The sequence below is a fragment of the Bacillus sp. FMQ74 genome, from assembly GCF_001875785.1.
Lineage (GTDB): Bacteria > Bacillota > Bacilli > Bacillales > Bacillaceae > Bacillus > Bacillus stercoris.
In genome coordinates this window covers 57,672-828,291 of sequence record NZ_MOEO01000001.1, presented here as the reverse complement: position 1 = coordinate 828,291, position 770,620 = coordinate 57,672, and the positions used below count along the sequence as shown (strand labels likewise).

Here is a 770,620-nt window from a genome sequence, read left to right as displayed (position 1 = left end):
CCGGAAAATCAATGGAGATGGGAAATCTTGATTGGAGACCCGGGTTTAGCGAGAGAAAATGATCCATTTCCCGAGAATATCCGGCGAGTATCAAAATAAACTCATGCTGTTTGTCTTCCATATGCTTTACAAGTGTGTCGATCGCTTCTTTCCCAAAGTCCTTTTCGCCGCCTCTTGCCAGCGAGTAGGCTTCGTCTATAAACAAAATGCCGCCTAATGACTTTTTGATTAGATCTCTCGTCTTTTGGGCGGTGTGTCCAATATATTCCCCGACCAGATCAGCCCGCTCCGCTTCTATTAAGTGGCCTTTTGACAGGACATTCATTTCAAAAAACAGCTTGCCGATCAGCCGTGCAACCGTCGTTTTTCCCGTTCCCGGATTTCCTTTAAACATCATGTGCAGCGCTTGTTTTCCCACCTTTAAGCCTTGCTCCGCGCGTTTTTGGTTCACAAAAATCCAAGCGTATATTTCCTTGATGTTGCGTTTCATTTCCTCCATCCCAACTAATGCGCTCATCTCTTTTTCAATTTCCTTCAAAATGCCGTGCTTTGCTTCGTTTTTTTGCAATGCAGCCTGATATTCCGCCTCTGCCTCAGCATTCGTCAGCACCTGCTTTTGCCCGTTCAGAATAATGTTGATCTGTCCGTTGTTTTTATAAGTCACAGCGCGCTCCAACATCTTCACCTCTCTGTTCTCTCTATATGATATTCAAGCGGATGCCGATTGTGACAAACGCCTATCATGTGTCGAATCAATTGCTTTTTTCGGGAACGATAAGGAATCCTGCGCTTTCCCGAGAAATACTTTATTTCTTATTGTATTCACGGACATGGGGTGGACAAACCATGAGATTTTGTTTTTAATCATTTTATTAGAGTAATATCTACTTTTCTCCCTTCACGTTGAGAAACATTGATAATCCTTTTTTCATTCAAACGTACTGTTTTTGTGCAAAGCATATCACCCGCCCTAAGATACCTGCAAAGGTGTTTTCTTTCTTGACCCAACCCTTCCTTTTTTCAAAATGAACAGCGCTTTTCTCATATCTAAATGCATGTTTTTAAAATGAAAGCAAAGCTTAAAACCAGCAGGAATCAGTGCAGATAGAATCGAACCCATAATACTCACAAACATCTGACATATGCACATATTTCATTTCAGACCGTATCTGTTGTCGCTTCATGTTGAATTGTGCGCTTTCCCGAGAAATAATTTCCGGATGTTGAAGGGCTATTTCCTCATTTTTCAGATAAATGATAATCGTACAAGCAGAAGCCGTGTTTTTTCATATCCTGTAATGAGGTGATGAAGAATGGTTAAAATTTTTATTGATCCTGGCCATGGCGGGTCTGATCCTGGCGCAACAGGAAATGGCCTTCAAGAAAAAACGTTAACCCTGCAAATCGCTTTTGCCTTACGTACGATATTGACTAATGAATATGAAGGTATTTCTTTGCTGCTGAGCCGGACAAGCGACCAATATGTCAGCTTAAACGATCGAACATCTGCCGCAAATAACTGGGGAGCAGATTTCTTTTTGTCTATTCACATTAATTCCGGGGGTGGCACAGGTTTTGAAAGTTATATTTATCCAAGTGTGGGTGCCCCAACAACGTCTTATCAATCGATCATTCACTCTGAAGTAATACAAGCTGTCGATTTTGCCGATCGCGGCAAAAAAACAGCCAACTTCCACGTCCTAAGGGAGTCGGCCATGCCAGCCTTATTGACCGAAAACGGCTTCCTTGATACCGTTGCCGATGCAAACAAGCTGAAAACGAGCAGCTTTATTCAAAGCTTAGCGAGAGGACATGCAAACGGGCTGGAGCAAGCCTTTAACCTTAAAAAGACTTCCAGCTCAGGGTTATATAAGGTTCAAATCGGTGCATTTAAAGTCAAAGCGAATGCGGACTCGCTGGCAAGGAGCGCAGAAGTTAAAGGGTTTGACTCGATTGTCCTTTTAAAGGATGGCTTATACAAAGTGCAGATTGGCGCATTTTCATCCAAAGACAATGCGGACACTCTCGCTGCCAGAGCGAGAAATGCCGGCTTTGACGCTATTGTGATTCTAGAATCATAGTCGAGACGGAGACAAGCTTCTCATAAAAAAACCCGGCTCCTCATCACGAGAAACCGGGTTTTTTTATACGAGAATATCAACAACAAACTGTGACCATGTTTCCAGACGGTTATAGATATCACTCTGTTTTAATTCAGAAACTTTCATCCATTTACCAGCAATTTGTTCTTTCTCTTTCACTTCCACTTGTGCGCCGGGCTTTAATTGAAGCGCAGATAGAATACCGATATGCACTTTACCGACATTGTTTTCATCATCATTGATCAATCCCAGTGTGACAATCGCCTGTTTATCTTCTTCATTTATTTGCAGTTCTTCCTCAAGCTCACGGTCTGTGTTCAGTTTTAAGACTTCAGCAAATGAAGCTGCCCCTTCGATAGCGTTCATATGGCCTCCAAAGCCGAGAGAAAGTTTGTTGTGCAGACGTGATTCACCGCCGCCGGCCAGCCGCTCGTAAAGGAAGACTTCATCTTCGCGCTTAATGACAACATAAGGTATCGGCTGCTTGAAACGCGGATCTTCTTCCGCGTCTCCCCTTCTCATTTCACGATAGGCCGCTTCGAGCTGAGCCATGATTTCTACTACTCTGCTATCTTCACTGTTCACGCCTTGGAAGGTTAAGCTTTCTTTCTTAAACACATCATCACGCGGGGCGACTAAGATCATTTCATCCATTTTTCCCATGGGTACTGCGTCCTCCTCATTTAACCTTCAAGCCGAAAAGAGCAGATATTATATCTGCTCTTTTTCATCTTCAAAATAAAAGTCATCATCTTTGAGCGGCTCAACTGTCGCTTTTTTATAACCGTTCCCCTTCATAGAGAAGAAGTCATGCGATTTTGTTTTTGTATTTAATCCGTTTAAAACGATCGGATTAATGTCTTCCTCTTCGAAGTATGGATCAAATCCAAGGTTCATCAGCGCTTTATTTGCATTATACCGGATGAATTTCTTTACATCGTGTGAGAGTCCGACTTGATCGTACAAGTCCTCTGTATACTCAAGCTCATTTTCATATAACTCATTCAGAAGGTCGATTGCAAATTCACGAAGCTCTGCTTTTTTCTCTTCTGTCTGTTTATTATAAATTTCCTGAGCAAGGAGACCGACATACACGCCGTGAATCGCTTCATCACGAAGAATCAGGTTAATGATCTCACCGCTTTGCATCAGTTTTCCTTGTCCGTAGAAATATAACGGATAATAGAAGCCGCTGTAGAAAAGGAAGCTTTCCAAATAGACGGAAGCAACCATCGCTTTGAACAGTGATATTTCATCATCTTTTTGGATGGCTTTGTAAAGTCCGACAATGATTTGCGCTTTTTTCTGCAAATATTTATTTTGTTTGACCCATTCGAATACTTCATTGATCGTTTCAGTCGGTGCAAGGGTCATGAAGATATTTGAGTACGATTTCGCATGGACAGCGTTCTCCATCATCGCCATAAAGTTCAGCACCGCTTTCCGCTGGTGGCCGTCTACGTGTTCAGCCACGATCGGCATCCCCGTATTCCCCTGCTCTGTATCAAGAAGCGTAAGTCCGGCAAGTACCTTCATATAAGTGTCCTGCTCATTTTTTCCGAGGTACTTCCATGTGAGGAGATCGCCGTTTAAAGCAATCTCTTCCGGAAGCCAGAACTGTTTCACGTTTTGGTTATAGAACATTTGGGTAAAATCGTCTTCATGCTTTGACCAGTTTGCTGCGTCATAAATTTTTGTCACTATAAACTCTCCTTTAATCAAACAACACAAGAAAGGCAGCTGTCTTGCCCAGTATCTTTCGTTCTTGCATAGTAAATGGTTTTAATTCCTCTATGATGTGCATACAGATCGATTCGGTTTAAATCACGGGTCGTCATTGTGTCTTTTAAGAACAATGTGAAGCTGATGCCCTGATCAATGTGCTGCTGGATAGTCGCGATCATATCCACAACCTTGAACATGTCCATATCGTAGGCTTCTTTATAGAAGAACCAATTATTAGATGCAAGCCCAGGCATTGGGTAGTACGTTTTTGAGTTGCCGTATGTTCTTTCTTCAATTCGTTCCATAATCGGCATAACAGACGCCGTACTTGATTGCACGTATGAGATAGAGCCTGTTGGCGCAATGCATAATCTGTAGCTGTGATACATACCGTGTTCAGCGACAAATGCTTTTAGCTGTTTCCAGTCCTCTGTCGTCGGGATATGCATACCTTCAAACAGATTGGCGATTTTTTCGTATTTCGGCGAGAAATCAGTTGAAACGTATTTGTCGAAGTATTCACCCGTCGCATAGGTTGAGCCTTCATATTGATCAAACGTTTCGCCTTTCTCTTTTGCGATTTCCGCAGAACGCTGGATGGAGTAGAAGTTCACCATCATAAAGAACGTGTTTGCAAAGTCACGCGCTTCCGGGCTTTCATACGCAATGCCGTTTTGCGCAAGGTAACCATGAAGGTTCATAGCGCCTAGACCGATTGATTTCATCGCTTTGTTTGCACGTCTTACAGCAGGCGCATTACGGATGTCAGTCGTTTCAGACACATGTGTTAAAGAGTCTGTCGCAAGCTTGACTGTTTTTTCGATTGATTTATGCTCCATAACATTGAGAATGTTAAGTGAGCCTAGGTTGCAGGAAATATCCAAACCGATTTCATCTTCTTCATCATAGTCTGTGTATGAAGAAACTTGAGATGCCTGCAGCACTTCAGAGCAAAGGTTAGAAAATTTGACCTTGGAAATATGGTTATTCGCATGCACTTTGTTCACGTTATCTTGGAACATGATGTATGGATAGCCTGATTCAGAACGAAGCATCGCCAGTTTTTCAAGCAGTTTCCGCGGGTTGATTTTTTCCTTTTTGACCCGAGGGTTGTCGACAAATTTGTCGTACATTTCGTTCATGTCCATCTCATCCATGTGCTGGCCGTACTCTTTATAAATCGTGTGCGGATAGAACACATAAGCCGCTTTGTCCTCACGTGCAAGCTCAACGAACTTATCCGGAATGACAACACCGATAGAAAGCGTTTTGACACGCACATCTTCATCCGCAGAAATCTTTTTCGTATCAAGAAAATCATTGATATCGCGGTGGAAAATGTTTAAGTACGCCGCGCCGGATCCTTGTCTTTGTCCCATTTGATCAGCATAACGGAACGCGTTATCAAGAAGCTTCATGACACCTACAACGCCTTTTGTGGCATTTTCAACATCTTTAATGGCTTCACCTTTCGCGCGAAGCTTGGACAGGTTAAGAGAAACCCCGCCGCCCAGTTTAGAAAGCTGCATGGAGATATCGATCGCTCTTGAAATGTCGTTTAAGGAATCATTGACTTCCAGCAAGAAGCAGCTGACAAGTTCTCCGCGGCGTTTTCTGCCGGCATTCAAAAATGTCGGTGTGCTCGGCTGATATTCCTGATTGATCATCAGGTTCACATATTCTTTTGCTTTCTCAGTGTCGCCATTTGCGAAGAACAGCGCAACTATCGAGATCCGGTCCTCATAACGCTCGAGGATTTTTTTCTTGTCATTCGTTTTCAAAGCATAGTCATTATAGAATTTAAACGCACTCATGAAGGAAGGAAAACGAAACTTCTTAGCGTAAGCTGTCTTAAACACTTCTTTAATGTCTTCAAAAGAATAAAGGCTTAAGAATTCCTCTTCGTAGTATTGGTTTTCAATCAAATAATCCAGCTTCTCTTTTAAATCGTGAAAGAAAACTGTGTTTTGATTGATATAGTCTACAAAATAGCTATGTACAGCCTCTTTATCCTTATCAAACTGGAATTTTCCATCTTTTTGGATCATGATTTCGTTATTTAACTGGATCCATTTTGGCACTTGATTTTGTGACAACTCTTTCTACCTCCTGAGTAAACAATTCAACGTCTTTAGATGTGCCGCTGAGTTCAAATTTGTGCAAGATCGGCACCTGATATTGTCTAGAAATGGTATCGGCGCTTTTTGCAAAGTTATCGCCCCATACTTTATTGCCGCTCGCAGCGACTCCTAGTAAGAGATGGGCGTATTTTTCGAGAAATGATTGTGTTGATGCCGGTACCTGGCCGAAGTTTGTCGTGTAGGTGACCAAAACAAACGGAGTGTCCACGTGGTCTATTTCGTCCACCTTGCGTATTTGCTGAAAGCCTATTTTATTCACAAACCGCTGAACATTCCCTGTTTTCGAATCAAATATGATTTGTACCACGTTTTATCACGACCTATCAAAAAATATGAATCTCTCATCACTAACACTATATATAGTATACTACCCTCTAACAAAAACACAATATATAGATTCGTTTTTATGAAAAATTCATATTTTGATCAAATCAGGCAAATTGGCAGACTCATTAGGGCCCAAAAAAGAGAGCAGAACGAGAATCATCTCTCGTCCTACTCGGGGTGTCGTTTTTTAGCCGATGTTTATCATAACATGAAAAAAAACTGCTTAGTAGTCTAGATTTTTTTTTCTTAAGCTATCACAGCATTTTTCGCTCTCTACTGTTTCTTCTATTTCAACATCCGCGCCGATCTCTTCTAAAACCGCCTTCAAAGCAGTGATAATTGACGCTTCTCGGATTAATTCTTTTCCGTTCACAATGATACTTGTTCCGTATTCATAGCAAGAATCATCTTCGCAAATTTCTTCCCAATGATTCACGATCACTTTATGCTTCATTTTTTCACCCTCTGTTTGATCTGTGTCTGTATTTAGTTTAGCGGCTGGCATCCGCTTTGTAAATTCGAATGCTTGTGAATTTTATTCAAGCTCATCATCCGCGTATTCTTTCTTCAGCTTTACCTCATTGCGGGACTCATTATACTCATAAATTTTGATATAGCCGTCCTCCATTACGCCAAAATGATTATGTTCAAGCGGAAACGAGGTTGGCTGAGGCGTTTCATAGTCTGAATTGCCGCTGTCTGTTTCAATGATGGTATCTTGATTCCCGCACGCCCCGAACAGTAAAAAAACAGCTATCCACACAAGGGCGATCCTGATTCGTCTCAGTTCTGCTTCACTTTCAAACAAGGTCGCGTCACTCCCAAAGTTCATATTTATACATAATATACCATTTTTTCTTTAGTATGTTGTTCTCATAAAAAAAGACCGTGCCTTGGCATGGTCAGCTTACACAAAAAAGTTTGCAGTAAAAGTGGATTTACATGTTAAAAATGGCTGCCGAGAATCCCCCGGCAGCCTCCCTATGTCTTAACATGGCATTTTTTTGATCTATTCGAGTTCAAGCTGGACGTTTTTTTGCGGCGCAAACGTTGAGATCGCATGTTTATATATAAGCTGCTGCTTACCTTCCGATTCCAGCAATACAGTAAAATTATCAAAGCCTTTTACCTGGCCCCGCAACTGAAAGCCGTTCAGCAAAAAAACAGTGACATACGTATTTTCTTTCCGGATTTGATTCAAAAACTGATCCTGAATATTAATCGGTTTCATGTTTCGTCCTCCTTGATTCTCTATATCATACAGTTTCGATTAAAGTTCGAGTTTTCCTGCTATATGTGTGAAAATTTCCTTTTTTTTCAGCTCCATATCAACTGGCGGTGTCATATCGAACCATGTAACTTGCATTTTGTTGCGAAACCACGTCAGCTGGCGTTTCGCATACCGTCTTGAGTTCTGCTTTAGTTGTTCAACAGCATCAGAAAGTGTCACAAAACCGTCAAAATATGCATACAGCTCTTTATAGCCTATCGCCTGTATCGATTGACAGTCTCTCACATTCTTGTCGTATAAGCGCTTCACTTCCGGAAGAAGGCCTGCCTCCATCATCATATCGACCCGCCGATTAATTCTTTCGTAAAGCGTGTCTCTATCCATTGTCAGCCCGATTAACACTGCATTGTACAGAAGTTCTCGTTTTTGTTCCTTCAAATGCTGCGACATCGTTTTTCCGGATGTATGTAAAATTTCCAGCGCGCGAATGACTCTTCTTATATTATTGGGATGAATCGCAGCTGCCGCCTCGGGATCTGCTGCAGCAAGTTTGGCATGAAGAAAATCAGCGCCTTCCCGTTCAGCAGCGATTTGCATGCTCTCTCGAAACGCAGGATCATTTGCCTCTTCCGTAAATGTATAATCGTAAAGCACAGATTGTATATAAAGCCCTGTACCGCCGACAATCATCGGAAGCTTTCCTCTATTTGCAATCTCGCTGATTTTATTTCTTACTAAGCTTTGATAATCGGCGGTAGAGAAGGAGTCTTGGGGTTCTAAAATGTCAATCAGATGATGAGGAACTCCCTCCATCTCCTGTTCGGTAATTTTAGCTGTTCCAATATCCATCCCTTTATAAATCTGCATTGAATCTCCGCTGATAATTTCTGCGTTTAAGGATTTGGCTAGCTGAATACTTAAATTGGTTTTCCCCACTGCCGTCGGTCCGACTAAAATGACAACGGGCTGCTTCGTATTATTCAATATGTATCACTCTCTTTTATAAATCTCCCCCCATTATAGCATTCAACATGGACAACCACCTATCCATTTTGCCCTTTTTTTGCATCGGTAAACATTCTTCTACCAGCCGAGCGGCTCATTGCCGACAATTTCCCTCGTCCTTCCTTTCAGGGTATGACGATGCGTTTTTCTTTCGTCATCTCTGGGAGCATAAACAACCCCTCCATACTGGATCTCAATCGGCTTGTTATAGGCCAGATACGTCGTTTCTTCAATTTCATGATAATGTGTGCCATCTGCTAAAGGAATCGCCGGCCCTGAGATTCCGTAATACCGATGAAAATGGCCGTTTTCAAATGAAGTGATGCCGGTATAGTAATGTGTATGCTGATCAGTATTTGATCCGTTTGCCGGCTGAGTAAACCCTTCAATCAGATGATAATGGCCCTGTTCCCTCGATGTTTTGACATGATAAGCATGTACGTGGGGCGGCGCTTTCGACCAGTCAGACTGATACAGGCCCAATGTGTTCACATCCTCTTTTTTCCTTGATTCGCCCAATCAAATCCGGGCAGGCTGAATACACTGCATCATCTACACTTTATTACAGGAGGAAAGAAAACATGAACGAGTTAGAGAATTTCAGTCCTGAAGATACAAGAATATTTGGAAGACCTTTCGGATTCGGGAGACCATTTGGATTTGGAAGACCTTTCGGATTCGGTTACGGGTTTGGAAGACCCGGATTTGGCTATGGATTCGGGTTTGGCCGGCCATTCGGATTTTTTGGAGGTCCGTTTATCGGCGGCCTTGCAGGCGGGCTTATAGGAAGCGCTTTATTTAATCCTTATTTGTATGGCGGATACCCCTATTATCCGTATGCCCCGTTCCCTTATTATTATTAATCGCAAAAGACCCCTTAAAAAGGGGTCTTTTTAAGTGTGTAAAAATGAATCTCTTGACTCATACATAGGCATACACTAATATTTTTCTAGCTGAAGTTCTTTTCTAATCTAAAAATATAGTGAGGAGAATTTAAGATGTTAATAGGATATATATTCCTCACGATTGCCATATGTTCGGAATCGATAGGAGCAGCCATGCTGAAAGTATCTGATGGCTTCAAAAAGTGGAAGCCGAGTGCCTTGGTCGTCATTGGCTATTCCCTCGCCTTTTATATGCTGTCACTGACGTTAAACCATATTCCTCTAAGCCTCTCCTATGCGACTTGGAGCGGGGCGGGAACGGTGCTGACGACAGTAATCGGAGTGAAATGGTTCAAGGAAGAACTGAATGCGAAAGGGCTTTTCGGGATTCTTTTATTAATATCAGGGGTTGTATTACTTAACTGGCAGTAAAGGAGTGAGGATGATGAAAGGATTGCTTTATTTGGCTCTCGCCATTTTATCTGAAGTTTTTGGGAGCACGATGCTGAAGCTTTCAGAAGGATTTACACAAGCCTGGCCCATTGCCGGAGTCGTAGCCGGATTTCTTTCCGCTTTTACTTTTCTAAGCTTTTCTTTAAAAACAATTGACTTATCAAGCGCGTACGCAACATGGTCGGGCGTTGGTACCGCGCTTACAGCCATTGTCGGGTTTTTGCTTTTTGGCGAAACCATCAGTTTGAAGGGGATATTCGGTCTCACGCTTGTCATTGCGGGCGTGGTCGTGCTAAATCAGTCGAAAGCCCACGCTGAAGATAAAAAACAGACGGTCTGTGAGTAACCGTCTGTTTTCATTATTCTCCACCCACTTTTACAGAGGCTTCAAGCCGCAGCTCGACATTCCCTTGAATCGCGCGCGAAATCATGCATGACGACTCCGCTTTTTCACAAAGCTTGTGCGCCAATGCAATATCGTCTTGTGAAGCATCATGTTTAAGCACAACAGAGGGACGGTGAATGATCTTTTTGTATGTAAAGACTCCTTTTGTGACGTCGACAATACCTTCTGACTCCATCTGCAAGTCTTCTTTTTCCAGCCCGCTTCTCTCCATCATCGCTGCAAGTGTAATAATGTAACAGGTCGCTGCCGCACCGAGGAGCATTTCATCAGGGTTGGTCCCTTCTCCCGGTCCATCCATTTCTTTAGGGATGGAAATCGATGTGATCAGGTTACCGCTTTCGATCGTACCGACATCATTGCGTTTACCCGGCCAGTTCGCTTTTAAATAAAAATGATGATCTGCCATTGTTTTACCTCCTTTTTCATCCTATTTCAGTCTACTGATCTTCTCGTATTTTGTCTCCTGATCTGCTTGTTACGAATACTCTTTTTCCAGGACACCTTTGATCGCACTGACATAAGCATAAAATTCACTATTCTTTGTGTATTTCCTATTTTTATAATAAAAATCATCAAAAAATGCTTCTCTCTGCTCGCGGCTGATTTCCAGCTGTATACTTAGCCCCGTTTCTCCTTGGTTGTTAATGTTTTCGGCATTCAATCCAGCGAGACCGCTTTTAGACGACGCTAACTCAGCGGAAAAACCTCTCCGCTCAAGAGCTCTCACAATCATTTTCGCCCGCTTTCGGTCCGTTCCCCCTACAAGGGTATTCTTGTTCTCCCCTTTATATCCATGAAAAGCCACAACATATTGATGCTCCTTGATTTTCTTTTTAGCTAATGGCTCATCAAAATTGGTGCTTGTAATATGGAGCGTTTGGTTATCATGGGACTTCAACCCTTCAAACAGGTATGTAGAGTATTCATGATTGAAATACCGAACAAGCTCACTTACTCCGCCTTCAATTCTTCCGCCATGCGGAGACATAATTAAGACTTTGCTTCCTTTTTTCTCATTATATGAAATATCGTAATCGGCTGGGCTCTCATTCTCTGCCAAGCTGCTGAAATTTGAATATGTATCTGGCTGATTTGATGGTTCAGGTTCTAATGAGTAATGAACATATCTCAAGAACAAGACAATGGCTAAGACTAATATGACATTTAGTAAAAATCTTCTCATGTTTAACTCCTTTCATAAGAATGGCACGGTTCATTATATGAGGTTTAGCCAATAGGTTTTATCTTACCATTGTATACACGATATCATCAGTGAAAAAGTTCCCGGTTTCAAAAAATCAATTGATTGTCACGGTTATTAGCGGTTCATTTCAAATAAGAGTGAAAAAAGGTTGAGAGGAAAGACAAAAAAGGTAGGAACAACCTCACTTGGCAAATAAATGTATAGAGGTTTAAGGAGGGTTTTCGTAACAGGCTGTCCGCTTGCTGAGACGGACAGCCTGTTACTGGCCTGCAAAATAAAGTTTTTTCTTATTTGTTCTCACGAAGTCACAGGAGAGGATAGAGTCCAACAAAAATGTTCTGATCTGTTGTTTCGAAAAACAAAATGCTTTGATTTTCGTTTTGCTTTTCTGCCTTACAATAATCGTTCTTTTACTAATTGTTCCGTCTTTCTTCATATATATAATGCTGATTGGCATTTGGCTTTCCAAAGATCGGTGCAAGTAGAAATTCATCAGCTGCTCTCCCCTTCCCAGTTTGATATGATCACATTATAATACGAACAAACGTTCCTTTTCAATCCCCAATGATTTCCTCAACCCCTGCAGCCATCGTATCTAATGCGAATGATTCATAAAAACAAACTCTTATCCGCCTCTTATAAAGGACAAACAAACTTACCAAACCTATCATCTGTTCATAGAGTATACAGAGAACTTTATAGTAGGAGGAAAATACATGTTTGGGTACTCTATGGTACAAATGGTGAGAGCAAATGCTCATAAGCTAGATTGGCCGTTACGGGAAACCGTATTGCAGCTTTACAAGCCCTTCAAATGGACTCCTTGCTTCTTGCATAATTTTTTCGAAACCAAGTTGAAAAACAGAAAAAGAATGTCAGTCATTATTGAATTTGAGGAAGGCTGTCACGAGACCGGCTTTCAAATGGCTGGAGAGGTGCTGCAAAAAGAAAAACGCAGTAAGCTAAAAAGCCGCTTCAACAAAATCAACTGCTGCAGCGCGGAGGTTACCCCCTCAGCATTACATTCTCTTCTTTCTGAATGCAGCAATATCCGTAAGGTGTATTTAAACCGCGAAGTCAAAGCGCTTTTAGACACGGCAACCGAAGCAAGCCATGCGAGGGAAGTCGTCCGAAACGGGCAAACCCTGACAGGAAAAGGAATTACTGTCGCAGTTGTCGATACAGGAATCTACCCGCATCCTGATCTAGAAGGCAGAGTTATCGGGTTCGTGGACATGGTCAATCAAAAAACAGAGCCATATGATGATAATGGTCATGGCACACATTGTGCAGGTGATGTCGCAAGCAGCGGCGCATCCTCTTCCGGAAAATACCGCGGACCTGCACCGGAAGCCAATCTCATCGGCGTAAAGGTATTAAACAAGCAGGGTTCAGGAACGTTAGCAGATATTATAGAGGGTGTCGAGTGGTGTATTCAATACAATGAGGACAACCCTGATGAACCGATTGATATTATGAGTATGTCGCTCGGGGGCGATGCCCTTAGATATGATCATGAACAGGAAGATCCGTTAGTCAGAGCGGTTGAAGAAGCGTGGAACGCAGGGATTGTCGTCTGTGTCGCTGCCGGAAACTCAGGCCCTGATTCGCAGACCATTGCAAGCCCGGGCGTGAGCGAAAAGGTGATTACAGTAGGTGCGCTTGATGATAACGATACTGCAAGCAGCGATGATGATACGGTCGCTTCCTTCTCAAGCCGCGGTCCAACAGTATACGGGAAAGAAAAGCCCGATATTTTAGCGCCGGGTGTTAATATTATTTCCCTTCGCTCTCCGAATTCTTATATTGATAAGCTCCAAAAGTCAAGCCGTGTAGGATCTCAGTACTTCACAATGTCAGGAACCTCGATGGCAACACCAATTTGCGCAGGAATCGCAGCTTTAATTCTCCAGCAAAACCCGGATCTTACCCCTGATGAAGTAAAAGAGCTTTTGAAAAACGGCACGGACAAATGGAAAGATGAAGATCCGAATGTGTACGGAGCGGGCGCTGTCAACGCGGAAAATTCCGTTCCCGGCCAATAAACAGCATCAAAAAGCCGGCAATTCTCTCTCAGCAGAACTGCCGGTTTTTTTGTTTGAATATTTATAATCATAAGGTAAAATAATGGGAAATAGATGAAGGAAGTGAAGAAAGTGCCATATTATATCTGCAACACATGCGGTGTGCAGCATGCACAGACTGTGAAGCCGCCCAGCTCGTGTCTGATTTGTGAGGATGAAAGACAGTATATTCATCCTGATGGACAAACTTGGACAACTCTTGAAGACATGCGTGAGAAAGGAAACCTTCAAAACATCCTCAAAAAGGAAGAAGACCATCTATACAGCATCAAAACTGAACCAGAGTTTGCGATCGGACAAACAGCTCATCTGATCCAGCATAAGGACTGTAATGTGCTGTGGGATTGCATTTCATATTTTGACCAAAGGACAATTGACCAAATTAACGAATTAGGCGGTATTCAAGCCATCGCTTTATCTCATCCACATTATTACTCTACTCAGGTTGAGTGGGCTGAAGCGTTTCAGGCACCGATCTACATCCATGAAGATGACAAAAAATGGGTGACAAGGCCAAGCAAGCACATTCACTTCTGGTCAGGGGAAACGCTCAGCATAAAGCCGGGACTGGACCTTTACCGACTGGGCGGACATTTTAAAGGCGGTGCTGTTCTTCATTGGATCAACGGCAATAAAGGGAACGGGTGTCTATTGACTGGAGATATCATTACGGTTGCAGCGGATCGAAACTGGGTCAGCTTTATGTACAGCTATCCAAATCTCATTCCCCTTCCCGCCTCCAAGGTTGAAGAAATAGCAGCCAAAGTGAAATCGCTTCAATTCAACCGGCTTTACAATGCTTTTTCTAAAGTTGTCAAAGAAAATGCCGGCGAAGCGGTCCAGCGTTCTGCCATACGTTATATCAAGGCTTTAAACAGCGAATTGTTTCATACATAAGGGGTGAGGCGGCTCTTTTCTGTGTAAATGATGCAGCAATTGGGAATAGTATCGTGTAGATCAAAAGGAGGAATATTGATGGCACACACGAATACACAGCTCTCTCAATGGCTGGAATCAAAAGTCGGCCAGACGCTTGATATTAGAAAAGGTGAATTGACCCATGATGAAGAAATATCAGACTTGGATCAGATTGTTCTCCACCTTCAAAAAGTGGCTATACGCAGTACGAATCACCCTGATGACTATGTAGCGAAAGAAGAGCTCGTTTTAGAAGGCGAAGGAACAACCTTCACTGAGGACGGAAACGTGCCGCTTCCGCAAAATGCCTATGAGATTCCTTTATTAGGTGATATTCATATTCACCAAGAAAACGAAGGATTGAAGGTCGTAACAGATCGTGCAGTATATACAATTGATATCCAGCACAGCTGACACTCACTTTCATCAAATAATGCAGCTTAGCGCCTTTGAGCTTTCTGTCAAAGGCGCTGCTTTACATCAAGCTATCCAGTAATGCTTAGGATAAATAGATGACACTTTATTGAACCGATTTTTTTCAGCTTTATCATTATTCCTTCTCTTCTTTCTCGCGTGTATCTTCCACGCAAATTGACTCTACATGCTGCATAATGACCCGCTCGATTCTGTCTTTATTCACTCGTACAGGGTCAAGCATCGCATGTAAAGCCAAGCCGTCAACAAGCGCGTAAAGCCTCTCAGCTTCAATGTTTTTATCAGCATTCTGCTTCAGTAAATCGGATTCATCTAAATAGGCAATCAGATTCCGCATGCCGCTGAAAATCCCGTCATGATTCGCATCAAACATATCCTTCTTATGTCTGGCGTAAGCAGTAAAAGCAAACCAAACCTCCATCTCTCTTATCGTTTCTTCATTCGTTGGGACAATTTCAAGCAAAATGTGCAACACTTTTTCCTTAGGGAGCAAATCTTTCATTGCAATATCCTTAATTCGAGCCATCACCTTTTCTTGAACAAGTTTCATTGCAAAAGCTAGCAGTTCATCCTGTGTAGTGAAATAATGGCGCAGCGCACCTAGTGACAATCCTGCTTCCTTTGCAATGTTCCTAGCTGATGCTCCCTCCATCCCCCGTTCTAAAATGACGCGCCACGTTGCTTCTGCAATTTGTTTTCTTCTTTTCTCATGGTCAATTTGTTTTGGCATAGCTTTATTGTAACAAGAAAAAAATGAGAGGGCAATTTTTATAATACAGTTGTGTTACAAAAACAAAGGTGGTAACATATTATTTAAATAATACAACTGTACTGAAAAGAGGGGAATGGATTGAACGGTATCGCATGGATGATTGTTTTCTGTGAAATTGCGTTTTGGGTTGTCATTGTTTTGGGGCTTGCTGTACGCTACCTATTCAAACGACATACATTAGGACTGCTATTCCTTGCCTTAACTCCAGTTATCGATTTGATCTTATTAGCGGCAACTGGTGTGGACCTTTACCGCGGAGCCTCAGCGACCGCAGCACATGGGATTGCAGCTGTTTACATCGGTATATCGATCGCTTATGGGAAACAAATGATTCAATGGGCAGATGAAAAATTTCAATATTATGTAACAAAAAAAGGCGCAAAACCTATGAAACGTTTTGGAATGGATCATGCCAAGCACGGTGCGAAAGGGTGGCTAAGACATGTGCTGGCCTACTTAATTGGTGCGGGACTATTGGCAGGGATGATTTATTTTATCAATGACTCTGCCCGAACCGAGGCATTGAGCGGCATTCTTAAACTGTGGACTGTCATTATAGGCATTGACTTTCTCATTACAGCCAGCTATTTTATTTGGCCAAAAAAAGAGAAAGCTTCGGCGAATCTCAGGAGTTAACATGATGAAAAAGGCCCTTCCCCAGTGGAAAGGACCTTTTTTGGTTTTGTTAAAATATGCTATACTATTTTCGTCGGAAAACAGACTTATAGATATTTTGGGTTCATTCAAGGATAACGGTTTGTATGAGTAAGCAGGTGAAGGGAGTGTCATACTTGTGCCAAAAAGAACAGAACGAGCACTCTAAGGATTTTAACCTGAAATCAAAATTAATCGGAATTGTATCTGTCATTTTTATCGTGGCTATTGCACTTGCAGTCATCTTCGGCGGCTTTTTCTTCGGGATGAAAGGATTATTCTCCATACTTGGCATCACATACGCTTCCAATCAAACATTAGCTTTATTTATTTTAGCATGCTTTGCTGTAGGCGTGATCATAGACCCACTCACAAAGATGATCTCTATCATTTTGGCAAAAGCACTTTCATTGAAAAAGACTGCACTTTTTGCTTTTATACTGTACTTTATCAGCAATCTTATAACGATCTGTTTTGCAGATTACTTTATGCAGTCTATTTATATTCCAGATGTCTTGCTTGTTGTGATATCAGCTTTGATGGGTTTCATTGAACTTGCTTTTGATAACCAGCCAAATAGAGAAGCCGCTTAAAAATGCCGATGGCAGATATGGGGAATTCATAACTCCTTATATTTTGACATCACCAGTTATAAAACGGAAAAAAATAAAACTCCCTGTTCACACGAACAGGGAGCAAAACACAATGTTGTACTTTAAATTCTGCATTCTAAAATGATTCTTACATTCGGATCATCAAGTTCATCCAAAAAGACAATTATCTTTGGACCACATGCCATGTGTTTCCACCCCCCTCATCCAAAATATACATTATTTCAAATTACCTGTAAATGTAAATTTCGTTATGTAGATGGATATTCCTGAGAAGTATAATGGGTTAACACTGATCGCACGTTTACAACCGTTTCCTATAATATGACACTCCAATTGATATCGCAAAACTTCATCAGGGGTTGATGCAAGATGTATTTTAATAAGGATGTTCCATCGCAACTACTGCGGATGAATGTGAGGTACAAATGTTAATAGTTTGCTGAAATCCACTGGTACACCTTTAGACAAAATATTCATTTCTTCTTTTTTAGACTTAAAACTATGTCGAAAGTTATTGTTTCGCATACCTTTTTCTATCTCTACTAAAGGAGGTGACATCATGGGATTCTACGGTGGATATTCTGGTGGATACTCTGGCGGCGGATATTCAGGCGGAAGCAGCTTCGTACTGATCGTAGTGTTGTTCATCTTGTTGATCATTGTTGGTGCTTCATTCCTTTACTAATCTCAGAGTATCCAAAGTCTTTTTGACTCACCTCCCTGTACGGCAGACGCCATAAGAAGTTTTTATGGCGTTTTGCCATGTGATTGTTGCCGAAACATGCCGACAAAGTTTCTAAACGGAGCAAATATTCAGTCTAAACTGCCACCGCACTAAAGCCGTTAACCGCCAATTGTCTATCTTGAGATTTACCGGAAGCAGTTTACAGAGAACATAAAAAAGCACCTTTATAAGGCGCTCTATTTTTTAAATTCATTTAAAAAGTGCATTCTACATTCATTAACATTACGCGAGTAATACTTTTGATTGGCGATAGAAGGTAATAAAATAAGCAAAATTATAATGCAATTTAAAACAATTGATCCAGTATGAAGCAATGTTCTCACATAGTAAAAGAGTAACTTAGGTGAAGCAAATTTACAAATAAAGATATAAATAACGACCAGCACAGAGCTCCTAAACCATGAGTTGTCGATAATAAATGTGAAAACCATGTCGCAATATAGTTACGCTTGTTTTCGTCAGTAATTTTCGATAATTCATTTTGCCATTCGAATTCCAACCTGTAGTATTGTTTGGCCTTGTATTTTCTATATTCACTTCGTTTGTTGAAATGATACCACTTTCCCCATGGTCTAAGAGACAGTTCGTCACCATTTATAAACTCCCTCTCCGAGAGACCTAACAACCAATCATAAGCAAAATAAACTTGATAGATGAGGTAGCCAATTACTACGCCAATAACCGCTGTACTAAAAATAAAGCTAATACTTTTCACTGGATCATTAACAGGTACGCCTTTAGAAATATAGCAAATGGCCATAAACTCATCAGTAAAAAAACATCCTGGTATACCCCATCTGATCAGATATTTAGTTTCAAAATTGATGTCATCTCTCCCCCACCTTATTATCGGTAAAAGGAGAGGATAAAGGAACAATTCGCAGAATTTGTCGAACTATTTGCGAAACTTACTCTCCTTAATCACGAAATTACTTTCACGATTGAAAATTTAGTACATAGTTTTATTAGTAGCAAAAATTAAAGGCCCCCCTCATTAGCAGTGCCGCTCCTCAATTTATTACTTATATACTCCATGACTGAAAACAAAATGGTGTGCCGTTATCATGCCATGTTTGTGCCAAAAATTATTTTACTTTTAACTAAACCGCTAAATTGGGATTTTTAATAACTTAAATAATTCATTCAAAGCTTGATCTAAACTCATTTAATTCTCCTTCTCATTTATTATCCCTATTTAATTCCATCAATTTATAATCTCCCCCTCAACGCATATGCCGCAGCCGCATTTCAGGCAGCTGGCACCTGAGCAGATTTTTTTATCTAACTCGCTCTAATCACATTCAGGGCATCTGTAGTCGATCATAAAACAAGTTCACAAATAATTAACATTTATTTACAAGGGAAATAATTACTTTCGTAGAAGTCTTATATTGTAACAGAAAAAATTTAAAAAGGAGTGTTTAAAATGAAATTGAAAAAAGTGTTAACTGGTTCAGCTTTATCACTTGCTTTACTTGTTTCAGCAGCTCCTGCATTTGCAACCACTTCTTCGACCACAAACACAACTACCGAGGCAAACGCACTAAAAACTTGTATAGTAAAACAATTCGGACCTTATAATTCAAGAAATGAAATACCCAACGTCTATGATGACGGCGTTTATAAGTGGTATCTAAAAGGTGTTACCTCATGGAGTGGAATTTGGTATGGAAATTATGAACGTTGTTACTAATATATAGGGGGTCTCCCTCTTTTTTACGCCAGCCTTCTTTCAGTTCAAATCCAATAAATATGCCACTTCTCGAATTCTCGCAATCCCTTCATCCCCCTATCCCCAGCAGGACTGCAATCGCAAAGAATAAAACTCCCCATCAAGAAGCCAGCCATTAGTTTTATCACACTTTACAGATATTTGCCTGAAAGAACCCAAATAACTTTCTAAAAATGAATCTGTACCCCGCTTTGAGAAGTGAAATTCATCACAAGTATATCACCAAATCTCCTTTGCTCGCTCCATAGCATATGGGGATGAACAAATAGTTCGCCTGCTTAAAGTAGTTTTATTACGGTCACAAAATCAAAAAAAGCATTGATCAATTCCGAAGAAATATCTCAATGCTTGAAATGCATGGGCAAAATATGGGCAAAGGGTATATTCCCCTTCGCCACCCCCCTACATCACGCGTTTGAACATCTTTTCCATCTCATAAGTGGAATGGTGTATGATGATCGGGCGGCCGTGCGGGCAAGTAAATGGGTCTGATGTGCTTCGGAGGTCGTCCAGAAGCGCTTTGATTTCGTCGTTTCTGAGGTGGCGATTTGCTTTGATGGAGCCTTTGCAGCTCATCATAATCGCCGCTTCCTCACGGAGTTTTTTAATATCAATATGTTTGGAGTCGAGCACCTGCTGAATGATTTCTTCTATCAGCTCGGCTTCTTCTCCCTTTGGAAACCAGGCCGGGTGGCAGCGGACGATGTAGCTGTTTGACCCAAATGACTCTAAAAAGACACCAACACTTTCGAGCTCTTGTTTGTGCTGTTCGATAATCAAAGCCTCGTTTGTGGAGTAGTGGAACGTCAGCGGTACAATCATATCCTGGACCTCAGGCTCAACCTCCCCCACTTTTTCACGGAAGTACTCGTATTTAATACGTTCTTGGGCGGCGTGCTGGTCGATAATATACAGGCCATTTTCATTTTGTGCCAATATATAAGTCCCGTGCATCTGGCCGATCGGGTACATAATCGGAACCCGCTCGGACGTTGCCTGTGGCTGATCCTCATGGTATTCCTGCTCATATGTTTCAGTCTGTTCTTCTGAAACATCGGACACCTCAAGGGTTTGTTCCTGATCAACGATAGGTTGAGCATCAAATTGAATAGGAGGCAATTCTTCCTCCGCGTCAACCTCCTCTTTCACGACTGAGCTGAGCTTCATTGGTGAATAAGATGGCGCAGTCGGTTTTTTCGGAACTTTTCTTTCCGCAGGTTTTTCATCAAAGGTTATGAACTGCTGCTCATTTTTGATGGCAGGTGCTGATTTTTTCGGGAGCTGGGCACTCGGAATCAGCTGCTGCTGTTTAAACACATCTTTAATTCCGTCACGTATTAAGTCATGAAGCTCTGTTTCCTTGCTGAGTCGGACCTCAAGCTTCGATGGATGCACGTTGACATCGACTAAAATCGGGTCCATCGTAATTTCTATAAAGGTGATTGGATGACGTCCGATCGGCAGAAGCGTATGATATCCTTCATGAACCGCTTTGACGAGCGGGAAATTTTTAATGTAACGGCCATTGACCACCGACGACATATAGTTTCTCGACGCCCGTGTAATCTCTGGGAGGGCAATATATCCCTTTACTTCAAAATCCAAAGAGCTTACATGCAGCGGAAGCATTTTTTTGGCGACAGCAGTTCCGTAAATCGCTGCCAGTACATGGCGAACATCCCCGTTTCCGTTCGTTTGAAGCAGGTTTTTCCCATGATGGCGCAGGCGGATCGATACCTCTGGATGCGCCAGAGCAATACGGTTAACCACGTCTGTAATGTTTCCAAGCTCTGTATGAACGGTTTTCATATATTTCAAACGGGCGGGTGTGTTAAAAAACAAGTTGGAAACGACAATTTCAGTTCCCTTCCTGCTTGAGGACCGCGATTCGGAAATGATGTTTCCTCCTTGAAGGACGAGCTTCGTCCCAGCTCCTTCACCAGTGCTTGTCGTAATCTCCAGATGAGAAACTGACGCGATACTCGGCAGGGCCTCTCCCCTAAAACCAAGCGTTCTCACCCTGAATAAATCATTTTCATCTTTTATTTTACTCGTTGCGTGGCGGCGGAAAGCACGTTTGCAATCTTCATTCTCCATTCCTTCGCCGTTATCCAAAACCCGAATGGATGCAAGTCCTGCTTCCTCAATATCGATTTCAATGACTGTGCTGTCAGCGTCGATCGCATTTTCCACCAATTCCTTGACGACTGAGGCGGGCCGTTCCACAACCTCGCCCGCCGCTATTTTATTTGAAAGCTCATCTGACAGCTGGATGACTTTTGCCACATTCATCACCCCGTTTTAATGTAATTTCTTTTGCAGCTTGTACATTTCATTCATCGCTTCAAGCGGTGTCATATCCAGTATATTAAGTGATTTGAAGGCATCGAGCACCTGCTTTTCTTTTTTAGAAAGCTTTGGTGTTTCAGCCAGCTTTTCCGCCTCGGCAAAAAAGGACAGCTGTGCCGGTTCTTCTTTCACCTGGAGTTTCTGCACGGGCACCTCCGGTTTGTTTCCTGACTGCTCCAGCTCTTTTAAAATATCTTGAGCGCGCGCAATGAGATCTTCAGGCAGCTCAGCAAGCTGAGCTACATGGATACCATAGCTTTTATCAGCGGCACCTTCTTTTATTTGATGAAGAAAGACAACCGTTCCATTATATTCTTCAGCGCGAACATGAACATTTTTCAGCTGAGGCAGCTTGTCCTCCAGAACGGTCAGCTCGTGATAGTGTGTGCTGAACAGCGTCTTGGCGCCGATATGATCGTGAACATACTCAATAATCGCCTGTGCCAGCGCCATGCCGTCATAAGTGGACGTGCCCCGCCCGATTTCATCGAACAGAATGAGGCTGTTTTTCGTCGCATTGACAATCGCATTTTTCGCTTCAAGCATTTCTACCATAAATGTACTTTGTCCGGAAATCAAATCATCTGCAGCGCCGATTCGCGTAAAAATTTGATCAAAGATCGGAAGCACCGCTTTTTTCGCGGGTACAAAGCAGCCGATTTGCGCCATAATGGAAATGAGCGCGATTTGTCTCATATACGTGCTTTTCCCTGACATGTTTGGACCTGTAATGAGAAGCATTTGTCTGTTATCGCCCATCATACAGTTGTTCGGGACATATTCCTGGCTGTCCATGACTTTTTCAACAACCGGGTGTCTGCCTTCAATCACTTCGACTTCATCTTTAGAGAACTCCGGTTTCGTGTAGTGGCGATTTTCACTGATTGTCGCAAAGCATTGCAGCGCGTCCAGCTCACTCATCTGTTTTGCAAGCTGCTGAAGCCGCGGAATATACTGCTTCACTTTCTCGCGCAGCTCGGTAAACAGCTCGTACTCAAGCTCACAGATGTTATTTTCCGCTTCTAAAATGAGCGCTTCTTTTTCTTTTAATTCTGGTGTAATGTAGCGCTCTGCATTCGTTAACGTCTGCTTCCGCTCATAACGCCCTTCCTCAAGCAAATGCAAATTTGCTTTTGTCACTTCAATGTAATAACCGAAAACTTTATTAAAGCCCACCTTTAAAGAGCGAATGCCTGTGTATTCCCGCTCCTGCTGTTCCAGGCGGGCAATCCAGTCTTTTCCGTTTCTGCTTGCATCACGGTATTCATCAAGCTTTTGATTGTAACCGTCTTTTATCAAGTTCCCTTCTTTTAACGATAAAGGAGGGTTTTCGTACAGCGCTTCTTCCAGCAGTTCAAGTACATCTCCGCAAGGGTCAATACGCTCTGAACGTTCCTTGGCCTTGTCATGAGCAAGTGAAGCAACCAGCTGTTTGATGCCAGGCACTTGCTTTAACGATTCCTTCAGCTGAATCAAATCCCGGGCATTAACATTTCCGAATGCCACGCGGCCGGCAAGACGTTCTAAGTCATATACTTCTTTTAATCGTTCACGCAGATCTTCCCGTTCAAAGAAATGGGACATCAATGTTTCCACCATTTCTTGACGCTCTTCGATTTGATTGACTCTGATAAGCGGCCGGTCAATCCACTGTTTAAGAAGCCGGCCTCCCATTGCCGTTTTTGTTTCATCCAGCAGCCATAGAAGGGAGCCTTTTTTATTTTTCGAACGGATCGTTTCGGTCAGCTCCAGATTACGCTTTGAGTACAAGTCAATTTTCATCGCTTCCTCAAGCTCATACACCTGCAAGGGCTGAAGATGATCAAGGCTGCGCTTTTGGGTTCTTTTCAAATACGTATATAAGCGCATAAACGTTTTTGTTATATCTTCATTATTTAAGTGCTCAATGATCGTTACGTGTTCGTCTGTTTCTCCGTCTTCAATTGAGATCGTTGCACCGCACCGCTCTCTCAGCTGTGCCACTGTATCGGCATCCAAGCTTCCTGAAACCACGATTTCCCGTGCGCCGACTGAATAAATTTCTGATATGACGTCTTCAAGTCGTTCAATCAAAACAGCCAAATTTTCTCCCGTTGTTAAATCGGAAAGCGCAAGTCCGTATCCATTCGAGCAGGCTGAAACAGATGCAATAAAGTTATTTTCCGATTCATGGATGCCTTTGCCGTCCATTACAGTTCCGGGCGTAATAAGCTGAACCACTTCTCTTTTTACAACACCCTTTGCGGCCTTCGGATCTTCCGTCTGTTCACAGATCGCCACTTTGTATCCTTTTTTAATAAGCTGTTCAATATACGCGGAAGCAGAATGATACGGCACACCGCACATCGGTATTTTTTCTGCCGCACCGCCGTCTCTGCTCGTTAACGTAATTTCCAGCTCTTGTGACGCTTTTTTAGCGTCCTCAAAAAACATTTCGTAAAAATCACCCAGTCGAAAAAATAAAAAGGCATCCTGGTGCTCTGCCTTAATTTTTAAATATTGCTGTATCATAGGCGTATAACCGGCCATTGTTTAATCCCTCACTATGTATCTTCGTTTCTATTTACCAGCCTTCATTATAACATAAACAAAAAGTGATAAAAGAATGATATATCAATATAAAAAAGAGACTTGGGGGTACTGTCTCCCCTAGTCCCTTTTTTATTCTTCAGGATCTCCCACTAAAAATTCCGGGTTGATGTCTTCAAGCTCTTCATCAAGCTCATCTTCCCAATCTTCCTCGTCTTCCTCTTCCCAGTCAGGATTGACCTCAACAACTACCTTTGTTTCCCCTACCACTTCCGCTAAAAATTCTCTTTCTGCCTGCACAACGATTTTATTTCCATTCGGCGAAATGGTCACTTCAAGGCAGTTTGGCTGCTGAAGCACTTTGGCAATCACTTCATGCTCATCATCTAAGTAATTATTGTCTCTGTATCTGAGTTTAATGACATCTACATATTTTACCCGTTCTGTGACAACCTCTGTCTTTGTGTTGTCCGCGTAAGAGTACCATACGTTTATATCATAATACCCTTCAATTTCTACCGTTTTTCCAATTTTTTCAGCGTCATACTTGTGGTTAATAATCCAACCACCCAAAATGCTGCTCGGTTTTTTCTCAGGCGAGATGGTGTTGGTGCATTGGGTGAATTTCCGGCCTTTCGCTACTACTGCCTTCGTAATAATTTCCCTGTATTCAGACATTCCGGCATGCCTCCTTGTTCTTCTTCGTGTTATCTTATGCTGGGCATTTGTCTAGTGTGCATTTTTATAAATAAAATATAAAAATACAAAGTTTCTGTTCCATTGTATGCAGGTGTGCCTAGAAACTTTACTTATAAGTGCGATAAAGTTTACTCGCGGCCGAGCACAGAAAAACCAATTGAATATTTAGTACATAGATTATTTAGTTCATTTATAACCAAATAAATGATAAAAAAACACGGGCCTGTAAAGGCACCGTGTTTAGAGAGAACAGCTGTTATTTGAATGCTTCACCTTAGAACCGGTTTCCCCTTTAAGCAGGTCGCCTCCGGTTGACGTGATGATTTCATTTGTGACTTGGTTGGAAATGGTGTGTGCAACGAGCTGCAGTAGGTCATTTACCTCCATCTGCGAGTCTCTGAATTCCTGGATAACAGGAATCTCTTCAAGCTCTTCTTGCAGCGCGTCAATTTTTGCTTCTACTTGTTTGAGCGCTTCATGCTTTTCATAATGCTTCAGATTGACAGCCTGCTTTTGCAAGGCTTTAATCTGATTAACGATTGCAGACACTTTGTCATTCTCATTGATTTGCGCTTCAGCTCGTTTGAAAAAATCAACCTCTTCTGTTTCAGAGATCATTTTTGCAAGGTTCCGTGCCTGCTGCACAATGTCTTTTTTTGAGTAGAGTGTCATCTTATTTCACCTCGATTGCTTCTCCTACCATTTCTCCATCAAGCGACCATGTTTTCGCTTGCTGGATTTTCACGCGGACGATTTTGCCGATGGCTTCCTTCGGTCCTTTGAAATTGACAAGCTTGCTTTTTTCAGTATAGCCGGCAAGAATATCAGGGTTATTTTTGCTTTCACCCTCAACTAATACTTCGACAACCTTGCCTTCGTATTCCTTCATTTTTTTAGCAGAAATTTCATTCACCAGTGCGTTTAGACGCTGCAGGCGCTCTTTTTTCACACGCATCGGTACATTATCTTTCATCTTAGCAGCCGGAGTGCCCTCACGCGGAGAGTAAATGAACGTATAGGCGCTGTCAAACTCCACCTCACGATATAAAGAAAGCGTTTCTTCAAACTGCTCGTCCGTTTCGTTCGGAAATCCGACGATAATGTCCGTTGTCAAAGAAGCGTTCGGCATTGCTTCTTTAATTTTTCGAACCAGCTCCATGTAACGCTCTCTGTCATATTTGCGGGCCATCAGCTTCAGAACTTCTGAGCTTCCTGATTGAACCGGAAGATGAATGTGATCAAGCAGATTTCCGCCTTTCGCCAGCACTTCAATGAGGCGATCGTCAAAGTCGCGCGGATGACTCGTTGTAAAGCGGATTCTCGGGATATCGATTTTTCTCAGTTCATCCATCAAATCACCAAGTCCGTACGTCATATCTTCAAAGTCTTTTCCATACGCGTTTACGTTTTGGCCTAACAGTGTAATTTCCTTATAGCCTTCACTTGCGAGCCTTCTCACTTCCTGAATGATATCCTCAGGGCGGCGGCTTCTTTCTTTTCCGCGTGTGTAAGGCACAATGCAATACGTACAGAATTTGTCACAGCCGTACATAATATTGACCCAGCCCTTAATTTTTCCGTTCCGGACTTTCGGAAGGTTTTCAATAACGTCTCCTTCCTTGGACCAAACTTCTACGACCATTTCTTTTGAAAGGTATGCTTCTGACAAAAGCTCCGGCAGGCGATGAATGTTATGGGTTCCGAAAATCATATCGACAAACGGATGTTTTTTCAAAATCCGGTTCACGACTGATTCCTCTTGAGACATACAGCCGCACACGCCTAAAATCAGATCCGGGTTGTTTTTTTTCAGTGCTTTTAAATGCCCGAGCTCACCAAACACCTTGTTTTCGGCATTTTCACGGATCGCGCATGTGTTTAACAAAATGACATTGGCATCGTCAACAGAGTTTGTCGCTTCGTAACCGAGCGCCATAAAGATCCCTGCCATAACCTCTGTATCGTGTTCATTCATTTGGCAGCCGTACGTACGGATATAAAACTTTCTTCCGTCTCCCAAGCCTTTAAATTGTTCAGAAATTTTAAAGTCATTATGATAAGTAACGGCTTCCTTGCCTCGTTTTTTCGCGTCTTTTAAGGAAGGCGGAATGTAAACAGCTTCAAAGTACTTGCTGTAATCCTTCTCGGATTTTTTGTCCGATGGATTCACTTGTCCGCTCTCTAATTTTTGTTTTTCATTCATGTCATATTTTCTCCTTTCAAACCAAACTTCCACCCTTCAGTATAAAGGTTATTGAAGCTCTGCACAACTGGCAACCTATCATTGTACACTCATTGAGAATAATAATCAATAAGGAATCAAAAGAGGAAGAGTTTACTCTTCCTCCTACAATAGCTGGAGCTCCTTTGCCGTCTTTTCGATGACATCAAGTGCCTGATCCAGTTCATCTTTGGTATGCTCAGCTGTTATAATCGTGCGAATTCTGGCTTTTCCCTTTGCTACAGTCGGAAAAACGATGCTTTGGGCAAAAACGCCTCGAGAAAGGAGCTGATCAGAAAATTGCTTTGCCACACCTTCATCACCTATTAAAATAGGAAGAATCGGCGTTTCACTCTTCGTGAGAGTCAGACCCATTTTTACAAGCATTGCTTTAAAATAAGCGGTATTCTCCCACAAGCGCTCCATATGCTCCGGCTCTTCCAGCAAGACATCGATCGCTTCCATACACGCGGCAGTGACAGCAGGCGGATGGGATGTGCTGAATAAAAAAGGACGGCCTTTATGGCGCAAATAATCGATCAGCACCTTTGAACCTGCAGCATAGCCGCCGAGCACTCCGATTGCCTTGCTTAGTGTTCCGACCTGAATATGGACTCTGCCGTCCAGACCGAAGTGATTCACCGTTCCTCTGCCGTTTTCGCCAAGCACTCCGGATGCATGGGCGTCATCCACCATCACAAATGCGTCATATTTCTCAGCGAGCTCTACAATATCAGGCAAAGGAGCTATGTTGCCATCCATGGAAAATACGCCGTCTGTCACAATCAGACGCATCCGATAATTCATTGACTTTCTCAGCACCCGCTCTAAATCACTCATATCGACGTGCTGATACACCTTTTTATCCGCCTTTGTCAGTCGAATTCCGTCAATAATAGAGGCATGGTTCAGCTCATCTGAGATGACAATATCCTCTTTTGAAAGAATACTTGAAAGTACGCCTTGGTTCGTTGTGAAGCCTGATTGGAATACAAGTGCCGCCTCCGTTTTTTTAAAGGCTGCCAGCTTTTTCTCAAGTTCTTGATGCATGGTAAATGTACCGGCAATCGTTCTCACTGATCCGGTGCCGGCTCCATACTGCTGTACGGCCTCCTGTGCGGCGTTGATGAGTCTAGGATGTGAAGTAAAACCGAGGTAATTATTAGAAGAAAGCTGAATGACTTTTTGATGATTCACTGTGACAGATGGGCCCTGCATAGATTCAAGCTGTTTTATGTCTTGCCATGTATGGTTTTCTTTCATTCTATCAAGCTCTGCTTTTAAAAACTCAAATTCCTTGGTCATGTTTATCCCCCTTTTATGGAATTAAAATTACTTTTCCGCACTGGCCGCTTCTCATCAGTTCGAAACCTTTTTCAAACTCCTCTAACGGAAACTGATGGGTAATAACAGGTGATAGATTGAGCACGTTTGAACTGATCAGTTGAGACACCTGGCGCCAGGTTGAAAACATTTTTCTTCCTGTGATTCCTTGGATCGTAAGCCCTTTAAATACCACTTTATTCGTTAAATCAATTGTCACCGGATGTTCCGGCAAGCTCAGAATATGAAACCTCCCGCCATTCGCAGCCATCGCAAGACCTTGGGCAATCGCTGAGGGATGGCCGGACATCTCACAAACAAGATCTGCGCCTTCTCCATTAGTTAAAGCGCTTACAATTTTGAGCGGGTCTTCTTTTTCAATAGAAACAGTACAAGTCGCTCCCATTTGTTTGGCAAGACTCAGCCTGTATTCATTCTTATCGATTGCTATCACCTGAGAAGCTCCTGCTGCTTTTGCAACCGCAACAGCCATAAGACCAATCGGTCCGCATCCAATCACTGCAGTCGTTCCTCCTGCAGGCTGGCTCTCGAGTACGGTATGAACTGCATTTCCTAAAGGCTCTTGAATAGAAGCAATCGACGGGTCCATATCAGCAGGATTTCTCCAGATGTTATCAGCGGGAACTTTTACATATTCCGCAAAACAGCCTGCCGTGTCCACTCCAATAATAGCAGTATTGGTACAAACATGAGATTTTCCTGTTACACAAGGGACACATTCACCGCAGACAATGTGTGTTTCCGCCGACACATACTCTCCTACTTTTACACCGCTGACATTCTCTCCCACAGCTTCAACAATTCCGCTGAACTCATGACCGAAAACATAGGGTGTTTTGATTCTCTGACGTGCCCATTGATCCCAATTATAAATGTGCACATCCGTGCCGCATATGGAAGCAGCTTTCACTTTTATGAGGACTTCATGTTTATCAATCTCAGGAATAGGAACTTCAGTCAGCACAGCACCGAACGCCCCGTCCTTTTTCATTAGAGCTTTCATCTTTCCACTCTGCATGTACAATCCTCCTTGAAAAATTCTTGTTACATTCGGATTGTACCATGATATGTAATAAGCGTAAACAGCACTGTCTTTTTCAGAAGGACAAAAGTATCTGTCTTGAAAAATGGGCGGAATTTTTTTTGAACCGTTTTAGCTCATTTCTGATTTTGCATATTAGCCCATTATATGCCAAAAATACTATCGGGAGAAAATATCACAATAAATGAAAAACAACCTGTTTGCATTACGCAAACAGGTTGAGAATGCTTTATTTGTTTTTAGCGAGGCTCCACGATTAATTTAATCGCTGTTCTTTCTTCCCCATCAATTTGAATATCTGTAAAAGCCGGAATACAAATCAAATCAACGCCGCTAGGCGCCACAAATCCCCTGGCAATCGCCACAGCTTTTACAGCCTGGTTTAATGCACCCGCTCCGATCGCTTGAATCTCGGCGGCTCCTCGCTCTCTCAACACGCCTGCAAGCGCACCTGCCACTGAATTTGGACTCGATTTTGCTGAAACTTTTAAGATTTCCATTTCTGCTCCCCCTTAGTTTTACAATGGATAAGTGAGTGTTCATTAGAACAATCATTATTAGATGTTGCTATCCAAAAAGCCATCCCCACAATGCTTTTCAAAAATAGCGGGCTACCTTCCATTTTTACTATATTCACTAAGGAGTTGCTATATTCCTGCTTTTCTTTTTAATATTTTTATAAAATAACCTATGTTCAATTATTCAAAGAACATGTGATCATCATTGATTAAAATACGCTCGATTTTCACGGCTTTTTTCGTTTGATCATCTATGTCAATGACAACTCCGCTGAGCGTTGTTTTCCCTTCAGCGACAGTAAACCGGACTGGAAGGTTCGTTTTGAATCGTTTAATAATCGTCTCTCTGTCCATTCCCAGTATACCGTCATATGGGCCAGTCATTCCTACATCAGTAATATATGCCGTTCCCTTCGGCAAAATGCGGTTATCCGCTGTCTGCACGTGTGTATGAGTTCCTACAACAGCTGATGCCCGTCCATCCGTGTACCAGCCAAGCGCGAGCTTTTCACTTGTCGCTTCGGCATGAAAGTCGATAAAAATGTACGGTGTTCTTTTCGCAGCTTCAGCAATCAATTCATCCGCTTTTAAAAACGGGTCATCAAGCGGCGGTAAAAACGTACGTCCCTGCAAATTCATAACTGCAAGTTCTTTGCCGTTTGCTTTCACATATGTGATCCCTTTCCCCGGTGTTCCTTCAGGAAAGTTTGCCGGGCGAACCAAATTCGGAACCTCATCTATAAAATCAAAAATTTCTTTTTTGTCCCATGTGTGGTTCCCCATTGTGATTACATCTGCGCCGGACTGGATTAAGCTGTGATAAATTTTTTCCGTCAGGCCTTTTCCATGTGCGGCGTTTTCACCATTAATAATGGTAAAGTGAGGCTTATATTTTGTTTTTAACTTTGGTACATATTCTTTGACCATGTCACGGCCCGGTGAACCGACAACATCTCCGATAAATAAAATTCTCATTTTGTAAATCCTTTCTTCTTGAAAATTCCTTAGCCGTCAAAAAAATAAAGTGATGCTTAGCGCATCACTTTATTTTGCATACTCTACGGCACGAGTTTCTCTGATTACAGTCACCTTAATATGACCTGGATAATCGAGCTCGTCCTCAATTCGCTTGCGGATATCTCGCGCCAGTCGATGAGCTTCAAGATCATTAATTGAATCCGGCTTCACCATAATGCGCACTTCGCGTCCAGCCTGAATGGCAAATGATTTTTCAACACCTTCGTAGGACTCAGAAATTTCTTCGAGTTTTTCAAGTCTTCGAATATAATTCTCGAGCGTCTCACTTCTCGCGCCAGGCCTTGCAGCGGAAAGCGCATCTGCTGCAGCGACTAGCACAGCGATAATGGAAGTCGGCTCCTCATCCCCGTGGTGTGATGCAATACTGTTAATCACGACTGGGTGCTCTTTATATTTGGTCGCAAGCTCTACCCCGATTTCAACGTGGCTTCCTTCTACTTCATGGTCAATTGCTTTACCGATGTCGTGAAGAAGACCCGCACGTTTGGCAAGCTTTGCGTCTTCACCAAGCTCCGATGCCATTAGACCGGCCAAGAATGCGACTTCCATAGAATGCTTAAGCACATTTTGACCGTAGCTTGTACGGAACTTTAAGCGGCCGAGGATCTTGATGAGATCTGGGTGGAGGCCGTGAACACCAACCTCAAATGTTGTCTGTTCACCCATCTCACGAATATAGTCATCGACCTCGCGACGAGATTTTTCAACCATTTCTTCAATCCGTGCCGGATGAATTCGGCCATCCTGAACGAGTTTATCAAGAGCAATTCTGGCTGTCTCACGTCTGATCGGATCAAATCCGGAAAGAATGACAGCTTCAGGTGTATCATCAATAATCAGGTCAATTCCTGTCAGCGTTTCAAGCGTACGAATGTTACGCCCTTCTCGTCCGATGATACGTCCTTTCATCTCATCATTTGGAAGATTGACAACTGATACCGTTGTTTCGGCAACGTGGTCCGCTGCGCAGCGCTGTAAGGCGAGTGAAAGAATGTTTTTCGCTTTCTTATCCGCCTCTTCTTTCGCACGGTTTTCAGTTTCTTTTGTCATGATGGCGATATCATGTGAAAGCTCGTTTTCAACCCGCTCAAGAATGATTTGCTTTGCTTCATCACGAGTCAGACTCGAAATTCGTTCCAACTCTGACTGCTGCATACGAATCATCTCATCCACTTTGCTTTCCATCTCTTCAATATGTTGTTGTCGTTCATTCAGAGAATGATCTTTCTTCTCCAACATCGCTTCCCGTTTATCAATTCCCTCATGTTTGCGATCAAGGTTTTCCTCCTTTTGGAGTAAACGGTTTTCTTGTTTTTGAAGCTCATTTCGTCTTTCACGAACTTCCTGTTCAGCATCTATTCGAAGTTTGTGGATTTCATCCTTTGCTTCAAGCAGAGCTTCTTTTTTCAGTGCTTCAGCATCACGCTTTGCATCTTCAAGAATTTGCTCGGCTGCACCGCGTGCGCCCGCAATTTTCGCTTCGGCAATGGTTTTACGAACAAAGTAGCCAACAACTAAACCGAGTAGAATCAGCAAAATGGAGATGAGAACCATCATAATTGGGGTCATACTTTCACCTCCTCTTGCTATGAACTTGGTTGTTGCTTAAATAAGTGTCGGCATGTACATTGTCTAGTTTTCTCAACATACAGAACCTTCACAGGGAATGAGTATGTTCATCGCCCTTGTCAAGTTTAAATGGTTTAACAATCATGTTAAAAAAACAAATGTTACAACTTCATTGTAAATGTGTCGGAAATACTTGTCAAGCTTGCCATCTTAACGTTTGCAGACCCGACGTCTTTTCCCGTGCCGAATGCAATTCATCCAAAAAAAGATCACGGATCATTCTTGATTCAGAAGCTGATATATTTTATTGTTCACTTGGCCTAATTTAGCGTTATTTTGAATGTTTGAGAACAAAATAACAATGGTTTGCCCAGATTTGCTAAAGCTGTTCAAGATATTGAAGCCCGGCATAACGCCATGGTTTGAATAGCTTCCGGGAGCAACATAAAATCCCATGCCGTATGTGGAGCTGCTCCCTGGCGTAAACATCTTTTCATAGCTTTTTTGTGAATACAGTTTTCCGTCTATCAGCGCTTGGTCAAATTTGTACATATCTATAGCGCTCATATAAATATCGCCGGCTCCATACAGCTGAGATAGATCAGGTATATACGGTGTAACCGTTCTGCTGCCCTTTACCTTGTACCCGACGGCAGGATAAGGTTCTTTTTCATATGTTTTGTAAAAGCCTGCATGCGTCATTCCCGCCGGTTTAAAAATATGATTCTTTATGTACTTTTCATAGGGCTCACCGCTTACTTCAGCAATGATATAAGCGAGAACAGAATAGTTGGAATCCTTGTAGTCCCATACGCCCGGCTGACGTTTGATTCCCTGAAGTTCTATGTCTTTTATTAAATCGTCCGGGGTAATGGCGCCGTTTCCTTCAATATGTCCGTTTATCCCCGATGTATGTGTAAGCAGATTCTTCAAAGTAATCGTTTGTCCGTTAGGAAAATGAGGTAAATACGTGCTTACCGGATCACTTGTCTGAAGTTTCCCCTTTTCCTCAAGCTGCAAAATAGCGGTTGCAATCAGCGCTTTTTGTGACGAACCGACGTAAAAAGACGTCAATGGATTATTTTGAATGTGATGTTCACGGTCTGCATAGCCAAAACCTTTATTTGTTACGATTTCTCCATTTCTGACAATCATAGCGGTTCCGCTGAAACCGATCTCTTTTAAATAATTGCTGATGTTTTGATTTCGGTCTACTGTTTTGATTTGTTCCTCTGATTTTTTGGCAGTTTTCTTTTTGACCTCTTTTTTCTGATCGGTATTTGAAACCGCTGCAGTTTCTTGAGATGGCTCGTTTTCTTCACTATTCCGATGAAGCGCATTCCAAATCGTAATGCAAACCATCACTGCTAAAAGACCAAGCAAAAGTTTTCCTCTTTTATTTAGTTTTCTCCGTCTGCGTTTCGCAGTTCTTCTGCGGGTTGGGCTCGTCATTCATTTTTTCCTCCCAAAATAAATTCCATTTTGCACACGTTTTGTTAGACGAATAAAGCCCTAAAAAAGTTGTCAAAAAAAGCAATATTTTTATCATTTTTTTTGCAAAATACAAAAAAGCTGAGTTTTTCACTCAGCCTTTTGTATCATTTGAAACTTATTTTATTTTTATTCTTCAAATTCGAGTTCTTCTTGTGTCTCTTCAGCTTGCTGCTGCACTACTCCGTTATTATCCAAGCCGTAATGTTCGCGAATTTGCTCCTGGATCATCAGCATGATATCTTTATTTTCTTTCAGGAATTGTTTTGCATTTTCACGGCCTTGGCCAAGACGCTCTTCTTCATAAGAGTACCATGAACCGCTTTTTTGCACGATATCAAGTTCAGTTCCTAGATCAATGATTTCTCCTTCTTTTGAAATGCCTTCTCCGTACATAATGTCAACCTCGGCTGTACGGAACGGCGGAGCCACCTTGTTTTTCACGACTTTGATTTTCGTTTTGTTCCCCATTACGTCATTGCCTTGTTTCAGCTGTTCAGCACGGCGCACTTCTAGACGCACGGAAGAATAGAATTTCAGTGCACGGCCGCCAGGAGTTGTTTCCGGGTTCCCGAACATAACGCCGACTTTTTCACGAATTTGGTTAATGAAAATCGCGATTGTCTTCGATTTGTTAATTGCCCCTGAAAGCTTACGAAGCGCTTGAGACATTAAGCGTGCCTGTAGACCGACATGCGAATCTCCCATGTCGCCTTCAATTTCCGCTTTCGGAACGAGAGCGGCTACAGAGTCGACAACAACAATGTCAACTGCCCCGCTTCGAACTAATGCTTCCGCAATTTCAAGCGCCTGCTCGCCTGTGTCAGGCTGAGACAGTAAAAGCTCTTCAATGTTAACACCGAGCTTTTGCGCGTATACCGGATCTAACGCATGCTCCGCATCGATAAACGCGGCTTGTCCGCCCTGCTGCTGAACTTCAGCAATCGCATGAAGCGCCACAGTTGTTTTACCTGAGCTTTCAGGACCGTATACTTCAATAATCCGTCCGCGCGGATATCCGCCAATTCCCAGTGCTGTATCAAGGGCGAGGGAGCCGCTTGGGACAGTAGAAATTCTTGTATCTGTCTTTTCTCCCAGTTTCATAATGGAACCTTTGCCGAACTGTTTTTCTATTTGTTTAAGAGCCATATCTAAGGCTGCCTGACGATCACTCATTCTATTTTTTCCTCCTTTATGTTACCACTACATATACTATACCCTGTTTGAAGGGATTTGCCAAGAAAAAAGCGAACGCATATTCGGATTTTTTCTTGGCGTGATTCCTATCAAAATATCATAATGTATCAGAGAAATCATGTTTTCTTAGGAGGATAATGTGCTGAAAATATTATTTTTGCTCTAAAAGCTTTAAGATTAAATGGCAGCCGTATTTAGCTCCGCGTTTTCTGATTCCCGTTCTGGAGCCCGCAAAGTGAAACTCGTGAACCTCTTCTTTACCATTTGCGGAAATGCCGATAAACACATGCCCAGGCTCATGCCCTTCTTGAGCATCAGGTCCTGCTACACCAGTAAAGCTAATGCCGATATCGCTGCCAGTGAGTTTTTGAACACCCTTAGCCAGTTCGGATGCGCACTCCTTGCTGACCGCTCCAAAACTGTCTAATGTGTCCTTCTTGACACCAAGCACATTCTGCTTCACGTCGTTTGTATAGCAAACGACGCCCCCGGCAAATATTTTTGAGGCACCGCTATGATCCGTCAGCCATTCAGAAAACAGCCCGCCGGTAAAGCTTTCTGCCGCAGAGATTGTAATGCCTTTTTCCTTACATGCTTTAGATAGCTCTTTTACAAGAGAAGTATCATCGTACCCATAGAAAAATTCACCGACACGCTCTAAGATAACGGCCTCTGTTTCTTTTAACAGACGCTCTGTTTCCTTTTCATCGGCGTGTTTGGCTGTCAGACGCAGCGTCACCTCTCCATCAGCAGCCAAAGGAGCGATTGTCGGGTTGGTTTGTGCATCAATAATATCTTCCAAATCGGCTTCAAGCTGAGATTCGCCGATACCGAAAAAGCGAAGAACGGTGGACACAATTTTTTCATTTGAACCCATCTTTTTCAGCAGAAGAGGCTTTGCCTCGTTTTCAAACATTGGACGCAATTCGCTCGGCGGCCCAGGAAGAAGCATATAGAAGCGCGATTCATGCTCTATGAGCATTCCCGGGGCCATTCCAAAGTGATTCGCCAGCACGTCAGAGCCTTCGAGCACAAGCGCCTGTTTTCGGTTATTAGGTGACATCGTGCGTTTTGTTCGCTTGAAATAATCCTCAATGGATTTGAATGCCTCATCATTTAACACAAGCGGACGCCCTAGCGTATTTGCAATCGTTTCTTTCGTCAGGTCATCTTTTGTGGGTCCAAGACCTCCTGAAAAAATAATGAAATCAGAGCGTTCTTCAGCAATGCGGATGACCTGCTTCAGCCGTTCTGGATTATCTCCGACCGCTGTATGATAAAATACGTTCACTCCGATTTCAGCGAGCTGTTTGCTGATAAATTGAGCATTTGTATTGGCGATCTGTCCAAGCAGCAGCTCTGAACCGACGGCAATAATTTCTGCTTTTTTTGGAAATTCCATGACGAAGTCCTTCTTTCTTAATTAGATGTTTTTAACGCTTCCCAGTTTTTAGAGAAATATTCCCAGCCTGAGACGACAGTAAAGAAGACGGCTACCCACAGCGCCAAGTCAGCAAACGGGAATGACACAAGTTCAAATGGAAGATTATGAAGAAGCAATGCGGATACCGCAATAATCTGTGCCCATGTTTTGATTTTACCAAGCATGTTAGCAGCTACGACTTCTCCTGTTCCGGCTAAGACAAGCCTTAAACCCGTTACAGCAAACTCCCTGCTGATAATCACAATGACCATCCAAGCTGGAGCGAGATCAAATTGAACAAGAATAATTAACGCTGCGGATACAAGCAGCTTGTCTGCAAGCGGATCAAGAAATTTCCCGAAGTTTGTTACGAGGTTCAGTTTTCGGGCATAATATCCGTCAACCCAATCTGTTGTAGATGCAATAATAAATAGAATGGCCCCCGCCAAGTGTGCGATCGGGATCGATTCGTCTCCAATTTCGAGCCTGCCCCAGTCAAACGGCGCCAGCATGATAATCATGAAGATTGGGATTAATGCGATTCTAGCTAGTGTGATTTTATTTGGTAAGTTAAACATAAAGCCCCTCCAATTTCATACTCGGACGTGAAGAAAAGTCATCTGGTAATTAAGATGACTTTTCTTCCTTTTTATTTACAATCTTTATGGTTTGTGCCATCACTTTTTTCGGATCAAGTTCATATGAAAGAACCTTGCCGTTGATTTTTATTTTCAGATTAGGTGCATAACCTGTGCGGATTTCAACTTGTTTCTGATCAGTTATGTCTTTTTTATAGGTTTCGTCTTTTTTCAGCGTTCCTTCTTTTAAAGAGCTGCTGTTTTCATCGCGCACCCGAATCCAAGAGCTGTCCGACGCCTTCAATTCAAGCTCGATGTTATCAGCGCCGGACACTTCATAAGTCGTTAACGACCCTTCAGTGCCAGCAGCTTTAACCTCCAGCTTATCACTGTCATTTTCTTTTTTCTTATCTTCGTTTTCTTTCGTTTCTTTTTTAGTGTCTGTCTCTTTTTCAGAGCTGTTATTTTGATTCTCCTTCAGCGTTGAATCTTTAGGGATTTCGTACTTGCTCTCACTTTGCGTAATTGCTTTTTCTGATGCCGCATTGTGATCATCACTGTTTTTGTGATTCGCAAATTGAATGATCGCGTACACAATTGCAATCACGACAATCACGCCGAGAATGACTAGTATCGTTGGCAGCAGCTCCAGCGCCTTAGATGCTGGCTTTGGCATTTCCTTTTGAAGATTCATGCCGGAGATTTTTTCAGACACATCGTCATGATACGTATTCGGGATATCTTTTTTATGCTCCTCAAACAGCTGATCCGCATCAAGCCCAACGGCTTCTGCATATTGCTTGATGAATGCCCGAACATAAAACTTCCCCGGAATAATGTCATAGTTTCCTTCCTCCAAGGCGGTTAAATACCTTTTTTGAATCTTTGTTGCCGCTTGGAGATCATCCAATGACATTGCTTTTTCCTCTCTGGCTTCTTTGAGCCGGATTCCTAGTTCAGTCACAACAAACACCTTCCAATTTTAAAAATCAAAGCTTGAAAACCCGGATTGATCAAACATTTGGGGTTCCTCGGCATGTTCATATGTAATAACCTCATCAGGGTCATTTCTCAGTTCAATAATATAATCAAAGTCATCTAGTGTATACTCTGTATTTTGAACGAATATGTCCGGATGCTCCACCACTTTGGTTGCCGGAAGCCGCATAATTTCTCGGACCAGCTGGAGATGGCGTTCCGATCCTCTTCGTGTTGACACAATTCCGTCAACGATAAAGACATTTTCAGTGCTGTATTCTTCGGCAATCAGCTGGCTTCTTATCGTCTGCTTCAGCAAGGTTGAGGACACAAACAGCCACCTTTTGCTTGCACACACACTGGAGGCCACAATCGATTCCGTTTTTCCGACACGCGGCATTCCTCTGATTCCGATTAATTTATGGCCTTCTTTTTTGAACAATTCGGCCATAAAATCGACTAATAAGCCAAGCTCGTCCCGTTCAAAGCGGAACGTTTTCTTATCATCGGCATCCCGTTGAATATAACGGCCGTGGCGTACGGCAAGACGGTCGCGAAGCCTCGGTTCTCTAAGCTTCGTTACTTTAATTGTTTCCATCGTTTTTAAGATTGATTCTAATCGTTTAATTTGATCTATATGGCGGCACCTGAGGAGCATTCCCCTTCTAGAAAGATCGACGCCGTTTATCGTTACGATGTTAATAGAAAGCATCCCAAGAAGAGATGAAATATCCCCGAGCAGTCCGGGGCGGTTCACTTGAATTTCATATTCAAAATACCATTCGAGCTTTGCCAAATGATATACCCCCTTCATTGTGGCAAAATTTTACCTTCCTTTATCATAAAGCATTTTTCTCTAATTAGAAAGAAGAATGTTGCTGTGATGAAGAAAACATAAAAAAGAGAGGAAAAATCCCTCTCTTCCTAGTGAGTGCTGTTATTTTCAACAAGCTTAACCATCATATTGGCAATGGCGTGCTGTTCATCTTTTGATGCTACACTCCAAAGATCTGCCAGCACTTTTTCCTGCTCGTTCTTAGATTCCACTTCATTAGCCAAGTAGCTGCCGATTTCTGTCGCAAGATCTGTAATAGTATCCTGGCTCATACCTTTATCTTGCGCATAGTTCAGACGGTCGCCAAGGAAGTTTTTCCAGCTATCCCAGTTTTCTAATACTGACATGCTTGTTTCCTCCATTTCATGTGAAGTTACAAGATTATTGTGTCCTTCGCAAAAGAAACTATACACCGAATATTTTCGGATCAGCAGTGCCAGCCGCCATTCACCGACAGAATTTGGCCGGTGATATATGATGCTTTTTCAGACAGGAGAAAAGCTGTTGCATCAGCAATTTCCTGTGGCCGGGCCAGCCGGCCGATCGGGATCTCATCAGCGATCTCTTCTTTTTCAGACGGAGTGAATTGATTCATCATATTTGTATCAACCGCGCCTGGCGCTACCGCGTTTACCCTGATTCCGCTTGGCGCCAGCTCCTTAGCCAGTCCTTTTACAAACGAATGCTGAGCTCCCTTTGCCATGCTGTACAGCACTTCACAGGATGCCCCAGTCTCTCCCCAAATCGAGCTGACAGCCACAATTGCTCCCGATTTATTCCGAATCATGCCTGGAAGAAGGTTTCGGGTCAGCATATACGGACTCGCCACATGGAGCTGAACCATTTCCTGGACTGTTACGTTATCCACATCCGTAATCAGTCCAAAATGGCTTCTTCCGCTGTTTAAAACAATCGCATCAATCGGCTGAACAATTGAACTTGTCAGCTGATCTGCCCCTTCTGGCTCGGACAGATCGGCTTGCAATATCTCCGCGTGCACCCCAAACATCTCTCTAAGTTTTTCAGCAAGCTCCGCTGCCGCGTTTTGATTTGTATTGTAATGAAGCAGCAGATTGTATCCCTTAGCCGCAAGGGTTTCGCTGATGCTTTTGCCAATGCCGCCGCTTGCTCCGGTGATTAGTGCTGTTTTGTTCATCCTCTTTCCCTCTTTCCGCACAAAAACACCCCTCACACTGGAGGGATGTTTTGTTTATGATTTAGGAACAACCTTGCATACAGTCAGTCTGTCTGCAGCAATTTCCTCTTGTATAACTTTCTGCACATCCTCGATAGTAATCTGCTCGAGTACCGTTACAACGTCAAACAGGCTCATATCCAAAAATGCATATCGGGTAAATTGATTGGCGATGTATTCAGGGGAATTCAGCGCTTTTAAGAATGTACCGATCTTTTTCTTTCTGGCCAATTCAATCTTTTCAGCGGTAATCAATTCGCCCGCGCGCAAAAGCATGCTTGAAACGTCTTCAGCCAATTGATCAGGATCAGGCGTATCTCCACCGATCGCTGCAAAACCGAACCCATATTCAGCAGTAAAATCAAAGCTGAACGTTTCGTCAATATATCCTTTTTCATAAAGTGATTCATACTGGGCAGAGCTTTTGCCGAAAAGAGCTTCAAGCAATAAGTTCATAGAAAGTTCATGCTTTAACAGCTCTTTGCCTAATCTAAACGGGTTCTTTGATTTTAGCCCTACAAGGCATTTCGGTCCCTGCACGTTCATTTTGATCTCTTTTTCTTTTCGGAAAACCGCTTCTTGCTCTTTCACTTCTTCACGTTTGATTTCCGGCTGATCGGTATACGGCTTTTTCTCCTGATTTTCTCTTACCTGAGAAATGATCGCTTCAGGATCTACTGGGCCGACAATGAATAGGAGCATGTTGCTCGGGTGATAAAACGTTTCATAGCATTCATAAAGAAGATCTTTTGTAATATGTGAAATGCTTTCCACTGTTCCCGCTATATCAATTCTGACAGGATGCTCTTTGTACATGTTTTCAATGACTCCGAAGTAAAGCCTCCAATCAGGGTTATCATCGTACATGTTAATCTCCTGCCCGATAATCCCTTTTTCTTTTTCAACCGTTTTTTCAGTGAAATATGGGTCCTGCACGAAATCGATGAGCGTCTCTAAATTGCGTTCAACATTTGATGTGCTTGAGAAAAGATAAGCCGTTCTTGTAAATGACGTAAACGCATTGGCAGAAGCACCCTGTTTGCTGAAATCTTGAAAAACATCTCCGTCCGCTTTTTCAAACAGCTTGTGCTCAAGAAAATGGGCGATCCCGTCCGGCACGTGAACCATCTCATTTTTATCTAAAGGGACAAACCGGTTATCTATTGAGCCGTACTTTGTTGTAAAGACCGCATATGTCTTGTTGAAGCCTTTTTTCGGCAAAACGTATACGTCAAGGCCGTTGGACATTTTTTCATGATACAGCGTCTCCTGAAGCTGTTCATATTCGATTGGTTTGATCAAGATGCTCCCTCCGTCCCTTTTAAGAAATAAGTCGTATCAAGCTGAATCTTTTCGCCGGCTTTTATGATATTCTCTTTTGTGACATTCTCAATATTGGCAAGAAAGTCTTCGATAGGAATCTCGACTTGAGCAGCGGCCTGCTGATATAAAAATTCAGTTAAACCATAAGCAGTATCAATCGTTTCCAGCACTTGATTTCGGATGACGGCCTTTGTCTGTGCAATGTCCTGCTCACTGAAATCGCCGTTTTTCATTGCCTGAAATTGCTCCGCAATAATCGAAACAGCCTGTTCGTAATTTTTCACTTCAATGCCTGACATCACCATTAACAAGCCTTTAAAACTTTCTATACGCGAAGCGGCGTAGTAAGCAAGACTGGCTTTTTCCCGAACGTTAATGAAAAGTTTAGAGTGAGAGAATCCGCCGAACAATCCGTTAAACACTTGTAAAGCAGGATAGTCCTGATCTGTATAAGTGATGCCGGTGCGGTAGCCGATATTCAGCTTTCCTTGTTTGACATCTTCCTCATCAATCACTTCTTTTGGCTGAACTTTTTCATCAGCCCGATTGTTTTCAATCATGCCAAGAGTGCGCTCTTCCGTTTGGAAATATTTATTAATGGCCGTTTGCACCTGCTTACTGTCCACATCACCAACAATATAAAGATCAAGCTGGTCTTTTTGGATAGCGCTTTGGTATGTTTCGTATAATTGCTCTGCCGTAATGTCATCGACATCGTCGATTACACCATTGACATGGAGCGCGTAAGGCTCATTTTTGCACATTTCCTGTATCAGCCTTAAATTCGAGTAGCGCATTTTATCATCATAGACGGCTTGAATTCTTTGCTTAAGCGTCCGTTTTTCTTGAGCCACATATTGTGGCTGAAAAGCGCCCCCCTCTAAAGCAGGTGAAAAGACGATTTCTGCGAGAAGCTGAAGCCCTTTCTCAAGAAGCGGTGTTTGGTCTTTTAAATATTTTTCATTCGGGATTTCAAGCCTGAACGTAATGACGTGCCGCTCTCCTTTTTTCGTAAGATCCGCCGATACTGACGTGCCATACAGCTCATCCAAATAGGAACGCAATTCTGCTGTTTTCGGATGGCTTTTCGTTCCGCGAAGAAGCACATGCGGAAGAAGCGCTCTTTTGGTGACTTGATCCTTTGTCAGCGGCGCAAGCATCTTAAAAATAAGCGAGACAGTTTTAAATTTTTCTGTTTCTACAATGTGTGCGGTTAAACCGCCGTGCTTAGTTTTGAGTTCATTAACATATGACATATGGAACCTCCTTCGTTCATTTCTTCATTAGTATGTATTATGACCAATTTTAAGCATACGCAGAAACACTCTTTCATGTAATTATAGCAACTGTAGGATTTATAAGGAAACAATAACCTCCGCATACGGTATAGTAAGTTCTTTTTCAATCTCGACGATGGTTTGAATGACAGGGCGCGCAAAAAAAGACGGTTGGCTAGACCGTCCCTAAGTTTTTCTCTTCTTCTTCACTTTTTTTAGCATCTACAGTAAAGAGCACTAAGAATAAAGAAACAATGCTGCAAAACGCCGAGAGTATGAAAATAATCCAGTTTGCATTTGACATTAATGCAGCAAAAACAGGTGGGCCGAGAGCTACTCCTATAAAGCGCATGCTATTGTAGAAGGAGGAAATGGTTCCGCATTGTTCACTTTCAATTCCTTCGGTTATCAATGCATCTAAAGCAGGAAGAGCCATTCCAATCCCAATCCCGCCAAAGCTTAAAAAGACAAATAAAAAATAAAAACTGTGGTTCCACCACAAGGCAATAAACGACAGGGTTAACAGAATCATTCCTGTCACAACGCAAAATTTCATTCGGCCTTTATCTTTACCGATCTTTTTGCCAGCTATAAAAGAACTGGTTGACAAAAACAAAAGTGGGATTGCCAGTAATCCGCCTTTAGCTACTCCGTCAATGGCATACTTGTTCTCCAGCGTATCTGACAAATAAAATAATACGCCAAATAACAAAAACATAATGACACACCCGATAATGAAGACCGTATAAAGCCAGCGCCCATCTTGCTTAAAGATTTTCTTCACGCTCTTGATAAACTCAGAAACCGCAGGCGCATCTTCATCTTCTTCAGGCTTGGCCACTAAAAACAATACGAGCAAAAAGCTGATCAAACAGAAAAACGGAATAAACCAAAACGGTACAAACCAGTACCAGGAAGCCAGTAATGCGCCAAGTATGGGACTCAGTACCTTCCCTGACGTATTAGCGGTTTCAATATCCCCAAGTCCAGCGCTGACCTTTTCATCGTCTCCTTCAAACAGGTCACCGATAAACGGCATGACGATAGGAGCAGCACCTGCAGAACCGATGCCTTGAAGAACCCGCCCCGCCAAGATCATAGCATAAGGATTTTTCATGTAGGTTGAGGCAAAAGCAGCCACCACTCCACCTAATCCTGCAATGAGGAGACATGGAAGCAATATTTTTTTTCTCCCGAAACGATCCGACAAATATCCGGCAATCGGAATGCAAATAATTGCCACTACTGAATATACAGTAATGATTAACGACACTTGAAATGAAGTCACCGACAGCTTTTTTTCCATCATCGGAAGAACAGGAATCAGCATGGAGTTCCCGAGTGTCATCACAAGCGGGACGGAAGACAATGCAATAATATTTTTCATTCCATTTTTCTTTCTCAACATTTTCACCCATTCACTTTCTTGTCATCTCTTATATATTGCGTTAACCGGAATGAAAGTATGTACAAAGAAACATGAATCAGTGCAAATAAAAAAACAGACACACAAGCGTCCGTTTTTAGAATCGTTTACGCAAAACATGAAATCTGAATTTATCCGCTCTGAAATAATTTAACGAGTAAAGCACCGGTTTATCGTGCTGATCGTAATGGGTTTGTTTTAAAAGTAAAAGTGCTGTTTCCGGATCGCATTCCAGCACTGGAGAAATGGTATCGTGATAGCCGATCGGTTCTATATCAGTTACTGCATAACTGATTACAGAGCCTGAATTTTTCTCAAGCAGGTCAAACATAGATTCTTGCTGATGAGAAAAAGAATTCGGCAAAATATTCATCGGAATTTTGTCTATACAATATACAATCGGCTGTCCGTCAGCTGTTCTAACACGTTCAAGGTAAAAAAGTTCTTGCCCTTCTGCCAAATGAAATCTCTTCGTATCATCCTCAGACGGCATAAGTACTTGTGATGACAGAAAAATCGTGCCAGGGGTCATATTTGCCTGTTCTATCATCTTCGTTACACTGTTCAGCTGTTCAATGCCCGAAAGAAATAACGGCTTAGAATGGACAAAAGTGCCTACACCATGCCTTCTGATAATCACATGCTCTTCTTCCAGTATCCGCAAGGCTTCTCTTAGCGTCGCTCTGCTGACACCTAGCTTTTTGGAAAGCTCAAATTCAGAAGGCAGCTTTTCCTTCTCAGTGTAGATCCCATTTTTTATATCCTCTTTAATTCGTTCAATTACTTTCAAATACAAGTGCCGATTATCAGCTTTTGTAGACATGTTTCCCCTCCGTAAACCACTTTCGATAAAAATTATTGAACAATTGGGACAACTATATCATGTTTTGTCGAAAAAATAAATAGAAAGGTTATCAGTTTACATAATGTTATTATTGATAACTAAAGGAAAATGGAACTCCCTTCATTAAGAAGAGAGCTCATCATATTTCTCTTTTGATAATAAGACTTCCCTAGGTTTGCTGCCTTCATACGGCCCGACAACGCCGCGTTCCTCCATTGCGTCAATCAGGCGCGCCGCTCTCGTATAACCGATTCTGAATCTTCTTTGCAGCATTGAAACAGATGCCGTCTGCATGCCGACGATTAATTCAACAGCTTCATCATAAAGTTCATCAGTAACCTCGGAATGAGTTTCCGTTGTCTCCTCAGGAATCATTTCTTCTTGATATTGCGCTTTCTGCTGCGTAATCACATGGTCGACGACCTTCTCCACTTCGTCATCCGACAAAAACGCTCCTTGCACACGGACAGGTTTGTTAGCCCCTACAGGTAAAAATAACATATCGCCGCGGCCGAGAAGCTTCTCAGCGCCTCCCATGTCAAGAATGGTCCTTGAATCCGTCTGTGAAGATACGCTGAACGCGATTCGTGACGGAATGTTCGCTTTGATCACCCCTGTGATTACATCCACCGAAGGCCGCTGCGTCGCAATAATGAGATGGATGCCGGCAGCCCGCGCCATTTGGGACAATCTCGTAATCGAATCTTCCACATCAGACGAAGCGACCATCATGAGATCGGCAAGCTCGTCCACAATGACAACAATATAAGGAAGCTCCGGCTGTTTCGCTCCTTCTTCATTGTTGGCGCGTTTTATATAATCATTGTATCCTTCAATATTTCGTGTACCCGTATGAGAAAATAATTCGTACCGCCGCTCCATTTCATTGACAACCTTTTTCAAAGCCTGCGATGCTTTTTTCGGATCGGTTACAACCGGAGCAAGCAGATGCGGAATCCCATTGTAGACATTCAGCTCTACCATTTTAGGATCGATCATCATCATTTTCACTTCATGCGGTTTTGCGCGCATTAAAATACTTGTAATAATGCCGTTGACACAGACACTTTTTCCGCTTCCGGTTGCGCCTGCGACCAAAAGGTGGGGCATCTTATTTAACTCAGCCAATACAGCTTCACCTGAAATATTGCGGCCAAGTCCAATTAACAGCTTCGCGTCCGGTCTGTCATTTAATTTAGACTCCAACACTTCCTTCAGCGAAACCATTGCCACTTCTGCGTTTGGAACCTCAATTCCGATTGCTGATTTGCCTGGTATAGGCGCTTCGATCCTGATATCCTTCGCAGCAAGCGCCAGCGCTAAATCATCGCTTAAATTGACAATTTTGCTAACCTTCACTCCGACATCAGGATACACTTCGTATTTTGTTACGGCCGGCCCGAGATGAACCTGTGTGACTTTCGCTTTTACGCCAAAGCTTTGGAAGGTCCGTTCAAGCTTTCTCGCATTTTCATAAATATTCTTTTTATCAGCCTGCTGGCCGGTATGCTTTGGATCTGCCAGTAAATCCAGTGACGGCATCTCGTAATCCTTATTTTCAAGCTCCGTAAAGGTCATAGGAGGAGCAGAAACAGTTTCCTGATCACCTGTCTCTGGTTGGATGTCCTGAAGCGGCTCCGATACAGGTTCGGTGCGCTTTTCTATAACTGGAGACTCATCCTCTTCATTACGATCAGAAAAGCTTGAGATAATTGGTTCTGAATGGACAAGAGGCGATTCTGTCTCAGAATCCCCCTCTTCATCAGAAGGCTCCGGTTCCATTTGCTGTTTTTTGCGGACCGGTTTTTGTTTTTTGCTAGGCGCTTTTGTTTTTTTCGATGACTGCATATTTGATTTGACGGATTTCATATCATCAATAAATGCCAACCATTGTTCTTTTATAAAGCGTCCAATCGGGCTCATCCACTTTTTCAGCGTTTCTTGCAGTGAGCGTCCTGTGACTAAAATCATTCCTATCAAAATCATGACAATCGCCATGATCTGAGAACCAGTTGATGCAAACAAAAAGTGTGAAGCTGCAAACAGCAGCGCACCGATCATCCCTCCGCCTAAATCAGGTGAAGCAGAGCTGCCATTCATGTCCATCAAAAACAATTCCCACGTATTTCGGACCACGCTTGCGGACTCAATAGTCCCTTTGTGCGTCAAATTTTTAAACAGCTGCACGTGAGAAAGCAGCAATATGCTTGCGATGATACAGTACAACCCCGCCTTTCGTCTCGTTAATAGGCTTGGGGTTTTCTTCTTCCAAAACAACGAGACTCCCAACACCAATAAACCTAACAAGCATAAAATAAACCACTCTCCGGCAAAAAAGCGGAACAAATAGATAAACGTTTGCCCGACTACCCCCAGCTGCAAGATTGCGATAATTGAAATGGCTATACACAGCAGTCCGTTGAGTTCGTATTTTATATTGAGCTGTTTCGCCTGTTTTTTTCTTGATTTTCGTTTTTTCTTTGCCACACTCATCACCTTACTGCGTTAAAAAATGTAAGTTCATACATAATGAAGAAAGCAGCCGTTTACAGGCTGCGTTTTTTCTGTAGGATTCCCCTATTATAGCATATTTTGCCCTTAAAAAAGGGTTGGATTCTTATACGTTTAATTTCAGCTTTTGTCCCGGTGAAATGTCCGGATGCAGAAAATGCATTGGGTTTGTGCTCATAATTTGAATGACTTCCGCTTCATTTCCTTTCATTTCGACCAGAAGCGGTACACCTTTATATTCAATTTGCTCATGTGCGCTCGTTTCTTGGTTCTGTTCTGCAAACACAATTTCCTGCGGCATCACGGTATACAGAATCATTGAATCATCCGTCCTTCTTCTTTCCTCGCTGCCTCTATGAGCTCATTCAGTTTATTGATTGCCTGTCCGACACCGCCTGCGTGATCAATCAATCCGTATTCAACTGCATCCTTACCAACTACATTTGTTCCGATGTCGCGTGTTAAGTTTCCTTTTGAAAACATTAGCTCTTTAAACTTCTCTTCAGTTATATTGGAATGGCTTGTGACAAATTTAACAACTCTTTCTTGCATCTTATCCAGGTATTCAAACGTTTGCGGCACCCCGATGACCAGACCGGTGAGCCTAACGGGGTGAATCGTCATCGTTGCTGTTTCGGCGATATAGCTGTAATCACAGGATACAGCAATCGGAACGCCGATGGAATGACCCCCGCCAAGCACGATAGAAACGGTCGGTTTCGATAAAGATGCCAGCATTTCCGCAATTGCCAGACCGGCTTCAACATCTCCTCCGACAGTATTTAATATAATTAGAAGGCCTTCAATTTTAGGATTTTGTTCAATTGCCACAATCTGTGGGATGACATGCTCATATTTTGTTGTTTTGTTTTGCGGAGGAAGCTGAACATGGCCTTCTATTTGTCCGATTATAGTCAGACAATGAATATTTGTATCTTGGGGCAGCTGTGGAAGTGTCGTTTCACCAAGCTGCTGTATTTTATTCATAATGCTGTCTTTCGCATCATTTTTTTCAGAGCGCTCTTCTTCTGTGTTTTCCATACGATGATCCATCTCGCTTTCACCCTTTCCGAGTTTCTCTTTGTATTATGAACAAAGATACTCAATTCAATCCCGGCTTAAAGGGCAAAAAAAATAAAGACCGGAGCTGCTCCGGTCTTTATTCAGTCATTATACTTCCATAATAATTGGGATGATCATCGGTTTACGTTTCGTTTTTTCATAAAGGAATTGGTTCAAAGCATCCCGCATTGCCTGCTTCAGCGTTGACCATTCAACATTTGATGTTTCAGTCGCTTCTGTCACGATGGAACGAACAAGCTCTGTAGCCTGTACGATTAGACCTTCAGACTCTCTTACATAAACAAAACCGCGAGTGATAATTTCTGGTCCTGATACAAGATGTTTCTTTTGTTTATCAAGTGTAATGACAACGATTAAGATTCCGTCCTGTGAAAGCAAGCGGCGGTCTCTCAATACGATATTGCCGATATCACCGACACCTAACCCATCAATTAAAATATTGCCGTAAGGAACTTTATCCCCGATTTTTACGTTTTGGCCGCGGAACTCAACGACGTCTCCTTTTTCAATTAAGAAGATGTCACTGCGCTTCATGCCGGTTTCTTCAGCGATTTTTGAATGGGCTTTTTGCATTCTGTATTCGCCGTTTACAGGAATTAAATATTTTGGTTTAAGCAGATTGATCATCAGCTTTAACTCTTCTTGTGAGCCGTGGCCTGATACATGAACACGCTTTTGGGCAAAGATGACTTGTGCACCGGCTCTCGCAAGTAGGTCCACTGTTTTAGAATAAATAAGTTCCTGCCCGGGAATTGGAGTTGACGCAATGACAACCGTATCCCCTTCTTCAATGTTCAGCTGTTTGTGAGCTTTGTTTGCCATTCTTGTAAGGGCAGCTAATGGTTCACCTTGGCTTCCGGCTGTAATAATGGCCACTTCGCGCTTCGGATATTTCTTGACATCCTGTACAGAAATAAATAATTCATCATCTGCTTCAATGTATCCTAACTTTCTTGCCAGCTGCAGGACAGATTGAAGATTTTTTCCGGCTACGGCAATCTTTCTGCCATTTTGAGCCGCTGCATGAATGACTTGCTGAATCCGGTTAATATTGGATGCAAAAACAGCAATAATCACCCGGTTCTCTGAATTATACAGCGCATCCGAAATTTCTCCGCTGACAGCCGCTTCCGAAGGGGTATATCCCGGACGTTCCGCATTTGCACTGTCGGAAAGCAGGGCGAGCACGCCGCTATTGCCGATCTTGGCGATCTCGCCAATGTCGCACGTCTGATTAAGTGCAGGTGTTTGGTCAAATTTGAAGTCTCCCGTGCATACAATAGATCCAAGTGATGTTTTAAAGCTCACACCTACAGAATCAGGGATGCTGTGAATCGTTCTAAAGAACGATACTTTTGTCGATTCAAATGTAATGACAGATTTGGAGTGAATTTCTCTTAAATCAGTTTTTCGGTTATGTCCATATTGTTTTAATTTCTCTCTTAACAGCGCAAGCGTCAGCTTTGTTCCGTACACTGGAACGGACAGCTTGTTTAATAAGTAAAAAACGCCGCCGATATTTTCATCGTGCCCGTGCGTTAAAAAGATTGCCTTGACGCGATCAGCCCGTTCAATCAAATATGATATGTCAGGAATCACCACATCAATACCGAGCATTTCATTTTCTGGATGCATAAGGCCGGCATCAACGACAAATATGTCTGAGTCAATTTCGATGACATAAAGGTTCTTCCCAATCTCTCCGACACCGCCAAGGGCGATAATTCTAACGTTTTCTGTATTTTTCTTTTTCAAAATCTATATCCTCCTAGTCTCATACCCGTCCATCATCACTTGTTCCTATTATAACTGAAAGTAAATTTAGAAAACAAGATAAAGCAGAAGGTTTTGGGAAAACCAATATGTAAAAGAAACGGTCAAACTCAGCTGAATGTGAGAATGACCGCGTTTGTTTCACTGTATGAAATTTTCTTACAGTTCGCTGATCGTGCTGCTTAAGCTCAGACGTTCATCCTCGGTTAACGGGACAAGAGGCAGACGTACTGAACCGACATCAAGACCTCTCAGCTGAAGCGCTGTTTTGACTGGAGCAGGGTTAGGCGCTTTAAACAGTTCCTTCATAATCGGCAGCAGTTTCTGATGGATCAGTGCCGCATTAGCTGTTTGCCCATTCGTATAATTTTTGATCATTTGCTGCATATCAGTGCCTGCAATATGGCTCGCCACTGACACAACTCCTCTTCCTCCAACTGAAAGAATTGGAAGCGTCAGAGCGTCATCCCCTGAATAGACATAGAAGTCTTCAGGCGTTTCAGCAATAATTTTTGTAATCGCTTCGAGGTCTCCGCTCGCTTCTTTAATCGCAACAACATTCGGAATGTCTGCCGCCAAACGGATCGTCGTTTCAGGAGCCAGAGAAGCAACCGTACGGCCCGGAACATTATAAAGCATAACCGGAAGTGATGTCTCTGCCGCAATTGCTTTAAAATGCTGGTACATTCCTTCTTGAGAAGGTTTATTGTAGTACGGCGTAACAAGCATAACAGCGTCCACGCCTGCTTCCTCAGCTTTTTTTGTCAGCTTAATGGAATCTTTCGTATTGTTGCTTCCAGTACCGGCGATAACCGGCACCCGTCCGTTTACTTCTTTTACCGTATATTCAAAAAGCGCAATTTTTTCTTCAGTTGAAAGGGTCGGAGATTCTCCAGTTGTTCCCGCTACTACTAAAGAATCCGTTCCGTTTTTCAACAAGTAATCAATCAGTGTAGACAGTTTTTGAAAGTCTACGTTCCCTTTATTGTCAAAGGGTGTAATCATCGCTGTAGACACATTTCCGAAATTCATTTTATTCACCTCATCATGATTCAATCACATTTACTTGGAAAGTTCAAACACTTCATGCAAAGCGTTTACAGCAGGTACCATATCCGCTTCATGGACGAGCACCCAAATCGTCGTATGGCTGTCAGCCGACTGAAGGATCGGAATTTCTTTTTCTGAAAGAGCCGATACAATTTTGGACGTAACACCCGGAACACCCATAATGCCCGCGCCGACAGCCGATACCTTCGCGCAGTTTCTCGTTACCATTGGATCATAGCCCATATCCATTAAAATACGCTGAGCTGTTTCTGTTTTATTTCCGGCTACCGTATAAACGATTTCACTAGGTGTAATGTTAAAGAAATCGACACTGATTCCCGCGTTCGCCATTGCCTTGAACACTTCAGTCTGAACATTATACTGGCCGATTTTTGAAGGCACTTTGAACTGCGTGACATCTTTGACATGGGCGATTCCCGTAATCAGCCTTTCAAAAACATCACTGCCGACCTTGGAAGAGTGATGTGATGTCACCAATGTACCTTTATCCTTCGAATAAGTCGAACGGACGCGGATCGGAACCTTGGCCTGCATCGCGATTTCCACAGCACGCGGATGAATGACCTTGGCCCCCTGATACGCCAGGTTGCAGATTTCCGTATACGTCACGACAGGAAGCGGTTTCGCATTTTCCACAACTCTTGGGTCTGCAGTCATTACGCCTTCTACATCGGTGAAAATATCGATGTATTCCGCATCAACAGCTGCTCCGAGTGCGGCTGCAGACGTATCACTGCCCCCTCTGCCGATTGTTGTTGTATCACCTTTTTCAGTTGCGCCCTGGAAGCCTGCGACGACTACCGCATCATGATTGGCGAGCACACCGAATAAACGCTCCGGTCTCATTTCAATGATTTTCGCATTGGTATGCTGATCATTTGTTAAAAAGCCAGCCTGAGCTCCTGTCAGCGCAGCTGCTTTCACACCGTTATCAAGCAGCATGCTTGTAAATACGACAGAGGAAATGGTCTCTCCGCAAGATAAGAGCAAATCCTGCTCCCTTGGCGAAATCGCTGACTGATCGCCGTAAAGCAGCCCGAGCAAAGAATCTGTTGCATACGGGTCTCCTTTTCGGCCCATCGCTGAAACGACAACGACAACCTTATATCCTTCACTGATTGCTTCTTTAATATGCTCTAAAGCCAGTTTGCGGCCTTTATCATCCTTTACTGATGTTCCGCCGAACTTTTGAACAATTATCTTCACTGTTTTCACTCCAAATTATTCGGACGTAACAGAAGAGAGCAGGCTGATAGTGCCTTACTCTCTTCTATTCGTCTTTAGGAAATTCTCTCTTTTATACGAGGTTTAGTTTTTTCAGGCTTTCTGCAATTTGAACAGAGTTCCATGCCGCGCCTTTTAATAGGTTATCAGAAACAACCCATAAATGAAAACCGTTTGCTCTGTCCAAGTCTTTGCGGATGCGGCCTACAAACACATCGTTTTTACCGACAGCATCAGCAGGCATCGGATAAAGCTGCTGGCTCGGGTCATCCTGAAGTGTCACGCCCGGAGCTTCTTTTAATAGATTTTTAATATCTTCAACTGTAGCGTCATCACGGTCAATTTCGATGTAGACAGACTCTGAGTGCCCAGTTTGAATTGGCAGTCTCACACATGTAGCCGCTACTTGAAGGTCAGGCATGTGCATGATTTTTTTCGTTTCATTGATCATTTTCATTTCTTCAAACGTATATCCGTTATCCTGGAATTTATCAATTTGCGGAATCGCGTTGAAGGCGATTTGATAGTGTTTTTTGTCACCTTTTACAGGCATGATCTCAGGCTCTATTTCTTCTTTATTTAAAATTGCCTGTGTTTGGCTGTAAAGCTCTTTTACAGCTTCATTACCCGCTCCTGATACTGCCTGGTAAGTTGATACGATGACTTTGTTTAAGCCGTATGCTTTGCGGATTGGTTCAAGAGCCGCAACCATTTGGATTGTAGAGCAGTTTGGATTGGCAATAATGCCGTTGTGTTCATGCAAGTCTGCCTCATTCACTTCTGGCACAACAAGCGGTGTGTTTTCGTCCATGCGGAACGCGCTCGTATTATCTATAACAATAGCGCCGCGTTTTACAGCTTCTGGTGCCAATGCTTGTGATACGCTTCCGCCGGCGCTGAACAAAGCAATATTTACCCCTTCAAAGCTCTCAGGAGAAGCTTCCTGAACAGTCAGCTCTTGGCCTTTATACGTGACTTTTGTCCCCGCAGAGCGTTTTGAAGATAGCAATGTAAGTGTGTCCATTTCAAAGTTTCTGTCTTCAAGTGTTTTAAGCATTTGTTGTCCCACAGCCCCTGTCGCTCCGACAACAGCTACGTGTAAACCTCTTCCCATCTGTAAAACTCCTTCCGCCAATCAGCTTCATTGAATTGATTTGACTATGATTTTACGTTTTATTTTACCATAGAATATGCGGGTGATGACCGAATTTTTTAGTTTGGGAAAGATTTTCTGTAAATTTAGTCATTTCCCTGATAATTCTCAACGAGAACCGGCTGAAGCTGCTGGTGCAATAGTGCCTTTTCAATCGTTTGCGGAAGCAGATCCATTTTGGCTACCATTGAATTCGGTTTTTTAAATGGATCGTCTTGCCCGAATGGAATAAAAAAGATATTTTTTGTTGACATGAGCCTCATTAAATTTGTTCCGTTTAAACCGAGTGCATCATTTGTCGAGATGCCCAAAACGACTGGCCGATTGTTTCGGATTGTCGCTTTTGCCGCCATCAGCACCGGGCTGTCCGTCATGGCATTTGCCAGCTTGCTCATTGAATTGCCTGTTAAAGGGGCAATGACCATGCAGTCAAGGGGCAGCTTCGGCCCAAGGGGTTCTGCCTTTACAATCGAATCAATGGCCTCATATCCAGTCAGGTCTTCAATTTTTTTAACCCATTCTGCACCCTCTCCAAATCGGGTATTTGTGGATTTTACGTTAAATGTGACAACCGGACGAACTTCAGCTCCTTCGTTGACCAACGCCTCAATTTGCGGAAAAACCGCTTCATATGTGCAATGCGACCCGGTCAGCCCAAACCCGATTCTTTTTCCTTTTAATGACGACATCCTTATTTCCCCTCCTCAGCTCGTATTTCAGCCAAAAGCTTGCTCAAGACGTTTGCAAGGATCTGCCCAGCTGTTTTAGGAGCGACAATCCCTGGAAGGCCAGGCGCAAGAAGTGCTTTAATCCCCTGTTTTTCGGCATATTTAAAATCCGTTCCCCCGGGACGTGAGGCCAGATCCAATATTAAGGTTTTTGGTGTCATGCTAGAAAGTACAGCTTGATTTAAAATCATACTCGGTATGGTATTAATACAAATATCTATATCTTTTACATGCTCTTTCAGCTCATCGGTATGAAAAGGAACGAGCCCCATTTCAGTAATACGTGCCAGATGCGCTGAGCTTCTTGCCCCCACTTTTACATTCGCCCCAAGCGCGGCAAATGTCCGGGCAATCGTCATCCCGGTGCGCCCGAGACCGAGAACGGCCACCTGAGATCCGTGTATCGTATAATCCGTGTGCTGAATAGCCAGCATAATCGTTCCTTCTACTGTCGGAATAGAGTTGTATATCGCAATGTCATCCCGCTCAAACAGCTTAACAAGTTTTCTTTTTGCCTGAGCTGCAATGTTTTCTAAATAGGCATTAGAAATTCCTGAGAAAATGACACAATGTGCAGGCGTTTTGTCGAGATGGTCCTGTTTTAACACAACCTCTTCATTCGAAAATACAGTCGATACGATACCTTCTCCTGTTGTCGCGGATACTGGAAGAATGATGCTGTCTATTTGCTGAAAAGGAATTTCATCAATATTGCATTTTACTGCCCCGGTAAAACCGTGATCCAATTGGTCAAAACCGACAAGATAGATGTCAGCCTGCTGTTCAGTGAGCTTTCTTATAATTTCGAGCTGTCTTGCGTCACCGCCGATAACTGCAATTTTCAATCCGGTTAACATTCTAAACGTTCACCTTCTTTGTATATACTGGATCTCTAGTTGTTAAGCTCCCCTTCATCTTATGATCAAAAGGAAATACCGGTGAATATAAAAGATGCGCTTTTTCCATATAAAAAAACACCGGCTCCGGCAGCCGATGTTTCAGATGTTTTCTATAGAGCCCGCTTCACAGTCAATTGGGCTATTTACTCTTGTCGAGGAGGCATTTCCTCAGGTACGTCTAATATAATCATATCTGAACCGATCTTTTGAATATGATGCCATGGGACACGAATGTCATGACCTTGCTTTCTCAAACCAAACCACTTAACTGTGGGAATGAGGAGTGCTGTAATCTGTCCATCCTGTTCATTGATTTCTAGATCGGTCTGGCCGAGCACCCCGAGCCGTTCAGCTCTTTTGATGTCTACAATTTCCTTTCCTGATAATTCACTGAGCCGCATGTCTGTCACCCCCTTGTACTATGTATGATGAAAGGGATTAAAAAATGCCTGCCCCATTATGGGGCAGGCTTTCCTTTTTAAGACGGCATATTGCCGGAAGGGCTGATCAGTGCTAATGCATAGTCTTCGGTGAACAATTGTCTGGCAAGGCCGTTGACACGCTCTAAGTTCACGGCATTTAACTCATTGATGATTTCATCTAATGTTTTATGTTTGCCGAGCAGCAGTTCATTTTTTCCGTTTCGGCTCATTTTGCTGTTTGTGCTTTCTAAGCTCAGCATTAAGCTTCCCTTCATTTGCTCTTTGCTGTTTTCCAGTTCTTTCGAGGTAATGCCGTCACGTTTTAATGTGGCAAGGGTTTCTTGAATTGTTTCCGACAGCTGCTGAAGCTGATTTGCACCCGTTCCGCCGTAAATCGTTAGCATTCCGCTGTCCTCATATGAGCTGTGATAGCTGTAAACAGAATAAGCAAGTCCTTTATCTTCACGGACATCTTGGAACAGCCGGCTGCTCATGCTGCCTCCGAGCACATTGTTGAGGACGATTAAATCATAAATACGTTCATGGCCAACCTCTAAGCCTTTAAACCCGAGGCACAAATGAGCCTGCTCTGTTTCTTTTTTCCTCGTCAGTTTTTCCGTGTGGAACTCAGGCTTCTCAAGTCCTGTCGCTTTGCCTTTCGCCTCGTATGACCCGAACCATTTTTCTACATCTTTGATAAAACTGTCAGATATATTGCCCGCTACCGAAATCACCACTCGGTCCGGTGTATAATAATCATGCATGTATTGTCTGAGAGAGTCACCGTTAAAGGAAGCAAGCGTTTCTTCCGTGCCAAGAATTGGGTAGCCTAAAGAATGATTGCCGTAAGTGGCTTTGCTCAGTAAATCATGTACAATGTCGTCCGGCGCATCTTCGTACATTTTAATTTCTTCATATACTACATTTTTCTCTTTTTTCAGCTCGTTTTCATCAAACGTTGAATGAAAGAACATATCTGCTAATACGTCCAGCGCGTAATTCGCATGCTCGTCAAGCACCTTTGCATAGTAGCAGGTATATTCCTTTGAAGTAAACGCATTGACTTGACCGCCAATACGATCAAAAGATTCTGCTATCTCACGTGCAGATTTTGTGCTCGTCCCTTTAAAGAACATGTGCTCTAAAAAGTGAGAAATTCCGTTTATCTCCGGCGTTTCATGTCTCGACCCTGTGCCGATCCATACGCCGATCGCAACAGAACGGACTGTCGGGTTATTTTCCAGCACAACTCTTACACCATTTTGACACGTATATCGTTTAATCAAATTTGTTCCTCCTATTCAAAGACAAGCTGCCTTCATCTGTTACTTCAATAGTCTTGTTTCATCCATTAGTTCAGTGACTGTTCCAAGTGCGTATCCTTTGTCTTTTATCTTTGTAATCAGCGCTTCAAGGCTTTCCGCCGTAGGGTCAGTCGGATGCATTAAGATCATGGCACCATTATGTATCTTGCTTAACACTCTTGTCTGTAGTACCGACGGGGCCGGCTTTTGCCAATCGATTGTATCAACTGTCCACATAACTGTTCCCATCTGTTTCTCAGCTGCAATATCGATAACCGCTTTTCTAAAACTTCCGCTCGGCGGAGCGAACCACTTTGGCTTAACGCCGATTGTTTGTTCTATTTGCTCATTTGTCTTGTCGAGCTGCTCGGAAATTCTTCCTGTAGTCAGTTTGCTCATATCCGGATGATTGTATGAATGATTTCCGATTTCATGTCCGTCTTTTGCAATCTTCTTAGCGAGCTGTTCATTGTTTCTCACCCAATTGCCTTCTAAAAAGAACGTAGCCTTGACCTGATGCTTATGCAGGATAGGGAGCATTTTTTCCAAATACTCATTTCCCCATGCCACATTGATTAAAAAAGCTATCATCGGTTTATCAGGATTTCCTTTATAAATAGGTTCAGGCTGAAGTGACTCAAGATGAACGCTTGGTTTTACTTGGCTGTACACCAGGTCATTTTCTCGAAACTCGCCATGCTTTTTCATTTTTTTATATGATTGTTCAATATTGACCTTTAATCCATTGTAGCCTGGAATGCTTTTCCACACTTTATCGATTCTTGCATTCTGGGGCTTAACTTCGTACTCCGGCGCTTTTTGAAGCAATTCTTCATATAACGGGTCTTTTGACGCCGTGACAGTCACCGTATCTTTTTTCATTGCCCCTATATAATCAAGTGCATGCGGATTTTCCATCATCTCAAATGAGACAAAAAAAAGAAATAAAAAAACGGCAAACGGTACAAATTTTTTGTACATGTTCTGTCCCCCCTCACCTCACATTATGAAGGAGAAGGACAAGGTAGAACCCGCCTGCTTTTGAAAAGCCTCAAAATAAAGAAGCCGGGTCTCCCAGGCTCCTTTTATGTTTTCATTTAAGATTGTTGTTCTTCTTTTTCTTTCTCTTCACGGAGCACCGCTTTGCGAGACAAATTCACTCGTCCTTGTTTGTCAATTTCAGTGACCTTAACAAGAATCTCGTCTCCAATCTTCACAACATCTTCAACTTTCCCTACGCGTTCAAGCGCAAGCTCTGAAATGTGTACCAAACCGTCTTTTCCGCTGAAAATTTCAACGAAAGCACCGAATTTTTCAATCCGTTTCACTTTACCTAGGTAAAGCTGGCCGACTTCAACCTCTCTGACAAGGTCTTCAATGATTTTTTTCGCTTTTTGGTTGCCGCTTTCATCTGTAGAAGAAATGAAGATTGTGCCGTCCTGCTCAATATCAATTTTAACACCGGTTTCTTCGATGATCTTATTGATTTGTTTTCCGCTTGGTCCGATGACATCGCGGATTTTATCAGGATTAATGGTCATTGTTAAGATCTTAGGCGCATATTGAGAAAGCTCTTTTCTTGATTCGCTTAATGTTGCAAGCATGCTTTTGAGGATTTCCATTCTGCCCTTTTTCGCCTGCTGAAGCGCTTCTTCAAGAATCTCTCTGGAAAGGCCTTCAATTTTAATGTCCATTTGCAGAGCCGTTACGCCTTTTTCAGTTCCCGCCACTTTAAAGTCCATATCTCCGAGCGCGTCTTCCATGCCTTGAATGTCAGTCAAAACCGTGTAATGTTCGCCTGATTTAACAAGACCCATCGCAATACCAGCAACCGGCGCTTTAATCGGTACACCGGCATCCATCATTGCAAGTGTGCTTGCGCAAATGCTTGCTTGAGACGTAGAACCGTTTGATTCAAGCACTTCTGAAACAAGACGGACAGTATAAGGGAAGTCTTTTTCAGACGGAATAACTGGCTCAAGCGCACGCTCACCCAGTGCTCCGTGTCCGATTTCACGACGTCCCGGTCCGCGCATCGGTCCTGTTTCCCCAACGCTGAATTGCGGGAAGTTGTAGTGATGCATAAACCGTTTCGACTCTTCGACACCTAAGCCGTCAAGGATTTGTACGTCTCCCAGAGCACCTAGCGTACATACGCTGAGGGCCTGAGTTTGTCCCCTTGTAAATAGACCTGAACCGTGCGTTCTTGGCAAGAGGCCAACCTCTGAAGAAAGCGGGCGGATTTGATCGACACCGCGGCCGTCCGGTCTTACTTTCTCTTCAGTAATCAGGCGGCGAACTTCATTTTTCACCAGCTTGGATAAAATCTGCTTCACTTGTTTGATTGTATCTTCATCATGCTCTTCATCCTCGAATTTTGCCACAACTGCGCTCTTCACTTCGTTAATGGCATCTTCACGAGCATGCTTTTCATGAACTTGGATAGCTTTCAGCAGATCCTCTTCTGCTAAAGCTTTTACTTTTGCGCTAAGCTCTTCATCAATTTCAAAGAGCTTAATTTCTGATTTCTCTTTGCCGACTGCCGCAACAATTTCTTCTTGGAATGCAATCAGGCGTTTAATCTCTTCATGGCCGAACATAATGGCTTCAAGCATGATTTCCTCAGGAACTTCGTCCGCTCCCGCTTCTACCATGTTAATGGCATCTTTTGTGCCGGCAACGACAAGATTGATGTCGCTTTTTTCAAGCTGATCAACTGTTGGGTTAATGATAAATTGATCATCAATGCGTCCGACAGTAACCCCTGCAATCGGTCCTTCAAACGGAATATCCGATACAGAAAGTGCAAGAGATGAACCGAACATGGCAGCCATTTCTGAAGAGCAGTTTTGGTCAACACTCATGACAATGCTGATGACTTGAACTTCATTACGGAATCCATCGGCAAACAAAGGACGGATCGGACGGTCAATTAAACGGCTGGCAAGAACCGCTTTTTCACTTGGACGTCCTTCTCTTTTAATAAAGCCGCCCGGAATTTTCCCTACCGCATATAATCTTTCTTCATAGTTTACAGTAAGAGGGAAGAAATCAAGCGGTTTTGGTTCTTTTGAAGCGGTTGCTGTACTAAGTACTGCTGTATCACCGTAGCGGATCATCACAGCACCATTTGCCTGTTTGGCAAGCTGGCCGGTTTCAACAATAAGCGTTCTTCCGGCCCAATCTATGGTAAAGACGTGTTTTTCTTGTCCCATACGATTACGAACTCCTCTCTTCGTTGTGTGAAATAATCAATTACTCCTATTATGAACGAAATGAATTGAACATATCAATGTCAAAGTAGTATGTAAAAGGATTTCAATGATTTGTTATAAGAAATTTCGCTTTAATACGATAAAAAAGCGGGAATCCTCCCGCTTTTTACGATTATCGACGTAAGCCTAGTTTGTTAATTAACTCACGGTAACGAGTTACGTCTTTATTACGCAGATACGTAAGAAGATTACGACGCTTACCTACCATTTTAAGAAGACCGCGACGTGAGTGGTGGTCTTTCTTGTGAGTACGTAAATGCTCGTTCAAGTTGTTAATTGAGTCAGTTAGGATAGCGATCTGAACTTCTGGAGATCCAGTATCAGATTCGTGTGTTTTGAACTCGTTGATGAGTTGGTTTTTACGCTCTTGAGTAATTGCCATCCTGTTTCACCTCCAAATCATATTTAGCCCCAGTCACCTAGCAACCGTCGGTGACTTCGGATTGCCAAGCAATGGTTTTAAGACTACGAAAACTATCATACTAAAAATCGTGCCTATATGCAAATATTTTAGAATAAAATTTGCGTACGTTGCAAGTTATTTCCGCAAATTGCTGAAATAACGGATGGCTTCCTGCTTATCTTTCTCAATTTGCTCTGTTAATTCTTTGATGCCATTGAATTTCCGCTCGCTCCGAATCCGTTTGTACCATTCGATTTTTATAGCGGCTCCATATACCTCTTGATCGAAATCAAACAGATTGACCTCAATGGAAGGCTGTTCAGGGCGCTTTTCATAAAACGTCGGCTTATAGCCGATATTGCAAACGCCATTGTAGACTTCGCCGTTCACTTCCGCTTTTACGGCATATACACCCGTTGGCGGAACGATATAGCTGTTATTTAAACCGACATTTGCTGTCGGAAACCCGATGGTCCGCCCTCTTTTATCACCATGAATCACAATTCCTTTTATAAAATAAGGCTGTCCAAGCAAGACATTCGCCAATTCAACATCTCCGTTTTGAAGCGCGGTACGGATATACGAAGAACTGATTTTTTTATCCTGCTCCGTTAATTTTTCTACCATGGTGCACTCAGCTTTTCCGTCTAAATCAGCCGGCATGGTCTCCATTGTACCCTTGCCGTATTTGCCGTACGTAAAGTCAAAGCCTGCCACTGCGTGCTGCACATTAAGGCCGATAATATACTGGTCTATAAACTGCTTGGGAGAAAGAGAAGCAAACACTTCATTAAATTTAACGACATACAGAATTTCTGTACCTAATTGTTCAATTTGGTTTATTTTATCTTCAAGAGGCGTAATTAGATCCTTTGGCTCCTTATCCCTGCCCAACACGTGAGAAGGATGAGGATGAAAGGTCATCACAGCCAATGTCAGGCCTTTTTCTTCAGCTATTTGCTTCGCTGTGCCGATTACCTTCTGATGTCCAAGATGAACGCCGTCAAAATAACCTAACGCCATCACTGATTTTGCCTGCTCCTCTTTCATTAAATGATGAGGATGTGTAATATGTATCGTCTTCACAGAACGGTCACCTTTTTTCTATTGTTCGCTTTTTTGCATCAATACTTTTGCCGGCTTTAACAGCCCTTTTTTTGCAGGATGGGGGAAATAAATCGCCAAACAGCTTCCAGCTTCAGTAAAGACAGCAATGCGGTCTTCGCTCGTCATTTCAGAAAACTGCTCGGGCGTCTCAAGCAAAGCCCCATTTTCTACTTTCTTAGCTAATGTATCACTTATGATCCATTTCGGCAAATGATTGAGCGCACGTTCAATAGGAACTGTATGCTCTCCCACAGTTCCGGACTGGACCTGTGCTTCCAGTTCTTCAAAGGTAAAGCATTCGTCTAGAGAAAAATCTCCGGATGACGTACGGATTAAATGAGACATATGAGCCGGATATCCGAGCTTTTCGCCGATCATGACCGCCAGCGTCCTTACATAGGTCCCTTTGGAGCATGTCACTGTAAACCGGAAGCTTGCGGTTTCTCCATTATGTTTAATCTCTGTTGTCAGGGCAATGTCTTCAATGGTAATCATACGTTTCGGACGTTCTACTTCAATCCCTGCTCTTGCGTATTCGTATAGTTTTTTGCCGTTTACTTTTACAGCGGAATACATGGGCGGAATTTGTTCTTGTTTACCCTTTAAACTGTTTAAAACCTTTTCTACATCGGCTTTATCAATGTCGTGATTGACAGGCTTTGTTTCCACGATTTCTCCGGTTTGATCCTCTGTTGTGGTTGAAAAGCCAAGCGTTATTTCCGCATCATATGTTTTAGATTTTTCAGTTAAGTATTCGACTATTTTTGTCGCCCTTCCCACACAAATCGGAAGTACGCCTGACACTTCTGGATCGAGCGTTCCCGTATGCCCTACTTTTTTTGTTTTTAACAGTTTTCGGATCTTCATGACACAGTCGTGCGATGTCATACCAACTGGTTTATGTAAAAGGAGAACTCCGTTAACCATTTGTCTTTCACTCCTTCTATTGAGCTTTTCTCTTTAAAACGCAGAAAAGAGGACAGACGATATACGCCTATCCTCTCCATTTTTATTCAGATGGTTTCTCTGAATGTATTTCGTGAATCAGTGTTTCGATACGATTTCCGTAGTCGATTGATTCATCGAACTCAAATTCAATTTCAGGCGTTTTACGAAGTCTGATGCGGCTGCCGATTTCGGATCGGATAAATCCTTTTGCCTTTTCCAGCCCTTTCAGCGCTTCCTCCCGTTTTTTCTCGTCACCGAGAACCGAGATATACACCTTTGCAATTTGCAAATCACCTGATACCCGTACATCCGTTACTGTCAGAAAACCAATTCTCGGATCTTTCAGCTTGCGGCTGATAATATCACCGAGTTCTTTTTTCATTTGCTCGCCGACACGGTTTGCTCTCATACTCAATTCAATCACCTCTAAGTTAAAACCATTCTGTCCTAGTGATCGTCCGTTCAATTTCAGGAAAAGAATCGATAAACGCTAGGACGCGCTGCAGCTCTTTTTCTGTTTGAACGCGAGAGGAAGAAACAGCGGCGATTCCAAAGCTGGTTCTTTGCCAGGTGTCCTGATAGCCAATCTCCGAAATCGAAACATTGAACTTGTTTTGAACCCTGGTTAAAATCCGCTTCAGAACGGCGCGCTTTTCTTTTAGCGATCCTGCATCATAAATGATGCATTCACACTCCGCAAATCCGATCACGTTCTTTCAATTTCTTGCATGACAAACGCTTCAAGAATGTCACCTTCGCGAATGTCATTGTATTTCTTAATTGTAATACCACATTCATAGCCTTGTGAAACTTCTTTCACATCGTCTTTAAAGCGTTTCAGAACATCTACTTCGCCTTCGAAGATGACGACGCCGTCACGAATTAAACGGAGGCCGCTGTCGCGCGTAATGGTTCCTTCAGTAACATATCCGCCGGCAATTGTACCAATTTTAGATACTTTGAATGTTTGGCGCACTTCTACTTGACCAATTACTTTTTCTTCATATTCAGGATCAAGCATACCTTTCATGGCAGCTTCAATCTCGTCGATTACTTTGTAAATGATACGGTGAAGTCGAATATCTACATTTTCAGCTTCAGCCGTACTCTTAGCATTTCCGTCCGGTCTCACATTAAACCCGATAACAATTGCATTGGAAGCAGATGCCAAGATAATGTCAGATTCAGTAATCGCACCAACGCCTGTATGGATGATTTTCACTTTAACGCCCTCTACTTCAATTTTTTGAAGTGCAGCCGTTAAAGCTTCAGCAGATCCTTGAACGTCAGCTTTTACGATGAGATTGATGTCTTTTACATCACCTTGTTTAATTTGCTCGAATAAGTCATCAAGACTGAGCTTCGCTTTATCGCTGCGCTGCTCTTCAAGCTGTTTCGAAGCACGGGCTTCACCGACAGAACGAGCTGTTTTTTCATCCTTAAAGACAAGGAATTGGTCTCCCGCTTGAGGGACATCATTCAAACCGGTAATTTCAACCGGAGTAGACGGACCGGCAGTTTTCACACGGCGGCCAATGTCGTTGACCATCGCACGGACACGGCCAAATGTATTGCCGACTACGATCGGATCACCGACATGCAGTGTTCCAGTCTGTACGAGCAACGTCGCGACTGACCCTCTGCCTTTATCGAGTTCAGCTTCAATAACCGTCCCTTTTGCCTGACGGTTCGGATTCGCTTTCAGTTCCTCTACCTCACTGACAAGCAAAATCATTTCAACGAGCTCATCAATGCCTTTTCCAGTTAATGCGGAAAGCGGCACAAAAATGGTTTCTCCGCCCCAAGCTTCAGGGACAAGTCCGTATTCCGTCAGTTCTTGCATCACACGGTCAGGGTTTGCGGATTCTTTATCAATTTTATTCACGGCAACGATGATTGGAACCTCTGCTGCTTTTGCATGGTTAATCGCTTCTACTGTTTGCGGCATTACACCGTCATCGGCAGCTACGACGAGAATCGTAATATCCGTTACTTCTGCACCGCGTGCACGCATAGTTGTAAATGCGGCGTGGCCCGGTGTATCCAAGAACGTGATTTTCTTGCCGTTCTCTTCAATTTGATAAGCGCCGATATGCTGAGTGATTCCGCCTGCTTCTCCTTCAACAACCTTTGTTTTACGGATGCTGTCAAGAAGCGTCGTTTTCCCATGGTCAACGTGGCCCATGATTGTTACAACAGGTGGACGAATTTCAAGATCCTCTTCATTATCAGGCTCTTCGTATTTTTCCAGCTCTGTTTCTTCAAGCACAATGACCTCTTCTGTTTCAACACCATATTCTGATGCAATGAGTTCGATTGTGTCTTTATCAAGCTCTTGGTTAATGGTTGCCATTACGCCAAGAAGCATCAGCTTTTTAATGATTTCTGAAGGCTCTTTGCCAAGCTCTTCAGCAAGTGCGCCAACTGTTAAAGTGCCAGAGAATGTAATTTTCTCAGGAAGCTCTTTTTTCGGTTTTACAGGCTTTTGCTGATGTTGGTTTTTATTGTTGTGGTTGCGTTTATTTTTTTTGTTGTTGTTATTCTTCTTGTTTTTGTTAAATTGATTATTCTGCACGTCATTCTTCTTTCCGTCTCGAATTTTATTTGGTTGATTTCCAGCTGATTGCTGATTAACCCCTTGTGGCTGTTTGTTTTTGTTCGTTTCTGCTGGCTTTTGAGATTTAGCGGCTGCGCCGCCTTTTTTATATTTGGCATCAAGCTTTTTAATGGCCTTTTCTTCAAGCATGGCCATGTGATTATTCACTTCTAAATCCATGTTTTTCAGTGCGGTCAAAATTTCCTTACTTGAAACATTTAACGCTTTTGCATATTCGTATACTCTCATTTTAGCCATTCGTTCACCCCCAAAAATATTAATCGAGCAAGCTGATTAGCTTATTCGCAAAACCTTGGTCAGTGACGGCGACAACGACACGGGCTTCTTTACCGATAGAGCGTCCAAGAACCGCGCGACTCTCGACTTTTTTATAAGGGACTTTATAATAATTGCACTTGTCGGTTACTTTTTTTGCTGTGTTAGATGATGCATCCTCTGTAAGCAGGACAAGCTTTGCACGCGCATTCCTGATTTCTTTTATCACCAAGTCTTCGCCTGACACGACCTTACGAGCTCGATTGGCCAGACCCAGCAAGGGAAACCATTCCATTCCAGACATTTTATTTTTTCACCTTTTCCGCCAGTTCCAGCAATTCATCGAAAATCTGGTCATCGATTTGTGATTGAAATTGATTTTGCAAAGTGTTTTTCTTTTTTGCTGCTAAGATGCACTCTTTATCCAGCGTTAAATAAGCACCCCGCCCGTTCTTTTTGCCGGTCGGGTCTACTGAGATATCGCCTTCTTTCGACCGTACAACTCGGATCAGTTCCTTTTTAGGCTTCATTTCACCAGTCACTACACATTTGCGTAATGGGATCTTTTTGTGTTTATTCACCTAAAGTCACCTCTTATTCATCCGATTCAGCAGTTTCAGGCTCTGTAAAGAGCGGCTCATCGTCTTCTTCAAGTTCTCTCGGATAGATTCCAAGTTCTCTTGCGTCTGTTTCGCTCTTAATATCAATCTTCCAGCCTGTCAGTTTAGCAGCTAAGCGTGCGTTTTGTCCTCTTTTGCCAATCGCCAAAGACAGCTGGTAATCAGGAACAATAACAGTTGTCGCTTTTTCTTCTTCATTAACGATGACATCAAGCACTTTGGAAGGGCTGAGCGCATTCGCGACAAATTCTACAGGATCACTGGACCAGTTGACAATGTCAATTTTTTCACCTTTTAATTCATTGACGATTGCTTGCACACGCTGGCCTTTAGGGCCTACGCATGAACCGACAGGATCCACATCAGGATCATCTGTGCGAACAGAAATTTTTGAACGGTCGCCGGCTTCTCTGGCAACAGATTTTAGCTCGACAGTTCCATCATAAATTTCAGGAACTTCAATTTCAAACAAACGCTTTAACAGGCCTGGATGTGTTCTTGAAACGTAGATCTGCGGGCCCTTCGTTGTTTTTTCTACTTTTGTGATATATACCTTAATGCGGTCATGAGGCTTGTAGCTTTCATTCGGCATTTGCTCATTAACCGGCAGCAAGGCTTCTATTTTGCCTAAAGACACATAGATAAATTTATTGTCAAGACGCTGGACGATACCTGTCATGATGTCTTCTTCACGGTCGATAAATTCAGAATAAATCACACCGCGCTCAGCTTCGCGCACACGCTGTGTGACGACCTGCTTCGCTGTTTGAGCAGCTATGCGCCCGAAATCCTTAGGAGTTACTTCGATTTCGACGACATCGCCGACCATATATTCCGGATGGATGCCCTGCGCTTCTTCAATAGAAATCTCTAATCTCTGGTCGTATACTTCGTCAACGACATCTTTTCTTGCAAATACACGGATGGAGCCAGTTTCACGGTTTAGATCCACCCGTACATTTTGCGCTTGATTAAAATTCCGCTTATAAGCAGAAATTAACGCAGCTTCGATTGCTTCAATGATAATTTCTTTACTGATGCCTTTTTCTTTTTCAAGAATCGTGAGAGCATCTAATAATTCACTGCTCATTTAACGGTCTCCCCCCTTAAAACATTTGTATTCATTAGAATGTAACAGCTAATCTTGCATTAGCTATCTTTTCATACGGAATATTGATCCGTTTCTTTCTTGTTTTGATCGTGATCTCAACTGTCACTGTTTGTCCATCAAATTCAGCCAGTTCACCTTCAAACACTTTTACGCCTTCAATAGGCTCGTACGTCTTAATGTATACATTTTTCCCAAGTGATTTTTCGAAATCGGCTTTTTTCTTTAGCGGACGCTCAGCTCCGGGAGATGAGACTTCAAGAAAGTAATTTTGGCTGATTGGGTCTGCCTCATCAAGCTTTTCGCTTAAAGCTTCGCTTACTTTGGCACATTCCTCAATATCCACACCGTCATCGGAATCAATAAACACGCGAAGGAACCAGCTTTGGCCCTCTTTGACAAATTCAATGTCAACGAGTTCCAGCTGAAGGCTGTCTACGATTGGCTGAGCCATTTCTTGAACGGTGTCAGTCACTTTTTTGCTCATGTTCTTCCTCCTTGTGCTGTCGATCTCATATTCGTCTCGTCACTCTGCATAAAAACCCTGCTTCAAAAGAGCAGGGGCTAAAAAGTAAACGATGAACATGTCGAGACAAAATTCTCTTGTTCAATACAAAAGAGCGGGTTTCCCCACTCTTTGCCTCGGTAATCGTTAGCATTTCCAATAAAACTATACCATAACCATATTTTTATTGCAAATGGATATACGCTTACCTTCATACCTAAGCAAGTGACAGAAACTCTAATATTACGATGACACTTTTTGCGCTTATGTATGCATAGAAGCAGAATTTCCGAGAAATTCTGCTTTCCATGTTAAAACAGTGACAATTGGTTTTGATCAGGCAGTGACTCCAGACAGCCATGGCGATCTAAATACTCTAAAATCGTTTTTGATACTTTCCCTCTCTTTTGCAAATCTTCTTTTGAGAGGAATTCGCCTTCTTCGCGAGCTTTTACAATGTTCAAAGCAGCGTTCGTCCCTAATCCTGGAATAGAGTTAAACGGCGGTATAAGACTGTTGCCGTCAATAATAAACTCTGTTGCGCTGGAGCGATATAAATCGACTTTTTGGAATGAATAGCCTCTCTCACACATCTCAAGCGCTAATTCTAAAACAGTCAGAAGGTTCTTTTCCTTCGGTGAAGCATCAAGTCCTTTAGAGTTTATATCCTCCATTACCGCTCTGATTGCTGTAGAGCCCTTGATCATTGTATCGATATCAAAGTCATCTGCACGAACGGTAAAATAAGCCGCATAATACAAAAGAGCATGATGCACTTTAAAGTAAGCAATGCGGACTGCCATTAATACATATGCCGCGGCGTGAGCTTTCGGGAACATGTATTTAATCTTTTTACAAGAATCAATATACCAGTCTGGGACATTGTTATTTTTCATTTCTTCTTCCCATTCAGGCGTTAATCCTTTTCCTTTACGCACAAATTCCATGATTTTAAAGGCAAGGGACGGCTCAAGGCCTTGATAGATTAAATAAACCATAATGTCATCACGACAGCCGATAACCTCACTCAGCTCACAAATATTATTGTGGATGAGCTCCTGCGCATTGCCTAGCCATACATCAGTTCCGTGAGACAAGCCTGAAATCTGAACGAGCTCTGAAAAAGTTGTCGGCTTTGTATCTTCAAGCATCTGCCGGACAAATCGGGTTCCGAACTCAGGAATTCCAAGAGTGCCCGTTTTACAGCCAATCTGTTCTTCCGTCACACCTAGTGATTCGGTTCCCTGGAAGATCTTCATCACTTCAGGATCATCCGTCGGAATTGTTTTTGGATCTATTCCGCTTAAGTCTTGAAGCATCCGAATGACAGTCGGATCATCGTGTCCGAGAATATCCAGTTTTAACAGGTTGTCATGGATGGAGTGGAAATCAAAATGAGTCGTTTTCCACTCTGAACCTGTGGCATCTGCCGGGAACTGAATCGGTGAAAAATCATAAATATCCATATAATCCGGAACTACGATAATACCGCCTGGGTGCTGTCCAGTTGTACGTTTTACACCTGTGCATCCCTGTACGAGCCTATCTATTTCGGCACCGCGCATATGAAGATTATTGTCTCCGGCATAGCCTTTTACATAACCGTAGGCTGTTTTTTCTGCCACCGTGCCTATTGTACCCGCACGATATACATTGTCTTCTCCGAACAGTACTTTTGTGTAATTGTGTGCTTGCGGCTGATATTCTCCCGAGAAGTTCAAATCGATATCAGGTACTTTGTCCCCTTTAAATCCTAAGAACGTTTCAAATGGAATATCATGACCGTCTTTTTTCAAAGGTGTTCCGCAATGAGGACATGTTTTGTCAGGCAGGTCAAAACCAGAACCGACAGAACCGTCATTAAAGAACTCAGAATGCTGGCACTCAGGACAAACATAGTGCGGCGGCAGCGGGTTTACCTCAGTAATCTCAGTAAGTGTCGCAACTAATGAAGATCCTACGGAACCACGGGAACCAACGAGATACCCGTCATCTAGTGAACGTTTTACAAGTTTGTGAGAGATCAAGTAAATAACAGCAAAGCCGTGGCCAATGATACTCTTTAATTCTTTTTCAATCCGTGCTTCGACAATTTCAGGCAGCTCTTCCCCGTAAATGCTTCTTGCACGCTGATAGCTCATTTCTCTGATCTCTTCATCGGCGCCTTCGATTTTCGGCGTATATAAATCATCTTTAATCGGCTTGATGTCATCAACTAAAGAAGCAACCTTTTGGGTATTGGTGACTACGATTTCCCTCGCTTTTTCTTCGCCTAAGAAAGAAAAAGCTTCAAGCATTTCGTCTGTCGTTCTGAAATGCACTTTTGGCAGTTCGTGCCTGTTCAGCGGATTTGCCCCGCCTTGTGAGGATATTAAAATCTTTCTGTAGATTTTATCCTCATCATTCAAGTAATGAACATTTCCTGTAGCAACAACCGGTTTATTAAGCTTTTCCCCCAGCTTCGTGATATTCGCAATAATTTCTTTCAGCGCTTTTTCATCGCGGACCAGTTCAAGCTCCAGCAAGTGACGGTACACTTCAGGCGGCTGAACCTCAAGATAATCATAGAATGACGCGATATCTTCCACCTCTTCAGGCGATTTTTGCATCATTCCCTCAAAAACCTCTCCCCTGTCACAGGCTGAACCGATCAGAAGCCCTTCCCTGTATTTCTCAAGCTGAGATCTCGGAATACGGGGCACTCTGTAAAAATAATGAATATGAGAAAGTGACACAAGCTTAAATAAATTTTTGAGTCCCGTGCTGTTCACAGCAAGCAATGTGGCATGATACGGCCTTGATCTTTGATAAGCATTGGACTGACCCATATTTTCATTCAGCTCATCATGATATTGAATGCCTTTTTCAGCTGCGTCTTTCAACATTTTAAGAAGCAAATAAGCAGTCGCCTCAGTATCATAGATCGCACGGTGGTGCTGTGTGAGTTCGATATCGAACTTTTTACACAGTGTGTTCAACCGGTGGTTTTTAAATTCCGGATAGAGAAAACGGCCAAGTTCAAGTGTATCAATGACCGGGTTTTTAGCTTTATCGACTTCAAGGAGCTTTTTGTAGGCTACATTTAAGAATCCCATATCAAAGCTTGCATTATGAGCGACAAGGATATCATCGCCAATCCATTCCCTAAAATCTCTTATAACATCTATGACATCCGGTGCGTCGCGTAGCATATCATCGGTGATGCCTGTCAGCTCTATGATTGTGGCTGAAAGCGGACGATGCGGGTTCGCAAACGCCTCAAATTTATCAATAATTTCCCCGCCTTTTACTTTTACTGCAGCCAGCTCAATAATGGTGTCGTATACAGCAGACAATCCTGTCGTTTCAACGTCAAAAACAACATATGTTTCTTCTTCGAGCAGACGATGTGCAGCGTTATAAGCAATTGGCACACCATCATCCACGAGATTCGCTTCCATCCCGTAAATCATTTTAATTCCATGCTTTTTGGCCGCAGAATACGCATCAGGGAAGGATTGAACGACAGCATGGTCAGTCAAAGCGATGGCCTCATGCCCCCATTTTTTCGCCTGTTCGACAAGCTTTCCGATACCCGTAACAGCATCCATTTGGCTCATTGGGGAATGCAGATGCAATTCCACTCTTTTTTCTCCTTCAGGTGCTGAATCTTCACGGGTTTTTGCTTTTATTTCGTTTACGTCATTTGCGATCATGACAAGGTCTCTGACAAATGTATCATTTTGAATGCTTCCGCGTGCTTTTACCCACATTCCTTTTTTCAGAGACTTCATCAATGCCGCATCTTCTTTTTCACGTGCAAACATTTTGATTAAAATACTATTTGTATAGTCTGTAATTTTAAAGATGCACAGCGTGCGTCCGCTCTTCAGCTCGCGCGTCTCCACATCAAACACATAACCTTGGACCGTAATTCTCCGTTCCTCGTCCATGATGCTGTCAAGTGTCCGGATTTCCTCGTTATCTTTAATTTGATAACCGATAACAAGAGGACCAGATGGAGCTTGGTCTTCATCACTTTCTTTATCTTTCTTCTCCATTTCAATTAAGGCCTGCATAGCCCGCTCTTGGTCTTCTGCAAGCTTTTGCTCCCGAAACTTTTGAACTTCCTGCTCGGATACAAATATTTCAGCATCAAGCTGAAGATCCGGAAAGCCAAATTGACGGTAGCCTGCTTGAATCATGGAACTGTATTTGTTCTTTAGCGCAGCCGCTTCTGTATCCGTTTTGGTTTTGACAATCAGTTTATTGCCCTTCAGCTTCGGTTTTTGCTGGTTTAAAAGACTGATAATCGGCGGCGAAATGCCCTGCAGTTCTTCAATGCAGCGTGACCAGTAGTCTTGAACGATACTTTCACTGATCTCGGCATCCTGAACTTCAATTGAAGATGTCACTTTTGCTATGTGGGCAAACGACTGGGTCAGCCTCGTTGTTAATGTGTCATATATTTGAAAAGGCAGCAAAGATTTAAATTGAAAATGAAAATGCCAAGACTTAGAAGCTTTGTGTATTGTCAGCTTTTTAATCTCGCCATCTTCAAAGTATGTCATGAAGGTATCATCTGTCATATTAATCTGCTGCAGAAGAATTTGAAACTGCCTTCTGTTTACTGATAACTGTTCCATTAAGACAGTATCCCCCCTAAAAACATCATAAGTGAAGGTACCTCAGGCAATGAGGTACCTTCTATTATTTCTATTTTAACATGTTTTTTGTTAAATCGTTATGGTGATTACTGCTTGCTGATAAATGCGGATAATTCGTCAACTGAAATCTCAGTTGACTCACCTGTTTGGCGGATTTTCACTTCGACAATGCCTTCGTCAGCCCGTTTTCCGACAGTGATGCGGATTGGAAGGCCGATTAGATCTGAATCAGCGAATTTTACGCCGGCACGCTCAGCACGGTCGTCATAGAGCACTTCATAGCCTTCAGCTTTTAAATCGGCATACAGCTTTTCAGAAAGCTCTCTTTGCCCATCGTTTTTCATGTTCAAAGCAAGAATATGAAGATCGTATGGTGCAACGCTTTTTGGCCATATTAAGCCTTTTTCGTCGTGATGCTGTTCAGCAATAGCAGAAAGCGTTCTTGACACGCCGATTCCGTAACAGCCCATCAGCATTGGCTGAGCGCGTCCATTTTCATCTAAATATGTCGCATTCATCGCTTCTGAATAGCGTGTTCCAAGCTTAAAGACTTGTCCGACCTCGATCCCCTCAGCAAAACGGATCGTTCCTTTACCGTCTGGTGAAGGGTCGCCTTCCTTAATAAAACGAAGATCAGCAAATTCTTTAATTTGCGCGTCACGATTCACATTGACATTTTTATAATGATGATCTCCTTCATTTGCTCCGGCAACAGCATTAATCATTGTCTTCACAGCTTGATCGGCATATACTTCCACATCCTGATGAATACCTATAGGTCCAACAAACCCTGGTTCTGTTCCGAGCTGCTGAATGACCTCTTCATGTGTGGCAAGCTCTACAACTTCTGCATGGAGCAAGTTTTTCACTTTAATATCGTTAACCTCATGGTCCCCTCTAACAAGCACTAGGACAAAACGGTCATCGGCTTTAAACAATACTGACTTAATGCATGTTTCAGCAGAAACCTGTAAGAACGCAGTCAGTTCTTCAATTGTTTTCACATTAGGCGTATGAACCTTCTCTAGAGCTTTAGGCTCTTCATTTGAAGGGACTTCCTGGAAAAGAACTTCAGCCATTTCGATATTAGCCGCGTACTGTGATTCATCAGAATACGCAATCGTATCCTCTCCGATCGCAGAAAGCGCCATAAATTCGTGCGTATCCTTTCCTCCCATTGCGCCTGAATCAGCAATAACAGGTCTTACATTAATTCCGCAGCGGGCAAAAATATTAGAATAGGCCTCGTACATTTTTTGATACGTTTCATCCAGGCTCTCTGCAGATGCATGGAATGAGTACGCATCCTTCATAATGAATTCGCGGCCTCTTAACAAACCGAAGCGAGGACGTTTTTCATCTCTGAACTTAGACTGAATTTGATACAGAGTCAGAGGGAGACGCTTATAAGATTTAACCTCATCGCGAACAAGCGAAGTGATAACTTCTTCATGCGTTGCCCCTAAAGCAAATTCACGGCCATGACGGTCTTTTAGTCTCATCAGTTCGGGACCATACGTATACCATCTGCCTGATTCCTGCCATGTCTCAGCCTGCTGCAATGCGGGCATGAGCATTTCTACGGCATCAATTTTCTCCATTTCTTCTCGAACAATCTGCTGAATGTTTTGAATCACCTTATACGCAAGAGGCATATAGCTGTATACCCCGCTCGTATTTTGTCTGATAAATCCTGCTCTCAGAAGAAGCTGATGACTTTTTGCTTCGGCATCAGCTGGAACTTCACGGAGCGTAGGAATAAGCGTCAAGCTTTGTCTCATTTCTTCGCACCTCTGATTGATTTACTTTTCGTTTACAAAAACAGCCGCTGGATATCGTTCCATGTGACGACCAGCATAAGAAGCATTAAGAAAGCTACTCCGATAAACACAACAAATGCTTCTTTTTCCCTGTTAATCGGTTTGCCCCGAATCGCTTCAATAAATAGAAATAACAGTCTTCCTCCGTCAAGTGCCGGAATCGGAAGCAAGTTGACAATCCCAAGGTTAATGCTTAAAAACGCAGCAAACTGAAATAAGTTCACGATCCCTGTTTTCGCCACTTGGTCTGTCATATCATATATGCCGACAGGACCTGACAGCATATCAAGTTTAAATTGGCCTGTTACTAATTTGCTCAGGTTGGTTAAAATGGCTTTGGTGACATCAACGGTTGATGTCGCGCCATAAGCCACCGCTGAAAGTACGCCTTTTTCAGTCGGCGCATAGGAGCCGAAACGTCCGATTGTTTTTTTGTTCTCATCTTTAACAGCTTCCGGAGTCACTGAAATATGAAGCGTTTTGTTATCTCTTTTTACTGCAACGTCCATTTCTTTTTCCGGGTTTTCTTTTACAGCAGAGACAATGTCAGTCCAAGACCTCATTTTTTCCCCGTTGATGCTTTGGATGTAATCCCCTTCTTTTAGCCCTGCTTCGGCCGCCCGTCCATTGTCTGTCAGCTGTCCGAGCATAGGCTCATTTGACGGTACACCTTGAATCAGCCCAAGCATCACTAAAATGACGTAAGCTAAAATAAAGTTCATAATCGGTCCTGCAGCAATTGCTTTGATCCGCTGCCACACAGGTTTGGAACCAAATTGGCGATTATACGGCGCAATCTGCACTTCTTCTCCGTCTACAATGAAAAAGGATGTTTCGCTGACCATAAAGCTGGAAAGTTCGTCCTCTTTCCCTTGTTCATACCCGGTAATCTTCATGTCATGCTCTAAATCCGCAGTTTCCACTTCAATGACTAAAGCATCCGGATATTTTTCCTTTTGATTGATGATGACTTTCTCAACTTGATCTTCTTTATTAAACAGAAGCCCGACCGTGTATCCGGGTTTCACCTCAATCATTTCCGGATCTTCGCCGGCCATACGAACAAATCCGCCGACCGGAAGCAGCCTGATCGTATAAACTGTTTCATTTTTTTTGAAAGAAAAAATCTTTGGACCGAAGCCGATCGCAAATTCACGGCAGAGAATTCCCGCTCTTTGGGCTAGCAATAAATGGCCCAGTTCATGGAAGAAAACGAGCGTTCCGAAAATAATGATAAACGCTATAACTGTATTCACGAACATACCACCTTATGTGAGTATTGAATTGACGTATCCCCGGGTATCTTTGTCCACTTCTTGAATGTCCGCCAGGCTCGGTTTTTTCATTAATTGATGGCGGGTTAGTGCCTTTTCGATACAGTCTTCAATAGCCAAAAACGGTATCTTGCCGGCTAAAAAGGCAGCGACAGCTACTTCATTTGCCGCATTTAGCACTGTCGGCATTGTTCCTCCTATTTTACCTGATTCAAAAGCAAATTGTAAGCATCGGAACCTGCCAAAATCAGCTTTCTCAAAATGAAGGCTGCCGATTTCCCATAATTCAAGCCTTTTCGCATCTGGTAATGGCAACCGGTCAGGATATGTGAGCGCATATTGAATGGGGACTCTCATATCCGGAGTTCCAAGCTGTGCGATTACACTTTTATCATGAAACTCAACCATTGAATGGATGATGCTCTCCTTATGTAAAACCACATCAATTTGTTCATAAGGTATATCGAAAAGCCAGTGTGCCTCGATCACCTCTAATCCCTTATTCATCATTGTAGCCGAATCAATTGTAATTTTTGCACCCATTGACCAGTTTGGATGTTTTAATGCATCTTCAACTGTTACTGATTCGAGCTCCTCCCGCGTCTTGTCCCGAAAACTTCCGCCGGATGCCGTAATGATGAGGCGTTCAATGTTTTTAGCCTGTTCGCCTTGAAGGGCTTGAAAAATGGCTGAATGCTCACTGTCAACAGGCAGCAGCGGAACATCATATTTCTTGGCATGTGCTTTTACTATATGCCCTGCAGTGACAAGAGTTTCCTTATTTGCAAGCGCAATTGTTTTTTTCTGTTCAATTGCCTTTAACGTCGGGATAAGACCGACGCTTCCGAGCAAAGCGTTGACAACAATGTCAACCTCCTCCATCACTGCTGCTTCTATCAGTCCTTCTTCTCCCAGCCCGATTTGGCATTCAAAAGAAAAAGACATTTGTTTTAATTTATGATATGTATCCAGATCACCGACAGAGACAAACTTCGGCTGAAAGGCCTCAATCATCGGAACGGCCTTATCAATATTTCTGCCAAACGACATAGATACCAGCTGAAATTGATCTTGATGCGCACGCAGTACGTCAAGAGTTTGTTCGCCGATTGATCCTGTTGCTCCTAAAAGACAAATATTTTTCAAAGTTGCCACTACTCCTATTCTTATTGCTGCATGATCAGTCTCATATTCATATTAGACTTTTTTATGAAAAAAGGGCAAGCAGAAAGTACAAGAAAGGCATGACAAACAAGAAACTGTCAAAACGGTCTAATATACCGCCATGCCCGGGAAGAATATTCCCAGAATCCTTTACATCGTAATGTCTCTTCAACGCGGATTCCACTAAATCTCCCAGTTGTCCAAAAACAGACAAAAACAGCGTGATCAGCAGCAGATAGATATACGGGATCGGAAGTTGTGCCACAAGCTGAAAAATCGTCGCCAATACAAGTGCGATGACAATTCCGCCTGCAAACCCTTCCACTGTTTTATTCGGACTGATTTCAGGCCACAGTTTTCGCTTCCCAAGCGCTTTACCGACAAAATATGCACCGGAATCAGTGGACCAAATGACAACACACGCATAAAAAATGTATGTTAATCCGTATTGGTCAAGATTTCTGATTTCGATAAAATAATGAAAACACATTCCGATGTAGATTGCGGCAAGCGTAATAAACCCGACTTCATCAAAAGTAAAGGTGTTCTTGACCAACACTGTGTAAGTCAGCAATAGCAATACCGCAAACAAAGCGATTTCCATTTTGGAAATTCCGTCCGCTTCGAAAAACGAATACTGGCTTGGCAATAAGAACATCCACAATAATAAAAGACCGATCAAACCCGGCAGTGAAATCATCTTCAGCTTTTTCATCCGTAAAAGTTCAAAAAGCGCCACACTGCCCATAGCATAAATTAATATGGTGAACGGCAATTTCCCGACAATAACCAAAAATAAAAATACAATTGCTGCCAGAACACCTGTCAAAATTCTTTGTTTCATGTCCACCATCCTCTAAATTCCGCCAAACCTCCGGCCTCTCTGCTGAAACTCTCCTAACGCCTGTAAGAAGTGATCTTCTTTGAAATCAGGCCACAAGACGTCAGTAAAGACAAATTCACTGTAGGCCACCTGCCATAGCATAAAGTTACTCAGTCTTATCTCGCCGCTCGTTCGAATTAAAAGTTCAGGATCCTGCAAAGATTCAGTCATTAAATAAGTAGAAAAAAGCGATTCATCAATGTCTTCAATATTCAAAGAGCCTTCCTTCACTTTTTCCGCGAGTGATTTTGCAGCAGTGACAATTTCAGTACGGCCTCCATAGTTAAGAGCAAAATTAAGGATCATTCCATCATTTTGCGCCGTATCCTGAACAGCCTTTTCAATCGCACGCAATGTATGCGCCGGCAAAGCCGTTTCATCCCCAATGATCCGAACCTGTACATTTTCCTCAACAAGCTCTGGAAGATACGTATTCAAAAATTCTTCCGGAAGCTTCATCAAAAAATCGACTTCCATTTTCGGTCTTTTCCAGTTTTCTGTTGAAAATGCATACAATGTCAGCACTTTGACACCTAATTCGTTTGCGAGCTTCGTTGTCCTTTTTACCACCTTCATCCCTTCATGGTGGCCTGCAATTCTGGGAAGAGAGCGTTTTTTAGCCCAACGGCCATTTCCATCCATGATAATGGCGATGTGTTCGGGAATTTCTCCCTTAAGTATGTCTTCTTTTGTATAACGTTCTAAGTTGGAAGCCGCAGTTTGCTGATTCTTCCAATTTTTGAGTATGTTGAGCATGAGATTCCTCCGTCACCCAAAAAGGTTACATTCCCTGCTGATAATCAATGTAATCAACAGTATTAACAAAAAAACCCCCTGTAAACATGAGAGGGTCTTTTCACTATTATCTATTGTACATAGTTTTTCATTAAACTTCCATGATTTCTTTTTCTTTGTCTTTTGTGACACTGTCAATTTTTGACACATATTCATCTGTCAGTTTTTGAACGTCTTCAGTGGAAGCACGCAGTTCATCCTCAGTAATGTCTCCGTTCTTCTCAAGCTTTTTGAGATCATCGTTAGCATCACGGCGAACGTTACGGACAGCTACTTTTGCTTCTTCAGCATATTTTTTTACAACTTTCACTAATTCTTTCCGTCTCTCTTCTGTTAGTGCCGGAATTGCGATTCGAATCATATTGCCGTCACTTGTTGGTGTAAGACCCAAGTCAGCTTTTAAAATCGCTTTTTCGATATCCCCGATTGCTGATTTGTCGTATGGCGTGATAACGAGCATACGAGCTTCAGGCACGTTAATAGAAGACAACTGATTTAAAGGTGTCTGTGCCCCGTAATATTCAACCGTTACTTTATCTAATAAAGATGGATTTGCACGGCCTGCGCGTACAGTAGCCAATTCGCGCTGATAAGCAGCAATTGCTTTTTCCATTTTTTCTTTTGTTTGAGTTAATACTTCTTTTGACACGTTATTTCCCCCTCACGATCGTTCCGATTGATTCACCGATAACGGCACGTTTGATATTTCCTTCTTCCATAATAGAAAAGACGATAAGCGGAATGTCATTATCCATGCATAAAGATGATGCTGTTGAATCCATGACTTCCAGGCCGTCTTTAAGAACGTCAAGATAAGAAAGTGATTCATACTTAACAGCTGATTCATCTTTTCTAGGATCAGCATTATACACACCGTCAACATTATTTTTAGCCATCAAAATAACGTCTGCCTCAATTTCAGCAGCCCGCAGTGCAGCTGTCGTATCAGTTGAGAAATATGGGTTCCCTGTGCCCGCGGCGAAAATAACGACACGTTTTTTCTCTAAGTGGCGTATCGCTTTTCTTCTTATGTACGGTTCAGCAACTTGTCTCATTTCAATGGATGTTTGCACTCTGGACTGGATTCCGAGTGTCTCCAAGCTGTCTTGAAGAGCAAGCGAATTCATTACTGTCGCCAGCATTCCCATATAGTCAGCAGTCGCGCGGTCCATTCCCAGGTCACTTCCTGTTTTTCCGCGCCATAGGTTGCCGCCGCCTACTACAACAGCCACTTCGACTTCAAGCTCAGCGATTTCTTTCACTTGCTTTGCAATGGATTGAATGACAGTTGGGTTAATTCCATTTCCCTGCTCTCCTGCCAATGCTTCCCCGCTAAGCTTTAATACGATACGTTTGTATTTTGGTTTTTCCATGATAACCTCCAAGTGTAAACATTGCCGTTTTCTATTATGCAAGAGAAAAAAAGGTTTGTAAATATAGTTTTAAAAATAGGGAACACAAAATGTGTCCCCTATACTGCCTGAAAAGTCGCGACTTAGCCGCGAAATCTTTTCACCATTATTTTTTCACTTGGTTCATTACTTCTTCAGCAAAGTTTTCTTGACGTTTTTCGATGCCTTCTCCAACTTCATAGCGGACAAAAGTTTGAACAGTAGCGTTTTTCGCTGCAACAACTTGTTTCACTTTTTCATCTGGGTTTTTAACGAACGCTTGGTCTAATAGACAAATTTCCTCGAAGAATTTGTTCAGACGGCCTTCAACCATTTTCGCTACGATGTTTTCAGGTTTACCTTCTTGGAGGGCTTGCTGAGTTAAGATTTGACGCTCATGATTTGTTTCTTCTTCAGATACTTGATCACGAGAAATGTAACGAGGGTTAACTGCAGCAACGTGCATTGCGATATCTTTCGCAGTTTCTTCATCAGTTGTACCGTTCAGAACAGTTAATACGCCGATGCGGCCGCCCATGTGAAGGTAAGCACCGAAAGCAGAGCTGTCGTCTTTTGTAAGAACTGTAAAGCGGCGAAGAGTGATTTTCTCACCGATTTTAGCAACTGCGCTTGTGATGTACTCTTCAACAGTTGAACCATTTTCCATTTTTTGGCCCATTGCTTCTTCAACATCTGCTGGCGTGTTTGCAAGAAGGTGGTCAGCTAAAGTGTTAAGAAGCTCTTTGAAGCCTTCGTTTTTCGCAACGAAATCAGTTTCAGAGTTTACTTCTAGGATAACACCTTTGTTGCCGTCAGTTTTAATAAGAGTAGAACCTTCTGCTGCGATACGGTCAGCTTTTTTCGCTGCTTTTGCAATCCCTTTTTCTCTTAAAAGGTCAATTGCTTTGTCCATATCTCCGTCAGTTTCAGTTAACGCTTTTTTACAATCCATCATGCCCGCGCCAGTTTTTTCACGCAGTTCTTTTACTTGCTGTGCAGTAATTGCCATTTGTATTCCTCCTTATATGTTTAAACAAGAGTATGTATATTACACATTTTTCTTGAAAAAAGGTGATAAAAGGCAGTCCCTCTTATCACCTTTTGAATAGGTTACGCAGTTGTTGTTTCTGTTTCTGGTGCAGTTTCTTCAGCAACTTCCGCTTCTTCTTCACCTTGCTTTGCTTCTAAGATTGCATCTGCCATTTTAGAAGTTAGAAGTTTAACAGCGCGGATAGCGTCATCGTTCGCTGGAATAACAACATCGATTTCATCTGGATCACAGTTAGTATCTACGATACCGATGATAGGGATGTTTAATTTGCGAGCTTCCGCAACAGCGATGCGCTCTTTGCGAGGATCGATGATGAATAATGCATCAGGAAGATCCTTCATATCTTTAATTCCGCCTAGGAATTTTTCAAGACGCTCTAATTCTTTTTTCAATTGAACGACTTCTTTTTTAGGAAGTACATCAAACGTACCGTTTTCTTGCATTTTTTCAATGTCTTTAAGACGTTTAATACGTTTTTGGATTGTTTCAAAGTTTGTTAATGTACCGCCCAACCAGCGTTGGTTGACATAGTACATGCCAGAGCGTTGAGCTTCTTCTTTAACAGAATCTTGAGCTTGTTTTTTTGTTCCGACGAAAAGAATTTTTCCGCCTTCAGCAGCAAGATTTTTAGTGAAGTTGTAAGCTTCCTCTACTTTTTTGACTGTTTTTTGAAGGTCAATGATGTAGATTCCGTTACGCTCCGTGAAAATGTAACGCTTCATTTTTGGGTTCCAACGGCGTGTTTGGTGACCGAAGTGAACACCAGCTTCAAGCAATTGCTTCATAGAAATGACTGACATGTTATTTCCTCCTAATATAATGGTTTTTTTCCTCCGCTTAGGTCATTTTTGTGCAGAACTGCCGCCTGCAGCACCCTCTGCATAAATCGTTAAGCGTGTGTATTTAACACCAAGACATAATATAACACAGCTTTATCCGACAATCAAGAATCCTTTACACCTTTGGAGCGAAATTTTAAAAATAGCTCGATTTCTGTCTTTCCGCTCTTCAGTTTCTGAGCAATTTGACTTGCCGAATATCCCTGTTCATATAATTCTATGACCTGGTCTTCAAATGATGGGACATCACTGTTTACGATCTCTTCCCGACGGTCAACCTCAGTAATCAGACCTTCAATATGTTCAGGAAGGTTCTCTATTTCTTGAACTGCATCCCGCTCTGGATGTTTTTCAGAGTGGTGAAGATCTGTCTTTTGGGATTCTGCGTCAGATTGACTTGAAGATGAAGCGGTATTTTCTATCAGTTTCTCATTTTCTTCTTTTAATTCAAGCAGAAATGCCGCCAAGGTGTTTTCCGTCTCTTCAAGTATCTGTTTTTGCTGTTTTTCTGTTTCTTTCACTGAAGCGAGCCTCGTATACAGGATAATGACAGCGTACAGAAGAACGCCGTGGAGCGTAAAGCTTAAAAGCCATAATAGTGTTGACATGTTTTTCACTCGCTAACCATGAAATTCATTATTGTATCACTTTTTCCAGCAGATTCTTTAATTTAAATAATGCCTTTGAATGGATCTGAGATATGCGGGACGTAGAAAGATTTAATACTTGTCCGATTTCTGTCAGTGTCAACTCCTCTTTGTAGAACAAACTGACAACCAGCTGTTCTTTTTCAGAGAGTTCGTGAATTTTTTCCGCAAGCTGTGCAATCAGTTCATCTTTCATAATCTTTTCTTCAGGCGGAACATTTTTGTCATCTCTAATCATGACTTGAATGTTTTCCCCGTCATCTTGATCATGGAGCTTTTCATCAATTGACAGCAGATTTGCAAAAAAACCTTCATTCATTGTTGACACTACATCCTGTACCGTCATTCCGAGTTCCTCTGCAATTTCCGCGGGCGATACATTCCGAAGATAACGCTGTTCAAGCTTTTCAATTGCTGCTTCAACCTTCTTTGTTTTTTCACGTGAGGTTCTGGGCAGCCAATCTTCTTTACGAAGCCCGTCTATGATTGCGCCGCGAATTCTAAACGAGGCGTAGGTATCAAATTTTAAGTCCCGGCTGGGGTCAAATTTTTCAAGGGCATCATATAAACCAAGCATACCAAGGCTCATAAGATCGTCTTTATGCACTGATTTCGGCAGTCCGACAGAAATTCTGCCTACATGATATGTGACAAGCGGCATGTAACGGCGCATTAAGTCGTCACCGGCTTTAGGATCTTTCCACTCTTTCCAGCGCGTCCAAAGCACCTGATCTTCATAATTCAAGGATTGCATTGTTATCCCCCTAATACCTTAATTAAATCGTTTTTTCACCTTGTTTAACAGTTCGAATATGCAGCATGCAGGACTTCGGTTCAAATTCTATCGTCCGGCCGCTTGAGCCGCCCGTATCTTCACTAATAATAGGAATATTAAATAAAGACAGCTGTTCTTTTATCGCTAATACATTTCTCGGTCCGATCTTCATCAAATCATTTGTCGATTTAAATTTAAACATCTCTGATCCGCCGGCCAGCTTTGCTTTTAATGCAAATTTCCGGCATCCCGCTTCTATCAGCATATCAATGGTGGTCTTTACGGCGGTGTCAGCGTACTTAGCCCTGTTGAGCTCTGCAGTTTTTGATAACGTCGAATCCGGCAGCATGACATGAACAAGACCCGCCGTTTGCTTTTCTTTATCATAAAGCACCAGCCCCACACATGATCCCAAACCAGAGGTCCGAATGGTATCCGGGAAGCGGGCGATCTTCACGTCAGCAATCCCAACCTTTATCACAACAGCCTCAGTTGTACTCATAATGATGCACCTAAGGCGACAAAGAGCTTTTCAAATGAATCATAGTCCGGCAGCATAAACATATGCGCTTTCAGCTCTTGCTGATGGCTCTGGTCAAAAATTGACGTGTCGACCACAATGGCGTGTTCTCCAACCTGACTGAGCTCCATCAGCCCTTCGCTGATCACAGCTCCGAACATGTCCAATGAAACTTCAGGAACACTTGGATAAAGCTGGAGTTTAGTCAAATCTGCCAAAGCTGTTAAATATGATCCCGCTAAAATATTGCCCAGTTCATGCAAAGCGGATGAGCTCATATGATCTTCACCTAAGTCCTCTATATCAAAATCGGGGTTTCCAATCAGCTCTCTGATAAATTGCTCCGCCTGAAAAAAAGGCATTATAAAGAACATCGAACCCGTTAAATCGCCTTCCATTCTTAAAAAGATGCTGGCAACCGGGACATCAGCACCGCCTAAAAAATCGACAAGCTCATCAAAAGACAGCAGCTTTGCAAATGGGACTTCCATATCTATCTTTCTATTTAACAGCTGGGCCATTGCAGAGGCGGAGTGGCCGGCGCCTATATTGCCGACTTCCCGCAAAATGTCCATCTGCTCTTCTTTGATTCCATTAAAAATACTCATGTCATAACCCCTTTAAGATTAAGCTTGATCGGGCACAGCGGACTGAGAAGATTCTTTATCCAAAACCGCGTTCGCATCAATAATATTTAAGAGTCTGTTCTCTTGTTTCACAATCTGTTCGATCGACACATCCGTATCTTTCTGAACGCCTTCTGGAGCGGATTCTATTTCACTTTCGTGTACGGTAATCACATCATTCGCTTCATCCACAATCCAGCCGACTTCAATATCACGATAAGCAATAATGATAATTCGTGTTTCATCGGTAATTTCATACTCTGGCAAATTCAGGCGCTTTCTTAAATCAATAACCGGAGTTACCACCCCGCGCAAATTGATTACCCCGCAAATATATGGTTCGACGCCAGGTACCCTCGTTGGCTTTTGCCATTTTTCAATTGATTTCACCTGAGTGACGGAAATGGCATATTCTTTTCCATTTACCATAAAGACAATCATTTTTTCGCCTGTTTTAATTTCTGCAGTCATGTGAGACACCTCCTCGAATGGTTAAATAATCAGTGCATTACAATCAATAATGAGCGCTACTTCTCCGTCTCCTAAAATAGTAGCTCCGGAAATTGCAAAGACGTTTGTTAAATAATCTCCGAGTGATTTAAGCACAACTTCCTGCTGGCCAATAAAGGAGTCCACCACAAATGCAGTAGGTTTGTCGCCTTTTTTCACGACAATGATATGGAGCTGTTCCGCATCTTTTCTTGTATCTTCTATTTTAAACTCTTCTTTTAAATAAACGACAGGGACAATATGTCCTCTAAAGTCAATCACTTCACGGTCATGCGTTTGCAAAATGTCTTTTCTGTCAATGACTGCTGTTTCAATGATTGAAGAAATCGGAATGGCAAATGTCTCTTCTTCCAACTTAATCAGCAGAACTGAAATAATAGATAAGGTAAGCGGCAGCTGGATACTGAATAGAGAGCCTTGACCCTCGACTGATTTCACACTGACTGAACCGCCAAGAGACTCCAGTTTGTTTTTTACAACGTCAAGTCCGACACCGCGGCCGGAAATATCAGAAATTTGATCAGCAGTTGAGAACCCCGGAGCAAAAATCAATTCGTAAATTTCGTTGTCTTCTAAGGTTTCAGCTTCTTTTTCCGTTATGACTCCGCGCTCAAGCGCTTTTTCCAGAATTTTTTTGCGATTAAGGCCTGCACCGTCATCCTCTACTTCGATAAAGACATGGTTACCGCTGTGATAAGCTTTAAGCACAACTTTTCCTGATTCCGGTTTTCCCTTTTGCAAACGCGTTTCCGGCGCCTCGATACCATGGTCAATGCTGTTTCTGATCAAGTGAACGAGAGGATCTCCGATTTCATCAATCACTGTACGATCCAGTTCAGTTTCCGCGCCGATGATTGAGAGTTCAATTTTTTTATTCAGCTCTTTCTGAAGCTGGCGAATCATTCTCGGGAATCTGTTAAAAACGGTTTCAACTGGGACCATTCTCATATTCAGAATAATTGATTGCAAATCTCCGGAAATTCTCGTCATCCGTTCAACCGTTTCAGTCAGTTCATTGTGCTCAAGCTCTTTCGCAATCTGCTCAAGACGTCCGCGATCAATGACAAGCTCTTCAAATAAGTTCATTAAAGAATCAAGCCTGTCAATGTTGACACGAATTGTTTTGGATCCGCCGGCTGAGTGCTTCGCCTGTTCATCGTTTTTAGCAGGCTGCTTTTGTTTCTCCTGCTTCGCAGGCACAGCTGCTGCTGGTGAATCTTCTTGCTTAGATTCCTCAGGCTTTTCAGCTGATGTTAAAGGAGCCCCTTGAATGACTTCAACATGCTCAATTTCCGACACGCCATTGATTAATTGTTCAATGTCTTCCGCTGATTGATGTGTTAAGAAACAAACTTGAAAGTCAGTTCCAAAATCTTCTGTTTCAAGCACTTCAGCACTTGGAATTGTTTTGGCTACTTCCCCGACTTCATTTAGTTTTTCAAACACCATATAGACACGAACTGCTTTTAACATACAGTTTTCGTTCAGAGAAATCTTGATTTCATATCGTTTGAAGCCTTGCTCCGCCGCTTCTTGTATAACTGTACGTTCAAATTCATCATATTCCCAATCAGATGCTGAACTCGGTGCTTCTGCAGGTTCCGCGGATGCAGCAGATTCATTGCGTGCGCCATTTACATCAAGCTTGGCACTCACTTCTGAGATATCTCTTTTACCATCCCCGCCATCAATAATAGACTGAACCATAGCTTCCAGGTGATCCAGAGCTTCAAACAAAATATCCAGCCATTCTGAGGTAACTGCCATGTCACCGTTTCGGATTGCATCCAGCACGTTTTCAAGCAGGTGGGTAAGATGTGCTAAATCTGTGTAGCCCATCGTTGCGCTCATTCCTTTTAATGTATGGGCAGCCCTGAATATATCATGTACGAGCTGAAGGTCAGTCGGGTCTTTCTCTAAAAGGAGAAGCTTTTCATTACATGTTTGTAAATGTTCTTTACTCTCATCAATAAAGACATCTAAATACTGATTCATATCCATTTGAATCACACCCTCTCTTTTTTCACACAGCTTGTGATGGATGCTGCGATATCTTCCACATGTTTAATCTCATGAATGAGACCCGCTTTAACAGCAGCTTTTGGCATCCCGTATACGACACAAGATTCTTCAGATTCCGCAATGGCTTTCACATTGCCGGCTGTCAGCATATCCTTTAGCCCTGCAGTGCCGTCACTGCCCATTCCGGTCATGATAACCGCTACTTTTTCATAATCTGTCAGTTTACCGACAGAACGGAATAAATAATCAGCAGATGGTTTATGACGGCTCGGGGTATCGAGATTATCAAGCACAATCTGGAGTCCTCCGCTGCTTTTAATAACGGAAATGTTTTTTCCACCCGGTGCTATGTAAACACAGCCGTTAAGAGCTGCTTCACCATCTTTTGCTTCCTTCACCTGAATGTCAGATAAATGATTCAGCCGATCAGCTAAAGAAGCTGTAAATCCTTCAGGCATGTGCTGAACGACAACCACTGGTGCATTCAAGTCTTTAGGAAGCTTCGGTATCACCTTTTGTAACGCCCTTGGACCGCCTGTTGATGTGCCGATACACACAATTTGTCTGCCTGTGCCGGGTTTCGGTTTGCTCAATTCAGGCTTAACAGCTCGCACAATAGGTTCGGGCCGAACCGTTTGGGAAACAGGACGGTTCCGCTTGCCGGAAAGTCCAGCCGCAACGACACGTTCAACTAATTGTTCTTTAATTTTGTACAAATCTAAAGATATTGAGCCTGATGGCTTTGTGATAAAGTCAAAGGCACCAATCTCCAAACAATTAATTGTGCACTCTTTACCTTTTTCGGTCTGGCTCGATACCATGATGACTGGCAAGTTATAAATCTCAATAATTTTGCGGAGCGTATCTGTTCCATTCATGACCGGCATTTCAACATCAAGTGTAATAACATCCGGTTTTAATAATTCAATCTTCTTAAGCGCTTCTTCTCCGTTTCTGGCAGTTCCGATTACTTCTATCTGCTTTTCCTCGGTCAGAAAATCACTTATCATTTTTCTCATGAAAGCTGAATCATCAACTACAAGCACACGAATCAAATTAAGCCCTCCTCATTAAAAAAGAAGATAATTTCTCAATAAATGTCTGTTTGTCTTCTTTGTGTCTCGTTTCTTCTCTTTCAAACAAGGCGTCCGCTAAAAGGCGGACTGACCGGCTGGCTTTTGCCTGAGGGCTTTTTATGAAAAAAGGAACCTGTTCGACAACCGCTTTGCTCACGATCAGATCGTCAGGAATGGAACCGGCAAACTGAACCTGAACATCCAAAAACATCTGAATTGTGCGGGAAAGGCGGGCAAAAGCGTCAAGCCCTTCTTTTTGGTCACGGCACCGATTGACAACCACCTTCATCGAAAGCTTACTTCCTGTCAAAACCAAGTGCTTGACAGCACTGTATGCGTCCATGATGGCCGTCGGTTCGGTAGTTGTTATGATCAAAATATCTTCTGCTGATAAAATAAAAGGCAGTTGATCTTTTGATAAGCCTGCTCCCATGTCAAACAGCACATAATCGAACTGGCTTAATGCATGAGAAAGTTCATTGGCAAAAAACGTCCATTTTCTCTGATCCAGTTGAAACATCACATCCAGCCCGGTTCCCCCTGATATATACCGCAAACCCTTGGGGCCAACGGATAATGACTGCAACAACGGCTTCCGATCGGTTAAAACATCGATTATCGTGGCAGACGATGAATTTCCCATTAATATATCAATGTTCCCCATCCCAATATCAAGGTCGATGAGAAGCACCTTTTTACCTTTATCCTGCAGCGCAAGTGCCATATTTAAGGTAATATTAGATTTTCCGACACCGCCCTTGCCGCTGATGACAGCAAGCGTCTTCGCTTTTTGTGAATAAACCATTGGCAGAACACGCTGACGCTTTTCCATTTTCGCCCGTAAAGTTGCTGCTTGGTCATATCGGTTCATCTGCACAGCATCCTTACAAAATCAACTGGAGATACAGTCTGTATATCCTCAGGCACATTCTGGCCGTTTGTCATAAATCCGACACCTATTTTTGATTCTGCCAGTATATTAAACACAGAACCTAAGGAAGTCGTTTCATCTATTTTCGTAAAAATAAACTGATTGACAGGGACGGATGAAAACCGTTTGACAATATGCTTCATATCTTCATATTTTGCAGTCGCGGATAAAACAAGAAATGACTGAATGCTGCTCTCAAAAGGAATCGTTTCTTTCAGTTCATCAATGTATTGCTGGTCCTTGAAGTTTCTTCCGGCTGTATCAACAAACACATGATCATACTCAGAAAATAACTCCTTCGCCTGCTCAAATTCTTCTTTTGTATAGCAAACTTCCATAGGAGCCTGCAGCAGCTCAGCGTATGTTTTCAACTGTTCAACAGCTGCAATTCGATACGTATCTGTTGTAATAAAAGCGATTTTTTTCTGTTTTTCAAGCATAGATATGGCTGCGAGTTTAGCCAGTGTAGTTGTTTTACCAGCCCCTGTGGAACCAAAGAGAACGATATACTTTGAATGGATTGGTTCCTGCCACTTGTCTGCTGAGGGCAGCGTATCGCATAGTATTTCCTGAAGTTTGCCGACCACATTTTCTTCATTAAGGCCGCCTGCTTCCACAGAGAAGCGAAGCAATTTTTTCAGAGTGCTCGTTTTCGTTGACTCTTTAATCCCCGTTTCTTGCAAAAGCTTCTCTGCTTTTCGCAGTGGCTCAGGAAGTACAGATTGATATGCTGAAAAATCACCTTGCTCCTGTTGCGCCGGAATTTGAGGGGATGTCCTCTCCTCTATTTTCGGACTGCTGACCGGAGTTTTTAATGTTTGTTTCGGTTCAGCTGCCTTCTGAGGCGTTTTTTTCTCAAGAAAGTCCTGGTCCAATACGGCGATCACTTCAACAGCAGGCTTGTTGATTAGGCCAAACCATTTTCGCTTTTTAATTTTTTTCGAATTTAATATGACCGCTTCATTACCTAACTCTTTTCTGATGAGAAGTGCCGCTTCTTGCATTGAAGCAGCAGTAAATTTTTTTATTTTCATTAAATATCCACCACTCCAATGCTTTGTACCTCAACATTCGCCTCAAGTTCGTTATAAGAGAGTACCGGAAGATCAGGGAAGTATCGTTCCAGAAGCTGTTTCACATACATTCTGACAGGCGGCGAGCATAGAAGAATCGCGGTTTCCTGACGTAATGACAGCTGTTCAGCTTCTTTAGCGACAGAACGCACTATGCTTTCTGAAATATCTGGTTCGAGCGATAAATAATTCCCGTGTTCCGTTTGCTGCACACCATCTGCTATAGCCTTCTCTACCCGCCCCGAGCAAGTAACAACCTTCAACACTTCATTATCTTTGGCAAACTGGGCTGTAATTTGTTTAGCAAGTGCTTGTCTTGTATACTCTGTCAAAAGATCAGAATCTGTTGTTAATTTCCCATAGTCAGCAAGTGTTTCAAAGATCGTTACTAAGTTTCGAATTGAAACTTTTTCTTTTAAAAGCTTAGCAAGCACCTTCTGAATATCACCGACAGACAATGGATTTGGCGTAACCTCTTCAACCAGGACTGGATACGATTCTTTCAAGTGATCAATCAGCTGCTTTGTCTCCTGCCTTCCGATCAATTCATGAGCATGCTGCTTTATTTTCTCCGTAATATGCGTTGAAACGACTGATGCAGGATCAACTACTGTATAACCAAGCATGTCGGCTTCATCCTTTACCGCTTCGCTAATCCATTTGGCCGGCAGTCCGAATGAAGGTTCCACTGTTTCAATCCCTTCAATCATATCGTCTTCAGGTGTAGGCGACATTGCTAAATAATGATCAAGCAACAGCTCGCCTTTCGCTACTTCGTTTCCTTTAATTTTCAATCGGTATTCATTAGGCTGTAACGCTATATTATCTCTGATCCGCACGACAGGAATGACAAGCCCGAGTTCCAAAGCCAACTGACGGCGTATCATAACAATGCGGTCTAATAAATCACCGCCTTGATTGGCATCAGCAAGCGGTATCAGTCCATAGCCAAACTCGAATTCTATCGGATCTATATGCAGAAGCTGAACAACGCTTTCAGGACTTTTAAGCTCGTCAACCTCAGCCTCTTCCTCAAGAATCTCATCCACTTCTTCTTTTTCCTTACCAGATTTAGATAGCGTATAAGCGCCAAAAGCAAGCAACCCCGCAAGCGGCCCCGTCAGAAAAATGCCGATCGGAGTAAAAATACCTAAAAGTATGATCGTAGCTGCGGCGACGTATAAAAGTTTTGGATACGCAAACAGCTGGCCTGTAATGTCATGCCCTAAGTTTCCTTCAGAGGCAGCTCTTGTAACCACAATACCCGTAGCTGTAGAAATTAACAGTGCCGGGATTTGCGAAACAATTCCATCCCCTACAGTCAGCATCGTAAAGTGTGAAGCAGCCTCTTGAATGGACATACCCTGCTGAAGCATTCCGATCACGATTCCGAAAATAATATTGATCATCACTATGATGATTCCGGCAATGGCGTCACCTTTTACAAATTTACTGGCACCGTCCATTGCTCCATAAAAGTCTGCTTCTCTTGCTACTTTTTCGCGGCGATGCTTCGCTTCCTGTTCGGTAATCATCCCTGCGTTTAAATCAGCATCAATACTCATCTGCTTCCCAGGCATTGCGTCCAGCGTAAACCTTGCTGCAACCTCAGAAACACGTTCAGCACCTTTTGTAATGACGATGAACTGAATAATAATCAAGATGATAAATACAACGAGTCCAACTAATACATTTCCACCGACAACGAAATTCCCGAATGTCTCGACGACTTTCCCTCCCTCACCGTGTGAAAGAATTGAACGGGTAGTTGAGACATTCAAGCCCAAACGAAATAGGGTTAAAAGCAGCAGCAGTGACGGAAAAATCGAAAACTGAAGCGCTTCCTGCATATTCATTGTGGTGAGAAGCACGATCAATGCAAGAGAAATATTAATAATGATCAAAATACTTAACAGCCATGGAGGAAATGGAATCACCAGCATCGCCACAATGAGGACAACACTTATTAAAACGGATAAATCTCTTGTTGACATGCTGTTTTTTCTCTCCTTTTAAATCGAAAAATTCAATATACTTTTTGTTTTGTTTTATATACGTAAGCCAGAATTTCTGCCAAGACTTTAAAAAATTCTTCCGGCACTGCCTGGTCAATTTCCACCTGATCATATAACGCACGGGCTAGCGGTCTGTTTTCTACCATCATGACATCATGCTCTTTAGCAATTTTCCTGATTTTTAACGCCAGGTGGTCAACACCTTTTGCAACAATATAAGGAGCGTCCATTTTTTCTTCGTCATATTTCAGGGCAATCGCATAGTGAGTCGGGTTTGTGATGATGACATCTGCTTTTGGAACTTCCTGCATCATCCGCCTCATCGCCATTTCCCGCTGTCTTTGTTTAATTTTAGACTTAATAATCGGGTCACCTTCAGATTTTTTGTACTCGTCTTTTATATCTTGTTTTGACATTTTGATATTTTTCTCATAATCAAATCTCTGATATAAATAGTCAAGACCAGCAAGAATTAATAAAGCACCTGCACCGCTCAGTCCCATCCACAAAGTGAGTTTTGAAACGAAAGAAAGTGCCTCTTCAGGTGTCAGGAGAGGAAGGCGGAGAATTTCTCCATAATGCAGCCAAAGCACAGCGAATGCCGCAAAACCGACAACTGCGATTTTCAAAATTGATTTAATCAACTCTACAATCGCTCTCATACTGTATATTCGTTTAAAGCCTTTGATCGGATCGAGTTTTTCAAGCTTAGGCTGTATCACTTCAGCAGAAAACAAGAATCCAACCTGCATATAGTTGCTTACGACCCCTGCAACAAGAGCAACAAGCAAGATCGGTGCAAGTATCATGCCCGTATCCTTTAATAAGCTGACAAACAAGGTATGCACATTTGATTCTGAGAGCTTCATTGTGAGCGATTCGGTATAAAATGTTTCTATAAATGACAGCAGTCTGTCTCTCATATACGGGCCAATTGCTATAAGCGAAAGGAATATGACAAGTAAAGAAATGGCGGTATTGACATCCGAACTTTTGGCTACCTGTCCTTTTTTTCTCGTATCCTTTCGTTTTTTCGGAGTGGCTTTTTCAGTCTTCTCCCCGGCAAAAAACTGCAGGTCAATTCTAAGCTTCATTAAGAAACACCGACCAATGCTAAAAGATTCCGCATCGTTTCAATCGTTAAACTGAAAACATTCCGCACAACGACGAAGATAACGGACATACATACAATGAGCATGATGAAACTGACAGCGATCTTTAAAGGCAGACCGACCACAAATACATTTAATTGCGGAACAGTTCGAGCCACGATACCTAATGCTAAATCAACTAGAAACAAACTGGCCACAACCGGCGCTGACATTTGAAAAGCGATAATAAACATCGCATTAAAGCTTTTCGCGATAAAATAAGCAAACTTTTCATCGCCGAAATTCGGAAATGCCTGATCAACTGAAATATACTGAAAGCTGTAGTAAATACCGTCCAGCAGCAAATGGTGGGCATTGACACTCAGCATAAACAAAAGTGCCATCGTATAAATAAACTGGCCAATCAACGGACTTTGCGCACCGGTTTGCGGATCAATAACGTTTGCTATTGAAAATCCCATTTGAAAATCAATAAACGAGCCGGCAATCTGTACTGCGGCAATCATCATATAAGCGATTAAGCCGAGACATAGGCCAACCAAAGCCTCTTTAAACGCCAAGAGCATATATTGCTCATCTATCTCCAAAGAGGGCGGTTTATCAATGGTGCTGAAACAAATAACCGCCAGAAAAAAAGCAAATCCTATGCGGTGAACAGCTGGGACATTTCGATGTCCGAATAGCGGAATCGTTACAAAAAAAGCAGAGATTCTAATAAAAACCAATAAAAAAGCAGGAAATAAGTCAATAATTGAATTCATCTCTGCATTACCCTGCAAAACGATTTAGATTAGAAAACAGCTCTGTTGTAAATGAAAGAATCGTCGACAGCATCCACGGACCAAAAAAAATGAGAGCCAGAAGAACCGCCACGATTTTCGGAATAAACGCCAAAGTCTGTTCCTGGATTTGAGTTGTCGCCTGAAATATGCTGACAATTAAACCGACCAGTAAAGCAATGGCCAATAATGGCCCGCTGATCATCAGTGTTACGTATACGGCTTTTTCCGCCATAGAAATTACAAATTCTGAACTCACGTTTAGCACCTACCCTAAAAGCTCTGAAGCAAAGATTTCACAATTAAATACCAGCCGTCTACCAAAACAAAAAGTAATATTTTAAAGGGCAGAGAAATCATAACTGGAGGGAGCATCATCATTCCCATTGACATCAAGACGCTCGCCACTACCATATCTATAATTAAAAACGGGATAAAAATCATAAATCCTATTTGAAATGCAGTTTTAAGCTCTGATATGGCAAAAGCCGGAACCATTGTTGTTAGCGGAATATCCTTTAATGATTCAGGTTTATCCATTTTTGCGTAATTCATAAATAGCGCCAAATCCTTCTGCCTTGTGTGTTTACTCATAAATTCTTTAATCGGTTCCTCAGCTTTCGTATACGCTTCATCCAAGCTGATTTTGTTGTCCATCAATGGGGTCAGCGCTTCTTTATTAATTTCTGAAAAAGTAGGAGCCATAATAAAAAATGTTAAAAACAGCGCAAGCCCGATAAGAACCTGGTTTGGGGGCATAGATTGCGTCGCAAGTGAAGTTCTGACAAATGACAGAACGATGACGATGCGAGTAAAGCAAGTCATAAGAATCAATATTCCAGGCGCCACTGAAAATACAGTTAACAATAATAGTAATTTAACAGTTGAACTTACGTTTTCCGGATCGCTTGAACTGAAAATATTTATAAACTCATTCATGATGACGTGGGCCTTTCTTCTTTCCTTCAGAACGGTTTTGTTTTAACTCTTCAAGTTGCTCTTTTAATGCTTTTGAAAATGAAGGCAGTTTTTGCTGCGGCTGATGCTCAGAACTCTTAAGCGGCTTCACAAACTTTTGCCACTCTATTTTGCTTGACATTGCCTCTTCATGCTGACTGAGAATGACTTCAATCTCTTTTTCATCCTCAATTTCTTTCAGCAGCTGGATCGTCTCTCCTACACCGACGACGAGCACACTTTTTCCGACCTTGATCAATTGTATGGATCTGTTCTGGCCGACCGATGTACCGCCAATATTTTCAACATATTGAAAAGGTTTGAGGAGCCGATTTCTTTTGTTCAGGAGCTTAACCAGCCCGTAAATCAGCACGATAACAAACAGTAAAGCGAAAATCATCTTTACAAAATCAAAAGCTGAGACAGAAGGAGCCGCCGCTCCCTCCGTCTCATCAGCAGTTTTTGTTGTTTTTTCTTCCTTTTGCTCTGACTTATCTGCAGTTTTATCATCTTTCTTTTGAAACCATTCGTTTACAGTTGAATTATCAGAGTCTGCCGCAGCAGCAGCAATCGGATGTACACTGAATAAAACGAAAAAACAAATAAAAGCGATGAAATATTGACTCTTTTTCAACAATCGTACACCCTTTAACTTAATGTTTTGTTGATTGCTTCAAGCACACGGTCAGCCTGGAAAGGTTTCACAATGAAATCCTTAGCGCCGGCCTGAATGGCATCAATAACCATTGATTGCTGTCCCATAGCAGAACACATAATGATTCTTGCCTGTGAATCAATTTGTTTAATTTCTTTTAATGCTGTAATCCCATCCATTTCAGGCATCGTGATATCCATCGTAACAAGGTCAGGAGAATGCTCTTTATATTTCTCTACTGCTTGTGCTCCATTTTCAGCTTCCGCTACTACTTCAAAACCGTTTTTAACCAAAATATCTTTAATCATCATTCGCATAAATGCTGCGTCATCTACAATTAAAATTCTATGTGCCATAATTTATCTCTCTCCTTGTGTTTCGTTATTTTAAATTATTAATGCGCTCTGCCTGGCTTAAAATGTCAGTGACTCTTACGCCGAAGTTTTCTTCAATGACAACAACCTCGCCTTTGGCAACGATACGCTGATTAACTAAAATATCTACCGGCTCACCAGCTAATTTATCAAGCTCAATAATACTACCTGCAGAAAGCTCTAAAATCTCTTTGACACTTCTCTTTGTTCTGCCGAGCTCAACAGTAATTGAAAGCGGGATATCCAAAAGCATATCCAGATTATTAATAGGGGCTTGTGTCGCCTCGTTTGGATCAAACGCAGAAAATTCCACCGGTGAAACCTGGACTGGCGCTGCTTTTTTTGCTGTTCCCTGCCTTTTTGGCGGCTGCGGCTGCTGTTGCTTCGGTTCAATACGCGGCTCTGGCATCACAGGCTCTTTCGGCTGCTCGTATGTAACATCAGGCTGCGCCGTTGCTGCTTCCTCTGTACTTCCTGAATTCATAAGGCTTGAAATTAAATCTTTCGCAAATGTCAATGGGTAAAGCTGCATAATACTGGAGTCTATTAATTCCCCGACCTTTAAATTGAAAGAAACTTTCACCAGCATTTCATCATCAGGAATACGGTCTGTTCCCTTTTCTTCAGTTACATCGAGCAATTCAACCCGAGGCGGTGAAATATCAATTTTTTTACTGAATACAGTAGACATTGATGTGGCTGCCGATCCCATCATTTGGTTCATTGCTTCTTGAACCGCACTTAAATGGATTTCCCCCAGTGAAGGGTCCGCACCTTTTCCGTCTCCCCCGATCATTAAATCAGCAATGATCGCCGCGTCACTTTGTTCCACGACTAACAGATTGCTGCCACTGAAGCCCTCAGTATAATTCACTTCAATCGCAACATACGGTTCAGGAAACGCATCGCTGATTTTACTTCTTGGGATAACCGTTACGCTCGGAGTCGTAATATCGACCTTTTGATTTAAAAGTGTTGACAGTGCTGTCGCAGAACTGCCGAATGAAATATTACCGATTTCACCGATCGCATCACGCTCCATTTCCGATAAGTCATCTACTTCCGGAACCTCTGGCTCATCAAGCGTGCTGCCAGTACCGTTAAGAAGCGCGTCAATCTCATCTTGAGATAATCTATTATTCTCCATCTTGTTCACCTCTTATGTCGTGATCTAAAATTTGCACTGCCTGTTTTCGATTCACCCGGCCGGCTTGTCCTAAAAATTTCGGCTTATCTCCGACCAATACAGTAAGAGGATCCGTGACTGATTTGTCCAAAGTTATGCAGTCTCCGACTTCTAAACTTAAAAACTCTTCTATTGTCAGTTCAGATGTGCCGAGCTCGGCCACGACAGGTATTTGTGCTGTCATGATACGTTTTTCAAGCGACTTTGTTTCCTCAGGCTTTGGCTCATTTCGGTCTGATTGCATCCAATAGTGGACTGATAGCTTCGGTATGAGCGGCTCGAGGACGATATGCGGGATACAGAGATTAATGACACCGCTGATTTCACCGATTTGAGTATTAAGTGAGATCACCACGACTGTTTCATTAGGAGACACCATCTGAACGAATTGCGGATTCACTTCAAACTCAGTCATTTCCGGTTCAATATCAGCAATTGACTGCCAAGCTTCTTTATAATTACCCAGTGCATTTTCAAATAAATTAGAAATGATTTTTGTTTCAATTTCTGTCAAGCTGTCAACCTTGTTATGACTGATTCCAATACCGCCCATGACTCGGTCCATCATCGTATAAGCTATCGTGGGGTTAACCTCCATCATAATTCTGCCTTCCATCGGATGGACATCAAATAGATTCAGAATCGTCATGTTTGGGATCGATCTGATAAATTCCTCATACGGGACCTGGTCAACAGAACTGACAGATATGTGAATATAGGTTCTGAGCTGAGCAGAAAAATGAGTGGTAAGAAGTCTTGCAAAATTGTCATGAATTCTCGTTAAACTGCGGATCTGATCCTTAGAAAACCGCAGCGCACGTTTGAAATCATAAACCTTGACTTTCTTCTCTTTTTCTTCTTTTTTCAGCTCTTCAGCGTCCATTTCACCAGTTGATATTGCAGAAAGCAGTGCATCTATTTCATTTTGGGAAAGAACTTCTCCTGACATTTTCCTCACCTCCGTATTCTGTCAAATTATGCTTTATTGCAGATTAAAGGAGGTAATATACACTTTTTCTACTTTTCCTTCTTGGAGGTAGCTATTTATTTTATCTTTTAGTTCCTTCTTAAAGGTTTCTTTTCCCTTGTCTCCCTCAATCTGATCAGCATTCGTATCAGCCAGCAGTGATATAACAGCGTCTTTCACTTGGAAATCACGTTTCTCAAGTTCTTCTTTTGATTTATCAGAATCAGTTTCAAGTTTAATAGCAAGACGGATAATGTTATCAGACTTTAAATTTGTTGTGATCTCTTCTACATCAACAGAAGATGAAACAATTTCATCAATACTCTTTTTCGCTTCACTTTTTTCGGACTTTCCGCCTAACACAAAATAAGCCGTTGCCCCGAGAGCACCAATTACGATAAGAATAATTAGTAAGATGATCATTAACTTTTTCTTCATTCCGGTTCCTCTATTCCTTGATCCATTGAAAATATTTGTATGTTTCGGTAGAAAGATGCGATTTTTTCCAGAACAGCTTCTTCATCTTCTTTTACTACAAACTTCTTACCGTTTGACAGAGTGATTGTAGTATCCGGAAAGCATTCAATCTGTTCAATAAATAGCGCATTCAGTGTAAAAGGCTGCCCATTCAAACGGGTTACTTTAATCATAAAACAGCGGAGAAGCGATTACTCGCCTCCCCTCCCTCCTTAACGTTTAAGGTTAACCAGTTCTTGAAGGATTTCATCAGATGTTGTAATAATTTTTGAGTTTGATTGGAATCCGCGCTGGGCTACGATCATTTCAGTAAACTCGTCAGTTAAATCAACGTTGGACATTTCGAGAAATCCTACTTTAAGGGAACCTGTACCGCCATCACCGGGCTGGTTCGCTGCACTGGCCGTACCAGAGTTTAAAGATTCACGGTATAAGTTGCTCCCGATTTTATCCAAGCCGTCACTGTTGGCAAAAGTCACAATCCCGATTTGTCCGCCGTCTTGTGGTTGACCGCCGGCATCAACGATCGATACCTTACCATCAGAACCGATAGTGAAGCTTTGTGCATCAGTAGGAATTTTAATGGTTCCGCCATTCATATTTAACACATGGTAGCCATCACCTGTAACCAATGTTCCGGTGTTATCTAAATAGAAGTTTCCAGCTCTTGTATAAGCTGTTCCGGCGCCTGTATCAATTCGAAAATAGCCATCGCCATCGATTGCTAAATCAAGTGTTCTTCCTGTGCTTTGTGTCGCGCTTGTTGAATGAATTGTATCAATTGTGCCAGATGATGAACCTAAACCGATTTGTTTAGAGTTCGTACCGCCAATAGTTGCACCGGCCGCAGAACCGCCGGCAATTGTTTGGCTTACCATATCTTTAAAGGTCACACGGCTCTTTTTGAATCCTACTGTATTCACGTTTGCAATGTTGTTACCGATTACGTCAAGCTTTGTTTGAAAGTTTTTCATACCGCTGATTCCAGAATAAAGTGAACGTAACATAATGTATTCCCCCAGATTTTTTTATTTAGATGATTGTCCCACAGACATGACATTCGCAGGACTGATCTCGGTCCCATCATCAAGAACGAGATAATAATTTCCTTTAGAATGTTTAACAGAGCTTACTGTGCCTGTTTTATCTGTTGCACTTTTACCATCAGTCCAAGATACTTCTTTGCCCATCCAGTCTAGGTACGTGGTAAACGGATCTTGGTTTTCGACGAATTGAGTCATTGTCGTATTCAGATTCATCATTTGCTCCAAGCTTGAAAAAGTCGCCATCTGACTAATAAATTCTTTATCGTCAACCGGGTTGAGCGGATCTTGGTTTTGAACTTGAGTCATTAATATTTTTAAAAACTCATCTTTCCCCAAGCTGCTGTTGTTCGTCGACACGGTATTCGTTTTTTCAGGCAGTTTATATTCTGAACTTATAGAAGTCATTCTTCCTCCTCCATTTCAACCATCGACACTTCATCGAGCAGATCGCTAAAATCATTTGATTGCTTTTTCTGTCTTTGCTGTCTCTGCCCCTCTTGCTGCTGTTTCTGTTCATCAGCAAGCTGCCCGTATATCGGCTGATCCCCGCTTTGGACCGGAAGAGTAAAACGGTCTATTTGGACGGCCATATTCGGCAATGATTGCTTCAGCTGTGGAAGATGCTGTTCAAGCAATTCTTTTGCTGATTGGCTAGATGCAATGATTTTACTCTGAAACATTCCATTTTCATTTGTCAGCTTGATTGTGACAAATCCTAAATGTTCAGGGTTCAACCGAATGGTGAAGCTTCCCGTTGATCTGCCGAAAGGCGTATATTTCATCTGCTTCCACGCATTGATCACTTGATCAGCCACCGTTTTTGTTTCAGCATTTGGTATATCAGATGACATCTGCTGCAGATCAAGTGTTTGAATTCCTCCTATGCTCCGATACCCTGAAAACAGCATTTGGAGTCCTGATTTACTATCTACAGGCTGAATACTTCCAGAAACATCCGATGCACTTTTGCTGGGTGAACTCTGCGAAAGCGGTGTGAGAACACGCTTCCCAAAGTCTTGTGATGATTCGGATGATTTCGATAACAAGAAAGCTTTCAGCTGGCTTTCAGCTAAACTCCATTCTTTGGTCCCTTTTTGAGGGAGCATAGACATTTGATCCATTAAGCTTTGAAAACTTTTCAGCTCTGACGCTGTCATCGAATAAAGTTTTGAACTCGACTCATCTTTGGTGAACATTTGCTGTTTAAGATCCTGAATTAGTTGTTGAGATACACCTTTTTTTTCTAATGCAGAAAGAAATTGATCCCCATTTTGGTAAATGGCATGAGCTTCATTGCCATTCCCTCGATCAGTCAGCTTATTCCCTTCTACAAGCTGGCTAATGAACATCTGGATATAGATAAGTTCTTTAGCAGCCTCCGATACTTCATTTTCCTGAGTTGATTGCTCTGTATCAGTCTTCAGTGGTCCATTAATGTCAGGAGCAGAATCATTGGCACTCAGAGCCGTTTTAGCTTCGGAAAAGATTTTCTCCGTTTCTGTGAGCAATCGATCCATCCCGCCTGACATTTTTGATTCAACTGCTTGCAAAAGTTTTTGCAACATTTGCAAAGCATTCGCATCCAATTGCTTCCCTGTCAGTTTGCTTAATGTTTGCAAAAGACCCGCATTTTGTTTGTCTTGATCTTCAGGACTTGCATTTAGCCATTCACCGATCTTCTTAAGCGCATCTTCTAAAAGCTGACCTCCGGAATTAGGAGTTCCCTTTCCTTCTTCTGAGAGTTCCTTCAAACCTGCCTCAGATAAAAGCCAGTTTTGAAAAACACCCGGGCTACTTTTCATGCTTTTAGCGGCAGAACCCGTGGTGGTTTGCAGCAAAGGTCCCGATAATTCAAGCAGCTTCACCTTTAATTCCCCCTATTCTTGGCTGGCACCAATTTTTTCTGTATAGGTTGCTGCTTGCTCAGGAGTCATTTTCGCCAATATGTCAGCAAGCTGCTTTTTGCTTAGGCCATTCAATATTTTCAGTGCTTCTTGCTCCTTTAATTGGGCAATAATTTTCGCAGCCTTTCCGCTGTCCATGCTTTTGTATACACTGATCACTTTGTCATTTTTAGAAGAAGCTTTCGAGTCTGATGTTCCCTCAGTATGATCTTCAGATGACTTTTTTTGGTTCTCCGCCGTCTTTTCAAGTGAACGGATCTTTTGATTGAGCCTATCGATTTCCGATTTGCTTGTTTCTAAATCTTTATTCAATATACTGATTTCACTTTTTTGATCCTTAATGGTCTTTTCCAGAGCTGCCGTATTACCGCTACCCTTACTTGATGCTGTGTCTTTTTTATTTTCGGTTTCAGGAACCAATTCTTTAAGAACCGGCGTTTTTGCCGCAGCATCCTGGATCGGCTTTAACACATTGACACCAGCAGCCCAAAGAACAATCCCCCCTGCGATTAGAAGAAACATCAGCGGGAGGATAATGATAAGCAAAACCGAACGGAACTTACCTGATTCTTTCTTTTTGCCGGACATTACATTCGCTCCTAATGGCCTTGAATCATAAACTGCTTAATCGAAATATCGTCCATTTCTTTCATTTCTGCAGCTTTGTCTTCAAGAGCAAACATTTTAAACTGTTTTTCACGCATTTTTTCAAACTTTTTCACTTCAATATTTTTCTCTGTCAAAATTTCTTGTTTTTGATTCATTTGATTTCTTTTCATAATGACAAGCTTTTGATAGTGATAAATCGTATTATCAAGATTTGAGACAAATTGTTGGTAGTGTCTCATTTCCTGTACACTCATGCCGCTTTTTAATTTCTTTTCCTTATTTTGTTCTAGTAATTCTTTTTTGCTCATACTCTCATATAATTTTTCAGCAACGTTTTCAAATTCAGAAACTGATTGCTGATAATCGGATAAGGATTGGTCTTTTTCATTTTCTTTCAGTTCCAGCAGCTTTTGGAATCTAAATTGATAAGCCACGTTTATTCCTCATTTCCTGTCAAACTAGTTAATGAAGCAATGCTTTCTTCCAATGATGCCGGTTCATCTGTTCCCTGCTTTAAAAATTGAATAAGCTGCGGATAAAATTGTATCGCTTCATCAATTTCTCTTGAGGAGCCTCTTTTGTAAGCTCCGATATTAATGAGATCTTCCGAATTTTCATATGTCGATAAAAGTTCGCGGAATTTATTAGCCGCATCCAGGTGCTGTCTTGTCGATATGTTTGACATCACCCTGCTGATGCTTTTTAGGACATTCACTGCCGGAAACTGGCCTTTATTGGCAAGCGCCCTGTCCAACACGATATGTCCGTCTAAAATTCCGCGTACGGTATCGGCAATTGGCTCATTCATGTCATCGCCGTCTACCAGCACTGTATAAAATGCCGTAATGGTTCCGTGCTCGTTTGCACCTGTTCGCTCTAATAAACGAGGTAAAATAGCGAACACAGAGGGTGTATATCCTTTTGTCGTCGGTGGTTCTCCAGCAGCTAAACCAATCTCACGCTGCGCCATCGCCACCCTTGTAACAGAATCCATCATAAACATGACATTTTGGCCTTTATCTCGAAAATACTCGGCAATTGCAGTCGCTGTATATGCCGCTTTCAATCTCATTAATGCTGGCTGGTCTGAGGTGGCAACAACTACAATCGATCGTTTCAGCCCCTCTTTCCCAAGATCTTTTTCAATAAACTCCCGGACCTCTCGTCCGCGTTCTCCGACAAGTGCAATGACGTTTAAGTCAGCCTCTGTCTGCTTGGCGATCATTCCCATTAATGTGCTCTTTCCGACGCCGCTTCCGGCAAAAATTCCAATCCGCTGGCCTTTACCGACTGTCAGCAAACTGTCAATGGATCTGACGCCAACACCCATCTTTTCACGGATAGGCGGCCGTTTCATCGGGTTGGGCGGTGATTGCTCCGTCGATACAGGCGAAAGCCCTTTCGGCAAAAGTTTTCCGTCAAGCGGTTCTCCAAAAGCATCGATGACCTGCCCGATCAGTCCAGATCCAACTTTAACCCGAAGAGATTCCCCAGTAGCTTCTACAATGCTGCCTGGTGCAATACTCGCAGCCTCTAAATAAGGCATAAGCAAAATGTTTTCTTCTTGGAAGCCGACTACCTCAGCTTTAATGACTTTCCCAGATTGTCCTTTTGCATAGATCAGGCACACGTCGCCAATTGAGCTTGCAGGACCTTTTGATTCAATCATCAGGCCGATGACCCGCTTGACTTTTCCGTACCGTTTATACGAGTCTGTCATTTCTATACAATCTATCAGACTCTGTGTCTTCATTCAGCTGCACCCGCTTCCAGCGCTGTCAGAAGTTTATCTTTCAATTGCATCAATTGTGTGTCAACACTCGCATCTACCCTGCCAAAAGGAGTTTCAATATAACAGGTTCCTTTTTGAGCTTTTTCATCAGCATATATGCCAAGCCGGCATTCTTTATAAAGAAGCTGCTGGATTTCATCTTTTTGCTGAAAGATTGTCTCATAGTAATATGGATCAACATAAATTGATATATCGTCATATTCCTTCACTTCGTTTACAACCTGTTGTACAAGCAGGAGGAAAGCCTCTTTATCATCAGATTTTTGCTGCCAAACTTTTTTTGCCAATGCAACGGCAAGCTCAACGATTTCTTCATTAGCGTCTTCAAGCTTGTCCTCAACAGCTTTTCTTGACATTTCAGTAATTCTGTTCGCTTGGCCGATCAGCTCGGCATACTGTTGCATTGCCTCAGCTTTGCCCAATGCTACTCCTTGTTCAAAGCCCTCGGCTTTTGCTTCCTCAATCAGCTTCTGTTTTTCAGCCGCCCAATCATTTTTCTCCTGCTCAATTTGACGGCGAGTATTTTCTATATGACTGTTCGCCTGCTCAGAAATCCGGTCAGCTTCCTCTTTCACTCGGGCCATAAGCGCCTCCGGGTTCTCTTCAGCCTGCAAAAGGTGGGAATGATCAATACGCACCTCTTGTATAGAAAGTTTTCTTTTTTCCTTTTGTGGAGAAAAAGATGATTCTTGTTTAATGATATTAGACAATAATATCATCCCCTCCGCCTCTTGCTATCACAATTTCACCGGCTTCTTCAAGCTTTCTGACGATGCTTACAATTCTCGATTGAGCTTCTTCTACGTCTTTCAAGCGTACAGGGCCCATAAATTCCATTTCTTCTTTGAAGGTTTCAACCATACGCTGTGACATATTGCTGAATACAATTTCTTTGACTTCCTCGCTTGCAACCTTTAATGAAAGGAGCAAATCGTCGTTCTCAACATCGCGAATGACTCTCTGAATAGCACGGTTATCAAGTGTGACAATATCTTCGAAGACAAACATCCGCTTTTTAATCTCTTCAGCAAGATCAGGATCCTGAATTTCCAATGAATCCAAGATCGTCTTCTCTGTCCCTCTGTCTACTCCGTTTAACACTTCCACAACAGCTTCAATTCCGCCTGTTTGTGTATAATCCTGAGTAAATGCAGAAGATAATTTTTGTTCCAGAATCCGTTCTACCTCATTAATAATTTCTGGTGACGTTCTATCCATGACTGCAATTCTTCTCGCAACCTCAGCCTGAACTTCAGGATTCAGCTCCGATAAAATTTGCCCGGCCTGCACAGGATCTAAATAAGACAAGATTAAAGCCATCGTCTGAGGATGCTCTTGCTGGATAAAATTCAAAATTTGTTCAGGCTCCGCTTTTCTGGCGAAGTCAAATGGTTTCACCTGCAAAGAAGACGTCAGCCTGTTTAGAATGTTTTCCGCTTTATCCTCTCCAAGCGCCTTTTCGAGAACTTGTCTTGCATAGCTTAAACCGCCTTGAGAAATGTAATCTTGTGCAATGGCTATATTGTGAAATTCTTCTATGATTTCATCCTTTTTTTGATGATCGACGCTTCGAACACCTGATATTTCCAGCGTAAGCCTTTCAATTTCTTCATCGGTTAAGTGCTTATAAACAGAAGCTGACACATCTAATCCCAAGGAAATCATGAGAATGGCTGCTTTTTGTTTTCCTGTAAGCTTATCTTGATCACGTCTCGCCATTTCTAATTCCTCCTAATCCTCGGCCAGCCAGCTTCTCAGCAGTTTTGCAAAATCTTCCGGCTTGTCTTTCGCCATCTTTTCAAGCTGTTTTCGTCTGACTGTTTCCGCTGTTTCATTTTCCTCTTCGTTGATATCAGGTAAATTGATTGGTTCTTGAGGAACCTCATACTCATATTCCTCGAATTCATCCTCTTGCGCCCGTTTCTTTCTGATAAGCATAATGATCAGAACAATAATCGCAGCGATTAAAACACCGCCTGTGATATATGCCCACAGCGGGATACCTGAGGATTTTTCCGTATTTGTATCCAAATTGACTTTTCCGTCAAATGGCTGAACGGAGACAACAATCTTATTATTGATATCAGCATCAGATAAATTCTGGTTTTGCGTTTCATCTTTATCTAAAGATGTTCTGACTACTGTTGAAAGGATTTTTTGTATATCATCCTGTCTTTCAGTTGATAGTGACGCTGTGTTTTTGGCATCAGGCGGCTCTACCATTACTTGAATCCCTAAATCTCTGACCTTATAAGGACTTTCAGCGATTTCTTTATGGATTCGGTTAACCTCGTAATTGATTTTGTTGCTATTTTTTTCGTAGTTCCCGCTTTCGGCATTTTCACCATCAGCCTTATAATTTGTTACATCATCCTCGCCGGTTCCGGCAGTTCCGCCGTTGGCTGCACCGTCGCCCTGATATGTTTCAGATACCTTTTCCGCGCTGACTGCAATGCCTTCCATGTTCTCTTTATCCACAGGTTCGACAATGTCTTCCGTACGATTTTCTTTTGTGAAATCGATGTCTGCTGTAACAGAGACAACGACTTTATCTTGGCCCATCATCGTACCTAGCAGTGACTGAACATGTTTTTGAATGTCTTTTTCAACTTGAGACTTAATTCCTTGCTGAGAAGAATAACTATCCGCATAAGACCCTGCATCGCTGTCGGATTTGTCGTAGTATGTAGAATTTTGGTCCATGATGACGATATTATCTTCTTTTAGATTCGGCACGCTTTTAGATACCAGATGATACAATCCGTTGATCTGGCTTTGATCAAGTGTATAACCCGGTTGAATCTGCAGAACGATCGAAGCAGAAGCTGCAGATTGCTCTTCACCGACAAACACAGCGTCTTTCGGGAGATTAATCATTACTTTTGAGTTTTTAATGCCGTCCATTTCATTGATCAAGTTTGACAGTTCTGTCTGTGTCGCTTTCACTTTTACCATATCAAACTCATTGTCTGTCAAACCAAAGCCGGCATTCTGCCCAAAAAACGAGTAATCAATTGATCCCGTTTTAGGAAGTCCTTCTGCAGCCAGCTGCACTTTCAAAGAATCAACCTGATCCTCCGGAACGCTAATCACTGTACCGCCACTCGAAAGTTCGTTTGGTACTTTTTTCGCATCCAATTCTTCTTTGATTTTTCCTGCTTCTTCGGCAGATAAATCTTTGTAAAGCGGAGCCATCTTTGTACTGGAAGCAAAAACACTAATAATAATTCCAATAATAATAATTGCCGCTAACACACTAACCATTAAAATCTTTTGTAATTTAGATCTATTTTTCCAAAACTCACTCGTTTTGTTTTTCATTTGCATTAGAGTACGATTCATGTTAACCCCCGGTCATTCCACTCTTTCTCTAAATCGTCAGACCCCCTACATTTGCATTCTCATAATCTCCTGATAAGCTTCCACAGCTTTATTGCGGAACTCTGTTGCTGCAGTTAGAGAGATGCTAGCTTTTTGAGCGGCGATCATGACCTCATCAAGATTTACATCTTTTCCTGCAGCCAAGGCATTAGTCATGTTGTCAGAAGCTACTTGGGACTCATTTAACGAACTAATAGAGTTTTTTAAAAGCTCCGAAAAGCTTGTTTGATTTGAAGAATCTGTTTTTTGGCTATTGTTTACTTGATTTGTTGCATTTTGAGTGTTTTGAGTATTTTGAACCTGAAAAGGAGAAATTGCATTAATCACATTCATTCACCTACTTTCCGATTTCTAATGCCTTCATCAGCATTCCCTTTGTGGCATTCATCGCAGTGACATTCGCCTCATATGATCTGGTGCTGCTGACAAGGTCAACCATTTCCTTTAATGGATCTACATTAGGCTTTTGTACATATCCTTCAGCGTTTGCATCAGGATCTGTCGGATCATAGACAAGATTAAAATCCGATTTATCCTCCGTAATTTTTGAAACCTTCACACCGTTCCCAGCATGACCGCTTCCGCTCATTTGAGAATTAAGAATGGAAGAGAACGATTCACCTTTTGACTGAAGGGAGACCATTTTTCTTCTGTAAGGCACCCACTCTCCATTCACCTGCTTAGCTCTTGTCGTATCCATATTTGCTAAGTTAGATGATACAACGTCCATTCTGACTCGCTGAGCTGTTAAAGCTGATGCTGAAACATTTAAGCTCTGAAAAGCTGTCATCATTTTCCTCCTGTTAATACGGTCTTCAGCGAATTAAATTTACCGTTCATTCTTTCAACCAACGCTTGATAGTTGATTTGATTTTGCGCCAATTCTGTCATTTCTTTGTCAACATCGACATTGTTTCCATTTTGCTGATACGATGTATCTCCGCTCGCAACAATTGAATAATTCGAATCAGTATCAGAAAAATCAACATGACGATAGTCTGTTTTTATCGCATCAAGACGTGAGGATTCTTGATCTAATAAATTTTGGAAAGAGACTTTTTTCGCCTTATAGTTCGGTGTATCTATATTGGCGATATTATTAGTTATGACTTTTTGCTTAATATCCGCTCTGCTCAAGGCATTTTCGAGATTTTGTATCGTTCCAGAAAATAAGCTCAAATCCACTTACCTCCATTTCAGTTTTTTTCACCCTCAATATCCTTGTCGAGAATTGTAAAACTATATGCTTATTGTAAGAAATAACAGGCATAAAGTCTATGAAGTTCGTGTAAAAAAATGTCCTCACAATTATCTATTTTACAACTAGGTATAAAGTCCTAGATTGTTAGAACTACATTTCCCGCCTTGATATAAGCCTGAAAATAGCAGAATTTCTGTTTTTTCTCCTTTCTTTTCGTCATTTTTGAAACTTTTTGAAGAAATATGCAAGATTTATTAAAATTATTACATAGAAAGACTTTCAACCCAGGAAATAAAGCTTATTGATTTCCTTTATTTGAAATAAAAAAAGAACCCCTTTAAGGGGTTCTTTTTTTGATTAATGAGATTTTAGATTTTCTAATTCGATTAGGAATTTGTTATTTAGCACTTTGATATAAGTACCTTTCATTCCTAATGATCTTGACTCAATGACACCGGCGCTCTCCAGCTTTCTGAGTGCGTTCACAATAACCGAACGGGTAATGCCGACGCGGTCAGCGATTTTACTTGCAACGAGAAGACCTTCGTTTCCGTCAAGCTCCTCAAAAATGTGCTCAATTGCTTCAAGCTCACTGTAAGAAAGCGAGCTGATAGCCATTTGTACGACAGCTTTGCTTCTTGCTTCCTCTTCAATTTCTTCTGCTTTTTCTCTTAGGATTTCCATTCCGACAACTGTTGCGCCGTATTCAGCTAGAATTAAGTCATCATCATTGAATTGATCCTGTAAACGTGAAAGAATGAGTGTTCCTAATCTTTCCCCGCCTCCGATGATCGGCACAATTGTAGTTAAACCAGCTTGGAACAAGTCTCTGTTCTCAACAGGGAAAGCAGTATATTCACTATTAATATCCAAGTTAGAAGATGTTTCAGGGACATTAAACAGATTTTTCGTATATTCTTCAGGGAATTGACGATCCTCAAGCATTTTTTTCATACGATCATTTTCAATTTGCTGGTTAATAGAATACCCAAGGAGTTTCCCTCTGCGGCTTACAACGAAAATATTGGAATCAATTACATCCCGCAGCGTTTCCGCCATTTCCTTGAAGTTTACCGGTTTCCCTGCCGCAGCTTGCAGCATGGAGTTAATAATTCTTGTTTTTTGTAATAAAGCCATGATAAATAATCCTCCTAAACATTCCTCATATTAAATTTTTCACAATATAAATTGACTTAAATCTTTGTTTTTGGCTATCGTTCCGAGCTTTTCTTCGACATACTGTGGTGTAATCGTTATTTTCTCCATCGTTACATCAGGAGCTTCGAACGACAAATCTTCTAATAGGCGTTCAAGTATTGTATGAAGGCGTCTCGCACCGATATTATCTGTGTCCTGGTTCACATGATAAGCAACTTCAGCAATCTTATGAATAGCTTCGTCAGAAAATTCAAGAGATATACCTTCAGTCTGCAATAATGCCTGATATTGTTTCAAGAGCGCATTATCCGGCTCAACCAAAATTCTCACGAAGTCATCCACCGTGAGTTTGTTCAGTTCTACACGAATTGGGAAACGCCCCTGCAGTTCAGGAATCAAATCAGATGGTTTGGCCATATGAAACGCTCCTGCTGCAATAAATAATACATGATCTGTTTTTACAGAACCATATTTTGTGACAACTGTAGAACCCTCAACAATCGGCAGGATATCCCGCTGAACGCCTTCTCTTGAAACATCGGCAGAAGAAGATGCACCGCCGTTTTTTGCGATTTTATCAATCTCATCGATAAAGATAATCCCGCTCTCTTCTGCTCTCTGAACAGCTTCCTGGCTGACTTCATCCATATCGATGAGTTTGCTAGCTTCTTCATTCGTCAGGACTTTTCTTGCTTCTCTGACTGTCATTTTGCGCCGTTTCTTTTTCTTTGGCATTAATCCGCTCAGCGCATCCTGCATGTTCATGCCCATCTGCTCCATACCCGAGCCCTGCAGCATGTCAAACATAGAAGGCTGCTGTTCTTCGACTTCTACTGTTACATAGTAGTCTTCGAGCTCTCCTAAAGCCAGCTGATGTGCCATTCGTTTTCTTTTTTCTTCAATATTTGCTTCTTCCTGGCTCTCCGTCTCATCTTCACCATTCGGCTGGCTGCCGCCAAAAAACATTTCAAACGGATTTTTAACGCCTGATTGTTTTTTCTTCCCGGGAACTAACAGACGAACAATGCGTTTGTTTGCATTTTCTTCTGCTTGTTCCTTTACTTCGTTCATTTTCTCTTCTTTTATAAGCCGAACAGAAGTCTCCACAAGATCTCTGACCATTGATTCAACATCTCTGCCTACATAGCCAACTTCAGTAAATTTAGTTGCTTCAATTTTGATAAATGGCGCACCTGAAAGCTTAGCGATTCGTCTGGCAATTTCAGTTTTCCCAACGCCGGTAGGCCCCATCATTAAAATGTTTTTTGGAACGACCTCGTCCTTCAGCTTTTCATCCAGAAGACTTCTTCTATAGCGGTTTCTTAATGCCACGGCGACAGCTTTTTTCGCGTTTTGCTGACCGACAATATATTGGTCTAACCGATCTACAATCTGTCTAGGAGTTAACGGTTTTTTTTCCATGCGCCTCAAGTCCTTTCTATTCAAGCTCTTCCAGTATGATTTGATCGTTCGTGTAAACACAAATTTCGCCTGCTGTTTCTAACGCGGCTCTGGCAATCTCACTTGCGGACATACTTTCACCGGCATGCTTTTTCAAGGCTCTTCCGGCTGCCAAAGCGTAATTGCCTCCTGATCCAATTGCGAGAATGCCGTCATCTGGTTCGATCACTTCGCCTGTTCCCGATACGAGAAGCAAAGTATCCTGATTCATCACAATCAGCATGGCTTCAAGCTTTCTAAGCACTTTATCGCTGCGCCATTCCTTCGCAAGCTCAACAGCCGCCCGTTTTAAGTTGCCGTTATATTCTTCAAGCTTAGCTTCAAACTTTTCGAATAAAGTGAAAGCGTCTGCAACAGATCCCGCAAAGCCAGCAAGAACCTTGCCGTTAAACAGTTTTCTCACTTTTCGTGCCGTGTGTTTCATGACAACAGCCTGACCAAACGTTACTTGGCCGTCTCCAGACATAGCGCTTCGTCCTTTATGTTGTACGGCAAATATTGTGGTCGCATGAAAAGATGACATAAAGGGCCTCCTTTAATTTTTCTTAAAAGCTCTTGGATGGTGGGACATATATGTGTTTCTCAACATTTCCTTCGAAACGTGCGTGTATATCTGTGTCGAAGACAGATTGGAATGCCCGAGCAGTTCTTGAACGCTTCTCAAATCCGCTCCTTCATTTAACAGATGAGTGGCGAACGTATGTCGAAGCATATGCGGATGGATATGTAAAGTGCCGGACGCTTTTTGAACAAGCCTGCTTAAAATATGTCTGATGCCACGGGCTGTAAGCGGTCCGCCTCTTTGATTTACGAATAATAGATCATGAGGTTCTTTTGCCTTCATCAGCAAGCACTGTCTTCCGCTATTCATGTATACCTTCAACGCTTCGCGGGCATAAGACCCAAAGGGGATATAGCGCTGCTTCTTGCCTTTACCGTGAACAAGTACAGTGTCCATAAATAAATCAACGTCATTAACAGTTATGGAACAGCATTCACTGACCCTCATTCCGGTGGCATAGAGCAGCTCTAACAGCGCTTGATCCCTCATTCCGGCCGGCTGGCTTATATCAGAAACTTCAAACAGCTCCTCAAGCTCTTTTTGATATAGAAACTTCGGTATCCGTTTCTCTTGTTTCGGCAGATGAACAAGCTGAAACGGATTTTCATCAACAAGCTTTTCCCTCATCAGAAACTTATAAAAGCTTCTTAATGCAGATATCTTTTTGCTTATTGTTCTTCTCGATAAACCTTTTTCATAGGCTTCTGTCAAAAAAATCCTAGTATCTTGATATGCAGCTTCTTCAAATCCATTTATACCTTGAACGCGCAGGAAAGTCTCGAATTCTTCAATTGAATCCACATAATTCACAATAGTATATTGTGAATAATTTTTTTCAATTTGTAAATATTCAACGAATAACTTTACGAAATTCTTAACATTCTCCATGCCTAATACCTCCCCAGGAAGGCTTTTAAATGGTATCACAAATCGCGTTCAGGTTGCAATCAATACCTATATTGTTTTCGAAATTGTTTGAATTGTTTCAATTGCACGATTCGCGTATTGTTCATTTCGTTCTTTTTTATTTTTAATTTTAACAGGCAGTTCTTTTAAAAGCCCAAAGTTTGCATTCATCGGCTGGAAGTTCTTCTGGTTTGTTGTTGTAATATAATGAGCCATACTGCCAATTGCCGTTTCCTGAGGGAAAATAACAAGCTCTTCTCCCAATACAAGCTTCGCCGCATTAATGCCTGCTACCAGTCCTGAGGCGGCTGATTCCACATATCCTTCTACTCCCGTCATTTGGCCTGCAAAGAACAGGTCACTGCGGTTTTTAAATTGATAAGTCGGCTTTAACAGGCTAGGAGAGTTAATAAATGTATTTCTGTGCATTACGCCATATCTGACGATTTCTACATTTTCAAGCCCTGGAATCAATTTGAGGACTTCCTTTTGATCTCCCCATTTTAAATGTGTCTGGAATCCTACAATATTATAAAGTGTGCCCGCAGCATCATCCTGTCTGAGCTGAACGACGGCATAAGGACGTTTTCCTGTAACAGGATGCTCTAGCCCAACCGGTTTCATCGGACCGAAAAGCATTGTTTTCTTACCGCGTTTTGCCATGACTTCAATCGGCATGCAGCCTTCAAAGAAAATCTCTTTTTCAAATTCTTTCAACGGGACTGTTTCTGCTGATGTTAAAGCTTCATGGAAACGATCAAACTCTTCTTCTGTCATAGGGCAGTTCAAATATGCTGCTTCACCTTTATCATAGCGGGATTTCAAGTACACTTTATCCATATCAAGGCTGTCTTTTTCTACAATTGGCGCCGCTGCGTCATAAAAATATAAATAGTCCTCTCCAGTCAGCTCCTTCAGCTGACCAGACAGCAATTCAGATGTTAACGGTCCCGTTGCGATAATGGTAGGACCTTCAGGAATCTCAGTCACTTCTTCATTAATAACGGTTACGTTTGGATGATTTTTTACCCGATTTGTCACACTTGCGGCAAATTCATGACGGTCTACTGCAAGAGCCCCCCCGGCAGGCACCGAACATTCGTCAGCAGCCGCGATGATGGCTGAATCAAGCGCACGCATTTCTTCCTTTAATACACCGACAGCGTTAGCGAGTGTATTAGAGCGAAGAGAGTTGCTGCAGACTAGCTCGGCAAATTTATCAGTATGGTGCGCAGGGGTTTGTTTCACAGGCCGCATTTCATACAATTTGACTTGAATCCCGCGTTTGGCAAGCTGCCATGCTGCTTCACTTCCTGCGAGTCCAGCTCCGATTACATTCACTGTTTGTTGGTTCATCTTTCACATCTCCTAGTTTATTATTCAAGGCCTTCTTTTAACACACAAAGAAGGTGAGCAAGACCCTGCTCACCGCTACTTCTGTGGTTCTTCCTTATAATCGCATTCCACGCATTGGACTTGTATGCCTTTTTTGAGTTTTTTCTCGACGAGCATTTTTCCGCATTTCGGGCATTTTCGTTCAATTGGTTTGTCCCAGGATACGAATTCACAGTCCGGATAACGGTCACAGCCGTAAAACACCCGTTTCTTTTTCGATTTTCGCTCAACAATGTTTCCTTCTCCGCAGCTCGGGCACTTCACGCCGATTTGTTTCACAATCGGTTTCGTGTTCCGGCAGTCAGGGAAGTTGGAGCAAGCTAAGAATTTGCCGTACCGTCCCATTTTATATACCATCGGAGAACTGCACAATTCACAATCCTCTCCAGCATATTCTGGTTCGATTTCAACTTCCTTCATTTCTGATTCGGCTTTTTTGACGCGTTTTTCAAAATCGGTGTAGAAATTATCAATAATCTTGACCCATTCGGTATTTCCTTCTTCAACATGATCAAGATCTCTCTCCATTTTAGCTGTAAACTCAACGTTAATGATCTCCGGGAAAAACTCCATAATCAAGTCGAGAACGATCTGACCTAATTCAGTCGGAACAAAGCGTTTATTATCCAAAGCCACGTAGCCGCGCCGCTGAATAGTATCAAGCGTCGGAGCATATGTGGATGGACGGCCTATACCGAGTTCTTCAAGCGTTTTCACAAGCCGTGCCTCAGTATACCTCGGAGGCGGCTGGGTAAAATGCTGCTCCGGTTCTATATCTTTTGATAATACAGTATCGCCTTCTTTTAAGTCAGGCAGCATCCGGTCTTTTTCTTCCATTTGGTCGTCTTTTCCTTCAACATACACCTTCATAAACCCGGAAAACTTGACTTTACTTCCATTTGCACGAAATGTCAAACCATTGTTTGTCAAGTCGACACTCATTGTATCTAGAACAGCCGGCGCCATTTGGCTGGCAACAAAACGCTCCCAAATTAATTTATACAGTCTCATTTGGTCTCTGCCGAGAACTGCTTTTAATTCACTTGGTTTTCTGAGAACTGATGTCGGACGAATTGCTTCGTGGGCATCCTGAGCATTTTCATTCTTTTTCGCAGGCTTCCGTTTTCCGCCTAGGAACTCTTTTCCATATGTCTGATCAATAAAAGCAGCAGCTTCATCAACTGCCGTATTTGAAATACGGGTTGAATCCGTTCTCATATACGTGATCAGACCAACAGTTCCTTCTCTTCCTAGGTCAATTCCTTCATATAATTGCTGTGCAATCATCATCGTTTTCTTCGCTCTGAAATTGAGCTTGCGAGCTGCTTCCTGCTGCAGGGTTGAAGTGGTAAAAGGCAAAGCAGGATTACGTTTGCGTTCTTTTTTGGTTACTTTTTCGACTGTATATTTATTCCCTTTGAGCTGTGAAAGAATCTCTTTTACATCAGCTTCACTATTTAAAGGAAGTTTTTTGCCGTTTTTTCCGAAAAAGCTCGCTTCAAAGGTTTCCTGACCTTTTAAGAACGTACCGTCAATTGTCCAATATTCCTCAGGCTTAAAGTCGTTAATCTCTTTTTCACGGTCAATAATCAAACGGAGGGCAACGGATTGCACGCGTCCTGCGCTAAGACCTTTTTTGACTTTTTTCCATAGGATCGGACTGATTTTATATCCGACAAGCCTGTCTAAAATACGTCTCGCTTGCTGCGCATCCACTAAATCCATATTGATCATGCGTGGATGCTTAAACGATTCCTTAATAGCGTCTTTTGTAATTTCGTTAAACACCACACGGCAGTCTGAATTGAGATCTAAATCAAGGCTGTGTGCCAAGTGCCATGCAATCGCTTCCCCTTCTCTGTCGGGGTCGGCCGCGAGATACACTTTTTTGGCTTTTTTTGCAGCCGTTTTCAGCTCTTTTAATACAGGACCTTTACCTCGAATGGTAATATATTTCGGTTCGAAATTCTGTTCTATGTCAACTCCCATTTGACTTTTTGGAAGATCCCGGACATGTCCCATTGATGCTTTTACTTTATATTTTTTACCTAAGTAACGTTCAATCGTTTTCGCCTTAGCGGGCGATTCCACGATGACTAGATAATCAGACATTTTCATCCCCCTCAAGAGGTGTTCTCTCTCTTTTCAAGATATTTCAATTTTATTTTTGCAGCTGTCTTTATTTGGCTTTCAACATTTCATTCTTTATCATGAACGTCATTCATTAAATAGAAAACAATATGCAACTTTAAATCCTCACTATTATTAAATATTACAATGCCGTTTGTCAAACGATAATTCAAAAGGGTTCCGTATATTGAACGTTTCTCTCGGGAAGCTCCTCGAAAATATCCTCTGCTGACCATATGGCTTTAGCCCCCTGCTGGATCAGTTTTATAGGACCTCCGGCGTAAGGGTCAAATAATGAACCGGGTACGGCAAACACTTCTCTACCTTGCTCCAATGCTTGATAGGCAGTTATCAGCGAACCGCTTTTTTCCTTGCCCTGTACGACAATAACGCCTTCACTCAGTCCGCTGATGATACGGTTTCTCATTGGGAAATGCCATTTTTGGGGGTTGGTTTCAGGTGGGTGCTCTGACAGAAGGATATGGTGTTTAGCCATGTGATCTGCTAACTGAAGGTTTTCCCGGGGATAAATGTGTTGAAATCCGCCTGCAATGACGCCAATTGTCCGCCCCTTCGCCTTAATACTTGCAGCATGGGACATTCCGTCTATCCCAGACGCCAGTCCGCTGACAATCACCCAATCTTTACGACAGAGCTCTTCTGTAAGATGATTGACAACTTGTTTCCCGTAAGCTGTTGGATTTCTTGTCCCTACAATTCCAATTTTTCTTCCTTTCGAAAGAAGAGTCATATCACCCTTTGCAAACAGAACGGCGGGGGGATCATAAATGGTTTTAAGCCAGAAAGGATATTGCTTTGAAGAGATAGGAATGGTGTTAATGCCTTGCTCACGATAAGCAACAAGTACGCGCCGGAGCTTTGGATAAAGTTCTTCTATTTTCTTTTTTAATGCAGCTGCTTTCATTTTATCACGAGTAACCGTTTGTAACACCGGTGATGTCAGCGACATAGACGGATCGGCTTTCCACCATTTTAATAGAAGGGATGGGGATAATAATTGATTGATTCTGCAAATCGTTAAGCAGGCAGCGGCCTGATCCAATAGATTGACCTCCTTTTGACAGAAAAAGCAGGAACAGCCTTAACGGCTGTCCCTTTTTTATTAATGCGTTTTACAAGTTTCGAACAAGTTCTTCTCTTTCAGCACCTTAATTAAGGTTTCACCCATGACAGAAGGTGTCTCTGCAACTTCGATTCCGCATGCATTAAGGGTTTTGATTTTTTCATCAGCTGTCCCTTTTCCGCCGGAAATAATGGCGCCTGCATGCCCCATGCGCTTCCCAGGAGGTGCCGTCTTACCGCCGATAAAACCGACTACCGGTTTTGTCATGTTGGCTTTTACCCACTCTGCCGCTTCCTCTTCGGCAGTACCGCCGATTTCGCCAATCATGATGACAGCGTGTGTGTCAGGATCTTCGTTAAACGCTTTTAAAACGTCAATAAAGTTTGTTCCATTTACAGGGTCGCCGCCGATTCCAACAGCTGTAGACTGTCCTACACCCGCTTCTGAGAGCTGGTGCACCGCTTCGTATGTTAATGTTCCTGAACGTGATACAACGCCTACATGACCCTTTTTATGGATGTATCCGGGCATAATGCCGATTTTACATTCTTCAGGCGTAATGACACCCGGGCAGTTCGGCCCTATCAGTCTCGTTTTCTTGCCTTCCATGAAACGTTTGACCTTCACCATATCCAAAACCGGAATGTGTTCTGTGATACAAATCACGAGATCAAGCTCTGCATCTACCGCTTCCATAATCGCATCAGCTGCAAACGGTGCAGGCACATATATAACAGACGCGTTAGCGCCGGTCGTTTGAACTGCTTCAGCCACTGTATTAAATACAGGAACACCTTCCGCTTCAGTTCCGCCTTTTCCAGGTGTTACACCGCCTACGATATTTGTGCCGTATTCGAGCATCTGCTTCGTATGAAATAAAGCGGTAGAACCTGTAATCCCTTGTACAATAACTCTTGTATCTTTATTAATAAAAACACTCATTATATGGTCCCCTGCCTTTCATTCTTTCTTAAACTAAGGATACGATTTTCTGCGCGCCGTCAGCCATTGATTCCGCAGATGTAATGTTTAATCCTGATTCACTAAGGATTTTCTTCCCTAGATCCACGTTTGTGCCTTCAAGACGGACGACAAGCGGCAATGTCAAACCAACTTGTCTAGTCGCTTCAACAACCCCTTCTGCGATGACATCACATTTCATAATGCCGCCGAAAATGTTGACAAAAATCCCTTTAACGTTTTGATCAGAAAGAATGATTTTAAATGCTTCCGTGACTTTTTCCGCGGTTGCACCGCCGCCCACATCAAGGAAGTTGGCCGGTTCTCCACCGTAATGCTTGATAATATCCATTGTGGACATTGCAAGTCCCGCGCCGTTTACCATACAGCCGATATTTCCATCAAGGGAAATGTAGCTTAGGTCATATTTGGACGCTTCGATTTCTTTCGGATCTTCTTCATCCAAATCTCTGTATTCCATAATGTCCTTTTGTCTGTACAACGCATTGCTGTCAAAATTCAATTTTGCATCAAGCGCCATTACATTTCCGTCCCCGGTAACAACAAGCGGGTTGATTTCGGCGATTGAGCAGTCTTTTTCAACAAACGCTTTATATAGTCCAAGCATAAATTTAGCAGCTTTCCCCACAAGCTCTTTTGGAATATTAATAGCGAATGCAATTTCTCTGGCTTGATAGCCTTGAAGGCCGACAGCCGGATCAATGACAGCTTTTTTGATTTTTTCCGGTGTTTTCTCCGCAACTTCTTCAATTTCCGTTCCGCCTTCTTCAGAAGCCATCAGAACGATTCTGGAAGTAGCGCGGTCAAGCACAAGACCCACGTAATATTCTTTTTTAATATCGCAGCCTTCTTCAATAAGTAAGCGTTTTATTACTTGGCCGTCCGGACCCGTCTGATGTGTAACTAGGGTCTTCCCTAATAGTTCTTCGGCATACGCTTTTACTTCGTCTAATGATTTTGCTATTTTTACCCCACCAGCTTTGCCTCGACCGCCAGCATGAATTTGAGCCTTTACGACATAAACCGAGCTGGATAAGCTCTTTGCACTCTCAACTGCTTCTTCTGCTGTAAAAGCCACTTTACCTTCAGGAACAGATACCCCATATTTTCTGAGGACTTCTTTTCCCTGGTACTCATGGATATTCATTTCCCATCCTCCTAACTTATGTAACAAAACTAAAATAGACTGCGCTTTCATTCTATAATAATACTGGAAGAATTGTCTACAGTTCGGTGCAAAATCTTTTAATCCTTCTAAACATTCAAACTTTTACTTTATTAAAAACATAAATTTTCAAACAGAGGATGGGGAATATTTTAGCTATTTTTTGTTTTTCACGCTTTCGTCCAATCTGTAAATGAATGAAAAAATCTCGGCTACCGTTTCATAAAGAGCCTCAGGGATTTGATCATCTACCGTCAAATGGCGCATTAATTCGACAAGGGTCCGATCTTCTTGAATCGGGACCCCTGCCTTTTTCGCTTCTTTAATAATGTTGTCGGCTACATGGCCCTTTCCTGTGGCAAGCACTCTCGGCGCCTTGTCTTTTTGTTCGTCATAATGAAGAGCCACAGCTTTTCTGATCGGTGTCTGCTCTTTCATATTTTCACATCCACTTCTTGATCACTGATACTTGTTATATATTGATCGATTGAAGCCTTTTCTTCGGTGTGAACCCTTTTTTTCGCGTTTACCCCTGAAAGACTGTATCCCATTTCTTTTAACCCCTGTTTAAGCGTGGGAACCATCGGATCGATCGCAGCCTGCAGCTCGAAATCAGTCTCTATTGTAATGGTCATGACTTTTTGCTGTATCAAGCAATCAACGACGGTTTCTTTTAATGTATCAAGCTGCAGCAAAAATAAAAGGCGGCAATGGGAAGGATCAAGCTTGCCATCCGCTTCTTTCTTTCCTTTAAACAGAACAGTCATGTCATGAATTCCTGACTTCGAAAACATCGGAAATGACAGTACAATTTGGCTGTATGACGGATGGTCCTGCTGCATGAAAAGCTGGCCATTTAATTTATGAAAAAGCTGATCGGCTTCTTGCTTGATTGGTTCGGCTATCTCATGCGATGCTCTTACGGCATGAAGAGCCAGCTTGATGGACTGCATTTCGTCAGATGTGTCTGCGCTTCCTTGTTCAAACGCTTTAATGAACGCAAGCTCGTCCCTTGCGCCGATTGCCGTTTTCACTTTGGATAAGAAGGAAAGAACATCTGCCTTTTCCGCCAAATGAGGTGCTGTCTGCTGAACAGCCTTTAAAAAAACTTCGGCTTCCTGATCTGTGATTGGTGCCGCCTGTAAAAGTGCTGAAGCTGCAAGTGACTTACTATCACCCGTTGAAGCAGCCGCTTTAATCCAATTTGCTGCTTCTTTCACAATTTGGAGACTGTTTTTTTCAGCAGACTCCGTCAGCTTTGCCAGCAGCTGGCGGGCTTCTTTGATTGGAATGTCCGAGGCTGTTTTAACAGGCTCTCCTTGTAAATTTCTCTGTTCTACTAGATGATTTGCAACCGGCGGGCTGGCCTTTTCGGGGGAGCCTGCTGGTGTGCTAAGTTCCCTGTTTCCAGCTGTATTGGCGGAAGAGGGTGTTTTCATAGTCTCCGTTAAAGAAATAAGCTTATCGATCAGCCGTTCTGCATGGACATCAATTTCACTATTTAAAAGCGCCGTAACTGCTCCCTTTAGCTTTGAAATCATTTGGCTCTGCTGAGGGTTTTGTTCGATTGCCTGGACCAGCTGGGATATATGCTGATGCAACGGAACAGGCGATTTCACAGCATGAACACCATTCAAAACCTCGGAGTGAATGGGGAGATCGCGCTTTAAAGCGAAGAGAACCGTTTCAATCGCTTTTTTGGTGTCTTGCGACGGCAGCGTGTCCATCCAGCGGACAGCCGTTTTAATATCATTTTCTGTTACGGGTGTTTTGCTCTTCAGCATCGCTCCTGTCATCATGAGAGCTGCATTTGACGGCTTCACTGAAATGGCATTTAAAAGCTTGCCAGCTGCATCCTGAATGGTTTTAGGATTTTGCTCAAAGCTTTGAACGACCTGAAGACGTCCTGTCTGTTCTGCCGTTTTTTCATAGGAAAACCAATAGTATGCTTGAGGACGAAGCTGGGTTTCTAGTTTTCCCTGAACAGTTTGATTGCCGACTTGGATCAGGGCATGCTGATCTCCTAGTAAACGAAGCACTTTTCCCAAGAGGAGACGTTTCTCCCCGTTTAGCGCTTCGTTTACATTTGATGTTTCCTGCGGGACTGCTGTACGCCCAAAAAGGTGCTGCAGCGCCTTTTGCACATCATTTCGTATGTTCATTTTAAAAAGGTGCCTCCTTGTCCATTGATTTATCTGAAAGATTGAACAGGAGCGAAAGTTTTGCGGTGCAATTCAGTTGGGCCGTATGCAGCGAGAGCTTCCAAATGTTCTTTTGTTCCATAGCCTTTATTTTTTTCAAAGCCATACATAGGGTACGTTTCGGCATAAGCGCTCATCATTCGGTCTCTCGTCACTTTTGCGATACATGCACCTGCCGCAATAGACACACTTTTGGCATCTCCTTTTATAATTGACGACTGAGCCATGTCGAGCGGCAGTGTCATTGCGTCAACAAGCAAATAATCAGGTGTATCCGGCAAATCCTGTATCGCTTTAACCATTGCCATTTTAGAAGCTTCATATATATTGATTTCATCAATGACAGCAGCTTCTACAATTCCTATCCCGACCGCCAGTGCTTCTTTCATAATAAGCTCGTAAAATTCCTCACGTTTTTTCTCTGAAAGCTTTTTGGAGTCTGTCAGCCCAAGTATTTCACATTCCTCTGGCAGGATGACTGCACTGGCGACAACTGGTCCTGCCAATGGCCCCCGGCCGACCTCGTCAACACCTGCAATTAAACGGAATCCTTTGTTTCTTGCCAGTCTTTCATAGGAAGTCATATTCACCCATTGTTCTTTTAGCGCTTTTTCTTTCGCTTGCTTTTTAAGCCATTGCTCTACAAGCGTTTGAACGCTTTTTCTCGGGTCATTTTCACACTGGGCAATAAATGGGTCTTGTGCATCCTTCACTTCCTGCAAACGGTCTTTAATGTCCTTTACGGTTAATGTGTTCACTTTCTCTTCTCCCTTACTGTATGTATCGGTTCGGCCAAGAAAAAATAAAGACCCGCATTTCTGCGCGCCTTTACATCGTCGGCTGTTCAAATGACAGCCTGCCGAACTTTTCAGTGCGAATATCGCGAATGATGACTTCAGTCGTCTTATCGTAGTTAATGAGCCCACCGCTCATGAGACAGCCGCGTTTTTCACCTATTGCATCAAACAGCTCGGCAATGTCCTCCGGGATCTCATCAAGGCCGTAGCGCTCTTTAAGCCGTTCTGGATAATGTTCTTCAAGAAAACGAAGACCGAACACGGCTACATCCTGCAAATTGATAATCGAGTCTTTAATAGCCCCGGTGACTGCCAGTCTCAAGCCGACAAGCTCATCCTCAAATTTAGGCCACAAAATCCCCGGTGTATCTAATAACTCTAATTCTTTCCCAACTTTGACCCACTGTTGAGATGTCGTAATACCAGGTCTGTCTCCCGTTTTTGCTATGTTTTTCTTTGCAAGCCGGTTAATGAGCGTTGATTTTCCGACATTTGGAATACCGATAATCAAAGCGCGAATCGCTCTCGGCTTCACACCTTTCGCCCGCATCCGGTCAAATTTTTCTTGGAGGATCTCTTTTGATGCAGGCACAATTTGATTTAACCCTTGCCCATTTACAGAATTAATGGACAGAGAGCGGATCCCCTGGTTCTCAAAGTGCTCTTTCCATTGCTGTGTAACTGCCGCATCTGCTTTGTCAGCCTTGTTTAACAGCATAATTCGCGGCTTATTTTTTAGAATATCTTCAATCATTGGGTTTCTTGATGACATTGGGATTCTGGCATCTACCAATTCATATACGATATCGATTAATTTTAATTTTTCGGTTACTTCCCTTCTTGCCTTTGCCATATGGCCCGGGAACCATTGAATTGTCATGTGACACGAACACCGCCTTTATCTCTTCAGTATGCCTGATTCATTGTTGTCCTTTATGTATTTTACGATGCCTGTCCGGCATTTTCAAATTCTGTATAAAAAAAGAGCTTGTTACAGGTAACAAGCTCTTTTCGTTCGTTATCATTATCGTCTGATCTCTTTAATACGAGCCGCTTTTCCGCGAAGTTCACGCAGGTAGTAAAGTTTAGCACGGCGTACTTTACCGTAACGTACAACTTCGATTTTCGCGATTTTTGGTGTGTGTACAGGGAAAGTACGTTCAACGCCAACACCGTAAGAAATCTTACGAACTGTGAACGTTTCGCTGATTCCACCACCACGACGCTTAATCACAACACCTTCAAAGATCTGGATACGCTCACGGTTACCCTCAACAACTTTAACGTGTACACGTAAAGTGTCACCAGGACGGAACGCAGGAAGATCAGTACGAAGTTGTTCTTTTGTGATATCTTCAATTAGTTTTTGCATCGTTTTCAACTCCTTCCAACAGATGCTCTTGGCCACAAAAACCGGCACAGCGGAACATCGTTTTCAAGCTTGCAGCGGATAAGCCCGCTTAAGCCACAAGTAGTATCTTATCACAATTTCATAGCCTATGCAATAAAATCTATTCTTTTTCCCATTCAGAAATCCACTTTCGTTGCTGCTCTGTAAGCGGGTAGTCTTTTAAAAGATCCGGACGTCTTAGGTAGGTTCTTCTGATCGATTCTTTATTCCGCCATTCTTTAATTTTCGCATGGTTTCCTGACAAGAGTGTTTCAGGCACTTTTAAACCTTTGTAATCTGCCGGTCTTGTATAATGCGGGTGCTCTAAGAGTCCGGTGCTGAATGAATCCTCAATATGGGAAGCCTCTTTACCCAGCACACCCGGAAGCAGTCTGACCACACTATCTGCGATCATCATTGCAGGGAGCTCACCGCCCGTCAGTACAAAGTCGCCAATTGATATTTCATCCGTTACCAAATGCTCGCGGATGCGTTCATCATAGCCTTCATAGTGGCCGCAAATGAACAGTAAATGCTCTTCCTTTGCTAATTGTTCGGCTTTTTTTTGGGTAAAACGCTCACCTTGCGGGCATACGAGGATAATACGCGGAGCAGCGGCTGCCTTTGATGTCAGGTCCTCGACCGCGTCAAAAACAGGCTGAGGCTTGAGAACCATACCTGCACCGCCGCCATAAGGATAATCATCAACAGTATTGTGCTTGTTATCTGAGTACTCCCGGAAATTTACGACTTGAAACTGCACCGCATCTTTTTCCTGGGCTTTTAGAAGAATCGATGAGCCGAGAACACCTTCAAACATTTCTGGAAACAGCGTCAAAAAGTCGATTTTCATTCGTCTATTAACCCTTCCATGAGTTCAATCTCAATTTTCTTTTCGCTGACATCGATATGTTTAACCACTGATTCAATGTAAGGAATGAGTGCGTCTTTTTTCCCTTTTCGTCCGATGACCCAAACGTCATTAGCTCCAGGCGTCAAAATTTCTTTGACCTTTCCGATGAGTTCGCCTTCTTCAGTAAATACTTCACACCCAATGATTTCGTGAAAATAAAATTCACCCTCATTCAGCTCTCCTAAATCTTCTTCAGGCACTTTAATGATTGCGTTTTTCAGCTCTTCTACTTCATTTAGGCTTTGTCTTTCTTTAAACTGCAGCAGATGAAATTGCTTATGCAGTCTATGCGTGTTTACCGTTACTTCCACTGGTTCGTTACGGCCGTCCATAAACAAATACAGCGTGTTTCCCGGCTTGTATCTTTCTTCGGCAAAATCTGTTTTCGAAATCACCCGCACTTCGCCTTTGATTCCGTGAGTATTTACGATTTTGCCTACATTAAACCATCGCTTTGTCATATGATCACCTCTGGCGAATTTCAATTACTTTTCCGTCTTTTATGACGATGGTGTTCGCTGCTGTTTTTTCATGCCAGTCATCCCCGGCTTCAATCGTCAGCAGGGCATCGACTTCCTTTTCTCTCAACTCACTGCCAAGCGGCAATGTATGTACTTGAGCAATTTGAAAATCGATGATCTTTATATCATCTTTTCGCTTTTCTATTGCCTTTTTAAATTGTTCAATCATATCAGGGTTTTGCTGTTCTTTCTCGTGTTTTCTAAGCTGAAAATAGAGCTGGCTGCATTCTCGTTCAAGCATTTGTTTCTTTTCGGCAAAAGAAGCTAAAAGCTGTTCTTTGCTGCGCTCGGTTAAGACTTGCATAACGGCTACACGGTGAATAATTTGCATCGCACCAAGCTCCCCGCTTTTAAAACTTTTTCTCGCTGGCTTTTCTATTTTGCCTAAGCTTCTATCAGTTTACCCTTTTTTTGCGTGTAAAAAAAGGGGAGGTGCCGGCCCTCTCCCTTTTAGTCAAATATCTCAAATTGAACTTTCTTAGAAGACTGTGCGCCAGCTGCAAATACAGCTGTTCGAATCGCTTTTGCAGTCCGGCCTTGCTTTCCGATAACTTTACCGGTATCTGACTTATGGACAGATAAGCGCAGCGCAATCTTTTGATCGGTTTCTTCTCTTATGACGCGAATGTCATCTGGATGATCAACAAGCGGCGTCACAATTCGGACAATCAAATCTTCCAAGTGTTGATCAGTCATTACTTGCCTTGTTTAGCGTTGTGGAATTTTTCCATGATTCCTTGGCTAGAGAACAAGTTGCGAACTGTATCAGATGGTTTCGCTCCAGTTTGAAGCCATTTAAGAGCAAGCTCTTCGTCAATTTTTACTTCCGCTGGTTTTGCAACCGGATTGTAAGTTCCGACTGTTTCAATGAAACGGCCGTCACGTGGTGAACGAGAATCTGCTACAACAATACGATAGAAAGGAGATTTTTTTGCTCCCATACGTTTTAAACGAATTTTTACTGCCATTTTACTAGCACCTCCGAAAATATTTCAACAAGATAGTATATTAACAATGATAAAAGTGTTTGTAAAGTGTTTTTTCTTAACAATGGTTTTATCATGTATAACCAATTACATAAAAGGTAGCTTAAACCCTTTTTTCTTGCCTTTTGACATGTTTGTCATCTGCTTCATCATTTTTTTCATTTCGTCAAACTGCTTAAGCAGACGGTTGACTTCCTGTACGGATGTCCCGCTTCCTTTTGCAATCCGCTTCCGCCGGCTGGCATTGATGATATCCGGCTGTTCTTTTTCAAGAACAGTCATTGATTTGATGATGGCTTCCACATGATTCAGCTGTTTTTCATCAACTTGGATGTTTTTCAGGCCTTTCATTTTACCTGCACCCGGCATCATTTGCAGAAGTTCATCAAGCGGTCCCATGTTTCTGACTTGCCCGAGCTGCTCCAGAAAATCGTCCAATGTGAAGCTCATCGTTCTCATTTTTTGTTCGAGCTCTTTGGCTTTGTCTTCATCAACACTGGCCTGTGCTTTTTCAATCAATGTCAGCACGTCGCCCATGCCGAGAATCCTTGATGCCATGCGTTCAGGATGGAACGGCTCTAACGCATCAAGCTTTTCGCCCATACCTGCGAATTTAATCGGCGTGTTTGTGACAGCGCGAATAGAAAGCGCAGCCCCGCCGCGTGTGTCTCCATCCAGTTTAGTTAACACAACACCGGTTAAACCGAGCTGTTCATTAAAGCTTTTGGCAACATTCACAGCGTCCTGACCGGTCATTGAATCGACAACCAGGAAGATTTCTTCCGGATTCGCGATTTCTTTGACGTTGGTCAGTTCATCCATCAGTTCATGGTCGATATGCAAGCGGCCTGCCGTATCCAAAATGACATAGTCATAATGCTCTTCCTTGGCTTTCTCAATCGCTTGTTTCGCTATTTCTACAGGACTGACCTGATCACCAAGAGAGAAAACAGGCATATCTAGCTGTTTGCCGAGCGTTTCCAGCTGCTTAATTGCGGCTGGGCGGTAAATATCAGCAGCAACCAGCATCGGTTTGCGATTATGCTTTTTGCGCAGCAGATTCGCAAGCTTACCGCTTGTTGTCGTTTTACCGGCACCTTGGAGACCGACCATCATAATAACAGTCGGCGGCCTTTTTGCGACGGCGATTTTGCTCTCTTCGCCGCCCATCAGCTCAGTCAGTTCCTCTTTAACAACTTTAATGACCTGCTGGCCGGGCGTCAGACTTTTCATGACGTCTTGGCCTACAGCGCGTTCACTTACTTTTTTGACAAAATCCTTGACTACTTTAAAGTTAACGTCAGCCTCAAGCAGCGCAAGACGAACCTCACGCATCATATCTTTAACATCTTGTTCGCTGACTTTCCCTTTTCCGCGGATTTTAGAAATCGTCTGCTGCAGTCGGTCGGCTAATCCTTCAAATGCCATAGTTTGCCGCCTCCTAATCTAATTTCTCAAGCGCTTCAATCAGAGCTGTAATTTCTTCCTCTTCTTTTGAACCGGAAGCAAGCTCCTTCAGCTTATTAAACATCTCTTTACGCTCCTGAAACTTTTTCAAAAGGAGCAGCTTTTCTTCATATTGTTCAAGCATCGCTTCTGTTCGTTTGATGTTATCATAAACAGCTTGTCTTGAAACCTCATATTCTTCGGCTATTTCGCCTAGGGAGAAATCGTCCAAATAATAAAGCGACATATAGCTCTTCTGTTTTGACGTCAACAACGACTGATAAAAATCAAACAGATAATTCATTCTCGTTGTCTTTTCGAGTGACATTTGAGCTCTCCCCTTTGTTAAGTCAAATCCCTTTACGATAACTTAGTTTACACGGTTTTATTGACACTGTCAAGTTTTTATCTTGTCAAAGCGACGATTAACTTTTTTTCCAAAATACGCTAAATATTATCTATTTAGGTCGGAAACATAACACAAAATAGCTTCAGGAACAACTGATGCAAACGGAACATTTAAGGTTTCAGATTTGAGACAGCTGCTAGGTACTGCATGTATTACACATCTATTTCCGTTCATTACAAGACATCATCCCCATTCAAAGTTTTGAGGAGATTCAAGACTGGTATCCTCAAATGAGAAGATAAAAAAGGCCCCAAGATGTAGGGGCCTTTTTCTTAATCGTCGGCTTTTTCCACTAAATCTGAAAAGAGCCCGTACACATACGATTCTGGATCAAATTCCTGGAGGTCATCAACTTTTTCTCCTAACCCGACTAGTTTAACCGGGATGTGAAGCTCGTTGCGAATCGCAAGGACGATACCGCCTTTTGCCGTACCATCAAGCTTCGTTAAAGCAATGCCGGTAACATTTGTTGCTTTAGAGAACTCTTTTGCCTGGGCCATTGCATTTTGGCCAGTTGTGGCATCAAGGGCAAGCAGCACCTCATGCGGCGCTTCAGGAACCTCTCTTTCGATAACACGTTTCACTTTTTCAAGCTCTTTCATGAGATTGACTTTGTTTTGGAGACGACCTGCCGTATCACAAATTAATACATCGGCATTTCTTGCTTTTGCAGCATGAACAGCATCGTAGATGACAGCCGCCGGATCGCTTCCGGCAGTCTGCTTAATGACAGGCACTCCTGTACGCTCTCCCCATACTTCCAGCTGTTCAATGGCTCCCGCTCTAAAAGTGTCTCCGGCAGCAAGCACGACAGATTTTCCTTCTTGTTTCATTTTATGAGCAAGCTTTCCGATCGTTGTCGTTTTCCCAACGCCGTTTACACCTACCAGAAGGATTACGTTTAAACGCCCATCCTGGATGTTCAGCTCTGAAATTTGCTCATCTCCGCTGTTATAAATCTCGACCAGTTTCTCAGAAATGACTGACTGGACTTCCTTCGGATCTTGGATATTTCTGCGTTTGACTTCTTTTTTTAGTTCATCTATCAATTCCATAACGGTTGTAAAACCAACATCCGCGCTGATAAGAACCTCTTCAAGCTCTTCGAAGAAATCCTCATCCACTTTACGGTAACGGGATACAAGATCATTCACTTTGTCTTGAAAGGAGTTTCTTGTTTTTTCAAGGCCATCCTTAAACTTTTCAGATACGGAATCTGTCTGTTTTGTGATTTTCTCTTTTAATTTTTTAAAAAAGCTCATCTTTTAACCTCTTTCCTCGTTACTGAACGAATTCTTTTGTTTCTTCCAGCTTAACTGAGATTACCTTGGAAACACCGGACTCCTGCATGGTTACGCCGTATAGGACATCCGCTTCCTCCATCGTCCCTTTTCTGTGGGTAATCACAATAAACTGGGTATCTCTGCTGTATCTTTTTAAATACTGTGCAAACCGGAACACATTCGCTTCGTCAAGCGCAGCCTCTACTTCGTCAAGGACGCAAAACGGCACTGGACGAACCTTTAAAATTGAGAATAAGAGCGCTATAGCCGTAAGCGCACGCTCTCCGCCTGACAGGAGGTTTAAGTTTTGCAGCTTTTTCCCCGGCGGCTGTGCGATAATCTCAACTCCTGAGTGAAGCAGATCGTTAGGATCGGTGAGCCTCAATTCAGCTCGCCCCCCTCCAAATAAGGAGCGGAAGACTTGATCAAAGTGTGAGCGGATTTGGACGAAGGTGTCGTTAAAGCGCTTCGTCATTTCTTCATCCATTTCTTCAATCACTTGGAACAGGGTATTTTTCGCTTCTGTTAAATCTTCTTTTTGTTCCGACAAAAACTTGTACCGTTCGTTGACCCTCTCAAACTCATCTATGCTTCCGAGGTTCACGGTACCAAGCTCTTCAATTGCGAGTTTAATCAGCTTCACGCGCTTTCTGGCTTCCTCTGGATCAGTTTCAAGCTGATATTTCTCTTTTGCCCCCTCAAAGGACAAGCTGTATTCCTCTCGCAAGTACTGGAGTAAATTATCAAGCTCTACTTCCATTCGCCCAAGTTTGACTTCCTCATCTTTTAAGAGTGTTGTTTTTTGTTTATACAGGCGTTTCATTTCTTTCAGCTCACGCTCATACGTATCAAGTCCATGCTGAAGCTTGATGCGCTGATCGCGCCTTAACGCAATCAGTTCGATCGTTTTCGTTTTGTCATTCAATTTATGTTTTGCGGCTTCTTCCAGCTTTTCTTCGCCGCTGGTGCTTGATGACATCTCTGACGTTAAGAAGCTTAAGTCTTCTTTTGCTTCTTTTAACGCAAGCTCAGTTTCTGTGAGCTCTTTCTTTAATCTGGCAAGGTTGTCCTCTTCCCCCTTGCATTCCTGCTCTTTTTTGGCCGCTGCAATCTTCAGCTCAGTCAGCTCGTTGGAGAGAGACTCTTTCGTTGAGGATTGCGATTGTTTTTGTTTTGTCAGTCTGTCTATGTCCTCTTCAAGATGCTTCATCTTTTCAGATACAGCAGAGAGCTCTTCTTCAAGCTTGTGTTTGCGCGCTTTTTTCTCTTCATCGCTTTCTGACAGAGCAGATTTTTCTTGATCATAGAGCTCTAAATGGGTATTAATATTTTTCTCGGCAACTTGAAGTTCGTACAGCTGGCCCTTCACATCCTGCTGCTTTAACCTTAAGCTTTCTCCGTTTTCTCTTAAGTCAGCCAGGTTTTTCTCCATATCCTGAATGGAGTGCTTAAGGGTTTTGACCTCTTGTTCAAGCAGAGCTGTTTTCTCTTCCATTTCAGCGAGCCGTTTCGTCACATCTTCTAGCTCCCGGCTTCTTCCGAGGAGGGAGTTATTTTTCTTTTTAACCGCGCCGCCCGTCATTGAGCCACCAGGGTTCACAACATCTCCCTCAAGGGTTACGATGCGGTACCGGTGCCCGAGAAGCTTTGCAAGCTCGTTTGCACCCTTTAAATCCTCTGTGATCAGCACGGTCCCAAGAAGGTTCTGGATGACGCTTCGATATGCAGGATCAAATGTGACAAGTTCACTGGCAATCCCGAGAAATGATGAGTGCCGAGCGGCTGTTTCCGCATCACGGCTTTGAAGCTGGCGGTCTCTAATAACAGAAAGAGGCAAAAACGTCGCCCGGCCGAAGGAATTCTGCTTTAAATATTGAATCGCTTTGCGGGCAGACTGTTCATCGTCAGTCACGACGTGTTGAGCAGAAGCGCCGAGCGCTATTTCAATGGCCGTTTCATACTTCTGTTCTGTCGAGATCAGCTCAAGAACCGCTCCGCGAATTCCGCCAAGGCGCTCTTTCGCTTTCAGCACTTCTTTAACACCTTGATAAAAGCCGGAAAAATCCCCCTGCATCGCCTCAAGCATGTCCTTTTTCGCTCTCGCTTGCTGAACGTATTGATATGCCTGATACAGAGCGGATTCATTTTTTTCGTATTGGCGCTTTTTCTGCTCATATTTTGTCTGCATATCACGATATGCACCAACTTGGCTGTGAATCTCCTGCTCAATTCGGGCAAATTCCGTTTCACATGCGGCTTTTCGCGCAGAAATATCACGCCGTTCCTGCAGGTGCTTTTCATTGTTGTCCGCGAGTCTCTGCAATGTGACAGCAGATTGGGACATCTGATCATCTAAAAGCTGGAGCTCGTTGCGAATCGAAGCCTGGCTGTTTAACAGCTCAAAGTAATCACTTTTCAGCTGCTCGATTTTCTCTTCGACATTTTCGTTGTGAAGACTTAGAGCCTGCTGTTTTTCTTTCACTTGAACTCTTAACTGTTTCACCTCTGCTTGAAGCGTTTCGAAGACAGCTTCCTGCTTCGCAAGCTCTTCTTTCAGCACCGTTTCTTTTTGATGGAACTGAACGATGGCTTCTTCAAGCTGTTCTTGGTTTTGCACAGCGTTTTTCTTTCGTTCTTTCAGGACTTCTTTACGGCCCTCAAGCTTTTCCAGCTCTTCACTTGTTACCAGTAAAACTTGCTGGAGCTCATCTACTGATTCATCAAGCGCTTGAATTTTGTCCCGCGTATCCTCAATATTTGCTTCTTTCGCAGAAATAGCAGACGATTCAGCGAGCTCTTCTTCTTTTGCAATCTGCACTTTCTCTTTAAGAGTTGACCATTTACCATGCAGCTCTTCAATATCATAGGCAGTCAGCGCAATTTCAACATGCTCCAGTTCTTTCTTTTTCTCAAGGTAATCTTTCGCTATTGAAGCTTGAATTTTAAGAGGTTCAACCTGTCCTTCAAGCTCATGTAATATATCTTCTACCCGATTTAGATTGTCCTGTGTTTCAAACAGTTTATTTTCTGCTTTTTTCTTTCTTGTTTTATATTTAAGCACCCCGGCCGCTTCTTCAAAGATACTGCGGCGATCCTCTGCTTTGCTGCTTAAAATCTCTTCCACTTTCCCTTGGCTGATAATAGAAAATGCTTCTTTACCAAGGCCAGAGTCCATAAATAAATCAATAATATCTTTTAAGCGGCACGGCTGATTGTTAATCAGAAACTCACTTTCGCCTGATCTGTACACACGTCTTGTGACACTAACCTCGTGGAAGTCAATTGGCAAGAAATGATCGTCATTATCAAGAGTAAGCGTAACTTCAGCTAGATTTAATCGCTTTCTTGAATCACTGCCGGCAAAAATAATGTCTTCCATTTTTCCGCCGCGAAGAGAGCGTGCCGATTGTTCGCCGAGAACCCAGCGAATGGCATCCGTGATGTTGCTTTTTCCGCTTCCGTTCGGCCCGACAACCGCTGTCACGCCTTTCACGAAGTCTACGGAAATCCGTTCTGCAAATGATTTAAATCCTATAACGTCTAAACGTTTGAGGAACATAGCGATCCTCCTTATGTAATAAGTATTTCAATTCTATCATAAACATTGGTGAAATAAGACGGCATACATACTGAAATCCCCCTGAATCATAAGGGGGATTTTATTGTTTCGTATGGTGTTTTTGCAATTTAGCTAAAGCTTCCTGAGCAGCGTGCTGTTCGGCTTCTTTCTTTGAACGGCCGTTTCCGACTCCGAGTGGTTCACCTTTTAGAGATACGATGGCTTCAAATTCACGGTTGTGCGCAGGTCCTTTTTCGTTGGAGATTTTATACTCCAGAGAGCCTTTGCCGTCTCGCTGCACGTATTCTTGCAGCTGGCTTTTGAAATCCATCACATGAGAAAAAGCACCATCGTTAATTTTAGGGAACACATAAACTTTTAAGAAACTTTCGACCGGCTCTAATCCTTGGTCAAGATACAAGGCTCCGATAAATGCCTCAAAAACATCCGCCAATAGAGCAGGACGCTTTCTTCCACCCGTCATTTCCTCACCTTTCCCCAACAGGACAAGGTCGCCGAATGACAGTTCGTGAGCCAATGAAACGAGAGACGGTTCGCAAACGATTGCGGCTCTCAATTTCGTCAAATCTCCTTCACTCATAGCCGGGTATTTGGCAAATAAGAATCTGGAGATCGTCAGTTCCAAAACAGCGTCACCTAAAAATTCAAGCCTTTCATTATCTTCATACGGCTTTTTCCGATGCTCATTCACATAAGATGAATGTGTAAATGCTTGATACAAAAGCTTTTCATTTTGAAAGTGAACCGAAATCCGTTCTTGAAACTCTTTAAATTGTTCTACTTTTTTATAGAACTTTTTTTTATCTTTATAATGTGAGTGTTTTGACATAGTAACCTCCATAGGCACATCAGGTTCACCGCGCTTCTCTGACTAAACCGGATACAGCGCGCGTAAAAGCGGCATGCTGTAATAACTGCACGAATAAAGGGCTAAAGCCCCGCGTTTCGGCGGGACTTTTAGCATCAGCTTATTGCTGGTTTTGTATGTAGTTCACAGCGTCGCCGACTGTTGCAATCTTTTCAGCATCTTCGTCAGAAATTTCCATATCAAACTCGTCTTCAAGTTCCATAACAAGCTCAACTACATCTAGGGAATCAGCACCTAAGTCTTCCTTGAAAGAAGCTTCAAGTTTGACGTCTGCTTCATCAACGCCAAGGCGATCTACGATGATTTTCGTTACACGCTCTAATGTGTCTGCCATAGCAATTCACCTCCCCTCAAGTATTATAGTGGATTCGTTTTTAAAAAACTAGAGAAACTATGATGAAATTTTCGAGAAAAAACTTACATCACCATTCCGCCGTCAATATGAAGTGTTTGGCCTGTCATGTAACGGGCTCCCTCTGAAGCAAGGAACGTGACAACACTGCTGACATCGCCGGGTTCGCCAAAGCGCGCGAGCGGAATTTGTTTCAGCATTTCATCTTGAACGTCTTTTGCAAGTTTATCTGTCATATCGGTTGAAATAAATCCTGGCGCTATCGCATTTACCGTAATATTTCGGCTGGCAAGCTCTTTAGCAGAAGATTTTGTTAAACCGATGACGCCGGCTTTTGCAGCCACGTAGTTGGCTTGTCCAGGGTTTCCGCTGACGCCTACGATAGACGATACGTTAATAATCCGGCCTGAACGCTGTTTCATCATTTGTCTTGTAACAGCTTTTGTGCAGTTGAAAACACCCTTCAGGTTAATGTTAATGACATCATCCCATTCGTCTTCTTTCATTCTCATGATGAGATTGTCTCTTGTAATTCCCGCATTATTAACCAAAATATCAATCGCAGAAAAAACAGACAGCGTTTCTTTTATCATGTTTTGTACATCTTCGGGATTTGATACATCCGCTTTGACAGCAATTGCTTTTCTGCCCATTGATTTGATTTCATCAACCACTTCATTTGCTTTCGCTTCATTGCCGGAGTAGTTCACGACAACATTCGCGCCGCTTTTTGCCAGGTCAAGGGCGATTGAGCGGCCAATTCCGCGGGATGCGCCAGTGACAATAGCCGTTTTATCATTAAGCATTATCATTCTCCTCCTTAAGCGTTTGAATTGCCAGCTCGATCGTTTCCGGATCTGATACAGCAATTGTTTTTAACCGTCTGTTTACTTTTTTCACAAGGCCAGAAAGCACTTTTCCGGGACCGATTTCCACAAAAGTGGTAACACCCTCTGCAATCAGCTTGTTAATGCTTTCCTCAAAACGAACAGGAGAGTAAAGCTGCTCAATGAGTTTTTCTTTGATTTCTGCTTTTTCAGTCATCACGTCAGCAGAAACATTTGAGATGACCGGAACGTAAGCGTCTTTTATGTCACAGGCATCCAATACCTCTTTCAGCTTTTCAGCAGCCGGTTTCATCAGTTCGGAATGGAACGGACCGCTTACTTCAAGCGGAATCGCGCGTTTTGCACCATTCTCTTTTGCCAGTTCAGATGCAAGCTCAACCCCTTTAGCTGTTCCGGAAATAACAATTTGTCCAGGACAGTTGAGATTCGCAAGCTGTACAAGGTTGCCTTCCTTCGTGACTTTATCAGTTACTTGCTTTAATGCTTCAGCATCCATGCCGAGAATCGCAGCCATTGCTCCTTCGCCAGCCGGTACCGCTTCATTCATAAACTCTCCGCGTTTTCTGACTGTGTAAACAGCATCTTTGAAAGACAGGGCGCCAGCCGCAACCAGTGCAGAATATTCACCAAGGCTGTGCCCTGCTGTGAAATCAGGTGTAATGCCAGATTCTTTAAATTTCTCAAGAACTGCAATGCTTGTCGTAAGCAAAGCAGGCTGCGCATTGTATGTAAGTGTTAATTCTTCAGCAGCACCCTCAAAAATAAGCGAGCTGAGTTTTGTTTCTAACGTTTCATCGGCTTCATCAAACAGACGCTTTGCAGCAGGCACCTGCTCATAAAGCTCTTTTCCCATGCCGATAAATTGTGAACCCTGACCCGGGAATAAAAATGCAATCTTACTCATGATGTAAAAACCTCCAGACTACTCATCTGTTTTTTCTTCTTTCACTTCTTCCTGAATGAGTTCAGCCACATTTTGGCTGACCATCTCTCTTGCTTGCCGAATCGCATGAAATACTGCATTAGAATCTGATGAGCCGTGCGCCTTGATCACAGGGGCTTTTAAGCCAAAAAGACTTGCTCCGCCATAATTCGAGTACTCCATTTTCATTTTCATTTCTTTCAACTTTGGCTTCAGCACTGCTGCTGCAAGCTTGGATGTGAAAGTAGACGTCATTACTTCTCTCATCATTTTAAAAATAGACAACGCAGAGCCTTCCAGCGTTTTGAGTGTAACATTCCCGGTAAAGCCGTCTGTTACTACAACATCCGCCACATCATCTAATAGGTCTCGCGCTTCCACGTTTCCGATAAAATTGATGTTCTCTGTTTCTTTTAACATTTGAAACGTTTGTTTCGTCAGTTCGTTTCCTTTTTTATCTTCTGTTCCGACATTTAAAAGCCCGACTCTCGGTGAAGAGACACCGCGCACTTGCTGAGAATAAACAGAGCCCATGATGGCGTATTGAACGAGGTGCTCCGGTTTGGCATCGACATTGGCGCCCACATCAAGGAGAAGAAATCCGTCTCCAGAAACGGTCGGAAGTGTCGGGGCAAGCGCCGGACGGTCAATTCCTTTAATTCTTCCGACGATAAAGAGACCTGCTGTCATTAACGCACCGGTATTTCCTGCTGAAATGCAGGCGTCAGCTCTGTTTTCCGCAACCTCCTGCGCCATAAGAACCATAGATGAATTCTTTTTTCTTCGCACGGCGCGGACCGGTTCATCCGTAGGCTCAATCACTTCATCTGCGTGCAGCACCGTGATACGATCTGATGTTGTTGTTAAATGTGATTCTATCGTTGTTTTGTCACCGACAAGTGTGATATGGAGATCATCAAATGCCTCTATACCTTTTATAACTCCGTCAATAACAGCTTTGGGAGCGTGGTCTCCTCCCATTGCATCTACAGCTATTCTCATGCATGCTCCACCTTTATGAATGTTTTGAACGATACATGTCAAAGCGTCCAGAAAAAACAATTTCTTCGCCAACGTAGCTGTTCACTTCGACAACCGTTCTTCCTTTTTCTTTTTCGACAGCCGTTACTTTCGCTTTCGCTACGACGCGTTCTCCCTGCTTTACCTGTCTTGTAAAGCGGATGTCTGCACTTGCAGTCAGCGCCAGCTCGTCATCAATGACTGCAACGGCCAAAGAATTCGCCTGTGCAAATAAATGGTGTCCTCTCGCAATCTGATTCCGGCTGAACACATGCTCCTGTTTTATTTCTAAAATGGATATCGCCTGATCATCCAGCTCAAGGTCAATAATTTCTCCGATAACTTCATCAAGTGACAGGGACTTTACTTCGTCCTCAAGTGTTTTCTCTGCCACGTTCTTAATTCTTTCTCTCAGCTCCGGTATGGAAAGCTCTAAGCGGTCCAAACGTATCGTCTGGATGCTCACCCCGAATTTACCAGCTAATTCTTCATCTGTAATAAAAGGGGTTGCTTGAATCGTCTGCTGAAGTAATTCCTGGCGTTCTCTCTTATTCCTTCTCATATCTAAACACCATCCGGACAATTAAGACTAGGTACTAATAGTAGTATATAATTTCATAGATTGGAATGCAACGATTGTTTCTGGCTGAACACCAAAAACTTCTGATGCTCAGCTTAATTTTTCCCCGTCCATTACTCCGCTCTTCAGCAATTGCTCTCTTAACACAGCGTATTCCGGCTCCTTCCAGAACGCGTCGGAAGCCACAAGATTCGCAGCATCCTGCCTTGCCGTTTCAAGCGCTCTGTAATCATGAACCATGTCCGCCACCTTGAATTCCGGCATTCCGCTTTGTTTTTTCCCAAAGAAATCACCGGGGCCTCTCAGTTCCAGATCCTTTTCAGACAGCTCGAACCCGTCATTGGTCTCCGACATGATCCTCATCCGTTCTTTCCCTGTTTCTGATTTTGGATCAGCCATCAGAATACAGAAAGATTGATGTTCACCCCGTCCGACACGGCCGCGCAGCTGGTGAAGCTGTGACAGCCCGAAACGGTCGGCGTCATAAATCACCATAATCGTTGCATTCGGAACATTCACGCCGACCTCAACGACAGTGGTGGATACGAGAATTTGACAGTGATTGGCGCTGAATTCTCTCATGACCTGGTCTTTTTCATCTGAATGCAGCTTTCCGTGCATAAGGCCGACGTTCCATTTCCCCCGAAAAATATCAGAAAGCATATTGTACACGTCAATGGCGTTTTGCACATCAAGCTTGTCTGATTCTTCAATCAGCGGACAGATGATATAAGCCTGTCTGCCTTGCTTTAATTCTTTTTCGACAAATGCCAAAATGCGATCCAGCATGTCATGTTTTACCCAATAGGTTTCGATTTGCTTTCTTCCAGCCGGCATCTCATCGATGACTGATACGTCCATTTCACCGAACACTGTGATCGCTAACGTTCTTGGAATCGGAGTGGCTGTCATAAAGAGAACATCGGGATCCTGCCCTTTGTTCCGAAGCTTTTTGCGCTGCTCAACCCCAAAACGATGCTGTTCATCTGTAATAACAAGACTCAGCGCCTTAAACTCCACCTCATCTTGGATTAAAGCGTGGGTTCCTACAAGAATATCAATCTCTCCCGCCGCAAGACGTTCAAGCAATTCTTTTCGCCGCTTCCCTTTAACGGAGCTTGTCAAAAGAGCCACGCTGACATCCCATTTTTCAAATAGTGAAACAAGCGAATCAGCATGCTGTTCGGCCAGAATTTCTGTCGGCACCATGAGCGCTCCTTGGTATCCGGATAAGATCGCGGCATACAGCGCAATTGCAGCGACTGCTGTTTTTCCTGATCCAACGTCCCCTTGAAGAAGACGGTTCATTCTGTATGGAGAAGACATGTCTGCTGTTATTTCGCGAAGAACGCGTGACTGGGCATTTGTGAGGGGAAACGGGAGGCTTTTGATAAATCTCATGAGTTCTTCGTTTGAAAAACGCTGCCGTATCCCTTGTGTCTGCTCTCTTTCCGCCTTTCGGAACGCCTGCATTTTCAACTGAAACAGCAAAAATTCTTCGTAAACAAACCGTCGTCTGGCAAGCTTTAATGCTTCCCTTGTTTCAGGCTGGTGCATTGCTTTTAACGCCTGATAATAGTCAGGCAGTTTATAGCTTTTTCTTAGCTTTTCCGGAAGAGGATCAGGAAGTGATTCTGCATATTGGGTCAGCGCCTGCTGAATAAAACGCCTCATCATTTTGACGGTAACATTTTCTTTCACAGAATACACTGGTTCAATGCTTTTATCTTCTTGATGCGGCCCGTTTTTCAACTCCTGAACAGAGATCGTTTGGCGGTGCTTGTCCCATTTACCTGAGACCGTCACAACAGAACCGAGCGAAAGCTTCTTCTTCAAGTAAGGCCTGTTAAAACATACGGCTGTGATTAAATAGTGGCCGACCAGAAGCCTGAATGTCAGCCTGTTTCGTTTTTTTCCGTAATAGGTAAGAGAAGGCTCTGAATGAACCTTCCCTTCGACTGTCACTCTTTCATCATGCTTTACTTCTTCTAAATCCCTCAGCTCGTAGTCATCATAACGATAAGGGAAATAATTCAGAAGATCAGAAATGTCATAAATTCCGAGTTCGTGTAATGTTTTTTCTGTTTCCGGCCCAATACCCTTAATGTTAGCTATACTAGTTTGCTGATGTTGTTTCACGTGAACCTAGCGCTCCTCCGAAAATTTTTTTCTCCAACTCTCTTCCAGTCGGTGTTGCCGCTAAACCGCCCTGGCCTGTTTCTCTAAGTGCTGTTGGCATCGTTTGGCCTATTTTATACATGGCATCGATAACCTCATCACATGGAATACGGCTAGTAATGCCCGCCAATGCCATATCAGCGGCAATCATCGCATTTGACGCGCCCATCGCATTTCGTTTCACGCAGGGCACCTCAACAAGCCCCGCCACAGGGTCGCATACGAGGCCTAGCATATTTTTTAATGTAATGGCCATGGCCTCGGCGCTTTGTTCGGGGGTTCCTCCTGCCATTTCAACAATGGCCGCAGCCGCCATGCCTGAAGCTGATCCAACCTCTGCCTGACATCCTCCGGCAGCACCGGAAATACTTGCGTTATTGGCCACGACAAATCCGAAAGCTCCGGCCGTAAACAAAAAGCGGATCATTTGTTCTCTCGTTGGATTCAGCTTTTCTTTTACAGCAAATAACGTGCCAGGCACCACACCGGCAGAACCTGCAGTCGGTGTCGCACAGATGGTTCCCATAGCTGCATTTACTTCATTCGTTGCAACGGCTTTCGATACAGCATCTAAAATTAGCGGGCCAGACAGGCTTTTTCCTGATCGAATATAAGCCTGTAATTTAACAGCGTCTCCGCCTGTTAAGCCCGTTTGGCTCGTCACTCCCTCGAGTCCTTTCTGAACCGCCGCTTCCATAACAGACAGGTTATGATCCATCTGCTGAAAAATATCCTCTTTTGTTTTTTCTGTTACTTCCATCTCTTGAGCTATCATCACATCAGAGATCAATATTTGTTTTTCTTTAGTAATCTCGATTAATTCCTTTACATTACGAAACATAACTGGCTCCTCCTGACCCTTTCGCTAGTCAGCAATCTTTGTCACTTGAATAATATTCGGCAGTTTTGACAGCTCGTCGAGAATATGGTCGTCAATATTTTGATCGACCTCTATTGTCATCAGCGCAAGCTGGCCGATATCTTTCCGGGCTACTTCCATATGTCCTACGTTGATTGAAAATTTCGCCAGAACATTGGCAACACCGGCAATGGTGCCAAATTTGTCATTATGAACAACTAATATGGCCGGATGATTTCCTGAGAGCCGGAGTTCAAAACCATTCAATTCTGTGATTTCGATCTTTCCTCCGCCAATCGAAATACCCGTCAGCTCAAGCTCTCCCTTTTCATCAGAAATGGTGATTTTGGCTGTGTTCGGATGGACCGGAACTGCGTCTTCAACCCGAAACTCTATATGAATTCCTTTATCTTCTGCAATTTGTATAGCGGTTTTAATCCGTTCGTCGAACGTATCAAAATCAAGCAATCCGCCGATAATAGCGACATCTGTGCCGTGGCCCTTATACGTTTCCGCAAAAGACCCGTAAAAAGATACAGTGATGCGCTCAGGCTCTCTGCCAAATAAACTTCTGGCCACTCTCCCGATTCTGGCAGCTCCCGCTGTATGAGAGCTGGACGGACCGATCATAACCGGACCGATAATATCAAAAACGCTTCTGTATTTCATGCTATTCCTCCTTATGAACCAGAGCTTATTAGCGCTTTGCTTCTAGACTAATTGATCAGATATAAAATGGCAAGCGGGCGCGTTACAGCGCTGCCGCATTTAAAAGCAGACATAAGAATAGAAGGGCAAATTGCCCTTCTATTCTGCAGAAACTATATACGAATACAGCGGCTGTTTCCCATTGTGGATCTCAACCTCAATCTCCTCGTACTTATCACTGAGAAACGCTTCAAGCTGCTCGGCTTCTTCCTGAGACGCATCCTCACCATATAGAATGGTCACGATTTCATCGTCTTCTCCGATCATTTCTGACACCAGCATTTTCGCGGCTGACAGCTGATTTTCAGAAGTGCCGATAATCGTTCCATTCAGAATGCCCATAAAGTCGCCTTTTTTAATATCTTTACCGTCAATATGAGTATCTCTGACTGAATACGTCACCTGTCCGCTTTTTACTTGCTGAATGGCGCTGAGCATATTGGCCTCGTTCGCTTCAGCTTCTTGATCCGGGTTAAAAGCCAGCAGGGCTGACATCCCTTGTGGAACCGTTTTGGCCGGAATGACTAAAACCTGTTCATTCATTACGCTGGCCGCTTGGTTAGCAGCCATAATAATGTTAGAGTTATTCGGCAGGATAAACACTGTTTCTGCATTTACAGACTTCACGGCTTCGACGATATCCTCAGTGCTCGGGTTCATCGTCTGACCGCCTTCAATCACAACAGAAGCGCCGATGCTTTTGAATAGGTCTGAAATCCCTTCTCCCATCGCCACAGTCACAATGCCATACTGCTGTTTTGCCGGCGTTTTTTCGTTGCCGGCGGGCTTGCTTTCTTGACTGATGATAGAGGTATGCTGTTCTCTCATATTTTCTATTTTTATTTTGATCAATTCACCGTAATGCTGGGCGTAGTTTAACACGTTCCCCGGCTCTTCAGCATGAATATGAACCTTCGCCAGCGATTCATCCGCAATCACGAGCAGAGAATCACCGAACTGGCTGAGGTCTTGTCTGAACGTACCTTCGTCGAATTCTCTTTTTGCCTGATCAAGCCTCACCATCACTTCGGTACAGAATCCAAATTCAATATCTTCGGTATTCATCATGCTTTGGGCGCTCTTGTGATGCTCTGCGTTGACCATGTCGTCAAGTGACGGAAGAACTGCTTTCTGAGGTACAGCTTCACCTTTTAATGAAGCAAGGAAACCTTCATACACACAAAGCAGACCTTTCCCCCCGCTGTCGACAACTCCTACTTCCTTTAGAACAGGAAGCAATTCAGGGGTGCGGTTTAAAGACGCCTCTGCTTCTTCTGTCACTGCAGTCATCAGCGCAGTGATATCGGTTTCTTTTTCTGCTAAGGTCATCGCTTTTTTCGCAGCGTCTTTTGCAACTGTTAAAATGGTGCCCTCTACAGGTTTCATGACAGCTTTATACGCCATGTCTACACCTGCTTGCAGTGCAGCTGCAAATTCCAGCGCATTAATTTCTTTTTTCGTTTCAATGCTTTTGCTGAATCCGCGGAACAATTGGGACAGGATGACTCCTGAATTTCCGCGCGCTCCCATGAGCAGTCCTTTAGATAACGCGGAGCCCACCTTCCCGATATCATCCGTATCCATTTGTTCAACTTCTCTTGCTCCGGAAGTCATCGACAGGTTCATATTTGTTCCCGTATCACCGTCCGGCACAGGGAACACGTTAAGCGCATCAACTGCACTGGCGTTTTGAGACAGATTCTGCGCTCCCGCAAGAATCATCTCGGCAAAGGTTCTGCCGTCTAATGTTCTGATAGACAATCCTACTCCTCCTAACTACGGGTTCGTCACTCGTACGCCTTGGACATAAATATTGACAGAGTCCACTGCCAGTCCGATGGTTTGATTTACTGTGTACTTTACTTTTGTTTGGACATTATGTGCCACTTCAGAAATTTTCGTGCCGTAGCTGACAATGATATACATGTCGATATGTATCTGTTCTCCTTCTTGGCGAACTTGGACACCCCTGCTGAAATTCTCTTTCCGAAGGATTTCAGTCAGTCCGTCTTTAATCTGGTTTTTAGAAGCCATGCCGACTATGCCATAGCAATCAACCGCCGCGCCTCCTGCAACCATTGCGATGACTTCATTAGATATATCAATCTGCCCGTACTTCGTTCTTAATTCAATGGACACACTAGTTCCTCCTTCGAATGCATAGAGTTACAGCTATTCTACTATATGGTTTCCATTATGAAAAGACCAGGCAATAATTGCTGGCCGTACCTCTACATATACTATAGCGCTGCTGTTTCCGCAAGATGTCAAGTGAATTTTCTTGAAAGATGATGAAACAATAGTTGCAAACGTTTTTTAGCTGTGGTAAATTATTTAAAGTATCCATATCGAAAGCATCTAAGATCATATGAATGTTAAAAAGTAGATGTTTTGTGCAAGTGAGGAGGGAAACAAATGGCACGTAAATGCGTTATCACAGGTAAAAAAACAACAGCTGGGAATAACCGTTCTCACGCAATGAACGCTTCTAAGCGCACTTGGGGCGCGAATCTTCAAAAGGTTCGTATCCTTGTGAACGGAAAACCTAAAAAAGTATATGTATCTGCTCGAGCTTTGAAATCCGGTAAAGTTGAGCGTGTATAACAAAATGAACGCCTGCCTCGATATGTGGCAGGCGTTTTTATGTGGTGAAAGAGGGCTTTGAACCCCTGGGCATTAATCTTTTCTAAATGAGCCCAGCATCGCCCGGACAATTCCTCCTAAAAACTTCGGCAATTTAATGGTGTAAAATTTCATTTTTTGTCCCCTCCTATAACGTCCCGTAACCGCCTTGTTCATTGTTTTCAGCAAATGAATGAAAGCACATGCTTAATCCGTGCTTCTTATCATTATTAATATGCCTTTTGCAAACGAAAAAGTACCTCGTGAATGAATGAGTTCGTTACTAATACATAGTGTTGAACCGAGCGTAATATGACAATTATTTAGAGGATATTTAAAACCGGTCAGGGTCAGCTCATGTATTTCTTCGGAAAACGGTATGAAGGAGATATATCGCTTATTTTCATCCTTCTCAATATCATATTCACCAGGAGGGAACATTTGAATATGATTTTGTTTGTCTATCAGCCTAATTTTTATGTTCGTTTTTACACCTCTAAACAAAAGCTGAATGTTTCCTAAAAAATGATCAGCTCTGCCGCCTGTAATGCCGAAAATCTGAATGATATCCGGATGCTTTTCCAGCGCCCAATCAAGGGCGAGGTCTAAATCTGTTTGATCTTTTTCTGCTTGATACACATGAAGGGCGGGAGCGGCTTTTTCTATCCGCCGTCGTTCTTGCTCTGTTATGCTGTCAAAATCTCCGAAGGCTTCAACAGGAATGATCCCGGCATCTAAAAGAGTGACGGTGCCTTGGTCAACACCGATCCAAAGCGTGTGTTCATCCGCATAGCCGGTTAGATCGGGAATGAGATTTTTCGGGCCTCCCGCAACGATATTAATTGTTTTCATCTCTGATTCCTTTCTCTGCATACAGGAAAAAGAGCTTAGGCTATTGTATGCCCAGCTCTTTTCTAAAGCTGCTTATTTACTTCCTCTGATTTCAGAAATTGCTTTTTTGCGGTCAGACTGGCCATAAACAGCTGAACCGGCTACGAGTAAATTCGCGCCCGCTTCAATGACTAGCGGAGCGGTTTCTTTGTTGACGCCGCCGTCTACTTCAATTAACAGATCTTTTTTTCCTTTTTCATCCGCCATTCGCTTAACCTCTTTTATTTTAGGAAGGACTGAATGAATAAATTTCTGTCCGCCGAATCCTGGGTTCACCGTCATTAATAGAACAAGGTCGAGATCATCGAAAACATGCTCGATGACTTGTACAGGAGTATGCGGGTTTAGAACAACACCGGCCTTCACTCCTTGCTCTTTAATAAGCTGGATTGTACGGTGCAGGTGCGGACATGCCTCAGCATGTACAGACAGGATATCTGCGCCCGCTTTCGCAAAAGCCGGAATATAGCGATCGGGCTCTTCTATCATTAAATGAACATCAAGCGGCAGATCCGTTACCGGCCGGACCGCTTCTACAATCAGCGGACCGATTGTGATATTCGGGACAAAATGGCCGTCCATAACATCAATATGAATATAATCAGCTCCGCCTTTTTCTACATCTTTAATCTCATTGCCTAAAGAAGCAAAATCAGCGGAAAGAATAGATGGTGCAACCTTTATCATTATGCTAATACCTCGGCTTTCTGTCTTTAATCTCCGTCATAAATTCAACATAATGGTCATAGCGGTACTGCTTTATTTCCCCGTCTTCAACAGCTTGTTTCACCGCACATTTCGGCTCTTTTAGATGTAAACAGCCTCTAAATTTGCATGAAGCGCTTTTTTCTCTGATATCTGGGAAGGTATAGCCCAGCTCTTCTTCCTCAATGTCTATAAATTCAAGCGAGCTGAATCCTGGCGTATCCGCAACCAAGCCTCCAGACGTGTGTATCAGCTCCACGTGGCGGGTTGTGTGTTTCCCGCGGCCCAAATGCTCGGAAATCTCGTTTGTTCTCAATCCGAGCTCGGGACTGATCGCGTTGAGAAGCGAGGATTTTCCAACACCGGATTGACCGGCAAATACCGTTGTTTTATCCTGAAAATGCGGGATGATGTCCGCTAAACTGTCTTGGTTCTTAGAGGAGGTAAGATACACGTTATAACCAATATTCCGATAGTCTTCTGCATAGGCTTGTATCGTATCTTCTGTATCTTGATCATCAACCAGATCCATTTTAGTAATGCATATGATCGGCTGAATATCATTGGCTTCGACGAGAGCCAGGAAGCGGTCGAGCAATGCCGTGCTGAAAGAAGGCTGAACCGCTGAGAAAACAAGGACCGCTTGATCAACATTGCAAATTGGCGGCCTGATAAGCTCATTGGTTCTCTCTTTAATTTCCATCAGATATCCTTCTTTGTCATTTTCAGCTTGATATACAACGTAATCACCGACGAGAGGGGTAATTTTATTTTTTCTGAAAATGCCTCTCCCTCTGCATTGTATTACTTTATCTGAATCCTCTGATTCATCCAGTACATAGTAAAAGCCGCTTAGCGCCTTAATAATTTTGCCCTCAGGCATATTTTCCCTCCTTGTTATTCATCTTTTGGATACTCAATGGTTTTGTAGCTGACAACTTTATTGTTTACCATTACTTGATAGTACCCTTTTTGGCCGGGTTCAATCTTTAGTTCGATCGTTCGTTCAGTCTGCTCTTTTATCTTAAATTCTTCGTAAGTGTCAGAGATGCTGTGATCCGCATCGTCAACCGCGATTTGCACTTGAAGTTCGTCCCCTTCATTTTCTGGTTCATAGGGGATCTTGACCTTTTCTTTCACTGTTTTCGCAGGTTTTTTCTCAGGTCCTAGAGAGAATGTCACTTCCACTTCATTTCCCGGCTTTACTGCCGTACCTGCTGCTGGTTTTTGTTTGACAACCTGTCCTTCTGGAACATCATCTGAATATGCTTCTTTTTCTACAAGCTTCAATCCGTTGTCTTCCAGATATCCAGACGCCGCTTCTTTACTGTAGGTTTTCAAGTCTCTAAGCGTAATGTCTTCGGGGCCGATACTTACTGTGAGTTTGACTTGATCTTCACTCGGGACAAGCTCAGTCCCTGCTGAAGGATTTTGGTCAATGACAGTGCCCGCGTTTTTCTCGTCATTCACTTCATTTACCGTTACATGTTTAAACCCTTGGTCCTTCAGCGCTTTTTTTGCCTGGTCGACCGTTTGGCCTGTCACATCACCGATCTCCGTTTTTGCTTTTCCGGTGCTCTTATAAAGGGTGACCGTGGCGCCTTCTTTGACTGTGGTTTCCGCTTTGGGATCCGTTTTTACCATCAGGCCCTCTTCAATTTTTTCATCTGAGATTTCCAACACCTCAGAATCAACTTGTAAACCTTCTTTTTCCAAGAGGCCTGCGGCTTTTTCGTATTCCATTCCGGAGACATCAGGTATTTTGACATCCTTAGGCATAAAAAGCGACGGAAAAACAGTGACAGCAAGAATTCCAGCCGTGATAAAAACGAGGCATATCGTGAGCAAAACCCACGGCCACTTTTTTCTTTTGCCGTTTTTCTTTGTTTTATTTTCTTGTCCGCTTGTCGATTCAGCTTCTTTTTCGCCAGCAGCTTTAGCGAGTTGTTCATCTTTAATGATCGGTATCGCTTTTGTCATCTCTTCGTCTTCTTGAATCGTAAATCTCTTTTCATTGAGTCTGTCAGCATCAAAAGCGGTTTTTATGTCAGCTTCCATGTCTTCAGCCGTTTCGTAGCGATGAAAAGGGTCTTTGGCCGTTGCCTTTAGTATGATATTTTCAACGCTTTGGGGAACTGACGGGTTCCACCTTCTTGCCGAAGGAGTTTCCGCTTGAAGATGCTTCAAGGCGATGCTGACTGCTGACTCTCCATCAAACGGAATACGGCCCGTTAAAAGCTCAAATAGGACGATTCCAAGCGCATAAATATCCGATTTTTTTGTCGCTAAGCCGCCCCGGGCCTGTTCAGGTGATAAGTAGTGGACTGAGCCTAGGACAGAATTGGTATGGGTAATTGTGGTCGAACTTAGTGCCGTCGCAATTCCAAAATCCGTTACTTTGATATTTCCCATGTGGTCAATCAAAATGTTATGCGGCTTGATATCTCTGTGAACAATCTGGTTTTGATGGGCATGAGCGATGGCTGAGACAATTTGCTCCATGATGTTCAGCGCTTCTTTAGGGTGAAGCGGCCCATTTGCTGTTATGTATTCTTTAAGCGTCATGCCTTCAACGTATTCCATGACAATATAATAAATATCATCTTCCTCGCCCAAGTCGTAAATGCTGACAATATTCGGGTGATCGAGGCTTGATGCGGATTGGGCTTCTCTGCGGAAACGCCTGATAAATTCATTGTCATTTACATAGTCAAACCGCAGGATTTTGATTGCGACTTCACGGTCTAGAATGATATCCTCAGCTAAATACACGTTGGCCATTCCCCCGCCGCCTATGACGCGGAGAATTTGGTAACGCCCGCTGATCCGCTTGCCGATTAGCACTGATCTTCACCCTCTTCAACATGTAAAGCAAGCTCAAGCAAAACTGCTGTAATGTTGTCTTCTCCGCCATTCTGATTGGCTTTGTCCACAAGCAGGTTTACTTTTTCCTGAGGAGCTGAATCGCTTTGCAGGATGTCTTTTAACTCAGTGCCTTCCACTTTATTCGTCAGTCCGTCAGAACACAAAAGCAGTTTGTCTCCGGGTTCGATGTCAAAGGAACGTGTGTCGATGCTGACTGACTGGTCTGTTCCAAGCGCCTTCGTCAACACATTTTTTCGCGGATGATGTTCAGCGTCTTCTCTGGAAATCTCTCCGGTACGAACCAGTTCATTTACAAGCGAATGGTCTTCTGTCACTTGAATGAAATCATCGTCCTGAAGCAAATAGCATCTGCTGTCACCGATATGGGCAACAGAAACCGTTTTCCCCGTAAATAGCGCACATACAATCGTCGTCCCCATGCCTTGGCATTCTTCGTGGGCTTGAGCGTGATCGTATATTTTGCTGTTTACTGAAAGAATCTGTTCAATGAGCCATTTTTCACACTCCGAGGGCGCTTGTGGAATCGTCTCTGCTTCATTCCATTTCTCCCCCATGGCTTTCACAGCCATCTTGCTCGCAACATCTCCAGCAAGATGGCCGCCCATGCCATCAGCGACAACCGCTAATACAAATTCATCTTTCCCCTTGAATATCCCCGCATCATCTTCATTATGCTGGCGGATTTTTCCTGTATCTGTTTTTAAGGCTGTTAACAACCCTCATCACCTCGTCTCGTCTTGACGCTCCTTCGCGCGAAGCTGACCGCAGGCTGCGTCAATATCATGTCCTTGCTCTCTTCGGATTGTGACATTTACTCCACGGGATTTCAATGTTTTTTCAAAAGCGAAAATCTGATCACGCGGTGTGCGCACATAATCCCGTTCAGGCACGTAGTTTACCGGAATCAAGTTCACATGGCATTTGACTCCTTCCAGCAAGTCGGCAAGCTCTTCGGCGTGTTCCACCTGGTCGTTTACGCCTCCAAACAGACCGTATTCAAAGCTGATACGGCGTCCCGTTTTATTAATATAATATTTAACAGCTTCCATGAGATCAGGCAGTTTATATGCTCTGTTAATCGGCATCAAACGGCTTCTGATTTCTGTGTTCGGCGCGTGCAGAGAAATTGCAAAGTTAATCTGCATTTGCTGATCAGCAAATTCGTAAATTTTGGGGATGATTCCGCTCGTAGAGACCGTAATATGGCGAGCACCGATATTCAGGCCCTTGTCATGGTTAATGATTTTCAAGAAAGCGAGCATTTCGTTAAAGTTATCAAAAGGTTCACCGATCCCCATGATCACGACAGAGCTGACACGTTCATCCGTTTCATCAAGAGCTTTTTGCACTTTAACTACTTGAGCGACAATTTCACCCGCTTCAAGGTTTCGTTTTAAGCCTCCAAGCGTTGACGCGCAGAATGTGCAGCCAATACGGCATCCGACTTGTGTCGTTACACATACAGAATTGCCATACTCGTGTCTCATTAAAACGGTTTCGATGGTATAACCGTCATGAAGCTCAAACAAAAACTTCATCGTACCGTCTTGAGAGGTTTGTTTAACAGCCGTTTTCAGCGTTGTTAACACAAAGTGAGTGTTTAATTTCTCACGCAGATCCTTTGACAGGTTTGTCATTTCTTCAAAAGATGATACGCGTTTTTCATATAGCCATTCAAAGATCTGGGCTGCACGGAACGGTTTCTCTCCGTTGTCTGTCAGCCATTGTTTGATTTCATCTAATTCAAAAGAATAAATAGACGGACGCTCTGTCCGCAATTCTTTTCTTACTTTTGTTTTATTAAGTTCTGCCATTGCTTATCCCTTCTTTCTCATGCTGCAAATAAAGAAACCATCTGTTCCGAAATAATGAGGAAGGATTTGCAGCCTTCCATCCCGAACAAAGGGTCTCGCCTTTTCGGGCAGCCGCTTTTCAAGAGACAAATCGGGTTCAAAATCAGGATGTTCTTGTATAAACGCATGTATTACTTCATCATTTTCTGTCCGGTCCATTGTACACGTACTGTAGACAAGAGTGCCACCTTTTTTTACTAATGGTGCGATTTCCCTCAGGATCGACAGCTGGATTTCAGCTAGACGCGCGCTGTCATCAGGCTTTTTCGTGTATTTCATGTCCGGCTTTCTTCTGATAACGCCGAAACCAGAGCACGGGGCATCAACCAATATCCGGTCAAACTGTTCGTTTTCAAACGTTTCCCCTGCTTTTCTTGCATCCATTGTCTCCGCATGAATGATTGTCAGGCCAAGACGGTCTGCCGCTTCTTTGATCAGCTTCACTTTATGTTTGTGAAGATCAAGCGACGTAACGCTCCCCTTGTTCTTCATTAATTCTGCGATATGAGCCGACTTGCCGCCAGGAGCCGCACACGCGTCAAGCACTGTTTCATCAGGCTTAGGATCAAGGGCGCGGGCGACGAGCATGGAGCTCTCATCCTGGATGGATACTTCGCCGTTTTGGAAGAAATGAGTTCCGGCAATTGATCCCTTTAAGAGCTTCACAGCATCTTCAGCGAGATCGCCTTTTTCAACTTCGATTCCCTCAGCAGCCATCCGATCAAGCAGCTCAGCTCTGTCTGCTTTCATTTGATTAACACGCAGCGTCTGCTTCGGCGGAATGAGGTGGATACGGCAAATCTTTTCGGCCGCGTCAAACCCATACGCATCCGCCCACTCTTTCACAAGCCATTCCGGATGGCTTGTTTCTGTCGCCAGCCGGCGTACAGGATCTTCGATGGCGTCAAAGGATGGAACACCTTCGCGCTGGATAGAACGAAGCACGCCATTGACAAAAGAAGCAATGCCCTTGTGTCCGCGGATTTTAGCAATCTCAACCGCTTCATGGATGGCTGCCCTATCTGGAATCTTCTCCAAATATTCCATTTGATATAAGGATAGGCGAAGAAGCTGAATCACCCACGGCTTTACCTTTTGAGGCTTATTGATAAACGGTTTAAGCATATAATCAAGCGCGATTTTGTTTTGTAATGTACCATAGACAAGTTCAGTCAAAAGCCCTCTGTCCTGATCACTCAGTTCATTTGATTTAATGACCGATTTCAGCAGCAGGTTGCTGTATGCCTGGTTTTGTTCTAATTTGATCAGCGCTTCAAGGGCGATGTCACGAACACTAGTTTTTTTCATTATTTACTCCTAACACGTCTCCGGCTTCAACATGAGCGCCCCGCACAAAGTCCTCGCCTTTCATGCGTTTTTTGCCGGCCGGCTGAAGTTCAGTTAATAACAGGGCCGTATCATTACCTGTGGCAACGATAATCCCTTCCTTTTCAACTGCAACGACTGTGCCGGGCTCAGCTGTTGTTGGTGCTGGTGTTTTTTTCGACGCCCACACTTTCAAGTTTTGTCCGTTTAGAGTTGTATAAGCAACAGGCCATGGATTTAATCCGCGGATCTGGTTGTAAAGCTCTTCGCCCGTTCTGGACCAGTCGAGCAGTTCTTGCTCTCTTTTGATATTAGGCGCGTACGTCGCTTTCTCTTCATCCTGCTTTTCGGGTGATATGCTGCCGGCAATGACGTTTGGAACTGTTTCAGACAAGAGCTTCGCCCCAGCCGCGCTTAATTTATCGTGCAGCGTTCCGACATTATCGGTTTCTTCAATGTCCACTTCCACTTTTGAGATCATGTCCCCGGCATCCAATTTTTCTACCATATACATAATGGTAACCCCGGTTTTCTTCTTTCCCTGCAAAATAGAGTAATGGATCGGAGCCCCTCCGCGCAGTTCCGGCAAAAGAGACGCGTGAACGTTAATGCAGCCGTATTTCGGGCTGTCGAGAAGCTCCTTAGGCAAAATTTGTCCGAATGCCGCCGTTACAATAAGGTCAGGCTTTAATGCCAGCACTTTTTCAATTTCTTCTTTCAATCTGACTTTTTCCGGCTGGAGAACCGGGATGCCGTAACGCAATGCCTCTTCCTTGACCGGAGGAGGTGTCATCACTTTTTTTCTGCCTTTCGGACGGTCCGGCTGTGTGACGACCCCCACTACTTCATATCCGTCCTCAATCAGGGTTCTTAAAACAGGAACTGAAAAATCCGGCGTCCCCATAAATACGATTCTCGTCATCAAATCATCCTTCCATATCCGCTAGTTCATCTTCTGTATAGTATTTGCTTATTTTAGATGTAAACAGCACACCGTCTAAGTGGTCCATCTCGTGCTGCACGGCTCTCGCTAAAAAGCCTCGCGCTTCCAGAATGAACGGTTTTCCCTGACGGTTAAACGCACGCACTTTGACATAATCAGCACGTGTGACATCACCATAGACGCCAGGAAAGCTCAGGCATCCTTCAATTCCGGTTTGCTCACCGCTTTTCTCTAAAATTTCGGGATTAACGAGATCAATTCTGCCTCTGTCATCCCCGATATCTACGACAGCCACTCTTTTTAAGATACCGATTTGCGGCGCTGCCAGTCCGACACCATCCATTTCAAGCATGGTGTCGTACATATCATCAAGCAGTTTTCTTAGCTTTTTATCAAAAACAGTCACGCTTTCCGTCGGTGTTTCCAAAACCTCCGCTGGATGTGTGACGACTTTTTTTACTGCCAATTTGTTACCCTCCAAGACGTGAGATCTTACATCATCATATAAGGATTCATATCAATTGAAATCATTACATGCTTTTGTTCAATTTCGCGTTTATAATGTTCCAGTATCTTCTTCAATAAAGCGGATAACTGGGTTTCCTGTTTGTATTTTATCACGCATTGATAGCGATATCTATCTTTGATCCTGGCTATCGGCGACGCGCTTGGCCCGAGGATTTTCGTGTCAGCTCCGCAGTTTGCTTTCAAAAAATGAGCGATTTTTTCAGCTGTAACCGCCGCTTTCGCCACTTCCTCATGAGAAACCGTCACAAGAGCCAAATAGTAGTAGGGCGGATAGGATTGCTCTCTCCTGTGTGCCATTTCATGCTGATAGAACGTTTCATAATCGTGTGTCTTCGTCAACTGGATACTGTAGTGAGACGGTGTATACGTTTGAATGATGACATGACCGGGCTTTTCATGCCTGCCTGCCCGGCCGCTGACTTGCGTTAACAGCTGAAATGTTTTTTCAGCCGATCTGAAATCAGGAATATGAAGTGTTGTATCGGCACTTAACACTCCGACAAGCGTGACATTCGGAAAATCAAGCCCTTTCGCGATCATTTGCGTTCCGAGAAGAATATCCGCTTTTCCTTCTCCGAAAGCTGACAGTAGTTTTTCATGGGCGCCTTTCCTTGATGTCGTGTCAACATCCATCCGAATCACTCTTGCATTTGGCAGCACTTTTGTCAGCTCTTCCTCCACTCGCTGTGTTCCCGTTCCGAAAAAGCGGATATGCTCGCTTGCGCATTCAGGACAAGTATGCGGAACAGGCTCTTCATGTCCGCAATAATGACATTTCAGCCTTTGACCGTAACGATGATACGTCATAGAGATGTCGCAGTGCGGACATTGCGGGACATAGCCGCAATCCCTGCACATCACAAAGGAAGAATAGCCTCTTTTATTTAAAAACAGTACCGCCTGCTCACCCTTGGCAATTGTTTCTTCAAGCTTTTCCATCAATTCAACAGAAAACATCGAGCGATTGCCGCTTCGAAGCTCCTCTCTCATATCGACAAGCGAAACCTCAGGCATCACCCGATGGTTAACACGGTGCTTCAGTGAAAGAAGCTCGTATACGCCCTTTTGCGCTCTAGCATATGACTCTAATGTCGGCGTAGCACTCCCTAATACAACCGGGCAGCTGTGATGCTCAGCCCGCTTGATTGCCACCTCTTTCGCATGATAGCGTGGCATTTCTTCCTGTTTATAAGAAGACTCGTGCTCTTCATCGATGATAATCATTCCGAGATTTTCAAACGGAGCAAAAATTGCGGATCTGGCACCGACGACAAGTCGCACTTCCTTCCGGTGGATTTTACGCCACTCGTCATATTTTTCTCCAGTGGATAAACCGCTGTGCATGACTGCCACCTGGGAGCCGAAACGGCCCTTGAAGCGGTTGACCATTTGCGGCGTCAGCGAGATTTCCGGTACGAGGACGATGGCTTCTTTTCCTTTCGCCAGTACTTTTTCAATTGATTGCAGATAAATTTCCGTTTTTCCGCTTCCTGTCACGCCGTGAAGAAGGAACACTTTATGCTCATCGCTGTCCAATGTCTCACGTATAGGCTCAAAGGCAGCCCTCTGTTCGTCTGTCAGCGGCAGCGGCTCTGTTTTTTTGAACATTTTGTCCTGATAGGGATCTCTGTAGACCTCTTCATAGCTTTCCTTCAAAAGCCCTTTTTGGATAAGGGTTTTGATGGTCGCAGAGCTCGCGTCCGTTCTTTTGCACAAGTCCGCCGCAGGGATTTTCACACCTTCTGGCTCAGAAATGAAAAAGTGAAGAATCGCCTGCTGCTTGGCTGCTTGACGGGACAATCCCTCAGCCTGCTTAGCAAGCTCTTCTTTACTCGCATTTGCCTGAATATGCCTCACCATTTTTTTATTTGTTTTTTGCGCGACTTTATAGGTCACGTCTATGCTCCCTTTTTGAACATGCTTTTGAATCAGTTTCAACGTATTATGATCGGGTATATCTGAATACAGCAGCGTCTTTGTTTCAGAAAACAGCCGCTCCACTTGCGGCGGAAGCTCAGCTCCGTTTGCAATTTTTAATTCTTTTTCATATTTTGCCTTTAATGCGGCAGGCAGCATTGCTTGAAGTGCCGTTATTTTAAAAGACAGCGTTTTGTCGGACAGCCATGATGACAGATCCATAAGCTCCTCTGTCAGAACAGGTGTAAGATCTAATAAATCCTCTACTTCCTTGACAGATTTCCCCGATAGGTCAGATGCTTCTTTGACTGCTGTTACAAACCCCTGAATCTTACGGGGGCCAAACGGAACAATGACCCGCATTCCCGTTTTGATCATGCCCTTGAGATGGTCTGGGATTTTGTAATCAAAAGGCCTGTCTATATTTTTGGTGCTGACATCCACGATGACCTCTGCAAAATTCATGTTCGTTCTCCGGTTTGTTTTGAGAGGGCTGCGATCTCCTGAAGAATTTCAAACGAAACATCGAGCTTAGACATGATCGGAAGTTCGCGCTTATGCCCGTCTTTGAAAAAGATTGTCACGATATTCGTATCAGCACCAAAACCGGCCCCATTTGCTTTCACATCATTTGCCACAATCATATCAAGATTTTTGGCAGCGAGCTTTTTACGGGCATAGTGTTCAACATCTTGTGTTTCAGCTGCAAATCCGATCAACAGCTGCTCCTGCTTTTTCTCGCCCAATTCTTTTAAAATATCGACTGTTCTTTTCAGTTCTAAGGTCATACCGCCGTCTTGTTTTTTCATTTTATGGTCAAAAACTGTTTTTGGCGTAAAATCGGCTACCGCAGCTGTTTTGATGACAATATCGCTTGCTTCATACACAGAGAGCACAGCTTCGCGCATATCCGCTGCCGATTGAACAGGGATAAACTCAGCAAGGCCTTTAGGCTGATCAAGTGAAACAGGCCCAGAGATTAAGGTTACCCGTGCACCGAGCCGGACTGCAGCCTCCGCTAATGCGTAGCCCATTTTGCCCGTCGATTTATTGGTAAAAAACCGGACAGGATCAACCGCTTCCCGTGTTGGACCGGCTGTAATGACCACACGTTTGCCTTCTAAAGGGACGGATGTTTCATCAGCAAAATGTTTTTCGGCCAGCTTTACGATGTTTTCAGGCTCTTCCAATCTGCCTTTTCCGACGTAACCGCATGCTAAATAGCCCTCACTTGGCTCAATAAAACGATAACCGTCCTGATAAAGAACAGAAATATTTCGTTTGACTGCCGGGTGGTCATACATGTGAACATTCATCGCCGGCGCGATCCAAACGGGAGCCGTCGCTGCCAACAATGTTGTCGTCAGCATATCATCAGCGATGCCGTTTGCCAGTTTTCCAATCACATTAGCCGTAGCCGGCGCTACGATAATCAAATCGGCCCAGTCTGCGGCATCAATATGAGAAATGACGCTTGGATTTTGTTCTTTAAATGTATCTGTATAGACTTCGTGGCGGCTCAATGCCTGAAATGTCAGCGGTGAAACGAATCGGCAAGCTGATTCAGTCATAATCACTTTGACATTCGCTCCTGCCTGAACCAGCTTGCTCGTTAACGCACAGGCTTTATAAACAGCGATGCCTCCGCTCACGCAAAGTAACACATTTCGATTGTTAAGCAATGAATTCTCCCCCTCTGCACTTTACAAAACCGCACGGAAAAAAATAACAACCTACATGATATAGGTTGCTACTTGTGCTACTATTCGCGGTCTTCCTTTTCAAACGAAAGCAGGCCTGCATCAATTTCTTCTAAAGCTTTGCCTACATATTTGTGTGAAATCGTATGTTCAATCATTTGGTCTTTTTTGATTTGCATTTCACGGGCGCGTCTCGCAGAAACAGTCACGAGCGTATATTTTGAATCTAATTTATTCATTAAAGAATCAATTGACGGATCTAACATTGATTATTCAACCTCCAGCATTTTCTTATATCTTGGTGCAACGCGTTCACGCTTCAAATGTTCAGCAAGAACGATTGCTTTGATTTTATCGCAAGCCGTTTCGACATTATCGTTTTCAACGACATAGTCATAAGCATCCATCATTTCGATCTCAGCTTTTGCGGCTTTCATTCGATTTTCAATCAGAGCGTCTGTTTCTGTGCCTCGTGTCACGATTCTGTTCTTCAGTTCAGAAAGGCTTGGAGGCGCAAGGAAAATAAACAGGCCTTCCGGGAAAGCATTTCTCACTTGAAGAGCCCCTTGAACTTCAATTTCTAAAAAGACGTCTTTTCCATCTTGAAGCGTCTGTTCAACATAATCGACAGGCGTGCCGTAATAATTGCCGACATACTCTGCCCATTCAAGCAGCTTGTTGTCCGCAATCATTTGCTCGAATTCGTCTCTTGTTTTGAAAAAATAATCGACTCCGTTCACTTCGCCCTCTCTTGGACTTCTTGTGGTTACTGAAATCGAATATTCAAATTTTGTGTCTTCCTGCGAAAAGATCGCTTGTCGAACCGTTCCTTTACCAACTCCTGAGGGACCTGAGAGAACGATTAATAACCCTCTTTCTTTCATGCGGCAATTACCCCTGCCCTTCATCCATAATTTCTTCTTTAACAGAAAGTCTGTGTGCAACTGTCTCAGGCTGGACGGCAGATAAGATAATGTGATCACTATCCATGACGACAACTGCACGGGTTCTTCGTCCGTATGTAGCGTCAATTAGCATTCCGCGGTCTCTTGCATCCTGGATCATCCGTTTGATTGGCGCAGACTCCGGGCTGACAATCGAAATCATCCGATTGGCGGAGATGATATTGCCAAATCCGATATTAATCAGTTTAATCGTCATCTTCTACGTTCCCCCTGTAAAATAGACGTCTCTAGTTTAGCCTAGTAAGACCGTCTGTAAACAATACGCACAGTCACTATTCTATATTTTGCACTTGTTCTTTTATTTTTTCAATAGAACTTTTCATTTCAACGACAAGCTTTGTGATCTGATGATCATTTGCTTTTGAGCCGATCGTATTTGCTTCCCGATTGAGCTCCTGAACGAGAAAGTCGAGTTTGCGCCCGACAGCTCCGCCACTAGCTAATATATCACGAAACTGGGCGAAGTGGCTCTTCAGCCTGGTAATCTCTTCAGTAATATCAGAGCGGTCTGCAAAAATAGCGCATTCTGTTACAAGCCGGCTCTCGTCTAATACATCTTCAGTCCATTCTTTGATTCTGGCGTACAGCCGTTCCCGGTAACGAGATACGACATCTGCAGCAAGCAATTCAGTCTCTCTCACCAGCTCTTCAAGCTGATCAATATGCATCAGGCAGTCTTTCGCTAAGAGCAGCCCCTCTTTTTCACGCATTTCACAGAGACCTTTTACTGCTTCCTCTGCAGCATCGGTGATCAACGCCTCCAGCTTGTCATTTTGCGTCTGTTCTTCATGAACCTGGACGACGTGATCAAGCTTAAAGAAATCCATTACATCGGGCTCTGCAGACAATTGATACCGCTTCTTCATATCTCTCGCAGCTGCGACAAACTCATCGAGCAGCGGCCAATCAATCTCAAGCTTTTTCTCAACAAGCATATCACTGTCAACAGATACAAAAAGCTCAATTCTTCCGCGCTGGATATGCTGCAGAATGGTCTGTTTCAGCTTATCTTCAAAATATAGCAAAGGCCTTGGCAAACGAGCGTTCACTTCTTTAAATCTGTAGTTCACAGATTTAAGTTCTACGCTTACAGAGAGATCATCTTGTGTTTTGCTTGCACTGCCGAAGCCTGTCATACTTCGTATCATTTTAAAACACCCAATTCTTCCCTGTTCTCATAATAAAAGGGCAATAGACATGCTATTACCCCTTAGATTATATCATATGGATTTATTTTTTTCTTGTTAAAAGTGACCCCGCCAGCAAAAAAGTAGGGATGGCGGACATACCGATGACGAGCATCCAGTCTCCCGGCGTGATGGCTACAGTATGGAAAATCGGCTGAAGCGGCGGATAGTAGATCACTACAAGCATCAGCAAAATGGATGACAATACCGCACCGATTAAATACAGGTTTTGAAACGGATTTCGGGAGAAAACAGAAGTCTCGCTTCGGCAGTCAAAAACATGAATAAGCTGGGCCAGCACCAATGTTGCAAATGCGATCGTCTGGGCATAAGCCAAATTTTCCGGGTTGCGGTGGTACACAATGATAAATGCTAAAATAGTGGCAGCTCCGATTAAAAATCCTCTGGAGACGACCTTCCACCCTAGCTTGCGGGCAAATACCCCTTCTTTCGGATGACGGGGCTTGCGCTTCATTACGTCTCCTTCCGGCTGATCCATACCGAGCGCCATTGCCGGCAATCCGTCCGTCACCAAGTTGACCCACAAAATCTGAATCGGAACGAGCGGCAAAGGAAGGGCGAGCAGCATAGCAAACAGCATGACAAGGATTTCTCCGACATTAGAAGCCAACAGGTATCTAATAAACTTTCTGATATTTTCGTAGATGTTCCTGCCTTCTTTTATCGCTGATTTAATCGTCGCAAAATTATCATCCACGAGCACAAGAGATGACGCTTCTTTAGCCACATCTGTCCCGGTAATGCCCATAGAGACGCCGATATCAGCTTGTTTAATGGCAGGGGCATCATTGACGCCGTCTCCCGTCATCGCCACGATATGCCCGTTCTCCTGATAGGCTTTTACGATTTTCAGCTTATGCTCAGGAGAAACGCGGGCAAATACATACACATCCTCCACTACATTAGAAAGCTCTTCTTGAGAAAGTTCATTCAGCATTTTCCCGTCCATGATTTTGCCGCTTTTCGGAAGGAGGCGCAGATCTTTCGCTATCGCTTTAGCGGTCTCCACATGATCACCTGTAATCATGACGGTCTTAATTCCCGCTTCACGGCATTCTTTAATCGCCTGTCTGACTTCCGGCCGCGGCGGGTCAATGATACCTGAAAGTCCAAGCATGGTCAGATCTTTTTCCGCCTGCTCCATTGACGGTGTTTCGCCTGCTTTTATCGGCCTGTAGGCGACCGCTATCGTTCTGAGCGCCTGAGATGCCAAATGTCTTAATACCGCCTCTGTTTCTGCTTTTCTTTCATTTGAAAAAAGAGCGGCTGAGCCGTCATAATAAATACGTGAAGATCGCTGCATCAGTACATCCGGTGCACCTTTTGTAATGATATAACGCTTTCTGTCCTGATCCTCTACGATGACAGTCATCATTTTCCGTGCAGAATCAAACGGAAATTCTTCAATCACCCTGTAGTTTGATTCAACAAACTCCTTTGAAAAACCGCCTTTTCTTGCCGCGGTGAGCAGCGCTCCCTCTGTCGGATCTCCGTCAAGGACATATTCACCGTCTCTTTTCTCAATATTGGAGTTGTTACAGAGCGCTCCGAACAGAAGCATCTGCTGAAGCGGCTTATGTTCATTGATACTGACCTCTTTTTCGTTCAGTGTGAAGCTTCCTTTCGGTTCATACCCGGCCCCTGTCACTCTCCATGTTTTCCCTCCGGACCAGACATGTGTCACCGTCATTTTGTTTTGGGTCATTGTCCCTGTTTTATCTGAACAAATGATAGACGCACACCCAAGCGTTTCAACAGCAGGAAGCTTTCTAACAATGGATTTTTGTTTAATCATCCGCTGTACACCAAGCGACAGCGCCACTGTGACAATCGCCGGCAGCCCCTCTGGAATGGCGGCTACCGCTAATGAGACACCCGCTAAAAACATGCTGTACAGATCATGACCCTGAATAACACCGACAGCAACAACAAGAACGGTCAGAAGCAATGCAACAACAATCAAAATCTTCCCAAGCTGCTCCAGTCTTCTTTGCAGCGGGGTTGACAACGTCCCAGCCGATTCAAGCATGTCAGCAATTTTCCCCATTGCCGTATTCATCCCTGTCCCGACGACAACCCCGACACCGCTGCCGCGGGTCACAATCGTTCCCATAAATGCCATATTGGTAATATCGCCGAGTGAAACATCCGGTTTTTTCAGTTTATCAGCGTGCTTCACAACCGGGATTGATTCCCCGGTCAGCGCTGATTCTTCTATTTCAAGGCTTCTCGCTTCAACGATTCGAACGTCTGCGCCAATCCTGTCCCCGCTCGTAAATTTCACAATATCCCCCGGCACAAGTTCCTTAGAAGGAATCTTTGTCCAGCTTCCTTCCCTCAGTGCCATGACATGCGGTGTTGAAAGCTCTTTTAATGCCTGAAGAGATTGCTCAGCACGCCTTTCTTGAAAGAAACCGAGTATGCCATTCACAAACACAATCGCAATAATCGCAACCGCATCTACATATTCACCAAGAAATCCTGAGATTAACGTTGCCGCCAGAAGCACAAGCACCATAAAATCTTTGAACTGCGCGAAAAACAAAAGAAGCGCTGAAGTTTTTTTCCCTTCTTGCAGCTCGTTTGGCCCATGCTTGTCAAGGCGTTTTTTCACTTCTTTTTCTGTTAATCCTTGTTTCATGGACGTATTGGTTGCCTCTAGTAAATCTGTTTGTCCCATTTCATGAAACTTCATTCCGCTCGTCCACTCCCCTGCTCTCTTATAGAGATATCACTCTATAAGCATGCTTATTCTGACTCGTCCCATTTCATGCTATAATTATCGAATGCAGGAAGAATGAGAGGGTGTATTGCATATGTCGTTTGATGGCATGTTTACATACGGAATGACACACGAACTTAACGAGAAAATAATGGGCGGACGAATTACAAAAGTCCATCAGCCATATAAGCACGATGTGATTTTCCACATCCGTGCCAAGGGGAAAAACCAAAAACTATTATTATCGGCACATCCAAGCTATTCACGGGTGCATATCACGACACAAGCTTATGAAAATCCAAGTGAACCACCAATGTTTTGCATGCTGCTGAGAAAGCATATCGAAGGCGGATTCATTGAGAAAATTGAACAAGCGGGCTTAGACCGCATTATGATTTTTCATATCAAAAGCCGAAACGAAATTGGCGATGAAACCGTACGAAAGCTTTATGTAGAAATTATGGGCCGCCACAGCAATATCATTTTGACTGACGCAGCAGAAAATGTGATTATCGACGGACTTAAACATTTATCACCGTCAATGAACAGCTACCGTACAGTACTGCCCGGCCAAGATTATAAGCTTCCGCCTGCTCAGGACAAAATATCGCCTCTTGAGGCGTCAGAAGATGATATTTTGCGTCACCTCAGCTTTCAAGAAGGAAGGCTTGATAAACAAATTGTCGACCACTTTTCAGGCGTGTCTCCGCTTTTTGCCAAAGAAGCGGTTCACAGAGCTGGCCTTGCTAACAAAGTCACACTGCCAAAAGCGTTGCTGGCACTGTTTGCCGAAGTAAAGGAGCACCGTTTCATTCCCAATATTACGACTGTAAACGGAAAGGAATATTTTTATCTGCTGGAGCTGACTCATCTAAAAGGCGAAGCACGCCGTTTTGATTCATTAAGCGACCTGCTCGACCGTTTTTATTTCGGAAAAGCTGAACGAGACCGAGTCAAACAGCAGGCTCAGGATCTTGAGCGTTTTGTTGTGAACGAACGGAAGAAGAATGCCAACAAAATCAAAAAATTAGAGAAAACCCTGGAGTATTCGGAAAACGCGAAGGAATTTCAGCTTTACGGGGAGCTTTTAACAGCTAATTTATATATGTTGAAAAAAGGTGATAAACAGGCTGAGGTCATCAATTATTATGATGAAGAAAGCCCGACAATCACGATTCCTTTAAACCCGAACAAAACACCTTCCGAAAATGCCCAGGCCTATTTCACGAAGTATCAGAAAGCGAAAAATTCGGTCGCGGTTGTCGAGGAGCAAATCAGGCTGGCACAGGAAGAGATCGAATACTTTGACCAGCTGATTCAGCAGCTTTCGTCCGCTTCTCCCCGGGATATCAGCGAAATCAGGGAAGAGCTTGTAGAGGGCAAATATTTACGCCCTAAGCAGCAAAAAGGCCAGAAAAAGCCAAAAACGCACAACCCGGTGTTAGAAACATACGAATCCTCCTCAGGACTGACGATTTTAGTGGGGAAGAACAATCGCCAAAATGAATATTTAACGACAAGAGCGGCAGCCAGAGATGATATTTGGCTTCACACGAAGGACATTCCTGGCTCCCACGTTGTGATCAGAAGCAGCGAACCGGATGAGCAAACAATCATTGAAGCCGCGACAATTGCAGCTTATTTTTCAAAAGCTAAAGATTCAAGCTCCGTGCCTGTAGATTATACAAAAATCAGGCATGTCAAAAAACCGAACGGCGCGAAACCCGGTTTCGTCACCTATGACAGCCAGCATACCGTCTTTGTCACACCAGATGCTGATACTGTCATCAAGCTGAAAAAAAGCTGAGCCGCATAAAGAAAAGCCAGAGCATTTGTATGCTCTGGCTTATTTCTTTCTTCTCACTTGATAAAGCCTATCCACTTCAGCAACAAAATCGCCGTCAATCAGCTTTTCCACGTTTTCAGCAAGCACTTTTGTGTGCTTTGGACTGGCTCCGCTTGTAGAAACAGACACAGTGACATGCCCTCTTTTTACGATTTTCGGCATATATACATTGCCAAGCTCAGCGTCACTGACACAATTGACAAGCTGAAAAGGCGAAGCAGATTGGGCAATTTCTTTGTTCACTGCCGCATCATCCGTCGCGGCAATAATGAAAAAAGCATTGAGATAATCTTCTTTTTCGATCGTCCGTTTTTTCCATTTGATGCGTCGATCTTCTGCCATTTGCTTGATTTCCGGTTCAACATCCGGACTGACAAGCGTTATATCAGCTCCTTCAGAAATCACCGTTTTCAGTCTTCTGAGAGCGATGCTGCCGCCCCCCGCAATGACAACCTTCTTCTTTTCCAGGCTAATGTGCAGCGGAAGCATATGAACCTCCATCAAAATCAAATTGTCCCTCAGGATTTGCCGCAGTTTCTCTCACACGGTTTAAAAATGCGTTCTTCACATGCGGGTGGAAACCGATATAAGAAGAGAGGTAGACATTCGGATTATGAGCTTTTAATTTCTGAACCTCTCGTTCGATTTCATTCATCAGCATACCCGTAAAGAGCAAATACGGAACGATAAAGGTTGTTATGCCGTCATCTTTTTCAAGTTCTGAAAAAACCTCTTTGTAATTCGGGCCGCATGCTGTCAAAAAGCACGGAATGACTTCCTTGACTGGAACAATTTCCTGAAGAAGATTAGCAATACCGGTCACGTCTCTTTTGACATCTGGATCTGAACTTCCCCTTCCGATGAGCACCACTCTGGCATTTTCATATGGAACGCCTATGTCTTTCATTCGGTGATATACAGCCTTGACTACTTCTTCGTCAATCCCGATTGGCTTTCCGTATGAAATATGGACTGACGGATATCGGGATGCAGCACGCGCAATTTCTTCCGGAATATCATGTTTTGCATGCGCAGCTGTTAAAAGAAGCAGAGGCACCACTGCGATATGAGTGGCGCCTTGCTTCACACATGCTTCAAATCCTGTCTCAATTGTCGGCTCCTGAAGCTCTAAAAAGCTGATTTTTTGTACTGGCACAGAGATGTGTGCCTTACACCCTTCCAAAAAGGCTGCGGCTTCTTGCTGAGCTTTTTTGACCCGGCTGCCGTGGCCGACATATAAAATCGCTTGTTTCATTTTACAACGCCTCGCTTAAATCTTGTTTTTTCAGTTCAGATTCAAACCATTCCAGCTTATAGTGATAATTTACAACATTTCCAATGACAATTAAACTCGGATTTGTAATGTTTTCTTTTATCACCGTTTCTGAAAGGGTGTCAACTGTACAAAAAACAGATTTTTGCTTGTCCGTTGTTCCCCAATGAATAAAGGCTGCCGGCGTAGAACCGTCCCGGCCGTTTTCAAGGAGTTTTCTTTCAATCTGCTGCACGTTTTTGATACCCATATAGATGACAAGTGTATCAATTCCTGTAGCCAGCGCTTTCCACTTTTCCTCAAAATCTTCATCACTTTTATAATGACCCGTTACAAATGCGACGTTAGAGCCCGCATCCCGATGAGTAACAGGAATCCCGGCATAAGCGGCTGCCGCGATTCCTGACGTAATGCCGGGGATGATTTCAAACGGTATCCCATTTTCAGAGAGGCATTCCGCTTCTTCCCCTCCCCTGCCGAACACAAAAGGGTCACCGCCTTTCAGTCTGACAACCATTTTCCCTTTTTGCGCATACTTCACAAGAAAGCGATTGATGGTTTCCTGCTTCATCGTATGAAAATCTGGAAGCTTCCCGCAGTAGATCAGGTCTGCTTGCTCTTTGGCATATTGTAAAATCTCTTTACTTACTAATCTGTCATATAAGATGACATCAGCTTTTTCAATGGCTTTCAGCGCTTTAATCGTCAGCAGATCAGGGTCACCGGGACCCGCTCCTACAATATATACTTTTCCCATCGTATTTCCCCCGATCTATTCGAGTTCTTCCAGAACATTCGCTGTGATGTTGTTCTCGCTTGCATTCCGGCATCTGAGAAGAACGCAGCAGATCATATTCAGCTCAATTTTTGTTTGACAAACTCGATCAGCTGATTTTTACACGCTTCACGGTCATGCTGTCCTGAATCAAGAACGAGCTCTGGCGCTTCGGGTTCTTCATAAGGAGAATCAATTCCTGTAAAAAACGGAATCTCTCCGTTTCTTGCTTTTTTGTAGAGCCCTTTCGGATCCCTTTGTTCACAAATATCAAGGTCGCATTTAATGTATACTTCATTGAATTCGCCAGCTTCCACAAGCTCGCGAACCTGTTGTCTGTCCTCGCGGAAAGGAGAGATAAAAGCAGTAATGACAATGGTTCCCTGCTGAACAAAAAGTTTTGCCACCTCTCCGATTCGGCGGATGTTTTCTTTTCGGTCTTCATCAGAAAAACCAAGATCCTTATTTAAGCCGTGACGGATATTATCCCCGTCCAGCACAATGACTTGGTAGCCTTGCTCAAACAATTCTCTCGCAGCGGCGTTGGCAATGGTTGATTTACCTGAGCCGCTTAACCCTGTCAGCCAGAGAATGGAGCTTTTATGCTTGTTTTTTTGCTGGTACTCTTCTTTTGTGATAGAGGCTTCATGCCATACAATATCGCGATTTGTCACTGCCAATCCTCCTTAAGATACGCCTACTTCTTCTTTTTTCTTCATCCCTTTGATTAACACTTCTACGACTTCTTTTCGGCTGAATTCAGCAGGAGGCAGCACACCGTCTCTCAGCATACCTCTTACCTTAGTGCCTGATAAAATGACGTGATGCTCTCTGCCATGAGGGCATGTTTTCGCTGTTCCCATATTTCCGCATTTTTTACAGAAGAAGCTGTGCTCGAATTTAAGCGGTGTAATCCCGAGTTCTTCAGGTTTAAATGTGTCAAACAGCTCCTGTGCTTCGTATGTTCCGTAATAGTCGCCTACACCTGCATGGTCACGGCCGACGATGAAATGTGTGCATCCGTAGTTCTTTCTGACAAGCGCGTGAAAAATTGCTTCTCTCGGGCCTGCATAACGCATTGCCGCCAAGAAGACACCAAGGAACACGCGATCTTTCGGGTAATAATGATCAAGAAGAACTTGGTAGCTTTCCATCCGTACATCAGCTGGGATGTCATCGGATTTTGTTTCGCCTACTAACGGATTCAAGAACAAGCCGTCTACTGTTTCAAGAGCCGTTTTTTGAATGTATTCATGCGCTCTGTGAACAGGGTTTCTTGTTTGGAAGCCGACAATCGTTTCCCAGCCTTTTTCAGCAAACTGGCGTCTTGTTTCTGCCGGTTCAAATGTAAACTCAGGGAACTGTTTTGAAGCTTTTTTAATCAACGTGATCGGTCCGCCGACATATGTATTGCCGCGGCTGAACAGTTTTTTAACACCGGGATGCTCCTGCTCATCCGTTTTGTACACATTGATAGCTTCTTTTTGTTTGTCGGGCACATACAGGTCTTCGATTTGGATAACGCCGTATGTGTCTCCTTCATACGTTAACTTTACCGTTTCACCAACTGACAATTCCGCTGCTTTTTGCGAATCGACCGGAAGTGTGATTGGAAGAGACCAGACAACGCCGGAAGAAAGACGCATGTTTTCGACAACAGATTCGTAATCTTTTTCATTAAAGAAACCTTCAATCGGGCTGTATGCGCCGATACCGATCAATTCCAAATCCGCGAAAGAAATTAAATCAAGTTCAATTTCTTTTTGAATGCTGCTCACATCATATGATTCATTTACTCTGTTTACTAATGTTCCTCCATGTGGTGCTAAGCTCATAACATCCATCTCCTCCTAGTTAACTTATAAAATTACTCAGATTAATATTCAGATTCCCCCGCCTTGTTCGTGGACTGAGCGTCTCTCTTTACGAATGGCCTTTGTCAGGCTGACGGCACCGCCCGCCGCTAAAAGCACACTTACCATGATAAAGATCGAATAATAATCCGCTTTTAAAAACAAGGATACAAGCAGATAAGAAATCGATAAAGATAAAAACGGCGATACGATCCATACCTTCAGCATCGTTTGAACAACTTGTTTATGGAACACGTTCGGACCGTTTTTTGCCATGCCTATTCCGATAATAGACGATGACGTGACTTGCGCCAAGGGCACCGGCATCCCAAATACAGAACTGATAATTACGAGTCCCGCTCCTGTGCCGGATAAGAGAATGCCTTCTCCTTTTGAAAATCTCGTAATTTTCTTCCCGTTTGTTTCTAACACACGCCTGCCTAATAACAGTGCGCCAAGCGCAACAAAAGCTCCTCCGTACAAGGTTCCTTTTACGACATCAAGCACACCGGCAGCCACTAACGGGCCAACGGCATTCGCCACGTTATTCATGCCGGCAGAGAATGCTTCGAAAAATCCGGCAACTAACAAAACAATGCCGAGGATTTTTTGCTTTTTAGAAGATTTTACTTCAATCTTAAAATAACGAAACAGCTTAGATACGAAATAAGTGAAGCCAAAAGCGAACAGCGGGACAAAAACCCAAAATGTCACAATGATCAGAAGATTATTCACAAACAATACTTTATAAGCCACTCCCACGCCGACAACCGCGCCGACTGTTACTTCACTTGTCGATAAAGGAATGCCGAGCAGATTAGCCGTAAAGAGCGACAGCGCAGCAGCTCCAATAATGATGCAAACAATCGTCAGTGTAATCGTCTGTTCAGGGATAATGCCAGAGCTGATTGTTTTTACGACCTCGCCTCCGCCAATGACCGCCCCAGCCAAGACACCGACTGCGCATAGGATCAAAGCGTAGGTTTTCTTTTTGATGGCTCCAGAGCCGTAAGCAACTCCCATCGAAGCTGCAGCGCCGCTTGCACCAATATTCATCGCGAAAAACAAGCTAAATAAAATAGCGGCTAGTTCCATTTTGCAGCTCCTTATTCATGCAGTCCGCATTCTGTTTTCGCCATACCATTCCATCTGCCTGAACGCAGATCCTCTGCGGTAAAAGCGGGAGCAGTACAAGGCGCACAGCCAATACTTGGGTATCCTTGGTCATGAAGCGGATTGTAGTCCAGTTCATTCCGTGATGTGTATCTCCAAATGTCTTTCCAAGTCCAATGGATAAGCGGGCAAACTTTTACTGACTTGAATTTTTCATCTTTGTTTAAGAAATTCGTGTTGGCACGGCTTGGCCCTTGATCACGGCGCAGACCGGAAAGCCAGGCTGGATGTCCTGAAAGCGCCTCTTTTAAAGGAACAACCTTTCTGAGATAGCAGCACTGATTCGGCTCTCTTTCCCACAGTTTGTCACCATATTCTTCGGCTTGTTCCTCAAGGGTGAGGTCTGGTTTTTTCAGAATGATATTAAGACCCGGATAACGCTCTTTCACTCGTTCAATTGTTTCATAGGTCTCTTTAAAATGAAGTCCTGTATCAAGAAACACAATCTCTGCGTCTTTTTTCACTTTATAAATTAAGTCAATCAGAACGATTCCCTCAATTCCGAAACTGCAGGCATAAACAAGCTGGTTGCCGTAATGGCCGTATGCCCACTTTAAAACTGAAAGCGCTCCTTTATAAGGATCGTCTTCCGGAAATGTAATCGTTGGTTCTTCCCAATTATCATACGTTAACATTTCTTCTTTCCTCCTTTCGGAGACAAACAAACAGTAGCTTCCTGCCGGTTGTCTTTTCCCTATTGTAATGTGATTCTTGGCTGGTGATATCTCAAACAGCCTTTTTGCCTCTTAAAATAAAAAACTTTCAATCCGGCGGAAAGAAAGACAGGAACAGCATGTAGCCCTTATCTTTCAAAATGGAATTCATTTTGCTGGAAGTAGCACCTTACAAACTATGCAGGTTGCCGGGCTTCATAGGTCCAGTCCCTCAGCCGCTCTTGATAAGTTTTTCAGATTTGTAGTAAATTTTAGCACAATTCTAACATAAGTCAACCCGACTTTTTTGATAGGATTAATAAAAAAACAGGCCTCACAGCCTGTTTTCAAGCATATCAAGGCTTTTAAGCCCCTATGCATCAGCAAAAAAGAATTTTTAATTTTTAAACCAATCTTTTGACTCGGGATTTCGTTTCCATGTTTGCAGCTTTTTTAGATCATTTGAATGAATATTTCCGTTCTCAAGCGCGACCTCTGTGAGCGTATCATAATCAGTTAATGAGTAGTATGGCAGTTCTGCCTTTGCGAAGGCTTCTTCCGCTTTAGGAAGTCCGTACGTAAAGATCGAGACGACACCAAGCACCTCACAGCCGGCCGCTTGTAAAGCTGCACAAGCTTCAAGCACGCTGCCTCCTGTGGAGATTAAGTCTTCAATAACGACCGTTTTTTGCCCTTTCTGCACAGCTCCCTCAATCTGATTGCCTTTTCCGTGCGCTTTCGGCTTGCTCCTCACATAACACATCGGAAGATTCAAACGGTCAGCCGCTAGAGCAGCATGAGGAATACCCGCGGTTGCTGTTCCCGCAATCATTTCAGCTTCGGGAAAATGCTCTTTGACAAGCTTGCTGATGCCTGAGGCGACATCATTTCTGACCTCTGGGAAAGATAGTGTAAGGCGGTTGTCACAGTAGATTGGTGATAAAATGCCGCTTGCCCATGTGAACGGCTCGTTCGGACGTAAAAATACAGCTTGGATGTCTAATAGATGTTTGGCGATGATTTGTTTCAAGATTTGATTCCCTCCCATTCAAGTCTGACAGCCTTATAGGCTTTTACCGGATCTTCCGCTTTTGTAATCGAGCGTCCTACTACAATCGCTGATGAGCCTTTTTCTCTTGCAATTGCAGGTGTCGCTATGCGGACTTGGTCATTCGCAGCGTCCTCTGACATTCTGATCCCTGGAGTGACAGTCAGAAATGAAGGCGACACCGCTTGGTAAATGGCTTTTGCTTCATGAACAGAGCAGACCACTCCATCCAGTCCGCTTTCTTCCGCCTGTTTGCTGTAGTGCACAACCGTATCGATCAGAGACTTTTCGATCAGCAGTTCATCCTTCATGATTTGTTCAGATGTGCTTGTCAGCTGGGTTACCGCAATAAGTGACGGACGTTTTTTCCCCGCCGGCGTACCTTCTTCTAAGCCTTCAAGAGCTGCTTGCATCATTTTTTTGCCCCCGGCCGCATGAACATTGACGAGGTCTACACCGAGACTGGCAAGACGTTTCATCGCCTTGTTTACAGTGGTCGGAATGTCATGAAGCTTTAGATCCAAAAACAGCTCGCAGTTTCTTTCTTTTAGCTGTTTCACGATAGATGGCCCTTCTTGATAAAAAAGCTCCATTCCAACCTTTACAAATAACGGTTCTTGCTGAAAAGGCGCTAAGAACGCAAGTGTTTCTTCAGCTGATGCAAAATCAAGCGCGATGATGGGCAGGTTGTTTTTCATGATTCCAGCTCCTTCCGATGCATTCTTCAATTGATTGATAGCCATATTGGCGCAAAACAGATGGAAGCTGTTCAATAATCTCTGGACATGCAAAAGGATTCACAAAGTTTGCTGTTCCGACAGCGACCGCGCTTGCTCCAGCGAGAAGAAATTCCAGGGCATCTTCAGCAGTCTGCACGCCTCCCATTCCGATAATCGGGATGTTGACCGCCTGGCTGACTTCATACACCATGCGAATGGCAACCGGCTTCACAGCAGGGCCGGAAAGTCCCCCTGTTTTATTCGCTAATATCGGTTTGCCGGTTTTTAAATCGAGTCTCATGCCAATTAGTGTGTTGATCATCGTGAGACCGTCCGCTCCCGCTTCCTCGATCGCTAACGCAATTTCTGTGATATTAGCCACGTTCGGGGAAAGCTTCACATAAACGGGCACATTTGAAACCTCTTTCACGGCTTTTGTCAAATTGGCAGCCATTTCAGGGTTCGTGCCAAAAGCGATTCCGCCTGTTTTCACATTCGGGCAGGAAATATTCAATTCAAGTGCATGAACATTAGACGCTTTGCTGATATGCTCTGCAACTTCCACATAATCCTCGACTTGAGAACCTGCGACATTGGCAATAATCGGCGTATCAAACTGCTCAAGCCACGGCAGCTCATGATGCAAAACACTATCCAGCCCCGGATTTTGGAGACCGATCGCATTAAGCATCCCAGCACCAGTCTCGGCTACCCGCGGGGTCGGATTCCCGAAGCGAGGCTCCTTTGTCGTAGCCTTAATCATGATGGCTCCAAGACAAGACAAATCATAAAAGCGTGAAAATTCTTTTCCAAAACCGAAGCAGCCTGATGCAGGAATGATTGGATTTTTCAAGTCAAGTCCCGGCAATTTCACCTCTAGCATTACAGCGCCACCTCCTGAGCTTTAAATACAGGCCCGTCGAGACATACTTTTACATAAGATGTCTCACCTTCGTTTGTATGGCACACGCACGCGAAGCATGCGCCGATTCCGCAGCCCATTCGTTCCTCCATGGACAGATATACTTCTTTATGGGCATATTCCTGTTTTAGCGCCTTGAGCATCGGTGTCGGCCCGCAGCTGAGAAGGATATCAAACTCTAGATGTTTTTGTTTAATCACATCTGTGACAAATCCTGTTTCCCCGTAGCTTCCGTCAGCTGTTGCCACATACGTGTCTCCATACTGCCGGCATTCTTTCTCGTAAAAAACATCCTTTGCCGATTGGAATCCTAAAACGTGGATGACATTTACCCCTTTTTCATACAAGCGTTTCGACAGCTCTTGGAGAGGCGGCACACCAACACCGCCTCCTACCAGCAAAGCCGTCTTTCCGGGTTGGACTTCATTGACAGGAAAGCCATTTCCCAAAGGCCCGAGGACATCCACAAGCTCTCCCTGCTGTTTCAGAGACAATAGTCTTGTACCTTCCCCATCTACTCGATAAATGATGGTGACTTCACTTTTTTCAAAATTGACGTCGGCGATGCTGATTGGCCTCCTCAAAAGAGGCGTAACCGCTTCGCTCACTTTAAGATGTAGGAACTGCCCCGGGGTTGTAAACCCTTGGACAAGCTCCCCTTTCAGAACCATTTGATACACCCGGTCTGCAATTTGCTGGTTAGAACATACTGTCAAATACGCTTTTTTCATATAGTGACTGCCGCCTCCTGATTTGTGTTGACTGCCGGCATTTGATCAGCGCGGAATGTCATGCTTTCGAGCACTCGCAATATCGCCTCTGCCGTATCTAACGATGTTAAGCAGGCAACACCATTTTCTACTGATTCACGTCTGATTCTAAATCCGTCTCTTGCCGGCTGCTTTCCTTTTGTCAGCGTATTGATGACAAACTGTGCTTCACCGTTTCTGATGACATCAAGCAGGTTCGGACCATCCTGGCCGATTTTTCCGACGACCTTCGCTGGAATAGAAGCTTCTTTCAGGTAGCCTGCCGTTCCTTCCGTCGCTAAAATGTTGTAGCCGATCGCGTGGAACCGCTTAGCAATGGCAAGCCCTTCTTCTTTGTCCTTATCAGCTACTGTTAAAAGCACGGAACCGTAGTTCGGGATTTGAATACCTGAAGCAATCATGGCTTTATAGAGCGCCTTTTCAAGGGTCGAATCTTTCCCCATGACTTCACCTGTTGATTTCATTTCAGGCCCTAACGTAATGTCCACTCTTCTCAGCTTGGCGAAGGAGAAGACCGGAGCTTTTACAAATACACCTTGCTGCTCAGGCTGAAGGCCCTCTGTATAACCAAACGCAGCCAACTTTTGCCCGAGAATGATTTTTGTTGCGAGATTCGCCATTGGGATACCCGTAATTTTGCTTAAGAACGGTACAGTTCTGCTTGATCTAGGGTTCACTTCGAGAACGTACACCTCGCCTTGTGATAAGACGAATTGAATATTGAGCAAACCGACAATGTTCAGCCCTTTAGCAAGTGCGATCGTGTATTGTTCAATTTTTTTCTTAATGTCCTCAGTGAGAGATTGAGGTGGATAAACAGCGATCGAGTCTCCGGAGTGAACACCCGCACGTTCAATGTGCTCCATAATTCCTGGAATGACGACTGTTTCACCGTCAGATACTGCATCTACTTCAATTTCTTTCCCAGTCAAATATCTGTCAATTAATACAGGGTGCTGCGGATTGATTTTGACTGCGTTTTTCATGTAATGAAGCAGTTCTTCTTCATGATACACAATCTCCATCGCCCGGCCGCCAAGTACATAGGAAGGGCGTACCAGTACCGGGTAACCGATATCACTTGCGATGCTTACCGCCTGATCAACTGATGTCGCTGTTTTGCCAAGCGGCTGCGGAACACCAAGTTCTCCAAGCGCTTGTTCAAATTTATCCCGGTCTTCCGCACGGTCTAAATCTTCTAATGAAGTTCCAAGGATTTTCACTCCGCGCGCAGAAAGCTCGTCAGCAAGGTTAATCGCAGTTTGTCCGCCAAATTGTACGACAACGCCCATTGGCTGTTCGAGGTCAATGATGTGCATAACATCTTCAATCGTAAGCGGTTCAAAATACAGCTTGTCTGAGATGCTGAAGTCTGTTGAAACGGTTTCCGGGTTGTTATTGACAATAATAGCTTCATAGCCTGCTTGTTTAATTGCCCATACAGAGTGAACAGTCGCATAGTCGAACTCGACACCCTGACCGATTCGAATTGGACCCGAACCAAGCACCATCACACTTTTCTTATCTGTAACGACAGATTCATTTTCTTCTTCATATGTGCTATAGAAGTATGGTGTTTCTGACTCAAATTCCGCCGCGCACGTATCTACCATTTTGAATACCGGCGCAATCCCCGCTTGTTTTCTCAAACTGTAAAGTTCGGATTCTTTCATTTTCCACTCGCGGCTGATGTACTGATCAGAGAAGCCGAGTTCTTTTGCCCGTCTCAGCACATCTGTATCGCCCGCATTCGCCTTCAAATCTTTTTCAAACTGTACGATTCCGAACAGCTTATGCAAGAAGAAAACATCGATAGCGGAAAATTCATGGAGGTCTTCTACCGTGTAACCTCTTCTGTACGCTTCAGCTAAGTAGAATAAGCGTTCATCACCGGCCTTTTTAATTCGCTTTTCAAGAAGTTCATTTGAAATGTCAGCGGCGTCCTTCAATTCAAGGTGATACACATCAGCTTCCAGTGAACGCACAGCCTTCAGCAATGACTCTTCAAGCGTGCGGCCGATCGCCATGACCTCACCAGTCGCTTTCATTTGCGTGCCGAGCTTTCTGTTTGCTGATTCAAATTTATCAAACGGCCAGCGCGGAATTTTGGATACGACATAGTCAAGAGCAGGTTCAAATGCTGCATATGTTTTTCCTGTTACAGGGTTCATCATTTCATCTAATGAAAGGCCGACTGCAATTTTAGCGGCGAGCTTTGCTATCGGGTATCCCGTTGCTTTTGATGCAAGGGCAGATGAACGGCTGACACGCGGATTTACTTCAATAATGTAATATTGGAAGCTGTCTGGGTCTAAAGCGAGCTGCACGTTACAACCGCCTTCGATTCCAAGCGCGCGAATCAGTTTTAACGATACATTCCGCAAGAGCTGATATTCGCGATCGCTGAGCGTTTGGCTCGGCGCGACAACAATACTGTCTCCAGTATGGATTCCAACTGGATCAATGTTTTCCATGTTACAAACGACAATGGCGTGATCCTGGCTGTCTCTCATGACTTCATACTCGATTTCTTTATAGCCAGCGATGCTTTTTTCAAGCAGACATTGGTGTACCGGGCTTAGTTTCAAGCCGTTCTCAACAATTTCTTTTAGCTCTGTTTCATTCGAGCAGATGCCTCCGCCTGTTCCGCCTAATGTATATGCCGGGCGGACAATGACAGGGAATCCAATTTGGCTGACGAATTTTTGCGCTTCTTCGAGGGAGTGGATAATCTCACTTTCAGGCACCGGTTCATTCAGTTCATTCATTAATGTTCTGAACAAGTCACGGTCTTCAGCTTGCTGAATCGCAGACAGTTTCGTGCCAAGCACTTCGACGCCGCATTCTGCCAAAACGCCTCTTTCAGAAAGCTCAACCGCAAGATTCAAACCGGTTTGGCCTCCGAGTGTTGGAAGAATGGCATCCGGGCGCTCTTTTCTGATGATTCGTGTCAGGAATTCAGGTGTGAGCGGTTCGATGTAAACCCGGTCAGCCATTTCTGTATCTGTCATGATCGTGGCAGGGTTTGAGTTGACAAGGATGACTTCATAGCCTTCTTCTTTTAAAGCAAGACAGGCTTGTGTTCCCGCATAGTCAAATTCTGCTGCTTGGCCGATGATGATCGGTCCAGATCCAATTACTAAAATTTTGTTAATGTCTACGCGTTTTGGCATACCGCTTCCCCTTCTTTCTCTGTTGTTTCGATCATTTCGATGAATCTGTCAAATAGATGGTTGGCATCCTCAGGACCAGGTGAGGCTTCGGGATGATATTGAACCGTAAATGCCGGCAATGTTTTATGCTTCAGCCCTTCAATCGTATCGTCGTTAATTGCGATATGCGTCACTTCAAGTTCTGTTTCACTGATAGATGAAACTGTATAACCATGGTTTTGAGATGTTAAGGCAACTTTCCCTGTAGCCAGCTCTTTTACCGGGTGGTTTGAGCCTCTGTGGCCGAATTTCATTTTTTCAGTATTCGCCCCGCACGCCAGCGCGAATAATTGGTGGCCGAGACATATTCCGAATAAAGGCACTTTTCCGAGAACACCTTTAATCATTTCAATCGCTTCAGGCACATCCTTCGGGTCTCCAGGTCCGTTAGAAAGCATGATGCCGTCCGGTTTCAGTTGAAGCACTTCTTCCGCTGTAATGTTGTAAGGCACAACGATGACGTCACATTTCCGTTTGTTGAGCTCCCTTAGAATCCCGTGCTTCATGCCGAAGTCAACCAAGACAATGCGTTTGCCTCTTCCCGGGCTCGGATATGCTGTTTTGGCTGATACTTGGGATACTTGATTTCTTGGCAATTCCGTTTCGTTCAGTCTTTTCAGCACAGCTTCGATGTCTTCATCAGATGAAGCGAATGTTCCTTTTAGCGCGCCTGCCGTGCGGATCATTCTTGTCAGTTTCCTTGTATCAATCCCCTGAAGTCCGGGAATGTTTTTCATTTTTAAATACTCGTCTAATGTGTATGCTGAACGCCAGTTGGAAGGCAGTTCACATAATTCTTTGATGATCAGCCCTTTGACAAAAGGGGTAATGGATTCAAAATCATCACGGTTAATGCCGTAATTTCCGATAAGCGGGTATGTCAATGTTACGATCTGCCCGCAGTAAGAAGGGTCAGATAAAATTTCCTGATAGCCTGTCATCCCAGTATTAAAAACGACTTCTCCCATGTTGTGTTCTAAGCTCCCGAAGGCTTCCCCTTCGAATACCGCTCCGTTTTCCAGTACTAATCGTCTCTTCATTTGACAAGTCTCCCTTCTTCATAAGCAAGCTTCCCTGCCGCAATTGTAGCGACCGGCCAGCCGGTGCAGCTGATGCCATTGAATGGTGTATTTTTTCCTTTTGATAAAAATGTCTCTTTGTCTATAACTGCTTCTTTTTCTAAATCAATTAATGTAATGTCAGCAACTTGCCCCGTTTGTAATGTTCCATATGGGAGACCGAACGCTTCGCATGGCTTGATTGTCATGTAGTCAATCAGCTGCTTCAGTGACCAGCTGCCATTTTTGACAAAGTGTGTGTAAAGAAGCGGGAATGCAGTTTCTAAGCCGACAATTCCGAATGGCGCCAGCTTCATTTCTGTGTTTTTCTCTTCTTCCGTATGCGGTGCATGGTCTGTTGCGATAAAATCAATTGTTCCGTCTAAAAGACCTTCAATCAAAGCAGCTCTGTCTTCTGCGCTGCGGAGCGGAGGATTCATTTTAAAGTTTGTGTCCAGCCCCGGGATGTCCTCATCACAAAGCAGCAAATGATGCGGCGACACTTCTGCTGTCACTCTGATCCCCGCTTTTTTCGCATCGCGTACAACCCTGACAGATTCTTTCGTGCTAATATGGCATACATGATAATGACAGTTTGCCGCCTCAGCCAGCAGCACATCGCGGGCAATATGAACCGATTCACACACAGAAGGTATGCCGTTAAGCCCGTTCGCTTTAGCAAATGTCCCCTCATGTACGCTTCCTCCGTAAATTAAGGAGTTGTCCTCGCAATGTGCAACAATCGCTTTGTCAATTGCGGCTGCCCGCTTCATCGCTTCATACATCATGCCTGCTGTCTGTATCCCAACGCCGTCATCCGTAAAGGCAAATGCCCCGGCTTCTTTTAACGCTTCAAAGTTGGTCATTTCATCGCCGATTTGCCTGATCGTAATGGATGCATATGGAAGAACTCTGACACATGATGTTTCTTTAATTCTGTTTTGCACCCATTCCATCTGCTCCTTTGTATCAGGAACCGGCCGCGTATTCGGCATTGCTGCTACTGTTGTATAGCCGCCGCGTGCCGCTGCTTTCGCCCCGGTTTCAATTGTTTCTTTTTTCTCTCCGCCCGGCTCTCTGAAATGGACGTGGAGATCAACAAACCCAGGTGAAACGAGCAAACCTTTTGCATCAATTACAGTTTCATTATCCGTTGCATTAAGCTTGCCGATTGCAGTAATGGTTTCTCCAGTCACTCGGATATCCGCTTCTGTTTTTTCACCATTTTCGTTAAGTATCCAGCCGTTTTTAATGAGATATGACATACGCTGCTTCTCCTCTTTTCACATTGGTTTGTAAGGCACGCTGTATCACTGCCATTCTGATAAATACGCCATTTTGCATTTGCTTGAAGATTCTTGATTTTTCGCTTTCTACTAAGCTGTCATCAATCTCCACTCCTCTGTTTACCGGAGCAGGATGCATGATGATCGCGTGCTGCTTCATACGCTCAGCACGTTCTACGGTCAAGCCGTATTTGTTTAAATAGCCTTCCTGGCTGACAGCGGACTGATGCCGTTCATTTTGAATGCGCAGCAGCATGACAACATCGGAAGACTCAACTGCTTCATCCATTGAGACATATGTGCCGAATGTATTTTCTTCATCCTGCCATTCCGAAGGGCCGGAAAACAGGACCCGGGCACCCAATCTTGTCAACACTTCCGCATTTGACCTTGCCACTCTGCTATGCTTGATGTCGCCGTGAATGGAGACGGTAAGCCCTTTAAACGTATTGAACTCTTCATAAATCGTCATTAAATCAAGCAGTGATTGTGTCGGATGCTGGCCGCATCCGTCTCCCGCATTCAGAATCGGGATGTTCACCTGGCTGACAAGCTCTTGATAATACTCATCTTCACTGTGCCTGATGACGCACACGTCCACACCGATTGATTCGAGCGTCCGGATCGTGTCGTATAAAGTTTCGCCTTTTTGTACGCTTGTGCTTGTTCCATCAAGGTTCAGCACATTCATGCCCAGCTTTTTTTCTGCGACCTCAAAGCTGAACCGCGTTCTCGTGCTCGGTTCGAAAAACAGGTTTGCTGCAAACTTTCCTGTCAGCTGATTGTCTGTTTTTCCGTTTTTGAGGTCTTGTGCTGTTTGAAGCAAATCTTTGATTTCCTCAGTGCTGAGTTCACTCATCGTCGTTACATGCTTCATGTTCTTTCCCCTCTCATTTCAACTTAAGGCTGAAAAAAACCCCGGGTCTAGGATAGACTCGGGGTATGGTTAAATAGAGGGCAGCATTGAAGCTTCCTTCTCTTCATAACCCTTCCAAGCCTCTCTGGACTTTCATTAAAAGGTTTTAAATATGATGTTGTTCAGCTGTGTCTGCCTGCTCTTCCTTCGCTTCTGGAAGAATCAGGTTTAAGATGACACCGACAATTGCGGCAAGCGCCATCCCTGACACTTGGAATCCGCCCTGAGACACTTGGATAAATGCGCCTCCTACACCGATCACTAGGATCACCGATGTGATAATGAGGTTTCGGTTATTTTCATAATCAATTTTGTTGTCAATCAGCATTCTCAGGCCGCTTGAAGCAATGATTCCGAACAGCAGGAAGGAGACGCCTCCCATGACCGCTGACGGCACTGAACTGATCAGCGCTGAAATTTTGCCGATAAAGCCGAAGCAAAGGGCAATCACTGCCGCGCCTCCGATGACAAAGACGCTGAATACTCTTGTGATGGCCAGCACGCCAATGTTTTCTCCGTAAGTCGTCGTCGGCGGGCCGCCGATCAGAGAAGCAAGGATTGTCGCCACGCTGTCACCCATAATGGAGCGATGCAGTCCCGGCTTTTTAATGAAATCTTGTCCAACAACCTTACTCAGCACCATTTGGTGGCCGATATGCTCTGACATTGTCACAAACGCGACCGGTACCATTGCGGCCGCGATGCCGAGTGTTACTGACGGCGAATAGTCTTTGAACGGGATGATAAATTCAGGCACTGCGAACCATTTCGCGTCAAGCACCGGCTGGAAGTTGACAATCCCTTGAGTAAGGGCGAACAGGTATCCGCCGATGATTCCAATCAAAACCGGTATCAGGCTTAAGAATCCTCGCAAGAAAATCGCGCAAATAATCGTGATGGCCAGCGTAACGCCTGCGACACTGAAGTGCTTTAAGCTGTAGACCAATTCACTCGCATTCGGATCAGCATACATCGCCATGTTTACCGCAGTGCTTGCAAGTCCCAGCCCGATGACGATAATAACAGGTCCTACGACTACAGGCGGGAGAATCTTCATCAGCCATCCTGTGCCAAGCTGCCTGATCAATAAGGCAATCAGCCCGTATACCAGCCCTGCAAGAAACGCCCCGACCATTGCCGCTCCCGGCCCGCCGGTCGCTTTTACCAGTATGATCGGTGAAATAAAGGCGAAGGATGAACCGAGATACGCCGGAATTTGCCCTTTCGTAATAAGAAGGTACGCCAGTGTTCCGATGCCGCTTGTCACCAACGCCACAGCAGGACTCATTCCGACGAGCTTCGGAACCAAAATAGTTGAGCCAAACATGGCAAACAAATGCTGAAGGCTGAATGAAACCCAAGAGAAAGGTGTCGGGATATCCCTGACCCCTAAATTTACTTTTTTCTTACTCATGATGATTTCCCCCTGATTGTTGACTTTCATTTTAGGTTGACTCAATGGCTGTATAAAAAAACCTCTTTGCTATTTTTACGCAAAGAGGCATACAAAGACCTGCCGAATACATTTTGGGCCTTTGTTGTGCACCTCTTTGCAACCTCTCTGGATTGCCCTTAAAAAGGTGATCTATTATTCATTTTCATAAATGGCGACGAGATCGTTTTGATCTACCTCATCAAGCTGGACCATAACCTTTTCAGCCTTTGATGTCGGGATGTTTTTCCCGATATAATCCGCTCGGATCGGCAGCTCCCGGTGTCCCCTGTCAACAAGCACAGCCAACTGAATAGAGGAAGGTCTGCCTACATCAACAAGCGCATCCATACCTGCTCTGACTGTTCTTCCGGTATACAGGACATCATCAACGAGAATGACTTTTTGATCTGTGATATCTACCGGAATATCTGCACCTTTAACAAGCGGTTCTTCGTTGCTCGTTTTTTTAGAAAGATCGTCTCTGTAAAGAGTAATATCAATTTCACCGACTGTAACAGGATTTCCTTCAATCTGTTCAATTCGTTCCGCAAGGCGTTTTGCCAGGTAAATCCCTCTTGTCTTAATGCCGACAAGAATGCAGTTATTCATTCCTTTATTGCGTTCGATCATTTCGTGCGCAATCCTAGTCAGGGCCCGTCTGATTGCCTGTTCGTCGAGAATGACAGCTTTTTGATTCAATTTGTGACACCTCACAGTTTATATAGAAGAAAAAAACCCTCCTGCCAGAGCATAGAGGGTTTTTAGGACAAGGTGCGCACTATACACGCATCCCGTCTATCCGTTATCCTTCTCAGCCTCTCTGGACTGTTTTAAAGAATCTATTCAGCTTTGTTCATTATTTCAGAAAATAAACACTCTGTCAACCGTTTTTTCTGAGGTTTTCGATTAATTTTGCCATATCCTCAGGTAGCGGCGCTTCAAATTCGACATATTCTCCTGTTCGCGGATGGTCAAAACCTAAAACGCCCGCGTGAAGCGCCTGGCCGTTAAAGTCGATTGTTTTTCTCGGACCATATTTCGGGTCTCCCGCTAATGGGAATCCGATATATTTCATATGAACACGAATTTGATGGGTTCTCCCTGTTTCAAGCTGGCATTCCACTAACGTAAAGTCCTGAAAACGCTCAAGTACATGAAAATGAGTGACAGCGTTTTTGCCATCACGTGTCACAGTCATGCTTTGACGGTCTTTTTTATCCCGTCCAATCGGCGCGTCAATTGTGCCGTCATCATGAGAGATAAGCCCGTGGACAACAGCCGTATACTTTCGCGTGACCGTTTTGTTGACCAATTGGTTTACAAGTGACTCGTGTGCCATATCATTTTTCGCCACCATTAATAAGCCGGACGTGTCCTTATCGATTCTGTGAACAATCCCCGGACGCATCACACCATTTATTCCGGAAAGGTCTGTGCAATGAGCCATAAGGCCGTTTACAAGTGTGCCCGTAAGATGACCGGGTGCTGGGTGCACAACCATTCCGCGAGGTTTGTTGACGACCAGCACATCCTGGTCCTCATAATAAATATCCAGATCCATAGGCTCTGCCAGGACGTCGAGCGCTTCCGGTTCGGGTACAGTGACGGTCACCTGATCACCCGGCTGAATTTTATAATTCGCTTTCACCGCGCTTCCGTTCACGACAACCTGTCCGTCTTTTACCCATTGCTGAACCTGGGTTCTTGACCAATCATTCTCAGTCGATGCCAAAAATTTATCAATCCGCTCACTTTTTTGTTCTTCTGAAGCGGTTATATCAATTTGATTCATGCTATTGCTCCTTTTTCTTTTTCCCGCTGTCCAACAGCATTTGTATAAATAAAAGCATTACGCCGACACATAGTGAAGAGTCTGCGATGTTAAATATCGGGTAATTGTAATTGACAATAATAACATGGATAAAATCCACAACTTCCTGTCTGACAGCCCGATCGATAAAGTTGCCGATGGCACCGCCAAGCATAAGCCCGAGGGCAACGCCAAGAAGCCTTTGTCCTTTTGTATAACGCTGTATGTAATAAACAATACCAATAATAACAGCGGTTGTTATGAGGTAGAAAAACCACATCTGACCCGCTAATATCCCCCATGCAGCACCCGTATTGCGATGGGAGGTGATATAGAATACCTGATCAATGATCGGAATGCTTTGGCCAAGTTCCATGTTCTTAACAACTAGCCATTTTGTCAATTGATCGGCTGCAATAATAAGTAGTGCAATCATATAATACAGCACAAACGTTCCTCCAGTTTACGGTTACTTTAATCCATTATGCATTTTATCAATAAAAAGCACTGGAGTAAAGAAATATCAGGCATATTAACCGGCCAGACACTGTTATTCATACAGTGCCTGACCATATTCGATATCCGTTGATTTCCATATCGGAAGCGTTTTTTTCTCAAATTGGACAGAATAAAGAAAATCGTTTGCTGTTCGGGCCGTCGGCAGCACTGCCAGCTTTGCAAGAGGAATAGGAGCCCCGGTTTCTTCACAGTATCCGAATGTGCCGTTTTCGATTTTGGACAATGCAAGGAGAACGTCTTGAAGCTCTTCTTTAATATGATAGATCAGAGTTGCTTTTTGTTTTTGATTGATTGCTGCTTGCGGGCTTGTAGAAACCTGAAAGCAAGAATACTCAAATAATCTCGACTGTAATTCTTCTTTCATCAGAAGAAGTTCCGTATAAATTGCGGTCAGTTGATCATTCATTCTTCACAACTCCTGCTCTTAACGTAGTACCTTTATTGTTGCCTATGAATGATGATCTAAAGCCCATAAGATTTTTCCTGCCGTTCTAAAGGATGTCACTCTTGGCACAAAAAAAGCCCGGCTTTTACGCCCGGGCTCTTTTGCATTATTTTTGATAGTATTTTTCAACGATTTCAGCGTTGCGTAATGAAAGTGTAGGATATTTCGGATTTGCACCTACATCTTTTGAAATCACACGTGATCTCTCACACATTTCGCCTTCCGCTTTCTCGACAGCGATTTTACCCGTCGGAAAGCTTTGCGCATCGTTCGGCGCTTCATGTTCTTCACTGATTGTCAGTTCTGACACAATAAACAGTTGAGAAAGATTTTCTTTAATGGAAGCCAAGAGCTCTTTATTTTCTTTATTTGGATACAATTTCAGGTTAGCTTCCAATGATTTACCGATAATTTTTTCATTCCGCGCAGTTTCTAATGCTTTTAGCACGTCATCACGAAGAGCCATAAAGCGGTCAAATTTCTCTTCAGTCGCTTCACTGTTTGGAACTGCGATTGTTTCCGGCATATCTGTCAGCTGAACGCTCTGCTCTTCAACAAATGTTAAATGCGACCATAATTCGTCAGCCGTATGTGGAAGGATAGGCGCTGAAAGCTTCACTAATGCAAGAAGCGTTTCATAGAATACTGTCTGCATGCTGCGTCTATCCGGATGATCCGCATGCTCGATGTAGACAATATCCTTTGCAAAATCGAGATAAAATGAGCTTAATTCGATTGTGCAGAAATTATGGATGCTGTGATACACAACCGCAAATTCGTACTCATCATACGCTTTTTTCACTTTATCAATCAGTTTGTTCAGCTTAATCAGCATATACTGATCCACTTCACGAAGATCTTCCACAGCCACCGCATTTGTTTTTGGATCAAAATCGAAAAGGTTGCCGTGAAGGAAACGGAACGTGTTGCGGATTTTACGATATACTTCCGCAACCTGCTTCAGAATGGCGTCAGACACGCGAACGTCCGCCTGATAATCCACTGAAGATACCCATAATCTTAAGATGTCGGCACCAAGCTGTTTCATGACTTTAGCCGGAACAACAACGTTACCGATTGATTTACTCATCTTGCGTCCTTCGCCATCCAGTGCGAAACCATGGCTAAGCACACCTTTATACGGCGCCTTCCCTGTTACGGCTACTGCTGTAGAAAGAGAAGAGTTAAACCAGCCGCGATATTGGTCAGATCCCTCTAGGTATAGATCAGCCGGGCGTACGAGGTCATCACGTTCTTCAAGCACTGCTTGATGTGAAGAGCCTGAATCAAACCAAACATCCATAATATCCTGTTCTTTTGTAAATGTGCCGTTCGGGCTGCCAGGATGCGTAAAGCCTTCCGGAAGAAGATCCTTTGCTTCTTTTTCAAACCAAATATTTGATCCGTGCTGTCTGAACAATTCAGAAACATGTTCAATGGTTTCATCCGTAATAATTGGTTCTCCATTTTCGGCATAAAATACCGGAATCGGCACGCCCCACGCACGCTGTCTGGAAATACACCAGTCTCCGCGGTCACGAACCATGTTGTGCAAACGCTGCTCGCCCCATTCAGGAACCCATTTGGTTTCTTTAATAGCATCCAGAAGGTCTGATCTGAAATCTTTAATAGATGCAAACCATTGCGCTGTCGCTCTGAAAATGGTTGGTTTTTTTGTTCTCCAATCGTGCGGATAAGAGTGAGTAATGAATTCAAGCTTCACAAGTGCGCCTTTTTCATCAAGCTGCTGTGTGATCGCTTTGTTTGCATCATCATAGAACATGCCTTCAAAGCCAGGAGCTTCGCTTGTCATTACACCTTTTTCATCGACCGGGCAAAGCACATCTAAGCCGTATTTTTGGCCGATGATAAAGTCATCTTCCCCATGTCCTGGCGCTGTATGAACACAGCCTGTTCCGGCATCAGTTGTTACGTGTTCACCAAGCATAACGAGAGAATCTCTGCCATATAGCGGGTGTTCAGCGATAATGTTCTCAAGGTCTTTCCCTTTGACCGTTCTTGTCACTTCATACTGATCAAACCCGCATGCCGACGCAACATTTTCGACTAGAGCACTTGCTACGACAAAGCGGTCTTCACCTACTGCAATCACGCTGTACTCAAGATCAGGGTGCACTGAGATCCCGAGGTTCGCCGGAATTGTCCAAGGCGTTGTTGTCCAGATGATGATGCGCTCACCGTTTTCAAGAACGCCTTTTCCGTCTTTTACACCAAAAGCGACGTAAATAGATGCTGAACGTTTGTCTTGATATTCGATCTCGGCTTCTGCCAGAGCAGACTCACTTGAAGGTGACCAGTTAACCGGTTTAAGACCTTTGTAAATGTAGCCTCGTTTTGCCATCTCACCAAATACTCGGATTTGCTGCGCTTCATATTCCGGTTTTAATGTTACATATGGGTTTTCCCAATCGCCGCGGACGCCAAGACGTTTGAATTGCTCACGCTGTCCCTCGATTTGTTTCCAAGCGTACTCTTCGCACAGTTTGCGGAATTCCGCTACTGACATTTCTTTACGGTTGACTTTTTTGTTTTTTGTCAGAGCTGTTTCAATTGGCAATCCGTGTGTATCCCAGCCTGGTACATACGGTGCGTTGTAGCCGCTCATTGATTTATAGCGGACAATGAAGTCTTTCAAAATCTTGTTAAGCGCATGGCCCATATGGATGTCGCCGTTTGCATACGGAGGTCCGTCATGTAAAACAAATTTCGGGCGGTCTTTCGTCCGTTCCTGCACAAGACGATAGATATCCTCTTCCTCCCATTTCTTTTGAATGTCAGGCTCACGGTTTGGCAAATTTCCACGCATCGGGAAATCTGTTTTTGGCATTAAGAGCGTGTCTTTAAAATCCATTTTCATTCCTCCACTGCATTTTTTCAGAAAATAAAAAAAGCCCTCTCATCCCATAAGGGACGAGAAAGCTTATCTCGCGGTACCACCCTTTTAGAAAAAGCCAGCATACGCTTTTTCCTCTTGAGCATCGTAACGTGATGAACGTCCTAACCTACTGTGAGTTCAGAAAGGAAACTTAAGGGCTGATCTACATGATTCCGGCCATCCCGGACTCTCACCATCTCCGGGTCGCTATGAAGGCCTGAAGGAAACATGACTGTCCCTTTCAACCGTTTTTTCATCTGAATTTATGAACGTATTATATTCGACAAGCTAAGAAAATGTCAAGATAATCAGAGAATTTATTCCTTTTCCTCAAATACAGCGTCGACTTCATACTCAAGGAGATGATCCCAATCGTCATTTTTCAGAAGATCGAGCTGGGCCTCAATCAGCATTTGGAAACGTGTTCTGAACACTTTAGACTGTTTTTTCAGCTCTTCGATTTCCATGGCGATTTTTCTTGATTTTGATAACGATTCGTTGATAATGCGATCAGCATTTTTCTCCGCTTCCCGTACGATCAGCTTTGCCTCTTTTTGAGAATTGCGTTTTACGTCTTCAGCTGCTTCTTGGGCAACTAAAATCGATTTATTCAATGTTTCTTCAATATTGGCAAAGTGTCCGATTCTTTCATCAAGCTCATTGACTTTTGCTTCTAGTTCCGTTTTCTTACGGAGAACAATTTCGTAATCTTTTCTGACTTGCGCTAGAAATTCATTTACTTCATCTTCATCATATCCGCGAAAACTTTTTGTAAACGTCTTGTTGTGAATATCATTTGGCGTTAATGGCATGATGCCACCTCCATTTTTACATTTCAGTACGGTTATCTAGTTCACATTATAAAACAAATTTCGCACAGATGGAGAAAAAAACTGAAAAACCGACTATTTTTGTCGTTCAAACGTAACTCTCCATTTGTCTTTTTTGGTTTTTCCTTCGATTTTGGTTAAACTGCAGCGACCAAAGCCTCTGATAGACAGCATGTCCCCTTCTGCCACTATGTAGGAAGGATCTTCAACTACCTTCCAGTTCACTTTTACAAGCCCGTTTTTCACAAGTGTCTGTGATTTCTGGCGGGATTGCCTGCTCATAGAGGCGCAGACAGCGTCAAGCCTTAAAGAAGAAACCGTGTCATCTCTTATTTCGACATCAATAGCCGGAATGTTAAGGTCTGACAAGCCAATTTTCTCAAGGCTGACTGTCGCTTTGCCTGCTTGAGTCAGCTGTGCGGCCACAAAATCAGCGGTATCGGCTGATACAATCAATTGCACAGCTGATTCAGAAAACACGATGTCACCGAATTTTTGCCGCTTCAATCCTATGCCCATTAATGCACCAAGCAGAGAACGGTGATCTACTGAGACAAACTTGTCAGCATAACGGACGTTAAACGCCTGCAATTCAAAATCCGATTCTTCTGGTGTAATGTATTCTGGATACAGAATCGCCCGTTTCCGTTCCGCTCTGTCATAGCCGCCGGAAAAAGCAAGCCCGACGTCTGTCTGTCCCGTAACAGCAGTGAGGATGACCTGCTCTCGAGGGTCTAAAAAGTCGGTCAGCTTCATTCTGTACTGCTCCTGGACAATTCTTTTCCATTCGAGCGCCTGATCAATAAAGGCCCGCTCGTCTTTTCTGAAGTGCTGATATATATCGCTCATCGTCTTTCCCTTCTATGTAAAGAGGCTTGGCTGCTGCCAAGCCCCTATCAAACTGTCACATTAAAACGCAATCATGCGATAAAGTCCCCACAAGCCGGTTGTCGCAAACCGAAGCACAAGGATTGCTACGATTGGTGAAATATCCAGCATTGCAATCGGAGGGATAATTTTTCTGAATGGTTCGAGATATGGTTCACAAATCGATGCTAAAAAACGCCCGACTGCTGTTTCCCTCGTACTCGGCACCCATGACATAAAAATGTATATGATCAGGGCAAATGAGTATATTGTGATTAATAAGCTTAAAACCGAAAAAACTTGATAAAGGATCATCTCGCTTTACCACCTCTGATGTTCGTCTTCAGATATGAGCTCAGAAATTGTGCCTGATACATCTACGTTGTCAGGCGTGCAGAGAAAAATATCTGAGCCGATTCTTTGAATATCTCCGCCGATGGCATAAACGGTTCCGCTTAAAAAGTCAACAATCCGCTTCGCCTGGTCATGCTGTATCCGCTGAAGATTGACGACAACTGCCCGCCGGTTCTTCAAATGGTCGGCTATTTCCTGCGCCTCCGCATAAACGCGCGGCTCACTCAACACCACTTTAGAGGATTTCTGAACACTTTGCAAGCTCACTACATTCTGTTTGCCTGCAGGTTTATTCCCCGTATAAGCCGGCTTTTCTTTTTGCTCATGCTCCTCATGAGATTCCCGCTCTGTCTCAATATATTCATATTCGTATTCTTCATCTTCCATTGAGAAAAAGTTTTTCAGTTTATTTTTCATACTCATTGCTGTACACCCCCTGTTTCATTTCCGACTAACGATGAGCCGATTCTAATATAAGTAGCTCCTTCTTCAATTGCAATTTCAAAATCATTTGACATGCCCATCGACAGTTCAGTACACGGAGCGTTCGGCTGCTTCAGTTTCTGAACCTGGTCACGGAGTTCTCTCAGCGACCTGAAACAGCTTCTGATCTGATCTTGATCATCAGTCAGCGGAGCCATTGTCATCAGTCCGGCCACTTGGATATGTTCGAAACCGGAAAGCTCCTGTATGAATGGAATGACTTCTTCTTTTTTCATGCCGTGTTTAGAAGGCTCAAGAGAGGTATTGACCTGCACAAAGCATCGGACAGTACCTTCAGCCCGTTTTTCAATTTCTTTCGCTAATGAGAGACGGTCTAGGGAATGGATATAAGAAACCGCATTGACGACAGATTTTGCTTTTCTTGATTGCAGACTGCCGATAAAATGCCATTCCGGATCCCCTTTAATCAATTCCTGTTTGCGGAGCAATTCCGCATCCCGATTCTCTCCGAGGCAGGTGATGCCAGCATCTACTGCCTCCTGTGCTCTTTCAGGTGATACATATTTTGTGACTGCAATAACCGTAACTTCATCGGAGCTGCGGCCCGATCTGTTACATGCTTCGTTTATTCGTTCGTTTATATGTCGTAAATTATCAACAACACGCAAGATCTTTATGCCTCCTTCATTCCGATAAAGGACATCATCCGTCCAGTTTTCCCCTGATCGCGGCGGTGAGAATAGAAAAGAGACGGCTCGCTTTCCGTGCATAAACCGCTGACAGAAATTTGTTCATTTGCCAAACCGCTGTCCATCAGTATGAGGCGGTTCAGCTCTTTCAAATCAAGCTGATATTGTGCCAATGCCGTCTGATTAACAGCACGGTCTGCTGAAACCGGCAATGCCCGGACAGCATCCATGACACGGTCGTCTACCGTATAGCATGCTCCGCTGATAGACGGGCCAATAACAGCCTGAATATCTGAAGGATTTGAACCTTCCTTCTCAGTCCATTGCTTCACCATTTCTCTGCCAATCTGTTTGACAGTGCCTTTCCACCCGGCATGGGCAACTCCGACAAGTGATTTAACCGGATCATAAAAGAAAAGAGGCACACAATCAGCAAAGCATAATGCTAAGAATACATTTTTTTCATTTGTATAGAGCCCGTCCGTTGCTTTTAGCGCTGTGTGATACTCACGGGCGCCTTTTCCCCTATCCCTCTGCGTCACTTTGTAAACGCGATTATCATGTGTCTGATCAGCGAATACCCAAGACTGCAAATCAGTATTAAACATATCGGCAATATATTCACGATTTTTAACTACATCTGCATCTTTGTCATGAACGTGCAATCCTGTATTTAACGATTCAAAAGGCTTTTGGCTGACACCGCCGTTTTTTGTCGTAAATCCGGCAATGACCTCTTTGTTGTTTTGATTCGTTTGAGCCCAGTCTTGTATCATGAGTGTCGAGGGTGTGGTAAGACTGAATGGGTGATATGTATTCATGATGATCCAACCTTTCGACAAACATTTAAAAAAGCGGAATTTCCCACTTATTTTACCACATCTTACTGCATTCGTTGAGCGCCGATTTGCATATTTCTAAATGAAATGTGCCGGAAGAATCGAGGCTTCCGGCATTTGCCAATCTGCGGCAGACAAACAGGTTTATGCATGCGGTTCACTTAATCGGACCAAGATTACATCTTCCCCGATTTTTACTATATTTCGCCATGGAATGACCAATTCCTCTTCTTTTCCAAAAAATCCGAGAACTTTCCCATTTCCTCCGAGTATGATCGCCTGAATTTTTCCAGTAGTCACATTAATATCAATATCACCAATACTCCCCAGCTTTTTTCCGTTTGAGACATTTACGACATCCTTCACCTGAAATTCTGAAATGCTGATCATTCCATCACGTCCTTTTTCCGTCCTTTTGTTCAAGTATATGAACGGGCAGGCTGAACCTTGTCAGCAAGAAGAAATTTTCATGTCACTGTTCTTTTTTCCTGCTGCACCAGTTGATGATAAAATCGAGGATAATTTTTGTATACTCTACCAGCTGCTCCGTCGATACTTTCTCGTTCACGGAGTGTGCATTGTGCAGATCGCCAGGACCGTATATCACGCATGGAATACCGGCATCATACAGCCATCCGCCATCTGTAACTGATTGAGAAACGTCAATAATTGGACTCTCCCGTTTCACTTTCTCATGAGAGGCAGTAAGCGCTAAGACGCCTGGGTGGCCAGGGTCAACTTCCAATGCCGGAAAAATTTCTCCTCTGTCTTCAATCATAGATGAGCCTCCCCACTTAAATACAGGGCGGTTTTCCCTGAGCCAAATATCACTGTCACTCAGCCGATTGACGTAATCTTCTATTTCCGCTGCCACTTGGTCATGGGTTTCATTCGGATAAAAATGGACTGTGATCCACAGCCGGCATTCGTCCGCTATAAAAGCCGCATGTCTGCCGCCTTCTATAACAGCCGGGTTAATTGTATTTGTGCCAGGTTTAAAGCCGGGATAACTTTTCATAATGGACCAGTGGCGCTCAAGTTCACCGAGCCCCGCAATGATTTTCGCCATTTTTTCAATTGCGCTTGCTCCGAATGTTCCTCCGCCTGCGTGAATCATATTCCGTCTCGTTCCATCATGAAATGTTTGACTGCTTTTGATTTCGATCCAGCCTGTAATGACACCGCCTTGGCCTTGAATATGCATATCGCTCGTATCCGCGACAATTGCAAAATCAGCGTGGTAGCCCCTCTTGCAGCATTCAAGCGTGCCGGCTTCTCCAACTTCCTCCCCGATAACCGATTGCAGAATCAGATCACCGGGAAGTTCAATGCCTGCTTCACGAATCAATTTGACAGCAAACAGCACACACGCCATTCCGCCCTTCATATCGGAAGCGCCTCGCCCGATTAAGAGACCGTTTTTTTCAATTGGATGAAATGGATCATGCTCCCATTCTTCATCCTCTTTTACCTCTGCCACATCTACATGACCATTGATGATCAGGCTATGATATTCTGCTGAACCTGTTCCCTTTAGCTTGCCTACAACATTGGGATCTCCAGGGTACACATCCCATTTGTCGATCGAGAATCCTAATTCATTTAAAAATCCCGAAATCCATGACTGAATCCCCTCTGTATTTCTTGCAGGCGGAGCAGGTGTTTGATAAGAAATCAGCGTTTTTGCCAGCTGAACAAGCTCCTCCTTTTGTTCTTCCACTTTTTTGAGCAAAAAGTCTATTTGTTGATCCAATCTAATCCGCTCCTATTCTTCAAAAATAAAAAGCCGCTTCAAATGTTATGAAACGGCTCAATAAAAACAAACAGAGTCCTTTGCACTCTGTTTATTCACCGCTTCCCTCCGCTGGCATGATCCAGATCAGGTCAAAAGGGTTGAGACAAAGTCTCTCTCAGCTTCGCAAAGCACCCCTAGGATGAATCTATATATGTTTGTCAGGCATTCGTTATCGGCTCAGCTCTTGTTAAAAACGGCCGATCCTGATTCCATAATACATGGATTGGCGTATCAAAAAAAGCGGAAAGTATTTGATCAGTAAGCATTTCCTTTATTTCTCCGGATCCAAAGACCTCTCCCTGTTTTAATAAAAGAGCTTTATCAAAGACAGGCAAAATTTCTTCAGCATGATGAGTCACATAAAGGATAGATGGTGCATTTTCTTTGTTTGCAATGTATGTAATCGTATCTAACAGCTTTTCCCGGGCAATAAAATCCAGCCCTGTGACTGGTTCGTCCAGTATCAGCAGCTCCGGATCGGCCATTAGTGCTCTAGCAATCAACGCTCTTTGTTTTTCCCCTTGGGAAAGGGTTTCATAGCGGCGATCGGCATATTCAATTGCTCCCAAGTCCTCTAACAAACCAATCGCTTTTTCCCTGGTTTCCTTACTTGGCGTTTCATATAATCCAATCGAAGCGTAAGTTCCGCTCAAAGCAATTTCAAAGGCTGAATCTGCCGGATACAATTTTTGCTGAAGAGCTGCTGAGACGAGGCCAATTTTACGTCTGAGTTTTTCCCCAAGCTCCGTTTTGCCAAATTCATGGCCAAGCACCTGCATCTCGCCTGATGTTGGAAAATAATATGAGCAAAGCATATTTAACAGCGCTGTCTTCCCGGCGCCATTTAGGCCGTAAAGCACCCAATTTTCCTTTTCTTCCACCTTCCAATGAATATCTCTCAGTATCCATTTCCCATTCCGTTTTAGTGAGACATTGTCAAGCTGCAAAATCATCGTGGTCCTCCTCTTTATTACCTTTTATAATTATTTTAATTTTCATAAAACTTTGTACGAACTAGGATACCTTACTTTTTTCAAAACGTAAACCATCCGTAATCAATAGAAAAGCCTTTAAAACAACATCGTTTTAAAGGCTTTTCATTATTGATGAATATTTTTATTCATTTGTTTGATTGCCGCTTTTTCAAGTCTGGACACCTGCGCTTGGGAAATTCCGATTTCCTCTGCGACTTCCATTTGGGTTTTTCCTTGGAAGAATCGTTTTCTCAAAATCATTTTTTCCCTATCGTTGAGCCTTCTCATGCCTTCTTTTAAAGCCAGCTCTTCAATCCATTGTGAATCTGTATTGCGCTCATCACTGATTTGGTCCATCACATAAATCGGGTCTCCGCCGTCGTTATAGATCGGTTCAAATAGAGAAACCGGATCCTGAATGGCATCAAGCGCAAATACAATTTCCTCATGCGGTACTTCAAGAACTTTTGCGATGTCTTCTGCAGTCGGCTCCTTGCTTGTCTCACTGATTAACCGCTCTCTTACCTGAAGCGCTTTGTAAGCGATGTCCCGGAGTGATCTTGAGACACGGATCGGGTTATTATCGCGTAAATATCTGCGGATCTCTCCGATAATCATAGGTACAGCGTATGTTGAAAACTTAACATTGTGGCTTAGGTCAAAATTATCAATGGATTTCATTAGTCCGATGCAGCCGACTTGAAATAAGTCATCAACATACTCCCCTCTGTTATTAAATCGTTGAATGACACTTAAGACAAGACGCAAGTTCCCATTTACAAGCTTTTCTCTTGCTGAATCATCGCCTTCATCCTGTAACTGTCTAAACAGCTTTCTCATCTCTTCATTCTTGAGTACTGGTAATTTGGAGGTATCCACCCCGCAGATTTCGACTTTATTTCTCGACACTTTTTTCCCTCCCTACAGGAGCTGCTGTTGTACAACGTTAAGTATCTCCTTGGGTGGGAAAAATATGCACTGCACTCAGGCCGAAAAACTGTCGAAATCAGGAAATCCCTGTAAAATCAAGGGGTTCTAACCATAAAATTTTTTACACCATTTTGTTGAACTCTTTTCTCAATCTTTTTATAATTCTTTTCTCAAGCCGTGAAATATAGGACTGTGAAATCCCCATCATATCCGCTACATCCTTTTGGGTTTTTTCTTCTTCACCGACAAGCCCAAACCGCAGCTCCATAATTTGCTTTTCTCTCTCATTAAGCTGTTCAAGCGCTTTTTTCAAAAGCTTTTTATCTACGTTAGCTTCTATGTCTTTAGTGATGATGTCATCGTCAGTGCCGAGCACATCAGAAAGCAAAAGCTCATTGCCGTCCCAATCAATATTAAGCGGTTCATCAAAGGAAACCTCTGAACGGATTTTGTTATTTCTCCTCAGATACATCAGAATTTCATTTTCTATACAGCGGGAGGCATAGGTCGCCAGCTTAATTTTCTTTTCTGGATTGAATGTATTCACAGCTTTGATTAATCCAATGGTACCGATGCTGATTAAATCCTCTATATTAATTCCCGTATTTTCAAATTTACGGGCGATATAAACGACCAGGCGTAAATTGCGTTCAATTAAAATGGCGCGTGCCGCCTGATCGCCGTTTGGGAGCTTCATTAACAACACCTGCTCCTCATCTTTAGACAATGGAGGCGGCAGGGCTTCACTCCCGCCTATGTAATAGACTTCATCGCTTTTCAGCCCAAGTTTCATCAGCAGCTTATACCAGAGGTGCGTCAACCGTAACTTTAGTTTTTTCATCTTCCTCTCCCTTCTAAATGTACCGCCGTTTGAGTATGATAAGTAACGGACATTTGCGAGCATTATGAAACGTGTTTGACAGCCTTGCCCGAAAGCATTTTCGGATGAATAATCGCATCAAACTCTCCATCTGCCGAAAGCTTTGTTGTGCTGATACCGATTAAGCATTTATCTGCAGAAATCATTTCTTCTTTTGTCATAATCGTTACGTGATCCGGTTTAACGCATAATAAAAATTGATTTTGCTGACCAACTCCCCTGTATGGAATCAACCTCATTTTATCTAAAAAGCGAAATGAATCATCAAGCTGTTCGATAGCTTCCAGCGGGTCTGTGTTTCGAATGATCATCGTTTCGGCTGCTCCGAAAATCGGCTCCAATTTATCAACGTAAATGATCATAACCGGTGTTTTTGTAAGAGGATCGTACAGCTGATTGCCGGAATCAATCAGTCCTCTGACATGAAGTGTTTGGTTGCCCAAATCGGCCTGCACGCTGACTCGTTCCTCGTATTGAATGTTTTTTGTTTCAATATCTTCGATTCTTCTTTTAGAAAAAAACCATAATGCTGGAAAGCCAGCAACAATAAACAACCAGCTGATCGGGTCTCCAAACCCTGTTTGATTGGTAATCATGACACCGTTTCGAACAATAGAATTTGACTGCAGCAAAGAATGAGCTCCGATAATTCCTCCCCCCATTAAAAAAGTGGCAAAATAAAAGGAAAACAAATTTTGAAAGAAAAAGCGAAATCTTTTAAAGCCAAATGTCACCATCACAATCACAACCGAAAAAGCTAGCTTCCCAGCCGGATGGTCAACAATCGGCGAAAAAGGAGTAAACATCAAAAGGACAATACTTGAACCGATGAACGCCCCGCCTATCAGTCTTCTTTTTTTCACATGCCGTTTTAAAATAAATGCCGTGAGCAAAAGCAAAAGTGCATCAAAACAAAAGTTTAACAGCCAAATGACATCTAAATAGATTTTCACATCTGACTCCTTTCTTTCTTGCCCTTACGCTGTTCCTCTTCTTGCTTCATAAGTATAAAGCAAGCTCTGTGGGAAAGTCTGTCAATTAATGTTGAGAGGAAAATACAATTTTTCAGGGAAATCTGCTTAATTTGTCGAGAAAGTGTAATGAGAGGATAAAAAAAAGCTGCCAGTGACGGCAGCTTTTTTCCACTTACTTTTCTGTATTGATATTAAGTTTTCCATTCGCAGTTTTTCTAGTTTCATTTCCATAATCATCTCGTACGATCACTTCTACTTTTGCTCCAGTTGCTTTAATAGAAGAAGTGGCTGTCCAATAGCCTTCATATCTCCCCGGAGAAATTTCTCTTAACGGGAGCTCGGTGGCGTTTTGCACACTCGCTCTTGCATTTGTCAGCGGCATACGAATGATAAACGTTGCATCCAAATCCTCAGCGCTTGAGAAAGCGATTTTCACAGATTCACCGGCTTTTAAGTTTTTATCCTCTCCCGGAATCAAGCCGGTAATGACAGGCTTTTCAAAGTTGACATCAATGACTGTCTTTTTCGTCGTTTTGTTGCCTGCTAAGTCTGTAGCAATCACCTTGATTTCATTTCTTCCATTCTCCAAAAGAATACGGGCTGAGTATGAACCATCAGCTACTGTTGCTTTTTTGCCATTCACCTTGACGTCTTTCAGATTGTCATCGGATACAGCCCCTTTGACAGTAAGCGTTTCTTTATTTGTTTTCTCGCCATCCTTTGGATTGTCCAGTGTTAATTCAGGCTTTTCTTGATCAAGCGTGACCGTGATCGGGCTGGAGGCATCCGTTGTTCCGTTATCTGTTGATGCAGTTGCCGTGAGCTTATTTTCACCCTTGCTGAGTGTGATGCCTGTCTGGAACGTGCCGTCCGCGGCAGTTTTTGTTTCTCCTGCTTCTTTCTCTTCATTATAAATGTGTACCGTTGTACCAGGTGAAGCTTTTCCTTTTACAGTGACGTTCTCCTTATTTGTGTATGACTTGTCTGTCGGTGAAGTAATCTCAGGTACAGCAGCTTCGTAATCAACTAATGCGCGAATCATATAGTTGCCGTCTGCTTCGTCACCCGGCTCCCATTTCCCACCTATATACTGCCAATTGCGGCCGGAATTCTTGCCGGTTTCATCCATTGCCAGTCCAGGTGAATACGGGTCAGGTTTCGACTGGATATATACGAGATAAAAGTCTTTATCGACCATAATCCCTTTTGAACTGAGATCTACCTTAGTCCACTCGCCATTGCGAAGAGCTTCAGCGTTAAATGGCCCGGCAATTTTCTTGCCCGGTGCTCCGTCTTTTCCTGTAGCATCGTATACCTCAACCTTAAACTCTGTACCGCCTGGATCTGGGAACTCTGTATCCCAGAATCTAAACAGCCCTCCTGTAAGCATGCCTTTGTCCTTGCCGTCAGCCAGCGTCATTTTTACCGCCCATCCGTTACCGGCAGCAAAATAAGAATTGGCATTCTCGGCTGTCCCGTCATCATATGCAATTTCACCTGGGTAACCGACGAAAGGCTTCAATGCAGTTTCTTTTGTAACATTACCTTTTAACTCAACGGAAAATTCATCGCTGTAATAACCCGGCGCAGCGACTTTAATCGTATAAGCGCCTTCATAAGCCTCGAGCGTATATTCACCTTTGTCGTTCGTCGTAGCCGGTTCAACCGCAGCATCCTCTACAACATAAATGGAAGCGCCTTTTACCGGCTCTTTTGTCGTTTTATTGATAACCGTACCTTTTAATGTGCCCTTCTTCATTTCTTCTAACGTAAAATTAGCTTGTGTCGTCTGGTCCGCCTGCAAAGAAACTTTTTGTGTTTTCGATTGATAACCGTATGCTTCTGCGATAAGCGTATAGTCTCCCGCTTTGTGCGTCAGCGTGTACCGCCCTGTGGATTGATCTGAATATGTTGATTTTCCTGTTTCCACTACACTGACTTGTGCCCTGAGCGGCAAAACTTGAGGCTGTATAGCTTTACTGTCGGTTTTTACAGCTGTCTTTTGAGACGGCTTAGCTTTTTTCGGATTTACTGCCTTTTTCTTTTGTTTTCCAGACGGCTTTTCGACGCCCAGCTTATTCTTTTTGGCTGTTTTCCCGGCTGATTTGTCTGAAAGCGCTACATCATCAATGTACCAGCCCTCTTTGTTAATACTTTCATCTGATTGTAGGTTAAACATCACTTGAATGTTTTGACCTTTATAAGCCGATAAATCAATTTCTTCCTCCGTCCAGCTTGATGTCTTTCCATTATACACACCAGCCTGCTCCCAATTCTTTTCACCCTCAGGCAAAACAAAAACGTAGCCGTAATCAAAGTCATCCTCTAAATTGTGCCAGCTTTTAAATTGAAGAAACAGACTTCCTGAATCAGGCACTTTAACAGGAGGCATAACAAGGTTCATGTTTGCTGAGTTGGCATAATTACCCGTCAGATTTGTTCCATATACTTTTTCTCCGGATGCTGCTGTATTTGGGCCAGTTGACGGAACGCCCCATTCCCAGTTATTATTTGTTCCGCTTGCAATCCAGCCGCCGGCTGCAGTTTCAAAATCCTGCTTATATCCCACCGTGATGCTTGGTTTCACTGTTATATCATATATGTCAGACAAAACCATATGTCCGCCAAAATCCTGAATGATCCACTTATAGCTTAGTTTAGTTCCTTTTATATCTGGGATCTCTGCCTGATACGTTCCTTTTAGATGATCACCACTGATTCGTTTAGCCGTTACCTCTGTCCATTCACCTTGATCAAGCTTGTAGGACAGTTTTACAGATGTCACACTCACATTGTCTTCAGCTGTTATAGTCAGCGGCAGGCTGCCCCCTTCATACGCTTCTGTCGCTTTCTCATGCTGGAAGACAGGAGGCTCTTGATCATCCCCCTCTACAGAAACTTGTCCTTCTGCTTTGCCTAACCCATCTGTGACAGCGGATACAGCATCAAAAGCGTTCACCAAACCATGGCCATATCCGTTATTCGGAGAATCAGGGAATGTTGAATCCGTCAGCGGTTCAGCCGTGCTGGTTAATATATCCTCCATCTCATCGACAGAAAGTGAGGCATCCGCCTGTTTCAGCAGTGCAGCAACAGCGGATACATGCGGCCCTGCCATTGATGTGCCGTCCCATCCGTCCTCATATGTCTGACCGGGAACGGATGAACGAATATTTACGCCCGGTGCAGAAATTTCCGGCTTTATTTCATCATATGGAGATGGCCCTTGTAGAGAAAAGTCAGCGAGCTTTTTATTGATATCAGTCGCTCCAGTTGCAAACGATTCCGGATAGTTTGCAGGGTTTGCGATAGACCCAGGCCCGCCAGGAATAAAGAGATCTGTATTCCCCGCAGAAAACTCAGGGAAAATGTCGGCCGCACGCCAGGCATTGACCATGTCTCTATACCATTCATCAAGTCCTGAGCCTCCGCCCCATGAGTTATTGACAACATCAGGAGCCATTTCCGGGTGAGGGTTGCCCTCTGCGTCCTTTGGTGCTAAAACCCATTCACCAGCTTCCAAAATGTCAGCATCAGTGCCGCCATCTTCCGAGAACGCTTTAACAGCGATCCATTTTGCGCCAGGCGCTACACCGATTTGATTTTTTCCATCGGGCTCAGCTCCCACCATCGTACCTGTCACATGAGTTCCATGAGCCAAATCATCATAAGGGCTTGCCCCGTCTGCTACAGCATCATACCAGTTCATTTCATTTTCAGGCTCATCGGGATTTTCCGGGTTATATCCGCGATATTTCTCTTTTAATGCCGGATGATTCCATTCCACACCGGTATCAATGGACGCAACAACTGTACCAGTTCCATCGTATCCAAGCGCCCAGGCTTTTGGAGCATCGATTTGGTCTACATTCCATTCCACACCGTTAGTTGCTTTAACAGCTTTTTGCGCTTTTTTCATATTAAATGGGGAGGATGACTTAAAAAGCTGCCGTTTCTCATTAGGAAGCACCTTTTCCACTTCGGGAAACTGCGCCACTTTTTCCATAACCTCTTTTGAGGCATGAACAGCAATCCCGTTCACCACATAATAAGAATGAATCTGGTCTGCATTTCCTTTATCTTTCTGGGTGTTCAAGTATGTTAGGACGTCTTGCTGGGATTCATCAGCTGTGACTTTTAAAGATGACACTACGGCAGAACGCTTTTGATATTCCGTTTTAGCGGCAGACAGCTTCTTCGATTTCGCTTTTTTAACAGCCGCTTTTGCCGCTTTTTCTAAGTCGGCCTGATCTTTAAATTTAATCAGAAAGGTCGTTTTGTCTTTCTTCTTAAAGCTTTTCTTTAATGAACCTGAGATCTTGTTTTGAATGGATTCCGCAGATTGAAGCTCCTTTTTAACAGAAGTTGAGGTGACTTTGCTGCTTGCCCCGGCTGCTCCCGGAAACAGCAGTGAACTAATGACAACCGTACTTAAAACAGAGCTGATGAGTCTGTTCTTCGTTTTTTTCCTCATTTTCATCCCCCTTTTTCAACATGCTTTGTAAAAAATATGTCGTCCCTCCTTTTAAAAATGAATGGTTTGTCAGAACATCGCTGTATGTTAACTGTAGACAATCTGAATTACAGATATTGTCGTTTCATGTCAGTTAATTTCCATATATATGAAAATGATAAAATTGTCACGAAAATAAACAGGTCTATTCATCTATTTTGTTACTAAACGAAGGATGTAATAGGGAAAAAGACTATATAAGAAGAAAGTTTGAAGAGAAAAACAAAAAAGGACAAAATCGAAAACGATTTTGCCCTTTACATTAGCCGCGTTTATTACGGTTTCTTAAGAATGTCGGGATGTCAAGCGTATCATCAGCCGGCTGTGAAGTATGACGGCTTACTGTGTTCTGCTGCTGAGGCTCCTCACGTTTTGGCTCACGCTTTGGAACACTTTGATTGTGTGTTTTGATGCTTTGATTTAAGCTTGGACGCTGAGGCTTCGTCACGTCCTTTTCTTGTTCAATAAAGCCAGTTGCAATCACTGTCACCACAATCTCATCTTTTAGATTTTCATTAATAACAGAACCGAAAATCATGTTTACGTCTTGATCAGACGCCGAAGCGACAATGTCTGCTGCTTCCTGAACTTCATATAGGCTGAGGTTTGTTCCCCCAGTGATGTTCATGAGAACGCCTTGCGCACCGTCAATGGCCGCTTCAAGAAGCGGGCTGGAAATGGCTTTTTTCGCTGCCTCTGCCGCACGGTTTTCCCCGGTAGCAATACCGATACCCATCAAAGCAGATCCTTTGTTTGACATGATTGTTTTCACATCAGCAAAGTCAAGGTTGATAAGTCCAGGTGTAGCAATCAAGTCAGAAATACCTTGGACCCCTTGGCGGAGTACGTTATCCGCTTCACGGAATGCTTCAAGCATCGGTGTGTTTTTATCAACAATTTCAAGGATACGGTCGTTCGGGATCACAATCAGTGTATCCACCGCTTCTTTCATTGCCGAGATTCCGCCTGCAGCCTGAAGCTGTCTTTTGCGTCCTTCGAAGGTAAACGGTCTTGTCACAACTCCGACTGTTAATGCGCCTAAGTCTTTCGCGATTTGTGCGATAACCGGTGCGGCACCTGTTCCTGTTCCGCCGCCCATACCAGCTGTCACGAATACCATGTCAGCGCCTTTTAACGCTTCTTCAATCTGCTCTTTGCTTTCTTCAGCGGCTTTTTTTCCGACTTCCGGATTCGCACCTGCTCCCAATCCTCTAGTCAGCTTTGCGCCGATTTGCATTTTCACTTCTGCTTTTGACAGGTTAAGAGCTTGAGCGTCCGTATTTACCGCGATGTACTCTACTCCTTGCACTTCATTTTCAATCATTCGGTTAACGGCGTTGTTACCGCCGCCTCCTACTCCGATTACTTTAATTGATGCTAAGCCGTCTATGTTTGTTTCGAACTCCAACATGCTAAATCCTCCTAATCTGCCGAATGACTATCTATCTATTCCCAAAACATGCTTAATAGTTTTTTCATTTTGCTCTGTTTATTATGTTCGGCTTGTGTTTTTTGTTTTCCTTTTGGCCGCTGCTGCACCTCATTTTGATGATGATGCTGCTCTTGTTCCTCAGATGATGAGACTGCGATTTCCTGTATCGCTTCTTCAGGCATCTTAAAGCCTATTTTTCTGCCTTGGATTCTTGCATTCCGGCAGGCGAATTGGATCAGGCCTACTCCCGTCATATATTGAGGATCTCTTACACCGATATAATTCGGGCTTGCCACCCTGACGTTATTTTGCAGCACATCCTGTGCCAAAGACATGACACCCGGCATTGCTGCTTGTCCTCCTGTCAGCACGAAGCCTCCCGGCAGATCGGTAATTCCCATAATGCGAAGCTCTTCTGAAACAATTTCAAGAATTTCTTCTACTCTCGCTTCAATGATATTCGCTGCTTCTTGCTGTGTAAATGTTTGTTTTTGATTGGTGCCTATTACGGTTACCTCAAATACTTCATCCTCCGAGGCTTCGTCATAGTAGGCATGTCCAAATTGTTTTTTTACGCGTTCTGCTTCTTCTGTTGACGTTCTCAATCCGATGGAGATATCTTTGGTGATATTTTCGCCTCCGAGAGGAATGACACGGGTAGAAGTGAGATGTCCGTTCTGGAATACGGCAATGGTTGTTGACCCTCCCCCTATATCAATGAGAGCCACACCAAGGTTTTTCTCGTCCTTTGATAATGCAGCAGAACCGGCTGCCAGCGGCTGAAGACAAATATCAGTTATTTCAATACCAGCTCTTTCAACACAGCGGAGTAAATTATGTAAGATTGTTTTTGAACCGGTGATCAAGGTGCCCTCTACTTCTAAACGCACACCCAGCATTTTTTTCGGGTCGGTGATTTCATCTCTTCCATCTACGATAAACTGTTTAGGAATGACATCGACAATCAGCTGTTCGTGCGGTACTGAAACAACCTGTGCCGCCTCCATGACACGGCGTACATCTTCAACCTGAATTTCTTTATTTTCACTGGAGACTGCTACAACACCGTTTGTATCTAGAATATTGATATAATTTCCATTAACGCCGACAATAGCTTTTCTAAGCGGAAAACCTACCATTCTTTCAGCTTGGTCAAACGCTTTTCTTATAGAATGAACGGTCTCATCTATATCAACGATTGAGCCTTTTTTCAACCCTTCAGACGGTACATTTCCCACACCGATAATATTAAGGGAATCATCTGTCATTTCTCCGACGATCACTTTTGTATTGGACGTACCGATGTCAAGACTGACGTAAAGTTCATTGTTGTTCATTCTATGGCACCTCCTCACATTTCGATCATTTCTATTCTATTATTTGCGGAACAACAATACAATGAATGTGGCTTTACAAGTGTGTAACAAAAAATAACAACAGAATATTTTTATGTGCTATTCACATTTTATGTTTATTGAAAATATTCGTTATATCCTATGTATATCCTCTTTTATATCACATTTTTTTTATTTTTTTTAGAAAGAGTCCACTTTGTTAGTAGATTTCTTCTGATAACGGCTATATTCTGAAATAATCTGACTCCAAAAGCGAATATACCTGCTAAATACAAGTCTACACCAAGATGGACTCCCAGAAAAGCTAAACTTATTGCCAATATAATATTAAAAAAGAAACCGGAAACAAATACCATTTCATCATATGTACCTTGTAAATGCGCCCTGATTCCGCCGATTAATGTATCAAGTGCGGCAAGCACCGCAAGCGATAAATAGTTTGAGTATTCACTCGGTATCGTTAAGTTTGTCATCAGTCCAATCGCTATTCCGAGCACCAGTCCCAACACGGGCAGCCACATGACAATTCTCCTCCTTTTCAGTCTTTAAGCAGTTTCAGCTGTTGTACGTCCAATGGTCTGTCATATGCTTTTAATGTTAGTTTGCTTTCAGATTTACCGGCTTTTAATGCTAAATTTTCAGATGCAAAAAGATCCTCAAGGCCTGACCCCTTCACTCTGCTGTACAACATGTCCGGATCTTTGGCAAGCACTTTTACTGTTAAAGGATAATCGTCAAGAGCGTACCCGTCTATTTTTGTTGTGCCGTTGATATCTCTGATGACTGTATGATTCACAACTCTTCGCTCGTTAATCGAGATATGCTCTGCACCGAAGGAGTTGAGTTCATTCATAAGCTTTTTCAGCAAATCCGGAGGCGGATTTTCAATCGGCTCTCCTGTTAAGCTTTCAGAAAAAAGCGGGGAAATGGTGATGACAATTCCGCTACCTGTTATATCGGTCATGCCGGCTGTTTTTTTTAAGGTTTGCAAGGTATTATTGAGCGCGGTTTCTTTTGTCATTTCTTTCGTTTGCGAATAGCTATTCAGCAGTTTATCATATTTGTTTATTTCAGCCAGCAGCTTTTCCTGCTTCTTCTGCTCTGATGTCAGCTCTTCCCTAATGTCCCACATATCTCTTGTATCCCGGACTTGAGGATACTTTAACGAATTAAACTGAACAGATATCATCAGGCCGAAGATGACCATAAGCACACTGATGCTTATGAAGGAACGCTTTATTTTCAATCTGTTTCACCCGCTTTTTCAGTCATTCCTTCGTTTTTAGAATCGGTTTCATTTGTACGTTTTTCTCTTTTTCTGCCGAAACAGAAATATGATCCAGTGACAGCTGATCGATCAGGCCTCCTGCGATATTTAACGAAGGCAGCAGGACATCCGGATCTCCAATAGCAGATATCGTAAACGGAGCGGGATGCTGCACCCCGTCTACCGTTACAACGGGACCATTGCACTTAATATAAGAATCATGCGTCAACCGCTGTCCATTTACGGCGACGGCAGCTGCGCCCGAGATATAGAGTTCGTTTACCACTTGGAAGATATGGCTTTCGTGAACGATGTAACTGTTCACATTCTCCCCTTTCGGTATGTATGACGCATCTTCCAATGTCACCTCAACGCCTTCTCCCTGCACACCGACTTCCCCAATATACATCCTGTATTTTTCTGTATCTTCAAGGACGTTATAGTATTCCGTCTTCTCTTTCTTCAGCTTATTTTCCGCCTGGCGGACTTTGTTTTGTTTTTGGTATAATTCTTTTTCAAGCTTCCTATTTTCTTTCTCTTGTTTCAGAAGCTCATCTCTCAGTGCATATTCTTTTTTCCACTCTTCCGTCTCAGCCGCGCTTTTGTTGTTTTCTTTTGTCATTTGAAAAGAAAATGAAATCAAAAAGCCTGCGATAAGCATAATCAAAGAAAGAAGGACTGCTGATTTGCCCCTCAATTTCCATCTTCCTTTTTGCCAGCTTTATCGTTTTTTCCGAACTCTTCAAAATAGGTGGCAACTTCTAAATGAATAATTCCTTTTTTATTGCTGCTAAGCTGTGAAATGATAGAAGGATACGTCTTCATTCGCTCTGCAAAGGTTTTAATAGACGCGGTGACAACATAACCGTCGTTCATGTACAACTTAATACGGTTTTCATCCATTTTTACAGGCGTATAATAAATTTCTGAAATCGATTGTTTTAGAGAATTTGACAACTCATCAAGCTGCTTGGCCATTTGAGAGCGTTTCTTCGCGTTTGTCCAATTCACCAATATCGGCCCGGCATCATCCGGTGTTACTTCATTTGGCAGAACTGAGCCGTTTTCAAGCACTTCATAGTACACATCGTCTTTTTCCAAATAAGCAATCGCTTTATATTCTTCGATTGCAATGTTGATTTTATTAGGAAGCGATTTGCTGATCTCCGCTTTTTTTACTAATTTATTTTGCTGAATCTTCTTTTCTGTTTTTTGCTTGTCCAAACTCCAAAACTCAGTATCTCCGCTGTTAATATCGGAAAGGTCGATAATTTCCTTTTTAGATACATTTTCATTCCCAGTAACAGAAATTGTTGATACTTTACTGATTGGCGTTTGCAGGTACACAATGATCAGCACCATAATAAAAAAGAGCATAATAAATGAAATGAGACGGCGGTTTGCCTTCTGTTTCCTCTGTTCTTTTATTTTAGGGATACGCTCTTCAATGTTAACGATTTTTTCTCGGTCTTGACCCGGGTTCATTGCCTGTTCACCTCATTCAAATGAAACAGCTGTTAAAAGTCTGTCTATTCCAAAACAAACGGCATACTATGATGCCGTTTGTCGTTTGCTTACAGTATATCATATGAACAGCTTCAGTCAGAACTTGAATCAGCGATTTCCGCCGATGATTTCAACCTCTGTGTGCATATCAATCTCGTATTTTTCACGGATTGTCTTTTTCACATGGTCAATAAGATCAAGTACATCTTTTGCTGATGCTCCTCCCGCATTGACGATAAAGTTTCCGTGCATCTCCGATATCTTTGCACCGCCGATTTGATATCCTTTCAAGCCTGCTTTTTCAACAAGGTTCCCGGCATGATTCGGAAGCGGATTTCTAAAGATGCTTCCCGCACATGGGCTTGAATACGGCTGTGTATTTTTTCTATAGTCTTTATTGCTTTGCATTTGCTGAACGATTGATTCCTTATCCTTCTGCTCCAGCTTCAAAACAGCTTCAAGGCAAACGCCCGGGCGTTTTTTTTGCAATACAGATGTCCTGTAGCTGAAATCCATCTGCTCATTTGTCAGCCACTCAATCGTACCGTCTTCAAATAAAATGTGCGCTTTGACGAGGATCTCGCTCATATCAGAACCGTGAGCGCCGGCATTCATATAAACCGCGCCGCCGACTGATCCTGGAATACCGGCAGCAAATTCCAAACCAGACAGACCTTTTTTGCTCAATGATGTAGCAAGGCGGACCACTGAATAACCGCCTCCGACTGTTACTTGTTCCCCTTCAAGCTCCAAGTGGTCAAGACCCGCGCCCAGTTTGATCACTACGCCTCTTATTCCTTCGTCTAAAACAAGAAGGTTTGATCCGCGTCCGATGACTGTCCACTTCACATCATATTTTTTAATCACGTCCATGATGTCTTTAACAGCATCTACACTGCTTGGAATGACCAATACATCCGCAGGTCCGCCGATTTTCATTGTTGTATGATTCGCGAGCGGTTCATTTGCAAGAACCTTGCCGACTTCGCGTTCTTTTAATTCCTGTATCACTTTCTCCATCGTAAACCTCCGCATTCCATTTGCTTTTCTATTATTTTTTCAATTCCTCGAGTACGCTGTATAGACGGGCAGCCGCGTCAGGAACACCGAGTGACTTTGTTCGTTCGCTCATTTCCTTTAACGTTTGCTCATTCAGTACAACCCGGTCTAGCGCTTCAATCAGCTTCTCCCCGCTGAGCTCTGTTTCTTTCAGTACAATCGCCGCATCATGCTGGGCGAGAGATCTCGCATTGACCTCCTGGTGGTTCGCTGTCACGTACGGACTCGGGATCAGAACACTTGGAATTCCAAGTGCAGTAATTTCGGCAATCGTAGTCGCACCGGCTCTGGCCACAATGACATCAATGGCCTTTAAATACTCCGGCATTTGATGAAGAAACGGCTTTGTGACCATATTATCAGCTGCACCCTTGCTTTTCAGCTCATTCATTACTTTTTCATAGTGAACTTCACCGGTTATATACAGCACTTGGTAGTCTCTTGTTTTCAGCGCATCCTGCATGTCAATGACAGCGCGGTTAATCGGTGCAGCGCCTCGGCTTCCGCCGAAAATTAAGACCGTTTTTTTCTCTTTAGAAAGCCCAAATTCAGCCATTGATCGGCCCGTCTCTATTGAGACGACTTCAGAGGCTCTCGGGTTTCCCGTAAATACAACTTTCTCGCTAGGAAAATGTGATTTCGCTTCTTCAAAACAAATCGCTACTTTATTAACATATTTTGAAAGAAACTTATTCGTGATGCCCGGCAGGCTGTTTTGTTCATGGACAATAGTCGGAATTCCCATTTTCGCAGCGGCATAGACAACCGGCCCGCATACATAACCGCCCGTTCCAATTACGGCATCGGGCTTAAATTCCGCTAAATATGATTTGCTCTTTTTGACGCCCTTTAGAAAACGCATCACGGTCTTGACGTTTTCAAATGACAGCTTTCTTTTAAATCCTGTAATTTCAATTGACCGAAACGGTATATTCTCCCGCTCAACAATTTTTTTCTCCAGCCCGTTTTCTGTTCCGATATATAAAAATTCCACATTAGGATGACGTCTTTGCACTTCTTTAATAAAAGCAAGCGCAGGATAAATATGTCCTCCTGTACCGCCTCCGCTTATTGCAATTCGCATATCTTTTCCCCCAGTCTAAGTTTCTCTATAACATAACGATAACCCTGTTTTGTTGGACAGGGTTATCGCATCAATTGTTTCCTAGCTTCCTGTTAGACAGGGCGCTTGGCAAAACATTCGTTAATACCTCGAGTAGCGGCTTACATTCAGCAGCACCCCGACTGCCATCAGCATCAGAGTCAATGAAGAGCCTCCGTAGCTCAGAAACGGGAGCGTGATGCCTGTTACCGGAATCAGGCCTGTGACTACGCCGATATTGATCATGACTTGAATGGCAATCATTGAAATAATACCGACTGCGACAAAGCTTCCGTACAGATCAGGCGCACCAAGCGCAATTCTGATTCCTCTCCAAAGCAGGACGCTGAAGAGGAGCAAAATAAGTGTTCCCCCGATAAAGCCCAGCTCCTCTGACAAGATGGCGAAAATAAAGTCTGTTTGCGGCTCAGGCAGATAAAAGAACTTCTGTCTGCTTTGTCCGAGCCCCATTCCGAACAATCCACCGGGCCCTACTGCATAAAGCGATTGAATGATCTGAAAGCCGCTTCCGAGCGGATCTTCCCATGGATTTAAGTATGAGGTAATCCGCTTAATCCGATATGGAGCCGATAGTACGAGCCCGACAAATCCGCTAAGGCCGATCAGCCCGAGAAAGACGAAATGGGCGATCCGCGCGCCGGCTACAAAAATCATGACAATACAAGTTCCGACCATTACTGTCCCCGTTCCAAGGTCAGGCTGGCACATAATAATCAAAAATGCTGAAAACACGATACCAAGTGCAGGGACGAACCCCCGTCTGAACGATGTGATGTTTTTTTGTTTTTCAGAGAGAAATTTAGCAAGGAATGCAATCATCGCAAGCTTCATAAACTCTGAAGGCTGTATGCTGAATGCTCCGACTCCGATCCAGCTTCTTGAACCGTTCCGCACCATTCCGACGCCCGGTATCAAAACAAGCACCAGAAGGAAAAAGCAGATAACCATCAGCAATTTGGACCATGTCCTCCAAGTCCAATAATCGACATTCATGATAAAAAACATAGCAATGACGCCGATCCCCGCAAACAAAAGCTGCCGTTTCGCGAAAAAGAATGAGTCGTCAAATTTATAATCCGCCCATACCGCACTCGCACTGTACACCATAATTAATCCGATTGTTAATAATAATAACGTAATGATGACCAATAACAAATCAGGCGATGTTTTTTTAGTAGTCAAAGCAATCGACACCCCAAGCTTAAAGTCATTAGGGCTGCCGATTTACTTCAAGACAAGCCCTTACTTAAGCATATGCACGGCATCTATAAACATGTCACCGCGTTCTTCAAATGTTTTGAATTGATCCCAGCTCGCACACGCGGGTGACAGCAGGATGACATCTCCTTCATTTGAGATCGCAAACGCCGCAGATACTGCTTGTTCAACATTATCGACACGTTTGACATGTTGTATTCCCAGCTCATTGCCGAGTTTCTCGAGTTTTGGCGCCGTCTGGCCAAATGTAAGCACTGCTTTGACATGCTTCATATAAGGTTTCAAGTCATCAAAACCATTTCCGCGATCCAGTCCGCCCGCAAGCAGAATGACCGGCTTATCGAAAGCTGAAAGCGCCTTGCTTGTCGCCAAAATGTTTGTTGCTTTACTGTCGTTATAAAATTTGCGGCCATTCACTGTTGTCACATATTGGAGGCGGTGCTTCACGCCAGTAAAGCTTGTCAGCACCTTTTTAACCGCCTCATTGGACGCACCTGCCGTTTTCACAACTGCAATCGCTGCTAAAATGTTCTCCAGGTTATGAGCGCCGGGCAGCACAACCTCTTCCAGAGGAAGAATGGCTTCGCCGTTAAACATAATCATACTGCCTTTTACATATGCGCCCTGTTCAAGCGTTTTGCTGACTGAAAATGGGACGATTTCGGCTTTTCCGGCTTCAGCAAGACGCACAACCGTGTCATCATCTTGGTTGACAATGGCTTTATCTGAAGCAGTCTGATGAAGATACACTTTCTGTTTCGCTTTTTCATAGTTTTCTCGCGTATGGTGATAATCTAGATGGGCGTCAAATACATTTAAAATCAGGCTGATTTCCGGTCTGAAAGCGTGTGTTCCCATCAGCTGAAACGAAGACAGTTCAGTAACGATCCATTCATCCCCATCAGCATGATAGGCAACCTCACTTGCGACTGTGCCGATGTTTCCGGCAATCAGTGCTTTTTGTGAGTCAGCTTTGAGCATTTCGTAAATCAGCGTTGTCGTGGTTGTTTTGCCGTTCGATCCGGTAATTCCGATAAACTTGGCGTTTGTCAGGTAGTAAGCGAGCTCAATTTCCGTCCAGACCGGAATGCCTCTTTTCTCTGCTTCCTGAACCATAATGTTTTCATAAGGAATTCCCGGGTTTTTGATCAGAATTGTGATTTTATGCTGATCGAACAGAGAAACTGAATGCTCTCCGCAAACCACTTCGATTCCTTTTTCAGAGAGCTTTTGTGCCGGTTCGTTTTCTTCAAAAGGCTTTTGGTCATTGACTGCAACATAACTGCCTTTTTCATGAAGAATGGAGGCCGCCGCATACCCGCTTTTCGCAAGCCCAAGGATTAAAAAATGCTGATTCTGTAAAAATTGATCATTTTCCACTTATAACCACACCTCGATGTAAATTCCTAAAACGGCAAGCAACAGTCCCGCAGCCCAAAACGTCACGACTACTCTCCATTCAGACCAGCCGACAAGCTCGTAATGGTGATGAAGCGGACTCATTTTGAAAATTCGTTTACCTGTCGTTTTAAAGCTGATAACCTGCAGAATAACGGATAATGTCTCGATAACGAATACACCGCCGATGATAACCAGCAGGATCTCTAATTTCGTTAAAATGGCAATGGTAACGATGGCTCCTCCCAATGCAAGCGATCCCGTATCTCCCATAAAAACTTTGGCCGGATGAGCATTAAATACAAGGAAGCCCAGAACTGCGCCGACAACGGCCACTGAGAAAATCGCTACGTCATATTGAGACTGATTCCATGCCAGAATGGCAAAGGCGCCAAAGGCAATCGCCGCAGTACCGGATAATAAGCCGTCAAGGCCGTCAGTCAGGTTAACTGCATTTGATCCGCCGACAAGCATAAAGAGCACCAGAATAAAGTAAGCCCAGCCTAGATCAAATGATAAGTCAGTTCCAGGAACGCGAATATCTGTCGCAAAATTGTAGTAATGGTACACAGCATAAAATACAACTGCAATAATAATCTGGCCGATCAGCTTTTGCTTTGATGTCAATCCAAGGTTTCGCTTCATGACAACCTTGATGTAATCATCTAAAAAGCCAAGCAATCCATAGCCGAGCGTCACAAACAGAAGCAGCACCATTTCGGGGCTTATTTCTGAAAACTTCTGTGTCATCACAATTGTTGTCACTATGATAGAAAGTATAATCATAACCCCGCCCATTGTCGGTGTCCCTGATTTTTTCTGATGTGATTTCGGTCCTTCTTCTCTAATACTCTGGCCGAATTTTAATCTTCTTAAAAACGGAATAAGAATCGGAGAGAGCAGAACACTAATTAAAAAACCCATTAAAATTGTAAACAGAATGACTTGCTCAAGCATTGTCCTTTTCTCCTCCTGTTTCTTTCAAACGACATACGTAGTTATCATATTCATGATTTTTTTCCATATGAAAAATCTTTTCAAGCTCCATTATTCAATAACATCTCTTTCCTATGAATTCGTCTTATTCTTATTGAGTTCAACAATAGCTCTCGCCGCTACTTCAGCATCATCAAAATCGAAAGTTTCATTTCCGATCTGCTGATAGGTTTCATGTCCTTTTCCTGCAATGAGGACAACATCGCCTTTTTTGGCATTGGCAATCGCGAAAAAGATCGCTTGCTCCCGGTTTGCAATACTGTGATAGTATGCGTTCTCTACTCCAGCTTCCATATCTCTTAAAATCGCGCGAGGATCTTCGCTTCTCGGGTTATCTGAAGTGAAAATCGGCTCGTCAGCCAGCTCCACAGCAATTTTAGCCATTTTCGGGCGTTTCGTCTTATCTCTGTCTCCTCCGCAGCCGACAACGACAAATAGCTTACCTTCCGTCATGTCTCTGCATGTCTCCAGCACATTTTCAAGGCTGTCAGGTGTGTGCGCGTAGTCTACAATGACAGGAAACTCCTGCTGCTGATTGACCAATTCAAAACGTCCTCTTACACCACGCAATTCTTCAACAGCCTCAGTGATGATTTCAAATGGTATGCCTGCTGCAATGCATGTCGCAACAGCGGCCAGCACGTTATACACATTAAATTGTCCGACGAGAGACATCGTGATGTGCTTCGTGCCTTTGTTTGTCACGAGATCAAAGCTTGTGCCCTGCGCAGTGATATTGATGTTCTTCGCCATCACGTCAGCATTGTTTTTAATGCCGTATGTAGAGATATGCGCTGCTGTTACCTTTTCAAAATAAGCGCTCGCCTCATCGTCAGCATTCAGTACGGCACGCTTTGGATGTTCATGGTTGAAAGCCCCGCCAAGTTGCGAAAAGAGCAGGCTTTTTGCATGCCGGTACTCATCCATCGTTTTATGATAGTCCAGATGGTCCTGCGTTAAATTCGTAAACACGGCAATATCATAATCACAGCCGTGAACGCGTCCTAAAGACAAAGCGTGGGAAGAAACTTCCATGATAGCAGTGTCGACGTGCTTGTCATTCATTTTCTTAAACGTTTTCTGCAGCGTGACGCTTTCCGGAGTCGTGTTTTTCACTGGAAGTGTTTCGTCTCCGATTTTCATGTACATTGTACCGATCAAGCCTGTGCGTTTTCCCGCTTTTTTCAAGATCTCATCGACCATATGGGTCGTTGATGTTTTGCCGTTTGTCCCCGTTATCCCGATCAGCTGGAGCTTCTTCGTCGGCTGTCCGTAAAACGCATCAGACAAAACGCTGAGCGCGCGAAGGGACTGCCGGACAATAATAACAGGAACATCCACATCGACCTCTCGTTCTGCCACAATAGCCGCTGCGCCGTTTTCTACTGCTTTTTGCGCAAAATCGTGGCCATCCACCGTATACCCTTTTACACATACAAAAAGACTCCCTTTCTTTACTTCTCTGGAGTCCATCTCAATTGAAGTTATTTCAGGGTCTTGTGAGTCGTTTACAGAAGGTTCGGTTGTTAAGTATGTAAGCAGCTTTGTAAGTTTCATCGTATCAAACCTCTCAACATTCTAATTCGTTCTTTTTATCATTGAAGTCACATCAAAGGATGTGGTAATGATTTTAAGCATACAGTTCATATTTTAGCGTAAATAAAAGGATACATCCAGCTAATCTTGAAAGATATCAGCATTTTTTCTGCAATAAAAGAATAGGCAGCCCGAATCAATCGGCTGCCTCCTTTTCATCTTCTTCAGTCAAATACACGCGTATCTTCGAACCCTCTTTTACTTTCGTTCCGGCAGCTGGCGATTGTTTAACGATTTTGCTTCCTTTCCCGGAAGCATCTACATTGAGATTCACCAATAGCGACTCAAGATCTGAGACAGACATCCCTACAACATTCGGAACTTCTATTGTTTTTGTGTCGTTCCATTGGTATTTTTTCTCGATTTGATTTTTCCGGGGCTTTACACCAAGTTCCGGCAGGCTGTCTCTCATAATACTCCCGACAATAGGCGCTGCAACCGTTCCGCCAAACTGAATTGTGCCTTTCGGGTTATCCACCGCAACGTAGACAACTAGACTCGGATCATCGGCGGGCGCGAAACCGATAAATGATACAATATGGTTGTTTTCAAGGTATTTTCCATCTTTAACCTTTTGTGCCGTTCCTGTTTTTCCTCCGACACGATATCCTTCCACAAATGCATTGCGGCCGGTGCCTTCTGCGACAACGCTTTCTAGAGCATAGCGGATTTGTTTGGATGTTTCTTCAGAAATGACTTGTTTCTTTGCGATTGGTGATTGTTTTTTGACCGTTTTCTTCGTAACAGGATCGATCCATTCCTTCGCGATATAAGGTGTGTAGAGCGTACCTCCGTTTACAGCGGCAGATACGGCTGCAACCTGCTGAATCGGCGTGACAGATACTCCCTGTCCGAAAGCCGTAGTTGCTTGCTCCACCGGGCCCACTCTGTCAAGCGGGAATAAGATGCCTGTTCCCTCGCCTTGAAGATCAATCCCCGTTTTTTGTCCAAAACCAAAGTCTTTGATATATTTGAAAAGCTTTTCCTTTCCTAAGCGCTCGCCCAATTCAACAAACCCCGGGTTGCAGGAGTTCTGCACAACTTCTAGATACGTCTGCAGCCCATGCCCGCCTCTTTTCCAGCACCGCAGTCTCGCTCCGTCCACTTCCGCATGACCCTTATCATAAAATTGATCCCGTTTCAAATTAACTTTTTGCTCTTCAAGGGCTGCTGCAAGCGTAATGATTTTAAAGGTAGATCCCGGTTCATACGTGCTCCATACCGGCAGATTTCGGTTGTAGACGGACGGATCGACTGATTGATAATCAGCTGGGTCAAAGTCAGGCCTGCTAGCCATCCCCAGGATTTCTCCGTTTTTCGGATTCATGGCTACGGCAATCATGCCATCCGGATGATATTTGGCCTCAGCGTTATCAAGCTCTCTTTCCATTATCGTCTGAACCTTTGAATCAACTGTCAGCTTCATATCAAGCCCATCCTTAGGCGGCGTATAGTCGTCCGCTTCATCAGGCATCTTCTTCCCCTTGGCATCTGTATAAAACTTAACAGAACCTTTTTCTCCTTTTAGATCATCATCGTAATAGGCTTCCAGTCCAAGGAGCCCTTGGTTGTCAATTCCTGCAAATCCAAGCACATGAGATAAAAAGCTGCCGAACGGGTAATGACGGATACTGTCCTCCGCAACATACACACCTTTTAAATCAAGCGCTTTGATTTCCTTCGCCTTCTCATTTGAAATTTTTCTCCCTTCAGGAGTGATCTTTTCGATTGACGCTTTTTTTGTCACATGTTTATAGACTTTTTCTTCTGACATGTTGAGCACCGCCGCTAGCTGCTTGCTCGTTTTCATCGGATTCTGAACTTGGCGCGGCACGACGAATACGGTCGGCGCACTTTTGTTTGTTGCGAGCTTCACACCGTTCCGATCCAGAATCTCGCCTCTCTCCGGTTCAAACGGCAAGTTACGGCTCCAGGAATCTTTCGCCAGCGAAGTCAGTTTTTCGCCCATCACAAACTGAACATACCCCAGCCTTGTATCAATGATCAGAAACACGATCACGCCAAAAAGCAAAACAAATAATAAACGTTTTCTAACCGTTACATTCGAGACGCGCAAGAGACCGTTCACTCCTTATTTAGGCTTGTTTCATTTTATGCCTGAAATTGGACAGGTAGAACGATGCTCCTCTGAAGGCATAAAAAAAGAAAGCCTGCATAACGCAAGCTTTCTTTTTAATCAGGATTTTTAAACTTAACCTTGATCACGGTTTTGTCTTTTATTTCTTTGTCTTTCTTAACGCTTTGGCTGACAGCATAGCCTTGGCCGTTTACTTCAATATGAATTCCCGCGAGCTCGCCGTATTGAAGAACCTCTCTTCTCGACCACCCTGTCATATCAGGCATTTTGATTTTGCCGCCCGTTTTCAGGAAAACCTTCTGATTGGTCAGAACTTCCTCATCCGCTGCCGGGTACTGTTCTTTTACAGCGACATCACTGCCGATGACAATCGGTGTGAGATTCTCTTCTTTTGCTTTCTTTTGAGCAGCAGTTACGGTTTGATCTGTTAAATCAGGCATCTTCTGCGCTTTTGTTTCTTCCTTATCTGAGTCAGATTTTTCAGTTGGTTCTATGTTTAGGTAGTGCAGGCTGTTTTTCATTGTTGGGTTGAAGATTTCAGAAACTGGTTCTGAACTGCTCTGTCCTGCTTTTAACTTCGGCTGCTGTACAGCAACATAAATTAAAAGCTCAGGATCATCTTTTGGAGCCATACCCATAAACGAAAAGATATAGTTATCTGTACCGTCTAAATATCCGCCTTTACCGGCTATTTGCGCAGTACCTGTTTTCCCGGCAACATCAAAACCTTCGATTTTATATGCTTGCCCTGTTCCGATCTTCGATGTAACGACTTCTCCCAATATATCCCGCACCTTTTTCGCAGTGCTTGCAGAAATTGGAGTTCCGGCTGATTCCGGCTTATTTTGATAAATAGTTTTATCTTTATCGGGATCAACGATATGGTCAATCACATAAGGTTTCATCATTTTGCCGTCATTCGCAATTGCCGTTGCGGCCTGAAGCTGCTGAATTGGTGTGACCGCAGACGCTTGGCCGTATGCGGTTGACGCCTTATCAAATTCATATTTAAAGTTGATTTTACTGGAGACTTCTCCGGGCAAATCAATACCTGTTTTCTGGTAAAAATTGAATTTGTGTAAATATTGATTGAGGCGGTCATATCCCAGCTTTTCTTTCGCCAGTTTCGCAAATGCAACATTTGACGATCTTAGGACGCCGTCATGATATGTTGTTGGCCCCCAGCCAACGCCTCCATTATGGTCCCTAACAGGTGCTCCGCCAACTTCAAATGTTCCTGACTTATATTGTTCGTTCGCATTAAACACGTTTTCCTGCATCGCAGCAGCGAGTGTAAAGATCTTCATCGTTGATCCGGGTTCATACGCATATGAAATCAAATCATTATAGTAGTTTGTCACATCGCGCTTGTTCGGATCAAAGCTTGGGCGCTGTCCCATAGCAAGCACTTTGCCCGTTTTCGGATCAACGACTGCGGCCATGATTTTTTTCGGATTATACTTTTGCGCCACTTTTGTCATGCTGTCTTCCAAAAAGGTTTGAATTTTCTGGTCAATGGTTAAATATACATTGTCACCATTTTTTGGCGCGGTAATTTTGTTTTTGCTGTTTGGGAGCTCCCAGCCGGATTTGTCGCTTTCATATGTCACATATCCGTCCCGCTCCTTCAAATACTTATCCAGCACTTTTTCTAATCCCATCGCGCCGGAAATTTCATTTGTGTCCTGATCAACCTCGGCATAGCCGATTAGATTAGATGCAAATACACCGTTTGGATAGTAGCGTTTTGTATCACGTAAAAATGAAATACCTGGGAGTTTCATTTTTTCAATTTTTTGCTTTTGTGAATACGTAATATCCCGGCCCGCTGAGCCAAATTCGACTTGTTTTGCATCTTTATTTAAGATATCAAGGATATCAGCTTTATCCATGTTTATCACTTTAGACAGCACTTCCGCCGTTTTTTCTTTGTTTACGACATGCTGAGGATGCTTGACATCAGTGGTCATTTTTTTATCGAGAATCGCAATCAGCTTATACGTTGCGGTGTCCTCAGCAATCACTTTTCCGTTTCGGTCTAAAATCGAGCCGCGGCTTGCCTCGATGGTCCGTTTCTTTTCATGCTGCTCTGTCGCTTTTGTCGCAAGCACTTCACCGTCCGCTTTTCCGGTTATTTGAATATATGCCATTCTCCCTAGGATGACAAAGAAAAAGAGAGCGAAACAAATACTTAGAATCGCTGCTCCTCTATTCATAAATTTATTCTTTTTTGGCATTTGAATCATTCCTGTATGTTTTTCACTTTTTTATCTTTTAAATTCAAGCCGTTCTTTTTCGCAATGTCCATAATACGCTGCGGTTTGCTTAAATCAGCAACGCTTTTTTCGAGGTCACCAATTTGCTTATTTTCGGATGAAATTTGCTCCTCAAGCTTTTGCACCTCAATATTGGTTTGATATGCCGCATATGCCTTCGATACGATCAAAAGCGATACGCTGAGCACCGCCGCAGCAAAGAGGACAAGAAGCACTTTTTCTCCGAGAGTAATGGAAGCCCTTTTTTTGACAATCACTTTTTTCTCAGGACTGATTGCATGCCGCTGCTGTTTCTCTGGTTGGTAAGCTAAATTGCTCATAGGCTGATGACCTCCTTTTAATTTTACATTCGCGTTTCGTTATTTTCTTTTTTCAGCAATCCGAAGCTTGGCAGAACGGGCCCGGTTGTTCTCTTCAAGCTCTTCTTGAGATGCCGTAATCGGTTTTCGTGTGATGAGCTTCAGCTCCGGCTCAAACTCTTCCGGTATAACAGGAAGACCCGGAGGAAGTTCCGGAAGCGACGACTTTTCTTTAAAAGTGGTTTTGCAAATTCTGTCTTCTAGCGAGTGGAAGGTAATGACTGATACCCTGCCCCCTGGCTTCAGAACCTCAATTGCCTGCTCCAAAGCTTCTTCAAACACCCTAAGTTCATCGTTCACGGCAATTCTGATTGCCTGAAACACGCGTTTAGCGGGATGTCCCCCGCTCCTTCTCGCTGGAGCGGGAATCGCGTCTTTTATTAGATCGACCAGTTGGCCCGTAGTTTGAATAGGAGACTTCATTCTTGCCTCCTCAATTTTTCTGGCGATTTGTTTACTGAACTTCTCTTCTCCGTATTTAAAGAAAATACGGACGAGATCCTCATAGCGCCACTCATTAACGACTTCTTTCGCCGTAAGCGTAGCCGACTGGTCCATCCTCATGTCCAACGGTGCGTCATGATGGTAACTGAATCCGCGCTCCGGTGTATCCAGCTGCGGAGAGGACACCCCTAAATCAAATAAAATACCGTCTACTTCTCTAATACCTTGTTCATTCAAACATTCTTTTAAATACCTGAAATTGCTTTTAATCAGAATAAGCTGCCCTTTATAATCGGACAACGCTTCTTTCGCATGCTGTAATGCCATATCATCTTGGTCAAAAGCGATTAAACGCCCTTTCTCGGATAACTGCTGCAATAAATATGTACTGTGCCCAGCTCCGCCGAGTGTGCAGTCTACATATGTACCGTCCGGTTTAATATTGAGTCCGTCTACGGTTTCACGAAGAAGTACTGTCTTGTGTTGAAACATTTTGTGTTGGTCCCACCTTTTATCAGGATGAATTGAAATTGTTTTTAGAGTGTTATACACGAAGAATCATTATATATCAAACCCAATCATGTTTTCAGCAATTTCAGCAAATGAATCTTCTTGCTCTTCTGTGTATTGTTCCCAAATTACTTTACTCCACAATTCAATTCGATTAGAAACCCCGATAACAACACATTCTTTTTCCAGTTTGGCGTAATTCAATAGAGATGATGCGATATTTACCCTGCCTTGCTTGTCCAGTTCGCATTCAGTCGCCCCTGAAAAGAAGAAACGGGTAAACGCGCGGGCATCTTTCTTTGTGAGAGGAAGAGCTTTTAGTTTTTCTTCAATTTGTTTCCATTCGTGCATAGGGTAGCCGAAGAGACATTGGTCGAGTCCTCTAGTCAGCACAAATTGCTCACCTAGGCCTTCTCTGAATTTAGCGGGTACGATCATGCGGCCTTTCGCATCGATGGTATGCTGATATTCACCCATAAACATGATCTCTTGCCCCACTTTCTCTCCTTAACTCACCACTATTCACCACTTCGCTCCACAACTTCATTTTACACTGTTTACCCATAAAAAAAAACCCTGAACTATTCAGGGTTCTTTAAAACTTTATTTCAAAGTTTGACAACTTGATGTTGATTTTGAAAAGAAAATGGCAGATTCTTGAATGTCGTGAAGAATTTTGGACCGTACCTGTTCAAATAATACATGATATTCCAAATCCGTTCTTGCGGCGCAAGAAGCGGCTTAATGCTATTTTGAATTCTCTCATAATCCTTCAAGACGTAGCCCTCTTTTTCCTCAATTCGCTTCGTCACCGTGCGCTCTAAGAATTGAAGCTGATCCTGAATAAAAGCGGCATTTTTCAGGAGTAAAGGTTCCATGCTTTGATCAACCTTTAACGCCTCCTGCCGGACCGTTTTGTGAATCGCTTCAATTTGGCTTCTCGCTTGATCCATCACCGCCGTAAACTCTTCCGGAATCTGGCGCTCGAAGTATGTCTCTCTTTGATTCTCCGTTCCGCGCTCAATCGCGTCTTGTAACGAGATATTCCGTTCAGACAGTTTTTTCTCAATATGCCGCTCAAGTATCGTAATGTTCAGCCTTGGCATGACAGGAGGCATTTTGAAGCCCATCACCGCAAAAGCCTGTTTGAGTTCACCCCAATAGTTAATTTCTCCAGGCCCTGCAATAAATGCTAAAGTCGGAATGAGAAATTCCTGCATTAATGGTCTCGTTACAACATTGTTGCTGAAGCGCTCTGGATGTTCTTCCATATGTGTATGAAGTTCATCCATCGTCCATCCTAGGTCAAGCTCTTTGATGACAAATCGCCCGTTATCTTTTTCAATTAAGAAACGCTCTTCTTCATATTCATAAAACAGATTCGCCTGCTCTTTTCCGGACTCGATAATCGGTTTGTAGCCTGCTTGACGCATGAAGGCCTGCTGATCTGATACAGCGCGGGCGAGTTCATCATTTTCTCGAAGAATCTTTTGGAACATGGCCGTTTCCAGCTTTTTAATCCCAGGATCTCCAGAATTTAATAAAACTAAGCCCTCCTCTTGGAACAGATCCGCGATCAGCAGCTCAAAGAAGTCAGTAAACGTAACAGATTCTCGTAAACATCGTTTCACATTGTCAAGAAGTAAATTCGTGTGGTCTGTTTCTTCAAAAGCGGCAAACACATCATCTATCCACGCGGCACACTTTTCCTGGTCAAGCGTTGTGCTCGCTGCTGATGACTTCTTCCAATAAGACTGAGACAGCTTTTTTTTCATAGGACCATTCTCTTCAGAAATATGAACAAAATTAATCTCATCCAAATCGTGGTCTTCTCCGGCCACCCAGAAGATCGGTATGACAGGCACTTGCAGTTCCTTTTCTTGTTGCTTTGCTAAAACAATGATTGAAATGATTTTATGTATGGTGTAAAGCGGTCCTGTTAAAAGTCCTGCCTGCTGTCCGCCGACTACAGCGGCACTTGAAGGGTCCTTCAGCTTCTCAATAGCAGACTGCATCGCACTTGAACCGAATTTATTATGGTAAGAGGATAAGTACGCCACCAATTCCTCTCTTGCGAAAAACCGGGAAGATAAGTCTTGCAGTCTTTCGCGCCACATGCCCTTATGATGAATGCTGTAATCAAAAAAAGAAGACATTTCTTCTTTGCCATCTATATAGTGCTGTACAAACACATTCTGATTTTTGATGGAAAGTTCAGTTAGCTGCATCTTCTAGAACTTCCTTTCTCCAATAAATAGTTAGTTATCCGAAATGAGTATAGCATGTTACCGAAAAAGCTCAAAAGACTTTGTTTGTATTTCGCTCCAATGCTTTGATGCTGCCGTATAAAAACGCTAGATGGACGGCATCAATTCCGTGAAGACTTGCTTCCTTCAATAAGTATCCGATGATGGCGTCAGCTTCCGTCTGCCGGCCTTCAATGACGTCAACCAGCATTGAAGAGCGATTTTCTTTCGTTAGTCTGCAAACGGTCTGAACCCGTTCCCAAGCCTCTTCTTCGTTTTCAAGCCTTAAAATGCGGCATGCCTCCTGAAATACCAGCTTCATAAAAGCCAGATAAGCTGGCGTTGTCAGCAGGTCTCCATTTTTCACCTGCAATAACGCAGTTAAAGGATTAATACACGCATTTACAATCAGCTTACCCGTCAGCAGACGGTACCAATCCGTCTCATAACAAATCGGAAAATCCGAGTGGTTATGCTGGAACAAGATGTTCAGCCGATCTGGTTCAGCATCGAACGCGCTCCATTTTATCGCACCTAGGCCTGTATGATCAACAGCTGTATCCGATTTTCTTACAGCTCCGTGCTCAACGATTCCAACATAAATGGAGTGGCCAACGTGCCAGTCTTTTAAGTTGTGGATATGGCCCATGCCGTTTTGCAAAAATAATATATTCGTTTTCCCGATCCGTTCAAGCGACGGAAAAACAGACTGAAGCTGATGCTGCTTCACTGTCACGACAAGCAGGTCGAAATCCGAATTGATATGCGTGTCTGCACTGCAATCAGCGCTAAATTCCTCCCCGCCTTTATAAAGCCAGATCCCTTCAGACTGAATGGCCGCAGCCTGTTCCTGCCGCCTCGTCACAACAGTCACATCGTGATCAAGTGACAAATAATAGGCGCATAAAAGACCGACGGAGCCTCCGCCGATAATTCCAATTTTCATGATGTCACACCCAATTTAGCATTTACATATTATCATAGCAGAAGTAAGCAGAAATTACTTCTCAAAGATCCCATGTGCTTAAAATTAAAGTTTAAATATTTGGATTTTTTAAATAAAGCGTTTACAATATATGTAGAAACAACAAAGGGGGAGATTGGTTTGACAAAGGTAGAACGTCTGCTTATCAACTATAAAACGCTGGAAGAATTCAAGAAATTCAAAGAATACGGCATTCAGGAGCTTTCAATGCTTGAAGATCTTCAGGATAATATTATTGAAAATGACAGCACCTCGCCTTTTTACGGGATTTATTTTGGCGATAAACTTGTAGCACGAATGAGTCTGTATCAAGTTAACGGCAAATCGAATCCCTATTTTGACAACCGCCAGGATTATTTGGAGCTGTGGAAGCTTGAGGTTCTTCCGGGCTACCAGAACAGGGGATACGGGAGAGCCTTGGTTGAATTTGCAAAATCATTCAAAATGCCGATCCGGACAAATCCGAGAATGAAATCAGCGGAATTTTGGAATAAAATGAACTTTAAAACTGTTAAGTATGATATGGCGCGGGACAAAGGGGAAAACCCGCTCATCTGGCATCCTGATATGGATCACGAAATGACACCGGGAGAGTCTGCATAGAAATCAAAACAACCGGCCTATTCTTACTATAGGGCCGGTTCATTTCAGGCGTTTCATTATGTTTCTTGAGCCGCTTTTTTCATTCTTCCGTCTTCCTTCGAAACAACCATTTTTCTGGCCCGATCCATGATATCGATCAGTGCCTTGTAATCCTCTTCTGTCATCTCTAGCTGATTCCGCAATGTCTGATTTTCACTCCGCAAATCCTCAAGCTCTTTTTGCAGCGATTGGATTTGCTCCTTCAATTTTTCCCTTTCAAGCTGAAATTCTTGTGCAGACGGTGCTTCTTTGAATTGTTCGAGAAATTGAATGACATCCTGAATGGACAAATCTCGTTTTCCTTCTGACGATGCCGAGGCAGTCTGCTTCATGGAATTCGGCATATTGACCGAATGAACGCCGATTTGCTTTCTCAGTTCTTTCCTTTGCTTTTTTGCAAGCTCTATACCTGACTGGTATTGTTTTCTCACATACGAGTTCCACCTGAAACCACAGGCTGCCGCGGTTCTGGTCAGCGCCCTTCCTACCTCTTCAAAGGCGGAAAGCTGTGTTCCTCCCTCTCGAATATGACGAAGCACCACTTCTGCCAGCAGCAAATCCTCATCCTGAGTCCAAGCATCTTGTCTTGTAATGGTCAAATTCAATCTCCCTCCATGTCAGCTTATTTATCTCATACATATGCCGGTAATAGATTAGATAGACTATTTGCACTCACAAATTTTCCGCAAGCTGACAGGAAGAGAAAAAGAAAAAGCGCAGGGCTTTCACCCCGCGCTTTTCTTATTAGTTACTTTTTACATTTATGTCTTTGCCGTTGTATGATCCGCATGCTTTGCATACACGGTGAGACAACTTCATCTCTCCGCATGACGGACATTCTGTCATACCAGGTACATTAAGTTTGAAATGTGTACGGCGCAATCTTTTCTTCATTTTAGAAGTTCTTCTAAAAGGTACAGCCATTATTCCCACCTCCTTAAAGAGTTAAGATTCATCATCTTGTTTTAAGAGCTTTTCGAGGGCTGCAAGTCTCGGATCAACTTGTTTCTTCTTGTCTTCTTCCGAAATGACTTGCCAATCCTTTCCTTCTTGAGGAGCAGCTCCTTTTTCTTGTTCAGATTCACAAAAGATTTGCATAGGGATTTCTAAAAGAATTTCTTCTTTCACGATCGGAGTTAAGTCGATAGTATCGTCCTCAACAATGTGAACGTCATCATCTTCTATATCATCCGTGTGATGAAATATAAACAGTTCTTTTGTTGAAATTTCAAATGGATACGGGACATCAACGAGTGTTCTTGAGCATGGCAAAATCATTTCGCCTGAAATTGTAAAATCAAACGAAACCTGTTTGGATTTGATATCCGCTCTGCCCTTCACCCGGACGGGAGAAATGCGGCGAATGTCAGAATTCAGCTTTGTCAGCTCATTTAACTCAACTGTTTCATCAAATTCAAAACTTTGTTTTGGCATTTGATGCAGCTGATAAATCGTCCATTTCATTTGTATCACCTCAGGAAAGCAACAAACATGATTATAGCTTTTAAGATTGTTTTTGTCAATATTTTTTCTTTACAGCATAATGCTGGCATCCAAGTATCGTTGACAGCGGAATATGCTATGCATACACTTAAAACAAAAATAAGGCGTAAGAGTTTTCATTTGCAAATGTACCATACGTTTTTAAACATAGCAAGAAAGGCGGAAAAAATATGAAAGCTGTCGGATTGGTGGTTGAATATAATCCCTTTCATAACGGTCACCTTTATCATGCCCAAACAGCAAAGCGGCAAACCGGATGCGACACGGCTGTCGCGGTGATGAGCGGGCATTTTTTACAGCGTGGGGAACCGGCTGTTGTGTCAAAATGGACCCGAACAAAAATGGCGCTGCAAAGCGGAGTTGATCTTGTTATTGAGCTGCCTTATCTTTATGCCGTGCAAAAAGCGGACATTTTTGCACGCGGCAGTGTTTCCATCCTGAACGAACTTGAATGTGAGGCGCTGTTTTTCGGGAGTGAAAATGGGGATATCAAGCCGTTTTTAGAAACAGCACAGCTTATTGATGAGCATAAACATACATTTGATGACCGAATTAAAGAAGAACTTAAAACGGGGACGAGTTACCCAACAGCGGCGGCTAGCGCCTTCAGCTCCATTTTGCATACCGAAAGCGCACTTGACTTGTCAAAACCAAATAACATTTTGGGATACCAGTATGTGACTTCGATTCTAACCGGGGGATATCCTATGAAACCTTATACCACGGCACGCATCTCTTCGGACTATCATGATGCCAATCTCCCTGAAGGCGAAAGCCATATCGCAAGCGCCACAAGCATCAGAAAAGCGATGACTGGTCAGAATCTCGAAGCCTGCCTTCGTTTTCTCCCTTCGGCATCTGCGCGGGAATTAGCAGCTTACCGCAAATCTTTCGGATTGTGGCATACACCTGAGAGCTACTTTTCTTACTTAAAATACAGCCTTTCAACTGTAACAGCACAGGAATTACAGCAAATATACGAGGTGAAGGAAGGTTTAGAGCACAGAATTCTTCGTTCGATCAGAAAAGCCAGCTCCTATCAGGAATATATGGAGCTGCTGAAAACGAAACGTTATACATGGACAAGGCTCCAGCGGATGAATACGCATATTTTAACCAGAACAAAAAAAAAGGATATAAAAAAGCTTCTTGACGACGATAAGGTGCCGTATATCAGGCTTCTCGGCATGACAAAAAAAGGACAGGCTTATTTATCCGAAAAGAAAAAAGCGCTATCTGTTCCGCTTGTCAGCAAACTGTCCTCTTTCTCCCATCCAGCTCTCGATCTGGACATAAAAGCAAGCAGAATTTACAGCCTGCCGATAGAAGAGCCGCTGAGAACCGAGTTTGACCTGCAGGAATACGGACATGCACCGATTCGCTATGACGAGGATGAACAACACTTTTTAAATGTATAGAAAAAAAAGCACCTGAGAATCAGGTGCTTTTCGCTTTCAGCTTATTCAAATAATCAATCGCATCCTGCATGGTATCAACAGGCACAATCTTCATATCTGAATCAATATCTTTTGCTGTTTTCACAGCATTTTTATAATCGGAATTGCTGGCACCGTTTTGATTTGGCGCGAAGAAAATGTCCTTTCCGGCTTTGTCTGCGGCGACGACTTTTTGATCAATTCCGCCAATCGGGCCTACTTTTCCGTCAACATCAATGGTACCTGTTCCCGCAATATCATAACCTTTTGTTTCGTCTGTTTTTGTCAGCTGATTATAGATTTCAAGAGACATCATTAACCCGGCCGAAGGGCCGCCGATATTCTCGATTTCAAAATCAATATCCGGCTCCACTTTGACGTTTCTGTCCGTATAGAGTGAAACACCGATCCCAGCCCGTTGCGGCTCATCAGGAAATTGTTTTAACGTAAGAGTGACACGCTTTTCTTTTTCTTCTCTTTCGATCTTTAACGTAACTTTATCTCCCGCGTTTTTGCTGCTGATATAATCAATCAGCTTTTCAGCAGACTGATAGTTTTTGCCGTCTGCACTGATGATTTTATCACCGACTTCTATTTTCCCTTTTGCGGGCATGTTTTCTACAACTGAGCTTGCATATATGCCGTTAAAGGAGTAGCTGACTTTTTTTCCTGCTTCTTTATAGGCGGCTATAACCGCGTTTTCTTGCGAGCTTTTCATCATTTGGAGCTGCCTTTTCATGTACTCCTTATCTGACTCGCCTTTTTCCTTAATGCTCTCATCAGGAACAATTTCATAATAAGGGTGCATCTTTGCCCACACATATGTAAACGGATTAGCCGGTCCCACTTTGACAGTCATTAAGGACAGGCTTCCTTTTTCCGGGTAGCCTCCCTCCACTTTTATCAATGGAGCAAGCTCTGTCGCTTCTCCCGGCTTTGTAATATAGTATGGAAGTTTTATAAATGATAAAGCGGCGATCAGTATGAGGATGACGAGCATCCAGCTAAAATGTTTTTTACGTAGCAAATTATGAGCCCTCCCAATTCTCTATTTCTTTTCTTATCTTGCTGATCATTCGGTTTGTCGCCTCTTCGCCTGCCGATATCATTTCTTCAATATTGGCAAACGAGCTTGAGCTGTATGTTTCAAGAGAAGGGCGAATCATGATATCTGCGGCAATCGTTTGATGCCGCACCAATTCATTTTGCAGTATATCCATACTTTGCATAATCACATCAAAAATATGCACTGCTGTTTCAGTTTTTCGAACCCTGGAAACATCCGAAGCGATGATAATATCAGCTCCCATGTCTTTTACAACAGAAACCGGGATTCGATCGACGACCGCGCCGTCTACAAGAAGGCGTCCGTCCAGTCTCTGCGGAATAAAGATACCCGGTATGCTGATGCTAGCCCTCACTGCATCTGACACTGATCCTTTGCGGAACACAATCTTTTCTCCCGTCTGTAAATCACACGCAACAATGCCCAGCGGAATATGGAGCTCTTCAATCGGTTTTCCGAATGTATAAGCATGCACAAGCTGTCTGACGCGGTCACCTTTTAAAAAACCGAGCTTCGGCACCGTATAATCAGCATAAAGCCTTCGTTTAAAGGCTTTGGCTACTTTTTTCATCGTTGCCACGTCATGGCCGGCGGCATAAAAACTGCCCACCAAAGCGCCCATGCTGCTTCCTGCAATCATATCCACATGAATTTGATGCTTATGTAAACTGGAAAGCACACCGAGATGAGCAAGCCCTCTGGCCCCTCCCGATCCTAACGCTAACCCGATTTTAGGTTTGGCCAAAGCGTTAACCTCCTGCCTGAATTCCCTGTATACCGAATTCTATGGTCTAAACTGAACCCCTATGCTCGTATATTAGTACAAAGAATCAAGAGGACAGGTACTGCTTGGCCGTTTCATGTCATACATTATTTTATCATGATATACATGTCATTGGGCATTTTTAGCATCGGGGAGGTAAGAATGAACTTGTCGAAGATCAATACACTTTTGATTGCCTCGTTTTTTCTTTTTTTAACAGCGACTGTCATCTCACATCCACAGGCCTCATTCGAAGCCTCTAAAACCGGGCTTTCTATGTGGTGGGAGGTTGTGTTTCCGTCATTGCTGCCATTTTTTATTCTGTCCGAACTCTTAATCGGCTTTGGCATTGTACGGTTTGTCGGTGTTCTGCTTGAGCCTTTTATGCGGCCGATCTTTCGCGTGCCGGGTGTCGGCGGCTTCGTTCTTGCTATGGGAATGGCATCAGGAAACCCAGCGGGAGCAAAACTCACTGCCCGTCTGCGGCAGGAAAAACAAATTTCAAGAGTAGAGGCAGAACGGCTTGCGTCGTTTACCAATTCTTCAAACCCGCTCTTTATTTTCGGCGCTGTTGCTGTCGGTTTCTTTCAAAACGCGTCACTAGGCATTTTATTGGCTTCTGCACACTATTTGGGGAATCTGGCTGTCGGTTTAACGATGCGTTCCTACGGCCGTAAGGAAGAGCAGCATCTCAGAAGAAAGAAAACGATACCCTTTCCATCGATCAAAGATGCGTTACACGCTCTTCATACCGCCAGACTTGCGGAAAAACGGCCCTTGGGCAAAATTTTAGGCGACGCCGTGACGTCTTCTGTTCAAACGCTTCTTATGGTGGGCGGCTTTATTATTTTATTTTCTGTCTTCAATCGGCTGTTGTCCGTGGTTCAGCTGACTGATGTTTTGTCTGTTTTCACAAAAGGCGCGCTGACTTTGTTTCAGCTTCCGGCTCAATTGGACATTCCGCTTTTATCGGGGATGTTTGAAATTACGTTAGGCAGCAAGCTTGTCAGCGAGACAGATGTTTCTCTTCTGCAAAAAGCAATTATCGTCAGCTTTATTCTCGGGTTTAGCGGCTTTTCCGTACAAGCTCAAGTAGCAGGTATTTTATCGGAAACCGACATTAGATTTAAACCATTCTTTATCGCACGTTTGCTGCAGGGCGTTTATGCCGCTGTCTTCGTCATGCTTTTATGGAAACCGCTTTACACGGCATGGCATGATCCTTATCAGTATGTATTTAAATCTTTTAACAGCAGTGACATGCCAGCTGCATTTATAAACGGCTGGAATCTGCTTGTGCAGATCGGACCTGCAGTCACACTATGCGCGCTGTTTACGTACATTATCATTTTTTCTTACAGACTGACAAACGGCACAAAAAAAGGATGAGTCAATCCCCTCATCCTTGTCTGAATTTTTGCTGAAGCGCAAACTCTACTTCCGGCGGTACAAATTCTGATACCGAGCCGTTGTATCTCGCCACTTCTTTTACGATGCTTGAACTTAAAAACGAATACTGATTGTTTGTCATCATGAAAAATGTCTCGATGGATTCATCAAGCACACGGTTTACTGACGTTCCCTGCATCTCGTATTCAAAATCTGATACAGCTCTCAAGCCCCTTAATATCGCTTTGGCATTTTTTCTTTTTGCATAATCAATTAACAGTCCTTGTGATGTTTCAACTGTTATGTTCGGAATGTCTTTTGTCACTTCTCTCAGAAGCTCACACCGTTCCTCCACACTGAACAAAGGCTTTTTTGAAGAATTATTCAGCACACATACATACACTTGTTCAAAAATATGCGCCCCGCGTTTGATGATGTCCAGATGCCCGTAGGTCACCGGATCAAAACTGCCGGGACAGACAGCTATACTCGCCACCTCACTACCCCCTCTTTTTATAAATCGCCACACCTGTAAGCCCATAGGTTTCTTTTCTTGTCATCACAAGATCTCCTACGGTTTTGGGAAGCTCGACCTCTCTGTCATGCTCAGCGACGATAAAGCCGTCTTCCTCCAGCATTTGATATTCGTCAATCAAAGTTAAAAGTGCTTTCAGCCTTTGTTCCTTATACGGCGGATCGAGAAAAATGCCGCGAAAGCCAGTTTCTCTCTTTGCAGCAGCGTGCAAAGCACGTTCCGCATCATTGCGGTATACCTGTGCATGTTTTGTAAGCTCCAGCGTTTTCAAATTAGATTTTACCGTTTGAATCGCTTTAAAATCACGGTCAACGAATATACAATGCTCAAACCCACGTGAAAGCGCTTCGATTCCAAGACCTCCGCTCCCTGCGAATAAATCTAATCCCCTGCCCCCATCAAAATAAGGGCCGATCATATTGAAAATGGATTCCTTCACTTTGTCGGTTGTCGGTCTTGTTGATGTTCCCGGCACAGCCTTTAATGAACGGCCTTTTTTTGATCCAGAAATTACTCTCATGTTCCACACCACTTTTTCTAAAAGCTATTTTGTTTCTTTATTCGGCCGGACGCCGCTATGTACATAGAAAAAAATCAATCCTATCTTAACATAAAGCATTCTCCCAAACAATGAACGCTAATCTTGATAAACAGGTGTATAGGCAGCATGATCCTTGTCCATACTATAAGCAACAGCATCTAGAGGATGTTGTTGCCAACCGCGGAGAAGACTTACGTTTCCCCATAAGTTCTTCCTCCGGTTTCTCCTCTCCCTTTGCCTTCTCCTTAACATATTAAGGAATAGAAGGACCCCGCAGATGCCTGCGGGGATTTTTTTATTGCTATATGCCGATTTTATAATCGTATTCTTTTGCCTTATCAAGCTTTGACTCGAATTCCAATTTTAAAAACGGTTTATAAGAAGGCTCTACTTTTTTCACAAATGAGTAAGACGCAATCTTGTCCATTGTTTTTTCAATTTGGTCCATATCACAGTACAGTACGACATATTTTAATCGTTTTGATACATAGTGCACATTCCCGAACTTCCTCAGCATTTTGCTTTGCTTTAGGGAGTGCAGATACACAACCATGCCCTGGCGCCTATTCTCCAATACAATCACCTGCCTGATTTCTTTTATATGTAAAAGACGAGACGGCCAGTCTCGTCAGGACACTTTACATCCGCAGCTTCCGCCCGAACCGCAGCCGCCTCCGCATGAAGACAAACCATCAAAATAAGGGTTCCCAGTCGGAACTTTCACATGCTCCGAAACAGCTGTCCCAATCTCGACGCTGACCTCATCAAGAATGGACTGGAGCTCATTTTCAGCTCTCTTGAAGTCAGCCACCTTATCGTTCAGGTCCAGCTCACGTTTGATCTCCCTCATTTTCCGGGATATTTCTCTATAGTCAGGATGATATTTGCCAAAACGCTGTACATCCTCATACTGCTCTTTTATTTTGATAAAAGAACGAATAATCCGACCTGCCTCTTCATCTTCCTGGAGACGCTTGTAACAATTGCGGTAGTTCTCAGCCGTCTCCGACTGCAGAATCATCTCGGCAAGCTGCTGAGCTTCACTTTGAAGCCGCACGGATTCCATCGTCGCATACATAACATGCACCTCCAGTTGTTAGTTTACCATGAAACCAGCCAATTGGAAAATGCTTAACCATAGCCGAAAACAAACTCCGTATGGACGCACGAAAAAGACCCTTTCCCGGGCCTTTTAATCTTTTGTCCGCATCGCTTGGAACATTTGTATCATCATTTGCGCCATTTGAATCCCGTTTGTAAACTGATTCACCCGATGCGGAATGGTTTTTTCATAAAAATTCATCATCTCAAGCTGAAAGGAGGACAGATCATCCGGTTTTCTCGAAAGCCTGCGGTACCAAATCGGCTGTTCTCTGATGAATCGTTTCCGTTCTTCGTTTGCGAAAATATATTCCTGCACCTCTTTGCGCATATGAGATCCCCTTTTTTAATCCTTTCGAAAAGAAAAAGGATGCTGTCCAGAGCCTGGCTGCGATTGCTTCTGGCTGTTCCCGGAAAATGTATTAAGAAGGCTTTGCAACGATGAGATCGACTGGCTCATTTTATTGATTTGTTCGTTCATTTGATTGACATCCATCTTTTTCACCGCTGTCACCATTTTCGTGACAAAATCATTTTTTTGCGGTGTTTCAGACACAGCCTCAGCAGCTTCCTCCGGTTCCCGATACGGATCCCAAATCGGGTCGCTTTCCCCGAAGAGGACCCAATTTTCATATACGTCCTGCCAGCTTCTTTGTTCTTTGCGCACTTCTTTTATCAGCTTGGGATGCTTTTTGACGAATTGTTTAAAGTCATTGATTGAATGATTGGCATGTTGATTCGCCACAATCCTCACCCCCTCCGAAAATCGTTACCTACTACAATGTATCGTTTTGTCGGGCATTGTGTTCGCCTATATTCATTCACAAATGAATTTTCAAGCTGTCCCCTATACACTGTTGAAAAGCCTTAAGAAGAAGGGGGAATCGGCTCCTCAGCAGCAAGAAAAGTAACATATTAAACCGGATGTGTTTACACATCCCTTAGCGCAAGACCAGCTTGAGTAAAAATAGAAAAAGCCCGGAACCATTCGTCCGCGGCTTTCATTACCATCGCTTAATAAAATTTTGGGTGTAATACTTTCGGTCTACTCCGACACCAAGATGCGTATAATCTGAATTCAGAAGCGCTTTTCGATGGCCTTCGCTATTCAGCCACCCTTCTACAGCGGCCGGACCGTCCACATAATTGTATGCGATATTTTCTCCCGCTTGCTGAAAGTCAACATGCCCTTCTTCTAAGCGGTCTTTCAGTGAGCCGTATTTCTTAGAAACATGGGAGAAATAATTATTTTCCTTCATATCCTCGCTATGCCCAAAGGCGACTTCCGCCGTCGGCTGATCCCACTCAAGCTTCGCAAGTCCATGTTTAACGCGTATGACATTCGTCAAATCAAGTATTTGCTTTTCGCTCGTTGTTTGGATCTTTTTCCACTTGTCATCTGAGACGGCTTTCGGTTTAATTAATTCCCCGCGGTACACTACCTCATAAGGTCTTTGCTTTACAAAGGTCTGCGCATCAAACGCCCTGATGCTGGATAGCTTCCCCTCAAATTTGTCCATATACAGCTGGACATACATCTTTCCTACCTTTACAGTCGGTCTTGTATTGATATCTTCTTCAGAAAATTCAAACCGATAGGAATTTCCTTTATACTCTACATTCACAAATGGTGCCACCTGGGTGGTCTTGAATACTTCGCCGGTCGATTCTCCAATCTTGAAAGGCTTGGCGTTAATATCATTCCCAGCCGCGAATAATGTGACCACTTTATTGTTTAATACCCCGATTTGGATATATTGGTCCTTACCTTGATTGTATACCCACCAATCGTAATCATAAGCTGAAGGGTCAATACGTTCAGGTTCCCCAAGCTTTTTCGTTACTTCATCGGCGGACTTGCCCATGAAGGACAATAATCCTGAAGTCGGCATATGTATTCGTTTGCCGCTTTGTGCTTCCTCATTTGACACCTGAGGCTCGCTGTCATTTGATTTCTTTTCAGGAACAGATCCATATTGAATAAACAGAACATAAGTTCCGCAAATAATCAAGAGGATAACCATCGCTCTCAATATATTTTTCAATCTATCACCCCCGTGGCGATTCACAATGTCTTGCCTTACAACCCATTACAATACAGCCTATTTAACATGTCAAAGATTTATGTGTTAATGAAAAAAGCCTTCTTCTCGATTTTCACCTTCGGAAATATCCGATAAGGCGCTGCCGGCACGTTCATTTGTTTGCTCAGATAAAGAAAGATCACCAAGCGTGACAATTCCAGTCAGTTTTTTATTTTTTGTAACCGGTATCCTTCTGAGCTGATGCGATGCCATCAAATGAAGAACCTCATCAACTGAAGCATCTTCCTCCACACTGACAGGTTTTTCGGTCATCGCGTCAGTGATTTTTTGCGAGTTCGGTTTTTTGATGGCGATTCCTCTTAACACGAGATCACGGTCGGTCACGATGCCGACCAGTGTTTCCCCATCCTCATCAACTACTGGAATTGCTCCTACATTCGCGTCCTTCATCTTTACTGCAGCTTCATATACATTATCTAATACCGTGCAATATTGCAAGTCGGCTGTCATCAGATCTTTTATTTTTGTCATCCGTTTAACCTCCTTTAGTCTAGTGCTATTGTCGTCAAAATTTAATTTTTGCATACTTTCAAAAGAAGAAGATTCATTGAAAGTTTAACGCTTTCATACTATGATTGTCAGGAAAGGTAATTTTTATAAGGAGGGGTCGGTGTTGAAGTTTACTGAAAGCGGACTTGAAGGGGTTAAGGCTGAACTCAGCTTGCTAGACGACTTAATGGAAAGCAAAGGTCTCATCAGAGCTGGTCAATGGGATTACGAGAGAGTCACCTATGACAAGAAGTTTTCGACGATTGAGGGCACGTTTTACCTGCGGATACAAGGAATTGCGGCAGAGGGTGATGTCGGAAGCGGACACGCGGTGATTCAATTAATGTCCCCTCTCCTAGGCAAGCATTACTACCCGCACGGAGTAGAATATGGAGAAACGGAAGAGTTTCCCGTACAGGTTGTGACAAAAAGCAAGGCACTGATTCAGGACATATCCGACATGTTAAAAACAGTTCAAATGTAACGAAAAGGTACAGCATATTCCGCTGTACCTTTTATGATATCGTCTGCTGAATATACGGCGGCTCCTCCTGCCCGTCCTTTTCCCTTTCTTTCTTCACCCATTGGAAAAAAATAATCGCCAAAAAAGTACCGTACACAATTTCCTGAATGATTTTCATCATGACGGCTCCGAGCTGCTGATCCTCCAACAAAGGCAGTGTATTCAACATCTCAGGTCCTGTTAATGGGACCTGCCCCATCATATCCGCAGGCACGCAAAGACTCATTGTCTCGGCCCACGCAGACGGATCTGTATAGGTAGCGTATAACGGTGCACCGCTGAACATGATCAAGGCGCAAGCAGGTGTGAGCAGCATACCGTCCGCCATAATATATCCCAGCTTCATCAAGCCGCTGAGCTGACGTAGACGCTCCACCTTATGAACAAGCGGCCACCACATGAAGAATGCAAGCACAAAGATAAGCCAAGTGATTAATGTATGGTAAAACGGATCGGTTTTGACAGTATCAAATATAAGCGGTACATGATATAAAGAAAAGATGCCATTAAACAAAAGCAAAGCAATTAAGGGCTTCGTGAAAAAGGAAAAAACCGGTTTGATGGCAGGCCTGAAAATGATTTTCTCCCAGAGCCATGCAGGAATTCCAGCGATCAATAGCGGAGGTACAACCAAATACAGGACAGCCATCTGTACCATATGCGCGCTAAACATAATATGTCCAAGCAAATCAACAGGGCTTCCCTCGGCCGCATATAAAAACAGCATCGCCGACAGAAAACACACCATCTCTTTACCAGTTATTCGATTCGGTTTTGAAAACATTCGCCTGTAAAAATAGAGATAAATCGCCGTAATGCCTAACAGGATACAAAAAAGATAAGGGCTCCACATGGCGCGAAACCCAAATATCTCTAACTGATTCATTTCTTTCACCTCCGGCGGCTGTTCAAATTACCACCATATAATTGTGACAAACGCAAGCACAGTGATAAACGCGACAAACACCCCTGAATACAAAAACAATGCCGGCGCCTCATGCCCTTTTTGATTCATATGCATGAAATAATACAGCTGAAAGATGACTTGAATTGCAGCTAGCAAAATAATGAAAGGAATCGTAAACCAGCTTGCGACACCATCTGTTGCCACAGTCAGAAATGCAACAATCGTAAGACCGATCATTAAACCAAAAGACAAAACCTGATATTTCATCTCCTGGGCGTGCTTTTTTTTCTTAAATTCAAGGTCGTTGTTGATATGCCCTCTGCTTTTTTTACCGACCATGTTTATCCCACCATCCCCATTAAATATACAACGGTAAAGATGAAGACCCACACGACATCAATAAAGTGCCAATAAAGGCTGGCAACGTAAAACTTAGGCGCCGTATACAGGTTCAGCCCTCTCTTGGCATTGCGAATCATAAGCGTGCTGATCCACATCAGCCCAAATGCCACGTGGGCGCCGTGTGTACCGACAAGCGTGTAAAACGCAGAGCCGAGCGCAGAGCTTGTAATAGTAAAGCCAAATTCATGGGTGTAGTGCTTAAACTCATAGATTTCCAGTCCTAAAAAGCCCGCCCCCAATAAAACCGTAATTCCCAGCCAAAGCTGCATCTTGCCGAAGGAAAAGTTCTTCATGTGGTACATCGCGTATACACTCGTTAAACTGCTCGTTAATAACAGCATTGTCGCAATGAATACAAGTGCCACATCGAACATTTCGGTTGTAGGCGGATCACTGGCATTTGAATTCCGAAGCGCAAGAAACGTGGCGAAGAGAGACGCAAACAGAACAGTCTCTCCGCCAAGAAAAAGCCAAAAGCCTAGAAATTTATTTTTCCCTTCCAGTGTTACTTTTTCGGGAGAAGCTGGAAAGGTTTCTGCGGTGAATTTTTCTTGAATTTGCATTATGCCTTCACCCCTTTATCATCGTTCGGCAGTTCCTCTTTATGAATATGATAGCCGTGATCATCAATTACTGAACGAAGCAGCATCGTAATAAATGTGATGCCTAGCCCGATAAAGATCACCGGCAGACCCCAAGCGTAATCACTTCTGTACAGCAGCCCGAACGCTGCAACAAAAAGGCCGAAGGAAATGATGAGCGGCAGGATTGAGCCGTTTGGCATATGAATATCATCAACCGGTTCCGCCGGCGTCATTGATTTGTGTCCTGCCTGCTTCTCGATCCAAAGCGGATCAAGTCCTCTGACAAAAGGAAGCTGTTTAAAGTTATACTCCGGCGGCGGCGAAGAAACAGCCCATTCAAGCGTACGTCCATCATGCCATGGATCAGCGCCTACATATTCGCCTTTTACCGATGTCCAAATGACATTGACCAGCAGAAGAATAACAGCTGCCGCCATAAAAAACGCCCCGATTGTACTGATCAAGTTGCCGGTTTCAAGACCCTGGCCTGGCAAAAACGTATAAACCCGGCGCGGCATTCCCATTAAGCCGACAAAATGCTGAATGAAAAACGTGAGGTGAAAGCCGATAAAAAACAATACAAATGAAATTTTCCCCATCGTCTCGTGCAGAATTTTACCGAACATTTTCGGCCACCAGAAATGAACACCAGCTAATAGGCCGAATACCACGCCACCAATGATGACGTAGTGGAAGTGCGCCACCACAAAATACGTATCATGGAACTGATAATCAGCAGCGGCCGCTGCCAGCATGACTCCCGTCACACCGCCGAGCACAAAGGACGGAATAAATGAGACAGCATACAGCATAGCGGTCGTATACTTCACATTTCCTCCCCAAATCGTCAAAAGCCAGTTAAAAATCTTAATCCCCGTCGGAATCGCGATAGCCATTGTGGCAACCGCAAAAATTGCATTTGCAATCGGGCCGAGACCAGTCGTGAACATGTGGTGCACCCATACCATAAAGCCCAGAAAGCCAATGAGCACGATTGCAAAAACCATTGAAGAATAGCCAAACAAACGCTTTCTGGCAAACACAGGGATGACCTCAGAAAAAATACCGAATGCAGGTAAAATTAGGATATAAACCTCCGGGTGGCCGAAGATCCAAAATAAATGCTCCCAAATGACCGTATTCCCGCCAAGCTCGGGATTAAAGAAATTGGTTCCGAACAGCCGATCCAGCATCATAAGAGCCAATCCAACCGTAAGCGGCGGAAAGGCAAACAAAATCAATGCCGAGGCCACAAATGTCGTCCATGTAAACAAAGGCAGTCTCATGTACGTCATACCCGGTGCCCTCATATTGATAATCGTGGCCAAAAAGTTAATCCCGGCTATCAGCGTCCCGAGCCCCGATATTTGGAGTCCGAGGACGAAAAAGTCTATGCCGTGCCCTTTTGAATGAAGCGAAAGGGAGGCATATGACGTCCAGCCCGCATCTGGCGCTCCGCCCAAAAACCAGCTTAGATTTAAGAAAATGCCTCCGAAAAAGAAGAGCCAAAAACCAAGCGCATTTAAAAATGGAAACGAAACGTCCCGAGCCCCGATCTGTAAAGGCACAACCGCATTCATCAAGGCAAATAAGAGCGGCATCGCAGCCAGAAAGATCATCGTCGTTCCGTGCATAGTCATTACTTCATTGTACGCTTGAGCACTGAGAAACGCATTTTCCGGCTTTGCTAGCTGAATTCTGATAAACATCGCTTCAATTCCCCCGACAAGAAAGAAGAATCCTCCTGCCGCTAAATAAAGAATCGCGATTTTTTTATGGTCCACCGTCGTCAAATAATCCCAAAGCATAGATCCGCGCGTCCGCTTTTCTGTAAGCGCATTCAACATATGTGACCTCCCCCAATATCTCCCTTTCTTCCCTACTTGCTTTCCGCTTTTAAGCCTTTTAAGTATTCATAAAGCGCATCTGTTTCACTGTCTGAGAGCTTTGGATATGTTCCTGTCATTTTGTTCCCCGGCTTTATGCTGTCAGGGTCCTTCAGCCAGGCCTTCACATTTTCTTTGTTGGCCTCTTTCACCCCTGCCACTTTTGTCCTTTCACCGAAAGTCGCCAAGTTGGGTGCCGTTCTAGCGGCTTCTGCACGCTTATCATTCGGCTCTACCGCATGGCAGCTCAGGCAGTTTTTCTCTTTAAACAGTTCTTCACCCTGCTTAGCCAAATCGCTCTCTGCTGTAGATTTATAGTTTTTCATTTCTTTTGTCCAGCCCTGAAATTCCTTTGCAGACATTGTCTTTACTTTAAAATCCATCAGCGCATGTGAAGGGCCGCAAAGCTCTGCACACTTTCCAAAAAACATATCTCCTGCCTCTTTGCTTCGTTTTGAATCAAATGTCAGGAAGAACTTATTTTCATTATCCGTATTCGTATCAAGTTTTCCTCCAACTGAAGGAATCCAGAAGGAATGTTTGACATCAGAAGCTTTTAAATTAAAATATACACGCTGGTCTGTCGGCACAATCAGCTCTTGGCTTGTGATGATGCCGTAATCAGGGTACTCAAACTCCCACCAGTATAAATTTGCCCGGACATTGACTACAAGAGCATCCTCAGCTTTGCGGCCTTTCTTATCCATTGGTGATGTGTCTGCTAGCTCCAGCGTATATAATACAACAGGGATCACAAGAATAATGAGCAGCAAAATCGGGATCACAGTCCATGTGATTTCTAAAAATTTATTCCCCTCTACCTGTTTCGGTATCGTGTTCTCACCGACCCGTGATCTTCTGAATCTCACAATCACATAAAAGAAGATAACAGATACTACTGCAACAACAACCACCATAATTAATGTGCTGAGCACTGTAAGGTCATACTGTTTATCAGCCACCTCGCCAGCAGGCTTGAGCGTGGATAAAAAAGGTTTTCCACATCCGCTTAATAGAAGCGGCACTAAGGCTAATAATAAAATAAGACGCCAATGCTTTACCATTTCACCCAACCCCTTTTCTGGTCAATACAAAGGCGGAAAGCAGATCAAAAGCCATCGCCTCCAGCCTATCACCAATAAAGCACTTACATTTCCTCTTCTCTTAAATTATGAGTTTTTTTACTCAAAATGCCATCTATGTATAAAAGTAAAGCCGCCTGATTAAACAAGAGGTCAAGGCGGCATTTACTAGTTGTCATCGTTTATTTTGAAGCGATAAAACAAGCATCATATCTATTTTTTAGAAAAGCGTCAAGACAACCATGGCAACGAAATAGATTGTCATGTAGTTAAGCGAGTAAACGAACATCTGCGTTGCCCACTTCATAATATTCTTGGAGCGGAATCCCATTAATCCAAGAATCAGCCAGCCGATATTTAACAGCAAACCGAGGATGACAATTGGAAGCCCTAGGCTGCCAAGGAAAAACGGAAGCGGCATCAGGCACGCAACCCACACAATAATTTGTCTTTTTGTCACTTCAAATCCGTATACGACAGGAAGCATCGGAATATTTGCAGCTCTGTAATCCTCAGTTTTCTTAATAGCCAATGCTAAGAAGTGAGGAATCTGCCAAATAAATAAAATCATGAATAACACCCATGCTACGACACCGATATTCCCTTCCACTGCCGTCCATCCAATAAGCGGCGGCACTGCACCTGAAACGCTTCCTACTACTGTGTTAATCGTATAGCGGCGTTTCGTCCACATTGTGTACAATACAACATACGTAAAGACTCCGATAAAACCGATAACAGCAGCCATGACAGTTGTCATCAGCAGCATGATCAATCCTAAAGCAACCAGCAAAATTCCAGACCATAACGCCTGACTCGGCTGAATTTTACCCGTAACCGTCGGTCTTACTTTCGTACGCTCCATAAGATGGTCAATGTCCCGGTCATACCAGTTATTGATCGCACAGGAGCCCGCAATAATCAGTGAAGACCCGATTAACGTAAGAAGAACGGTATTTATATTGCCTAAAAAACTCAAACCGGAAATATGTAGTGCAAGCCACATTCCAGTGAAAGTCGTGATGAGGTTAGAATTGACGATCCCTATTTTAATAAGGGACAGAAAATCTTTCCATGCCGTTGTTTCTTCAATTTGTCCGTCTATAGCTGTATCATTTAAGATTCTGGAGTTAGCCATAACGTAAACCTCCCTTACAAACCTAACGCAGGAAAATAAAATAACCTGCAACTCTATCATACAAGATAACATCTTGTAAAAAAACATCCTATTAAATATTAAACGACAAACAGGAATTTATTTGTGAACTTTTTATGAATTTTACCAAAGATGCAGGCAATCACCAAATCGGCATTGCGTTTACCTTATTTCTATCAGACCCGGCATGAATAATCAAGTGTACATTTTCCAGAAGCCGTTATTCTATTATATTTTTGTGAACAAAAGGCTCTGGGAATTGCCACAAAACACATATTCGCTTACACTTGGAACGTATATAAAATTGCAGCAGTATGTTGAGAAGGTGAATATTGTATGAATAAAGCATTAAAAGCTCTCGGTGTTCTGACGACATTTGTCATGCTAATTGTTTTAATCGGGGGTGCTCTCGTTACAAAAACAGGTTCCGGCCAAGGATGCGGCAGACAGTGGCCGCTGTGTCACGGCCGTTTTTTCCCTGAACTGAATCCGGCCTCAATTATTGAATGGAGCCACCGATTCGCAAGCGGGATCTCTATTATCCTTGTGTTAAGCCTTGCGTTTTGGTCATGGAGAAAAATCACGCCGATTTTCCGTGAAACAACGTTTCTCGCGATCATGTCAATTATCTTTTTATTTCTACAAGCATTGCTTGGCGCATTGGCTGTCGTATTCGGTTCGAACGCGCTGATAATGGCACTTCACTTTGGCATCTCATTAATTTCTTTTGCTTCAGTGCTTATTTTAACATTGCTCATATTTGAAGCTGATAAATCAGTCAGAAAACTGGTTAAGCCGCTTCAAATCGGCAAAAAGATGCAATTTCACATGATAGGAATTTTAATATATTCCTATATCGTTGTGTATACAGGCGCATATGTAAGGCACACTGAATCAAGTCTGGCATGTCCTAATGTGCCGCTATGCAGCCCGCTGAACAATGGACTTCCGACCCAATTCCATGAATGGGTGCAAATGGGCCACAGAGCAGCAGCCTTACTATTATTTGTATGGATTATTGTTGCCGCTGTTCACGCTATCACTTCCTATAAAGATCAAAAACAGATCTTTTGGGGATGGATCTCGTGTCTTATTTTCATCACATTACAAGCACTGTCCGGTATTATGATCGTATACACTGAACTGGCACTGGGCTTTGCACTTGCCCACTCGTTCTTTATTGCCTGTCTGTTTGGCGTTCTATGCTACTTCTTATTATTGATTGCTCGCTTCCGTTATGAATCCAGACAGTCATAAGGACTCTAGACCAAAGTCTTAACGGCTTTGGTCTTTTTCATGTCTTGTTTTGGCGCTTAATTGTTTCAATGGCCAGCCTTCGTATTAGTATCGCTTCATGAAAATAAACCCTTTTGGCCATGGATAATCAGATAGAGCCTATAGTAATATTCATGGCATACTACAAAGTATCTAAAAGATCGCCGGTATAAAAGCCTGTTTTATTTTTAAAAGGAAATGGCTTGTGACAGTACTACTGTATAATCTTTGAACGCCGCTTACATCTCTTCTAAAACAGTTTCACTCCGCATTTTCTATAAAAAACAAGAGTGTATATCAAATGATATACACTCTTTGTTTATTACGCTTTTTCAATTTCAAGGAGCAGATCTCCCGTTTGGATCGGCTCGCCATTTTTCACATGAACCTGCTTGATTGTTCCTGAGAAAGGGGCTTGAACCGTTGTTTCCATTTTCATCGCTTCATTAATCATCAAATGATCACCTTTATTGACTTTTGTACCTGCTTCAGCCAATACCTTAATAACGGTTCCAGGCATGGAAGCTGCGATGTGGCTTGGATTTGTCCGGTCTGCTTTCAGCCTTTCCTGAACGGAAGACTTAATGCTTTCATCTTTAATGACTACTTCACGCGGCTGCCCGTTCAGTTCGAAATAAACGACGCGAGTGGCGTCAGGCTGAGGCTCACCGATTGAAATCAGCTTAACAATCAGCGTTTTACCGCGCTCAATTTCAACTTCTATCTCTTCACCTAATGTCATGCCGTAGAAGAATGTCGGTGTATCTAAAACCGAGATGTCTCCGTAGCTTTCTGTCGTTTTCACATAATCAGTGAAAACTTTAGGGTAAAGGGCATACGCCACAGCGTCCTGATCTGAAATTTCCAAGTTATGCTGCTCTTTAAACTCCTGTTTGATCGCTTCAAATGACACCGGCTCAAGCAGTTCGCCCGGTCTGACTGTAATCGGCTCCTGCCCTTTTAAGATCAGCTTTTGCAGTTTTTCCGGGAATCCGCCATGAGGCTGGCCGATATTCCCTTTGAAAAGCTCCACAACAGAATCAGGGAAATCTAATGATTCGCCTTTTTCGTAAACGTCTTTTTCAGTTAGGTTGTTTTGCACCATATAGAGAGCCATATCTCCGACTACTTTTGAAGAAGGCGTTACCTTGACGATGTCACCGAACATATCGTTCACGCGTCTGTACATTTCCTTGACTTCATTCCAGCGGTCGCCAAGGCCTACTCCCTTGGCCTGCTGCTGCAGGTTGCTGTATTGGCCCCCTGGCATCTCGTGCTCATAAATTTCAGTATGCGGGGACTTCATTCCGCTTTCAAATTCACTATAATATTTACGCACTGACTCCCAATATTGGGACAGCAATTCAACGCCTTGGACATTCATTTCCGGACGGCGGTCGTTGCCTTCCATCGCATGATAAAATCCGCTCGCGCTAGGCTGTGACGTTAATCCCGCCATTGAGCTGACCGCCACATCTATGATATCAACACCGGCTTCTACAGCTTTCGCATACATATATATACCGTTGCCGCTCGTATCATGTGTATGAAGGTGAACCGGAATGTCGATCGTTTCTTTCAACGCAGAAACGAGTTCATATGCAGCCTGCGGTTTTAACAGCCCTGCCATATCTTTAATCCCGAGAATATGTGCACCGGCCGCCTCAAGCTCCTTCGCCATCGAAGTATAATAATCAAGGTCGTACTTCGTCCGGTTCTTGTCAAGGATATCTCCCGTGTAACAAATCGCAGCTTCTGCCACTTTGCCGGTATCCCGAACGGCATCAATGGCTAACGTCATCCCTTTTACCCAGTTTAAGCTGTCGAAAATACGAAACACATCAATACCGGATTGAGCTGATTGCTTCACAAATTCTTTAATCACATTATCCGGATAATTCGTATAGCCGACCGCATTTGATGAGCGAAGCAGCATCTGGAATAAGGTATTCGGCACTTCTTCGCGAAGATCCTCCAAACGTTTCCATGGATCCTCTTTCAGGAATCGATAGGCTACATCGAAGGTCGCGCCTCCCCACATTTCCATACTGAACAGTTCAGGCCATAATGCAGCCGTTGGATTTGCGATTTTTTTCAAATCATGCGATCTGATTCTAGTTGCCAATAACGATTGGTGGGCATCCCTGAATGTCGTATCTGTTAAAAGGACAGATTTCTGCTCCTTAACCCAATTTGCAAGCCCTTCTGCACCTTTTTCATCGAGAATTTGCTTTGTTCCTCTGGCAGGCTGCTGATCAGCGTCTACCTTTACGATTAACGGTTTGTCAAACGCCGGTTTTTCTTTTTTCCCGATTCCGGGGAAGCCGTTCACTGTCACATTGCCGATGTAAGTGAGCATTTTTGTTCCGCGGTCTTTTTGTTTAGGAAAAATAAATAATTCAGGCGTTGTGTCAATAAAAGACGTATCATATTGCCCTGTCAGGAACTTCTCATGTTTTGCAACGTTCTCAAGGAACGGAATGTTTGTTTTTATGCCTCTGATTCTAAACTCCTGAAGGTTTCGCACCATTTTGGCAGCTGCCTGTTCAAACGTTAAAGCCCAAGTTGAAAGCTTAACGAGAAGTGAATCATAGTATGGTGTGATCACGGCGCCCTGGAAGCTGTTTCCGGTATCAAGACGGACACCAAAACCGCCGCCTGAACGGTAAGCCATGATTTTTCCTGTATCAGGCATGAAATCATTTTGCGGATCCTCAGTCGTAACCCGTGACTGAATGGCATAGCCGATTGTAAAAATGTCCTTTTGCTCAGGAATATTTACTTTTTTGCTGTGAAGGCTGTGCCCTTGGGCAACAAGAATTTGTGTTTGAACAATATCGACACCAGTAATCATTTCTGTTATCGTGTGTTCAACTTGTACGCGAGGATTTACTTCAATAAAGTAGAACTCGTTGTTTGCAACAAGGAATTCGACCGTACCCGCATTTATATAGTTTACATTTTTCGCAAGCGCAACAGCCGCCTCACAAATTTGATCCCTTAATTCAGGTGACAGCGAAACACTCGGCGCCACTTCAATGACCTTTTGGTGGCGTCGTTGAACGGAACAATCCCTTTCAAAAAGATGGACGACATTGCCCTGTTTGTCTCCAATGACCTGAACCTCAATATGTTTCGGATTCTCAATTAATTTTTCTACATAAACTTCATCATTGCCAAAGGCTGCTTTCGCCTCTGATTTTGCACGCTCATATGCTTCTTTGACTTCACTTTCAGATCTGACAATCCGCATACCGCGGCCGCCGCCGCCAAGCGAAGCTTTAATGATAATTGGATAACCGTTAGCTTGTCCAAATTGTTCAACGGCTTCAAGCGTTTCTGCAGGACCGTCGCTTCCGGGAATCACGGGGATTCCGGCTTTTTCTGCCTGCTCACGCGCTTTTACCTTGTCACCAAACATATCGAGATGCTCGGATTTTGGACCAATGAATACGATGCCTTCTTCTTCACATCGTCTCGCAAAATGAATATTTTCAGATAAGAAACCGTATCCCGGATGAATTGCATCGACTTTGTTTCTTTTCGCAATATCAATGATTCCTTCAATATCCAGGTAAGCATCTATCGGTTTTTTCCCTTCACCGACTAAGTATGCTTCATCCGCCTTGTACCGATGGTAGGAACCGGAATCTTCTTTTGAATAGACCGCAACTGTACGAATATTCAACTCGGTACACGCTCGGAATATTCGGATTGCAATTTCTCCCCTGTTTGCTACTAATACTTTTTGTATCGATTGCTGAGACAAACTTTTTTCCCCCTTACCCGAATGGAATATAATCTATCATAGCGGAATATCCTTCCCCTGTACACACTTGTTTTTTACAGATAAACAGTTTTTTTGAGCTGTTTCTTTTTCATTCCCTTCGGCGCCAAGGGCTCTCTCTTTTTCTTATTCTCTGAATATTTCACAAACATGCTGATATTCGCTAATATCCCCATGCTTGCCAGCAGCAGCACTAAAGAAGAGCCCCCGTAACTAATAAATGGCAGCGTAACCCCTGTAATCGGAATTAATCCGCTGACACCGCCAAGGTTAATAAACGATTGGATGGCAATCATGCTTGAAATGCCGATCGCTAAAAGACTTCCAAACGGGTCCTCGCATTTTCTGGCTATATAAAAACCTTTAATAACGACAAAACCCAATAGGAAAATCACAAACAAAACCCCAAAAATGCCGAGCTCTTCAGCAATGACAGCCATAATAAAGTCAGTGTGTGATTCAGGCAGATATCCGTATTTTTGGATACTTTCACCGAGCCCCAGACCGAAAATGCCGCCTGAGCCGATCGCATAATAAGAATTGATCACTTGCAAACCTGATGAGTTTGCATACTTAAATGGGTCTTCAAGACTCTCAAAACGCGCTAAACGGCCTTCAGTTAAAATTTTATCCTGATTCAAATAGATAATCGGGCTGACTAAAATCAAAACAATTCCGCCCAGTATCACAAGCCTCATCAGTGTCTTTCCGCTGAATCCGGAGCACAAGATCATGCACGTCGCAATCAGCCCTATAATCATGGCTGTACCGAAATCTGGCTGCATGGCAATTAACCCGCAAATCACAAGCGTCATGACTACCGGAGGAGCTACACCCGTTAATAGATGGTCAATATAGCTTTGTTTTTTGGCATATACGGCTGCAAGGTATAAAATCACGACCAGTTTCACAAACTCCCCCGGCTGGACACTCATTCCGCCGATTTTAAACCAGCTCTGCGCGTTTCCGGCAACATGCCCGAAAACAAACAGTGAGATAAGCGCAAGAACAGAAACAAGCAGTATCCCCTTCTGAAACTTTTGATGGGCCAATGCCTTGTATGGAAACAAAGCCATGAGAATAAATAGAGCGCCACCTGCAATTAAAGCAAACAGCTGCCGCATGAAGAAAAAATTACTGCTTACTCCGTATCGAGAGACAGCCGTAATCATGCTTGAGCTGTATACCATCACCAAACCGAATCCGCACAGTAAAACAATTGCGAATATCAGTGAGTAATCATAAGATTTTAGCATTTTTTTTAACATAACATCCTCTTCCCTGCATCTAACTTTCATTTTCTATGGTTTTTATGTATTTATATTTTTTATTTTACTACAATTTATCAAACGAGACGAAGAATCTCTATACGTTTCGGAAGGAATGTGTAAAAAAAGACCGTCTTTGATGAGATGAGCGAAAAATAGCGGTTATAAAAAAACCCAAACTGTTAATAAGTTTGAGTTTTATCATTTATTTAGCTGTAAACGCGTCATGCAAAGCAGACAATTCGCGCTCCAATGTGTATAAAAGGTCTTTACCGTCTTTTTCATCAACCAATCCCAGGCGGACAGCAAAATCGATTTCCCTCGAAAGCCCGAACATTTGAGTATCTAAGACCTCTTCATATAGAGGACATTGAGGCATCGTTAAGTTATCCATTTGTACTCGGATCAGCTTCAAAATCTTCTCAGCGTCAACTTTTAAGAGTTCAAAAGCTTTTTGCCGATGGTCAACTATCATCTCTGAAGCCAAAAGTATCCCTCCGTTCCCCAGGCGAGTACCTAATTCTTCTATTTATCATAAAGGGTATCAACAGAAAATGCAAGAGGATTTAAGCATATGACATAAATTAAAAAATACTCAGCCTGTACATCTCAGACATTATTTCCAAAAGCTTTACACCTGCAATGCTGTTCCCTTTTTCGTCTAATGCCGGGCCGAATATGCCGATCCCAAAATCGTAAGGCGAAATACCCATAATCCCGCCGGATACGCCGCTTTTCGCAGGGATTCCGACCTTAATTGCGAATTCCCCGCTTGCATTGTACATTCCGCACGTCACCATAAATGTTTTGCAAATTCTTGCGACATCTTTTGAGATGACTTGCTCCCCAGTCTCAGGATTTCTGCCGTTCAATGCAAATACAGATCCGATTTTCGCTAAATCCAAGCTGCTCATCTCAATCGCGCATTGCTTCGTGTATAAATCCATTACTGCTTCTACATCATCCTCAAAAATGCCGTACTGCTTCATATAATAACACATTGCCCGATTAATCATTGAAGTGCTGTATTCGGATTCAGCCACTTCTCGGCAGTATGTAATCTCTTGGTTGTTTGTCAGCCTTCTAATAAAAGAAAGCAAATAATCAAGTCTCTCTTTCACCGTTCTTCCTCTAATCAGACTTGTCACTACCAATGCCCCGGCATTAATCATAGGGTTTAACGGCTTGCTCGGATTTACTGTTTCCAGCTTGATAATTGAATTAAACGGATCACCGGTCGGCTCCTGTCCAACATAACTGAAGACCTTATCTTTGCCGTATTCCATTAGCACCAAAGCAAGTACAAGGACTTTCGATATACTCTGAAGCGTAAATGTTTTTTCTACGTCACCTGCTGACAGACAAACATTATTGGAATAATAAATCGCCACTGACAGATCGTGTTTATCAGCTTTTGCCAAGGCGGGAATATAACTGGCTACCTCCCCCTTGTCCGTTACTTTTTTCGCCTTTTTCACTAAGGCTTCAAGCTCATCATTATGCCGGCATACCATGCAAACACCCTCGTTCCCTCAGCATTTCAATACACATAATTTGTACACAAAGTGACAATTCATGCGAAAACTTTTATAATTTTGAGAGAAGGGGGTCATATTATGAGCGTTATCCAAGTAAAAGGCAATGTTACATATCCGATTACCATTGATCCAAGCGTATGGATTTTTGATGATCGCAAATTTTTGTTTGACCACAAAGGGGACAGTCAAGACACATTACAATCTATCGGGGATGAATCCGACCTTGATTCAGAACGCGTCATCAGAGAGGGCCGGATTGCGCCGCCGACTTTAAAGACCGAAAAACAATACGAGAAGCAAAAACTGATGAACGGCAGTTTTGCAATGAGACTTGGGACTGTGCTGAAAAATGCCGAGCCAAACAGCTCTGCGACACAATGTGTATTTGTCACAAGTTCAGGAAAGGCCGCTGTCTCTCTGGAAACAGCTTTGAACAGTATTGTCCATTTCAGTGAGGCAGGCAAGCCGATTCAAGAAGGCGGCCCCGTGCATATTTACTTTGAAGACCCGGTTGATCATAAACAGCCGATAACCGATTTAAAAGAAATCGAAATCATTTAATGTTACAGCAAGTCAGCGGCAAGCTGGGCGAGACCTGATCTCTCACCTTTTAACAGTTTCACGCTGCCTGAGATGGGTTGTCCTTTAAACCGCTCAACCACATAGGCCAAACCATTGTTCAGACTGTCTAAATATGGGTGATCAATTTGTTCAGGATCGCCCATTAAGACTATTTTACTGCCCTCACCGACTCTCGTTAGCAATGTTTTTACCTCATGCCTGGTCAAATTTTGCGCTTCATCAATGATAATAAATTGATCTGGTATGCTTCTCCCTCTGATATAAGTCAGCGCCTCTACCTGAATTGAGCCAATTCCCGCCAAAATAGCCTCCAGCTCTCCTGGTTTTTTCGCATTGAACAGAAACTCTAAGTTGTCAAAAATCGGCTGCATCCAAGGCTTTAGCTTTTCCTCTTTTTCGCCTGGCAAATACCCGATGTCTTTGCCAACAGGAACAATTGGCCTTGCGACGACCAGCTTTTTATATATCCCCAAGTCTTCTGTCTGTAATAGCCCTGCCGCCAAGGCTAAGAGCGTCTTGCCGGTTCCCGCTTTTCCGATCAGGGTAACCAGCGGAATATCTTCCCGCAGCAAAAGCTCTAACGCCATTGTCTGCTGTACATTTTTCGGCCTGATTCCCCATATATGTTCATCATCAAATACGAGTCTTTTTAATACCGTTCCGGTTTTGTCTGCAATTCCGACTGCCGAGGAGGATCCTCCCAGCTCATCCTTCATTAAAGCAAATTGATTCGGATAAAACGCATGCTGCTTCACATCGTTTACTGAAATTTGATTTTTCCCGTAAAAAGAGCTGAACAGCTGCTGGCTGATATATATATCTTTATAGCCGCTGTACATTTCATCATTGTCCACAACCCTGTCATTTAAGAAATCTTCAGCAAGAAGTCCGATTGCGTCCGCTTTAACCCTAACAAGTACGTCCTTGCTGACGAGGATAACCGGCCTGCCATTTTCTTTGGTTTCTTCCTCTAGGCTTAGGTTTTTCGCAACAGCTAATATGCGATTATCGTTCGTCTTTTCAATAAAGATCTCTTGCAGCTGGTGAAACGAACGATGATTCAGTTCAATTCTCAGTGTGCCGCCGGTGTCAAGCGGTACATGCTCATGCAGCCTGCCTTTTTGCCTTAGCGCATCGATCAGCTTAGATACGTGCCTCGCATTCCTCCCAACTTCGTCCATATACCGTTTTTTTGAATCAACCTCTTCTAATACGACAGCAGGGATGACAACCTCGTTTTCTTCAAAAGAAAATATCGCGTTAGGATCCTGTAATAACACATTCGTATCTAACACATAAATTTTACTCAAGTCTCAGCCTCCTGATATAAGGGTCAAAGTTCTTCCTGCTTCTCTTTTGATGAAAAAGGTGAATGCCTGCTAAAATATATGTTTTTGTGCATAAAGATAGAAGGTTAATTCAACAATAAAATTAATGAAAGTATTTCAAGGAGGGAACCCGCAAGTGCGAATTCTTTTCATTATCATACAGCTGACGCTTATCCTGTCCGCTTGTGCCTATCAACAAGGAAAACAGGACCAGAATGTTGAAAAAGAATCAACAAGACAGCAGGAGACTAAACCGATTCACGTAAAGGACACAACTCAGGAAACAAAAGACAATGGAACAAGAGCTGATATAGCCAAGCACCTGGTCAGTGTTGCTGAAAAAAACCCTGACGTCAAGGATGCAACAGCTGTTGTGCTGGGAGGTTATGCTGTTGTTGGGATTGATGTCGATGACACTTTGGATAGAAGCAAAGTGGAAACCATCAAATACTCTGTAGCACAGGCTCTAAAAAATGATCGATATGGCGCCAACGCAGTTGTTATTGCAGATCCCGATACGGTCAGCCGCCTGCGTGAAATGAGCAGAGAAATCAGTGAGGGCCATCCGGTAACAGGCATACTGGATGAATTAGCTGCGATTGTCGGCAGAGTGCTTCCCGAAGTGCCTAACGATGTGATTGACAATGAAGACGAGCCGCAAACAAAGCAGCAAAATGATCAATTAAATAGAAAACAGCAGCAGGAAATGGAGAAGGAACAAAATGATCAATCAGATCATCATATGAAAAAGAACAACAATGATTAAGCTATAGCCTTGCGCTTTAGCTTTTTCTTATTTTGGACAGCTTCTAATCCGTGCTATAATACATGTTAGTGAAAGAGGTGATATGATGAGGGTCAAATGTTCTATTTGCGATAAAATTGAAACAATTGATGATGATACCCTGATCGCGAAACGGCTTCGAAACCGCCCGATCCATACATATATGTGCCAGGAATGCCACGATCGGATTGCCAAAAAAACAGAAGAACGGCTAAAAACGGGAAAATTTACTTTTCACCCGGGACAGCAGAAAAAAGAAAAAGTAAAAAAATAAAGCGGCCGCTTAACATACAGAACAAAAAAAGACTCAGCTTTCAGCTGAGTCTTTTATGATTTTGCAGACTGTCCCTTTTTCGACTGATACAGCCGAATTTTGTAAATGATTAAAATCAGCGCAGCGACGACCAATCCTTCTGCCACGGGCAAAAACACTCCTAAAAAAGTCAAAACAGTGCAGCCTAAAGCAAGAAATACATACACCACCGCTGATTTTAATACAGGAAGCCGTTTAGCAAATCCAAGCTTAAATACAATAACGGCCAACACAAAAATCGTGCCGTACAGCAGCCACATGCCTGCCGCAGGCTGCCGGTCTACTTGATATAGAGCGGCGAAGAACGACAGGCGTTCGCTTACGTCATTCAAAAAGATTCCCTCCCCTGTAAACGTACGGGTTCTATCTTTTCAAATTCTGCACGAGATTAAGACAATCCTGCTGTTTTTTTCTTTTTAGCCGCTTTTTCACGTTCGTTTTTATTGAGGATTTTCTTTCTTAAACGGATGGATTCAGGTGTTACTTCACAATATTCATCTTCGTTTAAGTACTCTAGAGACTCCTCAAGAGACATGATGCGCGCTTTTTTAATTGTCGTTGTCTGATCCTTTGTCGCAGAGCGGACGTTTGTTTGCTGTTTCATTTTGCTGACGTTAACAACAAGGTCATTGTCACGGTTATGCTCTCCAACGATCATTCCTTCGTATACTTCAGTTCCCGGCTCAACGAAGATGACACCGCGGTCTTCAATTCCTTGAATACCATAAGATGTCGCTTTTCCGTTTTCCATCGACACAAGCACACCTTGACGGCGTCCTCCGACTTGGCCCGCCTGCATCGGCTGGTAACTGTCAAACGTATGGTTCAGAATACCGAATCCGCGTGTTAATGATAGGAACTCAGTAGAGTAACCGATCAATCCGCGGGAAGGAACTGTAAAGATGAGACGGACTTGGCCGTTTCCATTATTGATCATATCAACCATTTCACCTTTGCGTGCTCCCATTGATTCCATGACAGAGCCAGTATGCTCTTCAGGTACATCAATTTGCACACGTTCAACAGGCTCACAGCGTACGCCGTCGATTTCTTTGATGATAACTTCAGGTTTTGACACTTGAAGCTCATAGCCCTCACGGCGCATATTTTCAATTAAAATTGACAAGTGCAGCTCACCGCGTCCGGAGACAACCCAAGCATCAGGAGAAGCTGTTGGCTCTACACGCAAGCTCACATCCGTCTGTAGCTGTGATTGAAGACGCTCTTCGATTTTACGAGCCGTTACATATTTGCCTTCACGGCCTGCAAACGGACTGTTATTCACGACAAATGTCATTTGAAGTGTCGGCTCATCAATGCGAAGTACTGGAAGCGGATCTTGATGGTCTACAGGACATACCGTTTCACCAACGTTGATATCTTCCATCCCGGATACCGCAACGAGGTCTCCCGCTTTTGCTTCTTCAATTTCCACACGCTTTAAGCCTTGGAAACCAAAAATCTTTGTTACACGGAATGACTTAGCCGTTCCGTCAAGCTTCATAAGAGAAACCTGCTGTCCGACTTTCATCGTGCCGCGGAATACGCGTCCGATTCCGATACGGCCTACATAGTCGTTGTAGTCAAGAAGGGCAACTTGGAATTGAAGCGGCTCCTCTGCATTATCAACAGGTGCCGGAACATGCTTAATAATCGTTTCATATAAAGCTTCCATGTTTTCATCCTGTTGTTTCGGATCAAGACTCGCTGTTCCATTAATCGCGGAAGCATATACTACTGGGAACTCGAGCTGCTCTTCATTGGCATCAAGCTCAATGAACAGATCAAGAACTTCATCGATTACTTCCTCAGGACGGGCAAAGTCACGGTCAATTTTGTTTACAACAACAACCGGATTCAGGTTTTGCTCAAGAGCTTTTTTCAGAACGAACCGAGTTTGAGGCATACAGCCTTCATATGCGTCAACGACAAGCACTACGCCGTCAACCATTTTCATAATCCGTTCTACTTCTCCCCCAAAGTCTGCGTGTCCAGGGGTGTCCAAAATATTGATACGTGTATCTTTATAGTTAATCGCAGTATTTTTCGCCAAAATTGTAATGCCGCGTTCGCGTTCAAGATCATTAGAGTCCATTGCGCGTTCAGCAACCTGTTCGTTGGCACGGAACGTACCAGCCTGATGTAAAAGCTGATCGACTAAAGTCGTTTTCCCATGGTCAACGTGGGCAATAATCGCGATGTTGCGAAGATCATTTCGAAGTTTCACTTTTTCATCTCCTAAAAAAATTAGATAACTTTCATATTATACCACACATCCTCTTTAAAAGCGTCACGTTTTTCAGTAAACTTAATATAAGACCTAAAAGGGGATGGAAAATATGAAAAAAACGAATTGGCTTTTACTATTATTTGCATTTGCAGCAGTTTTCAGCATTATGCTGATCGGCGTCTTTATCGCTGAAAAAAGCGCCATTGGCATTATCGCCAGCATTGTACTTGTTTGCGCCGTTATGGGCGGCGGATTTACATTGAAAAAGAAAATGCGCGAACAGGGCTTGCTTGATTAAAAGCATTGCCCCGCCGGCGACATTGTAATCAAAAAACACCGCAAAGAAAGCGGTGTTTTTCATTTCTTTAAGCCTTATCTCCTCTGTTTCTTAGTCAGGAAGATGCAAATCATCCTTCATACATCGACAATCGTTCTAACGATCACACGTGCAGCCCTCAAAAAGTAGTTCGGCAACGATACACATAAAATACCATAGCGCCTATTTCTCCACCGGTAATCACTCCCTATAATGGAATTTGTAGCACAATTCATAAAAGGGAGAGAAGAAACATGAAGAACACATTTGTAAAAAAAGCGATGCTAACGACTGCCGCAATGACCTCAGCTGCTCTATTAACGTTCGGTCCTGATGCAGCCAGCGCAAAAACACCGGATGATCACACTGATGTTTATGTTCAGCATCAGACAGTCACAAACGAAGATATCAATGCATTTATTGATATTCTAAATCAATGTATATACGAACAAGACGGTGTATATTATTTCGACAGCGAAAAAGCTGTCGAGTTAGGAATGACAAAAGAAGAGGCTCAAGTCATCGCAAAATTGTGGGAATCGACATCAGAATTTTTCAGCATTGTTTCACAATGTGTGTATCTCGAGGATGGAGATTATAAATTCGATACAGAAAAAGCAGTTGAACTTGGCTTCACAGAAAAAGAAGCACTTGCACTTGAACAATTTTTCTCCGCTGTTTCCTTAAAGATTCACATTCTTCAAGCAGCCATTGTGCTGCGAGATGATGTATACAGCTATGATAAAGATGCAGCGGTACAAGCAGGTGCAACGCCGCTGCAAGCTGACGTTTATGAAAAACTCTTCAGTGCCCTGTCACAAGAACAGCTTGCCGCTATCTACGATATGATTCATCCCCAGGCTTAATCTAAAAAAGCGCTTGTCAGACGGACAAGCGCTTTGCTTTATATCAGCAGTTTGATGATCAGCATCACGGCAAACGCCGCTCCAAACCAGCAGGCAGCTTTTATGATCAGTAAACCATAGTACCTCTGTTTAAAACGCATTTCTTCTTCCGGCAGAAAAGCCTCCTCAACAGCCTGCTCACTTTCCAATTCAAATGGCTCAGCCATCGTGTCATACATGTCTCTGCAGTTGCTGCATATTTTTAAATGCTCTTCTATAATGTGTTCCGTTTCTCTTTTACAATCACCTTCAAGATACAGAGGAAGCAGGTCTCTTACTAGAAAGCAGGTCATATCCGCTCCTCCTCTCTCCTTTTCGTCATGTTTTTCTTCAGCTCTAATCTAGCCCGGTGCAATGTGGTTTTCACCTTAGAAAGACTCCATCCTAATATCTCAGCGATTTCTTCATAAGAAAGCTCTTGGAATTCTCTTAAAATCAAAACCGATTGATGATGATCTTTTAACTTCAGGAGCTCCTGCCGCAGCGTTTCGCTTTTTACCGTTCGTGACAGATACTGTTCAGGCTGCTCATAAGTTGTTTGCGTTAACCCTTCATTTTTGCTGATATCAGTATATTGGTATTTGACATCCCTGCGGTACCAATTGATAAAGGTGTGATGGGCAATGGTGTAGAGCCATGTTCTGATGGAAGAATGCCCCCTAAACGAGGCCAGACCGTTAAGAGCTTTCACAAACGTGTCTTGCGCTAAGTCCTTGGCTGTTTCAAGGTGATGAGTCCTTCTGAATAAATAATTTAAAATTTCTTGATAATACTGCCGATACAAGTCCTCAATGGAATCCCTATGCTTCATTAAAAGTAAAACCACACCGTCATCCAAATGGCCAATAAAATGAAACAGATATACATGGAAGACAGGTATACTTTCATGTATCTGATTTGGCTTTCTTCTTCAGCACCGGGACTTCTCTTTAAACAAGTTTTACTCTTTAAGTCTTCCGCATTCTTTTGAAATAGGGGCTCATGCTGTTTCATCCATTCCATTGATTCATCCTCTAGCTCTCCATCTTTATACAGGTCGTATAAGTCTAAATAAACGGACTCTTTTTCTTTATGATTCATAAAGACTTTTCACCTCTTGTGTTTCTCCATCCACTACATAGGCATCATGGCGATTTGAACCAAACGGCTGAATAATGATCAGCCATGCATAATGCCGTTCATCCCCTCTTTGAACGATAATCGGACGCATACGCTTTTTGTAAATGACATCCTGATAGGAAGAAGCTACTTTTTCATAAGCCAATGTTCCATTACGATACGTATAGGGGAATGGCTGATGAGGTGTATCGCTGTATACATAAACGTTTAGCTGACCTTGATCTTCAAAAAACTCATATACTTTAGAAGAATCAGTATACATTACCAGGTCACTTTTCCTGCTTTTTTTCTTCATTTCTGATACATCAGCATCGAAGACTGTTAATACCTGCCGCTGCAGCCGGCTGTTAGTCAGTGAAATTTCCTTTTTCATAGGAATCGAGAGACTGTGTAAACTACCGGATTCTCCATCAAACTCCAATACAATTCCATCTTTTGTTTCAACACGCACCATGCTTCCGAGCAGGCTGTCGCTTTCAATATCAGTGATCTGATAAGGCTGTTTTGATATGTTCAGCGCTGTAAACATTTGTTCCACTTTGTCGTGGATGTCTTGTTCTGTTATATGAACATGCAATAGAGAGTCAAGCTGATAAATCGAAGGATCTTCACTAAAACCCATTAAGGTTTCCTTTTCCCAATAAAATACCGCGCCATCATCAGCATGATCTTTTTTATGAAGTCGGTTTTTCAGGTAAATACGCACGACTGTCTGGCCGTCCTCATTTGATACCTTTGTTTCGATATGATCCTTATGTAACACACGTCCGTGTCGCTCAAGAAAAGAGATGGACTTCCGCTTGTACTCCTGATTCGTTAGTTTTTTCCCATGCGCTTTTTGTAAGTATTCATAATTACGAATCAGCTGCGATACTTCATCTACCTCAGCTTTATAACTCTTGCTTTCAAATGAGTAGAAATAATGCACATCCATGTTCGTATCGTGCAAATAAAGTGTTTCATCCGTAGGAAAAAATGACTTTAGTATCTGTTCCGCTTTTTCTGATGAAATGTGCTCCTCGACATAATTGAATGAATCATGGACATTTATCGGTTTTGATACAATGAAAGCAGCCGTTCCTATGTTAAATATCGGATTTAAAAGAAGGACAAAAAACACCATGACAGCCATCGTCAGCCACTTATTCACACGCACATAAACCTTCCCTGACTTTTGGAACAGATGATAGCTCATCAAAAATCCCGCCATTGTCAAATAAATCGTATATGGCATTACTGCACCATAATCTTTTGAGATTTGATTGGGATATGGCGCAAGCAGCAAGACAAGCAGTCCGATAATCAACGTATAAAATAAACCTAGCAAGATCTTATTCGTTCTCCAATACAGCTTGAAAAACACTACATTCAACACAATGGGAAGAGTGATGATGAAAAACAGGAACACGAATGCAATCGGCTCCATCCCATCCGGGTATTCCTTCCAATACGAAAAGAAACTAAAAATCATTTGTACGATCGGCAAACTGACAACGGCCAGGTCGAACGTATAAAACATACCCTTTCCGCCATGATCACGAGGCATCAGCATGTAGTGAAAAGCCGTTAGCAGCACATAACCGTATAACAAAAAATGCACCAACGGCCTCAGTTCATTGCCGTCCTCTCTCATGTAAGCGCTGGTGAAATTTGTTGATTCCACCTGGTGAATGAGTTCAACAGACACACCTGCCAGCAGCACAATCCGCAATATAACACCTGCTAAGAACACCGTGCGGTACCGGTTGATTTTGGGGTGATGCACCAATAGATATAAGCCCGCCAGAACAACAATTGACCATTGAATCAGCAAGGTGCTTTGTCTGCTTAATATAAAATAACGTTCGAAATGCAATACATAATGGCTGAATAACTCCAACACGAACAACAATCCTTTACTTCTTATTAAGGCCTCATTCGGTTAGACAGCGAGCTTTTCAAAAAGTTTCAATAAAAAAAACAAAAATATCTCATCTTCCCCTTGATATGTAAAAAACAGAACTCTTGGATGAACCATCACATGACACTTGACTCATCTTGATATTATTCAACAAAAACAAACACAGGACAATACTATCAATTTTGTCTAGTTATGTTAGTTTTTGTTGAGTATTCCAGAATGCTAGTTTAATATAACAATATAAAGATTTTTCAGTATTTTCAAAAAGGGGGATTCATTGTGGGTTTAGGTAAGAAATTGTCTGTTGCTGTCGCTGCTTCGTTTATGAGTTTGTCCATCAGCCTTCCTGGTGTTCAGGCTGCTGAAGGTCATCAGCTTAAAGAGAATCAAACAAATTTCCTCTCCAAAAACGCAATTGCTCAATCAGAACTATCTGCACCAAATGACAAGGCTGTCAAACAATTTTTGAAAAAGAACAGCAACATTTTTAAAGGTGATCCTGCCAAAAGGCTGAAGCTTGTTGAAAGCACGACTGATGCTCTTGGGTACAAGCACTTCCGGTATGCGCCTGTCGTTAACGGAGTGCCGATTAAAGATTCGCAAGTGATCGTTCACGTCGATAAATCCGACAATGTCTATGCGGTCAATGGAGAATTACACAATCAATCTGCTGCAAAAACAGAAAACAGACAAAAAGTCTCCTCTGAAAAAGCGCTGGCACTTGCTTTCAAAGCTATCGGCAAATCACCAGATGCTGTCTCTAACGGAGCGGCCAAAAACAGCGATAAAGCTGAATTAAAAGCTGTAGAAACAAAGGACGGCAGCTATCGTCTTGCTTACGACGTGACGATTCGCTATGTCGAGCCTGAACCTGCAAACTGGGAAGTCTTAGTTGACGCCGAAACAGGCAGCATTTTAAAACAGCAAAATAAAGTAGAACATGCCGCCGCCACCGGAAGCGGAACAACTCTAAAGGGCGCAACTGTTCCTTTGAACATCTCTTATGAAAGCGGAAAATACGTTCTAAGAGATCTTTCAAAACCAACAGGCACCCAAATCATCACATATGACTTACAAAACAGACAAAGCCGCCTTCCGGGCACGCTTGTCTCAAGCACAACGAAAACATTTACATCTTCATCACAGCGGGCAGCCGTTGACGCACACTATAACCTCGGAAAAGTGTACGATTATTTTTATTCAAACTTTAAACGAAACAGCTATGATAACAAAGGCAGTAAAATCGTTTCTTCCGTTCATTATGGCACTAAGTACAACAATGCTGCCTGGATAGGAGACCAAATGATTTACGGTGACGGCGATGGTTCATTCTTCTCTCCGCTTTCCGGCTCATTAGATGTGACTGCACATGAAATGACTCATGGCGTCACTCAAGAAACGGCCAACTTGATTTATGAAAATCAGCCGGGAGCATTAAACGAATCATTCTCTGACGTATTCGGTTACTTTAACGATACAGAAGACTGGGACATCGGTGAAGACATTACAGTCAGCCAGCCTGCTCTCCGCAGCCTGTCCAATCCGACAAAATACGATCAGCCTGACAATTACGCAGATTATCAAAACCTTCCAAACACAGATGAAGGCGATTACGGCGGCGTACACACAAACAGCGGAATCCCAAACAAAGCCGCTTACAACACAATTACAAAGCTTGGTGTATCTAAATCACAGCAAATCTATTACCGTGCGTTAACAACGTACCTCACGCCTTCTTCAACGTTCAAAGATGCCAAGGCAGCTCTCATTCAGTCTGCCCGTGACCTTTACGGCTCAACTGATGCCGCTAAAGTTGAAGCAGCCTGGAATGCTGTTGGATTGTAATATTAGGAAAAGCCTGAGATCCCTCAGGCTTTTTTTGTTACATGTATTCATTTCTCTCTTCAGCATGAAAGGATGATGTTAAAAGATCAGAAACCGCTTCTGATTTGCAAAAAAACAGCCGCAAGTGAGCAGCACAGGGAAAACGGTAGTCGATCTTCCCTGATTCAACGCGCAAATTTGATAGAGAAATTCTTCTAACGACACTTGTTATGTGAAGGATTGCACGTCCAGAAAAGAGCAAAAACATTGACAAAAAAATTATTTATGCTAAAATTTACTATTAATATATTTGTGTGTATAATAAGATTCTCCTGGCCAGGGGAATCTTATTTTTTTGTGGGAGGATCATTTCATGAGGAAAAATGAGTCCAGCTTAACGTCTTTGGTTTCAGCTTTTGCCCGTGCATATCACAGCCGATATGACACCCCTCTTATTTTTGATGATTTTATGGCAAAAGAACTCATTAATGAAAAAGAGTTTACAAATATCAGTGAAAATATGATTCAAGGAATATCGTTTTTCAACAAAGAGATCGCCGAACGTCTTCAAAACCCTGAAAAAATATTAAAATGGGTTGTACAAATTCAGTTGTCGCCCACGCCCCTGGCACGTGCATCTTATTGTGAAAAAGTTTTGCACAACGAATTAATGCTGGGAGCAAAACAGTATGTCATTCTTGGAGCAGGACTGGATACTTTCTGTTTTCGGCATCCAGAATTAGAAAACAGCTTACAGGTTTTCGAAGTGGATCATCCAGCTACACAGCAATTCAAAAAAAATAAGCTAAAGGATGCAAACCTGGCAATTCCGAGTCATCTTCATTTTGTTCCTATGGATTTTAGCAACACGTTTTCATATGAGCCTCTCATAGAAAACGGATTTGAGAATACAAAAACATTTTTCAGTCTTCTAGGAGTGACTTATTATTTAACGCATGAAGAAATTGCGAGCCTCATCAGCAATTTATTTTCTCATGTCCCGCCTGGAAGCTCTATTGTTTTTGATTATGCGGACGAAACACTCTTTACAGCAAAAGGAACGTCGAATCGAGTGGAACATATGGTGAAAATGGCTGCCGCAGGCGGAGAACCGATGAAATCATGTTTCGCTTATCAGGAAATTGAACACCTGTTAGCATCATTTGGTTTACTGATCTATGAACATCTATCACCAGACGACATTAATGACCATTTCTTCGGCAATCGAAAAGACAATTTGTCAGCGTTTGAAACGATTCATTATATTCATGCGGTAAAAAAATAATTTTAAAATCAATAAAAGCCTCTCAATGCTTGAGAGGCTTTTGGTGGTACCCGCATGCAGCTTATGCTAAAGGCTTCACTAGGATCATAAATGATTTGCCTTTCTCATCTTTTTCAGTTTTTAGCTGTTCAAAGCCGCATTGGCTTAAAAACAGAATCCATTCCCTGCGCTCCATGGGAACTCCCGCAAACATCGCTTTATGTTTCGCTCTAAGCAATTTGCTGATCTGTTCAATGATCATCTTCGCATGTCCCTTTTTTTCTTCAGCCGGGTCAATCAGGACCGTTCCGAGCCACGGCTTACCGTTTGAAGGAGACCATTCGAGATGATAGCTGACAGCAACAGGCAGACCGTCTTTTTCCCATACAAGCCATGACCCGTTGTACATGGAGTAGGAAATGATATAGTCTTCTGCATTTTTATCTCCAAACTCCTCCTCTTTCCATACAGGATGAGCCTCCGCGAGCTTTTCTAACAAGCTGAGATCATCCTGCTCAAATGGCCTACTTCCCAGCATGAAGATACTCTTCAAATATCGTTTTATGTATAGATGGGTTTCCGGCTAGCACACTGTGGTTTTCTAAAAAGGTAAACGCCGCTCCTTCAATGGTCGTATAAATGCCACCTACTTCATTTAACAGCACACAGCCCGCTGCATAATCCCATGGCGCAAGCCGCATTGTGATGTAAGCATCTATTCTTCCTGCTGCAACATTTGCCAGCTCTAAAGCGGCAGAACCGTAGGAGCGTGTGCCTCTGACTCTTTTCACAAGTGGCGCTAACACACTTTGATCAATTCTTCTGTTTTCCGTTACCCATGTTGCATTAATGGCAAGAATCGCTTCTTCAATGACGGTTTCTTTTAAAGGAGCCAGCTTTGTTTCATTCATGTAAGCTCCTCTGCCGCTAAATGCGTGATACAGCTCATCGTGCACCACATCATAAATTAAACCGATTTTTCCTTCACCGTTTTCAAAAATCCCAATTGAAATCGCAAAATTTCTTTGCTGATGCACAAAATTCATCGTCCCGTCAATCGGGTCGATAATCCAGACGACTCCCTCCAGTGAGTGGAGTTTGTCTCCTTGTCCTTCTTCACCGAGTATGCGGTGCCCCGGAAACGTTTCTTGAATTCGATCAATGAAAAACTTTTCGGTTTCTTTGTCAATGTTGGTGACTAAATCATTCGGATTTGATTTCGTTTCAATTGTCAGGCTTTCATGCATAGATTGTTTAATTCTCGCGCCTGCTTCTCTTATCCATTTCTTTGCTATCTCATCAATTTCCGTCCAATTTGTCATTCGTGCGTACCTCTCTTCTATGTAGACCTTTTATTTTATAGGATACTGATAACGGCGGTGAAAAAGCAAGGAAAATGAAAAATATCCCTTCTCATGTAAAAACGAACCATTCATGCGGTTCGTTTTCACTATCGCTTTTTACCCGTTAAGACGAATCCATTCTTTTCTAAGTCGCTCAAGTTTGTTTTTGCTTTGTTCAATCTGCTCTTCATTTTCTTTCTGCATTGCTTCATATAGGGTTGCCAATTCATAATCAACCTCTAGTCTCCAGACAGCAACACGATTGTTTTTCTCTTCCTTAAATCCCTCTTTTACAACTTGCCTCATTGTCTTTCGCCCCTTCCAGAGATCATTTGTTTGTAAAAAAGCATCCCATTTTGCCATTCAACAATGATTACTTCTTATATCGTATGATTGTTCTATTTACGCGCAACATGATTCTGAAAATTGTGTGTTTACCTATTCGTTTATTACCACATTTCCCCTTGTTTCAAACGGCCTCAATCTTTTTGAAGCTCGTATGAACTGTGATAAAATATGTATACTTAGCATGAAGGAGGAAAATCATGACACAAATGCGTTTCACTGAAGAAGACTTTAATACATTTACAATAGAAGGCTTAGACGCGCGCATGGAGGTATTAAAAGAGACGGTCCGCCCCAAGCTTACAGCTCTGGGCGAACATTTTGCCCCGACTTTAGCAGCATTAACCGGAGATGAAATGTTTCCGCATGTGGCAAAGCACGCAAGAAGATCCGTCAATCCCCCTGCTGACAGCTGGGTGGCGTTCGCAAACAGCAAAAGAGGCTATAAAAAACTGCCGCATTTCCAGATTGGTTTATGGGAAAGCCATGTCTTTGTGTGGTTCGCGATTATTTATGAATCCCCTATCAAAGAAGAATACGGCAAATTGCTTGAAGCGAATCAGGAAACCATTACGAAAAATATCCCTGACAGCTTCGTTTGGTCCGCAGATCACACAAAACCGGGAGTACATAAACAGTCTGAAATGGACAAGGAGCAGCTGAAGACTCTATTTGAGCGTTTGCAGACTGTAAAGAAAGCCGAGCTGTTATGCGGCATCCAGCTTCAAAAAGAAGAAGTGCTGAATATGAATAACCAAGAATTCCTTCAGCGTATCGACGATGCCTTTAAGCAGCTTGCTTTTCTGTACCGTCTCACCCAAAAAGTATCACAAGCATAAAAAAGAGCCGGGATACCCCCCGGCTCTTTTTTCTACATCTTAATCTTCGCCTGATCAGATTCTCTCGCCTGTTTGACCGTGCGATAAGGAGAATATGTACTTTGTTCCTCAAACTCGCCGCATAGCTTTTTTTCCTCGGCCTTCCCCGGCACAATTTCCTTGAAACGGCGGTAAGCTTTAAGCAGCTCTTCGCGGTCTGCCCCTTTTTCATATGCAAGCTCAACCTGCTGGAAAAATGCAATCACATCCACTGCTTCTTCGGTTGTCCAGTCTTCATTCATCGGATATTGGTACTCCATTTTCTTCACTCCTTATAGAATTACTTCCCTTAAGAGAAAGCATCTTCATTAGATCATAAATTGTTCTTTACATTCTTTCAAGTTCATAATATAATTCATTTGTTTTACGTCTAAAAAACGGTTGAGAAACTGATTTTAATACACACTATTATGCATAGGTATGATTACAAAGGTGGGAAAACAATTGTCGCAACATGAAACACCCTTATATACAGGACTGAAAAACCATGCAAGCAGACAGCCTGTTCAATTCCACATTCCCGGCCATAAAAAAGGGGCAGGAATGGACCCAGAATTCAGACAATTTATCGGTGAAAACGCGTTAAGCATAGATTTAATTAATATTGAACCATTAGACGATCTGCACGCGCCAAAAGGCATTATTAAACAAGCACAGGATCTTGCTGCTGAAGCATTTGGCGCGGATCACACATTTTTTTCTGTTCAAGGAACAAGCGGCGCCATTATGACAATGGTAATGGCTGTTTGCGGACCTGGCGATAAAATTATTATTCCAAGAAATGTTCATAAATCAATTATGACAGCTATTGTATTTTCCGGAGCAGTTCCAATTTTTATTCATCCTGAAATTGACAATGAATTGGGCATCTCCCACGGCATTACACTTGAATCTGCTAAACGGGCGCTTACCGAACATCCGGATGCAAAAGGGCTTCTCGTCATCAACCCGACATATTTTGGGGTTGCAGCCGACTTAAAAAGCATCGTAGAACTCGCTCATTCGTTTGATGTGCCAGTGCTTGTGGATGAAGCACACGGCGTTCACATTCACTTTCACGACGAATTGCCGCTATCGGCCATGCAGGCAGGAGCTGATATCGCAGCGACAAGTGTACACAAGCTGGGCGGATCACTCACGCAAAGTTCGATTTTAAACATGAGAGAGGGCCTTGTATCTAAAGACCGAGTGCAATCCATCTTGAGCATGCTGACAACGACGTCAACTTCTTACTTGCTTCTCGCTTCTTTGGATGTTGCCAGAAAACGCCTTGCAACAGAAGGCCGCAAACTTGCTGAGGAGACACTCAAGCTTGCCAATCAGACGAGAGATCGCCTCAACCAGATTGAAGGCATTTATTGTGTCGGTTCTGAAATTCTTGGTTCGAAAGCAGCTTACAGCTATGATCCGACAAAATTGATTATCTCTGTTAAAAATCTTGGCCTGACAGGACATGATGTTGAAAAATGGCTTCGTGAATCCTTTAATATCGAGGTTGAGCTTTCCGATCTGTACAATATTTTGTGTATTTTCACTCCTGGTGACAGCCAAAATGATGCAGACAGGCTTGTAGAGGCTTTAACAGACATAGCACAGCAAATGTCAGAACAAGATGTAACACATCAGCAAACTGAGGTATTGCTTCCGGAAATACCTTTATTGGCAATGACTCCGCGTGATGCTTTCTATGCAAATACGGAAGTCATCCCATTGAAAGAAGCATCCGGACGAATTATCGCTGAATTTGTCATGGTATATCCGCCTGGTATTCCAATCTTCATTCCAGGAGAAATTATTACAGAAGAAAACATCAGCTACATTTTTAAAAACCTTGACGCAGGCCTCCCTGTTCAAGGACCCGAGGACTCGACTTTACATATGATCCGGGTCATCAAAGAGCAAAAAGCAATTCAATAAAAAATAAAAGCATGCGGCTTAAAGCCGCATGCTTTTATTACTCTTCATCAACAGGACATTGGCATTGTCCGCAGCATGTTCCGTATAATGTTGTCACTTTCTCATCTTCAAAGTAATGAATGGCTTCGTTGCAATCTTGACAAACAATCGTTCCCATCTCTTATTCCCCATTTCTTTGAAATTTGAAAACGCTTAATTTCTTTTGTTGTTATTATATTAATATGACACATTTAAAATGTCAACAATGAACTGTATAACACATTTTATTTTAATTCATCATATACATCGTGTTTTTTCATTTTTATCATACAATTTCTTATTCATACAGCAGCTTTATCCCATATATATGCCGCAACACATAAGGTAATTTCACGTTTTCTTGAACTTTCATTAATGAATGCAGCAATAAATTCAATATACCCTCAGGTTGCTATTTTAAACGATTGATATAATATGTAATCTCACTTTAAAAACGGTTTCAATTATATAACAATTAGGTAACAAGAAGCAGTTTAAGCCGCCTCTCGTGATAAACTAAAGCTAGTTAACTACTGTTTATACAGAGGAGAAGATAGATGCGATATCGCGCGGTATTCCCCATGCTGATAATAGTATTTGCTTTATCGGGCTGTACGCTTTCCACCATCAATCCGATGAAAAAAAGCCGGATTGACAGCATTCATCATACACAAATCCTGTTTTTTTCTGATGAGAACCAAATAGACCAGGAAGCGCCTTATTACGACGCACTGCTTGATTTAGAAAAAGATTATCCCGAGCAATTAGATAAAATGAAGGTCTATGATAAAAAAGAAGGCTGGGAAGATGAGATTGAAACTGTCCCTACCCTTATGGTTGTTGATCAGCGCCATGTCGTGGTGAAAATCGAGGGATGTGTGAAAAAGAAAGAAGACATCATTAAACCATTACAGCACGTGCTGTCAAAATAAAAAAACAGCCCCGCTTTGAGCGAGGGCTGTTTTTGATATGAAAATTATTTTACGATGTGAATCGGACTTCCGATTGCCACTTCAGCTGCTTCCATTGTGATTTCGCCCAATGTTGGGTGAGCGTGAATTGTCATCGCGATATCTTCAGCAGTCATGCCGCCTTCAATCGCTAAGCTTAATTCAGAAATCATATCAGAAGCACTTGCTCCGGCGATTTGCGCACCGATCACAAGACCGTCCTCTTTACGAGTGATCAGCTTCATGAAGCCGTCTGTTTCGTTAAGAGAAAGCGCGCGGCCGTTTGCTGCAAATGGGAATTTAGCAGCCACAATGTCAAGACCTTCTTCTTTCGCCTGTGCTTCAGTGTAACCAACTGATGCAAGTTCAGGCTCAGAGAAAACAACCGCAGGAATACCAAGGTAATCGATTTCTGCAGGCTCTCCAGCGATAGCTTCTGCAGCGATTTTACCTTCGTAAGATGCTTTATGAGCAAGCGGCGGTCCTTCGATGATATCACCGATTGCATAAATGTTAGGTACGTTTGTGCGGCACTGTTTGTCAGTTTTCACGACTCCGCGGTCCGTCATTTCAATACCGACTTGCTCAAGACCAAGCTCATCAGTGTTTGGACGACGTCCTACTGTAATCAATACGTAATCAGCATCAACCGTTTTTTCTTCGCCTTTTACTTCGAAAGTAACTGTTACGCCGTCTGGTCTTTCTTCAACGCCTTTAGCCATCGCATTTGTATGGATTTCAACGTTTCCTTTTTTCTTCAGTCTGCGTGTAACAAGAGAACTCATTTGTTTTTCGAAGCCAGGAAGAATTTCATCTCCGCCTTCAAGAATAACAAGCTCAGTACCGAAGTTAGCATACGCAGTTCCAAGCTCAGTACCGATGTATCCGCCACCGATAACAACAAGCTTTTTAGGAATTTCTTTAAGAGCCAAAGCGCCTGTTGAATTCAGGACACGCTCACTATATTTGAAGTTTGGCAATTCGATAGGCCGAGAACCAGTAGCAATGATTGCGTTTTTGAACGTGTATGTTTGAGCAGAGTTCTCATCCATCACACGAACTGAATTGCTGTCTACAAAGTAAGCTTCACCTTTTACAACATCTACTTTGTTGCCTTTAAGAAGACCTGCTACACCGCCAGTAAGTTTGTTGACAACAGAAGCTTTCCATTCTTGAACTTTTGTGAAATCAACTGTTACGTTCTCAGCAGTGATTCCCATGTCATCAGAATGCTTTGCATTCTCATAACGGTGACCTGCGTTGATCAGCGCTTTTGAAGGGATACATCCAACGTTCAGACAAACGCCTCCAAGAGTTGCTTTTTCAACGACTGTTACTTTTTGTCCAAGCTGTGCAGCACGGATGGCAGCTACATAGCCGCCAGGTCCCGCACCAATTACAAGAGTATCTGTTTCAATAGGGAAATCTCCTACTACCATAACATTACGCCTCCATTAAAATTAATTGTGGATCGTTCAGTAAACGCTTGATGTGATTTAATGCATTTTGCGCAGTTGCTCCGTCGATCATACGGTGGTCGAAGCTGAGAGAAAGAGCTAAGACTGGAGCTGCTACGATTTCGCCATCACGAACAATCGCTTTTTCTGCAATGCGTCCGATACCAAGAATCGCAACTTCTGGATGGTTGATAACCGGAGTGAACCATTGTCCGCCGGCAGAACCGATGTTTGTAATTGTGCAAGATGCGCCTTTCATTTCAGCTGGAGCAAGCTTGCCTTCACGAGCTTTTGTTGCAAGGCCATTGATTTCATCAGAAATTTCAAAGACAGATTTACGATCTGCATTTTTCACAACCGGTACAAGCAAGCCTTTTTCAGTGTCAGCAGCGATACCGATGTTGAAGTAATGTTTTTGGATGACTTCATCTGTTTTATCGTCAATTGACGTGTTTAAAACAGGGAATTTTTTCAGTGCAGATGTAAGAGCTTTTACAACGTAAGGCAAGTAAGTCAGCTTGATTCCTTGATCAGCAGCAACTTGTTTGAACTGTTTACGATGTGCAACAAGGTTTGTTACGTCCACTTCGTCCATTAACGTTACGTGAGGAGCAGTGTGTTTAGAGTTAACCATCGCTTTCGCAATTGCTTTACGGATACCGCTCATTTTTTCGCGTGTTTCTGGGAATTCGCCCTCAGGAGCTGGTGCAGCAGCCGGTTTAGCAGCTGTTTCTTGCGGTGCAGCCGTTTCTTGCGGTGCAGCTTCTTGCGCTCCTCCGTTTACAAAGCTGTCGATATCCTCTTTGACAACACGTCCGTTGTTGCCTGAACCAGTAACCTTACGGATGTCTACGCCTTTTTCACGAGCATATTTACGTACAGAAGGCATAGCGATTACGCGTTTGTTCGGGTCAACTTCAGCTTGGTCCTGCTGTCCTGCGCCAGTAGCTTTTGCAGGCTCTTGAGCTTGCTCTTCTTTCGCAACGTCTTGTCCAGCTTCTGCAGTTGACTGAACTTGTGCTTCAGTTTTCGCTTCGTCAGACTCATCGCTGCCTTTAAATTGAAGATCTTCGTAACCAGGTGCATCAAACGTAATGATCGTTTGTCCAACAGTTGCAACCGTTCCCTCTTCAACTTTTAATTCTAATACTTTTCCTTTAACAGGTGAAGGGATTTCTACTACTGCTTTATCATTTTGGACTTCAGCCAGTACATCATCTTCGTCTACCTCGTCGTTAGGCTTGACAAACCATTTTACGATTTCGCCTTCGTGGATACCTTCCCCGATATCTGGAAGTTTAAATTCAAATGCCACAGTTCTCGACCTCCTAGTTTGATTAAGCAATTTTAAAGTTTACATCGTAAGCATTGAAAACAGATATATAATAGAGGGAAAACATTCATCTTCCCTCTTGATTATGCAGTTTGATTAAAATTCAAGTACTTTTCTTGCTGTTTCAAGAACGTCTTTATGGTTTGGAAGCCATACGCTCTCAGCTTGAGAGAAAGGAAATACTGTATCAGGCGCGGCCACGCGAAGTACAGGTGCTTCCAAGCTCAGGATCGCACGGTCATTAATTTCTGCTACTACGTTTGCAGCAATACCGGCTTGTTTTTGTGCCTCTTGAACGACAATCGCGCGTCCTGTTTTTTCTACAGAAGCGATAATTGTATCGATATCAAGTGGGCTTACTGTACGAAGGTCGACAACTTCAGCAGAAATGCCGTCTTTTTCAAGCTCCTCAGCAGCTTTTAATGATTCATGAACCATTGCGCCGTAAGTGATGATTGAAAGATCAGTACCTTCACGTTTCACGTCAGCTTTTCCAAGCTCAATTGTGTATTCTTCCTCAGGAACTTCCTGACGGAAAGAACGATAAAGCTTCATGTGCTCTAAGAAGACAACAGGGTCATTGTCTCTGATCGCAGAAATTAAAAGTCCTTTGGCATCGTAAGGAGTTGATGGAATAACAACTTTGATACCAGGCTGTTGTGCAACAAGACCTTCCAAGCTGTCAGCGTGAAGTTCAGGCGTATGAACACCGCCGCCGAATGGGGAACGAATTGTTACAGGTGAAGTCCAGCGTCCGCCAGAACGGTAGCGCATACGAGCCATTTGGCCAGAAACTGAATCCATTACTTCGTAAACAAATCCGAAGAATTGGATTTCCATTACCGGACGGAAGCCGTTTAAGCCTAAACCAAGGGCAAGACCGCCGATACCAGATTCAGCAAGTGGCGTGTCAAACACACGGTCTTCACCGAATTCTTTTTGCAATCCTTCTGTCGCACGGAATACGCCGCCGTTTACACCAACGTCTTCTCCGAAAACTAAGACATTTTCGTCATTTTTCAGTTCTGTGCGTAACGCATCCGTGATTGCTTGAATCATTGTCATTTGCGCCATGGCTTACTTCGACTCCTTCTGTGTATAAATTTCAAATTGCTCCTCAAGGTTGTGAGGCATTTTTTCGTACATGATTTTCATTAAATCAGTTACTTTTTGCTTCGGTTCAGCATCAGCTTTTTTGATCGCTTGCTTAATTTCTTCTTTCGCATCCTCAATTACTTTTGCTTCTTCTTCTTCAGACCATAAGCCTTTGTTTTCAAGGAACGCACGGAAGCGTACAAGCGGATCTTTTTGCTCCCACTCATTTTCGATTTCTTTTGTACGATATTTAGTAGGATCGTCACCAGCCATTGTGTGCGGGCCATAACGGAATGTAAGTGTTTCAATTAGTGTCGGACCTTCGCCGTTGATTGCGCGCTCGCGTGCTTCGGCAGTTGCTGCGTATACAGCAAGCGGATCCATTCCGTCTACTTGTACGCCAACAATACCGGCAGCTACAGCTTTTTGTGCAATTGTTTCAGCTGCAGATTGTTTTTCAACAGGAGTTGAAATCGCGTAACGGTTGTTTTGTACCACGAAGATTGCAGGTGCTTTATAAGCGCCGGCAAAGTTAATTCCTTCGTAGAAGTCCCCTTGAGAAGCTCCGCCGTCACCAGTGTAAGTGATTGCAACAGCTTTTTTACCGCGTTTTTTAAGACCTAGCGCAACACCGGCAGTTTGAATGTATTGAGCACCGATAATGATTTGTGGAGAAAGGGCATTCACATCATCAGGCATTTGGTTTCCTCTGAAATGTCCGCGAGAGAAAAGAAACGCTTGATATAATGGAAGGCCGTGCCAAATTAACTGAGGCACATCACGGTATCCAGGAAGAACAAAGTCTTCTTTTTCAAGCGCGAAATGCGTTGCAATCTGAGAAGCTTCTTGACCCGCAGTAGGAGCGTAAAATCCGAGACGTCCTTGACGGTTTAATGAGATAGAGCGCTGATCAAGCACACGCGTAAATACCATGCGGCGCATTAGCTCTTTTAATTGATCATCAGTTAAATCAGGCATCGCCGCTTCATTCACGACTTCTCCCTTTTCATTTAAAATTTGGAACGTTTCGAACTGCTTTTTAATGGCATCAAATTGCTTCTTACTGTCAACGATAGCTTTTTTCGTTTTTGCAGCCATACTAAGTCACCTCTTCCTTTCTTTTAAACAGTCATTAGACGTGCATTCCTTTTATACATACAAACTTAGGGTACCCTAAAGTATCAGCAGTAAGTCGTATATATTTTAGCCGATCCCCAGTTTGCCAAAACCTTTTATGTAGGATAGTTACACTCTGCTTTGAACTGTATTATTTCGAAGTTGTAAAAAACTAATACAACACCGCTTAACATGGATTAGTTTACACCAAATAAAGAAGAGTCGTCAATCGTTTTCATCGCTGATTTTCAATAAATGTATTCGCTTTACATTTTCATTGAAAAAACAGATGTCAACTGCACCCAAAACTGTACTAGTATACCTCACTATGCTGTACTACAATAGAAATGAAAATTTTGAACAAAATCTACATCGCATTTATTTTAAAAAAAGAGCTGATCGAGTCAGCTCTTTTTCACATGATAGCCTGCAGCATCATATAAATCTTCACGGGCTTTATTATATTTTTGCGTTTGCACATTAAATTCTCCGTTATATTTATGGATCTTTTCATAAGCAGCATTGACTTTATCGATCTGCTGATCCAGATCATCTCTTGTCAAGTCTTTGTCTTTTAGCTGCATATACAGCTTTTTATTAAGCTTAAGCGCTTTTTGATACTCTTCATACATGGAGTCATATGATGTATACCTTTTCTCCATGTGGTTTGCTGCGGCATCGGCCTTTTCTTTTATGTCTTTTTCCTTAATATGTTCTGCTGACGTTTTCGCTTCCTCAAATTCCGATTCCGATTTTTTCATGCTGTCATTTTCAAGCTTCAGATGTTCTTCGCGCTTGCTGACATTTTCAAGCGCCTCATTAGATAAAGCTACAATTTTTTTATAATCATCCATATTGAGCTTCATAACACTATCGTAAAGCTGATTTTCTTTAGCCTCTAACTCTTTGAGTGTTTTTTGTTCTTCTTGAAACGGTTTTTCCGACTCCGCGGCTTTTTCTAATGAATGATGGAGTGAATCAACCGGATCCTGTTCCATGCATCCTGTTAATATCAGTAGCATAGAACAAAAAGCTCCAATCATTATTACAGGCCGCCGTTTTATTGCGTCTATCACGTTGAATCCCCCAATCTTGACAATTTCTACTATAGAATCCATGGGGACATTTGGCAATAGCTGTGCTGTATAAAAGCTTACTGAAATTAAATCAAAAAGTGAAAAATCAGGACAGATGACCATACAACTTTTTAGTTTTTACATAGGTTATAGTAGACGCTATGCCTACTTCATAAGGCTCTGGCGTAATTAAAAGAGGAGGTTATGTAATATGTATGGATATGGTTTCGGCGGAGGCTGCTGCGGTTATGGTGGTTACGGATATGGTGGCTACGGATATGGCTATGGCCGCACCTTTGCGCTAATCGTTGTTTTATTCATTCTGTTAATCATTGTCGGAGCTGCTTATTTAGGCGGAGGCTGTTGCTAACCACACAGCATGAACTTGACCAGCCATATACGGCTGGTCATTCGTTTCGTTGCACCTTTGTGAAGAAATCCGATATAATTTACATATTAAGCTTTAGGAGTGAAGTTTCTTGATTACTATGGAAAACATCGTACGTGACGGCCATCCAGCCCTCAGAGAGACTGCAGAACCAGTTGAGCTGCCTCCAACTGATGCAGAAAAACAGCAGCTGGCCGACATGATCGAATTTGTTAAAAACAGCCAAAATCCGGAATTAGCCGAAAAATACAAGCTGCGCCCTGGCGTAGGACTCGCAGCTCCTCAAATTAATATCAAAAAACGAATGATCGCCGTTCATGCGGAAGATGCTTCCGGTAAGTTATACAGTTATGCACTGTTTAACCCTAAGATCGTCAGCCATTCAGTTGAAAAAAGCTACTTAACAAGCGGCGAGGGCTGCCTGTCTGTGGATGAGGCGATTCCCGGTTATGTTCCCCGCTATGCTCGCATCAGAGTAAAAGGAACAACACTTGAAGGCGAAAACATTGATATTCGTTTAAAAGGATTTCCGGCTATTGTGTTTCAGCATGAGATCGATCATTTGAACGGCGTTATGTTCTATGATCATATTGATAAGGAAAATCCTTTTAAAGAACCTGAAAATGCAATCGCAATTGAGCGCTAAAAGAAAAAACGGCTGGCACAATGCCAGCCATTTCTTTATTTTAAAAGGCCCAATTCTTTGGCAGCGTATGCAATTCCATCCTCGTCCACCGGCTTTGTTACAAAGTCCGCGATTTCCTTCAATTCAGGAACAGCATTTCCCATAGCTACGCCTGTTCCAACATATTCAATCATTTGAAGATCATTTAATCCGTCGCCGAAAGCATATGTATCTCCGACATCAAACGGAAGACGCTCGATGACTTTTTTGATCCCTTCTGCCTTCGAACCTCCGTGAGGCAAAACATCAGTCGATAGCTCATGCCAACGCACTAGATCAAACTCAGGAAAAGCGGCATAAGCTTTTTCTTCTTCATCCTGACAGAATAAAAGAAGCTGAAAAATTTCTTTTCCTTCATAAAAAAGGTCATCGGTCTCCGGATAATCGGTTTTAAGGCTGCCGATTCCCTCGAGAACATGAGGGTGATCCGCAACAGTGGCTTTCATGGTGTCCTCAGCCATAAACACAACAGGATGCTTGTCTTCTCCCGCCTGTTTTAATAATCGTCTGATTGCATCTTCAGGCAGCGGATTTTTATAAATGACTTGATTTTCAAAGACAACATACTGTCCATTGTAGGAAATAAATGAGTTGATGCCCAGCTCCTCCAAAATCGGCTTAACCATAAATGGCGACCGGCCGCTGGCAATAAACACATGATGCCCTTGGCGCTGCAGCTCCGCCACGGTTTTTCTCGTACTTTCCGGTATATTCTTATCATGATCATATAACGTGCCGTCAATATCAAAAAAGATTAATTTTGAATCCATCGCAACTTCCCCTTTATCGTCTAGTTCTGCAATTCCCACCCTCATCATACAAAAAGTTTGTCATTCAGCAAACAATTTCGTTCAAAAATCATATTAAATTCCATTAATAACCACGAAAAGTCTTCCTCAATCTCCGTATACTATTAGTATAAAAGAACTCTGGGACAAATTTTTTATTAAAGGAGGGACTGGCTAATGCTGCGTAAATTAAGAAAGAAACTCAGAAGACAATGGAACGGAATGCTCCGCAAGAAAGCCATTGCCTGACAAGGGATCTTTCACTTTTGAGAGGTCCTTATTTTGCTCAAGGCTTTCCTTATATTCCGTTTTCGAATATAATAGAATGAGCGAGTCTAACATACGGCATTTAAGGAGAGATTTGGAATGATTTATAAGGTATTTTATCAAAAAAAGGCTGACGAAGTACCTGTTCGGGAAAAGACAGATTCACTTTATATTGAAGGCGTATCTGAGCGTGACGTCAGAACAAAGCTGAAAGAAAAGAAATTTAATATTGAGTTTATTACACCTGTTGATGGTGCATTCTTAGAATATGAACAACAGAGCGAAAATTTTAAAGTATTGGAGTTATGAGCGGTATGAAATTTGTAAAAAATGATCAGACTGCTGTTTTCGCCCTCGGAGGTTTGGGCGAAATCGGTAAAAATACGTACGCGGTGCAATTCCAAGATGAAATTGTGCTGATTGATGCGGGGATCAAGTTTCCCGAGGACGAACTGCTCGGAATTGACTACGTCATCCCTGATTATACGTATTTAGTCAAAAACGAAGATAAAATTAAAGGGCTTTTTATCACCCACGGTCACGAAGACCACATCGGCGGTATTCCATACCTGCTCAGACAAGTGAATATTCCTGTATACGGCGGAAAACTCGCGATCGGCTTACTTCGGAATAAACTTGAAGAGCATGGATTATTAAGACAAACGAAACTAAACATTATCGGCGAGGATGATATCGTAAAGTTCCGCAAAACGGCCGTGTCATTCTTCAGAACGACACACAGTATTCCGGATTCCTACGGCATTGTTGTAAAAACGCCTCCTGGAAACATCGTACATACTGGGGATTTCAAATTCGACTTTACTCCAGTCGGAGAGCCGGCAAACTTAACGAAAATGGCCGAAATCGGAAAAGAAGGCGTTTTGTGCCTTCTTTCAGACAGCACAAACAGTGAAAACCCGGAGTTCACCATGTCTGAGCGCCGTGTAGGAGAAAGCATCCATGACATTTTCCGCAAGGTGGACGGCCGAATTATCTTCGCTACCTTTGCGTCGAATATTCACCGCTTGCAGCAGGTAATTGAAGCTGCTGTACAAAACGGAAGAAAAGTTGCCGTATTTGGACGCAGTATGGAATCGGCTATAGAAATTGGACAGACACTCGGTTATATTAACTGTCCTAAAAATACGTTTATTGAGCATAACGAAATCAATCGTATGCCTGCTAATAAAGTAACGATTTTATGTACAGGAAGCCAAGGGGAACCAATGGCGGCGTTATCAAGAATTGCAAATGGCACACACCGCCAAATTTCAATCAATCCTGGGGATACAGTCGTATTTTCTTCGTCCCCTATCCCAGGCAACACAATCAGTGTGAGTCGGACGATCAACCAGCTATATCGTGCGGGTGCTGAGGTTATTCACGGCCCTCTTAACGATATCCATACATCTGGTCACGGCGGACAGGAAGAACAGAAGCTGATGCTTCGTTTAATCAAGCCTAAATTCTTCATGCCGATTCACGGTGAGTACAGAATGCAAAAGATGCATGTCAAGCTTGCAACAGATTGCGGCATCCCAGAGGAAAACTGCTTTATCATGGATAACGGTGAAGTATTAGCGCTTAAAGGCGATGAGGCCTCGGTTGCAGGAAAAATCCCGTCCGGTTCAGTATACATTGACGGAAGCGGTATCGGTGATATCGGCAATATCGTACTTCGTGATCGCAGAATTCTCTCTGAAGAAGGTCTAGTCATCGTTGTTGTCAGCATTGATATGGATGACTTCAAGATTTCAGCGGGTCCTGATTTGATTTCCAGAGGATTTGTGTACATGAGAGAATCTGGCGACTTGATCAACGACGCTCAAGAGCTCATTTCAAATCACTTACAAAAAGTAATGGAACGAAAAACGACACAATGGTCTGAAATCAAAAACGAGATTACAGACACTCTTGCACCTTTCTTGTACGAAAAAACAAAGCGCCGTCCGATGATCCTGCCGATCATTATGGAGGTTTAAAAAAAGATGCACTCACTTAGGGAGTGCATCTTTTTTATTGCAGTGATATATGTTGAAATGATTTTACATCAAATAATCCTATTGTCGTCATTTTGATATCAGGAATAACAGGCAAAGCTAAAAACGACAATGTCAAAAATGGATTAAATCCGCCTGTGAAACCGACTAACGACAATTGATCATGCAGCGTCAGCAAGCTTTGATTCACTTGCTCCGCGGATTGGTCGGATAATAACCCTGCAATCGGCAACGGTACTGAATGGAGCTCTTCCCCATTTTTTATAATCGTTAATCCTCCGCCAATTTCCTGCAGCTTATTAACTGCCGCCGCGATATCCTCATCATTCGTTCCGACGGCAATAATATTATGGGAGTCGTGTGAAATGGTTGTGGCGATCGCTCCGCTCTTGAATCCAAATCCTTTCACAACACCGAGCCCGATTTCTTTTAATCCTTTATGCCGCTCAACAACTGCAATCTTTAACAAATCGAGCTCAGTGTCAGGCTCAAAGACGCGGGCGCCAGAAGCCGGAACATGCACTAATCGTGTTTCAAGCTGGTTTGGAATGATTTGAATGACATTGATCTGCTGCTCTGAATCAATTGGCATATGAAAATCCTGTTTGTTAAGAGGAGCAGCAAGCTTAACAGAGTCAAGCAGCGCCGGTTCTGATACTGCAGCTGAAGCATGCTCTTGAAGGACTGCTTTGCTGTCTTCAGCAACAGTCTGTCCTTTTATCATCGTCCTTGTGACAGTGACATTTTCCAGATCAGATACAAAGAGCAAATCGGCATCAAAACCCGGGGCAATCGCTCCCTTTGTATCTAGTCCGTAGCATTCGGCTGCATTGAGGCTTCCTAATTGATAGGCTATAAACGGATCAAGTCCGGCTTGAATCGCCATTTTCACCTGATGATTCACACTTCCCTCTGACAACAAATCATCCACATGCTTATCATCTGTACAGAAAAAGAAACGGCGTGCATTCTTTTCATTCACCGCCGGCAGCACATTGAGAGTGTTTTTTGCGACTGATCCTTCACGCATCATGACATACATGCCCCTTCTGATACGATCAAGAGCTTCTTCCTTCGATGTTACTTCATGATCGTTTGAAACAAATGCGGTTCTATAAATGTTAATGAGGTCTGTTGATAAACCGGCTAAATGACCGTCTATGCGTTTTCCTGCAACACGTGCATCGAGCAGTTTCTGAACCATATCTTCTTCAGCCTGCTGAACCGACACATAATCCATAACTTCAGCCAGCCCTAATACTTCTTCTTCTTCATAAAAAGGCTTGAGATCGGCAGCTTTGAGAATTGCGCCTGATCGCTCAAAACTTGCGGCAGGCACACTGGAAGGAAGCATAAAATGAATGTTCAACGATGTATGCCGAGCTTGTTCAAGCATAAATGCAATCCCTTTTTCCCCAGACACATTCGCAATCTCATGCGGGTCTGTAACAACGGTCGTCACGCCATGCGGCAATACTGCTTTAGCAAACTCTATCGGCGTAACCATTGATGACTCAATATGTACATGTCCATCAATAAAACCCGGAACAATCATTTGTCCCTCTGCATCAATGATATTTTCACCTTCATAGTCGCCAAGGCCTACAATAACTCCGTCTGTAATCGCAATATCTTCATATATCCACTCTTGATTATATACGTCCATAATTTTTCCATTCTTAATGACGATATCAGCTTTTTGTCTTCGGGCTGAAGCATTCAGCCTATTGACTAGCGCTTCTTTATTCAAATAGGCCCCTCCTCTTTTTTATTATATGGTACAATATGCTATCGGAACGCCTATGCTTAGTCAATAAAATGTTAAGAAATTGACGCTCGGTTCATTAAAATTGTTATATTCTGATAATATTAAAAAGCCGCCCTCTGAGGACGGCTTTTTTTACTGCTATTTTGTATGAAGAACTCTTTTTTCGAAACGGGAGATGTCTGTGACTGATCCAATAACAATAAGTATATCTTCTTGGTGGATAACCTCGGTTGCAAGCGGTGATACGATGACTTCCTTGCCCCTTTTAATGGCTACAATGTTAATACCGTATTTTGCACGAATATCCAAATCAAGAAGTGTATTTCCAGCTAGGCGGCTGTTAGCTACGATTTCAACAAGACTATGCTCTTCAGACAGCTCCAAATAGTCAAGTACATTGTTGGACACGATATTATGTGCAATTCGTTTTGCCATATCGCGTTCCGGGTGGACAATGTGATCCGCACCGATTTTAGACAGCACTTTTTCGTGATAATCGTTTTGTGCTTTAACTGTAATTGTATGAACGCCAAGTTCTTTCAGAATGAGTGTTGTTAAAATACTCGCTTGAATATTTTCCCCGATGGCTACAATCACGTGGTCAAAATTTCGCAGGCCTAAATTTTTCAGGACAGATTCGTCTGTTGAATCACCGATAACGGCGTGAGATGCTATCTTGGCATACTCGTTGACTTTATCTTCATCGATATCCATTGCCATAACCTCGACGCCTTCTTCGCTTAATGCTTTGCAAATACTGCCGCCAAAACGGCCCAGCCCAATTACCGCAAATTCTTTTTTCATAGTGGTGCTCCTTTATATGACATCATATTGATCAAATTTTATCATAATCTTTTGTCACAGTGTTATCCTTTTGGCAGCGAATTCATATGCTGCTTAAGCTTTTCAGTAAACTCAGGCGACAAATACAGCTCCGCTCCGCGTTCAATTTCAATCTGATAGTGCTGAGGCGGAGCAGTTTCCGCTTCTTTTTGGAGGACGAGAAAGGTTAAGCAGTCTGTATAGTGCCTTCCGCCTGCTTCAACGTCCACAAATGCCGGCCGATACGTAAGTGATTCAACGCCCTCCCTTTTATATGAGCAGAATAAGGGATCCGATATAAAACGCCTTCTGTTGTTCCTCCGTCTTCCAGCATAACCGCTCTTGAGCCGTCTTCCCTTTTTAACGTGAAGCGAGTTGTGTATCCTTTTAAAACAGCTCTTCCCACTGGATCTTGAAAATAGTGTCTGACTCCCGCCTTTTGAAAGCGGGCATGATCCATGCATGATCCATAGGCAAAATAATAAACGGGATTTTTCGATTTGCTGATCATCTGATGTTCTTTCCAGTCGCCAATGCTTATTTTCGTAAAACCGGCACACTCATCTTTGTTCATAAAATAAATAAGCGCATTTTTAATCCCGACATCCGTTTCTACAAACACCATTTGTTTATGATATCCTTGAAAAAATTGATCAAGCTTATGTATACACAATTCATCTGCTTCATATACTTCGCCATATATATAGCCTTCATCATTTAAAACGGCTGTGGGCCCCTCTTTTGCAGCAAACATACTTCCCTTTGTTCTGGCCTGCTCATTGATACATGCCGATTGTGCCAGCAAATGATGGTTTTTTTCATGCTTTCTTAGTGTCCCGTATACAAACAGAAGCGAGTTCATTTTATTTTTCTCCTCTCAGCTGTCTGATTTTAAAGGCAAAACCACTTGAAAGACGCTGCCTTTTCCAGCTTCGCTTTCGATTTTCAATTCCCCGTCATGTTCCTTCAAGATTCTCAAACAAATGGGAAGTCCCAATCCGGTACCCTTTTCTTTTGTGGAATAAAAAGGTTTGCCAATCTGCTTCAGCTTTTCCTGCGGCATACCGCTTCCTTCATCCTTTACGCTTATCACTGCATGAGAGGCAGTTTTTGCAGTTGAAATGGTTACGACACCGCCCTGTGGCATTGCCTCAATTCCGTTTTTAATGATATTGATAAAGACCTGCTTTAGCTGATTTTCGTCCCCGTTAATCATACAGCCATCTGTCTCTTTGAAATTTTTCTCTATGACGATATTGGACAAAATAGCATTGGTATCAAGCAATGTCGTGACTTGTTTCAATATCTCATTGAGCTGGTGCGTTTTGAATGTGATCGCCTGCGGTTTTGCAAGCAACAGCAGCTCGCTGAGAACTAAATCGATTCTTTTAATCTCTGAAAAGATGATGTCAAAATAGTCTTTTCTGTCCGGATATTGTGTTTTCATAATCTGGAGGAAACCGCTGACAGATGTTAAAGGGTTTCTGACCTCATGCGCAATACCGGCGGCAAGTTCACTTGTGATTGATAGTTTCTGGGATTCCCTCGCCAGCCGTTCATTAATCTCAATGAGCTCATCTTCAGCCTCTTTCCGCTCAGTGATATCTGACATTGTACCCAGGCTGCCTGTAAATTGGTCATCCCGGTCATAGTAAAGTTTATAATGAACTTCTCCCCAAAAAATCGTGCCGTTCTTTGTAACGTATTTTGCCGTAAACATGCCAGATGACGCTTTGTTTTGGATTTGCGTGTTAATGTGGTCCGCTACGTGCTTTTCTTTTATGAAGTAGTCATTATACATCGTTCCCATACATTCACTGATTGAAAAGCCGGTTATTGATGCCCACGCTTGGTTTAAATATGTAATTTCGCCTTTTGCATTCGTTTGAAATACGATTTCCTGCAAATTATCCATGATACGGTTTTTTTCTTCAGAAAGCTGTTTATACTTCCATTCGTTATCCTTCATTTTCTTAACCAGCTGCTGTTTCTCATCAATATAATAAGCCAGCATCCAGACACTCACCAGCGTGACTGCAGTATACACAATATCAACAGGCCAATTAATCGGGTTTTTGCCTATAAAATAAAATAAATAATCCCAAAACATTATAAAAATCATTGCCAAAATGATGGAAATGATACGAGCTTGATATTTTCTCATATGACCACCTGCCGCTTGTGTTTCTCTACTTATTGTACCATTCTTCGACAAATAATTGAGTAAAATATGTAAAGTATCCCAAATCATTCATTACCAAATATTCTTGATGTTTTATCTTAGGCGGCGGTAATCAAAAATTGGCACGCAAAAAAAGGCGGAGATGATATCGCTCCGCCTTTTTCAACATAATTTTATTCTTTTAAAGCGGCTTTAATTTCTTCAAGAAGCAGCTGTGCACCTTCAGGACTTAGCGTAATTTTACCGTTGCCGTATTCTTTATTTTCTGAAGTGATTTCTCCAGTCATTAAACAAACGCCATGAGGTTTGTACTTTTTCAAGATAATTTTATCTCCGTCAACAAAAAACTCAATGCTGTCTTTTATGGCAATATCCAGTGCCCGTCTTAACTCTATCGGCATAACAATGCGGCCTAATTCATCTACTTTTCTCACAACACCTATTGATTTCATAAAAACCCTTCTTCCTTTAAATGTTTCTTTTCTCATGTAATGTTTAAGGATGTACCTCAATATATCGTAGACGAATGAAACTCAAAAAAAGTTTCCCGCTTTCTATAAGAATCACAAGATATTTTTTCCATAAAACCGAAAAATGTATTACTTCTGTTACACAGCTCCTTGATTTTTTACAAAAACATTTCTTTACCGACACACACCCCCAAAAATCGCAGTATTTCTGAGAAACTTTAAATGTAGAATCATATTAAATTAGGATAGAGATTGGGTGAAAACATGTTTCAATCAACTGAAATCGGGATTGACTTAGGAACAGCTAATATACTTGTTTACAGCAAAAATAAAGGGATTATCCTAAATGAACCATCTGTTGTCGCAGTGGATACAACGACAAAGGCAGTTCTTGCAATCGGAGCTGACGCCAAAAACATGATCGGTAAAACACCGGGGAAAATTGTCGCTGTCAGACCGATGAAAGATGGCGTGATCGCAGACTATGATATGACAACTGATCTGCTAAAGCACATTATGAAAAAAGCCGCAAAAAGCATCGGCATGTCATTCAGAAAGCCGAACGTAGTCGTTTGCACACCGTCAGGCTCAACAGCGGTAGAACGCCGTGCCATCAGTGATGCGGTGAAAAATTGCGGCGCAAAAAACGTTCATTTAATCGAAGAGCCAGTAGCAGCCGCCATCGGAGCGGATTTACCGGTTGATGAGCCGGTTGCCAATGTGGTCGTAGATATCGGCGGAGGGACGACAGAGGTCGCTATCATTTCCTTCGGTGGCGTTGTTTCCTGCCATTCTATCAGGATCGGCGGAGACCAGCTTGATGAGGATATCGTTTCTTTCGTCCGGAAAAAATACAATTTGCTGATCGGCGAACGCACAGCTGAGCAGGTAAAAATGGAAATCGGCCATGCTCTGATTGAACATATACCTGAGGCAATGGAAATTCGGGGACGCGACCTCGTGACAGGCCTTCCAAAAACCATTATGCTTCAATCCAACGAAATTCAAGATGCAATGCGTGAATCCCTCCTGCATATTCTTGAAGCCATCAGAGCGACGCTCGAGGACTGCCCGCCAGAATTAAGCGGAGATATTGTCGACCGCGGCGTTATTTTAACAGGAGGCGGCGCGCTTCTTAATGGAATTAAAGAATGGCTTACAGAAGAGATTGTCGTGCCTGTACACGTGGCGCAAAACCCGCTTGAATCTGTAGCAATCGGCACAGGCCGTTCTTTAGAAGTGATTGATAAGCTGCAAAAGGCAATTAAATAGTCTTTCCCTGCATAAATCTTACACGCGGCAAATTTCTTGCTTCTTTTTTCCTCACTTCCTTCATATTGTGGGAAATGGAGAAACGTTAAGGAGGAAACAGATGCTAAGAGATTTAGGAAGAAGAGTAGCGATAGCAGCCATTTTAAGCGGAATTATTCTTGGAGGCATGAGCATTTCTTTGGCAAATATGCCCCATTCGCCTGAAGGCGGCACTGTAAAACTGAATCATCCATAGTATTGAAAAACCCAAGACGTGTCGTTTTGGGTTTTTCACTTTGGTCTCCTTCTTTCCTTTATAGGATCATATTTGATATGATGAGAAAAAAGCTTGAGGAGGAATGGTTCATGGATTCATTTTCACAGAAATTAAATACATATGCACTACTGGCAGTAGAAGTCGGTGTAAATGTCCAAAAAGGCCAATATGTAGTCGTAAACGCTTCAACAGACGTCCGGGATTTTGTGCGCTTAATTGTAAAACACGCATATGAAAAGGGTGCAAAAAACGTCACAGTGAATTGGCAGGATGACGAAGTAGCCAAATTAAAATACGAACTTGCGCCGTTTGAGGCATTTGAAGAATATCCTGAATGGGAAGCAAAAGGCAGAGAAGAGCTTGCCAAAAATGGAGCTGCTTTCATTTCTGTTGTGTCGTCAAACCCAGACTTGCTAAAGGGTGTAGATTCCAAACGGATTGCAGCATTCCAAAAAGCAGCAGGCAAAGCATTACATACATACAGACAATATATTCAATCAGACAAAGTCAGCTGGACTGTCGTAGGTGCGGCATCAGAGGGCTGGGCTCAGAAAGTGTTTCCTGGCAAATCAAAGGAGGAAGCCATTCGCCTTCTGTGGGAAGAAATTTTTAAAGCGACGCGCGTAAACGAAGACAATCCAGTTCAGGCATGGATCAATCATGACCAAAATCTTCATGAAAAAGTTGATCATTTGAACGAGAGACATTACGCTGCCTTACATTATCAAGCAGAAGGAACTGATTTAACAATTAAGCTGCCTAGAAAGCATGTTTGGGCAGGTGCAGGAAGCGTGAATGAAAGCGGCCATGAATTTATGGCTAATATGCCGACAGAAGAAGTATTCACGCTGCCTCAAAAAGACGGGGTTGACGGAGTAGTATCAAGCACAAAACCATTAAGCTACGGCGGAAATATTATTGAAAATTTCACCCTCACGTTTAAAAATGGCCGTATAGTCGACATTAAAGCTGAAAAAGGTGAGGACATTTTAAAAGAACTGGTGGAAACAGATGAAGGTTCTCACTATTTAGGTGAAGTGGCACTTGTTCCTTACGATTCGCCTATATCACAATCAAACATTCTTTTCTATAACACGTTGTTTGATGAAAACGCGTCAAATCATTTGGCGATCGGAAGCGCCTATGCCTTTAATATTGAAGGCGGAAAGCAGATGTCTCGTGAAGAGCTTGTCAAAGAAGGCTTAAATGAAAGCATTACACACGTAGACTTTATGATCGGTGCAAAGGATATGAATATTGACGGAATTACTGATGATGGAAAAAGAGAACCTATTTTCCGAAACGGAAATTGGGCTTTTTAAATAAAAAAGGAGGCTTTTCCGCCTCCTTTTTTTATTTTTCTGCTTCATACATTTGCAGATTCGCATAAACGGTTTCTAATACGGGTGCCGCGAGAGATAAACGTTTTGCTTTTTCAAGCAAAAATCCATGCAGGTGGTCGCCTTCAGTCGTTTGGCCGTTTTCCATATCCCGAAGCATGGAGGACTTCATATGATAAGACATGCTTGTCATCGTACGAAAGCTCTCTTCCTCAAGATCCGGATCAGCCGGAACACCTTCTTTACGTAAAACAGCGCCAATCTCCCCAATTAGAGTTTGGGCCGTGTGACGTCCGGCTTCTGTGTCGAGGATCGGGCCAAGCGGTCGTTGAAATAACGTTGTAATCCCCGCTTGCGCTGCAATAAAGAGATACTTTTTCCAAATGTCCTTCTCGATATGCCCGCTAGTGATGACTTCAGCCTTTACGCCTGAAAATGCCTCTTCAAGCGCTCTTATTCGCTCCGTACGCTCGCCGTTCCATTCTCCAAATACAAAACGATGCGATGCACTCGTATGATGAATTTCTCCTTTGCTGTCTAAAGCACTTTCTATAAAACACAGCCCGCCCAGCACCTGTTCTTTTGAAAATGCCGCAAATAGCTGCTCATAGTGGCGGTACCCGTTTAAGAAAGGGATAATGACAGATTCCAGATGGATAAACGGTTTGACATCGTTTATCACCTGATCAAGCGAGTATGCTTTAGAAGCAATGATAACGATATCAAATTGCCCTGTTTCTCCGGCACTGATTAGTTCGGGCTGAAATGTTACATTCCCTTTTTCACTATGGATGACAAGCCCGGTTTTTTTAAGCTGCTCAGCTCTTTTTTGGCGCACGAGAAATGTCACATCATTTCCTTTCTCCGAAAGCCGTGCGCCAATATATCCACCTACTCCACCTGCTCCGACAACTAAAAATTTCATGTTGTGATCTCCTTTCATATTTAGGTATCAAAAAAAGCAGAGAGATCTCTGCTTTTTTATTCCGCGTATAGTTCAGCTAATTTTTTCTGCACATCAGCATTTTCAAGGAACTCGTCATAGCTCATTTGCTTATCAACGATGCCGTTAGGTGTAATTTCTATAATTCTGTTGGCAATGGTCTGCACAAACTGATGGTCATGGGAAGTAAACAGCATAGCGCCTTTAAAGCTGATTAAGCCGTTATTAAGCGCTGTAATGGATTCTAAGTCTAAATGGTTGGTCGGCTCATCCAAAATTAAAATATTGGCGCCAGAAAGCATCGCTTTTGACAGCATACAGCGGACCTTTTCTCCCCCGGAAAGTACATTTGCTTTTTTGTGGACTTCTTCTCCAGAGAACAGCATGCGTCCTAAGAACCCGCGTAAAAAGCTCTCACTTTGGTCGTGCGGAGAATATTGGCGAAGCCAATCTACAAGGTTCAGATCACTGCCTTCGAAATATTCGCTGTTGTCTTTTGGAAAATACGCTTGAGATGTGGTAACACCCCATTTAAACGTTCCGCTGTCAGCTTCCATTTCCCCGGAAATGATTTTAAACAGTGTAGTAACAGCAAGTTCGTTCCGGCCAGTGAAAGCAATTTTATCTTCTCGGTTCATAATGAAGCTGACATTGTCAAGCACCTTTACACCATCGATTGTTTTTGTTAAGCCTTCCACGCGAAGAACATCATTTCCGATTTCCCGTTCCGGCGTGAAGTTAACATAAGGATAGCGGCGGGAAGACGGTTTAATATCATCCAGCGTGATTTTTTCGAGAAGTTTCTTTCTTGATGTAGCCTGCTTAGATTTAGACGCATTGGCGCTGAATCGAGCGACAAACTCTTGAAGCTGTTTAATCTGCTCTTCTTTTTTCTTGTTCGCTTCTTGAGAAAGCTTTAACGCCAGCTGGCTTGACTCGTACCAGAAATCATAGTTTCCGACATAGATTTGAATTTTATTAAAATCAAGGTCAGCAATGTGCGTACACACTTTATTTAAGAAGTGACGGTCATGGGATACGACAATAACTGTATTTTCAAAGTTAATGAGAAACTCTTCAAGCCACTGGATTGCCTGAAGGTCCAAGTGGTTCGTCGGCTCATCGAGCAGCAGAACATCCGGCTTGCCGAATAATGCCTGTGCCAAGAGAACTTTCACCTTCTCCGAACCGCCAAGATCGGCCATCTTCTTTGTGTGCAGATCTTCTGAGATACCAAGGCCTTTTAACAGAATCGCAGCTTCACTTTCCGCTTCCCATCCGTTCAGTTCCGCAAATTCACCTTCTAGCTCAGCAGCACGAATCCCATCCTCATCTGAGAAATCAGGCTTCATGTAAATAGCGTCTTTCTCCTGCATGACTTCATACAAGCGTTTGTGACCCATGATGACCACTTTCAGCACTTCATACTCTTCGTACTCAAAATGGTTCTGCTTCAAGACGGCAAGACGCTCGCCAGGACTCATATGCACATCGCCTGTCTGAGGCTCGATTTCGCCTGACAGCACCTTTAGAAACGTTGATTTACCGGCACCGTTTGCACCAATTAACCCATAGCAGTTGCCTGGGGTAAATTTAATATTAACATCTTCAAATAACTTACGATCCGCAAACCGCAAGCTTACATTATTTACAGCAATCATTTATTATCCTCCATCATGTCTATCATCATTAAAAGTATACCATGAATGCAAGGCAAGAGAAATGATTCCCTGTTAAAACAGAGAGAAAACACTTATACACCCAAACCAGCCAGCTGTGTTACAATTAAAGAGAGAGAATGCATCCGCCTGGAAAATTACACACTCTCATGGAGGAACACGTTGAGGCTTTTAACACTTACTGAATATTGCTTATTAATCTTTTTTACGGGCTTTTACCTTGCCGTAACAGGCTTTACCGCCAAGGATATCGGCTTATACATAGGCATAGCGCTTATTTATATATTTTCGCACATTTTTTCTAAACGACTTTTAGAAAAGCGCGGAAAAGAGAACAAACAGGTTCACCTTTTCTTCAGTGTGCTGGCCATTATCGGTTCAGTGTTCATCACAGTTTTATGCATTGCATTGGTCGCTTCTTTTTCAAAATAAAAACGCCTGCTGTCCAAAGGCCAGCAAGGCGTTTTTATTTTGTTTGACGCATTTCGTTAAACGGGAAAAAGACAAATTTCGATGTGCCAACAATTCGATCTTCCGCAATCAGTCCCAATCCATTTCGGCTGTCCATAGAATTCAGCCGGTTATCTCCCATGACAAAATATTTGCCTTTCGGAACCTTAACCGGTCCAAAGTCTCCTGTCAGACTGACACCAAGTTTTTCTGCTTCCTTCTTATTTTTAGACAAGTAAGGCTCGGCTACTTTTTTTCCGTTTATATAAAGCGTGTCATCCTTCATTTGAACGGTTTCTCCAGGTTTTCCGATCAATCTTTTTACATAATGGATTTTAGAAGTTTCACCGTTGATAATAACGATATCTCCGCGCTTCAGCTCGCCGATATAGTTGACTGTTTTATTCACAAACAGCCTTTCTCCGTCATGTAATGTGGGATACATAGATGAACCTTCAACTAAATACGGTTCAAACAAAAAGTGACGGATCAGGAGAGCCAGCAGAACAGCGATGACAATCGCTTTACCCCATTCCAAGTACGTATTGGTTTTTTTCTTCGCCGTTTTCTCAGTATTCGTATTTTTTTCCTCGGTCAAAGTGTTTCCTCCTAGACGATTGCTATGTCAGTTGTTTCTCTTCTTTTACTTTATCATAAAAAAGAATAAATTACATAACTTAACCCGCTCTCTGCCTGTCGGATAAGAAAAAGCGTCCTTTCGAATCAAGGACGCTTTTTTTCTTATTTCTCTGTAACAGGTTTTTTGACAATACCGAGGATAATTGCCATCACGACAGCACCGATCACGATACTTAATAGGTAAAGCAACGGATGGTTGGTAATGAAAGCTACGAATACTCCTCCATGAGGCGCCGGAAGCGTTACACGGAAGAATTCAGTTAATCCGCCGGCAACAGCTGCACCGATTACAGCAGCTGGAATGACGCGAAGCGGATCAGCCGCAGCAAACGGGATCGCTCCCTCTGTTACGAAAGCAGCACCCATGAAGTAGCATGTAATACCAGCTTCACGGTCACGCTGAGTGAATTTGTTTCGGAAAATGGTTGTAGCAAGTGCGATACCAAGCGGAGGAACCATACCGCCGGCCATGATTGCCGCATGAGGCGCATAGTTGCCTGCATCGATCATCGCGATACCGAACGTAAAGGCTGCTTTATTAAGCGGACCGCCCATATCGATCGCCATCATACCGCCCAAGATAATACCCATCAATACTAGGTTTCCAGTACCAAGGCTTTCAAGCCAGTTTGTTAAGAAATTCATAAATGCTGCTACAGGTGTATTGATGACAAATTGCATTAATATGCCAGTGATAAAAATACCGAACAGCGGGTAAATCAGAACAGGTTTTAATCCATCAAGTGACTGAGGGATAAAGGTAAATACTTTTTTCAGTAAAATCACGACATAACCGGCAAGGAATCCGGCAATTAATCCGCCTAAGAATCCCGCATTCGCTTGAGTCGCCATAAATCCGCCGACCATACCAGGCGCAAAACCAGGACGGTCTGCAATACTCATTGCGATAAATCCAGCAAGAACTGCCACAATTAATCCTAATGCGTTGTCACCGCCGATAAACTTAAGAGCTGCGGCAAACGCGTTGTAAGTAGGATCTTTCGGATCAGCAGAATGAATTCCCCAGAAGAATGAAATCGCAACGAGGATACCGCCGCCGACTACGAACGGAAGCATGTTGCTGACACCGCTCATCAGGTGCTTATAAAACGCGTTTCCGATTCCACTTCCAGACTTGCCTCTCGCTTCACCTTCATCGTTTGAAGCTGAAGAACCGCCGCTGCCTTGATAAATCGGGGCATCTTGGTTCATCGCTTTTTCGATTAGCTCCTGAGGGCGTCTGATACCCGCCGTTACAGGAACTTGAAGTACGCGCTTACCTTTAAAGCGTTCCATTTCAACCTGCTTGTCCGCTGCGACAATGATTGCAGGCGCATCTTCGATTTCTTGAGCAGTCAGCTTGTGCTTAATGCCGCTTGAACCATTTGTTTCGACCTTAATGTCCACACCAAGCTCTTTCGCTTTTTCTTTAAGGGCATCCGCAGCCATGAATGTATGGGCAATACCTGTCGGGCATGCAGTAACCGCTAAAATTTTTCCTTTTCCGGCAGGTGCAGGTGCCGCTTCTTCTTCCTCTTCCTCTTCGTCATCATCTTTATCGTGCTGATTAATAATGTCGATGATGGCATCTTCTGACTCAGCTTCAAGGAGCTGCTTGCGGATTTCTTCACGCATTAACAGCGTTGAAAGTCTTGACAATGCTTCAAGGTGAGTATTGTTTGCGCCTTCAGTCGCCGCAATCATGAAGACTAAGTGAGCCGGCTGGCCGTCTAATGATTCATAATCGACACCGTCTTTAGAACGTCCGAACGCGATCGCCGGGTTGATAACGCTTGCCGTTTTCGCATGAGGGATAGCGATTCCTTCACCAATACCCGTTGAGCTTTGGCTTTCGCGGTTTAAAATGGCTTCTTTATAGGCTTGTCGGTCATTTAACTTACCAGCCTTATCAAGAACAGTGACCATTTCGTCAATAACATTTTCTTTTTCTTTGCTCTCAATATCAAGCTTTATCGTATGCTTTGTTAAAAGCTCAGTTATTTTCACTTGTGTTTCCTCCTCTATAGACGTGTGACCTTAACTTCAGGAAGAAGCTGCTGGACAAATTCTTCTGTTCCAAGTTCTTCAGAGAACGCGGTAGCACTGCCTGAAGTAACCCCTAAGCGGAATGCTTCTTCAAGCGGCAGCTGTTTGGAAATTCCGGCAAGGAAACCTGCGACAACGGAATCCCCTGCTCCGACTGAGTTTACCAATTTCCCCTTTGGCACGTTAGCAAAATAAACAGCTTCGTTCGTAAACAGAAGCGCTCCGTCTCCGGCCATTGATACGATTACATGTTCAGCGCCTTGTTCTACAAGCTTTTTCCCATAAGGAACGGCTTCCTCAACAGATGTAATGGTCGTGCCGAACATTTCTCCAAGCTCATGATGGTTTGGCTTCATCAAAAATGGTTTCATTTCTGTTGCTTTCAAAAGAGCCTCGCCTGAGATATCCAGAACAACTCGTGCGTTCTGCTGTTTGCAGGCCTCTGCGATTTTTTCATACGTATCGTGAGGCAATGAAGATGGAATGCTTCCTGCAAGAACGACGATATCTCCCTCTTCTAAAGATTGGAACTGTTCTAAAAAGGCTTTGAAATCTTCATCCGAAATTGTCGGTCCCTGCCCGTTAATTTCAGTTTCATCACCAGTTTTCAGCTTTACATTGATACGGGTATCCCCTTTTACTTCAGAAAAAGCTGTTTCCAGGTTTTCTTCCCGTAAAAATGTTTTGATATATTCTCCGGTAAATCCGCCGACGAATCCGAGCGCTTTAGACGGTACATGGTGTCTTTTCAGCAGTCTCGATACGTTGATGCCTTTGCCCCCTGGATACTTGGTATCATACGAAGAACGGTTCAGGCCTCCTACAGTAAAATCTTCAACGTGAACAATATAATCGACAGATGGATTAAGTGTTACAGTGTAAATCATGGTTTCACTACCTTTACGACAGTTTTTTCTTGGTAATTATCGAATGTAAGCTCTTCAGCGTCAGTCGTAATGATTGTTGCGTCGCCTATTCCGGCGAATGCCGAAAATGAAATTTCTCCGAACTTCGAAGGGTCTGCTAAGACGTAAGCGTGTTTTGCCTGTTTGATCGCTTTCTGTTTTAAAAGGGCCTCATCAGGGTCCGGCGTTGTGAATCCAGCCTCTGTATGAACACCGTTTGTCCCCAGAAAACTCTTGTCGAACCTGTACTGGTCCATGGCAATCAGTGAAGCGCCTCCAATAATCGCGCCCGTTCTCTGCTTTACGTATCCTCCAAGCAGATAAAAAGAAATTTCTTTCCTTATTAATGCATCGATATGCATCACCCCGTTTGTGACAACGACAATATCTTTGGTCTTATCCATAAAATCAATCATGTGCAATGTCGTCGTGCCTGCATCAAGGTAAATGCAATCCCCTTCTTCTAAAAGAGAAGCAGCTTTTTCAGCAATCTTCAATTTGTCATGAAGGTTTTTGGATGATTTTTCAAGCATATCGGGTTCAAGTCTGATATCGGAAAGCTTGGCCGCTCCCCCATGAACACGCTTTAAAAAACCACGTTCTTCAAGTGTCGATAAATCTCTTCTGATTGTTGATTCAGAAGCATTTGTCAGATTTATGAGCTCTTGAATCTTTACCACATCATGCTTTTCTATTTGATCAATAATTAATTGATGCCGTTCAGGAGTTAGCATGCTTCACCTCCTAATGAAAACGTATTCATTTTGAATACAATTTCATTGTAAACGCTATTTTCAGTTTAGGCAACTAAAATCATTCAAATTCATTCAATAACTATCAAAATCTTTCACGTTTATCCATATTAACGTATGTCTATAGGGTTTGTAAACTGTAAATTCGACAAAAATAAGGACAATTGTACGACATTTTCTTCTTATTTTAATGAAAAAAGTCTTTTATATTCATAGTAGAAATCACTAAACATAAAAAAACCTCATGCATGTTGCATGAGGCTACTCATAACGCAGCGCTTCAATCGGATCAAGCTTTGCGGCTTTATTTGCAGGAAGCATGCCGAAAATAACACCAATGAGCATACTGAACAGCACGCCCCCGCATACAACCTGCCAGGATATGAGTGACGGCCAGCCCGCAATGGCTGAAACAAGCGCGGCCCCTCCGTACCCAATACCAATCCCGATCAGGCCGCCAATCAGCGTCAATACGACTGACTCAATTAAAAACTGAGTCAGGATCTGTCCCCTCGTCGCACCGAGTGATTTTCTGATTCCGATTTCCCGCGTCCGTTCTGTGACTGATACAAGCATAATATTCATGACACCGATTCCGCCGACCAATAGAGAGATGCCCGCAATTGAGCCGATAATCGTTGTCATAATTGCCGTTACTTTGCCAATTCCGGCCGCAATCTCTTCCATGTTCATCACTTGATACGAATCCTCTGTGCCATGATTGTCATTTACCAGCTGTGCCGCTTCTTTCCCAGCCGATTTTATATCGTCTGCTGATTCAACCTGCAATGATACGTTACTGAAATCACTTGTACCAAAAGAGGATTTCATCATATTAAATGGCACATACATTTCACTTAAATCGATAGAAAGCAAACCTGTTTCTTTTTTCAGCACGCCGATAATTTCAACGGGCTGTCCGTTTATCCAGACAACTTCACCTAAAGGGGAGGTTTTATCAAACAGCTCTTTAGCCATCTTTTGAGAGATGATTCCGACTCTATTCCCCGCGAGAAAGTCATTGTCTGTAAAGGTTCTGCCGCTTTCAATTTCTAAAGAATTGACATTCATGTATCCATCATTTATTCCGTTAACCGTAGCATCGGTTTCTTCTTCATGATAACGCGCTGTCATACTTTCAGAAGTCGAGGCAACGACTTGTTTAATGCCTTCTATCCCTTTTAAACCTTTAATATCGTTTTCTGTAAACGTAGATTCAGCTGCAGCGTTCGGATTGCTTGCAAGCTCTTCGTCGCTCGGCATATAGTACAGCTCCACGGTATTTCCCGGTCCGCTGATCGACTGCTTCAGCATTTGCTCACCGCCCTGCCCTACCGCAACGACAACGATGACAGAGCCTACACCAATGATAATGCCGAGCATTGTTAAGATCGAACGCATTTTATGGGCAAGGACAGAGCTTAGAGCCATTCTGATGTTTTCTAACAGGCTCATTCCCCCACACTCCTTTGGCCGGAGCTCGCAGGAACAATATTTCCGTCACGCACCATAACGATCCGGTTCGTGCAATCTGCAACTTCGGGCTCGTGTGTAACAAGAACGATTGTCGTTCCTTCGGCATTTAAAGCTGTAAACTGATCCATAATCGCTACGCTTGTTTTCGTATCCAGCGCGCCGGTCGGTTCATCAGCTAAAATCAATTTCGGCTCATTCACGATCGCCCTCGCAATCGCCACCCGCTGCTTTTGCCCGCCCGACAGCTCATTGGGCATGTGGAGCATTCGATCGGCTAATCCGACCTTTTCCAATGCTCTCTCAGCCCGTTCTTGACGTTCTTTTTTGCCTATCCCGGAATAAATCATCGGCAGCTCAACATTTTTTTTTGCGTTCAGCCGCGGAAGAAGCTGAAATTGCTGAAATACAAAACCGATTGACCGGTTACGGACTGCCGCCAGTTCTTTATCTTTATATGAAGAAATGTCTTCGCCGTCCAATTTATACGTACCTGAAGTCGGTCGGTCAAGGCAGCCGATAATATTCATGATCGTCGATTTCCCTGATCCTGACGGTCCCATAATCGAGACATATTCCCCTTGATGAATGTCCAAATGAATAGAATGGAGAACATCAAATGTTTCTCTGCCGATCTGGTAGCTTTTTCGCACATTAGAAAGCTGAATCATTTAAGATTTCACTTCCATTCCATCAGTCACCTGATCAGATGGATTCAAAATGACTTGATCATCTTGAGAAAGCCCCTCTTTAATTTCTGTCAGATCATCTGTCACTTCGCCGATTTTGACATCAACTCGCTTTGCTTTTCCGTCTTTTGCTGTATACACATAATATTGGTCATCTGCTTTTTTGACTGCCTTTGAAGGAAGTGTATTTGCTTTTCGCTTATCAGTTTCAATATTCATGATAAATTTAAAGCCTGGCTTTCCTTCAGGAAGATTTCCTTTTATTTTCACTTGAAGAGGGTATTGGACTGCCTGTTCTGTTCCTTGTGCCGCAGCGCTTTCCTGCTGATCAGGAACAAGTCCGACTGCGGAAACCGTGCCTTTCCATGTTTTATCCTGTATTACATCTGAAGTGAGTGTGACCTTCTGGCCTTTTTTAACTTTCAATGTATCGTATTCAGACAATTTCCCTGAGACGACGAGGTCTTTGGGGTTGCCGATATGTATGACAGGCTCTTGAATATCTGACTTTTTGGATGCCGCTTCTTGGTTGACAGAAATAACGGTGCCTTCAATTTCACTTTTTACTTCTAAATCTGACACCCGGTTGGCAAGTGACTGCAGCTGAAGCTCGGTTTGTTTTAATTCGATCTCAGCTGTTTTTTTCTGCATTTGAAGCTCTGTCCGTTCAGATTCGATTTGTTTTTCTGCTTGTTTCTTTCCTACCTGTTTTACCAGTTCTTTTTCTTTATTATCTAACGCTTTTATCTTTTCTTGAATTTGGTCAATTTGAAGCTGGTTCGATTCAGCCGTTAACTGATTCTGTTCTTTTTCAAGGCTCAACTGCTCATTTGTATAGGTAACTAAAGGTGTGCCCTTTTTAACCTTATCGCCTTCCTTTACTTTAATGTCTTCTAATGTCCCTTTATCCGCTTCATAAAAGACATACTGTTCATTTGAAAATTTTAGTGTGCCGGGAACCATTACCTTTGACGAGATTTCTTTTTCTTCAAGGCTCCCCGTCTGTATCTTCTGGCCGGCGCTGCCGCTTGTTGGAGCGGCAGACCGGTATACATTTATTCCAATAAAAAGAGCGACTATAACGGCGATGCCAATTCCGATCCAGACTTTTTTCATGAACTTATGCACCCGCCACAGAATTGATTAAACCTGAAAAGAGCGAAAATACAACTAAAATTCCGAATAGAATGATTGCTGAAATCCACCCGGCTTTTTTGGAGATGCCTCCCGTTTTGTGAAGTCCGATTGCTAATAATACAAAGCTCCAGATGCTGAAAATTTCAAAGGTATTTAACACGCTGGCAAGAGCCCCGTCAGATGGGATAATCCCTGCCAGTGACGTCGTGCTGTAAAGAGGATTCACGTCAGTCGTAAAAGCAACGATTCCGTTCACCAATAATCCGAGACTGCTAATTAAAGAGACAAACAAACCGAGAGAAAGCATTTTTTTGTATGTCGTAACACCGCCTGATGCTTTTACACAGAGCCAATAAATAAGAGGGGCAATAAATAATGCTGCGATACCTCCGATAATAGCGCCTGCCATTCCGCCAAATTTGGTTATTGTTGCGACAGTCTCCATTTGTTCAGCTGATAGCCCTTGCGTATCCTGGCTTTTCAAAAGCTCACTATAATCCGTACCGAGTGATTGCAGCACGGCACCGACGATGATAATTGCTGCGACAATCAAAAGCGGTCCCCATACAGCCGGCCTTTCTCTAATTCTTTCAAATTGAACGGATGGACTTGTGATCACTCCGAAAAGTGAAGGCTTTTCAGCCGCCGTTCCGCTGTTTTTTTCTACATTCGTTTCCATTTCAAAACCTCCTTGAGAATATCTAACAAATAGTACGGGAAGGGTATCAAAAAGTTTCATGTTTTTCTAATAAATTTCCAAAAGCCTTCAATTTATACTGAAGGCTTTTCATATTATTCTATCACTGTGCTGTATTGCGCTTTCACAAGTCCGGCATAAACGCCTTCTTTAGCGAGCAGCTGCTCATGGTTTCCTTCTTCTATTTTCTTGCCGTGATCAAGAACAATGATGCGGTCGGCATCGCGGATCGTAGACAATCTGTGAGCAATCATCACTGCTGTACGCCCTTTCAGAAGCGTTTTTAGGGCATGCTGAATTTTCACTTCCGTCTCTGTATCAATGCTTGCCGTTGCTTCGTCAAGGATGATAATAGCCGGATCGGCGAGCAATGCTCTTGCAAAGGAAATGAGCTGACGCTGACCAGCAGACAGTACGCTGCCCCTTTCCTCCACCTCTGTTGCATATCCTTCTGCTAAATCGGAAATAAACTCATCCGCTCCAACCGCTTGGGATGCTTTCATCACCTCTTCATCCGAAGCATTTGGCCTTCCAAAACGGATATTTTCCATGATGGTCCCGGAGAAAATAAATGTATCTTGCAGGACAATGCTGATTTGAGAGCGCAGACTGTCAATGGAGAGATCCTTAATCGGTATACCGTCTATTTTAATGGTGCCTCCGGTCGCATCATAAAAACGGCTGATTAAATTGGCAATCGTCGTCTTTCCGCTCCCTGTATGCCCGACAAGCGCAAGCGTCGAGCCCGCAGGAATAGAGAAGGAAACGGCATGAAGGGCTTTTCGTTTTTCATCATACGAAAATTCAACCTCTTCAAAGCTGATCTCCCCATTTATCTTTTCATTATGAATGGCATTCGGCTTCTCTTTGACATTTGGCTGTTCGTCCAGAAACTCAAAAATCCGTTCTGATGATGCCATTCCCATTAACAGCTGATTATAGACTTGGCCCAGTCTCGAAATAGGTTCCCAAAACATCCCCAAATAGAAAGCGAAAGAAACGAAGACGCCAATCGTAATGGTTTCATTCATAATGAGTGTGGCGCCATACCAAATCAAGACAGCCGTCCCAATCGCGTTCGTCATTTCCACCAGCGGACGGAACATGGCATTTTTTTTAGTTGCTTCCCGCCATGATTGGTAATTCTCCTGATTGACACCGTCAAAATACGCCATGTTTTCTTCTTCCTGCGTAAATGCCTGTGTGACCCGGATGCCTTGAATGCTTTCGTTTAGATGAGAGTTGAGCTTCGATTGCTTTAGCCGTACCGTTTGCCAAGATCGGCGTATTTTTTTTCTAAGACTTGTTGAAATAAAAAACATAATCGGCAATGTCACCATGATGGCTATAGTCAGCTCAGGGCTCAGCGTAAACAAAATAATAATCACGCCGGCCAGGAGAAGCAAGTCGGTCAATAAATTAATGACTCCGCTTGTAAAGAGCTCCTGAAGAGAGTTAATATCATTCATGATCCTGACTAAGATCGATCCCGCCGACCGCTGATCAAAAAATCGATGGGATAAGCGCTGCACATGGGTAAATAAATGCTGTCGCAAATCGTAAATGACATGCTGGCCAAGCTGATTCATCCACCTGATTCTTAACACATTGGCGGCGTAATTAAGGACATATAAACCGCTAATAATAAAAATGAGCTGAATCAGCAGCTCCGAGTTTCTCCCTGTAATCGCTTGATCAAGAACATAAACGCCGATCAGAATGGGGATCACAAGCTTTACAGCAGTGCCAATCAATACGGTGAGAAAAGAAAGCGGCAAAATTGTTTTTCGATATGGTTTGACATAGCTCAGCAGCCGCCACATTTGAGCCCAGTTAAACGGCTTTTCAATGATTTCATCTGAAGAGTAATAGAAACGCTCTAAAATCCCCTGTTTTTTCGCTTGTTTCATTTGGCCCCTCCCTATCCGACCTCATGCGGCTCATTAATCATTTTGACATCACGGTATTGCAAATCGTAAATCTTTTTATAGTAGCCGCCTTTTTCAAGAAGCTCATGATGTGTTCCCCTTTCACGAATGCGTCCTTTATTAAAAACGAGAATTTCATCGGCGTGTTTCAGTGAAGAAATGCGGTGTGCGACGATAAAGGTTGTGCGGTTTTTCATGACTTCTTTTAAGGCAAGCTGTATGCTGTGCTCCGTTTGCATATCTACTGCACTTGTGGCATCATCCAATATTAAAATGCTTGGGTTCAAGCAGATGGCTCTCGCAATGGCAATACGCTGTTTCTGTCCGCCGGAAAGCCCCATTCCCCTCTCTCCCAGCATGGTGTCATACCCATCAGGAAGCTCCATAATAAAGTTATGAGCCTGCGCCCTTTTTGCTGCTTCGATGATATCTTCCATTGAGGCACCCGGCCGCCCATACGAAATATTTGATCGGATCGTGGATGAAAACAGGAAGGATTCTTGAAGTACGACTCCGATATTGGAGCGAAGCGTTTTTAACGAATAATCTGTGATGGGTTTGTGATCAATGGTAATCGTTCCGCTAACAGGGCTGTAAAATCTGGTCAGAAGCTGTGTCACTGAACTTTTGCCTGAACCTGTCGGGCCCAACATTCCGATTACCTTCCCGCTGTTTGCCTCAAAGCTTACATTGCACAGCGCGTTTGTTTGTTCTTTTCCGTATGCAAGAGAAACATTTTTGAAATGGACATCTCCGGTTAATTTTTGTTTACATACAGCAAGAGGATGATCTGTAATGTCTTCTTCTTTTTCCAGAATTTCGAGCAGGCGTTCACCTGACGCTTTTGCTTGAGAGAACATATTAATTACAAAGCCTAAGTTCATAATCGGCCACATCATATAATTGACAAGGCTGAAGAAAGCAACAAGTTCACCGGGATTGAGCTGATTTTGCATAACCAAGTATCCGCCATATGAGAGGAGAGCTACAATACAAATGTTACCGATGAACTCCATTAAAGGGAAATACGCAGACCAGATGGATGATGTTTGTAAATATTGTGCTCTGTATTCCGCATTAGCTTTATTGAAAATACTGATTTGATAATCTTCTCTGGAAAGAGATTTAACCGTATTGATGCCGCTGATATTTTCCTGCACTTTTGTATTGAGCTTTGCAAACGATTTGCGGATGCCTCTGAAGGCAGGATGGACTCTTTTGTCAAACCGATATACCGCAACAGCGAGAAATGGCAGAACAGCTATTGTCACGAGCGTGAGGGGAACAGAATAGTAAAGCATAACCGACAGGCTGATGGCGACCAGCAGGCCGAAGCGAATGAGCTCAGCGAGGCCGTATGATAAGAAAAAACGAAGCCCTTCAACATCAGCTGTCAATCTGGACATCAAATCACCTGTTTTCGCGTTATCATAATAAGAAAAAGAAAGCCGCTGCAGTTTTTCATACAGGCTATTTCTCAGTCGATAAACGGATTTGATTCCAAACATATCACCTAAATATTGGTGAAAAAAGGTAGCGGTTCCTTTCAAGGCCATTACCGCAATAAATCCCAAGCTGACCCATGCCGCAAGCTGATACTGCCTTCCCAGTACGATTTCATCAATCGTAATTTGCAGGATAATCGGATAAACGACAGTAACCGCAGTCATCAAAAGCATGGCTAGTAGCGACCACAAAAACACTTTTCGGTACGGCCAATAATACATTTTTAATCTTTTAAATGTCTCCATATCCAGCACCTTTCCAACATTTATCATCTTTACTATATCGATACCCGAAATAAAATTCTATTATTTTTTAAAAATTCAGTCTAATTATGGAGTGAGTCTCTTACTTTATAGGGAGTAATATATGTAGAATAAACGCTTACAGAAAATCATTGTATGCAAGGGATACTTAAGGATATGCCAATGAAATACAGAAAAACCGGATGACTGAAATGCCGTCCGGTTTTCATCCCCCGCTGACCGGCGGTATGATGGCCACCGTGTCACCTGAAGATACAGAGGTATTTTCTTTTACATAGCTTTCGTTAACGGCAATCATAGCCGTATCAATGGATTCAAGACCATATTGTTCTTTTAGGCACGCTTTTATTTCATCTATGGTTGCTTGTTCCATATCTATTTCTAATGCTTGTGTGCCAGCCTGTTCAGCAAGCCCCGCAAATAAAAGTATTTTAATCATGCTGCTCTCCCTCACTTAGGTCTGGTTTTCCATTCGGATAAGCTGTTGTTTCAAGCTGATCGCCGATCCATTGCTCACCGTCTTCCCAAATTTCTTTTTTCCAAATCGGCACAATCTGTTTAATTCGTTCGATCGCATACTCATTGGCTTCATATGCGGCTTTTCGATGGGGAGAAGATACAGCAATTACTACCGCTGCTTCACCGATATCCAACACACCTATACGGTGCGTGATCGCCGCTGAGGCGCCTTCCCATTTTTCTTCGATTTCAGCTCCGATTTGAGCAAGCATTTGCACGGCCATCGGTTCATATGCCTCATATTCAAGCCGAACCGTTCTTTTTCCGTTTGTCCATTCCCGAACCGTGCCAATAAATGTGGTAATTGCCCCTGCTTCCCGTTTCTCCACCTTTTTAATGATGTCTTCAGTATTAATAGGTGTTTTCGTAATCTCAAACCGTTCCATTATGCAGATTCCCCCTTCAGCTGTGAAAGCACAAAATCCACGGCAACCGGATCATCCGCATGAAAAACGGGCAATCCCTGATGCTCTGTCATATGCTCTTTTTGTCTATAAATGATGGCGATTATATTTACTGCCTGCAGCGCTTCCAGATCTTCCTTTTCACTTAGGATGACCACTTTAGGATAAGGGGCTTTTTTAAAGCCTTCAATCAGAAGACAGTCTGTTTCGAGAAATTGATATAACTCGATCAGCCGTGCCAAATCCCAATTGCGGCGGACTGTCAGCTGTAACACACCAGCACCTTCTACCGCTGTCACATCAGCACCTGCCGCCTTGTAACGGTCCGTGTCTTTTCCTTCCGTGAACGTTTGCGGTTCACCGCCGTGACCATGATGCTTCAGGCAGCCCAAATGAACCCCCTGTTCAGAGGCTTTTTCAAGAATACGCTCGATAAACGTTGTTTTCCCGCTGTTTTGAAATCCTACAACTTGGACGATCGGGAAAGGACGGACCAAGGCCACTCACTTCCATTCTCTTCTCTGATGAGCAGCACTTGAACCGTTCTGCCAGATTCGTAGCCTCTCGTCCCGCCCGGGAGGATAATGAAAGCATTGGCTTCTGCTAGTGACGTGACAGAGCTCGACTTATCTAATCCGACGGGTGTCGCCAACAGCTTCCCTTCCTGATGGTGCACAAGCGCACGAACAAATCGGGTAAACGGGTTCGGCTTCGGAAAATCTTTGGTTAAAACAGCTTCCGCACAAATCGAATGCGGTGTTTCATTAAGCAGCCATGTCTGGATCATTGGCTTGACAAACAGTTCAAAACCGACATAGCATGCCGATGGGTTACCTGAGAGGCCAAACAGCAGCATATCGTTTGCATGCGCCACCGTTGTCACGCTGCCCGGGCGCATGGCAACTTTATTAAACAGCACGTCTGCTCCAAGTTTTTCATAGATCGCAGGCAAAAAGTCAAAATCACCGACTGACACACCGCCAGTTGTGATCAGGAAATCCACCTTTTTCATCGCTTCTTTCACTGCAGCAAAACTTTTATCCAGCTCATCAGAGATTTTCCCTAAATAAAGCGGTGTTGCGCCTGCTTCTATCACTTGTGCATATACCATACTCGCATTGCTGTTGCGGATTTTCCCCGGTTCCAGCGGATCACTGACATTCAGCAATTCGGTACCGGTTGCGATAATCCCGACAACAGGCTTTCTCACCACAGGCACCGAAGCGTATCCGAAGGTTGCCAATAGAGCAGTCACTCCTGGTGTCACCCGGGTGCCCTTTCTTAGTAAAACACTCCCTTTTTGAGCGTCCTCACCTGTTTTCGAAATATTATCGCCCGTCTGAAAGCGGCGCTTTAAAGACATAAATGACTTCCCATTCTCCTCAAAGGTTTGAGTCAGTTCAATCATGACGACTGCATCTGCCCCTTCAGGGATTTGCGCGCCAGTCATAATCCGCACGGCCTGAAACGGGCCAAGTTCTTTTTCAGATACTGCCCCCGCTCCAATATGGTCAATGACTTCAAACCGAACTGGGTTTTCACGTGAAGCTTCTGCCGTATCGCACGCTCTGACAGCAAAACCGTCGTATGGCGAACGGTCAAACGCAGGTACGTGGTGATCCGCAGTTATATCTTCGGCTAAAAATCGATGAAGACTGTCTTCAAGCTCCACCCATTCTGTTTCACCTTGTTTTTGAAAATGGCAGACACGCCGAACTGCCTCGTCTACCGGTATCGGTGTTCTTTTCTCCAGCATTCTGACCCCTCCTGTTGTTACAATCCAATCACTCTTGCCAACACGGAATTGGCTTCTTTCACATCATTTGTTCCATGCACCAGTGCCCGTCCGTCATTGAAAATGACAATTCTGTAATCCTCGTAAAAAATATGCAGCAAAAACGAATTAGCCTCGACCTTGCCGATTTTTTTCAGCCGCTTAACGAGTCCCTGTTTCGGGATTCTTTTTAATGATTCCGACCTTACCTGTACTGTATCACGGCCGCATAGTACAGCGGCTTTCGGTGTGTTCAAATCCTGAAGATAGGGATAAACCGCATTTGCTCCGCAAGACGGGCAATCCTCTTGGCGTACATGATCAACGTTAATCTTCATATGCGAATTGTTCCAGACATCAAATGTCACAAAACCACGCTGTATTGCTTCTATTTGGCCTGTTAACAGCTTTAATGCCTCAGCTTGCTGATATGCTGAAACGATATGCACAGCCGGCGGAATAATGCCGGCAGTATCACACGTCGCCCCGCCGACTGGAATTTGCTCAAACAAACAAGACAGGCAAGGGGTTTCTCCGGGAATGACCGTCATGAACATTCCTTGGCTGCTTACACAGGCACCATAGATCCACGGTGTCTTTGTTTTCTGGGCAAGATCGTTTATCAGCATACGGGTTTCAAAATTATCTGTCGCGTCGATCACGACATCTGCTTTTTCAATCAGCGGCTCTAGCGTTTCGGCTGTTCCTTCGGTAACATATGCCTCAATATGTATGTCGCTGTTAATCGCTGATAGATGCTCTTTGGCAGCTATGGCTTTCGGCATGCGGAGTTTGGCATCGCTTTCTGTATAAAGCTGCTGTCTTTGAAGATTGCTCCACTCCACATAGTCACGGTCAATAATGGTAACAGTACCGATTCCCGCTCTCGAAAGCCCTTCAGCGCTTGCAGTGCCGAGCGCTCCCGCTCCGACAACCAGCACATGGCTGTCTGCCAGCCTTTTCTGGCCCTCTTCCCCAATTTGCTTAAATCTGATCTGCCGTGAATAACGTTCCTCCATCAAACCTGTTCTCCTTATCTTTTATGTCATCTTATCATGTTATTGCTCCGTCAGTCCCGTCTGAAGGAGTTCAACTTTTCGTCCAAGCAGCTAAAATCATCGCGTGTATTAATATTGATAAACTCTGCCGGGTTTGCTCCAATATCTTCAGCCTGTACGTAACAAACCGAAATTCTGCCTAATAAATCTGATATTCTCAACCTGTTCTCAGAAAGTTGATCGTATAGAACCGGCATGATACGTTTGTGGTAAATCGCAATCAACGGCTGTACTTGTCCGTCTGAAATCGGGACTACTGCGTCCGTACCGACAGTCATCAGACGTTTGAGCTCCAGCATCGTCCTTCTTTGTATCAGCGGTGTGTCGCAGGAAAGAACAGTATAAAGATCACCGTCTGTCTTTTTAAAAGCGGTATATATACCAGCCAATGGCCCCATGCCTTGAAATGGCTCAGCATCTTGATACACTTCATTTTCACCGTTTTCTTGAAATCTATCAATAAATTCGGGACGGCTGATGATAACCGTATGTTCTCCAAGTCCCTTTTTTGCGCATTCGTAAAGCATTCTGCCCTTCCATTTGACAAACGCTTTCGGTTCTCCAAATCGCCGCGAGGCTCCCCCTGCCAGCAGTACGTTTACATGGTTCATGTCATCTCACCTCTAGTTCGTTAAAAGCATAGCAAAAGCAAAGGCTCAACGCTACTGCTTGTCTGTTTATTAAAGAGGAATAGCTGTTCAGTATTTGCATATTGTAGTGTTAACATCATGAGGGAGATGGTTCGAATGAAAAGATCAGGTCCTTTTTTCCACGACGTGTCTCAGGAGAACCTTTATTTAAAATCCGAGCTTTCAAGGTGCCATAAGCTGATTTCTGAACTTGAAGCAAGCTACTTTCATCAGAAAAATAACAAACTGCTCAAAGAAAATAACGATATGAAAGAAAAACTCCAGCAGTTGTCTGCCGAATTAAAACAAATGTCAACAAAAGAAAAACATGCCTCCCACACCAGCCAAACTCTGCACCAAATAAGAGCTGAACTGCTTGATAAAATCGTTGTTTTGCAGGAGCTTCTATCTGCTGAAACCTATAAACGCAGAACCGAAATCGAAGAAAAACATAAGCTTCATATTGCTAAAATCAAAATTGAAGAAGAAAATAAAAATCTTCATAAACGTATCAGCCAACTTCAGGCCTCTATTGAGCAGGAGCAGAATGCACTGCTTCAGGCAAAACAGCAAGCCGAATTGATAAAAGCTGAAAACGGGCGTCTAAAAGAGCAAATGGTAGAAAAAGAATATCAGCTACAACATATTAAAATAGAAGTTGATCATATGAAAGATCGAATCGTAGAAACGAAAGAAAGACTGCTAGACATCGAAAAAACGAAAGAAAAATTATTTCACGAAACTATTATATCGTATAAACGGCAGCTTGATGAAAGCGATGCCTGGATTGCTTCTCATTTTGCCGATATTGATGGCGGCACGAAACAAAAAGAAAAAACGGAAGAAGCTCCAGCGGTCTACGCCCAGCCAAATCATGTAGAAACCATCCTTGAAGATGTCACAAAACAGATACATGTGCTTCAAAAACAGCTTGCCCGCGCCCAATCATCAGACCAGGCAATGAGCCAAACAATCGAAGGGCTGAAAAACAGAGCCGCTGAAGAAAAGCCATATCAAAAGTGGGTGTATAAACTTAATCTTGAAAAAGAAAACAAACCTTCACAGAAAAAAACCAAATAAAAAACTGCTTGAGCAATGCCAAGCAGTTTTTCTGTATATTTATTCATTTGCTGATTCAGCTGATTCTGCAGTTTCGATTTCACCTTCTAAAATGTACTGGCCGCGATACGGCTTTTTCACTTCCGGGTACATTTTAATTAAGCTTTGCATAAACGTTGTCATATTAGGGATTTCAAGACCGCTTTCTTTTTCAATCTCTTTTTGAAGCTCAGAGCTTTTAATCGCCGCGTTATGGCGTTTTAATGTTTTAATGGCAGCTTCACGCAGCTTAGCTGCTTTTGATCCCGGTCTTGCCGTTCCTCTTCTTCTTCGTGTTGTTCCGTCTGGTATACCGGCAGGAAGAGAGGAAATAGATTGAAGCTGAGGCTGCACAGACTGCTGCTGTGATTGCGGCTGATAGCTTCTGATTTCCTGAGCCGCAAGCTCAGCGAGAACAGGCAGAGAGTCAGGCTTTTTTTCAGAACGGAAATCCTTTTTGATTTCGGAAGGGCTTCCATTTCTGTCCAGCTCTCTTAATTTTGCATATATTTTATCACGTTCAATTTGATATTCACGAATGACTTTCACTTCAGCTTCATTTAATTGTTCTAACCGCAAGCGCAAAGCTTCTCTTTCATTAAACATTCCTCAATGTACCCCCTATCAAAATTAACATCTTTAATTAAGATATTAGATTACAAAAGTAATTTTATCAACTATTATTTTAGCATTTTACTATTATATTTACTCTATGAAAAATTCCTTATTTTCTGAAAAAGTTTTATTTTTCAAAAGAGTCCTTTATTCTCAAGGGATCAAGGGGCTTTCTAGTTTATTTGGTATAATGTTGAAAATATATATTTTACTTACTCCTTTAAAGAAATTTAGTGTAATATCTACAATTTTCGAGTTATGAGATATGTGATTTATCTAAAATTGAGGAAAAACATCAAAAATTAGCTGTTTTTTTAGCGTGTTAATAAAACAAATCATCATTTCTTATTCCCAAATCTGGAAAAATAAGCTTCTTACTCTTCTTTCATTGCTTTTTTGCACAAATAAAAACCTGATGAGATCAGGTTTTTAGGAAAAACTATTCAGATACTTGCTCCGTTTCAGCCAGAACGCGGTTCACACGTTTCTCTAGCATTTTCATACCGCTCCCGCCGGCTTGGAAGTGACGGAGTTGTCCTGTTTTATCAAACACATAATACGCAGGTACATATTCATTTTCAAATGCATCGGTTAAAGCATGGTCACTGTCAACAAAAATCGGCTGAATGATATCGTGTTCCTCAGCTGTTTCTTTAATTTTACCAAGGTCAAGATCATCTTCGGAACGGGGCATATGCACAGCTACAACATTCAGTTGACCTTTATATTTATCACGAAATTCATTCACTTGCGGCATTGCTTCTTTGCACAAGTGACAGCTGATGGACCAGAAATGAATAAGCGTCGGTTTTTCCCCGATCAATTGCTCTCTCGTCACTTCACCATTTAACCAAGCTTTTTCTCCCGCCAATTCAGGCATTGGCTGACGTAATTTCATTGCATTTCCCTCCTATTAAACAGAAAGGTCTAACGAATACGCTAGACCCTTTTTCGTTCTTAGATTTACAGTGTTTTTTGGCCTGGTTTCCAGTTAGCCGGACAAAGTCCGCCAGTCTGCAGCGCCTGAAGAACACGAAGCGTTTCATCAACATCACGCCCAATGTTATTATGGAAAACAGTTTGATATTGAAGTTCCCCTTCAGGATTAATAATAAACAATCCGCGTAAAGCCACACCTTCTTCTTCGATTAAAACGCCATACTCACGGGATACCTCATGGTTTGTATCAGCAGCAAGCGAATATTTCAGCTGGCCAAGACCGTTTTCTTTGCGGTCTGTATTGATCCAAGCTAAATGAGTATGGATCGTATCAGTTGAAACCCCGATGACTTCTGCATCAAGATCTTCGAACTCGTCATAGCGGTCAGACATTGCTGTAATTTCTGTCGGACAAACAAAAGTGAAGTCCATTGGATAGAAGAACAACACCGTCCATTTGTCGTTTTTCATGTTTTCCTCAAGACTTACTTTGCCAAATTCTTTGCTTGCAAGGACTGCTTCCATTTCAAAACGAGGAGCTTGTTTACCTACCATACGTTCTGCCATATGTATCCCTCCAATTTATTGTTTTGCTTAAACGTCGAAATTTCATGAAAATAAAGGTTTATTAACCATATTTTGTTATATTGCAGCACCATTATATAAAAGCGGATTTCTTGAGTCAATTTTTAACAAATCATGTATGTCTTTGGCTTCGACATTTTTGAATAAAACGTTTAACATGGTCATGTACAGGGTATCTAGTTTCAATGTGCAGCAATCAATTCAGAAAAGGAGCTCAACATGGACTTTATGAATCAATATGATTGGGCGGGACTTATTACAAATGCCGGTGTTCTGCTCATTAAACTCGCTATTATGATATTGCTCTATTTTATCGTTCGATCATTAGGCATAAAAATCATTAAACATCTATTTGCAAAATTCGAGGAACAGAATAGTTTGTCTATCGGACGTGCACATACGCTCCGAAGCCTGACTCTTAACATATTTGCCTATACATTGATTTTTATATTCTTCGTCATGGTTCTTGATTTGTTTCATTACGATCCAAGCGCTCTTTTAGCGGGGGCAGGAATCGTCGGCCTGGCTGTCGGATTTGGCGCCCAAGGGCTTGTCAGTGACATCGTGACAGGTTTTTTTATTTTGCTTGAGAAACAATTGGATGTTGGAGATTATATTACGGTTTCTACCTTTGACGGAATTGTCGAACAGGTTGGCTTAAGAACAACTCAAATCCGCAGCTTTGACGGAACACTGCATTACATCCCCAACAGAAATATTACAAACGTGAGCAATCATTCACGGGGAACCATGCAGGCACTTGTTGACATTAAAGTGCCGGCTGAAAGAAACATTGATGAAATGATTCACATTTTACAGCAAGTATGTGATGAAACGGCAGCCGCTCTTCCGCAAATAAAAGAAGGCCCAAATGTCATCGGGATTCAAGAACTGGGGACTTCTGAAATTGTGATCAGAGTCATTGCGAAAACAGAAAATATGGAACAGTGGCGAGTCGAGCGAGTGCTTAAAAAGGAAATAAAAACCGCGCTTGACCGCGCTTTTCCTAAAGAAACTGAATAATAAAAGAACCGAAGCTCTTTGCTTCGGTTTTTATGTTACTGAATTCTGCTTTCAACTTCGCTGCAAATTTCTTCAGCTGTCATCCCAGAAGCTGTAATGACAGGTGCTTGTGTTACCGTATCGGCTATCCCTTGTACATTATTATCAAGGCCTGTTACGACACAGCAGTCACAGCCTTGTGCATCGGCAGGGCTTTTCATCATTACAACGTCATATCCTTTTTCTTTTAAAGCAGCTTCTACATCTGATAACGATTGTTCAATTCCAATTTTTTTAGCCATTATTGAACACCTCCGTTTACTAGAGTGCTCATTTTATGGAATTTTATTCTTTCATTTGTACTTAATTGGCATAAACAGAAAAATAACCGGTCATGACATTAACCGCTGTTTCTATTGCATTTTCATCGGGGTTCAGTTTAGCGTGATGAAGCCCGTGTTCAGAATCAGCGCCGAGCCAGAACATAAAGCCGGGATATTTTTTCAGCATGTAGCCAAAGTCCTCTCCGGTCATTGCTTCTTTTGCTTCTATTACTGTTGCCAGTTGATGTTCAGCAACAAAAGACATAAATTCTTCTGTCAGTCCGCTCGTATTGTAAACTTGGTGATATACAGACGGATAAGTCACTTTTCCTTTGCAGCGGAATCCGATTTCGATTCCTTTCACTACATCTTCAATCCGTTCCTTCACCTGTTTCATCGATTCTTCAGAAAGCGTGCGGATCGTGCCTTCCAGGTGGGCCGTTTCGGCAATGATATTTTGTGCCGAGCCTCCGGTAATGGTACCAACTGTAATAACAGCGCTGTCTAGCGGATCTGTGTTTCTAGAGATGATCGTTTGCAGCTGGGTGACAAGTGTACTTGCCGCTACAACCATATCCTCAGCCAAGTGCGGATATGCCGCATGTCCGCCTTTGCCTTCCAGGTCGATGACAAGCTCTGATGTATTCGCAAATAGAAGGCCGCTTTTTGTCGCAATGGTGCCTACTGGAAGCTCTGGAGCAATATGAAGCGCAGTGATGAACTCAGGCTGCCACTTTTTTAATATATCGCTCTCAAGCATTGGTTCCGCACCGCCAGGCCCTTCCTCTGCCGGCTGAAACAGAAAAAGCAAATCATGTTTGACTGGATGGTGAACAAAATGATCAATAATGCCGAGTGCAATCGTCATATGCAAATCGTGACCGCAGGCGTGCATGTAGCCGTGATGCTCTGATGCGAATGGAAGACCGGTTTGCTCTTCTATAGAAAGTGCATCTATATCCGCTCTGTACGCCAGCATTTTTTCCGGCGCCGTCCCGTTCACCTTTACAAAAAGCCCTGTTCGCCATTTTTCAATTTCAATTCTGTCTTGCGGATATTGTTCTAAGACATGTAATAAATACTGCTGGGTTTTGAATTCCTGAAACCCAAGCTCCGGTATCCGGTGCAGATCTCTGCGGATTACGATGAGCTCCTCTTTCCTCATTTTTCATTCCTCCTGACTATACGAATAAGGCGTGGATAATATATCCACGCCTTTTTTATCAAACTTTTCCTTACAGCTGGCGTAATTCCTGCTTGATTTCAGTTTTGCCTTTTGTTTTCTCATCAATGTCTTTGATTTTCTTAGCTGGTGTGCCTGCTACAACAGTATATGGCTCAACGTCGTTTACCACGATCGCTCCCGCAGCAACAACCGCTCCTTTACCTACTGTTACGCCTTCAAGCACAACAGCATTTGCGCCGATGACAACATAATCTTCAATCACAACCGGTTTAGCGGATGGCGGCTCAATAACACCCGCAAGTACAGATCCAGCACCGATATGGCAGTTTTTCCCGACAGTAGCTCGTCCGCCAAGCACAACGTTCATATCAATCATTGTGCCTTCGCCGATGACTGAACCGATATTAATAGAAGCACCCATCATGATGACTGCGTTATCACCGATTTCAACTTGGTCGCGGATGATCGCGCCAGGCTCGATACGCGCTTTGATATTTTTAAGATCAAGCATTGGGATCGCAGAATTGCGGCGGTCATTTTCAACCACATAGTCTTCGATTTTGCTTTGGTTTTCTTCAATTGCTGTTTGGATTTCGCTCCACTCACCGAAAACGACACCAGTGTTTCCGTTGATAAAAGCTTTCGCAGATTCGCCGAAATTGATTCCTTCCAGCTCACCTTTCACGTAAACCTTTACAGGTGTAGATTTTGTACTATTTTGAATAAATGAAATAATTTCATTTGCGTCCATCATTTTCATATGTATAGTCCTCCTCCTGATTTTCTACCTCATTACTGTATCAAAGGAAAGATACAAAGACAAGAAAAAAAGGAACAGCCGCTTCAGCAGTTCCCAGTGGGCGATCAGACAGCGCACCCGCTTTTCTTTGCGAATTGTCTCCCGAAGTTTATTAATTCTTCCTCTTCTTCACCTTCTGGATTATTTTCGATTTTTACCGAAGGGAGCACAATGTTTCCACCACGTTCTTTTATTTTTGCCTCGAGCGTATCAACTGCTCCGCAGAAAAATTCATATGCTGTATCACCGGAACCGAATACAGCGCATGTTTTGCCGGAAAAATCAATCTCATCCATGTCTTCAGCCAGATCTAAAAATTCATCAGGCAGATCTCCATCTCCCCACGTATAGGTTCCCATCATAATATGGTCATAACCGTTAAACAGCTGGGCATCATCAACATCCATTGCTTCGAAACGGTCCACTTCTGCTTCCGCCTCCTGAAGCCCCTTCTCAATCAAATCTGCCATTGCTTCAGTGTTGCCTGACATTGTTGCATAAACGAGCAAAATCTTCGTCAATTCTTTATTCCTCCTCTAATGAATCATTGCAGAAACTTCGTAGGGCTGGACAAATTTGCATTCATACAAGCCTGCACAAAAGAAATTCTCTTTCTGATTGGCCACTCTCCATCCATGCCCCTTAATGGTATCGAACCATTTTAACGACTGGGCTTCGAGATCAGCCTGGTAAATTCTTGAAAAACCGTTTTCATCTTGTGTTGTAGTGACATATATAATTCCATCATCCTCTGAAAGATCAAGAAATGATTCTTCTTTTCTAATCATACTGGATTGTATGGTGAATTCTTCATCAGTCAAAAGATTCCGTACAGTGACAGCTCCGTGCTTTCCTTTCACAGAACCCATCGCCGCCACCAGCCAATTTTCATTGAACACGAGCATGGATGCCGTCATCCGTTTTTTTTCTTTTTTGACCATTCGGACAGTGTCATACTTAATGTCATAAGCCCAAATGCCTCCAAAATATTCGTGTATTTGCGTGCCGATGAAAAGATTGTCCCCATGCAGGCATAACGACCGGATAACAGGAGGATTAACACATTCAGCAAAAGGTTTGGCTACGCGCCATGAGACACCAAAATCATCCGATACATAGATACAATGCTTGCCGTGGGCGCAGACAAATCCGTTGTTTCTGCCGGTAATCGCCCACACTGTTGCATTTGTCGGAAAGCTCGACATCGTCCAGGTTTTCCCTTCATCAGCTGAACGAATGACCGTTCCCTTTTCACCGACGCCAAATAAGTAAGGCCCTATGTAACTGATGCAGTGTATCTTACTTTTTAAACGAAAAAGCTTTCTCCAGCCCTGCTCCAAAGAATAATGAAAAATGCCTTCTCTTTGTACCGCCACAAAATATCCAGAAAACGCCGATGCCGTGACAGCAGTTGCTCCTTTATGAAACATGGCTGGTTTCCTTGTTCATATAATCTGCCCATGCAAGAAAACCTCTCGCAAACGCTCGGCAGCTTTCCACATCTTCATCTGTTTCAGGGGCTAATTCGATTTTTAGTGTTTCCTGGTAAACAGCAGCTCCCGACTCTTGCAGCATGGCACTGAACAAATTCACCGCTTCGCAAAACTTGGGATAAGAATAATCCCCAGATCCGAAGCAGGCTGTTTTTAAACCATTAAGCTGAAGCTGTTTGACCTCTTCGAAAAAATCTTCCGCTTCGTAGGGCAAATCGCCGTCCCCCCATGTATAGGTGCCAATCAGTACATAATCATAGGATGTTAAAGCAGACACATCCGCATCGTCTATCTCGACACAATCGATATCCAACTCATATTCCTGAAGAGTTTCTTTTATTATGAAGGCAATGTCTTCTGTATTTCCTGACATGCTGGCATATGTAATCAAGGCTTTAGCCATGTTATCACCTCATTAATTGATAATGATTTTCAATATCATATGTATCACTTTAAATGATAACGATTCTCACTGTCAACATATAAATAAAAAAAGACAGCACATCGCTGTCTTTAAAATGGATTTTCCTGATCCAGCATATCCTTTATTACTTGTACAAAAGCTTGAACTTGTTTCAGTTCAAAGGCAGGCTCATAACCTAATAACCATGTATCCCGACCGATCGGATGCCCTTTCATGTCTAACAGAGGCATTTTATTCACTTTATCCTCATTTTGAAGGGTAACAGACGGCAAAATGGCATAACCGATTCCGTGCAGCGCCATCTGTTTGCACGTTTCAATCTGATCAACCAATATCGTCTGTTTTGGTGACGTTTTAAATTTTTGGTGCCACCAGTGCTGAATTTCCTGAAAATAAGTGCTGTCACTTTTAAACTGGATAAACGGCCGTTCTGTATGGGCAATATCTTCGATGCAGGAAATTTCAGTATCTACTAAATACAGATGATCTGTCATTAAGTAATCTTTACGGCCCTTCCACTCAGGGTTGCCTCTTATTATGCCGATATGAACCTGATCCTCATACAAGCTTTTCAGCATTTCGCTGCTCCACCCGGTTATGAGCGAGATCTTTGCATTCGGATACTTTTCAACATACGTCTTCAGGACTTTAGGGAGCCAATGCTGACCGATTATGGAGGCGACGGCAAGCTTCAATGTGCCGTGAATTTCACCTTCAAGCTCATCAATATTTTCTCTTATTCTTTCCTGCTCTAATGTTACATCATTCGCAAACTGAATGATTTTCTCCCCGGCCGGCGTTACCGTTAATCCTTTTTGGGATCTTAAAAAGATTTTTGTGCCCCACGCCTTTTCAATGGTTTGTAAGCGCTGAGATAAAGCCGGCTGTGATACGAAAAGCCGTTCCGCCGCCTTTCTCATATTTAATTCCTCAGCTAAAACTACGAGCATATGAAGCTCTTGAAGCTGCATGTCGTCCTCCTTTTTATTATCAATAAGTTTTTCTTATCTCCCATTCTAATAAAACCTTAGTTTCTGATTCAAGCCCTATTCTCATTTAAATTATGTATACGCTTTCTTTTTTTGCTCTGCCAATATAATAAAAATAGGCCGTAAAGCCTACTTGTTCAATGAGCGTATGTGCTTATTCAATTCCTTTAAAACGACTCTTCTCGTGAAAATTCCTTCAAACACCTGCTCGTCATTTTCAACACAAACAAATCCGTTATTAATGACCATGCCGAATCCCTTCATAATCGGATCATTGATATGAAGGCGGGGGATATCAGTCAGCATGACTTCCTCAACAGTAATTTGGTCAAGCTTTTCAAACTCAATTCTTTCAAGTCCAAAAATACTGTTCATGATCATATTTGTCCCAATTAATCCATGTAAACGATAAGAAGGATCCAGAACCGGGATGGCTGTGTATCCGGTTTTTGTCAGTACTAATAATGCGTGCTCAAGGTTATTTCCGACTTGCACGTGCGCTACTTTGTCCGCCTCAATCATAAATTGTCCGACTGTTGCCTCAAGAAGCTGATCTGATTGTAAGCTTATCATGTTTTCGACCCCTTTTCATTTTCATCATCAATACATTCCCTATATTGCAATAATATAAACTTTATCAGTATTTGTCGAAAAGTTTCCTTTCAATAAAAAAGATACTCTTTGTGGAGTATCAATTATAGGGTGTTCCATTAATTTTCAAATCGAAATCGGTCGTATAGCGTTACAAGTTTTTTGTAGGTGGTTCCGTCAACGTTTTTGGTCCCTGTCTCTATATCGTTGATCTCACTGCTTAATAGCTCGATGGCATACTCATGGTTGATCAGGATATTCAGCAGAAGTTTTTGTTCTTCTTCTGTAAATCGTTCACCGATAAGACTCATTCGCAATCAGGCCCCCTGTTTTATACTGAATACCTCTGAAAGCAAGACAACTTACTTTCAGCTCTACCGCTAGAATAAGTAATCAGAAAACAAACGTCAACCGCATAATTCGACATTCCCCTTGTCATTTCAGCCAGAATTATTTTGTGAAACGATTTGCATAGCTGAATGCAGTGTATGAATCAGGCTTTATTTTGGCCTCAATCCCCATGGAAGTGATACGTCCTGTCATTTCTTGGATCAGATCTTTTGTAAGCCCTTTTTTCCCAATATCCAAGTGGACTTCAAAGGTAAGATCCGCTCCCTCACCGGCAAAGGGCAGGAGCAGATCGGTAATATCCATTAAGTGTCCATCAAGAATATGAGCGGCCGTTTCTTGGCTGTACGCCGTTTCTAACGAAATCTTTTCCCGAAGGCTATGTATGGGTCTGTTAACTGTATGATTTTTCAAGCAGCCCCAAGCTCCCTTGCCTGTACGATGCAAATGCAATGCGGTAATAAACTTTGTGTAATCACGGTAAACCTGTGAATCGGTTCCGATCGATAACACATAAGAAGAACGGGGATCCTTTTGAACAAAGGATTTAAGCCGTTCCATCACATCTTGAAAGGTCATCTGTGCTTCTGAAAGATTATAAAACAGAAAAGAATCAGCCATCACGACACTCCTTTTCAAGGATTTACAACCATGAAACAAGTATGTTCCTTACCTTTTATTTCGATTACATTTGCAAAGGCGGAAGCTTACTTCCCCCTATTTCAGGAATCTTACTGAAGAAGTTCAAAAATTTCGATTGAAACCATGTCGATATTATCAAACGGATATGTGTTAGGTTTTTCACCCTTTTGGAAAACCGTCAGTTCAAACGTTTGATTTTTTTCGAAATATTTAACACTGCATATTTTCTCACCATTCACTTCGAAATAACGCTGCATTGGCTCGTTAGCCGCTTCCGCTGTTTCTTGCAGACTTTGCAGCCGTGTGATGATACCCATTAATTGTGACATTCTAAAAAAAGACTCCTTTCAAAAAGCAACTTCAAATCAACAAGTATTTATTATAATACAAGTTCTATTGAGCATCATACCATAAAGTCGGACAGGATGGCATTTTCACTGTCGAATTTAAGTAAAGAAAAAAAATGAAAAAAACGATTTTTCTTTAGTTTGAGGCTTTTTTTGAATGTCATGCACACAATTATGATTTTTTTCGAATTCTTACAGCATTAACAATGCCTTTTTGCAACTTTGTCAAAACCTTCTTTTATGGTGAAATTCCACGCGGCCATACCTCACGGCAGTCATACTGGATAGAAGTTATAAAACAATTTGAATGAAATACGTAATCATTCCAGCGTGAATTTTCCGCCTAGCCTGGTGCACCAGTGTCAGAGATATTCGGCACTGAATGTACCTTTCAGTGTTAACCGTTTACCACTAGTTAGGTTTATTGTTTCAGTGGATTGTCCTATGCTTTGACAAATAAAAAAACTTGGCGGGGGTAGCGCCAAGTTTTTTCGGATCTTGATCTGATAGAGGGGTTGGGGAACAGAGAGTAGCTTCTCTCTATAATTAAATGATAATGATTCTCAGTATCAATGTCAAACGTTTTTTTATATTTTTTTCAATTCATAAAAAAACGGCCTTTCAGCCGTTAAATCAGTCCGTCTTGCTCATATAAATAAGAATAAGACAAGTCTATAAATAAATACATTTGATCATCCATCGGATATGAAAACGTTCTAATCATTTCACCTGTTTCCAAATCACTATACAGATCACTGAAAAAACCTTTTCTGAGATTTCTCATTCGCATAATGTTCTCCAAAAAATAAGGACGCCAGCTCCAGTTTTTCTCCGCATATTCCGGCTGATAAATCCATTCTCCATCTTGCTTAAACACATTTCCCGTCAGCTGATCGCCTTCCTCATCACACATGTAAATTCTAAAGCTGCAATCTGTCAGCTCTTCCGCCAGCTTCTTAATAAAATCATCATCAGAAGACAAATTGTTTTTTCTCAAAGAGGTCACAGCCTGATGCACTCGTTTGTAAAACTGTTCGGAATGCTCATAGACGGTTTCCAGCTTCTTTTTCTCATGTGTGATAAATTGGTGAAATTCAGTTTTAAGTCTCTGTTTCAATACATCTCTCTCTAGAAACGTTTCAGATGGAGACACTAAGTAATAGCCCTGAAAATAGCGGCCTCCGTTTCTCCAGGCGTACTGAAGCTGGAAGTTCGCCTCAATGTCTTCATACAACAGCGCTGCCCCGATTTTTCTTGCTAATAAAGAGATGCTGTACAGCACATGCTCATATGACGGTGATGGCTGTGATACTTTCAGCGCCTGCAAATCGATTTTTAACAGATCTGGTGAGAGCAGCGCGATTCTGTCCAAGTTGCTGCTTTCTTTTCCGATATTGTCAACTGCGATTTTAATTCCGTATGTACGATAGTATGCAAGCATATGGTAGAGCTGCTCAATATCCCCTTCAAAATTGTGCTCTGTAATTTCAAGCACAAAACGGTGGAGTTCGATTCCCTTTGCTTCATATTCTTTCAGAAGCTCCAGAAAGCTTTCCCCATGATCCAGCATCAGCAGATTGGCATCCTGATTCATAAAAATCAGCAGATCAGAATCGGCCTCTAAAAAGCGGTCAAGAGCCTGGCGGATAATTCTGTTATCAACCTCTAATTTATATTCTTCGGGTATCCCCGCGTCTAAAAAGAAGGGCCCGAGACTTTGGATTTCTGAATCTGCCAAAATTCGTCCAAGCACTTCATATCCGACGATCTTCTGTTCCTCGGCACTGAAAATCGCCTGGTAATATGGAAGGACATCATCAATGTTCGTTAAAATATCAAGTGGATCCAACATGTTATCACCTGCTTCTCTATCTTTGTCTGATTATACCACATTGAATCCAAAGATTAATATTCTTTAAAACGGATAAGGATTCAGCCATTGTCCCCCGTCCATTGTGATGCAATCCCCGTTTATATAGGATGCTTCATCAGAAAGCAAAAACGCTGCCAAAGCGGCGATTTCTTCCGGTGTGCCCAGCCGGCCGAGCGGCACACTGTTCATAGTGCGGGCCATCGCTTTTTCCGATTCAAATAGTTTCTCCGCACCGCCTGTTCGTTCAATCGGGCCGGGAGCTATCGCGTTTGTGCGGATGCCGTATTTACTCCCCCACTCAACGGCCAGCGTTCTTGTCAGTGACAATGCCCCCGCTTTGGCTGCAGCGGAATGAACGACCCCCGCTCCCGCTCCCCAAGCGTACGTGGCTGCCATATTTAAAATGACACCCTGCTGCTTCTGGTCAATCCAATGCCTTGCCGCAGCTTGGCTGCAAAAAAATGTACCGTTTAAAACAATTTCAATAACGGCTTTCCACCCATTGGGCGTCAGCTTTTCTGCCGGACAAATAAAATTACCGGCCGCATTGTTAATCAGCGCATCAAGCCGGCCAAAGACTTTTACCGCTTCTGTAATCATGTCTGAAGCGGCGGAATGAGAACGGACATCCATTTGAAAACAAGCGACCTGCCCCTCAAAGGTCTCAATTTCTTTTTTTGTTTCTTCAAGTGCTTCATGGTTCCTGCCTGTCACCATAACGTGCCAACCTAATTCAGCTTGTTTTTTTGCCATCGCTTTTCCCATGCCGCTTGACCCGCCGGTAATAATAACCGTCTTTTTTTCCATGTTTCTCCCTCCTGTTGTGAATGAGTATTCATTCAATATCATTCTATCATTATACCCCTGCCTCTGTCAGTACATGCTGATATGAGATTTTTATCAGATACAGATGATATAATAGAAAAACTCTATTAAAGGTTGGTTTGAAATGCAAAAGATGTCCAGAAGACAATTTCTCAAAGGAATGTTCGGTGCTCTTGCTGTCGGGGCTTTAACGGCCGGCGGAGGCTATGGGTATGCCAGATATTTGGAGCCGCATATGATTGAGACAACCGAACACACAATAAAAAGCTCTCTTATCCCGCACGGATTTGACGGTTTTAAAATCGTGCAGTTCAGTGATACACACTTGAGTGATTACTTTACACTCGAAGATTTAAAAACAGTCATTCTTACAATTAATGAATCAAAACCTGATCTCATTGTTTTTACAGGTGATATCATCGATAATCCTGATACGTATCAGAACCACCAGGCAGTCATTCCATTGTTGAGAAAGCTTAATGCCCCCTTCGGCAAGCTTTGTATTTACGGCAATCATGATCACGGAGGCTATGGAACTGCCGTTTACAAAAGCCTGATGTCGGCTGGCGGTTTCACGGTATACCGGAATGGCTATCAAACATTGTCACTCGCAGATGGCAGCAAAATCGAGATTGCTTCGCTTGATGACTTAATGCTGGGAAACCCAGATTATGAAGGCACCCTTTCAAGGCTGAGCGACAGACTTTTTTCCATTCTTCTCGTCCATGAACCTGATGCGGCCTTGAAAACAACAGATTATCCCGTGAACCTTCAGCTTTCCGGCCATACACACGGCGGCCAGATTCAGCTGCCATTTTACGGACCGATTATTACGCCTCCATATGGAAAAGTCTACACAGAGGGAATGTATCAAACGGGCAGCACTCATATTTACGTAAACCGGGGCCTCGGGATGACCAGGCTGCCTTTGCGGTTTCTGGCCAAGCCTGAAATCACTGTCTTCACTTTAAAAAGCACAAATTAATGTAGCAGGATGGGCTCCTCATCAATACTTATAAGTAAAAAAGGAGATGAGGAAACTGCTTACGTACCAGGTGAAGCAAGGTGATACACTGAACAGCATCGCGGCTGATTTCAGAATCAGCACGGCTGCATTACTCCAGGCTAATCCGTCACTGCAGGCAGGGCTCACAGCGGGACAGTCCATAGTCATCCCCGGACTGCCGGACCCTTATACAATTCCGTATCATATCGCAGTCTCAATCGGAGCGAAGACCCTTACGCTGTTCCAAAATAATCGGGTAATGAAAACCTATCCTATCGCCGTTGGCAAAATACTTACGCAAACGCCGACTGGCGAGTTTTACATTATTAACCGCCAGCGCAATCCCGGCGGCCCATTTGGGGCTTATTGGCTAAGCCTTTCAAAGCAGCATTACGGAATACACGGAACGAATAATCCCGCTTCGATTGGCAAGGCTGTTTCTAAAGGCTGCATTCGCATGCATAACAAAGACGTGATTGAACTGGCTTCAATTGTGCCAAACGGAACAAGAGTCACGATTAACCGGTAATGTTTTCTTATTTGTTTCAAAAACAGGCGGTTTATAATATGATAAAGTGGGACCTTTAGGGTAAGGAGCGTTTTTATGGATATATTTAAAAATCGTAATTTTGTTCGCCTATTTTTCGCAGCACTCGCTTCTCAAATGGGCACGACAGTAGGCAACATGGCCTTTGCTTTTTTCTTGCTGGACCGCTTCAGCAGCCAGCCTTCATATACGACCTTGGCGGAGCTGATGTATTCTCTTCCGACCATTTTTGTATTTCTGATCGTCGGAGTCGTCGCGGACCGGTTCGACAGAAAAAAGGTAGCAGAAAACTGTGATTGGATCAGAGCAGGCCTGACTGTCGTTCTTTTTTTCACTTTATTTACCGGTAATATTCCTTTTGTTTTTTGTATCTTATTTGTCAGAAGCGCTGTAACAAAGTTTTTCTTTCCGGCAGAAAACAGTTTGGTACAAGCCATTCTGCCGAAGGAGCATTATGCGAAAGCTGCAGGGCTTAACCAGATGCTTTTTAGCATTTTTATGGTGTTCGGAGTCGGAATTGGCGCTTTTATGTACAAGACAATCGGGATTGAAGGCGCCATTATTCTTGATTTTGTCAGCTTCATCATTTCCGGGCTGCTGATCCGCAGCTGCCGGATTCCAAAAGAAGCCCGACAGCCAAACGGCGCATTCAGCTGGAGAAAGACTTCTGTTAAAGATTCAATAAATGACTTTAGAGAAGGCATTCTCTATATTTTAAAAAATAAATTGCTGGCATCTCTTATTTTCGGCTTCTTCATTTTTGGGTTTGTCAACGGAGGATTCGCCGTATTGCCAATGTTTACAATGAAATACGGATTGGCGCCTGACCGCTATGAGTGGCATACGTCTGTATTTACGATCGCACTCGGGTTTGGGCTGCTTGCAGGAAGTGTAATCGGCACGATTATCTCTAAAAAAGTGAAGCCCCACTTTTTAATGTCGATACCGATTTTCATTGCAGGTTTGCTGATCTTCGTCCTTGGCTACACAAATATTTTATGGGTTTATTACGCGGCAGCTTTTGCACTGGGAATGTGCATCGGACCGATCAACATTGCAATCGGAGGGTGGATGCCAAAAATAGTCCATCCAAAACTGATGGGACGTGTAAGCGGAATGCAGGACCCTTTTATGATGTTTGCACAGTCTTTGACACTCGGCTTAGTTGCGCTGTTATTCCCTAAGTTCGTTTCAAACATTGATTATCTTTATTACGGCATGGGTGTTATCATCCTGATCGTTTTTATTTTTTATTTTATTGCACTGCCAAAATACAGTGCCCAAGCTGTGGAAGTGAATGTTCAGGAAGCATTTCAAGAACAGCCGAAAAAGAAAGCAAGATCTGTATAATGCAGGTTAAAAATGCGCTTTTTTTCTCAGGAAAAAGCGCATTTTTACATTCAATATTTGCATTTCAACTTTAAAAAAGTATAATCTAATCATATAGAAATTGATAAGAGCAAAGGAGAGAAATAATGGACGACCATGCATATACGAAAGATCTGCAGCCAACCGTAGAAAATCTTTCAAAAGCAGTTTACACTGTGAACCGCCATGCAAAAACCGCCCCCAACCCTAAATACCTATATCTGCTGAAAAAACGTGCTTTGCAAAAGCTCGTCAAAGAAGGTAAAGGAAAGAAAATAGGGCTTCATTTTTCAAAAAATCCAAGGTTCAGCCAACAGCAATCGGACGTGCTTATCTCAATCGGAGACTACTATTTTCACATGCCTCCAACTAAAGAAGACTTCGAACATCTTCCGCATTTAGGTACACTTAATCAATCGTACCGAAATCCTAAAGCTCAAATGTCTTTAACAAAAGCGAAACACCTATTGCAAGAATATGTCGGCATGAAAGAAAAGCCGCTAGTGCCAAATCGCCAGCAGCCAGCTTATCACAAACCTGTCTTTAAAAAGCTTGGCGAGAGTTACTTTTAAAATAAAAACAGCCGTGCCTCTTCAGGGCACCGGCTGTTTTTATTTATTCGATAACATACGTATCCACTTTTTTAATCAAATCACTGATTTCAGGCTTGCTGATTTGTTCATCTGCGCCTACAACTTCGCCGCGGTGACGCAAATCATCTGTAATTAACGATGAGAAAATCATAACCGGCACATCTGAGCTTTTCGGATTTTCCTTCAGCAGCTTCGTGAGCCTGTGTCCGTCCATTTTTGGCATTTCAATATCAGTGATGATCATATCAATCTGTTCTGATAAATCAGTTTCGTTTTCAGCAAGGTTCATAATATAGTCATATGCTTCTTTTCCGTTTTCAAACGAAGCGATATTGTTGTACCCTGCTTCTTTTAATTCATCCTGCAAGAGGCGCATCAAAAGCGGTGAGTCCTCTACAATGATAAGCTTTTTTTCAGTTCTTCTTTCATCGAAACCCTCGGTATGCATATTGTACGTTTCCACACCTGAATCTGATTCGATGTCATAAATAATTTTTTCATAATCAGGCAAAAAGATCATCAGGTCTTCGAGTTTAATAATCCCGGTAAGGTGCCGCTCCATTCCTTGATTTAACGATGTCGGCTTTTCAATCGCTTCCCACGATACTCTGTGAATTTGAGACACAGAGCCGACATGGAAAACAATTTTCCGTTTATTAAATTCCGTTACGATATATTTCTCATCTTTTGATCCTTCAGGCTCTACTCCAAAAAACGAGAAAAGGCTGATCACTGGAAGGATTTCTCCTCTGAGTTTAATCATTCCTTCTACATGCTGATGGGAGTGAGGCACTGATGTCACCTCGACAGGCTGAATAATTTCTCTTACTTTCATGACGTTAATTCCGAAAGCATTTTCACCCACGCCAAACTTCACAATTTCTAATTCATTTGTACCAGAATCCAATAAAATTTCGTATTGTTGTAACGACAATTCAATCCCTCGCTATTCGCATTCAGTATTGTACTGTATATATCGGCGTAATTTATAAAAAGTGAATGGCGACTCTTCAAAATCGATTCCAAGAGTAACAAGCCGCGTTCTTCAAAAAAGAAACTTTTTTCCTAATAACCATTGACTTTCCAACTAACAGTGATAAAATAGTCAAGGATTTTTCCAAAGAAGGGTGTAAATAATGGGTACCTTAGTAATATTTAAAGAAAATGAAATGACTGTTTTAGAAGATATCAGTGAAGAAACTTACCTGAATATGAAGAAAGAATCAGCTGACCTTCAAGAAGAGCATCCCCCGTATCTGATTTGGCACGAAGACCTTCATTTTGATTATGGCTATTAATGAAATTGGCACATATAAACAATAATAGAACATGATACAATAAAGACAATCAAATCGCTGGTTGTCTTCTTTTTTTCTGAAAAGAAAGGTATGTTTAGAAAAAAGGCGCATACAATCGAAATATATCAGTTAAAAAGGTGACAAATGATCAGCTAGTGGTAAAATAGGATAAACTCATTATATTTGTTAAGGTGATGAATTATGGAACATTTGCTGAATCCGAAAGCAAGAGAGATCGAAATTTCAGGAATACGCAAATTCTCGAATCTTGTAGCCCAACACGAAGACGTCATTTCGCTTACAATCGGCCAGCCTGATTTTTTTACGCCGCATCATGTGAAAGCTGCCGCAAAAAAAGCCATTGATGAAAACGTGACGTCATATACACCGAATGCCGGCTACCTGGAGCTGAGACAAGCTGTGCAGCTTTATATGAAGAAAAAAGCGGATTTCAACTATGATGCTGAATCTGAAATTATCATCACAACAGGTGCAAGCCAAGCCATTGATGCTGCATTCCGGACGATTTTGTCTCCTGGTGATGAAGTGATTATGCCAGGGCCTATTTATCCAGGCTATGAACCTATTATCAATTTATGCGGGGCCAAGCCTGTCATTGTTGATACTACGTCACACGGCTTTAAGCTTACTGCCCGGCTGATTGAAGATGCTCTGACACCTAACACTAAGTGTGTCGTGCTTCCTTATCCGTCAAATCCTACCGGCGTGACGTTATCTGAAGAAGAGCTGAAAAGTATCGCAGCTCTTTTAAAAGGCAGAAATGTCTTCGTATTGTCTGATGAAATATACAGTGAATTAACATATGACAGACCGCATTACTCCATCGCAACCTATTTGCGGGATCAAACGATTGTCATTAACGGCTTGTCAAAATCACACAGCATGACCGGTTGGAGAATTGGATTTTTATTCGCACCGAAAGACATTGCAAAGCACATTTTAAAGGTTCATCAATACAATGTGTCATGTGCCTCATCCATTTCTCAAAAAGCCGCGCTCGAAGCTGTCACAAACGGTTTTGACGATGCACTAATTATGAGAGAACAATACAAAAAACGTCTGGATTATGTATATGACCGTCTTGTTTCCATGGGAATTGACGTTGTTAAACCGTCCGGTGCGTTTTATATCTTCCCTTCTATTAAATCATTTGGAATGACTTCATTTGATTTTAGTATGGCTCTTTTGGAAGACGCTGGCGTGGCACTCGTGCCAGGCAGCTCGTTCTCAACATATGGTGAAGGATATGTAAGGCTGTCTTTTGCATGCTCAATGGACACGCTGAGAGAAGGCTTGGATCGTTTAGAACTATTTGTATTAAAAAAACGGGAATCAATGCAGACGATAAACAACGGCGTTTAAGCCGTTGTTTTTATTTTTTTGGAAATGAAATTTTAAATGCTGTGCCTTTTTCAGGATGGCTGTCCACATGTATGACTCCCTGATGGTTTTCAATGATATTAAATGTCACCATCAATCCAAGCCCCGTACCTTTTTCTTTTGTTGTTAAAAATGGTTCTCCAATCCGGTTTAGCACTTTTTCGGGTATACCCTCACCTTCGTCTTTGACAGTGACATGAACAGAATGCTCATCCTCGGTGATGATAATGTCTACTGTTCCCCCATCAGGCATTGATTCAACTGCATTTTTAATTAAATTAATGAATACCTGCTTTAATTGGTTTTGATCCCCATTTATATAAATGCTGTCTTTTTCATAGCTGGTTCTGATAAAAATGCCATTTAAATTTGCCTGTGTTTCTAACAGGGCTGAGACCTCACCAATTAATTTTTTCAAGTTCAAATATTCTTTGACAGCATTTTGCTGAGGTTTCGCAAGCATGAGCAGTTCACTGAGTATTAATTCAATACGGCTGAGTTCAGAAAACACAATATCAAAGTAATGCTCGTTTCCTTCCATTGTCGGCTTCATCAGCTGCAAAAATCCTTTGATCGCTGTAAGCGGGTTGCGGATCTCGTGCGCGATTCCCGCCGCGAGCTGCCCTGCGATTGATAATTTTTCCGATTTCAGCATCAATTCTTCTGTTTGCTTTCTCTCTGAGATGTCCCGAAGAATGACTTGGACGGCCGCTTCACCAAAAAAGGTCGTCGGAATGCAGACCATCTCCGTATAGATGACCCTGTTCTGAAAGGTGAACCAGGATTGCTTGACAATTTCTGATTCTGTTTTTTGCTCGGCAATGTTTTGGATTCTCTCTTTTACATCCTCGTGATCGCAAGGATGCAGCTGATCGTATATGTTTTTGCCAATTAAATCCTCATAAGTAGCCGCTTCAAACAGGGAAATTCCCGATTCATTCATAAACACCCATTTTCCATTGTGAATCACAGCAATGGTGTCAATTGAATTTTGAATCAGCAGCTGATATCGTTCACGGCTTTTTTGCAGGATAGTTTGGAATTTTTTTCTTGAAGAGATATCGATCAGCAGCAGCAGCTCAGCCTGCTGGTTTTTGTAGACGGTCGGGGATGCTTTCACTTCTAAATGAACAGGTGTGCCATCAAGCCTTTTCCACGTCTGTTCAATCATTCCGACTTCCATTCCTTTTTGCATTCGTATAATCCTGTTTTTCACGATATCATGATATTCTTCTTCAATAAATTCATAGGACCATTTGCCAATAATAGCATCCTTGCTTTTTGCTCCCAGCATTGAAAGCATCGCGCTGTTTACATAGACGATCTTGCCTTTGACACTGATGCATAGCGGACTCGGGAGATTTTCAACCAACCGTTCATAATCATCCGTTATATATGTAGTCGATTCCGGGCTTGCAGGCTCGATTTCATGTTTTTCGCAGTTTAAAGATTGATGGCCTGTTTCTTCTTCAAGAACTTTCATTTTCAAAATGATTTCCCGATCTGTCCGCTCAGCTCTTGTCGTAACAATTTCTACCGCTGCCTCCACCCACACAATCGTATGATCTTTTTTAATAAAACGAAAGGTGCACGGCATCAGATGATGTTCATTATAAAAATAGCTTTCAACTAAAAATTGGTCTTCCTCATGCAAAAACGTTTTGAGGAATGATCCGATCATCTCTCCTTGGAGATAGCCCAAATGCAGTTTGGAGTTGGCAGATATATAAATGATGCGTCCATTAGAGGCCAAGACTGCATGAATATCGGTTTTCGTTTGAAATGGTTTAACATGCTGCGTATCCTGTTCCACAGAATCCCTCCTTTGCATGATCATCGTGTTTCGACATATACAGATTGACTTTTACCTAGTATGATTCGCTAGAAAATGAGTATTCTCCTTCTATTCTTATGGTGAACGTCAATTTTTGAATAAAAGAAAGGGCACACAATCTTTTCGTTGTGCACCCTGTTTTTTATTTTTTACTGTGTTTTTTTTCGAGCTCTGCGTAGGCGTGGATAGCTCTTTTGGCAATGAGTTTGTTGATCGGGTCGTGGTCGTTCGCTACAGAAGGCACAACAACACTAAATGCCACTTTGGGATTTTCAGATGGATAATAGCCGACAAATGTTAGATTGTACGTGCTATTTCCCCACCAATTACGATTTGTTCCGTAATAAAATGTTTGAGCAGTTCCTGTTTTTCCGGAAACATCCTCTGCAAATGTATTTCTAGCTGTACCTGAAGTGGTAACTAATTTCATCCCAGTCTTTACCTGCTGAATGTCACTTTCTGAGTTGTTAATTTTATTGAGAATGTTTGGCTTTCTTTGTTCAATGGTCTTCCCAAGGCCCTTTTTATTGCTAGGCTCATGAACACTTGTAACAATTCTTGGCTGAATACGGTATCCGCCATTGGCAATGGATGAGATGTACTGCGCCATTTGAAGCGGTGTGTAAGTATCGTATTGACCGATTGCCAAGTCTAGTATTAACCCTCCCACCGCATCAGGTGTAGTTTGCATGCCGGCTGATTCCTGCGGCAGATCGATACCTGTCTTTACTCCCAGGCCAAACTGGCTGTAGTAATTTCTCATTTTGTTCAAATCTTTCTGATCAGCAGGAAGAGGTCCATGCGGCTTGTATGTAACACCGGCAATATGCATGGCGACATTAAACATGTATACGTTTGAGCTTTTTTGCAGTGCGGTTAATTCGTTAATCGTTCCCATATTCATATAGGACTTCTTAGGCTTGTTACCGCTTCCTGCAAAATAAAGAGGTGTATCCACAAAATATTTATAATGCGGAATTCCGTCCTGATAGCCGGCTAGCACGGTGGCGCCCTTCACTGCTGAGCCCATTTCATATTGGGTGGTAAATGCCCCTATCGCATAATCTTCAATTTTGTTGGTTTTTAAATCTATCTTTTTCCCTGCCATCGATAAAATATCACCGTTATTCGGGTCCATCATTACGGCAAAAGCTCTGTCCAGCATGTAATTTCCGCGTGCGCGGCTGTTTCTCACTTCTTCTTCAATGATCTTTTCTACCTTTGCCTGAAGCTCCATGTCAAAGGAAAGCTGAAGATCGTATCCTCTGCTGCCTTTATCAATGGTTTTTTGGCTGACAACATTTCCTTTATTGTCTTCTACATATTCCACTTTTTCTTTATGCGAATTTAAGTAATCTTCATATTGATACTCTAAATAACTTTTTCCCACCCTGTCATTATTCGCATAGCCTCTTGTTAAATAGAAATCTTTCCGGTCGCTCAGCAGGCCCTGATCAGGTGTCGTGACGCCTCCAAAAACGGAATATAGGGTTTTGTCATAAGGATATTTTCGTGTCCAATCGTTTACAATGTCGATTCCCGGAAGCTCTTCTAAATGCTCAGAAACAATTGAAATTTCATCATATGTTAAGTCATTTTTGGGTCTCTGCGAGGAGTTTTTCTTCTCATCAAGCAGCGCTCCGTTTTTTCCATTGCTATTGCTTTTATTTGGATTCATTGCCTTTACGATTTGAGGTTCGTAAGCATTTCCGCTTGAGAACCTTGTATATATCGCAGCCGTTTCCATTTCTTCGTCATCTTGCTGAATAGCCTTCAATTCTTGATCCGGAACACGCTCTAGTTGAAGCTTGTAAGCCTGGTCTCCTTTCAGATTGCTTTCTGATTCCTTAAGCAGAGCGGCGGCTTTTTTCGGATGAGCTGCGATCCAGTAATCACGAAGATCCCTTTCCTTCAAAAATTCGGTATCGATATGAATAAAAGAAGCAAGCCGCTTCGCTGTTTTGATCTTATCTTCGGTTTTTGTGCTAGATGTTGATACATACACAATTTCCGGAACGCTCTGGTTGTCGACAGCAACTTTCTGGTTTCTGTCGTACATCTTCCCGCGAGGCGCAGGATAGTAAGCTGTTTTTGCATTTGATTTCTCAGCGTCTTCTTCATGCTGTTCGCCTTCAACAATTTGAACAACCCCGAGCTTAAAAATTAATGCAGTGAATAGAACAAAGACAGCTAGGAAAAAAAGGTTCATTCTGATTGCTCTGTTTCCTTTGCTCTTTTTCTTTGGTTCACGTCCTATTTCAGTCACTTCTGGTTACCCCTCTCAAATCATTCAATATATTTACATATACTGAGATTAATTGTAACACCTTTGTAATAGTTGTTACAGCGAAAAGGAGTAAAAAAAAGCTGTCAACATAAAAACACATTAAAATATAACTAACGATTCAAAAAAAAGGAAGATATGTAACAGTTCGATAAAACCATAAATGCCGCTGATTTCTTTATTCTTAGCGATTCAGCGGATTTACTTTACGAAAATGACAATCTCTATTTGTCAAAGGAAAGTGTTGGAGTCTTTATGACAAAAAAGCTATGTTATGATTTTTTTGTAGAAACAAACAACTCTAGGAGGTTACGAACTAATGAAGAAAGCATTTGTTTTATCTGCTGCCGCTGCGGTTGGATTATTCACATTCGGAGGCGTACAGCAAGCATCAGCGAAAGAACTCTCCTGCCAGTCTGTGGTAACAGTAAAAACGGGGAACACAGTACAAAACATGTCACTTAACGATGCAGTGAAAAAACTGCATATTAACACAAATATCAAAACGTTAAACGCTGCAAACGAAAAAGAGATTAAGCAGCTGCTTCAAAAACATGCGAAGCAATCTAACATGAAGGTTCAGGATGTTCAAAAGACAGAAACGGCAAAACCGGCGCAAAAGACTACTGAAAAAGCAGCTGCTGATCAAAACACTGCTTCTAAAGCACCCGCAACTGCTGAAAAAACAAACACAACAACATCTTCACCTGCATCTGTAAGTGCATATGAGAAAAAAGTTGTTGAGCTTACAAATGCAGAAAGACAAAAACAAGGCTTAAAACCGCTTCAAATTGATGAAACGTTAAGCAAATCCGCACGCGCAAAATCTCAGGATATGAAAGACAAAAACTACTTTGATCACCAAAGCCCAACTTACGGCTCACCGTTTGATATGATGAAATCTTTCGGAATCAGCTACAAAACAGCAGGTGAAAACATTGCGAAGGGCCAAAAGACACCTGAAGAAGTAGTAAAAGCCTGGATGAACAGTGAAGGACACAGAAAAAATATTCTAAACCCTAACTTTACTCACATCGGTGTTGGCTACGTTGAGTCTGGAAGCATCTGGACACAACAATTCATCGGTAAATAATAAAAAATTCCCTGTACGATACAGGTAATCTTCAGCTTGCAGAAAAAACCATGTTTTTTCTGCAAGCTTTTTTGCTGTATTCATATTTTTGATGCAAAATAGAAAAAGCCGCCAGCCAAGCAAGGATAGGATGCGGCATGTTTCTTTACATTCTGGAACCAGATTGTAGGGGGAATTTGTTCACTCACAATCCGTTTTGTTTTCCACCTTTAATAGCAAATATGCCTTTGATAGAATTGACCTTTTTTGCAATAAAGGAAAAATTTTCAGTCTGAGCAATATAGGCTTCGTCGGAGATCAGTTTTTTGTGAGGAACAGAGAAAGACATCATTCTTTAAAGCCTTTCTTTGATTTTATGATAGGGAAATAGAGGCTGTCCAAGGTGCAAAGGGTGGCCTCTATTCTATTATTTGGTTAATCTTAACTTTCCTATTTTGTTACATTCTAATGCAAACCATACTGTCCCATCATTATCGCATCCAATTCCATGAGGCTCAGCATGAGGTGTGATGATTGTATATTCTTCAATTTTGTGATCACTTGTCAGCCTTCCGATTTTATTTCCCCCCCATTCGGTAAACCATAAATCAGATTTTCGCCCCGCAGCGATAGCGTGAGGACGTGCATTTGGTGTTGGAATATCATATTCAGTTATGTCACCTGAAACCGTAATCCTACCTATCTTATTACCCATGATTTCTACAAACCACAGTTCATCATCATGCCCTTTTGTAATACCAACTGGTCCTGCTCCCGGTGTCGGAATTGGAAACTCCGTTACCTCCCCTGATTCAGTTATTTTGCCGATAGCATTATTCTGGTTTTCAGTGAACCAAAGCGAATGATCTGAACCCAATGTAATAAAAGAAGGGTATGATCCTTCATTAGGCAGTTCATATTCATAAATCTTGCCCTCTGCCGTCAATTTTCCTATACGATTTCCATTCATCTCAGTAAACCAGATATCGCCGTTTCGACCTTCCGTAATCCCATACGGGGCTGAATGTTGATGCGGTAATGCATATTCTATAAATTGCCCTTTTTCTGTCAGTTTTCCTATCTTATTAGCTCTATTTTCTGTAAACCAGATATCACCTTTTGAAGACACCGTTAAACACATGACTCCCGCATCAGGTGTCGGAATCGTATACGCTTGAATTTGGCCCTTCTTATCAATACAGCTTATTTTGTTAGCTTTATGTTGAGTAAACCATACTTTTCCTTCGTGTGAAATGGCTATCCCGTATGGGCCAGAATCAGAATGTAAAATACTTATTTCTTGCTGTTCAAGCTTCATATTAATTCCCTCCTTCAATATAATCTGCAAAAAAGCCTCCTATTCTCACTGTTCTGAGATAGGAGGCAATGCTTACGTTCATATCTAAATAGCCGCTTTAGTCATAAATAAAAACATTACACCATAATCTCATCTCAGACAATAAACAAAACAAATAAGCGTTCAAATCATCGCAAAAATAGTTCTTAATTTGCATGTATTGGATAAGCTATTGATTCTTTCTTAAGGGGTCGGATTATAGAATCATGCTCTTATTTTCACCCTGCTCAGTTTTCCAAGTGGTATTTTTCTGTTTTACCACCTGGAGCCCAGAAAAAGGCTGTCGAGATTTTCACGACAGCCTGATGGTTGCCTGCAGGATACAGGCAGTATTTTTAATTCACCCAAAGCTTATATATACTCTGTGTTCCGCTGTTTTCTTCACCTTGTGCAGCTAGCTTGTCATATAAGGATTTGGCGAGCGATAAGCCTGGCATTTCTTCTCCCATTAGTTCTGCTTCCTCTAGCGCAATTCCCATATCTTTAATAAAATGCTTCACATAAAATCCTGGTTCAAAGTTGCCTTGCAGCATACGGGGAGCAAGATTTGACAATGACCAGCTTCCGGCTGCGCCCGTTGTGATGCTTTTCAGGACATTTTCCGGCTCTAGGCCTGATTTTTGAGCATAAGCCATCGCTTCAGCAACGCCGATCATCCCAGCTGCAATTGCAATCTGATTGCACATCTTGGTATGCTGTCCGCTTCCAGCCGGTCCTTGATACTGAATATTCTCTCCCATTAAAGAGAAAATCGGCATGCAGGCTTCAAAAGCTTCTTTTTCTCCACCGACCATAATCGCCAGTGTTCCGTTTTGTGCACCGACGTCTCCACCGGAAACAGGAGCATCTAAAGCGAACAATGCTTTTTCTTTGGCAGCTTCAGCAATCTTCTTCGCAAGCGAAGGCTTAGATGTCGTCATATCAATAAGATATGCGCCTTCTTTTGCGTTTTCAATAATTCCGCTGCTTCCGAAATACACTTCTTCAACATCACTGGGATAGCCGACCATTGTAATGATAACGTCCGCTTCTTTTGAAAGATCTTTGACCGTTTCTTTCCATACCGCGCCTTTTTGCAGTATGCTGTCTGCTTTTTCTTTTGTCCGGGTGTACACCAAAACAGGATGGCCGTCATTGAGAATATGTGACGCCATGCTTTTTCCCATCACTCCAAGGCCGATAAAACCAATTGTTTTCTTCAATGTCATTCCTCCCAGATGTTTCGTTTTGATTTTAGTTAAAATTTATCATTTTTCCTTCATTTTCTAGACTACCATATCTATTCATCATATAGTAGACTCTTAAAATAAAAAAATTCCCAAAACAAATCATGTTTTGGGAATGTAATTGGATTACAATGTGAATTTCGCAATTGTGTTCATAAGCTCTTGGCTTGCATGTTTTAACGTGTCTGTTGAGTGTTTGACTTTATCAAGAGTGATCAGCTGTTCATCAGTTGATGCGTTCACTTCCTCTGCTGCGGCAGCTGATTCCTGTGATATGGCTGAAATGCTTTGAATCGCTTCAGAAATCGCGAGCTGTTCTTCACTCATTCTTTGAATTTCTGCGTAAATGTGATCAATGCCTTGCACCAGTGACTGCATTTCCGCAGTTATCGTGTTTAATACCTCTCCAGTCTCGTGAATGGCACTATTTTGTTCATCATTCATTCTGCTTGCCTCAACCATTGCATGAGAGGCCTCTTTTGTCTCAAGCTGGATAAGCTTCACAGTCTCACTGATATGCTTTGTAGAGAGGGCTGATTGCTCAGCTAGCTTCCTCACTTCATCGGCTACAACGGCAAAACCGCGGCCGCTTTCTCCCGCTCTGGCTGCCTCAATGCTGGCATTTAAGGCAAGCAAGTTGGTTTGATCAGATATGTTTGAAATCGCTGTAACGACTTCTTCAATATTCTTAGTTTGATTTTCTAAATCCAGCAGCATCGTCTCAACCTTTTTTGTTTCCATGTTGGCTTCATTTGACTTCATCAGCAGCTGGCCGAGCGCGTCAAGTCCTTTATAGCTTGCATCCTCGGACGATTTTGAGCGTTCTTTTATTCCGCCTGCCTCCTCAGCGATTTGTCTGATTTTCATTGACAGGCTTTCTGATTTTTCATTAATGGTTTCAACTTCAGAAGCTTGTTCTGATGCCCCTGCAGCTACTTCTTCAATCGCTTTTGCAATTTGTCCGCTTGTTTCATTTGTTTCTGCAGAGACAGCCGTTAATTGCTCAGTGGTATCAGATACTCTCCCTGAAGAGATCCTCACTTGCTCAACCATTTCCTTCATATTTTCAACCATCAGATTGAAGTCCCTTGTTAAAATACCGACTTCATCCTTGGATTTTGATTCCGCGTGCACTGTTAAATCGCCTGCGGAAACGGCTTTCGTTTTTGCGATCAGCTGCTGTATCGGGCCTGTTATCGTTTTGGCCAGGAAGTAGCTGAGAATAATTGTAATGATAAGTGCAATCAATGATATCCAAAGATTTGCCCGATTCATTTTATCTGAAATCCACATTAATTGATCGGTATCAAATTGCGTTCCGACCTTCCAGCCCGTTTCACCAATCGTTTGATACACAACCATTTTCCCATTCACATCCTGTATCCCTTTTTTCTCGGATGCAATGGTTTTCAGTGTTTGATCCTTTGATATATTTTTTCCTTGATTTGACGGATGGGCTAAAAGATTGCCGCTCGCATCAGCTAAAAAAGCAAATCCATTGTAAGGCACCTTTTGTTTATTGACCATACTCTGGATAGCAGAGAGTTTCAAGTCATAGCTGGCAACCCCTATCACTTTTTGCCCATTTAAGATCGCTTTCGATGCAGTAACAATCATGTCTCCTGTCACGACATCTTTATAAGGTTCCGTCCAAACAACTTGATCCGGGGCTTCAGCTGCAAGCTTATACCAGGGTCTTGACGTTGGATCATAATCCTCAGCGAAATCCGCTTTTGGATATGTAAACATTTCTTTTTTTGCGGTGCCTATGTAAGCCATCGCAACATAATCATCATTATCTTTGATTTGCTTAATGTCATCGTTAAACAGCCGAGCAGCTTCTTTACTTGGTTTCGTTACAAATGTATGCGTTAATTCCCCATTAGCCAGCCTTGATAACGAAATGGCATAACTCTTTAATTGCAATTCAATATTTTGTTCAAGTGACTGCGTCACGTTTTGAGTTGTATTTTTCCCATCCTCTGTAATCATCGGTTTTAGCGTCAAATAAGAAGACAGCATTAAAAGAACAACTGTGACGATTAACATAATCGAAACAAAAACAGCAATCTTCATGTGAAGTTTTTTAAACAAACCAATCCCCTCCTAATTTCTATATCGGCCCTTTCGTTTGAAAAATGAATAATCAAAAAATAAATTATAAGAATATCGGAATATATTTACTGAAAATTCAATCTTCGTTATAATAAAACAACATAAGGAGAGTGATGATCATACTGAAACAAATATATGTGCATAACGGAAGAAAATTTGAAGCTCTAACCATCAGAAACTACGATGAGACTGACATCAAGGGGCTGATTTCTCTTCAAAGAGAATGTTTCCCTCCCCCGTTTCCCCAAGAATTGCTGTGGTCTGAGGGCCAGCTTGACAGTCATATCAAAACCTTTCCGGAAGGCGCTCTATGTGCGCTCAGCAATGGCAGAATTATCGGTTCCATGACGGCTCTTATTGTACAATTTGAGCCTCAATCTCCTGACCATACTTGGGCGCAAGCAACAGACAACGGATCAATTAAGAATCATAACCCTCATGGAAATACTTTATATGTAGTGGATATTTCTGTTTCTCCACATTATCGAAAGCTTGGAATCGGAAAATGGCTGATGAATACGATGTATGAGCTAACTGTTGATAAAAGGCTGGAGCGCCTTCTCGGCGGCGGACGCATTCCTTTATATCATAAATACGCACACGAGATCAGCGCTGTTCAGTACGTTGAAGATGTGATGGAAGGCAGGAAAAACGACCCTGTGCTGTCCTTTCTCCTCCGTTGCGGGCGTTCACCTATTCGTGTAGTCAACAATTATTTAGAGGATACAGAATCATTGAATTACGGCGTTTTGATGGAATGGAAAAATCCTTTCTATAAAAAAGCGAGCTGTTCATCACAACAGCCCGGTTAAGTGAAATATTCGATTTTCGCATTAGGGAAATAAGCATCAATATAGGATTCAAGCGCTTCTCGAAGTGCGTGCTCTTCATCTTTCTGATATATATATTTTCCGATCCCGTAACGGCCCCATTTATAACGGCGCTTTTCCTCATCTAATTCGAGCTTCGTCTTCGGATAATTCTTCTCTATCACTCGTTTGGCCGGTTTTGTAAAACGGTGCTGAATTAATTCAAACGTTATATCATGTCTAACGTCCTGCGGCAAAGCAGCATCAAGCTTTTCAAATAGATGTCTGTATCCATCTTCCCAACCTTCATGAATATAAATCGGAGCAACAATAAAGCCTAGCGGGTATCCTGCTTTTGCAACTTTTACAGCCGCTTCTATCCGCTTATCAAGAGGTGAGGTTCCCGGCTCAAAGTTTTTAATCACATAGTCGGCATTAATACTGAACCTGAATCTCGTTTTCCCGTTGTGCTTTGCATCTAATAGGTGATCGACATGATGAAATTTGGTTACAAATCTAAGCTTTCCGAGATCACTTTGACCAAAATGTTCAATGGCGCGTTTCAGCGTGTGTGTCAGATGATCAATTCCTACGATATCTGAGGTACATGAGGCTTCGAACCTTGTGAACTCTGGCGCGCGCTCTTTCATATACTTATCCGCCTGATCCAAAATCTCTTCGACGTTTACATAAGTTCTGATATAAGGCTTTGATCCCATGGTTGTTTGCAGGTAGCAATAATGACAGTGCCCCATGCAGCCTGTTGCAAACGGGATGGCATATTCAGCTGAGGGTTTGGATGAATCAAACTTTAATGTTTTACGGACACCGATAACTAAAGTTGATTTCGCATTGCGATATTGCTGAAGATGATTTTTCCCAGGAATATTACGCACCTGATTGTGGGATGTCGTTTCTCTAATTTCAATGCCCATTTTCTCAAACTTATCTTGTAATTCTTGAGCCAGCGGATATTCCAGCGCTCTTGGTTCTATATACACAAGCTGCGGAACAAATGGGTTCTGCATGATGCCACATCCTTTTCCTTTACTAATGTTACTTTTCTCACCAGATGGAAAGGATATGAGTTGTAATGATTTCCTTGTTACTCATACGGATCAATATCAAATAATTCTTTGTAAAGTGATTTAGCTTCTTCATAGCTTGCAAACACAGCGTCGTCCTCTGCAAACGGATGGTAGGTTTCATAAATAAACAGAGAGAGCTCGCCTTCATGGTATGGATGGTGCACAATTTCGGCTTCCTTGATGTGAGCAACATTGGCGGCGTGCGGATTTCTGTAGATCACGTAAACAGTATCTCCTGCGTTAAATTGGTTTGACATACTATCCCTCCTAGCCATGTTATTGTGTCCTTCTATACCCTTACTTATGAAAAAAACCAGACAGGCCGGAGGCCGTCTGGTTTTTGTACATTACTTAAATGTTTCTTTTACGAACGCAACAACTTCTTCTGTCGTGCTCATAGATAAGATTTTCTCTTTGAATGACTCAGCTTCTTGTTTAGACAATTTGCTGATTTGTGTTCTTGCCGGAAGGATAGACGTTGCGCTCATTGAGAACTCATCTAAGCCTAAGCCGAGAAGGATTGGAATCGCAATCTCGTCTCCTGCCATTTCTCCGCACATGCCAACCCATTTGCCTTCTTTATGTGCCGCTTCAATTACAAGTGTAATCAGGCGAAGGATTGCCGGGTTGTATGGCTGATACAGGTAAGATACACGTTCATTCATACGGTCAGCTGCCATTGTGTATTGGATCAAATCGTTTGTTCCGATACTGAAGAAATCAACCTCTTTAGCAAACTGATCAGCGATGACTGCAGTTGACGGAATTTCAACCATCATACCGACTTCAATATCATCAGATACAGCGTGTCCCGCTTTTACGAGCTTTTCTTTCTCTTCAAGCAGGATCGCTTTTGCTTCTTTGAATTCGTTAACTGTCGCAATCATAGGGAACATGATTTTCAAGTTTCCGTATGTACTTGCACGAAGCAGCGCGCGAAGCTGTGTTCTGAAGATTTCTTGCTCTTCCAGGCAAAGACGAATCGCTCTGTATCCCAAGAACGGGTTCATTTCTTTAGGAAGCTGCAGGTAAGGAAGCTCTTTGTCTCCGCCGATATCAAGTGTCCGCACGACAACTGATTTTCCTTCCATACGCTCAAGAACCGTTTTGTAAGCATCAAACTGCTCATCTTCTGTAGGCAGCTGATCTCTTCCCATGTAAAGGAATTCTGTACGGTAAAGGCCAACTGCTTCGCCTCCGTTTTCAAGAACACCTTTTACATCATCAGGAGTACCGATGTTCGCTGCAAGCTCTACATGATGTCCGTCTTTTGAGACAGTCGGTTCATTGACAAGCTTCGCCCATTCAGCCTTTTGAGCTAAATAAGCATTATGTTTTTCTTCATACTCTTTTACAGTTTCCGCAGATGGGTCAATAATGACATCGCCATTGATACCGTCAACGATAACAGTCACGCCGTTTTGGATCGTGCCTGTAGCCGCTTTCGTTCCAACAACTGCTGGAATCTCAAGAGAACGCGCCATGATGGCGGAGTGAGATGTGCGTCCGCCGATATCAGTTGTGAATCCTTTTACGAACTCACGGTTTAATTGAGCTGTGTCAGACGGTGTTAAGTCTTCAGCTACAATAATAACCTCTTCTGAGATCATGCTTGGGTTTGGAATTTCGACACCAAGCAGGTGGCCGGTTACGCGTTTTGTTACATCGCGGATATCTGCCGCACGCTCTTTCATATATTCGTTGTCCATCGACTCAAACATGGTAACGAACATAGAAGACGTTTCTTTTAAAGCGAATTCAGCGTTCACTGAATCAGCGCTGATTTTTTCTTTCACAGGGTTCAGAAGCTCAGGGTCACTGAGAACTAAAAGGTGAGCAGAAAAAATATCAGCTTTATCCTGACCTAGTTCTTTCAAAGCGTGCTCTTTGATTTTTTCGAGCTCTTCTTTTGAACGTGCAATCGCTTCATCAAAACGGCTTACTTCCGCTTCAGAATCAGAGATGTTTTTCTTTTCAACCGTTAAATCTGGCTCTTCAAGCCGGTACGCTTTTGCAATCGCGATGCCGGCTGAAGCGCCAATCCCTTTTAATTCTTGCATTACTCGCCGAGTCCTTCGCTTTTCATTGTTTCTTCTAAAGCGTTAAGAGCATCGTTTTCGTCAGCTCCGGAAGCAGAGATTGTGATCTCAGCGCCTTTAGCGATACCTAAAGACATAACACCCATGATAGATTTAAGGTTAACTGTTTTGCCGTTATATTCTAAATTAACGTCAGCGTCGTATTTGCTAGCAGTTTGTACAAGAACTGTCGCAGGACGAGCGTGGATTCCAGAATCTGCAGTTACTTTAAATGTTTTTTGTGCCATTTTTATCATTCTCCTTTTAACTTAAAGCTTTATTACTTCACAATATTATATCATACAACCGTACTTGTCATCTGACAAGCACGGCGTACTAACACCCTTATTTTTCAATCTTCACAATTTCTTCTTGTTCTCTGTTGACTGAACCGCTGGCTTTAATGCTGACTGTTTCTCCTTCAGCAAGGTTTGTAAATACAATCGGTGTCATGAGAGATGGTACATTCGGTTTGACTGCGTCCAGATCAACTTCAAGAAGTTTTTGTCCAGGCTCAACGCGGTCTCCTTCTGATACGAAAGACGTAAATCCTTCGCCCTTCAGGCTGACGGTATCAATACCAAAGTGGATTAAAATTTCTCTTCCGCCGTCGGATTGCAGGCCGATCGCATGTTTTGTCGGGAACACATTTAGAATTTTTCCTCGAACCGGTGATACGACAATTCCTTCAGAAGGGAGAATCGCAAAACCGTCACCCATCATTTTTCCTGAGAAGACTTGGTCAGGAACATCTGTAATCGGGTGAATTTCCCCGGCAATCGGAGAAACGAAAACCTCCTCGCCGATTTCATTTTGCAGCGGTTCTGCAATCACTTCCTCAACCTGCTGGCCTACTTCCTCTTGAGCAGATGTTTTAGGTTCAGGTCTAGGCTTGCGTCCCGCAATAATGTCTTGCATTTGTGTTTTTAACCCGTCAGAACGCGGTCCGAAAATAGCCTGAATATTATTGCCGACTTCCAGCACTCCAGAAGCGCCAAGCTGTTTCAGACGGTCTTTATCAACCTTTTTCTGATCGTTTACAGTCACACGGAGACGAGTGATACAAGCATCAAGGTGTTTGATGTTTTCTTGGTCACCCATTGCCTGCAGGATCTCATAAGGAAGATCTCCTGCTTCACCTGTTTTCCCAGGTGCTGCTGTTTCTTCCGCAGCATCCTCGCGTCCAGGTGTTTTCAGATTAAATTTGCGGATGGCAAATCGGAATCCGAAGTAGTAAATGACCGCTAACCCTAAGCCGACAGGGATGACAAGCCACCATGCCGTCCGGTTCGGTAAAATACCGAATAGGAAGTAATCAATTAAACCTCCGGAGAATGTCATACCAATCTTAACATTCAACAGCTGCATGACCATGAATGAAAGCCCCGCAAACACACAGTGAATCGCAAACAGGACTGGTGCAACGAATAAGAATGAAAATTCCAATGGCTCTGTAATCCCCGTTAAGAAGGATGTCAAGGCCGCTGAACCCATAATACCTGCAACGAGTTTTTTGTTTTGCGGTTTTGCTTCATGATAAATGGCAAGCGCCGCAGCAGGCAGACCGAACATCATGAATGGATATTTACCTGTCATGAACGTACCTGCTGTTAACTGTACGCCGTCTTTAATCTGCGCCATAAAGATACGCTGATCCCCGCGGATGATTTCTCCTGCTGCACTCTTATAGCTGAAGAATTCATACCAGAACGGCGAATAAAAAATGTGGTGCAATCCGAATGGGATAAGCGAACGTTCAATCACCCCGAAGATAAATGCAGCAAGGGTTGGATTCGCTTCCACTAATCCTGTTGAAAAGGCATTCAATCCATGCTGGATCGGAGGCCAGATCACTAACATAATAAGACCCAGAATCAGTGCAGAAATTGACGTAACAATTGGAACGAAACGTTTACCCGCAAAGAAACCAAGGTATTGCGGCAGTTCAATTGTGTAAAATCTGTTAAACAATAATGCAGCTAACACACCGACGATAATACCGCCGAACACCCCTGTCGCCAGGGTAGGAATACCTAGCATGTTTACATATGCAGGATGGTTTTCCGTAAAGAACTTGGCTCTTTCAATTGAATCGGAAGGAATGGTTCCGTTTGCAAGAAGAACCGCACTCATGGATACATTCATTACAAGATAACCGATAATTGCTGCAATCCCTGCAACTCCATCACCATTGGCAAGCCCGATGGCTACACCTACTGCGAAAAGAAGCGGAAGGTTATCGAAAACAATCTGCCCAGCGCTTTCCATCACACCTGCTACAAGCTGAACATTGTCATTGCTCAAGAAATGCAGGACCTGAATCATGTCCTTATTTTGCATCGCATTCCCTATCGCAAGTAAAATACCTGCAGCCGGAAGGATCGCAACTGGAAGCATAAGCGCACGCCCAATTTTTTGAAGAACGCCGAATAATGCTTTAAACATAAGAATTGACCTCCTCTTTTTACTAGTCTGACCTTACAGCTAAAAATCATGACAACGAATTCACAGGCGTAAGTCTTCCAGTTTAACCGTTTACATTTGCCCTTTTACACAACAAAAAGGCATGAGCAAAATTGGGTGCGCAAAAGAACGAGAATGAACTTCCCGTTTTTTTCCCTCAATCACTCATGCCTGATCGAATCAGTAACACGTTATAAGGATAAACTGAATTATGAAATTTTATTGGTTAATCGGTACAGATGAAGCGTCAGATAAACCGCTTCCGCCTCATGAACTGGTTTCTTCAATGTTTGCTGCAAGATTTTAATCAATTTCCAAGCTGTATTGTAGCATAGCGGATATTCATTTTTCAATAACAACATTAATTTTTCTGGTTCTTTAGTCGGTTCTTCTTTTTTAATTCTTTCTATTGTAAATCTGATATGCCGAATCAGCCGCAAATAGTTGACACTTTCCTTATTTACTTTCATTTGAAATGAGTCTTCAATCACCTCGACAAGCTGCGCCATGAGCTGAGAGTGCTGATTGACCTCAGACAGCGGGCGGTTTGTCAACGCTGAATGGATATGCAGAGCGATAAAACCAATCTCCCCTTCTGGAAGACAGATTCCCGCCTTTTCATTGATCATATCTATGACTTCTTTGGCTATTTGGTACTCCTCTGGGTATAGTGACTGAGTCTCCATTAAAAATGGATTTTTCATATCAAATCCCTGTTGCTGCCTTTTGATCGCAAATGCGATATGGTCTGTCAGCGCAATGTGAATATGTTCATTTAATGAGTGATTAGTCCTATTGCTGATGTGATAGATGACATCGTTTGAAATATCAACGAGCTTTTCATCAACATAGTCAAGGAGCTTTTTAAACTGCTTTTGTTCCTTCTCGTCTTTTAAAATGAACATTTTATCGTAGCCTTTATCTTCAATGACATCATCTTGTTTTTTTCCGAAACCAATACCTTTTCCGATTAAAACGACTTCGCTGTATTTATGATGAGAAGCAATTAATACATTATTATTCAGTACCTTTTTCACTGTGAAGGACCCATTCACGATCCTCAGCTCCTTTGTCATTCAATACCTCATATCGTACATAACGAACGGAATGCACGTCAAACCTTTTTTCGATGCTTTCACTAAACAGTCGATCTTTCGATGAGACGATAATCCAAAACTTTCCTTTCAATCGGCTTCCCTTGAATTCTTTTTTCCAGCATCGCAAATGCCTGCTTTCCCATTTCCTTTGTCTGAATATCGATCGTTGTGATTCCAAGCGCTTGGCTGATTTCGTGGTTATCAACGCTTAAGATCGCAAGCTCATCCGGTACTGATACCTGCTGGTTCTTTGCTTCAAGAAAAAGCCCTGCTGACACTTGATCATTGGCAACAAAAATAGCCGTCGGCTTTTCCTTCCACGTTTTCCATTTATAAAAAAGCGCCTTCCCATCATTGATTGTAATCGCTTTCTCAACTACCCAGTCTTCACGAAATGCCTCGCCGATCTCTTCCAATGCTTCTTTATAGGCTGTGATTCGAAAATGGCTGTTCATGCCTTTTTTTCTTGCCAAACAGATAGCTATTTTTTTGTGCCCTTTGGCAATTAAATAGTCCAAGCCGTTCCGGAATGCTTCTTGGTGAGGAATGCTGATGGTTGGGAAATGGCCAATATCTGAATTCTGGCATAGCAATATCGGGCCCTCCCATTCCATGAGTTTCTCATCAGCAAGTGCCTTTGAACAAAAAATCAGGCCGTCAACCTGTCGCTGCTTTAATTGAGACAGCGCAAAGATTTCTTTTTGGACCTCATAGTTTGTTTGAAATAAAGAGAGGTGAATCCCGGATTCCGCGGCTGCGTCAGCTATTCCTGCAATCAGCTCTGCAAAATATGGCAGACTAACCGTCGGCAAGACAACACCAATCATGTTTGAAAATCCTTTCGACAAATGTACAGCGTGAATATTTCTCGTGTACTCCAATGCCTCCATCGCTTCAAGCACTCTTTTTCTTTTGTCTTCACTAACGTACGGATGATTGTTTATCACCCGGGAAACCGTTGTAACGGAGACACCTGCTTTTTCTGCAATGTCTTTAATATTAGCCATAGATTCCCTTCTTTCTAAATCCCTTGATCTGGAATGCGTTTCATACAATATGATAGGAACGTACCAGACATATTTTATGTTTTTTGCTGAAAGGAGAAGATCACATGGGTTTTTTCATTTTAATTGGATTATGTCTCACTGTTCTCGGCGGCAGCTGTCTTGCTGTAAAACCTCTCAACCAAAAACATGAAATTAAACCATTTCGAACTTTTGATGATTTTTTTATTTAATGCAGATAAAAAAGGACGATGTCTAGAACAAAGTCCTTTTTTACTTCCTGTTACGGCAGTATGATTAATTCCTTCGGATATTGTGTCAGAGCAACTGCCCCGTCCTTAGTTACATGAACGTCATCCTCAATGCGCACGCCGCCGATTTCAGGCACATAAATCCCCGGTTCGATCGTGTAGACCATGCCTTCCTGCAGCAGTGTATCGTTGGCTTGGCTCATAGATGGGTACTCATGGACAGAAATCCCGAGCCCGTGTCCAAGCCGGTGAGGAAAATAATCTCCGTATCCCGCTTTTTCAATGATACCGCGCGCAGTTAAGTCAAGGTCACCGATTCTGACACCGGGCTTGCTTGCCTCAATCGCGGCTTTTTCCGCTTGAAGCACAGTCTCGTAAATCGCCTCCTGCTTCGGATTGATGGTTTTGTATGCAAATGTTCTTGTAATATCAGAGCAGTAGCCATCAAGGATTACACCCAGATCAAATAAAACAAAATCACCTTTCTTCAAAGTGGCTGTACCAGGGTTTCCGTGAGGCTGGCCTGATTTTTCTCCGAATAAAACCATTGTCGAAAAAGACATGCCTTGAATTCCTTTTTTCTTCAGCTCATACTCAATTTGAGCGAGCACTTCCACTTCACTAATGCCCTCTCGCAAAGCAGCTGTACCGACTTCAACACCGTAATCCGCAAGCTTTGCCGCCTCTTTCAGCAAACGAATTTCATTGTCGTCTTTAATCAGGCGAAACTGGTTGAGTGTTTCTTCTGCTGATACGAATTTAGCCCCGCCCGTCGAATGCTTCAGCTGTTCTGCGCGTGATAGCGAGATGGAATCCTTTTCTACCGCAAGCGTATGTATGCTGATATTTCGCTTTTTCAAGGCTTTCTCTATCAGCTCCCACGGATTTTCGTGATCCGCATAACCAATAATTTCATAATTCCAGCCTGCGTTGCGGGCCTGTCCTGCTTCCATTCCTGGACAAATAAAGAAAGGCTCCTCTTCTTGAAAAATAAATAACCCCATTAATCTTTCATGCGGCTCTGTGTAAAAACCGGTTAAGTAAAAAACATTTTCTTTCGTATGAATAAATGCGGCAGTATGCCCCGCTTCCTTCAGCCATGAAGAGACGCGTTGTATTCTATTCACTTCTTGTTCCTCCCCGCCATTTGCAATGCATTGTTCTATCCTCCATTGTATCAGGTTTTACAAATGTTTGCCTTTCACAACGCCTTCATTTTCCGATGCATTTTATTTCCTGCTTCTCTTCCTGTATACTGACAGTAACGTTCAATCGCAGGGGGTTGTTCCGTTTGCTGATGAATTTTTTCAGACGAAAAGCAGTTATGCTCTTAACGGTTTTTGGAATTTCCGCTCCTTTTATCGGGATGAAGATGGTGGGCTTTTATTATTACAGCTCAATTATAGGCTGTGCAGCGGGTTTCCTTTGCTGCATCCTCGCTCTCATCCTGGTTACGAAAAGATCTGCTAAAGACAAAAATGAAGGGAAAGCTTGATACATAAAAACCAGCAGCCTGATGGGGCTGCTGATTTTATTTTAGGAGTCTTAATCCGTTTAGTATGACCAAAATCGTACTTCCCTCATGACCAATCACGCCAAATGGCAATTCCATCACCTGCAAAAAGTTTGCACAAATCAGCAGGCAGATTACAGCTAGAGAAAACACGATATTTTGTTTGATGATCCTGTTCATTTTCCGCGACAAGCGGCACATGTTTACGAGCTTTTTCAAGTCGTTTTTCATGAGGACCATATCAGCGGTCTCAAGTGCTACATCTGTTCCGCCGCCCATCGCAATGCCGACATCCGCCGCTTTGAGCGCCGGCGCATCATTGATTCCGTCACCAACCATCGCAATCGTTCCGAATTCTTCTTTTAATCGTTTGATTTCATTCACTTTTTGGTCAGGCAGGCATTCTGCCGCAACAGTTGTCATGCCGGCTTCCTTGGCAATCGCTTGAGCCGTGTCCTTGTGATCTCCTGTCAGCATGGCCGTTTTAATCCCAAGTCGGTTTAGTTCTTCCATGACCTCTTTTGCTTCAGGCCTGATTTGGTCCTTCAGTGCAATACAGCCCGCTATTTGATCATCCTTTTTCACAAATACAATCGTTTGGCCGCTTTGAATGATATCTGATGCTGTCTGTTTCATAAATTGTGCTGCCATTTCCTCGCCGATAAAACCTGCTTTACCGACCTTCCATTTCGCGCCCGACACTTCTGCCATAACGCCAAACCCCGATGTTTCTTCTATAGATATGTAGCCAGACTGATTCACGCCGCGGCTTTCAGCGTACGCCGTTATGGCTTGGGCGAGCGGATGGCTTGATTGCGTTTCGATGGCATAGACAGCCTCAAGAACTTCCGCTTCACTGAATCCTTCTGCTATTCTAATCGTCTCAACGGCAGGCTGGCCTTTAGTTACAGTACCGGTCTTATCAAAGGCGATCATTTGCACAGAGCCCAGCTGTTCAAGAAAGACGCTTCCTTTCACAAGCATGCCGTTGCGGGCGCCATTTGAAATCAGGGACAGCGCAGCCGGCATAATAGAGGCGACAAGCGCACAAGGTGACGCGACAACCATAAACACCATTGCGCGGTAAAAGGTTTCACTCCAGCTCCAGCCCAGCGCAAAGTGCGGGATGAATAACAGGAGCCCCACCGCAATTAACACACCTTTCACATAAGCATTTTCAAATCGTTCGATGAAAGCCTGTGCGGGTGATACACTGTTTTGCGCTGATTCAACCAGTTTGATAATTTTTCTGAATAACGAATCTTCGTTTGCTTTCGTAACACGAACAGTCAAGGATCCATTGCGATTCACCGTTCCTGTGAATACAGCGTCGCCTGTGTTTTTTTCTACAGGCATTGATTCACCTGTTAATGCCGACTCGTCAAGGCTTGTCGAGCCCGATTCAATGATACCGTCTGCCGCTACACGTTCTCCAGGTTTAATCACAATCAGATCACCGGCCTGCAAGTCTGAAACCGGAACTCTTTTGGTTTCATCATCGACCAGCAATGTTGCTTCTTCAGGCTCAAGCTGCATTAAAGACGTTAAATCTCTGCTGCTTTTATTCATTGTGTAGGTTTCTAAAGCTCCGCTTAAGGAAAAAATAAATATTAAAATAGCGCCCTCTGCCCAGTATCCAATCAAGGCAGAGCCAATGGCAGCGAAAATCATTAAAAGTTCTACATTCAGCGTTTTGGATTTGAGCGTTTCTTCGATTCCTTCCTTTGCTTTAGCAAATCCGCCAATCACAAAAGCCAGCAAGAAAAGTGTTATGGATAATGCTTGATGGCCGGATAAGAGCCAGCCAGCCAAAATAAGAGCGCCTGATCCAAGTGCTGCAATAAGCTCTGCGTGCTGCGCCCAGTTTTTTTCTCTCTTGTCTGTTTTTAATGGCTCTTGCGGATCGCGTTGAACGATAACTTGTTCATTCATATCAAATTCTCCTCTCTAATTGAGAACGTAAATCATCTTCATTTCCTTTATAAAAAACAAAATCGCCGCCCAAAAGGCAGCTTTATCGTCAGTTATTTCTTGATGTCTTCCTTTATTATAGCACGCAAGAAGAGAATTTCAATTATAATTATTTTAATTTCTTTTTGATAATAATTATCATTAATGTTTATTCACTTCTTCTCTATATGAAAAAAGCTGAGAGTCTATGCTCTCAGCTATTCTTCCGTCCATTCCTTCAGTTGTTCCGCCGTCATCGGGCCAATTTTTGTTTTTTCAATTTCTCCCTTTTCATTCAGCAAAAATGATGTTGGAATCGTGATGATATGATACTCCTTCATCAATTCCCCTTTTGAGTCAAGGACAATCGGAAACGTCAGCTTGTTTGCTTTAATAAAGTCTTCAACGACTTGCTGATTTTGTTCCGAATTCACTAAATTCACCGTTACCAGCTTTACACTGTCGGATGGATGGGCATCATAAAACGATTGAAACTGGGGAAGCTCCTTTTTGCAGGGCGGACACCATGATGTCCAAAAATGGAGAATTGTTTTTTGCCCTTTATTCGGAATCGAGATGTCCTCCCCTTCTATCGTTTTCATAAGAAAAACAGCGGGAACAGCAGGCTGTTTTTCCTCAGCCTGTGCCACACCTGGAAACCATGCAATCAACCCTAATAACATAATGTATATAGTAAGCAAGCGCTTCGTCAACATGGAATCTTCCTTTCATGCTTTTCAATTAGCTTGCCCCTGCAGTTCCTATATCATCCTTCAATTCGCGGCGTTCTGGTCCCTCCCGTAAGGAATACGGATACCTTCAATGCTTTGCAGATCGTGGCATAGTGCAGGCTCGTCAAAAGAATCATGCCAGTGTTCATTCCTAGGATAATCCCGAGCATTTGCAGATTCTCCATTGATCCCAGTACATACATCATACTCAGCGCAACAATATGGCTCCATACATTGTGATAAAAAGCCTCTTTCACAAAGCCCATCCCTATTAAGCACGCCTGCAGCGGCATGACAAACAGATGAAAGAGAAAGTAAGGCCACAACAGCTGCAAGTAATACTGCGCTTCAGGAGAGTGAAAAAACAAATGCGTGAGAGGTCCCGCAAACTGGAACATGATCCAGACAGCCGGTATACCGTAACCTAATGTAATGAAAATCGACTGCTTCAGCCTTTTTAACACGATGTCATACTGAGAAAGTGCATAAGCTTCCGAAATACTCGGTATCATGACGACCATTAACGAATGGGCAATAAAAGCAGGGAACGACCCTATCGTCACAGCCACTCCTGCCAGCATTCCGTATTGATCGATCGCCGCTGTCCCGGCAACGCCCGCAGCCAAAAGAGCTCCTTTTACTAAAAAGGGTTCAATTGCATTGACAACCGCATGAAAAATGCGCAGTCCTGTTGTAGGAATTGAAACAGCAAGCAGTCTTTTCCTTACATCCTTTCCGCGCAAATGAATGTGCTGCTGGCCGGATAACGCCCGCCTTGCCATGATAAATTGTGAATATAAATAAACAAGCACGACAACATCACTCACGACTAGAACAAACAAGGAAATCAGCACAGCCATGTCCAATTCAAATGAGTACCATTGAAAAAAGAGGAATAAGCACAAGAGCTGGATGATTTTTTTCAGCACATTGGCAATTGCGATCTTCCCCATTTTCTGCACACCCATAAAGTAGCCCCTGGCGATTGAAGTAAAGGCGACAACAGGAATTAAGCCGATGACAATCCCTTTAATAAACGGGTGGTATGTATCAAATACCGGAATAAACGGAAGCGCAATACTAGCGGCGGCAGTAGAAAAAGCAGTAAAAATGGCTGTCATTCTGAAAGCGTGCCTCAGCATGCTTTCATGAAGCTTAGGATTTGACTCGGCAATGAATTTAGAAATGGATATCGGCAGTTCCAGGCTCGCGATGACAATAATTAAAAAGATCGTGGGCAAAATACTCATGTAAAGCCCCATCCCATGCTCGCCAAGCTCCCGCGCCAAAATCATATTTACGACAAATTCAAGGCATTCAGCGAAAAAGGCGGCAATGGATAAAAGAATGATCCCTTTCACAAATCGATTCATGATGTCTCTCCTTGTCTCTTGTACTACCAACATCATATGAGACAAGTTCAAAAATTATTTTATTTTTACTCTTTATATGAAAAAAAGCACAGCTGAGACAAATTGTCTCTTCTATGCTTAGACGGCAAAAACGTGTCTGCCGATTTTTTCTACGATTTTTCTTGAACGAATCCAATTATCTGACGCTGTTTTCGGATTATAAAAGAATATGGCATCTGTTTCTCTATTTTTTGAGGACAGCGCTTCTTCGGCAGCTTCAATCGATTCTTTATCAGGCTTTTGGTTAATGCTCCCGTTTGCGACCGGTTCAAAGGCGTTTTTCTGATAAATAACTCCTCTTATCGTATCTGGAAAACCTTTTTTCTCCGTCCTGTTCAGTACAACGCTTGCTACAGCGACCTTGCCTTTATATGATTCTCCTTTGGCCTCTGCGTGAACGAGACGGGACAGCAACTCTTTTTCAGACTGTGTATATGTTTCTTTCTCATCATTTGTTTTGTCCGGTTTATCTTTCTCTTTCTTTTCAGTGTGTGCTGATAGCTTAATCGGTTTTATTTTCTTGTCCTTATCAGCAGACAGTGAAGGGAAAGATTCATTCGTATTTCGATCTATATGTGTAAGCCATTTCGCTTCTTCATGTTTTGTCTTCTTTGCGCTCAGTAGTGAAGCTTGTGTATGCTCAATTTTGGCTGCAGGCATGAAACAAAGAAGAAAAACAGCCAGAGCAGTGAATTTCGTTGTCATACAATTTCCTCCTTAAAGTGCTCAAAAAAACACTTCATTACCTTAACAAGAGATCCATTCATTTTCACGGAAAAAGATTTTCCAACTCTCCCAAGGAGGTATCAGGATGGAATAAAGAGGATGACTCACTGCTTACTGGCAGAAAAACAGCCTGGAATTATATAAATATTGTAAAATAAAAGCATATTTATCCATCTTTGACACTTTACATTTTATTTACACCTGTTACAGACGGATGTAATAAAAGGCCTGTATTCTGTCATATATGATAAAAAGGCTTCTCACATATGAGAAACCTTCAGCTTCTTGGCTGTTCTAAGTATTGAAATATGACATCTCCGCCTTGCTGGGCAATTCCTCGGAAATGTTTAAAATCATCTTGTTTAGATAACACAGCCCTGAAATCAAGGAAATGCTCTTTCTGGACTCTCAGTTCGTTTATGGCGCCGGTGCGCAGCTGTTCAATCATTTCTGTGATCTCTTCGGGACGCAACGAAAATTCCCCCTTTTCTTTCTATTGACGAAAATCAATATATCATCTTTATAGCGACAGGACAATTCATAAGGGAGATAAAACTCCTTATCGCTTTACTTCTCAATGAAAATACTGCAAAATACTTTCAAAAGGCATTATTATGTTTAAAGGAGAGGAAGCTTGTGAAAATCGCTAAGGTTGGAAATGTCATTGAATTTAAAAACGGATTAACCGGTGTTGTTGAAAAAGTAAATGAGAATTCTGTTATCGTTGATGTGACGATCATGGATAACTATCGGGATCTTGAGTTAGATTCATTGACAGTTGTTAATCATAAAAATTATAAGATCATCAGAGACTCCTATTAAAACCTCCTTATTTCCACATTGATTCGAAAAAAACTGCAAGACGGACAATTAAACACCTTACATATGAAATTCACTTTCTCAAAAGCTGCCGGCCGGCAGCTTTTTTACGTAAAAAACACCGATCATGAAACGGCGTTTTTGTCTATTTCCGTTATTTCTATATAGAACTCGCTGACGGCCCCTGGTTCGTACAGATTGGTCAATGACGTTGAATAATTTGTCATTTCACCCCGGAAAGCAAGATCTCGTTCCGGAACCTCGACATTAAACGTTTTTTCATACAACAGGACGGCGATATCATGGTAAGTCTCACTCGTAACGTTTAGGGTACATGCAATTTTGCGCTTCGGCTCGTTTTCTTCTTGATATGCAGCTATTTCTAACGTTACATTGTTTAACCGCAGTGTCTTCATTTCTTATCAGCTCCTTTATGGTTCATGCATCTTAGCATACCTTAGCGAACGTTCACAATAAATCTGTTCTGATCGTTATTTTCACCATTTCTTTAGAAAAGACACCTTCACAAACATACGTTCGTTAATTTATAATAAAACAGACGAGCTGCCATCCAGCATCCCGTCTTTTCATTAGAAAGCGGCGAGTGGAATTCCCCCGGATTCACTCGTCTTTTTTTACATAATCGGGGTGTGAAGAACGAGTAACTAAGATGCTTTTAAAAACAAAAAATAGACGTGCTGTTACACACGTCTAGGTTAGGACATCTTGTACCATTACCGATTATCAATCGTCTCCGGATACAAATCATGGTTCATCATTCGGTATTCGGCCATTTTCTCATATTTCGTGCCAGGTTTTCCATAGTTTGTGTACGGGTCAATGGAAATTCCGCCTCTTGGCGTGAATTTGCCCCAATGTAGCGCGGGTCCATTAATTCAATCATGTCATTCATGATGATATTCATGCAGTCCTCGTGGAAGAAAAGTCAGGTTAAAGTCTTGCCCCACAAGTGTTTTCTGATGTTTTTAATGTTGTTGTAATTCGTGCGTGCCCCAATCTTTCCTGAACGATCCTTGGGTTAAAATTTAGAATCCCAATTAAAAAGGTAGCATGTGTATGTCTTAAATCATGGCAGCGAAGTTTAGGTGAATTCAATGCATCTCTTGTTACATTAAATGATCTCCTATAATTATTAGGATGTACCCAGTTCCCTGTTTTAGAACATACAACGCCCCCGTTACTTTAAGTACATTTATTCACAAGGTAATCTTTTTTACAGGTCATTTAGTGGTAGCCCCAGGAAAATGCGAATTTACAACGTTAAGCAAATTCAAATATAAAAAAGTCGAATTCCCTGTCCTTTAAGGAAAACGACTTTTTTATACGACTTCTTCAAGTAAATCCCCATTAACCTTTTTTGGGGACTATTTGTAATCTCTGCGCAGGGAAATTATACCTGTGCTAGCCCGCCATCTACGAACAATTCAACACCCGTCAAGTAACTGCTTTCGTCTGAAGCAAGGAAAGATACAGCGTTTGCTACTTCTTCAGGTGTCCCAACTTTTCCAGCTGGAACAGTATTTCTGCTATTTTCCAGTGCCTCTTCAAGTGCATCACCAAAAAGCTCATCGTAGGCAGGTGTAAGAATACCTCCTGGACTAACCACATTTACACGGATTTCAGTACCTTTTAGGTCAAGAATCCAGTTGCGAACTAGTGCTCTTAATGCTGCTTTAGATGCTCCATATACACTAAACGCTGGGTTGCCAATTGATCCAGCAGTAGAGCCCGTTACAATAATAGAACCTACTTTGTCTGGGAATAGTGATAATGCTTTTTGAACAGTAAAGATGGTTCCTTTAACGTTAATGTCGAACGTTCTATCAACCTGCTCTTCAGTAATTTCACCTAATGGAAGGAAGTTGCCGATGCCTGCATTAGCAAAAAGAATGTCCAACCTACCTTTTTCCTGCTTTATAATGTCATATAGTTTGTCTAAGTCTTCAAGCTTAGAAATATCACCTTGAACACCGGTTACGTTCTTGCCAATTTGGTTAACAGCTTTATCAAGTTCGTTTTGTCTACGTCCCGTGATATAAACATATGCACCTTCGTTTACAAATTTTTGTGCTGTAGCAAGACCAATCCCACTTGTTCCACCCGTTACAAGCGCTATTTTACCTTCAAATTTACCCATACTTAACACTCCTTTAGAATTAATTTTATTTTATGTCTAGTACCTTTAAGTACTTGAAGAACAACTTACAAGATATAGTATCCTTCAGTAAGCACGTTATCGGAAGTACCCACTTTTTTGTGATATAGTAACTAAAAAGTAATAAATGTGGAATGGAGAGCTTTAGACATGAAAAAAAAATTTAGTTGTGGGTTTGAAGTGACAAAGGAAGTTATTGGAGGAAAATGGAAAGGCCTTGTATTATACTTTTTAATGAATGGACCAAAGAGAACGAGTGAATTAAAGCGCATTATCCCAAATATAACTCAGAAAATGCTGATTCAAACACTTAGAGAGCTTGAAGCCAGTGGACTTGTGAGCAGAAAGATGTATAATCAAGTACCGCCGAAGGTTGAATATTCATCCACTGAACTTGGAGAATCTCTTAAACCTATCTTGCAGGAGCTCTGTCAATGGGGAGGCCATTATGCGGAGCAAGAGTATGCAGAAGGTGAATATGAAATTGTACAACCAGAACAACTAAGTTAGGATTGATGTAGCTGCTGAAGTAAATGCTAAACAACTTCAATACCATCACCTAACAGATGAAGAACAGTCAGAAATAAATGAGATATTCAATTTTGAAAGTGAGGTTCTAATAAGATGTGTCATGGACTATATTCAGGAGAACTTTGATGAAATTCAAAAAAGAGCTGTTTCAAATGTTAAAGAGAAGGTTCAGAAACTTAGCCAAAAAATAAATGAAGATATTGATAATAATATTTAATGCCTATGATCTCTAGATAGGCATTTTTTCTTTCGGATAAAAAAAGAAAAGACGTACAAATTGTACGCCTTAATCTGCTTCTGTACTATCAATTTTTCACTGCATAAAAGTCACAGTTCAGGTTGCACCTCAGGTCACACTTTTTAATACAATTCCCATGAGTAGAGCCATTTTCAGGTGTGACTTTTCCCACTTTTAGTGTGACCGGGTCACACTTTTATTGAGCTTAGTGCGGGTCACACTTCGCTGTGACCAGGTCACATTTCCGCTGAAAATTAACGCTGAATGTTCGGATTTTACTGTGACTCCACTTCGTTTCACACTCCGTATCACACAACGGAATAATTAACGATTATCAATCGTCTCCGGATACAAATCATGATTCATCATGCGGTACTCGGCCATTTTCTCATATTTCGTGCCAGGTTTTCCATAGTTTGTGTACGGGTCAATGGAAATTCCGCCTCTTGGCGTGAATTTGCCCCATACTTCGATGTAGCGCGGATCCATTAATTCAATCAAGTCATTCATAATGATGTTCATGCAGTCCTCGTGGAAGTCACCATGGTTTCTGAAACTGAATAGATACAGCTTTAATGATTTGCTTTCAACCATTTTTTCATCAGGAATGTAGCTGATGTAGATTGTTGCAAAGTCAGGCTGTCCTGTTTTTGGACATAAAGATGTGAATTCAGGACAATTGAATTTTACAAAGTAATCACGGTTTACGTGTTTATTCGGGAAGGATTCCAGCACGTCCGGCGCATATTCGAACAAATAATTTGTACCTTGGTTGCCTAGCAGTGTTACACCTTCTAATTCTGATTCTTTTCTTGTCGTCATGTTCATCTTCCTTTCTATTATACTCCGCGTTTGTTGCCCCATAACAGGGTGTGCAGCTGCGGGAGCACTCTGACGAGATTCAGCTCTGCATCGACAGCTACCTTATCAACGAGCGCTTCATATTTTCCAAGCAAATGTGCAACCAGTGACTGGTCATCTGTCGTATGCACGTCATCATTGCCGACTTGTAAATAAAACGGAATCCCGGGGTACCGCTTGTGCACCGTTTTGGCAAATTCCAGATCTTCATCATTAAAGATAACAACCTTCAAGCTGACAGCATGCTGTCTATCATTCTCTTGAAGTGAAGTTAAAATGTGGTCAAGCTTTTGAAAGTTCGTCACCATTTTTGAGCTTGGCGGTTTTGGAGAAATTGTCAGGTCATCAATCAGCGTAAACCAATCCTGATAAACGGTCCCTTGAGTTTCAAGCGCTGCACGGATGTTATTTTCCTTCAGCAGTTCAATAAAAGCATCCAGCTGTTTTAACAGGGCTGGGTTACCGCCTGAGATCGTCACATGAGAAAACGCGTCTCCTCCAATGTCCTTAAGCTCTGCAAAAATCTCCTCTGCCGTCATCCAGCGAATATCTTTTTTAGCAGATCCGTCCCAAGTGAAGGCGGAGTCACACCAGCTGCAGGAATAATCACAGCCGGCTGTCCGGACGAACATCGTTTTCTGTCCGATCACCATGCCTTCTCCTTGAATCGTCGGGCCGAAAATTTCTAATACAGGAATTCCTTTAGCCATTCAAACCACCCTTTTTCGGACGGTAGACACAGTAGCTTGTCGGTGTTTCACGGACAAACACCTGTACACAGGCCGGCTTATTCTCCAAAGTGTCTAAATAAGCCTGTACGTTGTCATAAATCGTTTTCGCCACAACTTCAGTTGTCGGCAGCGAATACCGGTCGTCCTGAGAAAAATCTTCATGATCATTTAATAGCGTATGGTCATAGTTTCCATGCACCAGTTTTTTGAGCACGCTGAAATTGACAAGGAAGCCGGAGTCGTCAAGTTCGTCGCCGGCAACGGTTATATTTACGGTATACGTATGCCCGTGAATCCTGCTGCACGCTCCCGCACTTTCCCGAGGGATAAAATGAGCGGCTGAGATGTGCATGTCCTTATTCAGTTCAAACGAATAAGGATGCTGGGCCTGCGGATAAATTTGAGATAACAATTTATGCACGCTCTCCTTTCATCACCATATATTCTTCATAACCTTTTGAACGAAGATGGCATGCCGGACATTCGCCGCAGCCGTCTGCGATGATGCCGTTATAGCATGTCAGCGTGTTGTTTTTCACAAAATCCAGCGCGCCAAGCTCATCTGCAAGCTTCCATGTTTCCGCCTTATTGAGCCACATGAGAGGCGTATGGATCACAAACGGCTTCTCCATCGCCAGATTTACCGTTACATTGCAAGATTTCACGAATTCGTCACGACAGTCAGGATAACCGCTGAAGTCTGTCTCGCAAACTCCTGTAATGATGTGGCGCGCGCCAATTTGGTATGCCAGGATAGACGCAAAGGATAAGAATACCAAATTGCGGCCTGGGACGAATGTGGATGGCAGTTCGCCGTCTTTTGCTTCTATCTCAATATCATTTCTAGTCAGGGCATTCGGTGCAAGCTGGTTTAAAAGTGACATATCAAGCAAATGATTTTTCACACCAAGCTTTTCCGCAATGGATTTAGCCACTTCAATTTCCTGCGAATGTCGCTGATTATAATGAAAAGTCACCGTTTCGACTTCTTCGAATTCTTTTAAAGCCCACAGTAAGCATGTGGTGCTGTCTTGACCGCCGCTAAATACGACAATTGCTTTTTCTTTTTTCATGATTCCTCTCCTTCTCCGCAATAAAAACGTCGGCGAGAGACATCGCTACAGCTGATTCACGCAAAAAAACACCTTTTCGGAAGGTGCTCTAGAAAAACATAAAAAAGGCCGTATCCAAGGATACAGCTCGTCCTTAGTTTTTTATAGAGGGTGTAGCTAGAACCTCTCCCGCATACCGCACGGATTTTCTTCAATTTTTTCACTTCTGCTATCTTACCATAATGTTGTTTTTCTTGACAATAAAAAAGTCAGTCCACCTCTTCAAGATCTATTGTAACGGTTCGCTTCATTATATATAGTTATAAACTGTGCCGCCTAGGAGCCTTTTTACAAATCAAAGCGCCTATGAAGGCCAGACTCACATAGCCAAACAAGGGATAAATCGTTGAAATGAGCTTGCCGTACCCTATCTGGCTCGTGATATAAGCCGTGATCATAATGGCCGCAAAGATATATTTGCTTTTCACTGGAAGAAAGCTTTGCACTTGTTTTTCTAATCCATATAGATTACCGATAACTGATGTGAACACTTCTCCGAAAATAATCAGTAAATAAATCAAATGGACAGATCGTGCAAAGAGATAAACCACTTGCGCCATCGGTATATCATACAAAAATACATCCGGAAGAGTCGACAAAGACAGAAAACTCGCGGACAGCACAATCGTCAGCATCGTGCCTCCGATTAAAGCGCCTTTTTTTATCACTTTCTCCGAGGACATTTCATTCGCCAGCGGAACCAGAACCGCTTGGGCAAGCGATAAATTCAAAGCCCCGTAAGAAAAGGCTGATAACAGCCAATCCCAGCGATGCGGCCAGACCCACTGAGCTGCGTTTCGTGATTCGTTGAATATAAAAGAGTCGGCCACCACAATCATTGAAAAGATGATTAAAAGGGGAACAACAAACACATTGACACCGAAAATGCCTTTTACTCCTCTAGTCATCACAATTAAGCTCAGACCGATTGTAATGAGCATCCCAATCTGAGCGGACATCCCCAATTGTTCCTCAAAAAGTGCTCCTGCTCCTGAGAGCATAACAGATGTAACTCCGAGAAGAACAAACAGCATAAATACATTGATAATCCGCCCAGCCGTCGCCCCGAACAAAAAGATGTTCATTTCTTGATATGACTTGGCATTGATTCGCTTTGAAATGATCATCAGCTTGGCGCCCAGTAACGTAAACATTCCGCCGCTGACGAGAATACCGAATAAACCGAACCAGCCGAACTTAAGAAAAAACTCAACAATTTCTCTGCCAGTCGCAAATCCAGCTCCGACTACTGTGCCGACATACACAAAAGCAAGCTGACTTGCAGACCCTTTTGATTGTTCCATTTCTCCCCTCCGAACGATCCGCAGTTTTGTCCATAGATGCCTTTTTATAACCTATGAGACAAGTTCCTTGAAAAGACGAAGAAAACATGTTTTACTTTGTAACAAATTAAAAAATTTTTGTGCAAAAGACTTGAAAGTCAAAGATGGTCAGAGTATACTATTAATCAAAGTTGGTCAAACAAACCGGCCTTTTTTAAAAAACAATTGGTCAAAGATAGTCAAAAAGTTAAGTTGCTTTGAGCATATTGTTTTAAATGCCGTTGAGTTTGCCATATACTAATAGTCAAAGAAGGTCAAATCAGACCTTTTTATTCACTTTCATTGGTCAAAGAAGATCAAATTATTAAGGAGGTTTTGGCAAATGCGTTGTCAACATTGTCATCAAAACGAGGCGACGATTCGCCTTAACATGCAAATAAATTCCGTTCATAAACAGATGGTTCTATGTGAAACTTGTTATAACGAACTGACCCGTAAACCTTCAATGAGTATGGGTCCTCAATCTTTCGGATTTCCTTTTGAACAGGCATTCCAGCCGAAAGAACAGAGCGCAGCAAAACAAAGCGGAAAAAAAGGGCTGCTTGATGAGCTGGCTCAAAATATTACAAACGGTGCTAAAGCCGGTCTCATTGATCCAGTCATCGGCCGTGATGATGAAGTGGCGAGAGTGATCGAAATTCTAAACCGCCGCAACAAAAACAATCCGGTTCTTATTGGGGAGCCGGGTGTAGGGAAAACTGCCATCGCTGAAGGACTCGCTTTAAAAATTGCTGAAGGCGATGTTCCAAACAAACTGAAAAACAAAGAGCTATACTTGCTTGATGTTGCATCCCTTGTTGCAAATACAGGGATCAGAGGCCAATTTGAGGAGAGAATGAAACAGCTGATCACTGAGCTGAAGGAACGAAAAAATGTCATTCTGTTCATTGATGAAATTCACCTTCTCGTCGGCGCAGGCTCTGCAGAAGGATCAATGGACGCCGGCAATATTCTCAAACCGGCCCTAGCCAGAGGCGAACTGCAAGTCATTGGGGCGACAACACTGAAAGAATACCGTCAAATCGAAAAAGATGCTGCGCTGGAAAGACGTTTTCAGCCTGTCATGGTGCAGGAGCCTTCAATTGAACAAGCTATCCTCATTCTGCAAGGGATTAAAGACAAATACGAGGCGTACCATGGCGTGACCTTCAGTGATGAAGCAATCAAAGCATGTGTCACTTTATCATCCCGCTACATTCAGGACAGACACCTGCCGGATAAAGCAATTGATTTATTAGATGAAGCAGGTTCAAAAGCCAACCTGTTAATTGATGAACTGAATGATGAGGATGCGGCTGAACGCTTAACTGCAATTGAAGCAGAAAAAACCAAAGCACTTGAAGAAGAAAATTACGAACTGGCGGCAAAACTCCGTGATGAAGAACTCGCATTGGAGAAAAAACTGAACAGCTCCTCCGCTCAAACTGCTGTTACTGTGGAAGCTGAACACATTCAGGAAATTGTTGAACAAAAAACAGGTATTCCTGTCGGCAAACTGCAGGCAGACGAACAAACGAAAATGAAGGAGCTTGAAGCAAAACTTCATGAACGCGTGATCGGACAAGAAGCGGCTGTTCAAAAAGTGGCAAAAGCGGTAAGACGAAGCCGCGCCGGATTAAAATCCAAAAACAGACCAGTCGGCTCCTTCCTCTTTGTCGGTCCTACCGGCGTAGGGAAAACAGAGCTCTCTAAAACACTGGCGGATGAATTGTTCGGCACAAAAGACGCTATTATCCGTCTCGATATGAGCGAATACATGGAAAAACACGCCGTATCTAAAATTATCGGTTCACCGCCTGGATATGTCGGCCATGAGGAAGCTGGACAATTAACTGAAAAAGTGCGCCGCAATCCTTACAGCATTGTGTTGCTGGATGAGATTGAAAAAGCACACCCAGACGTTCAGCACATGTTCCTGCAAATTATGGAAGATGGCCGTCTGACAGACAGCCAAGGCAGAACCGTAAGCTTTAAAGACACTGTAATCATCATGACAAGTAATGCGGGTGCTGGCGAGAAACAAACGAAAGTTGGTTTCCAATCAGATGACAGTGTCATCGAAGAACAAACATTGATTGATTCACTGAGCATGTTCTTTAAACCCGAGTTCCTCAACCGTTTTGACAGCATTATTGAGTTCCGCTCATTGGAAAAAGAACATCTGGTCAAAATCGTCAGCCTTCTTCTTGGAGAACTTGAAGAAACATTGGCTGAACGGGGCATCAGCTTGCATGTAACAGATGAAGCGAAAGAAAAAATCGCTGAGCTGGGCTACCACCCTTCATTCGGTGCACGTCCGCTTAGAAGAACCATCCAAGAATGGGTTGAGGATGAAATGACTGATCTGCTGCTTGATAACAGCGAGATCACAAGTTTTCACGTCATTTTAGAAGATGATAAAATCAAAGTGCAAGCGAAATAACAATTAGCGGTTTCCTTTTAGGAAGCCGCTTTTTTATGCATTCATACTCTTGACTGAGTAAATACCGTCCCTTCCCCTGAAGCGCTGCTTCCTTTCATCCTTTACACTTTTTTTAAGGAGGGATGGAACACGTTTATATACAGTGAATATGTATTTCTACTATTATATGAATACCATCTGAAGGACAGCTTGCAAACAAACTGCCAATTTCATTAAACCCCTGGGCTTTTCAATTTTGAAAAGTCCGTTTTTGTTTATTTCTCCCTTCTATTCCTCTTCCTTGAATATTTCATGAACAAATTCACAATGTCCCTAAAGTTCCGGGCGCCAAAACCGATATTAACCATAGACAAGCTAGTAAAAAAGGATTTGGTGAAAAATATGGATAAAACTTCGTTAATCGGTATTATTCTTGCTTTTGTGGCATTGAGTGTGGGAATGGTTCTGAAAGGCGTCAGCTTCAACGCGCTTGCAAACCCCGCCGCCATTTTAATTATTATCGCCGGGACAATCTCAGCAGTCGTTATTGCGTTCCCAACAAAAGAAATTAAAAAAGTGCCTGCGCTGTTTCGAGTGTTATTTAAGGAAAATAAACAGCTCACAATAGAGGAACTCATTCCTATGTTCTCTGAATGGGCTCAGCTTGCACGCCGCGAAGGTCTGCTTGCTTTAGAAGCAAGCATTGAGGATGTAGATGATGCTTTCTTGAAAAACGGGCTCAGCATGGCTGTTGACGGGCAAAGCGCGGAATTTATCAGAGATATCATGACAGAGGAAGTCGAAGCAATGGAGGACAGGCACCAAGCCGGAGCCGCTATCTTTACACAAGCGGGAACGTACGCGCCGACACTTGGAGTACTCGGCGCTGTAATCGGGCTAATTGCCGCCCTCTCTCATATGGATAACACAGATGAGCTTGGGCACGCCATCAGTGCTGCCTTTGTTGCCACACTTCTCGGTATCTTCACAGGGTATGTGTTATGGCATCCTTTCGCAAATAAATTAAAGCGAAAATCAAAACAAGAAGTAAAACTGCGTGAAGTCATGATTGAAGGTGTGTTATCCGTTTTAGAAGGACAGGCACCGAAAGTCATCGAACAAAAGCTTTTAATGTATCTTCCTGCGAAGGACCGCTTGAAATTTGCAGAACAAGGAGAGGCGCAAAATGGCGAGAAAAAAGAAGAAGAAGCATGAGGACGAGCACGTTGATGAATCATGGCTCGTGCCTTACGCCGACATCCTTACTCTTCTCCTGGCATTGTTTATTGTGCTGTACGCGAGCAGCTCAATTGACGCAGCTAAGTTTCAAATGCTTTCAAAATCATTTAATGAAGTCTTTACAGGAGGCACCGGTGTACTGGACTACTCCAGTGTCACTCCTCCTGAAAACGAGTCAGACGGCATCGATGAAGTGAAAAAGGAAAAAGAAGAGAAAGAGAAAAACAAGAAAGAAAAAGAAAAAGCAGCTGATCAAGAAGAACTTGAAAATGTGAAGAGCCAGGTGGAAAAGTTCATCAAAGATAAAAAGCTGGAACATCAGCTGGAGACGAAGATGACTAGTGAAGGCCTTCTGATTACGATTAAAGACAGCATCTTCTTTGATTCTGGAAAAGCGACCATCCGTAAGGAAGATGTGCCGCTTGCAAAAGAGATTTCAAATCTTCTTGTGATTAACCCGCCAAGAAATATCATTATCAGCGGACATACTGATAATATGCCAATTAAAAATTCTGAATTCCAATCAAACTGGCATTTAAGCGTCATGAGAGCGGTAAACTTTATGGGGCTTTTGATTGAAAACCCCAAGCTCGATGCAAAAGTGTTCAGTGCCAAGGGTTATGGCGAGTATAAACCGGTGGCTTCCAACAAAACTGCGGAAGGCCGAAGCAAAAACCGGCGGGTTGAAGTTCTTATTTTGCCGAGAGGCGCAGCGGAAACAAATGAAAAATAGCAAAAAAGGAAGCCTTGTGACATATCAGGCTTCCTTTTTTTACTTATTATGAAACTGTTTTGCGTTTAATCCTACTCTTTTTAACATTTCAGTGCACATCTCTACCTCTTCTTCGCTTAATACGCTGATCATTTCATCAATTTCAGCAGCGTGACCAGGGAAAATATCGTTCAAAAGACCGATGCCTTTTTCAGTAATTTGTGCAAATGTCACCCGTCTGTCTGTAGGAGACGCTTTCCGAATAAGAAGTTCTTTTTGCTCCAGCTTATCTACAACGTATGTGATGCTCCCGCTAGCCAATAGAATTTTATCCCCTATCTGCTGCAGCGGCTGATCGCCTTTATGGTACAAAAGCTCTAGTACAGCAAATTCAGTCGGATTCAGCCCGTGCTTATGAATATGCTTATTCATATGATCGTTAATAGACCGATACGCACGCGACAGCACGATAAATAACTTCAGTGATTTTTCTGTCATATCTCAATCATCCTTTTAGAAACCGTTACAGAGAAACATTAATAAACAAAGACCAAAATGTCAATAAAAATCTTTCCAATATTTCTCTTCTTTTTTAAAATGTAAGCTGCCCAACATCTTTTTCTAATTTTTTTGGTTATTTTTTCTTATTAAAGAAGAAGAAACAATGATATAATACCTCTAATCAGGTGTATGTTGGAGCGATGCAAATTGAAAATACTAAAAGGCGCCTGCGGGAGAGTCAAACTTTATATCATACTGGTCGTGATTCCGGCAATCGTCATCAGCTTTTTCGTATATGAAAAAGAAAAAGATACAATAGCTGCAGAACATAAGCAAGAAGCAAGTGTCCTGCTAAACCTTCACCGCAATAAAATCAATTATTTAATCGGAGAAACGATGGCACGAATGACCTCCTTGTCCATCGCCATTGACAGACCGGTTGATATAAAGAAAATGCAGTCGATTTTGGAAAAGACCTTTGATTCAGAGCCGAGATTTTCCGGCCTCTATTTTCTAAATGCCAAAGGAGACGTTACCGCAAGCACAACCGAATTAAAAACGAAAGTAAACCTGGCCGACAGATCTTTTTTTACAAAAGCAAAAGAAACAAAAAAGACAGTCATTTCAGATAGTTATTCGAGCAGAATTACAGGTCAGCCCATTTTTACAATTTGTGTCCCTGTTTTGGACTCAAAACAAAATGTGACAGATTATCTTGTCGCAGCTATTCAAATTGATTATTTGAAAAATCTCATTAACTTGCTAAGCCCTGATGTTTATATTGAAGTCGTGAACCAAGACGGGAAAATGATTTTTGCGAGCGGACAGGCCTCCCATGTAAAAGATCAGAAACCTGTCAGCGGATATCTGGATGATATCAGCTGGAATATGAAAGTATATCCGAACCCGGTCACAATAGAAGAATTGACGAAAAGTCTCGTGCTTCCGCTTTCATGCAGTATTGTGCTGCTGAATATCCTTTTTATTCTCGTACTGTATTATTTACTGAAGCGTCAGACCCAACTGGAGCGCTCAGAAAATGAGGCGCAAAAATTAGAGCTGATCGGGACGCTTGCTGCCAGCACAGCCCATGAAATCCGTAACCCTCTCACCGGGATAAGCGGCTTTATTCAGCTGTTGCAAAAGAAATATAAAGGTGAGGAAGATCAGCTTTACTTCTCCATTATCGAACAGGAGATCAAGCGCATCAATCAAATTGTGAGTGAGTTTCTCGTTCTCGGCAAGCCGACAGCTGAAAAATGGGAGCTGAACTCGCTTCAGGACATTATCGGAGAAATTATGCCGATCATCTATTCTGAGGGCAATCTATACAATGTTGAAGTCGAATTACAGCATTTAACCGAGCAGCCCTTACTCGTAAAATGTACAAAAGATCATATTAAACAAGTGATTTTAAATGTGGCAAAAAATGGACTCGAGTCAATGCCTGAAGGAGGCAAACTGACGATCTCCCTGGGAGCTTTAGATAAAAAAGCCATAATCAAAGTTGTGGATAACGGTGAAGGGATTTCTCAGGAAATGCTGGATCACATCTTCCTTCCCTTTGTTACTTCTAAAGAAAAAGGAACCGGTCTCGGCCTTGTCGTTTGTAAACGGATCGTGCTGATGTACGGAGGCTCTATTCATATTGAAAGTGAAGTGCGAAGAGGCACAGAGGTGACGATTACCCTCCCCGTGTCCGCTTCATAACCCCCTGACCTTGTCAGGAGGTTTTTTTTATCTTCGTGACCGGGCATTTCCATTCGACTTGCCTGCTGGACTGCCGAAAAAAAGGATTTTGATGAAACGCAGCAGCATTTTCAGAAGCAAAAAAAACATAAAAAATACTAAAAAACCCTTTATGCCTTCTGTGGCATCTAAAAACTCCATATTCCCTCTCCCCGTCACTTTTTGCTGAATCTCAATCGCAAATACGATAACAATGATAACTGTAACAGTATAGATAAAGGACAAGGCGGTCATACTCCATTTAGAAAGCCATGTAAACACAGCATGAGTAAAGCCGAAAAAAAATATGCCAAAAATGCCGATCACCCAAAAATGCATGTCTTTGTCAGTTAAATGAATGCCAAGTATTCCGCATAAAGAAATAAAAGCATCATGAAATTGATTGACCATTTCAGTAATGAGAATCGCCAGTTCTTTCATTAGTTCCCTCTTTCATATGAATTTTTCCAGAAAAAAAGAGCGCTTCTGAAAAGCTCTCTCTCTTTATATATGCATCTGATAGGCCGCTATTTATTTGCATCATATGCTGGCATAACATCTCTGCGGGGCCACAAGCCTAATTTCTTTACAAGACCTTGAATCCCTTGGGAATGTTCGTTTTCTTGCATAAGCTGGTGATATTCATTTATTAAACAATCCAGCTCCTGACTGTGCCTGATCGTGTCATGCCCTGTAAATCCCTGCTTTCTAGCGGCATCTATCATTAACTTTCTTTTTTCATCAATAGACACCAACAATCTTTCTTGTTCAGAAGAACCGCCCATTCACTTCACCCCTCGCCGCTAAGAAATAGGAAACAAGTTTGATTGGGTTATTGTGCATTATTACAGATTATACTTTATTTGTAAACATATTTTCATTAAATAAGTTAATTTTTCAGGTATAATAGATATATTGATAGGATTAGAAGAACAATACCCAGATGAAGAATATATTAAACACGCCGCCAGGCAGGAGGTATGCCCAATGAAGAAAAAGAAAGCAATAATGCTCGGAGCGGCAGGCGGAAAAGCGATTTTAAAGAGGAAAAACCGAAAAAAGTGTATCCAGCACATGACTACTTTTTTTCAGATGCTTCGCGATTGGCGAAATGGCGATTACCCTCGTTCACAGGTGAAAACACTTTTGCTGCTAACTGCTGCCATCTTGTATATCGTCATGCCGCTCGATATCATTCCAGACGTTATACTAGGTCTTGGTTTTATTGACGATGCAGTTGTTTTAGGTTTCATATGGACGCTAATTAAAAAAGAACTGTCACAGTATGAGCAGTGGCGTTTGCAATAAATATAAAAAGCCCCGTTCGGTGAACGGGGCTTTTTCATGCTTATTGATTCACGCTGTCTTTTTCATAAATCGGCACCCAGCCTTCAGTAGTGACAAAAATTCTCACCGCGACAACTTTGCGGTCCTCCTGAAGCGTGAAGTAATGACGGATATTCTCAGGCACGGAGATTAAATCTCCAGGGTTTAAACGGACATCAAAAAACGTGCCGTCCTTGCCTTGAATGACAAAAATACCGTGTCCGCTTACGATAAAACGAACCTCATCGTCTGTATGGTGATGCTCTCTTTTAAAATTTTCAAGCAGTTCATCAAGTTTCGGGTTGCTGTCTGACAATGAAATAACATCCTGTGCTTTGTAGCCGCGGCGGGTTGAGATGTCTTTAATCTCAGTTTCAAAGGTATCAAGAATTTGCTGTTTTTCTTCTTCTGTCAAATCATATTTCTCTGAGAGGTGTTCCGGAAGCTTCGCGATATCCCATTGCTCATAAATAACCTCTTGACCGTCCAGAAAGCTTGCTACTTCCTCTTGATGTTCAATCGTTGTATTTTCCTCATCATGAATTCGAATTGTAGCCATTTCAATTCCTCCTTTTATTTAACCAGCTGATGCTGAAGGGTTTTCAATTTTAAATGGTAGCTGAACAAAAATTCAAATGCTTCAAGCACTCTTTTTGCTTCAAATGCTGTTCTCCCCCATGCGGTAATACCGTGATTGCGGATCAGAACAGCTCCTGAATCTTCTGAAACTTCTTCCTCAAACAGCGCCGCGAGCGTCGGAATATGAGCCGGATTTTCAATGATCGGAATGGTCACTTCTGCATTCTCTTCCCACAAGCCGAGTGCTTTTATAATTTCCTGGCCTCTGAATGTGATTTTCTTTTGGTCTCCGTATATCTCTGAAATCACATTATTGTTTACCGTATGGACATGCAGGCAGCATCCGGCATTGGTTTTATTGTACAAATGTGTATGCAAAAGCGTTTCCGCTGACGGTTTCAGAGAATGCCCGCTTTCAGCGGGCTCTCCGTTTTGGTCGACCAAAAGAAAATCTTCATCCGTCTCTTTGCGTTTATCTTTTCCGCTTGCAGTGACGAGAAATGTTAAAGGCTCATCAGTAACCTTAATGGATAGATTGCCGCTAGTCGCCGGAAACCAATCTCTCTCTGCCAATTCCCGTTTTACTTCAGCGAGCTCTCGCCACCGTTCTTGTTTTGCAGCCATTCCTGTACCTCCGTAACATTCTCAATTTCTTTTCTTATCTCATAAAAATCTTGATACGGGAGATGATTGAGGTTTTGCTCCCGGCATTCGTTTAATAAATAATCCCTTGCAAAGCATAAGTCAGATAGCTTTGCTGCCTCCACATCTGTAACCGAATCACCGATCATGATGATATATTGGTTTGGTTCAGAAAGTTCATTGATGACCGACGGCTTACAGCACCCGCATTGATTGCTGCATGTTCCCTTGCAAGAATATGGCCAGTCAATATGAATATGGTCATTGTCAAATGACGCATGATTGCAATAAACGCGGTCTTTCTCCACAATGCCTTCAAGCAAAGGATATACAAAAAAGTCCATTCCTCCGCTTATGACATAAAACGGAAGCTCATGCTCATTGATAAACGCTACAAATTCCCGAAAGCCTTCCCTGATTTTTGCATCTTCCAATACAAAACTTGTAATCTCTTGTTTTAAACGGCTGGGCAGAAGGCCGAACATCCGCCCGACACCTTCCTTGATCGACAGCTTTTTGGAAAGTACGCCGTCTTTTAATGCCACCCACTCCGGCGGAGCGAATGTTTTCATGATATTTATAATGTTGTCGTTCATCGTGATGGTTCCGTCAAAATCACATATAATCAAAGGTTTTCGAGTCGTCATACGGCTTCAGCCTTTCCCCATTTGTCTAGCGCAAGCTTAAGATCCTTGCATTGTTCGGCTTTTTCATCAATCGGCTGGGCTTCTAAGACCGCATCAATAATGGCTCTGAACGCACGCCCCCCGCCTTGTGCACCGTTCGGATGACCATGTACGCCTCCTCCGGCGTTAATAATATGATCTATGCCAAAATCACGCATTAATAGCGGAACCATGCCAGGGTGAATGCCTGCTGACGGAACGGCAAATGTTTGGTTAAAAGCATCCTCTCTCACACATTCCTCATGAATGGCCAGCGCATCAGCTCTTGGAAGCGCAACCGAACCATATGGAGACGGAAAGAGGCTGAAGTCAGCACCGCAATACCGGTTTAATTTCCCGAGTAAAAGTGCATGAGAAAAACCGTAAAACGGAGAAGACGTAAGCGCCCCGCTGACCGCTGGATGCGCCATAATCGGAATTGCGATTTCGGGATCTTCCGCAAGGCTCTGCATAACGTCCAAGCCGTAAGCGAAGACATTAAACAAAAGCGCATCAGCCCCCAATTCGGCAGCACGTCTCGCTTTGTCTTTCAGATCAGCCGTGCGTCCAGTCAAATTCACCGCATACAGCGTTTTATGTCCGGTTTGCTCATACGTCTCTTTTAATATTTGCTTTCCTTCTAAAATTCTTGTTTCAAAAGGCGCTAGACCTGTCTCAAAGAAAATTTCATCGTCTTTAATCAAGTCAACTCCGCCAAGCGCCTGCTGTCGAAGCTGTTCTTTAATATCACTTAGGTCTCTTCCGATTACACCTTTAAATATGCTCATTAACAGCGGTCTTTCAAACTCTCCCAGCAGCTTCCGGATGCCGTATACGCCAAACTTTGGTCCCGGCAGTACACGCTTAAATGCTTCAGAGAAGTGAAGATCGATTAATTTGATTTTTCCGTCCAAGGACAGCTTGCCAAACACTGTTGTCAGCAAAGCCGGAATATCCTGAGAGAAATTGATTTCAGGATAGGCAATTGTGATGACGGCTTGTTTTTCTGATACAGAAGATCCCTCTCTCTCCTCAACATTTATCACCCGCCCCTTGTGCTTTTGCATTTGCTCCTGCTTTACAAGGGGGAGATCAGTCCAGGAGCCTACTGTCAATCCTGTTGCAATTTGTTCTGCTTTCTTCTCTGTATCAGCTCCCGGTTCTGTTAGGAGATATGTTGCTAATAACTCACTCATGCCAGAGCTCCTTTCATTTTCATCCATATCAAAAAACCTCTTCAAACTGCAATCGCGTCTGAAGAGGTTTCGTTTCTCGTCCGAATCTTATCTCTCAGCCGCTAGCTGCAAGAATTAGCACCGTGCTTTATAAGTCGGTTGCCGGGCTTCTTCGGGCTCGTCCCTCTGCCTGCTCTTGATAAGAAAATATAGATTTTATAAATTATTTTGAATTATCCCATCGTTATAGGGTCTTGTCAATGGTTTTTTGGGTAAACAGGTTTAGTTTGCCAATTCGATAAGCGGCTTCCTTGAGCCTTTCTTCACTTGTTAAAAGTCCGACTCTGACGTAGCCCTCTCCGTATTCACCGAAGCCGTTTCCAGCCGCAACCGCCACATTCGCTTTTTCCAGCAAAAGGTCTGAGAACTGCTCAGAAGTATAGCCTTCAGGTACAGGCAGCCATGCAAAAAATGACCCTGCCGGAGCTGTCACATCCCAGCCAATTTCACGGCATGCAGCAATCCAAGCGTTTCGCCTGCTCTCATATCGGGCATTTTGCTCTGCCACACATCTCTGATCAGCTAACAGTGCCTCTGCTGCAGCCTCCTGAGTCGCTCTGAAAAGACTGACAAACATATGGTCTTGATAAAGATTGATTGCTTCAATGACCGAAGCGTTTCCGACGGCAAAGCCAACCCGCCATCCTGCCATGTTATACGTTTTTGACAGCGTGTAAATTTCAATTCCAATATCCTTTGCACCTTCAGTCTGCAAGAAGCTTAAAGGCTTACAGCCGTCAAACCCTACAGCGCCGTAAGCAAAATCATGAACGACGCAGATCCCGTTTTCTTTTGCAAAGCTCACGGTTTCTTCAAAAAATTCAGAAGTAGCAACAGCCCCAGTCGGATTATTCGGATAATTTAAATACATCAATTTCGCCTGTTCTCTCACCTCAGCGGGGATGCTGCTGTAATCGGGAAGAAATGCCCTGTCCTTTACGAGCGGCATCATTTCCATCTTCGCTTTCGCGAGTGTGACACCAGACCAGTAATCAGGGTAGCCCGGATCGGGAACTAAAATCGTATCACCGGGATTCAACAAGCATTGCGGGAGCTCGACAAGACCGGCTTTTCCGCCGAATAATACAGCGACTTCGGTTTCAGGATCCAGATCGATGCTGTACTCTCTTTTGTAAAATGCAGCAGCCGCTGACTTCAGGCTGTATGAGCCGCGAAAAGACGAATATTTATGATTCTCAGGATCAGCAACAGCTCGTTTCATCTCCTCGACGATATGTTCCGGAGTCGGCTGATCTGGATTTCCCTGTCCTAGATTGATAACGTCATGTCCCTCTGCGAGCTTTCGGTTCACTTTCTGCACCAGGGAAGCGAAGAATTGTTTAGGCAATTTCTTCAATACATGAGACTGTTCAAATTTCATCTATTCTCACCTTCTAAAAAAATCTTGAAATGATAGTCCATCATCATATATGGTTAAATGAAAAAAGTAAAGAAAAATTTGGGGTGTTAAAATGATGAAATGGACGATATCTTGTCTTCAATTTGATATTTCATATGGTAAATCTTCGGAAAATATAAAAAAGGCTGAATTTTTGATCGAAGAAGAAAGCAAACATGCTGATGTTCTTGTTCTGCCTGAATTATGGACGACCGGATATGATCTGGCCAATCTTGATCAACTCGCTGATGAAGACGGCCGCATTGCTCAGAGCTGGCTGAAGAAAACGGCAAAAAAACATGGAGTCCATATTATCGCCGGATCGGTCGCTGTCAGAAAGGATTCTGATGTTTATAATACAATGTACATCGCGGATAAGGAAGGACAAATCATTAAAGAATACAGAAAAGCACATCTTTTTCAGCTGATGGATGAGCATCTGTATTTATCAGCCGGTTCCGAAGATGGATGCTTTGAGCTTGATGGCGTCAAAAGCGCAGGATTGATCTGCTACGATATCCGTTTTCCGGAGTGGATCAGAAAACATACAACAAAAGGTGCCAACGTGCTGTTTATTTCCGCGGAATGGCCTCTCCCCCGCCTTGATCATTGGAAAAGCCTGCTTATTGCCCGTGCCATTGAAAATCAATGCTTTGTCGCGGCCTGCAATTGCACCGGTTCAAATCCGGATAATGAATTTGCAGGACATAGCCTGATTATTGATCCATGGGGGCGTGTACTTGCTGAAGGCAGCCGTGAAGAAGGCATAGTCCGTGCGGAAATTGACCTTCATAAAAGCGTCGAGGTGCGTGAGAGCATCCCTGTTTTCGACGATATCAGAAAAGATTTATATTAAAAAATGTATTGACAACTAACTAAATTACCTGTTACCATGTTCATCAACTGATAAATTAGAATTGTCTAACAAGTGAATATATTCTCTTATCGAGAGTTGGGCGAGGGATTTGGCCTTTTGACCCCAACAGCAACCGACCGTAATTCCATTGTGAAATGGGGCGCATCTTTTTCGCGCCGAGACGCTTGTCTCTTAAGGCACGGTGCTAATTCCATTCAGATCTGATCTGAGAGATAAGAGAGGCGGACATAGATGTTAAGCCTCCTTCTCTCTCAGAAGGAGGCTTTTTTACGCCATTAAGCTGGAAACATATCAAGTGATTACATAAATTGGAGGTTATGATGATGGCAGTCACAAAAACACCTTTATACGAAACGTTAAATGAAAGTTCCGCTGTGGCATTGGCTGTGAAGCTTGGCTTATTTCCAAGCAAAAGCACCCTGACATGCCAGGAGATCGGCGACGGCAACTTAAATTACGTTTTTCATATTTATGATCAAGAACATGACAAAGCATTAATCATTAAACAGGCGGTTCCTTATGCAAAAGTGGTGGGAGAAAGCTGGCCGCTCACAATCGATCGTGCAAGAATCGAAAGCAGCGCTCTCATCCGTCAGGGCGAGCATGTACCTCACCTGGTTCCAAGAGTGTTTTACTCTGATACGGAAATGGCGGTTACCGTCATGGAGGATCTCTCTCACCTGAAAATCGCAAGAAAAGGACTCATTGAGGGTGAAAATTATCCCCACCTGTCACGGCACATCGGTGAATTTTTAGGAAAAACACTTTTCTACTCATCAGATTACGCTCTTGAACCTAAGGTGAAAAAACAGCTTGTTAAACAGTTTACAAACCCTGAGCTATGCGACATTACGGAAAAACTTGTTTTTACAGACCCTTTCTTCGATCATGACACAAATGATTTTGAAGAAGAGCTTCGTCCTTTTGTCAAGAAGCTTTGGAATAATGACAACGTCAAAATCGAAGCCGCAAAGCTGAAAAAGTCATTTTTAACGTCTGCAGAAACATTGATTCATGGTGATTTGCATACAGGGAGTATTTTCGCAAGTGAGTATGAAACAAAGGTGATTGATCCTGAATTTGCTTTTTACGGACCGATTGGCTTTGATGTAGGACAATTTATCGCCAACTTATTTTTGAACGCACTCAGCCGTGACAGAGCTGACAGAGAGCCGTTATATGAACATGTCAACCAGGTCTGGGAAACGTTTAAAGAGACGTTTAGTGCAGCCTGGAAGAAGGACAGTCTGGATGTTTACGCCGACATCGACGGTTATCTCACTGATACGCTCAGCCATATTTTTGAAGAAGCAATCGGATTTGCGGGCTGTGAACTGATACGCCGCACGATCGGCCTTGCCCATGTGGCTGACCTGGATACAATCGTGCCGTTTGATAAACGAATCGGCAGAAAACGGCTGGCACTCGAAACCGGCACAGCCTTTATCGAAAAACGTTCAGAATTCAAAACAATCACGGATGTGATTGAATTATTTAAGTTACTTGTAAAGGAATGATCCATTCATGACCCATTCATTTGCTGTTCCGCGTTCTGTTGAATGGAAAGAAACAGCTATTACCATTTTAAATCAGCAAAAGCTTCCTGATGAGACGGAATATTTGGAGCTGACGACGAAAGAGGATGTATTCGATGCGATTGTCACGCTCAAGGTAAGGGGTGCTCCGGCGATCGGCATTACGGCTGCCTTCGGTCTGGCGCTTGCTGCCAAAGACATTGAAACAGAGAATGTCACAGAATTCCGGCACAGGCTGAAAGACATCAAACAATATTTAAACAGCTCACGACCTACAGCCATTAACTTGTCATGGGCGCTTGAAAGACTGAGTCATTCGGTCGAAAACGCGATTTCCGTAAATGAAGCAAAAACAAACCTTGTCCATGAAGCAATTCAGATTCAGGTCGAGGATGAGGAAACGTGCCGGTTGATCGGCCAAAACGCACTGCAGCTTTTCAAAAAAGGCGACAGGATCATGACGATCTGCAATGCCGGCTCAATCGCAACAAGCCGCTATGGAACGGCGCTAGCTCCGTTTTACTTAGCCAAACAAAAAGATTTGGGATTGCACATTTATGCCTGCGAAACAAGGCCTGTCCTGCAAGGTTCACGCCTTACTGCTTGGGAGCTGATGCAGGGAGGCATTGATGTCACGCTGATCACAGACAGCATGGCCGCCCATACGATGAAGGAAAAACAAATTTCCGCTGTTATCGTGGGAGCTGACCGAATTGCAAAGAACGGTGATACGGCAAATAAAATCGGCACATATGGCCTTGCTATTTTAGCAAACGCCTTTGATATTCCGTTTTTTGTCGCCGCACCTTTATCTACATTTGATACGAAGGTCAAATGCGGCGCTGATATCCCGATAGAGGAGCGGGATCCCGACGAAGTCAGACAGATTTCCGGAGTACGGACCGCTCCATCAGATGTGCCTGTCTTTAATCCCGCTTTTGACATTACACCTCATGATCTCATTTCAGGAATCATCACAGAAAAAGGGATTATGACCGGTAATTATGCAGAAGAGATTGAACAGTTGTTTAAAGGCGAAAAAGTGCATTAAAAAACCGCTGGACTTTGCTCATTTGGAGCTGAGTCAGCGGTTTTTTTGTTTCTTTTTGTTAACATTGATGATTTCATCTTTTTGAGCGCTTGATAAGATATGCAGTTTCACAAACAGTTTGGCAAAAACGGCAATTTTCTCAGAGCGGCTCGGCTTCAATTGCTTTGTCCTCCTTTTTCATCAGACCAACTTTTTTAACTTAATAAAATGATATGTCGGCAGTGAAAAAAGGGAACGTGCCATATGTTTTATTTTTCATTATAGGAGATTTGCTCGATGTTCAGCAAAAATGCTTTGATATCAGTTTTGCTTCCGGCGTAGCCTGTTAACGCACTGTTTTTGCCAATCACTCTGTGACACGGAACAAAAATCGGCAGGTCGTTACGTTTATTAGCCTGTCCGACAGCGCGCACCGCCTTCGGACTCCCGACCGCAGCGGCAATATCAGCATAGCTTCGGGATTCACCATATGGGATCCTCTCCAGCGCCTCCCACACTTTTTTCTGAAAAGGTGTGCCCTTTTGGCTGAGCGGCAGGGAGAATGTTTTTCTTTCTCCGGCGAAATATTCATGAAGCTGTTTTTTCGCTTCTGCAAGAAGAGGTGTTTCCTTGTGTTCTGTCTTCTGAACGGTTTCTTTCCAATCCATCCAATCTTCCTGACTGAGAAATAGACGGGTGATCCGGCCCTCCTCTTCGGCAATGATAAATTCACCGAGCGGCGTTTCGGCTATCGTATAGTAATTCATTCATCATTCCTTCTTTCTTCAGCATTCTGTCTGACGGGAAGCGTAATATGAAAAACGGTGCCTTTCCCTTCTTCACTTTCGACCATAATCTCGCCTTGATGTTCTTCAATAATTTTATAGCTTACCATAAGCCCAAGTCCAGTTCCCCGTTCCTTTGTCGTATAAAATGGTTCACCAAGGCGCTTTAATTTATCTTCTGTCATTCCGATTCCCTCGTCTTTTAAGGAGATGAGAACATGATCTTGATCCAGTACCCTTATCGTCACAAAAATGTTTCCGCCGTCAGGCATCACTTCGATGGCGTTTTTTAATATGTTGATAAAAACCTGTTTCAGCTGATTCGGTTCACAGTAGATCGGGGGAATGTCGTCCATTAAATCAAGCTGCATTTGTACATTGCTGAGATTGGCTTGCGCGTTTAGAAGGTCTATCGTGTCTCTCATAATTTGGGTAACATGTTTTTCCTCATACATAATGGCCTGGGGCTTGGCTAAAATCAAGAATTCGGTGATGATGGATTCGATGCGCTTTAGTTCTGAGGTGATCACATTGAAGTAAAGGGCGTAGTCTCCCTCGACACTTCCTTTCAGGAGCTGAATGAAGCCTTTAAGAGCAGTCATCGGATTTCTGATTTCATGAGCAATGCCGGCTGCGAGTTCGCCGACAACATGAAGGGTATCTGATTTGCGCAGGCGTTCCTCCAATTCTTTTCGCTCTGTAACGTCTTTAAAGATAGCCAAGTTCATATTTTGAATAATATTCCGTTTAAATGAGAATTCGAGTTTTCGATTGTCACTGCTGCTTAGCAAAAATGGAATTTCGTTGTCCATTTCATCAAAATTAATCTGCCTTGCCGGTGATGCCAGATTTTCTATTTCATAAGCAGAAATAATATCTAGCAGGCTGTGCTGTTTGATCTCTTCATGTGACAGGCCCAAAATATGGCTTGCTAACGGGTTGGCGTCGATGATCCTGTATTGATTGTCGAACAATACATTGCCGTCCATTGAGCCGTTGAACACTTTTCTGAATTTCAGCTCACTTTCCCGAAGCTCCTTTTCCATCCGCTTTCTGTCGCTGACATTTCTTAAGATCGTCAAATGCTGGTTTTCAAGTATTGTCCGCTTTGAAGTGAATTCGAGCTCTTTGAACTGTCCATTCCCCATTTGAAACAGCAGCTCTTCTCTGATCTCTCCGTATTTTGCATATTTCCTTTTCGTTATGCTGTATTTCTGCTGCGAGTCGACGAGAAAATCACACAGCTTTCTTTTCAAAAGCAAATTCATCGGCAGCTCAAAGATTTTGCAGGCTGATTGATTCGCCTTAACGATTCTTCCGTCATTCGACCAAATGATTATGGCGTCCATCGCATTTTCAAAGATTTCTCTGAATCGCTCCTCACTTTTAAAGAGCTGAAGCTCCATAGACCGCTTCTCTGTGATATCCCTCATAATGGACATATAAAAACCGCTGATGATGTTTGATGTAATCGTGAATTCAAATAGCTTTTGGACTCCTGAACGAAGCTTTACAGGCAGCTCCCCCTTCGCTTTTCCCTTGCGGTTGAGCGCCTTCCAGATATTGTCGAAATCTTTTCTTGAGCCGCTGTCTATAAACTCATACAACGATAAATGAGACAGCTCATTATGATTGATTTCAAAGCTTTTACAAAAGGACAAATTGGCATCAATAAAACCGCCATCTTTATCAAACAGGACGATTCCGTCAACTGCTCTGTCAAACAAGTCCTTAAAAAGCTGTTCATTCATAGAGAATTCCCGCTCAAGAATCTTCTTAGAAGATATGTCCCTCATGACAACAAAAAAGAAATCCTCGCCAATGCCTCTTTTGGCCAGAAACTCTATGTATTTTGTCGCCCCGCAATCAAGCCTGATCGGGACCTCCTTCCACAGAAAGCCTTTTTTAAAAAACTTCTTTACGGCAAGATTCAGTTCATCCTTTGGGATTGAAAACAAAAAATCCAACACAGAACGCTTTTTTAAATCTTCCGAATCAACCTGAAGCATCCTTTCTGTTGCTTCATTCGCTTGAACGATTCGCATTTCGTTATCACAAATAAAAATAGCATCGAGCGTATTGTTGACAATCACTTGATGCTGATTCAATTCCTTTTTCAGTCGCGCGTTTTCTTCTTTGAGGCGATTCAATTCCTCTCGCAGCTCCGAGTTTGTCTGGACATCAAGAGTTTCCATGCATGTACACTCCTTCTTCAAAACCTATCCCTCAATATTTCTACAAAATGCGGGAACTTCCTTCATTTGCCCTATAAATTTCAGAAAATTTCAGCGCCATTACATTCCGAAGACATTTTCTACGATCCTTACCGCCACTTTACATCGTCCTAACAATCAGCATTTTTTTAGATTCCTTTTTCATCTTTTATTTTAAAATATGTACCAGCAGGGAATAATCTCTTAGTGACTTGATGAAAGAGAAGGTGATGCTATGAGTAAATCGCGGGACAGTTATTTCGATAACGCAAAATTTTTATTGATATTCCTCGTTGTATTCGGTCATATTCTTCGTTCCTTTATTAATGATAATCACTTTATGCTCTACCTCTACAAGTTCATTTACACATTCCATATGCCTGCATTTATTCTTGTATCCGGTTATTTCGCGAAAGGCTTTAAACGGGCGGGATATGTAAAAAAGCTGGCGGCCAAGCTGATTATTCCGTATTTGATTTTCCAAATCATTTATTCCGTCTTTTATTACATTATGCAAGATGAAAGCATGGCAAATGTGAACCCGATAGATCCGCAATGGTCGTTATGGTTTCTTGTAAGCTTATTCTTTTGGAACCTGCTTCTATATCCTTTTTCAAAGCTTTCAAAGCTGGGGGCGCTGTTTGTCAGTTGCGGAATCGCCGTGCTGATCGGTTATCTGGACTTTGTCAGCAGCACGCTGAGTTTGTCACGGACATTCGTATTCTTACCGATGTTCCTTGTCGGTTTTTATTTAAATAAACATCATTTTGATTTATTGAGATCAAAACGAGGCAAACAAATTGCGCTCGGAGTGCTTGCCGCCGTATTCGTCATCTGCTGGGGCATCGATTTTGACTATTCATTTCTGTTTGGTTCAAAACCGTATTCTTCATTTGGAGACGTTACCCTGGTAAGCGGACTATCCCGAATCGGCTGGTATGTACTCGCCTTTGCGGCAACCTTTAGCTTTTTAGCGCTTGTTCCGCAAAAACGGTATTTCTTTACCAAATGGGGAACCCGGACATTTTACGTGTATTTGCTTCACGGGTTTATTATTAAAACGCTGCGGCAGGTCGGTCTTGAGGATTGGCTTACTGACTATCAAAGCTTAGTGATCCTCTTGCTTTTAACAGGAGCACTGACATCAGTACTCTCCAGCAACTTTGTTAAGACAGTCGCTCAGCCTTTCATTGAGCTTAGGATGACCAGCTTATTGCAATTTGTCAGAGGAACGGGTAAAAATGCTTATTTAAAATAGAAAAGCACCTCTTAAGCGGGACACCGCCTAAGAGGTCTTTTTTATTTCTGTTTTTTATTATTGTTTTTTTCATTTTTCTTTTCAGGCTTTGTGACTTCCAGCGTTTCGATGATCTTTCCGGCATTGTAATCCCCAAATTCACTTGAGAATTCTTCCTCCAGCACCTTCTTATTCATAGGCTTTTTATGATTTTGCATATCTCTGCTATGACGGTGTTTCTTCACAATCACATGCCTCCCTGCTGACCCTGTTTGGAATTGCGGTTTGCCCCTCTAAAATTGGGGTCGTCATGATATTGTGTCTTATATGAATTTGGGTCCATGCTCTCGGTAGGTGTATTGTTATTTTTAATGGCTTCATTTACTTCGGCTTTACGCTTCATTCGAATCCCCCTCGCCAGTTTTCACACATTTCGGCTAAAGATGCAGGAGCATTAAACTGCACCTGTCGAAGTTAGGTTGTCCAACTGAACAGGAGGCACACATCTTTTTTTTGGCAATCAAAAAACACCGCTAAATTGGCGGTGTTTTGTCTATCCGATAATCACTCTTTCCTTCGGATAGTGATAATTCGCTTCAATTTCCTTTCTGCCGATCAGATACAGGAAGGTCAGGATGCCGATTCGCCCGATAAACATGACAATCATAATGACGCATTTTCCAACACTGCTCAAATCAGCCGTAATTCCAAGTGACAGACCGGTTGTACCGAATGCCGAGCACACTTCAAACAAAAGCTCCAGCAGGGAATGCTTTTCTGTAATGGTCAGAATGAGTGTCGCGCCAAAAACAAGCAGGATCGCCATCATCGTGACAACAAGCGACTTCATCAGGTCAGCAGGGTGCAGCTCCCGTTTGAATACCTTTACGGACTTATTACCGCGGGCAAAATGAAACAGCGCAAGAAGGTTCAAAGCAAAAGTCGTTGTCCGTATGCCTCCCCCGACTGAACTTGGCGACGCTCCGATAAACATCAGCGCACAAATAAAAAAGAGTGTGGAATCTGATAATTGGCTGATATCGATTGTTGCAAGTCCCCCGCTTCGGGTTGCCGTTGATTGAAACAGGGACAGAAACAAAATATCATGCCATGATTTTCCTGCGAACGCATGATTTGCTTCCAGGGCATAGATGCCTATGGCTCCAAACAAGACAAGTGAGCCGAACGTAATCGTTGTGATCTTCGTAAAAAGCGTAAACGGATAACGGCGATGCTTTGAAAACAGGAAATCCTTTACTTCAACCAGTACAGGAAATCCAATCGCTCCAAATATAATTAAAAGCATTGTAATGAACTGCACAAAGTAATCATGACGAAATGGAACCATCGAATTACCGGTAATATCAAATCCGCCATTTGTCGTTGCGCTGATACTGGCAAAAAACCCATGTAAATAAGCTTCCTGAAAGGAATCATAGTAGGTTAAGAAATAAGTGCCGAGTATAAGCCCGCCAAAAAATTCAATCCACAAGATCAAAAAAAGAACCTGCTTCATCAGATTGACAATCCCGGAAAACTGGGATTGGTTTTGGTCAACCATAATCAATTTCCGTTCTTTCAGCCCGATTCGTTTTCCCATGATCAGCCAAATGAACGTTCCGAGCGTCATAATTCCGATTCCGCCAAATTGCAGAACAAATGCCAATATAAAAATACCTGTTGTACTGAATGTATCAGCTGTATCAACGACCGTCAGCCCTGTTACGCTGACTGAGCTGACGGCCGTAAACAGCGCATCAATGAACGTCCAGTCCGCCCCCGGTTTATGGCCCGCCGGCAAACTCAGCAATATTACGGCCACAGTAACTGCAAGAAAATAATATAATGCGATCAGCTGGGCCGGTGACAGGGCCTGTATCAATTTTCCAAACTTTAATTTCATGTAAAATCCTTCTGCCTCTCTTTTTAAGTACGGTAATTATTCTAAAGATATTAGGTGCATTTTTAAAGGCTTTTACGTAACATTTTCTTAACTTGCTTATTTTTTTATGATTTTAATCAATGGATAAAATAAAAAAACCTCTGAGAATTTCCCCAGAGGAACAATGTGTTTGTATTACTTAGCTTCCAGCCGTCTGATACGCTCATCTAAATCAGGGTGAGTAGAGAAAAGTGAAGAGCGTTTCTTGCCATTGATCTTTAACGTTTGGACAGCTGTCTGATCGTCTTCCATGATTCTGGAAGAGTAGCCTTTAAGCGTCCGAAGCGCATGAATCATCTTATCCTTGCCGGCAAGATCCGCTCCTCCCCTGTCAGCATGGAATTCACGATGGCGTGAATACGCAAACACAACCAGGCTGCCAAGTATCGAAAAGACAATCTGAAAAACAATCATTGCAATAAAATGAACGATCGGCGCTAGATCTTCTTTGACAAAACGGCTTGCAATCCAAGCTGCGATGCGCGATAGAAAGACGACAAAGGTATTGACGATACCTTGTAAAAGCGTCATTGTTACCATATCACCATTAGCGATATGCGCGACTTCGTGGGCTAGCACTCCTTCCACCGCCGCATCATCCATTTGCTCCAGCAGCCCAGACGATACTGCGACAAGAGAACGGCGTTTAGACGGTCCAGTCGCAAACGCATTTACTTCAGGTGAACGGTAAATCCCGACTTCCGGCATTTTCGTTAACCCTGCAGAACGGCTTAATCTATGGACACGATCAACCAATTGCTGTTCCTCGTAGCTGAGCGAGTGTTTTTTCGGATTCAGCACTCTGACGCCCATCATCGTCTTTGCCATCCATCTGGACATCGCAAGAGACGTAAAGGAACCGACAAAGCCAACGACTAAACTGAACACAAGAAGCGCCATTGGATCGATTCCGCCATCAGCTGTAAAGTATGTCCCCACTCCAGTAACAGAGCTCAAAATAGACAAAACAATCCCGATTGTTGTAAGCACCAAAATATTCGTTAAAATAAACAGAAAAATTCTTTTCGCCATAACAACCTCCGTTATTTTAAGTTCAAAAGAACCTGTATATTTAAATTATAAAACATCCATTTGAAAATGCAAGGAATTCGACGTATGATGTTAATGTAATTTGCTGACGCTTCAATTTTGAACTTATACATAAACCGATATCCGCGTCAAATTGTTTAAAGAGGTGAACAATGAACATTTTTAAACTTTCTCGAACCGATATGGTGCGGCTGCTCTATTCCCTAAAAGGACAAGGAGAACATAGCCCGCTCGACATTCTCGTCCAATCAGCGAACATGTCAGCAGAAAAAACAGCCAATCATCTTGAAATTCCTGAATTTCTTACAAGATACGAACGAAAAAAACAGAAAAAAGAATACGGCCTCTCTACAAATGAAATCGTAGAGCTTGGCAACTTATGCGAACTGACTTCATTAAAGTCAACCGCGATTCAAAACTGGGTAAAGCGGGATATCAAGGATCTGATCGGACACCCTGAGCTGGGCAAAAAATACTCAGTTGAACAGGCAGTTATTCTTTTAATTGTACGTGATTTAAAATCCATTTATGACTTTGAACACATACGGGCTATTTTAAAAGTGGCCTTTAACACAATCTCAGACAGATCTGATGATGTCATTAGCCCGATTGCTTATTATGAAAGCTGTGCATACGTGCTTGATGCCGTTCATCACCAAGATACTCCTTCTATGAAAGAATCAAATCTGCAGGTGATCGTCGAACAGGAGACAGAACGTCTCCGCTACCGTTTTGAAGAACTGAATGACGGCCAATGGCTTAAAATCCGACAGATTATCGCCATTACAGTCCTCTCCATTTTGACGTTCCATATTCAGGCAACCGCACATAAAATGACAGCAGACATTTTATAGTCTGCGCACCCCCGGCTCAAAGGCCGGGGGTTTATTTTTTCTCCACAACAATTGCCAGCATAAATAATCCTCGTATATTTCAAACTAAATACGCGTTAAGAATTTCTTTATAGAAAAAGGAGATGAAAAAGATGGCGAGCAGAAATAAACTCGTTGTTCCAGGGGTGGAGCAGGCACTAGACCAATTTAAACTCGAAGTGGCTCAAGAATTCGGTGTGAACCTTGGTTCTGATACAGTTGCACGCGCTAACGGCTCTGTAGGCGGAGAAATGACAAAGCGGCTGGTACAGCAAGCACAATCTCAGTTAAACGGCACAACTAAATAAATTCAGGTCTTTATTCGCCGGGGGCACTCGGCGAATCTTCATTTTGAGCTGAATTATTATTACTGCTGTAGCCGTTTGGATTACGGCGGTCTGAAGCGTTATCCCTTTTGGACGAAGAACGATTCTTGCCATGTTCACCATTGTTCCAATCCCTGTGGTATTGGCTTTGACCTTTGTCAGCGCTGTTATTTTCATTTCCTTTATCTTGAGGATCTTGTATTGGGGTTTGCTCATCGTCCCCATCTTTTTCGGTATTTGTGTTTTCATCTGATTCCTTTACATTTTTATCTTTATCAATTTCATCAGTCTGGTCAGCTGCTTTATCTTCTTTCTGGTCTCCGGAATCCGCATCATTCAGCTGTTCATTATCTCCTTGCTTGCTGTCCTGGGAGTCGGTTTGATCGGTGTTTTCACCCTCATTTTCTTCACTCTTTTGATCCTCTTCCCCGGATGGTTTGCTGGAGTCATCTTTTAAATCTTTATTGTTATTCTTTTCATTTGATTTGATGTAGCTGCCTGTTGAAACGCCTTCTTTCTTCGCTTTTTCCCTCGTTTGCATATCTGACTCGAGAGACTCCATGCGGTATGTCGTTTTATATTTTTCAGTCACATCGTTCAGCTGTTTTTTCACAGCTTTTTTATATGTATTGTCTTCTGTATTTTCATAAACAGTGGAAATCAATATTTCTTTCGATTTCTTTACATACCCGTGCTCACTGCAGTCGGTTATAATATCGTCAATCACCTTTTTAAAATCAGTCTTCTCCCAATCATCTATATCATTCACGACCTTCTTTCCCTCATCGTTTAGAGGCGTCAGTTCAATCACTTCATAATCGCTGTTTAACGCCATTTCGACGCTTGGATTGATATCGATTGTCATATACGCATAGGCTTTATTGTTGGAAAAAACGGGGAGAATTATAAAAATAAAAAGCATAATAGCAGTCATCGTAAAAATCCCCATTTTGAAAGGGCGCAGTTTAAAAAAATCAAAAAAGCTGGCCCTTCTGCCCATGCGTGTTTCACTCGGAAGCATGATTTCCTCTCCGATTTCATAGCTGTGGCGATCATTTTTGGCTTTTAAAAATTGTCCGTCAGGGGTCAGCAACGTGACGAATTTTTTATTTTTCTCTACTATAATCCCTCTTCTCATGAGTGCAGCACCCCTTTAAGATAATCTTTTAAATAAATATAATCACCCGTAATGATAATACACATCGCAATAATATATTTTCTGTTTCTCTCAATCGTTTTTCGGCTTACAGAGACAAGCTGCTCCAGCTGTTTCACTGGAAGCTGCTTCTTTGTATACAGAATAGCGGCCAATTCTTCGTGTTCAACAAGCGTCATTGCCACCTTTATGGCGTTTTGCCTTGCATCCGTGTGCTTTGGAGAATTTTCAAGCAGTTCTTTAAACGACAAACCATAATCCTTGAGCTGCTTTTGAAAATAGAGGATTTCCTCCCGCCTCTGCTCCTGTTCAATCTGACGGCGGTATTCATCGATGGAAAGCTCGGCTTCAATCAGGCTTTGTGATGACTCCTGATCGTCTCCCTCCTGTAAATCGATATTTATATTTTGTGCGCTTCTGGCTTCTTTTCTAATGAAATCAATGACTTTTCTTTTTATAATAAGCTCAGCAAATGCGAGCAGAGAATTTCCTTTTTCAGGTGAATATTTTTCAATAGCTTCATTAAACGCGATCAGTCCAATACTGAACTCATCGTCTTTTTCATCTATATATCGTTTACAAACGGATGAAACCGTCTTTGCGATAAATGGCTTATATTGCTGTATTAATTCATTTTGCAGATCTTTATTGCCTTTTTGTATACTCTCAACAGCTTTTTCAAGCGTTTGCTTCTTTTTTCCCAATTTAAACAAAAGGCTAAGCACTGGTTTCACCTCAGTTCCTCCCTATAACTACTCATTAATGATAGCTAATTTGATAGGGATTCGCAAAGGAGAAAAAGAAATATTGATTTCCAATGTCTCAATTATGACAAACCATTCTGACGTCCTATACATGATTTCGTGCCTTTCTAAAGAATTAAGGGGGTTTTATGCGTGTTTTTTGTAACAAAGCTGTTATAAAAATGTTATTTTATTTCGCCCATGAAAACGCTTCAAACACGAAAAGACTCTGCCTTTAATCAGAGTCTTTCAGATTACGCCCGTTCCCGGGTGCTGTTTTTTTGTTCGTTTTGTGTGCCCTCCGGCTGTTTTTTCCCACCTGACATAAACCAGCCGCTAACTGCAATTGCCGCTAAGACACCCCAGAATATCAGCTTCCATGTTCCAGAATGGATAAAGTGTTCAGAAACAACCGCTATGTCATGATGGGCAAGCGTATATAAAGCAAGCTTCACTCCCACCCAGCCGACAATCACAAAGGCTGCTGTTTCTAGGCTTGGACGTTCCTTTAATAACTTTACAAACATTGAAGCCGCAAATCGCATGATCACCAGTCCGATGATACCACCGGCCAAAATGACGATAAATTGCCCTCCGTCAAGTCCGCCGATCTTCGGTAGTGATGTCCCAGGGAGCGTAACCGCCAGTGCTACTGCTGCTAAGATAGAATCAACAGCAAACGCGATATCTGCCAGTTCTACTTTTAAAACAGTCGGCCAAAAACCGCTTTTCTTCGTCTCTTTATGCGTGTCTTCTTTCTTAAATACATATCTTTTCAATAAGTGGCTTGCTGAGATATACAGCAAATAGATCGCGCCAATCGCTTGAACCTGCCATACGTTGACCAAGAAAGAAATTGCAAATAAAGAGCCAAATCGCAGTACAAAAGCCCCTGCCAACCCGTAAAACAACGCTTTTTTTCTTTTTTCCTCCGGCAAATGTTTTACCATTACCGCCATAACCAGTGCGTTATCGGCGGCTAAAATCCCTTCCAGCCCGATCAAGACGAGAAGAACCCAACCATACTCTAATATTAATGCTGCATCCATAAATGATACCCTCCCAAAAAAGTTGTTTTCTTTCTCTTCATCCGATCTTATGCCGGCCGGACCATGCAAAAAAGACCTTTGCCGACATAAGGCAAAGGTCTTGCTAGACATGAATTCAAGCATGCCAACAAAGCCGATGGATACAATCCATGAAATGACGACTTTGTTTCCGGAACATATTCCGGACGCTACTCCCCTTTGGGATTTCAAGAAATATCATTTTATATGTCAATGATATGCGCAGCGCGGTGATTTGTCAACGTTTATTTTTTAAAAATACTGATAAATGTTCGGAGTGCATGCGTTTCTTCCTCTTTTTCATCAATAAGTAGAGCAGGAACAGCGCCAAAATCGCTATCCCGATCGGAAGCATATATTGATCAAGAATAGAGCCGACTTCCTTCCAATTTTCACCGAGCTTCAAACCGAGATAAACATATACAAATGTAATCGGAAGCATAGCGATGAATGTATAAAGCGAAAACACCCAAACATTCATTTTTGCAATGCCGCACGGTATGGAGATCAATGTCCTGATGCCAGGCAAGAAACGGCCGCTGAAGGCGACAAAGCCCCCATGTTTTTTAAAAAATTCATCCGACTTATCAAGCGCTTCAGGCTTAATAAAGAGGTACTTCCCAAAACGTTCAAGAAACGGCCTTCCTCCGTACCTGCCTATCCAATACAGCGTAAGCGGACCGGCCACTCCTCCAAGCGCCCCTGCCAAAACAGCGCCGGCAAGCGTCATATCGCCTTTCGATACCCAGTAGCCCGCAAGAGGCAGGACGATTTCGGCGGGGATAAACTCAATACTGAGCGCTAGAAATATTCCAAAATAAGATAAGCTTTTAAATGCTTCTATCCATGACATAACCAGCTCTTCGATAGCCTTCAACTCCCCTTTTCGCTATTTATGTATTTTACATTTTGTTTTTTCGGAAAACGTCAACATGATTTTAACACATTTTTCACGGTCAGCTGAACTAAAAATAGCTCTCACTCGAATTTCTATCATCTTGAAGGCTGAAAGTCTGGGGTTAAACAGCCGATAATAAAGAGAGTCAACAAGACTGGAACATCAGACACGGGAGGAATCTCCATTTGGAAATACACGTTACGTATAATACGACACTCATATATTTATCTATTCTTATTGCCTGTGCCGCCTCGTACATTTCCCTTGAACTGTCAAGGAAAGTCACCATCAATACGGGTTTAAAAAGTAAAGTTTGGCTGATTGGCGGCTCACTTATTATGGGATTCGGGATTTGGTCAATGCATTTTGTAGGGATGATGGCCGTCCATTTGGAGATGGAGATGGAATATGAATTCATGCCTTTAATGGCATCCATTGGTGCATCTGTTTCCGGATCATTTGTGTCATTATATTTTGTCAGCCGGAACATTCTTACATATTACAGACTGCTTACCGGATCAGTTGTGCTTGGCGCATCTATTGCTTCTATGCACTATATCGGAATGTCTGCCATTTCCCGGGTAATGATTATATATGAACCGATTCTTTTTACAGTTTCAATTATCATTGCGATTGCAGCATCTTTCGTCTCGTTAAAAATATTCTTTGACTTGGCCGTAAAAAAACATTCTGATCATCTTATGTACTATAAAGTCATCAGTTCAATTGTAATGGGTTTAGGGATTTCTGGCATGCATTATACAGGGATGCTTGCCGCAACTTTCCATGAGGACATGGCTCCTCCCGGAAGCCATATGGAAGTACATACGTTTCATTGGTCAATTTTTGTTACTTTAATTATTTTTTGTATACAAACGTTATTATTATTCAGCTCCCATGCAGACCGAAAGTTTATGAAACAAAGCGAACGCATAAAGGATAACGAACAGAGATTTCAATCTTTAATCAACCACAATATTGACGCCATCTTTATTTTGTCATTAGAAGGCGACATAATATCATCAAATCACGCTGGTGAGGAAATGATCAGCAAATTTGGATTCAGCATGCATGACTGGAGAAATTATACATCACAGAAGATTAAGCGCCTTTTTGAGCAAGTTAAAAAAAATAAACAAGCGATGAACAGTGATAGCGATCTGATTACTGAAAAAGGCCAGTTTCACTTAAATATTACGCTCATACCTGTTGAGGTCAATCAAGAGCTTGACAGCATTTATGTTATTTGCAAAGACATGACGAAGCAGTACAGGGCAGAGAAAGAAATCCATAGAATGGCTCATTATGATTCGCTTACAGACTTACCTAACAGAAGGCATGCTATCTCTCACCTAACTGAGACGCTGAATCGCGAGCATACCTTACACTATAACACCGTTGTATTCTTTCTGGACTTAAACCGTTTTAAAGTGATTAACGATGCATTAGGGCATAATGTCGGTGATCAATTGCTTCAGCTTGCAGCTAAGCGCCTGTCATCTGTAGTTCCTGATAACGGATTTATCGCCCGTCTTGGCGGCGATGAATTTATTTTTATATTGACAGACGCCAATACAGGAACAGGCGAAGCAGATGTTTTAGCAAGAAAAATTATCCAAAAATTCGAAAAACCTTTTAAAATCCAAGAGCACACTTTAGTCACATCAGTCAGTATCGGGATTGCGATATCTCCAAAAGACGGGACGGATGGCCTTGAATTGATGAAAAAGGCTGATATGGCGATGTATGCCGCTAAAGATCCAAACAAAAGCAAATACAGGTACTTTTCTTTTTCAATCGGCAACAAAGAAGCCGTCAAGCTGAATCAAGAGATCGTACTTAGAGAAGCAATTGAAAACAATAGATTTGTCTTATATTATCAGCCGCAATTCAGTGCAAAAAATCAAAAAATGACAGGTGCAGAAGCATTAATACGCCTTGTCACACCCGACGGGCAGCTGTGTCCGCCCGGAGAATTCATCGGTGTCGCAGAAGAAACGGGCCTTATTATTGATATCGGAAAGTGGATAATAGATGAAGCATGCAAACAGGCAAGGGTTTGGCATGACAAAGGCTATGATCTTTCTGTAGCCATCAATATTTCCGCCAAACAGTTTCAATCCGAAGATCTGATTCCCCTCATCAAGGATACGCTGAATAAATACCAGCTTCCTCCGCACCTTCTTGAAGTGGAAGTGACAGAAAGCATGACAATGGACAATCTTGATCACTCCAAAAAGGTTTTGTCATCGCTAACGGAATTAGGAATCAGAATCAGTATTGACGACTTCGGTACTGGCCACAGCTCGCTTAGCTATTTGAAAGACTTTCCGATTCACAGGCTGAAAATTGACAAATCATTTATTGACGATATTCAAACCCATCGTAAATCAGAACAAATTACCGGGGCTATTATTGCCATGGGCCATCAGCTTTCTTTGCAGGTGATTGCCGAAGGTGTTGAAAATTCAGCACAAAAGCAGCTCCTTTATGAAAAAGGCTGCGACCATTTGCAGGGATTCTTTTTCAGCAGGCCAATTCCGCCGGAACAACTCGAACAATTCATTATTGAACAGCCGCCGCAATAACAGCACCGGCTGTTTTTTCACCCATAAGTTACTACACATGAATCGCCCCCCTCCTCTTCACACTAAAGAAAAAAAGGGGTTTATCGATATGCATACAATGTGGAAGGGATCGATCAGTTTCGGATTAGTAAACATCCCCATCAAGCTATATGCGGCCACAGAAGATAAAGATATTAAGCTGCGCAGCCTCCATAAAGAGGATCACGCACCAATTAAATACGAGAAAATTTGCACGAATTGCGAAAAAACACTTAGCCCTGATGAAATTGTCAAAGGATATGAATATGTAAAAGGAAAATATGTAGTGCTGACGGACGAAGATTTAAAAAGCTTAAAGCAGGAGCATGAGGAGAAAGCGGTTGAGATTGTTGACTTTGTTCAGCTTCAGGAAATTGATCCGATTTATTTTAACCGCTCCTACTTCGTCGGCCCCGGAGATAACGGGACGAAAGCCTATACCCTGCTGCGTGAGGCGCTGCGTTCAACCGGAAAGATCGGTATCGCCAATATGACAATCAGGTCAAAGCAGCAGCTGGCGATTCTCCGCGTTTATGAAAATTGTATCGTCATGGAGTCTATCCATTATCCGGATGAGGTCAGAAGCGCCGCTCATGTCCCAGGTGTACCTGATCAATCGAATGTAAACGAAAAGGAACTGCAAACCGCTATCACATTAATAAATGAACTGACTGCTGAGTTTGAACCTGAAAAATATGAGGACACGTACCGGCAGGCGCTGCTGCAAAGAGTCAACGACAAGCTTGAAAATAAAGAGACAGCCGTCACTCCTGATAAAGCGCCACCTCGAGAAGATGTCATTGACCTGGTAAGCGCACTGCAAGCAAGCATCGACCGAACCAGAAGACCGAACCCGGAGACACCGGCTGCCGCACCTGCACAAGCCGCTGAACCGAAAGGAGCCGGAGATAAAAAACGGAAAACGACTAGAAAAAAAGCCTCCGGCACGTCATAGTCCATGGCGTTAACCATGCAGCCGGTCCTTACTTCGTCACCGCCAATCGGAGAAGAATGGCGTTACGAAGTAAAATATGACGGGTACCGATGTATTCTTCGCATCCATTCTTCAGGTGTGACCTTAACCAGCAGAAATGGTGTGGAGCTCAACACCTTCCCTGAAATCACACAATTCGCCAAAACCGTCTTTCAGCATATGGAAAAAGAACTTCCGCTGACACTTGATGGAGAAATCGTATGTTTGGTGAATCCTTGTCGTGCAGATTTTGAACATCTTCAAGTACGGGGACGTTTAAAAAGGCCAGACAAGATTCAGGAATCGGCAAACGCGAGGCCGTGCTGCTTTCTCGCCTTTGATTTATTAGAGAGAAGCGGAGAAGATCTAACGCTTCTTTCGTATCTGGACCGCAAAAAATCGCTGTATGACCTCTTGTCCGCAGCAAAGCTTCCTGCGTCTCCAGATCCTTACGCAAAGGAAACCATCCAATATATCCCCTGTTACGATCATTTTGATCGCCTTTGGGAAATGGTAATGAAATATGACGGAGAAGGAATTGTAGCGAAGAAAACAAATAGCAAATGGCTTGAAAAGAAGCGGTCATCCGATTGGCTCAAATATAAAAACTTTAAACAAGCTTATGTTTGCATAACAGGCTTCAACCCTAACAATGGGTTTCTGACGGTGTCCGTATTAAAAAACGGAATCATGACACCGATTGCCTCTGTCTCGCACGGAATGCGTGATGAGGAAAAAAGCGCGATAAGAGAGATTATGGAACAGCACGGGCATCAAACACCTTCTGGCGAATTTACGCTTGAACCTTCTATATGTGCAGCTGTTCAATACTTAACGATTCTCCAAGGCACACTAAGAGAGGTATCGTTTGTTGGCTTCGAATTCCAAATGGACTGGACCGAATGCACGTATGCGCAAGTCATACGCCACTCCAAACCGGTTCACCCAGAGCTTCAGTTCACAAGCCTGGATAAAATCATATTTGAAAAGAATAAAAAAACAAAAGAAGATTTTATTCAGTATATGATTGAAGTCAGTGACTACCTGTTTCCATTTCTGAAAAACCGTGCTGTCACCGTCATTCGCTATCCGCATGGATCTAGGAGCGAATCATTTTTCCAAAAAAACAAGCCGGACTATGCGCCGGATTTTGTTCAATCCTTCTATGACGGAAGCCATGAGCATATTGTCTGTGAGGATATGTCTACGTTGTTATGGCTTTGCAACCAGCTTGCTTTGGAGTTTCACGTTCCTTTTCAAACCATTAAAAGCAGGCGTCCGGCTGAGATTGTCGTTGATTTAGACCCGCCTTCGCGAGATGACTTTATTATGGCCGTTCAGGCTGCAAATGAACTGAAGCGGCTGTTTGACTCCTTTGGCATTACTTCGTACCCGAAGCTATCCGGCAACAAAGGCATCCAGCTTTATATTCCCTTGTCTCCTGAGGCTTTCACGTATGAAGAAACACGCCAATTTACACAGCTGATTGCCGAGTACTGCACCAATGCATTTCCCGAGCTATTTACCACTGAACGCCTGATTAAAAACAGGCACGGCAAATTGTATCTTGATTATTTGCAGCATGCAGAAGGAAAAACGATTATCTGTCCCTATTCGACGAGAGGAAATGAGCTTGGGACTGTCGCGGCACCGCTTTACTGGAATGAAGTGAAATCATCTTTAACACCCGCTTTGTTTACAATTGATACCGTCATTGATCGGATTAAGAAGAAGGGCTGCCCATTTTTTGATTTTTACCGCAACCCGCAAGACGAACCTCTTAGCGCTATTTTACATCAGTTGAAAAAAAAGAGCTGACTAATGAAGTCAGCTCTTTTTTTTCAACTGTACTTTTTCTCTAATCGCTCTTTTTCCTGGCGCTGAAGCGGGCTCAGCGGCTCATTATACAAATCGATATCAATCGCGTATTTCGGGCGTCTTTTCACTTCGGAAAAAATCGTCCCGATATACTCTCCGATGATCCCAATTCCCATCAATTGCAGCCCGCCCAAAAACCAAATTGAAATGATGAGAGACGCCCAGCCTGCATTCGTATGGCCGAGCAGCTTTTGAATAAACGCGCCAATCCCTGCCACAGCGCTGAGAAAAAATAAAACAAACCCTAAAAGCGTAAAGAATCGAATTGGTGCGACACTGAATGAAGTAATCCCGTTAAAAGCGAAGGATAGCATCTTTTTCAGCGGATATTTCGTTTTGCCGGCAAAGCGTTCCTTGCGGTCATACAAAACTTCGGCCGATTTAAAGCCGATCATAGGGACAATACCTCTTAAAAACAGATTCGCTTCCGGATAACGCTCAAGCTCTTCAAGGGACCTTTTATTCATTAAACGAAAATCAGCATGATTATAAATTAATTTAATCCCAAGCTTATTCATGAGACGATAAAATCCTAACGCGGTCGTGCGTTTGAAAAAGGTATCGGTTTTTCTGCTCCGGCGGACACCGTAAACGATCTCGCAGCCCTCATGATATTTCAGTATAAAATCCCGGATCACAGAGATGTCGTCCTGAAGATCAGCATCAATCGAAATGACACAGTCTGACCTATTCTTCGCTTTATGGAGTCCGGCTAAAAGCGCTTTTTGGTGGCCGACATTGCAGGCTAATTTTAGACCGGTAACCTTCTTGTTTCTTATGCTCTCCATGGCAATCAAAGCCCAAGTGCGGTCTTTGCTGCCATCATCGACGAATAGAATTTTACTGTCTTCAGCAATTAATTTCTCTTCAATTAAATCGTCTACAACCTCTGTCAGCTGACGGCTTGTTTCTTGAAACACTTCCTCTTCATTGAAACACGGGACGACGATGGTTAATACTGGCTGTGGCTGTTTCAATCGATATCCTCCTTATCTTGTTTCATATAAATAAATGCGCCAAGCGGAATCCTTATGGTCAAACGTCTTGACAAGCGCGAGATGATTTTGTTCAGCATTCATGATCGGAACTGAAGATAAAATGTACCGTCCGCCCATTTTTTTAAATACCTCTGTATTTAATTGAAGATTGTTGATCGTTTTCTTCGAGTTCTTTTTGAAATCGTATCGTTTACCGAGTTCATCGACAAAAAGGTAGCAGCGGCTGCCCCACTCATCAAAATATTGTTTCAGCCGAGCGTTTTTTTCCAGCTCTTTTTCAATGATTTTCCTAAATTCATATTTATAAGAGAGCGGATACAGATTGTTATACGTATCTAACGTATAAAACCCGTTATATTGGGCGATAGACGGATGCAGGCCGATGCTCGCCACCCTGTACGAATCTTGCGGGCGTCCGATAAATTCTTTAATCTCTTTGAATTGCTCGGATGCATAAAACTCCCTGAATGTCGGCGCGTTGTAATGAACACCATACGTATACTCTTCATTAAAAGGCGCCAGCACCATCAGCTGTGCAGCGACCGCGGCGTACACAAGCCATTTCCATCCTTTCCCCATCCGCCAAATAAGATATAAAGCAAGCGCAAAGCTCACGTATATAACAAGCGGTCGCAGAAAATGAAAACGGGCAAAATTAAATTCTGCTAAAAAGGCAAATTTCTGCTTAGGCACTGCCCAAATTTTGTTGAACCAAAACGCATACCATAATGACAATCCGTAATTAAGTACACATAAAAACAGATAAACATTTTCTGGCTTTGTCCGATTTCGTTTGAACAGCAGAGCAGCAAATACGAGCAGCAGAATCGGGAGGATGACAACGGTATGAACGGTCATCACATGATTATGGCCATAGACAAAGTTTTTTACGGATAGCCGAAGAGAATGCCAAACGTCATGCCTGGATGAGATAAATTCGATACGATGCATCGGTGCATGCTCAAACAGCATCGAATAGACAAGCCGATATTCAACGAAAAGATAGATACTCGTCATAAATGCAATACTGCCTAAGAAAATCAGATTCCATCTTCTTTTTGTAATGGCATCATACAGCCAAAAACACGCCATTCCTGCCAGGAAAAAGAAGAAGCCTAAAACAAAGCTTGAATATAAAGGAAGCAGTCCGAGCGTCAGCCATTCTCTCCATGAGATATCCCCTTTTCGGATATTTAAAAAAGCCCACAGTGCCAAAGGATACCCAAGCGTACTCAGCATCCCCGAAGGCCAGAAAGGTGTTAAGGCAAATGCAAGCGATACGCCAATTCGGATGAAAGCCGCTTTTGGTTCAGGGATCACATGTTTCTTCAGCAGCACATACATTCCAAAAAAAGCGACAACTCTTGTAACCGTCTGGCTTATTGCATAGGCGGTCATGGAAGAAAAGAAAGCATGGAGCCAAACAATTCCGCTCCACTCGGTGCCAAAGGCATCCCGGGGCAGCCCGTTAATGATTTGCGGAATGGCAGCGTCAACCTTGCCGACGATTTCTCCGCTATCGGCCAGAACCTTGTACCAAGCGATGTTGGAATCTAAATTATCGTGGACCCGGATATGGGCATCTTCCTTTAAAATAAAAAGCGGGGATACATACAATAAAAGAAGAAATAATGCGATCCAGAGATAATATGTTTCTTTTTTTTGTTGTCTCATCAACCGTAACATTGCTTACACATCCATTTGTTATTCTGACTCCGTCGGCATGTTCTGCCTCATGTGTCAAAATTTATTATCCCTTTTCCCTTCCAAATCATTCATCATATGACAATCCGTTTTTCAGCCTGTCTCTACCCATTAATTCCCGCTATCCATAGGGCTTGCTCACTTACTATACTGATATGAGGGAGGGGATATATTTTGTTTACAATCTTACTTTCATTGGCCATACTCGTATTTGTGCCATTTCTATATAAAGCGAACCGCAATACAAAAGATGTGAAGGTTAACACCATTTCAATCGACCAAAAAGACGGCCTTCCAGCCAGAAAAAAATTAAATATCCTTCATTTATCAGATCTTCACTTGGAAAACATTTCAGTCTCACCTGAGGAGCTGTATCATTTAACAAAAGATCAGCCTGTGGACATCATTGCTCTTACCGGGGATTTTCTTGATCGGAAACGTAATATTCCGAAGCTGGCAGCTTATTTGAATGCCTTGCAAAAGCTGAAGCCTGCATATGGAATGTACGCGGTGTTCGGTAACCACGATTATGTATTGAAAGAAGAGGACTTTCAGAGGCTGAAGCGTGTTTTAGAGGAAAACGACTGTATCACGCTTCAAAATGAACATGTTCGAATCGATACGGCTGCAGGGCCAATCAATATAATTGGCATTGATGATTACAGTACGAATCGCAGTAATATTACCGGCTCTTATCAAAGTCTGGAAAACGGCTATCATCTTGTACTAACACATGATCCAAATATTATTCTGGATATGAAAGATGTTCATTATGATTACCTGCTGTCAGGCCATTTTCACGGCGGGCAAATCCACTGGCCAAAACCGTATCATTTGGTGAAAATGGGCAAACTCGTGCGCATGAACATGATTAAAGGTCTTCATTATCATCACGATAAGCCATTTTATATCAGTGAAGGCTTGGGACAAACTGGCGTAAATATCCGTGTCGGAAGCCGCCCTGAAGTGACATTTCATCAGATTTAAGCAAAAAAGACTGTGCTGACCGTGGCATCAGTCTTTTTTTTGATAGGTTTTCTGCAGCTTTTCTTTTGAGATAAACAAATAGGATGAATTCGGTAAATGCCGCAAGCTCACAGGCTTTGAAGTCAAATATAAAATCGGCACATGGGACATTTTTTTAAAGCATCTGTAAAAAGGGTTCACCGGGGTAATCACATCAAAGCCGAGCCTTTTCACACCTCTGTCAAGCATCGTAATCCCAATGATCCCTTTGATTTTCTCGCTTTTTTTATGATTGTTGATATAGTCAAGAAGAAGCGGCATTGATTGATATACTTTCTGATAAATAATGATTCCTTTTCTGACCGTACTCTCAATGCTTTGCAGTTCTCTTATCAGTTTAATATTGTGCAGATGGATTTTAACGAGCACATCATTTTTTCTAATATGCGTTCCGTCGCTCAGCACGACATGATGTCCTTTATACTTCGTCAGCCTGACTCGAAAAACGCTTTTTTGCTCTTTGTCAATCAAGCTTAGCCTTGAAAAAAAGAAATAAATTGGGTCAACCATTCTCCAAATGGAAAGGAAACAGGTTTTCATCTCTTCACCTTCCTTATGATCAAAAACACCCTTATATTTTGTGAGCGTTCTCCCCAAAATATAGTTGCCATATTTTTTTGGGAGGACTGTCATGAAAAACATTCTTATTTTTCCTTTTTTAAGCATTTCCACCGGCCATCATCATGTCGCTGATGCATTGCAGGCTGAATTGGAGTCTCAGGGGCTTGCAGCTGAGAACATTGATATCTTTTCACATGCGTATAGGCGGTTAGAAAAACTGTCCTCCGTGGCTTATTTAAAATGGATTCAATATTTTCCGAAAACGTACAGCGGCATTTACAGGCTACTCGCCTGCGGAGAATATCAGCATGACAAACGATATTCCATGTACGAATGGCTGTTCACACAACAAATGAGGCACATCCTCCAAGAAAAACAGCCTGATATCGCCTTCTGCACACATGCGCTGCCTTCTTATCTGCTGGACCGGCTAAAGCCTGAATATCCAGATCTGACGGTTGTGAATGTATACACTGATTTTTTCGTGAATCAATTATGGGGACGGAAGAATATTGATTACCATTTTGTTCCGAGCATGGAAGTAAAGAATCAGCTCATATCAGAGGGGATCGATCAGAACAACATATACTTGACCGGCATTCCAGTTCACCGAATGTTTGAAATGGAATCAGCAGATACCTTGCAGCACCATCCGCCATATACCATCATCATCACAGGGGGCAGTATGGGGGTTGGGGGAATGTTAAAATGGGTGCAGAAACTGTCGCCAGGCGGAAAGATCTTATACAAAATATTATGCGGCAGAAACGAAAAGCTCTACTGCTATGTCAAAAGTTTACACCACCCTTTAATTGAGGCGATTCCTTACCTTCACAGCAAAGCAGAGATGAACCGTTTGTACGAACAGGCGACAGGCATCATGACAAAACCCGGAGGCGTGACCATCAGTGAATGCTTACAGAAGCAGCTCCCCGTATTTATTTATCATGCACTGCCGGGCCAGGAGGAAATGAATTTGAACCTTTTAAATGAAAGGAAGCTTGTCATAGATATAAGAAACTGGGATGTACAAAAAGCAGAAGAGCGTTTTGCGGTATTTTTTCAATCAAATGAACAGATGAAGAAATATAAAACAAACGTCAATGGATATCTTGGTGAAATGTCTGACAGGAAGATTGAAGATGTTTTAAAAAGAATCCTATAAAACAAAAAAACACTCTCCAGAAAGAGAGTGTAGAGTCGTTAACGAAACAGCAAATGCTGACTGTGTATGCCTGCTTTCTTGAGCAGGACGATCAGCTGGTCCTGTTCATCAGGCGAAAGGCCTGAAAACGCTCTCGCAATACGCAGTGCATGAATCGGATAAATTTTATCCAAATACTCATTTCCCTTGTCAGTTAAATGTGCGTAAACGGAGCGTTTATCTTTCGGGTCCTGCTCCCTTACTAAAAACCCGTTTCTTTCTAGTTTGTCAATAACATATGTGACGTTTCCGCTTACAAGCAGAAGTCTCGACCCAATTTGCTGTAATTTTTGCGGGCCTCTTGTGTACAGGAGCTCCAGTACAGCAAATTCAGTGGGATTAAAACCGTGCTCTTTGCTATCACGGATACTATGTTCGGACACACTTTTGAAAGCCCTTGCAAAAACTCTGTACAAATTCATCGCACGCTCAACTTCTTCTTCGTTAAACGATAATCTCATCATATCTACCTCGTATATAGGATTTTTATAAAAAAATAATGAAAACCCTTACATATAATAAGAGTTCAGTCCCTTACTATACGTATTCGCTATAATTCGAGAAATTCCTTCTAAAAGTAAAAAAATCCTTATACATTATCTTGTATAAGGATAATTTCTGTGATTTGTAATGCTTCGAAAGAAATAAGCATATTCTTTCCGAAGCTCAGAAATCGTCATTTTGTTCATGACCTCTTTATTATAAACTCCAATTTGATAGAGTTTTTCAGAATAATGGCTTCGTTCTTTTTCTAAAGCGGATTTCAATAAATTACTCATAGCGTCCTCCTTCATTTTGAGGTATCCTATACAAAAGATACTCTATTTAAATGAACGTGGTATGAATCTAATGTAAAGAATTTATGTTTACGAAGATTTACGGTACCGTCCGTTTTGAACGGATCTTAATAATTGAAAAGCCTGTTCTCCGGCAAGCTGCATAAACGTCTCCAGCATTTCATCACGCTTGATATCCAACTCGATAATTTCTTTTGCCAGTGAGACCGCTTTTTCTTCCTCCATGATTATCCTTCCTCCTCGTTTGTTCGTTACATAAAGGATAAAACGCGCTTGTGTGTTACGCATTATTCTTGTTAATTTTTCTTCCGCATTTTTTCAAAAATCTTCTATTTGATGTTAGAAAATATGACAAGCGTCAGGTTTTTTCTCTTTGTTTTTTATATACTATTATCAAAAGACATCCAGGGGTGGAAAAATGACCACAGAAGATCATTCTTATAAAGACAAAAAAGTGATTTCAATCGGAATTGTGAGTGAATTGACAGGATTGTCCGTAAGACAGATCAGGTATTATGAGGAACGAAAGCTCATTTACCCGCAGCGTTCTTCAAGGGGGACAAGAAAATACTCCTTTGCCGATGTGGAGCGGCTGATGGATATCGCCAATAAGCGTGAAGACGGTGTACAGACGGCAGAGATTTTAAAGGATATGCGCAAAAAAGAACAGATGTTAAAAAACGATCCGCAAGTGCGGAAAAAAATGCTGGAGGGGCAGCTTAATGCTCACTTTCGGTACAAAAACCGTTAAATGATAAAAGTCCGGCTCGCAGTTGAGACGGACTTTTTATGTTTATAATGAGTGTATGAATGCAGTGGCAATGCCAAAGTAGATTAATAAAGATAAAATATCGTTTAACGTTGTAATCAGCGGTCCAGAAGCAATCGCCGGGTCTACTTTCAGTTTGTGCAAAATAATAGGGATAATCGTTCCTGACATCGTGCCGATGATTAAGGTTAAGAACAGTGAAGAGGCGACTACAAATCCCAAAAGCGCATTCCCCTGCCATATGATGGAGACAATCGCGATTAGCACAGAACAAACCGCTCCGATAAAAATACTTGTTCTGAACTCCCGGAAGATCAGTCGCACAATCGTTTTTTTGTTCATTTCTTCTTTAGACAAGCCTCTGATGACAACCGCGAGAGATTGTGTTCCCGTATTTCCTGTCATCCCTGACACCATCGGCATGAAAAACGCAAGCGCGACAACCTGCTTCAGCGCATCCTCAAAATAGCTGATAATGCTTCCTGAAATCAGCCCGATAAACAAGAGTAAAATCAGCCATGGCAGGCGCCGGTATGCCGCCACGTAAGCTTTTGTGTCAAAGGTGATATCTTTACCGGAAGCGGCAAATTTTTCGTAATCCTCATCAGCTTCCCGAATAACGACGTCGATAATATCATCGACCGTTACGATGCCGACAAGCACGTTGTTTTCTTCTACCACCGGTATTGCCAAGAAATCGTAACGTTCAATCAGGCGGGCAACTTCTTCCTGATCCTGAAGAGCATCTGCTGATATGACGCGGGTAAACATTAAATCCTGCACCTTTTCTTCAGGTTCGCCCAGGATCAAATCGCGGTAGGAAAGAACCCCAACCAGCTGTTTGCTTTCATTAATAACATATAAGTAGTTGATTGATTCAGCGATTTCAGCGAAGCTTTTCAGTTTGACGACCGCGTCTTTTACCGTGTAATGCTGAGGAATCCACACATACCGGTTTGTCATCATGCGTCCCGCTGAATCAGCCGGATAATTCATCAAGAGCTGTACAGCTTTTGACTCTGCCGCTTCCATGCTGGACAAAAGCTGCTCCTTCAGTTCTTCGTCCATTTCTTCAAGCAATTGAGCGAGGTCATCGTTGTCCATTTTGTTCATCGCCAGTGTTGCTTTTGTTTTTCCGACTTTATTTAAGACGACAAGCTGAAATTCGCGTTCCAGCTCCCCGATCATATCAGTGATATCGTCTACAGTTAAATAAGATAAATAGCGGGCGCGGTGTTTTTCCGGCATTTCTTTAAAAATAAATGCCATGTCATAGGGCTGAAGCTCATCAATAACACTTCTGAAATCCCTGATTTTCCCGTCTCGCAATAAAATAATGATGCGTAAAATGAGTTCGTCATAAGTCATGTTTTGAACCATCGGACTCGTACCTCCTCTACGGAGACGTGCCGGCCTCGCCAGAAGGTGCGGCAGTTCGTCTCCTCATCGTGTAATCAATTGCCTTGTTGTCATAGTATATGGGTACTTCTTCAGATTGACTCGAATGGGGAGAATCCATACTCCGCACCTCCTTTGATTGGTTTCGTTTTAAAGGCATAAAAAAAGCCTTCAGGATTGAAGGTGAAAGAAGCACGTCAAAAAAAGCGTGCGGGCGCCTTCAATCGTAGAGCTTTAGCACTGTATGGCATAGGACAATCATCCAGCTGCATTAAAAATCACCTTATGTCGATGATTTCTGTTGACCCATTGGCGTCTTTGGACATTTTTGGGCAGCAGCGTATCTCCATACAGGAGCCTCACCTAACGAAGTTCCTAATTGAATTGACACACTGAGATTACAGAAAAAAACAAGCTGTGTCAACTCAAAAAAGTAATAAATGCGCTTACATCACAATTACGGAACAAAACAAGGGCCTAAGCCCTTATTCTGTTGTTTGTGTCTCGTCATCTTCAGAAAGCAAATGATACGTTTCATGAAGAAATAAGGCATACTCTCCTTCCTTCGTCGGATGAGGGACATATTCAGCCTGATTGATGTATTGCTCCTCTTTCTTTTCCATGCGTTTCGCCTCCTTTTCTACTTAGATTGTCCAAAAAAGGGTTTCTTATCATGAAAACCCCCCCTGCAGCGGGGGTTTGAATAGTCATCTATCTCAGTTTTGATCATGCGGCCATCTTTTGCGGAAATTTCAAATTCTGTCTCAGTTCCTTGTTTCGTTTGGATTTCAATTTCATAGATGTAAGCACCGTCATCTTCGTCAAGCTTACTTTCTGTTACGGTTCCATAATATGTGTCCTTTGTCCAAATGTGATCATCCTCTCCTGTCCCTATATGAAAAAAATGATTTCGTTGTTTACAAAATGATTCTTATCATCTATTATGATGTCAAAATAAAAAATTGTATACGGTAAGCACTAGGGGTGCTGTTTTGGCTGAGATAAAACGCGTGAGAAACGCGTTTTGATCCCTTATGACCCGATCTGGATAATACTAGCGTGGGGAAGTGCAGGTTGACCGAATGGTGTATTTTTTTGTGCGCTTAATCGATCTATGACTGCATATTCCCTTAGGATATGCAGTTTTTTATTTTATCCAAAAAACAGGAGGCTTTTAGAAATGGAGCATATTTGCGGTACAAGCAGAATCGCCGGTTTTCGCTTCTCTTTATATCCGATGACGGATGATTTTATCAGTGTGATCAAGTCTGCGCTGAAAAAAACAGATACATCCAATGTTTGGACGAAAACCGACCATATCAGCACGGTGTTACGCGGATCGATTGATCATGTATTCGATGCTGCAAAAGCCATTTACCTTTATGCAGCAAACAGCGAAAAACACATCGTCATGAGCGGCACGTTTTCCATTGGGTGCCCGGGCGACACCCAGGGAGATACATATCTTTTCACAGACGATAAGCGTGCCAATGAAGATGCTGTCCGAGGCTTGAACGCGGAAGCGCCGTGCCAATTTGCGCTTTATCCAATGAATGAGCCGGATTATATGGGATTGATTATGAAGGCTGTCGACATCGCAAAAGCCCAAGGCACTTTTGTACAGGGTGTCCATTACGCGAGCGAGCTTGACGGGGATGCGCATGACGTATTCAGCACATTGGAAGCCGTTTTCCGCATGGCTGAGCAGCAAACAAACCACATCACCATGACTGTGAATCTTTCGGCTAACAGTCCATCAAGAAAAAACAGAAAGCAGGGATAACATGAAAAGCTGGAAAGTAAAAGAAATTGTCATCATGTCCGTTATCAGTATCGTATTTGCCGTTGTTTATTTATTATTTACACACTTCGGAAACGTGCTTGCAGGTATGTTTGGGCCAATCGCCTATGAACCGATTTACGGCATTTGGTTTATCGTTTCGGTCATCGCCGCATACATGATTCGAAAACCGGGTGCGGCGCTCGTTTCTGAAATCATTGCCGCTCTCGTTGAGTGCCTGCTGGGAAATCCGTCTGGCCCGATGGTCATCGTCATCGGCATTGTTCAAGGACTCGGGGCTGAGGCTGTATTCCTTGCAACACGCTGGAAAGCATACTCTCTCCCTGTCCTTATGCTGGCCGGTATGGGGTCTTCAGTAGCCAGCTTTATCTATGATCTCTTTGTTTCTGGCTATGCAGCCTATTCACCGGGTTATCTGCTCATTATGCTTGTGATCCGCCTCATTTCCGGCGCGCTTTTGGCGGGGCTTCTCGGAAAAGCTGTCAGCGACTCTCTCGCTTATACAGGTGTGTTAAACGGAATGGCACTCGGAAAGGAACTGAAAAAGAAACGGAAGCGGGCGTCAGAACATGCAAGCCTTTGATGAGCTTCTGACAGTTGACCAGCTCAGCTTCTCTTATGAAGAAGACGAGAAACCGGTTTTTCAAAACATTTCGTTTGAGCTTGAAAAAGGAGAATGTGTTTTATTGCTAGGACCGAGCGGGTGCGGTAAAAGCTCGCTCACCCTTTGTTTAAACGGTCTATATCCGGAGGCTTGCGACGGCATTCAGTCCGGACATGTATTTCTATTTCAAAAGCCGGTCACAAACGCTGAAACCTCCGAAACGTTTGCTCAGCATGCCGGGGTCGTTTTTCAGGATCCTGATCAGCAGTTCTGCATGCTGACGGTGGAGGACGAAATCGCTTTCGGGCTCGAAAATCAGCAGATTCCAAAAGAAGAAATGACAGAGAGAATCAATGCCGTATTAGAAAAATTACGTATTCCCCATTTAAAAGAAAAAACGATATCCACCCTTTCAGGAGGACAGAAGCAGAAAGTGGCTCTCGCCTGTATTTTGGCGATGGAGCCTGAGCTTATTATTTTAGATGAGCCGACTTCTCTTTTAGACCCTTTCTCAGCGCGGGAATTCGTTCAATTGATGAAAGACCTTCAGCGGGAAAAAGGTTTCAGCCTCCTCGTCATTGAGCATCAGCTTGATGAATGGGCGCCTTGGATTGAGAGAACGATCGTGCTCGATAAATCAGGGCAAAAAGCGCTGGATGGTCTGACGAAAGATCTATTTCAGCACGAAGCGGAGACAATAAAGAAATTGGGCGTCGCAATTCCAAAGGTCTGTCATCTGCAGGAAAAGATGAGTATGCCGTTTACTTTATCAAAAGAAATGCTGTTCAAAGAGCCCTTTCCTGCCGGGCGTGCTGAAAAGAAGGAAACTCCTTCTGGAAAGAGTGTGCTCGAAGTCCGCAGCCTTTCGTTCGCGAGAGGACAACAAACGATTTTCGAAGACATCAGCTTTTCATTGCGCGAAGGCTCTTTGACGGCGCTTGTCGGCCCGAACGGCACTGGAAAATCGACGCTCTTATCTGTTCTGGCCCGTCTTATGAAACCGCAAAGCGGCAAAATTCTTCTATTTGATCAGCCGCTGCAGAAATATAAAGAAAAAGAATTGCGAAAACGAATGGGTTTTGTTTTTCAAAACCCTGAACATCAATTCGTCACCGATACGGTGTATGATGAGCTGCTGTTCGGCCAGAAGGTAAATGCTGAAACTGAGAAAAAAGCGCAACACCTGCTGTATCGTTTCGATCTTGCGCATTTGGCTGATCATCATCCGTTTGCGATCAGCCAAGGGCAAAAACGGCGACTGAGCGTTGCTACCATGCTCATGCATGACGTAAAGATTTTATTATTAGACGAACCAACCTTTGGCCAGGACGCCCGCACCGCGGCTGAATGTATGGAAATGATTCAGCGCATTAAGGCAGAGGGAACCGCCGTCCTCATGATTACACACGATATGGAGCTAGTCTCTTCGTATGCTGACAGTGTGCTTGTGCTTCATGATACGGGCTTGGCCTTTGACGGATCTCCAGCGCAGTTGTTTTCTCTAGAAACAGGGCTTGTCCAAAAAGCAAAGCTCACCCTTCCCCTTCTATATGAATGGATGGCATATCAAGGGGAGGTGCGCGATGAAGCAGCCGTTACAACTCATTAATCCAACGGTAAAAGCGGCGGCGGTTTTTTGTTGTGTCGTCATGCTGTCGTTTATTTACAATCCTTACACTCCGGCATGTTTTTATATCATCATCGTCGCGGGCGTTTTACTGGCGGCCGGAATCCCATTGAAAAAATGGTTGTTGTTTACGATTCCGTTTTTGATTTTAGCATTCGGATGCGTGTGGACAGCCGCAGTTTTTGGAAAGGTGCCGACAACACCGGATAATTTTTTGTTTCAAGCAGGCCCTATCTCCATTAACAGCGATAATGTGTCTGTCGGCATCTCTCTCGGGTTTCGTATTTTGTGCTTTTCCGCCTTATCGATGATGTTTGTTTTTACGACCGATCCGATTTTATTTATGCTGAGCCTTGTCCAGCAGTGCAGGCTCTCACCAAAGCTCGCGTACGGTGTCATTGCAGGCTTTCGCTTTCTTCCGCTGTTAAAGGATGAAGTCCAGCTGATTCAGCAGGCTCATAAAATCAGAGGAGGAGCGGCGGAGAGCGGCTTCATTAATAAAATCAGCGCGTTAAAACGCTATACCATACCGCTATTGGCAAGCGCCATCAGAAAAGCGGAACGGACAGCGCTTGCGATGGAATCGAAAGGTTTTACAGGAAGCAGAAACAGGACATATTACAGGACATTAAGCGTGAACCGGCGCGACTGGGTGTTCTTTTGCCTCGTCCTCTTATTATTCGCGGGATCTTTTCTCGTATCTTTATGTTTCGCATCATAAAAAAATCCGCTATCACAGATAGCGGATTTTTTTATTGATGATAGTTTAATGCTTGAGCAAGATTGGTTTTAATGGTAATATTCGAAAAATCAATTCCCAGCTGTACAGCGGTTTGCGCAATTTCAGGCCTGATTCCTGACAGGGTTGACCGGACACCGATCAGATTGAGCGCCTCAATCAATTTAAAAATCTGGTGCGCCACCATCGTATCCACTACCACAACACCCGACAGATCGATTAACAGATGCTCCACGCGTCTTTTTGCACAAGCTTGAAGCGTGTTTTCCAGAATAAACTTGGCCCGTTCGGTATCAATGTCACCGACAAGCGGCAGCAGAGCTGTTGATTTGCTCAGGGTAATGACAGGTGAGCTTAATTCCAATATCATTTCTCTCTGGGCGTTTAATTGCTGCTTAGCATTCATTTCAGCGTGATCAACGAATGTATAAATGGTGAAATCAAATACTTTTACAATCAAATCAGCCCATTTTTGCTTCTCACCCGGTTCAAACGCTGACTCATTTTCTTCTGCGAACTTCTCAAAATACTTCGTATATAATCTCCGGTTTCTCATAAACTCCCGAATGACATACTGAACCGGTGTGTCGAGATGTTTTTGATCGTTCGTCAGCTCAATGACCCATTCTTGAAATTCTTCAAGAAATTGTTTTTCCGGTAAAACATACATGTAATTCAGATGCCGGTAAAATTCTCTGTCCTGCTCTTTTAATTCTTCTGTTACTGTTGCATTATGTAGGGCGTAAAGCGAATTCGGATCACTTTCCTCCATCGTTTCAATCCATTCCTCGGCCATTTGTTCCACATGCTCTGAAAAAAATGCATATAATTTTTCATTCAGTTTCATGACACTGCTCCTTTCCCCAACACTATTATAACTTGACTTACAGTTGAATCCCAGTCATACATGCCGAAGCCATCCAATATTTTGAAGATTACTAATTCTTTGGTGTGTATCCTATTTTTTCAAAATGCTTCAAATGGCTCTGTCCGATCGGTTGTTTTTTTCATATAATATGAGGCAACACCCTTGAATCCACTTGAAAGCATAAAAAAGGAGGGCTTTTTTATGAATGGTGAAATCCGCTTGATCCCGTACGTGACAAATGAGCAGATCATGGATGTAAACGAGCTTCCTGAGGGCATTAAAGTGATTAAGGCGCCAGAAATGTGGGCAAAAGGGGTAAAAGGCAAAAATATTAAAGTTGCTGTATTGGACACGGGCTGCGACACAAGCCACCCTGATTTAAAAAATCAAATCATCGGCGGAAAGAACTTTACGGATGACGATGGCGGCAAGGAAGATGCGATTTCTGACTACAACGGACACGGCACACACGTCGCCGGAACGATTGCAGCTAATGATTCAAACGGAGGCATTGCCGGAGTCGCGCCTGAGGCAAGCCTATTGATTGTGAAGGTTCTTGGCGGCGAGAACGGCAGCGGACAATACGAATGGATCATCAACGGCATTAACTACGCGGTGGAACAGAAAGTCGATATCATCTCAATGTCCCTTGGCGGACCAAGTGATGTGCCTGAGCTGGAAGAAGCCGTGAAAAACGCGGTCAAAAACGGAGTGCTTGTCGTGTGTGCAGCAGGAAATGAGGGGGACGGCGACGAACGCACTGAAGAGCTTTCCTACCCTGCGGCTTATAATGAAGTGATTGCAGTTGGATCTGTTTCTGTAGCACGAGAATTATCAGAATTTTCTAACGCGAATAAAGAGATTGACCTTGTGGCACCAGGTGAAAACATCTTATCCACCCTTCCCAACAAGAAGTACGGTAAGCTTACCGGCACTTCAATGGCTGCCCCTCATGTCAGCGGTGCGCTTGCTTTAATCAAAAGCTATGAAGAAGAATCATTTCAAAGAAAGCTTTCAGAATCTGAGGTTTTCGCACAGCTAATCCGCAGGACACTTCCTCTTGATATTGCAAAAACGCTGGCAGGCAATGGATTCCTGTATTTAACAGCTCCTGATGAGCTCGCAGAAAAAGCAGAGCAATCACATTTGTTGACCCTATAAAATTATTTTTCTTAAATAATATGCACCACATCATGTAAATAAAAATTTCAAATTCTATGTTGACAATGAATTTGAATTACTGTTAAGATTACCAACAAATGATTCAACTTTTCAAAAAATTAATAACATTTTCTCTTATCGAGAGTTGGGCGAGGGATTGGCCTTTTGACCCCAACAGCAACCGACCGTAATACCATTGTGAAATGGGGCGCACTGCTTTTCGCGCCGAGACTGATGTCTCATAAGGCACGGTGCTAATTCCATCAGATTGTATCTGAGAGATGAGAGAGGCAGTGTTTTACGTAGAAAAGCCTCTTTCTCTCATGGGAAAGAGGCTTTTTGTTGTGAGAAAACCTCTTAGCAGCCTGTATCCGCGGGTTAAAGAGAGTGTTTTACATATAAAGGAGGAGAAACAATGACAACCATCAAAACATCGAATTTAGGATTTCCGAGAATCGGACTGAACCGGGAATGGAAAAAAGCACTTGAAGCGTATTGGAAAGGCAGTACTGATAAAGATACGTTTTTGAAGCAAATTGACGAACTATTTTTATCCGCAGTAAAAACACAAATTGACCAGCAGATTGATGTTGTGCCTGTTTCTGATTTCACACAGTATGACCATGTACTCGACACAGCCGTCAGCTTCAACTGGATCCCGAAACGATTCAGACATTTGACTGACGCTACCGATACATACTTTGCTATCGCCCGCGGAATCAAAGACGCTGTATCTAGTGAAATGACAAAATGGTTTAATACAAATTACCATTACATCGTTCCGGAATATGACGAGAGCATTGAGTTCCGTCTGACAAGAAATAAACAGCTCGAAGATTATCGCCGTATCAAAGAGGTATACGGTGTTGAAACAAAGCCTGTGATTGTCGGTCCTTATACATTTGTTACACTTGCTAAAGGCTATGAACCGTCTGAAGCAAAAGCGATCCAAAAACGCCTTGTGCCATTATATGTACAGCTTTTGAAAGAGCTTGAAGAAGAAGGCGTAAAATGGGTTCAAATCGATGAGCCAGCGCTCGTTACCGCCTCTAGTGAAGATGTCCGCGGTGCAAAAGAATTATTTGAAAGCATTACAAGTGAACTTTCATCCTTGAATGTGCTTTTGCAGACGTATTTTGATTCAGTTGATGCTTATGAAGAGCTGATCACCTACCCTGTTCAGGGAATTGGCCTTGATTTCGTTCACGATAAAGGGAGAAACCTGGAACAGCTCAAAACACATGGCTTTCCGACAGACAAAGTGCTGGCAGCCGGCGTTATCGACGGACGCAATATTTGGAAAGCAGATCTTGAAGAGCGTCTCGATGCCGTTCTTGATATTCTCAGCGTTGCAAAAGTTGATGAACTGTGGATTCAGCCTTCCAGCAGCCTGCTGCATGTTCCAGTAGCGAAACACCCCGATGAGCACTTGGAAACAGATCTATTGAACGGATTATCCTACGCAAAAGAAAAGCTGGCCGAGCTGACAGCATTGAAAGAAGGATTAGTATCAGGAAAAGCGGCGATCAGCGAAGAGATTCAGCAGACTAAGGCTGATATCCAGGCGCTTAAACAGTTTGCAACAGGCGCCAATTCTGAACAAAAGAAAGAGCTTGAGCAATTAACCGATAAAGACTTCAAGCGCCCGCTTCCGTTTGAAGAACGTTTAGCCCTGCAAAATGAATCTCTCGGCCTGCCGCTTTTACCGACGACAACGATCGGCAGCTTCCCTCAGTCTGCTGAAGTGCGAAGCGCGCGCCAAAAATGGCGGAAAGCTGAGTGGTCCGATGAACAGTATCAAAACTTTATCAATGCCGAAACAAAAAGATGGATTGATATTCAAGAAGAATTGGAGCTTGATGTCCTTGTTCACGGCGAATTTGAACGGACAGACATGGTCGAATACTTCGGTGAAAAGCTGGCCGGTTTCGCCTTCACTAAATATGCCTGGGTTCAATCATACGGTTCACGCTGTGTCCGCCCGCCAGTCATTTACGGAGATGTTGAATTTATTGAACCGATGACAGTGAAAGACACAGTTTATGCACAGTCATTGACTTCCAAGCATGTGAAAGGAATGCTGACGGGACCTGTTACAATCTTAAACTGGTCTTTCCCTCGAAACGACATTTCGAGAAAAGAAATCGCCTTCCAAATCGGGCTTGCCCTTCGCAAAGAAGTTAAAGCGCTTGAAGACGCAGGCATCCAAATCATTCAGGTTGATGAACCAGCGCTGCGTGAAGGCCTTCCATTGAAAACCCGCGATTGGGATGAGTATTTGATTTGGGCGGCAGAAGCATTCAGATTAACCACTTCTTCCGTGAAAAACGAGACACAGATTCATACACATATGTGCTACAGCAACTTCGAAGATATCGTTGATACGATCAATGATCTTGATGCCGATGTGATTACAATCGAACATAGCAGAAGCCACGGAGGATTTTTAGATTACTTAAAAGACCACCCGTATTTGAAAGGGCTTGGCCTTGGTGTATATGACATTCACAGCCCTCGTGTGCCGTCAACTGAAGAAATGTACAATATTATCGTTGATGCGCTTGCCGTCTGTCCGACTGACCGCTTCTGGGTAAATCCGGACTGCGGATTGAAAACAAGACAGCAGGAAGAAACGGTTGCCGCATTGAAAAACATGGTTGAGGCTGCAAAACAGGCAAGAGCACAGCAGACACAGCTAGTATAATTTGAAAAAACCATCTGCCAAATGCAGATGGTTTTTTTCTATAATACAGCCACAATCGGTTTCTTATTTTAGCAAATCCCCCAAATACTTTGTTTATTTTGCACTTTTTTAAGAATGTTCTTTGCATTCTTTTCGGCTATACTAATAACACTCTATTGACAGGAGGGATTGGGATGAATCATGAAACGTTCTTAAAACGGGCTGTCACTCTCGCATGTGAAGGAGTGAATGCAGGAATCGGCGGGCCTTTTGGAGCCGTTATCGTGAAAGACGGAGCCATTATTGCAGAGGGCCAGAACAACGTCACAACAAGCAATGATCCGACTGCCCACGCGGAAGTTACAGCTATTCGGAACGCCTGCAAGGTCTTAGGAGCATACCAGCTTGATGACTGCATTTTGTATACGAGCTGTGAACCATGCCCAATGTGCTTGGGCGCCATCTACTGGGCCCGGCCGAAAGCCGTTTTCTATGCAGCGGAGCATACAGACGCTGCCGAAGCCGGGTTTGATGATTCATTCATTTATGAAGAAATTGATAAACCCGCTGAAGAAAGAACAATTCCCTTTTATCAAGTGACTCTGACAGAGCATTTATCCCCGTTTCAAGTATGGCGGAATTTAGCCAATAAGAAAGAATATTAAAAGGATCAGGCATGTACGGCCTGATTCTTTGTTATTTCTCCTAGTAGCCGCTATGCCCTGTGCAAATCCAAAACAGCAGTCATATACGCGCAATTCAGCACGGCTGACATCGCACCAGCCGCCCGCTTCACCTGTAACTTTTCAGGCTTCAAACGCTGTGATCGCTTCTCTGACATTTTATCAATAATCTGTGCCCACCCCTATCCCGTTCCGCGTCAATTCATCATGCATAAGTCTGAATCCATTTATAAGACATGTTTCAGACCTCGAAAAAATCACACCCACTCCACACAAAAAAACATCCTGAGAGTCTCAGGATGCCGGTTATTATTTTAATTCTAGTTTCACATCAACATTTCCTCTAGTTGCCTTGGAATAAGGGCAGAATTCATGAGCGGCGTTGACAAGCTCTTGTGCCTTTTCCCGGTCTAAATCTTTCGTGTTCACAACAAGTGTGACACCGATTTTAAAGCCGCCGTCGCTCTCATCCTTCATGAGGCTGACCTGCCCTTCAATCTCCGAATCAATTTCAATATTTTGCTCTTTGGCCACATGTTCGAGCGCGCCGCCGAAGCATGCAGCGTACCCTGCCGCAAAGAGCTGTTCCGGATTGGTGCCAGTTTGTCCTTCTTTTTTCGCGTTTGGCATCACAATATCAAAATCAAGAACACCGTCATCTGATGTAATATGTCCTGCCCGTCCGCCTCGCGCGGTTACTTTTGCTGTAAATAATGCCATTTGTATTCAGCCTCCTTATTTATATCTAGTTGTTATATTTCCCTTTCTGATCTTTTTAAACATGCTATGTTTGCCGAGAATAGGAAAAGTGAAGTTTTTCAGATACAATAGAATCGAATGACAAAAAGAGTTGGTGAACAAAATGGAAAATAAATTTGATCATATGAAATTGGAGAATCAGCTTTGTTTTTTGCTATATGCGAGTTCGCGGGAAATGACAAAGCAATACAAGCCGCTGCTTGATAAGCTGAATATAACATACCCTCAATATTTGGCTTTGCTTTTGTTATGGGAACACGAAACGCTTACTGTCAAAAAAATGGGCGAACAGCTGTATTTAGATTCAGGAACGCTCACTCCGATGCTTAAACGAATGGAACAACAGGGTTTGATTACGAGAAAAAGATCTGAAGAGGATGAGCGGTCCGTGTTGATCAGCCTGACAGAGGATGGAGCGTTATTAAAGGATAAAGCGGTTGACATTCCAGAGACGATTCTAGGGCTCTCAAAACTATCTGGAGAAGATCTCAATCAGTTAAAGTCCGCTCTATACACATTGCTGGAAACACTTCATCAAAAAAATTGAGGATGCCTTGTACAAGGCATCCTCTTTTTATTTATTCAGCAACTTCAAGCGTCACATCAATATTTCCGGAGGTTGCTTTTGAATACGGGCAGACGCCGTGCGCTTTTTTCACAAGCGTCTCCAATTCTGACGCACTGACTCCTTCTCCTTTTACCTGCAGCGTCACACCCAGCTTGTAGCCCTGGTCCGCTTCATCCTTTAACAGGCTAACATTCGCTGTAACCTCTGTCTCTACTTTTACCCGTTCAGTTCTTGCGACAAGCTGCAGGGCGCTGTCAAAGCAAGCTGCATAACCTGCTGCAAACAGCTGCTCTGGATTTGTCGCTTTTTCTAATTTCTTGGCTCTCGGTGTCCCCGGCATTGCGACATCAAGTTCAAGAACGCGGTCTGATGAAATGACCTTTCCTTCTCTTCCTCCTACCGCTGAAACAGTTGCTGTAAATAATGGCTGACTCATTTTTCATCCCCCAATGTATTTTATACAATTGAATTGTACACAATTAAATTTGGCGTGTCAACTTTTCACATTTAAAAAAGCTTATCTCGTAATGAGATAAGCTTTTTCATTGAACATTGCCCCGCTATTCACGGATTTGCCCAGTACCTTTAATGATGTATTTAGTAGAAGTCAGTGCAGGAAGCCCCATTGGCCCTCTTGCATGAAGCTTTTGCGTGCTGATGCCGATTTCGGCTCCGTAGCCGAATTCAAAGCCATCAGTAAAACGGGTTGACGCGTTATGGTAGACAGCGGCAGCATCGACAGCCGTTTGAAAATAAGCCGCATTTTTGTCATTTTCAGTTAATATCGCTTCAGAATGATTGGTGCCGTATTGTTGGATATGCTTCACAGCTTCTTGGACGTTCTCAACCGTCTTTACGCTGAGGACAGGCGCTAAAAATTCGGTTTCCCAATCTTCTTTTGATGCTTGTTTGCTTGAAGGGTGAAGTTCACATACAAGTTCATCACCGCGAATTTCAACTCCCGCGTTTTCCAGCTGAGTCAGCAATTCTTTCCCGTGCTGTCTTGCCCATGCCTTGTGAATCAGCAATGATTCAATCGCGTTGCATACGGAAGGACGCTGCGTTTTGGCATTTACGACGACCTTTTCTGCCATTTGCGGTTTAGCCGTTTCGTCAATGAATATGTGGCAGTTTCCCGCTCCCGTTTCTAATACAGGAACTGTTGATTCTCTTACAACGAGATCAATCAGTTTCTTGCCACCGCGCGGAATCAATACGTCTAAGCCATCATTTAACGTAAAAAGCTCTTTTGCTGTCTCTCTGCTCGTATCCTCAATCAGCTGCACAGCGTGAATCGGAAGCGCTGATTGCTCAAGTGCTCTGTGAATGACACTGACGAGCGCTTTGTTGCTGTGGATGGCTGAGGAGCTCCCCCGCAGAACAACCGCGTTCCCTGTCTTCAGGCAAAGGGTAGCCGCATCAACTGTGACATTTGGCCTCGCCTCATAAATCATTCCTACGACACCGAGCGGCACACGGATTTTTTCAATAAACAGGCCGTTTTCTTTTTCAATCGTTTCAAGAGAGTCGCCGACCGGGTCCGCTAAGCCGATTAAGAGCTCCACCGCGTCCGCGATATCGCGTATACGTTTCTCATCCAGCGTGAGACGGTCAATGATGTCCGGTGTTAAACCATTCTCTTTTCCGTTCTCAATGTCTTTTGCATTCTCCGCCAAGAGAAAATCCAGTTCTTTACGGAGTCCGTTTGCAATGAGACTGAGCGCCTCATCCTTCTCAACTGTTGTTTTCATGATCATTTCGGCTGCTGCTTCTTTCGCCTGCTTCGCTTTTACAGAAACTTCACTCATTTTTCCGCCTCCTAGTCTTTTACATTGACCCAGTCATTCCTATGAATAACCTCAAACGTTTTCTCAAAATCAAGTTCGTCACTTCGTTTGCCTTTGGCCTCCATAATCTCCTCGGAGGAGTAATGAGTTTGGCCTTTGCCGATCACGCCGCCCGGTCCCCTGACTTCCACAACCGCCCCTTTCGGAAAGCTTCCGTTCACGCCCACAACGCCAGCGGGCAGCAGACTGCTTCCGTTATGGATCATCGCCTCTTCGGCACCCGCATCAATGATAATTTCTCCAGATATCGGAGAGTGGAACTGAATCCACTGCCTCGTGTTGTTGACCGAAGATAGTTCTTTGTCTCCGATATAAGTGCCATCTCCCCTCCCGTCCAAAATGTCCGCAAGTTTTTGCGCCCCGCTGCCTGTTCCAATGAACACTTTCACTCCCAGAGACAGAGCGGTTTGTGCAGCTAACAGCTTTGATTTCATTCCGCCGGTGCCGACCTTTGATCCGGCTGAACCTGCATATCCAAGCAATTCAGGCGTGATCTCCGGCAAATAATCAAATCGTTTCGCCTCAGGATTTTCATTCGGATTGGCATCATACAGTCCGTTGATGTCAGTGAGAATCATAAGCTGGTCTGCGTGAATCAATCCGCTGACTAACGCAGAAAGCATATCATTATCTCCGAAAGTCAATTCTTCAACAGATGTAGAATCGTTCTCGTTGATAATCGGAATGACGCCCCGTTCTAATAATTCCATTATCGTAGCATACGCGTTTCGATATCGTTCTCTTTTCGAAAAATCATTTCTCGTTAAAAGGATTTGTCCCGGAGTCAATGAGTATTGTTTAAATTGATTCATATATTGCTGCATTAACAGTGTTTGTCCGACCGCGGCCGCCGCCTGTTTACCTTTGATGGTAACGGGGCGGGACGGATAACCGAGGCTTGAAAACCCCGCCGCTACGGCTCCCGAGGTAATCAGAATCATTTCATGTCCCGCTTTTTTTAACACGGAAATGGCCTGAACATGCTCTCTGATTTTTGCTTCATCAATGCTCCCTTTGCTATTCGTGAGCGAACTGCTTCCTATTTTCACTACTATTCTTTGCTTTTTCATTTATTCTCCTCCGCGGCTCTTCTACAATAAAAAAACCCATTTCATCCTGATTCATAAGGACGAAATGGGTTTCCGTGGTACCACCTTGATTGAACGCGCTTGTGCACGCTCCGCTCTCCTGTAACGCCAGGTTATGCGCCTAGGTTTTCCCCCTAAGACTCCAAGGCAGGTTCGGCAGGTTTCATGCGGCAAAATGTTTCAGCGAGTCATTTTGCTCTCTGTCACAGAAAGGTCTGCTTACTAATCCTCATCAACGCTCAATGATTTTTTTATATTATGCAAAGAAAAGAGACACTTGTCAAGGTTTTTTGTGATCAAAAATAGCCCGCATTGCGCGGGCATCTTTCGGTCTAGTTAAAGACGATTGTTTTATTTTCATGAACGATGACGCGGTCTTCCAAATGCCATTTCACAGCACGGGCAAGCACGCTGCGCTCAATTGTTCTTCCGATGTTTTTCAACGCTTCCGTATTATCGCGGTGGTCCACGCGCTCAATATCCTGTTCAATGATCGGCCCTTCATCAAGATCGTTTGTCACATAGTGAGATGTCGCACCGATCAGTTTCACGCCGCGCTCGTAGGCCCGTTTGTACGGATTCGCACCGATAAAAGCAGGCAGGAATGAATGGTGGATATTGATGATGCGATTCGGATGAGCCGAAACAAAATCAGGAGTTAGAATCTGCATATAGCGTGCGAGCACGATCACATCAATATCGTACTGCTCCAGCAGTTCAAGCTGCTTCTTTTCGACTTCCGCTCTGATGTCTTTGTTCGCTTTCATATAGTGGAATGGAATGTTCAAGCGCTCAACCAGCTCTCTCGCTTCCTCATGGTTACTGATGACAACAGCGATCTCCGCCATAAGGTTGCCGGTTTGCCATTCCCAAATCAGCTCATGCAGGCAGTGAAGCTCCTTTGAGACAAAAATGGCGACGCGCTTCAGCTCGCTTGCCAATGTTAAGCTCCATGTCATGTCGAATTTTTCCGCAACAGAGGCAAACGCCGCTTGAAGGGATTCTTTTTTCTCACGAATGCCCGCACAGTCGAATTCGATTCTCAGGAAGAACCGCCCGCCTTCAGGGTCTGTCGTATATTGATTTGATTCTATAATATTGGCTCCGTGTTCAAATAAAAACGCGGAAACCGCGGAGACGATACCCGGCTGATCGGGGCAGCTGACCAAGAGACGCCCTTTATCCTCATTTCCGTCACGGTAATCGTCCAACCGCTGAGTCATATATGATTTCATGAATAATCCCTCTTATCTTTGTAAGTCTAAACTATTTATCCATTATACTGAAGATTTGATAAAAATCAATTTATGACAAAATTTTTAAACCTACTGCTGAGCATAAAATCAACGCGATAAAGAAGATCCGTTTGGCGTCTTTCTGCTCCTTGTAAAAGAGGATGCCGACAAGCGCCCCGCCGGCGGTGCCAATCCCTGTCCAGACCGCGTAAGCCGTCCCCATCGGAATGGTTTCCATTGCGTACGACAGCAAGGAAAATGAAGCAGCAAAACCAACAATGATTAACAGCACCCATTTCACGCTTTTTTCTTTCGCATATTGATTCATAAGGGCCACACCGGCCATTTCTAAACAGCCCGCGCACAGTAAACTGATCCAGTGCAGCATTATGCCCCGCCTCCTTTTTCCTCTGTCTCATCCTGTGTCACAAGCTTCAATCCGATGACACCGATTAAGAGCACGCCAATTAACAATAGCTTCGGCCATCCAACCGGTTCATGAAACAGAACGATTTCACTAAGTACCGTTCCCGCTGTGCCGAGCCCGGTAAAGACGGCATACACGGTACCAACAGGCAGACTGTGAGTTGCTTTTATTAGAAGATAAAAGCTGAATATGATGCCGATGGCAGTGCCGCTCCATGTTAAGGCTGAGTCAGCGTGCTTTAAGCCTATCACCCAAACAACCTCGAAAACAGCGGCAAGCACGACCAATCCCCATTTCATTTTGATTCATTCCTTTCTATCTATTAAGATTCTCCGAAAACAAAAAAACCCCGGACAGTCGTCTCACATGAGATTGACTCTCCCGGGCTTTTTTCCCTCCGTGTGCATACGCGCTTCTATTTACGCGTATGTGTTTTCTCTCGGACCAGTCCATGTCAATTGACATGCGGAACCCTAGAAAACTTTACATGATATCATGATACTAAACTCAGCTTTATCTTTCAATTGTAAGATTTTCTTTCATAAACAGCGATCGGTTTATTCCATTTTCTGATCGTTTTGCTGTAATGCATGCCGATTTTCTCCGCTACCCGTATGGACGCTTTGTTACCCGGATCAATCAAAGCCGCGATTTTGCCGAACTGCCGCTCGTTAAAGCCATAGTCCAGACAGGCCCGAGCCGCTTCTTGCGCATAGCCGTTCCCCCAGTGGCGGCGGGCAAACATATAGCCAATTTCCATTACTGTTTGATTTTCGATCTGCTGGGGTACGATGCCGCATTGTCCCAAAAAATCCCCCGTCCGCTTATCTTCGGCGACCCACAGACTAACGCCGTACCCTTTTTCATTTCGTTTGTTCCAATTGATCCACTCGCGGGTTTGCCTCTTATCTTTTAAACCGGAATAATATTTCATGACGTCAGGATCATTAAAAAGCAGCCGAAACAAAGTGGTTTGATCCCGATCTTCCATACAGCGCAAACGAATTCGATCGGTCACAAGCTTCGTTTTAGCGTTCATATTTCGCCACATCCTGCTTCCATTCTTTTTTGAGAGCTTCAATATGTGCTTGATGATAGCGGCTATGATCTGCCATATGCCAAATCCCCCACCGTACGGTCGCGGTGTCACCTTCGAAAGAAAGCGGCTGATGTAAATCATCTTCAGTTAAAGTGAAGCATACCGATTTCAGCTCGTTAACCACATGCTGATGTCTTTTCAGAAGTTCATCTAATCCGGGTTGATTCTTCGATTCAGGCAGCTGTCCGTTTTGATCTGTCATCGGGCCGTATGCCTGTTCAATATGATCCGGTATTCGATCTCCCTTGATCCGCCAGACCCATCTGATATCAACATTTCCGATATGGTGCAAAAGCTGAGCCGTGCTGTTTTTTGTTTGGCAGCGCCCCTTATAGTAAAGTTCACTGTGTGTCATGTGTCCGATAGAAGCCAGACGGAGACTGTTTTCTTCCACTGCGGAATACAGCAGACTGACCGTTGGTGCCATATCGTTTCTTATGGATAAGTCCTTCATGTTCAGTTCCCCTCCTAACTAGGTACATTTGACACCAAACAAAAATTCCCTTTAAAAAAGAAAAAAGCTCTCATTACAATAGAGAGCCATCTTAATTGTTATTTCCCGGTTTATATAAATAAGGATCATGCCGCGGTTCATTGGAGGTATTTAAATCAAGGGATATATCGCCGCGCGCATTCATCGTGCCGAGGGTAATCGAAGACAGCAGTTTCGGGTTGTACCCTTTTTCCTCGAGCTTCTCAAACAGCCAGGATCGGTTTTTTTGGAGATATTTCAAATTATGATCAAGGATTTCGCCGTCCAGTATGAGCGGAATCGGGATAAAATTCCGCTCAGCTTCCATATTCAAATCCCGCACCTGCACCGCTCTCGCTTCCTCTTTTGGGATGACGCTTACTTCCCCCGTTTCTTCAATGATAGCAAGATCAATGTCAGCCGGATCGGCATAGCCCTTTTCCCTCAGCTTTCCGAGCAGTTCATTAACAGTCAGCCTTTCTTTACGAAGGCCACGTTCATCAATATCCCCGTTTCGGATTAAGACAGTTGGACTCACGACCAGGAGCCATCGCCATTTATTAGATAAAGAGAGCTTGCTCATTATGAGATAAAGCACCAAAAAAGCGCCCGCATAATAAATTGACATCGGCAACTTGGATGTAAGGATCGGCTCACTGATGATGGTTCCGATTGCGAAGGTCAAAAGCAGATCAAAATTGTTCATTTGTGACACAGCTTTTTTACCGGCAAGCCGAAACAAAATATATGCAATCGAAAATACGATAACTGGCTTCAGTAAAAATACCCATACCATCCATAACACCGGTCTTTACCTCCATCTGCTGGTCATATTGAGCCTATTGTGCCCCGAGGCAGACCCTCTATGCATAAACCCTTTTGTCCTGTGTCTAAATAGGCGAACGTGCACATCACCTGCACATAACATAATAGAAAGTGACACCGATTGGAGGCGCAATATGAAAAATCAGAAGACGAATTCCCATTGGCCCTACGATCTGCTATCGGCTCCCCAGCCCGCGGGCTATCAGCAGCAGCAAACACTTGACAGGCTGGTCGGTTTAGAGCTAAGGATGGAGCAACTAATCAGAGCGATTGAGGTAAACAATGAATTGCTGAGAACAATGCAAGAACAGCAAAACCGTGTATGCACAAACGGCGGCGGCGGGTCAGTGATTGTCCGGATGTAGAAACCGGTGCTGTTCCGCCTTCTTCTCTCTCAGTAAAAAACTCTTCTCTGAAAGGAGAAGAGTTTCATGTTTGTGTTTAAACGGACTGTGCCAAACTTAATTGCGGGCCGAATAGCTCGTAATGGATAGACTCCGGCGCTGATCCGAGCTCTGATACAAGCTTATGCATTGCCGTAATAAACGACGATGAACCGCAAATATAGTAATCCGCATCTGTGTTGGCAATCAGTTCTTTGAGGAATTGCTGATCAATCTGTCCTTCATGAAATTGAAGATCACCTGCACGGTCTTCCTCTGTCGGCTCGCGATACACAAATGCTGTTTTAACAGCAGAATGTTTTGCGGCTTCTTCTACCTCATGGCGCAATGCGTGATATTCACTGTTTTTCGCCGCATGAATGAACAGAATTTGCCGTTCAGGTTGTTTAGAAACAGATGTTTTCAACATGCTGATCATTGGTGTAATGCCAACTCCGGCACTGATCAAAACGAGATCTTTTTGTGATGCAGGATCTAAAACAAAGTCCCCTGCCGGCGCGCTGATCTCTATTGAATCTCCCTCCTGAAGCCCATCATGTAGATAGGAAGACACGACACCATCTTTTTTTACTGAAATTCGATAATAGTCTTTTCCCGGCATATCAGACAGGCTGTACTGGCGGATATGCGTATATTCGGAATCAGGAATCCGAACTTTTAGGCTGATGTACTGCCCCGCTTGGAATTCAGGTAACGGCTTGCCGTCTTCTGCTTTCAAATAGAAGGACGTAATTTCTTTGCTTTCCCGCTCTTTTTTCGCGATGACGAAGGGCTTATACTCTTTCCAGCCGCCTGCTTGCTCTTCCGCCTGTTCATACATTTCTTTTTCAATTCCGATGAACGCGTCAGCAATTACTCCGTACGCTTTCTCCCATGCCTGCATAATGTCAGGGGTTGCAGCATCTCCCAATACATCTTTAATGGCAATCAGCAAATATTTACCGACGATCGGGTAGTGTTCAGGCTTAATTCCAATACTGCGGTGCTTGTGGCCGATTTGTTTGACAACCGGAATAATATTTCCTAACTGATCAATATTTGCCGCTGCTGCAATAACGGCATTTGCCAATGCAGTTCGCTGTGTTTTTTTCTTTTGGTTTGTCTGGTTAAAAATGTTCAAAAGCTCTGGATGGTCTTGAAACATCCGATCGTAAAAACGGCCAGTGATTGTTTCTCCATGCTGTTGCAGTACGGGTACAGTGCTTTTAATAATTTCGATTGTTTTGTTATCTAACATTGTATAAACAATCCTTTCGAAAAGATGTATTTATAATATATCTTTAAAATACATGATCTTACGAATAAAAGATATATTTAAAATGAATCTTTAATAAAGTTGTCACAAAATTATCAATTTAACGTGACATTTGTTGCTTTTTTATAGAATCCCCTAGCAAAAATAGACTAGCCATTGTAATAATCACCATTGAAAAGTACAAAAAAACCCAAAACAACTTATGTTTTGGGTTTAACGTTCACCAAGGCTTATCAGTTCCGAGCGCATTTGCAAGCGCCTGGCTGTGTTTCTTGCGGTTCTTTCGTTCATTAGCGCGCTGTACAGCTGTATTATGCAGCATGATTTCTTCTTCTGTTTCCGGTACAACTCTCGGTACAGGCACCGGCTTGCCATTCGAATCTAATGCCACAAATGTCAAAAAGGACGTGGCAGCGAGTTCCCGTTCGCCAGTCATCAAATGCTCCTTAATAACTTTCACAAATACTTCCATGGAAGATGTGCCGACCCATGTCACATATGACTCTAGGCAGACAGAATCCTTTTGCCCGATCGGTTTTAAAAAATCTACAGAATCCATTGAAGCTGTTACGGTTTCACGTCTGCAATGGCGCGCTGCCGAAATAGAGGCAATATCGTCGATGTAGCTCATTAATTTTCCGCCAAACAGCGTATTATGGTTGTTCGTATCAAGCGGGAACACCCTGCTGGTTTTTACAACCTTTGACTCTTTACAAAATCTTGTTTCCGGTGTTTCCATACCTTTCTCCCCTTTGATGTCTGATCTTTTAGCTAAATGCACTTATATTCTCCTATTAAACAATATTCTCTTCCATTTGTCTAAAATTTAAAATGGTTTAATGATTTTCATGATGAGGGAATAATAAATGTATTCTTCACACTTTAGGAGGAAAAACAAATGGACGTATCCATCCCGAAATCTCAGCACAAAACGGTATGCCGAACGGAATACGGCACACTTCAGAAAGTGATTTTATGCAGACCTGAGCACATGACCATAAAAGATGTCATAAACGAAACACAAAAACATTTTGAAGATGACAATATTCATGTGAAAACCGCCAACGATCAGCACAGCCGCTTAGTGGAGGCACTTAGGTCACACAACGTTGAGGTCATCCTTTTGCCCGTTCGCGACGGACTCCCTGAACAGGTTTTTACTAGGGATATAGGGTTTGTTATCGGAGAAAAAGCCTTTCTGTCGAGTATGACTGAACCGATTCGCCAAGGAGAAGAAGCCGTTATAAAAGATTTTTTTCACAGCCAAGGCATCTCTTACACCCGTATGCTTGATACAAGCATTGAAGGCGGAGATGTCATTATCGATGATGATATCGTATATGTCGGAATCAGCCAGCGCACCGACATTTCAGCCATCGGCCAGCTGGAAGAGGCACTTCCTGAGTATACAATCGTTCCAGTGAAGCTGCATGAAAAATTTTTGCATTTGGACTGTGTTTTTAACATTGTATCTGAAAGCGAAGCGTTAATTTATCCTCAAGCCCTTGAGCCAGAGGCAGCTGATATGCTGGCAAAACGTTATGATCTTATTGAGGTGCCTGAGGACGAACAATTTACGCTTGGCACCAACGTCCTTTCAATCGGGAGAAAAACGATCATCAGCCTCCCTGGCAACCGCCATGTCAATCAAGAGCTATCGAAAAGAGGCTATCACATTATCGAAATCGACCTGTCAGAAATTATCAAATCAGGCGGCTCCTTCAGGTGCTGTACAATGCCGCTGATTCGCGGTGAATGAAGAATCTTCCCCTTTTTCATGTTTTGAACAGCTTATTTTATCAAGATACGTTAATATAGAGGTGACATCATTTTTAAGGGGGAAATCGCATGGCAAAATACATAGGATATGTCGGAACATATACAAAAGGCGGAAGCGAAGGAATTTATTCATTTGAGCTTGATACTGAGAAAAAAGCACTCAGCGAGCCAAAACTTGCCGCTAAGCTTGGCAACCCGACATATGTGACGCCGAATAAAAACAACACCATCCTTTATTCCATCGAAAAAGCAGACAGCCAAGGCGGAGTTGCTGCCTATCAAATCAATAAAAACAGCGGCGAATTGACATTTCTGAATCATCAGTTAATTGATGGCCCTTCTCCATGCCACGTAAGCGTTGATGATCAAAATCAATTCGTACTGACTGCCAATTATCACAGCGGGAAGGTACACGCTTTTCCGGTTCAGGAAGACGGCAGCTTGCAATCACCTGCTTCTGAAGTCGCTCACACAGGAAAAGGTCCGCACGAAAGACAAGAAAAACCGCATACACACTACGCAGGGTTCACACCTGAACACAATTATGTCGTAGCGGTTGATTTAGGTACAGATAAGCTGTACACCTATAAGCTGAAAGACGGCGTATTGGCTGAATCCGGAAGCCATTCCTTCGCTCCCGGTACAGGACCACGCCATATCGCTTTTCATCCGAAAGAAAAATACGCTTATGTCATGACAGAATTAAGCAATGAAGTGATTGCGCTTGAATACAATCCGACAGCCGGTGAATTTAGAGAAATCCAGGTCGTTTCTGCCATCCCTGATGATTTTACGGATAACAACAGCCAGGGAAGTGCAATTCATGTCACACAGGACGGACGCTTTGTTTACGTCGCAAACCGCGGCCACGACAGTATCGCCGTATTTGAAGTGAATCAATATTCAGGAGAGCTGGCTTTCATAGAAAGAGTTTCGACAGAAGGAAACTGGCCTCGTGACTTTGTACTTGATCCAACGGAAGGGTTCCTCGTTGCCTCAAATGAAGAAACAGGCAACCTTGTCCTGTTTGAAAGAGACAAAGAAACAGGCCGATTGACACTGCTCCCGTCAACTGTTTCTGTCCCTTACCCGGTTTGCGTAAAGTTTTTACATCAAGTATAAACAAATGGAGTGGCTCTAGTAAAAAGAAGCCACTCTTTTTGTTTATCTCACTTTTTCTTTCGTTTCAGCATTTCGATATAAATGGCAAGCGACAAAGCGGCCGGGTTCGATTTCTTGAAGCTGAGGACGGGATTCCCCGCATTCAGGCATCGCCTCCGGACAACGGGTCCGAAACACGCAGCCGCTCGGCGGATTGACTGGGCTCGGCAGCTCCCCTTTCAAGAGAATACGCTCACGCTTGTCCTCCAATTCGGGATCCGGGATCGGAATTGAGGATAAAAGCGCCTTTGTATAAGGATGAAGCGGTTCACGATACAAAGTGCCGCTCTCTGTAATTTCCATCATGTGCCCTAAGTACATGACACCGATCCTGTCACTGATATGCTTCACCATCGAAAGATCGTGGGCAATAAATAAAAATGTAAGCCCTTTTTCTTTTTGAAGCCGCTTCAGCAGATTGACCACCTGCGCTTGAACCGAGACATCAAGAGCAGAAATCGGTTCGTCCGCCACGATAAATTCAGGATTCAGCGACAGTGCTCTTGCAATCCCGATTCTCTGCCTTTGCCCGCCGCTGAATTCATGCGGATAACGGCTGCCAAAATCGGGGTGAAGCCCAACTGCCTCAAGAAGCTCGTCCACGACGAGAAGCCGCGCTTTATGGGTATTGTAGAGATTGTGAATCTCCATCGGCTCCAAAATAATTTCTCGAACGGTCATGCGCGGGTTCAATGAAGCATAAGGATCCTGAAAAATCATCTGCAGTTTGCGGTTGAAGGCAAACTGCTCTTTTTCACTTAGGGCATGAAGATTTGTGCTGCGGTATATCACACTTCCTTCTGTTGGCTGATAGAGGCGCATCAGCACTCTCCCCAAGGTTGATTTCCCGCACCCAGATTCCCCGACTAGCCCGAACGTTTCTCCTTCACGAATCTGAAAGGTAACCCCGTCGACTGCTTTGACTGTCCGTTTTTTCCCTGCGTCAAAATGCATTTTTAGCTTGCTGACCTCTAACAAAGGCAGTGGCGTCATTTGTCTCCCTCCTTATTCTGAAAAACAGCGGCGCACCGCACAAAGTTCTTTTTCATAGATTGTCTCTTTTAATGTAAGGATTTCGATTGATTTTCCCGTCTTTGGAGAATGAAGCATTTTCCCTCCGCCAATAGAGAGACCGACGTGATGAATCCCTCCTTTTCCTTCCTCATAAGCAAAAAACAGCAGGTCACCAGCTTTCATATCATCAAGCGGGACATCTTCCCCCGCCTTAGCCTGATCTCCCGCATCACGGGGGATGCTATATCCATTCGCTTTAAATATACTGTACATAAATCCGGAGCAATCAAACCCAAATCCACTGATCCCTCCCCACAGGTAGGGAAGTCCAAGAAAAAACGCACCCGTTTCAATGATGTCTTCAGCAGTCCCTTTCTGTTCACTGACAGGCACTGCATCACTTTGCTTCACAAACCTTTCCCCAAAAACGGTCGAAACCTTAAAATATCCGTTTTCTTCTGCAATGAGGGGGAGAACTGTCAAAAAGCTCAATTCGATCTCCTTTTCTCCATTGCTTTTGTACAAAAAGGCAGCAGGTTTGCTGATCATCACATCGTGTTGTGAATGGAAGGGCGTAGATTTTTCCAGCTGGTTCTTTTTCATCCAGCCCGGGTATCCGCGCGGATCCTTTCGGGATGGCTGGCTAGGCACGATCACAGAAACCCATTCCCCCTGTTCCGCTGTCACAAGTACCTTTTCGCCAAAGAGAACCTGAGTTTGGATTACATTGTCTGTACATAATCCAAGCCGTTCATCATACGTCATGCGCTCCAGCCAGTCTCTGATCCTTACAGTCGGTTGAAGCATGAATTGATCAGACAGACGCGGTGAATCAGGCGCTGTCCAGATGTTGGCCACTGCTGATATGACGGTGTGCATCATTGCTCTTTTTCCCCTTTCAAAAGCGCAGCCCCGGTGATTCCGAGACCCGGTCTGCCAGACATCGAAATCGTGCTGCCGCTGTATGTTATACCGCCTTTGATGACATCTGTTTTCAGCATCAGCGGCGCGTCAAAATCAAAGCGTGTGATGTTTCTTTTGCTTGCCGCAAAATGCGCCGCGGCCGTAATGCCCAACTTTGTTTCAATCATGCTGCCGACCATGCACTCCACCCCGCAGGCCTCCGCTATGGCATTGATTTTCTCTGCTCCGCTGATGCCGCCCGCTTTCATCAATTTAATATTGATCAAGTCTGCGCTTCGGGTTTGCAGAACTTCGAATGCCTGCCGCGGTGTAAAAACACTTTCATCAGCCATAATTGGCGTATCTGTCTCATCTGTCACCTTTTTAAGCCCTGTGAGATCATCTTTATGAACAGGCTGCTCGACAAGCTCAATGCCTAAACCCGCATCCTCCATTTTTCGAATCGCAGTTACAGCCTCCTTCGGCGTCCATCCCTGATTAGCGTCTAAACGCAGTTTCACGGCTGATCCGACACGTTTTCTGATTTCCTGGATACGTGCGATATCTGTTGCGATATCATCTTTTCCGACCTTTATTTTCAGCGTTTGAAAGCCTTGTTTGAGATAATTCTCAGCATCCGCTGCCATCTCTTCAGGTGAGTTGACACTGACAGTATAATCTGTTTCCAGCACATCTCGGTATCCGCCAAGCAATTGATAAAGCGGCAGTCCGCACATCTGCGCCCAGCCGTCGTATAACGCCATTTCCACAGCAGCCTTCGCGCTCATATTTCCTGTAAGAAGATGCTGGATGTCGTGCAGAATAGCCTCACAGCCCGACAGGCTTTTTCCAAGCAATGCTGGCTTCAACACATGGTGAATGGCACTTTCAATGCTGTCCATGCTGTCACCTGTAATCACGACCGTCGGCGGCGCTTCTCCCCATCCGATTGCGCCGCTGTCATAAGTGATCCTGACAATGACTGATTCAGCCGTATACACAGTGCGAAGCGCGGTTTTAAACGGCTTTGTCAGCGGGACGGCGATTCGGCTTGTTTCGATTCGAATGATTTTCATGTCTTCAGCGCCCCTTCTGAAACACCCGCCTCTATTACAACTGTTTTTTCTGCTGTATTCATAGCAGCTTTCGCACCGACCGGAACGGCAATACTTGGGGAGCAGTGGCCGATTTTAAATCCTCTCAGAGCAGGTTTGCCGGATGTTATAATATAGTCTTCCAGCACCTGCTCAAGCGAGAGAGACTTCTCTCTCTTCACCGGGACACAATTGTGAAAATCACAAACTAGAATTCCTGCCGCGTCCGTCAGCTTCCCCGCCATTTTAAGCTGATTTAGCATCCGGTCGATTTGGTAAGGCTCCTCGTCAATATCTTCAATAAACAGAAGCTTTCCTCTCGTATCAATTTCAAATGGCGTGCCCAGTGTAGACGTCAGCAAAGACAGATTTCCCCCGACAAGCTCACCTTCCGCTTTACCGGGAACAAGCACGGTCAGAGGAGAAAGCTCTTCAGTATAGGTACATTCCGTCTCCTGGAAGAGCTGCTTATACGACGCTTTTGTCAGCGGGTGAACGTCGTCAAGGCCAATATCCGAGCTAAGCATCGGGCCGTGGAAAGTGACAAGACCTGTGTTTTGATGAATGGCAGTATGTAAAAACGTAATATCGCTGTATCCCCAAAAGATTTTAGGGTGTTTGCTGATCAAGCTGAAATCAATGCCCGCGGCGATACGTCCTGTCCCAAACCCCCCGCATGCGCAAAGCACTGCTTTTACCTCCTCGTCTCTGAACATCTCATGGAGATCCGCCAGCCGCTCATCATCCTGTCCCGCTAAATAACCGTGCTGGTTTTTCAGTGCCTTGCCCAACTTCACCTGAAGACCGAGCTCTTCTAAAAATAAAAGCGCGGTGTCAAGCTTTTTTGGATCCGGCGGACTTGCGGGCGCGATCACTCCGACTGTATCACCCTTTTTCAGCGCTTTCGGCTTGTGATTCAACGAAAACACTCCTTTCATTTGCTCTGCACCCTACGTATACGTGCAAGAAAGAGAAAAAATACCGCTCCTTCGCATAAAGAAGCAGTATTTCCACAATCACCGCCATCAGTTTTTATCGGCCCATTTTAAATCGATATAGCCGACAGGGTGACGGACAATTCCCTTTACTTGTTCGTTTTGCAGGTGAACCTGATTATAAAAATAAACCGGAATGATCGGCGCTTCATTGATGAGAAGCTTTTCAGCTTGATGCATAAGAGAGAAACGTGTTTTTTCATCGGCTTCATTTTTCGCTTTTTGGATCAGTTGATCGTATTCTTTATTGGCCCATCCTGTGCGGTTCATCGAATTTCCTGCTTGGAAGGCTTCCAGAAAACTGATAGGGTCCGCATAATCAGGCAAAAATGAGCTTTGAGAGAATTGGAATTTCAATGCTTTTTGATCCTCTAAAAATACGTTCCATTCCATATTGGCCAGCTTCACATCGACTCCAAGGGTATTTTTCAATTTTTGCTGGATTGCCTCGGCAATCTTTTTATGCTCCGGCTTTGTGCTGTAAGTAAGCGTTATCGCAGGAAGCGTATTATAGTTTTCTTCCTTCATGCCTTTTTCGAGCAGCTGCTTCGCTTTGCTTTCGTTAGGCGTGATCAGGTCTCCGCCCGCCCCCCGGAAATCTTTTCCGTCAGGCTGGGTAAATCCAGGCGACACAAAGGCGCGCGCCGGTTTTTCATTATTTTTCGTGACGTACTTTACAATTTCATCTTGATCCACAGCCATCGCAAAGGCTTTTCTGATGTTTTCATTTTGGAATGGCTCCATGTTCACATTAAACCGATAGAAATAGAGACCCGCCTGGTCAACAATATTGACGTTATCCTGATCCATCAGCTGGTCGCTTAACTCTGCAGGGACATAAGCGGTATCAAGTTCCCCTGATTGAAACATCTGATAATCTGTATTTCTGTCACTGACCATCGCCCATTTCACCTTATCAAGCTTCACGGTATCCTTATCCCAATACGTGTCGCTTTTCTCCATAGTGATGCTGTCATCATGCTTCCATTCCGCCAGCTTAAACGGACCGTTCCCAACAAAAGTATCCGCCTCAGCGAACCACTTGGGATTGTCTTTATCGACCTTTTCGTTTACTGGAAAATACGCTGGATTGGAGACGACGCTGAGAAAATATTTTTGCGGTGCTTCCAGCGTAACTTCAAGGGTTCGATCATCCTTTGCCGTCACCTTCACATCATCTTTTTTTCCTTTCCCGCTGTTATACGCTTCGCCGCCTTCAATAAAATAGCCTAGAAATGCCGATGAAGCGCCTTTTTTCGGATCAAGCATCCGCTTCCACGCATATTCGAAGTCTCTGGCTGTTACCGGATCTCCGTTTGTCCATTTCGCATTTTCTCGAATCGTAAATGTATAGGTTTTTTTATCTTTTGATACAGACCACTTCTCCGCCATTGCCGGCTCGGGCTCATGATCTTTGCCAAGACGCGTCAGCCCCTCCATGATGTTATTTAACGGCTGCCATGACACATTGTTGAAACCGATCGGCGGATCAAAAGAAGTCGGTTCATTCTCGTTATTTAAATAAAGAACCTTTTCTCCGCTGGTTTTTGCCTTATCATGACTGCCTTCTTTTCCGGCCTGTTCATTTGCTGTGCATCCCATCAGCGCAAACGAAAGTCCTAATGCAAGGCTCATACCCCATAGCTTTTTCACTCGTTTCATCCTCTTCCCCCTTTTCATGTTCAACCCTTCGCATCTCCTGACAGCACCGCATGCTCTGCTCGTTGATCCTGCAGCCAGCAGTTGACAGTATGCGAGTCAGATCTGATCGTCTGGCCCGGGTATACCCTGTCACACACAACCATCCTGTTCGGACAGCGGGCGGCAAACGGGCAGCCCGGCGGAGGCGAAAATAAATCCGGCGGCGTTCCGTCAATCGGGATCAGCTCAGCTCCATCTAAATCCAGCCGCGGGACAGAGCCCAGCAGGCCTTTTGTATATGGATGCTGCGGCTGATAAAAAATATCTTTTCTTGTGCCGATTTCCGCCATTTTCCCGGCATACATGACTGCGACTCTGTCAGCTACCTGGGCAACGACCCCTAAATCGTGCGTAATCAGAATGACAGACACATTCGTTTTTCTCTGAATCTCTTTAAACAGCTCTAAAATCTGGGCCTGAATGGTTACATCCAGGGCGGTGGTCGGTTCATCCGCAATTAAGATGTCAGGCTCGCAAATCAGCGCCATCGCAATGACAATCCGCTGTCTCATGCCGCCGCTGAATTGATGGGGATATTGCTTTAGGCGCTCTTCGGGATCTGGAATACCGACCAATGACAGCATGGAAAGCACCTCTTTTCGCGCCGATTTTTTGCCCATTTTTTTGTGGCGTAATAGCGCTTCCCCCAGCTGGTCGCCGACAGTCAGCGTCGGGTTTAACGCCGTCATCGGGTCTTGAAAAATCATAGAAATGTCGGCTCCCCTTATGCTTCTCATTTCTTTGTCAGAGAGATGGCAAAGGTCTTTGTTTTTAAATAGAATGCTGCCGTCTGTCACCTTCGCCGAATAAGGCGGAAGCAGGCCCATGATGCTTTGGGAGGTAACGCTTTTGCCGCAGCCGGATTCGCCGACGATCGCAAAGGTTTCTCCTTTGTACAAATCAAAGCTCACCCCTCGAACCGCCTGAACCGTCCCGCCGTAAGTCGTAAAAGACACGTGCAGATTTTTGACTGACAGAACTTTTTCCATACAGCTACCTCCTCAGCTTAGGGTCGAGCGCATCCTGCAATCCGTCCCCCAGCACATTAAACGCATACATCGTCAGGGATATGAAGAAGGCCGGAAAAAACAGGCGCCACCAATGGCCAGACAAAATTGTAGGCAGGCCGTCATTCGCCATCACACCCCAGCTTGCAAACGGGGCCTGTATGCCGAGGCCGAGAAAGCTTAAAAACGATTCTGCGAATATAGCGGCAGGTACGGTTAATGTCATTTGTACGATGATCGCTCCCATTGTATTCGGCAGCAAATTCTTCCGTATGATGCGAAATGTTTTCGCGCCAAAGGTTTTCGAGGCGAGCACATATTCATAATTTTTAATCTGAAGCACCTGACCTCTTACAATTCTCGCCATGCCGACCCATCCGGTCACAGTCAGCGCCACTATAATAGTGCCCAGTCCCGGCCCCATGAGCACCATTAGCAAAATGACAACAAGCAGGTACGGCAGCCCGTACAGCACTTCGATAATCCGCATCATAATGCTGTCAATCCTGCCGCCTTTATAGCCGGCAACGCCTCCGTAAATGACACCGATCACAAAATCAATCAGCGCTGCCATCACGCCGACAAATAACGAAATTCTCGCTCCATACCATGTTCGGGTAAACACATCCCGGCCGAGTTCATCGGTGCCGAACCAATGATCGGCTGAGGGCGGAAGGTTTTGTTCGGTCAGCGATTGGCGTACGACACTATGAGGCGATATAAAGGGCCCGATAACTGCCATGACAAAAAGAAATAAAAGAATAAAGAGTCCAGCCATCGCTAATTTATTTTTCTTCAGCCTCCTCCAGGCATCCTGCGTATATGACAAACTCGGCCGTTTGACCGATTCGGCTTCTCGATTTTTTTCCTGATTCGAGACAAACCATTCATCTGGCACCTGAATGTGCTGCTCTGGCTGGCGCTCATCCGTTTGTACAGGGAGATTCACACGCTTCACCCTTTCTTATGCAGTTTAATGCGCGGGTCTAAGAGACCGTAGGCCAAATCGACCAAAAACAGCATGATGATCAGAATAACGCTGTAAAAAACGGTCGTTCCCATAATCACGGGATAGTCCCGCTGATTAATGCTTTCCACAAAATATTTTCCCATTCCCGGAATGGCAAAGATTTTTTCAATGACAAAGCTTCCTGTTAAGATGCTGGCAACGAGTGTGCCCAGAACGGTAATGACGGGCATGAGAGCATTTCTGAGTGCGTGTTTTACGATAATTTTGAGCGGAGAAAGCCCTTTTGCTTTTGCTGTGCGGATGTAATCCTGCGTCAGGACTTCGACCATGCTTGACCGTGTCAGCCTGGCAATAATCGCCATTGGCCCTACAGCAAGCGCTGCGGTCGGAAGCACCATATGGATCGGGCTCGTCCATGTGGCAGCGGGAAATAGTTTGAGATTGACTGCAAATTGCTGGATAAGCAATGTTGCCAGAATAAAATTCGGGATGGAGATGCCAAGTACCGCAAGACTCATCGCAGCGTAGTCCAAAAAGCCATTACGGCGGAGCGCAGCGATTACGCCCAGCACCAGCCCAGAAATCACAGCAATGACAATCGCCGTCATTCCAAGCTCAAAGGAAACGGGAAATCCACGTTCCAGCATGTCATTTACGCTGTCGGATGGTTTTTTTATTGAAGGTCCAAAATCGAACGTAATAATGGATTTTAGGTAGATGATGTATTGGAAAATGAGAGGATCGTCTAAGTGATAGTAGGCTTCGAGATTTTTTTGAACGGCTTCATTTGTGCCTCTCTCCTCGTTAAAAGGAGATCCGGGAATGACCTTCATGAGAACAAAAGTCAGGGTGGTAATCACCAAAATCGTAGCTGCCATTGCCCAAAAACGCTTTATCATGTATCGCGCCAAAGCCTAAAACACCCCTTTAGCAGAATGATGTCCGCATCGCAAGCTCAGTCATGACAAGCATCGCCTGATAGGCTTCAAGCATGTCCTTCGCCTGAAATTGAACGGTTGTGGTTCCCGTCTTGATTTCCGTTCCCGGCATCAGATTCGCCCATTCTGCCTGGCCGTAATTGGCGAATTCAATGCTCAGAACCGGCCTGTCAGGCGGTGTAAGCGGTTTGACTTTGTCCTTGTTTTGCAGGGCAAATGCGGTTTTTTCTGTCAACAGCCGTCCGGCTTTCGCAGGGGACAAGCACTTCACTGCGGATCTTGAAATGGTTTGTTTGACTGCGGCTGTCGTCACGTTCGGGATAAGCTCTTCAGCTTCCTTCGCCGCCCGGTCATCCCCGGCTACCATTAATACAGGGACATCATAATAACCGGCAACGTATGCATTTAACCCAAGCTCACCGACAGGCCGATCGTTTATGTAAAAATGACGGACCCCGAAAATCATGCTGTGTGACATGACACCGGGAGTCGAGGCTCTCGCATGATAACCGAGGAACAAAGCGCCTGTAAACGTATCATCCAATCCCTCAACCATTGAAAATGGTTTGACGTCACCGGAAATCAAATCTGCTTCAGGGTGAAGCTTTTCAACCATCAGATTATTCATCTTCGAATGACTGTCATTGACCAGCACCTCGGTACACCCGCTGTTAAACGCTTCGGCAATACAGTAGTTTGCTTCTTCAGTCATAATGAGCCGCCCGCGTTCATAATTACGCTTGCCGGAATCCACAAAGGTATCGTCCGGAAGACCCGAAATACCTTCCATATCTACTGATAGGTACAATTTCATAACGCTCCTCCTTTTTTACTAAATTATGAATATTCCAACAAATTATATTAAAAAAAGAGGAAAAATGCAATATAACTGGGGAAAATCACGACCATTCAGTGATAAAAAAAGAATCCTCTTGCAAGGATTCATGTCTGTTTCTCTGTCTGTTCTGTAAGCAGTTCATATTTTTTCAGCGTTCTTTCAAACACTCGATCAAAAACGTCCGGCACAGAGGCGCGTATCACCTCAGCTCCCTCTCCCGTTATTCCGCCTTTCGTTGCAACACGTTCCAGCGTCTCCTCGAAAGACATATTTTTTTCGATCAGCAGCTTGCCAGTTCCGTATAGTGAATGAATCAGAAAATCAAAGGCTTCTTCTTTGGACAGGCTGCTGTTTCTGACGGCAGACAGTGCCAGTTCTTCAAAGATTGCAGCTATGAATCCCGGTGCCGAGCTCGTTAAATTGCTGGCCGCATCAACATTCGATTCTTTGATTTCTCGTACACGGCTGAAAACCGATAACAATTCATTCAGATGCTCTTTCTTCTCCGCAGCCAGTGCTTCACTGTGAACGACAAGTGAAATGCCGGCTTCTGCTTCGGACGTAATGGCAGGAATAACACGTGAGATACCCGCTTCTGTTTCTGCCTCCAAAAGACGCAGCGGCACACCGGCAGCTATGGATACGATGTGAGTATTTCTGTTCACATACGGGTGCAGACGGCGCATTGTTTCGATGACATGGAGCGGCGGGACGCATATCAAAATCAATTGGCATGTATTTGCCCAATTCTCCAGCGAATCAGCCGATACGTTTGGATAATCTGACATGAGTGCCTGCAGCCGCTCCCCCTTCGTTCTTGTTTCAATAAATAGCTCATTCTCTTTTATTTGTCTATGCTTCAACAGCTGTCTGGCGATCATATCCGCCATGCTGCCATATCCAATCAATCCAATCAATCCAATCTGTTCCATCGACTCAGCCCTTTCGTATACAATATGAAGTGTACCTTTTTCCGCACTTTTTCACAATTTCCCATAATCTTTTCATTTTTATCCCACAGTTTTTGTTTATGATAAACTCAAGTCATAAACCTATCATAAATAAAGAGAAATGTGAAAATAGAGAAACGGAGTGAACATGATGGATAACTATCGTGATGAAAACAGAACGGAAGGTAATGAGAATGAGGTCTTTTTAACAAAAGAGAACGATCAGAGCACCTCCTACTCAGCCCGCAATGTCATTCATGATCAGGAGAAGAAAAAACGAGGGTTCGGATGGTTCAGGCCGTTGCTTGGCGGAGTGATCGGCGGCAGTCTCGCCCTTGGCATTTACACGTTTACACCGCTTGGCGACCATGATTCTCAGGACACTGCAAAACAATCATCCAGCCAGCAGCAAACGCAATCTGTTACTGCTAAAAGCACGTCCTCTGAAACTAAAAAAAGCTCATCAAGCTCAAGCAGCTCATCTGCATTTAAGAGCGAGGACTCTTCTAAAATCTCAGATATGGTAGAAGACCTTTCACCAGCAATAGTCGGTATTACAAATCTTCAGGCACAATCAAACAGCTCTTTGTTCGGCTCTAGTTCTTCTGATTCCAGCGAAGATACGGAAAGCGGTTCAGGGTCTGGTGTCATTTTCAAAAAAGAGAATGGCAAGGCTTATATCATTACAAATAACCACGTCGTAGAAGGAGCATCTTCACTGAAGGTTTCTTTATATGACGGCACTGAAGTGACAGCAAAGCTGGTAGGCAGTGACTCGTTAACTGATTTAGCTGTCCTCCAAATCAGTGATGATCATGTCACAAAAGTGGCAAACTTCGGTAATTCATCTGATCTCAGAACAGGCGAGACCGTTATTGCGATTGGGGATCCGCTCGGAAAAGACCTGTCCCGCACCGTAACACAAGGGATTGTAAGCGGCGTGGACAGAACGGTGTCAATGTCTACTTCAGCCGGCGAAACGAGCATTAACGTCATTCAGACAGACGCAGCAATTAACCCAGGTAACAGCGGCGGTCCTTTGTTAAATACAGACGGCAAAATTGTCGGCATTAACAGTATGAAAATCAGTGAGGATGATGTTGAGGGTATCGGATTTGCCATTCCAAGCAATGACGTAAAACCGATTGCTGAAGAATTGCTGTCGAAAGGGCAAATTGAACGTCCATATATCGGTGTCAGCATGCTTGATCTAGAACAAGTACCGCAAAACTACCAAGAAGGCACACTCGGCCTGTTCGGCAGCCAGCTGAATAAAGGTGTTTACATCCGTGAGGTCGCTTCAGGCTCTCCTGCTGAAAAGGCTGGATTAAAAGCGGAGGATATTATCATCGGCCTAAAAGGTAAAGAAACCGATACAGGCAGTGAATTGCGCAATATCTTATATAAAGACACAAAGGTCGGTGATACCGTTGAAGTGAAAATTCTCAGAAACGGCAAAGAAATGACGAAAAAAATTAAACTCGATCAAAAAGAAGAGAAAACTTCGTAAGAGATAAAGCCTCAGGCTGCAAAATTCGGCCTGAGGCTTTTTAAGAGACAAAAGACCTAACTGCTCTATGAAACTTTCTGGCGAGATATCCGTATATCATACAGATTGACATCATTCGCATCAAGATGCTAGAAACATCGTTTGCTAGGAGGAATGAACATGAAAACCGCGGGATTGAGTATGATATGCGCAGGATTAGCTTTTCTTTTGCTGAGCTTTCTTCTCTCTGAATCGACGTTGGCATGGGGAGTTGTACTGGGTGCCAGTATTCTATTAAACGTCACTGGTACGGCAGTGATCCTGCGTTTCTTAAAAGCCCCCCAATATAATAGCTGACATGCGGCAAAGCCTAAGACGAAAACTGTTAGGCTTTGCCGTTTTTCTTTCAGCGTGAGTGAACCGCAGTGCAAGCCCGCAATCTCTACTGCCTTCTTTTATTCCATATATCTATTCGCATTTTTCACTTTGATCGACAGAACGTAAAAACCCCTGTCCGTTAAGACAGAGGTTTTGAGGTTATGACATGTGCTGGTCTCTATAGAGTCTTTTATTTTCAATTCCGTACGATTTCTGTACGATGTAAAGCGGCCTGTCTTTGGCTTCATCATAGATTCTGCCGATGTATTCACCAATCATGCCCAGTATCAGAAGCACAATGCCGCTGAACAGGAGCTGGATGACGATAAGAGATGACCAGCCGGTAATCGTGCTGTCGGTGAACAGCTTCAAATACAGTACGATAAACATATACAGAAATCCTGCGCCTGACATTAAGACCCCGACATAGCTTGCCAGCTTCAGCGGTTTATGTGAAAATGTCGTGATGCCGTCCATTGACAGCTTCAGCATTTTCTTGAGCGGGTACTTTGTTTCTCCGGCGAGCCTTTCATCACGTACATACTCGACCGCTGTCTGTTTAAAGCCCAACCAGCTGACAAGCCCTCTTACAAATGGATTTTTTTCTTTTAATCTCTTCATTTCATCACAGACTTTTCTGTCCATCAGGCGAAAATCCCCCGTATCAAGCGGAATTTCAATATCTGTCATACTGCTGAGAAGCCGGTAAAACATAGCTGCAGTCTGTTTTTTGAAAAAGGTTTCCCCTTTTCGTTTTGTCCGCACGGCGTATACAACCTCATAGCCTTCCTTCCACTTTTCAATCATGTCTAAAATCAGTTCAGGAGGGTCCTGCAAATCGGCGTCAATGACGGCGATGGCATTCCCCTGTGCATAATCCATACCCGCTGTAATGGCGATCTGGTGCCCAAAATTCCTTGAAAAGTCTATAATCTTCACTCTCGGATCGATCAGGCTGTACTCTCTTAAAATCTCAATACTGCGATCTTTGCTGCCATCATTGACGAAAAGCAGCTCGTAGTTTTCCTTCGTTTGATCCATGACCTCTTTTAAGCGCTGGTAGGTTTCATGAATGACAAGCTCTTCGTTATACACAGGTACAACAATTGAATATTGAATATGTCTGCTCATGTTTTTTCCTCCTATTCATCAGCATGCAGTTCGTATAATGTTGCTGACTGATTCATTCCGCCAGGTCCGCCGCCCATTTTGCCGTTTTCGCCTGAAGCCTTGCTGTTGCTTGATGTATCAGCTGAATCAGTATCTTCTGTTTGTTGATCAGAACTTGATTGCCATTGATCTGATGATACTTCTTTTCCATTTTTCTCAACCCATTCAACAATGTCATTGTTTCCGCCTCTTCCTCTTCCAGATGCCAAGAAGTATTTCACTTTTCCTTCTTTTACAAGCTTTTTGAATTGAGTCAGCGTGATAGCCGGGTCAGAACCGCTGAATCCGCCAATAGCCATGACAGCTTTTTTCGTTTTAATCATATATGGCGCCGCTGTGTTCGAATCGGTTGTGGCGAATAGGTATTCAGCTCCGGAGTTATTCTCCTCTAAATATTTGATCAGTTTTTCATTTACAGCCGCATCAGACATTCCCATGCCTTTTCCGCTCATTGTTGCGAGCTGAGGGCCTGTCTCAGGCTGTGAACTGTTGCCACCGTACAATAGCGGTGTGCTTGCCCAATACATCGGCATCACCAGCAATGCGAGAAGAGCTGCAAGCGAAATATAATAACTGATCGGTTTTTGGCGCTGTTTGAACAGCAGCAAAGCAGCTGACAACACGCCGATAACACCTACACCGATGCTCCAGCCTGCACCGATTTGATCGTTGTAGTTTCTGAGAATAAACAATTCAAATCCAGTTGTCGCAATAATTGCTCCCGGCAGAAGCCATGATTTCCAGCCTGTCTGATTGCGATACAGATGAACAAGGGCAACCCACCCTGCACCGACAAATGCCGCAATCGGCGGTGCCAGCATGATGAGATAATAATGATGGAAAAATTCTGCGACACTGAAGAATCCGGCAATCGGTACAAGCCACGCAACCCAGAACACCGTTTCCTTCTGCTCTGCAGATAATCTTCTTTCTCTCGCGCCAGCGATCAGTAAGCCTGCGATTCCAAATATCACAAATGGCAGAAGCCAGCTGATTTGATCAGATAACTCTTGTTGGAAAAGCCTGAGTGGACCAGGTGTTCCCGTTCCAAACATTCCTGAACCTGATTGCATTTTTGAGCCGGTTCCTGTACCGCCTTTCCCTCCGTCTCCGCCAGGTCCCCCTTGGCCGCCATCTCCGCCGCTTGGCATTTGGCCATTGGATGGAGGTGCCGTCATATTGCCATTTGAGGATTTATCATCACTTGATGACTGATTAGGCGGTGCTTGAGTGTTACCAGAAGAAGACATTTCTTTTGAAGCGTCTTTGTTTGGCGCACCCTGGCCGTTGCCGGAATTTTGGCCTGTCAGCCGCTGGATTCCGTTATAGCCAAAAGCTAATTCCAACACAGAGTTGGTTTGGCTGCTTCCGATATAAGGCCGCTTGCTTGCAGGGATATTGTCGACAATGAGCGGCCACGATAATGAAACGGCTGCTAACACGGCTAACGCACTTACCAGCGAAATGATTTTTTTCTTCATCGTGGCGTTTGCCGCAATCAAATAGAACAATAGGAAGGCCGGTAAAATCATGTAGGCCTGCAGCATTTTTGTATTGAAACCTACTCCAACAACGAAAAACGCCGCTAACAGCCAGATCAGCTTTCCTTTTCTGATCGCTTTAAAGAGAAGCCATGTAGCCATCAATAAGAAAAATACCAGTAATGCATCAACATTGTTTGTACGCGCTACAGCTACAGCAATCGGTGTACACGCCATAACAAATGAGGCAATGCGCGCCGCCGTTTTTCCGAATGTCGGCTTTATCAGCAAGTACATAAGAAAGACTGAACCTACGCCTGCCAATGCCTGAGGCAGGATGACGCTCCACCCGTGCATACCGAATATTAGTGCGCTGATTGTTTGGATTTGGTATGTAACAGGCGGTTTATCCACTGTTATAAAGCCGGCAGCATCGAACGAAGCATAAAAGAAATTATGAAAGCTTTGCATCATACTTGTAACTGCCGCGGTGTAATATGGATTCACCGTGTCGTCCTTCCAAATGTTATAGATATTTAAGAATGCAGATACGAGCAAAATGAGGATGAGGACGATATCCAGCTCGCGTTTTTTCTTTTCCACTTATTTTTCACTCCTTTTTGTCTAACTTCGAAATAGTGTAGCAAGCAAATATGAATAAACTATTAATAAACAAAGACAATATTTTTGCCGAGGCCATTTCACGCCAATCATCCTATATACAGCTGGTTTCAAGCCATTTCTCCCAACCGTAATCTGCTATTTCCTTCCCAATGGGCGGCGATGCTGTTTTACCAAAATAAAAAAGCCCTCCGGCGGCGCCGGAAGGCAAATGAATCACAATTTATTTGATTGGTTTCAATTTCGCTTCAATTTCAGCTCTTCGATGCTCAAGATACGGCGGAAGAGCAATCGTTTGGCCAAGCTCATCAAGATTTTCATCTACCATAAAGCCCGGTCCGTCTGTTGATAACTCGAACAAAATGCCGTTCGGTTCTCTGAAATACAGCGCCTTGAAATAGTAGCGCTCAACAATGCCAGAATTGCTAAAGCCTTCCCGGCTGATGATCTGATGCCACCCGGCAAGTTCTTCTTCATCTCTTACCCGAAATGCGACGTGGTGAACACTTCCTTTGCCTTGGCGCTCGCGCGGAAGATCGTTTCTTTCTATTAAATGGATTTCCGTTGCCGCACCGCCTTCTCCTGATTCCAAAATAACAGCGGTTCCTTGTCCTTCAACTGGTTCACGGCTGATTTCTGTAAATCCAAGAATATTCGTCAGTACGTGTAAGGTTGGTTCAGCATATGGCACAGTCAGTTCAACCGGCCCTAACCCGCGAAACGAAAATTCTTCCGGAAGGCCGCTCTGTTTAACAGGCAGGCCATATCCTTTTCCTTTCTCATCAGCAGTCAGCACAAGTCGCTGCCCTTCATGATCTTGGAATGCCAATATGTCACGTCCGGCTCTTTTTGAGATGCCGCTGTGCGCCACTTCGTGCTCTTCAAAACGTTCTTTCCAGTAATACAGGGCTTCTGTACTTGGGACGCGCAATCCAATAGAAGAAATACTGTTTGTTCCCGCATGAAATGGGGCAATGCGGGGAATCTCGAAAAACGTCAGCTCAGTTCCCGGATTTGCCACTTCATCTCCGTAGAACAGATGGTACATTGTCGGTTCATCCTGGTTGACGGATTTTTTGACGAGCTTTAATCCTAATACTTTCTTATAGAAATCCAAGTTTTTTTGTGCGTCGGCCGTTAATGCCGATACATGGTGAATGCCGTTGACTTTCATTTGCTGTCCCTCCAGGTCATTTTATCTCGATTTCGAGATATTATATCATAGTTATCTATTTATTGTTCTAATAACAAGGTATTTTATTCGCAAGGGAAAGTCAACATATCAGCTTCACCGAAGGTTCGTTCATATTCTGAATTCTCCCTCTCCTTCGATCCGCCTAAAATTCTTCTGCATAAAACACGAACTTTATAAAAAGAAATAATGTGATTCATTCGTTTATAGATTATTAAAAGAGACGTTCCCACAGTTTTTTAGCTGTACAAAAAGCAAATATCGAAAATCAGAAAATTTATTTTATTTCGTTTTTCTAAAATAGGGTTTACAATATGAAAAAATAGATTCTTCATCATGAAGCTTCAACATCATAGGAGGTTAAGGACATGCATACTGAAGACAACGGTTTGAAAAAAGAGATAGGCCTCTTGTTTGCCCTTACTCTTGTCATCGGAACCATTATCGGTTCTGGTGTTTTTATGAAGCCCGGCGCTGTGCTTGCTTATTCAGGTGATTCAAAAACCGCGCTTTTCGCATGGCTGTTAGGCGGGATTTTAACGTTGGCGGGCGGTTTGACAATCGCAGAAATCGGAACGCAGATTCCAAAAACCGGCGGGCTTTATACGTACCTTGAAGAAGTGTATGGCGAATTTTGGGGATTTTTGTGCGGCTGGGTGCAGATTATCATTTACGGTCCGGCGATTATTGGCGCGCTGGGTTTATATTTTGGCTCTTTAATGGCGAATCTTTTCGGCTGGGGATCTGGATTGTCAAAAGTAATCGGAATTATAGCAGTTCTCTTTTTATGCGTCATTAATATAATCGGTACAAAATACGGCGGCTTTGTCCAAACGCTGACAACGATCGGTAAACTGATTCCGATTGCATGCATCATCATCTTTGGCCTTTGGAAAGGTGATCAGCACATCTTCACAGCAGTAAACGAAAGTATTTCCGATATGAACTTCGGAGCGGCCATTTTGGCTACACTATTTGCGTACGACGGATGGATTCTTCTGGCCGCTCTCGGCGGAGAAATGAAAAATCCCGAAAAGCTGCTGCCACGCGCAATGACGGGCGGATTATTAATCGTAACAGCCATCTATATTTTTATTAACTTTGCATTGCTTCACATCCTGTCTGCGAACGAAATTGTCACACTTGGTGAAAATGCGACAAGCACTGCTGCCACCATGCTGTTCGGTTCAATTGGCGGAAAGCTGATCAGTGTCGGAATTATCGTCAGCATCTTTGGGTGTTTAAATGGAAAAGTACTTTCTTTCCCGCGTGTTTCATTTGCAATGGCGGAACGCAAACAGCTTCCATTTGCTGATAAGCTTTCACATGTACACCCGACATTCCGCACACCATGGATCGCGATTTCCTTCCAGATTGCTGTGGCTTTGATTATGATGCTGATCAGCAACCCTGATAAGCTCTCTGAAATCTCGATTTTCATGATCTATATTTTTTATGTGATGGCCTTTTTTGCGGTGTTTATTCTCCGTAAGCGAACAAAGGGAGAAAAGCGCGCCTACAGTGTTCCGCTTTATCCATTCATGCCGATTTTGGCCATCGCAGGCTCCTTCTTTGTGTTAGGCAGCACACTCATTACAGATACAATGAGCTGCGGATTATCCATCCTCATCGGCCTTGCCGGACTGCCTGTTTATTACTGGATGAAAAAACGAAAAGCAAGCTGATAAAACGGTTCCCTTGTTTAGGGAACCGTTTTTTGGTGAAACAGAAGATAAAAGTTGACAGGAAAAACACAACTTTTGATATACTTTTTACGTTAAGCAGAAAGATTTTGCAAACTTGGGTCGTTTTTTTGAATCGAAGTAGGTCAAAATAAGGGGACATGATTTGCAGAAAAAGTCAAGCCGTGTTTTTTTCGACTTTACCTGTTTTTTTTCGACAAAAGGCTATATAATAATTTGATGTGTGCATTGTCTCATTCAAACTATGGAGGGTTTTTAATGATAAGAAGAAAAAAAGATAAGTTCTCACTCCTTTTAACAGAAATTGCAAAGAACATAGACGAAACTGCCGAATATTTTGTGAACTTTAAGGTCACAAACCAAACGACGCTTAAAGAATTCGCAGATACGTTAAAGGAATATGAAACAAAAGGTGACAATCATGTTCATGTCATGATTAAAGAGCTTAACAAAGCGTTCATCACTCCTATTGAACGCGAAGATATCCTTCAGCTGACAAACAGCCTGGATGATGTGCTTGACGGAATCGAACATTTCTCTGCCATGATGGAGATTTTCTCAATTACCTCATCTGACGAGCATATCGATAAATTCAGCGGATACATCAGAGAATGTGCGAAAGAAATTTTAATTACAATTGAACTGCTGGCAGAAAACCGATTAAAGGATATTCAGCCTCACGCTATCAAAATTAAAGAGTATGAGCACAGCTGTGACAACCTGCACAGAAAATCATTAAAGAATCTTTTCGGAAATGAAACAGATCCGATTAAAGTTATTCAATATCGTGAAATTTATGAAACGCTTGAAGAAATTGCCGACTCTTGCCAAAGTGTTGCCAATAATCTTGAAACCATCATTATGAAAAACGCGTAACGAGGGGTAAAAATGGATATTCTATTCATATTAACAATACTAATAGTCATTTGTGCTCTGGCGTTTGATTTCATCAATGGGTTTCATGATACGGCGAACGCTATTGCGACTTCGGTATCAACAAAAGCGCTGAAACCGCGCCATGCCATTATCATGGCGGCTGTGATGAATTTTATCGGAGCAATGACATTTACAGGTGTTGCCAAAACCATTACGAAAGACATTGTAGATCCTTATACACTGGAAAATGGCTCTGTCGTGATTCTGGCCGCGCTAGTGGCTGCGATTGCCTGGAACCTTATCACTTGGTACTACGGCATCCCAAGCAGCTCATCCCATGCCATCATCGGAGCTATTGCCGGTGCAGCCGTTGCGGCAGCCGGATTTACTGCGTTAAATTATAAAGGCTTTATTAAAATCATTGAAGCATTGATCTTTTCACCGATTATCGCTTTTGTCCTTGGTTTTATTTTATACAGTATCGTCAAGCTGATTTTCAAAGACAGCAATTTGGCGAAAACAAACAAGCAGTTCCGCAGAGTGCAGATTGTAACAGCTGCCCTGCAATCGTATACGCACGGAACAAACGATGCGCAAAAAGCAATGGGAATTATCACAATGGCTCTCATCACAGCGAATTTACATACTTCTTCTAACGATATTCCTACCTGGGTGCAATTCGCCTGCGCGACAGCCATGGGTCTTGGAACATCAATCGGCGGCTGGAAAATCATCAAAACCGTTGGCGGAAAGATTATGAAAATTCGCCCGGTAAACGGGGTTTCCGCTGACTTAACCGGGGCAGCCATTATTTTCGGCGCTACATTTATTCATTTGCCGGTCAGTACAACCCACGTCATTTCTTCATCAATTCTTGGCGTCGGTGCGTCACACCGGGTAAAAGGCGTAAACTGGGGTACGGCCAAGCGAATGCTCATTACATGGGTCATTACGCTTCCGATTTCAGCGACACTTGGTGCCATCGCCTACTTTATTTTAAATATGATTTTTTAATGTCACACCGCTTCTGTCAAAGGAGCGGTTTTTTTGATGGAAGAGGAAAACCATCCGGATCTCTCGAATACAATAAGCAGAACCTATTTCAGATGTGAGGGATTCGAGTATGGTTTTATTCTTTCAGATCATGGTCTGGTGCATTGTGGCTGGACTGGGGTTATACGTGTATGCCACGTGGCGTTTCGAAGCGAAGGTCAAAGAAAAAATGTCCGCCATCCGGAAAACATGGTATTTGCTGTTTGTTTTGGGCGCTATGGTATACTGGACATATGAGCCCACCTCCCTATTTACCCACTGGGAACGGTATCTCATTGTCGCAGTCAGCTTTGCTTTGATTGATGCTTTCATTTTCTTAAGTGCATACGTCAAAAAACTGGCTGGCAGCGAGCTTGAAACAGACACAAGAGAAATTCTTGAAGAAAACAACGAAATGCTCCACATGTATCTCAATCGGCTGAAAACATACCAATACCTATTGAAAAACGAACCGATCCATGTTTATTATGGAAGTATAGATGCTTATGCTGAAGGCATTGATAAGCTGCTGAAAACCTATGCTGATAAAATGAACTTAACGGCTTCTCTTTGCCAATATTCGAAACAGGCTGATAAAGACCGGTTAACCGAGCATATGGATGATCCGGCAGATGTACAAACACGGCTCGATCGAAAGGATGTTTATTACGACCAATACGGAAAAATGGTTCTCATCCCTTTTACCATCGAGACAAAGAACTATGTCATCAAGCTGACGTCTGACAGCATTGTCACGGAATTTGATTATTTGCTATTTACGTCATTAACGAGCATATATGATTTGGTGCTGCCAATTGAGGAGGAAGGTGAAGGATAATGGAACGTGCGTTTCAAAACGGATGCGAGCCCAGAGCGGCCAAACCGTTTAAAATCCTGAAAAAACGTTCAACCACCAGTGTCGCAAGCTATCAAGTCAGTCCGCACACAGCAAGAATCTTCAAAGAAAATGAACGGCTGATTGACGAGTATAAACGAAAAAAAGCATGATCACACTAAAAGGACAAGGGAAAACAGCTCTTGTCCTTATTCCTTTTCTTAAAGGGTTACATATAATAAATACAAACAGAGGATAATGTCAGGTGATACAGTGAAAAAATTGGTGAGGCGTGTGAAGTTTGTTGATTACGGTAAGTTTGGGCTTTCCGGGTACTCGCTTCGGGTGAGGGAGCGCAGTGCGGGTATTTTAAAAAAGTTGAAGAAGAAAAAATAAATCCCGGAACAGCTCCGGGATTTTTATGGTCTGTAATCAGCTTAATTGCGCTGCGATCTTGGCTTTCGTCGCAGGCCCGTAAATACCGTCAGCAGTCAGACCGTTAACCGACTGAAAACGCGCGACTGCGTCAGCTGTTTTCGGGCCGTAAATGCCGTCAATTCCGTTGTTAACAGCGCCTTTATCAGGGTAAAAATACAGAGCCGCAAGTGCTCGTTGCACCTGAAAGACGTGTTCTCCTGAGGTATAAGGTGTTGTCAATTGAATGATACCATCAGGGAGCGGATAGAGCTCTGGTTCTTCAGCTGACGATGGAGCACTTACAATTAATACTTGACCAACCTTAATAAGATTCGGGTCTTCGATATTATTCCACTCTTGCAGCTGAGCAACCGTAACACCGAATGCTCTCGCTATCGATGTGAGTGTGTCACCTTGTTTCACGACGTAAGTTTGGCTGCCGCCTCCCCCAATTCCTGCTTTGAACGAATCCCACGTACCTAACAATTTTCGCGGACATTCCTTCCCTGACCAATACTTATGAGGGACGACATTGGCAAGACTGATATTATGTTCAGCCATTAATGTTTTGATGAGCCATTGGGCATTTGCTGTTGCTTTTGCAAAATCTCCATCAGCATTTTCGCAAATTTCAATTCCGATAGAGGCCCGGTTGCCGCTGCCATTTCCGTCTCCCGCATGCCAGCCGTTTTCATTCAAAGGCAGATGCTGATAAATTTCTGTATCATCAACTGTAAAATGCCAGCTTGTCGTCGTATCAGGATTTTTCAAATAGCGGGCATGAGCGGCAGCATCCGCTCCTACTGCAGTATTCGCTGTATTGTGCACCGTAATGTAAAGCGGCGTCATTGCGTAGCCTGGACGGTTATTTGCACCGACCGGAATAAAGTCTTGGATAATGTTAACCATTTTCATCTCTCCTTATTTCGTTAGATTATTGTCTCTTAACAAGTCGCGCTGCTTTTTCCCTTTTTCTGTTACATAGTTGTTTTTGAACCAAGCGGCAAGTGTCGTTCCAATTGTAAAGGCAATGGAACCGGCTGAATAAAGAGCGTCAGCGAGCTGATTGACCTGCTCCTCCTGAATGTCCAATGGTGATTTGCCGAGCATCAACATGGTCTGGTTGATTAAAGCAATTAAAAGAAGCACCGTCCTGATGACCGTGCCTTTGTCAAACGTCTTCATGAAAATCCCCCTTTAATGCTGCAGCAGGCTGTACATAATGGCGATGGCTCCGCCAATGATGCCTGTAGACACTGCTGTAATGATGGCACCTGTGATGGTGCGTTTAATCCACGTTGTGTTTTCTTCAATTTTGTTTAATTTTTCGTTCAGCGTCATGATTTGCTGGTCTTGACGGTCAGACACGCGTTCTAATGCGGAAACCCTCTGCTCAAGTGCTTTGTGCTCGCCTTTCATGTCTGCTAAATCCTGCTGAAACACATTCACATCTGCCTCTTGCTGCATTACTCACTCCTCCTTCACATGCAGATCACCTCCCTTCCGAGAGCCAAAACTGTTATGAAACAGCGGTTCCTTTTACCGAAAGAGTACCGCCGGTGATACTGACGATCTCCATGATGATCTCCTTAAACCCTTTAATATCAAAGGCCCACGCCTCAGCTTTTCCTAATGTATTGGAGGCAGTGGTAGCATCATCAGTTTTCACGCCTCTGATCGGCAGTTTCTGTCCTGACACCGATTTGCCCCAAAATTTGACTTCGCTCATTTCTGCTGTGCCATAGACTTCAACCAGTAAATGCGCGGTACCGTCCACAGGTAAAGCAGCCCCCTCACCGGCGGACTCTGCATTTTCATGAAAGACAAAGTCAAATGTTTTGCGAGCCTCGACTTTCAGCCGTCCATCGTGTGTTTGATTCTCCGCAAAGTCAATATGCAAAGGCGTTTTTCCACTGACACGCACATCCATCTCACCCGCACCGACTGATTGGTATAATACAAACTCAGATTGCTGAAGATTCCCGTTCACATAGCGGAAACGGTAATAGCGTTTAGAAAGATATACCCAGTCCGTCGCTGTCAGGACACCTGCTGCGACATCAACTGCTACTGTCGTTGTCCAAACATTGTTATTGTCACTTTCTTCTATAAAGAGCGTACCTTCACGATCTGCATACGCCCAGCCTTTCACTTTCGAAATCAGAACTGCACCAAGCCTGTCCTGCCCGAGCTGACTGTATGCCTCAGTCGCCTTTAAGGAAGCATTTGTTAAAATCTCCGCTACACCCGACAAATTCGAAACAGGTGTCACAAAATCATTTTTTCCTCCTCGATAGGGCTTTACAGCTCCGGCTTTTCCAGTCTTGTCGAGAGGAAACTCATATTGATACTTCACCATCTTCATCCTCCTTTGATCTAAAACAGGCAAAATAAAAAAGCCTTTACATGGCTTTACCGATAATTTCTTTATACTGGTCAGCTGTGATCAACTTTTTGTTCACACCCTCTGCGAGATCCTCAATTGAACAGTCTTCATATGCTAAGGCCTGTTTCACCATATCCGTTGTCGCCCACTCATAATAGAGGGCAAGCACCCAATAATTCATTCAGAGTTATCTCCTTTCAAAGAAAGTAGTGAAAGCTTTATACCTGCCAGCTCGCTTCCCAACGTTTTGTTCAGCTCTTCAAGCTGCTTACGTGCCAGCTTTTCCTGCGACAACTCCTGAGCGAGAAGCTCTACCTGATCAGGCGGCTCATACGGCGGATTTTTTTGCAGCTCTTCCCACCAGGATTCGAGTTCTTTTTGGGTTGGGATGGGGGCACGCAGGTTCCACTCAGCTATATAAGATCCATTCCCGTCATTTTGAACGATAAAATCTTTTGTTGGATCTGCACTGGGATATTTATACATGATTGTTTCTGCGATCATCGTTTTTCCTCCCTTATATTATAGGATAGTTAAGTCCTCCTAGTTCTTGAATGTCTAAAAAATTGTATGCCTCGTTATAATCGGATACACCTCTTCTATCATCACCGCTATAATTGCAATAACAATAGATCTCTATATAGTCACCTTTGTTCATTGGAACGGTTACATTACCATTTAATCCAAGGTACATTTCATTTTGCTTATCAACAAAGTCCCCTCTCTTATGGTCAATTGGTTTATACAGTGATCCATTTAGATAGAGTTTCAGATGAAAATTGATGTAAGCCGGTGTATTTATCATATACAGTCCAACTCCTACCAAAAACATTCCATCATTAGGAGCAACGAATCTACTATTTTTTATGTCAAAAGCATTGTGACTATCTATTCTTTTGCGGTTAAATTGAATTTTTGTGTGGGCTGCTTTATCCAAATACTGTATGCCTGTGGTTCCTATATTTGCGTGAGCAAATCCAGAAATTTTCTGCCATGCCGTCCAGCCTGAATCTGCCCACCAATGGCGGATCCAAGAACCTGTGTTAGTAAAATAGGAGCTAGATTCATTTCCAGTTCCATAAAAGTATTGAGAAAATCTATAATTACTGTGTTTTTCATTTTTTACAATTCCATAGGTAAGCGGGTATCCTGTAGTGTTGTTAGCTCCTATGTCCATGAAAGTGATCCCAGCTGGATAATCATTTCCGCTTGTTCTCGCATCTTGGATTACATTAGATCCTGTTAAAACAGTTAATTTTTGATTTGTATAATTTGTATCAACATAGTTTTTAGCATCAGATAAGACTTTATCTGCTTTAGCCTGAGCGCTGGTTTCAGTTTCAACCTTGTTCCATCCTTGCCATGCAACAGTACTTCCATCATAATAATTCGTAAAAACGTTGTTTCTGTAATCGGTAGCTAAGACCCAACCAAACATACCTTTCCCCTCAGTTGATTGGCTAGTCAAATGAAATACTCCTCTTATTGAAAATGGGGATGGAGCGTTTACAGCTTTTCCATGTGCATAAAATGTGCCCATACCTCTACCTTGATCAATTATTTTTTGAAGAATGTCCTCTCCTTCGTTTGCTGCAATGGACACCCCTCCTATATCACTTGTTATTTTAGTAAGCTGAGCTCCATTCCATTTACTTCTCTCAACAGATGTAATGTGTATTGCTGAGTCCTTAGCATGATTAGATACCTTTGCCTCTGCTCCAGCTGTTGTCTCTAATTCAACCCAATCTGACCAGATTCCTCCTGAGATCGTCTTTCGATACGTTTTATTTGTATTGTCAAAAGCGATAATTTGCCCGTAATTTCCAGTCGCATTAATTGTCCATAAGCCCCTGACTGAAGTGCCGGGACCGTTTAGTGTATTTGGTGCAGAAGCAAAATGAACCAATCCAGTGTTCTGTGGAACAATTTTATGAAAATCATCTGTTTCGCTTAAGTATAGTTTTCCTTGACCGTTGTCTGCAGTAATTTTAAAAAGCTGGCTGTTATTCCACTTGTCTTTTTCTGCTTGTGTGACATGTATGTCTGAAATGTCTGCATGAGCGTTCACTTTTGTTTGAGCGCCCTCTGTCGTCTCCAATTCAACCCAATTTGACCAGATACCGTTTAAGAGAGTTTTACGAAAAGTTTTATTATCATTTGTCACCACAATTACATGACCATATAACTTATTGTCACAGCAAGTCCAAAATCCTCTCCCTGAGCCGCCTGGTGAATTTCGAGGCGAACCAGTATAAGAAAAATAAGTCAATGTAGGATAGTTCATCAGTTCCGTATGGAAATCACTCGCGATATTGAACATAGGTTGGCCATCATCTTTCGTAATCTTTGATAATTGCCCCCCATTCCATTTCTCTCGCTCTTCCTCTGTAACATGCCGCACCTGATCTTGCTCATGCTTCTCAAAATCCTTCTTAGCCGCCTGCTGCACATTGTCCACGTTCCCCAGCCCGATTTGCGCCTTTGTTGTGTTGTGGGGGTTGTTCATGTCGTTTTTGTGAGCGGCCAGGTCGGTGTGGGCGTCTTTTATTCCTTTTTCCCAGCGGTTGACGTCATCTTCGTTGATCGGGTCGTCCGGAAGCCAGTCTGTTTTTTCTTCGTATGCCATGTTTACACCACCTCAAAAGTAAATCTGAAATCAAGTGTTCTGTTTTCGCTGACGTCCAGGTCAGTCTTTCTCTCTGTAATGACGTTGCCCAGCTCGTCAAAAATTTGTACCGTTTCAATATGCTTGATGTCTTCCTCACGTTTTGTCAGAACGGTGACTGTCGCACCGTCAATGGCGAGCTCTACTATTTCTGTTTTTTGGCCGTTGAGCAGCACGTGATCGATTCTGCTTTTTAGATCAGCCGCTGTGCGTTCTCTGTATATGGTTGAAATCAAGTTAAAACCACCTCATTGTTGTTAAGAGTGACAGAATAACCGACCTTGAGCTCACTGGCTGTTCGGTATCTGCGGTGATTCAGGATGACTGTATCTTTGATTTGCAGCGTCTCGTTCAATCCGCCTCTGAGCGTATACGCCAAATGAGCGGGCTTCATGTTTTCTATCGCTTCGATCAGCTCATTCATGTGCTGAAGGTCATCAACATTGATATCGACGTTAAAGCGGTATTCACCGGGAAGCAGACGGACCTGTGCAGACGGGTTTTTTAAGAAACGGTTCACCGCCTGCTCAATGGCCCTGTATGTGATTGGCGGGATGTTTGACATTTTGGAAATTAGCCGCAATCGTCTGATCTCATCGGTGTCACCTGATTCCCGGGGCACATTTAAAATCTTTTCCCAGCGGCTGAGCCCCCAAGTCGCCGTCGGCACGAATAGCTGATCCGTCAGATCAAATATGCTGCTATTCTGTTTATCAAACTCAGGCGCTTCCGCTTTCAGCAGCTCAGCCATTTCTTTAAGACTGGTGAGAAACGGCGGCAGATAAGCTCTCATGTCATCTTGTTTGCTCAATAATCTTCACCTGCCTAAGCTTAGGAATTTCCACGTCGCTCAGCACCAGATTTTCAGACGTGCCGTTAATTTGAATATTGGAGTAGTCACTGACTGACGGTGAATTATAGACGATATTGTTAATTTGAGAAAGACGGATGACGTTGTCTTCAAACGCCATTTTCTTAAAGAGATTTAAAACGCCTTCCTCAATTTCCGACTTCACTTCATCAATTGAGTGATTGATCTCAGGCAGCACTTCAGCAGAAATCTCAACTTCCTTCCAGACCGCGCTTTCCACTGTGACAACGGCTCCGATTGGCGCCTGTCCCTCCCCCTGTCCTGGTTCAGGATCAATATAATCTTTCACTTTTTGAATTAAAATAGGAGAAGCAGGCTCAAGATTCGCATTCGTGACGACAATTTTGACCGTGCCGTCACCGTTCCAAAGCGGGAAGATCTTTGCCTTTCCCACACCGTCCACTTCTTCAGCCCACTCCTTATAATGCATTTTATTGGCACTGACGGCCTCACGCCGAACCCTTGTAAAATACCGTTCCCGCAAGCTGTCATCTCCTTCTTCCTCGCGTCCCGGAATCAGGATTTCTTTGACAATGGCCGTTTCTAAACCGGGAATGGTATCCAATGATAATAAATTGCGTCCGGTCAGATTAGCATTTCCCGCTTCACCAGGTGTTTCACAGATGAGCGTCCCGTCTGCCGTATATTGAAAATAAAGATTATCCACGTAAAAGCGGGAGCCGACAGGAATGGTAACTCCAGATGTAAACTCTCCCGCTCTGACCGCCTTTGTCGCGGCTGTCCGTTCAATTCCCGCTTCCGCTGCACGCCTGTCTAAAAATTCGCCTTGAGCGGTATCAGAGAAGACTAGCTCAAGCACAGTATCCAGCCATATATAAGACTTCGCAAGCTCGGCCGCCGCCGGGGCTAACGCATTATAAATGACGCTGCCTTCTCTTGTGTCAATATCTGCGGAAATGCTGTTCAGCATACGCTCCATAATATTTTCAAAGGTCTGATCTTCAAACATCTTCGCCAATCACCTCCTCAACTTCAAGCGTCCCTTCATCCGTCTCCACCACAAAGGACACATGAAACGCGTCGCCTTGTTTTTCAATCTCAAAATCTGTTACAGCCGATATCCGGTCATCATAAACCAGCGCCTCTTCTATCAGTCTCGGGATCTCCATCTTTTTATAGGCATCAGTCGTCTCATGATCTGTCAGTACGTCCTGAAGCTCGTTTCCGACATTATGGCTGTATATGGAATACGCATAGCGTTCTGTCTGTAAGGCGATATACACGAACTGCCTGATCGCTTCAAGCCCGGTAATCAGCTCATTCGTAATTCTTCCGTTTTCAAAATCTATTTTGTACGTTTGCGAGGTTTCAATGACTTCACTCTCATCTTCAAAATCCTCAAACTCCACTTCTGGTGTCAGGGCCATGATGCCCACTCCTTTTTACAAGCTAAATAAAAACCCCTTCGATCGAAGCGGTTTGTCTATACTTTGTCTAAAATAAAAAACGATTGACCGCCAGTCAGAGCCGCGGTCATGACGCGATCCCCCAGCTCGAGTGCATCGTCTCCTCCGGACTGCATTCGTTTTGGGATAATGATGGCGTCTTCCGGTATGATCAGTTTGCTGTTTTCTTTTAATTTGATTTCCACAGGAGAAACCGAAACAACTTCAGCCGGGAGCAGTTCCACCGGAGACTCAGCATCAACTGCGCCAACAGCCAAATGTTTTATAGCCTCACTTAATCTCATCAGGATACTCCTTCTGGCATCGTATTCTTTTCGACAACATCGATCGTCATCGTATGTTTCGTTCCTTTAAATTCATGCCGGTCCGTATCTACCCAATAGGTTTTCTTGATGCCGGCCTCCGGAATAGAAATATAGACGGGCAAGCCGCTCTGCACTTCCGGGATGCCCACTGCCTGAATATTTTTCAGTTCTTTTTTCACGCCCTTTTTTTCAGCTAGGCGTACATCTGCCCGCTGCTGAAGCTGTGCCTGGTTGATGTCATCTGTAACCGTTTCTGTATATTGAAGCACACCGTATTTATTTAAGCCTGAACTGTCCTTGGCAGAGGCTTTATATGTCTTATTGTCCTTCTGCCGGCGAAGCACCACCCGAGTAGCAGTGTCGTTTATAGAAGTGCTGTATTGGTAGCCCGTAATATTGACGCCCGTTTCAAGCACCCATACCTCTGACGGATCTGGCCACGCGCGCAGGCCGAGCTTTCCTTTTTCCGAATACAGCTGGTAATGTCTCCCTGTCTGGCTTTTCGTCTGTTTCAGCGCTTTTAATATGATGTCATACAATGTTGTATCATTTTTAATGACAAGACTTTTGATCGTATGGCCTGTGTTCGCGATCGAGGCTGTCGGTATCTGAAAATCATTGGCAATCCTTCTGATGATCTGGTCGGCCCGCTGATTGGAAAACACGTACATATCCTGGTTTTTGACCAGGTACTGAAGCATGTCATATGCGCTGAAGGCAAGCGTATGCTCGTCCGGGGTTCTTGCAAAAACAATGCCCCGAAAAAGCTCTTTTCCCTTCCATTTAAACAAGACCGTATCTCCTTCTGAGACACTGTAATACGTCTGGTCGCCCTGCTTGGTGACGATGGTCGCCTCAATAGAGCGCGGCGCCTGATAACGATGGCCTTCAAGCGATACGCTTTCTGCAACCAGCTCAAGCCACTCTGTGTCTTTAATCACGAACAGTTCTATCATCATACATCACCTGTTTCATTGCGGTATCTTTAACTTTTGGCCGGGAAATATCCAGTGGCCCGGCTGCCTGATGTTCCGTTTGCTTCGTTTGATCATTGCTGTTTTATTGGCGTTCCAAATTTTGCGCCATTGGGTGCTGTTCCCGTAAAACCTGCCTGCTATGTCCCATAGCGTGTCTCCCTTTTTCACTGTGTACGTCTTCGGCGCAGCCTTCGACGGACGTTTTGCCTTTGTTTTTTTCTTCTGCTTGATTTTCCGCGGGGAAGCGGTTTTGTATTCTTTTAGTACAATATCAAAATCGCGATCTCCTATTTCATTGTCTCCTTCACTGTATTTAAGGCTTTCAATACTGCATGTCATATTGATTTTTGTACCCGTAATTAAAAATTGGACAGACTTTTTCGCCTTCATCCATTTTTCAATTTTCGCAATGGCATTTTCCGGAGACGGGAGATTTTGATATTCAGCTATTGGCGTATATTTTTTTGGAAAAAAAGAAGAAAATGAAATTTCTTTTGCTCCGGGTTCGTCAATAAACGTTAGTTCACCCAATCCTGTTATCTTTACTGAGTCATTTTGTACACTATTCGCAATGTCAATCGCTTCAGGAAGAACAGGGAATCGCAGCTTTTCCTTCCCCTGGGATATCCAAAATTCATAGACAGACTTAGTCAAAAGCCACGACCCCCTTTGTTCCGATGTGAATGTCTCTTTGTAATTCATCAAGCAATGCCTGCTTGATTTTCGCTACCAGGCCGTCAGCATCTTGCCCATTATGGAAATGCTGATCGCCGTTAAACTCAATTTTTATTTCTTTCGTTCCGGCTGTTTGTATCGATTGCCGTGTACCGGATGTAACAGCTGAAACCTGTCCTGAAGAAAGCTCAGATTGCTGAGATTGAGACGGATCTGTCACTTCCATTCCCAGAGCTTGCGCAGCTCTCTGAAGGAGGTAGCGGCCGCGAATGCCTCGCTCCTCCGGAATGATCCATTCCCGCTTGTTTCCTTCTCCGACACGTGCAATTTGTTCTTTCGTAATCAGCCCGCCGTTTGCGTACCTGACATACGGTCCGCCATGATTCAAGCTTTTAATACCCGGCACATTGTTGATTGATCCATATCTGCTTTTAATGTAGCCGATCGCAGCAGCTGCGTTATGAATCGGGTTTTTAATGTTACCCATACCCGGTGCTTTATGGTCATTAAAGGTGCTTGGGATTGTCTGCATCAGCCCTTGTGACGGATGCCCAGCTTTTGCGTTGCTGTCCCACAGGTTGATTGCATTCGGATTGCCTCCGGATTCATGCTGCGCAATCGTCAATAGTCCCGGAAGCCAGCTCATCGGTGTCTTGGTGGCCATGAGAGCAGCCATAATCCATTGTTTTACGTTCCCGCCCATGGCTCCCATTCCGGAATAGGCAGCCGCCAGTGATCCGGCTTGTTTTTCAGCATATTTCTTTACATCTACTGAGCCAAGGCCTTTGACAACACCAATTGAAGCAAAACGCCCCAAGCTCATCATGACACGGGAAGGTGAATGGATATCTAGCTCCTCACGGAAAGCCTGCTCCACTCTCTTCGCCATATCCTTTGCAGCTTGCTTCACTTCATTGGATTTAGCATTCATGCCTGTCACAAAATTTCCGATCAAACCGGAGCCCCAGCTGTTCGATGTGTCTTTTGACCGCAGGAACGGTTTGTCAACATGTGTACTCACATACTGTGCTGTCCCTGTTTGGGTTGAGTTTTGTCCTTGTGCAAAGCCTTTGACCGTTCCTGTGCCCCATGAAGACGCTTTGTTCACAGTGGCTTGGTACGGCGTTTTAACTTTTGATTGCAAAAAGCCGTCTGTGCCGGTTGCTGTACCGTTTTGGCCCTTGGCATACCCGCTTACCATTTGCTTACCGTAATTTGGTGAAGCAGAAATCATTTGTGTAAATGGCGTATTGATGTTTTTCTTTTTCCAGTCTTCCATTTTGACAGGTTGGTTGCTGATGCCTTTACCAAAGCCTTCTGAAAATTGCTGTCCGAGTGTGGACGCTTGGCCTGTAAGATTTGCAGTGTCCATTGCTGGAGAAGCAGATCCTGATAACGGACTGGCAGCTGCTCCTCCTGAAGCAGATACCGGACTTCCACCGGAAGACGAAGCGGCGCCCATGTCGTCTACAACTTGCATACCCAGCTTAGACGCTGCTTGTGAAAGAAGCATCTTCCCCCGGCCTCGGTTGTTATCAACTGGGATAACGAATTCCTTGCCGGCTTCACCGATCCAAGAGATGGTTGGTTTGGTGATGTAGCCGCCTGTGGCATTTTTATCCGGATCCTTACCTTTATTCGGATCTCCGCCGCCGGTTACAAAATTAATCACTTTACTAGCTACGCCGCCAGCTTTATCCCAGATTTTCTTCACCCAGCCGAACGCTTTAGAAAAAGCATCTGAAATCGCTTCTCCAACCTTTGTAAGAGGTTCTTGAATATTCTTTTTAAACCAGCCGCTCAGACCTTTCCAAATGTTCTTAACGGTGTCTATCGCTTTTTTGAAAGCATCAGAAATTCCCTTGCCTACATCTAAGACTGTATTTTTAACCGGGTTCCAAACTGTATCCATAAACCATCCCGATACCGTACTGAAAACACTCTTAATCTTATTCCAAGCACCGGTCATTTTATCCCAGATTGTAGTTGCCGCTCCTATTACAGCAGATTTGACTGGCCCCCACACATTACTCATAAACCATGAAGCAACTGTACTGAACACATTTTTAATTGTCGTCCATGCATTTACGATTTTAGACCATATTGCTGTTGCTACACCCACAACTGCTGATGAAACCGGCGTCCAGACATTGTCCATAAACCATGTTGATACAGTACTGAAAATCGTTTGGATCGTTGTCCAAGCATTCACGATGTTGGACCATATGCTTGTTGCTACACCCACAACTGCAGTTGACACTGGCGTCCAGACATTATCCATAAACCATGTGGATACAGTTCCCCAAGTATCCTGAATGGCTGACCAGGCATTTTGCGCACCCTCTGTAATGCTGTTCCATGTATCTTCTAGAGCGCCGGCATCAATTGCCTTACCTAAACTTTCACCGCCGAAAGTACCGGCAATGCCTCCTACAACACCGCCAATAGCTGTCCCGACTCCTGGCACAACGCTTCCTATAGCCGCTCCGGCAGCTGCACCGGCTAAACCTCCGCCAGCTGAGCCTACCTTTTCACCAGCATTATCCTTATTGATACCGGCTAAGTCAGTAAGGGACAGCATTTCGCCTAATCCCGGTATTCCTTTTGCGGCTCCTTTTAAGCCCTTCAGTCCGCCTTTTAAGCCTTTTGATTCACCCAATGTTTTCAGAAGGCCTGAAAAACCTTTGCCTGATGCTCCTTTAGCAGATTTAGGTGTATTCACAGGATTTGTTTTATCCCCTTTTGTTGATGAACCGTTTCTATTTTTGACTTTTTTGCTTTTGCCTGTACTGATTCCAGCACAGCAGCAGCCGCAAGCCCCGCCCCATTTGCCGCCTGACTTTTTCGATTTAGAACCTGAAGATTTTTGGTTCATAGAAGGTTTTTTAGTGCGGTTTGAATTGTTAGACGTTGAGTTCTTTGTATTGGTTTTTGAAACTTTTTGTTTGCCTTTGCTTCCGCTGGATTTGCCGCCAAGCAGTCCTCCAAAATCCAGATTCCCCAGTTTTTCAGCAATGCCTTTTATAATCTTTTCAAAAAACTCTCCCACTTTTTCAATGATTTTGTCAGGGCTGAATTTCTCGAATTTCTTGGCGATTTTTGAAACAATGTTATCAACAAATTTTTCTGCTTTATTAGCGATTTTATCCGGGTTCAGGAAATTAAATTTCTCTGAAATTTTGTCAACAATATTTGTTACAAAGTCTTCTGCTTTAGTGATAATGGCGTCTGGACTGAATTTACTTACGACATCATCTACTTTTTTCATAAAGGAATCTGTAAACTTATCAAGCTCGTTAAAAATGGTTTCCGGGCTGAATTTACTTACGACATCGTCCACTTTTTTCATAAAGGAATCTGTAAACTTGTCAAGCTCGTTAAAAATGGTTTCCGGGCTGAATTTGCTTACGATATCATCTACTTTTTTCATGAAGGAATCTGTAAACTTATCAAGCTGCTTAAAAATAGCTTCAGGACTGAATTTGCTTACGATATCATCCACTTTTTTCATAAAGGAATCTGCAAACTTGTCAAGCTGCTTAAAAATAGCTTCAGGACTGAATTTACTTGCGATATCATTCACTTTTTTCATAAAGGAATCTGTAAACTTGTCAAGCTGCTTAAAAATAGCTTCAGGACTGAATTTACTTGCGATATCATCCACTTTTTTCATAAAGGAATCTGTAAACTTGTCAAGCTGCTTAAAAATAGCTTCAGGACTGAATTTACTTGCAATTGCATCCACTTTACTCATAAACGATGTTGTGAATTTATCCAGCTGTGCCAGAATCGTTTCTGGACTGAACTTTGTTGCAATTGCATCCACTTTACTCATAAATGATGTTGTGAACTTGTCAAGCTGTGCCAGAATTGTTTCTGGACTGAACTTTGTCGCAATTGCATCCACCTTACTCATAAATGATGTTGTGAATTTATCCAGCTGTGCCAGAATCGTTTCTGGACTGAACTTTGTTGCAATTGCATCTACCTTGCTCATAAATGATGTTGTGAACTTGTCAAGCTGTGCCAGAATTGTTTTTGGACTGAACTTTGTCGCAATTGCATCCACCTTACTCATAAATGATGTTGTGAACTTGTCAAGCTGTGCCAGAATTGTTTCTGGACTGAACTTTGTCGCAATTGCATCCACCTTACTCATGAACGATGTTGTGAACTTATCCAGCTGTGCCAGAATTGTTTCCGGGCTGAATTTTGTGGCGACCTCATCCACCTTATTCATGAACGATGTTGTAAATTTATCCAGTTCTGTTAAGATTGTTTCCGGGCTGAATTTTGTGGCGATTTCATCCACTTTTTCCATGAATGATGCAGCAAATTTGTCCAGTGCTGTCAAAATCGTTTCTGGATCAAACATGCTCGCAATATCTCCTGTATTTCCTCCTGCTGAAGGCGCTCCTTTTTCGGAGAGACCTGAGCTTCCCATGCTGTCAATTCTTTTCTGCAATGAATCCAGCTTATTTGACACCTTGTCATTAATAGCGAGCTCCAGTCTGTTGTCTTTTCCTGTTAAGGCATCAATACCAGCAGAAATACGACCGACTGTTTTCATGACGTGATCAATCACGCGTATCGTAACAGAGTAACCATTTTTAAGTGCAGTTTCCATATAGCGCTGTATTTTTTGCACAGCCGGCAACACTTGATCTTCTGCACTCAGCATAATCGTAAAGCCTTTAAAACCTGCAACGAGCTCTCTTAATCGTTCAAACTTTTCGGTTGCTTGGTCACTAGCATCTATTTTAATAGATACAGAGGACGGCAATCCCTGCAATTGAACATTAACCTGTTGAATGACACTGCTGGCTTTATCCTCAGCTGAAATGGAGATCATTTGGGCGCCAAGCTTTTTCTTTAATGATTTTTGTATGTGATCAATTGTCCTTAATACAGTTTTGCTTTCTTTTCGTATATCAATAGCGCTTTTTCGGTGCACCATTTTTCTATATTTTTCAAGCGCTCTAAACCCATTCTGTATCTTTCTTAGCTTTTTGCTTACCCGGTCTTCCATGTCAAATCTTGCTGTCAGCTTTGCCAATTACGATGCCCCTCCTTTCTTTGCTTGTTTTTCAAGGAGATCGAGCTTATAGCCGATCAGTCCATACAACAGCGCTTTGTAGTTTCTGGGCGCTTCGTAGAGCGCTAATAAATCTGATGGGGAATAGTGAAGCTCGTGCATCGCATAGTAGAGATACACGGCTTCTTTATGCCCATCCTTGATTAGTTTTTTACTTCTTCTTCTAGATCCTCTAATTCATCTTCAAACCCATTAATCTCAATCGCTTTGTTTAACCAGTTCGCATACTCGCCTCCAACTGATAGGACGCGTTTTGCAACTTCTACCGGGTCGGCCGTTTTGTAAGCTTCTCGAAGCTCTTTTGAACGGAAGTCCGGATAAACGGTTGATTCAACTGCGATTCGGGCATAAAAACGCTGGCTGTCTAAATCTTTAACACGGCCTCTGCCTTTGACATTTTTATACGTTGTTGTTTCTTTCTCCAATTCATCAATACGCTCCGTTGTGATCGCTTTAAAAATAAATGGCACGATGTTCCCTTTTTTATCAACAAAACGCTTTGAGATCGGCACTTTGATTTCCTCAGCTTCAATTGTTTTTCCCGGCATAAAAAAGGAAAGATCATATACGTTTTCGTTCTTCTCGCTCATGTAAAAAACTCCCTTGTCTATTGTTTGGTTTCATCTTGTAAAAAAACAGACCTTTCTGAGAAAGGTCTGCGTTTGGGCTGATTCAGCTTTTATTAAAACGTTTCAGATAGCTTTTCAGGGACGTCGAAGTCTTCGAATGTAAATGGAACTTCTTCCTCTAACGCTTCTGAATCGACATCAAGGCTTGCGATTTTGGCAGAGTCAAAGTTGACGTCGTACAGCGTGACTCGCTCTGTGCCCCGGCCGGAGGATTGATCATCCAGCACGGCTTGGAGTGTGAAATAAGGGTCGCTGCCTTTTTTGACATAGTCCATCATCAATAGCACGAATTTTGATGTGACTTTGTAGAACGTCGCGGTCCCTGTTCCATTTGCCCCTGTTGTTTTATGGCCTGTCATGCGGCGGCCCATAATGTTGACTTCAGACTTGTTTTTCTCAACGTTTGCTTCAAATGTTTTGATGTGCGCCATTTCCTCACCATCGAGAAATAAGCGGCCTTCTTTTCCTGAGATTGTGTTTTGTGCTTTTAATGCCATATTAGTTTACCTCCACATTAAAGTAGAATTTTTCTGCTGCGTCGACAGGCTGAACAGCCAGGTCAATCAAGAAGCCGTCACGATCTTCATTCATTGAAATTGTGATATCTTCATCGGAATCAAAGCCAGTGATGCCGCCCGCATCCTGAAGCGTTGTCATGTATTGCGTGATCATCGTTTTTACATACTGCAGTCCGTCTTCAGATGCCGGGATATCGCTTCCGCTGCCTTTTCTTGATTTAATTAAGGCTTTCAGCTCGCGTGTTAAATCATTATTCACAGCATCCAGGACACGAACGATTTTGTTTTTCGCAAATTTCTTGTTTTTCTCAGCTGTGAACGTCACGAGTGAGTTAATATCCTTTTCTACACTGACGGATTTATCGCGGGCGTCGAATGTGAATAAAAATTCACCTTTGCCCAGACGTTCAACAATCGTATCGTGGTCAAGGCGGTGTAACACATCAACGGCGCCTTCGTACTCTACAAATGTGAGTGATTGGTTAAAGGTTGCTCCTGCACTCGCCCCAGCTACCCAAGCTGTTGCTTTGTCCGGTGTAACTTCCGTGCCATCTTCAAGCAGCACACCCTCTGTTACGTTGATGATGCCTTCATAATCACCGGCATAATTGGCTGTGACGCCTTGCACTTTTTGTCCTTGGCCGTCGCGCAGGCGTTTAATGAAAGCAGCAAACGTCGCCTTCAACTGGTCACCTTCTGCAACAGGCAGCGCAATCACATCAAAGCTCTCCGTTTCAGCCGCGGCTAAGAAATCTGTATAGTCGGAGTTGACAGGGGCTTTATCCGTACCGCCGGATAAACGGATGCCCGCGGATGCATTCAGCGTCTCAGCTGCAGTGTCTCCTTCTGATCCAGTGAGAGGAATCGTTGAAGAAAGATCGCCTGTTCCGGTAAAAGTGACATAGCCGTTAGCTGTTAATTCTTCAGCCTTTTTGACAGTCTGTTTATCAACCTCTGATTCGTCCATATATGTTGTCACATCGAAAGAATCAGCATCCAGCACATTTTGATTGATGCGGATGATAATGTCATTTCCTTTTGTTCCGCCATATACCGCAGTCGCTTTAACGCCTTCAGCAATATCAGCAGACGCTCGGACGCCTTCGGTTAGACGGTACATCAATACCGTTTTCGCATTTTTCTTCGCTTCACGCAGCAGCAATAAAGACGGGTCATCAATGCTGAGGCCCACTTTTTTGTTTAGGTCTTCCACGCTGGAAATGGAGACGAACGTTTTCGCTTCGCCCCAGCTTGATGCAACCGGAAGTGCGACTGTTCCCCGTTCACTGAGTGATACCCGCTCCTGTGCCGTCGTTTTAAAGTTAAAATAAATGCCTGCACGTTCTTTTTCTTTGCCTGTTGTAAATGTTCCGCCATTCATGATGACATGACCTCCTTGGTTAGAAATGTTTGAATCAATTGGTTGGCTTCTGATTTCGTCATACGTGGTTGATCCACGCCAAATAAAGCCCCCTGAAGAATATCCGGCTTAACGCCGAACAGTTCCTTCGCGTGCTTAATCAAATCCGCTGTATCAAATAGAGCTTCCCGGCTCTTTGTATGTACAGCCTTCTTCTGTTGTTTGTCCTTTGACACCGTTTATTTCACCCCGCTGTTCATGTCGATATCCTGTAAGGCAGGCTGTTCTGTTTTGTGATAATAATATCGGCTGCTCCACCTGATCACCATGACCGCCTCGCCCCTGTCTCCTACCCTTGTCTCGATTCGGGAGATGCGAACCATATCCCCCGTTTTCTCGCCGGATTCACTCAGCAGCGGAACCATATTTCTCGCTTCTCTGATGGCATCAGCGAGCCTGTCCGCTTCATCCAGCGCCTGAACGGAGTCATGATGAAACAGCTTCACATTGAGACTGTAGGTTTTTTTAAATGTGGAGACCGTATCTGTTTCCTCGAAAACAGATGGCGATGGGACGTATAACGACGGCACCTGAAAGTGATCAGGAAGCTCGCGTTCATAAATGGGAACAGACCACTGGCTGTACAAAAATGCCATGATCGATCCTGTTTCACTGTTCATCCGGCTCCTCCTTTACAGCTTCTTCAGCCACTGGCGCAGTTTGCTTTCCAGCGATTTTTCAAACAGCTGTTCATATAAAAGCAGCGCATGATCCCAGTAGCCCGTGCCCGAGATCCATTTTCTCTTGAGCGCCATTCCCGTTGAAGCCGCGGGATCATAAATAAACCGTGAGCCTTGAAAATGCCCCGGCACCCATCTCACATCTTGTTTTGACGTCCAATGGCCGTCATTCAGAAATGAAGCGTAATCAAGCTGTGTCCCCACCTCAAGCGAAAGACCGCCGCTTTGCACAATCCAGAGATTGTCCTTTGCGCCTTTCTCAAAGGAACTGAGCAGTTTTTCTGTATCAATCGTTTGTGTGCTGATGAGTTCAGATTGGACGATCTCCAGAAAATCTTGCCCGCACTCCTCAAGCCACCGGGACGCCTGTCTGGAAAAACCGCCTGAAGCCGCTTCTTTTAATGCCGTGTTCAGCTGTTTCAATCCCGCTATTTTCATAGGCTTTCATCCCTGACTGCGACGACCTCCCAATGATGATGTCTGATCCTTTTCGGCAGCTTTAGTATATATTTATGATTCTCCCAAATGATTTTATCGTTCACGCGGATGTCCGCTGACAACGGAAAATGGACGAGAAAGCTATGATATACAGTTTGATCCGGCTCCTCCTGAATCAGCTGCTGCGTTTTTTCGGTAAAATAACAAGGGACATCTTGTTCATCGGGTGTGTCCGGATATGAAATCACCGGCTGCAGCCTGTCTGCCGGAATCCCAAATCGGCCTGCAGACGGCGCTTGGGCTGCTTCATGATAAATGTCGCAACGGTGAATGAGCATCTGCTTGTAGCTCATAAAGATCTCACCTTCAGTCTGGAGGATTCAGGGACGTAGCCCGGTATGATAAACTCCTCGAGCAAATGATATACCTCTGGCCGCTGAATACCGCCTTCTCCGGAAACCGTGTAGGAATAATCCCCCATTTTCTCAGACTGATAGCTTGATGAAGCAGATTCATCGCTATTGACAAGCGCAAAATACTGGGCAAGCTTTACTAAAGCCAACTTCGCCTTACCGGGCAACGGATCATACAAGCTGTCTTCAAAGCGGTGCCCCGTGATGAAAGCCGCTTCTGCCTCCGCCTCGATGATATCCTGCGCCAGCAGTTCCTCCGGCCTGTTTTTCACACGATCATAGACCGAATAGGAGGCTACGTCAGTCGGTTCAATGAGCATGAGCTGACCACCTCGTTTCTATTATTCTTTTACGTTAATTAATTTCGCACAGGCATCCTCTTCCTCGAACTTGCTGTCGAGCTTAGCCGTTAAGACAATAATGAATTTACGGGAGCGGATGTCTTTGTCGACTTCAATTCGGATATTGCGGGAGAAGCCGAGAATGATATTTTTCGGATGTGTGAGAATGATATCAGAAGCGTCATATTGAGCGTCTCCTTCACCGACTGTGTACGGCTGAATATTGGATACCCCTTTGACCGGCACGCCGAATGCTGTTGACAAGCCGCCCTGAACAGCCTGGTCCCCAAGGTTTGTCTGGCGGTCTGCCACGCGGTCCTTCCATTCAACTTCTAAGCCGTGAGACGTATAGAATCTGAATTCCTGAGGGATGCGCAAATATTTTGGCGGAACTGCCTTTAAGCCTTTCTTGAATGTCGCTCTGGACAGTTCTTCACCGTTCATGTCAACGATATGGGAAACCGCCTGTTTGCGGATGCCGTCCAGCTGTGCCAGATACGGATCAGCTGATGCTGTATCGCCGTTAACGATCAGCTCTTCAATATCAACGGCTGCGCGCTCTGCTAAAATTTGCATGATTGTCTGCTGCAGGCCGTCTTTTTCAATATTGTTTTCAAGTGTGTCATACGTAATGTTGATTTCCGCAATGACTTCCTTTGTGTTCAGCTGGACCGTGCTTGTCGTAGGAACTGTCAGCTCGTCGTTTGACAATGCTTTTCCTTCTTGCGCAGCCCGCAGAATACGCTGGCCGAAGCCGATTTTCTCAAATTTTTGCGAGTCGTTTTCCATTTGAATCACACGGGATTCACTAAAGATGGTCGGCGTGTTTTGCACCATGCGGATAAAAGCCGATGCTTGCGCAGGGTTCATAAGCCCGCCGCTTTTTAAAGCAGAAAGCGACATTTCCGCTTTCCGAATGATCTCTTGATTTCTCAATTGATTTCCTCCTCCTTGACTGGTTTTACAGCAGTCCGCTCCAGATTGATTTTTTGACTTGCTCTGTATTGCCGCCCGTATCGTCCGCTGTCTGCTTAGACGCGCCTCGCGCTTTTTCCAAAGCCTCGATGCGCTCGATCAGCGGGGCAAGCATGTCTTCAACGAGCTTTTTCAGACGCTCGTCATCACCCGTCTGCTCCGGCTTTTCCTCCGTGTCTGTGTTTTTTTCAATCCGCTCAAGCCGTTTGAGCAGAGGGTAAAGCGCATGCTCGAATGATTCTTTCATGTCTTCTTTTCTCATTTCTTCAGTCTCCTTCCCTGTTTTGTCAGCAAGCATTTGCTTGAATACACTGAAGAATCCCGCTTTTTCAACCGGTTCTTCCTCATACACATCTGCAGTGCCCGCCATGCTGTAGCCGGTGATGATTCCAGCCTTGATCTGTTCCCACACCTCGTCTGACGCTCTTGTCACGAGCACCCATGAGCCCTTTGTAATCCGCTTTGACCCGATCATAAAATCATCGGGCGCCACATAGGACTCGACCACGACGCCGGTTCCGCCCTCAAAGCTGTGATTGATATCAATCTCCCGTGCTTCCGCGAGAAAACCGTGCGCCGCTTTTTCAATTTCCTCGGCGGTCATAAAATCACCGTGGGCATCAGGAACATCAGGCTCATACACGATTCCGTACACGAGCTTTTGTTCATCCTGCTCACTTTTTGTAAACAGCCGAACCTTTTTTTCAAATGACGGAGGCCCGGCTGACTTCGTAAAGAAAAATTCAGTCTGGTTAGCCGCCTTGTCCACATAACTGACAAAGCTGATCTTGGCATTCCTTAATTCGCGCGCCACCTGCTTGATTCACCTCCCTTCAGGACGTTTTGATAGCTTCAATGCTTTCTTTCAGCTCCTGCATAAGCGCAGACAGGTTTGTCTTTTCCGCATCCTGTCCTGCAGGCCGTTTATAAATGTCCTCCGGCCACTCCTCAAGTGTTTTGCCAAGCACCCGTCCGGCAAGGTCGCGTAAATCATTCGGCGAGACCGCTCCTGCTGTAATAAAAGGACCGAGCACCTTCGCAATCTCAAGCGGATCACGAAAGTCCGGTCCTTTTAATGTCAGCCTGACGTCATGGATATTCAGCTCCGGCAAAAGCAGCGTATTCAGTTTATTCACGAGCGTTTTTCGCTCCGGCTGAAAGACCTGCTCCTCCGTAATTTTTCTCGCCGTATCAGCTGTCGCCCGGTTGTATTCCTGGGCCTCGCCTGTATACAGCGGCGGGAGGCGGAACGCCGAACGCAGCTTATTTCTGCTTTTTTCATCGTATTCAAGAAACAGGGCGTCGTTTTGGAGAATTTCCGCCAAGGATTTGATTTCCACGGAAACCGGCGTAATATCCTCGCCACCGTGAAGATCCTTCTCTTTTGCGATACCTTCCGCTTCAATCAAGAGAAATTTATGGGCGTTTTCAACGCCTTCAAGATCGTTCATGTATTCCTGCAGCTCCCGGTAAGAAGCTTCAGACAGCATCCCGTTTTCCACTGTGATGGCAGCAGGGACGTGACGCCCCTGCTTAAAATACATAAAATTGAGTTCTTCTGCTTTTCGGGCTCCGTATAAATTAACAATATTGCCGATCCAGCGGGGCACACCGTATACGCCGCTTCCGATTTTGAGGTGAATGGCTTCATTTGCTTGATACTTCTCTGCCAATGTGTTTACATATTCACCAGTGCGCATATCCATTTTTCGCGGATCGCCGTATTCTTTAAAAAATACTTTCTTTCCATTGATCATCTGCACGTATTTTCGGAAGCATTTTTGCCTTTTGATCCTTTTCATTTTCCCGTTTTCTTCATATACAAATGAGACCTCAACAGGCTCGCCGGCTCCACATACACGCATATATTTCACATCTAAATATTCGATGCCGGCCGGTTTTCCCGCCCCGTCGCGAAGCACTTCCATAAAGCCGTTGCCTGTTTTTTCTCTGTCTTCGATGGCATATCCTAAAATCATTTCGGCTGATTCATCAAAGTGAAGACATTTATAAAAGGCTTCGAGTCTGGCCCAGTCTTTTTCCGCTCTTTTCTTTTTTGCCTGATCGACATCACTCGCGTTGACATCAAATGTGTACTCAACATCAAATCCAAAACCCGTAATATTCACTCTGTACGCATCAATGCATTGCTGAAGAATGGTCGAGTATTCGGCAATGGTTTTGAGCTCGAGGATATTATAGGGCGGAGCGATAATGTCCTCTCCGTACAGCTCAGAAAAGTCATCTTCGTAGATTTGCTTTGTCTGAGGAGCGGCGGCATTGGCTTTGAATACAGTTGCTCTGACTGTTTGATTGTGCATGATTTATGACCTCCTCCTTTCCCGGTTCGGCCGGATTCGTTTGTGTGCTGTCTCTTTCATATCAGCAACCTCATAATCATCAAGCGCATACCAAATGGCAGAAAGTGTATGCGGGTCAATCGTGAATTCATCCTCTATCAGAGCCCCGTTTTTATCTTTAGCATACGTCAGCGTTTTGAGCTCATAGATGACATTTTCACAGCGGTCCGAACAGAAGATTTTTTTGAACCGTTTTACCTTTTTGGTATATTGAAGCCTGGAGCCGGGAAATTTTCTGGCTCCAACCATCCGAAAGCCCTGCTGGCGGAAATATTGGATGCTTTTCGGCTCAGCCGAATCGGCTTTGATCAATTCCTGTGTATCGATAAACTCACGGAGCTCCTCAGCCGTCCTGTCATCTGTCATTTTGTTTTGATAATACTCCCAATAAATGTAGAGGTATTTTTTTTCAGGATCGACAGCAAGCCGGACGACGGCATTATAGGATTCCTCGAATCCAAAATCCATGCCTGTACGAAAAATTGGCTTGCTGATGGCTGCGATACATTTTTTTACTTGATCATGCGGGAGTACCTCGAACTGCGGCAGCACCCTGATCCCGTTGACGCCGAATCGTCCTTTGCGGGCAATCCGGTACAGGTCGGGATCATACTCTTTGAGTCCGTCAAGCTGTTTCACATAGCTTTCCGGGAGAAAAAGATTGTCGTTAGCGGTGGAATGATGGTAATACGTATCTCCCTTCACAATCGTCCGCTTTTCGTAAAGCTCGCTGTCATCAAGCACAAACCGTTTATTGCGTTCATCCCGAAAAAAATGCCGGTACGTCCAATTGGAGGTGCCGACGGGATTGGTGGTACAGATCATATGAAGCTTTAGCTCAGGATGGCGAAGACGTCCGATTAATTCCTTGAACCCCTCATACTTCACCTCTGAGCACTCTTCAATCCATATTAATGAAATGTTATGAACCGATTTTAATTTTGCCGGATTGTCCATTCCTTTGAACATGATCCGGCTGCCATTGTGAAATCGCAGCTGCAGCGGGGAAGAAAGAGATGCCACAGCCTTTCTGAGACCGAGCTCTTCGATCACCTCTTGAAACAAGGCGAAGGTCGAATCCCGGTGGGTATCGAACACCTCCCGGATCACAAGGGCGGTCCGTTTTTCCTTCAGCAGCTTTAGCACGATTTTCAATGCGGTATGATAGCTTTTGGATGAGCCGTAGCCGCCGACAAGAAATTGGTACGTCTGCTCCCAATTGAACACGTAATCTTCGAAATGAGGATTGATTTCTTTTACAATCATGACTTGCCCTCTTTTCGTTTGATCATAATTTCAATCGGCTCTTGGCTGTCATCTGTTTTCTCCGCTTTTTGTTTGGCAAGCTTCAATTTCTCTTTTTCAATTTTTTGTTTAAATTGATCCGGAAACAAATCAAAATATAGGGACAGCTTCTCAAGCGCCTTCATTTTATCTGCAAGCTTGATGGCAATGCCTTCTTTGCCAAGCTTTGCTTCCGTCACAATGGTGCCGTCAACGAGCCCGGAGTCTTTGACATCGACAAAGCTGATTTCCTTCATAATCGGGTTATCATCTTCATCAAACAGCGGACCCGATTTCCCGACAGCCTGGATCTCTTTTTTTCCAAAGGTCACATAGTCCGTAATATCCGCAAACGCGATCTTGATATAAACCTGCAGCACATCCATCGCTTCAATAAACATCTCATTGACCATTTCTTTTTTTATGCGTCTGATTTCAGCAGCGACCTTTTCGTTTTTTAAGAGCCGGCTGCCCGTCACATGAGCGCTGTCCGGAGAATAGCCCGCTTTGATTGCTGACTGTGTGGCATTGAAGCTTTTGACGTAATACAGGCAAAACAGCCGCTGGCGTTCATTTAATTCATCGTTGTCTATAGGAAGCTGTATTTGTTCGTTACTGGACTCAGAAAACAGGGCCTCTTTCCATTTGTCTTGTTTTTTCCAAATGCCGATTGTTTTCGCGGAAACACCAATTGTATCCGCGATCGCCCGATTAGTGATGTTTCCTTGATGTTGTTGATAGATTGCTAATGCTTGTTCGCGAAGTTTTGTTTTCATGCTACGGCATCACCGCCACCTCCAGCATGGATGTTTATTCATAAAAGCGGCTGATTATCCCAGCCGCTTATGTGTCATGCTCTATTCACTTATAGGTGGCAAACGTATGACAAGCTTTCAGGCAAGTGATCGATTCAATTCTTCCTGCTGTCTTTGCATCTTTAAAATCGCCCGTTTGATCGTCGTTTGCACTGTCGATTTTTTCACGCCGAGAAGATCAGCGATCCGTTCATAAGAAAAACATTCTACCTTATGCAGCAAAAACATTTCCTTTTCTCTGTCCGTTAACAGGGCTAATGCTGCCCGAATTCTCTCTCTGTCTTCTTCTGATACCTGTCCGTCCGGCTCAAACATCATAGCGCTGGAAAATGATTCGATGATTCTCGGATCTTTGATCATCAGCCGCTGGTACGCATCACGCCGGTCAATTGCCCGTCTGATGCCGGGCTGCCTTCCTTTTTCAAGCCATTCTGTTACATATTCAAGATCAGTAATCATATTTCTGATGATTTTTTTATCCTTCAGCTCTTCAGCTGAGAGTACGGATTCATCTGCTTCAGCGAGCGGTTTATATTGTGTTCTTGTTTGTTTGAGCGTGCGTTTATATTCAAATAGCAAGTCTTGCATTCTATGATCCTCCTCATTTTTGGCAATAAAAAACGGACACCAATCAACGCACAAATGCTGTGCAGTTGATCAGTGTCCGCAGGCTTTCCGTCTTGGACGTATTCTGTTTTCGCTTTAATTTAATTTGTAGCCGATTTCAAATTCCACACGGGCAAGGTCGCCCTTTCTTGTTTCAACGAGCGTTTTCCCATGCTCCGGCGCTTCTGTAATCCATGCTTCTTGCTTGATCCCGTCCACAATAATGACACGGATTTTTCCGCCTTCCAGCTGGCTCTCCAGCGTGATGGAATCAATATGCAGCAATTTTTTAGGATGCATCATGTTTCTTTTCCTCCCTTTTTCGGTGCAGCGCTTGCTTCGGCTTTTTCTAACAGCTGAACGATGCGCTCCTTTGAATGAACAGAATTTCCCTTCAGAAAATCAAGTGCTGCTTTAGACGCTTCCAGCAATTCAGGCGCAGCGGCCATCAAAGCGGCATTGCTTATTTGCGAATAAGAGCTGAGGTCAAATACAGCGGCAATCAGCCGCCCGTTTGAATACGGAAATCTTTCTTTTTCTTCTTCACTGTAAGCTGAATAAATATAGATCGGTTTTGTATCCCCGCACGGGACAGCACGCCACGGCGCAGGGCTTTTCTCTGTCTGTTTTGTTTTTTCCAACACTTTCACTTCCCGTCGTCCTTATACCATTGTTCAATGTTTTTTTCTGTTCGCTTTGCCCGAAACAGCAAAGCGATCAGGGCCGTCAGCTGTTTAATCACGGACATTCAGCCTCTCTTTTCCCGCTGTCAGCATTCGCTCCAGCTTTTGAATGACAGGCGTTAAATCAGTACCGGACCGGCAGTTCGGACATGGATGAAAAACGACTCCAATCCCTGTATGCTCCACAATGACTTTCTTTGTTTGACAAAGCTTGCACATTATCTGACGCCCTCCAATCTATGGTTCAGCTCGTAGGCTGCCCCTTTGATAATCACTAAATAGTCACTGCACATTTCGTAGATTCTCGTGCCGAGCGCTTCATCGATCCGTACAAGTGCTTCAATTGTCAGCTCGCTCGAAAGCAAAATCGGTTTATGATTTAAGTAGCGGTAGTTGAGTACCGAATACATTTGCTCTAATTGCCAATCTGTAGCGCGGGGTTTGCCGTTAACCGGTTTAAACAGATCATCTATGAACAGCACATCCGCTTGCTTCATCCGGTTCAGCTTTGCTTCTAATAGGTCAAAGTCATTTTTCAGATCGATAAAGCCCTCCACAAACGGAAAATAAATGACAGGCACATAGCAAGTTCTCATTAATTCATTGGCAGCGGCGGTCAAAAGGTGCGTTTTTCCTGATCCGGGCTGTCCTAGAAGGGCAATGCTATTTTTCCGGCAATCCTTGATTTGTTCATAATCGGCAACATACTCTTTTGTACACTCAAATGCATCTTTTATGGCCTGCGGCTTTCCCTCCGTGCGGAATTCCTTGAAACCCAGCTGTCTGAAAGCGTGGGTAATCTCACTTGCCCCCAGCAGCCGCTTCACTTTTCGTTCTGCCATGCAGCTGCACATCGTCCAGACTTCCAGGCCATTCTGCCTGACGAGATAACCTCCCTGATCCTTGCAGCGCAGGCAATCATACCTGCTTGCGTCTGATTCGGCCGGTTTGTCCGCCAGTAATGGACGTCTCCCTCTTCTCAGCTCGTCCAAAATCTGTTCGATTGTTCGTTTTGTCATGTTTTTTCATCCTCTCATGCTGAATTGCGGCATTTTTTTTGGCTTGCTGCGCGTTAAATCGGTCTTCAATGAATTTCGAGCAGTAGCGAAAAGCCTTGATTGTTTCTGAAGCGGAAGTCCGCCGGTTTTCAAAAGCTTGAAAGCATTCCTCAAGCCATTTGATTGTTTGTGTGACAGGAACGCCGATGGCAACAATGCGGGCGATGGCTTGATAATCTCTTGAGGAAGGATACACGGTGCGTCCTTCTTGAGCCGACCGTAATTGTGCAAACCGCTTCGCAATGTGATCCACTGCCTCATCAGCAGCAGTATATGTGTTTGTTTTATCTTTATCTGTACGGTCGCTTGTGTCCGGTGTCTGCGGCGAAAATGGCCGTTCTTTTATACTCCGGTGTACAGTTTTGTCCGATCTGAAGGTGAATTTTTTGGAATGCTTGACCGAAATCATCAGTCCGTATGGCGCACGGACGGCCTTTATGTACTTATGGGTTTCGAGAAGCTCCAGCCACCTTCTGACAGTTTTTTCACTTACACCGAAGACTGCCGCCATTTCTCTCGCTTTTAACGGCTTATGGCCGAGTACGATGCCCCAGCTTACGCCGTCTTTTTCGATTTCTTTTGTTGTTGAGCTGATAAACCAGAGAAACAGCCATAGCGCTGGTCCAATTTTGTCATAATGTTCTGAATTCAATAACCCTGAATACGTAGGAAAAGGATAGCTTTTATCGTTTTTCATTGCACGCTGCGTCTCCTTTTAACATCATGTAGGCTTGAAACTGCTCTTGCGTTTCAAACTGGAACACCGGAAGGCCGCAAGCCGTAAACGAAATGGTGCCGCCGGATTGTCCGAGATGGCGCTGATCTATGGGATTTTCACTAAAAACAATTTGGATTGGATACATGTGATCACTCTCCTGATTTGTTTTCGATACATTTCGTATCAACTGTTACCAAGTATAAACGATACAATCTGTATCATCAAGTTATTTTTGATACTTTTTTTATCATAACTTTATTTTGATACATATTGTATCTATAATCATAAGTAACTTAGGGAGTTTAAAAAAGAGAGGTCATAGTATGATAGGCGGCAGATTGAAGAGTCTCAGAGGGAAAAGGACACAGGAAGAAATCGCATCTCACATCGGTGTGTCACGGGCACGATATTCCCACTATGAAAACGGGCGAAGCGAACCTGATTACGATACACTCCAAAAGCTGGCTGATTACTTTCAAGTAACGACTGATTACTTATTAACGGGTAAAGACAAAAAATCCGACGACGATATGTTCTCAGATCCGGACCTGCAGCTTGCGTACCGCGATATGCAGGATTTTTCCCCAGAAAGCAAACAGCAGGCCATCGAATTTATCAACTATTTAAAAGAAAAAGAGAAAAACCGCAAACCGAAAAATAAATAAATCGTTCTCTGTTCTCTAAAACATATAAAAAATAGACCGATATAAAGAAAAAAGTGTTTATTTTTTAAAGAAAAGGGAAAGATTTCTACACTACTTTCCAGTCCTATACGGGCTTTTCTTTCTCGCTAAAAACAGAACACACGTTCGAAAGGGAGTATTCAATTGGGCGATTACTTATCACATCTGGAGGAATACGTTAAAAATTTGTACAGCCGTCTGGGCATCACATCCCCTCATCACATTGACATGCTGAAAATCGCAAAGGACCTGGATATTTGGGTGCATTTTGAGGATATGGGGAGCATGATGGTAAAATACGACGGCATGTACAGTATCGTATTGAACCAAAAAAAGTCACGGGAAGAGCAATGGGAGGATTTTGGCCATGAGCTATGCCACGTGTTAAAGCATGCAGGCAATCACTTTCAGATGAACAAGCTCTTCAGAGAACTACAGGAATTTCAGGCGAATCAATTTATGTACCACTTCTGTGTGCCAACCTTTATGCTGTTGCAGATGGAACTGCCGCAATGGAGAAGCCAGGCACTCGCCACAATTGCGGCGGTATTCCGGGTAACAAAGGAATTTGCTGAAAAAAGGCTTGACATGTTTGAACGGCGTAAAGCAGGTATTCAATTTCAGAAGCGGCTCGCTTATTTATTATCTCACAAGCGGCCAAATGCGTACGAGGAAAGCGATCAGCAGCACTTGCAAGTCGCAGAGGAAAAAGCATTCTATCATGTCGGCAAAAACATCTGATCCAAAAGGGCTGGGGACATTTATCCTCAGCCCGGCAGAGATATTAATATTTTGACATCGGTGGGATTGTATTCTGCAGCCACATTGGCGCCGGTTTAAGATGAGGCGCAGATGCGAACGCAATCGGAGCCGGGATATACCTGAATTCACCCCGGCCGTCGAAGGCTTCCCCATGTGCCCATCTTCCTTGTGAGCTTTCATCCCCCCTGGAAAAGTTAAACAGGTCATAGGAGACTTCCTGCTTTTCGAGCTCACGCGGAAACGTCGTCGGGACGACAATATCCCGTTCTCTTTCCTCCAGCTCTTTAATGGCCGCATACCACATATTTTGATGATAAGTATCCCTTGCAATCAAAAATGACAGCATATCTCTTACCCCTGGATCATCTGTCATGGCATAAAGCCGCGTCACCTGAAGGCGTCCTTGGGCCTCCGCATTTAAGTTAGCGCGAAAATCGGCCAGCAGATTTCCGCTTGAGATAATGTATTTTGCATTCCACGGATAGCCCTCACTATCGGATGCCATCGCACCCAATCCGGACACAATCGCGTGCTGAGGATTCATCCCTGACATTACTGCTGCAATAGCGGGATTGCTTTTATAAGCATCCTCCTGTACATCTGCGGGTGCATTGTCCAGAAGTCTGGAAATCATCGTTGCAAGCATTTCTACGTGCCCAATCTCTTCGGTCCCCACATCATATAACAAATCTTTATACTTAGCGTCCGCCCTGCAGTTAAACCCTTGAAACAAATACTGCATCATGACGCTAATTTCACCGAATTGGCCGCCGAGTACCTCTTGAAGTTTTTTCGCATAAACCGGATCGGGATGAGCTGGCTTTGCTTGATATTGAAGCTCTTTTATATGATAAAACATGAATCATTCCTCCCTACACTTTCGCACAACCCCAGCGTATGAAGGAATAGGCCGACCGTGCAGGTCCCGTCTAGTTTTATTTATAAAAGCCAAGCTTGACGGCTTCCACATATCGATCAAACAAATCGTTTTGTATGTAGCTTTTATCACGGCACCCAAAATTGCAGAACAGCGCGTTTCTTTGTGCAGTGCTCACCTCCAATTGCAGCCCCATTTCTCTTTTCGTCCGATTGACAATATTGTTTGGATGTACACCTGCCAGCCGGTCTTTCTCACTAGTGAGTTCGGCGCTGAAACCCGCTTCATTCAGACGTTCACAAATGAGCTTGGCTTTTTTGCGATCCGCCCCGCCGACCAATGTATGCGGAATGTTTGGATCATCATACCCGTGAAACGCTAATGCGTAATCATGGGCATTCACTTTTTCTAAAGCCAACGGCTCATCAAAACGAATGCTAGTGAGATGCAAGGAACGATTGTTTCGCTGTTTTACACCCTCAAACAAATAAATGGAACATCGATCGGAAAATGCCCGCACCAGTTCACTGACGCCAGGCTCAATTCTGCCGCCGTGGGGACCGAGGACGATAAGTTCACTTCCGTTTTTTTCCTCATAAATAATCCGGTACTCCGATTCAGAAGCAGAAAGGGCCGCAAAGCTGTCATACCTATCTTTCATTTTGAACGCCCTCCTTTTCCAGTCAGCATCAGTTTACTCTACTCATCTATGAATGAAAACCTTTTTATAGTATGATTTGATAGAATACGGACAGGAGGTATATGATGGGATTTATTGATGGATTACTCGGCAATGCGTCAACACTGTCAACGGCTGCTGTGAAAGAAGAGCTTGCACATATTTTACTTGAGGGTGAGAAGGTTGAAGCCGCGTTTAAGCTAGTTCGCGATTTGATTGTCTTTACTGACAAGCGGCTTATTCTTGTAGATAAGCAGGGAATCACAGGCAAGAAAACGGAGTTTCAATCAATTCCGTACAAAAGCATTTCCAGATTCAGCGTGGAAACTGCCGGCCGCTTTGATCTCGATTCAGAGCTGAAAATTTGGATCTCTGGCGCGGAACTTCCCGCCGTCTCAAAGCAGTTTAAAAAAGATGAAAGCATTTATGATATTCAAAAGGTGCTTGCCGCAGTTTGTATGTAAGATGAAAGACGGAAGCTTCACAGCTTCCGTCTTTCATTACAGCTTTTCCTCCAGCTTCACTTTCGTCTTCGGACCGTAAATCCCATCAGCCGTTAATCCGCTGACAGACTGAAAACGTTTGACTGCATTTGCTGTTTTCGGGCCATATACGCCGTCAATGCCGTGATTTTTCGCTCCTTTATCAGGATAAAAATAAAGGGCGGCTAAAGCGTCTTGCACCTGCTTCACTTTTGTCCCTTTCGTCAGCGGGCTTGTCACTTTAATAACCCCGGATGGGAGTGGATATGAGGATGCGGCATGACTTATAGAAGCAGATGCCGTCTGAGGCAGTTTGATCACTTGTCCGACTTTAATGTAATTCGGGTCAGTGATATGATTTATGCTTTGCAGCGTTTTCACACTGACTCCGTGTGATGCGGCAATCCCTGACAGTGTATCGCCTTTTTTCACATGATATTCAGACGCCGAAGAAGTGACTGCTGCCTTTTTCGCTGATACGCTCCCGTTTAATTCCTTTTCAATCGCCGCCTTCACTTGATCCCAGCGCCCCTCTGATAAAATGCGGTGCGGGCAGTACTTTCCGTTCCAGTCCTGATGCTTTCTCACCCGATCGATTCCCCAGCCGCGCTCCTTTAAAAGCTGTGCGACAAATGAAATCGCTAAGGCTTCAGCTGCCTCATACTTTGGACCTCCCGATTTGCTGTAACAAATCTCAACGCCAATTGATTTGCGGTTCCCCGGACCGTTTGTGCCGTCACCTGTGTGCCAGGCGTTTCGATCAAGCGGCAGACCTTGAATGACCTCTTTATCATCGACCGCAAAGTGAAAGCTTGTCGAGCTTGTGTTCCCGATCATATAGCTGATTTCATTGGCCGCTGACGCATCGTTTGCCGTGTTGTGGATGGTAATGTATTCAGCCGACATTGCGTTCGGACACTTCAATGCGTATTTCGCCTCAGAAACCAAATTTTTCTTTACTGGAATGCTCACCTATCATCTCTCCTTTTCTTTTTTCATAAATAGGTGGCATTCGTAGGACGAAAAGCTCATATCATCTATCACCGCTATATGGTTAAATGTGTTAAACTGAAGTTCAATGGAGGGTCTGAATATGCATACATACTTAATGCTCACAATGAGAACGGAGAAATTTAATCAGGAGCATGTGGCTGGGCACTATGAGTTTCTGGACCGCTTACAGGCAGAAAAGCGCTTAAAAATGTTTGGGCCATTTAGCGACGCCACAGGCGGAGCGTATGTCATCGAAGCAGGTTCGCTGGAAGAGGCAGCGGAAATCGGGCATGCAGATCCGCTGGTGGCAAGCGGATCTTCTGAGCTGACGATAAAAGAATGGAAGCTGAAATAAAAAAGACCCCCTAAGGGTCTTTTTTATGCATCATGTTTGATTGCGTGCTGCAATATGAAATGTTTTCTCCTCTGTGTTTGCTGTGTCACCTGCATGAACCATCACCTGAGTAAAACTGAACCCGACCGCAACGAGCAACAAACCTGACATCCATTTAGATTTCATATAAACAATCTCCTCTCTGGATTTGTTTTTGTGCGTGCACCATTTTCTCGTAAAATGACAGTGCTTTTTCCGGCTGTCCGTTTTCTATATAGAATTGGGCAGCATCATGCGCCAGCTCTTCAATATAAGGATACAGCATATGTTCTTCAAGAAATTGAAAGGTATGTGAGACTGATTCTGTGTCAATGTTTTTTCCGTATAACGCATGTAAAAATTGAAAAAGCTCCACAAATAATTCATCACTGTATTGACGGGCGATTTCCAATCCTTCATGATATTTTTTATGCGCTTCGGCATCATTTTTTTGTTTATACAGAACTTGTGTTAAAGAGTAGATAGAATGCGGAAGATTATCGAACTTTTCCGACTTGCAAATAGAAACAGATTTCTCAAAGTATTCGGCTGCCTTTTGCAGTTCACCCATTTTCTCATAGCAGTTTCCGAGATTATATAGGGCAGAACTGATCAGGCGGGGATTGCCTTCTTTCTTTGCAAGATCTAAAGCCAGTTCTAAGTGGGGCAATGCTCTTTCTGGATACTGCATATCATCATAATTACCTGCAATAACGAATTCACATTGGATTCTGCGGACGGTGTACGTTTCATACATTTGGTATGTTTCTAATGCCTGAACAGCGTAGCTCATCGAAACATAGGTTTGTTTTAAATTGTAAAAAATCTCAGCCATTTTAAAAGCAAACTCGGCTTTCTCAATATCATCCGAGACGAGGGCAAGATTCTTTTCTGCCCGTTTATAATACATCATGGCACTGACAAACATCTTCTGCTTAAATTCATACATTCCTCGAAAAAAATTAAAGTAATATTCGAGAAGCCCTGTCAGCTTGTACTGATTCCCTTCGATGTCTTCTAATAATTCTGAAAACTCCAGCTGCGACGTGTCCTCTCCAAAAGGCTTAATGTAATCCAGCATGACACGATGCCTGAACTCCATTAAAGAATAATACAGCAGCAAATCTTGGTCTTCTTCCATATCCTCAATTTCTCTTTCTACTTCGAGCTTGACCCGTTCGGCTTCAGCGACGTGGAACTGCCGGATATGAGTATACCATTCATTAATTTTAAGCCCGACATAAGAGGACGGAATCGTCTGCTTCATCCTCAATTAATCCCCCCTTTTGAGTTACCCGAGATATGTCATATTTTATCATATTTACAAGAAAAAGAAGAACGCAAAATAACCGCAATTGTCGAATTTCGGCTAACCGCAACAAAAAGAATAAATGGAGAACTTCCACACACAGTAATTTGTTTCATCCCACAGCATATTACTTGTGAATTCGTAACCGTTGATATAGGATTTCATTGCACCATTTATTTTTACATATGGAGGAGATCATAATGAGCCAATCCAATCAAATTGTCAGCCATTTTTTATCCCATCGAAACGTGACCAATGAGCTTGCTGAAAAAATCAGCCAAGACCATTACAGCTACAAACCGGCAGAAACATCAATGTCAGCGGAAGAATTGGTCAAACACATTCTTACGTCTTTCCACTTGTTCGCAAATGTCATTAAAGAAGGCAATGCTTCACCTTTTCAAAACAAGCAGGAAGAAACAGAAACCGATCTCAATGTTCTGGCAAAAACATATACGGACAAAACGGTCGCTATCCTTGAACAGCTGACTGAAGAACAGCTGGACAGAGAAATTGATCTGACATCCGCTTTCGGCAGAAAAGTCACAGGCCGCGCGCTGCTTCAGCTTGCAATGGAACATGAAATTCACCATAAAGGCAACCTGTTCGTTTATGTGCGGGAAATGGGCCATACAGAGCTTCCTTTCTATCAGCAGCGCATGTAGCGTACACGAAAAAAAGATACCTGTTAAAAGGTATCTTTTTTTGTGCTTCCGCCTCACTTCCCGGTTTCGACCAGACACTCATTATAGGGCAAATGAATAAAGATATGGAGCATACCAAAATTTCAAGAAGCTAACGTACAAAAATTCAAAAAATTTAATTGATTAACGTGATCTAATCATATATAATCTGATAAAAATAGTCGGGTTTTCAGGAGGCCTTTATCATGAGTGTAAGCATCATATTAATGGGTTTGTTTGTCGGAGCCTTAGTCGGATTGACGGGTGTGGGCGGAGCCGCCTTATTGACTCCCCTTTTAATTGTGCTTGGAATTAACCCTTCCATCGCGGTCGGTACGGATCTTGTATATAACTCGATCACAAAGCTGTTTGGCGTTGCCTCCCATTGGCGGCAGAAAACGATTAACTTTCAATTGGTAAAATACTTAGCCATCGGCAGTATTCCGAGTGCTTCGCTAGCCATTGGCATCTTGCATTTGTTCCCCGCCTTCCACCAGCATCAGGAAGAAATTATTAAGCACGCTCTAGGATATGTGTTAACGCTGGTTGCCATTTCAATCATCGTTCGTTTGTTTTTGGATAGAAAGCTTCGTCCCAACCGCTGGCAGCTGATGCCGCTTGAAAATAAGCGGGCGCTGACGATTCTTATTGGTGTTGTGTTTGGGTTTATCGTCGGCTTAACATCAATCGGTTCCGGCTCATTATTTGCAATCGCCATGATTTACTTATTTAACATGAAAGCGTCTCAGATTGTCGGAACTGATATCGCGCATGCTTTTCTTCTCGTAACTGCAGCAGGCATTTTGAACGCAAGCTTTGGGAGTGTGGATTACATGCTGGCAGCTAATTTGCTCCTTGGGTCAATTCCCGGCGTGCTGATCGGAAGCCATCTTTCGCCTCGATTCTCCCCGCGTCCGCTGCAATTTATTATGGCGTCCATCATTTTAATCAGCGGTTTAAAATTGATTTAATGAAGAAGGCTATCCTCTTAAAGGATAGCCTTCTCTTATTATAGCGTCACACCCGATTTGAAAATGGCGAGTTCTCTGAAATCATTTTTTTCATGGTTCACAAGCTGACCGCTTGCCACCTCAATCATATAGTGGATAAACTCCCGCAGCACACACTCCTCATGAACATTATCCTCCGCTAAAAGGCCTGCGTTAAAATCAATCCAATGCGGCTTCGTCTCATACAGCTCGGTGTTTGTCGCTACCTTTACGGTCGGGACAAAGGTGCCAAACGGCGTGCCTCTCCCCGTTGTAAAGAGGACAATTTGGCAGCCGGCCGCCGCCAATGCGGAGGAAGCGATCAAATCATTGCCCGGCGCGCTCAAAAGCGTCAGCCCTTTTGTCTTGAGCACTTCCCCGTATTTCAAGACATCCGTGACAGGAGAAATCCCCGCTTTTTGCGTACAGCCCAGCGACTTATCCTCAAGTGTAGAAATGCCGCCCGCTTTGTTGCCCGGTGAAGGATTTTCATACACCGGCTGATCATGTTTGATAAAATATTGCTTAAAGTCGTTGATTAATTGAACTACCTTATGAAACACTTCTTCATTGGCAGCCCGCTGCATCAGGATGGTTTCCGCACCGAACATTTCCGGAACTTCCGTCAGCACCGTGCTCCCTCCCTGTGCAATGAGATAATCTGAAAAACGGCCAAGCAGCGGGTTTGCGGTTATGCCGGAAAAACCATCCGAACCTCCGCATTTCAGTCCTATCTTTAGTTCGGACAGCGGAATGTCTTCTCTCGTATCCCCTTTGGCCGCTTCATGTATTTCCTTCAACAAAGCAACGCCTGCCTCCATTTCATCGGTCACCGACTGGGATTCGAGGAACTTCACCCGATTCAGGTTTACATCTAGGAGTGCTTCCTTCATTTTTGCCAGTTCATTGTTCTCACACCCTAGCCCTAGCACCAAGACGCCGCCGGCATTTGGATGGCGAATGGCGTTCAGCAGGATTTGCTTCGTATTTTCGTGATCATCGCCAAGCTGCGAGCATCCGTATTGATGTTTCAACACGAGTACGTTATCAAATGGAGCGATATCCCCCGTTTCTCTGACAAAACGCTGCAGCATTTTTTCTGCTATCCCATTGACGCAGCCGACAGTTGGCACAATCCACAATTCATTGCGTACACCCGCATCACCGTTTTCTCTTCTAAAACCTTTAAACGTCCGGTTCTCATTAGAATACGGATTTTCATCAAATCTCGGTGTATAGCTGTATGATTGGATATCAGACAGGTTTGTTTTTGTATTATGGACATGAATATGCTCTCCGATGGATATATCTTGTGATGCATGCCCGATTGGAAACCCGTATTTGATGATGCTGTCGTTTTCTTTGATAGACTGCAATGCAATCTTGTGGCCTCTTTTTATATCATCCTTCACTTCAATCGACACGCCGTCCGTATGCAGCCGCTCTCCCTTTTGGATATCCCGCAGAGCAAGAAGGACATTATCTTGCTTATGAATCTTTATAAACGGCTTCAACGTACCTCTCCCCTTTGTATGCAGTATTGTTCAAGAGCCCGCTGAATGCCCAGCTCATGAATATGATTCAAGTAATCAGCGACTCTCTCAGTCAGCTTCGGTATCTCGTTGAGATCTGTCCCCCACAGCTGCTGTTCGCCTAACACTCTTGATGCAATCCGAAGCATATCTCCATTCTCCTGGCTCCAAACCTCTTTGAAAAATTGAAGAACAGCCGGATCATCCTGCAATCTCTCGTATCCCTGATAAAAATACAGAAGAGCGCTGAAAGAAAACACCAAGCGTTCAGGGAGCTGTCTCTTTTGTTCAGCATATTCCTGAAGAGTAGGCAGGTTTCTCGTTTTGAATTTGGAAACGGAGTTCAATGCAATGCTTTCCAGGTAATGCTTAATATACGGGTTTTTAAAACGGTTCAGCACATCGTCAGCATACTGAGAAAGACCTTCCATTTTTAAAACAGGAAGAATTTCGTCATCGATCAGCTCTCTTATAAACCGCCCCACTTCCGGATGCTCAACAGCATCCCGAACAGTTTTTAAGCCGTATAACAAAGCCACTGGCGTCATTGCTGTATGAGCGCCATTTAAAATTCTTACTTTTTTTGTCCGATATGGGGTGAGGTCGCTGACGATTTTTGTATTGAGCCCTGCAGCCGCAAAGGGAATTTCTTTTCCAATCCAATCCGGCCCCTCAATAACCCATAAATAATACTGTTCTCCCACAACTATCAGTTCATCTTGATAGCCCAGTTCTGTTGTGATCTCATCAATGCTGTCGACCGGAAAACCCGGGACAATCCGGTCTACTAAACTATTACAAAACGTATTGGCCTCATGAATCCACTGTGTAAATCCTTCCTCCAGCTTCCACAGATCTGCATAATGAAGAACCGTTTCCTGCAGCTTTTCACCGTTATTCTCGATCAGTTCACATGGGATCAAGACACACCCTTTTGTCTGATCTCCTTTAAAAGCCTGATAGCGGAAGTAGAGAAATGCAGTTAATTTCCCAGGGAATGTTTTTGGCGGCCTATCCTCTAAACGATCTTTTTCATCACATACGATCCCGGCCTCCGTCGTGTTGGAGATGATAAACCGCAGCCTTTCGCTTGATGCCAATTCCTTGTATGCCTCATAATCAGAAAACAGGTCAATTCCCCGGCTGATTGAGTTGATAATCATATGCTCGTTTACCGCTTCTCCGTCTTTCATTCCCTGTAAAAAAAGCGTATATAGCCCATCTTGCTGATTTAATCTTTTGATTTTTTCTGAGCCTCTTGGCTGGACAACTGCCACGCTCCCATTAAAATCAGTGTGTTGATTCAATTGATCAATCTGCCAATCGACAAATCCCCGAAGAAAGTTTCCTTCTCCGAATTGGAGAATTTTTTCTGGATACTGAGTATAGTGATCGTACACATGTTTATTCAGCTTCTGCACCCTTATTGCCTCCCTCTCCTTTTATGCACACGTTAACATTTTTCTGTGTTAAAGAATGCCCGCTGAAAAACGGGGCATCACGTCGTCAATCGTCTGACTGAATCACGCACTATGAATTCTGTGTTTTCCAAGATTTTTTCCGCCTTTGTTTCTGGCTCGCTGATCAGCGATAATAGTTTTTGCGCGCCGAGCACGCTGATTTTCTCCACTGGGCGCTTTACTGTTGAAAGCCTTGGCGTGATGTATTGTGAAAACCCAATATCATCAAACCCGATCACCGAAATATCATCAGGGACGCGCAGGCCCTTTGCGAATATCGCATTCATCGCTCCGATTGCCATGTCATCATTCGAACAAAAGACACCGGTTGGAGGATTCGCCAGCGCCAGCAGCCGCTCCATCGCTTGAAAGCCGCTCTCCATATCGTACTGTCCTTTGACACTGTATTCATGCTTGATCGGAATATGATGTTGAATCAGTGCGGATAAGTAGCCTTCCTTTCGCTGCTGGGCAGATTTAAAACCTTCCTTTCCCTCGATGATGGCGATGTTTTGATGTCCGTTCTTAATAAAGTATTCTACAGCTTCCTGGGAGCCCTCCTTGTCATTGGATAAAATATTCGTGATGGTGCGGTCATCAATGTCACGATTCAGCACGACAAGCGGAATGTTTTTTTCTCGTATATGGTAAATGAAAGAATTATCAATATCACTTTGGCTCATTAAAATGATGCCGTCATACCTCATAGGTGTAACGGAGTCATAGTTTTTCAGATCATCAATGCCGCGCACATAGAGATTGTAATCCTCACTTATGGCTTGATTGACGCCTTTGATTGTGTCTGCAAAGAAGCTGTGTGAGGTACCGTTTGTGATGCTTGTAAAGAAAAGCCCGATCGTATGTGACTTTTGCATCGCCAGGCTTTTCGCATTTACATTTGGTGTATAGTTGAGCTTCTCTGCGAGCTCTAATATTTTTTTCTTCGTATGGTCTTTGATGTAAGGGCTGTTGTTGAGTGCTCTGGAAACGGTTGTGTGGGATACGTTTGCGAGTTTTGCGATATCTTTTATGGTTACCATCTAATTCCCTTCCTTATCATACCGGCTGCGATTATTTACTGTATATTGTATCATCAAACATACCGCCTCTCCCACTATATTTCCAGATTAATAAGACACCGGATTCTCAGCTTCTGTTCCTGTTGGTTTGCCGATGATCGGACGGACAAAACGAATCACAGCGAGTGACGCGAAGACAGCTAATCCTCCGGCAAGCAAAAACGCTCCAGAAAACGTGCCCGTTTGGTCAACAATAAAACCGGTTAAAGCCGGGCCGATAATTCCTGCCGTGTTGGCGAGGAAATGCATGAAGCCGCCAACAGAACCGACATTGTTTTGATCAACCACATCTTGAATCACAGCCCAATAGATAGCACCTGTTAAATATAGAAAAAATACTGACAAAGCGACCAGTGTGACAGCGCCCGCAGTCGTTCCCACTACCCCCGCAAAACCAATCAGGACAGCCGATGAAAACAAACACGTGACAAGCACAACCTTGCGCGAGAACAGCACGCCTTTTCGAGACGTTTTTTTGTACACATAGTCAGAAACAAATCCTCCTGCCGCAAGCCCGATAAAGCCTAAAACCCACGGTATGACTGTGATAACACTCATCGATTCAACACTTAAGCCCCGCTCTTCGACAAGATAGCTTGGAAACCACGTCAAAAAGAAGAAGAGGATGTAGTTGTAAGCGAAAAAAGCGAACGCCGTGAACAGGACCGTTTTTTGCTTCAGGTAAAAGGTGAGCGGCATTTTTTCTCCAGAAGACGTTTCTGCTTTGATTGCCGGTGCTTCCTTCACCGTCTCTGACGGCTTTTCTTTGACAAACTTGAACCAAAGCACTGCCCATATCAAACCAATGATCATAATGAGAACGAAGGATAGCTTCCAGCTGAACACCACTGCAATCATGCCGACAATCGGACCGGAAATGGCTCCTCCGAGCGGCGTGCCGCTGTTGGTTACACCGATAACGGACGCCCGCTGGGTCGGCGGGAACCAGTTATTCACCATCTTGTTGATGGTCGCAGACAGCGGGCCTTCTCCCATTCCAAAGAGGATACGGATAATCAGCAGGCTGACAAAACCAAAAGCGAGGGCGACTGCTCCGCTAAACAGCGACCAAACGACCATCGCGACAAATAGGGTCAGTTTTGCCCCGTAGCGGTCGGATGCCACGCCCCCAAGAAAGTTAAAAATGGCATAACCAACCGAAAAACTGCTGAAAATCAAGCCCATTTGCGTAGCTGACAATGTGAGATCATCCTGAATAAAAGGAGCTGCAATGGAAAGCGCCGAGCGATCCAGGTAATTAATCACCCCTGCCAGGAACAAAAAAAGGATAATAGGAAGCTTATCTTTTGAAAACATCTCAACCTCACCCCTATGTTGGTTCAGTTTCTGTTGCGCCGCTTTCGCTACACACCTGAATAAGCCATAAATCCTCCATCGACAGGAACGGTGATTCCGGTGACAAAACCCGAATAGGATTCATCCGCCAGCCAAAGAAGCGTGCCGAGCAGGTCCTCCGGTTTCCCGAAGCGCTTCATCGGTGTTCCCGCGATAATTTTGTGAGATCGGCTGGTGAACGTTCCGTCTCGATTGATCAGCAGATCATGATTTTGTTTTGTCAGAAAAAAGCCTGGGGCAATTGCATTGACCCGCAGCCCAGTTTCGGCAAAATGAACGGCCATCCACATCGTAAAGTTATTGATGGACGCCTTGGCAGCACTGTATGCCGGAACCTTCGTCATAGGTGAATAAGCACTCATGGAAGAAAGATTGATAATCGCCGGTGAATCCGCCTTCAGCAACTCTTTTCCAAATACTTGCGAGGCCAGAAACGCGCCGGTGAAGTTGGTGGAGAATACAGTTAGAAAGCCCCTCTCATCCATATCAAAAAAGGATTGGCCTTCTCCCGCTTCTTCGTATGTCTCCACATCAGTTATCGCGTCAGGATGATTGCCGCCAGCCCCGTTAATTAACAGATCAACAGCGCCGAATCGGCCGAGGATGTCTTTCTTTGCCCGCTCCAGTGACTCCCTGTCCAGCACATCCGCTGCAACAGCGCACGCTGTGCCGCCCGCCGCCGTTATTTCCTTCACGACCGCCTGGCCCTTTTCAGCCGTCCGATTCAATATCGCCACCTTCATGCCATGACGGGCTAGCTCCCTGGCCATCGCAGAGCAAAGCACACCGCTGCCGCCAGTGATGACAACTGTTTTACCAGCAAGGTTCTCATGCAGCGGGATCATATGTCCACCTCTTTTTTTGCCATTGCTTCATAGGCGTCCCACAGCCCGTTCAAATACATGATGCCGAGTGCCCGATCGTATAAGCCATATCCCGGGCGGCATTGCTCGCCCCAAAGATGGCGACCATGATCCGGTCTGACATATCCCTCATAATCCTGCTTATGCAGTTCTTCCATCACGCCTTGAATGTTGATCGAACCATCCTTTGTTAAATGAGATGTTTCAATAAAATCGCCATTCTCATAAATTTTCACATTGCGAATATGTGAAAACGGAGCGATGCCGGCATACGTCTTAGCGATCTCCACCATGTCGTTAGCAGGATTGGCTCCCATTGAACCTGTACAAAGGGTGATGCAATTAGACGGTGAATCTGATATCGCCCGCAGTTTCTTATAGCTTGCCTCTCCTGTGATAATGCGCGGCAGTCCAAAAATCGGCCACGGCGGGTCATCCGGATGAATGGCCATTTGAACACCATGGGCCTCAGCAACAGGAAGAATTTCCTGCAAAAAGAATGATAAATTGTCCCATAGCTTTTCTTCATCGACCGTTCTGTAGGCAGCAAAAAGCTCTTTGATCCGAGCCAATTTTTCGGGCTCCCACCCCGGCAGTGTCATGTCAGATGCTTGCTCCACCGTCCGAATCAGCTCTTGGGGCTCAAGGCTTTCCACCTTGGCCTTTTCAAAAAACAGAGCGGTTGATCCATCTTCCAGCGGCCGGAACATGTCCGTGCGTGTCCAATCAAAAACCGGCATAAAATTATAGCAGATCACTTTCACGCCAAATCCGGCAAGGTTCCGGATCGTTTGTTTGTAGTTTTCAATATACCGGCCGCGTTCTTCGTTCCCGAGTTTTATCGCTTCGTGAACATTCACGCTCTCTACAACTTCAGCATGAAAACCATAGGATTGAATATATTCGGTCTCGGCTCTGATTTCTTCAATTTCCCACACGTCGCCGACAGGCTTTTGATGAAGAGCCCAAACGATGCCTTTGACACCGGGAATTTGTTTCACGTGTTCAAGTGTGACTGTATCGTTGCCTCGGCCATACCATCGGAATGTCATATTCATGCTTGCACCTCCGGATTCAGTCATTTAATCAAACGTGATGACGGCTTTCCGCACCTGATCTGGATGCTCCTTAATAAACTGAAATGCGTGATGGGCGTCATCCACTGAAAATGTATGGGTCACAAGCCCGTTATGCGCTAACCGTCCTTTATTCAAAAGCTCTACCACCTTGGGAAACTGATTGGTCTGCAATCTCGATCCAGTTATCGTAACTTCTTTTTTTGTAATCGGCAGCTGAGAAATTTGTGCCGCTCTTTCATCAAATCCAAGCACAACCACATGTCCCGCCGGTGAAACGGCCTCAATTGAAAGCGCAAAAGTCTCCGGCAGGCAAACAGCATCAATGACCACATTTGCTCCCTCATGCCCAGTCCATTCAAGGACCCGCTCGGCAACATTTTCTGCTTGGACATTGACAACAGCATCGGCGCCGTTTTCTTTCGCAAACGCCAGCCGCTCGTTGTTCAAGTCAGTCATCATGACAGCAGCGCCCGCAAGCTTTGCCATTTTTAACACACAGATCCCAATGGGCCCCGCTCCTTGGATCAGGACAGTATCACCTTTTTCCACCTGGCCTCTCCACACTGCCTGGGCCCCTATCGTATAAGGCTCGGCCATGACCGCTTCCTCCCAAGGCAAGTCCTTTGCGACCGCGTGAAGCTGCCTTTCTGGAAGCACAATATATTCCCGCATGCCTCCGTCCTCATGTACGCCAAACACAGAGAGCTTGGCACAAACATTCGGCCGCCCTTTGCGGCAGGCATAGCAAGTTCCGCAATAAGAAATCGGCTCAATTACCACATGGTCACCAGTTTTTAAGCTCTGTACATTCGCACCAACTGCCTCCACTTGTCCCGTTACCTCGTGTCCGATGACTCTCGGGAGGGTAGCGAGCGGATTCGTTCCATGATAAATGTGCATGTCTGAACCGCAAATGCCGACTCGCTTGACTTTCACGAGCACTTCATCATCCTTTGAAAGAACTGGCTTCTTCACCTCCGCTGTCACCAGATCATACGCTTTTCGCACTTGAACCGCTTTCATTTTACTCACCTGCTTTTTAAGAATTCATATACGCTCCGAGCGATAGAAATTCCGTTTTTCTTATTTCTTTCTTCATGCAGCTGCTCGATCTCGCCGGGCACATACACTCTTTCGAATCCAACAGCCGGAGGGGACTGCTGCAGTTCATGAAGCATGGCATCCATCTCCTCTAAAAACGTATCCCGGTCGGTAAAAAAGGAAGGATTGATCGCGCAAACGTAATGCCCCAGCTTTCTTTTTTGATCAAGGCCGCTGTACATTTTCGCAATATGAGGGCCAAAAGCCGCGCCAGCAAGCAATCCGGAAAACACATCCACCACAATCGATAGTCCATAGCCTTTCGGGCCGCCGAATGTTGAAAGTGAGACGACCTTGTCAGGATCAGTTACTGCTTCTCCGTTTTCATCGACTCCCCATCCTTCAGGAATTTCCTTGTCCTCTTCACGTGCCTGCAGAATCTTCCCGAAAGCCACTTTGGATGTCGCCATATCGAGGATAAACGGTTTTTTATGCTTAGCCGGAACACCGTAAGCAATCGGATTTGTCCCTAAAAAAGGAGTCCTCCCCCCAAACGGGACAACGATACTGTCTGTATGCGTCATTGCCATTCCGATCAGCTTTTCGTCAGCCGCTTTTTGCACAAAATAGCTTAGCGCTCCGCAATGGCTGCTGTTTACGGCCGTGACCATGCCGATTCCGTTTTTCTTCGCCATGTCAATTGCGTGGTCCATCGCCATGTCGCAATTCACATGACCGAAACCATCGTCCCCGTCAAGCACCCCGGTCACAGGCCCCGTCTCTTTAAAAACAGGCTGTGCCTCAGGATTGATCCCTCCCGCTAAAAGCCTGTTCACATAGTGTTCTGTGCGCAGCACGCCATGCGAATGTACATTGCGCAAATCAGCGTGCACGAGGACATCTGCTACTTTTTCAGCATCTCGTTCATTCAAATGGGCGCCGGCCAACTTTTGCTGAACGAGTCCCTTTGCTTCTTCAGCTGCAATTGTTATCGTTTTCAAACAAGTGCCTCCTTCCTTTTCAGTTTTTTGGGCACTCCCCTAGCGAAACCCCTACAAACATATTTTATTTACAAATTATTTTAAATATTCTTTATATTATATTGTCAGCTCTTTTGATGAAGATCCTGAACGATCTGAGCATGCTGCTGGTCTGTTAGTTTATAAAGAAAGCCGATAATGATCATCGCTAATACCAAAGCAATGGCCGGATACAGAAGAAGCAGCGCTTTGATGCCAATCAGCGCCTGTGCTGTCTGGACTGCATTCGGCACATAGCCGATAATCCCTAAACCGATCCCCGAGAGAAAGCCAGACAAAGACTGAGCAAGCTTTCTGGAGAAATTGAAAAGTGAATATGTCGTTGCTTCCTTCCGTTCACCGGATTTCCATTCGCCATAGTCGATAATATCGGAGACAAGAGCCCACGTGATGCCATTTGGGATACTGATTCCGATAAAGGCGATACTGGCGAGAATTGTAAACACATAAACGTTAGATGGGAGCATAAAGTTGATCAGATCCGCGGCCACACTGATGCCGAAGCCGATCATTGCCGTTCGCTTCTTTCCAAACATCTTGACGAGCTTTGGAAGGAATACGACGCCCAAAAAGGAAGAACCGATAATTATGAAGTTCATATAAGCCATTAATTCAACATTGCCTAGGTTATATTGTGCGAAATAGACTAGCATGGCGGATTTTATGTTGTATGCGGAAATTGAAAAAATCGTCATCAGGACAAGGGTTAACAGCGGTTTATTTGTAATAAATGTTTTGACGACAGATGAAAATGTTAATTTTTCTTTGGGGGCTTCCGATATGACAACGCGCTCTTTGCAATTGCGGTAGCAAATATAAAACCAAAGCACACCGAGTAATGCGAACAAGCCCATGACCACAGGGTAGCCGACCTTCGGATTATCAAACTTTACGAGCAGCGGCATTACGGCCACACTTGTGATAAACAAGGCGCCAAGTGATCCGATTTGGCGGAACGTCGAAATGGAGGTCCGGTCCTCAGAATTTTGAGTCATTGCTGCTCCTAATGAGCCATACGGAATATTCACAAACGAATAGCCGATGCCCCAAATCATATAGGATGCATATGCATAAATCAGTTTCCCGGTCGTTGATACATTTGGAGACAGAAAAATAAGAACAGTAAGCACCGCGAGCACGATGCTGCCGATTAATAAATAAGGCCTGAATTTCCCCCGTTTGCCGATGTTTTTCCGATAATCGATTGATGAGCCGACAATTGGATCTGTTATCGCCGCAAACAGCTTGCTGACTAAAAAAATGCCGCCGGCCATCGCAGCTGGAATTCCCGCTACATCAGTGAAATACTTCAATAAATAAATCTGGCCGAGATCAAACATAAAACCGTTGCCAAAATCACCAAAACCATAGGAAATTTTCTCTTTCAATGAAAGCCTTTTTTCCGTTTCGACCGACACAACCTTATTTGCCAGTTCAGTTCGCATGTTCCACCTCTGTGTCTTAAGAATTTTCGGGCAGTGGTCCGCTCAGCGATGCTGAGCGGACACTTTGTTACACGTTTGCTTTCTCTTCTTGAAATTGAAAATAGTGTTTCGCATTGTCATAGCAAATACCCTGAACGATGTTTCCCAGAAGCTCCATATCGCACGGCACTTCTCCGTTTTCCACCCATTCCCCAATCAAATTGCAGACGATTCGCCTGAAATATTCGTGGCGCGTATACGAAAGAAAGCTTCTGGAATCGGTGAGCATGCCGATAAAACGGCTGAAAAGGCCAATATTTGATAACGCTTTCATTTGGTCTAGCATCCCGTCTTTTGTATCGTTAAACCACCAGGCTGTGCCAAATTGTATTTTTCCCGGGGTAATACCATCCTGAAAACTGTTGATCATGCTGGCGATGACATAGTTATCATTGGGATTCAGTGAATATAAAATCGTTTTCGGCAGCTGGTTCTTCATCTCAACTGAGTTCAGCAGCTTGTATAAAGGCTTCGCAATTTCTTCATCGTTCATAGAATCATAGCCTGTATCGGGACCGAGCCTTTTCATCATTTTTGTATTCGTGTTTCTTAAAGCGTTGATATGAAACTGCATCGCCCAATCGAGCTCCGCATACAAACCGCAAAGAAACTGAAGCGTATATGTCTTAAATTTCTTCTCATCTTCATTAGAAACCTCTGTTCCTTGTAATCTGTCAGAAAAAATCCGTCCAGCTTCTTCTTTTGTCGTTTCGGCAAATACCATTGAATCTATCGCGTGATCAGACACTCTGCCCCCGGCTGAATGGAAGAATCGCACTCGTTTTTCCAAAGCTTTTAAAAACTCATCATAGGTTGTAATGGATATGGCGGCGGCATCTTCGAGTGCCTGCACCCAATCGGGAAAGCCTTCACGATTGATCTCAAGTCCTTTATCCGGCCGAAATCCAGGCAGCACGCTGACAGGAAAATCTTTGTCTTCTCTTAATAGTAGATGGTATTCAAGAGAATCGACAGGGTCATCCGTTGTGCACACAACCTTTACATTTGATTTCACGATTAAATCCCTTGCCCCGAAGCCTTCCCCTTGGAGCAGTTCATTTGTCCGTTTCCATATAGCCGGCCCGGACTTCTCGTTTAAAATCTCATAAATGCCAAAAAAACGCTGCAATTCTAAGTGGGTCCAGTTGTAGAGCGGATTTCCGATCGCCATCGGCACGGTTTTCGCCCAAGCCATAAATTTCTCCTCATCAGACGCATCTCCAGTGATGTATGTCTCCTCAATTCCATTGGCTCTCATGATGCGCCATTTATAATGGTCACCATACAGCCAGGCTTCCGTGATGTTTTGAAATGTTTTATTTTCATAGATTTCTTTTGGGCTTAAGTGGCAGTGGTAATCAATAATCGGCATGTCTTTCGCATACTTGTGATAGAGGCTGACAGCGGTTTCATTTTTCAATAAAAAGTTTTCGCCCATGAAGGGTTCCATGTCCTCACCGTCTTTCATTCTATTTCAAAATGTTAACGTTAACATTTTGATTTGTTTTTATTTTACCTTTATATTCCTCTGGGATCAATCTCTTTTTTGAAAATGAAATGTTAACGCTGTCATAAACATAAAAAAAGACATTGCCAGAAAGCACTCGGAAAGGAACGCTTTTGGCAATGTCAGATTCATTAAAAGGATTAGTAAGCCAGGCTGAAAAGTCCTTTAATGTGTGTTAAGTAGCGTACGTTACTTGCTTCTTTCATCAAGGAAGCAGGAAGACCTTTAAGCGGTGTAGAATTAGCACCAATGATGGCAACCGCGTCTTTGCGTCCAAGGCTTGCAAGTGTACCAGAGTTTACTGGCTTGAATGTTTCAAGAGTTTTGCCTTCCAGGTAAGCGAATAGGTTGTAACCAATCAGCTCACCCATTTGCCATGCGATTTGTGCAGTTGGCGGGTATGGACGGCCGTCTGGTCCGAAATAAACGGCGCTGTCTCCAGCAACGAATACATCTTCATGAGATGTAGATTGCAGGAAGTCATTTACAGTCGCGCGTCCGCGATTCACTTCTAGTCCTGATTCACCGACTAATGGGTTACCTTGTACGCCGCCAGTCCAAACAAATGTGTTGGCAACAACTTTAGATCCGTCTTTCAGATCAATTACGTTTCCTTCTACATTTGTAACAGGGAGACCTGTTAAGAACTCAACGCCACGTTTTTCAAGGCTTGCAGTCGCACGTTCGATAAGATCATCCGGAAGAACAGGAAGGATTTTCGGACCAGCTTCAACAAGTTTCAATTTGATTTCTTTATGGTCTACGCCGTATTTTTTCGCAAGGTTCGGCATGATGTCAGCAAGCTCACCAACAAGCTCAACACCTGTTAAGCCGCCTCCGCCGATAAGGATTGTTGCGTCTGCTTCGTTTTTCGTTTTAGAGTACTCGCGCACACGATCTTCAACATGCTGGAAGACTTTGTTCGCATCAGCAGCAGATTTCAATACCATGCTGTTTTCTTCAAGACCTGGGATGCCGAAGTAAGCTGTTACAGAACCAAGACCTACTACAAGCGCATCGTAAGTTAATGTAGAACCGTCAGCAAGCGCAACTTCTTTTTTATCAACAGAGAAAGAGCTTACTTCCGCGATTTTAAGATCAATGTCTTTGCCTTTGAAAAGTTTTTCTAATGGCATTGCAACCGCTTTTTCAGACACGTTGCCTGCAGCAAGGCGGTGTAATTCCGTAATGATTTGGTGAGTAGGGTATTTGTTTACCACTGTCACGCGTGCTTGTTCTTTTGTGTAATGTTTGCGAACTGTTAGAGCAGAAAGAACTCCGCCATAACCAGCGCCTAAAATGACAATATGTTTTGACATCGTATATCCTCCGTCCTTTATATCAATTTGAATCTGAGATTATTTTTGGTTTTCGCGTTCGTTCATGACTTCAAGGTAGCTGTTAGCAAAACGGAACAGCTTTTGAGCTTGAGGATCTTTCAGCATGCGAAGAAGGCCGAAAAGTCCAATTGTTTCGTTGCTTGCTTCCGCGCGGTCTTTTGCTTCAATCGCAGTCGCAGCTACTTCTTTCGCTGTTTCTTTTACAGGCTCGAGAATTTCAGTGATCGCACCGACTGTGTCGTTTTTTAACACTTCGTCAGTCGCTACAGACTGAGCGAAATCATAAGACTTCGTTAAAATATTCACTAACTCAGTCAGCTTCGGAAGCTGGTCAACTAAAACAGTCAATGATTCTTGAACTTCTGGCTTTAATAGCTGATCAATAAGATCTTGCTGGCTTTGGCTGACAGACGCATTTGTTTGATCGATTGTTTCTGGCATATCCAATTCTCCTTTACTATAAGCAGTTTGCTGATTTGTTTGGAAAGGGTAGTGCCTCTCCCTGTCTCACGCTTTTAAGGCATAAGAATAAGGATTGTGAATTCGTGCACAATCATTTACAAAAATAAATGTTTACTACCCAGTTTTTCATCTTGCCATATTCAGTATTATTTTTATCAAAAAATAAACAATTGAATAAGTCAAAATCCTTTACTCTCTCTGAAAATAGCAAACACAAAAAACTCCAATTCGATTACCTTCTATATGATAACACTTTTTGAACAAAATTTGAACGTGAATTGCTTCGATTATGAAATTAATTTATATGGAGCTCATGTCATAACGTTTCTGTGACACTAGTTATTGACAATCCAGCAATTTCTCCCCTTCACTTTACCCATATTTCCAATAGAGGCTCTCTTTTTCCTGTGATCGGATCATTCACCGACAACGCTGCCTGCTTTATCTGTTTGACCGCTTCCTCCCGCTCATCCGGCTTTCCCGTCTTCATATCATACTGAATGCCTCCTGGATAGGCGCCAAGGACAGTAAAATCGGGACTTGAGCTTAGCTTTTTATGGCCGACTCCGGCTGGAATCACGACTGCATCGCCCTTTTTGAAAGGAATGGCAGCCCCTTTTTCTCCCCCGAACTGAATGACAGCCTCCCCCCTAACTGCAATCAGGACTTCATGCGTATTGCTGTGATAATGATGGTATGGAAAAACACTTCCTAACCAGCTGTTTGACCAGCCATGCAGGGTGACGATCCGCTCTGCCTGGCTGGTATCCTTAAGCGCGTTTTGATATACGACAAGCGGATAATCAGGGTGATTCGGAATCCTGCCGTCATCCGGAAAGAAATATGTCTGTGTCTTCGCTTCCATCAATTTCACCTCCCTTTTTTTCTTCCACACATAGCGATTCGCAAAACATGATGTTTTTCTCACGATTCCATTGATCTGCATGATACCGAATAGTATAGTATAAAAAAATAATGCCAGAATGAGGGATACCATGAAAGCTATTGTTATCGGAATATTGGCTTCACTCTTTTTCGCCGTTACCTTTATATTAAACAGAGCGATGGAGTTATCTGGGGGCAGCTGGCTCTGGAGCTCTTCGCTGCGCTTTATTTTTATGGTGCCGTTTTTATGTGTGATTGTCATCATGAGAGGGACATTCACGCCTCTCCTACAAGAGATGCGGAAAAAGCCGTTCTTTTGGCTCAAATGGAGCTTTGTCGGCTTCGTGCTTTTTTACGCTCCGATCACATTTGCGGCTGCATACGGTCCGGGATGGCTTATAGCCGGCACCTGGCAAATAACAATTGTAGCCGGTGTGCTCTTGTCTCCTTTGTTCTATGTCAAACAAGATATGCCGGGCGGTCCGCAGCTCGTTCGGCAAAAGATTCCCCTGGTTTCACTTGGCACTTCCGTGATTATCCTGATTGGAGCGGCTCTGATTCAGCTTCAGCATGCGGAATCGCTTTCAGGGAAGATGCTGCTTTTCAGTGTGCTGCCGGTTGTCATTGCGGCTTTTGCCTATCCGTTAGGAAACAGGAGAATGCTCGAAGAATACGGAGGCCGGCTTGATACATTTCAGCGCGTGCTTGGAATGACATTGGCAAGCCTTCCGTTCTGGCTTCTATTAGCAGCTTACGGCTGGTGGTCAGACGGCCTGCCGACAGCGGGTCAAACCGTTCAATCCTTTATCGTTGCCGTCTGCTCAGGCATCATTGCGACGGTTTTATTTTTCTGGGCCACTGATATGGTAAGAGACAATCCGCAAAAACTCGCAGCCGTTGAAGCCACTCAATCCGGTGAAGTGATTTTCGCGCTGCTTGGTGAAATTGTTCTTCTGTCAGGCGTTTTCCCATCTCTATTATCATTTGCCGGTTTGTTCATTATTATAGCTGGGATGGTGTTACACACCTTCGCTTCACAGCCGAGAAAACCGAAAAAGAAAGCACAGTCAAACCTGACCGCGTAGCATTTGCAGGAGAATGGGTGAAAACCTGTTCTCCTTTATCTTTGCTACCAAAAGGCATCTATTTCACGGTATAGTTAAATATAATATCTGCCTACTTATTAGTTGAAAGGTGATTATTGTAATGGAAGTAAACGATCAAACACAAAACATACCAGCCATCTCCTTCAGATCAGTCAGAAAAAGCTATAAACAAGATGGACAAACCTATGATGTACTGCAGGATGTCACCGGAGACATTCAACAGGGGGCAATCGTAGCCGTTTTAGGCCCTTCCGGCTCAGGCAAAAGCACCCTCCTTTCCTTGTGTAATTTAATGAGAACGCCTGACAGCGGCGAAGTCAACATATATGGAAAGGAAGTCAGAGAATGGAATGTCAATGAGCTGAGGCGAACGGCAGCCCTCGCGTTTCAATCGGCTCCTGTGCTCGACGGGACAGTGCGTGACAATCTAAGTCTGGTCCAAAGGCTGCATCAATCCCAGCTGTACTCTCCAGAAAAGCTGGCTTCTCTCGCAGGGCTGCCGCCAGAACTGTTAGACAGAAGTGCCAGGGACTTATCGGGCGGACAGCGGCAAAGACTGTCACTGGCCAGAACGCTCTCAAATCCTTCCTCCATTCTATTGTTGGACGAAATCACGTCGGCCTTGGACCCGGTTTCTGCTCTTGAGATTGAAGAACTGATCAAACATCAACATCGAGAGAAAAGGTGGACAGTCATGTGGGTCACTCATAATATGGAGCAGGCAAAACGAGTAGCCGATACCATTTGGTTTATGGCGGATGGCCGGCTGCTTGAAATCGCTGAAACTGAAACATTTTTCTCCTCTCCGCAGCATGAAACAGCGAAAGAATTTTTGAAGGGAGGGACCCGGTAATGGATTACCTTTCTCTCTCTTTAACGATGATCTTTGTATTGATCGCCTTATTTTTATCAAAATCCTTTAAAGCCGGGGTAGAAAAAGACATGATCATTGCCACCATCCGGGCCGCGGTGCAGCTGCTTATCATCGGTTATGTTCTGTCGCTGATTTTTCGCGGAGACCACCCTGTTTTTATCCTGCTGATGGTGCTGTTAATGCTCGCGGTGGCGGCGCAAAATGTCATCAAACGAAAGAAAAATACAATCGGTTCGTTTTGGAGGGTGTTTGCCGCATTAGCAATCGTAGAAATTGTGACGCAGGGAATTCTGTTGTCTCTTCATATCATTCCGCTTACGGCACGATATGTCATTCCGATCAGCGGGATGGTCATCGGAAATTCGATGGTGCTCTCGAGTTTGTTTCTAAACCGGCTTAACTCAGAAGTCGGCGTTCGCAAAGAAGAAATTCAATTAATATTGTCACTTGGCGGCACACCGAAGCAATCCATACAGCGCATTCTTACTTCAGCGATGAAAATGAGTATGATCCCGACGCTCGAAAGCCAGAAAACACTGGGGCTTGTCCAGCTTCCCGGGATGATGACAGGCCAGATTCTAGCCGGAGCGGACCCGATTCAGGCAGTCCGCTTTCAGCTCTTAATCGTGTTTACAACGATGGCCTCAGCCGCGCTGACTTGTGTAATCTTAAGCGTGCTGACATACCCGTCATTATTCACCGTTCATCAGCAGCTAAAGGAGAATGAATGACAGACAAAAGCCGCTTTTCCCTTGGAAAGCGGCTTTTTGTACTTGTTATTCCTTTTCTTCATAATATTTGGCCAGCTCAATAATCATCGCGCCCATCCGCTCAATTTCAGGCGTAAGCAGTCTAGTGATGCCTTCTTCCCGCAGCGCCTCAGCAGTCACTTTTCCGACAGCAGCTGCGATGGTGCGCTCTTCGAATACCTTCTTCACTTCATTGATATAACCTCGCCCCTTAGCAAAATCAAACAGGGAACGAACCTGAATGGCCGTTGTAAAACAAACAGCGTCGACCTCATTTTTCATCAGCTCCCCGCATAACTGCTCCACCGTTTCCTCCTCTGGCGGAATGTGCTGATAAGGAAGAATCGGCAGGACAGACGCGCCCTTTTCTTCAAGAAATGCGATGAGGGCCGGCGCTTTTTCTCCATGAAGCTGCACCATGACTTTTTTCCCTGAAAAGTCGTGAGGCTCCAAGGAACGGATTAAGCCTCTTGTTGTCCCATCTTCATCCGAAGCTTCCGGTGTGATCCCAAGCTTTTTCAGCGCAGACAGGGTTTTGTATCCCCGGCATGCCGCTTTTGCCTGGCGAATCACCTGCAGAAACTCTTCTTTCAGACCGATTTTCTCTGCCATATCGACAAGAGTCTCAGTGCCAATGCCTGTCGTGAAAATGACCCAGTCAGCTTTTTCCTCCACAAACGTCCGCAAATCCGGCTCTACCTGCTTCTCTGCTAAGTAAACCGTGCCTTGGAGAGGCCTGATGACAGGTATTCCGCCCTGTTTTTCAATGATTGTACTGATTTCTTCCGTTTTTCGGGAGCCCCCGATTGCCACGCGCTTTCCATGTAACCCTTTTCCCATACCCGTTTCCTCTCCTCTTTGTATAGGCTTTTTATGTATACAAGCTTAATAAAGTTATTTTGGCGCAAACCAAGGGAGAAATCAAGATAAACCCAAACCTCTAAAATCCATTGAATACGCCGGAAGCTTGCTGTAAGATAAACAACAGACACGTTTTGTAACGGAGGATCGACATGGAAACAAAAAAAGAAGAATATGAAACAAAAGGCTATGATACATCGATCGTTTACGAGTTCAATGAATACCCGGATGTCCGCAGCGGACGCTGTGACAATTGTGATTACACACTGTTCAAAAGCTCTGTAAAAGGCGGAAAATTTCTTAGAGAATGCCGGAGATGCGGGATGAAAAAAAATATCTAAACAAAAAACCGAAATCGGATTGATGATTTCGGTTTTTGTCATTTACTGTGGGACAGCGGAGTTTTTCATAAATGCTTCAATCGCAGCAGCCGCACGCTCCGCCCCGCCTGCTTCTTTGACATCCTGTTGCATATTCTTAACGCGGCTGAGCAGCTCTTGATCACCGGATACAGCCTGAACCGCTTCCTGCAGGCTGGAAACCGTCACTTCCTCTTTCGGCAAATAAACGCCGAGGCCTAAATCATCGACACGCTTTGCGGTGAGCTCCTGCTCATACATTTGCGGAATGACGACTAGCGGCACACCAGCATCCATTGCTTCCATCGTACTGTTCATTCCCCCATGCGAGATGAACAAATCAGCTTTCTCTAATACCTCAAGCTGGGGCACGCTTTGTCGAATGGTAAAGTTAGCAGGAATATCTTCCAAGCTTTCTGGATCAATCGTTTTCCCAACAGACATGATCACTTGCCATGAAGAATTCCGAAATGCCTCAATGCACATCTTGTAAAATTCCGGCCAGGCGTTAAAGGCCGTTCCCAATGAAATCAGCATAAGCGGGCGATCGCCCTTTTTAATTTCCAAATTTTCTTGTTCCGTCCGTTTTCCAAGAGATGGTCCGACAAAACAGAAACGGTCATCGAACGTCTCATGCTGTATTTGAAAAGATTTCGGCATAAAGACAATATTCAAGGTCTCCGGCACAGCTAATTGTTCAAAAGAAACAGCCGGCAACTGCTCTTTTTCCAAGTAGGCTTTGAATTCAGCCTCTGCTTCTTTTATTTTTTTCAGCATGTCTTCATTTCCTAACTGAAAGGATTCATTTTGGGCATATGACGAACAGAGCTTAATGGCCGGAACATTAAACTTGTCAGCAAACAATTTTCCAGCCAGCGCGACAAAATCATAAATGACCAGATCAGGCTGATCATCCTTATATAACTCCTCAAGCTGCGGCAGAATGCTGAGTGATTCTTTCAGAAGACTGAGGGGCGCGTCATTCTTTTCCATCATCTCCCTGATTTGCTTAGGATCAATATTCAAGGATGTATGATAGATCAATGCTTCTCCACCCGCTTGCTCAACAGCGGGCGCAAACTCCTCAGTCGTCGCGTATGTGACACGATGCCCTTTCTCACAAAGCTTTTCTACTAAAGCAAGCGTAGGGTTGACATGACCGTACGCCGGGATATTGATCATCGAGATATGGTACTTTTTCATGAATCTCCAGTCTCCTTATCTATTACATTTTCACACGGAAGCTCTTTAATCCGTATATCACGCTGTTTTCAATAGGAGTGATACTGACGCACTCCATATGAGGAAAAGCAGAAATCAAAGACGTTAACGCGATATTTGCTTCAAGACGGGCAAGCGGGGCCCCAAGGCAAAAATGGATGCCATGACCAAACGCAATATGCGGATTGGGATGGCGGCGGATATCAAACATGTGCGGTCTGTCAAACTTTGCTTCATCACGATTTGCCGATGCCACAAACGCCAAAACCATATCACCTTCTTTCATCAGGTGCCCCCCGATCTCCGTATCCCGCTTGGCAATGCGCCTCAAAACCGGGGCGGGCGCTCTGAAACGCAGGGCTTCCTCCACTGCCTGAGGCATCAGTTCAGGATGGCGGCGCAGTTCCTCGTAAACGCCTGGCGTTTCTAATATGCTGTACATCGCATTTGAAATCAGGTTTGTAGTGGTTTCATTTCCGGCCACCAGCAGCAGCGTGCAAAACGGAATCAGCTCTTCACCGGACAGCTTCTCGCCTGTTTCCTCCGCTTCCACTAAAATAGAAATAATATCCTGTGCCGGTTTGTTTCGCTTTTCTTCTATGATGCCGGCAAAAAACGCGGCCAGTTCTTCCTCACACTTATCTCGTTCTTCCAAAAAGGCTTTTTCCGCTTCTTCACTTTTATCCTTCGGTGTGCTGACCAGAAGATCAGACCATGCTTTAAACTGATCCATATGCTCTGAAGGCACTCCCAGCAGCTCAGATATCACAATAACCGGAAGCGGGTATGAAAAATCGTGAACAAGGTCAAACTCACTACGCTCCTGTAAATTTTGAATCAGTTCATCTGTGATTTCCTGAATTCTCGGTTCCCATTGCTTCATCACGCGCGGGGTGAAGGCTTTATTCACGACTGAACGGATTTTTGTATGCCTCGGCGGGTCCATGTTAATGATGGAATTTCCAATAGAGCTTGTCTGCTGCGGCATGTAACTGGAAAACAGCTCTTTATCTCCAATAACTTTTTTGACATCATCATAAAGAAAAACGCTCCACACTTGGTTTTCTTCATCAAAGGAAACAGGCGCATCTTTTCTCATCGATTCGTACCATGGAAACGGATGATAAGCATCCTGTTTGTTTTTCCCATTGAGCAGCGCTCGCTGTAAGGCTTGCCGGCGGTTTAACACATTCATGTATAGTCACTCCCCTTGAAAGAATTTAGCAATTGATATGCCACTTCACCTCCCGCTTTCGTAAAAGAGAGGGACTACCACATATAATCAAATTAATAACAGCAGGCAGGCGATCACGATGTTCGATGCAGGCATCATATATTCCCCCTCGAATTTCGTTCATCTTACCATAATCTTTCAATTTTTTTCTATTCTGCGCTGCTGTTTTGGCTCACAACGTGACCTTAGGCATAAGCACGCAAATCCAATATGCATTCAATTGCACCGCTCCGCTCAAAAAACATCTCTGTTATCAACCAAATGCACTAACTCCAAAAATGACTTTCCCATTATGTAAAATAAACTGGTTCTATGATTAAATAGAAGGTAAAAGGTGAAGGAGAGAACAACGTGGCAGCACAGACTGATTTCAAAAAACAAGTTGTCGGCATCCTACTTTCACTTGCATTCGTACTGTTTGTGTTCTCTTTTTCTGAGAGACATGAAAAACCGCTTGTTGAGGGAAAAAAACAGGAAAACTGGCATACTGTCGTCGACAAAGCCTCTGTCAAAATTTATGGCAGCCGATTAGTTGAAGAAAACAAATTAAAGCAAAAACTCGGCCATAAACAAGCCGATTCTATTTTGACCCTTCTGAAACTCGCCAACGAAAAACACATTACATTATAAAAAAGAAAGAGCCCGGAGGCTCTTTCTTTTTTAGTCAAATATTGTTTTCTTGTCCGGATGGCGCAAAAAGTCAAACAGCATGCTAAGCTGTGAGGGTGTGTTTCGTTTTGGAGAAAGCGGCGGGAGTCTGTCTTCCGGAAAAAAAGCGGCATGATTCGTCTCAATCCCTGTTTTCCCCTGCCCGCCCGTCATGCTGCATGCGATGAAGATTTTATAATAGTGATAAGGCTGAGGAGGATGAGAGTGTTTTTGGCTGTCCAGCACGGCCAGCAATCGAGACGGCTCAGTATCGTACCCCGACTCTTCTTTGATTTCCTTGACCACGTTTTCAGCTGGCGATAAACCAATCTCGCAAAATCCACCCGGCAGCGACCACAGCTCATCGTGCTTCTCCCGGACAAGCAAAATCTGATTCTCTCGGAATACTGCGCCGCGCACATCCGCTTTCGGTGTCGGATAGCCGCTCTCCCCATTCCATAAATCAGTGATAACTTCAATGTCCGTCTGTGAGTAATCCGCCATCATTTCTGCGCTGAGCTTCATTAGCTCTTCGTACCTCTCCCTGTCGTACACATCCTTGGAAAAAGCAAGCCCCGCCTGTGCGATCGCCCGAATCCGCTGTGCCCGTTCCAGCCATTTGGTTTGCACTTTTATCACTCATCCTTTCAAGTCAAGTTTCGCTATAAAAATGCACGTTTTCCACAGATGAAAAACGTGCAACTGTAAATTAGCTTCTAATCTAACTTCACCAAGTAATCAATATCGTCCTTTACTCTCTCTTCTGTATTACTGCTATTTGTATCAGCTAAAAACGGATTATATACCAGTGTGTAATGTTTCTGTTCTCCTTTAGGGATGACATAACTGAGTACACCTGTAACCTTTTTCCCCGATACTAGTGTTCCTCCCATAAGGATTCTGCCCTTCTCTTCTATAGAAAAAACAGGCCGCACTGATTGATCATTCTTGTCTCTTAAATCAAACCCGGTAAAATTGTAGCTTATTGAATCTTTTCCTGTGTTTTCCATCGTAACTTCTATAATAAGCCGTTCCTCATCATCTTTTATTGTTTTTGTCTCCTCATTTACAGCTCCGCCAACATTCATATATTCACCTTTTTGCACTCTATCAACTTTATTCACTGTAAAATTCGTATGTCCTGCTTTAAATGTTTCTCCTATTTTATGTATTTTATCATCCTTTTTAGCCTGCGGTACATTACCTTCTTTCAATTCCTTATCAAGTTCCTTTTCAAGCTCTTCTTGTGATTTTTTCTCTTTCGGTTTTTCCTTCTCTGATGCATCGCTCGATTGGCTGCACGCAGAAAGCGCTAACCCGATCGTCAAGACAAATAATAGTAATAAGACTTTTTTCATGATTGTTCCCCCATCTAAAGTAATCGATTTCTATTATAATCAGATTTTTCCTTTTCTTAATAGGTAAGAAAGTAACAATTATTCCTATCTCATTCATCACAATCTTACTTCTTCCTAGTTTTTGAATATTTTTTACTAGTCCATTAGACCTTTTCATCAAAAAAACCCGAGCTGGCTGAAGCCGGCTCGGGCGGGAGGTCAATCTCGCTTATTCATTCCTCTTTTCTCTCGGGGTTCCTGATGATGTTTTTGGTGCTCGGGAGGCTGTGTCGTTCGTTCCAGCTCCTTTGTATCTTGTCCCATTCCTTTTAAAAAGGAAAAGAGCAGTGTAATTGATTTGTTGATTTCCGGGTCTTTGAGCGAGCGGATGATATCAAAATAACCTGTCTTTTCTTCGCTGTTTTTCTGCTCTACTGCGCTTGCCAAACCCGCATTCACTTTCAAAATGAGAGGCTCCAGCTGCTTCACGTCCAGCATGCCGAGCGTCCCAAACAGAAGCAATAGATTTTTCAGCGTGTTGGCCGTTTCCTCTGTATCTGCTTTTTTCACCAGGATATCAAGAACTTTATCCCCTTGGCCAAAAAGGCCGCGGAGCAACGGCAGGACACCGCGCTCGTTCATATGGCCCAGCATATGCAAGGTTTCGAGAATCGCTTCTTTGTGATCAACTAGAGCATCTTCAATTTCCCGCAAATCACGCTTTCGCTGCTCCTCTTCGGTTACCTCGATTTTTTGGATTCGTTTAATCGCTTTAGCCATTATACCCAATCCCCCTTTTCACTGCGTCGCCAGGGAAAATATAATCCTTCCGCTCCCATTTCTTTTGAACCTGCACACCGATTTGCGGCTGCGGATTGCCGTTGCGGTGATTGATCTTAGGCAGCGGGTTGATTCCATCGTGCTTCAAAATTTCCATCTTTGCTGAGGTTTCTTTGTAAGCTGGCGTATCCGTATCTTTATCGGCATGGCTGCCTGTTAACAGGTTGATCGCCGCTTCCCCTGAATCGTTCATTGGCAGATACACTTCCTTCCCTTTGACACGATCAGTAATCACACACTTCACTTTAACATTGCCAAAAGGCGATGTGAGTCTGACGAGGGTTCCGTCCTGAATCCCTCGTTCTGCCGCAAGCTCAGGCGAAATTTCTAAGAACACTTCCGGTGTTTTCTCCGAAATCCCTTTCGATTTGTAGGTCAGGTTTCCTTCATGAAAATGCTCCAAGAGCCGTCCATTGTTGACGTGGATGTTATACTCCTCACCGAACTCCTCAGGCTCTGTCCACTGAACGGGGTAAAGAATGGCTTTTCCATCCGGGAAAGGGAAGCGATCCGTAAAGAGTAAAGGCGAATCCTTTCCATCTGCGCTTACAGGCCATTGAAGGGACTTATAGCCTTCAAGACGTTCATAAGTGACACCGGCATAAATCGGCGACAGCTTGGCTGCTTCTTCCATAATGTCTGCAGGGTGCTCATAGTGCCAGCCGGCGCCAAGCTTATTGGCTACTTCCATAATAATCTGCCAGTCAGGCTTTGATTCGCCCAGCGGTTCAAACACCTGATACAGCCGCTGAATCCGGCGTTCTGTGTTTGTAAAGGTTCCTTCTTTTTCAAGGCTCGGGCTCGCAGGAAGAACCACATCAGCAAACTCGGCTGTACGTGAAAGGAAAATGTCCTGCACCACAAAGAAATCAAGCTTTTCATATGCGGCGTGCACATGATTGATGTTGGAGTCGACAAGACCCATTTCTTCTCCTTTTACATACATCGCTTTCAGCTGGCCGGAATGGATTTTTTCGATCATTTCGTGGTTGGTCATGCCCGGCTCCTTCGGCAGCGGCACCCCCCACACCCGTTCGTATTTCTGGCGGACTTGTTCGTCCGTCACTTTTTCATAGCCCGGCAGTCTGTCAGGCATGCTTCCGAAGTCACTTGCTCCCTGCACATTGTTATGGCCGCGCAATGGGTAAGAACCTGCTCCCGGTTTTCCGTAGTTTCCTGTCACAAGCAGCAGATTAGAGATCGCCGTGCTCGTGTCGCTTCCCCCAATATGCTGTGTCACGCCCATCGCCCACAATGCGCACACACTGTCAGCTTGCCCAATCATCTCGGCCATCTGGATAAGGGTCTCTTGATTGATCCCGGTTTTCTCCTCGGCATATTCAAGTGTGTATGGCGCCAGGCTTTTTACATATTCATCCCGTCCGTTCACTCTTTCCTGCAAAAAGCGCTCATCAGCTTTGCCGTTTTCAATTAAATATTTGGCGATCGCATTCAGCCAGACAATATCTGAACCGGCACGCGGCTGGACAAATAAATCAGAACGCTCTGCCATTTCGTGTTTTCTGATATCGGCTACGATCACTTTCTGCCCTCTCAGCTTATGGGCACGTTTAATGCGAGTGGATAAGACTGGATGCGACTCAGACGTGTTCGAACCGATAATCAAAACAAGGTCAGCTTGCGCGATATCTGTAATTGATCCTGAATCACCACCATAGCCGACTGTCCGGAACAGGCCGGCAGTCGCAGGGGATTGGCAATAGCGCGAGCAGTTGTCCACATTGTTTGTGCCAATGACTCCTCTGGCCAGCTTTTGCATGAGATAGGATTCCTCGTTCGTACATTTAGACGATGTAATAAAAGCAAGTGAATCCGGTCCAAACGCTTCTTTCAATTCCGTGAACTTGCTGGCGATCAGCGATAACGCCTCCTCCCACTCTGCTTCACGAAAATGGTCGCCTTCCCGGATCAGCGGCTTTGTCAGGCGTTCCTCGCTGTTGACGAAATCCCAGCCGAACTTTCCTTTCACACAAGTAGAAATGCCGTTGGCCGGCGCTTCCTCTTGCGGCTCGACTTTCAGAATGTCTCTGTCCTTTGTCCAGACATCAAAGCTGCAGCCGACGCCGCAATAGGTGCAGACGGTTTTCGTTTTTTTGATTCGTTCATCACGCATAGCGGATTCCATATCAGAAATAGCGAGAATTGAGCCGTAGCCTGTTTCTACGCCTTTCGTGATCTCGATCATCGGACGAAGTGTTTCATTATCGATGCCTGTTAAATATCCGGCTTCCCCCTCCATTCCTTTTTCCATCATCGCATTGCATGGGCAGACGGTTGAACAATGGCCGCATGACACACATGACGACTCATTGATCGGCACATCGTTATCCCAAATGACGCGCGGGCGTTTCCGCTCCCAGTCAATGGTCAGTGTTTCAGTGACCTGAACATCCTGGCACGCTTCAACACAGCGTCCGCACAAAATACATTGATCTGGATCATATCGATAAAACGGATGGGATTCATCCTTATGGTAAGGCTTGTGATCAAACGGAATGCTTTGGTGATTGATTTTCATTTCCTTCACCGTATTATGTATTTCGCATCCCCCATTGTTGTAATCGCAAACTGTGCAATAAAGTTCATGATTATATAAAATCTTGTCCATTCCGATTACCTGCGCTTTTTTTACGTCAGGTGAGAGCGTATCAATGACATCCCCATCCTTTAATTCAGCGGAGCACGACCTCTTCAGCTCACCATTGATGCTGACGATGCACGTATCACATGTTTCAATCGGCCCTAAGCTTGGATGATAGCAAACTTGCGGCACTTCAATCGAGCTGTTATTCAAAAGCTGCAGCACCGTCTGTTCCTCAGACGCTTCCATTTCAACGCCGTTTATTGTGATTTTTTTCTTGCCAGCCATCTCCATTCCCCTTTCTTGCTTTATATACCGAATTACCTATTTCAGTTCCCTTATAACAACGCAATAAAACATACAAAGCGCACTCACATGTTTTGTTGCATAAACACGGGGAAACGGAATGGTAGATGAATAAGGAGGGATTAGCATGAAAAAGACAATGTCTGCTATTACCGCGGCGGCAGCAGTAACAAGCTGTTTTACCGGCTTTGGAGCTGCATCCTTTTCAGCGCCGGCAAAGGCCGCAGCTCAAACAAATACACTCTATGAAAATACAAACCAATCAGCCGCTGAGCTTGTCAAAAACCTTTACAACACCGCCTACAAAGGAGAAATGCCTCAGCAGGCGCAAGGCCTTACCATTAACAAAAGCACAAAAGGCGATGTCCATGCTGCGTTTGGGGAACCGGAAAGACCAGTCGGGGGAGACAATCGATTTGATTTATATCACTGGAATATGGGGCAGCCGGGCTACGGATTTTCCTATCATAAAGACATGACAATTTCAGAAATCCGCTATTTTGGAACCGGTGTGGAACGGCATCTGAATTTAGGCGGTGTTACGCCGGAAGTGCTGCAGAAGCAATTAGGCCCAGCGAATCGAGTGTTGACCGTCCCGTTTACCGATGAAATCGACTATGTATATGATACAGGCCGCTATGAACTTCATTTTGTAATAGGCACGGATCAGACAGCCGACCATGTAAACCTAAAAGCAAAATAAACACCCTACGCGGCTAATTCAGCCGCTTTTTTAGTGGACAAATAAAAGATCTATTTCTTACAATACAGGGAGATGAAGAAGAGACGGGGTATCAATTCGCAATGAAGCGAAATCGATGGATATATGCAGCTTTCACCATACTAATCATTGGGCTCGGGCTTGGATCCAGAGCATTCGCCTGTGTTCTTCCTGATACCATCAATACTTATCTGGGAGACTCGCTGTGGGCTGCCATGATCTATACGGGATGCGGGTTTCTATTTCTGAAACTGAAGACAATGATAACAAGCATTATCAGTCTTTCTTTCTGTTTTGTCATTGAATGCAGCCAGCTCTATCATGCCGGATGGATCGACCAGATTAGGGATACTTCTCTTGGCGGACTTGTACTGGGTTACGGGTTTTTATGGAGCGATATCGAAGCATATACGATCGGAATTGCCGCCTGTGCCGCCATAGAACTGCTGGTTTTGGGAATCAAAAAGCGCCGCTGTATGTGACGCTTTTTTTTTCATGTAGAAAACAGCCCGCATTGAGAAAGAATGGTCTTCGCATCCAAGCCCGTGGCCTCGCTTATCGTCATGTGATGTTGATTCATAAATGACTGAACGGCATGATAGCCAACTGCATAACCCGCAAAAGCCGATAAACCTACAGGTTCAAAGCCTTTGTCTTTAGCAATTGGATCACCAAACATATAACGGCTGACTTCCGAAAATCCTTTCACATCCAGCACCTCATTAATCACATCAATGGAATATTGCAAATCCTCATGATCAAAACAAGTTACCCAAGGGCCCAATCGTTCTGTGCCAAATAGCTCGCGGGCGAATGATTCAGCCAATCCTTCAATCACAAGATAATCCCCGACACTCACAGAGCCATGATCAAAATCAATATACGAAAACCGCAAATTATGATGAAACTCATGAGCAATAATTGAAGGAATCCTTGGCAGGTTATAACTGTTCGGATTAATCCATACATGAATAAAGCCCGGTATCCCGCCAAATCCGCAGTAGCCTTTTTGCAGCTGAAGCTTATTTGGATGAGCGATATAAAGGCCGAATTTGATCTCCTCTGCATTCACCCGCAGCTGTTCGCGCTCAGTAAAAAGGATGCATTGCCGAAGTGCAGATTCCGCTGTCTCTGGAGCATGTGATTCCTTCAGTATTCGCAGTGCTTTCTGCCCGATTTCAACATCACAGACATCCAAATAGCCAAGCATTTTCGCAGCCATAATCACATCATAGCCGTTTGGCTCCTTCGCTTTCAGCGGAACATGGATGGCGACCCACATCTTTTCAAACGGCCTCATCATCGTATACCGAAATTCATCCTTTCTTTTTTGTTCTTCCATTGAAAACAGCTTTTCGTATTGCTCAAAGGTCTTTTCCATGACAAGATTCATCCTGATCCCTCCTTGTCAAAAACATACGGTATGCCGCAGCGTAAGGGTCAACAGGAGAAATTAAGCCATTTTTCACTGTAAAATCATACAACCCCGCCGATAGGTAAGGCATAGGAGGTGGAACCATTGGATATTCCTGCTTTATCGATTGCGATGCATCAAGCATCCCTTGCCCAGAATGTAAATATCGCTTTAACGAAAAAAATGCTGGATACCGCCCAGCAAAATGCCGATCAAACCTTAAAGATGATTCAGCATCCGACTCTCGGACAAACCATTGATGTAAAAGTTTAACCTCACACCAAAGGCGGCCAAGAACTCCATCCTCCCGGCCGCCTTTATTGTTCACAAAAAAGCATGCATATTTTGATTGTTCCTCCGTATGATTTATTGTTTGCCATATTAAGGAGGTCATAAAGGATATGAAAAGACTGTTTACGAAGGCTTCATTGGTGTTATTCGCAGTAGTATTTGTTTTTGCCGTCAAAGGTGCACCCGCAAAGGCGGAAACCCATGCCTACGATGGAAAAAGCCCTTATTATAATGATTGTGCGTCCAGCGGCTCTACAAAAAAATCCTCAAACTTAGTGAATGCCAGCAATCAAGTCATTGGAGTAGTCGAGCTTAAATTCAGCAGTACATGTAAAACGGCTTGGGCAAAAATCACGATGAATAATACATTGACGTCAGGCTTTGAAGCAAATGCGGAGATTACCCGGAACACGGACGGAAAGAGATATAACTGTGATTCTGCAGGCGGCAACGGAAAAGCGGTCGCCGGCCAAAAATCTTGTTATACACCGATGGTATATGATTTAGATCCAAGGACTTCTTACGCTTTCGGCAAGTATTCAGGGCCGAACTTGAATGTTTGGGCCACCACAGGCTCTTATTAAATAGAAAAAAGGCTGTCCGTACGGGCAGCCTTTTCCTACTAATTTGCTTCTCTTTGTTTTTTAACCTCTTCAAGCTGAGAAACTGTCACCAATTGATAACCTTGATCGGTGAGCTTTTTCATAATTTCATCGGCCGCATCAGCAGAGGTGCGGTAAATATCGTGAATCAAGATGGTTCTTCCATCTCCCGCCTGATTCATGACACGGTCAACGATTGTTTTTTTGTTACGGTCTTTCCAATCTTCCGGGTCAACGTCCCATAACGCGACATCCATTTTCATTTGACTCCGCAGTTCATCATTAATGCCGCCGTATGGGGGTCTTACAAGCGTCGGGCGGTACCCGCTTATTTTTTCAATGATGTCTTGCGTGTCATTGATCTGCTTTAGCGCTTCTTTCACTGGAAGCCTTGTGAGAAGCGGGTGGCTCCATGAATGGTTCCCCACCTCATTTCCTTCTTTCAGCATTCTGATTAGCGTTTCCGGATAATATTGAACCCTGCTCCCCAAAACAAAAAACGTGGCATGACCCTTATATTTCTTCAAGGAATCCAGAATCTGATTTGTTGTCGCAGGATTCGGCCCGTCATCGAAAGTAAGTGCAATGACTTTTTGATTTGGATCAACCGTTTCCTCTTTGGGTAAAGAAATCACTTCATGCTTTGGCTTTTGTTCTTTGATTTTATTTTTATTTTTTGCTTTATCAATATATTGTTCTTTCAGAATGTCTTTCAAAAGACTTTTCTTAATGGCAATCGATTGCTCTCCAAGATAGCCTGCTGCAACCTGATATGTATCAAAGTAAAGTTCGATATAATCTTCCTTGATGGCAAACCGGCTGAAGTTTTCTTTTTTCGGAGCCGTCCCTTCCTTTAACAGCGCATCGTCCGCTGCAATGTCCTTATTCTTTTTCAGCTCGTGATAAGCGATTAACGAAAGCTTATGTAAGTAGTCAGCGTCCTCTTTGAAAATATCATCAATGGAAAGAAACGCTTGTTTACTAAAATCATAGTTAAACGTTTTTTTCACGGTTTGACCGTGTGCGCCCCCGATATATTTATATTCATTAAATACAATCGCCACTGTCTGTTTGGCATAATGGACAATTTTATAATCAACATTTAATTCGTTGCGTTTTGTCGTATGCTCTTGGTCAACATTTTTTGTTTCCTTTTGAAATTGTTGAACCTCTTTTTCTGCGAATCTTTTTAATACCGAATCCATTTTTTTATTTTTGAAAACGGGATAGTTTACCGCGTAATTAAACGTTTTCCCGTCATTGACAAGCGTTGCGATCTCAACATTCCCATACTGAGAATCAGTTCTTACTTTATTCATGACCGTTTCTTTTTTCAACGAATGATTATGGAAAAAGCCGATAAGGCCCACCACAATTACAACTGCTATTAATACATGAAACCATTTGATTCTTTTTACCAACAACAAAAACTCCTTCTTTCGTAGCCATTTCGATTTATTCTTCATCAGTTAGAACTGTATCTATTTAGAAATACTATTGTAATATTTCAGTAACATTTATTTCACATTTGTAATACTATGAGATTTAGAAGTTCATGTCAATCCTTTTTAAGGAATTTCCTCATAAAATAAACCGGGTTTCATGAATGTACATACACCCAACTTAAGCATCAAGAATATGGTAAAAGGAATAAAAAAAGCTAGGGAGGTTTTCCTCTTGGATTATCCTTTGAATGAACAGCTATTTGAACAAATGACACCTTATGATGAGAGACAGCCTTATTTTTATCCGCGTCCGAGACCGCCATTTTATCCGCCTTATTATTACCCAAGACCGTACTATCCGTTTTATCCGCGTCCGCCTTACTATTACCCGCGCCCACGTCCTTACTACCCTTGGTACGGTTACGGTGGGGGCTATGGCGGAGGATTCGGCGGCGGTTACGGATATTAAGCGTTCTTTGCCAAAATGGGGGCAGTCCAGCTCCCCATTTTTTTATTAAAAATGACAATATCATGACAAATATAGGAAACAATTGTGATTCCATAGCCCTCTTGTTACGATAACTAAAGCATGCAGTTTTGGGGGAGGCGTCTATTTTTTGGGGAATACAAGAGATTCGGCAGCCATATCTGAAACGAAATACATAAAAGCTTCGAACCGGGTAACCATTTACGATTTTATCAAACTTGCAAAACCCGGCATTATCATATCAAACTCGATAGCAGCCTTTGGCGGATTTTGGATCGCGTTTGCAAGCGCAGGAAAACAATTAACCGGAATGGCTTTTTTGATGACAATGGTGACAGCAATGTTGGGAACCGCGTTTGTGATGGCCTCCGGCACTGTCTATAACAACTATTTTGATCGGCATATGGATGCAAAAATGGCACGCACTCGCAGCAGGGCCTCGGTCACCGGGAAAATGCCGCCAGCCATGATCCTAACATATGGCACTGTGTTAGGAATCGCAGGTCTAGCCATGCTTTATTACCTCAATCCATTAACAGCCCTTCTTGGACTGGCTGCCTTTATTTTTTATGCGATCATCTATACAGTATGGGTGAAGCGAACGTCTGTGTGGAGCACTTTTGTCGGGAGCTTTCCTGGAGCTGCGCCGCCATTGATGGGGTATTGTGCCGTAACCGGAGATTTCAGTTTGACAGCAGTTCTGTTGTACACGATTATGTTTTTGTGGCAGCCCCCGCATTTCTGGGCGATTGGGATAAGACGCAAAGAGGAATATCGTGCGGCTGGCGTTCCGCTTTTGCCAGTAGTCAAAGGCAATCATGTAACAAAAATAAAAATGATGCAATATATTGCCGTTCTGGTGCCGATCACGCTATTATTTCCTTTTTCTCTCGGCACCGGCCATATGAGCCCATTTTATTTCTTAGCCGCCTTGGTTCTTGGAGGCATATGGATCAAAAAAAGCATCAAGGGATTCAAAACAGACGATGACGTGAAGTGGGCGAAGGATATGTTTGTCTACTCGCTCATTTATTTTTGTTTGCTGTTCGTAATTATGATGATCGATTCATTTGTGATGTTTCTGATCAGATGATACAAAAAGAGCCACACATTAATGTGACTCTTTTTTGTTTGGAAAAACAGCCTCTAATAGAAATGTCACAGCAAAAAACACTGCCATGCAAATCAAAAATCGTATAATCTCACTCAAAATCCAGCTATCAGCTATGCGCATACCATCGGTTTCTCGGAGGGTTGCGCATACTGAAAAAATCATGAGTATGTTTTTTAGAGTTTCTTTGTTCATGAAATACCATCGCTTTCTTGATAGGATGACTTAAAAGCAAATAAATCATAGGTAAGTCAGCCGAATATAAAACATGTCGCATCGTTGCATGTTGATGTTTTTGCAACCAATTGCAAAGTTCAGCAAAACAGATGAAAACCGTTCAGTGATTAAACAGATCTTTTGCGACAGACGAAGCGGCGGAAAGGCCGAACCGTCTGCTTCAGTACTTTCTCCTAATAAAAAAACGAACATGTGAAAATTCAGTAACAATAAACCCACAAGCGAAAAGACTGCCGTCCCCCTTGCCTACTATCGGGTGTCGCTAAAGTTCATAAATAAAATCGCTAAGAAACACATATGATTCTCCAATCCATAAACCCGAACGCTTTTTCCATCATCAGGTATTATAATCCAAACACAAATAAAAAAATAGACTTACGTTTGAGTTGCGTGAAAGAGAAATTGCGAGAATAACCCATACGGTGGTAATATATTGTTTGATTTTCCCATATTTAGATTTGGAGGTCACACAAAAGTGAAGGGAATATTTTTAGTTGTTCAGCTTGGATTTTCTATTATGGTATTTCTGTTTTTAGCTGCTGTTAATTGGTATCAAGGAAGCGAGCTTGTTTCAGATCGATTTGATTGGAACTATACTGCTAAACTCTCAAAGCTGTTAAATGGAATTGATGCCGTCAGCAGCCAGAAACAAATTTCACAGCTTGATTTTTTCATCTACTCCGCAAAACACTATCCTGTAATGAGTACGTTAATGATCATCACTTTCTTATATGTTCTGGCCGCTCTGTTTTTACTTATATACTCAGTCAAACGCAACAAGCAAGAGATTCATTTGGACTGCTGAGCCAATGAGATTCATGTTAATAATCCCTTAGGTTTTCGGAACTTCTTGCTCAATCTTACGTATATTCTAATAGGAGGGATCAAATGATGAAAGAATATGAATTCGTAAGAGTTGAGCTGAGTACGATGAGAAGAAGGCCTAAAGAAGACTACCAGCAAATCATCCATGATTATGCAAAAAGAGGCTGGAGATTCGTTCAGATTTTCGCTCCAAGTATAGATGGGTATGGGGCAGCTGCTTATTTTGAAATCATATTTGAAAGAGATGCGGAAAAAGCTTAATCGATATGACTAAGCTTTTTTGTTTCCCCTATATCTGCAGTCTATACAATTTCTGCAAATGCGGCATTACATGATTTGGCTAAATCTTGTGGCGCCAACTTTAGCTGCATACCGATTTTCCCTGCACTGACAATGATAAAATCAAGCGTTTCTGCAGATGCATCAATATAGGTCGGGAACAATTTTTTCATGCCAATTGGCGAGCAGCCGCCGCGAAGATAGCCAGTTACCGCTAATAGCTCCTTCATTGCAATCATCTCTATTTTCTTTTCCCCTGTCACTTTTGCTGCCTTTTTTACATCTAACTCTTCTGCTACAGGTACAACAAAGACATAATATTGATTAGTTCCTGCTGCTGCCACCAATGTTTTATATACATACTCCAAAGGATAACCGATTTTCTCCGAAACAGAGATGCCATCTGCCGGCTGGCCGTCTGTTTTATACCCTAATAACTCATAAGAGATGTTCTGCTGTTCTATCAGACGAACCGCATTTGTTTTTGCCAATTTTTTCGCCATCGTTTTCACCCACTATCAAAATAAATATAATCTTCTTTCTTGCAGTTAATATGTAAATTCTATCATCCTAACCTGCATTTTCAAGGTTACTAGCATTGAATCAATGAAGGGACAAATTGATTATCTTGGACGCCTATAGCTCATTATTAATCAACATGAAACAAAACAGGAATGAACGAATGACACCCACATACAATTTGTATGAATGTTAAAATAAGGAGTGGTTGCTTTGTATCATTACTTGTATGGTCCTGCGTTAATTCCTTACTTTTCACATACTCATACTCCTCAAAGAAGTCCAGACTTTTCAGAAAGACAGCGAAGAAGAGAAATCACATTGACTGTAGACGGCATTATCCCCCCATCTTCCTCCGAGGATCTCGGCGACGGCTTTTATTCTTACGCATGGACGAACCAGCAGGTCATCAATCCAGGTGAATACCTAGTTTGTCATCTAGAAGGCAGGGATATCAACGTGCTAAATGGCGGGTTCACTCCGCGGGATACTGCTCCATTGTATGCGGTAGCAAGCTTTCCAAGACGAAGAAACCAATGGGTCATTATCATTCATAATCCTGTTCAAACCCAAAGAGCACTATCGCTTTATTTGATTGCGAAAAGGTAGCACAACATGTTTTCAGAAATCCTGCATTCAGCACAGAAAAACGGGTAGGAATACTTTGACATCGGCGTTTTCCTACCCATTTTGGTCTGAGCAAACTCTTAGTTTTCAATAAAAACAATTCTTTCAATCCCCCTCAAGTTCTTCTATCTCTACTGCCAACGTACCAGAGAAAATTGTTATATGTTATCATTATTCCCAGTAAAAAGAAAAGAGGGTTTGTTATATGGTTCTCCTTGAAACGAATCGATTACGATTACAAGCGATTGATATTCCCCTTCTTGACGCCGCGTCCAAACAAGATCATCAGGCGATCAAAGACTTAGGTTATGAAACAAATGGTGAATGGCCAAATTCTGATTTTTTTGAAGCGATACCTTATTTTCGTGAGATTTTAGTGAAAAACAATGGAACAAAAGGATTTGATTCATGGATTATTGTAAAGAAGGACAGTCATGAAATTGTTGGAGGAACTGGATTTTTAGGTGACCCAGACGAGAAAGGCATGATTGAAATGGGTTTTGCGACAAATAAAAGTCATCGCCGCAAAGGTTATTGTGTGGAAGCTGCCCAAGAACTAATAAACTGGGCATTAAGCCAAGAAGCAGTGAACCTGATTACCGCAAGATGTGAACATGATAATCTAGGATCACAAAAAACTTTGGAGAAGCTAGGGTTCACATTGGATCATAAATCAGCGGATTATATGCATTGGATATATGTTACAAAGTAGAGTCCTAATACAAAAGCAGGCTTTGGGCCTGCTTTTGTTGGATTATTTACCTCTGTGCTTCTTTTTCGCTTTTTGCTTTTTGAGCATATACCTCTGCTCTTTTACATGTTCTCGTTGTTCTTTCGTTATTTGTTTTTTCTTTTGCTTTCTTGCATCAAGCTCTAGTTTTATTGCCTCTTGCGCTTTTGAAGTTACTCCGGCATTTTTCACTTCTTTGGAAACCTGACGCTGTAATCTTTTTGGATTGATCTTTTTTTGACGTCTGCCTTGTAAACGAACTCCTTCCTGCTCTGTTTGGGCCATCATATTCAGGAGTTGGTTATGAACAAACGCTAGTACTTCAGAATCCTTCGGCTCTTTGCCAAAAAGATGACGAAAGGCTCTTAGCTTTCCATTGTTCACAGTTTCAACAACGCCTACCCAAAACTGACCATCATAGTAAACCGTTAATTTCATAACGATTCCCTCCTCATAAAAAATACGAAAGAATGATGGACATCCCGAGGAGGGGAAGGTTACTGACATGATCAATCATGCATCCGGACTACCAACCGAATCGTGTTTTTTCATTCTTTACCATATACAGAAAATAGTGTAACACTTCTTCTCCGACTATTAAACTCTTACTTGATTTAAATCATCGCTGGAGAATAGGAGTCTTCACTCGCAAATTTATTTCTCAAGCCCTGCCATGTTACAGATGGGAGACGATACATTCGGCATACCCTTCGAGTTTAAATTCTCCAAAACCATGAGGCAGCAACATATGATCTCCTTTTTTGAAAGGATAGACATACTCACCGGAGATCATACGGCCCTCCCCTTCAATCACACTGATAAGAAGGAATGGTTTTTGCTGCTTTAAGCTTGCGGATCCTGATAAGTTCCATTTCCCCACCGAAAAGTAAGCGCATTCAACGAATGTCGTTGTAAGCAAATCTTCAATTTGTTCATGGTGAACTGTTTGCCGTTCTGGAATAGACGGGACCCCTATCACTTCGATGCTCTTTTCCAGATGAAGCTCGCGCAGCTTGCCTTCTGCATCTTTTCGGTCATAATCATATAATCTGTAGGTTGTGTCTGAGTTCTGCTGCGTCTCTAAAGCCAGAATACCTTTTCCAATCGCATGAACAGTACCGCTTGGCACATAGAAAAAATCCCCCGGCTTTACCTTTACTCGGCGCAAGAGCTCATCCCATTCTCCACGCTCTATCATGGTAATTAGTTCTTCCTTTGTTTTTGCATTGTGGCCGTAAATAATCTCTGCATCTTTTTCGCAATCAATAATGTACCAGCATTCAGTTTTTCCAAGCTCACCGTTTTCATGTATTTTGGCATATTCATCATTCGGATGCACCTGAACAGATAAGTCCTGATCAGCATCTAATATTTTTGTTAGAAGAGGGAAACGGTCCCCTTCAAGCTGTCCGAATAAATGTCTGTGATGTTCCCATAATTCGCTGAGCGTGAACCCCTTATACATTCCGTTTTGAACAACGCTTTGACCATTTTGATGCGCGGCAAAAGCCCAGCACTCCCCTGTTCGTTGTGACGGAATGGTATAGCCAAAATCAGCTAAAGCGGTCCCGCCCCAAATTCTTTCTTTGAAAACAGGCTTGAAAAATAACGGTTCAGTCGTCATGAAAATCCCCCGCTTTATTCGATTTCTTCTAGCAGCTTGTATGCTTCTTCTGTTGTTTGCACGGAGAGCAGCCGCTCCCTATAATTGTCATCCATTAGCTTTCGAGATAGCATCTGCAGTATTTTGAGATGCTGGTTCCCCCCGCTCTCTTTCGGTACAGCAATCATAAAGATTAATTTAGCTTCTGATCCATCCAGGCTATTCCAATCAACGCCTGATCGTTTGATCCCAAAGGCAACACTCGGCTCCCTGACCGCCTCAGACTTTCCGTGCGGAATCGCGATATTCATGCCAATCGCCGTTGTTCCCTGTTGTTCACGCTTCAAAATGGCTTGTTTAAACCCGCTCTCTGAAAGCAGCGCACCTCTGCGGGACAATTTCTGAATCAATTCATCTATGATGTCATCCCTCGTTTCCCCCAATAAATTTGGTTCAATTAATTCTGGCCTGATAATATCAGTCAGTTTTTTGATTTCCGCTATCTCAGCTTTTTGGCTTTGAATTGGCTGCTTTATTTCATTTGCTGCCGCAGCTTCACTTGGCGCGGAGGGCGGTGCAATTTCACTGAGCACAGGAGACGCCGTAATATCCTTTTTTAGTACATTAACGAACAGAGCAGTGACAAGAGATCCTGCAATCACAGCAATAAAAAACATCAAAACATGATCAACTGCGCCAAGCACTGCAACGATAGGTCCGCCGTGCGCCACTCTGTCTCCCACATTGCCAATCATGGCTATCACAGAACCTGTCATAGAACCTGCCATAATACTTGGAATGACGCGCAGAGGGTCCTGCGCCGCAAATGGAATCGCTCCTTCAGTAATGCCAAAGAGCCCCATCGTAAATGCCGCTTTCCCCATTTCTCTTTGGGATGTCTCAAATTTTCTTTTTCCTAAAAACGTCGCAATGCCAAGGCCAATCGGCGGGATACAAATGGCGACAGCAATTGGTCCCATAATTTCATAATTTCCTTCTCCAATCATTGCCGATCCGAACAGAAATGCGACCTTATTTACGGGACCGCCCATATCAAATGAGATCATCGCACCTAAAATCAACGCCAGAAGGATCGAGCTCGACCCTTTCATTCCCGCCAGCCAAACCGTTAATGAGGCGAAAATTTGAGCTACAGGCGCACCGATCAAAAATACAAACGCTAAACCTACAATCAGAGATGCAAATACCGGAATAATAATAATCGGCATAATCGGTTGGATGGCTTTTGGTACTTTTACTTTTTTTATCCATAGTGCAGCATATCCGGCCAAAAATCCGGCAATGATTCCCCCAAGGAATCCGGCGCCGCTTGCGCTGTCATAAAAACTGCCAGTCGCCGCAATATAACCGCCGATCATCCCTGGCACAAGACCCGGTTTATCAGCGATGCTATAGGCGATATAGCCGGCTAAAATCGGAATCATAAATGAAAATGAAGCACTGCCGATCTGTTCAATCGTTTTCCAGAAGGAGTCATCCGGAATAACTAAGCCTTTAGGTGTTTTCTCCCCTCCAAGCGTTAATGCAACCGCTATCAATAATCCGCCGACGACAATGAAAGGAACCATAAATGAAACGCCGTTCATTAAATGACGGTAAATAGGATTTTGCTTCTTCTCCTGATGATTGCCGGATTCCGATTTTGCAGCGGAACGATAGACCGGTATATCCCCGTTAAGAGCTTTTTGAATCAATTCTTCCGGTTTGCGGATGCCGTCCTGTACCCCGACAGACAGCAGTTTTTTGCCTATAAACCGGTCTTTGTTCACCGAGCGGTCTGCAGCAATAATGATTGCGTCCGCTTCGCGAATTTCCTCTTCGGTTAGCTTATTTTCGACACCAATTCCCCCCTGGGTCTCAACTTTGATGCTAACGCCCATTCTGTCAGCAGCTTTTTGCAGATTTTCCGCTGCCATATACGTATGGGCGATTCCGTTCGGACAAGATGTAATCGCTAACAGTTTCATAGGAATCCTCCTTTAAAGTGTGAATGATAAGATCTTGTCTCAACTGTATACCGAAATCAGCACGTAAAAATCGCTTTTTTTACCATAGGTTCCGGAAATAAAGGCATTTTTCCCTATAACAAAAAAAGCAAGGAATAATCCCTGCTTTTTAATAATCCAAATGAGATAAAAATGACATGACATTGGTTTCTTTCGTCAGCTTCTGGACAAAGGCCGGCTGCTCGCTAAGATATGAAAGCTCGCTAAACAGCTGCTTTGTCATGGTTTGATCCTCGTGTTTGACAGCCAGCATAAAGACAAGCGAAACTTTATCATTTCCCCATTCAAGCGGCTCTTTTAATGTGGCAATCGCAATTGCTGATTGTTTAATATATTTAGCGTTCGCATGAGGAATGGCAATGCCTGACCCAATGTTTGTCGCCGACATTTTTTCCCTCATCACCGCATGAACCGCATAGTCCTTTTCAACATAGCCTTTCTCAAACAAAGCTGTCGCCAGCTGTTCAATTAACTTGTAGCGATGCTCCGCCTCCTGCTGCAAAAAAACCAAAAAAGGAGTCGTATTATTCAGCATCTGAAACGTTTTTTGTTTTTGGCGGTGTGATTCGCCCAGCTGACGTATAAATGCACTTAATTTCTTCTCTTCGCCAGGCTCTAAAAGCGGAGACACAACAATATGGGGAACCGTTATATTCTCCAGCGCAATGGTGGATATGACAAGATCGATATCCTCATGCTTTTTGATATAATCCTTTAAATCGGCCTTTGCAATACAGGCCATTACGGCGATTTGATGATATTTCCGTTCAATTTTCGTCCGCAGCAATTGTGACATCCCAATTCCCATGTGGCAGACGATGATCGCCTTTTTATGTGTTTCGCTGCTGCACTGCATCCGTTCGATCGCTGCCTGGAAATGCAGTGTCAAATATGCTGCCTCTTCCTCAGGAATATGAAGATCAAATGTTTGATTGATGTCTTCCAAAACATCAATGATAAGATGAAACAAATAAGGGTACATCTTTTTGATGTCATTCAGCATAGGATTTGATACTGAAAGATCGTAGCTCAGCCGCTGTAATACTGTATTGAGATGAATGTTCAAACCATTGATCAAATCCATGTCTTTGTGAAAATCCATCATTTTCAGCTCTGAAACACGATTGATTAAATGCCCTACAACCTTAGGAAGCACAGCATTTTCAAAGTTTTCTTCTTTCTGTAATGGATAACGAACCTTACCGCCCAATATATGTAATGTTAAATACACGGCTTCTTCTTCTGGAAAACGGATTGCAAAAACCGGTTCGAGCCGTTGTAAACAAGCAAATGTCCATTGATATTCTTTCTTCTTTTTTACTGCCGCCATTTCTTTTGGGGACAATGAAATCGGCTGCTTCATTTTGATCCGGCGGACCATTAATAATGTATGCAGCAGCAAACTCTCAAACGTTTCATCTGTGAAATAGAGAGAATGCTTTTTTTGTAATGATTTGATTTCTTTCGCCACAAAGTCTACTTCATAATGTAAAAACTTACTTTTAATAAATTGGCTCGTAAACTCTGTATTGTGAATCAAATCAGATATTCTTGCCAATGCTTTTCTTTTATTTCTTTCGTTCCCTTCAACCTTTAATCCAAGCCGCTGCCTAGAAACCAGCGTGAGATCAAAACGCTTCAGCCACTCTTCTACTGCGTATAAATCCTTTTTAACGGAAGATCGATTGACAAAATGCCGAGCGGCAATTTCTTTTGCGGAAACAGGCTTCGGATTCATTAATAAGTCATAAGCAATTTGCAGCATTCTTTCTTCATCGCTTCGCTGCCTGGAAGAAAAATGATCAGTATGTAATTGTTGGCTTAGCCGGGTCCTTTCCTGTTCTTCTATATGTAAATAAACGCCCAACCCTGGTTTTCGAATAAGCTGTGCATGAGAATGCTCATTGAGATAATCCTCGATCACTTTCAAATCATTCCGGATTGTTTTTTCAGAACACTGTACCCTATCTGCGAAATCTTGCACAACTAAATAGTCATCAGGTTCAGATAACAACAGATACAAAATCTCTTTTTGTCTTGTATTTATGTATTCCATCTGTTTTTCTATCCTTCCTGTCAGTATCCGCTTGAGCAAATTGATAGTATAAGTATACTATATAAGAAACCGTTTACATTATAAAATAAAATCATAGAGACAAAAGTTTCGTTTTTTACCGAAGCTTCCGGAAAAAAGCGAATTTTATATTCTTTGAGTTTGTTATGTAATGTATTTTTTATCGTTATTCAGCAGAAATTCATAAAAATACTCCAATTCTTCACCTATTTAGAACGAAGATTTTCTAATGTATGAGTACGAAAGTAGAACATGATGAAGAAAAGTGATTTGGTATCTTCGGGGATAAAGTGCAGGTAACAAAATTCCCACACGCTCAACAAACTAATAACCATCAAATGTGTGCTATTAACATTTTAAGGATGGCCATTCTCTCTCAGCAATTTTCCATCATAAATACAAACTCTGTGCAGGGCACACAATATTCTTAGCTCAAATCAGTTGATCGTTCACATATTATTAACATTTATTTACAAGGAAAATAATTACTTTTGCTGAATTGTTATAGTGCAAGACAAAAAACTTTAAAGGAGTGTTTCAAAATGAATTTCAAAAAAACTGTTGTTTATGCTTTATCGATTTCTGCGTTAGCTCTGTCGGTCAGTGGGGTAGCTTCAGCTCATGAAATAAACTCCACACCTACTGAAGTAAAGAACATTTCTATTTCACCTACACATGTTATCAAGATTCAAGACTATAATTTACCTCTAAAAGTTGGAGAAACCTATTCTGTTAAAAATAATTCAGCTACTCGTTATTGGACTGATAACCAAAAAGTTGCTGAAGTCGATCAAAATGGTTTAGTGACAGCTAAATCAAAAGGGAAAGCCACGATTACTTTGTTTAAAGGTACTGCAGTATTCGGAAAAGTATATGTAACAGTTTATTAATCTCTTATCCGCCAGATTTTCTGGATGCAAAACATGCATGAATAAATAAAATAAGGTCCCCCTCTAAAAAGAGAAGGGACCCTTATTTTATTTCAATTGGGCTTCAAGTTTAGATTTAGTTTTGGGAATAATCATACATTGGTGTATATTGTGTTTCATTAGCTTAGCCCCGAATAAATCCACCTTCTGAATGAATAATTTGTCCAGTTATCCATTCAGCCTCATCACTTGCAAGAAAAGCAATAATTCGTGCTGCATCATCTGGTGTGCCAATACGCCCCATTGGAAATTTAGGTGAAAGAAAGTTTCTTATTTCATCTGTCATCCATGTAGAATCTGTTGGACCTGGGTTTACAGCGTTAACAGTGATGCCCAATGGTGCAAGTTCTTGTGATAACGACCTAGTAAAGGCAGAAATAGCTCCTTTAGTAGCTGCATACGCTAACTCCCCAGGCAAAGGACCTAAATCCTGCCCTGATGTCATATTGATGATTCTTCCTGATATTAAATTAGATTTTTTAAACCGACGGGCGAATTCAACACAAAGAAGAAAATTTGATCTCATATTAACTGCATAATGATCATTAAGTGATTTAGCATCTAACGATACATAATTATCACTTGCGGAATGAGCTGCATTATTAATAAGGATGGAAGGATATCCTAATTTATCTGAAATTTTTTCATGTATTGTGAATGCAGCATGTGCATCTGATAAATCAATTTTCATTGCCTCACAACGGACACCCATATGTAAAATTTCTTGTTGAAATTCTTCTATCCAGGCCGCATCAGAATTCCAGTGAGTAAAGAAGATATGTATACCCTGTGAGGCTAACTTACGACAAATAGCCGTACCAATATCCCCTTGACTGCTTGCTCCTGTAATTAGTGCAATTTTTTCTTGAGAATGACTCATTATTTTAACCTCCAATTTATACGGAGTATCTCTATTATTATGGTAACAAGTTATCCAAAGAATATAATCCATTAAATCAAACAGAGCTGACATTGAATACATTTCAAAATCAGCTCAAAAAAACATTTTCGTCTCAAAAAATATTAAATAGAAAAAAATAAGAGTTGGACAACAATTTACTACTTAATCACAAGTGGCCGATTCTAAGTCATTGAATGTCTCTTTTTAAAGAGCCTTTCAATCATTCACATTGCTTTTCATTAACCATTCTACTTCCGTTAATTCTTGTTTTTGAACGTCTATTGTGTGTTTTTTCGTGAAATGGGTTTTCACAGCTTCTTCGTTTTCCCAAATCTCCCAAAGCATTATTTTACGTTCTGATGGCTCAAGCGGATAAGCATGGAATGTAATACACCCCTCTTCTTTTTTCGTTTCTTCCTCAAGTTTTTTGAATTCCTTCATTATCTCATTAAGGTCTTTATCACTGATGATTTTTAAGCATGCCGTTATGTAATGCATCGAAATTCCCCCTCCCATCATTTTATAGCTTTTCATTATAACATTTTTTGAAAAATAAAAATAACTGCGACATTAAGACAGCGATTGATTTCATTGAAAGGTTAATGATGTAGTTAATGATAAGATTGACGATATGATATATGGCGTAACGACTTAGTAGGGTGCTGAGTGGGATTATTCACAGCTCCCAACCTAAACTAAACTTACAAAAACAATTTTATCAGTCTTATGCGTACTATCTTATTCAAAAAACATGGGATTTCCCTCTAGCACCCCCAAATATTCACAATAGTCTATTGGTTTTCTAAAAAGAAACAGGTGTAATACCTGCTCTCTTTAATGATTTAGTCTGCTATTACTGCAAGGAAGGATTAGTCATTCTGGCGAGTTTTGTAATAGTTCTCAGCAGTATAGATTCCCCACTCCCAAAAATTTGATCCCTGAGACAAAATATATCGATCTAGAATAACTCAAAATTAAGTTGCATTGGTTCATATTCAATTAATCCGTGGAACCATAAATAGTTTGGATCTGTTGAAATTTTGGTTTTGTCAATTAACAAATAACATCCGTCTAACAGATGTGCGACAGGGATAAACTGAGGCTCTAAAAAACCATTTTGCATATACTTTTCAATCTCGTTTAAATTAAGAATATGCAAACCCCCGCCTACATTCTCACCGTAAATCAACAAATCAAAAATTCTGGCTCCGTTATGCAGCTTTAAAAAGGCTTTATAATCTTCAGGAAGCGACACTTTTACTTTCTTCTCAAAACTCTCAATCTCCAGACCTGTTGCACCTTTAGAAAAGGTACACTTCACTTCAGCGAGAGTTCCTTCTCTTCGTAAAATTTTTAATTGTCCTTTTTCATCAATTAATTTTTTTAAGCCATCTAATGTTTTTTCAATAAAAAACTTCCATTTTTAGCCACCTCTTTTAATACTTTTGCTCCCAGGGTTTAAAATTTGTTGATGCGTATCTCTTAGTAGTGGGAACAAGCTGTTAAAGCTGTTATCTCCTCCATACTCTTTCGGAAGAATATGGTGAACTCTAAGCCTGACAAATTCCGAGATTCAATTTTCGCTTCCGTTTCTGATCCATAAAACCCCATCTGCATTCAAACCATCACAGTTGGACCGTATAATTGCACCGCTGTTTTCGGTCCGTAAATCTTTATTTCATTCTACTCGTATTTGTCTGTTTATTTTACACATAAATAAAAGCCCTCTTATTTAGAAGGGCTTTCTAGAATTGATGATGCTTATGTTTGAAGCCGATCCGACGTAACTTGGAATGAATTTTGAGTTTGACCTTCTGTTAAGCTGGATCCAAACCCACATACTAAAACGAATGACAACCCCAGGATAAGGCATAGCTTCTTTTTAAAAGTCATACTGGCATTCTCCCCTTTGAATTTGTGTTTGAGTTTCAATCATTTTCTGATGATAAACATAAGATGTTTCAAATTCTTTAGAGTTTGCGTAAGCAGCTGCAGTCTCACAGGCAATGTCTTCTACATACGAATAGTTCTTGTTTCTTTCTAAGTATTCTATTGTTTTATTAACACCTTGTTGGTCCACTGCATCGACATAAAGTGCTTCTAAATAACCCTGTAATTTCGTAAAAAGCTCATCGCCTTGATAAATAGCTGCCGACAACCCTTTCTTACTAACTTGGATGGCTTCATTCATTTTTCCTTGTTTGAAAAGGATTTTTGCATAAGAAAATAAAGAATGTGGCAAATTCGTCAACTTTTCTTTTTCAGTAATCTCCACAGCTTGCTTCATGAAAACTTCTGCTTGCTGATAATCCCCTCTGTCCGCAAAATTTGTACCTAAGTTGTAAAGTGCAGAACTAATGAGCCTTTTATTATTTAATTCTCTGGATAACTCTAACGCTTTTTCAAGATGTGGCTGACTTTTTTCATAACGCTTAAAATCAATATAATTCCCTGAAATAACAAAGAGACATTGAACTTTCCGTACCTTATACAATTCATATTGATTGTAAACGTCTAATGCCTGTTTAACGTGGTGCATAGATACATGACTTTGCTTCATTCCATAATATGCTTCGGCTAATTTAAAATGAAACTCTGCTCTTTCGATTTCATCAGGGACGTGGATAAGTTCTTTCTCCGCCTCCCTATAATAGGCGATTGCTTTCACATATTGCTTTTGATCAAATTCATACATCCCCCGAAAAAACAGGGAGTAGTAAGACAATAAACCGGATATCCCTTTATTTGACGCCTCTATTTTTTCGAGTAACTCGTCAATAGTTGGTCTTATGCGTGTAGTTACTGGTTCTAAATAGTCTAGCATAAGCTGATGACGGAATTTCATTAATGAGAAATAAATCAGCAAATATTCATCCTCTTCCATCTGATTGATCTCTTGTTCCACCTCAGCTTTTAAAATCTCTGCATCCGGGACACTGAATTGACGAATCATCTTATACCATTCATTGATCTTTACTCCAACTTTAGACGACGGTAAAACTGGATTCACAAGACCCCTCCTCAAACATCCTTTATGTAATATTCTAACATTTCCAAAAATATGTATGTCCGCAAAAAAACCGCAAACTTTTTCGTTCATCTCGACCAAAAAAGGCGGCCCTTTTATGGCCCTTTTTTATCCAGAACCGGAAACTGACGTATATATAATGTTTACTTACTCTTAATTTTTAAATCGTAGTTGATAGACCCTTGAGGTAAAATCGGTTAGTATGGTATTCTCGCAGCCTTTAATGTTTTTCATATGTTGTTGTCATAGCCAAAACCGAGGCAATAACGACTGTCACAAACTTTTTCATGCTACTCCATCTATCAGACTCTTTGCAACAACTCCACAATCATATTTAGCCTCTGAAAAAAACATGAATAATGACACTTGAAATCTACATCTGCTTATAGATTACACTAGGATAAAGCCTATAAAAGAAAGGTTGATGGGTTTGAACATATATTTAGTAACAGCCCTTGTCATATCAGTATTATTAAACGTAATTTTATGTATTCAGCTAGGAAAATTCAGAACAAGTCGATTTTCCAAGTGGAAAGAAAACACAGGAATTAACACTCCATTTGCTGCGTTAGTCTGGGCTTTCCTTGCTATAACAATTGTTTTGAGTCTTATAGGTTTACTGGCTGGTGTAAGTGATTTATAAATGTTGTGATCATTAAAAAGGCATAACAACATTTTTTTCTTTTGGCATAAAGCCCGCCTTATATGAGACGGGCTCTTTTTGCGTGATAATTTGCTTTTATCGCAGTAGACCCCACAAATGACTCAACAAGGGCTGAATTTAAAACAATACCAGCCCTTAAAACCTATAAAAACCTACAATGGATTCAACTTATAACGTGAATAAACTTCTCTATAGAGATATCCTTCCGCTTTATCTAGATTAAAAAAGTTCTTCTAAATAATAACTGGATAAGGGAAACATCATTTCTTATACCATTTAACGTGAAAAATACTCCGCTGCTAAAAAGTATTGCGGAAGATAAAAAAGAGAGTGTTCTCACTAAATCTGTCAATTCAAATGGTATTAATAAGAAAACGATAAAGCACGTATATCATGGAGAAATTAACAGAAAAAACAAAGCTGTCGGTTATCATCATGAGAGTATGATGAGTGGTAGCAGAATAATTCCAGGAACAGAGAAGTACCTGATATAAACGGGGTATATAGAGCTAAGGTAGAAGTAAAAGGAGTAAAAAAAGTAGCGAAGTCATCTTTCTTTCCAAAAGAATGGGATAGAGTAAAAGTCTACAATACAATTTCCGAAGCTTACAAAAACAAAAACAAATACGAGATAATAAGTATATCGGCAAAACTTCATCAGGAATTGGTGTGGAGATGTTCATTAATAAGGATGGCTCAATAGCAACCGCATATCCTTTATATAAAAAACCAAAGGAATGATTGATCATGGAAAATTCATTTGAATTTAAAAGAGACCCTTTAGGATACTTAAGAATAGTTCTTCCCACAGAACTAGAATACTTTTCTGATTTCATTGAAGACATTGTTTCGTTGGATGAAGCTGATGAATACTTAAAAATTATTCAAGAAGTATTGGATGGCACGTCTGAAGATTATGAGATTCAATTAAACACCACCATTGCATATATAAAAAAAGATAAAACAGTCGTAGAACACCTATATACAGAAAGTGAAAACGACAAAAGTTCTATGGAAACAGAAAAACTTAAAAACCTTATGCTTGTTTGGAGAGACAAGATCCCGGAAAGGTATAAGAGCGTTGATTGAGGCTTTTAATCCTTTAGGCCCCTTGGAAATTCAAGGGACCTTTTTTTCACTTCGCCAAAAATCAAGTTTGCCAACAACTCGCGAATTTGATAAACCGGCTTTATTAAAGTAAAATAAAAAACCCTTGCTGCGCAAGGGTTTAAGCGATGATTCCGACTGGGCTCGAACCAGCGACCTCTACCCTGTCAAGGTAGCGCTCTCCCAGCTGAGCTACGGAATCATGATATGTATGTGTTGCTGGGTATGTTGTTGTCTTTCTGACAAGTTCTATTATATAACCTTCCCTTCTATTCGTCAACTGCTTTTTTAGAAAAACTTTTTTTGGACTTGCTGTTCTGTTCCCCGGCTATTATAATATGTCTTAATTTTCTAACAATAGGGGTGATGGGGTTTTGCATTCTTTGATTTCTTCCGATGATGTTTGGGTATTGTGGGGGTTTATTGCGGTGTGGGCGGCAGTGAGCATCGGGCTGGAGCAGCGCTTTAAGTGGGCTTCTGCTGTGTCGGGTGCTATTATCGCGCTGGCAGGTGCTATGGTGTTTACAAATGTAGGAGTGCTTCCTGTTGAGTCGCCTGTATATGATACCGTATGGTCTTATGTAGTGCCGCTGGCGATCCCTCTTTTGCTGTTTCAGATCAATGTGCGGCAGATTTTTAAGGAAAGCAGGCGTTTGCTGTTTATTTTTCTGATTAGCTCTGTTGGCACTGTGCTTGGGAGCATTCTTGCTTTTTTTCTGCTCAAACAGCATATTCCTTATCTCGATAAAATCGGCGGGATGATCAGCGCCTCTTATATCGGCGGCGGGGTCAACTTTGCGGCGATGTCGGCAAAATTTGAGACGCCTGGTGAATATGTGTCAGCTACCGTTGTGGCTGATAATTTTATGATGGCGCTTTTGTTTTTTATATTAATCAGCATTCCTGCACTCAAATGGTTTCAGCGGCATTATGCCATGCCGATTGAGGAGAAAGTGAAAGCTGATGGAAACAGCGAAAACAGTGCTGAAAGCTATTGGAAACGGAAGGATATTTCCTTAAAGGATATAGCTTATAATGCCGGCGTCGCTTTTGCGCTTGTTGCGGTTAGCGTAAAGGTTTCCGGCTATTTTAAAAGTGTTTTTTCTCATCCTCTTTTGACCGGAACGCTTGGCGATCAGTATCTAATGCTTACGTCTTTAACTGTTCTTATCATTTTTCTTTTCCCGCGTTTTTTTGAAAGACTCAATGGATCTCAAGAGCTTGGAACCTTTTTGATTTATTTGTTTTTTGTGGTGATTGGCATTCCTGCAGATCTGCGCTTAATCGTCACCAATACGCCTCTTATTCTATTATTTGTGTTTATCATTGCGATCAGCAATTTAGCGGTTTCCTTAGCTGTCGGAAAATTGTTCCGCGTTCGGCTTGAAGAAATTCTGCTCGCCGTCAACGCTGCTGTCGGCGGACCGACGACTGCTGCTGCGATGGCAATTGCCAAGGGATGGCGGGAGCTTGTCGCTCCAATCATGCTTGTCGGTACGCTCGGCTACTTAATCGGCAACTATGTCGGCACTTTTATGGGAAATTGGTTTTCTTCCTTCTTATAAAAAGGATATTTGCATTTCCCTGAGAATAATGTAAGAGGAATGCTGACATGAGAACGGAGAGATCACTGTATGTTAAAAGGAAAAGCCATTTATGTAAGACCTTTAGAAGGAAAGGATGCCGAAGAAAATCTGCGGCTCCAAAGCGAAAATCGAGATTTTTTCGAACAGTTTTCTATGATACGTGCAAACGATTACTATACGGTTGAGGGGCAAAGAAAACGAATAACCGAGTATCAGAAAAGACTTGATAAAGATGAAGAATATCATTTTGGCATCTTTACAGCGTCAGACGATAGATTAATCGGGACGGTTTCGCTCTTTCAAATCATCCGTGGAGCGCTGCAAACTGCGTTCATCGGGTATTTTTTAGACAAAGCCCATAATGGAAAGGGAATTATGACAGCGGCAGTCAGATTGGTTGTTGATTACGCGTTTCACGATTTGAAACTGCATCGGATTGAAGCCGGTGTGATGCCCCGCAATCTCGGGTCCATGCGTGTATTAGAAAAAGCGGGATTTCACAAAGAAGGCATCGCCCGAAAAAATGTGAAAATTAACGGCGTTTGGGAGGATCATCAAGTCCTCGCGATTCTGAATCCTGATGATGAATAATATTAAAAGAAGCCGGGCCATCCCCGGCTTCTTTTTTAACGAACAGCAACTGGAGCAATTTGTTTCAGCGCTTGTTCGAAATCGTGTTCTAAATCGTCTGCATGTTCGACTCCCACACTAAGACGGAGCAGGCCATCAGTGATACCGCGTTTTTCACGCTCTTCCTTAGGCATTGCCGCGTGAGACATCGTTGCCGGATAGGACAAAATCGATTCCACGGCGCCAAGGCTGACAGCGAAGACTGGAAGTGACACATTCTCGACTAACTTCTTAACGGCCTCTTTGCTTTCAAGCTCAAAAGATAGCACGGCCCCCGCTCCCGTTGACTGGCTTTTATGGGTTTCAGCGCCGGGATGATCAGACAGTCCCGGATAATACACGCGCTTCACCGCCGGATGCTTCTGGAAAAATTCCGCAAGCCGCTGGGCTGTTTGGCTCGCTTTCTCTAAACGGACCTGCAATGTTTTTAATCCGCGCAGTACAAGCCAGCAATCCTGTACGCCAAGGACGGCGCCGAACGCGTTTTGCAGCTTATACAGCTGCTTCCCAAGCTCTTCATCTTTGACAGCAGCCAAACCCGAGAGCACATCGCTGTGTCCGCTTAAGAATTTTGTTGCACTGTGAAGTACAATATCCACGCCGAGATCAAGCGGTCGCTGCAGTGCCGGTGTCATGAATGTATTGTCCAGAAAGGTCAGGCAGCCGTTTTCTTTTGCAAGCTGAACAACCGCTTTAATATCCGTAATCCCAAGTGTCGGATTTGATGGCGTCTCCATATAAATGACCTTTGTGTTCGGCTTGATGCTCCGCGCCACTTCATTACTATCCGTCATGTCGACAAACGTATGCTCAATGCCAAACCGGGTCAGCACCTCTGTCACCATACGGAAGGTTCCGCCGTATACATCTTCTGTCACAAGAACGTGATCACCCTGTGACAGCAGTAAAAACGCTGTTGAGATGGCAGCCATGCCTGAACTGAAAGCAAATCCTCTTGTTCCGCCTTCCAGTGCGGCAATTGTTTCTTCGAGAGCTGTTCTTGTTGGCGTGCCGGAACGGCTGTAATCAAATGCCCCGAACTCTTCAAATGAAGATTGGTGAAAAGTCGAGGCGTGCTGAATCGGCACACTGACCGCCCCGGTTCCGCCGTCTGTTTTAAATGGATTGTGCACGAGCTGGGTTTCCAGCGACCAATTGTGTTTACTCAAATGAAACAGCTCCCTCTTTGACCTGAGATAATGCCTGTTTTAGGTCCTCTTTTAAATCTTCTGCATGTTCAATTCCGACAGAAAAGCGCAGTAAACGATTGCACACCCCGTTTGCGATGCGGATCTCTTCAGGAATATCCATGTGCGTCTGGGTCGCAGGGTATGTAATAAAGCTTTCTACCCCGCCGAGGCTTTCTGCAAAACAAATGGTCTTCAGTGCTTTTAAAAACGGATTGACCCATTCTTCTTTTTGCAGACGGAAGGACAGCATGCCGCCTTTTCCGGGATACAGCACATCCGAAATTTCTTCCTGCTCTTCCAAAAACGCCGCAAGCTCCTGTGCGTTTGCCTGATGCTGGCGCATTCTGAGGCTCAGCGTCTTCATTCCTCTCATCAGAAGCCACGAATCAAATGGCGGCAGGACGGCGCCGATCGCATTTTGATGCTGAAACATTTCCTCTCCGAGCTGCTCATCCTTCACCACGACAAGTCCAGCAAGCAGATCGTTATGCCCGCCTAAATACTTGGTTGCGCTGTGAATGACAATGTCAGCTCCCAGCTCAAGCGGCCGCTGCAAGACCGGTGTATAAAATGTATTATCTACGATCAGCAGAAGACCGTGCTCCTTTGTAATCCGGGCAATATGTTCAATGTCCGCCTCCTGCATGAGCGGATTTGTCGGCGTTTCCACAAACACCGCTTTTGTATTCGGCGTCATCTTAGAGCGTAAACAGTCCTCATCGCTAAAATCATCATAATGAAAAGTCAAGCCGTATTTTTTCCATTCATTTTCAAATAAACGGTACGTGCCGCCGTATAGGTCCGATGAAACGATCAGTTCATCTCCGCTTTTAAACAGCGCCATAATCGTTTGGATAGCAGCCATTCCTGAACTAAAGGCAAGCCCTCTTGCGCCGTTTTCTAAGTTAGCGATCGCGTCCTCAACAAGCTGGCGTGTCGGATTTTTTGTGCGGACATAATCAAATCCGGTAGATTCTCCGATCCCTCTGTGGCGGTATGCTGTTGATAAATAAATAGGAGCACTCACTGTTCCCGTGACTTCATCGCTTCGGTTCCCAATTTGGGCTAATTTCGTTTCAACGTGCTGTGACATATAGCTGACACCTTCCCTTTTCAAAATAAAAACCCCTTCTTCATAAGAAGAAGGGGTTTAACGCTTCTTCTTATCTTCCAAGCATAAAAAACGCTTGCTGGATTTAGCACCTTGGCGCTTTGCACATGCAAAACAAGCCGGTTGCTGAGGTTTCTAAGGGCCAGTCCCTCCACCTCTCACGATAAGAAATATCGATTTCAATTTTCTGATTGTTTTATATTAGCGCAATTCACAGTTTATTTCAACACTTTTTTCTTCGTGTTCCGAACCGTTTAAAGAGAGAAATTTCTAATAATTCATGGTACAATAATTGAAAATGCAAGAAAGTATAGTGATGTCCTGGAGGAATGTTTTTATGGCACCGAAAAACGGCACAGTGCAAGAAAAGAAATTCTTTTCAAAAGAGCTTAACGAGGAAATGACCTTACTTGTTTATCTGCCGTCCAACTACTCCCCGCTTTATAAATACCATGTCATTATCGCGCAGGACGGCCACGATTATTTCAGGCTGGGGAGAATCGGCAGACAGGTCGAGGAATTGCTGTCGAAACGCGAAATAGACCGGAGCATTATTATCGGTGTTCCTTATAAGGATGTAAAAGAGCGCAGAAACACCTATCATCCAGAGGGTTCAAAATTTTCGGCGTATAAACGGTTCATCGCCCATGAGCTCGTTCCTTTTGCAGATGATGAGTATCCAACCTATCAGATCGGTTACGGCCGAACGCTGATCGGTGATTCGCTCGGAGCAACCGTGTCACTTATGACAGCGCTTGATTATCCGAATATGTTTGGCAACATCATCATGCAGTCTCCCTATGTTGACAAACATGTACTAGAAGCCGTGAAACAGTCTAACGATATCAAACACCTCTCTATTTATCACCAAATCGGAACAAAAGAAACTGACGTCCACACGACAGACGGGAACATTCTGGACTTTACAGAACCGAACCAGGAGCTGAAACAGCTGCTGGAGAAGAAGCTTTCCGATTATGATTTTGAGCCATTTGACGGAGACCACAAATGGACATACTGGCAGCCGCTCATCACCCCGGCGCTGAAAAAAATGCTTTAACACTCTATCATACTTTATTTCCAGGAGGGACATAATTATGAAATACGGAATCGTTTTATTTCCATCAAAAAAGCTCCAAGACCTTGCAAACTCTTACAGAAAGCGCTATGACCCAAGCTACTCTCTGATCCCGCCGCATTTGACGCTGAGAGCATCCTTTGAATGCGCGGAGGAGAAAGCGGATCAGCTCGTATCACATTTAAGAAACATCGCAAAAGAGTCCCACCCAGTCGTTCTCAAAATGACAAAATACAGCTCATTTGCGCCTGTCAATAATGTCATTTATATTAAAGCAGAGCCGACGGAAGAGCTAAAAACACTCAATGAAAAGCTTTACACCGGTGTTTTGGCCGGAGAACAGGAATATAATTTCGTGCCGCATGTGACAGTCGGCCAAAACCTTTCCGACGATGAGCATTCAGATGTGCTGGGACAATTAAAAATGCAGGAAGTGTCGCATGAAGAAATCGTTGACCGTTTCCACTTGCTTTACCAGCTGGAAAACGGATCGTGGACAGTATATGAAACCTTCTTGCTAGGCAGAGGAGAATAATGTTTGAAAGCAGTTATCGCAAAAAATGAAGAACAACTGAAAGATGCATTCTATGTAAGAGAAGAAGTCTTTGTCAAAGAACAAAACGTGCCTGCTGAAGAAGAAATTGATGAACTTGAAAATGAGTCGGAGCATATCGTCGTGTATGATGGCGAGAAGCCTGTCGGCGCCGGAAGATGGCGCATGAAGGATGGCTACGGGAAGTTAGAGCGGATTTGCGTACTGAAAAGCCACCGCTCAGCTGGTGTCGGCGGCATCATTATGAAAGCGCTCGAAAAAGCCGCGTCAGACGGAGGCGTTTCCGGTTTCATTTTAAACGCGCAAACACAGGCCGTGCCGTTTTACAAGAAACACGGGTATCGTGTGCTTTCCGAGAAAGAATTCCTTGATGCCGGCATTCCCCACTTACAAATGATGAAGGACTGAACGCATCCGGATCTTTTGAGATCCGGATTTTTACTGCATATAAAAAACCGTTCTCTGGTATGAACGGTTTTTTATACATATCGATTAATATATGTGCCCATTCCTTTTTCTCGCAATCTCTTATAAAGAGAGCGCTTACGTTTCGCCTCGTTTACTTTTCTTTCAGCGGCCGTTTGATTCTCCTGCTGCTTTTCCAGTTCTTTGTATACCCGCTGAAACGGCACATAGCTGATTTTTTCGGTTCCGGCATAATCCTGCTTATGTCCAATCGTTCTATTAGCATATTGAGCGTATTGCTGGTTCTGAATTTGACCTGCATATATCATACAATACCCACCCCTCTGCTGTCTCTTTTCCCTTAAACTTACTTTTTGAAACACATTTCTTTTGATATGATAGTCATTGTCTGTAATGAACACCTTTTGATTGGGAGGACCCCTTTTTGAAATGCGCCCGACTGAATGATAGAATCATACATTTACATACATATTCGAGAGAACATTATCAATTCCTCTTTGAAGAGGGAATAAAAGGACATTTATTTTGTTCTCATTGCGGAAAGCCCGTTTTGTTACGGCTTAACATCGCCGACCCGCCAGAGTTTATCCATCGCCAGCCAGGCGATTTTCCAGCGTGTGATGAGGCGTGCGAACCGAAGCCCGCTAAAGAGGAAAAAAAAGAAGACGATCAGGAATCTGGTGTCATTCGTTTACCCAAGGGAAAAGCGATCGCCGCTGACCCGTCCCCAGCTGTCACGGAATGGCACCGTCCAAGAAGCATTAAACCTGGAACACCATTTGTGCCAAAAACAATAGAACTCGATACTAGCCTTTTTCCATCTGTCGGTTTAAACACGGATCAGCTGAAAGCTGTCACGGAAACGGAAGGCCCGCTGCTTGTGCTTGCAGGTGCGGGGAGCGGAAAAACACGGGTGCTGACAGCCCGTGCCGCCCACATGATCGAACACTTAGGCATACCGCCGGAAAACATGCTGCTTGTCACCTTTACAACAAAAGCTGTCGCTGAGATGAAAGAGCGTATGGCGAACCAGTACGGATTACAGCCGGCAAAAGTCAGAAGACTTGTCACAGGAACATTCCACAGTCTGTTTTATAAAATCTTATATCACTATGATTCTGCTAAATGGAACGGTGAGCATCTGCTGAAAATGGAGTGGCAGCGGGAACAATATATCAAAAAAGCACTCTATGAAGAAGGCATCGATGAGAAAGAGTTCCCAGTTGACCAAGCTTTGCAGCAGATCGGTTTTTGGAAAAACACTTATGTCCCAAATGAACGGATCCCTCTAAAAGATGAGTGGGAAAAACAAGTTTATCGTTTATATGAACATTATGAACGCCAGAAAAAAGAACATAGCCAATTTGATTTTGATGACATGGCTTCAGCCTGCTATGAATTGTTTATCGAGCGGCCTGACCTTCTGGAACAATATCAATCTCGGTTTACGTATATCTTAATTGATGAGTTTCAGGACATTAATCCGGTTCAATACAAAATCATGCAAATGCTCGCCAGCCCGGAACAAAACCTGTGCTGTGTCGGAGACGATGACCAGTCCATCTACGCGTTTCGCGGAAGCAATCCGTCTTTCATTCTTGATTTCCAAAAGGATTATCCCGGAGCGAAGACGATCTACTTAACTGCGAACTACAGGTCTACACACCCGATCGTCTCTAGTGCTGATATCGTCGTGAAAAAGAACAAAAACAGATATGCCAAAACGCTTGAAGCGGCCCGCGATGACATTCAGGTCCCTGTGCTGTTTTATCCTTATGATGAAGAGGAAGAAGCCACAATGGTGGTTTCCGATATCAAAGAAAAAATTCAAAACGGCGCCAGTCCAGAAGACTTTGCGGTTCTTTACCGCACAAACAGCGGAGGCCGTGCTATCTATGAAAGGCTTCATCAATCGTCAATTCCGTATACAGCTGACCGCGGCGTCCAATCGTTTTATAGCAGACGGATCGTCCGTCAGATTCTCGCCTACTTGTATGCCAGCCAAAATGAGGATGACACCGAGGCGATTAAACACTTGCTTCCCGCCTTGTTTTTAAAACAGTCCGCTTTGAATACCTTGAAGGCGCTCTCGATTACAGAGGACTGTACCATGATCAAAGCGCTGGCCAAATTGCCAGATCTGAAGCCATTCCAGCTGGACAAAATCAAGAAAATCGTACCGTTTTTTGCAAGCCTGCGCACAATGAAACCCGTAGAAGCCATCACCTTTGCAGAAGGAAAAATGGGCTTCTCCGAGTATTTAAAAAAGCGGGGCAACGAGGGCAACAAGCTGGAAAAAGGTTCCGATGACCTGCGCGACATCAAGGTTGTCGCCAAGAAATTCAAAACGATTCCTGACTTTCTTGCCCACGTAGATCATATGAGGGCCGCTGAGAAAAACAGAACGGATGAACATGGCGTTCAGCTGCTGACCATTCACCGGTCAAAAGGCCTTGAATTCAAAACAGTCTACGTGTTAGGCACTGTAGACGGTTCGATTCCGCATGATTTCTCATTAGAAACGGCAAGAAAAGGAGACGAGGCCGCTCTTGAGGAGGAAAGACGCCTTTTATATGTAGCGATGACACGTGCCAAACAGCATTTATATTTGTCTTGCCCCGCTAACAGGCGCGGCAAAACAGCCAACCGCTCAAGATTTTTGTATCCCCTGCTACAGAAAGCAAGACAGCCCTTGCTTCATTAACAGCCCGGCAGATTACTGCCGGGTTTTTACTGTAAAAAAAGGCCCGCTGCAGTGAGTCAGCCAGGCCATCTGCTTATTTATTATCCATCATTTTAGAAATCGTGCCAAAATCAAGCTTTTCTTTTCCGCTTGTAATAGATTCCACAATTTTATCTTCTAATTCTTTTGGTACGCGTCTGTTTGCCAGCTGCGCTACGCGGTTAATGACACTGCGCACTGTATTTTCATCTTTAAAATTAGCGTTTTGGAGTGATCCGGCAAGATTCATTACATCCTGCATCTTGACACCTGTTTTCTTTTCGATGTTCTTAAAAAATTGATTATCCATAATGCGCCCCCTTTTGGCGGAGTAATACGGTATTGTATGAATGTACATAATCCAATGTGCTTTTCCAACATTTTTAAAAATAAACACAATGCAAGGAAGCACGGGTTATAACCCGTACTTCCTCAATACATCTTAAAAGAAAGATGCACCTACGATGATGAGGAGAATGAATAATACGACCAACAAAACAAATGTTGAACCATAGCCGCCGCCGTAACCGCCAGCATAACCGCCATAACAGCCGCCGCCGAATCCGTATCCAAAGCCCATAGATAAGCACCTCCTTTACTCTCTATACACTATGTGAGCTGCTTGGATCGGCTTGGATATTCGCATAGGGCGTTTGCGGATTTACGATTGATCATATTGAGCTTGATGTTTTTTAAGTAAGGCCTCCGTTTTTTCAGCCAGCTCTTCAATCTCATCTTCAAATTCCAGACCGGCTTTATCAAATGCATCCAAGTCTTTTCTGATACTGCCCATCGTGTCTTCATGCTCTTTTTGCTTCTGTTCGTGTGGTTCATATCTTCCTTCTATCCATTTTTCAAACTCATTCATATTGATTCCCCCGCTTATGATATATGCCGGTTGCGGCCGTCCTGTTAAAAAACAAAAAACCGGAGTTCTCCGGTTTCTGCCAGGCTATTGAGGCTTTTTCTTTTTATTTCCGCACCCGCAGCCCTTCTTTTTTATCTTTTTTGATTGATACGATGAATCTGTATATGGAGATTTTTGGGAAGGTTTATTATATTGATTCATTTTTGCTCCCTTCCTTTCCTTATGTCATATATGCTACTTTATGCGTATTCTGACAGAAAGTTGCTGGTGGTAACGCCTCATTCTTGCAGCCATTTTGATACAAGCGTTTCTATGATGCCTGCAAGGCCGGCGATCGCCAAAAGTAAAATCAGCCACTGCGCCGCTTGCGGGATCAACGCCTGGCATAAAATCAAAAAGCCGGCGCACCACACGCCTGTGCACCAATAGCAGCTCAGCAATTCACCTATAAACGCCCTGACACCGGTTCCTTTAATCACGATATAAGTTTCAATGTTCCCGTCCGCATCCTTTTCCTCCTTCTCTTCATGAAACAGACTGCGAAGCGGCGCCATAATCGTGTCAAACACCAGCAATCGGGCGAGCCGAAAGACCGCAAGCGATAGAAGAACAATTGTCAGCCCATTAATAACCACTCGTTCACTCCTTTGCCAATCATGATCCCTTCACATATATGCCAAAACCCTATTCTTCATGAATTGTATCTTGTCCGGAGGAAAATTGGTTATTTTTATTATTCCGCTCTGCACCCCATTTGCATTATATAGAGTATGGATAAGAAAGGAGTGAAGGTTATGTCATTTGAAGAAAAAATCGAATCCCTGCACCCTGCAATATTTGAGCAATTATCAAGCGAATTCGAACAGCAGATCGAAGTGATTGATTGCGAAAATATCACAATAGATACGTCACATATAACATCTGCCCTTTCTATACAAGCCTTTGTGACAACCATGATTATCGTGGCGACTCAGCTCGTCATCGCCGACGAGGATTTGGCTGACGCAGTGGCAAGTGAAATTCTTATTCTCGATAGCTCCCAAATCAAAAAAAGAACCATCATTAAAATTATCAACAGCCGCAACATCAAAATTACTTTGTCTGCCGACGAGATAATAACCTTTGTACAAATCTTGCTTCAGGTGTTAAACAGCATTCTCAGTGAACTTGACGTCCTTTAACCCTTTCTTTTTCACAAACTTAAAAGACGAGGTGAAAACAAATGTCAGATAATGATAAATTCAAAGAAGAGCTTGCGAAGCTTCCAGAAGTTGATCCAATGACGAAATTGCTGGTCCAAAATATATTTTCTAAACATGGTGTGACGAAAGACAAAATGAAAAAAGTATCAGACGAAGAAAAAGAAATGCTCTTGAATCTTGTAAAAGACTTACAAGCTAAATCGCAAGCGCTAGTAGAAAACCAAAAGAAGAAAAAAGAAGAAGCAGCCAAGCAAGAGCAAAAGAACGAAAAACCGCTAAGCCGCAGAGAGCAGCTCATTGAACAGCTCAGACAAAGACGGAAAAACGATAACAATTAGCCAATCATAAAAAAATAGGGTTCTTCATCAGGATATATGACTCAGTCAAAATAAGAGGCTCGCTCATTTAATAACAGTAAAAGAAAAGGAGGAATAGATATGGAAAGCAGACCATATTCTTGGGTTGCACTTGATCCTGACTGTGACCATCCGTTAGAGCACAAAGAGAAAGAAAAAGAAGAAAGAAAATGCAATTGCGATATTTGCTGCAATAACAATGGTTTTTTTGGCAACGACAACGCCTTCATCGACCAAGATCTAGCTCAAGCAAATCTCAACAAACAAGTCTCAGATGAGACGATTATTATTAGAGACTCTTGTGACATCAACGTTTCATCAACAGACGTTCAAGCCGTAACATCAGTTGTAACAGCACTTAATGCCGCAGTCGTAACGGCTACTCTGACATCCATTGCAGACGGCGTAATTGCCGAATTAGTCGCACAAGATTTGTTACAGCTTACAGCCAACAAACAAGTAAATCGCCAAAAACTTCTCATCGAATGCTCCCGCGGCGTAAATGTCACAACAGTAGATGCTGATATCGCAACCCTTATCTCTACAGCAACAAATACCCTCATAGCCATCCTAGTTATTACTCTTGTCCTCTAGGACCTAAAAGCAGAGCCAAAAACGCTCTGCTTTTTCTTATTTTCCAAGCATATGATGAATATATAGACGTTCACCCACACCAAGTGGGGCACGGGTACATATGTTGTTAAGGACTAAAGTCAAATACCCTATAAAGAAGGAGCTGAAATCAATGAGCTGCGGAAAAACCCATGGCCGGCATGAGAACTGTGTATGCGATGCAGTGGAAAAGATTTTAGCAGAGCAGGAGGCAGTTGAGGAACAGTGTCCGACTGGCTGCTATACAAACCTTTTGAATCCGACAATTGCAGGTAAAGACACAATTCCGTTTCTCTTGTTTGATAAAAAAGGCGGATTGTTCTCCACATTCGGAAACGTGGGGGGATTTGTGGATGATATGCAATGCTTTGAGTCCATTTTCTTCCGCGTTGAAAAATTATGTGATTGCTGTGCAACCCTGTCTATTCTACGCCCGGTCGATGTTAAAGGCGATACCTTAAGTGTTTGCCACCCGTGTGACCCGGATTTCTTCGGGCTAGAAAAAACGGATTTCTGCATAGAAGTGGATCTCGGATGCTTCTGTGCGATTCAGTGCCTGTCACCAGAGCTAGTTGACAGAACATCCCCTAACAGAGAGAAGAAGCATCATCACAATGGATAAACACTTGTAAAGAGGAATCCCCTTCCAAACTCTATTACAGGTGTAAATCATTCAGCTGCTTCCAGTGAGAGGCAGCTGACTCTCCATCATTTCGCCAGTCTCAAATTTATAAGGCAGGAGGGATAATATGAGCCAGAAAACATCATGCTGCGTGCGTGAAGCTATAGAAAATATTGAAGAACTGCAAAACGCTGTTGAAGAGGATTGCCCGACAAGCTGCCATTCAAAGCTTTTGTCACCAACCCATTCGCTAGGCGATACAGTGCCTTTCGTGCTATTTACATCAAAATCAAATCCTTTGGTCGCTTTCGGAAATGTCGGCGAACTCGATAACGGCCCTTGCTTTAATACAGTATTTTTCAGAGTAGAAAAAGTTCATGACAGCTGCGCAACTCTGTCATTATTAATCGCATTCGACGAACACAAACACATTTTGGACTTCACCGATAAAGATACGGTTTGTGAAGTGTTCAGACTTGAAAAAACGAACTACTGTATTGAAGTAGACTTAGACTGCTTCTGCGCAGTCAACTGCTTAAATCCTCGATTAATCAATCGTACACATCATCATCATTAATCATAAGCTGGAAAAGCTTGCAGGCCTGCAGGCTTTTCTCTATGTAAAAAAGCTGTCCGGGAACATCAGCCGGGCAGCTTTTTTCTTTTTCATTAAAAACCGAGCGGGTGCAAAGAGGTAATTTCATCGATTGCCAGCTCGGTCGGAGCTCCGTTTCCGGTTGTTCGAAGCAGGACGGAATCATTTCTTCTTCCGACAATCACGCCTCTGTACGTTCTTCCATTGGCTTCAATCAAACAAAGCGCTCTCGGCATGTTATGAGGCAGCTTTGTTAAAAAGTCAATTTTTTCGTGGATCGTCATCTTGCTCATCGGTTTTTTCACTTTTCGTGCTGGCGGTGCTTTCTCCTCCGCTTTATCAGCACTATGGACAGCTTCCGGTTCTTTATCAGGTTTTCGGGCCTCAAGTGCAGGCTCTTCCTTTTTTTCTGCTTTCGGGGGCTCGTGTTCGACGGTTTCTTCTATGGCCTGCGGCTCTGCTTTCTCCTCCAGCTGGTTCTTTATGTTCTCTGGCTCCCTCACTTCTTGTGTTTGCTGACTCACTGGTTCAGCTGCAGGCTTTTGGTCTGTTTGCAGGACATCTTGTGCCACGGCTTCCTCCTGCTGCTTCTCATGGTAAGCCGGCTTTTCCTCAGCTTTTGGCGGAGCAGGTTTGTCGGCCTTTCTTTTGATGACAATCTCCTGCATGGATGACCTTGTAGTTTCTGCATAATCCGGCTGAACAATATACATGAGCGGTTTTTTATCCGCGTTTCTTTTCTTATTAGACATCTTCATCCCTCCGATTGTGTCATATTCTATCTATATGACAGAAAGCTGAAAATCAGAAGAAATAAAAAAGCAATCCCTATTCGGGATTGCTTGATATAGATCCTGCTTAGCGGGCAGTGATATGGAAACCTGAATCAACGTGAAGATTTTCACCTGTAATCCCGCGGGACATATCGCTGAATAAGAACGCAGCTGTATCGCCCACTTCTTCAGGGGTTGTCGTGCGGCGAAGCGGCGCACGCTCCTCGATATCTTTTAAAATGGAGTTGAAATCGCTGATGCCTTTAGCAGATAATGTTCTGATCGGACCGGCAGAAATGCTGTTAACGCGGATATTTTCTTTTCCTAAGTCAGCAGCTAAGTATTTCACACTTGCATCAAGAGAAGCTTTTGCTACACCCATGACGTTGTAGTTTGGCATCACAAGCTCTCCGCCAAGGTACGTCAAAGTGACAATGCTGCCGCCTTCAGTCATCATCGGACGTGCCGCTTTAACAACAGCAGTCAAAGAATATGAGCTGATGTTATGAGCCAAAAGGAAGCCGTCACGATTGGTGTTTAAGTATTCGCCAACAAGCTCTTCTTTGTTGGCAAACGCGATACAATGCGCGATACCGTGGATTACACCGACCTGCTCCTTAATGCTTGCGAAGCAAGTTTCGATTTCTGCGTCGTTTGTTACATCGCAAGGAAGGATGATGGAATCGTTGCGGTCTAACGTTCCGGCAAGCTCATGAACAGATTTCTCCAAGCGTTCGCCTGCATATGTGAAAATCAAACGTGCACCCGCTTCATGTAAGGAGCGCGCAATGCCCCACGCGATACTGCGTTTGTTGGCTACCCCCATCACAACAATGTTGCGGCCTTCAAGTGAAAAATTCATATGTATAAAGCCTCCTATATTTAATAAAGACATAGTATTAGTACCTGATCTTAATTCCTATCATATCATAACCTTGTCCAGATGAAAAGCGCATACCGCAGCAAACGCGAAAGAGATCACCATCAGCTGGTGATCTCATCGGCTTGTTTTTAAGCTGTTTCGTTTAAAAGCGAAATGGTTTGTCGGCCCGTGTCCCGATCCGATGCCGAGTGTATTTTCCACCGCTTCACGGACAAAGTTGGCCGCAACCTCAAATGCCTGATGGATGCTGTCTCCTTTAGCCGTTTGGGCCGTTAAAGCCGCAGCAAAGGTGCAGCCCGTGCCATGCGTATGCTCCGTATCAATATATGGATGGGTGATTTGCATAAACATGCTGCCATCAAAAAGAAGGTCAGTAATGTGATTGTCCTCAGGCTGATGCCCGCCTTTGATAATGACATGCCGCGCACCCATCTTGACGAGCTGCTCCGCTGCTTTTTTCCGGTCATCCAGTGAGCTGATTGTCATTCCTGTCAGCGTTTCTGCTTCCGGGACATTCGGCGTAATTGCGTAGCTTCTTGGAATGAGCAACTCCTTTAAGGTGGCAACTGATTCATCACGCAGCAAGGATGCCCCGCCCTTTGCAATCATAACCGGATCGACAATTACACGATTGAATCCGTACTCGTCTATTTTTCTCGCCACTTCTTCAATCATGTCGGCATTCCAGAGCATTCCCGTTTTTATTGCGTCCGGTCTTAAATCCTCAGCAACAGCATCAATTTGCTGTCTCAACGCCTCTACACTCAGCGGATGCACCCCATGGACGCCAAGCGTATTTTGAGCGGTTACCGCCGTAATCGCAGACATTCCGAATACATCAAGCTCTTGAAAGGTTTTAATATCTGCCTGTATCCCTGCGCCGCCGCCTGAATCGGATCCGGCGATTGTCAATGCTTTATATATACTCATTACACTACACTCCTTTTATTACCCGATCCATGTATGATAAATGGATTTTGCCCGGGCAATATCATTCGTTCCATGGATCAAAGCTCTGCCGTCCCGGAACAGCACCATTTTCATATCTTCCGAGCGGCAGGAAATCAAATACGGGTTCGCGGCTACTTCAAGCCCGGCCTGTCTCAGCTGACCGGCAAGCACTTCAAGATCCGCTTCTTTTGTAATGGATGATCTGATCTGCACCGTGTTCCTGCCGCACAATACAGCTGCTTTTGTTTGGTTTTCATATGACAAAAACGGAAAATCCTTTGTGCCGCAGCTTGGGCATGCGTCATGTTTGAGACTCGCCGCTCTCACTTCTGACCGCTCGTTTTTCCACAAGTCAAAGGAGCGCAGCACCGGCTCGCACTCCTCTCCCGCCAGCAGCTTCAGCGCATCTGTTACTTGAAAGACTGCTACCTGCAAAACAGCCGGACTGATGATGCCGGCTGTGTCACACGTTGCTCCGCCAATCGGAAGTGTATCGAGCAAGCAATGCAGGCAAGGGGTAGATCCCGGCACCACGGTAAAGGTGAGGCCGTAGCTCCCTACACAGGCACCGTAAAGAAAAGGAATCCCTTCTTTTACCGCAGCATCATTTACGATTAGGCGGGTTTCAAAATTATCAGCCGCATCCACAATGATCGATGCATCCCTAATCAGCTCGAAGATATTTTCTGCTGTCACATCCATGACAAGGCCAGTAACATCAACATCGCTGTTAATCGAACGGAGACGGCGCTCCGCAGCGGCTGCTTTCGGCATTTCTTTTTTGACATCATCTTCTGTATAAAGCTGCTGGCGCTGGAGGTTGCTCCATTCAACATAATCTCTGTCGGCAATTTTCACAGAGCCGACTCCCGCTCTCACCAGCATTTCTGCACTGGCTGTTCCGAGCGCGCCGGCGCCTATAATCACGGCGCGCGCTTCTTTTAATTTTTTCTGGCCGGATGGGCCGATCGGAGCAAACAGCTCCTGCCTTGAATACCTGTCCGTCATACAGGAATACCTTCTCCCGGACTGCTTGCCGTTCCGTATTGCTTAAGCGGAATTCGGCCCGCCTCATAAGAAAGGCGTCCTGCTTCCACCGCGAGCTTCATGGCACGAGCCATTTTCACAGGATCGTTTGCGCCTGATACAGCCGTATTGAGAAGCACGCCATCCGCTCCAAGCTCCATTGCATATGCCGCATCTTTAGGCGAACCGATCCCCGCATCCACGATGACCGGCACTTTCGCCTGTTCAATAATAAATGACAGATTCAAAGGATTTAAGATTCCTTGTCCCGATCCAATCGGAGATGCACCCGGCATGATGGCATGGACGCCAAGCTCTTCCAGCTTTCTCGCCAGCACAACGTCATCCGACGTGTACGGGAGCACAATAAAGCCCTCTTCAAGAAGCTGTTCAGACGCTTTTAATGTCTCAACAGGGTCAGGCAGCAAGGAACGGCTGCATCCGATGACTTCAACTTTAATCATGTCACAAAGGCCTGACGCTTTCGCCAGCCGTGCAATTCGAACCGCTTCTTCTGCAGTGCTGGCGCCCGCTGTATTCGGCAGAAGCGTATATCGGGATAAATCAAGCTGTTCCAAAAAATTCGGCTGAGATGCTTCAAATATGTTCATTCTTCGCACAGCAAAGGTTAAAATATCAGACTCGGAAACAGCTACTGCTTCCTTTTGAGTTTCAAACGATGGGTATTTCCCCGTGCCCAGCAGCAATCTTGATTGAAATGTTTTTCCGCCAATTGTTAACATGCTCATCCGCCTCCTACAAAATGGACAATTTCAATGACATCGCGATCACAAAGCTCAACCTCGTGATAGCGTTCTTTACCAATTATTTCTTTATTTCTTTCCACGATAACGATTTTATTTTCGAGCTGATAAGACGCCAGCAGGTCTTGAATTGTACCTGCTTCTTTTTCCCACTTCACGTCTTTACCGTTCAGCTGTAGCATCATATCTGAACCGCCTCCTTGCGATCAATTCGGAATGCGTGCAGCCAGTCTTGGTTGACCTCTTTGTTCATAATGAGATCACTGATCAAAGCGCCAGTTGCGGGAGCAAGCAGGATCCCATTTCTGAAATGGCCCGCCGCAAATAAAATACGGCTGTCCTCAGGATGTCTGCCGATGTACGGTTTTCCATCCTTTGTTCCCGGTCGGAGTCCCGCCCAAAAACGATCCACCTTCATATTTTGTATAGCCGGCAGCATCGTTTTCGCTTTTTTCATAACCGATTCCAATCCGCCAAGATCAGGTGTTTCACTCCAGTCCCCAGGCTTCATTGTCGCGCCGACAACCAGTCTTCCGCTTTTTCTCGGTACGATATAGCAATGGTCATGGTAAAGTGTTTTTGTCAGCTGGATATCATCATTCCAAACGGACAGGCACTCCCCTTTTACAGGGAAAAAAGCATTGTTCAGTCCGAGCTGTTTAAAAAACATCCCGCTCCACACCCCGCTGGCAACGACAACATGATTAGCCCATACTTCTCCGCTCGGGGTCTTGATGGACAGGGCTTCACCGTCACGTTCGACATGCAGGACGGGAGTATGCTCAAAAATCTCCGCCCCAAGCTTTTTCGCTGCTTTCGCATATGCCTTGCAAACGTAATAAGGCTCAACATGCACATCATCCTGAATAAAAGATGCACCAAAGATGTCTCCTGACGCATACGGCTCTTTTTCTAAAACCTCTTCTTTTGAATACCAGCTGACAGATTTCAAATCGTCCATCTGTCTCAGCTGCAGCACATCTTCTTCAGAAAATGCAAGCTTAAACATACCGCCGTTATGCTGCCTGATATCCACACCGGATAATGCATACAACTCTTCTCCAAGACCTTTGTACAGACGCTGGCTGTGCATGGCGAAATCAAAAAACGCGTCACGTTCATCACATTCGGCATGGGCGCCCAGCATTCCGGCAGCGGCACTTGTCGTTCTGCCGCCCATTGTTCCGCTTTCAAATAATGCGGTGCTTTTGTTTTCCTTTGCCAAATGATAAGCAATCGCGGAACCGATCATTCCGCCTCCAATCACCACTGCTTCATAATGCCTTTTCATAGCGCATCTCCTTTAGCTTGCGGGAATATCGTCTGGCTGCTTCTAAGGGCTCAGCGGAAGAGAATATTCCTGACATGACAGCGATTCCGTCTGCCCCTGCTTGTTTTACGTCTCTTAACCTTTCCGGTGTCATCCCCCCGATGGCTATGACCGGGATGGAAATCCGCTGTTTGATATCTGACAGCAAAGATACTCCTCTGCCTTCAAGACCCTTTTTGCAATCCGTTTCAAACACATGACCGAACAGCACGTAGTCTGCGTCTTCCTTTTCTGCTTGAACCGCTTCCTCCAGTGAATGCACCGACCTCCCGATATGAAGGTGTGGAAATCTGGCTCTGACCTGCTTCGGTGAAAAGCTGCCGCTTGGCAGCTGCACGCGATGAATAGTAGAAAAAAGTGCAATATCCACGCGCCCGTTCATCACCAGTTTTCGTTTATCTATACCGCCTTCAAAAATAAGCTCGAGCAGTTTCAAAATATCCGCCGCCGATTTTGAGCGTTCCCGAATATGAATAAAATCAACTTCATTCTGAATCGTAATGATGGTTCTCGCTAGCTCTTCTACCGGCTTGCAGTTATCCGTTATGGCGTGAAGCTCCACATTCCTCCACCTCTTTTATGGCGCTGTCAGACCAGCCTTCTTTTCGATAAGCCATTCCCCAAAATTGATATTCATAGAAGCTGGAGATGACAAAATTCTCTTTCATCTTGGCACACACTTCCTCCGTGCTGTTTTCCGCCAGCTCCTCAAAGCGGTTGATTTGCTCCTCAACCTGTTGTCTAAACCAGTCACCGCCGTACGTCCCAATCCACTTTTGATAAATCGGATGCCCAGGATCGCAATGCAGCAATTTCTCACCAACCTCGTAATAAAGCCAGTAGCATGGCAGGAGGGCCGCTAAAATTTCTGCGAAATTCCCGCTCAAAACCGAACGGTACATATGGGATGTATAAGAGTACGCAGTAGGAGACGGCTTAAACGCCTTACGCTCTTCCTCGCTGATTTCCAACAGCTCGGCAAACTCGCGATGAAGCGCCATTTCCGCCTCATATGTACCTTGGGCATGGCTTGCCATCCGCCCCGTTGTATAAAGGTCCTTCGCATAAGCGGCGCCAAATGACTGCACCTTTGCAAAATGCGTTAAGTAATAGGAATCCTGAAGCACATAGTATTTAAAACGGTCAATCGGAAGCGTTCCGTCACCGATTCCTTGAACGAACGGATGGACAAAGCTCCCTTCCCACCATTCTGCGGCTGCGCTGCGGCATTCTTCTGAAAACTTCACAAATCATTCCCCCTCTGATAAATAAAAAAACCACTTTCCCGCAAGGAAAAGTGGTTTGGAATTGGCATAGTAAAATAACACAAATACCGCTCCACTTCCCTACGCAGGTCTGAACCTGTTCAAGTTATGAGGGTCTAAAAGTCACACTTTTATCTCAGCCCTTATGAAGGACACCCCTAGTGGTTATACGAATACATATTGAATTGTTCTGCACCTCTATATTAACACGAATCCTTATTTGGTCAAGGTTTATCCTTCCAATGTTTTCTTAAGATCCGATACATACCCTCGAGATCCGGTGACAATTAAGCGGTCTCCCAGTTTCAGCCTTGTATCCCCATGAGGAACAATGCTGTCCACACCTCTGAAAATCCTGACAAAGATGACGTCGCCGGTTAAAGGGAATTCCCGTAAAATCACACCGTCGTATTTACTGTTCTCCATATTTATTTGATACAGTGAAGACTCCTGGTTCGTGAGCAGCTTCATGACGCCAGGCGCTTCAATCAGTGCGCGAAGCAGCGTTTTTGTCGACAGCAGAATAGAAAAGATGCTGATTCCCTGCTCCTTCAGAACTGCTTCATGCTCCGGTGATCCTACGCTTGCAATGACTCTTTCTGTGCCTTTTTCTTTTGCAAGTAATGCAATGTCTGCATTCATATCTTCATTCCCGGTCGCCACAACGAGGATATCCGTTTCAAAAATACTGAGTGATTCAAGCGTCTCGTGTTCATAGTCAGAAATTGTTTCAACAGCAAACACTGATTCTGACAGCTTTTCCTCCGCATTCTCTTGATAGACGTGTACAACACGCACGTCATACTCTTCCTCTGGCAATTCAAGTGTGACAGGCAAAGTCATTTGATTGGCGCCGATGAACGTAATCGTCTTTTTCTCCTCCGGCTGCTCTTCCCGTTTGTATAACTTTTTAAAACAGATCGGCGTAAAAATACTTGCGATGACGGCTACTAAAATTAGCGCTCCGGACATATTTGCGCTGATCACGTGAAGCTGCTGGCCGATTGTTGCAGCGGCAATCACGAGCGAAAGCGTTGATGTCAGCAGGAAACCCGACGCGAAAATGGTTCGGTTATCATACCACTTCTTTAGGTACATGACAGGAATGATTTTGCTGACTAACAGCGCCAGCAGCAGAAGCGGGATCATGATTAAAATTGTTTTATCCTGGAAAAGAGTCCAAATATCAAGCTTCACACCGACCATCACAAAGAAAATCGGTATTAAGAACCCATAACCGAATGAGTCCAGCTGCTGAACAAGTTCTTTGTTTGGCGAAAGCAGGGAAACAAGAACCCCTGCTAAGAAAGCGCCGAGAATATTTTCCGCCCCAAGTGATTCAGACAGGGCAACGAGTACAATAATTAACGTAAAAATGGCACGCGTCCCGATCTGGATCGTCCCTTTTGACATGGATTGAACAAAAGAGCGATGTTTGAAGACCCGGCCGAAAAAGTAAAGCACCACTCCAGCCGCAAACAGAATCATCAGGAGCCACATGTTTCCGCTGTCCTCTCCGTATAAAGAAGAAAAAACAGCAAGAAGAATCATCGTAGCCAAATCAGCAATAACAGCAACGAGCAAAATAATCTGCCCGATATTCGAATTCATGATCCGTTCTTCTTTTAATGTTGGAACGACAACGCCTAACGAAATCGTTGAAATAATAAGGGTCATCAAAAATGCATTTTGAATAAATCCGGCCAAGACGAACCCATAGGACAGCAGCAATGATAAAATAAAAATACCGACGAAAATAATAGATGCCGCAGCAAACGTATTAGGCGCTTCCTTGCCGTTCGGCAGGAGCTGCTTTTTCTTCCCTTTCTCAAAAGATGAAAAATCAATTTCAAGCCCGCTTAAAAACATTAAAAAGATAAATCCGAGCATAGAGAGTGTTTGGAGCCAAGTGTCACCCTCCACAACTAAATTAAGGCCGCTTTTCCCAATAATCAGCCCCATAATGATTTCAGCAACAACAACCGGGATGCTGAGTTTAAACCGATGCAAAAGGATGGGTGTCAAAAATGCAACGATAAGTACAACAACTAAAGATGCGACAGATGTATGCGCCATAATCAGAACCTCCTTTTTTAAGTCAGGGTTATGCTAGTTCTCACTCAAAGAACAAAACCTCATTTTTAAAAAACATAACGCGATTTTAACAAGGGTGATGATGAAAAATAAAGTGATAAGGTCTTAATCCTGTTTAGAAAATGATTCTTCTTCTATAATTTGCACATAAAAGCTTGTGATGACTCACAACACTTTGCTTCATAATAAATAAAACAATCGGTAAGGAGGATACCGCATGGCTTACGATATCATCAGCGATATTCATGGCTGCTATGACGAAATGACTGCATTAATCCAAAAGCTAGGCTATACAATCAAAAATGGAGTACCTGTCCACGAAGAAGGCAGGGTGCTTGTTTTTGCCGGAGATTTAACTGACAGAGGACCCAAATCGATAGAGGTCATCCGATTTGTAGCCAGCGCTTACGAAAAAGGCGCTGTACGTTATGTCCCGGGAAACCATTGCAATAAGCTGTACCGCTATTTAAAAGGAAATCCAGTAAAAGTGATGCATGGGCTCGAAACAACAGCGGCAGAGCTTGAGGAACTTTCCAAAGATGAGAGAAAATCAGTCAGCGAACAGTTTATGAAGCTGTACGAAACAGCACCGCTTTACGACATCTTACATAATGGAGAATTAGTTGTCGCCCATGCTGGCATAAGAGCTGACGATATTGGCAAATATACACGCAGAGTGAAGGACTTTGTGCTTTACGGTGATGTGACGGGTGAAACATATCCGGACGGCAGACCCGTCAGACGAGATTGGGCGGCAGCCTATAACGGAAAGGCTTGGGTGGTATACGGTCATACACCTGTGAAAGAGCCTCGAAAGGTCAATCGCACCATCAACATTGATACAGGCTGCGTGTTCGGAAATAAACTGACAGGCTTTCGCTTTCCAGAAATAGAAACCGTCTCTGTTCCAAGCTCCCTGCCTTATGATGAATCAAGATTTCGCCCCATATAAAAAAGGAGAGAATCAATGATTCTCTCCTTTTATCAGTTTTCTCATATCCTGAGGCAATGAAACATGAAACGTCATGTTCTCCTGTGTCAGCGGATGGATAAACGAAAGATGCTCGCTGTGCAGAGCCTGCCTGCCAATGTCCCGTCTCGTTCCGCCGTACAGTGTATCGCCGCACAACGGATGCCCGAGATAACTCATATGAACACGAATTTGATGGGTTCGTCCAGTTTCAAGCTGCAACGTCACCGAGGTCATATCGTCATTTGCACATGTGACGTAAAAATGCGTAACAGCCTTCTGGCCGTCCGGCGTTACCGTCCGTTCAATTATACTGTCAGGATGTCTGCCGATCGGGGCATCGACTGTTCCCTCCATCTGCGCCATCCGCCCATGAACCACTGCCGCATACCGGCGTTTCACAAGTCCGTTTTTTTGTGCTGACGATAATATGGAGTGGGCAAATCGATGCTTGGCAACAAGCATCACTCCCGATGTATCCCGGTCTAGCCGGGTGACAAGATGAACTGTCGCCCTCACTCCGTTTTTTTGATAATGATCAATAATTCCATTGGCGATGCTGCCGAAGGGGTGCTCTCTCGAAGGGATTGATGACACATACGGCTGCTTGTTTATCACAAGCACATGTTCATCCTCATAAAGAATATCGAGCGGAACAGGCTCTGCCAGTAGCGTCTCGCTCACCTGTTCCTCAGGAAACTTCACAATAAGAAGATCTCCCTCTTTCAAAATGGCTTTAACCGTCACATGCTCACCGTTGATCAGCAAGTCTCCCCCGCCAAACTTAATATCGGTCAGCAGACGCTTCGAAATTCCGAGTTCACCGGCATATTCTTTTACAGTCATCCCGTCCTCGGCGGAAGTAATGTTCTTTCTGATATAAAAATGCTCCACGATACTTCCTCTTTCTATTCACCTTTTCCGATAAACGAATCCTGGACTCTTTTCCAAAATGGAAACGGACGGAATCTCGCAAACCGCACTTTTTCGGATGCAACCTGGCAGCGGATCGACTTCACATCCTTATGAAGAAGGGTTAAATGGTCAATCGTCACTTGAAAGTCAACTTCGTTTCTCGGCTTAATCATGCAATCATGATGGGATGGGAGAAGCAGAGGTGATCCGACCGTACGGAACACGCGGTTATTAATAGAAGCCATTTCCGCAAGCTGGATCGCCCTGATAGACGGATGGATAATCGCTCCGCCCAGCGCCTTATTGTAGGCTGTGCTGCCTGATGGTGTTGACAGGCAGAGGCCGTCGCCCCGGAAGGTTTCAAAGAGCTGCCCCTTGATTTCCACATCAGCAACAAGGCTTCCTTCTATGCTTTTAATCGTACATTCATTCAAGGCTAAGTATCTTTCTTCCCGCTCGTTTTCGTGATAGGTCACAATGACTTCGAGAAGCGGATATTCAACAGTATGATACGGTGTTTTCGCAATCGCGAGAACAAGTTTTTCAATTTCATGAGGAACCCAGTCGGCATAAAATCCCAGATGACCTGTGTGAACACCGACAAATGCTGTTTTGTCCAAGCGGTCGCTGTATCGGTGAAAAGCATACAAAAGCGTTCCGTCGCCTCCGACTGATATGACGATTTCCGGTTCATTTTCATCCAGTTCCATATCAAAATCCAATAAATACGCCTGTATTTTGCTTTTCAGCGTATCAGAAACTTGATCTCCTTTTGATGATACGGCAAATTTCATGCTCTTCTTCCCCTTTACCTATTGTTGCTCGCTTCCTTTTTTCTTTCTTGAAAAGGCAGCTTGAGCTTCCTGTACTTCACCCCTGATCTCCGACATCTCTTCATCAAGCCGGGAAGCCGCTTCAGAAGCGCGCTGAAGTCTTAGTTTCACTTTTTCCGGAATGTTTCCGCTGTATTTATAATTCAATGAATGCTCAATGGTCGCCCAAAAATTCATCGCCAGTGTACGGATCTGTATTTCCACGAGAACATGCTTTTCGCCGGACACCGTCTGCAAAGGATACAGCACAACAAGATGATATGACCGGTATCCGCTCTCTTTATGTTCCGCAATATAATCCCTCTGATCCACAACGGTGAAATCTTTTCTGGCAAAAAGCATCTCTTTTACGATTTGGATGTCATCGACAAATTGGCACATGATTCTAAGGCCAGCGATATCCTGTATGGTTTCAATTTCATGCAGCGGTATGCTTTTCCGTCTCGCTTTTTCAAGTATGCTTGCCACAGGCTTGACGCGTCCGGTCACAAATTCGATCGGTGAATGGTCGTCCTCGTATTCATATAATGTGCGGATTCCCTTGAGCTTCACTTTCAACTCTTCGACAGCCTGGCGGTACGGCACTAAAAAACGCTCCCATTGTTTGTCATCCATCATACATCCCCCAATTCCGAACCAGTTTCTATAAAAACACGCGTTTCACTTTTTCTTCCATTTCTTCTCCATAGTTTGCGTTGTCTTTTATATTTTCTAAAAGATATTCCAGCTCCTCATGCAGGCCTGCCAGTTCAATCGTTTGGTCTCCTGCCTCTAATAGGACCGGCATTTTTTGTGCATAGGCCTGCTTCAATTCCGGCCATACATGTTCCTTTATAATGACATATTCAAAAGAATCAGCTAATTCAAGTATGTATACAAAAGCAAAGTGGTCAGAATCAACAAGCATTTGACCTGACGGCTTGCGTACTGCTTCGTCTCCTTCTGTCTGACAGGCAAGGCGAAGCTGATCATCCGATAATGTTGCATTTAAAATTTCGATTCTGTTTTGCATAATGCTCTCCTTTTTAAACAAAGTACAGATTCATTTTATCATATCAAGCTCGATATTGATAAACCAAACATCTAAAGAGATAATAGTAAAAATAAGATTTACAGGGCGGAAAGGAAGAGCATCATGACCCAAGAAATTGAAATCGAATTTAAAAACATGCTAACCAAACAAGAATTCAAAAACATAACAGCGGCACTCCAGCTGACAGAAAAAGATTTTACAGATCAAAAGAATCATTATTTTGATACAGACAGCTTCGCGCTGAAACAAAAACATGCTGCGCTTCGTATTCGCAGAAAAAACGGAAAGTATGTCCTTACATTAAAGGAGCCGGCTGATGTGGGGCTTCTGGAAACGCACCAGCAGCTTTCAGAGGTATCAGATCTCGCTGCATTTTCAGTTCCCGAGGGCCCTGTGAAGGACCAGCTGCACAAGCTTCAGATCGATACGGATGCCATTCAATACTTTGGATCTTTAGCAACAAACCGTGCGGAAAAAGAAACAGAAAAAGGCTTAATAGTTTTAGACCACAGCCGATATTTAAATAAAGAGGACTATGAAATTGAATTTGAGGCGGCGGATTGGCATGAGGGCAGACAAGCCTTCGAAAAACTGCTTCAGCAATTCAACATTCCTCAGCGCGAAACCAAAAATAAAATTCTGCGTTTTTATGAAGAAAAACGAAAGTCTATATAAGGTGGAATGACATCGTGAATGTAACGAATTGGGCAGCTTTACTTCAGCTTCAGGCACTACAGTCCATATCTAATGCACGCAGCAGCTCGGACACTCAGAATACGGAAAGCCCGCTTTCAAGTTTTAGCTCTTTGCTCAGCCAATATACAAACGGTCTGGCATCTCAGCAATCAGCACCTTCTTCATCGCCAAGCCCGCTCAGCATGCTGAACAGCGCGAATACAACAGCGCCGTCACTGCTTTCATCGTATGGGCTTAACTCATATACAAGCAGCAATTCAGGTACAATCACAAAAGCGGCAGAAAGCACCGCAACAGTTGCTGCAGATTCAGCTTCAAACAAACGAGAAGCAAATCAGATCAGTTCGGGAGACTTCTCCGTTGACAGTGCGATTAAAAACGCCGCTGATAAATATGGCGTCGATGAAAAACTGATTCGTGCCATCATCAAGCAGGAATCAGGCTTTAATGCAAAAGCGGTCAGCGGAGCAGGTGCGATGGGCCTCATGCAGCTGATGCCATCAACAGCACGCTCACTAGGCGTTTCCAACCCGCTTGATCCGCAGCAAAATGTGGAGGGCGGAACGAAATATTTAAAACAAATGTTGGATAAATACGACGGCAATGTGTCTATGGCATTAGCGGCTTACAATGCCGGACCGGGGAATGTTGACCGGTACGGAGGCATTCCTCCTTTCCAAGAAACGCAAAACTATGTAAAAAAAATAACTTCAGCTTATTACGCGTAACCAGAGGGCTCCCCCTCTGGTTTTTTTGCGAAGTGAAATCTTACGCATTCCTGATTTTTATGTGATATGATATGAAATACAAACCCGGCTGTCAGCCGAAATTAGTCATCATACGCAAAAAAGGCAGTTTGTTTGTAGAAATGATGCCTTGTTGCTAAAATAAACCTAGATGAAACAATGAAATACAGAAAATTACTTTTTGCAATAGGATTTATGATTCCTATTAGCCATATTTAAAGGAGTAGTCAACATGGGACAATCGTTTAACGCACCTTATGAAGCGATTGGAGAGGAACTTCTATCGCAACTTGTTGATACTTTTTATGAGCGTGTCGCGTCTCATCCTTTGCTGAAGCCAATTTTTCCGAGCGATTTGACAGAAACCGCCAGGAAACAGAAGCAATTCTTAACTCAGTATTTAGGCGGGCCTCCTCTTTATACTGAGGAACACGGCCATCCTATGCTCAGAGCAAGGCATCTTCCCTTTCCAATTACAAACGAGAGAGCTGATGCGTGGCTCAGCTGTATGAAGGACGCAATGGACCATGTAGGGCTGGAGGGCGAAATTCGCGAGTTTTTGTTTGGCCGGCTGGAGTTGACAGCAAGGCATATGGTGAATCAAACGGAAGCGGAGGATCGATCATCTTGACAAACTATCAGCATGAGCTATACTTCGCCCATTGCCACGGTCATCCAAAAAAACCGCTTGAGATTTATATGTTTGTAGACCCTTTATGTCCTGAATGCTGGTCCTTAGAGCCCGTCATCAAAAAGCTGAAAATCAGATACGGACGTTTTTTCACCTTACGCATTATCGCTTCCGCAAGCCTTACCGCTTTAAATAAAAAGCGAAAAAAGCATCTTCTCGCAGAAGCATGGGAAAAGATCGCGAGCCGCTCAGGCATGTCGTGTGACGGCAATCTCTGGTTCGAGCAAGATCAGCCGCTTTCATCACCTTATATGGCTGCTCTCGCTTTTAAAGCAGCCGAATTGCAAGGAAGAAAAGCCGGCATGCAATTTCTCAGAAATATGCAGGAGAGCCTATTTGTTTCAAAGAAAAACATCACCGATGAAAACGTGCTTTTGGAGATTGCTGAAAATACAAGTCTCGATCTTGAAGAATTCAAAAAAGATCTGCATTCTCAAAGCGCGGTCAAGGCGCTTCAATGTGACATGAAAATTGCTGCTGAGATGGATGTTTCTGTTAATCCGACACTGACGTTTTTCAATACGCAGCATGAGGATGAAGGGCTTAAAGTTCCTGGCAGCTACTCATACGATGTATATGAAGAAATTTTATTTGAGATGCTTGGCGACGAGCCGAAGCCGTCGGAAACACCGCCTTTAGAATGTTTTATTGAATATTTCCGCTTCGTTGCCTCGAAGGAAATTGCTCTTGTATATGACCTGAGCCTTGAAGAAGTAGAAAAAGAAATGAAAAAACTGGCGTTTGCTAAAAAGGTTGCCAAAGTGGAAGCCAAACACGGAATGTTTTGGAAGTCTCTCAGCACTTATTCTGATGAATATCAATCATGTGAAAAATAGCCGCAGGCGTGCATATGCTTGAGGCTGTTTTTTTACGCTATAACCAAACGTATGTTCCGTTTTTAGCACTAAAGAAACCGCGCCGGGATAAGCGCGGTTTCATATGTCTTAACGACAACAAAGGGGATGGGAGAAATTTTTCACGGTCAAACAAAGGGGTAATGTTTGTTTGTGATCAATTTCACATCCTTATGATAACAAAAGATGTCGACTTTTGACAACCTCTATGCTTAATGTTCATATTTTTGTCACAAAACATAACAGAGTGCATTTACTCATATCCTTATAAGGAAAAAGGACGAGGAGGACCGCCATGATGTCTACTTTGATCTCAATTGCGTGCATTGCCGTTTTTTTCTGTCTGAATATCTTAGGCATGATGCATATGCTGCCGCTTTATATTACCTCTCCTCTGCTGTTTCTGTCTATTTTGTTTACCCTCTACCGCTTGAATCACCGGAAAACCTTTAAAGGGTTTTAAAAAAAGCCTGTGCGTCATTTCCGCACAGGCTTACTTTTTTAAGACTGCTTGACTTTCATCAGCAGCTCTTCCATTTCATCGAGTTTTTCTTCAAACATTTTGCAAGCAGCTTCAATTGGCTCTGGAGACGTCATATCAACGCCCGCTTTTTTCAGGACATCAATCGGGTATTGTGAGCTTCCCGCTTTAAGGAAGTCAATATAACGGTCAACCGCCGGCTTTCCTTCCTTCAAAATCTGGCTGCTTAATGCTTGGGCAGCGCTGTACCCTGTCGCATACTGATACACATAGTAATTGTAATAGAAATGCGGAATCCGCGACCATTCAAGACCGATTTCCTTATCAATCACCATGCCGTCTCCGAAATACTTTTTATTCAGATCGTAATAAACATTTGTCAGAAGCTCTGGTGTAAGCGGCTCGCCTTCTTGCGCCTTCGTATGGATCAGATGTTCAAACTCGGCAAACATCGTTTGTCTGAAGACCGTTCCCCTGAAGCCTTCAAGCATATGGTTGAGAATATATAAACGCTGTTTTTCATCCTCTAAATTATTCAGCAGATATTCGCCAAGGAGCGCTTCATTTGTCGTAGAAGCAACTTCCGCGACAAAGATGCTGTAATTGCCGTACGGATATGGCTGGTGCTTTCTCGTATAGTAGCTGTGTACGGAATGTCCAAACTCGTGCACGAGCGTAAAGAGATTATTGACGTTATCATGCCAGTTCATCAAAATATACGGATTCGTGCCATAAGCTCCTGATGAATAAGCGCCATTGCGTTTTCCTTTATTTTCATAAACGTCCACCCAGCGGTTTTCCAGTCCTTCTTTTAGGATAGAGGCATATTCCTCCCCTAAAGGTGCGAGGCCTTTCAGCATGTAATCTTTGGCTTCCTCGTATGTCACCTTCATCCCCGCATCCTTCACAAGCGGTGTATACAGATCATAGATATGCACTTCATCAAGCTCAAGCACTTTCTTTCTCAGCGCGATATAGCGGTGGAGAAGAGGCAAATGCTTATTAATCGTCTTCACGAGGTTATCGTATACTTCCTCAGGAATGCTGTTGTTAGAAAGCGCAGCCTCACGCGCTGACTTGTACTTTTTCACTCTCGCGTAGAAGTTGTCCTTTTTCACAGTGCCGCTTAGTGTCGTGGCCATTGTGTTTTTATATTGTCCGTACGTTTTATACACTGCGTCAAACGCATTTTTGCGGACTTCGCGGTTTTCACTTTCCAAGAAATTAATAAAGTTGCCGTGAGTGATCTGTTTTTCATTCCCGTCTTCGTCTTTAATGGACGGGAACGTAATATCTGCGTTATTTAACACGCTGAATGTATTTGAAGATGACCCTAATACCTCGGAAGCCTCAGCAAGCAGCGCCTCTTCCTTCTCGCTCAGCACATGCGGACGTTCTTTTGTAATCTCCTCAATCGCATGAGAGTACAGCTTTAATTCTTCTTTTTCAAGAATGAACTGCTGCAGTTTGTCTTCTTCTATGGATAAAATTTCCGGAACCAAATAAGCTGTCGCGCTTGCGGCCTGTGTATACAGGTTTCCCGCTTTGTCATTCAGCCCTTGGTAAAAGGAGTTCCCGGTATCTTGGTCAGAGCGCATATGCGCATATGTGTACAGCCTTCCCAGCCGCTCCATCACTTTATCTTGATACGTAAGAGCTTCGTATAAATGATCAGCTGAATCTGCCAGCTTTCCTTTATACTTAGATAAATTCGGAATTAATTCTTTTACAGCTTGAAATTCTTTATTCCAGGCCTCATCACTAGGAAAAATATCCTCAAGTCTCCATGTGTCTTCTGCCTTTACCTCACTTCTGTCAGGCAGTTGATTTGCTTTTTTTTCCTCAGCCATGGTGATCCCCCTCGTCTTCTTTGATTCAAGCCAATTGAAAAAGCAACTGTTTCTCAATAAACTTGTGTTGTGAATATCTTCCGGTTTTTCACTGCCTTTTGTCAAATCATATGCAGTAATGAAGAGAACGAATGCCAAAAAAGCAGTAAAAACACGAAAAACCTTTCCTTTTGTGCCGTTCACAGCCAGCCCACCACCTTTGTCTTAGGGTGAGCCAAATCAGACAAACTCATTCTATAAAACAGCTGCGGTCTCTTTCTATGAGATCCTGCATTGAGCGAATGCCATCTGCAGGCTGGTTCAGCACATATACTTCTTTCTGAGTCTCCCTTAAAAATCCCTTCTTGCACAAAAAATCAATATACTGTTTAACAGCTTCTGAAAGACACTCTTCGCTGCATTCGAATCTGAGTGCAATGTTCTTTTTATGAATGTGCAGTTTGCATTGCTGTAAAACGGCTGAAAAACGAATTGGCGCATGTTTCTCTCCAAGATCCGTGATAAACAGGTAAAGAAACCCCTGCCACACAAAAACCGGACTCTTAAAAACTGCCCCTTTTACAACAGGAACAAACACTTCAGTCGGCAGAAAAGAAAAGGACGTCTGCCGCTTCTCATAAAACAGCTGCTTAAGGCGATTTGTTTCCTTTGAGTTATACCGATGGGGTTTATGGCGAAAACGGTGAATCGCTTTCGTCCAGCCTGAATATTGAATTGGGGATTTCGATTTAGTGAAAAAAAGATCGTCTATACCTGCCCGATGGATAGGGATCGTTTGGACTGAGGAATAAGAATGGTTTGTGTAGAATGGAATGATGTGGCTGAGCCGAAGAAAAGAACGCCTTTCCGGACAATAAGATATCAGTTCTCTGTATGGATTTGCATTGATAAACTGCCAATGAAAAGCTGAAAGCTGATAAAAGGACGAAGCAGTCCGTTGTAAGCGGCTGTGTCCCATAATCCACTGCGGGATGATCCCTTCTTGTTTGAAGCCCTCTGTCCGCTTTTGAAAGACATCCGGACTGATAGTGGCACATTGATATTCAACTGCAACCATACGCTCCTTGATCCTTGCCATGATGTCCGGTCTTTGGTTGATTTCCCTTATATACGGTTCCAATATGGGAGAAGCCTTTTGCGTTTTCAGCCATACGTACAGCTGTCTTTTTCCTTCTAAATGGTAGGCGCTTTCCGGTTCTATGTCTATGGAGCAGGACTTGTTCTGTTTATGGGCGAAATGCGGCGCTTTTTGAAGTCCGAGCTTCACAGCAAGCTCTTCTCCGCATACCGGACAGAAGAATCGTTTCCGCTTTAATTTTTGGCTTTGCTGAGCGCCTAGAAGGTGAAACATTTGACCGTCTTCAGTCACAGCACTAAACAATTGTCACCTCTCCTTTCCAGATGAGGTATACTTTCTGGATAAATTGATCAACTCCTGTTCGCTGTATTTCCGCTTGTACGTATGTTTTTGATTTTTCACATCTCAAAATGGCATTTTAGTGTATAAAAAAAACCGATTTCCGGAAAGAAATCGGTTTGCTATGATGCAAAGTGTTTTTTTATCGTTTCTAGAGCATGCTCTGAAATAATCAGCTTGCCGTACTCTTCAAGACGGTGTATGCTGATTGAGGATTCATTTGCGTACTCCAGCAGGATGCTTAGCTGATTTTCAACCTCTTCATCAGTCATATTGCAAAAATCTACATATAAATAATATCGGTTCTCAAACGAATATAAAGTCGTTTTGCTTCCGTTAACGTTCAAATTAGATAGAGAAATAACATCCTCAAAATCGCCAAATCGCAAGACAAACTGAAGCTTTTGCTCCTTCTCTTCCTGATTGACGGCCTGCTCTTCTTTCTGGAAATCATCCAGCAAGGCGTCAAGGTCCTCAGATGCTGGTTCTTGCTTTTTATCCTCAGGAATCGGCAGTTCGAGCTTTTGTCCGTCTTTGGAAAGCTGGGCTTTTGTAACGATGATTTCTAATCCTTTGTCAAGTGCCTGAACTTGAATCCAAAGAGGGCCTTCCACAGCGAATTCCTCTTCTTCATGAACTTCATCCATGACTTCCCAGAACAGTTCTTCACTGCGCTCACGGTTATACCAAATTTCTTCTCTGTCAAAACCGCGATCTTCAATATCTCCGTAAGACATATAAAATTTTACTGTATGCTCGTTAATTCTTTCAATTTCCATTTGCCAACCTTCCCTTCTATATAAGATGTTGAAGGGACATCTAAGCTCCCGATTAATTGTACTTTACTACACTTTACCCATTCCGTCCACATCTTAACCTTATGCAAGGCCAGTGTGAATTCCTTTGTATTTCTATTTTATGATAAAACAGTCACAAAAGAAATAAAAATGCACCTTCGCCTAAAAAACGGCAGTTCAGGCTGCAGATATCATAAAATACGGCCTGTCTCATATAGTAGTAGTACAAGCGAAGGACTGAAAGCGAGGTGCCGATTCATGGAGCATGACTATCTGATTTCTCTGCTTGTTATTGTTGGGATCGACCTGATCCTCGGCGGAGATAATGCGGTCGTCATTGCCATGGCCAGCAGAAATTTGCCGGACAAGCAAAGACAGCAAGCTATTATTCTCGGAACATTTATAGCCGTTGCCATGAGAATCGGATTAACAAGTGCAGCAGTATATCTTTTGAACATTCCGTTCTTGCAGTGCGCCGGCGGAATTTTCCTGCTGTATTTAGGATATCAGCTGCTGATCGAACAAAAAGATACGCAGCACATTAAAAGCAGCACCTCTTTGTGGAGAGCGATACGAACGATTGTACTTGCAGATCTCTTTATGTCGCTGGACAATGTCATCGCAGTTGCAGGAGCATCACACGGTGAGTTTTCTCTCGTCGTCATAGGTTTGTGTGTATCGGTTCCGGTTATTATTTGGGGCAGCAAACTCATCCATATTGCACTAGAGAAAATACCGCTTCTGATTTACGCGGGAAGCGGGCTGCTTGCTTATACTGGCGGAGAAATGATTGTCAGAGACAAAAAGCTGTCTCTTTTTATGGCGCAGCACGGCACAGTCGAAACACTCCTCCCCATTTTGACGGTTGCGTTTGTCATCCTTGCGAGCATTTATTACCAGCAGGTTGAAAAATAAAAGAAGGCTGATGACTCAGCCTTCTTTTGATGATACGATTTATTAGTTTGCCAAACGCTGTGCTTCTCTTAATTGGAAAGAGCGAACTTTTCTAGGCAGGAAACGTCTGATTTCGTCTTCGTTATATCCGACCTGCAAACGTTTTTCGTCGATGATGATCGGACGGCGAAGCAAACCTGGATGCTCGTTGATCAAGCGGTACAAATCTTGCAGCGGCATAGATTCAACGTTCACATTGAGTTTTTGGAATACTTTTGAACGGGTTGAGATGATTTCATCTGTTCCGTCCTCAGTCATTCGAAGAATTTGTTTTATTTCATCAATTGATAAAGGTTCAGAGAAAATGTTTCTTTCTACAAATGGAATATCGTGCTCCTCGAGCCACGCTCTCGCCTTTCTGCATGAAGTACAGCTTGGTGATGTGTATAGTGTAACCATTCATCTTCACTCCTCTAATTAGTAGGATGAACATCTATTTTATTCTTAAATTGAAATTACTCTAAAAAAGGAATCTTTACAGGTATTATACTATAAAAAAGTAAGTGTGAACAGTATCCTAAGAAAAAAATGTGTCAATCCAGCAAATTTTTAATGTTCATGATATGTTCTTATTCTCAATTAGCTTAACTGATCGAAAATATTTTTTTGTTTTTCTTCATCGATGATTTCCAAGACCTCATCCGTTTTTTCGTACGATTCCCCGTACCATTTCTCATCTTTATAAGTATGAATGTTTTCATATGTCTGTTTCATGGCTTCAAGAATTTCTTCTTCTGATTCTGTTTTCGGTGACCAGTATAGAATCTCCATCTTGTTTACTTCATTCGTAGCCAATGACCGGCGACGGTACCCAATTGACTGAGCATGCTTGAAATGCTCTCTTTGATAAAACCTCAGGCGTTTTTCTGTATCAGTATCATCTTCGTCCACAGGTTCCACCTCGAGCAATATGGGCTTATTTTTCTTTTTCAGCTTTGCGATCAATTTGCCGCCAAGCCCCTGCCCTCTTGCATCCTTAGACACATACAGATAATCAACGAAAATAAAAGAATCGAATTCCGCAAACATTAAAATATGATGTTTGCCTTCATCCTTATGATAAATATCGCTTCGCTCTTTCAGAAGAGCTTCCATATGCGCTTTTGATTTCATTTCTTCAATTGGAAAGTACTCGCTAAGCTTTTCATACCAGTTCATTGATTTGCTCCTTATGAGTTCATTGTCTTCATACTTTTAGATATACCCCATTTCTTCTTGTTTAAACAGCCTTACATCTATAAAGACGTACGAACTTCCGCCATGGTTTCATTTTTTTCAGCAAAAAACGGAGCCAGCTGCTCCGTTCATTCTGAAGTGCATCTCATTGGACTCGATTTTCCCGCCTGTAATGAACAAGGCGGGGCTGTGCCAGTGCAATCAAAAACGTCATGATATATAATGCAGCAGCCGCAATAAAAGCTGTTTTCGCACCAGCTGCATCAGCCACTAGCCCCATAATGGAGTAGGTGACGCCTGACCAAGGAGTCAAAATTGCATTTTTCGCAGCCATGATTCCGATACGTTTCTGCTCGGGAATAACCTCCTGCAGCATGGTTTCCTGGCAAATATCACGCACCTGATAAAAAGGCCCCATTGCGGCACAAGCCAGCGCGCATAAAAACGGGATTGTAGAAAATGAGAATAGAAGGGTCAGCGCCGCCATCACAAGCGAGCAGAAAACAATAGCGCAGCCCATGTTACGCTCAAAAAAAGCAGAAAAACGAATGGCAATCACACTGCCGACAATGGCACCTATAAAATAAGAAGCGTTAAACATCCCCCACGACGCTTCTGTTTCATGCAAAACAACCACAGTAAAGGCGAGAAGAATAGCAGACGACCAAACAGAACCCGCCAAAGCTTCTATCATGTCCATAAAAGTAATGTCTCTTACAATAGGGATAATCATTAAATCCTTCCATATACTTCTGCCAGATGCTTTTTCATCTGTTCCACCAGTCGTTTTTTCATTTATATGAAGCACATTGAGGGAAGCTGCCGAAAGAACAAACAGGCAAATGGCTGCACCGACAACGACTTCAAAAGGGACGGCGTACGTCAGAAGGCCTCCAAGGCCCCAGCCTGCTGTTAAGAACAATTGATTCGAAAGGGAGATCACGCCATTCGCTTTTACATAGTGCTCTTTTGGAACAATAATCGGCAGCAGCGCGAATCTTGCCGGCTGAAAAAAAGCGCCCGCAAAGGAAAAACAGAAAACAAACAGCAGCGTAATCCAAAAGAATGCCTGTCCGTGAAGAGTGACACTGTATGCCATCAGGATTGTAAAGACCGCTCTCAGCAGATTTGCGCCCGCAAGCACCTTTTTAAAACCGAGATTGCGAAGCACCGGAGAGACGCAAAAGCTTGCCGCTATACTCGCAAACGACATGAACGATAATACGAGTCCAGCCAAAAAAACGGAGTCAGTCATTTGATAAACACGGACCATTAAAACGATTGTGACAAGGACTCCTGCTAAGGATTGAAGAGATTGAGACAGCAATAGCGCAAAAACATTTTTGTTATGCAGAAATTGAATTGTATTTCGCCTCCGCTTTTTTCCTCTAATTGTAAATACCATCATTCTCACTTTCTATGATGCCGTAAAAAATCCTTCAAGAGATCTCTCTTGAAGGATTTTTGGTTTAGGAATAAGCTTTAAATTCAGCCTCCGTGCACATCACAAAATGTCCCGGTTTGACTTCACGGAATTCCATCGTTTCCCCATCTTTTAATTGATGGACGGACGGATCATATTTCTGGCGGACTCGATTTCTCTCATAATCCGGATCTGGAAGCGGAATCGCAGAAAGCAGTGATTTTGTATATGGGTGAAGCGGATTCTCATACAGCTCATCTGCCGGCGCAAGCTCAACCAGTTTCCCGAAATACATGACTCCAATGCGGTCGCTGATGTATTTGACCATCGATAAATCATGGGCAATAAACAGGTATGTGAGCCCTTTTTCTTTTTGCAGTTCTTTCATTAAATTCACGACCTGCGCTTGAATGGATACATCCAAAGCGGAAATTGGCTCATCCGCGATAATGAATTCCGGATCAACAGCAAGCGCTCTGGCAATCCCGATTCTTTGGCGCTGGCCGCCGGAAAATTCATGAGGATAGCGGTTCGCGTGTTCCTTGTTCAATCCCACTGTTTCCAATAGTTCATGGACCCGCTGCATCCGCTCTTTTTTCGTTTTCGCCAGCTTATGAATATCAAGGCCTTCAGCAATAATATCAGCAACTGTCATTCTCGGATTCAGGGATGCATATGGATCTTGGAAAATCATCTGCATTTTGCGGTTGAATTCCAGCAGCTTTTTCCGCGATTTTCTCCCGTGCACATTTTCGCCGTTGAACAGCACCTCACCATCGGTTGCTTCGTACAGCCGGATAATGCTTCGGCCTGTTGTCGATTTACCGCAGCCAGATTCACCAACCAGCCCTAATGTTTCACCTTTATAGATATCAAATGATAAATCATCTACAGCCTTAACCGTTCCTCTCGGCGTGACAAAGTGCTGTTTTAAATGTTTGATTTCTAATAGTTTTTCAGTCAATTTATTCACCTTCTCTCACTAAGACAGGTTTTTCGTACGTGTTTGCCAGTTTACGCATTTTCGCTTTTACCGCTTCAGGAGGCTCTACCTTTGGCGCGTCGGGATGAAGCAGCCACGATTTGACATAATGAGTATCAGATACCTTAAACATTGGCGGCTCCTGTTCAAAATCGATTTTCATCGCATAAGGGCTCCGCAGGGCAAAAGCATCTCCTTTTGGCGGGTTTGTCAAATCAGGCGGCGTGCCCGGAATGGCAGTCAGCTCTTCCTCTCCTGAACTTTCCAGTGTCGGCATGGATGCAAGAAGCCCCCAAGTATACGGATGTCTCGGATCGTAGAAAATTTCGTCTACCGTACCTGTTTCTACAATCTGTCCCGCGTACATGACAGCGACCCGGTCAGCAACGTTCGCCACAACACCAAGATCGTGTGTTATAAAGATGATGGACGTGTCAATTTTCTTTTGCAAATCCTTCATCAATTCCAGAATTTGTGCTTGAATCGTTACATCAAGTGCAGTGGTCGGCTCGTCGGCGATCAGAAGCTTCGGATTCGCCGCAAGCGCCATGGCAATGACAACCCGCTGCCTCATACCGCCTGAAAATTCGTGCGGAAATTGGTTCACCCGCTTTTCCGGCATTGGGATACCGACTAATTCCAGCAGTTCAACCGCGCGTTTTTTAGCCGCTTCCTTTGAGATCTTTTCATGTTTAAAAAGCACTTCCGTAATTTGTTTACCGACCTTCATCGTTGGATTTAAGGAAGTCATCGGATCTTGGAATATCATGCCGATCTCTTTTCCCCGGACATTTTGCATTTCTTTTTCGGACAGCGGCACCAGATCCCTTCCTTCAAACAGGATCTCACCGCGTTTGAAATAACCTGGAGGCATTGGAATCAGCTTCATAATCGCTTGAGAGGTTACACTTTTTCCGGAACCTGATTCTCCAACAATGGCCAGCGTCTCTCCTTTATCCAGATGGAAATTCACTCCGCGGATCGCCTGAACCTCTCCGCCATATGTTTTAAATGAAATTGCTAAATCTTTTACTTCTAATAGGCGTGTCACCCGTATCACTCCCTTATTTACGTAACTTAGGATCCAATGCGTCTCTTAATCCGTCGCCGACAACGTTAAAGCCAAACATTGTAATGCAGATAAATCCGGCAGGGAAGAATAAACGCCACGGATAATAGGTCAATGCAGGCAATCCGTCAGAAGCCATCGTTCCCCAACTTGCCAGCGGAGCCGGAACACCAAGTCCCAAATAGCTTAAAAAGGCTTCTGTGAAAATCGCAGTAGGAACTGTCAGTGTCATCGTGACCAAAATAGAACCCATTGCGTTTGGCACGATATGTTTAAACAGAAGACGGGATGTTTTTGCACCCAGTGTCTGTGAAGCAAGCACATACTCCTGATTCTTCAGCTGCAGCACTTGTCCGCGCACGATTCTGGCCATATTAATCCAGCCTGTAATCGTCATGGCAATAATAATCGTAAATAGACCTTTCGGAAGAACAACCATCAGTAAGATAACCATTAACAATGAAGGAACTGCCCAAAGGATATCAGCGATGCGCATCATGATTTCATCTGTTCTTCCTCCGCGGAAGCCTGAAATGCTTCCCCAAATGACGCCGATCAGCAAATCAAGAACAGCGGCTGCGACACCGATAAAGATTGAGATTCGCGCTCCTACCCATGTACGGACGAAAATGTCCCGTCCAAGATCATCTGTGCCGAACCAGTGATCTTTTGAAGGCGGCTTATCCGCATTTAAGAGATTAGTAGTTGAATAATCATACCTTGAGAACATCGGCGCAAAAATTGCCATAAGGATAATGAGCACGATAATGATAAGCCCGACCATTGCAAGCTTATTGCTGCGGAAGCGAAGCATCGCATCTTTCCAGAGGGAAAGGCTCTTTTTACTTATTTTTTCTGCATCGCCGGCATTCGCTGCGGCTGGTTCAAACATGTTTTTTGGAATGTTCTGCATGGCCTAGGCTCCTTTCTTTGCTTTGGAAAGCTTGATTCTTGGATCAATAATGCCGTATAACACATCTACGATTAATACACACAATAGCAAGATGACACTGAAGAACACCGTTACACCCATAATGACTGTATAATCACGGTTTGTAATACTGTTGACGAAGTGTGCACCAAGCCCCGGGATCCCAAAAATAGTTTCAATAATGAAGCTCCCTGTTAAGACCTGTGCGGCCATCGGGCCCATGTATGTAACAACCGGCAAAAGCGCATTTCGAATGGCGTGCCGCACTGTAACCGCTGGGCGGGACAGCCCTTTCGCTTTCGCTGTGCGGATATAATCACTGTTTAACACTTCGATCATGCTTGAACGGGAAAGTCTGGCAATAAACGCCATCGGCATGGAAGCAAGTGCGATTGAAGGCAAAAAGGTGTATGCCCAGGAATCCCACCCCGCGACCGGAAACAGCCCAAGCTTCATGGAGAACACATATTGCAGAACAGCCGCCATGATAAAGCTCGGAACCGAAATACCAAATATCGTTAAAATCGCGACGGTATAATCCTGCCACTTATTATGGTAAAGGGCTGCAATGACCCCAAACAATACACCTAACGCTAAAGCGAGGAGAATAGCTTCTGCTCCAAGAGTGAATGAAACGGGGAAACCTGAGCTGATCAGGTCGTTAACACTCTGACCTTTATATTTAAATGATGGTCCGAAATCCCACATTGCAACTGATTTCAAATAACTGACGTATTGTACAAACAGCGGCTTGTCCAAGCCATAGTGCGCATTTAAGTTTGCTTCAATTTCAGGCGGAAGCTTTTTCTCACCTGAAAATGGCCCGCCCGGTGCTGCTTGCATTAAGAAGAATGTCACGGTTACAATCACAAATAGTGTGATAATCATATAGACTAAGCGTCTTCCGATATATTTTAGCAAGGGGGAACACCTCCATGGTTTTTACATTTTTATACTCCATCAGTAAGAAAGGTATATGGGGCTTTTCTCCCCATATACCTTGAGGTCTTTTTATTTTCAGACATAGCCTTATTTAAAATATGCGTTTCTGAAATAAACCTCACCAGTACCTGGCATGATAACACCTTTTAGGTTTTCATCCTGTACCCAAGTATCAGTATAGAAATAGATTGGGGCAACCGGCATTTCATCAATGAAAATACCTTCTGCTTTTTTCAGCAGCGCTGCACGTTTTGTTTTATCTGTTTCAGTTTGTGACTGATTCAGAAGCTTTTTGAATTCTGGATTTTCCCAGCCTGTATCGTTATTTCCTCCGTTTTTGTCACGGAACAATTCAAGGAAGTTGATAGGATCATTGAAGTCGCCGAGCCAGCCCATACGGCCGATTTCATAATCTTGGCTGTGGAGCTTATCAATATAGACATTCCATTCTGAGTTATCAAGCTCAACATCAACGCCTAAATTTTTCTTCCACATTTCTTGTACGGCTTGAGCGATTTTCGCATGTGCGTCATCAGTGTTGTAAGACAATTTGATTTTCGGCAAGTCAGATGCCTTGCTTAAGCCCATTTCTTTTAGGCCTTTTTCAAGGTATTCTTTTGCTGTTTTGATATCGTTGTCTTTGAAGTAGCCTTCTTTGTTATCCTCAAATCCCTTCATTGTCGGCGGCACCGCAGCCATTGCCGGGATTTGCTCTCCTTGCGTAACGTTTTTAACAATAGACTGGCGGTCAATCGAATATGTTAATGCTTTACGGATATTGACGTTGTCTAACGGCTTAGCTTCAGTGTTGAATTTGTACCAATACACCCCTGCGATCGGCTCAACATGTAAAGAACCGTCTTTTTTCAGGGTCGGCAGGGATTCAGTCGGAAGCTGTCCGAGCGGCATACCAGCCCAATCAAGTTCGCTAGCTTGGAATTTTTTCAATTCCGTATTGTTATTGTTGATCATAACCATATTGATTTTCTTCAGTTTGACTTTGTCTTTATCCCAATACTGGTCATTTTTTTCGAGAGTAATAGAACCGCTGTGTTTCCATGCTGTCATTTTGAACGGACCGTTTGATACATAATCATCCCCGGCATTTGTATTCCACTTTTTATTTTTCTCTGCAATTTTCTTGTTGATCGGCATATACGTATAGAACGCAGTTAATTCAGTGAAATATGGAGTCGGGTTATTTAATTCAACCTTCAGCGTTTTGTCATTCACGGCTTTTACTGCCACATCATCTAGGCTGCCTTTGCCGGTATTCGCCGCTTCAGCACCTTTTATGTAGTAGAGCTGGTAAGCGTATTGTGATTCATTATTAGGGTCAAGCGCCCATTTCCAAGCATATTCAAAATCTTGTGCTGTTACAGGGTCTCCATTAGACCATTTCACACCATCACGAATAGTGAATGTATATGTTTTACCGTCCTTGCTTGTTTCGATTTTAGATGCCATGCCTTCTTCAGGCTCCCCATCTGCATTGATGCGTGTCAATCCTTCAAAAGTCTGACGGATGACACCGCCTGAAACTGAATCATTTGCCAATCCCGGATGTAAGGAGAACGGCTCAGTTTTAATATTAATGTTAAGTGTTGTCTTTCCTTTACTGTCCTTTTTCCCTTCACCGTTTGATCCGCTGCCGCCAAAGCCGCAAGCGCTCAGCACGAGAGTGAAAATGAGCATCAACGTGACAATCGACCAACGTTTTTTCATATTCGCAAACCCCCTAATAATAATTTTCAGCTCCTTACGGCTAAATCCTCAGAAATATCAGACAAATGAACCTAAGTTTCCATAACTTTTATTCTGTTCCGTCTTTTCTGATTATTTTTGTAAAAAAGCTGTAACAATAGAGTGAACAAGTTCATTATAATGAAACAAATAATTTATTGCAATATTATTTTATCAATTTAAAATATTTAAACTTCGTTAGTTTTTCTTCCACGAACATAATATCCTTCTACCATTTAAAGCGTAAATTGATTAAAAACTTTTTCATGAGTTTTCTATCCATATTGCTTTTTACATATAATATCTGCCCGTTTTTACGCTGATAGCAGTTATCATTTAAGGGTTTTACAGCACCCATGTTATTTATATCATTACAATGTTACTGGGAAAAAGAATGTTTTTTCATGATGACAATTGGTTATAATTGATTTATAATGAAGCAATCAAAAGAAAAGCGTGCTATGAAAAAGAGTAGTACACATTTCACCTGTTTGAAGAGAGTCTGCGGTGCTGGGAGCAGATAACGGGCAATGTGGAATGGACTTTGGAGCAGCTGACCGAACCCGAAAAAAGTAGGCTCAGCCGGAGCAGACTCCGTTACAAACGTCAGAGTGATTCCATTTTAATGGAATAATCAGGGTGGTACCACGGTTCATTCGTCCCTTTTTTATAGGGGAAGAATGAGCCTTTTTTATTATGTTTTAAGAAATGAGGTTGATGTTTTCATGAAACAAACGATTTTTTCAGGCATTCAGCCAAGCGGCTCCGTTACGCTCGGCAACTATATCGGTGCAATGAAGCAGTTTGTCGAACTGCAGCATGATTATAACAGCTATTTTTGCATCGTGGACCAGCATGCAATAACCGTTCCTCAAGATCGGCTCCAGCTAAGAAAGAATATCCGCAGTCTGGCGGCGCTTTACTTAGCTGTCGGACTTGATCCTGAAAAAGCAACATTGTTTATTCAGTCAGAGGTTCCCGCGCATGCACAGGCCGGATGGATGATGCAGTGTGTCGCATATATCGGCGAGCTTGAACGAATGACTCAATTTAAGGACAAATCCAAAGGCAATGAAGCTGTCGTCTCCGGCCTGTTAACATACCCGCCGCTGATGGCCGCTGATATTCTGCTGTACGGAACGGATCTTGTGCCTGTCGGTGAGGATCAAAAGCAGCACCTTGAGCTGACGCGGAATCTCGCAGAACGCTTCAACAAAAAATACAACGACATCTTCACGATTCCGGAAGTGAAAATTCCAAAAGTCGGTGCACGCATCATGTCTCTGAATGATCCGCTGAAGAAGATGAGCAAATCTGATCCGAACCAGAAAGCTTATATTACACTGCTGGATGAACCGAAGCTTCTTGAAAAGAAAATCAAAAGCGCTGTGACAGATTCTGAGGGCATTGTAAAATTTGACAAAGAAAACAAACCGGGCGTTTCCAACCTTCTTACGATTTATTCAATCCTCGGCAATACGACAATTGAAGAGCTTGAAGCAAAATACGAAGGAAAAGGCTACGGCGAGTTTAAAGGTGATTTGGCAGAAGTCGTGGTGAACGCATTAAAACCGATCCAGGACCGCTATTATGAGCTGATAGAATCTGAAGAATTAGACCGGATTCTTGATGAAGGCGCGGAACGGGCGAACCGGACAGCAAACAAAATGCTGAAAAAAATGGAGAATGCCATGGGTCTTGGAAGAAAAAGACGCTGATCAAAAAACCGCTCTTTGCAAAGAGCGGTTTTTTTCAGTTTACCTTCGATTCATTTTCCATTTCCCATAGCTTTTCGAAAAAAGGCTGTCCTTTTATTAAGTTTTCACAAAAAGCCAGGTGCTTGTCCGACCAGCCTTCAATTGTTTCGTTATACAGCATGTCCCAAATCTCTTCAAAGCTCATCCGTTTGATTTGTTCATACATATGCGGATTCCACTCTGTGTACCAATAGCCGATTTCAGCGCGGTTTTTCAGCCCTTTTAATTGGTCAAGCGCCATAAACATCAGCTGCTTGATTTGCCGTTCTTTTCTTGTCAGTCCTCTGACATGTTCTGGTGCTAATGATAAGATGTGATATTCTTTAGAGGATTCCAGTTTCTTTGGTTCAAATTCATATGCTTCAGGCTCTACATCTTTTACCATTTCATAAACGAGCTGCTCTTGCCGTGGGATCAGACGGCTTTTTCTGACAGGGATTGTATAGCCGATTGTGTCGACAGCCAAAATGCCGATTCCGTCTGTTACGACAAAACAATATTCAAGCTTTGTCCGCTCATGATTTTTCCGAATGTACGATTTCTGATGTACGTCTTCAAGCAAACCTTTCGGAAGCTCTGACAAATCGTTTTCTATGTAATGAAACAGTACTGACGGCACCCTTAACAGCGGCACCTGATCCAAAAGCTCAACCGTATCTTCCTTGCGCCATTCGTGAAAGTGGCATACATTGTAGCCATTTTCTTCCCCTTCAAACCAATTGACCCACACATCATGAAGAAATAACATCTCTAACCCCTCACTTTATAAAAACTGTTGTCCACAGTATAGGCAAGGGACAGAGAAATTATTCCAAAGAGATTGAGGAAATCTGGAATCACTGGTTTTATGCAAGAATCACAAAAAGCAGATCTCTTTGTATATTTTCTGACAAAAGGAGACCTGCTTTTTTTCTGATTTGGTGATATTTTATAACAGATATGATATTCATTTTTATTTAATATTTTTCGGATCAAGCGCATCCCGCAGGCCATCACCGACAAAGTTGAAGCATAAAACGGTCATTAAAATAAATAGCCCGGGAAATAATGGGTACCACCATGCTTGAATCATTACTGTGAAATTCTGTGCGTCTTGAAGCATGTTCCCCCAGCTAGCGATTGGCGGCTGGATTCCAAATCCCAAGTAGCTTAGCGCCGATTCAGCTAGAATAACAGACCCTACTTTCAGCGTAGCTGACACAATAATCGGCCCTAACGCATTGGGCAGGATATGAGAAAAAATAATTTTGTGCGTTTTTGTTCCAATTGTTTTAGCAGCAAGAACATATTCCCTTGAACGAAGCGACAAGAATTCCCCTCTTACTAATCGTGCTGTCGTGGTCCATCCTGTGAGACAGAAAATTAAAATTAGTTTGTCCACACCCGGCTTGAAGATGGTGACCAGCGTGATCAACAGGAAAATATCAGGAATGGATAGCACGATGTCAACTACACGCATAATGACAGCATCCACTATTCCTCTGAAATATCCAGCTAATGCTCCTAAAACCGTTCCGATCAAAATCGAGCCGACTACGGACGCAAATCCAACCAATAAAGAGACACGCGCACCATAAAGGATTCGGCTGAAAATATCACGTCCAAATTTATCCGTTCCCATCAGATGTTCAAGGCCCGGCGCCTTATATTTATCAAGCAGGCTTTGCTGCTCTTGGGGATAAGGTGCAATGAAAGGGGCGAAAACAGCTGACATAATAATGATAAAAAGAATAACGGCACCTAAAATGGCCAGTTTGTTTTTCGAGAATTTTTCCCAGAAGATCTTTGTCATTGTTTCTGGTTTTTTTGAAATATTTTCTTTCAGCCTGATCTCCGGCGAGGGAGTTGTTTGCAGCTCTGACATCTCTGTTTCCCTCCTTTTAATATTCGATCCGCGGATCAACAATCGCGTAAAGGATGTCTGCAATGAGGTTTCCGACAACAACAAGAACCGCCGAGATCACAGTCATTGCCATGATAACCGGATAATCGCGCTGGAATGCTGAATCGACAAACAGCTTTCCTAATCCCGGCCAAGTGAAAATCTGCTCTACGACAACCGCTCCGCCAATAAAGGAAGGAATCATTAAGCCGAAAATCGTAATAACAGGCAATAGTGCATTCCGCAAGCCGTGCTTAAATAATACTCGATTCTCTTTGAAACCTTTTGATCTGGCAGTCCGGATATAATCTTGATTTAAAACATCAAGCATATTGGACCTTGTATATCTCGTTAAGCCTGCCATATCAGCTGTCGCCAGCACAAAAGCGGGTAAAAGCAAATGATGAATCCGGTCTACTATACTGAAATCTGAGTTAAGGGTGGCGACTCCCCCGGTTGGAAACCATCCGAGATTCACGGCAAACACCATGATTAAAATCAAACCGAACCAAAAATTCGGGATTGCCAAACCGATAAATGAAGTAAATGTAATGCCGTAGTCCAGCTTCGAATAAGGTTTTTTTGCAGAAATTACCCCGAATGGGATGGAAATGATCAGCGCCAAAATTGTTGACACCAGCATCAAGAGGAGTGTGTTGGGCAGCCGTGCTAAAATCAGTTCTGAAACAGGCGTCCCTTTTCTGATGATGGATGTGCCGAAATCACCTTGAACCATATTGCCCAGCCATTTTAAATATTGAACGTACTCAGGGTCATTGAGACCGTACTTTTCAATAAACTGAGCCCTGTCTGCCTGGCTGATCGTAGGGTCCATCATAAGTGTCATCGGATCCCCTGGAGCGGCTTTCATAATAATGAAAGACAAAATTGTAATTCCCAATAGAATAGGAATCGAAGATAACGTTCTTCGAATAATATATGTAACCATATTCTTGTCCCCTTCGTTGTTCTTTTTCAAATTCAAAGGGGAAGGAAACGCACTCCCTCCCCTGCAAGGGAAAATTATTGGGCAAGCCACCATTTTTCAATTTGGTACAACTCGCGTTTTGGATGATACACATAACCCTCTAAGTTAGCCGGCATTGCCATATGGTTGTTCGGATAGTAAAGGAAGGTATACGGCTGATCTTCAGCAAGTTTTTGGTAAATCTTTTCGTAAGCTTTTGAGTATTCGTCACGGTCACTGATTGATTTTGCATTTTTGAGAAGCTTATCAACTTCAGGGTTTTTGTACCACATGTTATTTAAGCCTTTTTCAGACTGGCTAGAATGGAAGATATCGTAATGGTCTGGGAACGTTGATAAACTCCATCCTAAAACCATTGCGTCATAGTCCCAATTAGGTGGATTTGTCTGTTCTACTAATGCACTCCACTCAACGATTTGCGGCGTTACCTTAATCCCGACTTTCTTCAGTTGTTCTTGAACAACAACTGCAATGTCTTCACGAACTTTATTTCCTTGATTCGTTTTCAGTGTAAACTCGAATTTTTTACCGTCTTTATCGAGGATGCCGTCACCGTCAGTATCTTCCCAGCCGGCTTCTTTCAGCATCTTCTTCGCTTTTTTGACATTGTATTCAAATTTAGGAACTTCTATATCTTTCGGATAGTTCCATGAAACCGGACTTTCAGGGATGTAAGCGACCTTCCCGTCCCCATCTAATACGGTTTGCACCATTGTTTCACGGTCTAAAGCTGTCGTAAGCGCCTGGCGCACTTTTTTATCTTTAAACAGCTCATTTTTCTCATTCCAGCCGATATACGTATAGCTTAACGCTAAATCTGTTACGACTTTGACATTATTAAACGATTCAGCTGTCTTATAGTCAGTTGACGGCACGTTAAAGAAATCAATATCTCCGGCCTGAAGCTGGGCAACTGCTGCATTGGCATCAGGAATGATTTTATACGTGACACTGTCTAAATACGGACGGCCGTCATAGTAGTCATCATTAGCAACGAGCTTCACGTATTGTCCGTCTTTCCATTCTTTAAATTTGAAAGGCCCTGAGCCGATTGGATTTTTTCTATTAAATTCGTTATCTTCAAGCTCTGCAACCGGTACATCTTTTAAAATGTGCTCCGGCAGTATCCCGTAGCTGTCTAACGTATTGTTATAGAAGTTAGGGTCTTTATATTTCAGCGTAAATAAAACCTCATAATCTCCCTTTTTCTCTACTGATTTCAGCATTTCAAAGTTAGAGCCGCGCTCTCCTTTGTAATCTTTGTTAAGCGGAATGCTGTACGTAAAGACAACATCATCGGCAGTCAGCTCTTCTCCATCATGAAACTTAACGCCTTTTTTGATTTTCACATCATATTTCAGACCGCCATCCAGCTCTTTCACACTTTCTGCAAGTGACATTTTGACATTTAAGTTTTCATCTGTTTTCGTTAAAAAGCTGTAAATCATTTGTTCAATATCTGTACTTGATTCATCTGTTGAATATAATGAGTTGAAAAGTGTGGGCGCTCCGATTGAGCCAACAACCAAATCCCCGCCTTGCTGCGGTTTGCCTGCTGATTTTTTCTCACTGCTGCTGCTCGATTTTGAGCCCGAGCAGGCTGATAAAAAGATGGCCAGAACCATCAATACACTTAGCATCATCAGTGCGGTTTTCCGTCTTTTCATTAGATATTCCCCCTTTTAAAATGTTCGTTCTTCTCAGCTGTTGTTTATGTAGTGTGCATACCCCCTCTCAAAGCTGTGCGGGCAACATTAGCTATAAAGGTGACAAGCCACAAAGTGGCTGGGAGCAGCTTCTTTAAATTCTGGTATTTGTTCCTTGCATATCGGTTTTGCAACAGGGCATCTTGTGTGGAATACGCAGCCTTTTGGCGGGTTGGCCGGACTTGGCAGTTCTCCCTTCAGGACAATGCGTTCACGTTTGACAGATCCTTTCTTTCTTGTAACCGGAACGGAGGATAAAAGCGCTTGGGTATATGGGTGTAGCGGGTTGTCATATAGCTCATGCTTGCCGGTCAGTTCCATCATTTTGCCAAGATACATCACTCCGACTCTGTCGCTGATATGGCGGACGACACTTAGATCATGGGAGATAAATAGATACGTAAGATCAAATTCCTCCTGTAATTCCTCCATCAAGTTAATCACTTGGGCCTGAATGGATACATCAAGTGCGGAAACCGGCTCATCTGCAATGATCAGCTCTGGATTTAAAGTGAGTGCTCTGGCAATGCCGATCCGCTGTCGCTGGCCGCCGGAAAACTCATGGGGATAACGGCTGGCAAACGACGGGTGAAGGCCAACTCTCGCAAGCAGCTCTTCGACTTTCTCGTTTCGTTCACGCATCGTATACATGTTGTGTGTATTAAACGGCTCCTTTATGATAGACCGCAGTGTCTTTCTCGGGTTTAACGAGGCAAATGGATCTTGGAAAACCATTTGAATATTTTTGCGGACACTCTTCCGCAGCTTCTCCTCTGACAGATTGGAAATATCCTGCCCTTTAAAAAGAATCTGGCCTTCTGTCGGTTTGTACAGTCTGATCATCGTTCTGCCGGCAGTCGATTTTCCGCAGCCCGACTCTCCAACGATTCCGAGTGTCTCTCCTTTTTTTAACGAAAATGACACACCATCCACCGCTTTTACATCACCGACTTTTCTTTGAAAAAGGCCTGAGCGGATCGGAAAGTATTTTTTTACGTCACGAAGCTCTAAGATTGTTTCTTGATTAGCTGCTGTCATGATTGTTCTGCACCCTCTTCCTCATATAAAAAGCATCTCACCGTTCTTCCGCTTTTGTGTGTCAAAAGCGCAGGCTGATTTGTCCAGCACTTATCCATAGCTTTCGGACACCTTGGGGCAAAACGGCACCCCGGCGGCAAATTATCAGGCGTAGGCACGCTGCCTTTAATCGCATTTAATTTATCAATCTCTCCATCTATAACAGGAATTGACGTAAGCAGGCCTTCTGTATAAGGATGAAGCGGTTCTAAAAATAAGTCGTCAACGGTGGCGTTTTCTACGACTTGTCCGCAGTACATGACAATCACTCTATCAGCCGCTTCGGACACGACACCTAAATCGTGTGTGATCAGAAGAATCGATGTGTTGAACTTCTGACAGAGATCTTTCATGAGCTCCAGCACCTGGGCTTGTATTGTCACATCCAGTGCTGTCGTCGGTTCATCGGCAATGAGCAGTTTAGGATTACAGCTCAGTGCGATGGCAATCATCACCCTCTGTCTCATACCGCCTGACAGCCGATGCGGGTACTCCTTCATTATTTGCTCTGCCCGGGAGAAACCGACCATCTGCAAGAGTTCAACAGCTCGTTGACTGGCTTCTTTTTTCTTCATGTTTTTATGGTAAATCAGCACTTCGGTAATTTGTTCTCCGATTGTTAACACCGGATTAAGGGAGGTCATTGGTTCTTGAAAGATCATGGATACTTCGTTTCCGCGGATTTTGCAATAATCGTTTTCAGTGAATGAGGTGAGGTCTTTGTCTTCGAGTTTAATAGAGCCGTCCATGATTTTTCCGCCTGAGCTTTGGACGAGACCCATAATTGATAAGGAAGTAATGCTTTTTCCGGAGCCCGATTCACCCACAAGGGCGACGGTTTCACCTTTGCTGATGTGAAAATCGACTCCGTCAACCGCAGGGATCGGCTCCTTTTTCCGGAAAAAATAAGTCTTTAAATTATTCACTTCTAATAGTGTGCTCATGCTAGCTCCCCTTTCCCCCCTCTTGTGGTCAATCGTTTTCAAGAGAAAGCAATCCCTTTATTCAGAAATAATAAATAATATTGAATTATCGAAAAATTTTATAGTTGTATATTATTACAATCATTTTGCAAAATCAAGAATTTTTTAGGATAAATGTAATATTATTAACGAAATTCCATTATTTTATTCTATTAAAGCATTGCATCCAAAAAGGTTTCAGCAGGAATGGACAGTCCGTCTGCGGTGCTTGCCTTGTTGGCAGTTAAATATTTTTTTACAATATTGAATCCAACTGCGTATCCAAGCATTTTCGGCTGATATCCTTTGCCGAATAACAGCTGGGGAAATAATCGATTATCCCGTTTGATATCCTGATGGGGCGCAATCTTTTTTTCATATAAAGCCTGAAGCTGCTCTGGAGTATACCAAGTCGTCCATTCAGCCGTTTGACTTCGGCCGAACCTCTCATAAACAGCATATTCCGCCAGCCCTTCCATGATGATTGTATCAAGTAATGTGACATCCTTTTCCTCTTTTGTCAGATGACCTAACCGGCAAACGTGATGATACTCATGCGTCATCAGGGCAGATACCGACCCAAAATCTAAATCTGACGAAAGAAAAAGGAACATTTTGTCTTGAAAGGCGAGTCCTGATTTTGATCCGAATTCTAAACGGATTCTCCTGTTTCGTTCATCAACCGGCAACGTGACAATTGGTACATCAGGACCTTGCCATTTGTTTTTGAGGTACTGTTCTTCCTTTTGGATATGTCCGTAAAAACCTTTTTCCTTCAGCTTGGAAGCAGTCTGAATACCCTCTGTCATGTTTTTAAACATCCCATGATGCTGAAGGTGCCCCAAAATGCCCTTCCAGTTCTTTTTCCCCGCACCTGAAAAAAGCGGGATAATGTAAGGTGCCAAATCATCTATTGAAGCAGCCTTCCTGAGCCAGCTATATGTTTGTTCTACACTCATGTGATCGCCTCCTCTTTTAATCCTATGCACACAAAAAAAACCGGCTACCCTTTAAGGGCAGCCGATTTGGCTTGATTATGATTGATATTTCTTAAAGATTAATGTTGCGTTGTGTCCGCCGAATCCTAATGAGTTGCTGAGAACATAATTAAGTTCCTGTCTGCGGGCTTCATCAGGCACATAATCCAAATCGCATTCTTCGTCAGGTGTTTGAATATTGATTGTCGGCGGAATCACGCCTTCTTTAATGGCCAGGATAGAGAAAATGGCTTCAATACCGCCAGCTGCTCCTAAGAGGTGGCCTGTCATCGATTTTGTAGAGCTTACCGCAAGTTTATGCGCATGCTCACCGAAAACGGTTTTAATCGCCATTGTTTCGTATTTGTCGTTGTAATACGTGCTTGTCCCGTGAGCATTGATATAATCAATTTCCTCAGGTGCAATGCCTGCATCTTTAATGGCTTCTTGCATCGCTCTCGCTCCGCCTTCACCGTCTTGGGCCGGCGCTGTGATATGATAAGCGTCTCCGGTTGAGCCGTAGCCGACAATTTCTCCGTAAATTTTAGCGCCGCGGGCCAGAGCATGCTCAAGTTCTTCAAGAACGATAATCCCTGCACCTTCCCCCATGACAAAGCCATCACGGTTTTTATCGAACGGACGGCTCGCTGTTTTCGGATCTGGATTAGTAGACAGCGCTTTGTTGGCACTAAAGCCGGCGAATGACATTCTTGTCAGCGGCGCTTCTGTTCCGCCTGTGACCATCACGTCTGCATCACCGCGCTGAATAACCTTAAACGCGTCACCGATGGAGTTCGTTCCTGTAGCACATGCTGTAACCGTACAAGAGTTCACCCCTTTTGCTCCTAATGCAATAGAAATCTGGCCTGTCGCCATGTCAGGAATCATCATTGGCACGAAAAACGGGCTTACCCGTCTTGGGCCTTTTGTTAAGAAGATTTCAAATTGAGACTCTAGTGTTTCAAGTCCTCCAATACCGGAACCCACCCAAACACCGACTCTCGGCGCGATCTCATCGGTAATGTTAAGATCTGCGTCTTCAACCGCCATTTTCGCAGCCACAACCGCATATTGTGTAAAGCGGTCCATTTTTCTGGCTTCTTTTTTATCCATATAATCTTCAACATTGAAGTCTTTTAATTCAGCGGCTACTTTTGCCGGATATTCTTCAGCGTCAACACGAGTGATCGGACCGATTCCGGACACACCGTTGATTGCGTTATTCCAACTTGTATCGACGTCGTTGCCAAGCGGAGATAATGCTCCAAGTCCTGTAACAACTACTCTTTTTTTAGTCATCTTGTGTGCACCTCACCTTTTTTTATCGGCCCCAGCGGATTGCAATGGCGCCCCATGTTAGTCCTCCGCCGAACCCTACCATAACGACCACATCGCCGTCTTTGATTTTACCGGCTTCCAATTCTTCTACAAGAGAGATCGGAATGGATGCGGCAGAAGTATTTCCATATTTATGAACGGTTTTAGACATCTTTTCGACAGGAAGCTCTAAACGCTCGCGAGCTGCTTCCATGATACGGATGTTCGCCTGATGCGGAATCAAAAAGTCGACATCCTCTTTTGAAAGTCCGGCTTTTTCAATGACATTTACGCATGATTCTCCCATTTGGCGGACTGCAAATTTGAAAACTTCTCGTCCATTCATGATTGTATGTCGTTTTTCATTCAGATACAAGTGCTGACCGCCTGTACCGTCGGCTCCTAGCTCAAATGAAAGGATTCCTCTGTCATCACTGACTGGTCCGACTACCGCGGCGCCTGCCCCATCTCCAAACAGAACGGCAGTATTGCGGTCTTCCCAGTCGGTAATGCTTGAGAGCTTCTCTACACCGACAACTAGAACATGCTTGTAGGTTCCGGATTCAATAAATTGTTTACCGGTTACAACCCCGTACATGAAGCCCGCACAAGCCGCGCTGATATCCATAGCACACGCTTTTTTAGCGCCGAGCTGTTCTTGAATCATACAAGAGACCGTAGGAAATGACTGATCAGGTGTAACAGTTGCAACCAGGATCATATCCAAATCCTCAGCAGCCACTTCAGCTTGTTCCAGCGCATTTTTCGCTGCTGCAACAGCCATATGTGATGAATACACATCATCTGCGGCGATTCTTCTTTCTTCTATTCCTGTTCTTGTACGAATCCACTCGTCAGAAGTTTCAACCATTTTTTCAAGATCATGATTTGTTAAAACCTTCTCAGGAATGTAACGTCCAACACCAAGTATTCCAGCTTTCATAAGGGAAGACTCCTTTATATCTTAAATTTAGAAGATCAATCAGGTTGTGATCAATTATTAGTATCAGGTACTAATTCTATCCTATTTTTTTTCGCATGGCAATATATTCGTCTAAACTATCAGTTCAACTTACTCATAGAGTATTGTATATAGAAAGGAGGCGTATGCAGTTGGATGTGTTTTCAAGAATGATGTTCGGTGATTCCGCAAAACCAACAGAAGAGAAGGAGGAACAGCAAGAGGAGGTTTCTCAGGTTTCTCAGACAAACGACGAAGAGACGAATCATTACATGCATATTATGGACCAAATCGGTTCAATTATGAACTCTCTTGATCAAATCAAGCCCGCTCTAAAGGAGCTTGCGCCCATGATCACCGCTATTAAAAAGAAAATCATGTGAAAAGCCACTTTCGCAAAAGTGGCTTCTTTTTATTCGGTTTCAGATTTAGCATCAGACTTGCCAAGCTCGTAAGCTTCCGCCATTACCGTTGTAAATAGATTCATAAACGGCTGTATGGCCTCCATTGACAGCTCAATGCCTGATTTCTCAAGCTGTTCTTTCGCTTCAGGGAGATATTTCATGGCAATTTGCAAGAATTCAAGTGATTTTTCGTGCTGCATGTGACGTCACTCCATTACTCGTTTTTTGGCAGCTCGCCTGTTTTGTTGTACGTTTTGATCAGCTTGGCGATTCTTTGCTGAAAGTCTTGATCAACGAGCGGGCTGAATGTTCCCATCTCGACTACTCCCGTATTCAGGTCGTAGTAATGATCGCCGCCTTCAAGGGTGCCTTTGTTGAATTGCTCAGCAATGATTTCATAGGCCTTGTCCACATTTTGCACCGTGCTGGTTAATACGGTATTTTCGCCCAGGTCCGATTGATCTGTGACGTAGCCGATGGCATAAAGACCGTCTTTTTTGATTTGCTGAATAACAGGAACATTATACCCGTCTCCAGCGGGATACACAACATCCGCGCCTTCGTTCTTCATTTTCTGATAAAGCTTTACTGCTGTTGTATCATCGTCCCAATGATCCGTATATTTCGTATTTACCTCTATATCCGGATTTTCATACTTAGCCCCTTTGATAAAACCGTCAACCTCAGGCTGCCACGTAAAGGAAGCAATGACACCGACCTGATTCGTTTTCGACATATGGGCAGCAGTCATTCCTCCAAAAAAGCCCATTGCTTCCCCGCTGAAATGGACACTCGTTACATTATCAGCTTTCGCTTTCGCATTGGAAATGACGAATTCCATATCTGGATAATCTTCGCCGACCAAGTTAAACACCTCAGCATATTCACTCCCATGGCCGTAGAGCAGATTGACGCCCCTTTTATGAAAATCCTCAATCGCATTTATGATATCTTCTTCTGTTTTAACGCCTTCTTTATAATAGACGTCCACATTGTATTTGGATTGTATATTCAGTAATCCTTTATACCCTTTTGTGCCCCATACGAGGTCATTAATCGTATCAGGAAAGAGCATGCCGACCTTCTCAATTTTTCCTTTGAACGGAGTTTGTCCACATCCACTCAATAAAAGGAGGACAGAAAAGATCATGACAAGCCTTGTGATCAAGTCATGTTCAACTCCTTTTGACAAGCTATAACATGTATTATTTTTATACGTTTATTGTATCTAGAAAACTCGAAACATGGAAGGTTTTTCTTAATATTTGTCGAAAATTGATGAAAATTGTCTTTTCCACTCGTTAATTTTTGTTTTTGCTTCTTCTTTTGAGGTTTTCTCTGATACTTGTAATTCAAAAAGCTGATCTTTGCTATGACGGCCTTGTTCTAACAGGAATTTCAGCAACTCGTCAGCCACATCGTCTGTGTAATAGCCGTCTTCCTCTGTTTCTTCTTTCCATGGCCCATACATTTTCGGCAGGATCACGGCTTTTTCCGAGCCTGTTTTTTCACGCTTCTCCCATTCTTTACGGTCTTGTTCATATACTAAAATATAAGAAGAATCATATTGGTCCAAAGGCAAAAAAACTCCAAACTGGATACAAATTGTATCATACTTTTGATCTCCAATGCGTTCAAGCTGGCGAAAGAGTTCATTTCTCCCAAGCCACATGAGTCTTTCTTCTAAGTACATTTGTCTCATTTTATCTTCTGTTTCTGCCAGAATAACGTCAACATGTATGCCTTCATCCATCATTCGCTCACATAATGAAAGGCCGAAAAATTCGTCCGCACCTACAATCAGCGTTGATTCCATTGCATCTGCCGCCCTTCCGGTTTTTCATTTCCCAAAACAAAACAGCCTCCGCAAAAGAGAAGGCTGTTGTCATTATATTCTCTATAATTCTTTTTCATGACTATGAAAGAATTTGCAGATTGATGCATAAATTCTGCTCGGATGCTCAAATAAATGAAATGTCATGTCGACCGGTGAGCCTTGCTTTTGCTGTTTTTCCTTGAAAGCTTCCGCATGTACGCTGTAGGGATACGGAGCTCCGGTCATACGCTGCCATATATGAACCGGAACGCCGCTCGGATAGCTTTGAATTGTTTTGTAACGAAGCGCTTCCGCTTCTTTTTCAGAAATTCCGTAGCTTTTCGAGACTTCTTTCAAAAATTGCTTATAGAAAAATTTATTTTCTTTTTCTGATTCATAATGTGCCTGAAGATCGAGACAAGGATTCAACATTGCGGCTGAGCGGATATGATCCGGGGAAAAACGAAGCAGTTCATCGGCCACGAGAGCACCCATGCCTTCTGCTAAAATATGAATCTTCGGATTGAGGATTTCCTGCTTCAGCACGGAATGGATCAGCTGTTTAGCATAGGTGACTGCTTTTTCCGCCCCCCAATGCCTTCCGAACAGATTGCTGTTAAAAAGAGTATATCCTTCATTCCTCAACATATTCAGAAGCTGATTTCTGCCGTAATGCTGCAGCCAAAAGCTTGAATCATCCCCGACAAAGTGGGTTCTGTCTCCTAAGATAAAGATGCCGAAGCCGTTCGGGCGATAGGGCAGATGAATGACATTATGCTCCGTTCCCAGTTGAAAGTATCTTTCCGTTATTCCCATCGCTTGCCCGCCTCCTTTCACACTTCATCTCACGCTATCTTATGTAAATAGAAAAGAAACGAATAAGGTAAAGTCCTAGCCTTTTACATTTTTGGCTATTACACTGATTGACGTTTTTTATATTTTACCATTAAAGTGTGACGAATCAGACTCTTTTGTCACCTCACTTTCTGCTAAAATTGGATTCCCCCTTCGCTTTTTGTATGGTATGATAACTTTTAGAATAGAATGAGAAGGACGAGGTGGAAACGTGCGATATATTATTGCCTTTATTTGGACGTTCCTTTTATCACATATGGCATGCTACTTGATTGCAAGCATGAACAGCGCTACATATAATTTCAAAACATCATCTGTCATTGCTGTTGTACTGTATGTCTTAATCATGGTTTTAGCAGAAATCATGCCTATGAACAAAAATGCAAGCCAGCATTAAGAAGCCAAAAACCCAAAACATTTATTGTTTTGGGTTTTTTAGTGGTCACGGCTTTCTTTTATATGTCCACAGCCGGTTGTGATTTGATGTTTCGGGAAACATTTCCCCTGCTGACAGATGGACCTTTTGAGGGTTTTTCACCATGCTCCCTGTCTCGCCGATCTCTACATAGATACCGTTATTAGGCGCTTTCTGTCCGGGCCGGAATTGATGCTGCTGTCCCACAGTTTTTCCTCCTTTTCCTTTTTGCTGTAGTATGCGCCTAAGCGGCTGTGAATATGTTGCCATCAAAAAAACTGCTGAGTTGGGCTCAGCAGTTTTTTGATGATTCCCCATTGTATAAAATGGCCTTCAGCAGTGCTTTTTGCACATGAAGACGATTTTCCGCCTGCTGGAACACTGCAGAATTCGGCCCGTCAATAATCTCCGCAGTCACTTCTTCCTCGCGATGCGCAGGGAGACAATGTAAAAATGTATAGTCAGGCTTGGCATGGCTGACCAGCGCCGCATTCACCTGATAAGGCGCAAAGACAGCAAGACGTTCTTGCTCTTCCGCTTCCTGCCCCATGCTTGTAAACACATCAGAATAAATCACGTCCGCGTCTTTTACAGCTTCAATCGGATCATCTGTCAGCGTGATAGAAGAGCCGGATTGAAGCGCATATTTCTTTGCCGCTTCAGCTGCTTCATCTAACACGTCATATCCCTTTGGCGAAGCGATTGAGATATCACAGCCCATTTTCGCGCAGCCGATCATCAAGGAGTGCGCCACGTTATTTCCGTCACCGATGTATGCGACTTTTACGCCTTTAAGCTTTCCTTTTATCTCCTTAATCGTCAAGAGATCCGCGAGCGCCTGGCATGGGTGGTATTTATCCGTCAGTCCATTGATCACCGGAATGTCAGCTTCTCTGGCAAGCTCCTCCACCTTTTCATGTTCAAAGGTCCGGATCATGATGGCATCCACATAGCCCGACAGCACTTTTGCCGTATCAGCGACAGTCTCACCGCGCCCCAGCTGCAGATCTTTCTGGCTTAGGAAGAGGGCGTTCCCGCCCAGCTGCGCCATGCCCGCTTCAAATGAAACACGGGTCCGCGTTGATGATTTTTCAAAAATCATCGCCAAGGTTTTGCCATGGAAAATAGGCTGGATTTTGTTTTGTTTCAGCTCACCGGCTTCTGCAAGCAAGGCGTTTATATCCTGTTGACTAAGATCTTTTAACGTTAATAAATCTTTTCCGTATAAACTGGTTTGCGTCACTGTATGCATGATGCCACTTCCTTTTTATAGAGATCTTTGAGAGATACAGGCTGCGGATGGCCTGAACCGCTTTGTAAAAACGCCCGCACGGTTTCTTCTTCTGTAAAGACGGTGATGCCGTGCGTCATGGCTTCCAGACGTTCTTTGCGTGCTTCTTCAGAACCGCTCAGATTGATGTGGAGCGATTTTCCTTCCTGTTCCATCCAAGAGGAAAATGTCCCTTCATGAACGGTAAAACCGGCGTTTTCTGCTAATTCCTTCACATCTTCCGGACCGTTTTGCAAATATATGCTTCCTTTTTGATTCCAGACACTTGTATAGATTTTTTTCAAGGCGCTGTTAGAATCATATGCGACACACATGCCTTCTCCCGTTGATTTCATTTCCGGCCCAAGCTTGACATCCACATCCTGGATCGCATGAGAAGAAAAAACAGGGAACTTCACGGCAACTCCATGATGATTTTGAACTGCCGGGTTTAGATCTTTTAAGGACGCACCCGCCAGCAGACGTGTGGCAAGCGGAATCATCGGCACGCCCATTACTTTGCTGACGACCGGAACCGTGCGGCTCGCTCTCGGATTCACTTCAAGTACGAGTATGTTTCCATTGTCGATCACAAATTGGATGTTCATGATGCCTTTAAATGAAAGTTTTCGGGCAATTTTTTGCGCGGCCTCTTTCATGCCCTGCTGCAGCCCGCTTGTGATCGATGGTCCGGGAAGGATGGCAAAGCTGTCTCCCGAATGGACGCCGGCCCGTTCAATATGCTCGGTATAGGTCGGGATAAAGACATCCTCCCCGTCGGAAATCAAATCAATTTCAACTTCTTTTCCAGACACATACTGATCAATTAAAATGGGGTAAGGCATGCTGTCCTCATCACTCAGCAGCTGAGAAAGCTGGTCTTGCGAGTCAACAATGATCATGCCCATTCCGCCGATAACGTAAGATGGACGAATTAACACCGGATAGCCAATCTCATTGGCTTTTGAAGCGGCTTCTTCTTTTGTATAGGCAATTTCTCCTTTTGCGTGCTTCAATCCTAGTTCATCAAGAAGCTGATAGAACTGATCACGATCCTCTAACACATCGAGCGTTTCAAACGAAGTGCCGAGAAGGGTAATGCCGGCTTTTTCAAGTGCTTCAGCAGCATTGATTGCAGTTTGGCCGCCGAATTGCACGATTGCAAAATCAATATTCTCCTGCTCCGCCACGTTTACAATATGCTCCGTTGTCATCGGTTCAAAATACAGGCGATCCGCAATTTCATAATCTGTGCTGACCGTTTCCGGATTATTGTTAATCATGATGGTTTCGAACCCAAGCTCTTGCAGTGTCAGCACGCCGTGAACCGCACTGTAATCAAATTCAACGCCTTGGCCGATCCGAATCGGGCCTGATCCAATAATCAGCGCGCGTTTTTTCTCTTTGCGGCTGATATCTCCATCGGTCTCTCCGAAATATGTGGAGTAAAAATAGTTTGTTTTCGCATCAAACTCAGCCGCGCATGTATCGACAATTTTGAAGGAAGGTGTAATGCCCATCTCCTTGCGAAGCGCGCGCACCTCTTCTTCTGTTTTGCCGATCAGTGAGGCAATCGTTGCGTCTGAGAACCCCTTTTCCTTTGCTTTTTTCAATAATTCAAAAGAAAGATCGCTCCCTGCGTCCATTAAGCGGTTTTCCAATTTGATGATGTTGTTAAAGGTATGCAGGAAAAACGGATCAATTTTTGTTTTCACATGAATGTCATCAATCGTCACGCTGCGGCTCAACAGCTCCATGACAACGAAAAATCTGCGGTCATCCGGAGTGACTGCCAACTCCCATAGCGCATCAATTGACAAGCCGCTGAGCTCTGGAAGGTGTGTGCCGATATTTTTTAATTCAAGGGACGCGGCTGCCTTCTGTATTGCCGCTTCTAAATTCCGTTCAATCGCCATCACTTCACCGGTGGCTTTCATTTTTGTGCCGAGCTTGCGGTCTGCGTTTTTGAATTTATCAAACGGCCAGCGCGGAAATTTGACGATCACATAGTCCAGTGCCGGTTCAAAGCTTGCGTAAGTTGAGCCTGTGAGCGGATTTTTCAGCTCGTCAAGTGTGTATCCGACTGCCAGTTTAGCAGCCATCTTCGCAATCGGATAACCGGTCGCTTTAGATGCGAGAGCCGATGACCGGCTGACACGCGGATTCACTTCGATGACGTAATATTGCTTGCTGAATGGATCAAGCGCGAATTGGATGTTGCAGCCGCCTACGACATCAAGTGCTGAAATGATGGTCAGACTAGCCGTCCGCAGCATTTGATAGTCTTCATCTGTCAATGTTTGCGAAGGCGCCACAACGATAGAGTCACCTGTATGCACACCGACCGGATCGATATTTTCCATATTGCAGACGGTAATGCATGTGTTATTGCCGTCACGCATGACTTCATATTCAATTTCTTTAAAGCCCGCAATGCTTTTTTCGACAAGGCATTGATTGATCGGGCTTGCTAATAACGCCTGTTTAATCATAGCTGTAAAGGCTTCTTTATCAGGGGCGATTCCTCCGCCCTTTCCGCCTAATGTGTAAGCAGGTCTGATAATAACGGGAAAACCGATGGATTCCGCAAAATGGAGGGCATCGGCCTCGTTATCAACAATTTCACTCTCCGGCACGGGCTGTTTCAATTCATTCATTAACGAACGGAATTTTTCCCGGTCTTCTCCTTTTTGTATCGTTTCAACGGATGTGCCGAGAAGCTTGACGCCGTGCTCCTTTAAAACACCCGTTTCTTCAAGCTCCACCGCTAAATTCAATGCGGTCTGGCCGCCTAAATTGGCAAGAAGTCCATCAGGCTGTTCTTTCTTAATGATGGCTGTCAGGCTTTCTGCTGTCAGAGGCTCAAAATAAATCTCATCAGCGAAGGCTTCATCGGTCATAATTGTCGCCGGATTGCTGTTGACGAGAATGACCCGATAGCCCTCCTCCTTCAGCGCGATGCACCCTTGAGTTCCTGAATAATCAAATTCGGCCGCCTGCCCGATGATGATCGGGCCCGATCCGATTACTAATATGCTTGAAATACTGGTGTCTTTAGGCATGCGCAATTTCTCTCCTTGCTGGTATCACATTCTTTAGATAATCATCAAAAATCCATTCGCTTTCCGCCGGTCCGGGATGGGCTTCCGGGTGGAATTGAACACTCATGACAGGCAGTTTTTTATGGGCAAGCCCTTCAACTGACGTATCATTGACATGATGAAATCTGATCGTGAGCTCTTCTTCATTAATCGACTGTTCATCAACCACATAGCTGTGGTTTTGGCTTGTCATAAAGACCCGTTTCGTTTCACGGTCGATGACCGGATGATTTGCTCCCCTGTGTCCGAATGGCAGCTTGAATGTATTCCCTCCGAATGCGAGCGCGATCAGCTGATGTCCGAGACAAATGCCGAGAGTCGGAAAGCGGCTGATGATGCTTTTGATTTTTCCTAGATATGGAAGAATGGCTTTCGGATCTCCAGGGCCGTTCGATAGCACAATGCCATCAGGTTTGAGGGTGTATACCGCCTCCATTTGCTTGTATGGCACCACGGTGACCTTGTAGCCTCGTTTGACAAGTGATGACGCGATTGACTTTTTATAGCCGAAATCGATAAGGGCGATATGTTTATTCCCGTCGCCAAATGTGCTGATTTCCTGTGCGGAAGCCTGCTCTGCCACATTCTCTGGTTGGAGGGCAATCTCAGCTCCTTCTTTGGAGGCTGTGACTGTCGCACCCATCGTCCCGTTTGCCCGGATTTTTTTCACGACAGCCCTTGTATCAACATGGGTCAACAGCGGAACGTTCCATTTCTGTAAATACTCCTTGAGGCTGTATACCGCTTCATGATGAGAAAAGTGATCACACGCCTCATAGACAACCGCGGCTTTTACTTGCGGTTTCTTGCTTTCAAAATCCTTTTCATTAATGCCGTAGTTGCCAATCAGCGGGTAGGTAAATACAATAATCTGTCCCTTATATGATGGATCTGTCAGCACTTCCTGGTAGCCTGTCATTCCTGTGAAAAAAACAGCTTCTCCCGTGCAGTTTTCATGACCGTCCAGCTCGCCGCTGAACGATGTCCCATCTTCTAACACTAAATAACCTTCCATCTAACAGCCCACCTCTCGATGAATAATTAATTATAAAAATGAATTTTTATACTTTTATATCGAAAAAAAATCACCGGTTTACAGCAGTATGATGAGTGATTGCCTGTCTCAGCTTGCTGACAGCTTCTGCTACTTCATCCTTAGTCACGGTGAGCGGCGGCAGCAGACGAATCACGTTCGGGCCGGCCGGCAATACAAGCAAGCCTAATGTTTGCAATTCTGCAATAATGCCAGCAACCGGGCCATCACACTCAATTCCAAGCATTAATCCTTTACCGCGGATTTGTTTAACAAAAGGGCTCTTTAGCTCAGCCTCAAGCTGTTCTTTTAAAAATGCTCCTTTGTCAGCAGCCTCTTGCAGAAAGTCAGGCTGGAATACAATTTGCAATGTGGCATTCACAGCAGCCATCGCCAGCATATTTCCTCCGAAGGTCGTTCCGTGAGAACCAGGGGTAAACGCTTCTCCAAGCTGTTTTTTTCCAATGACAGCGCCAACTGGAAAGCCGTTTCCCAATCCTTTTGCGGCTGTGATGATATCCGGTGAGAGTCCGAAGTGCTCATATGCGAAGCCCTTTCCCGTCCGTCCGATGCCGGTCTGAATCTCATCAACAATCAGAAGGGCCTCTTTTTCCTTGCAAAATGACTGAACGGCTGTTAAAAATTCAGCACTCGCCGGATTGACTCCGCCTTCTCCCTGCACTGTTTCAAGCATCACCGCGGCAATATCGTCTTTCTCCCCAAAAGCTTCAAAAACAGAAGGATCATTGTATGGCAGATAGTGAAAGCCTTCCAGCATTGGGCCGAAGCCTGTTTTGATTTTGTCCTGTCCGGTCGCAGCCATCCCTGCATACGTGCGGCCATGGAAAGACTGAAGAAAAGTGATGATTTTTGTTTTTCCAGTTGCTTTTCGGGCTAGCTTTATCGCACCTTCATTCGCCTCCGCACCGCTGTTGCAGAAAAAGACGAGATCACCCGCACTGTGTTCCGCCAGCTTCTGTGCCGCTTGCTCTTGGAGACTGTTCTGAAATAGGTTGGATACGTGCCATACGCTGTCGAGCTGTTTTTTGACTGCTTCTGTCACCGCTTCATGGCAGTGGCCTAGATTTGATACCGCAATCCCCTGAATGAAATCGAGGTACGTTTTACCGTTCTGATCCTCAACATGCGTTCCCTTTGCTTTTTTAATGTCAATATCCCAGCGGCCGTAGGTTTGAAACAAGCTGCTCATGAAACAGCCTCCTTTGCTTTGACGATTTTTGTCCCTTGAAAGGTTTGTTCTGCGAAGAATGATCCTTTTCCGTTTACGATCATGACTTCAGACACCTGATCTGATAAAGCTGACAAGGCTGAATTGACCTTCGGGATCATCCCTCCTGTGATCACTTCCTGCTCGATTAGCGTCTGAATCTCTTCAGGGGTCAGGACGTTCAGACGCTGCTTTTCCTTCATGATTCCATCGACATCTGTGACGAACATCAGCTTATCGGCTTCAAGTGCTCCGGCAACTGCTGAGGCAGCCAGATCGGCATTTACATTCAGCGTTTTGCAGTCGCTTGTCATAGACAGCGGCGCAATAACGGGGATGATGTCCTTTTCCATCAGCGCGTTCACCATGGACGCGTCGACTTTTTTGATTTCTCCGACTTCTCCGTATGTTTCAGGATCTAGATAATCAGCCTCCAAAAGACCTCCGTCCTTACCAGAAATCCCTGCGGCTCGCAGTCCATGTTTGGCAAGCTCTGCAACGAAAAATTTATTGACAGAACCTGATAAAACCATTTCCGCCACTTCCAGCACCGGCTTCGTTGTTTTCCGCTGTCCGCCTGAAAACTCTGTTTTGATATTTAACCGCTTCAGCATATTTGTGATTTCCGGGCCGCCGCCATGTACGATCGCCAGTTTCCAGCCTGACGCCGTCAGCTCTTTCAGATTTTGAAAAAATTCCTCCGACAGCTCACGGATGACACTTCCCCCGCATTTAAAGACGATTGTTTTCTTCATAATGCTCCCCTTTATTACGTGCGATAGCTCGCGTTAATTTTGATATAGTCATAGGTCAGGTCACAGCCCCACGCTCTTCCGTTCCCGTCCCCTTCATCCATCTTGATGACAATGGTGATTTCATCTCCTTCAAGGTATTCCTTGGCGAGAGATTCAGAGAATGGCTGAGGCTCATTATTCTTAAACAGGCATTGGCCCCCAAGATAAACCTCTACTTCTTCTGCAGTCACTTGAGCTGCGGAGTGTCCGATGGCTCCAATGATCCGCCCCCAGTTGGCATCTGTTCCATATACTGCCGTTTTCACAAGATTCGAGCCGACAATTTTTTTAGCAATGACGTTTGCATCAAGATTGTTTTTCGCTCCTTGTACTTGGGCTTCAATTAGTTTTGTCGCGCCTTCTCCGTCTCTGGCAATCTCTTTAGCCAGATCCTCACAAGTGAGCAAGAGCGCTTTTTTAAAGACTGGCCAGTCTGGATGATCTTCTGTCAGACACTCGTTTTCGGCGCAGCCATTCGCCATAACCAATACCATGTCGTTCGTAGATGTTTCTCCGTCAACTGTAATTTGGTTAAATGAAACGTCAGTGATTTCCCGAAGCGCCTTTTGCAGCGCTTTTTCTTCGATTGCCGCGTCAGTTGTCACAAATCCCAGCATCGTGGCCATGTTCGGGTGTATCATCCCTGAGCCTTTAGCCGCTCCGCCAATCGTGACTATTTTGCCGCCGATTGCCAGCTCATAACATGTCTGCTTAATCACCGTATCGGTTGTTAAAATCGCTTCTTCAAAATCTCCTGATCCCGCAGGTGTTTCTTTCAGCAGCTCGATCCCCGCCTGAATTTTTTCCATGTCTAAATGTTCGCCGATGACGCCCGTTGAAGAAACAGCGACAAGCTCCGGCTGTATGCCAAGCTGTGAAGCAAAGCTCTCCCGCATTGTGTATGCGTCTTTTAGTCCCTGTTCTCCCGTGCAGGCGTTGGCAATGGCGCTGTTGACGATGACGGCTTTCAGTGCCGGTCCGTGCTTTAAGCTGTCTTGTGTCACTTTGATCGGCGCAGCCTGGAAGTGGCTTTGGGTATAAACCGCTGCACTTACGGCCGGTGCCTCGCTGATAATGACGCCGAGGTCTTTTTTCGAGTAGCGCAGTCCGCAATGCACGCCCTTTGCCTGAAATCCTTTTGGCGAGGACACATCACCTGTTACTTTTACAATTTGATCTTCACTTAACTGAATCATGGTTCGATTCTCTCCCGTTCTATGGATAAATTGGCGTGATGGCGAGACCGGTCTCTTCATTCCAGCCATTCATCAAATTAAAGTTTTGCACTGCCTGACCGGCGGCACCCTTCATTAAATTATCGATTACCGAGACAATCGTGACTCTGTTTGTTCTCTCGTCGAGGGTCACGGCGATATCACAGAAATTGCTGCCGTACACTTCCTTCGTTTGCGGATAATGGCCTTTTGGCCTCACTCTCACAAAATATGAATCTTGGTAAAATTCCGAATATAAGCTATGCAGATCCTCTGTTGATAAATCACAGGTTAATTGCGTATACATCGTCGCCATGATGCCCCTTGTCATAGGAACCAAGTGGGCCGAAAATGTAATGGGCCCGAGACCTGGCTGCCATTCATGCAGCGCCTGTTCAATTTCCGGCGTGTGCTGATGTTCATTTACTTTATAAATTTTAAAATTGTCGTTCAGCTCAGAAAAATGAGTTCCCATGGATGCTTTTCTTCCCGCTCCGGAAACCCCGGTCTTCGCGTCAACGATAACGAAAGATTCATCGAGCAGTTTCTTTTGAGCCAAAGGCGCGAGGCCAAGCAAAACAGCTGTTGGAAAACAACCTGGATTAGCAATGAGTTTCGCCTGTTGAATTTGCTTTTGATTCAGTTCTGCCAGACCGTATACCGCCTCTTGAATCACCGCCTTCGGTGCCGCTGTCCGTTTATACCATTTTTCATATTCAGCGGGCTCTTGTATTCTCAGATCACCTGACAGGTCAATAACCGGAATTCCCGCATCCGCCAGCTTCGGAGTCAATTCACTTGATACTCCGGGCGGTGCAGCAAGAAACATGATATCTATTTCGTGTTTGATCGTATTCATATCAATCGGCTTCAGCCTCTGATCCGCTAAGCCGATAAGATGAGGATAAACCTCGCTATAGACATTTCCTTCTCCACTGGATGAATATAGTATGCATTCCTCTGCATGAGGATGATGCGAGAGAATCCTGACAAGTTCGGTGCCTCCATACCCTGTAGCACCTACAATTCCTATTTTCAAAACAAGTTCACCCTCTTGGTCTTTGTGAAATTATTTAACATTATAACATGAATAAAAATTAATTCAATCGTATATTTAATATTTTTATTCATTTATAAATTTTCTGTTCAATGGAAATTACTCTCAAAAAAATCAACATAACTCCACCGAAAAACGTTGATATGACGCCCCTTTTCAGCTGCATAAAAAAACAGGCTGACCCGTCAGCCTGTTTTCATCATCATTAATCCACTCAAAAAATATAGAATAGAGCTTGCATAAAAAATCATTTGCACTGTGAAAAAGTCAGCGAGAAAACCCCCGAGCATAATGGCTGCTGCTGAAAAGACAGCTGTCCAAAAATGGTAATTCCCAATCTTCTTTCCACGCTCTCCGCTGTCTGTAAAATCAGCGATCAGCACTTTTTCTCCATGCTTTTGCATCGCTCCAAAGAGCCCTAACAGCACTTGGACGATATACACGTGAACGACGCTTCCAATATGCGGGACATATAAAAGCAGAACAGCCATCCCCCAAGAGTTCGCAAGCAGAAAATAACGGCTGTCAAACCTTTCAGACAGCCGCCCGAGGAGCGGATAAATGAGCGCGCCGCTCAACCCGAACAATCCGTAGGAAAAACCGAACTGTGTGTAGCTTGAGCCGATATTTTTCACAAACAGTATATAAAACGGAAAGATTAAGCTGCTTGCGAAAAACACGCTGCTTTGTGATAATGTCAGCCATTTTAATTTGTTTTTCCCCATTATTTATACCTCTGATAAAAGTAATTCATAAAGCGTTCATCCGGGTCATAGATTCGTTTTTTCTGAAAAAACGCTTCGCTTTTCGGATATGCCTGTCTCATTTGCGCTTTTGTCTGGTAGGTCATATAAGGCAGATAATAGCTGCCGCCGTGCTTGATGGCAACGTCTGTCATGCGCCTGATGATTCGGGCAGTATCTGCCTGGTCTTCTTTTGAAAAGCCCTCGTTTATTAATAGCACGAGCGAAAACATATCATCCTTCGCATAGGAAAGGTCGGCCTTTTCATTTTTCTGCACGTAGCGGATCGTAATGTTCAGCAGGTTGAGATCTTCGCCCGACAGCATTTGTCTTAGGTCGTCAATATAAGCCGCATACTCCTTCACGGGCACAAAGTATTCTTGCAGAACATCTGTGTTGTCATTGTTTTCATACTCAAGAAATTTTGATTCGGACCGCATGACATTATTGCGTGAGATCTCTGTGCCGTTTTGGCTTAGGAAATAGGATTGCTGCGTGCCCCACAGCCAATTCCTGCCCCATTCATACCGCCTTGACAAACCGAGTGCAAACTTTGTGGCTCCCGTATACTCATCTTCTTTGAGATCGCTGTATGAAGTCAGCTGATTCTGTTGATCAGCCAATACGTAATTCGTGACATACATGTCTTTCAGAAATCCTTTTTTCGCTGTTGATATTCGCGCCAGATGCATTCGGACTTCTGGATTTCCTTTTACGTGCTTTGTAAAATAGTCTGCGTATGCGCTGTAATTCATTTTTTCAGTCTGCATGACATACAGCTCGTCATCCATCAATTCAAGCGTTACATCGAGAATCACGCCAAAAAGACCGTATCCTCCGATGACTGCCGTGAACAACTCGTCTTTTGGAGTGACGGTGATAATTGTCCCATCGGCTTTTAAAAGCCGAAATGATTTGACTGTATCAATCAGCGAGCCGTAGCGGATATCACGTCCGTGGGCATTAGCGCTGAGAGAGCCGCCAATTGTAAAGATATTTTGTGACTGCATGACTTTTACCGCGAGTCCGTATGGATTCACGTATTTCTGGATGTCATTCCACGTTGCACCACTTTGCACTCTGATGGTTTTCTTCTCTTTATCGAGTGACAGGATTTTGTTGTAGCCTGTCATGTCGAGAACGATGCCGTCCTCATAATATGTATGGCCGCCCATAGAGTGCTGTGCCCCGGCGATTGAAATTTTTATGTTTTTTCGATTTGCTTCTTTGACTGTGTCAAGGAGCGTTTCCTCTTCCTGCCCTTTCACCGTCTGCTTTATTTTCACAGGCATCAGGCGGCTGACATCCGTCATCTCGCTTGTGTCTATTTTTTGCTCTGAGTGCACAGAGTACGCAAACAGGGCCGCATACGCGACAGTACAAAGCGCGAATGCAAGCAATTTCTTTTTCATAGTGCTCTCCCTGCTGTTTTTTTACGACCATTATACCATGCCTGGGCCCTCATTTTTCCATATTATCTTCTTGCCCGTTTTTCGGCACGGCGGTCGGCGACGATAAAGCAGGCGTGAATCGCGCCCGGCAGCCAAAAGATACAGGTCAATATGAGATTCAGCAAGGCCTGAAACGGTTTTCCCGAAAACAAAACAGCAAGCGGCGGGCACAAAACAGCAAGCAGGTACATCATTTCCTTTCACTCCTTTCAGCTGTAAAAAAGGACAGCCTCACATGTCAGGCTGTCCTTTTTTGTTTTATTGAATGCCAAGCGCAATTTTTGCGTATCTGGACATTTTATCCCTTGTCCAAGGCGGATTCCATACAATGTGAACCTCTGTCTCTTTCACTTCAGGAAGGTCTGCTAATGCTTTTTTCACTTCATCCACGATAATCGGCGCTAAAGGGCATCCCATCGATGTCAACGTCATGGTGATGTGCGTCAAGCCGTCTTCATCCATGTCAACGTCATATACCAAGCCAAGGTTCACGATATCAACGCCAAGCTCAGGATCGACAACCTGTTCCAGGGCGCCCATGATGTTTTCTTTTAATGCTTCTTCCACGTTCCCTCACTCCTTTTTTCTACAGTATAACGTAAATTAAGCCCTTGTTAATAACTTAGTGCTTTATAAATACGTTTCAAACCATTCAATCGTTTTTAACACAGCTGCCCGCGGGACTTTATGGTCGGCGTTTTCATCTCCGATAAATTGCAGGCGTTCCGGCTGCTCGCTGTAATGGGATTTAATCGTTTCATAAAATGTCCGGGTCGGCGCGTAAGGCACGACTTTATCTTTTTCGCCGTGCCAAAATAAAAGCGGCCGCTGGCGCAGTTTCTCCGGCTGAAGGCTGAGATCCCGTGATTTAAGACGTTCCATCAGTTCCTGTACCTTTTCTTCTGGCACGTCGATATCAATTCCCTGAGATTGAATATGATCAATCTGCTGCTGAAACAGTTCCACGTAATTCGGGCTTCCCATCAGGCTGACGCCGGCTTTTATCCAATCATATGCAGTCAAAGCGCCAAGCGTCGTGATGCCGCCCATTGACGTGCCTGCGAGACCGATGCGGCCGCCGTCTACCAGGCCCTCTTTTTCAAAATGGTTTTTAAGCACGCCGATCTCTTCAATCTCGTTGAGAACGATGTCCCAAAAATGGCCCGCCAGCTCTTCAACAGCCATTTCTTCTCCTCGTTCACCATGGTGCAGAGCCTCCGGCAGAACGGCTCTGAAGCCCTTCTCCGCAAGCAGGTAAGCAATATGAAGGTTGTGTTCCTTCGCGCTTGTAAAACCATGGATAAAGAATACGAGAGGAACAGCGCGGTGCCTGTTCTCTTCCTTTACAATATGTAAAAACGGAATACCGGAAACGGTTTGATTCTCAATTTGTATCACAATGTGCCCCTCCTTAGGATAACCATAATCATAAGTGTAACATGTAGACAATAAAGATGGTAAAAAGCTACACTGTAATTAAGGTAACATGCAAAATCTAAGGTTAAAGGAGCTTTTCATGGAGACAAAACCCTATTTAATCGCATTAGATTTAGATGGAACGTTATTAAAGGATGATAAAACCATATCAGAAAACACTCTTCGGACGATACAGCGCCTAAAAGATAGCGGGCATTATGTCTGCATCTCAACAGGGCGTCCGTACCGTTCAAGTTCCATGTACTACCAGCAGATGGAACTGACAACGCCGATTGTCAATTTTAATGGAGCATTTGTCCATCATCCGCAGGACGACAGCTGGGGACGGTATCATACGTCACTCCCGCTTGATGTTGTCAAACAGCTCGTAGATATCAGCGAGAGCTACAACGTACATAATGTGCTTGCTGAAGTCATTGACGACGTATACTTTCATTACCATGATGAGCACCTGATTGATGCCTTTAACATGAACACAACAAATGTAACAGTCGGAGACTTGCGGGAAAATCTCGGTGAAGATGTGACGTCCGTACTCATCCACGCAAAAGAAGAAGATGTGCCGGCAATACGCTCTTATTTATCGGATGTTCATGCCGAGGTGATCGACCATAGAAGATGGGCCGCGCCGTGGCATGTCATTGAAATTATCAAAAGCGGCATGAATAAAGCGGTCGGCCTGCAGAAAATCAGCGATTATTACGGCGTGCCGAGGGAGCGGATCATCGCTTTCGGAGATGAGGATAACGATTTGGAAATGCTTGAATTTGCCGGCTGCGGCGTCGCAATGGGAAATGGAATTGACGCAGTCAAGCAGATTGCCAACCGAACAACGGCTGCAAATGAAGAGGACGGCGTGGCAAGGTTTTTGAAAGAATATTTCTCACTTTAAAGACGGTCCGTATTAATTTTTCCCACTCATAAACCTTACTTTACCCCACCATACTATTGAAGACGACTCATCTCGTCAAAGTATGGAAGGGGGCAGTCTCAAAATGGGTAAACGAAGCAAATCCAGAAGGTTTATTCAGCAGGGTAAAGACTCCATCGGGCTACACGCCGCAAGATTTCCATATCGGTCTACTTTAGAAGAAGCTCACCAGCATGCCGCGGCACGAGACTCGGCCGAAAGCCAGGTTGAATATTAAATGAGAAATGAACTGTTTCAGCAGGCAAAATCATTTGTTCAACAGGCGGTCATGGTGACAAACGGCTTTGAGGAAGGCGATCAGGAGCAAGCGATTCTGAGAGCCAAAAATGCTGTATCTTCTGCGTATGCCAATTCGACAGATGCGGAACGTCGACAGCTCCATCAATTTCAAAATCAGCTGGACAAACTGCAATAAAAAAAGGCTATGGCGACTCGCCATAGCCTCTTATTTGACTTCAAACTGCTGAACAGCCTGTACTTGCTTGAGATTTTCCGCCCTGCCCTTAAATGTCACCTTTACCTCATAGGTTCCAGGTTCAGGAACTTTTTTCCACACATCAGAGAAATCATATGTTTCTCCGGGTTCAAGCGTCAGGTTTTGAAAAGCCTGCGTAAACATTTTGTCTTTCGAATAACGGTATCTTTCTTTGTGCTCAGAATCATACACGACAAGTTCAAATTTTTGTCCTGTGCTGAATTGAAACTCGACAGCACGTTCGCTTTGGTTCTTCAGCGACATGTTAAACTTGATTTGTTCAGGCTCCTGAATTGCGTCAATAGATAAAACAACCTCTTGATTCTCCATTCCGCCTGATACCTCCTTATCGGGTTCTGTCTGCTCATCTTTCCCGCAGCCTATTAAAAGCAGCACGGGAAGGAGCATCACAAGCAGCCGTTTCACGACTTCCACCTGCTTTCGTCAGTCTTTTCTAAAGAAACCAAAAATCCCTGTCGTTTGAACAATGTTCGTAAATGCTTTCGGATCAACTTCTTTGACGATCTTCTCTAAATCGTACAGTTCGTACCTCGTAATGACGATAATCATCATTTCCTTCTGTTCGTTCGTAAATGCTCCTTTTGCCGGAACAGTTGTGATGCCACGCACCATTTTTCCGTAAATGGCTTCCTTGATTTCGTCCGCTTTTTTCGTCACGATCATCGCCGTGAGCTTCATGTGGCGGGTGTGAATGGCGTCAATCACCCTCGTTGTCACATACAGTGTAACCAGGGTATATAATGCTTTCTCCCAACCTTGCAATAATCCTGCCGTCAAGATGATAATCCCATTCAGAATGAAGAAATACGTGCCGACGGGTTTATCCTTCCACTTTGCAAGCACCATGGCGACGATATCAAGCCCGCCTGTCGAAGCTCCGTATTTTAATGTTAAGCCGATACCGACTGCGGAAATGACGCCGCCGAACACCGCGTTCAGCAAAATGTCATGTGACAGGCTTGTTTCCGGCAGGATCCCCATAAACAGAGTAGTGAGTGCGACACTTAAAATGCTGTACACTGTAAACGATTTGCCGACCTTCAGCCATCCAAGAATACCGACCGGGATGTTTAAGAGGAACAAGAGCGTTCCCGTCGATATGTAAAAGGGGGCATATTGATCAACGACGCTTGATAAAAGCTGGGCGACACCTGTAAATCCGCTGGCATATACATCTGCCGGAATCAAAAATAAGTTCAGCCCGGCAGCATTGAGTAAAGCGCCGATGATGACGATGAGTAATTTTTTTGTTTGATCTAGTACCATGGCATGTTCCTCCGCTCTTTCTTCTTTATTATGTTTTCCCTTAAAACAAATATTTGAACACGATTTTGGCAAATTAATATGATATAGTTGGCTTAACTCTCATGATAACGAGCGATAACGGAAAGAAGGGAAGCAATATGACAGTTCATCTCATCGCTGACAGCGCCACTGATTTGCCTCGTTCTTATTTTGAAGAAAAAGGCATTGGCTTCATTCCGCTCAGGGTTTCTCTTGGCGACAAAGAATTCGAAGATGCAGTCACAATTCATGCGGATCAAATATTTGAAGCGATGCAAAATGGAGAAACGCCTAAGACATCCCAAGCCTCACCGCAAACGATTAAAAATGTGTTTTTGCAATATGCCGAAACAGGTGATCCCGCTCTTTACATTGCCTTTTCCTCAGGTCTCTCCGGCACGTATCAGACAGCTGTAATGATCGCCAATGAAGTGAAGGAGGAATTCCCCGATTTCGATTTACGGGTCATTGATTCCAAATGCGCTTCATTAGGATACGGTCTGGCTGTCCGGCATGCTGCCGATCTCTGTATCAACGGGAATACAATACAAGAAATTGAAACGTCTGTAAAGAACTTTTGCAGCCAGCTTGAACACATTTTTACCGTTGATGATTTAACATATCTCGCGAGGGGCGGCCGGATATCCAAAACGTCCGCTTTTGTCGGCGGCCTGTTGAATATTAAACCGCTGCTTCAGATGGAGGACGGCAAGCTAGTGCCACTGGAAAAAATCCGCGGACAGAAGAAACTTTTCAAACGGATCGTCGAGCTTATGAAAGAGCGCGGGGATGATTGGAGCAATCAAACCGTCGGGATCAGCTACGCCGCGAACAAAGAAAAAGCCACGGACATGAAACACCTGATTGAGGAAGCGCTCAAGCCGAAAGAAATCATTATGCATCCAATCAGTTCAGCAATCGGCTCGCATGCCGGTCCAGGTACATTGGCGATATTCTTTTTAAGAAAATGAGCAAACAAAAAACCTCCAGGTGTTTGTTATTTACTGGAGGTTTTTTATATTAATTTTTTATTTACATAAATGATAACTCCGGCTCCGTATGCCAAAATCATTGGCGGAATCAGCTGATCTTGTCCCTGAAATGATATAAAACCGTTTAAAAGAATAAATATCCCTGAATTCAGAAAGAAGTATCCCGCAATTCTAGCCAGACGATCCTTTTCACGTATCCGAGACTCCCGGAAACCGGAAAGTATCCATGTTTGCTTTTTTATCCCTGCCAGATAAGCAACCCAAAAGAAAAGCATCGCAATAAAGATTAATAAAAAATCGATACGTATTTCCACGACTCTCCCCCTTCTCTTAGAACTCTGTCTCCCTCTAATGATACGCAACTGAATTTTATTTGTGAAGTTTCATAAAAAATAGAAGGCCTGTGGGGCCTTCTATTTTTTCTCGTATGTCCATCCATTTTCCTGATATACTTTTCCGTTTTTCATCAAATGGCCCAGCGCGCGTTTAAAGGCGGCTTTGCTCATATTAAAACGTTCTCTGATATCGTCAGGCTGGCTTTTGTCACTGTACGGCATGGCACCGTTTCTCGTTCTCATATACGTTAGAATATACTCAGCATCAACAGACAATGCATCCTGTTTTCTCGGAAGCAGCGACAAGTTGACTGAACCGTCTTCTTTCACTTGAATCACCCGTCCCGTGACTCTTGAACCGAGTCTTGGCTCCTCTTTTCTTTCTGACGGGTGAATAAAACAGCGGATACCGTCATCCGTGATCACGAATGAACCCGATGCGATCAGCCTGTACACCGTACCTGTCAGCTCTTTATTCATCAGGTCTTCTGAAGCGTCGGTAAACAGTTCACTGATGATATCTTCCGGCGCTGGTTTCGCAAACATGCGCCCCCGGTTCGTCACCTTCAGCATACAGTAAAGTTTGTCCCCTTTTTGCGGCCAGACATCTTCGTACGGCGGCAAATGCTCAGTTGCGACTAGTGCGTCCTTCGATAAACCGACATCAACGAAAACGCCCATATCTTCCACTTTATCTACTACTTCAACCCAGCCATATTCATCCGCGCTGATGACCGGAATTTTCATCGTGGCCGCAAGCCTTTCCTGCTGGTCGACATATATAAAGACTTCTACCTCGTCTCTGTCCTCGATATCCTCAGTCACTTCACTGTTATGTAAGAGAATCGTATCTTCCCCGTCGGTTAAAAAGTAACCGAAGTCGGTTTGATGATCTATACTCAAGGTTAATTGCTGCCCTGGTCTCATGCTATCGTCCTTCCTGTTCCGCTTATTTTATGCGGATTTTGTTAACATTTTTTCCAATCATCCCAAATTGATTCTTTGTTCTGTTGGAAGTTTCTCTTTATTCTACTATAATCAACACATAAGTTAAATGTTATGGAGGTTTTCATATGGCAAAAGAAAGTTCATTTGATATTGTATCAAAGGTGGAATTGCCTGAAGTGCAAAACGCGATCCAAATCGCACTGAAGGAAATCAGTACACGATATGACTTTAAAGGAAGCAAAAGCGACATTTCTTTAGATAAAGAGGAGCTGGTCCTCGTTTCCGATGACGAATTCAAATTAAGCCAGCTGAAGGATGTGCTGGTCAGCAAATTGATTAAACGCAACGTACCGACAAAAAACATTGATTACGGCAAGGTGGAAAACGCATCAGGCGGAACGGTACGCCAGCGTGCAAAGCTTGTTCAAGGCATTGATAAGGACAACGCAAAAAAAATCAATACGATCATCAAAAACTCCGGACTGAAAGTAAAATCTCAGGTGCAGGATGATCAAGTGCGCGTCACCGGAAAAAACAAAGATGACCTTCAGCAGATTATTTCAGCTGTGCGTGGAGCAGATCTTCCAATTGACGTTCAATTTATAAATTTCAGATAAATTTTCTGATTCCTATTGATTATTGTCTTTATTTTCGGTAAATTTGGAGAAAGGGAAAAACGCCAGGTATCTATTGGCACTTCCTGACACGAAAATTTCATATCCGTTCTTATCAAGAGAAGCAGAGGGACTGGCCCGACGAAGCTTCAGCAACCGGTGTAATGGCGATCAGCCATGACCAAGGTGCTAAATCCAGCAAGCTCGAACAGCTTGGAAGATAAGAAGAGACAAAATCACTGACAAAGTCTTCTTCTTAAGAGGACTTTTTTTATTTCTCTTTTTTCCTTGCTGATGTGAATAAAGGAGGCAGACAATGGGACTTTTAGAAGATTTGCAAAGACAGGTGTTAATCGGTGACGGCGCCATGGGGACGCTCCTCTACTCCTATGGCATTGACAGGTGTTTTGAGGAGCTCAATATTTCAAAGCCGGAGGAAATTCAGCGCATACATAAAGCATACGTTGAAGCGGGAGCCAACATTATTCAAACGAATACGTACGGGGCCAACTATATTAAATTATCCAGACACGGTCTTGAGGATGACATCAAAAAAATGAATCAGGAGGCCGTAAAGATCGCGCGGGCTTCAGCAGGCGATGCATACGTGCTCGGAACGATGGGTGGCATACGCACATTTAATAAAAACGCGTACAGCCTTGACGAAATTAAGCGCAGCTTCCGCGAGCAGCTGTACCTGCTGCTGCATGAAGAGCCGGATGGCATGCTGTTAGAAACGTATTATGATTTGGAAGAAGCCCGTGAAGTGCTGAAAATCGCGCGGAAAGAGACTAATCTTCCGATTATGCTCAATGTCTCCATGCACGAGCAAGGCGTATTGCAGGACGGAACGGCGCTTTCTGACGCATTGCGCTCGATTGCGGATCTCGGAGCTGATATTGTCGGCATTAACTGCCGCCTCGGCCCTTATCACATGATTGAAGCGCTCAGCGAAGTGCCGATTTTTGATGACGTGTTCTTATCCGTTTATCCGAACAGCAGTCTTCCTTCGCTTGAAGAGGGACGGCTTGTCTATGAAACAGACGACACGTATTTTCAAAACAGCGCGTCAGAATTCCGTAAGCAAGGTGCGCGAATTATCGGCGGCTGCTGCGGCACAACGCCGAACCACATCCGGGCGATGGCGGAAGCGGTTGGCGGGCTGGCTCCAATTACGGAAAAAGAAGTCAAAACCCGGGCGAAAGAATTCATTTCTGTTCATCACGAGCGAACCGAGCCCGGACTGGATGAGATCGCGGCGAAAAAACGCTCTATTAACGTAGAACTGGACCCGCCGAAAAAACTGAGCTTTGACAAATTTCTATCGGCGGCTGCTGAATTAAAAGAAGCGGGAATCGATGCCCTGACACTCGCCGACAATTCTCTGGCGACCCCGCGGATCAGCAATGTTGCCTGCGGCGCCCTTGTCAAGCAGCAGCTCGATATGCGTTCCCTTGTCCATATTACGTGCCGCGACCGTAACATTATCGGCTTACAGTCACATTTAATGGGCCTTGATACATTAGGGCTGAATGACGTGCTTGCTATTACAGGTGACCCTTCTAAAATCGGGGATTTTCCTGGTGCGACGTCTGTATATGATTTAACATCTTTTGATTTAATCAGGCTGATCAAACAATTCAATGAAGGTCTGTCTCTGTCTGGAAAACCGCTCGGCAAGAAAACGAATTTCTCAGTTGCCGCCGCATTTAATCCTAACGTCCGTCATCTGGATAAAGCGGTAAAACGGCTGGAGAAAAAAATAGATTGCGGCGCGGATTATTTTGTTTCTCAGCCTGTCTATTCCGAGCAGCAGCTTGTCGATATCCATAACGAAACAAAACATCTGAAGACGCCGATCTATATCGGCATCATGCCGCTGACAAGCAGCCGGAATGCCGAATTCATCCACAATGAAATTCCCGGTATTAAGCTGTCTGATACGATTCGCGAAAAAATGGCCCGTGCCGGTGAAGATAAAGAAAAACAAAAAGCAGAAGGTCTTGCGATTGCACGCTCCCTGCTGGATACGGCATGCGAGCTGTTTAACGGCATCTATTTGATAACGCCTTTCCTCAGATCTGACTTAACCGCCGAGCTCACTTCATATATTCAGCAAAAAGATGAGCAACGCCAAAATATCTTTTTGCATTAATTCCCAAAAGACTGCCTGATCCAATCGGGCGGTCTTTTTCAACGGGATTCGTGTTACGATATAGAAAAACAATCATGAGGAGGAAATTATGCTCGAAGTTAGAACCATTTCTGCGGAAGATACATATGAAATACGGCATCGCATTCTGCGTCCCCATCAATCCATCGAACAATGCAAATTTGAACAGGATCACGCAGAAGGCTCCTTTCATCTCGGCGCGTTTTATGACGGAACACTGATCAGCATCGCTTCTTTTTCCCCGCAAAGTCAGCCTTTATTAACGGAAGCCCCTGCGTATCGGCTGAGAGGCATGGCAACGCTCGAAGGATATCGCGATCAAAAAGCTGGAAGCACGCTGATCAAACACGCGGAGCACAAACTGGCGGAGAGCGGCGTTCAGGCGGTTTGGTGCAATGCAAGACACCATGTCAAGGGCTACTATGCCAAGCTTGGCTGGGAGGAACTTGGCGAACCATTTGACATTCCCGGCATTGGCACTCATATTGTCATGTACAAAACACTTGGAACAAGCAGGTGATCTTATGGACGTAGTGGATGAGCTAATTGAGCTTCATGAAGAACATGTTTCCGGCTTATTGCGGCTTTGCGGGCAAGCCGGGTGGCCGGATTATGGCGAACAAGAGCTGAAACTGCTTGTTCAGCAGGGACGCTTTTTCGGTTTTCGAAATGCCAGCGGTGACATGATTTCCTGCATTGGCTTGTTTTTGTTTGGCCGTCTTGCTTCTATCGGCCTTGTTATCGTTGACAAGGAATATAAACGGCTTGGTCTCGGCAGGCGTATGGTAAACGCCTGTATCACCCAAACAGATGAAAACACCGCCATCAGGCTTTGCGCCACAAAAGAAGGTTTGCCGCTTTATGAAAAAGCAGGCTTTCATACGGCAGGAACTGTGCGAAAGTACAGCTGTCACAGTTTTCAACCTTATACCAAAAAGCTTGACGCTGAACTGACATCCTTTAGAGAACAAGACTTTCACGACTTAACCGCGGCGGATCTTGCCGCCTTTGGCGGTGATCGATCAAACCTTTTGCAGCAGCTTATTTCTGCTTCATGCGAATGTATCATCGCCCGAAATCATGACGGACAGCTAATTGGCTACGGACTTTCTGTACAAACACCGGCCCATTTGAAATTCGGCCCCATTATCGCTTCATCATCAGACATTGCTGCACAATTAATCAACAGGCTGGCGGCCGGCAAACAAGGCCCGATGCGAATCGATATACCGGGTGAATACACGTCTCTGCATGACAGCCTGATAGAAATGGGATTTCATAAAGATGATGAACCACCGCTTTTGTTCTATCAGAAAAAAGCGCCTATTCAAAATGGACACTTATATGCTTTGATTTCACAGGCTCTCGGCTAACCCTCTTTTTTCCCGAACAGGTATCTTCTGTTCGGTTTTTTGCTGTCTGATTACTGAATAAACGAAGCCATCAGGGACATTCTAAGCAGAAGAAAAGGAGTGTGCTCTGAGATGGAATCATCAAAACAAAATAACGGAATGACGGTTGTTGCAATCGGTTCAATCCCTTTAATATTAACCCTCGGAAACTCGATGCTTATTCCGATTTTGCCAAAAATGAAATCTGAACTTCATTTATCACAATTTCAAGTCAGTCTCGTGATCACAGTATTTTCCTTGATTGCAGCATTTGCGATTCCGATTGTCGGTTATCTCGCAGACCGATTCTCAAGGAAAATCATCATTATTCCCTGCTTAATTTTGTATGGTGCCGGCGGTTTGTTAGCCGGGTTTGCGGCAGGTTTTTTTGACAATGCCTATCCTTGGGTCATGGCAGGACGAGCGCTTCAGGGAATCGGGGCAGCCGGAACAGGCCCAATTGCCATGGCACTGACGGGAGATCTGTTTAAAGGCGCCCAGGAGAGCAAGGTGCTCGGCCTTGTTGAGGCTTCAAACGGCATGGGGAAAGTGCTTTCACCGATCATTGGTTCGCTGATCGCCCTGCTTGTCTGGTATGGCGCGTTTTTTGCCTTCCCTGTGTTTTGTATTATTTCAATCGTGCTGACTTGGATTTTTATTAAAGAGAAGAAAAAGGAAAAAGAACCGCCACCTATCGGAAAATATGCGAAAGGGCTGTTAAGTGTTTTTAAACATGAGGGCAGATGGCTGTTTACCGCTTATTTAGCCGGTGCGACCTGTTTGTTTACTTTATTCGGCATCCTGTTTTATCTCTCAGATGTTCTTGAAAAAACATACGACACCGACGGCGTGAAAAAAGGCTTGATACTAGCGATTCCGCTTTTGGTTATGTGTGTGACGTCTTATACAACAGGAAGCAAAATCGGGCAAAAGCAATCGTTAATGAAAAAGCTGATCGTACTCGGATTGGCGTTCATGACCGTATCTTACGCGGCACTGTCATTCATTGAAAATCTTGTCCTCTTTATCAGTGTTCTCGTGCTGAGCAGTATCGGCTCAGGTCTTGTCCTTCCTTGTGTGAACAGTTTCATTACCGGGGCTGTCGGCAAAGAAAGACGGGGATTTGTCACCTCGCTGTACGGATCTGTACGTTTCTTAGGGGTAGCAATCGGCCCTCCGATTTTCGGCCGCCTGATGCAATGGTCCAGACCCGGCATGTTTTTAAGCATTGCGGGATTGACTCTCGTTGTCGGCATTCTTGTGATGATGTTAATCCATGTGAAGCAAAACAATGAAGAAACAAAAGAGAAAGAAGACCCTAAAATGGCTGGCAATCGGCTGCAGCCCGCCGAGGAAAGGTAGCACCCGGTTTGAAAATTGTACGAATTGAAACCTTTCCGCTATTGCACCGATTAGAAAAGCCGTACGGAGACGCCAACGGGTTTAAACGATATCGGACTTGTTATCTGATCAGGATTATCACTGAAAGCGGGATAGACGGCTGGGGAGAATGTGTTGATTGGCTCCCTGCTCTCCATGTCGGTTTTACGAAACGGATCATCCCGTTTCTTTTAGGAAAACAGTCCGGCAGCCGCCTGTCATTAGTGCGCACGATTCAGAAATGGCACCAGCGGGCGGCCTCCGCTGTAAGCATGGCGCTGACAGAGATTGCGGCCAAAGCTGCGGATTGTTCAGTTTGCGAATTATGGGGCGGGCGATTCAGAGAAGAGATTCCTGTGTACGCCTCTTTTCAATCGTACTCAGACTCCCCGCAATGGATCAGCCGCTCAGTCTCCAACGTTGAAGCCCAGTTAAAAAAAGGTTTTGAGCAAATCAAAGTCAAAATCGGCGGGACCTTATTCAAGGAGGATGTCCGGCACATCAATGCGCTGCAGCATACAACCGGCAGCTCCATTACGATGATTCTGGACGCAAACCAAAGCTACGATGCCGCTGCGGCGTTTAAATGGGAGCGATATTTCTCCGAATGGACGAACATTGGCTGGCTTGAGGAGCCTTTGCCCTTTGATCAGCCGCAGGATTACGCTTTGCTTCGCAGCCGTTTATCTGTTCCTGTTGCCGGTGGAGAAAACATGAAAGGCGCGGCGCAATTTGCGCCTCTCCTTTCACAGCGCTGTTTGGATATCATTCAGCCCGATGTCATGCATGTCAACGGAATCGATGAGTTTCGGGACTGCCTCAAGCTCGCCCGTTATTTTGGCGTCAGAGCATCCGCCCACGCATATGACGGATCGCTTTCACGGCTCTATGCTTTATTTGCACAAGCCTGTCTGCCCCCATGGTCTAAAATGAAGAACGATTACATTGAACCGATCGAGTGGGACGTCATGGAGAATCCTTTTACAGATCTCGTCAGCCTGCAGCCTTCAAAAGGATTGGTCCACATCCCGAAAGGAAAAGGCATTGGAACAGAGATCAATATGGACATCGTCAATCGCTACAAGTGGGATGGCTCAGCCTATTAAGCTGGGCCATTTCTTTATTTTGAGACATAAATCATGGACAGCCTCATAAAATGGAAACAGCGGACAAGTCTTTTCATAAAGGAGCAAATGACTTAATGGCTGAACTGCTGATGAAAGCAAAACTCACGTTTATGATTGTCGTAGGCGGCGTACTACAGGGACTCGGCATGTCCTTGTTTTTATTTCCACATGATATTCCGACAGGCGGTGCAGCAGGCATTGCGGTGCTATTGCATTATCTGTTTCAAATTCCCCACGGCTTTTCAGTGTGGGCTGTGAATGTATCAATGCTTTTTACTGCTTTAAAGTGGCTGGAGATGAGGACATTCACCGGCACCCTCGCTTCTATCACCGTCACCTCTGTCTCGGTATTGATCTTTGATGCGGTTTTTCCGGATATTACATCAAACCTGTGGCTTGATCTGGCAAGCGGCGCAGTGTTATTGGGACTCGGCATCGGACTGTTATACAAATATAAAATTTCTAACGGAGGATTCGGAGCCCTTGCTCTGATGATTTCTATATACCGCGGCGGGAATCCCGGAACGATCCTGCTCATCATGAATTGCATCATTTTTATGGTCACCGCGTCTATTATTGACTGGGGCATCGTCATTCAAGCCCTCATATGCCAAGTGATATCGACAAGAGTCATCGACTTCATCTACAACATCCGCCTGACCTCGCTTCCCTATCTCACGCCTATGTACCGCCATAAAAAATAATAGGCAGAGGCTCTCTTCACGACGAGAGCCCCACAGCCGCTGTTTTACAGAAAAAAGGTATCGGATCTTAGCCCTAAACGCAGCGTCTCCAAAGCGATGGCATCATGAAATGGAATATTGGCCAGATTCACATTCGGCCCTATTTTTTGAATAAAACCTTGCTGAAGCGTTTTGTTAGGCGCTTCAAAAATCAGCCTGTTGATATCAATATCCGAGGAAATGATGTCGTCAACAATTTGAAACCTGACATCGCCGCTGCTGGAGCAGATCCCTCCCGTCCCGCTTTCTCTGGCTTCCGTAATCACTTTTTCCGCGCCCGCTTCCATATCCTCAACGATATATTCAAGCCATTCCTCAGAGCTTTGCCGGCTTGCTAATTCCGCATCCTTGCTGCCCACCTCACTGAGCACAAGAAATTCATCAGAAAAATCTGCAATGTAAGCCGCTTTCTCTTTATTTGTCATCGGGAGCGTACCGTTTGAGATCTCAATATATTCACAGCCGAAATAGGTGCAGTACCGATGAAATTCATTCACTTTTTTCTGGCTTACGTACTTCTCAAACAGTGTGCCGCCAAAGAAAAATTTAATGTCATGTTCTTTCAGTGTGCTGATTTTTTCTTCAAGATCTTTCGTAAGTAATGACGTGCCCCAGCCGAATTTCACAAAATCAATATAGTCGGACGCTCCGGCTATGACATCTTTGAAAAATTGCAAGGGATAGCCGTTATCAATTAAAATGGACTGCCCGGTTTCTCTCGGCTTGTTTGTTCTCACTGGCAATTCTAGTGAAAAATCATTCATATTATGACCCTCTCTATCGTTGGAACTTCTCCATCTTGTTTCACTTTCATCACAAAATCGCCCGTCAGTTCTTTTGTACAGTAAACGATGTCTTCCGAATCAAATAATGGCTGGCGGCGGTCAAAAAATTTCTCTGCAACAGAAGAGCGTTTTATTCTTTGAATCGCCTCCGCAGCCGTTACCGCATTTGTCCCTTCAATGATGCCTTTGATATACTCCGCACACGCCATATCGTCATCACCTGATGGGTGGGAAGCCACAATGTTCATGACACAATCATTTGCGGCCAGCTTTTTCACATGCTCTGCCGTTGTTCTGGCATTGGAAAATCCAGTTACGAACAGATGCTTTGCGTTCAGCGCCCCCAACGCCGCTGTGACGCCGTTTGTTGTTTTCTGGATCAGGCGCTTATCCGCCATATCCTGTCCAGCCATGCGTTTTGGAGAATTATCTAAATCAAATCCGCTGATACCGACCCCCTTTTCCTCTCCCGTCAATACATAATCCGGATAGGTGTCTTTCAGCGCAAAGGCTTCATCGGCTGTCCGGACCAACAAAATCTCTTTCGCCCCGCCGATAAACGCATAATGGGCGACCGTAAAGGCTCTGATGACATCAATGACGATGTTAATATCAGCCGGGGCAAGCGAATGATGATGCCCCTGATAAATGGCAATCGGCATACTACCTCTCCTTGGGCATAAAACCATTTTGCTAAAAAGCATATTCAGCCGCGCTCTTAATGGTTCCGCTCCTCATTTTAGGCGGGCGCGGCACCTAAAAACCCTGAACCTTTATGCAAAAAATGAATAGTCTGCCTATAACTCGATCAATAGATAAAAAAAGCAGATGCAAACGGGGGGAAAACGTTGAACGAAACAATCACATATGACACATGGAACGACATGCTGTCCAAACAGGTAACGGATCAATTGATCGATGAGCTCGATGTGTTGAAATGGGCTTACCGAACGTACGGAGAAAAGATTGTGTACGCCTGCAGCTTTGGCGCAGAAGGGATGGTGCTTCTCGACTTAATATCAAAAATCAACAAAAACGCACACATCATCTTTTTGGATACAGGGCTTCATTTTCAAGAAACATATGAGCTGATCGAGGCTGTCAAAGAGCGATATCCGGGATTTGCAATCCAGCTGCTCGAACCCGAGCTGAGCCTAACAGAACAGGAGACGAAGTACGGCGGAGAGCTGTGGAAGCATAACCCGAACCTCTGCTGCCAATTGCGGAAAATCGAACCGCTCAAAAAGCACCTGTCCGGCATGACAGCTTGGATTTCAGGGCTGCGCCGGGAGCAGTCGCCAACGAGAAAGCATATTCAATACGTAAACCTGGACCAGAAGTTTAAGCTCATCAAAATTTGCCCGCTCATCCACTGGACATGGGATGACGTTTGGACGTACATCCGCCTGCACAATTTGCCTTATAACAAACTGCACGATCAACATTACCCGAGCATAGGCTGTGAAATGTGTACATTGCCTTCCTCGGACCCGAACGCTGAGAGGGCTGGAAGATGGGCCGGACGGGAGAAAACAGAATGCGGCCTGCATCAGGAATAGCGGATGGCAGGTTCTTGCTGAAATGATGTTAAGGCGCTGATTAAAACTTTCATTAAGTGCAGAAAAGAAAACAAGGAAACGTATAAATGGAGGTTGAACACGTTGAATGGAAACGAGCCCCATGGAGGGGTATTAATCAACCGCTGTGATCCCGCGTGCCGTTTTGAAGGGTGCACGTGCGAAGCGGAGCTGGATCAGCTTGCACTGAGCGACCTGGAGCTTATTGCAATCGGCGGCTACAGCCCGTTAACAGGTTTTTTGGGAGAAAAGGATTATCATCGTGTTGTGAAAGAAATGAGGCTGGCAAACGGCTTGCCGTGGAGTCTGCCGATTACGCTGCCTGTCGGAGAAGAAACAGCAAAACAGCTGTCTGCCGGAGATCACGTCAAGCTTGTGAAAGACGGTGTTACCTACGGCATGATCACAGTCACCGATATATACCAGCCTGATAAAACACAAGAAGCACTGTCTGTTTTTAAAACAAACGATCCTGCCCACCCAGGCGTAAAAAAATTGCTGGCGCGCCCGGATTACTATATCGGGGGGCCTATCACGGTCAGCCGCCTGCCTGACAAACCTTTCGAACAGTTTTATGCAACGCCCGCAGAAACAAGAGCGGCCTTTCAAAAACTCGGCTGGAAAACGATTGTCGGCTTTCAAACCAGGAACCCTGTTCACAGAGCGCATGAATATATACAAAAAACAGCGTTAGAAACAGTCGACGGTCTGCTGCTTCACCCGCTTGTCGGTGAAACAAAGTCAGACGATATCCCGAGCGATATCAGAATGGAGAGCTACCAGGTTTTGCTTGATCACTATTATCCAAAGGATCGTGTCATGTTATCGGTTTTCCCTGCCGCCATGCGTTATGCAGGTCCGCGGGAAGCGATTTTCCATGCGCTCGTCCGAAAAAATTACGGCTGCACCCATTTTATTGTAGGCCGTGATCACGCAGGGGTCGGCAGCTACTACGGAACATACGACGCACAAGATATTTTTCAATCATTCACAGAGGAGGAGCTTGGCATCAAGCCGCTGTTTTTCGAGCACAGCTTTTATTGCCGAAAATGCGGAAACATGGGCACCTCCAAAACATGTCCGCACAGCTCAAGAGACCACATCCACTTATCAGGCACAAAAGTGAGAGAGCTTCTCCGCCAAGGCAAAAAGCCGCCTAAAGAATTCAGCCGGCCTGAGGTCGCAGCCGTGCTGATCAAGGGACTTCATCAACAGCCTGTTGCCATCCAGCAAAACAGCGGGGGATTAAAATGACACACAATCCGAACATCATTTGGCATCCCGCTGCCATCTCAAAGTCTGACAGACAGTCCTTAAACGGACACAAAAGCTGCGTCCTCTGGTTTACCGGATTGTCCGGCTCCGGAAAATCGGTGCTGGCCAATGCAGTCGATGAAAAGCTTTACCGCAGGGGCATTCAGAGCTATGTGCTTGACGGTGATAATATCCGCCACGGCTTAAACAAAGATCTTGGATTTCAGACTGGTGACAGGATTGAAAACATCCGCCGGATCGGAGAAGTAGCGAAGCTGTTTGTCGACAGCGGACAAATGATTTTAACGGCTTTTATCTCTCCATTCAGAGAAGACCGGGACATGGTTAGAGCGCTCTTTCCTAAAGGTGAGTTCTTCGAAATTTATGTAAAGTGCCCGCTGCATGTTTGTGAACAGCGCGATCCAAAAGGACTTTATAAAAAAGCGCGAAACGGAGAGATCAAACATTTCACCGGGATCGATTCTCCGTATGAAGCGCCGATTTCACCCGATTTTATCATTGAGTCGGACCAGATCTCTATTTCCGATGGAGCTGACCTCATCATTAACGAACTGCAAAACAAAGGGATCATATAAAAACCCGATGAATATCGGGTTTTTTCTTATGAGTCGGAGAACTTTGCAATCAAACTGTTGATCTTTTCTTTTTCCTCATAAAATGCTCCGTGCCCGCTGTTTGCAAACGGAACCAATTCTGACTGTTTGATGCCGCGCTTCAACTCTTTCGCAAAATCAAACGGCGCAATTTTATCCTTTCTCCCGTGCAGGATCAGCGTCGGCACCTTGATTGCAGCAAGTTCCTTTCTGAGATCCTCGTCTCTTAATGCAATGCCCGAGTGGATCGTCCCGTAGGAGGAAGCCTCCAGCATCAGATTGAGAAACCACTGTCTAAGCTCTGGGGACACTTTTTTCTCAAAAAAGTGTTTCCCTAAATCCGCCAGTGTTTTGGGCCGATCCGTTTTGAACAGTTCAATCATATCGTCAATATCCTGCTTCCTCATTCCGTACGGATAACCCGGGCGTTTTGTGAACGCGGGTGCCGCTGCAGACAGTAAAATCAGCTTATCAACATCCGCTCCTTCATGCCTTGCCATATAACGGATTGCAATGGCTCCGCCCATTGAAAAACCGGCAAGAATCACATTCTCAAGCTGCAGCGTATAAATGACTGCTTTCACATCATCGGCCATCGTGTCATAATCGTAGCCTTCCCAAGGGCGGTCAGATTGTCCATATCCCCGTAAATCAACGCCGATAAAACGGAAGCCCCTTTTCGGAAGCTCATTCATTTGATATTCAAACATCTTATGATTCAACGGCCATCCGTGCAAAAAGATGATTGGCCTTCCATGTCCGATATCCTCTACAAACAGTGTCACATGCTCCTCGGTTTTGACGTAATGCCCCATTCCGCATTCCTCCTGTTCCCTTTGGCTTTCCCGGCCTGTAAACGCCTTGACGTACAGGAAGCTTTCCATTTATGCTTACAAAACAAGCGGGCTGCTGTACCAAGAAAGGCTCTTCACGATTTACTATATGTATCAATTTCCTTAACGATCTATTAAATTGAACCCGGAAGCCTCTGTTTTTCGGGCAGCAAAGGATGTCATCACATGAATAAAATCGTAATTCAAAAACCGAACATACCTGAAAACCTGCAAACCGCAGATTTTTATGAAACCGTGACGCAGGATGATGTGATCAGCATGCATCTGTTTGAAGATTGTACAATCTGCGGCGAAGATATCGAAAGACTTTGTGTGGAAAAAACGATCTTTAGAAATGTCGTGTTTATTGATGTGTCTTTTCGGCATATCGAACTAACCGATGTGATCTTTGAAAAATGTGATTTATCAAACGCCGATTTCAGCGGGGCTGTTATTCACAGAACTGCTGTTAAGCAGTCAAAAATGGTTGGAATGAATGTGGCGGAAGCAACGCTGCGGAATGTTTCATTCGAGGAATGCCACGGACATTTCAGCTCCTTTTCGTATTCAAATATGAAACAAGTGCGATTTGATCACTGTGCTCTTATGCAAAGTGAGTGCAGCAATACAGTGCTCCAGCAGACACACTTTGACAGGTGCGAATTGGAAGGTGCCAGCTTTACCGGCACGTCCCTTCAAAACATGGATATCAGCACGTGCCGTTTTGAACAGCTTCATGTCTCCCTCGACAAATTGAAAGGCTGCAAAATCGCACCTGAGCACGCTATTGCTTTCGCCAGGGCGCTGGGAGCTGTCATCGTATAACAAAAGCTTAGGACATCATCAGGCGGCGTGCTGTTTCGGCTGCCGCCTTAATGCCAGTTTCCAAATCCCCAAGAGATGCATAGGAATATGACAGCCTGATGCTGTTTCGGTCTTCGCCGTCATAAATGGAACCGGGATTCACAAGCACTTGCCGTTTCAGCAATTCATAAAAGAAACGGCTGACAGGCAGATTTTTATGAAATGTTACCCAAATATAAAAGCCGCCGGCAGGAATCCGCCACGAGGCAATGTCCCCCGCATACCGCTCGAGAAAATGAACGGCGGCGTCTCTCCTTTGTTTAAGCACCCTGCGTATCCAAGTCAGATGCTCTTCATAATACCCCTGCGACAGCCACTCGGCAGCCGCCCACTGGGACAGTCCGCTTGATCCGTAGTCCGTCTGCATTTTAATGTCCGACAGCCTTTCAATAACCGGTTCCGGACCGGCAAGCCAGCCGATTCGAAGGCCAGGGCTAACCGTTTTTGAAAACGTGCCAAGGTACAGAATATTACCCTCGTGATCCATTGCTTTCAACGGCTGCGGCGGTTTTTCTTCAAACCATAAATCCCCGTACGCATCATCCTCAATGATGGGCAGCTGCTCTTTTTTTGACAGGCTGATGATCTCTTTCCTTCGCTGCTCTGACATGACTGTGCCTGTCGGATTATGAAACGACGGAATCGTGTAAAGCAGCTGTCCTCCATATTGTTTTCGATAAGAAGAAACAAGCCCCGCCTTGACCCCTTCTTTATCCATCGGCAAGCCGCGAAGCCGCATCCCCGCTGATTGAAACACATGCAAAGATTGAAGGTAGGACGGCTTCTCCGTCAAAATGACAGAGTCTCGTTTTAAAAGCCCAATTGAGATGAGCTGAAGTGCCTGAAGTGCGCCGGACACAATTAAAATTGCAGACGGTGACACATGGATCTTCTTTCCTTTTAAATGGTCAGCCACCGCTTCCCTCAGCTGACGGTTTCCTTTCGGCTGTTCGTATCCTAAAGACAGGGCACGCGAATTGATTTGCTGAAACATCCGGCCCATTGTGTCAGCAGGCAGCAGATCCGGTGAAAGTTCTCCTGTGCCTAATCTAATGATATCCGCTCTTGGTTCGTTCTGATTAATAGCCTGAATGATGGAAGAGTTAGGCCGATGAATGCCCGAACGGACGTAATCGCTCCAATCAAGCGGAGGTTCAGCTGCCAGCACGCTCCAAGTACTGTTTACAACCTTTGTACCGCCGCCTCTTCTTCCCTCTAACAAGCCTTGAGACGTGAGTTCATCTATGGCTGCTGTGACTGTGCTGCGGTTGACCTGAAACATGTCGGCCAGCGTTCTCTGTGAAGGGATTTTCGTCCCTACAGCCCACTCTCCGTGAAGAATCTTGTCTTTCATATATTGTTCGATCTGCCGATGCAGCGGAACATCTGACTTTCGGCTTGGTTTCCATTGCGACAAGGTCATGCCCCCTTTTTTCACATTATACATTTGGCTGGGTCCAAACCCAACCAAATGGCTGGAGACTTTGGTAAACTTCTCTTTTATGATTGAAAAAAAGATGTGAAAGGAGCTTTTTTCAGCATGAATGCAATCATTCACGGAATTGTGCTCGCGTTTGGCTTAATTTTGCCGCTGGGAGTGCAGAATGTGTTTATTTTTCAGCAAGGCGCGTGGCAAAAACATGTTTGGCGAGCACTCCCCGCCGTCATCAGTGCTTCAGTCTGTGACACCCTGCTCATTGTATTAGCTGTTGCAGGCGTATCTGTCATTGTACAGCAGCTGCCCATGTTTAAGGCAATAATGATGGCCGGAGGATTTTTATTTTTGCTTTATATGGGCTGGGTGACTTGGAACAGCCGTCCAAAAACAAGCCAAGATGAGAAACATGCGTTTACAGCAAAAAAACAAGCCGTGTTTGCGGCCGCTGTTTCTCTTTTAAACCCGCACGCCATTCTGGACACGATCGGCGTCATCGGCACGAGTTCTCTTCAATATTGGGGGTTTGAGAAACGGCTCTTTATGGCCGCCTGCATCGCTGTATCTTGGATTTGGTTTATCAGTCTTGCGATAGCAGGCAGGCTGTTTCAAACAATGGATACGAGCGGCAGGCTAATGGTGATCGTAAACAAATGCTCTGCAGCGGTAATGTGGGCAGCGGCAGGATATTTTGGGATGTCACTCTTTTGCAATTGAAGGAGAAACGAAAGAAAACAACGAATTTCTTAGAAAAGGAGGCAATGCTGATGACTGATGCAAAACAGTTTTATGACTATCATTCTTGGGCAAACAAGCAAATATTTAACCATATCGAAAACCTGCCGGAGGGAACTGCCTATCAAGAAGTAAAGAGCGTATTTCCTTCTGTCAGCGACGTGCTGCTTCATATGTGCAGGGCTGACCATATTTGGCTGAACGTTCTTTCGGGAGTGGCCTACCAAGAGATTATAAACGGAGTTGTAGGCAAATTCGAGTCCGCGCATGGCAATATGGCGGCGATTAAACAGCACGCTGCCGAGTTGGAGTCACAGTATCATGATTTCTTCAGCCGCCAGACGGACTTAGAACAGACCTTCTCAATGCAGCATCCGACACTCGGTACACTGGAATCAACCTATGCAGACACCATCCTTCATGTCGTCAATCACGGCACTTACCACAGAGGGAACGTGACCGCAATGCTGAGACAGCTTGGCCATACAGGTGTACCTACTGACTATGTCTACTATTTATACGAGAAGAGAAAAAGCAAGGGCTAAACTGTCCTTGCTTTTTTAATAAGAACGAGCTGCAGGAAAAGCCTCAAACGCACAATAATAACGCTTACATACCGGTGTAAGCACGCTTCACATCAAGCTGTACGGGCCTGCCGCTCTTATAGGAATTGGTCGCCGCGATGCCCACTTCTAAGTTGATTGTCGCATCGATATCTGTCACAATCGGTGTTTTTCGATCCCGGACACACTCGGCAAAATGCTGAAGCTCCAAGCAGTAGGCTTCATGAAAACGAGTTTGAAAGTCTGGAATGATATCATAACTGCTCCCTTTAGCCGAAAGGATGGTCACATGTTGATTTCTCAATGTCCCAATGAAAATACTGCCCTCTGTCCCGATAACCTCCGCCCGGATGTCATGTCCGTATGGAGAGGTTCTGCTTGCCTCGACGTCCCCCGCTGCGCCGGAGTCAAATTCAATATACGTCAGCGCCTGATCCACATCGCCGTACTGCTCCATAAATGGATTGTTCAGAATCCTGCCGTGCCCTGAAACAGAAGTGATTTCCGCCCCTAGCAAATAACGGGCAATATCATAGTCATGGATGGAACAGTCAATAAAAATCCCGCCGCTGTGTTTGATAAAATCTGCGGGAGGCGCGCCTTGGTCGCGTGTAAAGCCTTTATAATAGATAGGTTTGCCGATTTCACCCATGTCAATCCGCCGCTTGGCATCTGCGTATGCGGGATCGAATCGTCTCATAAAACCGACTTGGCAAATGACACCTGTCTCCTTCACTTTTTCAGAAACTGCTCTAGATTCCTCAAGGCTTAATGTCAGCGGTTTTTCAACGAAGATCTGTTTGCCGTTCTCGGCTGCTTTGATGATCATATCACCATGTGTGCTTGTCGGTGTTACGATAATGACAGCATCAATACTAGGATCTTCTAACACCTCATACGGGTCCTCTGACCATTTTTCGATACCGAATTCTCTGGCAACCTGCTCAGCTCTCCCTTTCAACGGATCACTGACACAGACCAGCTTTGCCCCTGGTACACTCGTGACGAGATTTTTCGCATGATAATAACCGAGCCTTCCTAATCCCAATACTGCGCATCTTACTTGATGTTCCACGTCCCATCCGCTCCTTTATCTCATTTCAGGATCGCTTCAAGAAAGCGCTTTCTCTTAACAGCTAAAAAAACAGCGGCAACTCCGCTTTCACTTTTTGCGCAAGCGCTTTCTCAAAAGATGGTTTCATTTTACACTGCCTTTTGTTTACGCGCAATATGTTTTTATAGCTTCAACTGTCATAATGAAAAAACCCGCTCATTAGCGGGCTTATGTGTTAGGCGGTGATGTAGAATGTCTGATTATAAGTTCAGGCGGGAGCACTATTTTATGTTTCGTCTTTCGTTTTCCCTCTATTGCTTCTGCCAGCAGTTCGATGACGCTTCGCCCCATATCTTTTATCGGCTGGGCTACGGTCGTCAGGGGCGGAGCCGCCATTTCTGCGAGTATCGTATTATCAAAACCAATGATAGAAAGGTCGTCCGGCACTTTTATGCCTCTTATTCTCGCAGCTTGTATGGCGGCACAGGCCAATACGTCGTTGAAGGCAAAAATAGCAGTCGGAGCGTTCCTGTCGAGCAATTTTCCCGCTTCTTCCTTGCCGCTTTCCAAGGAAAATCGTGTCTGGATGATCAATGATTCATCAATGGGCACGCCCGCTTCCTCCATCGCCTGACGGAAGCCTTTGATTCTATTTTTTTCGCCTGTCGTTGATCCGTCTCCGACAATACAGGCGATGCTCGTGTGGCCAAGTGACAGAAGATGCTTGGCAGCCTCGTACCCGCCGCGAACATCATCCATGACGACAATATCCATCGGAAGCAGCGGTTTATCCTGAGAAATCATGGCAAGCGGAATCTGTTCACTGGCGATTTCCTCCAAAGCAGACATACTGTCATGGTTTTCAATCCCTGTTGCAAAAATAATGCCATCCACCTTTTTCTGCTTCAGTACAGAAAAATATTTCGTTTCTTTTTTTGGATCGTAATCGGTGCTGCAAATCATCATTTGAAAACCGAGCTCATCCGCTCTTTCCTCAATGCTTTTGGCAAGCTCGCCGTAAAACGGATTTGAAATATCAGGCGCTACGAGAGCGATCATATTCGTTCGTTTTCCCGTTAACGCTGCGGCGTGGACATTGGGCGTGTATGCCATTTCATTCATGACATTCATGACCTTCTGCCGCGTTTTGTCGCTGATTCTCCCCGTATTGTTAATCACACGCGACACAGTTGTAATCGAGACACCCGCCGCCCTTGCCACATCGTAGATTGTTGTTTTCATGTTCATCCCTCGTCTGGTTATTGAACTTTCCGGCTGACAATTTTCCGGTATTCAATTGGTGAAATCCCTTCTATCTGCTTAAAGAGTTTTGAAAAGTATGTCGGATCTTCCATTCCAACCGTTTCTGCAATAACGCCCATTTTATCATTTGTAGAGGATAAAAGACGCTTCGCTTCTGTCATTCTCACCCGGTTCGTGTATTGTGCCGGCGTTACGCCGAGCACCTGCTGCATGCAGCGGCTCACATAATCCTGATGATAGTGAAGGGCGAGTGACAGATCCTTGATTGTCGTCTTTTCCTTATAATGCTCCTGTAAGTACCTGGCCGCCTCCCAGGCTACCCGCTCTTTCGCAGACGGTATTTGGAACGCTTCTTTTTGAAGATGCAGCATCAGCTCCTCAAATAAGATTTGCTTTCTGAGCGGCAAATCGGAGTTTTCAGCCGAGTAATCAATCAGTCTTTCAAACTGCTGCGCCATAAACTGCGGGCGCTGCACCTTGCCTTTTCTCGGCAAAGCCAATCCGTAGCGGGCCGGCTCTTCAAAGCTCCCTTTCTCCTGCTGAAGCTCAGACCAATTGCTGCCTCCCTTAGCCGTAAATTCATAACGATGTTCATCGAAGTGAAGCCAATAGTAGGAGGTTGCTTCATCACTGCCCTTCGTCCCATAGTGTTCAAGACCGGGAGAAAGCAGAATGTACTCGCCGCCTTCAATAGAAAATGATTTCTCATTTTCCGTAATATATAACGTTCCGTCTTTGACATATATCAGATCAAACACGGAGAATACACGTTTCACATGGGTTTCTCCCTTTTTAAAAACCCCTTCTCCGGCTGCGATAAATACCGGAAAAGGCGGGACTGTAAACAGGATGCGAGGCATTTGAATCATCCTCCTTTTTAAGTCGGATTTTTACAAGAAGTATCGTTTCTCTCCCTTTTTATTATAAGGAAATGGAGGTACACTTTAAAACGTTGATTTTATTTACGAAAGGGGTTAGACACGATGAAACAAGCTGTCTTCAAATCAACTGCTTTAAAAAAACCCGCTGACAAAACGTTCTCATTATTTTCGCTTACTTGGCCGATTTTTATTGAGGTCTCATTATATATGTTTATGGGTAATGCCGATACACTGATGCTCAGCCAATATTCGGATAACAGCGTGGCAGCAGTCGGCGTCAGCAACCAGATTTTGAATTTAATTATCGTGATGTTCAGCTTTATCGCCACAGGAACGACCGTGGTGATTTCACAATTTTTAGGCTCACGGCAAAAGAAAGAAGCCATGGAAGTCGCTTATGTGTCAATCGGCGCCAACTTCTTCATCAGCCTTGCGATCAGTGCCATCATTTTTTTCGCGGCTGTCCCTCTGCTTCATATGATGGGATTATCAAACGAGCTGATGCCTGATGCGAAAGTCTTTTTACAAGTTGTCGGAGGTCTGTCCTTTATTCAGGCTTTAATCATGACATTCAGCGCGATCTTAAAAAGCTACGGCCACACAAAAGATACAATGTTTGTCACTATCGGCATGAACATTTTAAACATTGCCGGAAACTTTGTTGTGATTTTCGGTTTGTTCGGCTTTCCTGTTCTCGGCGTTGCCGGTGTGGCGCTGTCTACATCTATCGCCCGCGTCATCGGATTAATCGCGATGATTGTGATTGTCAACAAACGCATTCAGCTGAAGATGTCGCTGAAAAAAGTGTTTCATATGCATAAAGAGCATTTGCGCAAGCTGCTGAAAATCGGCATCCCTTCTGCGGGAGAGCAGCTGTCATACAACCTGTCGCAAATGATTGTCACGTATTTTATCGCGATCATGGGCGCGCAGGCGTTGACAACAAAAGTGTATACGCAAAATATTACGATGTTTATTTTGCTGTTCGGCACTGCGATCAGCCAGGGTACGCAAATTTTAATCGGCCGTTATATCGGCGGCAAACAATTTGATGCCGCTTATGAGCGTTGCATGAAGAGCTTATATTGGGCTCTCGGAATTGCTGCGGCTACCTCAGTTTTAATGACGATCTTTTCAAAAGACCTGATCGGAATCTTTACACAAAGCCCTGATATTATTGCGACTGCGAGCCTTTTGATTGCTATGACGATTATCCTTGAACCAGGCCGCTCGTTTAATGTCATTATCATTAACTCCCTGCGTGCCGCAGGGGATGCGAAATTCCCGGTTTACATGGCAATGATTTCAATGTGGGGCATCGGCCTCCCGCTTGCTTATCTACTCGGCATCCATCTCGGTTTCGGTCTTGCCGGCATTTGGATTTCCTTTATCGCCGATGAATGGGTTCGGGGAATCTTAATGTACAGAAGATGGCGCTCCCGCATCTGGATTCAAAAAGGTATGGCGTAACACCCGGCTCAATCATGCCCGGGTGTTTTTTAGATATCAGACAGAACCTGCTTCACTTCAGTCTCTGTGAGAGCGTATTGATGTTGAAATACATCGTGCTGCTTCGCCCGGATTTTTTCTAAAAAACTCCGGTACAAATGAAGAGCGGCTTTCACCGTTTTTTGGGAATACTGCGGAAATAGCGGCAAGGCATCCTGACACTCTTCAAGGTAGGCTTCTGCTTCAAAAGCGATATACTCCCACGTCATTGTGAAGGCCTTATTCACGACGCCCTTTTGAAGGTCGTCCTCTGTATATCCAAACTGCTGCATCACCTGCCGGGGGATGCGGTTTTTTTGCTGTTGGCCAGTGCCGATATCTCTCAGCATCCGAATCAGCTGAATCGCTAAACCGAGTGAACCGGCTGCATGTGTCAACTGTTCCTGATGCCGGCGCGTCATGATTGGGAGCAGCATCAATCCGGCTGCGCCGCCTGTCTGGTATGCGTGCATGAGCAGTTCATCAAGATTTTCTAACGGTTTATCTTCCGCTTTCTGTGCGGCAATAAACTCACGGAATGGTTCGCTGTCCAGTGTAAAGGTTTGATACGCATGGCCGAAAGCCTTCCACAAAAAATGATTCCCGTTATAGGTACGGGAAAAAACATCTTCCACCTCAGCTTCAATGGCAGATAACGCCTTCCCATCCGCATTGGCTACCGTATGGCAAAACGCCATAACCGCCCAAGCTGCCTGCCTTTGCTTCAGCGGAAGAAACGAAAATGCTTTGTAGCAGGCTGGTTCGCGGGCGCTGACGATCTGGCCGCATTCAAGATAGGCTTCTTTTATCTCTTTCATTTCTTTTCACTCCTATGTATCACTGCTTCTTCAAGTCTATTATGTTTTCTCGCAATTGTATATGAAGAAAAAGCCGATTCCTTTGAGCAGAATCGGCTTTTTCTTTATCCTTCATCAATATCAATTCGATACGCTTCAAACCATGTATGAATTTGGGCAAGATGGGCGATAAGCTGCGGTCCCTTCATGAGCTGCCCGAACCACGGAACCTTGAAGGAGGAACCTTCCGTTTCTAAAAGCTGATCTAATTGTTTTCTGTCCAGCAAGGTATGGAGCACGGAGTCCTTTTGGCTTCTGATCGTTTTCAGCCATTCGCTGACGCCTTTTGTATATTCGGGGTGATGCGTTTTCGGGTACGGGCTTTTTTTGCGATACAAAATGTCATCAGGCAAAATGCCCTCAAGCGCTTTGCGCAAAATGCCTTTTTCCCGGTTATCATGCATTTTCATTTCCCACGGAATATTCCAAACATATTCCACAAGCCGGTGATCGGCAAACGGCACCCGCACCTCCAGGCTCGCCCCCATGCTCATGCGATCCTTCCGATCCAAAAGGTTCGTCATAAACCAAAGCATATTTAAATAGAACAGCTGTCTTCTTGCTTTATCCACACCCGTTTCTCCGTCTAATAATGGCGTTTCCGCCAAGGTTTCTTCGTATTTGGCATTTACGTATTCTTTAAGATTCAATTTTTTCTGCCATGAGTCAGAAAGCAGCTTGATCCGCTCCTCTGTCGACCTCATCCATGGAAAGCCTGACTCGACGTCAGCCATATGAAACCACGGATACCCGCCGAAAATCTCATCCGCGCACTCTCCCGACAGGCTGACGACAAAGTCCTTTTTGATTTCCCGGCAAAACCACAGCAGGGATGAGTCGACATCCGCCATTCCCGGCAAGTCTTTGACCAGTACAGCTTCCTCCAAATGATCAACGAGATCCTTTTGGCTGATGACACATTTGTGGTGCGTTGTGCCGAAAGCCTCTGTCATTTTTTCAATCCATGGTCCGTCATCATTCGGCTGAAAAGCGCTTGCTTGAAAAAATTTATCGTTCTCTTCGTAATCAATCGAATAAGTATGAAGCGGTGCTTTTCCTTCCTTTTCAAAATGGCCCGCCGCAATCGCTGTAATCGCGCTTGAGTCCAGACCGCCTGATAGGAACGTACAAACCGGCACATCCGACACAAGCTGCCGTGTCACCGCGTCTTGAAACAATGATCTGACATTGGCAACCGTGTCATCAAAACTGTCCGTATGTCTTTCGCTTTCAACATTCCAATAACGCCAAATCGTAAGCCCGTCTTTGGAAAACGTCAGCGCGTGAGCCGGACGGATTTCTTTTATGCCTTTAAATACGCCAGTGCCCGGGGTTCTGGACGGTCCAAGCCCGAAAATTTCAGAAAGTCCCGTTCTGTCCACTCGCGCTTTTATATCAGGGTGTGCGAGGATCGCTTTGATTTCCGACCCGAACAGAAATGAAGAGCCTTCCTTCGCGTAAAAAAACGGCTTTACGCCGAGACGGTCTCTTGCGGCAAACAGCAGATTACGCTTTTCATCCCACACAGCGAAAGCGAATATGCCATTGAGATGGTCGACACAGTCTTCCTGCCATTCAATGTAGCTGTGCAGAAGCACCTCGGTATCTGACGTACGCTCGAATTGATGGCCTCGCGCCCGCAATTCTTTGCGCAAATCTTCCGTGTTATACAGCTCGCCATTGTAAATAATGGTGTACGTATCCCCTTTATAGGTGCACGCCATCGGCTGGCGTCCGCCTTCAATATCAACAACAGCAAGTCTTTTATGTCCGAATAAAACATGGTGCTCCCCCCAAACGTTAGAATCATCAGGCCCTCGTTTGGAAAGAGTGTCTGTCATTCTGTTCATCGTTTGTTTTTCCTGGACGAGCTGCTTTTTAAAATCGACCCAACCCGTAATTCCACACATGTGATATCAGCTCCAATCCCGTTTCTATCGTAACAATTTCGTTTCTTTCAGCACCTTAGTAAGTTTATGCATCTATAGGCAGATAGTTGATTTGTCCATAAAAGAGTTGTATGGGACAGGCTTGAATTGGAAAGAAAAGAGAGGAATGAAGAAAAAGGAGACAGCATGCATGAAACGCAAACAATTGATATATACAGAGGAACGAAAATGGGAATACGGCACCATCCTCATCGAAGACGGCATCTGTTTAATCGAAAACGGAGAAGGTGATATACTTTTGGCGGACACTCTCCAACACAGCCCAATCTGGGTCCATCATAAAGGAAAGTGGGAGCAAGCCGGCTTTCAGGATCAATTGGTTCTGGCATGCGGTGAAGAAAACATCTCCCTTTCCGGGGGAGAACGCATCCGCTATGAGAAATCAGTCAAGCGGCCGCTTATGGCGCTTTTAGATTCGCTTGACGACGAAACCTTTCTCGCATTTCTGCAGCACTTGCACAGCTTCGGCTTATCGGTATTCGATTGCGTCTTTTCTTATAATAAAGGGGTCTTTTCAAATACTTCGGAGGAACAGGGTGTGTCCTTTTATCACTTTTCAAATGATACCGCCCAGTGCGCGATGCAGCATCACTACAGCAGCGAAGGGACAGGAGACCGGTTTGAATGGACGGCTTCAAACGGAAAGCGATCCATCATGTATTCAGCAGTCAAACGGGGGCGCAAATAAAAAAGCGGTGCATCGAGCACCGCTTTTTGGTTTTACTTTTCAACGACAACTTTTACTTCCTTGCTTTCTTTTTTATCTGTATCCGCAGCCGTGACGTACAGCACCGTTCCGGCTTTTTGTTTTTTGATTTTCACCGAAAACGCCCCTTTTGCGTCAGCCTTGGCAGAAGCAATGACTTTCTTTGATTTGTTTTTCACTCTGATCATCGCTTTGCTGTTCGCCTTCCCTTTTACTGCAGTATCCTTCGATTTCACCGCGTTTATTTTCGGTGTGCCGGAAGGTTTTCCTTTGACGACAACAACTTTATACGATGTTTTCGCATCGCCTTTTGTTGCTTTCACATACAGTACTTGATCCTGTTTTTGAGTCGCGATATTAACCTTGAACGCATTGTCTTTTCCGGCTTTGGCGCTGCCGAGTTTCTTTTTGCCGTTCATCACCTCGATCAGTGTGCCTTCCTTCGCGTTTCCTCTGACAGCTGTTTGAGTGCTTTCCAGCTTGTTGACCTTGAGCTGTAAATCAGCTGCGCTGACAGCCTTCATGACATTCAGACGCCCGTAGCCTGAGTGCCAGTCTACTCCAGGTGTCTTCGGAATTTCAATCGGATCGCCATAATCGTCATATAACTCTTCTTCTTCGCCATCGACACTTTCAAAGGAAATATCATCTGCTGTTTTTTTCAACATATCCTCTACTTCTGTTCTTTTCAGCTTAGGATTTTGAGCAAACAGCAGTCCCGCAGCAGCGGCAGCATATGGCGTCGCCATGGATGTTCCGCTCATATACGTGACATTTCCGTTCGGCACTAAGCTCGGGATATCAGACCCTGGAGCAGAGATGTCCAAACCTTTTCCATAGTTAGAAAAATCCGCGGTCATATCCATGCGGTTCGTGGCGCCGACAGACATCACATATTTAGAAGATGCAGGATAAGATAAGGAATTGGCTCCGTCATTCCCGCTGGCTGCGGCAATCAAGACATTTTTGTCAGCTGCGTATTTCAAAGCAAATTCAAGAACGCGGCTGTAGCCTCCGCCTAAACTTAAATTAATTACCTTTGCTCCTTTATCAGCAGCATATTTGATGCCGAGTGCGATTTGTTCAGTATCTCCAGAGCCTGTGGAATCAAGCACTTTGACAGGGACAATTTTCGCTTTGGCGTTCAATCCAGTCATTGAATAGCCGTTATCGCTTTGGGCGGCGATAATGCCTGCGACATGCGTTCCATGTCCCTGATCATCCATTGCGTTGTTATTCCGTCCGACAAAATTGCGTCCGAGATCGGTTCTTACTTTTCCTTTTAAATCGGCAAGCGTGCTGTCAACGCCTGTGTCTACTACTGCAATGAGTGTATCGTTAAGCTTGCGCTTGGACAGCAATGTGCTGGCAGGCTCGTATTTTACATCTGCGTTTTTAACACCGCCGTTTTCACCAGTGTTTTTAAGCGGCCATTGGTAAGGATACTGAATATCGTTTGCCAAACTCTTGTATTCCTGTACGGGTTCCGCAAATTCTACGTTAGACATCTTGGATAATGTCGTGGCAGCGCTTTTGACCCGTTTGGCGCTTGCTGTATATGTGCCGTTCTGTTTCTCATCTTTTGGCAGTTCAAATGAATACAGATTGTCAAACAGTTTCTTTGCCTTTTTCACATTAGAAATGTCTTTTTTCGATTGCGCGCTTGCAGAAAAGCCCTTCATTTCGTTATGTACGGATGAGAGGCTTTTATTATCCTTCACCTTGAAAATAACCTTTGTTGTCTGAACTTCACTTTTTGCTGCAATATTGTTTTCAGTTAAAATTGTTCCTGCTGTTTTGCCTTGCAGCTGCTTAATATTTAATCGATCCGCCTGTTTCTTTATTTCCTCTTTAAGGAAAGATGGTACCGACTGTAAAGCTTTGTCATATAGCCGATTGATCGCTTTTTGATCCTTTTCAGTGACCTTATATGAAGATGACGTTCCGTTTTCTGACACATCGTCAAATAACGGCTTTAATGTCACAAGATCCTGATAGATTTCATTTCTTGCTGTTTTATTGAGTGCGAGCTTTGCAACGATAAACGGTGCTGCTTTGTAATAAAGGCTTGTCAGTTCTTTGCCTTCTGCTGTTTGGCTCAGCTGCTCATCCCGAATCGCTCTCAGCTTATCCAGGATGCCTTTTCCAGATTTTTTCTGATCGACACTCATTTCAACCGGACAAGCTTCTTCCTCTTCTAAATCTGATGGCTGTTTTTTGGTGCCTTTATACCCAATCGTATACTTGGCTTCCGCAGCTGCATTTGCCGTTCCGCCGTCCTCTGGTTCTTCATCTCCGAGGTATTCAACTTTTACATAGTAAGGGCCGCTCCACGCGTATGGAAAAATGATTTCGCTTTTTCCATTCTCCGCTGTGAAAGATCGGTACATCTCAAACGTTTCATCTTTAAGCGCTTTTTCCTTACTTGGATATACAGATACATTCAGTACTGAATCACTCTTTACGGTCAGTGCCATATGTGAGTTTTTCTGAATATCCGTCTTTCCCGGAGTCACTTTGTACCATTTCACCTGTTCCGGCTCCTTCATGGCGCCTGTCTGCTCTTTGCCGATTTCCAGAGCAGCCGCCTGATCAATCGCTCCGGCCGCTGCGGCTTTGGTTCCCGGAGAAAACAGGCTGAAAATCAGCGCAAAAATAAGCACTGCCGCCACAAACGAGCTGAATTTTCTGCGTTTCATGTTATCCCTCCTGCAAAATAATGAATCTCCTTGAAGGTATCATAATTTCATAGGACGAGATACCGCTTACAGGGAATTTTAAGGTTATTTTAAATGATTTGGAATATAAGGGGATAAATATAAAAAAACCCAACTCTATCAAAGAGCCGGGTTCATAGGTTTTTCTATTAAAACAATTGAAAACCGATTGGCAAATGCAGACCGAGCAGCACTGTCAGCAAAAGGACAATGACGAAGCCGATCCACAGGCCCCCTGTTGATTTTTCTTTTTTCTTGCGGATGAGGAGCATTTCCATCAGGCCGATGGTGATAATGCCCAGAATCATTTTGCCGGCGTATTCTCCGTTCCAGTTGGCGAAACGGACAAACAGCTCCGCTCCTGTCAAAATAATAAGGATATAGAATAACCGCAGAATCATATGAGTGATTTTTGCGCCCTTCGCACTTCCTGACGAATACAGCGAGTAGCTGACGAAAAGCAGAATCAGCGCTACCACCCATGTCGTAATATGTAGGTGTGTCATATATGTTCCCCCTATCAGATAAATTACCCCACTTATAGTACCATGAACTTGTCCTCTGCCACAAAGATGATTGTCAGAAAAAACGGGCGGGTCCAGGTCCGCCCTCAAGTTTTATTCAGCCAATTTGGTTTGACAGCGTTCCGATCGGGTCAATTGTAATATCAATTTTGTCACCTGACCGCAAGAATTTTGGAGGCGTAAACCCCTTGCCGACACCAGACGGCGTACCGGTGGCAATGATGTCGCCCGCTTCAAGCGTCATCCCCTTTGAGAGGGTTTCAATTAATTCCGGAATGGAAAAGATCATATCGCTTGCCGAACCGGATTGGCGCAGCTCGCCGTTGACTCTTGTTTCAACCTTGAGGCGCTCTGGCTCCTGGATCGTTGATTTATGTACAAGCACGGGTCCCATCGGACATGTCGTATCCAAGCTTTTTCCGATAAAAAACTGCTTATGCCTTTTTTGCAGATCACGCGCCGTGATATCATTCACAATCGTATATCCGAAAACATGGTCATATGCGTCTTCTTTTGAAATACGGGTTCCGCTTTTTCCGATCACGACAGCAAGTTCTCCTTCATAATCAAGCTGAGAGGTGACCTCTTCATGGCTCTGGACGATATCACCATGCCCCGTAACCGTTACTGGCGATTTAGTAAATACCATCGGATACTCCGGAATATCAGCCTCACTTCCCATTTCAATCGCGTGATCCCGGTAGTTTTTGCCGATGCAGATGATATTTTTTGATGGCTTCGGAATGGGTGCATGGAGCTTCACCTCAGATAATGAATACATAAATGATCCAAGCTCATCATTCGGCTTCTTCGCCCACTCGGCCAGCTGCCTTGCATGCGCAACGAATTTATCCCCTTCTGCGATACATTCAATCAGCGATCCCGGAATCGTCTCGAGTTCAAACAGTTTTTTTTCAGCCTTTTGCAAATCCATAATTTTCTCATCATCAATGATCAGGCCGACAAACATTCGGTTGTAAAGTTCCCCTGTCGCAAATTTCATGTTATTCCTCCATCATCTTTTAAATCAGTATGCTCCTTCATGTATTCTCTGTCGAATGCTGAAATCCCTTTTTCTCATATCCGTTTTCATTTCGTTTCAGGACGGGCTTGCTGTACATATCATACAAATGTCGTTTTGAGAAGGAGGAAAGAATATGGAGAGCGTGCATTTATTTTTTCACCGGGAGCAGCTGAAAAGGAAAGGTACTGCCAAGGGGCTTTTCGTAACAGACCGATCTGTTTCTCCCATTCTTCTCACACAGCGTGACAGAGCGGAAAAGGCATCCTATGAAATCAGCTGGGAAAAGTCTCTGCTTGGTGAAAGGACACTTTTTTTGAATGCGGAACAGGGTGATCCGTCCTTGATGCGGCGCAGACTCGCCTATTGTTTTTTTGACCAGATCGGCGTACCTGCTCCCGCTGCCTCGTACAGCTTCCTGACCATCAATGGCCAGCCTGAAGGCATTTATTTGAACATCAAGAACCATCAGCCAGCCGGTAGAACGAGTTACGGAGTGAAGACCGCCGATCCAAGGATTCCAGTATCCGTTTTTAACGATGATTCTTCCGCATTCTTGCATGAATTTTTCATACTGATCCGTACAGCTGGAGATGACGAATTGGCCGAACGCATTAAATTGTATCTGGATGTCAAGCTGTTTTTTTTGTGGCTGATCGGCAATGCCTGCACCAATCAAGGCTTTTATTACACATTTTGTTTAAATGAATCCAGCCGGGTTTACGTTTCCCCGATAGAGACAAGATCGCTTGCCGTTCAAGGAAGGTATGATGAGGACCCGCTTCTGGCAAAAGGAGAGACGCTTTCGTCTAGGCTTCTTTCCATACCCGCCTTCCGATCGCAATATCACACATTAATGAAAAACGTGCTGAACCGGTCGTTTACTATTGAACGATTGTCTCCTTTCATCAGCGAATGGCATCTTGACATTTGTCAAAGAGCAGCTGATGATCCTTTTCTAAAAGAAATCCCCTTTCAGATCGAAAAGGAGCAGACAAACATACTTAGAGAAATTGAGGAACGGCAGGGCTTTTTACAAGCACACTTAGCAAGACTATAGTCCTTTCTCCATTCAAAAAGGCCGCAGCAAAAAATGTCGCTTTTTTAGTCAAATTGACGAAAGGCAACCTTTTTAGCCAAAATAGGTTATACTAACGATATCCTTTATTTATATCAAAATAAAATCTAGAATTGGAGATAGCGTAATGAACTGTAAAATTGAAGAAATGAGAATCACACTAATTGAAACAGCTCAAAAATACGGCATGAATTCAAAGGAAACGATTCGATGCAGCCAAGAGCTGGATATCCTGCTGAATACCCGGATAAAAGAAGAAATGATGTTTGCGGGATATCTTGAAAACTCCCGTATGTAAACCATTTTCGATAACGATTCGAATACACCACATGTAACTCCGCTTTTTGCTCAGCACTTCTGGGATAAACCTCAGGGCGAGAATGTGCCCGTCCAAAAATCGAATACCGTAGCACGACATACTCCAAAAAGCATTTCTACACGCAAAAACACCAAAGAAATGAACCAAAATGACCCTTGGCGGATCGCGGCATCCTTCGCCGCATTTCCGCTCAACTTATACACAAAACATAACGGCCCAAAAAATTAAAACGTTTTCATCCAGAGCCGATATGTCCCCTTTTAAATTTCTCTCACACATATGTGCGTTTGTCATAAGCTATCGTGAATAGCCCAATTGAAATCAGAATTGTATTTTCACTTTACCTGTCTTTTTTAAATTTTTCAACAAAGGATGTGCTCGTATGCCGGCCATTGTCGGAGCGTTTAAAATTAATGCGATTGGTACGAGCGGAGTCGTTCACATCGGGGACTGCATTACGATTTCTCCTCAGGCTCAGGTCAGAACATTTGCCGGTGCTGGCAGCTTTAATACCGGCGACAGCCTCAAGGTGATGAATTATCAAAACGCGACGAATGTGTATGACAATGATGCGGTTGATCAGCCGATCGTAGCCAATGCGTAAAAGGAGTGAGGCTCATGAACTTCTATATTAATCAAACCATTCAAATCAACTATCTCCGGCTGGAATCAATCAGCAATTCCTCCATTCTGCAAATTGGGAGCGCCGGATCAATCAAGTCTCTGTCAAATTTGTATAATACGGGCAGCTATGTAGAACCGGCACCAGAGGTTTCTGGCTTAGGGCAACCGCTCCAGCTGCAGGAACCCGACACAGGTTCATTGGTCCCGCTCCAGCCTCCTGGCCGTTAATCATATGAAAGAGGTGAAGAACATGTATGATCAATCTGTTTCCTCTTACTTGCAAAACTTGAATTCCTTTGTTCAGCAGCAGGCGATTCACATTCAGCAGCTCGAACGTCAGCTGAAAGAGATTCAAACTGAAATGAATACGATGAAACAGCGGCCGGCCACTACCATTGAGCGTGTGGAGTATAAATTTGATCAGCTGAAAATTGAAAGGCTCGACGGGACTTTGAATATCGGCTTAAATCCGACTGATCCGAACAGCGTTCAAAACTTTGAAGTCAGCCAGTCGACACCGCAAATCGGGATGATGCAGCAGGAAGAGAGCGCTCAGCTCATGCAGCAGGTCCGCCAGAATGTCGACATGTACTTAACCGAGGAAATCCCAGATATTTTGGAGCAGCTTGAAAACCAATATGACAGCAGACTTGACGATGCAAACAGACACCATGTCATTGAAGACATCAGAAAACAAATGGACAGCCGAATCCACTATTATATGTCCCATATCAAAAAAGAAGAGCATACACCGCCTGCACAATATGCAGAACATATCGCTGAGCATGTGAAGCGTGATGTGATCCGCGCTGTAGAACACTTTCTGGAGCATATTCCATCCGAAATGAAAGGAGATGAGCAAGCATGATCTTTACAGTCATCAACCGCAGCTTGGAAGTCGGGGACATCCGGATGAACGGTGTATCCAGTTCCTCTATTTTCCACATTGGAGACACTGAATCGATCTACCTGTCTTCTATTTTTGATACACCGCCTGAATCTCTTATTATCGGGCCGTTTGCTCCGCTTGCGCCAGAATAATGCTTAAACGCATATCGCGCATCAGACTAGTTAAGTTTAATTCTCTCGGGATCGCAAGTGTGTTTCAAGTTGGCGACACGAATGAAATCGATATGAGTGTAAAAGTATTTGCTGTGCAGCGTTCTCTGTCCACGTTTTACCATAATGAAGGTTCATTTAATAAAAAGGAGTATCAGATTTTTCAGCAGCAGGCCGTGAAGCCGATCCCCGAAACAGGTGTACAAAGCGCGTTTTGCCACGAGGTGCCGGCTATTTATGTTCGCAGCATCAAAATTCAAGGGGTCTCAGCCTCTTCTGTTTTACATGCCGGATCAGCTTCGCTTATTCGCGGTGATGCGAGAATCAAACATATCAGACAGATTCAGTCTCCGCGCTCACAATCGCCCGCCAAGAACATATAATAAACAGAGACTTCGATAAAGGGTGTCGTTTATGCCAGCAATTGTCGGGCCTATAGCTATCAATTCCATATCGGGCGGAGTCGTAAACTTTGGTGATTCCTTTTACCTTTCTCCGAAAAGCTCTTCAAAATCTGCGCTCGGTTCGGGAGCAGGAAACACGGGAGATTTCCTTCTATTAAATAACGCAGTCAACGCGACAAATTATATAGACCCCGATGTCAACGATCAGGATATGGTTGGAAACGGATAAAAGCAGCCGCTCTTCAAAGAGAGGGCTGCTTTTTAGTCATTTTTTCTTTTTTCGCTCATTTGATTTCTTGGTTTTGATCAGCTTTTCAGGCGGCTGTTTTCTGATCCATTTGACAAACCGGGCGAGCTCTGGATCGCTTCTGAGTTTTTCTATTCCGTTTAAGCGTACAGCGATCTCTTGATTGGTATATAAGGCATGAATTTGTTTATGGCAAGGTATACAGAGCATCGCTGTCGGCAAAAACGTTCCGCCTTCTTCTTTTGGTATGAGATGGTGCTCTGTCAGCTGGACATCGCTCCGGCCGCATAGCTCACATATTCCGGCAGTCTGCTTTGCCATATCAGCTCCCCCTTTACATCAACTCAAGTGATACCCTTGTACCGCGGCCGCTCGGTTCAGCCGGATGGACGATCAGTTTTTTCGGAAGCCGTGCACGCAGTTCCTGCACATGGCTGATGACACCGACAGCCAGATTGTCTGACTGAAGTTTTTCCAAGGCCGTTACAACCGTATCAAGCAGATCTTGATCCAGTGTGCCGAATCCTTCATCTAAGAAAAAGAACTGGAGCGGGTATTCTCCGCGAAGCTGGATCTGCGCAGACAGCGCAAGAGCAAGTGATAACGAAGTGAGGAAGGTCTCTCCTCCAGACAAGCTGGATACCGGTCGTCTTACGCCTCCGTTCGCATCATCCCGCATCACGAATCCGCCCTCTGAATCTACTTCGATGGCATAGCGCTGTCTCGTCAGCATGCCAAGTCTTGCTGAGGCGTCCCTCGCAACGCTTTCAAGCTGCTCCTCAGCTAAAAATTCGACGAAGGTATTGCCTTTAAACACAGCTTGCAGCTTGTCCAGCCTGTCGATATGTGTCTGCCATTTTTTCAGTTCCGCTTCAATTTCTTTAAATCGTTTATGATGGTCGCGAATGACGGCCAGTGCTTTCGCAGCCGCGCCTTTTTCCTCTATAGCAGCGCCAAATGCGTCCTCAGCTTTTTGTAATGCTGCAACGGTTTCGTTCCATTCGCTCTCTGATAACGCTCTGCCGTCAAGTATCTCTGCTACTCGTTTTAAGTTTGCAGCATTTTGCTTCAGTTTATCCATAAACTGGTCTATGCCGGTTTTCATCTTTTCAAGTTCATCGGCTGGAATGAGACTTTGTTCAACCTCCTCAGTTCGGGTAAAGCAGGTGTTTTTGGCATGCTCAAGCCAAGCAGCTTTTGCTTTTTCCAATCTCCCCTTCGCCTCTTGAAGAGTGAGCTCGCTTGCCGAAGCGCGGCTTTTCGCCTGATTGAGCTTCATTTGGGCGCTTTGCAGTTCTTCATATAAAGATTGTTCTTTTTCCTTTAACAGCCTTAGATCCTGCTGGACAGAGCGGAGTTTGACTTGAATGGAATCTCCTTTTGCATAATCTCCAAGTTCGTTCTCATAATCAGCTATCACGCTCTTGATGCGTTCAGCGGCATAATGAAGCTCCAGGTTTTCCCGTTCAAGCCGGTGTCCCGATTCCCGCAGTTTTTCCTTTTGTGCTTCATGCTCAGCAAGAAACGCGATACTCTTCTCAATTCGTTTTTCACATTCTTCTGCAGCCCGGTCCTTTTCTTCAATGGCTTGCTGCCATTTTTCTGCTTCGTCCACAGATTGATCCTGAAATGCTTCTTTAAACATGTTCAGACGGCTGTCCAATGAGGTTTGAAGCTCGGTGATGATGCTTTCAATACGGTCTGCCTCTCTTTTTTCAAAACCGATTTTTTCATTAAGATGCTCGGCCTTTTTTAAAGACTCCTGATAGGCGCCGATGATTTGTGCCATGCGTGTTTTAACAGAAAGAATGTCCTGCTTGATTCGTTTCCATTCAAATTTGGCAGTTTCAAATGCTTCATACACCGGCTGATTCTCGAAGGAAGCCGCCGCTTCAAGGTTCTGCGCTTGACTGGTCTGCAAAAACGGACACTGTTCAATAAAGCGTGCGGACTGTTCTTCAAGCGTAATTTTGGCTGAAAGAATCTCTTGGCTAAGAGTTGCAGCTTCTGTCAATAACACATCTGTCCGTTTGATGTCCTCTTCAAGATGGCTGTCGGCTTCATATGTTTCATGTACTGACGCGGATGGATCATGATCGGTTGAACCGCAGACCGGGCAAGGCTTCCCGGCGGTCAGCTTTTGGGCTAACTCTTTTGTCAGCAGTGCCATCCTTGCTTTTTCACGCTGTAAGTGAAGCGTATGTTGATTCTTTCTAGCCTCTTCAGTCATACGTGTTAATGAGCGTTCCGTCTCGCACACCAAATGGTACACGGTTTGTACAGCCTCATATGCCTGAATGATGTTGTTTTCTTCCGCTTCCGTCCTTTGAACAAGTGTATTCTTCTCTTCATTCATCTTCTGGAGCGCGAGGTTCAATTCGTCACTTCGATTTTTCTCTTTTTTGATTTGCTCTTCAGTTTGCCTGATGTGCAATGCCATTTCTGCGGCCTGCTGACAGCTTCTTCGCTCATCGGATGTCACCTGCAGGGATTTGAGCTGCTGCTTCAATTCCGTCTGTCTATTTTGCCCTCGTGTCAGGCGGTCTGTTACCGTCTCCAATTCATTCATGACAGATTGAAGAGCCTCTTCTTTCTGCCGGAGTTCAGCCTTTTTGCGCTCTTCCTCTTGCTTGGCCTCACTCAGTTTCATTTCGATTTCCTGCAAGCGTGAAAGCTGTTCCTGCTTAGTTAAAAGCTCAGGTTCTTTCTCGCTTTTATGCTGGCGCCACGCTTCATATTCTTCATGTTTTTGCTGATAGAAAGCAGTCCGTTCTTCTAAATCCTTGCGGGCTAGCGTTTGTTCCTTTTCAGCTTTCGCCTCATGCTGGACCGCTTCTGTGTACCGGTCCGCATAGGGCTTAAGAGCGGCGGCTGTTTCTGCTTCCAGCAGGCGTTTTTGCATAATGTCTACATGCGGCTGTTCTTCCGCAAGACGTTTTTTCTCTTGTTCATAAGCGGATTGTTCCTTTTGGACATTCCAAATCTCCTGATGCTCTGTAAACCGCTCCTTCGCCTGATCACGGTTCTTCCTCATCGCTTCCAGCCGGGCTTCAGCTTGTTCGAGAGCCTTTTCAGCCTGCTCAACTGCCTCTGAACTCGCCTCACCAAGACCCGACTGTTCAGCAAGCATTTCATTTTTTCTCGCATTGGCTTCCTGCGCCTGCCGTCTCAGCTTTTTCACAAGCCTGTCTCCATATTGCTCCAAATTAAATAAACGCTGAAGCATATGCCTGCGCTCTGCCCCTTTTAAAGACAGGAATTCAGCAAATTTCCCTTGGGGCAGCACCACCGCTCTCGTAAAATCGTCGATCGTCAGCCCCAAGAGCTCCTCCACTCTTTTATTCACTTCGCTGGCTTTATCAGCCAGCACCGTATGCTCGTCCTTGATTTCGATAAAGCGGCAAAGTGCCGTTTTCACCTTCATTTCATCCGTTCTCTTAAACACACGCTCGACTTTGTATGAGATTTGGTGATTCGTCTGAAGCGCAAAGGTAAAGGAAACAGACAGCGTGTCTTCGGCATGATTTAAGATTCCGTGCGTATTATTCGCCGCCCGTTCCACCTTTCCGTATAAAGCAAGCGTCATTGCATCAAGAATAGAGGATTTACCGCTTCCTGTCGGCCCGAAAATACCGAAAACACCAGCACCGGACAGGCCTTCAAAATCTATCGTCTGCTCCTCTCTAAAGCTGTGGAGCCCCTTAATGCTTAAGGCGATCGGCTTCATTTCGCATCCTCCTCTTCAACGCCTGATGCAAGCTCTAAAAACAGCTTCACCATTTCTTCATCCGGCACCGCGCCGCCAGTTTGTTTTTCATAAAATTTCTTAAACCGGTCTTCGATGGATACATGCTTAACCTCGATCCGTTCCCGGTCTTTGTTCTGTTCTTCAAAAACCGGCCTGATATGGATAAAGCCTGGGTGCGCCTTCCGCAGCCTGTGAATCTCTTCAAGTGACAGCTGGTCCGCGACACGGATTTCCAGGTCAATCCAAGCATTCTGATCTCTTCCTTCATCCAGCCAGCTGTACACCTCACTTAATCCATTTGCCGCTTTCCACTTCACAAGGGGCTTGCCGCTTGATAATAACACCTCTTGCCAAGTGGCCTCTTCCCCCGGCTTTGCGTCCACAATCGTCACTGATTTTGCGTAGCCTGCTTCAGAAAAGCTGTAGGCGAGCGGAGATCCTGAATAACGTGCAAGCGTCCTCGCCCGCTTGATCGTTTGCGGGCGATGCAAATGGCCGAGCGCGACGTAAGCGGCATCTGCCGGCAGGCTTTCAGCAGCCACCGTGTATGCACCACCGACTTCAATCGGCCGCTCTGAATCAGTTTGGTTTCCGCCCGCCACATAAATATGGCTGGCGGCAATCTTCACTGCATCGTTCCGGAACCTGCTTGTCATATGCTCAAACGCCTGCCTGATTTTTACGTCATAATGATCACGGAGCAGCTTTTCATCAAACGTATCGGATAGCACTTCATTCAACCGCGCTTCTGATGGGTACGCCAGCGCTCCAACCGCCAAAAGCTCCCCTGCTGAAGGCACTTCAATATGAATCGGCTCTGTTGTCGGATAACCGATTAAATAAATGCCGTTTTCATGTGTCAGCGGTGAAGCGGCGGACAAACGGTCAGGATTATCGTGGTTTCCGGCAATGACAACGATCGGGCGCTTTCCTCTGTCACTGAGCGCAGACAGGCTTTCATAAAACAGCTGCTCAGCTAAAGCCGGCGGGTTCACGGTGTCAAACGCATCTCCCGCCATTACAATGGCATCGATCTGCTCATCCTTTACAATCGTATTCATTTCATCCAGCACATCGGCCTGCTCACTCAGCCTGCTTCTTCCTTCAAGCGTTTTTCCAAGATGCCAGTCAGCTGTATGTAAAATCCGCAAATGCTTTCACCTCTCTTTTATATAGAAAACGAGATCCGCTCCGCCTGAAATCCCGGAGCTTATGGATCTCGCTATAATGTGAGAATGTGCCCCCCGTCAAAGAAATAAAGCGCACATCCCTTTACCTTTGTTTTTGCAATTTGCTCAACTGCCTTCGTGTACAGCTGAATTTGGGTATCGTATCGTTTCTTCAAGATCGGGGCCGCTCCTTCAAATCCGTGTTGGAATTTGCCCTCAATCCGGTCCGACTTATAATCCAATAAATATAATCCGTCCTCAGTTTCATAGAGACAGTCAATGATACCCTGCACTAAAAGCGGCTCATCCGCCTCCTCTGCATCAGGATAGATCTCCTTAGCCGGGAGCGCTAAGCTGAAAGGTATTTCCCGGTCCTTCCATTTAGCACCGATCAGCTGTCCCCCAATTTCTGTATGGAAAAATTGCACGATTTCTTCTATATCAATAGCGTCTTTTTGTTCTTCAGTGAGCAGCTCTTTTTCATAAAGCCTTTGAACCGTCTGCTCAGCTTCTTCTATCGACGGCACATGTGACAACGGGATATGCTGCATCACCGTATGCATGGCAGTTCCTTTCTCTGCCGCTGTCAGGCCTTTTTTCATCATAAAAGCGGGACGTCTGTACAGAATGCTTCCGTCAGCCGGTTTTACAGGGGCCCTGCCGCTGTATTCATCCTCGTACTCTCTTTTTCTCTTGATCTCAGAAACCGACTGCTTTGTCCGAATTTGTGTCACCTCTTGATGCGGGTAGGTCCAGTTCAGCTGCTCGCGGGCTTTTTCATCAAACGCAAACGAGCCGGGAACTGGTTCACCTCGGCGGATCGCTTCCAGACGTTCGCTTTTTTCTTCCATTCTTTCTTCCAAATCATCATCAAGCAAATCATAGGAATGAATCATTTGAATGGCAAAACGAGCCGGATGGCCTGAGATATCAGCGTGTGCTGGTGCACCGTTTCCAGCCAAAGCCTCCAATTCTCTATGTCTGGCAAGAGCCGGTCCGATGAAATCTAAATACGTTTTCGCCTGATAGCGGTCAAATTCCGGAAGAAGCCAATCAGTTTGGGACGCGGATGCCTGCCATTTTGCGAGCTGTTTCTGATGATCCTTGCACGAGCCAATCAGAAACAGCTTTTCCTTCGCTCTCGTTAATGCAACATAGAGAACACGCAATTCCTCTGACAGCAGCTCCCTGCGCATTTTTTTCTTCATCGCAATGAGAGGCAGCGTCGGGTAGCTGATGCGCAATTGCGGATGAATATACTTGGTGCCGAATCCGAGCTCCTTGTCCAGCAGGTACGATTTATTTAAATCCATCATGTTGAAATTCCGGCCGAGACCCGCTGCAAACACGACTGGAAACTCGAGTCCTTTGCTGCTGTGGATCGTCATTAAGCGGACAACATCCTCCTGCTCGCTGAGCGCTCTCGCCGTACCAAGATCATCGCCCCGCTCCTGCATGCGTTCGATAAACCGCAGGAAACGGAACAAGCCGCGAAAAGCCGTTGATTCATATTGACGCGCCCTGTCATAAAGAACACGCAAATTGGCCTGGCGCTGTTTTCCGCCCGGCATCCCGCCGACATAGTCCATGTATTTCGTGTCGCGGTATACTTCCCAAATCAGCTCAGATACTGAGTGGTTTTTCGAAAAGACGCGCCATTTTTGCAGATGTCCGTAAAACGTAAACAGCTTTTGATAAAGCTCATCGTTCCGGTCACCAGCAGCCAGGTAGTCTTTCATCGCCTCATAGTACGGCGCTTTTTTATTTTCAAGCCGGATCAAAGACAGCTCGTTTTCATCTGCTCCGACAATCGGTGAACGCAGCACAGAGGCAAGCGGTATATCCTGATACGGATTATCGATTACCTTCAGCACAGAAAGCGCGACGGCGACTTCGACCGCTTCGAAATAACCTGACGTTAAATTGGCGTAAACCGGTATGCCCTGTGCTCTCAGCTCCTCCATGATTTGCGGAGCCCACGGCATGGAGCGGAGCAAAATCACAATATCTCGGTATTGAATATTGCGATGTGTTTTCATTTTTCCGTCATACACCTTAAATGGCGATGAAATCAGCTTGCGAATTTCCTTAGCGATGGCTTTGGCCTCGAACTGCACGGTTTCAAGCTCTTCTGCTTCCTCGTTTGCATCCGTATCTTCTGCGTTGTCGATCAGCAGCAGCTCCGTTTCCGTCTCGTCATTGTCCGGATACGCCGCACCAAGCTTCAGCTCAGCCTGCTCGTCATAATCGACCTCACCGATTTTTCCGCCCATCAGCTGTTTAAATAAAAAGTTTGTGCTGTCTAAAATATCAGCCCGGCTTCGGAAATTTTTATTTAAGTCGATTTTCCGCCCCGTGCCATCTCCGCTCTCTGTAAACCGTTTGTATTTTGAGAGGAAAAGAAGCGGCTCCGCAAGCCTGAATCGATAAATCGACTGTTTGACATCTCCTACCATAAACAGGTTGCCAGTCTCCTCCGGCCCGCTTGTGACGAGCTGCAGAATCGATTCCTGCACGAGGTTGGTATCTTGATATTCGTCAACGAGCACCTCATGAAACTGTTCCTGATAAAACCTTGCAGCCTCGCTCGGCTCATGTTCACCTTTGTCATTCTCAGCTGTCAAAATCGCTAAACAGTAATGCTCCAAATCAGAAAAATCGATGATTGATTTTTCCTGTTTCGCAGCTTCGAATCGTTTTCCATAGCTGATGACAAGCTGTACGAGCGTTTCAATGACAGGCTTCATCTCTGCTAAGCTTTTCAAGTGCTGTTCAGGACTTCGCGTAAAGTAGTCGGTTTTGAGCTTTTCAAGCAGTTTTTTTGCGCCATTTCTCAAATCTGTCGCCTCATCAAGGAGCGCTGGATCGAACTCATCCCCTTTTACTGCTTTGGCACGCTTAAAAGAGACGGCGGGCACACGATGATATAGTTCACTAAAATCGTCCTGATGCTGAATCAGTTCATCAATCTGCGCAAGATCATCAAGAAAATTTTCAGCACGCGGCGCCGGGCCGCCCGGCGCTTTCGTCAGCTCAAGCGCACGCAAGAGCTTTTCCTTCGCCCCGTTAAGCACCATTACAATATCCTCTTTGACATATTGATAAAACGGCAGCTCCTCGATGTCGCTCTTTTCTGATACATCATACAAATGAACAAAGCTTTCCAGCCACGTCTCCGGGTTGGGATGGGATCGGGAATACTCGTACACCTGTTTAACGAGAAATTGCAGATCCAGATCGTGCCGGTCTGTCGTGTAGCGGTCAACAAGCTCAAAAAACGCCTTTTCGCCCTTTGCGTATTCGTCTTCAAACAGCTCGTCAAGCACTTCATCTCCCAGCAGCTCGCCTTCCGTCTGATCAGCTATCCGAAAGCCCGGATCAAGATCGATCAAGTAGTAATATTTCTTCAGCACTTGCAGGCAAAAGGAATGAAGCGTCGAAATGCTGGCCCGATTCAAAAGAGAAAGCTGGCGTCTGATATGCAGCGAGCCGGGGCGCTGTACAAGCTCTTTTTCCAAGGCATCCGCAATTCGGTGCTTCATCTCTGCCGCTGAGGCGTTTGTAAATGTCACAACGAGAAGGCGGTCTACATCAATCGGGTTTTCCTCCGCGGTGATTTTCCGAATCATTCGTTCAACGAGCACAGCGGTTTTACCAGAGCCCGCAGCCGCTGCCACGAGAATATCCTGGCCGGTTGAAACAATGGCATTCCATTGGTCATCTGTCCATGTGCTGTCTGCCGGTTTAGGAATGTTCATTGCCTTCCGCCTCCTTTTTTATCCACTCAAGTATCGTCTTGTCTTTTTCAGCTTTTAATGGGCGATACTCGTTTTCCTCTAGTGATTCATCAAATTGGCACACTGATTTGAACGCACAATATGTGCACGGCGTCTTGTTCTTCATTTTGTACGGCTCAATGGATACGCGTCCATCGGTAATTTGTTCGCCTGCTTCTTGGAAGGTACGGCGCACATGCTTTGTCAAAAGATCAAATTCCTTTTCACCGACTGCTGCCGAGTCTGATCTGAGAGAGCCGTCTTTTTTCAGGCCGGCGTTGATGATATTTGACCGTCCCTCTTGAAGGGTTGTATCCATGAGGCGAACCACTTCCTGATCGCCGAGGAGCAGGCCCTTCATTTTAAATTTCTTAAAGATCTCCTGTTCAATCTCGCCAAGCCCGAGCGGGAGATTAGATTGAATCATCGGGTCATGAATATGGAAATACAGCACTCCGGCTGGCGTTGCCCTCATTCCGAGCCAGTCAGCTGAATGTGTAATCGATAAATCAAGGTACGTCAGCATTTGCAGCGCCAATCCGTAATATACCTCCGCTAAGTCAAGGCCTTTGTCACTTGATTTATAATCGACAATCCTGAGGAGCAGGCCTTTTGAGCTTTCAGCCTTATCAACACGGTCAATTCGCCCGACGAGTTCCATCGTACAGCCGTTTTTCAGTTGAAAGGTCAGCGGCGGAAGCGGCCCTTTTCCTCCAAAGCCCAGTTCAAGCCCGATCGGTACGAATCCGCTCGCTTTCGCATGCTCGCTTAAAATGCCGGACACACGTGTCACAATTTTTTGCAGTTTTTCCTTCACATAATAATGCCGGTTTGAGCTGAGCAAAATTTCCTTTTGAAGTTTCGGTGCCAGCCGCTCTACCGCATCATAGGAAAACAGCTCGCACTGCTCTTTCGTTAAATCGCGCCAATCCAGCTTTTGCTCACGCAGCCTGTCTGAAATCAGCTTTAAGCTGGAATGAAACAGCTGGCCGATATCCGGTGCTTCAAGCTTGAAGAATTGCCGTTCCTTCAGTTGCAGCCCGTGTGACGCAAAATGGGAAAACGGGCATGCGTTAAAGGTTTCCATTCTCGATACACTGCCCTGAATGCGTTCACCATAGAGCTGTCTTGACACACTGCGTTCAAGCTGCTTCACTTCATTCCGGAAAAACAGGCTTGAGAACAGCTTTTTCGATTGCAGCCTGTCCGGCTCACTCATCAGCACATTGTACGTGCTCCACCAGACGTCGCTGATGTCGTATTCCCGCGTCCATAACCTGAGCTGGCTCGCGGTAAAGGACTGTGCCACGCTTTTATTGACGACATACATCAGCTGTTCCTCATCGCTGACCTGTTCAGGTTCATTTGTTAACAGGCGCTCCTTATGATGCGGAAACAGTTCTTCCAGCCGCTTAACGATCATCGACGGCAAAAGCGTTTTTCCTTCCGCATCAGCAATCGGATACGATACATAAAGCCGGTCAGACGGACTTGAAAACGCCATGTAGATCAGGAAGTGCTCATCAAGCAAACGCTCCCGTCCGCCTGAGGAGAGCTCAACCCCAATCGTTTTCAGCCATTCCCGGTCATCATCCGACAGGACCCCGTTTTCATCAGGGCGTGCCGGCAGAACGCCGTCGTTTGCCCCAAGCACAAAGGTGCAGGAGGTGCCATACATTCTGGACAAATCCATATTGCCGACAAACACCTGGTCAAGCGCAGGCGGAATAAGCGAAAATGTAAGCGACTCCGCGCCGGCTTCTATCATTTGCTGAAACAAATCAAGAGAAATCTCATCATCTCCCATCATTTCAACAAACTCCTCAAGCAGCTGAATGACTGCGTCCCACGCCTGCTGATGCTGCTGCGCTTCAATGATTCTGCCGTCTTCCTCAGCACGCTGCCTTTCCTGATCCAGCTTCAGCGGCACATCCGTCTCTTCTAAATAACGATAGAGCGCCTCTGCCTTCTCTTGAACCGTCTTCGCTTTTTTCATGCGTTTTTGAAGCTGAAAAAGCGGCGGAACAATCCAGTCGCGGGTGTCATTCAACATGTTTTCCATTTCGATTTCCTGATCAGTCTGCGCAAAATCATCATCCAATGACACAAAACGCCTGTATTGGAACCGGTCGCCCTTTGTCCAGCGGTCGCCTTTGATACCATAGGCGATACAGTAATTTTCGAGCTGATCGACCTGTTCTCTCACTTTGGCCTTCGGTTCATTGAGCGGGAATAGCAGTTCGGTTTTCACACAGCGAAACACCGCTTCATAACGCCAATTCCCTTTCAGAACATCAAGGCTTGACCGGATAAATTCGATTAACGGATGGTTCAGCATAGATGCTTTTCCGTCAATGAAATAAGGAATTTCGTAATCTGCGAAAACTTCCTTGACCATATCCTTGTAGTCTTCCGGCTGGCGCGTAAGAATTGCTACATCCTTATAGCGATATCCTTTCTCTCTGACTAGGGCGTGAATTTCCCGGGCAATGCCTTCCAGCTCAGCTCGTCTGTTTGCGGCCTGCATCACAGTAAGGGCTTCTTGTTTTTCTGCGTATGGAACGGCCGGACGCGCTTCATACTGCGCCTCTAGATGGGCCAATTCCGGCGTCTCTATATGCCGCTCAGTCCCGCTCAGCTCTTTATACGTAATGTCCAAATTCAGTTCCTTCGCCTTCTGATGCAGGCGGTAATAGGTTTTCCCCGTCATTCTGAACAATTCCAGTTCATGCGGCTCCCGCTCATATGACGGCTTGTCCGCTGTGAGCGAAAACGTGATATGCTCCGCATGAACCATAAGCTGCTCCAATACCCTGAACTCCTGCGGTGTAAACTGATAAAAGCCATCCACATAGATATGGGCGCCTTTTATATCTTCCGCAAGAGGGATATGCTCTGCCAGCAATGTCAAATAATCCTCAGAATGAAGATATTGATCCGCGAGGCTTTTTTCCATTTGCTGATATAGAATCGATAAGTCATGGAGCTTTTCAGATAAAACACGTTCTCCGCGATACTCGGAAGCCGTTCCACTTTCAGCCATCCGGCGGATATCCTCCGGTTCCAGACAATAGCGCTTAAACTCTGTCAGCATCCGCTCAACCTGTGCGGTAAACCCGCTTTTATCACTCGCTTTTTGATAGACTTTGAACTCCTGTTTATGCTCCTCAATGAGCTTGCGCAGGAGCATTTGTACGCCGGTGCTCGTCAGAAACGGCCTGCTCATTCCTCCCGTGTGCTGAAGGACGCGCCAGGCCAATCGTGAAAAGCTGAACACTTGAGCGCGTATCATCCCGCCCATATCTGGCGTTTTAGCAAGCTCATATTCCATTAAAAACGTCATTTGATCCGGGACTAGAAAAATGATCGGCTTCCCGAATGGAGCCCGGCGCAATTCATCCTGAATGCTGTTGATGATCAGCTTCGTTTTTCCACTCCCGGACCTGCCTACTAAAAACTCTGCTCCCAAATTAGAAGACCCCTCTCTTTTTATCTTTATATATTTTATCGAATGTTGACGAAAATGACCAATCTGATCTATTGGTAAAAACGGCCTTTTCACATATAAAAAGCTGATTATCCCCGCACATCTCTCCTTGCCCAACATATACTTTTACAGAAGCCCAATTCCTAGGAATGGAGTTGAATCCTCTTGCATTACAGTTACTATCCCTATCCGGTGCCATACCGGGAAGATCCTGTTTTGATTCGAAATTTGCAGAAGGCCATCAACGGAGAATTCAGTGCAATTCAATGCTACCGCAGGCTTGCCGAACTAGCCGACCGCGATGAAGTCAGAAAACAGATTGAAGAAATCAGACGTGACGAGATCCGCCACCTTCGTGAATTTTCCACACTGTACGGATCGATTACCGGCAAGCACATCATGCCGAAACAAACGGAAGAGTGCCCGGACAATTTCACGAGAGGACTGGACGCCGCATTTAAAGATGAACAAGAAACCGTCGACTTTTACTTGCGTGCAGCGGAGGAAACGTCAAACTTAAAAGCGAAAGGCGTCTTTACGCGCGCCGCACGTGATGAACAAAATCACGCTGTCTGGTTCCTATACTATCTGGCCAAACGTTAGATATGCCCGTTTTAGGGTATATGTACATATCTACTCAGCTAAAAACACATTCCTCCGTTTTTTTCAAATGCAGACGGGAAACATAAAACCATACACGGCCATACAGGGGGAATCAACCATGGAGCAATATTCAGAAGCTTGTATTGAGGCTTGCATTGATTGTATGGAGGCTTGCAATCATTGTTTTACAAAATGCCTGGAAGAAAGCGCGCAGCACGATCTCAGCGGCTGCATCCGGCTTGACAGGGAATGCGCAGATATTTGCGCGCTGGCAGTCAAAGCCATGCAAACCGACAGCCCGTTTTTGAAAGAAATTTGTGCACTTTGCGCCGATATTTGTGAAGCGTGCGGCACTGAATGCGAAAAGCATGATCACGATCATTGCCAAGCATGTGCGAAAGCCTGCTTCGCCTGCGCTGAACAATGCCGCAGCATGGCGGCGTCTTAAAAGACGTAGAGGGTTCAATCATTGAACCCTTTTTTATTTGGACAGCCACACGGAGTACAAATCAATCCATCCCTCTTCATCAAGCACCAGGCCTTTTACATTGTTACTTGATGTCACCCGAAGCACATTTTGATACAGCGGAATCGCATTCAGCTCCTGTATAAGCTGACGGTCAATGTCACGCAGGATATTCATTCTCGAACAGCGGTCAGGCATGGAAAACATCCGCTCCATCATTCCCGAGCAGAATTGTATCAGCTTTTTAGATAGATGCTGCCTCAAGAAACTGTTTTCCGACAGCAGCAAATGCAAAAAACCAAACTCGCTGTCTTGATAAAACGTCGCACTGTCATGAATGATATCCGCCATCTGCACGACTTCCGGCCGTCGCAGATCATCAGCATCACAGAATTGAAGTGTAAGCCTGATACCGTGTTGGGCGCACATATTTTGAATCCATTCGGCGTCCTCACGATGATCCGTTTCCGAAAAGGTATACAGCACCATTGTTTCGCCCTCGTATCCGCTTTTCTTCAACAATTCAGATGGCGAAACGCCCTCCCACTCAAAAGAACTCGAATGCCAAAAGGACGTAACCGGGATTCTTCGGTGCCCTCCCGCTTCACGAACGAGCCGTTCAGAAGAAATCAACAGCCGGAGCGCTTTTCTAAAGCTTCGGTGCTGAAGAGGCCCCTTCTTTTTCAGATTGAGCGACAAATACTGGACATGCCGCTCATCAAAAATAGTTTGCTGCTCAGGACATGTTTGTTTTTCTTGAATGGTAAATCCGTTCATCTCACCAGCTTGTTCAGAAAACACAAACTCCACGCGATCCAAATAGGGGCGCCCCTTGAAGTAGCGCTCATAGGCTTCAAGCACAAGCATCCAGCCGTTATGCTGATTCACCCGAAAAGGCCCTGTTCCATTGATCCCGCCGCCCTGTTCTGCCGACAATATGGACAGCCGTTCATCACAAAGAGCATACGGCAAAAACTCATTCGGCTTATCGAGTATGATCTCCACACAATAAGGGCCCTTTTCTAAGACTTGTTTCACTCCGTGCAGCAGCCATTTATACGGGTTGTCAGCCAGTTCCAAAAAGCGCTGAAACGTAAACGCTACGTCCCGCGATGTCAGCAGCTGCCTATTATGAAACGACACACCTTTTCGAAGAAAAAATCTCCACCGTTTTTTTCCGTCCTCTTCCCATCCATGAACCAAATGAGGCTTCGGCTCCTGCATATCCGGATCAAACGTGAGCAGTGTATCATATATCTGTTTGACGAAATGGCCCTCAGACCGCAAAAATATTTGGCATGGATCAAAACTGCTGACAGATTCGGGGGAGATGAACAGCCGGAGAACATCCTTTTCTCCATCCCGACCGGACTCTGTCACAAAACCAAATACCTCAGAAAACCACATACCATATTCGTTTTGAAGCTCCGGAAACGCGGACTGATACTGCTGAAGCAGTTCCTTTGCCTTTTTAAGCTTTCCAGCCATGGTATATTCCTTGGCAGTTTGAAGAAGCAGTTCCTCAGGCCTCCGAAGAAACGCGATTTTAGATTTGCGGCCGCGCCCCGCCCCGCTTTCCCAAATAATCCAATTGCTGTTCTCCAGCTTATGTAAAATGAGCTTTGCATTTCTTTCCGTACAAAATAAACAGTCGGCAATCTCAGTGAGCGTCATTTCGTTCATTTGCCCATACTCAGCCCGTCCTGTTTTTACAAGCGCCACGTAGTGCTCAATTAGCTTCAATCCCCGCACCTCCCGACAAAAGGGGAACTTTTATCTCTTCATTTCTTCACTTTTTGGGTCGCCGTCCCTTCTATACACTACTACTATAACAAACACCGAAAGGCGGCGATCACATGCTGACCAGCTTTCAATCTATTAAATCAAGATATACCGCTCCCGTTTGGCTCCGCTTTTTCGGCGAAATGCTGACAAGCCTGACAGGTGCAATGATGGGACCTTTTATGGTGCTGTATCTGCATGAACAATTAAACGGCAATGTCATGATGCCAATGCTGATCATCAGCCTTCAGCCATTTGCTGATCTTTTCCTGACGCTCGCTGCCGGACGGATGACGGACCAGCTTGGGCGGCGCACAGCGATTTTGACCGCATTGCTTCTTCAATCAGCGGCAATGACAGGGTTTGTATTTGCTGAGCATGCGTATGTTTTCGCTATTCTCTATGTCATGAATGGCATCGGAAGATCGTTGTACATTCCCGCTTCCCGCGCCCAAATCGCTGAAAGCACGCCGGAAAGCAGGCGTTCGGAAGTGTTTGCGGTCATCGATGCGATCTATTCGGCGGGCCTGACGGCAGGGCCGCTAGTGGGGATTCTGCTGTACAATCATAACCCCGTGTGGATATTTGCATTAGATGCTGCAGCATTGTTTATCTACTTTCTGATCGCTGCATTGAAACTACCTGAGACAAAGCCGCTAAACCTAACTGTGACACAGCAAAAGTCTGCGAGCTTAACGATATACAGGCCCGTCCTGCTTCTTTTGCTGCTTTCTCTCCCCATCAGCATGTTATATGCGCAAACAGAAACAACATACCGACTGTTCAGCAAAAACATGTTTTCTGATTATCTGTCGACGCTGACCATCTACTCAGCAGCAAAGGCTTTATTCAGCTTTGTTCTCCAGGTTCCTCTTGTCAAAGGGACCGAAAAACTTACAATGAAAACGATTCTTTTCATTACTTATATCTGCTACTCCCTTGCGGCTGCCGGCTTTGCATGCTCAACATCCCTAACAATGCTTTTAGTGACGGCAGCGGTGATGACGGTTGGCGAAAGCATCGGATTAACTCACATCCAGACCTTCATCTCGAAATTGGCACCGCCTCATTTGCTTGGCCGGTTCTATGCTGTCTATGGTCTGCATTGGGATATATCCCGCTCAATCGGACCGCTCGCGGGCGGGCTGATCATGACATCGTTTGGCGGAGAAGTGATATTTTACGCCCTTGCCGTGTGTCTGCTGGCAGCAGGTTTATGCCTGGCTTACACAATAGAGAAGCTCGAACATAAGGTCATAAGAAAAGTGAATCACTAATAGAAAATAATTCATAATTTCTTTATCAACAAAAATATACTATAGTAATAAATACATTCACTACGTGAACAATTGGAGTGTTACGCGAAAAGGAAGAAGGGTTTACATTGAAGAAAGACGAAAATCTCCTCAAAGATCTATGGTTTATCGCAATCAGTGCAGCCGGGGGGTTTATTCTTTCATTAACTGGAATATCAATTGGATGGATGATCGGAACGCTGATTGTCGCCTGCTGCCTCGCCATGATACGGCCGGCATGGCTGATGATGGCACCAGACCAAAAAGGAATTAATCGGCGATGGCTCGCCCTCGGGCAGATGATCCTCGGCATCGAATTGGGCCAAAAGCTGAATTTATCCGTTCTCTCTGTTCTCAAAGACCATTGGTTTTCAGTCGGCGTTATGCTGATATTGTCTATCCTGCTGGCCATGCTGTCAGGATATGTGCTTTGGCGTTTCAGCAAAACGGATATGATGACTAGCTTTGTCGGCACCGCTCCCGGCGGGCTTTCCGCCATGCCGAGCATCGCACAGGAGGTCGGCGCCAACACCGCCATTGTCAGCCTCGTACAAATGATGCGGGTGCTGCTCGTGGTCCTTTCCATTCCGTTTTTGGTTATCATGATCTATACAAAACAAGACAGTTCCACAAGTGCTGCAGCAGGGCTTTCTTCAGCAACGACAGATTTTAGGCTCGCTCCCGTTTTGTGGACCGTCATTCTTATTCTCGCTGCCTGGGGAGCCTGCAAAGCTGCGAAATTTTTAAAGTTTCCGGCTCCATGGCTGCTTGGCAGCATGCTCGGTGTAGCCATTGTACACGTTGGCGGAGCTGCGGTGATAGGGCACGACATGACCGCATGGTGGCCGTCACAAGCGAACCATGTATCACAAGTATTTCTCGGGGCAACGATCGGCTCTAAAATGTACAAAAGCATGTTTGCCGGCGTCACCCGTATTATCATCGTCGGGTTTGTCTCGTCCGTCGGTTTAATCGCAGCTATGTTTTTGAGCGCCGTGATCGTTTCCGAGCTGACAGGAATCTCGCTCATCACCTCTGTTCTGGCATTTGCGCCCGGCGGGATTGCAGAGATGGCGACGACGTCCGTTACATTACATGCTGATTCCACTTTTGTCGTTGCGGTTCAGGTTATCCGCGTCATCCTTGTCATTGCCCTGCTGCCGCCGTTTTATCGTCTGCTTCACCATCTCCATGGTGAAAAGAAAGGAAAAGAGGGGTCGATCAGCGGCAATGCCTAATTGAAAAAAATCCTGCCATGGTACACTTACAGCAGAAAGAGTAACACTTTTGCTGCGCGACAGTCCTAAGAAGCCAATGCACTTATACGATGCCCTATGTTTAGGAATCTGGCTGATTTATAATTTGGTGGCAACCGGCTCACCCGGACTGCCGCTTAGATTTTAGCCGGAGGAAACTTGATTTACCTCCAAATAGAAGAAACGTGAAAAACACGCACCGCAGTGCGTGTTTTTTATTGAAAAATGCCGGGAAGACCTCCTTCAATTTCTTCTGACGTCGGATACCATTTTGTCACCAGATCACGAAACAGCCGTTCCGCAAAAAGTATCTCTTCCTCGGTATAGCGGTCAAAAAATGACAGAAAACGCTGTTCAGCCTTCTGATGATAATATTTGTGCAAACTGTGCAGCTTTTTTCCAGCAGGCGTCAATCGGAAGTAGATCTCCTTTTTATTATCGCTGAGCTGTGTTCTGTGCAGGAAGCCCACGCCGAGCAATTTTGTGCTGATGCGTGATACAGTCGCTTTTGTCGTATTCATTTTTTCTGCTATCGACGTGACATTGATTGGTTCATTGTCCCCGACACAGGACAAAACATGAATTTCTGTCATCGTCAATTGAGATTTACTCCCGTGCTCTACATCCAGCTTCCCCAATTCGTCAGATAAAAAGGCTTTAATAAGCCCCTCCCATTTCTCCTGCTGATGAATGAGCTCCGCATACAATTCAAAAAGATTGCGTTTCGTATGATCTGTGTTCATCGGGTTTTCCATCCTTTTTCATTCGATTGTTTCTTCTATCATACCGTTTTGTTACAGATGAAACAATCGAATTGAATTATACTCGGCTGGTGACGGAAAACCAGCGGCTGATCCCTTTTTGAATCACCTCGGCACAATCGGGCGCTGATGCATCCACCGCCCAGGCTACATATCCATCAGGACGAATCAATATGGTATGCACATCCCGCAACTTTTCATTCGGTTCTGCAAGCGAGGCGTTTACCGTTCGTAGGCCTTTCACTTTGATATGATCATCAGCTTCCTGCATCAACGACAGCAAAACGAATGTCCCGTTTCGTAGAAGGCTGAACAGCCGTTCCGAACTGGCGTCGGGAAGAATCAGCTCCATATCAGGGAGTCTTGCCCCGTTCAAATGATGCGGCGGCACGGTGAGATCAGCTTCGTATCTGACATCGAGCGCAGAAATTTGCCCCGCTACATGCCGATTCACATCAGGGAAGGCCAGCAGCTCCGACATCATCCCCCGCAAATGGAGGCCTGCTTGAGTGAAATCGATCAGCCTTGTCTGTGCCTCCGTGTTTCTCAGGAGCCCTTCAGCTGCCGGGTGCCGCTCGTCATGATAGCTGTCCAAAAGCCATGAAGGCGCAGAGCCTTTGATGGCCGCCGCCAGTTTCCACCCGAGGTTCATTGCATCCTGAAGGCCGACATTCAGCCCTTGCCCGCCCGCCGGAAAATGAATATGCGCGGCATCACCCGCAAGAAAGATTCTGCCGTCCCGATACCGTTTCGCTTGGCGCGCGGCGTTCCCGAACCGCGACATCCACGAAGGGTCGGTTAAACCGAAGTCAGTTCCGCAAATTCGCAGGAGGTCAGCTTTCAGCTCTTCCTCAGTCACAGGCACATCTTTCGGCGTCTGCGTGCGATAAGGGCTGATCACAACGACACGGTATCGGTCTGGAGATAACGGAACAATCATAACACCGCCCTCTTTTGTGCAAAGGGACAGCACGCCTGACGGCGGCGGAGAAAGGAGCACCACATCCCCAAGCGCAGCGGTGACAGTGCTGTCTGTTCCTGGAAACTCAATTCCAGCCTGTTTCCGGACGGTACTTCCACCGCCATCGGCACCAACGGCAAACTTACTTGTGATTGTCCGTACACTGCCGTCCCGATCTTTAAAAATCGTTTGGACCGCTTCCCCGTTTTGCGTAACTGCCAGCGCCTCGGCACCCCGAAACACCTCTGTTCCCAGGCTTCGCGCATGATCTTCAAGCAGCTTTTCTGTTTTGGACTGCGGGAGCAAAAGCGTGTAAGGGCAGCTCGTATCAAAGCCTGAAAAATCCAGACGGGTATCCAGCATTGAAAAATGTCCGGAAGGTATCTTGCTTCCCTTGGATACGAACCGCTCTAAAATCCCTCTCATCTCAAGGAGCTCCAGCGTTCGGGGATGCAGCGTCAACGCTTTGGAATGCGGAACAGGTTTTTCAAGCCGTTCAATCACACATGTTTTCACCCCGGCCATCGCAAGCTCAGAAGCCAGCATAAATCCGACCGGCCCTCCACCTATAATCACTGCTTCATATTTCATCACCATTCATCACTCCTTTTGTTTCATAAAAAACGAACAAAACTCAATAAAAGTGGACCTCCAATCAAAAAATATATAAATTTTGTTACAGACGTAACAATTTTAATTATAGTTCCTTACAAATTTTTCTTCAACACATTTTTCCAAACAGCATACAAAAAGACGCCTCTTCAATTAGCGTCTTTTTATTCGGCATCAGAAATCACACCGACAATATTTTTTTCTCTTATCGGACCAAAATGCCGGCTGTCGAAGCTGTATATGCGATTATCTCCAACGACAAAATATTTTCCTTTCGGCACCTTGCTTGTTCCCGTCACATCTTTCAAAGAAAAATCACCCGTTACATGGCTTCCGGCAGAAACAGATTTCAAATGCTTCAAAAATGGCTCAGCAACCTGCTTTCCGTTCACATACAGCTGATCATCTTGATATTTGATCGTTTCACCGGGCAAGCCGATTACCCGTTTAATCAGCACTTTATGATCAGGGCCTTTAAAAAGGACGATGTCAAAACGATGGATGGTTTTAAATCGATGTGAAAATTTATTGACCAACAATTCGTTCCCTTCCTGAAACGTCGGGTTCATACTGACACCTTCTACCTTGTAATCAATAAAGACGGCATTTTTAACCTGAATGGCGAGAACGACGGACATTACACCGGCAAGAAACCAAAACCGTTTTTTCATGTTACTGTCTCCCTCCATCATGCTCACGCTGACTGGCTCTTACATGCAGATACCGCTCCACCTTTTTGCCGACATACCATAAGACAGTGATCACCAATACTGCGATGACCGTTCGAATCGGCTGTGTAATCAGCGCGTGCAGATCATATCCGATGAAGCTGATCATAAAAATCATGACAAGCTTCCCCGAGGCTGCCGCCAAAATAAACGGCCGCGTTCCGATCCTTGACAAACCGGCAACAACATTCACTGCGGCTGACGGTGTAAATGGAAAACAAAGCAGAAGAAACATAGGACCGAAGCCGTGTCTTTCCACCCATAACATCAGCTTTCTGACAGACGGATGACTGCGGATAAATCCAAGCAATTTTCTCTGTCCGTATTGACGGACGATCAAAAATACGAGAATGGAACCAGCAGTTGATCCTGCCCAGGACAGGATAAATCCTTCCCATAAGCCAAATGAGTTCGTATTCGCCACCACAAACACGATCAGCGGCAAAAACGGAAGAAACGCTTCAATTAAAGGCAGCAGCACAGCTATGAGTGGCCCGAAAGCCCTATAGCTTTGAAATAATTCAGTTAAATGTTCTTGTGTCAAATAGGATAAAAAATGCTCCAACATTTATACTCCTTACCGGGTTTGTCTATCCTTATTCTACACATTATCAGCAGAAAACTAAAAAGTTTTGGTGATTTTTTCTGTCTTGAAACATTTCACCAGCCGATATAGAATACAATAGAACAAACGTTCCCTTAGAAAGAAGGAGTCAACATGCCGAATCTGCAGGAGGAAATATACGATTTAATTGAACGGGCTCTCTTTTTGCCCATGGCCATTACAATTTTTAACCGTGATCTCGCCGGAATTGAAGAAAGCACCTTAAAATTGAAGCATCCTTATAAACAGCTTATCAGCGAATCATTAAAAATAGCACAAAAGGATTTGATAGAGGTTAGAAAAGAACTGAGGAAAAGGAAAATTGCGATCCGCGAGATGGAACGCGATGAGGCCTTTACGCTCTATGTATTTGTCATCGACGGTTATGAAGAGAAGCACCGCTATTTTAATCCACGAATCCGTGAGCAGGTCAGCGAATTATTAACATACTATCTATTTGCCCCGGACAGGACCTGAGCCTTTTGAATCATATTGCCCGTTCCCTCTTCGGGGCGATCCCGAGCATTAATTTCAGACAATTCACACTATACAAACAAAATAAATTTATTTATAATTCGAACCACAGCCTTTCACCCCCGAAAAATGACATGTGCTGCCATATCGACGACATCATTTTCAGTACGGTCGGGCTTGTACACCCCCAATCCTAATTAGAAGGAGGATTTTATGAAACTGATTCACATTCTCGCCGCGTTGCCCTTTATCGGAATCTTACTCGGCATCCCTTTTGCAAATAAAGTGACCCCCTATGTGTTCGGCATGCCGTTTATTCTTGCCTATATTGTGATGTGGGCTATTTTGACCTCTGCGCTGATGGCAATTGTATATGTCCTCGACAAGGAAAATAAAAAGGAGGAAGCAGAATGAACGCAGCTCTCATCATCATTTTCGGCGTCCTGCTCTTAAGTATTTTTCTCGGTATACGCGCCCAAAAAGGAAAAGACATGAACCTGGAGCAGTGGACGGTCGGAGGACGGGGCTTTGGAACTGTGTTCGTCTTCCTTTTGATGGCAGGCGAAATTTATACTACTTTTACGTTTCTCGGCGGCAGCGGCTGGGCCTACGGAAAGGGCGGTCCAGCCTTTTATATCATCGCCTACGGATGCCTGGCCTACATCCTTTCTTACTGGCTTCTTCCGGCAGTTTGGACGTACGCGAAACAGCATAAACTGATGTCGCAGTCTGATTTTTTCACAAAAAAATACAACAGTCCGCTGCTTGGCATTCTCGTTTCACTGGTCGGCATCGCCGCGCTCATTCCCTATCTTGTGCTGCAGCTGAAAGGTCTCGGGCTGATAGTATCGGAAACCTCGTACGGCAAAATCACGCCAACCGCCGCCATCTGGATCGGCGCCATTTCCATCACGGTTTATGTTATGGTTTCCGGCATTCACGGGTCTGCCTGGATATCGGTTGTGAAGGACATCATGATTCTGGTTGTCGTTCTGTTTTTAGGTGTGTATTTGCCAATTCATTACTACGGCGGATTTCAAGACATGTTTCAGCAGATTGAAACGGCAAAGCCTGACTTTCTTACGCTGCCCGAATCGGGACAAAGTGCGGCGTGGTTCAGTTCAACCGTACTCTTGACAGCGCTGGGTTTTTACATGTGGCCTCACACGTTTTCCGCTTCGTATTCAGCTGAAAACCCAAAAGTGTTTCGTAAAAACGCCATCATCATGCCTTTGTACCAGCTGGTCCTGCTCTTCGTCCTTTTCGTCGGCTTCGCGGCAATCCTGCAAGTTCCAGATCTGAAAGGCGCAGACGGGGATCTATCACTTTTGAGACTGTCCCTGCAAACATTTGACCCTTGGTTTGTCGGAATTATCGGTGCTGCCGGACTGCTGACAGCACTTGTGCCAGGCTCTATGATCTTAATGTCCGCCTCCACGCTGTTTGCAAAAAATGTGTACAAGGTAATCGCGCCCCGTACGACAGAACAGCAAGTATCGGCGCTTGCTAAGTTTTTAGTGCCGGTGATCGCGGTGATTGCGGTGTATTTTACCTTCAAAGGCGGGAATACCATCGTTACGCTGCTTTTGATGGGCTACAGCCTTGTCACACAGCTATTCCCCGCCCTTTTGTTCAGCCTGTTCAAGCATAATATGGTAACGAAGCAGGGAGCCTTCGCCGGCATTATTGCAGGTGTCGGAGCAGTTACTTATATTACAATGACAGAAACGACGATCGGCACTTTATTTCCGACGCTGCCGCAAGCCGCAAAAGACTTGAATGTCGGCATCGTCGCCCTGCTTTTGAATATCACGGTCATGATGGCAGTCAGCCTTATAACAAGGAAGGCGAAAAGCGCTGCGGCCGATCAGGCGGCTTAAGCAATAGAAAAAGCAATCTGGACATCAGATTGCTTTTTCTTATTTACCGTTCACAGGCGATAAGATCTTTATCGCGGTCTTTCTTTTTATTGGCATCATAAAGCGCCTTAGAGACGTAAGGCTTGTACTTCGTTTTTCCGCCTTTGTTTTTCACCTTCGATGTGCGGGCCACCCCGCCTTTGTATACTTTGTTTAGCTCCTTGCAGTTCTTATAGACCTTCACCTTTGTTTTGGCTTCCGCCACATGGTCAGCTCCGTATGAAAAACCGAAAACGAGACCGAGTGACAGCAAAACCGCCGCCGCTTTTTTCATGACGATTCACTCCCCCAGAACCCAATATTTAGTTGATTTATAGCTCGAATTTATCATAATTCATATAGTCTTATTTGACAAGATAAATATGGAAGAAGAGTTTGTTTTTCTTGTTTTCTGTGGTCCTCCAGTGTTCAAACTGCCAAAACATGTTTTTCTGCGTATGCTCAGGGGTACACATACGAATGTACACCAAACAGAAAAGGAGCGTTGATGATGTCTGATTCAAATCTTACGAATCCTATAAAAGCATTTTTTCATGATGAATTTCCCGAACAATATCAAGAACCGCCAGGCCTGCAAAAGAACATGAAGCCTGTCCCTGATTGCGGAGAAAAAAGCTACAAGGGTTCAGGTAAACTAATCGGCCGAAAAGCGCTTGTCACCGGCGGCGATTCCGGCATCGGCCGCGCTGCCGCGATCGCTTACGCCAGGGAAGGCGCCGACGTGGCCATTAACTACTTGCCCGCGGAACAGCCTGATGCTGAAGAGGTAAAAGAACTGATAGAAGCAGAAGGTCGAAAAGCAGTGCTGATCCCCGGAGACTTGAGTGACGAATCCTTTTGCCATGATCTGGTCAAACAGGCGCAGCAGGAGCTCGGAGGACTAGATGTGCTGGCGCTGGTTGCAGGCAAACAGCAAGCAGTCGAAAACATCGAAGATCTGCCCACTGAACAAATCTATAAAACATTTGAAGTAAACGTCTTCTCCCTTTACTGGGTTGTAAAAGCGGCGCTTCCGTATTTGCCGGAGGGAGCTTCAATTATCACAACTACCTCAGTTGAAGGCTACAATCCAAGCCCGATGCTGTTAGATTACGCAGCAACGAAAAACGCCATTATCGGCTTTACCGTCGGACTGGGAAAACAGCTTGCTTCCAAAGGCATCAGAGTAAATTCAGTTGCGCCCGGACCCATTTGGACACCGCTGCAAATTTCCGGCGGACAGCCGACGGAAAACATCCCGAAATTCGGACAAGGCACGCCGCCAGCTCCATTAAATCGCGCTGGGCAGCCAGCGGAATTGGCGGATATTTATGTATTTCTAGCTTCAGAGAATTCAAGCTATGTAACATCTCAGGTATATGGCATCACCGGAGGAATTCCGACGGCATAGCTTTATGAAAGGAGCTGCCCTATGGGTCAGCTCCTTTCTATTTTCTAATACCGCTCCCCGAGCTCACGCAAAATAAAATCATAAATCATCTTCGTCCGCTCTTCCTTCGGGTACAGCATAAATTCCTGCCTTTTCGGCACGCGGTGGTCGATTCTGTCTTGGAATTTGGTTCTGAGCCACGCTGTTCGGTATACCTGGTTCTCGAACGAATTATAGGAAATCGGCAGCTCCATCGTTTTCCCATTCGAAAACGTCACTTCCGTATCGTCGAATTCAGTCGCTTTGAATTCTTTTACATGCACATGGGAAATCCAGCCGCATTGGGGTCTTGTCGAAGAAAGTGTAGGGAATAAAAAGATTTGGTTCGAAGGGTCCACCATGATTGGCGGTTTGTGTGAAATTTTTGTCACTTCATAAGTTCCTGCTTTTCTTCCCGCATAGCTTGATCCAAAAAACCGGCAGCTTCTGTCGACAATTTGCAGCGGCTTCATGCTGACATAAAACACACAATCTTTTTCAATAATTTTGGAACAGATTTTGCCGTCTATTTCTTCTGGCAGCACGGCAATTGTTGCGCCGTTCACTTCATACGATTCTAAAGGTGCATCTGTTTTCTGACTCATATTTTGGCCTCCATCCTTTTTCTGCAAAATTTATACTAATAATCTATCATCTGTTTTTATAAAACGACAGGTTTTTTTAACAATTAAGATAAAATCATCTTTTAATGATATTTATTGGTACTAAATAACTAGTAATAAACCGATTTTACTTTGATAAGGCTTGACGGTTTACGGCATTTTGCAGGATATGTCGATAGATTGCCAAGTATTAGTTGTCTAAAAATTATAAAAATTTATTGATTTTTTCGATCGTTATCCATATACTATAAAAAAGGCATTGGGGGGATTCTTTATGAAAGAGAAAAAATCGTACACTGAGCTCATGAAGTCCCGCAACACGCAAAAAACAAAAGAATTCGATGTCACAATGACGGATATCTACATTCAAATGGTGCTCGATGAATCCTTGTATAACCGTCGGCTTGCCATGCTGACGGACCAAATTAACAAAGCCTTGGACGAAAAAGATAAAGATGCGTTTCTTACGCTCTCTAAAGAATATGCAGCGCTCAAGCAGAGCGAATAAGCCAATCCTTAAGGATTGGCTTTTTATTATCCGTTCACAATGGTTCCGCCATTGACGTGAATCGTCTGTCCTGTGACGTATGTGGAATCGTCGCTGGCTAGGTATAAATAGCTTGGCGCCACTTCGACCGGCTGTCCCGGGCGCTCCATCGGCACGTCTGAACCAAACACTTCCACGTCTTTTGCGGCAAAGCTGGCCGGGATAAGCGGTGTCCAAATGGGACCCGGTGCCACCGCATTGACCCGTATGCCCTGCTGAACAAGCGACTGGGAAAGGGATCTTGTAAACGTAACGATCGCTCCTTTTGTCGCTGAATAATCGATCAGCGTTTTATTGCCTTTATAGGCGGTAATTGAAGCGGTATTAATGATAGAGCTCCCTTTTTTTAAATGAGGCAGCACTGCCTTTGTTAAGTAAAACATGGAAAAAATGTTTGTTTGGAAGGTTCTGAGCAGCTGATGGCTGGTGATTTTTTCAATGCTGGGTTGGACATGCTGCTCAGCTGCATTGTTAACCAATATATCAATAGACGGAAACGCTTGGCTTGCCTGCCCGACCACATCATTGCAAAACGCTTCATCCCCGACATCTCCTGCAATCAGCAGGCATTTTACCCCTTCCTTTTCTACATACTGCTTTGTTTCCTCGGCGTCCTGATGTTCATTCAAATACACAATGACCACATTAGCCCCTTCTTTTGCAAATAACACCGATACAGCGCGTCCAATTCCGCTGTCTCCTCCAGTAATAATAGCGGTTTTGCCCTCTAATTTTTTCGCTTTCTTCGGCTTATCAAAAACCGGACGCGGGTCCATCAGATATTCAAAACCAGGCTGCTGGTTCTGGTGCTGAGGCGGTAATGTTTTCTTTTTTTGATTCGCCAATGAAATCACTCCTTTTCAACCTTATTATGTTATGAACAATGCCTGCTTCCTATGTATGAAAAGATAGAATATGGAAAAATTAAGAATAAATCTGATTGGAGGTATAACGGCTTGGCTAATCAACATTTTGCAAAGGAAGCACCTGAAACATACTGGAAAACATCAACTGACCTGCCTTCTTTTCCTGCGCTTCAAGAGGACACTGAATGTGACGTCACCATTATCGGAGGCGGGATTACAGGAATTACAACGGCATATGAACTTACGAAGAGAGGCTTCCGTGTTGTCTTGATTGAAGCGAATCAGGTTCTCAACGGAACCACTGCCCATACAACTGCTAAAGTTACCGCACAGCATGACATGATATTCGACGAATTTATCCGCAATTTCGGATTAAACCATGCGAGGCTTTATTATGAAGCAAACCAAAATGCAATTGATTACATAAAAGGGATTGTGGATGAACATCAAATTGACTGTGAATGGATCGAGCAAGATGCATATCTTTACACAGCAAATGAAAACGCTGTTCAAAAAATCCGCACTGAGCATGAGGCATACACAAAACTCGGAATTGAAAGAGACCTTATCAAGGATCTTCCAATTCCCTTAGGTTCTAAGCTGGCGCTTGTCATGAAGAATCAAGCTCAATTTCATCCGCTTCAATACTTAAAAGCGCTTCTGGAGCAAATTGTTCAAAAAGGCGGCCGAATTTATGAAGAGACCGTTGCGCTTGATATCAAAAAAGGCGAAAGGCCCGAAGTGATAACAAAAAGCCGGCACGCCATTAAGAGCCGCTTTATCATATGCTGTTCCCACTTCCCTTTTTATGACGGAGGCGGATTATATGCTGCGAGAATGTACTCTGACAGATCTTATGTCCTCGCCATCAAGCCGAAGATCGAGTATCCCGAGGGCATGTATTTAAGTATCGATCAGCCGTCAGTAGCCCTTCGCTATACGGTTGTAAACGGTGAAAAGCTGATTCTCTTCAGCGGAGTAAGCCATAAAACAGGCCAGGGAAAAGACATGTCTACACATTATGAAACACTGAGACAACTGGCCGAAAGCACCATCGGCATCGAAAGCATTCCATATTATTGGTCCACCCAAGATCTAGTGACGATCGACAAAATCCCGTTTATCGGGCCGATGTCGGAAAATGAGGACAATATTCTAGTAGCGACCGGGTTCAAAAAATGGGGCATGACGTCATCGGGTGTCGCAGCCACTTTATTATCGGACCTTGTACAGAAAAAAGATAATCCTTACAAAAGCATTTTCACACCGTCCCGGTTCCATCTGAATCCCGGTTTGCAGAAAGTGATTTCCTACAATGCCGATGTCGCCAAGCATTTGATTAAAGGAAAGCTTGAAAAGCCTGATGTCCAATTTGAAGACATTGCGCCAGGAGAAGGGAAAGCCGTCACCATAAACGGCAGGCGGGCGGGCGCATTTCGGGATGAGACAGGCTGCCTCCATCTCGTTGATACAACCTGTACCCATTTAGGCTGCGAGGTCGAGTGGAACGACAGCGAGCATACGTGGGATTGTCCGTGTCACGGATCACGCTTTAAGCCTTCTGGCGAAGTTGTAGAGGGTCCGGCCATTAAACCATTAAAGCAAATAGATCTCGATTAAACCGTTCATTTTAATGAACGGTTTTTCAAATATTTTTCATCTGCAGCTTCATTCATGTTTCCCTTGGCCGATAAAAAAGAAAAAGGCTTAAAAAGCCAAAAAGTAAAAATTATATTTTTCCCAAGGGGGATCATTGTATTGTTATTTAAAAGAGACAGGAAACAAGAAACAGCTTACTTTTCAGATTCAAACGGACAGCAAAAAAACCGCATCCAGCTCACAAACAAACATGAAGATGTCAAAAAACAGCTCAAAATGGTCAGGTTAGGAGATGCTGAGCTTTACGTGTTAGAGCAGCTTCAGCCATTAATTCAAGAAAATATCGTATACATCGTCGATGCATTTTATAAAAACCTTGACCATGAAAGCTCATTGATGGATATCATTAATGATCACAGCTCAGTTGACCGTTTAAAACAAACGTTAAAACGGCATATTCAGGAAATGTTTGCAGGCGTTATCGATGATGAATTCATTGAAAAGCGAAACCGAATCGCCTCCATCCATTTAAGAATCGGCCTTTTGCCAAAATGGTATATGGGCGCGTTTCAAGAACTCCTTTTGTCAATGATTGACATTTACGAAGCATCCATTACAAATCAGCAAGAACTGCTGAAAGCCATTAAAGCGACAACAAAAATCTTGAACTTAGAACAGCAGCTTGTCCTTGAAGCATTTCAAAGCGAGTACAACCAGACCCGTGATGAACAAGAAGAAAAGAAAAACCTTCTTCATCAGAAAATTCAAGAAACCTCTGGATCGATTGCCAATCTGTTTTCAGAAACAAGCAGATCCGTTCAAGAGCTTGTGGACAAATCTGAAGGCATTTCTCAAGCATCCAAAGCCGGCACGGTGACATCCAGCACTGTTGAAGAAAAGTCGATCGGCGGGAAAAAAGAGCTAGAAGTTCAGCAAAAACAGATGAACAAAATTGACACAAGCCTTGTCCAAATCGAAAAAGAAATGGTCAAGCTGGATGAAATCGCGCAGCAAATTGAAAAAATCTTCGGCATCGTCACAGGCATAGCTGAACAAACAAACCTTCTCTCGCTCAATGCTTCTATTGAATCCGCCCGCGCCGGAGAACACGGAAAAGGCTTTGCTGTCGTGGCAAATGAAGTGCGGAAGCTTTCTGAGGACACAAAAAAAACCGTCTCTACTGTGTCTGAACTTGTGAACAATACGAATACACAAATCAACATTGTATCGAAACATATCAAAGATGTGAATGAGCTAGTCAGCGAAAGTAAAGAAAAAATGACGCAAATTAACCGCTTATTCGATGAAATCGTTCACAGCATGAAAATCAGCAAAGAGCAATCAGGCAAAATCGACGTCGATCTGCAGGCCTTTCTTGGAGGGCTTCAGGAAGTCAGCCGCGCCGTTTCCCATGTGGCCGCTTCCGTTGATTCGCTTGTCATCCTGACAGAAGAATAACCATCAAAAACCGGTCTGCCATACGACCGGTTTTTCTGCGCTCATTATGTAAACTTAATTTAAAAATAAGTTGACATAATAATTGCCTGCATTTATTGTATAACCATATTTGATTACTGTTTGGAGGATTTCACATGCTGAAATTAATCGACATGATGCATATTGCTATTTTCACCGCACTGATCGCAGTGCTCGGCTTTATACCCCCTCTCTTCTTATCCTTTACACCCGTTCCGATTACATTGCAAACGCTTGGTGTCATGCTGGCAGGCAGCATCCTCAGGCCAAAGTCTGCTTTCTTAAGCCTGCTTGTCTTTTTGCTGCTCGTCGCCTTCGGAGCGCCGCTATTGCCTGGCGGACGAGGCGGTTTTGGTGTGTTTTTCGGACCGAGCGCAGGCTTTTTGATTGCTTATCCCCTCGCTTCATGGCTGATCAGTTTAGCTGCTAACAGACTGCGAAAGGTGACAGTTTTCCGTCTCTTTTTCACTCATATCGCATTCGGCATCATCTTTATTTATCTGCTTGGTATACCGGTACAAGCTTTTATTATGCATATTGATTTGTCACAGGCTGCCTTCATGAGCCTTGCATATGTGCCCGGTGATTTGATAAAAGCGGCTGTATCAGCATTTCTGGCGATAAAAATCACTCAAGCCTTGTCCCTTTCTGATACAATGTTTACGAAAGGAGGCTGACACTTCATGACAATTACTCATACCTATTCATCTACTGCTGAAGCATCACCCTGCCGTGTAGCGATTCAAACTGAATCGGAGCAAATCACGTACCGAGATTGGGATCGGCTTGTTTCCCAAACCGCAAATTGGCTGCGGTCACAGCCGAGCATGCCGAATCGTGTGGCATTCCTGCTCCCAAATAGTGTGGCGTTTTTACAGCTGTTTGCCGGAGCCGCAGCGGCTGGATGTACGGCCATTCCCCTAGACACACGCTGGAGTCCGGCTGAATGTATGGAGAGGCTGTCCATAAGCGATGCGGATCTAGTGGTTACTTCAGCCTTTTTTAAAAACAAACTGATACATAGCAAGACACCAGTTGTTTTGCTGGATAACTGTATGGAAAATATTTCTGAAGAATCCGATGCTCCCCTACCTATCATTGACCCGGAGCACCCCTTTTACATGGGATTTACGTCAGGATCGACTGGAAAACCAAAGGCCTTTACGCGGTCTCAGCGCTCATGGATAGAGAGCTTTTCCTGTACAGAAACAGATTTTTCGATTTCATCAAATGACACGGTATTGATTCCTGGGACGTTAATGTCCTCACACTTCTTATACGGGGCAGTCAGCACTTTGTTTCTCGGAGGAACCGTTTGTTTGCTGAAAAAGTTTTCTCCTGCCAAAGCGAAGGAATGGCTGAGCCGTGAATCCATCAGTGTTCTCTATACCGTACCGACGATGACAGACGCCCTCACAAGGATTGAGGGTTTTCCCAACAGTCCCGTCAAAATCATTTCATCCGGTGCAGACTGGCCGGCAGAATCCAAGAAGAAGCTTGCCGCTATATGGCCTCATCTCAAGCTATACGATTTTTACGGCACATCAGAGCTTAGTTTTGTGACGTTTTCTTCACCGGAAGACAGCAAACGGAAGCCGCATTCAGCGGGCCGCCCTTTTCATAATGTCCGAATCGAAATCCGCGGCGCTGAAGGAGAACGCTGCCAGCCAGGGGAAATCGGAAAAATATTTGTCAAAAGCCCGATGCGCTTTTCCGGCTATGTGAACGGCAGCACACCTGATGAATGGATGACAGTGGATGATATGGGCTACGTTGATGAGGAGGGCTTTCTATACATATCAGGAAGAGAAAACGGGATGATCGTGTACGGAGGGTTAAATATTTTCCCCGAAGAAGTTGAACGTGTGCTACTCTCCTGTCCAGAGGTTGAAAACGCGGCTGTCGTTGGAATGCCGGACGAGTATTGGGGGGAAATCGCTGTAGCTGTCATTCAGGGAAACACTGATGCCAGAAAGCTGAAAGCCTGGTGCAAACAGAAATTAACCTCCTATAAAATCCCGAAAAAATGGGTGTTTGCAGACAGCTTGCCCGAAACGAGCAGCGGAAAAATCGCCCGTTCCAGCGTGAAGAAATGGCTGGAAAAAAGTGTAGTATAAATGAATGCGGTTATTGTTGATGCAAAACGAACGATCTTTGGAAAACAAAACGGACTGCTGAAGCCCTTCCTGCCGGAGGATTTGGCGGCTCCCATCATCCGCTGTCTCAGCCGAAAGCTGGAGGATCAAATTGACGAGGTCATTCTCGGAAACGCTACCGGCAGAGGCGGCAACCTCGCCAGACTGTCAGCCCTTCAAGCCGGACTGCCTCTATCAGTTCCCGGGATGACAATTGACAGACAGTGCGGCTCAGGCCTTGAAGCTGTACGCTATGCCTGCAGCCTCATTCAAGCGGGAGCCGGCACGATGTATATCGCGGGCGGCTCAGAAAGCAGCAGCCAATCCCCTTTTTCAGAACGGGCCCGCTTTTCTCCAGATACGATTGGCGATCCCGACATGGGCATTGCAGCAGAATATACGGCGGCACGTTATTCCATCAGCAGAAGCATGCAGGATGAGTACGCGCTTCTCAGCCATCAACGCAGCAGGAACGCGCATGATGGAGGATTTTTCCGTGAAGAAATTGTTCCTCTCGGGGAATTGGAGACTGACGAAGCATTTTTGAAAACACGTCCGATAAAAGCGATTATTCCCCGCGCAAAACCGGTTTTCGACACCAGATCTGGAACAGTCACAGCAGCCAACAGCAGCGGCATAGCAGACGGATCAGCCGCTCTTTTAGTAATGGAAGAAGAAAAAGCGGCAGCCCTAGGACTTAAGCCTGTGCTCCGGTTTATCGGCAGCGCAGTCAGCGGGATTCACCCCAACTATCCGCCCGCGGCACCGGTTGATGCGATCCGTAAGCTCTTACATACACACGATGTAACACCTGATGATATCGATTTATTTGAAATCAATGAAGCCTTTGCCGTCAAAATTTGTGTCTGCTCGCAAGAACTCGGCATTCCCTTTTCAAAAATCAATGTGCGCGGCGGCGCATTAGCTCTTGGCCATCCATACGGTGCATCAGGTGCAGCTCTGGTAACCAGATTGTTTTATGAAGCGAAAAGACGGACAGACTGTCAATATGCTGTTGCAGCCATCGGAAGCGGCGGCGGAATCGGGCTGGCTTTATTATTTGAAGTTCTTGCATAGGCTTTTTCATAGGATGCACGCTTTCGATTTAGTATAATAGCGATATGAATAAAGTCAGGAAGGGGATTTTATGACAGCCGTTTGCTTAGTAAGACATGGAGAAACCGATTGGAACCTGCAGCAAAAATGCCAAGGCAAAACCGATATTCCGCTAAACGCAACAGGTGAACGCCAAGCAAGAGAAACCGGAGAATATGTAAAGGACTTTTCTTGGGATATTATCGTGACGAGCCCGCTGAAAAGAGCGAAAAGAACCGCGGAAATTATTAATGAATATCTGCAACTTCCGATTGTCGAGATGGAAGATTTTAAGGAACGCGATTACGGCGACGCGGAGGGCATGCCGCTGGAGGAACGGACAAAGCGCTATCCAGATAAAATCTATCCGAATATGGAAACCTTAGAAGAACTCACTGACAGGCTGATGGGCGGTTTGGCAAAAGTGAACCAGGCGTATCCAAACCAGAAGGTGCTGATCGTGGCGCACGGTGCGGCAATTCACGCACTGCTGACGGAAATATCCGGCGGTGACCCGGAGCTTCAAAGCACGCGCCTCGTCAACGCCTGCCTCAGCAACATTGAATTTGCAGAAGAAAAATGGCAGATAAAAGACTATAATATCAACAGCCACTTATCCGGCTTTATCAAATAAGAAAAAGACAGGCGTCAGCCTGTCTTTTCTTCTCATTTCATATCAGCCGGCATCTCTTTCTGAAGCTCGTCCAAAATGGCATTCGCCCCGTCTACACTGCGGCGCAGAGACCATACTGCACGGTCCACGTGGTACACATGCCCGTTTTTCACTGCCTTCAGCTTTTTCCAGAGAATATTCTTTTCGATCGGGCGTTTACCGTCGGCGTCGAGGTCATCTGTTTTTCCTGTCATCAGGATGATCACATCCGGATCTGTTTTCAGGAGTTGCTCAAGTGTCATTTTCATGTTCACGGAGTCGCCGCCATTGCTTGAATCGCTATTACCTGACGTACTGATTGCATATCGATAGCCGACCTGTGTTAAAAGTCTTGATGTAAAGAAGTTTTCATCCCTAGCCATAATCGTATCATTTGTATTTCCGATCAAAAGCACGGACTGGCTGTTCGCGCTGATTTTCTGCTTTGTCTCGCTAAGCTTTTCTTCATGCGCCGTCAGTTTTTTCTCCATTTCCTTCTCCTTGCCGACTGCTTTTGCAATCGTAAGGGAAGCGTCAATTGTATCCTGATAATCAGCATTTAAATTATTAAGCGCAATCGTCGGCGCGATTTGTTTCAGCTGTTCGTACACCTTTTTATGCCGGGTCGTGTCAGCAATAATTAAATCGGGTTTTAATGAAGCGATTTTTTCCATGCTTGGCTGTGAGCGAGTGCCGACAGATGTGTAGCCGTCAATTTTCTTCAGCACATCCTTGTTGATCAGCTGTTTCGCTTTATTGTCATCAGCAACCCCGACAGGCGTAATGCCGAGATCAAGCAGCGTGTCGATAAAACCAAGCTCAAGAACAACAACCCGCTTCGGATGCTCAGGCACATTCGTCTTTCCTAAATCATGTGTTATTGCTACTTTATGTCCTTTGCTGTTTTGATTGCCGCTTGAAGACGAGCAAGCAGCCGTTAAGACAGAAAGAAGTAAAACTGTAAGAATAATCAGTGTTTTTTTCATAGGTTCCAGTCTCTCCTGTTGGTAGTTTCTATGGTTAAGATGTCCAAGAGTAGTATAACACGGAATGAGAATCATTATCACCAATTATTTTTAAAATGAGAAGAGAAAGTCCCGCTTACAGGAAAATCTTGTTTCGCGACACAGCAGTTCAGCAGCTGATCATCCTGTCCACAAAAAAGCTTGCAGAAAAATAACATTCTCTGCAAGCTGATCCCGTTAAAGCTTCACAATCACTCTTCCTTGAATGCGATTTTGCAAAATATCTTTTAACGCACCAGGCGTTTCTGCCAATGATACTTCCCTGTCCACGATGGTCAGCAGCTGATCAGGCTTGAGATCAGAAGCCATGCGCTCCCAAACAGCGGCTCTGACGTCCATCGGACAGTAGACTGAATCGATTCCGAGCAGGCTTACTCCGCGAAGAATAAAAGGATACACCGTTGCAGGAACTTCTCCTCCGCCGGTTAAGCCGCTCACCGCGACAGCTCCGCCATATTGAATTTTGCTTAAAAGCGAAGCAAGCTGTTTTCCGCCGACTGGGTCAACCGCTCCCTGCCATTGCTGCTTGGACAGCGCCTTAAGCGTTCCGTCATAGACATCTTCTCTGCTGATTACTTCGCTTGCACCGAGCCGATTCAAATAATCAGCCGCATCCCGGTTTCCGGTGCTTGCCACCACATCATAGCCCCGCTTGTTCAGCATCGATACCGCAATTCCGCCGACACCGCCGGTTGCTCCTGTGACAAGCACACTGCCTTTTTCCGGAGACAGACCGTTCTGTTCAAGCCGGTGCACTGATAACGCCGCAGTAAAGCCCGCCGTTCCGTACACCATCGCTTCTTTTAACGAAAGATTCTGTGGCAAAGGCACCAGCCAGTCACCGGGCACCGAAGCGTATTCACTTAATCCGCCATCACGGGAGACACCGAGCTCATAGCTTGTCGCGATCACCTCATCCCCCTCTGCAAAACGCGGATCATTGGAGGAGACGACCGTACCCGCAGCATCAATGCCTAAAATAAGCGGATACTCTCTGACGATATTGCCTCCTGCTTTTCCGGCCAGACCATCTTTGTAATTAATACCGGAATAAGCAACTTTAATCAGGACACCATCCTTCGGCAAATCCTCTGTTGATATGGTTTTCACTTGGACTGAAACATCATTGGCACTTTTTTCTGCCTGCAATGCTTGAAATAACGTTGACATTCGGCACACTCCTTTTCATTTATATCGTAACCGAAGAACGTTCCAAAAACCAAATCATCAAGCCGCCATTTTCACTTCGCCGGCACATTGAGATGATAGTGGACAAATGCGGTATCCTCTTCATAGCCGTTTTGCTCATACAAGCTTCTTGCCTTCCGGTTGTGGTGCTCAGTCTGAAGCATTAAACTTTTTGCCCCGTTTTCCGCTGCATAATCCTTTGCGGCCGAAAGCAACTGGCCGCCGGTTCCCTTTGTACGCGCATGAGGAGCAACAAATAAGTCATTTAATATGTAGATTCTTTTCATTGACACAGAAGAAAACGCTGGATAGAGCTGGGAAAAGCCTATGGGCTCTCCATTTTCTTCTGCTATCAAAATAATAGACTCGTGATTTTTCAAACGCGCTTTCAAAAAAGCCTCCGCCCCTTGCAAATCCGATGCCTGTCTATAAAATTCCCGATATTGGTTAAACAGCGGCGCGATGGCTGCCGCATCTGATATCTTTGCTTGGCGAATGTTCATCTCAGTTCTTCCTCTCTCAATAATTTTTTCATTCTATCCCTAATCAAATTTTCTGTAAAGTTTATTTTTCAGAATACTTTTATCATCATGCATTGAAAAAATATCACGATAATATCCATTGTTCTCACGGAAGCATATGCAGGTCATTTGAACGAATTTTTTCGACAGGAATTTGCCGGGACTCAGGAGCATTTAACCTGAAAAAGCATGACATTTCAGCATAATGAACATTTACTCATGTCTATTTTCGTTCTTTTCTGTATGAAAATAGTTATTTCGAGTCTCTACGGAAATAGCGAGAGATGATATACCTAAATAGAGATAAAATCATCTCAAAAAAATGGGTCTACTAAAATATTATTCCATCTATTACAATAAATTCACAGAATAGTCTTTTTAGTAAGTCTACTCTGAATTTTTTTAAAAGGAGAGGGTAAAGAGTGAGAAGCAAAAAATTGTGGATCAGCTTGTTGTTTGCGTTAACGTTAATCTTTACGATGGCGTTCAGCAACATGTCTGCGCAGGCTGCCGGAAAAAGCAGTACAGAAAAGAAATACATTGTCGGATTTAAACAGACAATGAGTGCTATGAGTACCGCCAAGAAAAAGGATGTTATTTCTGAAAAAGGCGGAAAGGTTCAAAAGCAATTTAAGTATGTTAACGCAGCCGCAGCAACATTGGATGAAAAAGCTGTAAAAGAATTAAAAAAAGATCCGAGCGTTGCATATGTGGAAGAAGATCATATTGCACATGAATATGCGCAATCTGTTCCTTATGGCATTTCTCAAATTAAAGCGCCGGCTCTTCACTCTCAAGGCTACACAGGCTCTAACGTAAAAGTAGCTGTTATCGACAGCGGAATTGACTCTTCTCATCCTGACTTAAACGTCAGAGGCGGAGCAAGCTTCGTACCTTCTGAAACAAACCCATACCAGGACGGCAGTTCTCACGGTACGCATGTTGCCGGTACGATTGCCGCTCTTAATAACTCAATCGGTGTTCTGGGCGTAGCGCCAAGCGCATCATTATATGCAGTCAAAGTTCTTGATTCAACAGGAAGCGGCCAATACAGCTGGATTATTAACGGTATTGAGTGGGCCATTTCCAACAATATGGATGTTATCAACATGAGCCTTGGCGGACCTACTGGTTCTACAGCGCTGAAAACAGTAGTTGATAAAGCGGTTTCCAGCGGTATCGTCGTTGCTGCCGCAGCCGGAAACGAAGGTACATCCGGAAGCTCAAGCACAGTCGGCTACCCTGCAAAATATCCTTCTACTATTGCTGTAGGTGCTGTAAACAGCAGCAACCAAAGAGCTTCATTCTCCAGCGTAGGTTCTGAGCTTGATGTAATGGCTCCTGGCGTTTCCATCCAAAGCACACTTCCTGGAGGCACTTACGGCGCTTATAACGGAACGTCCATGGCGACTCCTCACGTTGCCGGAGCAGCAGCGCTAATTCTTTCTAAGCACCCGACTTGGACAAACGCGCAAGTCCGTGATCGTTTAGAAAGCACTGCAACATACCTTGGAAGCTCTTTCTACTATGGAAAAGGGTTAATCAATGTAGAAGCAGCTGCACAATAATATCAAAAAGAAGCAGGTTCCTCCATACCTGCTTCTTTTTATTTGCCATTATCCTATTCTGTGGCAGGATGTTCCGGCGTTTTCTCTTCTTGCTCAGCATGTTGAATCCGTTCCATGATCGAAGGATGGCTGCCTCTGAAAATCTTCACAAGCACCGGAGGATCAACCTGGCTAAGTCCCGTCACGGCCAAATCCTGAAACGTTTTAACAGCGGCTTCTCTGTTCTCTGTCAACTCGATCCCATACTGGTCAGCCTTATTCTCCTGATATCGCGAGACAGCATTAGAAAAAGGCGTAATCACAAAGCTCAAAACAGAAAACAAAAGCAATAACAGCGGAAGTGCCGCAAGATCATGCCGCCCTTCTAAATGAAACATGCTGCGGGTTAGGCGCACCGCCCGCTTGTATAGCTTATCAATGACATAAAATCCGGCGAGCGACACGAGCAAATAGCCAGCCAGACCGATGTACACGTGCTTCATGACATAATGGCCCATTTCGTGGCCCATTATAAACAGAATCTCTGAATCGTCAAGTTTGTTCAGCGTCGTATCCCACAATACTATCCGTTTATTGGCCCCAATTCCCGTAACATAGGCATTCAGCGCATTTGTTTTTTCCGACATGTTCACTTCATATACATGATCAGCCGGAATATTGGCTTCTTCTGCCAGCTCTAAAATTTTGCTTTCAAGCTCTTTATTTTTCAGCGGATAAAAATCATTGTATAAAGGATCGATAATGACCGGCTGAATAAAAAACAGAAACAGCGAAAACGGCACTGTTAACAGCCAGGCATATAACCACCATTTTTTTTCATGCCTTTTGATCAGCCAATAAAACACGAGAACACAAAGTGCAAAGATTGGAAAACTGATCCAAAAGCTGATAACCTGATCCTTAGCCCAGCTGGCCGTTGTCTGTGTGGAAATGTTGTAGTCAAGTGACACTTGATAGCCTATCCAATCTAAAGGCAGCGTCACCAATGTGGTAATCAGCGAAAGTACAAATACAAAACCAACGATCTGCAAAAACCGAAAAGGCACGGCCGCTTCCATCCATTTCTTGATTTTCTTTGAAACGCCGCTGACCAACAGAACAAAAAACAGAAACCAATCAAGAGGTACCCCGATAAAAAATAAAAAATTCTTGATATTTGAATACTGTTCGGCCACCGCCAAATCAGACGGCTTCATGAAAGAAGCCGGATCAGCCTGCGTCCCTTTCACGGCTTCCGGTATTGCGGAATCACCGGACAGGAAAAAATACCAATAAAAAAACAGCCCGTACAGCACGTAAGCAAGCCCTGCTGCCGCAATCCATTTGCGCATAACACCTCACTCCTCACATCAACCCGTTACTTCTATTGTAATCATAAATTCAAATTCTTAGAACCAAGCTGTGTTCCGCACTTTTCCATCCTTTTAAGCATGGAAAGCCCGATCGCTGGGAAAACTAACAATGTTTGGAGTGATGCAAATGAAAAAAATAGTGGCAGCCATCGTGGTAATCGGTCTTGTGTTTATTGCATTTTTCTATCTTTACAGCCGGTCAGGCGATGTGTATCAATCGGTAGACGCGGATTTGATCACACTGTCTTCAAGCGGCCAGAAAGATATTGAGATTGAAAAAAGGCAGCACGTCAAAGATATGCTGGACATTATGAATCAGGGAAAACAGGTGAAGACAGAAAAAACATCAGCCCCTGATTACGAAGGGACAATCAAGTTTCATAAAGACCGGTACGACTCATTCAGGCTATGGATTGACGGTAGCCAGCAAGCCGTATTTTTGAAGGATGGCACATACTACAAATTAAGCAAAAACGATACAAAGGCGCTGCTAAACATTATGAAAAAAGAAGCAAAGGATTGAAAATGAAAAAGCGAAGCTAGCTGCTTCGCTTTTTCATTTTATTGGGGCAAAATATCTCTTAGCGCCCGTCTGAGCATTTTCCCCGTCGCATTTTTCGGAATGTCGTCAAGAAACGTAATGGCGGCAGGCCGCTTGTATTTTGCCAGATGCTTTTCACAGTGCTGCATGATGTCCTCTTCTGTTATCCCAGAACGTTTCGGTACCACATACCCCTTTACCGCTTCCCCGCTTTGGGCGTCCGGCACGCCGATGACAACGGCCTCCTTGACGTCCGGGTGTCTGTACAGCACCTCCTCCACTTCCCGCGGATACACATTGTATCCTCCTACAATGATCATGTCTTTTTTCCGGTCAACAATGTAGAAATAGCCGTCCTCATCCCGTCTTGCCAAGTCCCCCGTATAAAGCCAACCATCTTTTAACGCATGCTCTGTTTCCATCGGCATTTTATAGTAGCCCTTCATCACATTCGGTCCTTTCACGATCAATTCGCCGACCTGGTGAGCGGGCAGCTCGCGTCCGAGCGGATCTACGACCTTGTTTTCGACATGTAAGATACTTGTCCCGATGGAGCCCGGCTTTCTGCCCCTGTCAAACGGGTTAAAGCATGTGACAGGTGATGCTTCCGAGAGCCCGTAGCCTTCCAAAATGGTAACGCCGAATTTTTCTTCAAACGCCGTCAGCAATGCGACTGGCATGGCCGCTCCCCCCGAAATGCAAAGCCGGATGGAAGAAAAATCATCTTTCTTCCCATACTCATGCTGAAACAAGTAATTATACATCGTAGGAACACCGGCAAAAATGGTCGCCTGCTGCTGCTTAACAAGTTTAAAAACAGATGCCGGACTGAATTGAGGCTCAATCAAGACAGTTGCGCCGCTCATCAGCGGTGCATTCATGCAGACAGTTAAACAAAACACGTGAAACATGGGAAGAGCACAGACCACATTGTCCTTCTCATCCATTCCCAAATAGCCTGCGACATCGTTGGCATTGCTGTACAAATTCTGATGAGTCAGCATCGCGCCTTTCGGTTTTCCAGTCGTTCCTGACGTATATAAAATAACGGCGGTATCATCAGGGACAAGTTCTTGGTTTTGTTTAGCGGCAGATGTCGGCCGCAATATTTTTGCAAACGTTGTCATTTTCATCCTGACCTCTGGGTCCGCGGTTTCCGGCTCGGACTCACCCGTCTGGCATAAAATGACGAGCTCAACCTTTGGCAGCGATTCATGCATGCTCTCATAAAGCGGCAAAAGCTGGCTAACGCCCACGATCGCCTTTACATCGCCATTTGTCAGCATATAACCAATTTCTGTCGGCGTGTACAACGGATTGATGGGAACGACCACGATCCCAGCTTTTAAAGCACCAAAAAACGCGATGATAAAATCAGGCGAATTGCCAAGAAGCAAAGCTAGATGGTCCCCTTTCTCCATACCGGCTTCCTGAAGGCCGTCCGCAAATCGCTGAATTTGTTCATTCAGCTCTTGATACGTCATCATGTGATCCTTAAACCTGCATGCGATGCTGTCGGGCTTCTCAGATGCTGTTTCTTCCAGTTTTGAAACAAGATTCATTCTCCCACCCCTTAAAGTGAATGAATAGTCATTCATTATTGAAGCCAAGCTTTCTCCTCCATTATAGAGAAACAGAAAAAAACACTCAAGAGCAAAAAGCCCCGAGTGTCAGTTCAGTCATAGTTTCTTCAATGCTTCGGCAATCGGCGTATCTCCTTCTGTCAGATCAAAGGCCCGATTTTCCGTATTGTTTTCATCTAAAGAGGCAATGACCGTTTTTGCAACGTCATCACGGGAAATAGATCCCCGCTCCAGATCCTTCGCTGCTGAAACTGTTCCCGTTCCAGGATCATTGCGAAGGCCTCCCGGACGGATAATCGTATAGGTTAAACCGCTTGCTTCCAGAATTTTATCAGCATAATGCTTGGCCACATAATAAGGTTTGAGTGCCTCATTCCAATTTTCACGGTTATGGGCTTGCAAGGCGCTGACCATAATAAACCGTTTGATTCCGGCAATGTCCGCCGCTTCAACGGCTTTTACCGCTCCATCAAGATCCACCAGCAGCGTTTTATCATAACCTGTGCTGCCGCCGGAACCCGCTGTGAAAATGATGGCGTCGCACCCTTTTGCCGCGGCGGCGATTTCTTCAGGCCCGCCCTCCAGATTCGCAAGCACAGCTTCTGCACCGGCAGCTTCGAGAGACGCTTTCTGTTCTTCTTTTCTGACCATCGCTCTAATGGAATGATCAGGATGATCCCGGAATAAAGAGACGAGTCTTTGCCCGATTTGTCCGTTCGCTCCGATTAGAAACACTTTCATGTGAATCCCTCCTGCCTCCATTATTTCAAAAACACAACCGCTCTTTCAAACGATGTGTTTTGCCTTAATAAATCAGATCAAGGAAATCCTCTTTCGTAATGTTCCCAAAGTAATGCTTAAGATTCACATCTTCGAGCACATCAGCGATGACACTGCGTTCGTATTGTTTTCCGACCAGCAGGTTTTCAATATCAGATACATCGCCGACACCGAAGAAATCTCCGAAGATTTTGCAGTCCTCAATTTTGCCTTTCTTGACTTCCAGGCGCAAATCGATCGACCCAACCAGATAACGTTTCGAATGATTAAGGTTAAATTTCGGTGAGCGGCCGTAGTTCCAATCCCAATTCTGGTAGCGCTCTTTCGAAATTTGATGAATGATCTCCCAATCTTTTTCCGTCAGCTTATACTCCGGCACGTTTCCAATGTCGTTTGTGTTAAAAATATGGCGAAGCAAATGGCTGCGGAATTCTTCGGTGGTCATTTTATCATCGAGAAACTCACTGATGTTTGCCACTCGGCTTCTGATCGATTTGATGCCTTTTGATTCAATTTTATCCTTCTTCACCTTTAATGCTGACACAACATGATCAATCGCTGAATCAAACATGAGGGTGCCATGGCTGAAAATACGGCCTTTCGTTGCAAACTGGGCGTTTCCGGATATTTTCCGGCCATCTACTACAATGTCGTTCCGGCCGCTTAATTCCGCTTCAACCCCGAGTTGATGTAACGCCTGAATCACCGGCTCAGTGAACTTTTTAAAGTTATGAAAGCTGTCCCCGTCATCCTTGGTGATAAAGCTGAAGTTCAAGTTCCCCAGATCATGGTACACAGCGCCCCCGCCTGATAAACGGCGGACGACGATAATCCCGTTTTCCTCTACATATTTTGTATTGATTTCTTCTATTGTATTTTGGTTTTTCCCAATGATAATAGACGGTTGATTCACATAAAAGAGCAAATACTGCTGTTCAGGGTCTAAATGCTTGACACAGTACTCCTCGATAGCAAGATTGATCCGCGGATCATTGATATTTTGATTGTCTATAAATAACATGGTGCTCCTCCTTTATCCTTCCCACACAAAACCTGATTTCGCAATATTCACTTCGCCGTTAAAAACGGTTTTCGCTTCTTTGCGAAGATTGTCATGCACGCCAAAATGCGGCAAATGTGTCAGCAGCAGCTCTCCAGCTCCGGCTTCTTTTGCAATGCGCCCGGCTTCCAGACTGTTCATATGGCCTGCGCTTGTACCGTCTTGATCGGCATAAAAATTGCATTCCGAGATCAATAAATCAGCATCTTTCGAAAACGGTATAAATGAATCCTGATAGCTGGAATCAGCAGTATAAACGACAGTGTGGCTGCCGTCAGTAATCCGCATGGCATAACACGTCACCGGGTGAATCGTTTTTAAAAATGTGATCGTAAACGGACCGGCAGTCAGCGGCTGATCCGGCTGATAGGCAATGCCTTTCGTATGTGTTTTATATGTAAGCTTTTGAAACTGTTCTATATCAGCATCATGTCCGTAAATCGGAAGCGTATGCTCTCCTTTGCCGAGAAACGAACCGACTTGCTTGGCAAATTGCAGCGGCCCGATATCAGCAATATGGTCATGGTGATAATGAGACAGAACGACCGCATCCAGCTTTTCCGCCGGCACATAGCCGAACAGCTTAGACAATACGGCACTGCCGCAATCGACAAGCAGGGAGTAATCACCTGACTGAAACAAATAGCCTGACGTCGCTTCATTTGCGGCCGGGAAACCGCCATAGCATCCGATAACTGTAACTTTCATAATGTCCTCCTATCTTTTCAAGAAAATTGTTCCTCCTTCAATATACCCATTTTTCTTGAAAAAAGCATGTTTTAAACATTGTATCAAAACAGTTATTGATTTTCATAATCTGTTATATTACAATGGAGTCACTACAAAGGGGAAAGAGGGATTGGTTATGCTGGGAAAAATCACAGAATTTTTTAGAAACCTGCCTTCGAAAAAGTGCGCGGAATGCGGAAAAAAGATAGAAGAGCAGCATGAGTGCTATGGTAATATCTGCAACAACTGTATAAAAGTAAATGATTTGTAATGAGCAAAAATCCCGCGCCCTATGCGTGGGATTTTCTTATTTATTCACACATCTCTTAATTTTGAAATAATAGTCAGGTTAGGTCAAAGTTCACCCGTTTTTAGATAATTCTGGTGATTATCGCAACATCATTGAATATTCTTTATTTTCGAAATATAATTTACTGTAGACGAATTCATTTCTTATCTATTATAATTTGATCTAATAGTGAGATTAAATATATGTCTATTCATGATATATGTTGATACTTTGTTTTTTGGGAGGTTATCTATGAAAAGAATTAAGTTTGGATTAGCCACACAAATATTCGTTGGACTTATTCTAGGTGTCATTGTTGGCGTCATTTGGTATGGCAACCCAGCATTGCCTACTTACCTGCAGCCAATCGGGGATCTCTTTTTACGCTTAATCAAAATGATAGTGATTCCTATTGTTGTCTCCAGCTTAATCATCGGTGTAGCCGGTGCAGGAAATGGAAAGCAAGTCGGTAAACTAGGCTTCAGAACGATTCTGTACTTCGAGATCATCACGACTTTTGCCATTATTCTCGGACTAGCCCTTGCAAACATCTTCCATCCGGGTACAGGAGTTAATATACACGAAGCTCAAAAATCGGACATCAGTCAATATGTTGAAACTGAAAAAGAACAAAGTAATAAATCAGTGGCGGAAACGTTCCTCCATATTGTGCCGACAAACTTCTTCCAGTCGTTGGTCGAAGGGGATCTTCTAGCCATCATCTGCTTTACAGTACTATTTGCATTGGGTATTTCCGCAATCGGTGAAAGAGGCAAGCCTGTATTAGCCTTTTTTGAAGGTGTATCCCATGCCATGTTCCACGTTGTAAACCTTGTGATGAAAGTGGCGCCATTCGGCGTTTTCGCGCTTATCGGAGTGACTGTGTCGAAATTCGGACTCGGTTCTCTTATCTCTCTCGGAAAGCTCGTCGGATTGGTTTATGTCGCGCTTGCTTTCTTCTTAATTGTTATTTTCGGTATTGTCGCAAAAATAGCTGGCATCAGCATTTTCAAGTTCCTTGCTTACATGAAGGACGAAATCTTACTGGCGTTCAGCACATCAAGCTCTGAAACTGTTCTTCCGCGCATCATGGAAAAAATGGAGAAAATCGGGTGCCCGAAAGGCATTGTTTCATTTGTGATTCCGATCGGATATACGTTTAACTTAGACGGTTCCGTTCTCTATCAATCCATTGCCGCTCTGTTTTTGGCACAGGTATACGGCATTGATTTGACAATTTGGCACCAAATTACGCTTGTGCTTGTCTTAATGGTGACATCTAAAGGGATGGCTGCCGTGCCTGGTACTTCTTTTGTTGTCTTGCTTGCGACGCTTGGCACCATCGGCGTTCCGGCTGAGGGACTTGCCTTTATTGCCGGCGTAGACCGCATCATGGATATGGCACGTACAGTTGTCAACCTGACTGGTAACGCGCTTGCTGCTGTTGTGATGTCTAAATGGGAAGGCATGTTTAACCCTGCGAAAGCAGAAACTGTTATGTCCCAATCGAAAACAGAGCAAAACGCAACCATTTCCGGTTAATGAAAAGCCTGCGGGGTTCATATCCCGCAGGCTTTTTTTAGTCTTGAACAAGCACAAACAGCTCTGTAATCAAAACAGTATCCTCATCCAGCTCCAGTTCACCGCTTTTGATCAGTTCCGTCCAAGCCATCCGATGATCCTTTTGAAATTCGTCAATTCGGTCTCCATTGCCCTCTCCTTTGACTAACCTCATATCAGGCGCCCCAAAGGTGGTTTCAAAGACGTCTGTTACTTTTATATTGCATCTTGGATTGTCGTGTTTATCATAAACGGTAACAAGCTGACCTGCTGTTTGATAAACGTCCCTCAATTCATCTTTTGAATATAATGATCTCGGCGCGCACGTAGCTGTTTTTTCTCCGGCAATGATCTGCTGAATCAGCTGTTCTCCCAGCCCGTCATCACCTTCCCAGCCGAATGTGCTTTTCAGCTTATAAATTTTCATTCGCCCTTCCCCTTATACCATTGGTGACTGTACATAGTAATACAGAAGCTTAGCGGTATGGCGAAGAGATGATTTATGAGTGCGTTCAAATGCATGGGAAGCGTCAATTCCCGGCCCGATGAGGCCATGCACAATATCATGCCCTGATTTGATCGCTGCTGACGCATCAGACCCGTAGTACGGATAGATATCAAGCTTATAGTCAATATGATGCTTCTCGGCTAATTGAACTAAATGCTTTCTCAGCTGGTAATGATACGGCCCGCTCGCATCCTTCACACAGATTGATACTGAATATTCATCTGTCGCCTGCCCGTCACCGATAGCCCCCATATCAACCGCCAAATATTCAACCGTTTCAGGAGGAATATTCGAATTCCCGCCGTATCCGATTTCTTCATTATTGGAAATGAGAAAATGGGTTGTATATGGCAGTTCAATGTCTTCTGTTTGAATTTGATGAATTAAGCGGAGCAATAAGGCAACGCTTGCTTTGTCATCCAAATGGCGCGATTTAATATATCCGCTTGATGTGATCTCGACACGGGGATCAAACGACACAAAATCTCCGACACCAATGCCAAGCTCCTCCGTATCTTTCCGGCAGTGAACAGGTTCATCTAGGCGAATCTCCATATTCTCCTGATTCCGCTCAGCCTTTCCCGCGTCTTTGTATACGTGCACAGACGTTTGATGCATTAAAATGGTGCCTGTGTACGTTTTTCCTGAGGCGGTTTCAATTTGGCAATACTCCCCCTCAATCGAGTTGTAGCGGAACCCGCCGATTAAATCGATTTTCAGCCGGCCGTCCGCTTTAATTTCCTTTACCATAGCGCCGAGAGTGTCAACGTGCGCAGTCAGCATGCGATGCTGGGATGTGTCGCGTCCTGGAAGCGTTGCAATTAAGCCGCCCTTGTGGTTCCGAACCGTTTCTACCTTCCATTCTTTTAAAAGGCTTTCAATATAATTGATCACCTCATATGTATTTCCTGTCGGGCTTGGGATCGATACCAGTTCTTTAATGAGCTCCATCGTTTTACGTACGGACGTCATAGGGCATTCCTCCTTTTATTTTCTACTTAAAATATACTCTTTTCCCGAGGGACCCGTCCAATCTTTTCCTATCAATCTCTCATATGCTATAGAGAGCATGGGAAGAGGAGGGATTTCTATGTGCTGTCGTCATTCACATGAACAGAAATGTCGTTGTCACGATTGGTTCGATGATTTTTGGTTCTTTGACGAGTGGTTCGATAAAGATTTCCACGACCATTGCAAGAAAAAGAAAGAATGCCATGACCCTTGCGAGAAGAAGAAGAAAAAGAAACACCATTGTTTCTCTTGTAAAAAACACAGACATTCTTGCTGTCATTGCTAAAGACTGAATCAGAAATATTCTGATGACCCATGCTTAATGAATATTTCCATTCACATTTTTCCAAGCGGGCTTTGCTGCTGCTTGGACCTTTTATTGAAACAGCCTTTTTGCTTTTACAATCCAATACACTGATAAAGCAGCTATAAAAGCAACGATGATTTCAACAGCAGCGGCATGCCCTATGATTCCTCTTTGATATAAAACCGCCGGAACATTAAACAGTGCATGTAAAAGAATAGAACACAGCAAAAACAGCGGCCGGCGGCTTTTAACCGCGTACAGGACTAGCAGCGACAGCCCGATTTGGACAGCAATGGCGCTGATTCTTTCTATTCCGCCCAGCAGCCATTCATACGAAGGGGTATGCAGCAGCTGCTCCTGTATCGGCAAAAGCGCCTGTTTGACGTCGCCATTGACCAAAAGCTGTTCAAACGTCCCGCTATTAATAGCAAATGCGTATACAATAAGTGAGATAGAGGACAAGCCTGTAATCAGGATGGCTTCAAGCCCGCCATGGCCTGCCCCGAAAGCCAGGCCATCCGCCCAAGTATGATGGCGCTTCATAAAAAAACGCATCATTATATACCTTCCGCACTCCTCAAAAATGCCGGCCATCAAGCAGCCGTAAATGCCATACCACAAAGGATGTTGCAACGCTTCTTTCGTCATTTCATTCACTTGCAGTACATACACATGAACGCCGCCTTCCAGCAGCTGAGCGAAGACAAAAAACGTGAGAGCGCCAATAAAAAACACTTTAAGCGAGGCGCCATACTTTCGCTTAAACCATACAATCAGCCCGATCGGCAACAGAAACGCAATAGCCCCGGATAACGCCAAAAAGACTACTGCTCCTTGACTGACCATTTTTCAGCCTCCTTTTCTATTTCATAGATTCCCTATTCTACACTTCTCTTTTTTTACAAAAAAACCTTCTTATTAGTACCAGATACTAATATCTAGTGTTATAATCTGACCATAAGGAGTGATTCATATGTCTAAAGCAAAAATTACAGCTATCGGCACATATGCGCCGAGCAGACGCTTAACCAATGCTGATTTAGAAAAGATCGTTGATACATCTGATGAATGGATCGTTCAGCGTACAGGCATGAGAGAACGCCGGATTGCAGATGAACAGCAGTTCACCTCTGATTTATGCATCGAAGCAGTGAAGGACCTCAAGAGCCGCTATAAAGGCACACTTGATGATGTCGATATGATCCTCGTTGCCACAACAACATCCGATTACGCTTTTCCGAGTACGGCATGCCGCGTGCAGGAATATTTCGGCTGGGAAAACACCGGCGCGCTGGATATTAATGCGACGTGCGCCGGACTGACATACGGTCTTCATTTGGCAAATGGATTGATCACATCCGGCCTTCATCAAAAAATTCTCGTCATCGCCGGGGAGACATTGTCAAAGGTAACCGATTATACTGATCGAACGACATGCGTTCTGTTCGGCGACGCCGCGGGTGCGCTGTTAGTGGAGCGAGAGGAAGAGACGCCAGGATTTCTTGCGTCTGTTCAAGGAACAAGCGGGAACGGCGGCGAGATTTTGTATCGTGCCGGACTGCGAAATGAAATAAACGGTGTGCAGCTTGCTGGTTCCGGAAAAATGGTCCAAAACGGCCGCGAAGTATATAAATGGGCCGTAAGAACGATCCCGGGCGAATTTGAACGGCTTTTACATAAAGCAGGACTCAGCTCTGATGGCCTCGATTGGTTTGTTCCTCACAGCGCCAACTTGCGCATGATCGAGTCAATTTGTGAAAAAACACCGTTCCCGATTGAAAAAACGCTCACTAGTGTTGAATACTATGGAAACACTTCTTCGGTTTCCATTGTTTTGGCGCTCGATCTCGCAGTGAAAGCCGGGAAGCTGAAAAAAGATCAAACTGTGATGCTTTTCGGATTTGGCGGCGGATTAACCTACACAGGATTGCTTATTAGATGGGGAATGTAACAAAAAAAGAACTTGTTTCCAAGGAAACAAGTTCTTTTTCTTTATGAAGCCGGCTGTTCTTCCGATGTTTTTTCCTTCCGGCTTAACACTGTAAAGTAGGTAATGCTTAGTGCAATCATGACGAGGGCGATGCCGATTAAGACGCCGGCCATCTGCCACATGTAGCCAAAGTCCCCGTTTGAAATGACCGCTCTGAATCCGTTAATGCTGTAGGTCATCGGCAATGCGCCGTGGATGACCTGATAGAAATTCGGGAGCAATTCAAGCGGGAAGGTTCCTCCGCTCGCTCCCAGCTGCAGCACTAAAATAATGACTGCGATAAAACGTCCCGGGTTGCCCATTGTGGTAGCCAAAAATTGAATCATCGCCAGGAAAGCGAGACTCGTAATAATCGTAAACACGTAAAATCTCCACGTGCTCTCTACCTCGAGCCCAATTCCCAATAGAAGAACCGTCGCCACAATCAGCGATTGAATGATTCCAACAAGCATCATGACGTTGAATTTACTGAAGAACCACTCAAAACCGTTTCTCGGACGTCCTGACGCCTCCTTCAGCGGGAAGACAACCGTCAGCATGATGCCGCCGACATATAAGCCCATTGACAGGATATAAGGTGTCAGCCCTGTTCCATAGTTAGGAACGGAATGAATGGCATCATCTTTGGTTTTAACCGGATCGGCAATCATGCCGTATGTTTGATCATCAGCATCGATATCTCCTGTTTGGTCAGCCGCATCCTTCAGCTTACTAGATAGCTCTCCTGTGCCGTCTAATAGCTTGCCTAAACCTGTATCAAGTGATGCAGATCCGTCTGCCAGTTTTGATGATCCGCTTTGGACCTGTTTAGACCCGTCTAACAGCTTAAACAATCCGCCGGATACTTGGCTGCTTCCTGTCACCAATTGCTCTGAGCCCGCTTTTGCCTTTGCGAACTGCTTATTATATTCACCGATGCCGGCTGTCAGTTTAGTTTGGCCATCTGTTACCTGCTGTGACGCATTGTATATTTTCTCAGATCCAGCAGTTAATTTGTCAATCGCGTCTTGAGTGGCTTTTGCGCCGTTATAAAGCTTAGAGGTAGCTTCCGGCAATGCCTTCACCTGGGCAACCTCCGCTTTCACATCTTCCAATGAGCTTTTTATCGTTGCGATGTCAGGCAGCTGATCAGCTGAAGGAAGCCCACTTAAAATTTCATCAAAATCAGGCGCATCAACTTGCGGAAGCTTTTTCTCAACAGAATTGATCAACTGGCTTTTTTGCTCTGCTGTTAAGAAATCACTCGAGTTGATGAGATTTTTGAATGCCTGATCACGGTTTTTCAAACTGTTTTCAAAGTCAGACAGCTGTTTTTTAAATTCCTTCATCGCAGTTTCTGACTTTTCCAGATTGTTCACAGCTGTTTCAAGCTGTGTTAAATCGAGCGCATTAATGAGTTTTTCCGCTTTTGCCGCTTTCTCCGACTCTTCTTGCGCTTTACTGTTGAGCTGATCCAGCCCGTTTGTAAGATTAGGCAAGCCCTGCTGCACCTTTTGAAGGCCGGCATTCAGTTCATTTAGTTTGCCTGTCAGCTTGCCAGATCCTGCTGCAAGCTTACTAGAATTATCATAAATCTGGTTGCTGCTGTCCTGGAATTTACCGAGCGAGCTGTCAAGTGATTGGATGCCGCTCGTTACCTGAGCCGCTCCATCTGCAAGCTGCGCCGTTTTGTCACTGATAGTGGCAGTGCTTTCCTTCAGCTTCTCCAGATTTTCTTTCAGCTGGGCGCTTCCGTTTTTCGCATCCTTTGTGCCGTCATCAATTTTTTTCGCGCCGCTGCTCGCGTCGCTCAACCCTTTTGCGATATCTTTAAAGTTATCAAAAATAACTTTCGTATATTGCTCGGTCACTTCTTTAGAAACAGAGGCTTTCAGTTTATCAATCGCTTTTTCGCCGATCGTTGCCCCTACATAGTTGGAACCGGCATTTGTATGGTATTTCAGATCCAATTTTTTCGGATTTTTGTCCAACACAGTGCTGGCATTCTTAGAAAAATTCTCAGGAATCTCGACAACTAAATAATATTTTTGATTTAATAAGTCCTTTAACGATTGGTCAAGATCATTGGAAAAATGCCAATCAAAGTTGTTATTATCCTTTAATTCTTTGACCAGATCATCACCGATTTGAAGTTTTTCTCCTTCATACGTTGCTCCCTTGTCTTGGTTGACGACCACGACAGGCAGCTGGTCAACTGTGCCGTACGGGTCCCAATAAGCCTTTAAGAATACGCCGCTGTAAATAAGCGGGACAAACAAAATGGCGATGATGGGAATCAATAATTTTTTACTTGTTACGATGTCTTTCCACTGACTTCGTATTGTGTTCATCCTGATGCCTCCATTCTAACTAAAACTGACTCATCATGAAAAATGGTCATCTTCTTGCAAAGAGAAAGGATTATCTAGTTCGCTGACAATCCTTTGACAACATACAATTCAAGCAGTCCCGCAATTGTCTCTTTATCAAGCGGGGGGTGTTGTTTTTCCCAGTCAAAAATGAGCGCGATATAAAGCTTCAGCATCACAAAAGCTGTCAGTTCAGGGTCGCACGGCTTGATTGCGCCGCTTTTAATCCCGTCTTCAATTTTACTTTTTATATAAGACAGTATGGATCGCTCCATTTTCTGGATCACTTCCTGAACTGCCATTGTACCAATCTCGGCATTCTCTTGGAAAATTTTAATCGTCAGCTGATGTGTTTTCCTGAACTCCAGAATGGCAAACAGCGCTCTGTGCACATTTTCATGGAACGGAAGGTTCGGCTCCATCGCTTCATCCGCTTTTTGCTTCATTTCCTTTAATAAAGTAGTGAAAATCTCGTCAAACAGCTCTTCTTTGTTTTTGAAAAAAGTATAAATGGTTCCCTTCCCCACGTTCGCAAGTTTTGCGACAAGATCCATTGTCGTCGCTTTATACCCGAACTGCGTGAAAGATTTTGTAGCTGCCTCCAAAATGAGCTTTTTTCGATCTATTGACATTGTATTCACCTCGAAACTGACCGTTTGAACATTTTAGTCATTAAGTACATATGCAAATGTATCATAACCTGCTGCTCAATTCAATCATTTTTTTACACAATATTGCCATCACACAGCACAAAAAAAACCTTCGCTTTATGGCGGAGGTTTTAGCTGAATAAAAAGGTAAGCGCGTCAGACACGGCAGCTTTTCCTTGATCAATGCAGTCGGGAATGCCGACACCTTCAAAAGAAGCGCCTGTCATATAAACACCCGGATATGCAGATGCCAGTGCTTCACGCAGCTCCTTGATGCGCTGCTTATGGCCGACATGATACTGCGGCATGCTTTCATGCCATCGGGTGACACATGTCATTTCCGGTTCGCCGTTTATGTTCATGACTTTCTTTAAGTCTTCTAACACAATGTTGATAATGTCATTATCTGATAGATCGACAATGGATTCATCTCCGGCTTTTCCGACATATGCCCGAAGCAGCGTTTTGCCTTCCGGCGCTGCGTGCGGCCATTTTTTATTCGTCCACGTACAGGCTGTGATCGCAAAATCACTGTTTCTTGAAATGACAAAGCCCGTTCCCTCATGCTCCATTTGAACGGCGCCTTTCGGGAAGCCTAAAGCGACGTTTGCCACGGAAGTGGAGTGCATATTTTTCAAATGGGAAATGGCAGGAAGCTCAGAAAGCATTCCCGCAGCCGCTTTATGCGGAGCAGTCACAATTACTGAATCAGCATCAAGTGTGACACCGTTATCCAGTTCAAGCGAGTAGCCAGAGCCGCCACGGCTGAGCTTGGTCACTTTTGTGCCTTTATACACCTTCGTCAGCTTTAATTGCTTTTCGATCTCTTCAACAAGGGTTTGCAATCCGGTTGACAGAGTCTGGAACTGCCCTTGTTTCTTTGCCGTCAGCTGCTGGCCTGAGCCTTGAGGCCTTGTTTTTTTCATGCCGAGAATCAGGCTTCTATGCTTTTGTTCCGTCTGGTAAAATTGCGGGAATGTCGACATCAGGCTGAGCTTATCAATATCGCCTGCATAGATCCCTGATAGAAGCGGCTCGATTAAGTTTTCGACCACTTCATCTCCGACACGTCTGCGGAAGAATTCTCCCAATGACTGATCACCCTTTGTTTTGCTTGCAGGCAGGATGAAATCCATAGCAGCTCTCGCCTTCCCGGACAAGGAAAACAGACCCGTAGAAACAAACGGCGCAATTTTTGTCGGTATTCCCATTACGGCGCCCTTCGGCATTGGATGCAGGGTGCGGTTTACAAGCACATAGGATTGTCCGGTCGCATTGTTGACAAGCAAATTCTCAAGCCCTAAATCTTTAACAAGCTGCGGAGCGCTTTTCTTCCGTTCCAGAAATGAATCTGGCCCTCTTTCGATGATATAGCCGTCTTTCTTGACAGTCTGGATTTTCCCGCCGACTCTCGGACTTGCCTCAACAAGTGTCAGTTCAAGCGGCAGATTCTTTTCTTTGATTTCTTTTTCCATATAGAAGGCGGCGGCTAAACCGGTAATGCCGCCGCCGATGATGACTACATGTTTTTTTCCGTCACTCATGTTCATCGCCTTCTTTAACGTCCTAATTTTTTTAATACGACTGTTGCCAAAGCATCAATAAACTCAGGCTTGGCATTCGGCATTTCCGGCCGGTAATAGCTTGTACCGATATCGTCTGTAACCACTTTGCATTCATAATCATTATCATAAAGCACTTCTAAGTGATCCGCGACAAACCCGACAGGAACATATACAAACGCTTGATAGCCTTTTTGTTCAAATAAATCGCGGGTTAAATCCTGAACATCAGGTCCGAGCCACGGATCAGGCGTGTTCCCTTCACTTTGCCAGCCGACAGCATATTCGGAAATGCCTGCACCTTCAGCAATCAATTTCGCAGATTCATGAAGCTGATCCGGGTAAGGGTCTCCAAATTCTTTGATTTTTTCCGGCAGACTGTGTGCGGATACGATGAGCATCGCGTTTTCTCTTTCATCCTCAGGCATTGACGCATATGTTTCCTTCACTCGGTCAACCCAATATTTCACGAACTTCGGTTCATCGTACCAGCTTTCTACTGACGTAATCGTTAAACCGCCGAGTTTTTCAGCCTCTTCTTTGGCACGCTTGTTGTAGGACTGAACGCTGAACGTGGAGAAATGCGGCGCCAGCACGATGCTGACTGCTTCTGTAATGCCGGCTTTATGCATCTCTGCTACGGCGTCTTCAATAAACGGCTCGATATGCTTCAGTCCGATATACGCTTTAAACGTAATCTCGTCCTGAATTTCATTCAAGTGCTGTTCAAGCTTGTGCGCTTGTTCCTCTGTGATTTTAGCAAGCGGTGAAATGCCGCCAATTGCTTCGTATCTGTCTTTCAAATCTTGAAGCATTTCAGGCTCAGGCTTTCTGCCTCTTCTGATATGTGTATAATAACGTTCGATATCTTCTTCTTTATAAGGCGTGCCGTACGCCATCACGAGAAGCCCCATTTTCTTTCTACTCACTGTTTACACCCTCTTTAATGATCTGATACAAACATTTTGACAGGATATCATCATGATACCAAAAGATATGCTTAGGAATATTGACCCATTTTCTTGTTTTGTGAATATTTATGGACAAATGCTGTCAGTTTTTTCAAAACCTCAGGACTGACGTCAGGAAATACCCCGTGTCCCAGGTTAAAAATGAAGTTGTCCGATCTCATTCCTTGATCAAGTATTTTCGCCGTTTTCTTCTCAATGACGTCCCATGGCGCAAGCAAAATGGACGGATCCAGGTTGCCTTGCACTGTTTTGGTGATTCCTTTTGATCTGGCTTCATCAATGCTGAGTCTCCAATCCAGCCCAACCACATCAAGTGGAAGGTCATGCCAATCAGATGCCAAATGGCTCGCACCGACACCAAACATGATCAGAGGCACATTTTCCCCGGCAAGCTCTGAAAAGATCCGGTTCATCACGGGTTTGATGTATGTTCTGTAATCTGCCTGATTCAGCGCGCCGACCCACGAATCAAAGATTTGAATCGCTTTTGCGCCTGATTTAATCTGCGCTTTCACATACACAATGATCATGTCGGCAAGCTTGGACATCAGCAGATTCCATGCATCCGGCATGCTGTACATGAAGGCTTTTGTTTTATTGTAATTTTTAGATGGGCCGCCTTCGATCATATAGCTGGCCAGCGTAAAAGGCGCACCTGAGAAACCGATGAGCGGGACGTTCAACTGCTCATTGACAAGCAGTTTAATCGTCTCAAGCACGTACGGCACGTCCTGTTCCGGATCAATTTGGCCGAGTTTTTCAATGTCCGCCAAAGACCGGATCGGCTGATCAATCACAGGTCCGATCCCGTTTTTGATTTCAACATCCACACCGATTGACGGCAGCGGAGTCATAATATCTTTATAAAGGATTGCAGCATCGACTCCGTATTGCTCAACCGGAAGCCTTGTGACATACGCACAAAGTTCGGGCTGATGTGTGATCTCAAACAATCCGTATTTTTCCTTCAGCTTACGGTATTCCGGCTGTGAGCGCCCTGCTTGTCTCATATACCATACAGGCGTGTGATCCGCTTTTTCTCCCCGTGCAGCTTTTAAAAACGTCTCGTTAAACGTTTCTCGTTTACTCATCTGATTTCCACCTTTCATACTGCAACCATACGTTCGTATTTCTTGACTTATTACACTATACCTTGTTTTAGGCAAATGGTATAGAAATGAAGCTCAAAGTTCAAAAAATCGCCGAATTCCATTAAGAGGAAAATAGTTTCGGCTGAACGTATTCGGTTCCTTCCCCTTCTCTTTTTGTCTGTGAATTATAAGGCACAATTTTATAAGAAGCGCCCGAAAACAAGTTGGCATAAGGGATTTCATAGCTTCCCTTCCCTTCAACCGAATCAAGAAGCGTCTCCTTGCCGTCCTTGTTTACATAAATTCTGTACATAACCCGATCATCCTCTTGGGCGTCCCACTTTAATTCAATAGTAAAGAGCCCCGCTGCTTTAAATGTGTAATCGGCTGTGAGTGTTTTGACCGGCTTCAGCTCAATCGGACTTTCCAGCTCCTTAACATTTTTAGGCTTTGTGAACACAGCACCGGTTTCTCCTGCCTGTGTCAAAATATCCTTAAACAGCTGCGTCGGGTATGAGCTCCCAGCTTTCAAATAATGATTTTGGTCCGTTTTGTCATAGCCCATCCAGACTGCCCCGGTTATTTTCGGCGTATAGCCTGCAAACCAGGCGTCCTTTGTCGCGCCGGAGACGCCTGTATAAGACGTTGAACCTGTTTTTCCCGCCAGGTCGCCGTGATAGATGCCAGACGTGGCCGTTCCTTTTTTGACTACCTGCTGCAGCATTCTCGTCATATTCCAAGACGTCTGCTTGCTGAATACCCGTTTTCCTTCTCCTTTATGATCGGCTATTGTTTCTCCGTCTTCATCTATTATGCTTGAGATAAAGAACGGTTCAGTATACGTTCCATTCGCGGCAAAAGTATGAAACGCGCCGGCAAGCTGGAGCGGTGAAACACCTTTTTCCAAGCCGCCTAGAGCAAGAGCAAGGCCTTCATCAGGGATATCAATGCCGTTTGCTTTCAAATAAGATTTTCCTGTTTCGACGCCGATCTCATTCAGCGTCCAGACAGCCGGCGCGTTTTTGCTATACGTAATGGCATCAGACATAGTGACTTCGCCCTCATACCGGCTGTCGTAGTTTTTCGGCGTATAATCTCCGTAGGACTGCAACTCATCCTTCAATAGAGAATATGGCTTAAATTTCTTTTCCTGCATCGCCGGTCCGTATACTGCGAGCGGCTTAAATGTGGAACCCGGCTGGCGGACAGCTGTGACACGGTTATATCCTTTGGATGTGTAATCCCTTCCGCCGATGGCCGCTTCTACACCGCCTGTCTTATTATTAATAAAAACCGCGCTTCCCTCGGCATTCTGATCTGTTCCGGGATAATAGCTTCCCTCTTTCATCACCTGATAAGCCGTCTTCTGCAGCTTCGAATCAAGCGGCACCTTAATCGTGTATCCGCCTTGAAGAAGCTGCTCTCCTGAAATGGAATACTTGTCTTCTGCCTCTTTGATCACAAGGTCAATGTAGCTGTCAAACCAAGGTGTTTCCGACTGTTTCTTCACGTGCAGCCCAAGCGTCCGGCCCTGCGCGGTGACAGCCTCTTTCGCACTGATATAGCCTTGGTCATTCATCATGCCTAGAATTGTATCACGCCGCTCCTTACTTTTATCAGGGTGCAAAATCGGCGAGTACGTAGAAGGCGCCTTCGGAATAGCAGCCAAAACAGCGCCTTCAGATACAGTCAAATCTTTTACTTCTTTATTAAAATAATAGTGGGACGCCGCTTGTATGCCGTAGACTCCGTGTCCGAAGTAAAGCTGGTTCAAATACATTTCAAGCAGCTTGTCCTTGCTGTAATCCCGTTCAAGATTGATCGCAATGATCACTTCTTTTGTTTTTCTTAGAAACGTTTTGTCATGTGTCAAAAAAATATTTTTAGCAAGCTGCTGGGTGATTGTGCTTCCGCCTTCCACCTTTCCGCCTGCTAATATATCGCGGTACACTGCCCTTCCGACAGATTTCGCATCAATGCCGTGATGCTCATAGAATCTTTTATCCTCAACAGCGATAAACGCCTCTCTGACTTGCTTGGGAATCTCATTGATCGAAACCGGCTCGCGGTTTTCTGTATACAGGCTTGCAACCTCATCTCCGTTTTGATCCACAATTTTTGAAGAGGCATGAAGTATCAGCTTCTTTTCATCTATAACATAATGCCCGAGAAAAATAATTGAAATATATCCTATTAAAGCGAGAAAAGCAGTTAACACTAAAATAATGATAGGTATAAAAAGTTTCTTTTTCTTTATCTTAAACATGAACTCACCTCGCCTTTCTAAGGGTAGTATGGGAAAAATTGTTTGGAATTATGTTCGAAGCACTCGCCAATAGAAACTTATACCATTGTTTTGGTATACTAGCAAGCAGGAGGTGGCTGATATGAAGGTTTATATTACATATGGGACAGCCGATTTTTTAAAAAAGATCGTTGAGAAGCATCCCTCAGAGCATATCCTTTTGATGCAGGGGCAGGAAAACGCGATTTTGATTCATGAAACAAACGGAGATACCGTTTTCCAGGCACCACATGCTTATGAAGTCATTGACCAAGTCGGAGAGATCAAACATCCTGGTTTTGCAGTATTGAACAATATTGCCGTCACTCAGGAAGGGCGTCCGCTGTTTGAAAACAGATTTAAAAACAGAGCGGGAAAAGTCGAAAACGAGCCTGGCTTTGAAGCAATTCGAGTGCTCCGTCCGCTTGACAGTGACACCTATGTCATTCTGACCTTGTGGGAAACGGAAAGCGCCTTTCAAGACTGGCAGCAGTCCGGTTCTTACAAAGAAGCCCACAAAAAACGCGATACATCTGCCGGAATTGACACAACGTCGATCTTCTCCCGGCCTTCCTATGTCACCACATATTTCGCTGTCGAATAGCTGCCGGCATGTCCGGCAGCTTATTTTATTGGGAGGAAAGCAAAATGAAGCATACTTGCCCAGTCTGCGGGTTTAAGGGATTGGCTGAACCGCCATATGATCATGAAGGCAATCATTCTCATGAAATCTGCCCGTGCTGCGGTTTTCAGTTCGGTTTTGACGAGTACGAGATGCAGCACGAAGATGGTTCATATTTAGAACCTGCGGAAAGCATCATCGCCTACAGAAAACAGTGGCTTGCTGACGGTGCTGTTATTTTTTCTCCTGATTGCTGCCCAGCGCAACAGCAAAAAGCGAAAAAAGTGTTAAAGCATGTTTTATCTGAACAAATGAAACAGATCAATGTTCATCTTCCATCATAACTCAGCCTTCTGTCCCGGCACCTTCCGCCCGCCTATGAATAATCTGTAGGGAGCGGAAGGAGTGATCAATGATGGAAGTCGGGATTTTGTCTATCCATGTTCTGTACGTGTTGTTTATTGGAGCGATTATCCTATTTATGCTGCTGCGAAAAGATACGACCTTTATTTCCTTATTCGGCATTTTTATCATATCGCTATGGGCCAGCCATTCACTTTCAGCCTCTGTCAGCAGCTTATTCCACAGCTTTATCTATGCGGCCGGCGAACTGCTGCCCACGATTTTCATCATTTGCTTTATCGTTTCGATGAGTGATTTATTAACAAAAACAGGCATAAATGAAGCGATGATTTCTCCCTTTACAAGCCTTGTAAAAGGGCCTGTGACTGCCTATTGGCTGATTGGAGGCCTGATGTTCGCCATTTCTCTCTTCTTCTGGCCTTCTCCGGGTGTCGCATTGATCGGCGCCGTCCTGCTCCCGGCAGCCGCACGCGCCGGTTTGACGCCTCTTGCAGCAGCCATGGCCATGAACTTATTCGGGCATGGTTTTGCCCTGTCAGGAGACTTTGTCATTCAGGCGGCGCCAAAGCTGACTGCGGATGCAGCAGGCATTCCAGTGGGTGATGTCGTCTCGGCCAGCATTCCGCTTGTGCTGATTATGGGTGTGACAACAACAACCGCTGCCTTTATCATGATTCAGCGCGAGCACAGAAAACAGGAGCCTCCCGCTTCTTTTTCCCCCGTTTTTTCCAGCGAACAAGACAACTCACTGTACTTGCCAAAACGCATGCGGTCCATACTGGCTTTTTTGATTCCGCTTGTCTTTCTTGCTGATATCGCCTGCATGCTCTTGTTTAACCTGCAAGGAAATGATGCAACCGCGTTAATTGGCGGGTCTGCAATCTGTATCCTCCTAACCGTTCATTTTCTCGTGTATAAGCATAAAGGGCTTGAAAAAATCACCGGCTATTTTATTGACGGGTTTAAGTTCGGGTTTAAGGTTTTCGGCCCCGTCATCCCGATTGCCGCTTTCTTTTATCTTGGCGACTCAGGCTATGAAGGCATAATAGGCAATTCACTCCCTAAAGGTTCCCACGGCATTGTCAACGATCTCGGCATTGCTTTATCCCATATGATTCCTATGTCAAAGGAGCTTGCCGCCGCTGCATTAACTGCCGCTGGAGCCATAACGGGCCTCGACGGCTCAGGATTTTCAGGCATTTCTCTTGCCGGCTCCATTGCAAAGCTCTTTTCGTCCGCTCTCCATGCCGACCCCGCCGTCCTGACCGCACTCGGACAAATCTCTGCCATTTGGGTGGGCGGAGGAACACTGGTCCCATGGGCGTTGATTCCCGCTGCGGCCATTTGCAAAGTTGATCCATTTGAACTAGCCAGAAAAAACTTCATTCCCGTCGCGATTGGCCTTTTCGTGACAACAATCGCAGCCGTGATGATGCTTTGAAACAGCGCAAGTTGAAGTATTCAGAATTTTCCTATACAATCATGAAAAAGCATAGAAAAGGGGGAAGCGGCTTTGTCCATATCCACACTGCAGAAAGAGATAAACAAACAGCTCGACAGCTGTTTTGAAGAAATAGTTGAGATCAGGCGCCATTTCCATATGTATCCTGAACTCTCGTTTCAAGAAGAAAAAACCGCCGCATTTATTGCTTCCTATTATGAATCGCTAGGAGTCCCAATCCGCACGAACGTCGGCGGCAGAGGGGTTTTAGCATATATAGAAGGAAGCGAACCAGGCCCTACAGTCGCTTTGCGGGCCGACTTTGACGCTCTCCCCATTCAAGATGAAAAAGACGTCCCTTACGCCTCAAAAGTGCCCGGTGTCATGCACGCATGCGGCCACGATGGCCATACGGCAGCTCTTCTCGCAGTGGCCAAGGTCCTTCACCAAAACAGACATGAGCTGAAGGGAACTTTTGTGATGATCCACCAGCATGCGGAAGAATATTATCCAGGAGGCGCAAAGCCAATGATTGATGACGGCTGTCTCGAAAACGCGGATGTGATATTCGGCACCCATCTTTGGGCAACCGAACCGCTCGGAACCATTCTTTGCCGCCCCGGCGCCGTAATGGCGGCGGCGGACCGATTTACGATTAAAGTCCTCGGAAAGGGCGGCCACGGCGCTCATCCGCATGATACAAAAGACGCCGTCCTGATCGGTTCGCAAATCGTTTCCTCTTTACAGCACATTGTCAGCCGCAAGGTCAATCCTATTCAATCCGCCGTCATTTCGACAGGCTCCTTTATCGCAGACAATCCATTTAATGTCATCGCAGACCAAGCAGTACTGATCGGTACAGCACGTTCATTTGATGAAAATGTCCGGGACATTCTGGAGAAAGAAATTGAAGCGGTTGTAAAAGGGGTATGCAGTATGCACAGCGCGTCCTATGAGTACAACTATGAGCGGGGCTATCCGGCGGTTGTGAACCATCCTGCAGAAACTAACCACTTGGCCAGCATCGCCAAAAACATCGAGGGTGTTCAGCAGGTCATTGCCGGTGAACCGCAAATGGGCGGCGAGGATTTTGCTTATTACTTACAAAACGTGAAAGGCACTTTTTTCTTTACAGGTGCCGCTCCTGAACAGCCAGAGCGGGTCTATTCACATCACCATCCGAAATTTGATATTAATGAAAAAGCAATGCTGACAGCAGCCAAGGTCCTTGCAGGCGCTGCGATCACCTATCATAAGCTATAAAAAAAACAGCCGGAATGTTTATTCTCCGGCTGTTTCCTTTACTATCCTCAGATGAAAAATGTGTCTTGCCGTCTCTCCAAGCTGTGCCAGCAGCTTATAATTGGCAATCCCGCCGACTGCCGCTCCTACGCCCGGCAAAAGCTGAAAAAGCTTCACGACGTCGATATAATCGCGATATTCCTGCTGGAACACTCTCCAGTCGATGCTCTTTTTCTCCTTATCCCAATTTTCGATGACAGAAAAAAGCGATTTTCGGCCATCATCACTCGAAAACGCAAGCTGAAACACGAGCAGCAGGAACATTCTTTCTTGTGCATCCTTCACATCAAAGCCATAAATTGAGGATAAAGTAAATAAACACTTCATCTTAATAGAAAGCAGCAGCGGGAAATCGGCAATGCCTAAAAAAATGCCGCCTGCTCCGGTGCCGACTCCCTCAGCAGCCGCCACCTTCTGATAAGAAGCAATCGTTTTTTTCGCCAGTTCGTTCTTTTCACTTAGCGAAAGTGTGCTTGTATCCTTCTTATAGGTAATGATATTGGAGCCCGCCATCGTCGCTTCCACCATTTTTTTTACGCTCTCGGTGACGGCCGTATGGATTTTTTCAGGAATCCGCTCATTCACCTTCGTTTGCACACGCTTCGAAAAGCGTTCAAACATGGAATCCTTTCGCAAAAAATGCATTTTCCATTGAAGGGCTTCCTGCATCAGCTGATTATCTGTCATTTAACTACCCCTTTTTTAAGCTCACAGCTTGCCATGTTTTTTCAGTCTGGTTGTCATATAAGACGGCAGAACAACAAAAATCAGAACGGCAGAACCGATCAGCGCGTAAACAAAACCGGTCAAACCGGCTGCATAGGCAGATGCAGCAGACATCAGCAGCGCTTGAATACTAAGTGCAGTTTTTAATAGAGAGAAATAGCTTTTCAGCTTTGTTTCTTTTTTCACAGGGTACAACTCTTGAAGAGCCAAATGGTCAAAGTGGCCGAAGAGCGGCAGAAGCTGAATGCCCGTAATGAAAATGGCAAACACAGTCAAAACCGCTGCAATCAGCGGGCTAGCTGAGACATACATAATGATCAGTGCAAAAACGATCGTTAACCTGACAAGAATACCCAAATAATCACTCGAACGCAAAAAGGCGCGGGTGAACATATAGGCAAATGTTTTGCGCTGTTCAAACGGCACAAGCCGCAGAAAAAAGTCGAGATAAGCTCTGCGTTTCGCTTGCTTTCGCAAATGCGGCACATCAGTAAACAGGTTGGCAATCCGATAGAAACGCTGCTTTCGTCTCAATTCGGACTCAATATGGCTTTCCCATTTAAACGTTTTCCGTTTTGCTGCGGAAGACATATACAGATAAAGAACAGCCATAATGACATAGACGAGAAGCGCATACATATAAACAGATTGGAAAACAAAATAAAGAACGAGTGTATTCGCCGCAAAGCGAATGATGACGTCCATCCGTTTCATGCTGCGGTCGTTTTGGAAGGTCGTCCGCCATTCCATTACCTGATTCCACGCTTTCAGCAGCAACAGTTGGACAAAGACCGCGGCATACGATACGAGCGAAGCACCCGGCGTGACTGCGAAATAAAGCGGCATCGCAACGATGCTCAGCGCAATAAGCGGAAACAGCTGAGACACATAGCTGTAGACAAACGCCTGCTTCAAGTAAGGCTCCATTTTTGCTTCAAGAGGCAATAAGAAAACAAGGTCAGCCTCCTTCAAAAGCGTTCGCACATAAGAGCTTGTCAACACGAGTGAAAACAGCACGGCCATCACCCAAAAGGACGGAAAGTGAGCGGGGATGTCCCGTATCCATTTGCTGTACCAGCTTGCAGCGCCAGCTAGAAAAAAGATCAAAACAATGACAAGGTGATCGTTGAGCATATATTTCATGTATGTTCTTGTTTCTTTGATATGCTCCTGCAGCCGCGACTGCCAAATATCAAGCATATTATTCATGGCCAGCGTCTTCCTTTGTAAGCTCAAGATACAAATCGTCCAGCGCCGCGTCTTTCATTCCAAACTGCTCTCTGAGCTCTGACAGCGTGCCGCGCGCCCGCACCTCGCCGTTATGTAAAATAATAAACGAATCACAATAGCGTTCTGCCGTTGCCAAAATGTGCGTTGACATCAGCACGCTCGCCCCGCCTTTTTTCGCTTCATTCATCCGTTCAAGCAGCGCGTTAATGGCAAGTGGATCAAGCCCTAGAAAAGGCTCATCAATAATGTAGAGCGCAGGCTCTGCCAAAAATGCGCACATAATCATAACCTTCTGCTTCATTCCTTTGGAAAAATGGGCCGGGAACCACTTCAGCCTCTTTTCCATTCGGAATTCCTTTAAAAGCGGAGGCAGCCTTTTCTCCATCGTTTCTTTTGACAGGCCATATGCCATGGCTGTCAATTCAAGATGCTCCTTCAAAGTCAGTTCTTCATATAAAACAGGTGTTTCAGGTATATAGGTGAATTGTGAACGGTAGCCTTCCGGATCCTCAGCAAAGGTTTTACCGTTTAATTCGATTGAACCTTTATGCGGGTCCATCAGCCCGATGATGTGTCTGATTGTTGTACTTTTACCAGCACCATTCAGCCCGATTAAGCCGACTATTTGATTCGGTTCAAGGGTGAATGATACGTTTTTTAAAACCGGATTTCTTGTATATCCGCCGGTTAAGTCATTTACCGATAGCAGAGACATAGTTTCTCCCCTTATAGTGTTTTTCTTCATAGTACCAAAAACAAGGCTTGATTTGAAACAATTCCCTTTTAACAAATGATGAATTTGCTGTCATAAAGAGACAGGGTTCTGGACATCATAATAGTCGTAGAGGAAAAGCATATCAACTGAAAAATGAGGTGTTTGTCAAAGACGTCTTAGAAACAGTTGGATAGAAAATAAACATGTCCAATGCTCAAACCATTTCTCTTCACTGAATTGATGAATTCTTCATGTATGAAGCAAATTGTCAAATGAGGTGTTTATCGCAGGAATCGTTAGGCATTAACAAGTCTTCATTTTATTGACAAATGAGGTGCTTACCAAAGGCATAACACATTTTCTTCATATAAGCTCTTCCTCTGCATTCAGGGTGAACGCTCGCCGTTCATCCTGTTTTCTATTTTCTGCATTTCTGTGGTACGATGAGTGTATACATATTAAACAATTTCATAAGGAGGAACCCTCATGCATTGTGCAGAGAATTGTATCTTTTGTAAAATTATCGCCGGCGACATTCCATCCGCGAAGGTGTATGAAGATGAACATGTACTTGCCTTTCTTGATATCAGCCAAGTGACAAAAGGCCATACGCTTGTCATTCCGAAAACACATATTGAGAATGTGTATGAATTTACAGATGAATTAGCTAAACAATATTTTCATGCTGTTCCGAAAATCGCCCGCGCTATCCGGGATGAATTTGAACCGATCGGCTTAAATACGCTGAACAATAACGGCGAAAAAGCTGGACAGTCTGTGTTCCACTACCATATGCATATTATCCCTCGCTACGGAAAAGGAGATGGATTCGGAGCGGTTTGGAAAACGCATGCTGATGATTATAAACCGGAAGATCTGAAGAACATCTCTTCCTCTATCGCAAAACGCCTGGCCTCATCATAAGATGAGGTTATTTCATTTGTGAACATTTCACAAACATCCGTCAATTTCTTTTGATAATTCTAATTTTTTATCAAAAAACTGAATTTTTGTGATAGGATAATTGTATTATTTTATACATTAACGTGGAAAACAGGGAGAGATCATGATGGAACGTACAACGAATTTTAACGCAGGTCCTGCAGCGCTGCCATTGGAAGTTCTGCAAAAAGCACAGAAAGAATTTATTGATTTTAACGAATCCGGCATGTCTGTTATGGAGCTTTCCCACCGCAGCAAAGAGTATGAAGCGGTGCACCAAAAAGCGAAAAACCTCTTAATCGAACTGATGGGCATTCCGGAAGATTACGAGATTTTGTTTCTTCAAGGCGGGGCAAGCCTTCAATTCTCAATGCTTCCGATGAACTTTTTAACACCTGAAAAAACCGCTCATTTTGTCATGACAGGCGCTTGGTCTGAAAAAGCACTGGCAGAAACGAAACTGTTCGGGAACACCTCTATTACCGCTACAAGTGAAACAGACAATTACAGCTATATTCCGGAGGTTGACCTTACGGATGTAAAAGACGGCGCATATTTACACATCACTTCCAACAATACAATTTTCGGCACTCAGTGGCAGGAGTTCCCGAATTCTCCAATTCCGCTCGTCGCCGACATGTCCAGCGACATTTTGAGCAGAAAAATCGATGTGTCCAAATTTGACGTGATCTACGGAGGCGCCCAAAAGAACCTCGGCCCTTCCGGCGTGACTGTAGTTATCATGAAAAAAAGCTGGCTGCAAAATGAAAATGCGAACGTCCCAAAAATCCTGAAATATTCCACGCATGTCAAATCGGATTCACTCTACAACACTCCGCCGACATTTGCGATTTATATGCTGAGCCTTGTTCTGGAATGGCTAAAGGAAAACGGCGGTGTAGAAGCCGCTGAACAGCGCAATGAACAAAAAGCGCAGGTTCTCTACAGCTGTATTGATGAAAGCAACGGATTCTATAAAGGACATGCCAGAAAGGACAGCCGCTCACGCATGAATGTGACCTTCACGCTTCGGGATGACGAATTAACGAAAACATTCGTTCAGAAAGCAAAAGGTGTGAAGATGGTCGGCCTTGGCGGACACCGTTCAGTGGGAGGCTGCCGCGCTTCTATTTATAACGCGGTGTCTCTCGAAGACTGTGAAAAACTAGCGGCGTTCATGAAGAAATTCCAGCAGGAAAATGAGTAAAAAGTCTGGCTATGCAAACCGTTCGTTTGGTATACTGTTTGCATAACACATTCTTATAAAGCCTTCGCAATAAATGATGAGCATATTATTGGAGGGCAAAAGCTTAGCAGAGGAGAGCATAGATATGAAAACAAAAGAGTTAGTCATCATGGCCCTGTTTGCCGCAATCGGCGCAGCGCTTCATTCCATTATTCCGCCCTTTTTAGGCGGCATGAAACCAGATATGATGCTGATCATGATGTTCATGGGCATTCTGCTGTTCCCGCGGGTGCAAAATGTACTCGTCATCGGGATCGTGACCGGAATCATTTCCGCGCTTACAACCGCATTTCCAGCCGGACAGATCCCTAACATCATCGACAAACCCGTATCAGCGTTTCTGTTCTTCTCCCTGTTTCTCTTGTTCAGAAAGAGCCGGAAAACAGGTGCAGCCGCAGTGCTGACAGTAATCGGGACCATCTTATCGGGAATTGTGTTTCTATCTTCAGCTTTATTGATCGTCGGTTTGCCTGGCGGTTTCGCCGCATTGTTCGCAGCTGTTGTTCTGCCGGCTGCTGTGCTGAATACAATCTCAATGATCATTATTTATCCGATTGTGCAAACCATTTTAAGACGTTCGAGCTTTGTGGAAGCTGCTAAATAATTGTCACACAAAACCTCTTCCGCTTCCGGGAGAGGTTTTTTTAAAACAGAGCGCCCGCAGCATGTCAGCATGTTTTAAGCGAGGAGTTTTGTGAAAAAGATAAGACATAGTGTAAAGGCGGTTCCGGTTGAACAAACAAGCGCTTTCTGCCGGATAACCTTCTTGGGCGGATAAGAAGCAGCCTGGCTGAGAAGTCTGATATAGTAAACAGCGCCTGTAGCGAAGGCAAGGGTGATGCAGGATAACACAATCAAAAAGACAGACAACCTTCTCCCTCCTTTTCACTTAAAAATATGCTAAAATAAAGCAAGCTATGTATAGAAGTTCAGGCTTTCAACAAAAATGAAAAATGCTGAATGAAATCTTATTTTGAAGAAAAAGACGGGGTGATTGTAATGGCGAGCGGACGTTCTCTATTAACAGGACTATTCGTAGGCGGCATCATCGGAGGAGCAGCGGTTCTTCTTACTGCACCTTCCTCAGGAAAGCAGCTGCGTGAAAAAATGAAAACCAATTATGATTCTTTAGAAGAAACGATTAAACGCTTAAAATCAGACGGGCTTGCGTTAAAAGACCAGCTGATCAAGGCGGCAAAAGAAAGCACAGATGTTATTAAAGACGTAGGCGGCGAGCTCCAAACGTCAATTAAAAAATGGCAGGAAGAGATCAAGCCTCACCAGCAGGATCTGCAAAAAGAAATTGCTGATATTGAAGAGAAAATCAGACAGCTGGAGAAAACCTTACAAAACTAATATCCTATTCAAAAGAAAAAAATGCGGGCCGAAATTGGACCCGTATTTTTTTAAGGCCGATAAACCCTTCCGCCGCAATGGTTTGTGAATTTATTAAAAAATTCTTACATTTTCATCTTTATTAATCTTTATTTTATTGGCATAATAGAGAAAAAGAAAAAGAGAAGCAGGTGACGTAATGAATCGAGTGGAACCGCCCTATGATGTGAAAGAAGCTCTGGTCTTCACCCAGAAAATGGCTCAGCTTAGCAAGGCTCTTTGGAAATCGATCGAGAAGGATTGGCAGCAATGGCTCAAACCGTATGACCTGAATATTAATGAGCATCATATTTTATGGATTGCGTATCAATTGAATGGAGCTTCCATTTCTGAAATCGCGAAATTCGGGGTCATGCACGTATCAACCGCATTCAACTTTTCAAAAAAGCTGGAAGAACGGGGATATTTAAGATTCTCCAAACGGCTGAATGATAAACGGAACACATACGTCCAATTGACTGAGGAAGGCACCGAGGTATTCTGGAGCTTGCTTGAGGAATTTGATCCGACACGCAACGCTGTTTTTAAAGGGTCACAGCCTCTGTACCATTTATTCGGAAAATTTCCTGAAGTGGCAGAAATGATGTGTATGATACGCCATATCTACGGCGATGATTTTATGGAAATTTTCGAAACGTCACTTACCAACATTGACAATGACTTTGAAAGCGTAAACGGAAAACTGAAGAAAAAAGCAAAGGACAGTGCGGCGGATGAACCGGCAGAAGAGCTCGAACCTGTAAACAGTTAATCAAAATGCTTCATGATGTCGATAAAGACTTCCATCAGCTCTTGGTAAAGCCCCTGCTCGTACAGGGCAAAAATCGTTTCATGAACATCTAACTTTTCATTCAGCTGTCCGGCAAAAAGCGCGAGGAGCTTATCAAAGGTTACAAATCCTTGCGCTTTTTGTGTTGCCAGTTCTTCCGACAATTCATCGCATATCCTCATAACCTCTTCCCCTTCTTCCTTGCTCAGCCCTTTATCAATGAGAAGCGCATAGAAGGGGTACCTGTCCATATCCACTGTTTTCACTAATAATTGTATGTAATATTCTAATCGCTCAATGCGATGACCCATCGAATCCATCCACACCACTTCTTTCTATCTTTAATCTTATTTTAGCTGATAATTCACTGAGAAGAAAGTTCTAACCCCATATTTCGCAGTTTGTTTGCTTGTTTCAAAAAAATACCTGCCGGATGATATTTTTTCTTAAAAAAGCATTGATTTTTTCTCATGGGAGGAGTAAATTATTTTGAGATTCTACTCAAGATGTATGGAAGGATGACTTTGATGAATTGCTGGAAGACCATAAATCTCATGAAGGATTATGGCGCCGTTCGCATAATATTAACTGCTGTATGTTTTATGATTTTGGTTTTTATCTCTACCTTTTTAGCTTTTGAGCTGCTGCGGCCTGGCACAAGCTTAAGCGATGAATATGTACCTTTATTCGGCGGTTTGCTCGTCGTTATTTTATTTGTACATAAAGTCATCCATGTCCTGCCAATCATCTGCAAAAAAAGAAAAATAGAAAAAAAGTTTTACATATTGCGCATGCGCACATGGAAACGAATACCAAAAACAACAATGCTGATTTCACTGGTAAGCCCGTTCTTGCTGATTACACCGGTATTGTTTTACGCCGCACTGGCGTTTCCGAATCACGCTCATTATTTCTGCATGATCTCAGGCATTCACGCCGGCTACTGTCTGCCTGACTTCCTGCTGGCCCTCAAGCTGATAAAAGCGCCGAAAACCGCTTTTATTGATCAGGAAGCAGACGGCTTGGATATTCTTGTTGAAAAGTAGCTATCCTCTGGTGGTGGCAGCGATTTTTCAATTTGCATTCTATCTTTTTTAATAAATATTTGGTAATGTAATATGGGACAGTTCAGAGAGAGGGGGAATCTCCCATCATTTTATTCTATTTTATCGTGGCTGCCGTGTTTATTTTATATTTCATAAACAGGCTCACCAATACATTATGCCTTGTCAGAGAGATTCCTGAAGAGCGGCAAGATAAGGTATTCCGATTTATTAATGTATCTATATTAATTTTACTGATCTCTTCGTTTGTGGAGATCTCCTTTACAGTGTAAAACGAAAGAAAGCATAGCTGCGATTGAGCAGCTATGCTTTTTTATGTTGATTAGTACAGCCAAGAAGCGCCGATGATAATCAATAAAATAAATAACACAACCAATAAAGCGAATCCGCCTGCAAAAACTTCACCCATCTTAAAAAGCACCTCCTGTAAAAAGCTTTATTTACCAATTACATGTTATGCAATTCATGTTTGAAACGATTAGGCGCTAGTGAAAATAAAGGATCGCTTATGTTGCAAGCGATCCTCGGGCTGCTTAGTAGATGTAAGCTGCACCTACGATGATAAGCAAAATGAACAGTACTACGAGCAACGCGAATCCGTTAGAGTATCCTCCGCTCATGTTACATACCTCCTTTTCTTGATCAATATATAAGTATGTCATCAGCAAAAGTTTGACTAGACGAATGCCCTTTATTTAAAATCTTTTTACAGAAAGCCACAATATGTTATGATACGCATAGGTAATTTAATTTGGAATGATTAGGAGTGTTTGAAAACCATGAAGAAAATCGCAATAGCAGCTATCACTGCTACAAGCATCCTCGCTCTCAGTGCTTGCAGCAGCGGCGACAAAGAAGTCATCGCAAAAACAGACGCAGGCGATGTAACAAAAGGCGAGCTTTACACAAACATGAAGAAAACTGCTGGCGCAAGCGTCCTGACACAGCTGGTGCAAGAAAAAGTGTTGGACAAGAAGTATAAAGTTTCGGATAAAGAAATTGATAACAAGCTGAAAGAATACAAAACGCAGCTTGGGGATCAATATACTGCCCTCGAAAAGCAATATGGCAAGGATTACCTGAAAGAACAAGTAAAATATGAATTACTCACACAAAAAGCGGCTAAAGATAACATCAAAGTAACAGACGCCGATATCAAAGAGTACTGGGAAGGCTTAAAAGGTAAAATCCGTGCAAGCCACATCCTTGTCGCTGATAAAAAGACAGCTGAAGAAGTAGAGAAAAAGCTTAAAAAAGGCGAGAAGTTTGAAGATCTTGCGAAAGAATACTCAACAGACAGCTCTGCTTCAAAAGGCGGGGATCTTGGCTGGTTTGCAAAAGAAGGCCAAATGGACGAAACGTTCAGCAAAGCTGCATTCAAATTAAAAACAGGTGAAGTCAGTGATCCTGTCAAAACACAATACGGCTACCATATCATTAAAAAGACAGAAGAACGCGGCAAATACGATGATATGAAAAAAGAACTGAAATCTGAAGTGCTTGAACAAAAACTAAATGACAACGCAGCTGTTCAGGAAGCTGTTCAAAAAGTCATGAAGAAAGCTGATATCGAAGTAAAAGATAAAGATCTGAAAGACACATTTAATACATCTTCAACAAGCAACAGCACTTCTTCATCTTCAAGCAGTTCTAAGTAATAAAAAAGCTGTGCAGGCTCATTGAGCCGCACAGCTTCTTTTATGCGATGGAATGGTTTTGATTTTCTTCTTCATGCTGCTGAGAACTGCGGCGTTCTCGCTCCTTTTCCATCCTCTCCATATAAATCTGCCCTTCTTTTTCAATAAAAGCCTGGTCTACTTTTTCTTCCTCTTTGGCTGCCGCCACAAGTTTATATGCGCTGAAAATGATGCCTACAATACAAAGATACACCCACCATGGAAAAAATAACACGGGCTCCTCCCCCTTTGCATAGATTCTTTATTCTTAACCATATGCGGGAGTGAGACGAGTTATGTGCGGGAAAGACGCAACAAAAAGGACTGAGCTGAATATGTCAGCATCAGTCCTTTTTAAGTTATTTATGAAATGTCGGTTTATAAAAGGAACGGTTTTCCAGCGCAAATACACGTTCAGTATACTCGCCCGGCTTCACACGCTCAAGCGCTCTGTCCATCATATTCATTTTTGCATCCAGATTGTCTATATAGTGAAGAATTTCCGCTTCTTTCACCATCGGCGGTTTCGGGCTGCCCCATTCCGCTTTGCCATGGTGACTCAAAATCAAGTGCTGAAGAATTAACACCTCTTCAGAATCGATTTGAAGCTCCTCAGCCGCTTTTGAAAGCTCTGTCACCATAATCGAAATATGGCCGAGCAAATTGCCTTCAACCGTGTATGAAGTGGAAACAGGGCCGGACAGCTCCTTCACCTTTCCAAGATCATGCAGGATAACCCCGGCATAAAGCAGATCACGATCAAGAGACGGATATAAATCTGCTATTGCTTTCGCCAGGTTCAGCATAGAGACAACATGATACGCCAAACCTGAGACAAACTCATGGTGGTTTTTCGTAGCCGCCGGATAATCCATAAATTCAGCTTCATGTTTTTTCACTAAAAACCTTGTGATTCGCTGGATATTCGGATTTTTCATTTCAAATATATATTGAGTGATGGTATCCATCATTTCATTTTTCGGAATCGGCGCGGTTTCTAAAAAATCATCAATATTGACGTTTTCTTGCTCGCTTACCGGTCTAATATTTCTTAGCTTCAGCTGGGTGCGTCCGCGGTAATGGTGAACATCGCCGACGACCTTGACAATCGTTTGCGGCGCATAGGTCACTTCATCACTTTGCTTGGCATCCCACAGCTTTGCTTCAATATCGCCTGACTGGTCTTGCAGCATCAGCGTCAAAAACGGTTTTCCATTGCTTGCAATCCCTTTCGTCGAGGATTTAATCAATAGATACTGGTCCACCTGTTCGCCAACCTCATGTAGCATAATCCCTTTAGCCATTCTATTAAAGCTCCCTCCGTATCTTACATAATACCAGTATATCACATACCGATTTTCAGCTATAGAACCTCTTTTATGACACCAAATGGATAATTTGGCTGCTATGAAATGCATCTTTCACATGGTCATGGCATGTAAAATACAAAATCTGCCTTCCGCCTTCGGTTAAATCATACAGAACATGTAATACACGTTTCAGCCTTTCATGATCAAAATGAACAAAGCTGTCGTCAAGCTGAAACGGAAGCTTTGACCCACCCTGGCGCGTAACAGCCAGAGCAAATCGGATCGCTGTATACAGCTGTTCACACGTCCCTTGTGACAGCTCTTCCGCATGATAGACAGTTCCATCGCGATGCATAACCATGATCGAATCATCCGTTTCGGAAAAATAAATGGTTTGGTAGTTTCCGTCAGTCAGGGGGCGGAAGAATTCTCCTGCCGTCTCCAGAAGGCGCGGAAGCTCAACCTTTTTATGCCGCTCCAATTTGTTTTTGATCACCTGTTTGACCATTTGTATGGAGGCCCATTTTTTAGCAGTTTCTTTCACACGTTCTTTTTGCATTTCGGTTTGAAGCTTGAGGTCTGAGACCAATCCTGAAGCCTCTAATTGTTCCTGTCTGACGGAGAGCAGTGCGATTTGGCTGCGGAGCCGCTCGATCTCCTCAGTCAGCCGCTCTTTTCTTTCATTCTCGACGAATTGCTTGTTTTTCAATTCAGAAAGCGTATTGGAATCCGCCAGTTCAAGCTCCTCTGGGTGCCCGCCTTGAAGCTGTGCGTTTACGTGATGAAGCTTGTTCTCCGTATCCTTCAATTGCCTGTTGATGCCGGCTATGGCAAAAAACGCATCTCTGTCTTTTACAGCTGCCTTGGCAAATAACTGTTCGATCTGTACGTGAAAATACTGTATTTCTTGCTCAAGCTCAAGCATCTGTTCCTTTGTATAATGAATATCTGTTTCAATTTCCTTTTTTTGCTTCTCGATTTCTTTTTCACGTTCAATGTTTTTTCGCAAAGTGTGAAGGGCGTCCGAGATGGAGATGTCCTGACTATGAGGATGTAGCATGCTGACGCGTTCTTCGAATGTTCTCCGGTGCTTTTTCAGCCTGCCTGCTTCAATGGTCAGCTCATGTTTTTTCTTCACTTCTTTTTTGACATCCTTCATTAAGCTGTATGCATCAAGCAAAAACGATGGGTCTTCGTTAAATCCGAGCTCATTCATAAAACGCTCGATCTGTGTAAAGGACGGGGCCATATCGGCTTCCCACTGTTCAAACTGCTGGATGACCCTTTCATACGCCGCCTCTTTTTGCTGGAGCGCTGCTCGCTGCGTGAGAAGATGCTGCTTATTGCGGTCGTCCTCCCATAACGCTTCTCTCAGCTTTTCAGCTTCTGCTGGTGAAATATCCGTCATTGGCTGTCTTGTCTCCCGGCTGTTTCGAGAAGATGTTTTTTTTCCTGATACAAGCCAATACACAATCAGCGCAGCGCCGAAACTTATTGCGGGAATCCATTGCTGCAGCAGAGAAAAGAGAACGATGAACAACATACCAGCTGCAATGACAATCTTTTTCTGTTTAGCCTGCTGTCTTTCAAAAAACTTCAGCTGTTCTCTGAGCTTCGCTTGCTCTTGGTGCTGCCCCTGTGCTTCATCATATGCTCTAAGAGTTGCTTCTTTATCTTTTCTTTGGCTGTTTTCAAGAATCGCGGACGAAGCGGCATGAACGGCCTTTTCAGCGTCTTCCAGCTCTTTCCGGGCAAGTTCAAACGTCTCGTCAAGCTGCCGTTTTCTGTCTCTTGCCTGTACATATTGCTGCACCGCTTGCTGAAGCTGCCATTCGTAATCATATGAGGTGTTCATATTCAGGAGCTCATTTTCATCCGCTTTATTGAGCTGTTCCAGCCCTGCCGCTGTCTGCGCAGACGTCTGGCGCAGCTGTGCCTGAATGGCTGCCAGCTGTTCTCCCCAGGATTGGTACATATGAAACGCTGCCGAAAGCTCTTGTATCAGCGTTTCTTTTACCAATAGTTCTTTATCGGGGATAAGCTTTTGCCTCTGTTTGTCCAACCCCGCCATCTTCACCCGAAGCGCCTCAAGCTGTGCTGATTTCGGGTGAAGATGGGATTCATACTTTTCCAGCTGATGCAGTCCGTCAGCAGGAAATTGTCCTGCATGTTCCGGAAATTCTGCAATCACCTGTTCAAGTGTCGCTTTTTCATTTAGCAGCGGCTTTCGCTCAATCGCTCCCTCAATCATTCGGATATGTCCTGCCGTCTCTTTCAATTCGGTTTCCGCGGCTGCAAGGCGGGTTTCAAGCGTTCGTTTTTCCTCGAGAAGCTGATGATAGCCCGCTTCCTCTGCTTCAGCCTGTTTTAGCTTCACTGCCAGCTGCTTAAGCGTTTCCAGCTCCTGATTCAATTGAGGGTTTCGCCCATTTGGTTTATAGAGCCTTTCGCTTTCCTTCGTCAGCCTTGAATCAAGCTTTGATACGGCTTCAGCACCAAACAAGCTGGAAAACAACAAAAATTCCCCTATCTTGTCCCGGTTAAAGGCATGAATTTCCTGCAACCCGAATACATCAAACGAATATATAGCTTTGTACAACGACCTGTCTGTGCCCTGGAACAGGCGTTTTAAAACATCTCCCTGCTTTACTTCGCCCTTTTCTGTATACACTCTTAGCTTTTCGGCAGTCCCTTTCGTCCGTTCGATCTTCAGCACCCCATACTCAGGATGTTCAGCTTCAAGAACACCACCGTAGACACCGCCTGATTTCGGTTCATATTTTTTCGTTTTCGGAAAACCGAACAGCATGCTTTCAATAAATGACATCATCGTCGTTTTTCCTGCCTCATTTAATCCGTAGATAACTTGGACAGGAGAGGCGGAAAAGCGAAAGGTCCGATTAGAAAATTTTCCATATTGGTAGATATGTAAAGATATAATTCGCAAAGCTGTCACCGCCTCATGGTTCAAGCACCTTAAGCTGCTTTTTCAATAAAATCTGTGCCTGTTCTTTTATTTCCTTTACCTCCTCTTGGCTAAACCGGTCTGCGTGCCTTCTATACACTGGATGCCGCTCAAGCCCTTCCAGCACGTCTGACAGATCACTGCGATCTATGTCTTCAAATAAACCGCCAAAAAAAGGATCAAGGTTTGTTACGTTAGCTTCGTTTTCTGTCTCATCATCCAATGCAAGAGGCCAAACGAAAAGTTCCTCTTCCGCTTCTTGCTCCTGAAGCGTTTCAAGAAACTCTTCCAAGGTGCCTTTTGGCGCCTTCAGCAGCCATTCTGGCGCAGTTCCTTGTAAAACAAGTCTTACACAAACAGGGCTCCCCTTTTTTCGCAGCTTCGAAAACGTGTTCTCCACCATTTGGAAGAGAACGGTCATATTCTTTGCCTCCGTCACGTCAACCGCCGCTTTTTCCCACAGGACATCATGAGCTCTCTGAAATTCATAAGATATATTTCCGTTTGTCACATGAACGAGATAATAGCCTTTATCTCCCGTCTCCTTCATATGGCGTGCTTGTGTGTTTCCCGGGTAAATGACTGCCGGGTGCTCGGCAGATAGAACCTGGCGTTTATGTATATGGCCAAGCGCCCAATAATCCATCCCGCTTTTCACGAGGTCGTCATGTGTAAACGGGCAATACGGATCATGTCCTTCAGATCCTGACAGCGTGCCGTGGAGCATACCGATATGAAACGGCGCGTCAGTTGATCTCCGATAGCGGGCGGCTTGGTTTTCCGTCACGGCTCTGGCCTGATAGCTGAAGCCGTAAATGCTCGCTATGCGCCTGCCTTCTTTAAAAAACGATTTTTCTTCTGGAACAGCGGACGAAAAAATATGGACATTCTCAGGCCATTCAATCGGCGTCCACTCCCCGCCGAGATGATCGTGATTCCCAAAGATGACGTACACCGAAATTCCGCACTCTCTGAGTCTTTCAAACTGTTTTTTCAAAAAGAGCTGGGCCTTTAAGCTTCGATTTGCTTCGTCAAACAGATCCCCCGCCAGCAAAATGAAATCAACGTGTTCTCTCTCCGCGGCGTTTATTATATGTCTCACGCTTGCAAACGTGCTTTCTTTAATCCGGGCAAAAATCGGCTCCGGCAGATGCGATATCCCGTAAAACGGGCTGTCGAGATGAAGATCTGCCGCATGAATAAAGGTTAGATCAGTCAACATTCTGCTCCTTTCCAGGATGAAGTACCCTTATTTTAGCACCGAATTCTTACGAATGCACGTTCTGTCAATAAAGAAACAGCCTGAGAATCCCCAGGCTGTTTTCCAATCAGTTTTTCGCTAAACGAAGCGCTTGTTTGATCGCTTTGAACGCGCTTGAATTGCTGTAAATCAATACACCACCTTTATAAATTCTGGCGCCGATAACAGCCAGTATGACAATGGTGAGCAGTGTGATTCCGATTCCGGCTGCCGCCTGCCAGAATGGAATATCAAGCATGCCGACGCGCAAGAACATAATCATTGGCGTAAAGAACGGAATAAACGAAGTTACCGTAATAAATCCTGCATCAGGCGCATTCAATCCGAACATCGCGATCATAAAACCGGCGACAACCAAAAGCGTCATCGGCGTGATCGTTTGCTGCACGTCTTCTATTCTGCTGACAACGCTGCCGAGAAACGCGGCGAGTGTCGCGTATAAAAAGTATCCGAGCAAAAAGAAAATGACAGCATAGATGACAGTCGTTGCCGATACGTCGGTCAGATTAAGGAATCCGCCGACAGATGATGCCGTTTCGCTCTTTTGGTTCAGCTTAAGAGACAGAGAGCCGGCTCCGATAATGATAGCAAGCTGTGTGATCCCGACAAGCCCGATGCCAAGCAGCTTTGCAAACATTTGCTGGATCGGCGGCATGCTTGAGATCAGGATTTCCATGACGCGTGAAGACTTTTCAGTTGCGACCTCCATCGCAATCATGCTGGCATACATAATCACTGAAAAATAAATGACAAACAGCATAATGTAAACAAGCCCTACCGTCTGGCCAAGCTCTTCCTCAGACTTCGCTCCTTCTTTCAGCGCCTGCTGCCCCACAGTAACGGGCGCATAAAGGCTGCTGATCGTTTCCTGCGACACGCCGAGCTCGGCCGTTCCGACAGCCGTTTTGGTTTGCGTCAGCGCCTGCTGCAGCGTTTGATACGTGCTTTCATCAGAAATCGTTAATGCTTTATATGTTCCTGAAATGGTCCCTTTTTCATCTCGTTTGATGATGAGCATGCCATCGAACGCTTCATCTTTGACTTGCTTTGTCACCACATCCTCCGATTGCTTCGACAGCTTCACCTCAAGATCGCCGTCTCTATCCACCGCTTTCAGCTGCTTTGAAAAAACCAGATATAATTCGTTTGTTTCATCAACAACAGCGATTTTTTCTTTCGCATCGTCACCTTGAAACAAAGAAATGATCGACTCCAGATTCGTTACAGCTAAAACAAGCAGCACCGTGATGACAGTCGAAATAATAAAGGATTTTGCCATAATCTTATTTTTGTATGTATGAGAGAGCATGATCCAAAATTTATTCATAGACGGCCCCCACCTTTTCTATAAAAATATCATGCAGTGACGGCTCTTCAAGCTCAAACTTTCTGATAAACCCTTTTCCCTGAAGCATCGCAAAAATCTCTTGAGAGATGTCTTCATTGGCGATCTGCAGCTTGACGCCGTCGGCCGTTTCCTTCCATTGAAGAATACCCTCATGTGACTGCAAAAAGCGCAGATCGTCATCGGAGTGAATGGTCACATTCTTTTTGCCGAAGGAACGCTTTATCTCCTTCAGCTTGCCTTGCACGACCGGTCTTCCTTTCTGCAATATGCAAAGGTTCTCACAAAGCTCCTCCACATGTTCCATCCGATGGCTTGAAAATAAAATAGAAACGCCGCTGTTTTTCAGCGAGATCACAGCCTCTTTTAACAGCTCAACATTGACAGGGTCCAGGCCGCTGAAAGGTTCATCAAGAATCAGCAGCTCCGGCTTATGCAAAACTGCCGAAATGAATTGGATTTTTTGCTGATTCCCCTTTGAAAGCTCTTCCACCTTCTTATTCTCGTAATCTGTAATATTGAAGCGTTCAAGCCATGTCCCGAGCTCTTTTACAGCCTCCCGCTTCTCCATCCCTTTTAATCTGGCGAGATAGACAAGCTGATCCTTTACCTTCATTTTCGGATAAAGACCCCGCTCTTCCGGCAAATAACCGATTTTGTTGCTGATATGATAATTCACAGGACGGCCCTTCCAGCTGATTGAGCCCTCCGTAATGCTTAATAATCCTAGGATCATGCGAAACGTCGTCGTTTTTCCCGCTCCGTTTGCGCCTAACAGACCGAACATTTGCTGTTCCGGAATATCTAAGTCCAATCCGTCAACAGCTTTGTAATTTCCGAATGTCTTCGTTACGTGATCAATTGTAAGCACCGAATCTCCTCCTTCCCTGACCCATTATATACTAATTTTGGATGAAACATAATAGAGGATTTTCATTTCCTGGTTAGAATATAAATGAAGAAAGACTGATAAATCTTGAAAATGGAGGAGAAACCAGATGGCTGATTATTTCCTAACCGTTTTTGATCCTTCGGGGAACACACTGGTAAACGAACGATTCGAAGCGGAAAATGAAGAAGCGGCAAAAACGCATGGTGAAGTCATCTTAAAAGAAAAAGAGCTTCACAGTCATACTCATCGTTTAGTCAATGCAGCCGGAAAGCTGATTTTGTTTCACAGATGATCAGCTTTCCGGCTGATCTGTTACGCTTGAAACTTTGGTTCCCGTTTCTCTAAAAAGGCACGGATCCCTTCTTGATGATCCTTGGTCATTCTCATTTTCTCTTGGGCGTTGCGCTCAAGAGAAAGCACCTTTTTCAGTTCTTCAAGATGGAGGCTTTGAAAGATGGCTTTCGTTTCGATCATCGCCAAAAGAGGTGAGGCCAACAGGGTTTCGATAAAGGGTCTTGCACCTTCGGCAGGATCTCCGGTAAATGTTCCATCTAGAAGCCCCATATCGGCAGCTTCCGAGGCAGATAGTTTTTCCCCGCTCCAAATCAGCTTTTTCGCTTTTGCTTCGCCGATTCTTTTCTTCAGTAAATAATGTCCGCCGCCGTCCGGAACAAGCCCAATGCCAATAAAATTCATCGCGAGAACGGCGTTTTTTTCAGCGAGCACAATGTCCGCACAAAGCGCCAAACTCAGACCCAATCCCGCAGCAGCACCGTGAATGGCTGCAATTGTCACTTTCTTCATCTGGTATAAATTCAGGGTGACAGCCTCAATCGTATCCATCAGTCGTTTAAATTGATCAGGTTCATGCTCTGACGTCATCATCCTGATATCACCGCCCGCGGAAAAGCCTTTCCCGCTTCCTCTCAGGAGAACGATGAGCGCTTCGCTTGCAGACGCCATTTCGACCGCCTCCTTCAATTCAGACAGCATCTGTTCATTCAGGGCGTGATGGGCGTCAGGGCGATTCAGGATAATCTCTGCAACAGCCCCATCACATTCATATTGAATAAACTCCATATGAAGCACCTCCATGTATACGCTTTCTTTTTTCTTTCTCCTATACATTCCCCGTCATCCCCAAATAAACCTTCATATTTTTCAAGGTCAATAGATACTGAAAAAATGCATATTGTTTGAATGAACACATAAAGTTTTATATAGTGAAAAAGAAGGGATATCTTGATGAGAAAGGAGGAAAGAAACATGGATAAATTGCTGATCAGTTTTCTGTTAAGTTTATTTATGGTGTACTTTCCCCCTTCGGACGTGGTGCTGCCTTCCCAGCTTGAAGCAAGCACTGACAGCTATGTGCCTATGTCCTCATATCCGCAGGAAACACAATCGGCAAAAACACCGTCGCCGGGCAGCATGCAGCCTGCTGAGCTGATCAACGCGTACAGCCCGCTGGCGCACTCTATCAGGCAGCTCTCTGTCAAGCCCCTTGACGAACCGCTGATAAACAGGCTGGAAAAGGCTTGTGCCGCCCCTGTCAAATACCAGTCTAATTACCTCCGAATATAATTTTCTCAAGTTTTATTTGTAACTCACCCCATATTGCCAACACTACATTCGGAGGGATTTTCATTGAATATTAAAGAAAACGATCTGCCGGGCATCGGCAAAAAGTTTGAAATCGAAACGAGAAGCCGCGAAAAAATGACGATTATCATTCATGATGACGGAAGAAGGGAAATTTACCGGTTTAATGACCGAGATCCGGATGAACTCCTTTCAAATATTTCATTGGATGATTCTGAGGCAAGGCAAATTGCAGCTATTCTCGGAGGCATGGTCTATAAACCGCAAGCTCTGGAGTCCATCGAAATGGCCTTCAGCGATCTTATTATTGAATGGTTTAAGGTCGAAAAAGGCGCCAAATCGATCGGGCGCACACTCGGAGAGCTTGATGTCCGCCAGAACTACGATGTCACTGTGATTGCCATCATCAAACACAATCAGGAAAAGCTCCTAAATCCCGGAGCCGATTCGATTATTGAAGAAAATGACACCCTTGTCCTCTCAGGTGAGAGAAAGCATCTGAAGAAGCTGATTCACGATTTTCTTTCTGGAGAGGGCGTGTGAGCGCCGATGGACCATCTTGTATTTGAAGTCGGAACTGCACTTGTGCTTGTGGCAATCGCCAGCGTGATCGCCAACAAAATTAAATTTTCAATTATTCCATTTCTGATTGTGCTGGGCATGCTGGTTGGACCGCACGCGCCGAAAATGGGGATTATTGATCTTACATTTATTGAAAGCAGTGAAATCATCGAGTTTTTCGGGCGAATGGGCGTACTGTTCCTCCTCTTCTATCTCGGACTCGAATTCTCCGTTGGGAAATTAATCAAATCAGGAAAATCAATCGCGGTGGGCGGAACGATTTATATCTTGATTAACTTCACCCTCGGGCTGCTTTACGGGTTTATCACCGGGTTTTCCTTTCTGGAAGTCCTCGTCCTCGCAGGCGTCATCACAATCTCGTCAAGTGCGATTGTCGCAAAAGTGCTCGTTGATTTAAAAAGAACCGCCAATCCCGAAACCGAACTGATTCTCGGCATCATTATGTTTGAAGATATCTTCCTTGCCGTATATCTGTCCGTTGTTTCCGGCCTTGTGCTAGGTGATGCGACATCCGCAGGAAGTGCGCTCTTGTCCATTTTGATCGCCTTCGGTTATATGCTGCTGTTTTTTATCGCAGCCAGAAAACTCCCGCCGCTGTTGAACAAACTATTGGACATTCGCTCAAATGAAGTGTTTATTATTGTCATTTTCGCAGCGCTCTTTTTTATCGCCGGGTTTTCAGAGACGATCCATGTAGCGGAAGCCATCGGCGCGCTGCTGCTCGGTTTGGTCTTTTCAGAAACAGAGCATTCCGATAGGATTGAGCACCTTGTCGTTCCGTTTCGTGACTTCTTCGGTGCGATGTTCTTTTTCAGCTTCGGCCTCAGCATCGATCCGTTTTCGCTCGGTGAAGCGGTTTGGCTAGCGTTGGGTGCAGTGATTTTGACCATTCTGGGAAATTTTATCGCCGGAATGGTGGCAGGACGACGCGCAGGGCTTTCTCATAAGGCTTCATCGAATATCGGGCTGACGATCGTATCGCGGGGAGAATTTTCGATTATCGTTGCGAATCTCGGAATAGCCGGCGGACTGTCAGCCACATTAAAGCCGTTTGCCGCATTATATGTCCTCATTCTGGCGATTTTGGGACCGCTTGTAACAAAGGAATCAAAACGAATTTACCGCTTGCTGAACAAGGTATTTAAATGGAAGCCTGATGTTCAGCCCGCAAAAAAACAGGGATAAAAAAAGCAGCACTGTGATCAGTGCTGCTTTGTCGTTTTCTCAAAAATCTGCTCTAAATATTTGATTTTTTCGTCCGTGTAGTGCTCGAAGCGCTCATTGTACGATTTTGGATCTTTCGGATTCGCAAAATGCGTGATTTTCCCTGTATCCCGATCAATAAATTTACTGGCAGCGCCGCAGCCGATGCCGATAATCGTCTGCACCTCTTCCATAATCATAATGTTGTAGATGCTTTCTTGTCCCGGCAAAGAGTATCCGACGTTTTCAAGGTTTCCAAGAATGTTTTTCTGGCGGTATAAATAATAAGGCGCGTACCCATGCTCTTTCGTCCAGGCTACCGCGTCTTCCATCATTTGAGAAACCTCTTCCCTGCCGGCAACTTTGTACTTATGCTTGTTTCTCGTCATTTCTGACGCCCGTTTAAATGAAAGAGTATGAACGGTAAGGGATTCCGGCATCAGCTTTTCTGTTTCTGAAAGACTGTGCCTGAACTCCTTCACGCCTTCCCCAGGCAAACCAATAATCAAGTCCATGTTGATATTATTCATGCCGTGCTGGCGTGACAGATGATATTTCTCAATGGTCTCTTCAACCGTATGGTGCCGCCCGATCGCCTTTAGCGTTTCGTTTTCATAGGATTGCGGATTGATGCTGATCCGATCAATGTCATATTTGTTTAAAACGGCGAGTTTTTCTTCTGTAATCGTGTCAGGACGACCGGCCTCCACCGTAATCTCACGAATGTTTTTCACATCCGGGAAGGAGCGGACCATTTCTTCATATAGCAGATCCATCTCCTCCGCTGTAATGCTTGTCGGCGTCCCGCCGCCAAAGTAAATGGTTGTCACCTTAACATCATGCTCCTTCAGCCATTCACCGATTTTCTGCATTTCGAAATGCAGTCCCCAAAGGAATGATCCGACTCTGCCCGCCTGTCCTTGGATAGCGTACGCAGGGAATGTGCAATACGCACATTTTGTCGGGCAGAACGGAATGCCGATATAAATGCTGACTTCATCCTTTACTCGGTACAAATCCGGAACTGCCGCCAGCTGACGGTCAACAATTTCCTGCATGAGCTTGATTTTTTCATCGTGAATTAAATAGTCTTTTTTCAATTCAGCATGCGCTTGCTCCTTGGGTATTCCGCTTTGCAGCTTTTTATGAAGCAGCTTTGTAGGCCGGATTCCTGTGAGGATTCCCCACTTCTGCGTAATGCCCGTATGCGCCTGAAGAAGATTGAGATACACATAAGACATTGTGTTTTTCACTTGCTTAAAAGCTTCTTTTTCATTCAAGCCTGGAGAAAAGGATTTTGTATGCTGTTCCTTTATGCCAGTTCCCTTCACTTCTCCCGAAACCGTCACATGCTCATCCGTTTGTGACAACGCTAAAGAAATGACAACATCTGCGGGCTCCTCTCCGCTATACACAAGCTCGCACTCTTCATAAAACAAATTTGCAATATTTTGCAGAGGGCGATGCAGGCGGTCATCATGTATGCCTTCTATTTTTATTTGCAACTTCATCACCTAATTTATCAGATTCAAAACTTTCTTTAGTGTACAGAAATAAACCGCTAAAATCAATCCGGCAAAAAAGCCGCCGCGCCTGTCAGGGCGCGAGCGGCTTTTTACACACGTTTCATGTGGAACTTATCAAGAAATCCTTTTCGCTGCTGCATTCGGAAATATTCCTTCATCATGTAAGCGACACCTTGCTCGTCATTGGACCTTGTGACCCAATCTGCCTTTCTCTTCAATTCCGGAACGGCATTCCCCATCGCTACCCCAAGACCGGCAAGTTCGATCATCGGCATATCGTCATACTGATGCCCAATGGCCACGACATCATCCATATTCAGGCCCAGTTCTGAAGCGACGAGTGCCAGACCCGCTTCCTTCGAGACACCTTTCGGGACGATATTCAGCTTCTCATCGTTTACGCGAATCACGTCCACCGCAGGGAAGGCTTTTGTAATCGTTTCTGTAATGTCATGCTGAATGTCGTGCTCTGTGTACACCTCGATGACGGGTGCACTCACTGGCTCATCCATGAGGAGATCGCTTAATGATTCAACGAACTGGACTGGATAAAAGATCGGGTCAGACGGATGAATGAGCGCTTTCCCCAATAAATTCGAATTCACCTTTTTCTTGTTTCCAATGGAATACTTTTCGTGAAGAAGCCGAATATTGCATTGATAGCTCTCCAGCACTTGAACAATGTTAAAGGTATGGTCATCAGAAATTCTTTTTTCAAAAAACGGGGTGTCTATTTTCTCAGCAATATATGCCCCGCTATGGGTGATCAGCTTGGCATCAAGCTTTAGCGATTTCGCTATTTTCTGTGCTGAACGAAAGTGGCGGTTGGTCACGAGTGTGACGTAAATCCCTTTTTTCTTTACATATTCAATGGCGTCTTTCGTTGCCTGATGAATCTTCCCGTTCGACCGAAGCAGCGCTCCATCTATATTTAAGGCAAGCAATTGTTTTGACACAGAGATGTCCCCCTCCTTGATGACTGTACTTGTGTATAGGATATGACCCTGTCTCTGTGTTTAGAACAACCTTTTCTTAAAGCAAAAAAAGCCTGGCTCAGCAGACTTTATGTATGGCTTGTTGATAGGATACGATCGAAGCAGCCATTCTCCCTAATATCGTTATTTCGATTTACGAAAAATCATGTATCAGGAACCCCTTTTTTGACCAATGATGCGCTCCGAACACTTACTCTCTGTTGCTTATCCCCTCTATATAACGGCATGATATGCGACCGTATCCATTTGAAATAGGTAAGTGTAGGCGCTTTCAATGCTATTATCTCAGTTTTCCTTGCCGATGACAAGGGTTTTTTTAACTAAAAAAAGTAATCAGCTTTTGTATATCCCTGGTAGGATTCGTTGTTAATTATTGGATTTCATCACTTGATTAGGAACATACATTCCCGTACAATATAAATACTAAACGAAAAAGCGGTGTTTATATGGCTGATTTAAAAGAAATATTTAATGAAGAACTGTTAACTCGATTGATCCACCATGTAAGGTCATCCTATCCTGACTTTAACAAAGACAAATTCAAGGATACGTTACAGCTCGAAACCTGGCCTGAACTCACTTTAAAAGAGCGGATGCGCCGCATGACAGTTTCTTTATACGAAACTTTGCCAAAACAATACGTTGAAGCTCTGGCCATTTTACGGGAGACAGCTCCTCATTTTAAAGGACTCAGCGGAATTTTATTCCCTGATTATGTGGAACAGTACGGGTTGGCGCATTGGGAAGAATCAATAAAGGCATTGGAATACTTTACGCAATATTCGACCTCAGAATTCGCTGTAAGGCCTTTTTTGCTATTAGATCAAGAAAAAATGATTGCACAATTGCGTACATGGTCTGAGCATGAAAATGAACACGTGAGAAGACTTGCGAGCGAAGGAAGCAGGCCCCGCCTGCCATGGGGAAAATCGATACCGGCTTTGAAATCGGACCCTTCTCTCGTATTGCCGATCCTTGAGAAGCTGATGCAGGACGAGTCCTTATATGTAAGAAAAAGCGTGGCCAACAATCTTAATGATATATCAAAAACACATCCTCATTTGCTGCAAAAAGTCGCGGATCAATGGTATGGAACACATCCCCATACAGATTGGATTATCAAACACGCCTATCGGACCTTATTAAAAAAGGGTGATAAACAGGCCTTAGCGCTTTTTGGTTATGAAAATGCTGATTCGATACAACTACATGATTTAACATGTCAGCCCAGTCGGGTAGCTATTGGCGAAAGCATTGAATTTTCTTTCTATATTCATTCAGACAGGGATCAAAAAGTAAGAATTGAGTACGCAATTGATTTTGTAAAAGCAAGAGGCCAGCGTCATCAGAAAGTATTTAAAATAACAGAAACAAATATAAGAAAAAACGAAACGAAGTCATACACAAGAATCCAATCCTTCAAGGATCTGACTACCAGAAAGCATTACAAAGGAATTCATACATTATCAGTGATCATCAATGGAGAGGTGAAAGATTCATTGGATTTCCAAGTTGGCTGAATGAATAAAAAATCCCTTCTTTTCCAAGAAGGGATTTTACTGATTAGCCTTCAACACTGCCGTAAAGCTCTTCTAAAGGCTTCATAATGATTTTGTTCAATTCACCGATCAGCATGCTCATGCGCTGCTCCGCTTCCATCAGCTGAGAAATTTTTTCGTGCTGCTGTACAAGCGCAACTGTTTTTTGAGCCTGTGTCACTTCTTCTTGTGTAATTTCTTCCCCTGCCATTTGTTTTTGCTGGAGTCTAAGCTGCACATCACGGAAGTTTTCAAACATGCGTTTCGCTGATTCGTCTGCGTTCACTTCGTCGTAAAGGTTTTTTAAACGGGTGAACTCTTCGCTCCCGCGTAAAGCATTTTCCAGATCATACGCTACATCATAAAAATTAACAGCCATTGTAAATAGCTCCTTTCATCATTGCCGTTTGACATACCACTCCACTATAACAGACTATGGAACTCCTTTCATTAATCAAAGACCATTTCTTCTTAAAAAAGGATGACAAACAGTGCTTGAACCGCGCCTATCATTCCGCCGAGGAGGCCTCCCAAATAGGTAATCATTTTAAATTCTTTTTTTGAAATAGACAGCACCATTTCTTCAAGACGCTCCACCGGGAACTGATCCACCTGCTCCTTGACGATTTCCTCAAGACGCAACCGTTTAAAGACACTTTCAAGGTTGGACGAAACCCCTTCAAGCAATTTGTCTAACAGTGCCGGCAGCATGTGCTGAGTCAGCTCAGATTCATAACGGACGGCAAGCGCGCCAATCGTATTGTCAAAGAAAGCGGCAGTCGAAAATGCTTGCAGCACTCTTCGTTTCAAGCTGAAAATGAGCGCCTTTGCATTCCATTTTTCGTCTGCTTCATTAAACGTATACTCTCTCAGCTTGCCCCATTCGTTTTTTAAGAGATCAGAAAGCAGTTTATTTGTTTCCTCATTCCGCAAAAATTTTAGCAGCTCCGGCAGCACGCGATCCGCCAAGCTTGAATTGCCGAGAAACATTTGCACCATGCTTCCAAGCATGCCGCGCTCCTTTAAAAAGTCATCAATCATATTGCCGAGCCGGATTTTCCCTTCATCACTTTCAAAATAACGGACACTCCGTGACAATATATATTCTGAAATCATCGGAATCTTTTCCTCAAGCTTTTCCTGCACCTCTAAAGGCACCAGCTCTTTTAACGATTGATTCCCGTATCGGCGGAAAAGCTCATTCAGCTTATCATCCGTCCAGCTGCTGATCCATGCATCTGCCGCTTCATCAGGACGCTTCACCCCGGCTTTTTCAAGCGCTTCTTTTACTGTCACCTCAGAAAGTGACAGCTTTTGAATCAGCTGTTCCCCCAATCGAAGAGCCTGCGTTTTAGCTGCATCAGAGACGAGCCGCTTTTTAATGCCTTCAGGGGTTAAAAGATGATTGACCACCACCAGTCCCATTTGTTTTGCAAGTTCATCCCGCCGTCTCGGAATCAGCCCGGGCGTAAAAGGAACTCGTTTCCCAAACAAATAGTACGCTTTATATGGCCTAAACAGCATTTGAATTGCTAAATGATTGGTCACCGCTCCAATGGCAGCGCCGATCACGATCATAAAAATAAAGGTTCCTGCAATACCCATTCCTATTCATCTTCCTCCATCTGTGCTTCAGCTTTTTTCATATAGACTATGTACCTATACGTATTATAGAGGCTGAAGCAACCACTTAGCAAACGAGGAGACAAATTCCAGTTCTCAGAAAATCAGCTTGTTCTTTTGGAATAGGGCAAGGTAAAGAATCGTAATCTGTAAAGTAGAATACTGTCAGCTGCGTTCATCCTGAATGTTTTTACCGTAAAGCTGCTGACACCCGCCAGCAGCTTTTGAATAAAAGGGGGAGTCTCATCATGATAACACTCGGTTTTATGTCCTTATCCCGCCAGCATGAAGCGGATTATTCCGCAGAACTGGCCAAAAGAGCACCCGAATTTGGCATACGTTTCGTCCGGTTTACACCATTTGATATTTTACCTGACACCTTGCGTGTCAAAGCATCGGTCTATCATTCCGCCAGCAGCACATGGAACGAAACTGAAATGGCGATTCCAGATTATATTTATGATCGCTGTTTTTACGGCAAGGATTCACATTCCCAAAAAGCAAAACCAATCGTTGAGTGGCTTAAAAAATATCCGAAAACGGAATTTATCGGGCGGGGTCTTCCCGATAAGTGGACCGTCCTTCACGATTTGCAGCAGAATTCTGTAATCAACCCCTATATTCCGGAAACAATGAAGGTGAGCCGCTATGAACAAATTCATTCCTTTTTATCCAAAGAAAAAGCCTGTATCCTTAAACCGGCATTCGGCGCAGGAGGCAGAGGCGTGATTCTTTTGAAGCTAGGCAAGAAAAACATCACCGCTACTTATCACATCGGAAAGGATAAGCAGACAAAAACGTTTTCCAACCAGACTTCTTTTAAAACATGGTGCAAAAAAGTGCTTCAGCATCAATATTTGCTTCAGCCTTACTTAAACATTCAAGATAAGGAACAATACCCTTGTGATATTCGCCTATTTATGGAAAAAAACGAAGCAGGTGAATGGAATACAGTCGGAAAGGCAGTGCGGCGCGGATATAAACACGGGCTGCTGGCCAATTTGTCAGGCGGATCTGATGCGCTGACATTTGACTCATGGTTTGAGGATATACCGAAAAAACAGCAAGTGGTCTTACTGGATGATGTGTTTTCGATTACCCAATCGGTTCCTTATTATCTTGACGAGCGCTACGGGCCGCTGTTTGAACTCGGCCTTGATATATGTCTTGCGAAGGACGGGAGAATTTGGATTTTAGATATCAATTCCAAACCGGGCAGGAAGTCGATCCTGCGTGTCTCACCCGAACAAAAAGAACAGCTGTACACTTGTCCTCTAAAACGCTGCCAGTACCTGTTTTCTGAGCAAAGCCAGAAAGGAGTTCTTCCGCGTGAATCGTAAACGGTTTTTGATCGGCATAGACAAAACCAGTGAAAATACCCTGTTTCTGCCCTCTTCACTGAAGCAAAACGGACTTTTACATGCCGCGTTCGGAACGAAGGTTGTCAGATGCCATGTTGCTTACAGACGGCATCTGGAACAAACCGTGCTTCTCTCTGAAAATCTGTTTCATGAGCTTTTGCTCCCCCACCGAAGCAGGGCTGATATACTGATTCATGATCATACAGTGCATATCGGGCCGTTAGTCGGCATCTTTACGGCAGGGTTTACTGTATCTCTTGAACGTCCATTTAAGGATCGTTCCCTCTTTTTTTCTAAGCTTGTCACGTTACACGAGCAAGCCGGAGGCTACTGCTTCGTTTTTGGCGCGCACCAAATCAATTGGGAGGAAGGAACGATTGAAGGGCTCCTTTACAGGGAAAACGGCTGGGAGAAAAAAATCGTTCCATTGCCGAACGTCGTTTATGACCGTTTGCCGAACCGAAAAATTGAAGATTCACTTCTCTTGCAACATACAAAAAAGAGGCTGATCGATGAATATCAGATCCCATGGTTTAATAAAACGTTTTTCAATAAATGGAACGTTCATCAATTGCTCGAAAAAGATCCTAGAACGGCACCCTTTTTGCCTAGATCCGAGCTGACACCGTCTGTGGAGCTGATTGATGAGCTCTGTGGTGCATACAAAAAAATCTATATCAAACCGGCAAACGGAGCACTCGGCACCGGCATTTATCAGCTGACAAGAACAGATGACGGCCTGACGGTAAAGCATACGAATGACGCCAAAACATTTACTTCAATTGATTATCCCGATGCCGCCGCTTTTCTAGCAGAATTTCAAAAACAGCACAGCCCATCTGACTTTCTCATTCAGCAAGGTGTTGATCTCATCGAATTTCAAGGCAAACCAGCGGATTTCCGAGTCCATACCAATAAAAACAGAAAAGGGAAATGGACAGTAACAGCAATAGCCGCAAAAATTTCCGGAGAGAACAGCATTACAACACATCTTTCTAACGGCGGCACTGTAAAGACACTTGCGGAAGTATACGATGATCCCGCTGAAAGAGTTGAGGTCATTAAAAAGCTTTCTGCAGCGGCGCTGACGGCAAGCCATGTCCTTCATGATCATATCGAGGGGTTTATCGGTGAGATCGGATTCGATTTTGGCATTGATCAGAACGGTAAAGTATGGATGTTTGAAGCGAATTCGCGTCCGGGCCGGAGCATTTTTTCTCATCCAAACTTGCATCATGTTGATTCTCTGACAAAGCGGAGAAGCTTTGAATACGCGTCATATTTATCTGAGAAAGCAATCACATCCCCTGAAGCACTGTGGCCTTCGTAACCTGTCCGCTTTTTTAATAAAGCGGGCTTATCTTTATCCAAAGCTGGGACAAACTGCATCTGTAAGACCTCTTCAATGGTGTTATGAAACAGTGATACAATGAACATAAGCCGTTTTTATTCAGGCCAATTGATACTAAATGTAAGGAGCGTGGCCGTTATGATTTCTCATTTCAGCTGGAAACCTTTGTTCCCAAAAGAAAAGCTGCCCGGATGGAAAATTTCATTTTATTTTAAAGGAACTCATTATGAAGGCATCTATCATAAGAGCGGTGAGATTGAATGGGGAGACTTGTTTCCCGCCCGCGCTGACGAGCCTGCTCTTACAAACGAGATACATGAACTGATGCTGTTTCATATTTATGACTAGCTTAGCCTAAACGGCTAAGCTTTTTTTTTTGCTTTCTCAAGATTTACCACACAATTCTCCGCATGAGTTTCCGGCCATTTTAACATAATACGTAGTAACAAGCCGGCAAAGCATTGGGTTACGCCGAGGCGGCAGTGACACCCGAGAAGGGTTCACAGATTGGTGCAACTCCAGTTAACCCAACCATACTAAATAAAAAGGAGATTTTACACATGGCTAACCAAAACTCTTCAAATGACTTACTAGTTCCTGGCGCAGCTCAGGCTATCGATCAAATGAAACTTGAAATCGCTTCTGAATTCGGCGTTAACCTTGGAGCGGACACAACTTCTCGCGCTAATGGTTCTGTCGGAGGAGAAATCACAAAACGTTTAGTATCTTTCGCTCAGCAGCAAATGGGCGGCAGAGTTCAATAACAATTCAATATATGGCTATAGAGGGCGCGGTTTCCGCGCTCTCTTTATTTTGTCACCCTTTTTTCCTACTCCACATATCCTAGAAAAAAAGGGAGGGAATCGGGGTGTCAATAATCACCATTGTGAATTGGGAGCTGGTTCAGTTCGTAAGTGTATCCATGATTCATGAATATGTTTCCCATCGTTCTGTTTATTTGTACAGGTATTCTTTCCCGCGCTGTTCAAACTGAGAACATCCTTTTATAATGATAGGCGAGGAGGTTTTTTGATGAAAATCGCTTTATTAGGAGGCAGCGGTCGCGTCGGACAAGCCTTTTTAACACAAGCTGCAGCAGATGAAAGATTTGATATTTTCGCTCTGATCAGATCTCAATATGCTGATCTTCCCCTTTCAAAAGACAGAACCGTCATGGGGAACGCCCGCCGCTTAGAAGATGTGAAAAAAATAATGGAGAATGCCGAAATTGTGATCAGCTGTCTAGGCACAGATGGTGATGATACCTTGTCAACTGCTATGTCACACATTCTCTCCACGATGCAGGAACAACATATCAAACGGCTTATTTCGATCGGCACCGCAGGCATTCTTGATTCCCGATATGAACCGGGAAAATTCCGGTTTGAAACAAATGAATCGAAACGAAAGCAGACCCGCGCAGCCAAGGAGCATGCAAAAGTATACGAAATGCTTAAAGAATCATCATTAGACTGGACAATCATCTGCCCCACTTACCTCCCGGACGGAACAGCAACCGGCGTTTACCGTACGGAGCGTAACGTTTTGCCTGAGGGCGGCACAAGCATTTCGGTCGGCGATACTGCTGACTTTCTATATCGTGAGCTCGTTACAGGTAAGTATGTCGGATACCGTGTCGGACTGGCTTATTGACTACATAAACCAAAAACCCAAAACACGATTGTTTTGGGTTTTTTGAGCGTTATGCAATGGAATGTTTCTGTCCCTTTTGCAGTTCATACATTTGATAATATTGGCCTTCTAATGCCATCAGTTCCTCGTGGTTCCCTCTCTCAACGATTTCTCCTTTATCAAGAACCAAAATCTGATCCGCATTTCTGATTGTTGAAAGCCGGTGAGCAATGACGAAGGTGGTGCGTCCTTGTTTGACGACATCAAGCGCCTTCTGGATTACGGCCTCTGTCTCTGTATCAATGTGCGCCGTTGCTTCATCTAAAATCAAAATCGCGGGATCAAACGCCAAAGCTCTGGCGAAAGAAATTAACTGCCTCTCTCCAGAGGATAGCGTGCTGCCTTTCTCAATCACGGGTTCATTCATGCCCTTCGGAAGCTTTTTTAGAAGCGGCTCGGCACCGACTTGCCGCAGTGCTTTTTTCATTTCTTCTTCAGTCATTCTTTCGTCATCCAGACTTACGTTAGATCCGATCGTGCCCGAAAATAAGTACGGGTCCTGAAGCACAATGCCCATATGAGATCTGAGTTCCTGTCTTGACATGTTGTAAATGCTTTTTCCATCAATCAGAACATCACCTTTTTGCGCATCATAAAAACGAAACAGAAGATTCAAAATTGAGCTTTTTCCTGATCCGGTATGACCGACGAGCGCTACGGTTTCGCCTTTTTGCGCAGTAAAGGAAATATGTTTTAATACCTCCTCACCATCTTGATAGGCAAATGACACATCACGAAATTCAACCCGTCCCAGCGCACGCTCCTTCGCCGGTTGACCTGCTTCTTCCGTATTCTTTTCTTCAAGCAGTTCAAAAACACGCCCGGCGGAGACCCTAGCAAGCTCCAGCTTTGAAAACTGATTGACGATTCCTGTGATCGGCTGAAAGAGCCGGTTCAAATAATCGACAAACGCGTACAGCACTCCGATAGAAACAATCCCAGCCGCATTCAGGCTCGCACCGCCAAAATGCCAGATTAGACAGACGAACGCAAGATTGCGGATAACATTGACCAGATTATGGGACATTAAGGAGTTTAAATTCAGCATCCTGTTTTGGAAATAAAAATGTGATTCATTTAATTCCTCAAATTCTCTCATCGTTTCCTTTTGATGGCGGAAAGCCTGAATAATGGTCATGCCTTGGATTGACTCATTCATTTTTGCGTTAATGTCACTGTTGATTGAGCGGATTTTTTGATTGTAATATGACGCGTATCTTCGGTAAATGACCGACCATAACCAGATAATCGGCACAATTGCCAGACATACAAACGCAAGCTTCACATCAAGCAGAAACAAAGCCGTGAATATCCCGAACATATAGATTCCGCTTGTCACAAATGTAGAAAGGACGGTGACATATAAATCCCTGATAGCCTCCGTATCATTGGTAATCCGCGCAACGACTTTTCCGGCCGGAAGGTTGTCAAAATATCGAATCGGCATTTTCTGTATGTGCGAAAACACGTCCTGCCTCATCTTTTGAATAATCCGATTGGCGCTCATCTGAAGCAGATAATTCTGTCCGTATTGAAAAAACACCGAAAATACTAGCAAGCCTCCATACAGGCAGATCAGAAACACCATTCCCTTTATTTCCGGCTGATAGAATTGGAAAAGTTCCTGCTTAGTCAGCTTTTCGGCAGTATATGTTCGACTCTCGTCTCCGTTTGAGATCGTCAGCTTCCCGTCAGAAACCGTTCTATTCCCGTCGAAGCTGACAGCCTGATCAACAAAATAGAACGCCATTCCCACTTGATAAATATGCGCTTCTTTTGATTTTGAAACAGGTTCCTCCATTCGGTCCTCTCTGACATATGAGACTCCGTGAAACTGAACGGCATTTTTATCTTTTTCCGCAGCTTCATACCATGTTTTCTCAATGCCGAGGATATGGTCGTCTATCATTTTCTTGCCGATAAACGGTCCGGTCAGTTCTGCACCGACGGCGACAGCTAGCAATAGGACGGCCGTGATCAGCAATTTTCGATAAAGGAGTGCGTATTTCCATAACGTTTTTCCTATTTTCATGCCCCTGCTCCCCCTTCTTCCGCAGTGAACAGCTGCTGTCTTTCATATTGTTCCCGGTACCACCCATTATTGGCCAGCAGTTCTTGATGCGTGCCTCTCTCAGCAATTACGCCGCCGTCCATCACAAGGATCAGGTCAGCGTGCTCTACAGCCGATAATCGGTGCGTCAAAATAAATGTTGTTTTTCCTTTGCGGTTTTCTCTTATGTTCCTGATAATCGCAGCCTCTGTTTTGGCATCTACCGCGGAAAGCGAATCATCCAGAATCAAGATCTCTGGATTCGCCATGAGTGCTCTTGCAATCGAAATTCTTTGTTTCTGTCCGCCTGACAGTGCCACGCCTTTTTCGCCGACCATTGTCTCCAGACCTGCTGGAAGCATGTGCAAATCTTTTTCAAAGTATGCTTCGGCAATGGCTTGCTGAACCTCTTCATCACTTGCATCCTGTTTTCCGTATAAAATATTTTCTTTTACAGTCCGCGAAAACAGCAAATGATCCTGCGGCACATATCCGATCCACCCGCGGAGCCGGTCAAGAGGGATTTGCTGAATCGGTACGCCTGAAAATGTGATGCTCCCTTCACCTGGAGGGTACTGGCGCAAAAGCTGCTTAATAATTGTCGTTTTTCCGCTCCCTGTTTTACCGGCAATCCCGACCGTCTGCCCTTTTCGTACAGTAAATGAAATATCCTGAATATTGCTGCTTGTTGAGCTTGGATATGTAAAGCTGACATTGCTGAAAACGATATCTCCAGGCTCTTTAAGATCAGCGGGCTGTTTTGGATCTGTCACATCCGGTTGATAAGAAAGGGTTTCATTTACCCGGTCTAATGACGCATTGCCGCGCTGCATCACGTTAATGAGTTCACCAATTGCAAACATCGGCCAAATCATCATACCGAGATAAACATTAAAGGACACAAGCTCTCCAAGCGTCAGCTCGTTCCGGAACACAAGAAACGCTCCGTAGCCGAGCCCAATCAGATAGCTTGCGCCGACAAGCAGCTTCACCGTCGGCTCAAACAGTGAATCAATAAAAGCCACTTTCATATTTTTCTGATAAACATCAGCGGTCATCTCATTAAACCGGCGAACATCGTTTGTTTCCTGTACATACGCACGAATCACCCGAACGCCGGAAACAGATTCCAGCACCCTGTCATTCAACGCCCCGAACGCATTTTGGGCCTCCGTAAACCGCTCATGAATTTTACTTCCATATAGGCTGATTGCAATCGCCATGACTGGAAGCGGGATAATGGCGGCAAAGGTCAGCTTCCAGCTGATCAAAAACCCCATCGTCAAAAAGATCGTCATCATAAACATCGTAGAATCGACTAACGTCAAGATGCCAAACCCTGTCGTTAAACTGACGGCCTGAAGATCATTCGTCCCCCGTGCCATTAAATCGCCTGTCCGGTTTTTTTCATAAAACGGCGGCGACATAGTCAGCAGATGCCCCATCAGCTTCGTACGAAGAATTTTCTCCATCAGATTTGCACCGCCAAACAGCTGGTGCATCCAAAAATAAGACATCATATACACGACTGCTGTCAGTACAAAAAAGATACCGATATAAAACATCAGCCCTTCCGAAGTAAACGCCCCCGATTTCATATCATCTATGGCGTTCCCCAAGAGCTTAGGCGGAAACATTTCAATGACATTGACTGCTAATAAAAGGACAATCGCAATCGTATAGCGCAGCCAGTACACCTTAAAAAACCAGCCAAGCTTTTTCAATACTGAAAACATCTATCCCCATCTCCTCATCAGCCGCCTTCTATTTTTTCCTTGCAGCTTTTTTCATCCAATTTGGCACGAACAGCCATCACCTCTGTATTTGTCTTCACATCCCATACACCTGTCTTTCCTTAGATTTTGTATATAAAAAAGGCATGAAGCGTCAGCTCCATGCCTTTTTTAACCGATATGTTATGCACAGCGCTTTTCAGCGCGCGGCCAGGCCTAAAAAACCGTTCATGAAAACAGAACATAGGGTTTGCCGCGCCAATATGAAACTGTTTGATAAACACGCAAATTCCTTGGCATAGCAAACCCTCCTTCCATTCTGATTTCATCTTTTTATCATCATATAAACAAAACCTTTTTTTGTCAATCATTACTTGAATAGGAAAAGGTTAATTGTGCTCAAATTCGGGTAGTAGTGTTGTAAGACGCTTTGAAAGGGTGAGAAGGATGTTCCATGCTGACCGTATCATCGTTGCGTTTGACAGAAGTGAAAATAGTAAGAAAGCGCTTCAGACAGCTATTGATCTTGCTAAAACCGTAAATGCCGCTATTACCGTCGCCCATTCACATGATATGAAAAACAATCAAACCGTCATCGATCCGCCCAGACCCGCAGCTGAGGCAAGCTATATCAGCGGAGGCATGACAGGTGTTCCCGATCCGCTGATATCAGATGTTGCTTCGCCTGAACCAATCATCTATGAAGACCGTACGGAAGAAGTCATCGCCGAAGCCAGAATGATGCTGAATGAACAGCAGGCAGATGGAGATATCGATATATTAGAAGGCGATCCGGCTGAATCAATTATCGAGCATGCGAACCGCATTTCTGCCGATATGATCGTAACCGGAAGCAGAGACCAAAACAGGCTGAAAAAATTAATATTTGGAAGTGTAAGTGAAAAGCTTTCAGCGAAATCGGATATACCCGTCCTGATTGTAAAGTGAGCACGCTCTGTGCTCACTTCTTTTATATTCATAATTGTGAAAAAACATAGATTTTCGTTTTTTTCTGTTATAATGCTTTCGTGCCCAAAAGCACAAAAGCATTAAAGATAATTATGGGGTGTTATATTGGATTCTCAAAAAAAGCTGACGTTTCCGTTAGCCGTCGGTTTATTTATATTCATGTTATGCATTATTATTTCTTGCTTATTCTTTCTTCATGTAGAACCGCATATCCCGCTGTTTTTATGTGTTGTCATGCTTTCAGCAGCCGGTCTATGGTTCGGATTTTCCTGGAAGAGTATTGAAAAAGGGATTGTAGAGGGGATCAAAAACGGCGTACAGCCGATTATCGTTCTGGCGCTGATCGGCATCTTAATCGGCGCATGGATGTACAGCGGCGCTATACCGTCTGTGACGGTGTATGCACTATCCTTTATTGAACCAAGCCACCTTCTGCTGACCGCTTTGTTTTCATGCATGATCATCAGCACACTTGTTGGCTCAAGCCTGACAACTGTAAGCACAATCGGAGTAGCACTGATTGGCGTAGCGAGCGCGGCAGGCGTTCCGCTTGAATGGACGGCAGGCGCAGTCATATGCGGCGCTTGTTTTGGTGATAAAATGTCGCCGCTGTCGGACACAACCAACTTTGCCGCCGGAATAGGCGAAATACCGATCTTCGAACACATTCGCCATATGACAGGCACAACCATTCCAGCTTTGCTCATCACTGTCGTTCTTTTTTATTTTCTCGGTTCATCAGTGTCAGTGAACGCTGCTTCAACCGATGATATTCAACAAGTCATAACCGTAATCAAAGATGCCGCAACCGTGACACCGTGGGCCCTTCTTTCCCCGCTCTTAGTCGTTTTGCTGGCAATTAAACGGGTATCAGTCATTCCCGTTCTGGCTGCCGGAATTATTTCCTCGGGAATTTTGACTGCTATTTTTGTGCCCGACAGCAGCCTGCAGGCGTTTATGACAGCTCTGCAAAATGGCACGAGTTTCGACACTGACAATGAGGCAGCCGCTAAAATTATCAACAGAGGCGGACTGCAATCCATGATGGGCTCAGTCTCTCTCATTATGATTGCTTTTGCACTCGGCGGATTGATGGAAAAAATCGGATTGATTTCTGCACTATTGGAAGGCGTCATGAAAGGCATCCGCTCAAAAGGCAGTCTTGTTGCAGCAACTGTCTGCTCAAGCATCGGCGTCAATTTGGCAACCGGCGAACAGTATTTATCGATATTAATACCGGGACAATCATTTAAATCCTTATATGACAAACAAAACATCCAGCGAAAATTTTTGACAAGATCATTGGAGGACGGCGGAACATTAATTAACCCGTTAATCCCTTGGGGCGTCAGCGGCGCTTTTATGGCGAGCGCGCTTGGTGTTCCCGTCATAGACTACTTCCCGTTTGCGTTCTTCCTCTATATATCGCCAATGATCTCCATTTTGATTGGATTTGTGAAAAAATAAAAAGAGCTCCGCTGCAAATAGCGGGCTCTTTTCTTCGTTGTTTTATGAAATGCTTGCAGCCTGCTGAATGCTTTCTTGAAAAGCAGCCTGAAGCTGTTTTGTCACTGGTCCGGGTTTACCGCTTCCGACCGATTGTCCATCTAGCGTCACGACAGGAATAATTTCTGCCGTCGTTGACGAAATAAAGATCTCTTCCGCCTGTTTCAACTCTTCTTCACTGACAGGATTCTCATCCAGTTTGATCCCATTCTTTTCAATCAGCCCTAAAATATTCATCCGGGTAATTCCATTGAGAATGAGCCGGTTAGCCGGATGTGTTCGCACCGTCCCGTTGATAACGGCATAAACGTTAGAGGATGTACCCTCCGTAACAACGCCGTCCCTCAGTAAAATGGCTTCAAATGCTCCCGCTTCATAGGCCTTTTGCTTCGTCATCACATTATATAGTAAATTCAGACTTTTGATATCACATCTTAGCCAGCGAAGATCCTCATCTGTAATGGCCGCCACTCCGTATGCCTGCTCTTGCTCCGGTTTTTTCACAGCAAACGTGTAAGCAGTGGTTTGCGGCTCAAGGCCTGCTTCATATTGATGTTTTCGCGGGGCCACGCCTCTAGTTGTCTGAATGTATACCGCTCCCTCACTGACCGCATTTTCCTGTACAAGCTTTTGCAGGTCCCACTCGAGATCTTCTATGCTGAACGGCAGTGAAATTCCGATTTCAGCTGCACTTCTGAAAAAGCGCTCTGCATGCTCACGTAATCCAAACAATACTCCTTTGTACACCCTGATTACTTCATAGATGCCGTCACCAAACTGGTAACCGCGATCTTCCAAATCGATCGATGCTTCACTGCGCCCAATCAGCCGGCCATTGACTAAAACCTTCATAAAAGCCCTCCCTTTTCGAGATTTCCCTGATGTATTTCAAGCTGTCATTGTCACTAATTCTATCATACTGGACATGCTGAAAAACAGAAAGATCCAGAGATCTATAGCGGAAAGGAGTTTATTTTTTCCTTAAAATCTGATATTTCGACAAATTTTCTATGTTCTTTCCAGTTTTATTCCTGTATACTTGATTGGTAATACATAGGTTGTAAACATATGGCATCTTCATAAGCTGCCTGCTGTACAGCATTATGTAGAGATTTTATGCCAATGGAGAGATTGTTATGCGACAAACGAGAGGAGAAGCTTCTCCTTCTGCAGTTTCGCTTGCTTTTAAATTTGCAAGTTTAGCAGTTTTATGTGTGCTGCTTTTGCTTATGGTGATTTTGGGTTATTCCAACAGTTCAACGAAAGCGAAGGAAGTCACAGTCACAACAAACGGCCAGCTTCGAGATGAGAAGGAAAGCCTTAAGCTGAAAAACGACTCCCCCGACCTGCTGATAAAACATCTGCAGACAAAGCAGAACATGGGAGATAAAACAGTTTACTTAACCTTCGACGACGGCCCTTCAGCCGTTACAACCCGCTTGCTCGACGTCCTGAAAAGTGCTGATGTAAAAGCGACATTTTTCATGCTTTCACCGCGGATGAATGAATTCAAGCAGGCGGTGAAAAGAGCAGAAAAGGAAGGCCATGCACTCGGTTTACATGGCGTGACTCATAATAACAGATTGTTCTATCAAACAGAGACATCTCCGTTAAAAGAAATGCAGGAGGCGCGTGACACGCTGCAAGACATTACAGGATATAAAACCGATCTTGTCAGAACGCCATACGGAAGCAAGCCGTCACTAACCGCCTCACAAATTCGCAATCTGGAGAAAGATGGGTTTGTGTACTGGGATTGGACGATCGACAGCATGGACTGGAAATACCGGAATTCACAGTATGTGACCGCCGTATTACAGCAGCTTGAGAATATGGAACACAGCTCTTCAAGCCGCCCAAATGTAATACTCATGCATGATCTTCCCGCTACCGTAAACGCGCTGCCGGTGCTAATCAATAAATTAAAAGAAAAAGGCTATTCCTTCGGAGTGTTAGAGGACACAATGGTTCCTGTTCATGAATAAAAAAGTGAGGCGCATAAGGCGGCTCACTTTTTTATGCCCAAACTTCGGGCAAACTCGCCGATTTTTTGATGGATGACCATGTCAAACAGGCTGTCACAATACGTTGGTTCAAGGTTTATGATGACTTTCTTCATACCGGGAATCAGACTTGCATCCTCAGGCACAAATCTCGCCGGAGCTACTTCGAGAGACGTGCCGATAACCATTAAAAGATCTGCTTGATCCAGCTTTTCATAAAGGGTGTCAAAGTGCAAGACGGCATCCCCAAAGAGAACAACATCGGTTTTTAATACCCTTCCGCAAATGTCACCATTATTTCCGGCCGCCGTGCACTCCGGCACCTCCCGCTCCAGTAAATGAGGAAGGTCATATCGGGCGCCGCATGCCGGACAAGCTGCTGTCTGGATAGAACCATGCAGTTCGTATACATGCCTGCTCCCGGCTTTTTTATGAAGACCGTCAATGTTTTGCGTGAAAATATCGACCTTCTTCCCTTGTTTCTCCAGCTCAGCTAAAAGCAAATGCCCTTCATTCGGTTCGAAGCTGCCGCTCATTTTCATCTGGAACAATTCTTTGAATTTGGGCCAAAACCGACGCGGATGGCTTAAAAAATAATCAAGGCTCATCGCTTCCATTCTTGAGGCATCCTCCGTCCAAATGCCTCCTGCTGAACGAAAGTCAGGAATTCCTGATTCTGTGCTCATCCCCGCTCCAGTCAACACGACAATTCTCTGTGCTTCATTTAGAATTTTTTTGAATGCTTCCAACTCAACACCGCCTTTTTCTCTTATTTTACCATGAAAAAGACTCCGCCTCTGTCAGACGAAGTCTCTCTTTTAAGCCCGTTCCTTTTCCTCTTTATTTAGATTCACCTGGAATGGGTCGCTTTCGTGCTTTTGCTTTACAACAACCATTTGGCCGGGATATGCAAACTGGACGCCTTCCGCACCTAAAATCTCAATAATTTTATAGTTGATATCCTCTCGAATATCAAGGTTTTCAGCCCAAACCGTTGTTTTTGTATAGAAATTAAAAAATAAATTATAGTAGCTGTCGGCAAACGTATCAAAGTTGACCATGATTGTTTCATTATCAACGCCCTCATGCTCTAGCAGCATTGTTCTGAGAGAACGAATGGAACGTTCAAGATTCTCAATCGGCGTAGCGTAGGACACATGGATGGAAAACGTAATCTGACGTTTGGTCATTCTTGTCCAGTTCGTGATCGCTTCCATCGACAGCGTAGAATTGGGCACTGTTACAAGCGCCCCCTGTGCTGTTCTGAATCTCGTGCTCCTAAAGGTAATATCCTCGACTGACCCTGTTACCGTCGACGTCTCCACCCAGTCACCAATCGTGAACGGCTTTTCAGTAATAATAATAATACCGCCAAAGAAGTTGCTGATGGTATCCTTCGCAGCAAGCGCAAAAGCCAATCCGCCAAGACCAAGGCCCGCTACAAATCCGTTGACATCATAATTGAATTCCTGAGCGATCACACTGACACTGAGCGCTATGATCACAAAACGGAGCAGCTTGGATAAAAACGGCGCCAAAATGTCATCCATGTCCAAATCAAAGCGCTGATTCACTTTATGGAAGATAAACGACGACGTTGCGGTCAAATTACAAAGCCCCCAGGACAAGAGCGCCACAATCAGCGAACGGTATATTTTGCTGATGACAGGCATTTGCTCGTCAAAAAACGGTGAATACCGGATCGCTAAAAACAGCCCAAGGGCAACAAAAAACCATCTGGCAGGCTTATCAAACGCCAGAACCACCTGTTTAAAAATTTCTGTTTTCGGCCGGTTTGTCAAATTAAAAAGCAGGTTAAAGAAATATCTCGTGAACAATTTTCTCAGTATAAGAAACACCAGCAAAATCGCCAAGCTGATGCCGACTTGTATGATGTTATCAAGCGTAAAATACTGTTGCAAATAATCTGGCATGACTGTCTCCCCTCTATCCCAATCGATTGTTTATTATACTAAAATATTCGTAAAGATGCTTATTTAAATGTCTTTTGCAAGCACAAAACCCCGGCGAAACGCCGGGGTCATTTCTCAATTCATCTATCAGCCAGATTCAATAGGGACAGTCACTTACTTTTTTTCGTTTGTGTCTGATCAAGGAGAGTTGCTTTTTGCATTTCAGCATCCGTTTCGGCTTTAATTCTTTCCTCCACTCTGATTCTCCCTTTTCCCATGATCTCGCCTCCTTTTTTGCTATTATAAAGGAACAGAATGTTTTGTGAATATGTCGAACGGCCTAATTTTCTGACGAAATATGTTTAGATACGCTGAATGTCTTTTTTTAGTTATACGCTGTACTCAGCCTGGACCATTCCGATATAGCAGAAAAAATTCACCAGTTTGTATCGCGGTGCATATATGGATTTGATACAATAACAGAAATGCCCATACGAGGAGCTGACTTAGCTTGTACACCATTGCCCATCGCGGAGCATCAGGTTACGCTCCGGAAAATACGATTGCCGCATTTGACCTTGCGGTGAAAATGAATGCAGATATGATTGAACTGGATGTCCAGCTTACAAAAGACAGGCAGATTGTTGTGATACACGATGACAGAGTTGACCGAACAACAAACGGATCGGGCTTTGTTAAGGATTTTACCTTGGAGGAATTGCAGAAACTCGATGCAGGAAGCTGGTACGGTCCCGCTTTTCAAGGAGAGCGTATTCCGACCCTGGAAGCAGTGCTCAAGCGCTACCACAAAAAAATCGGCCTTTTAATTGAACTAAAAGGCCATCCGTCTCAAGTCGGAATTGAAGAAGAGGTTGGACAGCTGTTAGGGCAATTTTCTTTTTCTATCAATAATATTGTCCAATCCTTTCAGTTCCGCTCCGTCCAAAGGTTCCGCGAGCTTTATCCATCGATTCCGACAGCGGTCATTACAAGACCCAATTTTGGCATGCTGTCCAGAAATCAGCTGAAGGCCTTCCGCTCTTTTGCAAACTATGTCAATATAAAATTCACACGGCTCAACCGTCTGATGATCGGTTCCGTCCATAAAAGCGGCTTAAACATATTTGCATGGACTGTCAACAATCAAAAGACAGCGGCAAAATTACGAGCCATGGGTGTGGACGGCATCGTTACAGATTACCCGGATTTGATCATAAAGGATGGCAAACATGAAAAGATATAGCGCGGTTTTTATCGGAGGCGCGCTTGGCGCCTGCCTCCGATACGGATTAAACTTATGGATACACACCGGTCAGTTCCCTGCGGCAACCTGGCTGGAAAATGCGGCAGGCAGCCTTCTATTAGGAATTTTGACCGGATTTTTTATGATTGGGGCAAAACATCCTCTGCTGTCAGCTTTGTTAGGCACCGGCTTTTGCGGAGGCTTCACAACAATGTCTACGTTTTCTAAGGAAACAGTGATGCTTTTGCAAGGACAACCCTCACTGGCTGTTTTGTATCTGGCAGTCTCATTGATATCAGGGATCATATTTGCACTGATTGGTGTTTTTGCGGGACGGCGCATAGCAGGCATTCAGCAAAGAAAGGGGCTGCAGGAAAGATGACACTAGCGGGTATTTTCATAGGGGGCGGACTTGGCGCCGTGCTTCGCTTCTGGCTTGGCAATGCGATAACCGCCAGAGCCAAAGGTCTCAGCCTGCCCATTGGCATACTGACAGTCAATATTCTCGGAGCTCTCGGGCTCGGAATATGTACAGGGCTTCACGTTACAAATGCTTCGGTTTCGCTTATCATCGGAACGGGGTTTTTTGGCGCCTTTACGACCTTTTCCACTTTCAGCGTTGAAAGTGTTCAACTCCTAATGGCCAAACGTGTAATGGAAAGCATCCTTTACATCGCCCTGACACTTTGCGGGTCATTATTGGCATTTTGGTGCGGCTGGACAATCTCAATGTAAAAAAACCTTGAGCTTATTTCTCGCTCAAGGTTGCACTGTTCAGCATCACAGGCTCGGGCAGCGGCAGTTTGTGGTGCGCCGTAATCCCTGTTGTGCTGCCGGCTTCTTCTTTTATATCGATTTGCTTGATTAATCGGCCGTCCATCTTCAGCACCTTTATCGTATATGAACCGATACGAATGGATTCACCAGCCTCAATATCGATGTTTTCTTTTAATATCAGTCCGCCGATCGTATCAACGTCTTCTTGAATCGATGCGCCAAGAAGGCTGTTCACCTGATCGATCCGAACCTTTCCATCCATCACATAATGGCCGTCACCAAGCTTTTGGATCAGCGGCTGTTCATCTTCATCAAATTCATCTCTGATCTCGCCGACAATTTCCTCAAGAATATCCTCTGTCGTCACAAGTCCCGAGGTTCCTCCGTATTCATCAGACAAAATGGCCATATGAATGCGCTCGCGCTGCATTTTAATCAGCAAATCATGAACCGGGATCGTTTCAATGACTTCAATGACCGGCCGCACATACGGATGGATCGTCATCTTCATTCGTTCTTCTTCTGTCATAAACAGCAAATCAGAAAACAAATGCTTCGTATTGACCAAACCGATCACACTGTCTTTGTCCCCAGCTGTGACTGGCCAGCGCGTGTATTTTTCCTTCAGCATGACTTCAAGCATCTCGGCCATCGTCATCTCAGTTGACACAGCGGCCATTTCCTTCCGCGGTATCATAATTTCTTTGGCGATCCGATTATCAAATTCAAAAATCTTATTCACATATTTATATTCAGACGGATTAATCTCTCCGTTTTTTAAGCTCTCAGACAACAGCATTCTGAGTTCTTCCTCAGAATGGGAACCGTCATGTTCTGACGCAGGCTTTAAACCGAACATTCCGCATAAAAGCCGCGCCGATCCATTGAGGATCCAAATAAACGGAAACAGGAGCAAATAGAATAAACGCAAAGGACCCGCTATCAGCAAGGTCAGCTGCTCTGCCTTTTGAATCGCGACCGTTTTCGGGGCCAGTTCACCTACAACGACGTGCAGGAATGTGATCAAGCCATACGCGACTGCAAAAGAGACTGCATGAGAAACCGAGTCCGGCAAGCCAAGCGGTTCAAACAATGGATGCAGCAGCCGTTCAAAGGCCGGTTCACCCAGTACGCCAAGTCCAATTGATGTCAATGTAATGCCCAGCTGGGATGCGGATAAATATTCATCCAAATCTGTAATGACACGCTTTGCGAGTATCGCCCGTTTGTTTCCTTCTGTGATAAGCTGATCTATTCTGGATCTCCTTACTCTAACAATCGCAAACTCGCTTGCAACGAAAAACGCGGTTAAAGCAATGAGCACGCCAATTAAAATCAGACTGTCAATATCGTCCATTTAACCTTATCCTTTCATTAAAGGATAAGGAGTCACCTCCTGATATAATCATTTTTCCTTAACATTGAGGTACGCGGTGTATTGTTGCCTAAGCAGAGGGCCCCATCATACCACCTCCAAAAGTCAAAGTTTGATTATAAATTGTATATTTTATTGTAACACAACTCATTCCAAAAATGATTTTTAATTTTTAGACTTTTATTATAGAGAAAGCCTTAATTGCACGCACTGCTTGTCAATTCTGCTGACGCCTGAATTGGAGAAGTAAGGATTTTGTGAATATAAAAAAAGAAAACAGCATGGAAACTGTTTTCTTTTTCTTTGCCTTCTTAAGCAAAATCTTTATATAAAGAAACGAAAATATTCCGTGAGTTTTTAATCTGCTCGATCGGCACACTGAAGGATAAGCGAAAATGCCCGCTCATTCCAAAACCGCTGCTCGGTACAATTAATAATTTGTATTTTTGGGCGGCATGCATGCAAAATGCGACTTCATCTTCAATCGGCGATTTCGGAAAAACAAAGAAGCCCCCCTTTGGCATTTCAAATTCAAAACCGGCTTCTCTTAAAATGTCTACCATTAAATCCCGGCGCTCTTTATACGCGCTTGCGTCTACTCTTAAATCATCCATTCGTGCCACAGCCCGCTGCATCATAACAGGGGCATTCACAAATCCAAGCGTTCGATTACAATACACAAAAGCGTTGATCAAAAGGCCCGCATCCGGCATTCGGCTGTCCAATCCGATATACCCGAGCCGCTCTCCGGCTATGCCGAGATCTTTACTGAATGAGCTGGCCAAAATCACACGATGATACGATTGAAACGGATTTGCCAGCTCTTCATCATAGACTAATTGACTGTACGGTTCATCAAACAGCACATAAATCGTCTGGCCGCTTTTTTCTTCTATTTCTTTTAATAAAGCGCCTAAATCGTCTATATTTTTCTGGCTGAGAACAGTGCCTGTCGGGTTATGCGGTGTATTGAGAATCAGCCCTTTCGTCTGCGGGGTGATCGATTGCCTTACAGCTTCAATGTCGATCTCGAACCGGTCTGTCAATGGGCAGCTGACGGCCTTGCCCCCATAGTTCTCAATATACAACTTATATTCGGCAAAATAAGGTGCGAGAATAATGACTTCTTCCCCAGGGTTTATGATGCTTTTTAATGCAACATTCAAAGCGCCGCCCGCGCCCACCGTCATGACAATCCGCTCCGCTTGGAAATCAGCTTCAAAACGTGACCCCAGAAATTGCGCGACTTTTTCTCTCGCTGCCGGAAGACCTTGGTTTTGTATGTATCCGTGGCTGCCTTTTTCAGCTTCCGCTATTAACGCTCTCTTAAAAGCTTCAGGAGGTTCAACAATCGGGTTGCCGAGTGAAAAATCAAATACCTGGTCTTCCCCGAACTCTTTCTTCAGTCTTGCACCTTCATCAAACAGCTTGCGAATCCAAGATCCTTTATTTAAGTTTTCTTCAACTTCCCGGGATAACCCAGCCAATTTCATCTGTCCCTTCCGTGTACGATAATTTGAAAATTCTATCTTCCTATGTTACTTCAATCAGATCATGAATTCCACAGCTTCCAATTCCCGTCTGGGAAAAAACAATAAACTTGTGCAAGACACCGTTCATATATTAAACTATTCTCATAACTATAACGTGATGGTTGGGAGGGATATAGATGGGGCTGAGACTTATCGCATCAGTGAACTAGCGGCGCTCGCCGGAGTAACGAAACGGACAGTTGATTATTATACGAATCTCGGTCTGCTTACGCCGGCCAGATCCTGTTCAAATTACCGTTACTACGACAAAAATGCACTCAAACGACTTATATTTATTGTAGATTGCAAGAAGCAGCGATTGGCCCTGTCCGATATTAAAGATCGACTGGAGAACCAGTTTCCCTCTTCAGCTAAACTTGATGATGAAATTGGAAATCTGGCATTAGAAATTGATCATATGAATCAAAACATCTCCGGAATCTTGCATCGGTTTGAACGGCTGAAGCCTGAGGATCGTGACAAGCTGAAAAGCAAACTCCCGCCTGAAAAGCTCGCCGTGTTCCAATCATTTATGCTGCTGTTAAGTTAAAACCATTTTATCTAACAGGAGGTGTTACCTTCATTCTCATTGCTAGAGTGAAGGTTCTAATTGGACATAGTGAATTTGATTTTAGTTGCTGTTTTAATCGCCCTGACGGCATTTTTCGTGGCATCTGAGTTTGCCATTATCAGAATCAGAGGCTCACGGATCGATCAGCTGATCGCGGAAGGAAATAAAGCAGCAATAGCCGTAAAAAAAGTGACCACGCATCTTGATGAATATTTATCTGCGTGTCAGCTCGGAATTACACTGACTTCCATCGGATTAGGGGTTTTAGGTGAATCAACGATTGAAAGGCTGCTTCACCCGCTTTTCGTAAAATTGAACGTTCCAGGTTCCCTTTCACATGTCATATCGTTTATTTTTGCGTATGCCATTATCACGTTCCTGCACGTTGTTGTCGGAGAACTTGCACCTAAGACAGTCGCTATCCAAAAGGCGGAATCAGTGTCTATGCTGTTTGCGAAACCGCTGATTTGGTTTTACCGCATTATGTTCCCGTTCATTTGGCTTTTGAACAATTCCGCACGGTTATTGACAAAAGCATTTGGCCTGGAGACCGTTTCAGAAAACGAACTGGCTCACTCTGAAGAAGAGCTGCGAATCATTTTGTCTGAAAGCTATAAAAGCGGTGAAATTAACCAGTCAGAGTTTAAATATGTGAATAAAATCTTTGAATTTGACGACAGGCTCGCGAAAGAAATTATGATTCCGCGGACCGAAATTGTCAGCCTTCCGCATGATATCAAGATTTCTGAAATGATGGACATCATTCAGATTGAAAAATATACCCGCTACCCTGTGGAAGAAGGCGATAAAGATAACATTATCGGGGTTATTAACATAAAAGAAGTGCTGACAGCCTGCATCAGCGGCGAGGTATCTGTTGATTCGACCATTTCTCAATTCGTCAATCCGATCATTCATGTCATTGAATCTGCGCCGATCCAAGACCTGCTTGTCAAAATGCAAAAAGAGAGGGTCCACATGGCCATCTTGTCTGATGAATACGGCGGCACTGCCGGGCTTGTAACGGTTGAAGACATCATCGAGGAAATTGTCGGTGAAATCCGCGATGAATTTGATATTGATGAAATTAGCGAAATCCGCAAAATCGGCGAAGGCCATTATATTCTTGACGGAAAAGTGCTAATTGACCAAGTAAACGACCTGCTCGACATTCATTTAGAGAACGAAGAAGTCGATACAATCGGCGGCTGGTTCCTTACTCAAAAATACGATGTTGAAAAAGATGATTCCATCATCGAAGAAGGCTGTGAATTCATCATTAATGAAATTGACGGCCACCACGTCGCATATATTGAAGTGAAAAAGCTTCAAGAAGAAGAACTTCTCGAGACTGCTAACCAGCAGGAAGCATAATAAGAAAAGCACCTTATACAAGGTGCTTTTCTTATTATCACAGTTTCAGGCTAACGCCTTATAGCTGATCAAGTTTATTCTCTAATTCTTTAATCCGCTGATTCAAAGCCTCTGTCATTGCTGCAAGTCTTTCCTTTGACGGCAGGTGGGCAAAGTCAGCCTGGTGAAGAGGCTCACCGATAATCAGCTTCATTTTTCCTTTTTTGAACAATTCTTTTCCGCTTGAAGGGCCCTGATATGCAGCAGGAACAAGCGGAGCTTTCCCCATTTGCGCAATTGTCACCGCACCTCTTTTCAAAGGCACGTCCTCAGAGGTTCTTGTTCCGCTTGGGAAGATACCGACAATCTCTCCTTCTTTCAGCAGCTTAATCGGTGTTTTAATACTGCTTGGCCCGGGATTTTCCCGATCTACCGGAAAGGCATGAATTTTCTTCAGAAACGAACCGATCCATTTATTTTGAAAAAGCTCTTTTTTCGCCATGTAGTGTATTTGATAAGGAAGAATCCCGACTCCGAGTGTAATCACATCAACCCAGCCGGAATGTGTACACGCGATGACAAAACCTGAATCGGCCGGAAGGTTTTCTTTGTTATACACCTTCACTCCTCCGCGAAGAGAAAGAATAACTTTTAAAGCATTTGCACAAAACTTATACATATCGCACTTCCTTTGTCGTAATCAATGATTCTTTCTGTCATCTATTATAACAATATTTTTTATTACCTGGTACTAATTTTTAAGATTTCTCCCGTTAAAACGCCAAAAAGCTGAGGATTCGCCCTCAGCTTTTGTTATATTTCCTCTCTGGTCGGCGGGGCCATAAACTCCGGTCCGACTGGGTCTGAAATTGTATTTTCCAATATGGTATTGATATCTTTCTGATCTTCACTATTCAGCGTCCAGCCTGTAATCTCAGATAGCGCCTCAAGCTGCTCAGGCTTTCTTGCCCCCCAAAGAGCGACATCCGCTCCCGGCTGGTCTAAGATCCATCTAACAGCCAAGTGAATCACTGATTTTCCATAACGTGTCTTCGCCAGCTTATCCAATTGATTGACAGCAGAAAGATACTCTTTACAGCGGGGCTTCTGGAATTTCGGATCGTGATTACGCAGATCATCTCCCTCAAATGTATGCTCTTCGGTCATTTTGCCTGTTAACAGCCCTCTGCATAAACTGCCGTATAATAATGTTGTTATCTTGTTATCTTTCGCATAAGGAAGGACACTCTCTTCCATCTCTCTTTCAAACAGATTATATGGAGGCTGAATCGTATGGAGAGGTGCGACGGCACGAAATGTATCCATTTGCTCAATTGAAAAATTGCTTACGCCAATCGCCCGGATTTTTCCCGCATCATATAATTCCTTCATGACTTCCGCTGTTTCTTCAATTGGCACAAGCGGATCGGGCCAATGCACCTGATAAAGATCAATATAGTCTGTTTGAAGCCGCTTCAAAGAATTCTCAACTTCCTCTACAATTCTCGCTCTGTTCGCATGGCGGAAGAGCTGGTTGTTCTTCCAGTCCAGAGCCGTTTTCGTTGCGAGAATCACCTCGTCTCTTTTGCCGTACTCTTTGATTGCCTTTCCGACGATTTCCTCGGACTGCCCGAAGCCGTAAGCCGGCGCGGTGTCAATCAGTGTAATCCCCTGATCAAGAGCGGCGCGGATTGTTTCAATCGATGTTTTTTCGTCAGTGCCTCCCCACATCGTTCCGCCAATGGCCCATGTGCCGAGGCCGATTCTGGAGGCTTCTATTCCTGTATCTGCTATACTGGTATATTCCATTGTGCCACTCCTTCACTTTTTTACTGTCTTTTCCCTGCTGACAAAATTGTTAAACATTTCTCCGCACTATCTTTTGCGGGCATTTTTGGGTACTATATAGGAATGGTGTTTGATTAGGTATAAAAAAGCCGTTTGCATGTAATGTGCAACTTTAAACCTTTCTTATGCGTGTATAACATAGAGGGGAGAAAAGGCAGTGACGATCGATGAAATTTACCAAATGTACATGAATGATGTTTACAGGTTCCTGCTCTCCATGACAAAAGACAAGCATCTTGCCGAAGACTTGCTGCAGGAAACCTTTATGCGGGCATACATACACATTCACTCCTATGATCACAGCAAAGTAAAGCCCTGGCTTTTTCAAGTGGCGCGTAACGCCTTCATTGATTACGTCAGAAAGCATAAGAAAGAAGTAACCATTTCTGATGACTTAATCGGAAGCCTCTTTCAAAATGCTGTTCAGAGCCCTGCCCATCAGGTAGAGATAAAGGAAGTGCTGACTGGTTATATGTCCGAGCTCCCCGATAATTATCGGGAGGCCTTAACGTTATATTATTTAAAAGAGTTAAATTACAAAGAAGCATCCCATATTATGAATATTTCAGAGGCGAATTTTAAAAGTGTTTTATTTCGTGCCAGACAGCGGCTGAAAGCACTTTATAATAGAGGTGTTAATGATGAATGAAGAATTTAAAAAGCGTTTTGATCAATATAAAAATGGGGAAATGAGCGACCAGGAAATGACCGCATTTGAGGAAGAACTTGAGAAGCTCGAAGTATATCAGGAACTGATTGAAAGCGAGCTAGAGGACGATAACGATTGGGATATCGGCATCAGTCCTGAAAAACAAAAAGCGATTTTAGCCTACGGCAAACGCAAGTCTTATTTGCGAATTTCTGTGCTTGCCGTCATTTCGACATTGATGATTTTGCCGCTTTGCACGCTGGGAAGCTACCTCTATTACGGAATGGGCGGGAAACACAGCACCGGCAATGAGTTTATGGAAACTGCCGCGGTCACTGTAGCCCTGACCATGCCGAATGTTCTTGTTGATACTTCCGGACTGAAAAGCCAAGTGAAGCTATTTGGAATGAATACGGAATTCCCGCTCCAAAAGCAGATTGGCACGAAGACGGCTGCCGTAGGGAATGAACGGGTTGAAATGTTTTATAACAAAGTAAAAGCGCCGGCTGTAAACTACTATGACTTAGAAGTGAATAAAACCGGCCATTACTTCACACACCCATCAAACACGTCTGAACAAACAACCGCAAAAGCAGAAAAAACGTTAAGCACATTGCCTGAAGGGACAGTATCAGAGGTCTATCTTTCATATGACCGCGCATATCCGACAAAAGACGTGTATAACAAATTCAAAGGCTATGATGTGAGCTTTTTGTGGAACGCAATCGAAACAGAGAAAAACACAAATAAGACAGCTTCAACAGAACCTCTTGGCTATCCTGGAAAGGATTCTAAGTTCTTGGCTGCCCTTAATACAAAAGGCAAGTCGAATGGCGATCAGTTTATCAACGCTCTGAAATTCATGTCCAAACACGAAAAATGGGCTCAGGTCATTTCAAAACGAAAAGACCTGAATGTAGATAACCGATTAGATTACGTAGAGAAAAACGGTGTCAATGTTTACGGTTCGGTCGTTACAGGACCAACCAAGGAAATCCAGCGCATGCTGAAAAACAAATCTGTAAAATCAGCGAATGTCGGCGAGGTGGAATTATGGAACTGGTAAGAATTTTTAAAGAACACAATGTATTCGGCTGGATCTCTGTCGGGACAGCGGTTCTGTCCCTGCTCTTGCTGAATTTGGCAATTATCAGCAATGTCACGTTTTATTCCTATCAAATGCTTCCGTTCGCCATGGCTGCCGTTCCGTTCGGCGTTGTTGAACTCTTCATCAAGAGAGGACGCACAGGCCCCGGCCTGCTCGGCGTCATCCTTAATCTCTTTGTGATTATTTGTGTGTATACCATTGTATCTGTAGATACAAATTTACAGTTTGGCTTTTAAAAAGACGCCTTTTCAGGCGTCTTTTTTCATTACACCGGTTTTCGGAACAAATAACTTTCTATAGCAAATCCCATTTTATCTGTATAAAATCGATGTGCGTCTTTACGCTGAAGGCCAGATGAAAGACTGACAAAACCAAGTCCGGCTTTTCTCGCCCAGTCTGCGGCATAATCCAAAAGCATTTTGCCGTATCCCTTTGATCGGCTAGGTGCCGTTGTAACTAGATCCGCAACCCACAAGTGCTCTCCTTTATGAATGGAAACCCTCGGCTGAGCGCCGCACAGCGCTCTGATCTCTGTATCTTTATATAAGGCAAACAGCATATACGATTCTTTCTGCACACAGGCTTCAAGCCTTTGTAGATATGTCTCGATATCTAGTTCTGTTCTCAATTCACCCATGACCGGATATGACTCAGCCCATTCTTCTTTCGTGGTTAATTGTTTGATATGAATCATCTTCTCAATCCCCTTTCCTTTCGTTACAATGATCATAGCTAATAAATGGCATTTGCCAAATAGCCAATATCAGAAAAAATGACCATGCCAGATAAAAAGGAGACACGAGATGGATATCACGCCGTTTCTTGATAAAAAGAGCAAAACACCGCTGTATGAGCAGCTCTATACCTTTTTCAAACAAGAGATTTCACATGCGCGAATCACAAAGGGAACAAAACTTCCCTCAAAACGCAGGCTCTCCAGCTTGCTCGATGTCAGTACGGCAACAATAGAACGAGCTTACGAGCAATTAACTGCCGAGGGCTATGTCAAAAGCAAGCCGAAAATCGGCTGGTTCGCGGCGGAAGTAGAACCAGACTTTCCGTCAGCTCCTGACCATTTTCAGCAGTCTGCACAGCCTGACCCACCTAAAAAGAACGCACCTGCTATTGACTTTCATCAAGGCAATGTTGATCCTGCCCTCTTTCCCTTTAACGCATGGAGAAAAAGCATAGTAAAAAGTCTGGATCGCTATTCCGATTCGTATCACACCTCTGGCGACCCTCAAGGAGAATACGAACTCAGGCACATGATTGCCCGGTTCGTCAGGCTGTCTCGGGGAGTAAATTGCGAGCCCAGCCAGATTATCATTGGCGCAGGAACCACCGTGCTCCTGCAAATTCTTTGCCTTATGCTAAAACCAGGTACAAAAATCGGCTTTGAAGAACCGGGCTTTCACCGTTCAAGAAGGATGTTTGAAGCAAATCGCATGAATGTCATTCCGATTTTTTCTGATGCAGAAGGCGTCCTGCCGGATGAGCTCTACCGCCGGAATCCTTATTTCATGTATACGACTCCTTCGCATCAGTTTCCGCTTGGGACCATCATGACGATAACCCGCAGACAGGAGCTCCTTACATGGGCAGCAGAATCAAATTCATTCATTATAGAGGATGATTATGACGGGGAATTTCGTTACAGCGGCCATCCCATTCCGTCTTTACAAGGTCTTGATCCGAATGGCAGAGTCATATATCTTGGCACTTTTTCAAAGTCACTTCTGCCTTCCTTGCGGCTTAGCTTCATGATTGTGCCCCCTGAACTCATGAAATCGATCAAAAACAACGCTCAGTTAATGAAGCAAACCGTCTCTGCCCACTCGCAATTCGCACTAGCAGACTTCATCGAAACCGGAGAATGGCAAAAACACATAAATAGAATGAGAGGCCTATACCGAAAAAAACACGCTGTCCTGTTAGAAGCCATCCGCGCTGAACTAGGAAACACCGTTGAGATTCTCGGTAAAAACTCGGGACTTCACATTCTGCTGCGCCTTTTGTTTCCAGCAAGTGAGGAAGAAGCAATAAAAGCAGCCGCAGACTACGGTGTAACCGTCTATCCCGTATCCCCCTCATATAGTGAACAGGCGCCTTTTGCTTCTGTCTTAATCGGCTATGGCGGATTGTCAGAAGAGGACATCAGGCTCGGCATCCAAAAACTGAAAACGGCATGGGTGCCGTTGATAACATCTTATTAAATAAAAAACAGGCTCCATTCCCGGAGCCTGTTTTTTTAAAATGATAAAATTCCGATTAAATTTAAGAAAACGATAATAATGGCAAGCGGCACGATAAAACGAAGCAAATAAAACCATGTGTAGAAGAATGCTTTACCTGCATTTGATCCATTTCTCATTTCTGCCATGAGCTCGCTCTTCGAAATTTTAAGCGGGATAAAAAGAGAAATTAACAGAGCGCCTGAAGGCATTAAAACATTGCTGACGGCAAAATCGGCAATATCAAAAAATGTTTTGCCAAACACGTGCACATCACTCAATACACCATAAGACAAGCAGCATGGAATTCCGACCAAAAAGATTAAAAGCCCGCTCGTCCATGACAGTTTTTTTCTCTTCTTTTCGTCCCCTTTTCCGATTGTGGCGACAATAATTTCAACCATCGAAAACGCTGAGGTTAAGGCCGCAAATAAAAATGCAACGAGAAAGCCGATAAAAAACAACGTGCCAAACGGCAACTGTTCAAAAACGGCCGGAAGCACTGTAAACAGCAGTGTCGGTCCTTCATTCGGCTGAAAACCGAATGAGAAAACCGCCGGAAAAATAGCCAAACCTGCCAAGAGTGTCACAATGATATTCATCAAGACAATGGAGGCTGCTGAACGAGGGATATTTTGTGTTTTCGGCAAATAGGAGCTGTAAGTCACCATCACCGAAACCCCAAGTGTTAATGTAAAGAAGGCCTGTCCCAGCGCGAATAATATGGATTCCGGAGTCAGATCGCTGAAATGTGGCACAAGCAGAAACTTTACGCCTTCCATTCCACCGTTAAGCGTAAGAGACCGGAGAACAAGCAGAATAAACAACAAAAACAAAACCGGCATCATCACCGCGCTGACCCGTTCAATCCCTTTTTGAACCCCTCTGGCGACAACGATGACAGTCAGTACCATAAAACAAAGCTGAGCCGCGAGCGTCTGCACCGGATTTTGGATAATAGAAGCAAAAAGAGCGCCATACTGTGCTTGGGAAAGCCCGGACAGTGAGCCTGACGCCGTTTTTACGATATACAGCAAAATCCATCCCCCGATTACACTGTAAAACGACAGCACTAAGAAACATGCTGCTACGCCGATCCACCCCGTAAGAAACCAAGCTGATCGCGGCGCTTCTTTTTTATATGCATCAATGGCATTCGTCTGGTTACGTCTTCCAAAAATAAATTCCCCCACCAAAAGCGGATAGCCTAAGAGGATGGTAAATAACACGAAGATAAGAAAAAAGGCTCCTCCTCCATTGGTCCCCGCTACGTAAGGGAATTTCCAAATCGCGCCCAAGCCGATAGCCGAGCCGGCCGCTGCCATGACGAAACCGATTTTCGAAGCCCATTGGACTGGTTTTTGCTCAGACAATAAACGTCACTTCCTTTCCAGCCTATATTATCTCTTATTTTTGTTTTCATTTCTATAGATTCATTTGCCAAGAACAGAAAAGAGAGCAGCCTATATGACCGCTCTCTTTATCAAGAGGTTATTTATTGATTTAATTTTGAATGCTTTCTTGAATACAGGAAATAGATTACCAAGCCGATTAACAGCCACACCAAGAAGCGGACAATCGTCACCCACCCCAGATTTAAAATCAAGAACAGGCAGAACAGAATCGCCAAGCCTGGGATTACGGGAACTCCCGGGCATTTAAAAGCTCTCGGAAGATCAGGCTGTTTCTTTCTCAAAACGATAACTGCCACAGAAATCAGGACAAATGCCGACAGCGTCCCGATGTTTACCAGCTTTGCAAGTTCGTCCAGCGGAACAAGTGAGCCGAGAAGCGCCGACATCGTTCCGAAAAACCAAGTGGCTACATAAGGTGTTTTGTGCTTTGGATGCACTTTAGAAAGTGAGCCCGGCACAAGCCCATCACGCGACATGGCAAACATGACGCGGGTCTGGCCGTAAAGCATTACGAGCATAACTGTTGTCATTCCCAACACGGCGCCAATATCAATGATGCCAGCCACCCAGTTTTGCCCTGCGCTTTGAAGAACAAGAGAAACCGGATGATCCACACCCGCAAATTGAGCAAACGGGATAACCCCAGTCATGATCGCTGATACGGTGACATATAAAATCGTGCAAACCAATAAAGAGAAAATAATGCCTTTAGGCAGATCCTTCGCAGGGTTTTTCGTCTCTTCCGCAGCAGAGGATACAGCGTCAAATCCGATAAAAGCAAAGAATACGAGCGCCGCTGCACTGAATACGCCGCCAAAGCCCATCGGCATAAACGGCTGCCAGTTATGCGGCTTTACGTAAACGGCTGCCACCGCGATAAACAGCAGAACAACCAGTATCTTCAGGATAACCATGATATTATTGACTCTTTTTGATTCTTTGATGCCTAAATAAAGCAAATATGTGATCGCCATTACAATGACGAATGCAGGAAGATTAAACAGGGTAAAGGTGTCTTTCACTGCGCCCGGTGCCGCTGTTAAAGCAACCGGAAGATGAATGCCGAGCCCTGATAAAAACGATTGGAAATAACCAGACCAGCCGACCGACACTGCACTTACCGCCAGCATGTATTCTAAAATTAAATCCCACCCGATAATAAAGGCCAAAAGCTCTCCCAATGTCGCATAAGTGAATGTATACACCGAACCTGAAACAGGCACACTTGACGCAAATTCCGCGTAAGACAGGGCAGCGAATAAACAAGCCAGCGCCGCCACAACAAATGAAATCGTCAGCCCGGGTCCTGCGGTGACTGCGCCAGTTCCCGTCAGAACAAAAATTCCTGTACCAATAATGGCGCCGATCCCAAGCAACGTTAAATCGAATGCCCCTAATTCTCTTTTTAAAGACTTTTCACCGCTCGTCGCAGCGATTAAATCCTGAATGCTTTTCTTCCTAAAAACGCTCCCTTTCATTCCCCTTCAACTCCTGATGATCTATTTTTATATATTTTATTTGAATTTTCTGAATTCATGAGCAACAATGGTCATTTTCCTGTTTTTCTACTATATTTGTACTGGTCGCGAATCATTCCTTTCTCCTATTCAATATTATATATAAAATTGCAAAAATGAAAACAAAATTGTTAGAAAAATCGACAAATTTTTTATTTTTAAATTTCTCGACACAAAAAAACCAGCTTTTTAGCTGGTTTTTCGTTGATTACGTTGAAATAAAACGGCCGCCATTCACATGAATGGTCTGCCCTGTCATATAGGAAGATTCGTCAGACGCCAGCAGAACATAGGCGCCCGCATGCTCAACTGGCTGTCCCGGTCTTCCCATTGGGGTATCCAAGCCATGCTGTTTCACTTTTTCCTCAGGGAATGTCGCCGGAATAAGCGGTGTCCAAATCGGGCCGGGCGCCACCGCATTCACTCTGATGCCTTTATCCGCAAGCGACATTGCCATGGACCGCGTAAAGGAGACAATCGCACCCTTTGTGCTGGAATAATCAATTAACGCCGTATCTCCTTCATAAGCGGTAATCGATGTCGTATTAATAATGGCACTCCCCTCTCGCAAGTGAGGCAAAGCTTTCTTCGTCATATGAAACATGGAAAAAATATTTGTGCGAAAGGTTTTTTCCAGCTGTTCTGTTGAAATATTTAGAATGCTGTCCTGCGGATGCTGTTCAGCGGAATTGTTCACTAAGATATCGAGTTTACCAAAATGGTCCACTGTTTGCTGCACAGCTTGTTCACAATAGTTCTCGTCCCCGACATCTCCCGGGATAAGCAGGCAGCGGACATTCTCCTTTTCGATCCGTTTACGTGTTTCCTCTGCGTCCGAATGCTCGTCTAAGTATAGAATGGAGATATCAGCCCCCTCTTTAGCAAAGGCAATAGCTGCTGCTCTCCCTATTCCGCTGTCGCCTCCAGTAATGATCGCGACTTTTCCTTTCAGTTTTCCGCTTCCTCGATAATCCTCGTCCTCTGACAGCGGCAGCGGATTCATTTTTGACTCAATGCCCGGCTGTCTGTCCTGATGCTGAGGTTCTTGTCCTTCTGTTTGTCTGTCCATTGGGTTCACATTCATCACTCCTAGACATGTGGTTGATACTGAACGTTACCACACGACAGAAATGAATAAACGCCAAAATATGTTATGAAAGTACTTCCTCGGGAATGGCACCGGTATATTTCGCTGACGGGCGGAAAATCATGTTGTTTTCTGCCTGTTCCAGCACATGGGCGCACCACCCTACCATTCGGCTTGCTGAAAAGGTCGGAGTAAACAATTCATCGTCAAAATCGATGGCCTTCATCACTGCAGCCGCGTAAAATTCAACATTTGTGTACAGCTTTCGTCCCGGTTTGTAGATTTCTAGCAAACGAATCGCTTCTGCTTCTACATGCAGCGCAAGATCAAGATCACGGTCATTGCCGGCCACCTCTTCTGCTTTCTGTCTCAAAGCTTCTGCCCGCGGGTCTTTTGTTTTGTACACCCTGTGGCCGAATCCCATCAACCGCTCTCCTTTTTCAAGTTTTTCTTTCAGATATGCTTCAGCATGTTCTTTTTCTCCAATGTCTTCAAGCATTTTTGTCACCGCAGAAGGAGCGCCTCCGTGAAGCGGGCCTTTCATCGTGCCTAGAGCAGCCGTGACTGCTGACACTAAATCACTTTCTGTAGATAATGTGACACGTGCCGAAAAAGTGGATGCGTTCATGCCGTGCTCCATGGCCAGAATCATATAGGTTTCAAGCGCTTTCTTTTTTGCCTCTGAAGGCTGTTCACCTGTGAGCATATAATAGTAGTTTTCAACATGTCCGTACTGAGAAGAAGGTGCAATTGCTTGTTCACCGCGCGTCCATCTTTTTCTGTAGGCAATGATGGAGGGCGTGATTGCAATCAGCCGGATTGCTTCTTCTGTTTTCGGATGGAATGTGTACGTATTTTCACCCAATGCTGACACAACCGTTCTCAGCACCGACATATCGTCCATGTTGTTTGGCAATGACTGAACCAAGCGCTCAATGTGTTCCGGAAGATGCCGTTCCGCAGCCAGCTTATCTTTAAATACCTGCAATTCTTCAGCTGAAGGCAGTTGTCCAAATAAAATCAAATAAGCCGCTTCTTCAAAGCTATGCTTCAGCGCGATGTCTTTTGCATGATGGCCTCTGTAAATCAGACGCCCTTTTTCACCATCAATATGGCTGATGGATGTTTCCACACATGTAATTCCCTTTAATCCGTAATGTACCATTTGTATTCCCCCTATCCTTTTCTGTTATTATAGTAAATATAATATTTAAAAAATAATGAATATTTTAAAGGAAATTAATTAAAAATATTAATCAGAGGGAGAATAGAAATGGATTTTAAATGGCTTCATACCTTTGTGACCGCTGCGAAATATGAAAACTTCCGAAAAACAGCGGAAACGCTTTTCTTATCTCAGCCCACTGTGACTGTGCATATCAAGCAATTAGAAAAAGAAATCAGCTGTAAGCTGTTTGAGCGAAAAGGCAGACAGATCCAGCTGACTGATGAAGGCAGGGCTTATTTGCCGTATGCGCTCAGGCTGCTTGATGATTATGAAAACAGCATGGCAGAGCTTCACAGAGTGAGACAAGGCTACTCTCAAACCTTACAGCTCGCGGTTTCTCCGCTTATAGCAGATACTGTGCTTCCTTCTGTCATGAAGCGGTACACAGCAATGAACACGGAAACAGAAATGGCGGTGACGATTTTCGAATCAGCGGAAATCGCGTCACTGATAAAAGCCGGGGAAGCTGATATCGGACTGAGCTGTTTAAAAGTACAGTCTTCCTCTTTAAGCTGCCACTGCCTATATAAAGACCCTGTCGTCCTTGTTGCTCCGCCCGATAAGCATTTCATAGAAGACAACGAAATTGATGCCAAAGAGGTGCTCGAACAATACCTGCTTTTGACCCACAATCATCCTGATTACTGGGACGACTTGCTCCGTCAAGTCAGAGTGACATTTCCATTTGTAAGGACAATGAAGGTCACACAAACACATATAACGAAACGGTTTATCAAGGAAGGACTCGGGGTTTCATTTCTGCCTTTATCTACAGTAAAGCGTGAATTAGCAGAAAAACAGATGATCAGAATCCCTTATCAGTCTGTACAGCTGCCCTATGCCGGCGCTTATGCAATCGCCCTTTATGAAAATAAGAAAGAAAAAAAATTCTTGGATTTTTTATCACATTTTCATTTTTAGGAGCAACCAAAATGGATGTGCTCCGTCTAATGAAAAAAACCCGTTCCAATGAACGGGTTTTCTCTAAAATTAGAATCTTTTCGCACCGAGGTAACGAGGCTTCCAGTAGCTGTTGTCCAGGCTGCTGATTTGTACGCCGTCAGATCCTGCATGAATGAAACTGTTGTTTCCAATGTAAATCCCCATGTGAGAAGGGCCGGATTTATATGTTGTGAAGAAGACGAAGTCACCAACAGACGGGCTGGCAATGCTTTTCATAGAACTCCAGTATCCCGCAGTGCTTGTTCTGCCCACACTTGTTTGTTTATTCAGTACATACCAAATGAATCCGCTGCAGTCAAAGCCGGAAGTTGTCGTTCCGCCCCATTTATATGGCGTTCCGACTAACGCTTTCGCATCAGAAACCAGCTTGCTCACATTAAGTGATGTAGTAGATGATGCTTTGCTGCTTGAAGATGATGAAGAAGAAGGTTTGGAGCTGCTTGTGCTTGTTCCTTTCACCTTCAATACTTGGTTGACATAGATTACATCTGATTTTAAGCCGTTTAAGCTTTTTAATTTGCTAACCGTAGTGCCGTATTGTTTTGCGATTTTAGACAGACTGTCCCCGCGCTTCACTTTATAAGTGGAAGTTGAAGACGTTGATACGCTCGATGAGCTGGAGCTGCTTGAACTAGATGAGCCTTTCAGTTTAAGGACTTGTCCAACACGAAGCAAGTCTGATTTTAAGCCATTCAGTTTTTTCAGTTCATTGACTGTCATGCCGTATTTTTTTGAAATTTTCCACAGGCTGTCTCCGCTCTTTACTTTGTATGTAGAAGAAGAGGAAGAAGAACTGCTGCTTTTTGAACTTGTAGATTTGCCGTTAATCGATAAAGTCTGTCCCACATAAATAATGTCTGAACGAAGGTGGTTCTCTGATTTAATTTTACTGATCGTTGTGTCGTATTTTCTTGAAAGATCCCATAACGTGTCGCCTTTTTTCACCTTAATGCTTTGTGCAGACGCCGCTCCTGCAAATAATGTCGATCCTAAAACAACTGCTGTCGTAGCTGTAATGATTTGCTTTTTCATATTTTCCTCCCCAAATGTTAACTCTCTATATATGTATCTCTTTTTTTAAATTAATCTTATTGGTTTCTATTATAAGGATAGATTCCCATCAGAAATAGTCTTGACTTCATGTGACAAATTTCTTAATTATTCGTTCTAAAAAAAAGTTTTTAAGGGTATTAAATATTTCATTTTCGTTGCAAAGGTGACAAAAAACGAGTGCTTTTGTCATGTTTTATGGGATGTTTTTCAACATAAAGGAAATAAATGAAAAACTTTCGGGGTCAGCTCGTATACAAGTAGAATGAGCGATAAAGAATATTCGAGGAGAGCTGCGGTTATCCGCAGTTTTTTTATTTAAACAAACATATCATGCAAAGACAGAGAGGTAAAGATTTTTCTGAAAATGAATGCTTTACATCAAATATGGAAAGATAACGAAAAGCGTTTTTTCATTTCCTTACAAGGCTTTACTTGTTGTTTACTTGATCAACATCCATATTTAACAATATTTCCCTGACGTAATAAATGGAACATATTAAAGGAGGCCTGCAAAAAATGAATTTGTTTCAAAATATGAAATCAAAACTTCTGTCAATCGCCGCTGTTTTTGTCCTTACAGCTGGAATCTTTGCCGGAGCCGAACTCCAGCAAACAGAAAAGGCCAGCGCCAAAAAACAAGACAAAGCTGAGATCAGAAATGTCATTGTGATGATAGGCGACGGCATGGGGACGCCTTACATAAACGCCTACCGTTCCATGAAAAATAACGGTGAAACACCGAATAACCCGAAGTTGACTGAATTTGACCGGAATTTGACAGGCATGATGATGACGCATCCGGATGACCCTGATTATAATATTACAGATTCAGCAGCTGCCGGAACAGCATTAGCGACAGGAGTTAAGACATATAACAATGCAATTGGCGTCGATAAAAACGGGAAAAAAGTGAAATCTGTGCTTGAAGAGGCCAAACAGCAAGGCAAGTCAACAGGGCTTGTTGCAACGTCTGAAATTAACCACGCCACCCCTGCCGCATACGGGGCCCACAATGAATCTCGGAAAAACATGGACCAAATCGCCAATAGCTATATGGATGACAAAATAAAAGGCAAACATAAAATAGACGTGCTGCTTGGCGGCGGAAAATCTTATTTTAACCGCAAGGACAGAAACTTGACTAAGGAATTCAAACAAGCCGGCTACAGCTATGTGACAACTAAACAAGCACTGAAGAAAAATAAGGATCAGCAGGTGCTCGGACTTTTCGCGGATGGAGGGCTTGCTAAAGCGCTTGATCGCGACAGCAAAACACCGTCTCTCAAAGAAATGACGGTTTCAGCAATTGAACGCTTGAACCAAAATAAAAAAGGATTTTTCTTAATGGTCGAGGGGAGCCAGATTGACTGGGCAGCCCATGACAATGATACAGTAGGAGCCATGAGCGAGGTTAAAGACTTTGAACAGGCCTATAAAGCCGCGATTGAATTTGCGAAAAAAGACAAACATACACTTGTGATTGCAGCTGCAGACCATACAACCGGCGGCTTTACCATTGGCGCAAACGGCGAAAAGAATTGGCACGCAGAGCCGATTCTCTCCGCAAAGAAAACGCCTGAATTTATGGCCAAAAAAATCAGTGAAGGCAAGCCGGTTAAAGATGTGCTCACCCGCTATACCAATCTGACATTCACATCTGAAGAAATCAAAAGCGTTGAAGCAGCTTCACAGGCTGACAAAAGCAAAGGGGCCTACAAAGCCATCATCAAGATTTTTAATACTCGCTCTAACAGCGGATGGACGAGTACCGATCACACCGGCGAACAAGTGCCGGTATACGCGTACGGTCCCGGAAAAGAAAAATTCCGCGGATTGATTAACAATACCGATCAGGCAAATATCATATTTAAGATTTTAAAAACTGGAAAATAAAAAGGATGCAGAACGCTGCATCCTTTTTTTATAAATACCTGCGATGAACACCTTTTCCATCGTACGAAAACATGACTTCCTTATCCTCAAGCACAGACTCAATGTGCACGCTTCTTCCCCAAAGCTGGAATAAATAAGGGAGCACTTTCTCCAAATATTTCAAATCCAGCTCTATGCCCTCATACCAATGCTTAATATAGAGTTCGTTATTTTTCATATAATCGCCGTCGCTTACCGTCAAATATGGAAAACCGCCATTTACCCGCATGCTTACGAGCTGGTCGCGCACCGACTTCCACTCTTTATCAATGATCTTATAATCTCTGCCCTGTTTTTGAAACAAATAAAGATCTTCGCGCATGACTAAGTCTTTAGTTAAATAATTGCGGATGAAAGAGATATCGGATTCAATCTCCCTGACCTCAAACATTTTCTCCCGACCGGAGTCAGGCTGCACACCCATTTTCTTCATTTCCTCCGTCGGGTTGTTGTACCGCTCCTCAATGTCTTCAAATATTTTCAGCCCTAAATAATAAGGGTTAATGCCTGTTTTGGACGGCTGAACGACACCTGCATTCAGCTTGGCGAACTCGATCGCTTCATCAGAGGTTAAATCAAGCTCACGTATAATTCGCTGGTGCCAATAGGAAGCCCAGCCCTCATTCATAATCTTGGTTTCCAGCTGAGGCCAGAAATAAAGCATTTCCTCTCTCATCATTGTTAATATATCACGCTGCCATGGCTCCAGCTCCCGGGAATGCTCCTCGATAAAAAGCAGGATATCTTTTTCGGGTCTTGGCGGGAACGGTTTTTTCGATTTTTTCACTTGTTTTTTCGGTTTCTTTTCATCCAAAGACCATAGATCATCGTAAGGCGTGGCTGCCTCTTCAATCTCCTCTTCCTCATCATCCACACTCCATTGGAGCTTTGGGCGGACCAACGACGGATCGATATGCTCCTGAATCGCAAGGATCGCATCTAAAAATGACTCTACTTCTTTAATCCCGTGAACCTGTTCATAGTGTTTTATCCGTTCAGCCGTTGCCGCCATGCTTTCCACCATATCGCGCTTCGTGTTTTGGAAACGGCAGTTGTTTTTGAAGAAATCGCAATGGGCAAGAACGTGAGCGACAATCAATTTATTTTGGATCAGTGAGTTGCTGTCCAGCAAAAAAGCGTAGCATGGATCTGAGTTAATGACCAGCTCATAAATCTTGCTTAATCCCAGATCATAATGCAGCTTCATTTTGTGAAACTGCTTGCCAAAGCTCCAGTGGCTGAATCTTGTCGGCATTCCGTACGCGCCAAATGTATAAATAATTTCAGCCGGGCAGATTTCATATCTCATCGGGTAGAAATCAAGGCCGAATCCTTTTGCAATTTCGGTAATTTCCTCAATTGCCCGCTGTAATTCTTTCTTCTCCTCCGCGTTCAACCGAATCCCCCCTACTTGGACTTATCTATAATGTATGAGCCCGCCAGACAAAAGATGATAGCCTCACTCTGGCGAGAAAAAAATTCCCCGGCACATTCAGCTGTTTGTTTATTGGATCAGTGGGTAAACACACACCATACTACGAAAAAAAGGAGCGATACCAATTGAATGTAGCAGACGTGCTTTCTTCTTATCTCAGTAAGCTGCCAAACGTAATTATTGCTTTACTTGTCTTATTAATCGGATGGGCTATCGCTAAAATCATTGAAAAAGCGGTATACAAAGGACTCAGCAAAACAAAAATCGATGACAAGCTCTTTGCTGGGAAAAAGCCTTCACGCTATTCCTCGGAAAAAGTCATAAGCAAAGTCGTTTATTTTATCGCATTGATCATCGTCTTTATTTTATTCTTTAACATTTTGCACCTGACAACAGTGGCATCACCATTTGTCAGTATGCTGTCGGCGATTGCAGCCGCGATCCCAAGCGTGCTGAAAGCCGGACTCATTCTGCTGTTAGGATGGGCTGCAGCCTCTGTTTTGAGCTTCCTTGTCAAAAAAATCGGGATGAAGCTGAACACGAGTGACAAACTGCGCAAGTGGAATTTGGTGTCTGAAGGAAAAGATATTCATCAGGCTGTCAATACCGCTTCACAAATTGTCTTTTATCTCGTGCTGCTTGTTTTCCTGCCAGGGGTCTTATCTTCTTTGAAAATCAGTGGCATTTCAGGTCCTTTTACAAATATGATGGACAGCGTGCTCGCTTTTCTGCCGAAGTTATTTGCAGCGGCGCTTATCGTATTAATCGGCTGGCTTATTGCCCGCCTTGTACGTGATATCATTACAAATTTCCTTGCAAGCATCGGCACGGAAAGATTCGCGGCACGTATGGGTTTATCCATTTACTTAAAAGATACAAGCCTTTCTGCAGTCATCGGAACAATCGCTTATGTGTTGATTATCATTCCGGTGGTCATTTCTGCGTTGGATCAGCTGGATGTCGCCGGCATTTCAAAACCGGCTGTCTCTATGCTGAATACGATTTTAAACATGCTTCCGAACATCATAATTGCCATCGTGCTTATTTTAGCTGGTATGTGGGCAGGAAAATGGGTGAAATCCATGGTGTCCGGACTGCTCCATCGCGCAGGCTTTGATTCTGTCTTAGAAAAAATAGGCATGGAAGCCGGAACGCCTGCAAAGCTGTCCTTGTCTCAAGTTGTCGGTTTGATTGCGCAAATCATTGTCATTCTGCTGTTTACAGCCGAGGCGCTTCAAATTGTTCGGCTGCACTTCCTCGTAGAAATTGCGACAGGCATCATCGCGTATCTGCCGAATGTCCTTGTCGCTGTATTCATTCTCGGAATCGGCCTTTACGCCGGGGAATTGGTGCGCAAAGTGCTCGCAAGCATGATTAAAGGCCAGGAATTCAAATCTTTAGCGGCCATCGCTAAATACACCATTATCGCACTTGCTTTCTTTATGGCCCTGGATCAGCTTGGTGTCGCTGCGACAATCGTCAATTCCGCGTTCATCATCGTTCTTAGCGGCTTTGCACTCGCTTTTGGTTTATCCTTCGGCCTTGGCGGAAAGGATTTTGCGTCACGTTATCTGTCTACATTTGAACGCAAAATGCAAAACACCGAAATTGAAAAAAAACGCCAACACCAAAATCCGCCAAATGACATGTAAGCAAAAACCATGCACCCAGCTGGGTGCATGGTTTTTTAATTCCTTTTTTTTCATTTTTCAATCGATTATGATAAGATATAGAAAATGTCTTATTCTGAGGTCTTATTATGAAGTTAACCAATTATACAGATTATTCATTAAGAGTGTTGATTTTTCTGGCTGCAGAGCGTCCCGGAGAACTTTCAAATATAAAACAGATTGCCGAAACGTATGCTATTTCAAAAAATCATCTTATGAAAGTCATATACAGGCTCGGCCAGCTCGGCTACGTAGAAACGATACGCGGACGGGGCGGCGGCATACGATTAGGCATGGACCCTGAAGACATCAACATCGGTGAGGTTGTCAGAAAAACAGAGGACGATTTTAATATTGTTGAATGTTTTGATGCGAACAAGAATCTCTGCGTTATTTCCCCGGTATGCGGCTTAAAACATGTGCTTAATGAAGCGCTTTTGGCCTATCTTGCGGTTTTAGACAAATATACACTGCGCGACCTCGTCAAAAACAAGGAAGATATCATGAAGCTTTTAAAAATGAAGGAATAGATCCATGATTCCTTCTTTTTTTATGCCCTTTTTCCCCCCTTTTTGTTAAGATAATATGGCTATTTTTTAAAAAAGGCAAAACGATGAGACAAATGTGCCGATATAAAAAAGAAACAGCAAATTCAAAATCATTGGGGGAAAAAGGAGAGCTAAGATGAAAAAGAAATTAGCAGCAGGGCTGACAGCATCTGCGATTGTCGGCACAACTTTAGCAGTGACACCAGCTGAAGCAGCAACGATTAAGGTCAAAAGCGGAGATTCTTTATGGAAACTGGCCCAAACCTATAACACAAGTGTGGCGGCCCTCACATCCGCCAATCATCTTTCGACTACTGTTCTGTCGATCGGCCAGACGCTTACCATTCCAGGCAGCAATTCCAGCACTTCTTCATCTACTTCAAGCTCAACAACCAAGAAGAGCGGAAGTTCTGTTTACACTGTGAAAAGCGGTGATTCACTTTGGCTGATCGCAAATGAGTATAAAATGACGGTGCAGGAACTAAAGAAATTAAACGGACTAAGCAGCGATTTGATTCGTGCGGGGCAGAAATTAAAGGTGTCCGGCACAGTTTCTTCAAGCTCTAGTTCCAGTTCAAAAAGCAGTTCTAATAAGAGCTCAAGTTCTTCATCTTCTACAGGAACATATAAGGTGCAGCTTGGAGATTCGCTTTGGAAAATTGCAAACAAAGTCAATATGTCCATCGCTGAATTGAAGGTCTTGAACAACTTAAAATCAGACACCATTTACGTGAATCAGGTGTTGAAAACAAAATCAAGCGGCTCTGATACGTCTTCCAAAGACACTTCATCCAAATCGAACCAAACTTCGGCAACAACGAAATATACTGTAAAAAGCGGTGATTCACTTTGGAAAATCGCAAACAACTATAACCTGACTGTACAGCAAATCCGAAATGTCAACAATCTGAAATCAGATGTGCTTTACGTTGGACAAGTACTGAAGCTGACGGGTAAAGCATCTTCAGGCTCTTCATCGTCGTCTTCTTCGTCAAATGCAAGCTCAGGCGCGACGACTACATACACGGTGAAAAGCGGTGATTCCTTGTGGGTCATTGCTCAGAAATTTAATGTAACAGCTCAGCAGATCCGGGAGAAAAACAATTTAAAAACTGATGTCTTGCAGGTTGGCCAAAAGCTGGTCATTACCGGAAAAGCATCATCATCATCGTCTTCATCCGGTTCTTCAAACACCACCAGCTCAACGAGCGCGAAGATTAACACAATGATTGCCGCCGCTAAAGAGCAGCTTGGGGTCCCGTATCGATGGGGAGGCACGACACCGTCCGGGTTTGACTGCAGCGGATTCATTTACTATGTATTGAACAAAGTCACATCCGTATCTAGATTAACGGCAGCTGGATATTGGAACACAATGAAGCCCGTCAGCCAGCCTGCTGTCGGAGATTTCGTTTTCTTTACAACGTATAAAGCCGGCCCTTCCCACGTTGGAATTTACCTAGGAAACGGGGAATTCATAAATGCCAACGATTCCGGAGTTGTCATTTCCAATATGAACAACTCTTACTGGAAACAGCGTTATCTCGGTGCAAAACGATATTTCTAAAAACAGAAACTGTGCGGCCTTAACGGCTGTACAGTTTTTTATTAGAGCCTAAAGACGTTGATGCTGATCATATGATTTGTCACCGGATGAAAATAGACTTCGGCCCGAACAGAAAAAGTGTCATCTTTCTGTCTGACTGTCACCCGAAAGACATCTTTCGTCTGCTGATCATTCACCTCGGTCCGCCCCATATAAGCATAATCAGAAAATGAAGCACCCTTATATTCATCCTGAATTTTGCTCCAGGCAAGCTGTTCCCACTTTTGAACGGACTCGTTTGTGTCCGTTGAATGACCTTTTGCAGCGATTGACACGATGATCAATCCGCAAAAAAGAAGCGCGATGGTATACGGCAGAGATTTCATATTTTCAGTCTCCTGTACCAAGAATATGTTCTCTCATAGGTTTACCAAAAGCGATTGCTTCATTCAGGCATTTTGATTTTATGTCTCCCTCATATTGCTACTCCTTTACTGCCGCAGACGCCAAGTTTTGCCCCGTCAATTACAGAGAATGCGGCATAAACTAATCATGAACTTCTCACACAAGAAAGGAGAAGCGATTCATGGATTATGCCGATTACGATAAAGCGCTATATTACACCCATCGTTCCCAATGGGATAATTTATTAATTTTAATGGTGCGTACAGAGGATGATTTGTTGTCAAAACGAATTGAGCATTTTCTGCATGCCTATCATTTTGAACAGGATTACGCCGTTCTTGAAAAGATGCTGTATTCTCTTCTCCGTTATATTGATCATGCCACAGAGCTGACTTATGAAGATCAATTAGCCCTGCTCACATAAACAAATCCCGGCGGTTTAAACGCCGGGATTTCCTGCTTTTGCGAATAAGCTGAGTTCTTCGACAAGCTCTTTTAAGCTTTCCTTAATGTTTTCAGCCACGGCAGTATTTTCAACATCAATATGCACCGGATCAAGCACCAGCTGCTTCGGGATGACATTGGCGTAGAGCCCCCGCATCACAGTCCTCATATTATTCAGCGCATTGATGCCGCCTTTTCCGCCCCCCGCCACTGCCAATAATGCAACGGGCTTATATTTGAATTGTTCGCTGCTTAAAAAATCCAAGGCATTTTTTAAAGCGCCGCTCATGCCGCTGTGATATTCAGGAGATAATAATACAATCGCATCCGCTTTAGTAACGCGTTGTTTAAGCTCCTGTACCTGCAACAGTTCAGATTGATCCGCTTCACCATTAAAAATCGGCAATACAAACTCGCTAAGATCAATCAAATCCGTGTGATACAGTGCTGAAAGATAAGATGCGGCAATTCTTGTTCTCCCATGTTTTCTTGGCGTGCCATTTATGACTAACATGTTCATTTCGAGATCTCTCCATTCAGGTTATATTTCACTGCGAAAAGCGCTGCTTGCGTGCGGTCGGCCACTTCAAGTTTTGCTAACAGATTCGATACATGGGTTTTCACTGTTTTTTCTGAAATAAACAAGGCTACTGCGATTTCTTTATTGCTTTTCCCGTTCGCGATTTCAGTCAGAACGTCTTTTTCCCTTCTTGTTAATTGATAATATTTTTCTTTTTCCGGGTCGTGCTGATTTTTCATATGTGTCAGCACATGGGGCATAATAGTTGTAGAAAGCTTGTATTCGCCAGCATGCACTTGTCTTAGTGTTTTCACCAATTCCTCGGGCTCCGTATCCTTTAATTGATATGCCTTCGCACCTGCCTGAAGAGCGGGGATGACGTGCTCCTGATCAGAGTAGCTCGTTAGCACAATGATATTCGTCTCCGGAAATTGCTGTATTGCTTTTTTAATGGCTTGAATGCCGTCCATCTCGGGCATAGATAGATCCATTAGCACAAGATCCGGCTTTGTCTCTTCGATGACACGGAGAGCTTCTATTCCGTTTGCAGCTTCTCCGACAACTTCAATATCATCCTGGGTGGCAAAGAAAAAACGCAGACCCTTTCTGACAACGTGATGATCATCAGCAATTACAATTTTCATACCGCCCCTCCTTTTCGGCTTGTTAGCGGAAGCCTGATGGACAGCTTTGTTCCAGTTCCAAGCGCTGACTCAATCCAAAACTTCGCGCCGGCTTTTTCCGCTCGTTCTTTCATACCCTTGATGCCAAGTGAAGGCAGACCGGCATGCGCTTCATAGCGAAATCCTGCCCCATGATCGATTATATCCAGCTCCGCATGGCCCAAAGAAGCAGTCAGACTAACATACGCCGTATCCGTTCCGGCATGCTTTTTGCAGTTATTTAATGCTTCCTGTACGACACGCCATAGCATATGCTCCTGCTCATCAGTCAGAACAGGACAGCCTTTTTGGGTAAAGATGACCTTCAATCCAATGAGAACGCCATAGCTTTTTATGGCTTCAGCCAGCCCTTTTTCCAATCCTCCGGGGCGAAGCTGCCAAATTAACGCTTTCATTTCCGCGAGAGCGTCCTGGGATAGGTTTTGGATGAAATCAATCATCTGCTGCAAATGCTCGTCTTTTGTTAGTGTCTTTGCAGCTCTGGCAGTTAAACTGACGGAAAACAGCATTTGATTGACAGAATCGTGAAGCTCCTGAGCGAGGCGGTTTCGCTCCATTAAAAGAGCATTTTTTTGTTTATATTCGGAAAGCCTCATACGCTGGATTGCCGTTCCGATCTGAAAGGCGACAGACTCGAGTAAATGCAGCTCTTCCTCATCAAACATGGTTTTTCCGGCCGCCGCTACATTT

The 770,620-nt window shown here is 43.8% G+C and carries 794 protein-coding genes, 1 tRNA gene, 15 pseudogenes, 13 riboswitches and 2 other annotated features (1 of these 825 running past the window's edge); of the genes and pseudogenes, 222 read left to right on the top strand and 588 right to left on the bottom strand.

Annotation, left to right across the window (positions count from 1 at the left end; all coding sequences use genetic code 11):
- On the bottom strand, positions 1-679 hold a 679-nt coding region (locus BLL41_RS04405; protein ID WP_071576909.1), incomplete at its 3' end, for an AAA family ATPase.
- Between the two features lie 634 nt (positions 680-1,313).
- Between BLL41_RS04405 and cwlC the strand changes: the two genes are divergently transcribed.
- Positions 1,314-2,081 carry a sporulation-specific N-acetylmuramoyl-L-alanine amidase gene (gene cwlC, locus BLL41_RS04400; RefSeq protein ID WP_071576908.1) on the top strand — a complete coding sequence of 256 codons (768 nt, stop codon included), beginning with the start codon at positions 1,314-1,316 and terminating at the stop codon, positions 2,079-2,081.
- A gap of 63 nt (positions 2,082-2,144) precedes the next feature.
- On the opposite strand, the gene BLL41_RS04395 is transcribed toward cwlC, so the two are convergent.
- The 9 genes from BLL41_RS04395 to BLL41_RS04355 all read right to left on the bottom strand — a co-directional run bounded on the left by BLL41_RS04395 (position 2,145) and on the right by BLL41_RS04355 (position 9,023).
- The gene (locus BLL41_RS04395; RefSeq protein ID WP_071576907.1) at positions 2,145-2,765 is read right to left on the bottom strand and encodes a hypothetical protein; all 621 of its coding nucleotides are present in this window, start codon (positions 2,763-2,765) and stop codon (positions 2,145-2,147) included.
- A gap of 48 nt (positions 2,766-2,813) precedes the next feature.
- Positions 2,814-3,803, bottom strand: coding sequence for a class 1b ribonucleoside-diphosphate reductase subunit beta (gene nrdF / locus BLL41_RS04390; protein WP_071576906.1), 990 nt, complete (start codon positions 3,801-3,803; stop codon positions 2,814-2,816).
- Between the two features lie 17 nt (positions 3,804-3,820).
- On the bottom strand, positions 3,821-5,923 hold the full coding sequence (gene nrdE / locus BLL41_RS04385) for a class 1b ribonucleoside-diphosphate reductase subunit alpha (protein ID WP_071576905.1): 2,103 nt from the start codon (positions 5,921-5,923) through the stop codon (positions 3,821-3,823).
- Complete coding sequence (gene nrdI, locus BLL41_RS04380; protein ID WP_040083097.1) at positions 5,883-6,275, bottom strand: class Ib ribonucleoside-diphosphate reductase assembly flavoprotein NrdI; 393 nt, start codon at positions 6,273-6,275, stop codon at positions 5,883-5,885. The genes nrdE and nrdI overlap by 41 nt, the downstream gene beginning before the upstream one ends.
- 243 nt (positions 6,276-6,518) lie before the next feature.
- A complete protein-coding gene (locus BLL41_RS04375) occupies positions 6,519-6,749 on the bottom strand; it encodes a hypothetical protein (protein ID WP_003245262.1) in 231 nt (76 codons plus the stop codon).
- 81 nt (positions 6,750-6,830) lie between these two features.
- Positions 6,831-7,103, bottom strand: coding sequence for a YmzC family protein (locus BLL41_RS04370; protein ID WP_014479841.1), 273 nt, complete (start codon positions 7,101-7,103; stop codon positions 6,831-6,833).
- A 201-nt stretch (positions 7,104-7,304) separates the two neighbouring features.
- Positions 7,305-7,526 carry an RNA chaperone Hfq gene (gene hfq / locus BLL41_RS04365; RefSeq protein ID WP_003221097.1) on the bottom strand — a complete coding sequence of 74 codons (222 nt, stop codon included), beginning with the start codon at positions 7,524-7,526 and terminating at the stop codon, positions 7,305-7,307.
- Between the two features lie 39 nt (positions 7,527-7,565).
- On the bottom strand, positions 7,566-8,510 hold the full coding sequence (gene miaA, locus BLL41_RS04360; RefSeq protein ID WP_071576904.1) for a tRNA (adenosine(37)-N6)-dimethylallyltransferase MiaA: 945 nt from the start codon (positions 8,508-8,510) through the stop codon (positions 7,566-7,568).
- 99 nt (positions 8,511-8,609) lie between these two features.
- Positions 8,610-9,023: a YmaF family protein gene (locus tag BLL41_RS04355; protein WP_083427920.1), complete on the bottom strand. Its 414-nt coding sequence runs from the start codon at positions 9,021-9,023 to the stop codon at positions 8,610-8,612.
- 89 nt (positions 9,024-9,112) lie between these two features.
- On the opposite strand from BLL41_RS04355, the gene BLL41_RS04350 reads away from it, so the two are divergent.
- The 3 genes from BLL41_RS04350 (at position 9,113) to ebrB (ending at position 10,214) form a co-directional block, all read left to right on the top strand.
- The gene (locus BLL41_RS04350) at positions 9,113-9,394 is read left to right on the top strand and encodes a hypothetical protein (RefSeq protein WP_014664059.1); all 282 of its coding nucleotides are present in this window, start codon (positions 9,113-9,115) and stop codon (positions 9,392-9,394) included.
- Positions 9,395-9,529: 135 nt separating this feature from the next.
- On the top strand, positions 9,530-9,847 hold the full coding sequence (gene ebrA, locus BLL41_RS04345; RefSeq protein ID WP_014664058.1) for a multidrug efflux SMR transporter subunit EbrA: 318 nt from the start codon (positions 9,530-9,532) through the stop codon (positions 9,845-9,847).
- A 13-nt stretch (positions 9,848-9,860) separates the two neighbouring features.
- The gene (gene ebrB / locus BLL41_RS04340; protein ID WP_071576902.1) at positions 9,861-10,214 is read left to right on the top strand and encodes a multidrug efflux SMR transporter subunit EbrB; all 354 of its coding nucleotides are present in this window, start codon (positions 9,861-9,863) and stop codon (positions 10,212-10,214) included.
- Positions 10,215-10,227: 13 nt separating this feature from the next.
- Here ebrB and BLL41_RS04335 read toward each other — a convergent pair whose 3' ends face one another.
- The 3 genes from BLL41_RS04335 to BLL41_RS22960 all read right to left on the bottom strand — a co-directional run bounded on the left by BLL41_RS04335 (position 10,228) and on the right by BLL41_RS22960 (position 11,971).
- On the bottom strand, positions 10,228-10,680 hold the full coding sequence (locus tag BLL41_RS04335; RefSeq protein WP_071576901.1) for an OsmC family protein: 453 nt from the start codon (positions 10,678-10,680) through the stop codon (positions 10,228-10,230).
- A 69-nt stretch (positions 10,681-10,749) separates the two neighbouring features.
- A complete protein-coding gene (locus BLL41_RS04330) occupies positions 10,750-11,457 on the bottom strand; it encodes a poly-gamma-glutamate hydrolase family protein (RefSeq protein WP_014664055.1) in 708 nt (235 codons plus the stop codon).
- 280 nt (positions 11,458-11,737) lie between these two features.
- The gene (locus BLL41_RS22960; protein WP_071576900.1) at positions 11,738-11,971 is read right to left on the bottom strand and encodes a hypothetical protein; all 234 of its coding nucleotides are present in this window, start codon (positions 11,969-11,971) and stop codon (positions 11,738-11,740) included.
- Between the two features lie 223 nt (positions 11,972-12,194).
- Here BLL41_RS22960 and aprX point away from each other — a divergent pair, with 223 nt between their 5' ends.
- The 3 genes from aprX to ymzB all read left to right on the top strand — a co-directional run bounded on the left by aprX (position 12,195) and on the right by ymzB (position 14,894).
- Positions 12,195-13,523: a serine protease AprX gene (aprX, locus tag BLL41_RS04320; protein WP_071576899.1), complete on the top strand. Its 1,329-nt coding sequence runs from the start codon at positions 12,195-12,197 to the stop codon at positions 13,521-13,523.
- Positions 13,524-13,634: 111 nt separating this feature from the next.
- Positions 13,635-14,459 (top strand): MBL fold metallo-hydrolase, encoded by an 825-nt coding sequence (locus BLL41_RS04315; RefSeq protein WP_083427919.1) that lies wholly within the window; start codon positions 13,635-13,637, stop codon positions 14,457-14,459.
- A 78-nt stretch (positions 14,460-14,537) separates the two neighbouring features.
- The gene (gene ymzB, locus BLL41_RS04310) at positions 14,538-14,894 is read left to right on the top strand and encodes a protein YmzB (RefSeq protein WP_003231786.1); all 357 of its coding nucleotides are present in this window, start codon (positions 14,538-14,540) and stop codon (positions 14,892-14,894) included.
- Positions 14,895-15,030: 136 nt separating this feature from the next.
- Here the strand turns inward: ymzB and BLL41_RS04305 are convergent, their stop codons facing one another.
- The gene (locus BLL41_RS04305) at positions 15,031-15,645 is read right to left on the bottom strand and encodes a TetR/AcrR family transcriptional regulator (RefSeq protein WP_071576897.1); all 615 of its coding nucleotides are present in this window, start codon (positions 15,643-15,645) and stop codon (positions 15,031-15,033) included.
- Positions 15,646-15,765: 120 nt separating this feature from the next.
- Between BLL41_RS04305 and BLL41_RS04300 the strand changes: the two genes are divergently transcribed.
- The 3 genes from BLL41_RS04300 (at position 15,766) to BLL41_RS04285 (ending at position 17,640) form a co-directional block, all read left to right on the top strand.
- Entirely contained in the window at positions 15,766-16,323 is a 558-nt protein-coding gene (locus BLL41_RS04300; protein WP_071576896.1) for a hypothetical protein, read from the top strand.
- 155 nt (positions 16,324-16,478) lie between these two features.
- Positions 16,479-16,934 (top strand): regulatory YrvL family protein, encoded by a 456-nt coding sequence (locus BLL41_RS04290; RefSeq protein ID WP_083427918.1) that lies wholly within the window; start codon positions 16,479-16,481, stop codon positions 16,932-16,934.
- Positions 16,935-17,514: 580 nt separating this feature from the next.
- The gene (locus BLL41_RS04285) at positions 17,515-17,640 is read left to right on the top strand and encodes a YjcZ family sporulation protein (protein WP_014664033.1); all 126 of its coding nucleotides are present in this window, start codon (positions 17,515-17,517) and stop codon (positions 17,638-17,640) included.
- 379 nt (positions 17,641-18,019) lie between these two features.
- Here the strand turns inward: BLL41_RS04285 and BLL41_RS23380 are convergent, their stop codons facing one another.
- A complete protein-coding gene (locus BLL41_RS23380; protein ID WP_483295126.1) occupies positions 18,020-18,577 on the bottom strand; it encodes a BA5345 family protein in 558 nt (185 codons plus the stop codon).
- A gap of 549 nt (positions 18,578-19,126) precedes the next feature.
- On the opposite strand from BLL41_RS23380, the gene BLL41_RS04275 reads away from it, so the two are divergent.
- Positions 19,127-19,393, top strand: coding sequence for a hypothetical protein (locus tag BLL41_RS04275; RefSeq protein ID WP_071576893.1), 267 nt, complete (start codon positions 19,127-19,129; stop codon positions 19,391-19,393).
- Between the two features lie 441 nt (positions 19,394-19,834).
- On the opposite strand, the gene mutL is transcribed toward BLL41_RS04275, so the two are convergent.
- The 121 genes from mutL to BLL41_RS03670 form a co-directional block, all read right to left on the bottom strand.
- On the bottom strand, positions 19,835-21,718 hold the full coding sequence (mutL, locus tag BLL41_RS04270; protein ID WP_071576892.1) for a DNA mismatch repair endonuclease MutL: 1,884 nt from the start codon (positions 21,716-21,718) through the stop codon (positions 19,835-19,837).
- Positions 21,719-21,733: 15 nt separating this feature from the next.
- Positions 21,734-24,310: a DNA mismatch repair protein MutS gene (mutS, locus tag BLL41_RS04265; RefSeq protein ID WP_071576891.1), complete on the bottom strand. Its 2,577-nt coding sequence runs from the start codon at positions 24,308-24,310 to the stop codon at positions 21,734-21,736.
- A gap of 132 nt (positions 24,311-24,442) precedes the next feature.
- Positions 24,443-24,988, bottom strand: coding sequence for an outer spore coat protein CotE (gene cotE, locus BLL41_RS04260; RefSeq protein WP_003221022.1), 546 nt, complete (start codon positions 24,986-24,988; stop codon positions 24,443-24,445).
- Between the two features lie 261 nt (positions 24,989-25,249).
- Positions 25,250-25,681 (bottom strand): regulatory iron-sulfur-containing complex subunit RicA, encoded by a 432-nt coding sequence (ricA, locus tag BLL41_RS04255; protein ID WP_071576890.1) that lies wholly within the window; start codon positions 25,679-25,681, stop codon positions 25,250-25,252.
- A 1-nt stretch (position 25,682) separates the two neighbouring features.
- Positions 25,683-27,212 carry a tRNA (N6-isopentenyl adenosine(37)-C2)-methylthiotransferase MiaB gene (gene miaB, locus BLL41_RS04250; RefSeq protein ID WP_014664026.1) on the bottom strand — a complete coding sequence of 510 codons (1,530 nt, stop codon included), beginning with the start codon at positions 27,210-27,212 and terminating at the stop codon, positions 25,683-25,685.
- 144 nt (positions 27,213-27,356) lie between these two features.
- Positions 27,357-28,535, bottom strand: coding sequence for a glycine C-acetyltransferase (locus BLL41_RS04245; protein WP_071576889.1), 1,179 nt, complete (start codon positions 28,533-28,535; stop codon positions 27,357-27,359).
- A 13-nt stretch (positions 28,536-28,548) separates the two neighbouring features.
- Positions 28,549-29,592 carry an L-threonine 3-dehydrogenase gene (gene tdh / locus BLL41_RS04240; protein WP_071576888.1) on the bottom strand — a complete coding sequence of 348 codons (1,044 nt, stop codon included), beginning with the start codon at positions 29,590-29,592 and terminating at the stop codon, positions 28,549-28,551.
- Positions 29,593-29,855: 263 nt separating this feature from the next.
- Positions 29,856-30,116 (bottom strand): stage V sporulation protein SpoVS, encoded by a 261-nt coding sequence (spoVS, locus tag BLL41_RS04235; RefSeq protein WP_003154135.1) that lies wholly within the window; start codon positions 30,114-30,116, stop codon positions 29,856-29,858.
- Between the two features lie 198 nt (positions 30,117-30,314).
- Positions 30,315-31,109, bottom strand: coding sequence for a 2',3'-cyclic-nucleotide 2'-phosphodiesterase (ymdB, locus tag BLL41_RS04230; RefSeq protein ID WP_071576887.1), 795 nt, complete (start codon positions 31,107-31,109; stop codon positions 30,315-30,317).
- Positions 31,110-31,178: 69 nt separating this feature from the next.
- Complete coding sequence (rny, locus tag BLL41_RS04225) at positions 31,179-32,741, bottom strand: ribonuclease Y (protein WP_003221010.1); 1,563 nt, start codon at positions 32,739-32,741, stop codon at positions 31,179-31,181.
- A 276-nt stretch (positions 32,742-33,017) separates the two neighbouring features.
- Complete coding sequence (locus BLL41_RS04220) at positions 33,018-34,193, bottom strand: serine hydrolase domain-containing protein (protein WP_071576886.1); 1,176 nt, start codon at positions 34,191-34,193, stop codon at positions 33,018-33,020.
- 168 nt (positions 34,194-34,361) lie between these two features.
- Positions 34,362-35,408 carry a recombinase RecA gene (gene recA / locus BLL41_RS04215; RefSeq protein WP_003245789.1) on the bottom strand — a complete coding sequence of 349 codons (1,047 nt, stop codon included), beginning with the start codon at positions 35,406-35,408 and terminating at the stop codon, positions 34,362-34,364.
- Positions 35,409-35,580: 172 nt separating this feature from the next.
- Entirely contained in the window at positions 35,581-36,831 is a 1,251-nt protein-coding gene (locus tag BLL41_RS04210; RefSeq protein WP_071576885.1) for a competence/damage-inducible protein A, read from the bottom strand.
- A 17-nt stretch (positions 36,832-36,848) separates the two neighbouring features.
- Complete coding sequence (gene pgsA, locus BLL41_RS04205; RefSeq protein ID WP_071576884.1) at positions 36,849-37,430, bottom strand: CDP-diacylglycerol--glycerol-3-phosphate 3-phosphatidyltransferase; 582 nt, start codon at positions 37,428-37,430, stop codon at positions 36,849-36,851.
- A 49-nt stretch (positions 37,431-37,479) separates the two neighbouring features.
- On the bottom strand, positions 37,480-38,394 hold the full coding sequence (gene rodZ, locus BLL41_RS04200) for a cell shape determination protein RodZ (protein WP_071576883.1): 915 nt from the start codon (positions 38,392-38,394) through the stop codon (positions 37,480-37,482).
- An 18-nt stretch (positions 38,395-38,412) separates the two neighbouring features.
- The gene (locus BLL41_RS04195) at positions 38,413-39,204 is read right to left on the bottom strand and encodes a DUF3388 domain-containing protein (RefSeq protein ID WP_071576882.1); all 792 of its coding nucleotides are present in this window, start codon (positions 39,202-39,204) and stop codon (positions 38,413-38,415) included.
- 128 nt (positions 39,205-39,332) lie between these two features.
- Positions 39,333-39,590, bottom strand: coding sequence for a DUF3243 domain-containing protein (locus BLL41_RS04190; RefSeq protein WP_003245199.1), 258 nt, complete (start codon positions 39,588-39,590; stop codon positions 39,333-39,335).
- Between the two features lie 80 nt (positions 39,591-39,670).
- Positions 39,671-40,399: an elongation factor P 5-aminopentanone reductase gene (gene ymfI, locus BLL41_RS04185; protein WP_071576881.1), complete on the bottom strand. Its 729-nt coding sequence runs from the start codon at positions 40,397-40,399 to the stop codon at positions 39,671-39,673.
- A gap of 54 nt (positions 40,400-40,453) precedes the next feature.
- A complete protein-coding gene (yfmH, locus tag BLL41_RS04180; protein ID WP_040083147.1) occupies positions 40,454-41,740 on the bottom strand; it encodes an EF-P 5-aminopentanol modification-associated protein YfmH in 1,287 nt (428 codons plus the stop codon).
- Entirely contained in the window at positions 41,737-43,017 is a 1,281-nt protein-coding gene (gene yfmF, locus BLL41_RS04175) for an EF-P 5-aminopentanol modification-associated protein YfmF (protein ID WP_071576880.1), read from the bottom strand. Before yfmF ends, yfmH begins: the two co-directional genes overlap by 4 nt.
- Positions 43,018-43,213: 196 nt before the next feature.
- A complete protein-coding gene (gene bcbE / locus BLL41_RS04170; protein WP_083427934.1) occupies positions 43,214-44,425 on the bottom strand; it encodes a bacillibactin exporter BcbE in 1,212 nt (403 codons plus the stop codon).
- A gap of 136 nt (positions 44,426-44,561) precedes the next feature.
- The gene (locus BLL41_RS04165) at positions 44,562-45,287 is read right to left on the bottom strand and encodes a GntR family transcriptional regulator (protein ID WP_003245732.1); all 726 of its coding nucleotides are present in this window, start codon (positions 45,285-45,287) and stop codon (positions 44,562-44,564) included.
- A gap of 144 nt (positions 45,288-45,431) precedes the next feature.
- Positions 45,432-47,795: a DNA translocase SpoIIIE gene (spoIIIE, locus tag BLL41_RS04160; RefSeq protein ID WP_071576878.1), complete on the bottom strand. Its 2,364-nt coding sequence runs from the start codon at positions 47,793-47,795 to the stop codon at positions 45,432-45,434.
- Positions 47,796-47,925: 130 nt separating this feature from the next.
- The gene (locus BLL41_RS04155) at positions 47,926-48,138 is read right to left on the bottom strand and encodes a YlzJ-like family protein (protein WP_003231871.1); all 213 of its coding nucleotides are present in this window, start codon (positions 48,136-48,138) and stop codon (positions 47,926-47,928) included.
- Positions 48,135-48,872 carry a translocation-enhancing protein TepA gene (gene tepA / locus BLL41_RS04150; protein ID WP_071576877.1) on the bottom strand — a complete coding sequence of 246 codons (738 nt, stop codon included), beginning with the start codon at positions 48,870-48,872 and terminating at the stop codon, positions 48,135-48,137. The genes BLL41_RS04155 and tepA overlap by 4 nt, the downstream gene beginning before the upstream one ends.
- A gap of 117 nt (positions 48,873-48,989) precedes the next feature.
- Complete coding sequence (gene rnjB, locus BLL41_RS04145) at positions 48,990-50,657, bottom strand: ribonuclease J2 (protein WP_014476833.1); 1,668 nt, start codon at positions 50,655-50,657, stop codon at positions 48,990-48,992.
- A 177-nt stretch (positions 50,658-50,834) separates the two neighbouring features.
- On the bottom strand, positions 50,835-51,707 hold the full coding sequence (dapA, locus tag BLL41_RS04140) for a 4-hydroxy-tetrahydrodipicolinate synthase (protein WP_003245816.1): 873 nt from the start codon (positions 51,705-51,707) through the stop codon (positions 50,835-50,837).
- 30 nt (positions 51,708-51,737) lie between these two features.
- Positions 51,738-52,952, bottom strand: a complete 1,215-nt coding sequence (gene dapG, locus BLL41_RS04135; protein WP_040083152.1) for an aspartate kinase — start codon at positions 52,950-52,952, stop codon at positions 51,738-51,740.
- Between the two features lie 91 nt (positions 52,953-53,043).
- The gene (gene asd / locus BLL41_RS04130; RefSeq protein WP_071576876.1) at positions 53,044-54,084 is read right to left on the bottom strand and encodes an aspartate-semialdehyde dehydrogenase; all 1,041 of its coding nucleotides are present in this window, start codon (positions 54,082-54,084) and stop codon (positions 53,044-53,046) included.
- A gap of 125 nt (positions 54,085-54,209) precedes the next feature.
- Positions 54,210-54,812 carry a dipicolinate synthase subunit B gene (gene dpaB, locus BLL41_RS04125; RefSeq protein WP_014664006.1) on the bottom strand — a complete coding sequence of 201 codons (603 nt, stop codon included), beginning with the start codon at positions 54,810-54,812 and terminating at the stop codon, positions 54,210-54,212.
- A 2-nt stretch (positions 54,813-54,814) separates the two neighbouring features.
- On the bottom strand, positions 54,815-55,708 hold the full coding sequence (dpaA, locus tag BLL41_RS04120; RefSeq protein ID WP_071576875.1) for a dipicolinic acid synthetase subunit A: 894 nt from the start codon (positions 55,706-55,708) through the stop codon (positions 54,815-54,817).
- A gap of 185 nt (positions 55,709-55,893) precedes the next feature.
- Entirely contained in the window at positions 55,894-56,151 is a 258-nt protein-coding gene (locus BLL41_RS04115) for a YlmC/YmxH family sporulation protein (RefSeq protein ID WP_003231890.1), read from the bottom strand.
- A 77-nt stretch (positions 56,152-56,228) separates the two neighbouring features.
- Entirely contained in the window at positions 56,229-57,458 is a 1,230-nt protein-coding gene (locus BLL41_RS04110) for a M16 family metallopeptidase (protein WP_071576874.1), read from the bottom strand.
- Between the two features lie 39 nt (positions 57,459-57,497).
- Positions 57,498-58,457, bottom strand: a complete 960-nt coding sequence (locus BLL41_RS04105) for a polysaccharide deacetylase family protein (protein WP_071576873.1) — start codon at positions 58,455-58,457, stop codon at positions 57,498-57,500.
- 116 nt (positions 58,458-58,573) lie between these two features.
- On the bottom strand, positions 58,574-60,691 hold the full coding sequence (gene pnp / locus BLL41_RS04100; protein ID WP_071576872.1) for a polyribonucleotide nucleotidyltransferase: 2,118 nt from the start codon (positions 60,689-60,691) through the stop codon (positions 58,574-58,576).
- Between the two features lie 172 nt (positions 60,692-60,863).
- Positions 60,864-61,133 (bottom strand): 30S ribosomal protein S15, encoded by a 270-nt coding sequence (gene rpsO, locus BLL41_RS04095; RefSeq protein WP_003220957.1) that lies wholly within the window; start codon positions 61,131-61,133, stop codon positions 60,864-60,866.
- Positions 61,134-61,289: 156 nt separating this feature from the next.
- The gene (gene ribF / locus BLL41_RS04090) at positions 61,290-62,240 is read right to left on the bottom strand and encodes a bifunctional riboflavin kinase/FAD synthetase (RefSeq protein ID WP_071576871.1); all 951 of its coding nucleotides are present in this window, start codon (positions 62,238-62,240) and stop codon (positions 61,290-61,292) included.
- An 18-nt stretch (positions 62,241-62,258) separates the two neighbouring features.
- Complete coding sequence (truB, locus tag BLL41_RS04085; protein ID WP_071576870.1) at positions 62,259-63,188, bottom strand: tRNA pseudouridine(55) synthase TruB; 930 nt, start codon at positions 63,186-63,188, stop codon at positions 62,259-62,261.
- Positions 63,189-63,270: 82 nt separating this feature from the next.
- Entirely contained in the window at positions 63,271-63,624 is a 354-nt protein-coding gene (gene rbfA, locus BLL41_RS04080) for a 30S ribosome-binding factor RbfA (protein ID WP_003220952.1), read from the bottom strand.
- Between the two features lie 16 nt (positions 63,625-63,640).
- Positions 63,641-63,919, bottom strand: a complete 279-nt coding sequence (locus BLL41_RS04075; RefSeq protein WP_003220950.1) for a DUF503 domain-containing protein — start codon at positions 63,917-63,919, stop codon at positions 63,641-63,643.
- On the bottom strand, positions 63,916-66,063 hold the full coding sequence (gene infB, locus BLL41_RS04070; RefSeq protein ID WP_071576869.1) for a translation initiation factor IF-2: 2,148 nt from the start codon (positions 66,061-66,063) through the stop codon (positions 63,916-63,918). The genes BLL41_RS04075 and infB overlap by 4 nt, the downstream gene beginning before the upstream one ends.
- Before the next feature lie 19 nt (positions 66,064-66,082).
- Positions 66,083-66,385, bottom strand: a complete 303-nt coding sequence (locus tag BLL41_RS04065) for a YlxQ family RNA-binding protein (RefSeq protein ID WP_003220946.1) — start codon at positions 66,383-66,385, stop codon at positions 66,083-66,085.
- 1 nt (position 66,386) lies between these two features.
- On the bottom strand, positions 66,387-66,662 hold the full coding sequence (gene rulR / locus BLL41_RS04060) for a glucose-induced regulator RulR (protein ID WP_014663996.1): 276 nt from the start codon (positions 66,660-66,662) through the stop codon (positions 66,387-66,389).
- Positions 66,663-66,675: 13 nt separating this feature from the next.
- A complete protein-coding gene (gene nusA, locus BLL41_RS04055; RefSeq protein WP_003231912.1) occupies positions 66,676-67,791 on the bottom strand; it encodes a transcription termination factor NusA in 1,116 nt (371 codons plus the stop codon).
- 34 nt (positions 67,792-67,825) lie between these two features.
- A complete protein-coding gene (gene rimP, locus BLL41_RS04050; protein ID WP_003220940.1) occupies positions 67,826-68,296 on the bottom strand; it encodes a ribosome maturation factor RimP in 471 nt (156 codons plus the stop codon).
- A 329-nt stretch (positions 68,297-68,625) separates the two neighbouring features.
- Positions 68,626-72,939 (bottom strand): PolC-type DNA polymerase III, encoded by a 4,314-nt coding sequence (locus BLL41_RS04045; RefSeq protein WP_071576868.1) that lies wholly within the window; start codon positions 72,937-72,939, stop codon positions 68,626-68,628.
- Between the two features lie 107 nt (positions 72,940-73,046).
- On the bottom strand, positions 73,047-74,741 hold the full coding sequence (gene proS, locus BLL41_RS04040; protein ID WP_071576867.1) for a proline--tRNA ligase: 1,695 nt from the start codon (positions 74,739-74,741) through the stop codon (positions 73,047-73,049).
- Positions 74,742-74,773: 32 nt separating this feature from the next.
- Positions 74,774-76,042 carry an RIP metalloprotease RseP gene (rseP, locus tag BLL41_RS04035; protein ID WP_083427916.1) on the bottom strand — a complete coding sequence of 423 codons (1,269 nt, stop codon included), beginning with the start codon at positions 76,040-76,042 and terminating at the stop codon, positions 74,774-74,776.
- Positions 76,043-76,048: 6 nt separating this feature from the next.
- Positions 76,049-77,200, bottom strand: a complete 1,152-nt coding sequence (gene dxr / locus BLL41_RS04030) for a 1-deoxy-D-xylulose-5-phosphate reductoisomerase (protein WP_071576865.1) — start codon at positions 77,198-77,200, stop codon at positions 76,049-76,051.
- A gap of 61 nt (positions 77,201-77,261) precedes the next feature.
- Positions 77,262-78,071, bottom strand: a complete 810-nt coding sequence (gene cdsA / locus BLL41_RS04025) for a phosphatidate cytidylyltransferase (RefSeq protein ID WP_083427915.1) — start codon at positions 78,069-78,071, stop codon at positions 77,262-77,264.
- Between the two features lie 3 nt (positions 78,072-78,074).
- Positions 78,075-78,857: an undecaprenyl pyrophosphate synthase gene (locus tag BLL41_RS04020; RefSeq protein WP_040083163.1), complete on the bottom strand. Its 783-nt coding sequence runs from the start codon at positions 78,855-78,857 to the stop codon at positions 78,075-78,077.
- A gap of 130 nt (positions 78,858-78,987) precedes the next feature.
- Entirely contained in the window at positions 78,988-79,545 is a 558-nt protein-coding gene (gene frr, locus BLL41_RS04015) for a ribosome recycling factor (protein WP_071576863.1), read from the bottom strand.
- Position 79,546: 1 nt separating this feature from the next.
- On the bottom strand, positions 79,547-80,269 hold the full coding sequence (gene pyrH / locus BLL41_RS04010; RefSeq protein ID WP_003220923.1) for a UMP kinase: 723 nt from the start codon (positions 80,267-80,269) through the stop codon (positions 79,547-79,549).
- Positions 80,270-80,414: 145 nt separating this feature from the next.
- Positions 80,415-81,296: a translation elongation factor Ts gene (tsf, locus tag BLL41_RS04005; RefSeq protein ID WP_071576862.1), complete on the bottom strand. Its 882-nt coding sequence runs from the start codon at positions 81,294-81,296 to the stop codon at positions 80,415-80,417.
- Positions 81,297-81,397: 101 nt separating this feature from the next.
- Positions 81,398-82,138 (bottom strand): 30S ribosomal protein S2, encoded by a 741-nt coding sequence (gene rpsB / locus BLL41_RS04000; protein ID WP_003220918.1) that lies wholly within the window; start codon positions 82,136-82,138, stop codon positions 81,398-81,400.
- 143 nt (positions 82,139-82,281) lie between these two features.
- Positions 82,282-82,785 (bottom strand): DUF6115 domain-containing protein, encoded by a 504-nt coding sequence (locus BLL41_RS03995; RefSeq protein ID WP_071576861.1) that lies wholly within the window; start codon positions 82,783-82,785, stop codon positions 82,282-82,284.
- 28 nt (positions 82,786-82,813) lie between these two features.
- A complete protein-coding gene (gene sigD, locus BLL41_RS03990; protein ID WP_003220911.1) occupies positions 82,814-83,578 on the bottom strand; it encodes an RNA polymerase sigma-28 factor SigD in 765 nt (254 codons plus the stop codon).
- A gap of 22 nt (positions 83,579-83,600) precedes the next feature.
- A complete protein-coding gene (gene cheD, locus BLL41_RS03985) occupies positions 83,601-84,101 on the bottom strand; it encodes a chemoreceptor glutamine deamidase CheD (RefSeq protein WP_014476818.1) in 501 nt (166 codons plus the stop codon).
- Complete coding sequence (cheC, locus tag BLL41_RS03980) at positions 84,098-84,727, bottom strand: CheY-P phosphatase CheC (protein WP_071576860.1); 630 nt, start codon at positions 84,725-84,727, stop codon at positions 84,098-84,100. The genes cheD and cheC overlap by 4 nt, the downstream gene beginning before the upstream one ends.
- A gap of 18 nt (positions 84,728-84,745) precedes the next feature.
- Positions 84,746-85,216, bottom strand: coding sequence for a chemotaxis protein CheW (gene cheW, locus BLL41_RS03975; protein WP_003231938.1), 471 nt, complete (start codon positions 85,214-85,216; stop codon positions 84,746-84,748).
- Positions 85,217-85,237: 21 nt separating this feature from the next.
- Entirely contained in the window at positions 85,238-87,256 is a 2,019-nt protein-coding gene (gene cheA, locus BLL41_RS03970) for a chemotaxis protein CheA (protein ID WP_071576859.1), read from the bottom strand.
- Positions 87,257-87,261: 5 nt separating this feature from the next.
- A complete protein-coding gene (gene cheB, locus BLL41_RS03965; protein ID WP_071576858.1) occupies positions 87,262-88,332 on the bottom strand; it encodes a protein-glutamate O-methylesterase CheB in 1,071 nt (356 codons plus the stop codon).
- 1 nt (position 88,333) lies between these two features.
- Entirely contained in the window at positions 88,334-89,230 is an 897-nt protein-coding gene (flhG, locus tag BLL41_RS03960) for a flagellum location/number ATPase FlhG (protein WP_083427914.1), read from the bottom strand.
- Positions 89,221-90,318: a flagellar biosynthesis GTPase FlhF gene (gene flhF / locus BLL41_RS03955; protein WP_071576856.1), complete on the bottom strand. Its 1,098-nt coding sequence runs from the start codon at positions 90,316-90,318 to the stop codon at positions 89,221-89,223. Before flhF ends, flhG begins: the two co-directional genes overlap by 10 nt.
- Entirely contained in the window at positions 90,318-92,351 is a 2,034-nt protein-coding gene (gene flhA, locus BLL41_RS03950; protein WP_071576855.1) for a flagellar biosynthesis protein FlhA, read from the bottom strand. The genes flhF and flhA overlap by 1 nt, the downstream gene beginning before the upstream one ends.
- 32 nt (positions 92,352-92,383) lie before the next feature.
- Positions 92,384-93,466, bottom strand: a complete 1,083-nt coding sequence (flhB, locus tag BLL41_RS03945; RefSeq protein ID WP_014663980.1) for a flagellar biosynthesis protein FlhB — start codon at positions 93,464-93,466, stop codon at positions 92,384-92,386.
- On the bottom strand, positions 93,466-94,245 hold the full coding sequence (gene fliR, locus BLL41_RS03940) for a flagellar biosynthetic protein FliR (RefSeq protein ID WP_014663979.1): 780 nt from the start codon (positions 94,243-94,245) through the stop codon (positions 93,466-93,468). Before fliR ends, flhB begins: the two co-directional genes overlap by 1 nt.
- Before the next feature lie 7 nt (positions 94,246-94,252).
- Positions 94,253-94,522, bottom strand: coding sequence for a flagellar biosynthesis protein FliQ (gene fliQ / locus BLL41_RS03935; RefSeq protein ID WP_003220888.1), 270 nt, complete (start codon positions 94,520-94,522; stop codon positions 94,253-94,255).
- A 14-nt stretch (positions 94,523-94,536) separates the two neighbouring features.
- On the bottom strand, positions 94,537-95,202 hold the full coding sequence (gene fliP, locus BLL41_RS03930; protein ID WP_003245692.1) for a flagellar type III secretion system pore protein FliP: 666 nt from the start codon (positions 95,200-95,202) through the stop codon (positions 94,537-94,539).
- Positions 95,195-95,854, bottom strand: coding sequence for a flagella biosynthesis regulatory protein FliZ (fliZ, locus tag BLL41_RS03925; RefSeq protein ID WP_071576854.1), 660 nt, complete (start codon positions 95,852-95,854; stop codon positions 95,195-95,197). Before fliZ ends, fliP begins: the two co-directional genes overlap by 8 nt.
- A 14-nt stretch (positions 95,855-95,868) precedes the next feature.
- A complete protein-coding gene (gene cheY / locus BLL41_RS03920) occupies positions 95,869-96,231 on the bottom strand; it encodes a chemotaxis protein CheY (protein ID WP_071576853.1) in 363 nt (120 codons plus the stop codon).
- A 25-nt stretch (positions 96,232-96,256) separates the two neighbouring features.
- Positions 96,257-97,396 carry a flagellar motor switch phosphatase FliY gene (gene fliY, locus BLL41_RS03915; protein WP_071576852.1) on the bottom strand — a complete coding sequence of 380 codons (1,140 nt, stop codon included), beginning with the start codon at positions 97,394-97,396 and terminating at the stop codon, positions 96,257-96,259.
- Entirely contained in the window at positions 97,386-98,384 is a 999-nt protein-coding gene (gene fliM / locus BLL41_RS03910; protein WP_003220879.1) for a flagellar motor switch protein FliM, read from the bottom strand. Before fliM ends, fliY begins: the two co-directional genes overlap by 11 nt.
- Before the next feature lie 33 nt (positions 98,385-98,417).
- Positions 98,418-98,840, bottom strand: coding sequence for a flagellar basal body-associated protein FliL (gene fliL / locus BLL41_RS03905; RefSeq protein ID WP_014663976.1), 423 nt, complete (start codon positions 98,838-98,840; stop codon positions 98,418-98,420).
- Positions 98,837-99,052 (bottom strand): swarming motility protein SwrD, encoded by a 216-nt coding sequence (gene swrD / locus BLL41_RS03900; RefSeq protein WP_040083172.1) that lies wholly within the window; start codon positions 99,050-99,052, stop codon positions 98,837-98,839. The genes fliL and swrD overlap by 4 nt, the downstream gene beginning before the upstream one ends.
- 39 nt (positions 99,053-99,091) lie before the next feature.
- On the bottom strand, positions 99,092-99,886 hold the full coding sequence (flgG, locus tag BLL41_RS03895; protein ID WP_071576851.1) for a flagellar basal body rod protein FlgG: 795 nt from the start codon (positions 99,884-99,886) through the stop codon (positions 99,092-99,094).
- A 21-nt stretch (positions 99,887-99,907) separates the two neighbouring features.
- Entirely contained in the window at positions 99,908-100,330 is a 423-nt protein-coding gene (gene flgD / locus BLL41_RS03890) for a flagellar hook assembly protein FlgD (RefSeq protein WP_071576850.1), read from the bottom strand.
- Entirely contained in the window at positions 100,327-101,790 is a 1,464-nt protein-coding gene (locus BLL41_RS03885) for a flagellar hook-length control protein FliK (protein WP_071576849.1), read from the bottom strand. The genes flgD and BLL41_RS03885 overlap by 4 nt, the downstream gene beginning before the upstream one ends.
- Positions 101,791-101,802: 12 nt before the next feature.
- A complete protein-coding gene (locus tag BLL41_RS03880) occupies positions 101,803-102,417 on the bottom strand; it encodes a MotE family protein (protein ID WP_071576848.1) in 615 nt (204 codons plus the stop codon).
- Between the two features lie 11 nt (positions 102,418-102,428).
- Positions 102,429-102,872, bottom strand: a complete 444-nt coding sequence (gene fliJ, locus BLL41_RS03875) for a flagellar export protein FliJ (protein WP_014663970.1) — start codon at positions 102,870-102,872, stop codon at positions 102,429-102,431.
- A 2-nt stretch (positions 102,873-102,874) separates the two neighbouring features.
- Positions 102,875-104,191 carry a flagellar protein export ATPase FliI gene (gene fliI / locus BLL41_RS03870; protein WP_071576847.1) on the bottom strand — a complete coding sequence of 439 codons (1,317 nt, stop codon included), beginning with the start codon at positions 104,189-104,191 and terminating at the stop codon, positions 102,875-102,877.
- Positions 104,188-104,940 carry a flagellar assembly protein FliH gene (fliH, locus tag BLL41_RS03865; protein ID WP_071576928.1) on the bottom strand — a complete coding sequence of 251 codons (753 nt, stop codon included), beginning with the start codon at positions 104,938-104,940 and terminating at the stop codon, positions 104,188-104,190. The genes fliI and fliH overlap by 4 nt, the downstream gene beginning before the upstream one ends.
- A complete protein-coding gene (fliG, locus tag BLL41_RS03860) occupies positions 104,933-105,949 on the bottom strand; it encodes a flagellar motor switch protein FliG (protein WP_014663967.1) in 1,017 nt (338 codons plus the stop codon). Before fliG ends, fliH begins: the two co-directional genes overlap by 8 nt.
- Positions 105,950-105,961: 12 nt before the next feature.
- Entirely contained in the window at positions 105,962-107,572 is a 1,611-nt protein-coding gene (gene fliF / locus BLL41_RS03855; protein ID WP_083427912.1) for a flagellar basal-body MS-ring/collar protein FliF, read from the bottom strand.
- A 45-nt stretch (positions 107,573-107,617) separates the two neighbouring features.
- A complete protein-coding gene (gene fliE, locus BLL41_RS03850; protein ID WP_003238544.1) occupies positions 107,618-107,938 on the bottom strand; it encodes a flagellar hook-basal body complex protein FliE in 321 nt (106 codons plus the stop codon).
- A gap of 10 nt (positions 107,939-107,948) precedes the next feature.
- Complete coding sequence (gene flgC, locus BLL41_RS03845) at positions 107,949-108,401, bottom strand: flagellar basal body rod protein FlgC (RefSeq protein WP_014663965.1); 453 nt, start codon at positions 108,399-108,401, stop codon at positions 107,949-107,951.
- Positions 108,401-108,790 (bottom strand): flagellar basal body rod protein FlgB, encoded by a 390-nt coding sequence (gene flgB / locus BLL41_RS03840; protein ID WP_014663964.1) that lies wholly within the window; start codon positions 108,788-108,790, stop codon positions 108,401-108,403. Before flgB ends, flgC begins: the two co-directional genes overlap by 1 nt.
- Positions 108,791-109,169: 379 nt before the next feature.
- Positions 109,170-109,949: a GTP-sensing pleiotropic transcriptional regulator CodY gene (codY, locus tag BLL41_RS03835; RefSeq protein WP_003220850.1), complete on the bottom strand. Its 780-nt coding sequence runs from the start codon at positions 109,947-109,949 to the stop codon at positions 109,170-109,172.
- 39 nt (positions 109,950-109,988) lie between these two features.
- A complete protein-coding gene (gene hslU, locus BLL41_RS03830) occupies positions 109,989-111,392 on the bottom strand; it encodes an ATP-dependent protease ATPase subunit HslU (RefSeq protein ID WP_071576846.1) in 1,404 nt (467 codons plus the stop codon).
- A gap of 16 nt (positions 111,393-111,408) precedes the next feature.
- On the bottom strand, positions 111,409-111,954 hold the full coding sequence (clpQ, locus tag BLL41_RS03825) for an ATP-dependent protease subunit ClpQ (protein ID WP_003238555.1): 546 nt from the start codon (positions 111,952-111,954) through the stop codon (positions 111,409-111,411).
- A gap of 12 nt (positions 111,955-111,966) precedes the next feature.
- Entirely contained in the window at positions 111,967-112,881 is a 915-nt protein-coding gene (gene xerC / locus BLL41_RS03820; protein ID WP_071576845.1) for a tyrosine recombinase XerC, read from the bottom strand.
- Positions 112,882-112,947: 66 nt separating this feature from the next.
- On the bottom strand, positions 112,948-114,255 hold the full coding sequence (trmFO, locus tag BLL41_RS03815; protein WP_071576844.1) for an FADH(2)-oxidizing methylenetetrahydrofolate--tRNA-(uracil(54)-C(5))-methyltransferase TrmFO: 1,308 nt from the start codon (positions 114,253-114,255) through the stop codon (positions 112,948-112,950).
- A 75-nt stretch (positions 114,256-114,330) separates the two neighbouring features.
- Positions 114,331-116,406, bottom strand: coding sequence for a type I DNA topoisomerase (gene topA / locus BLL41_RS03810; RefSeq protein WP_071576843.1), 2,076 nt, complete (start codon positions 116,404-116,406; stop codon positions 114,331-114,333).
- Between the two features lie 187 nt (positions 116,407-116,593).
- Positions 116,594-117,487, bottom strand: a complete 894-nt coding sequence (gene dprA / locus BLL41_RS03805; RefSeq protein ID WP_071576842.1) for a DNA-processing protein DprA — start codon at positions 117,485-117,487, stop codon at positions 116,594-116,596.
- A 60-nt stretch (positions 117,488-117,547) separates the two neighbouring features.
- On the bottom strand, positions 117,548-118,450 hold the full coding sequence (gene sucD, locus BLL41_RS03800) for a succinate--CoA ligase subunit alpha (protein WP_003238566.1): 903 nt from the start codon (positions 118,448-118,450) through the stop codon (positions 117,548-117,550).
- Positions 118,451-118,478: 28 nt separating this feature from the next.
- Positions 118,479-119,636 carry an ADP-forming succinate--CoA ligase subunit beta gene (gene sucC / locus BLL41_RS03795; RefSeq protein ID WP_014663957.1) on the bottom strand — a complete coding sequence of 386 codons (1,158 nt, stop codon included), beginning with the start codon at positions 119,634-119,636 and terminating at the stop codon, positions 118,479-118,481.
- Between the two features lie 174 nt (positions 119,637-119,810).
- Positions 119,811-120,092 carry a FlhB-like flagellar biosynthesis protein gene (locus tag BLL41_RS03790; RefSeq protein ID WP_014663956.1) on the bottom strand — a complete coding sequence of 94 codons (282 nt, stop codon included), beginning with the start codon at positions 120,090-120,092 and terminating at the stop codon, positions 119,811-119,813.
- Positions 120,089-121,816 carry a hypothetical protein gene (locus BLL41_RS03785; protein ID WP_071576841.1) on the bottom strand — a complete coding sequence of 576 codons (1,728 nt, stop codon included), beginning with the start codon at positions 121,814-121,816 and terminating at the stop codon, positions 120,089-120,091. The genes BLL41_RS03790 and BLL41_RS03785 overlap by 4 nt, the downstream gene beginning before the upstream one ends.
- A 29-nt stretch (positions 121,817-121,845) precedes the next feature.
- Positions 121,846-122,613, bottom strand: a complete 768-nt coding sequence (rnhB, locus tag BLL41_RS03780; RefSeq protein ID WP_071576840.1) for a ribonuclease HII — start codon at positions 122,611-122,613, stop codon at positions 121,846-121,848.
- Between the two features lie 70 nt (positions 122,614-122,683).
- Complete coding sequence (gene ylqF, locus BLL41_RS03775) at positions 122,684-123,532, bottom strand: ribosome biogenesis GTPase YlqF (protein ID WP_009967235.1); 849 nt, start codon at positions 123,530-123,532, stop codon at positions 122,684-122,686.
- Positions 123,533-123,676: 144 nt separating this feature from the next.
- Entirely contained in the window at positions 123,677-124,024 is a 348-nt protein-coding gene (gene rplS, locus BLL41_RS03770) for a 50S ribosomal protein L19 (RefSeq protein ID WP_003220825.1), read from the bottom strand.
- A gap of 139 nt (positions 124,025-124,163) precedes the next feature.
- Positions 124,164-124,895, bottom strand: coding sequence for a tRNA (guanosine(37)-N1)-methyltransferase TrmD (trmD, locus tag BLL41_RS03765; RefSeq protein WP_071576839.1), 732 nt, complete (start codon positions 124,893-124,895; stop codon positions 124,164-124,166).
- Positions 124,892-125,416 (bottom strand): ribosome maturation factor RimM, encoded by a 525-nt coding sequence (gene rimM, locus BLL41_RS03760; protein ID WP_071576838.1) that lies wholly within the window; start codon positions 125,414-125,416, stop codon positions 124,892-124,894. The genes trmD and rimM overlap by 4 nt, the downstream gene beginning before the upstream one ends.
- A gap of 4 nt (positions 125,417-125,420) precedes the next feature.
- Entirely contained in the window at positions 125,421-125,807 is a 387-nt protein-coding gene (locus tag BLL41_RS03755; protein ID WP_014663950.1) for a YlqD family protein, read from the bottom strand.
- Between the two features lie 119 nt (positions 125,808-125,926).
- Entirely contained in the window at positions 125,927-126,172 is a 246-nt protein-coding gene (locus tag BLL41_RS03750; RefSeq protein ID WP_003220817.1) for a KH domain-containing protein, read from the bottom strand.
- Positions 126,172-126,444 carry a 30S ribosomal protein S16 gene (gene rpsP / locus BLL41_RS03745; RefSeq protein ID WP_003220815.1) on the bottom strand — a complete coding sequence of 91 codons (273 nt, stop codon included), beginning with the start codon at positions 126,442-126,444 and terminating at the stop codon, positions 126,172-126,174. Before rpsP ends, BLL41_RS03750 begins: the two co-directional genes overlap by 1 nt.
- Positions 126,445-126,549: 105 nt before the next feature.
- The gene (gene ffh / locus BLL41_RS03740; RefSeq protein ID WP_071576837.1) at positions 126,550-127,890 is read right to left on the bottom strand and encodes a signal recognition particle protein; all 1,341 of its coding nucleotides are present in this window, start codon (positions 127,888-127,890) and stop codon (positions 126,550-126,552) included.
- A gap of 13 nt (positions 127,891-127,903) precedes the next feature.
- Complete coding sequence (locus BLL41_RS03735) at positions 127,904-128,236, bottom strand: putative DNA-binding protein (RefSeq protein ID WP_003238590.1); 333 nt, start codon at positions 128,234-128,236, stop codon at positions 127,904-127,906.
- 353 nt (positions 128,237-128,589) lie between these two features.
- The gene (gene ftsY / locus BLL41_RS03730) at positions 128,590-129,579 is read right to left on the bottom strand and encodes a signal recognition particle-docking protein FtsY (RefSeq protein ID WP_071576836.1); all 990 of its coding nucleotides are present in this window, start codon (positions 129,577-129,579) and stop codon (positions 128,590-128,592) included.
- 19 nt (positions 129,580-129,598) lie between these two features.
- Positions 129,599-133,159, bottom strand: a complete 3,561-nt coding sequence (gene smc, locus BLL41_RS03725) for a chromosome segregation protein SMC (protein WP_071576835.1) — start codon at positions 133,157-133,159, stop codon at positions 129,599-129,601.
- Positions 133,160-133,259: 100 nt separating this feature from the next.
- Positions 133,260-134,009, bottom strand: coding sequence for a ribonuclease III (rncS, locus tag BLL41_RS03720; protein ID WP_003232030.1), 750 nt, complete (start codon positions 134,007-134,009; stop codon positions 133,260-133,262).
- A 139-nt stretch (positions 134,010-134,148) separates the two neighbouring features.
- The gene (gene acpP, locus BLL41_RS03715) at positions 134,149-134,382 is read right to left on the bottom strand and encodes an acyl carrier protein (RefSeq protein ID WP_003154310.1); all 234 of its coding nucleotides are present in this window, start codon (positions 134,380-134,382) and stop codon (positions 134,149-134,151) included.
- Between the two features lie 83 nt (positions 134,383-134,465).
- Positions 134,466-135,206, bottom strand: coding sequence for a 3-oxoacyl-[acyl-carrier-protein] reductase (gene fabG, locus BLL41_RS03710; protein ID WP_019714385.1), 741 nt, complete (start codon positions 135,204-135,206; stop codon positions 134,466-134,468).
- Positions 135,199-136,152 (bottom strand): ACP S-malonyltransferase, encoded by a 954-nt coding sequence (gene fabD / locus BLL41_RS03705; protein WP_071576834.1) that lies wholly within the window; start codon positions 136,150-136,152, stop codon positions 135,199-135,201. The genes fabG and fabD overlap by 8 nt, the downstream gene beginning before the upstream one ends.
- 18 nt (positions 136,153-136,170) lie before the next feature.
- Positions 136,171-137,172 (bottom strand): phosphate acyltransferase PlsX, encoded by a 1,002-nt coding sequence (plsX, locus tag BLL41_RS03700; RefSeq protein ID WP_071576833.1) that lies wholly within the window; start codon positions 137,170-137,172, stop codon positions 136,171-136,173.
- 13 nt (positions 137,173-137,185) lie between these two features.
- Entirely contained in the window at positions 137,186-137,752 is a 567-nt protein-coding gene (fapR, locus tag BLL41_RS03695) for a transcription factor FapR (protein ID WP_003232044.1), read from the bottom strand.
- A 108-nt stretch (positions 137,753-137,860) separates the two neighbouring features.
- A complete protein-coding gene (gene recG, locus BLL41_RS03690; protein WP_071576832.1) occupies positions 137,861-139,909 on the bottom strand; it encodes an ATP-dependent DNA helicase RecG in 2,049 nt (682 codons plus the stop codon).
- Entirely contained in the window at positions 139,887-140,789 is a 903-nt protein-coding gene (gene sdaAA / locus BLL41_RS03685) for an L-serine ammonia-lyase, iron-sulfur-dependent, subunit alpha (protein WP_003232049.1), read from the bottom strand. The genes recG and sdaAA overlap by 23 nt, the downstream gene beginning before the upstream one ends.
- Positions 140,790-140,813: 24 nt before the next feature.
- Positions 140,814-141,476: an L-serine ammonia-lyase, iron-sulfur-dependent subunit beta gene (sdaAB, locus tag BLL41_RS03680; protein WP_071576831.1), complete on the bottom strand. Its 663-nt coding sequence runs from the start codon at positions 141,474-141,476 to the stop codon at positions 140,814-140,816.
- A 138-nt stretch (positions 141,477-141,614) separates the two neighbouring features.
- Positions 141,615-143,276, bottom strand: coding sequence for a DAK2 domain-containing protein (locus tag BLL41_RS03675; protein ID WP_071576830.1), 1,662 nt, complete (start codon positions 143,274-143,276; stop codon positions 141,615-141,617).
- 15 nt (positions 143,277-143,291) lie between these two features.
- On the bottom strand, positions 143,292-143,654 hold the full coding sequence (locus BLL41_RS03670) for an Asp23/Gls24 family envelope stress response protein (protein WP_003232054.1): 363 nt from the start codon (positions 143,652-143,654) through the stop codon (positions 143,292-143,294).
- 276 nt (positions 143,655-143,930) lie between these two features.
- Between BLL41_RS03670 and rpmB the strand changes: the two genes are divergently transcribed.
- Positions 143,931-144,119: a 50S ribosomal protein L28 gene (gene rpmB / locus BLL41_RS03665; RefSeq protein WP_003221548.1), complete on the top strand. Its 189-nt coding sequence runs from the start codon at positions 143,931-143,933 to the stop codon at positions 144,117-144,119.
- Between the two features lie 72 nt (positions 144,120-144,191).
- Here rpmB and spoVM read toward each other — a convergent pair whose 3' ends face one another.
- The 17 genes from spoVM to BLL41_RS03580 form a co-directional block, all read right to left on the bottom strand.
- On the bottom strand, positions 144,192-144,272 hold the full coding sequence (gene spoVM / locus BLL41_RS03660) for a stage V sporulation protein SpoVM (RefSeq protein ID WP_003221545.1): 81 nt from the start codon (positions 144,270-144,272) through the stop codon (positions 144,192-144,194).
- 72 nt (positions 144,273-144,344) lie between these two features.
- Positions 144,345-144,989, bottom strand: a complete 645-nt coding sequence (locus BLL41_RS03655) for a thiamine diphosphokinase (protein ID WP_071576829.1) — start codon at positions 144,987-144,989, stop codon at positions 144,345-144,347.
- Positions 144,990-145,061: 72 nt separating this feature from the next.
- Complete coding sequence (gene rpe, locus BLL41_RS03650; protein ID WP_071576828.1) at positions 145,062-145,715, bottom strand: ribulose-phosphate 3-epimerase; 654 nt, start codon at positions 145,713-145,715, stop codon at positions 145,062-145,064.
- Between the two features lie 4 nt (positions 145,716-145,719).
- Complete coding sequence (rsgA, locus tag BLL41_RS03645) at positions 145,720-146,616, bottom strand: ribosome small subunit-dependent GTPase A (protein WP_071576827.1); 897 nt, start codon at positions 146,614-146,616, stop codon at positions 145,720-145,722.
- A 14-nt stretch (positions 146,617-146,630) separates the two neighbouring features.
- Positions 146,631-148,577 (bottom strand): serine/threonine protein kinase PrkC, encoded by a 1,947-nt coding sequence (gene prkC, locus BLL41_RS03640; protein ID WP_071576826.1) that lies wholly within the window; start codon positions 148,575-148,577, stop codon positions 146,631-146,633.
- Positions 148,571-149,335 carry a protein-serine/threonine phosphatase PrpC gene (gene prpC / locus BLL41_RS03635; RefSeq protein WP_014663933.1) on the bottom strand — a complete coding sequence of 255 codons (765 nt, stop codon included), beginning with the start codon at positions 149,333-149,335 and terminating at the stop codon, positions 148,571-148,573. Before prpC ends, prkC begins: the two co-directional genes overlap by 7 nt.
- A 6-nt stretch (positions 149,336-149,341) precedes the next feature.
- Complete coding sequence (gene rlmN / locus BLL41_RS03630) at positions 149,342-150,433, bottom strand: dual-specificity RNA methyltransferase RlmN (RefSeq protein WP_014476780.1); 1,092 nt, start codon at positions 150,431-150,433, stop codon at positions 149,342-149,344.
- 3 nt (positions 150,434-150,436) lie between these two features.
- Positions 150,437-151,780: a 16S rRNA (cytosine(967)-C(5))-methyltransferase RsmB gene (gene rsmB, locus BLL41_RS03625; protein WP_071576825.1), complete on the bottom strand. Its 1,344-nt coding sequence runs from the start codon at positions 151,778-151,780 to the stop codon at positions 150,437-150,439.
- Complete coding sequence (fmt, locus tag BLL41_RS03620) at positions 151,767-152,720, bottom strand: methionyl-tRNA formyltransferase (protein ID WP_071576824.1); 954 nt, start codon at positions 152,718-152,720, stop codon at positions 151,767-151,769. Before fmt ends, rsmB begins: the two co-directional genes overlap by 14 nt.
- A gap of 4 nt (positions 152,721-152,724) precedes the next feature.
- Positions 152,725-153,207: a peptide deformylase gene (gene def / locus BLL41_RS03615; RefSeq protein WP_040083192.1), complete on the bottom strand. Its 483-nt coding sequence runs from the start codon at positions 153,205-153,207 to the stop codon at positions 152,725-152,727.
- A 26-nt stretch (positions 153,208-153,233) separates the two neighbouring features.
- Positions 153,234-155,651: a primosomal protein N' gene (gene priA / locus BLL41_RS03610; RefSeq protein WP_071576823.1), complete on the bottom strand. Its 2,418-nt coding sequence runs from the start codon at positions 155,649-155,651 to the stop codon at positions 153,234-153,236.
- Complete coding sequence (coaBC, locus tag BLL41_RS03605) at positions 155,648-156,868, bottom strand: bifunctional phosphopantothenoylcysteine decarboxylase/phosphopantothenate--cysteine ligase CoaBC (RefSeq protein ID WP_071576822.1); 1,221 nt, start codon at positions 156,866-156,868, stop codon at positions 155,648-155,650. Before coaBC ends, priA begins: the two co-directional genes overlap by 4 nt.
- Positions 156,869-156,948: 80 nt before the next feature.
- Entirely contained in the window at positions 156,949-157,152 is a 204-nt protein-coding gene (gene rpoZ / locus BLL41_RS03600; protein WP_003221520.1) for a DNA-directed RNA polymerase subunit omega, read from the bottom strand.
- Positions 157,153-157,155: 3 nt separating this feature from the next.
- Positions 157,156-157,770 (bottom strand): guanylate kinase, encoded by a 615-nt coding sequence (gene gmk, locus BLL41_RS03595; protein ID WP_003232083.1) that lies wholly within the window; start codon positions 157,768-157,770, stop codon positions 157,156-157,158.
- A 7-nt stretch (positions 157,771-157,777) separates the two neighbouring features.
- Positions 157,778-158,047 carry an extracellular matrix/biofilm regulator RemA gene (gene remA, locus BLL41_RS03590; RefSeq protein ID WP_003154355.1) on the bottom strand — a complete coding sequence of 90 codons (270 nt, stop codon included), beginning with the start codon at positions 158,045-158,047 and terminating at the stop codon, positions 157,778-157,780.
- Between the two features lie 76 nt (positions 158,048-158,123).
- Entirely contained in the window at positions 158,124-158,999 is an 876-nt protein-coding gene (locus BLL41_RS03585) for a YicC/YloC family endoribonuclease (RefSeq protein WP_071576821.1), read from the bottom strand.
- Between the two features lie 82 nt (positions 159,000-159,081).
- Positions 159,082-161,754: a calcium-translocating P-type ATPase, SERCA-type gene (locus tag BLL41_RS03580; RefSeq protein ID WP_071576820.1), complete on the bottom strand. Its 2,673-nt coding sequence runs from the start codon at positions 161,752-161,754 to the stop codon at positions 159,082-159,084.
- A gap of 121 nt (positions 161,755-161,875) precedes the next feature.
- Between BLL41_RS03580 and rqcH the strand changes: the two genes are divergently transcribed.
- The gene (rqcH, locus tag BLL41_RS03575; protein ID WP_071576819.1) at positions 161,876-163,588 is read left to right on the top strand and encodes a tRNA modification protein RqcH; all 1,713 of its coding nucleotides are present in this window, start codon (positions 161,876-161,878) and stop codon (positions 163,586-163,588) included.
- A 39-nt stretch (positions 163,589-163,627) separates the two neighbouring features.
- Here rqcH and sirC read toward each other — a convergent pair whose 3' ends face one another.
- The 53 genes from sirC to BLL41_RS03295 all read right to left on the bottom strand — a co-directional run bounded on the left by sirC (position 163,628) and on the right by BLL41_RS03295 (position 222,308).
- Positions 163,628-164,116 (bottom strand): precorrin-2 dehydrogenase, encoded by a 489-nt coding sequence (gene sirC / locus BLL41_RS03570; RefSeq protein WP_071576818.1) that lies wholly within the window; start codon positions 164,114-164,116, stop codon positions 163,628-163,630.
- Positions 164,097-164,882, bottom strand: coding sequence for a sirohydrochlorin chelatase (sirB, locus tag BLL41_RS03565; RefSeq protein ID WP_071576817.1), 786 nt, complete (start codon positions 164,880-164,882; stop codon positions 164,097-164,099). The genes sirC and sirB overlap by 20 nt, the downstream gene beginning before the upstream one ends.
- A 1-nt stretch (position 164,883) precedes the next feature.
- Positions 164,884-165,657 (bottom strand): uroporphyrinogen-III C-methyltransferase, encoded by a 774-nt coding sequence (gene cobA, locus BLL41_RS03560; RefSeq protein ID WP_071576816.1) that lies wholly within the window; start codon positions 165,655-165,657, stop codon positions 164,884-164,886.
- A gap of 98 nt (positions 165,658-165,755) precedes the next feature.
- On the bottom strand, positions 165,756-166,349 hold the full coding sequence (gene cysC, locus BLL41_RS03555) for an adenylyl-sulfate kinase (RefSeq protein WP_015252120.1): 594 nt from the start codon (positions 166,347-166,349) through the stop codon (positions 165,756-165,758).
- A gap of 12 nt (positions 166,350-166,361) precedes the next feature.
- Positions 166,362-167,510 (bottom strand): sulfate adenylyltransferase, encoded by a 1,149-nt coding sequence (gene sat / locus BLL41_RS03550; RefSeq protein WP_071576815.1) that lies wholly within the window; start codon positions 167,508-167,510, stop codon positions 166,362-166,364.
- Positions 167,511-167,558: 48 nt separating this feature from the next.
- Entirely contained in the window at positions 167,559-168,623 is a 1,065-nt protein-coding gene (gene cysP / locus BLL41_RS03545) for a sulfate permease (protein WP_071576814.1), read from the bottom strand.
- A gap of 11 nt (positions 168,624-168,634) precedes the next feature.
- Entirely contained in the window at positions 168,635-169,336 is a 702-nt protein-coding gene (locus BLL41_RS03540; RefSeq protein ID WP_071576813.1) for a phosphoadenylyl-sulfate reductase, read from the bottom strand.
- Positions 169,337-169,500: 164 nt separating this feature from the next.
- Positions 169,501-169,606, bottom strand: a riboswitch (SAM riboswitch).
- 145 nt (positions 169,607-169,751) lie between these two features.
- On the bottom strand, positions 169,752-170,384 hold the full coding sequence (pyrE, locus tag BLL41_RS03535) for an orotate phosphoribosyltransferase (RefSeq protein WP_071576812.1): 633 nt from the start codon (positions 170,382-170,384) through the stop codon (positions 169,752-169,754).
- Complete coding sequence (gene pyrF / locus BLL41_RS03530; RefSeq protein WP_071576811.1) at positions 170,381-171,100, bottom strand: orotidine-5'-phosphate decarboxylase; 720 nt, start codon at positions 171,098-171,100, stop codon at positions 170,381-170,383. The genes pyrE and pyrF overlap by 4 nt, the downstream gene beginning before the upstream one ends.
- Positions 171,069-172,004: a dihydroorotate dehydrogenase gene (locus BLL41_RS03525; protein ID WP_071576810.1), complete on the bottom strand. Its 936-nt coding sequence runs from the start codon at positions 172,002-172,004 to the stop codon at positions 171,069-171,071. The genes pyrF and BLL41_RS03525 overlap by 32 nt, the downstream gene beginning before the upstream one ends.
- Complete coding sequence (gene pyrK, locus BLL41_RS03520) at positions 172,004-172,774, bottom strand: dihydroorotate oxidase B electron transfer subunit (protein WP_071576809.1); 771 nt, start codon at positions 172,772-172,774, stop codon at positions 172,004-172,006. The genes BLL41_RS03525 and pyrK overlap by 1 nt, the downstream gene beginning before the upstream one ends.
- Positions 172,771-175,986 carry a carbamoyl-phosphate synthase (glutamine-hydrolyzing) large subunit gene (gene carB / locus BLL41_RS03515; RefSeq protein WP_071576808.1) on the bottom strand — a complete coding sequence of 1,072 codons (3,216 nt, stop codon included), beginning with the start codon at positions 175,984-175,986 and terminating at the stop codon, positions 172,771-172,773. The genes pyrK and carB overlap by 4 nt, the downstream gene beginning before the upstream one ends.
- Positions 175,971-177,065 (bottom strand): carbamoyl phosphate synthase small subunit, encoded by a 1,095-nt coding sequence (locus tag BLL41_RS03510; protein ID WP_014663911.1) that lies wholly within the window; start codon positions 177,063-177,065, stop codon positions 175,971-175,973. The genes carB and BLL41_RS03510 overlap by 16 nt, the downstream gene beginning before the upstream one ends.
- Entirely contained in the window at positions 177,062-178,348 is a 1,287-nt protein-coding gene (locus BLL41_RS03505) for a dihydroorotase (RefSeq protein ID WP_071576807.1), read from the bottom strand. Before BLL41_RS03505 ends, BLL41_RS03510 begins: the two co-directional genes overlap by 4 nt.
- Complete coding sequence (locus tag BLL41_RS03500) at positions 178,332-179,246, bottom strand: aspartate carbamoyltransferase catalytic subunit (RefSeq protein WP_071576806.1); 915 nt, start codon at positions 179,244-179,246, stop codon at positions 178,332-178,334. The genes BLL41_RS03505 and BLL41_RS03500 overlap by 17 nt, the downstream gene beginning before the upstream one ends.
- A gap of 145 nt (positions 179,247-179,391) precedes the next feature.
- On the bottom strand, positions 179,392-180,699 hold the full coding sequence (gene pyrP, locus BLL41_RS03495; protein WP_071576805.1) for a uracil permease PyrP: 1,308 nt from the start codon (positions 180,697-180,699) through the stop codon (positions 179,392-179,394).
- 174 nt (positions 180,700-180,873) lie between these two features.
- Positions 180,874-181,419: a bifunctional pyrimidine operon transcriptional regulator/uracil phosphoribosyltransferase gene (gene pyrR, locus BLL41_RS03490; protein ID WP_003221477.1), complete on the bottom strand. Its 546-nt coding sequence runs from the start codon at positions 181,417-181,419 to the stop codon at positions 180,874-180,876.
- Between the two features lie 181 nt (positions 181,420-181,600).
- Complete coding sequence (locus BLL41_RS03485; RefSeq protein ID WP_071576804.1) at positions 181,601-182,512, bottom strand: RluA family pseudouridine synthase; 912 nt, start codon at positions 182,510-182,512, stop codon at positions 181,601-181,603.
- A 1-nt stretch (position 182,513) separates the two neighbouring features.
- Entirely contained in the window at positions 182,514-182,978 is a 465-nt protein-coding gene (lspA, locus tag BLL41_RS03480; RefSeq protein ID WP_003245047.1) for a signal peptidase II, read from the bottom strand.
- A 102-nt stretch (positions 182,979-183,080) separates the two neighbouring features.
- Positions 183,081-183,455: a sporulation-related RNA polymerase-binding protein YlyA gene (gene ylyA, locus BLL41_RS03475; protein ID WP_003245479.1), complete on the bottom strand. Its 375-nt coding sequence runs from the start codon at positions 183,453-183,455 to the stop codon at positions 183,081-183,083.
- Between the two features lie 145 nt (positions 183,456-183,600).
- Positions 183,601-186,366 (bottom strand): isoleucine--tRNA ligase, encoded by a 2,766-nt coding sequence (gene ileS / locus BLL41_RS03470; RefSeq protein ID WP_071576803.1) that lies wholly within the window; start codon positions 186,364-186,366, stop codon positions 183,601-183,603.
- Between the two features lie 52 nt (positions 186,367-186,418).
- Positions 186,419-186,645, bottom strand: a binding site (T-box leader).
- A gap of 62 nt (positions 186,646-186,707) precedes the next feature.
- The gene (gene divIVA / locus BLL41_RS03465; RefSeq protein ID WP_003221468.1) at positions 186,708-187,202 is read right to left on the bottom strand and encodes a septum site-determining protein DivIVA; all 495 of its coding nucleotides are present in this window, start codon (positions 187,200-187,202) and stop codon (positions 186,708-186,710) included.
- A 93-nt stretch (positions 187,203-187,295) separates the two neighbouring features.
- Positions 187,296-188,069: a YlmH family RNA-binding protein gene (locus BLL41_RS03460; protein WP_071576802.1), complete on the bottom strand. Its 774-nt coding sequence runs from the start codon at positions 188,067-188,069 to the stop codon at positions 187,296-187,298.
- 60 nt (positions 188,070-188,129) lie between these two features.
- On the bottom strand, positions 188,130-188,402 hold the full coding sequence (locus tag BLL41_RS03455) for a YggT family protein (RefSeq protein ID WP_003221463.1): 273 nt from the start codon (positions 188,400-188,402) through the stop codon (positions 188,130-188,132).
- A 6-nt stretch (positions 188,403-188,408) separates the two neighbouring features.
- Entirely contained in the window at positions 188,409-188,864 is a 456-nt protein-coding gene (gene sepF, locus BLL41_RS03450) for a cell division protein SepF (RefSeq protein WP_014476753.1), read from the bottom strand.
- Entirely contained in the window at positions 188,861-189,553 is a 693-nt protein-coding gene (locus BLL41_RS03445) for a YggS family pyridoxal phosphate-dependent enzyme (RefSeq protein ID WP_071576801.1), read from the bottom strand. Before BLL41_RS03445 ends, sepF begins: the two co-directional genes overlap by 4 nt.
- 5 nt (positions 189,554-189,558) lie before the next feature.
- Positions 189,559-190,395: a peptidoglycan editing factor PgeF gene (gene pgeF / locus BLL41_RS03440; protein ID WP_071576800.1), complete on the bottom strand. Its 837-nt coding sequence runs from the start codon at positions 190,393-190,395 to the stop codon at positions 189,559-189,561.
- A gap of 162 nt (positions 190,396-190,557) precedes the next feature.
- Positions 190,558-190,803 (bottom strand): YlmC/YmxH family sporulation protein, encoded by a 246-nt coding sequence (locus tag BLL41_RS03435; RefSeq protein WP_003232153.1) that lies wholly within the window; start codon positions 190,801-190,803, stop codon positions 190,558-190,560.
- An 82-nt stretch (positions 190,804-190,885) separates the two neighbouring features.
- Positions 190,886-192,166, bottom strand: a complete 1,281-nt coding sequence (ylmB, locus tag BLL41_RS03430; RefSeq protein ID WP_071576799.1) for an N-formyl-4-amino-5-aminomethyl-2-methylpyrimidine deformylase — start codon at positions 192,164-192,166, stop codon at positions 190,886-190,888.
- An 86-nt stretch (positions 192,167-192,252) separates the two neighbouring features.
- Positions 192,253-192,354, bottom strand: a riboswitch (TPP riboswitch).
- 12 nt (positions 192,355-192,366) lie between these two features.
- A complete protein-coding gene (locus BLL41_RS03425; protein WP_071576798.1) occupies positions 192,367-193,161 on the bottom strand; it encodes an ABC transporter ATP-binding protein in 795 nt (264 codons plus the stop codon).
- 147 nt (positions 193,162-193,308) lie between these two features.
- Positions 193,309-194,091 carry an RNA polymerase sporulation sigma factor SigG gene (gene sigG, locus BLL41_RS03420; RefSeq protein ID WP_009967190.1) on the bottom strand — a complete coding sequence of 261 codons (783 nt, stop codon included), beginning with the start codon at positions 194,089-194,091 and terminating at the stop codon, positions 193,309-193,311.
- Positions 194,092-194,233: 142 nt separating this feature from the next.
- Positions 194,234-194,953 carry an RNA polymerase sporulation sigma factor SigE gene (gene sigE / locus BLL41_RS03415; RefSeq protein ID WP_003221446.1) on the bottom strand — a complete coding sequence of 240 codons (720 nt, stop codon included), beginning with the start codon at positions 194,951-194,953 and terminating at the stop codon, positions 194,234-194,236.
- A gap of 62 nt (positions 194,954-195,015) precedes the next feature.
- On the bottom strand, positions 195,016-195,945 hold the full coding sequence (gene spoIIGA / locus BLL41_RS03410) for a sigma-E processing peptidase SpoIIGA (RefSeq protein WP_071576797.1): 930 nt from the start codon (positions 195,943-195,945) through the stop codon (positions 195,016-195,018).
- Between the two features lie 193 nt (positions 195,946-196,138).
- Positions 196,139-200,440: a bacillopeptidase F gene (locus BLL41_RS03405; RefSeq protein ID WP_071576796.1), complete on the bottom strand. Its 4,302-nt coding sequence runs from the start codon at positions 200,438-200,440 to the stop codon at positions 196,139-196,141.
- 301 nt (positions 200,441-200,741) lie between these two features.
- Entirely contained in the window at positions 200,742-201,890 is a 1,149-nt protein-coding gene (ftsZ, locus tag BLL41_RS03400) for a cell division protein FtsZ (RefSeq protein WP_003232167.1), read from the bottom strand.
- 35 nt (positions 201,891-201,925) lie between these two features.
- Entirely contained in the window at positions 201,926-203,248 is a 1,323-nt protein-coding gene (gene ftsA / locus BLL41_RS03395; RefSeq protein ID WP_071576795.1) for a cell division protein FtsA, read from the bottom strand.
- Positions 203,249-203,421: 173 nt separating this feature from the next.
- Positions 203,422-203,787: a small basic family protein gene (locus tag BLL41_RS03390; protein ID WP_003238683.1), complete on the bottom strand. Its 366-nt coding sequence runs from the start codon at positions 203,785-203,787 to the stop codon at positions 203,422-203,424.
- 17 nt (positions 203,788-203,804) lie between these two features.
- Positions 203,805-204,512, bottom strand: a complete 708-nt coding sequence (locus BLL41_RS03385) for a DUF881 domain-containing protein (RefSeq protein ID WP_071576794.1) — start codon at positions 204,510-204,512, stop codon at positions 203,805-203,807.
- Positions 204,513-204,534: 22 nt separating this feature from the next.
- Positions 204,535-205,230 (bottom strand): DUF881 domain-containing protein, encoded by a 696-nt coding sequence (locus BLL41_RS03380; protein ID WP_071576793.1) that lies wholly within the window; start codon positions 205,228-205,230, stop codon positions 204,535-204,537.
- The gene (gene divIB, locus BLL41_RS03375) at positions 205,227-206,018 is read right to left on the bottom strand and encodes a cell division protein DivIB (protein ID WP_071576792.1); all 792 of its coding nucleotides are present in this window, start codon (positions 206,016-206,018) and stop codon (positions 205,227-205,229) included. The genes BLL41_RS03380 and divIB overlap by 4 nt, the downstream gene beginning before the upstream one ends.
- A gap of 129 nt (positions 206,019-206,147) precedes the next feature.
- Positions 206,148-207,059: a UDP-N-acetylmuramate dehydrogenase gene (gene murB / locus BLL41_RS03370; protein ID WP_014663889.1), complete on the bottom strand. Its 912-nt coding sequence runs from the start codon at positions 207,057-207,059 to the stop codon at positions 206,148-206,150.
- A 31-nt stretch (positions 207,060-207,090) separates the two neighbouring features.
- Positions 207,091-208,182 carry an undecaprenyldiphospho-muramoylpentapeptide beta-N-acetylglucosaminyltransferase gene (gene murG, locus BLL41_RS03365; protein WP_071576791.1) on the bottom strand — a complete coding sequence of 364 codons (1,092 nt, stop codon included), beginning with the start codon at positions 208,180-208,182 and terminating at the stop codon, positions 207,091-207,093.
- Positions 208,183-208,302: 120 nt separating this feature from the next.
- A complete protein-coding gene (spoVE, locus tag BLL41_RS03360) occupies positions 208,303-209,403 on the bottom strand; it encodes a stage V sporulation protein E (protein WP_003244810.1) in 1,101 nt (366 codons plus the stop codon).
- Positions 209,404-209,463: 60 nt separating this feature from the next.
- Positions 209,464-210,819 carry a UDP-N-acetylmuramoyl-L-alanine--D-glutamate ligase gene (gene murD / locus BLL41_RS03355; RefSeq protein WP_071576790.1) on the bottom strand — a complete coding sequence of 452 codons (1,356 nt, stop codon included), beginning with the start codon at positions 210,817-210,819 and terminating at the stop codon, positions 209,464-209,466.
- A complete protein-coding gene (gene mraY, locus BLL41_RS03350; RefSeq protein ID WP_003238695.1) occupies positions 210,820-211,794 on the bottom strand; it encodes a phospho-N-acetylmuramoyl-pentapeptide-transferase in 975 nt (324 codons plus the stop codon).
- Between the two features lie 111 nt (positions 211,795-211,905).
- On the bottom strand, positions 211,906-213,390 hold the full coding sequence (locus BLL41_RS03340; RefSeq protein ID WP_014663884.1) for a UDP-N-acetylmuramoyl-L-alanyl-D-glutamate--2,6-diaminopimelate ligase: 1,485 nt from the start codon (positions 213,388-213,390) through the stop codon (positions 211,906-211,908).
- A 175-nt stretch (positions 213,391-213,565) separates the two neighbouring features.
- Positions 213,566-215,506, bottom strand: a complete 1,941-nt coding sequence (locus BLL41_RS03330) for a stage V sporulation protein D (protein ID WP_071576789.1) — start codon at positions 215,504-215,506, stop codon at positions 213,566-213,568.
- A 116-nt stretch (positions 215,507-215,622) separates the two neighbouring features.
- Positions 215,623-217,764, bottom strand: a complete 2,142-nt coding sequence (gene pbpB, locus BLL41_RS03320; RefSeq protein WP_071576788.1) for a penicillin-binding protein 2B — start codon at positions 217,762-217,764, stop codon at positions 215,623-215,625.
- A 5-nt stretch (positions 217,765-217,769) separates the two neighbouring features.
- Positions 217,770-218,123: a cell division protein FtsL gene (ftsL, locus tag BLL41_RS03315; RefSeq protein ID WP_003232200.1), complete on the bottom strand. Its 354-nt coding sequence runs from the start codon at positions 218,121-218,123 to the stop codon at positions 217,770-217,772.
- A gap of 39 nt (positions 218,124-218,162) precedes the next feature.
- Positions 218,163-219,098, bottom strand: coding sequence for a 16S rRNA (cytosine(1402)-N(4))-methyltransferase RsmH (rsmH, locus tag BLL41_RS03310; RefSeq protein WP_083427908.1), 936 nt, complete (start codon positions 219,096-219,098; stop codon positions 218,163-218,165).
- 69 nt (positions 219,099-219,167) lie between these two features.
- Positions 219,168-219,599 carry a division/cell wall cluster transcriptional repressor MraZ gene (mraZ, locus tag BLL41_RS03305; protein ID WP_003221402.1) on the bottom strand — a complete coding sequence of 144 codons (432 nt, stop codon included), beginning with the start codon at positions 219,597-219,599 and terminating at the stop codon, positions 219,168-219,170.
- A gap of 125 nt (positions 219,600-219,724) precedes the next feature.
- A complete protein-coding gene (bshC, locus tag BLL41_RS03300; RefSeq protein ID WP_071576786.1) occupies positions 219,725-221,344 on the bottom strand; it encodes a bacillithiol biosynthesis cysteine-adding enzyme BshC in 1,620 nt (539 codons plus the stop codon).
- A gap of 70 nt (positions 221,345-221,414) precedes the next feature.
- The gene (locus BLL41_RS03295; protein ID WP_071576785.1) at positions 221,415-222,308 is read right to left on the bottom strand and encodes a 2-dehydropantoate 2-reductase; all 894 of its coding nucleotides are present in this window, start codon (positions 222,306-222,308) and stop codon (positions 221,415-221,417) included.
- Positions 222,309-222,467: 159 nt separating this feature from the next.
- Here BLL41_RS03295 and BLL41_RS03290 point away from each other — a divergent pair, with 159 nt between their 5' ends.
- Positions 222,468-222,950: an N-acetyltransferase gene (locus BLL41_RS03290; RefSeq protein WP_071576784.1), complete on the top strand. Its 483-nt coding sequence runs from the start codon at positions 222,468-222,470 to the stop codon at positions 222,948-222,950.
- Between the two features lie 56 nt (positions 222,951-223,006).
- Here BLL41_RS03290 and gerR read toward each other — a convergent pair whose 3' ends face one another.
- The 3 genes from gerR to BLL41_RS03275 all read right to left on the bottom strand — a co-directional run bounded on the left by gerR (position 223,007) and on the right by BLL41_RS03275 (position 224,453).
- The gene (gene gerR / locus BLL41_RS03285) at positions 223,007-223,588 is read right to left on the bottom strand and encodes a sporulation-specific transcriptional regulator GerR (protein WP_015383592.1); all 582 of its coding nucleotides are present in this window, start codon (positions 223,586-223,588) and stop codon (positions 223,007-223,009) included.
- A gap of 145 nt (positions 223,589-223,733) precedes the next feature.
- Positions 223,734-223,913, bottom strand: a complete 180-nt coding sequence (gene rpmF, locus BLL41_RS03280) for a 50S ribosomal protein L32 (protein ID WP_003154457.1) — start codon at positions 223,911-223,913, stop codon at positions 223,734-223,736.
- A 21-nt stretch (positions 223,914-223,934) separates the two neighbouring features.
- Positions 223,935-224,453 (bottom strand): YceD family protein, encoded by a 519-nt coding sequence (locus BLL41_RS03275; protein ID WP_069837491.1) that lies wholly within the window; start codon positions 224,451-224,453, stop codon positions 223,935-223,937.
- A gap of 27 nt (positions 224,454-224,480) precedes the next feature.
- Between BLL41_RS03275 and BLL41_RS03270 the strand changes: the two genes are divergently transcribed.
- Positions 224,481-224,666 carry a hypothetical protein gene (locus BLL41_RS03270; RefSeq protein WP_071576783.1) on the top strand — a complete coding sequence of 62 codons (186 nt, stop codon included), beginning with the start codon at positions 224,481-224,483 and terminating at the stop codon, positions 224,664-224,666.
- Positions 224,663-225,910: a nucleotidyltransferase gene (locus tag BLL41_RS03265; RefSeq protein ID WP_071576782.1), complete on the top strand. Its 1,248-nt coding sequence runs from the start codon at positions 224,663-224,665 to the stop codon at positions 225,908-225,910. Before BLL41_RS03270 ends, BLL41_RS03265 begins: the two co-directional genes overlap by 4 nt.
- Before the next feature lie 19 nt (positions 225,911-225,929).
- Here the strand turns inward: BLL41_RS03265 and ddcP are convergent, their stop codons facing one another.
- Together ddcP and BLL41_RS03255 are read right to left on the bottom strand one after the other, a co-directional pair.
- Positions 225,930-226,955 (bottom strand): protease DdcP, encoded by a 1,026-nt coding sequence (gene ddcP, locus BLL41_RS03260; protein WP_071576781.1) that lies wholly within the window; start codon positions 226,953-226,955, stop codon positions 225,930-225,932.
- 1 nt (position 226,956) lies between these two features.
- Positions 226,957-227,739: a patatin-like phospholipase family protein gene (locus BLL41_RS03255; protein ID WP_071576780.1), complete on the bottom strand. Its 783-nt coding sequence runs from the start codon at positions 227,737-227,739 to the stop codon at positions 226,957-226,959.
- Positions 227,740-227,919: 180 nt separating this feature from the next.
- Here BLL41_RS03255 and spoVV point away from each other — a divergent pair, with 180 nt between their 5' ends.
- On the top strand, positions 227,920-229,146 hold the full coding sequence (gene spoVV, locus BLL41_RS03250) for a dipicolinic acid transporter SpoVV (protein WP_071576779.1): 1,227 nt from the start codon (positions 227,920-227,922) through the stop codon (positions 229,144-229,146).
- A gap of 10 nt (positions 229,147-229,156) precedes the next feature.
- Here spoVV and coaD read toward each other — a convergent pair whose 3' ends face one another.
- From coaD to BLL41_RS03210, 8 genes are all read right to left on the bottom strand, one after another.
- Complete coding sequence (gene coaD / locus BLL41_RS03245; protein ID WP_071576778.1) at positions 229,157-229,642, bottom strand: pantetheine-phosphate adenylyltransferase; 486 nt, start codon at positions 229,640-229,642, stop codon at positions 229,157-229,159.
- Between the two features lie 4 nt (positions 229,643-229,646).
- Positions 229,647-230,201 carry a 16S rRNA (guanine(966)-N(2))-methyltransferase RsmD gene (rsmD, locus tag BLL41_RS03240; RefSeq protein WP_071576777.1) on the bottom strand — a complete coding sequence of 185 codons (555 nt, stop codon included), beginning with the start codon at positions 230,199-230,201 and terminating at the stop codon, positions 229,647-229,649.
- Between the two features lie 322 nt (positions 230,202-230,523).
- Positions 230,524-230,796: a YlbG family protein gene (locus BLL41_RS03235; protein ID WP_009967171.1), complete on the bottom strand. Its 273-nt coding sequence runs from the start codon at positions 230,794-230,796 to the stop codon at positions 230,524-230,526.
- 54 nt (positions 230,797-230,850) lie between these two features.
- The gene (gene ricF / locus BLL41_RS03230; RefSeq protein ID WP_003221370.1) at positions 230,851-231,300 is read right to left on the bottom strand and encodes a regulatory iron-sulfur-containing complex subunit RicF; all 450 of its coding nucleotides are present in this window, start codon (positions 231,298-231,300) and stop codon (positions 230,851-230,853) included.
- 114 nt (positions 231,301-231,414) lie between these two features.
- Positions 231,415-231,654 carry a YlbE-like family protein gene (locus BLL41_RS03225; RefSeq protein WP_071576776.1) on the bottom strand — a complete coding sequence of 80 codons (240 nt, stop codon included), beginning with the start codon at positions 231,652-231,654 and terminating at the stop codon, positions 231,415-231,417.
- 15 nt (positions 231,655-231,669) lie between these two features.
- On the bottom strand, positions 231,670-232,068 hold the full coding sequence (ylbD, locus tag BLL41_RS03220; protein WP_071576775.1) for a YlbD family protein: 399 nt from the start codon (positions 232,066-232,068) through the stop codon (positions 231,670-231,672).
- 259 nt (positions 232,069-232,327) lie between these two features.
- A complete protein-coding gene (locus BLL41_RS03215) occupies positions 232,328-233,368 on the bottom strand; it encodes a CAP domain-containing protein (RefSeq protein WP_071576774.1) in 1,041 nt (346 codons plus the stop codon).
- Positions 233,369-233,452: 84 nt separating this feature from the next.
- Complete coding sequence (locus BLL41_RS03210; protein WP_071576773.1) at positions 233,453-233,899, bottom strand: CBS domain-containing protein; 447 nt, start codon at positions 233,897-233,899, stop codon at positions 233,453-233,455.
- Positions 233,900-234,038: 139 nt separating this feature from the next.
- Here BLL41_RS03210 and BLL41_RS03205 point away from each other — a divergent pair, with 139 nt between their 5' ends.
- Positions 234,039-234,401, top strand: coding sequence for a YugN family protein (locus BLL41_RS03205; RefSeq protein ID WP_083427907.1), 363 nt, complete (start codon positions 234,039-234,041; stop codon positions 234,399-234,401).
- Between the two features lie 31 nt (positions 234,402-234,432).
- On the opposite strand, the gene ctaG is transcribed toward BLL41_RS03205, so the two are convergent.
- The 6 genes from ctaG to cyoE (BLL41_RS03175) form a co-directional block, all read right to left on the bottom strand.
- Entirely contained in the window at positions 234,433-235,326 is an 894-nt protein-coding gene (gene ctaG, locus BLL41_RS03200; protein WP_071576771.1) for a cytochrome c oxidase assembly factor CtaG, read from the bottom strand.
- A 27-nt stretch (positions 235,327-235,353) separates the two neighbouring features.
- Complete coding sequence (gene ctaF, locus BLL41_RS03195) at positions 235,354-235,686, bottom strand: cytochrome c oxidase subunit IVB (RefSeq protein WP_071576770.1); 333 nt, start codon at positions 235,684-235,686, stop codon at positions 235,354-235,356.
- A gap of 2 nt (positions 235,687-235,688) precedes the next feature.
- Complete coding sequence (ctaE, locus tag BLL41_RS03190; RefSeq protein ID WP_071576769.1) at positions 235,689-236,312, bottom strand: cytochrome c oxidase subunit III; 624 nt, start codon at positions 236,310-236,312, stop codon at positions 235,689-235,691.
- Complete coding sequence (ctaD, locus tag BLL41_RS03185; protein WP_071576768.1) at positions 236,312-238,180, bottom strand: cytochrome c oxidase subunit I; 1,869 nt, start codon at positions 238,178-238,180, stop codon at positions 236,312-236,314. The genes ctaE and ctaD overlap by 1 nt, the downstream gene beginning before the upstream one ends.
- Before the next feature lie 32 nt (positions 238,181-238,212).
- Entirely contained in the window at positions 238,213-239,283 is a 1,071-nt protein-coding gene (gene coxB, locus BLL41_RS03180) for a cytochrome c oxidase subunit II (protein ID WP_014663859.1), read from the bottom strand.
- A 238-nt stretch (positions 239,284-239,521) separates the two neighbouring features.
- The gene (cyoE, locus tag BLL41_RS03175; RefSeq protein ID WP_003232250.1) at positions 239,522-240,439 is read right to left on the bottom strand and encodes a heme o synthase; all 918 of its coding nucleotides are present in this window, start codon (positions 240,437-240,439) and stop codon (positions 239,522-239,524) included.
- A 354-nt stretch (positions 240,440-240,793) separates the two neighbouring features.
- Here cyoE (BLL41_RS03175) and ctaA point away from each other — a divergent pair, with 354 nt between their 5' ends.
- Positions 240,794-241,714: a heme A synthase CtaA gene (ctaA, locus tag BLL41_RS03170; protein ID WP_071576767.1), complete on the top strand. Its 921-nt coding sequence runs from the start codon at positions 240,794-240,796 to the stop codon at positions 241,712-241,714.
- Between the two features lie 340 nt (positions 241,715-242,054).
- Here ctaA and pyc read toward each other — a convergent pair whose 3' ends face one another.
- The 4 genes from pyc to glsA all read right to left on the bottom strand — a co-directional run bounded on the left by pyc (position 242,055) and on the right by glsA (position 248,301).
- Positions 242,055-245,501: a pyruvate carboxylase gene (gene pyc, locus BLL41_RS03165; protein WP_071576766.1), complete on the bottom strand. Its 3,447-nt coding sequence runs from the start codon at positions 245,499-245,501 to the stop codon at positions 242,055-242,057.
- Positions 245,502-245,575: 74 nt separating this feature from the next.
- Positions 245,576-246,787 (bottom strand): cell division protein FtsW, encoded by a 1,212-nt coding sequence (gene ftsW, locus BLL41_RS03160; RefSeq protein ID WP_071576765.1) that lies wholly within the window; start codon positions 246,785-246,787, stop codon positions 245,576-245,578.
- Positions 246,788-246,992: 205 nt separating this feature from the next.
- Positions 246,993-247,274 (bottom strand): Fpa/YlaN family protein, encoded by a 282-nt coding sequence (locus BLL41_RS03155; protein ID WP_003245286.1) that lies wholly within the window; start codon positions 247,272-247,274, stop codon positions 246,993-246,995.
- A gap of 97 nt (positions 247,275-247,371) precedes the next feature.
- Positions 247,372-248,301 carry a glutaminase A gene (gene glsA / locus BLL41_RS03150; RefSeq protein ID WP_071576764.1) on the bottom strand — a complete coding sequence of 310 codons (930 nt, stop codon included), beginning with the start codon at positions 248,299-248,301 and terminating at the stop codon, positions 247,372-247,374.
- A gap of 102 nt (positions 248,302-248,403) precedes the next feature.
- Between glsA and BLL41_RS03145 the strand changes: the two genes are divergently transcribed.
- Positions 248,404-248,886, top strand: coding sequence for a hypothetical protein (locus tag BLL41_RS03145; RefSeq protein ID WP_071576763.1), 483 nt, complete (start codon positions 248,404-248,406; stop codon positions 248,884-248,886).
- A 2-nt stretch (positions 248,887-248,888) separates the two neighbouring features.
- Here the strand turns inward: BLL41_RS03145 and BLL41_RS03140 are convergent, their stop codons facing one another.
- Positions 248,889-250,217, bottom strand: a complete 1,329-nt coding sequence (locus BLL41_RS03140; RefSeq protein WP_014663850.1) for a PhoH family protein — start codon at positions 250,215-250,217, stop codon at positions 248,889-248,891.
- A gap of 154 nt (positions 250,218-250,371) precedes the next feature.
- Here BLL41_RS03140 and BLL41_RS03135 point away from each other — a divergent pair, with 154 nt between their 5' ends.
- Together BLL41_RS03135 and BLL41_RS03130 are read left to right on the top strand one after the other, a co-directional pair.
- Positions 250,372-251,001, top strand: a complete 630-nt coding sequence (locus BLL41_RS03135; protein ID WP_071576762.1) for a YhcN/YlaJ family sporulation lipoprotein — start codon at positions 250,372-250,374, stop codon at positions 250,999-251,001.
- Positions 251,002-251,083: 82 nt separating this feature from the next.
- Positions 251,084-251,293 (top strand): YlaI family protein, encoded by a 210-nt coding sequence (locus BLL41_RS03130; RefSeq protein ID WP_003232271.1) that lies wholly within the window; start codon positions 251,084-251,086, stop codon positions 251,291-251,293.
- Between the two features lie 53 nt (positions 251,294-251,346).
- On the opposite strand, the gene BLL41_RS03125 is transcribed toward BLL41_RS03130, so the two are convergent.
- Both BLL41_RS03125 and typA read right to left on the bottom strand, forming a co-directional pair.
- Positions 251,347-251,664, bottom strand: a complete 318-nt coding sequence (locus BLL41_RS03125; RefSeq protein ID WP_003232274.1) for a YlaH-like family protein — start codon at positions 251,662-251,664, stop codon at positions 251,347-251,349.
- 56 nt (positions 251,665-251,720) lie between these two features.
- Positions 251,721-253,559 carry a translational GTPase TypA gene (typA, locus tag BLL41_RS03120; RefSeq protein ID WP_003232278.1) on the bottom strand — a complete coding sequence of 613 codons (1,839 nt, stop codon included), beginning with the start codon at positions 253,557-253,559 and terminating at the stop codon, positions 251,721-251,723.
- Between the two features lie 112 nt (positions 253,560-253,671).
- Here typA and BLL41_RS03115 point away from each other — a divergent pair, with 112 nt between their 5' ends.
- Complete coding sequence (locus tag BLL41_RS03115) at positions 253,672-253,860, top strand: YlaF family protein (protein ID WP_040083245.1); 189 nt, start codon at positions 253,672-253,674, stop codon at positions 253,858-253,860.
- A 272-nt stretch (positions 253,861-254,132) separates the two neighbouring features.
- Entirely contained in the window at positions 254,133-254,744 is a 612-nt protein-coding gene (locus BLL41_RS03110; protein ID WP_071576761.1) for a hypothetical protein, read from the top strand.
- Positions 254,745-254,782: 38 nt separating this feature from the next.
- Here the strand turns inward: BLL41_RS03110 and BLL41_RS03105 are convergent, their stop codons facing one another.
- The 4 genes from BLL41_RS03105 to BLL41_RS03090 are packed head-to-tail and all read right to left on the bottom strand — an operon-like array spanning position 254,783 to position 257,793.
- Positions 254,783-255,076 carry an anti-sigma factor family protein gene (locus BLL41_RS03105; protein WP_071576760.1) on the bottom strand — a complete coding sequence of 98 codons (294 nt, stop codon included), beginning with the start codon at positions 255,074-255,076 and terminating at the stop codon, positions 254,783-254,785.
- Entirely contained in the window at positions 255,073-255,594 is a 522-nt protein-coding gene (gene ylaC, locus BLL41_RS03100; RefSeq protein ID WP_071576926.1) for an RNA polymerase sigma factor YlaC, read from the bottom strand. The genes BLL41_RS03105 and ylaC overlap by 4 nt, the downstream gene beginning before the upstream one ends.
- Positions 255,594-255,863 (bottom strand): hypothetical protein, encoded by a 270-nt coding sequence (locus BLL41_RS03095; protein ID WP_071576759.1) that lies wholly within the window; start codon positions 255,861-255,863, stop codon positions 255,594-255,596. The genes ylaC and BLL41_RS03095 overlap by 1 nt, the downstream gene beginning before the upstream one ends.
- The gene (locus BLL41_RS03090) at positions 255,853-257,793 is read right to left on the bottom strand and encodes a hypothetical protein (protein ID WP_083427906.1); all 1,941 of its coding nucleotides are present in this window, start codon (positions 257,791-257,793) and stop codon (positions 255,853-255,855) included. Before BLL41_RS03090 ends, BLL41_RS03095 begins: the two co-directional genes overlap by 11 nt.
- Positions 257,794-258,081: 288 nt before the next feature.
- On the opposite strand from BLL41_RS03090, the gene nprE reads away from it, so the two are divergent.
- Together nprE and BLL41_RS03080 are read left to right on the top strand one after the other, a co-directional pair.
- Positions 258,082-259,647, top strand: a complete 1,566-nt coding sequence (gene nprE, locus BLL41_RS03085; protein ID WP_071576757.1) for a neutral metalloprotease NprE — start codon at positions 258,082-258,084, stop codon at positions 259,645-259,647.
- A gap of 352 nt (positions 259,648-259,999) precedes the next feature.
- A complete protein-coding gene (locus BLL41_RS03080) occupies positions 260,000-260,911 on the top strand; it encodes a class I SAM-dependent methyltransferase (RefSeq protein WP_071576756.1) in 912 nt (303 codons plus the stop codon).
- Positions 260,912-260,972: 61 nt separating this feature from the next.
- Here the strand turns inward: BLL41_RS03080 and BLL41_RS03075 are convergent, their stop codons facing one another.
- The 3 genes from BLL41_RS03075 to BLL41_RS03065 all read right to left on the bottom strand — a co-directional run bounded on the left by BLL41_RS03075 (position 260,973) and on the right by BLL41_RS03065 (position 262,539).
- The gene (locus tag BLL41_RS03075) at positions 260,973-261,389 is read right to left on the bottom strand and encodes a GNAT family N-acetyltransferase (RefSeq protein WP_083427933.1); all 417 of its coding nucleotides are present in this window, start codon (positions 261,387-261,389) and stop codon (positions 260,973-260,975) included.
- A gap of 25 nt (positions 261,390-261,414) precedes the next feature.
- Entirely contained in the window at positions 261,415-262,212 is a 798-nt protein-coding gene (gene suhB, locus BLL41_RS03070; protein ID WP_071576754.1) for an inositol-1-monophosphatase, read from the bottom strand.
- A gap of 138 nt (positions 262,213-262,350) precedes the next feature.
- On the bottom strand, positions 262,351-262,539 hold the full coding sequence (locus BLL41_RS03065) for a hypothetical protein (RefSeq protein WP_009967148.1): 189 nt from the start codon (positions 262,537-262,539) through the stop codon (positions 262,351-262,353).
- A 239-nt stretch (positions 262,540-262,778) separates the two neighbouring features.
- On the opposite strand from BLL41_RS03065, the gene BLL41_RS03060 reads away from it, so the two are divergent.
- A complete protein-coding gene (locus BLL41_RS03060; protein ID WP_071576753.1) occupies positions 262,779-263,417 on the top strand; it encodes a YktB family protein in 639 nt (212 codons plus the stop codon).
- Between the two features lie 32 nt (positions 263,418-263,449).
- Here BLL41_RS03060 and BLL41_RS03055 read toward each other — a convergent pair whose 3' ends face one another.
- Entirely contained in the window at positions 263,450-263,716 is a 267-nt protein-coding gene (locus BLL41_RS03055) for a UPF0223 family protein (RefSeq protein WP_014663837.1), read from the bottom strand.
- A gap of 184 nt (positions 263,717-263,900) precedes the next feature.
- Here BLL41_RS03055 and speA point away from each other — a divergent pair, with 184 nt between their 5' ends.
- Complete coding sequence (gene speA / locus BLL41_RS03050; protein WP_071576752.1) at positions 263,901-265,373, top strand: arginine decarboxylase; 1,473 nt, start codon at positions 263,901-263,903, stop codon at positions 265,371-265,373.
- A gap of 37 nt (positions 265,374-265,410) precedes the next feature.
- On the opposite strand, the gene BLL41_RS03045 is transcribed toward speA, so the two are convergent.
- Positions 265,411-265,530, bottom strand: coding sequence for a GapA-binding peptide SR1P (locus BLL41_RS03045; RefSeq protein WP_003232305.1), 120 nt, complete (start codon positions 265,528-265,530; stop codon positions 265,411-265,413).
- A gap of 418 nt (positions 265,531-265,948) precedes the next feature.
- On the opposite strand from BLL41_RS03045, the gene slp reads away from it, so the two are divergent.
- Positions 265,949-266,323, top strand: a complete 375-nt coding sequence (gene slp, locus BLL41_RS03040) for a peptidoglycan-associated lipoprotein Slp (RefSeq protein WP_071576751.1) — start codon at positions 265,949-265,951, stop codon at positions 266,321-266,323.
- Positions 266,324-266,367: 44 nt separating this feature from the next.
- Here the strand turns inward: slp and lpdA are convergent, their stop codons facing one another.
- The 5 genes from lpdA to BLL41_RS03015 all read right to left on the bottom strand — a co-directional run bounded on the left by lpdA (position 266,368) and on the right by BLL41_RS03015 (position 272,418).
- Complete coding sequence (lpdA, locus tag BLL41_RS03035; RefSeq protein ID WP_071576750.1) at positions 266,368-267,780, bottom strand: dihydrolipoyl dehydrogenase; 1,413 nt, start codon at positions 267,778-267,780, stop codon at positions 266,368-266,370.
- 4 nt (positions 267,781-267,784) lie between these two features.
- On the bottom strand, positions 267,785-269,113 hold the full coding sequence (gene pdhC / locus BLL41_RS03030) for a pyruvate dehydrogenase complex dihydrolipoyllysine-residue acetyltransferase (protein ID WP_071576749.1): 1,329 nt from the start codon (positions 269,111-269,113) through the stop codon (positions 267,785-267,787).
- Between the two features lie 114 nt (positions 269,114-269,227).
- The gene (gene pdhB / locus BLL41_RS03025) at positions 269,228-270,205 is read right to left on the bottom strand and encodes a pyruvate dehydrogenase complex E1 component subunit beta (RefSeq protein ID WP_014113660.1); all 978 of its coding nucleotides are present in this window, start codon (positions 270,203-270,205) and stop codon (positions 269,228-269,230) included.
- Between the two features lie 3 nt (positions 270,206-270,208).
- Complete coding sequence (gene pdhA, locus BLL41_RS03020) at positions 270,209-271,324, bottom strand: pyruvate dehydrogenase (acetyl-transferring) E1 component subunit alpha (RefSeq protein WP_003222294.1); 1,116 nt, start codon at positions 271,322-271,324, stop codon at positions 270,209-270,211.
- Between the two features lie 422 nt (positions 271,325-271,746).
- A complete protein-coding gene (locus tag BLL41_RS03015) occupies positions 271,747-272,418 on the bottom strand; it encodes a YkyA family protein (RefSeq protein WP_071576748.1) in 672 nt (223 codons plus the stop codon).
- Positions 272,419-272,629: 211 nt separating this feature from the next.
- Between BLL41_RS03015 and BLL41_RS03010 the strand changes: the two genes are divergently transcribed.
- Positions 272,630-272,788, top strand: a complete 159-nt coding sequence (locus tag BLL41_RS03010) for a YjcZ family sporulation protein (protein WP_014663830.1) — start codon at positions 272,630-272,632, stop codon at positions 272,786-272,788.
- Positions 272,789-272,897: 109 nt separating this feature from the next.
- Positions 272,898-273,452: a peptide deformylase gene (gene def / locus BLL41_RS03005; protein ID WP_003245474.1), complete on the top strand. Its 555-nt coding sequence runs from the start codon at positions 272,898-272,900 to the stop codon at positions 273,450-273,452.
- A gap of 35 nt (positions 273,453-273,487) precedes the next feature.
- Here the strand turns inward: def (BLL41_RS03005) and BLL41_RS03000 are convergent, their stop codons facing one another.
- On the bottom strand, positions 273,488-274,261 hold the full coding sequence (locus BLL41_RS03000; protein WP_071576747.1) for a Cof-type HAD-IIB family hydrolase: 774 nt from the start codon (positions 274,259-274,261) through the stop codon (positions 273,488-273,490).
- Positions 274,262-274,645: 384 nt separating this feature from the next.
- Here BLL41_RS03000 and rnpZA point away from each other — a divergent pair, with 384 nt between their 5' ends.
- Positions 274,646-274,855, top strand: a complete 210-nt coding sequence (gene rnpZA, locus BLL41_RS02995) for an RNA polymerase subunit omega 1 (RefSeq protein WP_024572111.1) — start codon at positions 274,646-274,648, stop codon at positions 274,853-274,855.
- A 5-nt stretch (positions 274,856-274,860) separates the two neighbouring features.
- Positions 274,861-276,528: a ribonuclease J1 gene (gene rnjA, locus BLL41_RS02990; protein ID WP_003245660.1), complete on the top strand. Its 1,668-nt coding sequence runs from the start codon at positions 274,861-274,863 to the stop codon at positions 276,526-276,528.
- A gap of 34 nt (positions 276,529-276,562) precedes the next feature.
- Here rnjA and ade read toward each other — a convergent pair whose 3' ends face one another.
- The 5 genes and pseudogenes from ade to abhA form a co-directional block, all read right to left on the bottom strand.
- Positions 276,563-278,296: an adenine deaminase gene (gene ade, locus BLL41_RS02985; RefSeq protein ID WP_071576746.1), complete on the bottom strand. Its 1,734-nt coding sequence runs from the start codon at positions 278,294-278,296 to the stop codon at positions 276,563-276,565.
- A gap of 156 nt (positions 278,297-278,452) precedes the next feature.
- Positions 278,453-279,118: a Ktr system potassium transporter KtrC gene (gene ktrC / locus BLL41_RS02980; protein ID WP_003222311.1), complete on the bottom strand. Its 666-nt coding sequence runs from the start codon at positions 279,116-279,118 to the stop codon at positions 278,453-278,455.
- A 62-nt stretch (positions 279,119-279,180) separates the two neighbouring features.
- A pseudogene (locus BLL41_RS02975) lies at positions 279,181-279,998 on the bottom strand (gamma-glutamylcyclotransferase family protein).
- 15 nt (positions 279,999-280,013) lie between these two features.
- A complete protein-coding gene (gene kinC, locus BLL41_RS02970) occupies positions 280,014-281,300 on the bottom strand; it encodes a two-component sensor histidine kinase KinC (protein ID WP_071576745.1) in 1,287 nt (428 codons plus the stop codon).
- A gap of 191 nt (positions 281,301-281,491) precedes the next feature.
- Complete coding sequence (gene abhA / locus BLL41_RS02965) at positions 281,492-281,770, bottom strand: transcriptional regulator AbhA (protein WP_071576744.1); 279 nt, start codon at positions 281,768-281,770, stop codon at positions 281,492-281,494.
- A gap of 282 nt (positions 281,771-282,052) precedes the next feature.
- Between abhA and mreBH the strand changes: the two genes are divergently transcribed.
- From mreBH to BLL41_RS02950, 3 genes are all read left to right on the top strand, one after another.
- Positions 282,053-283,060 carry a cell shape-determining protein MreBH gene (gene mreBH / locus BLL41_RS02960; RefSeq protein ID WP_003245743.1) on the top strand — a complete coding sequence of 336 codons (1,008 nt, stop codon included), beginning with the start codon at positions 282,053-282,055 and terminating at the stop codon, positions 283,058-283,060.
- Between the two features lie 100 nt (positions 283,061-283,160).
- Complete coding sequence (locus BLL41_RS02955; protein ID WP_071576743.1) at positions 283,161-283,295, top strand: protein YkpC; 135 nt, start codon at positions 283,161-283,163, stop codon at positions 283,293-283,295.
- Between the two features lie 110 nt (positions 283,296-283,405).
- Positions 283,406-284,638 (top strand): aminopeptidase, encoded by a 1,233-nt coding sequence (locus tag BLL41_RS02950; RefSeq protein WP_071576742.1) that lies wholly within the window; start codon positions 283,406-283,408, stop codon positions 284,636-284,638.
- Positions 284,639-284,669: 31 nt separating this feature from the next.
- On the opposite strand, the gene BLL41_RS02945 is transcribed toward BLL41_RS02950, so the two are convergent.
- Entirely contained in the window at positions 284,670-285,581 is a 912-nt protein-coding gene (locus tag BLL41_RS02945; protein WP_071576741.1) for a ketopantoate reductase family protein, read from the bottom strand.
- 56 nt (positions 285,582-285,637) lie between these two features.
- On the bottom strand, positions 285,638-287,260 hold the full coding sequence (locus BLL41_RS02940) for an ABC-F family ATP-binding cassette domain-containing protein (protein ID WP_071576740.1): 1,623 nt from the start codon (positions 287,258-287,260) through the stop codon (positions 285,638-285,640).
- Positions 287,261-287,440: 180 nt separating this feature from the next.
- Between BLL41_RS02940 and BLL41_RS02935 the strand changes: the two genes are divergently transcribed.
- Positions 287,441-287,710: a hypothetical protein gene (locus BLL41_RS02935; RefSeq protein ID WP_003232345.1), complete on the top strand. Its 270-nt coding sequence runs from the start codon at positions 287,441-287,443 to the stop codon at positions 287,708-287,710.
- A gap of 34 nt (positions 287,711-287,744) precedes the next feature.
- On the opposite strand, the gene sipT is transcribed toward BLL41_RS02935, so the two are convergent.
- The 16 genes from sipT to BLL41_RS02855 form a co-directional block, all read right to left on the bottom strand.
- On the bottom strand, positions 287,745-288,326 hold the full coding sequence (gene sipT / locus BLL41_RS02930) for a signal peptidase I sipT (RefSeq protein WP_003232348.1): 582 nt from the start codon (positions 288,324-288,326) through the stop codon (positions 287,745-287,747).
- Positions 288,327-288,469: 143 nt separating this feature from the next.
- Positions 288,470-290,374, bottom strand: a complete 1,905-nt coding sequence (locus BLL41_RS02925) for a PTS fructose transporter subunit IIABC (protein WP_071576739.1) — start codon at positions 290,372-290,374, stop codon at positions 288,470-288,472.
- A 14-nt stretch (positions 290,375-290,388) separates the two neighbouring features.
- Positions 290,389-291,300, bottom strand: a complete 912-nt coding sequence (gene pfkB / locus BLL41_RS02920) for a 1-phosphofructokinase (RefSeq protein ID WP_071576738.1) — start codon at positions 291,298-291,300, stop codon at positions 290,389-290,391.
- Positions 291,297-292,052: a DeoR/GlpR family DNA-binding transcription regulator gene (locus tag BLL41_RS02915; RefSeq protein ID WP_071576737.1), complete on the bottom strand. Its 756-nt coding sequence runs from the start codon at positions 292,050-292,052 to the stop codon at positions 291,297-291,299. Before BLL41_RS02915 ends, pfkB begins: the two co-directional genes overlap by 4 nt.
- Positions 292,053-292,331: 279 nt before the next feature.
- Complete coding sequence (gene skiZ, locus BLL41_RS02910) at positions 292,332-293,525, bottom strand: sporulation-delaying-protein transporter subunit SkiZ (protein WP_071576736.1); 1,194 nt, start codon at positions 293,523-293,525, stop codon at positions 292,332-292,334.
- Positions 293,522-294,214, bottom strand: a complete 693-nt coding sequence (yknY, locus tag BLL41_RS02905; RefSeq protein ID WP_071576735.1) for an ABC transporter ATP-binding protein YknY — start codon at positions 294,212-294,214, stop codon at positions 293,522-293,524. Before yknY ends, skiZ begins: the two co-directional genes overlap by 4 nt.
- Positions 294,215-295,348, bottom strand: coding sequence for an efflux RND transporter periplasmic adaptor subunit (locus BLL41_RS02900; RefSeq protein WP_071576734.1), 1,134 nt, complete (start codon positions 295,346-295,348; stop codon positions 294,215-294,217).
- 4 nt (positions 295,349-295,352) lie between these two features.
- Positions 295,353-296,048: a YknW family membrane protein gene (gene yknW, locus BLL41_RS02895; protein ID WP_071576733.1), complete on the bottom strand. Its 696-nt coding sequence runs from the start codon at positions 296,046-296,048 to the stop codon at positions 295,353-295,355.
- 113 nt (positions 296,049-296,161) lie between these two features.
- Positions 296,162-297,976 (bottom strand): ABC transporter ATP-binding protein, encoded by a 1,815-nt coding sequence (locus tag BLL41_RS02890; RefSeq protein ID WP_071576732.1) that lies wholly within the window; start codon positions 297,974-297,976, stop codon positions 296,162-296,164.
- 11 nt (positions 297,977-297,987) lie between these two features.
- Positions 297,988-299,745 carry an ABC transporter ATP-binding protein gene (locus BLL41_RS02885; RefSeq protein ID WP_071576731.1) on the bottom strand — a complete coding sequence of 586 codons (1,758 nt, stop codon included), beginning with the start codon at positions 299,743-299,745 and terminating at the stop codon, positions 297,988-297,990.
- 223 nt (positions 299,746-299,968) lie between these two features.
- Positions 299,969-300,202, bottom strand: coding sequence for a molybdopterin converting factor subunit 1 (gene moaD / locus BLL41_RS02880; protein WP_071576730.1), 234 nt, complete (start codon positions 300,200-300,202; stop codon positions 299,969-299,971).
- Complete coding sequence (locus BLL41_RS02875; protein ID WP_015715811.1) at positions 300,195-300,668, bottom strand: molybdenum cofactor biosynthesis protein MoaE; 474 nt, start codon at positions 300,666-300,668, stop codon at positions 300,195-300,197. The genes moaD and BLL41_RS02875 overlap by 8 nt, the downstream gene beginning before the upstream one ends.
- The gene (gene mobB, locus BLL41_RS02870; RefSeq protein ID WP_071576729.1) at positions 300,668-301,189 is read right to left on the bottom strand and encodes a molybdopterin-guanine dinucleotide biosynthesis protein B; all 522 of its coding nucleotides are present in this window, start codon (positions 301,187-301,189) and stop codon (positions 300,668-300,670) included. The genes BLL41_RS02875 and mobB overlap by 1 nt, the downstream gene beginning before the upstream one ends.
- Positions 301,150-302,442 (bottom strand): molybdopterin molybdotransferase MoeA, encoded by a 1,293-nt coding sequence (locus BLL41_RS02865; protein WP_071576728.1) that lies wholly within the window; start codon positions 302,440-302,442, stop codon positions 301,150-301,152. The genes mobB and BLL41_RS02865 overlap by 40 nt, the downstream gene beginning before the upstream one ends.
- A gap of 17 nt (positions 302,443-302,459) precedes the next feature.
- Positions 302,460-303,479 (bottom strand): molybdopterin-synthase adenylyltransferase MoeB, encoded by a 1,020-nt coding sequence (locus tag BLL41_RS02860; RefSeq protein WP_071576727.1) that lies wholly within the window; start codon positions 303,477-303,479, stop codon positions 302,460-302,462.
- A 50-nt stretch (positions 303,480-303,529) separates the two neighbouring features.
- Complete coding sequence (locus tag BLL41_RS02855) at positions 303,530-304,129, bottom strand: molybdenum cofactor guanylyltransferase (protein ID WP_071576726.1); 600 nt, start codon at positions 304,127-304,129, stop codon at positions 303,530-303,532.
- Positions 304,130-304,264: 135 nt separating this feature from the next.
- Between BLL41_RS02855 and cse15 the strand changes: the two genes are divergently transcribed.
- Complete coding sequence (gene cse15, locus BLL41_RS02850) at positions 304,265-305,227, top strand: spore protein Cse15 (RefSeq protein ID WP_071576725.1); 963 nt, start codon at positions 304,265-304,267, stop codon at positions 305,225-305,227.
- Positions 305,228-305,266: 39 nt separating this feature from the next.
- Here cse15 and rok read toward each other — a convergent pair whose 3' ends face one another.
- From rok to ahpA, 3 genes are all read right to left on the bottom strand, one after another.
- Entirely contained in the window at positions 305,267-305,851 is a 585-nt protein-coding gene (gene rok, locus BLL41_RS02845) for a transcriptional regulator Rok (protein WP_014663802.1), read from the bottom strand.
- A gap of 448 nt (positions 305,852-306,299) precedes the next feature.
- On the bottom strand, positions 306,300-306,758 hold the full coding sequence (ykuV, locus tag BLL41_RS02840) for a thiol-disulfide oxidoreductase YkuV (RefSeq protein WP_071576724.1): 459 nt from the start codon (positions 306,756-306,758) through the stop codon (positions 306,300-306,302).
- A 65-nt stretch (positions 306,759-306,823) separates the two neighbouring features.
- A complete protein-coding gene (ahpA, locus tag BLL41_RS02835) occupies positions 306,824-307,366 on the bottom strand; it encodes a biofilm-specific peroxidase AhpA (protein ID WP_071576723.1) in 543 nt (180 codons plus the stop codon).
- A gap of 237 nt (positions 307,367-307,603) precedes the next feature.
- Between ahpA and mscT the strand changes: the two genes are divergently transcribed.
- On the top strand, positions 307,604-308,407 hold the full coding sequence (gene mscT, locus BLL41_RS02830; protein WP_071576722.1) for a small-conductance mechanosensitive channel protein MscT: 804 nt from the start codon (positions 307,604-307,606) through the stop codon (positions 308,405-308,407).
- Positions 308,408-308,442: 35 nt separating this feature from the next.
- On the opposite strand, the gene BLL41_RS02825 is transcribed toward mscT, so the two are convergent.
- The 13 genes from BLL41_RS02825 to fadH all read right to left on the bottom strand — a co-directional run bounded on the left by BLL41_RS02825 (position 308,443) and on the right by fadH (position 318,208).
- A complete protein-coding gene (locus BLL41_RS02825) occupies positions 308,443-308,688 on the bottom strand; it encodes a YkuS family protein (RefSeq protein WP_003232382.1) in 246 nt (81 codons plus the stop codon).
- A 61-nt stretch (positions 308,689-308,749) separates the two neighbouring features.
- On the bottom strand, positions 308,750-309,874 hold the full coding sequence (locus BLL41_RS02820) for an N-acetyldiaminopimelate deacetylase (protein WP_071576721.1): 1,125 nt from the start codon (positions 309,872-309,874) through the stop codon (positions 308,750-308,752).
- A gap of 70 nt (positions 309,875-309,944) precedes the next feature.
- Positions 309,945-310,655 (bottom strand): 2,3,4,5-tetrahydropyridine-2,6-dicarboxylate N-acetyltransferase, encoded by a 711-nt coding sequence (gene dapD, locus BLL41_RS02815; protein WP_071576720.1) that lies wholly within the window; start codon positions 310,653-310,655, stop codon positions 309,945-309,947.
- 104 nt (positions 310,656-310,759) lie between these two features.
- On the bottom strand, positions 310,760-311,215 hold the full coding sequence (locus BLL41_RS02810; RefSeq protein WP_071576719.1) for a flavodoxin: 456 nt from the start codon (positions 311,213-311,215) through the stop codon (positions 310,760-310,762).
- A gap of 15 nt (positions 311,216-311,230) precedes the next feature.
- Positions 311,231-312,124: a hypothetical protein gene (locus BLL41_RS02805; protein WP_071576718.1), complete on the bottom strand. Its 894-nt coding sequence runs from the start codon at positions 312,122-312,124 to the stop codon at positions 311,231-311,233.
- Positions 312,114-312,590, bottom strand: a complete 477-nt coding sequence (locus tag BLL41_RS02800) for a flavodoxin (protein WP_071576717.1) — start codon at positions 312,588-312,590, stop codon at positions 312,114-312,116. The genes BLL41_RS02805 and BLL41_RS02800 overlap by 11 nt, the downstream gene beginning before the upstream one ends.
- A 110-nt stretch (positions 312,591-312,700) precedes the next feature.
- A complete protein-coding gene (gene ccpC / locus BLL41_RS02795) occupies positions 312,701-313,582 on the bottom strand; it encodes a transcriptional regulator CcpC (protein WP_003232387.1) in 882 nt (293 codons plus the stop codon).
- 147 nt (positions 313,583-313,729) lie between these two features.
- Positions 313,730-314,173, bottom strand: coding sequence for a cyclic-di-AMP-binding protein CbpB (gene cbpB / locus BLL41_RS02790; RefSeq protein WP_003218674.1), 444 nt, complete (start codon positions 314,171-314,173; stop codon positions 313,730-313,732).
- 137 nt (positions 314,174-314,310) lie between these two features.
- Complete coding sequence (abbA, locus tag BLL41_RS02785; protein ID WP_010886502.1) at positions 314,311-314,508, bottom strand: AbrB antirepressor AbbA; 198 nt, start codon at positions 314,506-314,508, stop codon at positions 314,311-314,313.
- Positions 314,509-314,641: 133 nt separating this feature from the next.
- Positions 314,642-315,160 (bottom strand): ribonuclease H-like YkuK family protein, encoded by a 519-nt coding sequence (locus BLL41_RS02780; protein WP_014663792.1) that lies wholly within the window; start codon positions 315,158-315,160, stop codon positions 314,642-314,644.
- Between the two features lie 110 nt (positions 315,161-315,270).
- A complete protein-coding gene (locus tag BLL41_RS02775) occupies positions 315,271-315,510 on the bottom strand; it encodes a YkuJ family protein (RefSeq protein WP_003218671.1) in 240 nt (79 codons plus the stop codon).
- 646 nt (positions 315,511-316,156) lie between these two features.
- The gene (locus tag BLL41_RS02765; RefSeq protein WP_071576716.1) at positions 316,157-317,380 is read right to left on the bottom strand and encodes an EAL domain-containing protein; all 1,224 of its coding nucleotides are present in this window, start codon (positions 317,378-317,380) and stop codon (positions 316,157-316,159) included.
- A gap of 63 nt (positions 317,381-317,443) precedes the next feature.
- The gene (gene fadH / locus BLL41_RS02760) at positions 317,444-318,208 is read right to left on the bottom strand and encodes a 2,4-dienoyl-CoA reductase (RefSeq protein ID WP_071576715.1); all 765 of its coding nucleotides are present in this window, start codon (positions 318,206-318,208) and stop codon (positions 317,444-317,446) included.
- Between the two features lie 142 nt (positions 318,209-318,350).
- Between fadH and BLL41_RS02755 the strand changes: the two genes are divergently transcribed.
- The 4 genes from BLL41_RS02755 to BLL41_RS02740 all read left to right on the top strand — a co-directional run bounded on the left by BLL41_RS02755 (position 318,351) and on the right by BLL41_RS02740 (position 321,719).
- On the top strand, positions 318,351-319,211 hold the full coding sequence (locus BLL41_RS02755; RefSeq protein WP_071576714.1) for a metallophosphoesterase: 861 nt from the start codon (positions 318,351-318,353) through the stop codon (positions 319,209-319,211).
- Between the two features lie 55 nt (positions 319,212-319,266).
- Entirely contained in the window at positions 319,267-319,761 is a 495-nt protein-coding gene (locus BLL41_RS02750; protein ID WP_083427932.1) for a L,D-transpeptidase family protein, read from the top strand.
- Between the two features lie 75 nt (positions 319,762-319,836).
- Positions 319,837-321,129, top strand: coding sequence for an MFS transporter (locus BLL41_RS02745; RefSeq protein WP_071576712.1), 1,293 nt, complete (start codon positions 319,837-319,839; stop codon positions 321,127-321,129).
- A 125-nt stretch (positions 321,130-321,254) separates the two neighbouring features.
- Positions 321,255-321,719, top strand: a complete 465-nt coding sequence (locus BLL41_RS02740; protein WP_003232406.1) for a YkyB family protein — start codon at positions 321,255-321,257, stop codon at positions 321,717-321,719.
- Positions 321,720-321,762: 43 nt separating this feature from the next.
- Here BLL41_RS02740 and cheV read toward each other — a convergent pair whose 3' ends face one another.
- The gene (gene cheV / locus BLL41_RS02735; protein WP_071576711.1) at positions 321,763-322,674 is read right to left on the bottom strand and encodes a chemotaxis protein CheV; all 912 of its coding nucleotides are present in this window, start codon (positions 322,672-322,674) and stop codon (positions 321,763-321,765) included.
- Positions 322,675-322,876: 202 nt separating this feature from the next.
- Here cheV and BLL41_RS02730 point away from each other — a divergent pair, with 202 nt between their 5' ends.
- Positions 322,877-323,038, top strand: coding sequence for a hypothetical protein (locus BLL41_RS02730; protein ID WP_003245246.1), 162 nt, complete (start codon positions 322,877-322,879; stop codon positions 323,036-323,038).
- A gap of 201 nt (positions 323,039-323,239) precedes the next feature.
- Entirely contained in the window at positions 323,240-324,421 is a 1,182-nt protein-coding gene (locus BLL41_RS02725) for an aminotransferase A (RefSeq protein ID WP_069149515.1), read from the top strand.
- Between the two features lie 10 nt (positions 324,422-324,431).
- On the opposite strand, the gene kinA is transcribed toward BLL41_RS02725, so the two are convergent.
- Together kinA and BLL41_RS02715 are read right to left on the bottom strand one after the other, a co-directional pair.
- The gene (gene kinA, locus BLL41_RS02720) at positions 324,432-326,252 is read right to left on the bottom strand and encodes a sporulation histidine kinase KinA (protein WP_071576710.1); all 1,821 of its coding nucleotides are present in this window, start codon (positions 326,250-326,252) and stop codon (positions 324,432-324,434) included.
- A 163-nt stretch (positions 326,253-326,415) separates the two neighbouring features.
- Positions 326,416-328,539 carry a peptidoglycan D,D-transpeptidase FtsI family protein gene (locus tag BLL41_RS02715; protein ID WP_071576709.1) on the bottom strand — a complete coding sequence of 708 codons (2,124 nt, stop codon included), beginning with the start codon at positions 328,537-328,539 and terminating at the stop codon, positions 326,416-326,418.
- A gap of 337 nt (positions 328,540-328,876) precedes the next feature.
- On the opposite strand from BLL41_RS02715, the gene BLL41_RS02710 reads away from it, so the two are divergent.
- Positions 328,877-329,650, top strand: a complete 774-nt coding sequence (locus BLL41_RS02710; protein WP_071576708.1) for a CAP domain-containing protein — start codon at positions 328,877-328,879, stop codon at positions 329,648-329,650.
- Positions 329,651-330,056: 406 nt separating this feature from the next.
- On the opposite strand, the gene BLL41_RS02705 is transcribed toward BLL41_RS02710, so the two are convergent.
- The 3 genes from BLL41_RS02705 to mcpC form a co-directional block, all read right to left on the bottom strand.
- Positions 330,057-330,947 carry a Vgb family protein gene (locus tag BLL41_RS02705; protein ID WP_071576707.1) on the bottom strand — a complete coding sequence of 297 codons (891 nt, stop codon included), beginning with the start codon at positions 330,945-330,947 and terminating at the stop codon, positions 330,057-330,059.
- Positions 330,948-331,321: 374 nt separating this feature from the next.
- Positions 331,322-332,188 (bottom strand): NAD(P)-dependent oxidoreductase, encoded by an 867-nt coding sequence (locus tag BLL41_RS02700; RefSeq protein WP_071576706.1) that lies wholly within the window; start codon positions 332,186-332,188, stop codon positions 331,322-331,324.
- A gap of 150 nt (positions 332,189-332,338) precedes the next feature.
- Positions 332,339-334,306, bottom strand: a complete 1,968-nt coding sequence (gene mcpC / locus BLL41_RS02695) for a methyl-accepting chemotaxis protein McpC (RefSeq protein ID WP_071576705.1) — start codon at positions 334,304-334,306, stop codon at positions 332,339-332,341.
- A gap of 134 nt (positions 334,307-334,440) precedes the next feature.
- Between mcpC and BLL41_RS02690 the strand changes: the two genes are divergently transcribed.
- Positions 334,441-335,139 (top strand): GNAT family N-acetyltransferase, encoded by a 699-nt coding sequence (locus BLL41_RS02690; protein ID WP_071576704.1) that lies wholly within the window; start codon positions 334,441-334,443, stop codon positions 335,137-335,139.
- Here BLL41_RS02690 and splB read toward each other — a convergent pair.
- The 8 genes from splB to papB form a co-directional block, all read right to left on the bottom strand.
- Positions 335,136-336,164 (bottom strand): spore photoproduct lyase, encoded by a 1,029-nt coding sequence (splB, locus tag BLL41_RS02685; RefSeq protein ID WP_071576703.1) that lies wholly within the window; start codon positions 336,162-336,164, stop codon positions 335,136-335,138. The two genes, BLL41_RS02690 and splB, sit on opposite strands and share 4 nt — an antisense overlap.
- A gap of 77 nt (positions 336,165-336,241) precedes the next feature.
- On the bottom strand, positions 336,242-336,481 hold the full coding sequence (splA, locus tag BLL41_RS02680; protein WP_003218644.1) for a splAB operon transcriptional regulator SplA: 240 nt from the start codon (positions 336,479-336,481) through the stop codon (positions 336,242-336,244).
- Positions 336,482-336,571: 90 nt separating this feature from the next.
- Entirely contained in the window at positions 336,572-338,284 is a 1,713-nt protein-coding gene (gene ptsP / locus BLL41_RS02675) for a phosphoenolpyruvate--protein phosphotransferase (protein ID WP_071576702.1), read from the bottom strand.
- Positions 338,284-338,550: a phosphocarrier protein HPr gene (locus tag BLL41_RS02670; RefSeq protein ID WP_003154654.1), complete on the bottom strand. Its 267-nt coding sequence runs from the start codon at positions 338,548-338,550 to the stop codon at positions 338,284-338,286. Before BLL41_RS02670 ends, ptsP begins: the two co-directional genes overlap by 1 nt.
- Before the next feature lie 97 nt (positions 338,551-338,647).
- Positions 338,648-340,747, bottom strand: a complete 2,100-nt coding sequence (ptsG, locus tag BLL41_RS02665; protein WP_071576701.1) for a PTS glucose transporter subunit IIABC — start codon at positions 340,745-340,747, stop codon at positions 338,648-338,650.
- A gap of 227 nt (positions 340,748-340,974) precedes the next feature.
- Entirely contained in the window at positions 340,975-341,841 is an 867-nt protein-coding gene (gene glcT, locus BLL41_RS02660; RefSeq protein ID WP_003218635.1) for a glucose PTS transporter transcription antiterminator GlcT, read from the bottom strand.
- A gap of 62 nt (positions 341,842-341,903) precedes the next feature.
- A complete protein-coding gene (locus BLL41_RS02655) occupies positions 341,904-342,869 on the bottom strand; it encodes a LacI family DNA-binding transcriptional regulator (protein WP_071576700.1) in 966 nt (321 codons plus the stop codon).
- 280 nt (positions 342,870-343,149) lie between these two features.
- On the bottom strand, positions 343,150-344,244 hold the full coding sequence (gene papB / locus BLL41_RS02645; RefSeq protein WP_071576699.1) for a di/tri-peptidase: 1,095 nt from the start codon (positions 344,242-344,244) through the stop codon (positions 343,150-343,152).
- 164 nt (positions 344,245-344,408) lie between these two features.
- Between papB and BLL41_RS02640 the strand changes: the two genes are divergently transcribed.
- Entirely contained in the window at positions 344,409-344,612 is a 204-nt protein-coding gene (locus BLL41_RS02640; RefSeq protein WP_071576698.1) for a hypothetical protein, read from the top strand.
- Positions 344,613-344,648: 36 nt separating this feature from the next.
- On the opposite strand, the gene pfeT is transcribed toward BLL41_RS02640, so the two are convergent.
- From pfeT to BLL41_RS02610, 5 genes are all read right to left on the bottom strand, one after another.
- Positions 344,649-346,562: a metal-transporting ATPase PfeT gene (pfeT, locus tag BLL41_RS02635; RefSeq protein WP_071576697.1), complete on the bottom strand. Its 1,914-nt coding sequence runs from the start codon at positions 346,560-346,562 to the stop codon at positions 344,649-344,651.
- Positions 346,563-346,798: 236 nt separating this feature from the next.
- Positions 346,799-347,296, bottom strand: coding sequence for a sporulation thiol-disulfide oxidoreductase StoA (gene stoA, locus BLL41_RS02630; RefSeq protein ID WP_071576696.1), 498 nt, complete (start codon positions 347,294-347,296; stop codon positions 346,799-346,801).
- Positions 347,297-347,346: 50 nt separating this feature from the next.
- Entirely contained in the window at positions 347,347-348,684 is a 1,338-nt protein-coding gene (ykvU, locus tag BLL41_RS02625) for a sporulation protein YkvU (RefSeq protein ID WP_071576695.1), read from the bottom strand.
- Between the two features lie 117 nt (positions 348,685-348,801).
- A complete protein-coding gene (locus BLL41_RS02620) occupies positions 348,802-349,428 on the bottom strand; it encodes a cell wall hydrolase (protein WP_003232442.1) in 627 nt (208 codons plus the stop codon).
- 298 nt (positions 349,429-349,726) lie between these two features.
- Entirely contained in the window at positions 349,727-349,921 is a 195-nt protein-coding gene (locus BLL41_RS02610) for a hypothetical protein (RefSeq protein WP_003218622.1), read from the bottom strand.
- Between the two features lie 164 nt (positions 349,922-350,085).
- Here BLL41_RS02610 and BLL41_RS02605 point away from each other — a divergent pair, with 164 nt between their 5' ends.
- Positions 350,086-350,271 carry a YkvS family protein gene (locus BLL41_RS02605; RefSeq protein ID WP_003232446.1) on the top strand — a complete coding sequence of 62 codons (186 nt, stop codon included), beginning with the start codon at positions 350,086-350,088 and terminating at the stop codon, positions 350,269-350,271.
- Positions 350,272-350,393: 122 nt separating this feature from the next.
- On the opposite strand, the gene BLL41_RS02600 is transcribed toward BLL41_RS02605, so the two are convergent.
- From BLL41_RS02600 to BLL41_RS02585, 4 genes and pseudogenes are all read right to left on the bottom strand, one after another.
- On the bottom strand, positions 350,394-350,684 hold the full coding sequence (locus BLL41_RS02600) for a YkvR family protein (RefSeq protein WP_071576693.1): 291 nt from the start codon (positions 350,682-350,684) through the stop codon (positions 350,394-350,396).
- A gap of 318 nt (positions 350,685-351,002) precedes the next feature.
- Positions 351,003-351,208, bottom strand: a pseudogene (locus BLL41_RS02595) (tunnelling fold family protein); the annotation flags it as partial.
- Positions 351,209-351,219: 11 nt separating this feature from the next.
- Positions 351,220-351,447 (bottom strand): annotated as a pseudogene (locus BLL41_RS02590) (tyrosine-type recombinase/integrase); the annotation flags it as partial.
- 232 nt (positions 351,448-351,679) lie between these two features.
- Positions 351,680-352,426: an SDR family NAD(P)-dependent oxidoreductase gene (locus tag BLL41_RS02585; RefSeq protein WP_071576692.1), complete on the bottom strand. Its 747-nt coding sequence runs from the start codon at positions 352,424-352,426 to the stop codon at positions 351,680-351,682.
- Positions 352,427-352,594: 168 nt separating this feature from the next.
- On the opposite strand from BLL41_RS02585, the gene BLL41_RS02580 reads away from it, so the two are divergent.
- Positions 352,595-352,954, top strand: a complete 360-nt coding sequence (locus tag BLL41_RS02580; RefSeq protein ID WP_041344828.1) for a winged helix-turn-helix transcriptional regulator — start codon at positions 352,595-352,597, stop codon at positions 352,952-352,954.
- A gap of 583 nt (positions 352,955-353,537) precedes the next feature.
- On the opposite strand, the gene queF is transcribed toward BLL41_RS02580, so the two are convergent.
- The 5 genes from queF to BLL41_RS02555 form a co-directional block, all read right to left on the bottom strand.
- Positions 353,538-354,035, bottom strand: coding sequence for a preQ(1) synthase (gene queF, locus BLL41_RS02575; protein WP_003218613.1), 498 nt, complete (start codon positions 354,033-354,035; stop codon positions 353,538-353,540).
- Positions 354,036-354,052: 17 nt separating this feature from the next.
- A complete protein-coding gene (queE, locus tag BLL41_RS02570; protein WP_071576691.1) occupies positions 354,053-354,784 on the bottom strand; it encodes a 7-carboxy-7-deazaguanine synthase QueE in 732 nt (243 codons plus the stop codon).
- A complete protein-coding gene (queD, locus tag BLL41_RS02565; protein WP_080478214.1) occupies positions 354,777-355,226 on the bottom strand; it encodes a 6-carboxytetrahydropterin synthase QueD in 450 nt (149 codons plus the stop codon). The genes queE and queD overlap by 8 nt, the downstream gene beginning before the upstream one ends.
- Positions 355,219-355,878: a 7-cyano-7-deazaguanine synthase QueC gene (gene queC / locus BLL41_RS02560; RefSeq protein WP_071576690.1), complete on the bottom strand. Its 660-nt coding sequence runs from the start codon at positions 355,876-355,878 to the stop codon at positions 355,219-355,221. The genes queD and queC overlap by 8 nt, the downstream gene beginning before the upstream one ends.
- Positions 355,879-356,005: 127 nt before the next feature.
- Positions 356,006-356,050, bottom strand: a riboswitch (PreQ1 riboswitch).
- Positions 356,051-356,177: 127 nt separating this feature from the next.
- Positions 356,178-357,221 carry a YkvI family membrane protein gene (locus BLL41_RS02555; protein WP_071576689.1) on the bottom strand — a complete coding sequence of 348 codons (1,044 nt, stop codon included), beginning with the start codon at positions 357,219-357,221 and terminating at the stop codon, positions 356,178-356,180.
- Positions 357,222-357,582: 361 nt separating this feature from the next.
- Between BLL41_RS02555 and clpE the strand changes: the two genes are divergently transcribed.
- The 3 genes from clpE (at position 357,583) to motB (ending at position 361,633) form a co-directional block, all read left to right on the top strand.
- Complete coding sequence (gene clpE / locus BLL41_RS02550; protein ID WP_071576688.1) at positions 357,583-359,682, top strand: ATP-dependent protease ATP-binding subunit ClpE; 2,100 nt, start codon at positions 357,583-357,585, stop codon at positions 359,680-359,682.
- A gap of 381 nt (positions 359,683-360,063) precedes the next feature.
- Positions 360,064-360,876, top strand: coding sequence for a flagellar motor stator protein MotA (gene motA / locus BLL41_RS02545; protein WP_014663751.1), 813 nt, complete (start codon positions 360,064-360,066; stop codon positions 360,874-360,876).
- Positions 360,848-361,633 carry a flagellar motor protein MotB gene (gene motB, locus BLL41_RS02540; protein ID WP_003232473.1) on the top strand — a complete coding sequence of 262 codons (786 nt, stop codon included), beginning with the start codon at positions 360,848-360,850 and terminating at the stop codon, positions 361,631-361,633. Before motA ends, motB begins: the two co-directional genes overlap by 29 nt.
- Before the next feature lie 39 nt (positions 361,634-361,672).
- Here motB and mhqR read toward each other — a convergent pair whose 3' ends face one another.
- Positions 361,673-362,110: a MarR family transcriptional regulator MhqR gene (gene mhqR / locus BLL41_RS02535; RefSeq protein WP_021479410.1), complete on the bottom strand. Its 438-nt coding sequence runs from the start codon at positions 362,108-362,110 to the stop codon at positions 361,673-361,675.
- A 192-nt stretch (positions 362,111-362,302) separates the two neighbouring features.
- On the opposite strand from mhqR, the gene kinD reads away from it, so the two are divergent.
- The gene (kinD, locus tag BLL41_RS02530) at positions 362,303-363,823 is read left to right on the top strand and encodes a sporulation kinase KinD (RefSeq protein ID WP_083427905.1); all 1,521 of its coding nucleotides are present in this window, start codon (positions 362,303-362,305) and stop codon (positions 363,821-363,823) included.
- 27 nt (positions 363,824-363,850) lie between these two features.
- On the opposite strand, the gene BLL41_RS02525 is transcribed toward kinD, so the two are convergent.
- Together BLL41_RS02525 and spo0E are read right to left on the bottom strand one after the other, a co-directional pair.
- A complete protein-coding gene (locus BLL41_RS02525) occupies positions 363,851-364,282 on the bottom strand; it encodes a hypothetical protein (RefSeq protein WP_071576686.1) in 432 nt (143 codons plus the stop codon).
- Positions 364,283-364,368: 86 nt separating this feature from the next.
- Positions 364,369-364,626 carry an aspartyl-phosphate phosphatase Spo0E gene (spo0E, locus tag BLL41_RS02520; protein ID WP_003218598.1) on the bottom strand — a complete coding sequence of 86 codons (258 nt, stop codon included), beginning with the start codon at positions 364,624-364,626 and terminating at the stop codon, positions 364,369-364,371.
- A gap of 202 nt (positions 364,627-364,828) precedes the next feature.
- Here spo0E and BLL41_RS02515 point away from each other — a divergent pair, with 202 nt between their 5' ends.
- The gene (locus BLL41_RS02515) at positions 364,829-365,149 is read left to right on the top strand and encodes a YkvA family protein (RefSeq protein WP_071576685.1); all 321 of its coding nucleotides are present in this window, start codon (positions 364,829-364,831) and stop codon (positions 365,147-365,149) included.
- Between the two features lie 40 nt (positions 365,150-365,189).
- Here the strand turns inward: BLL41_RS02515 and mtnD are convergent, their stop codons facing one another.
- The 5 genes from mtnD to mtnE form a co-directional block, all read right to left on the bottom strand.
- The gene (gene mtnD / locus BLL41_RS02510; protein WP_071576684.1) at positions 365,190-365,726 is read right to left on the bottom strand and encodes an acireductone dioxygenase; all 537 of its coding nucleotides are present in this window, start codon (positions 365,724-365,726) and stop codon (positions 365,190-365,192) included.
- A 14-nt stretch (positions 365,727-365,740) separates the two neighbouring features.
- The gene (locus tag BLL41_RS02505; protein ID WP_071576683.1) at positions 365,741-366,370 is read right to left on the bottom strand and encodes a methylthioribulose 1-phosphate dehydratase; all 630 of its coding nucleotides are present in this window, start codon (positions 366,368-366,370) and stop codon (positions 365,741-365,743) included.
- The gene (gene mtnX, locus BLL41_RS02500; RefSeq protein WP_071576682.1) at positions 366,328-367,035 is read right to left on the bottom strand and encodes a 2-hydroxy-3-keto-5-methylthiopentenyl-1-phosphate phosphatase; all 708 of its coding nucleotides are present in this window, start codon (positions 367,033-367,035) and stop codon (positions 366,328-366,330) included. Before mtnX ends, BLL41_RS02505 begins: the two co-directional genes overlap by 43 nt.
- Positions 367,032-368,249 carry a 2,3-diketo-5-methylthiopentyl-1-phosphate enolase gene (gene mtnW, locus BLL41_RS02495; RefSeq protein ID WP_071576925.1) on the bottom strand — a complete coding sequence of 406 codons (1,218 nt, stop codon included), beginning with the start codon at positions 368,247-368,249 and terminating at the stop codon, positions 367,032-367,034. The genes mtnX and mtnW overlap by 4 nt, the downstream gene beginning before the upstream one ends.
- Positions 368,250-368,333: 84 nt before the next feature.
- A riboswitch (SAM riboswitch) is annotated at positions 368,334-368,434 on the bottom strand.
- Between the two features lie 38 nt (positions 368,435-368,472).
- Entirely contained in the window at positions 368,473-369,669 is a 1,197-nt protein-coding gene (mtnE, locus tag BLL41_RS02490) for a methionine-glutamine aminotransferase (protein ID WP_071576681.1), read from the bottom strand.
- Positions 369,670-369,763: 94 nt separating this feature from the next.
- Between mtnE and BLL41_RS02485 the strand changes: the two genes are divergently transcribed.
- The 3 genes from BLL41_RS02485 (at position 369,764) to mtnA (ending at position 373,150) form a co-directional block, all read left to right on the top strand.
- Positions 369,764-370,543 (top strand): carbon-nitrogen family hydrolase, encoded by a 780-nt coding sequence (locus BLL41_RS02485; RefSeq protein WP_071576924.1) that lies wholly within the window; start codon positions 369,764-369,766, stop codon positions 370,541-370,543.
- Positions 370,544-370,626: 83 nt separating this feature from the next.
- Positions 370,627-370,783, top strand: a riboswitch (SAM riboswitch).
- Positions 370,784-370,887: 104 nt separating this feature from the next.
- Complete coding sequence (mtnK, locus tag BLL41_RS02480) at positions 370,888-372,081, top strand: S-methyl-5-thioribose kinase (protein WP_071576680.1); 1,194 nt, start codon at positions 370,888-370,890, stop codon at positions 372,079-372,081.
- A gap of 7 nt (positions 372,082-372,088) precedes the next feature.
- Entirely contained in the window at positions 372,089-373,150 is a 1,062-nt protein-coding gene (mtnA, locus tag BLL41_RS02475; protein ID WP_071576679.1) for an S-methyl-5-thioribose-1-phosphate isomerase, read from the top strand.
- A 33-nt stretch (positions 373,151-373,183) separates the two neighbouring features.
- Here mtnA and BLL41_RS22500 read toward each other — a convergent pair whose 3' ends face one another.
- From BLL41_RS22500 to kinE, 3 genes are all read right to left on the bottom strand, one after another.
- Positions 373,184-373,309, bottom strand: coding sequence for a hypothetical protein (locus tag BLL41_RS22500; protein ID WP_071576678.1), 126 nt, complete (start codon positions 373,307-373,309; stop codon positions 373,184-373,186).
- A gap of 89 nt (positions 373,310-373,398) precedes the next feature.
- Positions 373,399-373,896, bottom strand: a complete 498-nt coding sequence (locus BLL41_RS02465) for a methylated-DNA--[protein]-cysteine S-methyltransferase (RefSeq protein ID WP_071576677.1) — start codon at positions 373,894-373,896, stop codon at positions 373,399-373,401.
- Positions 373,893-376,109 carry a sporulation two-component system sensor histidine kinase KinE gene (gene kinE / locus BLL41_RS02460; protein ID WP_071576676.1) on the bottom strand — a complete coding sequence of 739 codons (2,217 nt, stop codon included), beginning with the start codon at positions 376,107-376,109 and terminating at the stop codon, positions 373,893-373,895. Before kinE ends, BLL41_RS02465 begins: the two co-directional genes overlap by 4 nt.
- Before the next feature lie 253 nt (positions 376,110-376,362).
- Between kinE and BLL41_RS02455 the strand changes: the two genes are divergently transcribed.
- Positions 376,363-377,385 (top strand): acyltransferase family protein, encoded by a 1,023-nt coding sequence (locus tag BLL41_RS02455; protein ID WP_071576675.1) that lies wholly within the window; start codon positions 376,363-376,365, stop codon positions 377,383-377,385.
- Positions 377,386-377,426: 41 nt separating this feature from the next.
- Here the strand turns inward: BLL41_RS02455 and BLL41_RS02450 are convergent, their stop codons facing one another.
- From BLL41_RS02450 to htpX, 4 genes are all read right to left on the bottom strand, one after another.
- A complete protein-coding gene (locus BLL41_RS02450; RefSeq protein WP_071576674.1) occupies positions 377,427-377,609 on the bottom strand; it encodes a hypothetical protein in 183 nt (60 codons plus the stop codon).
- Between the two features lie 2 nt (positions 377,610-377,611).
- Complete coding sequence (locus BLL41_RS02445) at positions 377,612-377,767, bottom strand: hypothetical protein (protein WP_003232510.1); 156 nt, start codon at positions 377,765-377,767, stop codon at positions 377,612-377,614.
- 150 nt (positions 377,768-377,917) lie between these two features.
- Positions 377,918-379,267 carry a Ktr system potassium transporter KtrD gene (gene ktrD, locus BLL41_RS02440; protein WP_071576673.1) on the bottom strand — a complete coding sequence of 450 codons (1,350 nt, stop codon included), beginning with the start codon at positions 379,265-379,267 and terminating at the stop codon, positions 377,918-377,920.
- 174 nt (positions 379,268-379,441) lie between these two features.
- Positions 379,442-380,338 (bottom strand): protease HtpX, encoded by an 897-nt coding sequence (gene htpX / locus BLL41_RS02435; protein ID WP_071576672.1) that lies wholly within the window; start codon positions 380,336-380,338, stop codon positions 379,442-379,444.
- Positions 380,339-380,508: 170 nt separating this feature from the next.
- Between htpX and htpK the strand changes: the two genes are divergently transcribed.
- Complete coding sequence (htpK, locus tag BLL41_RS02430) at positions 380,509-381,210, top strand: transcriptional regulator HtpK (protein WP_071576671.1); 702 nt, start codon at positions 380,509-380,511, stop codon at positions 381,208-381,210.
- 131 nt (positions 381,211-381,341) lie between these two features.
- Positions 381,342-381,536, top strand: coding sequence for an acid-soluble spore protein SspD (gene sspD / locus BLL41_RS02425; protein ID WP_003218568.1), 195 nt, complete (start codon positions 381,342-381,344; stop codon positions 381,534-381,536).
- Between the two features lie 10 nt (positions 381,537-381,546).
- Here sspD and rsgI read toward each other — a convergent pair whose 3' ends face one another.
- The 4 genes from rsgI to BLL41_RS02405 form a co-directional block, all read right to left on the bottom strand.
- Complete coding sequence (gene rsgI, locus BLL41_RS02420; protein ID WP_071576670.1) at positions 381,547-382,692, bottom strand: anti-sigma-I factor RsgI; 1,146 nt, start codon at positions 382,690-382,692, stop codon at positions 381,547-381,549.
- The gene (gene sigI / locus BLL41_RS02415) at positions 382,689-383,444 is read right to left on the bottom strand and encodes an RNA polymerase sigma factor SigI (RefSeq protein ID WP_071576669.1); all 756 of its coding nucleotides are present in this window, start codon (positions 383,442-383,444) and stop codon (positions 382,689-382,691) included. Before sigI ends, rsgI begins: the two co-directional genes overlap by 4 nt.
- Positions 383,445-383,707: 263 nt before the next feature.
- On the bottom strand, positions 383,708-384,502 hold the full coding sequence (locus tag BLL41_RS02410) for a TerC family protein (protein WP_071576668.1): 795 nt from the start codon (positions 384,500-384,502) through the stop codon (positions 383,708-383,710).
- A gap of 49 nt (positions 384,503-384,551) precedes the next feature.
- A riboswitch (yybP-ykoY riboswitch) is annotated at positions 384,552-384,711 on the bottom strand.
- Positions 384,712-384,758: 47 nt separating this feature from the next.
- Positions 384,759-385,373, bottom strand: coding sequence for a DedA family protein (locus BLL41_RS02405; RefSeq protein WP_071576923.1), 615 nt, complete (start codon positions 385,371-385,373; stop codon positions 384,759-384,761).
- A gap of 230 nt (positions 385,374-385,603) precedes the next feature.
- On the opposite strand from BLL41_RS02405, the gene BLL41_RS02400 reads away from it, so the two are divergent.
- From BLL41_RS02400 to BLL41_RS02390, 3 genes are all read left to right on the top strand, one after another.
- Entirely contained in the window at positions 385,604-388,006 is a 2,403-nt protein-coding gene (locus tag BLL41_RS02400; protein ID WP_071576667.1) for an EAL domain-containing protein, read from the top strand.
- A gap of 88 nt (positions 388,007-388,094) precedes the next feature.
- On the top strand, positions 388,095-388,979 hold the full coding sequence (gene ku, locus BLL41_RS02395) for a non-homologous end joining protein Ku (RefSeq protein ID WP_071576666.1): 885 nt from the start codon (positions 388,095-388,097) through the stop codon (positions 388,977-388,979).
- A gap of 3 nt (positions 388,980-388,982) precedes the next feature.
- Positions 388,983-390,815, top strand: a complete 1,833-nt coding sequence (locus BLL41_RS02390) for a DNA ligase D (protein WP_071576665.1) — start codon at positions 388,983-388,985, stop codon at positions 390,813-390,815.
- A 23-nt stretch (positions 390,816-390,838) separates the two neighbouring features.
- On the opposite strand, the gene BLL41_RS02385 is transcribed toward BLL41_RS02390, so the two are convergent.
- Together BLL41_RS02385 and BLL41_RS02380 are read right to left on the bottom strand one after the other, a co-directional pair.
- On the bottom strand, positions 390,839-391,852 hold the full coding sequence (locus BLL41_RS02385; protein ID WP_071576664.1) for a glycosyltransferase family 2 protein: 1,014 nt from the start codon (positions 391,850-391,852) through the stop codon (positions 390,839-390,841).
- A gap of 12 nt (positions 391,853-391,864) precedes the next feature.
- Entirely contained in the window at positions 391,865-393,559 is a 1,695-nt protein-coding gene (locus tag BLL41_RS02380; protein WP_071576663.1) for a DUF6044 family protein, read from the bottom strand.
- A 192-nt stretch (positions 393,560-393,751) separates the two neighbouring features.
- Between BLL41_RS02380 and BLL41_RS02375 the strand changes: the two genes are divergently transcribed.
- Positions 393,752-394,564 carry a metallophosphoesterase gene (locus BLL41_RS02375; RefSeq protein ID WP_071576662.1) on the top strand — a complete coding sequence of 271 codons (813 nt, stop codon included), beginning with the start codon at positions 393,752-393,754 and terminating at the stop codon, positions 394,562-394,564.
- A gap of 27 nt (positions 394,565-394,591) precedes the next feature.
- Here BLL41_RS02375 and BLL41_RS02370 read toward each other — a convergent pair whose 3' ends face one another.
- A complete protein-coding gene (locus tag BLL41_RS02370) occupies positions 394,592-395,143 on the bottom strand; it encodes a YkoP family protein (RefSeq protein WP_071576922.1) in 552 nt (183 codons plus the stop codon).
- A gap of 91 nt (positions 395,144-395,234) precedes the next feature.
- On the opposite strand from BLL41_RS02370, the pseudogene BLL41_RS02365 reads away from it, so the two are divergent.
- Positions 395,235-396,352 (top strand): annotated as a pseudogene (locus BLL41_RS02365) (MGDG synthase family glycosyltransferase); the annotation flags it as partial.
- A 15-nt stretch (positions 396,353-396,367) separates the two neighbouring features.
- On the opposite strand, the gene BLL41_RS02360 reads toward BLL41_RS02365, so the two are convergent.
- The 3 genes from BLL41_RS02360 to BLL41_RS02350 all read right to left on the bottom strand — a co-directional run bounded on the left by BLL41_RS02360 (position 396,368) and on the right by BLL41_RS02350 (position 397,390).
- Positions 396,368-396,832, bottom strand: a complete 465-nt coding sequence (locus tag BLL41_RS02360) for a MarR family winged helix-turn-helix transcriptional regulator (RefSeq protein WP_003232536.1) — start codon at positions 396,830-396,832, stop codon at positions 396,368-396,370.
- Between the two features lie 132 nt (positions 396,833-396,964).
- A complete protein-coding gene (gene ykoL, locus BLL41_RS02355) occupies positions 396,965-397,147 on the bottom strand; it encodes a stress response protein YkoL (protein WP_071576660.1) in 183 nt (60 codons plus the stop codon).
- Positions 397,148-397,234: 87 nt separating this feature from the next.
- Positions 397,235-397,390 carry a hypothetical protein gene (locus BLL41_RS02350; protein WP_052438165.1) on the bottom strand — a complete coding sequence of 52 codons (156 nt, stop codon included), beginning with the start codon at positions 397,388-397,390 and terminating at the stop codon, positions 397,235-397,237.
- 193 nt (positions 397,391-397,583) lie between these two features.
- Here BLL41_RS02350 and BLL41_RS02345 point away from each other — a divergent pair, with 193 nt between their 5' ends.
- The gene (locus BLL41_RS02345) at positions 397,584-397,916 is read left to right on the top strand and encodes a MerR family transcriptional regulator (RefSeq protein ID WP_003232541.1); all 333 of its coding nucleotides are present in this window, start codon (positions 397,584-397,586) and stop codon (positions 397,914-397,916) included.
- A 42-nt stretch (positions 397,917-397,958) separates the two neighbouring features.
- Here the strand turns inward: BLL41_RS02345 and mgtE are convergent, their stop codons facing one another.
- From mgtE to BLL41_RS22495, 4 genes and pseudogenes are all read right to left on the bottom strand, one after another.
- Positions 397,959-399,314, bottom strand: a complete 1,356-nt coding sequence (gene mgtE, locus BLL41_RS02340) for a magnesium transporter (protein ID WP_071576659.1) — start codon at positions 399,312-399,314, stop codon at positions 397,959-397,961.
- A 16-nt stretch (positions 399,315-399,330) separates the two neighbouring features.
- On the bottom strand, positions 399,331-399,453 hold the full coding sequence (locus BLL41_RS22955) for a hypothetical protein (protein ID WP_041521309.1): 123 nt from the start codon (positions 399,451-399,453) through the stop codon (positions 399,331-399,333).
- Positions 399,454-399,544: 91 nt separating this feature from the next.
- Positions 399,545-399,710: riboswitch (M-box (ykoK) riboswitch) on the bottom strand.
- Between the two features lie 107 nt (positions 399,711-399,817).
- Positions 399,818-399,955, bottom strand: a complete 138-nt coding sequence (locus tag BLL41_RS02325) for a transcriptional regulator SplA domain-containing protein (protein WP_003218541.1) — start codon at positions 399,953-399,955, stop codon at positions 399,818-399,820.
- Positions 399,956-400,038: 83 nt separating this feature from the next.
- Positions 400,039-400,179: pseudogene (locus BLL41_RS22495) on the bottom strand (PepSY domain-containing protein); the annotation flags it as partial.
- Between the two features lie 123 nt (positions 400,180-400,302).
- A riboswitch (TPP riboswitch) is annotated at positions 400,303-400,415 on the top strand.
- 97 nt (positions 400,416-400,512) lie between these two features.
- Here BLL41_RS22495 and thiU point away from each other — a divergent pair.
- From thiU to thiX, 4 genes are read left to right on the top strand one after another with little or no spacing between them, the layout of a single operon-like run.
- Positions 400,513-401,115 (top strand): HMP/thiamine ABC transporter substrate-binding protein ThiU, encoded by a 603-nt coding sequence (thiU, locus tag BLL41_RS02315; protein ID WP_071576658.1) that lies wholly within the window; start codon positions 400,513-400,515, stop codon positions 401,113-401,115.
- Position 401,116: 1 nt separating this feature from the next.
- Positions 401,117-401,716: an ECF transporter S component gene (locus tag BLL41_RS02310; RefSeq protein WP_003232554.1), complete on the top strand. Its 600-nt coding sequence runs from the start codon at positions 401,117-401,119 to the stop codon at positions 401,714-401,716.
- A complete protein-coding gene (locus BLL41_RS02305; protein WP_071576657.1) occupies positions 401,703-403,346 on the top strand; it encodes an ABC transporter ATP-binding protein in 1,644 nt (547 codons plus the stop codon). Before BLL41_RS02310 ends, BLL41_RS02305 begins: the two co-directional genes overlap by 14 nt.
- Positions 403,321-404,085: an HMP/thiamine ABC transporter permease ThiX gene (gene thiX / locus BLL41_RS02300; RefSeq protein ID WP_071576656.1), complete on the top strand. Its 765-nt coding sequence runs from the start codon at positions 403,321-403,323 to the stop codon at positions 404,083-404,085. Before BLL41_RS02305 ends, thiX begins: the two co-directional genes overlap by 26 nt.
- Before the next feature lie 31 nt (positions 404,086-404,116).
- On the opposite strand, the gene rsbRB is transcribed toward thiX, so the two are convergent.
- Positions 404,117-404,950, bottom strand: coding sequence for an RsbT co-antagonist RsbRB (gene rsbRB, locus BLL41_RS02295; RefSeq protein ID WP_003232560.1), 834 nt, complete (start codon positions 404,948-404,950; stop codon positions 404,117-404,119).
- A gap of 222 nt (positions 404,951-405,172) precedes the next feature.
- Here rsbRB and isp point away from each other — a divergent pair, with 222 nt between their 5' ends.
- From isp to guaD, 3 genes are all read left to right on the top strand, one after another.
- Entirely contained in the window at positions 405,173-406,132 is a 960-nt protein-coding gene (gene isp, locus BLL41_RS02290) for a serine protease Isp (protein ID WP_014479598.1), read from the top strand.
- A gap of 132 nt (positions 406,133-406,264) precedes the next feature.
- A riboswitch (SAM riboswitch) is annotated at positions 406,265-406,420 on the top strand.
- A gap of 127 nt (positions 406,421-406,547) precedes the next feature.
- Positions 406,548-408,836 carry a 5-methyltetrahydropteroyltriglutamate--homocysteine S-methyltransferase gene (gene metE, locus BLL41_RS02285; RefSeq protein WP_071576655.1) on the top strand — a complete coding sequence of 763 codons (2,289 nt, stop codon included), beginning with the start codon at positions 406,548-406,550 and terminating at the stop codon, positions 408,834-408,836.
- Positions 408,837-409,009: 173 nt separating this feature from the next.
- A complete protein-coding gene (guaD, locus tag BLL41_RS02280; RefSeq protein ID WP_071576654.1) occupies positions 409,010-409,480 on the top strand; it encodes a guanine deaminase in 471 nt (156 codons plus the stop codon).
- Between the two features lie 327 nt (positions 409,481-409,807).
- On the opposite strand, the gene ohrB is transcribed toward guaD, so the two are convergent.
- On the bottom strand, positions 409,808-410,218 hold the full coding sequence (gene ohrB, locus BLL41_RS02275; protein WP_003232570.1) for an organic hydroperoxide resistance protein OhrB: 411 nt from the start codon (positions 410,216-410,218) through the stop codon (positions 409,808-409,810).
- A 142-nt stretch (positions 410,219-410,360) separates the two neighbouring features.
- Here ohrB and ohrR point away from each other — a divergent pair, with 142 nt between their 5' ends.
- Entirely contained in the window at positions 410,361-410,804 is a 444-nt protein-coding gene (gene ohrR, locus BLL41_RS02270) for an organic hydroperoxide resistance transcriptional regulator OhrR (protein WP_071576653.1), read from the top strand.
- 31 nt (positions 410,805-410,835) lie between these two features.
- On the opposite strand, the gene BLL41_RS02265 is transcribed toward ohrR, so the two are convergent.
- The 9 genes from BLL41_RS02265 to BLL41_RS02225 form a co-directional block, all read right to left on the bottom strand.
- On the bottom strand, positions 410,836-411,261 hold the full coding sequence (locus BLL41_RS02265) for an organic hydroperoxide resistance protein (protein ID WP_071576652.1): 426 nt from the start codon (positions 411,259-411,261) through the stop codon (positions 410,836-410,838).
- 124 nt (positions 411,262-411,385) lie between these two features.
- The gene (proA, locus tag BLL41_RS02260) at positions 411,386-412,633 is read right to left on the bottom strand and encodes a glutamate-5-semialdehyde dehydrogenase (RefSeq protein ID WP_071576651.1); all 1,248 of its coding nucleotides are present in this window, start codon (positions 412,631-412,633) and stop codon (positions 411,386-411,388) included.
- An 11-nt stretch (positions 412,634-412,644) separates the two neighbouring features.
- Positions 412,645-413,742, bottom strand: a complete 1,098-nt coding sequence (gene proB, locus BLL41_RS02255) for a glutamate 5-kinase (protein ID WP_015715761.1) — start codon at positions 413,740-413,742, stop codon at positions 412,645-412,647.
- Between the two features lie 350 nt (positions 413,743-414,092).
- Positions 414,093-414,995, bottom strand: coding sequence for a formyltetrahydrofolate deformylase (purU, locus tag BLL41_RS02250; protein ID WP_071576650.1), 903 nt, complete (start codon positions 414,993-414,995; stop codon positions 414,093-414,095).
- Between the two features lie 70 nt (positions 414,996-415,065).
- Positions 415,066-415,383 carry a multidrug efflux SMR transporter subunit YkkD gene (ykkD, locus tag BLL41_RS02245; protein ID WP_014476583.1) on the bottom strand — a complete coding sequence of 106 codons (318 nt, stop codon included), beginning with the start codon at positions 415,381-415,383 and terminating at the stop codon, positions 415,066-415,068.
- Positions 415,383-415,721, bottom strand: a complete 339-nt coding sequence (gene ykkC / locus BLL41_RS02240) for a multidrug efflux SMR transporter subunit YkkC (protein ID WP_071576649.1) — start codon at positions 415,719-415,721, stop codon at positions 415,383-415,385. Before ykkC ends, ykkD begins: the two co-directional genes overlap by 1 nt.
- A gap of 77 nt (positions 415,722-415,798) precedes the next feature.
- A riboswitch (guanidine-I (ykkC/yxkD leader) is annotated at positions 415,799-415,910 on the bottom strand.
- Between the two features lie 32 nt (positions 415,911-415,942).
- Positions 415,943-416,461, bottom strand: a complete 519-nt coding sequence (locus BLL41_RS02235) for a GNAT family N-acetyltransferase (protein ID WP_071576648.1) — start codon at positions 416,459-416,461, stop codon at positions 415,943-415,945.
- Entirely contained in the window at positions 416,451-416,975 is a 525-nt protein-coding gene (locus tag BLL41_RS02230) for a DinB family protein (protein WP_071576647.1), read from the bottom strand. Before BLL41_RS02230 ends, BLL41_RS02235 begins: the two co-directional genes overlap by 11 nt.
- A 91-nt stretch (positions 416,976-417,066) precedes the next feature.
- Positions 417,067-417,798, bottom strand: coding sequence for a DUF421 domain-containing protein (locus BLL41_RS02225; protein ID WP_071576646.1), 732 nt, complete (start codon positions 417,796-417,798; stop codon positions 417,067-417,069).
- A gap of 154 nt (positions 417,799-417,952) precedes the next feature.
- On the opposite strand from BLL41_RS02225, the gene BLL41_RS02220 reads away from it, so the two are divergent.
- On the top strand, positions 417,953-418,183 hold the full coding sequence (locus tag BLL41_RS02220) for a hypothetical protein (protein WP_071576645.1): 231 nt from the start codon (positions 417,953-417,955) through the stop codon (positions 418,181-418,183).
- A 76-nt stretch (positions 418,184-418,259) separates the two neighbouring features.
- Here BLL41_RS02220 and hmpA read toward each other — a convergent pair whose 3' ends face one another.
- Positions 418,260-419,471: an NO-inducible flavohemoprotein gene (gene hmpA, locus BLL41_RS02215; RefSeq protein ID WP_371261912.1), complete on the bottom strand. Its 1,212-nt coding sequence runs from the start codon at positions 419,469-419,471 to the stop codon at positions 418,260-418,262.
- Between the two features lie 226 nt (positions 419,472-419,697).
- Positions 419,698-420,216, bottom strand: coding sequence for an acyl-CoA thioesterase (locus BLL41_RS02210; RefSeq protein WP_003232595.1), 519 nt, complete (start codon positions 420,214-420,216; stop codon positions 419,698-419,700).
- 159 nt (positions 420,217-420,375) lie between these two features.
- On the opposite strand from BLL41_RS02210, the gene BLL41_RS02205 reads away from it, so the two are divergent.
- Together BLL41_RS02205 and pgl are read left to right on the top strand one after the other, a co-directional pair.
- Positions 420,376-421,236 (top strand): dimethylarginine dimethylaminohydrolase family protein, encoded by an 861-nt coding sequence (locus tag BLL41_RS02205; protein ID WP_071576643.1) that lies wholly within the window; start codon positions 420,376-420,378, stop codon positions 421,234-421,236.
- Positions 421,237-421,325: 89 nt separating this feature from the next.
- Positions 421,326-422,378: a 6-phosphogluconolactonase gene (pgl, locus tag BLL41_RS02200; protein ID WP_071576642.1), complete on the top strand. Its 1,053-nt coding sequence runs from the start codon at positions 421,326-421,328 to the stop codon at positions 422,376-422,378.
- A 42-nt stretch (positions 422,379-422,420) separates the two neighbouring features.
- Here pgl and BLL41_RS02195 read toward each other — a convergent pair whose 3' ends face one another.
- The 10 genes from BLL41_RS02195 to proG all read right to left on the bottom strand — a co-directional run bounded on the left by BLL41_RS02195 (position 422,421) and on the right by proG (position 432,809).
- Positions 422,421-423,410, bottom strand: a complete 990-nt coding sequence (locus tag BLL41_RS02195; RefSeq protein ID WP_071576641.1) for an ABC transporter ATP-binding protein — start codon at positions 423,408-423,410, stop codon at positions 422,421-422,423.
- 12 nt (positions 423,411-423,422) lie between these two features.
- Positions 423,423-424,313, bottom strand: coding sequence for a gamma-D-glutamyl-L-lysine dipeptidyl-peptidase (gene eepC / locus BLL41_RS02190; protein ID WP_071576640.1), 891 nt, complete (start codon positions 424,311-424,313; stop codon positions 423,423-423,425).
- Positions 424,310-425,410, bottom strand: a complete 1,101-nt coding sequence (ykfB, locus tag BLL41_RS02185) for an L-Ala-D/L-Glu epimerase (RefSeq protein WP_071576639.1) — start codon at positions 425,408-425,410, stop codon at positions 424,310-424,312. Before ykfB ends, eepC begins: the two co-directional genes overlap by 4 nt.
- Complete coding sequence (locus BLL41_RS02180; protein WP_071576638.1) at positions 425,407-426,366, bottom strand: S66 peptidase family protein; 960 nt, start codon at positions 426,364-426,366, stop codon at positions 425,407-425,409. The genes ykfB and BLL41_RS02180 overlap by 4 nt, the downstream gene beginning before the upstream one ends.
- Before the next feature lie 87 nt (positions 426,367-426,453).
- Complete coding sequence (gene dppE, locus BLL41_RS02175; RefSeq protein WP_083427928.1) at positions 426,454-428,103, bottom strand: dipeptide ABC transporter substrate-binding protein DppE; 1,650 nt, start codon at positions 428,101-428,103, stop codon at positions 426,454-426,456.
- A 2-nt stretch (positions 428,104-428,105) separates the two neighbouring features.
- Positions 428,106-429,113: a dipeptide ABC transporter ATP-binding subunit DppD gene (dppD, locus tag BLL41_RS02170; protein ID WP_071576636.1), complete on the bottom strand. Its 1,008-nt coding sequence runs from the start codon at positions 429,111-429,113 to the stop codon at positions 428,106-428,108.
- A 4-nt stretch (positions 429,114-429,117) separates the two neighbouring features.
- A complete protein-coding gene (gene dppC / locus BLL41_RS02165; protein ID WP_071576635.1) occupies positions 429,118-430,080 on the bottom strand; it encodes a dipeptide ABC transporter permease DppC in 963 nt (320 codons plus the stop codon).
- A 5-nt stretch (positions 430,081-430,085) separates the two neighbouring features.
- Complete coding sequence (dppB, locus tag BLL41_RS02160) at positions 430,086-431,012, bottom strand: dipeptide ABC transporter permease DppB (protein ID WP_071576634.1); 927 nt, start codon at positions 431,010-431,012, stop codon at positions 430,086-430,088.
- Positions 431,013-431,028: 16 nt separating this feature from the next.
- Positions 431,029-431,853 carry a D-aminopeptidase DppA gene (gene dppA, locus BLL41_RS02155; RefSeq protein WP_040083350.1) on the bottom strand — a complete coding sequence of 275 codons (825 nt, stop codon included), beginning with the start codon at positions 431,851-431,853 and terminating at the stop codon, positions 431,029-431,031.
- Positions 431,854-431,981: 128 nt separating this feature from the next.
- Positions 431,982-432,809 (bottom strand): pyrroline-5-carboxylate reductase ProG, encoded by an 828-nt coding sequence (gene proG / locus BLL41_RS02150; RefSeq protein ID WP_071576633.1) that lies wholly within the window; start codon positions 432,807-432,809, stop codon positions 431,982-431,984.
- 169 nt (positions 432,810-432,978) lie between these two features.
- Between proG and htrA the strand changes: the two genes are divergently transcribed.
- Together htrA and BLL41_RS22775 are read left to right on the top strand one after the other, a co-directional pair.
- A complete protein-coding gene (htrA, locus tag BLL41_RS02145) occupies positions 432,979-434,337 on the top strand; it encodes a serine protease HtrA (protein ID WP_071576632.1) in 1,359 nt (452 codons plus the stop codon).
- 159 nt (positions 434,338-434,496) lie between these two features.
- The gene (locus tag BLL41_RS22775; protein ID WP_071576631.1) at positions 434,497-434,673 is read left to right on the top strand and encodes a hypothetical protein; all 177 of its coding nucleotides are present in this window, start codon (positions 434,497-434,499) and stop codon (positions 434,671-434,673) included.
- Between the two features lie 180 nt (positions 434,674-434,853).
- Here BLL41_RS22775 and BLL41_RS02135 read toward each other — a convergent pair whose 3' ends face one another.
- From BLL41_RS02135 to BLL41_RS02125, 4 genes and pseudogenes are all read right to left on the bottom strand, one after another.
- A complete protein-coding gene (locus tag BLL41_RS02135) occupies positions 434,854-435,825 on the bottom strand; it encodes a glycosyltransferase family 2 protein (protein WP_071576630.1) in 972 nt (323 codons plus the stop codon).
- Positions 435,826-435,836: 11 nt separating this feature from the next.
- Entirely contained in the window at positions 435,837-437,948 is a 2,112-nt protein-coding gene (locus BLL41_RS02130; protein ID WP_071576629.1) for a glycosyltransferase family 39 protein, read from the bottom strand.
- Positions 437,949-437,955: 7 nt separating this feature from the next.
- A pseudogene (locus BLL41_RS22490) lies at positions 437,956-438,101 on the bottom strand (hypothetical protein).
- A gap of 88 nt (positions 438,102-438,189) precedes the next feature.
- On the bottom strand, positions 438,190-439,140 hold the full coding sequence (locus BLL41_RS02125) for a ring-cleaving dioxygenase (RefSeq protein ID WP_071576628.1): 951 nt from the start codon (positions 439,138-439,140) through the stop codon (positions 438,190-438,192).
- A 386-nt stretch (positions 439,141-439,526) separates the two neighbouring features.
- On the opposite strand from BLL41_RS02125, the gene steT reads away from it, so the two are divergent.
- The 6 genes from steT (at position 439,527) to spoIISC (ending at position 444,000) form a co-directional block, all read left to right on the top strand.
- Entirely contained in the window at positions 439,527-440,843 is a 1,317-nt protein-coding gene (steT, locus tag BLL41_RS02120; RefSeq protein ID WP_071576627.1) for a serine/threonine exchanger, read from the top strand.
- Positions 440,844-441,119: 276 nt separating this feature from the next.
- Entirely contained in the window at positions 441,120-441,737 is a 618-nt protein-coding gene (locus BLL41_RS02115) for a DUF47 domain-containing protein (protein WP_003218470.1), read from the top strand.
- A 12-nt stretch (positions 441,738-441,749) separates the two neighbouring features.
- Positions 441,750-442,751, top strand: a complete 1,002-nt coding sequence (locus BLL41_RS02110; protein ID WP_014663667.1) for an inorganic phosphate transporter — start codon at positions 441,750-441,752, stop codon at positions 442,749-442,751.
- 109 nt (positions 442,752-442,860) lie between these two features.
- Complete coding sequence (gene spoIISA / locus BLL41_RS02105) at positions 442,861-443,607, top strand: toxin-antitoxin-antitoxin system toxin SpoIISA (RefSeq protein WP_071576626.1); 747 nt, start codon at positions 442,861-442,863, stop codon at positions 443,605-443,607.
- Positions 443,607-443,777 (top strand): three component toxin-antitoxin-antitoxin system antitoxin SpoIISB, encoded by a 171-nt coding sequence (gene spoIISB / locus BLL41_RS02100; protein ID WP_003239095.1) that lies wholly within the window; start codon positions 443,607-443,609, stop codon positions 443,775-443,777. The genes spoIISA and spoIISB overlap by 1 nt, the downstream gene beginning before the upstream one ends.
- A gap of 85 nt (positions 443,778-443,862) precedes the next feature.
- A complete protein-coding gene (gene spoIISC, locus BLL41_RS22485) occupies positions 443,863-444,000 on the top strand; it encodes a three component toxin-antitoxin-antitoxin system antitoxin SpoIISC (protein ID WP_136654612.1) in 138 nt (45 codons plus the stop codon).
- A gap of 36 nt (positions 444,001-444,036) precedes the next feature.
- Here the strand turns inward: spoIISC and BLL41_RS02095 are convergent, their stop codons facing one another.
- From BLL41_RS02095 to BLL41_RS01915, 36 genes and pseudogenes are all read right to left on the bottom strand, one after another.
- On the bottom strand, positions 444,037-444,930 hold the full coding sequence (locus BLL41_RS02095) for an N-acetylmuramoyl-L-alanine amidase (RefSeq protein WP_071576625.1): 894 nt from the start codon (positions 444,928-444,930) through the stop codon (positions 444,037-444,039).
- 12 nt (positions 444,931-444,942) lie between these two features.
- Positions 444,943-445,206, bottom strand: a complete 264-nt coding sequence (locus tag BLL41_RS02090) for a phage holin (RefSeq protein WP_071576624.1) — start codon at positions 445,204-445,206, stop codon at positions 444,943-444,945.
- Positions 445,207-445,218: 12 nt separating this feature from the next.
- Positions 445,219-445,488, bottom strand: coding sequence for a hemolysin XhlA family protein (locus BLL41_RS02085; RefSeq protein ID WP_003232655.1), 270 nt, complete (start codon positions 445,486-445,488; stop codon positions 445,219-445,221).
- A 52-nt stretch (positions 445,489-445,540) separates the two neighbouring features.
- Positions 445,541-446,380 (bottom strand): phage-like element PBSX protein XepA, encoded by an 840-nt coding sequence (gene xepA, locus BLL41_RS02080; RefSeq protein WP_071576623.1) that lies wholly within the window; start codon positions 446,378-446,380, stop codon positions 445,541-445,543.
- A 43-nt stretch (positions 446,381-446,423) separates the two neighbouring features.
- Positions 446,424-446,588 (bottom strand): XkdX family protein, encoded by a 165-nt coding sequence (locus tag BLL41_RS02075; RefSeq protein WP_071576622.1) that lies wholly within the window; start codon positions 446,586-446,588, stop codon positions 446,424-446,426.
- On the bottom strand, positions 446,585-446,911 hold the full coding sequence (locus BLL41_RS02070; protein ID WP_071576621.1) for an XkdW family protein: 327 nt from the start codon (positions 446,909-446,911) through the stop codon (positions 446,585-446,587). The genes BLL41_RS02075 and BLL41_RS02070 overlap by 4 nt, the downstream gene beginning before the upstream one ends.
- A gap of 13 nt (positions 446,912-446,924) precedes the next feature.
- A complete protein-coding gene (locus tag BLL41_RS23265; RefSeq protein ID WP_071576620.1) occupies positions 446,925-449,033 on the bottom strand; it encodes a terminase in 2,109 nt (702 codons plus the stop codon).
- Between the two features lie 2 nt (positions 449,034-449,035).
- On the bottom strand, positions 449,036-449,308 hold the full coding sequence (locus BLL41_RS02060) for a hypothetical protein (protein WP_003232665.1): 273 nt from the start codon (positions 449,306-449,308) through the stop codon (positions 449,036-449,038).
- Positions 449,305-449,883, bottom strand: a complete 579-nt coding sequence (locus BLL41_RS02055; protein ID WP_071576619.1) for a YmfQ family protein — start codon at positions 449,881-449,883, stop codon at positions 449,305-449,307. The genes BLL41_RS02060 and BLL41_RS02055 overlap by 4 nt, the downstream gene beginning before the upstream one ends.
- Positions 449,867-450,913: a baseplate J/gp47 family protein gene (locus tag BLL41_RS02050; protein WP_071576618.1), complete on the bottom strand. Its 1,047-nt coding sequence runs from the start codon at positions 450,911-450,913 to the stop codon at positions 449,867-449,869. Before BLL41_RS02050 ends, BLL41_RS02055 begins: the two co-directional genes overlap by 17 nt.
- Positions 450,906-451,331 (bottom strand): DUF2634 domain-containing protein, encoded by a 426-nt coding sequence (locus BLL41_RS02045; RefSeq protein ID WP_071576617.1) that lies wholly within the window; start codon positions 451,329-451,331, stop codon positions 450,906-450,908. Before BLL41_RS02045 ends, BLL41_RS02050 begins: the two co-directional genes overlap by 8 nt.
- A 56-nt stretch (positions 451,332-451,387) precedes the next feature.
- The gene (locus BLL41_RS02040) at positions 451,388-451,654 is read right to left on the bottom strand and encodes a DUF2577 family protein (protein WP_071576616.1); all 267 of its coding nucleotides are present in this window, start codon (positions 451,652-451,654) and stop codon (positions 451,388-451,390) included.
- Entirely contained in the window at positions 451,654-452,631 is a 978-nt protein-coding gene (locus BLL41_RS02035; RefSeq protein WP_040083366.1) for an XkdQ/YqbQ family protein, read from the bottom strand. Before BLL41_RS02035 ends, BLL41_RS02040 begins: the two co-directional genes overlap by 1 nt.
- Positions 452,632-452,646: 15 nt before the next feature.
- A complete protein-coding gene (locus BLL41_RS02030; RefSeq protein ID WP_071576615.1) occupies positions 452,647-453,306 on the bottom strand; it encodes a LysM peptidoglycan-binding domain-containing protein in 660 nt (219 codons plus the stop codon).
- Positions 453,299-455,938, bottom strand: a pseudogene (locus tag BLL41_RS02025) (transglycosylase SLT domain-containing protein); the annotation flags it as partial. The gene BLL41_RS02030 and the pseudogene BLL41_RS02025, both read right to left, overlap by 8 nt.
- A gap of 2,445 nt (positions 455,939-458,383) precedes the next feature.
- A complete protein-coding gene (locus BLL41_RS02020; protein ID WP_014479557.1) occupies positions 458,384-458,524 on the bottom strand; it encodes a hypothetical protein in 141 nt (46 codons plus the stop codon).
- 41 nt (positions 458,525-458,565) lie between these two features.
- Complete coding sequence (locus BLL41_RS02015; protein WP_063335092.1) at positions 458,566-459,012, bottom strand: phage tail assembly chaperone; 447 nt, start codon at positions 459,010-459,012, stop codon at positions 458,566-458,568.
- Between the two features lie 92 nt (positions 459,013-459,104).
- On the bottom strand, positions 459,105-459,548 hold the full coding sequence (locus tag BLL41_RS02010; protein WP_071576613.1) for a phage tail tube protein: 444 nt from the start codon (positions 459,546-459,548) through the stop codon (positions 459,105-459,107).
- A gap of 1 nt (position 459,549) precedes the next feature.
- Entirely contained in the window at positions 459,550-460,950 is a 1,401-nt protein-coding gene (locus tag BLL41_RS02005; protein ID WP_021479470.1) for a phage tail sheath family protein, read from the bottom strand.
- Positions 460,947-461,165 carry a YqzN/YkzM domain-containing protein gene (locus BLL41_RS02000; protein ID WP_003232679.1) on the bottom strand — a complete coding sequence of 73 codons (219 nt, stop codon included), beginning with the start codon at positions 461,163-461,165 and terminating at the stop codon, positions 460,947-460,949. The genes BLL41_RS02005 and BLL41_RS02000 overlap by 4 nt, the downstream gene beginning before the upstream one ends.
- A 3-nt stretch (positions 461,166-461,168) precedes the next feature.
- Complete coding sequence (locus BLL41_RS01995; RefSeq protein ID WP_071576612.1) at positions 461,169-461,609, bottom strand: phage tail terminator family protein; 441 nt, start codon at positions 461,607-461,609, stop codon at positions 461,169-461,171.
- Between the two features lie 12 nt (positions 461,610-461,621).
- A complete protein-coding gene (locus BLL41_RS01990) occupies positions 461,622-462,107 on the bottom strand; it encodes an HK97 gp10 family phage protein (RefSeq protein ID WP_071576611.1) in 486 nt (161 codons plus the stop codon).
- The gene (locus BLL41_RS01985) at positions 462,104-462,460 is read right to left on the bottom strand and encodes a YqbH/XkdH family protein (protein WP_042974265.1); all 357 of its coding nucleotides are present in this window, start codon (positions 462,458-462,460) and stop codon (positions 462,104-462,106) included. The genes BLL41_RS01990 and BLL41_RS01985 overlap by 4 nt, the downstream gene beginning before the upstream one ends.
- On the bottom strand, positions 462,457-462,840 hold the full coding sequence (gene yqbG, locus BLL41_RS01980) for a protein YqbG (protein ID WP_071576610.1): 384 nt from the start codon (positions 462,838-462,840) through the stop codon (positions 462,457-462,459). Before yqbG ends, BLL41_RS01985 begins: the two co-directional genes overlap by 4 nt.
- Before the next feature lie 21 nt (positions 462,841-462,861).
- On the bottom strand, positions 462,862-463,797 hold the full coding sequence (locus BLL41_RS01975) for a phage major capsid protein (RefSeq protein WP_003232690.1): 936 nt from the start codon (positions 463,795-463,797) through the stop codon (positions 462,862-462,864).
- A 25-nt stretch (positions 463,798-463,822) separates the two neighbouring features.
- Positions 463,823-464,650: an XkdF-like putative serine protease domain-containing protein gene (locus tag BLL41_RS01970; RefSeq protein ID WP_071576609.1), complete on the bottom strand. Its 828-nt coding sequence runs from the start codon at positions 464,648-464,650 to the stop codon at positions 463,823-463,825.
- Between the two features lie 19 nt (positions 464,651-464,669).
- A complete protein-coding gene (locus tag BLL41_RS01965; RefSeq protein ID WP_071576608.1) occupies positions 464,670-466,157 on the bottom strand; it encodes a phage portal protein in 1,488 nt (495 codons plus the stop codon).
- 3 nt (positions 466,158-466,160) lie between these two features.
- Complete coding sequence (locus BLL41_RS01960; RefSeq protein WP_071576607.1) at positions 466,161-467,462, bottom strand: PBSX family phage terminase large subunit; 1,302 nt, start codon at positions 467,460-467,462, stop codon at positions 466,161-466,163.
- The gene (gene xtmA, locus BLL41_RS01955) at positions 467,459-468,256 is read right to left on the bottom strand and encodes a phage terminase small subunit (RefSeq protein ID WP_071576606.1); all 798 of its coding nucleotides are present in this window, start codon (positions 468,254-468,256) and stop codon (positions 467,459-467,461) included. The genes BLL41_RS01960 and xtmA overlap by 4 nt, the downstream gene beginning before the upstream one ends.
- A 117-nt stretch (positions 468,257-468,373) precedes the next feature.
- Complete coding sequence (locus tag BLL41_RS01950) at positions 468,374-468,883, bottom strand: sigma-70 family RNA polymerase sigma factor (protein WP_071576605.1); 510 nt, start codon at positions 468,881-468,883, stop codon at positions 468,374-468,376.
- A 114-nt stretch (positions 468,884-468,997) separates the two neighbouring features.
- On the bottom strand, positions 468,998-469,204 hold the full coding sequence (gene xtrA / locus BLL41_RS01945; RefSeq protein WP_071576604.1) for a phage-like element PBSX protein XtrA: 207 nt from the start codon (positions 469,202-469,204) through the stop codon (positions 468,998-469,000).
- Complete coding sequence (locus BLL41_RS01940; protein ID WP_071576603.1) at positions 469,201-469,551, bottom strand: phage portal protein; 351 nt, start codon at positions 469,549-469,551, stop codon at positions 469,201-469,203. Before BLL41_RS01940 ends, xtrA begins: the two co-directional genes overlap by 4 nt.
- Positions 469,552-469,635: 84 nt before the next feature.
- Positions 469,636-469,803, bottom strand: coding sequence for a hypothetical protein (locus tag BLL41_RS01930; protein WP_071576602.1), 168 nt, complete (start codon positions 469,801-469,803; stop codon positions 469,636-469,638).
- Positions 469,803-470,603, bottom strand: coding sequence for an ATP-binding protein (locus BLL41_RS01925; protein ID WP_071576601.1), 801 nt, complete (start codon positions 470,601-470,603; stop codon positions 469,803-469,805). The genes BLL41_RS01930 and BLL41_RS01925 overlap by 1 nt, the downstream gene beginning before the upstream one ends.
- Positions 470,503-471,339, bottom strand: coding sequence for a phage portal protein (locus BLL41_RS01920; protein WP_071576600.1), 837 nt, complete (start codon positions 471,337-471,339; stop codon positions 470,503-470,505). Before BLL41_RS01920 ends, BLL41_RS01925 begins: the two co-directional genes overlap by 101 nt.
- The gene (locus BLL41_RS01915; protein WP_071576599.1) at positions 471,326-471,505 is read right to left on the bottom strand and encodes a hypothetical protein; all 180 of its coding nucleotides are present in this window, start codon (positions 471,503-471,505) and stop codon (positions 471,326-471,328) included. The genes BLL41_RS01920 and BLL41_RS01915 overlap by 14 nt, the downstream gene beginning before the upstream one ends.
- A gap of 178 nt (positions 471,506-471,683) precedes the next feature.
- Here BLL41_RS01915 and xre point away from each other — a divergent pair, with 178 nt between their 5' ends.
- On the top strand, positions 471,684-472,025 hold the full coding sequence (xre, locus tag BLL41_RS01910; protein WP_003232719.1) for an HTH-type transcriptional regulator Xre: 342 nt from the start codon (positions 471,684-471,686) through the stop codon (positions 472,023-472,025).
- Positions 472,026-472,187: 162 nt separating this feature from the next.
- The gene (locus tag BLL41_RS01905) at positions 472,188-472,784 is read left to right on the top strand and encodes an ImmA/IrrE family metallo-endopeptidase (RefSeq protein WP_071576598.1); all 597 of its coding nucleotides are present in this window, start codon (positions 472,188-472,190) and stop codon (positions 472,782-472,784) included.
- 43 nt (positions 472,785-472,827) lie between these two features.
- On the opposite strand, the gene BLL41_RS01900 is transcribed toward BLL41_RS01905, so the two are convergent.
- Together BLL41_RS01900 and BLL41_RS01895 are read right to left on the bottom strand one after the other, a co-directional pair.
- Entirely contained in the window at positions 472,828-473,664 is an 837-nt protein-coding gene (locus BLL41_RS01900; protein WP_071576597.1) for a manganese catalase, read from the bottom strand.
- 76 nt (positions 473,665-473,740) lie between these two features.
- Entirely contained in the window at positions 473,741-474,343 is a 603-nt protein-coding gene (locus tag BLL41_RS01895) for a poly-gamma-glutamate hydrolase family protein (RefSeq protein WP_071576596.1), read from the bottom strand.
- Between the two features lie 104 nt (positions 474,344-474,447).
- On the opposite strand from BLL41_RS01895, the gene BLL41_RS01890 reads away from it, so the two are divergent.
- Entirely contained in the window at positions 474,448-474,825 is a 378-nt protein-coding gene (locus tag BLL41_RS01890) for a PH domain-containing protein (protein ID WP_014479546.1), read from the top strand.
- 36 nt (positions 474,826-474,861) lie between these two features.
- Here the strand turns inward: BLL41_RS01890 and BLL41_RS01885 are convergent, their stop codons facing one another.
- Positions 474,862-475,815, bottom strand: a complete 954-nt coding sequence (locus BLL41_RS01885) for an N-acetylmuramoyl-L-alanine amidase (protein WP_071576595.1) — start codon at positions 475,813-475,815, stop codon at positions 474,862-474,864.
- Between the two features lie 121 nt (positions 475,816-475,936).
- Here BLL41_RS01885 and BLL41_RS01880 point away from each other — a divergent pair, with 121 nt between their 5' ends.
- The gene (locus tag BLL41_RS01880; protein ID WP_071576594.1) at positions 475,937-476,191 is read left to right on the top strand and encodes a YciI family protein; all 255 of its coding nucleotides are present in this window, start codon (positions 475,937-475,939) and stop codon (positions 476,189-476,191) included.
- A 30-nt stretch (positions 476,192-476,221) separates the two neighbouring features.
- Here the strand turns inward: BLL41_RS01880 and phrA are convergent, their stop codons facing one another.
- Together phrA and rapA are read right to left on the bottom strand one after the other, a co-directional pair.
- Entirely contained in the window at positions 476,222-476,356 is a 135-nt protein-coding gene (gene phrA, locus BLL41_RS01875; protein WP_071576593.1) for a phosphatase RapA inhibitor PhrA, read from the bottom strand.
- Positions 476,346-477,482: a response regulator aspartate phosphatase RapA gene (gene rapA / locus BLL41_RS01870; RefSeq protein WP_083427901.1), complete on the bottom strand. Its 1,137-nt coding sequence runs from the start codon at positions 477,480-477,482 to the stop codon at positions 476,346-476,348. The genes phrA and rapA overlap by 11 nt, the downstream gene beginning before the upstream one ends.
- Positions 477,483-477,718: 236 nt before the next feature.
- Here rapA and BLL41_RS01865 point away from each other — a divergent pair, with 236 nt between their 5' ends.
- Positions 477,719-478,183, top strand: coding sequence for a DinB family protein (locus BLL41_RS01865; RefSeq protein ID WP_014663624.1), 465 nt, complete (start codon positions 477,719-477,721; stop codon positions 478,181-478,183).
- A 224-nt stretch (positions 478,184-478,407) separates the two neighbouring features.
- Positions 478,408-479,172 carry a sulfite exporter TauE/SafE family protein gene (locus BLL41_RS01860; protein WP_071576591.1) on the top strand — a complete coding sequence of 255 codons (765 nt, stop codon included), beginning with the start codon at positions 478,408-478,410 and terminating at the stop codon, positions 479,170-479,172.
- Positions 479,173-479,210: 38 nt separating this feature from the next.
- Here the strand turns inward: BLL41_RS01860 and BLL41_RS01855 are convergent, their stop codons facing one another.
- The 13 genes from BLL41_RS01855 to BLL41_RS01795 all read right to left on the bottom strand — a co-directional run bounded on the left by BLL41_RS01855 (position 479,211) and on the right by BLL41_RS01795 (position 494,298).
- Positions 479,211-480,704, bottom strand: a complete 1,494-nt coding sequence (locus BLL41_RS01855) for a UxaA family hydrolase (protein ID WP_071576590.1) — start codon at positions 480,702-480,704, stop codon at positions 479,211-479,213.
- The gene (locus tag BLL41_RS01850; protein WP_071576589.1) at positions 480,701-482,143 is read right to left on the bottom strand and encodes a tagaturonate reductase; all 1,443 of its coding nucleotides are present in this window, start codon (positions 482,141-482,143) and stop codon (positions 480,701-480,703) included. Before BLL41_RS01850 ends, BLL41_RS01855 begins: the two co-directional genes overlap by 4 nt.
- A gap of 77 nt (positions 482,144-482,220) precedes the next feature.
- On the bottom strand, positions 482,221-483,222 hold the full coding sequence (locus BLL41_RS01845) for a LacI family DNA-binding transcriptional regulator (RefSeq protein WP_071576588.1): 1,002 nt from the start codon (positions 483,220-483,222) through the stop codon (positions 482,221-482,223).
- 87 nt (positions 483,223-483,309) lie between these two features.
- Positions 483,310-484,578, bottom strand: a complete 1,269-nt coding sequence (locus tag BLL41_RS01840) for an MFS transporter (RefSeq protein ID WP_071576587.1) — start codon at positions 484,576-484,578, stop codon at positions 483,310-483,312.
- 47 nt (positions 484,579-484,625) lie between these two features.
- On the bottom strand, positions 484,626-485,462 hold the full coding sequence (locus tag BLL41_RS01835; protein WP_071576586.1) for an SDR family oxidoreductase: 837 nt from the start codon (positions 485,460-485,462) through the stop codon (positions 484,626-484,628).
- Entirely contained in the window at positions 485,459-486,538 is a 1,080-nt protein-coding gene (gene uxuA / locus BLL41_RS01830) for a mannonate dehydratase (RefSeq protein WP_071576585.1), read from the bottom strand. Before uxuA ends, BLL41_RS01835 begins: the two co-directional genes overlap by 4 nt.
- Before the next feature lie 24 nt (positions 486,539-486,562).
- Positions 486,563-487,582, bottom strand: a complete 1,020-nt coding sequence (locus BLL41_RS01825) for a zinc-binding alcohol dehydrogenase family protein (RefSeq protein ID WP_071576584.1) — start codon at positions 487,580-487,582, stop codon at positions 486,563-486,565.
- Between the two features lie 5 nt (positions 487,583-487,587).
- Complete coding sequence (gene allD / locus BLL41_RS01820; RefSeq protein WP_071576583.1) at positions 487,588-488,601, bottom strand: ureidoglycolate dehydrogenase; 1,014 nt, start codon at positions 488,599-488,601, stop codon at positions 487,588-487,590.
- A gap of 104 nt (positions 488,602-488,705) precedes the next feature.
- Entirely contained in the window at positions 488,706-490,085 is a 1,380-nt protein-coding gene (locus BLL41_RS01815; protein ID WP_071576582.1) for an MFS transporter, read from the bottom strand.
- A 67-nt stretch (positions 490,086-490,152) separates the two neighbouring features.
- On the bottom strand, positions 490,153-491,574 hold the full coding sequence (gene uxaC / locus BLL41_RS01810) for a glucuronate isomerase (RefSeq protein WP_071576921.1): 1,422 nt from the start codon (positions 491,572-491,574) through the stop codon (positions 490,153-490,155).
- Between the two features lie 197 nt (positions 491,575-491,771).
- Complete coding sequence (locus tag BLL41_RS01805; protein ID WP_003232765.1) at positions 491,772-492,950, bottom strand: NAD(P)/FAD-dependent oxidoreductase; 1,179 nt, start codon at positions 492,948-492,950, stop codon at positions 491,772-491,774.
- A gap of 39 nt (positions 492,951-492,989) precedes the next feature.
- Entirely contained in the window at positions 492,990-493,412 is a 423-nt protein-coding gene (locus tag BLL41_RS01800; RefSeq protein ID WP_014663610.1) for a DUF1641 domain-containing protein, read from the bottom strand.
- A gap of 388 nt (positions 493,413-493,800) precedes the next feature.
- On the bottom strand, positions 493,801-494,298 hold the full coding sequence (locus BLL41_RS01795; RefSeq protein ID WP_071576581.1) for a cupin domain-containing protein: 498 nt from the start codon (positions 494,296-494,298) through the stop codon (positions 493,801-493,803).
- Positions 494,299-494,428: 130 nt separating this feature from the next.
- Here BLL41_RS01795 and BLL41_RS01790 point away from each other — a divergent pair, with 130 nt between their 5' ends.
- The 3 genes from BLL41_RS01790 to BLL41_RS01780 all read left to right on the top strand — a co-directional run bounded on the left by BLL41_RS01790 (position 494,429) and on the right by BLL41_RS01780 (position 497,029).
- Positions 494,429-495,403, top strand: a complete 975-nt coding sequence (locus tag BLL41_RS01790; RefSeq protein WP_071576580.1) for a DMT family transporter — start codon at positions 494,429-494,431, stop codon at positions 495,401-495,403.
- A 121-nt stretch (positions 495,404-495,524) separates the two neighbouring features.
- Positions 495,525-496,277, top strand: a complete 753-nt coding sequence (locus BLL41_RS01785) for an ABC transporter ATP-binding protein (RefSeq protein ID WP_071576579.1) — start codon at positions 495,525-495,527, stop codon at positions 496,275-496,277.
- Positions 496,277-497,029 (top strand): ABC transporter permease, encoded by a 753-nt coding sequence (locus BLL41_RS01780; protein ID WP_071576578.1) that lies wholly within the window; start codon positions 496,277-496,279, stop codon positions 497,027-497,029. Before BLL41_RS01785 ends, BLL41_RS01780 begins: the two co-directional genes overlap by 1 nt.
- Positions 497,030-497,074: 45 nt before the next feature.
- On the opposite strand, the gene BLL41_RS01775 is transcribed toward BLL41_RS01780, so the two are convergent.
- Positions 497,075-497,887: a uroporphyrinogen-III synthase gene (locus BLL41_RS01775; RefSeq protein WP_071576577.1), complete on the bottom strand. Its 813-nt coding sequence runs from the start codon at positions 497,885-497,887 to the stop codon at positions 497,075-497,077.
- A 173-nt stretch (positions 497,888-498,060) separates the two neighbouring features.
- On the opposite strand from BLL41_RS01775, the gene BLL41_RS01770 reads away from it, so the two are divergent.
- Complete coding sequence (locus BLL41_RS01770; protein WP_014113438.1) at positions 498,061-498,249, top strand: DUF8096 family protein; 189 nt, start codon at positions 498,061-498,063, stop codon at positions 498,247-498,249.
- 42 nt (positions 498,250-498,291) lie between these two features.
- On the opposite strand, the gene BLL41_RS01765 is transcribed toward BLL41_RS01770, so the two are convergent.
- A complete protein-coding gene (locus BLL41_RS01765; RefSeq protein ID WP_071576576.1) occupies positions 498,292-499,470 on the bottom strand; it encodes a glycosyltransferase in 1,179 nt (392 codons plus the stop codon).
- A 22-nt stretch (positions 499,471-499,492) separates the two neighbouring features.
- The gene (gene yjiB, locus BLL41_RS01760; protein WP_071576575.1) at positions 499,493-500,683 is read right to left on the bottom strand and encodes a monooxygenase YjiB; all 1,191 of its coding nucleotides are present in this window, start codon (positions 500,681-500,683) and stop codon (positions 499,493-499,495) included.
- Between the two features lie 390 nt (positions 500,684-501,073).
- On the opposite strand from yjiB, the gene BLL41_RS01755 reads away from it, so the two are divergent.
- Entirely contained in the window at positions 501,074-501,352 is a 279-nt protein-coding gene (locus BLL41_RS01755; RefSeq protein ID WP_071576574.1) for a hypothetical protein, read from the top strand.
- Between the two features lie 30 nt (positions 501,353-501,382).
- Here BLL41_RS01755 and BLL41_RS01750 read toward each other — a convergent pair whose 3' ends face one another.
- The 4 genes from BLL41_RS01750 to fdhF form a co-directional block, all read right to left on the bottom strand.
- Entirely contained in the window at positions 501,383-502,009 is a 627-nt protein-coding gene (locus tag BLL41_RS01750; protein ID WP_083427900.1) for an NUDIX hydrolase, read from the bottom strand.
- A 77-nt stretch (positions 502,010-502,086) separates the two neighbouring features.
- A complete protein-coding gene (locus BLL41_RS01745) occupies positions 502,087-502,728 on the bottom strand; it encodes a DUF4352 domain-containing protein (RefSeq protein WP_071576572.1) in 642 nt (213 codons plus the stop codon).
- Between the two features lie 198 nt (positions 502,729-502,926).
- Positions 502,927-503,487 carry a helical membrane plugin domain-containing protein gene (locus BLL41_RS01740; protein WP_071576571.1) on the bottom strand — a complete coding sequence of 187 codons (561 nt, stop codon included), beginning with the start codon at positions 503,485-503,487 and terminating at the stop codon, positions 502,927-502,929.
- A complete protein-coding gene (gene fdhF, locus BLL41_RS01735; RefSeq protein WP_071576570.1) occupies positions 503,480-506,437 on the bottom strand; it encodes a formate dehydrogenase subunit alpha in 2,958 nt (985 codons plus the stop codon). The genes BLL41_RS01740 and fdhF overlap by 8 nt, the downstream gene beginning before the upstream one ends.
- Before the next feature lie 145 nt (positions 506,438-506,582).
- On the opposite strand from fdhF, the gene BLL41_RS01730 reads away from it, so the two are divergent.
- Both BLL41_RS01730 and BLL41_RS01725 read left to right on the top strand, forming a co-directional pair.
- Positions 506,583-507,158, top strand: coding sequence for a YjgB family protein (locus BLL41_RS01730; protein WP_071576569.1), 576 nt, complete (start codon positions 506,583-506,585; stop codon positions 507,156-507,158).
- Positions 507,159-507,259: 101 nt separating this feature from the next.
- Positions 507,260-507,658, top strand: a complete 399-nt coding sequence (locus BLL41_RS01725) for a ribosomal maturation YjgA family protein (protein ID WP_071576568.1) — start codon at positions 507,260-507,262, stop codon at positions 507,656-507,658.
- 11 nt (positions 507,659-507,669) lie between these two features.
- Here BLL41_RS01725 and BLL41_RS01720 read toward each other — a convergent pair whose 3' ends face one another.
- Positions 507,670-508,569 (bottom strand): DUF2268 domain-containing putative Zn-dependent protease, encoded by a 900-nt coding sequence (locus BLL41_RS01720; RefSeq protein ID WP_071576567.1) that lies wholly within the window; start codon positions 508,567-508,569, stop codon positions 507,670-507,672.
- A gap of 126 nt (positions 508,570-508,695) precedes the next feature.
- Between BLL41_RS01720 and BLL41_RS01710 the strand changes: the two genes are divergently transcribed.
- Positions 508,696-508,863 carry a YjfB family protein gene (locus BLL41_RS01710; protein WP_071576566.1) on the top strand — a complete coding sequence of 56 codons (168 nt, stop codon included), beginning with the start codon at positions 508,696-508,698 and terminating at the stop codon, positions 508,861-508,863.
- Between the two features lie 128 nt (positions 508,864-508,991).
- Positions 508,992-509,465, top strand: coding sequence for a YjfA family protein (locus tag BLL41_RS01705; RefSeq protein ID WP_069838965.1), 474 nt, complete (start codon positions 508,992-508,994; stop codon positions 509,463-509,465).
- A 38-nt stretch (positions 509,466-509,503) separates the two neighbouring features.
- On the opposite strand, the gene pdaC is transcribed toward BLL41_RS01705, so the two are convergent.
- Complete coding sequence (pdaC, locus tag BLL41_RS01700) at positions 509,504-510,907, bottom strand: peptidoglycan-N-acetylmuramic acid deacetylase PdaC (protein ID WP_083427899.1); 1,404 nt, start codon at positions 510,905-510,907, stop codon at positions 509,504-509,506.
- Positions 510,908-511,160: 253 nt separating this feature from the next.
- Between pdaC and cotT the strand changes: the two genes are divergently transcribed.
- The 4 genes and pseudogenes from cotT to BLL41_RS01670 all read left to right on the top strand — a co-directional run bounded on the left by cotT (position 511,161) and on the right by BLL41_RS01670 (position 513,849).
- Positions 511,161-511,397 (top strand): spore coat protein CotT, encoded by a 237-nt coding sequence (gene cotT / locus BLL41_RS01695; protein ID WP_069149406.1) that lies wholly within the window; start codon positions 511,161-511,163, stop codon positions 511,395-511,397.
- A gap of 120 nt (positions 511,398-511,517) precedes the next feature.
- Positions 511,518-512,508 (top strand): annotated as a pseudogene (gene cyoE / locus BLL41_RS01690) (heme o synthase).
- A gap of 730 nt (positions 512,509-513,238) precedes the next feature.
- Positions 513,239-513,568 (top strand): YjdJ family protein, encoded by a 330-nt coding sequence (locus tag BLL41_RS01675; protein WP_071576561.1) that lies wholly within the window; start codon positions 513,239-513,241, stop codon positions 513,566-513,568.
- An 86-nt stretch (positions 513,569-513,654) separates the two neighbouring features.
- Positions 513,655-513,849 (top strand): DUF4177 domain-containing protein, encoded by a 195-nt coding sequence (locus tag BLL41_RS01670; RefSeq protein WP_003232825.1) that lies wholly within the window; start codon positions 513,655-513,657, stop codon positions 513,847-513,849.
- Between the two features lie 41 nt (positions 513,850-513,890).
- On the opposite strand, the gene ybaK is transcribed toward BLL41_RS01670, so the two are convergent.
- Complete coding sequence (gene ybaK / locus BLL41_RS01665; RefSeq protein ID WP_071576560.1) at positions 513,891-514,370, bottom strand: Cys-tRNA(Pro) deacylase; 480 nt, start codon at positions 514,368-514,370, stop codon at positions 513,891-513,893.
- A gap of 229 nt (positions 514,371-514,599) precedes the next feature.
- Between ybaK and BLL41_RS01660 the strand changes: the two genes are divergently transcribed.
- Positions 514,600-514,995, top strand: coding sequence for a hypothetical protein (locus tag BLL41_RS01660; RefSeq protein ID WP_071576559.1), 396 nt, complete (start codon positions 514,600-514,602; stop codon positions 514,993-514,995).
- Between the two features lie 223 nt (positions 514,996-515,218).
- On the top strand, positions 515,219-515,725 hold the full coding sequence (locus BLL41_RS01655) for a GNAT family N-acetyltransferase (protein WP_071576558.1): 507 nt from the start codon (positions 515,219-515,221) through the stop codon (positions 515,723-515,725).
- 42 nt (positions 515,726-515,767) lie between these two features.
- Here BLL41_RS01655 and BLL41_RS01650 read toward each other — a convergent pair whose 3' ends face one another.
- The 4 genes from BLL41_RS01650 to manR all read right to left on the bottom strand — a co-directional run bounded on the left by BLL41_RS01650 (position 515,768) and on the right by manR (position 521,429).
- The gene (locus BLL41_RS01650) at positions 515,768-516,250 is read right to left on the bottom strand and encodes a YjdF family protein (protein ID WP_081483611.1); all 483 of its coding nucleotides are present in this window, start codon (positions 516,248-516,250) and stop codon (positions 515,768-515,770) included.
- A gap of 169 nt (positions 516,251-516,419) precedes the next feature.
- Positions 516,420-517,367, bottom strand: a complete 948-nt coding sequence (gene manA, locus BLL41_RS01645) for a mannose-6-phosphate isomerase, class I (protein WP_071576557.1) — start codon at positions 517,365-517,367, stop codon at positions 516,420-516,422.
- A 14-nt stretch (positions 517,368-517,381) separates the two neighbouring features.
- Positions 517,382-519,334, bottom strand: coding sequence for a PTS mannose transporter subunit IIABC (gene manP / locus BLL41_RS01640; protein WP_071576556.1), 1,953 nt, complete (start codon positions 519,332-519,334; stop codon positions 517,382-517,384).
- Between the two features lie 148 nt (positions 519,335-519,482).
- A complete protein-coding gene (gene manR, locus BLL41_RS01635) occupies positions 519,483-521,429 on the bottom strand; it encodes a mannose transport/utilization transcriptional regulator ManR (RefSeq protein WP_071576555.1) in 1,947 nt (648 codons plus the stop codon).
- A 560-nt stretch (positions 521,430-521,989) separates the two neighbouring features.
- Between manR and BLL41_RS01630 the strand changes: the two genes are divergently transcribed.
- Positions 521,990-522,337, top strand: a complete 348-nt coding sequence (locus BLL41_RS01630; RefSeq protein WP_071576554.1) for an Ig-like domain-containing protein — start codon at positions 521,990-521,992, stop codon at positions 522,335-522,337.
- 163 nt (positions 522,338-522,500) lie between these two features.
- Here the strand turns inward: BLL41_RS01630 and BLL41_RS01625 are convergent, their stop codons facing one another.
- The 4 genes and pseudogenes from BLL41_RS01625 to BLL41_RS01610 form a co-directional block, all read right to left on the bottom strand.
- Entirely contained in the window at positions 522,501-523,256 is a 756-nt protein-coding gene (locus BLL41_RS01625; protein ID WP_071576553.1) for an SDR family oxidoreductase, read from the bottom strand.
- A 237-nt stretch (positions 523,257-523,493) separates the two neighbouring features.
- Positions 523,494-523,811: an antibiotic biosynthesis monooxygenase gene (locus BLL41_RS01620; RefSeq protein WP_083427897.1), complete on the bottom strand. Its 318-nt coding sequence runs from the start codon at positions 523,809-523,811 to the stop codon at positions 523,494-523,496.
- A 335-nt stretch (positions 523,812-524,146) separates the two neighbouring features.
- Positions 524,147-524,685 (bottom strand): annotated as a pseudogene (locus tag BLL41_RS01615) (SMI1/KNR4 family protein).
- Positions 524,686-525,159: 474 nt separating this feature from the next.
- A complete protein-coding gene (locus BLL41_RS01610) occupies positions 525,160-526,287 on the bottom strand; it encodes a response regulator aspartate phosphatase (RefSeq protein WP_071576551.1) in 1,128 nt (375 codons plus the stop codon).
- A gap of 960 nt (positions 526,288-527,247) precedes the next feature.
- Here BLL41_RS01610 and BLL41_RS22310 point away from each other — a divergent pair.
- Positions 527,248-527,710: pseudogene (locus tag BLL41_RS22310) on the top strand (EndoU domain-containing protein); the annotation flags it as partial.
- A gap of 6 nt (positions 527,711-527,716) precedes the next feature.
- Positions 527,717-528,058: a tRNA-Val4 gene (locus BLL41_RS01600; RefSeq protein ID WP_071576550.1), complete on the top strand. Its 342-nt coding sequence runs from the start codon at positions 527,717-527,719 to the stop codon at positions 528,056-528,058.
- Between the two features lie 147 nt (positions 528,059-528,205).
- Here BLL41_RS01600 and BLL41_RS01595 read toward each other — a convergent pair.
- A tRNA-Val gene (locus BLL41_RS01595) sits at positions 528,206-528,278 on the bottom strand.
- 172 nt (positions 528,279-528,450) lie between these two features.
- Between BLL41_RS01595 and BLL41_RS01590 the strand changes: the two genes are divergently transcribed.
- Positions 528,451-529,641, top strand: a complete 1,191-nt coding sequence (locus tag BLL41_RS01590) for a DUF819 family protein (protein ID WP_071576549.1) — start codon at positions 528,451-528,453, stop codon at positions 529,639-529,641.
- Between the two features lie 69 nt (positions 529,642-529,710).
- A complete protein-coding gene (locus BLL41_RS01585; RefSeq protein WP_071576548.1) occupies positions 529,711-530,253 on the top strand; it encodes a GNAT family N-acetyltransferase in 543 nt (180 codons plus the stop codon).
- A gap of 35 nt (positions 530,254-530,288) precedes the next feature.
- On the opposite strand, the gene metC is transcribed toward BLL41_RS01585, so the two are convergent.
- Both metC and metI read right to left on the bottom strand, forming a co-directional pair.
- Positions 530,289-531,461, bottom strand: coding sequence for a cystathionine beta-lyase (metC, locus tag BLL41_RS01580; RefSeq protein ID WP_071576547.1), 1,173 nt, complete (start codon positions 531,459-531,461; stop codon positions 530,289-530,291).
- A complete protein-coding gene (gene metI / locus BLL41_RS01575) occupies positions 531,454-532,575 on the bottom strand; it encodes a cystathionine gamma-synthase/O-acetylhomoserine thiolyase (RefSeq protein ID WP_071576920.1) in 1,122 nt (373 codons plus the stop codon). Before metI ends, metC begins: the two co-directional genes overlap by 8 nt.
- A 67-nt stretch (positions 532,576-532,642) precedes the next feature.
- A riboswitch (SAM riboswitch) is annotated at positions 532,643-532,763 on the bottom strand.
- A 167-nt stretch (positions 532,764-532,930) separates the two neighbouring features.
- Here metI and BLL41_RS01570 point away from each other — a divergent pair.
- The 3 genes from BLL41_RS01570 to BLL41_RS01560 are packed head-to-tail and all read left to right on the top strand — an operon-like array spanning position 532,931 to position 534,632.
- The gene (locus BLL41_RS01570; protein WP_071576546.1) at positions 532,931-533,653 is read left to right on the top strand and encodes an esterase family protein; all 723 of its coding nucleotides are present in this window, start codon (positions 532,931-532,933) and stop codon (positions 533,651-533,653) included.
- Between the two features lie 37 nt (positions 533,654-533,690).
- The gene (locus BLL41_RS01565) at positions 533,691-534,206 is read left to right on the top strand and encodes a YjcG family protein (protein WP_071576545.1); all 516 of its coding nucleotides are present in this window, start codon (positions 533,691-533,693) and stop codon (positions 534,204-534,206) included.
- A 3-nt stretch (positions 534,207-534,209) separates the two neighbouring features.
- Positions 534,210-534,632, top strand: coding sequence for a GNAT family N-acetyltransferase (locus BLL41_RS01560; protein WP_071576544.1), 423 nt, complete (start codon positions 534,210-534,212; stop codon positions 534,630-534,632).
- Between the two features lie 71 nt (positions 534,633-534,703).
- Here the strand turns inward: BLL41_RS01560 and BLL41_RS01555 are convergent, their stop codons facing one another.
- Complete coding sequence (locus BLL41_RS01555; protein WP_071576543.1) at positions 534,704-534,958, bottom strand: hypothetical protein; 255 nt, start codon at positions 534,956-534,958, stop codon at positions 534,704-534,706.
- Positions 534,959-535,074: 116 nt separating this feature from the next.
- On the opposite strand from BLL41_RS01555, the gene BLL41_RS01550 reads away from it, so the two are divergent.
- The gene (locus tag BLL41_RS01550; RefSeq protein WP_071576542.1) at positions 535,075-537,354 is read left to right on the top strand and encodes an ATP-dependent helicase; all 2,280 of its coding nucleotides are present in this window, start codon (positions 535,075-535,077) and stop codon (positions 537,352-537,354) included.
- Positions 537,355-537,427: 73 nt separating this feature from the next.
- On the opposite strand, the gene spoVIF is transcribed toward BLL41_RS01550, so the two are convergent.
- From spoVIF to yjcA, 4 genes are all read right to left on the bottom strand, one after another.
- Positions 537,428-537,682 carry a sporulation-specific transcription regulator SpoVIF gene (gene spoVIF / locus BLL41_RS01545; RefSeq protein WP_014479471.1) on the bottom strand — a complete coding sequence of 85 codons (255 nt, stop codon included), beginning with the start codon at positions 537,680-537,682 and terminating at the stop codon, positions 537,428-537,430.
- 132 nt (positions 537,683-537,814) lie between these two features.
- Positions 537,815-537,952 (bottom strand): YjcZ family sporulation protein, encoded by a 138-nt coding sequence (locus tag BLL41_RS01540; RefSeq protein WP_071576541.1) that lies wholly within the window; start codon positions 537,950-537,952, stop codon positions 537,815-537,817.
- Between the two features lie 81 nt (positions 537,953-538,033).
- A complete protein-coding gene (locus tag BLL41_RS01535; protein WP_003244769.1) occupies positions 538,034-538,240 on the bottom strand; it encodes a hypothetical protein in 207 nt (68 codons plus the stop codon).
- A gap of 278 nt (positions 538,241-538,518) precedes the next feature.
- Complete coding sequence (gene yjcA / locus BLL41_RS01525; protein WP_014476457.1) at positions 538,519-538,875, bottom strand: sporulation protein YjcA; 357 nt, start codon at positions 538,873-538,875, stop codon at positions 538,519-538,521.
- Positions 538,876-539,034: 159 nt separating this feature from the next.
- Here yjcA and cotV point away from each other — a divergent pair, with 159 nt between their 5' ends.
- The 5 genes from cotV to cotZ all read left to right on the top strand — a co-directional run bounded on the left by cotV (position 539,035) and on the right by cotZ (position 541,609).
- On the top strand, positions 539,035-539,421 hold the full coding sequence (cotV, locus tag BLL41_RS01520) for a spore coat protein CotV (protein WP_071576540.1): 387 nt from the start codon (positions 539,035-539,037) through the stop codon (positions 539,419-539,421).
- Between the two features lie 41 nt (positions 539,422-539,462).
- Positions 539,463-539,780 (top strand): spore coat protein CotW, encoded by a 318-nt coding sequence (gene cotW / locus BLL41_RS01515; protein ID WP_071576539.1) that lies wholly within the window; start codon positions 539,463-539,465, stop codon positions 539,778-539,780.
- A 99-nt stretch (positions 539,781-539,879) separates the two neighbouring features.
- Positions 539,880-540,392: a spore coat protein CotX gene (gene cotX / locus BLL41_RS01510; protein WP_071576538.1), complete on the top strand. Its 513-nt coding sequence runs from the start codon at positions 539,880-539,882 to the stop codon at positions 540,390-540,392.
- A 151-nt stretch (positions 540,393-540,543) separates the two neighbouring features.
- Positions 540,544-541,032 (top strand): spore coat protein CotY, encoded by a 489-nt coding sequence (gene cotY, locus BLL41_RS01505; RefSeq protein ID WP_014663553.1) that lies wholly within the window; start codon positions 540,544-540,546, stop codon positions 541,030-541,032.
- 127 nt (positions 541,033-541,159) lie between these two features.
- A complete protein-coding gene (gene cotZ / locus BLL41_RS01500) occupies positions 541,160-541,609 on the top strand; it encodes a spore coat protein CotZ (RefSeq protein WP_014663552.1) in 450 nt (149 codons plus the stop codon).
- Between the two features lie 92 nt (positions 541,610-541,701).
- Here the strand turns inward: cotZ and cotO are convergent, their stop codons facing one another.
- The 10 genes from cotO to BLL41_RS01450 form a co-directional block, all read right to left on the bottom strand.
- On the bottom strand, positions 541,702-542,385 hold the full coding sequence (cotO, locus tag BLL41_RS01495; RefSeq protein ID WP_083427896.1) for a spore coat protein CotO: 684 nt from the start codon (positions 542,383-542,385) through the stop codon (positions 541,702-541,704).
- Between the two features lie 100 nt (positions 542,386-542,485).
- Entirely contained in the window at positions 542,486-543,262 is a 777-nt protein-coding gene (gene fabI / locus BLL41_RS01490; RefSeq protein ID WP_003232896.1) for an enoyl-ACP reductase FabI, read from the bottom strand.
- 135 nt (positions 543,263-543,397) lie between these two features.
- The gene (gene thiD / locus BLL41_RS01485) at positions 543,398-544,213 is read right to left on the bottom strand and encodes a bifunctional hydroxymethylpyrimidine kinase/phosphomethylpyrimidine kinase (RefSeq protein WP_071576536.1); all 816 of its coding nucleotides are present in this window, start codon (positions 544,211-544,213) and stop codon (positions 543,398-543,400) included.
- 18 nt (positions 544,214-544,231) lie between these two features.
- Positions 544,232-545,242: a thiazole biosynthesis adenylyltransferase ThiF gene (gene thiF, locus BLL41_RS01480; protein ID WP_071576535.1), complete on the bottom strand. Its 1,011-nt coding sequence runs from the start codon at positions 545,240-545,242 to the stop codon at positions 544,232-544,234.
- On the bottom strand, positions 545,239-546,009 hold the full coding sequence (gene thiG, locus BLL41_RS01475) for a thiazole synthase (protein ID WP_083427895.1): 771 nt from the start codon (positions 546,007-546,009) through the stop codon (positions 545,239-545,241). The genes thiF and thiG overlap by 4 nt, the downstream gene beginning before the upstream one ends.
- Complete coding sequence (thiS, locus tag BLL41_RS01470) at positions 546,006-546,206, bottom strand: sulfur carrier protein ThiS (RefSeq protein ID WP_083427926.1); 201 nt, start codon at positions 546,204-546,206, stop codon at positions 546,006-546,008. Before thiS ends, thiG begins: the two co-directional genes overlap by 4 nt.
- Positions 546,206-547,315, bottom strand: coding sequence for a glycine oxidase ThiO (gene thiO / locus BLL41_RS01465; protein ID WP_071576532.1), 1,110 nt, complete (start codon positions 547,313-547,315; stop codon positions 546,206-546,208). Before thiO ends, thiS begins: the two co-directional genes overlap by 1 nt.
- Complete coding sequence (gene tenI / locus BLL41_RS01460; RefSeq protein ID WP_071576531.1) at positions 547,299-547,916, bottom strand: thiazole tautomerase TenI; 618 nt, start codon at positions 547,914-547,916, stop codon at positions 547,299-547,301. Before tenI ends, thiO begins: the two co-directional genes overlap by 17 nt.
- Complete coding sequence (gene tenA / locus BLL41_RS01455; protein ID WP_071576530.1) at positions 547,891-548,601, bottom strand: thiaminase II; 711 nt, start codon at positions 548,599-548,601, stop codon at positions 547,891-547,893. Before tenA ends, tenI begins: the two co-directional genes overlap by 26 nt.
- Before the next feature lie 79 nt (positions 548,602-548,680).
- Positions 548,681-548,789, bottom strand: a riboswitch (TPP riboswitch).
- Positions 548,790-548,850: 61 nt separating this feature from the next.
- Positions 548,851-550,695 (bottom strand): monovalent cation:proton antiporter family protein, encoded by a 1,845-nt coding sequence (locus tag BLL41_RS01450; RefSeq protein ID WP_071576529.1) that lies wholly within the window; start codon positions 550,693-550,695, stop codon positions 548,851-548,853.
- A gap of 235 nt (positions 550,696-550,930) precedes the next feature.
- Here BLL41_RS01450 and prpE point away from each other — a divergent pair, with 235 nt between their 5' ends.
- A complete protein-coding gene (gene prpE / locus BLL41_RS01445) occupies positions 550,931-551,665 on the top strand; it encodes a bis(5'-nucleosyl)-tetraphosphatase PrpE (protein ID WP_071576528.1) in 735 nt (244 codons plus the stop codon).
- A gap of 12 nt (positions 551,666-551,677) precedes the next feature.
- Here the strand turns inward: prpE and BLL41_RS01440 are convergent, their stop codons facing one another.
- The 4 genes from BLL41_RS01440 to BLL41_RS01425 are packed head-to-tail and all read right to left on the bottom strand — an operon-like array spanning position 551,678 to position 554,443.
- Positions 551,678-552,577 carry an RluA family pseudouridine synthase gene (locus tag BLL41_RS01440; protein ID WP_071576527.1) on the bottom strand — a complete coding sequence of 300 codons (900 nt, stop codon included), beginning with the start codon at positions 552,575-552,577 and terminating at the stop codon, positions 551,678-551,680.
- A gap of 14 nt (positions 552,578-552,591) precedes the next feature.
- Positions 552,592-553,392 carry an NAD kinase gene (locus BLL41_RS01435; RefSeq protein ID WP_003232918.1) on the bottom strand — a complete coding sequence of 267 codons (801 nt, stop codon included), beginning with the start codon at positions 553,390-553,392 and terminating at the stop codon, positions 552,592-552,594.
- Positions 553,393-553,410: 18 nt separating this feature from the next.
- Positions 553,411-554,046, bottom strand: a complete 636-nt coding sequence (gene yjbM, locus BLL41_RS01430) for a GTP diphosphokinase (protein ID WP_071576526.1) — start codon at positions 554,044-554,046, stop codon at positions 553,411-553,413.
- A 28-nt stretch (positions 554,047-554,074) separates the two neighbouring features.
- Complete coding sequence (locus BLL41_RS01425) at positions 554,075-554,443, bottom strand: UPF0738 family protein (RefSeq protein WP_071576525.1); 369 nt, start codon at positions 554,441-554,443, stop codon at positions 554,075-554,077.
- A 123-nt stretch (positions 554,444-554,566) separates the two neighbouring features.
- On the opposite strand from BLL41_RS01425, the gene BLL41_RS01420 reads away from it, so the two are divergent.
- The 5 genes from BLL41_RS01420 to BLL41_RS01395 all read left to right on the top strand — a co-directional run bounded on the left by BLL41_RS01420 (position 554,567) and on the right by BLL41_RS01395 (position 557,914).
- A complete protein-coding gene (locus BLL41_RS01420; protein ID WP_071576524.1) occupies positions 554,567-555,139 on the top strand; it encodes a CYTH domain-containing protein in 573 nt (190 codons plus the stop codon).
- Between the two features lie 14 nt (positions 555,140-555,153).
- Positions 555,154-555,888: a bifunctional muramidase/murein lytic transglycosylase gene (cwlQ, locus tag BLL41_RS01415; protein WP_071576523.1), complete on the top strand. Its 735-nt coding sequence runs from the start codon at positions 555,154-555,156 to the stop codon at positions 555,886-555,888.
- A 250-nt stretch (positions 555,889-556,138) separates the two neighbouring features.
- Positions 556,139-556,537 (top strand): globin domain-containing protein, encoded by a 399-nt coding sequence (locus BLL41_RS01410; RefSeq protein WP_003232928.1) that lies wholly within the window; start codon positions 556,139-556,141, stop codon positions 556,535-556,537.
- Complete coding sequence (spxH, locus tag BLL41_RS01405; RefSeq protein ID WP_041521296.1) at positions 556,534-557,433, top strand: protease adaptor protein SpxH; 900 nt, start codon at positions 556,534-556,536, stop codon at positions 557,431-557,433. Before BLL41_RS01410 ends, spxH begins: the two co-directional genes overlap by 4 nt.
- A 313-nt stretch (positions 557,434-557,746) precedes the next feature.
- Positions 557,747-557,914, top strand: a complete 168-nt coding sequence (locus tag BLL41_RS01395) for a hypothetical protein (protein ID WP_071576521.1) — start codon at positions 557,747-557,749, stop codon at positions 557,912-557,914.
- Between the two features lie 38 nt (positions 557,915-557,952).
- On the opposite strand, the gene pepF is transcribed toward BLL41_RS01395, so the two are convergent.
- Positions 557,953-559,782, bottom strand: a complete 1,830-nt coding sequence (pepF, locus tag BLL41_RS01390) for an oligoendopeptidase F (protein WP_168780813.1) — start codon at positions 559,780-559,782, stop codon at positions 557,953-557,955.
- Positions 559,783-560,011: 229 nt separating this feature from the next.
- A complete protein-coding gene (locus tag BLL41_RS01385; RefSeq protein ID WP_445605241.1) occupies positions 560,012-561,133 on the bottom strand; it encodes a competence protein CoiA in 1,122 nt (373 codons plus the stop codon).
- A gap of 73 nt (positions 561,134-561,206) precedes the next feature.
- On the opposite strand from BLL41_RS01385, the pseudogene BLL41_RS23260 reads away from it, so the two are divergent.
- Positions 561,207-561,327 (top strand): annotated as a pseudogene (locus tag BLL41_RS23260) (hypothetical protein).
- Here BLL41_RS23260 and mecA read toward each other — a convergent pair.
- Positions 561,322-561,978, bottom strand: a complete 657-nt coding sequence (gene mecA / locus BLL41_RS01380; protein ID WP_003232942.1) for an adaptor protein MecA — start codon at positions 561,976-561,978, stop codon at positions 561,322-561,324. The pseudogene BLL41_RS23260 and the gene mecA overlap by 6 nt on opposite strands.
- Positions 561,945-562,085 (bottom strand): hypothetical protein, encoded by a 141-nt coding sequence (locus BLL41_RS22480; protein WP_141770187.1) that lies wholly within the window; start codon positions 562,083-562,085, stop codon positions 561,945-561,947. Before BLL41_RS22480 ends, mecA begins: the two co-directional genes overlap by 34 nt.
- Positions 562,086-562,254: 169 nt before the next feature.
- Here BLL41_RS22480 and BLL41_RS01375 point away from each other — a divergent pair, with 169 nt between their 5' ends.
- Positions 562,255-562,911, top strand: coding sequence for a TerC family protein (locus BLL41_RS01375; RefSeq protein WP_071576518.1), 657 nt, complete (start codon positions 562,255-562,257; stop codon positions 562,909-562,911).
- 42 nt (positions 562,912-562,953) lie between these two features.
- Here BLL41_RS01375 and spx read toward each other — a convergent pair whose 3' ends face one another.
- The 8 genes from spx to oppA form a co-directional block, all read right to left on the bottom strand.
- A complete protein-coding gene (gene spx / locus BLL41_RS01370; protein ID WP_014476435.1) occupies positions 562,954-563,349 on the bottom strand; it encodes a transcriptional regulator Spx in 396 nt (131 codons plus the stop codon).
- A gap of 180 nt (positions 563,350-563,529) precedes the next feature.
- Positions 563,530-564,108: a GNAT family N-acetyltransferase gene (locus BLL41_RS01365; protein WP_003244921.1), complete on the bottom strand. Its 579-nt coding sequence runs from the start codon at positions 564,106-564,108 to the stop codon at positions 563,530-563,532.
- Positions 564,109-564,271: 163 nt separating this feature from the next.
- Entirely contained in the window at positions 564,272-565,489 is a 1,218-nt protein-coding gene (locus BLL41_RS01360; RefSeq protein ID WP_071576919.1) for an MFS transporter, read from the bottom strand.
- Between the two features lie 106 nt (positions 565,490-565,595).
- A complete protein-coding gene (gene oppF / locus BLL41_RS01355) occupies positions 565,596-566,513 on the bottom strand; it encodes an oligopeptide ABC transporter ATP-binding protein OppF (RefSeq protein WP_071576517.1) in 918 nt (305 codons plus the stop codon).
- Position 566,514: 1 nt separating this feature from the next.
- Complete coding sequence (gene oppD, locus BLL41_RS01350) at positions 566,515-567,591, bottom strand: oligopeptide ABC transporter ATP-binding protein OppD (protein ID WP_083427894.1); 1,077 nt, start codon at positions 567,589-567,591, stop codon at positions 566,515-566,517.
- A gap of 4 nt (positions 567,592-567,595) precedes the next feature.
- Positions 567,596-568,513: an oligopeptide ABC transporter permease OppC gene (gene oppC, locus BLL41_RS01345; RefSeq protein WP_003232954.1), complete on the bottom strand. Its 918-nt coding sequence runs from the start codon at positions 568,511-568,513 to the stop codon at positions 567,596-567,598.
- A 3-nt stretch (positions 568,514-568,516) separates the two neighbouring features.
- Positions 568,517-569,452 (bottom strand): oligopeptide ABC transporter permease OppB, encoded by a 936-nt coding sequence (gene oppB, locus BLL41_RS01340; RefSeq protein WP_003245554.1) that lies wholly within the window; start codon positions 569,450-569,452, stop codon positions 568,517-568,519.
- A gap of 108 nt (positions 569,453-569,560) precedes the next feature.
- Positions 569,561-571,198 carry an oligopeptide ABC transporter substrate-binding protein OppA gene (gene oppA, locus BLL41_RS01335; protein ID WP_071576515.1) on the bottom strand — a complete coding sequence of 546 codons (1,638 nt, stop codon included), beginning with the start codon at positions 571,196-571,198 and terminating at the stop codon, positions 569,561-569,563.
- A gap of 470 nt (positions 571,199-571,668) precedes the next feature.
- Positions 571,669-571,883: a binding site (T-box leader), on the top strand.
- 58 nt (positions 571,884-571,941) lie between these two features.
- Between oppA and trpS the strand changes: the two genes are divergently transcribed.
- Positions 571,942-572,934 (top strand): tryptophan--tRNA ligase, encoded by a 993-nt coding sequence (gene trpS / locus BLL41_RS01330; RefSeq protein WP_071576918.1) that lies wholly within the window; start codon positions 571,942-571,944, stop codon positions 572,932-572,934.
- A 34-nt stretch (positions 572,935-572,968) separates the two neighbouring features.
- Here the strand turns inward: trpS and BLL41_RS01325 are convergent, their stop codons facing one another.
- The 9 genes from BLL41_RS01325 to fabH all read right to left on the bottom strand — a co-directional run bounded on the left by BLL41_RS01325 (position 572,969) and on the right by fabH (position 582,825).
- The gene (locus tag BLL41_RS01325; protein ID WP_014663526.1) at positions 572,969-573,721 is read right to left on the bottom strand and encodes a YjbA family protein; all 753 of its coding nucleotides are present in this window, start codon (positions 573,719-573,721) and stop codon (positions 572,969-572,971) included.
- A gap of 204 nt (positions 573,722-573,925) precedes the next feature.
- Positions 573,926-574,837 carry an oligopeptide ABC transporter permease AppC gene (appC, locus tag BLL41_RS01320; RefSeq protein ID WP_071576514.1) on the bottom strand — a complete coding sequence of 304 codons (912 nt, stop codon included), beginning with the start codon at positions 574,835-574,837 and terminating at the stop codon, positions 573,926-573,928.
- A 16-nt stretch (positions 574,838-574,853) separates the two neighbouring features.
- Positions 574,854-575,804 (bottom strand): ABC transporter permease, encoded by a 951-nt coding sequence (locus tag BLL41_RS01315; protein ID WP_014476430.1) that lies wholly within the window; start codon positions 575,802-575,804, stop codon positions 574,854-574,856.
- Between the two features lie 74 nt (positions 575,805-575,878).
- Positions 575,879-577,510 carry a peptide-binding protein gene (locus BLL41_RS01310; protein WP_071576513.1) on the bottom strand — a complete coding sequence of 544 codons (1,632 nt, stop codon included), beginning with the start codon at positions 577,508-577,510 and terminating at the stop codon, positions 575,879-575,881.
- Between the two features lie 87 nt (positions 577,511-577,597).
- On the bottom strand, positions 577,598-578,587 hold the full coding sequence (gene appF / locus BLL41_RS01305) for an oligopeptide ABC transporter ATP-binding protein AppF (protein WP_071576512.1): 990 nt from the start codon (positions 578,585-578,587) through the stop codon (positions 577,598-577,600).
- Positions 578,584-579,570 (bottom strand): oligopeptide ABC transporter ATP-binding protein AppD, encoded by a 987-nt coding sequence (appD, locus tag BLL41_RS01300; RefSeq protein WP_071576511.1) that lies wholly within the window; start codon positions 579,568-579,570, stop codon positions 578,584-578,586. Before appD ends, appF begins: the two co-directional genes overlap by 4 nt.
- A gap of 191 nt (positions 579,571-579,761) precedes the next feature.
- Positions 579,762-580,547, bottom strand: a complete 786-nt coding sequence (locus BLL41_RS01295; protein ID WP_071576510.1) for a DUF2268 domain-containing putative Zn-dependent protease — start codon at positions 580,545-580,547, stop codon at positions 579,762-579,764.
- Between the two features lie 75 nt (positions 580,548-580,622).
- Positions 580,623-581,864, bottom strand: coding sequence for a beta-ketoacyl-ACP synthase II (gene fabF, locus BLL41_RS01290; RefSeq protein WP_003244890.1), 1,242 nt, complete (start codon positions 581,862-581,864; stop codon positions 580,623-580,625).
- A gap of 22 nt (positions 581,865-581,886) precedes the next feature.
- Positions 581,887-582,825, bottom strand: coding sequence for a beta-ketoacyl-ACP synthase III (fabH, locus tag BLL41_RS01285; protein WP_071576509.1), 939 nt, complete (start codon positions 582,823-582,825; stop codon positions 581,887-581,889).
- 164 nt (positions 582,826-582,989) lie between these two features.
- On the opposite strand from fabH, the gene yjzB reads away from it, so the two are divergent.
- Positions 582,990-583,226 (top strand): spore coat protein YjzB, encoded by a 237-nt coding sequence (yjzB, locus tag BLL41_RS01280; RefSeq protein WP_083427893.1) that lies wholly within the window; start codon positions 582,990-582,992, stop codon positions 583,224-583,226.
- Positions 583,227-583,255: 29 nt separating this feature from the next.
- Here the strand turns inward: yjzB and comZ are convergent, their stop codons facing one another.
- The 4 genes from comZ to BLL41_RS01260 form a co-directional block, all read right to left on the bottom strand.
- Positions 583,256-583,447: a ComG operon transcriptional repressor ComZ gene (gene comZ / locus BLL41_RS01275; protein ID WP_003224559.1), complete on the bottom strand. Its 192-nt coding sequence runs from the start codon at positions 583,445-583,447 to the stop codon at positions 583,256-583,258.
- Between the two features lie 14 nt (positions 583,448-583,461).
- A complete protein-coding gene (gene med, locus BLL41_RS01270) occupies positions 583,462-584,415 on the bottom strand; it encodes a transcriptional regulator Med (protein ID WP_003245494.1) in 954 nt (317 codons plus the stop codon).
- A 90-nt stretch (positions 584,416-584,505) separates the two neighbouring features.
- On the bottom strand, positions 584,506-585,063 hold the full coding sequence (locus BLL41_RS01265) for a hypothetical protein (RefSeq protein ID WP_071576507.1): 558 nt from the start codon (positions 585,061-585,063) through the stop codon (positions 584,506-584,508).
- Between the two features lie 81 nt (positions 585,064-585,144).
- A complete protein-coding gene (locus BLL41_RS01260) occupies positions 585,145-585,879 on the bottom strand; it encodes a hypothetical protein (protein WP_071576506.1) in 735 nt (244 codons plus the stop codon).
- 250 nt (positions 585,880-586,129) lie between these two features.
- Between BLL41_RS01260 and BLL41_RS01255 the strand changes: the two genes are divergently transcribed.
- A complete protein-coding gene (locus BLL41_RS01255) occupies positions 586,130-586,315 on the top strand; it encodes a YjzD family protein (protein ID WP_071576505.1) in 186 nt (61 codons plus the stop codon).
- 45 nt (positions 586,316-586,360) lie between these two features.
- Here BLL41_RS01255 and BLL41_RS01250 read toward each other — a convergent pair whose 3' ends face one another.
- The 13 genes from BLL41_RS01250 to BLL41_RS01190 form a co-directional block, all read right to left on the bottom strand.
- Positions 586,361-586,540, bottom strand: a complete 180-nt coding sequence (locus BLL41_RS01250) for a YjzC family protein (protein WP_071576917.1) — start codon at positions 586,538-586,540, stop codon at positions 586,361-586,363.
- 85 nt (positions 586,541-586,625) lie between these two features.
- The gene (gene argF / locus BLL41_RS01245) at positions 586,626-587,585 is read right to left on the bottom strand and encodes an ornithine carbamoyltransferase (RefSeq protein WP_071576504.1); all 960 of its coding nucleotides are present in this window, start codon (positions 587,583-587,585) and stop codon (positions 586,626-586,628) included.
- The gene (locus BLL41_RS01240; protein WP_071576503.1) at positions 587,573-590,665 is read right to left on the bottom strand and encodes a carbamoyl-phosphate synthase (glutamine-hydrolyzing) large subunit; all 3,093 of its coding nucleotides are present in this window, start codon (positions 590,663-590,665) and stop codon (positions 587,573-587,575) included. The genes argF and BLL41_RS01240 overlap by 13 nt, the downstream gene beginning before the upstream one ends.
- Entirely contained in the window at positions 590,658-591,719 is a 1,062-nt protein-coding gene (locus BLL41_RS01235) for a carbamoyl phosphate synthase small subunit (RefSeq protein ID WP_071576502.1), read from the bottom strand. Before BLL41_RS01235 ends, BLL41_RS01240 begins: the two co-directional genes overlap by 8 nt.
- A gap of 70 nt (positions 591,720-591,789) precedes the next feature.
- Complete coding sequence (locus tag BLL41_RS01230) at positions 591,790-592,947, bottom strand: acetylornithine transaminase (RefSeq protein WP_071576501.1); 1,158 nt, start codon at positions 592,945-592,947, stop codon at positions 591,790-591,792.
- A complete protein-coding gene (argB, locus tag BLL41_RS01225) occupies positions 592,944-593,720 on the bottom strand; it encodes an acetylglutamate kinase (RefSeq protein ID WP_071576500.1) in 777 nt (258 codons plus the stop codon). The genes BLL41_RS01230 and argB overlap by 4 nt, the downstream gene beginning before the upstream one ends.
- A 14-nt stretch (positions 593,721-593,734) precedes the next feature.
- Positions 593,735-594,955, bottom strand: coding sequence for a bifunctional ornithine acetyltransferase/N-acetylglutamate synthase (argJ, locus tag BLL41_RS01220; RefSeq protein WP_071576499.1), 1,221 nt, complete (start codon positions 594,953-594,955; stop codon positions 593,735-593,737).
- A gap of 19 nt (positions 594,956-594,974) precedes the next feature.
- Positions 594,975-596,012, bottom strand: coding sequence for an N-acetyl-gamma-glutamyl-phosphate reductase (argC, locus tag BLL41_RS01215; RefSeq protein ID WP_071576498.1), 1,038 nt, complete (start codon positions 596,010-596,012; stop codon positions 594,975-594,977).
- Positions 596,013-596,215: 203 nt separating this feature from the next.
- Positions 596,216-596,755 (bottom strand): MFS transporter, encoded by a 540-nt coding sequence (locus BLL41_RS01210; RefSeq protein ID WP_014663507.1) that lies wholly within the window; start codon positions 596,753-596,755, stop codon positions 596,216-596,218.
- Positions 596,755-598,185 carry an FAD-binding oxidoreductase gene (locus BLL41_RS01205; RefSeq protein WP_071576497.1) on the bottom strand — a complete coding sequence of 477 codons (1,431 nt, stop codon included), beginning with the start codon at positions 598,183-598,185 and terminating at the stop codon, positions 596,755-596,757. Before BLL41_RS01205 ends, BLL41_RS01210 begins: the two co-directional genes overlap by 1 nt.
- 62 nt (positions 598,186-598,247) lie before the next feature.
- On the bottom strand, positions 598,248-598,418 hold the full coding sequence (locus BLL41_RS01200) for a YqaE/Pmp3 family membrane protein (RefSeq protein WP_003232996.1): 171 nt from the start codon (positions 598,416-598,418) through the stop codon (positions 598,248-598,250).
- A 64-nt stretch (positions 598,419-598,482) separates the two neighbouring features.
- Complete coding sequence (locus tag BLL41_RS01195; protein ID WP_071576496.1) at positions 598,483-598,791, bottom strand: metal-sulfur cluster assembly factor; 309 nt, start codon at positions 598,789-598,791, stop codon at positions 598,483-598,485.
- Between the two features lie 63 nt (positions 598,792-598,854).
- Positions 598,855-599,622 carry a prolyl oligopeptidase family serine peptidase gene (locus tag BLL41_RS01190; RefSeq protein ID WP_071576495.1) on the bottom strand — a complete coding sequence of 256 codons (768 nt, stop codon included), beginning with the start codon at positions 599,620-599,622 and terminating at the stop codon, positions 598,855-598,857.
- Between the two features lie 118 nt (positions 599,623-599,740).
- Between BLL41_RS01190 and yitU the strand changes: the two genes are divergently transcribed.
- The 3 genes from yitU (at position 599,741) to BLL41_RS01175 (ending at position 601,007) form a co-directional block, all read left to right on the top strand.
- On the top strand, positions 599,741-600,553 hold the full coding sequence (yitU, locus tag BLL41_RS01185) for a 5-amino-6-(5-phospho-D-ribitylamino)uracil phosphatase YitU (protein ID WP_071576494.1): 813 nt from the start codon (positions 599,741-599,743) through the stop codon (positions 600,551-600,553).
- A 103-nt stretch (positions 600,554-600,656) separates the two neighbouring features.
- Positions 600,657-600,809 carry a hypothetical protein gene (locus BLL41_RS22770; protein ID WP_017695668.1) on the top strand — a complete coding sequence of 51 codons (153 nt, stop codon included), beginning with the start codon at positions 600,657-600,659 and terminating at the stop codon, positions 600,807-600,809.
- Positions 600,810-601,007, top strand: coding sequence for a DUF3813 domain-containing protein (locus BLL41_RS01175; protein WP_003233010.1), 198 nt, complete (start codon positions 600,810-600,812; stop codon positions 601,005-601,007).
- A 30-nt stretch (positions 601,008-601,037) separates the two neighbouring features.
- On the opposite strand, the gene BLL41_RS01170 is transcribed toward BLL41_RS01175, so the two are convergent.
- Positions 601,038-601,493 (bottom strand): BsuPI-related putative proteinase inhibitor, encoded by a 456-nt coding sequence (locus BLL41_RS01170; protein ID WP_014476411.1) that lies wholly within the window; start codon positions 601,491-601,493, stop codon positions 601,038-601,040.
- 18 nt (positions 601,494-601,511) lie between these two features.
- Complete coding sequence (locus BLL41_RS01165; RefSeq protein ID WP_003245017.1) at positions 601,512-602,354, bottom strand: YitT family protein; 843 nt, start codon at positions 602,352-602,354, stop codon at positions 601,512-601,514.
- 137 nt (positions 602,355-602,491) lie between these two features.
- On the opposite strand from BLL41_RS01165, the gene BLL41_RS01160 reads away from it, so the two are divergent.
- On the top strand, positions 602,492-603,343 hold the full coding sequence (locus BLL41_RS01160) for a DegV family protein (protein WP_071576493.1): 852 nt from the start codon (positions 602,492-602,494) through the stop codon (positions 603,341-603,343).
- A 44-nt stretch (positions 603,344-603,387) separates the two neighbouring features.
- Here the strand turns inward: BLL41_RS01160 and BLL41_RS01155 are convergent, their stop codons facing one another.
- Together BLL41_RS01155 and BLL41_RS01150 are read right to left on the bottom strand one after the other, a co-directional pair.
- Complete coding sequence (locus BLL41_RS01155) at positions 603,388-603,678, bottom strand: DUF3784 domain-containing protein (protein ID WP_014476409.1); 291 nt, start codon at positions 603,676-603,678, stop codon at positions 603,388-603,390.
- Positions 603,679-603,777: 99 nt separating this feature from the next.
- Entirely contained in the window at positions 603,778-604,626 is an 849-nt protein-coding gene (locus BLL41_RS01150) for a CvfB family protein (RefSeq protein WP_071576492.1), read from the bottom strand.
- Between the two features lie 146 nt (positions 604,627-604,772).
- On the opposite strand from BLL41_RS01150, the gene BLL41_RS01145 reads away from it, so the two are divergent.
- From BLL41_RS01145 to BLL41_RS01115, 7 genes are all read left to right on the top strand, one after another.
- Positions 604,773-605,264 carry a YajQ family cyclic di-GMP-binding protein gene (locus tag BLL41_RS01145; protein ID WP_003233034.1) on the top strand — a complete coding sequence of 164 codons (492 nt, stop codon included), beginning with the start codon at positions 604,773-604,775 and terminating at the stop codon, positions 605,262-605,264.
- Positions 605,265-605,370: 106 nt separating this feature from the next.
- Positions 605,371-605,488, top strand: a riboswitch (SAM riboswitch).
- A gap of 89 nt (positions 605,489-605,577) precedes the next feature.
- Positions 605,578-607,416 carry a bifunctional homocysteine S-methyltransferase/methylenetetrahydrofolate reductase gene (locus BLL41_RS01140; RefSeq protein WP_071576491.1) on the top strand — a complete coding sequence of 613 codons (1,839 nt, stop codon included), beginning with the start codon at positions 605,578-605,580 and terminating at the stop codon, positions 607,414-607,416.
- 88 nt (positions 607,417-607,504) lie between these two features.
- On the top strand, positions 607,505-607,954 hold the full coding sequence (locus tag BLL41_RS01135; RefSeq protein WP_071576490.1) for a GNAT family N-acetyltransferase: 450 nt from the start codon (positions 607,505-607,507) through the stop codon (positions 607,952-607,954).
- Between the two features lie 4 nt (positions 607,955-607,958).
- Positions 607,959-608,807: a GNAT family N-acetyltransferase gene (locus BLL41_RS01130; RefSeq protein ID WP_071576489.1), complete on the top strand. Its 849-nt coding sequence runs from the start codon at positions 607,959-607,961 to the stop codon at positions 608,805-608,807.
- A gap of 111 nt (positions 608,808-608,918) precedes the next feature.
- A complete protein-coding gene (locus BLL41_RS01125; RefSeq protein ID WP_071576488.1) occupies positions 608,919-610,187 on the top strand; it encodes an MFS transporter in 1,269 nt (422 codons plus the stop codon).
- An 8-nt stretch (positions 610,188-610,195) separates the two neighbouring features.
- Positions 610,196-611,311 carry a mandelate racemase/muconate lactonizing enzyme family protein gene (locus BLL41_RS01120; RefSeq protein ID WP_071576487.1) on the top strand — a complete coding sequence of 372 codons (1,116 nt, stop codon included), beginning with the start codon at positions 610,196-610,198 and terminating at the stop codon, positions 611,309-611,311.
- Between the two features lie 95 nt (positions 611,312-611,406).
- Positions 611,407-612,036: a YitT family protein gene (locus tag BLL41_RS01115; protein ID WP_009966972.1), complete on the top strand. Its 630-nt coding sequence runs from the start codon at positions 611,407-611,409 to the stop codon at positions 612,034-612,036.
- 44 nt (positions 612,037-612,080) lie between these two features.
- On the opposite strand, the gene BLL41_RS01110 is transcribed toward BLL41_RS01115, so the two are convergent.
- Positions 612,081-612,839 carry a phosphosulfolactate synthase gene (locus BLL41_RS01110; protein ID WP_071576486.1) on the bottom strand — a complete coding sequence of 253 codons (759 nt, stop codon included), beginning with the start codon at positions 612,837-612,839 and terminating at the stop codon, positions 612,081-612,083.
- Positions 612,836-613,522 carry a 2-phosphosulfolactate phosphatase gene (locus BLL41_RS01105; protein ID WP_071576485.1) on the bottom strand — a complete coding sequence of 229 codons (687 nt, stop codon included), beginning with the start codon at positions 613,520-613,522 and terminating at the stop codon, positions 612,836-612,838. The genes BLL41_RS01110 and BLL41_RS01105 overlap by 4 nt, the downstream gene beginning before the upstream one ends.
- A 186-nt stretch (positions 613,523-613,708) precedes the next feature.
- On the opposite strand from BLL41_RS01105, the gene BLL41_RS01100 reads away from it, so the two are divergent.
- The 3 genes from BLL41_RS01100 to cysC (BLL41_RS01090) all read left to right on the top strand — a co-directional run bounded on the left by BLL41_RS01100 (position 613,709) and on the right by cysC (BLL41_RS01090) (position 616,287).
- Positions 613,709-614,419 (top strand): phosphoadenylyl-sulfate reductase, encoded by a 711-nt coding sequence (locus BLL41_RS01100; RefSeq protein WP_071576484.1) that lies wholly within the window; start codon positions 613,709-613,711, stop codon positions 614,417-614,419.
- Positions 614,420-614,521: 102 nt separating this feature from the next.
- The gene (sat, locus tag BLL41_RS01095) at positions 614,522-615,691 is read left to right on the top strand and encodes a sulfate adenylyltransferase (RefSeq protein WP_071576483.1); all 1,170 of its coding nucleotides are present in this window, start codon (positions 614,522-614,524) and stop codon (positions 615,689-615,691) included.
- Positions 615,688-616,287 carry an adenylyl-sulfate kinase gene (cysC, locus tag BLL41_RS01090; protein WP_071576482.1) on the top strand — a complete coding sequence of 200 codons (600 nt, stop codon included), beginning with the start codon at positions 615,688-615,690 and terminating at the stop codon, positions 616,285-616,287. Before sat (BLL41_RS01095) ends, cysC (BLL41_RS01090) begins: the two co-directional genes overlap by 4 nt.
- Before the next feature lie 26 nt (positions 616,288-616,313).
- Here cysC (BLL41_RS01090) and BLL41_RS01085 read toward each other — a convergent pair whose 3' ends face one another.
- Positions 616,314-617,120: an alpha/beta fold hydrolase gene (locus BLL41_RS01085; RefSeq protein ID WP_071576481.1), complete on the bottom strand. Its 807-nt coding sequence runs from the start codon at positions 617,118-617,120 to the stop codon at positions 616,314-616,316.
- A gap of 204 nt (positions 617,121-617,324) precedes the next feature.
- On the opposite strand from BLL41_RS01085, the gene BLL41_RS01080 reads away from it, so the two are divergent.
- The gene (locus tag BLL41_RS01080; RefSeq protein WP_071576480.1) at positions 617,325-617,963 is read left to right on the top strand and encodes a pentapeptide repeat-containing protein; all 639 of its coding nucleotides are present in this window, start codon (positions 617,325-617,327) and stop codon (positions 617,961-617,963) included.
- A 7-nt stretch (positions 617,964-617,970) separates the two neighbouring features.
- Here BLL41_RS01080 and BLL41_RS01075 read toward each other — a convergent pair whose 3' ends face one another.
- Positions 617,971-619,425, bottom strand: a complete 1,455-nt coding sequence (locus BLL41_RS01075) for an aminotransferase-like domain-containing protein (RefSeq protein WP_071576915.1) — start codon at positions 619,423-619,425, stop codon at positions 617,971-617,973.
- A gap of 79 nt (positions 619,426-619,504) precedes the next feature.
- On the opposite strand from BLL41_RS01075, the pseudogene BLL41_RS01070 reads away from it, so the two are divergent.
- Positions 619,505-620,154, top strand: a pseudogene (locus tag BLL41_RS01070) (LysE family transporter).
- A 50-nt stretch (positions 620,155-620,204) separates the two neighbouring features.
- Positions 620,205-620,717, top strand: coding sequence for a DinB family protein (locus tag BLL41_RS01065; RefSeq protein WP_071576916.1), 513 nt, complete (start codon positions 620,205-620,207; stop codon positions 620,715-620,717).
- A 64-nt stretch (positions 620,718-620,781) separates the two neighbouring features.
- Here BLL41_RS01065 and iolX read toward each other — a convergent pair whose 3' ends face one another.
- The 3 genes from iolX to BLL41_RS01050 all read right to left on the bottom strand — a co-directional run bounded on the left by iolX (position 620,782) and on the right by BLL41_RS01050 (position 623,912).
- On the bottom strand, positions 620,782-621,810 hold the full coding sequence (iolX, locus tag BLL41_RS01060) for a scyllo-inositol 2-dehydrogenase (RefSeq protein ID WP_071576478.1): 1,029 nt from the start codon (positions 621,808-621,810) through the stop codon (positions 620,782-620,784).
- Positions 621,811-622,017: 207 nt separating this feature from the next.
- A complete protein-coding gene (gene degA, locus BLL41_RS01055) occupies positions 622,018-623,031 on the bottom strand; it encodes a transcriptional regulator DegA (protein ID WP_071576477.1) in 1,014 nt (337 codons plus the stop codon).
- A 17-nt stretch (positions 623,032-623,048) separates the two neighbouring features.
- Positions 623,049-623,912: an AraC family transcriptional regulator gene (locus tag BLL41_RS01050; RefSeq protein WP_069149336.1), complete on the bottom strand. Its 864-nt coding sequence runs from the start codon at positions 623,910-623,912 to the stop codon at positions 623,049-623,051.
- Positions 623,913-624,035: 123 nt separating this feature from the next.
- Here BLL41_RS01050 and BLL41_RS01045 point away from each other — a divergent pair, with 123 nt between their 5' ends.
- The gene (locus BLL41_RS01045; RefSeq protein WP_071576476.1) at positions 624,036-625,403 is read left to right on the top strand and encodes an MATE family efflux transporter; all 1,368 of its coding nucleotides are present in this window, start codon (positions 624,036-624,038) and stop codon (positions 625,401-625,403) included.
- A gap of 29 nt (positions 625,404-625,432) precedes the next feature.
- Here the strand turns inward: BLL41_RS01045 and BLL41_RS01040 are convergent.
- Together BLL41_RS01040 and asnB are read right to left on the bottom strand one after the other, a co-directional pair.
- Positions 625,433-626,262 (bottom strand): annotated as a pseudogene (locus BLL41_RS01040) (phytoene/squalene synthase family protein).
- Between the two features lie 81 nt (positions 626,263-626,343).
- Positions 626,344-628,188, bottom strand: a complete 1,845-nt coding sequence (asnB, locus tag BLL41_RS01035; protein WP_071576474.1) for an asparagine synthase (glutamine-hydrolyzing) — start codon at positions 628,186-628,188, stop codon at positions 626,344-626,346.
- Between the two features lie 145 nt (positions 628,189-628,333).
- Here asnB and BLL41_RS01030 point away from each other — a divergent pair, with 145 nt between their 5' ends.
- A complete protein-coding gene (locus BLL41_RS01030; protein ID WP_083427923.1) occupies positions 628,334-628,915 on the top strand; it encodes a DUF2777 domain-containing protein in 582 nt (193 codons plus the stop codon).
- A 32-nt stretch (positions 628,916-628,947) separates the two neighbouring features.
- On the opposite strand, the gene wprA is transcribed toward BLL41_RS01030, so the two are convergent.
- From wprA to BLL41_RS01015, 3 genes are all read right to left on the bottom strand, one after another.
- Positions 628,948-631,632 carry a cell wall-associated protease WprA gene (gene wprA, locus BLL41_RS01025; RefSeq protein ID WP_071576472.1) on the bottom strand — a complete coding sequence of 895 codons (2,685 nt, stop codon included), beginning with the start codon at positions 631,630-631,632 and terminating at the stop codon, positions 628,948-628,950.
- Between the two features lie 167 nt (positions 631,633-631,799).
- Positions 631,800-632,156: a YisL family protein gene (locus BLL41_RS01020; RefSeq protein WP_014479397.1), complete on the bottom strand. Its 357-nt coding sequence runs from the start codon at positions 632,154-632,156 to the stop codon at positions 631,800-631,802.
- 115 nt (positions 632,157-632,271) lie between these two features.
- On the bottom strand, positions 632,272-633,177 hold the full coding sequence (locus BLL41_RS01015) for a fumarylacetoacetate hydrolase family protein (protein WP_071576471.1): 906 nt from the start codon (positions 633,175-633,177) through the stop codon (positions 632,272-632,274).
- A 154-nt stretch (positions 633,178-633,331) separates the two neighbouring features.
- Between BLL41_RS01015 and BLL41_RS01010 the strand changes: the two genes are divergently transcribed.
- From BLL41_RS01010 to BLL41_RS00975, 8 genes are all read left to right on the top strand, one after another.
- Positions 633,332-634,255: a CotH kinase family protein gene (locus BLL41_RS01010; RefSeq protein WP_071576470.1), complete on the top strand. Its 924-nt coding sequence runs from the start codon at positions 633,332-633,334 to the stop codon at positions 634,253-634,255.
- 145 nt (positions 634,256-634,400) lie between these two features.
- Positions 634,401-634,571: an aspartyl-phosphate phosphatase Spo0E family protein gene (locus BLL41_RS01005; RefSeq protein ID WP_071576469.1), complete on the top strand. Its 171-nt coding sequence runs from the start codon at positions 634,401-634,403 to the stop codon at positions 634,569-634,571.
- A 403-nt stretch (positions 634,572-634,974) separates the two neighbouring features.
- Positions 634,975-635,196: a spore germination protein gene (locus BLL41_RS01000; protein ID WP_003233088.1), complete on the top strand. Its 222-nt coding sequence runs from the start codon at positions 634,975-634,977 to the stop codon at positions 635,194-635,196.
- A gap of 14 nt (positions 635,197-635,210) precedes the next feature.
- Positions 635,211-635,444 carry a spore germination protein GerPB gene (gerPB, locus tag BLL41_RS00995; protein WP_071576468.1) on the top strand — a complete coding sequence of 78 codons (234 nt, stop codon included), beginning with the start codon at positions 635,211-635,213 and terminating at the stop codon, positions 635,442-635,444.
- A 22-nt stretch (positions 635,445-635,466) separates the two neighbouring features.
- Positions 635,467-636,084 (top strand): spore germination protein GerPC, encoded by a 618-nt coding sequence (gene gerPC / locus BLL41_RS00990; RefSeq protein WP_071576467.1) that lies wholly within the window; start codon positions 635,467-635,469, stop codon positions 636,082-636,084.
- Positions 636,081-636,257, top strand: coding sequence for a spore germination protein GerPD (gene gerPD, locus BLL41_RS00985; protein WP_071576466.1), 177 nt, complete (start codon positions 636,081-636,083; stop codon positions 636,255-636,257). Before gerPC ends, gerPD begins: the two co-directional genes overlap by 4 nt.
- A complete protein-coding gene (locus BLL41_RS00980) occupies positions 636,257-636,658 on the top strand; it encodes a spore germination protein GerPE (RefSeq protein ID WP_071576465.1) in 402 nt (133 codons plus the stop codon). The genes gerPD and BLL41_RS00980 overlap by 1 nt, the downstream gene beginning before the upstream one ends.
- A gap of 31 nt (positions 636,659-636,689) precedes the next feature.
- Positions 636,690-636,908, top strand: coding sequence for a spore germination protein (locus BLL41_RS00975; protein WP_003233096.1), 219 nt, complete (start codon positions 636,690-636,692; stop codon positions 636,906-636,908).
- Between the two features lie 36 nt (positions 636,909-636,944).
- Here the strand turns inward: BLL41_RS00975 and hlpB are convergent, their stop codons facing one another.
- The 5 genes from hlpB to addB all read right to left on the bottom strand — a co-directional run bounded on the left by hlpB (position 636,945) and on the right by addB (position 649,088).
- On the bottom strand, positions 636,945-637,247 hold the full coding sequence (hlpB, locus tag BLL41_RS00970; protein ID WP_071576464.1) for an HNH nuclease-like protein HlpB: 303 nt from the start codon (positions 637,245-637,247) through the stop codon (positions 636,945-636,947).
- 13 nt (positions 637,248-637,260) lie between these two features.
- Entirely contained in the window at positions 637,261-640,653 is a 3,393-nt protein-coding gene (gene sbcC / locus BLL41_RS00965; protein ID WP_071576463.1) for an exonuclease subunit SbcC, read from the bottom strand.
- Positions 640,650-641,825 carry an exonuclease subunit SbcD gene (gene sbcD / locus BLL41_RS00960; protein ID WP_071576462.1) on the bottom strand — a complete coding sequence of 392 codons (1,176 nt, stop codon included), beginning with the start codon at positions 641,823-641,825 and terminating at the stop codon, positions 640,650-640,652. The genes sbcC and sbcD overlap by 4 nt, the downstream gene beginning before the upstream one ends.
- Positions 641,826-641,896: 71 nt before the next feature.
- Complete coding sequence (gene addA / locus BLL41_RS00955; RefSeq protein WP_071576461.1) at positions 641,897-645,601, bottom strand: helicase-exonuclease AddAB subunit AddA; 3,705 nt, start codon at positions 645,599-645,601, stop codon at positions 641,897-641,899.
- Positions 645,588-649,088 (bottom strand): helicase-exonuclease AddAB subunit AddB, encoded by a 3,501-nt coding sequence (gene addB, locus BLL41_RS00950; protein WP_071576460.1) that lies wholly within the window; start codon positions 649,086-649,088, stop codon positions 645,588-645,590. The genes addA and addB overlap by 14 nt, the downstream gene beginning before the upstream one ends.
- A gap of 183 nt (positions 649,089-649,271) precedes the next feature.
- On the opposite strand from addB, the gene BLL41_RS00945 reads away from it, so the two are divergent.
- Entirely contained in the window at positions 649,272-649,709 is a 438-nt protein-coding gene (locus BLL41_RS00945; RefSeq protein WP_071576459.1) for a ferritin family protein, read from the top strand.
- A 118-nt stretch (positions 649,710-649,827) separates the two neighbouring features.
- Entirely contained in the window at positions 649,828-650,157 is a 330-nt protein-coding gene (locus BLL41_RS00940; protein ID WP_071576458.1) for a four-helix bundle copper-binding protein, read from the top strand.
- A gap of 33 nt (positions 650,158-650,190) precedes the next feature.
- Here BLL41_RS00940 and BLL41_RS00935 read toward each other — a convergent pair whose 3' ends face one another.
- On the bottom strand, positions 650,191-651,918 hold the full coding sequence (locus BLL41_RS00935; RefSeq protein ID WP_071576457.1) for an SgrR family transcriptional regulator: 1,728 nt from the start codon (positions 651,916-651,918) through the stop codon (positions 650,191-650,193).
- A 113-nt stretch (positions 651,919-652,031) separates the two neighbouring features.
- Between BLL41_RS00935 and BLL41_RS00930 the strand changes: the two genes are divergently transcribed.
- Together BLL41_RS00930 and BLL41_RS00925 are read left to right on the top strand one after the other, a co-directional pair.
- Positions 652,032-653,234, top strand: a complete 1,203-nt coding sequence (locus tag BLL41_RS00930) for an MDR family MFS transporter (protein WP_071576456.1) — start codon at positions 652,032-652,034, stop codon at positions 653,232-653,234.
- Between the two features lie 107 nt (positions 653,235-653,341).
- A complete protein-coding gene (locus tag BLL41_RS00925; RefSeq protein ID WP_071576455.1) occupies positions 653,342-654,490 on the top strand; it encodes an AbrB family transcriptional regulator in 1,149 nt (382 codons plus the stop codon).
- Between the two features lie 233 nt (positions 654,491-654,723).
- Here BLL41_RS00925 and BLL41_RS00920 read toward each other — a convergent pair whose 3' ends face one another.
- The 4 genes from BLL41_RS00920 to BLL41_RS00905 all read right to left on the bottom strand — a co-directional run bounded on the left by BLL41_RS00920 (position 654,724) and on the right by BLL41_RS00905 (position 658,138).
- The gene (locus BLL41_RS00920; protein ID WP_071576454.1) at positions 654,724-655,251 is read right to left on the bottom strand and encodes a MarR family transcriptional regulator; all 528 of its coding nucleotides are present in this window, start codon (positions 655,249-655,251) and stop codon (positions 654,724-654,726) included.
- A 76-nt stretch (positions 655,252-655,327) separates the two neighbouring features.
- Positions 655,328-656,827, bottom strand: coding sequence for a monooxygenase (locus tag BLL41_RS00915; protein ID WP_083427891.1), 1,500 nt, complete (start codon positions 656,825-656,827; stop codon positions 655,328-655,330).
- Between the two features lie 179 nt (positions 656,828-657,006).
- Positions 657,007-657,513 (bottom strand): signal peptidase I, encoded by a 507-nt coding sequence (lepB, locus tag BLL41_RS00910; protein WP_071576453.1) that lies wholly within the window; start codon positions 657,511-657,513, stop codon positions 657,007-657,009.
- Between the two features lies 1 nt (position 657,514).
- Positions 657,515-658,138: a TVP38/TMEM64 family protein gene (locus BLL41_RS00905; protein ID WP_010886465.1), complete on the bottom strand. Its 624-nt coding sequence runs from the start codon at positions 658,136-658,138 to the stop codon at positions 657,515-657,517.
- A 150-nt stretch (positions 658,139-658,288) separates the two neighbouring features.
- Here BLL41_RS00905 and BLL41_RS00900 point away from each other — a divergent pair, with 150 nt between their 5' ends.
- From BLL41_RS00900 to BLL41_RS00890, 3 genes are all read left to right on the top strand, one after another.
- Positions 658,289-658,651 (top strand): YhjD family protein, encoded by a 363-nt coding sequence (locus BLL41_RS00900; protein WP_071576452.1) that lies wholly within the window; start codon positions 658,289-658,291, stop codon positions 658,649-658,651.
- 210 nt (positions 658,652-658,861) lie between these two features.
- Entirely contained in the window at positions 658,862-659,062 is a 201-nt protein-coding gene (locus tag BLL41_RS00895) for a DUF3311 domain-containing protein (RefSeq protein WP_071576451.1), read from the top strand.
- Positions 659,059-660,528 (top strand): sodium:solute symporter family protein, encoded by a 1,470-nt coding sequence (locus BLL41_RS00890; protein WP_071576450.1) that lies wholly within the window; start codon positions 659,059-659,061, stop codon positions 660,526-660,528. Before BLL41_RS00895 ends, BLL41_RS00890 begins: the two co-directional genes overlap by 4 nt.
- Before the next feature lie 43 nt (positions 660,529-660,571).
- Here the strand turns inward: BLL41_RS00890 and BLL41_RS00885 are convergent, their stop codons facing one another.
- Positions 660,572-660,841, bottom strand: coding sequence for an excalibur calcium-binding domain-containing protein (locus tag BLL41_RS00885; RefSeq protein ID WP_024571730.1), 270 nt, complete (start codon positions 660,839-660,841; stop codon positions 660,572-660,574).
- Between the two features lie 216 nt (positions 660,842-661,057).
- Here BLL41_RS00885 and BLL41_RS00880 point away from each other — a divergent pair, with 216 nt between their 5' ends.
- Positions 661,058-661,957: an SDR family oxidoreductase gene (locus BLL41_RS00880; RefSeq protein ID WP_071576449.1), complete on the top strand. Its 900-nt coding sequence runs from the start codon at positions 661,058-661,060 to the stop codon at positions 661,955-661,957.
- 44 nt (positions 661,958-662,001) lie between these two features.
- On the opposite strand, the gene comK is transcribed toward BLL41_RS00880, so the two are convergent.
- Positions 662,002-662,580 carry a competence transcription factor ComK gene (comK, locus tag BLL41_RS00875; protein ID WP_014663442.1) on the bottom strand — a complete coding sequence of 193 codons (579 nt, stop codon included), beginning with the start codon at positions 662,578-662,580 and terminating at the stop codon, positions 662,002-662,004.
- A 292-nt stretch (positions 662,581-662,872) separates the two neighbouring features.
- Here comK and BLL41_RS00870 point away from each other — a divergent pair, with 292 nt between their 5' ends.
- The gene (locus BLL41_RS00870; protein WP_003233142.1) at positions 662,873-663,106 is read left to right on the top strand and encodes an IDEAL domain-containing protein; all 234 of its coding nucleotides are present in this window, start codon (positions 662,873-662,875) and stop codon (positions 663,104-663,106) included.
- A 26-nt stretch (positions 663,107-663,132) separates the two neighbouring features.
- Here BLL41_RS00870 and BLL41_RS00865 read toward each other — a convergent pair whose 3' ends face one another.
- Entirely contained in the window at positions 663,133-663,990 is an 858-nt protein-coding gene (locus BLL41_RS00865; protein ID WP_069149317.1) for an SDR family oxidoreductase, read from the bottom strand.
- Between the two features lie 111 nt (positions 663,991-664,101).
- Here BLL41_RS00865 and BLL41_RS00860 point away from each other — a divergent pair, with 111 nt between their 5' ends.
- The 7 genes and pseudogenes from BLL41_RS00860 to phoE all read left to right on the top strand — a co-directional run bounded on the left by BLL41_RS00860 (position 664,102) and on the right by phoE (position 670,950).
- Positions 664,102-665,631, top strand: a complete 1,530-nt coding sequence (locus BLL41_RS00860; protein WP_071576448.1) for an FAD-dependent oxidoreductase — start codon at positions 664,102-664,104, stop codon at positions 665,629-665,631.
- A 54-nt stretch (positions 665,632-665,685) separates the two neighbouring features.
- Positions 665,686-666,312: pseudogene (locus BLL41_RS23255) on the top strand (protoglobin domain-containing protein); the annotation flags it as partial.
- Between the two features lie 240 nt (positions 666,313-666,552).
- Positions 666,553-667,068, top strand: coding sequence for a methyl-accepting chemotaxis protein (locus BLL41_RS23250; protein ID WP_326255844.1), 516 nt, complete (start codon positions 666,553-666,555; stop codon positions 667,066-667,068).
- Between the two features lie 134 nt (positions 667,069-667,202).
- A complete protein-coding gene (locus tag BLL41_RS00850) occupies positions 667,203-667,763 on the top strand; it encodes a biotin transporter BioY (protein WP_083427890.1) in 561 nt (186 codons plus the stop codon).
- A gap of 6 nt (positions 667,764-667,769) precedes the next feature.
- Positions 667,770-669,203: an acyl-CoA synthetase gene (locus BLL41_RS00845; protein ID WP_071576446.1), complete on the top strand. Its 1,434-nt coding sequence runs from the start codon at positions 667,770-667,772 to the stop codon at positions 669,201-669,203.
- The gene (locus BLL41_RS00840) at positions 669,204-670,298 is read left to right on the top strand and encodes an acetyl-CoA C-acyltransferase (RefSeq protein ID WP_071576445.1); all 1,095 of its coding nucleotides are present in this window, start codon (positions 669,204-669,206) and stop codon (positions 670,296-670,298) included.
- A 70-nt stretch (positions 670,299-670,368) separates the two neighbouring features.
- Positions 670,369-670,950, top strand: a complete 582-nt coding sequence (gene phoE / locus BLL41_RS00835) for a phosphatase PhoE (RefSeq protein WP_071576444.1) — start codon at positions 670,369-670,371, stop codon at positions 670,948-670,950.
- Positions 670,951-670,982: 32 nt separating this feature from the next.
- Here phoE and BLL41_RS00830 read toward each other — a convergent pair whose 3' ends face one another.
- From BLL41_RS00830 to BLL41_RS00820, 3 genes are all read right to left on the bottom strand, one after another.
- Entirely contained in the window at positions 670,983-671,954 is a 972-nt protein-coding gene (locus tag BLL41_RS00830) for an ABC transporter substrate-binding protein (RefSeq protein WP_071576443.1), read from the bottom strand.
- Positions 671,955-672,170: 216 nt separating this feature from the next.
- Entirely contained in the window at positions 672,171-673,163 is a 993-nt protein-coding gene (locus tag BLL41_RS00825) for an NADPH:quinone oxidoreductase family protein (RefSeq protein ID WP_071576442.1), read from the bottom strand.
- Positions 673,164-673,234: 71 nt separating this feature from the next.
- The gene (locus BLL41_RS00820) at positions 673,235-673,684 is read right to left on the bottom strand and encodes a GNAT family N-acetyltransferase (RefSeq protein WP_071576441.1); all 450 of its coding nucleotides are present in this window, start codon (positions 673,682-673,684) and stop codon (positions 673,235-673,237) included.
- 440 nt (positions 673,685-674,124) lie between these two features.
- On the opposite strand from BLL41_RS00820, the gene aprE reads away from it, so the two are divergent.
- A complete protein-coding gene (gene aprE, locus BLL41_RS00815) occupies positions 674,125-675,270 on the top strand; it encodes a subtilisin AprE (protein ID WP_071576440.1) in 1,146 nt (381 codons plus the stop codon).
- Between the two features lie 53 nt (positions 675,271-675,323).
- On the opposite strand, the gene BLL41_RS00810 is transcribed toward aprE, so the two are convergent.
- Positions 675,324-676,601, bottom strand: coding sequence for a M48 family metallopeptidase (locus BLL41_RS00810; RefSeq protein WP_071576439.1), 1,278 nt, complete (start codon positions 676,599-676,601; stop codon positions 675,324-675,326).
- Between the two features lie 148 nt (positions 676,602-676,749).
- Here BLL41_RS00810 and BLL41_RS00805 point away from each other — a divergent pair, with 148 nt between their 5' ends.
- Complete coding sequence (locus BLL41_RS00805; protein ID WP_071576438.1) at positions 676,750-677,145, top strand: YhfM domain-containing protein; 396 nt, start codon at positions 676,750-676,752, stop codon at positions 677,143-677,145.
- Between the two features lie 38 nt (positions 677,146-677,183).
- Here the strand turns inward: BLL41_RS00805 and lcfB are convergent, their stop codons facing one another.
- The 4 genes from lcfB to BLL41_RS00785 form a co-directional block, all read right to left on the bottom strand.
- Complete coding sequence (gene lcfB, locus BLL41_RS00800; RefSeq protein WP_071576437.1) at positions 677,184-678,725, bottom strand: long-chain-fatty-acid--CoA ligase LcfB; 1,542 nt, start codon at positions 678,723-678,725, stop codon at positions 677,184-677,186.
- Between the two features lie 117 nt (positions 678,726-678,842).
- Positions 678,843-679,487, bottom strand: coding sequence for an SDR family oxidoreductase (locus BLL41_RS00795; RefSeq protein WP_071576436.1), 645 nt, complete (start codon positions 679,485-679,487; stop codon positions 678,843-678,845).
- A 64-nt stretch (positions 679,488-679,551) separates the two neighbouring features.
- Positions 679,552-680,547, bottom strand: coding sequence for a lipoate--protein ligase (gene lplA / locus BLL41_RS00790; RefSeq protein WP_071576435.1), 996 nt, complete (start codon positions 680,545-680,547; stop codon positions 679,552-679,554).
- A 12-nt stretch (positions 680,548-680,559) separates the two neighbouring features.
- Positions 680,560-681,294: an MBL fold metallo-hydrolase gene (locus BLL41_RS00785; protein ID WP_003233185.1), complete on the bottom strand. Its 735-nt coding sequence runs from the start codon at positions 681,292-681,294 to the stop codon at positions 680,560-680,562.
- 157 nt (positions 681,295-681,451) lie between these two features.
- Between BLL41_RS00785 and yhfH the strand changes: the two genes are divergently transcribed.
- On the top strand, positions 681,452-681,586 hold the full coding sequence (yhfH, locus tag BLL41_RS00780; RefSeq protein ID WP_071576434.1) for a protein YhfH: 135 nt from the start codon (positions 681,452-681,454) through the stop codon (positions 681,584-681,586).
- Positions 681,587-681,856: 270 nt separating this feature from the next.
- On the top strand, positions 681,857-683,146 hold the full coding sequence (gene gltT / locus BLL41_RS00775; protein ID WP_003245579.1) for a glutamate/proton symporter GltT: 1,290 nt from the start codon (positions 681,857-681,859) through the stop codon (positions 683,144-683,146).
- Between the two features lie 37 nt (positions 683,147-683,183).
- Here the strand turns inward: gltT and BLL41_RS00770 are convergent, their stop codons facing one another.
- Positions 683,184-683,591 carry an ASCH domain-containing protein gene (locus BLL41_RS00770; RefSeq protein WP_071576433.1) on the bottom strand — a complete coding sequence of 136 codons (408 nt, stop codon included), beginning with the start codon at positions 683,589-683,591 and terminating at the stop codon, positions 683,184-683,186.
- A gap of 12 nt (positions 683,592-683,603) precedes the next feature.
- On the bottom strand, positions 683,604-684,644 hold the full coding sequence (locus BLL41_RS00765) for a M42 family metallopeptidase (protein ID WP_071576432.1): 1,041 nt from the start codon (positions 684,642-684,644) through the stop codon (positions 683,604-683,606).
- Positions 684,645-684,781: 137 nt separating this feature from the next.
- Between BLL41_RS00765 and BLL41_RS00760 the strand changes: the two genes are divergently transcribed.
- Entirely contained in the window at positions 684,782-684,976 is a 195-nt protein-coding gene (locus tag BLL41_RS00760; RefSeq protein WP_041517777.1) for a hypothetical protein, read from the top strand.
- An 83-nt stretch (positions 684,977-685,059) separates the two neighbouring features.
- On the opposite strand, the gene BLL41_RS00755 is transcribed toward BLL41_RS00760, so the two are convergent.
- On the bottom strand, positions 685,060-685,836 hold the full coding sequence (locus tag BLL41_RS00755) for a YhfC family intramembrane metalloprotease (RefSeq protein ID WP_071576431.1): 777 nt from the start codon (positions 685,834-685,836) through the stop codon (positions 685,060-685,062).
- A 127-nt stretch (positions 685,837-685,963) separates the two neighbouring features.
- Between BLL41_RS00755 and fabHB the strand changes: the two genes are divergently transcribed.
- Positions 685,964-686,941, top strand: coding sequence for a beta-ketoacyl-ACP synthase III FabHB (gene fabHB / locus BLL41_RS00750; protein WP_071576430.1), 978 nt, complete (start codon positions 685,964-685,966; stop codon positions 686,939-686,941).
- 41 nt (positions 686,942-686,982) lie between these two features.
- Here the strand turns inward: fabHB and BLL41_RS00745 are convergent, their stop codons facing one another.
- The 6 genes from BLL41_RS00745 to BLL41_RS00720 form a co-directional block, all read right to left on the bottom strand.
- Positions 686,983-689,310 (bottom strand): YhgE/Pip domain-containing protein, encoded by a 2,328-nt coding sequence (locus BLL41_RS00745; protein WP_071576429.1) that lies wholly within the window; start codon positions 689,308-689,310, stop codon positions 686,983-686,985.
- Between the two features lie 74 nt (positions 689,311-689,384).
- Positions 689,385-689,960, bottom strand: coding sequence for a TetR/AcrR family transcriptional regulator (locus BLL41_RS00740; protein WP_014476332.1), 576 nt, complete (start codon positions 689,958-689,960; stop codon positions 689,385-689,387).
- Between the two features lie 149 nt (positions 689,961-690,109).
- Entirely contained in the window at positions 690,110-691,522 is a 1,413-nt protein-coding gene (gene hemY, locus BLL41_RS00735) for a protoporphyrinogen oxidase (RefSeq protein ID WP_071576428.1), read from the bottom strand.
- Positions 691,523-691,536: 14 nt separating this feature from the next.
- Positions 691,537-692,469, bottom strand: coding sequence for a ferrochelatase (gene hemH / locus BLL41_RS00730; protein ID WP_071576427.1), 933 nt, complete (start codon positions 692,467-692,469; stop codon positions 691,537-691,539).
- Positions 692,470-692,540: 71 nt separating this feature from the next.
- The gene (hemE, locus tag BLL41_RS00725) at positions 692,541-693,602 is read right to left on the bottom strand and encodes a uroporphyrinogen decarboxylase (RefSeq protein ID WP_071576426.1); all 1,062 of its coding nucleotides are present in this window, start codon (positions 693,600-693,602) and stop codon (positions 692,541-692,543) included.
- Positions 693,603-693,723: 121 nt separating this feature from the next.
- A complete protein-coding gene (locus tag BLL41_RS00720) occupies positions 693,724-695,868 on the bottom strand; it encodes a transglycosylase domain-containing protein (protein ID WP_071576425.1) in 2,145 nt (714 codons plus the stop codon).
- A gap of 121 nt (positions 695,869-695,989) precedes the next feature.
- Between BLL41_RS00720 and hmoB the strand changes: the two genes are divergently transcribed.
- The 4 genes and pseudogenes from hmoB (at position 695,990) to sndC (ending at position 699,575) form a co-directional block, all read left to right on the top strand.
- Positions 695,990-696,490 carry a heme-degrading oxygenase HmoB gene (gene hmoB / locus BLL41_RS00715; protein WP_071576424.1) on the top strand — a complete coding sequence of 167 codons (501 nt, stop codon included), beginning with the start codon at positions 695,990-695,992 and terminating at the stop codon, positions 696,488-696,490.
- 44 nt (positions 696,491-696,534) lie between these two features.
- Positions 696,535-696,852 (top strand): annotated as a pseudogene (locus tag BLL41_RS00710) (hypothetical protein).
- Positions 696,853-696,920: 68 nt separating this feature from the next.
- The gene (locus BLL41_RS00705; RefSeq protein ID WP_083427888.1) at positions 696,921-698,312 is read left to right on the top strand and encodes a hypothetical protein; all 1,392 of its coding nucleotides are present in this window, start codon (positions 696,921-696,923) and stop codon (positions 698,310-698,312) included.
- Between the two features lie 72 nt (positions 698,313-698,384).
- Positions 698,385-699,575, top strand: coding sequence for an N-acetyl amino acid acetylase SndC (gene sndC, locus BLL41_RS00700; RefSeq protein ID WP_071576421.1), 1,191 nt, complete (start codon positions 698,385-698,387; stop codon positions 699,573-699,575).
- 18 nt (positions 699,576-699,593) lie between these two features.
- Here the strand turns inward: sndC and BLL41_RS00695 are convergent, their stop codons facing one another.
- The 3 genes from BLL41_RS00695 to ecsA are packed head-to-tail and all read right to left on the bottom strand — an operon-like array spanning position 699,594 to position 702,285.
- On the bottom strand, positions 699,594-700,301 hold the full coding sequence (locus tag BLL41_RS00695) for an EcsC family protein (RefSeq protein ID WP_071576420.1): 708 nt from the start codon (positions 700,299-700,301) through the stop codon (positions 699,594-699,596).
- A 21-nt stretch (positions 700,302-700,322) separates the two neighbouring features.
- The gene (gene ecsB / locus BLL41_RS00690; protein ID WP_071576419.1) at positions 700,323-701,549 is read right to left on the bottom strand and encodes an ABC transporter permease EcsB; all 1,227 of its coding nucleotides are present in this window, start codon (positions 701,547-701,549) and stop codon (positions 700,323-700,325) included.
- Entirely contained in the window at positions 701,542-702,285 is a 744-nt protein-coding gene (gene ecsA, locus BLL41_RS00685) for an ABC transporter ATP-binding protein EcsA (protein ID WP_071576418.1), read from the bottom strand. Before ecsA ends, ecsB begins: the two co-directional genes overlap by 8 nt.
- Positions 702,286-702,771: 486 nt before the next feature.
- Here ecsA and BLL41_RS00680 point away from each other — a divergent pair, with 486 nt between their 5' ends.
- The 3 genes from BLL41_RS00680 (at position 702,772) to trpP (ending at position 705,077) form a co-directional block, all read left to right on the top strand.
- Positions 702,772-703,209 (top strand): HIT family protein, encoded by a 438-nt coding sequence (locus tag BLL41_RS00680; RefSeq protein WP_071576417.1) that lies wholly within the window; start codon positions 702,772-702,774, stop codon positions 703,207-703,209.
- 145 nt (positions 703,210-703,354) lie between these two features.
- Entirely contained in the window at positions 703,355-704,434 is a 1,080-nt protein-coding gene (serC, locus tag BLL41_RS00675) for a 3-phosphoserine/phosphohydroxythreonine transaminase (RefSeq protein WP_071576416.1), read from the top strand.
- A 124-nt stretch (positions 704,435-704,558) separates the two neighbouring features.
- On the top strand, positions 704,559-705,077 hold the full coding sequence (gene trpP / locus BLL41_RS00670; RefSeq protein WP_071576415.1) for a tryptophan transporter TrpP: 519 nt from the start codon (positions 704,559-704,561) through the stop codon (positions 705,075-705,077).
- A 74-nt stretch (positions 705,078-705,151) separates the two neighbouring features.
- Here trpP and yhzF read toward each other — a convergent pair whose 3' ends face one another.
- Positions 705,152-705,343: a membrane protein YhzF gene (gene yhzF, locus BLL41_RS00665; protein WP_014663400.1), complete on the bottom strand. Its 192-nt coding sequence runs from the start codon at positions 705,341-705,343 to the stop codon at positions 705,152-705,154.
- Positions 705,344-705,472: 129 nt separating this feature from the next.
- Here yhzF and BLL41_RS00660 point away from each other — a divergent pair, with 129 nt between their 5' ends.
- Both BLL41_RS00660 and BLL41_RS00655 read left to right on the top strand, forming a co-directional pair.
- A complete protein-coding gene (locus BLL41_RS00660) occupies positions 705,473-705,829 on the top strand; it encodes a YtxH domain-containing protein (protein WP_040083814.1) in 357 nt (118 codons plus the stop codon).
- A 178-nt stretch (positions 705,830-706,007) separates the two neighbouring features.
- Positions 706,008-706,619: an HTH-type transcriptional regulator Hpr gene (locus BLL41_RS00655; RefSeq protein WP_003239501.1), complete on the top strand. Its 612-nt coding sequence runs from the start codon at positions 706,008-706,010 to the stop codon at positions 706,617-706,619.
- On the opposite strand, the gene BLL41_RS00650 is transcribed toward BLL41_RS00655, so the two are convergent.
- Complete coding sequence (locus BLL41_RS00650; RefSeq protein WP_071576414.1) at positions 706,616-706,957, bottom strand: YhaI family protein; 342 nt, start codon at positions 706,955-706,957, stop codon at positions 706,616-706,618. The genes BLL41_RS00655 and BLL41_RS00650 overlap by 4 nt on opposite strands.
- A 207-nt stretch (positions 706,958-707,164) precedes the next feature.
- Between BLL41_RS00650 and BLL41_RS00645 the strand changes: the two genes are divergently transcribed.
- Positions 707,165-707,683, top strand: a complete 519-nt coding sequence (locus BLL41_RS00645) for a DUF3267 domain-containing protein (protein ID WP_040083567.1) — start codon at positions 707,165-707,167, stop codon at positions 707,681-707,683.
- Positions 707,684-707,790: 107 nt separating this feature from the next.
- Positions 707,791-707,973, top strand: coding sequence for a hypothetical protein (locus tag BLL41_RS00640; RefSeq protein WP_024571667.1), 183 nt, complete (start codon positions 707,791-707,793; stop codon positions 707,971-707,973).
- A gap of 50 nt (positions 707,974-708,023) precedes the next feature.
- On the opposite strand, the gene yhzE2 is transcribed toward BLL41_RS00640, so the two are convergent.
- The gene (yhzE2, locus tag BLL41_RS00635) at positions 708,024-708,110 is read right to left on the bottom strand and encodes a sporulation protein YhzE2 (RefSeq protein WP_003155248.1); all 87 of its coding nucleotides are present in this window, start codon (positions 708,108-708,110) and stop codon (positions 708,024-708,026) included.
- 124 nt (positions 708,111-708,234) lie between these two features.
- The gene (gene yhzE1, locus BLL41_RS00630) at positions 708,235-708,321 is read right to left on the bottom strand and encodes a sporulation protein YhzE1 (RefSeq protein ID WP_003327753.1); all 87 of its coding nucleotides are present in this window, start codon (positions 708,319-708,321) and stop codon (positions 708,235-708,237) included.
- 159 nt (positions 708,322-708,480) lie between these two features.
- On the opposite strand from yhzE1, the gene prsA reads away from it, so the two are divergent.
- On the top strand, positions 708,481-709,359 hold the full coding sequence (prsA, locus tag BLL41_RS00625; RefSeq protein ID WP_014476317.1) for a peptidylprolyl isomerase PrsA: 879 nt from the start codon (positions 708,481-708,483) through the stop codon (positions 709,357-709,359).
- A gap of 40 nt (positions 709,360-709,399) precedes the next feature.
- Here the strand turns inward: prsA and yhaL are convergent, their stop codons facing one another.
- The 6 genes from yhaL to BLL41_RS00595 all read right to left on the bottom strand — a co-directional run bounded on the left by yhaL (position 709,400) and on the right by BLL41_RS00595 (position 717,129).
- Positions 709,400-709,612, bottom strand: coding sequence for a sporulation protein YhaL (gene yhaL / locus BLL41_RS00620; protein ID WP_003233252.1), 213 nt, complete (start codon positions 709,610-709,612; stop codon positions 709,400-709,402).
- A gap of 124 nt (positions 709,613-709,736) precedes the next feature.
- On the bottom strand, positions 709,737-710,681 hold the full coding sequence (yhaM, locus tag BLL41_RS00615) for a 3'-5' exoribonuclease YhaM (protein WP_003245698.1): 945 nt from the start codon (positions 710,679-710,681) through the stop codon (positions 709,737-709,739).
- A 73-nt stretch (positions 710,682-710,754) separates the two neighbouring features.
- Positions 710,755-713,643 (bottom strand): DNA repair/recombination ATPase SbcE, encoded by a 2,889-nt coding sequence (gene sbcE, locus BLL41_RS00610; RefSeq protein WP_083427922.1) that lies wholly within the window; start codon positions 713,641-713,643, stop codon positions 710,755-710,757.
- A gap of 4 nt (positions 713,644-713,647) precedes the next feature.
- Positions 713,648-714,874, bottom strand: coding sequence for a metallophosphoesterase family protein (locus BLL41_RS00605; protein ID WP_071576413.1), 1,227 nt, complete (start codon positions 714,872-714,874; stop codon positions 713,648-713,650).
- Between the two features lie 106 nt (positions 714,875-714,980).
- Complete coding sequence (locus BLL41_RS00600; protein ID WP_071576412.1) at positions 714,981-716,240, bottom strand: ABC transporter permease; 1,260 nt, start codon at positions 716,238-716,240, stop codon at positions 714,981-714,983.
- Positions 716,233-717,129 (bottom strand): ABC transporter ATP-binding protein, encoded by an 897-nt coding sequence (locus BLL41_RS00595; protein ID WP_071576411.1) that lies wholly within the window; start codon positions 717,127-717,129, stop codon positions 716,233-716,235. Before BLL41_RS00595 ends, BLL41_RS00600 begins: the two co-directional genes overlap by 8 nt.
- Before the next feature lie 127 nt (positions 717,130-717,256).
- Between BLL41_RS00595 and BLL41_RS00590 the strand changes: the two genes are divergently transcribed.
- A complete protein-coding gene (locus BLL41_RS00590; protein WP_014663389.1) occupies positions 717,257-717,442 on the top strand; it encodes a YhzD family protein in 186 nt (61 codons plus the stop codon).
- 20 nt (positions 717,443-717,462) lie between these two features.
- Here BLL41_RS00590 and BLL41_RS00585 read toward each other — a convergent pair whose 3' ends face one another.
- Positions 717,463-718,230, bottom strand: coding sequence for an enoyl-CoA hydratase (locus BLL41_RS00585; protein WP_071576410.1), 768 nt, complete (start codon positions 718,228-718,230; stop codon positions 717,463-717,465).
- A 165-nt stretch (positions 718,231-718,395) separates the two neighbouring features.
- Between BLL41_RS00585 and BLL41_RS00580 the strand changes: the two genes are divergently transcribed.
- The 3 genes from BLL41_RS00580 (at position 718,396) to khtU (ending at position 720,519) form a co-directional block, all read left to right on the top strand.
- A complete protein-coding gene (locus BLL41_RS00580) occupies positions 718,396-718,734 on the top strand; it encodes a hypothetical protein (RefSeq protein WP_083427887.1) in 339 nt (112 codons plus the stop codon).
- Positions 718,735-718,797: 63 nt separating this feature from the next.
- A complete protein-coding gene (gene khtT / locus BLL41_RS00575; protein ID WP_071576408.1) occupies positions 718,798-719,295 on the top strand; it encodes a K(+)/H(+) antiporter subunit KhtT in 498 nt (165 codons plus the stop codon).
- Between the two features lie 6 nt (positions 719,296-719,301).
- Complete coding sequence (khtU, locus tag BLL41_RS00570) at positions 719,302-720,519, top strand: K(+)/H(+) antiporter subunit KhtU (RefSeq protein ID WP_071576407.1); 1,218 nt, start codon at positions 719,302-719,304, stop codon at positions 720,517-720,519.
- 17 nt (positions 720,520-720,536) lie between these two features.
- Here khtU and BLL41_RS00565 read toward each other — a convergent pair whose 3' ends face one another.
- Together BLL41_RS00565 and BLL41_RS00560 are read right to left on the bottom strand one after the other, a co-directional pair.
- Entirely contained in the window at positions 720,537-722,042 is a 1,506-nt protein-coding gene (locus BLL41_RS00565) for a coproporphyrinogen III oxidase (protein WP_071576406.1), read from the bottom strand.
- Between the two features lie 110 nt (positions 722,043-722,152).
- The gene (locus BLL41_RS00560; RefSeq protein WP_071576405.1) at positions 722,153-723,019 is read right to left on the bottom strand and encodes a Cof-type HAD-IIB family hydrolase; all 867 of its coding nucleotides are present in this window, start codon (positions 723,017-723,019) and stop codon (positions 722,153-722,155) included.
- Positions 723,020-723,504: 485 nt separating this feature from the next.
- On the opposite strand from BLL41_RS00560, the gene BLL41_RS00555 reads away from it, so the two are divergent.
- On the top strand, positions 723,505-724,578 hold the full coding sequence (locus BLL41_RS00555; protein WP_071576404.1) for a DNA alkylation repair protein: 1,074 nt from the start codon (positions 723,505-723,507) through the stop codon (positions 724,576-724,578).
- A 43-nt stretch (positions 724,579-724,621) separates the two neighbouring features.
- On the opposite strand, the gene BLL41_RS00550 is transcribed toward BLL41_RS00555, so the two are convergent.
- Entirely contained in the window at positions 724,622-724,975 is a 354-nt protein-coding gene (locus BLL41_RS00550) for a YlbF/YmcA family competence regulator (protein ID WP_003224239.1), read from the bottom strand.
- Positions 724,976-725,067: 92 nt separating this feature from the next.
- Positions 725,068-726,201 (bottom strand): DUF445 domain-containing protein, encoded by a 1,134-nt coding sequence (locus BLL41_RS00545; RefSeq protein ID WP_071576403.1) that lies wholly within the window; start codon positions 726,199-726,201, stop codon positions 725,068-725,070.
- A 266-nt stretch (positions 726,202-726,467) separates the two neighbouring features.
- Here BLL41_RS00545 and spaC point away from each other — a divergent pair, with 266 nt between their 5' ends.
- The 6 genes from spaC to BLL41_RS00520 all read left to right on the top strand — a co-directional run bounded on the left by spaC (position 726,468) and on the right by BLL41_RS00520 (position 730,584).
- Complete coding sequence (gene spaC / locus BLL41_RS00540; protein WP_014663379.1) at positions 726,468-727,559, top strand: spore coat associated protein SpaC; 1,092 nt, start codon at positions 726,468-726,470, stop codon at positions 727,557-727,559.
- Positions 727,549-728,910 carry a spore coat associated protein YheD gene (yheD, locus tag BLL41_RS00535; RefSeq protein WP_071576402.1) on the top strand — a complete coding sequence of 454 codons (1,362 nt, stop codon included), beginning with the start codon at positions 727,549-727,551 and terminating at the stop codon, positions 728,908-728,910. Before spaC ends, yheD begins: the two co-directional genes overlap by 11 nt.
- 150 nt (positions 728,911-729,060) lie before the next feature.
- Positions 729,061-729,279, top strand: coding sequence for a YheE family protein (locus tag BLL41_RS00530; protein ID WP_080487948.1), 219 nt, complete (start codon positions 729,061-729,063; stop codon positions 729,277-729,279).
- 212 nt (positions 729,280-729,491) lie between these two features.
- Positions 729,492-729,695, top strand: coding sequence for a beta type acid-soluble spore protein SspB (sspB, locus tag BLL41_RS00525; RefSeq protein WP_003233287.1), 204 nt, complete (start codon positions 729,492-729,494; stop codon positions 729,693-729,695).
- 104 nt (positions 729,696-729,799) lie between these two features.
- Entirely contained in the window at positions 729,800-729,925 is a 126-nt protein-coding gene (locus BLL41_RS22305) for a hypothetical protein (RefSeq protein WP_083427886.1), read from the top strand.
- Positions 729,926-729,963: 38 nt separating this feature from the next.
- Positions 729,964-730,584, top strand: a complete 621-nt coding sequence (locus tag BLL41_RS00520; RefSeq protein ID WP_071576401.1) for an SDR family oxidoreductase — start codon at positions 729,964-729,966, stop codon at positions 730,582-730,584.
- Positions 730,585-730,633: 49 nt separating this feature from the next.
- On the opposite strand, the gene bmrD is transcribed toward BLL41_RS00520, so the two are convergent.
- From bmrD to BLL41_RS00505, 3 genes are all read right to left on the bottom strand, one after another.
- A complete protein-coding gene (gene bmrD / locus BLL41_RS00515; protein ID WP_071576400.1) occupies positions 730,634-732,655 on the bottom strand; it encodes a multidrug resistance ABC transporter ATP-binding protein/permease BmrD in 2,022 nt (673 codons plus the stop codon).
- Positions 732,652-734,409: a multidrug ABC transporter ATP-binding protein BmrC gene (gene bmrC / locus BLL41_RS00510; RefSeq protein ID WP_071576399.1), complete on the bottom strand. Its 1,758-nt coding sequence runs from the start codon at positions 734,407-734,409 to the stop codon at positions 732,652-732,654. Before bmrC ends, bmrD begins: the two co-directional genes overlap by 4 nt.
- 119 nt (positions 734,410-734,528) lie before the next feature.
- Positions 734,529-734,690: a hypothetical protein gene (locus BLL41_RS00505; RefSeq protein WP_071576398.1), complete on the bottom strand. Its 162-nt coding sequence runs from the start codon at positions 734,688-734,690 to the stop codon at positions 734,529-734,531.
- Positions 734,691-734,853: 163 nt separating this feature from the next.
- On the opposite strand from BLL41_RS00505, the gene BLL41_RS00500 reads away from it, so the two are divergent.
- Both BLL41_RS00500 and nhaC read left to right on the top strand, forming a co-directional pair.
- On the top strand, positions 734,854-735,354 hold the full coding sequence (locus BLL41_RS00500) for a universal stress protein (protein WP_071576397.1): 501 nt from the start codon (positions 734,854-734,856) through the stop codon (positions 735,352-735,354).
- A gap of 126 nt (positions 735,355-735,480) precedes the next feature.
- A complete protein-coding gene (gene nhaC, locus BLL41_RS00495; RefSeq protein ID WP_071576396.1) occupies positions 735,481-736,842 on the top strand; it encodes a Na+/H+ antiporter NhaC in 1,362 nt (453 codons plus the stop codon).
- Positions 736,843-736,884: 42 nt separating this feature from the next.
- Here the strand turns inward: nhaC and dat are convergent, their stop codons facing one another.
- Entirely contained in the window at positions 736,885-737,733 is an 849-nt protein-coding gene (gene dat, locus BLL41_RS00490; RefSeq protein WP_014663368.1) for a D-amino-acid transaminase, read from the bottom strand.
- A gap of 284 nt (positions 737,734-738,017) precedes the next feature.
- Here dat and BLL41_RS00485 point away from each other — a divergent pair, with 284 nt between their 5' ends.
- Positions 738,018-738,866 carry a polysaccharide deacetylase family protein gene (locus BLL41_RS00485; protein ID WP_071576395.1) on the top strand — a complete coding sequence of 283 codons (849 nt, stop codon included), beginning with the start codon at positions 738,018-738,020 and terminating at the stop codon, positions 738,864-738,866.
- Positions 738,867-738,889: 23 nt separating this feature from the next.
- Here the strand turns inward: BLL41_RS00485 and srtN are convergent, their stop codons facing one another.
- The 3 genes from srtN to BLL41_RS00470 all read right to left on the bottom strand — a co-directional run bounded on the left by srtN (position 738,890) and on the right by BLL41_RS00470 (position 741,075).
- On the bottom strand, positions 738,890-739,633 hold the full coding sequence (gene srtN / locus BLL41_RS00480) for a sirtuin NAD-dependent deacetylase (RefSeq protein ID WP_071576394.1): 744 nt from the start codon (positions 739,631-739,633) through the stop codon (positions 738,890-738,892).
- A gap of 69 nt (positions 739,634-739,702) precedes the next feature.
- Complete coding sequence (gene mscY, locus BLL41_RS00475) at positions 739,703-740,818, bottom strand: small-conductance mechanosensitive channel protein MscY (RefSeq protein WP_071576393.1); 1,116 nt, start codon at positions 740,816-740,818, stop codon at positions 739,703-739,705.
- 149 nt (positions 740,819-740,967) lie between these two features.
- A complete protein-coding gene (locus tag BLL41_RS00470) occupies positions 740,968-741,075 on the bottom strand; it encodes a YhdX family protein (RefSeq protein WP_003224203.1) in 108 nt (35 codons plus the stop codon).
- Between the two features lie 233 nt (positions 741,076-741,308).
- Between BLL41_RS00470 and BLL41_RS00465 the strand changes: the two genes are divergently transcribed.
- From BLL41_RS00465 to crcB, 3 genes are read left to right on the top strand one after another with little or no spacing between them, the layout of a single operon-like run.
- On the top strand, positions 741,309-742,040 hold the full coding sequence (locus tag BLL41_RS00465) for a glycerophosphodiester phosphodiesterase (RefSeq protein ID WP_071576392.1): 732 nt from the start codon (positions 741,309-741,311) through the stop codon (positions 742,038-742,040).
- Positions 742,027-742,422 (top strand): fluoride efflux transporter FluC, encoded by a 396-nt coding sequence (locus BLL41_RS00460; protein WP_071576391.1) that lies wholly within the window; start codon positions 742,027-742,029, stop codon positions 742,420-742,422. Before BLL41_RS00465 ends, BLL41_RS00460 begins: the two co-directional genes overlap by 14 nt.
- Entirely contained in the window at positions 742,419-742,775 is a 357-nt protein-coding gene (gene crcB, locus BLL41_RS00455; RefSeq protein ID WP_071576390.1) for a fluoride efflux transporter CrcB, read from the top strand. Before BLL41_RS00460 ends, crcB begins: the two co-directional genes overlap by 4 nt.
- Positions 742,776-742,788: 13 nt before the next feature.
- On the opposite strand, the gene BLL41_RS00450 is transcribed toward crcB, so the two are convergent.
- Together BLL41_RS00450 and BLL41_RS00445 are read right to left on the bottom strand one after the other, a co-directional pair.
- Complete coding sequence (locus tag BLL41_RS00450; RefSeq protein ID WP_071576389.1) at positions 742,789-744,174, bottom strand: hemolysin family protein; 1,386 nt, start codon at positions 744,172-744,174, stop codon at positions 742,789-742,791.
- 329 nt (positions 744,175-744,503) lie between these two features.
- Positions 744,504-745,685: a pyridoxal phosphate-dependent aminotransferase gene (locus BLL41_RS00445; RefSeq protein WP_071576388.1), complete on the bottom strand. Its 1,182-nt coding sequence runs from the start codon at positions 745,683-745,685 to the stop codon at positions 744,504-744,506.
- A 157-nt stretch (positions 745,686-745,842) separates the two neighbouring features.
- Between BLL41_RS00445 and cueR the strand changes: the two genes are divergently transcribed.
- Complete coding sequence (cueR, locus tag BLL41_RS00440; protein WP_071576911.1) at positions 745,843-746,274, top strand: Cu(I)-responsive transcriptional regulator; 432 nt, start codon at positions 745,843-745,845, stop codon at positions 746,272-746,274.
- 60 nt (positions 746,275-746,334) lie between these two features.
- Positions 746,335-747,669, top strand: coding sequence for a hemolysin family protein (locus tag BLL41_RS00435; RefSeq protein ID WP_071576387.1), 1,335 nt, complete (start codon positions 746,335-746,337; stop codon positions 747,667-747,669).
- Positions 747,670-747,727: 58 nt separating this feature from the next.
- Here BLL41_RS00435 and BLL41_RS00430 read toward each other — a convergent pair whose 3' ends face one another.
- Entirely contained in the window at positions 747,728-748,327 is a 600-nt protein-coding gene (locus BLL41_RS00430; protein ID WP_003233335.1) for a 1-acylglycerol-3-phosphate O-acyltransferase, read from the bottom strand.
- 134 nt (positions 748,328-748,461) lie between these two features.
- Positions 748,462-749,457, bottom strand: coding sequence for an aldo/keto reductase AkrN (akrN, locus tag BLL41_RS00425; RefSeq protein WP_071576386.1), 996 nt, complete (start codon positions 749,455-749,457; stop codon positions 748,462-748,464).
- 196 nt (positions 749,458-749,653) lie between these two features.
- On the opposite strand from akrN, the gene sigM reads away from it, so the two are divergent.
- The 3 genes from sigM to BLL41_RS00410 are packed head-to-tail and all read left to right on the top strand — an operon-like array spanning position 749,654 to position 751,489.
- Positions 749,654-750,145 carry an RNA polymerase sigma factor SigM gene (sigM, locus tag BLL41_RS00420; protein WP_003224177.1) on the top strand — a complete coding sequence of 164 codons (492 nt, stop codon included), beginning with the start codon at positions 749,654-749,656 and terminating at the stop codon, positions 750,143-750,145.
- On the top strand, positions 750,135-751,211 hold the full coding sequence (locus BLL41_RS00415; RefSeq protein WP_083427885.1) for an anti-sigma factor: 1,077 nt from the start codon (positions 750,135-750,137) through the stop codon (positions 751,209-751,211). The genes sigM and BLL41_RS00415 overlap by 11 nt, the downstream gene beginning before the upstream one ends.
- Entirely contained in the window at positions 751,199-751,489 is a 291-nt protein-coding gene (locus tag BLL41_RS00410; protein ID WP_003233341.1) for an anti-sigma-M factor, read from the top strand. The genes BLL41_RS00415 and BLL41_RS00410 overlap by 13 nt, the downstream gene beginning before the upstream one ends.
- A 29-nt stretch (positions 751,490-751,518) precedes the next feature.
- Here the strand turns inward: BLL41_RS00410 and BLL41_RS00405 are convergent, their stop codons facing one another.
- Positions 751,519-751,947 carry a GNAT family N-acetyltransferase gene (locus BLL41_RS00405; RefSeq protein WP_071576384.1) on the bottom strand — a complete coding sequence of 143 codons (429 nt, stop codon included), beginning with the start codon at positions 751,945-751,947 and terminating at the stop codon, positions 751,519-751,521.
- A 109-nt stretch (positions 751,948-752,056) separates the two neighbouring features.
- Here BLL41_RS00405 and pdxR point away from each other — a divergent pair, with 109 nt between their 5' ends.
- On the top strand, positions 752,057-753,466 hold the full coding sequence (pdxR, locus tag BLL41_RS00400) for a MocR-like pyridoxine biosynthesis transcription factor PdxR (RefSeq protein ID WP_071576383.1): 1,410 nt from the start codon (positions 752,057-752,059) through the stop codon (positions 753,464-753,466).
- 35 nt (positions 753,467-753,501) lie between these two features.
- Here the strand turns inward: pdxR and BLL41_RS00395 are convergent, their stop codons facing one another.
- The 4 genes from BLL41_RS00395 to citA all read right to left on the bottom strand — a co-directional run bounded on the left by BLL41_RS00395 (position 753,502) and on the right by citA (position 758,668).
- Positions 753,502-754,857, bottom strand: a complete 1,356-nt coding sequence (locus BLL41_RS00395) for a sodium-dependent transporter (RefSeq protein ID WP_071576382.1) — start codon at positions 754,855-754,857, stop codon at positions 753,502-753,504.
- Between the two features lie 122 nt (positions 754,858-754,979).
- Positions 754,980-756,377, bottom strand: a complete 1,398-nt coding sequence (bcaP, locus tag BLL41_RS00390; protein ID WP_071576381.1) for a branched-chain amino acid transporter BcaP — start codon at positions 756,375-756,377, stop codon at positions 754,980-754,982.
- Positions 756,378-756,624: 247 nt separating this feature from the next.
- Positions 756,625-757,494 carry an SDR family oxidoreductase gene (locus tag BLL41_RS00385; RefSeq protein WP_071576380.1) on the bottom strand — a complete coding sequence of 290 codons (870 nt, stop codon included), beginning with the start codon at positions 757,492-757,494 and terminating at the stop codon, positions 756,625-756,627.
- Positions 757,495-757,567: 73 nt separating this feature from the next.
- The gene (citA, locus tag BLL41_RS00380; protein ID WP_071576379.1) at positions 757,568-758,668 is read right to left on the bottom strand and encodes a citrate synthase CitA; all 1,101 of its coding nucleotides are present in this window, start codon (positions 758,666-758,668) and stop codon (positions 757,568-757,570) included.
- Positions 758,669-758,776: 108 nt separating this feature from the next.
- Here citA and citR point away from each other — a divergent pair, with 108 nt between their 5' ends.
- Positions 758,777-759,652: a transcriptional regulator CitR gene (gene citR / locus BLL41_RS00375; RefSeq protein WP_071576378.1), complete on the top strand. Its 876-nt coding sequence runs from the start codon at positions 758,777-758,779 to the stop codon at positions 759,650-759,652.
- Between the two features lie 69 nt (positions 759,653-759,721).
- Here citR and lytE read toward each other — a convergent pair whose 3' ends face one another.
- Entirely contained in the window at positions 759,722-760,726 is a 1,005-nt protein-coding gene (gene lytE, locus BLL41_RS00370; protein ID WP_071576377.1) for a peptidoglycan endopeptidase LytE, read from the bottom strand.
- A gap of 528 nt (positions 760,727-761,254) precedes the next feature.
- Between lytE and phoA the strand changes: the two genes are divergently transcribed.
- Positions 761,255-762,640, top strand: coding sequence for an alkaline phosphatase PhoA (gene phoA / locus BLL41_RS00365; RefSeq protein ID WP_083427921.1), 1,386 nt, complete (start codon positions 761,255-761,257; stop codon positions 762,638-762,640).
- 28 nt (positions 762,641-762,668) lie between these two features.
- Here the strand turns inward: phoA and spoVR are convergent, their stop codons facing one another.
- Positions 762,669-764,075 (bottom strand): stage V sporulation protein SpoVR, encoded by a 1,407-nt coding sequence (spoVR, locus tag BLL41_RS00360; protein WP_071576375.1) that lies wholly within the window; start codon positions 764,073-764,075, stop codon positions 762,669-762,671.
- Between the two features lie 164 nt (positions 764,076-764,239).
- Between spoVR and BLL41_RS00355 the strand changes: the two genes are divergently transcribed.
- From BLL41_RS00355 to lytF, 3 genes are all read left to right on the top strand, one after another.
- Positions 764,240-765,766: a mechanosensitive ion channel gene (locus tag BLL41_RS00355; protein WP_071576374.1), complete on the top strand. Its 1,527-nt coding sequence runs from the start codon at positions 764,240-764,242 to the stop codon at positions 765,764-765,766.
- Between the two features lie 107 nt (positions 765,767-765,873).
- On the top strand, positions 765,874-766,314 hold the full coding sequence (gene nsrR, locus BLL41_RS00350; protein ID WP_071576373.1) for a nitric oxide-sensing transcriptional repressor NsrR: 441 nt from the start codon (positions 765,874-765,876) through the stop codon (positions 766,312-766,314).
- Between the two features lie 154 nt (positions 766,315-766,468).
- Positions 766,469-767,899: a peptidoglycan endopeptidase LytF gene (lytF, locus tag BLL41_RS00345; protein ID WP_071576372.1), complete on the top strand. Its 1,431-nt coding sequence runs from the start codon at positions 766,469-766,471 to the stop codon at positions 767,897-767,899.
- Between the two features lie 41 nt (positions 767,900-767,940).
- On the opposite strand, the gene BLL41_RS00340 is transcribed toward lytF, so the two are convergent.
- The gene (locus tag BLL41_RS00340) at positions 767,941-768,264 is read right to left on the bottom strand and encodes a YqzG/YhdC family protein (protein ID WP_071576371.1); all 324 of its coding nucleotides are present in this window, start codon (positions 768,262-768,264) and stop codon (positions 767,941-767,943) included.
- Between the two features lie 200 nt (positions 768,265-768,464).
- On the opposite strand from BLL41_RS00340, the gene BLL41_RS00335 reads away from it, so the two are divergent.
- A complete protein-coding gene (locus BLL41_RS00335; protein ID WP_003224139.1) occupies positions 768,465-768,707 on the top strand; it encodes a YhdB family protein in 243 nt (80 codons plus the stop codon).
- Positions 768,708-768,722: 15 nt separating this feature from the next.
- Here the strand turns inward: BLL41_RS00335 and yhdA are convergent, their stop codons facing one another.
- The 3 genes in view from yhdA to yhcY are tightly spaced (each overlapping or abutting the next) and all read right to left on the bottom strand, a layout consistent with a single transcriptional unit that may run on beyond the window.
- The gene (gene yhdA, locus BLL41_RS00330) at positions 768,723-769,247 is read right to left on the bottom strand and encodes an FMN-dependent NADPH-azoreductase (protein ID WP_071576370.1); all 525 of its coding nucleotides are present in this window, start codon (positions 769,245-769,247) and stop codon (positions 768,723-768,725) included.
- Complete coding sequence (yhcZ, locus tag BLL41_RS00325) at positions 769,244-769,891, bottom strand: two-component system response regulator YhcZ (protein WP_071576369.1); 648 nt, start codon at positions 769,889-769,891, stop codon at positions 769,244-769,246. Before yhcZ ends, yhdA begins: the two co-directional genes overlap by 4 nt.
- Positions 769,888-770,620, bottom strand: the 3' portion of a protein-coding gene (yhcY, locus tag BLL41_RS00320; protein WP_071576368.1) for a two-component system sensor histidine kinase YhcY. The gene runs 407 nt beyond the window's last position; the window shows 733 of its 1,140 coding nt (coding positions 408-1,140); its start codon lies off the right edge, out of view; the stop codon is at positions 769,888-769,890. Before yhcY ends, yhcZ begins: the two co-directional genes overlap by 4 nt.

What these genes read in the sequence shown, in the direction of transcription:
- BLL41_RS02350 (WP_052438165.1), bottom strand. Translation starts at nt 397,390, where the DNA reads ATGGAGGAAGAAAAAGCGGTCTCACTGGCAAAAGAAATTATCGAGTTG.
- fmt (WP_071576824.1), bottom strand. Translation starts at nt 152,720, where the DNA reads ATGACGAGAATCGTATTTATGGGGACGCCGGATTTTTCAGTTCCTGTT.
- mtnX (WP_071576682.1), bottom strand. Translation starts at nt 367,035, where the DNA reads ATGACGACTCGAAAACCTTTGATTATATGTGATTTTGACGGAACCATC.
- coxB (WP_014663859.1), bottom strand. Translation starts at nt 239,283, where the DNA reads ATGGTAAAGCATTGGCGTCTTATTTTATTATTAGCCTTAGTGCCGCTT.
- BLL41_RS02075 (WP_071576622.1), bottom strand. Translation starts at nt 446,588, where the DNA reads ATGAATTATTGGGTGCTTGCCCTCTATTATGAGTGGGCGACAACGGAT.
- BLL41_RS04275 (WP_071576893.1), top strand. Translation starts at nt 19,127, where the DNA reads ATGAAATTGAAAAAAGTGTTAACTGGTTCAGCTTTATCACTTGCTTTA.
- ymdB (WP_071576887.1), bottom strand. Translation starts at nt 31,109, where the DNA reads ATGAGAATTTTATTTATCGGAGATGTTGTCGGTTCACCGGGCCGTGAC.
- BLL41_RS00820 (WP_071576441.1), bottom strand. Translation starts at nt 673,684, where the DNA reads ATGAACATTCGCCAAGCAAAGATATCAGATGCGGCAGCCATCGCGCCG.
- ykvU (WP_071576695.1), bottom strand. Translation starts at nt 348,684, where the DNA reads ATGAATCGATTTGTGAAAGGGATCATTCTTTTATCCATTGCCGCCTTT.
- yhzE2 (WP_003155248.1), bottom strand. Translation starts at nt 708,110, where the DNA reads ATGGGTGAAGTTTTTGCAGGCGGATTCGCTTTATTGGTTGTGTTATTT.
- ylqF (WP_009967235.1), bottom strand. Translation starts at nt 123,532, where the DNA reads ATGACAATTCAATGGTTCCCGGGCCATATGGCAAAGGCAAGAAGGGAA.
- BLL41_RS01395 (WP_071576521.1), top strand. Translation starts at nt 557,747, where the DNA reads ATGATGTCTACTTTGATCTCAATTGCGTGCATTGCCGTTTTTTTCTGT.
- BLL41_RS02950 (WP_071576742.1), top strand. Translation starts at nt 283,406, where the DNA reads ATGGATTCATTTTCACAGAAATTAAATACATATGCACTACTGGCAGTA.
- yhaM (WP_003245698.1), bottom strand. Translation starts at nt 710,681, where the DNA reads ATGGCTAAAGGGATTATGCTACATGAGGTTGGCGAACAGGTGGACCAG.
- bshC (WP_071576786.1), bottom strand. Translation starts at nt 221,344, where the DNA reads ATGCAGCTAACTGAACTTTCCATCAAAAATCAGAATGTGTTTGTACAG.
- BLL41_RS23265 (WP_071576620.1), bottom strand. Translation starts at nt 449,033, where the DNA reads ATGGCATACGAAGAAAAAACAGACTGGCTTCCGGACGACCCGATCAAC.
- BLL41_RS01150 (WP_071576492.1), bottom strand. Translation starts at nt 604,626, where the DNA reads ATGAGACCAGGGCAGCAATTAACCTTGAGTATAGATCATCAAACCGAC.
- ffh (WP_071576837.1), bottom strand. Translation starts at nt 127,890, where the DNA reads ATGGCATTTGAAGGATTAGCCGACCGACTGCAGCAGACGATTTCTAAA.
- swrD (WP_040083172.1), bottom strand. Translation starts at nt 99,052, where the DNA reads ATGATTAAAGTAACCCGTTTGAATGGGCAGCCTTTTACACTGAATGCG.
- BLL41_RS01920 (WP_071576600.1), bottom strand. Translation starts at nt 471,339, where the DNA reads ATGAAAAACGATAAAAGCTATCCTTTTCCTACGTATTCAGGGTTATTG.
- pfkB (WP_071576738.1), bottom strand. Translation starts at nt 291,300, where the DNA reads ATGATTTACACTGTAACACTTAATCCATCTGTCGATTATATTGTTCAC.
- mraY (WP_003238695.1), bottom strand. Translation starts at nt 211,794, where the DNA reads ATGCTTGAGCAAGTCATTCTGTTTACAATTTTAATGGGTTTTTTAATT.
- BLL41_RS03080 (WP_071576756.1), top strand. Translation starts at nt 260,000, where the DNA reads ATGAGGAAAAATGAGTCCAGCTTAACGTCTTTGGTTTCAGCTTTTGCC.
- BLL41_RS01000 (WP_003233088.1), top strand. Translation starts at nt 634,975, where the DNA reads ATGCCGGCCATTGTCGGAGCGTTTAAAATTAATGCGATTGGTACGAGC.
- BLL41_RS02005 (WP_021479470.1), bottom strand. Translation starts at nt 460,950, where the DNA reads ATGAATGGCGGAACATTTACAACAGGCAAAGAAAAAGAACGTGCAGGC.
- BLL41_RS02310 (WP_003232554.1), top strand. Translation starts at nt 401,117, where the DNA reads ATGAAAAGCTGGAAAGTAAAAGAAATTGTCATCATGTCCGTTATCAGT.
- BLL41_RS04105 (WP_071576873.1), bottom strand. Translation starts at nt 58,457, where the DNA reads ATGTACAAAAAATTTGTACCGTTTGCCGTTTTTTTATTTCTTTTTTTT.
- tsf (WP_071576862.1), bottom strand. Translation starts at nt 81,296, where the DNA reads ATGGCAATTACTGCACAGCAAGTAAAAGAACTGCGTGAAAAAACTGGC.
- rncS (WP_003232030.1), bottom strand. Translation starts at nt 134,009, where the DNA reads ATGTCAAAACACTCACATTATAAAGATAAAAAAAAGTTCTATAAAAAA.
- cheY (WP_071576853.1), bottom strand. Translation starts at nt 96,231, where the DNA reads ATGGCACATAGAATTTTAATTGTAGATGACGCAGCATTTATGCGAATG.
- BLL41_RS03435 (WP_003232153.1), bottom strand. Translation starts at nt 190,803, where the DNA reads ATGATCAGCATTTCAGAATTTCAGGTGAAGGATGTCGTAAATGTCTCA.
- BLL41_RS01745 (WP_071576572.1), bottom strand. Translation starts at nt 502,728, where the DNA reads ATGAAAAAAGTCTTATTACTATTATTTGTCTTGACGATCGGGTTAGCG.
- BLL41_RS03115 (WP_040083245.1), top strand. Translation starts at nt 253,672, where the DNA reads ATGAAAAAAACGAATTGGCTTTTACTATTATTTGCATTTGCAGCAGTT.
- guaD (WP_071576654.1), top strand. Translation starts at nt 409,010, where the DNA reads ATGAATCATGAAACGTTCTTAAAACGGGCTGTCACTCTCGCATGTGAA.
- BLL41_RS00410 (WP_003233341.1), top strand. Translation starts at nt 751,199, where the DNA reads ATGGAACTGGTAAGAATTTTTAAAGAACACAATGTATTCGGCTGGATC.
- mtnA (WP_071576679.1), top strand. Translation starts at nt 372,089, where the DNA reads ATGACCCATTCATTTGCTGTTCCGCGTTCTGTTGAATGGAAAGAAACA.
- BLL41_RS01825 (WP_071576584.1), bottom strand. Translation starts at nt 487,582, where the DNA reads ATGAAAGCGGTTCAAGTGCGAAAAGCGTATGATCTGGTGACAGCGGAG.
- BLL41_RS02825 (WP_003232382.1), bottom strand. Translation starts at nt 308,688, where the DNA reads ATGGCTAAAAAAATTGGAATTGAACAATCGTTATCAGATGTAGAAGCT.
- BLL41_RS02010 (WP_071576613.1), bottom strand. Translation starts at nt 459,548, where the DNA reads ATGGCATTAAAAGCACAAAACACAATCTCAGGAAAAGAAGGCCGCTTA.
- BLL41_RS00660 (WP_040083814.1), top strand. Translation starts at nt 705,473, where the DNA reads ATGGCGAGCGGACGTTCTCTATTAACAGGACTATTCGTAGGCGGCATC.
- ftsW (WP_071576765.1), bottom strand. Translation starts at nt 246,787, where the DNA reads ATGTTAAAAAAAATGCTAAAATCTTATGATTACTCACTGATATTCGCA.
- BLL41_RS01950 (WP_071576605.1), bottom strand. Translation starts at nt 468,883, where the DNA reads ATGCAAGACTTGCTATTTGAATATAAACGCACGCTCAAACAAACAAGA.
- BLL41_RS00915 (WP_083427891.1), bottom strand. Translation starts at nt 656,827, where the DNA reads ATGGTGATGAAATATGAAGCAGTGATTATAGGTGGAGGGCCGGTCGGA.
- BLL41_RS01795 (WP_071576581.1), bottom strand. Translation starts at nt 494,298, where the DNA reads ATGGAAGCGAAGACACAGACATATTTCTTTCCGGATGACGGCAGGATT.
- cotV (WP_071576540.1), top strand. Translation starts at nt 539,035, where the DNA reads ATGTCATTTGAAGAAAAAATCGAATCCCTGCACCCTGCAATATTTGAG.
- trmD (WP_071576839.1), bottom strand. Translation starts at nt 124,895, where the DNA reads ATGAAAATCGACTTTTTGACGCTGTTTCCAGAAATGTTTGAAGGTGTT.
- ykkC (WP_071576649.1), bottom strand. Translation starts at nt 415,721, where the DNA reads ATGAAATGGGGATTGGTCGTGCTTGCCGCTGTTTTCGAGGTTGTTTGG.
- sirC (WP_071576818.1), bottom strand. Translation starts at nt 164,116, where the DNA reads ATGCTTCCGCTGCACATTAGCCTGGAAAAGAAGAAGGTTGTCATTGCG.
- BLL41_RS22955 (WP_041521309.1), bottom strand. Translation starts at nt 399,453, where the DNA reads ATGGATTCTCCCCATTCGAGTCAATCTGAAGAAGTACCCATATACTAT.
- cdsA (WP_083427915.1), bottom strand. Translation starts at nt 78,071, where the DNA reads ATGGTGGACATGAAACAAAGAATTTTGACAGGTGTTCTGGCAGCAATT.
- tdh (WP_071576888.1), bottom strand. Translation starts at nt 29,592, where the DNA reads ATGCAGAGTGGAAAGATGAAAGCTCTAATGAAAAAGGACGGGGCGTTC.
- BLL41_RS01815 (WP_071576582.1), bottom strand. Translation starts at nt 490,085, where the DNA reads ATGCGAACTGAACTGGCAAATAAGGTTGTGTCGGTCGAAACGGAAAAA.
- BLL41_RS01450 (WP_071576529.1), bottom strand. Translation starts at nt 550,695, where the DNA reads ATGGCGCATACATCTGTCGCATCTTTAGTTGTTGTACTTATCGTTGCA.
- BLL41_RS00500 (WP_071576397.1), top strand. Translation starts at nt 734,854, where the DNA reads ATGTTCCATGCTGACCGTATCATCGTTGCGTTTGACAGAAGTGAAAAT.
- BLL41_RS01540 (WP_071576541.1), bottom strand. Translation starts at nt 537,952, where the DNA reads ATGGGCTTTGGATACGGATTCGGCGGCGGCTGTTATGGCGGTTATGCT.
- isp (WP_014479598.1), top strand. Translation starts at nt 405,173, where the DNA reads ATGAATGGTGAAATCCGCTTGATCCCGTACGTGACAAATGAGCAGATC.
- BLL41_RS02890 (WP_071576732.1), bottom strand. Translation starts at nt 297,976, where the DNA reads ATGAAACAAGCGAAAAAACAGGGGATTTTAGAGCGTTTCTATTACTCT.
- BLL41_RS01325 (WP_014663526.1), bottom strand. Translation starts at nt 573,721, where the DNA reads ATGTTATTTCTTCATGATGTGTGGGTCAATTGGTTTGAAGGGGAAGAA.
- BLL41_RS01655 (WP_071576558.1), top strand. Translation starts at nt 515,219, where the DNA reads ATGGTTCTCCTTGAAACGAATCGATTACGATTACAAGCGATTGATATT.
- BLL41_RS00555 (WP_071576404.1), top strand. Translation starts at nt 723,505, where the DNA reads ATGGCTGATTTAAAAGAAATATTTAATGAAGAACTGTTAACTCGATTG.
- BLL41_RS01720 (WP_071576567.1), bottom strand. Translation starts at nt 508,569, where the DNA reads ATGAATCTTGTCATGGAAAAGACCTTTGAGCAATACGAAAAGCTGTTT.
- proA (WP_071576651.1), bottom strand. Translation starts at nt 412,633, where the DNA reads ATGAGTGAAGTTTCTGTAAAAGCGAAGCAGGCGAAAGAAGCAGCAGCC.
- gmk (WP_003232083.1), bottom strand. Translation starts at nt 157,770, where the DNA reads ATGAAAGAAAGAGGGTTATTAATCGTTCTCTCAGGTCCCTCAGGAGTT.
- BLL41_RS00755 (WP_071576431.1), bottom strand. Translation starts at nt 685,836, where the DNA reads ATGGTCAGTCAAGGAGCAGTAGTCTTTTTGGCGTTATCCGGGGCTATT.
- fliG (WP_014663967.1), bottom strand. Translation starts at nt 105,949, where the DNA reads ATGGCGAGACGTGATCAAGATAAGCTTACAGGAAAACAAAAAGCAGCC.
- BLL41_RS01075 (WP_071576915.1), bottom strand. Translation starts at nt 619,425, where the DNA reads ATGACCTTGTCGCAATGGAAACCAAGCCGAAAGTCAGATGTTCCGCTG.
- BLL41_RS01925 (WP_071576601.1), bottom strand. Translation starts at nt 470,603, where the DNA reads ATGACAAAACGAACAATCGAACAGATTTTGGACGAGCTGAGAAGAGGG.
- BLL41_RS03750 (WP_003220817.1), bottom strand. Translation starts at nt 126,172, where the DNA reads ATGACTGATCAACACTTGGAAGATTTGATTGTCCGAATTGTGACGCCG.
- BLL41_RS04165 (WP_003245732.1), bottom strand. Translation starts at nt 45,287, where the DNA reads ATGTCTACAAAAGCTGATAATCGGCACTTGTATTTGAAAGTAATTGAA.
- BLL41_RS00900 (WP_071576452.1), top strand. Translation starts at nt 658,289, where the DNA reads ATGCCGAATCTGCAGGAGGAAATATACGATTTAATTGAACGGGCTCTC.
- ftsZ (WP_003232167.1), bottom strand. Translation starts at nt 201,890, where the DNA reads ATGTTGGAGTTCGAAACAAACATAGACGGCTTAGCATCAATTAAAGTA.
- BLL41_RS03095 (WP_071576759.1), bottom strand. Translation starts at nt 255,863, where the DNA reads ATGAATCATAAAGAAAAAGAGTCCGTTTATTTAGACTTATACGACCTG.
- BLL41_RS02020 (WP_014479557.1), bottom strand. Translation starts at nt 458,524, where the DNA reads ATGCACGAGCTTCACTATTCCCCATCAGATTTATTAGCGCTCTACGAA.
- comZ (WP_003224559.1), bottom strand. Translation starts at nt 583,447, where the DNA reads ATGCAGCACGAAAAATCACTTGAATTCTTGCAAATTGCCATGAAATAT.
- BLL41_RS01705 (WP_069838965.1), top strand. Translation starts at nt 508,992, where the DNA reads ATGAAAAGACTGTTTACGAAGGCTTCATTGGTGTTATTCGCAGTAGTA.
- ccpC (WP_003232387.1), bottom strand. Translation starts at nt 313,582, where the DNA reads ATGCAGCTTCAAGAGCTTCATATGCTCGTAGTTTTAGCTGAGGAATTA.
- wprA (WP_071576472.1), bottom strand. Translation starts at nt 631,632, where the DNA reads ATGAAACGCAGAAAATTCAGCTCGTTTGTGGCGGCAGTGCTTATTTTT.
- BLL41_RS01770 (WP_014113438.1), top strand. Translation starts at nt 498,061, where the DNA reads ATGGAAACAAAAAAAGAAGAATATGAAACAAAAGGCTATGATACATCG.
- BLL41_RS00335 (WP_003224139.1), top strand. Translation starts at nt 768,465, where the DNA reads ATGGATTATGCCGATTACGATAAAGCGCTATATTACACCCATCGTTCC.
- ykuV (WP_071576724.1), bottom strand. Translation starts at nt 306,758, where the DNA reads ATGAAATTACGTCAGCCAATGCCTGAATTGGCGGGAGAAAAAGCTTGG.
- lytF (WP_071576372.1), top strand. Translation starts at nt 766,469, where the DNA reads ATGAAAAAGAAATTAGCAGCAGGGCTGACAGCATCTGCGATTGTCGGC.
- uxaC (WP_071576921.1), bottom strand. Translation starts at nt 491,574, where the DNA reads ATGGAACCCTTCATGGGCGAAAACTTTTTATTGAAAAATGAAACCGCT.
- rqcH (WP_071576819.1), top strand. Translation starts at nt 161,876, where the DNA reads ATGTCGTTTGATGGCATGTTTACATACGGAATGACACACGAACTTAAC.
- thiF (WP_071576535.1), bottom strand. Translation starts at nt 545,242, where the DNA reads ATGACGGACAGGTATTCAAGGCAGGAGCTGTTTGCTCCGATCGGCCCA.
- BLL41_RS01005 (WP_071576469.1), top strand. Translation starts at nt 634,401, where the DNA reads ATGAACTGTAAAATTGAAGAAATGAGAATCACACTAATTGAAACAGCT.
- thiG (WP_083427895.1), bottom strand. Translation starts at nt 546,009, where the DNA reads ATGAGCATGTTAACAATTGGCGGAAAAACATTTCAATCAAGATTGCTG.
- cysC (WP_071576482.1), top strand. Translation starts at nt 615,688, where the DNA reads ATGACACACAATCCGAACATCATTTGGCATCCCGCTGCCATCTCAAAG.
- BLL41_RS00920 (WP_071576454.1), bottom strand. Translation starts at nt 655,251, where the DNA reads ATGAACACAGATCATACGAAACGCAATCTTTTTGAATTGTATGCGGAG.
- cyoE (WP_003232250.1), bottom strand. Translation starts at nt 240,439, where the DNA reads ATGGCTAACTCCAGAATCTTAAATGATACAGCTATAGACGGACAAATT.
- mutS (WP_071576891.1), bottom strand. Translation starts at nt 24,310, where the DNA reads ATGGCCGGTTATACGCCTATGATACAGCAATATTTAAAAATTAAGGCA.
- rsbRB (WP_003232560.1), bottom strand. Translation starts at nt 404,950, where the DNA reads ATGAAACTGAATGAAAAATTATATGCATTTTTTTCAGAGCATGTGGAA.
- BLL41_RS01160 (WP_071576493.1), top strand. Translation starts at nt 602,492, where the DNA reads ATGACAGTTCATCTCATCGCTGACAGCGCCACTGATTTGCCTCGTTCT.
- glsA (WP_071576764.1), bottom strand. Translation starts at nt 248,301, where the DNA reads ATGGTATGCCGGCATAATGATGAGCTTGAAGCCTTAGTGAAAAAGGCG.
- oppA (WP_071576515.1), bottom strand. Translation starts at nt 571,198, where the DNA reads ATGAAAAAACGTTGGTCGATTGTCACGTTGATGCTCATTTTCACTCTC.
- BLL41_RS01630 (WP_071576554.1), top strand. Translation starts at nt 521,990, where the DNA reads ATGAATTTCAAAAAAACTGTTGTTTATGCTTTATCGATTTCTGCGTTA.
- BLL41_RS01080 (WP_071576480.1), top strand. Translation starts at nt 617,325, where the DNA reads ATGAATAAAATCGTAATTCAAAAACCGAACATACCTGAAAACCTGCAA.
- BLL41_RS01200 (WP_003232996.1), bottom strand. Translation starts at nt 598,418, where the DNA reads ATGATGTACCTGCTTGCTGTTTTGTGCCCGCCGCTTGCTGTTTTGTTT.
- BLL41_RS01930 (WP_071576602.1), bottom strand. Translation starts at nt 469,803, where the DNA reads ATGTGCAAGCTTTGTCAAACAAAGAAAGTCATTGTGGAGCATACAGGG.
- citA (WP_071576379.1), bottom strand. Translation starts at nt 758,668, where the DNA reads ATGGTACATTACGGATTAAAGGGAATTACATGTGTGGAAACATCCATC.
- BLL41_RS00880 (WP_071576449.1), top strand. Translation starts at nt 661,058, where the DNA reads ATGTCTGATTCAAATCTTACGAATCCTATAAAAGCATTTTTTCATGAT.
- BLL41_RS02655 (WP_071576700.1), bottom strand. Translation starts at nt 342,869, where the DNA reads ATGGCTAATATTAAAGACATTGCAGAAAAAGCAGGTGTCTCCGTTACA.
- rpmB (WP_003221548.1), top strand. Translation starts at nt 143,931, where the DNA reads ATGGCACGTAAATGCGTTATCACAGGTAAAAAAACAACAGCTGGGAAT.
- hlpB (WP_071576464.1), bottom strand. Translation starts at nt 637,247, where the DNA reads ATGGCAAAGCAGACTGCCGGAATATGTGAGCTATGCGGCCGGAGCGAT.
- BLL41_RS02180 (WP_071576638.1), bottom strand. Translation starts at nt 426,366, where the DNA reads ATGAAAGGAGTGTTTTCGTTGAATCACAAGCCGAAAGCGCTGAAAAAG.
- BLL41_RS02135 (WP_071576630.1), bottom strand. Translation starts at nt 435,825, where the DNA reads ATGAGCAGACATATTCAATATTCAATTGTTGTACCTGTGTATAACGAA.
- BLL41_RS01375 (WP_071576518.1), top strand. Translation starts at nt 562,255, where the DNA reads ATGGAGCATGACTATCTGATTTCTCTGCTTGTTATTGTTGGGATCGAC.
- BLL41_RS01915 (WP_071576599.1), bottom strand. Translation starts at nt 471,505, where the DNA reads ATGTATCCAATCCAAATTGTTTTTAGTGAAAATCCCATAGATCAGCGC.
- ftsA (WP_071576795.1), bottom strand. Translation starts at nt 203,248, where the DNA reads ATGAACAACAATGAACTTTACGTCAGTCTTGACATCGGTACGTCCAAT.
- xepA (WP_071576623.1), bottom strand. Translation starts at nt 446,380, where the DNA reads ATGGTGAAGTATCAATATGAGTTTCCTCTCGACAAGACTGGAAAAGCC.
- BLL41_RS01230 (WP_071576501.1), bottom strand. Translation starts at nt 592,947, where the DNA reads ATGAGCAGCTTGTTTCAAACCTACGGCCGCTGGGATATTGACATTAAA.
- BLL41_RS04210 (WP_071576885.1), bottom strand. Translation starts at nt 36,831, where the DNA reads ATGGAATTTCCAAAAAAAGCAGAAATTATTGCCGTCGGTTCAGAGCTG.
- skiZ (WP_071576736.1), bottom strand. Translation starts at nt 293,525, where the DNA reads ATGAGCCTGTTAGAAAACATCAGAATGGCTCTAAGCTCTGTCCTTGCC.
- BLL41_RS02380 (WP_071576663.1), bottom strand. Translation starts at nt 393,559, where the DNA reads ATGTTACGGTTGATGAGACAACAAAAAAAAGAAACATATTATCTCTGG.
- flhA (WP_071576855.1), bottom strand. Translation starts at nt 92,351, where the DNA reads ATGTCAACAAGAGATTTATCCGTTTTAATAAGTGTTGTCCTCATTGTG.
- BLL41_RS01730 (WP_071576569.1), top strand. Translation starts at nt 506,583, where the DNA reads ATGAAAAAGACAATGTCTGCTATTACCGCGGCGGCAGCAGTAACAAGC.
- kinE (WP_071576676.1), bottom strand. Translation starts at nt 376,109, where the DNA reads ATGGAAACTCTTGATGTCCAGACAAACTCGGAGCTGCGAGAGGAATTG.
- ecsA (WP_071576418.1), bottom strand. Translation starts at nt 702,285, where the DNA reads ATGTCTCTGCTATCGGTAAATGACTTAACCGGCGGATATACAAGAAAT.
- BLL41_RS02745 (WP_071576712.1), top strand. Translation starts at nt 319,837, where the DNA reads ATGGATATATTTAAAAATCGTAATTTTGTTCGCCTATTTTTCGCAGCA.
- moaD (WP_071576730.1), bottom strand. Translation starts at nt 300,202, where the DNA reads ATGATTAAAATACTTTTATTTGCGGGGCTTGCTGAACAGGCTGGCACA.
- BLL41_RS02600 (WP_071576693.1), bottom strand. Translation starts at nt 350,684, where the DNA reads ATGAAGACACTGCGGTTAAACAATGTAACGTTAGAAATAGCTGCATAT.
- metI (WP_071576920.1), bottom strand. Translation starts at nt 532,575, where the DNA reads ATGTCACAGCACGTTGAAACGAAATTAGCCCAAATTGGGAACCGAAGC.
- dat (WP_014663368.1), bottom strand. Translation starts at nt 737,733, where the DNA reads ATGAAGGTTTTAGTCAATGGCCGGCTGATTGGGCGCAGTGAAGCATCG.
- BLL41_RS00430 (WP_003233335.1), bottom strand. Translation starts at nt 748,327, where the DNA reads ATGTATAAGTTTTGTGCAAATGCTTTAAAAGTTATTCTTTCTCTTCGC.
- thiX (WP_071576656.1), top strand. Translation starts at nt 403,321, where the DNA reads ATGAAGCAGCCGTTACAACTCATTAATCCAACGGTAAAAGCGGCGGCG.
- rsmH (WP_083427908.1), bottom strand. Translation starts at nt 219,098, where the DNA reads ATGTTTCAACACAAGACAGTACTTCTTCGTGAAACCGTAGACGGACTC.
- rok (WP_014663802.1), bottom strand. Translation starts at nt 305,851, where the DNA reads ATGTTTAATGAAAGAGAAGCTTTGCGCTTGCGGTTAGAACAATTAAAT.
- flgD (WP_071576850.1), bottom strand. Translation starts at nt 100,330, where the DNA reads ATGACTTCTATAAGTTCAGAATATAAACTGCCTGAAAAAACGAATACC.
- BLL41_RS00580 (WP_083427887.1), top strand. Translation starts at nt 718,396, where the DNA reads ATGAGAAAGGAGGAAAGAAACATGGATAAATTGCTGATCAGTTTTCTG.
- BLL41_RS01650 (WP_081483611.1), bottom strand. Translation starts at nt 516,250, where the DNA reads ATGTCAGTAACCTTCCCCTCCTCGGGATGTCCATCATTCTTTCGTATT.
- BLL41_RS04245 (WP_071576889.1), bottom strand. Translation starts at nt 28,535, where the DNA reads ATGACCAAGGAATTTGAGTTTTTAAAAGCAGAGCTTGATAGAATGAAA.
- BLL41_RS01065 (WP_071576916.1), top strand. Translation starts at nt 620,205, where the DNA reads ATGACTGATGCAAAACAGTTTTATGACTATCATTCTTGGGCAAACAAG.
- ohrR (WP_071576653.1), top strand. Translation starts at nt 410,361, where the DNA reads ATGGAAAATAAATTTGATCATATGAAATTGGAGAATCAGCTTTGTTTT.
- sbcC (WP_071576463.1), bottom strand. Translation starts at nt 640,653, where the DNA reads ATGAAGCCGATCGCCTTAAGCATTAAGGGGCTCCACAGCTTTAGAGAG.
- BLL41_RS02090 (WP_071576624.1), bottom strand. Translation starts at nt 445,206, where the DNA reads ATGAAGACGTTTGACAAAGGCACGGTCATCAGGACGGTGCTTCTTTTA.
- mscT (WP_071576722.1), top strand. Translation starts at nt 307,604, where the DNA reads ATGGACTTTATGAATCAATATGATTGGGCGGGACTTATTACAAATGCC.
- BLL41_RS02860 (WP_071576727.1), bottom strand. Translation starts at nt 303,479, where the DNA reads ATGGAGGAACGTTATTCACGGCAGATCAGATTTAAGCAAATTGGGGAA.
- fliL (WP_014663976.1), bottom strand. Translation starts at nt 98,840, where the DNA reads ATGAAGAAAAAGTTAATGATCATCTTACTAATTATTCTTATCGTAATT.
- mgtE (WP_071576659.1), bottom strand. Translation starts at nt 399,314, where the DNA reads ATGGTTCAAAACATGACTTATGACGAACTCATTTTACGCATCATTATT.
- BLL41_RS03455 (WP_003221463.1), bottom strand. Translation starts at nt 188,402, where the DNA reads ATGATCCTTTATCAAGTTTTTTCGGTTTTAAGCTTATTAATCACAATA.
- spo0E (WP_003218598.1), bottom strand. Translation starts at nt 364,626, where the DNA reads ATGGGCGGTTCTTCTGAACAAGAAAGATTGTTGGTGTCTATTGATGAA.
- BLL41_RS02710 (WP_071576708.1), top strand. Translation starts at nt 328,877, where the DNA reads ATGAAGAAAGCATTTGTTTTATCTGCTGCCGCTGCGGTTGGATTATTC.
- cheA (WP_071576859.1), bottom strand. Translation starts at nt 87,256, where the DNA reads ATGGATATGAATCAGTATTTAGATGTCTTTATTGATGAGAGTAAAGAA.
- BLL41_RS04115 (WP_003231890.1), bottom strand. Translation starts at nt 56,151, where the DNA reads ATGCGGCTCAGTGAATTATCAGGAAAGGAAATTGTAGACATCAAAAGA.
- ftsL (WP_003232200.1), bottom strand. Translation starts at nt 218,123, where the DNA reads ATGAGCAATTTAGCTTACCAACCAGAGAAACAGCAGCGGCATGCAATC.
- BLL41_RS01310 (WP_071576513.1), bottom strand. Translation starts at nt 577,510, where the DNA reads ATGAAAAGACGGAAAACCGCACTGATGATGCTAAGTGTATTGATGGTT.
- BLL41_RS03055 (WP_014663837.1), bottom strand. Translation starts at nt 263,716, where the DNA reads ATGGAGTACCAATATCCGATGAATGAAGACTGGACAACCGAAGAAGCA.
- BLL41_RS01210 (WP_014663507.1), bottom strand. Translation starts at nt 596,755, where the DNA reads ATGGGGAAAAACAAATTAAAATGGCTGACATTATCACAAAGCAGCGTG.
- BLL41_RS02900 (WP_071576734.1), bottom strand. Translation starts at nt 295,348, where the DNA reads ATGAAAAAAGTCTGGATCGGAATTGGCATCGCCGTTATAGTCGCTCTT.
- BLL41_RS00885 (WP_024571730.1), bottom strand. Translation starts at nt 660,841, where the DNA reads ATGAAAAAAGCGGCGGCGGTTTTGCTGTCACTCGGTCTCGTTTTCGGT.
- BLL41_RS04045 (WP_071576868.1), bottom strand. Translation starts at nt 72,939, where the DNA reads ATGGAACAGTTATCAGTAAACAGAAGGCAGTTTCAAATTCTTCTGCAG.
- BLL41_RS23250 (WP_326255844.1), top strand. Translation starts at nt 666,553, where the DNA reads ATGAACAAAATTGACACAAGCCTTGTCCAAATCGAAAAAGAAATGGTC.
- BLL41_RS02235 (WP_071576648.1), bottom strand. Translation starts at nt 416,461, where the DNA reads ATGAACGCTAAAACGAAGCTTGTGACCGATCGAATTCGTTTGCGCTGT.
- BLL41_RS00785 (WP_003233185.1), bottom strand. Translation starts at nt 681,294, where the DNA reads ATGAAAGTTACAGTTATCGGATGCTATGGCGGTTTCCCGGCCGCAAAT.
- BLL41_RS03540 (WP_071576813.1), bottom strand. Translation starts at nt 169,336, where the DNA reads ATGTTAACGTATGATAATTGGGAAGAACCAACGATTACATTTCCGGAA.
- yknW (WP_071576733.1), bottom strand. Translation starts at nt 296,048, where the DNA reads ATGGAAACGAATGTAGAAAAAAACAGCGGAACGGCGGCTGAAAAGCCT.
- ykfB (WP_071576639.1), bottom strand. Translation starts at nt 425,410, where the DNA reads ATGAAAATCATTCGAATCGAAACAAGCCGAATCGCCGTCCCGCTGACA.
- BLL41_RS00545 (WP_071576403.1), bottom strand. Translation starts at nt 726,201, where the DNA reads ATGGGTATTGCAGGAACCTTTATTTTTATGATCGTGATCGGCGCTGCC.
- cotO (WP_083427896.1), bottom strand. Translation starts at nt 542,385, where the DNA reads ATGAAGATGTCTAATAAGAAAAGAAACGCGGATAAAAAACCGCTCATG.
- BLL41_RS02465 (WP_071576677.1), bottom strand. Translation starts at nt 373,896, where the DNA reads ATGAATTACTATACGATAGCCGAAACGCCGCTCGGTGAATTTATCATT.
- spx (WP_014476435.1), bottom strand. Translation starts at nt 563,349, where the DNA reads ATGGTTACACTATACACATCACCAAGCTGTACTTCATGCAGAAAGGCG.
- manP (WP_071576556.1), bottom strand. Translation starts at nt 519,334, where the DNA reads ATGAAACTGTTAGCGATTACATCTTGTCCGAACGGAATCGCCCATACG.
- BLL41_RS03880 (WP_071576848.1), bottom strand. Translation starts at nt 102,417, where the DNA reads ATGTCCGGCAAAAAGAAAGAATCAGGTAAGTTCCGTTCGGTTTTGCTT.
- yqbG (WP_071576610.1), bottom strand. Translation starts at nt 462,840, where the DNA reads ATGCTCATTGAACCGACTGACGTAGCCTCCTATTCGGTCTATGATCGT.
- BLL41_RS03785 (WP_071576841.1), bottom strand. Translation starts at nt 121,816, where the DNA reads ATGAACATACGAAATGATGTGCAAAAGGCGCTGCAGCACCTTTTTGGG.
- BLL41_RS01010 (WP_071576470.1), top strand. Translation starts at nt 633,332, where the DNA reads ATGGAGAGCGTGCATTTATTTTTTCACCGGGAGCAGCTGAAAAGGAAA.
- sspD (WP_003218568.1), top strand. Translation starts at nt 381,342, where the DNA reads ATGGCGAGCAGAAATAAACTCGTTGTTCCAGGGGTGGAGCAGGCACTA.
- pdhB (WP_014113660.1), bottom strand. Translation starts at nt 270,205, where the DNA reads ATGGCGCAAATGACAATGATTCAAGCAATCACGGATGCGTTACGCACA.
- BLL41_RS00520 (WP_071576401.1), top strand. Translation starts at nt 729,964, where the DNA reads ATGAAAATCGCTTTATTAGGAGGCAGCGGTCGCGTCGGACAAGCCTTT.
- thiS (WP_083427926.1), bottom strand. Translation starts at nt 546,206, where the DNA reads ATGCTACAGCTGAACGGTAAAGACGTGAAGTGGGAAAAAGAAGCAGGT.
- sucC (WP_014663957.1), bottom strand. Translation starts at nt 119,636, where the DNA reads ATGAATATCCATGAGTACCAGGGAAAAGAAGTCCTCAGAAAATATGGG.
- steT (WP_071576627.1), top strand. Translation starts at nt 439,527, where the DNA reads ATGCATACTGAAGACAACGGTTTGAAAAAAGAGATAGGCCTCTTGTTT.
- cheC (WP_071576860.1), bottom strand. Translation starts at nt 84,727, where the DNA reads ATGAGTATTTTTAATGGAATCAAAGAAGAGCAGATGGACATTTTGCGG.
- cotY (WP_014663553.1), top strand. Translation starts at nt 540,544, where the DNA reads ATGAGCTGCGGAAAAACCCATGGCCGGCATGAGAACTGTGTATGCGAT.
- BLL41_RS04330 (WP_014664055.1), bottom strand. Translation starts at nt 11,457, where the DNA reads ATGAGAAGATTTTTACTAAATGTCATATTAGTCTTAGCCATTGTCTTG.
- phoE (WP_071576444.1), top strand. Translation starts at nt 670,369, where the DNA reads ATGACAGCCGTTTGCTTAGTAAGACATGGAGAAACCGATTGGAACCTG.
- BLL41_RS02690 (WP_071576704.1), top strand. Translation starts at nt 334,441, where the DNA reads ATGATCATACTGAAACAAATATATGTGCATAACGGAAGAAAATTTGAA.
- prpE (WP_071576528.1), top strand. Translation starts at nt 550,931, where the DNA reads ATGGCTTACGATATCATCAGCGATATTCATGGCTGCTATGACGAAATG.
- kinC (WP_071576745.1), bottom strand. Translation starts at nt 281,300, where the DNA reads ATGAGAAAATATCAAGCTCGTATCATTTCCATCATTTTGGCAATGATT.
- yhzE1 (WP_003327753.1), bottom strand. Translation starts at nt 708,321, where the DNA reads ATGAGCGGAGGATACTCTAACGGATTCGCGTTGCTCGTAGTACTGTTC.
- rpoZ (WP_003221520.1), bottom strand. Translation starts at nt 157,152, where the DNA reads ATGTTAGATCCGTCAATTGATTCTTTAATGAATAAATTAGATTCAAAA.
- BLL41_RS02070 (WP_071576621.1), bottom strand. Translation starts at nt 446,911, where the DNA reads ATGATCGCAGAAACAATCATGTATAAATATCCCAGTGCAGATCCAACA.
- cheD (WP_014476818.1), bottom strand. Translation starts at nt 84,101, where the DNA reads ATGAGTACAACTGAGGCTGTTGTGATAAAGGTTGGGATTGCTGACGTG.
- BLL41_RS01295 (WP_071576510.1), bottom strand. Translation starts at nt 580,547, where the DNA reads ATGAGTGTAGAACAAACATATAGCTGGCTCAGGAAGGCTGCTTCAATA.
- BLL41_RS02125 (WP_071576628.1), bottom strand. Translation starts at nt 439,140, where the DNA reads ATGAAAGTCAACGGCATTCACCATGTATCGGCATTAACGGCCGACGCA.
- bmrD (WP_071576400.1), bottom strand. Translation starts at nt 732,655, where the DNA reads ATGAAAATAGGAAAAACGTTATGGAAATACGCACTCCTTTATCGAAAA.
- ahpA (WP_071576723.1), bottom strand. Translation starts at nt 307,366, where the DNA reads ATGGCAGAACGTATGGTAGGTAAACAAGCTCCTCGTTTTGAAATGGAA.
- dpaB (WP_014664006.1), bottom strand. Translation starts at nt 54,812, where the DNA reads ATGTCGTCATTAAAAGGAAAAAGAATCGGGTTTGGGCTGACCGGGTCG.
- BLL41_RS00645 (WP_040083567.1), top strand. Translation starts at nt 707,165, where the DNA reads ATGAATTGCTGGAAGACCATAAATCTCATGAAGGATTATGGCGCCGTT.
- fliY (WP_071576852.1), bottom strand. Translation starts at nt 97,396, where the DNA reads ATGGAGAATAATAGATTATCTCAAGATGAGATTGACGCGCTTCTTAAC.
- BLL41_RS04350 (WP_014664059.1), top strand. Translation starts at nt 9,113, where the DNA reads ATGAACGAGTTAGAGAATTTCAGTCCTGAAGATACAAGAATATTTGGA.
- rsmB (WP_071576825.1), bottom strand. Translation starts at nt 151,780, where the DNA reads ATGAAAAAAACTAGTGTTCGTGACATCGCCCTTGAAGCGCTGATCAAA.
- yknY (WP_071576735.1), bottom strand. Translation starts at nt 294,214, where the DNA reads ATGATTCAGCTTTCTAATGTGCGAAAAAGCTACCAGATCGGCAGAGAA.
- rnjA (WP_003245660.1), top strand. Translation starts at nt 274,861, where the DNA reads ATGAAATTTGTAAAAAATGATCAGACTGCTGTTTTCGCCCTCGGAGGT.
- crcB (WP_071576390.1), top strand. Translation starts at nt 742,419, where the DNA reads ATGACACTAGCGGGTATTTTCATAGGGGGCGGACTTGGCGCCGTGCTT.
- BLL41_RS02265 (WP_071576652.1), bottom strand. Translation starts at nt 411,261, where the DNA reads ATGAGTCAGCCATTATTTACAGCAACTGTTTCAGCGGTAGGAGGAAGA.
- BLL41_RS01535 (WP_003244769.1), bottom strand. Translation starts at nt 538,240, where the DNA reads ATGAATGAGTTTGAAAAATGGATAGAAGGAAGATATGAACCACACGAA.
- oppC (WP_003232954.1), bottom strand. Translation starts at nt 568,513, where the DNA reads ATGCAGAACATTCCAAAAAACATGTTTGAACCAGCCGCAGCGAATGCC.
- gerPD (WP_071576466.1), top strand. Translation starts at nt 636,081, where the DNA reads ATGATCTTTACAGTCATCAACCGCAGCTTGGAAGTCGGGGACATCCGG.
- yitU (WP_071576494.1), top strand. Translation starts at nt 599,741, where the DNA reads ATGGAGACAAAACCCTATTTAATCGCATTAGATTTAGATGGAACGTTA.
- xerC (WP_071576845.1), bottom strand. Translation starts at nt 112,881, where the DNA reads ATGGAGAATGTTAAGAATTTCGTAAAGTTATTCGTTGAATATTTACAA.
- fapR (WP_003232044.1), bottom strand. Translation starts at nt 137,752, where the DNA reads ATGAGAAGGAATAAGAGAGAACGCCAGGAATTACTTCAGCAGACGATT.
- BLL41_RS00655 (WP_003239501.1), top strand. Translation starts at nt 706,008, where the DNA reads ATGAATCGAGTGGAACCGCCCTATGATGTGAAAGAAGCTCTGGTCTTC.
- serC (WP_071576416.1), top strand. Translation starts at nt 703,355, where the DNA reads ATGGAACGTACAACGAATTTTAACGCAGGTCCTGCAGCGCTGCCATTG.
- ybaK (WP_071576560.1), bottom strand. Translation starts at nt 514,370, where the DNA reads ATGGCGAAAAAATTGGCAAAAACAAATGCGGTTCGTCTGATAGAACAG.
- splB (WP_071576703.1), bottom strand. Translation starts at nt 336,164, where the DNA reads ATGCAGAACCCATTTGTTCCGCAGCTTGTGTATATAGAACCAAGAGCG.
- ctaG (WP_071576771.1), bottom strand. Translation starts at nt 235,326, where the DNA reads ATGAATCAGTTAGAGATATTTGGGTTTCGCGCCATGTGGAGCCCTTAT.
- rseP (WP_083427916.1), bottom strand. Translation starts at nt 76,042, where the DNA reads ATGTTCGTGAATACAGTTATAGCGTTTATCATTATTTTCGGAACGCTC.
- flgC (WP_014663965.1), bottom strand. Translation starts at nt 108,401, where the DNA reads ATGACAGCTTTTCAGAGCTTAAATGTTTCAGCATCAGCTTTAACAGCT.
- BLL41_RS03295 (WP_071576785.1), bottom strand. Translation starts at nt 222,308, where the DNA reads ATGAAAATTGGAATTATCGGCGGAGGCTCCGTCGGTCTTTTATGCGCC.
- carB (WP_071576808.1), bottom strand. Translation starts at nt 175,986, where the DNA reads ATGCCAAAACGCGTAGACATTAACAAAATTTTAGTAATTGGATCTGGA.
- BLL41_RS00770 (WP_071576433.1), bottom strand. Translation starts at nt 683,591, where the DNA reads ATGAAAATTTATAAGCTGAAAAGCACATTCGGCTGGGAAGGTGATGAC.
- BLL41_RS02035 (WP_040083366.1), bottom strand. Translation starts at nt 452,631, where the DNA reads ATGATAGAACTGTTCGTGATTAAAGACACAGAGTGGCTTGAGCTGGTT.
- BLL41_RS01115 (WP_009966972.1), top strand. Translation starts at nt 611,407, where the DNA reads ATGGCTGAACTGCTGATGAAAGCAAAACTCACGTTTATGATTGTCGTA.
- BLL41_RS03000 (WP_071576747.1), bottom strand. Translation starts at nt 274,261, where the DNA reads ATGGATTCAAAATTAATCTTTTTTGATATTGACGGCACGTTATATGAT.
- BLL41_RS01800 (WP_014663610.1), bottom strand. Translation starts at nt 493,412, where the DNA reads ATGCCAGAAACAATCGATCAAACAAATGCGTCTGTCAGCCAAAGCCAG.
- clpQ (WP_003238555.1), bottom strand. Translation starts at nt 111,954, where the DNA reads ATGTCATCTTTTCATGCGACCACAATATTTGCCGTACAACATAAAGGA.
- rsmD (WP_071576777.1), bottom strand. Translation starts at nt 230,201, where the DNA reads ATGAGAGTAATTTCTGGATCAAAAAAAGGCCGTTCATTAAAGGCTGTG.
- bcbE (WP_083427934.1), bottom strand. Translation starts at nt 44,425, where the DNA reads ATGAAAAATATTATTGCATTGTCTTCCGTCCCGCTTGTGATGACACTC.
- mraZ (WP_003221402.1), bottom strand. Translation starts at nt 219,599, where the DNA reads ATGTTTATGGGTGAATATCAGCATACCATCGATGCGAAAGGCCGCATG.
- sdaAA (WP_003232049.1), bottom strand. Translation starts at nt 140,789, where the DNA reads ATGTTTCGTAATGTAAAGGAATTAATCGAGATTACTAAAGAAAAACAA.
- rpsP (WP_003220815.1), bottom strand. Translation starts at nt 126,444, where the DNA reads ATGGCAGTAAAAATTCGTTTAAAACGTATGGGAGCAAAAAAATCTCCT.
- BLL41_RS02915 (WP_071576737.1), bottom strand. Translation starts at nt 292,052, where the DNA reads ATGCTAACTCCTGAACGGCATCAATTAATTATTGATCAAATAGAAAAG.
- BLL41_RS00895 (WP_071576451.1), top strand. Translation starts at nt 658,862, where the DNA reads ATGAAACTGATTCACATTCTCGCCGCGTTGCCCTTTATCGGAATCTTA.
- pyrP (WP_071576805.1), bottom strand. Translation starts at nt 180,699, where the DNA reads ATGAGTAAGAAAAAAGTAAATTTAGGGGTCAGGGATATCCCGACACCT.
- BLL41_RS04375 (WP_003245262.1), bottom strand. Translation starts at nt 6,749, where the DNA reads ATGAAGCATAAAGTGATCGTGAATCATTGGGAAGAAATTTGCGAAGAT.
- BLL41_RS01900 (WP_071576597.1), bottom strand. Translation starts at nt 473,664, where the DNA reads ATGTTTTATCATATAAAAGAGCTTCAATATCAAGCAAAGCCAGCTCAT.
- BLL41_RS03225 (WP_071576776.1), bottom strand. Translation starts at nt 231,654, where the DNA reads ATGCGCAAAGAGGTGCAGGAATATATTTTCGCAAACGAAGAACGGAAA.
- ku (WP_071576666.1), top strand. Translation starts at nt 388,095, where the DNA reads ATGCATACAATGTGGAAGGGATCGATCAGTTTCGGATTAGTAAACATC.
- BLL41_RS02050 (WP_071576618.1), bottom strand. Translation starts at nt 450,913, where the DNA reads ATGTTTGAAGATCAGACCTTTGAAAATATTATGGAGCGTATGCTGAAC.
- pnp (WP_071576872.1), bottom strand. Translation starts at nt 60,691, where the DNA reads ATGGGACAAGAAAAACACGTCTTTACCATAGATTGGGCCGGAAGAACG.
- BLL41_RS03995 (WP_071576861.1), bottom strand. Translation starts at nt 82,785, where the DNA reads ATGTCAACACTATTATGGCTTTTAAGCTTTACGCTCCACGGCGTTCTT.
- BLL41_RS01890 (WP_014479546.1), top strand. Translation starts at nt 474,448, where the DNA reads ATGGGATTTATTGATGGATTACTCGGCAATGCGTCAACACTGTCAACG.
- flgG (WP_071576851.1), bottom strand. Translation starts at nt 99,886, where the DNA reads ATGTTACGTTCACTTTATTCTGGAATCAGCGGTATGAAAAACTTTCAA.
- BLL41_RS00850 (WP_083427890.1), top strand. Translation starts at nt 667,203, where the DNA reads ATGCTGAAATTAATCGACATGATGCATATTGCTATTTTCACCGCACTG.
- khtU (WP_071576407.1), top strand. Translation starts at nt 719,302, where the DNA reads ATGGACCATCTTGTATTTGAAGTCGGAACTGCACTTGTGCTTGTGGCA.
- BLL41_RS03275 (WP_069837491.1), bottom strand. Translation starts at nt 224,453, where the DNA reads ATGAAATGGACGATTTATCAGCTGCATCAAATGCCAAAACAAAGTTTT.
- spoVM (WP_003221545.1), bottom strand. Translation starts at nt 144,272, where the DNA reads ATGAAATTTTACACCATTAAATTGCCGAAGTTTTTAGGAGGAATTGTC.
- ptsG (WP_071576701.1), bottom strand. Translation starts at nt 340,747, where the DNA reads ATGTTTAAAGCATTATTCGGCGTTCTTCAAAAAATTGGGCGTGCGCTT.
- eepC (WP_071576640.1), bottom strand. Translation starts at nt 424,313, where the DNA reads ATGATGCACACCGTCATATCAGCAGTGGCCAACATCTGGACAGCGCCT.
- BLL41_RS00740 (WP_014476332.1), bottom strand. Translation starts at nt 689,960, where the DNA reads ATGTCAATAGATCGAAAAAAGCTCATTTTGGAGGCAGCTACAAAATCT.
- BLL41_RS01670 (WP_003232825.1), top strand. Translation starts at nt 513,655, where the DNA reads ATGAAAGAATATGAATTCGTAAGAGTTGAGCTGAGTACGATGAGAAGA.
- BLL41_RS03580 (WP_071576820.1), bottom strand. Translation starts at nt 161,754, where the DNA reads ATGAAGTTTCATGAAATGGGACAAACAGATTTACTAGAGGCAACCAAT.
- glcT (WP_003218635.1), bottom strand. Translation starts at nt 341,841, where the DNA reads ATGACAAAGGAGCTGAGGATCGTGAATGGGTCCTTCACAGTGAAAAAG.
- cbpB (WP_003218674.1), bottom strand. Translation starts at nt 314,173, where the DNA reads ATGATAAGCTTACAATCAGATCAGCTTCTTGAGGCAACAGTCGGACAA.
- BLL41_RS00695 (WP_071576420.1), bottom strand. Translation starts at nt 700,301, where the DNA reads ATGACAGATAATCAGCTGATGCAGGAAGCCCTTCAATGGAAAATGCAT.
- BLL41_RS01105 (WP_071576485.1), bottom strand. Translation starts at nt 613,522, where the DNA reads ATGCCGATTGCCATTTATCAGGGGCATCATCATTCGCTTGCCCCGGCT.
- argF (WP_071576504.1), bottom strand. Translation starts at nt 587,585, where the DNA reads ATGCATACAGTGACGCAAACCAGTTTATACGGAAAAGATTTATTAACG.
- BLL41_RS00680 (WP_071576417.1), top strand. Translation starts at nt 702,772, where the DNA reads ATGCATTGTGCAGAGAATTGTATCTTTTGTAAAATTATCGCCGGCGAC.
- appD (WP_071576511.1), bottom strand. Translation starts at nt 579,570, where the DNA reads ATGAGCACACTATTAGAAGTGAATAATTTAAAGACTTATTTTTTCCGG.
- BLL41_RS00805 (WP_071576438.1), top strand. Translation starts at nt 676,750, where the DNA reads ATGAAAAAAATAGTGGCAGCCATCGTGGTAATCGGTCTTGTGTTTATT.
- BLL41_RS03145 (WP_071576763.1), top strand. Translation starts at nt 248,404, where the DNA reads ATGAGCGTTATCCAAGTAAAAGGCAATGTTACATATCCGATTACCATT.
- asnB (WP_071576474.1), bottom strand. Translation starts at nt 628,188, where the DNA reads ATGTGTGGAATTACGGGTTGGGTCGATTTTAAAAAGCAGCTCGTCCAG.
- BLL41_RS00930 (WP_071576456.1), top strand. Translation starts at nt 652,032, where the DNA reads ATGCTGACCAGCTTTCAATCTATTAAATCAAGATATACCGCTCCCGTT.
- dppE (WP_083427928.1), bottom strand. Translation starts at nt 428,103, where the DNA reads ATGAAAAGGGGGAAGAGGATGAAACGAGTGAAAAAGCTATGGGGTATG.
- xtrA (WP_071576604.1), bottom strand. Translation starts at nt 469,204, where the DNA reads ATGATGCATCCTAAAAAATTGCTGCATATTGATTCCATCACGCTGGAG.
- BLL41_RS00975 (WP_003233096.1), top strand. Translation starts at nt 636,690, where the DNA reads ATGCCAGCAATTGTCGGGCCTATAGCTATCAATTCCATATCGGGCGGA.
- BLL41_RS02800 (WP_071576717.1), bottom strand. Translation starts at nt 312,590, where the DNA reads ATGGCTAAAGCCTTGATTACATATGCCAGCATGTCAGGAAATACAGAA.
- BLL41_RS02115 (WP_003218470.1), top strand. Translation starts at nt 441,120, where the DNA reads ATGATAAGAAGAAAAAAAGATAAGTTCTCACTCCTTTTAACAGAAATT.
- BLL41_RS02505 (WP_071576683.1), bottom strand. Translation starts at nt 366,370, where the DNA reads ATGGCTGCAAAACAAGAACGGTGGCGAGAGCTCGCTGAAGTAAAACGG.
- ktrC (WP_003222311.1), bottom strand. Translation starts at nt 279,118, where the DNA reads ATGAAAAAAGAATTTGCGGTAATTGGGCTGGGCCGTTTTGGCGGCAGT.
- fliI (WP_071576847.1), bottom strand. Translation starts at nt 104,191, where the DNA reads ATGAAGACACAGAGTCTGATAGATTGTATAGAAATGACAGACTCGTAT.
- nusA (WP_003231912.1), bottom strand. Translation starts at nt 67,791, where the DNA reads ATGAGCAGTGAATTATTAGATGCTCTCACGATTCTTGAAAAAGAAAAA.
- lcfB (WP_071576437.1), bottom strand. Translation starts at nt 678,725, where the DNA reads ATGAATCTTGTTTCAAAACTGGAAGAAACAGCATCTGAGAAGCCCGAC.
- BLL41_RS02865 (WP_071576728.1), bottom strand. Translation starts at nt 302,442, where the DNA reads ATGCTGGAGAAAAGAACACCGATACCGGTAGACGAGGCAGTTCGGCGT.
- BLL41_RS02620 (WP_003232442.1), bottom strand. Translation starts at nt 349,428, where the DNA reads ATGACAACGAAATTCACTGCTCTGGCTGTTTTTCTTCTTTGTTTCATG.
- BLL41_RS00810 (WP_071576439.1), bottom strand. Translation starts at nt 676,601, where the DNA reads ATGCGCAAATGGATTGCGGCAGCAGGGCTTGCTTACGTGCTGTACGGG.
- ctaF (WP_071576770.1), bottom strand. Translation starts at nt 235,686, where the DNA reads ATGGTCGGTAAAAAAAGCAGAGGGCATATCAACAACGACCTTGAATTT.
- BLL41_RS03390 (WP_003238683.1), bottom strand. Translation starts at nt 203,787, where the DNA reads ATGTGGCTGCCCGTGTTGGGACTGGTGCTCGGAATAGCGATTGGACTG.
- trmFO (WP_071576844.1), bottom strand. Translation starts at nt 114,255, where the DNA reads ATGAACCAACAAACAGTGAATGTAATCGGAGCTGGACTCGCAGGAAGT.
- queC (WP_071576690.1), bottom strand. Translation starts at nt 355,878, where the DNA reads ATGAAAAAAGAAAAAGCAATTGTCGTATTTAGCGGCGGTCAAGACAGC.
- BLL41_RS01130 (WP_071576489.1), top strand. Translation starts at nt 607,959, where the DNA reads ATGGACGTAGTGGATGAGCTAATTGAGCTTCATGAAGAACATGTTTCC.
- BLL41_RS00760 (WP_041517777.1), top strand. Translation starts at nt 684,782, where the DNA reads ATGAACAGAAATGTCGTTGTCACGATTGGTTCGATGATTTTTGGTTCT.
- BLL41_RS01780 (WP_071576578.1), top strand. Translation starts at nt 496,277, where the DNA reads ATGGATTACCTTTCTCTCTCTTTAACGATGATCTTTGTATTGATCGCC.
- BLL41_RS00450 (WP_071576389.1), bottom strand. Translation starts at nt 744,174, where the DNA reads ATGGACGATATTGACAGTCTGATTTTAATTGGCGTGCTCATTGCTTTA.
- fadH (WP_071576715.1), bottom strand. Translation starts at nt 318,208, where the DNA reads ATGGAAAAAAAGACGGTTATTATTACCGGCGGGTCAAGCGGCATGGGA.
- cysP (WP_071576814.1), bottom strand. Translation starts at nt 168,623, where the DNA reads ATGGAACTAGCCGCTATTTTATTTAGCTTGTTTTTCGCGATGAATATT.
- BLL41_RS02730 (WP_003245246.1), top strand. Translation starts at nt 322,877, where the DNA reads ATGGGTACCTTAGTAATATTTAAAGAAAATGAAATGACTGTTTTAGAA.
- BLL41_RS00415 (WP_083427885.1), top strand. Translation starts at nt 750,135, where the DNA reads ATGATGAATGAAGAATTTAAAAAGCGTTTTGATCAATATAAAAATGGG.
- rny (WP_003221010.1), bottom strand. Translation starts at nt 32,741, where the DNA reads ATGACCCCAATTATGATGGTTCTCATCTCCATTTTGCTGATTCTACTC.
- BLL41_RS01765 (WP_071576576.1), bottom strand. Translation starts at nt 499,470, where the DNA reads ATGAAAAAGTACCATATCTCGATGATCAATATCCCGGCGTACGGTCAT.
- BLL41_RS02805 (WP_071576718.1), bottom strand. Translation starts at nt 312,124, where the DNA reads ATGTTTCATAAAGGAGCAACTGCTGTCACGGCATCGGCGTTTTCTGGA.
- fabH (WP_071576509.1), bottom strand. Translation starts at nt 582,825, where the DNA reads ATGAAAGCTGGAATACTTGGTGTTGGACGTTACATTCCTGAGAAGGTT.
- mecA (WP_003232942.1), bottom strand. Translation starts at nt 561,978, where the DNA reads ATGGAAATTGAAAGAATTAACGAGCATACAGTAAAATTTTATATGTCT.
- BLL41_RS01435 (WP_003232918.1), bottom strand. Translation starts at nt 553,392, where the DNA reads ATGAAATTTGCCGTATCATCAAAAGGAGATCAAGTTTCTGATACGCTG.
- BLL41_RS02485 (WP_071576924.1), top strand. Translation starts at nt 369,764, where the DNA reads ATGAAATGGACGATATCTTGTCTTCAATTTGATATTTCATATGGTAAA.
- divIB (WP_071576792.1), bottom strand. Translation starts at nt 206,018, where the DNA reads ATGAACCCGGGTCAAGACCGAGAAAAAATCGTTAACATTGAAGAGCGT.
- BLL41_RS00600 (WP_071576412.1), bottom strand. Translation starts at nt 716,240, where the DNA reads ATGAATAAATTTTGGATCATGCTCTCTCATACATACAAAAATAAGATT.
- ctaE (WP_071576769.1), bottom strand. Translation starts at nt 236,312, where the DNA reads ATGCAAATTCAAGAAAAATTCACCGCAGAAACCTTTCCAGCTTCTCCC.
- cotE (WP_003221022.1), bottom strand. Translation starts at nt 24,988, where the DNA reads ATGTCTGAATACAGGGAAATTATTACGAAGGCAGTAGTAGCGAAAGGC.
- smc (WP_071576835.1), bottom strand. Translation starts at nt 133,159, where the DNA reads ATGTTCCTCAAACGTTTAGACGTTATAGGATTTAAATCATTTGCAGAA.
- sucD (WP_003238566.1), bottom strand. Translation starts at nt 118,450, where the DNA reads ATGAGTGTTTTTATTAATAAAGATACAAGAGTTATTGTACAAGGGATT.
- BLL41_RS01265 (WP_071576507.1), bottom strand. Translation starts at nt 585,063, where the DNA reads ATGGAATCAACGCTGATTGTAGGTGCGGACGAATTTTTCGGCCTTTCA.
- bcaP (WP_071576381.1), bottom strand. Translation starts at nt 756,377, where the DNA reads ATGAAAGGGAGCGTTTTTAGGAAGAAAAGCATTCAGGATTTAATCGCT.
- fliF (WP_083427912.1), bottom strand. Translation starts at nt 107,572, where the DNA reads ATGAATCGTACTCTAATGCAAATGAAAAACAAAACGAGTGAGTTTTGG.
- prsA (WP_014476317.1), top strand. Translation starts at nt 708,481, where the DNA reads ATGAAGAAAATCGCAATAGCAGCTATCACTGCTACAAGCATCCTCGCT.
- BLL41_RS04155 (WP_003231871.1), bottom strand. Translation starts at nt 48,138, where the DNA reads ATGATTCTGTATACCGTGATGCCGCAGGAAATTGTGTTTGCAGAACAG.
- BLL41_RS03735 (WP_003238590.1), bottom strand. Translation starts at nt 128,236, where the DNA reads ATGTCACTCGAAAAGACAACGAGAATGAATTATCTGTTTGATTTTTAT.
- pbpB (WP_071576788.1), bottom strand. Translation starts at nt 217,764, where the DNA reads ATGCCAAAAAAGAATAAATTTATGAATAGAGGAGCAGCGATTCTAAGT.
- BLL41_RS01790 (WP_071576580.1), top strand. Translation starts at nt 494,429, where the DNA reads ATGAAAGCTATTGTTATCGGAATATTGGCTTCACTCTTTTTCGCCGTT.
- BLL41_RS01985 (WP_042974265.1), bottom strand. Translation starts at nt 462,460, where the DNA reads ATGAGCTACAAGCAGATGCTCATTCACCGTTGCGACATTTATCATGAA.
- yjzB (WP_083427893.1), top strand. Translation starts at nt 582,990, where the DNA reads ATGCAGTTGGATGTGTTTTCAAGAATGATGTTCGGTGATTCCGCAAAA.
- mreBH (WP_003245743.1), top strand. Translation starts at nt 282,053, where the DNA reads ATGTTTCAATCAACTGAAATCGGGATTGACTTAGGAACAGCTAATATA.
- argJ (WP_071576499.1), bottom strand. Translation starts at nt 594,955, where the DNA reads ATGATTCAGTTAAGTGAAGATCAAATTGTAAAAGTAACAGGTGATGTG.
- htrA (WP_071576632.1), top strand. Translation starts at nt 432,979, where the DNA reads ATGGATAACTATCGTGATGAAAACAGAACGGAAGGTAATGAGAATGAG.
- rimM (WP_071576838.1), bottom strand. Translation starts at nt 125,416, where the DNA reads ATGACAAAGCGATGGTTTAATGTAGGCAAAATCGTAAATACTCACGGA.
- ylaC (WP_071576926.1), bottom strand. Translation starts at nt 255,594, where the DNA reads ATGAAGCATAGGGATTCCATTGAGGACTTGTATCGGCAGTATTATCAA.
- BLL41_RS02360 (WP_003232536.1), bottom strand. Translation starts at nt 396,832, where the DNA reads ATGATGAGATTATCGTTTAACGAAGAAGAAGTTGAGCGTGCGATGAAT.
- lytE (WP_071576377.1), bottom strand. Translation starts at nt 760,726, where the DNA reads ATGAAAAAGCAAATCATTACAGCTACGACAGCAGTTGTTTTAGGATCG.
- cotZ (WP_014663552.1), top strand. Translation starts at nt 541,160, where the DNA reads ATGAGCCAGAAAACATCATGCTGCGTGCGTGAAGCTATAGAAAATATT.
- rsgA (WP_071576827.1), bottom strand. Translation starts at nt 146,616, where the DNA reads ATGCCTGAGGGCAAAATTATTAAGGCGCTAAGCGGCTTTTACTATGTA.
- BLL41_RS04335 (WP_071576901.1), bottom strand. Translation starts at nt 10,680, where the DNA reads ATGGCAGATCATCATTTTTATTTAAAAGCGAACTGGCCGGGTAAACGC.
- BLL41_RS00605 (WP_071576413.1), bottom strand. Translation starts at nt 714,874, where the DNA reads ATGTTGACTGATCTAACCTTTATTCATGCGGCAGATCTTCATCTCGAC.
- bmrC (WP_071576399.1), bottom strand. Translation starts at nt 734,409, where the DNA reads ATGTTTTCAGTATTGAAAAAGCTTGGCTGGTTTTTTAAGGTGTACTGG.
- queE (WP_071576691.1), bottom strand. Translation starts at nt 354,784, where the DNA reads ATGGCTAAAGGAATTCCTGTATTAGAAATTTTCGGCCCGACGATTCAA.
- proB (WP_015715761.1), bottom strand. Translation starts at nt 413,742, where the DNA reads ATGAAAAAGCAAAGAATAGTAGTGAAAATAGGAAGCAGTTCGCTCACG.
- flhF (WP_071576856.1), bottom strand. Translation starts at nt 90,318, where the DNA reads ATGAAAATAAAAAAATTTACTGCTGCTTCAATGCAAGAAGCGGCACTT.
- topA (WP_071576843.1), bottom strand. Translation starts at nt 116,406, where the DNA reads ATGTCTGATTATCTAGTCATCGTGGAATCGCCCGCTAAGGCGAAAACG.
- BLL41_RS02390 (WP_071576665.1), top strand. Translation starts at nt 388,983, where the DNA reads ATGGCGTTAACCATGCAGCCGGTCCTTACTTCGTCACCGCCAATCGGA.
- pyrF (WP_071576811.1), bottom strand. Translation starts at nt 171,100, where the DNA reads ATGAAAAACAACCTGCCCATCATCGCGCTTGATTTTGCATCAGCTGAA.
- pgeF (WP_071576800.1), bottom strand. Translation starts at nt 190,395, where the DNA reads ATGAATACATATCACCCATTCAGTCTTACCACACCCTCGACACTCATG.
- BLL41_RS00470 (WP_003224203.1), bottom strand. Translation starts at nt 741,075, where the DNA reads ATGGGAAAAGGGAGAATCAGAGTGGAGGAAAGAATTAAAGCCGAAACG.
- BLL41_RS01625 (WP_071576553.1), bottom strand. Translation starts at nt 523,256, where the DNA reads ATGAGTCATTCTCAAGAAAAAATTGCACTAATTACAGGAGCAAGCAGT.
- BLL41_RS01410 (WP_003232928.1), top strand. Translation starts at nt 556,139, where the DNA reads ATGGGACAATCGTTTAACGCACCTTATGAAGCGATTGGAGAGGAACTT.
- thiD (WP_071576536.1), bottom strand. Translation starts at nt 544,213, where the DNA reads ATGAGTATATATAAAGCATTGACAATCGCCGGATCCGATTCAGGCGGC.
- BLL41_RS03110 (WP_071576761.1), top strand. Translation starts at nt 254,133, where the DNA reads ATGAAGAACACATTTGTAAAAAAAGCGATGCTAACGACTGCCGCAATG.
- BLL41_RS01775 (WP_071576577.1), bottom strand. Translation starts at nt 497,887, where the DNA reads ATGGGAAAAGGGTTACATGGAAAGCGCGTGGCAATCGGGGGCTCCCGA.
- BLL41_RS02765 (WP_071576716.1), bottom strand. Translation starts at nt 317,380, where the DNA reads ATGTTGGATCCACTTGATATTTTAACGAACATTGATGATGTCCTTCCA.
- ecsB (WP_071576419.1), bottom strand. Translation starts at nt 701,549, where the DNA reads ATGAATAATATGCTTGATATTTGGCAGTCGCGGCTGCAGGAGCATATC.
- fabHB (WP_071576430.1), top strand. Translation starts at nt 685,964, where the DNA reads ATGTCTAAAGCAAAAATTACAGCTATCGGCACATATGCGCCGAGCAGA.
- BLL41_RS02940 (WP_071576740.1), bottom strand. Translation starts at nt 287,260, where the DNA reads ATGATTGCTGTAAATAATGTAAGCTTGCGGTTTGCGGATCGTAAGTTA.
- sat (WP_071576815.1), bottom strand. Translation starts at nt 167,510, where the DNA reads ATGAGCTTAGCACCACATGGAGGAACATTAGTAAACAGAGTAAATGAA.
- fabF (WP_003244890.1), bottom strand. Translation starts at nt 581,864, where the DNA reads ATGACTAAAAAAAGAGTAGTTGTTACAGGACTTGGAGCATTATCTCCG.
- spoIISA (WP_071576626.1), top strand. Translation starts at nt 442,861, where the DNA reads ATGGTTTTATTCTTTCAGATCATGGTCTGGTGCATTGTGGCTGGACTG.
- BLL41_RS03510 (WP_014663911.1), bottom strand. Translation starts at nt 177,065, where the DNA reads ATGAAGAGACGATTAGTACTGGAAAACGGAGCGGTATTCGAAGGGGAA.
- phrA (WP_071576593.1), bottom strand. Translation starts at nt 476,356, where the DNA reads ATGAAATCTAAATGGATGTCAGGTTTGTTGCTCGTTGCGGTCGGGTTC.
- fabG (WP_019714385.1), bottom strand. Translation starts at nt 135,206, where the DNA reads ATGCTTAATGATAAAACGGCTATTGTCACTGGCGCATCCCGCGGAATT.
- BLL41_RS00650 (WP_071576414.1), bottom strand. Translation starts at nt 706,957, where the DNA reads ATGGATTCGATGGGTCATCGCATTGAGCGATTAGAATATTACATACAA.
- BLL41_RS01020 (WP_014479397.1), bottom strand. Translation starts at nt 632,156, where the DNA reads ATGACACACCTACATATTACGACATGGGTGGTAGCGCTGATTCTGCTT.
- manR (WP_071576555.1), bottom strand. Translation starts at nt 521,429, where the DNA reads ATGGAATACATAAATACAAGACAAAAAGAGATTTTGTATCTGTTGTTA.
- BLL41_RS00905 (WP_010886465.1), bottom strand. Translation starts at nt 658,138, where the DNA reads ATGTTGGAGCATTTTTTATCCTATTTGACACAAGAACATTTAACTGAA.
- cwlC (WP_071576908.1), top strand. Translation starts at nt 1,314, where the DNA reads ATGGTTAAAATTTTTATTGATCCTGGCCATGGCGGGTCTGATCCTGGC.
- BLL41_RS04190 (WP_003245199.1), bottom strand. Translation starts at nt 39,590, where the DNA reads ATGTCAGTATTAGAAAACTGGGATAGCTGGAAAAACTTCCTTGGCGAC.
- BLL41_RS01725 (WP_071576568.1), top strand. Translation starts at nt 507,260, where the DNA reads ATGAAGCGAAATCGATGGATATATGCAGCTTTCACCATACTAATCATT.
- BLL41_RS01125 (WP_071576488.1), top strand. Translation starts at nt 608,919, where the DNA reads ATGGAATCATCAAAACAAAATAACGGAATGACGGTTGTTGCAATCGGT.
- BLL41_RS02885 (WP_071576731.1), bottom strand. Translation starts at nt 299,745, where the DNA reads ATGGAGACATTTAAAAGATTAAAAATGTATTATTGGCCGTACCGAAAA.
- BLL41_RS01205 (WP_071576497.1), bottom strand. Translation starts at nt 598,185, where the DNA reads ATGAAAAAGAAATTGCTTGCATTCGCGCTTTGTACTGTCGCGTATGCG.
- akrN (WP_071576386.1), bottom strand. Translation starts at nt 749,457, where the DNA reads ATGGAATATACCAGTATAGCAGATACAGGAATAGAAGCCTCCAGAATC.
- hslU (WP_071576846.1), bottom strand. Translation starts at nt 111,392, where the DNA reads ATGGAAAAAAAACCGTTAACTCCTAGACAGATTGTAGATCGGTTAGAC.
- BLL41_RS03655 (WP_071576829.1), bottom strand. Translation starts at nt 144,989, where the DNA reads ATGAAAACAATTAATATCGTTGCGGGAGGCCCGAAAAATCTCATTCCC.
- BLL41_RS01045 (WP_071576476.1), top strand. Translation starts at nt 624,036, where the DNA reads ATGAAACAAGCTGTCTTCAAATCAACTGCTTTAAAAAAACCCGCTGAC.
- divIVA (WP_003221468.1), bottom strand. Translation starts at nt 187,202, where the DNA reads ATGCCATTAACGCCAAATGATATTCACAACAAGACGTTTACAAAAAGT.
- trpP (WP_071576415.1), top strand. Translation starts at nt 704,559, where the DNA reads ATGAAAACAAAAGAGTTAGTCATCATGGCCCTGTTTGCCGCAATCGGC.
- BLL41_RS02045 (WP_071576617.1), bottom strand. Translation starts at nt 451,331, where the DNA reads ATGGCCCTGACACCAGAAGTGGAGTTTGAGGATTTTGAAGATGAGAGT.
- BLL41_RS00550 (WP_003224239.1), bottom strand. Translation starts at nt 724,975, where the DNA reads ATGGCTGTTAATTTTTATGATGTAGCGTATGATCTGGAAAATGCTTTA.
- lplA (WP_071576435.1), bottom strand. Translation starts at nt 680,547, where the DNA reads ATGTTATTTATAGACAATCAAAATATCAATGATCCGCGGATCAATCTT.
- BLL41_RS01620 (WP_083427897.1), bottom strand. Translation starts at nt 523,811, where the DNA reads ATGAAAAGCTATAAAATGATGGGAGGGGGAATTTCGATGCATTACATA.
- dpaA (WP_071576875.1), bottom strand. Translation starts at nt 55,708, where the DNA reads ATGTTAACCGGATTGAAAATTGCAGTTATCGGCGGTGACGCAAGACAG.
- BLL41_RS00795 (WP_071576436.1), bottom strand. Translation starts at nt 679,487, where the DNA reads ATGAAAGTGTTTCTAATCGGAGCGAACGGACAAATCGGGCAAAGACTC.
- BLL41_RS00980 (WP_071576465.1), top strand. Translation starts at nt 636,257, where the DNA reads ATGCTTAAACGCATATCGCGCATCAGACTAGTTAAGTTTAATTCTCTC.
- BLL41_RS02755 (WP_071576714.1), top strand. Translation starts at nt 318,351, where the DNA reads ATGCAAAAGATGTCCAGAAGACAATTTCTCAAAGGAATGTTCGGTGCT.
- cobA (WP_071576816.1), bottom strand. Translation starts at nt 165,657, where the DNA reads ATGGGAAAAGTATATATTGTAGGAGCGGGTCCCGGTGACCCTGATCTG.
- BLL41_RS01175 (WP_003233010.1), top strand. Translation starts at nt 600,810, where the DNA reads ATGAGAAATGAACTGTTTCAGCAGGCAAAATCATTTGTTCAACAGGCG.
- dppA (WP_040083350.1), bottom strand. Translation starts at nt 431,853, where the DNA reads ATGAAATTGTACCTATCAGTAGATATGGAAGGTATTTCGGGTCTTCCG.
- xtmA (WP_071576606.1), bottom strand. Translation starts at nt 468,256, where the DNA reads ATGAAAACAAAACTTCGCGAACAAGCATTAGCAATCTATCAACAACAT.
- BLL41_RS01420 (WP_071576524.1), top strand. Translation starts at nt 554,567, where the DNA reads ATGACCCAAGAAATTGAAATCGAATTTAAAAACATGCTAACCAAACAA.
- BLL41_RS03340 (WP_014663884.1), bottom strand. Translation starts at nt 213,390, where the DNA reads ATGAAACTTACAAAGCTGCTTACATACTTAACAACCGAACCTTCTGTA.
- gltT (WP_003245579.1), top strand. Translation starts at nt 681,857, where the DNA reads ATGAAAAGAATTAAGTTTGGATTAGCCACACAAATATTCGTTGGACTT.
- fliM (WP_003220879.1), bottom strand. Translation starts at nt 98,384, where the DNA reads ATGTCAGGAGAAGTTCTTTCCCAAAATGAAATAGATGCACTGCTTTCT.
- BLL41_RS02580 (WP_041344828.1), top strand. Translation starts at nt 352,595, where the DNA reads ATGAAAAAAAAATTTAGTTGTGGGTTTGAAGTGACAAAGGAAGTTATT.
- mtnW (WP_071576925.1), bottom strand. Translation starts at nt 368,249, where the DNA reads ATGAGTGAGTTATTAGCAACATATCTCCTAACAGAACCGGGAGCTGAT.
- BLL41_RS03485 (WP_071576804.1), bottom strand. Translation starts at nt 182,512, where the DNA reads ATGAATCAAATTGATATAACCGCTTCAGAAGAACAAAAAAGTGAGCGG.
- abhA (WP_071576744.1), bottom strand. Translation starts at nt 281,770, where the DNA reads ATGAAATCAATAGGTGTTGTGAGAAAAGTAGATGAATTAGGCCGCATT.
- aprX (WP_071576899.1), top strand. Translation starts at nt 12,195, where the DNA reads ATGTTTGGGTACTCTATGGTACAAATGGTGAGAGCAAATGCTCATAAG.
- codY (WP_003220850.1), bottom strand. Translation starts at nt 109,949, where the DNA reads ATGGCTTTATTACAAAAAACAAGAATTATTAACTCCATGCTGCAAGCT.
- ylyA (WP_003245479.1), bottom strand. Translation starts at nt 183,455, where the DNA reads ATGAATGATCAACTGACCGCAATTTATACGGAACTTCTTCTGATGAAA.
- BLL41_RS02210 (WP_003232595.1), bottom strand. Translation starts at nt 420,216, where the DNA reads ATGGAAACACCGGAAACAAGATTTTGTAAAGAGTCAAAGGTTGTAAAA.
- murG (WP_071576791.1), bottom strand. Translation starts at nt 208,182, where the DNA reads ATGCGAATTGCAATAAGCGGAGGCGGTACAGGAGGACATATTTATCCT.
- BLL41_RS04285 (WP_014664033.1), top strand. Translation starts at nt 17,515, where the DNA reads ATGGGATTCTACGGTGGATATTCTGGTGGATACTCTGGCGGCGGATAT.
- BLL41_RS00830 (WP_071576443.1), bottom strand. Translation starts at nt 671,954, where the DNA reads ATGAAAAAAACACTGATTATTCTTACAGTTTTACTTCTTTCTGTCTTA.
- fliP (WP_003245692.1), bottom strand. Translation starts at nt 95,202, where the DNA reads ATGAATGAGTTTATAAATATTTTCAGTTCAAGCGATCCGGAAAACGTA.
- BLL41_RS00870 (WP_003233142.1), top strand. Translation starts at nt 662,873, where the DNA reads ATGAAAGAGAAAAAATCGTACACTGAGCTCATGAAGTCCCGCAACACG.
- BLL41_RS01145 (WP_003233034.1), top strand. Translation starts at nt 604,773, where the DNA reads ATGGCAAAAGAAAGTTCATTTGATATTGTATCAAAGGTGGAATTGCCT.
- BLL41_RS02095 (WP_071576625.1), bottom strand. Translation starts at nt 444,930, where the DNA reads ATGGTTAACATTATCCAAGACTTTATTCCGGTCGGTGCAAATAACCGT.
- sepF (WP_014476753.1), bottom strand. Translation starts at nt 188,864, where the DNA reads ATGAGTATGAAAAATAAACTGAAAAACTTTTTCTCAATGGAAGATGAA.
- rplS (WP_003220825.1), bottom strand. Translation starts at nt 124,024, where the DNA reads ATGCAAAAACTAATTGAAGATATCACAAAAGAACAACTTCGTACTGAT.
- rpe (WP_071576828.1), bottom strand. Translation starts at nt 145,715, where the DNA reads ATGATAAAGGTTGCACCATCTATTCTTTCCGCTGATTTTGCTTCTTTA.
- hemY (WP_071576428.1), bottom strand. Translation starts at nt 691,522, where the DNA reads ATGAGTGACGGAAAAAAACATGTAGTCATCATCGGCGGCGGCATTACC.
- rsgI (WP_071576670.1), bottom strand. Translation starts at nt 382,692, where the DNA reads ATGAGAAGAGGGATTATAGTAGAGAAAAATAAAAAATTCGTCACGTTG.
- miaB (WP_014664026.1), bottom strand. Translation starts at nt 27,212, where the DNA reads ATGAATGAAAAACAAAAATTAGAGAGCGGACAAGTGAATCCATCGGAC.
- dapD (WP_071576720.1), bottom strand. Translation starts at nt 310,655, where the DNA reads ATGAAAATGATGGACGCAAATGAAATTATTTCATTTATTCAAAATAGT.
- BLL41_RS03060 (WP_071576753.1), top strand. Translation starts at nt 262,779, where the DNA reads ATGACACAAATGCGTTTCACTGAAGAAGACTTTAATACATTTACAATA.
- sspB (WP_003233287.1), top strand. Translation starts at nt 729,492, where the DNA reads ATGGCTAACCAAAACTCTTCAAATGACTTACTAGTTCCTGGCGCAGCT.
- BLL41_RS00585 (WP_071576410.1), bottom strand. Translation starts at nt 718,230, where the DNA reads ATGGAGTTTATTCAATATGAATGTGATGGGGCTGTTGCAGAGATTATC.
- pyrK (WP_071576809.1), bottom strand. Translation starts at nt 172,774, where the DNA reads ATGAAAAAAGCGTATTTGACAGTATGTTCTAACCAGCAAATTGCAGAC.
- purU (WP_071576650.1), bottom strand. Translation starts at nt 414,995, where the DNA reads ATGAAATCATATATGACTCAGCGGTTGGACGATTACCGTGACGGAAAT.
- BLL41_RS01840 (WP_071576587.1), bottom strand. Translation starts at nt 484,578, where the DNA reads ATGTTTTCAAAAGATAAGCTTCCTATTATCCTTTTTTTGTTCCTGGCA.
- mscY (WP_071576393.1), bottom strand. Translation starts at nt 740,818, where the DNA reads ATGCCAGATTATTTGCAACAGTATTTTACGCTTGATAACATCATACAA.
- tepA (WP_071576877.1), bottom strand. Translation starts at nt 48,872, where the DNA reads ATGGATCATCGTATGGAAAACACAGAAGAAGAGCGCTCTGAAAAAAAT.
- BLL41_RS01845 (WP_071576588.1), bottom strand. Translation starts at nt 483,222, where the DNA reads ATGGTAACCATAAAAGATATCGCAAAACTCGCAAACGTATCCCACACA.
- BLL41_RS01030 (WP_083427923.1), top strand. Translation starts at nt 628,334, where the DNA reads ATGAAGAAAAAGGAGACAGCATGCATGAAACGCAAACAATTGATATAT.
- BLL41_RS01995 (WP_071576612.1), bottom strand. Translation starts at nt 461,609, where the DNA reads ATGAACAGTGAAACAGGATCGATCATGGCATTTTTGTACAGCCAGTGG.
- BLL41_RS01235 (WP_071576502.1), bottom strand. Translation starts at nt 591,719, where the DNA reads ATGGAAGGTTATTTAGTGTTAGAAGATGGGACATCGTTCAGCGGCGAG.
- ftsY (WP_071576836.1), bottom strand. Translation starts at nt 129,579, where the DNA reads ATGAGCTTTTTTAAAAAATTAAAAGAGAAAATCACAAAACAGACAGAT.
- BLL41_RS01860 (WP_071576591.1), top strand. Translation starts at nt 478,408, where the DNA reads ATGAGTGTAAGCATCATATTAATGGGTTTGTTTGTCGGAGCCTTAGTC.
- BLL41_RS02585 (WP_071576692.1), bottom strand. Translation starts at nt 352,426, where the DNA reads ATGGGTAAATTTGAAGGTAAAATAGCGCTTGTAACGGGTGGAACAAGT.
- remA (WP_003154355.1), bottom strand. Translation starts at nt 158,047, where the DNA reads ATGACGATTAAACTGATTAATATCGGATTTGGCAATATCATCTCCGCC.
- BLL41_RS01315 (WP_014476430.1), bottom strand. Translation starts at nt 575,804, where the DNA reads ATGGTTACATATATTATTCGAAGAACGTTATCTTCGATTCCTATTCTA.
- BLL41_RS02305 (WP_071576657.1), top strand. Translation starts at nt 401,703, where the DNA reads ATGCAAGCCTTTGATGAGCTTCTGACAGTTGACCAGCTCAGCTTCTCT.
- sirB (WP_071576817.1), bottom strand. Translation starts at nt 164,882, where the DNA reads ATGAAACAAGCGATTTTATATGTCGGCCACGGCAGCCGGGTCAAAAAA.
- BLL41_RS02555 (WP_071576689.1), bottom strand. Translation starts at nt 357,221, where the DNA reads ATGGAACAATCAAAAGGGTCTGCAAGTCAGCTTGCTTTTGTGTATGTC.
- BLL41_RS01425 (WP_071576525.1), bottom strand. Translation starts at nt 554,443, where the DNA reads ATGCAAAACAGAATCGAAATTTTAAATGCAACATTATCGGATGATCAG.
- ktrD (WP_071576673.1), bottom strand. Translation starts at nt 379,267, where the DNA reads ATGAAATTAAAGTTTGGAAAATTGATACAGGCCCTGTCACCGGCCCAG.
- BLL41_RS00705 (WP_083427888.1), top strand. Translation starts at nt 696,921, where the DNA reads ATGATGGAAGTCGGGATTTTGTCTATCCATGTTCTGTACGTGTTGTTT.
- hmoB (WP_071576424.1), top strand. Translation starts at nt 695,990, where the DNA reads ATGAAGGTTTATATTACATATGGGACAGCCGATTTTTTAAAAAAGATC.
- BLL41_RS02195 (WP_071576641.1), bottom strand. Translation starts at nt 423,410, where the DNA reads ATGACGCCACTGCCTTTGTTAGAGGTCAGCAAGCTAAAAATGCATTTT.
- ricA (WP_071576890.1), bottom strand. Translation starts at nt 25,681, where the DNA reads ATGACACTCTACTCAAAAAAAGACATTGTGCAGCAGGCACGGAACCTT.
- BLL41_RS01600 (WP_071576550.1), top strand. Translation starts at nt 527,717, where the DNA reads ATGGAAAATTCATTTGAATTTAAAAGAGACCCTTTAGGATACTTAAGA.
- BLL41_RS03130 (WP_003232271.1), top strand. Translation starts at nt 251,084, where the DNA reads ATGATGAGGGTCAAATGTTCTATTTGCGATAAAATTGAAACAATTGAT.
- BLL41_RS02855 (WP_071576726.1), bottom strand. Translation starts at nt 304,129, where the DNA reads ATGAACCATGTAAACGTACTGCTGGCAGGGGGAGCCTCGCGGCGATTT.
- htpX (WP_071576672.1), bottom strand. Translation starts at nt 380,338, where the DNA reads ATGGCGAAAAGAATTTTTCTGTTTATTTTAACGAATATTTTGGTGCTT.
- suhB (WP_071576754.1), bottom strand. Translation starts at nt 262,212, where the DNA reads ATGACAAATTGGACGGAAATTGATGAGATAGCAAAGAAATGGATAAGA.
- BLL41_RS00460 (WP_071576391.1), top strand. Translation starts at nt 742,027, where the DNA reads ATGAAAAGATATAGCGCGGTTTTTATCGGAGGCGCGCTTGGCGCCTGC.
- ykoL (WP_071576660.1), bottom strand. Translation starts at nt 397,147, where the DNA reads ATGAGTAATTTATTGAAATCCGCTTTAGAAAAAGAACGAAGCCATTAT.
- BLL41_RS01365 (WP_003244921.1), bottom strand. Translation starts at nt 564,108, where the DNA reads ATGAACTGGTATGAAAAGCTTAGCGAGTACTTTCCAATTGAAGAAATG.
- BLL41_RS03500 (WP_071576806.1), bottom strand. Translation starts at nt 179,246, where the DNA reads ATGAAGCATGTAACGACGATGAGTGAACTCAGCACTGAGGAAATCAAA.
- BLL41_RS01015 (WP_071576471.1), bottom strand. Translation starts at nt 633,177, where the DNA reads ATGAAATTTGCGACAGGGGAACTTTACAACCGAATGTTTGTCGGCCTG.
- BLL41_RS03755 (WP_014663950.1), bottom strand. Translation starts at nt 125,807, where the DNA reads ATGCAAATTATTCACCGTGTAGCCGTTATGCAAGTCTTAACCGAGCGC.
- spoVIF (WP_014479471.1), bottom strand. Translation starts at nt 537,682, where the DNA reads ATGGATAATCAATTTTTTAAGAACATCGAAAAGAAAACAGGTGTCAAG.
- BLL41_RS01895 (WP_071576596.1), bottom strand. Translation starts at nt 474,343, where the DNA reads ATGAAAGATAGGTATGACAGCTTTGCGGCCCTTTCTGCTTCTGAATCG.
- BLL41_RS03505 (WP_071576807.1), bottom strand. Translation starts at nt 178,348, where the DNA reads ATGTCATATCTCATTAAAAACGGCTGGATACTTAACGAAAATGGTGAA.
- uxuA (WP_071576585.1), bottom strand. Translation starts at nt 486,538, where the DNA reads ATGAATATGACATTCCGATGGTATGGCCGAGGCAACGATACAGTCACA.
- infB (WP_071576869.1), bottom strand. Translation starts at nt 66,063, where the DNA reads ATGGCTAAAATGAGAGTATACGAATATGCAAAAGCGTTAAATGTTTCA.
- htpK (WP_071576671.1), top strand. Translation starts at nt 380,509, where the DNA reads ATGAACATTTTTAAACTTTCTCGAACCGATATGGTGCGGCTGCTCTAT.
- fabI (WP_003232896.1), bottom strand. Translation starts at nt 543,262, where the DNA reads ATGAATTTTTCACTTGAAGGCCGCAACATTGTTGTGATGGGGGTAGCC.
- BLL41_RS03010 (WP_014663830.1), top strand. Translation starts at nt 272,630, where the DNA reads ATGTATGGATATGGTTTCGGCGGAGGCTGCTGCGGTTATGGTGGTTAC.
- BLL41_RS02370 (WP_071576922.1), bottom strand. Translation starts at nt 395,143, where the DNA reads ATGAAAACCTGTTTCCTTTCCATTTGGAGAATGGTTGACCCAATTTAT.
- fabD (WP_071576834.1), bottom strand. Translation starts at nt 136,152, where the DNA reads ATGAGTAAGATTGCATTTTTATTCCCGGGTCAGGGTTCACAATTTATC.
- cheW (WP_003231938.1), bottom strand. Translation starts at nt 85,216, where the DNA reads ATGACTGCAGAAATTAAAACAGGCGAAAAAATGATTGTCTTTATGGTA.
- fliR (WP_014663979.1), bottom strand. Translation starts at nt 94,245, where the DNA reads ATGAATTCAATTATTGACTTATTTCCTGCTTTTTTATTGGTTTTTATT.
- BLL41_RS02410 (WP_071576668.1), bottom strand. Translation starts at nt 384,502, where the DNA reads ATGGATGCAGCATTAATATTAGAGTATGGTTGGGTTCTTCTCGTCTTG.
- splA (WP_003218644.1), bottom strand. Translation starts at nt 336,481, where the DNA reads ATGTCAAACCAATTTAACGCAGGAGATACTGTTTACGTGATCTACAGA.
- proG (WP_071576633.1), bottom strand. Translation starts at nt 432,809, where the DNA reads ATGGAACAGATTGGATTGATTGGATTGATTGGATATGGCAGCATGGCG.
- BLL41_RS03405 (WP_071576796.1), bottom strand. Translation starts at nt 200,440, where the DNA reads ATGAGGAAAAAAACGAAGAACAGACTCATCAGCTCTGTTTTAAGTACG.
- stoA (WP_071576696.1), bottom strand. Translation starts at nt 347,296, where the DNA reads ATGTTGACGAAGCGCTTGCTTACTATATACATTATGTTATTAGGGTTG.
- sigD (WP_003220911.1), bottom strand. Translation starts at nt 83,578, where the DNA reads ATGCAATCCTTGAATTATGAAGATCAGGTGCTTTGGACGCGCTGGAAA.
- BLL41_RS01785 (WP_071576579.1), top strand. Translation starts at nt 495,525, where the DNA reads ATGGAAGTAAACGATCAAACACAAAACATACCAGCCATCTCCTTCAGA.
- BLL41_RS03065 (WP_009967148.1), bottom strand. Translation starts at nt 262,539, where the DNA reads ATGAGGCAAGTTGTAAAAGAGGGATTTAAGGAAGAGAAAAACAATCGT.
- ebrA (WP_014664058.1), top strand. Translation starts at nt 9,530, where the DNA reads ATGTTAATAGGATATATATTCCTCACGATTGCCATATGTTCGGAATCG.
- BLL41_RS03105 (WP_071576760.1), bottom strand. Translation starts at nt 255,076, where the DNA reads ATGACCTGCTTTCTAGTAAGAGACCTGCTTCCTCTGTATCTTGAAGGT.
- BLL41_RS00340 (WP_071576371.1), bottom strand. Translation starts at nt 768,264, where the DNA reads ATGAAATCTCTGCCGTATACCATCGCGCTTCTTTTTTGCGGATTGATC.
- BLL41_RS02670 (WP_003154654.1), bottom strand. Translation starts at nt 338,550, where the DNA reads ATGGCACAAAAAACATTTAAAGTAACTGCAGATTCTGGAATCCACGCT.
- lpdA (WP_071576750.1), bottom strand. Translation starts at nt 267,780, where the DNA reads ATGGTAGTAGGAGATTTCCCTATTGAAACAGATACTCTTGTAATTGGT.
- motA (WP_014663751.1), top strand. Translation starts at nt 360,064, where the DNA reads ATGGATAAAACTTCGTTAATCGGTATTATTCTTGCTTTTGTGGCATTG.
- BLL41_RS00845 (WP_071576446.1), top strand. Translation starts at nt 667,770, where the DNA reads ATGACAATTACTCATACCTATTCATCTACTGCTGAAGCATCACCCTGC.
- BLL41_RS02725 (WP_069149515.1), top strand. Translation starts at nt 323,240, where the DNA reads ATGGAACATTTGCTGAATCCGAAAGCAAGAGAGATCGAAATTTCAGGA.
- rpsO (WP_003220957.1), bottom strand. Translation starts at nt 61,133, where the DNA reads ATGGCAATTACTCAAGAGCGTAAAAACCAACTCATCAACGAGTTCAAA.
- mtnK (WP_071576680.1), top strand. Translation starts at nt 370,888, where the DNA reads ATGGCAGTCACAAAAACACCTTTATACGAAACGTTAAATGAAAGTTCC.
- ctaD (WP_071576768.1), bottom strand. Translation starts at nt 238,180, where the DNA reads ATGTTGAATGCGCTTACAGAAAAGCGGACGCGCGGATCTATGCTTTGG.
- BLL41_RS02955 (WP_071576743.1), top strand. Translation starts at nt 283,161, where the DNA reads ATGCTAAGAGATTTAGGAAGAAGAGTAGCGATAGCAGCCATTTTAAGC.
- BLL41_RS01385 (WP_445605241.1), bottom strand. Translation starts at nt 561,133, where the DNA reads ATGTTTCACCTTCTAGGCGCTCAGCAAAGCCAAAAATTAAAGCGGAAA.
- spoIISB (WP_003239095.1), top strand. Translation starts at nt 443,607, where the DNA reads ATGGAACGTGCGTTTCAAAACGGATGCGAGCCCAGAGCGGCCAAACCG.
- BLL41_RS01240 (WP_071576503.1), bottom strand. Translation starts at nt 590,665, where the DNA reads ATGCCTAAAGACACCAGTATTTCAAGCATATTAGTAATCGGATCGGGC.
- BLL41_RS01585 (WP_071576548.1), top strand. Translation starts at nt 529,711, where the DNA reads ATGTTAAAAGGAAAAGCCATTTATGTAAGACCTTTAGAAGGAAAGGAT.
- BLL41_RS04395 (WP_071576907.1), bottom strand. Translation starts at nt 2,765, where the DNA reads ATGGGAAAAATGGATGAAATGATCTTAGTCGCCCCGCGTGATGATGTG.
- BLL41_RS02740 (WP_003232406.1), top strand. Translation starts at nt 321,255, where the DNA reads ATGGACGACCATGCATATACGAAAGATCTGCAGCCAACCGTAGAAAAT.
- BLL41_RS02775 (WP_003218671.1), bottom strand. Translation starts at nt 315,510, where the DNA reads ATGTCACAATTAATGGGTATCATCACACGGCTGCAAAGTCTGCAAGAA.
- BLL41_RS02230 (WP_071576647.1), bottom strand. Translation starts at nt 416,975, where the DNA reads ATGAAGGACTTATCCATAAGAAACGATATGGCACCAACGGTCAGTCTG.
- BLL41_RS02040 (WP_071576616.1), bottom strand. Translation starts at nt 451,654, where the DNA reads ATGAGATTAAGTGAGGCTATAAAACATTTGGCTGTTGGCGCAGTTGAT.
- BLL41_RS01140 (WP_071576491.1), top strand. Translation starts at nt 605,578, where the DNA reads ATGGGACTTTTAGAAGATTTGCAAAGACAGGTGTTAATCGGTGACGGC.
- spoVV (WP_071576779.1), top strand. Translation starts at nt 227,920, where the DNA reads ATGAACTTGTCGAAGATCAATACACTTTTGATTGCCTCGTTTTTTCTT.
- queF (WP_003218613.1), bottom strand. Translation starts at nt 354,035, where the DNA reads ATGACGACAAGAAAAGAATCAGAATTAGAAGGTGTAACACTGCTAGGC.
- BLL41_RS01880 (WP_071576594.1), top strand. Translation starts at nt 475,937, where the DNA reads ATGCATACATACTTAATGCTCACAATGAGAACGGAGAAATTTAATCAG.
- trpS (WP_071576918.1), top strand. Translation starts at nt 571,942, where the DNA reads ATGAAACAAACGATTTTTTCAGGCATTCAGCCAAGCGGCTCCGTTACG.
- BLL41_RS01990 (WP_071576611.1), bottom strand. Translation starts at nt 462,107, where the DNA reads ATGAAAATAGCGGGATTGAAACAGCTGAACACGGCATTAAAAGAAGCG.
- BLL41_RS02875 (WP_015715811.1), bottom strand. Translation starts at nt 300,668, where the DNA reads ATGGAACGGTTTGAGATTACGAAAACACCTATTAATACTGAAGACATC.
- ymzB (WP_003231786.1), top strand. Translation starts at nt 14,538, where the DNA reads ATGGCACACACGAATACACAGCTCTCTCAATGGCTGGAATCAAAAGTC.
- BLL41_RS03460 (WP_071576802.1), bottom strand. Translation starts at nt 188,069, where the DNA reads ATGAGCGATATATATCAGCACTTCAGAAAAGACGAGCGGGCCTTTATT.
- pepF (WP_168780813.1), bottom strand. Translation starts at nt 559,782, where the DNA reads ATGGCTGAGGAAAAAAAAGCAAATCAACTGCCTGACAGAAGTGAGGTA.
- fdhF (WP_071576570.1), bottom strand. Translation starts at nt 506,437, where the DNA reads ATGGCTGGCAAGAAAAAAATCACAATAAACGGCGTTGAAATGGAAGCG.
- mtnD (WP_071576684.1), bottom strand. Translation starts at nt 365,726, where the DNA reads ATGGCTACAATTCGAATTCATGATGAGGAAAATACAACGATTGAACAT.
- ptsP (WP_071576702.1), bottom strand. Translation starts at nt 338,284, where the DNA reads ATGCAAGAATTAAAAGGGATTGGCGCTTCAGCCGGCATCGCGATTGCA.
- citR (WP_071576378.1), top strand. Translation starts at nt 758,777, where the DNA reads ATGGATTTTAAATGGCTTCATACCTTTGTGACCGCTGCGAAATATGAA.
- BLL41_RS04220 (WP_071576886.1), bottom strand. Translation starts at nt 34,193, where the DNA reads ATGACGAGCCCAACCCGCAGAAGAACTGCGAAACGCAGACGGAGAAAA.
- BLL41_RS00765 (WP_071576432.1), bottom strand. Translation starts at nt 684,644, where the DNA reads ATGACGTCCGTACGTAAAACGATGGAGCTCATTAAAGAACTGGTATCG.
- BLL41_RS01805 (WP_003232765.1), bottom strand. Translation starts at nt 492,950, where the DNA reads ATGTCAAAACATATTGTCATTTTAGGCGCTGGTTATGGCGGAGTTCTT.
- yhcZ (WP_071576369.1), bottom strand. Translation starts at nt 769,891, where the DNA reads ATGAAAATTGTAATTGCTGATGATCATCACGTTGTCAGAAAGGGTCTG.
- BLL41_RS04020 (WP_040083163.1), bottom strand. Translation starts at nt 78,857, where the DNA reads ATGCTCAACATACTCAAAAATTGGAAGAATCAGCAAACTGCGGCTTCC.
- murB (WP_014663889.1), bottom strand. Translation starts at nt 207,059, where the DNA reads ATGGAGAAAGTGATACAGGAATTAAAAGAACGCGAAGTCGGCAAGGTT.
- BLL41_RS03210 (WP_071576773.1), bottom strand. Translation starts at nt 233,899, where the DNA reads ATGACAAAAATAAAAGATCTGATGACAGCCGACTTGCAATATTGCACG.
- yhfH (WP_071576434.1), top strand. Translation starts at nt 681,452, where the DNA reads ATGCTGGGAAAAATCACAGAATTTTTTAGAAACCTGCCTTCGAAAAAG.
- kinD (WP_083427905.1), top strand. Translation starts at nt 362,303, where the DNA reads ATGTTGGAGCGATGCAAATTGAAAATACTAAAAGGCGCCTGCGGGAGA.
- addA (WP_071576461.1), bottom strand. Translation starts at nt 645,601, where the DNA reads ATGAACATTCCTAAACCGGCAGACAGCACATGGACAGATGACCAATGG.
- BLL41_RS02325 (WP_003218541.1), bottom strand. Translation starts at nt 399,955, where the DNA reads ATGGAAAAGAAAGAGGAGCAATACATCAATCAGGCTGAATATGTCCCT.
- BLL41_RS00745 (WP_071576429.1), bottom strand. Translation starts at nt 689,310, where the DNA reads ATGAACACAATACGAAGTCAGTGGAAAGACATCGTAACAAGTAAAAAA.
- rpmF (WP_003154457.1), bottom strand. Translation starts at nt 223,913, where the DNA reads ATGGCTGTACCTTTTAGAAGAACTTCTAAAATGAAGAAAAGATTGCGC.
- proS (WP_071576867.1), bottom strand. Translation starts at nt 74,741, where the DNA reads ATGAGACAAAGCTTGACGCTTATTCCTACGCTCCGTGAAGTTCCAGCT.
- BLL41_RS02015 (WP_063335092.1), bottom strand. Translation starts at nt 459,012, where the DNA reads ATGAGCGAGAAGAACGAAAACGTATATGATCTTTCCTTTTTTATGCCG.
- BLL41_RS01835 (WP_071576586.1), bottom strand. Translation starts at nt 485,462, where the DNA reads ATGATCCCGCTGCATGAGAACCTTGCTGGTAAAACAGTTGTCATCACT.
- pdxR (WP_071576383.1), top strand. Translation starts at nt 752,057, where the DNA reads ATGGATATCACGCCGTTTCTTGATAAAAAGAGCAAAACACCGCTGTAT.
- BLL41_RS22770 (WP_017695668.1), top strand. Translation starts at nt 600,657, where the DNA reads ATGGGTAAACGAAGCAAATCCAGAAGGTTTATTCAGCAGGGTAAAGAC.
- BLL41_RS02220 (WP_071576645.1), top strand. Translation starts at nt 417,953, where the DNA reads ATGAAAAATCAGAAGACGAATTCCCATTGGCCCTACGATCTGCTATCG.
- comK (WP_014663442.1), bottom strand. Translation starts at nt 662,580, where the DNA reads ATGAGTCAGAAAACAGATGCACCTTTAGAATCGTATGAAGTGAACGGC.
- BLL41_RS01135 (WP_071576490.1), top strand. Translation starts at nt 607,505, where the DNA reads ATGCTCGAAGTTAGAACCATTTCTGCGGAAGATACATATGAAATACGG.
- hemE (WP_071576426.1), bottom strand. Translation starts at nt 693,602, where the DNA reads ATGAGTAAACGAGAAACGTTTAACGAGACGTTTTTAAAAGCTGCACGG.
- cotW (WP_071576539.1), top strand. Translation starts at nt 539,463, where the DNA reads ATGTCAGATAATGATAAATTCAAAGAAGAGCTTGCGAAGCTTCCAGAA.
- thiU (WP_071576658.1), top strand. Translation starts at nt 400,513, where the DNA reads ATGGAGCATATTTGCGGTACAAGCAGAATCGCCGGTTTTCGCTTCTCT.
- sigE (WP_003221446.1), bottom strand. Translation starts at nt 194,953, where the DNA reads ATGAAAAAACTAAAGTTACGGTTGACGCACCTCTGGTATAAGCTGCTG.
- BLL41_RS00940 (WP_071576458.1), top strand. Translation starts at nt 649,828, where the DNA reads ATGGAGCAATATTCAGAAGCTTGTATTGAGGCTTGCATTGATTGTATG.
- BLL41_RS01260 (WP_071576506.1), bottom strand. Translation starts at nt 585,879, where the DNA reads ATGGGAATAACGGAAAGATACTTTCAACTGGGAACGGAGCATAATGTC.
- BLL41_RS00890 (WP_071576450.1), top strand. Translation starts at nt 659,059, where the DNA reads ATGAACGCAGCTCTCATCATCATTTTCGGCGTCCTGCTCTTAAGTATT.
- BLL41_RS03045 (WP_003232305.1), bottom strand. Translation starts at nt 265,530, where the DNA reads ATGGGAACGATTGTTTGTCAAGATTGCAACGAAGCCATTCATTACTTT.
- BLL41_RS00840 (WP_071576445.1), top strand. Translation starts at nt 669,204, where the DNA reads ATGAATGCGGTTATTGTTGATGCAAAACGAACGATCTTTGGAAAACAA.
- BLL41_RS02110 (WP_014663667.1), top strand. Translation starts at nt 441,750, where the DNA reads ATGGATATTCTATTCATATTAACAATACTAATAGTCATTTGTGCTCTG.
- cse15 (WP_071576725.1), top strand. Translation starts at nt 304,265, where the DNA reads ATGAAAAGATCAGGTCCTTTTTTCCACGACGTGTCTCAGGAGAACCTT.
- clpE (WP_071576688.1), top strand. Translation starts at nt 357,583, where the DNA reads ATGCGTTGTCAACATTGTCATCAAAACGAGGCGACGATTCGCCTTAAC.
- lepB (WP_071576453.1), bottom strand. Translation starts at nt 657,513, where the DNA reads ATGAAAAAACGGTTTTGGTTTCTTGCCGGTGTAATGTCCGTCGTTCTC.
- BLL41_RS01965 (WP_071576608.1), bottom strand. Translation starts at nt 466,157, where the DNA reads ATGCACAATCAAACAGTCAGAGCAACTGTATTCAAAGCCAATGCCGCC.
- rpsB (WP_003220918.1), bottom strand. Translation starts at nt 82,138, where the DNA reads ATGTCAGTCATTTCTATGAAGCAATTGCTTGAAGCTGGTGTTCACTTC.
- BLL41_RS00720 (WP_071576425.1), bottom strand. Translation starts at nt 695,868, where the DNA reads ATGTTTAAGATAAAGAAAAAGAAACTTTTTATACCTATCATTATTTTA.
- mtnE (WP_071576681.1), bottom strand. Translation starts at nt 369,669, where the DNA reads ATGAAATTTGAACAGTCTCATGTATTGAAGAAATTGCCTAAACAATTC.
- BLL41_RS02525 (WP_071576686.1), bottom strand. Translation starts at nt 364,282, where the DNA reads ATGAAAGAACTGGCGATTCTCATTACTGAAATGGTCAATCAATTTCAT.
- yjiB (WP_071576575.1), bottom strand. Translation starts at nt 500,683, where the DNA reads ATGAATGTGTTAAACCGCCGGCAAGCCTTACAGCGAGCGCTGCTCAAT.
- spaC (WP_014663379.1), top strand. Translation starts at nt 726,468, where the DNA reads ATGATAACACTCGGTTTTATGTCCTTATCCCGCCAGCATGAAGCGGAT.
- BLL41_RS22775 (WP_071576631.1), top strand. Translation starts at nt 434,497, where the DNA reads ATGAAAACCGCGGGATTGAGTATGATATGCGCAGGATTAGCTTTTCTT.
- truB (WP_071576870.1), bottom strand. Translation starts at nt 63,188, where the DNA reads ATGGTTAACGGAGTTCTCCTTTTACATAAACCAGTTGGTATGACATCG.
- acpP (WP_003154310.1), bottom strand. Translation starts at nt 134,382, where the DNA reads ATGGCAGACACATTAGAGCGTGTAACGAAAATCATCGTAGATCGCCTT.
- rnpZA (WP_024572111.1), top strand. Translation starts at nt 274,646, where the DNA reads ATGATTTATAAGGTATTTTATCAAAAAAAGGCTGACGAAGTACCTGTT.
- thiO (WP_071576532.1), bottom strand. Translation starts at nt 547,315, where the DNA reads ATGAAAAGGCATTATGAAGCAGTGGTGATTGGAGGCGGAATGATCGGT.
- BLL41_RS01050 (WP_069149336.1), bottom strand. Translation starts at nt 623,912, where the DNA reads ATGCCTCGCATCCTGTTTACAGTCCCGCCTTTTCCGGTATTTATCGCA.
- BLL41_RS01565 (WP_071576545.1), top strand. Translation starts at nt 533,691, where the DNA reads ATGAAATACGGAATCGTTTTATTTCCATCAAAAAAGCTCCAAGACCTT.
- BLL41_RS02455 (WP_071576675.1), top strand. Translation starts at nt 376,363, where the DNA reads ATGAGTAAATCGCGGGACAGTTATTTCGATAACGCAAAATTTTTATTG.
- ctaA (WP_071576767.1), top strand. Translation starts at nt 240,794, where the DNA reads ATGAATAAAGCATTAAAAGCTCTCGGTGTTCTGACGACATTTGTCATG.
- motB (WP_003232473.1), top strand. Translation starts at nt 360,848, where the DNA reads ATGGCGAGAAAAAAGAAGAAGAAGCATGAGGACGAGCACGTTGATGAA.
- cueR (WP_071576911.1), top strand. Translation starts at nt 745,843, where the DNA reads ATGGTTGGGAGGGATATAGATGGGGCTGAGACTTATCGCATCAGTGAA.
- asd (WP_071576876.1), bottom strand. Translation starts at nt 54,084, where the DNA reads ATGGGAAGAGGTTTACACGTAGCTGTTGTCGGAGCGACAGGGGCTGTG.
- plsX (WP_071576833.1), bottom strand. Translation starts at nt 137,172, where the DNA reads ATGAGAATAGCTGTAGATGCAATGGGAGGAGACCACGCTCCCAAAGCT.
- BLL41_RS03425 (WP_071576798.1), bottom strand. Translation starts at nt 193,161, where the DNA reads ATGATTTTGCAGCTTGACAATGTCTCACTAAAACGGAATGGGAAATGG.
- BLL41_RS01865 (WP_014663624.1), top strand. Translation starts at nt 477,719, where the DNA reads ATGAGCCAATCCAATCAAATTGTCAGCCATTTTTTATCCCATCGAAAC.
- gerPC (WP_071576467.1), top strand. Translation starts at nt 635,467, where the DNA reads ATGTATGATCAATCTGTTTCCTCTTACTTGCAAAACTTGAATTCCTTT.
- ebrB (WP_071576902.1), top strand. Translation starts at nt 9,861, where the DNA reads ATGAAAGGATTGCTTTATTTGGCTCTCGCCATTTTATCTGAAGTTTTT.
- BLL41_RS03265 (WP_071576782.1), top strand. Translation starts at nt 224,663, where the DNA reads ATGAAAGCTGTCGGATTGGTGGTTGAATATAATCCCTTTCATAACGGT.
- pgl (WP_071576642.1), top strand. Translation starts at nt 421,326, where the DNA reads ATGGCAAAATACATAGGATATGTCGGAACATATACAAAAGGCGGAAGC.
- BLL41_RS03790 (WP_014663956.1), bottom strand. Translation starts at nt 120,092, where the DNA reads ATGAAAGAGCAGACACCGATCAGAAAAGCTGTGGCTCTTCATTATGAC.
- BLL41_RS01165 (WP_003245017.1), bottom strand. Translation starts at nt 602,354, where the DNA reads ATGGTACTAGATCAAACAAAAAAATTACTCATCGTCATCATCGGCGCT.
- sdaAB (WP_071576831.1), bottom strand. Translation starts at nt 141,476, where the DNA reads ATGAAATACAGAAGCGTTTTTGATATTATCGGTCCGGTTATGATCGGT.
- dppD (WP_071576636.1), bottom strand. Translation starts at nt 429,113, where the DNA reads ATGGAAAAAGTTCTGTCAGTCAAAAATCTGCACGTGTCTTTTACGACT.
- spoVS (WP_003154135.1), bottom strand. Translation starts at nt 30,116, where the DNA reads ATGGAAATCTTAAAAGTTTCAGCAAAATCGAGTCCAAATTCAGTGGCA.
- pgsA (WP_071576884.1), bottom strand. Translation starts at nt 37,430, where the DNA reads ATGTTTAACTTACCAAATAAAATCACACTAGCTAGAATCGCATTAATC.
- BLL41_RS02705 (WP_071576707.1), bottom strand. Translation starts at nt 330,947, where the DNA reads ATGAAGCTTGAACAGCAAGAAATAAGTATTTTACATTCTGATTCTGGC.
- BLL41_RS02345 (WP_003232541.1), top strand. Translation starts at nt 397,584, where the DNA reads ATGACCACAGAAGATCATTCTTATAAAGACAAAAAAGTGATTTCAATC.
- BLL41_RS01960 (WP_071576607.1), bottom strand. Translation starts at nt 467,462, where the DNA reads ATGATTGTAAAAGAAATCAATCCTCATTTCGAAGATTACGTGTTCAAT.
- ymfI (WP_071576881.1), bottom strand. Translation starts at nt 40,399, where the DNA reads ATGAACAAAACAGCACTAATCACCGGAGCAAGCGGCGGCATTGGCAAA.
- rimP (WP_003220940.1), bottom strand. Translation starts at nt 68,296, where the DNA reads ATGAGCAAAAAAGTGACTGACACCGTTCAAGAAATGGCTCAGCCAATC.
- BLL41_RS00825 (WP_071576442.1), bottom strand. Translation starts at nt 673,163, where the DNA reads ATGTCAACGTTATTTCAAGCATTGCAGGCAGAAAAAAGTGCCAATGAT.
- BLL41_RS02445 (WP_003232510.1), bottom strand. Translation starts at nt 377,767, where the DNA reads ATGAAGCGTAAAGCCGAAGTAAATGAAGCCATTAAAAATAACAATACA.
- slp (WP_071576751.1), top strand. Translation starts at nt 265,949, where the DNA reads ATGCGATATCGCGCGGTATTCCCCATGCTGATAATAGTATTTGCTTTA.
- pyrH (WP_003220923.1), bottom strand. Translation starts at nt 80,269, where the DNA reads ATGGAAAAACCAAAATACAAACGTATCGTATTAAAGCTTAGCGGGGAA.
- flhB (WP_014663980.1), bottom strand. Translation starts at nt 93,466, where the DNA reads ATGAAGCTTAGAATTGACCTGCAGTTTTTTGCCGGGGAGAAGACTGAA.
- BLL41_RS02405 (WP_071576923.1), bottom strand. Translation starts at nt 385,373, where the DNA reads ATGTCATGGATAGAAGCATTTAAAAGCTTATCTTATTTTGGAATATTT.
- BLL41_RS02945 (WP_071576741.1), bottom strand. Translation starts at nt 285,581, where the DNA reads ATGAAATTTTTAGTTGTCGGAGCAGGTGGAGTAGGTGGATATATTGGC.
- BLL41_RS01110 (WP_071576486.1), bottom strand. Translation starts at nt 612,839, where the DNA reads ATGAATGATTTTTCACTAGAATTGCCAGTGAGAACAAACAAGCCGAGA.
- gerPB (WP_071576468.1), top strand. Translation starts at nt 635,211, where the DNA reads ATGAACTTCTATATTAATCAAACCATTCAAATCAACTATCTCCGGCTG.
- BLL41_RS03585 (WP_071576821.1), bottom strand. Translation starts at nt 158,999, where the DNA reads ATGATACGAAGTATGACAGGCTTCGGCAGTGCAAGCAAAACACAAGAT.
- BLL41_RS02780 (WP_014663792.1), bottom strand. Translation starts at nt 315,160, where the DNA reads ATGGCTGATTCTTTTCTGTTTTATAATCTTTCAGAAGCACAGATGACC.
- BLL41_RS01555 (WP_071576543.1), bottom strand. Translation starts at nt 534,958, where the DNA reads ATGATATATGCAGGTCAAATTCAGAACCAGCAATACGCTCAATATGCT.
- BLL41_RS00445 (WP_071576388.1), bottom strand. Translation starts at nt 745,685, where the DNA reads ATGAAATTGGCTGGGTTATCCCGGGAAGTTGAAGAAAACTTAAATAAA.
- BLL41_RS03525 (WP_071576810.1), bottom strand. Translation starts at nt 172,004, where the DNA reads ATGCTAGAGGTGAAATTGCCGGGACTTGACTTGAAAAATCCAATCATT.
- appC (WP_071576514.1), bottom strand. Translation starts at nt 574,837, where the DNA reads ATGTCAGAGCTGCAAACAACTCCCTCGCCGGAGATCAGGCTGAAAGAA.
- BLL41_RS02820 (WP_071576721.1), bottom strand. Translation starts at nt 309,874, where the DNA reads ATGAGGAAAGAGGAGCTCATCGTAATCCGCAGAGATCTGCACCGGATA.
- BLL41_RS03270 (WP_071576783.1), top strand. Translation starts at nt 224,481, where the DNA reads ATGATTATAGCTTTTAAGATTGTTTTTGTCAATATTTTTTCTTTACAG.
- BLL41_RS04065 (WP_003220946.1), bottom strand. Translation starts at nt 66,385, where the DNA reads ATGTCTGGAATGGAATGGTTTCCCTTGCTGGGTCTGGCCAATCGAGCT.
- pdhA (WP_003222294.1), bottom strand. Translation starts at nt 271,324, where the DNA reads ATGGCTGCAAAAACGAAAAAAGCTATCGTTGACAGTAAGAAGCAATTT.
- BLL41_RS00405 (WP_071576384.1), bottom strand. Translation starts at nt 751,947, where the DNA reads ATGATTCATATCAAACAATTAACCACGAAAGAAGAATGGGCTGAGTCA.
- BLL41_RS01740 (WP_071576571.1), bottom strand. Translation starts at nt 503,487, where the DNA reads ATGGCTAAAGCGATTAAACGAATCCAAAAAATCGAGGTAACCGAAGAG.
- BLL41_RS22960 (WP_071576900.1), bottom strand. Translation starts at nt 11,971, where the DNA reads ATGAATTTCTACTTGCACCGATCTTTGGAAAGCCAAATGCCAATCAGC.
- recA (WP_003245789.1), bottom strand. Translation starts at nt 35,408, where the DNA reads ATGAGTGATCGTCAGGCAGCCTTAGATATGGCTCTTAAACAAATAGAA.
- BLL41_RS02515 (WP_071576685.1), top strand. Translation starts at nt 364,829, where the DNA reads ATGAAGAAAAAGAAAGCAATAATGCTCGGAGCGGCAGGCGGAAAAGCG.
- xre (WP_003232719.1), top strand. Translation starts at nt 471,684, where the DNA reads ATGATAGGCGGCAGATTGAAGAGTCTCAGAGGGAAAAGGACACAGGAA.
- rlmN (WP_014476780.1), bottom strand. Translation starts at nt 150,433, where the DNA reads ATGGCAGAACTTAATAAAACAAAAGTAAGAAAAGAATTGCGGACAGAG.
- mhqR (WP_021479410.1), bottom strand. Translation starts at nt 362,110, where the DNA reads ATGACAGAAAAATCACTGAAGTTATTTATCGTGCTGTCGCGTGCGTAT.
- argB (WP_071576500.1), bottom strand. Translation starts at nt 593,720, where the DNA reads ATGAAGAAAACAATCGTCTTTAAATGCGGGGGAAGTGTCATCCGTGAG.
- manA (WP_071576557.1), bottom strand. Translation starts at nt 517,367, where the DNA reads ATGACGACTGAACCGTTATTTTTCAAGCCTGTTTTCAAAGAAAGAATT.
- spoIISC (WP_136654612.1), top strand. Translation starts at nt 443,863, where the DNA reads ATGTCAGGTGATACAGTGAAAAAATTGGTGAGGCGTGTGAAGTTTGTT.
- metE (WP_071576655.1), top strand. Translation starts at nt 406,548, where the DNA reads ATGACAACCATCAAAACATCGAATTTAGGATTTCCGAGAATCGGACTG.
- BLL41_RS00590 (WP_014663389.1), top strand. Translation starts at nt 717,257, where the DNA reads ATGGCTGATTATTTCCTAACCGTTTTTGATCCTTCGGGGAACACACTG.
- appF (WP_071576512.1), bottom strand. Translation starts at nt 578,587, where the DNA reads ATGACAGCAGCTAATCAAGAAACAATCTTAGAGCTTCGTGACGTAAAA.
- pfeT (WP_071576697.1), bottom strand. Translation starts at nt 346,562, where the DNA reads ATGAATGAACAAGTTATCGTTCAACGCGATCCGCAAGAGCCATTAAAA.
- BLL41_RS00485 (WP_071576395.1), top strand. Translation starts at nt 738,018, where the DNA reads ATGCGACAAACGAGAGGAGAAGCTTCTCCTTCTGCAGTTTCGCTTGCT.
- hfq (WP_003221097.1), bottom strand. Translation starts at nt 7,526, where the DNA reads ATGAAACCGATTAATATTCAGGATCAGTTTTTGAATCAAATCCGGAAA.
- BLL41_RS01085 (WP_071576481.1), bottom strand. Translation starts at nt 617,120, where the DNA reads ATGGGGCATTACGTCAAAACCGAGGAGCATGTGACACTGTTTGTAGAG.
- BLL41_RS01570 (WP_071576546.1), top strand. Translation starts at nt 532,931, where the DNA reads ATGGCACCGAAAAACGGCACAGTGCAAGAAAAGAAATTCTTTTCAAAA.
- BLL41_RS02085 (WP_003232655.1), bottom strand. Translation starts at nt 445,488, where the DNA reads ATGCAGCAAGAGGCAGATGTGAATGTGTTTCAGCAGGATTTAGCAGAC.
- ricF (WP_003221370.1), bottom strand. Translation starts at nt 231,300, where the DNA reads ATGTATGCGACGATGGAATCCGTGCGGCTTCAAAGTGAAGCTCAGCAG.
- ileS (WP_071576803.1), bottom strand. Translation starts at nt 186,366, where the DNA reads ATGGATTTTAAAGACACGCTCTTAATGCCAAAAACAGATTTCCCGATG.
- dapA (WP_003245816.1), bottom strand. Translation starts at nt 51,707, where the DNA reads ATGAATTTCGGAAATGTGTCTACAGCGATGATTACACCCTTTGACAAT.
- ohrB (WP_003232570.1), bottom strand. Translation starts at nt 410,218, where the DNA reads ATGGCATTATTTACAGCAAAAGTAACCGCGCGAGGCGGACGGGCAGGA.
- yjbM (WP_071576526.1), bottom strand. Translation starts at nt 554,046, where the DNA reads ATGGATGACAAACAATGGGAGCGTTTTTTAGTGCCGTACCGCCAGGCT.
- yhdA (WP_071576370.1), bottom strand. Translation starts at nt 769,247, where the DNA reads ATGAACATGTTAGTCATAAATGGCACGCCAAGAAAACATGGGAGAACA.
- cotX (WP_071576538.1), top strand. Translation starts at nt 539,880, where the DNA reads ATGGAAAGCAGACCATATTCTTGGGTTGCACTTGATCCTGACTGTGAC.
- BLL41_RS04305 (WP_071576897.1), bottom strand. Translation starts at nt 15,645, where the DNA reads ATGCCAAAACAAATTGACCATGAGAAAAGAAGAAAACAAATTGCAGAA.
- yfmF (WP_071576880.1), bottom strand. Translation starts at nt 43,017, where the DNA reads ATGTCATATGTTAATGAACTCAAAACTAAGCACGGCGGTTTAACCGCA.
- BLL41_RS02205 (WP_071576643.1), top strand. Translation starts at nt 420,376, where the DNA reads ATGGACGTATCCATCCCGAAATCTCAGCACAAAACGGTATGCCGAACG.
- ykkD (WP_014476583.1), bottom strand. Translation starts at nt 415,383, where the DNA reads ATGCTGCACTGGATCAGTTTACTGTGCGCGGGCTGTTTAGAAATGGCC.
- degA (WP_071576477.1), bottom strand. Translation starts at nt 623,031, where the DNA reads ATGAAAACAACAATCTACGATGTGGCAAGGGCGGCGGGTGTCTCGATT.
- nsrR (WP_071576373.1), top strand. Translation starts at nt 765,874, where the DNA reads ATGAAGTTAACCAATTATACAGATTATTCATTAAGAGTGTTGATTTTT.
- priA (WP_071576823.1), bottom strand. Translation starts at nt 155,651, where the DNA reads ATGAATTTTGCAGAGGTCATCGTGGATGTCAGCACCAAAAATATAGAC.